The sequence below is a fragment of the Erwinia tracheiphila genome (genome assembly GCF_021365465.1).
GTDB classification, from domain to species: Bacteria; Pseudomonadota; Gammaproteobacteria; order Enterobacterales; family Enterobacteriaceae; genus Erwinia; species Erwinia tracheiphila.
This window is the reverse complement of the sequence record NZ_CP089932.1, coordinates 3,801,002-4,723,747: the sequence shown is the minus strand read 5'-3', so window position 1 is coordinate 4,723,747 and position 922,746 is coordinate 3,801,002. Positions and strand designations below refer to the sequence as shown.

Annotated in this window: 809 protein-coding genes, 8 tRNA genes, 3 rRNA genes, 1 other RNA gene, 114 pseudogenes, 1 riboswitch and 1 other annotated feature (2 of these 937 only partly in view); of the genes and pseudogenes, 555 read left to right on the top strand and 380 right to left on the bottom strand. The window is 51.1% G+C overall.

What is annotated here, in order from left to right:
* The 8 genes from gmk to rluF all read left to right on the top strand — a co-directional run.
* Positions 1 to 457 carry the 3' portion of a guanylate kinase gene (gene gmk / locus LU633_RS24435; protein WP_016191360.1) on the top strand. It extends 167 nt beyond the left edge of the window, so 457 of the gene's 624 nt are visible here — the last part of the coding sequence; its start codon lies beyond the left edge, outside the window; it ends in the stop codon at positions 455 to 457.
* Positions 458 to 510: 53 nt separating this feature from the next.
* Positions 511 to 786, top strand: a complete 276-nt coding sequence (gene rpoZ / locus LU633_RS24430; protein ID WP_016191359.1) for a DNA-directed RNA polymerase subunit omega — start codon at positions 511 to 513, stop codon at positions 784 to 786.
* Positions 787 to 808: 22 nt separating this feature from the next.
* The gene (gene spoT, locus LU633_RS24425; protein ID WP_016191358.1) at positions 809 to 2,923 is read left to right on the top strand and encodes a bifunctional GTP diphosphokinase/guanosine-3',5'-bis pyrophosphate 3'-pyrophosphohydrolase; all 2,115 of its coding nucleotides are present in this window, start codon (positions 809 to 811) and stop codon (positions 2,921 to 2,923) included.
* Between the two features lie 3 nt (positions 2,924 to 2,926).
* Complete coding sequence (gene trmH, locus LU633_RS24420; protein WP_016191357.1) at positions 2,927 to 3,625, top strand: tRNA (guanosine(18)-2'-O)-methyltransferase TrmH; 699 nt, start codon at positions 2,927 to 2,929, stop codon at positions 3,623 to 3,625.
* Positions 3,622 to 5,703, top strand: a complete 2,082-nt coding sequence (gene recG / locus LU633_RS24415) for an ATP-dependent DNA helicase RecG (RefSeq protein ID WP_016191356.1) — start codon at positions 3,622 to 3,624, stop codon at positions 5,701 to 5,703. The genes trmH and recG overlap by 4 nt, the downstream gene beginning before the upstream one ends.
* A 172-nt stretch (positions 5,704 to 5,875) precedes the next feature.
* Positions 5,876 to 7,249: a nucleobase:cation symporter-2 family protein gene (locus tag LU633_RS24410; protein ID WP_016191355.1), complete on the top strand. Its 1,374-nt coding sequence runs from the start codon at positions 5,876 to 5,878 to the stop codon at positions 7,247 to 7,249.
* A gap of 119 nt (positions 7,250 to 7,368) precedes the next feature.
* Positions 7,369 to 9,051 (top strand): AsmA family protein, encoded by a 1,683-nt coding sequence (locus LU633_RS24405; RefSeq protein WP_016191354.1) that lies wholly within the window; start codon positions 7,369 to 7,371, stop codon positions 9,049 to 9,051.
* Positions 9,052 to 9,089: 38 nt separating this feature from the next.
* On the top strand, positions 9,090 to 9,956 hold the full coding sequence (gene rluF, locus LU633_RS24400; RefSeq protein WP_016191353.1) for a 23S rRNA pseudouridine(2604) synthase RluF: 867 nt from the start codon (positions 9,090 to 9,092) through the stop codon (positions 9,954 to 9,956).
* Between the two features lie 12 nt (positions 9,957 to 9,968).
* Here rluF and fabY read toward each other — a convergent pair whose 3' ends face one another.
* The 5 genes from fabY to typA all read right to left on the bottom strand — a co-directional run bounded on the left by fabY (position 9,969) and on the right by typA (position 14,845).
* On the bottom strand, positions 9,969 to 10,907 hold the full coding sequence (fabY, locus tag LU633_RS24395) for a fatty acid biosynthesis protein FabY (RefSeq protein ID WP_016191352.1): 939 nt from the start codon (positions 10,905 to 10,907) through the stop codon (positions 9,969 to 9,971).
* A 56-nt stretch (positions 10,908 to 10,963) separates the two neighbouring features.
* The gene (gene dtd, locus LU633_RS24390) at positions 10,964 to 11,401 is read right to left on the bottom strand and encodes a D-aminoacyl-tRNA deacylase (protein ID WP_016191351.1); all 438 of its coding nucleotides are present in this window, start codon (positions 11,399 to 11,401) and stop codon (positions 10,964 to 10,966) included.
* Positions 11,398 to 12,273, bottom strand: a complete 876-nt coding sequence (locus tag LU633_RS24385; RefSeq protein WP_016191350.1) for a virulence factor BrkB family protein — start codon at positions 12,271 to 12,273, stop codon at positions 11,398 to 11,400. The genes dtd and LU633_RS24385 overlap by 4 nt, the downstream gene beginning before the upstream one ends.
* Entirely contained in the window at positions 12,273 to 12,869 is a 597-nt protein-coding gene (gene yihX, locus LU633_RS24380; RefSeq protein ID WP_016191349.1) for a glucose-1-phosphatase, read from the bottom strand. The genes LU633_RS24385 and yihX overlap by 1 nt, the downstream gene beginning before the upstream one ends.
* A 152-nt stretch (positions 12,870 to 13,021) precedes the next feature.
* Positions 13,022 to 14,845 carry a ribosome-dependent GTPase TypA gene (gene typA / locus LU633_RS24375; RefSeq protein ID WP_016191348.1) on the bottom strand — a complete coding sequence of 608 codons (1,824 nt, stop codon included), beginning with the start codon at positions 14,843 to 14,845 and terminating at the stop codon, positions 13,022 to 13,024.
* Between the two features lie 182 nt (positions 14,846 to 15,027).
* Between typA and LU633_RS24370 the strand changes: the two genes are divergently transcribed.
* The 5 genes from LU633_RS24370 (at position 15,028) to LU633_RS24350 (ending at position 20,989) form a co-directional block, all read left to right on the top strand.
* A complete protein-coding gene (locus LU633_RS24370) occupies positions 15,028 to 16,350 on the top strand; it encodes an IS4 family transposase (protein ID WP_046371900.1) in 1,323 nt (440 codons plus the stop codon).
* A 362-nt stretch (positions 16,351 to 16,712) separates the two neighbouring features.
* The gene (gene glnA, locus LU633_RS24365; RefSeq protein WP_016191347.1) at positions 16,713 to 18,122 is read left to right on the top strand and encodes a glutamate--ammonia ligase; all 1,410 of its coding nucleotides are present in this window, start codon (positions 16,713 to 16,715) and stop codon (positions 18,120 to 18,122) included.
* A gap of 186 nt (positions 18,123 to 18,308) precedes the next feature.
* Entirely contained in the window at positions 18,309 to 19,358 is a 1,050-nt protein-coding gene (gene glnL, locus LU633_RS24360) for a nitrogen regulation protein NR(II) (protein ID WP_016191345.1), read from the top strand.
* A gap of 7 nt (positions 19,359 to 19,365) precedes the next feature.
* Positions 19,366 to 20,775, top strand: coding sequence for a nitrogen regulation protein NR(I) (gene glnG, locus LU633_RS24355; protein ID WP_016191344.1), 1,410 nt, complete (start codon positions 19,366 to 19,368; stop codon positions 20,773 to 20,775).
* Between the two features lie 100 nt (positions 20,776 to 20,875).
* Positions 20,876 to 20,989 carry a YshB family small membrane protein gene (locus tag LU633_RS24350; protein ID WP_152664229.1) on the top strand — a complete coding sequence of 38 codons (114 nt, stop codon included), beginning with the start codon at positions 20,876 to 20,878 and terminating at the stop codon, positions 20,987 to 20,989.
* Between the two features lie 327 nt (positions 20,990 to 21,316).
* Here the strand turns inward: LU633_RS24350 and LU633_RS24345 are convergent, their stop codons facing one another.
* The 4 genes from LU633_RS24345 to yihI form a co-directional block, all read right to left on the bottom strand.
* On the bottom strand, positions 21,317 to 21,526 hold the full coding sequence (locus LU633_RS24345; RefSeq protein WP_152664230.1) for a hypothetical protein: 210 nt from the start codon (positions 21,524 to 21,526) through the stop codon (positions 21,317 to 21,319).
* Positions 21,527 to 21,669: 143 nt separating this feature from the next.
* Positions 21,670 to 23,298: an ABC transporter substrate-binding protein gene (locus LU633_RS24340; RefSeq protein WP_016191343.1), complete on the bottom strand. Its 1,629-nt coding sequence runs from the start codon at positions 23,296 to 23,298 to the stop codon at positions 21,670 to 21,672.
* A 223-nt stretch (positions 23,299 to 23,521) separates the two neighbouring features.
* Positions 23,522 to 24,877, bottom strand: coding sequence for an oxygen-independent coproporphyrinogen III oxidase (gene hemN / locus LU633_RS24335; RefSeq protein WP_016191342.1), 1,356 nt, complete (start codon positions 24,875 to 24,877; stop codon positions 23,522 to 23,524).
* A 263-nt stretch (positions 24,878 to 25,140) separates the two neighbouring features.
* Positions 25,141 to 25,662 carry a Der GTPase-activating protein YihI gene (yihI, locus tag LU633_RS24330; protein ID WP_016191341.1) on the bottom strand — a complete coding sequence of 174 codons (522 nt, stop codon included), beginning with the start codon at positions 25,660 to 25,662 and terminating at the stop codon, positions 25,141 to 25,143.
* Between the two features lie 664 nt (positions 25,663 to 26,326).
* On the opposite strand from yihI, the pseudogene LU633_RS24325 reads away from it, so the two are divergent.
* Positions 26,327 to 27,382: pseudogene (locus LU633_RS24325) on the top strand (helix-turn-helix domain-containing protein).
* A 49-nt stretch (positions 27,383 to 27,431) separates the two neighbouring features.
* Here the strand turns inward: LU633_RS24325 and LU633_RS24320 are convergent.
* The 3 genes and pseudogenes from LU633_RS24320 to LU633_RS24305 form a co-directional block, all read right to left on the bottom strand.
* A pseudogene (locus LU633_RS24320) lies at positions 27,432 to 27,831 on the bottom strand (transposase); the annotation flags it as partial.
* Positions 27,832 to 28,250: 419 nt separating this feature from the next.
* A pseudogene (locus LU633_RS24315) lies at positions 28,251 to 31,392 on the bottom strand (inverse autotransporter beta domain-containing protein).
* 93 nt (positions 31,393 to 31,485) lie between these two features.
* Positions 31,486 to 31,755 carry a hypothetical protein gene (locus LU633_RS24305; RefSeq protein WP_046372134.1) on the bottom strand — a complete coding sequence of 90 codons (270 nt, stop codon included), beginning with the start codon at positions 31,753 to 31,755 and terminating at the stop codon, positions 31,486 to 31,488.
* A gap of 108 nt (positions 31,756 to 31,863) precedes the next feature.
* Here LU633_RS24305 and LU633_RS24300 point away from each other — a divergent pair.
* Positions 31,864 to 32,154 (top strand): annotated as a pseudogene (locus tag LU633_RS24300) (DDE-type integrase/transposase/recombinase); the annotation flags it as partial.
* 299 nt (positions 32,155 to 32,453) lie between these two features.
* Positions 32,454 to 32,948, top strand: coding sequence for a DUF2913 family protein (locus tag LU633_RS24295; protein ID WP_232426872.1), 495 nt, complete (start codon positions 32,454 to 32,456; stop codon positions 32,946 to 32,948).
* Between the two features lie 127 nt (positions 32,949 to 33,075).
* On the opposite strand, the pseudogene LU633_RS24290 reads toward LU633_RS24295, so the two are convergent.
* A pseudogene (locus LU633_RS24290) lies at positions 33,076 to 33,291 on the bottom strand (ISNCY family transposase); the annotation flags it as partial.
* 306 nt (positions 33,292 to 33,597) lie between these two features.
* Between LU633_RS24290 and LU633_RS24285 the strand changes: the two are divergent.
* A protein-coding gene (locus LU633_RS24285) for an IS3 family transposase (RefSeq protein WP_152664232.1) occupies positions 33,598 to 34,718 on the top strand; the annotation gives its coding sequence in 2 pieces (ribosomal slippage) (positions 33,598 to 33,856 and positions 33,856 to 34,718; 1,122 coding nt in all).
* On the opposite strand, the gene LU633_RS26380 is transcribed toward LU633_RS24285, so the two are convergent.
* The 6 genes and pseudogenes from LU633_RS26380 to LU633_RS24255 all read right to left on the bottom strand — a co-directional run bounded on the left by LU633_RS26380 (position 34,711) and on the right by LU633_RS24255 (position 38,589).
* A complete protein-coding gene (locus LU633_RS26380) occupies positions 34,711 to 34,950 on the bottom strand; it encodes a phage integrase central domain-containing protein (protein ID WP_407647049.1) in 240 nt (79 codons plus the stop codon). The two genes, LU633_RS24285 and LU633_RS26380, sit on opposite strands and share 8 nt — an antisense overlap.
* Positions 34,951 to 35,097: 147 nt before the next feature.
* Positions 35,098 to 35,297, bottom strand: a pseudogene (locus LU633_RS26375) (Arm DNA-binding domain-containing protein); the annotation flags it as partial.
* Positions 35,298 to 35,648: 351 nt separating this feature from the next.
* Complete coding sequence (locus tag LU633_RS24270; protein WP_016191329.1) at positions 35,649 to 36,128, bottom strand: DUF943 family protein; 480 nt, start codon at positions 36,126 to 36,128, stop codon at positions 35,649 to 35,651.
* Positions 36,128 to 36,940: a DUF3289 family protein gene (locus tag LU633_RS24265; RefSeq protein ID WP_016191328.1), complete on the bottom strand. Its 813-nt coding sequence runs from the start codon at positions 36,938 to 36,940 to the stop codon at positions 36,128 to 36,130. Before LU633_RS24265 ends, LU633_RS24270 begins: the two co-directional genes overlap by 1 nt.
* A 381-nt stretch (positions 36,941 to 37,321) precedes the next feature.
* Positions 37,322 to 37,414, bottom strand: a pseudogene (locus LU633_RS24260) (transposase); the annotation flags it as partial.
* A gap of 311 nt (positions 37,415 to 37,725) precedes the next feature.
* Positions 37,726 to 38,589: a YicC/YloC family endoribonuclease gene (locus LU633_RS24255; protein ID WP_016191326.1), complete on the bottom strand. Its 864-nt coding sequence runs from the start codon at positions 38,587 to 38,589 to the stop codon at positions 37,726 to 37,728.
* A gap of 434 nt (positions 38,590 to 39,023) precedes the next feature.
* On the opposite strand from LU633_RS24255, the gene LU633_RS24250 reads away from it, so the two are divergent.
* The 7 genes from LU633_RS24250 to pyrE all read left to right on the top strand — a co-directional run bounded on the left by LU633_RS24250 (position 39,024) and on the right by pyrE (position 45,597).
* The gene (locus tag LU633_RS24250; RefSeq protein ID WP_016191325.1) at positions 39,024 to 40,739 is read left to right on the top strand and encodes a lysophospholipid acyltransferase family protein; all 1,716 of its coding nucleotides are present in this window, start codon (positions 39,024 to 39,026) and stop codon (positions 40,737 to 40,739) included.
* A 194-nt stretch (positions 40,740 to 40,933) separates the two neighbouring features.
* A complete protein-coding gene (locus tag LU633_RS24245) occupies positions 40,934 to 41,743 on the top strand; it encodes an HlyD family secretion protein (RefSeq protein WP_016191324.1) in 810 nt (269 codons plus the stop codon).
* Positions 41,724 to 42,635, top strand: a complete 912-nt coding sequence (locus LU633_RS24240; protein ID WP_016191323.1) for an ABC transporter ATP-binding protein — start codon at positions 41,724 to 41,726, stop codon at positions 42,633 to 42,635. Before LU633_RS24245 ends, LU633_RS24240 begins: the two co-directional genes overlap by 20 nt.
* Positions 42,628 to 43,752 carry an ABC transporter permease gene (locus LU633_RS24235; protein ID WP_016191322.1) on the top strand — a complete coding sequence of 375 codons (1,125 nt, stop codon included), beginning with the start codon at positions 42,628 to 42,630 and terminating at the stop codon, positions 43,750 to 43,752. Before LU633_RS24240 ends, LU633_RS24235 begins: the two co-directional genes overlap by 8 nt.
* A 134-nt stretch (positions 43,753 to 43,886) precedes the next feature.
* Complete coding sequence (locus LU633_RS24230) at positions 43,887 to 44,129, top strand: hypothetical protein (RefSeq protein WP_016191321.1); 243 nt, start codon at positions 43,887 to 43,889, stop codon at positions 44,127 to 44,129.
* A 56-nt stretch (positions 44,130 to 44,185) separates the two neighbouring features.
* The gene (rph, locus tag LU633_RS24225) at positions 44,186 to 44,902 is read left to right on the top strand and encodes a ribonuclease PH (RefSeq protein WP_016191320.1); all 717 of its coding nucleotides are present in this window, start codon (positions 44,186 to 44,188) and stop codon (positions 44,900 to 44,902) included.
* Between the two features lie 53 nt (positions 44,903 to 44,955).
* Positions 44,956 to 45,597, top strand: a complete 642-nt coding sequence (pyrE, locus tag LU633_RS24220; RefSeq protein ID WP_016191319.1) for an orotate phosphoribosyltransferase — start codon at positions 44,956 to 44,958, stop codon at positions 45,595 to 45,597.
* A 30-nt stretch (positions 45,598 to 45,627) separates the two neighbouring features.
* Here the strand turns inward: pyrE and slmA are convergent, their stop codons facing one another.
* The 5 genes from slmA to LU633_RS24195 form a co-directional block, all read right to left on the bottom strand.
* Complete coding sequence (slmA, locus tag LU633_RS24215; RefSeq protein ID WP_016191318.1) at positions 45,628 to 46,224, bottom strand: nucleoid occlusion factor SlmA; 597 nt, start codon at positions 46,222 to 46,224, stop codon at positions 45,628 to 45,630.
* A gap of 117 nt (positions 46,225 to 46,341) precedes the next feature.
* Positions 46,342 to 46,800, bottom strand: a complete 459-nt coding sequence (gene dut, locus LU633_RS24210; RefSeq protein ID WP_040465595.1) for a dUTP diphosphatase — start codon at positions 46,798 to 46,800, stop codon at positions 46,342 to 46,344.
* Positions 46,778 to 47,992: a bifunctional phosphopantothenoylcysteine decarboxylase/phosphopantothenate--cysteine ligase CoaBC gene (gene coaBC / locus LU633_RS24205; protein ID WP_016191316.1), complete on the bottom strand. Its 1,215-nt coding sequence runs from the start codon at positions 47,990 to 47,992 to the stop codon at positions 46,778 to 46,780. Before coaBC ends, dut begins: the two co-directional genes overlap by 23 nt.
* 182 nt (positions 47,993 to 48,174) lie before the next feature.
* Positions 48,175 to 49,395 carry an ISL3 family transposase gene (locus LU633_RS24200; RefSeq protein ID WP_046371929.1) on the bottom strand — a complete coding sequence of 407 codons (1,221 nt, stop codon included), beginning with the start codon at positions 49,393 to 49,395 and terminating at the stop codon, positions 48,175 to 48,177.
* Between the two features lie 33 nt (positions 49,396 to 49,428).
* Positions 49,429 to 50,136, bottom strand: coding sequence for a M91 family zinc metallopeptidase (locus LU633_RS24195; protein WP_046372137.1), 708 nt, complete (start codon positions 50,134 to 50,136; stop codon positions 49,429 to 49,431).
* Between the two features lie 123 nt (positions 50,137 to 50,259).
* On the opposite strand from LU633_RS24195, the gene radC reads away from it, so the two are divergent.
* The 4 genes from radC to mutM all read left to right on the top strand — a co-directional run bounded on the left by radC (position 50,260) and on the right by mutM (position 52,510).
* Positions 50,260 to 50,943: a RadC family protein gene (gene radC / locus LU633_RS24190; protein WP_016191315.1), complete on the top strand. Its 684-nt coding sequence runs from the start codon at positions 50,260 to 50,262 to the stop codon at positions 50,941 to 50,943.
* A 259-nt stretch (positions 50,944 to 51,202) separates the two neighbouring features.
* Positions 51,203 to 51,439: a 50S ribosomal protein L28 gene (rpmB, locus tag LU633_RS24185; RefSeq protein ID WP_016191314.1), complete on the top strand. Its 237-nt coding sequence runs from the start codon at positions 51,203 to 51,205 to the stop codon at positions 51,437 to 51,439.
* A gap of 16 nt (positions 51,440 to 51,455) precedes the next feature.
* Positions 51,456 to 51,623 (top strand): 50S ribosomal protein L33, encoded by a 168-nt coding sequence (gene rpmG / locus LU633_RS24180; protein ID WP_013094893.1) that lies wholly within the window; start codon positions 51,456 to 51,458, stop codon positions 51,621 to 51,623.
* 77 nt (positions 51,624 to 51,700) lie between these two features.
* Positions 51,701 to 52,510 carry a bifunctional DNA-formamidopyrimidine glycosylase/DNA-(apurinic or apyrimidinic site) lyase gene (gene mutM, locus LU633_RS24175; protein ID WP_016191313.1) on the top strand — a complete coding sequence of 270 codons (810 nt, stop codon included), beginning with the start codon at positions 51,701 to 51,703 and terminating at the stop codon, positions 52,508 to 52,510.
* A gap of 19 nt (positions 52,511 to 52,529) precedes the next feature.
* On the opposite strand, the gene coaD is transcribed toward mutM, so the two are convergent.
* From coaD to LU633_RS24140, 7 genes are all read right to left on the bottom strand, one after another.
* Positions 52,530 to 53,006, bottom strand: coding sequence for a pantetheine-phosphate adenylyltransferase (gene coaD, locus LU633_RS24170; RefSeq protein WP_016191312.1), 477 nt, complete (start codon positions 53,004 to 53,006; stop codon positions 52,530 to 52,532).
* On the bottom strand, positions 53,003 to 53,788 hold the full coding sequence (locus tag LU633_RS24165) for a glycosyltransferase family 2 protein (RefSeq protein ID WP_016191311.1): 786 nt from the start codon (positions 53,786 to 53,788) through the stop codon (positions 53,003 to 53,005). Before LU633_RS24165 ends, coaD begins: the two co-directional genes overlap by 4 nt.
* Positions 53,789 to 55,063: a lipid IV(A) 3-deoxy-D-manno-octulosonic acid transferase gene (waaA, locus tag LU633_RS24160; RefSeq protein WP_016191310.1), complete on the bottom strand. Its 1,275-nt coding sequence runs from the start codon at positions 55,061 to 55,063 to the stop codon at positions 53,789 to 53,791. It abuts the gene before it with no gap.
* A 102-nt stretch (positions 55,064 to 55,165) separates the two neighbouring features.
* Positions 55,166 to 56,299: a glycosyltransferase family 4 protein gene (locus tag LU633_RS24155; RefSeq protein WP_016191309.1), complete on the bottom strand. Its 1,134-nt coding sequence runs from the start codon at positions 56,297 to 56,299 to the stop codon at positions 55,166 to 55,168.
* Positions 56,292 to 57,377, bottom strand: coding sequence for a putative lipopolysaccharide heptosyltransferase III (rfaQ, locus tag LU633_RS24150; protein WP_016191308.1), 1,086 nt, complete (start codon positions 57,375 to 57,377; stop codon positions 56,292 to 56,294). The genes LU633_RS24155 and rfaQ overlap by 8 nt, the downstream gene beginning before the upstream one ends.
* Positions 57,378 to 57,710: 333 nt before the next feature.
* Positions 57,711 to 58,790, bottom strand: a complete 1,080-nt coding sequence (locus LU633_RS24145) for a glycosyltransferase family 9 protein (protein ID WP_016191307.1) — start codon at positions 58,788 to 58,790, stop codon at positions 57,711 to 57,713.
* Positions 58,791 to 58,990: 200 nt separating this feature from the next.
* A complete protein-coding gene (locus LU633_RS24140; RefSeq protein ID WP_232426871.1) occupies positions 58,991 to 60,136 on the bottom strand; it encodes a glycosyltransferase in 1,146 nt (381 codons plus the stop codon).
* A gap of 275 nt (positions 60,137 to 60,411) precedes the next feature.
* Between LU633_RS24140 and LU633_RS24135 the strand changes: the two are divergent.
* Positions 60,412 to 61,389: pseudogene (locus LU633_RS24135) on the top strand (deacetylase).
* A 42-nt stretch (positions 61,390 to 61,431) separates the two neighbouring features.
* Here LU633_RS24135 and LU633_RS24130 read toward each other — a convergent pair.
* The 8 genes and pseudogenes from LU633_RS24130 to envC all read right to left on the bottom strand — a co-directional run bounded on the left by LU633_RS24130 (position 61,432) and on the right by envC (position 69,874).
* Complete coding sequence (locus tag LU633_RS24130; RefSeq protein WP_016191303.1) at positions 61,432 to 62,349, bottom strand: glycosyltransferase family 2 protein; 918 nt, start codon at positions 62,347 to 62,349, stop codon at positions 61,432 to 61,434.
* A gap of 6 nt (positions 62,350 to 62,355) precedes the next feature.
* Positions 62,356 to 63,330 carry a lipopolysaccharide heptosyltransferase RfaC gene (rfaC, locus tag LU633_RS24125; RefSeq protein ID WP_016191302.1) on the bottom strand — a complete coding sequence of 325 codons (975 nt, stop codon included), beginning with the start codon at positions 63,328 to 63,330 and terminating at the stop codon, positions 62,356 to 62,358.
* The gene (rfaF, locus tag LU633_RS24120) at positions 63,318 to 64,379 is read right to left on the bottom strand and encodes an ADP-heptose--LPS heptosyltransferase RfaF (protein ID WP_016191301.1); all 1,062 of its coding nucleotides are present in this window, start codon (positions 64,377 to 64,379) and stop codon (positions 63,318 to 63,320) included. Before rfaF ends, rfaC begins: the two co-directional genes overlap by 13 nt.
* A gap of 15 nt (positions 64,380 to 64,394) precedes the next feature.
* Positions 64,395 to 65,327, bottom strand: a complete 933-nt coding sequence (gene rfaD / locus LU633_RS24115; RefSeq protein ID WP_016191300.1) for an ADP-glyceromanno-heptose 6-epimerase — start codon at positions 65,325 to 65,327, stop codon at positions 64,395 to 64,397.
* A 120-nt stretch (positions 65,328 to 65,447) separates the two neighbouring features.
* Positions 65,448 to 66,359: a hypothetical protein gene (locus tag LU633_RS24110; protein WP_016191299.1), complete on the bottom strand. Its 912-nt coding sequence runs from the start codon at positions 66,357 to 66,359 to the stop codon at positions 65,448 to 65,450.
* Positions 66,360 to 66,411: 52 nt separating this feature from the next.
* Positions 66,412 to 67,586: pseudogene (locus LU633_RS24105) on the bottom strand (glycosyltransferase).
* A 51-nt stretch (positions 67,587 to 67,637) separates the two neighbouring features.
* Positions 67,638 to 68,573: a divergent polysaccharide deacetylase family protein gene (locus tag LU633_RS24100; RefSeq protein WP_040465594.1), complete on the bottom strand. Its 936-nt coding sequence runs from the start codon at positions 68,571 to 68,573 to the stop codon at positions 67,638 to 67,640.
* 2 nt (positions 68,574 to 68,575) lie between these two features.
* The gene (envC, locus tag LU633_RS24095) at positions 68,576 to 69,874 is read right to left on the bottom strand and encodes a murein hydrolase activator EnvC (protein WP_016191297.1); all 1,299 of its coding nucleotides are present in this window, start codon (positions 69,872 to 69,874) and stop codon (positions 68,576 to 68,578) included.
* Positions 69,875 to 70,195: 321 nt separating this feature from the next.
* Here envC and LU633_RS24090 point away from each other — a divergent pair, with 321 nt between their 5' ends.
* The 5 genes from LU633_RS24090 (at position 70,196) to cysE (ending at position 73,313) form a co-directional block, all read left to right on the top strand.
* A complete protein-coding gene (locus LU633_RS24090) occupies positions 70,196 to 70,627 on the top strand; it encodes a rhodanese-like domain-containing protein (protein ID WP_016191296.1) in 432 nt (143 codons plus the stop codon).
* Positions 70,628 to 70,645: 18 nt separating this feature from the next.
* On the top strand, positions 70,646 to 70,897 hold the full coding sequence (gene grxC / locus LU633_RS24085) for a glutaredoxin 3 (protein WP_016191295.1): 252 nt from the start codon (positions 70,646 to 70,648) through the stop codon (positions 70,895 to 70,897).
* 42 nt (positions 70,898 to 70,939) lie between these two features.
* Positions 70,940 to 71,407, top strand: coding sequence for a protein-export chaperone SecB (secB, locus tag LU633_RS24080; protein ID WP_016191294.1), 468 nt, complete (start codon positions 70,940 to 70,942; stop codon positions 71,405 to 71,407).
* Positions 71,407 to 72,426 (top strand): NAD(P)H-dependent glycerol-3-phosphate dehydrogenase, encoded by a 1,020-nt coding sequence (gene gpsA / locus LU633_RS24075; RefSeq protein ID WP_016191293.1) that lies wholly within the window; start codon positions 71,407 to 71,409, stop codon positions 72,424 to 72,426. The genes secB and gpsA overlap by 1 nt, the downstream gene beginning before the upstream one ends.
* A 65-nt stretch (positions 72,427 to 72,491) precedes the next feature.
* Entirely contained in the window at positions 72,492 to 73,313 is an 822-nt protein-coding gene (gene cysE, locus LU633_RS24070; RefSeq protein ID WP_016191292.1) for a serine O-acetyltransferase, read from the top strand.
* Here the strand turns inward: cysE and trmL are convergent.
* From trmL to cpxR, 3 genes are read right to left on the bottom strand one after another with little or no spacing between them, the layout of a single operon-like run.
* Positions 73,310 to 73,786 carry a tRNA (uridine(34)/cytosine(34)/5-carboxymethylaminomethyluridine(34)-2'-O)-methyltransferase TrmL gene (trmL, locus tag LU633_RS24065; protein WP_016191291.1) on the bottom strand — a complete coding sequence of 159 codons (477 nt, stop codon included), beginning with the start codon at positions 73,784 to 73,786 and terminating at the stop codon, positions 73,310 to 73,312. The genes cysE and trmL overlap by 4 nt on opposite strands.
* A 42-nt stretch (positions 73,787 to 73,828) precedes the next feature.
* Positions 73,829 to 75,205, bottom strand: a complete 1,377-nt coding sequence (cpxA, locus tag LU633_RS24060) for an envelope stress sensor histidine kinase CpxA (RefSeq protein ID WP_016191290.1) — start codon at positions 75,203 to 75,205, stop codon at positions 73,829 to 73,831.
* A complete protein-coding gene (gene cpxR / locus LU633_RS24055) occupies positions 75,202 to 75,897 on the bottom strand; it encodes an envelope stress response regulator transcription factor CpxR (protein ID WP_016191289.1) in 696 nt (231 codons plus the stop codon). The genes cpxA and cpxR overlap by 4 nt, the downstream gene beginning before the upstream one ends.
* Before the next feature lie 151 nt (positions 75,898 to 76,048).
* Here cpxR and cpxP point away from each other — a divergent pair, with 151 nt between their 5' ends.
* The 8 genes and pseudogenes from cpxP to LU633_RS24020 all read left to right on the top strand — a co-directional run bounded on the left by cpxP (position 76,049) and on the right by LU633_RS24020 (position 82,561).
* Positions 76,049 to 76,549 carry a cell-envelope stress modulator CpxP gene (cpxP, locus tag LU633_RS24050; RefSeq protein WP_016191288.1) on the top strand — a complete coding sequence of 167 codons (501 nt, stop codon included), beginning with the start codon at positions 76,049 to 76,051 and terminating at the stop codon, positions 76,547 to 76,549.
* Positions 76,550 to 76,876: 327 nt separating this feature from the next.
* Entirely contained in the window at positions 76,877 to 77,770 is an 894-nt protein-coding gene (gene fieF / locus LU633_RS24045) for a CDF family cation-efflux transporter FieF (RefSeq protein WP_016191286.1), read from the top strand.
* A gap of 212 nt (positions 77,771 to 77,982) precedes the next feature.
* Positions 77,983 to 78,945 (top strand): 6-phosphofructokinase, encoded by a 963-nt coding sequence (gene pfkA, locus LU633_RS24040; RefSeq protein ID WP_016191285.1) that lies wholly within the window; start codon positions 77,983 to 77,985, stop codon positions 78,943 to 78,945.
* 153 nt (positions 78,946 to 79,098) lie between these two features.
* Positions 79,099 to 79,536, top strand: coding sequence for an IS200/IS605 family transposase (gene tnpA, locus LU633_RS24035; RefSeq protein ID WP_046372138.1), 438 nt, complete (start codon positions 79,099 to 79,101; stop codon positions 79,534 to 79,536).
* A 186-nt stretch (positions 79,537 to 79,722) separates the two neighbouring features.
* Positions 79,723 to 80,715, top strand: a complete 993-nt coding sequence (locus LU633_RS24030) for a sulfate ABC transporter substrate-binding protein (protein WP_016191284.1) — start codon at positions 79,723 to 79,725, stop codon at positions 80,713 to 80,715.
* 101 nt (positions 80,716 to 80,816) lie between these two features.
* Positions 80,817 to 81,174 (top strand): annotated as a pseudogene (locus tag LU633_RS26370) (transposase); the annotation flags it as partial.
* Positions 81,175 to 81,328: 154 nt separating this feature from the next.
* Complete coding sequence (locus tag LU633_RS26365) at positions 81,329 to 81,661, top strand: hypothetical protein (protein WP_407646976.1); 333 nt, start codon at positions 81,329 to 81,331, stop codon at positions 81,659 to 81,661.
* Positions 81,662 to 81,802: 141 nt separating this feature from the next.
* Entirely contained in the window at positions 81,803 to 82,561 is a 759-nt protein-coding gene (locus LU633_RS24020) for a CDP-diacylglycerol diphosphatase (protein WP_016191282.1), read from the top strand.
* Here LU633_RS24020 and yhjD read toward each other — a convergent pair.
* From yhjD to LU633_RS23990, 6 genes and pseudogenes are all read right to left on the bottom strand, one after another.
* The gene (gene yhjD / locus LU633_RS24015; protein WP_016191281.1) at positions 82,556 to 83,569 is read right to left on the bottom strand and encodes an inner membrane protein YhjD; all 1,014 of its coding nucleotides are present in this window, start codon (positions 83,567 to 83,569) and stop codon (positions 82,556 to 82,558) included. The genes LU633_RS24020 and yhjD overlap by 6 nt on opposite strands.
* A gap of 59 nt (positions 83,570 to 83,628) precedes the next feature.
* On the bottom strand, positions 83,629 to 84,669 hold the full coding sequence (locus LU633_RS24010) for an IS481 family transposase (protein WP_046371813.1): 1,041 nt from the start codon (positions 84,667 to 84,669) through the stop codon (positions 83,629 to 83,631).
* Positions 84,670 to 84,810: 141 nt separating this feature from the next.
* Positions 84,811 to 85,179 (bottom strand): PhzF family phenazine biosynthesis protein, encoded by a 369-nt coding sequence (locus tag LU633_RS24005; RefSeq protein WP_016191280.1) that lies wholly within the window; start codon positions 85,177 to 85,179, stop codon positions 84,811 to 84,813.
* A gap of 184 nt (positions 85,180 to 85,363) precedes the next feature.
* Positions 85,364 to 86,562, bottom strand: a protein-coding gene (locus tag LU633_RS24000; protein WP_233481976.1) for an IS91 family transposase whose coding sequence is annotated in 2 segments (ribosomal slippage) — positions 85,364 to 85,419 and positions 85,419 to 86,562 — 1,200 coding nt in all. Because the reading frame shifts where the segments join, the coding sequence is not laid out codon by codon here.
* Between the two features lie 17 nt (positions 86,563 to 86,579).
* Positions 86,580 to 86,759 (bottom strand): annotated as a pseudogene (locus LU633_RS23995) (hypothetical protein); the annotation flags it as partial.
* A 131-nt stretch (positions 86,760 to 86,890) separates the two neighbouring features.
* Positions 86,891 to 87,396, bottom strand: a pseudogene (locus LU633_RS23990) (PhzF family phenazine biosynthesis protein); the annotation flags it as partial.
* A 76-nt stretch (positions 87,397 to 87,472) separates the two neighbouring features.
* On the opposite strand from LU633_RS23990, the pseudogene LU633_RS23985 reads away from it, so the two are divergent.
* Positions 87,473 to 87,778: pseudogene (locus LU633_RS23985) on the top strand (glutathione S-transferase N-terminal domain-containing protein); the annotation flags it as partial.
* Between the two features lie 205 nt (positions 87,779 to 87,983).
* Positions 87,984 to 88,483: pseudogene (locus LU633_RS23980) on the top strand (LysE family translocator).
* 95 nt (positions 88,484 to 88,578) lie between these two features.
* Here the strand turns inward: LU633_RS23980 and mqo (LU633_RS23975) are convergent.
* The 3 genes from mqo (LU633_RS23975) to LU633_RS23965 form a co-directional block, all read right to left on the bottom strand.
* Positions 88,579 to 90,168 carry a malate dehydrogenase (quinone) gene (gene mqo / locus LU633_RS23975; protein ID WP_016191277.1) on the bottom strand — a complete coding sequence of 530 codons (1,590 nt, stop codon included), beginning with the start codon at positions 90,166 to 90,168 and terminating at the stop codon, positions 88,579 to 88,581.
* Positions 90,169 to 90,738: 570 nt separating this feature from the next.
* Positions 90,739 to 91,506: a triose-phosphate isomerase gene (gene tpiA, locus LU633_RS23970; RefSeq protein WP_016191276.1), complete on the bottom strand. Its 768-nt coding sequence runs from the start codon at positions 91,504 to 91,506 to the stop codon at positions 90,739 to 90,741.
* 120 nt (positions 91,507 to 91,626) lie between these two features.
* A complete protein-coding gene (locus LU633_RS23965; RefSeq protein WP_016191275.1) occupies positions 91,627 to 92,220 on the bottom strand; it encodes a DUF1454 family protein in 594 nt (197 codons plus the stop codon).
* A gap of 90 nt (positions 92,221 to 92,310) precedes the next feature.
* Between LU633_RS23965 and LU633_RS23960 the strand changes: the two are divergent.
* A pseudogene (locus LU633_RS23960) lies at positions 92,311 to 92,726 on the top strand (DUF805 domain-containing protein).
* Here the strand turns inward: LU633_RS23960 and fpr are convergent.
* The 4 genes from fpr to LU633_RS23940 all read right to left on the bottom strand — a co-directional run bounded on the left by fpr (position 92,727) and on the right by LU633_RS23940 (position 97,159).
* Entirely contained in the window at positions 92,727 to 93,473 is a 747-nt protein-coding gene (gene fpr, locus LU633_RS23955) for a ferredoxin--NADP(+) reductase (RefSeq protein WP_016191272.1), read from the bottom strand.
* 183 nt (positions 93,474 to 93,656) lie between these two features.
* Positions 93,657 to 94,667: a class II fructose-bisphosphatase gene (gene glpX / locus LU633_RS23950; RefSeq protein ID WP_016191271.1), complete on the bottom strand. Its 1,011-nt coding sequence runs from the start codon at positions 94,665 to 94,667 to the stop codon at positions 93,657 to 93,659.
* A gap of 96 nt (positions 94,668 to 94,763) precedes the next feature.
* Positions 94,764 to 96,278 (bottom strand): glycerol kinase GlpK, encoded by a 1,515-nt coding sequence (gene glpK / locus LU633_RS23945; protein WP_016191270.1) that lies wholly within the window; start codon positions 96,276 to 96,278, stop codon positions 94,764 to 94,766.
* A gap of 32 nt (positions 96,279 to 96,310) precedes the next feature.
* Positions 96,311 to 97,159, bottom strand: coding sequence for an MIP/aquaporin family protein (locus tag LU633_RS23940; protein ID WP_016191269.1), 849 nt, complete (start codon positions 97,157 to 97,159; stop codon positions 96,311 to 96,313).
* Between the two features lie 435 nt (positions 97,160 to 97,594).
* Between LU633_RS23940 and zapB the strand changes: the two genes are divergently transcribed.
* Positions 97,595 to 97,834, top strand: coding sequence for a cell division protein ZapB (gene zapB, locus LU633_RS23935; protein WP_016191268.1), 240 nt, complete (start codon positions 97,595 to 97,597; stop codon positions 97,832 to 97,834).
* Positions 97,835 to 97,995: 161 nt separating this feature from the next.
* A pseudogene (gene tnpA / locus LU633_RS23930) lies at positions 97,996 to 98,433 on the top strand (IS200/IS605 family transposase).
* A gap of 81 nt (positions 98,434 to 98,514) precedes the next feature.
* Here tnpA (LU633_RS23930) and rraA read toward each other — a convergent pair.
* The 7 genes from rraA to priA all read right to left on the bottom strand — a co-directional run bounded on the left by rraA (position 98,515) and on the right by priA (position 106,794).
* Positions 98,515 to 99,000, bottom strand: coding sequence for a ribonuclease E activity regulator RraA (gene rraA / locus LU633_RS23925; RefSeq protein WP_016191267.1), 486 nt, complete (start codon positions 98,998 to 99,000; stop codon positions 98,515 to 98,517).
* A 106-nt stretch (positions 99,001 to 99,106) separates the two neighbouring features.
* Complete coding sequence (locus LU633_RS23920) at positions 99,107 to 100,036, bottom strand: 1,4-dihydroxy-2-naphthoate polyprenyltransferase (RefSeq protein WP_016191266.1); 930 nt, start codon at positions 100,034 to 100,036, stop codon at positions 99,107 to 99,109.
* Positions 100,037 to 100,324: 288 nt separating this feature from the next.
* Complete coding sequence (hslU, locus tag LU633_RS23915; protein WP_233485076.1) at positions 100,325 to 101,656, bottom strand: HslU--HslV peptidase ATPase subunit; 1,332 nt, start codon at positions 101,654 to 101,656, stop codon at positions 100,325 to 100,327.
* Between the two features lie 10 nt (positions 101,657 to 101,666).
* Positions 101,667 to 102,197: an ATP-dependent protease subunit HslV gene (gene hslV, locus LU633_RS23910; RefSeq protein ID WP_016191264.1), complete on the bottom strand. Its 531-nt coding sequence runs from the start codon at positions 102,195 to 102,197 to the stop codon at positions 101,667 to 101,669.
* A 94-nt stretch (positions 102,198 to 102,291) separates the two neighbouring features.
* Positions 102,292 to 103,185, bottom strand: a complete 894-nt coding sequence (ftsN, locus tag LU633_RS23905; protein WP_016191263.1) for a cell division protein FtsN — start codon at positions 103,183 to 103,185, stop codon at positions 102,292 to 102,294.
* A gap of 171 nt (positions 103,186 to 103,356) precedes the next feature.
* Complete coding sequence (cytR, locus tag LU633_RS23900; RefSeq protein WP_407647048.1) at positions 103,357 to 104,361, bottom strand: DNA-binding transcriptional regulator CytR; 1,005 nt, start codon at positions 104,359 to 104,361, stop codon at positions 103,357 to 103,359.
* A 234-nt stretch (positions 104,362 to 104,595) separates the two neighbouring features.
* Positions 104,596 to 106,794, bottom strand: a complete 2,199-nt coding sequence (gene priA / locus LU633_RS23895) for a primosomal protein N' (protein ID WP_016191261.1) — start codon at positions 106,792 to 106,794, stop codon at positions 104,596 to 104,598.
* A gap of 216 nt (positions 106,795 to 107,010) precedes the next feature.
* Here priA and rpmE point away from each other — a divergent pair, with 216 nt between their 5' ends.
* Positions 107,011 to 107,226 carry a 50S ribosomal protein L31 gene (gene rpmE / locus LU633_RS23890; protein WP_016191260.1) on the top strand — a complete coding sequence of 72 codons (216 nt, stop codon included), beginning with the start codon at positions 107,011 to 107,013 and terminating at the stop codon, positions 107,224 to 107,226.
* A 564-nt stretch (positions 107,227 to 107,790) separates the two neighbouring features.
* On the opposite strand, the gene metJ is transcribed toward rpmE, so the two are convergent.
* The gene (metJ, locus tag LU633_RS23885) at positions 107,791 to 108,108 is read right to left on the bottom strand and encodes a met regulon transcriptional regulator MetJ (protein WP_016191259.1); all 318 of its coding nucleotides are present in this window, start codon (positions 108,106 to 108,108) and stop codon (positions 107,791 to 107,793) included.
* A 243-nt stretch (positions 108,109 to 108,351) separates the two neighbouring features.
* Between metJ and metB the strand changes: the two genes are divergently transcribed.
* The 3 genes from metB to metF all read left to right on the top strand — a co-directional run bounded on the left by metB (position 108,352) and on the right by metF (position 113,054).
* On the top strand, positions 108,352 to 109,512 hold the full coding sequence (gene metB, locus LU633_RS23880) for a cystathionine gamma-synthase (RefSeq protein ID WP_016191258.1): 1,161 nt from the start codon (positions 108,352 to 108,354) through the stop codon (positions 109,510 to 109,512).
* Between the two features lie 2 nt (positions 109,513 to 109,514).
* On the top strand, positions 109,515 to 111,944 hold the full coding sequence (locus LU633_RS23875; protein WP_016191257.1) for a bifunctional aspartate kinase/homoserine dehydrogenase II: 2,430 nt from the start codon (positions 109,515 to 109,517) through the stop codon (positions 111,942 to 111,944).
* A 213-nt stretch (positions 111,945 to 112,157) separates the two neighbouring features.
* Entirely contained in the window at positions 112,158 to 113,054 is an 897-nt protein-coding gene (gene metF, locus LU633_RS23870; protein WP_016191256.1) for a methylenetetrahydrofolate reductase, read from the top strand.
* A 412-nt stretch (positions 113,055 to 113,466) separates the two neighbouring features.
* Here the strand turns inward: metF and ppc are convergent, their stop codons facing one another.
* Both ppc and argE read right to left on the bottom strand, forming a co-directional pair.
* Positions 113,467 to 116,118 carry a phosphoenolpyruvate carboxylase gene (gene ppc, locus LU633_RS23865; RefSeq protein WP_016191254.1) on the bottom strand — a complete coding sequence of 884 codons (2,652 nt, stop codon included), beginning with the start codon at positions 116,116 to 116,118 and terminating at the stop codon, positions 113,467 to 113,469.
* Positions 116,119 to 116,483: 365 nt separating this feature from the next.
* Entirely contained in the window at positions 116,484 to 117,635 is a 1,152-nt protein-coding gene (gene argE, locus LU633_RS23860; RefSeq protein ID WP_016191253.1) for an acetylornithine deacetylase, read from the bottom strand.
* A gap of 193 nt (positions 117,636 to 117,828) precedes the next feature.
* Here argE and argC point away from each other — a divergent pair, with 193 nt between their 5' ends.
* The 6 genes from argC (at position 117,829) to oxyR (ending at position 124,222) form a co-directional block, all read left to right on the top strand.
* Positions 117,829 to 118,833 (top strand): N-acetyl-gamma-glutamyl-phosphate reductase, encoded by a 1,005-nt coding sequence (gene argC / locus LU633_RS23855; RefSeq protein ID WP_016191252.1) that lies wholly within the window; start codon positions 117,829 to 117,831, stop codon positions 118,831 to 118,833.
* Between the two features lie 15 nt (positions 118,834 to 118,848).
* The gene (gene argB / locus LU633_RS23850) at positions 118,849 to 119,625 is read left to right on the top strand and encodes an acetylglutamate kinase (RefSeq protein ID WP_016191251.1); all 777 of its coding nucleotides are present in this window, start codon (positions 118,849 to 118,851) and stop codon (positions 119,623 to 119,625) included.
* Between the two features lie 19 nt (positions 119,626 to 119,644).
* The gene (locus tag LU633_RS23845; protein WP_016191250.1) at positions 119,645 to 120,859 is read left to right on the top strand and encodes an argininosuccinate synthase; all 1,215 of its coding nucleotides are present in this window, start codon (positions 119,645 to 119,647) and stop codon (positions 120,857 to 120,859) included.
* Positions 120,860 to 120,943: 84 nt separating this feature from the next.
* Entirely contained in the window at positions 120,944 to 122,317 is a 1,374-nt protein-coding gene (gene argH / locus LU633_RS23840; protein WP_016191249.1) for an argininosuccinate lyase, read from the top strand.
* A gap of 354 nt (positions 122,318 to 122,671) precedes the next feature.
* Complete coding sequence (tnpA, locus tag LU633_RS23835; RefSeq protein ID WP_016191248.1) at positions 122,672 to 123,109, top strand: IS200/IS605 family transposase; 438 nt, start codon at positions 122,672 to 122,674, stop codon at positions 123,107 to 123,109.
* 210 nt (positions 123,110 to 123,319) lie between these two features.
* Positions 123,320 to 124,222 (top strand): DNA-binding transcriptional regulator OxyR, encoded by a 903-nt coding sequence (oxyR, locus tag LU633_RS23830; RefSeq protein ID WP_016191247.1) that lies wholly within the window; start codon positions 123,320 to 123,322, stop codon positions 124,220 to 124,222.
* Here oxyR and sthA read toward each other — a convergent pair.
* Positions 124,219 to 125,619, bottom strand: a complete 1,401-nt coding sequence (sthA, locus tag LU633_RS23825; protein WP_016191246.1) for a Si-specific NAD(P)(+) transhydrogenase — start codon at positions 125,617 to 125,619, stop codon at positions 124,219 to 124,221. The genes oxyR and sthA overlap by 4 nt on opposite strands.
* A gap of 192 nt (positions 125,620 to 125,811) precedes the next feature.
* On the opposite strand from sthA, the gene fabR reads away from it, so the two are divergent.
* Positions 125,812 to 126,447, top strand: a complete 636-nt coding sequence (gene fabR, locus LU633_RS23820) for an HTH-type transcriptional repressor FabR (protein ID WP_016191245.1) — start codon at positions 125,812 to 125,814, stop codon at positions 126,445 to 126,447.
* 148 nt (positions 126,448 to 126,595) lie between these two features.
* Positions 126,596 to 127,804: an IS256 family transposase gene (locus LU633_RS23815; RefSeq protein WP_046372139.1), complete on the top strand. Its 1,209-nt coding sequence runs from the start codon at positions 126,596 to 126,598 to the stop codon at positions 127,802 to 127,804.
* Between the two features lie 385 nt (positions 127,805 to 128,189).
* Here the strand turns inward: LU633_RS23815 and LU633_RS23810 are convergent, their stop codons facing one another.
* Positions 128,190 to 128,738: a helix-turn-helix domain-containing protein gene (locus LU633_RS23810; protein ID WP_016191243.1), complete on the bottom strand. Its 549-nt coding sequence runs from the start codon at positions 128,736 to 128,738 to the stop codon at positions 128,190 to 128,192.
* A 158-nt stretch (positions 128,739 to 128,896) separates the two neighbouring features.
* Between LU633_RS23810 and LU633_RS23805 the strand changes: the two genes are divergently transcribed.
* The 8 genes and pseudogenes from LU633_RS23805 (at position 128,897) to LU633_RS23770 (ending at position 132,900) form a co-directional block, all read left to right on the top strand.
* Positions 128,897 to 129,133 (top strand): helix-turn-helix domain-containing protein, encoded by a 237-nt coding sequence (locus tag LU633_RS23805; RefSeq protein ID WP_016191242.1) that lies wholly within the window; start codon positions 128,897 to 128,899, stop codon positions 129,131 to 129,133.
* A gap of 1 nt (position 129,134) precedes the next feature.
* A complete protein-coding gene (locus LU633_RS23800) occupies positions 129,135 to 129,923 on the top strand; it encodes a DNA-binding protein (protein ID WP_016191241.1) in 789 nt (262 codons plus the stop codon).
* Positions 129,923 to 130,096 (top strand): hypothetical protein, encoded by a 174-nt coding sequence (locus LU633_RS23795; RefSeq protein ID WP_016191240.1) that lies wholly within the window; start codon positions 129,923 to 129,925, stop codon positions 130,094 to 130,096. The genes LU633_RS23800 and LU633_RS23795 overlap by 1 nt, the downstream gene beginning before the upstream one ends.
* Before the next feature lie 138 nt (positions 130,097 to 130,234).
* The gene (locus LU633_RS23790; protein WP_016191238.1) at positions 130,235 to 130,462 is read left to right on the top strand and encodes a hypothetical protein; all 228 of its coding nucleotides are present in this window, start codon (positions 130,235 to 130,237) and stop codon (positions 130,460 to 130,462) included.
* Positions 130,452 to 131,078 (top strand): DUF3164 family protein, encoded by a 627-nt coding sequence (locus LU633_RS23785; RefSeq protein WP_046372140.1) that lies wholly within the window; start codon positions 130,452 to 130,454, stop codon positions 131,076 to 131,078. Before LU633_RS23790 ends, LU633_RS23785 begins: the two co-directional genes overlap by 11 nt.
* 3 nt (positions 131,079 to 131,081) lie before the next feature.
* Entirely contained in the window at positions 131,082 to 131,468 is a 387-nt protein-coding gene (locus tag LU633_RS26360; RefSeq protein ID WP_407646974.1) for an ANR family transcriptional regulator, read from the top strand.
* An 88-nt stretch (positions 131,469 to 131,556) separates the two neighbouring features.
* A pseudogene (locus tag LU633_RS23775) lies at positions 131,557 to 131,736 on the top strand (hypothetical protein); the annotation flags it as partial.
* A pseudogene (locus LU633_RS23770) lies at positions 131,725 to 132,900 on the top strand (IS91 family transposase). The pseudogenes LU633_RS23775 and LU633_RS23770, both read left to right, overlap by 12 nt.
* Before the next feature lie 163 nt (positions 132,901 to 133,063).
* Here LU633_RS23770 and LU633_RS23765 read toward each other — a convergent pair.
* Entirely contained in the window at positions 133,064 to 133,213 is a 150-nt protein-coding gene (locus tag LU633_RS23765; protein ID WP_157275234.1) for a hypothetical protein, read from the bottom strand.
* 246 nt (positions 133,214 to 133,459) lie between these two features.
* Positions 133,460 to 134,560 carry a tRNA (uridine(54)-C5)-methyltransferase TrmA gene (gene trmA / locus LU633_RS23760; protein ID WP_016191236.1) on the bottom strand — a complete coding sequence of 367 codons (1,101 nt, stop codon included), beginning with the start codon at positions 134,558 to 134,560 and terminating at the stop codon, positions 133,460 to 133,462.
* A gap of 763 nt (positions 134,561 to 135,323) precedes the next feature.
* On the opposite strand from trmA, the gene murI reads away from it, so the two are divergent.
* From murI to birA, 7 genes are all read left to right on the top strand, one after another.
* Positions 135,324 to 136,190, top strand: coding sequence for a glutamate racemase (gene murI, locus LU633_RS23755; protein ID WP_016191235.1), 867 nt, complete (start codon positions 135,324 to 135,326; stop codon positions 136,188 to 136,190).
* Positions 136,191 to 136,570: 380 nt separating this feature from the next.
* Positions 136,571 to 138,112 (top strand): 16S ribosomal RNA (locus tag LU633_RS23750).
* A 72-nt stretch (positions 138,113 to 138,184) separates the two neighbouring features.
* Positions 138,185 to 138,260 (top strand) — tRNA-Glu (locus tag LU633_RS23745).
* A 202-nt stretch (positions 138,261 to 138,462) separates the two neighbouring features.
* Positions 138,463 to 141,365, top strand: a 23S ribosomal RNA gene (locus LU633_RS23740).
* Positions 141,366 to 141,568: 203 nt separating this feature from the next.
* Positions 141,569 to 141,684: ribosomal RNA gene (gene rrf / locus LU633_RS23735) — 5S ribosomal RNA — on the top strand.
* Together the 16S, 23S and 5S rRNA genes with 1 tRNA gene alongside form the textbook arrangement of a ribosomal RNA operon.
* A gap of 137 nt (positions 141,685 to 141,821) precedes the next feature.
* Complete coding sequence (murB, locus tag LU633_RS23730; protein ID WP_046372142.1) at positions 141,822 to 142,859, top strand: UDP-N-acetylmuramate dehydrogenase; 1,038 nt, start codon at positions 141,822 to 141,824, stop codon at positions 142,857 to 142,859.
* Complete coding sequence (gene birA / locus LU633_RS23725) at positions 142,856 to 143,824, top strand: bifunctional biotin--[acetyl-CoA-carboxylase] ligase/biotin operon repressor BirA (protein WP_016191233.1); 969 nt, start codon at positions 142,856 to 142,858, stop codon at positions 143,822 to 143,824. Before murB ends, birA begins: the two co-directional genes overlap by 4 nt.
* Before the next feature lie 77 nt (positions 143,825 to 143,901).
* On the opposite strand, the pseudogene LU633_RS23720 reads toward birA, so the two are convergent.
* The 19 genes and pseudogenes from LU633_RS23720 to LU633_RS23630 all read right to left on the bottom strand — a co-directional run.
* Positions 143,902 to 144,689, bottom strand: a pseudogene (locus tag LU633_RS23720) (alpha/beta fold hydrolase); the annotation flags it as partial.
* 237 nt (positions 144,690 to 144,926) lie between these two features.
* Positions 144,927 to 147,110, bottom strand: a complete 2,184-nt coding sequence (katG, locus tag LU633_RS23715; protein ID WP_016191232.1) for a catalase/peroxidase HPI — start codon at positions 147,108 to 147,110, stop codon at positions 144,927 to 144,929.
* A 334-nt stretch (positions 147,111 to 147,444) separates the two neighbouring features.
* A complete protein-coding gene (gene gorA, locus LU633_RS23710) occupies positions 147,445 to 148,797 on the bottom strand; it encodes a glutathione-disulfide reductase (RefSeq protein WP_016191231.1) in 1,353 nt (450 codons plus the stop codon).
* A 158-nt stretch (positions 148,798 to 148,955) separates the two neighbouring features.
* Positions 148,956 to 150,023, bottom strand: coding sequence for a tyrosine-type recombinase/integrase (locus tag LU633_RS23705; RefSeq protein ID WP_016191230.1), 1,068 nt, complete (start codon positions 150,021 to 150,023; stop codon positions 148,956 to 148,958).
* Positions 149,998 to 150,243 (bottom strand): excisionase, encoded by a 246-nt coding sequence (locus LU633_RS23700; RefSeq protein WP_016191229.1) that lies wholly within the window; start codon positions 150,241 to 150,243, stop codon positions 149,998 to 150,000. The genes LU633_RS23705 and LU633_RS23700 overlap by 26 nt, the downstream gene beginning before the upstream one ends.
* A gap of 29 nt (positions 150,244 to 150,272) precedes the next feature.
* Positions 150,273 to 150,527, bottom strand: coding sequence for a hypothetical protein (locus LU633_RS23695; protein WP_152664237.1), 255 nt, complete (start codon positions 150,525 to 150,527; stop codon positions 150,273 to 150,275).
* Positions 150,528 to 150,671: 144 nt separating this feature from the next.
* The gene (locus tag LU633_RS23690) at positions 150,672 to 151,037 is read right to left on the bottom strand and encodes a hypothetical protein (RefSeq protein ID WP_040465591.1); all 366 of its coding nucleotides are present in this window, start codon (positions 151,035 to 151,037) and stop codon (positions 150,672 to 150,674) included.
* On the bottom strand, positions 151,034 to 151,255 hold the full coding sequence (locus LU633_RS23685) for a hypothetical protein (RefSeq protein ID WP_016191225.1): 222 nt from the start codon (positions 151,253 to 151,255) through the stop codon (positions 151,034 to 151,036). Before LU633_RS23685 ends, LU633_RS23690 begins: the two co-directional genes overlap by 4 nt.
* Positions 151,252 to 151,521 (bottom strand): DUF5405 family protein, encoded by a 270-nt coding sequence (locus tag LU633_RS23680; protein ID WP_016191224.1) that lies wholly within the window; start codon positions 151,519 to 151,521, stop codon positions 151,252 to 151,254. Before LU633_RS23680 ends, LU633_RS23685 begins: the two co-directional genes overlap by 4 nt.
* A 98-nt stretch (positions 151,522 to 151,619) precedes the next feature.
* Entirely contained in the window at positions 151,620 to 152,393 is a 774-nt protein-coding gene (locus tag LU633_RS23675; RefSeq protein WP_082103801.1) for a DUF551 domain-containing protein, read from the bottom strand.
* A complete protein-coding gene (locus tag LU633_RS23670; RefSeq protein ID WP_046372144.1) occupies positions 152,390 to 152,614 on the bottom strand; it encodes a hypothetical protein in 225 nt (74 codons plus the stop codon). Before LU633_RS23670 ends, LU633_RS23675 begins: the two co-directional genes overlap by 4 nt.
* A complete protein-coding gene (locus tag LU633_RS23665; RefSeq protein WP_233485075.1) occupies positions 152,607 to 153,614 on the bottom strand; it encodes an LbetaH domain-containing protein in 1,008 nt (335 codons plus the stop codon). Before LU633_RS23665 ends, LU633_RS23670 begins: the two co-directional genes overlap by 8 nt.
* Positions 153,611 to 154,192 carry a hypothetical protein gene (locus LU633_RS23660; RefSeq protein ID WP_232426869.1) on the bottom strand — a complete coding sequence of 194 codons (582 nt, stop codon included), beginning with the start codon at positions 154,190 to 154,192 and terminating at the stop codon, positions 153,611 to 153,613. The genes LU633_RS23665 and LU633_RS23660 overlap by 4 nt, the downstream gene beginning before the upstream one ends.
* 9 nt (positions 154,193 to 154,201) lie before the next feature.
* Entirely contained in the window at positions 154,202 to 154,471 is a 270-nt protein-coding gene (locus tag LU633_RS23655; RefSeq protein ID WP_016191220.1) for a hypothetical protein, read from the bottom strand.
* Positions 154,472 to 154,491: 20 nt separating this feature from the next.
* A complete protein-coding gene (locus tag LU633_RS23650; protein ID WP_016191219.1) occupies positions 154,492 to 155,127 on the bottom strand; it encodes an ERF family protein in 636 nt (211 codons plus the stop codon).
* A 312-nt stretch (positions 155,128 to 155,439) separates the two neighbouring features.
* Complete coding sequence (locus LU633_RS23645; protein WP_016191218.1) at positions 155,440 to 155,571, bottom strand: protease FtsH-inhibitory lysogeny factor CIII; 132 nt, start codon at positions 155,569 to 155,571, stop codon at positions 155,440 to 155,442.
* 11 nt (positions 155,572 to 155,582) lie between these two features.
* Positions 155,583 to 156,074, bottom strand: a complete 492-nt coding sequence (locus LU633_RS23640) for an HNH endonuclease (RefSeq protein WP_016191217.1) — start codon at positions 156,072 to 156,074, stop codon at positions 155,583 to 155,585.
* A 434-nt stretch (positions 156,075 to 156,508) separates the two neighbouring features.
* Positions 156,509 to 156,739, bottom strand: a complete 231-nt coding sequence (locus LU633_RS23635; protein WP_016191216.1) for a hypothetical protein — start codon at positions 156,737 to 156,739, stop codon at positions 156,509 to 156,511.
* Position 156,740: 1 nt separating this feature from the next.
* A complete protein-coding gene (locus LU633_RS23630; protein WP_016191215.1) occupies positions 156,741 to 157,076 on the bottom strand; it encodes a transcriptional antitermination N peptide in 336 nt (111 codons plus the stop codon).
* 368 nt (positions 157,077 to 157,444) lie between these two features.
* On the opposite strand from LU633_RS23630, the gene LU633_RS23625 reads away from it, so the two are divergent.
* Positions 157,445 to 157,618 (top strand): DUF2767 family protein, encoded by a 174-nt coding sequence (locus tag LU633_RS23625; protein ID WP_016191214.1) that lies wholly within the window; start codon positions 157,445 to 157,447, stop codon positions 157,616 to 157,618.
* A gap of 34 nt (positions 157,619 to 157,652) precedes the next feature.
* Here LU633_RS23625 and LU633_RS23620 read toward each other — a convergent pair whose 3' ends face one another.
* From LU633_RS23620 to LU633_RS23610, 3 genes are all read right to left on the bottom strand, one after another.
* Positions 157,653 to 158,159 (bottom strand): DUF4411 family protein, encoded by a 507-nt coding sequence (locus LU633_RS23620; protein ID WP_016191213.1) that lies wholly within the window; start codon positions 158,157 to 158,159, stop codon positions 157,653 to 157,655.
* Positions 158,156 to 159,280, bottom strand: coding sequence for an ImmA/IrrE family metallo-endopeptidase (locus LU633_RS23615; RefSeq protein WP_040465590.1), 1,125 nt, complete (start codon positions 159,278 to 159,280; stop codon positions 158,156 to 158,158). Before LU633_RS23615 ends, LU633_RS23620 begins: the two co-directional genes overlap by 4 nt.
* 138 nt (positions 159,281 to 159,418) lie before the next feature.
* Complete coding sequence (locus LU633_RS23610) at positions 159,419 to 160,111, bottom strand: XRE family transcriptional regulator (RefSeq protein WP_016191211.1); 693 nt, start codon at positions 160,109 to 160,111, stop codon at positions 159,419 to 159,421.
* Positions 160,112 to 160,186: 75 nt separating this feature from the next.
* Here LU633_RS23610 and LU633_RS23605 point away from each other — a divergent pair, with 75 nt between their 5' ends.
* The 37 genes and pseudogenes from LU633_RS23605 (at position 160,187) to LU633_RS23425 (ending at position 184,881) form a co-directional block, all read left to right on the top strand.
* On the top strand, positions 160,187 to 160,414 hold the full coding sequence (locus LU633_RS23605) for a helix-turn-helix transcriptional regulator (RefSeq protein ID WP_016191210.1): 228 nt from the start codon (positions 160,187 to 160,189) through the stop codon (positions 160,412 to 160,414).
* A 135-nt stretch (positions 160,415 to 160,549) separates the two neighbouring features.
* A complete protein-coding gene (locus tag LU633_RS23600) occupies positions 160,550 to 160,855 on the top strand; it encodes a CII family transcriptional regulator (RefSeq protein WP_016191209.1) in 306 nt (101 codons plus the stop codon).
* A gap of 18 nt (positions 160,856 to 160,873) precedes the next feature.
* Complete coding sequence (locus LU633_RS23595; protein ID WP_016191208.1) at positions 160,874 to 161,575, top strand: phage antirepressor KilAC domain-containing protein; 702 nt, start codon at positions 160,874 to 160,876, stop codon at positions 161,573 to 161,575.
* On the top strand, positions 161,572 to 161,934 hold the full coding sequence (locus LU633_RS23590; RefSeq protein ID WP_016191207.1) for an HNH endonuclease: 363 nt from the start codon (positions 161,572 to 161,574) through the stop codon (positions 161,932 to 161,934). The genes LU633_RS23595 and LU633_RS23590 overlap by 4 nt, the downstream gene beginning before the upstream one ends.
* Positions 161,915 to 162,634: a helix-turn-helix domain-containing protein gene (locus tag LU633_RS23585; protein ID WP_016191206.1), complete on the top strand. Its 720-nt coding sequence runs from the start codon at positions 161,915 to 161,917 to the stop codon at positions 162,632 to 162,634. The genes LU633_RS23590 and LU633_RS23585 overlap by 20 nt, the downstream gene beginning before the upstream one ends.
* Positions 162,631 to 163,392: a replication protein P gene (locus LU633_RS23580; RefSeq protein ID WP_016191205.1), complete on the top strand. Its 762-nt coding sequence runs from the start codon at positions 162,631 to 162,633 to the stop codon at positions 163,390 to 163,392. Before LU633_RS23585 ends, LU633_RS23580 begins: the two co-directional genes overlap by 4 nt.
* A gap of 189 nt (positions 163,393 to 163,581) precedes the next feature.
* The gene (locus tag LU633_RS23575; protein ID WP_016191203.1) at positions 163,582 to 163,875 is read left to right on the top strand and encodes a hypothetical protein; all 294 of its coding nucleotides are present in this window, start codon (positions 163,582 to 163,584) and stop codon (positions 163,873 to 163,875) included.
* Between the two features lie 321 nt (positions 163,876 to 164,196).
* Positions 164,197 to 164,469, top strand: a complete 273-nt coding sequence (locus LU633_RS23570) for a hypothetical protein (protein WP_016191201.1) — start codon at positions 164,197 to 164,199, stop codon at positions 164,467 to 164,469.
* Positions 164,466 to 164,708 (top strand): hypothetical protein, encoded by a 243-nt coding sequence (locus LU633_RS23565; protein WP_016191200.1) that lies wholly within the window; start codon positions 164,466 to 164,468, stop codon positions 164,706 to 164,708. Before LU633_RS23570 ends, LU633_RS23565 begins: the two co-directional genes overlap by 4 nt.
* Positions 164,677 to 165,135: a recombination protein NinB gene (locus LU633_RS23560; RefSeq protein WP_016191199.1), complete on the top strand. Its 459-nt coding sequence runs from the start codon at positions 164,677 to 164,679 to the stop codon at positions 165,133 to 165,135. The genes LU633_RS23565 and LU633_RS23560 overlap by 32 nt, the downstream gene beginning before the upstream one ends.
* 197 nt (positions 165,136 to 165,332) lie before the next feature.
* The gene (locus LU633_RS23555; RefSeq protein WP_016191198.1) at positions 165,333 to 165,722 is read left to right on the top strand and encodes an antiterminator Q family protein; all 390 of its coding nucleotides are present in this window, start codon (positions 165,333 to 165,335) and stop codon (positions 165,720 to 165,722) included.
* Positions 165,723 to 165,900: 178 nt separating this feature from the next.
* On the top strand, positions 165,901 to 166,050 hold the full coding sequence (locus LU633_RS23550) for a Hok/Gef family protein (protein WP_016191197.1): 150 nt from the start codon (positions 165,901 to 165,903) through the stop codon (positions 166,048 to 166,050).
* Between the two features lie 327 nt (positions 166,051 to 166,377).
* Positions 166,378 to 167,130: a BRO-N domain-containing protein gene (locus LU633_RS23545; protein WP_046372146.1), complete on the top strand. Its 753-nt coding sequence runs from the start codon at positions 166,378 to 166,380 to the stop codon at positions 167,128 to 167,130.
* A 438-nt stretch (positions 167,131 to 167,568) separates the two neighbouring features.
* Complete coding sequence (locus LU633_RS23540) at positions 167,569 to 167,940, top strand: hypothetical protein (protein WP_016191195.1); 372 nt, start codon at positions 167,569 to 167,571, stop codon at positions 167,938 to 167,940.
* Positions 167,937 to 168,239, top strand: a complete 303-nt coding sequence (locus LU633_RS23535; protein ID WP_016191194.1) for a hypothetical protein — start codon at positions 167,937 to 167,939, stop codon at positions 168,237 to 168,239. The genes LU633_RS23540 and LU633_RS23535 overlap by 4 nt, the downstream gene beginning before the upstream one ends.
* The gene (locus LU633_RS23530) at positions 168,236 to 168,703 is read left to right on the top strand and encodes a glycoside hydrolase family protein (RefSeq protein WP_016191193.1); all 468 of its coding nucleotides are present in this window, start codon (positions 168,236 to 168,238) and stop codon (positions 168,701 to 168,703) included. Before LU633_RS23535 ends, LU633_RS23530 begins: the two co-directional genes overlap by 4 nt.
* The gene (locus LU633_RS23525) at positions 168,700 to 169,044 is read left to right on the top strand and encodes a DUF7940 domain-containing protein (protein WP_016191192.1); all 345 of its coding nucleotides are present in this window, start codon (positions 168,700 to 168,702) and stop codon (positions 169,042 to 169,044) included. The genes LU633_RS23530 and LU633_RS23525 overlap by 4 nt, the downstream gene beginning before the upstream one ends.
* On the top strand, positions 169,041 to 169,322 hold the full coding sequence (locus LU633_RS23520; protein ID WP_016191191.1) for a hypothetical protein: 282 nt from the start codon (positions 169,041 to 169,043) through the stop codon (positions 169,320 to 169,322). Before LU633_RS23525 ends, LU633_RS23520 begins: the two co-directional genes overlap by 4 nt.
* Before the next feature lie 432 nt (positions 169,323 to 169,754).
* On the top strand, positions 169,755 to 169,946 hold the full coding sequence (locus LU633_RS23515; protein WP_016191190.1) for a hypothetical protein: 192 nt from the start codon (positions 169,755 to 169,757) through the stop codon (positions 169,944 to 169,946).
* Positions 169,947 to 170,154: 208 nt separating this feature from the next.
* Positions 170,155 to 170,409 (top strand): annotated as a pseudogene (locus LU633_RS23510) (KilA-N domain-containing protein); the annotation flags it as partial.
* 161 nt (positions 170,410 to 170,570) lie between these two features.
* Complete coding sequence (locus LU633_RS23505; RefSeq protein WP_016191189.1) at positions 170,571 to 171,098, top strand: terminase small subunit; 528 nt, start codon at positions 170,571 to 170,573, stop codon at positions 171,096 to 171,098.
* Positions 171,085 to 172,454 (top strand): annotated as a pseudogene (locus LU633_RS23500) (PBSX family phage terminase large subunit). Before LU633_RS23505 ends, LU633_RS23500 begins: the two are co-directional and overlap by 14 nt.
* Positions 172,455 to 172,489: 35 nt before the next feature.
* Complete coding sequence (locus tag LU633_RS23495) at positions 172,490 to 173,872, top strand: phage portal protein (RefSeq protein WP_233481977.1); 1,383 nt, start codon at positions 172,490 to 172,492, stop codon at positions 173,870 to 173,872.
* The gene (locus LU633_RS23490) at positions 173,862 to 174,620 is read left to right on the top strand and encodes a phage head morphogenesis protein (protein WP_016191186.1); all 759 of its coding nucleotides are present in this window, start codon (positions 173,862 to 173,864) and stop codon (positions 174,618 to 174,620) included. Before LU633_RS23495 ends, LU633_RS23490 begins: the two co-directional genes overlap by 11 nt.
* A gap of 64 nt (positions 174,621 to 174,684) precedes the next feature.
* A complete protein-coding gene (locus LU633_RS23485; RefSeq protein WP_016191185.1) occupies positions 174,685 to 175,794 on the top strand; it encodes a DUF2213 domain-containing protein in 1,110 nt (369 codons plus the stop codon).
* Position 175,795: 1 nt separating this feature from the next.
* Positions 175,796 to 176,284, top strand: coding sequence for a structural cement protein Gp24 (locus LU633_RS23480; RefSeq protein WP_016191184.1), 489 nt, complete (start codon positions 175,796 to 175,798; stop codon positions 176,282 to 176,284).
* Complete coding sequence (locus LU633_RS23475; RefSeq protein WP_016191183.1) at positions 176,284 to 177,309, top strand: hypothetical protein; 1,026 nt, start codon at positions 176,284 to 176,286, stop codon at positions 177,307 to 177,309. Before LU633_RS23480 ends, LU633_RS23475 begins: the two co-directional genes overlap by 1 nt.
* A 2-nt stretch (positions 177,310 to 177,311) precedes the next feature.
* Entirely contained in the window at positions 177,312 to 177,638 is a 327-nt protein-coding gene (locus LU633_RS23470) for a hypothetical protein (protein ID WP_016191182.1), read from the top strand.
* Positions 177,639 to 178,034 (top strand): DUF4054 domain-containing protein, encoded by a 396-nt coding sequence (locus tag LU633_RS23465; protein ID WP_016191181.1) that lies wholly within the window; start codon positions 177,639 to 177,641, stop codon positions 178,032 to 178,034.
* A gap of 2 nt (positions 178,035 to 178,036) precedes the next feature.
* On the top strand, positions 178,037 to 178,507 hold the full coding sequence (locus LU633_RS23460; protein WP_016191180.1) for a hypothetical protein: 471 nt from the start codon (positions 178,037 to 178,039) through the stop codon (positions 178,505 to 178,507).
* Positions 178,479 to 178,856, top strand: coding sequence for a hypothetical protein (locus LU633_RS23455; RefSeq protein WP_232426868.1), 378 nt, complete (start codon positions 178,479 to 178,481; stop codon positions 178,854 to 178,856). Before LU633_RS23460 ends, LU633_RS23455 begins: the two co-directional genes overlap by 29 nt.
* The gene (locus LU633_RS23450) at positions 178,853 to 179,371 is read left to right on the top strand and encodes a phage neck terminator protein (RefSeq protein WP_016191178.1); all 519 of its coding nucleotides are present in this window, start codon (positions 178,853 to 178,855) and stop codon (positions 179,369 to 179,371) included. Before LU633_RS23455 ends, LU633_RS23450 begins: the two co-directional genes overlap by 4 nt.
* Entirely contained in the window at positions 179,368 to 180,852 is a 1,485-nt protein-coding gene (locus LU633_RS23445; RefSeq protein ID WP_016191177.1) for a DUF3383 domain-containing protein, read from the top strand. The genes LU633_RS23450 and LU633_RS23445 overlap by 4 nt, the downstream gene beginning before the upstream one ends.
* Positions 180,853 to 180,862: 10 nt before the next feature.
* Positions 180,863 to 181,297 (top strand): phage tail fiber protein, encoded by a 435-nt coding sequence (locus LU633_RS23440; protein ID WP_016191176.1) that lies wholly within the window; start codon positions 180,863 to 180,865, stop codon positions 181,295 to 181,297.
* Positions 181,297 to 181,701, top strand: coding sequence for a hypothetical protein (locus tag LU633_RS23435; RefSeq protein WP_016191175.1), 405 nt, complete (start codon positions 181,297 to 181,299; stop codon positions 181,699 to 181,701). Before LU633_RS23440 ends, LU633_RS23435 begins: the two co-directional genes overlap by 1 nt.
* Positions 181,702 to 181,915: 214 nt before the next feature.
* Positions 181,916 to 183,736 (top strand): lytic transglycosylase domain-containing protein, encoded by a 1,821-nt coding sequence (locus LU633_RS23430; RefSeq protein WP_016191174.1) that lies wholly within the window; start codon positions 181,916 to 181,918, stop codon positions 183,734 to 183,736.
* A gap of 104 nt (positions 183,737 to 183,840) precedes the next feature.
* Complete coding sequence (locus tag LU633_RS23425; RefSeq protein WP_046371813.1) at positions 183,841 to 184,881, top strand: IS481 family transposase; 1,041 nt, start codon at positions 183,841 to 183,843, stop codon at positions 184,879 to 184,881.
* Between the two features lie 64 nt (positions 184,882 to 184,945).
* Here LU633_RS23425 and LU633_RS23420 read toward each other — a convergent pair whose 3' ends face one another.
* Together LU633_RS23420 and LU633_RS23415 are read right to left on the bottom strand one after the other, a co-directional pair.
* On the bottom strand, positions 184,946 to 185,365 hold the full coding sequence (locus LU633_RS23420) for a hypothetical protein (protein ID WP_016191173.1): 420 nt from the start codon (positions 185,363 to 185,365) through the stop codon (positions 184,946 to 184,948).
* 26 nt (positions 185,366 to 185,391) lie between these two features.
* On the bottom strand, positions 185,392 to 185,736 hold the full coding sequence (locus LU633_RS23415; RefSeq protein WP_016191172.1) for a hypothetical protein: 345 nt from the start codon (positions 185,734 to 185,736) through the stop codon (positions 185,392 to 185,394).
* Here LU633_RS23415 and LU633_RS23410 point away from each other — a divergent pair.
* Positions 185,720 to 185,950, top strand: a complete 231-nt coding sequence (locus LU633_RS23410) for a hypothetical protein (protein ID WP_016191171.1) — start codon at positions 185,720 to 185,722, stop codon at positions 185,948 to 185,950. The genes LU633_RS23415 and LU633_RS23410 overlap by 17 nt on opposite strands.
* 11 nt (positions 185,951 to 185,961) lie before the next feature.
* Here the strand turns inward: LU633_RS23410 and LU633_RS23405 are convergent, their stop codons facing one another.
* On the bottom strand, positions 185,962 to 186,390 hold the full coding sequence (locus LU633_RS23405) for an Arc family DNA-binding protein (protein WP_082103803.1): 429 nt from the start codon (positions 186,388 to 186,390) through the stop codon (positions 185,962 to 185,964).
* 131 nt (positions 186,391 to 186,521) lie between these two features.
* Between LU633_RS23405 and LU633_RS23400 the strand changes: the two genes are divergently transcribed.
* The 3 genes from LU633_RS23400 (at position 186,522) to LU633_RS23390 (ending at position 188,269) form a co-directional block, all read left to right on the top strand.
* Positions 186,522 to 186,689, top strand: coding sequence for an Arc family DNA-binding protein (locus LU633_RS23400; protein ID WP_152664239.1), 168 nt, complete (start codon positions 186,522 to 186,524; stop codon positions 186,687 to 186,689).
* Between the two features lie 73 nt (positions 186,690 to 186,762).
* A complete protein-coding gene (locus tag LU633_RS23395) occupies positions 186,763 to 187,401 on the top strand; it encodes a BRO family protein (protein WP_016191169.1) in 639 nt (212 codons plus the stop codon).
* Positions 187,402 to 187,480: 79 nt separating this feature from the next.
* Positions 187,481 to 188,269 (top strand): ORF6N domain-containing protein, encoded by a 789-nt coding sequence (locus LU633_RS23390; RefSeq protein ID WP_016191168.1) that lies wholly within the window; start codon positions 187,481 to 187,483, stop codon positions 188,267 to 188,269.
* Between the two features lie 8 nt (positions 188,270 to 188,277).
* Here LU633_RS23390 and LU633_RS23385 read toward each other — a convergent pair whose 3' ends face one another.
* The gene (locus LU633_RS23385; RefSeq protein WP_233481978.1) at positions 188,278 to 188,619 is read right to left on the bottom strand and encodes a hypothetical protein; all 342 of its coding nucleotides are present in this window, start codon (positions 188,617 to 188,619) and stop codon (positions 188,278 to 188,280) included.
* Between LU633_RS23385 and LU633_RS23380 the strand changes: the two genes are divergently transcribed.
* The 10 genes from LU633_RS23380 (at position 188,618) to rnz (ending at position 196,517) form a co-directional block, all read left to right on the top strand.
* Complete coding sequence (locus LU633_RS23380) at positions 188,618 to 189,430, top strand: hypothetical protein (RefSeq protein ID WP_016191167.1); 813 nt, start codon at positions 188,618 to 188,620, stop codon at positions 189,428 to 189,430. The genes LU633_RS23385 and LU633_RS23380 overlap by 2 nt on opposite strands.
* The gene (locus tag LU633_RS23375) at positions 189,431 to 189,736 is read left to right on the top strand and encodes a phage baseplate plug family protein (protein ID WP_016191166.1); all 306 of its coding nucleotides are present in this window, start codon (positions 189,431 to 189,433) and stop codon (positions 189,734 to 189,736) included. It abuts the gene before it with no gap.
* On the top strand, positions 189,726 to 190,574 hold the full coding sequence (locus LU633_RS23370; RefSeq protein WP_016191165.1) for a hypothetical protein: 849 nt from the start codon (positions 189,726 to 189,728) through the stop codon (positions 190,572 to 190,574). The genes LU633_RS23375 and LU633_RS23370 overlap by 11 nt, the downstream gene beginning before the upstream one ends.
* Complete coding sequence (locus LU633_RS23365; protein ID WP_016191164.1) at positions 190,567 to 191,277, top strand: hypothetical protein; 711 nt, start codon at positions 190,567 to 190,569, stop codon at positions 191,275 to 191,277. Before LU633_RS23370 ends, LU633_RS23365 begins: the two co-directional genes overlap by 8 nt.
* Positions 191,274 to 191,633 carry a hypothetical protein gene (locus tag LU633_RS23360; protein ID WP_016191163.1) on the top strand — a complete coding sequence of 120 codons (360 nt, stop codon included), beginning with the start codon at positions 191,274 to 191,276 and terminating at the stop codon, positions 191,631 to 191,633. The genes LU633_RS23365 and LU633_RS23360 overlap by 4 nt, the downstream gene beginning before the upstream one ends.
* On the top strand, positions 191,630 to 192,862 hold the full coding sequence (locus LU633_RS23355) for a baseplate J/gp47 family protein (RefSeq protein ID WP_016191162.1): 1,233 nt from the start codon (positions 191,630 to 191,632) through the stop codon (positions 192,860 to 192,862). The genes LU633_RS23360 and LU633_RS23355 overlap by 4 nt, the downstream gene beginning before the upstream one ends.
* Positions 192,859 to 193,500 (top strand): DUF2612 domain-containing protein, encoded by a 642-nt coding sequence (locus LU633_RS23350; protein ID WP_016191161.1) that lies wholly within the window; start codon positions 192,859 to 192,861, stop codon positions 193,498 to 193,500. The genes LU633_RS23355 and LU633_RS23350 overlap by 4 nt, the downstream gene beginning before the upstream one ends.
* On the top strand, positions 193,501 to 194,826 hold the full coding sequence (locus tag LU633_RS23345; protein ID WP_016191160.1) for a glycine-rich domain-containing protein: 1,326 nt from the start codon (positions 193,501 to 193,503) through the stop codon (positions 194,824 to 194,826). It abuts the gene before it with no gap.
* Positions 194,826 to 195,302, top strand: a complete 477-nt coding sequence (locus LU633_RS23340; RefSeq protein ID WP_016191159.1) for a hypothetical protein — start codon at positions 194,826 to 194,828, stop codon at positions 195,300 to 195,302. Before LU633_RS23345 ends, LU633_RS23340 begins: the two co-directional genes overlap by 1 nt.
* Positions 195,303 to 195,602: 300 nt before the next feature.
* Complete coding sequence (rnz, locus tag LU633_RS23335) at positions 195,603 to 196,517, top strand: ribonuclease Z (RefSeq protein ID WP_016191158.1); 915 nt, start codon at positions 195,603 to 195,605, stop codon at positions 196,515 to 196,517.
* A gap of 39 nt (positions 196,518 to 196,556) precedes the next feature.
* On the opposite strand, the gene LU633_RS23330 is transcribed toward rnz, so the two are convergent.
* Complete coding sequence (locus tag LU633_RS23330) at positions 196,557 to 197,399, bottom strand: 23S rRNA (adenine(2030)-N(6))-methyltransferase RlmJ (protein ID WP_016191157.1); 843 nt, start codon at positions 197,397 to 197,399, stop codon at positions 196,557 to 196,559.
* Between the two features lie 324 nt (positions 197,400 to 197,723).
* Here LU633_RS23330 and LU633_RS23325 point away from each other — a divergent pair, with 324 nt between their 5' ends.
* A complete protein-coding gene (locus LU633_RS23325; RefSeq protein WP_016191156.1) occupies positions 197,724 to 198,461 on the top strand; it encodes a 5'-nucleotidase, lipoprotein e(P4) family in 738 nt (245 codons plus the stop codon).
* Positions 198,462 to 198,650: 189 nt separating this feature from the next.
* Here the strand turns inward: LU633_RS23325 and LU633_RS23320 are convergent, their stop codons facing one another.
* Positions 198,651 to 198,821 carry a hypothetical protein gene (locus LU633_RS23320; RefSeq protein ID WP_152664296.1) on the bottom strand — a complete coding sequence of 57 codons (171 nt, stop codon included), beginning with the start codon at positions 198,819 to 198,821 and terminating at the stop codon, positions 198,651 to 198,653.
* The gene (locus tag LU633_RS26020) at positions 198,763 to 198,969 is read right to left on the bottom strand and encodes a hypothetical protein (protein WP_198292527.1); all 207 of its coding nucleotides are present in this window, start codon (positions 198,967 to 198,969) and stop codon (positions 198,763 to 198,765) included. The genes LU633_RS23320 and LU633_RS26020 overlap by 59 nt, the downstream gene beginning before the upstream one ends.
* Before the next feature lie 208 nt (positions 198,970 to 199,177).
* On the opposite strand from LU633_RS26020, the gene prlC reads away from it, so the two are divergent.
* Complete coding sequence (prlC, locus tag LU633_RS23315) at positions 199,178 to 201,226, top strand: oligopeptidase A (protein ID WP_016191154.1); 2,049 nt, start codon at positions 199,178 to 199,180, stop codon at positions 201,224 to 201,226.
* Positions 201,223 to 201,978 carry a 16S rRNA (guanine(1516)-N(2))-methyltransferase RsmJ gene (gene rsmJ / locus LU633_RS23310; RefSeq protein WP_016191153.1) on the top strand — a complete coding sequence of 252 codons (756 nt, stop codon included), beginning with the start codon at positions 201,223 to 201,225 and terminating at the stop codon, positions 201,976 to 201,978. The genes prlC and rsmJ overlap by 4 nt, the downstream gene beginning before the upstream one ends.
* A gap of 205 nt (positions 201,979 to 202,183) precedes the next feature.
* On the opposite strand, the gene uspA is transcribed toward rsmJ, so the two are convergent.
* Positions 202,184 to 202,618: a universal stress protein UspA gene (gene uspA / locus LU633_RS23305; RefSeq protein WP_016191152.1), complete on the bottom strand. Its 435-nt coding sequence runs from the start codon at positions 202,616 to 202,618 to the stop codon at positions 202,184 to 202,186.
* Between the two features lie 220 nt (positions 202,619 to 202,838).
* Between uspA and uspB the strand changes: the two are divergent.
* Positions 202,839 to 203,176: pseudogene (gene uspB / locus LU633_RS23300) on the top strand (universal stress protein UspB).
* 65 nt (positions 203,177 to 203,241) lie between these two features.
* Here uspB and pitA read toward each other — a convergent pair.
* On the bottom strand, positions 203,242 to 204,741 hold the full coding sequence (gene pitA / locus LU633_RS23295) for an inorganic phosphate transporter PitA (RefSeq protein WP_016191151.1): 1,500 nt from the start codon (positions 204,739 to 204,741) through the stop codon (positions 203,242 to 203,244).
* 224 nt (positions 204,742 to 204,965) lie between these two features.
* On the opposite strand from pitA, the gene LU633_RS23290 reads away from it, so the two are divergent.
* Positions 204,966 to 206,150, top strand: a complete 1,185-nt coding sequence (locus tag LU633_RS23290; RefSeq protein ID WP_016191150.1) for a BaiN/RdsA family NAD(P)/FAD-dependent oxidoreductase — start codon at positions 204,966 to 204,968, stop codon at positions 206,148 to 206,150.
* Positions 206,151 to 206,731: 581 nt separating this feature from the next.
* Here the strand turns inward: LU633_RS23290 and LU633_RS23285 are convergent.
* Positions 206,732 to 207,511: pseudogene (locus tag LU633_RS23285) on the bottom strand (IS5 family transposase); the annotation flags it as partial.
* 314 nt (positions 207,512 to 207,825) lie between these two features.
* Between LU633_RS23285 and LU633_RS23275 the strand changes: the two are divergent.
* The 6 genes from LU633_RS23275 to LU633_RS23250 all read left to right on the top strand — a co-directional run bounded on the left by LU633_RS23275 (position 207,826) and on the right by LU633_RS23250 (position 220,889).
* Positions 207,826 to 208,523 (top strand): IS1 family transposase gene (locus LU633_RS23275; RefSeq protein ID WP_233481979.1). Its coding sequence is split into 2 segments (ribosomal slippage): positions 207,826 to 208,075 and positions 208,075 to 208,523, totalling 699 coding nucleotides; the frame shifts between segments, so codons are not numbered across the junction.
* 841 nt (positions 208,524 to 209,364) lie between these two features.
* Entirely contained in the window at positions 209,365 to 212,145 is a 2,781-nt protein-coding gene (locus tag LU633_RS23270; protein ID WP_016191146.1) for an inverse autotransporter beta domain-containing protein, read from the top strand.
* 87 nt (positions 212,146 to 212,232) lie between these two features.
* Positions 212,233 to 213,285, top strand: a complete 1,053-nt coding sequence (locus LU633_RS23265; protein ID WP_016191145.1) for a hypothetical protein — start codon at positions 212,233 to 212,235, stop codon at positions 213,283 to 213,285.
* Positions 213,286 to 214,067: 782 nt separating this feature from the next.
* Entirely contained in the window at positions 214,068 to 217,442 is a 3,375-nt protein-coding gene (locus LU633_RS23260; RefSeq protein WP_016191144.1) for an autotransporter outer membrane beta-barrel domain-containing protein, read from the top strand.
* A gap of 198 nt (positions 217,443 to 217,640) precedes the next feature.
* Positions 217,641 to 219,773, top strand: a complete 2,133-nt coding sequence (locus LU633_RS23255) for a TonB-dependent siderophore receptor (protein WP_016191143.1) — start codon at positions 217,641 to 217,643, stop codon at positions 219,771 to 219,773.
* A gap of 12 nt (positions 219,774 to 219,785) precedes the next feature.
* Positions 219,786 to 220,889, top strand: coding sequence for an ABC transporter substrate-binding protein (locus tag LU633_RS23250; RefSeq protein ID WP_016191142.1), 1,104 nt, complete (start codon positions 219,786 to 219,788; stop codon positions 220,887 to 220,889).
* An 84-nt stretch (positions 220,890 to 220,973) separates the two neighbouring features.
* Here LU633_RS23250 and proP read toward each other — a convergent pair whose 3' ends face one another.
* The gene (gene proP / locus LU633_RS23245; protein WP_016191141.1) at positions 220,974 to 222,479 is read right to left on the bottom strand and encodes a glycine betaine/L-proline transporter ProP; all 1,506 of its coding nucleotides are present in this window, start codon (positions 222,477 to 222,479) and stop codon (positions 220,974 to 220,976) included.
* Between the two features lie 392 nt (positions 222,480 to 222,871).
* Between proP and LU633_RS23240 the strand changes: the two are divergent.
* Positions 222,872 to 223,188 (top strand): annotated as a pseudogene (locus tag LU633_RS23240) (DHCW motif cupin fold protein).
* Between the two features lie 273 nt (positions 223,189 to 223,461).
* Here the strand turns inward: LU633_RS23240 and LU633_RS23235 are convergent.
* Together LU633_RS23235 and LU633_RS23230 are read right to left on the bottom strand one after the other, a co-directional pair.
* On the bottom strand, positions 223,462 to 224,676 hold the full coding sequence (locus tag LU633_RS23235) for an IS91 family transposase (protein ID WP_046371879.1): 1,215 nt from the start codon (positions 224,674 to 224,676) through the stop codon (positions 223,462 to 223,464).
* Between the two features lie 8 nt (positions 224,677 to 224,684).
* Positions 224,685 to 225,020, bottom strand: a complete 336-nt coding sequence (locus LU633_RS23230; RefSeq protein ID WP_052734695.1) for a hypothetical protein — start codon at positions 225,018 to 225,020, stop codon at positions 224,685 to 224,687.
* A 242-nt stretch (positions 225,021 to 225,262) separates the two neighbouring features.
* Between LU633_RS23230 and LU633_RS23225 the strand changes: the two are divergent.
* A pseudogene (locus LU633_RS23225) lies at positions 225,263 to 225,993 on the top strand (MFS transporter); the annotation flags it as partial.
* Between the two features lie 295 nt (positions 225,994 to 226,288).
* On the opposite strand, the gene LU633_RS23220 reads toward LU633_RS23225, so the two are convergent.
* The 4 genes from LU633_RS23220 to LU633_RS23205 all read right to left on the bottom strand — a co-directional run bounded on the left by LU633_RS23220 (position 226,289) and on the right by LU633_RS23205 (position 228,323).
* On the bottom strand, positions 226,289 to 226,465 hold the full coding sequence (locus LU633_RS23220; RefSeq protein WP_082103785.1) for a phage protein Gp27 family protein: 177 nt from the start codon (positions 226,463 to 226,465) through the stop codon (positions 226,289 to 226,291).
* Positions 226,466 to 226,500: 35 nt separating this feature from the next.
* Positions 226,501 to 226,719, bottom strand: coding sequence for a hypothetical protein (locus LU633_RS23215; RefSeq protein WP_016192271.1), 219 nt, complete (start codon positions 226,717 to 226,719; stop codon positions 226,501 to 226,503).
* A gap of 1,129 nt (positions 226,720 to 227,848) precedes the next feature.
* Positions 227,849 to 228,112: a hypothetical protein gene (locus LU633_RS23210; protein ID WP_233481960.1), complete on the bottom strand. Its 264-nt coding sequence runs from the start codon at positions 228,110 to 228,112 to the stop codon at positions 227,849 to 227,851.
* Between the two features lie 19 nt (positions 228,113 to 228,131).
* On the bottom strand, positions 228,132 to 228,323 hold the full coding sequence (locus LU633_RS23205) for a toxin-antitoxin system HicB family antitoxin (RefSeq protein WP_040465770.1): 192 nt from the start codon (positions 228,321 to 228,323) through the stop codon (positions 228,132 to 228,134).
* A 137-nt stretch (positions 228,324 to 228,460) separates the two neighbouring features.
* Between LU633_RS23205 and LU633_RS23200 the strand changes: the two genes are divergently transcribed.
* The 8 genes and pseudogenes from LU633_RS23200 to LU633_RS23165 all read left to right on the top strand — a co-directional run bounded on the left by LU633_RS23200 (position 228,461) and on the right by LU633_RS23165 (position 235,120).
* On the top strand, positions 228,461 to 228,940 hold the full coding sequence (locus LU633_RS23200; RefSeq protein ID WP_040465769.1) for a hypothetical protein: 480 nt from the start codon (positions 228,461 to 228,463) through the stop codon (positions 228,938 to 228,940).
* Positions 228,937 to 229,224 carry a hypothetical protein gene (locus tag LU633_RS23195; protein ID WP_016192268.1) on the top strand — a complete coding sequence of 96 codons (288 nt, stop codon included), beginning with the start codon at positions 228,937 to 228,939 and terminating at the stop codon, positions 229,222 to 229,224. The genes LU633_RS23200 and LU633_RS23195 overlap by 4 nt, the downstream gene beginning before the upstream one ends.
* Positions 229,225 to 229,474: 250 nt before the next feature.
* On the top strand, positions 229,475 to 230,002 hold the full coding sequence (locus LU633_RS23190) for a Mor transcription activator family protein (protein WP_016192267.1): 528 nt from the start codon (positions 229,475 to 229,477) through the stop codon (positions 230,000 to 230,002).
* Between the two features lies 1 nt (position 230,003).
* Positions 230,004 to 230,618 carry a hypothetical protein gene (locus LU633_RS23185; protein WP_016192266.1) on the top strand — a complete coding sequence of 205 codons (615 nt, stop codon included), beginning with the start codon at positions 230,004 to 230,006 and terminating at the stop codon, positions 230,616 to 230,618.
* Between the two features lies 1 nt (position 230,619).
* The gene (locus LU633_RS23180) at positions 230,620 to 231,213 is read left to right on the top strand and encodes a hypothetical protein (protein WP_016192265.1); all 594 of its coding nucleotides are present in this window, start codon (positions 230,620 to 230,622) and stop codon (positions 231,211 to 231,213) included.
* Positions 231,214 to 231,245: 32 nt separating this feature from the next.
* Positions 231,246 to 233,732: a phage tail tape measure protein gene (locus LU633_RS23175; protein WP_016192264.1), complete on the top strand. Its 2,487-nt coding sequence runs from the start codon at positions 231,246 to 231,248 to the stop codon at positions 233,730 to 233,732.
* A 230-nt stretch (positions 233,733 to 233,962) separates the two neighbouring features.
* Positions 233,963 to 234,652: pseudogene (locus LU633_RS23170) on the top strand (IS6 family transposase).
* A 144-nt stretch (positions 234,653 to 234,796) separates the two neighbouring features.
* Positions 234,797 to 235,120: a hypothetical protein gene (locus tag LU633_RS23165; protein WP_152664217.1), complete on the top strand. Its 324-nt coding sequence runs from the start codon at positions 234,797 to 234,799 to the stop codon at positions 235,118 to 235,120.
* Between the two features lie 471 nt (positions 235,121 to 235,591).
* Here the strand turns inward: LU633_RS23165 and LU633_RS23160 are convergent, their stop codons facing one another.
* Positions 235,592 to 236,140, bottom strand: a complete 549-nt coding sequence (locus tag LU633_RS23160; RefSeq protein WP_016192262.1) for a DcrB family lipoprotein — start codon at positions 236,138 to 236,140, stop codon at positions 235,592 to 235,594.
* 262 nt (positions 236,141 to 236,402) lie between these two features.
* Entirely contained in the window at positions 236,403 to 237,068 is a 666-nt protein-coding gene (locus LU633_RS23155; protein ID WP_016192261.1) for a 7-cyano-7-deazaguanine/7-aminomethyl-7-deazaguanine transporter, read from the bottom strand.
* Between the two features lie 242 nt (positions 237,069 to 237,310).
* On the opposite strand from LU633_RS23155, the gene tusA reads away from it, so the two are divergent.
* On the top strand, positions 237,311 to 237,556 hold the full coding sequence (gene tusA / locus LU633_RS23150) for a sulfurtransferase TusA (RefSeq protein WP_016192260.1): 246 nt from the start codon (positions 237,311 to 237,313) through the stop codon (positions 237,554 to 237,556).
* A gap of 81 nt (positions 237,557 to 237,637) precedes the next feature.
* On the opposite strand, the gene LU633_RS23145 is transcribed toward tusA, so the two are convergent.
* The 3 genes from LU633_RS23145 to LU633_RS23135 form a co-directional block, all read right to left on the bottom strand.
* Positions 237,638 to 237,856, bottom strand: a complete 219-nt coding sequence (locus tag LU633_RS23145) for a hypothetical protein (protein ID WP_016192259.1) — start codon at positions 237,854 to 237,856, stop codon at positions 237,638 to 237,640.
* 10 nt (positions 237,857 to 237,866) lie between these two features.
* A complete protein-coding gene (locus tag LU633_RS23140; protein ID WP_407647047.1) occupies positions 237,867 to 240,116 on the bottom strand; it encodes a zinc/cadmium/mercury/lead-transporting ATPase in 2,250 nt (749 codons plus the stop codon).
* Positions 240,117 to 240,251: 135 nt separating this feature from the next.
* A complete protein-coding gene (locus LU633_RS23135; protein ID WP_016192256.1) occupies positions 240,252 to 240,878 on the bottom strand; it encodes a lysoplasmalogenase in 627 nt (208 codons plus the stop codon).
* 244 nt (positions 240,879 to 241,122) lie between these two features.
* Here LU633_RS23135 and LU633_RS23130 point away from each other — a divergent pair, with 244 nt between their 5' ends.
* Positions 241,123 to 241,464, top strand: a complete 342-nt coding sequence (locus LU633_RS23130) for a DUF2500 domain-containing protein (RefSeq protein ID WP_016192255.1) — start codon at positions 241,123 to 241,125, stop codon at positions 241,462 to 241,464.
* A gap of 61 nt (positions 241,465 to 241,525) precedes the next feature.
* On the opposite strand, the gene LU633_RS23125 is transcribed toward LU633_RS23130, so the two are convergent.
* Both LU633_RS23125 and rsmD read right to left on the bottom strand, forming a co-directional pair.
* Positions 241,526 to 241,795, bottom strand: a complete 270-nt coding sequence (locus LU633_RS23125) for a DUF1145 family protein (RefSeq protein WP_016192254.1) — start codon at positions 241,793 to 241,795, stop codon at positions 241,526 to 241,528.
* On the bottom strand, positions 241,789 to 242,394 hold the full coding sequence (gene rsmD / locus LU633_RS23120; protein ID WP_016192253.1) for a 16S rRNA (guanine(966)-N(2))-methyltransferase: 606 nt from the start codon (positions 242,392 to 242,394) through the stop codon (positions 241,789 to 241,791). Before rsmD ends, LU633_RS23125 begins: the two co-directional genes overlap by 7 nt.
* 165 nt (positions 242,395 to 242,559) lie before the next feature.
* Between rsmD and ftsY the strand changes: the two genes are divergently transcribed.
* The 4 genes from ftsY (at position 242,560) to rpoH (ending at position 246,788) form a co-directional block, all read left to right on the top strand.
* Positions 242,560 to 244,014, top strand: coding sequence for a signal recognition particle-docking protein FtsY (gene ftsY, locus LU633_RS23115; RefSeq protein ID WP_016192252.1), 1,455 nt, complete (start codon positions 242,560 to 242,562; stop codon positions 244,012 to 244,014).
* 2 nt (positions 244,015 to 244,016) lie between these two features.
* Positions 244,017 to 244,682 carry a cell division ATP-binding protein FtsE gene (gene ftsE / locus LU633_RS23110; protein ID WP_016192251.1) on the top strand — a complete coding sequence of 222 codons (666 nt, stop codon included), beginning with the start codon at positions 244,017 to 244,019 and terminating at the stop codon, positions 244,680 to 244,682.
* Entirely contained in the window at positions 244,675 to 245,667 is a 993-nt protein-coding gene (gene ftsX / locus LU633_RS23105; protein ID WP_040465779.1) for a permease-like cell division protein FtsX, read from the top strand. The genes ftsE and ftsX overlap by 8 nt, the downstream gene beginning before the upstream one ends.
* A gap of 266 nt (positions 245,668 to 245,933) precedes the next feature.
* Positions 245,934 to 246,788 carry an RNA polymerase sigma factor RpoH gene (gene rpoH, locus LU633_RS23100; RefSeq protein WP_016192249.1) on the top strand — a complete coding sequence of 285 codons (855 nt, stop codon included), beginning with the start codon at positions 245,934 to 245,936 and terminating at the stop codon, positions 246,786 to 246,788.
* A gap of 115 nt (positions 246,789 to 246,903) precedes the next feature.
* Here rpoH and panM read toward each other — a convergent pair whose 3' ends face one another.
* Positions 246,904 to 247,299 carry an aspartate 1-decarboxylase autocleavage activator PanM gene (gene panM, locus LU633_RS23095; protein WP_016192248.1) on the bottom strand — a complete coding sequence of 132 codons (396 nt, stop codon included), beginning with the start codon at positions 247,297 to 247,299 and terminating at the stop codon, positions 246,904 to 246,906.
* Positions 247,300 to 247,683: 384 nt separating this feature from the next.
* On the opposite strand from panM, the gene LU633_RS23090 reads away from it, so the two are divergent.
* The 6 genes and pseudogenes from LU633_RS23090 to LU633_RS26550 form a co-directional block, all read left to right on the top strand.
* Positions 247,684 to 248,799 (top strand): branched-chain amino acid ABC transporter substrate-binding protein, encoded by a 1,116-nt coding sequence (locus tag LU633_RS23090; RefSeq protein ID WP_016192247.1) that lies wholly within the window; start codon positions 247,684 to 247,686, stop codon positions 248,797 to 248,799.
* Positions 248,800 to 248,940: 141 nt separating this feature from the next.
* Complete coding sequence (livH, locus tag LU633_RS23085) at positions 248,941 to 249,867, top strand: high-affinity branched-chain amino acid ABC transporter permease LivH (RefSeq protein ID WP_016192246.1); 927 nt, start codon at positions 248,941 to 248,943, stop codon at positions 249,865 to 249,867.
* The gene (locus LU633_RS23080; RefSeq protein ID WP_016192245.1) at positions 249,864 to 251,138 is read left to right on the top strand and encodes a high-affinity branched-chain amino acid ABC transporter permease LivM; all 1,275 of its coding nucleotides are present in this window, start codon (positions 249,864 to 249,866) and stop codon (positions 251,136 to 251,138) included. Before livH ends, LU633_RS23080 begins: the two co-directional genes overlap by 4 nt.
* Positions 251,135 to 251,902 (top strand): high-affinity branched-chain amino acid ABC transporter ATP-binding protein LivG, encoded by a 768-nt coding sequence (livG, locus tag LU633_RS23075; protein ID WP_016192244.1) that lies wholly within the window; start codon positions 251,135 to 251,137, stop codon positions 251,900 to 251,902. The genes LU633_RS23080 and livG overlap by 4 nt, the downstream gene beginning before the upstream one ends.
* A gap of 1 nt (position 251,903) precedes the next feature.
* A complete protein-coding gene (gene livF, locus LU633_RS23070; protein WP_161796986.1) occupies positions 251,904 to 252,614 on the top strand; it encodes a high-affinity branched-chain amino acid ABC transporter ATP-binding protein LivF in 711 nt (236 codons plus the stop codon).
* A gap of 410 nt (positions 252,615 to 253,024) precedes the next feature.
* Positions 253,025 to 253,440, top strand: a pseudogene (locus tag LU633_RS26550) (IS110 family transposase); the annotation flags it as partial.
* Here LU633_RS26550 and LU633_RS23060 read toward each other — a convergent pair.
* Positions 253,359 to 254,200 (bottom strand): annotated as a pseudogene (locus LU633_RS23060) (IS5 family transposase). The pseudogenes LU633_RS26550 and LU633_RS23060 overlap by 82 nt on opposite strands.
* Positions 254,201 to 254,332: 132 nt before the next feature.
* Here LU633_RS23060 and LU633_RS26545 point away from each other — a divergent pair.
* The 3 genes and pseudogenes from LU633_RS26545 to ugpQ form a co-directional block, all read left to right on the top strand.
* Positions 254,333 to 254,752, top strand: a pseudogene (locus LU633_RS26545) (transposase); the annotation flags it as partial.
* 438 nt (positions 254,753 to 255,190) lie between these two features.
* On the top strand, positions 255,191 to 255,373 hold the full coding sequence (locus tag LU633_RS23050; RefSeq protein ID WP_152664216.1) for a sn-glycerol-3-phosphate ABC transporter ATP-binding protein: 183 nt from the start codon (positions 255,191 to 255,193) through the stop codon (positions 255,371 to 255,373).
* Positions 255,370 to 256,133: pseudogene (gene ugpQ / locus LU633_RS23045) on the top strand (glycerophosphodiester phosphodiesterase). Before LU633_RS23050 ends, ugpQ begins: the two are co-directional and overlap by 4 nt.
* A gap of 182 nt (positions 256,134 to 256,315) precedes the next feature.
* Here ugpQ and LU633_RS23040 read toward each other — a convergent pair.
* Positions 256,316 to 256,618, bottom strand: a complete 303-nt coding sequence (locus LU633_RS23040) for a DUF2756 domain-containing protein (RefSeq protein ID WP_040465767.1) — start codon at positions 256,616 to 256,618, stop codon at positions 256,316 to 256,318.
* A gap of 458 nt (positions 256,619 to 257,076) precedes the next feature.
* Between LU633_RS23040 and LU633_RS23035 the strand changes: the two genes are divergently transcribed.
* Entirely contained in the window at positions 257,077 to 257,493 is a 417-nt protein-coding gene (locus tag LU633_RS23035; RefSeq protein ID WP_016192236.1) for a CesT family type III secretion system chaperone, read from the top strand.
* On the top strand, positions 257,486 to 257,794 hold the full coding sequence (locus LU633_RS23030) for a type III effector HopF2 (RefSeq protein WP_016192235.1): 309 nt from the start codon (positions 257,486 to 257,488) through the stop codon (positions 257,792 to 257,794). Before LU633_RS23035 ends, LU633_RS23030 begins: the two co-directional genes overlap by 8 nt.
* A 191-nt stretch (positions 257,795 to 257,985) precedes the next feature.
* On the opposite strand, the pseudogene LU633_RS23025 reads toward LU633_RS23030, so the two are convergent.
* Positions 257,986 to 259,024, bottom strand: a pseudogene (locus tag LU633_RS23025) (helix-turn-helix domain-containing protein).
* A 78-nt stretch (positions 259,025 to 259,102) separates the two neighbouring features.
* Positions 259,103 to 260,242: pseudogene (locus LU633_RS25855) on the bottom strand (IS256 family transposase).
* 1,013 nt (positions 260,243 to 261,255) lie between these two features.
* On the opposite strand from LU633_RS25855, the gene ggt reads away from it, so the two are divergent.
* The gene (gene ggt, locus LU633_RS23010) at positions 261,256 to 262,950 is read left to right on the top strand and encodes a gamma-glutamyltransferase (protein WP_046372095.1); all 1,695 of its coding nucleotides are present in this window, start codon (positions 261,256 to 261,258) and stop codon (positions 262,948 to 262,950) included.
* A gap of 672 nt (positions 262,951 to 263,622) precedes the next feature.
* Here the strand turns inward: ggt and LU633_RS23005 are convergent.
* Positions 263,623 to 264,320 (bottom strand): IS1 family transposase gene (locus LU633_RS23005; RefSeq protein ID WP_233481959.1). Its coding sequence is split into 2 segments (ribosomal slippage): positions 263,623 to 264,071 and positions 264,071 to 264,320, totalling 699 coding nucleotides; the frame shifts between segments, so codons are not numbered across the junction.
* A gap of 118 nt (positions 264,321 to 264,438) precedes the next feature.
* On the opposite strand from LU633_RS23005, the gene LU633_RS23000 reads away from it, so the two are divergent.
* A complete protein-coding gene (locus LU633_RS23000; protein ID WP_200896936.1) occupies positions 264,439 to 264,807 on the top strand; it encodes a hypothetical protein in 369 nt (122 codons plus the stop codon).
* A gap of 122 nt (positions 264,808 to 264,929) precedes the next feature.
* Here the strand turns inward: LU633_RS23000 and tnpA (LU633_RS22995) are convergent, their stop codons facing one another.
* Positions 264,930 to 265,346, bottom strand: a complete 417-nt coding sequence (gene tnpA, locus LU633_RS22995; RefSeq protein ID WP_016192838.1) for an IS200/IS605 family transposase — start codon at positions 265,344 to 265,346, stop codon at positions 264,930 to 264,932.
* A 22-nt stretch (positions 265,347 to 265,368) separates the two neighbouring features.
* On the opposite strand from tnpA (LU633_RS22995), the pseudogene LU633_RS22990 reads away from it, so the two are divergent.
* From LU633_RS22990 to LU633_RS22980, 3 genes and pseudogenes are all read left to right on the top strand, one after another.
* Positions 265,369 to 266,577, top strand: a pseudogene (locus LU633_RS22990) (RNA-guided endonuclease InsQ/TnpB family protein).
* A gap of 707 nt (positions 266,578 to 267,284) precedes the next feature.
* Complete coding sequence (locus LU633_RS22985; RefSeq protein ID WP_040465870.1) at positions 267,285 to 267,578, top strand: hypothetical protein; 294 nt, start codon at positions 267,285 to 267,287, stop codon at positions 267,576 to 267,578.
* 2,292 nt (positions 267,579 to 269,870) lie between these two features.
* Positions 269,871 to 272,993 (top strand): hypothetical protein, encoded by a 3,123-nt coding sequence (locus tag LU633_RS22980; protein ID WP_200896935.1) that lies wholly within the window; start codon positions 269,871 to 269,873, stop codon positions 272,991 to 272,993.
* Positions 272,994 to 273,237: 244 nt separating this feature from the next.
* Here LU633_RS22980 and LU633_RS22975 read toward each other — a convergent pair.
* The 5 genes and pseudogenes from LU633_RS22975 to yjbE form a co-directional block, all read right to left on the bottom strand.
* Positions 273,238 to 273,483 (bottom strand): annotated as a pseudogene (locus LU633_RS22975) (sugar porter family MFS transporter); the annotation flags it as partial.
* A gap of 181 nt (positions 273,484 to 273,664) precedes the next feature.
* On the bottom strand, positions 273,665 to 274,042 hold the full coding sequence (locus LU633_RS22970) for a hypothetical protein (protein ID WP_016192833.1): 378 nt from the start codon (positions 274,040 to 274,042) through the stop codon (positions 273,665 to 273,667).
* An 868-nt stretch (positions 274,043 to 274,910) separates the two neighbouring features.
* Positions 274,911 to 275,354, bottom strand: coding sequence for a BadF/BadG/BcrA/BcrD ATPase family protein (locus LU633_RS22965; protein ID WP_016192832.1), 444 nt, complete (start codon positions 275,352 to 275,354; stop codon positions 274,911 to 274,913).
* Positions 275,355 to 275,887: 533 nt separating this feature from the next.
* On the bottom strand, positions 275,888 to 276,088 hold the full coding sequence (locus LU633_RS22960) for a hypothetical protein (protein ID WP_016192831.1): 201 nt from the start codon (positions 276,086 to 276,088) through the stop codon (positions 275,888 to 275,890).
* A 103-nt stretch (positions 276,089 to 276,191) separates the two neighbouring features.
* A complete protein-coding gene (gene yjbE, locus LU633_RS26345; protein WP_082103782.1) occupies positions 276,192 to 276,500 on the bottom strand; it encodes an exopolysaccharide production protein YjbE in 309 nt (102 codons plus the stop codon).
* Positions 276,501 to 277,043: 543 nt separating this feature from the next.
* On the opposite strand from yjbE, the gene LU633_RS22950 reads away from it, so the two are divergent.
* Both LU633_RS22950 and LU633_RS22945 read left to right on the top strand, forming a co-directional pair.
* Complete coding sequence (locus tag LU633_RS22950) at positions 277,044 to 277,631, top strand: class I SAM-dependent methyltransferase (protein ID WP_016192829.1); 588 nt, start codon at positions 277,044 to 277,046, stop codon at positions 277,629 to 277,631.
* 66 nt (positions 277,632 to 277,697) lie between these two features.
* The gene (locus LU633_RS22945) at positions 277,698 to 277,925 is read left to right on the top strand and encodes a hypothetical protein (RefSeq protein WP_016192828.1); all 228 of its coding nucleotides are present in this window, start codon (positions 277,698 to 277,700) and stop codon (positions 277,923 to 277,925) included.
* 75 nt (positions 277,926 to 278,000) lie between these two features.
* Here the strand turns inward: LU633_RS22945 and LU633_RS22940 are convergent, their stop codons facing one another.
* Entirely contained in the window at positions 278,001 to 279,038 is a 1,038-nt protein-coding gene (locus tag LU633_RS22940) for an acyltransferase (protein ID WP_040465868.1), read from the bottom strand.
* 16 nt (positions 279,039 to 279,054) lie between these two features.
* Positions 279,055 to 279,348: a hypothetical protein gene (locus LU633_RS22935; RefSeq protein WP_016192826.1), complete on the bottom strand. Its 294-nt coding sequence runs from the start codon at positions 279,346 to 279,348 to the stop codon at positions 279,055 to 279,057.
* Between the two features lie 611 nt (positions 279,349 to 279,959).
* On the opposite strand from LU633_RS22935, the pseudogene LU633_RS22930 reads away from it, so the two are divergent.
* Positions 279,960 to 280,282 (top strand): annotated as a pseudogene (locus tag LU633_RS22930) (transposase); the annotation flags it as partial.
* A 472-nt stretch (positions 280,283 to 280,754) separates the two neighbouring features.
* On the opposite strand, the gene LU633_RS22925 reads toward LU633_RS22930, so the two are convergent.
* Positions 280,755 to 281,452, bottom strand: a protein-coding gene (locus tag LU633_RS22925; protein WP_233485074.1) for an IS1 family transposase whose coding sequence is annotated in 2 segments (ribosomal slippage) — positions 280,755 to 281,191 and positions 281,191 to 281,452 — 699 coding nt in all. Because the reading frame shifts where the segments join, the coding sequence is not laid out codon by codon here.
* A gap of 638 nt (positions 281,453 to 282,090) precedes the next feature.
* Here LU633_RS22925 and copM point away from each other — a divergent pair.
* Positions 282,091 to 282,450 (top strand): CopM family metallochaperone, encoded by a 360-nt coding sequence (gene copM / locus LU633_RS22920; protein WP_016192824.1) that lies wholly within the window; start codon positions 282,091 to 282,093, stop codon positions 282,448 to 282,450.
* A gap of 92 nt (positions 282,451 to 282,542) precedes the next feature.
* Positions 282,543 to 282,737: a hypothetical protein gene (locus LU633_RS22915; RefSeq protein WP_016192823.1), complete on the top strand. Its 195-nt coding sequence runs from the start codon at positions 282,543 to 282,545 to the stop codon at positions 282,735 to 282,737.
* Between the two features lie 70 nt (positions 282,738 to 282,807).
* Here the strand turns inward: LU633_RS22915 and LU633_RS22910 are convergent, their stop codons facing one another.
* The 5 genes from LU633_RS22910 to LU633_RS22890 are packed head-to-tail and all read right to left on the bottom strand — an operon-like array spanning position 282,808 to position 287,778.
* Entirely contained in the window at positions 282,808 to 283,473 is a 666-nt protein-coding gene (locus tag LU633_RS22910; RefSeq protein WP_016192822.1) for an ABC transporter ATP-binding protein, read from the bottom strand.
* Positions 283,466 to 284,344 (bottom strand): ABC transporter ATP-binding protein, encoded by an 879-nt coding sequence (locus LU633_RS22905; RefSeq protein ID WP_046372092.1) that lies wholly within the window; start codon positions 284,342 to 284,344, stop codon positions 283,466 to 283,468. The genes LU633_RS22910 and LU633_RS22905 overlap by 8 nt, the downstream gene beginning before the upstream one ends.
* Positions 284,304 to 285,161, bottom strand: a complete 858-nt coding sequence (locus LU633_RS22900; protein WP_016192820.1) for an ABC transporter permease — start codon at positions 285,159 to 285,161, stop codon at positions 284,304 to 284,306. The genes LU633_RS22905 and LU633_RS22900 overlap by 41 nt, the downstream gene beginning before the upstream one ends.
* On the bottom strand, positions 285,158 to 286,210 hold the full coding sequence (locus LU633_RS22895) for an ABC transporter permease (RefSeq protein WP_016192819.1): 1,053 nt from the start codon (positions 286,208 to 286,210) through the stop codon (positions 285,158 to 285,160). Before LU633_RS22895 ends, LU633_RS22900 begins: the two co-directional genes overlap by 4 nt.
* The gene (locus LU633_RS22890; protein WP_016192818.1) at positions 286,210 to 287,778 is read right to left on the bottom strand and encodes an ABC transporter substrate-binding protein; all 1,569 of its coding nucleotides are present in this window, start codon (positions 287,776 to 287,778) and stop codon (positions 286,210 to 286,212) included. The genes LU633_RS22895 and LU633_RS22890 overlap by 1 nt, the downstream gene beginning before the upstream one ends.
* Positions 287,779 to 288,093: 315 nt before the next feature.
* On the opposite strand from LU633_RS22890, the gene LU633_RS22885 reads away from it, so the two are divergent.
* Positions 288,094 to 288,384, top strand: a complete 291-nt coding sequence (locus tag LU633_RS22885) for an I78 family peptidase inhibitor (RefSeq protein WP_016192817.1) — start codon at positions 288,094 to 288,096, stop codon at positions 288,382 to 288,384.
* A 567-nt stretch (positions 288,385 to 288,951) separates the two neighbouring features.
* Here the strand turns inward: LU633_RS22885 and LU633_RS22880 are convergent.
* Positions 288,952 to 289,623, bottom strand: coding sequence for a MarC family NAAT transporter (locus LU633_RS22880; RefSeq protein ID WP_016192816.1), 672 nt, complete (start codon positions 289,621 to 289,623; stop codon positions 288,952 to 288,954).
* 329 nt (positions 289,624 to 289,952) lie between these two features.
* Here LU633_RS22880 and cspE point away from each other — a divergent pair, with 329 nt between their 5' ends.
* Positions 289,953 to 290,165: a transcription antiterminator/RNA stability regulator CspE gene (cspE, locus tag LU633_RS22875; protein ID WP_012442280.1), complete on the top strand. Its 213-nt coding sequence runs from the start codon at positions 289,953 to 289,955 to the stop codon at positions 290,163 to 290,165.
* Between the two features lie 70 nt (positions 290,166 to 290,235).
* Complete coding sequence (locus LU633_RS22870) at positions 290,236 to 290,448, top strand: hypothetical protein (protein ID WP_016192815.1); 213 nt, start codon at positions 290,236 to 290,238, stop codon at positions 290,446 to 290,448.
* Positions 290,449 to 290,529: 81 nt separating this feature from the next.
* On the opposite strand, the gene LU633_RS22865 is transcribed toward LU633_RS22870, so the two are convergent.
* On the bottom strand, positions 290,530 to 293,604 hold the full coding sequence (locus LU633_RS22865; RefSeq protein ID WP_016192814.1) for a beta-galactosidase: 3,075 nt from the start codon (positions 293,602 to 293,604) through the stop codon (positions 290,530 to 290,532).
* A gap of 266 nt (positions 293,605 to 293,870) precedes the next feature.
* Between LU633_RS22865 and LU633_RS22860 the strand changes: the two genes are divergently transcribed.
* Together LU633_RS22860 and LU633_RS26340 are read left to right on the top strand one after the other, a co-directional pair.
* Positions 293,871 to 294,080, top strand: coding sequence for a hypothetical protein (locus LU633_RS22860; RefSeq protein ID WP_152664215.1), 210 nt, complete (start codon positions 293,871 to 293,873; stop codon positions 294,078 to 294,080).
* A gap of 114 nt (positions 294,081 to 294,194) precedes the next feature.
* Positions 294,195 to 294,456 (top strand): annotated as a pseudogene (locus LU633_RS26340) (sigma-S stabilization anti-adapter protein IraP).
* A gap of 115 nt (positions 294,457 to 294,571) precedes the next feature.
* Here LU633_RS26340 and proC read toward each other — a convergent pair.
* Positions 294,572 to 295,384: a pyrroline-5-carboxylate reductase gene (gene proC, locus LU633_RS22855; protein WP_040465874.1), complete on the bottom strand. Its 813-nt coding sequence runs from the start codon at positions 295,382 to 295,384 to the stop codon at positions 294,572 to 294,574.
* Positions 295,385 to 295,837: 453 nt separating this feature from the next.
* On the opposite strand from proC, the pseudogene LU633_RS22850 reads away from it, so the two are divergent.
* Both LU633_RS22850 and LU633_RS22845 read left to right on the top strand, forming a co-directional pair.
* Positions 295,838 to 296,839 (top strand): annotated as a pseudogene (locus LU633_RS22850) (IS110 family RNA-guided transposase).
* Positions 296,840 to 297,707: 868 nt separating this feature from the next.
* Entirely contained in the window at positions 297,708 to 298,163 is a 456-nt protein-coding gene (locus tag LU633_RS22845; protein WP_046372091.1) for a YaiI/YqxD family protein, read from the top strand.
* Positions 298,164 to 298,214: 51 nt separating this feature from the next.
* On the opposite strand, the gene LU633_RS22840 is transcribed toward LU633_RS22845, so the two are convergent.
* Positions 298,215 to 298,922, bottom strand: a complete 708-nt coding sequence (locus tag LU633_RS22840) for a DUF2076 domain-containing protein (protein WP_016192809.1) — start codon at positions 298,920 to 298,922, stop codon at positions 298,215 to 298,217.
* A 306-nt stretch (positions 298,923 to 299,228) separates the two neighbouring features.
* Between LU633_RS22840 and aroL the strand changes: the two genes are divergently transcribed.
* The 4 genes from aroL (at position 299,229) to ppnP (ending at position 301,702) form a co-directional block, all read left to right on the top strand.
* Positions 299,229 to 299,753 carry a shikimate kinase AroL gene (gene aroL, locus LU633_RS22835; RefSeq protein WP_016192808.1) on the top strand — a complete coding sequence of 175 codons (525 nt, stop codon included), beginning with the start codon at positions 299,229 to 299,231 and terminating at the stop codon, positions 299,751 to 299,753.
* A 327-nt stretch (positions 299,754 to 300,080) separates the two neighbouring features.
* Complete coding sequence (locus LU633_RS22830; RefSeq protein WP_040465867.1) at positions 300,081 to 300,272, top strand: YaiA family protein; 192 nt, start codon at positions 300,081 to 300,083, stop codon at positions 300,270 to 300,272.
* A 183-nt stretch (positions 300,273 to 300,455) separates the two neighbouring features.
* Positions 300,456 to 301,277, top strand: a complete 822-nt coding sequence (locus LU633_RS22825) for an AroM family protein (protein ID WP_016192806.1) — start codon at positions 300,456 to 300,458, stop codon at positions 301,275 to 301,277.
* A gap of 134 nt (positions 301,278 to 301,411) precedes the next feature.
* Positions 301,412 to 301,702 (top strand): pyrimidine/purine nucleoside phosphorylase, encoded by a 291-nt coding sequence (gene ppnP, locus LU633_RS22820; RefSeq protein ID WP_016192805.1) that lies wholly within the window; start codon positions 301,412 to 301,414, stop codon positions 301,700 to 301,702.
* A gap of 37 nt (positions 301,703 to 301,739) precedes the next feature.
* On the opposite strand, the gene rdgC is transcribed toward ppnP, so the two are convergent.
* Positions 301,740 to 302,651, bottom strand: coding sequence for a recombination-associated protein RdgC (gene rdgC / locus LU633_RS22815; protein WP_016192804.1), 912 nt, complete (start codon positions 302,649 to 302,651; stop codon positions 301,740 to 301,742).
* A 323-nt stretch (positions 302,652 to 302,974) separates the two neighbouring features.
* Between rdgC and LU633_RS22810 the strand changes: the two are divergent.
* The 3 pseudogenes from LU633_RS22810 to LU633_RS22800 form a co-directional block, all read left to right on the top strand.
* A pseudogene (locus LU633_RS22810) lies at positions 302,975 to 303,318 on the top strand (CsgG/HfaB family protein); the annotation flags it as partial.
* A 15-nt stretch (positions 303,319 to 303,333) separates the two neighbouring features.
* Positions 303,334 to 303,653: pseudogene (locus tag LU633_RS22805) on the top strand (DUF4810 domain-containing protein).
* A 15-nt stretch (positions 303,654 to 303,668) separates the two neighbouring features.
* A pseudogene (locus LU633_RS22800) lies at positions 303,669 to 304,310 on the top strand (DUF799 domain-containing protein); the annotation flags it as partial.
* A 75-nt stretch (positions 304,311 to 304,385) separates the two neighbouring features.
* On the opposite strand, the gene LU633_RS22795 reads toward LU633_RS22800, so the two are convergent.
* Entirely contained in the window at positions 304,386 to 308,060 is a 3,675-nt protein-coding gene (locus LU633_RS22795; protein ID WP_016192800.1) for an AAA family ATPase, read from the bottom strand.
* Entirely contained in the window at positions 308,057 to 309,280 is a 1,224-nt protein-coding gene (gene sbcD / locus LU633_RS22790; protein WP_016192799.1) for an exonuclease subunit SbcD, read from the bottom strand. Before sbcD ends, LU633_RS22795 begins: the two co-directional genes overlap by 4 nt.
* Positions 309,281 to 309,480: 200 nt before the next feature.
* Here sbcD and phoB point away from each other — a divergent pair, with 200 nt between their 5' ends.
* The gene (phoB, locus tag LU633_RS22785) at positions 309,481 to 310,170 is read left to right on the top strand and encodes a phosphate response regulator transcription factor PhoB (protein ID WP_016192798.1); all 690 of its coding nucleotides are present in this window, start codon (positions 309,481 to 309,483) and stop codon (positions 310,168 to 310,170) included.
* 24 nt (positions 310,171 to 310,194) lie between these two features.
* Positions 310,195 to 311,493 carry a phosphate regulon sensor histidine kinase PhoR gene (phoR, locus tag LU633_RS22780; protein ID WP_016192797.1) on the top strand — a complete coding sequence of 433 codons (1,299 nt, stop codon included), beginning with the start codon at positions 310,195 to 310,197 and terminating at the stop codon, positions 311,491 to 311,493.
* A gap of 575 nt (positions 311,494 to 312,068) precedes the next feature.
* On the opposite strand, the gene LU633_RS22775 is transcribed toward phoR, so the two are convergent.
* A protein-coding gene (locus LU633_RS22775; RefSeq protein WP_233481955.1) for an IS1 family transposase occupies positions 312,069 to 312,766 on the bottom strand; the annotation gives its coding sequence in 2 pieces (ribosomal slippage) (positions 312,069 to 312,505 and positions 312,505 to 312,766; 699 coding nt in all).
* 454 nt (positions 312,767 to 313,220) lie between these two features.
* Here LU633_RS22775 and LU633_RS22770 point away from each other — a divergent pair.
* Both LU633_RS22770 and LU633_RS22765 read left to right on the top strand, forming a co-directional pair.
* Entirely contained in the window at positions 313,221 to 313,733 is a 513-nt protein-coding gene (locus LU633_RS22770) for a lysozyme family protein (protein ID WP_152664214.1), read from the top strand.
* A gap of 692 nt (positions 313,734 to 314,425) precedes the next feature.
* Positions 314,426 to 315,511: pseudogene (locus LU633_RS22765) on the top strand (5-methyltetrahydropteroyltriglutamate--homocysteine S-methyltransferase).
* Between the two features lie 115 nt (positions 315,512 to 315,626).
* Here LU633_RS22765 and LU633_RS22760 read toward each other — a convergent pair.
* Positions 315,627 to 315,812 (bottom strand): hypothetical protein, encoded by a 186-nt coding sequence (locus LU633_RS22760; protein WP_040465865.1) that lies wholly within the window; start codon positions 315,810 to 315,812, stop codon positions 315,627 to 315,629.
* Between the two features lie 90 nt (positions 315,813 to 315,902).
* Here LU633_RS22760 and brnQ point away from each other — a divergent pair, with 90 nt between their 5' ends.
* On the top strand, positions 315,903 to 317,201 hold the full coding sequence (gene brnQ, locus LU633_RS22755) for a branched-chain amino acid transport system II carrier protein (protein ID WP_016192793.1): 1,299 nt from the start codon (positions 315,903 to 315,905) through the stop codon (positions 317,199 to 317,201).
* Positions 317,202 to 317,286: 85 nt separating this feature from the next.
* Positions 317,287 to 318,642, top strand: coding sequence for a proline-specific permease ProY (gene proY, locus LU633_RS22750; RefSeq protein ID WP_016192792.1), 1,356 nt, complete (start codon positions 317,287 to 317,289; stop codon positions 318,640 to 318,642).
* A gap of 286 nt (positions 318,643 to 318,928) precedes the next feature.
* Here the strand turns inward: proY and LU633_RS22745 are convergent.
* Positions 318,929 to 319,427: pseudogene (locus LU633_RS22745) on the bottom strand (transposase); the annotation flags it as partial.
* A gap of 438 nt (positions 319,428 to 319,865) precedes the next feature.
* Between LU633_RS22745 and LU633_RS22740 the strand changes: the two are divergent.
* Positions 319,866 to 321,073 (top strand): annotated as a pseudogene (locus LU633_RS22740) (IS256 family transposase).
* Positions 321,074 to 321,269: 196 nt separating this feature from the next.
* On the opposite strand, the gene LU633_RS22735 reads toward LU633_RS22740, so the two are convergent.
* The 3 genes and pseudogenes from LU633_RS22735 to tnpA (LU633_RS22725) all read right to left on the bottom strand — a co-directional run bounded on the left by LU633_RS22735 (position 321,270) and on the right by tnpA (LU633_RS22725) (position 323,283).
* A complete protein-coding gene (locus LU633_RS22735) occupies positions 321,270 to 322,310 on the bottom strand; it encodes an IS481 family transposase (protein ID WP_046371791.1) in 1,041 nt (346 codons plus the stop codon).
* 177 nt (positions 322,311 to 322,487) lie between these two features.
* Positions 322,488 to 322,778, bottom strand: a pseudogene (gene tnpA, locus LU633_RS22730) (IS200/IS605 family transposase); the annotation flags it as partial.
* Positions 322,779 to 322,846: 68 nt separating this feature from the next.
* A pseudogene (gene tnpA / locus LU633_RS22725) lies at positions 322,847 to 323,283 on the bottom strand (IS200/IS605 family transposase).
* Positions 323,284 to 323,505: 222 nt separating this feature from the next.
* On the opposite strand from tnpA (LU633_RS22725), the pseudogene LU633_RS22720 reads away from it, so the two are divergent.
* Positions 323,506 to 324,206: pseudogene (locus LU633_RS22720) on the top strand (hypothetical protein).
* The gene (locus LU633_RS22715; protein ID WP_016192785.1) at positions 324,203 to 324,637 is read left to right on the top strand and encodes a hypothetical protein; all 435 of its coding nucleotides are present in this window, start codon (positions 324,203 to 324,205) and stop codon (positions 324,635 to 324,637) included. The pseudogene LU633_RS22720 and the gene LU633_RS22715 overlap by 4 nt, the downstream one beginning before the upstream one ends.
* Before the next feature lie 304 nt (positions 324,638 to 324,941).
* Here LU633_RS22715 and thiI read toward each other — a convergent pair whose 3' ends face one another.
* The gene (gene thiI, locus LU633_RS22710; RefSeq protein ID WP_016192784.1) at positions 324,942 to 326,390 is read right to left on the bottom strand and encodes a tRNA uracil 4-sulfurtransferase ThiI; all 1,449 of its coding nucleotides are present in this window, start codon (positions 326,388 to 326,390) and stop codon (positions 324,942 to 324,944) included.
* A 329-nt stretch (positions 326,391 to 326,719) separates the two neighbouring features.
* Between thiI and xseB the strand changes: the two genes are divergently transcribed.
* The 4 genes from xseB (at position 326,720) to LU633_RS22690 (ending at position 330,809) form a co-directional block, all read left to right on the top strand.
* Positions 326,720 to 326,962 (top strand): exodeoxyribonuclease VII small subunit, encoded by a 243-nt coding sequence (gene xseB, locus LU633_RS22705; protein ID WP_016192783.1) that lies wholly within the window; start codon positions 326,720 to 326,722, stop codon positions 326,960 to 326,962.
* On the top strand, positions 326,962 to 327,861 hold the full coding sequence (ispA, locus tag LU633_RS22700; RefSeq protein ID WP_016192782.1) for a (2E,6E)-farnesyl diphosphate synthase: 900 nt from the start codon (positions 326,962 to 326,964) through the stop codon (positions 327,859 to 327,861). The genes xseB and ispA overlap by 1 nt, the downstream gene beginning before the upstream one ends.
* 19 nt (positions 327,862 to 327,880) lie before the next feature.
* Positions 327,881 to 329,746, top strand: a complete 1,866-nt coding sequence (gene dxs, locus LU633_RS22695) for a 1-deoxy-D-xylulose-5-phosphate synthase (RefSeq protein ID WP_016192781.1) — start codon at positions 327,881 to 327,883, stop codon at positions 329,744 to 329,746.
* Between the two features lie 88 nt (positions 329,747 to 329,834).
* Complete coding sequence (locus LU633_RS22690) at positions 329,835 to 330,809, top strand: aldo/keto reductase (protein ID WP_016192780.1); 975 nt, start codon at positions 329,835 to 329,837, stop codon at positions 330,807 to 330,809.
* 44 nt (positions 330,810 to 330,853) lie between these two features.
* On the opposite strand, the gene pgpA is transcribed toward LU633_RS22690, so the two are convergent.
* The 6 genes from pgpA to nrdR all read right to left on the bottom strand — a co-directional run bounded on the left by pgpA (position 330,854) and on the right by nrdR (position 334,932).
* Positions 330,854 to 331,360, bottom strand: a complete 507-nt coding sequence (pgpA, locus tag LU633_RS22685; protein ID WP_040465863.1) for a phosphatidylglycerophosphatase A — start codon at positions 331,358 to 331,360, stop codon at positions 330,854 to 330,856.
* Positions 331,338 to 332,315 (bottom strand): thiamine-phosphate kinase, encoded by a 978-nt coding sequence (gene thiL, locus LU633_RS22680; RefSeq protein WP_016192778.1) that lies wholly within the window; start codon positions 332,313 to 332,315, stop codon positions 331,338 to 331,340. The genes pgpA and thiL overlap by 23 nt, the downstream gene beginning before the upstream one ends.
* Positions 332,316 to 332,353: 38 nt before the next feature.
* Positions 332,354 to 332,773, bottom strand: coding sequence for a transcription antitermination factor NusB (gene nusB / locus LU633_RS22675; protein WP_016192777.1), 420 nt, complete (start codon positions 332,771 to 332,773; stop codon positions 332,354 to 332,356).
* 16 nt (positions 332,774 to 332,789) lie between these two features.
* Complete coding sequence (gene ribH, locus LU633_RS22670) at positions 332,790 to 333,260, bottom strand: 6,7-dimethyl-8-ribityllumazine synthase (protein ID WP_016192776.1); 471 nt, start codon at positions 333,258 to 333,260, stop codon at positions 332,790 to 332,792.
* Positions 333,261 to 333,375: 115 nt separating this feature from the next.
* Complete coding sequence (gene ribD, locus LU633_RS22665) at positions 333,376 to 334,479, bottom strand: bifunctional diaminohydroxyphosphoribosylaminopyrimidine deaminase/5-amino-6-(5-phosphoribosylamino)uracil reductase RibD (RefSeq protein WP_016192775.1); 1,104 nt, start codon at positions 334,477 to 334,479, stop codon at positions 333,376 to 333,378.
* Between the two features lie 3 nt (positions 334,480 to 334,482).
* Complete coding sequence (gene nrdR / locus LU633_RS22660) at positions 334,483 to 334,932, bottom strand: transcriptional regulator NrdR (protein WP_016192774.1); 450 nt, start codon at positions 334,930 to 334,932, stop codon at positions 334,483 to 334,485.
* Positions 334,933 to 335,183: 251 nt separating this feature from the next.
* On the opposite strand from nrdR, the gene LU633_RS22655 reads away from it, so the two are divergent.
* Positions 335,184 to 335,738 (top strand): DUF3251 domain-containing protein, encoded by a 555-nt coding sequence (locus LU633_RS22655; RefSeq protein WP_016192773.1) that lies wholly within the window; start codon positions 335,184 to 335,186, stop codon positions 335,736 to 335,738.
* Positions 335,739 to 336,267: 529 nt separating this feature from the next.
* On the opposite strand, the gene tnpA (LU633_RS22650) is transcribed toward LU633_RS22655, so the two are convergent.
* From tnpA (LU633_RS22650) to LU633_RS26000, 3 genes are all read right to left on the bottom strand, one after another.
* A complete protein-coding gene (tnpA, locus tag LU633_RS22650) occupies positions 336,268 to 336,705 on the bottom strand; it encodes an IS200/IS605 family transposase (protein ID WP_016192772.1) in 438 nt (145 codons plus the stop codon).
* Positions 336,706 to 336,961: 256 nt separating this feature from the next.
* Positions 336,962 to 337,459, bottom strand: coding sequence for a tyrosine-type recombinase/integrase (locus LU633_RS26005; protein ID WP_233480864.1), 498 nt, complete (start codon positions 337,457 to 337,459; stop codon positions 336,962 to 336,964).
* Between the two features lie 17 nt (positions 337,460 to 337,476).
* The gene (locus LU633_RS26000) at positions 337,477 to 337,869 is read right to left on the bottom strand and encodes a phage integrase (protein ID WP_325175732.1); all 393 of its coding nucleotides are present in this window, start codon (positions 337,867 to 337,869) and stop codon (positions 337,477 to 337,479) included.
* Positions 337,870 to 337,969: 100 nt separating this feature from the next.
* Here LU633_RS26000 and LU633_RS22635 point away from each other — a divergent pair.
* Positions 337,970 to 338,667, top strand: a protein-coding gene (locus tag LU633_RS22635) for an IS1 family transposase (RefSeq protein ID WP_407646972.1) whose coding sequence is annotated in 2 segments (ribosomal slippage) — positions 337,970 to 338,219 and positions 338,219 to 338,667 — 699 coding nt in all. Because the reading frame shifts where the segments join, the coding sequence is not laid out codon by codon here.
* 137 nt (positions 338,668 to 338,804) lie between these two features.
* Here LU633_RS22635 and LU633_RS22630 read toward each other — a convergent pair.
* The 5 genes and pseudogenes from LU633_RS22630 to LU633_RS22610 form a co-directional block, all read right to left on the bottom strand.
* A complete protein-coding gene (locus tag LU633_RS22630; RefSeq protein WP_016192770.1) occupies positions 338,805 to 339,506 on the bottom strand; it encodes a hypothetical protein in 702 nt (233 codons plus the stop codon).
* 17 nt (positions 339,507 to 339,523) lie between these two features.
* Positions 339,524 to 340,015 (bottom strand): annotated as a pseudogene (locus LU633_RS22625) (type IV secretion protein Rhs); the annotation flags it as partial.
* Between the two features lie 754 nt (positions 340,016 to 340,769).
* On the bottom strand, positions 340,770 to 341,141 hold the full coding sequence (locus LU633_RS22620; protein ID WP_016192768.1) for a site-specific integrase: 372 nt from the start codon (positions 341,139 to 341,141) through the stop codon (positions 340,770 to 340,772).
* A gap of 9 nt (positions 341,142 to 341,150) precedes the next feature.
* Positions 341,151 to 341,291, bottom strand: a complete 141-nt coding sequence (locus LU633_RS22615; RefSeq protein ID WP_016192767.1) for a hypothetical protein — start codon at positions 341,289 to 341,291, stop codon at positions 341,151 to 341,153.
* A 230-nt stretch (positions 341,292 to 341,521) separates the two neighbouring features.
* Positions 341,522 to 344,427, bottom strand: a pseudogene (locus LU633_RS22610) (CHC2 zinc finger domain-containing protein).
* A 133-nt stretch (positions 344,428 to 344,560) separates the two neighbouring features.
* On the opposite strand from LU633_RS22610, the gene LU633_RS22605 reads away from it, so the two are divergent.
* Positions 344,561 to 344,920, top strand: coding sequence for a helix-turn-helix domain-containing protein (locus LU633_RS22605; protein ID WP_046372298.1), 360 nt, complete (start codon positions 344,561 to 344,563; stop codon positions 344,918 to 344,920).
* 81 nt (positions 344,921 to 345,001) lie between these two features.
* Positions 345,002 to 345,316 carry a SymE family type I addiction module toxin gene (locus tag LU633_RS22600; protein WP_046372058.1) on the top strand — a complete coding sequence of 105 codons (315 nt, stop codon included), beginning with the start codon at positions 345,002 to 345,004 and terminating at the stop codon, positions 345,314 to 345,316.
* A gap of 66 nt (positions 345,317 to 345,382) precedes the next feature.
* Here the strand turns inward: LU633_RS22600 and LU633_RS22595 are convergent, their stop codons facing one another.
* The 12 genes from LU633_RS22595 to queA all read right to left on the bottom strand — a co-directional run bounded on the left by LU633_RS22595 (position 345,383) and on the right by queA (position 362,651).
* Positions 345,383 to 346,423, bottom strand: coding sequence for an IS481 family transposase (locus tag LU633_RS22595; RefSeq protein ID WP_046371818.1), 1,041 nt, complete (start codon positions 346,421 to 346,423; stop codon positions 345,383 to 345,385).
* Positions 346,424 to 346,567: 144 nt separating this feature from the next.
* The gene (locus LU633_RS22590; protein WP_046372311.1) at positions 346,568 to 347,017 is read right to left on the bottom strand and encodes an SMI1/KNR4 family protein; all 450 of its coding nucleotides are present in this window, start codon (positions 347,015 to 347,017) and stop codon (positions 346,568 to 346,570) included.
* Between the two features lie 8 nt (positions 347,018 to 347,025).
* Positions 347,026 to 351,840: an HNH/ENDO VII family nuclease gene (locus tag LU633_RS22585; RefSeq protein WP_082103781.1), complete on the bottom strand. Its 4,815-nt coding sequence runs from the start codon at positions 351,838 to 351,840 to the stop codon at positions 347,026 to 347,028.
* 49 nt (positions 351,841 to 351,889) lie between these two features.
* Positions 351,890 to 352,309, bottom strand: a complete 420-nt coding sequence (locus LU633_RS22580) for a DcrB-related protein (RefSeq protein ID WP_016193226.1) — start codon at positions 352,307 to 352,309, stop codon at positions 351,890 to 351,892.
* 105 nt (positions 352,310 to 352,414) lie between these two features.
* Positions 352,415 to 354,334, bottom strand: a complete 1,920-nt coding sequence (locus LU633_RS22575) for a type VI secretion system Vgr family protein (protein WP_016193224.1) — start codon at positions 354,332 to 354,334, stop codon at positions 352,415 to 352,417.
* A gap of 560 nt (positions 354,335 to 354,894) precedes the next feature.
* Positions 354,895 to 355,592 (bottom strand): IS1 family transposase gene (locus tag LU633_RS22570; RefSeq protein ID WP_233481954.1). Its coding sequence is split into 2 segments (ribosomal slippage): positions 354,895 to 355,331 and positions 355,331 to 355,592, totalling 699 coding nucleotides; the frame shifts between segments, so codons are not numbered across the junction.
* Between the two features lie 602 nt (positions 355,593 to 356,194).
* Positions 356,195 to 356,506 carry a tlde1 domain-containing protein gene (locus tag LU633_RS22565; RefSeq protein WP_233481953.1) on the bottom strand — a complete coding sequence of 104 codons (312 nt, stop codon included), beginning with the start codon at positions 356,504 to 356,506 and terminating at the stop codon, positions 356,195 to 356,197.
* Between the two features lie 202 nt (positions 356,507 to 356,708).
* Positions 356,709 to 357,677: a protein translocase subunit SecF gene (gene secF, locus LU633_RS22560; RefSeq protein WP_016190653.1), complete on the bottom strand. Its 969-nt coding sequence runs from the start codon at positions 357,675 to 357,677 to the stop codon at positions 356,709 to 356,711.
* A 10-nt stretch (positions 357,678 to 357,687) separates the two neighbouring features.
* Complete coding sequence (secD, locus tag LU633_RS22555) at positions 357,688 to 359,535, bottom strand: protein translocase subunit SecD (protein WP_016190654.1); 1,848 nt, start codon at positions 359,533 to 359,535, stop codon at positions 357,688 to 357,690.
* A gap of 26 nt (positions 359,536 to 359,561) precedes the next feature.
* Positions 359,562 to 359,900, bottom strand: a complete 339-nt coding sequence (gene yajC, locus LU633_RS22550; RefSeq protein ID WP_016190655.1) for a preprotein translocase subunit YajC — start codon at positions 359,898 to 359,900, stop codon at positions 359,562 to 359,564.
* 24 nt (positions 359,901 to 359,924) lie between these two features.
* Positions 359,925 to 361,049, bottom strand: a complete 1,125-nt coding sequence (tgt, locus tag LU633_RS22545; RefSeq protein ID WP_016190656.1) for a tRNA guanosine(34) transglycosylase Tgt — start codon at positions 361,047 to 361,049, stop codon at positions 359,925 to 359,927.
* Positions 361,050 to 361,580: 531 nt separating this feature from the next.
* On the bottom strand, positions 361,581 to 362,651 hold the full coding sequence (gene queA, locus LU633_RS22540) for a tRNA preQ1(34) S-adenosylmethionine ribosyltransferase-isomerase QueA (protein ID WP_016190658.1): 1,071 nt from the start codon (positions 362,649 to 362,651) through the stop codon (positions 361,581 to 361,583).
* 184 nt (positions 362,652 to 362,835) lie between these two features.
* Between queA and LU633_RS22535 the strand changes: the two genes are divergently transcribed.
* Both LU633_RS22535 and LU633_RS22530 read left to right on the top strand, forming a co-directional pair.
* Positions 362,836 to 363,417: an acyl carrier protein phosphodiesterase gene (locus tag LU633_RS22535; protein ID WP_016190659.1), complete on the top strand. Its 582-nt coding sequence runs from the start codon at positions 362,836 to 362,838 to the stop codon at positions 363,415 to 363,417.
* A 195-nt stretch (positions 363,418 to 363,612) separates the two neighbouring features.
* Positions 363,613 to 364,215, top strand: a complete 603-nt coding sequence (locus tag LU633_RS22530; RefSeq protein ID WP_016190660.1) for a peroxiredoxin C — start codon at positions 363,613 to 363,615, stop codon at positions 364,213 to 364,215.
* Between the two features lie 63 nt (positions 364,216 to 364,278).
* On the opposite strand, the pseudogene LU633_RS22525 reads toward LU633_RS22530, so the two are convergent.
* From LU633_RS22525 to panE, 4 genes and pseudogenes are all read right to left on the bottom strand, one after another.
* Positions 364,279 to 365,404: pseudogene (locus LU633_RS22525) on the bottom strand (IS4 family transposase).
* A gap of 200 nt (positions 365,405 to 365,604) precedes the next feature.
* Positions 365,605 to 366,702, bottom strand: coding sequence for an IS256 family transposase (locus LU633_RS22520; protein ID WP_046372085.1), 1,098 nt, complete (start codon positions 366,700 to 366,702; stop codon positions 365,605 to 365,607).
* A gap of 107 nt (positions 366,703 to 366,809) precedes the next feature.
* Positions 366,810 to 367,400, bottom strand: a complete 591-nt coding sequence (gene yajL, locus LU633_RS22515; RefSeq protein ID WP_016190662.1) for a protein deglycase YajL — start codon at positions 367,398 to 367,400, stop codon at positions 366,810 to 366,812.
* Positions 367,360 to 368,280, bottom strand: coding sequence for a 2-dehydropantoate 2-reductase (gene panE, locus LU633_RS22510; protein ID WP_016190663.1), 921 nt, complete (start codon positions 368,278 to 368,280; stop codon positions 367,360 to 367,362). Before panE ends, yajL begins: the two co-directional genes overlap by 41 nt.
* Before the next feature lie 175 nt (positions 368,281 to 368,455).
* Here panE and LU633_RS22505 point away from each other — a divergent pair, with 175 nt between their 5' ends.
* A complete protein-coding gene (locus LU633_RS22505; protein ID WP_016190664.1) occupies positions 368,456 to 368,947 on the top strand; it encodes a YajQ family cyclic di-GMP-binding protein in 492 nt (163 codons plus the stop codon).
* Positions 368,948 to 368,995: 48 nt separating this feature from the next.
* On the opposite strand, the gene LU633_RS22500 is transcribed toward LU633_RS22505, so the two are convergent.
* The 4 genes from LU633_RS22500 to LU633_RS22485 form a co-directional block, all read right to left on the bottom strand.
* Complete coding sequence (locus LU633_RS22500) at positions 368,996 to 369,619, bottom strand: NAD(P)H-binding protein (protein WP_016190665.1); 624 nt, start codon at positions 369,617 to 369,619, stop codon at positions 368,996 to 368,998.
* Positions 369,619 to 370,113, bottom strand: a complete 495-nt coding sequence (hutX, locus tag LU633_RS22495) for a heme utilization cystosolic carrier protein HutX (protein ID WP_016190666.1) — start codon at positions 370,111 to 370,113, stop codon at positions 369,619 to 369,621. The genes LU633_RS22500 and hutX overlap by 1 nt, the downstream gene beginning before the upstream one ends.
* Positions 370,094 to 371,422 (bottom strand): heme anaerobic degradation radical SAM methyltransferase ChuW/HutW, encoded by a 1,329-nt coding sequence (gene hutW, locus LU633_RS22490; protein ID WP_407647046.1) that lies wholly within the window; start codon positions 371,420 to 371,422, stop codon positions 370,094 to 370,096. The genes hutX and hutW overlap by 20 nt, the downstream gene beginning before the upstream one ends.
* 194 nt (positions 371,423 to 371,616) lie before the next feature.
* Positions 371,617 to 372,522, bottom strand: a complete 906-nt coding sequence (locus tag LU633_RS22485) for a LysR substrate-binding domain-containing protein (RefSeq protein WP_016190668.1) — start codon at positions 372,520 to 372,522, stop codon at positions 371,617 to 371,619.
* Positions 372,523 to 372,636: 114 nt separating this feature from the next.
* Here LU633_RS22485 and LU633_RS22480 point away from each other — a divergent pair, with 114 nt between their 5' ends.
* From LU633_RS22480 to LU633_RS22470, 3 genes are read left to right on the top strand one after another with little or no spacing between them, the layout of a single operon-like run.
* Positions 372,637 to 373,422, top strand: a complete 786-nt coding sequence (locus LU633_RS22480; RefSeq protein ID WP_016190669.1) for a YqcI/YcgG family protein — start codon at positions 372,637 to 372,639, stop codon at positions 373,420 to 373,422.
* Positions 373,419 to 374,060 carry a LysE family translocator gene (locus tag LU633_RS22475; protein WP_016190670.1) on the top strand — a complete coding sequence of 214 codons (642 nt, stop codon included), beginning with the start codon at positions 373,419 to 373,421 and terminating at the stop codon, positions 374,058 to 374,060. The genes LU633_RS22480 and LU633_RS22475 overlap by 4 nt, the downstream gene beginning before the upstream one ends.
* 13 nt (positions 374,061 to 374,073) lie before the next feature.
* The gene (locus tag LU633_RS22470) at positions 374,074 to 374,553 is read left to right on the top strand and encodes a DUF1543 domain-containing protein (RefSeq protein ID WP_016190671.1); all 480 of its coding nucleotides are present in this window, start codon (positions 374,074 to 374,076) and stop codon (positions 374,551 to 374,553) included.
* Positions 374,554 to 374,591: 38 nt separating this feature from the next.
* On the opposite strand, the gene LU633_RS22465 is transcribed toward LU633_RS22470, so the two are convergent.
* Positions 374,592 to 375,182: a flavin reductase family protein gene (locus tag LU633_RS22465; protein WP_233481370.1), complete on the bottom strand. Its 591-nt coding sequence runs from the start codon at positions 375,180 to 375,182 to the stop codon at positions 374,592 to 374,594.
* Between the two features lie 115 nt (positions 375,183 to 375,297).
* Between LU633_RS22465 and LU633_RS22460 the strand changes: the two genes are divergently transcribed.
* A complete protein-coding gene (locus LU633_RS22460; protein WP_016190673.1) occupies positions 375,298 to 375,897 on the top strand; it encodes a LysR substrate-binding domain-containing protein in 600 nt (199 codons plus the stop codon).
* Between the two features lie 189 nt (positions 375,898 to 376,086).
* On the opposite strand, the gene LU633_RS22455 is transcribed toward LU633_RS22460, so the two are convergent.
* The 8 genes from LU633_RS22455 to LU633_RS22420 form a co-directional block, all read right to left on the bottom strand.
* Positions 376,087 to 377,448: an MFS transporter gene (locus LU633_RS22455; RefSeq protein WP_016190674.1), complete on the bottom strand. Its 1,362-nt coding sequence runs from the start codon at positions 377,446 to 377,448 to the stop codon at positions 376,087 to 376,089.
* Between the two features lie 239 nt (positions 377,449 to 377,687).
* Positions 377,688 to 378,575, bottom strand: coding sequence for a heme o synthase (cyoE, locus tag LU633_RS22450; protein WP_016190675.1), 888 nt, complete (start codon positions 378,573 to 378,575; stop codon positions 377,688 to 377,690).
* 14 nt (positions 378,576 to 378,589) lie between these two features.
* On the bottom strand, positions 378,590 to 378,919 hold the full coding sequence (locus LU633_RS22445) for a cytochrome o ubiquinol oxidase subunit IV (protein WP_016190676.1): 330 nt from the start codon (positions 378,917 to 378,919) through the stop codon (positions 378,590 to 378,592).
* Complete coding sequence (locus tag LU633_RS22440; RefSeq protein WP_016190677.1) at positions 378,919 to 379,533, bottom strand: cytochrome o ubiquinol oxidase subunit III; 615 nt, start codon at positions 379,531 to 379,533, stop codon at positions 378,919 to 378,921. The genes LU633_RS22445 and LU633_RS22440 overlap by 1 nt, the downstream gene beginning before the upstream one ends.
* Positions 379,523 to 381,514, bottom strand: a complete 1,992-nt coding sequence (gene cyoB / locus LU633_RS22435; protein ID WP_016190678.1) for a cytochrome o ubiquinol oxidase subunit I — start codon at positions 381,512 to 381,514, stop codon at positions 379,523 to 379,525. The genes LU633_RS22440 and cyoB overlap by 11 nt, the downstream gene beginning before the upstream one ends.
* Before the next feature lie 4 nt (positions 381,515 to 381,518).
* Positions 381,519 to 382,445, bottom strand: a complete 927-nt coding sequence (gene cyoA, locus LU633_RS22430) for a cytochrome o ubiquinol oxidase subunit II (protein WP_016190679.1) — start codon at positions 382,443 to 382,445, stop codon at positions 381,519 to 381,521.
* Between the two features lie 798 nt (positions 382,446 to 383,243).
* Entirely contained in the window at positions 383,244 to 384,710 is a 1,467-nt protein-coding gene (gene ampG, locus LU633_RS22425) for a muropeptide MFS transporter AmpG (protein ID WP_016190680.1), read from the bottom strand.
* A 134-nt stretch (positions 384,711 to 384,844) separates the two neighbouring features.
* Positions 384,845 to 385,423, bottom strand: a complete 579-nt coding sequence (locus LU633_RS22420) for a lipoprotein (protein WP_016190681.1) — start codon at positions 385,421 to 385,423, stop codon at positions 384,845 to 384,847.
* 167 nt (positions 385,424 to 385,590) lie between these two features.
* Between LU633_RS22420 and bolA the strand changes: the two genes are divergently transcribed.
* The 5 genes from bolA to LU633_RS22395 all read left to right on the top strand — a co-directional run bounded on the left by bolA (position 385,591) and on the right by LU633_RS22395 (position 390,141).
* Positions 385,591 to 385,905, top strand: a complete 315-nt coding sequence (gene bolA, locus LU633_RS22415; protein ID WP_016190682.1) for a transcriptional regulator BolA — start codon at positions 385,591 to 385,593, stop codon at positions 385,903 to 385,905.
* Between the two features lie 115 nt (positions 385,906 to 386,020).
* Complete coding sequence (locus tag LU633_RS22410) at positions 386,021 to 387,343, top strand: IS4 family transposase (protein ID WP_046371900.1); 1,323 nt, start codon at positions 386,021 to 386,023, stop codon at positions 387,341 to 387,343.
* A 230-nt stretch (positions 387,344 to 387,573) separates the two neighbouring features.
* On the top strand, positions 387,574 to 388,587 hold the full coding sequence (locus LU633_RS22405) for a tyrosine-type recombinase/integrase (RefSeq protein WP_016190683.1): 1,014 nt from the start codon (positions 387,574 to 387,576) through the stop codon (positions 388,585 to 388,587).
* 304 nt (positions 388,588 to 388,891) lie between these two features.
* Complete coding sequence (locus tag LU633_RS22400) at positions 388,892 to 389,764, top strand: ParA family protein (protein ID WP_016190684.1); 873 nt, start codon at positions 388,892 to 388,894, stop codon at positions 389,762 to 389,764.
* Positions 389,761 to 390,141 carry a hypothetical protein gene (locus LU633_RS22395; protein ID WP_016190685.1) on the top strand — a complete coding sequence of 127 codons (381 nt, stop codon included), beginning with the start codon at positions 389,761 to 389,763 and terminating at the stop codon, positions 390,139 to 390,141. Before LU633_RS22400 ends, LU633_RS22395 begins: the two co-directional genes overlap by 4 nt.
* 173 nt (positions 390,142 to 390,314) lie before the next feature.
* On the opposite strand, the gene LU633_RS22390 is transcribed toward LU633_RS22395, so the two are convergent.
* Positions 390,315 to 390,716, bottom strand: a complete 402-nt coding sequence (locus tag LU633_RS22390) for a hypothetical protein (RefSeq protein ID WP_052734713.1) — start codon at positions 390,714 to 390,716, stop codon at positions 390,315 to 390,317.
* Positions 390,717 to 390,927: 211 nt separating this feature from the next.
* On the opposite strand from LU633_RS22390, the gene dnaB-PI reads away from it, so the two are divergent.
* From dnaB-PI to LU633_RS22275, 23 genes are all read left to right on the top strand, one after another.
* Complete coding sequence (gene dnaB-PI, locus LU633_RS22385; protein WP_016190687.1) at positions 390,928 to 392,298, top strand: SPI-7-type island replicative DNA helicase; 1,371 nt, start codon at positions 390,928 to 390,930, stop codon at positions 392,296 to 392,298.
* The gene (locus tag LU633_RS22380) at positions 392,295 to 393,980 is read left to right on the top strand and encodes a ParB family protein (protein ID WP_016190688.1); all 1,686 of its coding nucleotides are present in this window, start codon (positions 392,295 to 392,297) and stop codon (positions 393,978 to 393,980) included. The genes dnaB-PI and LU633_RS22380 overlap by 4 nt, the downstream gene beginning before the upstream one ends.
* A complete protein-coding gene (locus LU633_RS22375; RefSeq protein WP_016190689.1) occupies positions 393,964 to 394,773 on the top strand; it encodes a DNA adenine methylase in 810 nt (269 codons plus the stop codon). The genes LU633_RS22380 and LU633_RS22375 overlap by 17 nt, the downstream gene beginning before the upstream one ends.
* Complete coding sequence (locus LU633_RS22370; protein ID WP_016190690.1) at positions 394,770 to 395,372, top strand: DUF2857 domain-containing protein; 603 nt, start codon at positions 394,770 to 394,772, stop codon at positions 395,370 to 395,372. Before LU633_RS22375 ends, LU633_RS22370 begins: the two co-directional genes overlap by 4 nt.
* Positions 395,369 to 395,617, top strand: coding sequence for a ParE family toxin-like protein (locus LU633_RS22365; RefSeq protein WP_016190691.1), 249 nt, complete (start codon positions 395,369 to 395,371; stop codon positions 395,615 to 395,617). The genes LU633_RS22370 and LU633_RS22365 overlap by 4 nt, the downstream gene beginning before the upstream one ends.
* Before the next feature lie 90 nt (positions 395,618 to 395,707).
* The gene (locus LU633_RS22360; protein WP_016190692.1) at positions 395,708 to 396,964 is read left to right on the top strand and encodes an STY4528 family pathogenicity island replication protein; all 1,257 of its coding nucleotides are present in this window, start codon (positions 395,708 to 395,710) and stop codon (positions 396,962 to 396,964) included.
* A 281-nt stretch (positions 396,965 to 397,245) separates the two neighbouring features.
* Positions 397,246 to 398,001 (top strand): PFL_4669 family integrating conjugative element protein, encoded by a 756-nt coding sequence (locus LU633_RS22355; protein WP_016190693.1) that lies wholly within the window; start codon positions 397,246 to 397,248, stop codon positions 397,999 to 398,001.
* 15 nt (positions 398,002 to 398,016) lie between these two features.
* Entirely contained in the window at positions 398,017 to 400,047 is a 2,031-nt protein-coding gene (locus LU633_RS22350) for a DNA topoisomerase III (RefSeq protein ID WP_016190694.1), read from the top strand.
* Between the two features lie 649 nt (positions 400,048 to 400,696).
* A complete protein-coding gene (locus tag LU633_RS22345; RefSeq protein WP_016190695.1) occupies positions 400,697 to 401,161 on the top strand; it encodes an STY4534 family ICE replication protein in 465 nt (154 codons plus the stop codon).
* A 77-nt stretch (positions 401,162 to 401,238) separates the two neighbouring features.
* A complete protein-coding gene (locus LU633_RS22340) occupies positions 401,239 to 401,442 on the top strand; it encodes a hypothetical protein (RefSeq protein ID WP_016190696.1) in 204 nt (67 codons plus the stop codon).
* Between the two features lie 12 nt (positions 401,443 to 401,454).
* Positions 401,455 to 402,015 (top strand): single-stranded DNA-binding protein, encoded by a 561-nt coding sequence (locus tag LU633_RS22335; RefSeq protein WP_016190697.1) that lies wholly within the window; start codon positions 401,455 to 401,457, stop codon positions 402,013 to 402,015.
* Positions 402,016 to 402,028: 13 nt separating this feature from the next.
* On the top strand, positions 402,029 to 402,265 hold the full coding sequence (locus tag LU633_RS22330) for a DUF4160 domain-containing protein (RefSeq protein WP_016190698.1): 237 nt from the start codon (positions 402,029 to 402,031) through the stop codon (positions 402,263 to 402,265).
* A complete protein-coding gene (locus tag LU633_RS22325) occupies positions 402,246 to 402,509 on the top strand; it encodes a DUF2442 domain-containing protein (RefSeq protein WP_016190699.1) in 264 nt (87 codons plus the stop codon). The genes LU633_RS22330 and LU633_RS22325 overlap by 20 nt, the downstream gene beginning before the upstream one ends.
* Positions 402,510 to 402,631: 122 nt before the next feature.
* Positions 402,632 to 403,954 carry an IS4 family transposase gene (locus tag LU633_RS22320; protein ID WP_046371900.1) on the top strand — a complete coding sequence of 441 codons (1,323 nt, stop codon included), beginning with the start codon at positions 402,632 to 402,634 and terminating at the stop codon, positions 403,952 to 403,954.
* A gap of 119 nt (positions 403,955 to 404,073) precedes the next feature.
* Positions 404,074 to 404,670: a PFGI-1 class ICE element type IV pilus protein PilL2 gene (gene pilL2 / locus LU633_RS22315; RefSeq protein WP_016190700.1), complete on the top strand. Its 597-nt coding sequence runs from the start codon at positions 404,074 to 404,076 to the stop codon at positions 404,668 to 404,670.
* Positions 404,667 to 405,389: a hypothetical protein gene (locus tag LU633_RS22310; protein ID WP_016190701.1), complete on the top strand. Its 723-nt coding sequence runs from the start codon at positions 404,667 to 404,669 to the stop codon at positions 405,387 to 405,389. The genes pilL2 and LU633_RS22310 overlap by 4 nt, the downstream gene beginning before the upstream one ends.
* Before the next feature lie 6 nt (positions 405,390 to 405,395).
* Positions 405,396 to 406,100 (top strand): TIGR03759 family integrating conjugative element protein, encoded by a 705-nt coding sequence (locus LU633_RS22305; protein ID WP_016190702.1) that lies wholly within the window; start codon positions 405,396 to 405,398, stop codon positions 406,098 to 406,100.
* Complete coding sequence (locus tag LU633_RS22300; protein ID WP_016190703.1) at positions 406,079 to 406,753, top strand: transglycosylase SLT domain-containing protein; 675 nt, start codon at positions 406,079 to 406,081, stop codon at positions 406,751 to 406,753. Before LU633_RS22305 ends, LU633_RS22300 begins: the two co-directional genes overlap by 22 nt.
* Complete coding sequence (locus LU633_RS22295) at positions 406,753 to 407,265, top strand: integrating conjugative element protein (protein WP_016190704.1); 513 nt, start codon at positions 406,753 to 406,755, stop codon at positions 407,263 to 407,265. Before LU633_RS22300 ends, LU633_RS22295 begins: the two co-directional genes overlap by 1 nt.
* Complete coding sequence (locus LU633_RS22290) at positions 407,265 to 407,864, top strand: restriction endonuclease (RefSeq protein WP_016190705.1); 600 nt, start codon at positions 407,265 to 407,267, stop codon at positions 407,862 to 407,864. The genes LU633_RS22295 and LU633_RS22290 overlap by 1 nt, the downstream gene beginning before the upstream one ends.
* Positions 407,861 to 408,373 (top strand): hypothetical protein, encoded by a 513-nt coding sequence (locus tag LU633_RS22285; protein ID WP_016190706.1) that lies wholly within the window; start codon positions 407,861 to 407,863, stop codon positions 408,371 to 408,373. The genes LU633_RS22290 and LU633_RS22285 overlap by 4 nt, the downstream gene beginning before the upstream one ends.
* Positions 408,366 to 410,456 (top strand): type IV conjugative transfer system coupling protein TraD, encoded by a 2,091-nt coding sequence (traD, locus tag LU633_RS22280; protein WP_016190707.1) that lies wholly within the window; start codon positions 408,366 to 408,368, stop codon positions 410,454 to 410,456. Before LU633_RS22285 ends, traD begins: the two co-directional genes overlap by 8 nt.
* Positions 410,449 to 411,207: a TIGR03747 family integrating conjugative element membrane protein gene (locus tag LU633_RS22275; protein ID WP_016190708.1), complete on the top strand. Its 759-nt coding sequence runs from the start codon at positions 410,449 to 410,451 to the stop codon at positions 411,205 to 411,207. The genes traD and LU633_RS22275 overlap by 8 nt, the downstream gene beginning before the upstream one ends.
* A 301-nt stretch (positions 411,208 to 411,508) precedes the next feature.
* Here the strand turns inward: LU633_RS22275 and LU633_RS22270 are convergent, their stop codons facing one another.
* Entirely contained in the window at positions 411,509 to 412,501 is a 993-nt protein-coding gene (locus LU633_RS22270) for a DUF4928 family protein (protein WP_016190709.1), read from the bottom strand.
* A complete protein-coding gene (locus LU633_RS22265; RefSeq protein ID WP_016190710.1) occupies positions 412,494 to 413,633 on the bottom strand; it encodes a DNA cytosine methyltransferase in 1,140 nt (379 codons plus the stop codon). Before LU633_RS22265 ends, LU633_RS22270 begins: the two co-directional genes overlap by 8 nt.
* A gap of 337 nt (positions 413,634 to 413,970) precedes the next feature.
* Between LU633_RS22265 and LU633_RS22260 the strand changes: the two genes are divergently transcribed.
* From LU633_RS22260 to LU633_RS22185, 16 genes are all read left to right on the top strand, one after another.
* Complete coding sequence (locus tag LU633_RS22260) at positions 413,971 to 414,312, top strand: integrative conjugative element protein, RAQPRD family (protein ID WP_016190711.1); 342 nt, start codon at positions 413,971 to 413,973, stop codon at positions 414,310 to 414,312.
* Positions 414,312 to 414,554, top strand: coding sequence for a TIGR03758 family integrating conjugative element protein (locus tag LU633_RS22255; RefSeq protein WP_016190712.1), 243 nt, complete (start codon positions 414,312 to 414,314; stop codon positions 414,552 to 414,554). Before LU633_RS22260 ends, LU633_RS22255 begins: the two co-directional genes overlap by 1 nt.
* 30 nt (positions 414,555 to 414,584) lie before the next feature.
* Complete coding sequence (locus tag LU633_RS22250) at positions 414,585 to 414,971, top strand: TIGR03745 family integrating conjugative element membrane protein (RefSeq protein ID WP_016190713.1); 387 nt, start codon at positions 414,585 to 414,587, stop codon at positions 414,969 to 414,971.
* Between the two features lie 9 nt (positions 414,972 to 414,980).
* Positions 414,981 to 415,337 carry a TIGR03750 family conjugal transfer protein gene (locus LU633_RS22245; RefSeq protein WP_016190714.1) on the top strand — a complete coding sequence of 119 codons (357 nt, stop codon included), beginning with the start codon at positions 414,981 to 414,983 and terminating at the stop codon, positions 415,335 to 415,337.
* A complete protein-coding gene (locus tag LU633_RS22240; RefSeq protein ID WP_016190715.1) occupies positions 415,334 to 415,993 on the top strand; it encodes a PFL_4703 family integrating conjugative element protein in 660 nt (219 codons plus the stop codon). Before LU633_RS22245 ends, LU633_RS22240 begins: the two co-directional genes overlap by 4 nt.
* Positions 415,993 to 416,916, top strand: a complete 924-nt coding sequence (locus tag LU633_RS22235; RefSeq protein ID WP_016190716.1) for a TIGR03749 family integrating conjugative element protein — start codon at positions 415,993 to 415,995, stop codon at positions 416,914 to 416,916. The genes LU633_RS22240 and LU633_RS22235 overlap by 1 nt, the downstream gene beginning before the upstream one ends.
* Positions 416,906 to 418,411 (top strand): TIGR03752 family integrating conjugative element protein, encoded by a 1,506-nt coding sequence (locus LU633_RS22230; protein WP_016190717.1) that lies wholly within the window; start codon positions 416,906 to 416,908, stop codon positions 418,409 to 418,411. Before LU633_RS22235 ends, LU633_RS22230 begins: the two co-directional genes overlap by 11 nt.
* An 11-nt stretch (positions 418,412 to 418,422) precedes the next feature.
* The gene (locus LU633_RS22225; protein ID WP_016190718.1) at positions 418,423 to 418,836 is read left to right on the top strand and encodes a TIGR03751 family conjugal transfer lipoprotein; all 414 of its coding nucleotides are present in this window, start codon (positions 418,423 to 418,425) and stop codon (positions 418,834 to 418,836) included.
* A 44-nt stretch (positions 418,837 to 418,880) separates the two neighbouring features.
* Complete coding sequence (locus tag LU633_RS22220) at positions 418,881 to 421,700, top strand: conjugative transfer ATPase (protein ID WP_232426862.1); 2,820 nt, start codon at positions 418,881 to 418,883, stop codon at positions 421,698 to 421,700.
* Positions 421,697 to 422,080 (top strand): hypothetical protein, encoded by a 384-nt coding sequence (locus LU633_RS22215; RefSeq protein ID WP_016190720.1) that lies wholly within the window; start codon positions 421,697 to 421,699, stop codon positions 422,078 to 422,080. The genes LU633_RS22220 and LU633_RS22215 overlap by 4 nt, the downstream gene beginning before the upstream one ends.
* Before the next feature lie 127 nt (positions 422,081 to 422,207).
* Entirely contained in the window at positions 422,208 to 426,008 is a 3,801-nt protein-coding gene (locus tag LU633_RS22210; RefSeq protein ID WP_016190721.1) for a YobI family P-loop NTPase, read from the top strand.
* Positions 426,009 to 426,326: 318 nt separating this feature from the next.
* A complete protein-coding gene (locus LU633_RS22205) occupies positions 426,327 to 426,728 on the top strand; it encodes a TIGR03757 family integrating conjugative element protein (protein WP_016190722.1) in 402 nt (133 codons plus the stop codon).
* Positions 426,725 to 427,717, top strand: a complete 993-nt coding sequence (locus LU633_RS22200) for a TIGR03756 family integrating conjugative element protein (RefSeq protein WP_016190723.1) — start codon at positions 426,725 to 426,727, stop codon at positions 427,715 to 427,717. The genes LU633_RS22205 and LU633_RS22200 overlap by 4 nt, the downstream gene beginning before the upstream one ends.
* A gap of 11 nt (positions 427,718 to 427,728) precedes the next feature.
* Positions 427,729 to 429,162, top strand: coding sequence for an integrating conjugative element protein (locus LU633_RS22195; RefSeq protein ID WP_016190724.1), 1,434 nt, complete (start codon positions 427,729 to 427,731; stop codon positions 429,160 to 429,162).
* Between the two features lie 13 nt (positions 429,163 to 429,175).
* On the top strand, positions 429,176 to 429,529 hold the full coding sequence (locus LU633_RS22190; RefSeq protein WP_040465557.1) for a hypothetical protein: 354 nt from the start codon (positions 429,176 to 429,178) through the stop codon (positions 429,527 to 429,529).
* A gap of 6 nt (positions 429,530 to 429,535) precedes the next feature.
* A complete protein-coding gene (locus LU633_RS22185; protein ID WP_016190726.1) occupies positions 429,536 to 431,077 on the top strand; it encodes a conjugal transfer protein TraG N-terminal domain-containing protein in 1,542 nt (513 codons plus the stop codon).
* 34 nt (positions 431,078 to 431,111) lie between these two features.
* Here the strand turns inward: LU633_RS22185 and LU633_RS22180 are convergent, their stop codons facing one another.
* Positions 431,112 to 431,291 (bottom strand): hypothetical protein, encoded by a 180-nt coding sequence (locus LU633_RS22180; protein ID WP_016190727.1) that lies wholly within the window; start codon positions 431,289 to 431,291, stop codon positions 431,112 to 431,114.
* 147 nt (positions 431,292 to 431,438) lie between these two features.
* Between LU633_RS22180 and LU633_RS22175 the strand changes: the two genes are divergently transcribed.
* From LU633_RS22175 to LU633_RS22125, 11 genes are all read left to right on the top strand, one after another.
* On the top strand, positions 431,439 to 431,942 hold the full coding sequence (locus tag LU633_RS22175; protein ID WP_016190728.1) for a hypothetical protein: 504 nt from the start codon (positions 431,439 to 431,441) through the stop codon (positions 431,940 to 431,942).
* A gap of 190 nt (positions 431,943 to 432,132) precedes the next feature.
* Positions 432,133 to 432,834, top strand: coding sequence for a YkgJ family cysteine cluster protein (locus tag LU633_RS22170; RefSeq protein ID WP_016190729.1), 702 nt, complete (start codon positions 432,133 to 432,135; stop codon positions 432,832 to 432,834).
* 1,020 nt (positions 432,835 to 433,854) lie between these two features.
* A complete protein-coding gene (locus tag LU633_RS22165) occupies positions 433,855 to 434,778 on the top strand; it encodes an integrase domain-containing protein (RefSeq protein ID WP_016190730.1) in 924 nt (307 codons plus the stop codon).
* A gap of 20 nt (positions 434,779 to 434,798) precedes the next feature.
* Complete coding sequence (locus LU633_RS22160) at positions 434,799 to 435,221, top strand: hypothetical protein (RefSeq protein ID WP_015869809.1); 423 nt, start codon at positions 434,799 to 434,801, stop codon at positions 435,219 to 435,221.
* Between the two features lie 407 nt (positions 435,222 to 435,628).
* The gene (locus LU633_RS22155; RefSeq protein WP_016190731.1) at positions 435,629 to 435,967 is read left to right on the top strand and encodes a hypothetical protein; all 339 of its coding nucleotides are present in this window, start codon (positions 435,629 to 435,631) and stop codon (positions 435,965 to 435,967) included.
* 137 nt (positions 435,968 to 436,104) lie between these two features.
* Positions 436,105 to 437,103: a hypothetical protein gene (locus LU633_RS22150; protein ID WP_016190732.1), complete on the top strand. Its 999-nt coding sequence runs from the start codon at positions 436,105 to 436,107 to the stop codon at positions 437,101 to 437,103.
* 107 nt (positions 437,104 to 437,210) lie between these two features.
* Entirely contained in the window at positions 437,211 to 437,825 is a 615-nt protein-coding gene (locus LU633_RS22145) for a hypothetical protein (protein WP_040465529.1), read from the top strand.
* Between the two features lie 72 nt (positions 437,826 to 437,897).
* On the top strand, positions 437,898 to 438,956 hold the full coding sequence (locus LU633_RS22140; protein ID WP_016190733.1) for an ArdC family protein: 1,059 nt from the start codon (positions 437,898 to 437,900) through the stop codon (positions 438,954 to 438,956).
* Between the two features lie 107 nt (positions 438,957 to 439,063).
* Entirely contained in the window at positions 439,064 to 439,999 is a 936-nt protein-coding gene (locus LU633_RS22135) for a DUF1281 domain-containing protein (protein ID WP_016190734.1), read from the top strand.
* Between the two features lie 116 nt (positions 440,000 to 440,115).
* Complete coding sequence (locus LU633_RS22130) at positions 440,116 to 440,799, top strand: N-6 DNA methylase (RefSeq protein WP_040465530.1); 684 nt, start codon at positions 440,116 to 440,118, stop codon at positions 440,797 to 440,799.
* A gap of 173 nt (positions 440,800 to 440,972) precedes the next feature.
* Positions 440,973 to 441,668 carry a hypothetical protein gene (locus LU633_RS22125; RefSeq protein ID WP_016190736.1) on the top strand — a complete coding sequence of 232 codons (696 nt, stop codon included), beginning with the start codon at positions 440,973 to 440,975 and terminating at the stop codon, positions 441,666 to 441,668.
* Positions 441,669 to 441,772: 104 nt separating this feature from the next.
* On the opposite strand, the gene LU633_RS22120 is transcribed toward LU633_RS22125, so the two are convergent.
* The 3 genes from LU633_RS22120 to LU633_RS22110 form a co-directional block, all read right to left on the bottom strand.
* The gene (locus tag LU633_RS22120; protein WP_046371917.1) at positions 441,773 to 442,981 is read right to left on the bottom strand and encodes an IS256 family transposase; all 1,209 of its coding nucleotides are present in this window, start codon (positions 442,979 to 442,981) and stop codon (positions 441,773 to 441,775) included.
* A 209-nt stretch (positions 442,982 to 443,190) separates the two neighbouring features.
* A complete protein-coding gene (locus LU633_RS22115) occupies positions 443,191 to 443,595 on the bottom strand; it encodes a hypothetical protein (RefSeq protein WP_071598904.1) in 405 nt (134 codons plus the stop codon).
* A 143-nt stretch (positions 443,596 to 443,738) separates the two neighbouring features.
* Positions 443,739 to 444,038 carry a type IV pilus biogenesis protein PilI gene (locus LU633_RS22110; RefSeq protein WP_016190738.1) on the bottom strand — a complete coding sequence of 100 codons (300 nt, stop codon included), beginning with the start codon at positions 444,036 to 444,038 and terminating at the stop codon, positions 443,739 to 443,741.
* Between the two features lie 182 nt (positions 444,039 to 444,220).
* On the opposite strand from LU633_RS22110, the gene LU633_RS22105 reads away from it, so the two are divergent.
* Genes LU633_RS22105 through LU633_RS22095 form a run of 3 tightly spaced genes read left to right on the top strand, consistent with a single transcriptional unit; the run spans position 444,221 to position 448,359 of the window.
* Positions 444,221 to 445,705, top strand: coding sequence for a UvrD-helicase domain-containing protein (locus LU633_RS22105; RefSeq protein WP_016190739.1), 1,485 nt, complete (start codon positions 444,221 to 444,223; stop codon positions 445,703 to 445,705).
* The gene (locus LU633_RS22100; RefSeq protein WP_016190740.1) at positions 445,699 to 447,288 is read left to right on the top strand and encodes a conjugal transfer nickase/helicase domain-containing protein; all 1,590 of its coding nucleotides are present in this window, start codon (positions 445,699 to 445,701) and stop codon (positions 447,286 to 447,288) included. The genes LU633_RS22105 and LU633_RS22100 overlap by 7 nt, the downstream gene beginning before the upstream one ends.
* A 60-nt stretch (positions 447,289 to 447,348) precedes the next feature.
* Positions 447,349 to 448,359, top strand: coding sequence for a tyrosine-type recombinase/integrase (locus LU633_RS22095; RefSeq protein ID WP_016190741.1), 1,011 nt, complete (start codon positions 447,349 to 447,351; stop codon positions 448,357 to 448,359).
* 197 nt (positions 448,360 to 448,556) lie between these two features.
* On the opposite strand, the gene LU633_RS22090 is transcribed toward LU633_RS22095, so the two are convergent.
* Positions 448,557 to 448,632, bottom strand: a tRNA-Phe gene (locus LU633_RS22090).
* A gap of 327 nt (positions 448,633 to 448,959) precedes the next feature.
* Between LU633_RS22090 and LU633_RS22085 the strand changes: the two genes are divergently transcribed.
* Together LU633_RS22085 and LU633_RS22080 are read left to right on the top strand one after the other, a co-directional pair.
* Positions 448,960 to 449,244: a PAAR domain-containing protein gene (locus LU633_RS22085; RefSeq protein ID WP_232426852.1), complete on the top strand. Its 285-nt coding sequence runs from the start codon at positions 448,960 to 448,962 to the stop codon at positions 449,242 to 449,244.
* Positions 449,245 to 450,081: 837 nt separating this feature from the next.
* A pseudogene (locus LU633_RS22080) lies at positions 450,082 to 450,875 on the top strand (IS5 family transposase).
* Here the strand turns inward: LU633_RS22080 and LU633_RS22075 are convergent.
* Positions 450,869 to 451,566 (bottom strand): IS1 family transposase gene (locus tag LU633_RS22075; RefSeq protein WP_233481952.1). Its coding sequence is split into 2 segments (ribosomal slippage): positions 450,869 to 451,317 and positions 451,317 to 451,566, totalling 699 coding nucleotides; the frame shifts between segments, so codons are not numbered across the junction. The pseudogene LU633_RS22080 and the gene LU633_RS22075 overlap by 7 nt on opposite strands.
* 171 nt (positions 451,567 to 451,737) lie before the next feature.
* Here LU633_RS22075 and LU633_RS22070 point away from each other — a divergent pair.
* Positions 451,738 to 452,912 (top strand): IS3 family transposase gene (locus LU633_RS22070; protein ID WP_407646971.1). Its coding sequence is split into 2 segments (ribosomal slippage): positions 451,738 to 451,990 and positions 451,990 to 452,912, totalling 1,176 coding nucleotides; the frame shifts between segments, so codons are not numbered across the junction.
* A 697-nt stretch (positions 452,913 to 453,609) separates the two neighbouring features.
* On the opposite strand, the pseudogene dicD reads toward LU633_RS22070, so the two are convergent.
* From dicD to LU633_RS22045, 4 genes and pseudogenes are all read right to left on the bottom strand, one after another.
* Positions 453,610 to 454,165: pseudogene (gene dicD / locus LU633_RS22060) on the bottom strand (division control transcriptional repressor DicD); the annotation flags it as partial.
* 51 nt (positions 454,166 to 454,216) lie between these two features.
* Positions 454,217 to 455,941 carry a protein-disulfide reductase DsbD gene (locus LU633_RS22055; protein ID WP_016190747.1) on the bottom strand — a complete coding sequence of 575 codons (1,725 nt, stop codon included), beginning with the start codon at positions 455,939 to 455,941 and terminating at the stop codon, positions 454,217 to 454,219.
* A gap of 158 nt (positions 455,942 to 456,099) precedes the next feature.
* The gene (locus LU633_RS22050) at positions 456,100 to 457,401 is read right to left on the bottom strand and encodes an anaerobic C4-dicarboxylate transporter (protein WP_016190748.1); all 1,302 of its coding nucleotides are present in this window, start codon (positions 457,399 to 457,401) and stop codon (positions 456,100 to 456,102) included.
* Between the two features lie 241 nt (positions 457,402 to 457,642).
* Positions 457,643 to 457,905: pseudogene (locus LU633_RS22045) on the bottom strand (lyase family protein); the annotation flags it as partial.
* 345 nt (positions 457,906 to 458,250) lie between these two features.
* On the opposite strand from LU633_RS22045, the gene LU633_RS22040 reads away from it, so the two are divergent.
* The 4 genes from LU633_RS22040 (at position 458,251) to LU633_RS22025 (ending at position 461,453) form a co-directional block, all read left to right on the top strand.
* Positions 458,251 to 458,706: an FxsA family protein gene (locus LU633_RS22040; RefSeq protein WP_016190750.1), complete on the top strand. Its 456-nt coding sequence runs from the start codon at positions 458,251 to 458,253 to the stop codon at positions 458,704 to 458,706.
* Between the two features lie 213 nt (positions 458,707 to 458,919).
* Positions 458,920 to 459,213, top strand: coding sequence for a co-chaperone GroES (locus tag LU633_RS22035; protein WP_016190751.1), 294 nt, complete (start codon positions 458,920 to 458,922; stop codon positions 459,211 to 459,213).
* 45 nt (positions 459,214 to 459,258) lie between these two features.
* Positions 459,259 to 460,914: a chaperonin GroEL gene (gene groL / locus LU633_RS22030; RefSeq protein WP_016190752.1), complete on the top strand. Its 1,656-nt coding sequence runs from the start codon at positions 459,259 to 459,261 to the stop codon at positions 460,912 to 460,914.
* A 188-nt stretch (positions 460,915 to 461,102) separates the two neighbouring features.
* Positions 461,103 to 461,453, top strand: a complete 351-nt coding sequence (locus LU633_RS22025; RefSeq protein ID WP_016190753.1) for a DUF4156 domain-containing protein — start codon at positions 461,103 to 461,105, stop codon at positions 461,451 to 461,453.
* A 377-nt stretch (positions 461,454 to 461,830) separates the two neighbouring features.
* Here LU633_RS22025 and epmB read toward each other — a convergent pair whose 3' ends face one another.
* Positions 461,831 to 462,859, bottom strand: coding sequence for an EF-P beta-lysylation protein EpmB (epmB, locus tag LU633_RS22020; RefSeq protein WP_016190754.1), 1,029 nt, complete (start codon positions 462,857 to 462,859; stop codon positions 461,831 to 461,833).
* A 42-nt stretch (positions 462,860 to 462,901) separates the two neighbouring features.
* On the opposite strand from epmB, the gene efp reads away from it, so the two are divergent.
* The 3 genes and pseudogenes from efp (at position 462,902) to LU633_RS22005 (ending at position 463,891) form a co-directional block, all read left to right on the top strand.
* Complete coding sequence (efp, locus tag LU633_RS22015; protein WP_016190755.1) at positions 462,902 to 463,468, top strand: elongation factor P; 567 nt, start codon at positions 462,902 to 462,904, stop codon at positions 463,466 to 463,468.
* A gap of 55 nt (positions 463,469 to 463,523) precedes the next feature.
* Positions 463,524 to 463,652 (top strand): entericidin EcnAB family protein, encoded by a 129-nt coding sequence (locus tag LU633_RS22010; protein ID WP_016190756.1) that lies wholly within the window; start codon positions 463,524 to 463,526, stop codon positions 463,650 to 463,652.
* A 104-nt stretch (positions 463,653 to 463,756) separates the two neighbouring features.
* Positions 463,757 to 463,891, top strand: a pseudogene (locus LU633_RS22005) (entericidin A/B family lipoprotein).
* 312 nt (positions 463,892 to 464,203) lie between these two features.
* Here the strand turns inward: LU633_RS22005 and blc are convergent.
* From blc to frdA, 5 genes are all read right to left on the bottom strand, one after another.
* Positions 464,204 to 464,728, bottom strand: a complete 525-nt coding sequence (blc, locus tag LU633_RS22000) for an outer membrane lipoprotein Blc (protein WP_016190757.1) — start codon at positions 464,726 to 464,728, stop codon at positions 464,204 to 464,206.
* A 74-nt stretch (positions 464,729 to 464,802) separates the two neighbouring features.
* Complete coding sequence (frdD, locus tag LU633_RS21995) at positions 464,803 to 465,156, bottom strand: fumarate reductase subunit FrdD (protein WP_016190758.1); 354 nt, start codon at positions 465,154 to 465,156, stop codon at positions 464,803 to 464,805.
* Complete coding sequence (frdC, locus tag LU633_RS21990) at positions 465,153 to 465,557, bottom strand: fumarate reductase subunit FrdC (protein WP_016190759.1); 405 nt, start codon at positions 465,555 to 465,557, stop codon at positions 465,153 to 465,155. The genes frdD and frdC overlap by 4 nt, the downstream gene beginning before the upstream one ends.
* Positions 465,558 to 465,568: 11 nt before the next feature.
* The gene (locus tag LU633_RS21985) at positions 465,569 to 466,303 is read right to left on the bottom strand and encodes a succinate dehydrogenase/fumarate reductase iron-sulfur subunit (protein ID WP_016190760.1); all 735 of its coding nucleotides are present in this window, start codon (positions 466,301 to 466,303) and stop codon (positions 465,569 to 465,571) included.
* Positions 466,296 to 468,080: a fumarate reductase (quinol) flavoprotein subunit gene (gene frdA, locus LU633_RS21980; RefSeq protein ID WP_016190761.1), complete on the bottom strand. Its 1,785-nt coding sequence runs from the start codon at positions 468,078 to 468,080 to the stop codon at positions 466,296 to 466,298. The genes LU633_RS21985 and frdA overlap by 8 nt, the downstream gene beginning before the upstream one ends.
* A 272-nt stretch (positions 468,081 to 468,352) precedes the next feature.
* On the opposite strand from frdA, the gene epmA reads away from it, so the two are divergent.
* The gene (epmA, locus tag LU633_RS21975; RefSeq protein WP_016190762.1) at positions 468,353 to 469,330 is read left to right on the top strand and encodes an elongation factor P--(R)-beta-lysine ligase; all 978 of its coding nucleotides are present in this window, start codon (positions 468,353 to 468,355) and stop codon (positions 469,328 to 469,330) included.
* 45 nt (positions 469,331 to 469,375) lie between these two features.
* Here the strand turns inward: epmA and mscM are convergent, their stop codons facing one another.
* The 3 genes from mscM to rsgA form a co-directional block, all read right to left on the bottom strand.
* Positions 469,376 to 472,711: a miniconductance mechanosensitive channel MscM gene (mscM, locus tag LU633_RS21970; RefSeq protein WP_040465560.1), complete on the bottom strand. Its 3,336-nt coding sequence runs from the start codon at positions 472,709 to 472,711 to the stop codon at positions 469,376 to 469,378.
* Positions 472,712 to 472,721: 10 nt separating this feature from the next.
* Positions 472,722 to 473,621: an archaetidylserine decarboxylase gene (asd, locus tag LU633_RS21965; protein WP_016190764.1), complete on the bottom strand. Its 900-nt coding sequence runs from the start codon at positions 473,619 to 473,621 to the stop codon at positions 472,722 to 472,724.
* A gap of 106 nt (positions 473,622 to 473,727) precedes the next feature.
* Complete coding sequence (rsgA, locus tag LU633_RS21960; RefSeq protein WP_016190765.1) at positions 473,728 to 474,789, bottom strand: small ribosomal subunit biogenesis GTPase RsgA; 1,062 nt, start codon at positions 474,787 to 474,789, stop codon at positions 473,728 to 473,730.
* A 96-nt stretch (positions 474,790 to 474,885) separates the two neighbouring features.
* On the opposite strand from rsgA, the gene orn reads away from it, so the two are divergent.
* Complete coding sequence (gene orn / locus LU633_RS21955) at positions 474,886 to 475,431, top strand: oligoribonuclease (protein ID WP_016190766.1); 546 nt, start codon at positions 474,886 to 474,888, stop codon at positions 475,429 to 475,431.
* A gap of 173 nt (positions 475,432 to 475,604) precedes the next feature.
* Positions 475,605 to 475,680, top strand: a tRNA-Gly gene (locus LU633_RS21950).
* Between the two features lie 573 nt (positions 475,681 to 476,253).
* Here the strand turns inward: LU633_RS21950 and LU633_RS21945 are convergent.
* Complete coding sequence (locus LU633_RS21945; RefSeq protein WP_016190767.1) at positions 476,254 to 476,703, bottom strand: winged helix-turn-helix domain-containing protein; 450 nt, start codon at positions 476,701 to 476,703, stop codon at positions 476,254 to 476,256.
* A gap of 473 nt (positions 476,704 to 477,176) precedes the next feature.
* Between LU633_RS21945 and LU633_RS21940 the strand changes: the two genes are divergently transcribed.
* The 6 genes from LU633_RS21940 to LU633_RS21915 all read left to right on the top strand — a co-directional run bounded on the left by LU633_RS21940 (position 477,177) and on the right by LU633_RS21915 (position 493,107).
* The gene (locus tag LU633_RS21940; protein WP_016190768.1) at positions 477,177 to 477,758 is read left to right on the top strand and encodes a fimbrial protein; all 582 of its coding nucleotides are present in this window, start codon (positions 477,177 to 477,179) and stop codon (positions 477,756 to 477,758) included.
* A gap of 127 nt (positions 477,759 to 477,885) precedes the next feature.
* Positions 477,886 to 478,605 carry a fimbrial biogenesis chaperone gene (locus tag LU633_RS21935; RefSeq protein ID WP_040465533.1) on the top strand — a complete coding sequence of 240 codons (720 nt, stop codon included), beginning with the start codon at positions 477,886 to 477,888 and terminating at the stop codon, positions 478,603 to 478,605.
* A 13-nt stretch (positions 478,606 to 478,618) separates the two neighbouring features.
* A complete protein-coding gene (locus tag LU633_RS21930) occupies positions 478,619 to 481,189 on the top strand; it encodes a fimbria/pilus outer membrane usher protein (protein WP_152664210.1) in 2,571 nt (856 codons plus the stop codon).
* Between the two features lie 13 nt (positions 481,190 to 481,202).
* On the top strand, positions 481,203 to 482,174 hold the full coding sequence (locus LU633_RS21925) for a fimbrial protein (protein WP_233481950.1): 972 nt from the start codon (positions 481,203 to 481,205) through the stop codon (positions 482,172 to 482,174).
* An 18-nt stretch (positions 482,175 to 482,192) separates the two neighbouring features.
* The gene (locus LU633_RS21920; RefSeq protein ID WP_052734711.1) at positions 482,193 to 483,935 is read left to right on the top strand and encodes a ShlB/FhaC/HecB family hemolysin secretion/activation protein; all 1,743 of its coding nucleotides are present in this window, start codon (positions 482,193 to 482,195) and stop codon (positions 483,933 to 483,935) included.
* Between the two features lie 22 nt (positions 483,936 to 483,957).
* Complete coding sequence (locus tag LU633_RS21915; RefSeq protein ID WP_046372078.1) at positions 483,958 to 493,107, top strand: two-partner secretion domain-containing protein; 9,150 nt, start codon at positions 483,958 to 483,960, stop codon at positions 493,105 to 493,107.
* A 665-nt stretch (positions 493,108 to 493,772) separates the two neighbouring features.
* Here the strand turns inward: LU633_RS21915 and LU633_RS21910 are convergent.
* Positions 493,773 to 494,168, bottom strand: a complete 396-nt coding sequence (locus LU633_RS21910) for an Hcp family type VI secretion system effector (protein WP_016190775.1) — start codon at positions 494,166 to 494,168, stop codon at positions 493,773 to 493,775.
* A gap of 164 nt (positions 494,169 to 494,332) precedes the next feature.
* Between LU633_RS21910 and LU633_RS26335 the strand changes: the two genes are divergently transcribed.
* Complete coding sequence (locus tag LU633_RS26335) at positions 494,333 to 494,503, top strand: hypothetical protein (protein WP_407646967.1); 171 nt, start codon at positions 494,333 to 494,335, stop codon at positions 494,501 to 494,503.
* Positions 494,504 to 494,699: 196 nt separating this feature from the next.
* A pseudogene (locus LU633_RS21900) lies at positions 494,700 to 494,916 on the top strand (integrase core domain-containing protein); the annotation flags it as partial.
* 6 nt (positions 494,917 to 494,922) lie between these two features.
* On the opposite strand, the pseudogene LU633_RS21895 reads toward LU633_RS21900, so the two are convergent.
* Positions 494,923 to 495,084, bottom strand: a pseudogene (locus tag LU633_RS21895) (IS110 family transposase); the annotation flags it as partial.
* 84 nt (positions 495,085 to 495,168) lie between these two features.
* Here LU633_RS21895 and LU633_RS21890 point away from each other — a divergent pair.
* Positions 495,169 to 496,491, top strand: a complete 1,323-nt coding sequence (locus LU633_RS21890; RefSeq protein ID WP_046371795.1) for an IS4 family transposase — start codon at positions 495,169 to 495,171, stop codon at positions 496,489 to 496,491.
* Positions 496,492 to 496,501: 10 nt separating this feature from the next.
* On the opposite strand, the pseudogene LU633_RS21885 reads toward LU633_RS21890, so the two are convergent.
* Positions 496,502 to 497,254, bottom strand: a pseudogene (locus LU633_RS21885) (IS110 family transposase); the annotation flags it as partial.
* 453 nt (positions 497,255 to 497,707) lie between these two features.
* Between LU633_RS21885 and LU633_RS21880 the strand changes: the two are divergent.
* The 10 genes from LU633_RS21880 (at position 497,708) to hflC (ending at position 509,940) form a co-directional block, all read left to right on the top strand.
* Positions 497,708 to 497,783, top strand: a tRNA-Gly gene (locus LU633_RS21880).
* Between the two features lie 1,368 nt (positions 497,784 to 499,151).
* Positions 499,152 to 500,672 carry a bifunctional ADP-dependent NAD(P)H-hydrate dehydratase/NAD(P)H-hydrate epimerase gene (nnr, locus tag LU633_RS21875; protein WP_016190781.1) on the top strand — a complete coding sequence of 507 codons (1,521 nt, stop codon included), beginning with the start codon at positions 499,152 to 499,154 and terminating at the stop codon, positions 500,670 to 500,672.
* Positions 500,672 to 501,145 carry a tRNA (adenosine(37)-N6)-threonylcarbamoyltransferase complex ATPase subunit type 1 TsaE gene (gene tsaE / locus LU633_RS21870; protein ID WP_016190782.1) on the top strand — a complete coding sequence of 158 codons (474 nt, stop codon included), beginning with the start codon at positions 500,672 to 500,674 and terminating at the stop codon, positions 501,143 to 501,145. The genes nnr and tsaE overlap by 1 nt, the downstream gene beginning before the upstream one ends.
* A gap of 11 nt (positions 501,146 to 501,156) precedes the next feature.
* A complete protein-coding gene (amiB, locus tag LU633_RS21865; protein ID WP_016190783.1) occupies positions 501,157 to 502,818 on the top strand; it encodes an N-acetylmuramoyl-L-alanine amidase AmiB in 1,662 nt (553 codons plus the stop codon).
* Between the two features lie 71 nt (positions 502,819 to 502,889).
* Positions 502,890 to 504,782, top strand: a complete 1,893-nt coding sequence (mutL, locus tag LU633_RS21860; RefSeq protein ID WP_016190784.1) for a DNA mismatch repair endonuclease MutL — start codon at positions 502,890 to 502,892, stop codon at positions 504,780 to 504,782.
* Positions 504,775 to 505,725, top strand: coding sequence for a tRNA (adenosine(37)-N6)-dimethylallyltransferase MiaA (gene miaA / locus LU633_RS21855; protein ID WP_016190785.1), 951 nt, complete (start codon positions 504,775 to 504,777; stop codon positions 505,723 to 505,725). The genes mutL and miaA overlap by 8 nt, the downstream gene beginning before the upstream one ends.
* Before the next feature lie 101 nt (positions 505,726 to 505,826).
* Positions 505,827 to 506,138, top strand: coding sequence for an RNA chaperone Hfq (hfq, locus tag LU633_RS21850; RefSeq protein ID WP_016190786.1), 312 nt, complete (start codon positions 505,827 to 505,829; stop codon positions 506,136 to 506,138).
* 198 nt (positions 506,139 to 506,336) lie between these two features.
* Entirely contained in the window at positions 506,337 to 507,617 is a 1,281-nt protein-coding gene (gene hflX / locus LU633_RS21845; protein WP_016190787.1) for a ribosome rescue GTPase HflX, read from the top strand.
* Between the two features lie 67 nt (positions 507,618 to 507,684).
* A complete protein-coding gene (gene hflK / locus LU633_RS21840; RefSeq protein WP_016190788.1) occupies positions 507,685 to 508,926 on the top strand; it encodes an FtsH protease activity modulator HflK in 1,242 nt (413 codons plus the stop codon).
* A 3-nt stretch (positions 508,927 to 508,929) separates the two neighbouring features.
* Positions 508,930 to 509,940: a protease modulator HflC gene (gene hflC, locus LU633_RS21835; protein ID WP_016190789.1), complete on the top strand. Its 1,011-nt coding sequence runs from the start codon at positions 508,930 to 508,932 to the stop codon at positions 509,938 to 509,940.
* Positions 509,941 to 510,421: 481 nt separating this feature from the next.
* Here the strand turns inward: hflC and LU633_RS21830 are convergent.
* Positions 510,422 to 510,757: pseudogene (locus LU633_RS21830) on the bottom strand (transposase); the annotation flags it as partial.
* A 146-nt stretch (positions 510,758 to 510,903) separates the two neighbouring features.
* Positions 510,904 to 511,317, bottom strand: a complete 414-nt coding sequence (locus LU633_RS21825; RefSeq protein ID WP_016190791.1) for a hypothetical protein — start codon at positions 511,315 to 511,317, stop codon at positions 510,904 to 510,906.
* Between the two features lie 312 nt (positions 511,318 to 511,629).
* Between LU633_RS21825 and cysQ the strand changes: the two genes are divergently transcribed.
* Positions 511,630 to 512,370, top strand: coding sequence for a 3'(2'),5'-bisphosphate nucleotidase CysQ (gene cysQ, locus LU633_RS21820; protein ID WP_016190792.1), 741 nt, complete (start codon positions 511,630 to 511,632; stop codon positions 512,368 to 512,370).
* 41 nt (positions 512,371 to 512,411) lie between these two features.
* On the opposite strand, the pseudogene LU633_RS21815 reads toward cysQ, so the two are convergent.
* Positions 512,412 to 512,994: pseudogene (locus LU633_RS21815) on the bottom strand (YtfJ family protein).
* Positions 512,995 to 513,296: 302 nt separating this feature from the next.
* Between LU633_RS21815 and LU633_RS21810 the strand changes: the two are divergent.
* The gene (locus LU633_RS21810; RefSeq protein WP_016190795.1) at positions 513,297 to 513,503 is read left to right on the top strand and encodes a DUF1107 domain-containing protein; all 207 of its coding nucleotides are present in this window, start codon (positions 513,297 to 513,299) and stop codon (positions 513,501 to 513,503) included.
* A 121-nt stretch (positions 513,504 to 513,624) separates the two neighbouring features.
* Here the strand turns inward: LU633_RS21810 and LU633_RS21805 are convergent, their stop codons facing one another.
* Positions 513,625 to 514,956, bottom strand: a complete 1,332-nt coding sequence (locus tag LU633_RS21805; protein WP_016190796.1) for a hemolysin family protein — start codon at positions 514,954 to 514,956, stop codon at positions 513,625 to 513,627.
* Positions 514,957 to 515,475: 519 nt separating this feature from the next.
* Here LU633_RS21805 and tamA point away from each other — a divergent pair.
* From tamA to LU633_RS21790, 3 genes are read left to right on the top strand one after another with little or no spacing between them, the layout of a single operon-like run.
* Positions 515,476 to 517,200, top strand: coding sequence for an autotransporter assembly complex protein TamA (gene tamA, locus LU633_RS21800; RefSeq protein WP_016190797.1), 1,725 nt, complete (start codon positions 515,476 to 515,478; stop codon positions 517,198 to 517,200).
* Positions 517,197 to 520,964 (top strand): autotransporter assembly complex protein TamB, encoded by a 3,768-nt coding sequence (gene tamB, locus LU633_RS21795; RefSeq protein WP_016190798.1) that lies wholly within the window; start codon positions 517,197 to 517,199, stop codon positions 520,962 to 520,964. Before tamA ends, tamB begins: the two co-directional genes overlap by 4 nt.
* Before the next feature lie 2 nt (positions 520,965 to 520,966).
* On the top strand, positions 520,967 to 521,320 hold the full coding sequence (locus LU633_RS21790; RefSeq protein WP_016190799.1) for a gamma-glutamylcyclotransferase family protein: 354 nt from the start codon (positions 520,967 to 520,969) through the stop codon (positions 521,318 to 521,320).
* Positions 521,321 to 521,624: 304 nt separating this feature from the next.
* Here the strand turns inward: LU633_RS21790 and ppa are convergent, their stop codons facing one another.
* The gene (gene ppa / locus LU633_RS21785) at positions 521,625 to 522,155 is read right to left on the bottom strand and encodes an inorganic diphosphatase (RefSeq protein WP_016190800.1); all 531 of its coding nucleotides are present in this window, start codon (positions 522,153 to 522,155) and stop codon (positions 521,625 to 521,627) included.
* Positions 522,156 to 522,622: 467 nt separating this feature from the next.
* Here ppa and LU633_RS21780 point away from each other — a divergent pair, with 467 nt between their 5' ends.
* A complete protein-coding gene (locus tag LU633_RS21780; RefSeq protein ID WP_016190801.1) occupies positions 522,623 to 524,185 on the top strand; it encodes a methyl-accepting chemotaxis protein in 1,563 nt (520 codons plus the stop codon).
* Between the two features lie 100 nt (positions 524,186 to 524,285).
* Here the strand turns inward: LU633_RS21780 and fbp are convergent, their stop codons facing one another.
* A complete protein-coding gene (gene fbp / locus LU633_RS21775) occupies positions 524,286 to 525,284 on the bottom strand; it encodes a class 1 fructose-bisphosphatase (protein ID WP_016190802.1) in 999 nt (332 codons plus the stop codon).
* Positions 525,285 to 525,452: 168 nt separating this feature from the next.
* Here fbp and mpl point away from each other — a divergent pair, with 168 nt between their 5' ends.
* Positions 525,453 to 526,832, top strand: coding sequence for a UDP-N-acetylmuramate:L-alanyl-gamma-D-glutamyl-meso-diaminopimelate ligase (gene mpl / locus LU633_RS21770; RefSeq protein ID WP_016190803.1), 1,380 nt, complete (start codon positions 525,453 to 525,455; stop codon positions 526,830 to 526,832).
* Positions 526,833 to 526,893: 61 nt separating this feature from the next.
* Here mpl and yjgA read toward each other — a convergent pair whose 3' ends face one another.
* A complete protein-coding gene (gene yjgA, locus LU633_RS21765; RefSeq protein ID WP_016190804.1) occupies positions 526,894 to 527,433 on the bottom strand; it encodes a ribosome biogenesis factor YjgA in 540 nt (179 codons plus the stop codon).
* 166 nt (positions 527,434 to 527,599) lie between these two features.
* Here yjgA and pmbA point away from each other — a divergent pair, with 166 nt between their 5' ends.
* The 13 genes and pseudogenes from pmbA to LU633_RS21700 all read left to right on the top strand — a co-directional run bounded on the left by pmbA (position 527,600) and on the right by LU633_RS21700 (position 539,045).
* Entirely contained in the window at positions 527,600 to 528,940 is a 1,341-nt protein-coding gene (gene pmbA, locus LU633_RS21760) for a metalloprotease PmbA (RefSeq protein WP_016190805.1), read from the top strand.
* An 89-nt stretch (positions 528,941 to 529,029) separates the two neighbouring features.
* A complete protein-coding gene (gene cybC / locus LU633_RS21755) occupies positions 529,030 to 529,413 on the top strand; it encodes a cytochrome b562 (RefSeq protein ID WP_016190806.1) in 384 nt (127 codons plus the stop codon).
* Positions 529,414 to 529,595: 182 nt separating this feature from the next.
* Positions 529,596 to 529,803 (top strand): annotated as a pseudogene (locus LU633_RS21750) (hypothetical protein); the annotation flags it as partial.
* A 335-nt stretch (positions 529,804 to 530,138) separates the two neighbouring features.
* A complete protein-coding gene (locus LU633_RS21745; RefSeq protein WP_016190808.1) occupies positions 530,139 to 530,522 on the top strand; it encodes a hypothetical protein in 384 nt (127 codons plus the stop codon).
* A 22-nt stretch (positions 530,523 to 530,544) separates the two neighbouring features.
* Complete coding sequence (locus tag LU633_RS21740; protein ID WP_016190809.1) at positions 530,545 to 530,907, top strand: SFCGS family glycine-rich protein; 363 nt, start codon at positions 530,545 to 530,547, stop codon at positions 530,905 to 530,907.
* 3 nt (positions 530,908 to 530,910) lie between these two features.
* Positions 530,911 to 531,204: a DUF4312 family protein gene (locus tag LU633_RS21735; RefSeq protein ID WP_016190810.1), complete on the top strand. Its 294-nt coding sequence runs from the start codon at positions 530,911 to 530,913 to the stop codon at positions 531,202 to 531,204.
* 72 nt (positions 531,205 to 531,276) lie between these two features.
* The gene (locus tag LU633_RS21730; RefSeq protein WP_016190811.1) at positions 531,277 to 532,053 is read left to right on the top strand and encodes a DUF4311 domain-containing protein; all 777 of its coding nucleotides are present in this window, start codon (positions 531,277 to 531,279) and stop codon (positions 532,051 to 532,053) included.
* A 13-nt stretch (positions 532,054 to 532,066) separates the two neighbouring features.
* Positions 532,067 to 532,711, top strand: a complete 645-nt coding sequence (locus tag LU633_RS21725) for a DUF4310 family protein (protein ID WP_016190812.1) — start codon at positions 532,067 to 532,069, stop codon at positions 532,709 to 532,711.
* Between the two features lie 77 nt (positions 532,712 to 532,788).
* A complete protein-coding gene (locus tag LU633_RS21720) occupies positions 532,789 to 533,925 on the top strand; it encodes an amidohydrolase/deacetylase family metallohydrolase (RefSeq protein WP_016190813.1) in 1,137 nt (378 codons plus the stop codon).
* A complete protein-coding gene (locus LU633_RS21715; protein ID WP_016190814.1) occupies positions 533,909 to 535,030 on the top strand; it encodes a DgaE family pyridoxal phosphate-dependent ammonia lyase in 1,122 nt (373 codons plus the stop codon). Before LU633_RS21720 ends, LU633_RS21715 begins: the two co-directional genes overlap by 17 nt.
* The gene (gene dagF / locus LU633_RS21710; protein ID WP_016190815.1) at positions 535,027 to 535,767 is read left to right on the top strand and encodes a 2-dehydro-3-deoxy-phosphogluconate aldolase; all 741 of its coding nucleotides are present in this window, start codon (positions 535,027 to 535,029) and stop codon (positions 535,765 to 535,767) included. Before LU633_RS21715 ends, dagF begins: the two co-directional genes overlap by 4 nt.
* A gap of 64 nt (positions 535,768 to 535,831) precedes the next feature.
* A complete protein-coding gene (locus LU633_RS21705) occupies positions 535,832 to 536,977 on the top strand; it encodes a lactonase family protein (protein WP_016190816.1) in 1,146 nt (381 codons plus the stop codon).
* 148 nt (positions 536,978 to 537,125) lie between these two features.
* Complete coding sequence (locus LU633_RS21700) at positions 537,126 to 539,045, top strand: BglG family transcription antiterminator (protein WP_016190817.1); 1,920 nt, start codon at positions 537,126 to 537,128, stop codon at positions 539,043 to 539,045.
* 85 nt (positions 539,046 to 539,130) lie between these two features.
* Here the strand turns inward: LU633_RS21700 and dolP are convergent, their stop codons facing one another.
* The 4 genes from dolP to LU633_RS21680 are packed head-to-tail and all read right to left on the bottom strand — an operon-like array spanning position 539,131 to position 542,735.
* Positions 539,131 to 539,703 (bottom strand): division/outer membrane stress-associated lipid-binding lipoprotein, encoded by a 573-nt coding sequence (gene dolP, locus LU633_RS21695; RefSeq protein ID WP_016190818.1) that lies wholly within the window; start codon positions 539,701 to 539,703, stop codon positions 539,131 to 539,133.
* Positions 539,704 to 539,713: 10 nt separating this feature from the next.
* Positions 539,714 to 540,304, bottom strand: a complete 591-nt coding sequence (gene diaA / locus LU633_RS21690; RefSeq protein ID WP_016190819.1) for a DnaA initiator-associating protein DiaA — start codon at positions 540,302 to 540,304, stop codon at positions 539,714 to 539,716.
* 32 nt (positions 540,305 to 540,336) lie between these two features.
* Positions 540,337 to 540,729: a YraN family protein gene (locus tag LU633_RS21685; RefSeq protein WP_016190820.1), complete on the bottom strand. Its 393-nt coding sequence runs from the start codon at positions 540,727 to 540,729 to the stop codon at positions 540,337 to 540,339.
* Positions 540,687 to 542,735: a penicillin-binding protein activator gene (locus LU633_RS21680; protein WP_016190821.1), complete on the bottom strand. Its 2,049-nt coding sequence runs from the start codon at positions 542,733 to 542,735 to the stop codon at positions 540,687 to 540,689. The genes LU633_RS21685 and LU633_RS21680 overlap by 43 nt, the downstream gene beginning before the upstream one ends.
* A gap of 62 nt (positions 542,736 to 542,797) precedes the next feature.
* Between LU633_RS21680 and rsmI the strand changes: the two genes are divergently transcribed.
* The gene (gene rsmI / locus LU633_RS21675) at positions 542,798 to 543,655 is read left to right on the top strand and encodes a 16S rRNA (cytidine(1402)-2'-O)-methyltransferase (RefSeq protein WP_016190822.1); all 858 of its coding nucleotides are present in this window, start codon (positions 542,798 to 542,800) and stop codon (positions 543,653 to 543,655) included.
* A 32-nt stretch (positions 543,656 to 543,687) separates the two neighbouring features.
* Positions 543,688 to 544,067, top strand: an RNA gene (gene rnpB, locus LU633_RS21670) — RNase P RNA component class A.
* A gap of 792 nt (positions 544,068 to 544,859) precedes the next feature.
* Here the strand turns inward: rnpB and LU633_RS21665 are convergent.
* The gene (locus LU633_RS21665) at positions 544,860 to 545,198 is read right to left on the bottom strand and encodes a hypothetical protein (RefSeq protein ID WP_016190823.1); all 339 of its coding nucleotides are present in this window, start codon (positions 545,196 to 545,198) and stop codon (positions 544,860 to 544,862) included.
* A gap of 147 nt (positions 545,199 to 545,345) precedes the next feature.
* On the opposite strand from LU633_RS21665, the gene LU633_RS21660 reads away from it, so the two are divergent.
* The 3 genes from LU633_RS21660 (at position 545,346) to LU633_RS21650 (ending at position 548,502) form a co-directional block, all read left to right on the top strand.
* Positions 545,346 to 545,765, top strand: coding sequence for a hypothetical protein (locus tag LU633_RS21660; protein WP_016190824.1), 420 nt, complete (start codon positions 545,346 to 545,348; stop codon positions 545,763 to 545,765).
* A 459-nt stretch (positions 545,766 to 546,224) separates the two neighbouring features.
* Entirely contained in the window at positions 546,225 to 547,433 is a 1,209-nt protein-coding gene (locus tag LU633_RS21655; RefSeq protein ID WP_016190825.1) for an aldose 1-epimerase family protein, read from the top strand.
* A 493-nt stretch (positions 547,434 to 547,926) separates the two neighbouring features.
* On the top strand, positions 547,927 to 548,502 hold the full coding sequence (locus LU633_RS21650) for a UPF0149 family protein (RefSeq protein WP_016190826.1): 576 nt from the start codon (positions 547,927 to 547,929) through the stop codon (positions 548,500 to 548,502).
* 83 nt (positions 548,503 to 548,585) lie between these two features.
* Here LU633_RS21650 and LU633_RS21645 read toward each other — a convergent pair whose 3' ends face one another.
* The gene (locus LU633_RS21645) at positions 548,586 to 549,290 is read right to left on the bottom strand and encodes a pirin family protein (RefSeq protein WP_016190827.1); all 705 of its coding nucleotides are present in this window, start codon (positions 549,288 to 549,290) and stop codon (positions 548,586 to 548,588) included.
* A gap of 123 nt (positions 549,291 to 549,413) precedes the next feature.
* Here LU633_RS21645 and LU633_RS21640 point away from each other — a divergent pair, with 123 nt between their 5' ends.
* Both LU633_RS21640 and LU633_RS21635 read left to right on the top strand, forming a co-directional pair.
* Positions 549,414 to 550,316: a LysR family transcriptional regulator gene (locus LU633_RS21640; RefSeq protein ID WP_016190828.1), complete on the top strand. Its 903-nt coding sequence runs from the start codon at positions 549,414 to 549,416 to the stop codon at positions 550,314 to 550,316.
* Positions 550,317 to 551,126: 810 nt separating this feature from the next.
* A complete protein-coding gene (locus tag LU633_RS21635; RefSeq protein ID WP_016190829.1) occupies positions 551,127 to 551,420 on the top strand; it encodes a hypothetical protein in 294 nt (97 codons plus the stop codon).
* Between the two features lie 307 nt (positions 551,421 to 551,727).
* On the opposite strand, the gene LU633_RS21630 is transcribed toward LU633_RS21635, so the two are convergent.
* The 11 genes and pseudogenes from LU633_RS21630 to LU633_RS21580 all read right to left on the bottom strand — a co-directional run bounded on the left by LU633_RS21630 (position 551,728) and on the right by LU633_RS21580 (position 559,740).
* Positions 551,728 to 552,120, bottom strand: a complete 393-nt coding sequence (locus LU633_RS21630; protein WP_016190830.1) for a DoxX family protein — start codon at positions 552,118 to 552,120, stop codon at positions 551,728 to 551,730.
* 230 nt (positions 552,121 to 552,350) lie between these two features.
* The gene (locus LU633_RS21625) at positions 552,351 to 552,632 is read right to left on the bottom strand and encodes a YqjK-like family protein (protein ID WP_016190831.1); all 282 of its coding nucleotides are present in this window, start codon (positions 552,630 to 552,632) and stop codon (positions 552,351 to 552,353) included.
* Complete coding sequence (locus LU633_RS21620; protein WP_016190832.1) at positions 552,632 to 553,024, bottom strand: phage holin family protein; 393 nt, start codon at positions 553,022 to 553,024, stop codon at positions 552,632 to 552,634. The genes LU633_RS21625 and LU633_RS21620 overlap by 1 nt, the downstream gene beginning before the upstream one ends.
* A gap of 2 nt (positions 553,025 to 553,026) precedes the next feature.
* Positions 553,027 to 553,332, bottom strand: a complete 306-nt coding sequence (locus tag LU633_RS21615; protein WP_016190833.1) for a DUF883 family protein — start codon at positions 553,330 to 553,332, stop codon at positions 553,027 to 553,029.
* A 35-nt stretch (positions 553,333 to 553,367) separates the two neighbouring features.
* Complete coding sequence (locus LU633_RS21610) at positions 553,368 to 553,742, bottom strand: DUF1090 domain-containing protein (protein WP_016190834.1); 375 nt, start codon at positions 553,740 to 553,742, stop codon at positions 553,368 to 553,370.
* A 165-nt stretch (positions 553,743 to 553,907) separates the two neighbouring features.
* Complete coding sequence (gene mzrA / locus LU633_RS21605; protein ID WP_040465537.1) at positions 553,908 to 554,336, bottom strand: EnvZ/OmpR regulon moderator MzrA; 429 nt, start codon at positions 554,334 to 554,336, stop codon at positions 553,908 to 553,910.
* Entirely contained in the window at positions 554,306 to 554,968 is a 663-nt protein-coding gene (locus tag LU633_RS21600; protein ID WP_016190836.1) for a DedA family protein, read from the bottom strand. Before LU633_RS21600 ends, mzrA begins: the two co-directional genes overlap by 31 nt.
* A gap of 665 nt (positions 554,969 to 555,633) precedes the next feature.
* Positions 555,634 to 556,869, bottom strand: a complete 1,236-nt coding sequence (sstT, locus tag LU633_RS21595) for a serine/threonine transporter SstT (protein ID WP_016190838.1) — start codon at positions 556,867 to 556,869, stop codon at positions 555,634 to 555,636.
* Between the two features lie 184 nt (positions 556,870 to 557,053).
* The gene (locus LU633_RS21590; protein WP_016190839.1) at positions 557,054 to 558,025 is read right to left on the bottom strand and encodes a TerC family protein; all 972 of its coding nucleotides are present in this window, start codon (positions 558,023 to 558,025) and stop codon (positions 557,054 to 557,056) included.
* A gap of 240 nt (positions 558,026 to 558,265) precedes the next feature.
* A pseudogene (locus tag LU633_RS21585) lies at positions 558,266 to 559,054 on the bottom strand (IS5 family transposase); the annotation flags it as partial.
* Positions 559,055 to 559,233: 179 nt separating this feature from the next.
* Positions 559,234 to 559,740, bottom strand: a complete 507-nt coding sequence (locus LU633_RS21580; protein WP_016190842.1) for a M48 metallopeptidase family protein — start codon at positions 559,738 to 559,740, stop codon at positions 559,234 to 559,236.
* A gap of 272 nt (positions 559,741 to 560,012) precedes the next feature.
* Between LU633_RS21580 and rlmG the strand changes: the two genes are divergently transcribed.
* Positions 560,013 to 561,140 carry a 23S rRNA (guanine(1835)-N(2))-methyltransferase RlmG gene (gene rlmG, locus LU633_RS21575; protein ID WP_016190843.1) on the top strand — a complete coding sequence of 376 codons (1,128 nt, stop codon included), beginning with the start codon at positions 560,013 to 560,015 and terminating at the stop codon, positions 561,138 to 561,140.
* Positions 561,141 to 561,169: 29 nt separating this feature from the next.
* Here the strand turns inward: rlmG and LU633_RS21570 are convergent.
* Positions 561,170 to 562,261 (bottom strand): annotated as a pseudogene (locus LU633_RS21570) (2,4-dienoyl-CoA reductase FMN-binding domain-containing protein); the annotation flags it as partial.
* A 242-nt stretch (positions 562,262 to 562,503) separates the two neighbouring features.
* Positions 562,504 to 563,301: pseudogene (locus tag LU633_RS21565) on the bottom strand (TIM barrel protein).
* Between the two features lie 325 nt (positions 563,302 to 563,626).
* On the opposite strand from LU633_RS21565, the gene LU633_RS21560 reads away from it, so the two are divergent.
* Positions 563,627 to 565,132, top strand: a complete 1,506-nt coding sequence (locus LU633_RS21560; protein ID WP_016190849.1) for a CoA-acylating methylmalonate-semialdehyde dehydrogenase — start codon at positions 563,627 to 563,629, stop codon at positions 565,130 to 565,132.
* Positions 565,133 to 565,150: 18 nt separating this feature from the next.
* On the top strand, positions 565,151 to 565,960 hold the full coding sequence (gene iolB / locus LU633_RS21555) for a 5-deoxy-glucuronate isomerase (RefSeq protein WP_016190850.1): 810 nt from the start codon (positions 565,151 to 565,153) through the stop codon (positions 565,958 to 565,960).
* Positions 565,961 to 566,043: 83 nt separating this feature from the next.
* On the opposite strand, the gene LU633_RS21550 is transcribed toward iolB, so the two are convergent.
* Together LU633_RS21550 and LU633_RS21545 are read right to left on the bottom strand one after the other, a co-directional pair.
* Positions 566,044 to 566,898 carry a MurR/RpiR family transcriptional regulator gene (locus tag LU633_RS21550; RefSeq protein WP_016190851.1) on the bottom strand — a complete coding sequence of 285 codons (855 nt, stop codon included), beginning with the start codon at positions 566,896 to 566,898 and terminating at the stop codon, positions 566,044 to 566,046.
* Between the two features lie 150 nt (positions 566,899 to 567,048).
* Complete coding sequence (locus LU633_RS21545; protein ID WP_016190852.1) at positions 567,049 to 568,962, bottom strand: bifunctional 5-dehydro-2-deoxygluconokinase/5-dehydro-2-deoxyphosphogluconate aldolase; 1,914 nt, start codon at positions 568,960 to 568,962, stop codon at positions 567,049 to 567,051.
* 528 nt (positions 568,963 to 569,490) lie between these two features.
* Here LU633_RS21545 and iolD point away from each other — a divergent pair.
* From iolD to LU633_RS21505, 8 genes and pseudogenes are all read left to right on the top strand, one after another.
* On the top strand, positions 569,491 to 571,431 hold the full coding sequence (iolD, locus tag LU633_RS21540; RefSeq protein ID WP_016190853.1) for a 3D-(3,5/4)-trihydroxycyclohexane-1,2-dione acylhydrolase (decyclizing): 1,941 nt from the start codon (positions 569,491 to 569,493) through the stop codon (positions 571,429 to 571,431).
* A gap of 43 nt (positions 571,432 to 571,474) precedes the next feature.
* Positions 571,475 to 572,488, top strand: a complete 1,014-nt coding sequence (locus LU633_RS21535) for a Gfo/Idh/MocA family oxidoreductase (protein ID WP_016190854.1) — start codon at positions 571,475 to 571,477, stop codon at positions 572,486 to 572,488.
* Positions 572,489 to 572,525: 37 nt separating this feature from the next.
* Positions 572,526 to 573,434: a sugar phosphate isomerase/epimerase family protein gene (locus LU633_RS21530; RefSeq protein ID WP_016190855.1), complete on the top strand. Its 909-nt coding sequence runs from the start codon at positions 572,526 to 572,528 to the stop codon at positions 573,432 to 573,434.
* The gene (gene iolE / locus LU633_RS21525; RefSeq protein ID WP_016190856.1) at positions 573,434 to 574,333 is read left to right on the top strand and encodes a myo-inosose-2 dehydratase; all 900 of its coding nucleotides are present in this window, start codon (positions 573,434 to 573,436) and stop codon (positions 574,331 to 574,333) included. Before LU633_RS21530 ends, iolE begins: the two co-directional genes overlap by 1 nt.
* Positions 574,334 to 574,831: 498 nt before the next feature.
* Positions 574,832 to 576,234, top strand: a pseudogene (locus LU633_RS21520) (sugar porter family MFS transporter).
* Between the two features lie 1,070 nt (positions 576,235 to 577,304).
* Positions 577,305 to 577,931: a carbonic anhydrase gene (locus tag LU633_RS21515; RefSeq protein ID WP_016190858.1), complete on the top strand. Its 627-nt coding sequence runs from the start codon at positions 577,305 to 577,307 to the stop codon at positions 577,929 to 577,931.
* Positions 577,928 to 579,412: a SulP family inorganic anion transporter gene (locus LU633_RS21510; protein ID WP_016190859.1), complete on the top strand. Its 1,485-nt coding sequence runs from the start codon at positions 577,928 to 577,930 to the stop codon at positions 579,410 to 579,412. The genes LU633_RS21515 and LU633_RS21510 overlap by 4 nt, the downstream gene beginning before the upstream one ends.
* Before the next feature lie 300 nt (positions 579,413 to 579,712).
* Positions 579,713 to 580,773 (top strand): annotated as a pseudogene (locus tag LU633_RS21505) (AI-2E family transporter).
* 31 nt (positions 580,774 to 580,804) lie between these two features.
* Here LU633_RS21505 and LU633_RS21500 read toward each other — a convergent pair.
* Positions 580,805 to 582,013, bottom strand: coding sequence for an FAD-dependent oxidoreductase (locus LU633_RS21500; protein WP_016190860.1), 1,209 nt, complete (start codon positions 582,011 to 582,013; stop codon positions 580,805 to 580,807).
* 1,307 nt (positions 582,014 to 583,320) lie between these two features.
* On the opposite strand from LU633_RS21500, the gene mqo (LU633_RS21495) reads away from it, so the two are divergent.
* Positions 583,321 to 584,973, top strand: coding sequence for a malate dehydrogenase (quinone) (mqo, locus tag LU633_RS21495; protein WP_016190861.1), 1,653 nt, complete (start codon positions 583,321 to 583,323; stop codon positions 584,971 to 584,973).
* A 56-nt stretch (positions 584,974 to 585,029) separates the two neighbouring features.
* Here the strand turns inward: mqo (LU633_RS21495) and LU633_RS21490 are convergent, their stop codons facing one another.
* Positions 585,030 to 586,238: an IS256 family transposase gene (locus tag LU633_RS21490; protein WP_046372072.1), complete on the bottom strand. Its 1,209-nt coding sequence runs from the start codon at positions 586,236 to 586,238 to the stop codon at positions 585,030 to 585,032.
* Between the two features lie 121 nt (positions 586,239 to 586,359).
* On the opposite strand from LU633_RS21490, the gene LU633_RS21485 reads away from it, so the two are divergent.
* Complete coding sequence (locus LU633_RS21485; RefSeq protein WP_052734710.1) at positions 586,360 to 586,797, top strand: ATP-binding cassette domain-containing protein; 438 nt, start codon at positions 586,360 to 586,362, stop codon at positions 586,795 to 586,797.
* A gap of 25 nt (positions 586,798 to 586,822) precedes the next feature.
* Here the strand turns inward: LU633_RS21485 and LU633_RS21480 are convergent, their stop codons facing one another.
* Positions 586,823 to 588,037, bottom strand: coding sequence for an IS91 family transposase (locus tag LU633_RS21480; protein WP_046371879.1), 1,215 nt, complete (start codon positions 588,035 to 588,037; stop codon positions 586,823 to 586,825).
* Positions 588,038 to 588,045: 8 nt separating this feature from the next.
* Complete coding sequence (locus tag LU633_RS21475; protein ID WP_161796965.1) at positions 588,046 to 588,186, bottom strand: hypothetical protein; 141 nt, start codon at positions 588,184 to 588,186, stop codon at positions 588,046 to 588,048.
* Positions 588,187 to 588,571: 385 nt separating this feature from the next.
* On the opposite strand from LU633_RS21475, the gene LU633_RS21470 reads away from it, so the two are divergent.
* Together LU633_RS21470 and LU633_RS21465 are read left to right on the top strand one after the other, a co-directional pair.
* Positions 588,572 to 588,931: an ABC transporter ATP-binding protein gene (locus LU633_RS21470; RefSeq protein ID WP_198292522.1), complete on the top strand. Its 360-nt coding sequence runs from the start codon at positions 588,572 to 588,574 to the stop codon at positions 588,929 to 588,931.
* A complete protein-coding gene (locus LU633_RS21465; protein WP_016190863.1) occupies positions 588,924 to 589,760 on the top strand; it encodes an ABC transporter permease in 837 nt (278 codons plus the stop codon). Before LU633_RS21470 ends, LU633_RS21465 begins: the two co-directional genes overlap by 8 nt.
* 56 nt (positions 589,761 to 589,816) lie before the next feature.
* On the opposite strand, the pseudogene LU633_RS26540 reads toward LU633_RS21465, so the two are convergent.
* A pseudogene (locus tag LU633_RS26540) lies at positions 589,817 to 589,915 on the bottom strand (IS6 family transposase); the annotation flags it as partial.
* A gap of 59 nt (positions 589,916 to 589,974) precedes the next feature.
* On the opposite strand from LU633_RS26540, the pseudogene LU633_RS21455 reads away from it, so the two are divergent.
* Positions 589,975 to 590,317, top strand: a pseudogene (locus LU633_RS21455) (DDE-type integrase/transposase/recombinase); the annotation flags it as partial.
* Positions 590,299 to 590,841 (top strand): annotated as a pseudogene (locus LU633_RS21450) (IS481 family transposase); the annotation flags it as partial. The pseudogenes LU633_RS21455 and LU633_RS21450, both read left to right, overlap by 19 nt.
* Before the next feature lie 276 nt (positions 590,842 to 591,117).
* Here LU633_RS21450 and LU633_RS21445 read toward each other — a convergent pair.
* Positions 591,118 to 592,326, bottom strand: a complete 1,209-nt coding sequence (locus LU633_RS21445; RefSeq protein ID WP_046372070.1) for an IS256 family transposase — start codon at positions 592,324 to 592,326, stop codon at positions 591,118 to 591,120.
* A gap of 141 nt (positions 592,327 to 592,467) precedes the next feature.
* Positions 592,468 to 592,718 (bottom strand): annotated as a pseudogene (locus tag LU633_RS21440) (DinI-like family protein).
* A gap of 98 nt (positions 592,719 to 592,816) precedes the next feature.
* Here LU633_RS21440 and LU633_RS21435 point away from each other — a divergent pair.
* From LU633_RS21435 to LU633_RS21410, 6 genes are all read left to right on the top strand, one after another.
* Positions 592,817 to 594,037: an ISL3 family transposase gene (locus LU633_RS21435; RefSeq protein WP_046372069.1), complete on the top strand. Its 1,221-nt coding sequence runs from the start codon at positions 592,817 to 592,819 to the stop codon at positions 594,035 to 594,037.
* Between the two features lie 226 nt (positions 594,038 to 594,263).
* Positions 594,264 to 595,853 (top strand): peptide chain release factor 3, encoded by a 1,590-nt coding sequence (gene prfC / locus LU633_RS21430; protein WP_016190867.1) that lies wholly within the window; start codon positions 594,264 to 594,266, stop codon positions 595,851 to 595,853.
* Positions 595,854 to 596,024: 171 nt separating this feature from the next.
* Entirely contained in the window at positions 596,025 to 596,462 is a 438-nt protein-coding gene (gene tnpA / locus LU633_RS21425) for an IS200/IS605 family transposase (RefSeq protein ID WP_016190868.1), read from the top strand.
* 306 nt (positions 596,463 to 596,768) lie between these two features.
* Positions 596,769 to 597,383, top strand: coding sequence for a molecular chaperone OsmY (gene osmY / locus LU633_RS21420; RefSeq protein WP_016190869.1), 615 nt, complete (start codon positions 596,769 to 596,771; stop codon positions 597,381 to 597,383).
* Positions 597,384 to 597,523: 140 nt separating this feature from the next.
* Positions 597,524 to 597,685 carry a DUF1328 domain-containing protein gene (locus LU633_RS21415; protein WP_016190870.1) on the top strand — a complete coding sequence of 54 codons (162 nt, stop codon included), beginning with the start codon at positions 597,524 to 597,526 and terminating at the stop codon, positions 597,683 to 597,685.
* 96 nt (positions 597,686 to 597,781) lie between these two features.
* A complete protein-coding gene (locus LU633_RS21410; RefSeq protein WP_016190871.1) occupies positions 597,782 to 598,990 on the top strand; it encodes an IS256 family transposase in 1,209 nt (402 codons plus the stop codon).
* A gap of 245 nt (positions 598,991 to 599,235) precedes the next feature.
* On the opposite strand, the pseudogene LU633_RS21405 reads toward LU633_RS21410, so the two are convergent.
* A pseudogene (locus LU633_RS21405) lies at positions 599,236 to 599,858 on the bottom strand (DDE-type integrase/transposase/recombinase).
* Positions 599,859 to 600,043: 185 nt separating this feature from the next.
* Between LU633_RS21405 and LU633_RS21400 the strand changes: the two are divergent.
* From LU633_RS21400 to LU633_RS21370, 7 genes and pseudogenes are all read left to right on the top strand, one after another.
* The gene (locus LU633_RS21400) at positions 600,044 to 601,006 is read left to right on the top strand and encodes a patatin-like phospholipase family protein (protein WP_016190873.1); all 963 of its coding nucleotides are present in this window, start codon (positions 600,044 to 600,046) and stop codon (positions 601,004 to 601,006) included.
* Positions 601,003 to 601,779: a metal-dependent hydrolase gene (locus LU633_RS21395; RefSeq protein WP_016190874.1), complete on the top strand. Its 777-nt coding sequence runs from the start codon at positions 601,003 to 601,005 to the stop codon at positions 601,777 to 601,779. The genes LU633_RS21400 and LU633_RS21395 overlap by 4 nt, the downstream gene beginning before the upstream one ends.
* Positions 601,780 to 602,053: 274 nt before the next feature.
* On the top strand, positions 602,054 to 602,833 hold the full coding sequence (deoC, locus tag LU633_RS21390) for a deoxyribose-phosphate aldolase (protein ID WP_016190875.1): 780 nt from the start codon (positions 602,054 to 602,056) through the stop codon (positions 602,831 to 602,833).
* Positions 602,834 to 602,848: 15 nt separating this feature from the next.
* Positions 602,849 to 603,705, top strand: a pseudogene (locus tag LU633_RS21385) (thymidine phosphorylase); the annotation flags it as partial.
* Positions 603,706 to 603,769: 64 nt separating this feature from the next.
* Positions 603,770 to 604,993, top strand: a complete 1,224-nt coding sequence (gene deoB / locus LU633_RS21380) for a phosphopentomutase (RefSeq protein WP_016190878.1) — start codon at positions 603,770 to 603,772, stop codon at positions 604,991 to 604,993.
* 39 nt (positions 604,994 to 605,032) lie between these two features.
* Positions 605,033 to 605,752 carry a purine-nucleoside phosphorylase gene (gene deoD, locus LU633_RS21375; RefSeq protein WP_016190879.1) on the top strand — a complete coding sequence of 240 codons (720 nt, stop codon included), beginning with the start codon at positions 605,033 to 605,035 and terminating at the stop codon, positions 605,750 to 605,752.
* 187 nt (positions 605,753 to 605,939) lie between these two features.
* A pseudogene (locus tag LU633_RS21370) lies at positions 605,940 to 606,638 on the top strand (IS1 family transposase).
* A 519-nt stretch (positions 606,639 to 607,157) separates the two neighbouring features.
* Here the strand turns inward: LU633_RS21370 and LU633_RS21365 are convergent.
* A complete protein-coding gene (locus LU633_RS21365; RefSeq protein WP_016190881.1) occupies positions 607,158 to 607,820 on the bottom strand; it encodes a YtjB family periplasmic protein in 663 nt (220 codons plus the stop codon).
* A gap of 123 nt (positions 607,821 to 607,943) precedes the next feature.
* Between LU633_RS21365 and serB the strand changes: the two genes are divergently transcribed.
* The 3 genes from serB to nadR all read left to right on the top strand — a co-directional run bounded on the left by serB (position 607,944) and on the right by nadR (position 611,650).
* On the top strand, positions 607,944 to 608,921 hold the full coding sequence (gene serB / locus LU633_RS21360; protein WP_016190882.1) for a phosphoserine phosphatase: 978 nt from the start codon (positions 607,944 to 607,946) through the stop codon (positions 608,919 to 608,921).
* A gap of 14 nt (positions 608,922 to 608,935) precedes the next feature.
* Positions 608,936 to 610,318, top strand: coding sequence for a DNA repair protein RadA (gene radA / locus LU633_RS21355; protein WP_016190883.1), 1,383 nt, complete (start codon positions 608,936 to 608,938; stop codon positions 610,316 to 610,318).
* 105 nt (positions 610,319 to 610,423) lie between these two features.
* Positions 610,424 to 611,650, top strand: coding sequence for a multifunctional transcriptional regulator/nicotinamide-nucleotide adenylyltransferase/ribosylnicotinamide kinase NadR (gene nadR, locus LU633_RS21350; protein ID WP_233485072.1), 1,227 nt, complete (start codon positions 610,424 to 610,426; stop codon positions 611,648 to 611,650).
* A gap of 23 nt (positions 611,651 to 611,673) precedes the next feature.
* Here nadR and LU633_RS21345 read toward each other — a convergent pair.
* The 4 genes and pseudogenes from LU633_RS21345 to LU633_RS26330 form a co-directional block, all read right to left on the bottom strand.
* Positions 611,674 to 612,075, bottom strand: a pseudogene (locus LU633_RS21345) (zinc-binding dehydrogenase); the annotation flags it as partial.
* A 317-nt stretch (positions 612,076 to 612,392) separates the two neighbouring features.
* Complete coding sequence (ettA, locus tag LU633_RS21340) at positions 612,393 to 614,060, bottom strand: energy-dependent translational throttle protein EttA (RefSeq protein ID WP_016190886.1); 1,668 nt, start codon at positions 614,058 to 614,060, stop codon at positions 612,393 to 612,395.
* 644 nt (positions 614,061 to 614,704) lie between these two features.
* Positions 614,705 to 615,242, bottom strand: a pseudogene (locus LU633_RS21335) (cation transporting ATPase C-terminal domain-containing protein); the annotation flags it as partial.
* A gap of 16 nt (positions 615,243 to 615,258) precedes the next feature.
* Positions 615,259 to 615,396 (bottom strand): cation-transporting P-type ATPase, encoded by a 138-nt coding sequence (locus tag LU633_RS26330; RefSeq protein WP_152664209.1) that lies wholly within the window; start codon positions 615,394 to 615,396, stop codon positions 615,259 to 615,261.
* Between the two features lie 307 nt (positions 615,397 to 615,703).
* Here LU633_RS26330 and sltY point away from each other — a divergent pair, with 307 nt between their 5' ends.
* Positions 615,704 to 617,629, top strand: coding sequence for a murein transglycosylase (sltY, locus tag LU633_RS21330; RefSeq protein ID WP_016190890.1), 1,926 nt, complete (start codon positions 615,704 to 615,706; stop codon positions 617,627 to 617,629).
* A 53-nt stretch (positions 617,630 to 617,682) separates the two neighbouring features.
* Positions 617,683 to 618,012 (top strand): trp operon repressor, encoded by a 330-nt coding sequence (gene trpR / locus LU633_RS21325; protein ID WP_016190891.1) that lies wholly within the window; start codon positions 617,683 to 617,685, stop codon positions 618,010 to 618,012.
* On the opposite strand, the pseudogene yjjX reads toward trpR, so the two are convergent.
* Positions 617,998 to 618,530, bottom strand: a pseudogene (gene yjjX / locus LU633_RS21320) (inosine/xanthosine triphosphatase). The gene trpR and the pseudogene yjjX overlap by 15 nt on opposite strands.
* Positions 618,531 to 618,581: 51 nt before the next feature.
* Between yjjX and gpmB the strand changes: the two are divergent.
* Complete coding sequence (gene gpmB / locus LU633_RS21315) at positions 618,582 to 619,229, top strand: 2,3-diphosphoglycerate-dependent phosphoglycerate mutase GpmB (protein WP_016190892.1); 648 nt, start codon at positions 618,582 to 618,584, stop codon at positions 619,227 to 619,229.
* 69 nt (positions 619,230 to 619,298) lie between these two features.
* Here the strand turns inward: gpmB and robA are convergent, their stop codons facing one another.
* On the bottom strand, positions 619,299 to 620,189 hold the full coding sequence (gene robA / locus LU633_RS21310) for an MDR efflux pump AcrAB transcriptional activator RobA (RefSeq protein ID WP_016190893.1): 891 nt from the start codon (positions 620,187 to 620,189) through the stop codon (positions 619,299 to 619,301).
* Between the two features lie 190 nt (positions 620,190 to 620,379).
* Between robA and creA the strand changes: the two are divergent.
* Positions 620,380 to 620,854: pseudogene (gene creA / locus LU633_RS21305) on the top strand (protein CreA).
* A 48-nt stretch (positions 620,855 to 620,902) separates the two neighbouring features.
* Here creA and arcA read toward each other — a convergent pair.
* Positions 620,903 to 621,619 carry a two-component system response regulator ArcA gene (arcA, locus tag LU633_RS21300; protein ID WP_016190896.1) on the bottom strand — a complete coding sequence of 239 codons (717 nt, stop codon included), beginning with the start codon at positions 621,617 to 621,619 and terminating at the stop codon, positions 620,903 to 620,905.
* Between the two features lie 1,111 nt (positions 621,620 to 622,730).
* On the opposite strand from arcA, the gene LU633_RS26325 reads away from it, so the two are divergent.
* The 4 genes from LU633_RS26325 (at position 622,731) to thrC (ending at position 627,564) form a co-directional block, all read left to right on the top strand.
* On the top strand, positions 622,731 to 622,799 hold the full coding sequence (locus LU633_RS26325; RefSeq protein ID WP_152664279.1) for a thr operon leader peptide: 69 nt from the start codon (positions 622,731 to 622,733) through the stop codon (positions 622,797 to 622,799).
* Positions 622,737 to 622,855, top strand: a sequence feature (Thr leader region). It overlaps the preceding gene by 63 nt.
* A gap of 24 nt (positions 622,856 to 622,879) precedes the next feature.
* Positions 622,880 to 625,342 (top strand): bifunctional aspartate kinase/homoserine dehydrogenase I, encoded by a 2,463-nt coding sequence (thrA, locus tag LU633_RS21295; RefSeq protein ID WP_016190897.1) that lies wholly within the window; start codon positions 622,880 to 622,882, stop codon positions 625,340 to 625,342.
* Between the two features lie 2 nt (positions 625,343 to 625,344).
* Positions 625,345 to 626,274, top strand: coding sequence for a homoserine kinase (gene thrB, locus LU633_RS21290; RefSeq protein WP_016190898.1), 930 nt, complete (start codon positions 625,345 to 625,347; stop codon positions 626,272 to 626,274).
* Positions 626,275 to 626,277: 3 nt separating this feature from the next.
* Entirely contained in the window at positions 626,278 to 627,564 is a 1,287-nt protein-coding gene (thrC, locus tag LU633_RS21285; RefSeq protein WP_016190899.1) for a threonine synthase, read from the top strand.
* Between the two features lie 37 nt (positions 627,565 to 627,601).
* On the opposite strand, the gene yaaA is transcribed toward thrC, so the two are convergent.
* On the bottom strand, positions 627,602 to 628,378 hold the full coding sequence (yaaA, locus tag LU633_RS21280) for a peroxide stress protein YaaA (RefSeq protein WP_016190900.1): 777 nt from the start codon (positions 628,376 to 628,378) through the stop codon (positions 627,602 to 627,604).
* Between the two features lie 238 nt (positions 628,379 to 628,616).
* Between yaaA and tal the strand changes: the two genes are divergently transcribed.
* The 4 genes from tal to LU633_RS21260 all read left to right on the top strand — a co-directional run bounded on the left by tal (position 628,617) and on the right by LU633_RS21260 (position 632,587).
* Positions 628,617 to 629,570: a transaldolase gene (gene tal, locus LU633_RS21275; RefSeq protein ID WP_016190901.1), complete on the top strand. Its 954-nt coding sequence runs from the start codon at positions 628,617 to 628,619 to the stop codon at positions 629,568 to 629,570.
* A gap of 111 nt (positions 629,571 to 629,681) precedes the next feature.
* Entirely contained in the window at positions 629,682 to 630,266 is a 585-nt protein-coding gene (mog, locus tag LU633_RS21270; RefSeq protein ID WP_016190902.1) for a molybdopterin adenylyltransferase, read from the top strand.
* A 224-nt stretch (positions 630,267 to 630,490) separates the two neighbouring features.
* Positions 630,491 to 631,810, top strand: a complete 1,320-nt coding sequence (locus LU633_RS21265) for an MFS transporter (protein ID WP_040465569.1) — start codon at positions 630,491 to 630,493, stop codon at positions 631,808 to 631,810.
* Between the two features lie 79 nt (positions 631,811 to 631,889).
* Positions 631,890 to 632,587, top strand: a protein-coding gene (locus tag LU633_RS21260; RefSeq protein WP_152664208.1) for an IS1 family transposase whose coding sequence is annotated in 2 segments (ribosomal slippage) — positions 631,890 to 632,139 and positions 632,139 to 632,587 — 699 coding nt in all. Because the reading frame shifts where the segments join, the coding sequence is not laid out codon by codon here.
* A 408-nt stretch (positions 632,588 to 632,995) separates the two neighbouring features.
* Here LU633_RS21260 and satP read toward each other — a convergent pair.
* Complete coding sequence (gene satP / locus LU633_RS21255; protein ID WP_016190906.1) at positions 632,996 to 633,565, bottom strand: acetate uptake transporter; 570 nt, start codon at positions 633,563 to 633,565, stop codon at positions 632,996 to 632,998.
* 302 nt (positions 633,566 to 633,867) lie between these two features.
* On the opposite strand from satP, the gene dnaK reads away from it, so the two are divergent.
* The 3 genes from dnaK to nhaA all read left to right on the top strand — a co-directional run bounded on the left by dnaK (position 633,868) and on the right by nhaA (position 638,658).
* Positions 633,868 to 635,781: a molecular chaperone DnaK gene (dnaK, locus tag LU633_RS21250; RefSeq protein WP_016190907.1), complete on the top strand. Its 1,914-nt coding sequence runs from the start codon at positions 633,868 to 633,870 to the stop codon at positions 635,779 to 635,781.
* A 106-nt stretch (positions 635,782 to 635,887) separates the two neighbouring features.
* Complete coding sequence (dnaJ, locus tag LU633_RS21245) at positions 635,888 to 637,021, top strand: molecular chaperone DnaJ (protein WP_016190908.1); 1,134 nt, start codon at positions 635,888 to 635,890, stop codon at positions 637,019 to 637,021.
* A 476-nt stretch (positions 637,022 to 637,497) separates the two neighbouring features.
* Positions 637,498 to 638,658 (top strand): Na+/H+ antiporter NhaA, encoded by a 1,161-nt coding sequence (gene nhaA, locus LU633_RS21240; RefSeq protein ID WP_016190909.1) that lies wholly within the window; start codon positions 637,498 to 637,500, stop codon positions 638,656 to 638,658.
* Positions 638,659 to 638,924: 266 nt separating this feature from the next.
* On the opposite strand, the gene rpsT is transcribed toward nhaA, so the two are convergent.
* The gene (rpsT, locus tag LU633_RS21235) at positions 638,925 to 639,188 is read right to left on the bottom strand and encodes a 30S ribosomal protein S20 (protein WP_016190910.1); all 264 of its coding nucleotides are present in this window, start codon (positions 639,186 to 639,188) and stop codon (positions 638,925 to 638,927) included.
* Between the two features lie 314 nt (positions 639,189 to 639,502).
* Here rpsT and ribF point away from each other — a divergent pair, with 314 nt between their 5' ends.
* The 5 genes from ribF to ispH are packed head-to-tail and all read left to right on the top strand — an operon-like array spanning position 639,503 to position 645,197.
* Positions 639,503 to 640,441, top strand: a complete 939-nt coding sequence (gene ribF / locus LU633_RS21230; protein ID WP_016190911.1) for a bifunctional riboflavin kinase/FAD synthetase — start codon at positions 639,503 to 639,505, stop codon at positions 640,439 to 640,441.
* A gap of 30 nt (positions 640,442 to 640,471) precedes the next feature.
* Entirely contained in the window at positions 640,472 to 643,288 is a 2,817-nt protein-coding gene (gene ileS, locus LU633_RS21225) for an isoleucine--tRNA ligase (RefSeq protein ID WP_016190912.1), read from the top strand.
* Positions 643,289 to 643,783 carry a signal peptidase II gene (gene lspA, locus LU633_RS21220; RefSeq protein WP_016190913.1) on the top strand — a complete coding sequence of 165 codons (495 nt, stop codon included), beginning with the start codon at positions 643,289 to 643,291 and terminating at the stop codon, positions 643,781 to 643,783.
* Between the two features lie 9 nt (positions 643,784 to 643,792).
* Positions 643,793 to 644,263 (top strand): FKBP-type peptidyl-prolyl cis-trans isomerase, encoded by a 471-nt coding sequence (gene fkpB / locus LU633_RS21215; protein ID WP_016190914.1) that lies wholly within the window; start codon positions 643,793 to 643,795, stop codon positions 644,261 to 644,263.
* The gene (gene ispH, locus LU633_RS21210; RefSeq protein ID WP_016190915.1) at positions 644,244 to 645,197 is read left to right on the top strand and encodes a 4-hydroxy-3-methylbut-2-enyl diphosphate reductase; all 954 of its coding nucleotides are present in this window, start codon (positions 644,244 to 644,246) and stop codon (positions 645,195 to 645,197) included. The genes fkpB and ispH overlap by 20 nt, the downstream gene beginning before the upstream one ends.
* Before the next feature lie 80 nt (positions 645,198 to 645,277).
* Here ispH and LU633_RS21205 read toward each other — a convergent pair.
* A pseudogene (locus tag LU633_RS21205) lies at positions 645,278 to 646,109 on the bottom strand (IS5 family transposase).
* Positions 646,110 to 646,166: 57 nt separating this feature from the next.
* Here LU633_RS21205 and LU633_RS21200 point away from each other — a divergent pair.
* A pseudogene (locus tag LU633_RS21200) lies at positions 646,167 to 646,632 on the top strand (IS6 family transposase); the annotation flags it as partial.
* A 179-nt stretch (positions 646,633 to 646,811) separates the two neighbouring features.
* Here LU633_RS21200 and djlA read toward each other — a convergent pair.
* Positions 646,812 to 647,633, bottom strand: a complete 822-nt coding sequence (gene djlA, locus LU633_RS21195; protein WP_016190918.1) for a co-chaperone DjlA — start codon at positions 647,631 to 647,633, stop codon at positions 646,812 to 646,814.
* A gap of 274 nt (positions 647,634 to 647,907) precedes the next feature.
* Here djlA and lptD point away from each other — a divergent pair, with 274 nt between their 5' ends.
* Genes lptD through apaH form a run of 6 tightly spaced genes read left to right on the top strand, consistent with a single transcriptional unit; the run spans position 647,908 to position 654,717 of the window.
* The gene (gene lptD, locus LU633_RS21190; RefSeq protein ID WP_040465541.1) at positions 647,908 to 650,310 is read left to right on the top strand and encodes an LPS assembly protein LptD; all 2,403 of its coding nucleotides are present in this window, start codon (positions 647,908 to 647,910) and stop codon (positions 650,308 to 650,310) included.
* A 54-nt stretch (positions 650,311 to 650,364) separates the two neighbouring features.
* Complete coding sequence (gene surA / locus LU633_RS21185; RefSeq protein ID WP_016190920.1) at positions 650,365 to 651,660, top strand: peptidylprolyl isomerase SurA; 1,296 nt, start codon at positions 650,365 to 650,367, stop codon at positions 651,658 to 651,660.
* Positions 651,650 to 652,633: a 4-hydroxythreonine-4-phosphate dehydrogenase PdxA gene (pdxA, locus tag LU633_RS21180; RefSeq protein WP_016190921.1), complete on the top strand. Its 984-nt coding sequence runs from the start codon at positions 651,650 to 651,652 to the stop codon at positions 652,631 to 652,633. Before surA ends, pdxA begins: the two co-directional genes overlap by 11 nt.
* Positions 652,633 to 653,463, top strand: a complete 831-nt coding sequence (rsmA, locus tag LU633_RS21175; protein ID WP_016190922.1) for a 16S rRNA (adenine(1518)-N(6)/adenine(1519)-N(6))-dimethyltransferase RsmA — start codon at positions 652,633 to 652,635, stop codon at positions 653,461 to 653,463. Before pdxA ends, rsmA begins: the two co-directional genes overlap by 1 nt.
* A 1-nt stretch (position 653,464) precedes the next feature.
* Positions 653,465 to 653,842 (top strand): Co2+/Mg2+ efflux protein ApaG, encoded by a 378-nt coding sequence (gene apaG / locus LU633_RS21170; protein WP_016190923.1) that lies wholly within the window; start codon positions 653,465 to 653,467, stop codon positions 653,840 to 653,842.
* 44 nt (positions 653,843 to 653,886) lie between these two features.
* The gene (gene apaH / locus LU633_RS21165; RefSeq protein ID WP_016190924.1) at positions 653,887 to 654,717 is read left to right on the top strand and encodes a bis(5'-nucleosyl)-tetraphosphatase (symmetrical) ApaH; all 831 of its coding nucleotides are present in this window, start codon (positions 653,887 to 653,889) and stop codon (positions 654,715 to 654,717) included.
* A gap of 369 nt (positions 654,718 to 655,086) precedes the next feature.
* Here the strand turns inward: apaH and folA are convergent, their stop codons facing one another.
* The 5 genes from folA to folC all read right to left on the bottom strand — a co-directional run bounded on the left by folA (position 655,087) and on the right by folC (position 663,697).
* On the bottom strand, positions 655,087 to 655,566 hold the full coding sequence (gene folA / locus LU633_RS21160; protein WP_016190925.1) for a type 3 dihydrofolate reductase: 480 nt from the start codon (positions 655,564 to 655,566) through the stop codon (positions 655,087 to 655,089).
* A 571-nt stretch (positions 655,567 to 656,137) separates the two neighbouring features.
* Complete coding sequence (gene carB / locus LU633_RS21155; protein WP_016190926.1) at positions 656,138 to 659,362, bottom strand: carbamoyl-phosphate synthase large subunit; 3,225 nt, start codon at positions 659,360 to 659,362, stop codon at positions 656,138 to 656,140.
* 14 nt (positions 659,363 to 659,376) lie between these two features.
* Positions 659,377 to 660,522, bottom strand: a complete 1,146-nt coding sequence (carA, locus tag LU633_RS21150; protein ID WP_016190927.1) for a glutamine-hydrolyzing carbamoyl-phosphate synthase small subunit — start codon at positions 660,520 to 660,522, stop codon at positions 659,377 to 659,379.
* A gap of 446 nt (positions 660,523 to 660,968) precedes the next feature.
* Positions 660,969 to 661,790 carry a 4-hydroxy-tetrahydrodipicolinate reductase gene (dapB, locus tag LU633_RS21145; RefSeq protein WP_016190929.1) on the bottom strand — a complete coding sequence of 274 codons (822 nt, stop codon included), beginning with the start codon at positions 661,788 to 661,790 and terminating at the stop codon, positions 660,969 to 660,971.
* Between the two features lie 662 nt (positions 661,791 to 662,452).
* Positions 662,453 to 663,697, bottom strand: a complete 1,245-nt coding sequence (gene folC / locus LU633_RS21140) for a bifunctional tetrahydrofolate synthase/dihydrofolate synthase (protein ID WP_016190930.1) — start codon at positions 663,695 to 663,697, stop codon at positions 662,453 to 662,455.
* Positions 663,698 to 664,488: 791 nt separating this feature from the next.
* Here folC and LU633_RS21135 point away from each other — a divergent pair.
* A pseudogene (locus LU633_RS21135) lies at positions 664,489 to 665,242 on the top strand (IS5 family transposase); the annotation flags it as partial.
* A 43-nt stretch (positions 665,243 to 665,285) separates the two neighbouring features.
* Here LU633_RS21135 and LU633_RS21130 read toward each other — a convergent pair.
* Positions 665,286 to 665,432: pseudogene (locus LU633_RS21130) on the bottom strand (IS6 family transposase); the annotation flags it as partial.
* A 62-nt stretch (positions 665,433 to 665,494) separates the two neighbouring features.
* Here LU633_RS21130 and LU633_RS21125 point away from each other — a divergent pair.
* A pseudogene (locus LU633_RS21125) lies at positions 665,495 to 665,662 on the top strand (transposase); the annotation flags it as partial.
* 165 nt (positions 665,663 to 665,827) lie between these two features.
* Here the strand turns inward: LU633_RS21125 and LU633_RS21120 are convergent.
* The 3 genes and pseudogenes from LU633_RS21120 to LU633_RS21110 form a co-directional block, all read right to left on the bottom strand.
* Positions 665,828 to 666,190 carry a hypothetical protein gene (locus LU633_RS21120; protein ID WP_198292523.1) on the bottom strand — a complete coding sequence of 121 codons (363 nt, stop codon included), beginning with the start codon at positions 666,188 to 666,190 and terminating at the stop codon, positions 665,828 to 665,830.
* A 42-nt stretch (positions 666,191 to 666,232) separates the two neighbouring features.
* Positions 666,233 to 667,447, bottom strand: coding sequence for a XopAG/AvrGf1 family type III secretion system effector (gene xopAG / locus LU633_RS21115; protein WP_198292524.1), 1,215 nt, complete (start codon positions 667,445 to 667,447; stop codon positions 666,233 to 666,235).
* Positions 667,448 to 667,912: 465 nt separating this feature from the next.
* Positions 667,913 to 668,719: pseudogene (locus LU633_RS21110) on the bottom strand (IS91 family transposase); the annotation flags it as partial.
* Between LU633_RS21110 and LU633_RS21105 the strand changes: the two are divergent.
* Positions 668,698 to 669,142: pseudogene (locus LU633_RS21105) on the top strand (DDE-type integrase/transposase/recombinase); the annotation flags it as partial. The pseudogenes LU633_RS21110 and LU633_RS21105 sit on opposite strands and share 22 nt — an antisense overlap.
* 297 nt (positions 669,143 to 669,439) lie before the next feature.
* Here the strand turns inward: LU633_RS21105 and rluA are convergent.
* The 4 genes and pseudogenes from rluA to LU633_RS21085 form a co-directional block, all read right to left on the bottom strand.
* Positions 669,440 to 670,093, bottom strand: coding sequence for a bifunctional tRNA pseudouridine(32) synthase/23S rRNA pseudouridine(746) synthase RluA (rluA, locus tag LU633_RS21100; RefSeq protein WP_016190935.1), 654 nt, complete (start codon positions 670,091 to 670,093; stop codon positions 669,440 to 669,442).
* A gap of 39 nt (positions 670,094 to 670,132) precedes the next feature.
* Positions 670,133 to 673,039, bottom strand: coding sequence for an RNA polymerase-associated protein RapA (gene rapA / locus LU633_RS21095; protein ID WP_016190936.1), 2,907 nt, complete (start codon positions 673,037 to 673,039; stop codon positions 670,133 to 670,135).
* A gap of 257 nt (positions 673,040 to 673,296) precedes the next feature.
* A complete protein-coding gene (gene polB, locus LU633_RS21090; RefSeq protein WP_016190937.1) occupies positions 673,297 to 675,657 on the bottom strand; it encodes a DNA polymerase II in 2,361 nt (786 codons plus the stop codon).
* A gap of 77 nt (positions 675,658 to 675,734) precedes the next feature.
* Positions 675,735 to 676,153: pseudogene (locus LU633_RS21085) on the bottom strand (transposase); the annotation flags it as partial.
* 164 nt (positions 676,154 to 676,317) lie between these two features.
* Here LU633_RS21085 and LU633_RS21080 point away from each other — a divergent pair.
* Positions 676,318 to 677,085 (top strand): DedA family protein, encoded by a 768-nt coding sequence (locus tag LU633_RS21080; RefSeq protein WP_016190940.1) that lies wholly within the window; start codon positions 676,318 to 676,320, stop codon positions 677,083 to 677,085.
* Positions 677,086 to 677,317: 232 nt separating this feature from the next.
* Here LU633_RS21080 and thiQ read toward each other — a convergent pair whose 3' ends face one another.
* The 4 genes from thiQ to sgrR form a co-directional block, all read right to left on the bottom strand.
* Positions 677,318 to 678,019 (bottom strand): thiamine ABC transporter ATP-binding protein ThiQ, encoded by a 702-nt coding sequence (gene thiQ / locus LU633_RS21075; protein ID WP_016190941.1) that lies wholly within the window; start codon positions 678,017 to 678,019, stop codon positions 677,318 to 677,320.
* On the bottom strand, positions 678,003 to 679,613 hold the full coding sequence (gene thiP, locus LU633_RS21070) for a thiamine/thiamine pyrophosphate ABC transporter permease ThiP (protein WP_016190942.1): 1,611 nt from the start codon (positions 679,611 to 679,613) through the stop codon (positions 678,003 to 678,005). The genes thiQ and thiP overlap by 17 nt, the downstream gene beginning before the upstream one ends.
* Positions 679,589 to 680,575, bottom strand: coding sequence for a thiamine ABC transporter substrate binding subunit (thiB, locus tag LU633_RS21065; protein ID WP_016190943.1), 987 nt, complete (start codon positions 680,573 to 680,575; stop codon positions 679,589 to 679,591). Before thiB ends, thiP begins: the two co-directional genes overlap by 25 nt.
* A gap of 39 nt (positions 680,576 to 680,614) precedes the next feature.
* Positions 680,615 to 680,713: riboswitch (TPP riboswitch) on the bottom strand.
* 36 nt (positions 680,714 to 680,749) lie between these two features.
* The gene (gene sgrR / locus LU633_RS21060) at positions 680,750 to 682,411 is read right to left on the bottom strand and encodes an HTH-type transcriptional regulator SgrR (protein ID WP_016190944.1); all 1,662 of its coding nucleotides are present in this window, start codon (positions 682,409 to 682,411) and stop codon (positions 680,750 to 680,752) included.
* Positions 682,412 to 682,672: 261 nt separating this feature from the next.
* Between sgrR and LU633_RS21055 the strand changes: the two genes are divergently transcribed.
* The 5 genes from LU633_RS21055 to LU633_RS21040 all read left to right on the top strand — a co-directional run bounded on the left by LU633_RS21055 (position 682,673) and on the right by LU633_RS21040 (position 685,142).
* Positions 682,673 to 683,839, top strand: coding sequence for an MFS transporter (locus LU633_RS21055; RefSeq protein WP_016190945.1), 1,167 nt, complete (start codon positions 682,673 to 682,675; stop codon positions 683,837 to 683,839).
* Between the two features lie 127 nt (positions 683,840 to 683,966).
* Entirely contained in the window at positions 683,967 to 684,137 is a 171-nt protein-coding gene (locus tag LU633_RS21050; RefSeq protein ID WP_016190946.1) for a hypothetical protein, read from the top strand.
* Positions 684,138 to 684,197: 60 nt separating this feature from the next.
* Positions 684,198 to 684,338, top strand: a complete 141-nt coding sequence (locus LU633_RS26320) for a hypothetical protein (RefSeq protein WP_325175790.1) — start codon at positions 684,198 to 684,200, stop codon at positions 684,336 to 684,338.
* The gene (locus tag LU633_RS21045) at positions 684,290 to 684,649 is read left to right on the top strand and encodes an MFS transporter (protein WP_016190947.1); all 360 of its coding nucleotides are present in this window, start codon (positions 684,290 to 684,292) and stop codon (positions 684,647 to 684,649) included. The genes LU633_RS26320 and LU633_RS21045 overlap by 49 nt, the downstream gene beginning before the upstream one ends.
* 322 nt (positions 684,650 to 684,971) lie before the next feature.
* Entirely contained in the window at positions 684,972 to 685,142 is a 171-nt protein-coding gene (locus tag LU633_RS21040; protein WP_157275227.1) for a hypothetical protein, read from the top strand.
* 44 nt (positions 685,143 to 685,186) lie between these two features.
* Here LU633_RS21040 and leuD read toward each other — a convergent pair whose 3' ends face one another.
* The 4 genes from leuD to leuA are packed head-to-tail and all read right to left on the bottom strand — an operon-like array spanning position 685,187 to position 689,873.
* Positions 685,187 to 685,792 (bottom strand): 3-isopropylmalate dehydratase small subunit, encoded by a 606-nt coding sequence (leuD, locus tag LU633_RS21035; protein ID WP_016190949.1) that lies wholly within the window; start codon positions 685,790 to 685,792, stop codon positions 685,187 to 685,189.
* 9 nt (positions 685,793 to 685,801) lie between these two features.
* On the bottom strand, positions 685,802 to 687,211 hold the full coding sequence (gene leuC / locus LU633_RS21030) for a 3-isopropylmalate dehydratase large subunit (RefSeq protein ID WP_016190950.1): 1,410 nt from the start codon (positions 687,209 to 687,211) through the stop codon (positions 685,802 to 685,804).
* Between the two features lie 2 nt (positions 687,212 to 687,213).
* Positions 687,214 to 688,302 (bottom strand): 3-isopropylmalate dehydrogenase, encoded by a 1,089-nt coding sequence (gene leuB / locus LU633_RS21025; protein WP_016190951.1) that lies wholly within the window; start codon positions 688,300 to 688,302, stop codon positions 687,214 to 687,216.
* Positions 688,303 to 688,304: 2 nt separating this feature from the next.
* Positions 688,305 to 689,873, bottom strand: a complete 1,569-nt coding sequence (gene leuA / locus LU633_RS21020; protein WP_016190952.1) for a 2-isopropylmalate synthase — start codon at positions 689,871 to 689,873, stop codon at positions 688,305 to 688,307.
* An 897-nt stretch (positions 689,874 to 690,770) separates the two neighbouring features.
* Between leuA and ilvI the strand changes: the two genes are divergently transcribed.
* The 20 genes from ilvI to lpxC all read left to right on the top strand — a co-directional run bounded on the left by ilvI (position 690,771) and on the right by lpxC (position 713,276).
* On the top strand, positions 690,771 to 692,495 hold the full coding sequence (gene ilvI, locus LU633_RS21015; RefSeq protein ID WP_016190953.1) for an acetolactate synthase 3 large subunit: 1,725 nt from the start codon (positions 690,771 to 690,773) through the stop codon (positions 692,493 to 692,495).
* A gap of 2 nt (positions 692,496 to 692,497) precedes the next feature.
* A complete protein-coding gene (gene ilvN / locus LU633_RS21010) occupies positions 692,498 to 692,989 on the top strand; it encodes an acetolactate synthase small subunit (protein WP_016190954.1) in 492 nt (163 codons plus the stop codon).
* A 173-nt stretch (positions 692,990 to 693,162) separates the two neighbouring features.
* On the top strand, positions 693,163 to 693,573 hold the full coding sequence (tnpA, locus tag LU633_RS21005; RefSeq protein WP_046372068.1) for an IS200/IS605 family transposase: 411 nt from the start codon (positions 693,163 to 693,165) through the stop codon (positions 693,571 to 693,573).
* A gap of 246 nt (positions 693,574 to 693,819) precedes the next feature.
* Complete coding sequence (cra, locus tag LU633_RS21000; protein ID WP_016190955.1) at positions 693,820 to 694,830, top strand: catabolite repressor/activator; 1,011 nt, start codon at positions 693,820 to 693,822, stop codon at positions 694,828 to 694,830.
* Between the two features lie 537 nt (positions 694,831 to 695,367).
* Positions 695,368 to 695,826, top strand: coding sequence for a division/cell wall cluster transcriptional repressor MraZ (mraZ, locus tag LU633_RS20995; RefSeq protein WP_016190956.1), 459 nt, complete (start codon positions 695,368 to 695,370; stop codon positions 695,824 to 695,826).
* Positions 695,827 to 695,828: 2 nt separating this feature from the next.
* Positions 695,829 to 696,770, top strand: a complete 942-nt coding sequence (gene rsmH / locus LU633_RS20990; RefSeq protein WP_016190957.1) for a 16S rRNA (cytosine(1402)-N(4))-methyltransferase RsmH — start codon at positions 695,829 to 695,831, stop codon at positions 696,768 to 696,770.
* On the top strand, positions 696,767 to 697,087 hold the full coding sequence (ftsL, locus tag LU633_RS20985; RefSeq protein ID WP_016190958.1) for a cell division protein FtsL: 321 nt from the start codon (positions 696,767 to 696,769) through the stop codon (positions 697,085 to 697,087). The genes rsmH and ftsL overlap by 4 nt, the downstream gene beginning before the upstream one ends.
* Positions 697,088 to 697,095: 8 nt before the next feature.
* Entirely contained in the window at positions 697,096 to 698,868 is a 1,773-nt protein-coding gene (locus tag LU633_RS20980; RefSeq protein ID WP_016190959.1) for a peptidoglycan glycosyltransferase FtsI, read from the top strand.
* The gene (gene murE / locus LU633_RS20975; RefSeq protein ID WP_016190960.1) at positions 698,855 to 700,342 is read left to right on the top strand and encodes a UDP-N-acetylmuramoyl-L-alanyl-D-glutamate--2,6-diaminopimelate ligase; all 1,488 of its coding nucleotides are present in this window, start codon (positions 698,855 to 698,857) and stop codon (positions 700,340 to 700,342) included. The genes LU633_RS20980 and murE overlap by 14 nt, the downstream gene beginning before the upstream one ends.
* Positions 700,339 to 701,700 carry a UDP-N-acetylmuramoyl-tripeptide--D-alanyl-D-alanine ligase gene (gene murF / locus LU633_RS20970; RefSeq protein ID WP_016190961.1) on the top strand — a complete coding sequence of 454 codons (1,362 nt, stop codon included), beginning with the start codon at positions 700,339 to 700,341 and terminating at the stop codon, positions 701,698 to 701,700. Before murE ends, murF begins: the two co-directional genes overlap by 4 nt.
* Positions 701,694 to 702,776, top strand: coding sequence for a phospho-N-acetylmuramoyl-pentapeptide-transferase (gene mraY / locus LU633_RS20965; RefSeq protein WP_016190962.1), 1,083 nt, complete (start codon positions 701,694 to 701,696; stop codon positions 702,774 to 702,776). The genes murF and mraY overlap by 7 nt, the downstream gene beginning before the upstream one ends.
* A gap of 2 nt (positions 702,777 to 702,778) precedes the next feature.
* Entirely contained in the window at positions 702,779 to 704,095 is a 1,317-nt protein-coding gene (gene murD, locus LU633_RS20960) for a UDP-N-acetylmuramoyl-L-alanine--D-glutamate ligase (RefSeq protein WP_016190963.1), read from the top strand.
* A complete protein-coding gene (ftsW, locus tag LU633_RS20955) occupies positions 704,095 to 705,309 on the top strand; it encodes a cell division protein FtsW (protein WP_016190964.1) in 1,215 nt (404 codons plus the stop codon). Before murD ends, ftsW begins: the two co-directional genes overlap by 1 nt.
* Positions 705,306 to 706,364, top strand: a complete 1,059-nt coding sequence (gene murG / locus LU633_RS20950) for an undecaprenyldiphospho-muramoylpentapeptide beta-N-acetylglucosaminyltransferase (RefSeq protein ID WP_016190965.1) — start codon at positions 705,306 to 705,308, stop codon at positions 706,362 to 706,364. The genes ftsW and murG overlap by 4 nt, the downstream gene beginning before the upstream one ends.
* 168 nt (positions 706,365 to 706,532) lie before the next feature.
* Positions 706,533 to 708,008, top strand: coding sequence for a UDP-N-acetylmuramate--L-alanine ligase (gene murC, locus LU633_RS20945; protein WP_016190966.1), 1,476 nt, complete (start codon positions 706,533 to 706,535; stop codon positions 708,006 to 708,008).
* Positions 708,001 to 708,921 carry a D-alanine--D-alanine ligase gene (locus tag LU633_RS20940; protein WP_016190967.1) on the top strand — a complete coding sequence of 307 codons (921 nt, stop codon included), beginning with the start codon at positions 708,001 to 708,003 and terminating at the stop codon, positions 708,919 to 708,921. The genes murC and LU633_RS20940 overlap by 8 nt, the downstream gene beginning before the upstream one ends.
* A 1-nt stretch (position 708,922) precedes the next feature.
* Entirely contained in the window at positions 708,923 to 709,762 is an 840-nt protein-coding gene (gene ftsQ / locus LU633_RS20935; RefSeq protein ID WP_016190968.1) for a cell division protein FtsQ, read from the top strand.
* On the top strand, positions 709,759 to 711,015 hold the full coding sequence (gene ftsA, locus LU633_RS20930; RefSeq protein WP_016190969.1) for a cell division protein FtsA: 1,257 nt from the start codon (positions 709,759 to 709,761) through the stop codon (positions 711,013 to 711,015). Before ftsQ ends, ftsA begins: the two co-directional genes overlap by 4 nt.
* Positions 711,016 to 711,084: 69 nt before the next feature.
* Positions 711,085 to 712,242: a cell division protein FtsZ gene (gene ftsZ, locus LU633_RS20925; protein WP_016190970.1), complete on the top strand. Its 1,158-nt coding sequence runs from the start codon at positions 711,085 to 711,087 to the stop codon at positions 712,240 to 712,242.
* A gap of 101 nt (positions 712,243 to 712,343) precedes the next feature.
* A complete protein-coding gene (gene lpxC, locus LU633_RS20920; RefSeq protein ID WP_016190971.1) occupies positions 712,344 to 713,276 on the top strand; it encodes a UDP-3-O-acyl-N-acetylglucosamine deacetylase in 933 nt (310 codons plus the stop codon).
* On the opposite strand, the gene LU633_RS20915 is transcribed toward lpxC, so the two are convergent.
* A complete protein-coding gene (locus tag LU633_RS20915; protein WP_016190972.1) occupies positions 713,256 to 713,765 on the bottom strand; it encodes a DUF721 domain-containing protein in 510 nt (169 codons plus the stop codon). The genes lpxC and LU633_RS20915 overlap by 21 nt on opposite strands.
* A 21-nt stretch (positions 713,766 to 713,786) precedes the next feature.
* Between LU633_RS20915 and secM the strand changes: the two genes are divergently transcribed.
* The 3 genes from secM to mutT all read left to right on the top strand — a co-directional run bounded on the left by secM (position 713,787) and on the right by mutT (position 717,594).
* Positions 713,787 to 714,290 (top strand): secA translation cis-regulator SecM, encoded by a 504-nt coding sequence (secM, locus tag LU633_RS20910; RefSeq protein WP_016190973.1) that lies wholly within the window; start codon positions 713,787 to 713,789, stop codon positions 714,288 to 714,290.
* Positions 714,291 to 714,360: 70 nt separating this feature from the next.
* Positions 714,361 to 717,066 (top strand): preprotein translocase subunit SecA, encoded by a 2,706-nt coding sequence (gene secA / locus LU633_RS20905; RefSeq protein ID WP_016190974.1) that lies wholly within the window; start codon positions 714,361 to 714,363, stop codon positions 717,064 to 717,066.
* Between the two features lie 132 nt (positions 717,067 to 717,198).
* Positions 717,199 to 717,594 (top strand): 8-oxo-dGTP diphosphatase MutT, encoded by a 396-nt coding sequence (gene mutT, locus LU633_RS20900; protein ID WP_016190975.1) that lies wholly within the window; start codon positions 717,199 to 717,201, stop codon positions 717,592 to 717,594.
* Between the two features lie 27 nt (positions 717,595 to 717,621).
* On the opposite strand, the gene yacG is transcribed toward mutT, so the two are convergent.
* Genes yacG through coaE form a run of 3 tightly spaced genes read right to left on the bottom strand, consistent with a single transcriptional unit; the run spans position 717,622 to position 719,202 of the window.
* Positions 717,622 to 717,831, bottom strand: coding sequence for a DNA gyrase inhibitor YacG (gene yacG / locus LU633_RS20895; RefSeq protein WP_016190976.1), 210 nt, complete (start codon positions 717,829 to 717,831; stop codon positions 717,622 to 717,624).
* Between the two features lie 11 nt (positions 717,832 to 717,842).
* The gene (zapD, locus tag LU633_RS20890; RefSeq protein ID WP_016190977.1) at positions 717,843 to 718,586 is read right to left on the bottom strand and encodes a cell division protein ZapD; all 744 of its coding nucleotides are present in this window, start codon (positions 718,584 to 718,586) and stop codon (positions 717,843 to 717,845) included.
* Positions 718,587 to 718,590: 4 nt separating this feature from the next.
* Entirely contained in the window at positions 718,591 to 719,202 is a 612-nt protein-coding gene (gene coaE / locus LU633_RS20885) for a dephospho-CoA kinase (protein WP_016190978.1), read from the bottom strand.
* Between the two features lie 245 nt (positions 719,203 to 719,447).
* Here coaE and LU633_RS20880 point away from each other — a divergent pair, with 245 nt between their 5' ends.
* Positions 719,448 to 720,488, top strand: a complete 1,041-nt coding sequence (locus LU633_RS20880) for a GMP reductase (RefSeq protein WP_016190979.1) — start codon at positions 719,448 to 719,450, stop codon at positions 720,486 to 720,488.
* A 50-nt stretch (positions 720,489 to 720,538) separates the two neighbouring features.
* Here the strand turns inward: LU633_RS20880 and hofC are convergent, their stop codons facing one another.
* From hofC to nadC, 4 genes are all read right to left on the bottom strand, one after another.
* Positions 720,539 to 721,738, bottom strand: a complete 1,200-nt coding sequence (hofC, locus tag LU633_RS20875; protein WP_016190980.1) for a protein transport protein HofC — start codon at positions 721,736 to 721,738, stop codon at positions 720,539 to 720,541.
* Positions 721,716 to 723,122, bottom strand: a complete 1,407-nt coding sequence (gspE, locus tag LU633_RS20870) for a type II secretion system protein GspE (protein WP_016190981.1) — start codon at positions 723,120 to 723,122, stop codon at positions 721,716 to 721,718. The genes hofC and gspE overlap by 23 nt, the downstream gene beginning before the upstream one ends.
* Entirely contained in the window at positions 723,119 to 723,571 is a 453-nt protein-coding gene (gene ppdD / locus LU633_RS20865; protein ID WP_016190982.1) for a prepilin peptidase-dependent pilin, read from the bottom strand. The genes gspE and ppdD overlap by 4 nt, the downstream gene beginning before the upstream one ends.
* A 195-nt stretch (positions 723,572 to 723,766) precedes the next feature.
* Positions 723,767 to 724,654, bottom strand: coding sequence for a carboxylating nicotinate-nucleotide diphosphorylase (gene nadC, locus LU633_RS20860; RefSeq protein ID WP_016190983.1), 888 nt, complete (start codon positions 724,652 to 724,654; stop codon positions 723,767 to 723,769).
* A 150-nt stretch (positions 724,655 to 724,804) separates the two neighbouring features.
* Between nadC and ampD the strand changes: the two are divergent.
* Together ampD and ampE are read left to right on the top strand one after the other, a co-directional pair.
* A pseudogene (ampD, locus tag LU633_RS20855) lies at positions 724,805 to 725,355 on the top strand (1,6-anhydro-N-acetylmuramyl-L-alanine amidase AmpD).
* Positions 725,356 to 725,367: 12 nt separating this feature from the next.
* A pseudogene (ampE, locus tag LU633_RS20850) lies at positions 725,368 to 726,203 on the top strand (beta-lactamase regulator AmpE).
* Between the two features lie 54 nt (positions 726,204 to 726,257).
* On the opposite strand, the gene LU633_RS20845 reads toward ampE, so the two are convergent.
* The 3 genes from LU633_RS20845 to aroP form a co-directional block, all read right to left on the bottom strand.
* A complete protein-coding gene (locus LU633_RS20845) occupies positions 726,258 to 726,524 on the bottom strand; it encodes a hypothetical protein (RefSeq protein WP_016190988.1) in 267 nt (88 codons plus the stop codon).
* A 631-nt stretch (positions 726,525 to 727,155) separates the two neighbouring features.
* A protein-coding gene (locus LU633_RS20840; protein ID WP_233481948.1) for an IS1 family transposase occupies positions 727,156 to 727,853 on the bottom strand; the annotation gives its coding sequence in 2 pieces (ribosomal slippage) (positions 727,156 to 727,604 and positions 727,604 to 727,853; 699 coding nt in all).
* Between the two features lie 172 nt (positions 727,854 to 728,025).
* Entirely contained in the window at positions 728,026 to 729,381 is a 1,356-nt protein-coding gene (gene aroP, locus LU633_RS20835; RefSeq protein ID WP_016190989.1) for an aromatic amino acid transporter AroP, read from the bottom strand.
* Between the two features lie 356 nt (positions 729,382 to 729,737).
* Here aroP and pdhR point away from each other — a divergent pair, with 356 nt between their 5' ends.
* The 10 genes and pseudogenes from pdhR to LU633_RS20785 all read left to right on the top strand — a co-directional run bounded on the left by pdhR (position 729,738) and on the right by LU633_RS20785 (position 741,790).
* Positions 729,738 to 730,502, top strand: a complete 765-nt coding sequence (gene pdhR / locus LU633_RS20830) for a pyruvate dehydrogenase complex transcriptional repressor PdhR (RefSeq protein WP_016190990.1) — start codon at positions 729,738 to 729,740, stop codon at positions 730,500 to 730,502.
* Between the two features lie 158 nt (positions 730,503 to 730,660).
* The gene (gene aceE / locus LU633_RS20825; protein WP_016190991.1) at positions 730,661 to 733,324 is read left to right on the top strand and encodes a pyruvate dehydrogenase (acetyl-transferring), homodimeric type; all 2,664 of its coding nucleotides are present in this window, start codon (positions 730,661 to 730,663) and stop codon (positions 733,322 to 733,324) included.
* A 14-nt stretch (positions 733,325 to 733,338) separates the two neighbouring features.
* Positions 733,339 to 734,991, top strand: coding sequence for a pyruvate dehydrogenase complex dihydrolipoyllysine-residue acetyltransferase (gene aceF, locus LU633_RS20820; RefSeq protein ID WP_016190992.1), 1,653 nt, complete (start codon positions 733,339 to 733,341; stop codon positions 734,989 to 734,991).
* Between the two features lie 176 nt (positions 734,992 to 735,167).
* A complete protein-coding gene (gene lpdA, locus LU633_RS20815) occupies positions 735,168 to 736,592 on the top strand; it encodes a dihydrolipoyl dehydrogenase (protein WP_016190993.1) in 1,425 nt (474 codons plus the stop codon).
* A 153-nt stretch (positions 736,593 to 736,745) separates the two neighbouring features.
* The gene (locus LU633_RS20810; RefSeq protein ID WP_046371900.1) at positions 736,746 to 738,068 is read left to right on the top strand and encodes an IS4 family transposase; all 1,323 of its coding nucleotides are present in this window, start codon (positions 736,746 to 736,748) and stop codon (positions 738,066 to 738,068) included.
* 145 nt (positions 738,069 to 738,213) lie between these two features.
* Complete coding sequence (gene tnpA / locus LU633_RS20805) at positions 738,214 to 738,630, top strand: IS200/IS605 family transposase (RefSeq protein WP_016190995.1); 417 nt, start codon at positions 738,214 to 738,216, stop codon at positions 738,628 to 738,630.
* Positions 738,631 to 739,610: 980 nt separating this feature from the next.
* A complete protein-coding gene (gene ycgZ / locus LU633_RS20800; RefSeq protein WP_016190996.1) occupies positions 739,611 to 739,850 on the top strand; it encodes a regulatory protein YcgZ in 240 nt (79 codons plus the stop codon).
* Positions 739,851 to 739,911: 61 nt separating this feature from the next.
* Entirely contained in the window at positions 739,912 to 740,190 is a 279-nt protein-coding gene (locus LU633_RS20795) for a hypothetical protein (RefSeq protein WP_016190997.1), read from the top strand.
* Between the two features lie 60 nt (positions 740,191 to 740,250).
* Positions 740,251 to 740,511, top strand: coding sequence for a biofilm development regulator YmgB/AriR family protein (locus tag LU633_RS20790; RefSeq protein WP_157275228.1), 261 nt, complete (start codon positions 740,251 to 740,253; stop codon positions 740,509 to 740,511).
* 239 nt (positions 740,512 to 740,750) lie between these two features.
* Positions 740,751 to 741,790, top strand: a pseudogene (locus tag LU633_RS20785) (helix-turn-helix domain-containing protein).
* 50 nt (positions 741,791 to 741,840) lie between these two features.
* Here LU633_RS20785 and LU633_RS20780 read toward each other — a convergent pair.
* A pseudogene (locus LU633_RS20780) lies at positions 741,841 to 742,952 on the bottom strand (diguanylate phosphodiesterase).
* Positions 742,953 to 743,460: 508 nt separating this feature from the next.
* On the opposite strand from LU633_RS20780, the gene LU633_RS20775 reads away from it, so the two are divergent.
* Positions 743,461 to 745,836, top strand: a complete 2,376-nt coding sequence (locus LU633_RS20775) for a type III effector HrpK domain-containing protein (protein WP_040465571.1) — start codon at positions 743,461 to 743,463, stop codon at positions 745,834 to 745,836.
* A gap of 87 nt (positions 745,837 to 745,923) precedes the next feature.
* On the opposite strand, the gene LU633_RS20770 is transcribed toward LU633_RS20775, so the two are convergent.
* The 14 genes from LU633_RS20770 to sctW all read right to left on the bottom strand — a co-directional run bounded on the left by LU633_RS20770 (position 745,924) and on the right by sctW (position 758,178).
* Positions 745,924 to 746,253, bottom strand: coding sequence for a hypothetical protein (locus LU633_RS20770; protein WP_016191001.1), 330 nt, complete (start codon positions 746,251 to 746,253; stop codon positions 745,924 to 745,926).
* Between the two features lie 341 nt (positions 746,254 to 746,594).
* A complete protein-coding gene (locus tag LU633_RS20765; protein WP_016191002.1) occupies positions 746,595 to 746,978 on the bottom strand; it encodes an acyl-CoA thioesterase in 384 nt (127 codons plus the stop codon).
* A gap of 321 nt (positions 746,979 to 747,299) precedes the next feature.
* Positions 747,300 to 747,749: a GNAT family N-acetyltransferase gene (locus LU633_RS20760; RefSeq protein WP_016191003.1), complete on the bottom strand. Its 450-nt coding sequence runs from the start codon at positions 747,747 to 747,749 to the stop codon at positions 747,300 to 747,302.
* Positions 747,750 to 747,852: 103 nt separating this feature from the next.
* Positions 747,853 to 748,935, bottom strand: coding sequence for a type III secretion system export apparatus subunit SctU (sctU, locus tag LU633_RS20755; protein ID WP_016191004.1), 1,083 nt, complete (start codon positions 748,933 to 748,935; stop codon positions 747,853 to 747,855).
* Positions 748,935 to 749,732 carry a type III secretion system export apparatus subunit SctT gene (gene sctT / locus LU633_RS20750; protein ID WP_016191005.1) on the bottom strand — a complete coding sequence of 266 codons (798 nt, stop codon included), beginning with the start codon at positions 749,730 to 749,732 and terminating at the stop codon, positions 748,935 to 748,937. Before sctT ends, sctU begins: the two co-directional genes overlap by 1 nt.
* A gap of 1 nt (position 749,733) precedes the next feature.
* Positions 749,734 to 749,994, bottom strand: a complete 261-nt coding sequence (gene sctS / locus LU633_RS20745; protein ID WP_016191006.1) for a type III secretion system export apparatus subunit SctS — start codon at positions 749,992 to 749,994, stop codon at positions 749,734 to 749,736.
* Between the two features lie 7 nt (positions 749,995 to 750,001).
* On the bottom strand, positions 750,002 to 750,655 hold the full coding sequence (sctR, locus tag LU633_RS20740) for a type III secretion system export apparatus subunit SctR (RefSeq protein WP_016191007.1): 654 nt from the start codon (positions 750,653 to 750,655) through the stop codon (positions 750,002 to 750,004).
* A complete protein-coding gene (gene sctQ, locus LU633_RS20735; protein ID WP_016191008.1) occupies positions 750,652 to 751,701 on the bottom strand; it encodes a type III secretion system cytoplasmic ring protein SctQ in 1,050 nt (349 codons plus the stop codon). The genes sctR and sctQ overlap by 4 nt, the downstream gene beginning before the upstream one ends.
* Positions 751,698 to 752,171, bottom strand: coding sequence for a type III secretion system HrpP C-terminal domain-containing protein (locus LU633_RS20730; RefSeq protein ID WP_016191009.1), 474 nt, complete (start codon positions 752,169 to 752,171; stop codon positions 751,698 to 751,700). Before LU633_RS20730 ends, sctQ begins: the two co-directional genes overlap by 4 nt.
* The gene (locus tag LU633_RS20725; protein ID WP_016191010.1) at positions 752,171 to 752,614 is read right to left on the bottom strand and encodes a hypothetical protein; all 444 of its coding nucleotides are present in this window, start codon (positions 752,612 to 752,614) and stop codon (positions 752,171 to 752,173) included. The genes LU633_RS20730 and LU633_RS20725 overlap by 1 nt, the downstream gene beginning before the upstream one ends.
* Positions 752,598 to 753,965 carry a type III secretion system ATPase SctN gene (gene sctN / locus LU633_RS20720; RefSeq protein ID WP_040465545.1) on the bottom strand — a complete coding sequence of 456 codons (1,368 nt, stop codon included), beginning with the start codon at positions 753,963 to 753,965 and terminating at the stop codon, positions 752,598 to 752,600. Before sctN ends, LU633_RS20725 begins: the two co-directional genes overlap by 17 nt.
* Positions 753,959 to 754,879, bottom strand: a complete 921-nt coding sequence (gene sctD / locus LU633_RS20715) for a type III secretion system inner membrane ring subunit SctD (RefSeq protein ID WP_016191012.1) — start codon at positions 754,877 to 754,879, stop codon at positions 753,959 to 753,961. Before sctD ends, sctN begins: the two co-directional genes overlap by 7 nt.
* Positions 754,858 to 757,011 (bottom strand): type III secretion system export apparatus subunit SctV, encoded by a 2,154-nt coding sequence (gene sctV / locus LU633_RS20710; RefSeq protein WP_016191013.1) that lies wholly within the window; start codon positions 757,009 to 757,011, stop codon positions 754,858 to 754,860. The genes sctD and sctV overlap by 22 nt, the downstream gene beginning before the upstream one ends.
* On the bottom strand, positions 757,012 to 758,178 hold the full coding sequence (gene sctW, locus LU633_RS20705) for a type III secretion system gatekeeper subunit SctW (protein WP_016191014.1): 1,167 nt from the start codon (positions 758,176 to 758,178) through the stop codon (positions 757,012 to 757,014). It lies immediately after the preceding gene.
* A gap of 277 nt (positions 758,179 to 758,455) precedes the next feature.
* On the opposite strand from sctW, the gene LU633_RS20700 reads away from it, so the two are divergent.
* The 17 genes from LU633_RS20700 (at position 758,456) to LU633_RS20620 (ending at position 772,114) form a co-directional block, all read left to right on the top strand.
* Positions 758,456 to 759,004: an RNA polymerase sigma factor gene (locus tag LU633_RS20700; RefSeq protein ID WP_016191015.1), complete on the top strand. Its 549-nt coding sequence runs from the start codon at positions 758,456 to 758,458 to the stop codon at positions 759,002 to 759,004.
* A gap of 144 nt (positions 759,005 to 759,148) precedes the next feature.
* On the top strand, positions 759,149 to 760,648 hold the full coding sequence (locus LU633_RS20695) for a PAS domain-containing sensor histidine kinase (RefSeq protein WP_016191016.1): 1,500 nt from the start codon (positions 759,149 to 759,151) through the stop codon (positions 760,646 to 760,648).
* A complete protein-coding gene (locus LU633_RS20690; protein WP_016191017.1) occupies positions 760,641 to 761,282 on the top strand; it encodes a response regulator in 642 nt (213 codons plus the stop codon). Before LU633_RS20695 ends, LU633_RS20690 begins: the two co-directional genes overlap by 8 nt.
* Before the next feature lie 358 nt (positions 761,283 to 761,640).
* Complete coding sequence (locus LU633_RS20685; protein ID WP_016191018.1) at positions 761,641 to 762,618, top strand: sigma 54-interacting transcriptional regulator; 978 nt, start codon at positions 761,641 to 761,643, stop codon at positions 762,616 to 762,618.
* 240 nt (positions 762,619 to 762,858) lie between these two features.
* Positions 762,859 to 763,074: a hypothetical protein gene (locus LU633_RS20680; RefSeq protein ID WP_040465546.1), complete on the top strand. Its 216-nt coding sequence runs from the start codon at positions 762,859 to 762,861 to the stop codon at positions 763,072 to 763,074.
* A gap of 67 nt (positions 763,075 to 763,141) precedes the next feature.
* Positions 763,142 to 763,507 (top strand): EscI/YscI/HrpB family type III secretion system inner rod protein, encoded by a 366-nt coding sequence (locus LU633_RS20675; protein ID WP_016191020.1) that lies wholly within the window; start codon positions 763,142 to 763,144, stop codon positions 763,505 to 763,507.
* Between the two features lie 5 nt (positions 763,508 to 763,512).
* On the top strand, positions 763,513 to 764,289 hold the full coding sequence (gene sctJ / locus LU633_RS20670; protein WP_016191021.1) for a type III secretion system inner membrane ring lipoprotein SctJ: 777 nt from the start codon (positions 763,513 to 763,515) through the stop codon (positions 764,287 to 764,289).
* Complete coding sequence (locus LU633_RS20665; protein WP_016191022.1) at positions 764,282 to 764,872, top strand: hypothetical protein; 591 nt, start codon at positions 764,282 to 764,284, stop codon at positions 764,870 to 764,872. The genes sctJ and LU633_RS20665 overlap by 8 nt, the downstream gene beginning before the upstream one ends.
* Positions 764,866 to 765,450, top strand: coding sequence for a type III secretion system stator protein SctL (gene sctL / locus LU633_RS20660; protein WP_016191023.1), 585 nt, complete (start codon positions 764,866 to 764,868; stop codon positions 765,448 to 765,450). Before LU633_RS20665 ends, sctL begins: the two co-directional genes overlap by 7 nt.
* Positions 765,451 to 765,536: 86 nt before the next feature.
* Positions 765,537 to 765,773, top strand: coding sequence for a type III secretion system protein (locus tag LU633_RS20655; RefSeq protein WP_016191024.1), 237 nt, complete (start codon positions 765,537 to 765,539; stop codon positions 765,771 to 765,773).
* The gene (locus LU633_RS20650) at positions 765,760 to 766,191 is read left to right on the top strand and encodes a type III secretion system chaperone (RefSeq protein WP_016191025.1); all 432 of its coding nucleotides are present in this window, start codon (positions 765,760 to 765,762) and stop codon (positions 766,189 to 766,191) included. Before LU633_RS20655 ends, LU633_RS20650 begins: the two co-directional genes overlap by 14 nt.
* Positions 766,184 to 768,208 (top strand): type III secretion system outer membrane ring subunit SctC, encoded by a 2,025-nt coding sequence (gene sctC / locus LU633_RS20645; RefSeq protein WP_016191026.1) that lies wholly within the window; start codon positions 766,184 to 766,186, stop codon positions 768,206 to 768,208. The genes LU633_RS20650 and sctC overlap by 8 nt, the downstream gene beginning before the upstream one ends.
* Before the next feature lie 14 nt (positions 768,209 to 768,222).
* Positions 768,223 to 768,417, top strand: a complete 195-nt coding sequence (hrpT, locus tag LU633_RS20640) for an HrpT family type III secretion system protein (RefSeq protein WP_040465572.1) — start codon at positions 768,223 to 768,225, stop codon at positions 768,415 to 768,417.
* Complete coding sequence (hrpV, locus tag LU633_RS20635; RefSeq protein ID WP_016191028.1) at positions 768,410 to 768,760, top strand: HrpV family type III secretion system protein; 351 nt, start codon at positions 768,410 to 768,412, stop codon at positions 768,758 to 768,760. The genes hrpT and hrpV overlap by 8 nt, the downstream gene beginning before the upstream one ends.
* Positions 768,761 to 768,949: 189 nt before the next feature.
* Entirely contained in the window at positions 768,950 to 770,305 is a 1,356-nt protein-coding gene (locus tag LU633_RS20630; protein ID WP_233485071.1) for a harpin HrpZ family protein, read from the top strand.
* Positions 770,306 to 770,414: 109 nt separating this feature from the next.
* A complete protein-coding gene (locus tag LU633_RS20625; RefSeq protein WP_016191030.1) occupies positions 770,415 to 770,882 on the top strand; it encodes a type III secretion system chaperone in 468 nt (155 codons plus the stop codon).
* Positions 770,879 to 772,114, top strand: a complete 1,236-nt coding sequence (locus tag LU633_RS20620; RefSeq protein WP_016191031.1) for a YopJ family acetyltransferase — start codon at positions 770,879 to 770,881, stop codon at positions 772,112 to 772,114. The genes LU633_RS20625 and LU633_RS20620 overlap by 4 nt, the downstream gene beginning before the upstream one ends.
* A 111-nt stretch (positions 772,115 to 772,225) precedes the next feature.
* Here the strand turns inward: LU633_RS20620 and LU633_RS20615 are convergent, their stop codons facing one another.
* Positions 772,226 to 772,513: a hypothetical protein gene (locus LU633_RS20615; RefSeq protein WP_051124373.1), complete on the bottom strand. Its 288-nt coding sequence runs from the start codon at positions 772,511 to 772,513 to the stop codon at positions 772,226 to 772,228.
* A 317-nt stretch (positions 772,514 to 772,830) separates the two neighbouring features.
* Between LU633_RS20615 and LU633_RS20610 the strand changes: the two genes are divergently transcribed.
* A complete protein-coding gene (locus tag LU633_RS20610) occupies positions 772,831 to 778,158 on the top strand; it encodes an AvrE-family type 3 secretion system effector (RefSeq protein WP_016191033.1) in 5,328 nt (1,775 codons plus the stop codon).
* 55 nt (positions 778,159 to 778,213) lie between these two features.
* Entirely contained in the window at positions 778,214 to 778,633 is a 420-nt protein-coding gene (locus LU633_RS20605) for a type III secretion system chaperone (protein ID WP_016191034.1), read from the top strand.
* A 135-nt stretch (positions 778,634 to 778,768) separates the two neighbouring features.
* Here the strand turns inward: LU633_RS20605 and LU633_RS20600 are convergent, their stop codons facing one another.
* Complete coding sequence (locus LU633_RS20600) at positions 778,769 to 780,682, bottom strand: GGDEF domain-containing protein (protein WP_016191035.1); 1,914 nt, start codon at positions 780,680 to 780,682, stop codon at positions 778,769 to 778,771.
* Positions 780,683 to 781,022: 340 nt separating this feature from the next.
* Between LU633_RS20600 and LU633_RS20595 the strand changes: the two genes are divergently transcribed.
* The 8 genes and pseudogenes from LU633_RS20595 to LU633_RS20560 all read left to right on the top strand — a co-directional run bounded on the left by LU633_RS20595 (position 781,023) and on the right by LU633_RS20560 (position 789,211).
* Complete coding sequence (locus LU633_RS20595; RefSeq protein WP_016191036.1) at positions 781,023 to 781,952, top strand: aminoimidazole riboside kinase; 930 nt, start codon at positions 781,023 to 781,025, stop codon at positions 781,950 to 781,952.
* Positions 781,953 to 782,112: 160 nt separating this feature from the next.
* Positions 782,113 to 783,675, top strand: coding sequence for a carbohydrate porin (locus LU633_RS20590; RefSeq protein ID WP_016191037.1), 1,563 nt, complete (start codon positions 782,113 to 782,115; stop codon positions 783,673 to 783,675).
* Positions 783,676 to 783,740: 65 nt separating this feature from the next.
* A complete protein-coding gene (locus LU633_RS20585; protein ID WP_016191038.1) occupies positions 783,741 to 785,111 on the top strand; it encodes a sucrose-specific PTS transporter subunit IIBC in 1,371 nt (456 codons plus the stop codon).
* On the top strand, positions 785,111 to 786,520 hold the full coding sequence (locus LU633_RS20580) for a sucrose-6-phosphate hydrolase (protein ID WP_016191039.1): 1,410 nt from the start codon (positions 785,111 to 785,113) through the stop codon (positions 786,518 to 786,520). The genes LU633_RS20585 and LU633_RS20580 overlap by 1 nt, the downstream gene beginning before the upstream one ends.
* Before the next feature lie 172 nt (positions 786,521 to 786,692).
* Positions 786,693 to 786,907: pseudogene (locus LU633_RS26315) on the top strand (MbeD family mobilization/exclusion protein).
* Positions 786,908 to 787,088: 181 nt separating this feature from the next.
* Complete coding sequence (locus LU633_RS20570; RefSeq protein WP_016191040.1) at positions 787,089 to 787,781, top strand: hypothetical protein; 693 nt, start codon at positions 787,089 to 787,091, stop codon at positions 787,779 to 787,781.
* The gene (locus tag LU633_RS20565; protein WP_016191041.1) at positions 787,778 to 788,200 is read left to right on the top strand and encodes a hypothetical protein; all 423 of its coding nucleotides are present in this window, start codon (positions 787,778 to 787,780) and stop codon (positions 788,198 to 788,200) included. Before LU633_RS20570 ends, LU633_RS20565 begins: the two co-directional genes overlap by 4 nt.
* 3 nt (positions 788,201 to 788,203) lie before the next feature.
* Positions 788,204 to 789,211, top strand: coding sequence for a substrate-binding domain-containing protein (locus LU633_RS20560; protein WP_016191042.1), 1,008 nt, complete (start codon positions 788,204 to 788,206; stop codon positions 789,209 to 789,211).
* A gap of 467 nt (positions 789,212 to 789,678) precedes the next feature.
* On the opposite strand, the gene LU633_RS20555 is transcribed toward LU633_RS20560, so the two are convergent.
* From LU633_RS20555 to LU633_RS20545, 3 genes and pseudogenes are all read right to left on the bottom strand, one after another.
* Entirely contained in the window at positions 789,679 to 790,722 is a 1,044-nt protein-coding gene (locus tag LU633_RS20555) for an ABC transporter ATP-binding protein (RefSeq protein WP_016191043.1), read from the bottom strand.
* 1 nt (position 790,723) lies between these two features.
* Positions 790,724 to 792,292 (bottom strand): ABC transporter permease, encoded by a 1,569-nt coding sequence (locus LU633_RS20550; protein WP_016191044.1) that lies wholly within the window; start codon positions 792,290 to 792,292, stop codon positions 790,724 to 790,726.
* 27 nt (positions 792,293 to 792,319) lie between these two features.
* Positions 792,320 to 793,240 (bottom strand): annotated as a pseudogene (locus LU633_RS20545) (iron ABC transporter substrate-binding protein); the annotation flags it as partial.
* Positions 793,241 to 793,922: 682 nt separating this feature from the next.
* Here LU633_RS20545 and LU633_RS20540 point away from each other — a divergent pair.
* A complete protein-coding gene (locus LU633_RS20540) occupies positions 793,923 to 795,245 on the top strand; it encodes an IS4 family transposase (protein ID WP_046371795.1) in 1,323 nt (440 codons plus the stop codon).
* 10 nt (positions 795,246 to 795,255) lie between these two features.
* On the opposite strand, the pseudogene LU633_RS20535 reads toward LU633_RS20540, so the two are convergent.
* The 4 genes and pseudogenes from LU633_RS20535 to LU633_RS20520 form a co-directional block, all read right to left on the bottom strand.
* Positions 795,256 to 795,988 (bottom strand): annotated as a pseudogene (locus LU633_RS20535) (IS5 family transposase); the annotation flags it as partial.
* Positions 795,989 to 796,749: 761 nt separating this feature from the next.
* Positions 796,750 to 796,962: a hypothetical protein gene (locus LU633_RS20530; protein ID WP_016191046.1), complete on the bottom strand. Its 213-nt coding sequence runs from the start codon at positions 796,960 to 796,962 to the stop codon at positions 796,750 to 796,752.
* 248 nt (positions 796,963 to 797,210) lie between these two features.
* A pseudogene (locus tag LU633_RS20525) lies at positions 797,211 to 798,879 on the bottom strand (methyl-accepting chemotaxis protein).
* Positions 798,880 to 799,256: 377 nt separating this feature from the next.
* Positions 799,257 to 799,954 (bottom strand): IS1 family transposase gene (locus tag LU633_RS20520; protein ID WP_233481947.1). Its coding sequence is split into 2 segments (ribosomal slippage): positions 799,257 to 799,693 and positions 799,693 to 799,954, totalling 699 coding nucleotides; the frame shifts between segments, so codons are not numbered across the junction.
* Positions 799,955 to 800,007: 53 nt separating this feature from the next.
* Between LU633_RS20520 and LU633_RS20515 the strand changes: the two are divergent.
* Together LU633_RS20515 and LU633_RS20510 are read left to right on the top strand one after the other, a co-directional pair.
* A pseudogene (locus LU633_RS20515) lies at positions 800,008 to 800,193 on the top strand (tyrosine-type recombinase/integrase); the annotation flags it as partial.
* 4 nt (positions 800,194 to 800,197) lie between these two features.
* Entirely contained in the window at positions 800,198 to 800,812 is a 615-nt protein-coding gene (locus LU633_RS20510) for a Fic/DOC family protein (protein ID WP_040465577.1), read from the top strand.
* Here the strand turns inward: LU633_RS20510 and LU633_RS20505 are convergent.
* Positions 800,809 to 800,967: a hypothetical protein gene (locus tag LU633_RS20505; protein WP_016191050.1), complete on the bottom strand. Its 159-nt coding sequence runs from the start codon at positions 800,965 to 800,967 to the stop codon at positions 800,809 to 800,811. The two genes, LU633_RS20510 and LU633_RS20505, sit on opposite strands and share 4 nt — an antisense overlap.
* Positions 800,968 to 801,180: 213 nt before the next feature.
* Between LU633_RS20505 and LU633_RS20500 the strand changes: the two genes are divergently transcribed.
* The 3 genes and pseudogenes from LU633_RS20500 (at position 801,181) to LU633_RS20490 (ending at position 803,493) form a co-directional block, all read left to right on the top strand.
* The gene (locus tag LU633_RS20500; protein ID WP_016191051.1) at positions 801,181 to 801,453 is read left to right on the top strand and encodes an HNH endonuclease; all 273 of its coding nucleotides are present in this window, start codon (positions 801,181 to 801,183) and stop codon (positions 801,451 to 801,453) included.
* Between the two features lie 68 nt (positions 801,454 to 801,521).
* Positions 801,522 to 802,642, top strand: a protein-coding gene (locus tag LU633_RS20495) for an IS3 family transposase (protein ID WP_152664203.1) whose coding sequence is annotated in 2 segments (ribosomal slippage) — positions 801,522 to 801,780 and positions 801,780 to 802,642 — 1,122 coding nt in all. Because the reading frame shifts where the segments join, the coding sequence is not laid out codon by codon here.
* Positions 802,639 to 803,493: pseudogene (locus LU633_RS20490) on the top strand (DUF4942 domain-containing protein). The gene LU633_RS20495 and the pseudogene LU633_RS20490 overlap by 4 nt, the downstream one beginning before the upstream one ends.
* 102 nt (positions 803,494 to 803,595) lie before the next feature.
* On the opposite strand, the gene LU633_RS20485 reads toward LU633_RS20490, so the two are convergent.
* The 3 genes from LU633_RS20485 to LU633_RS20475 form a co-directional block, all read right to left on the bottom strand.
* Positions 803,596 to 803,672, bottom strand: a tRNA-Ile gene (locus tag LU633_RS20485).
* Between the two features lie 269 nt (positions 803,673 to 803,941).
* Positions 803,942 to 805,408, bottom strand: coding sequence for a PepSY-associated TM helix domain-containing protein (locus LU633_RS20480; protein WP_016191052.1), 1,467 nt, complete (start codon positions 805,406 to 805,408; stop codon positions 803,942 to 803,944).
* Between the two features lie 75 nt (positions 805,409 to 805,483).
* Positions 805,484 to 805,921 carry a DUF2946 family protein gene (locus LU633_RS20475; protein ID WP_016191053.1) on the bottom strand — a complete coding sequence of 146 codons (438 nt, stop codon included), beginning with the start codon at positions 805,919 to 805,921 and terminating at the stop codon, positions 805,484 to 805,486.
* A 232-nt stretch (positions 805,922 to 806,153) separates the two neighbouring features.
* Here LU633_RS20475 and LU633_RS20470 point away from each other — a divergent pair.
* A pseudogene (locus LU633_RS20470) lies at positions 806,154 to 807,304 on the top strand (MFS transporter).
* Between the two features lie 71 nt (positions 807,305 to 807,375).
* Here LU633_RS20470 and LU633_RS20465 read toward each other — a convergent pair.
* The 4 genes and pseudogenes from LU633_RS20465 to LU633_RS20445 all read right to left on the bottom strand — a co-directional run bounded on the left by LU633_RS20465 (position 807,376) and on the right by LU633_RS20445 (position 810,045).
* Positions 807,376 to 807,849, bottom strand: a complete 474-nt coding sequence (locus LU633_RS20465) for a YbaK/EbsC family protein (RefSeq protein ID WP_016191055.1) — start codon at positions 807,847 to 807,849, stop codon at positions 807,376 to 807,378.
* A gap of 71 nt (positions 807,850 to 807,920) precedes the next feature.
* Positions 807,921 to 808,641: pseudogene (fhuF, locus tag LU633_RS26310) on the bottom strand (siderophore-iron reductase FhuF).
* A gap of 407 nt (positions 808,642 to 809,048) precedes the next feature.
* Positions 809,049 to 809,747: pseudogene (locus LU633_RS20450) on the bottom strand (IS1 family transposase).
* Between the two features lie 31 nt (positions 809,748 to 809,778).
* Positions 809,779 to 810,045, bottom strand: coding sequence for a nucleotidyl cyclase domain-containing protein (locus tag LU633_RS20445; RefSeq protein WP_016191056.1), 267 nt, complete (start codon positions 810,043 to 810,045; stop codon positions 809,779 to 809,781).
* 125 nt (positions 810,046 to 810,170) lie between these two features.
* On the opposite strand from LU633_RS20445, the gene LU633_RS20440 reads away from it, so the two are divergent.
* A complete protein-coding gene (locus tag LU633_RS20440; RefSeq protein WP_016191057.1) occupies positions 810,171 to 810,446 on the top strand; it encodes a DUF1435 domain-containing protein in 276 nt (91 codons plus the stop codon).
* An 88-nt stretch (positions 810,447 to 810,534) separates the two neighbouring features.
* Here LU633_RS20440 and LU633_RS20435 read toward each other — a convergent pair.
* The 3 genes from LU633_RS20435 to LU633_RS20425 all read right to left on the bottom strand — a co-directional run bounded on the left by LU633_RS20435 (position 810,535) and on the right by LU633_RS20425 (position 810,859).
* A tRNA-Leu gene (locus LU633_RS20435) sits at positions 810,535 to 810,621 on the bottom strand.
* 32 nt (positions 810,622 to 810,653) lie between these two features.
* A tRNA-Leu gene (locus tag LU633_RS20430) sits at positions 810,654 to 810,740 on the bottom strand.
* Positions 810,741 to 810,772: 32 nt separating this feature from the next.
* Positions 810,773 to 810,859: transfer RNA gene (locus LU633_RS20425), tRNA-Leu, on the bottom strand.
* Between the two features lie 289 nt (positions 810,860 to 811,148).
* On the opposite strand from LU633_RS20425, the gene LU633_RS20420 reads away from it, so the two are divergent.
* A complete protein-coding gene (locus tag LU633_RS20420; protein ID WP_016191059.1) occupies positions 811,149 to 811,661 on the top strand; it encodes a hypothetical protein in 513 nt (170 codons plus the stop codon).
* 103 nt (positions 811,662 to 811,764) lie between these two features.
* Here the strand turns inward: LU633_RS20420 and rsmC are convergent, their stop codons facing one another.
* Complete coding sequence (gene rsmC / locus LU633_RS20415) at positions 811,765 to 812,793, bottom strand: 16S rRNA (guanine(1207)-N(2))-methyltransferase RsmC (protein ID WP_016191060.1); 1,029 nt, start codon at positions 812,791 to 812,793, stop codon at positions 811,765 to 811,767.
* Between the two features lie 139 nt (positions 812,794 to 812,932).
* Between rsmC and LU633_RS20410 the strand changes: the two genes are divergently transcribed.
* From LU633_RS20410 to LU633_RS20345, 14 genes and pseudogenes are all read left to right on the top strand, one after another.
* Positions 812,933 to 813,346 (top strand): DNA polymerase III subunit psi, encoded by a 414-nt coding sequence (locus LU633_RS20410; protein ID WP_040465549.1) that lies wholly within the window; start codon positions 812,933 to 812,935, stop codon positions 813,344 to 813,346.
* Positions 813,315 to 813,755, top strand: coding sequence for a ribosomal protein S18-alanine N-acetyltransferase (gene rimI, locus LU633_RS20405; RefSeq protein WP_016191062.1), 441 nt, complete (start codon positions 813,315 to 813,317; stop codon positions 813,753 to 813,755). The genes LU633_RS20410 and rimI overlap by 32 nt, the downstream gene beginning before the upstream one ends.
* Positions 813,756 to 813,825: 70 nt before the next feature.
* On the top strand, positions 813,826 to 814,506 hold the full coding sequence (gene yjjG / locus LU633_RS20400; protein ID WP_016191063.1) for a pyrimidine 5'-nucleotidase: 681 nt from the start codon (positions 813,826 to 813,828) through the stop codon (positions 814,504 to 814,506).
* A 921-nt stretch (positions 814,507 to 815,427) separates the two neighbouring features.
* Positions 815,428 to 815,928: a hypothetical protein gene (locus LU633_RS20395; RefSeq protein ID WP_016191064.1), complete on the top strand. Its 501-nt coding sequence runs from the start codon at positions 815,428 to 815,430 to the stop codon at positions 815,926 to 815,928.
* A gap of 24 nt (positions 815,929 to 815,952) precedes the next feature.
* Entirely contained in the window at positions 815,953 to 816,489 is a 537-nt protein-coding gene (gene tssJ, locus LU633_RS20390; protein WP_016191065.1) for a type VI secretion system lipoprotein TssJ, read from the top strand.
* A pseudogene (tssK, locus tag LU633_RS20385) lies at positions 816,486 to 817,829 on the top strand (type VI secretion system baseplate subunit TssK). The gene tssJ and the pseudogene tssK overlap by 4 nt, the downstream one beginning before the upstream one ends.
* Before the next feature lie 35 nt (positions 817,830 to 817,864).
* A complete protein-coding gene (locus tag LU633_RS20380; protein WP_040465550.1) occupies positions 817,865 to 819,082 on the top strand; it encodes a DotU family type VI secretion system protein in 1,218 nt (405 codons plus the stop codon).
* 3 nt (positions 819,083 to 819,085) lie between these two features.
* A complete protein-coding gene (gene tssM / locus LU633_RS20375; protein WP_016191068.1) occupies positions 819,086 to 822,709 on the top strand; it encodes a type VI secretion system membrane subunit TssM in 3,624 nt (1,207 codons plus the stop codon).
* 16 nt (positions 822,710 to 822,725) lie between these two features.
* Entirely contained in the window at positions 822,726 to 823,439 is a 714-nt protein-coding gene (gene tagF / locus LU633_RS20370) for a type VI secretion system-associated protein TagF (RefSeq protein ID WP_016191069.1), read from the top strand.
* Between the two features lie 15 nt (positions 823,440 to 823,454).
* A complete protein-coding gene (gene tssA / locus LU633_RS20365; protein ID WP_016191070.1) occupies positions 823,455 to 824,474 on the top strand; it encodes a type VI secretion system protein TssA in 1,020 nt (339 codons plus the stop codon).
* A gap of 49 nt (positions 824,475 to 824,523) precedes the next feature.
* On the top strand, positions 824,524 to 825,048 hold the full coding sequence (gene tssB, locus LU633_RS20360) for a type VI secretion system contractile sheath small subunit (RefSeq protein ID WP_016191071.1): 525 nt from the start codon (positions 824,524 to 824,526) through the stop codon (positions 825,046 to 825,048).
* A 3-nt stretch (positions 825,049 to 825,051) separates the two neighbouring features.
* Complete coding sequence (gene tssC / locus LU633_RS20355; RefSeq protein WP_016191072.1) at positions 825,052 to 826,554, top strand: type VI secretion system contractile sheath large subunit; 1,503 nt, start codon at positions 825,052 to 825,054, stop codon at positions 826,552 to 826,554.
* 693 nt (positions 826,555 to 827,247) lie between these two features.
* Positions 827,248 to 827,727 carry an Hcp family type VI secretion system effector gene (locus tag LU633_RS20350; protein ID WP_016191073.1) on the top strand — a complete coding sequence of 160 codons (480 nt, stop codon included), beginning with the start codon at positions 827,248 to 827,250 and terminating at the stop codon, positions 827,725 to 827,727.
* A 96-nt stretch (positions 827,728 to 827,823) separates the two neighbouring features.
* Complete coding sequence (locus LU633_RS20345; protein ID WP_016191074.1) at positions 827,824 to 828,540, top strand: peptidoglycan-binding protein; 717 nt, start codon at positions 827,824 to 827,826, stop codon at positions 828,538 to 828,540.
* A gap of 7 nt (positions 828,541 to 828,547) precedes the next feature.
* Here the strand turns inward: LU633_RS20345 and LU633_RS20340 are convergent.
* Positions 828,548 to 829,245, bottom strand: a protein-coding gene (locus LU633_RS20340) for an IS1 family transposase (protein WP_152664202.1) whose coding sequence is annotated in 2 segments (ribosomal slippage) — positions 828,548 to 828,984 and positions 828,984 to 829,245 — 699 coding nt in all. Because the reading frame shifts where the segments join, the coding sequence is not laid out codon by codon here.
* Between the two features lie 150 nt (positions 829,246 to 829,395).
* Between LU633_RS20340 and LU633_RS20335 the strand changes: the two genes are divergently transcribed.
* The 15 genes and pseudogenes from LU633_RS20335 to LU633_RS20265 all read left to right on the top strand — a co-directional run bounded on the left by LU633_RS20335 (position 829,396) and on the right by LU633_RS20265 (position 851,114).
* Complete coding sequence (locus LU633_RS20335; RefSeq protein ID WP_016191076.1) at positions 829,396 to 829,671, top strand: hypothetical protein; 276 nt, start codon at positions 829,396 to 829,398, stop codon at positions 829,669 to 829,671.
* Between the two features lie 256 nt (positions 829,672 to 829,927).
* A complete protein-coding gene (tagH, locus tag LU633_RS20330) occupies positions 829,928 to 831,955 on the top strand; it encodes a type VI secretion system-associated FHA domain protein TagH (protein ID WP_016191077.1) in 2,028 nt (675 codons plus the stop codon).
* 18 nt (positions 831,956 to 831,973) lie between these two features.
* Positions 831,974 to 833,026: a hypothetical protein gene (locus LU633_RS20325; RefSeq protein WP_016191078.1), complete on the top strand. Its 1,053-nt coding sequence runs from the start codon at positions 831,974 to 831,976 to the stop codon at positions 833,024 to 833,026.
* Between the two features lie 25 nt (positions 833,027 to 833,051).
* Complete coding sequence (locus tag LU633_RS20320) at positions 833,052 to 833,876, top strand: type VI secretion system accessory protein TagJ (RefSeq protein WP_016191079.1); 825 nt, start codon at positions 833,052 to 833,054, stop codon at positions 833,874 to 833,876.
* Positions 833,869 to 834,444 carry a type VI secretion system baseplate subunit TssE gene (gene tssE / locus LU633_RS20315; protein WP_016191080.1) on the top strand — a complete coding sequence of 192 codons (576 nt, stop codon included), beginning with the start codon at positions 833,869 to 833,871 and terminating at the stop codon, positions 834,442 to 834,444. Before LU633_RS20320 ends, tssE begins: the two co-directional genes overlap by 8 nt.
* 2 nt (positions 834,445 to 834,446) lie before the next feature.
* Positions 834,447 to 836,324: a type VI secretion system baseplate subunit TssF gene (tssF, locus tag LU633_RS20310; protein WP_016191081.1), complete on the top strand. Its 1,878-nt coding sequence runs from the start codon at positions 834,447 to 834,449 to the stop codon at positions 836,322 to 836,324.
* Complete coding sequence (gene tssG, locus LU633_RS20305) at positions 836,321 to 837,373, top strand: type VI secretion system baseplate subunit TssG (RefSeq protein ID WP_016191082.1); 1,053 nt, start codon at positions 836,321 to 836,323, stop codon at positions 837,371 to 837,373. The genes tssF and tssG overlap by 4 nt, the downstream gene beginning before the upstream one ends.
* 46 nt (positions 837,374 to 837,419) lie before the next feature.
* Complete coding sequence (locus LU633_RS20300) at positions 837,420 to 838,181, top strand: DUF4225 domain-containing protein (RefSeq protein WP_016191083.1); 762 nt, start codon at positions 837,420 to 837,422, stop codon at positions 838,179 to 838,181.
* Positions 838,182 to 838,603: 422 nt separating this feature from the next.
* The gene (tssH, locus tag LU633_RS20295; RefSeq protein ID WP_016191085.1) at positions 838,604 to 841,219 is read left to right on the top strand and encodes a type VI secretion system ATPase TssH; all 2,616 of its coding nucleotides are present in this window, start codon (positions 838,604 to 838,606) and stop codon (positions 841,217 to 841,219) included.
* Between the two features lie 29 nt (positions 841,220 to 841,248).
* Positions 841,249 to 842,634, top strand: a complete 1,386-nt coding sequence (locus LU633_RS20290; RefSeq protein WP_016191086.1) for a serine/threonine protein kinase — start codon at positions 841,249 to 841,251, stop codon at positions 842,632 to 842,634.
* 385 nt (positions 842,635 to 843,019) lie between these two features.
* A pseudogene (locus tag LU633_RS20285) lies at positions 843,020 to 844,947 on the top strand (type VI secretion system Vgr family protein).
* Positions 844,944 to 845,389: pseudogene (locus LU633_RS20280) on the top strand (DcrB-related protein). Before LU633_RS20285 ends, LU633_RS20280 begins: the two co-directional pseudogenes overlap by 4 nt.
* Positions 845,390 to 845,392: 3 nt before the next feature.
* Entirely contained in the window at positions 845,393 to 849,919 is a 4,527-nt protein-coding gene (locus LU633_RS20275; RefSeq protein WP_051124375.1) for an RHS repeat-associated core domain-containing protein, read from the top strand.
* Positions 849,920 to 849,929: 10 nt separating this feature from the next.
* Positions 849,930 to 850,418 carry an SMI1/KNR4 family protein gene (locus LU633_RS20270; protein WP_016191092.1) on the top strand — a complete coding sequence of 163 codons (489 nt, stop codon included), beginning with the start codon at positions 849,930 to 849,932 and terminating at the stop codon, positions 850,416 to 850,418.
* A 375-nt stretch (positions 850,419 to 850,793) separates the two neighbouring features.
* Positions 850,794 to 851,114, top strand: coding sequence for a hypothetical protein (locus LU633_RS20265; RefSeq protein ID WP_016191094.1), 321 nt, complete (start codon positions 850,794 to 850,796; stop codon positions 851,112 to 851,114).
* Between the two features lie 43 nt (positions 851,115 to 851,157).
* Here the strand turns inward: LU633_RS20265 and LU633_RS20260 are convergent, their stop codons facing one another.
* Positions 851,158 to 851,472 (bottom strand): SymE family type I addiction module toxin, encoded by a 315-nt coding sequence (locus LU633_RS20260; protein WP_046372058.1) that lies wholly within the window; start codon positions 851,470 to 851,472, stop codon positions 851,158 to 851,160.
* A gap of 81 nt (positions 851,473 to 851,553) precedes the next feature.
* Positions 851,554 to 851,913 (bottom strand): helix-turn-helix domain-containing protein, encoded by a 360-nt coding sequence (locus LU633_RS20255; RefSeq protein WP_046372298.1) that lies wholly within the window; start codon positions 851,911 to 851,913, stop codon positions 851,554 to 851,556.
* A 133-nt stretch (positions 851,914 to 852,046) separates the two neighbouring features.
* Between LU633_RS20255 and LU633_RS20250 the strand changes: the two genes are divergently transcribed.
* The 7 genes from LU633_RS20250 to LU633_RS20220 all read left to right on the top strand — a co-directional run bounded on the left by LU633_RS20250 (position 852,047) and on the right by LU633_RS20220 (position 858,418).
* The gene (locus LU633_RS20250; RefSeq protein WP_233481946.1) at positions 852,047 to 855,130 is read left to right on the top strand and encodes a CHC2 zinc finger domain-containing protein; all 3,084 of its coding nucleotides are present in this window, start codon (positions 852,047 to 852,049) and stop codon (positions 855,128 to 855,130) included.
* Entirely contained in the window at positions 855,030 to 856,013 is a 984-nt protein-coding gene (xerC, locus tag LU633_RS20245) for a site-specific tyrosine recombinase XerC (RefSeq protein WP_233482032.1), read from the top strand. The genes LU633_RS20250 and xerC overlap by 101 nt, the downstream gene beginning before the upstream one ends.
* Before the next feature lie 52 nt (positions 856,014 to 856,065).
* Positions 856,066 to 856,281, top strand: a complete 216-nt coding sequence (locus LU633_RS20240) for a hypothetical protein (RefSeq protein WP_152664201.1) — start codon at positions 856,066 to 856,068, stop codon at positions 856,279 to 856,281.
* Positions 856,282 to 856,425: 144 nt separating this feature from the next.
* Positions 856,426 to 856,584 carry a hypothetical protein gene (locus LU633_RS20235; RefSeq protein WP_157275229.1) on the top strand — a complete coding sequence of 53 codons (159 nt, stop codon included), beginning with the start codon at positions 856,426 to 856,428 and terminating at the stop codon, positions 856,582 to 856,584.
* Between the two features lie 282 nt (positions 856,585 to 856,866).
* Positions 856,867 to 857,223: a hypothetical protein gene (locus LU633_RS20230; RefSeq protein WP_200896933.1), complete on the top strand. Its 357-nt coding sequence runs from the start codon at positions 856,867 to 856,869 to the stop codon at positions 857,221 to 857,223.
* A 10-nt stretch (positions 857,224 to 857,233) separates the two neighbouring features.
* Positions 857,234 to 857,722 (top strand): SMI1/KNR4 family protein, encoded by a 489-nt coding sequence (locus LU633_RS20225; RefSeq protein ID WP_016191092.1) that lies wholly within the window; start codon positions 857,234 to 857,236, stop codon positions 857,720 to 857,722.
* A 375-nt stretch (positions 857,723 to 858,097) separates the two neighbouring features.
* Positions 858,098 to 858,418, top strand: coding sequence for a hypothetical protein (locus LU633_RS20220; protein WP_016191094.1), 321 nt, complete (start codon positions 858,098 to 858,100; stop codon positions 858,416 to 858,418).
* 43 nt (positions 858,419 to 858,461) lie between these two features.
* On the opposite strand, the gene LU633_RS20215 is transcribed toward LU633_RS20220, so the two are convergent.
* A complete protein-coding gene (locus tag LU633_RS20215; RefSeq protein ID WP_046372058.1) occupies positions 858,462 to 858,776 on the bottom strand; it encodes a SymE family type I addiction module toxin in 315 nt (104 codons plus the stop codon).
* 81 nt (positions 858,777 to 858,857) lie between these two features.
* Positions 858,858 to 859,217 carry a helix-turn-helix domain-containing protein gene (locus LU633_RS20210; RefSeq protein ID WP_046372298.1) on the bottom strand — a complete coding sequence of 120 codons (360 nt, stop codon included), beginning with the start codon at positions 859,215 to 859,217 and terminating at the stop codon, positions 858,858 to 858,860.
* A 133-nt stretch (positions 859,218 to 859,350) separates the two neighbouring features.
* On the opposite strand from LU633_RS20210, the pseudogene LU633_RS20205 reads away from it, so the two are divergent.
* The 3 genes and pseudogenes from LU633_RS20205 to LU633_RS20195 form a co-directional block, all read left to right on the top strand.
* Positions 859,351 to 862,085: pseudogene (locus tag LU633_RS20205) on the top strand (CHC2 zinc finger domain-containing protein).
* A gap of 95 nt (positions 862,086 to 862,180) precedes the next feature.
* Positions 862,181 to 862,579, top strand: a complete 399-nt coding sequence (locus LU633_RS20200; protein ID WP_052734709.1) for a site-specific integrase — start codon at positions 862,181 to 862,183, stop codon at positions 862,577 to 862,579.
* Positions 862,560 to 863,655, top strand: a pseudogene (locus LU633_RS20195) (IS256 family transposase); the annotation flags it as partial. The gene LU633_RS20200 and the pseudogene LU633_RS20195, both read left to right, overlap by 20 nt.
* A 211-nt stretch (positions 863,656 to 863,866) precedes the next feature.
* Here the strand turns inward: LU633_RS20195 and LU633_RS20190 are convergent.
* From LU633_RS20190 to LU633_RS20170, 5 genes and pseudogenes are all read right to left on the bottom strand, one after another.
* Positions 863,867 to 864,906, bottom strand: a pseudogene (locus LU633_RS20190) (IS481 family transposase).
* Between the two features lie 222 nt (positions 864,907 to 865,128).
* Positions 865,129 to 865,728, bottom strand: a pseudogene (locus LU633_RS20185) (Rha family transcriptional regulator).
* Between the two features lie 20 nt (positions 865,729 to 865,748).
* Positions 865,749 to 866,027, bottom strand: a complete 279-nt coding sequence (locus tag LU633_RS20180) for an AlpA family phage regulatory protein (RefSeq protein WP_087949697.1) — start codon at positions 866,025 to 866,027, stop codon at positions 865,749 to 865,751.
* Positions 866,028 to 866,108: 81 nt separating this feature from the next.
* A pseudogene (gene tnpA / locus LU633_RS20175) lies at positions 866,109 to 866,549 on the bottom strand (IS200/IS605 family transposase); the annotation flags it as partial.
* 113 nt (positions 866,550 to 866,662) lie between these two features.
* Positions 866,663 to 866,860, bottom strand: a pseudogene (locus LU633_RS20170) (conserved phage C-terminal domain-containing protein); the annotation flags it as partial.
* Between the two features lie 72 nt (positions 866,861 to 866,932).
* Between LU633_RS20170 and LU633_RS20165 the strand changes: the two are divergent.
* Positions 866,933 to 868,086 (top strand): annotated as a pseudogene (locus LU633_RS20165) (IS3 family transposase).
* A gap of 2 nt (positions 868,087 to 868,088) precedes the next feature.
* On the opposite strand, the pseudogene LU633_RS20160 reads toward LU633_RS20165, so the two are convergent.
* A pseudogene (locus LU633_RS20160) lies at positions 868,089 to 868,205 on the bottom strand (conserved phage C-terminal domain-containing protein); the annotation flags it as partial.
* A 224-nt stretch (positions 868,206 to 868,429) separates the two neighbouring features.
* Here LU633_RS20160 and LU633_RS20155 point away from each other — a divergent pair.
* On the top strand, positions 868,430 to 869,440 hold the full coding sequence (locus LU633_RS20155; RefSeq protein ID WP_046372055.1) for an IS110 family RNA-guided transposase: 1,011 nt from the start codon (positions 868,430 to 868,432) through the stop codon (positions 869,438 to 869,440).
* A 217-nt stretch (positions 869,441 to 869,657) separates the two neighbouring features.
* Here LU633_RS20155 and LU633_RS20150 read toward each other — a convergent pair whose 3' ends face one another.
* Both LU633_RS20150 and LU633_RS26535 read right to left on the bottom strand, forming a co-directional pair.
* The gene (locus LU633_RS20150; RefSeq protein WP_052734708.1) at positions 869,658 to 870,053 is read right to left on the bottom strand and encodes a Rha family transcriptional regulator; all 396 of its coding nucleotides are present in this window, start codon (positions 870,051 to 870,053) and stop codon (positions 869,658 to 869,660) included.
* Between the two features lie 470 nt (positions 870,054 to 870,523).
* On the bottom strand, positions 870,524 to 871,186 hold the full coding sequence (locus LU633_RS26535; protein WP_157275230.1) for an ash family protein: 663 nt from the start codon (positions 871,184 to 871,186) through the stop codon (positions 870,524 to 870,526).
* A gap of 1 nt (position 871,187) precedes the next feature.
* On the opposite strand from LU633_RS26535, the gene LU633_RS20140 reads away from it, so the two are divergent.
* The 3 genes and pseudogenes from LU633_RS20140 to LU633_RS20130 all read left to right on the top strand — a co-directional run bounded on the left by LU633_RS20140 (position 871,188) and on the right by LU633_RS20130 (position 872,846).
* On the top strand, positions 871,188 to 871,538 hold the full coding sequence (locus LU633_RS20140) for an HVO_A0114 family putative DNA-binding protein (RefSeq protein WP_016191104.1): 351 nt from the start codon (positions 871,188 to 871,190) through the stop codon (positions 871,536 to 871,538).
* Between the two features lie 3 nt (positions 871,539 to 871,541).
* Positions 871,542 to 871,727 carry a BrnA antitoxin family protein gene (locus LU633_RS20135; protein WP_016191105.1) on the top strand — a complete coding sequence of 62 codons (186 nt, stop codon included), beginning with the start codon at positions 871,542 to 871,544 and terminating at the stop codon, positions 871,725 to 871,727.
* A 78-nt stretch (positions 871,728 to 871,805) separates the two neighbouring features.
* Positions 871,806 to 872,846 (top strand): annotated as a pseudogene (locus LU633_RS20130) (IS481 family transposase).
* A gap of 51 nt (positions 872,847 to 872,897) precedes the next feature.
* Here LU633_RS20130 and LU633_RS20125 read toward each other — a convergent pair.
* The 8 genes and pseudogenes from LU633_RS20125 to LU633_RS20090 form a co-directional block, all read right to left on the bottom strand.
* Positions 872,898 to 874,118: an ISL3 family transposase gene (locus LU633_RS20125; protein WP_046371929.1), complete on the bottom strand. Its 1,221-nt coding sequence runs from the start codon at positions 874,116 to 874,118 to the stop codon at positions 872,898 to 872,900.
* A 33-nt stretch (positions 874,119 to 874,151) separates the two neighbouring features.
* Complete coding sequence (locus LU633_RS20120; RefSeq protein WP_046372024.1) at positions 874,152 to 874,859, bottom strand: M91 family zinc metallopeptidase; 708 nt, start codon at positions 874,857 to 874,859, stop codon at positions 874,152 to 874,154.
* Positions 874,860 to 875,037: 178 nt separating this feature from the next.
* A pseudogene (locus tag LU633_RS25995) lies at positions 875,038 to 875,082 on the bottom strand (hypothetical protein); the annotation flags it as partial.
* A 124-nt stretch (positions 875,083 to 875,206) separates the two neighbouring features.
* On the bottom strand, positions 875,207 to 876,001 hold the full coding sequence (locus LU633_RS20110) for a hypothetical protein (RefSeq protein ID WP_016191107.1): 795 nt from the start codon (positions 875,999 to 876,001) through the stop codon (positions 875,207 to 875,209).
* Positions 875,994 to 876,182 (bottom strand): hypothetical protein, encoded by a 189-nt coding sequence (locus LU633_RS20105; RefSeq protein WP_016191108.1) that lies wholly within the window; start codon positions 876,180 to 876,182, stop codon positions 875,994 to 875,996. Before LU633_RS20105 ends, LU633_RS20110 begins: the two co-directional genes overlap by 8 nt.
* Positions 876,179 to 876,331: pseudogene (locus LU633_RS20100) on the bottom strand (YmfL family putative regulatory protein); the annotation flags it as partial. The pseudogene LU633_RS20100 and the gene LU633_RS20105, both read right to left, overlap by 4 nt.
* A 145-nt stretch (positions 876,332 to 876,476) precedes the next feature.
* A complete protein-coding gene (locus LU633_RS20095) occupies positions 876,477 to 877,691 on the bottom strand; it encodes an IS91 family transposase (RefSeq protein ID WP_046371879.1) in 1,215 nt (404 codons plus the stop codon).
* Between the two features lie 8 nt (positions 877,692 to 877,699).
* Positions 877,700 to 878,035 carry a hypothetical protein gene (locus LU633_RS20090; protein WP_052734695.1) on the bottom strand — a complete coding sequence of 112 codons (336 nt, stop codon included), beginning with the start codon at positions 878,033 to 878,035 and terminating at the stop codon, positions 877,700 to 877,702.
* A gap of 193 nt (positions 878,036 to 878,228) precedes the next feature.
* On the opposite strand from LU633_RS20090, the pseudogene LU633_RS20085 reads away from it, so the two are divergent.
* The 5 genes and pseudogenes from LU633_RS20085 to LU633_RS20070 all read left to right on the top strand — a co-directional run.
* Positions 878,229 to 879,397 (top strand): annotated as a pseudogene (locus LU633_RS20085) (IS4 family transposase); the annotation flags it as partial.
* A gap of 8 nt (positions 879,398 to 879,405) precedes the next feature.
* Positions 879,406 to 879,522 (top strand): annotated as a pseudogene (locus tag LU633_RS26530) (phage gateway protein); the annotation flags it as partial.
* 13 nt (positions 879,523 to 879,535) lie between these two features.
* Positions 879,536 to 881,023: a DUF3383 domain-containing protein gene (locus LU633_RS20080; RefSeq protein ID WP_016191111.1), complete on the top strand. Its 1,488-nt coding sequence runs from the start codon at positions 879,536 to 879,538 to the stop codon at positions 881,021 to 881,023.
* A 10-nt stretch (positions 881,024 to 881,033) separates the two neighbouring features.
* Positions 881,034 to 881,486 (top strand): phage tail fiber protein, encoded by a 453-nt coding sequence (locus LU633_RS20075; protein ID WP_016191112.1) that lies wholly within the window; start codon positions 881,034 to 881,036, stop codon positions 881,484 to 881,486.
* 60 nt (positions 881,487 to 881,546) lie between these two features.
* On the top strand, positions 881,547 to 881,735 hold the full coding sequence (locus tag LU633_RS20070; RefSeq protein WP_016191113.1) for a hypothetical protein: 189 nt from the start codon (positions 881,547 to 881,549) through the stop codon (positions 881,733 to 881,735).
* Here LU633_RS20070 and LU633_RS20065 read toward each other — a convergent pair.
* The gene (locus LU633_RS20065) at positions 881,713 to 882,243 is read right to left on the bottom strand and encodes a DUF2441 domain-containing protein (protein ID WP_016191114.1); all 531 of its coding nucleotides are present in this window, start codon (positions 882,241 to 882,243) and stop codon (positions 881,713 to 881,715) included. The two genes, LU633_RS20070 and LU633_RS20065, sit on opposite strands and share 23 nt — an antisense overlap.
* A gap of 131 nt (positions 882,244 to 882,374) precedes the next feature.
* Between LU633_RS20065 and LU633_RS20060 the strand changes: the two genes are divergently transcribed.
* The 3 genes from LU633_RS20060 to LU633_RS20050 all read left to right on the top strand — a co-directional run bounded on the left by LU633_RS20060 (position 882,375) and on the right by LU633_RS20050 (position 885,110).
* Complete coding sequence (locus LU633_RS20060) at positions 882,375 to 882,833, top strand: hypothetical protein (protein ID WP_016191115.1); 459 nt, start codon at positions 882,375 to 882,377, stop codon at positions 882,831 to 882,833.
* Between the two features lie 82 nt (positions 882,834 to 882,915).
* The gene (locus LU633_RS20055) at positions 882,916 to 884,604 is read left to right on the top strand and encodes a hypothetical protein (RefSeq protein ID WP_016191116.1); all 1,689 of its coding nucleotides are present in this window, start codon (positions 882,916 to 882,918) and stop codon (positions 884,602 to 884,604) included.
* Positions 884,601 to 885,110 (top strand): phage baseplate protein, encoded by a 510-nt coding sequence (locus LU633_RS20050; RefSeq protein ID WP_016191117.1) that lies wholly within the window; start codon positions 884,601 to 884,603, stop codon positions 885,108 to 885,110. The genes LU633_RS20055 and LU633_RS20050 overlap by 4 nt, the downstream gene beginning before the upstream one ends.
* Here LU633_RS20050 and LU633_RS26305 read toward each other — a convergent pair.
* Positions 885,091 to 885,237: a hypothetical protein gene (locus tag LU633_RS26305; RefSeq protein WP_407646941.1), complete on the bottom strand. Its 147-nt coding sequence runs from the start codon at positions 885,235 to 885,237 to the stop codon at positions 885,091 to 885,093. The genes LU633_RS20050 and LU633_RS26305 overlap by 20 nt on opposite strands.
* Here LU633_RS26305 and LU633_RS20045 point away from each other — a divergent pair.
* The 8 genes from LU633_RS20045 (at position 885,167) to LU633_RS20010 (ending at position 890,395) form a co-directional block, all read left to right on the top strand.
* Positions 885,167 to 885,409 carry a phage baseplate plug family protein gene (locus LU633_RS20045; protein ID WP_407647045.1) on the top strand — a complete coding sequence of 81 codons (243 nt, stop codon included), beginning with the start codon at positions 885,167 to 885,169 and terminating at the stop codon, positions 885,407 to 885,409. The genes LU633_RS26305 and LU633_RS20045 overlap by 71 nt on opposite strands.
* Positions 885,402 to 886,217 (top strand): baseplate hub protein, encoded by an 816-nt coding sequence (locus LU633_RS20040; protein ID WP_016191118.1) that lies wholly within the window; start codon positions 885,402 to 885,404, stop codon positions 886,215 to 886,217. Before LU633_RS20045 ends, LU633_RS20040 begins: the two co-directional genes overlap by 8 nt.
* 3 nt (positions 886,218 to 886,220) lie before the next feature.
* Entirely contained in the window at positions 886,221 to 886,913 is a 693-nt protein-coding gene (locus LU633_RS20035; protein WP_016191119.1) for a Gp138 family membrane-puncturing spike protein, read from the top strand.
* Entirely contained in the window at positions 886,910 to 887,197 is a 288-nt protein-coding gene (locus LU633_RS20030) for a hypothetical protein (RefSeq protein WP_016191120.1), read from the top strand. Before LU633_RS20035 ends, LU633_RS20030 begins: the two co-directional genes overlap by 4 nt.
* An 81-nt stretch (positions 887,198 to 887,278) precedes the next feature.
* A complete protein-coding gene (locus LU633_RS20025) occupies positions 887,279 to 887,623 on the top strand; it encodes a phage-like protein (protein WP_016191121.1) in 345 nt (114 codons plus the stop codon).
* Positions 887,616 to 888,803, top strand: a complete 1,188-nt coding sequence (locus LU633_RS20020; RefSeq protein ID WP_016191122.1) for a baseplate J/gp47 family protein — start codon at positions 887,616 to 887,618, stop codon at positions 888,801 to 888,803. Before LU633_RS20025 ends, LU633_RS20020 begins: the two co-directional genes overlap by 8 nt.
* Positions 888,800 to 889,453: a DUF2612 domain-containing protein gene (locus tag LU633_RS20015; protein WP_016191123.1), complete on the top strand. Its 654-nt coding sequence runs from the start codon at positions 888,800 to 888,802 to the stop codon at positions 889,451 to 889,453. The genes LU633_RS20020 and LU633_RS20015 overlap by 4 nt, the downstream gene beginning before the upstream one ends.
* A 3-nt stretch (positions 889,454 to 889,456) precedes the next feature.
* Positions 889,457 to 890,395 carry a phage baseplate protein gene (locus LU633_RS20010; protein WP_016191124.1) on the top strand — a complete coding sequence of 313 codons (939 nt, stop codon included), beginning with the start codon at positions 889,457 to 889,459 and terminating at the stop codon, positions 890,393 to 890,395.
* A gap of 71 nt (positions 890,396 to 890,466) precedes the next feature.
* On the opposite strand, the gene LU633_RS20005 is transcribed toward LU633_RS20010, so the two are convergent.
* From LU633_RS20005 to LU633_RS19980, 6 genes are all read right to left on the bottom strand, one after another.
* Positions 890,467 to 890,640 carry an SHOCT domain-containing protein gene (locus LU633_RS20005; protein WP_232426861.1) on the bottom strand — a complete coding sequence of 58 codons (174 nt, stop codon included), beginning with the start codon at positions 890,638 to 890,640 and terminating at the stop codon, positions 890,467 to 890,469.
* A 39-nt stretch (positions 890,641 to 890,679) separates the two neighbouring features.
* On the bottom strand, positions 890,680 to 891,030 hold the full coding sequence (locus LU633_RS20000; RefSeq protein ID WP_016191125.1) for a PH domain-containing protein: 351 nt from the start codon (positions 891,028 to 891,030) through the stop codon (positions 890,680 to 890,682).
* Positions 891,031 to 891,162: 132 nt separating this feature from the next.
* Positions 891,163 to 891,900, bottom strand: a complete 738-nt coding sequence (locus LU633_RS19995; RefSeq protein WP_016191126.1) for a phage antirepressor N-terminal domain-containing protein — start codon at positions 891,898 to 891,900, stop codon at positions 891,163 to 891,165.
* Positions 891,897 to 892,088: a hypothetical protein gene (locus LU633_RS19990; RefSeq protein WP_016191127.1), complete on the bottom strand. Its 192-nt coding sequence runs from the start codon at positions 892,086 to 892,088 to the stop codon at positions 891,897 to 891,899. Before LU633_RS19990 ends, LU633_RS19995 begins: the two co-directional genes overlap by 4 nt.
* A 267-nt stretch (positions 892,089 to 892,355) precedes the next feature.
* The gene (locus tag LU633_RS19985) at positions 892,356 to 892,664 is read right to left on the bottom strand and encodes a HigA family addiction module antitoxin (RefSeq protein WP_016191128.1); all 309 of its coding nucleotides are present in this window, start codon (positions 892,662 to 892,664) and stop codon (positions 892,356 to 892,358) included.
* Positions 892,664 to 892,942, bottom strand: coding sequence for a type II toxin-antitoxin system RelE/ParE family toxin (locus LU633_RS19980; protein ID WP_016191129.1), 279 nt, complete (start codon positions 892,940 to 892,942; stop codon positions 892,664 to 892,666). Before LU633_RS19980 ends, LU633_RS19985 begins: the two co-directional genes overlap by 1 nt.
* 448 nt (positions 892,943 to 893,390) lie before the next feature.
* Between LU633_RS19980 and LU633_RS19975 the strand changes: the two are divergent.
* Positions 893,391 to 893,494 (top strand): annotated as a pseudogene (locus tag LU633_RS19975) (hypothetical protein); the annotation flags it as partial.
* Positions 893,495 to 893,842: 348 nt separating this feature from the next.
* On the opposite strand, the gene LU633_RS19970 reads toward LU633_RS19975, so the two are convergent.
* From LU633_RS19970 to LU633_RS19960, 3 genes are all read right to left on the bottom strand, one after another.
* Entirely contained in the window at positions 893,843 to 895,021 is a 1,179-nt protein-coding gene (locus LU633_RS19970) for a tyrosine-type recombinase/integrase (RefSeq protein ID WP_016191130.1), read from the bottom strand.
* Between the two features lie 5 nt (positions 895,022 to 895,026).
* Positions 895,027 to 895,236, bottom strand: a complete 210-nt coding sequence (locus LU633_RS19965; RefSeq protein ID WP_071598917.1) for a hypothetical protein — start codon at positions 895,234 to 895,236, stop codon at positions 895,027 to 895,029.
* A 66-nt stretch (positions 895,237 to 895,302) separates the two neighbouring features.
* A complete protein-coding gene (locus tag LU633_RS19960) occupies positions 895,303 to 896,340 on the bottom strand; it encodes a methyltransferase (RefSeq protein WP_233481944.1) in 1,038 nt (345 codons plus the stop codon).
* Between the two features lie 111 nt (positions 896,341 to 896,451).
* On the opposite strand from LU633_RS19960, the gene LU633_RS19955 reads away from it, so the two are divergent.
* Entirely contained in the window at positions 896,452 to 897,492 is a 1,041-nt protein-coding gene (locus LU633_RS19955; RefSeq protein WP_046371791.1) for an IS481 family transposase, read from the top strand.
* Between the two features lie 50 nt (positions 897,493 to 897,542).
* Here the strand turns inward: LU633_RS19955 and LU633_RS19950 are convergent, their stop codons facing one another.
* The 11 genes from LU633_RS19950 to LU633_RS19900 all read right to left on the bottom strand — a co-directional run bounded on the left by LU633_RS19950 (position 897,543) and on the right by LU633_RS19900 (position 906,180).
* Entirely contained in the window at positions 897,543 to 898,079 is a 537-nt protein-coding gene (locus LU633_RS19950; protein ID WP_052734707.1) for a DUF4942 domain-containing protein, read from the bottom strand.
* Positions 898,080 to 898,134: 55 nt separating this feature from the next.
* Positions 898,135 to 899,343, bottom strand: coding sequence for an IS256 family transposase (locus LU633_RS19945; RefSeq protein ID WP_046371917.1), 1,209 nt, complete (start codon positions 899,341 to 899,343; stop codon positions 898,135 to 898,137).
* A gap of 126 nt (positions 899,344 to 899,469) precedes the next feature.
* Positions 899,470 to 900,246: a hypothetical protein gene (locus LU633_RS19940; protein WP_052734704.1), complete on the bottom strand. Its 777-nt coding sequence runs from the start codon at positions 900,244 to 900,246 to the stop codon at positions 899,470 to 899,472.
* Positions 900,243 to 900,467 (bottom strand): hypothetical protein, encoded by a 225-nt coding sequence (locus tag LU633_RS19935; RefSeq protein ID WP_046372000.1) that lies wholly within the window; start codon positions 900,465 to 900,467, stop codon positions 900,243 to 900,245. The genes LU633_RS19940 and LU633_RS19935 overlap by 4 nt, the downstream gene beginning before the upstream one ends.
* Positions 900,460 to 900,867: a hypothetical protein gene (locus LU633_RS19930; RefSeq protein ID WP_046372001.1), complete on the bottom strand. Its 408-nt coding sequence runs from the start codon at positions 900,865 to 900,867 to the stop codon at positions 900,460 to 900,462. Before LU633_RS19930 ends, LU633_RS19935 begins: the two co-directional genes overlap by 8 nt.
* Before the next feature lie 143 nt (positions 900,868 to 901,010).
* Positions 901,011 to 901,823, bottom strand: coding sequence for a hypothetical protein (locus LU633_RS19925; protein WP_046372052.1), 813 nt, complete (start codon positions 901,821 to 901,823; stop codon positions 901,011 to 901,013).
* Positions 901,824 to 901,828: 5 nt separating this feature from the next.
* Positions 901,829 to 902,626 carry a PD-(D/E)XK nuclease-like domain-containing protein gene (locus LU633_RS19920; RefSeq protein ID WP_040465749.1) on the bottom strand — a complete coding sequence of 266 codons (798 nt, stop codon included), beginning with the start codon at positions 902,624 to 902,626 and terminating at the stop codon, positions 901,829 to 901,831.
* 1,710 nt (positions 902,627 to 904,336) lie between these two features.
* Positions 904,337 to 904,672 carry a hypothetical protein gene (locus tag LU633_RS19915; RefSeq protein WP_016192098.1) on the bottom strand — a complete coding sequence of 112 codons (336 nt, stop codon included), beginning with the start codon at positions 904,670 to 904,672 and terminating at the stop codon, positions 904,337 to 904,339.
* A 70-nt stretch (positions 904,673 to 904,742) separates the two neighbouring features.
* Positions 904,743 to 904,937, bottom strand: coding sequence for a cell division protein FtsZ (locus tag LU633_RS19910; protein WP_016192097.1), 195 nt, complete (start codon positions 904,935 to 904,937; stop codon positions 904,743 to 904,745).
* Between the two features lie 381 nt (positions 904,938 to 905,318).
* The gene (locus LU633_RS19905) at positions 905,319 to 905,534 is read right to left on the bottom strand and encodes a hypothetical protein (protein WP_016192096.1); all 216 of its coding nucleotides are present in this window, start codon (positions 905,532 to 905,534) and stop codon (positions 905,319 to 905,321) included.
* 241 nt (positions 905,535 to 905,775) lie between these two features.
* Positions 905,776 to 906,180, bottom strand: coding sequence for a helix-turn-helix domain-containing protein (locus tag LU633_RS19900; protein WP_016192095.1), 405 nt, complete (start codon positions 906,178 to 906,180; stop codon positions 905,776 to 905,778).
* 79 nt (positions 906,181 to 906,259) lie between these two features.
* Here LU633_RS19900 and LU633_RS19895 point away from each other — a divergent pair, with 79 nt between their 5' ends.
* The 7 genes from LU633_RS19895 to LU633_RS26300 all read left to right on the top strand — a co-directional run bounded on the left by LU633_RS19895 (position 906,260) and on the right by LU633_RS26300 (position 910,989).
* On the top strand, positions 906,260 to 906,490 hold the full coding sequence (locus LU633_RS19895) for a Cro/CI family transcriptional regulator (RefSeq protein ID WP_016192094.1): 231 nt from the start codon (positions 906,260 to 906,262) through the stop codon (positions 906,488 to 906,490).
* A complete protein-coding gene (locus LU633_RS19890) occupies positions 906,468 to 906,941 on the top strand; it encodes a toxin YdaT family protein (RefSeq protein ID WP_016192093.1) in 474 nt (157 codons plus the stop codon). The genes LU633_RS19895 and LU633_RS19890 overlap by 23 nt, the downstream gene beginning before the upstream one ends.
* Before the next feature lie 41 nt (positions 906,942 to 906,982).
* Positions 906,983 to 907,837 (top strand): hypothetical protein, encoded by an 855-nt coding sequence (locus LU633_RS19885; RefSeq protein ID WP_016192092.1) that lies wholly within the window; start codon positions 906,983 to 906,985, stop codon positions 907,835 to 907,837.
* Between the two features lie 2 nt (positions 907,838 to 907,839).
* Positions 907,840 to 908,580, top strand: coding sequence for an ATP-binding protein (locus LU633_RS19880; protein ID WP_016192091.1), 741 nt, complete (start codon positions 907,840 to 907,842; stop codon positions 908,578 to 908,580).
* 19 nt (positions 908,581 to 908,599) lie between these two features.
* On the top strand, positions 908,600 to 909,424 hold the full coding sequence (locus LU633_RS19875) for a ParB/RepB/Spo0J family partition protein (protein ID WP_016192090.1): 825 nt from the start codon (positions 908,600 to 908,602) through the stop codon (positions 909,422 to 909,424).
* Between the two features lie 327 nt (positions 909,425 to 909,751).
* A complete protein-coding gene (locus LU633_RS19870) occupies positions 909,752 to 910,792 on the top strand; it encodes an IS481 family transposase (protein WP_046371791.1) in 1,041 nt (346 codons plus the stop codon).
* Positions 910,793 to 910,899: 107 nt separating this feature from the next.
* Positions 910,900 to 910,989: a Hok/Gef family protein gene (locus LU633_RS26300; RefSeq protein WP_407646940.1), complete on the top strand. Its 90-nt coding sequence runs from the start codon at positions 910,900 to 910,902 to the stop codon at positions 910,987 to 910,989.
* A gap of 240 nt (positions 910,990 to 911,229) precedes the next feature.
* Here LU633_RS26300 and LU633_RS19860 read toward each other — a convergent pair whose 3' ends face one another.
* Together LU633_RS19860 and LU633_RS19855 are read right to left on the bottom strand one after the other, a co-directional pair.
* Positions 911,230 to 912,450, bottom strand: a complete 1,221-nt coding sequence (locus LU633_RS19860; protein ID WP_046371929.1) for an ISL3 family transposase — start codon at positions 912,448 to 912,450, stop codon at positions 911,230 to 911,232.
* Between the two features lie 33 nt (positions 912,451 to 912,483).
* Positions 912,484 to 913,191 carry a M91 family zinc metallopeptidase gene (locus LU633_RS19855; protein ID WP_046372024.1) on the bottom strand — a complete coding sequence of 236 codons (708 nt, stop codon included), beginning with the start codon at positions 913,189 to 913,191 and terminating at the stop codon, positions 912,484 to 912,486.
* Positions 913,192 to 913,408: 217 nt separating this feature from the next.
* Here LU633_RS19855 and LU633_RS19850 point away from each other — a divergent pair, with 217 nt between their 5' ends.
* The 15 genes and pseudogenes from LU633_RS19850 to LU633_RS19780 form a co-directional block, all read left to right on the top strand.
* A complete protein-coding gene (locus tag LU633_RS19850; protein WP_016192912.1) occupies positions 913,409 to 913,606 on the top strand; it encodes a hypothetical protein in 198 nt (65 codons plus the stop codon).
* A 57-nt stretch (positions 913,607 to 913,663) separates the two neighbouring features.
* A complete protein-coding gene (locus LU633_RS19845) occupies positions 913,664 to 914,257 on the top strand; it encodes a DUF1367 family protein (protein WP_046372051.1) in 594 nt (197 codons plus the stop codon).
* Positions 914,254 to 914,466, top strand: a pseudogene (locus LU633_RS19840) (DNA N-6-adenine-methyltransferase); the annotation flags it as partial. The gene LU633_RS19845 and the pseudogene LU633_RS19840, both read left to right, overlap by 4 nt.
* Before the next feature lie 84 nt (positions 914,467 to 914,550).
* Positions 914,551 to 914,949, top strand: a complete 399-nt coding sequence (locus tag LU633_RS19835; protein WP_325175731.1) for an antiterminator Q family protein — start codon at positions 914,551 to 914,553, stop codon at positions 914,947 to 914,949.
* A gap of 428 nt (positions 914,950 to 915,377) precedes the next feature.
* The gene (locus LU633_RS19830) at positions 915,378 to 915,938 is read left to right on the top strand and encodes a hypothetical protein (protein WP_016192087.1); all 561 of its coding nucleotides are present in this window, start codon (positions 915,378 to 915,380) and stop codon (positions 915,936 to 915,938) included.
* Positions 915,939 to 916,235, top strand: a complete 297-nt coding sequence (locus LU633_RS19825) for a hypothetical protein (protein ID WP_016192086.1) — start codon at positions 915,939 to 915,941, stop codon at positions 916,233 to 916,235. It begins immediately after the preceding gene.
* An 84-nt stretch (positions 916,236 to 916,319) separates the two neighbouring features.
* Positions 916,320 to 916,640: a phage holin, lambda family gene (locus LU633_RS19820; RefSeq protein WP_016192085.1), complete on the top strand. Its 321-nt coding sequence runs from the start codon at positions 916,320 to 916,322 to the stop codon at positions 916,638 to 916,640.
* Positions 916,637 to 917,053 carry a protein P5 gene (locus tag LU633_RS19815; RefSeq protein ID WP_016192084.1) on the top strand — a complete coding sequence of 139 codons (417 nt, stop codon included), beginning with the start codon at positions 916,637 to 916,639 and terminating at the stop codon, positions 917,051 to 917,053. The genes LU633_RS19820 and LU633_RS19815 overlap by 4 nt, the downstream gene beginning before the upstream one ends.
* Positions 917,050 to 917,511 (top strand): lysis protein, encoded by a 462-nt coding sequence (locus LU633_RS19810; protein WP_016192083.1) that lies wholly within the window; start codon positions 917,050 to 917,052, stop codon positions 917,509 to 917,511. Before LU633_RS19815 ends, LU633_RS19810 begins: the two co-directional genes overlap by 4 nt.
* 57 nt (positions 917,512 to 917,568) lie before the next feature.
* Positions 917,569 to 918,042 (top strand): Ntn hydrolase family protein, encoded by a 474-nt coding sequence (locus LU633_RS19805; protein WP_016192082.1) that lies wholly within the window; start codon positions 917,569 to 917,571, stop codon positions 918,040 to 918,042.
* Positions 918,043 to 918,077: 35 nt separating this feature from the next.
* The gene (locus tag LU633_RS19800; protein ID WP_016192081.1) at positions 918,078 to 918,650 is read left to right on the top strand and encodes a terminase small subunit; all 573 of its coding nucleotides are present in this window, start codon (positions 918,078 to 918,080) and stop codon (positions 918,648 to 918,650) included.
* Positions 918,616 to 920,034 carry a phage terminase large subunit gene (gene terL / locus LU633_RS19795; protein ID WP_016192080.1) on the top strand — a complete coding sequence of 473 codons (1,419 nt, stop codon included), beginning with the start codon at positions 918,616 to 918,618 and terminating at the stop codon, positions 920,032 to 920,034. The genes LU633_RS19800 and terL overlap by 35 nt, the downstream gene beginning before the upstream one ends.
* A gap of 2 nt (positions 920,035 to 920,036) precedes the next feature.
* Positions 920,037 to 921,563, top strand: a complete 1,527-nt coding sequence (locus tag LU633_RS19790) for a phage portal protein (protein ID WP_016192079.1) — start codon at positions 920,037 to 920,039, stop codon at positions 921,561 to 921,563.
* Complete coding sequence (locus tag LU633_RS19785; RefSeq protein WP_016192078.1) at positions 921,553 to 922,266, top strand: phage head morphogenesis protein; 714 nt, start codon at positions 921,553 to 921,555, stop codon at positions 922,264 to 922,266. The genes LU633_RS19790 and LU633_RS19785 overlap by 11 nt, the downstream gene beginning before the upstream one ends.
* Positions 922,263 to 922,746 carry the 5' end (the start) of a DUF2213 domain-containing protein gene (locus LU633_RS19780; protein ID WP_016192077.1) on the top strand. It continues 806 nt past the right edge of the window, so 484 of the gene's 1,290 nt are visible here — the first part of the coding sequence; the start codon lies at positions 922,263 to 922,265; its stop codon lies off the right edge, out of view. The genes LU633_RS19785 and LU633_RS19780 overlap by 4 nt, the downstream gene beginning before the upstream one ends.

The window sequence follows — 922,746 nt, the reverse complement described above, 5'->3', positions numbered from 1 at the left end:
TGTCTCCCGTGACGAATTTTGCGACATGATTGAGCAACAGGTTTTTCTGGAGCATGCGGAAGTATTTGGTAATTTTTACGGAACTTCACGTAAAGCCATTGAGCAGATGCTCTCTACCGGGGTGGATGTTTTCCTTGATATTGACTGGCAGGGCGCGCAGCAAATCCGTAAAAAAATGCCCCAGGCACGCAGTATTTTCGTTTTACCGCCTTCCAAAGAGGAGCTTGATCGACGCCTGCGTGGCCGGGGCCAGGACAGTGAAGAGGTTATCGCAAAACGTATGGCCCAGGCTGTTGCTGAAATAAATCATCATGCAGAATACGATTACCTGATTATAAACGATGATTTTGATCTGGCTTTATCTGATTTAAAAACCATTATCCGTGCTGAACGTCTGAGAATGGGACGTCAAAAATCCCGTCATGATGCATTAATCAGCAAACTGTTGGCAGACTGAAGACAACTCAGTATGATGCCCAGTCATTTCGTCACCCGTGGAGTATCACACTTATGGCACGCGTAACCGTTCAGGACGCAGTAGAAAAAATTGGTAATCGTTTTGATCTGGTTCTGGTTGCGGCCCGCCGCGCCCGCCAGATGCAGGTTGGCGGCAAAGATCCTCTGGTACCGGAAGAAAATGATAAATCAACCGTAATAGCATTACGTGAAATCGAAGAAGGGCTGATTACCAACCAGATTCTGGATGTGCGTGATCGCCAGGAACAGCAAGAGCAGGAAGCCGCAGAGCTACAGGCTGTTACCGCTATCGCTGAAGGTCGTCGTTAACTATCAGCCGGAAGGCTCGCCCTTGTATCTGTTTGAAAGTCTCAATCAACTGATTGAAAAATACCTGCCTGAAGACCAGATCAAGCGTCTCAAGCAGGCTTACCTTGTCGCACGTGATTCTCACGAGGGGCAGACACGTTCCAGCGGCGAACCCTACATTACTCATCCGGTTGCAGTTACCTGCATTCTCGCTGAAATGAGGCTCGACCATGAAACACTCATGGCCGCGCTTCTCCATGACGTTATTGAGGATACGCCCGCTACCTATCAGGATGTGGAACAGCTTTTCGGCCAGACCGTCGCTGAACTGGTAGAAGGCGTATCAAAACTTGATAAGCTGAAGTTCCGCGATAAGAAAGAAGCCCAGGCCGAGAACTTCCGCAAAATGATCATGGCGATGGTACAGGATATTCGCGTCATTTTGATCAAACTGGCTGACCGCACGCATAATATGCGCACGCTGGGTGCATTGCGTCCCGATAAAAAACGCCGCATTGCACTGGAAACGCTCGAAATCTATAGCCCGCTGGCACACCGCCTGGGTATCCACCATTTGAAAACCGAGCTGGAAGAGTTGGGTTTTGAAGCCCTCTATCCTAATCGTTACCGCGTCATCAAAAAAGTGGTAAAAGCGGCACGCGGCAATCGTAAAGAGATGATTCAAAAGATCCTTTCTGAGATCGATGGCCGTTTGCAGGAAGCAGGCATTCCGTGCCGCGTGAGCGGAAGAGAAAAACATCTCTATTCGATTTACTGTAAAATGCATCTGAAAGAACAGCGTTTTCATTCCATCATGGATATTTATGCTTTTCGGGTGATCGCCAGCGATGTTGATACCTGCTATCGGGTGCTGGGGCAAATGCACAGCTTGTATAAGCCTCGTCCGGGCCGTGTAAAAGATTATATCGCTATTCCCAAAGCTAACGGCTATCAATCTCTTCATACCTCAATGATTGGTCCACACGGCGTGCCCGTCGAAGTGCAGATCCGTACTGAAGATATGGATCAAATGGCAGAGATGGGGGTAGCGGCCCACTGGGCTTATAAAGAACAGGCTGAGAGCAGCACCACAGCGCAAATCCGTGCGCAGCGCTGGTTGCAAAGCCTGTTGGAATTGCAGCAAAGCGCTGGCAGCTCTTTCGAATTTATTGAAAGTGTCAAATCCGATCTCTTCCCTGATGAGATTTATGTTTTTACCCCGGAAGGCCGCATCGTTGAACTTCCCACCGGGGCGACACCCGTTGATTTTGCCTATGCCGTGCATACCGATATTGGTCATGCCTGCGTGGGCGCACGCGTTGATCGTCAACCCTACCCTCTTTCCCAGTCATTAAGTAGCGGACAAACCGTTGAAATTATAACGGCGCCGGGTGCACGTCCTAACGCTGCATGGCTTAATTTTGTGGTCAGTTCTAAAGCACGGGCAAAAATCCGTCAGCTGCTGAAAAACCTCAAACGCGATGATTCGATAAGCCTTGGACGTCGTCTGCTCAACCATGCGCTGGGTGGTAGCCGCAAGCTTGCCGAGATCTCACCGGAGAATATCCGGCACGAACTTGAACGCATGAAGCTGTCAACCCTTGACGATCTATTAGCAGAAATTGGGTTGGGCAATGCCATGAGCGTGGTGGTTGCTAAAAACCTTCAACAAAGCGAGCAATTGACAGCCGCAACGGCCAGCTCCTCTTCCCGAGGCAAATTGCCCATCAAGGGAGCGGATGGTGTGCTAATCACCCTCGCCAAGTGCTGTCGCCCTATTCCTGGCGATCCTATCGTGGCGCATGTCAGTCCTGGCAAAGGTCTGGTGGTACATCACGAGTCCTGCCGTAATATTCGTGGCTACCAAAAAGAGCCTGAGAAATTTATGGCTGTGGAATGGGACAAGGTGACTGAACAAGAATTTGTCGCTGAGATCAAGGTTGATATGTTTAACCATCAGGGCGCATTAGCAAACCTGACTGCGGCAATCAACACGGCTGGCTCCAATATTCAAAGCCTGAACACGGAAGAGAAAGATGGCCGTGTTTACTGCGCTTTTATCCGCCTGACGGCCCACGATCGCGTTCATCTGGCAAATATAATGCGTAAACTTCGCGTGATGCCGGACGTGATTAAAGTCCACCGTAATAGAAATTAGTCGATGAATGCTCAACGTTATGCCCGCATTCTTGAGATGCTGGCCTCGCGCCAGCACGATTTAACCGTTTGCATGGAAGAAGTGCATAAACCTCATAATATTTCGGCGGTAATCCGCACAGCGGATGCGGTCGGCGTGCACGAAGTTCATGCAGTCTGGCCCGGCTGCAGAATGCGCACGATGGCCTCTACGGCAGCCGGCAGCAACAGTTGGGTACAGGTAAAAACCCACAGCAGCATTGCTGAAGCAGTGGGGCATCTTAAAAATCGCGGGATGCAAATCCTCGCCACCCATTTGTCGGCCAAAGCGGTCGACTTTCGTGAAATCGATTATACCCGCCCAACCTGCATTCTGATGGGGCAGGAAAAAACGGGCATTACTCAGGAAGCGTTGGCACTTGCCGATCGGGACATCATTATTCCCATGGTTGGCATGGTGCAGTCGCTGAATGTCTCGGTTGCTTCTGCGCTAATTCTTTATGAGGCACAACGCCAACGTCAAAATACCGGTATGTACCAGCGTCAGGAAAGTTCACTTGCGCACGCTGAACAACAACGTTTGCTTTTTGAAGGCGGTTATCCGGTTCTGGCACGCGTCGCTAAACACAAAGGTCTTCCTTACCCGGAAATCAATGGGAAAGGAGAAGTGGTTGCCCCCCCTGAATGGTGGGAAACCATGCAAGCGTCGGGGCGCAAAAAATGAAAGGCCGCTTGCTAGACGCGATTCCTCTCAGCACATTATCGGGTGTTGGGCAGAGTCAGGCAGGCAAATTAGCGAAGCTGGGATTAACTACCGTGCAGGACCTGTTACTGCATCTGCCTCTGCGCTATGAAGACCGCACCCAGCTCTATACCATTAATGACCTGCTGCCAAACATTTTTGCCACAGTTGAAGGCGAGGTGCTGCAGAGCGACATCACCTTTGGTCGACGCCGCATACTGACCTGCCAAATCAGCGACGGTACGGGTATCCTCACCCTGCGCTTTTTCAATTTTAATGCCGGGATGAAAAAGAGCCTAGCAATCGGGCGTCGCGTCACCGCATATGGCGAGATAAAACGCGGTCAGCGCGGTGCTGAAATTATTCACCCTGAATACCGTGTCCAGGGTGATAACGGTGCAGTAGAACTGCAGGAAACGCTAACGCCCGTCTATTCCACCACCGAAGGTATTCGTCAGGTGACCCTACGTAACCTTACCGATCAGGCGCTTGAACTCCTGCAAACCTGTGCAATCGCTGAGTTGCTTCCACCTGAACTCAGCAAGGGCATGATCGATCTGCATGAGGCGCTTAAAACACTGCATCGTCCGCCGCCCGATATGGTACTGGCCGACCTTGAAAGCGGGACACATCCGGCACAGCGGCGTCTGATTATGGAAGAGTTACTGGCCCATAATCTGAGTATGCTGGCAGTAAGGGCAAGGGCGCAGCGTCATCAGGCTTTGCACTTGCCCACTCGCCATGAACTTAGCAACAGGCTGTTGGCAGCCCTCCCTTTCAGTCCTACTGGCGCTCAACAACGGGTTGTTGCTGAAATTGAACAGGATTTGGCGCAGAACCACCCCATGTTGCGGCTGGTTCAGGGGGACGTTGGTTCAGGTAAAACTCTGGTTGCCGCCTTGGCAGCACTGAATGTGATTGCCTGGGGTAAGCAGGTAGCGCTGATGGCCCCCACGGAACTGCTGGCCGAGCAGCACGCGAATAATTTTCGCCAGTGGTTCGGACCACTGGGTATTGAAGTGGGCTGGCTGACTGGCAAGCAGAAAGGCAAGGCCCGTGAAGCGCAACAGCAAGCCATCGCCAGCGGGCAGGTATTGATGATTGTCGGTACCCATGCCATTTTTCAGGAGCAGGTTAGCTTTCATGGCCTGGCTCTGGTCATTATTGATGAGCAACATCGCTTTGGAGTCCATCAGCGCCTGGCCCTGCGGGAAAAAGGTGAAGAACAGGGTTTCCATCCCCATCAACTCATCATGACCGCCACGCCTATCCCCCGCACTCTTGCTATGACAGCCTACGCGGACCTGGATACGTCTACCATTGACGAGCTGCCACCGGGCAGAACACCGGTAACAACCGTTGCTATCCCTGACACGCGCCGCGCTGAAATTATTGAGCGTGTCAGACTTGCCTGTGGTGAGGAAGGACGCCAGGCCTACTGGGTGTGTACCTTAATTGAGGAATCAGACCAGCTGGAAGCCCAGGCCGCCGAAGCAACCTGGGAAGAGATGAAGCTGGCCCTGCCTTCGTTACAGGTGGGCCTGGTGCATGGTAGGATGAAACCGAAGGAAAAACAGGCAATTATGCTGACATTCAAGCAGGGGGCGATCGATCTGCTGATTGCAACAACCGTTATCGAAGTTGGCGTGGATGTGCCCAATGCCAGTCTGATGATTATTGAGAACCCGGAGCGGCTTGGCCTTGCGCAGCTTCATCAATTACGCGGGCGGGTTGGCCGTGGTTCTGTCGCCTCGCACTGCGTGTTGCTCTATAAACCCCCCCTGAGCAGAGGCGCACAAACGCGTCTTCAGGTACTGCGTGACAGCAATGATGGCTTTGTCATTGCGCAACGCGATCTGGAAATTCGCGGGCCTGGCGAACTGCTGGGCACCCGACAAACCGGTAATGCAGAATTCAAGGTTGCAGACTTGTTGCGCGATAGCGCAATGATCCCGGAAGTACAGCGCATTGCCCGGCATATTCATCAACACTATCCTGAGCAGGCGCGGGCGCTCATCGAAAGATGGCTACCCGAAACAGAGCAGTACACCAACGTCTGACGAATCATAAGCCTATTGCATATCCTGTACAGGCCCTGTTGGCCGGGTACATGTACAGGCTGGGAGGGTTTCCTATATTCATCCCTGACATTAACACTCAGGCACAGCAATCGTTTGCTTTTACTCCACGCTTAATTAGAATCGCCTCTTTGACCACCAGAGAATAGTAACAATGTCTATCGACTCCCCACAGCATGCCGCTTCAGCCGGAAAAAGTGAGCTTATTTATCGGCTGGAAGAGAGGCCGCCTTTACCTCAGGCCTTATTTGCAGCCTGTCAGCATTTGTTGGCGATGTTTGTTGCGGTCATCACGCCAGCCCTGCTGATTTGTCAGGCGTTAGGATTGCCCGCTCAGGATACCCAGCACATTGTCAGTATGTCGCTGTTCGCTTCTGGGGTTGCCTCCATTTTGCAAATAAAAACATGGGGTCCGGTCGGTTCTGGCCTGCTGTCTATTCAGGGCACCAGCTTCAATTTTGTCACACCGCTGATCATGGGTGGGCTGGCGCTGAAAAATGGCGGTGCCGATGTAAAAACCATGATGGCGGCGCTGTTTGGTACATTGATGCTGGCGTCCTGTACCGAGATGCTACTGTCACGTGTTCTGCACCTCGCCCGCCGGATTATCACCCCACTGGTTTCAGGCATTGTCGTGATGATTATCGGTCTTTCCCTGATTCAGGTTGGCCTGACGTCCATTGGCGGCGGCTTCGCTGCAATGAGCAATCACACCTTTGGTGCGCCAAAGAATCTGTTACTGGCGGGAGCAGTCCTGCTGGTGATTGTTTTACTTAATCGCCAGAAAAATCCTTATCTCCGCGTGGCGTCGCTGGTGATTGCAATGGCCGTCGGCTATCTGCTGGCGTGGCTGATGGGCATGCTGCATGAAAACGACACCACGCCCCAGCGTGCGCTGATTGCTGTGCCTGTGCCTTTCTCCTATGGACTGGGCATCGACTGGCATTTGCTGGTCCCGTTGATGCTGGTTTTTATGGTGACGTCACTGGAAACCATTGGCGATATTACTGCGACTTCAGATGTCTCTGAACAGCCAGTTAGTGGCCCGCTGTACATGAAGCGTCTGAAAGGCGGTGTACTGGCAAACGGGCTGAACTCCTGCGTCTCTGCCCTGTTCAACACTTTCCCTAACTCCTGCTTTGGTCAGAACAACGGTGTTATTCAGCTAACGGGCGTCGCCAGTCGTTATGTGGGATTTATCGTGGCGTTGATGCTGATTGTGCTGGGCCTTTTCCCGGCAGTCAGTGCCTTTGTTCAGCATATACCTGAGCCGATTCTGGGTGGAGCAACTATTGTGATGTTTGGTACTATTGCCGCGTCCGGCGTGCGTATTGTGTCACGAGAACCGTTGAATCGCCGGGCGATCATGATTATTGCGCTGTCGCTGGCTGTCGGCCTGGGCATTTCTCAGCAACCGCTGATCCTGCAATTTGCACCTGAGTGGCTAAAAACGCTGTTCTCCTCCGGCATCGCGGCGGGCGGCATCACTGCAATCATTCTGAATCTGCTGTTGCCACAGGAAAAATAATCTCTTCTTTTACAATAGCGGCGAAAAGTCCACGGGCTGCCGCCGTCATCTCCCGGTTGAGCTTCGATGATAAATCAGGCATAAAAATCCCCTACCGAACGATTTGAGGAACGGATGCAATGAAATTTATCGGAAAAACTTTGCTGACGATACTGCTGTTGATAATTCTGGCAGTGGTTGCGATATACGTGCTGGCGCAGACCCGTTGGGGGAGTAGTTGGATTAGCCGGGCCGTTAGCCAACATACCGATTATCAAATTACATTCTCGAAGTTAAAGCACGATTTTTCCGAACCTGGCCACGTTGTCCTAAATGATGTTTCCTTCGGCCTTAAAACCCGGCCCGCCATTGTGGTTGCCAAAAAAATCGATTTGGGACTGACCGGCGCGCAGTTTTTCAGGCCGCTGCATTTTGCCAGCATCTGGCTGGAAAATGGCACGATCAATATCAACGATAACGGCCATCTTCTGGCCCTGTCAGCTGACAGGCTGCAGTTCAATAAGATGATTATCAATCATTCGGACAGCCATTTACCGCTGGCTGCCACACGCGTTGATGGCGGAATTTTACCGTGGCAACCCGTGGCTGGCGATCTTATCGGTAACGATACCCGTTTTCAGCTCAGTGCAGGTTCACTCGAGGTGAATGGTGTTACCGCCACCAATGTCCTGTTACAGGGAAATAAAAACCTTCATCAGCTGGTGATAAGCAGCTTTGGCGCGGACGTGGCGCTCGGATCTGTCACCACCAGTGCACAGCGCGACGCTCAGGGTAACTGGCAGGTTTCGGCGTTGAGGCTGAACAATATCCGCTTGCAGAGCGAGCGGCCGCTTTCCGATTTGTTGACGCCACTGGCATCACATCCTTCCATTCGTTTTGATCGTATTGAGGTAACCGACGCCAGGCTGGAGGGGAAAGACTGGGCAGTAACGGATCTCGATTTAGCGCTAAAAAATATTACGCTGCGTAACGGCGACTGGCAAAGCAATGACGGTTCACTCTCCATGAATGCCAGTAGCTTTGTTAACGGTAGTCTGGAACTGAACGATCCGATTGTTAACCTCGTCTTCTCTCCGCAGGACATTACGCTGAAACAGTTCAGTTCACGCTGGGTAAACGGGCTGATTCGTACCTCGGGCAAGTGGACGCGCGCGGATAAAAAACTCACCCTTGATGAGGCAGCAGTAGCCGGTATCGAATACACGCTGCCACAAAACTGGCGCGACCACTGGATGGCCTCACTGCCAGAATGGCTGCACAGTGTGCAAGTGACCAGGATGGTGGCCAATCGCAATCTGCTTATCGATATCAACCCTGACTTTCCGTTCCAGCTTACTTCTCTGGAGGGGAATGGCAGCAATGTGCTGATAGCCCGTGATCGTCAGTGGGGGATTTGGTCAGGTAGTCTTAGCTTTAATGCCGCAGAGGCAACGTTCAATCGCGTGGATGTGCGCCACCCGTCACTCTCTCTTAACGCAGGCGACAACGGCATCAACGTAACCGAAATGAGTGCTTTTACCCATAATGGCATGCTGGAAAGCCTGGCAACCGTTACTCAACAGCCCGACCGCAGGCTGTCATTAACCTTGAATGGGCGCAACGTGCCTGTCAATCTACTCCACGACTGGGGGTGGCCAACGTTGCCCCTGAGCGGAGAAGGCAATCTCCAACTGAAGATTCAGAGCAGCCTGGCGGCCAATGTATCATTGAAATCTGCCACTAACGGCACATTGCTTGTTACCGCTGGCGATAAAACGCTACAGCAAAGCATGACGGCAGGCCAGGTGGCTGGCGCACAATAATCATTTAAAGGTATCATCCGCCTTTTTGCGGAATAACCATGCTGACCAACTCTTCAACACGCCTGAATAAATACATCAGTGAAAGTGGGATTTGCTCTCGCCGTGATGCCGATCGTTACATTGAACAAGGCAACGTTTTCATCAATGGTAAACGCGCCTCGGTAGGCGATCAGGTGCATGTCGGTGATGCGGTGAAAGTCAACGGTCAGCTTATTGAGGCACGAGATGCAGAAGACCTGGTACTTATAGTGCTCAATAAACCCGTCGGTATCATTACCACCATGGAAGAAGGCGAGCGCGATAACATTAGTGATTTCGTTAATCACAGCAAGCGCGTTTTTCCTATTGGCCGCCTTGATAAAGATTCTCAGGGACTCATTTTCCTGACCAATCACGGCGATCTAGTAAATAAGATCCTGCGGGCCGGGAACAATCACGAAAAAGAGTATGTGGTCACGGTTAATAAGCTGATAACCGATGAATTTATTGCCGGGATGGGCGCTGGTGTGCCTATGCTGGGAACGGTAACAAAAAAATGCAAGGTGAAAAAAGAAGCACCGTTTGTCTTTCGCATTACCCTGGTGCAGGGTCTGAACCGGCAAATTCGTCGGATGTGCAAGCACTTCGGTTATGAAGTGACAAAACTTGAACGCACCAGAATTATGAACGTCAGCCTGAAAGGACTCCCCCTCGGAGAATGGCGCGATCTGACCGACGATGAGTTGACCGAGCTGTTCCGCTTGCTGGAGAATTCCTCGTCCGAAGTGCCCACGGCGAAAAAAACGAAACCCCGGCCCGCTACCGCGAAAAACAGCAGCGGGGCTAAGTCCGTTGATAAAGCCTCCGGCAATTCCACTGCCCGTAAACGCTTTGCTCAACCGGGACGTAAGAAAAAAGGGCGCTGATTCAGCGCCGGATCATATTGGCGAACCACCCTGCTCTAAGGTCACTTCTGCGTCGGGCGGCAGGACCATATATACCCCCTCAAACACCGCTCCGCAGACATCATTCCCCAACAGTTCCACTTTCAGTTGCACGCGAGCCTTGCGGCCACGAGCCAGGCGGCCCAGATCACCACTCAGCGAACCTAAATCGGCCACTGCCGCAGGCTTACCGACAACCGGGCGGTGATAGCGAATATGCGCATCGACCAGGATGATGGTCCCGCCCAGATGCTGCTCGCGCAACAGCAGCCAGATAAGCCCCCAGCCGGTCAGCGTAGCTATTGAGAACAGACTGCCGGCAAACAGCGTATGATGTGGATTCTGATTACCGATCTCCGGCATGGTCGTCACAAATTTCTGCCCGGTATATTGCTGAATACGTACTCCCATTTTTTCGCTAAGGGGAATATGCTCATACCATGCCTGCTGCAGCTGACCGCACCAGTCGGCACGATGCAAGATATCGTCCAGGGTAATCACTGGCTTAATCATCAGAAAATGGCGTACCGGTGTGGTTTGCGGCGCGGTAACTTCGCCCTCGTTGACATAGCCCAGCCTGGCGAAAAAAGCCTCTGTGCCTTCCCGGGCGCTGCAGACCACACGTTTGACCCCTTCCTGTCGTGCTACTGATTCCAGCGTCATTGCCACCAGGGTCCCCAACCCTTTGCCCTGGGCAGAAGGATGTACCGCTAAAAAGCGTATTGCCGCTTCATTGTCCGCATTAATGTAAAGCCGGCCAACGGCCACCGGGTCGCCCTGCTCATCAACCACCATCTGATGGTGCGCCAGCGCATCCCAGGCGTCCCGCTCAGAACCAGGTGGCTGATGCAGGGGCTTACGCAGCATTTCCCAGCGAAATTGATAGTAGCTGTCCAGCTCTTCCGCTGTTTCAGGAACCCGAAGATGATACATAAATGATTCTCTCTAAAAACCCGATTTAGCCATGTGTTGTTAAACCCGCATGGTGTTTAAACCTGTAGCCAAAAAGTGACCGGACCATCGTTAACCAGGGCAACTTTCATATCAGCAGCGAACCGCCCCGTATCAGTGTTTATGCCTTTTTCGCGGCAGCAGCCAGCGAAATACTCATAGAGACGCGCGGCTTCTGCTGGTTCTGCACCGCGCGAAAACCCAGGTCGCGTCCCTTTTTGCGTATCTGCCACCAGCGTAAATTGTGGCACAACCAGCAGGCTACCATTTGCCTGCTGGACATTAAGGTTCATTTTACCGTGTTCATCGCTGAAAACGCGGTAGCCCAGCACACGTTCACATAGTCGATGCGCTTTTTGCTCATCGTCTCCTTTTTCCACACCCAGTAAGATAAGCAATCCAGGTCCGATTTCCCCGATAGTTTGCCCATCAACCTTTACGCTGGCACTTTGTGCTCGTTGAATTAACGCTATCATGATGAGTGGCCTTGTTGTTCCTTTTCCTGCTGCTCTGCCAGACGATTATCCCCAAGCGTTACCGTTATTTCCGCGCCCAGTAAAACAATACACCAGGTCCAGTAGACCCACAGAAAAAGGATGGGAATAACGGCTATGACACCATAAATAAGCTGATAGGATGGAAACATCGTCACGTAGAGAGCAAACGCCTTTTTACCCAGCTCAAATAACAACCCTGCAACCAGTGCGCCAACCAGCGAATCACGGCCCGCAACCTGACGCGTGGGAACAATGCTGTACAGTAACCAGAACGCAAGCCAGGAGAGCAACAGTGGGAAAATCCGTAATCCATAATCAATCAGCCAACTGACACCCGTTACCGATGCCCAGTGCAATGACAAGAGATAGGAGCTGATCGCCAGACTGGTCCCCGCCAGCAGCGGCCCCAGAGTCAGGATCATCCAGTATACGGCAAAGGAGTAGACTAGGGGTCTTTTACGCTGGCTGCGCCAGATAGTGTTAAGCGCGGTATCAATGGAATACATCAACAATAGCGAGGTGACCACCAGCCCGCAAGCGCCGACGGTGGTCATTTTATTGACGTTAGCCACAAACTGTTCAAGATAGCTCTGGATGGCCGTGCCTGAGGCCGGAACAAAATTATTGAAGATAAACGCCTTCAGCTGGCCACTGGCCGTAGAAAAAGCAGGGAAAGCAGCAAATAAGGCGAATACCAACGCCACCAGCGGCACCAGTGACAGCAGCGAAACATAGGCCAGATTGCCAGCCAGCGTAGTCATGCCATCTTCATTAATTCTCTGCCAAAGCAGTTTAAGCCACGACCAGAATCGCAACAGTCCAGTACGTTGGGGGCGAGGTTGGTCTGGCATCACTGATTTTCAGCAAAAAAAGCCGGAATGACACTGGCGTCGGTTACATGGATGCTGTTGATTCCCAGCGTACGGGCACCTTCAATATTTTCAAGGTTGTCATCGAAGAAAATCGTCTGTTCAGCACTGAAGCCCTCTTCAGCCAGTACCCGCTGATAGATACCCGCTTCAGGTTTGCGCATTCCCATTTCCTGCGAGAGATAAATTTTATCGGCAGCGTCCTGTATTTCGGGATACTCATCAGACCAGAAGCAACAGTGCAAACGATTGGTGTTGGAGAGAATAACCACGCGCTCCCCTTTTTCCCGCAGCGTTTTCATCATCTGAAGCACGTCAGGGCGTACACCGACAAAAATTGCCTGCCAGCCCGCAGTGAACTGTTCGAAGCTCAGAGCAAGCCCCAGATCCTCACACATCTTTCCGGCAAATTCTTCATCACTAAGTTCCCCGCGCTCGTGCCGATGCACATTTTCACCCAGCGTGAAATTACTTTGCAGCGTGGCAAGCGGCACGCGTCCCAGATCGCTCCATACTCCCAGAACCCGGTTGAAATCAATATCAACAATGACGTTACCTAAATCAAAGATATACAACATGGTCATCTCCTTTTGTTCCGGTAAGTTGTTCACTCTAGCGGTAAAATAGAAGCCTGAACAGATAAGGAATTTGAAAACTGGAAGGAAGATTCCGTGGGATGAAAAAACAGGGCCAGTCTGTGCTGGCCCTGGATAACAGCATAATGACGCGATTAAAAATCTTTGCTGCCGCGCATTGCGCGTTTACGATCATTTTCAGTCAGGTGACGTTTACGGATACGGACAGAAAGTGGGGTAACTTCCACCAGTTCGTCATCATCAATAAATTCAATCGCCTGCTCAAGCGTCATTTTAATGGCCGGCACCAGGGTGGTGGCCTCATCCGTACCAGAAGCACGCATGTTGGTCAGCTTTTTACCAGTCAGGCAGTTGACCGTCAGGTCGTTAGAACGACTATGAATACCAATAATCTGACCTTCATAGACCTCTGCACCGTGTCCCAGGAACAGCTTACCGCGATCCTGCAAACCAAAGAGGGCAAACGCCACCGCTTTACCCTGACCGTTAGAGATCAGCACGCCGTTCTGGCGCTGGCCCACGTCACCCGGACGAATATCATCGTAGTGGCTGAAGGTGGAGTACAGCAGACCCGTACCGGAAGTCATGGTCATGAATTCGTTACGGAAGCCAATCAGACCACGGCTTGGAATAACATAATCCAGACGCACACGGCCTTTACCATCCGGGTTCATGTTTTTCATGTCGGCTTTACGTTCACCCATCGCCTGCATCACGGCACCCTGATGCTGTTCTTCAATATCTAGGGTGACGTTTTCGAAAGGCTCCTGTTTACGGCCTTCGAATTCGCGGAAAATAACTTTTGGACGGGATACCGCCAGTTCGAAACCTTCACGGCGCATGTTTTCGATTAGAACCGACAGGTGCAGCTCACCACGGCCAGAAACGCGGAAGGCATCAGCATCGGCAGTTTCTTCAACACGCAGCGCCACGTTGTGCACCAGCTCTTTATTCAGACGATCAAGGATCTGACGTGAGGTTACAAACTTTCCTTCTTTACCGCAGAAAGGAGAGGTGTTGACGTTAAAGAACATAGTAACAGTGGGTTCATCAACGCTCAGTGCTGGCAGCGCCTGCACATTCTGAGGATCGCAGATGGTGTCAGAGATATTCAGCTCGCCCAGACCGGTAATGGCGATGATATCGCCCGCTTCCGCCTCGGTCGCATCAATACGCTCCAGACCAAGGTGAGTCAGGACTTTACCCACTTTACCATTGCGGATTTTCCCTTCGCTATCAACGATAGTGACCTGCTGGTTTGGCTTCACTTTACCACGCTTAATGCGGCCAATGCCGATTACACCAACATAGTTGTTGTAATCCAGCTGGGATATCTGCATCTGGAACGGTGCAGCAGCCTCAACCTGCGGAGGAGAAACGTGCTTCACGATGGCTTCGTACAGCGGGGTCATATCTTCTGCCATATCGGTATGTTCAAGACCAGCAATACCATTCAGCGCAGAGGCATAAATAACCGGAAAATCGAGCTGATCGTCGGTTGCATCCAGGTTAACGAACAGATCAAACACTTGATCCACGACCCAGTCAGGGCGAGCGCCCGGGCGGTCAACTTTGTTGATAACCACGATCGGCCTCAAGCCATTAGCAAATGCTTTTTTGGTCACGAAACGGGTTTGCGGCATTGGGCCATCCATTGCATCCACAACCAGCAGCACCGAGTCAACCATTGACATCACACGTTCAACCTCACCACCGAAGTCGGCGTGTCCTGGGGTATCAACGATATTGATGCGATAGTCTTTCCATTTAATGGCGGTGTTTTTTGCGAGGATGGTAATCCCACGCTCTTTCTCCAAATCGTTGGAGTCCATTACGCGTTCAGTTGTTTCAGCACGGGCGTCAAAGGTCCCGGACTGCTGGAGTAACTTATCAACCAGGGTAGTTTTACCGTGGTCAACGTGGGCAATAATGGCGATGTTACGCAAATTTTCGATCACAGCTTTGCCTCAGGCATTAGAAATAGCGCACTATTGTACACGGGTTAATCGAAGGACTGAACAGGATCACAAATATCAATTAAAGATTACTGTCAGGTTAATGCCGATCATTTAAGGATCGGTTGACCGATCCGGTTTATGCGGTAAAAAGGGTTCTATGTTCATCATGGAACCCTTTTTAAATGGAACTTTCCCAGGCCCTCGGCATCATCAATGCCGCCACTCCTGAGCGCGCCCGTAGTCTCGCCGACCTTATTCCTCCCGAGCTTATTCAGCAGGCGCTCACCCTGACCGATACCGTTACTTTGCGTAAACGTAAACTTTCCCTCGAATCCATGATTTGGCTTGTCGTTGGGATGTCCATTTTTTGCGATCGTCCGATGACCGAAATCGTCAATCTGATGGATATTACTGACCGGACCGGAGCTCCTTTTACCGCACGCAGCGCTGTCATTCAGCGCCGTAAGACTCTGGGTGAAAATGCAGTGCGGGAGCTTTTTGATATCACACAGCAGCACTGGAATCAGCAGGCTGCACATCCAAAATGGCACGGTCTGAATCTGTTTGCTGTCGACGGCGTGGTCTGGCGTACCGCCGATACGCCGGAAAACAGAGCCGTCTTCAGTAAACACAGCAGCCAGTACGGCGAAGGCGGCTATCCTCAGGTGCGAATGGTTTGTCTGATGGAGCTGAGCAGCCATCTGATCGCCGCCAGTGCATTCGACAGTGAAAAAGTCAGTGAAATGCGGCTGGCTGAGCACCTGACGGAGAAAACCCCGAATAACAGTATCACCCTGTTCGATAAGGGATTTTATTCGATGGGTCTGCTTCATCACTGGCAGACAGCAGGAGAACACCGTCACTGGTTGTTGCCGTTGAAAAAACACGTACAGTATCAGGTGGTTCGCCGTTTGGGGCGTGGAGATGAACTGATATGCCTGAAAACCAGTCCACGAGCCAGGAAGCAATGGCCAGGGGTCCCGGAAGAAATGGTGGCAAGACTGCTGACCCGCAGGGTAGACGGTAAAGAGAGGCAGGTGCTGACGTCACTGACAGACCCGAATCGCTATCCGGGTAAAGATATCAGCGAGCTATATCGCCACCGCTGGGAAACAGAACTGGGCTACCGGGAAGCAAAGCAGGGTATGCTGGACAGCCGGTGGACATTACGCAGTCGCCTGCCGGAGCTGGTGAGACAGGAGCTATGGGGGGTACTGCTGGCTTATAACCTGGTGCGATATCAGATGGTGCAGATGGCGTTCCATCTGAAAGGAGATTACCTGCCTTACCAGCTGAGCTTCAGTGGAGCGATAAGCGAAATAATCCGGATGCTGATAACCCTGCCCTGGGCTTCGCCGGGAAAAATGCCGGGAGAACTGAGAACCCTGTATGAACAGGCGAAATGGCTTGTGTTACCGGGTAGAAGAGAGCGAAGTTACCCGAGAGAGTTGAGGGTAAAGAGCAGGAAATATCCGGATAAAAAGGTTGCTGGTCACCTTAAGTGACCAGCATTAACTGTCAGGTTGCTTTTTTAGCCATTTACAGTGCAATACAATCGCACTGGTCACAAAATGCACCGTAATGGTGCGATAAGTATACTTAATAGCACCATTACGGTGCTAAAAATCCATCATGGTGCAGGCTCCGGTTTACCAGAGTGCGCATCATACCGCTTTTTCAGCATATTTAAGAAAGTTGGCATAAATTTCGCTTTAATTTAAGTAAGCAAAAGATATCGGTTTCCGTATTTAAAGTTGGTAGCTTGTCAGTGTTCTTTCTATCGGATAACTGTGCCTTAAGGGGCAAAAATGTGAGCCGTAGCGAGCTCTGGCCACGACGAAAATGACATAATCCAGGAGAGTTAAGTATGTCCGCTGAACACGTTCTGTCGATGATGAACGAGCACGAAGTTAAATTTGTTGATCTGCGTTTTACCGATACCAAGGGCAAAGAGCAGCACGTCACTATCCCCGCTCATCAGGTGAACGCTGACTTTTTCGAAGAGGGCAAAATGTTTGATGGCTCTTCGATTGGTGGCTGGAAAGGCATTAACGAATCCGATATGGTCCTGATGCCAGATGCCAGCACCGCCGTTATCGATCCTTTCTTTGAAGATGCTACGCTGATTATCCGCTGTGACATTCTTGAGCCAGGCACCATGCAAGGCTATGACCGTGACCCGCGTTCAATTGCTAAACGTGCTGAAGACTTCCTGCGCTCTTCCGGTATCGCCGACACCGTGCTGTTTGGACCAGAACCTGAGTTTTTCCTGTTTGACGACGTACGTTTCGGTGCAACCACGTCGGGTTCCCATGTTGCTATCGACGATATTGAAGCTGCCTGGAACACGGGTAAAGAATATGAAGGTGGCAACAAAGGCCACCGCCCCGGTCTGAAAGGCGGCTACTTCCCGGTTCCTCCGGTCGACTCTTCACAGGACATCCGTTCTGCTATGTGTCTTACCATGGAGCAAATGGGCCTTGTCGTTGAAGCTCACCACCATGAAGTGGCGACCGCAGGTCAGAACGAAGTGGCGACCCGCTTCAACACCATGACCAAAAAAGCCGACGAAATTCAGATCTACAAGTACGTTGTGCACAACATCGCCCACGCTTACGGCAAAACCGCAACCTTTATGCCAAAACCTATTTTTGGTGATAATGGTTCCGGTATGCACTGCCACATGTCCCTTTCTAAAGACGGCAACAATCTGTTCTCTGGTGACAAGTACGGCGGCCTGTCTGAAACCGCGCTGTTCTATATTGGCGGTGTTATTAAACACGCTAAAGCGATCAACGCGCTGTCTAACCCAACCACCAACTCTTATAAGCGTCTGGTTCCAGGTTATGAAGCACCTGTTATGCTGGCGTATTCTGCGCGTAACCGCTCTGCTTCAATCCGTATCCCAGTGGTTGCCAGCCCGAAAGCACGTCGTATCGAAGCACGCTTCCCCGATCCGGCCGCTAACCCTTACCTGTGCTTCTCTGCCCTTCTGATGGCTGGCCTGGACGGCATCATCAACAAAATCCATCCTGGCGACGCGATGGACAAAAACCTGTACGACCTGCCTCCTGAAGAAGAAGCGGAGATTCCAAAAGTGGCAGGTTCACTGGAAGAAGCACTGAATGCACTGAACGAAGATCGCGAGTTCCTGACCCGCGGCGGCGTATTCACTGATGACACCATTGATGCCTACATCGAACTGCGTAAAACCGAACTGGATCGCGTTCGTATGACGCCACATCCTGTTGAGTTCGAGCTGTACTACAGTGTTTAATCGCCGTTGTAAGTCTGGCAGAAAGCTTGCCACAAGGGTCGGCTGACATACGCTTCGCCAACTATCGTGGCCGTGGAAATTTCGCCCATCTTCGGATGGGTTTTTTTCACCACAGCTTCATCGTCCAGGATAACGATTTCTGGGCAGAAGACTATAATGCACCAAAAAAGTGCAGGAGAAAGCTGTATGGCAACAGGCACGCTGCCCGATGCTGGGCAGATTCTCAACTCTCTCATTAACAGTATATTGTTGATCGACAGTGAACTGGTTGTGCACTACGCCAATCCAGCGGCACAGCAGCTGTTAGCGCAAAGCTCCCGCAAGCTTTTCGGTACCCCGCTCCCGGAACTGATGGGATATTTTTCGTTAAATATTGACGTGATGCGCGAGAGCCTCAACGCAGGCCAAGGTTTCACCGACAGTGAAGTCACCTTAGTGGTCGACAGTCGTGCGCATATTATGTCGTTAACCGCACAGCGCCTGCCGGACGGCTTAATCCTGCTTGAAATGGCGCCGATGGATAATCAGCGTCGTCTCAGCCAGGAACAGATTCAACATACCCAGCAGGCGGCAGCCCGGGATCTTGTACGGGGACTGGCACATGAAATTAAAAATCCGCTGGGAGGGTTACGCGGAGCCGCCCAGTTACTGGCGAAAGCACTCCCCGATCCATCGTTAACCGAGTATACCAGGGTGATCATTGAGCAGGCCGATCGCCTGCGTAATCTGGTTGATCGCCTGCTGGGCCCACAACAGCCCGGCATGCACATTACGCAAAGTATCCATCAGGTCGCCGAACGCGTGGTCAATCTCGTGTCAATGGAGCTGCCCGATAATGTCACGCTGGTTCGCGATTACGACCCGAGTCTGCCTGAGCTGCCACACGATCCGGAACAAATCGAGCAGGTCCTGCTCAACGTTGTTCGTAATGCGCTTCAGGCGCTGGGTGAAGAAGGCGGCAGTATTACGCTTCGTACCCGCACAGCGTTCCAGTTGACGCTGCATGGAATGCGTTACCGTTTGGTTGCGCGCATTGATGTTGAAGATAATGGTCCCGGTATCCCGGCACAATTACAGGATACGCTGTTTTATCCAATGGTCAGCGGCCGGGAAGGCGGGACCGGACTGGGCCTTTCCATCGCCCGCAACCTGATCGATCAGCATTCGGGAAAAATAGAATTCAGCAGTTGGCCCGGCCACACTGAATTTTCGGTTTATCTGCCTATTCGCCAGTGAGGTTTCTATGCAACGAGGGATAGTTTGGATCGTCGATGACGATAATTCCATCCGCTGGGTGCTTGAACGTGCGCTAACTGGAGCCGGTTTAAGCTGTGCCACTTTTGACAGCGGGAACGAGGTGCTTGATGCCCTTGCAACCAAAACCCCAGACGTTTTACTTTCAGACATTCGCATGCCAGGAATGGACGGACTGGTGCTACTTAAGCAAATCAAACAGCGTCATCCCATGCTTCCGGTGATCATTATGACTGCTCACTCTGATCTGGATGCGGCGGTGAGCGCCTATCAGCAGGGTGCCTTTGATTATCTGCCCAAGCCTTTTGATATTGATGAGGCCGTTGCGCTGGTTGAACGTGCGATCAGTCACTATCGGGAACAACAGCAGCCACGCAATCAGCCGGTCAGTGGCCCCACCACCGACATTATTGGTGAAGCGCCAGCGATGCAGGATGTGTTTCGCATTATTGGCCGCCTTTCCCGTTCCTCGATCAGCGTATTGATTAATGGCGAGTCGGGAACGGGTAAGGAATTAGTTGCTCATGCCCTGCATCGCCACAGTCCACGCGCCAAAGCGCCGTTTATTGCGTTAAATATGGCAGCGATACCCAAAGATTTGATTGAATCCGAACTGTTTGGCCATGAAAAAGGGGCATTCACCGGCGCAAATCAGATACGACAGGGGCGTTTCGAGCAGGCAGACGGCGGCACGTTGTTCCTTGATGAAATTGGGGATATGCCGCTGGATGTACAAACGCGTTTACTGCGCGTTCTGGCCGACGGGCAGTTCTATCGGGTTGGAGGCTATGCGCCCGTCAAGGTGGATGTGCGCATTATCGCCGCTACTCACCAGAATCTGGAGCTGCGTGTTCAGGAGGGGAAATTCCGTGAGGACCTGTTCCATCGCTTAAATGTAATCCGTGTGCATTTGCCCCCCCTCCGTGAGCGCCGCGAAGATATTCCTCGTTTGGCTCGTTATTTCCTGCAGGTTGCTGCACGTGAGCTGGGCGTTGAAGCAAAAATCCTGCACCCGGAAACAGAAACTGCGCTGACGCGTCTTCGCTGGTCAGGCAACGTGCGTCAGTTGGAAAATACCTGCCGCTGGCTCATCGTTATGGCCGCCGGTCAGGAAGTGTTGATACAGGATCTGCCGGGGGAATTGTTTGAGGCGGCCACACAGGAAACGCCTGGCCACTCATTACCCGATAGCTGGGCGACGCTGCTGGCGCAGTGGGCCGATCACGCGCTTCGCTCCGGCCATGAAAACCTGCTTTCAGAGACGCAGCCAGAAATGGAACGTACGCTACTTACCACAGCATTACGCCACACTCAGGGCCATAAACAGGAAGCTGCACGTCTGCTGGGGTGGGGACGCAATACGCTGACCCGCAAGCTGAAAGAATTGGGTATGGAATGAACCGATAAATTTTTCCTGACTGCACAGTTTTGATACTCAACACGCTTTACACGCGGATGTTGCCAGGTATCATTTTGCGCAGAATATTGGGAGGTATATTATGCTGGAATCAATTATTCATTTCGTTACGCAAACCGCAGAAACTGGTGCGCATACCCCGCAAACCGCGATGGCAGCAATTATGTGTGCGCTAATGCTAAATTTATTTCACTGATCCAGGGCCGGGCATTGCCCGGCCTGTGATCGACTCCCATGTATTATCAACGCCGTAACAAAAAGCACATCTTCTCTGTTATCTCCTCCTCAGCGACTGCGTTTACTCCCGGAAGGAAACGACCTGCGTACATCACTACAGAGTAAAAATGCACAGGGCTAACAGAACAAAATTCAGTGGGGTGACCGCCACCCGCGCCCCGCGAAACATGCCAGGTAATTGCACAAACTTGCAACAGGCTACAATACAGGACAGACAGCTGCGCTGTTATTTTTAACCAGGCTTGCAGCAAAATCCCTCTTCCACCTGATGCGCCAATGAATCCCATTACCCCTGAGAAACTTCACGGATGCCCGGCCTTGCCACACCCGGATCGCAGCCGGTTGATCGGCATGAATTTTCCGCGACGTCGCAGGATTTTATAAAAACATCCTTCACACGCTTTCTTAATAATTTGATGAATAATGATTTTATGAAGTTTTTATTGGAGATTGATGAGGAGAGGCCCAATAGCGCTAAACGTGCCAGTGTCGCCACGGCACAATTCCTCAAAACGCGGGACGTTCCGACCGACCAGACGCGGTTTCGCGTGGGGTTTACGTCAGCATGGAAAGCGATATTGTCGCGCTCAACATCGCTTTATCCATGCTGGCTACCCATCATCAACCCGCTCCGTAAATTTACTTACGCAGATAGAGATCCTTCATGTAATAAAAACCCAGAGTGGACGGGGCATATCCTCCAACCTGAGGTTTAACCATCCGATTTTGTACGCTGTAAAATACCGGTATAACGGGAGCATCGCTGGAGATGATATTACTGGCCTGCTGATAATATTTCGCTGCTTCTTTTGACGTGGAAGCCAGCCCCGCGGCCTTAACGGCAGCATCAAAGGCGGGACTGCGGTAAAAAGCCGTATTCTGACTGTCTCCGCTGCGGAAGGTGTTCAGGAAGGTGGACGGCTCGTTGTAATCCCCTGCCCATAAGTAGCGCACCATATCAAACTGTCCCTGGTGCATGGTATCCAGCAAGGTCTTCCACTCCTGATTTTGCAGGTTAACCTGAGCACCAAGCGTTTTTTTCCACATTGACGCAGCCGCAATAGCCAGCCGTCGATTGTCCTCAGACGCATTGTAAAGCAGACTGAATTGCAAAGGATGTGAAGACGAATAACCCGCCGCCTGCAATAATGCCTGTGCTTTAGCCACTCTTTTTTCCTGTGTCCAGGTTGCCCACTCAGGTGGTGTCAGGGCTGTCTCGCCCATGGAAAGCGGTAAAACCGTCCATGCCGGTTGCTGTCCTTTGCCAAGTACTTTGTTCGCAATGACGCCTTTATCAAGAGCCAGATCCAACGCCTGACGTACGCGGGCATCGTTGAAGGGCGCACGACGGTTGTTAATCTCATAATAAAACACGCCGAGTATCGGTGAGACTTTAACCTCCGACGGTCTTTCTTTTTTCATTCGCGGAAAATCAATGGCGCTGATTGTGTCGGTAAGATTAATTTCGCCCGCAAGATAGCGATTCAATTCGGCCGTACTGTCACTCAGTGGTAAATAGGTCGCCTTGTTGATCACCGTGTCAGCATTATTCCAGTAGCGGCCATTACGGCTCACCACAATCTTCTCATTGACTACCCACTGTTCCAGTTTGTAAGGTCCGCTGCTGACCATGTGCCCGGGCCTTGTCCAGCTGTCACCATATTGTTCAAGGTTATGTTCACTGACCGGAAATAAAGAAGGATGTGCGACAAACTGAAGAAAATAGGAAACGGGCTGTTCGAGGGTAACCTTTACCGTGCGGTCGTCCGGGGCAGTGATACCTAATTGGTCAGGTGCCAGTTTTCCTTGCATAACCTGGACGGCATTTTTGATGTGGGCATAATCAGCAAAAGAAGCGTAAGGCGACGCCGTTTTTGGATCCGCCAGCCGCCGCCAGCTGAAGACCACGTCCCGAGCGGTCAACGGGCTGCCATCGGACCAGGTCAAACCAGAACGCAGATGAAAAGTCCAGGTCACATTATCTGAGGTTTCCCAGGACGCCGCCAACGCAGGCCTGGGTTGCCCACCAGCATCGATACTGACCAGGCCTTCAAACAGATCGTTGATAATATTGAACGCTTCGTTGCTCTCCGCACGTTGAACATCCAGCGTTGCCGGCTCCGTGCCATTCCCTCTGACGATTTCCTGCACAGGTGCCAGAGCTGTACCAGTTGGCACCCTGGCCGCATCCGCTTCAACGCTTATCTGCAACACCACCAGCAGGCAGGTTGCAGTCCGAAAAGATACTCCCATATTCGTTGTTTTCATGGCGTTTCCTTTTAAGGTAAATAAGGCATTAAGCGCAGTAAGACGTCACCGGAGGAAAACAATGCAAATGATGCGCCAGAGGGAAACACACCACGCGATACAGGATTTGAAGAAAAGGATGGTGCTGAAAAGACCATTTTGGTGCCACGCCTGCTTCAATCAGGTGCATATCAGGAGAGATGAAATCCGTGGATTATTTAAGCTTTTCTGTATCCGCTGATGCTCAGATCACCCGCGAGAACTGCTGAATACGGACATGCTCACGCAGATAGAGATCAAAACACATGCAGATATTGCGCACCAGCATCCGCCCCTTATTCGTCACACGCAGACCCTTTTCATCGCATTCCACCAGCCCATCGCTGATAAACGGAGTCAGCAGGGCCAGATCCTCCGCGAAATAATCGGTAAAACGCCGCGTGGCCGTTTCATAATCAGCGAAATTTAACGAGAAGTTACAGATCAACGTCTTAATCACATCACGACGCAGGCAATCATCGTGCGTCAGTTCAAGCCCGCGCCACAGCGCGGTTTGCTGCTGTGTCAGCTCTGCATACCAGTTTTTTAAGACTTTGTGATTCTGCGCATAGCTGTCACCTATCATGCTAATGGCAGAAACGCCCATTCCCAGCAGATCGTTAGCGTCATGAGTTGTATAGCCCTGAAAATTACGATGTAGCCGCCCCTGTCGCTGGGCGATAGCCAGCTCATCACCGGGCAAGGCGAAATGATCCATACCGATAAACTGATAGCCTGCTTGTGCAAGTGTCGCGACAGACTGCTGCAAAATAGCCATTTTCTGCCCGGCATCCGGCAATTCTTCACTTTTGATTTTACGCTGGGCCGCAAACAAATTTGGCATATGTGCGTAGTTAAATACGCTGAGTCGGTCGGGAACCTGCGCAATCACTTTTTTCAGCGTCAACGCAAAACTTTCCGGCGTTTGCATCGGCAATCCATAAATCAGATCCAGATTGACAGAAACAAAACCCAGCCTTTTGGCATGCGCAATAAGATCAACGATCGTCGCTTCATCCTGAACACGATTGACCTTTTTCTGCACGTCCTTGTTAAAATCCTGTACCCCCATGCTCAAACGATTAAAACCCGCCGCCCACAGGTGATCCAGCATATCCAGTTCGATCTCTCTGGGATCAATTTCAATGGATAACTCCGCCCCTTCACTAAAGGTGAAGTGCTGACGTAACAGAGCGATCAGTCGGGTAATTTGCCTTTTGTTCAGCCAGGTCGGCGTGCCTCCGCCCCAGTGCATTTGGGTAACAATGCGGTGACTAAACAGCCGGGCGCGGGATGCAATTTCCACGGCAAGCGCTGCAATATAATCATCTGCTTTGTGCCGCTGACGGGTCACCAGTTTGTTACAGCCGCAGAAGTAGCATAATCGATGGCAGAATGGGATATGAATGTAGAGCGACAGTGGCCTGTCAGGATAACGCTGGCTTGCCTGTACAAATGCCGTCTCGTCATAATCCTCGTGAAACTCCAGTGCAGTAGGATATGAAGTGTAGCGAGGCCCCGAGATATTGTATTTCTGGAGCAGCGCCCGACCCCATTCCATCCTCTTTATCACAGTGTTTACTCCTTCCTCGAAGGCTGGGTTTAGACCGTCGGTTATGATAAAGCGGGTCAGGTGACGGATGAACGGTTGTCCTGCGCAGCCGATTTTTCAGCCCGGACAGACGCTGTATTTTAACCAGCATCCATACCAAGCCGCAGAGCAAAAAAAGCAGATAAATTGATCCAAGCCAATTCATCAGCAGAGAACCCTCGCTGTAAGCAAGGCCCTGCGTTGGTTACCGATCAGCTTGCCCGTCAGCAGCGTCAGTTCCCACCTTTCAGCAGGCGGTACATATTTTCTTCCGCTTTTTCATCATCCACGTTATCATCGAGGGCAATGCCCAGCTTTTCCATCAACACATCAATGCGATCAAGCGTTTGGTCGACCCAGGCCTGATCTTCTGCTTTCAGGGTTTCACCGTTTTCCAGTCGATCCAACAACGCATCCAGACGCTCATCATTTTCCAGCGCGGCCAGCTCTTCTTCTGGCGTCAGATGAGCAACTTTTTTTTCAACCTCGGGTCTGGTTGATTTTGCCATTTTTTTCACTGGCTGAACATCCTTGCCAAGGTAGATCGGTTTTTTGCTACCAATGCGAGGATCTTTTTCTTTGGCGACCTGGCTGCTTTTCTTTTCAGCAGCGGCCGGATTTGTGCGGCTACCAGACGTATTGCCACGTTGCCTTTTTTCACGTTTACGATCGCGTGCTTCGCTGTTGATTTGATCGTGCGTTTTACGTTTTGTTGCCGGTTTTTTGCCGTGGGGCGCACGTGCAGGTTGATTCATTGTTTCTGTTCTCAGACTTTTTATCTTCACTATAAAATGCGGCATCAACGGGTTTACAAGTTGATTACCAAAAGGGGGAAACGCAATCCGAATGGCACTTTCTGAAATAACGCCAAACCAACCCTGATGATTAACCGGGCTGCGTGACACCGATCATAGCATTGATTCAGCATGGCAAAAGGGGCCGGAGCAGAAAATCACCCAATATAATCTCCAATATGCTACCCGTGCTGAAAAAAGCAAAATCTCTGTTGAAAAAGGCACAAGAAACACGCTGAGTGCGTGAGACAGGAAAGCCCGAAAGCAGCGACTAATTTGGAAACCACATTGTTAAAGGGCGTTATGCTTATCTGGCTGCCCTTTAATAAAAATCACTTTTACGGCAATAAAATAATTGAGCCGTTTAATGACAAAGGATTATCAGTCCGGCCTTATCAAAAATGGTGTGGGCAGCAGTAATAAACAGTTTTACAGAGGTCTGAAGCACAGACTTTCAGCTGCTCAACAAAAATTAACTCTAAGCATGCTCCAGTAAAATGCGGAAGACCTATTTTTTGCAGACTGGAAACAGCCCCCAGAGCTGAAATAAACCCCACGTTATCTGTATTAGTCGCGACGAGATCTGACACCGGACCCTGAAAGATTGAGAGTTACCGGTTTTGATATGGGTGTCGAATTTTTATACAAAACACGAGGTCACCCTCATACTCACAATCCCATCATCAAACACAAAGCCGGCCTGCTCAATCTCGCCGAATAACCCGGTAACGTCTCAACAGCCTGCAAGAGCACGGGCGTGTCACGCGACACCTTCTACCGTTATCAGGAACTGGCTGCTGAAGGCGGCATTGACGCGCTGGTTAACCAGAGCCGTCGGGGTCCCAACCTGACGAACCGCGCCGACGAAGCCACTGAACGCGCGGTTGTTGAATATGCCGTTGAGTTCCCGGCCCCCGGGCAGCACCGGACCAGTGATGAGCTGCGTAAAAAAGGCGTGTTTACCTCCGGCAGCGGCGTGCGCGCCATATGGCAGCGACACGACCTGGAGAGCTTCCGTAAACGCCTGAAGGCGCCAGAGGAAAAGCTCGCCAGAGAAGGTATCGTGCTTACCGGTGCCCCAATCGCCGCGCTGGAGAAAAAGGCGCATGATGATGAGGCCAGCGGCGAAATCGAGACCGCTCACCCGGGCTATCCCGGGTCGCAGGACACCTTCTGTGCTGGCAATCTGAAAGGGTGTGGGCCGTATCTGCCCGCAGACGTTCGTGGATACGTACCCGAAAGTGGCACACTGCAAGCGGTATACGAGTAAAACGCCGAACACTGCCGCCGACTGCCGTTCTGTGAGGCTCAGGGCCTGCCGGTGCTGAGAAGACTGACCGACAGGGGAACGGAGTACTGTGGTAAGGTGGAGCAGCATGATTACCAGCTTTATCTGTCCATCAACGATATCGCCCATACAAAAACGAAGGCGATGTCCCCACAGACCAACGGCATCTGCGGGCGCTTCCATAAAACGATTTTGCAGGACTTTTATCAGGTTACGTTCCGCAAGAAGTCATATGGGGAGCGGGAGAGCCTGCAAATGGATCCGGACAACGGGTTGTGGCATGACAATAATGAGCGGACTCATCAGGGGAAAATGTGCGGCGGGCGAACGCCAGTGGCCAGGTTACCTGATGGAAAACGTGTCTGTGCAGAAAAGGATCTGAACCGGATGTAATCTGACAGACACCTGTATAAATAACCGGTAACGGTCAGATCAGGTCTGAGCGGGTACACAGCGTAGGCGACACGTCAGCGTCGTACATCTCGTTAAACGTGGCAATAATTTCCCGTGTAATCATGCCGTTGGCGTACAGGGGCAAAATCTGGCTGTCCATCTGCGTGATCCGCGTCTGGTTTTTCTTTATCAGCTGAAAAGTGTTTTCGCGGTCATGTGGGTCTGAATTTCAATCTCACCATTATCACTGAGCAAGAGTAGCCATTGCGCGTACCGGAGCCTGTTTTGGGCGCATTCTTCTCGTGTCCGGTGTGGTCAGTCAGTTCAGCATTAAGGGCAGTTTCAACGGTGAGCCTGGTGAGCATACGGGAAAACGGGTTAAGTTCGGCTTCGGTTTTCAGTCCCTTAGCCAGTTCAGCCGAGAGGGCTTTAAGTTTCTTTTCGTCCATAATTTGCCTGCCTCCTTTAGCGGAGTGAAGATATCAAAAACAGGCAGGTACACAATTTAAATTACAGTCTCTTTGCAGCCGTCAGGCTACCCTATTCAATAAACCATCGTTGCTTCATCGGTAAATGCCTCTCGTCAGTTAAAGGAGACTCTGATATTACCTGTTGAAATAATTAATAAAATATGAATATCACCAGATGCTTACCTTTGATATCCCGATACACGTAATGCACCAGTGAAAACAACGACTGCTGCTAGCATTTCAGGAACATGCCCTCCCGTATAAGCGTGAGCTTTCCCGGACGGGCACTCAGTGCCAGCCTCTCCTTTATCTCCATCATTCATTCTCCTCAGACTCCCCCGCGGGAACGCGGGGGAGAATAAAAACCATAATTAAAAATAAAAACTAAAGGTTAAATACTAAAAACCCTGACGACATATAGCACTCCCGTACTCGTACTTTGTATTACTCCAGTACGTTGAGCCCTCTTTCAGGTCTACGAGATATGCAGTGTCGTCGTCTATCATCTCCGCCGACCAGTTGTATGTACCGCTGAAACCAGCGCTACTGTAATTTGAAAGATTCCCCCACTCGTTCCACAAAGCACCCGTGCCACGTTCCCTCGTTGGGATGTAATATGATGACATGTTCATCTGCGCCACCGTCGGCTGGCTGTAACCCGACCGCGATGAGCAGTACGTGTTCGCGTCGGACCAGTTCATTGTGGTCGACCCATTATTTATGAACCAGCTCTTAAGCGTGAAACTGTACCTAATGATTTTCCCCTGACCGCTGGCCGGGGTACCGGTGATGGTCACCTTACTGCCCGTACCTGCTCCGGTGAACTTCACCACGCCGTCCGTCACCGAGACCCAGCTGGCGTCGGATTTCCAGGTATAGTCCGATGCCGAACCGGTCGTTAAATTCAGAGTAAAGGTTGCGCCTGTGAACCCCGAGGTCGGGAATCCAGCGTCTTTCGCGAATGTGTAGCCATTTACGGTAACATCCTTCAGGTCGATGGTCGCCGTGATGGCATACGCCTCAGACTGTTGTGTCGCACTCCAGCCGCCTAACTTCAGGAAGGCCTTCAGGTCCGTACCCGCGTTGGTGGCCGTGTAGGTGCTGGTGTAGGTCCCGTCACCGTTGTCCTTCCAGCTGCTGCCGCTCTTCAGCGTCGCGTTCTGCACGGTCACCGCATCCGCCGCCAGCGAGGATGTCGCCCCGGTAACCGCATTGCCCTGTGCGTCCTTCAACGTCACCGTCACCGCCATGTCCGCACCGGACACATAGGTGCTGGCATCGGTTTTAATGGCCGACTTCGCCTGGTCCGGCGTGGTCGCCGTCAGCGTCACCGTAGCGCTCAGGCTGCCCATGTCCGTCCCATTATAATTCGGCACCACTGTGTATTTGGCTGCCGTGACGCCCTTCAGGGTCGCTGTATATACCCCTTTTTCACTACTTTCCGCGATGGCGCTTTCGGTGATGATGCCGCTGGCCGGTGTCTTACCACCACTGTCTTTTACCGTGAACGTCAGGCTGTCCTTCAGCGCCGTAAGGGCGTTACCCTGCGCGTCCTTCGCAACCAGCGTCAGCGTGGAGGTGGCCGTGTTGTCAGCCACAATGGTCTCAGGACTCGCCGAGAACTGCGACTGTCCTGCATCAGGCGTGACGCTGCTGATGGTCACCCCGGCCGGAGACAATGTGATACCGCTCACAGACGGCGTCAGAGTCACTATCTCCACGTCCGTGCCCGCCGTCACCGTGACGGTGTAGACACCCGTGGATTTTCGCGCCAGCGCCGATACCGTGGCGCTTTTCAGGGCACGGCTGTTCAGACTGATGTCCTTCACGTCAATATCCACCGGCTGCTTATTCCCGTTCCGCAGCGTCAGGGTCAGCACCTGCGTGCTCTTCCCGTCCGCCGGCAGCACGCTGCTCACCGGGGTGAGCGTGGAGGTCTGTTTGTTCACCTTCGGTGCCTGCACTGTCACCTGGGTGTCGCTCCGGTCAGAGCGGTTACCCTTCGTGTCCACCGCAACGCCGCTGACGGTGTAGGTGTTTACCGCCTGCGTCGTAGTTTGGTACGCCGGGAGCACCACCGCATAATCCGCACCGTTCTGCACGATTTTACCGCCGGCCACGTTCAGGGCCGCCGCATCCCAGTCGATACGCTCAAAACCGTATTTACTGGTTACTGACACATCCAGGGATTTCTGCTCCCCGGCGTAGCCCGTTACCAGGTCTGCCGTCTTCAGCCGGATGGTGTCCTTTTTGCGGTATTCCAGCACGATATTGTTGTTACGCTCCACCAGGTCATATCGGCTGCCCGTGAGGGTTCGCATGGCCGCCACCGCATCCGGGTTAACTTGACTACGCCACGGCCCCCCGAGCTGGTAGTTCATGTCCACGTTGAGCCGCGAGTCGCTTTTGCCTGACTGGCCCTGACGCTGCTCCGCACCTAGGGTAATCAGCGGCACCGGGGTATAGTTAATCCCGGCGGTGATGGCGTGCGGGTTCTTCTGGCGGTTATCCACCTCGAACAGGGCTACTTCCTTCCCGTAGTACTGCTCATCCGTCAGCCTGCCGCCCAGCTGCGGCAGCGACGGTACCCAGGCCTGCGCCCGGATGTCCCAGCCGTTAGCCGGACGCTCCTGGTAGTCAGCAAGGTCTGGGGAGTCCTTCCAGCCCGTCAGGCGGTAGTAGCCGTTGACGCCCAGCTTCAGGAAATCACGCCAGTACTCCAGACCGGCCCCCATACGCGCGTGATCCCGGGACAGGTCGTAGTCCCCGAACAGGTTCCCGCCCAGCATGTAGCCGGGCATAAAGTGACGCAGACCGGCACCAAGGTTGGCCTGGGTCCGGCCGTCAGTACGGTGCAGGCTGCCCTGCGTGAATGCCAGGTTATCGTCCTGGTCATACAGGGGCATCAGCAGGTCAAACTGAGAGTTTTTCAGGGAAAAGTTTTTATCCGCACCCAGCTGCACGCGGGCGGTGCCGAAGTGGCTCAACCACTGCTGAAGGTACCCCCCCGGCTTCGCCGGTGGCCATGCCCCGGGCCATGGACACTGCAGCATCACTTTTTGCGCTGCCGGCCAGGAAGCTCCCGGCCTGTGTGGCATACCCGGCCACCTTCAGTGCCTGCTCATCGCCCACTTCAGCGGAAGAAGGCCTGTCGGAGGCGGTGGCATCTGACGCGGTTTTATTATCCTTTACCGTCATCAGCGGCACGTCGACGTCATCCCCGGGGCGCAGGCCGTTCAGCCCGTGGGCGAAAGCGCGCAGCTGATTGAGTTCGCGCAGCTGGTCAAGGGTGAGGTGGAATTTTTTTGCAACGGAAGCGGCGGTCTCGCCAGCACCCAAGGTGTAGGCCTGCGTGCGCTGCGCGGACAGCGGCGCAGGGTGCCGCAGGAAATGCTGTTCGCCGGCCCCGGCCATCGCCGGGGTGAAGGCTATCGCGAGCGCAAAGGCCGCCTGTACGGCGATGTTGAGCCAGGTCAGACGGCGCAGCCCCGGTGAAAAAGCCGCGTCCGCAGGCGGATGCGAAAAGTGTGAGCGTTTCATTTGAATTGATTCCGGCACTAAATACAAAGATGAATAATCATTTTTTCTCCCCGTCTGGCATATCGTGGCAGCCAGAGCCCGGAGATGATTAATTCAGGAAAATAACTGGATTATAGAGTCCCCCCGACGGGGGTATTCCGTGAACTGAAGCCGGGAATCAGCCGCTTCTCCGGCAGAAGATGACGGGGCAGCCTGATGTTCTTCATGGCTGTCAAAGGCTTCAGCCTCCTCAAACCAGGCCTCTTCCATTTCAACGTGGTCGATGACGTCAAACCAGATATCCTGGTCTTCCGGATTTGAACTACTCCGGGATATATTGTTTGATGGGGTGGGCGTGGGGGGACAGATGGCATATAGTTCCATCCTTGATCCGTAACTGACTGTTAAAACCCCCTTATCTATCATCATCAAAAAAAATTTTCTGTCAGAAAACGACATTATTTCTGTAGAGTGCCTGAATAGTAAGCGTCTAAAGCGCCCACCTATGGCCGTGCGCTTGCTTTGCTCAAACGTGAAGGCCGATGCCCGTATGACGTTGAACACCGACAGATTAAGTACCGGAATAACATCATTGAATGTGATCATGGAAAGCTAAAAAGGATAATCGGCACCACGCCAGGATTTAAATCCATGAAGACGGCTTACGCCACAATTAAAGGTATTGAGGTGATGCATGCACTACGCAAAGGCCAGGCCTCAGCATTTTATTGTGGTGATCCCCTTGGCGAGATGCGTCTGGTGAGTAGAGTCTTTGAAAGATAAAATCTTTTAATAACACCAAAGGCTACCTAATCGTGAACTTTGCAGCAGTGCCCCTGAAAGCAGGTACAAGCATCAGCGCCGTTGCCCGCCAGTTTGGAACCTCTCGACAAATCATCATGCGCCTGCGTGACGATGGCTGATTGTGAGGACGATAGCGTTGCCAGGCACCTGACGCTGCAACTGGCACCAGTCAGGGGTGAGATATACTGGGAACATCCCGATCATCAGATGAACAGCCGACTGGTGGAACTCGATGACAAACATCAGTGCTGAAGTACAGCACCCGGGCTGGTGATGAAATGAGAAATATGGAAAAAGCGGGTCACCTGGCAAGGTGTGCTCTTATAGACCTGCTGACTGCCCGGGAAGATGGACTGGTGGAGTCGGCGTCGCAGGAAAACCTGTTTATTACTCAGTGGCTTGCGCAGGTGAAAAAACAGCGCCGCTTTTCATGCGACGTGGCCACCGATGTTGACTGGATACTCAATCAGGGCCGTACGCTCGGCGTTCGTGCGCGACTGCGCCATAAGCTGGATTATCTCTGGCGGAGCTGTACCGGTGAACTGTCCGAGCAGAACGACCTTTTTCGCCTGACCTATGCGCTGGAGCTGGCGAAGCAGTACGACCGGGTGTATCACGTCCTCAGCGACAGTGAGTGGCGCGGTCGACGTCAGATTCAGCCTTCGCCATCGGTAAACAGCATCTGTCTGCTGAAAAGCGCGCTGGATATCGGTTTTAATGATGACGGGACGCAGGTGCTACCGGTGCTGGCGAGAATTGGCGGCCGCGCCTGAGGGGCTTAATGCGCTGCTGAAAAGCTGTGGCTGGGAGGCCGTCAGTAACGACGATCACTGGAAACTGGTGACAATCAGCGCTGGTTGACCAGTAAAGAATGGGTCGCCAGCAGGTAACCCGGTAGTGTCAGTGGGTGATGCGCCGCAGATCTTCTTCAGTCAGACCTGTCATGTCCATCACTGTATTGCGGTCGATGCCGCTCTGCAGCATCGTGCGGGCAATTTTCAGGGTCGCTTCGCGCTCGCCTTCAGAGCGTCCTTTCTCGATGCCGCGCTGTTCGCCAAGCTGGATACCTTCTTCACGGGCCTTCTGTTCCAGGCGTTGTGCAATAGTCATTAAACTAGATTCACCTTATATAAGGTGCGAAAATTTTCACTGATACATTGTTGATTTGAAACAAAAATAATTTCATTAAATATTAATATATATCACCTATATAGAAATGTAAAATTTAAAGGAGATAATATGAAAAAATACAGCGTTAATTCTTTTGTTTTTGAAAGTGGAGAAAGGTTTTGCGGTCGTGACGCAGACTTGCTGATCACGTATGCTTTGCGCTTTGGATGTAACATATGGCTGACCTGCTCCCCGTTGATTAATACAGCGCGATGTTAGTAATGTCTTCATAAGTCACATGAGGACATCCCCATGAAGAAGCGATTTTCCGACGAACAGATCATCAGTATTCTCCGCGAGGCCGAAGCCGGGGTTTCGGCCCGGGAACTCTGCCGCAAGCATGCTATTTCAGACGCTACCTTCTACACCGGGCGCAAGAAGTTTGGCGGCATGGAAGTCCCCGAAGTGAAGCGGCTCAAGTCACTTGAAGAGGAGAACGCCCGCCTCAAGAAGCTGCTCGCTGAAGCCATGCTGGATAAGGAGGCGCTTAAGGTGGCTCTGGGCCGAAAGTTCTGACGACAGACCAGAAGCGGGAAGCCGTGGAAGTCATGTGTGAGATAACGGGTCTGTCGCAACGTCGTGCCTGCAGGCTGGCCGGTCTGTCCCTTTCAACCTGCCGTTATTCGGTTCAGCGTCCGGCTGCTGACGCGCAACTATCTCTGCGTATCACAGAGCTGGCACTTGAACGTCGCCGATTTGGTTACCGGCGTATCTGGCAGTTATTGCGTCGGGAGGGCCTTCACGTCAACCACAAGAGGGTTTACCGCATCTATCACCTTAACGGTCTGGGTGTAAAACGCAGGCGACGCCGTAAGGGTCTGGCGACTGAGCGGCTTCCGCTTCTCCGCCCGGATGCGCCGAACCTGACATGGTCGATGGATTTTGTCATGGATGCACTTGCCAGCGGCCGCCGGATTAAGTGCCTGACCTGCGTGGATGATTTCACGAAGGAGTGTCTGACGATCACCGCCGCTTTCGGTATTTCAGGCGTTCAGGTCGCACGTATTCTGGACGGCCTCGCGCTGTTTCGCGGCTATCCGGCAACGATAAGAACCGATCAGGGCCCGGAATTTACCTGCTGTGCGCTCGAACAGTGGGCTTTTGAGCATGGTGTAGAACTGCGACTTATCCAGCCGGGTAAGCCAACACAGAACGGATTTATTGAGAGTTTTAACGGACGCTTTCGGGATGAATGCCTGAATGAGCACTGGTTCAGCGATATTCTTCATGCCCGGAAAATCATTAATGACTGGCGGCAGGATTATAACGAGTCCAGACCTCATTCATCGCTGAATTACCAGACGCCGCTTGAATTTGCAGCATGCTGGCGAAACGGGAAACATGAAGAAAAACCAACCGACATTACTAACTGAAGGTTGTATCTAATACTGGGGGCAGGTCAGCTGGATTGTTTAACAATAATCCAAGCTTGATTGCATGGTCGAAGAGTTGCTTCATGTAGAGCAGGGCATCATTTGAAATTGTTGGCCTTCCGCTATCTGTAATTTTTTGCAGGATAGAGCGAACATCGAGGGGGTTAACTTTCACCAAAGCAAGTCTACCTATAGTAGGGGCAATATCTTTCCGGTAAACCCGTTCAGGTATGTGAGGATGTTTTAATCGTTTAACGAGGTCTTTGTGCCAGTCTTCAAACAGTCCATCTACTGTGGTCAGTTGCTTAGGGCTATTGAGTTTTCTCTCAGAAATAGGATCATCCCCTGTGGCGACTTTTCTTCGGGTATCTTCAGCGAGACTACGTGCTTCGGACAGGGACAGGAGAGATACCTTACCAAGAGTAATTTCTCGTCTCTGGAGTGGATTGTATATCGAAGCATCCAGTATGCCTCACCTTTTGGTGGGACTTTCAGATACAGGCCTCGCCCATCTCCAAACTTCCCAGCCTCTCCTGCTTTGATGAGAGCCTGAACCGTCCTGACTGTAAGTGATGCCATATACCTATCCTGATGAAAAATCGTTGTGGGGGGTATATGGTTATAAACTGGCAGATGAGACTAGTAAAGCAAAAACACTCCCCGTTTTGCTCCCCATTTTCTGGTGGTTTTTGATAAACCTAAGTAGTCTTCAATAGACTATCTTTCAAATAAAAAAGCCCATTTAACATGGGCTTGTGTATTTATTTGGACGTTGAAAGAATTTATTCGATGTTTTTGGATCTGAAAGTTGAATTGTTTAAAATTAATCATATAGATCAATGAATTGAGTTATTTCTTGGTATATTTTTTGATTTTACTCACCAAACCACTCTCCAGTGAGCACCACTACAAGCTGGTCGGCTAACATGCTCACTTAATGGTTGTCGTAAATCGTTCACCTTTGACCAGTTCACCAGAAGGTTTTCGATAGTAAGACTCGCCATCAAATCGGTAGTAAGTGTATCCATCTTTTGTTTTAGTGATGTCCATGATCCAGTTTGACTTGTCTATACAATTCTCATCTGTTTTCATGTCATCAAAGCATAGTAAGTAGTCAGTGTCGTGGTCTGGAAAAGCACCTGAGTTCTTAGGAGCGAGCTTTTGATACTTACCATCAGAGTTCCAGATTGAAACATTGTAAGTTTCACGGGAAGAAATGGTTTTGACTCGATTGTTATCCCACCATTTTATTTTATCACTATCAGAGAAGGGAATGTTTTTAACTAAAAAATCTTTGCTGGTATCAGAACCATGAATTGCAAGCACTTTTGGAGAATTAAAGAAGCTAACATAAAATAATGCTAACATTGCCAATGCTACAATAAAAACTATAATATTTTTGAGTCTCATTAATTTCTCCTGGTATTTATTTCAAACTCTGCTTTCATTTTGGTTAAAAAAGGCTTGAAAGCAAATTGTTCCCATCTTTGAAGAACAAACCAAATACGAAAGGCTCTAATAAAATGAAATTTGGGATTCATGATGTCAGTTTTATCGAGACCGAAATGGTCTTGCCCTGTAAATTTTATTTTTGCGACATAACCATTATCAGCTATATCGAGTTGACTTATCTGTATGTTTGTAGCATGAATATCATGTATCGACATTCCTAATCCATTGAAACTATCAGCCCATCTATTGAACTTAGGAAGTATTGAATTTCTTATAGCTTGTGTTATTAAATCTATATCTGAATCTGATAAACCTTTTTGTCCGGTAGCTATGATCTTATCTAATGAAGACTTAATTACTATAAGTGGGGAGAGTGGAGATGTTTGCCCACTAATAATTAAATCCTTATATGCAGTATCAAGAAAAGGGCTGGAATAACTTTTCCCATTCCCGTGATAAAGATGCTTTACGAGATTGTTGAATATTTGGTGATGTCCAAGATAATATGCAGGCATTGAAACACGAAGAAACTCATTGAAAAGCAGTTCAGCCATTTCTGTTTTGGATTTTGGACGGGTATCACGGAAGGAGTTGAATATAGATACTTCTTTTCCAGTCCAGGGGTCAACGACATCAGAAACATCATCCAAACCCAAATCGCTTCTTAGTTGCTTTTCACTAAGATCTCCACACTTCATATCATCAGTGCTGTAATCATTAAACCTGTGCCGTGTCTGATAAACGGTAAAGGGGAACTTCAATGCTGACATAATAATTTCCTTGTGAAATGATTCAGACTGAAAATCCACACTCATTACATTTTTACAGATGATATCATTGAAGGTGATAATGTAATCAGAGCCGTATAATCATAAACTTCCTGATGAGGAATTGGAAGTTAAAGAATTGAATTGTGCTTATAATCAATAAGTTAGGTTGATAGCAATAAGTCAGAACTATAAAAAATTTTGGTGTTTTTGTTACTTAAGTGAAAATCAGGTATTGCGAATTATGCCTTGATCTTGTGATGCTTGAATATTAGTTGAAGTTGTAGTGTAAAATGAGAAGGTATCATTGACCTGCCCCCAGTATTAGATACAGCCTTCAGTTAGTAATGTCGGTTGGTTTTTCTTCATGTTTCCCGTTTCGCCAGCATGCTTGCGGCAGAGTTCCCGGGCCGAAACCCCGGCTTCGGCCTCGCGGAGAATACTGATGATCTGTTCGTCGGAAAATCGCTTCTTCATGGGGATGTCCTCATGTGACTTATGAAGACATTACTAACATCGCGCTGTATTAATCAACGGGGAGCAGGTCAAACCCATAAATGAATCCTTCGAATTGAGATAACCCTTAGTGTAAAAAGAGTTACTATTTGCGGTGGGGAGTGGTTACTTATAACTCATGCACTTTGACTAGTAAATGGAAACTACTCACCAATCCACTCTCCACAAAATTGTGGATTTTGGTGGAGAATTATGTTCATCACTGGAAAGTGAATTCAATAAAAAAGCCCATTTAACATGGGCTTATGATTATTCATGGATGGGGGTGGAAATTATTCGATATTTTGAATCTGCTCGCGCATTTGCTCAATCAGCACCTTAAGTTCAATTGCCGATGCGGTAATGTCAGCGTTGATGGATTTTGAGGCAAGAGTATTAGATTCACGATTAAATTCTTGCATCATAAAGTCAAGGCGACGTCCAACGGCTTCATTCTTATTAAGAATGTTATAAGTCTCTTTCACATGTGCTGTCAGACGGTCGAGTTCTTCAGCGACATCTACACGTTGAGCCAACATAATCAGTTCTTGTTCCACACGATTACTGTCCAACTGCACCTGTACTTCTTCGAACTTACTGATCAGTCGCTCACGTTGCCATTTCAACACGTCGGGCATGTGTGAACGTACTTTTTCCACTTCGGTACTGACACCTTTAAGTCGTTGTTCAATTAGCGTTTTTAACGCCAAACCTTCCGTCTCACGGGAAGCGATAAAGTTATCGAGAGCAACATCAAGCGCTTTTAGCAATTCTGACGATATCAGATCAAGGTTGTGCTCCTCCGCAGACATCACGCCAGGCCAGCGTAAGATATCGACTGGATTAATTTCTCCTTCATCACTCTGCATTTTTAGCCAATTAGCGGCCTGTACCAGCTGAATTGCCAATTTTTCATTCAGCACCAGTTTGCTTTGTGCATGGGGACTGCAATCAAAACGCAGGTTACATTCGATTTTGCCTCGCGTGAGTCGATTACGAATACGCTCACGGATCACCGGTTCCAAACCACGAAATTGCTCAGGCAAACGGATGTAACTTTCCAAATAGCGCTGATTGACAGAACGGAGCTCCCAGGCAGCGCAGCCCCATTCATCTTTAACTTCGTGTCGTGCGTAGGCAGTCATACTGCGGATCATTGTGTATACCCGTTTTTGAGAGAAAGAAAATCTGAATTATAGCGAGAGAGTTCCTACCTTAACAGGCCTCCGAAAAACTCTCTGCAGGACGCAATCTTGTTGAAGTGATATTCTGAAAAAATGTTATTCCGCTTATAAGGAAATTATGAAAGAGAAAATAAATGAATTGCTGGTTGGCAAATAATAAGAAAACAACACTTTATTTTAAACCAAATAATTCCATATAATTATTTCTGTATCTTTCTTACCATTTAATATTGAGGTTTATTGCTTAAAATTATACTATCTCAGCTTGAGAAGGAAATATATATAAAAATTATAGTATTCTTCTTGCTTTGCTATTTTCTCTGATTCTGAGATATGATGAGAAAGTTGGTTTTATTTTTTCCTGAAGCAAGAATTTACTGATGATAGGAAAGAGTTGGGGTAGGTATATGGATAATTCAGGCAAGATAATTGAAGAGTTTTTTCCGGGAAAATCGTTTTCAGAAAGAACAAGAAATTTTATTGTATGGCTCATAGGTGAAAAAAAACTATCCTCAATATTAATGAAGTCATCTGGTAATTGGGGAGTTTCCTGGACCGAATCTGTATTAGAGGCACTGCAAATTAGTTGTAAAGCACATCATGGAGATTTTGACAATATTCCGGTAAAAGGGCCTGCAATTATAATATCAAACCATCCTTCCGTCATGGATGGGCTGGCGTTAATAAATACGGTTGCCAGGGTCAGAAAGGATATTAAGATTGTGGCGAATCATGTTCTGAAAGTGACCTTTCCTGAGGCCAGTGAGATCACTATTGGGATCCGAAATATGCAGGGAAAGATGGGACACAGCCAATTAAAAGAAATGAATCATCACCTGATGATGGGTGGGGTTCTGATTATCTGCCCGGCGGGGCGTCTTGCCAGCCTCACCCTTGGTGGCCTTAGAGAGTCCCGTTGGCAGGAGGGGTTTGTCAGGCTTGCGATAAAACATAAGGCTGCACTGGTTCCGGTCTTTATAAAAGGTAGAAACAGTTTCTGGTACTATTTAACAGCATCGATCTGGCGACCACTTTCTAATCTAATGATTTTTCGTGAAATTGCTCGTCACCAGGGGCGCAGGATGTGCCTTAAAATATGCCCACAGGTGTTTTTGCAGCAAACAGAAGTAGATAAGAAAGATTATGCTGCGACTGCATTGATGCTACAGAAGCACTTATTCGGTGTTTCCAGAAATAAGTCTGAATTATTCCCCAGCTATCCTCCCCTGACCAGACCCGTATCCAGACAACAACTTCTGCTGGCTTTCAGTCGAAGCGAACTGCTGGAAAGACTCAGTGATGGAAAACAGGTGTTTCTTTATCGGTATCAGGGAGAAGGCTGGTCGCCTGTTATTCATGAGTTGGGCCGACTCCGGGAAATTTGTTACCGTGCTATTGGAGCAGGAACAGGGCGTCGTAGTGATACTGACTGCTTTGATCGCGATTATCATCACATTGTACTGTGGGACCCGGATGAACTTGAGATTGTGGGAGCCTATCGGCTGATCCCGGTTGCAGAGCAATGGGCCACAAGAGGTATAGACGGTCTTTACAGCTACCATTTGTTCCGCTACCCAAATGATGTCATCCCGCAGATTAAAAAAAGTATTGAAGTAGGGCGTGGTTTTATTCAGCAACATTATCAAAAGAGCAATGCTCTGGATGCCTTATGGAAAGGTATATTTAGTTATATTCAACGCTTTCCACAGGCTGAAAATTTACTTGGTGTATTATCCATTCCAGGACAATTCTCAAGAGAAAATAAACAACTTATCGTTGCTTTTTACACCACCTGGTTTTCCGCAGAAGGTACGCAGACTTTTTCACACAACAGAAAGTTCTTTGTTGACGAAAAACAGATATCTGATTTATTCGAAGGCAAGGATTACGAAAAAGAATGGATGTTGCTGAATAAAAAGCTCAGAGATTCAGGCTGTGAATTGCCATGGCCTTACAAACAGTCTGCGAAATGGTTTAAGCAGGGCGGATCAACGTTTCTCTGTTTTATCAAGGATGACGATTTTAACTCCGTAGCAGGGCTGAATTTATCCAGGATCGCAACGTTAAAGAGCATGTATCAATACCATTATTTAAAAAAAATCAGGGATGATAAGAAAGAGTGAATACGACTTCCGCATTATTTTTCAAAAATATAATAAGACCAAAATATTATTTATTGCCTTTTTTATTGGGATTAACAGCATGTGATAATAGTAGTGCTTTAATTTATCAAGGATATTCATATGGCGACTTTGTCTATCTTGCCGCCAATGAAACGGCAAAAATAGACACATTACTGATTAACAAAGGAGACAGGGTGAAAGCCGGGCAGTTACTGGTGAAAATGGAGCGGTTTACCGCTGAAAATGCCCTGGAAAAAGCGGAAAAGAACTATCTGGCCGAAGTCGCGACATTGCGTAACCTGCAGTCTGGTGAGCGTCCCGCAGAACTCAATATTATCCATTCACAGCTGCAGAAAGCCCGGTCAGTGGCCGAGCATGCACAAAGGCAGCTTGAGAGGTATCAGGCGCTTTTTCGCACCAAAGTCATTTCTGCAACAGAATGGGAGAATGCCAGAGAAGATTATGCCCAGAAGCGTGCACAGGTCGATGAACTGTTTCATCAGCTTGAGGCTAAAAAGCTACCCGCCCGCGAGGCTGAAATTCACCGTCAGCAAGCGATCGTTGAGTCTGCAAGAGTGCAACGTGATAAAGCCGACTGGGATATCCGACAATTAGAAATCGTATCTCCTCAGGACGCAAAGGTTTTTGACATTCTGTATCGTCCCGGAGAACGGCCACTAGCCGGGCGACCAATAGTCAGTTTATTACCTGAAGGAAACGTGAAAGTGCGTTTTTTCGTACCGGAAAAAGTAGTTGGCGTGCTCAGAACTGGCATGAAGGTCAGAATTTATTTTGACGGCTACTCTGGGTATGTACCCTGCTTACTCAATTACATCAGCCCGCAAGCTGAATACAGTCCGCCGGTCATTTACAGCAGCAAGCGTCGGGAAAAACTGCTGTTTATGGTGGAAGCCGTACCTGAAAAAACACAGCAAGCAAGTCTGGTAAAGCCGGGTTTGCCGATGAGAGTGGAGATCGTTACCGATGACTCAGTTTTGCATTGATGTAAAAGGTCTTAATAAGCACTTCGCCAGTCGCCATGCCGTTAAAGATTTCTCTCTAAAAATCCAAAAAGGGGAAATTTATGGTTTCCTTGGTCCAAATGGTAGCGGAAAAACCACCTCTATCAGAATGATGTGCGGTCTGATAACGCCAGATGCAGGTAGCGGACAGTGTCTGGGAATGGATATTTTTACCCAGCGTGAAGCGATAAAAAAACGAATTGGCTACATGACTCAGCACTTTTCAATGTGGGGCAATCTGAGTATTCGCGAAAATTTATTATTCTTTGCCCGGCTTCATGGCCTGCAACATCGCCAGAAACAGGTAGAACAAACGCTTGATGGTTTGGGGCTGTTGTCACGACAGCATCAGTTGGCGCGTGAACTATCAGGAGGATGGAAGCAAAGAATGGCTTTGGCAGCCTGCCTGCTTCATCAGCCAGAGGTCGTATTTCTGGATGAGCCGACTGCGGGTGTTGATCCAAAAGCACGGCGTGAATTCTGGCAAACCCTGCACCAGCTCTCAGACAAAGGAATCTCTATCCTGGTTAGCACCCACTATATGGATGAAGCCGAACGTTGTCATAAAGTGGCTTATCTCTCCAGCGGTAGACTTCTGGCGAATGGAACCATTGAGTCAATCATCCAGGCGCAGCAGTTGACTACCGTACGTGTTTGCGGAAAGGGATTAAGCGCACTTGAAAGCAAGCTGCAACATTTTCCTGCGATTGAACAAACGGTAATTTTTGGCAATGCGCTTTATGTTACTGTGCGTGATGAAAAGGAGTTGCAGAGGATTTTTTCTCAGGTGGTCTCTGATCAGTACGCTTGCAGCAACGTTGCAACGAATCTGGAAGATGCCTTTACATGGTTGATGAGGCAGCATGATGATTAATTTTTGCTGGGTGCGATGGCTGGGCGTGGTAATAAAAGAGATTCATGAATTACGTCGTGACAAAGTAAGTCTGAGCATGGTGTTTCTCACTCCCCTTTTTCAACTGGTTATTTTAGGCTATGCCGTTAATATGGATGCCAGAAATATTCCCACGGCGCTGCTTAATTATGATACGGAGCGATTCAGCCAGGTGTTTGTCACGGCGGCGCAAAATACGGATTATTTTGCCATGAAGCCCTATGCCTCCGCTGATGAAGCGGAAAAGGCATTTATGCAGGGTAAGGTGTTATTTATTGTGACTATTCCTGCGGGCTTTACCAAAAAAATTCTGCGGGGTGAAAAACCGTCTTTATTGATTCAGTCTGATGCAATTGATCCTGTTGCCACGGGCAACGCCTTGAGTGCGATTGTGCAGGCGTCTGTTGCCATGTTTAAGCACGATTTGCCAGAGCCTCTTCAGATTGAACAAGCCAATGATTTTGAATTGATTATTCACAGAATGTTCAATCCCGAAGGGATTACACAGTACAACACCATTCCCGGGATCATTGGTTCGATTCTCAGTACCACGATGATTTTGATGACGGCGCTGGCCATTACCCGTGAACGTGAAAATGGTGCCATTGAAAACCTGCTGGTTTCACCCGTTACAGGACTGGAAGTTGTGATGGGGAAAATCACCCCTTATGTGCTTATTGGACTATTTCAATCAGTCATTATTCTGGCCTGTGCGGTCTTCCTGTTTGAAATCCCATTGCTGGGTAATGTGCTTTTGCTGTTTATAGTGCTCATTGTTTACATTTCTCTTTGTTTATCCATCGGTATTACTATTTCCAGCCTGGCGCAAAATCAGCTACAGGCGCTACAGATGTCTTCTTTTTATTTTATTCCTTCTGTCATGCTATCTGGTTTTATTAGTCCCTTTATCAGCATGCCCATCTGGGCCCAGGGTATTGGCTCCTGTTTACCTCTGACTTATTTTATCCGGTTGGTTAAAGGGATCATGCTGAAAGGCTATTCCTTCATGTCGTTATTGCCCGATTTTCTTGCCTTGCTGGGCCTTGCGGTGCTGGTTATTGCTATAGGGTTGAAAAGCTGGCGGCAGACGCTGGATTGATTGCACATCTGCCTGTCGTAGTGCCGCCTTTAAGTTATTGCTGGTGGACTCAGCGGGCAGCTGTAAACCACAACGGTTCTGTCAGTCTAACAGCGTTACGAAGGGAAAGGTCTGGTACGGATTAACCGGTTGTTATGACCTGTGCGTTAACAGGCGGTGATGATGTTGAATACGGCTCTGAACCACCTAGCAGAATGATGACCGCAATACAGGCTGGTAAAAAGAACGCTACAAATGAAAATGCTCGGCTGGTTACTGGTTCTGCTGGCCATGACGCCGGGCGGCAGCATCCCACCTCTTATGCACTGGATTCTGTCTCCGTCTGTGCCTTTAACGATCGGGACAATATCAGCATTACTACTGCCATAGGCATCTGACGGCGAAATCCGTATAATGCGCTGCCATTAAAGATTGAAGCAGCCGGAGAAAAACCATGCGCCCAGCAGGTCGTAGCGCACATCAGGTGCGCCCTGTTACCCTGACCCGCCATTACACCAAACATGCTGAGGGCTCAGTTCTGGTTGAATTTGGCGATACGAAAGTGCTGTGTACCGCCACCATTGAAGAAGGCGTTCCTCGCTTCCTGAAAGGTCAGAGGCAGGGCTGGGTGACTGCCGAATATGGTATGTTGCCGCGTGCCACCCACAGCCGTAACGCGCGCGAAGCGGCTAAAGGCAAGCAGGGCGGCCGTACGCTGGAAATTCAGCGACTGATCGCCCGCTCGCTTCGTGCCGCGCTGGATTTGAAAGCACTGGGTGAGTTCACTATTACCCTTGACTGCGATGTGATTCAGGCCGACGGTGGCACCCGCACTGCTGCCATTACCGGTGCCTGTGTAGCGCTTGCCGATGCCCTGAATCACCTTGTCTCTGTGGGTAAGTTAAAAGCGAACCCAATGAAAGGGATGGTAGCCGCTATCTCTGTCGGTATCGTTGAGGGAGAAGCACGGTGCGATCTTGAATATGTCGAAGATTCTGCGGCAGAAACCGACATGAATGTGGTCATGACCGAAGATGGTCGAATGATTGAAGTGCAGGGAACTGCTGAAGGCGAGCCTTTCAGCCATGATGAGTTGCTTGCACTGTTGGCACTGGCGCGGGGCGGCATCGAGTCCCTGATTCAGGCTCAGAAAGCGGCATTACAGAATTAATGATGAAGGCGGCCTGAGATCCGCTTTTTTTATAACCGAGCGAGGAAGAAGACATGAAAGCCTGGCAGCGCCAATTTATCGAATTCGCCATTAACAAGCAGGTGCTGAATTTTGGTGAGTTCACGCTGAAGTCGGGGCGAAAAAGCCCTTATTTCTTCAATGCGGGCCTGTTTAACACGGGACGGGATCTGGCACTTCTCGGGCGTTTTTACGCGCAGGCGCTGGTGGATTCAGGTATTGATTTCGATCTGATATTTGGGCCAGCCTATAAAGGTATTCCGATTGCAACCACTACCGCCGTGGCGCTGGCCGAACATCATGATCGTGACGTACCTTACTGTTTTAACCGTAAGGAGGCAAAAGATCACGGGGAAGGTGGCATCCTGGTAGGCAGTCCGCTGCAGGGGCGTATTATGCTGGTGGATGATGTGATCACTGCCGGAACCGCTATTCGCGAGTCGATGGAAATTATTGCAGCAAATCAGGCATCGCTGGCCGGCGTGCTGATTTCCCTGGATCGTCAGGAGCGTGGCTGGGGTAAGGAGTCCGCAATTCAGGAAGTGGAACGCGATTATGGCTGTAAGGTTGTTTCAATTATTACGCTGAATGACCTGGTCGTCTATCTGGAAGAGAAGCCGGAGCTGGCCGATCATCTGGCTGCGGTTCGCGGCTACCGGCAGGCATTCGGAATCTGATTTTTGCGGGCCGACTGGCCCGCATTGCTGTTAAACCAGTTGCAAAGCCAGCAGTGTCCAGCGCGTATCAAAATCGACCGTTGGACGGTAGCGAAATTCCGAACGAACGAAACGCGACAGCATGCCTTCGCAAAATGCCAGTAACTGACTGGCCAGCAGCGTTTCATCCGTTTTAAAACCTTCACCCTCTCTCATTTTCTGTTCGCGCAGAACCTGACGAAGCTGAAGCTCAATGCGTTCAAATAGCTGATTTATTCGCCCTTGTAAACGATCCTGCTCGAACATCAGAGCGTGGCCGGTCAGGATACGTGTCAAACCCGGATTACGCTCACCAAAGCCCAGCAGCAGCTGAATAATCAGACGAAGACGCGGTAGCGTTTCTTTTTCATCTCTTAAAATCAGATTGATGCGCGTAATCAGGCTGTCTTCAATAAACTCAATAAGGCTGTCAAACATCCGGGTTTTGCTGGGGAAGTGGCGGTAGAGTGCCGCTTCCGAAACGCCAACGTTTGCAGCCAGTTTTGCGGTGGTGATGCGCTGGCTACCATCACTTGACTCCAGCATAAGCGCAAGCGCCTGCAGGATTTCTTCGCGACGATTCCTTTTCGCACTTTTTTGTTCTGCCATGTCCTGAACGACCCCTGAAATATTACTTTGAACAGGCAAATGCCCACAAAAAGATGGTGGGCGTGATGCTTGCAGCGAAAATTAGAATAGGTTTAATGACTGATCGGGAGGTCACAACTACTGACGACCTGAGTGACCAAAACCACCTTCACCACGGTCGCTTGTGTCAAAATCGTTGACCAGATTGAATTCTGCCTGTACCACCGGCACGAAAACCATTTGTGCAATGCGTTCACCGGGCTGGATGGTGAACGCATCCTGGCTGCGGTTCCACACAGACACCATCAGCTGACCCTGGTAGTCAGAGTCAATCAGCCCCACCAGATTGCCCAACACCACCCCATGTTTATGTCCGAGGCCGGAGCGAGGGAGAATAACGGCAGCCAGTTGCGGGTCGGCAATGTGAATGGCAAGCCCGGTAGGGATAAGGGTGGTACCCCCGGCAGCCAGAAAAATGGCTTCATCAAGACATGCGCGCAGGTCAAGTCCCGCAGAACCGGATGTGGCATAAGTCGGCAGAGGGAAGGCTTCGCCCACCCGCGGGTCTAAAATCTTAACGTCGATTTTTTTCATCATAAAGGCTGACTATCTCGTTTAGTAACTGTTGGCCAAGGAGAGACTTATCGTTAAGTGGTAACTGCTTTTCTCCTTCCTGCCAGAAAAGATGCAGGGCATTGCTGTCACTATTGAAGCCATGCCCGGCTTTCGACACATCGTTGGCACAGATTAAATCAAGGTTCTTTCGCCTTCTTTTTTGTTGGGCATATTCTTCCACATTCTGGGTTTCTGCCGCAAATCCCACGACATAGGGACGGTCTGCCTTCATTTGCGCAACATCAGCCACAATATCGGGGTTTTTAATCATTTTCAGGATGATTTCATCGCCCTGTTTTTTTATTTTCTCAACAGCGATTTCCGCAGCCCGATAGTCCGCAACGGCAGCGGTGGCAATAAAAATATGCTGATAATGCGCCCGATCCATGACGGCTTTCTGCATTTCTGTTGCCGTCAGTACGTCAATGCGTTTGACTCCGTGGGGGGGATTCAAACTCACCGGGCCAGCAACCAGAGTGACGTTGGCGCCCCGTTTTGCCGCTGCTGCTGCGATGGCAAAGCCCATCTTACCTGAGCTGTGGTTACTAATGAATCTTACCGGATCGAGAGCCTCGCGGGTGGGACCCGCAGTGATCATAATATTCAGATGATTCAGATCGTTGACGGGCGAAGCCCACTCCAGCGCATTATCTACAATAACCAGCGGGTCCAGCATACGCCCTGGGCCGATGTCGCCACAGGCCTGACTACCGCTGTCCGGTCCCCAAATCATCACGTTGCGTTCGGCAAGCACGTGCAGGTTATGCTGGGTGGCGATGGCCCGGTACATTTGCTGGTTCATGGCAGGCACTACCGCAACCGGCGCGGCAGTGGCGAGACACACGGTGGTCACCAGATCATTCGCCATGCCGGCGGCGAGGCGTGCAATCAAATCCGCCGTGGCAGGTGCCAGCACGATTAAATCGGCCCATTTTCCCAGTTCAATATGCCCCATAGCGGCTTCCGCCGCAGGATCTAACAGGTCATCGTAAACCGGGTAGCCTGATACGGCCTGTAAACTAAGTGCAGTAATAAATGCTTTTGCCGCTTCGGTCATTACCACCCTTACTTCAGCCCCTTGGTCACGAAGGCGTCTGACCAGTTCCGGCGTTTTGTAAGCTGCGATTCCCCCGCTTACGCCCAGAACAATCTTTTTGCCGGCTAATCCTGTCATGCTGCTGTCTGCTCCACTAAGTCTTACGCATTGTCTGACGTCACAATCTGCCTATTTTATCACATTCCTGTGTTACCGCCTTTGGACGTACCGCTCGCTTTGCGAGGTGTCTCTGGGATCTGAAGGAAGCAGATAGAAAAACACTGTATATAATGGGGTCTTCCCCAATCATGGTGGGAGGATCAGAACGTCATATCCAGCTTCCCGTAATGGAACATCACCCCCAGTTTAAATCGCTCCCGGTTTCGATAGCCTCTGGCCTTTATCCTCAGCAGCCTTATTTTGCTGTTCAGCGCTTCGGCATTACCATTTGAGACGCTGTACCGCATGGCGTTAAGTATTCCGTACAGCCTTTTTGTGATGGTTCCTGCCATATTTCTCATTACCGGCACATCGCAACTTTTCGCCAGTGCTATCCACTGCAACCAGTCTGCACGTCGTTTGTCACTCCAGGGGCGGTTCCAGATATCTTTCGCCAGCTCTTTCAGTGTCCAGCACTGGCTGGTCAGTTGCATCTGTTCTCTCAGCCATGCCAGTTTTTCCTGTCGGGGCTCTGTCATCCATTTGTCACTGTATTGCCACAGGAAGCGGGTTCCTTTTGCCTGACGGCGGCTGTCAACCGGAAGTCGGGGATGTTCGTTCTGCCGTGTCTTATCAACGATTTCACCCAGCTGTTTTGCCACATGGAAGCGGTCAAAGGCTATTTTCTCTACGGCGCCCGGAAGATGGATGCGTGCCGCTCTGATATATCCGGCATTCATATCCATTGAGAACGTTTTGACTGCCTGCAGCTGACTGTCGGTGAGGGTGCGAAGATAGCTGGCAAGACTTTCTGTTCCCCGATCATCCGTTAATGCCAGCGCTCGTCCCTCACGATCTGATATCACTGTGATGTACCGGTGCCCTTTTTTGAACGCAACTTCGTCCACATTCATATGCCGGGCTGATAGCGGCTTTTTTATTCGCGCAAGACCACGTTTAACTGCCCGGGTCATAATGCCGTCAACGGCATTCCAGCTAAGCTTAAGTTGCTTTCTTACCGCATCAACCGTGCTAATTTTCAGCCAGGAAAGGATGAATGATTCGAACAATAACGTATATCGGCTACCAGCTCCGGCCCACGGAACAGGTAACGTCTGGCATCCATGGTCTGGACACATGACCCGGGGGACATTCGCCTCAACGACAGTCATGAACTGGCAGGTATCAAGATGACGCCATTTGCGGTGGCGGTGATCGTGAACAGGGCATTGCTGCCTGCATGTCGGGCAGATTAGCAGTGAATTTTTGGCGATCCCGACAACAACGGTGACAGAGCCAGTATTTTCATCAAGGGAAAGTGATTCAACCTGCCACGGGGCGGACAGGTTGAGAATGTGGGCGTATAGCGATTTTTCATCCATATATGCAGATGAGTCCTCATATAAGCAACGTAGCTAAAGTAACGGATGCAGTTTTTTCCGCTGGAATCCCTGAGTCACTGTATTGTCATCATGAATGAGAGATGAATCGTGCGGGTAGAATGTTCTGCGGGGCATCCCAATCTCTTCACGAAATTTATTTTCTGAAAGAACTTCTTCAGAAAAAGCACCCAACCCAACAGTCCTGGCTTCTTCGAGTAAAAGTGGGGAGTGTGTTTGTAATTCTGGTTGAGAACTCTCAACTTTCAGGCGCTCTCCATTTAAATTGTGGAAAACGTGGAGAAGTTCATGGAAAACAATGCACGCATGAAAGTCTACCAGGCTAATTCCTTGCGCGCAGGGATATTCAACTGCATTCAGATTACAGTGAAAGTCGGAGCCAGTTCCTCGGGAGTTTTCAGCATCCGTATTGCAGTGTGCTATCACCCCTAACTCAGCAGAATCGAGATGTATTGCCAGTTTTTCTGATTTGAGTCGGGATGTTAATTCAATACAGTTCAAAAGAGTACGTCCAGTGTCTGTGGATTCGATCTTATCGAGAGCAGCTTCAAGATGCTTGTAGATTTTAAGGTCAGTCCCGTGGAAACAGAGTTGTTGGTTGTTTTTCACCCAGCGCACACCCGACATTTTTACAAGAGATTGAATGTCTGTGGCTGAAATTGAATTCGAAGATGAGGGTAGAGGTAACGAAGGTAATGTCAGGTTAAGGGATGTAGGGCGCATTAAGACCTCCTGAGGATAAGCGCAAGTCAAGAGGATTATACTTGATTGGCAGTGTGCGCCACCACAACAGGGGAAGACCCATATAATGACATGGTTTGGGCTAGCCGGAAAAGGAGATTCATGATGATTGAACAGAGGGAAGATAAATGGCTTAACGTCCCCCCGCGCGAAAAGCTTCTGCAAAGCGGCGCAAGATCCCTGACGGACGAAGAGTTACTGGCGCTTTTTTTGCGGACCGGCGCAAATGGGGTGCATGTGATGGCGCTGGCGCGGCAACTGATTAATGAATTTGGTTCATTGTATCAATTAATGACGGCGGGAAAAACGGCTTTTTCCCATATCAAAGGCATTGGGGATGCCAAATACGCACAGTTAAATGCGATTGCTGAACTGGGACGGCGTTTCTTTACCTGTAATGAAGTGCTGGAACATCTTTCGGTTGAGAACGCCGGAGACATCCTTAGCTACCTAAGAAGTCAGCTGGCACACAGAGAAAGGGAAATCTTCGTGGTGGTATTTCTGGATAATCAACATCAAATGCTGCATCACAGCGAGATGTTTGCCGGAACAATCAGCAGCGTGGAAGTTCATCCCAGGGAAATTGTACGCGAGGCGCTAAAACATAACGCGGCAGCGTTGATTCTGGCCCATAATCATCCCTCAGGCATTTCCCGTCCCAGTAAAGCGGACAAGGCAATTACCCGGCAGATTGTGACTGCCTGTCAGCTGTTCAATATTCGGGTTCTGGATCATCTTGTTATTGGACATGGTGAGTATGTTTCTTTTGCCGAAAGAGGATGGGTTTAACATCGTTAGCACAAGCCAGGATGCGTTTCCCCGGCCGAATGCAGCAATTTTTGCACGATCCCCAAGGATCTTTATCTGTTCGGGACTTGAGCACCAGCGCCGCAGGGCGTATACTACGCCACCTTTGAGAATCTCGGGTTTGGCGTTTGGGCCTGCCAGCGGGTTCACATAGAACTCGCCTGGATGGGCTATGAGCCTGACGAGGCGGCCAGAACCTAATTTTTAAAGCTCGAGCTGATTTGATTTTTGGAGAATAGACATGTCACGAGTCTGCCAAGTAACTGGCAAGCGTCCGGTGACGGGTAACAACCGTTCCCACGCAATGAACGCGACGAAACGCCGTTTCCTGCCTAACCTGCATTCACACCGTTTTTGGGTTGAGAGCGAAAAGCGTTTTGTTACACTGCGTGTATCTGCCAAAGGCATGCGCGTAATTGATAAGAAGGGCATTGAGACGGTTCTGGCCGATCTGCGTACCCGCGGTGATAAGTACTAAGGTGAGGAATTGAAACATGGCTAAAGGTATTCGTGAGAAGATCAAGCTGGTTTCTTCTGCTGGTACAGGTCACTTCTATACCACCACGAAGAACAAGCGTACTAAGCCGGAAAAACTGGAGCTGAAGAAATTCGATCCTGTTGTCCGTCAGCACGTGATGTACAAAGAAGCAAAAATCAAGTAATTGATTTAAGCAGACGAAAACCTCGCTCCGGCGGGGTTTTTTCTTTTGTGAAAGCCAACACAGTTGAGTGATTTACCATGCCGGAATTGCCTGAGGTAGAAACCAGCCGACGCGGTATTGAGCCGCATCTTGCCGGAGCCACCATTTTGCACGCGATTATTCGTAATGGTCGTTTGCGCTGGCCGGTATCCGATGAAATTCATCGTCTCAGCGACCAGCCAGTGCTGAGTGTGCAGCGACGTGCAAAGTATCTGCTGCTGGAGCTGCCGACCGGGTGGATTATCATTCATCTGGGCATGTCTGGTAGCCTGCGCGTGTTGACAGAAGACGTTCCATCCGCCAAACACGACCATGTTGATTTGGTGATGAGCAACGGAAAAATCCTGCGTTATACCGACCCCCGTCGTTTTGGCGCATGGCTGTGGAGCAGCGATCTTGCTAACAGCAATGTGCTGGCTCATTTGGGGCCGGAACCACTGAGCAATACGTTCAGTGCTGACTATCTGTTCGATAAGTCCCTAGGCAGGTTCACGCCTGTAAAACCCTGGCTAATGGACAACAAACTGGTAGTCGGTGTGGGCAATATTTATGCCAGCGAATCGCTTTTTGCTGCCGGTATTCACCCGGATCGCCCCGCAACGGCACTGAGTTATGAAGAAGCTGCATTATTGGTGAATACCATTAAGGCAGTGCTGATGCGTTCAATTGAGCAGGGGGGTACGACGCTCAAAGATTTTCTGCAGACGGATGGCAGGCCTGGGTATTTTGCGCAGGAACTACAGGTTTACGGCCGGGCAGGCCAGCCGTGCCGTGTTTGTGCCGCGCCGTTACTTAGTGGTAAACATGCCCAGCGCAGCACTTTCTATTGTCCAGTTTGCCAGAAGTGAATGCAAAACGGACAGCCATTTACAGCTTTGCCAGCAGAGCGGCGTGTACTGTATCAGGTAAGAAATCGCTGACGTCTCCCTGATGACGTGCCACCTCTTTCACCAGCGATGAAGAGATAAAAGAATATTTCTCTGTTGGCATCAGGAACACACTTTCCAGCCCGGAATGGAGATGGCGATTCATATGCGCCAGCTGCATTTCATATTCGAAGTCAGATACCGCACGCAGGCCCCGGACCAGCACGTTTGCCTGCTGATCGCGGGCGAAACTGGCCATTAAATCACTAAAGCCCGTTACCGATACGTTAGGTAAATGCGCGACCACCTGGCGGGCAAGATCAACACGTTCATCAAGGGAAAACAGTGGTTTCTTACCGGGACTGGCGGCGATCGCCAGCACAATATGGTCGAACATAAGCGCGACACGCGTGACGATATCCAGATGGCCATTGGTCATTGGGTCAAAGGTGCCGGGATAAATTGCTTTTGTGCTCATGCGCGGTCCTTACCTGAAAACTGAGCAGCATGGTGTAAGGCCCAGAGTGCCGTATATTTGTTGAAGGTGTATTGCGCGTTTACCATGGCCAGTAACCACCCCTGTTTACCATCAAGAAAGCTGGCGCGTAATATCAGCGTCTTGCAAAATGCACCAACAGTATGGGCGAATACCGAGAGAATACTGCAGCGTTTTCCCTGCTGATAACGCTGCTTTGCCCAGGCTTCCGCATAGGCAAACTGTTTCCATTGGAAGGCAGAAAAGTCACGGCAGGTCAGATGCAACAGGTCCCCATCCAGCGCAACCACTGCCGCATTCCTGGCGTCGAGTGACTCATGCACCTGGTGATCGCTATAGTAAAACGTATGCGGGTAGAGCCTGATTACCCGGTCAGGATACCATCCGCTGTGACGCATAAAGCGTCCAAGAAACAGGTTGCGGCGCCCCAAACTGTAAACAGTGTTTGAGGTGGGCTGTGCTAATACGGCTTCAATGGCCTTTCTCAGCCGTGGCGTGACGCGCTCATCGGTGTCGATCATTAAAATCATCGGATGACTGGCGTAGCGTTGTGCCAGCTGCCGTTGCCTGCCATAGCCGTGCCACTCAGTGCTGTGAAAAACTTTTGCACCATGACGGGCGGCAATTTGTGGTGTGTCGTCTCTGCTACCGGAATCCAGTAAAACGATTTCATCGGCCCAGCTGACTGATGCCAAACATTCTGGCAACAGGTCTGCTGCATCTTTGGCAATCAGCACAACGGATAAAGCCTGTAGTGAGGTCATTTAGTGATTCCGCTGGGGCAAATAGGGTTCCAGTAACGTTAACAGGCGCTGAAGAGCGCCCTGGTTCTGATGAAGCACTTCAACGGCATGGCGACCACAGTAAAGCCTGTAGTCCTCATCCGTTAGTAGGGTGCCAATCTCTTTATCCAGCGAGCTGGCGTCAGTGACGGTGATCAGGCCATCCGCATGTGAAAGCCTGGCACAGATGTCTTTAAAGTTAAACGTGTGTGGCCCCATCAGTACCGGAATGGCATGTGCGGCGGCCTCAAGTGGATTGTGCCCCCCGCGTTCAACCAGGCTACCCCCGACAAAAGCCAGATCGGTGATGCCGTAGAGTAACATCAATTCACCCATAGTGTCGCCAATGACTACCTGGGTGCTGCCAGATGGAATTTCGCCGCTACTACGTAAAATAAAGCTGAAGCCACTTTTCTGCGTCATGTCGCGAGCGGTCGAAAAGCGTTCAGGATGGCGGGGCACCAGAATCAACAGCAAGGTGGGAAACCGCGCCAGCAACCTGCGATGTGCATCCAGAATAATACTTTCTTCTCCATCATGGGTGCTGGTGGCAATCCACACCGGACGACGGGGAGCCCATTGGCGACGCAAGGCAACGGCGCGAGCCGCCAGTTCGGGCGTGACAGAAATATCGAATTTCAAACTGCCCGTCACGGTGAGCTGAGAGCGTTTCAGTCCCAGACTGATAAAGCGCTCACCGTCTTCTGAATTTTGTGCGGCGATAAGGGTTATCTGCCGCAGCAAAGGCCGCATAAACTTGCCAAGCTTTTTATAGCCTCTGGCCGAACGCTCCGACAGACGGGCGTTAGCAATGACCAGCGGAATGTTACGGGCATGAAGTTCAGCGATCATGTTTGGCCACAGTTCCGTCTCCATAATGATCACCAGGCATGGCTTCACGTTATCAAGAAAACGCTTCATCGGACTGGGTAAATCGTAAGGCAGGTAGACGTGATGTACATCCTTACCAAACGCCGAGGTAGCGCGTTCTGAACCGGTTGGCGTCATGGTGGTGACAGTGATGGGCATCGCGGGATAACGGTGGCGCAGGGCGCGCACCAGCGGCACTGCGGCCAGCGTCTCGCCCACCGAAACGGAATGCAGCAGAATGCCGTCCGGCTTAACTTTGCCGGCACAATAGCCATAACGCTCCGCCCAGCGTTTACGATAGGCGGGTGCTTTACGGCCCCGTATCCAGAGCCGGAGCCAGATCAAAGGCTGAATGAGATAAAGCAGGACGGTATAAAGTGTTGTCATCAAAGTTTCAAAAACAGTACACAGAAGCCTGCGTCAGAGAATGCCGAAAAAGAAAAACAGTACGCCATGTTAGCAGATACTCTTTGCGGCTCACACTACTTATCAGGGGGACTGCAATACTTGTTGATAAAGGTCATGAAGCTCCTTTGCCAGATGCTGTGGCGAACAGGGCAGGATGCGTAAGCGGGCTGCATCGCCCATTCGACTGTCACTGCTTTTCAGGGGAATCGCCGCCGCCGCCGCTGTTAGCGCCGGAATATCCAGCGCATCACAGACAAAGCCTTGTTCACCATTGACGATAAATTCCGCCCCGCCACAGGTAAAGCTGGTGATCACCGGTAAGCCACAGGCCATCGCCTCAAGAATAACGTTAGGAAACGGATCGTACAGTGTGGGCAGAATCAGGCAGTCGGCGGCGTGATAGAAAGGGATAACGTTATGCTGTACTCCAAGGAAATGTACGCGACTGGCGCATCCCAGACGACGCGCCAGATTCACATAATGCGGCTGTTGTTTATCCTGCCCAACCACTAACAGATGCATATCGGTAGCCGCCAGAGCACAAATGCTGGCCTTCAACCCTTTGCGTTCAAATCCGGAACCAACATAGATAAAAACTTTGCGTTCAACCCTAATGCCCAGTGTTTTGCGGGACTGCTGCCGTTGCTCCGGTGTAGCGGGCGTAAAGCGCTGTGCATCAATAGCATTATAAATAACCGCGAATTTCTCTTCAGGGATCTGAAAACAGCTCATGATGTCCTGCTTTACCATCAGCGAATTACAAATAATCTTTTTCAGCGAGGGGGCGCGAAACATGGTTTCTTCCGCTTTCATGACATAGCGATGATAGAAGCTGAATCGTGTCATCAGGCGCTGTACGGGTGAGAGAATTCTTGCCCGCTGTTTCAGCCAGACGCGGTGTACCCCGTCCCCGGCCCGAAAAATATCACACCCGGCAATACGCTCGTGGCTTTGCACGATATCAAACTGTTCACGTTGCCAGCACGCGCGTGCCGCCACGGCAAAACCACGTTCACGGGAGATCCGCCCCCACTTTTCAGGATTGCAGATATGTAAATGCCAGCCCGGCTTTGGCTCACCCTGCCAGCTTCGGGTAATAATGTTCAATTCCAGTCTGTCATCGTCAAGCGCTTCCAGTGCGCGTGCAATAAATCGTTCCGCACCGCCGTCAGGCCGATATTTCTGACGGACGATTGCCAGGCGAACTTTATTCATCCAGATATTTCCTTGCTGCGTTCACCACGACTTCAAGCGGAATTGCCGAGAGATAACGCGTTTCAGTTTTGGTATCAATGCTGTCTGGCGAGGGCAGCGGGGCGTAATCACCAGCCCAGATAATCTGGTTGTTCCCCCCCCAGGGGCACCATTGTTTCAGTTTGGAGGGGCCAAACAGCGCGATACAGGGGGTATTTAACGCTGCGGCCATATGCATGGGTGCTGAATCCACGCCGATAAACAGGCGGGCATGATCGATCAATGCAGCCAGTTGTGGCAGCGTGAGCTGACCGGCCAGTGAAATAACGCCCGGGTTATGGCAGAGTGAAAGAATATTTTCAATCATCGCCTGCTCTTTTTTGTCAGGCGCGGCCGTCAGCACGATGTCATAACCTGATGCCGTCAGAGCATCAATCAGCCCGGCAACTTTGTTATCTTCCCAGCATTTGAATATCCAGCGAGAGGTGGGCTGGATCACAATACAGCGTTCAGGTGATGTATGATATCGTGCCAGAATCGCGAAGGTTTGCTGCCAGTCACTGTCGGTGTAATGCATTGACACCGCGAAATCAGCGGACTGAATACCCAGTGGAACGAGCGCCGCCATGTTTTGTTCTACCGTATGCAGTTCATGATGATTCAGAGTTGAAACAAGATGAGTGTGTGCCTGATGCCACAAGATATTCTGTCGTTTAAGAAAGTTGAAGCCAATCCGCAAGGGTGACCCTGACAGTTTGGCCATGATTGCGCTACGCCACTGATCGGCCAAATTGATCACCAGATCGTAATGCTCTCGACGAATCTTGCGTACCAGCGCAATCTCATGGTGAATATGCTGCCCGCTTCCCTCTTTTTTCCAGTTACGATCGATGATGTGCAGCTGGCGAATCCCAGGGTGCGCCTGCAACATGGGCCGTGTTTCTTTATAGAGCAGCACATCCAGGCTGGCCGAAGGGTAATGCTGCAGCAGCGCGTTAATGACTGGCGTGATCAGCAACATGTCGCCGTGATGGCGCAATTTTATCAGCAGAATCTTATGCGGCACAAAGCTGGCAGGAATTGGCGAAAGAGTGGGCATGCTCATTAGATCTCAAAGTCAGGTGTGCCGATTGTAAGGGAAACGCTGTTATGGTCAAAGGCAGCACCTGCCTGCATTATCAAAGGAAATAGCCACAGCATAATTATTGCATCTCTTATCGGTTTCACAATAGCTGGCCCGGCAAATGGGCACCAGGCAATGCCCGCCTCACCTGATAACCATGCGCTAATGGTCGCTGAAACCTGACGTTACGTATAGTGGTACCTTTCTTATTACTGATCGTCACCGTATTACATCACCTGGTCTAACCAGAGATTGCGGCTGCGTTTTGCCGCAGTGCTGGTGTTCCTCAATGTCAATGGTTCTTTTCCGTCAGGTGTTGCGCACTGCGTGCATAAATAAATTCATAGATGTCATCCAGTTTCCGCGCATCAAGTGCGAAGAGCTTTTCGGCCGGATGAACAAATTTATAGGGTGCCTGAAAATAAATGATAAAGGCGCTATATGGTCCGGCCCAATCAGCAGGACCTCACCCAAAGGCCGCTGTTCTTCAACGCTACAAGGGCCATATATCACGACGATGGGCACATTTTGCGCGTCGGCAATATAAACATTTCCAGAGTCGGATGCGATATAAAAGTCCATGTTACCTATAGCGCCTGGCAGCTCTTCCAGTGTTATTTTACCGATCATGTTGACGATGTTATGGCTGCCATCAAGTACATTGTAAAGCTGCTGTAGCAAGGGGCGCTCGCCGGGGGTGCCAAAAACGTAGAAAAGGCAGGGAAGCGAGTCGAGTCGTTCGAAAAGCGTTTTCCATATCGTTGCCGGAATTGTCTTGGACTGATTTCCTGCGGAAATGCTGATGCCAATTTTAATCATATCCCGGCGAAATAGCTCTTCCGGTAGGTTTTGCGGCTGATAAAGTGGAAAGGTTGCGTGTTTCGGATAGCTGTTTCTGTCGAGGGTGCGATCGGCGAGAGGCTGGTAGCTTTCCAACGTCAGGGACATTCTGCTGTGTTCAATCACATCATTCGCCGTAGCGTAGAAAAGCCCGTGATACCATTTTCTTCGGTAGGTCGAGATAAATTGCTTTTTTGAAGCGTTACAGATTGCGACACAAAACAGATTCAGGCCATCGGGATGCAGCAGATAGATGCTGTCGTAACGGTTGATCAGCGCGAATGCCAGCTTCAGCCGCGTAAGCATACTGCTTTTATAATTTTCAATGTAGAAAATCTGCTCAAGCGTAGTATCGTGCTCTGCCAGTGGCGCAACCGAACGACTCAGCAGTGCGTCGCTGTGCTTGAGGTGTTTCAACAGGGGAGTGATATTAATAAAGTCCCCAATTTTTGCCGTCTGGATAACCAGATTGCGTGATGTTTTTCTGTGTCCCCACTTCTTTAGCAGCTTTACAGGCAGAAAAAGCAGGAATAACAACACATAATTCACGCCCTGTTCTCCCTGAGCGAAATTAATCCCTCACAGCCACAATCTGAACCGACAAGTTTTGATATTTTGCACACATCTGATACTAACCTTTGATACCCATTCCCAATCATCGCCGTTATCATGGGCTAAAACTTTAAATCATAATGAAAGAAAAGTGTGATTTTCATTTGGCGCGAAGCGTTTGGCAAAGGCTTCGACATTCATAATGTTATTTTCCGGTCAGAGAGGTCGGTAAAGTGTTTGAGTTTATTATTTAACTCAAGATATTGCTGGCATATCGTGTCAACACTGTAAGGCTCAAGGTTTAGCTGGGTTATATCTGGCGGATTTTCCCAAATCTCTTTCATGGTCGCGGCCAGCGAGTCATCATTCATCTCTGCCAGGCCACGCGCAAGCTCGCCAGTCAGGATTGTGGTTGGCCCTCCAGGACAGCGAGTGCTGACGACGGGTGTGTGGCAGATTAACGCTTCGACCAGTACATTACCAAAACCTTCACTGTCTGAGCTGACAACCAGCATACGTGCATTGCGGATCCACGGATAAGGATTGCTGGTAAACCCCTTAAATATCACTCTTTCACTGATAGCCAGTTCGATAGCCAGTTTTTTCAGCCTCTCTTTAATATCATCACTTCCCTGGCCAATCAGCACCAGCGGTGCGGTAAGGCCGCTTTTAGCATAGGCTCGAAGCAGACGATCGTGGCGTTTAGTCTGGTGAAAGCGACCAACATGCACCAGGTAATCTTCTCCAGCCATTTTGCACGGTTTCAACGACTGCTGGCGCACGGCATCAAAGTCAAAAGGGTTATAAATAACCACTTCACGTGCGGGGTGTACCCGAAAGGCCTGTTTAAGATCGTCTATAACGTACTGTGAAACGCCAAGGACGTTGCGATTTTCATAAACCTTTTTAGTTTTCGCTTTCTTTAGCCACAGGGAAAAACCTTTGCGCTGCGTCAGATAGGACGCGGAAAAGACCCCGTGCAGGCAGAACCAGGTTTTTGCGGAAAACAGGGCATCGCAGCGTCTGACGATTCGATCGGTTTTGTGCAAATGGGAAACCACCAAATCGAAGTGTCCACTTGCCTGTTCTGTTTCGATAATGGCCTGATTAAGTAATGCAGCGCGACGGCTGAGTTCCGTCAGCTTTCGCCAGGGCTTTTTGCAATCATCTTTAATGACCAGATAGTGCAGGCCATCAGGGATGGGGTAATCACACACATCTCTCAGGGAAAATAACGAAACGTGATGGCCGCAGTCAATCAATCCGCTGGCGAGGGTCAGCACGACTTTCTCCGCCCCCCCGCCAGGCAGGCCATCAATGATCATCAAAATACGATTGGACAATTTTTCACCCTTTAACAGAGGTATTTTCTTGCGGGGAAATGTTTTTTCCCTGCCGTACTCAATACAACGCACTGTTTCCCTGTCTGTTCAGATAATCTCGTTGTTCTGGTTGATTATAATGAAGCTACCAATCTGAGCGCCTTAACGCCTGAGGTTATCTTAAAAAATTAATAATGATAGTGCTATTCAAGCTGAGGCTATCAGCAAATCTTTTTGCGTCTCCCCGGAGTGCTGCGTAACATACCAACAAGGTCATCACAGAGCCTGACATTGGTATGAACAAACCAGCATTCTTAATTACCATTGATACGGAAGGCGACAATCTGTGGCGTAACCGTTCTGGTAATGTTACGACAAGAAATGTGGCTTTTCTTAGTCGCTTCCAACAGGGTTGTGAAAAATTTACTTTTAAGTCGACCTGGCTGACCAACTACGAAATGGCTATCGATCCGGCTTATGTTGAGTTTACCTGGGATGTGATTGCCCGAAAAACGGGTGAAGTGGGCATGCATCTGCACGCCTGGAACAATCCACCGGGCTATCAACTCACCGAAAATGACTGGCAGTTTCAGCCTTATCTGATCGAATATCCTCAGCACGAAATACGCAAAAAAGTGGCTTTTATGACGCAACTTCTGCAAGAGATATTTAACATAAAAATGCTGAGTCATCGTGCCGTGCGGTAGGCATTTAATGAATATTATGCCCAACTGCTGATGGAATTTGGCTATCAGGCTGACTGTTCGGTCACGCCGGGCGTCAATTGGCAATCTGCCACTGGTGCCCCCCAGGGAAAAGGTGGCACCCATGACACGCGCTTTCCTCGCTGTGCTTATTATATTGATCCGAATGACATTTCACGTCCTGGTGACGGCACGCTGTTAGAGGTGCCAATGAGTATTCAATATCGGCACTCGCCAATGATGAATGCCCTCAAGCAAGGCTATGATCGGCTGTGGGGCAAAAAGCGTGGCCCCTCCGTGCACTGGTTACGTCCCGCGGGTGGTAAGGTGCGGCAAATGATCGACGTGACGGAGAAATCCCTTACCTCTGGTGCAGATTATGTGGAGTTTATGCTTCATTCGTCTGAAGTTATGACTGATGGGAGTCCAACGTTTAAAAATAACGCCGATATTAAGCGGCTCTACGACGATCTCGACAGGTTATTTACGTGGCTGAAAAGCAGAACGCGCGGTATGACGTTGGCGGAATACGCTGCTTTTAAATCAGCCGGGAAGCGTAATACGCCGTGAGCCTGACGGGACTGGTAACTTGAAAAGCCACGACGACGAGGTTTACAAATCTCGTTTACGTACTGTCAGCATTTTCCTTTTATAACTCGTCCTGATCTTACCGTTTAAAAGAAACCGCGTCAGGCTTACCCTGGCGATACGTTCTCTTACCTGACTGCCCTGGGAAGTACCGCGTAACACGGCATGATGACGATTGGCGATATTCAGCCAGTGGCAGGTTATCAGGTGCTCAAATTGCGCAGGTAAAACCTTATCCATATTTTCAGTCGCGGCAATGAGACAGGCAATTTTAGGCGCATCAATTCTTGTCGACAGACTATTCGGATGCTTGTAGTAAAGATAAAAACCGCCGTACGTAAATAGCGTTTTATTGCTTTTGGTCAGCAGCAGTGGGAACAGCCAGGTGTCTTCGTAACAAATGAAATCAGGGAACGGGTTTTGTTGCAGCAGTGCTCGGATGAAAAACTGACCGATAAAATGTGCCTGAAAGTCGCGATGAATAAGAAAACGTTCGATGGCATTGTGGCGACTCAGTTCGGTAAACTTACCTGGCAGCCATTGCGGTTGTGGTGATTCAGGGCGAACTTCAATGATTTTACTCAGCAGGATATCTGGCTTGTGCAGGTCCAGCGTGTTCAGCCTCTCCCGCAATGCGCCTGGCAGCAAACGATCATCTCCGTCAACCATCAGAATGTAATCACCGCGAGATTGCTGAACGGCGTAATTACGCACCTTGCCAACGTTACGGTAGCGCGTATGGAAATGCCGGAGGGACGCAATTTGCAGTGCGTAATTATCAATTATCGCCTGAGTCCTGTCCGTTGAGTCATCGTTAATAATCACAATCTCGGTACGAGACAGCGCGTCGCCCAGTGATGCGACAATACTGTCCAGCGTACCAGTAAGATACTCGCCGCAGTTATGTGCAGCGATAAGGATGCTCAGGCGGGGTGTGGTCATCGGTTTTTAGTCTGTTTCGATCAGAGGGTGGAGATGCCTGACGACTGTCTCCGGGGAAATATCCGCCATATTATTGCCTTTCTCCGGGCGTAGCACATGTTGATTTCTACCATAGCCGCCGATCAGTCCAGGATCGGTCGGACCATAAAGCGTGATATTAGGACGATTCAGCGCTGCCGCCAGATGGCTCAGGCCCGTATCAACGGAGACGACTGCTTTTGATCCTGCCAAGGTGTGTGCTACTTGCTCCAGTGTGAGTTTAGTCAATACTTCAGCGTGGTCAAAACCCTCAGCCAGCCGTAACGCCCGCTGATGCTCAGGTTCACTTCCCCACGGTAGTTTTATCTTCAGCCCGCTGCTTTGCAATAGCTCGATCAGTTTCCGCCAGTGTTTTTCAGGCCAGTGCTTTGCCGCGCGGGTAGTAGCATGGAGAAACACCAGATAATGCAAGGCATCGGCGGGCGGCGTTCCCAGAAAATGTCCGGCGATGGCGTAATTTCCCTGGCTGTCTGGCTGCGGATAACCCAGGCTTTTGGCAAACAGCTCTCGCGTACGCTGTACCGCATGCTGCTGCTTATTAATTTCATGGCGTCTGTCGTACCACCAACTGGCAAAAGGTTCACGGGCGCTGCGGCTGTCCTGACCATGCTTGATGCCTTTAGCCAAACGCGTCACCAGCGCGGCACTTTTGATTAAACCCTGTGCATCAATAACCAGGTTGTACTCGCGTGACTGAAGCTCTCGTTTAAACAGAAAGCGCTGTTCACGCACTTCACTGCCAAACCAGTGTTTGCGCCAGCGACGAATGGCCACCGGAATAACCCGGTCCACTGCCGGATGCCAGCTGGGGATTTGCGCGAAATCCTCCTCAACCACCCAGTCAAAACGAATGTTTGCCAGCGCCTGCATGGCATCCGTCAGCGCTGGCAAGGTATGCAGTACGTCGCCCATTGAGGACGTTTTAACGATCAGGACCTGCATGGGTTCTCCTGATTTTCATTCAGCAATGTTGCCAACTCGGTAGCAACCTGCGGGGGTTGAATATCGATCAGGCCCTGGTGATAGCCTTCTGCCGTGTCGCCCTTGCGCACTTTGTGGTAGCCAGTAATCAAACGGATAACGCGTGCCTGATGAGAAAGCGGCGGCGTGAAATCAGGGCTGCTGGGGCCATATAACGCGATTAACGGACGGCCCAGTGCGGCAGCAATGTGCATCAGACCCGAATCATTGCTGATAACGGCACGACAGCACGCCAGCAGAATCACTGCCTGATCCAGTTTGGTTTCACCCGCGAGGTTACGACAGTACTGGCGGTTCGCTTCCGGCAAACTTTGCAGGATCTGCTCGCCTGTTTTCTGGTCTTTTTCCGAGCCAAACAACAGAATCTGATAGTCATTTTCAATCAACATCTGTGCCAGCGCCGCATAGTGATAATGTGGCCAGCGTTTGGCGGGGCCAAATTCGGCACCGGGACAGAAACCAATCATCGGCCTGTTCACCGCCAGAGTGAATGCTGCCATGGTTGTCTCTTTTTCTGATTCGCTGACGCTGAGTGCAGGCCACAGCAGCGGCTGGGGGAGGTCCTTTGCGCTGACGATCTGTCCTTTGTGATACGCCAGCGTAACGTAACGTTGCACCATCAGCGGAAAAGCCGCCTTATCCAATACCCGGATATCATTCAACAACCCATAGCGCATTTCTCCACGCCAGCCGGTACGGATTTTAATATCAGCAAAAAAGGGGACCAGCGCAGATTTAAAAGAGCCGGGCAGAACGTAAGCACGCTGGTAGCCTTTATCACGCAGGGCTTTTCCCAGATGGCGACGTTCGCCCAGCGCCAATGCGCCGTGACCCAACGGCATTGGTAGCGCGGCATTCACTTCCGGCATGCGTGAGAGTAATGGGCGGCACCATGCCGGGGCCATAACGTCGATGCTGGCCTCAGGATGCAAGGATTTAAGCGTGCGATAGAGGCTTTGTGACATCATCATATCGCCAACCCAGGAAGGGCCAATGACCAAAATTTTCATTGCCGGAAGTGCCTTTTACACGTTGCGGTTCAGCCAGGCCATGTACTCTGCCACACCTTCAGCCACCGTTTTGAAAGGCTTATCATAGCCAGCTGCACGTAGTTTGCTTTGATCTGCCAGCGTGAAAGCCTGATAGCGGCCTTTCAATTTCTCCGGGAACGGGATGTATTCGATTTCCCCTTTCTGATGAAAGTGTAATGCTGCATCGGCCACTTCCTGGAAAGACTCAGCGCGGCCGGTACCGCAGTTAAAGATGCCCGAAACCTTGTTCTGCCAGAACCAAAAATTGACGGCCGCCACGTCTTCGACATAAATAAAATCACGTTTGAAATTATCGCTGCCTTCAAAAAGTTTTGGATTTTCACCGTTGTTTAATTGGGTGTTGAGATGGAAAACCACGCTGGCCATGCTGCCTTTGTGGCCTTCACGTGGCCCATAAACGTTGAAGTAGCGGAAGCCACATACCTGTGATTCCGCTTCAGGCAGGATTTGACGAACGTAGTGATCGAACAACATTTTGGAGTAGCCGTAAACGTTGAGCGGCTGTTCAAACTGGCGTTCTTCAATGAAGTTGTCGTTGCGCCCGCCGTAAGTCGCCGCAGAAGACGCGTACAGGAAAGGAATCTGACGTTCGAGGCAGTAATGGAGAAGCTCTTTGGAGTACTGATAGTTGTTGTCCATCATGTACTTGCCATCCCATTCGGTGGTCGAAGAGCAGGCACCTTCATGGAACACTGCCTCGACATCACCAAAATCTTCATCAGCAAGCACCGCGATCAGGAAATCTTCTTTGTCCATATAATCAGTGATGTTCAGATCAACCAGATTGGCGAATTTGGTGCCATCTTTCAGGTTGTCGACCACCAGAATATCGGTGTGACCCTGGTCATTGAGCGCCTTGACGATATTGCTTCCAATAAATCCCGCGCCACCAGTAACGATAATCATAAGCTTGAACCTTTAAAATGTGGGTGAAACGGAGGGTTTCACGCGTTGATACGGTGCATCATAACATCTCCGGGGGCGGCGGACAGCCAGATGACTCTTGAAGCAAATGTTGAGGCATTCTCAGCGTTGGTTTTTCTCCGCGTCGGTCAGATAGCGAACCTTGCGCGTGTAATCCTGACCTTTAAATGTCAGAGGCGCATCCGGCGACGCAAGATATTTTTGCCATTCAGTCAGGGGAAAGCCATCGTGCGCACCTGCCACCTCTTTCGGTACGGTAGCCGTATTGCCGCCAATTTTTTTGGACACGGGCCAGTTCATCCGGTCACCCAGATTAACGGTTTTCAGGTCCAGTAAATCCGGCAGTACAGTCAGCGGTAGCTGGTCAGTGGGCGGCTGAGAGTCGCCCATCCGTTCCCAGGTGTCCTGAAACAGCATTAGCCAGAGAGGACAAATGCGCTGCCATGTCTGGCGAGTCGCGGCCAGAAATGCGCCATTAACAGGATCGACAATAAAAGGGTGAACAGCGTGACGGTAATAGGCCGGGCGGTTTTGCTCTGGCGCATTCACCAGTTTGGCGATCATCTTGCTCTGTCGAAAACTGGAATAAATATGTCCTTCCAGCATGTTGATAACGGGCATCTGCAGCAGATTCAGGTCGGAGTCGATCATTAAAATTCCGTCCGTGCGCGCCTGCAACGGCGTTTGAAGCTTAATTAACCGACTACGGTAAATCTGCTTGTAACGATAGGTTTCCTCGCGGTACGGCACGTCCAGCGTAACCACCCGCGTTTTTGCCGGCAATTCACCAAACTGTTCTGCGGGCTGATCGGTGACAATCACAATTTCTTCTGCTTCCACAGCAAAACGGGAAGCAAAAAGGGCGCTTAACAGTGCCTCTTCAACGTAATCCGCGCCGGTACAGGGGATCATTATGGAGGTGACCGGAATCTGACCCTGCACGTCTTTATGCCGATAAGCGAGATTGTGACGCGCACGCACGTGGCGAAACCGGGAATTAAGAAATTCAAACATGCGATGGCTTCTCATATGTCACATTCTGCAAAATAGTTTCCACGCCTGAGACTTACTGCTCAATGGCGTAGCGTTGTTTAACGCGGCTGTTGGCGTGCGATATCAGTCGTTTGCGTAGCGCGACGTCGAGCCATAGCGCTTTCATCTGCTCAAACAGCGCCTGAATATCGCCATAGTCATACAGCAGACCAGTTTCATCGTGTTCGATAAGCCCGGCCGTGCCCGTCACGCGTGAACCAATCACCGCCGTTTTTAACAGCATGGCTTCCAGCACGACGCGGGGAAGCCCCTCGCTTTTAGATGCCAGAATGAACACATCGAAGGCGGCCAGGTAATCCAGCGGATTGCTGCGAAATCCGGTAAATATCACGCGGTCAGCAAGACCGGATTGCGCTACCTGCTGTTATAAAACGTCGTGCTGTGGTCCTTCGCCCAGAATGACCATCCGCCAGTCGGCTTCAGGGAAAGCAAGGGAAAATTTCTCCCGCGCCTGCAAAGTATGCTGATGTGACTTTCTGGCAATCAATGAGCCAATACTGCCAAAAAAAAGTTTTGGGTTGAACCGTCAGTAACTGTTGTCGCATGGCTTCACGTATGGGCAGAGATTGCCTGATATCGATAGCGTTAAACACGGTGACGCATTTTTCAGCTGCAACGCCGTGCGTCAGTAAAACCTGATGAACGCTGTCCGGGACGGCAATAACCGCATTCGCACGTTGGTTGACCATGCGAACCAGTGCCGGGTTGAGAACCGGTTCTATCCGGCAGTGCTGTATCATCGCCACCGGAAGTTTTTGTGCGGCGAGATAGCCTTCCCCGTTAGAACCCGGTTGGTTGTTCATATACAGCACCTCAAAATGGTGCTGTGCGATCAGATGGCGAATCTTTGCCGCATTGGGTCTTATCCGCCAAACTGTGTCAACCATGCGGGTGACGTTAAGGCGGGAGCGGCGATGGAAAAAATACCAGCGCACGCAACAGCTCTTTAGTGACCTTTGCCCAGCGCAGTTGCGCACGCTGGGGGATAAACATGACCGGTATACCGAGCGAAGTGAGCTCTTGTTCTATAGAATCACCGGTGCCACGGCGGTAGTTATGATAAAAGCAGCAGTGGACGTTAAACCGATTACGGTCAATGCGTTTCAGCAAATCCAGCATACTATTGGTGCCGCCACCCCACTCCTTCCCCGTATCCAACAGCAGGATTTTTTTACTCTGGTAGGCCATTATGCTGCTTCCATCTTCGTATAGTCCCGGCAAACGTTAATGTATTTGACATTAATGTGTTGTGCCGGTCCCCATGTTGAGACCAGAGAACTGCGTCGAAAAATAGTGAACAATCGTGCTGTTTGCAAAACTATCTGCCAGCACATCCAGCGCACGCGTGGCGGGTACCGGTTGAATAGTCACCGGGCAATTTTTCACGCTGCTGAAAGGATTGCCAGACGGAGTTGATTTACCGGATGGCGGTATCGGCTGTTGCACGGCACCCTGAGGTTCATTCAGCAATTGACTGGGACGAACCAGCGTAATATCTGCCGGAAGGCTTGATAGCATCTGCTGTAGCACCTTGACCGTAGATGGATGGGGGTGACCAATGGCAATGGCAGAGCCATCACGTTGTGCCAGCCTCACGGCGCGCAGCAACTGCTGGCGGATATCGGCTTCATTCTGCATATCATCAAGAAATACCCGACGTTTGATGACCTTGACGCGGGTTCCCTGTGCTGCACGGGTGGACTGACTGCTGGCAATAGTCATACTGTCAAGAAAGTAGAAATTATAGTGATTTAATACCTGCATCACTTTTTGCATACCTGACAGACTTGAGGTCATGGCGCTGCCCATGTGGTTATTCAGCCCTGTGGCAAACGGAACGTTGGCAACGGCTTCACGGATAATGCGCTCTATTTCAGCACTCGACATATCCGGGCGTAGCGTATCCTTTTCCAGCGGCTGCTTGCTGAGGGGGGCCATCGGCAGGTGAATCAGCACTTCATGACCGCGCAAATGCGCTTTAGTCGACATTTCACGGGCGTAGGGGGCACCAGGTAATACAGCCACCGAAATTTCCCCGGGCATCTGTAAAACCAGGTTTTCCTGTGCCGGTCGATAGCCAAAATCATCAATGACAATGGCGAGTTTGCCCGCATGCGCACTACAGACCATAAGTAAACCTGACAGCATGCTGGTGATTTTACGCAACTGTGACAAAGTTATCTTCCCAACCACGGTAGTGGATTGACGGCCTGTCCCTGACGGCGGATTTCAAAATAAAGTGAGGGAGTCCCTCTGCCGCCGCTGGTTCCAACCAGTGCAACGGGCTGTCCGGCACGTACCTGGGCACCCACGCTTACCAGCGCACTTTGGTTATAGCCATAAAGGCTCATATCACCTTTGCCGTGCTCAATAACCACGACCAGGCCGTAACCTTGTAGCCAGTCAGCCATTAATACGCGTCCGTCAGCAATGGCCTTTACTTCAGTGCCTTCCGGCGCATTAATGACCAGGCCTTTCCAGCGAAGTTCTCCCTGAAGTTGTTCACCGAAGCGGTGTTCCAGCCGCCCATGCACTGGCCAGACTGCCTGCCCCGACGGACGGCCCAACCCGCCAGTACGCGCTATAAGCGAGCGCTCACCTTCAGTGGGTTTATACGTAGTGCCTTTGTTTTTTGCCTGTGCTTCACGCTCACGAATACGTTGTGCGTCTCTGGCTTCTCGTTCAGCCCGCGCTTCCCGCTCTGCGGCAGCAATTTTATCCTGTAAACGGCGCTCATTTTGCCGCATTTCTGTCAGCTGGGCCTGATCTTTTTCCAGTGACGATTCCAGCGCGGTCAGTGTTTTCTTGCGGGCAACGCGAGCGCTTTCCAGTTGTCGTTGTTGGCCCAGTTGCGAAGTGAGCAGGGATTTCTGCAGCGCCTGCTTTTCTTCCAGTATTACCTTCTGTGCTGCAAGATCGCTACGCGTCTTTTTCAGATCGTCGATAGATTTTTGACGTGCGGTATTAAGATAGCCGAAATAGGCAAGAATACGCTCGCTACGCTGGCTCTCTTCGCCGCTGAGGATGAGTTGGACACCACTGTGCCGACCCTGCCGGAAAGCCGCATCAAGCTGGTCGGCCAGTAATTTTTGCTGGCTGTCCTGTTGCATCTGCAATTTGCTGATTGAGCCAGTGAGAGAGGTGATTTTTTTGTTCAGAGCCGTGAGCGTAATTTGTGTTTCGCGCAGTTGCCGGCTGGTCTGAGCGATGAGTTTTTCCTGGCTTTGTAACTGATCAATCAGTTTGCCACGTTGCTGTTTTTGTAGCAGAACACTTTTTTCTTTGGCAGCGATATTCTGCTGAATATTTTTGAGTTCAGATTTATTGTCATCTGCTGCCTGACTGACAGCAGGCAGCAGAAAACCAGCGCAAAGTAAGCAGCTGGAAAGAAGGAACGCAATAGGGTGTGATGGAACGCCGCTGGCCGATCCATCACCCTGGGTTCGAAGCGTTGAAACTGTCGTTTTTTCCCACATAGGACTGGGATTATTCCACGATGAACAGCCGCTTACCAGCTATCTCCACGGCTTTTGCGTTTCCATTAATGACAAAGCTAAGGGGCAGCCAGGTGGAGTAGTGCCCGATTGAGGGCGGAAAGACATTGAGCAACAAATCACCTTAAGAATGTGCTGTTGTCGCAAACTCAACTGAGAATGTGCATTTACAGCATTTTTTTTGCGGTTCTGTCCCAGAAAACCATACTCCCGCTCCTTCACGACTGTACATGAACGCACTGAAAGGTATACTCAGAAGCCTTATTTTAGCTCATTAACCCGCTTCGGGAGTTGTTACCCTTCATGCAAGATATTATGCAGTTCGCAGGCAACCATACCATCCTCAGTCTGGCGTGGGTCGTGCTGTTGGTTTTAGTTGTTGTTACAACATTTAAAGGCCTGTTTTCAAAAGTAAAAACCATCAGTCGTGGTGAGGCAATCCACTTAATTAATAAAGAAGATGCCGTGGTGGTTGACGTCCGTTCGCGCGATGATTTCCGCAAAGGCCATATTTCCAATTCTGTTAACGTGCTGGCTGCCGATATCAAAAAAGGCAGTTTCAGTGAACTGGAAAAACATAAAACGCAGCCGCTGATTGTGGTTTGCGCGACGGGAACGTCCGCTGCTGAATCTGCTGCACAGCTTAATACGGCAGGTTTTGAGCGAGTCTTTGTTCTCAAAGATGGCGTTTCCGGCTGGAATGGTGAGAACCTTCCGCTGGTGCGTGGCAAATAAAATCAGGAGAGGCGCAACATGGCGAACGTTGAAATTTATACTAAAGCAACCTGTCCCTTCTGCCACCGTGCAAAAGCACTGCTGAGTCAGAAAGGGGTTTCCTGGCGGGAAATTGCTATTGATGGTGATGCTGAAAAGCGCGAAGAAATGATCGAGCGAAGCGGCCGTACGACAGTACCTCAGATTTTTATCAATGACCGGCATATCGGTGGTTGTGACGATATCTTCGCACTCGATGGTCCTCAGGGTCTTGACTCGCTATTAGGATAACTAACCGGAACACGGATTATTTAACATATAGGACTACGTAACATGTCAGAACAAAACAGTACCGAGATGTCTTTCCAGATTCAGCGTATCTATACTAAAGATGTCTCTTTTGAAGCACCTAACGCGCCTCAGATCTTCCAGAAAGAGTGGGAGCCAGACGTTAAACTGGATTTGGACACGGCGTCGAGTCAGCTAGCCGATGATGTCTTCGAAGTGGTCTTACGCGTTACAGTTACCGCGACCGTGGGCGAAGAAGCGGCGTTCCTTTGCGAAGTACAGCAGGCCGGTATTTTCTCCGTCTCCGGTATTGAAGGCAATCAAATGGCGCATTGTCTTGGTGCATATTGTCCAAATATTCTTTTCCCTTATGCGCGTGAATGTATTACCAGCCTGGTTTCACGCGGTACTTTCCCTCAGTTAAATCTGGCTCCGGTTAACTTTGATGCACTGTTTATGAATTATCTTCAGCAGCAGGCAAGCGAAGGCACCGCGCCAAAGCAGGATGCGTAATGCCACAGGCGAGTGCATCAATGAGCGTTATCGGTGCCGGATCTTACGGCACCGCCCTTGCCATTACGTTAAGCCGGAATGGGCATAATGTGGTGTTATGGGGTCATAATGCGCAACATCAGACGCGACTCCAGCATGACCGCTGTAATACCGCTTTTTTGCCTGATGTACCTTTTCCCGACTCGCTAAAAATTGAAACCGAACTGGCAGCCGCCATTACGGCAAGCCGGGACGTGCTGGTGGTCGTTCCCAGCCATGTTTTTGGTGATATGCTGAAACATATCAAGCCGCATTTGCGGGTAGATTCGCGCATTGTCTGGGCCACCAAGGGGCTTGAAAAAGACACGGGACGACTATTACAGGAAGTAGCGCACGAAATCCTTGGCGATACCTTTCCCCTTGCTGTGATTTCCGGGCCGACCTTTGCCAAAGAACTGGCGGCTGGCCTGCCGACGGCTATCGCACTGGCGGCAACGGACGATGTATTTGCGCAAGAGCTGCAAACGTTACTACATTGTGGTAAGAGCTTTCGCGTTTACAATAATGCTGACTTTATTGGTGTCCAGTTAGGCGGTGCGGTAAAAAACGTTATCGCAATTGGAGCTGGTATTTCTGACTGCATCGGATTCGGTGCAAATGCACGAACCGCCCTGATAACCCGTGGCCTGGCGGAGATGTCACGCCTTGGCATCGCACTGGGTGCCGATCCTGCTACTTTTATGGGTATGGCGGGTCTTGGCGATCTGGTACTGACCTGTACAGATAATCAGTCCAGAAACCGTCGTTTCGGCATGCTGTTAGGACAAGGAATTGAGGTTGAGGCGGCCCAGAACAGTATTGGACAGGTGGTTGAAGGATTCCGAAACACGAAAGAAGTGAAGGTGTTAGCGGCGCGTTATGGCGTTGAAATGCCCATTACAGAGCAAATTTATGAGGTACTGTATTGCCAAAAAAGCGCACGGGATGCAGCATTAAGTCTGCTTGGGCGCGCCAGAAAAGATGAAAACAGCGTCAGTTAAGACCAGATGGCCCGGCGCAATAGTTTCCGGTGTTCAATGGAAACTATATTTAGAGGGGAGAAACAATGCCGTGTGTAGAGCCTGAATTGATCTGGGATTATATAAAAGCAGAGGCATGGATCCTGGCAGATTGTGAACCAATGTTGGCCAGTTTTTATCATGCAACCTTACTAAAACATGACAATCTGGGCAGTGCATTGAGTTACATGTTGGCGAATAAGCTGGCCAACCCCATTATGCCTGCTATCGCTATCCGTGAGATCGTGCAGGAAGCCTATCGGCAGGATCCGTCGATGATCGGGTCCGCTGCGTGCGACATCCAGGCCGTGCGCCAGCGCGATCCTGCCATTGATAAATATTCCACGCCCTTATTATATCTGAAAGGTTTCCATGCCTTGCAGGCTTATCGGATTGGGCATTGGCTGTGGAACGAGGGCCGCAGAGCGCTCGCGGTCTATTTGCAAAATGAGGTATCTGTTTCATTTGCAGTCGATATTCATCCGGCAGCTAAAATTGGTCGTGGCATTATGCTTGATCATGCAACCGGGATCGTTGTGGGTGAAACGGCGGTGATCGAAGATGATGTATCAATATTACAATCGGTTACCTTGGGCGGAACGGGTAAAACCTCGGGCGATCGTCATCCTAAAATCCGTGAAGGGGTGATGATTGGAGCCGGCACCAAAATTCTCGGCAATATTGAAATTGGTTGTGGAGCAAAAATCGGTGCAGGTTCTGTGGTCCTGCACCCTGTGCCGCCTCATACTACAGCTGCGGGCGTGCCAGCCCGTATCGTGGGTAAACCGAACAGCGATAAGCCCTCAATGGATATGGATCAGCATTTCAACGGAATGGCGCCGGGTTTTGAATTTGGAGACGGGATTTAACCCGTTTTAATCAATGCGCCGCCATAATTTAATTGGCGCCACGCTTCATACACCACTACGGAGACGGCATTCGACAGATTCATGCTACGGCTGTCAGGTCGCATAGGAATGCGGATTTTCTGTCTGGCAGGGAGCGCGTTTAAAATACGGTCAGGCAATCCCCGTGTTTCTGGTCCAAAAACCAGGTAATCCTCTGTCTGGTAGCCCACATCACTGTGCGCAGGTGTTCCCTTGGTGGTTAAAGCAAACAGACGTTCGGGAGCTTCTGCCTCAACAAACGTCTCATAGCTGGCATGATGCTGTATCGCCGTAAACTCATGGTAATCAAGGCCAGCCCTGCGCAGACGTTTATCATCCCACGTAAAGCCCAGCGGCTCTATAAGATGGAGCCGGAAACCAGTATTAGCACAAAGGCGAATAATATTACCCGTATTAGGCGGAATCTCGGGTTCAAATAAAACGATATTCAACATTGTCTGCGGCCCTTAATAACAAGTGCCGCAGCATAGCAAAGATCAGCTGGTGCTGGTATAGAGCGGTAGCCATATTGTCAGCCGTAAGCCACCTAGCGGACTGTCATCAGCTTTAACCCATCCATGATGCTGTTGAATGGCGGTTTCGACGATTGCCAGCCCCAGGCCGGTCCCCCCAGACTCACGGTCGCGTGCTTCATCTGTTCGATAAAAAGGCCGAAAAATTTGTTCGCGATCTTCAGTGCTGACGCCAGGACCATCATCATCGACATGGACGGTAATTCCCCGCTTATCGACCGAGAAACTCACCATGATTTTCGAGTAGGAATAACGAAGGGCATTGCGAACAATGTTTTCAAGGGCGCTGTCCAGTGCGCTGGGGTTGCCGTACAAGGGCCATGGGCCCGGTGGATAGGGTATATCAAGCGTTTTTCCCATCTGCTCTGCCTCAAACTGTGCATCGTCCAACACGCCTGACCACAGTTGGCTGGCTTTCATGGCTTCACTGACCAACGCATTCTTATGCTGTGTACGGGACAGCACCAGCAAATCGTTAATCATGCCGTCCAGGCGCAGGGCTTCCATTTCTATACGCTGTAGCTCTTTTCCTTCGCCCTGACGACGTCGCATCAGTGCGGTTGCAAGCTGCAGACGAGTGAGTGGGGTACGTAATTCGTGAGAGATATCAGAAAGTAAACGCTGTTGGCTGGTCATCATCCTTTCCAGGGCGCTGACCATTTGATTAAAACTGGCACCTGCAGCCAGAAATTCCTGTGGACCAGACTCCAGTTCCGGTCTTTGTCGCAAATTACCTGCGGCGACGTCATCCGCTGCGTGTTTCAGCTTGCGTGCAGGTTTCGCCAGACTCCATGCCAGCCAAAGCAATAATGGAGAACTAATTAGCATGGTCACCACAAGTAACAGCAAAGGACGATCAAACAGTAGGTTGATAAAGTCCAGCTGCGTGCTGCCAGCAGGTCGGATTAAATAGAGCTGATAATTATCTTCCCCGTCGCGAACGGAGAATGGGCCGAGCATTTCTGTTCTGCCGTATTTCTTTTTCTTCGGGTGATTGGCATTGTCGGACTGGCCGATAAAATTACGAATCACCTGCATTTCATTATGTTGTGCGCCAATTACCCGACCTTCACTGGTCACCAGCAACAAACGCTGGCCGGGTGGTGCCCATTTATCGATGACCCGGAACAACCTGCGCCACCACATCAAGTCATTGGGGGGGGTCTGAATGAGCTCGGCCTCGATGTGTTGCTCAATCATTATTCCCTGACGCTGCTCATTATCCTGAAGCGGCGTCATTTGACGTGTATCCAGTTTAGGTAGCATTAAAACCAGCATCAGCACCAGTGCCAGAGTCAGCCAGAAAATGGCGAAGATGCGGGTGGTCAGGCTTGAAATCATGTTGCGGAAACCATTAGATAGCCTCGCCCTCGCAGGGTTTTAAACCAGGGGTGGCCATCCTTGCGATCTGGAAGTTTACGGCGTAGATTGGATATATGCATATCGATTGCGCGATCGAACGGCGTCAGGCGTTTGCCTAAAACTTCCTGACTCAGGTGCTCACGTGATACAACTTGCCCCAGATGCTGTGCCAGTAAATAAAGCAGCGTGAATTCCGTCCCAGTGAGATCCAGCGCGATGTCATCAAAACTTGCTTCCTGACGGCCCGGATTCAGACGTAAGTGATCGACTTCCAAAGTGGGCGAGCTGTTATCATGCTGTTGCTGTTCGCTCCAGTTTGAACGGCGTAAAATTGCGCGTATTCTGGCAACCAGCTCACGGTCGTTAAACGGTTTGGGTAAATAGTCATCTGCCCCGAGTTCAAGCCCCAGAACACGATCCAGTTCGCTACCCCGTGCAGTCAACATAATCACTGGTGTCTGGTGGTGCTGTCGCAGTTCCTTCAGGGTGTCGATGCCATTTTTCTTTGGCATCATGACATCCAGTAAAAGCAGATCAATCGAATTGTCCAGTAGCCCCAGTGCCTGCTCGCCATCACCGGCGACTAATACGTTGAAGCCCTCCATTTCAAGCAATTCTTTCAATAGCGAAGTCAATTCGCGGTCATCGTCAACCAACAGGATTTTATTCATTTTTATTGCCCTCCGCAGGCAAAATACCGTGAACGAATGCTGTCAATCCATGACTTTACGTAGTTTTACACCGCCTGACGCATGTTTTCAGCGGTCTCCGTAGACTGGCTTTCGTTGAATCGACGTATGGAAACCAAACCGGGAGTGAACGATGCGCATAGTTACCGCCGTCGTTGTGTTACCCACACTGATGATAAACTTTTCTGCTGCATGGGCCACAAAAGTGACAATGACTGACCAGATGCATCCTGAAGAGATGATGTCACACAGCGTGACACAGACTCCACAGACTCTCATGTTTGATGGAATCAATCTTTCTGAACAGCAGCGTCAACAAATGCGGGATTTAATGCAACAGGCGCGTCATCGGCGGTCTCCTATAAATATTAACGATTTAGAATCTCTGCACGACATTATTATTGCAGATAAATTCAATGAAGTGGCATATAAAGCAAGGTTAGATCTCATTGCAATAAAAGAAATTGACCGACAGGTCGAAATAGCACGAGTACGCAATCAGATGTATCACTTGCTAACACAAACGCAGCAGGACGCCTTAAACGAGCGACATCAGCAGCGCATTAATGAAATGCGCAAGTTAACCGATATGCAGCCGGATTCACCGCTGCACGAAGTGCATAGTAGTCAGTAACATAACAACTGTTTTCCTTGCCATAGACACCACCATCCCTGTCTTCCCACTTATAATGAGTTTTTTACCCATCATTTAATTTTCAATTTAAGCCAATAGCTATTTAGCGCCTGTCTCAACAGGACTTTATTCCAGACAATAAGACCACAGGAAAAATGCAACAGGGTCCCGTCATTCTCAGACGTCTTTTCCCGTCGGGTCAGGGGCCGGCGAAACCGGTTCATCCGGCTGTGCATCCTCCCGACGACCCGGTTACATCCCCCTTCACCCAGAGGTTTTTTCCTGAAATCCAGTATACTGACTGTTCTGCATATAATGGAGTCAGGCATGGAACAACATTATGCGCGACGGGTTAATTCAGCTGCACTGGCGGCAACCACGCTGGCGTCAGTATTGCTGTTGATAAAGGTTTTTGCCTGGTGGTACACAGGTTCCGTCAGCCTGTTGGCAGCACTGGTGGATTCACTTGTAGATGTTGCGGCTTCGCTGACTAATCTGCTGGTGGTGCGTTATTCTCTTCAACCTGCGGACGATGAACACACCTTTGGCCATGGTAAAGCGGAATCTCTCGCAGCGCTGGCGCAAAGCATGTTTATTTCCGGTTCGGCATTCTTTCTTTTTCTGACTGGTATACAGCACTTTGCCACGCCCATGGAGATGCGCGCTCCGTTGATTGGCGTGATGGTAACCCTTATTGCTCTGTTTTCAACCCTGATACTGGTGACTTTTCAGCGCTGGGTTGTTCGGCATACCCACAGTCAGGCCGTTCGCGCTGATATGCTGCATTATCAGTCAGACGTGATAATGAATGGCGCGATTCTGGTGGCGCTGGTCCTCAGCTGGTATGGCTTCCGGCGTGCTGATGCGTTTTTTGCATTGGGCATTGGCGTCTGGATACTCTACAGTGCATTGAGAATGGGCTATGACGCTGTCCAGTCGCTGCTTGACAGAGCGCTGCCAGAGGACGATCGGCGAGAAATTAACGCTATTGTTTCCAGCTGGCCGGGTGTACGGGGTGTGCACGACATCCGTACTCGTCAGTCTGGCCCAACCCGCTTTATTCAGCTTCATCTGGAATTGGATGATGACTTACCGTTGCTTTATGCACACCGCATTGCTACAGAGGTTGAGCTGGCGTTGCTGGCGGGGTTTCCCGGTGCAGATATCACAATCCACCAGGATCCTTGCTCAGTCGTTCCCGAACAGCATCATATGCGTTAAGATTCTCACTCAAATACGCCCCATGCACCCTGGCCTGTCAGAGGGTGAGTTGGCAGGGAAGAATTGCAGGTTGATCGCTGACCTGAATCAATTCAGCTCACAGACATTGATATAGTATAGCCAGCATCAATCAGGAAAATTGCCCACGTCTGTTGCTTCCCCCTGCGGCGTTCAGAATTTTTATATTTGCATTAACAAGTTCAGAGGTTGTCATGATTAGAAAAATCGGTGTACTGACAAGTGGCGGTGACGCACCCGGCATGAATGCAGCCATCCGGGGAGTTGTTCGCGCAGCGTTGAGTGAAAACCTGGAAGTTTTTGGCATTTATGATGGTTACATGGGCCTGTATGAAGACCGCATGGTGAATCTGGACCGATACAGCGTATCGGATATGATTAACCGGGGTGGCACTTTTCTTGGCTCTGCCCGTTTTCCTGAGTTTCGTGAAGAATCGGTTCGTGCGGTTGCCATTGAGAACATGAAAAAGCGTGGCATTGATGCGCTGGTGGTCATTGGTGGCGATGGTTCTTATATGGGCGCTAAACGTCTGACTGAGATGGGATTCCCCTGTATCGGCTTGCCAGGCACCATAGACAACGATGTTGCGGGTACAGATTACACCATCGGTTACTTCACCGCGCTGGAAACGGTGGTGGAAGCAATAGACCGTCTGCGCGACACCTCCTCTTCCCATCAGCGTATCTCTATTGTGGAAGTGATGGGGCGCTACTGTGGCGATTTGACGCTGGCTGCAGCCATCGCCGGTGGCTGTGAATTTATTGTGTTGCCTGAAATTCCTTATACTCGTGAAGAGCTGGTTGAAGAAATCAAAGCGGGCATCGCGAAAGGCAAAAAACACGCAATTGTGGCAATAACTGAACATATTTGCGACATCGACGAACTGGCCAAATTTATCGAGTCCGAGACGAAACGAGAGACGCGCGCCACGGTATTGGGCCATATCCAGCGAGGCGGTGCGCCGGTAGCTTATGATCGTATTCTGGCTTCCCGCATGGGTGCCTACTCCATTGAACTGTTGTTACAGGGCTATGGTGGACGCTGTGTCGGTATACAAAATGAAAAAATGGTGCACCACGACATCATTGATGCCATCGAAAACATGAAGCGACCATTTAAAGGCGACTGGTTAGAAACGGCTAAAAAACTTTATTAAGATAAATCAAGGCACTGAAGCACAGTGCCTTTTTTGATCCCTGCATGAACACCACCTCCTGTGGAGGTGGTCAGCAATAAGTTGGCTCTGCCAGTCATGCTACTCATGGGAAAATCCGAATCTGTTGTCCCCATAACTGCCAGGGATTTAACCATGAGCAGATTCCAGAAAGCATCTCATGTGCTCTGGTGTTGTCAATATCATATCGTATGGACACCCAGGTACCGGTTTCGCATCCTCAGGAACAATGTTGGTAAAGAGGTCTGTAAGCAGATAAGGATCTCAGGTGAGCAGCCCGGGATAGAAGTAGTGGAGCTGAATGTCCAGACAGACCATGTCCCTTTGCGGGTAAAAGTGCCTCCACGGCTTTCGATTTCCCATGTAACAGGCGACTTAAAGGGTAAAACAGCCCTTCGATTGTTCAGTAAATTTCCCTGCCTGCGTAAGAACAAGCAGTGGGGGAATGATTTTTGGGCAAGAGGTTATTGTGTCGATACCGTAGGTATAAACGAAGAAATGATAATAAAGTACGTGAAGTATCAGGAAAAACATGAAGTTGAAGAGAGCCAGCTTCCACTGAAAGAAGTGTGAAGGGAAGGCTCTCTGAGTCTGGACTTAGTGCGCCCCTGTGGGGCGAAATCAATGCCACCTGCTATGCAGGTGGTTTTTTACGCAGAAAGTTATTCCATTTAGCTATTAACTCTTTCTTTTAATTCTTTAAAACGTAAAAGAGTTTGTGTCACGCTTCCAGAATAAAATATTTGGAGCGTACGCAAGATGAATAAGTGGCGTGTAGGATTTATCCTTTTGCTGGTATCGACCAGCGTCTTTGCAAAAGACATTCAGTTGTTAAACGTGTCTTATGATCCAACGCGTGAGTTCTATGAGCAATATAACAAAGTGTTCAGTGCGCACTATAAGCAGGAAACCGGAGACAACGTGGTTATCCGCCAGTCGCATGGTGGTTCAGGTAAGCAGGCGACCTCGGTTATTAATGGCATCCGCGCCGACGTGGTGACGCTGGCACTACAATCTGATGTCGATGCAATTGCTGACCGGGGCCGTATCGATAAAAACTGGATAAAGCGCTTACCTGACAACTCCGCGCCTTATACATCCACTATCGTATTCCTTGTTCGCAAGGGAAATCCTAAGCAGATACATGACTGGCAGGATCTGACGAAGCCCGGCGTGTCTGTCATCACGCCTAATCCTAAAACCTCAGGTGGCGCACGTTGGAACTATCTGGCTGCATGGGGCTGGGCGCTGGATAAAAACAACGGTGATGCAGCCAAAGCGCAGACCTATATCAAAGCATTGTTCAAAAATGTAGAAGTTCAGGATTCCGGCGCACGAGCGGCCACCAATACATTTGTTGAACGTGGGATTGGCGACGTGCTGATTGCCTGGGAAAACGAAGCTTATCTGGCAGCTAACAAACTTGGTAAAGATCGGTTTGAAATTGTCACACCGGGCGAATCCATTCTTGCAGAACCGACCGTCTCGGTTGTTGATAAGGTCGTGGACGAGCGTGCCACCCGCAGCGTGGCCGAAGCCTACCTCAAGTATCTGTATTCGCCCGAGGGGCAGGAGATTGCTGCCAAAAATTATTATCGTCCTCGGGATCCGGTGGTGGCGAAGAAATATGCCAGCACGTTCTCACCGCTCAAGCTTTTTACGATTGACGATCCTAAATTTGGTGGCTGGAATAAAGCCCAAAAAACACACTTCGCCGATGGTGGTATTTACGACCAGGTTATGCAGCGTTAAATAATCCCGTCTCAACGTAAGCCGGATTTATACGCTGGTTTAGACTCTGTCCCAAAAAGCGCCATCGTATAATGCATCCCGGTCATATCTGAGGGCAAAGTATGGCAGGCGGTAAAGGGCAGATTAGCGATGAACTCCGGGACAAAATGGCCCCGCTTATCCCGGAACACAAAACCCGCCATCCTCCGGGTACGCGCCGAAAACGTGTTGATAATCGGGCCGCAATGAACGCCATTTTCTTCGTCCCCAGCACAGCCTGTCAGTGGAATGCACTCAATGCCACAGGGATAGGTTCATCAGCTTCTGCGCCCCGGCGCTTCCGGGAACGGAGAGACGCAGGTGTCTTCGGGCGTTTCTGGCAGAACGGATTACTGGCCTGTGAGCACCCGGACGGCACGGACTGCTCATGGTTGTCGGTGGATGGCGGTATGACAACATCACCGCTGTCCGGGACAAAAAACAGGACGCTACCCCACGGACACAGGGACACAGGGACACAGGGACACAGGGAAACAGGGAAACAGGGAAACAGGGAAACAGGGCGTAAAGCCCAGTCTGATGACAGACGCCGGCGGGCTTCCTCTGCCACGGGTCGTCGCAGCAGCAGACAGGCATGACATCAAACTGGTGGCGGACACACCCGGTGCTTTTCAGACGGGATGCCCGGGGCAAAAACCCGGACTCTGCCCGGACAAAGGCGACGGAGCGCCCGGGCAAAACAGACCGGTTGGGCCGTCGTGACGAGCCTTATATCCCGCCCCGTAAAGAGGAATATGAGGCCAGCAAAACCACGAGCTTCAGGGTCCGTCGCCGGGCAGTCGGGAGGAGGCACAGCCGGATGAACCGGTTTCGCCGGACCCTGACCCGACGGGGAAAGACGTCTGAGAATGACGGGGCCCTGTTGCATTTTCCTGTGGTCTTATTGTCTGGAATAAAGCCATATTGAGACAGGCTCTTACTGTTTCCTATCAGTTAATTTTTCATTTTTTAACCACTATTTAATTAATCACCAGGATATATTATTTGAAATGATCTTCTATAATGATCAGTTTACATTATGAGCGAATAGAGCTTAGAGGTTTCAGACATGCAGGGGCAAAGGCATACCCTCATCGCAGTGGCATTGGTTGGGGTTGTGGTGACAGCGGGCTGTGCTTCTGTTGTGTTGGGTCATAAACCCAGCGCAGGTGCGTTATGGAACATCGTTAGTCAGAAATGTGTACCAAATCAACAAAAAAATAACAATCCAACACCGTGCCGTATCGTCGATCTTCGCTATGATTACGTGGTGCTGAAAGATCAAATCGGTCCATTGCAATTTCTGCTGATCCCGGTTGAAAAAATCACCGGGATTGAAGATCAAAAGTTACTTCATCCTGCTACCCCTAATTTCTTTGCCGAAGCTTGGCGTTCTCGTCATTACATGACGGAGAAACGCGGCCAGCCGATCAATGACAGCGCCGTATCCTTAGCGGTTAATTCGCTACGTGGTCGAACACAAGACCAGCTGCATATTCATATTTCCTGCCTGCGTCCGGATATTCGCCGCCATCTGGACACGCTGGCTTCAACATTAAACAGCAAATGGCAGTTTGCACAACTGGGAGAACATCAGTACCAGGTTCGCACCCTCACGGGCGACGAGATGCAAAAGAGCAGCCCGTTTATCCATGTTGCTAACGAGCTGCCCGGCGCACGGGAAGAGATGTACAAATATGGGATCGCGGTTGCTTCATTACCGGATGGGCGTCGTGCCATCATGGTTATTAAGCGTAATCTGTTGCTGCTGAACCGAGGTTCTGCGGAAGAGCTACAGGACCACAGTTGCAGCATCCTTAAATCATAATGCCGGGTGTTTAGTGGTGGCTGGCCTGATCGGTTTGTCGTCTGAATAGCGTGCGGTAGCAATCCATGCCGCACAAAACAGCGTCAGGCGGGCGAAGAAATAGAAAAAAGCCATTAGCCCAAGTACCGATCCAAAAGCCGCGCCAGAAGGTGAAGAGGCCAGTTTGGGGAGCGTCAGCGTCATAATAAACTTGATGACTTCGAAACCTATTGCGGCAAGCAGTGTGCCACGAAAGAGTGCTTTCTTACGCGGTTTGTGGTGGGGCAATATCCAGAAAATCCACAGGAACAGTAAGTAATTAGCCATAATTGATATGGATAGTGCGATGAGTGTCATCACCGGTCGTAGCCACTCAATACCTTCCAAACCCAGCGCCTGTACGATGGTCGCCTGAGCTGCTCCGGCAATGGAGGTCAGCGAAAGCGTCACTATCAGTGCGATGACCAGACCAGTAAGCGAAATAAAATCCCGTGAGTACTTAAACCAGACTTTCTCCTGATCCTGTTTATTACGTTCCCAGACGTCACGTGATTGCGCGAGAATGGCTTCGCGCAAATTGCCCATCCAGCTGATCCCGGAATAAAGGGCAATAAGCAGGCCAGTGAGACCAACAGTGGTGCGCTGCTCAATGGCTGTTTTCACCGTATTTTTAAGTGTTGTAGCCAGCGTTGGATCGCTGATGCTGTTGACGATCTTATTGATCAGCTCCGTCAGTAGATCCTGGTCAGATGCGAGCACAAACCCGACTGCAGCAAAAGAAACCATGAGAATTGGAATGAGTGAAAGAAAGGAGAAATAAGTGATTGCGGCGCCAAACTGGCTTCCCAGACGGTCATTAAAACGTTCGCCTGCACGAATAAAATGCGCCACCGCATGGATTGCCTGAAATCGGGCAATCAGTTTTGAAAAACGACCGATGGACTTGTCTATGATCTGATTGCCGGTCCTGATATCAATAAGCGGTTTTTCGTCCGGATGCGGAGTGGGGGGCCGTTTAGTTTCTGTCATGTGTACTAGCTCAGACCTGATCTGACAGTTACCGGTTATTTATACAGGTGTCTGTCAGATTACATCTGGTTCAGATTTTTTTCTGCCCAGACTCGTTTACCATCAAGTAACGTGGCCATTGGCGTACGCCCGCAGCACATTTTTCCCTGATGAGTTCGCTCATTATTGTAATGCCACAACCAGTTGTCCAGATCCGTTTGCAGGCTCTCCAGGTCTTCGTATAACTTCTTACGGAACGTAACCTGATAAAAATCCTGCAAAATAGTTTTATGGAAGCGCTCGCAGATGCCGTTCGTCTGCGGAGACATCGCCTTCGTTTTTGTATGGTCGATATCGTTGATGGCCAGATACAGCTGGTAATCATGCTGCTCCACCTTACCACAGTACTCCGTTCCCCTGTCGGTCAGGATCCTCAGCATCGGCAGTCCCTGAGCCTCGTAGAACGGCAGTACGCGATCATTGAGCAGGTCTGCGGCGGTGATCGGCGTTTTACTCGTATACAGCTTGCAGTGTGCCACTTTCGAGTACGTATCCACGAACGTCTGCTGGTAGATACGACCCACACCTTTCAGATTGCCCACGTAGAAGGTGTCCTGCGACCCGAGATAACCCGGGTGAGCAGTTTCGATTTCTCCGCTGGCCTCGTCATCGTGGGCCTTCTTCTCCAGCGCTGCGATTTGAGCGTCGGTAAGCACGATGCCTTCTCTGGCGACCTTTTCCTCAAGTGCCTTCAGGCGTTTACGGAAGTTCTCCAGGTCGTGCCGTTGCCAGATGGAGCGCACGCCGCTACCGGAGATAAACACGCCTTTTTTACGCAGCTCATTACTGGTCCGGTGTTGCCCGTGGGCCGGGAACTCAACGGCATATTCAACAACAGCGCGTTCAGTGGCTTCGTCGGCGCGGTTCTTCAGGTTGGGGACGCGGCGGTTCTGGTTAATCAGCGCATCGATGCCGCCTTCAGCAGCCAGTTCCTGATAACGGTAAAACGTGTCGCGTGACACGCCCATGATCTTGCAGGCTTTTGATACGTTACCGAGTTCTTCGGCGAGATTGAGCAGGCCGGCTTTGTGTTTGATGATGGGATTGTTAGTATGAATCATGAGAGTTACCTCGCGTTTTGTTTAAGGATTAGACACCCATATCAAAACCGGTAACTCTCAACCTTTCAAGGTCCAGTGTCAGATCAAGTCGCGACTAATACATGTCATGCAACCTTCCTGGATTTGTTTTGTAAAAGAGCATCAATAAATTATAACCTGCCGCTCCACATGTGTAGCATTGCATGGCCAGTCAATTAAATTTTTCATGCCATTCAGCACGCTCACCGTCTGTCGACCGATCCGCACGCTGTCTGCGTCCCGCGTAACGCTTAAGCGTCCGGCGCGTTGCAGCCGTGTTCCCTGGCGGACACGATAATCATGTTTGATCCCCCAGGCTTCCAGATAGCGCACCAGACAGGCATTGGCGCTGCCTGTTACCGGATCTTCAATAAGCGCATCTTTTTCGGTGAACAGCCCACGAACTTCGTACTGTTCATCGGCATCCTGAAGTGGCCCAAATGGCATCACGTCATTGACATGTACCTTGCGAACCAGCCGTTCGAATTCCACGACGTTGGGCTTGACGTATAGGAAATTGAAACTATTTCTGCGCTGGAATGAACTGACTAAAATTCAACCATCATTAGATTCGTATGCTGCAGGGTCTGTCTGCTCCCCGCAACCTGGTGAAGATTTGTGCTTTTCCAGGTTGTTTTTCAGGCTGCCAGCGTGCGCGAAGCGGATCTTCCCTGCATCAGTCCGGGATGTACCTCATCAGGCTTATCTCCCGCGCGTGGATTTTCAGCCCTGCACATTCAGACCCGTAACCGCACGGTGGTACGCCATTCGCCCGCCGCACAGCACACATTCGAACGGGTCTCGCCGCAGGAACTGCTTACTCATCTGCGCGTAGCACACCTTTGCCACCGGCTCCGGCTTTTCCATCCCCGGCGCGCTGCAGACCACCGGCAGCTTTTCTCCGCACACCCTGTTGGCCAGAAAACCAAAATAGCGCACCATCCGGAAGAACTTCTCCGGGATGTGCTGTTTCAGCCGTGCCACTATGTCACGCCGCGTCAGCGTTTCCGTCGCCTGCTCACCGGTGTTGTGGTCATGGTGGCGGAAGCTCAGCGTGGCTCCGCCGGCGTAGTGCGCCAGCCGGGAGCCCGCTACAGGCGGTTCTTTCAGGTGGCGGCCCGGGTATTTCACGGTGTTTTTGCCACCGGCCGTCTTTTTTGACATGTACACGTGCCAGTAATCGCCTCCGGCGGTCAGCACCAGGCTGTGCCACTGTGATTCGGTGGTGATGTGGCTCAGGGAAGGCGGCAGCGCAACGCCTTCATACCAGACGTCCGGCAACAGCTGCCAGATATTCCACATCCATCGGGCGCGCATGGCATCCTTACGGAAGCTGATTTTTTTCCACTTTCCGTGCTCGTTGATACCGCCGCAGGTGACGGAGACGTGCACATGGGGATGCCAGTTGAGTCGCCGGCCGTACGTATGGATGGCGCAGAAGATAGCGATATCCCGCCCGCGTTTTCCGGCAGCAAACAGCAGGTTATCGACGGCCAGCCGGCAGAGGTCGTTGAGCAGCCCGCGGTTAACCTCAAGCAGGGGCCACAGCGAATCGGGGAGGGTGAAGACGAGATGTATCCAGTCGCAGTCCGGCAGACGGTTAAGCCGGGCGGCAATCCACAGGACGGTGGCCTTTTTCCCGCAGGAGGGGCAGGCCCGGCTGTGGCAGGCGTTGGTGATGTATCTGACATGCCGGCACCCGGGATTATCGCAGCCATATTCCTTCACGCCGTTGATGCGGGTGCCGCAGGCGAGCATTTTGGTGACGGCCCCGACCTCGATATCACACAGCCCGCCGGCATCCAGGAAGGAGGTCCAGCACGGGTTGGCCGTAAAGAGTTTTTTAAGTGGTCGCGGGGTAAAACCGGACAGCACGGGACAGATTGAGCTTCAGTTGTCTGCAGACGGGCAAGCGCGGCGGTGTCGCCCCGGCGCTCCAGTATAGACCTGGCGACCATAACAGGCGGCGGGTCCATGGGTTTGAGCATCTTCATCCAGTCCCATTCACGCTGAGAGAGCTTATCGGCGGCAACGGAGAGCAGGATGGTATCGATGCTTTTACGGGTCATCATGGGGAAGGCTCTGAGCAAAATATGTAGTCAGATCATACATATCTCACTCAGCGTATGGTAACTACGGGCCTGGCAGACGGTCATGTTTTTCAATTTGCAGCCGTCAGGCTGTCCTGTTCACCGCCAGTACCGCTGGCTGATTTCATTGGAATCAGTAACCAGCCGATGCCCATATCTGCGACCATTATCGGCAGGTCAGAGTCCAGCTCATCGCTATTCAATGCACTGTTCGGGGGCATATCATTAAATTGAGTGAGCCCGGCATCTGGTACAGCAAAGGCTAAGGTGTTGTTAGCAGAAATCCGTACGCTCACCAGACCATGTGCACACTGCTGAATGATTTTACCGGAGCGCTGCAAAGAAATTCCGTCTTCCAGCAAGGCATGAGCGGTGTCCAATGTTGGATGCCCCGCGAAAGGTAATTCAAGTTCAGGAGTAAGAATTCGTACCCGATAGTCAGCGGTGGGGTCGTTGGCGATAGCACAAAGGTGATTTCCGATAAATTGGTCCAGCGTGCAATGGCTTTCATTTGTTCATCGCTTAAGTCATCAGCATCAAGCACTACCGCCAGCGGGTTACCGTTTAGCGGGGAAGAGGTGAAAACATTTACTTGCTTGAAACCACGTAATCGCGTCATTGTGAGTATCCTTGCCATGGTCCGTTGCAATGGGTTTAAGTATTGATAACCTTAGCCTGAAAAAAGTGACAACCTTATGCTAAAGATATTAGGACGAGATTCATCAATCAACGTCAGAAAAGTATTGTGGCTGTGCGAGGAACTGGATATTACCTATCGGCGCGATGACTGGGGTGACGGCTTTAAATCACCTCAGGAAGTCGCATTTAAAGCCATGACCCCTAATGCGCTCATCCCGGTTATCCTGGAGGATGATTTTGTCTTATGGGAGTTCAACGCAATTATCCGTTATCTGGCTAATGCGCATGGTGGTGGCTGGCTTTATCCCGAGCAGCCACGCGCCCGTGCACCAGTCGATCAGTGGATTGGTGGACAGGCGACTCCTCGGCGACCAGGTTCCGCAGTGGATCGCCTCTGCCAGTGTGCTGCCAGCTGTTGATAGCGTGTGGATTCCTGTAGTTCGTTGATGGACACAATTGCTCCCTGAGGTAATGGGACAATATTTAAAAATACATTTTTGTATCCATGACAGTAGTGAATTTCTGAATCTGTTTCCATCGCTGTGCAACCTGTATTATGTCACGGTCATGTCCATTACACCTGGCCCTGACAATCTGATGCTGGCAACCTCGGGCGTTAATTTTGGTATGCGGCGAACTTTGCCTGTGGTGATGGGCGTTTTGTTCGGTTGTGCGATTCAAACCGCTATTGCGGGCCTGATGTTGGATGTGCTGCTTCAGTGGATGAGTGCGGTTCGGCTACCGCTGGCGCTGTTGGGATGTACTTATTTACTGTGGCTGTCATGGAAAATTTTCCGTTCAGGCGCACCTGAGATGCAGGGCAAAGCCCCACCCATGACCATGCTGGGCGGAATATTATTCCAGGCTGTTAACCCTAAAGCCTGGTTGATAGCAATCAATGTTGCGCTGATGTATAACTCAAACAATGGCATTCTGACGGTCGCGTTGGGTTTTATGGCGCTTAATTTACCTTGCATTATAGTCTGGGCGGTGATGGGGATCGGATGGGGCGTCATTTACAGCTACCCTGGAAATTGCGGGCGTTTAATACCTGTATGGCATTGTAGCTGGTCGACACCACGCTGTGGACGCAGGGGGAAATGGCCTGGAAGCAAGAAAGGGTGATGACTATCCGACCTTTCTTGCATCAGCCTGCCGAAGGCTATTTACCGATAACGGCCTCGCGATCGTCTGAATTTTCATCATTTGCAGCAGAAGATGGCGTATAGTCAAGTTGCAGAATACGGCTGGTTTCTGCCAGCTCGTGCTCGGTCGCCGCGATATTACCGTTAAGCTTCTGGTCATAGGAGGGAATAATAGCTTTCAACTTTTGCTGCCATTCCGTGCTGTGGAATTTATCCTTAAACACTTTATTCATCAGATCAAGCATGATGGGCGCTGCGGTTGACGCACCCGGAGAGGCACCCAGCAGTGCAGAAACCGTGCCATCCTCAGAGGTCACTACTTCCGTTCCCAGCTTAAGCACGCCGCCTTTTTTCTCATCTTTTTTAATGATCTGCACCCGTTGTCCGGCTTTTACCCGCCGCCAGTCTTCTTTTCGCGCTTCAGGAAAATATTCCTGCAACGCTTTAAGCCGCGCGTCATCGGTCAGCATCATCTGGCCCACCAGATATTTTATTAAATCAATGTTGCCCAGGCCAACGTGCATCATTGGCATCAGATTGGTCGGCGTGATAGAACCAAACATGTCCCACAACGATCCCTGCTTTAAAAAGCGGGTAGAGAAAGTGGCGAAAGGCCCAAACAGCAGCACTTGTTTACCGTCCAGCATCCGGGTATCCAGATGAGGCACCGACATGGGCGGCGCGCCGACCGAGGCTTTGCCATATACTTTCGCCATATGGCGCGAAACCACCTGCGGATTATCGGTAACCAAAAATTCGCCACCGACAGGGAAACCGGCATAATTTTTCGCTTCCGGGATGCCTGTGCCCTGCAACAGCGTTAGCGCTGCGCCACCAGCACCGATAAAAATATATTTTGCCTGCAGTAATTTTTCATTACCGTTATTTTTCAGGTCAGCAAGAATGACGTTCCAGCTACCGTCCTGATTGCGTTTGAAACGACGTACTTCGTGGCGGGTTTGCAACGTGAAGCGTGAAGTGTTCTGCAGGGAGGCAATCAGCTGGCGGGTGATGTCGCCAAAATTGACGTCAGTTCCTGAGGAAATGCGGGTGGCGGCAACGCGCTGATCGGCATCACGGCCTTCCATCATGAGCGGCACCCATTTTCTGATTTGCTCAGTATCTTCAGAGTATTCCATTCCCCGGAACAGGGTGCTTTTTTGTAAGGCACTGAAACGTTTTTTCAGAAAGCGAATATTCTCGTCGCCCCAGACGAAACTCATGTGCGGCACGCTTTTAATAAAGCTGTGCGGGGTGTGTAACATTCCTCTTTGTACCTGATGCGCCCAGAACTGCCTGGAAAGCTGAAAGGCTTCATTGATATTGATGGCTTTTTGAATATCAACGCTACCATCGCTCTTTTCAGGGGTATAGTTCATTTCTGCCAGGGCGGCATGTCCCGTGCCTGCATTATTCCAGCCGTCAGAACTTTCCCCGGCAACATCCTCAAGGCGCTCAACCATGCTGATGTGCCAGCCTGGCTCCAGCTCCTGTAAGTAAGCGCCAAGCGTTGCGCTCATAATACCGCCGCCGATCAAAAGCACATCGACGTCATTTTTCTGATCCTGTACGGAGGTCGGGGTAAGGCTTTCGGCTGATTTTCGCATGGAGCGACATCTCCATATGTTGACGAATCAACATGTTAAACAGGTTGTACAGCCTGGTTCTCAGGAGGAATTAGTCAGGCAGTCGGAAAATATACCATTATTATTAGTAAATTAAAAAATTGTTTAAATATTAAAATTTAGAATGAAAAATTAAATAAAATCAGTAAAAGTAATGATGAGGGAGGGTTGTGTTACAAGGTGAGAGATATAGTGTATTTTGATCAATTAGTTACCTCCAATAAGAAGGTGCATCTGGTCTTTTGTAACGGGCAAAGTCGACTGCTGAATCGTGTTTACATGCATCATAAATGATTGCCCTCAGGCCTTTTTAGGTAACGGGTTGTCTGCTCAGTTTTTTGACACCTGAGGTATGAATATTTTCCGCGAGGAATCTGCTTACAGCGCAGCGCCAACGCCGTCTTTATGCGGCAAATCCTGATGATGGACAAGTGTCAAGCGTAACCAGGATAGTGGAAGATGGGTCTGAAAAAAGCATGGTTAAATGGAAAGCGTTAGCGATGAAATGAGGTAAAAGTAACCCTGCACCGTAACCGGTGCAGGGTGCGGACATCAGGCGTTTTTCGCTTTTGCCGCGGCTTTAACAATCACGGCGAAAGCATCGGCTTTCAATGAAGCGCCGCCGACCAGCGCACCATCGATATCCGGCTGTGCAAAAAGCTCGGCAGCATTCTTATCGTTTACGGAACCGCCGTACTGAATAATGACTTGGGCCGCTACGGCTGCGTCTTTTTTCGCAATATGATCGCGAATGAATTTGTGTACCGCCTGTGCCTGTGCTGGCGTGGCTGATTTGCCCGTGCCGATGGCCCAAACTGGCTCATAAGCAATCACTACGCCATTGAATGCGTCGGCACCTTGCGTATTAAGCACGGCATCGATCTGACGGGCGCACACTTTCTCTGTTTTACCGGCTTCGTTTTCTGCTTCGGTTTCACCGATACACAGTACCGGAATCAGGCCCGCTTCTTTTAGCACGGCAAATTTTTTGGCGATCTGCTCATCGCTTTCTTTGTGGTAGGTACGGCGTTCAGAGTGGCCGATGATGATGTACTTCGCGCCGATATCTTTCAGCATTTCAGCTGAGATTTCACCCGTGAAAGCACCAGAGAGATTTACATCAACGTTTTGTGCACCAGGCGCAATACGGCTACCGGAAATGGTGTGTTTAGCCTGATCCAGATAGATAACTGGCGGAGCAATTGCTACATCACAGCCATCAATGTTGCTCAGTTCGGTGCGCAGGTTCGCGATCAGTTCGTTGACCATATGCTTGCTGCCATTAAGCTTCCAGTTACCCATTACTAACGGATGTCGCATTATTTCCTCCACGCTTCGCGCGATACGGTTAAATTAGCCTGCCTGAGCAGCGTTATCAGCCAGACAGTATAGAGGTCAAAACTTCCGAAGGCTTTGCTTTTTGTCATTTCTGCACGGAAGTCAGCCGTTGTTCATGGCCAGTTTAATTGGCTCAATGGCAAAGGTCAGCCCCTTGTCGCCGTTGTCAGCAACCACGTAGCGGACAGCGCCTTCGCTCCGGGAAAAATAACGTTGCCCTTTGCCCGTGTTCAACAAGGCATCGAGCCTTTTCAGGCTTTGTTCTTCATTTAGCGTTGGTTCAAAAAAACGTTCCAGTGCGGCCATATAGGCGCGTGCAATATCGCGAGTGCTTTTTTCTTCCGGTCCGGGGATAGGCAGCCAGGTTATCTGCAATGTTTTAATCTTTCCTGTGCCTGGCTCAAGTGCGGTCGAAGAGTAGATATTTTCGTTGATCTTGCTGGCAGCACGGTTCAAATTACTTTTGTCCTCACGGTTGTCGATCACCCGATATTCTGGGATCGGTAAGGTGGGATTACTGGCATTGTACTTTTCCCGAAATTTACCGATAGTCATATCAAAGGTGGGCGCACCGGGTAAAAGGTAAGGGGCGGTCGCCACAGGTTCAGCCCGTTCCTGCGGAGCGGTCTCTGCCCTGGCAGGTACGGCAGTCAATATGCTGAATGATATCATGCTCGTGAAAAGCGTTTTTTTCATTTTCATCTGCCCTGATCTGTCTGAGTAACGGAAGATTAGAGCGGACATTTGCTGGCAAAGTCAAAGAATGACGTTGTTTCTGGGATAAAAATGACCTTACAAGCGTGGTGTTTTTCATATCGGGGAAGACCTGGGCGGCGCGACCTCTGGGTTTGGCTGGCAATGATGGCCGTGCTGTTTGTGCTGGCGTCCCAGGAGTGGATAAGTGCGCATACTGCCGCATTTTGCGTGGTCAGCCTGCTGTGGCCAACCAGTGCCGTGGTGGTGAAACGCCTTCATGACCGCAATAAGCCAGGCTACTGGGGGTATTTTTACGGATAGCGGCCTGGATGTTGATGGCTGGCAACTGGGAAATGATGCCGGCGAACTGGCAGTGGGTGTCTGGCCGTTTTATCCCCACGTTGATTTTGGTGACGATGATGGTGGAACGCGGCATGTTGCCCGGAACCCGGGGTAATAATCGCTTCGGCACGGCGGGTCAATTATTCCGGTCGAAACACGCCTGATTACCAATAGTGTTCGCTGGTCATATGCCCCGGTTTGCGTTTAAGGTGCTTTCTCATCTGATGCGTATCTTTCAATAGCTGCTGCGTATCCCTGACCATCTGAGGATTACCACATAGCATAATATGGCTCTGCTCTGCTTCAATAGGCAGCCCGACTGCGGCTTCAAGTTCACCGCTGGCAATCAGTGCCGGAACACGTCCGGTAAGCGAACCTGTGGCCTCTTCTCTGCTCACCACCGTCTGAATACGTAACTGGCCGTTATAGCGCTGTTGCAACTGCTGCATAAGCGGCAGATAGCTCAGGTCCTGTGCGTAGCGCGAGGCATGAATCAATACGATGTTTTCAAAGCGCTCCAGGCCTTTTCCTTCCTGTAATATTGACAGATAAGGCCCGATAGCCGTCCCGGTAGCCAGCATCCACAGCGTTTTACAGGGAGGAATTTCATCCAGTACAAAGAAGCCTGTGGACGCTTTGGTGATCGACACCTGCTGGCCGGGTTGTAGCTGGTGCAAAAAGGGGCTGAGTTTTCCTTGCGGCACATTGACGATGTAAAACTCCAGGTACGCATCGCTGGGTGCATTGACAAAGGAGTACGCCCGCTGCACCCGTTTTCCCTCTATTTCCAGCGACAATTTGGCAAACTGGCCAGCGATGAAAGGATCTATGGGGGCAGTGACAATAAGGCTGAATAAACTGTCCGTCCAGTTTTTCACTTCTTTGATGCTTGCATTAATCCATTCGGCCATAACAACTCCTTAGTTAGTTTAGTCGGGCTGGCTGTCTATCTATCTTCGCGACTGTAGCGGCATTTTTCCAGTGGGCTTCGGCTATAAAGTTCATATGGACAAATCGTCGCTGTCTGTCCTCTTCGGTGGTTATGCCAGCTTGTGCGCGTTCTGTCCGCATGAAAAAAGGCATTGCCCGGCGGCTCACAGAATATAGGGGTGCAGGCTGTCATCTTTGCGGTCAAGATAATGCACTGACTGAATGCGACGAATGGTGCGGGATTTGCCGCAGATCAACAGCGTTTCGGTGGTGGCCATATTGCCCTTGCGGGTAATGCCTTTGAGCAAATCGCCACTAGTTATGCCGGTGGCAGAAAAAATAACATTATCGCTACGCGCCATCTCACCCAGTTTAAGCACGTTGCCTGCAGTGATGCCCATTGCGACACAGCGCTGCAGCTCCTGCTCACCTGTCGCTCGATTTTCCGCCGTGTCTCCCTTAACGTGATGGCGGGCCAGCAAACGAGCCTGCATATCGCCATCAAATGCGCGAATCACCGCGGCGGAAACTACGCCTTCCGGTGCGCCGCCAATACCATAAAGCACATCCACTTCACTTTCCGGCATACAGGTCAGAATGGAGGCGGTGACATCGCCATCTGGAATAGCAAAAATGCGCACGCCGAGCTGCTTAAGCTTTGCAAGCACCTCATCATGGCGAGGTTTTGCCAGGATCGTTACGGTTAATTCTGACAGCGGTTTCTGCAATGCTTCAGCGATACGTTGCAGATTATTCCCCAGCGGCAGAGCCAGATCGATCGCACCTTTGGCACCTGGCCCGACGACCAGCTTCTCCATGTACATATCCGGCGCATTGAGAAAACTGCCTTTATGGCCCACGGCCAGCACGGCCAATGCGTTCGCCTGTCCCATCGCCGTCATTCTTGTACCTTCAATTGGGTCAACAGCAATATCAACGCTGTCTCCTTTGCCCGTGCCAACTTTTTCACCGATGTAGAGCATGGGCGCCTCGTCAATTTCCCCCTCGCCAATCACGATCTTACCATCGATATCCACCTTGTTAAGCATGATGCGCATGGCATGAACGGCCGCACCGTCGGCGGCGTTTTTATCACCGCGTCCCAGCCATTTGTAGCCTGCCAACGCTGCTGCTTCTGTTACGCGTGAAAATTCAATAGCGAGTTCTCGTTTCATGATTTGCTCTGGAGTAAAGAGTGGGGCGGGGAGTGTAACACAGTGGGCAAAAGGGAGGAAAAAGCCCGCGATGTCTGGCATCGCGGGAAGAAGCGTTTATTCGTCGTCCTGTTCTTCCCATGCTTTGGCACGGGCAACGGCTTTTTTCCATCCAGCGTAGCGGAAGTTACGTTCGGAACTTTCGATGCCGGGGCGGAATTCACGCTCAATAACAGCTTTTTCACGCACTTCGTCCAGATCCTTCCAGAAGCCCACGGCCAGGCCTGCAAGGTAGGCAGCACCCAATGCGGTCACTTCACGCACTTCCGGGCGCTCAACTCGGGTGCCGAGAATATCGGACTGAAATTGCATCAGGAAGTTATTTGCAACCGCGCCGCCATCAACGCGCAGTGATTGCAGGCGCGTGTTGGCATCATTCTGCATGGCTTCGAGCACATCACGGGTCTGATAGGCGATTGACTCAAGCGTTGCGCGGATAATGTGATTGGCATTGGCTCCACGCGTCAGGCCGAAAATCGCGCCGCGTGCATACGGGTCCCAGTAAGGTGCGCCCAGGCCAGTGAATGCCGGAACGACATAAACGCCGTTGCTGTCTTTTACTTTCATTGAGAAGTATTCAGAATCGGTGGCATCACCGATCAGTTTCATCTCATCGCGTAGCCACTGGATAGAGGCACCACCGATAAATACGGCACCCTCTAGCGCATAGTTCACTTCGCCACGTGGACCGCAGGCAATGGTGGTCAGCAGACCATGGGTTGATGCTACCGCTTCTTTGCCGGTATTCATCAGCATAAAGCAGCCGGTGCCGTAAGTGTTTTTCGCCATGCCGGGCTGCACGCACATCTGACCATAAAGAGCCGCCTGCTGATCGCCGGCAATACCTGCGATAGGAATACGCGTCCCCCCTTTGCCCCCGATGTTAGTCTGGCCATAGACTTGAGAAGAGGATTTGACATCTGGCAGCATTTCGCGAGGAATATTAAGGATATCCAGCATACGCTGGTCCCACCCCAGCTTGTGGATATCAAACATCATGGTGCGAGAGGCATTGGTGTAATCAGTAATGTGAACACGCCCCTGCGTCATTTTCCACACCAGCCAGCAGTCGACCGTACCGAACAGCAGCTCGCCACGTTTGGCACGTTCGCGGGCACCTTCGACGTTATCGAGGATCCACTTCACTTTTGTGCCAGAGAAGTAGGGGTTAATGACCAACCCCGTGGTGTGCTGAATATACTCTTCCAGCCCCTCTTTCTTCAGTTTTGCACAGTGATCAGCGGTGCGCGGGTCCTGCCAGACGATGGCGTTATAAACAGGCTTACCGGTCTCTTTATCCCAGACGATAGTGGTTTCGCGTTGGTTAGTGATCCCGATAGCGGCAATTTCGTCTGAATGAATATCAGCGTGGGCAAGGACTTCAACCAGCGTTGAACTTTGCGATGCCCAGATATCCATGGGATCATGCTCGACCCAGCCGGGTTTCGGATAGATTTGCTGAAATTCACGCTGTGAGACCGCCACAATGTTGGAGTTATGATCCAGGATAACAGCACGAGAGCTGGTGGTACCCTGGTCAAGCGCGACAATATATTTTTTTTCTGTAGTCATAAATCCTTCCTGATGATTCAAAAGGTGAGCTTTTACGCTTTACGCTGTTCAGCATGCGTTATCGTCTTCTTTTCTTTCTTTACTGCCGACATGGCTCCTGGCAAGTTACGGGCGATCAACATACGGTAGCCAAACGCACCCAGGCTGGCACCCACGGTAGGGCCAAAAATGGGTACAAGAAAGTAGGGAATATCACGACCACCGGTAAAGGCAACATTGCCCCAGCCCGCCAGCCATTCAAAAAGTTTGGGTCCGAAATCACGGGCTGGATTCAGTGCAAATCCAGTCAGCGGGCCGGTGGCACCACCAATAATGGCAATCAACAGGCCAACCAGCAGTGGAGCCATCGGACCACGAGGCAGGCCATTGCCATCATCGGTCAATGCCATAATCAGGCCCAGCATCACTGCAGTAATCACCGCTTCTACCAGGAAAGCCTGACCTACGCTAATGTGCGCGTTAGGATAGGTCGAGAAAATGCCGGCCAGTTCAAGGCTTTCCACGCTGCCACGAACGATATGATGCGTCTGTTCATAATCAATAAACAGGTTATGGTAAAGTCCGTAAACCAGAGCGGCGGAACAGAAAGCGCCTGCAACCTGAGCCACAATATAAGGAACGACTTTGCGTGCCTCAAAATTACCGAAAAGGCATAGTGCAATGGTTACTGCTGGGTTCAGATGGGCACCGGAAATGGCGGCGCTCAGATAGATAGCCATTGCAACGGCGATCCCCCAGATAATACTGATTTCCCACAGTCCAAGAACGGCTCCTGCCAATTTTGCTGCGGCGACACAGCCAGCACCAAAGAAAATAATGGTGCCGACTCCCAGGGATTCTGCGATGCATTGCCCTTTGAGCGTGCTGGTTTGTTGAATCATGATGGCGTTTCCTGAAGGCGAGGTTAAATGTTGAACTGCATTTTATTCTCATTCCCTGAGCGGCCCTGATTATATTCACGGGTTGATGTGAATTTATCGTTAGCGAGCATAAACGAGAAATAGCGAAATTAAAACTTGTGGCTTGCGTCAAAAAAATGAGTGTTTTCGCGTATTTTGCCTTTTGTCGACCGTAACGTTAATCATCTTTTTAAGTTTATTTAGATCTTGCTGTTAACAATTTGATTGCTTATCTGGGGGGGGTTGTTACGATTTCCAGGTCTCGACTGAAAATTGTTACAGACTGCCGCCGATACGGGTTCGCTGCTGGACTTGCTGTGTTGGGGTACTTACAATCGGGGCAGCGCTGTTACTCGTGAGAGACCGGTTTTGTGCAGGTTGCAGTATCAACGCTTGCGATTAGGAGAGGTTACAATCATGTCATTTGAAGTATTCGAAAAACTGGAAGCTAAAGTACAGCAGGCGGTTGATACCATTACTCTGCTACAGATGGAAATAGAAGAGTTGAAAGAACAGAACAACAACCTGAATCAGCAGATTCAACAGGCAGCAGGCAACAGCGAATCACTGGTACGTGAGAACCTGGCGCTGAAAGAAGAGCAGCATGTCTGGCAAGAACGACTGCGCGCGCTGCTGGGAAAAATGGAAGAGGTCTGATTGATGCAGACTGAAACAAACGGGTGCCAGCGGCACCCGTTTTGATCCCTGCATGAACACCACCTCCTGTGGAGGTGGTCAGCAATAAGTTGGCTCTGCCAGTCATGCTACTCATGGGAAAATCCGAATCTGTTATCCCCATAACTGCCAGGGATTTAACCATGAGCAGATTCCAGAAAGCATCTCATGTGCTCTGGTGTTGTCAATATCATATCGTATGGACACCCAGGTACCGGTTTCGCATCCTCAGGAACAATGTTGGTAAAGAGGTCTGTAAGCAGATAAGGATCTCAGGTGAGCAGCCCGGGATAGAAGTAGTGTAGCTGAATGTCCAGACAGACCATGTCCATTTGCGGGTAAAAGTGCCTTCACGGCTTTCGATTTCCCATGTAACAGGCGACTTAAAGGGTAAAACAGCCCTTCGATTGTTCAGTAAATTTCCCTGCCTGCGTAAGAACAAGCAGTGGGGGAATGATTTTTGGGCAAGAGGTTATTGTGTCGATACCGTAGGTATAAACGAAGAAATGATAATAACGTACGTGAAGTATCAGGAAAAACATGAAGTTGAAGAGAGCCAGCTTCCACTGAAAGAAGTGTGAAGGGAAGGCTCTCTGAGTCTGGACTTAGTGCGCCCCTGTGGGGCGAAATCAATGCCACCTGCTATGCAGGTGGTTTTTTACTTACTCGATATCGAGTGGGTCTTCGGAAAGAATAATTCCCGTGTTATCAGCATAAAGATGATCGCCAGAGAAAAAGGTCACGCCCCCGAAGTTGACCCGAACGTCGCTTTCGCCAATCCCTTCTCCGGCTGCGCTGACAGGAATCGCAGCAATCGCCTGAATACCAATATCCAGCTCTGCGAGGTCATCAACCTGACGCACGGAGCCGTAAACCACTATGCCTTCCCATTCGTTTTGTAATGCAAGCCGTGCCAGTGAAGCATCAACCAGCGCACGCCGGACAGAGCCGCCGCCGTCAACCAACAGCACGCGGCCTCGTCCGTTTTCCTCAAGCAGATCGTAGAGAAGCCCGTTATCTTCGAAACATTTTACCGTGATGATTTGCCCACCAAATGATGTGCGACCGCCGAAGTTTGAAAAAAGCGGTTCAACAACATTTACATCTTCATGATATATGCCGCAGAGTTCAGAAGTATCATATTTCATAAGAGGGGGTCGTCTGTTTCAGATGATGGGGCAGTATATCGCTTTCTGTCGGGTGTTGGCAAAACCATCATTTGCTAAAAATTGCGATGGGTCAATCATATTGTGTTTAATTGATGGCCAGGCCAATAGCAAAAAGCACATTGACCAGCAGTGCCATTTTAACCGTCGTGGCCAGTACAGGACACATGGCCAGCGCTGTGGGTTGCTGAAGTACGTAGCGGCCCTGACGGAACAGCCACGGGGCGGCCAGCAGGAATAGCCAGCCGGCCATATTAAGTGAGTTTACGATGGCAAATTGCGCAAAGCATAGCATTGAGCCTGTCAGCAGCAGCACATGATAGTAGCGGGCCACGGTTGCTCCCAGGCGCACTGCCAGGGTCAGTTTGCCATTCTGACGATCACACTCAATATCACGCATATTATTTGCATTAAGCACTGCGACAGCCAGTAATCCACAGCCGCTGGCTGGCCACAATAATGCCATTTCAATGCGGTGGGTTTGCAGATAATAGCTGCCCAGTACTCCAAGCCAGCCAAAAAAGATCAGCACTGAGGCATCCCCAAGCCCAAGATAGCCGTAAGGCTTTCTGCCAACCGTGTAGGCGATAGCGGCAAGAATAGCGAGAGCGCCCATTGCAAGAAAGCCAAGCATATCGTTCAGCGACCGGCAGGAGTGAATCACCAACGCAACCCCCGAGACAATGGTGAGTGCAACTGCAATAATCAGTGCAAACCCCATCTGTTTTTGGCTGATCGCGCCTTTCTGCATACCGCGCAAGGGGCCAATACGTTCCGGTGTGTCGCTTCCTTTTGTCGCGTCGCCGTAATCATTCGCAAGATTCGACAGAATTTGCAGCAGTGCGGTGGTAAGCAGAGCCAGCACCGCGACGGACAGCGTGAAATGCCCCTGCCACCATGCCAGAGATGAGCCGGTGATTACCGAAGCACAGGCCAGAGGCAGGGTACGCAATCGCAAGCTTTCCAGCCAGGCGCGTAAGGGGGAGATAACCGGGACGGAGCAGATATTTTCTGTCATGGAATGGTTCCCAGGCCGCAGAGGATAACAATGCCGAAGAGTATAGTCCTCGTGCCTGACAAAGCCTTAATCCACGTCAAGGATCGTTGCACCACCGGGGCCGGTCAGCCATTCACTCTTTGGCGTTAACTAAACAACGAAACCAGCCTGAAGACACGCTTATCAGGGCGTGCAGGACACTGAACTGACAGGCAGAAAGTGTGAAAATGGTAATTGTCTGTTTAATAAGAAAATATGCTGTTGCGAAATTTCGCCGATCACATTGCGCAACCGGCGTACTGCTAAAATTTACAGGATAAAGCGGCTGAGATCCTCATCCGCGACAAGCTCATCCAGATGCTTGCCAACGTAATCAGCATCAATGGTGATGGATTCGCCATTGCGGTCGCTTGCATCATAGGAAATATCTTCCATCAGACGTTCAAGCACAGTATGCAGACGGCGTGCGCCGATGTTTTCAGCGGTTTCATTAACCTGCCATGCCGCGGCGGCAATACGACTGATACCGTCACGGGTAAAGTCAACGTTAACGCCTTCCGTCTTCATCAGTGCTTTGTATTGCACGGTAATGGAGGCGCTCGGCTCAGTAAGAATGCGCTCAAAATCTTCGGTGGTCAGCGCCTGTAGCTCAACGCGAATTGGCAGACGTCCCTGAAGTTCAGGGATAAGATCGGAAGGGCTTGCCACCTGAAATGCGCCTGAAGCAATAAACAGGATATGGTCAGTTTTTACCATGCCGTGTTTGGTTGAAACAGTACAACCTTCCACCAGTGGCAACAGGTCGCGCTGAACGCCTTCACGGGATACATATGGCCCGGAGCTTTCACCACGTTTACAAACTTTATCAATCTCATCAATAAATACGATGCCGTGCTGTTCAACGGTATCAATAGCTTCCTGCTTGAGCTCTTCATGGTTGACCAGCTTGGCGGCTTCTTCTTCCACCAGCACCTTCATCGCATCTTTAATCTTAAGCTTACGCGGTTTCTGCTTCTGCCCACCCAGGTTCTGAAACATTGACTGCAGCTGGCTGGTCATCTCTTCCATACCCGGGGGCGCCATAATTTCTACTCCGACAGACGAGGCAGCCAGGTCAATTTCGATCTCTTTATCGTCCAGCTCCCCTTCACGCAGCTTTTTACGAAAGGATTGACGGGCAGTAGAAGGTTCCATGGAGGCTTCAGAGTGGCCCCAGTTGTTTTTTGCAGGCGGAATTAATACGTCAAGAATACGCTCTTCCGCCATCTCTTCGGCCCGGTAGCGATTCTTCTCAATGGCCTGAGAGCGAACCATTTTGAGCGCAGAGTCGGTCAAGTCACGAATGATTGAGTCAACTTCCTTACCAACATAACCCACTTCGGTAAATTTTGTGGCTTCAACTTTGATAAAAGGCGCGTTAGCTAACTTCGCCAGACGGCGCGCAATTTCAGTTTTACCCACACCGGTCGGGCCGATCATCAGGATATTTTTAGGTGTGACTTCGTAGCGCAACTCTTCATCCAGCTGCATACGACGCCAGCGGTTACGCAGGGCGATGGCAACGGCGCGTTTGGCGCTATCCTGGCCAATGATAAATTTGTTCAGCTCGCTAACGATTTCGCGCGGAGTCATTGCAGACATAGTTAAGTCCTTATGCTTTAGACGATAATTCTTCGATGGTGAGATTGTGGTTGGTATAGATGCAGATATCGCCTGCAATACCCAGCGCTTTTTCCACGATTTCGCGTGCCCCGATCTCGGTATTCTCCAACAGCGCACGTGCTGCTGCCTGTGCGTAAGGTCCGCCAGAACCAATAGCAATCAGGTCGTTTTCAGGCTGAATAACGTCACCATTCCCCGTAATAATCAGAGAGGCGTTTTCGTCCGCCACGGCTAACAGTGCTTCCAGCTTGCGCAGCATGCGATCAGTGCGCCAGTCCTTCGCCAGCTCAACAGCGGCCTTCACCAAATGTCCTTGATGCATTTCCAGCTTACGTTCAAACAGTTCAAACAGGGTAAAAGCATCTGCTGTTCCGCCAGCAAAACCGGCAATGACTTTGTCATTATAAAGACGACGCACTTTTTTGACGTTGCCTTTCATGACGGTGTTGCCGAGAGTAGCCTGGCCATCACCGCCAATGACTACCTGGCCGTTGCGTCGAACACTTACAATTGTTGTCACGGGCAGATCCCTTTTTGCATTCAGAAAAATGTCCCCGCAGTCAGGCAGCGGGGTTTTGTCGATGCAAACAGATGTGGGGGAGATTTGAAGGGTTTCAACCCCAGGTTGCGAGGGGAATGCAATTTGTGTGGCCTGAGCCGCGCAGCCTCTTCAGGGCGCTGTCGACGGCAAGGCGGCTGCTCATCGGCCCAATAACCACACGATTCCAACCACCACCGGCAGTGATACGGCTTTCAAATCCTTCGAAGGCCAGCTGTGCCCGGACAGATTCTGCCTGATCGGTTCCTTTGAAAGAACCACATTGTACCATCCAGTTCTGGATCTTCTCTTTCGGCTTTTTTTCGTCTTTTGGCGATGGTGTTATTTGCGGCTGAACGGCCACCTGATGAACCGGTTCTCGCGTAATGGGCGCGGCCTGTTCGGTTCGGTTTTGCGGCAGCATATGCGCCTGTTGAGCTGGCGCCGGGCTATGCACTGGCTGTTGTTGGCGCGGTTGCTGCTGCAATTCGCTTTGCTGCGTGTGTTGCAGAGTTTGCTGGCGCTGTGCCGGCGTCTGCTCATTCCACGGCACCTCATTCAGTTTCGTAGGCTGTTGACGTATATCCGCCTGCATCTGCTCAAGCAGCTGACGCTGCTCGTTGGTGAGTTGAGTTTGCGAATGGATTTGGCCCCCTGCCGAAGGTTCTGTAGGCGTTGGCACAGCGATCTGGCGGTTCTCCAGCTCTTTGATATAGCGCCAGCGTTCTTCAGGTTTCGGCGGCAAGCCGTTGCCCGGAGTTTTATGATCAGGTATGACGACCGCCTCTTCTTTTTTATGATGGGCGATAAACCACAGTCCTCCGACAAAGGTCACCAGGACTGCGGCGGCAAGTACCACCATAATTTTTGATACGCCTGAGCCACCACTCCGCTTCTTACTGCGACTGTTGGTTTTTTTGCGCCGCGTCCCTGTTGAGCGCCCGCGGCTTACATAATCTTTTTGTGCCACTATCGTTCCGCTAATAAACAGTAAAAAGTGAGGCCGGAAAAATCAATCAGTGCTGGCGTACCCGTCGGCCAGCTCGCCATGTTACTCAAGGGCTGGAGCTTTGACCAGCGGCGATACCATTAAGAATCTACTGAATGTGAATTTCAGCCCGATCATCTCTGCTTTGTGTTGTCAACGCCTGGGGCGAAGCACCGGGGCCGTACTGCCGCGAATTTTAAGTTCAAAATCCAGCAGGCGTGAACCATTACTGACCATTTTCCCTTGCAGTTGCTCAAGAAGAAGGCTCATTGCCTCACGGCCAATGTTAAATCGCGGCTGGATGACGGTAGTCAACGGTGGGTCGCTGTAACGGGACAGCTCAATATCGTCAAAGCCAATCAGAGACAAATCTTGGGGAATGCGTAAGCCCATATTTTTTGCCTGGGCCATTGCACCCAACGCCAGAATGTCGCTGTGACAAAACAGGGCGTCTGGTGGTGCAGGAAGCGCCATTAGTTGTTTCATTGCGGTGGCACCTGCATCAAAAGTGAAGTCAACCCGTGCAATATAGCGTGGTTCCGCCACAATGCCATGACGCTGCAGTGCCTGAATGTATCCCTGTAAACGATACTGGCAAAGTGGCATATCATGTGGGCCTGCAATGCAGGCAATTCGGCTGTGCCCCAGCTTGAGGAGATGATTGACGGCTTCAAACGCGGCGGTCAGATTATCGATATGCACCGAGGGCAGCTCAAGTTCCGGGGCAAACTCATTTGCCATTACCATGGGCGGCAGATTTTGGCGTTCTTCGGGTGTACTTTCAAACGGTAGCTGCGAACCCAGCATGATCATGCCATCGACCTGGCGGGTCATGATTAAATTCAAAAAGGATTGCTCATGGCATGTCTGGTGGGCGCAATCGCCAATCAGTACCAGATAGCCCCGATCAGCCGCCACAACTTCAATGCCCCGTATTATCTCGCTGAAAAAAGGATCGCAAATATTGGGCACAATCACCAGGATCGTCCGTGACTCGGTACGTCTGGCATTACGCGTTATACCATTGGGAGAATAGCCAACGGCAATGACCGCCTCTTCAACTTTTTGTCGTGTGGCGGCGGAGACTTTGTCCGGGTTCATCAGCGTGCGTGAAACGGTTGCCGTGGATACGCCCGCTTTTTTCGCCACATCCCTCATGGTGGCACCCGACGCCTCTTGATTCTGCTCCAACGTTTTTCTCCCTGACGCCAGCCCGTGCTGACCTGACAATTATCATTTTGGTAGCAGCAGCACGCATATCGGTCTGCCTTTCACCGTCTTAAGACAACGCACAGATGCTAGCGGATAACGTAAATTAATCTGCATAAAAATTGTGGCTTGTGCGACTTTTTTCGAGCGTACTCGCAAGGATTTTGTATGGTTAAAAAAGTCTCAGTTTTCAGTTGGATCAACATCTAATGTCCACTTCACTTTTTTGGCCTGTGGCAATGTGCTCATCAGTGGAAGCGTCAATTTTATCAGGCGCTGTAAATGCCCGCGTGAAGGGTGTTGGAGAAGCAGCTGCCAGCGATAACGTCCACTGCGTTTCGGCTGTATTGCGGGAATCGGCCCCATCAACCAGAACGCATCATCTTTCAGTGGGCTGGTCTCCAGCAGATTTCGTAACTGCTGCAGAAACAGGGGAGCCTGTTGATTGTCATGATCGTCCGAACGGAACAGAGCATGACTGGTAAAGGGTGGCAGAAAAACGGTTTTGCGTTCAGTCAGTGCCTGTTGCGCAAAGGCGTCATAGCCCTGATGCAATAACGTTTGCAATAATGGATGATCCGGGTGATGGGTTTGTAATAATACTTCCCCCTGTTTACCGGCTCTGCCAGCGCGCCCTGCAACCTGGGTATACAGCTGGGCGAATCGCTCTGCCGAGCGAAAATCAGCCGAAAAAAGCGCGCCATCCACATCCAGTAGCGACACCAGTGTAACGTCAGGAAAATGATGCCCCTTAGCCAACATTTGTGTACCCACCAGAATACGTGAGCCACCCCGGTTGACATCGGCCAGCTGCTGTTCAAGTGCTCCTTTACGGCTGGTGGTGTCACGATCGATACGAGTCAGCGGCACGTCGGGAAAAAGCTGGCTAAGGTTTTGTTCCAGCTGTTCGGTACCCAGCCCGACGGGCATAAGGTGTGTGGAACCACATTGCGGACACTGATGTGGAACAGGTCGTTGACTGTCGCAATGGTGACAGCGCAGCTGGCGTTGATGCTGGTGGAGCGTGTAATAACGGTCGCATCGCTGACATTCTGCAATCCAGCCGCATTCATGGCATAGCATGGCGGGAGAGAAACCACGTCGGTTCAAAAACAACAATACCTGATTGCCTGCTTTCAGATGCAGGCCGATTTTTCTGAGCAGCATCGGGGACAGGCCGCCCTCCAGCTTGACACCTTTCAGGTCAATAAGCTGCTGTGTTGCCTGACACGCATTCCCCGCACGTTTACAGAGGTTTAATTGCCGGTATTTGCCCAGTTTGACATTCTGCAATGTTTCCAGTGCAGGCGTTGCCGTGCCCATAACAACAGGAATATTTTCCTGTTGCGCCCGGAATACTGCCAGATCGCGTGCCTGATAACGCCAGCCTTCCTGCTGCTTGTAAGAGCTATCATGTTCTTCATCGATAATAATGACGCCCAGACGGGCAAAGGGAGTGAACAGGGCCGAGCGTGTGCCAATAACGATCGCCGTTTCACCGTTATACGCGCGAAGCCATACCGCCAGCCGTTCACTGTTATTGAGTCCAGAGTGCAGAACATCAATCGGTGCGTTAAAACGTTCGCGGAAGCGAGCAATGGTTTGTGGTGTAAGGCCAATCTCTGGTACTAACACCAAAGCCTGACTGCCTTTTGCCAGTATATTCTCCAGTGCGTTAAGATAGACCTCTGTTTTGCCGGAGCCAGTAATGCCAGCCAGTAACCATGCAGTGAACTGGTTATCTTCACTACGGATTGCGCCAACCGCTGTTGCCTGCTCCGTGTTCAGCCGGAGTCGTTCACCTTTTACGCTGTAATTGCTGCGCCAGTCCTCGCGCGTGATTTGTGCTGGCTGCAAATCACACAGCCCTTTCGCACGTAGCGACAGCAGCACGGTATCGCTAATGTCATGCTGGCGAACTTCATGCCGCCAGAGATTTTTCTGACGCAGTACGGCCAGTGCTTTTTGTTGTTTTGGCGTGCGTTTCAGGCTCTCTGGTGCGGTTGCCTTCCCTGTTTCACTGATATACCACTGCCAAAGTGGGGCTTCTTGGGCGGGTTTGCCCTGACGAAGCAGAACAGGAATGGCATGAAACAGTACTTCCCCCAGCGGGTAATGATAATAATCGGCGGCCCATAACAGGATACGCCAGAGAGAGGGGGAGAAGAGTGAGCGGTTGTCCAGTACGTCGTCGACGGTTTTGAGTTGTTCAGAAGGCAGGTCGCTGTGTTCGGTGATGGAGACCACAATGCCTGTCGCCTTACGCGTGCCAAAAGGCACGCTGACCCGTACGCCTGTGGTGGCAACAGACAGATGTGGCGGCAACAGATAATCAAAGCTGCGTGCAAGAGGAATAGGCAATGCGACCTGAACAACGCGCATGAATTCAACCGGATGAAATAATCAGCAGGATAGTGTACACTGTCATGCCCCGAATGTGCTGATTCGATTGCAGTGGTCGGTTAATTTCTGTATAATTCGCCGCCGTTGATACCTTTTTATAGTATCACGTACACCTGAATTTTTTAATTTTCGTGTGGTGCCTGTGCAGGTTTTTCCTGGCATGGGAGAGCGACACGGCCTTAACTGAGGTTTCCCATGAAAAAAGGTATTCACCCAAATTACGTTGACGTTACTGCTAAATGTTCTTGCGGTAACGAAATCAAAACCCGCTCAACCGTGGGTCACGACCTGAACTTGGACGTGTGTGGCAGCTGCCACCCTTTCTATACCGGCAAACAGCGCGATGTAGCTACCGGTGGTCGTGTTGATCGCTTCAACAAGCGTTTCAGCCTGCCTGGCAGCAAAAAATAAACTAATAGCCAGAAAAGGTTTACGTTTCGGATGTGATAAAAACCCAGCTCAGGCTGGGTTTTTTATTGCTCATTCGGCACCATTATCTGTGGATGTGCCTGTCAGCAGGTGTTGCCTCTGGATTCAGGCAGCACAAGCAGAGAGTTATCGGCAGAGTGGTTAGTTTGTTTGAATTGGGCGCAAGCAAGGCAGTCTTGAACAAAAGAGGATTTTTACTGCTAACTTAAAACCGTATCCTGGGTGAGTGGTCAGCAATATGCTTTGGCCTGGCTCTGGCGCCGTTGGATTTGTATCTTACAAACAAGCAGAGACGCGTTTTCACGGTTATATGTGCGCGCCTGCGAAACGAAATTAAAGCCGCTTAGATAAACGGCGCGTTGTTACAGTCAGCGTCTGCTACGGGCGTGTCAAATCGTTCATTTCACTTAACCTGCCGTAAAGGAGAGCGACAGGCACCGGGAAAAAGTTTGTGGTTCATTTCGTCAGGGCTGAAGCAATGCCGCCCTCAATGAGAGCGGCATCCCACGCTTAGACTGGTGGAGCACATGGCACTGGACGGAAATGTCAGTATTCCCAGGTGTCCGGGTCAACGCCCATCTGGCGCATAATAGCTTTTGCGCCTTCGGGTATTTCATCGCTACGCTCTTTACGCAGGTCAACATCGTCAGGTAAAGGTTGACCGGTAAAGGCATGAAGAAATGCTTCGCACAGCAATTCGCTGTTGGTGGCATGTCGTAAATTATTCACCTGTCGGCGAGTGCGCTCGTCAGTCAAAATTTTCAGTACCTTTAAGGGAATGGATACCGTGATTTTTTTGACCTGTTCGCTCTTTTTACCATGTTCGGCGTAAGGGCTGATATATTCGCCGTTCCATTCAGCCATGGGCTACCTTAATTATCATTAAAATTGGAAATGCCAAAATTTGGCCAATTATGCTTGAAGAAAGTGCCGACCACACGGAACGTACAGCACTTCACACTGGCTTAAACGACATAATATTAACGGTTATTAGTAGTTTGCTCAATCTGTACGCAAAGACATTTAGATGTCCAGATGTATTGACGTCTATTTATGTGCTGATATGCTTAAACACACTCTACACCCCCTTTCAGGAATTTATGCACCATGACGCGTAAACAGGCAACAATCGCCGTTCGTAGCGGTTTGAATGATGATGTACAGTATGGCTGCGTTGTCCCCCCGATTCATCTTTCAAGCACGTATAACTTCACTGACTTTAACCAGCCTCGCGCACACGATTATTCCCGACGAGGCAATCCGACCCGTGATGTTGTCCAGTGCGCCCTTGCGGAACTGGAGGGGGGGGCTGGCGCGGTAATGACCAATACGGGGATGTCTGCCATCCATCTGGTATGCACTGTGTTCCTGAAACCAGGTGATCTGCTGGTCGCACCGCATGACTGCTATGGTGGGAGCTACCGTTTGTTCGACAGCCTGAGCAAGCGCGGTGCTTATCGCGTGAAGTTTGTTGACCAGGGCAATGAGGTTGCACTGAAAGAAGCACTTGCCGAAAAGCCTGCACTGGTACTGATTGAAAGCCCCAGCAATCCACTTCTGCGCGTGGTTGATATTGTCGCAATCTGTAAAGTAGCCAGTGAGGTTGGTGCGGTAAGCGTGGTCGATAACACGTTTCTCAGTCCGGCACTGCAAAACCCACTGGCGCTGGGCGCGGATTTAGTGGTGCATTCCTGCACTAAATATTTGAACGGTCACTCCGATGTGGTCGCGGGAGCGGTCATCGCGAAAGATCCGGCGTGCGTCACCGAGCTGGCCTGGTGGGCCAACAATATTGGGTTGACGGGGGCAGCCTTCGACAGCTACCTGTTACTGCGAGGGTTACGTACGCTGGTTCCCCGTATGGCAGCAGCACAGCGTAATGCGCTGGCGATTGTTGATTACCTTCAGCAGCAACCGCTGGTGAAAAAGTTGTATCATCCTTCCTTGCCGGAAAACGCGGGTCATCAGTTCGCAGTACGTCAGCAGAAGGGTTTTGGTGCGATGCTGAGTTTTGAACTGGACGGTGATGAGCAAAGGCTCCGCCGCTTTCTGAAGGCGCTGCGTCTTTTTACGCTTGCAGAATCGCTGGGCGGTGTGGAAAGTCTTATTTCTCACACCGCGACCATGACGCATGCTGGCATGTCGGCGGAGGCGCGCGCCGCCGCCGGAATTTCAGAAACGCTGTTGCGTATTTCTGTAGGAATTGAAGATCACCAGGATTTGATCGCCGATCTGGAACAGGCATTTTGGATCGCGGCCGAGGGGTAAGCATGAGTCACTCAGAAGTGGCGGTAGGAACACGTCAGTTGCATAAATTCGGCGGCAGCAGCCTTGCTGACGCCAAATGTTATCTTCGGGTCGCCGGAATTATGGCGGAATACAGTGATCCAGGTGATTTGATGGTTGTTTCTGCTGCAGGCAGCACTACCAATCAGTTAATCAACTGGCTGAAACTGAGTCAGAATGATCGGTTATCCGCCCATCAGGTCCAGCAGGCGCTGCGGCGTTATCAAAGCGATTTGATCAACACTTTACTGCCCCCTGAGGTGGCAGATACGCTTATTACGCCCTTTATCCACGATCTGGAAAAGCTTGCTGCATTGTTGGATGGCAAAATCACCGAAGCCGTTTATGCCGAGGTGGTAGGGCATGGAGAAATATGGTCAGCTCGATTGATGGCCGCGGTGCTCAATAGCCAGGATATCGCCGCAGGCTGGCTTGATGCGCGTGATTTTCTGTGTGCAGAACGTGCCGCTCAACCGCAGGTGGATGAGGGTAAGTCAGCGCCGCTATTGCAGCAATTAATGGAGCAATATCCGGGGCAGCGTCTGGTCGTCACGGGCTTTATCACCCGGAACGAACGAGGAGAAACGGTATTGCTGGGTCGCAACGGTAGCGACTACTCGGCGACGCAGATCGGTGCGCTGGCGGGCGTATCGCGTGTGACCATCTGGAGCGACGTGCCCGGGGTTTACAGCGCTGACCCGCGCAAGGTCAAAGATGCCTGCCTGCTGTCTTTACTGCGTCTTGATGAGGCCAGCGAACTGGCTCGCCTCGCGGCACCGGTACTGCACACCCGAACCTTGCAACCAGTTTCATCCAGCGATATTGATTTGCAGCTCCGCTGTAGCTATCAGCCGGAACAGGGATCTACCCGTATTGAACGCGTATTGGCTTCTGGCACCGGCGCGCGAATTGTCACCAGCCACGACGATGTTTGTCTGATTGAGTTCCAGATTCCCTCAAAGCATGATTTTGCTGCCTTCCATCAGGAGATAGGCCAGCTTCTGATACGGGCGCAGCTACGTCCGCTGGCAACCGGGGTGCATCCCGATCGCAATCTTTTGCAGCTTTGCTATACCTCTGAAGTCGTCGGCAGCGCACTGACATTGCTGCAGGATACGGCCATGCCGGGCCATTTGCAGTTGCGTGAAGGAATGGCGTTGGTGGCGATGGTTGGCGCGGGGGTCTGCCGAAATCCGCTGCACAGTCATCGTTTCTGGCAACAGTTGCAGGATCAGCCGGTAGAGTTTATCTGGCAGTCAGGTGAGGGGATAAGCCTGGTCGCAGTACTGCGGGTGGGGCCGACAGAACATCTTGTGCGCGGTCTGCATCAGTCGTTATTCCGTGCAGAAAAACGGGTTGGGCTGGTGCTGTTTGGTAAAGGGAATATTGGTTCACGCTGGCTTGAACTTTTTGCCTGCGAGCAAGGTTCTCTTTCTGCCCGTACCGGTTTTGAATTTATTCTCGCAGGGGTGGTGGACAGCCGCCGTAGTCTGTTGAGTTATGATGGGCTGGATGCCAGTCGCGTACTGGCCTTTTTTGAAGATGAGGCGCTTGCACGGGATGAAGAAACCCTCTTTCTGTGGATGCGCGCTCACCCCTTTGATGATTTGGTGGTGCTGGATGTCACGGCCAGTGAGCTGCTTGCGGCGCAATATCTGGATTTTGCCAGCTATGGTTTTCATGTCATTGTCGCAAATAAACTGGCGGGTGCCGCCAGCGGTGGTAGCTACCGACAAATCCGCGACGCTTTCGCGAAAACCGGTCGCCAGTGGCTGTATAACGCCACCGTGGGTGCCGGATTGCCGGTGAATCATACCGTTCGCGACCTGCGTGAAAGCGGTGACGGCATCCTGTCCATTAGCGGGATATTTTCTGGCACGCTGTCCTGGCTTTTTTTACAATATGACGGCACGGTGCCCTTTACGGAACTGGTGGAACAGGCCTGGCAGCAGGGGCTGACCGAACCCGATCCGCGTGTCGATTTGATGGGCCAGGATGTGATGCGTAAGCTGGTGATTTTGGCGCGAGAGGCGGGTTATGACATTGAACCTGACCAGGTTCGCGTTGAGTCGCTGGTGCCAAAAAACGGTGAAGGTGAGTCTGTTGATCACTTCTTTGAAAACAGCGATGCGCTGAATGAACAGATGAAGCAACGTTATGATGCGGCGCAGGAGATGGGTCTGCTGCTGCGTTATGTGGCGCGTTTTGATGCTCATGGCAAAGCGCGTGTGGGGGTGGAGGCGGTACGTGATGACCATCCTCTGGCCTCGCTGCTGCCCTGTGATAACGTCTTCGCTATCGAAAGCCGTTGGTATCGTGATAATCCATTGGTGATACGAGGTCCCGGAGCCGGGCGCGATGTCACTGCTGGCGCTATTCAGTCAGATATTAATCGTCTCGCGCATTTACTGTAACCCCCTCGGGTCGGAGTGTTCGGCCCACTGATTTTATTCGTAAAAATTCCCTTCCATGAATGTTATTCAACATTGTTGAGTATTTGTCACGGCGGTAAACCATTTATCCATTGACTAAAAAGGCAGCACCCTTCATTTTGAATGTCTGGACGTCTAAATGTATAGATGTTCATAACGGACACGTCATTTACTGAGCGATCGATGAGGGAAGCCATGAGTTTTTACCACGCGAACCAGCGCGAGGCGCTGAATCAAAATCTGGCCGAGCTGAACGGGCAAATTAATGTTTCTTTCGAGTTTTTTCCGCCCGGCACCAGTGAGATGGAGCACACCCTGTGGGCGTCAATCGATCGCCTCAGCAGTCTGAAACCTAAGTTTGTTTCGGTAACCTATGGTGCTAATTCTGGCGAGCGTAACCGTACGCACAGCATCATCAAAGGCATTAAAGAGCGAACCGGGTTAGAAGCCGCACCACATCTGACTTGTGTTGATGCCACGCGCAATGAACTGCGCGCGATAGCCGAGGACTACTGGCGCAACGGTATTCGTCATATTGTCGCACTGCGTGGCGATCTGTCTGCCAGCAGTGATAAACCGACGATGTATGGGGTCGATTTGGTCGCACTGCTGCGCGAGGTGGGGGATTTTGATATTTCCGTTGCGGCATACCCGGAGGTGCATCCTGAGGCGAAAAGCGCACAGTCCGACCTTATTAATCTCAAACGCAAAATTGAGGCCGGTGCGAATCGTGCCATTACTCAGTTCTTCTTTGATGTGGAAGGTTATTTGCGTTTTCGCGACCGCTGTGTTGCCGCAGGAATTGATGTGGAAATTGTGCCCGGCATTCTGCCCGTGTCGAATTTTAGGCAGCTGCAGCGTTTTGCCTCCTTGACCAATGTTCGCGTGCCAGGCTGGATGAACAGCATGTTTGACGGTCTGGATGACGATCCTGAAACCCGCAAAATGGTGGGCGCCAACGTGGCGATGGACATGGTGAAAATCCTCAGCCGTGAGGGGGTGAAGGATTTTCATTTTTATACACTGAACCGTGCAGAATTAAGCTATGCCATTTGTCATACGCTGGGGGTCAGGCCTGCTTTGTGTAGCTAACCTGCATGTTCAGTATAAGGGCGGCCTCTGAAGTATAACGTTGAGTTATATGTCGACAGCCAAAGCGACCGTCACACGCAGGGGAGCGGTGGGATGCGCTAAAAGTCTTAAAAATGGGTCACTGCCCGTCTGTGATGTCGACGCCGTGAAACTCAAGTGAAGCCCAGACAGGGTGATAACCACGCCCGGACGCGTCAGTAAAAAGGCACCTTCATAAAAGGTGCCTCTGATTGTATTCCACAGTCCAGCAGCAAAAACCTTTATAAACAAGCCCCTGCCCATCCCCTGTAAGGCCCAAATCCGACAGAACTAAAGGAGGCCGACTATCAGCCTCGGGCCATGGTTTTCAGTTTGTGATAAAGGCCTGTCCGAGGCCTTTATCACTGTATTTTGCTGATAGCGCGCTTATTGGCTAACCCGTGTTGCGCATGCCGGCGGCGACACCAGCAATTGTCACCATCAGCGCCTGCTCAACACGAGCATCAGGCTCACCGCCGTTTGCTTCCTGCTGGCGAGAGCGATGCAGCAGCTCTGCCTGAAGGACGTTCAGCGGATCGGTGTAGACGTTGCGCAGCGCGATGGATTCTGCAATCCACGGCTGATCCGCCATCAGATGCGAGTCATTGGCGATGGTCAGCACCGCCTTGATATCAGAGTCAAGCTGGTCGCGCAGCTGTTTACCCAGCGGCCACAGCGAGCGATCAACCAGCCGCTGATCGTAGTATTCCGCCAGCCACAGGTCAGCCTTGGAGAACACCATTTCCAACATGCCCAGGCGGGTGGAAAAAAATGGCCAGTCGTGGCACATCGCTTCCAGCTGATCCTGATGCCCCGCCGCCATGGCTTTTTGCAGTGCGGCACCCGCACCGAGCCAAGCGGGCAGCATCAGGCGATTTTGCGTCCACGCGAAAATCCATGGAATGGCACGCAGTGACTCGACGCCGCCGGACGGTCGACGTTTAGCCGGACGTGAGCCGAGCGGAAGCTTGCCCAGCTCCTGCTCAGGAGTGGCTGAACGGAAGTAAGGTACAAACTCTTTATCTTCGCGGACGTAGCCGCGGTACATTTCACAGGAGTCTTTTGACAGCCGATCCATGATGTCGCGCCATTGAGGCTCCGGTTCCGGCGGCGGCAGCAAATTGGCTTCGAGAATCGCCCCGGTGTACAGCGACAGGCTGCTGATGGTGACTTCCGGCAGGCCATATTTAAAGCGGATCATTTCGCCCTGTTCGGTAACACGCAGACCGCCTTTCAGACTGCCGGGCGGCTGCGACAGCAGCGCGGCGTGTGCCGGAGCACCACCACGACCAATGGTGCCGCCCCGTCCGTGGAACAGCGTCAGCGCAATACCGGCTTTCTCGCAGGTTTTGATCAGCGCGTCCTGTGCCTGATATTGCGCCCAGCTGGCGGCCATTACACCGGCATCTTTTGCTGAATCCGAATAGCCAATCATCACCATCTGCCTGCCCTGAATGAAGCCGCGATACCAGTCAATGCCCAGCAGTTGGCTCATCACGTCGTCAGCGTTGTTCAGGTCATCCAGGGTTTCAAACAGCGGCGCAACCGGCATGGCAAACGGGATACCGGCCTCTTTTAACAGCAGGTGTACGGCCAGAACATCGGACGGCGTTTTCGCCATTGAAATCACGTAGGCCGCAACCGAGCCCTTTGGCGCTTCAGCGGCAACGCGGCAGGTGTCCAGCACCTCCTGCGTTTCCGCGCTGGGTTGCCAGTTACGTGGCAGCAGGGGCCTTTTCGAGGTCAGCTCACTGATCAGGAAAGCCTGCTTATCCGTTTCCGCCCAGCTGGCATAATCGCCAAGCCCCAGATAGCGGGTCACTTCAGCGATAGCGTCGGTATGCCGGGTGCTTTCCTGACGAATATCAATGCGCACCAGTGGTACGCCGAAACATTTTACGCGCCGCAGCGTGTCAAGCAACTGGCCGTTGGCGATAATGCCCATTCCACAAGCCTGTAGCGACTGATAGCAGGCATATAATGGGTTCCAAAGCTGTTCGTTATCAATAAGCAGGTCGGCAGGACGCGAAGGGCGTTCACCTTTCAGACGCTGTTCCAGATAGGCCTGGGTGTTCATCAACTGCGAACGTAGTTTTTTCATAATTTCACGATAGGGTTCTTGCGCATCGGGGCTGCTGCACAGTTCTCTTATTTCCGACGTACACTCTGACATTGACAGCTCTGAAACCAGCACAGCGATGTCGCGAAGAAACAGATCGGTGGCCTTCCATCGGCTCAGTTGCATTACATGGCGGGTTATCTTTGCCGTGACGTTTGGATTACCATCACGATCGCCGCCCATCCATGACGTGAATTGTACCGGCACAAAGTCCACCGGCAATGTGACGCCAAATGAGGCTTCAACCTGCTCATTCAACTCTCGCAGGAAATTGGGCACCCCTTCCCACAGGCTGTTTTCCACCACCGCAAATCCCCATTTGGCTTCATCAATGGGAGTGGGACGATATTTGCGAATTTCATCGGTATGCCAGGCCTGAGCGACCAGCTGACGCAGGCGGCGCATGATCAGCGAACGATCGTAGTCAGACAGATCGTTGTGATCGAGCTGCTTTAAGCAGCTGTTCACTTCCACCAGCTTGTGAATGAGCGTCCGGCGGGTGATCTCGGTTGGGTGTGCGGTCAGGACCAGTTCAAGGGAAAGTGAAGCGATAGCTTCGCGAATTTTCTCTTCGCTAAGATCGGGATGCTGTTTCAGACGTTCAAACGCTCTGGTTAGCATTTCGGGATGGTTCGCGCCTTCACCTTTGGGGGAAATAGTGTGGTATTGCTCTGCAACATTAGTCAGATTAAGAAACTGACTGAAAGCGCGGGCGACAGGAAGCAGTTCATCATTTGAGAGATTTTGCAGGGTTGACAGCAATTCCTGGCGGTGAGCATCGTTTCCTGCACGGGATGATTTTGAGAGCTTACGAATAGTTTCAACTCGGTCCAAAATGTTTTCGCCAAGCGCATTCTTGATGGTTTCACCGAGCAGTTTACCCAGCATACTGACGTTACTTCGCATTGCGGAATATTGTTCGTTCATATGGCCCCTGATATCCTTCCTGTCCGATGCTCGTTATCTTCCAAATACAGACCTGGCTAACCGTTCAGCGCTGATTCATTGTGTTAAGCAAGTCTGTTGCAAGCTGTACAGCTGTCACTGCCCTGAATGATGAAATCTCCCGAGCGTGTCAATTTATTACACCAGTGGTGGCATAACCTTGCCTTTTATCTAGCCACGTTCGCTTCCATTCGTCAAATGACTTAAACGGGTAATATCATGCGGCTAACTGCCGGGAATTTATGAAATTTAACGGTCGTGAGGTGGGATAAGTTATTCTTATCTTCAAAAGCGGAATAAATCCGGGGTAATCTGCTGTTTTAAAAGCTGAATACCCCAAGTTTTATTCAGTGATAGCAGAAATGATGCACAATCCGATCAATCAACTCAAGTGTGGGTTTGATAAATGCGGTATCGATATATTCATCCGGTTGATGTGCCTGGTTAATCGAACCGGGGCCTAACACCAGCGTTGGGCAGAGAGTCTGAATAAAAGGCGCTTCAGTACAGTAATTCACCATTTCTGTTTCTGTACCCAGCAGTTTCTCAACAACTTTAACCAGTTGATGATCCGGCGGGCATTCGTACCCCGGAATGGGCGGATGCAATGCAGTCACCGTTAAACGACCCGGCCAGCGAGCGCTGACTGGGGCTAGCGCATCTTTAAGTAAATCATCCAGATCGTTCAGCGTCAGTCCCGGCAGAGGACGGATGTCCATATACAATTCACAGCAGGCACAAATGCGGTTAGCGGCATCGCCACCGTTGATATGCCCAAAGTTCATAGTGGGACAGGGAATGGCGAAGCCTTCATGGTGATAGCGTGTTTTCAGGGTAGTGCGAAGGCCTATCAACTGCGTAATGGATTCGTGCATCAGTTCGATAGCATTGACGCCGCGAGAGGGATCGCTTGAGTGGCCTGATTGCCCCTGAATACGGATGGCATTGGAAATATGCCCTTTGTGCGCACGAACCGGTTTCAAGGAGGTGGGTTCGCCAATTATGGCGCAATCGGGACGCAAGTTGGTACTTTCGGCAAAATACCGGGCACCTGCCATGGTTGTTTCTTCATCTGCCGTGGCCAGGATGTAAAGTGGTCTGGAAAGCTTACTGACATCAATATCGCGTAATGCATCTAAGATAAAGGCAAAGAACCCCTTCATGTCTGCGGTGCCCAGCCCGAACAGTTTGTTGTCATGTTCCGCCAACGTGAAGGGATCGCGCGTCCAGCGACCTTCGTCGAAAGGTACGGTGTCCGTATGACCCGCCAGCAGCAGGCCACCGACACCGTTGCCTGTTTTCGCCAGCAGATTAAATTTGTGGCGCGTTCCGGGCACAGGCTGGACTTCCACCGTGAAGCCCAAATCGCGGAACCAGCCAGACAGCAAACTGATTAAACTTTCATTACTCTGATCGAGAGTCGCATCGGTTGCGCTGATAGAGGGTATGGCGATTAATTCACGATAAAGCTCGATAAAAGGTGGTAATTTTGTCTTCACTGTTGACAGTCCTTGCGTTAGGATAGTATCAATATTAATGCAATATTTTTGAATAAAAATACATTAGCGGCGTAAGAATGAAAACCGGAAACCGGAAACCGGAAACTGACCGGTAAGTTTAGCGCTCAACGGAAGGGGCAGCAAAATTGCTGTAACCCGGAACTTTATTGATCGTCATAAGGTAGTCAGTCCGATGTTGAATACCCTGATTGTTGGTGCCAGCGGTTATGCTGGCGTTGAACTCGCCACTTACCTGAACCGTCATCCACAGGTGAACATAACCGCTTTGGCGGTTTCCGCGCAAAGCCCGGATGCAGGAAAATTACTTTCCGATCTTCATCCCCAGTTAAAAGGGATCATCGATCTTCCACTACGGCCACTGAGTAACGCCTCTGATTTTGCTGATAAAGTGGATGTGGTCTTTCTGGCAACGGCGCATGAGGTCAGTCACGATCTGGCGCCGGAATTCCTGGCGGCTGGCTGTGTCGTATTCGATTTGTCAGCGGCGTTTCGCGTCAATGAGCAGCACTTTTTTACAGACTATTATGGTTTTCCCCATCAGCATCCTGAGTGGCTGGAAAAAGCCGTCTATGGACTGGCCGAATGGCAGCATGAAAAAATCAAAGGCGCCCAGCTTATTGCCGTTCCCGGATGTTATCCCACTGCGGCGCAGCTGGCGATAAGGCCATTGCTGGAGGCGAACTTGCTTGATGACGCTCAGTGGCCGGTGATTAACGCAACCAGCGGTGTGAGCGGTGCGGGACGCAAAGCCTCTGTTACTACCAGTTTCTGTGAAGTGAGCCTGCAGCCTTACGGTATTTTTACTCATCGCCATCAACCGGAGATTGCTGCTCACCTTGGTATTCCGGTTATTTTCACTCCTCATCTGGGGAACTTTCCTCGTGGCATTCTGGCTACCACTACCTGTCGTCTGAAAGCAGGTATTACCCGTGACGACGTAGCTGAGGCGTTTCATAACGCTTATCATGACAAACCGCTGGTTCGGGTGTATGACCGCGGTGTGCCATCGATTAAGGGCGTGGTGGGTCTGCCTTTCTGCGACATTGGTTTTGCGGTAAAAGGTGAGCATTTGATTGTCGTCTCGGCGGAAGATAACCTGTTGAAGGGCGCATCGTCTCAGGCCGTGCAGTGCCTTAATATTCGTTTTGGCTTCCCGGAAACCCAGTCACTTTTATAATCAGCGAGCAAACAAATGACCAGTCCATTAATTATTAAACTCGGTGGCGTCCTGCTGGACAGTGAAGAGGCGATGGCGAAACTGTTCAGTGCGCTGGTAGCCTGGCGTGAATCCCATCAACGACCATTGCTGATTGTTCATGGTGGCGGTTGTCTGGTTGATGATTTAATGAACAAGCTGGCGCTGCCAGTGAAAAAGAAAAATGGCCTGCGCGTTACCCCAGCTGATCAGATCGATATCATTACCGGAGCGCTGGCGGGAACGGCAAATAAAACCTTGCTTGCCTGGTCGAAAAGACACGGTATTGATGCGGTTGGCTTATGCCTTGGTGATGGCGGCAGCGTTAACGTAGAGCAGTTTGATGAAGCGTTGGGGCATGTCGGTCTGGCTACGCCCGGTTCTCCATTACTGATCACTACGCTGTTGAACGCTGGTTTTCTGCCGGTAATCAGCTCTATCGGCATTACCCAGGATGGCAAACTCATGAACGTGAATGCTGATCAGGCCGCAACGGCGCTTGCTTCCACGCTGGGAGCCGATCTTGTCCTTCTGTCAGACGTCAGCGGCATTCTGGATGGCAAAGGGCAGCGCATTGAAGAGATAACAGCGGAAAAAGCCGGGCAACTGATCGCCGAGGGCATTATTACTGACGGTATGATTGTTAAAGTAAATGCCGCTCTTGACGCCGCCCGAACGCTGGGACGCCCGGTGGAGATCGCCAGCTGGCGATATGCTGAACAGCTACCAACCCTTTTTAACGGCGTGTCGATCGGCACCCGGATCCTCGCTTAACCGGTTTAAGGAAAAGACAATGCAAGACAAAAGCATCAAAAAAATCGTTCTGGCATACTCCGGTGGTCTGGATACCTCCGCGATTATTCCGTGGCTGAAAGAAAACTATGGCGACTGTGAAGTGGTCGCGTTTGTGGCCGATATCGGTCAGGAGCGTAGCGATCTGGAAGGCGTTGAGCAGAAAGCGCTGCAGTCTGGTGCATCTGAATGCCATGTGGTTGACCTGCGTGAAGAGTTTATCAGTGAGTACGTTTATCCGGTGCTGCAAACGGGTGCACTGTATGAGGGTACTTACCTGCTCGGTACTTCTATGGCACGTCCTGTTATCGCCAAAGCGCAGGTTGAGCTGGCGCTGAAAGTGGGTGCAGATGCGTTGTGTCATGGTGCAACCGGTAAAGGCAACGATCAGGTGCGTTTTGAAACCACTTACACCGCGCTTGCTCCGCAGCTGAAAGTTGTTGCACCGTGGCGTGAGTGGAACCTGCGTTCTCGTGAAGCGTTGCTGGCTTACCTGAAAGAGCGCAACATCCCGACCACCGCCTCGCTAGAGAAAATATACAGCCGGGATGAGAATGCTTGGCACATTTCCACCGAAGGTGGAGTGCTGGAAAGCCCGTGGAACGCGCCGAACAAAGATTGCTGGGTATGGACGGTTGATCCCCAGGAGGCGCCCGATCAGCCTGAGCAGGTGACGGTTTCCGTTGAGAAAGGGCGTGTGGTTGGCGTCAATGGCGAGAAGTTCAGCCCGTTCCAGTGTCTGGAAAAACTGAACGTCATCGGCGCGAGACATGGAGTGGGACGCGTTGATATCGTTGAAAACCGTCTGGTCGGCATCAAGTCACGTGGCTGCTATGAAACTCCTGGCGGCACCATTATGGTGAACGCGCTACGCGCCGTTGAGCAGTTGGTACTGGATCGTGACAGCTTCAAATGGCGTGAACAATTGGGCCATGAGATGTCCTATGTGGTGTACGATGGTCGTTGGTTTGCTCCTCTGCGCAAATCCATCCAGGCGGCGGCTGAGTCGCTGGCGACCGAAGTGAATGGCGAAGTCGTGCTGCAACTGTACAAAGGCCAGGTGACCGCCATTCAGAAGAAATCAGCTAACAGCCTCTATTCTGAAGAGTTTGCGACCTTTGGTGAAGACGAAGTTTACGATCATCGCCATGCGGGTGGGTTCATCCGTCTGTTCTCTCTCTCTTCCCGTATTCGTGCGCTGAACGAGAAAAAATAAGTCGCCCGGCAGGGCTGTGACCAGCCGCCCTGCTTATTCGCGCAAAATACCCATATTATTTTTTGGCAAGAATGGAGCACTGATATGGCACTTTGGGGTGGACGGTTTACTCAGGCTGCGGATCAACGTTTTAAACAATTTAACGACTCGCTGCGCTTTGATTATCGTCTGGCAGAACAGGATATTATTGGATCTATAGCTTGGTCCAAAGCGCTGGTGACAGTCAACATTCTGACCACTGAAGAGCAGCAAGAGCTGGAAGATGCGCTGAACGCGCTGCTTAATGATGTGCGGGCCAATCCGCAGCAAATTCTGGATAGTGATGCAGAAGACATCCACAGTTATGTTGAAGGTCGTCTTATTGAAAAAGTTGGCGCACTGGGCAAAAAGCTACATACGGGTCGCAGCCGTAACGATCAGGTTGCCACCGATCTGAAACTCTGGTGTAAAGCGCAGGTTAGCGAGTTACTCATTGCCGTACGTCAGTTACAGCAGGCACTTGTGGTCACGGCTGAAGCAAACCAGGATGCGGTGATGCCGGGCTATACCCATCTGCAGCGCGCTCAACCGGTGACGTTTGCTCATTGGTGTCTGGCCTATGTTGAGATGCTGGCGCGCGATGAAAGTCGTCTTGAAGATGCGCTTAAGCGCCTTGACGTTAGTCCGCTGGGCTGCGGTGCGTTGGCAGGCACCGCCTACGAAATTGATCGTGAACAACTGGCAGACTGGTTGGGTTTTGCTTCTGCTACACGCAACAGCCTGGATACCGTGTCCGATCGTGACCATGTGCTTGAGCTGCTTTCTGCTGCGGCAATCAGCATGGTGCATTTGTCCCGTTTTGCAGAGGACCTGATTTTTTTTAATACGGGTGAATCGGGCTTTTTGGAGCTTTCTGATCGCGTGACTTCCGGTTCTTCACTTATGCCGCAGAAGAAAAACCCGGATGCGCTGGAGTTAATTCGCGGGAAATGTGGGCGTGTGCAGGGTGCGCTTACCGGCATGATGATGACGTTAAAAGGATTGCCGCTGGCCTATAACAAAGATATGCAGGAAGACAAAGAGGTGCTGTTTGATGCGCTGGATACCTGGTCTGATTGCCTGCATATGGCGGTGCTGGTGGTGGACGGCATTCAGGTGAAGCGTCCACGTTGTCAGGATGCCGCAGAGCAGGGGTATGCTAATGCCACTGAGCTGGCTGATTATCTGGTGGCAAAAGGTGTGCCGTTCCGTGAAGCACATCATATTGTGGGTGAAGTCGTGGTGGCTGCCATTGATCAAGGTGTGGCGCTGGAGGCGCTGGATCTAAAAACACTGCAAACGTTCAGTAACGTTATTGACGACGATGTCTACGCCTTGTTGTCATTGCAGTCCTGTCTTGATAAGCGTAACGCAAAAGGTGGGGTATCACCGCAGCAGATTCGCCTTGCTATTGCCGTAGCAAAGCAACGTCTGGCCTGATGCTATCTGCCCGCGTTTTGCAATAAGCGATTTCTCATTCATATAAGGGTTCATGCTGCCATGAACCTTTTTTTGTGTACGCCTTAACCTCTGTATCCTTAATCAGACTTTATTCAGCAGGTCATGATTAAAAAGTACAATCAGCCAGCCAGTTAGTATAGATTTTCCGAACCAGACAGCCAGCCACCTGTCCGCTGCCACATCATGCGTACCCTTCACCTGGCGCTTTTCCGTCAGCATGTTTAAGCGGCGATTCTGCTATGCCTGGTGGTCAGCAATAAGTTGGCTCTGCCAGTCATGCTACTCATGGGAAAATCCGAATCTGTTATCCCCATAACTGCCAGGGATTTAACCATGAGCAGATACCAGAAAGCATCTCATGTGCTCTGGTGTTGTCAATATCATATCGTATGGACACCCAGGTACCGGTTTCGCATCCTCAGGAACAATGTTGGTAAAGAGGTCTGTAAGCAGATAAGGATCTCAGGTGAGCAGCCCGGGATAGAAGTAGTGGAGCTGAATGTCCAGACAGACCATGTCCGTTTGCGGGTAAAAGTGCCTTCACGGCTTTCGATTTCCCATGTAACAGGCGACTTAAAGGGTAAAACAGCCCTTCGATTGTTCAGTAAATTTCCCTGCTTGCGTAAGAACAAGCAGTGGGGGAATGATTTTTGGGCAAGAGGTTATTGTGTCGATACCGTAGGTATAAACGAAGAAATGATAATAACGTACGTGAAGTATCAGGAAAAACATGAAGTTGAAGAGAGCCAGCTTCCACTGAAAGAAGTGTGAAGGGAAGGCTCTCTGAGTCTGGACTTAGTGCGCCCCTGTGGGGCGAAATCAATACCACCTGCTATGCAGGTGGTTTTTTACGGATGACCTTAAGTGATTAAATAATGCATTTCCTGGGTAAAGACATTATTTTTTATCCGGTCTTGATAGGGTTAATCGTGGATTGCTATCCTATCTATCGCCACGAACTATCGTGGATTGGAGGAAAAAATGAATATTCGTGATCTTGAGTATCTGGTTTCGTTGGCTGAATATCGTCATTTTCGCAGAGCAGCGGATGCCTGCCATGTCAGTCAGCCCACGTTAAGTGGCCAGATCCGCAAGCTGGAAGATGAACTGGGTGTGATGCTGCTGGAGCGAACCAGCCGTAAGGTGCTATTTACTCAGGCTGGACTCCTGCTGGTTGACCAGGCCCGTACCATATTGCGCGAAGTGAAGGTATTGAAAGAGATGGCCAGCCAGCAGGGCGAAGTGATGTCCGGGCCATTACATATTGGATTGATTCCAACCGTGGGACCGTATTTGCTGCCGCAAATTGTACCCATGCTGCACAAGACTTTTCCCAGGCTGGAAATGTATCTACATGAGGCTCAAACGCTGCAGCTGCTGGCCCAGCTCGACAGCGGCAAACTGGACTGCGCCATTCTGGCGTTGGTAAAAGAATCTGAAGCATTCATAGAAGTTCCGTTGTTCGATGAACCTATGCGTCTGGCCATTTATCAGGATCATCCCTGGCACAAGCGCGACCGTGTACCTATGTCAGATCTTGCCGGTGAGAAGCTGTTAATGCTTGAAGACGGTCACTGCCTGCGCGATCAGACGATGGGTTTCTGCTTCCAGGCCGGCGCGGATGAAGATACACATTTCCGGGCAACAAGCCTTGAAACGCTGCGTAATATGGTTGCTGCTGGAAGTGGCATCACCCTGCTGCCTGCACTTGCCGTGCCGAAGGAACGTCTACGCGATGGCGTCTGTTATTTGCCATGTTACAAACCTGAGCCACAGCGAACCATCGCGCTGGTTTATCGTCCGGGATCGCCGCTGCGCAGTCGTTATGAGCAACTGACAGAGACCATTCGCGAACACATGAAAAAATATATAACAACCGTTTAAAACAGGCGATTCAGGCCGTTCAACGCGGCTACGCGGTAGGCTTCGGCCATGGTGGGATAATTAAAGGTGGTATTAACGAAATATTCGATCGTGTTACCGCCATTTTTCTGTTCCATAATGGCCTGACCAATATGAATGATTTCTGCAGCGCGCTCACCAAAGCAGTGTATTCCGAGAATTTCTTTGGTTTCACGGTGAAAGAGAATCTTTAGACTGCCCACATTCATACCAACAATTTGTGCGCGAGCAAGATGCTTGAATTGCGCCCGTCCTACCTCATAGGGCACTTTCATTGCGGTCAGTTGTTGCTCGGTTTTTCCGACTGAGCTGATTTCCGGGATGGTATAAATGCCGGTTGGGATATCTTCGATAAGATGGGCGCTCGCCTCACCCTTTATCAGCGCCTGGGCGGCGATACGGCCCTGGTCATACGCGGCGGAAGCAAGGCTTGGATAGCCGATGACGTCACCAACTGCATAGATATGCGGCTGTGCGGTTTGGTACATGCTGTTAACCTTAAGCAACCCGCGGCTATCGGCCTCCAGCCCGACATTTTCCAGAGAGAGTGAATCGGTATTCCCGGTTCGGCCATTGGCATAGAGCAGGCAGTCGGTTTTGACCTTTTTACCCGATTTCAAATGCATGATGACGCCATCACTCACGCCCTCAATTTTTTCATATTCTTCGTTATGGCGTATGACCACGCCACTATTCCAGAAATGGTATGAAAGCGAGTCCGAAATCTCTTGGTCAAGGAATGCCAGCAGGTGATCGCGTGTGTTAATCAAATCAACTTTGACGTTCAAACCGCGAAAGATCGACGCATACTCACAGCCAATCACGCCAGCGCCATAAATGATTACATGGCCTGGCTCATGGTGAAGGTTGAGAATGGAATCGCTGTCATAAACGCGCGGATGTGTAAAGTCCACGTCAGCAGGACGATAGGGGCGGGAGCCGCAGGCGATAATAAATTTTCCGGCGGTCAGACGCTCAACTGTGCCGTCGTGCGTTTCAATTTCAATAGTGTTGGCATCGACAAAGTGCGCATCTCCCTGATATAGCTCGCAACGATTACGTTCATAAAAACCCTGGCGCATCCGCGTTTGCTGGCTGATCACGTTTTCGGTGTGGTTAAGGATGTCGGCAAAGGAGGAACGCAGAAGGCGGGTATGATCGCTGTAGAGAGGGTTCTGATTGAATTCAATAATACGGCTGACGGCGTGGCGGAGCGCTTTTGATGGAATGGTTCCCCAATGGGTACAACCGCCGCCAATGTTATGATAACGCTCAATAACGGCGATGCGCGCTCCCTGTTTCACCAGGCCCATTGCGGCACCTTCACCACCGGGGCCGGAACCGATCACAATAGCATCGTAATCATAAGGCTGTTGCATGCTAATACGTCCTATTTATTATACAAATTCACAATGAGATTGTAACATTCCGCCAGCCACTTCCCAATTTTAACCCTCTATTTTGTTATTATTAATCAAAGTATGTGGTTAACAAGGTGTCACAAAGATGATGGTACTGTACGCTGAAATTTTTGATATAGTGCCATCATTGTGGGTAAAACAGGCACAAACATGGGCGTCAGAGCGCAACAAAAAGAACGAACACGACGTTCACTGATTGAAGCAGCATTTAGTCAGCTCAGTGCCGAACGGAGTTTTGCCAGCCTCAGTCTGCGGGAAGTGGCCAGAGAAGCGGGTATTGCTCCTACCTCATTTTATCGTCATTTTCGTGACGTTGATGAGTTAGGGCTGACGATGGTGGACGAAAGTGGATTAATGCTGCGTCAATTGATGCGCCAGGCACGTCAGCGCATCGCCAAAGGTGGGAGCGTGATTCGTACGTCAGTTTCTACTTTTATGGAATTTATTGGTGATAACCCTAACGCATTTCGGCTGCTGCTCAGGGAGCGCTCAGGTACTTCAGCCGCATTCCGTGCTGCGGTAGCACGAGAAATCCAACATTTTATCGCTGAACTGGCGGATTACCTTGAAATTGAAAACCGTATGCCCCGCAGTTTTACCGAAGCGCAAGCGGAAGCGATGGTTATTATCGTTTTTAATGCCGGGGCAGAGGCACTGGATATTGACCTTTATCAGCGTCGTCAGCTTGAAGAACGGCTTGTGCTTCAGTTACGGATGATTTCGAAAGGGGCTTATTACTGGTATCGACGTGAGCAGGAGAGGCTGGTGGTAACGCTGGAATCCTAATATCAAAGGACAGTGACATGAGTTTAGCTGTGGGTCGTGGCAGAGGTACAATGTTACTGGCGTTTCTCAACGGGTTAGAGACTGTAATTAAAATTGTGTAATTGCCTGTTTTTAATATGTTCACTCCAACAATGGAGACAGGCAAATTATGGACGAGAAGAAACTTAAGGCCCTTGCTGCTGAACTGGCCAAAGGCCTCAAAACTGAGGCCGGCCTTAATCAGTTTTCCCGCATGCTCACGAAGCTGACCGTTGAAACGGCACTCAATGCAGAACTGACTGACCACCTCGGGCATGAGAAAAATGCCCCTAAAACCGGCACCAATACCCGCAACGGCTACTCTTCGAAAACGCTGCTGTGCAACGACGGTGAAATCGGGCTAAACACGCCGCGCGACCGGGAAAATACCTTTGAACCTCAGCTGATTAAGAAGAATCAGACGCGTATCACGCAGATGGACAGCCAGATTTTATCCTTGTATGCCAAAGGCATGACCACGCGGGAAATCGTCGATACGTTCAAAGAGATGTACGATGCTGATGTGTCACCGCCCCTGATATCAAAAGTCACGGATGCCGTTAAAGAGCAGGTCGCCGAATGGCAGAATCGCCAGCTGGATGCGCTCTATCCCATTGTTTATCTGGACTGTATTGTTGTTAAGGTTCGTCAGAATGGCGGCGTGATTAACAAAGCGGTGTTCCTGGCACCGGGCATCAATACCGAAGGCCGGAAAGAGCTTCCGGGGATGTGGCTGGCTGAAAATGAAGGTGCAAAGTTCTGGCTGAACGTGCTGACGGAACTTAAAAATCGCGGCCTTCAGGACATCCTGATTGCCTGCGTGGATGGCCTGAAGGGCTTCCCGGATGCGATAAACAGCGTCTATCTGCAGACTCACATCCAGCTGTGCATCATCCACATGGTGCGTAACCGCCTGAAATACGTGGCGTGGAAGGACTACAAAGCGGTCACGGGCGGGCTGAAAACCGTTTATCAGGCACCAACAGAAGCGGCCGCACGGATGGCGCTGGCTGCGTTCGCCGAAGAATGGGATGACAAATATCCACAAATCAGCAAAAGCTGGCGTGCGCACGGGGAAAACCTCAATACGTTCTTCGGCTATCCGTCTGACATCCGAAAAGCTATCTACACCACGAATGCCATTGAGTCGCTGAACAGCGTGATCCGTGCCGCCATTAAGAAACGCAAGGTATTCCCGACGGATGACTCAGTGCGAAAGGTTATTTACCTGGCAATCCAGTCGGCATCGAAAAAATGGAATATGCCGATCCAGAACTGGCGGCTGGCGATGAGCCGCTTTATTATTGAGTTCGGTGACCGCCTGAGCGTTCACCTTTGACGTGGTGGCAGTTACACAGAATTATTTACAGGGTCACGGGTTATCCATTAATTGTATTAGCTCAGACCTGATCTGACAGTTACCTGTGGGGGGAAATCATTGTGATACTACTCGGACATACCTCAAGCAAGCCGACAACCTGTGACTGGCACGGCATTGGTCGAAATCTGGGTTTTGATACTCGCTACGAAAAAATGACTCAAAACTGATTTTTTTGAACGGTATTTGATACTCGAATGATTGTTACTTACGTGAGTTTGAACAGCGTTTAAATCGTTTTTGCTTTCCGTTTGAGCAGGCGGCTAGGAAAGTTGGCCGAACTCAATAACCTCATAAAAAATATGCATTACATCTGACAGCAAGTAGCTGCCTACACTTTCCAAATCTAACCTGCTCGCTTAGCTTCCTGAGCTAGGCTATCCGTGCTGCTCACTTCACTTCCTTCAGATGCCCCTTTTTTAGCCTCATGCAACGCTAATAGGCGTTCCTTTTCCTCTTTAGGCAAAAGAAGCAAGGTAGTATCGATGTCCTCGCCAGTTCCAACCGAGGACAGAATGCCTCTGACCCCGTCCTTGTGGATCAATCTAATCAAGGCTTCGGCATCTTCTTTACTAAGAGATTCATAGATCATTTGCCATGTAAATTTGAGAGGGTCACTCATATCTACTGGGCTATTTGTAGTTATATCAACTTTATCTAGTCCGGTTGCTAACCACTCAAGACTTACTCTCTCTGCTTTGGCTATCGCCAAGGCAACTTTGAGTGCGGGTTCAGTTCCCTTATGTAGGTAGTTGTTAATTGTCGATGGGGGAAAGTTCCAGGCTTGTGCTGTGCTTCTTACACTTCTGTTTCCAATCAGGCTTTCAAGGCGCTGGCGAAAACTTTCTTTTCCCTCACCCTCAATAGCAAATTTGTTTTCTTTTTGCTTGCTCATTTTCTTTGCCACATAAGTTATTGAAATATAATGTCATTTATCCTCTCCATGTCACGCTATGCTATAAATACAAAATAAAGAGCTATTTTTGATTTGATCGGGCTGTATGTAGATCAATGCTCTTATCCGCGCGGTTAACTTTGTAGAGTAATCGAATGATGGAAAGAAAAGAAGTATCCAGTGCCGACTGGCACCGTCTGGACATTGTGGCTGCGATCCACAAACAAGGCACTACCATGCGTGAGCTGTCTGTTCGTGCAGGTCTTAAGCCCGACACGCTTAAAAATGCGCTTAATCGCTCTTACCCAAAAGGTGAGCGAATTATTGCGAGTGCTCTAAATTTAGAACCGGCCTGTATCTGGTTCAGTCGTTACATGATGAGTAAGGCGTCCTGATATGTTCGTTACGGTGAATGAGTTAATTGGCCTGCCGGGATTGCCTGGTACGGTTCAGAGTGTGCGGTACACCCTGAATAAATGTGCTGCTGGTTTGCCGGAAATAATGCGCCGCCGCCAGGGTACGAAAGCCTACGAGTACAACGTTGATTGTCTGCCGGACGCCACGCGTGAAGCCGTTCAGGCCCGTATGGCTCGTCAGCTGCTGGCGCAGCCCGCTTCCCTTCGGGTCAAAGCGAGCGCCAGAGGCGATCTGGTCGCGGGAGCCGGTGGTGAGAAAGTACAGCGCGAGCTGGCGCTGTACCGCAAATGCCCGGCCCTGCAGGAGAAGAAGCTACGCGGGCTGACCAACAGCCAGAAAGCGGTTGGTGATGCCCGGATGGTGCTGGTTCAGGAGGTGTTACGTCTGATGGACAGCAGCGAAAACGGTGGTCTCAGCATGAAGCGCAAGCAGGCGGCCGAGTTTATTGCCGACGCTTCTGTCGCCGGGACGCTGCCGGATTATGTGCAGCGGGCCGCTGATATCGCCAACGCCCGCAAGGGTACCACCCGCGCCGGGGTCAGCGTGCCAACACTTCAGCGCTGGCTGTCAGCCTGGATGACCGCGGATACGGTGGGTGAACGCATGGCGCTGCTGGCACCGGGTAAGGTCGGCAAAAAAGAGGTGTTTCAGTACTCATGGATGCCTGATTTTATGCGGCACTGGCGGGATACCAACAAGCCGACCGTCACGATGGCTTACGATAAGTTCGAAAATGGTGGCTGGAGCAGCATGCTGGCAACGACATAATGCTGTCCATGCTTCCGAAGGTTGATACGGTGCGCTATGCATTGGGCAAGCTGCCTGTTGTTGAGCGTGAGCGCGGGCAGGTGACAGGTTCTGACTACAAGAAGTACCTGCCGCTCACGCGCCCGAATGGAAATTCAGACTCACGGCGGACGTGCCACTGGCTGGCACCCTAAATTGCCCATTGTCTACCCCGTGCCGTCGCTGAGTGGGTCTGTATGGCCAGTGGTGGAAGTGGCTGAAAAATATGGCGGTGTTCTTAAAACCACCCTTACATCAAATATCGACGGTTGTACCGTTATCTGGAGGTAATTATGGCAATTGTAATGCAAATAACCATTGAGCAAGACACCACTGGCGTGTCTACCAATATCAAAGCCGGAGGCCCCTGCACCGAAGTGGAGGCCGCTCATGCTGCATTCCTTCACCAGTCAATTATTGCTGCGCTGGAATCAAAAGAAGGTTTTAAGCATGACGGGCCAACTGTTTGCGAAACCAAAAAACTTCAACCAACTGACGGAGAAAATAAGAATGTCCATTAATACCCAAAATACTGTTGTCCCTGAAGGTTATATGAAAGACCGTAAAGGGCGTCTGGTGCCGGTTGCGCAGGTGTCTGACTATGATCGCGAAATGGATGCCTTTGTCCGCGCTCGCGTCGCTGAGGCGAAGGTTAAGAGCCAGGCTATGGCAGAGTTTAAGCAGGGTGCATTTGGTGATTGCTATGCCTGGGTTGAGCTTTCAGTTGAGAAATTTGGGCGTAAGCCTGGTGGGGTTAAAGGGAATGTGACCTTCTCCACCTTTGACGGTAGCCAGCAGATTAAGATCGCCGTGCAGGACAGGCTGACGTTTGGCCCGGAACTGCAGGTTGCTAAAGACATGATTGATGACTGTCTGAAAGCATGGTCTGCCGGGGCTGATGAAAAACTACTGACGCTTATCACTGATGCTTTTGACGTGGATAAAGAAGGTAAGCTGAATACCGGGCTTATTATTTCCCTGCGTCAGCTTAATATTCAGGACGAACTCTGGCAGCAGGCAATGGATGCATTAAATAAAGCGCTGGTCGTTTCCGTTACATCCACTTATATCAATTTCAAAGAGCAGGATGAAAGCGGGAAACTGGTTAATATTCCACTCGATATTGCCGGGGTGTGACCAATGAACATGAAAGCCGAGCATAGCGCTCAGAATAACTATGGCTTTTATGCCGTCGGTGCGGGTCGTGCCGAACGTAACGGCGAGTGGGGAAAGGCAGCAGAACTGTGGCAGAAAGCGCTTAACTTTGCCCGCTCGCGGAATTGTCGCCACTGGGCAGAGCATCCATTACTTTTTGCTCTAATGCCATGTAGCGCGGATGGGGTGGCATCAATGAACGCTAAGGAGTTTAACCAGCGTTACGCTGTCGGTAGCCACTTTATTTATCAGCCTTGCAAGGTGTTGCGCGGCGGCACGGTGGTTAAAACTATTGGCGAAGCACGTGACCTTAACTCCAGTACGATAGTGGAGATTAATGTTGAACAGGGCCGCCGGCCGGCCGCAAACTGAAAACTGCGCCATCTGCCGGATTCTGAGTTGTCATACAGTGATTTGAATATGTATGATCTGACTACATATTTTGCTCAGAGCCTTCCCCATGATGACCCGTAAAAGCATCGATACCATCCTGCTCTCCGTTGCCGCGGATAAGCTCTCTCAGCGTAAATGGGACTGGATGAAGATGCTCAAACCCATGGACCCGCCGCCTGTTATGGTCGCCAGGCCTATACTGGAGCGCCGGGGCGACACCGCCGCGCTTGCCCGTCTGCAGACAACTGAAGCTCAATCTGTCCCGTGCTGGACCTCCTTCCTGGATGCCGGCGGGCTGTGTGATATCGAGGTCGGGGACGTCACCAAAATGCTCGCCTGCGGCACCCGCATCAGCGGCGTGAAGGAATATGGCTGCGATAATCCCGGGTGCCGGCATGTCAGATACATCACCAACGCCTGCCACAGCCGGGCCTGCCCCTCCTGCGGGAAAAAGGCCACCGTCCTGTGGATTGCCGCCCGGCTTAACCGTCTGCCGGACTGCGACTGGATACATCTCGTCTTCACCCTCCCCGATTCGCTGTGGCCCCTGCTTGAGGTTAACCGCGGGCTGCTCAACGACCTCTGCCGGCTGGCCGTCGATAACCTGCTGTTTGCTGCCGGAAAACGCGGGCGGGATATCGCTATCTTCTGCGCCATCCATACGTACGGCCGGCGACTCAACTGGCATCCCCATGTGCACGTCTCCGTCACCTGCGGCGGTATCAACGAGCACGGAAAGTGGAAAAAAATCAGCTTCCGTAAGGATGCCATGCGCGCCCGATGGATGTGGAATATCTGGCAGCTGTTGCCGGACGTCTGGTATGAAGGCGTTGCGCTGCCGCCTTCCCTGAGCCACATCACCACCGAATCACAGTGGCACAGCCTGGTGCTGACCGCCGGAGGCGATTACTGGCACGTGTACATGTCAAAAAAGACGGCCGGTGGCAAAAACACCGTGAAATACCCGGGCCGCCACCTGAAAGAACCGCCTGTAGCGGGCTCCCGGCTGGCACACTACGCCGGCGGAGCCACGCTGAGCTTCCGCCACCATGACCACAACACCGGTGAGCAGGCGACGGAAACGCTGACGCGGCATGACATAGTGGCACGGCTGTAACAGCACATCCCGGAGAAGTTCTTCCGGATGGTGCGCTATTTTGGTTTTCTGGCCAACAGGGTGTGCGGAGAAAAGCTGCCGGTGGTCTGCAGCGCGCCGGGGATGGAAAAGCCGGAGCCGGTGGCAAAGGTGTGCTACGCGCAGATGAGTAAGCAGTTCATGCGGCGTGACCCGTTTGAATGCGTGTTGTGTGGAGGGCGTATGGAGTACCGCCGCGCGGTGGCAGTCCTGAGCGTACAGGGGCTGAAAACCCACGCGCGGGAGATCGGCCTGATGAGGTACATCACGGGCTGATGCAGGGAAGATCCGCGTGTTATTCGCTGTCAGCCTGAAAAACGACCAGAAAAAGCCTGAATTATCAACAGCGCGCAGCTCACCGACTTATCCGATGCTATACAAAGCAGGATGTGGTTAAATTTCAACCACCTCATGCTGGGGCAGAAATGGTTTCAATTTCCTATACGTCAAGTATAAAGCGGGTGGCGTGTTCCCGTTGTCCAGTCATGTAGGCGATGGCCTGTAGGGTCAGTGAGGCCGTCTGACCGAAAGCTGAGATAACGTCATACGCATCGTCAGTCATGGTCTGGCGAATCTGATAAAAGTTCATGGTCAATTCCTTCCAGGCGACTAAGAAACCTACAGGCCTGTAGTGCGACGCACACTAACTCGGTGGGATCGGACAGTCCAGTGGAAGGAAACATGGAAGGTTAGAGATGGTTTTATCGGTTGAAATTTGCGCTGATTTGGAAGGTATTTGATATGCGCCGGAGGGGTATCACAGTGAATCAAATTCCTTTCAAATCAGTATCAAACAATTTTCGCGGCTACAGGCGACGCCAGTCGCCCTGCTAAATCAACGCCGTGACAGCAGTACGCCACACTCCATATGGTGCGTATAGGGGAACTGGTCGAACAGCGCCAGCCGTGTGATCTGATGGGTTTCAGACAGCGTAATCAAATTTTCGCACAGTGTTTGCGGGTTGCAGGAGATATATAAAATGTGTGGGTAACCCTGCACCATTTTCACTGTTTCTGCATCCAGTCCGTTGCGTGGAGGATCGACAAAGATTGTCTCGCACTCATAGCTGCTAAGGTCTGTTCCTTCCAGTCGGTTGAAAGTGCGTTCACCGTTCATCGCCTGCGTAAATTCTTCTGCTGCCATCCTGATGATTTGCACGTTTTCAATATTATTAATGGCGATGTTGTATTGCGCGGAAGCAACGGAGGGTTTGGCAATTTCCGTCGCCAGTACGCGCCTGAAGTTACGCGCCAGTGCCAGCGAAAAGTTACCGTTACCGCAATAAAGCTCCAGTAAGTCACCACGGGCATTTTTTGTTACATCAAGCGCCCATTCGAGCATCTGAATATTTATCGCGGCATTGGGTTGCGTAAAGCTGTTTTCTACCTGCCGATAAATAATGTTCTTTCCCGCCACCGGCAGGCATTCCTCGACAAAATCGCGATCCAGCACGATTTTACTTTTTCGCGCGCGCCCGATCAGATGCAGGTCGAATCCCTCTGCGTGGAGTGCATCACGAAGCGTAATAGCAGCTTGTTGCCACATTTCTGTCAGCGGACGGTGATAAAGCAGTGACACCACTACCTGATTACTCATGGTGGAGAGGTAATCAATCTGAAACAGCTTGTGGCGTAGCAGTGGATTATCGCGTAATGCATGCATTAATCTCGGCATCAGATGATTAATTAACCTGCTGGCGGACGGGAAGCTGTCCACGCGAATTCGCTGGCGCGTGTGTTGGTCGAAAATGATGTGGTAGAGATTATCGCCATCGTGCCAGATCCGAAACTCTGCCCGCATACGATAATGGCTGACGGGCGAGCGAAATATCTCAACCCCTGGCGCGGCAAATGGCGTCATCAGCGTCTTAAGACGAGCGACTTTTTGCATAAGCTGTGCATCGTATTGTTCAGTCGGCAGCTGTTCGGGGGTCATGGTCATTCCTCAGATTGATGGCCTTTTATGCCCGGCGCATTCTAGGTGTTCAGTACTTAATGTCCAGCGTTCTAAGGTATGCACCTTTGATTGCTGGATTTTTGTGAATGTTGAACACAAGATGCATTTCCGCCTTTTATAGATAAAAAGAAAATCATGTGCGAAGTTGGAACGAAGATGTAACGGTGTGGAATGTCATTGTGAATGCTTTTTACATCTGGCTTTTCGGACTGAAGCCTTTTAACACTTTATGGTACTGAACCTAAACCTACTCGAATAACGCTGTATTTCGTACTGTCATACGCTATTTTTACCGTTTATCTGTGACATTCTGCATCAGGTTTTAAATGCCAGTTAAAAAATGGAAACGAATGGCGCAGTGCTGTTGATGTTGAGCACAATGGCGGCTTCTTTTAGGGAGAACTGCTTTACGTAAATGTTGACAACGGGCCATCGCCGACGGCTGTTACCTGCAGGCGGACACTAGCGATGATAATAACGATCGTATTTACTCTGTAAGCGCAGATACAATGTGTTACCTGCCCGGCTATATGCTGGAAGCCTATTTTCATGATGCCCTGCTGCGAATTGGCGGCATCTGTTAAAACAAGGCAGATCACGCGTTTTCTTTCAGGTAGCTGAAGATTGCGCATTTTTAAAAAGAGTATATGGTCGGGCTGTCCGTCTTATCTGCCGATCACATCCCGGCAGACTGCTCATGCTAGAATAGCCAGCCTGTTTGATAAAGATGATGAGACAGTACATGGCTAGCATACCCTGGGAAGAGCGCTTTAGCTCAGCGGCATTTATACCTTCTAATGAACGCCCTACCGTATTGGTCTTTGATTCTGGCGTTGGCGGACTTTCCGTCTATGATGAAATCCGCAAGCTGCTGCCAGACCTTCATTATATATATGCATTCGATAATGTGGCCTTTCCTTATGGGGAAAAAACCGAGACGTTTATCGTTAGTCGCGTCATTGAAATTGTTACTGCAATAACCCGCCATCACTCTCTGGCGCTGGTGGTTATTGCCTGTAATTCTGCCAGCACAGTTACGCTGCCTGCTTTACGTGAGTGTTTCGATTTTCCTGTTGTCGGCGTGGTTCCTGCCATTAAGCCCGCTGCTCGCCTGACGCGAAATGGTAAAGTGGGTTTGCTTGCTACCCGCGGTACCGTTAAGCGGGCTTACACCCATGATTTGGTTGCGCGTTTTGCCAGTGAGTGTAAGACAGAAATGCTGGGTTCATCTGAGATGGTGGAAATGGCGGAGGCAAAACTGCAAGGGCATCCTGTGTCACTGGAAGATGTTAAGCGTATTTTGAGGCCCTGGCTGTGTATGAAAGAGCCGCCGGATACGGTGGTACTGGGTTGTACGCATTTTCCTTTGCTTAATGAAGAATTGCAGCAGGTTTTACCGCCGGGCACGCGTTTAATTGACTCGGGGGCAGCGATTGCGCGCCGAACTGCCTGGCTATTAGAAAATGAATCACCTGTGGCACGGTCTGCAGAAAGCAATCTGGCTTTTTGTATGGACATGACCGGACAGGCGGTGCAATTGATGCCCGTTTTGCAGCGCTATGGCTTCGAAAGGCTCGAAAAACTGACTATTAATGATGAATTTGAATGAAAAAACATCGGTCAGCTTTTTTTTTGCAATAACCCCTTGTCAGGGCGCACAAACTCCCTATAATGCGCCACCACTGACACGGAACAACGGCTTCGGTGCCGCCGTGTTGAGAGGTTAAGCGAGCTGAACCGCCGGAGAAAAGCTGCGTAAAAGTGGTTGACTCTGAAGGAGGAAAGCGTAGTATACGCGACCTCGCGGCAGGAAGCGAAAGCACTGACCGCACCGCTCTTTAACAATTTATCAGACAATCTGTGTGGGCACTCGCAGGATAGATATCGGCATCTTCGGATGCAAAAATATCAAGTCTTAAGAGTGAACACGTAATTCATTACGACGTTTTCCTTGAGCACTGCTTCACGAGTTGAAGCAAATCAAACTTTAAATTGAAGAGTTTGATCATGGCTCAGATTGAACGCTGGCGGCAGGCCTAACACATGCAAGTCGAACGGTAGCACAGAAGAGCGTGCTCTTTGGGTGACGAGTGGCGGACGGGTGAGTAATGTCTGGGAAACTGCCTGATGGCGGGGGATAACCACTGGAAACGGTGGCTAATACCGCATAATCTCGCAAGAGCAAAGAGGGGGACCTTATGGCCTCTTGCCATCGGATGTGCCCAGATGGGATTAGCTGGCAGGTAGGGTAACGGCCTACCTGGGCGACGATCCCTAGCTGGTCTGAGAGGATGACCAGCCACACTGGAACTGAGACACGGTCCAGACTCCTACGGGAGGCAGCAGTGGGGAATATTGCACAATGGGCGCAAGCCTGATGCAGCCATGCCGCGTGTATGAAGAAGGCCTTCGGGTTGTAAAGTACTTTCAGCGGGGAGGAAGGGACGCTGGTTAATAACCAGCGGCATTGACGTTACCCGCAGAAGAAGCACCGGCTAACTCCGTGCCAGCAGCCGCGGTAATACGGAGGGTGCAAGCGTTAATCGGAATTACTGGGCGTAAAGCGCACGCAGGCGGTCTGTTAAGTCAGATGTGAAATCCCCGGGCTTAACCTGGGAACTGCATTTGAAACTGGCAGGCTGGAGTCTTGTAGAGGGGGGTGGAATTCCAGGTGTAGCGGTGAAATGCGTAGAGATCTGGAGGAATACCGGTGGCGAAGGCGGCCCCCTGGACAAAGACTGACGCTCATGTGCGAAAGCGTGGGGAGCAAACAGGATTAGATACCCTGGTAGTCCACGCTGTAAACGATGTCGATTTGGAGGTTGTGCCCTTGAGGTGTGGCTTCCGTAGCTAACGCGTTAAATCGACCGCCTGGGGAGTACGGCCGCAAGGTTAAAACTCAAATGAATTGACGGGGGCCCGCACAAGCGGTGGAGCATGTGGTTTAATTCGATGCAACGCGAAGAACCTTACCTGGCCTTGACATCCACAGAACTTAGCAGAGATGCTTTGGTGCCTTCGGGAGCTGTGAGACAGGTGCTGCATGGCTGTCGTCAGCTCGTGTTGTGAAATGTTGGGTTAAGTCCCGCAACGAGCGCAACCCTTATCCTTTGTTGCCAGCGATTTGGTCGGGAACTCAAAGGAGACTGCCGGTGATAAACCGGAGGAAGGTGGGGATGACGTCAAGTCATCATGGCCCTTACGGCCAGGGCTACACACGTGCTACAATGGCGCATACAAAGAGAAGCGACCTCGCGAGAGCATGCGGACCTCATAAAGTGCGTCGTAGTCCGGATCGGAGTCTGCAACTCGACTCCGTGAAGTCGGAATCGCTAGTAATCGTGGATCAGAATGCCACGGTGAATACGTTCCCGGGCCTTGTACACACCGCCCGTCACACCATGGGAGTGGGTTGCAAAAGAAGTAGGTAGCTTAACCTTCGGGAGGGCGCTTACCACTTTGTGATTCATGACTGGGGTGAAGTCGTAACAAGGTAACCGTAGGGGAACCTGCGGTTGGATCACCTCCTTAGCATAAGATAGCTTCATGCGCAGTGCTCACACAGATTGTCTGATAGAAAAGTAACGAGCGTAACCATACTGAGTCCCCATCGTCTAGAGGCCAAGGACACTGCCCTTTCACGGCTGTAACAGGGGTTCGAATCCCCTTGGGGACGCCAAAGTTATGTCTAGAGTATCTCAAAACTGGCTTACCCTGGTGGGAAGTCATGTTTGAGATATTTGCTCTTTAACAATCCGGAACAAGCTGAAAATTGAAACGACATGTTGTTGTCATTCTGGGTAACAGGAATGGCGTGATGACATGTACGGTCTCTCAATGCCTGCAACGGCATGCGTCCTGTGGACGCCTGTGGGTTGTGAGGTTAAGTGACGAAGCGTACACGGTGGATGCCCTGGCAGTCAGAGGCGATGAAGGGCGTGCTAATCTGCGATAAGCGTCGGTAAGGTGATATGAACCGCGATACCCGACGATACCCGAATGGGGAAACCCGGTGCACTTGTGCATCATTGCAGCATGAATACATAGTGCTGCAAGGCGAACCGGGGGAACTGAAACATCTCAGTACCCCGAGGAAAAGAAATCAACCGAGATTCCCCCAGTAGCGGCGAGCGAACGGGGAGGAGCCCGGAACCATCATCAGCTTGTGCATCAGTGGAAGCGTCTGGAAAGTCGCAGGGTACAGGGTGATACTCCCGTACACGAAGGTGCACATGCTGTGAGTTCGAAGAGTAGGGCGGGACACGTGTTATCCTGTCTGAATATGGGGGGACCATCCTCCAAGGCTAAATACTCCTGACTGACCGATAGTGAACCAGTACCGTGAGGGAAAGGCGAAAAGAACCCCGGCGAGGGGAGTGAAACAGAACCTGAAACCGTGTACGTACAAGCAGTGGGAGCACCTTCGTGGTGTGACTGCGTACCTTTTGTATAATGGGTCAGCGACTTGTATTCTGTAGCAAGGTTAACCGAATAGGGGAGCCGCAGGGAAACCGAGTCTTAACTGGGCGTTAAGTTGCAGGGTACAGACCCGAAACCCGGTGATCTAGCCATGGGCAGGTTGAAGGTTGGGTAACACTAACTGGAGGACCGAACCGACTAATGTTGAAAAATTAGCGGATGACCTGTGGCTGGGGGTGAAAGGCCAATCAAACCGGGAGATAGCTGGTTCTCCCCGAAAGCTATTTAGGTAGCGCCTCGTGAAGTCATCTGCGGGGGTAGAGCACTGTTTCGGCCAGGGGGCCATCCCGGCTTACCGATCCGATGCAAACTCCGAATACCGCAGAATGTTATCACGGGAGACACACGGCGGGTGCTAACGTCCGTCGTGAAGAGGGAAACAACCCAGACCGCCAGCTAAGGTCCCAAAGTCATGGTTAAGTGGGAAACGATGTGGGAAGGCCCAGACAGCCAGGATGTTGGCTTAGAAGCAGCCATCATTTAAAGAAAGCGTAATAGCTCACTGGTCGAGTCGGCCTGCGCGGAAGATGTAACGGGGCTAAACCATGCACCGAAGCTGCGGCAGCGGCGCGTAAGCGTTGTTGGGTAGGGGAGCGTTCTGTAAGCCGTGGAAGGTGTGCTGTGAGGCATGCTGGAGGTATCAGAAGTGCGAATGCTGACATAAGTAACGATAAAGCGGGTGAAAAGCCCGCTCGCCGGAAGACCAAGGGTTCCTGTCCAACGTTAATCGGGGCAGGGTGAGTCGACCCCTAAGGCGAGGCCGAAAGGCGTAGTCGATGGGAAACGGGTTAATATTCCCGTACTCGGTGTTGCTGCGAAGGGGGGACGGAGAAGGCTATGTCATCCGGGCGACGGTTGTCCCGGTTTAAGCGTGTAGGCTGTTTTTCCAGGCAAATCCGGAAAATCAAGGCTGAGGCGTGATGACGAGGCACCACGGTGCTGAAGTGACAAATGCCCTGCTTCCAGGAAAAGCCTCTAAGCATCAGGCAACAGAGAATCGTACCCGAAACCGACACAGGTGGTCAGGTAGAGAATACCAAGGCGCTTGAGAGAACCCGGGTGAAGGAACTAGGCAAAATGGTGCCGTAACTTCGGGAGAAGGCACGCTGGCGCGTAGGTGAAGGGACGTGCTCCCGGAGCTGAAGCCAGTCGAAGATACCAGCTGGCTGCAACTGTTTATTAAAAACACAGCACTGTGCAAACACGAAAGTGGACGTATACGGTGTGACGCCTGCCCGGTGCCGGAAGGTTAATTGATGGGGTTAGCGGCAACGCGAAGCTCCTGATCGAAGCCCCGGTAAACGGCGGCCGTAACTATAACGGTCCTAAGGTAGCGAAATTCCTTGTCGGGTAAGTTCCGACCTGCACGAATGGCGTAATGATGGCCAGGCTGTCTCCACCCGGGACTCAGTGAAATTGAACTCGCTGTGAAGATGCAGTGTACCCGCGGCAAGACGGAAAGACCCCGTGAACCTTTACTACAGCTTGACACTGAACACTGAGCCTTGATGTGCAGGATAGGTGGGAGGCTTTGAAGCGCGGACGCCAGTTCGTGTGGAGCCATCCTTGAAATACCACCCTTTAACGTTTGGTGTTCTAACCTTGCGCCGTGATCCGGCGCGGGGACAGTGTCTGGTGGGTAGTTTGACTGGGGCGGTCTCCTCCCAAAGCGTAACGGAGGAGCACGAAGGTTGGCTAATCCTGGTCGGACATCAGGAGGTTAGTGCAATGGCATAAGCCAGCCTGACTGCGAGCGTGACGGCGCGAGCAGATGCGAAAGCAGGTCATAGTGATCCGGTGGTTCTGAATGGAAGGGCCATCGCTCAACGGATAAAAGGTACTCCGGGGATAACAGGCTGATACCGCCCAAGAGTTCATATCGACGGCGGTGTTTGGCACCTCGATGTCGGCTCATCACATCCTGGGGCTGAAGCAGGTCCCAAGGGTACGGCTGTTCGCCGTTTAAAGTGGTACGCGAGCTGGGTTTAGAACGTCGTGAGACAGTTCGGTCCCTATCTGCCGTGGGCGCTGGAGAATTGAGGGGGTTTGCTCCCAGTACGAGAGGACCGGAGTGAACGCACCGCTGGTGTTCGGGTTGTCACGCCAGTGGCACAGCCCGGTAGCTAAGTGCGGAAAAGATAAGCGCTGAAAGCATCTAAGCGCGAAACTTGCCCCGAGATGAGTTCTCCCTGTGGCTTAAAGCCACCTTAAGGGACGTTGAAGACGACGACGTTGATAGGCCGGATGTGTAAGCGCAGCGATGCGTTGAGCTGACCGGTACTAATGACCCGTGAGGCTTAACCTTACAACGCCAGAGGCGTTCTGGTGAGTGTTGAGAGACGACACGATCGGTATTCAGCTTGTGACGGACAGAAGAATTTAGCACTGTTCTGCGGAGATGATTCCGAAGGATTTTGCGCTGAGAGGGCGGTAAGGAGCATACATGGGTATGTGACTGAGCGAGGCGATATCAGCACAAAAGGCACGGGACAGGGCACAAAGAATTTGCCTGGCGGCTTTAGCGCGGTGGTCCCACCTGACTCCATGCCGAACTCAGAAGTGAAACGCCGTAGCGCCGATGGTAGTGTGGGGTCTCCCCATGCGAGAGTAGGGAACTGCCGGGCATCATACAAGCGGACCCCCGGCCAGTGGCCGGGGGTTTTTGCGTCTATAGCTGGAAAAAAAAGCCGGAAAAAAAGCTGCGTGACCCGGTTAATCGGTTAGACTGTGCAGTTACCTTTACCTTCCTTAAGGCCGTCAGATGTTCAGCCAGTCCCCTTCCTTAACACCTTTTAACACCTTTGGCCTTGATGTCAGGGCAGAACAGATTGTTGTGGCGGAAACCGCCGCTGAACTTGTGGCCACCTGGCAGGACAGCATTCGGTATAGCCAGCCTGTCCTGATACTTGGAGAGGGAAGCAACGTCCTTTTTCTGGGAGACTTCGCGGGCCGGGTGATTGTTAACCGTCTTAAAGGGATCTTGATTAAAGAGAGCGATACTGCCTGGCACTTACAGGTTGCATCGGGTGAAAACTGGCACAATCTGGTGCAGTATTCATTGAAAAATCATATTTCTGGCTTGGAAAATCTGGCGATGATACCCGGTTGTGTGGGCTCTGCTCCCATCCAGAATATCGGTGCTTACGGAGTAGAGTTAAAAAGCGTTTGTGAATATGTCGATGTGCTGGATCTCAACACGGCCGAAACCCATCGCTTATCTGGGGAGCTGTGCCAGTTTGGCTATCGGGACAGTATCTTCAAACATCAATATTTGCAGGGCTATGCGATAGTGGCTGTTGGATTGAAGTTGGACAAGCAGTGGCGACCCGTTATGACCTATGGCGATCTAAGCAAATTAGATCCCGCCACCGTGACGCCAAAGCAAATTTTCGATGCGGTTTGTCATATGCGTAGTAGCAAACTGCCCGATCCCACGATCATGGGCAATGCGGGTAGCTTCTTTAAAAATCCAGTGGTTGATGCCTCATTTGCGCAATCGTTATTAAACAGGTATCCCGGCGCATCGTGTTACCCTCAGACTGATGGCACGGTAAAACTAGCGGCCGGATGGTTAATCGAGCGCTGTGATTTGAAGGGTTTCAGCATAGGTGGCGCTGCCGTTCATCAGCAGCAGGCACTGGTTTTGATTAATCAGAATCAGGCCAGCAGTGACGATATTGTGGCGTTAGCACGGGAAGTGCGCCAGCGGGTCGGGAGCAAATTCAATGTCTGGCTTGAGCCTGAGGTGCGCTTCATTGGTGCGGCGGGAGAACAGAATGCCGTTGAGGCGATTGCATGAAAGCGAATACTGTTCCCTTAACGTTAATCGGACTTTTGGCCGATGGCGAATTCCACTCCGGCGAGCAGTTGGGTGAACAGCTTGGCATGAGCCGTGCCGCTATTAATAAACATATTCAGACCCTGAAAGACTGGGGTATAGATGTATTTACGGTAGTAGGGAAAGGCTATAGCCTGTCTGCGCCGATGCAGTTACTTAATGAACAACAGATTGCCAGGCAGCTGGATGATGGTCGTCTGACGGTAATCCCGGTGATTGATTCCACCAACCAGTACTTACTGGACAGGATGGACGAGTTGCAGTCCGGGGATGCGTGTGTGGCAGAGTATCAGCAGGCCGGGAGAGGAAGACGCGGCAGACAGTGGTTTTCGCCATTTGGCTCAAACCTCTATCTTTCGATGTACTGGCGTCTGGAGGACGGCCCTATTGCCGCGATGGGACTAAGTCTGGTGATTGGCATTGTTACTGCCGAGGTGCTGCAACAGTCAGGTGCCAACGATGTGCGGGTAAAATGGCCAAACGATCTTTATCTTAAAGATCGCAAACTTGCCGGTATTTTGGTTGAATTAATGGGTAAGACCGGTGATACAGCGCATATCGTTATCGGAACAGGTATTAACCTTGTAATGCAGTCTCCTGACCCTGCCGTTGTTAATCAGGGCTGGATCAATCTGCGAGATGCTGGTGTTAAAATCGACCGCAACTTGCTGGCGGCAAAATTGGTGAACAGTATGCGCCAGTCGCTGGCACTATTTGAACGTGAAGGCCTTGCACCCTTTATTGAACGCTGGAAAGCGCTGGATAACTTTATTGATCGCCCGGTCAAATTACTGATTGGGGACCGTGAAATACCCGGCATTGCAAGAGGTATCGACCAGCAGGGGGGGCTGCTACTTGAGCAGGATGGCGTGGTGAAATCCTGGGTTGGTGGAGAGATCTCACTGCGTCTACTTGCAAAGCAGTGAGTGCTGAGACCGATAAGCGATTTGAAAGAAAAAGGAGCCTCTGCTCCTTTTTCTTTTTGACTGTTATAACGACTGCAAAAAGCCAGCAAATCATCATTCAGCTGTTGCTGATGCGTTACGCCATCATAAATTTTTAACTGTGCGTTATCGATCATGGCAGCAGCCAGTTTGCCTGTTGCCTCGAAAGGGACGATCTGATCGTTGCTACCGTGAACGATCAGCGTTAGTACCGCGATCTTCGCCATGTCTGGTCGGTAATCTGTTTCGGAGAAAGCTGTCACGCAATCCAGCGTCCCCTTAAGAGAAGCCAGCAGGGCGATATTCAACGTTTGCGTCATCACCCCATCAGAAACCGACATCCCTTTATTTGTACCGTAAAACGGCGTAGCGAAATCGTGGATAAATTGTGCCCGATCCTTTAATAATCTGATTTAATATCATCAAATACCGATTTATCAACACGTTCAGGATGATCGTCCGTTTTAATAAACAATGGCGTGACGGCACCCAGGCAATACCAGACTGGCGATCCGCTCGTTGCCAAATTTACCGATGTAGCGACTGACGTCACCACCACTCATTGAAAAACCTACCAGAGTGACATCGCGTAGATCCAGGTGCTCAATCAGATCGTTAAGATCCGATGCGAAGGTATCGTAATCATAGCCGTCCCAGGGTTGATCGGCGCGACCAGAGCCACGGTGATCATAAGCAATGGTCCGGTAGCCGCAAGCGGCAAGGAAAGCATCTGGCTGTCCCACATATCGGCATCAAGCGGTCAGCTGTGGCTGAAAATAATCGGCTTACCTTTGCCCCAGTCTTTAAAATAAAGTTGCGTACCGTCCTGTGTTGTCAACATGCTCATCGCATTTTCTTCCAGTCAGATTTATGAGGGGGACGTTAACCATATCTGGTCTGACGAGAATAGAGAAAGTTGGCGAGCATTCTGACGGGGAAAGCGTGCTAAATGAATGGGTTCAGTGAGGAAAGCGATAAAAAATCACATGGAAAAAAGCAGGGACGTGAGTCTTTGCAAAGAAATCAGGAAGGGTCAGCGCCCTTCCTTGTATGTAATAGCAATGTGGTGGTTAGCTGCTAAGGTTTACAGCAAATCGAAACGATCCAGATTCATGACTTTATGCCATGCCGCAACGAAGTCGGTCACGAATTTCTCTTTCGCATCGCTGCTGGCATAGACCTCTGCTATGGAGCGTAACACCGCATTGGAGCCAAACACCAGATCGGCACGGGTCGCGGTAAATTTCACTTCGCCACTCAGACGGTCGCGCCCTTCGAAAAGTTCAGCATGGCTACCTTCAACAGCTTTCCACTCGTTGCCCATATCCAGCAGGTTGATGAAAAAATCATTGCTGAGTATGCCAGTACGACCGGTAAACACACCGTGCTGGCTACCGTCAAAATTCGTACCGAGAACGCGCAGGCCACCAATCAGCGCCGTTAATTCTGGTGCAGTCAGCGTCAGCTGCTGTGCTTTGTCGATCAGCAGCTCCTCAGTAGAGGCGCTATTGTGTACCCGACGATAATTACGGAAGCCATCAGCCGCAGGATTAAGCAGTTCAAAAAGATCGATATCGGTTTGATCCTGGTGTGCATCCACGCGACCCGCAGCGAACGGAACGGAGACATTCACGCCTGCTGCACGGGCAGCCTTCTCTACACCTACCACTCCGGCCAGCACGATAATATCTGCCAGAGAGGCTTTACCTGATGACTGCTGAATACCCTGTAATACCGTCACCGCGCGTGCAACATGCGCGTTCACCGGCCAGCCACGCTGTGGTGCCAGCGCCAGCCGTGCACCATTTGCTCCGCCGCGCTTGTCGCCGCCTCGGAAAGTAGAAGCCGATGCCCAGGCAACAGAAACCAGCTCGCTGACTGACAGATCGGACTGGGCAATTGCCGTTTTCAGATTCTCAATATCCGCGTTATCCGGATGATGAACTGCTTTTGGTAACGGGTCCTGCCAGATTAATTCTTCTTTAGGTACTTCCGGGCCGATGTAACGTGCCAGCGGTCCCATATCCCTGTGCGTCAGCTTGTACCACGCGCGAGCAAAGGCTTCATTAAACGCCTGCGGATTGTTCAGGAAACGGCGCGAAATTTTTTCGAATTCCGGGTCGAAGCGCAACGTTAAATCCGTCACCAGCATAGTAGGTTTACGTTTTTTAGCCTTGTCGAATGGATCAGGAATGATCTCCTCTGCATCGACGGCCTCAAACTGAATTGCGCCTGCTGGACTACGGGTTTGCACCCACTCATATTTGAACAGATTCTCGAAAAAGTAGTTACTCCACTGCGTTGGTGTCTGTGACCAAATTACCTCAAGACCGGATGTAATGGCATCTGCGCCAACACCGCTGCCATGGGTGCTGGCCCAGCCAAAGCCTTGGGATTCAATGGAAGCGGCTTCAGGATCGGCACCGACATGGCTGGCAGGGGCTGCGCCGTGCGTTTTACCTAATGTGTGGCCACCTGCAATAAGTGCGACAATCTCTTCATCATCCATGCCCATATTACCGAAAGTGGCACGAATTGCCGGGGCGGCCGAGGCGGGATCGCCGCTGTGTTCAGGTCCTTCCGGATTAACATAGATCAGGCCCATTTCTGTCGCACCTAGCGGTGTTTGTGCCAGAGATTCGGGATGACGGTGGGCCAGCCAGGTTTTTTCACTTCCCCAGTCGACATCAAGGTCCGGTTCCCAAACATCTTCACGTCCCGCACCAAAGCCAAAGGTACGGAAACCAGCGCTTTCCAGCGACACATTGCCAGCCAGGATATAGAGATCGGCCCAGGAAATTTTTTGTCCATATTTTTGTTTTATTGGCCACAACAAGCGACGGGCTTTGTCCAGACTGACGTTATCAGGCCAGGCGTTTAAAGGGGCAAATCGCTGCTGACCGCGTCCGGAACCACCACGACCATCTTCAGAACGATAGGTACCTGCACTGTGCCACGCCATACGGATAAACAGGCCGATATAGCTGCCCCAGTCGGCAGGCCACCACGGTTGAGAGTCTGTCAGAAGCGCTTTGAGATCGCCTTTCAGCGCGAAGTAATCCAGCTTGCTGAATTCATGACGATAGTTGAAATTTTTGCCCAGTGGATTGGAACGCTCAGAATGTTGGTTAAGCAGGTCAACGCGTAACTGATTGGGCCACCAGTCGCGGTTTGTGGTGCCACCACCCGCGTGTTGTTCCTGTTTACCCTGATGGAAGGGGCATTTTCCCGCAGAAGGCGAATCGTGTGTATCGGTTGGTGTTGTCATGAAGAGGCTCCGTATCTATGATGTTCTGATTGCTCATTACGATAAATGTCTTTCTGGTCAAGTCCTACCTGAATAAAACTACGGGTGTGATAGCTAAATCCTTTTATTTGAAAAGGATTACAGGTGGTCCATCTTCCGGGCAAAGCATTGCGCGAAGATAAGGTTAGGACAAGATGTAACTTATTGCTTTAAAAAGTACAGGATAGAAAAGAAGCTCAGTATGTGAGCTTCTTCAGAGGACGGGGCGGGTGATAAAACAGGCAAGATGCCAGCCCGTGTATGCGATCCGCCTCTCAGTATCATGAGTAAAACGCAGGGCGTTCAACAATCCATGCTAGCGCATGGTGACGAATTCTTCCGCGCCTGTCGGGTGAATCGCGACGGTATTGTCGAAGTCTTTTTTAGTTGCGCCCATTCTCAACGCTACCGCAAAGCCCTGCAGCATTTCGTCCATACCGTAGCCGATGCCGTGGATACCGACAATTTTCTCTTCCTGACCGACGCAGACCAGTTTCATCCGGCAGGGCTGGCGGTGTTGGGTCACGGCGGTATACATGGCGGTAAACGCGGATTTATACACTTTCACCTGATCATCGCCGTACTGCTCGCGGGCCTGTGGCTCGGTCAGGCCCACCGTGCCGATGGGCGGATGGCTGAACACCACAGTTGGCACGTTGCTGTAATCCAGATGCTCTTCCGGTTTGTTGTTAAACAGGCGTTCGGAAAGACGGCGGCCTGCGGCAACGGCAACAGGCGTCAGTTCCACTGCACCCGTGTTATCGCCTACAGCATAAATACCTGCCACGTTGGTATTTTGATATTTATCAACGTTGATATAACCTTTTTCATTCAGCGCGACACCAGTGGTGGCAATGTTCAGGTCATCGGTGGCTGGCTCGCGGCCAATGGCCCACACCAGGCAATCAACCGTCTGCTGCTGTCCATTCTCCAGCTGCAGCGTCAGGCTACCGTCGGCATTCTTGAACACCGCCTTCGGCGTTGAGTTGGTATGCAGCACAGGGCCTTCCCCGTTCATCACCTCAAGCAATGTTTCGACGATAAGGGGGTCGAAAGAGCGTAGCGGAGCATGTTTGCGCACGAACAGATGCGTCTCTGAACCCAGCGCGTTCACCACGCCAGCAATCTCAACCGCGATATAACCTGCGCCAACCACTGCGGTGCGCCTGGGTAAGGCATCCAGTTCAAAGAAGCCATCAGAATCGATACCGTATTCTGCACCGGGTATGGAAGGATGGCTGGGTCGGCCACCAGTGGCGATCAAAATATGATCTGCCGTAATCTTTTCACCATTCACTTCTACGGTGTGCGCGTCTACAAAGCGCGCGTGGCCTTTAATCACCTCAACCTTATTTTTGCCGAGCACGTTGTCATAAGAGTTATGGATACGGTCAATGTAGGCGCTGCGGTTCTTAACCAGCGTGGCCCAGTTAAAGCTGTTCAGGGTGGTGTCAAAGCCGTAATCCGGGCTATACCGATGAATGGCTTCAGCAATTTGCGCCGCGTACCACATCACTTTCTTAGGCACACAGCCAACATTTACGCAGGTGCCGCCAAGATCTTTTGCCTCAATCAGCGCACATTTTCTCCCGTACATGGATGCACGGTTAATGGAGGCAATACCGCCGCTGCCGCCACCAATAGCAAGGTAGTCAAAATGTCTGGTCATCAGGAATATTCCAATAAGTCAGTAAAATAAATTGGCGTTAGTGTAGCGCCACTAAGGGTGATGCCGCAAAGATTGCGCCTATGATTGTGATAGGTAAAGTGGAAATTATATCTAATTATATTAATAAGATATGAAGGTTAGTTCTAAATCACTCTAAATTAGCTCAAAATGATATCCCACTCACTACCCCTTGAATCTCTATACCTGTCAGTCATTTGTGCGGATTTATGCCCCAGCAATCTTTGTGCAAATTCCGCCCCATTTTCTTTGGTATGTAGCCTCGCAGACAGGCTTCTAAGTTCGTGAAATGAAGGGGGAGCACCATTCCATGATAATCCGCAATCTGACCTCAACCGGGAAAATCCACCTGATATTGTCCTCGGTGCAATCCGTTCACCTTTCTTCGTGCCGACAACATATTCCCCTGGAGAAGATAGCCTGCACTCACTGAGAAGATCAGAAAAAATCAGTCCAGCCTCGCTAAGTTTTAAATTGAGGGGTATAGCCAGCTTTGCCCCTGTTTTTAACTGCTCAACCCGCATGAATCCATCCGCTACAGAATCCCACTTCATTTCACTGATATCGCTAACTCTTTGCCCCGTCAACAACGCAACGCGGATACTGAGAGAAATCCATTCCGGCATTCCGGCAGATTTACTGATAATCACCCGATAGTCATCAAGTGATAGACGAGAACGCTTAACCTTTGTTCGCGGATTTCTTGTAACGGACACAGGATTGTTATTAATGTACCCTTCGGCTATTGCTGACCTGAACATATCAAGAAGTGTGGATCTGATGAGTTTTGCTGTTGTACTTTTTCCCTGCGACTCATACCTGCCAATAAAATCTGCAATTGTTCTTGTGCTGACCTGATTCAAATGCATGTCAGGAATTCCATTGCGGATTGCCTTTATCCTGTCTGCATAATCTGTGAGTGTCTTTGATTTCAGATCTCGACCTATAAGAATTTCATAATATTTATCTGCCCATACATAAAAACTGATATTTCCCTGACCGGACATCCTTTCAATCAGGCTTGCAGTCGGTGAATCGACCATTGACATATTGGCTTCAATGGCCTGAGTCACAGCATATCGCTTATCCCTCCCAAGCCCGTACTCCTTACCCGTCCGTGGGTCGCGGTAACTGTAATAGCCATCATTCCTGACATACAGGTTGGGCGGCAGATCACGCGTCTTATGGCTTCTTCTCCGTGCGGCCATTTTTTATCCTTGAGGTTAGTGAGTTGACTGAATGACAGGATTTTGACTGTCTTTGCGATGGGTGAGTGATTTTTACCGCGTCTTCATCGACATAGTACTGATAACCGTCGAATTGTGGAGGCGGGTATATTTTTTGCCCTCTTGCCCAGCGGCGCAGCGTTTCAGTTGAACGGGGGACAGGCAGGCGCTGCCCCCACTCATGTAAAGTAATGAGTGGCATATTTTACCTCTGTATGTCAGACGGTGGGGTTAATGGCTGGCTTGGCTTTCGCGCTCTTTCTTCGTCGCATAGCGCCAGGCGTAACCGCGATGCGTTTTAGCGCGACCGCTGATCGCCTCTTTTATGCCTGACCGATTGAAGCCCGGCGCATAATAGGCGGAGCGGAAATAAACCTGCTCGCCGGTCTGCAGGTGCGTGCCGATGACGGCCATCTGACGTGCTGGAATCTCTTTCAATCTGAACTCCTTTTGTTTGCCAGTCTCTGACAAACGTAATTCAGCCACAGCCACGGCTCCCGACGATATTTATCAGGCACAAGATGAGCTATTTTCGCGGCGTGTTTGTCGAGGGCCTGGCGGTAGGTGAGAGTGTTGTTTGGGTTGGTGTATTCTGCCAATGCGGTACGTGCGGTGCTTTTGATTGCGTTGTCAGCTTCCGGCGTCATCGGTCAGCCTTATGCCGGGGATTTTACCGGCGGCGATGGCGTCGTAAGTTTTAAACCAAGCTTTCCCGTAACCGGAATTTTCATCGCAATGAATACCGTTGCCGAGTATGTTGCACATGATTTGAACTATCTCATTACGTCTTCGCTCTGCTTCGGTGCAGATGGGGCGGAATTTTTCTGGCCTTTGCGCAACGCAATAAACTATTTCTGAATCCAGGTCTAGTCGGTGCGTGGTAACATACTTTTCACCAATATATTTTATTATTACCGGGTTCCATGTTTCACAGTCGTAAATCTCACAGTCACATCCAACCGGCGGCAGGCCTTCACCATCCCATTTAATGCTCATGCCACTCTCCTTTGCTGTTCTGCCCGCGCCAGCCGTTCTGCATCTTCCCGGCACTCTGACGAGTAATAGCTGGTTCCTGGCTGTGACTTCTCGCCGCAGTCCCCGTTACGGCAAACCGGAGACGGAGGGGCGGGTAGCTTCCTGTTAGCCAGGGCGTTATCAATCATCTGCTGCTGACGGGCTGCTGCCTCGTCTGCCGGGTCTGCGAAAGTGGTCATACTGATACCTCCGAAAACGCTTTCTCACACTGCATTGCGACACGCTCAATATGCTGTTGCATGGCTTGAAGTGACTGTACGTCTGACAAGTTCACATCAAGATTAATTAACGCGCTGATTGCCTGGTGGATTTTGGGGTAGTAGCCAACGAGAGCCAGCACCTCGCTACCGGCATTCTTTCCCTCTTTTGCAATCTTTTTCTCACGAACTATGTACTGATACTGGTCAACGGTCAGTACGTATTTATCACCGATGTCTATTTTCATTGGTTACTCCGAATTCTGGACACAAAAAAAGCCGCTTCAGCGACTCAGTCTTTCTCGCGCAGCCACAATGCACAGGGCTATGAATAAGATGTTGATGGTTATGACTCATCACCTCCGGGCTCTGGTGCTGCCAGCAGCGGCATCCAATGAGTGGCTTCGAACGCTAGGGATATTGATGCCCCGCCATCATAGTTACTGGCCTCAAGCCCTTCAATTAATGCAAAATGAGGTGGGTAGTATGTGACGGCCGCCGCCTCACAAATACAGCCGTGGCCTATATTGGCGATAACTACTGATTGACCTTCCACCGGCAGCCGCTCACTACACCGAATCCACTGCTGTGCTGGCGATTGCGGGGTGGTATCCTCATCAGTGAGGGAACCATCAGCCTGAAGCGAGGCGAGGGCGATTTCTGCTATCTGTTTTGCCTCCAGCGCTGGCAGCATAACGTTTGCATTGTCGCCGTATTTTTCCCGCCATGCTGCAATAGTTTTGCATCGCTCAACCAACGACAGCCGTTCTTCATTCGTCATCGCTCTTACTCCTGCTGTTGATGCGCAGCACTTCTGCTTTCTCTTCCAGCGCCTGGCGAATGTCGTTGATACTGTCCTGGGCCTCAAGGTCACCTGATGCGTTTTAACAGCGCATGCAATGAGATTCATGTTATCCAAGGAAACATTCACGCACGGCACCTCGTCTACAGCCTTGAATGCATGAATTACATCGCCATCCTTGCCGCTGGCGCTACTCAAACGAGCCATGCTATTGCTGGTAGCCCAGCGCCACGGCATGGGGGAAGCGAATTTAATCAGGCCCCGAAGATTTGCTAATTCCTCAAGCGGTAGTGTTTTGTCGTATGGGCGCTGGTTCATGAGTCACCCCCGATGCGCTTCACTTCAATATTTCGCAGGTACATTTTTGCACCTCTGTCACTACTACCGGTTAGAGCCAGGGCAAACTCATGGGGTAATATTTCCAGAGTGATTGTTTTCCCTCGCTCAACGCGGATAATCATCCTGATTGGGTTTTCTAAATCACCCCTTGGGCGAACGATGCTCAACTGCACATCCGATGGAGTAGGGAGTTCACGCATGGTCGCCTCCCTGCTCACCTTCAACTTCTGCCAGCCTCAACTTAATAACCAGAATCAGGGCGCGATAAATATCGCCGTGCTGGTTGTCGCTGTGCGTATCGTTAACAGCTGACTCAAACTCGTCAATCGTGCCAGAGAAACATCCGCGTCTGACCATGATGCTGTTATCACGCTGCCGGAACGCTGTCAGGAAACCATTCTCTGAACCAATTGGCCCGATAGAGATCCAGTGCGCATTGCCGTACACCCATGCATCGCCGGACACCTTCGCATTGCCGTACACCCATGCATCGCCGGACACCTTCGCATTGCCGTACACCCATGCATCGCCGGACACCTGCGCATTGCCGTACACCTTCGCATTGCCGTACACCCATGCATCGCCGGACACCTTCGCATTGCCGTACACCCATGCATTGCCGGACACCTGCGCATTGCCGTACACCCATGCATCGCCGGACACCTGCGCATTGCCGTACACCTTCGCATTGCCGTACACCCATGCATCGCCGGACACCTTCGCATTGCCGTACACCCATGCATCGCCGGACACCTTCGCATTGCCGTACACCTTCGCATTGCCGTACACCCATGCATCGCCGGACACCTTCGCATTGCCGTACACCCATGCATCGCCGGACACCTTCGCATTGCCGTACACCTTCGCATTGCCGGACACCTTCGCATTGCCGTACACCCATGCATTGCCGGACACCTGCGCATTGCCGTACACCTTCGCATTGCCGTACACCTTCGCATTGCCGGACACCTTCGCATTGCCGTACACCCATGCATTGCCGGACACCTGCGCATTGCCGTACACCTTCGCATTGCCGTACACCCATGCATCGCCGGACTGTTCTACATTACTCTCGCTCTCAACCCAGCCACCCAAATCACCAGTTTGAACATTACCAAACGAAATCATGGCGCGAATGCGGAACAGTTTTCTACCGAAAAACTCTTTGGAAATTTCAGCAACAAGTTCGAACTTTTTCATTTGGACACCTCACCGGCGCGGAGTTGGGCAGCAAAATCTTCTGCGCCAATTGCAATCAAATTACATGGAGATGCATCATTGCCATTTGCACGAAGGTGAATAACCAATTTCTCCACACCCTGCGCCATCATCTCCCTGATAGCGGCATCGGTAGCTGAAAAATCCAGCTGATCAGCGCAGGGGATTAACTCGCCGTAAACGCTTTCCATCGCCTGATCCCAACCATGACGCATCGCCTCGTAGCGGTCAGTGATGTTTCGGTCTTCCAGTCCGCACCCCATGCCTTCGTAGTGATACTGAGGTTCGTTATCGAGGTCAGTTACTGAATCGATAATCTGGCGCATCATTGCCCCTTCAGCTGCCAGCGCGTTCACCTGCTGCTGCAGGGCGTTACGTTCAACGTAAACTTTCATCGCTGCGTCTGCATCTTCACGAAAGTTCAGATCGATAATTCCCTGGCTTTCTCCTGACTCATTCCTTTCATAGAGGGTGTAAAAGTTCGCGGAGTCGCCATCACAGATTTCACAGTGGCCTTTAGCGTCGGTTTTGACGCCCGATACGTAGTATTTTTCCATCATATTGTTCCGTTATGTGTTGAGGTCATGGCTATTCAGCCCTTCATAAACACCACCCCATGATTCTGATAAGTGGATGCGTGGCAGTTCGGGATAACTGGCTGCATCTCTGGCGTAGCGGCTGGTTTGCAGCTCTGCTTTACGCTGCTCAGGCGTTTTAGAAATGATGCGCGGGTGACTCCTTCCTTCTTTTGCTGCAAGCCATGCCTCACCAACTTCGGCGACAATGGCGGCGGATGGGCATGACGATGCCGCCCCGGTATGAGGTTTTGATGTAGGCATGGTGGTTTCCTGCGAGAGGGTTATGCTGGTTGCTCTAATTCAGCTTTTCTGTCGAGATACACTGACTGAGCCTTACCATGCTGCTCTGTGCCAGCGAGGCTTTTATCAGCTGATTTCCACGCCCTCTCAAGTTCGACAATAGAGGACTTCAGTGCGTACTCAGTGAAAGCCGTGAGAATCTGCTGTGGCGTTCTGGCGGGAGGGGGGTGATTATTTGCCGCCTGTCTATTCTGCTGGTATGACTGCTGCCTTGCTGAATTCTGCTGATTTTTATGCTCGTCAGTATCAGCATCCCTGGAATCATCAATGCCAAACAATCCGTTAAGGCAGTATTTACGCGCATATGAGCTGGTAGCGCCCGTTACCTGAGCTGCATCCATTCCTTTTTTTGACTCTTCCTCGCGCGCCATTGCTGATGCGGTGATTGTGGTCTCACCGTCTGTAATGGTGGCTGTGGCCCGCACGTAATACCGGTCGCCTATTGGTACAATCTCGTCAGAAATTGAGAGAAACAGGCCATTTAGCAGTGGCTTCACGCCTTCCAGGATATCCTCACAACTCCTGTACTTGTATTTACCAAATGAGTTGTACTGATTTTTTGGTGCGTTCAGTGTTCGTTGGATTTCTGCAAGCCTCGCATAGAATTCCTTGCTCATCAATCACCTCAGAATGGAGCGGGGCCAAGAAAATGGCGAGAGTTTATTTTTTCAAGATAGGCTGCTTTTAATGCCAGTCTTTTATCTTCATGGCGACCTGCTCGGCGATAAGCCAAAGCTGTGCATATGTATGCCTTTCGCCATATGTGACTTACTTCTATAGTTGCTGCCAGTGAGTTAAATTTCATTATTTTAACCTCGCGCTAATCCATGCTTCAGCCATTTCCTTATATCCGGCATTTGTATTTGGGAATGCGCAGATATTACCCTTGATGGCAATAATCAGGTGGAATCCATCGATGGTGAATATCATTACGGCCTCCCTTTCTGCTTCAGTGTGTCTAATAATTTGCGACAGCCGGAACGCAGGCGCTTAGTAATAATGTCGAGTAATGATTCAGAGCGGCCAGCAACAGGCCACCCTGCAACGGCATACTGTTGCATGGCTATTCCTTTTATTTTTCAGATGAAAACTCGCCATGATATATGGCGGCTGCGTTCTTATATGCTTGATGTGCTTCTATTGCGGTTCGGTGATAACCAAGAGATACCCTCTTGCGGCTCACCATTATTTGGGCAAGAAATTTCCCTTCTCGGGTTGAGAAATAAACCCCTTTAAAGCCAGAAGAATTATTTCTACCTAACCCTGTGTTATGTTGATTTTGGCTTTTATTCGCCAGCCTTAAATTACAAAGCCGGTTGTCTGATCGGATTCGATTTATGTGGTCAATATCTTCGGTAGGCCACTCTCCATACACATAAAACCAAGCCAAACGGTGTGCTCTATAAGGTTTCTTTTGGATGGTGATCACTACGTATCCAGTTTTGTGATGAGTCCCCGCCACTGAGTTCCTTATTTTGGTTCCGCTTTTCTTATTCCAAGTGAATCTTCCTGTTTCGGGTGAATAAGAAAGTACTGACTGCAACTCAGAATGAGATAGTTGCATGGCGTTTCCTTGATTTAATTGAACAGGTCAGTGGATGATGGGCAACATCGTAATGCCGCCTGTCACGGCATTGGGTTGCTACTCTTAATTAATCTTCTGGGCGTGGATTCATCTTCTCTCCTTACAGGGTTATTTTCGGTCTTGTGATTTCTGCATGTCTTTTACTCGGTATCTTCTTACCTCCGTTTCATCAACGCCACAGCAAATACAAAGACAAACCTCTTCCATCTGTTCGTGAATCACATTGGTGGCAGGTATTTTTACAGGCACATCCACCCATGAATTTGACCTCAGGCGTCCAATTACTTTGTGAAAGAACATCTCATTAGGAGCGTAATATCATTTTTGCTCTGTCAGAGCGTAATCCCCGAAATCAAAGCTCATTTCCCCTCCTGATATTAAGGCGTAAAAAAGCCGCTTATGCGGCCTGTTATCTAAAATATCGCTACAATTCGATGGTTTTTGCTTCCGTCAAGATGTTTACCATCCGCAGCTGCGGACATGGTTTTAATATTATTAGCACCAATTTGGGTCATAATATTTCTTATTTTATATTCGTATTTCTTGTGGGTATCTATATGAATGAAAGCGCCAATGCAGCATACCGATTCAACCCGCACTCCTGCTTTTTCAAGCAGACTTTTCAATTTTTCATTTCTGTTCATATCAGATAATCCCTCTTGGAGGTGAAGATTTTCCGCACGTCTTCTGCTTTGCGTTAATCGTCCGGCCTGCTTCGTTAAGTACCTTCCGGTATTTCGGGTTCTCACGACACTCAACATATTTAGCGGCGGCTGCCAGAATCTGTTTGTGATATTCCGTTGATGTATCAACTGCCTTGCTTACACGGTCAATCGGCTTACGATTACAGCTCAACACAACGCGACCTGCGGTAGGGCGGTGCATCACCTCTGAACTTTTAGCCTGCTCACTCTGCAAATCAGCACGACGCTCACGGCGACGGCCTGATGCTGAACCTGCAAATACCGTTCTTCGTGTCATAGATACCTCCTGAATGATTTTTCGGGTGCTGTGCCGCGTTGCTGATCTTCGCGGTTGCGCTTTCTCACGCTGCATTTCACAGCACTCAAAAAATCACGTTTGGGTACTATCTGGCTTTTCAGCCACGTAGGTGATCCATCACCGTTGTGTAAAGAGCAAATCAGCTGACTGTGTAGCGGTGTGTCGTGCTGATGGGTTTATATTGTACCATTAGTACGAGTTAAGCAAGTACCTTTGGTACGAATTTGTTGTGTTTATATTCGTACTTATTGTTTCTTTATGATTTGAAAGGTGATTTATTTTTGTAAATGCCATCCATGCTGTGTCGTGATAGGCTTTTATGGTCAAAATATGAGCAGTGAGTATGTATGGATATGGAAGAAGCGCGCGAAGCCGTGGCGAGGGTTATCGGTGAAGCGGTTATTCAGCTGCTGGCAGAGGGACGGGCGCTAACTAAAGAGGTGATAGCTGAGATGGTGTCAATGCTGGCAGGCGATGAACCTGATTTAGCGGTTGAGTTTGCGCTGGGTATGCTCAGGTGACAGGCACAAAAAACCCGACGCGGGGGCCGGGCTATCACTTAGTTTCTTGTATAAAGCGTATCTGCAAAGATCTAAGCAATTCATTAGTCTTAATAAAATTCACTCCGAATTTATCGCATATATCAGGAATTTTAGGCTTAGAGCTACCAGCACCAGCTCTTACCTCATGCGTCACGACAGTGGCGGATAACGTTTTTGCTTTTGCAACTAACCAAGGATCAGCAACGCTGAGGAATGAAGGAACATTTTGATTGTTTTTCTTCCGGGACTCATATTCCGTTTGTACGTAGTTAGCAATTAAAGCGAAATTTTTTTGAGTATCTACATCATCAACACTTCCAAAAAAATGCTTACGTACACTAATCCATTCATAAATCGCATCTTCTTTATGTGCAACTTCATCGTATACATGTCTGATACTGATCAACTCACCAGTTATAAACCGCTCAGAAAGAAAATCCCAAAATCCCGGACAGATGCCCAGGCAGTAGTATGTATTTTGCGCTTCAATGAAAATATTTGAGTCTATGATATAATTCAAAGTCCCAATTCCTTCTGAGCAAATTCGTTTAGTTTGCTTGGTCTTATTCCGGTTAGTCTTTGGGCATCTCTTAAAAGCAGTCTTCCCTCAAGAGCTTGCGTAACAACAGCTCTTGCAAAAGTTTCACTTACCCGAGCTTTCTGTGTTCTCGGGTAGACACCTCGGCCGCCTTGAGGCTTATCGTTGATTCTAGAAACATAAGAAACATATTCACTTTCTTTTATAAAACCTAGAGTTAGAGCTCTGCGGGCGATTACCCACCTGCTGACCCTGAAGAAATTTGCCAAAGAATAAATGTTATCTTCCCAAATTTCATCATCAATCCATTTTATTCTTATGATATTTTCAGGGACTAAATATTCAGCAGCTACAGCATTGCAAAGCTCTTCCTCACGATTCTTTGAATTATGATTAAGATCTACTATGGCAGATTCACCAATCATAAGATGAGCAAGCTCATGAATTAGCGTGAATAATTGAGCAGATTTTGCATCATTATTATTAATGAAGATAACTGGAGCTCTATCATCTGCAACACAAAAACCACGAAAATCATCGACACTGATGGGGCGGTGGGTATTGTTTTTAACAACTCCATTTTTCATTACTAAAATGCCATTTTTCTCGACTTCTTTAATAAGTTTTGAAAGAAACTCTTCCCACTTTCCGCTTTTTGGTGGTATGTCGACGTCAAGCCTACTTCTCAACTCATTAACAAGAATGTTAAAAGAGGTATTTTTATTGTACTTCCCTATCAAATCAACTTCATCAAGACCAGACTCCACGGAGTATTCTTTGTACCATTCAATCTTGAGCATCACATCATTTAGCGTGTCCCTGAGCTCTAGAGATACATCGATCTCTCGACTTCCGACAGTTCGGCGATCAGGAATTGGAAGCGTCTCTTCAAGAGGTTTATCTAAGTATAGGCAGCCGAAGGGAACGTGAGTAATGTCTGCAAATCTTTGAGCTTCAGCAAAAGAAATAGGATGAGAATCGGCCTCCCAATTTTCTATGAGATCTGGTTTCTTCTTCATCTTTAATGCAACATAGTTTATTGAAAGGTTTGCTCTCTCTCTAGCCCACGTTAGCATTTTCCTGTTTATAAAAGCCTGAGGCATGAATCACCAGAGTTAAAAAAAGCCTATTGTCTCACCTTCATTGTTGTGCATCACTGATCTGCCGTCAACGAGTTTGTTCATGCTGAAAACATCTCTGCGACCTCTCTCACCCGAACGTCTCATCCGGCAGCTGTGTCCTTAGATGCCGGCACCATCCACGCGAGTAACGTCATCGTGATCAATGTAGCGAGTATGCTTCACTATAGCTGAAACAAAGTGCATCTTTTCTATCTGATTAATTTCAAGCGTTATTGGACGGTGATCACTATTTACGCTGGAGAACTTATAATCACCATCCCGGGTCTTGGACATGATTTTAATCATGTTATGCCCATCCATTGTCCTGACGAATACCTCATCGCCAGCATGCACGCCAGTGTTAGGCTCAATCACCACATACTCGCCTGACTGGATGCGGGGCCACATACTGTCACCCTTGACCTTGAGTCCGTATGCGTCCTTATCTCCGCTGTAAATTCGCAACCATCCAGCACGAAACTCGATCATATCCACTGAACCATCAACCCCCAAGACAGCTTCGCCAATGACGGGAACATAACCATCTTTAATAGATCCAGCGAATTCTAATTTCTCGCTTTCTTTACCGTGTTGAAGCCATATCACGTCGACATCAAGGAAGTTAGCGATCTCGTTCATCTTATCCTGACGGGGAACCGACTCCGCATTTAGCCACTTGCTGACAGCCTTTGAGGTAACAGAAAGCGCTCTTGCAAGTGCCATTCCGCGACCATGCTCATCCAACCCAGCCATATTGCAGGCCTGCGCAAGCCTAGCTGAGAACTCTTCGCGCAATTTATCTCTCTGTACCATGAGTACGATAGTAAGCCACTTGCAAAAACTTTCAGTTCAATCATAATGCGTACTGAAAGTACGAAAGGAGAGCCCATGGAAAACTTAGATGAGCCGATAAAGAGTATCGGTATTCCCGAAGTAGCTAAGGCTTGTGGAGTCAGTGAAAGGGCCGTCTATAAATGGCTTAAAAACGGATTTCTCCCCAAGACCGAGTTTTTCGGAAAAACGCAATACGCATCAAAAATTCAGGAAATCTCACAAGGCAAATACCTTGCCTGTGAACTTCTTGATTTAAGTAAAAAAAACTTACTCGCAGCATAAGCACTACCGCTCTTTACACAACGGACACGAAGTCCCACGTCGCTGAAAAGCGAAAACCAAAAAAACTCAAACCAACAGTGGCATTAGCTACGGCTTTGTCACGTCACAACTAATCAACAGGAAGAATTATCACAGATGGAAATTGCAAAATACCGCAAAAAAGCGTCTCGCATTGAGTCGCAGTTGTTGGGGAAGCTGGCCGTTATGGGGCAGACGAAGTTCGCGAAGCTTATGGGCTTAACGGATACGAAAGTAAGCAGGATGAAAGACGGGTTCTTTCAGCAGGCTGCGATGGCTATTGCCATCCTGGAGTACGGGGTGGACGACACTGAAGTGTTTGAAATAGCCAAACGAATACTCGCCGCAATCCCGCAGATACAAAAGCAAAAAGCCCCGGCTGCACGAACAGCTGAGGCTTCTCAGATATCAATGTCTTTCTAACAATGTCTGGAGATAAGTATGCCAGGAATTATCACTACGGGCAACACTACCCTTATTGGTACTGATGAGCTTCTCGTAATCGTCAATCAGTCAAGGGCAGAACATGGCGAAAGCGCTGTGCGGAATAACGATTTCATCGTACGGGTTAAAGATGAGCTGGAAGGTGAGGACTACGAAACTTTCGTAGTTCAAAATCCGAACGGAACTAAATCAGAACAGCTTCGAATTTCCAACGACCAGGCGGTTTTGGTTGGTATGAGGGAATCAAAAGCAGTTCGCCGTACGGTACTGGCGAAACTGAAAGCAAAGCAACCATTGCCTTTGCCTCAGACGCTTCCAGAAGCACTACGACTGGCAGCCGACCTGGCTGAGGAAAAGCAGGTTCTCGAAAACCAGCTCGCTATCGCAGCTCCGAAGGCTCAGTTTGTCGACAGCTACGTGAGCGCAAGCGGATCACTTGGTTTCCGAGAAACCTGCAAGCTGCTTCACATTAAAGAGAACGCTTTTCGCCAGTTTCTCCTGGATAGCCAGATCATGTACGTGCTGGCCGGAAAGATTACTCCTTACTCACAACATATCGACGCCGGGCGGTTCACCGTTAAAACCGGTGAGAACCAGCTCAACGGACACGCGTTCACTCAGGTTAAATTCACGCCGAAAGGCATCCAGTGGATCGCCGGTCTTTGGGCCGCTCATCAGGTACAGGTAAAAGCAGCATGAGCAAAGGATTCAGCGAAACAAAAAGAAAAATAATATTTAACAAGTTTTATGGAAGATGCGCTTATTGCGGAACCTCAGTTGAGTTCATTGATATGCATATAGACCATATCACTCCAAAAAAAGAAGGCGGCAATAACGAGCTACGAAATCTCAATCCATCCTGTGCAAAGTGTAATACAACCAAAGGTGATAGGAGCCTGGAAGACTTCAGGCTTCATTCAATGCTTGGGTCATCAAGATTTAAAGGCATCATCAATTTCAAACAGTGGCAGTCCTTAAATGATCTTGGTGTTTTTATAAACCTGCCAACGCATATATTTCATTTCGAGGATTCAGGCCATGAGCAGAGCTGCAACTGACTGGGCTTGGGGCTTAGAGCTGAAAGCACCGCAAAAAATACTTGTGCTTTCGCTCGCAGATAGAGCAGATGAGTACCACTGCTGCTACCCAAGCATTCAGCGCCTGGTTAAGGATACGGGGCTTGATAAAAAGACCATCGGAAAATGGATAAATCAGATGATAGAAGACGGGCTTATTTCAGATACTGGAGAGAGAAAAGGCCCAACAAAAAGGGTGCGCGTTTTACGTTTAAACCTTGAAAACAAATGCACCCAAAAACGGGATAATTCCAAAAACGGGAATATACCCAAAAACGGGAAATTGAATGATCCCAAATTTGGGTGTTTGAATGATCCCAAATTTGGGTCACAGAATCAGTCATTAGAACCAGTCATTGAACCTAAAGAAACACCAGTCGCTGACGCTCCCCATAACAATCAACTCGACGTTTCTCGTTACGCCTTTGAAGGCAATGTCGTGAAGCTAAACCACGCCGATTTTAAGTTGTGGGCCGATCTCTACTCAAGCATCGATCTGGTGTACGAGCTTCAGAAGCTGGATATCGAGTTCAGCCACGACAAGCCAAAAAACTGGTTTATCACTGCAAGTCAAAAAATTAGCTACCAGAACAAGCAGGCCGTGAAGCTCGGTATTAAACCCGGATCTGTGCAGCAAACCCCACACTGGAATAGCCGTGAGGGCTGGGAGGATTTCATATGAGCCTGCAACTCGTAGAAGCGATTAACAATCGTGATGGCTCCGCTATGGCTCGTATGGCTGGCGGTCGTTATGAGACAGAGAAAGTCATCAGCAGTGAAGTTGAACAGCTGGTAGACGCGCTTTTCAGGCAGCTGAAGCAAATATTCCCGGCATCAGTCAGCACAAGCCTGAGGGGCGAGGAGGCCGAGAAAACCACCAAACGCCAGTGGATAGCAGCGTTCGCCGAGAACGGCATCAAAACCAGAGAGCAGCTTTCCGCAGGTGTCCGGCATGCCAGAGCGAGTAATTCCGACTTCTGGCCGTCGCCGGGAAAGTTCATCAGCTGGTGCAAAGACAGCTCAGTAATTCTCGGCGTCACAGTCCAGGAGGTCATGCAGGAGTTTCACCGCTACAACAGAGAGAAGGGCTTGCACACTGGCGGCGCGGAACGGTTCCCCTGGTCGAAACCGGTTATGTACTGGATTGTCTGCGACACACGCCGCGCCATGTATCAGCGCCAGCTCAGTGAGGCCGAAGTCGAGAAGTACGCCGCTAAACAACTGGACGAATGGTCGAAGAAGGTTTCCTCTGGGCAGGGCATTCCTGACCCGGTTGCAAGTCTGGAAGTGAAGCGGGATGTGATGCCGATAAATGACCAGCCAACGGGTGATGATTTGAAGATGCGCTGGATGCCTGATGCCCGCGTTCTCGGATCGGTTACTCCGGCACAGTGGCTATATGCCGAATACAAACGCCGCAAAGCGGTAGGGTTGGTGTGAAATGCTAATCGCCAAAATAATTGGTACCGTCTGGATGCTGGCGTGGTTCTTATTTCTGTTCAAAATCATTGTCAAAAAAGTCAACGAGGGATTGGACCCCTTTGGAATGATATTTTCACTTGTGTTGACATGGCTATTAATCGGTCTGGCACCAGTGGTAATCGTCAAATTTGGATGGGGATTCATTCGGTGAATAAATACCTTCTGGAGTACATAGCAAATTCTCGCTTTTCCGCTGTGGTAAACATGTGCCTGGATGAGGAAGAGTTTATCCAGCAGTTCGAAAGACTATCCGGTATTCACCGTCCACCATCCCGTAAATCACCCATTGAAGTCATGGTCGATGAGGCAACTGGCTTTAACCAAAGTCAATGGCAAAAATTCTTCGAGGGGTTCATTCAGTTCGTTTACGAATTTGTATGGCTGCGATGGCCTGAAAGAGAGGGCGAGAGATGTTGGACATCTACGCAACAGAATTGCTGAACGGGCTGCTTTCCATAGCGGCCCTTGTTTTTTGGATCAGGGCGGGGAGGGAGTGATGAGACGAGTATTTTTAATCGCTGCTTTTTTACTGGCGGGTTGCGATAAAGACCCTGAGTCAGTGCAGATGGTTGGCTCAGATTTTAAGGTTGGCAAACTTTTTACTGTGGATGGCTGTAGCGTGTACAGATTTGCGGATGGCGGGCGAAATATCTATTTCACAAATTGCCCAGGCCAGACAGGCAGCAGTTATACAGCGAGGAGTGGCAAGCACCAGGCCACATATTACGACGATGTGATAACTACTAAGTGCGGGGGTGGATCATGACCAACGATGAGCTGGAGCGGCAGGCTTTTGAGTGTTGGTTTGAGCCCCGGCAGAAAGCAATGAAAGCTCAAGGGTTGGGGTTGATATCCATCAATAGGCTAAAGCAAAGGCAGTGGGAAGCGTGGAGGGCCAGTAGAGCCTCACTGGTGATTGATCTCTATGATTTTGATCAGTTCTCACCAAATGATAGTGGCGAATGGGCTATCTGGAAAACTGAAGTTGCCCGATTAATCAGAAAGGCAGGTATATCCGTTAAGGAGGATGAGTGACAGCCAAAATAATCCCTCTCAGGTCTAAAACCGTAACTATCTCAAAGCGTGATTTCAATCAGATATGTAATGCCTACATTAACGCCACTAATTGCAAACAGGCGGTACTGAGGATTGAACGCGGTAAAAACGCATTTTCCGACAGTGCGGTATGGGCTGTTGAGGATTTGCTACAGGCAATTACCCGGCAACTTAAAGAGGTAATCGATGGAGAAACAAACGTTCTTCCTCAGAAATGAGCAGGTACGACGAAACCTGATAGAAGCAATCAATAAACTTCCCCTGAATGACCACCACCCCCTCACAGTACGCATTACCGACTTTGACCGCTCACTCCTTCAGAACAGCATGTTTCATGCGCTGTGTGGCGACGTGGCCAAGCAATGCCTGTGGATGGAGAAGCCGCGAAATCTGGTGCAATGGAAAACTTTGTTCGTTTCCGGCCATGCAGTAGCGACCGGTCTTGGGGCAGAAGTTGTTGCTGGACTTGAGGGTGAGTTTTGCAACATCCGGGAATCGACCGCGAAAATGGGAATCAAGCGCATGACCAGCCTTATCGAATACTCAACGGCCTGGGCAGTCGGTAACGGTGTGCAGCTGCGTGAAGTTCTCACTAAACCTGAATGCGGCGCTGAACCTAAAGCTCGCCGGAGGAATAAGGAGTGAGTCTTCGAATCTCATAGTGGCCCGCAGCTCTGACTGCAATAAGGCCGGATAGCCTCTTATGCTGATTTACTTACTGTTCATAGGCAATAAATCGTGACCTGGCTAACCAAAATCCTCAGTCACTTCCGTCCGATCATCCCCGTTATACAGTCAGCACACTGACAATCCTGGGATTTGCAGCCAAAGAGGAAAAAGCGATGAGAGACATTCAGCAGGTTTTAGAGCGTTGGGGGGCATGGGCGGCTGATAATCAGGAGGATGTCTGCTGGCCTTCCGTAGCGGCTGGTTTCTCAGGTCTCATTCCGTCAAAGGTCAAAAGCCGTGTCCAGTGCTGCGACGATGACGGAGTGATTATTTCTAACATCATGGCAGGGCTGCTCAGTAAGCATCCCGTAGCGCACAACCTGCTGTTTGATTATTACGTGTTCGGGAAAACGTTTATGCAACTGGCGAGTGAGCATCACTGTTCTGACGGTCATATTGGCAAGAAGCTACAGAATGCCGAAGGGGTCATTGATGGTTACATCATGGCGTTAGAAATAAAACTCGAAATGGATAAATACGTCAGGCGGGAGGTGGCAACTTGATAAGTCTCTGTGACAATTATACTATTCGGACGGGTGCTTGAGGCTTTCTGGTCTCAGGCGAAAGCAGGAGTTCAGAAAGACGAAAGCCCCGATTGACGTTTAAATCAACCGAGGCCAACGCATGAATCCCACAATTCAGATGTTAGCCTCTTACCAGCCGAAAGGCAAGGAGCTAACCATGAAACAGCAAACGGCGATACTTATCGCCACTATCGTGATAGCGGCGGCAGTAGCCGTCATACTGGTAACGAGGAAAGACCTCTGTGAGGTTCGAATCCGAACCGGCCACACGGAGGTTGCTGCTTTCATGGATTACGAACCTAAGTAAGAGCGACAGGCGGGAGTAAAATCCCGCCATTCGTTGTGATGTTTATGACCTTAAGCGCCCAATCCATCTGCTGTGTTTGACAATCCCGCAAAAGCTATCGCATACTGACGTTACTGGAAATGTAACGCGGGCATCCGCACCCGATAGCTTTGCGGCTTTTTTATGCCTGCAATATGGCATAAACACATCCGAACAAAGGCCGGGTGGAGAGGCGTAATACAATACCCGCGAGGGGAATATGCCCGGAGCTACGTTACATGCTCCAGTTGACACCCGGTCACCAGCTACTAACTGGTGGTCATCACTAAAAATGTAACGGAGGTCATCATGACCGCATCAGCTATCAAGCCAGTCTCTTTCACTTTCCAAGAATCTCACGATGTACGCATTGAAATAATCAATAATGAACCATGGTTCTGTCTCAAAGATGTATGCGATATTCTTGGCATAAAAAACTCTAATGATTTACTCTCAAAACAGTTAGATAAGGTTGGTGTAGAAAAAATCTATATCAGGTCTGGCGGGCAAAATCGCCAATTATCATTCGTCAACGAACCCAACCTCTACCGCGTGATCTTCCGCAGCAACAAACCAGAAGCCAAACAATTCCAGGATTGGGTATTCAACGAAGTACTTCCAGCGATCCGCAAGACAGGACGTTATGAGAAACCAGCCCCCTCTGAACCGCTATCACCAAAAGATATGGCTAATCTTACCCGTCTGATCTGGCTGATGACTAACGGCATGAAATTTAAAGAAGCTTGGAACCATGGCGTATGGCACTGTCTGCGTGCAGCCACGGCAACACCATCACCGCAACCATTCTCAGTTAACGACCTGCCAGCGCTGGGCGAGGAATGTCGCCGCATGCTGAAAATTACGACGGCCTTCAACTCAGCAGTCTATGACTTCGAGAAAGAAGTGATCCGGACTGTGGTAAGACGCCGTGGAAACATGGAGCCGTTAATCGAGAAAATGAAATGCCAGATGCTCGAATTTCAAGAGCAGGAGAGTGAAGGACTGCTGATGCTGGATAAACTCAGCGAACACGGTGTAAAAAGTTTAATTAATCGCAATTAAACAGTTTACGTACGTAAAAAACCGAATATCATGGTAAGGGTGACAACAACGTCATGATGCTTACCGAATCGCAAGCCTCAGCCTAACCGCTGGGGCTTTTTCGTTTCTACACAACGGCAAGAGTAATTAGCGGGTGCTTTCGGGCGCTATAGAGACGTTAATTGCGCTTTTTTTTGTGTTGAATGTCGAATCACAGACTGCCCGATATGGTGAGAGGTTGAAAGACTGAGGACAGAAAGGCCGCCGCAACCCAATACTGGAACACTGGCGTAGATGGTTCGATTCCAGCGGTTTCCACCAATTTTCAAGGCTCACTTCGGTGGGCCTTTTCTTTTGCGCCTCCCGATTCACTATCAAATCCTCTTTCCTGTAGTCGGGACGGCGCTTTTTATTCACACGGCATACAGCCGGTATCGCCGGGACTGCCGGAGACGGCCCATGAATGACAGCTTAATAACCAGTATCGGCGCGATTGTTTTCGGCGCTGGCGCGGTGGCGCTTTTCTGGCGTCCACTGGTATCAGGGTTAGCAAATATCGTCACTGGTAATAAAGCCACCGGCGAAATTATTACTGGTTACAAAGACCAGGTTTCACAGCTCAAATCTGATAACGCGCTGCTCCGTGAGCAAAACGACGAGCTGCGCGCCCGCCATGACGAGAACATCATTCGAATATCTGCTCTTGAGACTGATTTGAAGGTCATCAAAAACGCACTTCGCGTGATGCTGGCAATGTCAGGAGCAAATCTCGATGAGCGCTTCCGTTCTGAAGTGAACGGGCTTATTGGCAAGCTCGGAGACGGAAAATGAAAAACACCCAGGCCTTACAGAGGCGAACTATTTACATCGGTATTCTCATGCTGATCCTGAGCATGATCTGCGTGGCGATGACAATCATGTTCGTTTACGTCAGTGAGCGTTCCAATCAACGCGTCGAAGAGATCAGGCGTGATTATCAGGACGCTGCAAACCGACGCGATAAAACGGTGGACGCACTGTCCGGCAAAGTATCAGCAATGCAGCAGAAACTAAACGTTCTGCCCGACCAGACGGCAGATAAGACCGCTGATGCGGTTAAACAGGCAGTAGCAGAGGATGATAAAAAATGAGCCAGATTATTCAGATACTAAATTTTGAGGAAGGATTTCGTTCAAATCCTTATATCGACTCTGAAGGATTCCCGACTGTGGGGATTGGATTTCTGATTGGTCCTAAAGGGGCCACTATCAGTAACTACACGTTCTCAATTTCCAGGGCGGTTTCAGACCTCTGGTTACAGGAAGTTGTGGACGATTACACGTCGAAGATGCAGGCAAATGAAGTCATCAGTGCAGCGCTGAAGCAGTGTAACCCGGCACGGGCAGATGTACTGAAGAGCATGGCTTACCAGCTGGGCGTATCTGGCCTGGCTGCATTCAAAAATACCCTTGGCCTTATCGCGGCGGGAAATTTCACGGATGCTGCAAACGCAATGCTTGACAGCCTTTGGGCAAAGCAAACGCCCGTGAGGGCCAGACGGCAGGCTGACGTAATGAGGCAGGGGACATACGACGCTTACAAGGGGCTGATATGAGCCTCTTTTTTTTCGTCCTGATTTCGCTGGCGCTGGTGATTGTTCTGTTGCTGGTACGCAAATACACATCACTGGAATTTGTGGCTCACACCCGGCTGCTGTTTCGCACCTGGTCAGTGTGGCTGGCTTCAGTCGGGGCGGCAATCGGTGCGACCGTTCAGTCATTCCCGGATACTGCGCTACACGCCTGGGCAGTCTTGCCACCGGACATTAAAGGCATCCTTCCCCCTAACATACTCAGTTTCATCAGCCCGACGCTGGTCGTTCTGGCCGTGCTGGCGCAGTACGTACGGCAACCAAAACTGAAAGACCAGCGCGACCAGCTGGAGCAACAGCCATGAGCCTGATTATGGATTGGTGGAATTACTTTCTTGCCGGGCTGGCAGTAGTGGCCGCTCTCGCCAGTGCGTATATCGGCGGAAAAAAAATCGGCACAACACAAACACAGGCGAAAGCTGATGTGAAAGCTGCTGAGGTTAAATCGGCTCAGGTGGCCGCACTCGCTGAAAAGCAGAAGCAAAACACTCAGGCGGTGAAAGATGTTCAGGCGAATAATTCTTCTCTCAGTGATAGCGATGCTCGTTCAAAGTTGCGCCAGTCACCCTTCAACAGACAATAGCCCCACTGTAATAGCTGATTCAGGCTGCACGCTGTTCGGCCCCATCTACACCTACGGCAAAGATTCTGAACTGATGGACATCCGAACCGTCAGGGAAATAAACACGCACAACGATACCTTCACCCGCGTTTGCGGAGCACCCAAATGAACATCATCAAACGAGTCTGGCTATGGCTCACCACAAAGCATGAGGACACGAAAGTGAGCGAACCCATCACTGATAACACAGCAGCCGCAGAACCGGTAACAGTATAACCCACCGCGCAGCCAGCACCCACGGGGACCACCACGACCACTGTCACATCCGATGACAGCGTTCTGGAGCAGGTGAAAACGCTACTGGTCAATATCGGTCATGACGTTGAATCCGAATGGGATGAAATTGTTGCCCTGTCAAAGAAACTGGTCGCTAAATCCAAATAAGGAAAACCCATGTCACTGAATATCTCCCTGACATCTGCTGAAATCGTTGCACTGGTTAATAAGCACAACGACCTGAAATCAGCGGTACTGGCAAAGTACCTGAGCGAAAACGCGCCATCTCTGGAAATCACCGACTTGCCGGAAGCTGTTGACGAAGATGCTGACAGCAAAGCGCCTGAACCAGCAGAAGCCCGGTTGTAACGACTACTGCCTGAACAGACGCTCGTATCACAAGAGGTCGCCAGTTGGCGGCCTTTTTTTATGCAGTAAATCCAGCGCTCCGAAAGCGCAACATCCCACCGAAGAACCTGTTTAGGAATGAAGCCTGAGGAAGCCGCCGGTATGACTGGCGAGTCTCTTCGGGCCGGTTTCCTGTTCGGCAGGCTTCATCTCTAAAAAGGTATACGTAATGACATATCCAACAGTGATCGTAAACGGCGTATCAGTTCGTGTGGACAGTGAAGGGCGCTATTGCCTCAACGACTTGCACGCTGCTGCTGTGCTCAATGGCGAGGCAACGGAATCACAAAAGCCAGGCAAGTTTATCCGTAGCTCTTCAGTAAAGCGGTTTGTATACGCACTTGATGCCAGAGGACATAAAAGTCCTTTGGAGCAAAATCAATCACTTAAAGTGATTCGAGGTGGTAACTCACAGAGCGTCTGGCAAGGAAGGAGTGATTGTCATTAACGCATACAGAGTGCCGAAAATTGCTGATGGATTTATCCACCTACATTTCATGAATCAGGGCGTTGACTGTAGGGCTGGATACAGCCTCTCCGGTATTAATGAGTATTCAATCAGCACAGTGATGAAAGAGATTTAAAATGGCAAAGCTCACCGACAAACAAGAGCTGTTTGCCCGTGAGTACCTGAAAGATTTAAACGCCACACAGGCAGCTATCAGGGCGGGCTACAGCGCTAAATCCGCCCAAGAGCAGGCAAGTCGCCTGTTATCAAATGTCATGGTTCAATCTCGCATCTCTGAGTTGAAGGATGAGAGGAATGAAGAGGTTGGCATAGACGCCGCATACGTGCTCAAACGCTTGGTTGAAATAGACCAGATGGACGTGCTGGACATCCTCCTACCTAACGGCGAACTGAAGCCAATTAAAGACTGGCCAAAAACATGGCGGACAACCCTCTCCGGAATGGATGTAACCGAGATGTCAGGCGATGACCCCGGCTTTCTCAAAAAGATTAAATGGCCTGACAAGGTTAAGAACCTCGAACTGCTTGGCAAGCATGTGACGGTGCAGGCGTTTAAAGACAACGTTAAAACTGAGCACAGCGGCACCATTGGTATCAACCTGACCAAATCCCTCAGTGAGCTATTCGAAGATGACGGCAATTAACCCGATATTTAAGCCATTCGTTAAGCCTGCGCGTTACAAAGTCGCAAAGGTGGTCGCGGGTCAGGGAAGAGCTGGACGATTGCCCGGTTACTGGTTGAGATAGCCAGGCGGGGCGCTTATCGCTTTCTCTGTGCCCGCGAGCTACAAAACAGTATCAGTGACTCAGTTATACGCCTGCTGGACGACACCATTAATCGCGAAGGGTATCAGGCAGAGTTTGAGGTGCAACGCGCCAGCATTCGGCACCTGATTACCGGTAGCGAGTTCATGTTCTACGGCATCAAGAACAACCCTACCAAGATTAAATCGCTGGAAGGCATCGACATCTGCTGGATGGAAGAGGCTGAGGCGGTAACCAAAGAATCCTGGGATATCCTGATACCTACAATTCGTAAGCCCGGATCTGAAATTTGGGTCAGTTACAACCCGAAGAATATTCTCGACGACACGCACCAGCGCTTCGTAATCGCGCCCCCTGATGATATCTGCCTGCTGACGGTCAACTACAGCGAGAACCCATGGTTCCCGGACGTTCTTCGCCTGGAGATGGAAGAGTGCAAGCGTAAGGATTATGACCTTTATCTGCACATATGGGAGGGCGAGCCAGTCGCTGATAGTGACATGGCAATCATCAAACCATCATGGATTGCTGCGGCAATTGATGCTCACCTGAAAATCGGCTTTAAGCCAACTGGTCGTAAGCGCGTAGGCTTCGACGTTGCCGATGAAGGTGAGGACAGTAATGCCACCACGCTGGCACACGGCTCTGTCGTGCTTGACTGCAATCAGTGGAATAAGGGTGATGTCATCACTTCCGCTGACCGCGTTAAAAACTACGCAGAAGAGGTTAGGGCTGGTGAGATTGTCTACGACTCTATCGGTGTAGGCGCGGGTGTTAAAGCTCACCTGAAGCGTGTGTGTCGCATTCCTGCCACCGGATTCAATGCCGGCGAGTCAGTGTTTAAGCCTGATGCGAAATACGCAGACGGCAAGACCAACAAAGACATGTTCTCAAACATCAAGGCTCAAGCCTGGTGGGGTGTGCGTGACCGGTTCTACAACACCTGGCGCGTCATTAAGCACCTTGAGGCGAACCCAAAAGACACCGAGTTTGTAAAACAGTTCACCGACGATCAGCTAATCAGCCTTTCCTCTGACATTAAACAGCTTGAATACCTTAAGGCTGAACTGTCACGCCCATGGGTCGATTACGACAATAACGGGCGAGTTAAGGTTGAGAGCAAAAAGGACATGAAGAAGCGCGGCATACCCTCGCCGAATATGGCCGACTCACTGATTATGGCCTTTGCACCGGTTCACAAACCATTCCATATTCCTGACGAGATACTTCAATGACAAGACGTAAAGCCGCACAGGCACCTCGCCGGGAAGTGGCAAAAATCACTCAAGCGCACATTGATAGCGCTTCTGTAGCGAATGATGAAAAGCTATATGCCGAATTCAGGCGCTACGAGCCGCTGCCCGGGGTGATACCAGAAGGAAAAAAAGAAGTGGCGATGGCGATGGATGCCACGCCTTACGATGTGCTTAACGGTATGTCAATCGGCAATGAGTATTCAGGGTTTCGGGGCTACCCCATCCTAGCTGCAATGTCCCAGCAGGTTGAGTATGCAAACATGCACACCATCATGGCTGATGAGATGACGCGTAACTGGATTGAGGTGAAAAGCACTAAAGAGGGCGACCCGGACATTGAGCTAATGGACTTGGCCCTCACCAAATATGATGTAAAACGGCTCATTCACCAGGCTGTCAGGCAAGATTCTGAGTATGGCGTTGCGCACATTTTTATCGACGTGGGTGCTGATGAGATTGAAAACGAAAAGCCTCTGTTTCTGGACCCGCGAAAAATAGCTCAAGGGTCGCTAAAAGGCTTCCGTTGCGTTGACCCCAATTGGGTTTATCCGGCCATGTATAACACTAACAAGCCACTCAGGGCCGACTTCTATAAGCCCCAGGCATGGTTTGTAATGGGTGATACGGTGCATGAGTCCCGATTCATAGACATTGTAAGCCGCCCTGTTCCCGACATTCTTAAACCGTCATACAACTTTGGCGGACTGTCGTTGACCCAGTTAATGGAAGATTATGTTATTGACTGGCGTGACGCCAAAAAGAACATAATCAAAGTGATAAAATCACTTCGTATGCGTGCGCTAAAAACAGACATGGACGCTCGATTGCAAGAGCCTGGCGCTTTTGACAAGCGCATAAAGCTGTTTACTCAGTATCAGGATAATCAGGGCATATGGGCGCTGGATGTTGGGGAAGATTTACTACACATGCAGACATCCCTGAGCGAACTTTCAAATCTGCTTTCCAATTATCAGGAACAGCTTTGTATCCCATCAAGAACCACGAATCTTAAAATGTTTGGCAATGCCCCTGCCGGGCTTAATGCCAGTGGTGATGCTGAGATTGAGACATGGCATGAAACAATATCAGGTTCTCAGGAGCTTGATTACCGCCGGGCAATTGAAATTATCTTCAAAATTATCCAGCTCTCAGAGTTTGGTGAGATAAAACCGGACATCTACTTTGAGTTCAGGCCGCTTGATGAAGTGAGCGATGACGAGAGAGCGAGTACGAATAAAACCCGTGTTGAGACTGTAGCTATTGCTGCTGACAGCATGTTAATCAGCTCTGAAGAGGCTCGCGATGCACTGAAAAGCATTGATGGTGCTGGATTTGAAAATCTGAGTGGCGATTATGAGCAGGAAGAGATTAAAGAGTCTGAGGGCGGTGAATTATAACGCCGGGAACATTATCTGGTATCGGAGTGAGCTGCTGGCGATAATCCGGGAAATGAACGATGATGTAAAAAAACACATCATTCCCATCTTTGAGGATAATCCGCTGGCTATGGATGCCAACCCTGTTCAGTTATTGCGTGGCGCGTTGCGTTCCCTGTCAAGGAAATGGATTGATCGCTTCATAACGAAAGCCACGCCTACAGCTGAAATCATCACCAATAAAACAGGTGAAGCCGTTGATCGTTCGCTACTAGCCTCCGCCCGCAAAGACGCCATGACCATCAACATGCAGTGGACTGACGCCATGCTTGAAAAACGTGAGGCTATCATTGCTGAGAATGTGTCGTTAATACGCTCAATTCCCGAGAAATATTTCACTGACGTGGAGTCGATGGTGTTTCGTGCAGTGGCGAAGGGTGGTGATCGCAAGTTATTGGCAGATGAGATAGAAGTCAGCTTTGGTAAGCGACATGGTGTCACCAGGCGTCGTGCTGAGTTTATTGCGCGTGACCAGGTGAGGAAAGCTACAAGCGCCTTGTCCAACGCAAGACAGCAGGCCGCAGGCATCAAGCGCGGCATATGGATTCACAGCGGTGGTGGCAATGAACCCAGGGTAAAGCATGTTCACGCCAATGGGCAGGAGTTCGATCTAAAAAAAGGGTTACCAATTGGCGATAAAGGGCAGTACGTATTACCGGGTGATGAGCCTGGTTGCGGGTGTACCTGGAAGCCTGTTTTGCCTTTCTAAATAAATAGATAAAAACAAGGTCACTTTGGTGGCCTTTTTTATTGCCAGAAAAACAGGAATGCACATGAAAGATGTGAAGTTTGCCTTCGATAAGGCGAGCGTTCGCCGCTATGACGTTGACGGGATGCTTCATGTTGAGTTGACCCCAATCAGCAAAGCAAATGTTTGTGTCTATCACGGAAAAGAAATCCCCAACTGGGAAGATTTAGGACTCGAGCCTGATAAGGCATACCGGTTATTGCGTGATCCAGGTGAGCTGGAGAGCGCAGTAGACACATTTAATAACAAGCCGCTTCTGAACACTCACATTGCCGTCTCCATTATCAATCCACCAAAGGACTCCATCATTGGTGCGACTGGCAGCAATGCCATATTCGAAGGTGGCTACCTGAAAAACTCGCTGGTTATCTGGGACGCTAATTCGATCATCGGCGTGGAAAACAAGCAACAGCGTGAAATCTCATCTTCTTATCGCTATCGGCTGGATATGACGCCGGGAGTGTTTGAGGGCGAAGCATACGATGGCGTCATGCGTGACATCGTTTGTAACCATGTGGCAATTGTGCCAAGTGGCCGGGCTGGCCCGGATGTATTTGTTTATGACTCACTACCAACAGGACTCAAACTGATGTCAAAAATTCAGAAGCTTATGGCGCTCTTCAAGCCTCATCTGGCTAACGATGCCAACCCTGAAGAGATGGAAAAGAAAGTCGAAGAAATTATCAAAGATGATGATCAAAAAGACGTGAAAGTAGCAAAGGATTCTGAGGATGAAAAAGACAAAGTCGCCAAAGATGAAGATGACGACGAAAAAGATAAAAAGCCTAAAACGGCTGATGATGAAGATGATAAGCCTGAAAACAAAAAAGACGACAAGCTGGCGATGGATGAAGCTATCCGCCGTGAAGTTCAGCGCGTAGAGGCGCGTCATATTGCTTTGCGTCAGGCCGAGCGTGACGTCCGCCCTGTGGTGGGGGATTTGGCTTGTGACAGCGCTGACGATGTTTATCGCACTGCATTGAAACAGATGGGCTGCACTGAACATGCAACGTTGCCAGCAGCGGCGTTACAGTCAGTGTTCAAGGCTTACTCTCGCCCTGCAATGGCAAATGACTCAAACCCTATCACTCACACCTCACGTACCGCCGTAAAAGCATTCTTCGAGGGTAAATAATATGTCTTTTCAAAAGAACGTAAAACTCTATTCCGGCGTTGGTCAGGCTGGTGCTCCTGCCTCAAACTCGCCAATTATCGCCGCTGCTGGAGGTCCTGGGGCATTTCAGGCGGGTGCTAATGGACTGATTATGACTCGCTTTGCATGGCGCAATTCAACCAATCCCAAATTACTCGACAACACCGGAACGGGTTCGCCAGTTGGATTTATCTATAACAATGCAAACGCCACAATCGGATATTTGCAGGCAAACAGCATGACCATCCCTGCATACCGGGAGGCATCCCCGGTAGTAGGTGGTGATTTCTGGGCGCTGGCAACAACTGTGGCAACAGTCGGGCAAAAAGTGTTCGCAGTGTTAGCGACTGGTTTGCTGGCAACTGGCGCGGCTGGCGCAACGATTGATGGCGCTGTCGAAACTGACTGGTATGTGGCAAGCCCTGCCGCTATCGGCGACTTATTGATTATTTCTACATGGAGCAAAGCATAATGCCACAACTGACCCAGGCTGATTTTTCAGCTTTCAAGGCGGAAGCTGAATCGCGCGGCATTTACCTGCCCCCGTCTGTAACTAAATTTGCAATGGATGCTGATATTCAGCCCACTATGCCAGCTAACGGCGGCATTCCTGCGGTTGTCTCAACATTTATTGATCCTGAAATTGTACGGACCATTTTCGCAAAGCAGAAGGCTACAGACATTCTCGGCGAGAAGAAAAAAGGCTCATGGGCGCAGGACACCCTGATGATCCAGCGCATTGAGCAATCCGGCGATGTGGTCGCGTATGACGACTACAGCGACCAGGGTGCTAACCAGGTGACATCTCACTGGGAAAATCGTCAGGTATATCGCTACCAGACTATGGTGACGTACGGAGAGCTTGAGCAAGAGCGTTACGGTCTTGCGATGCTGCCTTATGTTGCCGAAAAGCAACGTGCAGCCGCATGGACCCTTAATCAGGCCCAGAATCAGTTTTACTTCTACGGCGTATCGGGGTTGATGAACTTCGGCATTCTCAATGACCCGGATCTCCCGGCCCCAATCACCCCCGCAACTGTAAGCGGTGCGACCCTGTGGTCTGCCAAGCAGGTAGTGGATATTTATAACGATATTCTGTCTCTTTATGCTGACCTGGTTGAAAGAAATAATGGCGCAGTAGGCGATGGTATTGATATGGCCTCACCTCTGGTGCTTGCAATGAGCCCCAAAGCATCCGTATGGTTCAAACGCGCTAACGAGGTGTTCGGTAATACCGTCGAGAAGATGGTTAAAGACACCTTCCCTAATCTTCGCGTTGAGGTAGCGCCTCAGTACGACACTGATGCTGGCGAGCTGGTACAAATGTTTGTTGAGACCGCCCAGGGCCAGGATGCCGGATATTGCGCATTCAGTGAAAAGCTCCGTGCGCATCCCGTTATCACAATGACTTCAAGTTGGAAGCAAAAGCACTCCGGCACTACTTACGGCGCGGTTATCACCATGCCAACCCTGTTTGCTCAAATGCTGGGAGTGTAGAAATGGCTAAGAACTCAACGTATGTGATTGGCTGTAAGCTGCCTAACGGACTTTCATTCCGTCACGATGATAAAGTCATTACCCTGGCGGGCGCAAATTCCTCTGCGCTGGTTAACGGTTTCGGCATGACAAAAGATGTCCCTGCTGATGCGTGGGAGGCATTCGAGAAAAACCATGCAGACTCGAAGTTTATCAAAAATGGCATTGTGTTCGCCGTGTCAGACGAAAAATCCCTGGCCGATGCCAGTCTTGAGCGGGAGAACGTAAAAACCGGTCTTGAACAGGCGTCAAAAGAGTCGGCGAACGTCAAGGAAGACAAAGGGGGATAAATGGCCGTTGTGAATCTGAATACCACCATTTTCCGCGCCATGTACCCTGAATTTTCTAACGTCACCGACGCTCTCCTTCCATTCCTGTTCGACCAGTCCACGGACTATCTGGACAACACCGACTTTTCACTTGTTGACGACGCCGTGAAGCGGGAGCGACTGCTCTACCTGCTAATGGCGCATCTTGCTTATGTGAAATATGGGGACGCTCAGAAAAACGGTGGTTCAGGAATGGTCGGGCGCATTTCATCGGCGTCAGAGGGGAGTGTGTCCGTTTCGGCGGACATTGGCTCGACGGAATTCAGGTATTCCTGGTATACCCAAAGCCCTTACGGAATGAGTTTCTGGCAGGCGACGAAAGTTTACCGCATGGCTAACTACTATCCGGGGAGCTGAATATGGCAGGGAAGATAGCCGATTTCCTTAACGGGGTGGCGAAGGGGCTGGACTCGAAGCAGGTTAAGGTCGGCTTTATAGACAAGGCAACTTACCCTGATGGAACCAGTGTGGCGATGGTGGCTGCAATTAACGAATACGGCAACCCCGGCAACAATCAACTTCCACGCCCATTCTTTCGCAATGCTATCAGTGAGCACTCAACAGAGTGGGCTGATGCGGTGGGGCGAGGTATACGTGCAGGCTTGCCAGTTAATAACGTTCTTGAAGTAGTCGGCGCTCAAATTCAGGGAGACGTTAAGCAGTCAATTGCATCACTGATGGAGCCAAAATTGTCTGCGACAACGTTACATATTCGCCGCTCCAGAAAAGTCATGCCGAATAAATCAGATAAACCTCTGGTTGATACGCGAGTCATGATCGGAGATGTCAATTACGAGGTAGGTGAAATTGAATCTTCACAAAATAGCTAAATCTGCCATTGGTCGCGTAAACCCCTCTGTGGATGCAGAGGTGCTTGTGTCAGATGGCTTTGAATTGGGCGAGGGGCGAAAGAAGGTTCCTAAGTACCTTCCACCCCAGACTATATCAATTCAGCTTCAGCCGCTATCCCGTGGCGACCTTCAGCATGTAGATGGAATGAACCTGCAAGGCCTGTGCAAATCGATTCATGTTGATGGCAACTTTTACGGTACGAATCGCGAGAAGGTGCTGGGTGGAGACCTGTTCATCATCGGCACTGAAACCTGGCTGGTCATTGAGCCGCTGGAGCTGTGGCCGGACTGGTGTCGTCTGCTGGTGCAGTTGCAGGTGACAACATGAACGATATGACCATCGATGACGTGATTGACGTGCTGGCCGATTTCGCAGAACCACACATTGGAAAGTGTGAACAGGCACAGGCCAACAGAGTGCCAATGGATAAAGGTGAGTTCAACATCCTGACGCCGTTACGGTTCAGGAGGCTGTCAACCAGTCGGGAGAAAAATAAAGACACCGGGGTGCAGTCCACAAGTTCCATTGGGTTCACTGAGGTTCGTCAGGCAGAAATACAGGTTGATATTTATGGTGATGGTGCTGGTGACAGAGCTATTGCACTGGAAACATTATTCCGAACCGGATATGCCTATGATGCAATTAAGGCCATCGACGCTCGCGTGGCACCGCTGTACAGCACGGAGGCCATACAGGCACCCATGATCAACGCCGAAAATCAGTGGCAGGAGCGCTATATGCTCACACTGTATTTGCAGGTTCATATCACGATAGACGTCCAGCAGGACTTCTTCGACAAGGCTCAAATCACTATTAACCAGGCTGATAAGGCGACTTTATGAGCAAAATTCCATTATCGCGTGATTTTAAAATCACGCCTTCCACCGTAAGCGCTGCTGGAACAGCACTGGATGTTTACGGGCTTCTTTTGTCAGATAACGAACTGCTTCCTGTTGGCAAAGTCGCGGAGTACACCAGCGCTTCTGATGTTGGCCTGGCTTTTGGCACAACCAGCAAAGAGTACCTTGCAGCCTCGCTTTATATGTCAGGGTACGATAATTCCACCGTTCGCCCCGGGGCTGTATTATTTGGGAGATTGGCTCTTGAGGCGGTCTCCGGCTGGCTCATGTCAGGAAGCTTTAAAGGCGTTAAAATTGCTGCTCTAAAAGGCATTACGGGGACCATTACATTAACTGTTGATGGTGCTGCTGTAACCAGCACATCAATAAACCTTGCCTCTGTTACCAGCTTCACCGATGCGGCAACCGCTATTGCCGCCGCTTTTGGAAGCGGCGTTACAGTTGACTGGTTACCTGTTCAGAGTCGGTTCATTATTCGTTCTGCGACTACTGGTGCTGACAGCGAAGTTTCTCTGGCGCAGGAAGGAACTGCTGCCACTGCCCTGAAATTAACATCGGCCACTGCTGCTACGATTTCACCGGGTGCGGCGGCAACCAGCATTACCGATACAATGGAATCCATTATTAATCAGAATCAGGATTGGGTTCTGACATCTTCCCTGGTTGAACTGGACGACGATCAGAAAGAAGAACTGTGTGCCTGGGTAAGCGCATCCAGCAACCGATATGGGTACGCATATCACGACCCCTCAGATGCTGGCACGGTGGCTAATAACGATGCGACATTCCAGCAGAGCGTTGTGGTGACCAATGGTTATGAGAACGTGTTTGCGGTATATGGCACTTACCTGTATGCAGTGCTGGCGCTGGCATATTCAGCATCACTGAACTTCAGTCGCACCAATGGACGTGTGTCATATAAATTCCGTGCATTTTCCGGCCTTGCACCTAATGTTACTGACAACTCAACTGCCGCAGCGCTTGAGTCTAACGGATATAACTTTTACGGCTATTACGGCCAGAATAAGACGCTGGCTCAGTACGTTTCTGATGGCTCAATCAGTGGAAAATACCTGTGGCTGGACAGCTTTATCAGTCAGGTGTGGATTAACGCTAATCTCGTTTCTGCATTCGCCAGTCTCTTTACACAAAACGCATCTTATGCGTTCAACCCAACTGGTTACGCCTCTGTTTCTGCTGCCGTTATTGATGTGGCGGCCAGTGCTAAAACTTTCGGTGCCATTCGTACAGGCGTCACACTGGATCAGTCGCAAATCAACATTGTTAATGATGCGGTGGGTTCAGACATATCAAACACTCTTTATACAGAAGGCTGGTATCTGTACATCCCCACGCAGACAGGGACAGCAAGAATTGAGCGAAGCCTCAAAGGGGTTATCTTCTATTACGTCGATGGACAGTTAATCCAGAGCATCGATATGACTTCAACAAACATTCTGTAAGGATTAAGCGATGCCAATCGACATTACCAGCGCTAATTCAAAATTAAATATCGTTGTCCCATCCTTCTATCCGGGCGGATTTGATGTTGATGATTACGCCGCAGAAGACATGTTTGAGGCTGGAGCATTGCAGAATGCCGAAGACATGATGTCCGCTGACGGGAAATACCACGCTGGCTTTATTTTCAACCCGCAGGATTTCACCGTCAATCTTATGCCGACCTCAAACGCCGGATCACTGATTGATAAGTGGTATGCAGCAGAACGGACGGCAGTCGGCAAGTTTGCCTGCAATGCGACGCTGATCATTCCTGCATTAAGTGTGAAGTACAATTTTGTTAATGGCGTTCTCTATACGTGGACGCAAATACCACCAGGCAAGAGGATATTGCAATCGCGTCCTGCCGTCTTCCATTTTGAATCAGTCACATCGAGTCCGGCATAATGAGCAGAAAAACCATTGAATTTATCGCTGAGGATGGGCGCGATAACGGCAAGAAATTCCAGATAACTGAAATGTCAGCATGGGATGCCGAGGAACTGTCAGAGGAAATCTATCGTGCAATGGGGCAGGGAGAATTTAATTCACTGCCATCTGATATTGTGTCGATGGGCGTGGCTGGCCTGGCTACCGTGGGACTTTCGGTGCTTTCTGCTGCCCCTGCTGCCACATCACGCTATATCTCTGAAAAGCTGCTATCAACCGTGGAAATTACCATCAACCACCAGGGTAAACAGGTCACGCGAGCAATAGAGAAAATTGATTTTGAGGAAATCACCACAATCCGCCAACTGAAGGATAAGGTTTTCGAGCTGAACTTCGGTTTTTTATCACTCGCCGCCGGGTAAAGTTTCCGCACCTCAACACGCCAGAAATCCCCAGAAAGTTAACCGAGTCAGTTAATGTGCCAAAGAACATTTATGCGGTCATATGTTCCGGCCAGGCCACGTATTCTCAGTTGCAAAGCGAACTCTCTGTGAGGGATATGTATAACCTGCTGGAAGTAATAGCGGTTAAGGCGCACAACGAAACAGCCTGGCGGCTGCACCTGAGTAAGAACCGATGATCATTGAAGAGCTTGCCTACAAAGTCACCGTCCGTGCCGACGAGTTTATGTCAGGCAAAAAGAAGGTCGAAGAGGGCGCAAAAGACCTGGGTAAGAATGTCACTGATTCGATGGATGTCACTGCTGACAGCACTAAGAAAGCAGGGACTGCCGTTGATAAAGTAGGCAAACAACTCAAGCGGACATCCGAGGATACAAAGCGCCCCTTCGGCCTGTTAAGCAGTGGTTTCTTTGGTATGGCTAAAGGCGCGAAGGCATTTGGAAAGCATGGCAAAGAGGCATTTAGCGGTGTGCAGGCTGGCGCGGCTAAGTTTTTAGGCCTGGCACTGTCTATTGAGGGAACGCGCCGACTTTTTACCTCCGCAACAAACAGTCTCGTTGATTTGGGTAATGCCTCCAGCAATCTTGGACTTGATCCCAAGGTTGTTGATGGCTACAAAAATGCAGCTGAATCTGTAGGCAGTTCATCTGAGGCTATTACGTCTGCATTAACGAAAATGAAGAATGCCAAAAACTGGTCAACATCCGGTATTGGTGCGCCTGATGAGAGCACTGTAGCCACCCTGCAACTTGGCACCCAGACAGGGGTTGACATTCTCGGCGCTAAAGACGCAGATGAAATGTTTCGTCGTACAGAGGAAGCTTTGCGCAAATTGCCAAAGGAGCAGGCGCAAATTTGGATGCAACGTGTAGGCATTGATGCTTCTCTACTACCCTCAATTCTGGATGGCAGCCTTGATAAAAATCAGGCTCAGTTTCAAAAGAAATCCAGCTCCAGCGACGAAGCCATTAAGCAGGCGCGGGAAGTTAAAACAATCATGCAAGATCTTGATGTAGCTATAAGTGGCGTCGGAAGTAGTCTGGTTTTGGCGTTTGGGCCAGATATAACGAAAGGAATGAAAGATTTCAGCAGCTGGATCGACCAAAACAAATCTAACATCATTGGCTTCTTTAAAGATGGTTCAGAATGGGCTAAAAAATTTTCTGAAGCTGTTGGAGGGAAGGGTAATGCATTAAACCTCCTTTTGGCTTTAAAGAACCCGACCCTTGCAGCGGGCGTCTTTGCAGCCAGGCAGGCCAGTGAGTTGAGCGATACCGTTACTCAGCATGATGGAACATCTTCATTCTGGGAATCCCTGATGGGAAGAATCAAGGCTGGCGGCTGGTACAACTACGAGCAACAACTGAAAGACAAACGCGGAGAAGATAATGGGCCTGTACAACATGGTCAATCGTTGAATGTTGGTAGTTTTTCAATGGACCGATTGCTTGATGCTGTTGCTAAGGCTGAGAGCGCTGGCCGTGGAGATATTAATGCTGTATCTCCGAGAGGTGCTACAGGTCGCTACCAGTTCATGCCTGATACTGCGCGTGAAATGGGCCTGCGTGTTGATTCTGAGGTCGATGAACGGCGCGACCCAGTTAAGTCCCGCGAGGCGGCGAGGAAATACCTCAACATGCTCATTAATCGATATCATGGGAATGTTGACCTGGCTCTCAAAGCTTATAATGTTGGGTTTGGTTCGTTAGATAAATGGATAAACTCAGGGGCACGTCCGCAGGATTTAAATAAAGAAACAAAGGAATACGTTGGGCGAGTATCCGAGAACTACGGTGCAGACCTGTCCAGAATTTCGGCTCTTGGGCAAATGCCAGCCGGAGCGCAAACCACTGACAACAGCCAGACCAGCACTACCCACATCGGCACCGTGCAGGTAAACACCAATCCTCAAAGCGTCGATGCCATAACGAAGTCTATTGCAGAGCAGCAGCGCCGTAGTAGCATGGGCGGGTCTTTTGTTTCTGGGAATGGGTGAATTGTATTAGTCGCGACTTGATCTGACACTGGACCTTGAAAGGTTGAGAGTTACCGGTTTTGATATGGGTGTCTAATCCTTAAACAAAACGCGAGGTAACTCTCATGATTCATACTAACAATCCCATCATCAAACACAAAGCCGGCCTGCTCAATCTCGCCGAAGAACTCGGTAACGTATCAAAAGCCTGCAAGATCATGGGCGTGTCACGCGACACGTTTTACCGTTATCAGGAACTGGCTGCTGAAGGCGGCATCGATGCGCTGATTAACCAGAACCGCCGCGTCCCCAACCTGAAGAACCGCGCCGACGAAGCCACTGAACGCGCTGTTGTTGAATATGCCGTTGAGTTCCCGGCCCACGGGCAACACCGGACCAGTAATGAGCTGCGTAAAAAAGGCGTGTTTATCTCCGGTAGCGGCGTGCGCTCCATCTGGCAACGGCACGACCTGGAGAACTTCCGTAAACGCCTGAAGGCACTTGAGGAAAAGGTCGCCAGAGAAGGCATCGTGCTTACCGACGCTCAAATCGCAGCGCTGGAGAAGAAGGCCCACGATGACGAGGCCAGCGGAGAAATCGAAACTGCTCACCCGGGTTATCTCGGGTCGCAGGACACCTTCTACGTGGGCAATCTGAAAGGTGTGGGTCGTATCTACCAGCAGACGTTCGTGGATACGTACTCGAAAGTGGCACACTGCAAGCTGTATACGAGTAAAACGCCGATCACCGCCGCAGACCTGCTCAATGATCGCGTACTGCCGTTCTACGAGGCTCAGGGACTGCCGATGCTGAGGATCCTGACCGACAGGGGAACGGAGTACTGTGGTAAGGTGGAGCAGCATGATTACCAGCTGTATCTGGCCATCAACGATATCGACCATACAAAAACGAAGGCGATGTCTCCGCAGACGAACGGCATCTGCGAGCGCTTCCATAAAACTATTTTGCAGGATTTTTATCAGGTTACGTTCCGTAAGAAGTTATACGAAGACCTGGAGAGCCTGCAAACGGATCTGGACAACTGGTTGTGGCATTACAATAATGAGCGAACTCATCAGGGAAAAATGTGCTGCGGGCGTACGCCAATGGCCACGTTACTTGATGGTAAACGAGTCTGGGCAGAAAAAAATCTGAACCAGATGTAATCTGACAGACACCTGTATAAATAACCGGTAACTGTCAGATCAGGTCTGAGCTAGTACAGGTGAATTATTTCACGTCACGTCCAAAGATAACGGCATTCTTAATTAACAAAACCAAGTCTTCACCCCGAACGTCACCAGCTACCGATTGGTACATAGTGTCATAGGAATTGCTTTGCAAAGTCCATTTTACCGAGTCAGCCTCACCTTTATTCCCTTTGGCATAAAAGTGGCCCATAGCGCAAACAGCCGACAAGGAGGTTTTGAAACTGGTTTCATTCCAATCCTTATCTTCAGTAATTTTTTCTCCGACATGTAACGAATAGGGTTTGAATTTTATGTTGTGTTCTTTTATGAAAATATCCGATTTCTTGTTTGCGTAGTTATTGCACTCATCAATGTAACCACCTTTCCCGTCAACTGGCAGCTCATAGGCGAATGCATTGATGGAAACAAGAAGTGAAAGGGCTATGGTTTTTTTTATCATTTCATCCTCTGTTTGAATTAGCTGACTCAGGTGGGCTTTTTGTCATCCAACTCCATGGACAGTGCTGTTTTCAGCAGTTCATGACTTTCCTTAAAGCTGTGCCCTTGAGATAGGAACTCGAATCCGTCTGACTTCTTGACTTTGATCACCTTGCTTTTATTTCTACCGAAGTAGTAGGCAAGCGCCCCAACCAGGCAGTTTGTTGAGTACGGTGATGTGGCTACATCGACGATAAGCTGCAAGATATAGTCCGTAGAGTCGTAAGCCAGCACTGGACCATGGCGCTCGTAATCAACAGACCACGTAGAAAAAGCATCCTCAATCTCTTTCAATTCTGAAGCGGGAAAAGAAAAAATGACCTTATCCACCATATACAATCCCTCGATTCGTAATGTTTTAACTATGTTTCATTCTGGTCTGCGCCTTCTTTTGGGATTTAAAGTCAAAATCTCACACGAGATTACCCCTACAGAATTCACAAAAATGGTTGTCGATGACCTTCGCCGACAAGCAGAAAGCGGCGAGTTAAAGATGACACAAGAAGAGTTGCGCACGTCCTTGCTTGCTACTCTTGATGAAAGTTAACAAGAACCTAGTCAGCTGGGCTTTTTGTTGGGTGTGGCGATTGGTTGTGGGAGTGGTGGTAAATCAGCCTGAGCTTTATTCAGTGCCTGCAATGCCACATCCAAATTCCTACGAAGATTAGCAAAGCGTAGGTCATCACTGATTTTAGTTGACTGAGTAAGGATGCGGTTGTGATCTTTTAACTTATTTATCTCAGCTTCAAGTTCAAAGATTTTCGCTTCTGCCGAATGATAGTTTTTCCAATTATCCGCCACAAACGCATACATAGCATCAATGCTAGGGTTCCTCGACCCAAAAAGGCGCTCAAGATTTAATGATAAGTCGATTCGTCTAAGCATCTCCTGCTGAAGGCTTCTTCCCGCCTCATTGGCCTTTGCCTCAACTTCTTCACGCATTTCAGCTGGCATTCTGAAAGGGTAAGGAGAATATTCCTTTTTCATAAAAATGACTCACGAAGATAGAAAAAGATACATCGTATAGCTTTTTAATTTCTTGACAACGATACGTTATGATACATAAAATCATTTCATACGGTTTTACTGTTGTATCATTATGTATCATGGAGGTGTGAATGTCAGTAGTCAAGCAGGTTAATCCTTACCCGTTGCGTTTAGATCCAGAAGTGGGGGATTGGTACAAGGAGCAGGCTAAGTTATCTGGTCGTTCGTTTAACAGCGAAGTGGCGAAGATTTTGGTTGAGCGCAGGAATCGTATTCTTGGGAAGCAGAAGAGTGCGTAGCAGAAATGGTAAGGCCCCAACTACTTGCGATAGTCAGGGCCTCAGCTTGTCCGAACCGTCTAAGGAAACGAACATGAACATTGTAGCTAAATCAGATCTCACATTCCAGAACTTCACATTTACTCCCGTTCTAGAAAAAGGGCGGGTTTGGATTACCTCTACAGAGCTAGCGAAGGTACTGAAGTATAAAAAAACTGACGCCATCAGCCAGATTTATGCCCGTAACGCTGACGAGTTTACCGATGCGATGACAATGACCCTCAATATGAGGGTGAACGGGATAAACAATAGCTTACGCAATAAATCGGTCAGAGTTTATTCACTTCGAGGTTGCCACCTGATCGCTATGTTTGCCACCACGGAGGTCGCCAAAGAGTTCCGTCGCTGGGTGCTTGATATTCTGGATCGGGAGGTTGCTAATTCACCAATCGCCAAACAGTTCAGCGACGAGGAAATCATATACCTCTGCTACATGCAGGTGTGGATGGAAAAAAGTCAGCGCATGAGCGAAGCGTTATACCCTGCAATGGAAGACATTGGCTCTAAATTTGCCTCAACACTTTACGACATGGCAAAAGGAACCCGTTTCATGATTGATAAAAACCGCACCGCTCTTGTGCGTGAATCGCAGGATTTGGATCGGATGAATTTCGTTGTTCGTTCTGCTGAGAAAATGTTGGCGCTACTGAATGGGAAGGAGAGGATTCATTGATTGGCGTATGGGACGGCGCAAAAAGAAAAACCGCCAGTGTGGAGCTGGCGGTCACATCAACTACTAATTGGAGTCTTACATGCAACAATCTTCATCAACTGGCTTTAATGTAGCAAACCCGATCTCACTTGTCGATCCTGATATGCTGCCAGTTATTGAGTGGGCTGGCATCCGAGTTGTGACCACTGGAACCCTGGCAAAAGGGTACGGTACAAAAGAAACCAATATCCGCACCAACCTTGATGCGCATCGTGAGCGTTTTCTTGAGGGCGTACATATCTTTACGGTCACAGGCGAAGATCTGGCGGATTTGAGAGTCAGCAATCCTGACGCACAAATCTCGAACAAAGCACGCAGCCTCACCCTTTGGAGTGAAAAGGGCGCGGCCCGCATGTCGAAAATTGTTGATACCGATGAGGCTTGGAATTTCTTTGAGCAAATGGAGACAGCATATTTTCACCCCCGGCAGAATGTTGGTATTCCCCTTACCTATGAACAGGCTCTTGAAGATTTGCTGGTTAAGGTGAAAGAAAACCGAATTATCACGGAGCAGCGTGATTACGCGATCGAAACCAAGGCATGGATTGGAGAGAAGCGTGAAGCTACGGCAATGGCAACTGCTTCAGTCGAAAAGCGACGAGCTAATGCATTAGCTGAGAAGCTCGGTGAGTGTAAAAAACATGCAACCATCAAAGCGGTGCAACGTGCCACTGGAGAGTCCTTTAATCACTGGCCGATGAAAAAGTGGTGTGCAGCTAACGGCAAATCTCCCAAAGATGTGCCGGACGAGACTTATGGCACAGTGAAGTCGTGGCCTGCTGAGGCATGGAAGGCCGTTAATGATATCGATTTGAAAAGGATTTTCTGATGCAGGCATTACAGCGAGTTAGCGCCCCGGTCTACGTGGTATCGCATCATGGAAAAACGTTCCGGTGCTTTAGCCGGAACACCGCGATAAAGCGCCTTGCTCATTTTATGGCGCAGCGCATGTTCCATCGCGCCGGAATAGAAACGCGCCCTGTGACGAAGATTGACCGGGACGACACAACAATCCATTACGTTAACCGCCCAATAGAGCGCTACTGGCTCGCACAGGCACGATGCGAAAGAAGGCTGAGAAAGATTCTCACTCGAAGATAGCGCCTGCGTTGGGATAATCACAACACAGCAACATACCAAGCCCGCTTTGGCGGGTTTTTTTTCGCCTGGAGAAAGCATGAGCATTATCGACCTCAACACGGCGGATATATTTAACGCCATCGGCGGTGGTTCACCGCTATCTATAATTGACAGCGTTCTTCACCCTTCGTACACCATAAGAAATCACGGCGCATCAACGGTTGCGCTGGAATTTAGTGGTATGGCGTCTATTCAGCCAAGCGCCGGAGCAAGCATTGTCACAGCGCCGATTGAGAATGGCAAATATCAGTCAATTAATAAGGTAGCCCGTCCGGGCCGTGTGGTGTGTGACATTGTTATTTCTGGGCTGACTGGCTTAACGGGGTCGTTACCCAATATCTTTGATCTGACATTTACCAGCCAGTCCACCACGCTGACCACTATCAAAAACATGCTTAGTACAGCGGCCACCTACGACATTGATACGCCCAAAGACACCTATGAAAGTTATGACCTGGCTGATTACAGCTACACCGTTAACAGTAAAAGAGGTGTTTCTCTTCTTGTTATAAGTCTGATTTTCGAGGAAGTCCGGCAACAAATGGATGTCTCAATTTCCAGTAGCCAGTCAAAAGACAAGCCGACCAATAATGACATATCGAATTCGCCTTTCGGAGTTGGTGATGTCACAAAACAATGCTCAGTAAGTGAAGCGAAAATAGATGGCCTTAAAAAATCATGGACCAACCTTAATGCAGCGATTAGCAGCGATGCAGATAAATCTCAGGATAAAATAGCAACAGGATTTCTTTCAGCTATGAAGACAGTAAATAAGGCTCTTTCTGATACGAGCAGCTCTTCAGTAACAACGGCTGCTTCTTTTGTTGAGTCGATAGCAAAGGTCATATAGATGAAAACAATCTCCTTAGAAAATAGAAAATCACAGTCAGTAATTGCAAGCCTTGACGGTCAAAATTGCACAATAAGATTAAATCAAATGCAAAGCGGTCTTTATATGGATTTGACTGTGGATGGAAATCCAATAATTCAGGGGGTGCCATGCCTGTATGCAAACAGGATTGTGAGGTATTCCTATCTGGGCTTTAAGGGTGAATTGTTCTTTCTGGACAATGAAGGACATAGTGATCCTTCCTATGAAGGGCTGACTGACAGGTTCCCCCTTTACTACATAACGGAGGCTGAACTTGTACAGTAAGAAAGATCTTCGTTACGAATTTACCCTCTCTAATGGGTCATTCGATGGAAGTGGTAATAACAAGCTATCTATATCTAACGTTAAATCATCATTTCGTTGTGACTCGTACGGGAGTTACGGCGGATTCAATGGCGAGATTGTTATATTTGGCCTGAGCGCTGAAAGGCTGTCTTTGCTGTCAGGCAAAGGGATCGGAACCTGGGCTGTTGCTACAGATGCTCAGGTTGATGTGTATGTAGGTGATAACAAAATATTCTCAGGTGGAATATTTGGTAGCTACGCCAATATGAACGGGCAACCTGAGACGGCTTTGGTTCTTAATGCTGTGGCAGGACTCAACCTCAAGAAAAAATCATCCAGCTCATTCTCACTGGCTGGAGGTGTTGATGTTGAGAATATCCTTAGTGCGATATGCAAACTAAACGGTTACGGATTTAACGCCGTAAATCTGAAAGGGAAGGTGGCTCAAAACCCACATTATTCAGGATCGCCAATGGACCAGATTATCTCTATTTGTACTGATTTCAATCTTCAGTATCGGCTATTCGACAACATTTTAACGGTATGGGTCAGTGGTAATGCCATTGATACAGTCGTGCCTCTGGTTTCTCCAGAAAGCGGATTAATTGGCTATCCGGTATTTACTCAGTCAGGAATAACATTTCAGACGCAATTCTCAACGCTTCTTTCTCAGGGCAGGGATGTCGAACTCGTCACCTCTCTGCCGAATGCGTCAGGGCGCTATCGGTTATATGTGGTAGAGCATTTTCTAAGTTCCTGGACGGAAAATGGTAATTGGCACACTATCTGCCAGGGTGTGAAGGTGAAAAATGACTAATCAGTTCAAACCAGCACAGAGCAGTTCGAATGATGCTGATATGTTTGCGGCGACGTTTGCAAAGTTTCTGTCTGCTAACAGCTTTATTAAATTAGCTCAGGTAACAGCCGTTCGCGGCACTGCGCCTAATCTGGTTGTTGATGTTCTGCCATTAGTCGCAGATGTAAGAAGCGAAGATCAGACAATAATAATGGGGACAGAGGTATTCAATATTCCTGTATGGCGACTTCAGCGCGGTAAAAGCGCGATTGTCATGGACCCCGTTGTGGGGGATATAGGTGTTATCGCAGTATGTGACACCGATACAACCGTAGCGAGAAAGACGCGTAAGGAGTCTGTCCCGGGGAGCGGTAGAAAGCACTCAATGTCCGATGGAATATACTTCGGTGGAATAATTAACGTACAGCCAACTCAGTTTATTGAGTTTGCAGATAATGCTTTAAATATCACCTCACCCAATCCGGTCAACATCACCTGCACAACCGCAACAATAAAAGCGCCAGGTGGAGTGACGGTTGATGCGCCACTGGCTCACTTTACCGGAAATATCACATCTGACGGAAACATCACAGATAACTCAGGGACGCAGGCAGCATCCCTGAAGACGCTTAGAGATGATTACAACGCTCATAAACACCCTGTGGTTGACGTTCAATCAGGTAGCTCCACGATTATCTCGAATATAACGGATAAACCATCATGACTTACAGGACTTTGAAGCTTGATACGTCCACATGGGATTTGATGTTTGACAGCAATGGAAATATAGCAATCGCCGATTCTGGCTACTCTGCGGCTCAGGATGTTGCTTCAGCGTGTCTGGTTTTTGCCGGAGAGTGTTACTACGACAATACGCTTGGCATTCCGTGGAAAGATGAGGTGCTGGGTTATCGGCCCACTGCGGGTTATATCGCCAGAAAAATGGAAGCGGAAGCAAAGAAACTGCCTGTCGTTGATCAGGCTCTTGCCAGTGTGTTTTTCGATAAGGACACAAGACAGGTGCGTGGGGTGATCAGGGTTACGGATACAGACGGAAATCAATCACAGGCCATCTTATGACGACACTTAAAACGGCAGTTCCCGGGGTAACTATCACGGAGAATGGTCTGCTTGTTCCTGATATTGCTGACGTTTTATCTGGTCGTCTGACCGATATTGATTCAGCGATGGGTGGCGGAGGCAGTAAATCCCTGTCTTCTCCCCAGGGGCAAATATCACAATCAGACACTGAAATCATCGCAACTAACTATGATGCTCTCCTTTGTCTTTTTAACCAAATGAACCCTGACTACGCAACCGGGAGATGGCAGGACGGAATAGGCAGCATCTATTTCATGGAGCGAATATCTGCCCGTGGAACGATAGTCACCGCGACCTGTACGGGGGCTGTTGGCACCCTTATCCCTGCCGGAAGCACGGCGATGGATGATGCCGGATATACGTATGCTTCTATCAGCGACGCTACAATAGCTGCAACAGGCAGTGTCGATATTGAGTTCCAAAATCTGACAACAGGAGCTATCGCCTGTGATGTGGGGGCGCTTAATCAGATTTTTGCACCAATATCCGGTTGGGACTCAATCAGCAATGATGCCTCCGGGGTGCTGGGAATTGACGTGGAGTCTCGCGTTGCTTTTGAGACGCGAAGGAAACAGTCAGTTGCCCGATCTGGAAGAAATACAGATGCCTCTTTACTTGCCAACATTCTGGCAACCGATGGAGTCTCAGATGCTTATGTGTGGTCAAACCGGGAAGATGTAATAGTTAATAAGGGTTCAACATCTTTTCCTGTTAAAAGTCATTCTGTTTATGTATGTGCATACGGCGGGGCGGATGCGGATGTTGCAGAAGCAATTTTTGCAAATAAAAACCCCGGAGCAAATCTCAATGGAGATACCACATATGTAATCGAGGATAAGGATAACTATAGCGCACCATACCCACAATATACCATGCAGTGGCAAAAAGCGTCTCCGTTACGGGTTTATTTCAAGGTTCAGATTGAAAATGATTCCGTAAATCTTCCATCGGACGTGACAGATCAGATAAAGAGCATGGTTGCTTCCGTCTTCAATGGCTCATATGAAGGAATTACTAAAGCCAGGATTGGCTCACGTATAAGTGGCGGGGTTTACTATGCCCCTGTAATTACGATATCACCAGAGTATATGAGCATATTATCAATTACTATTTCATCGGATGGGGAGTTGTATTCACAGTACATAACAGCCGGGATTGATCAAATTCCCACAATTCAACTTTCAGATATTGAGGTGATAAAAGTGTGAGCTATCAGGAAACTATACTTACTCAATATTCAGCTAGTGAAAAAATATTATCCATCATTGACACTTTTAATCAGGCTCTAAGCCTGGATGATTTTACAGATGAATTTATTAAAGATGTATGGGAGGTAACTACATGCGGGACTTTTGGTCTTGATGTGTGGGGAAAAATTGTTAACGTTTCAAGATATATTCAGGCAGATATTGATTCAGATAGATTTGGATTTTCGGAGGCCGATAGTGGCGATGATTATCCGTCCCCTTTTAATGATCAGCCATTTTACGGCGGCATTCAGGAAACTGAAACAGTAAAATTGTCCGATGATGCATACCGCACTCTTGTCTTGTGTAAGGCATTTTCAAATATCAGCATTGCGACCATTAGTGAAATAAACAGATTCCTGACCATTCTTTTTAATGGCAGAGGAAGGGCTTACTGTGTTGATTATGGTGACATGAGGATGGGTATATTTTGTGAGTTTGAACTTGCCCCATATGAGATTTCAATACTGAAAAATTATGATGTTCTTCCCATACCAAGTGGCGTACTGGTCACTGCACATCAAATAGCTCCTCCATATTTTGGGTTTTCCGACGATTCTTATCCGTTCAATGATGGTACGTTCTTTAGAGATATATAAATGAAACAATCAGACTCTCCAAAAAAACAGACTGTACCTTTTGGGGTAAACGGTCAGCGTGAAGATTTGCTCGGCACAACCCCGGCGGGTGATAATACAGCATCATATGATTCTGGATTCCCACCCGTAACAATGATCCTGAAAGCAGCGGGCGGCCTGCCTCCGAAGGGTCAGAATATGAATCAAATTTTGTATGAATTGTCTTGCGCTGCACAGTGGGCTAATGCTGGCGGCGGGTATAATTATGACAGTGACTTTGCTTCATCAATTTCCGGCTATCCAAAAGGGGCGTTGCTTCCTAATTCCACAAATGACGGATACTGGCTTAACACCTCGGATAACAATAATACAAACCCGGAAAATAGCACCGCAGCATTAACTGGTTGGGTTCCGGTTGACTCATACGGGGCAACATCTATTAGTGGTCTGTCGGCATCAAGTGTAACTCTTTCAACGCTTCAGGCATCGAAAGATATTATTTATTTGTCAGGTGCGTTAACATCAAATATTAATGTAATAGTACCAGCATGGATTAAAGGTTGGAGTGTTGTTAATAACTGCACCGGTGCATATACGGTAACGATAAAAACACCCTCAGGCACAGGAATTGCTACATCCCCATATTCAAATAACCAGCTACAGGGCGACGGCACAAATATAATTCAGGGCATGAGTGCGGGGCGTAGGCTTGGAGCGCCACGCGTATTTACCGCCAGCGGCACGTACACTCCAACAGCAGGAACAAACTGGATTGAGGTGCTTGTTGTCGGTGCTGGCGGTGGCGGAGCTGGAGCTGCGGCAACTGCTGTCGGCCAGATGGCGGGCGGGTCAGGGGGCGGCGGTGGTGGTTATGCAATGTCGCGCCTGACATCGGGATTCTCTGGTGTGTATGTGACGGTGGGGATTGCTGGTATTGCTGGCGATGGCTCTCCGTCGAACGGCGGTAAGGGTGGGGATTCATCGTTTGGTTCTATTTTGTCTGCAACTGGTGGGATTGGAGGTGCGAAACAGCCTGGCGTTAATAATACAGTTCTCACGTTGCAGTTGGGCGCTCCAGGTGGGTCTGGTTCATCTGGAAACATTCTGAACGGGTCTGGCGGGTCTGGCGGCCAACTTATATTAAACACTGACAGTAACAGTACCGGCGGGACGGGCGGTAGCTCTTATCTGTCTGGTACGGCAAAAGGGGTTGGAGCAAACAGCTCTGGCAATTCAGGCACGCTTGGTAGTGGCGGATCTGGCGCTGTGTCAGGATCAAGCCCCGATACCGGTTATTCAGGCGGTGCGGGCGGTGGTGGCTGTGTAATCATTTGGGAGTATGCATAATGTACGAGAACGCATGGGCGTTAGTCAAAAATGGGTATGTGGTCAATACGGTTGTTTGGGCGGCAGATGATGGTGGGTTCAGTGAGTTCCTTACTGTGCAGTTCACTGAAAAGGTCCAGCCTAACATCGGTGATGCTTACATTGATGGGGTGTTGTATCCAAAGCCTCGTGATCGATATGACTACACATTTGACACCGAAAAGCTGGTATGGAATCTGACAGCGGATAGCGCATCAAAGAAAGCTAAAGATGACGCTGCTTCTCAATTGCTAATGGCTCAGGAGGAATACAACCGCGCATCTGACAAAATCACCGCACTGCAACAGAGAATGGATGATGACGATTACGATGACACGAACACCGAAGATACAGTGAAGGCACAGAAAGCGACATGGACGACCTATCGCAAGGCGCTACGCGCTTACATTTCTGCGGCAGATGGCACTAAGTCCCTGCCTACTGCGCCAGACGCCTAAATCAATCGGCCCGGACAGCCGGGCCACTCCCACTGCCTCATCCCCACGCCGCTGCACGAAGACAGCAGGCCTGTTATTTGAATTATTCGTTCGAAATGATCAGGTAAGTTATTGATTATAATGATGTGCAATGTAGTGGTTTGTTGGCTTTTGTAGCGCGAATATTGAACCGTTTTTATTTTAAATAATTGATATTTATGATTTTATTTGTTTTTAATATACCTATGATTGTGATAGGACAACGTGTGCAAAAATCGGTAATAATCGGTGCTTACGGCACAACATACCCGGAGAAACCGAATGGAGCTGCTGTTTTTAGGCACCGGAGCAGGCATGCCATGTCGCCTGCGTAACGTTACCAGTATTGCATTAAACCTGCCCAAAACCCTTGGCGGCAGTTGGTTATTCGACTGTGGAGAAGGTACTCAGCATCAAATTATGCGTAGTCCGGTAAAACCCGCCAGGCTGGAGAAAATTTTCATTACTCATCTGCATGGCGATCATATCTTTGGCCTGCCGGGTTTGCTCACCAGTCGCTCAATGGGCGGCAATAGTGATCCCATCACCCTGTACGGGCCGCAGGGAATAAAAGCCTTTGTGGAAACGACGCTCAGTCTCAGCGGTTCCTGGCTGGATTTTCCGCTGGAAATCGTGGAAATCACCGCCGGTGACGTATTCACTGACGAACATTTTCGCGTCACTGCTTTTCCGCTGACGCACCCGGTGGAATGTTACGGCTACCGAATTGAGGAACATGACAAGCCTGGCAGGCTTGATGCGGAGCGACTGCTGGCGGATGGCATCAAGCCGGGCCATCTCTTTCAGCAGTTCAAGCAGGGCAAGACGGTGACGATGGAGGATGGCCGTGTGGTGGACGGTTGTCACTATCTTGGACCGTCGATAAAAGGATTAGTCCTGGCAATCTTTGGTGATACCAGCCCGACGCCCGCTGCCGCTGAACTGGCTGCTAACGCGGACGTGGTGGTACACGAAGCGACGCTGGAATTCGCAATGGAAGAAAAAGCCAACGGTCGTGGCCACTCATCAACTGTACAAGCGGCAACAGTAGCGAAGCTGGCTGGCGCAAAAAGGCTGATTGTCACGCATCTCAGTTCGCGTTACCGCCGTGATGATGCTGAACGCTTACTGGAAGAATGTCGGCAGGTTTTCCCGCAAACAGAAATGGCCCACGACTTTTCACTGTTTCAGCTCTGACCCCGTGGAGCAACAAGGAATGTTTCCCGGCGGGTGCGCTTACTCAGGCACAATCCAGCTGACTTTGGTATGGCCGGTTCCGGCCGGGACAAGCTGCTTATGCAGCCAGGGCAGCACGTTTTTCATCTGCTGCTCCAGCTTCCAGGGGGGATTAATAACGACCATACCGGAAGCGGTCATGCCGCGGTGGTCGCTGTCAGGGAGCACGGCCAGTTCAATTTGTAAAATACGGCGAATGCCGGTTGCTTCCAAATCGGCAAAAAGACGTTTAATTTGCTGGCGGAGCACCACCGGGTACCAGAGCGCATAAATGCCGGTGCCGAAACGTTTGTAACCTGCCTGAATACCCTTCACCATCGCCTGATAATCGCTTTTTATTTCATACGACGGATCGATCAGAGCAAATCCCCGGCGGGACGGTGGCGGCAATTTTGATTTCAACTGCAGGTAACCATCTGCACGTTCGGTACGGGCGCGTTCATCTTTCAGAAATTCGTTACGCAGCAGCGGATAATCGCTGGGATGCAGCTCGGTCAGGCTCAGTTTATCGGCCGCCCGCAAAAGATGACGTGCAATCAATGGTGAGCCAGGGTAGTAACGCAACTTGCCGCCGCGATTCAGCGCCTTAATGCAGGAGAGATAACTGCTCAACTCCGTTGGTAAATCCGCCTGCTGCCAGATACGGGCAATACCGTCCAGATATTCCCCTGTGCGTTCGGCATGTTCACCACTCAACTGATAACGTCCGGCTCCGGCATGGGTATCAAGATAAAGGTAGGGTTTTTCTTTCTCGTTAAGTGCATCAATGATCAGGCTTTGAACGGTATGCTTAAGGACATCGGCGTGATTGCCAGCGTGAAAACTGTGGCGATAGCTGAACATGTTAATTTTTATCCTGTTTAATTGATGAGGTTTAATTATATTTAAATCAGTTGGTTACCATTATTACCCCACGAATTACCCTTTCGGATGGCGTACCGCAGCAAAGGCATGTGAACGAAAACAGAGGGCGAGTATACAGCATTGCTGAAGAGAGGTGAAAAGGGTAGGTGCAACGGTGTAGATGTAAAAAGCGTCATTATGCACTGAAAAAAGGGCCAGAGTTCAATTCACCCGCGCGGTGAGGGGGATTCATTTTTTTGTCATATTGAGTCAGTAATCTCACGCCACGTTAAACGACGTGATAAAGGAAAAACAATGTATTAAGTGTCAAAGGTTTTACTGTTGGTATTACCTGTATTAAGCGCATCTGCGGCTGCTGGACAAGCATTGTGTGAACCAAAGGCCTATGAAATGGCACTGCGCTATCAACAGCAATCTGCTGAAATCATGGCGCTTCAGTTACAGACGTACCGTTTCGCAACGGAACGTTTCGATAAGAAAATCCAGGGACTGAAGTCACCAGAAAAATATGCCGTGGTGATGGATCTTGATGAAACCGTACTGGATAACACGCCTTTGCTGGCTCGTGATACAGAGCAATGTCACGACTACACCCAATGGGACACCTGGTCTGACTGGGAAAAACAAGGCAATCCTGGCCTGATTCCCGGCGCGAAAGCCTTTCTGGAAAATGTAGATCGCCATAACGTTCATATCTATTATGTTTCTGACCGTACTCAGGAAAATAAACAGGATACGCTTAATACGCTAAAACGACTGGGGTTACCGCAGGTTTCAGATGAAACGGTTCTTTTGGACACGGACACCAAAGATGCGCGGCGTCAGGCGATATTAAAACGCCAACAGATAATGATGCTGTTTGGCGACAGCCTCCCGGACTTTGCCGCGCAATTTAAAAATAAGAAAACCAGCGCAGAGCAACGTCGGCTGGTGGAATCCAGCGAACAACACTTTGGCGACGACTGGATTGTTCTGCCAAACGCCGCCTACGGTTCATGGTTAAAATCCGCGCTGGACAGCTGGAAAAAGAGTAGCAGGTAAGGGCTGCAGGCTTTTGTTAATAAGGGATTATCGTTGACAGGTTACCCCATTGATTTCCTGTGCCACAGCACTAACCAGCCATAAAATGTGTTCTGCCATTGGTTGGCAGGCCATCTTCTGCATGTCTGTAAGACTGCCGCATCATAAAGGCCCGGTTGGATATAGCGTCGTTCTTTGCCGATTTCTTACCTATGCATGGCACAGATTTGCAGTGCCTTCTGCGTTGCTATGCTGCCAGACAGAATAGGGAAATAACAGCAAACTGAACGCAAAATGTACCAGGGCGGCGACCCAAACACGTTCACTCCGCAACCAGGCCAAACCGTAGATTATTCCGGTGAGCGCCGCAAAGCACACCAGTAATGACCGCCCGCATAATGGTCCAGCCCGGCATGGAGCAAACCGCAGACTTGATGCGATAAAGCGCAATCACGACTATCGGCAACAGTGCGAGCAGCCCTTGCAGATGCAGAGTGTGATTAAGGACTGCACACAGGAATATGATCATAAGAAGATAAGACAGAACGGCAAAAAGAATAATGAGGCAGCAAGTAAGGGCCACATAGTGAGATGCTCCCCGCCGTATTAGCAGAATTAGCTGGCAGCCTGGTTCACAGGCAAGTACGTTGTCCCGCCTTGATTTTCACGCCACTTGGCCTCATGTTAGAGAAATTACGCGCTTATCGCGTTTCACCTTATGTAACAAGGACTGCGCTATGACCAACCCGTTACTGACATCTTTTACGCTTCCACCTTTTTCTGCCATCAAACCGGAACACGTTGTGCCTGCGGTAACGCACGCACTGGAAAACTGCCGTGCAGCGGTGGAAGCCGCAGTGGCGCAAGGCGCGCCCTGGACATGGGAAAATCTTGTGCAGCCGCTGGCAGAAGTGGACGACCAGCTTGGGCGTCTGTTCTCGCCGATCAGCCACCTTAATTCGGTTAAGAATAGCCCTGAGCTGCGTGAGGCTTACGAGCAGACGCTGCCGCTGCTGTCGGAATATAGCACCTGGGTAGGGCAACATGAGGGGTTGTATCAGGCTTACCGCAATTTGAAAGAGCACAGTTACGAAGCGCTCAACCTTGCGCAGAAGAAAGCGGTCGACAACGCGCTGCGTGATTTTGAGCTGTCCGGTATTGGTCTGTCGAAGGAAAAGCAAAAACGCTACGGTGAGATTGCGGCGCGGCTTTCAGAGCTGGGTTCCAGGTACAGTAACAACGTGCTTGATGCCACCATGGGCTGGAGCAAGCTTATCACCGACGAAAGTGAGCTGTCCGGCCTGCCGGAGAGCGCGCTGGCCGCAGCAAAAGCGCAGGCCGAAGCCAAAGAGCAACAGGGCTGGCTGCTGACGCTGGATATTCCCAGCTATTTGCCCGTGATGACTTACTGCGATAATCAGGCGCTGCGTGAAGAGATGTACCGTGCTTATTCCACCCGTGCGTCCGATCAGGGGCCAAACGCAGGCAAGTGGGACAACAGTGATGTGATGGCCGAAGAACTGGCACTGCGTCACGAACTGGCACAGCTATTGGGTTTTGCGTCATTTGCCGATAAATCTCTGGCGACCAAAATGGCCGAAAACGTTGAGCAGGTCACGGGGTTCCTGACCGATCTTGCCCATCGTGCACGGCCACAGGCTGAGAAAGAGCTGGCACAGCTGCGGGCCTTTGCCAAAAGAGAACACGGTATTGATGAGCTTCAGCCGTGGGATTTGACGTATTACGGTGAAAAACAAAAGCAGTATCTTTATGCCATCAGTGATGAACAGTTGCGTCCTTACTTCCCGGAGGAGCGTGCGGTCAATGGCCTGTTCGAGGTGGTAAAACGTATTTATGGCATTACAGCGAAAGAACGCAAGGACGTGGATGTTTACCATCCTGATGTGCGGTTCTTCGATCTGTTCGACGAAAACGGTGAACTGCGCGGCAGCTTCTATCTGGATCTCTATGCGCGCGAACACAAACGCGGCGGAGCCTGGATGGATGACTGCGTGGGGCAGATGCGTAAAGCCGATGACTCACTGCAAAAACCGGTGGCGTATTTGACCTGCAACTTCAACCGACCTCTGGGCGGTAAACCCGCACTCTTTACCCATGATGAGGTAACAACGCTGTTCCATGAGTTTGGTCATGGTCTGCACCACATGCTTACGTGCATTGAAACACCGGGGGTCTCAGGTATTAACGGTGTGCCGTGGGATGCGGTCGAGCTGCCAAGTCAGTTTATGGAAAACTGGTGCTGGGAGCCGGAAGCGCTGGCCTTTATCTCCGGTCATTATGAAACCGGTGAGCCGTTGCCGCAGGCGTTGCTGGACAAAATGCTGGCGGCCAAGAACTACCAGGCGGCGTTGTTCATTCTGCGTCAGCTGGAGTTTGGCCTGTTCGACTTCCGCCTGCATGCCGAGTTCGATCCCGCGAAGGGCGTCAATATTCTTGAAATGCTACGGGAAGTGAAAAAACTGGTTGCGGTCGTACCCAGCCCTTCATGGGGCCGTTTCCCACATGCCTTTAGCCATATCTTTGCCGGTGGCTATGCGGCAGGCTACTACAGCTATTTGTGGGCTGACGTACTGGCGGCCGATGCGTACTCTCGCTTCGAAGAGGAAGGCATCTTTAACCGCGAGACAGGCCAGTCGTTCCTTGACAATATTCTGACGCGTGGTGGCTCAGAAGAACCCATGGAACTGTTCAAACGATTCCGCGGCCGTGAACCACAGCTGGATGCCATGCTGGATCACTACGGTATTCAGGAACGGACCCGGTGAAAATTTGTTTTATTGATGAAGCGAGTGTCGGTGACGATGCCCTTTCTGTTTTAGCTTCACGCTGGCAGTTGCAACATGACGACAATGCGTTAATGGCGCTGGTGATGACCTCAACTCACCTTGAACTGAGGAAACGGGATGAGCCAAGATTGGGCGGCATCTTTGTGGATTTCGTCGAGGGAGCGATGGCACATCGCCGTCGCTTTGGTGGTGGTCGTGGTGAGGCGGTGGCAAAAGCTGTTGGCATTAAAGGCAGTTACCTGCCTGAGGTGGTTGATGCGACCGCAGGGCTGGGACGCGACGCCTTTGTGCTGGCAGCATTAGGCTGCCGCGTAAAAATGCTGGAACGTCACCCAGTGGTGGCTGCGTTGCTTGATGATGGTTTGCAGCGCGGTTATCAGGACGCTGATATTGGCGGCTGGTTGCGCGAACACCTGACTCTGGTCCATGCATCCAGCCTGGCGGTATTGAGTGAAATCAGCAATAAGCCAGATGTGGTTTATCTCGACCCCATGTATCCCCACAGGCAGAAAAGTGCGCTGGTGAAAAAGGAAATGCGGGTGTTCCAGACGCTGGTAGGGGCAGATAATGATGCGAATGGTTTGCTTGCGCCAGCACGTCAGCTGGCGAAAAAACGCGTGGTGGTCAAGCGCCCTGACTATGCTCCGCCACTGGCCGGGATAGCGACGCAATCTGCGATCGTTACCAAAAATCATCGTTTTGATATTTACCCGCCATCGAATGGCCAATAAAAGCGTGCGTCTCTGTCATTGAATGCCCCGACAGCACCGGACAACCCTGTTTCTCTGGATCGGACTGCATGCCGAAAAAGAGCAAGCAGAAGCAAAATTTGATGTCCAGCCCTTCTGAACATGCCTTTTTGTGGGCGATAAAAAGGGCGGAAAATTCCGCCCGGCAAGTCGTCTTGACTGGCTTTGTGTGAGGCCAGCCGGAGCATTACTCATCTTCATCCCGTAACGGCACAATCAGCATATCAACATGTACGGTATTGATAAGCTGCCGTGCAGACGACATCAGCTTGCTCCAGAAGTCCTGGTGATGGCCGCATACGACCAGGTCTACATCATATTGTTTAATGGCATCCACCAGCACCTGGCCGAGATCGCCGCTGCCGCTCAAGGTTTCCGATACAGGATAGCCCGCGCTGGTGGACAATCCGGTAAGAGCCGAATGGGTTTCTTCGGAAATGCGCTTTTGCATATCACCCAGATTAACGTCGATCAATCCGGTGTAAAGATCGGAATAGTTTACATCCACGTGAATTAACGAAACTTTAGCGTCGTAAGGGCGGGCGATGGAAACGGCTTTATCGACCAGCAATTTACTCTCTGGTGAAAGATCGACAGCAACCAGAATGTGTTTATAAGACATAACGATACTCCTTTTATTCGTTGCGCTGTTTTTGTCAATCTGAGTATAGCCGGAATTATTCACGAAAAATCACTGGGTGATGACGTTTGCGAAGCGGATCAAACGAATTTCAGGCTTTTTACTTCATGCAGAAAACAGCACTGGAAAAATTTTAAACGCATCTCCTACACTGAAAAGTGAAGACAGACCGTGTACTGCCATGCGCTACCGGGAGAGGACTATGATAAGCACTACCGCGCTTTTTGGGGCTTTATACATCGTTTGTATCGTCAATATAGCGCGGTATTTTTTTCCTCGTTACGCGCGTTGCTAGTGGTACTTCGCGGGTGTGATCCCTTGCTTTATCAATACGTAGATGGTGCTGGTTTTTTTACCTCACGTAGTCAGCTTGGCAGGCAGGTGTGGCTGGTTCGCTATATCTGACTCCGTCGCCACCTTAATCATCATGACGATGAGTTTATCCGCCGTTGTGAGCGCGTCCGTGGCCAATTTATTTTGAGCAGTGCGCTATGTGGATTGGTGGCTGTCAGTTTGATCGCATTGCTGATTTGGCGCTGACAAAAGGCATGAAGTAAAAAAGGTGGGAACCTGTCCCACCTTTTATGTTTTATGGCAACGTGCAGCTAAACAAACTTCAGCGCAATCCAGTAGAGCACGCCGGATAATACTATCGAGACTGGCAGGGTAAACACCCATGCCAGCAGAATATTCTTAACTGTGCGTCCCTGTACGCCACCGCCATCAACCAGCATGGTGCCAGCAACAGAAGAAGAGAGTACATGTGTCGTGGATACCGGCATGCCGGTATAACTGGCAATACCGATAGACACAGCGGCGGTCATCTGCGCCGACATGCCCTGCGCATAGGTCATGCCTTTCTTGCCGATTTTTTCGCCAATTGTGGTGGCAACACGACGCCAGCCCACCATGGTGCCCAGCGAAAGCGCCAGTGCCACCGCGATGATAATCCACACGGGTGCATACTCAATGGTATTCAGCAAATCGCCTTTCAGCTTGCTGAGGAAGCGTCGATCTTCCGCAGAGGTTTGCGGAAGTTTAGCGACCTTGTCTGCTGTATCAGAGATACACATCATCAGACGACGAAGCTGACTACGTTTTTCCACATTGAGCGTATCGTAGCTTTGCAGGTTACTTAGCAGTCCCTGCGCCTGCTGAATCGCCGGTAATGCGCGGGCTGCATCACAATGAAACTCTTTGGGCTGGCCGGGACTTTGCTCAGGCGTTGGTAATACAGGTGGAGTCATCTCAACAATATGCGTCAGAGAGCCAGCATGCTGCGCATAGTATTGCTCAAGATGATTGACTGCATCACGGGTGCGGGTAATGTCATAGCCGGATGCATTCATATTAACCACGAAACCGGCGGGTGCTACGCCAATCAGCACCAGCATAATAAGACCAATGCCTTTCTGACCATCATTGGCACCGTGCGAATAACTCACGCCAATAGCAGAAATAATCAGTGCGATACGCGTCCAGAATGGCGGTTTCTTTTTACCGTCAATCTTTTCACGTTCCGCTGGTGTCATATGAATACGGCGACGTTTTTTATTCCCGCTCCAGTAGCGACGAAGCATAAAGACCAGCAGGCCCGCTACCACCAGGCCCACAATCGGGGAAATCACCAGAGACAGAAGGATACCAATCATTTTGGGTACATTTAACGCATCAACTACTGACGTACCGGTAAGTAACGCGTTAGTCAGGCCAATGCCGATGATTGCCCCAATCAGGGTGTGAGAACTGGAAGCTGGCAGACCGAAATACCAGGTGCCAAGGTTCCAGATAATGGCCGCCAGCAGCATGGAAAACACCATCGCCAGCCCATGAGTCGATCCAACATTCAGTAACAGGTCAGTCGGGAGCAAATGAACGATAGCATAAGCCACGCTCAGTCCACCCAGCAGAACCCCAAAGAAATTAAAGGTGCCGGCCATAACTACCGCAAGTTGCGATCGCATAGCACGGGTATAGATAACAGTAGCTACTGCGTTAGCCGTGTCGTGGAAACCATTAATGGCTTCGTAAAACAAAACAAACAGCAGAGCGAGGGCCAATAACAGGCATGTATGGTAATCAAGACCAGCAAACAGATGGAGCATAAGCGTTACGCCATTTTGGAGGACATGAACGCGGCGCATTATCTGCGAGAAACCGCATCAGGGGAAAGTGAAATATAGACTTTTTTTGACAATCCGGTGCAATCAGGCCGAATTTGTTAGTTTTTTCGGCCTGAAAAAGTCAAATATTCCATTTGCTGCGCACTGGTATCGACGGCATCTAATCACTACAATCACCGTTTTTGACGAAGGTACCGGGGCAGGTAGTGGAAAAATTTGACGTTATCATCATTGGTGCCGGTGCGGCGGGGCTTTTCTGTGCGGCTCACGCCGGGCAACGAGGCAGGCGTGTTTTACTGCTTGATAACGGCAAAAAAGCGGGCCGAAAAATTTTGATGTCCGGTGGAGGGCGCTGCAACTTCACCAATCTTTACGCCGAACCTGCGGCATACCGCTCACATAATCCACATTTCTGCAAATCAGCCCTTGCCCGCTACACGCAATGGGATTTTATCGATCTGGTTAACCGGCATCGTATTGCCTGGCACGAAAAAAACCTGGGGCAGCTATTTTGTGATGATTCCGCGCAGCAAATTGTTGATTTGCTACTGAAAGAGTGTGAAGCCGGAAAGGTGCTGCTGCGACTACACAGTCAGATTATCAGTGTAACGCGGGAGCAGGCAGGCTATACGCTTGAATTGAATGATGGACAGGTCAAGGCTGAAAAATTGGTGATAGCCTCCGGCGGTCTTTCTATGCCGGGATTGGGTGCTTCACCCTTTGGTTATAAAATAGCCGAACAGTTTGGCTTAAACGTGTTACCAACACGCGCAGGTCTGGTGCCTTTTACTCTGCATAAACCTCTGCTTGAGCAATTACAAACCCTTTCGGGTGTGGCGCTGCCATCAGCGATTGCGGCGCAAGACGGTACAGTGTTTAAAGAGGCGCTACTTTTTACGCATCGCGGTCTTTCTGGCCCGGCAGTGCTACAAATTTCAAATTACTGGCAGTCTGGCGAAACCGTTACGATTAACCTCTGCCCGGCCCGCAGTCTGGATACGTATCTTGCCAGTGAGCGCCAGTTACATCCAAACCAGAGTCTGAAAAACGCCCTTGCAAAATTATTGCCACGTCGTCTGGTTGAGTGTCTGCAACTGCTGGGCCAGGTACCGGACTGCACCCTGAAACAGCTTAATAACACTCAGCAAAATGAGCTGGCAATGGCGTTACATCATTGGCGGATACAACCAAACGGTACTGAAGGTTACCGCACTGCTGAAGTAACGCTTGGCGGCGTGGATACGCACGGGCTTTCCTCAAAAACTATGGAAGCCCGTGATGTACCGGGTTTGTATTTCATTGGTGAAGTCGTGGACGTCACTGGCTGGCTGGGTGGGTACAATTTCCAGTGGGCGTGGAGCTCCGCATGGGCCTGTGCTCAGGCAATTTAAAATTTCTTAATTTCAATATCATAAAAGACGGCTTTTAGCGATAACGGCGATAGTCGCTTTAATGACGTTGGCTGTTGTATCTTTTCTGCCTTCCGCTTTTCTGGAAGTCTTGTCTGCTAACGTTCTTGTCGATGTTGCCTGTCACACCGCGCTTTAAGTCTGTAACCGCCTGTTATGGAATGCTTTTTATTGAATTTGAAAAGTATTAATGTATTCATCCGTTTTATTTAAATGATAATAAATTAAATGCTTACCGATAACTATCTGGCTTGTAGCGCGCTTTCAGAATCTCACAAACGGCTATTATGGTTGCGGTCAGGAACGAGACTGTCAGAATGGTAGATTCTGCCGGGAATAGCGGGTGCTAAGATACTATTATTGCAACATCTTACCTGTTTATCGCCCAACGAAACGTTCATTAAGCGGAATAGTAACCTATTGATTAACATTCTTTATTTTTGTTATCCATATCCAAATCAAACACCGAAAAAGTGGCCTGGCCGCATGAACATTACTGTAATAATAAAGACAGCTGATGACGGGCAAACAGACATTTTTGTTTTAGACTTAAAAGCCTGTCTCAACAGAACGTTATTCCAGACAATCAGACCACAGGAAAAATGCAACAGGGCCCCGTCATTCTCAGGCGTCTTTTCCCGTCGGGTCAGGGGCCGGCGAAACCGGTTCATCCGGCTGTGCCTCCTCCCGACAGCCCGGCGACGGGCCATGAAGTTCGTGGTTTTACTGGCATCTCATTCCTCTTTACGGGGCGGGATATAAGGCTCGTCACGACGGCACAACCGGTCTGTTTTCAGCCCGGGCGCTTCGCCGCCTTTGTCCGGGCAGAGTCCGGGTTTTTGCCCCGGGCGCCCCGTCTGAAGAGCACCGGGTGTGTCCGCCACCAGTTTGATGTCATGCCTGTCTGCTGCTGCGACCCGTGACAGAGGAAGCCCCCGGTATCTGTCATCAGACTGGGTTTTACGCCCTGTTTCCCTCTGTCCGTGGGGTTGCGTCCTGTTTTTTTGTCCCGGGCAGCGGTGATGTTGTCATACCGCCATCCATGAGCAGTCCGGGGTGTCCACAGGCCAGTAATCCGTTCTGCCAGAAACGCCCGAAGACGCCTGCGTCTCTCCGTTCCCGGAAGCGCCGGTGCGCAGAAGTTGATGAACCTATCCCTGTGGTATTGAGTGCATTCCACTGACAGGCTGTGCTGGGGACGAAGAAAATGGCGTTCATTGCGGCCCGATTATCAACACGTTTTCGGAGTGCGTACCCGGAGGGTTGCGGGTTTTGTGTTCCGGGATAAGCGGGGCCATTTTGTCCCGGAGTTCATCGCTAATCTGCCCTTTACCGCCTGCCATACTTTGCCCTCAGATATGACCGGGATGCATTATAAGATGACGCTTTTTGGGACATGCCCTAAGTAAAGCCTGGTTAATTTATGGCCTCCCCACAAGGCGTTCTTTTCAATATCAAGCCAGCCACTGAGAGTGAATATATATCCTGAAAGATTAGCAATCCGTAACGATCGCGATTATTTGAGAAATGATAATCTCACCTTTCTTTTCGACTCCGGCTAAACGAGCAATCTGATGATTGAATTCACCACGCCTGTAAAGTTGGGTCGTGACGCAGACTTGCTGATCACGTATGCTTTGCGCTTTGGATGTAACATATGGCTAAAGTTGATGTCGTCTGCCCTCAGTGCAATGAAACTCATGCTGTACGATGTAACGGACATTCAGCATCCGGTGCCCAACGTTACATCTGCAAGCATTGTTCAAAGACCTTTCAGCTCAATTTTAGCTACTCCGGTGCCAAACCAGACACACACCAGACCATTGTTAATATGGTCATGAATGGTTACGGATGTCGCGATACCGCACGGGCTCTCGGTATCAGCCTCAATACGGTTCTGCGGCACGTAAAAAAATTTCGCCAAAGCAGGTAGCTGAGAATATCGACCCCGAAACGGAGGTTGTTATCTGCTGTGAAGCCGGTGAACAATGGTCTTACGTGCGGTGTAAAAGCAATCCCCGGTGGTTGTTCTATGCTTATGACCGTATCCGCAAACGTGCTCTGGCCCACGTCTTCGGCCCGAGAAATGCCCCGACCCTGCGACGATTGCTGGCCCTGTTAAGCAAATTTAACCTTGCCTTTTATATGACAGATGCGTGGCCGGTTTATAAAGTTCTGTTAAGTGCAACAGGCCACGTGGTGAGCAAGAAATATACCCAACGGACAGAACGACATAATCTTAATCTTCGCACACATATCAAACGACTGACCCGCAGAACAATTTGCTTTTCGAAGTCAGAGGAAATGCACGATAAGATCATCGGTTGGTATCTTACTCTTCATCATTATCAATAAATCTGCGTCACGACCTAAAGTTGCACAATTATTCAATCGGCAACAGATTTATCAGATGTAACGAACAGAACACTTTTTTTCTCCCGTTGAATGCAGATAATTCTTAGCCAACAGAAATAAAAACAGCATTCTTATCATTTTTGTAGTCTTTCTAAACTCTGCCCTGTTCTCTGAAATCCTTCTCATTAATCATTATTGCTATAAAATTGAGCTGATTTCTTCTGCTACTTTAAGTTGGAGGATGAGTGTGGGACATGATTTTGCGGCTTTATTGGGCATTCATTAACACCGATTTCTTTTTTAGTGTCGATCATAAAAATAAATTTTCATCATTTAACAATCGCCTGTTATTCATTTTTTAGCGTAATAAGGTTGTTATTGGTGCCGATATAAATTAACAATAAAATCTGTTTATCGTTATTTTTTAGGTATAGGTTGTGATTGTTAACTAAAAGCAAGTGATTTATATATATGATTTTTTAACTATATCTAATCCTTTTGCGTGAATGATGCTTTTCATATTTTATTATCCTGATTTGAATGGTGTTATTCTGTTTTTATGCTGATATTAATTATTTTTTAACATTGAAGGTGTTTTTATGGAACATGTTTATTGCAAATAATCATGAAACACTAAACTCATTAAATGCCTACCAAATGATATCAGTTTAAAATTGATTTTAGAAAGACAGCGCATAAAACATCACGTAATCTTTGTTTGATTCCTAAAAATGCATCATCCGCTTCTAACATAAAGTGGTCCTGTTATGTGCCAGGAAATAATCAATAACATTAATTATCTCAATGACCTGATGTATTAGAAAACGGTAAGGAGAATATATTGATAAATAATAAATGGTATCGACGCACGGCATGGGGAAATATCGCGTTACAGTGTGCCATTCCCGTGCTCGGTTCTTTTATGTCGCCGCTGGCGGCAGCGCAGTCGGACCAGTCGTTTCTTTCTAAACAATCAGATATTTCTGGTATGGCGACACGCATTTATACGCTGAAAGAATCAGAAACGACATCATCTGTTGCGAAGAAATACAACATGAGTCTTGATGCCCTGCGGCAGCTTAATCAGCTAAGAACCTTCTCACATGGGTTTGGCCATCTCGGACCGGGGGATGAGCTTGAAGTGCCTTTGGCACCGTTGCCATCCGTGAACTGGCAGGATGACAAGCCTGCTGACGTAGCAGCAGACCATACGCAGAAGGAAGAAAAGGTGGCAGGCGTGGCCAGCCGGACTGGCTCATTTCTTGCTAATAACCCAAACAGCGAAGCGGCCAGCACGCTGGCAAGAGGGATGGCAACTGGTAAAGCCAGCGCTGAAATACAACAGTGGTTAAGTGGTTTTGGCACGGCCAGGGTGCAGCTGGATGCGGACAGAAACCTCTCGCTGAAAAATTCCCAGTTGGATCTGCTGTTGCCATTGAGTGATCGGCAAAAACGTCTGATTTTCACACAAGGCAGTATTCACCGGACAGATGATCGTGCACAGGTTAACATTGGCCTTGGCATGCGCCATTTTGCTGACAATGTCATGATCGGTTTTAATACTTTTCTTGATTACGATATGTCACGCAATCATGCTCGTTCAGGGGTTGGCATAGAATACTGGCGTGATTTTATCAGGCTGGGTATGAATGGTTATTACGGACTGACGAACTGGAAGAATTCCCCTGATTTTGAAGACTATAAAGAGCGCCCGGCAAATGGATGGGATATTTTCACCGAAGCGTACCTGCCCTGGATACCACATCTGGGTGTGAAGCTGAATTACGAAAAATATTATGGTAATGAAGTCGCTCTTTTTGGCAAAGATAACCGACAGAAAAATCCGCATGCACTAACGGCAGGCGTAATAATCACGCCTTTTCCTTTGCTTACACTCAGCACGGAAAGACGTCAGGGCAGAAATGATATGAGTAGTCATCATATCGGTGCACAACTTAATTATCGTCTGGGTGTTCCCTGGAAACATCAGACTGAAAGTACTCAGGTCGCCGCAATGCGCAGTCTTGCTGGCAGCAGATATGATCTGGTCGATCGTAATAACAATATCGTACTGGAATACCGTAAAAACGAAGTCATAAAGTTACAAACGGCGCGATTAATTAAAGGCTACGCGGGAGAACAAAAAAGCCTGAATGTTTCTGTCAATACTAAATATCCTCTGGCCCGTATTGACTGGTCTGCAGCATCGTTAATTGCTGGCGGCGGGAAAATTATTGCAAATGGCCCTGATGACTACAGTATCACTCTGCCGGATTATCAGTATGGACCCGAGGCGATAAATAATTATGTCATCAGCGGGATAGCAACCGATGAGAAAGGCAACGTTTCACGCAGGGCACAAACTCAAGTAACGGTCACTGAAGCGGCCATCAGCCTGGCTGAAAGTACGTTGACACCCCCGCACAGTTCACTGCCTGCCGACGGGCAGTCACAGCAGATACTGACTCTCACGGTTAAAGACAAGCTTGGTCATCCTGTGGATATTCAGGAAGAAGAAATTGCCGTTGAAAAACTGACAGAGTTGGAAACAGCCGGAGCGACACTGTCCGCCTTTAAACGGCAAGGGGTGGGGCAATATACCGCAACCTTGACGGCAGGAACCCTCGCACAGGCGATAACCCTCACCCCAACCGCTCGTGGTACAATCTTTGCCTCTGCAACCGTGGATTTGATTGCTAATAGCGCCACGGCGCAGTTAGCCAGTCTTACGATAGTCAAAGATAATGCGCTGGCGAATGGTAAGGATGCCAATCAGCTGCTGGCGGTCGTCAAAGATGCCAATGGTAATGTTTTAGCGAAACACAAGGTTACTTTTGTCGCAGACAATGATGCGATTCCTGCAAAGTCGTTATTGACTGATGAAAAAGGTGAAGTAACAGTCCATCTGACCCATGTGAGAGCAGGGTCAAATAAAATCACCGCAAGTGTGGGTGAGCAGAATGACAAAAGCGTTAATGTCACTTTTGTCGCGGATGATGCCACAGCGATGATCAGCGGGCTGGAAGTGACGAGCAATAACGCTGTCGCAGACGGTGAAGCAACCAATGAGTTGACTGTGAGAGTAACAGATGCCAATGGCAACCCACTCGCAGATCGTGAGGTGGCACTGCATGCTGACACTGGCGTTGAACTCTCTGCCAGCAGCGTGCGGACTTCTAAAGAGGGAACGGCGAACTTTATGGCAAAAAGCCAGATCAGTGGCCACTACAACGTGACGGCGACCACTAACGATCACGCTGTTACGGCGCAGATAACCTTTATTGCCGGTGAAGTTAATGCCACGCATTCAACGCTGACCATAAATAAAAATATCATCGCCTCCGACGGAAAAGATGCCATCGTTCTTTCAGTCACAGCAAGGGACAAAAATAATAATCCAGTAACAGGCGCTGTTATTACCTTCGCTGCTCCCACCGGTATTACGGGTAGCCAGATTAGCGATGTGACGGAAGATAACGGTGTCTATTCTGCGGCATTTACCGCTACACAAGCAGGAAGTGGACAGATTGCTGTCTTCGTTGATGGTAAAGAAATTAACACTATCAAGTCTGAAGAGATCGGCGTTTACAAGAGTACGCTGGGTATCAAAATAGGGCAGTAAAACGTGCGGATGCAATGAAAAAATGGCAGGGAGGCCAGGAAATAATCATGACACGGGGCGACAGCCTTCTGATGAAAGGGTAATACGATGAGAAATAAAATTCGCTCTGTATTGGTTTTAATGTGTTTGATATTTGCCTGGGGGGCAGTCTCCTCTAATGCTTATGCGTTAGTTTGTTACCTGGGAACCAATAGCAGCGCTGTGCAAGATACGGACAAGATAAACGTGCTGGCTTATCTGGGTGATAAAGGTATTGGCGAGAAAATTTGGCATTCACGAGAATTTAGCAGGAATATCAGCTGCCGCTCTCAATTATCGAAAGGGCGTAATGAGAATGTTTTTATTTATCCTTTTCCCAAAAGGGATACCGAGGCACTTCCAGCCGGCGTCAAGCTCGGCCTTATCTTTAATGGTAAGGATTTAGGTACATTCGAAGCCGGAACCAGTGTCGAGGCTGGCAGGGTGGACACTGAATGGAATGTGGGTAACGTTATTAATCCTGTGCCCTCTCGTACAATGACCTTTCAGGTCTATCTGGTAAGAACCGGGGAGATCAGTACTGATAGCGTGTATAAACTAACCATTTTTCAACTTGACGGCATAGGTGGATTGAATGCGTATGCAGAAAATTACAATATTGCTATTACAGGATGGATGAATATTGGCAGCGTGAACTGTAAAAGCATGTCTTCATCACTTAATACCAGCCTTTCTGGATTTCAGACTGACAGCCTTCTTAAGGGGGAAGCCAGACAAACCGTTCAAAATGGATTGGGAATAAATGTCAGCTGTACCAGCCCTAATCCAATGGTGCTTGATCATATTCACACCGCAATTACAAAGGTAACGCTGAAAGGTTCCGCGCTGGCAGAGAGTGATAAATATTTTGCCACGAATAAAGAAAAATTAGGGCTGGCACTCAGAGCAGAAAACAAAGATCTTCTGCCCGGTGTCGGCGTGACGATAAAGGTTCCTTTTACCGCTGGAGCTGCCAATTCGGTAATACCGCTTGAAGTTACGCCACATCTGACGTCGCTTTCACTGCATCAGCCATCATGGCTTTTCTCTGAAGCCGATGCCGCACATATTACCAGCTCCATTCCCTATACGGTCAGCGTGGATGAGATTGAAGCTGATTAATCGAAAGGTGTAAGACGTACTGGTAGCTGGAGAACTGATATGCAACGAGCATATATCGCCAGTACTGCTCTTTTTCATACGCAGCCCTGACAGGGTACTGCCCCTGTCAGGGCTGGCCGTTACGTTGATACTGTTATTGCAACTACCATCATACCCTCCCGGTGAAGTTCTCCACACACTCTCCCTCACTAACAGGTTTAACTTATTTACCGGTTTGTAGCAGATCGCCTTTGGGCATTTATGTTTTGCATGAAGGCCTCTTTACCTGCCAAAACAGAGTATGTCATTCGTCTTGCTGGATCGGGTTCCAGAAATAGTTCAAATAGAAGTTGCCAGATAGTGAAAATCATTACTTTCAGATATAGGGTGTTTTTATTTTTTATTGCGAATAAAGGATTTGTTTTTTGTTTGTAATTTGGAATTAATGATATTTATTATTTGTTGTTATTGCTTGAAAATAAAATACATTATGTATTCCCGGTTTATCTTTATGTAACTAATCGTATTTTTGATATTTATTAAGTGGTTTTTTCCAAATTCATTTAAATTTTAAACAGAAAAAACTTCACTCATTATCAACTTTGACATAGTATGCGGCATTATGGATTAACAAGTTGAGGCGTGAGTAAGCTTATTGTTGATTCATTGCTCACATTTCCCTGCGCAAAAATTTCTTTTTTATTAATTTATTTAACATATTAATTTCCAATTAATTAACATCTTTTGCTACAGCATTTTTACCTCACGTTTGATTGTTATGGAAAGCAACCGAAGGAATCATCATGGCTATTTATGTACGGCCCTTTGTTTTTAATTTTCTTACGCTAACACTATTTCCTCTTGGCGTTCTGGCTGACCAAAACTGGAGTGTAATTGACGGAACAACAGTAAAAGCCACCGAGGGGTATAACTCCACTGACAGCACAATTCCTTTGTATATGGCTGGTGCTGGCAGCATGCTGGTGACTGATCATAATCTCTCTTTTTCGACTACCAAAGACAGCACCTATGCCGCCCATATCCGGCAGCAGGCGGGATTAACGCTTAACAACGCCTCGCTATCATCGGAAGGTAAAAGCGCTTTTGGAATCTATCTTTATCAAAACGCTTCGCTGGTAATGGCGGGAGGATCGGTGAAAACTACTGGCGATATGAGCAATGCCGTGCAGGCAATAGGCTCAACCTTATCGTTAACGGATGCAGTCATTTCCACAACGGGCGCTATATCCCACGCACTGTATATGTCCGCAGGCACCCTGGAGGCCGACAATGTGCAGCTTATTACCAGCGGGACCAGCTCTACAGCACTTTATATGTCAGGCGGGGCTAGCGCCACGTTAAACAATATTGATATCGATCAGAACAGTAGCATGGGTGCGTATGGCATCGCGCTTTATAACAGTTCTCTTACTGGTAATCAGCTGGACGTCACCTCCGTTTCAACGACGATGCCAGCCATTCTGGCAGGCAAGGGGGGCACATTAACGCTGACGGATAGCAATATTCACTCAGGTTTCACCGGCATCCGCTTATTGGGTGGCAGTGCGACACTGAACAATGTGAATGTTGCCACCACCCAAAGGTTTGGTCTTGGTCTTGATGTCAATATTGATGCGTCCGCGACGGTGACAGGGGGCAGCTATGTGACGAGCGGAAACAGCGCACATGGCGTATGGCTGGCCCACGCATCTTCAACGCTGGACGTTACCGGTAGCACCTTCACCACAAGGGGAACCGGTTCACTCGCGGTAAACGGCCAAAGCGGAACGAGTGTGGTGACCGACAGCGTGCTCACCACTTATGGCAATTACGGCTACGGGTATTACACGGAGTATCAGGCGAAAGGCAGTGGACTGGATATCACCACGTCTGGCACATTCAGCTATGGTGCGATGACGCGTGGCGGCGCAATGGCACTCAGTGATTCAGCGGTCACCACCAGCGGAATGGGAGGCTATGGACTGTTTGTGATGGCAGCAGGCGTATTAACTGCTTCCGATGTTGCCATTACCACTTCAGGAGCAACTGCCCCGGCTCTGTTTAGCTCCGGCTCAGGGAGCACGATTGCCATCGAGGACAGTAGCATTATTACCAGTAGCGCGGCATCCTCAGCGGCTAAAGCCCTGAATGGTGGCAGCATCACTTTGCTTAATTCCACGTTAACCACAATGGGCGATGAAAGCGCAGGGCTGTTAGCGCAGAATGATGCTGACATCATTGCCGACGGCATTACCGTCAGCACGTCGGGTAGCAGTGCTACGGCACTACAAACGTCCCTCTCCACGCTCACGGTCAGTAACAGTCAACTGAGCACGATCGGTCAGGCGGTGGGCATGCTTGCCACTTCACATGCTGACGGACAGCAGAGCACTGTTACGCTGGACAACGTGGTCCTGACCAGCGAGCAGTCTACGGCGGTGATGGCGCAGGGAAGCGATCTTGAACTGGATCTGCGAAACGGGACGGTGATTACCGGCGGTGATGGTGTGGCGTTAAGGGCGATGTCCACGGAAGATGATGTGGGTGTGGTGACTCACTCAACGATGACGGTGGCGGCCTCAGATAATGTTTCTCTGCTGGGAAATATTATTGCAGACAGCGTTCAGGACACGCTTACCGTTGCCCTGAGCAATTATTCACGTCTGGTTGGTATCACGCAGAATGTCAGTCAGCTTACGCTCGACAGCACCAGTAGCTGGCTGATAAATGGTGATGCTACGGTGGTTGATCTGCAACACGACGGCGTGGTTTCTTTTGGTCGCGACACCAGCGCCGACACGGCATCCCGCGCGGATACACGTTTGAGCCGCTATGTCAGTCTGCTCGCCGATAGCCGTGCTGATAGCACAACATCGGTCAGTAGTAACGTTAGTTTCAGTACGTTAACGGTAACCGGCGATCTGACCGGATCCGGTGAATTTATTCTGCGAACTGAACTGGGTGATGACCAGTGTTCCACGGACAGAATCCTGGTGGAGGGAAATGCAATCGGTGATTTCACTTTGAGTGTGATGAATCAAAATGGCATGGGGGCGTTGACCGGCGTCGGTATTTTGATGGTCAAGGTGGCCGGGGATGCCAGTCTGGCAAATTTTACTCAAAAAGGGAGTGTCGTTGCCGGGCTATATGAATATTTTCTCAACCGCGTAGGTGAAAATAGCTGGTATCTGCAATCTTCCTATACGCCGGATGCGACAGACGACGATTCGACAGACAGTGGTACCACAGATAGTGATGATGTGACCACCTGGCGTCCTGAGATTGCGGGCTACACCATAGCACCGTATATGAATGCTGCTTACGGCTTCCAGTCTGCAGGGAATTACCGCGTGCGTGAAGGGGCCTACCAGGCTGGCAGTACGTTTTGGGGAAGAACCTACGGACGTCACGATCGCTATCGTTCAGGTCGTTTCGCTTATAACGCTAACAGTGTATTTGTCCAGCTGGGTGGTGACGTACTTCACCAGGATCTCAACCGTGGTTGGCACGTAAAAGCCGGCCCGATGTTAACGCTGGGGCGTGTTAGTAACAGCAATCATGATAATGTTCGTAGCCTGAGGGAAGGGCTCTCCACATGGGTTGGTAAGACCGAAACCACCGCTTACGGCGCAGGCAGCTACCTTACCTTCTGGCACGACGACGGCAGTTATCTTGACACTATCGCACAGCTCACCCGCTACAGTAATCGGTTCAGCAGCCTCACTCAGGCAAATATGACCAGCTACAGCGCGCTGCTTTCTGCCGAAGTTGGCAAGCCATTCATCTTCTATAAGCAGATCGGCATCGAGCCACAGTTTCAGCTGCTGGGGCAATATATGAATATCCGCGAGGGTTATGCCAGTAGCATGAAATTAAAAGGTCAAAATATCATGACAGGGCAAGCGCGATGGGGGGGCCGACTGTTCTACGATGCGGCTAAAGTGCAGCCTTATTTAAAACTGGATCTTGTACGCCAGCTTGGACAAACACCTGGCATGATCGTTGACGATCACACATTCCGGCCACGGGCCGGTAAAGGTTACTGGCAGGCAGGTGCAGGAATCACGGGTAAGGTGGCTGATCGGTTAAATCTTTATGCTGAAGCCAGCTACATTCGCACTACAAATACCGGGCTGGAAGGTTACAACGGTAACCTGGGTATCAGGTATCAGTTCTGAGGGCAGACAGGCTTACAATGTATTGTCTTGTAAGCTTTTTTAATTTTAAACGAGAGTGGTGACATAAAGCGAGGGTTGCTAAAGGCATAGAGAATGTTGCAAATGTAGTAGTGATAAAATTACACGGGCTGTCAAATTGATAATGCCAATGAAACTAATTATCATTCGTGAACAAAAAAACAACCCATTCGCTACATTATGAAATCGCCATTCACTCACTTTGTCACTTTTTATCGCCTCAGTGGAAAAACGCAGTCGGTTATTTTTGCTTCACTTCTTAGCAGCGGAGCTATGGCTGCGGATACCGCAAAAGATCAAACTCTGATGGTTAACGCTGAACTGCCTGAAACCAGCGGCAGTTACAGCCAGGACACCGCCACGATAGCCACGAGAACCGCCACGCCACGTAATGAAACCCCGCAGTCGATCAGCGTTGTTACGCCGCAGGTCATCAAGGACTATCAGGTTAAAACCGTTAACGATGCCGTAAAATTTGTCAGCGGTATTACCCAGAGCAACACGCTGGGCGGTACAGAGGATGGTTTTGTTAAGCGAGGTTTTGGCGCGAACTCTGATGGCTCGACCTTCCTTGACGGCGTGCGCAGCAATCAGGGACTGTCGATGGATTCGACCATTGATCATGTTGAAGTACTGAAAGGCTCTGCTTCGCTGATGTATGGCATTCTCAATCCTGGCGGCGTGATCAATCTGGTAAGCAAAAAGCCACGGTATGAATGGAACACCCATATAAGCGGTGAATCCAGCAGTTTTGGTGGAGGAACGGGTACCGTAGACGTAACCGGGCCTTTGGGTAACGGCTTTGCTTTTCGTATGATTGCAGAACGCCAGCGGGAAGATTACTGGCGCAATTTTGGTGTGAACGAACATACGCTTGTTGCCTCTTCACTCAGTTGGATGGGTGAAAAGGCCTCATTCAATCTCAGCTATGTCGAGTATAAATACGATATTCCCTATGACCGGGGAACGGCATTTATTAACAACAAACCACTCAATATTCCCTATAACCAGCGGCTGGATGACAGTGCGAACCACGCCTGGGGGAAACACAAGCGTCTGAACTTCAATTTCGCTTACACGCTGGATGAAACCTGGGATACGCATTTCAACTATGCCTGGATGCAGCGCTGCTACGACAGCAATGAAGTTCGCGCCACCGCAATTAACCCTACAACAGGCATTGTTTCACGTCGTGCCGATGCAAACCGGGGATTCAATCATCAGACAACCTATCTCTCCTGGGATATTGGCGGCAGCCCGGAGATCGCGGGGATGCAGCATGATGTGACGCTCGGCGTGGACTACGAGCAGAATGAAACCTACAAGGCTTACTCATACCGTTCTAAAGTATCCAATACCTTCAACATGTACGATCCGGTATATGGTGAAGAACCCATAATCAGTAGCAGCACCTACAGCGACAGCCTCAGCAATATTCGCACGAATCTTTACAGCCGCACGGTTTTTGCTAAAGACAGTATTCACCTCACCGACAAGTGGATCGCGGTACTGGGCGGACGCTATCAGTTTTATACGCAAACCGGGAGTAATGGTTTTGTTAATCCGACCAGCACGTTGAACGATCGGGGTGACGCTTTCCTGCCACAGGCGGGGCTGGTGTATAAAATCCTGCCTGACGTTTCGCTTTACGGCAGCTATAGCCAGTCATTCACCCCTCCCACAGAAACGGATGACGACGGTAACGTGGCCTCTACTGAAAAAGGCACGACTTATGAAATGGGAGCGAAATGGCAGGTTGTGCCGGCCTTGTCAGCCACGCTGGCGCTGTACCGCATTGATGAAAAAGATATGTCGGTTTACATAAACGGCGTAACGCGCAATATCCCGAAAGCGCATTCCACTGGAGCAGAGGTTGAAATTAATGGTGAGTTCACTCAGGACTGGAATGTGATTGCCAACTACAGCTACGACAAAACGAAAATTGTCGAAGATGACGTTAACCCGGATAACGTCGGTAACCGCCTGGTGAATGCACCAACCAACATGGCCAGCCTGTATCTGAGCCGCACCCTGCGATTCTCCTGGCTGCCTGGCGAATTACGGGTCGGTGGTGGCGCTCGTTATGTTGGCAGCCGTGCTGGTGACCCTGAAAACAGCTTTACCATGCCGGACTATACCGTTGCCGATACTTTTGTAGCATGGGACAGCAAGCTGGTGGGCAAACACACGCAGCTGAAGCTGAATATCAACAACTTGTTTAATAAAGAATATTACGAATCCAGCGCCGGCAATATTCGCGTAAGTGAAGGTGAACCTCGCGTGGTTTACCTCCAGGCCGCTGTCGATTTCTGATTAGAGAACCCGATGAAAAACGCGCTGATCTTTGCACTGCTGCTCGTCAGCAGTGTGGTACAGGCCAAAACTGTTACCGACATTCTGCAACGTAAAGTACAGATCCCCGACAATCCCCAGAGAATTGTGCTGGGTGAGGGAAGGCTGATTTATACCCTTGCACTGGTGGAACAGGGAAATCCGGTCCGACGCATGGTGGGCTGGCCGGGCGATCTGCCACGGTACGATCGTCAGACCTGGGATCGCTACACCACCGCCTTCCCGGAGATCAAAAAGATCCCGTTTATCGGCACGACTAACTATGCCCAGGTCAGTGCGGAAAAGGTCATCGCGCTTCACCCGGACCTGGTCATTCTGTCGGTTTATGCCAAACAGGCCAGTAACCATGACAGCTTGCAACAGCAGCTGACCGATGCAGGGATTCCGGTGGTCTATGTCGACACGCGTGTTGATCAGCTAAAAAATACGGTGCCCAGTCTGGAGATTCTCGGGGAAGTGTTCAACCAGCAGGCGAAAGCACAGCGGTTTATTGCGTTTTATCAGCAGCATATGAATCTGATCCGCGATCGTTTGCAGCAGGCAAAACCGGAAAGACCCCGTGTGATGTTGCAGTTACACATCGGCAGACGGGAAGTGTGCTGTACCACGGTTGGACACGGCAATATGGCTGATTTACTGGCTTTTGCGGGGGGTAACAATATCGCGGCGGAGCGTTTTAGCAGCGTATTCGGGCAGATTTCGCCAGAAGCGGTGATAGCGGCGGATCCCAACGTCTACATCGTCACCGGTATGGCCGGACCGACGCAGGCAGGGCAGCTACAGCTTGGTCCGCAGGTTAACCCAAAACAGGCACAGCAAAGCTTTGTTCAGGCACTACAGCAGGAAAACGTATTGTCCACGCTCCCGGCTATTCGTCATGGCAAAGCGCTGGCGGTCTGGCATAATTTTTATATAAGTCCGTGGCATCTGCTTGACGTGGAAATGTTTGCAAAAGTCTTCCATCCCAGGCTGTTCAGCGATCTTGACCCGGCAAAAACGCTGGAGCAGATGAACCGCGAGTTTCTGCCTGTCCCGGAAACGGGAACCTACTGGACACAGCTGGACAACAGTCAATAACACCAGCATTGAGCTGCTTTTGGTAGACGCGACACAAAAGAAAAGCCCGCGATCATCGCGGGCTTTAACATGTCAGAAAGAGGCTTATCCGTTGATATGGGGATGCTGACTAATCAGATGCTTACGCTTTTCTTCCAGCTCGGCAATCTGGCTGCTGATTTCTTCAATCTTGCTTTCGATATTATCGTGATGTTCCTGTAAAAGCTCTTTCGCCTCGCTGATATCTGAAGCCGCTGGTTTGGCTCCCCTCAGCGGCTTATTCGCCGTTTCTTTCATCATAATGCCCGTTATCAGGCCGATGGCCGCCACCACCATCAGATAGTAAGCGGGCATATACAGATTAGCGGTGGTTTCTACCAGCCATGCCGCCAGCGTAGGCGTTAAACCTGCCACCAGCACGGAGATATTAAAGGCGCTGGCTAACGCGCTGTAGCGGATATGTGTCGGGAACATCGCCGGAAGCGATGACGCCATCACACCAGTGAAGCAGTTCAGCACCACAGCCAGAACCAGTAATCCAGCAAAAATAAGCCCCATTACGTTACTGTTGATCAGCATAAAGCAGGGTATTGACAGCACCAGCAGAGCAATACTGCCGACGATAACAAACGGACGACGGCCAAATTTATCGCTCATCAGGCCCATAATCGGCTGCACAAACAGCATGCCTATCATGATAGCGATAATAATCAGCACGCCATGATCTTCGGAATAGTGCAGATTATGAGAAAGGTAGCTTGGCATATACGTCAGCAGCATGTAGTAGGTAACATTGGTCGAAATAACCAGACCAATGCAGGCCAACAGACTTTTCCAATGCTTGCTGGCAATCTCTCTGAAAGAAAATTGTGGGCCGCTGCTCAGACCTTCGCGGTCCCCCTGCTCCAGCTTATCAACATGCTGTTGGAAAGCGGGCGTTTCTTCCAGTGCATGCCGCAGATAGAGGCCAATAATGCCCAGTGGCAACGCGACAAAGAATGGAATACGCCAGCCCCACTCAAGGAATCTCGCTTCACCAATCATGGTTGATATCAGTACCACGAGGCCGGCACCGAAAACGAACCCGGCGATAGAACCGAAATCCAGCCAGCTTCCCATAAAGCCGCGCTTACGATCCGGCGAATATTCTGCAACAAAAATAGATGCGCCGGTGTATTCGCCACCGACTGAAAAGCCCTGCGCCATCTTACAGATCAACAGCAGGATGGGTGCCCAGATGCCGATTGAGGCATGTGAGGGGATCAGACCAATACAAAATGTACTGACCGACATAATGATAATCGTAATAGAAAGGATTTTCTGGCGGCCATATTTGTCTCCCAGCGCACCAAAAAATATGCCACCCAATGGACGAATCAAGAACGGAACGGAGAAGGTAGCCAGTGCGGCGATCATTTGTAAACCCGGATCGGCACCAGGGAAGAAAACCTGACCAAGCGCATAAGCAACAAAACCGTAGACCCCGAAATCAAACCACTCCATGGCATTGCCAAGGGATGCAGCGGTAATGGCTTTGCGTAATCTGGCATCGTCAATGATGGTTACGTCTTTTAAGCCAATTGGCTTAACACGTTTCCTACGTAGTTTCATATAAAACACCCTGTAATTAACTATTTTCCAATCAGCCCCCTCCTGTTCGACAGCATAAAAATAGCATATCTGACGAAATGGTGCGGGTTCGGTAAGGTGATCTGACTTGCAGACAGCGTATTAACGCTGGAATCAGACTACCTGAACGCATATTCAGCTGTATTAAGTATATCGCCTTCCAAAGATGTAGCATAATTCACACCTGAAATCACTTTAGATAACTTCTTTCCACTGTGCTTAAAATATTCCAGCCTTATGAGCAATGATGTTAAAAAGTGGTTGTAAGAATAAGCTGTTAGCGCGCAAGTTTGTTGAGCGATGTACTCGCAGTTAAATACCGTGGGAGTGCGTCACCGAACGACAGAAAAAAGCCAGAACAGGGGATGATGATCGTGAATATGAAAGATATTCCGTTTGCCACCACCGCATGGTCAGCTCCTCCGGCAACTGAACATCGTGGAGAAAGAGGCAAAGCACTCTGTAAGACGCCGCATTCTAGTGAGGTTCGCGTTAAAATGGCTGGTTATCTGGCTGACCACTGGTGTACGAAAGGGCAGACCTTGCTGTGTCTTTCTGGCGAACTTCATATTGAACTGGACGACGGACGCAGGTTTACATTGACCGCAGGCATGAGTTGGCAGGTTGCAGATGATGCAAAAGCACATTGTTCAAGGACAGACAGTGGCACATTTTGTTCATTGTTGACTGAGCGTTATTTTTGAGCTGCTTTTCTGGCGTCATGGTCAGATAGCGTTTCTGAAAAAAGAGGGATGCAAAGCGCGGAGCCTTGCTCTTTTTTTCAGAAACAGACGTATAGTAAAACTCATGTTCATGGTTAGGAAACTGAATCATCGTTTTAAAAATTTCCTGACCATGAGCAGCAGTGTCTGTAATGCAGTAATGATGTGCCATCGGGAACGTTATGGTCATAAAATGGCATTTGCGGCGCGTTTTTAACCTGAAAGCTGTTTTTCAGACGCACTTATCCCGCAGTCTGTGCCAGAAGCCATCGTTTCCGGTCGATGTTATGCAGTCTTTCTGCCACCAACTCCGACGCGTGCCTCCCGGCCTGCGCACTGCTGAAGCGCAGTCGGTTGCCGCACAGAATGCATTTGTACGGATCCGTGCGCAGAAATTCTTTCATCAGCGCGGCGAAGCCGGGCTTCTCCGGTTTTTTCCGCGCTTCCATCTCCAGGGCTTCATACACCTTCGGCAGCAGGCTACCCCGTTTACGGTTTGATAAAAAACCGTAATAACGCACCATCTTAAAATGCTTCGCCGGGATATGGCTGATATAACGTCCGATCATATCTTCCTGCGTCAGCGTCTGCTGCCGGTACTGCTGCGTACGGTGGTCGTAATAGTGGTGCACCACCGCGCCGCCGCTGTAGTGCCTCAGCTTCGCCGCCGACACGGGGGGCCGTTTCAGGTACCGGCCCAGATATTTGACGCTCCGCCAGGCCCCCCGGGTCTTCTTCGCGAAGTGGACCTTCCAGCGGCGCCCGTACTGCGCCTGCAGATAGCGCAGCCACTGTTTTTTGTCGTGGATATGCCCCAGCCCCGGCAGCCTGCCGGGGTTAATCAGGTCATAGCTGTGGCGCAGCAGCCGGATGACGGCTCCGCGCCAGATTTCCTCCACGGCATGCTTTTTAAAGAAGAGGTCGCGCCATACGCCGTGTTTAATATCAAGCCCGCCGCGGGTGACGGAGAGATGAATGTGGGGATGCTGGTTGAGCTGGCGACCGTAGGTGTGCAGGGCGCAGAAGATACCGACTTCCACACCCTGTTTTCTGGCCCAGCGGAGCATGGCGCGGGTGGCTGCGCGGAACAGGGCATTGAGCAGAGGCCAGTTATTGTTGAAAAAGGGCCACAGCAGATGGGGCATGGTGAAGGTGATATGCTGCCAGTCGCAGTCGGGCAGAATTTGCTGTTGCTCTGTAATCCACTGCTCCGTGGCCTTATGTCCGCAGGAGCTGCAGCCTTTTGATTTACAGGTCTGGCAGAAGAAGCGGGTGTGGGTGCAGTCCGGGGAGGCGCAGCAGTATCGCTTCACCCCCATGGCAGCAGTGCCGCAGGCGAGCATGCGCTCGACGCAGAGTACGGTCCAGGGGCTGAGGGTGTCCCCGTGTTTATCCATATACCGGTTCCAGGCGTCATCAGTGGTGAACAGCAGTTTTGCCGGGCGCGGGATATACATGCGGCGGATTATCGCTCTGCAGTGGCACCGGTATTATAGTGCCAGTCGTCACAGTCATCGGCCCAGTTGTCGGTGTGTTTATCCCAGGGAGCGAAGGTCACCGGCAGCATGCCGGATTCTGTGGCGATAATAAACACATCGGCTGGCATGGACTCAAGGACGACATCGCCGTCGGGTGAGTCAGGCGGCTCAAAGCCGCGGATGATGCAGACGAGAGGCGGGTCGAAGTGTGTATCGAGGAAAAACTGTGGCCCCAGGTGGACACAGTGACGAATGGCATCCTGCGGAGTGTCGTAAAAAAACTCGTCGGGGTCGTCATAATCGCTCCGGGGCGGAATGGACACCAGAAAACGCTTAGGATATCCGGGTATAGCGCGTCGGGACGAGGGCGTGGGTTTACGCTTTCTGGGGGCTTTGCTACGGGCCATGTGAATGATTTCCTGAGAAATTAACATACCGCAGAGTATAAAGCTGTGAGCCGGTCATGAACACCCTCGGAACGGCAGAGCCGTGACGCTCGCCCTGTAAGGGCGCTATGTTCTTACCTGAAGGTATTGATTTTCATGCCTGACCAACCTGCACCCCCCTGAGCGGTTTCCGCTTAAATCTGCGTATTATTTCTGTTGTCATATTTAATTTCGCCAGCTACCTCACCATTGGCCTGCCGCTGGCGGTGTTACCCGACTATGTTCACGACGTAATGGATTACAGCACGTTCTGGGCCGGACTGGTAGTCAGTCTGCAATATTTCGCTACCCTGATTAGCCGTCCTCATGTCGGGCGCTTCATCGATCTCTGGGGGCTGAAAAAGGTGGTGATTTTGGGCCTGTGCAGCTGCTTACTGAGCGGGCTGGCCTGTGCGCTGGCAGCATTTGGTTCGGTATTACCGCTGGTCAGTTTGATATTGCTTTGCCTGGGTCGGATTATTCTGGGCTTCGGGCAGAGTTTTGCCGACGCGGGAGCCACCCTGTGGGGGGTGGATGTGATCGGATCCCTGCATATTGGCCGCGTTATCTCTTGTAATGGGATTTTTACCTACGGGGCAATGGTGGTGCGCGCACCTCTGGGTATTGCAATCTATCGGTGGGGCGGACTGTTGTGGCTGTCTTTCATTATTATCGTTATCGCGCGGGTGGCGATTTTGTTTGCGTTGCCGCTGCCAACGGTCAAAAGCAGTGAAGGACAGCCGTTACCGTTTCGTGTGGTGGTGGGCTATGGTATTTCGGCCTGATACTCGCCATGGGTTCAGTAGGATTTGGTATTATAGCAACCTTTATCACGTTGTTTTATCAGGCTAAAGAATGGGCCGGTACAGCCTGATTAGACATGAGATAAATAGACAGGGTAACGTAAGATAAATGGGAAGTTGTGGTACGTGATGGAACGTTGTGGAACGGAACGAGTGAAAACTATTTACGCTGTCTGAAAAATAAGAGGGGGACATTTTCCCCTCTGTTATCAAAATCCAAATAGCGCCCATTTTAGCAATGCATCAGCGTCATTTTTCAAACTTCCGAGTTCTTTCTGTGGTGATAATACTGCGGCGACATTTAACGCTGATAGCCGCAAATGGGATTGGTGGAATTTACTCTCTTCCTGTAGGCTGAGTATCTCATTTTTTATCTGCCACCGCATATCGTTGTAGCGCTGATTTAGAAACCGTAAATCCTTTATCAGCAAGCCATGAAGACAACCACTCATAGCAAGTAAAGTTCGTCCGCAATAACTCAGCATGAAGCTCAGCACGAACATTCTCTGGGAGCTTATCGATATTACTTGGTCTTGCCATTGTCGCCCACCCCGTTTATTAAAACGTTCATTTTTTCACACATCAGAGCTTTGAAAACCTTCGCAAGCTTTTTTAAACTCGCTAGCGCTACAGTCTAAGAACATCGTCGCATCTATCATTAGTTCTGTCTCACGCAGACCCCGTCTAGCCTGCCCTACCGGTAGCCCGTCAAGATGATCCTTGATGAGAGTCAGTGCGGCTCTGGTGATTTCGATATGGCTTAATTCGATACTGCTGTAATTATCGTCTGGCATTTTTAATAACCTTATGTTGGATAACCCGGTAAAAATCATTAACCAGAACAGTAAAAACTAATTTTAATGCGCTTTAATCATCACAACACGCCAAGAAACCGCAAAAGTTCAAGCTGTCACAACTACCGCAAATCCGGCCTTACCGACATAGCCTGCTTTAAATGAACGGCAGTTCGGCGACGACGCAGACTCAGAAATGTTAAAGGCCACCGGGGGTGAGCCGATGGCCTTACTTACGTTTCCCGGTTGCTTATGGTAAGCAGGCCAGAATCAACTCGATAAAGGCGATAATCGCCTTAAGAGCGATGACAGCGATTTGAAGAAATCCCTTCATCCGTTTGCTCCACTACAGGAGCGCTGCATCATCGTTAAAGCCCTTCCACTGCCTGGTTAACGGTGTTGCATTGTTAGTGGATGCGTGACGCGCTCAGGTTGAGGCACTGGAGCGACACCACCCGTAATCCAGCCAGGGCTTGAACACGTTTCACATGCCTGCGTTGTGTCAGAACGCGACACCCACTAACGCCGTGATTATAAGGGCATCAGCAGTGTAATCAAAGAACTGGAGTAAATAACGGACAAAAAAAAGCCCAACTGGTGAGGTCAGGCTTTTTTCTTTGGGTGCTTAAGGCGATGAATCTCTGTTCAAGGTAATGAGCCTCAACCTGAGCGCGTCACGCATCCACTAACAGGCATAAGTGTACTAACTTGGAACAGATGATGCAAACTTCATTAGCTTATTTAAGCCTCAGTAGGCATCTGAAAGCCTCATACCATCCAGTGAAACGGATTTTAGTTACGTGCATCCCAAAGGCGCAGACGTCTGCGCCTTTGGGGATAATTCCCAGCGCTGGGACATTTGTGATTCGATACCATCAATCAAATGCGGTATTAGCAAATCTGCCAACGTTGGCAGATCTAGATCGTAAGAAAGCCACAGAACCGCTCAGCGCTGAGCGTTTTAGCTCCTAAGCTTAAAAGCGACAGCGATGTTGTTTTTACAGTAAAGATTAGAAAGTTTGCGGCTTTAGGTGAGGAAAGGCGAAAACGTTTTCGCTTTTGTTCAGACTGACGCGGAACGGTAAACGTTTACCGCAGCGTTAATCTGAAACGGCAAGCGCTTGCCGTTTTAAAAACGATTACGTTGTCGTTTTTGCTTAGCCGACATTGATTGCTTAAAGCGGTCAACGCTGTCCGCTTTGAACGCTGGATTGCTTACTCCCAAAAGCGCAAGCGCCTGCGCTTTTGTCGGGGTAACGTAGCGCTCAACGTTGAGCGTTTTGGGGTAAATATGTTGTTTTTTACTGATGGAAAGCGGACAGCGCTGTCCGCTTTTGTGATGGCATTGGCTATCTTGAGCTTTAAATGCGAAAGCGATTTCGCTTTTAATCAAAAACGGGAAGACTAAAACATCACCCTTTCGGCTCGATCCCCTTACGCTTTAGTTCCGCCCTGCCAAGTTCCTTGAGCCAGTTACCCAAGCTAACACCTTCTTTTTTTGCTTGTATTTCAAACTGTTCTTTCAAATCTGGCGATATTCGAACGTTAAACATGGGGGCTTTGCCTGCCCCTTTTGGGCTTTTATCTCTCAAGATAGTTGACATGTATAGACCTATGGCTTAGTGTTTGCTTATTAGGTCTATACCTTATCATAAGGGAAGGGCCAAAGAAACGGCCATAACAAATGTTGCGAGCACTTGCTATGGCCTAACCAAAAACCGTTATGTGTAGGATAACAGTCATGGCTAACAACAAGTCTAACGATTCAGTTGCAACAAACCAAGTGGATACTATCCGCTTACCTTTAATCAAGGCACAATGCGAAGCTATCAATTCTCCATGTATAGGAGAGTGGTATATTGAAATTAACAGCGGTATGAATGCAATTGTTAAAGAATGCAACGGTAACACTGTAGTGTTTTCCTATGAGCAATATCCGCAGGCAAGGCATAGCTTCCCACTTAATTCATTTGTTAATATATTTAAGCGTCGTGATATACCGCAGCAGCAGTTACAAAATATTGATCGTAAAAAAACATACTGCCGTGAATTATTCCGAGTGGCCTTGCGTTATTCCGGTGCAACTGAACTGGATATACTGATTAAATCTATTGAAGAACTGATAGCCTGTTCACTGGCAGATAAATACAGCCCCGGACTGAATGCCGCCAGTTATGAAGTTTATAATAAATTTGCCATTAGCCGGAGGGTTGCAAAATGAAACAACAGATGGATTTTAAAGCTCTGTCTCAGAATGGCTCTCAGGGCACAACCAGCGATGTATTATTTGTTTGCGTTGATTCGCCTACCACTGAATTATGGGAGGCCGCATACAGTCGCTTTGATGCAGTCCGACAACTGAATAATGAGCTTGCTGTTATGAGTAATGAAAAACTGAATAATAGCGCTCTGGCTGTTGTGAACAATATCCTGTTATCTGACGCAATGGGAATGTTTAATCTGCTGGGTGAACGTCTGAGTAAATACGAAGAGGAAAGAAAATAACCACCGTCAACACGCTATCATACTTCCTGCGCCCCTCACCCGAGGGGCTTCTTCATATCTAAAGTACATTAAAAAACATCCCCACCCCAAAGCCATATTCTTAATCCACGTTAGTAACCTGCGCTCAAATGCTCTGTAAGCCGTTTGGAGGTGTTACTGGTGCATGTTCCAGTTTGTTACCAGTGAGACGCCTCATAAAGCTTTATAAAGGCTTTTTTGCGCACATCTTTACCGTTACCGGGGTGTGATTATGATTACAAGAGAGGGGTTATACGCTTCATCCGATACGTTGGGGGCAATGGGCGACGCTATCGAAGCGCTTTTAATAAGCCGGGGAATTTTACAGCAGCAGTCCTGCGGTGCGGCTAATCGTATTGTTGTGGGTATCTCTGACAGGCTTGGTGGTTGTCAGGGGTATATGCCGGAGCATCGAGACAGAGCGCCTAAAGCCGTTTACTTCTTGCATGAACTGACTGAATCTATTGAACAGACATTGGGAACCATACCTTACCTTTGTTCGCAGGCCGAAATACTCTCTCCCGCTATCACTGAATGTCTCAGAAAAACATTTTCCGGGGTGAATATATATATTCCTATGGGGGCATCAAAGAACACCTTCGACAGGAATGCAAGAGTACTGGCGGATTTCTATCAGGGCACCTCTATTTTTGAATTATCTAAAAAACACAGGCGTTCCATTCAATGCATTTATCAGATTATTGCCGCTGAGCGTAAGAAAAACAAAGCGCAGCGCGATTTGAAACAGGGACAAATTTAATATGACAGATATCAATATTGGTAACTGGAGAACCATCGAGATATTTCGGGCGGGAACACATACCGCGATGGCGGGACAGGAAATCAGCTTTTCCGACAAGGATATCAACAACATAGCAGCGGCCTATAACGGCTATCATCGTGCGGGTTATAGTGCGCCGCTGTGCCTGGGGCATCCTGCCAGCAACAGCCCCGTCTATGGAGAAACGACCGGGCTGATAAGTAAAAACGGCAGGCTTTTCGCGCTGGTCAAGCCCGATGATACCCTGCTGGGGCTGGTTCGCTCAGGGCGTTACAGGAAAGTGTTAGCGGCATTCTATAAACCCGGCGAAGCGAACAACCCGGCAGGAACCGGAGCCTGGTATCTTCGCCATATTGGTTTTCTCGGCTCTCAGCCGCCAGCCGTTAAGGGATTGGAGCAGGTGGAGTTTATGGAAAGCTGTTACCCGGTCTGTTTTGGTCACAATGAATCACACGTTTATTTCTCAGAGTTCGACGGCATAGCCGACAGTCAGAGGGCAGCACAGCACCTTTTAATAAAGGACGTAAGTGAAGCCTGCAACGTCTCCTATTCCGAAGCACTCACCCTCACCACGCCTTTTATCTGGAGCTATTAAAATGAAACCTGTTATTTCCCTCATTGAAGCACTGAACGCCGTTAAAAATAATCTTGCTTCCCTCAATGAGCAGAAAGAAAAACTCTCTCGTCGCATTGGTGAGATTAACGGCGAAATAACCGCATTACAGGATATGCCGTTATCGCTTAATGATTACTGTTCTTTCATTCCTGAATATATTGAGCGTTTCGGACAGGAAGAATATCAGTCATTCAAGCATACCCTCTGCAACGGTTCCGGTAGTGAAGGGAACGCCGAGCGCTGGGGCAATCTGGAGAATGAGAGCGGCGATATTTCCGGCCTGTTCCGTCTGCTGGGGTTGGGTGGGAAAGTCTCCCCGGCTGATACTGGAATGGCGGTTATGCGCAAGCTCTGCTTTTTCTTCCCTGATGTGGTCGCCACCCGCCTGACCGAAGCGCTCAAAAAGGATAAAAGCGTGGCGTGGGGTAATGACAAACTTCCGTCACTGGCAGAACGCCGTAAGACCGTGGCGGCACTTGTCAGCGAACGAGCGGAGCTTGAAAGCGCACTGGAAGCCGTCAGCAAGGAAATTGCAGGGATTACCGGAATCAGCGGCCTGTCCCTGACCGAATGACGCCACCAAACCACTCATTACCGGAGTGAACCATGAGCAATAATTTTTCTGTTGGCGTGATGATTGGCGGTATTGTCGGGAGCAGCTTCCGTTCCGCCATGAGCAGTACCCGGCGCACACTGGATTCTCTCGGCGACACGTCACGCAGACTGACGGAGCAGCAAAGCAGCCTGTCACGCGCCATGCAGCGTTACGGTCAGGTAGGTTCGGGCGTGGCTTCACGTCTGAACAATGACCTGCAACGGGTCGGCAGAACGCTGGAGCAATTAAACCGCCAGCAGTCCCGCCTGTCGGCGGCGTCTGCCACAACCGATGCCCTGAGAGCAAACCGGATGGCGCTGTATGGTCACGGGATTGAGACGTGGGCGCAGGCCAAAGCCGCTTACAGTCTCGTATCCCCGGCAATTCAGCAGTCGGCCTCGTTTGACGACAAGATGATTGATATGTCAATCACGGCGAAATATGACGATAAAACCCGCGCGGGGCTGGGTCAGCAAATCCGTGACTGGTCGCTCAAATACAACCAGTACCAGAGCGACTTACAGGAGGCCGTCGGCTCGCTTATCAGTGACAATATAGACAGTGTGTCCGAAATTGGCAGCTTTATGCCCAATATAGCCCGCGCCGCTACTGCCACACGTACCACCGGGACGGAATGGGCGAAGGTTGCCGCCGTCTGGAAAAACTCAATGGATGGCAGCGCTAAAGAGTTTGCCAAAGTACAGAACATCATGGCCTTTGCAGGCGACCAGGGGTCTTTTGAAATCCCTGACCAGGTGAAATGGATGCCATCTCTTGCCCCGATGATGCGCGGTATTGCCGAAGGTAAAGAGGCGATGGCGGAAATCGGAGCGAGTTTACAGATTGCCCGAATTGGTGCCGGGTCATCTGATGAGGCTGGCAACAACTTCCGTAACTTCCTCACCAAGATTTTTGCCCGCGACACGCAGAAACAGTTTGCCGATATCGGGATTGACCTTCAGGGGTCACTGATGGCTTATAAATCTGCTGGCGTCTCGCCCATTGAGGGCATGATAAGCGTCATGGGCAGGTATCTGGAAGCCAAAAGCCCGGAAGCGCTGGCAGGCTTCAAGAAGGCGATGAAAATTAAGGACGATAATTCCCGCGACCTTGCGCTACAGGAACTGGCGAAAAATTTCGGGCTGGGTGAGATGTTCGCTGATATGCAGGTCATGGCGTTTGTCCGTCCGATGCTTGCCAACATGGACAAGTACCGCGAAATCAGGGCTGGCGCACTTAAGGCGGCGGATAAAGACCTGATGGCTTCCTCCTACACGGAACGGCTGAAATCCCCGCTGGAGGCGACTAAAGCGCTGATGGTCAGCACCCGTGAACTGTCCATTATTCTCGGCAGTCAGCTATCTCCCTCGTTCGTGTCAATGACGCAGCAACTGATTCCGCTGATTCATTCCACCGGGCAATGGATAGCGCAGCACACCGGCATTGTTCAGGGCGTGGCAAAAACCGTGGGCGTACTACTGGGGCTGAAAGTCGCCACTGTCGGGCTGAAACTCGGCCTTAATCTGCTGATATCACCTTTCGCCGGGTTGTGGAAAAATGCCGTACAGCTGCGTACTAACTGGCTGTTACTCAAAACCGCCCTGAGTGATGGCGGCAAACTGCGCTGGCTGGCTACCGGATTCAGTACCGTAGCGAAAGGAGCCGGGATGCTGGGTAAAGCGCTGGCGGGTGGATTGTTCAGGGGCGTAATGGTCGTGGCAAAGGCTTTCCTCTGGTTTGGCAGGGCGCTGTTAATGAACCCCATAGGCATTGCGATAACCATTATCGCCGGGGGCGCGTACCTGATTTACCGCAACTGGGGCGCAATAAGCCGATGGTTCTCGCAGCGATGGGAGGAAGTCAAAACGGCCTTTAATGGCGGCGTTCTCGGCGTGAGTAAGCTAATCCTGAACTGGTCGCCGCTGGGACTGTTCTACAAGGCGTTTGCAGGGGTAATGAAGTGGTTCGGCATTGACCTTCCCGGCCAGTTTACGGAGTTTGGCGGTCACCTGATTGATGGACTGGTGAACGGTATCAAAAACAAGTGGGAGTTGCTCAAGAGCACTGTCACAGAGATGGGCGACAGCGTCGGCGGCTGGTTCAAGGAAAAGCTGGGGATTCACTCGCCAAGCCGTGTGTTTATGGGCTTCGGGTCGAATATCTCGCAGGGTGCCGCTATTGGCCTACAGCGAACCACTCCGCTCGCGGCGCTTGCCGGGCAGCGGCTGGCAGAGGAAATGATGCCGGAAGTGCCTCGTCTTCCTCCGCCAGAGATTATGAGAGCAGGATATTCGGGACAAGGTACGGGAATTGCAGCCAGAGGCACCAGAGGGGGAGTATCTGATGGCGGGATTAACGTAATTAACCATATCTACATTGATGGCAAGAACAAGGCACCTGCTCCTGATGTGGCTAATGCGCTGAAACTATCCATTCCTGAACTGGAAAGAGCACTGGAAGCTATTCTTTCCCGTAAGCGTCGGGTTGCTTACGACTGATAATTTGTAATTCCTTTGCAGTATCTGAAAAGCCGCACCGTACCCATTTATCTCACGGATTGCGGCTTATTTATCGCGCGGTAGATCAACAGCCAGGGCGCTGACGCTGTTAAGTAGCGCGTTTGTTGGCACCCGTCTGCTTTTCCCCATGTGATAAATCGACACAGCGGGGTCCTGTCGCATTAAGTAGCCATCAGGGAACATGTTGTTTTTTGTGATGTTACCTGCCCATGTCTCCGATCCTGACATCCTTCAAACGCCTGCGCTATCCCGTCGACATTATTGCCCGGTGGGTCCGCGGGTATCTGGCCTGTGCCCTGAGCCTGCGTAATCTGGAAGAAATGATGGCGGAGCGCGGTACTGTCGTTGACCCTTCCACACGCCATCGCCGGGTCATCCGTCTGGTGCCGTTACCGGACAGGGCATTTCGCCGGCATAAACGTGCTGTGGGGGGCCACTGGCGCATGGACGAAGCCCACATCAGGGTCAGAGGGCAGTGGAAATACCTGTACCGCGCCGTCGACAGACCGGGACAGACCATCGACTTTTTGTTGACCGCCTGGCGTGATGCCACCGCGCTGCGTTTCTTTCGCAAGGCTATCCGTCACCACGGTGAACCTGAAGTGGTGATGATCGCTAAAAGCGGCACCAGTACCGCTGCCCTGGCAACGCTCAATGCCGACAAACCCGCTGAGGAAAACATCACCGTCAGGCAAAGCAAGTATCTGAACAACTTAGTTGAGCAGGATCACCGCAATATCAGACGCCGGATACCAGATGCCGGGATTCAACTTGTTTCGCCGTGCACAGACGCGGCTGGCCGGCATCGAACAGCTCCACATGATACGCAAAGGACAATATCAACATCCACAAAGTGATGGATTGCCCCCGCGGAACAATTCTGTTTGCTGGCTGCCTGAAAAACAGTCAGTAGCCTTTCTGCCGGTCCACTGCCGTTAATGCGACAGAACCTCTTTAAGCCCTGTCGGGTTTCGTCCTCCGTCTGGCTTGAGCACCGGAAATCACCCGATTTCTGTGATGTTCGCCAGGGGGAGGCGGAGCCTATGGAAAAACGGCAACGCCGCATCTTTTTTCCGGCCTTTGCTGATTTGAGCACTCCTGCTTTGTCCCGTTATTGGGGGTTGGGGAGCAGTGGAACCCAAAAGACGGTTAATAGGTTCAACATATTGATAATAATAGCTAAAATGACTGGCATTGCTTATTCGTTTTTGTACGTATCGCCTTCCTTCCGCGTGGTGTTAACAGCGCGCAGCGACCCGATCTCTCGCTGGTTTCATACAGTGCGTGCAGGCACGGAGGCCTGGTTATTGCCGTTAAACATTGATGCAATAGTCAGAAATTCGTCAGGGGAGCGCCGCAGTCATTAACAGCGTGTGGCGTCTGCACTTTTCAGGCTGGCTTCATGTCAGGTATGCCAACCCCTCTGCTGCGTTTTTGCCATTACATATTGTTGTAACAGAAAAAAGTTGCCGCACTGAGGTCAGGTAAATCTGAAATGTGGCGGCTTACCCTTGTGCGGACCGACTTTGGTTCTGTTTATGCTGGGACACTGGGAATGCCTGCTTTGGCGAGTGGCAATAGCGTGAAATTGAGTCATCGTCACGGCAGCCTGATCCATTCAGCAGTGCGGGCATCATGCCTTGTAAGTATTCACTTTCACAAGTGCTGGTCACTGTTGTACCGCGCACAATGTTACCAACATTCGCTCAATCTCTGCGGATAAAGGTGGCATGCCGGATAATAACGGCAGATCTCAGGGCTGTATTCACCATGCCCGGAAGAGAGGGACTTTTTGTTGGCTATTCAAATGCCCCACCTGGGCTGGTGGGGCAAATACGTTATTTGAATGTGATGGTTTTGATAATGTTTTCAGCGTCGGTTTGTGACTGTTGCTGGTTATCGGCAGGCAGGGTGATTTGCAGCGTCATCAGCCTGTTATCAACTTTTGCTAATACCACGGAAGACCAGGTCGACTGGTTTTTAGCGGAAATAACCGAATCCAGCTGCTGTGCGGGTTGACCTTTCAGTTCAACAGGTTTGTTAGTGACCACTTGCAATTGCGGATCGCGGCTGCGTTGCTGCGCTTCCAGTCGTTTACTGAGCGCATCCAGCGCTTCGGAAGTGGCATTGCCCTCGATAACAATAATCGCTCTCTGGCCAGTTGCGTCGGCATAAACATGCATATTGTTAGTCTGGGTGCCCAGTTTGCCGCTCTGATCGGACATGCCGGAAGGCAGGGAGAAACTCATCTTGCCATTTACCAGCGTTACGGTCTGGCTGTTGCCTGGACTATTACTATCGGCTGCGGCGTTGTCTTTTTGGCCATCGCAGGCGCTGAGTCCAACCACCAGTAAACCAATACCAGCATATCTCAGTAAGTTACGCATTCTCATCTCTTTAACGTTAGTCATGTGCCTGTTAACAGCACTCATAAAATAGTAACCGGTTGATAAATGCAACCGCCACGCAGGGGCTGCATGTAGTGTAGGCACTGAAAATCTTTTCAGACACCGCTTTTTCTTACTGTATCAGTGGGATGCCTGGTGATAAACAAGCGGGTCTAAGGACGGTGCTGGGCTATCCGCAAGCGTTTTTATCGTGCAGCGTCGTTGTGCCAGGCAGAGGCGGGAGATTTTCCCACATCGTTAATTAACCGATGTTCAGCTCAGTCCTGATGGGGCGCTTCGCCAGTGTTTTAAGCGCGGTATTTAACAACATGCCATAAGCAGGCAGGAAAAAAAGCATGCAAATAATTACTTTAAAGCTGTAGTCCACCAGGGCAATTTCTACCCAGTTTTGTGCCATAAAGGGATCGGTACTTTTATAAAAAGCGATAAAAAAGAAGGCCAGCGTGTCACTGATATTGCCGAGGAACATTGCGCAGGCGGGTGCAATCCACCATTGAGGCAATTTTCGCAGACGATTAAAGACATGCACATCCAGAACTTGCCCGAGCGCGTAAGCCATAAAGCTGGCGCAGGCAATACGCGCAACAAACAGGTTGACCGCGTTAAGTGCAGCAACCCCCTGCCATTGGCCCTGATAGAAAAGTGCTGAAATAACATAAGAGATAATCAGCGCTGGCACCATGACCACCAGGATAATGCGGCGGGCAAGTGGGGCACCAAAGATTCTCACGGTTAAGTCGGTGGCAAGAAAGATAAAGGGGAAGCTGAATGCGCCCCAGGTAGTATGCATACCAAAAATTGAAACCGGCAGCTGTACCAGATAGTTGCTGGAGGTAATCACCAGAATATGAAACAACGAAAGCCAGAACAACGCACCGCTTCGCTGGCGTGAAGAGAAAGAAATCATCATATAACCTTTTTGAATAGTGGGGTGAGGGAACCCAAACAAACCATAATCTCGCGACAGCGATTGCGCGGCATCTTACCGAAACAGAATGGCAATGCAATGGTTAATGTTAACGCAAACGTTATTGCCTGGTGGTCGGTGCGCAATGATCAAGGGGATCACCGTATGTCATCACGGCCGGGCTTGCACATCGCTATGCGGCGCGTAAAATAAGCCCGTTTTTTTCCTGAACAGAGAATATTATGAGCGATCCTTTTGTCAACCCCGACCATACCCTTGATGCTCTCGGACTGCGCTGTCCTGAGCCGGTAATGATGGTGCGGAAAACGGTGCGTGATATGCAGGATGGCGAGACGTTGCTGATCGTTGCTGACGACCCGGCCACCACGCGAGACATTCCGGGTTTTTGTCGTTTTATGGAGCACAGGCTGCTGGCTCAGGCAACGGAAACCCCGCCTTACCGATATCTGGTAAAAAAAGGACTCTGAGCCATTTTGCCAGCAGCATTGAACCCTTATCTGCAGCGAAGTCAGCGCCGGATAAGGGCGTTATGAATTATCAGGATTATTTTATTTTAAGGCGTTAATTTTCGTCGAGAGCAGCAGCGCATAGCTGGTGCATCCCACGGCCAGCAGAACTTCAAATGCCAGATAACCCCACAGGGGCGTTGATGAGAAGGCATGAATTATCGCCTGTACGCCTACGACGGCTCCGCCAATAAACAACCAGCGTTGTAAGCGTAGCATTTTTTTTAACGTTTGATTTTCATCCGTGATGCTTTTATTCATTTTCTCTCCGTTATTCAGTGTTGTTGTCGTTAATTTTATGGTTTAACAGGCGCAGGGCGTTAGCGGTCACTAATGCAGTTGCTCCCGAATCGGCCAGAACGGCTAACCACAGCCCGCTGATTCCCAGTAGGGTTGTTACCAGAAACACGCCTTTTAACGTCAGCGCTAATGCGATGTTTTGCCGTATATTCGCCAGGGTTGTGCGCGAAAGACGGACCATCATGGTCAGCCCGGTAAGGCGATCGCCAGTCAGGGCGATATCGGCTGTCTCAAGTGCAACATCGCTACCGCTGCCCATTGCTATGCCAACGGTCGCGGCTTTCATCGCCGGTGCGTCATTAATGCCATCTCCCACCATGGCCAGCGGGGACTGCTGGTTAAGCGCACGAACTGCCGTGACTTTATCAGCGGGCAATAAACCCGCACGAAATTCAATATCCAGTGTTTTTGCCATGGTCGCGGCGGCCAGAGGATTATCCCCGGTCAGCATCACCGTTTGTAAGCCGAGTTTGCGCAATGCCTGCAGAGTAGCCACGGCTTCTTCTCGTAGCGTATCGCGCAGGGCTATCAGGGCGACAGGTTGTTCATCCTGCAACATCACCACAACGGTATGGCCAGCTTCTTCCAGTTTTTCAATTTGTGCCAGCAGCGCCGCGTCAAGGCTGTTTTCCGGCATGCTTGCGGGCCTGGAGATCCTGAGTTTGTGACCACTTACATCTGATTCAACCCCGCTGCCCGCGTGCGTTATCTGTTTATCTGTTGATAAAATGGGCAGATTGCGGCTTTCAGCCAGTGCAACAATGGCCTTTGCCAGAGGGTGTGAAGATCCCCGTTCAACTGTAGCCGCTTTGGCTAACAGAACGGCTTCGGGTGCGCCATTCAGGCTGACAATCGTCATCACCCTAGGCTTCCCTTCCGTCAGTGTACCTGTTTTATCAAAAGCCAGCGTTTTTATTGTATTAAGTCGTTCAAGGGCAGCGCCGCCTTTGATAAGCACACCCTGGCGTGACGCGGCAGCCAGGGCTGACGTTATTGCTGCTGGCGTGGAAATAACCAGTGCGCATGGACATCCAATCAGCAGCAGCGTCAGGCCCTTATACAACCACGGTTGCCATTCACCCGTGAAAAGTAATGGCGGTATTACGGCGACCAATATTGCCATAGCCATAATGAATGGCGTGTAAATACGGCTAAACTGATCGATAAAACGTTCAATCGGCGCACGATGTGATTCTGCATCTTCAATCAGCTGCAGGATGCGATCGATTGCGCTCTCTCCCGGTTGAGAAACCACCTCAAGCCTGACTAACCGATCAACGCTCAGGCTGCCTGCGGCAACCACTTCGCCTGGCTGACGTTCAACCGGCATGGGCTCACCGGTCAGCGCGCTTTCATCAAAACCCGCTGTGGCGTTGAGCAGGCGGGCGTCAGCGGGCAAACGGGCCCCGGCAGTAACCTCGATAATATCGCCGGGATGCAGTGCGCTCAGGGGGATAAGTTCACGCACGTTTCCATTAATGCGACAGGCCTTTTCCGGTTGCAGTGCCATCAGTGCAGTAACTCCCCGGCGTGCGCGATCAGCAGCGAAAGACTCCAGCCGCTCACCCAACTTAAAAAGGAGGATAACCATCGCAGCTTCGGCGGCAGCGTCAACAAAGAGCGCACCGACGGCTGCAACGGTCATCAGTGTTTCAATGGCAAAAGGTGTTCCGCCTTTGATCAGGCGCAGGGCGCGGTGCGCGATCGGCCAGACACCCATTAGCGTGGTCAGGAGAAAGGCCGCTTTTCCTGCTGGTGGGGAAAACTGCTGAAGCACTGTGCTGCCCGCCATTAGCACGATGAGCACCATCAGCAAACGATTGTCCTGCCAGAAAGGTTTTTTTTGCTGAGTGATTCGGTTTTCGTCAGTACGCGTCAGGGTAAATCCGGTGGCTTCAACCGCCAGTTCAACCTGCTGTTGAACGTCCTCTGTTGCACTGACCACCAGTCTTTGGGTGGCAAACAGCACTTTTGCCTGTATCACCGCGGGCATCTGACTCAGGACATGCTCTATTTTTCGTGCGCATGCCGGGCAGTCCATTCCGCTGATTTGCCAGCGCCAGGCTGATCGTTCTCTTCCAGGCGCAGGTTGTTCAGCGGTTTGGCCGACACTGTTGCAATAAGCATCGCCACAGCACGGGCTGTTTTCGCCGGACGCAGCGATAGCGATGGATTTTCTGATAACGGGAGGAGATTGACTTTGCGAATGCGGATGGCACAGCCTGTGCGTGCCTCCATTCTGATAATTTGAAGAATGTTGCTTCATAAAGCCTCCTGATAACGCAGAGGGGAAATACTCCCACCTGCGTTATCTTACACTCTGGAGTCAACTCCAGAGTCAAGGCTTTTTCAGTAATTACAGATAGAGTGCACGTACCATCATAAAATGACCGGCAAAATAGCAGGCAGCGATGATTGCACTGTCTGACGGAAAGCGGCGACGATAGTGCGTGATGTACCAGATAACATTTGCCAGCAACAGCAGTATGGTTCCTGACATCAGCGAGAAGCTGTAAGCGTTTGGCCGGAAGAAATATTGTTCAGCGGCCAGCCATGTCATCAGTAATGTCATACCGATAAAGGTGCACACTGGCCAGCGTAGCTCCTCAAGCCTGTTCCACAGGGTGGCAATTAACAGGATGCCAACGACCAGCAACACCAGGGGCATTGGCCAGAAGAAAGTCAGCGTCATATGGCTGACAAAATAGATCGTATACAAAAGGTGTGAGAGGAAGAAAGCACCAATGGCGTAAAGCATACGGCGATTTGGCAACAGCGTCAGCGCATCGCCAATCAGCGTTGCCAGCAAACCAAACAGAATCAGGTAGTCGGTTGTGTTCGGTACCGGAGCCTGCCAGGCCCAGGCCACCAGCAGCAGTAAGGTGACAGGTTTGAACACCCAGCGTTGCCATTGAGGCCCACGGTAGGTGGCATCCACATACAGCCAGCCGGAAAAAAGTACCGCCAGAAACGACCAAATCATAATCTGTCCCTTTGTTTTCGATGCAGAATTTCTCAATGAGTTTAGGCCAGACGGTGGCGAAGTGACAATCGGGTGCCTCTGAAAGCCGGTAATTCTTCACTGCCAAAAGGCAGGCTGTGCTACGCCCGCATTTATCTCAGACTGGAAACCAGAATTTTTCCGGATAAGCTCGCGGTGTAAAATGCGTAAAATCAGCACGCTTTATTTGAACAAATGTTAAGGGGAATGCATGAAGCCGCCATGATTGTTTCTTACTCTCCTTGCAGTGATTGCCGTACTGGCAACGCGCCAGTTGATCAAGCAGCGCCGCGAAATTGCCGTCAATGATGTTTCACCGACTCGCTCATTGCTGGTGGAAGTCAAAGCCCGAAGAGAAAAGCTGATATCCAGTCGTCGTTCCTGCCAGCGAGAAACGGTCCCGGTCGAAGAGATGCGCTATGAAGCCTGGTTTCACTCGCTTACTGGTGCCGGAGACTTTAAACTGGTCTTAATGCAGCGTGACTATCAACAAACCGATGAGGGCGCAAAAGGTAAACTGAAACTAAAAGGAACGCGTTTTATTTCCTTCAGCCCGATGGCGCAATAGAAAAGTCTGCCGAAAAAATGTCCGTAATCTCAGGTTTTTTCGGCTGACTTTTTGTCAGGAATTACTTTTTCGGCATATTTTTTTTCTGCCAGAGCAGCAGCTCGAACACGCCAAAAAAGAAAATTTTTGCCTGGGTCAGGCCGCTTAGTGTTGGCCCGGTTTTCGGCTGCGTTGCCCGCAAGAGTACCAGTTGCAAAGCGTGCATAATCACCATAAAAATTAATGCGACATCGACAAAATATTTCAGTGGCCTGGGAAAGGCGTGAACCAGATTTAACAGTAAGAATCCCCAAACGAACACCATCAATAACCTGCCCAGATTAATCAGCATGATTTTCTTCCTTCCCTCTCTGAAGCACGACGGGTATAGAGACGATAAGCGACCTGCCCGGCTATCTTTTCCCGATGCAGTTGCCAGTTTTCCGGCACCAATGGTGGGCCGTTTTCCACTTCACTTTCCACATAAATCAGCGCATCGGCAGTCAGCCATCCACCGGATTCAAGTAGCTGGATGGTCTGTTCCAGCATGCCCTGACGAAAGGGAGGATCGACAAACACCACGCCATGAGGTTGCCCCTCATGTGCCAGATATTGCAGGGTGTTGGTATTAATCACACTCCCTGTTTTGGCACCCAAAGTAGCCAGATTTTTCCCTAACTGCTGCGCAACGTGACGCTCCAGCTCCAACAGTGTTACCGAGGCGGCCTGGCGGGAAAGTGCTTCCAACCCGAGTGCGCCGCTTCCCGCAAAGCAATCAAGGCAGTGCGCACCCTGAATGTCCGGTGCCAGCCAGTTAAACAGGGTTTCACGCACGCGATCGGTGGTGGGCCGAAGTCCCGCGCTGTCGGGAACCGGGAGTTTTCTGCCGCGCCACAGGCCGCCAATAATACGAATTTGCCCTGGGCTACCATTGTGGTTTTTCTTTGTCATGCTGCTGAACTCTTCATAATTTGTTGCACAGTTTAACGCGCGTTCAGGACGCAGGAAACGTAAAAAGGGTGCTGTGTTGCGTCAGCAGTAAAGTGTTAGACTAGGGTATTAAGAAGATTTTCAGAGACCTGACCGTTTTTCCCCCGCGAGGAGTGTGGTTGCACCATGGCAAAGAATAAAAAACGTGGCTTTTTTTCCTGGCTGGGATTAGGGCGTGAAGAACCAACGTCCGAGGACGTAACGAAAGAGACGCCAGAAGACAAACAGCCAGCCGTTGATGAAGTGACTGATGACACCACGCCCGCCAGTCCTGAAGCCGGATCGCACAGCGATAGGTTGGAAGAAACCGCCGACCCGGACGCCGTTGGGCAGTCTGTGTACGGGGAACCCGATGCGTCAACGTTCGTCAACAAACAGGAATCAGCAGATGCAGTGGACGTCATTCAGCCCGAACTGCCAGCGCTGACGGCAGACACGGAAAAGAAAACCGAAATCACAATGTCACAGCATGCTGTTGAACCACAGCCAGCGCCGGAACCCCTCCTGCCACCCGAGGCGGATATTAGCGTGCCTGAACAGCGCGTTGAGGCACGAAATGACGCGGAAACCGGTGTTCCAACCAGCGGTGAACAGATAGATGTTAACGAGCCGGCTGCCGAAGAGAATAGCAGCACCGCCGAACAACAACGCCCCACCAAAGAGGGCTTTTTCGCCCGCCTCAAGGGTAGCCTGGTCAAGACTCGTCAGAATCTGGGTTCTGGATTTATTGGCTTATTTCGCGGTAAAAAAATCGATGACGATTTGTTTGAAGAGCTGGAAGAACAGCTGCTGATAGCGGATGTTGGCGTGGAAACAACCCGGCGGATTATCACCAGTCTGACTCAGCAAGCTAACCGTAAACAGCTACGAGATGCCGAAGCGCTATATGGTCTGCTGAAACAGGAAATGTCAGAGATCCTTGCAAAGGTTGAGTCCCCTCTGGATGTTGCAGGTGAAACGCCTTTTGTCATTCTTATGGTGGGTGTGAATGGTGTGGGTAAAACCACCACCATTGGTAAACTGGCCCGCCAGTATCAGGCAGAAGGAAAATCCGTTATGTTGGCGGCTGGTGATACCTTCCGCGCTGCGGCAGTAGAACAACTGCAGGTGTGGGGGCAGCGTAACGATATTCCGGTAGTCGCCCAGCATACCGGTGCAGACTCTGCCTCAGTTATTTTCGATGCCATTCAGGCCGCTAAAGCACGTCATGTTGATGTGCTGATTGCCGATACGGCAGGCCGATTGCAAAACAAATCGCATCTGATGGAAGAGTTGAAAAAAATCACTCGCGTGATGAAAAAGCTTGATGAACAGGCACCACACGAAGTCATGCTGACAATTGATGCCAGTACCGGACAAAATGCTATCAGCCAGACTAAGCTGTTCCATGAAGCCGTGGGGCTTACCGGGATTACCCTCACCAAGCTGGACGGTACGGCGAAAGGTGGCGTGATTTTCTCGGTTGCTGACCAGTTCGGCATTCCAATCCGCTACATCGGCGTGGGCGAGGGCATTGAAGACTTACGTTCATTTAAGGCTGATGATTTTATAGAGGCACTTTTTGCCCGAGAGGATTCATAAGGATGATTCGCTTTGAACAAGTCAGTAAGGCTTATCTCGGCGGTCGGCAAGCGCTTCAGGGGGTGGAGTTTCATCTGCAACCGGGGGAAATGGCGTTTCTGACCGGGCATTCCGGTGCAGGCAAAAGTACGCTGCTGAAACTTATTTGCGGTATCGAACGCCCCAACGCAGGGCGGATCTGGTTTGGCAGGCACGAAATCAGTCGTCTTAAAAACAGTGAAGTGCCTTTCCTGCGTCGCCAGATAGGGATGATTTTCCAGGAGCACCACCTGCTTATGGACCGCTCGGTTTACGATAACGTGGCCATTCCGTTGATTATCGCCGGTGCCAGTGTGGAAGATATTCGTCGACGGGTATCGGCTGCGCTGGACAAAGTCGGTCTGCTCGGCAAAGCGAAAAGCTTTCCTGTTCAGCTTTCCGGTGGTGAGCAGCAACGGGTTGGTATTGCGCGTGCGGTGGTCAACAAGCCTGCCGTAGTGCTGGCGGATGAGCCAACCGGTAACCTGGACGATGCGCTGTCTGAGGAAATTTTGCGTCTGTTTGAAGAATTCAACCGTGTTGGTGTCACGGTTTTAATGGCGACGCATGACTGCAGCCTGATCGCCCGGCGCAATTATCGCCTGATGACGCTCAATCAGGGACACCTGGATGGAGGCCTGCGTGGTTAACAAACGTAATAAATGGCCTTCGCCCCCAAAAGTAGCGAGACAAAAACAGCCTTCCAAAAGCAAAGCGTTGAAGGGGGGATGGCAGGAACAGTGGCGTTATGCTCTGCACGGGGCGCTGTCTGATATGTGGCGTCAGCCTCTTGCTACGCTGCTGACGGTCACTGTTATTGCCATTTCATTTACCTTACCGAGCATCTGTTTTATGGTCTGGAAAAACGTCAGCCAGGCCGCTGAACAATGGTATCCGGCACCTCAGCTAACGGTTTACCTGAGTAAAACGCTGGACGATGATGCGGCAGAGAATGTCGTTGCGCAGATTAAGAAAGAAGATGGTGTGGATAAAGTGAACTATCTCTCGCGGGAAGAGGCGATGGGGGAGTTTCGCAACTGGTCGGGCTTTGGTGGTGCAATGGATATGCTTGAGCAAAATCCACTGCCTGCCGTGGTTATTATTACGCCGAAGCTGAATTTTCAGAATTCTGACACCATGAATAATTTGCGTGAACGTGTAGCGAAAACGCAGGGCGTGGATGACGTGAAGATGGATGACAGCTGGTTTGGCCGTCTGGCGGCGTTGACCGGGCTGGTAGGGCGGATCGCCGCGATGATAGGCATATTAATGATAGTCGCGGTATTTTTGGTGATTGGTAACAGTGTGCGCCTCAGTATTTTTGCCCGTCGCGATACCATCAATGTGCAGAAACTGATTGGCGCGACGGACGGCTTTATCCTGCGGCCGTTCCTTTACGGCGGCGCCTTGCTGGGGTTTGCTGGTGCGTTACTGTCGCTGGTGCTGTCTGAAATATTGGTATTCCGTCTTGAATCCGTAGTGACACAGGTTGCCGCCGTGTTCGGGACAACCTTCAGCCTGCAAGGCCTGGCCTGGGATGAAAGCCTGCTGCTGCTGCTGATTTCTGCAATCATCGGCTGGATTGCCGCCTTGCTGGCAACCGTTCAGCATTTACGCCGATTTACGCCCGAGTAATCCTTTTTTTATCGTTTTTGTTATACTACTCTCCTGTTGCACGTTAATTGTGTAACAGGGGAATACTGTCTTCGTGTTACTTCCTTCGGAAAGATGTTTGCATTACCATGTCATGTATAAAATATTCATCATCGGTAATGAGCTTGTGGATAACTTTGAAGTCGAAATCAGCACAGATTGCTTTCACTTTCCTCCGCCATTGACGTAGTCTTACGGGTTATTCAAGGAAAGTCATAGCAGCATTGCTTAATACAGAGAGGGTTTGAATGACCAAAGAAATGCAAACTTTAGCTATTGCTCCTTTAGGCAACCTGGATTCTTACATCCGGGCGGCCAATGCTTGGCCAATGCTGACGGCAGAAGAGGAAAAAGCGCTGGCTGAACGGCTGCATTACCAGGGCGATCTGGAAGCAGCTAAGACGCTGATCCTGTCTCACCTGCGTTTTGTTGTTCATGTCGCTCGTAATTACTCCGGCTATGGCTTGCCGCAGGCCGATCTCATTCAGGAAGGCAACATCGGGTTGATGAAAGCCGTTCGTCGCTTTAACCCGGAAGTGGGCGTGCGTCTGGTTTCCTTTGCCGTTCACTGGATTAAAGCCGAGATCCACGAATACGTTCTGCGCAACTGGCGTATCGTTAAGGTTGCCACCACCAAAGCGCAACGTAAGCTGTTTTTTAACCTGCGCAAAGCCAAGCAGCGTCTGGGCTGGTTTAATCAGGACGAAGTGGAAATGGTTGCCCGCGAGCTGGGGGTGTCCAGCAAAGATGTGCTTGAGATGGAGTCGCGGATGGCTGCTCAGGACATGACCTTTGATCCTACGCCGGAAGAGGAAGGGGAAGGCCGCTCAATGGCACCTATGCTTTACCTGCAGGATAAATCTTCAGATTTTGCTGGCGGTATTGAAGAAGATAACTGGGAAAGCCATGCAGTGGATAAGCTGAGTGATGCGATGCGGGAGCTGGATGAGCGTAGCCAGGATATTATCCGCGCCCGCTGGCTGGACGATGACAATAAAATAACTCTACAGGAACTGGCTGATAAATATGGCGTCTCTGCCGAGCGCGTGCGTCAGCTTGAAAAGAACGCAATGAAAAAACTGCGTGTTGCGATTGAAGCCTGAGTCATCGTTATGAAACAGAAAGAGCAGCCACTGGCCGCCCTTTCTGTTTTCTGCTGCCACCTGGGTCGTGAGGGGATACACAGCGCAGCAGATCTGTCTTTCCACATGCTGCTTGCTAATCTTTTCGCCATTCCCATCCCCTCGCCAGCGTTTCAAACCCGCAGGAGCGCATAAATGCCGATGCCGCTTCCTGAGTATAAAAATCGTTGCTTGCTATCCGCCACTTCCTGATAGCGTTATTCTGTGCAAGCACCTCTTCAAGCAGGTATTTTCCTACTCCCCGACGTCGCGTCACCTCACGCACCATAAAATCGTGCATTTCTCCCTCGCCGTCTTTTACCGTGACCTTAACAGCAGCCAGCAGGCGGTCATTGAATTTCGCGGCATAAAGACGGTGCGCTTGATCAAGGTTGTCTTCAAGCATGTTGCAATTAACAGCAGGCCAGATTTTGGCCAGGTCCAGCCGATCCCGATCGGAGAAATGTTGCAATCTGATTATAGTAAGCTTCATGTACGGCACCGGACGACTGAGAAAGGCATATTGTAACGAATTTTACGCCAGACAGACTGGTATCTTTTTCGTACGAAAACAAAGCAATCTGTGTGTTGAAAAGTAAAAAATAAAGATAAACACTAACTGATCACCGATTAACCAGCATAATTGTCTGATAATAGACCTTGATCACCCGCGTTAATATCAGAGAATTATCCTGTGATAGACAGCGATTTTTCAATATGTCAGTTGATTTACAGAAGAAAATTCCTGTTTAATAACCTGAATTTTAAAGCCTTATTGCAAAAAACCGTATAAATTCTGCTAACCCTTTCTATCGAAAGCGTTTTCTGCGGAATACAGATAAAAGCAAGTACAAACATAACAGATGGGGTACTCAGGATGAAAATCAGTAAAGGTAGCGCGTTCCTGGCAGGTTGTGTGGCGATGGCGTTTAGTCATTTTGCAGCAGCTAAAGACATCAAAGTTGCCATTGTGGGCGCAATGTCAGGTCCGGTTGCACAGTACGGTGATATGGAATTTACCGGTGCAAGGCAAGCTATCGCAGATATCAATGCGAAAGGTGGTATTAATGGTGACAAACTGGTCGGTGTGGAATATGACGATGCCTGCGATCCAAAGCAGGCGGTCGCTGTGGCTAACAAAGTGATCAACGCTGGTATTCGCTACGTTATTGGTCACCTGTGCTCCTCTTCAACCCAGCCCGCATCTGACATATACGAAGACGAAGGCGTGCTGATGATCACGCCTGCCGCGACCAATACTAACCTGACCACGCGCGGCTATAAGTTAATCATGCGTACCACCGGCCTTGATTCCGATCAGGCACCGACCGCGGCGAAATACATTCTGAGTGAAATCAAACCGCATCGCATCGCGGTGATTCATGACAAGCAGCAATATGGAGAAGGTCTGGCGCGTTCCGTACAGGACAGCCTGAAAAAATCCGGTGGCAACGTGGTGATGTTTGAAGGCATCACTGCAGGTGACAAAGATTTCTCCACGCTGGTGGCGCGCCTGAAGAAAGAAAATATCGACTTCGTCTATTTTGGTGGCTACTACCCGGAAATGGGACAGATCCTGCGCCAGTCTCGTGCTGCTGGTTTGAAAACCCAGTTTATGGGGCCGGAGGGCGTGGGTAATTCCTCCTTATCCAATATTGCGGGTGCGGCTTCTGAAGGTATGCTGGTTACGCTGCCGAAGCGCTACGATCAGGTTCCTGCAAACAAATCCATTGTTGATGCACTGAAAGCGAGGAAGCAGGACTCCACAGGGCCGTTTGTCTGGACCACCTATGCCGCATTACAGGCGTTGACCACCGGAATGGAACGCAGCAAAAGCGTTGAACCGGCAGATATTGCTAAAAACCTGAGAGAAGGCGCAGCGATGCCAACGGTGATGGGCGATCTGAGCTGGGATGCGAAAGGTGACCTTAAAGGTTTTGAATTTGGCATCTTTAAATGGCATGCCGATGGTTCTTCTTCCATAGTGAAGTAAATATAACCCGTCAGGGCGGCGTTCACGTCGCCCGTTTTGTCATGGGGCAGCCATTGATTATATGGTTATCCATTGGATGTTAATCCGATTTATATCAACATGTTATTTATCGCCAGGGTGGCAAGAAGTAAGGTATCAGGTATGTCCGAGCAGTTTCTCTATTTTCTGCAACAAATGTTCAACGGCGTGACGTTGGGCAGCACTTACGCGCTTATCGCCATCGGCTACACCATGGTGTACGGTATTATCGGCATGATCAACTTCGCCCACGGCGAGGTATACATGATCAGCAGCTACGTTTCCTTTATCGTGATTGCCGCGTTAATGATGATGGGCATTGATGTCAGCTGGATGCTGATTGGCACCGGATTTATTGCCGCCATCGTCATTGCCAGCGCATACGGCTGGAGCATTGAGCGCGTCGCTTACAAGCCCGCCCGCTCATCCAAGCGTCTTATTGCGCTGATTTCCGCTATAGGCATGTCAATTTTTCTGCAAAACTATGTCAGCCTGACGCAGGGCTCGCGAGACCTTGCTCTTCCCAGCCTGATCACCGGACGCTGGACGCTGGCCACCGCCAATGGCTTTGCCGCCACGATTTCCACCATGCAGATTGTTATCTGGGTGGTGACGTTCATTGCTATGCTGGCGCTGACCTTATTTATCCGTTATTCGCGCATGGGCCGTGCCTGTCGTGCCTGTGCTGAAGACCTGAAAATGGCCAGCCTGTTGGGTATCAACACTGACCGCGTTATCTCACTGACCTTTGTCATTGGTGCCGCGATGGCGGCGGTCGCGGGCGTACTGCTCGGTCAGTTCTATGGCGTTATCAATCCTTATATTGGCTTTATGGCCGGGATGAAGGCTTTTACCGCCGCGGTATTGGGCGGTATCGGCAGTATTCCAGGGGCGATGCTGGGTGGGTTGATCCTAGGTATTGCCGAAGCACTGACCTCGGCTTATTTGAGCACTGAATACAAAGATGTGGTCTCTTTTGCGCTGTTGATCGTGGTACTGCTGGTTATGCCAACCGGTATTCTGGGGCGTCCGGAGGTTGAGAAAGTATGAAACAGCTCAACCTGCTCAACGCTGTGGCATCTTCGCTGATGCTGTTGATACTGTCAGCGTTTTTTATGGGAATGCGCCTGGGTCTCGATGGGACACAGCTGGTGGTTCATAGCGCCGATAGCGTGCGCTGGAACTGGATTGCCGGCGGCTGTGCCGTGGTGTTTGTCTTCCAGCTGCTGCGGCCTTTATTGCAGCGCTGCCTGAAAAATATCTCCGGCCCGACAGTGATCTTACCGGGCATTGATGGCTCGACGGTAAAACAAAAACTGCTCATTCTGGCATTAATTATCGCAGCGGCGGTCTGGCCTTTCCTGGTTTCACGCGGCACCGTTGATATTGCCACGCTGACCTTAATCTACGTGATGCTGGGCCTTGGCCTGAACGTTGTGGTTGGCCTTTCCGGCCTTCTGGTACTGGGCTACGGCGGATTTTATGCCATTGGCGCTTACACCTTTGCCCTGCTGAACCATTACTATGGCCTGGGTTTTTGGACGTGTTTGCCACTGGCAGGTCTGGTGACGGCGCTGTTTGGTCTGTTGCTGGGTTTTCCGGTTCTGCGCCTGCGTGGCGACTACCTGGCGATAGTCACGCTGGGCTTTGGTGAAATCGTTCGTATCCTGCTGCTGAATAATACCGATATCACCGGAGGCCCAAATGGTATCAGCCAGATCCCGAAACCGTCGTTGTTCGGTCTGGAGTTCAACCGTAGCGTGCGCGACGGCGGCTGGGACACCGTCAGCAACTTCTTTGGTCTGGCTTACAACCCCAGCGACCGCATTATTTTCCTTTATATGGTGGCGTTGCTGTTAGTGGTGACCACCCTGTTCGTGATTAATCGCCTGCTGCGAATGCCGTTGGGGCGTGCGTGGGAAGCATTGCGTGAAGATGAGATCGCCTGCTGTTCCCTTGGTCTCAGCCCAACCCGAATTAAGCTGACGGCATTCACCATCAGCGCCTCTTTTGCGGGGTTTGCTGGCTGTCTGTTTGCTGCGCGTCAGGGCTTTGTCAGCCCGGAATCGTTCACCTTTGTCGAGTCCGCTTTTGTACTGGCGATCGTTGTGTTGGGTGGTATGGGTTCGCAGTTTGCCGTCATCCTCGCGGCGATCCTGTTAGTTGTTTCTCGTGAACTGATGCGTGACCTGAACGAATACAGCATGCTGGTGCTGGGCGCGCTAATGGTACTGATGATGATCTGGCGGCCGCAGGGCTTATTGCCAATGAAACGCCCACATCTGAAGTTAAAAAACGTGGAAAAAGGAGAGCAGCCATGACCCAGCCTTTACTGGCCGTAAATGGCCTGATGATGCGCTTTGGCGGCCTGCTCGCCGTAAATAATATTGAGCTGGAATTAAGAGAGCGGGAAATTGTTTCGCTGATTGGCCCAAACGGTGCGGGCAAAACCACGGTCTTTAACTGCCTGACGGGCTTTTACCGTCCAACCGGCGGCAGCATCACCTTGCGCGGCAGGGAACTGGCCGGTTTGCCGGGCCAAAAGATTGCGCGCATGGGTATTGTGCGTACTTTCCAGCATGTTCGTCTGTTTCGTGAAATGACGGTGATTGAGAACCTGCTGGTTGCGCAGCATCAACACCTGAGAAGCGGTGTATTTGCCGGACTGCTAAAAACGCCCGGCTTTCGCAAAGCAGAAAGCGAAGCGCTCGAACGGGCCTCGGGCTGGTTACAGCGCGTTGGCCTGCTGGAGCTGGCTAACCGTCAGGCGGGAAACCTGGCCTATGGTCAACAGCGTCGGCTGGAAATCGCCCGCTGTATGGTCACGCGCCCGTCGATTCTGATGCTGGATGAACCCGCAGCGGGACTCAACCCGAAAGAGACGCATGAGCTGGATGAGTTAATCGCTGAACTCAGAGACGAACACAACGTCTCGGTATTGCTAATTGAGCACGATATGAAACTGGTGATGGGCATTTCCAACCGCATCTATGTGGTCAATCAGGGGGCCCCGCTGGCGCATGGCACGCCGGAGGCAGTCCGCAATAATCCGGATGTGATCCGGGCGTATTTAGGAGAAGCGTAAGATGAACACTATGCTTTCTCTACAAAACGTTAGCGCTCACTACGGTAAAATTCAGGCGCTGCACAACGTCAGTCTGCATATTAATCAGGGTGAAATTGTCACGCTGATCGGTGCTAACGGGGCAGGAAAAACTACCATCCTTGGGACACTGTGCGGTGAACCCCATGCTACGGAAGGCCGTATCTGCTTCGATAGTAAAGAGATCACCGACTGGCAGACGGCGCGCATTATGCGTGAAGCGATTGCTATCGTACCGGAAGGACGACGGGTATTTTCCCGCATGACGGTAGAAGAGAATCTGGCGATGGGCGGCTTCTTTGCCGATCGCCAGCAATACCAAAGCCGTATTAAACGCGCCTATGAGCTGTTCCCGCGTCTTTACGAACGTCGGGTGCAGCGTGCCGGAACTATGTCCGGCGGCGAGCAGCAGATGCTGGCGATTGGCCGGGCGTTGATGAGTCAGCCTCGCCTGTTGTTGCTGGATGAACCCTCGCTCGGACTGGCACCCATCATCATCCAGCAGATTTTCGACACCATTGAGCAGCTGCGACAGGAAGGCATGACCATATTCCTCGTTGAGCAGAATGCTAATCAGGCACTGAAACTCGCTGATCGTGGCTACGTGCTGGAAAACGGTCATGTGGTGTTGGAAGACAGTGGCGACGCGCTGCTGGCTAATGAAGCAGTGCGCAGCGCATATCTGGGGGGATAGACTTTTTGTACCCGGCACCAGTTTGCTGGCACCGGGCGGCAATCCTCCCCGGTGTGAAAACCAAATTCATATCCGTCATATCGTCCCTGCGGCACAGACAAAACGCAGGGCGATATTAAATCGAAAATAAATAAGTGGTGGCAACGACAAAGATTAAGCATTGTCGTCCGTATCCTGCCCCTATAGTGGTAAACATGCTTTCAGTGCTTATCGGGCAAACTCGACAGTATGGTCGCCTGGTGGACAGTCTCAATTTCAATGACGCCACTATCTGTTGAGCGTGTTTTAACAAAAAATAAGTAAACGAAGTGACACTATTGATCCCAACGAGTAAAAACCTGCCGTCGCCGGATTAACATCCACAGGAAGAAATGTTTGGCTAATGATAAATACATGCTTGTGACGAAGATATTAATCAGGAAGCCTGTGGCAGCGTCAATTACCGGGCACGGTAGTTCAGTCAATTCGGACATGAAGTTAAACAAATCAGTCCGCAGTATGTGGCTCCCTTCAGAATGGGAAGTAAAAATGATGCCATCGCTATCGTTGAAGCTGACAGCCGTCCAGGAATGCGTTATGTACCGAAAAAAGCGTTGAGCAGCAGGATATTCAGTGTCTGCACCGGGTTCGCCAGCGACTGACGAAAAATAGAACGTCCCTCATCAACCAGGTAAGAAGGCTGGGCCTGAAATACGGTATTGCCATCCCGGAAGGCGCACATAAAGTTATGAACTGTCTGCCTGATTATCTGGAAGATGCAGAAAATGAACTGACGACACTTAGAGCCTGTCTCAACAGGGCGTTATTCCATACGATAAGACCACAGGCAAAATGCAACAGGGTCCCGTCATTCTCAGACGTCTTTTCCCGTCGGGTCAGGGGGCGGCGAAACCGGTTCATCCGGCTGTGCCTCCTCCCGACGACCCGGCGACGGACCATGAAGTTCGTGGTTTTACTGGCATCTCATTCCTCTTTACGGGGCGGGATATCAGGCTTGTCACGACGGCTCAACTGCTCTGTTTTGCCCGAGCGCTTCGTCGCCTTTGCCCGGGCAGAGTCCGGGTTTTTGCACCTGACGCCCCGTCTGAAGAGCATCAGGTGTATCCGCAACCAGTCTGATATCATGGGTGTTCGCCGCTGCAACGACCCGTGAAAGAGGAAGCCCGCTGGCATCTGTCATCAGACTGCGCTTTACGCCCTGTTTCCCTCTGTCCGTGGGGTTGCGGCCAGTTTTTTTGTCCCTGACAGCGGTGATGTGGTCATGCAGCCATCTGTTGATAACCATGACCAGTCAGTGCCGTCCGGATGTTCGCAGGCAGGCCGTTCTGCCAGAAGCGTTCAAACACCCCGGCATCCCGCCCCTCCTGAAATCGTCGGTGGGCAGAGCCTGACGAGCAGCGCTCTGTGGCATTGAGGGCATTCCACTGGCAACCCGTTCTGAGTACAAAGAAAACAGCGTTCATTGCAGCGCGATTATCAACCCGCCGACGATGCGTACCCGGCGGATGCTGAGTTTTATGTTCCGGGATGGGAGGTGCCATTTTCTCCCAAAGTTGAACGCTGATTTGCCACTTGCTGCCCGCCATTCTTCGCCCTCAGAAATTGCCATTTTTTAGTATCTGGCAATCCCTTCTGGGATAGGTTTTAAGCCGCCATCTATTCCACGAGATGCTGCATGAACTGTGCAGAGCAGTCAGCAAAATCAGAATACCGTCAGGCTGCAAAGAATACCGGGTATCGGGCTACTGGGGTCATCAGCGCTGACCGTGTCGCTGGGTGACAGCAGTGATTTTCAAAATGGTCGACACTTTGCGAGTGACCTGGGCCTGCTCCCGAAGGAGCACCATAGCGGCGGAAAGGTCAAACTCATGGGAATCACGAAATGTGGGGACAGTTACCTGCGAGGGTTACTTATCCATGGTGCCCGTTCAGTGGTTTGTCGCGTTATAAACCTGCCTGATGAACGTTGTCGCGGCCTGCAACGCTGTCTGAAGGGAATAGTCATCCTAAGTGGCGTGAATAAAGCAGTTGTGGCCCTGACGAACAAAGATGCACGAATGGCATGGGTGTTAGTGAATCAGAAAACAGTGTATATACCGAAGCGATATACACTTTATCATCTAAAATTAAATGGTTGATGTACTGACAGGTAGAGCCAGCTCTCTGTGAGCCTGGCAAATAGCTGTGCTGTAACAAGCCATGGCGTTAATGGGGCCAGAGAGTACTGATGTTCATCAGGGCTCACGAAGCCGGATATATGTTTGTGGCTACATTGTCAGGAAAGTAGGCTTTATGCCTCCTTTTTTATCATTCAGAGTTATTGATATATGTAGATTTTAAATCATCAATGTCCACATTGTGACCACGCACAAAAAACAAACCCCCTGCAATTGCGCTTGTTTTCGGTTTACTGGACGGCGTGCTTAGCCATGACGGGACGCGGCTGACGCTGACGGATGATTTCGCCATGCCGTTACCGGTCATCAGGGCTGACTGGGCGGGCAGGACGTTGACCCTGGGGGGGCGCCCGGGAGCATATTAAGCTGTCCAGCCAACATACAGGCGGGTTGCCGCTGGTGGTGGAAACGCTGGAGCGGCCTGGTGCGGACAACCTGGCTCATGGCAGATGGAGCGACAATCGTATGGTGGTGCGCCTGCCGCATGTTGAATGCCCGGATCCGGGCGGGACCCTTTGGCTGCATCTGCCGACCGACGCGCGACACTTTTTCGATACGCAAAACGGGCAACGTCTTGAATGAATGAAAAAATCTGGCCATATCCTGCCATTGTCGCCCATCGTGGTGGTGGTAAGCTCGTCCCGAAAATACGCTGGCCGGTATCGATACCGGTGCAAAATTTGGGCATAAGATGGTGGAATTTGACGTCAAGCTGTCGCAGGATGGCGAGATCTTTCTGCTTCATGACGACACGCTGGGCAGAACCAGTAACGGCAGGGGTGTTGCCGGTGAGCAGCCGTGGGAAAAACTGTTGCAGCTGGATGTCGGCAGCTGGTACAGCGCCGATTTTGCCCATGAGCGTCTGCCGCTGCTTTCCCAGGTAGCCGAACGCTGTGCGCGCTATCAGATGATGGCGAATATTGAGATTAAGTCCTCTGACGGGCTGGAGGCGGAAACCGGCCACGCGCTGGCGCTGGCGGCCCGCCAGCTCTGGTATGGCCAAACGGCTCCGCTGCTTTCTTCCTTCTCTTTTACCGGGCTGGAGGCGGCGATGCAGGCTGCGCCTGAGCTGCCACGCGGGATGCTGCTGCATGAATGGCGCGACAACTGGCGCGAGATAACCGAAAAGCTGGCATGCGTCTCGGTTCACTTTAACCATAAAATCCTGAGCCGCAGACGGATTAACGAGGTGAAAGCCGCCGGGCTGCGGATGCTGGTATACACGGTCAATACGCCGGAACGCGCGTGTGAGCTGCTGGAGCGGGGGGTGGATGCAATCTGTACCGATCGCATCGATTTGCTGCCGCCTGAATTTGCAGCCGGACTAACTATGCGTTCCTGATTGTGTTTCACCTTGTATCAGGTGCTGCGCATGACTGGCATGGAATCGAGGTATACCAGAGTCCTGTATAAACGGGTTGATTTGTAACCCGTTTGGTCAGGTTGAGCGGTATTCGGAACCGTTATTTAGGGTATCGTCCTTCCGTGGACGGTGATGAAAAAGGGCGCATTGCCCCGCTTTGCTTATTGTGCGGTACTGTTTTGCTGCACCGGAGGCTGATTGCTGCTGCCCGGCTGCGATTTGATGACGCGCTGTGCGGCGCTGTCCCGCTGTTCCTGCAATTTACGTTGTAGATCCTGACTTTGGCGCTGTTGATCCTGCTGCAATTTAAGCTGCTGTTGTGATTGCGGGTTCAGCATATGCTGCTGTACCCGTTGGGTGCTGGGGTTATAAACCGGCTGGCCTGAGTCATTACTGTTATTCAGCATATTGGCGACGCCGCTTAACGGTGCCAGTGCGGCAAAAACAAGTAACCATTTCATCATCTGTTCTCCTTCTGCAGTTGAGACAGTTTATGCAAATCTCTGTGTGATAAATCTACCTGTTATCTGAATTTGCGGCGTGACGTATTCCTCGCATCGGTCTTTATTCATTTATACAAATGCAAATAAGAATCAGTGGCGGTCAAGTCGCAGAATAATACAGGCAGATTCATCGCTATCGCCGTTAATTAAATGGCGCTTAATTAAAAATTATCTCTGATAAAAAGGGCAGAAACAAACCGTTGCCAGCAGCGTGTGATTCGCCGAAGTTTGCATATTAACCAATTGTAATAAATCGTGATTTTCCCCGATGTTATTGAACCAGTAACGGGCGTTTTCTCTGCCCGTCGTTGGTGCGGATTTCGGTGTTGCTCGCCCGGTGAGCCATTGCGATATTTTTTACTGGAACCCACTCGCCAACAAAGACACCCACACTGAAGATAAAACTGGAGAGAGAGTCTATGAAAAACGCATTTGATCGCCTGATTGACGGTTTAGTTCAGGATTACGGCGTACCGCCGTTTAGTGAAAAAACGCATGATGACGAGGTGTATTGCTTCACCTTCGAAAACAATATTTCGATCAAAGTTTATCAGGACGATACCCGGTGGGTTTATTTCCTTGCTGAACTTGGCACCTGCCCTGATTTAAAAAAAGAGGCATTAACAGAATTACTTTCCCTCAATCAGTTCAGCGTCAGAAAACCTTTTCTGACGCTGGGAATCAATGAGGAAAATATCGGTGTCCTCCACACCAGAGTGCCATTAATCGAAGTTGATAATGTTGAAATGAGGAGGATTTTCGAAAATACAGTGAAAACAGCCAGCGGTATTAAAAAACAGTTTAACTTTCAGAATAAGGAATTAAGCAATGGGTAACGTATGCGGCTCTTCCGGATCTCATTATGTTTACAGTCCACAGTCGAGCCGCTATGGTTCGGGCAACTCAACGCCAGCACGCAATAGCTCTGCTCAGTCAACGCCAGTGCGGCATACGCCCTCGCATTCAAGGGCTTCAGGCAGCGGTGGTGGTGAAAGCCTGATCTCTTTTTACCAGCTTTCCCCCACGGAAAGGAAAAAGTTTCTTAAAGATCATGACGCAATGAAACGATTCAGACTGACTCCAGATACGCCGATTTACAGAACGATGCGCCTGACTACGTGGACGAAGATGGAATGATGGCGGGTAACCCTTATTCTGGCGCACTTATTTCATATGCACGAAGAATTGACTAGACCCTGTAAATAATTCTGTGTATCCGCCACCATATTAAAGGTGATCGCTCAGGCGGTCGCTGAACCCGATAATAAAGTGTACTAGCTCAGACCTGATCTGACAGTTACCGGTTATTTATACAGGTGTCTGTCAGATTACATCCGGTTCAGATCCTTTTCTGCCCAGACCCGTTTTCCATCAAGTAACGTGGCCACTGGCGTTCGCCCGCAGCACATTTTTCCCTGATGAGTTCGCTCATTATTGTCATGCCACAACCCGTTGTCCAGATCTGCCTGCAGGCTCTCCAGGTCCCCATATCACTTCTTGCGAAACGTAACCTGATAAAAATCCTGCAAAATCGTTTTATGGAAGCGCTCGCAGATGCCGTTCGTCTGCGGAGACATCGCCTTCGTTTTCGTATGGTCGATATCGTTGATGGCCAGATACAACTGGTAATCATGCTGCTCCACCTTACCACAGTACTCCGTTCCCCTGTCGGTCAGTCTTCTCAGCATCGGCAGTCCCTGAGCCTCACAGAACGGCAGTACGCGATCATTTAGCAGGCCGGCGGCGGTGTTCGGCGTTTTACTCGTATACCGCTTGCAGTGCGCCACTTTCGGGTACGTATCCACGAACGTCTGCAGGCAGATACGGCCCACACCGTTCAGATCGCCAGCACAGAAGGTGTCCTGCGACCCGGGATAGCCCGGGTGAGCGGTCTCGATTTTGCCGCTGGCCTCATCATCATGCGCCTTTTTCTCCAGCGCGGCGATTGGGGCACCGGTAAGCACGATGGCTTCTCTGGCGAGCTTTTCCTCTGGTGCCTTCAGGCGTTTACGGAAGTTCTCCAGGTCGTGTCGTTGCCAGATGGCGCGCACGCCGCTGCCGGAGGTAAACACGCTTTTTTACGCAGCTCATCACTGGTCCGGTGCTGCCCGGGGGCCGGGAACTCAACGGCATATTCAACAACCGCGCGTTCAGTGGCTTCGTCGGCGCGGTTCTTCAGGTTGGGAACCCGGCGGTTCTGGTTAACCAGCGCGTCAATGCCGCCTTCTTCGTCAGCTCCTGATAACGGTAGAAGGTGTCGCGTGACACGCCCGTGCTCTTGCAGTCTGTTGAGACGTTACCGGGTTATTCGGCGAGATTGAGCAGGCCGGCTTTGTGTTTGATGATGGGATTGTGAGTATGGAGCATGAGGGTGACCTCGCGTTTTGTATAAGGATTCGACACCCATATCAGAACCGGTAACCCCCAACCTTGCAGGGTCCGGTGTCAGATCAAGTCGCGACTAATACAAATAAAGCGACTCACCGCCAGCCGCCAGTTCTGAACCGGTATACTCCATTTTTTCGAAGCATCCCTGTTCGCCAGATAAATAACTTTTCGCACCGGGTCATCTGTCGGGAATACTTTTCGTTTCTTTATCGCCTGACGGATCACGCTGTGCAGCGATTCGATGGCATTGGTGGTGTAGAGGGCTTTGCGGATATCAGGCGGATAACCGAAGAACGTATTGAGGTTTTCCCGGGGCGCCCGCCAGCTTTTGCTGATTTTATCGTCCCGGACACCCGCGAACTTATCCAGCGCCGCTTCCTCTGTGGAAGCCTGATGCACCCTTTCAGCCCGCGGGTAACGGCTTTGTAATCCTTCCACGACATGTATTTCAGGCTGTTGCGCACCATATGGATGATGCACAGCTGGATATGGGCTGCGGACAGACGCGGTTGATGGCATCCGGGAAGCCCTTCAGGCCGCCCACGCAGGCAATCAGGCTGTCCTGAAGCCCACAGTTCTTAAGCTCCGTCAGCACACTGAGCCAGAACTTTGCCCCTTCGTTTTCTGCCAGCCAGATGTCCAACAGCTCTTTCTGGCCTGCCGTCTTAATACCCGGCACAAGGAAGACGGCCTTGTTAATCACACTGTCGCTGTGACGAGCTTTTACCACGATACAGTCAGGGTAAACAATGGATACAATGCATCCGGCGGACGATTCTGCCATGCAGTGACCTGCTCTTTAACCGCGTCGGTGACTTGTGATATCAGTGTGGGCGAGACGTCGGCGTCATACATTTCTTTGAAGGTGGCAACGATTTCCCGTGTGGTCATGCCTTTTGCGTAGAGGGATAAAATCTGGCTGTCCATCTGCGTAATGCGTGTCTGATTTTTCTTTATCAGTTGAGGTTAGAAAGTGCTTTCGCGGTCGCGTGGGGTCTGAATTTCAATCTCACCGTCATCACTGAGCAGGGTTTTGGAAGAGTAGCCATTGCGGGTATTGGAGCCTGCTTTGGGCGCATTCTTCTCGTGTCCGGTGTGGTCAGTCAGTTCAGCATTAAGGGCAGTTTCAACGGTGAGCCTGGTGAGCATACGGGAAAACGGGTTAAGTTCGGCTTCGGTTTTCAGTCCCTTAGCCAGTTAAGCCGCGAGGGCTTTGAGTTTCTTTTCGTCCATAATTTGCCTGTCTCCTTTAGCGGAGTGAAGATATCAAAAACAGGTAGGTACACAATTTAAATTACAGTCTCGAAAAGCGGGTAGCTTGCCAGGTTTCAACAACAACGCGAGATCTTCCATTCAGTTTATCCAACTGCCCCTGATATCTATAATCATGAGTAAAAGTGAGTAGTTTGCTACTATATAAAATTCATGACCTTATGCTCTAACCTGTTTATTTTAGTCTGTTCCATTGGGTGTTCGGTAGACCACTGGTTGTTATCCCTGCTCTTTCTGAATGGCCGTTACAGCTTATATCAGCGGAGGGAAAGAGATCGATCCGGCGCAATGACGCTGACATAAGCTGTATGGCATGTCTGCAAGATTTTGGCTGCTTCCCGCTTAAAATTCCGTTTCCCTGTTTTTACTTTTTCAATCGTGCTCACTTTCAGGGATATGCCGCACCAGTCGATAATTATCCTCTCATAATCCTCCCGCTCAGTCGTTGCAACCTTCCGGCTGTGCCTGTTCGTTAACGTTAGTTTGTCAGGACCCGGATATAACGCGCAGCCATTACACAAACTTATTATCCGCAGGCACTGTTGAGGCTGGCGTGACCGTCCTGTTGCACTGTAAGACATAATGACCTGTTCTTTTCTGATTACCGCGCTGTATTACGTCGTGCTCAACTGCCATTTGTCCTGTGGCTGTCCCTGTCTTTAAAGAAGATCGACCAGATTGCGGGTGGACAATTTCTCCTTGTTTTGCGTTATATGAATTTGTTCTGGCTGACATCTGTTTTCTTGTTTATATTTCATTCACGCTGATAAACATTAACTAAACGTAAATGACATGTTCGCAGCCTCTGGCGTAAAGGCTGCGGGTGCCGATTGCAATCATTTTCTGAGTGAACGACCAGTGCCTGTAATCAGTCAGATTCAGGGCATAACATGGAGGTTAAAATGACAGGGAAGATAGTACGAATTGCCACGCCATTGATGGCAGGATTGTTTTTCTGGCAGGCCGCGGGGGCAGCCCCTGTGCCTTACGGTCTGGGTGCTGATACCTTTCATCCGATGAAGGAGCCGCATGGAATGGTGGCATCGGTTGATGCCACCGCTACGCAGGTCGGTGTGGAGATTCTCAGGCAGGGGGGAAACGCAGTGGATGCTGCCGTTGCCGTGGGCTATGCACTGGCAGTCACCCATCCCCAGGCCGGGAACCTTGGTGGTGGTGGCTTTATGATGATACGTACTGCTTCCGGCCATACCACTTCGATTGATTTCCGCGAAATGGCGCCGACCCGTGCCAGCCGGGATATGTTTCTTGATGCGCAGGGTAACGCTGACAGCAAAAAGTCATTGACCTCGCACCTTGCATCCGGGGTGCCCGGAACGGTGGCAGGATTTGCGCTGGCGAATAAAGAATACGGCACCTTGCCGTTGAGCAGCCTGATTGCGCCCGCAATCAGGCTGGCAGACAAAGGCATTGTGGTGAATGAAGCGTTAGCCGACGATCTCAACGTTTATGGCAAAGAAGTGCTGTTCAACCATGCCAACAGCAAAGCCATTTTCTTCAAGCCGGACGGTACACCCTATGCACGCGGGGAAAAGCTGGTGCAGCATAATCTTGCGCGCAGTCTTGAACTGATTGCGAAGCAGGGACCGGATGCGTTTTACAAAGGTGCTATTGCGGATCAGATAGCCAAAGAGATGGCGGCTAACGGCGGGTTGATCGATAAGGCGGATATGGCTAATTATAGAGCCGTGGAGCGCGAGCCGGTCAGCGGCAGCTATCGCGGCTACGAAGTGTATTCCATGCCGCCACCGTCCTCCGGTGGTATTCATATCGTGCAGATCCTCAACATTGTAGAGAACTTCGATCTGGCAAAAATGGGCTTCGGCAGCGCCGATGCCATCCAGGTGGTGGCGGAAGCGGAAAAGTACGCCTATGCTGATCGTGCGCAATACTTGGGTGACCCGGACTTTGTCAAAGTACCTGTTCAGGCACTAACCAGCAAAGCCTATGCGAAATCCCTCGCGCAGCAGATTGATATCAACAAGGCGCGTCCTTCGGCTGAAATCAAACCTGGAAAGCTTGCGCCTTATGAAAGCAATCAGACCACCCATTTTTCGGTAGTGGATAAAGAAGGCAACGCGGTAGCGGTGACCTATACCCTGAATACTAACTTTGGCAGCGGTATTGTGGCGGGTAATAGCGGCATCCTGATGAACAATGAAATGGATGATTTCTCCGCGAAACCGGGTACGCCAAACGTCTATGGACTGGTGGGCGGCGAAGCGAATGCCGTCCACCCTTACAAACGCCCGCTTTCCTCCATGTCACCGATCATTGTTGCCAAAAACGGTAAAACCTGGTTGGTCACAGGCAGCCCGGGTGGCAGTCGGATTATTACCACCGTGCTGCAAATGGTGCTGAACAGCATTGATTATGGGATGAACATCGCTGAAGCAACCGCCGCACCCCGTTTCCATCATCAGTGGCTGCCAGACCAGCTTCGGGTAGAGAAAGGCTTTAGCCCGGACACGTTAAAGCTGCTGGAAGCAAAAGGTCAGCATGTGAAAGTCATGCCTGCGATGGGCAGTACGCAAAGTATTATGATTGGGCTGGATGGAATGCGCTATGGCGCTTCCGATCCCCGAACGATGGGTGGTTCAACCGCCGGTTACTAAACCTTTCTGATTGTCTGCGCTGTTGTTATCAATAGCGCAGGCTTTTGTCTGTGCGCGCCGATGACGATGACAGGATCGATTCTGACAGCGCAGACGGCATTCACTGGCGGCGTCTGACACCGTGACGCCCGCCATTTTTCGACCAGTCTTTCTGCACTACCACTTGCTTGCCATTAATCGTGTCTGTCCCTTGCCCGACAAAATTTGGTTAAAGCGCAGCGCTATTTATTACAGCTATTTAGTATGCCGTTCCGTTATGGTAATTTCTTTTAGCATAACCCCCTGCTGGCGTATAAAAATCTTTGTTTTCAGGTACGACAGCGCATCGCTTTGTAATATAAAGAACTATTTATTTCTCTTCCTGATGGAACTGAATGCGCAAATACCACCACTTATATAGTGGGATTGGCAGTGGAAGAGATGGTATCTCTCCTTTTTGTCAGGCGGTCGTGATCGGAATTCCCGTACTGCTTTGGACTTAAATATAAAGCTTTATAAAAGCAAATCGGGAGCTGAAAAAACGTATTTATTTACTGGCCGGGAGCGCAGATTCAATCCCTTATTAAAATGAAACGTAGAAGGGCTCGTCACGCCGGATACATTTCGCTTTACAACCATTCGCCAGACAAAGATTAAATAACAGGGTATTCAAATCTGGGTCGTGACGCAGATTTATTGATAATGATGAAGAGTAAGATACCAACCGATGATCTTATCATGCATTTCCTCTGACTTCGAAAAGCAAATTGTTCTGCGGGTCAGTCGTTTGATATGTGTGCGAAGATTAAGATTATGTCGTTCTGTCCGTTGGGTATATTTCTTGCTCACCACGTGGCTTGTTGCACTTAACAGAACTTTATAAACCGGCCAGGCATCTGTCATATAAAAGGCAATGTTAAATTTGCTTAACAGGGCCAGCAATCGTCGCAGGGTCGGGGCATTTCTCGGGCCGAAGACATGGGCCAGAGCACGTTTGCGGATACGGTCATAAGCATAGAACAACCACCGGGGATTGCTTTTACACCGCACGTAAGACCATTGTTCACCGGCTTCACAGCAGATAACAACCTCCGTTTCGGGGTCGATATTCTCAGCTACCTGCTTTGGGGAAATTTTTTTACGTGCCGCAGAACCGTATTGAGGCTGATACCGAGAACCCGTGCGGTATCGCGACATCCGTAACCATTCATGGCCATATTAACAATGGTCTGGTGTATGTCTGGTTTGGCACCGGAGTAGCTAAAGTTGAGCAGAAAGGTCTTTGAACAATGCTTGCAGATGTAACGTTGGGCACCGGATGCTGAATGTCCGTTACATCGTACAGCATGAGTTTCATTGCACTGAGGGCAGACGACATCAACTTTAGCCATATATTACATCCAAAGCGCAAAGCATACGTGATCAGCAAGTCTGCGTCACGACTCAATCAGCCTGCAATCAAACAAATTTACAAAACTTGAGAAACTACAACATGTAGATGTATTTAAAATGCAAAACCCGTTTTGGGATGTCGGGTACAAAAATGGGATTGCGCACGCAAAAAAAATGGCATTCTTCATAACGCCTGAGTGGCTGGATTCTGATTTCTGCAAACAGGAATTCCAGTGGCTTAGCGAAACAAAAAATAAAAATATACACTCTGCATTTTTGATTTTTAAAAATGTAGATTTAAAAAGTAACGACATGGAAAAAATTTTTAATTTTGCAGACATTAATAAATCACATGTCATGATGGCAAGCACACCTCCCGAATCGGGATTGAATAACGTAAAAATCGAAAATAGCGTTGACCTGAATTTCAAGAGGTTGTTAACTGACCGTGAGTCATGGGAACTAAATAATTTCCTAGCCGACTAAAAATGTACTAGCTCAGACCTGATCTGACAGTTACCGGTTATTTATACAGGTGTCTGTCAGATTACCCAGTGCGCCTTATATCCCCGTCCTTCAGGGCGGGGATATAAGGCGCGGTTTTCCGACTAACCTGGTGTTTGCTGCTGTTCGATGTATTGCCGGATGATCGAAATCGGCGCACCACCGCAACTACTTGCAAAGTAGCCCGGTGTCCACAGAACGCCTTTGTAGTAATAGCGTAGGGCGATATCTGGCCGGTCACGGCGAAGCAGCCTGCTGGATACGCCTTTAAGACTGTTGACCATATTCGATACTGCGAGCTTTGGCGGGTAGTTGATTAGCAAATGCACATGATCGCATTCTCCGTCCATCTCAACCAGTTCAACATCAAAATCAGCGCAGACGCTGGCAAAGTAGCTGCGTAGCTTTTCAATGGCATCCTGATCGAATATCTTTCGACGATATTTGGCTACAAACACCAGGTGAACGTGCATTAGGAAAACACAGTGTCTTCCACGGCGAATATCAGTTTCTTTTGTCATAGACCAAAGTATAATGATAGCCATTAAACGACTTCAAGCCTTCAAATTCCAGTCAAGACCAAATGGTCAGCAGGAGCGCGATATGCGGCGCTTCGCAGGGGCTTGTTGCTTCGTTTTTAACCGTGCACTGGATCTTCAAAATAAGAACCCTGAGTCAGGGGGAAAATTCATTCCCTACACAAAAATGACTTCATGGCTCATTGATTGGAAAGCATCCCCTGAAACACAATGGCTGAAAGCATCCCCCTCGCAGCCGTTGCGGCAGTCACTGAAAGAGCTGGAACGCGGCTACAAAAATTTCTTCCAGAAGCGTGCTGCATTTCCTCGTTTCAAAAAACGCGGTCAAAATGACGCATTCCGCTACCCGCAAGGCGTGAAGCTCGATAAAGCCAATAGTCGTATCTCGTTGCCCAGGTTAGGGTGGATTCGTTATCGCAACAGTCGTGAAGTCATTGGCGAAGTGAAAAACGTCACGGTCAGCCAGTCATGCGGTAAATGGTATGTCAGTATCCAGACGGAATACGAAGTGGCTTATCCGGTTCACAACGCAGAGTTGATGGTCGGACTCGATGCCGGAATAACGAAACTCGCCACGCTTTCTGATGGCACGATATATCAGCCCGTCAGCAGTTTTAAATCAGGTCAGCGTAAGCTGGTGATGCTCCAGCGCCAGTTAAGCCGCAAAGTTAAATTCAGTGCCAACGGGCAGAAACAAAAACAAAAAATCCGGCGTCACCACTTGCATGTTGCCAATATCCGGCGCGACTACCTTCACGAAGTCACCAGTGAAATCAGCAAAAACCACGCAATGATTGTTATTGAGGATTTGAAGGTCAGTAACATGTCGAAGTCGGCAAAAGGTACGGCAGAGCAACACGGTCGCAATGTCAAAGCCAAATCAGGTCTGAACCGTTCGATATTGGATCAGGGCTGGTATGAAATGCGTCGGCAGCTTGAGTACAAGTAACTCTGGCGCGGTGGTCAGGTTCTTGCGATACCTCCGGCCTATAGCAGCCAGCGTTGCGCCTGCTGCGGTCATACAGAGAAATCGAGCCGCCTGTCACAAAGTAAATTTGTGTGCCTTGAGTGCGGATATACCGAGAATGCGGATATCAACGGTGCTCGTAACATTTTAGCGGCAGGACATGCCGTGCTTGCCTGTGGAGGGATGGTGCAGTCAGACCGCCCGTTGAAGCAGGAACCCGCCGGGGTGATTCAGGCTCCGGTCTGAACGCTGTAGGAATCCCCGTCCTTCAGGGCGGGGAGGATGTCAAAACTTTAGCCATCCATGCACCAACGCCCCAACTGTGCCAAATAAAGCCCACGTTTGGATGGAACCGAATCCGTCCCAAAGGCCACACAATTCGAGCATTTTGATGAAAATTTGGTGGCTGCATCACTTCAGCGTCAGCGGTCGAAAACCTTTAAATAGACGCTGCGAAATAGCCAACCGTTCAGCAGGCCCGTCAAGAGTCTGGCTCGCCCAGTACACAGCTGCAGTGCGCCGAGACAGCACTGCAGCGCGAACGCGAAGCGGCCAAACGTCACCTTGACTGCACGCGCCACTGAGGTGGCCCTGTTGGGGGAGCGGAGCCTCGTTCAGGGACCTGCGACGGTATGAACATCCGGTGCACCAGATCGAATTGCGGCAGACCAATGAGGTCTTGACCGTCAGGAACTACGACCAGGTGCGATTCAATTGTGACAACGGCTGCAGTCGGATGGACTAAATTACAGGCATGAAAATCTCCAGCGTTAATCTAAACACATTGAGCACAAACCGGTCTTTCCCGGAGGAGGACCCGCTCAGGAATACCGGGGAGCAGCCTGCAGGCAGTACCGGCACCCGTTGCAATGAGCGGCAGCCGGCAAAACGCCGACGGGTGGAGCAGGATGAACCCAGGACGGTGCTGCAACGCAGTGAACTCTTGTACAAGAATGCACAAACTGGAACCAGTGGAGGCGCACGAGGCAGGGATGTCCAGCAACAGTCTGCCATTCCCCCGCACCGACGCAATGAGCTCACCGACCGACACCGTACCGGGCCGCACCCGGACAGAATGCCCGCTGACGTCAGTGCATCGATATCACATAGTGGGCCACAAAGAACAGGGTATGGTTGGGAGGCCCCCCTGGCCGAACAAAAGTTCGACCGGGCAGCAAGAAAACGGCCTCGGGAAGAGCAGGAGTCGTATCGGCAGTCAAAGCGGCCAGTGCATGGCATGGAGTTGACGGTGGCTGAACTTCGCCGGGCCGAACATCAGCTTGATCCGGCTGCAAAAAAGCAGTTGAAGACACAGCGAGAGCAGTATCGGAAGTGGCTGAGTGAACCCAACCAAATGGCTCAGAACCATAACGCTGCACTGTGCGTGTCGATGGCACGGAAAAACGCGCTGGCGCATCACATTCGTTGCGGGCTGGCGCTGCCCTTCCTGGATGAGAACGCCAACGCGCAAACCAATGCGCAGTGGCTCGACAAATACCTTCGGATGATTGCCAGTGCGAGGCGGGCCACAGGCGCAGACTTAACGCATAGCGATCTCGATCATTGCACGGAGGTTGCGGCACAGTATCTCTACAAGACCGGGTGGTTCGGAGGTGCATCGCTGAAGCAGCTGGCCCATTTGGGCAACAAGCTGAGCAAGCACCCTAACCAGCAAGCGTGCATGGATGCAATCGCGTGGATCGCCGAACAACTCAGGCAGGCCGACGATCTGTCGGGACTGGATGACCTCCACTCAGTCCTGCTCCTGAATGCCTTCACGAAAAACTTCAACAGCGGCAGGTGTGAACGCGCGGTGGCTCGTCTGGCACGTCACCTGCAACGTAACCACCAGGCCCGGCCATCTTTGGACGCGAGGAACATCGGCCTGGTACTTAATGCATTCAGCAAGTGGTCCGATAATACGGACTGCCAATCCATGGCGTACTTGCTTGCTGATATGCTCGCCAGCAACAGCCGGTTGCGTCATGCGATGGATGGGCAGTGCGTCACGCTCACGCTCAATGCCCTGAGCAAATGGCCCCATACGCCGCAGTGCGCGGACGCCGCCAGCGCACTGGCCCTGAGGCTGGCCAATGATCGCAAATTGCGCAACGTCCTCAAACCGCAAGAATTCGGAAACACATTGAGTGCCCTGAGTAAATGGCCCGACAGGCCGCACTGCGCGGACGCCGCCACCGCGCTGGCCTCGCGTCTGGCCAGTGATCGCGTGTTGCGCAACGCCCTCGAACCGCAAGGCGTGGCCAACGCGCTCAACGCCCTGAGCAAATGGCCCGACACGCCGCAGTGCGCGGACGCTGCCACCGCGCTGGCCTCGCGTCTGGCCGACGAGCGAGGGTTGCGCAACGCCCTCAACCCGCAAGAACTGGCCGCCGCGCTCAACGCCCTGAGCAAATGGCCCCACACGCCGCACTGCGCGGACGCCGCCAGCGCGCTGGCCTCGCGGCTGGCCAGTGATCCCGGGCTGTGCGACACTCTCAACCCGCAAGGCGTGGCCAACGCGCTCAACGCCCTGAGCAAATGGCCCGACACGCCGAACTGCGCGGACGCCGCCAGCGCGCTGGCCTCGCGGCTGGCGGAGGACCACGATCTGCGACAAGCCATGGATAAGCGACACGTGGCTGTGTCGCTCAATGCGCTGAGCAAATGTCTCGGAAGGTCGGCGTGTCAGTCGGCAGCGTTGCTGCTCGCCGAACGCGTCGGCTCGGCAGCGTTGCCATGGCAGCAGTTCGGGGCGCGGGAGATCCCCATGGTGGCCAACGCGATATCCCGCCTGCTGCACCTGGATGAGGAACAGTTCCAGACTTTGGGCCGCGCCAAACTGCAGGCAATGGCCGGGCACCTGGAGCTGCACCCGCGTTTTGAGTCCGCCAGCGCGCAAGATATTGGGATGCTCTTCAAGGCCCTTTCATCGGCACAACTTCATCGTCAGATGCGTCCGCTGGCACGGCAGGCGTTGGAGCGGGTTGCGGTGCTCGCGCAGAACGACGGATTACGTGAAACCAACCTTGAGAGTCTCGGCAGCCTGTGCATGGGATTGTTGCCATTGATCCGCAGCCCGGAGTTGACCTCTCGCCATCGGCGCCATGCATTGCGCGTGTTCAATACGTTGCAGCCCATCGTCGGGCGCAAGATCGACTTGTACCTGAGCGGCGGTGTCCCGCAGTCTTCGACCGACCCCGAACAGTACACCACACGATGCCCGGCGCTGACCTTCTTCCAGGTGCTCAAGGCTTACACAATGGTGAGCCGGCAATGTAAGCCGCGCCACGTCGAAGGCTCGCGCCAGGAAATTCGCCAACGTCGCGAAGAGTTGGGGAAATGGGTTGATAGTACGCTGGAGCGGACACGCGCGGCCATCGAGGGGGACCTCGGCGAGATGAGCTGGAACCTGATCGCGCAGATCGAGGCCGGTGACCTTGTATTTGACGCCCTGGACCTGCGCATGGCGAAGGAAAGCGCCGAAGATTACGCAGGCCCATCCACCGAGCCAGTTCGACCTTGGCGCCGGGCTCCTGAGCATGCGGTCGGCCCCCGGCGAGCTCGTCGCGCCGCCACCCGGCAACGGCAGCACGACCTACATCGTGGTCGATCTGCATGGCAGGGAAGTTTCGAGCAATGCGACCGAGACGAACAAGCCTTACTCGCTGTTTACAAGGCTGACGGGCTTGCCGTTGGTAGAGGTCCAGCTGCCTGGGGCGATTTCGACGTTCATGCTCGCGCGTACGCTCACCTACAAAGACGAACCCTGGCGCTTTGACATGTTCGGCGGCAGCCGCGCCACGCGAGGCAGGATGAGCCCCGCCCAGCTGCTGTCCGGCGGCACATCCGGAGCGCCGTCGCTGCTGCCGGCAATCCGCTATAGCGACACCTCACCGGGCAGTCCCCTGATGCAGCTCATCGCCAGGCTTGCCCCGCAACGCGAAGACTGGTCGCGGATGCAGCGCTCGCTACTGGAGATGGTGTCGGCCGATCACGTCATTGAGGGCACACTGCGTCTGGGATTTTTTGAAGACGTCAGCGGCACGGCGCACCCGTTCAAGCCAACAGCACCGGACGGGCATGCATTGGCGCTGTGCCCCAACGATGGCTGCGGCTTCCTGAAGCTGGAGGTGGCACTACGCATACCTGCCTTCCGTGAGTACTTCACTGCCTGGCAGGCAGTGCAGGCCGGTGAGGCCAGCCAGGAGCAGCGTGACCTTATTGCCAGGGATAAGGGACCGACGCGGATGGCCCCTCAGGCGCTGCAGCACTTCCCACGTGACGAGGCCACACTGCAGGAGGCGCACGATGCGATGCAGCGGCGGCTGCAGGCGCTGCCGTCGGGGTTGAGTCAACTCACATTGTACGAACTGGCCACCGGCGGTGGCTACCAGGGCCAAAGAGTCAGGGCGGTGCCTGCTGCCGACGACAAGGTGCACCTACCGAGCCAGCGCAGCCAGGCCTTCGACGCCGCAGGCGGTGCCTTGCTGATCGGCAAGCCGCCTTACGACAAGGAGAACCTCCTGCCCGTGCCGGAAGAACGCGTCTCGACAGTGGCGCAGGGTGACGCCACCGCCGAATTCCTTTCGCAGTCCTTTGGTATCCAGTACAGCTACACTGGCTTCAACGACGGATCGGGCAGCGATGCCGAGATGCTGCACAGCAAGGGGATGCTCATCGTGGTGCCATCAAAGAACTGGCCGGCCGATTTCGAGGACATGGACCTGGCCTGCTCGAAGGAGGACCTCAAGACCCTGTCGCGCTGGACGACTGGTCGCGACCGCGGTGCCGTACCGCAGGAGATGCTCAGCACCGGCAGCCTGAGGCTTAAGGACATAGTGGAGCCCGGACGCATGGGCGCACTGCCTATCCCGGAACTGCGCAAGCGCAACATGGACACCGACGGCGACGACGCGTTCGTGTACGCAGGCTACCCCAGGCTTGCCGCGCTGATTTCGCGCGAGATGGCCGATCGCGAGTTACGCCGCGGCCAGCCACGTTCCTTCAAGCCGCCGAAGACGGCCACGCCGGCCATTGATCCTGACAGTGGCCACTACCAGGCGGGGCGGCTGTCCGAAATCATGGCGCTGCAGCGTGGCGGCCGGATCATGGGGGCGGCCAGCACCCTGGCGGCGCGCTTCATGGCGCAGCCTGACCACCTGCGTGAGGCAATGGCGCGCAATATGATGTTCGGCACTTATGACGGCATTGAGCGTGACCTGCGTAACGGTCTACGTGTGGCACTTGACGGCAAAGCCAGAGATCCCCGGGTGTTGAAGGAACTGCGCAATCAGGCACACAACGCCATCGGGCTCGCCCACCAGCCCGAAGCACGTGAAGCCGCCAAACTTCTGCATGAGCAACTGCTTCGACTGGAGCAGGGGACATCCTTGCGTGCCGACGCGCCGCTGCTGCCGGATGCGCTGGGCGAGGCCTTCCCGAGCCTCGCCCAGGCGTACCTTGCGGCACCTGATACTGAGGCACGGATTCACGCCATCATCGACAACTACCCGGTGTGCAGGCTCTCGCACACGCAGTTCCCGGACGGGCAACCGGGGCTCATCCACGGCGAACCGGAACTGAGCATGCGCAACCTCTTCACTATCGCGATAAAGGTAGGCACCGATGCGCTGAAGTCCGATACCGGCACGGCGCTGTTCGCCAAGATAGTGGAGTCGTGCGAACGATCCGAGCGAGGGTTCGCTGATCGAGTTCGCAGCGTACCGTATGGCAAGGTGACTGCTCGTGACATGCATGATGGTCGCTTCGACGCCGAGCGGACCAGGGTGCACCTGCAGAACATTCCGACGATGGCAGCGGGCGTCATGCAAGACGCGCTACACTCGCTGCAGCAAGCTGGCCTGCTCGCCCCACCGCCGCCGCCCGCAGAGCGCCTGCGCACCGTGCAGCCTGAGGACATTGCGCTTGAGGCGCAGGCCTTACTGACGCGTGCTCGCGAGATGGAACCTGAGGTCACTCACATGCTGAAGCGTGTCGCCGAGTCTCATGCCGGGCAACTGGTGGGCATGGACCATCAACTGAAGTCGGTCAGCTCGTTGAAGGAAAAGTTAAAGCAGCAGATGGCTTTGAAAAACAAGATGCTGGAAGATGCCGTGGCCGGCGTGAACGATGCGCTGCGGTACAGCGTGGTACTGGAACCGCCGGATTTCACCGCTGGCTTGCGCGGTGTGCTGGCCTCGCTGGACGATCAGGGCCATGGGCGCGTCAAGCTGAACAACCTGTTTGCCAAGCACCGACCGGCCTTCAAAGCGGTCAACGTCACGTTGCGCAGTCCCGAAGGCGCGCTCTGGGAGATCCAGTTTCACACGCCCGACACCTTCAAACTCAAGGAGCAGTTCCACAATCTTTACAAGCGCAACCACGCGCTGCAGCTTCAGGGGGCTTCACTGGCTGAGCAGCAAGAAGTGCAGGCGCCCGCTCGAGACGCCTTCAGACTCGTGCCTTCGCCGCCAGAGTGCGATGAGATCGACGACTGGGAGGAGGAGAACGTCCCGGCCCTGGCAATGACAGCGCCGGCTTTCAAATCCAAACCAGGCAATAACAAAGACGCCGCAGAGTCTCGTGCAGGCATGAGCGGGGTTCGGGGAGCGATGGAACAGCGAACTGACTTAAGAAGGATGGCTGTCCGGCATTCGTCCTGACTAACGCAGGCAGTTTGAACGGCTCTATTGGGCGTTGGTGCATGGATGCACTGGTTGCCGGGCTGAAACAGGGGTAACGGAAATTTCGGCGGTTCCGGCGTAGAACCCCAGGTTAAAAATCCGACGACGATGGCATTGTTAGACAAAACCCCACTTAGATCCCCGGCATCACTGGATGCGATTCAATCTCCTAACCATGAATGGTATCTTCACCGGCCGGGAGGATGTTAAGGCCAAAGCGATCGGCAAACACGGCACCAATAGCTGAATCAAGGATTAAGAAGTTCGTCACCATGCTGGCGGTCAGGGAAGTAAGATGCAAATCATGCTTCATAAAAAGCAGGGCCCCGGCGATAACGCCCGTGTCATAGCCAAAAAGCAATCCTCCCAGTGTGGCTATAAGGATGATGACTTTCACCAGCGGCTCGGTTGGCTGCAATGATGCCCCTGCCGCATTGCCGGATTGTCCACTATGCGATGTTTCAGTCACAAGTTACTCCTTGATAGTACTGTTGTTGGGTATTACGTGACAAACATCACATTTAATTAAACCCAATCCACACTGGCCTTTTTGGTAGGGAAAGTTAGAAATAAATCTTTAGTGGCGCAAAAAACAGGCAGAGGGGAGGGCTATCACACAGGCTGCCGGAACGGTACCGACAGCCATTGAATTATCGCAGGAGAGGACGGATCGATTCGGTTCTGGAAGAGAGATGACGGAGGGGTACGGCAGATGAACGATGACAATTTTCTGGTAAAATTTCGCACTTCAGCTCTGTAGACGGGGAAACCGATCCCGGCATCTGTTGCGAAGAGGTAGCATTAAATTCATGTAGCCATCTCAAATATTGCTCCATAACCTGTGCTGTGTTTTCTTCAGGATAGGTGGTGCGAATATATAACTGCGCGGACAGGCGCGTGTTGTCCAGAATATAGATTTCATATTTGCTATTCCATACTGGTGTAACAGTGCGTTCGCGTAAAACGACGTCGTTGAAGCGCAGATGCTTCCAGTGCGACAGCCGCTCATAAAAATGTTCTTTATTCATGACGGATTCGTCTCTCCGTTTTTCTGATGATTGTTTAGTTCCACTGGAATAATTTCCCATTTTTTGCAATGGCTTCTTTAAATCTAAACGAAAACAGAAATTACGCCAGACAGGACATTTTTTTCAGAAAATTCCTTTTTTTAGTACCAGATAATACGCTAAAACGAACTATTTTTTATTAATCACTGAATGATAATAACGTCCGTTTTTATCCATTCTAAGGTAAGGCGAACCCGGGCAGGTCGTTTAAAGGTGGGATTAAAAGACAATAAAGGAGGTAGCGCAGGCCGCGATGGCGTGACAGCAACAAAAAAGAGATAACGTCTATTAACAAGTTGTTACTCATCGGGAAGGGAGGTGTTGCGGAATCACGATTGAGGCCCGATAACGTTTCGCAGGTCTGATGATAACGCATAGCAACCCTTTTACCTGAATAATGCTGCGGATTTGGGGCTTATGAAGTGGAGCGCTAATTCGGATTGGCGGGCAGGGGAATTTTCAACAATAAACAGCAGAATACGCGCAGTCACGGGTTAAGCGCTCATAAACCACTAAATAACTGTTCCGGATACCGTCACACCTGAACAGACTGGTTATAAATAAACCGATTTGTTCAGGTGAATTTAATGCCCTGTTACGCCTGCATTCCATGCCAGTCATGAGGAACGCCCTGTGGGGCAAGGCCAGATACAAAGTGAAGCACAATCAGGAACGCTTATTTAGCAGTCTCTGGCAAAAATCATCGGAAACGTCCGGCGGGGATATTGCTGTCCATAGCACGGTACCATCATAAATACCGCGTCAGTTGCAATGCGCCTGCAGGGATTTGCGTAACAGACGCTGACCCAGGAGCGCACCGGAACCCTGATCAGAGAGCGCCATGTCCCAGCCGCCAATCATGCCTGAAGCATTCGCCACTCCAGATCACGCCCTGGCTACCTGTCCCCACGATCAGCACGGCACCCGGTTCGCCGCCGTGCGCACCAATACAGGCAATTTCCACGTCGGAAAGCAGGGTAACCTGCGAGAAGGGAAAAGAGACATAGTGCAGACGGGCGCTGACGGAAAGCACGTTCGCACCAGCGAGCCCCAGTACCGCGGAGGTTTTACGCCAGATAGCGGGCGTCAGGCCAGCGACATTAACAGTTTGTTCAAACAGTGAACGAAGTGTTAATAGCGCAGTATGGAAGTCTGAGAAGACATTGGCTGGACCCTGTGTACATTCGGTCAATACGCTGCCACCCGTGCTTGTAGGCCGTGCACGGCAGTGGGTACCACCACCATCTATTCCCGGCAGAAATTCCGCTTGCATGATTCTCCCGTGATCGGCGTTGGTGTACAACTCACCAAAATGAAAGGCTTTTTTAAGAGACTTGCTACGATAAGATAAAAAACGTAAATCTTAATAATTAGAATGAAGGGTTATTTATTAAATAATGAATAAAATAAATGCATTAGATTTTATATATTGTTGCGGTACCAAAGTCTTAATTTGCACCAGAATACGTCAGTGGCAGGCTAAAACCATCTTGTCTGGCATAAGGCAATGCCTGTCGCGCAGCCAATTATTGAGGGGTGCCACGCCTGCTCAGGCCGTGCAGCCAACCTCTGCGTGCAGGTTTGGTCGCCCGGCTTCAGGCTATTGCCTGGCGGGTCTGCAATGCCGTTGAACACACGTACACAGCCTGCGCTTGCTGCTATCGGCTTGCGGTTATTCATCTGATTGAGGCGGGATAAAACCCAGGTTTTTATTTAAGTCCAAATTATTCAGAACAGGTTCATGAGGCAGGACACCCCACTTGTAGAAGGTAGCGCGTGTTTAACACCATTAGCCTTCAGCGGCAATCAGTTAAGCCGGGTTTCCTCGTCGCCTCCATTGCGCCAGACTTCTCCACACAGCAACACCGCATGCGGACGCCTGACATGGATATGGCCTGCAATGCGCAAGCAGGCGGCCCGTGTGGGAAAAATGTGTTCGGATATGGGCAAGGCATCACAGGCATCGTGGCCGCATGCGCTGACCAGTAAAACGAAGCCAATCAACATAGTTCACTCCGTTGATGTACCAGACCAGCTTCAGGTAAGTATAGGTGATGAGCATCACCGCCGTTAAACGCGACGATCAAACAAAATCATTCGCGCATAAGATTCATGGGTGTCCGGGAGAGTTTATCCTCTTGGGTGCCTGTGAGGTCAGAACGGGTTTATTGTGTAACCAATGCAGGGGGCTGGTTGTGGTAGAAGTGGTTGCTGTGGTCGAACCTTCACTGCTATCGCTTCTGCTGCCCATGGTTGCCAGAGCGATACCGAGGACCGCCCCGATGCCCATTGCATTTGAGTTACCATCAGCAAAGGTTGTTGCTGCACTTCCTGCAGCTTCACCTGTGGCGGGCGCAGCATAAACAGCGTTACTGGCAGCGGTCATCATCAGCAAAAAAAGTGCGCATATTCTTTTCATTTTATTCATCCCTCATTAGGTATTTCGAAACACGATCTGAAGAATAATCTTAAATTTATTTTTTTTAAACGGCAGAAATATCCCGATAATGTCTGTCTCTGATTGGATAATCATATAAACAGAGCCAGTTATTTTTTAGCGGGGGTGTTGTTTTTCGTTAATAAAAAACAAAATGATATGACAATGAGTTGTCACGGTTCCCAGTATTAATTACAGTATCATCTGATTCGTGTTTATATTAAATGGCGTAAACAAAAAGAGTTGTCTGGACAGGAATAAGTACCATATATAAATCTAATATTAATGTAATTTTAAGAATAATCTCTTGCGCTATTTAAAGGGTCTTTGGTCAGTTTTATTTTTTCAGAATGGAACTTAATATGTGATGGTATTTTTACCTGTAAACAGATGTAAGTAATGCGACTGGGGTCACGAAAAAATGATGAGAATAATCCTAGTTTTTATTCTGACTACCTGATTTTAAGAACTCATTAGGCTTACTGTGGCCTACTTAACAGATATTTTCCCGACTGAGGTAACTTTATGTTGTTGACGGCGTTTTCCTGGATAAAAGACAAAACTGGTTATTTACAAGAATTCATCTCTGAACCACGTAAAACTGGCACGATTGCGCCGTCCTCAATGTCGCTGTGTCGAACCATGTCAGACGTTGTTGACTGGAATCACTGTCAGCGCATAGCCGAACTGGGTGCTGGTGATGGGGTACTGACCCGCCATCTGCTCGCCCGCATGCGCCCGGATGCCTCATTGCTGGCTTTTGAAACAAACCCTCGTTTTCATCCCAGGCTTGCCGAAATCGATGATGCACGCCTTGAGGTGGCAGAACGCTCTGCAGAGACGCTTAATGCTGAATACGATGCGATTTTTTCCGGCCTGCCACTGTTATTGCTGCCTCATTCTGTCCGGCATGGCATTCTTGCACGCGCTGCCGCATTGTTGAGTCCACAGGGCGTTTTTGTCCAGTTTCAGTACACGTCACTCTCTGAGCCGCTACTCTCCCGCTACTTTGCCTGGAACCGGACTCGCGTCATGTGCAATCTTCCTCCTGCATGGGTTTACTGCTGTCATTCCCTTGATGGTTTGTCCTCACGCGACGCCGGGTCAGCCTGAAAAGCTGGGATGGCAATCTCCGACATATCTGCCAGGCTTACTTTTTGTACAACGCAGGAGGAGATAATGATCGCTGAAACTGATTTCCCCGTCTCAAATGAGGATGAAGTTTGTAACATTATTGGCAAAGCGGTGGTTGACCTGAGCATCATGGGGCAGCCTGTTAATAAAGCTACGCTGGCATTGAAGCTGTTAGCAATGGCCGATCAGGACAATGATGAAGAGCGTATTTTGCTATATTGGATTGCCCGCAAGGCAATTAATCAGCCACACAGGTTTGCTTTAGCAACATAGCGGATCAACCTGGCTATCTGGCCCGTTGCCGGAAGGACGGCCACTTAATCAGGTGGCCATTCTCATATCATCTCATCAGACTATTTTACGCAGCCAGGGAATCAAGCGTAGCAGCCACACCAACGCAGCAGAAATGATAAAGCACAGCAAGGCAACCAGCGGGATAGTCAGCGCCGAGTAATAACCTTCGAAATTAATTTTGAACAGGGATAAAATTGTCTTCAGTACGATAACGTGCATGAAGAAGATCCCTAAACTGAGTCGTGATAAAGACCTGACCAGATTACATGTCCATTTGTTCCAGTGAAACTCTGCATTGAGCAGCATAAAGAAACAGGCCAGTGATACCACCACCAGCGTCGGTGCCGAATAAAACAGGAAAACTCCGTTGGGAGAAACAGTACTGATTGAAAGTGAATAGGTCATCACCGCGGTCAATACCGACGAAATGATAAAAATAACGGTGCTGATCGCTGTCCTGGAATGAATATTAAAACGTCTGACCACGCCGCCGATAATGTAAAAACCGGACAAATAAACGACTTTGTCGATATTACTGGGTGGAGGAATCGGCAGCCCTTCAAGCAAGTTAGCTTTCATATTATCGAAGAGCATGTAAACCGAAGTAAAAATAAACCAGATGGCCAGCGTATAATTAATACGCTGGCGGCTGCCATTTTGTATAAAGGTGTTTAATAGCGGCGTCACCAGATACAACAGGATCAGCGTATAGATAAACCACAGATGCGGATAGGCCGGAGTATTGAGAAGATCAAGAAAACTTATTTTTACTTTACTGGCGTTGATATGCTGATTATAAACCAGATAGATAGCCGACCAGACTATAAGAGGAATCACCATATTCATCACACGCTTTTTGAGCGTGCGGAGTAATGATTCATTCTTATTAAGGGAATAATAGCCTGCAATAAGTAAAAAAAGTGGGAAGGCGATACGCCCCAATACTTCATACATTACTGACACAGACCAGGCCAGGTGAAAATAGCTGAATGGACCGGCCGCAGTGTGCAAAAGAATGACCAGAAATGTAGCCACCAGCGTGAGTAGCTTAAGATTAATGTTTCTAAATACCGGAGTCCTTGTTACTGTCATGCTTTGCAGCGGCCTGTCAGAAAGTCGTCAATAGGCTAAAGGTAACATACTTCCTCTGCTGCACCGCATCATTGACGGGAAAAAAGCAGCATGTCTCAGGCATGCTGGTGTCAAGGGTGACACTTGAGGGGCAATGTCCTTCGGGACCAACCATTACATACTCCGCTTTGCCCTCATGAACATAAATGCAGGCGCGTCCGGCACTGCCCCCTTTCTGTTCCTGAGAAAGTGACACGACGATTTTTTCCGCCTGCACCTGAGAAATGAGGCATGCAGTGACCAGCGTAATAAATTTGCTCAGTCCTTTCATTATTGACCTAACCGGAAGTTTGTAAACGATTTATCTGGCGTTCCTTCTGCATTAGCACTGCCAGCCTTGAATCCAACGGTAGCGTCAGGTCAAGGTTTGCTGCAAGTCCCCGCATACAATATCAGAATAAGCTGGTAATCAACCACGTTATGTGGATGGACAAAAAAAGAGCGATGCTGCCGACAGAAAAAAACACATTTATTAAATCTGATTTTAATATATACATGATTTTTATATAAATTTAAAAATTATGCTTAGTGCCTAAATATTCATATAAACAGCATAATGTAATTTTTTCAGGCTGATTTGTGTTATGCAGCAGCGTTAATTACCAGATAATTCTGTAGTGCGTCGCGACAGATTTCTTCGTGAAAAGCTGGAGTAGTCGTCTGAACAGAGTTGCTGATTTCGTTCGTTGCGACTGCCTGGTAATCGCGTATTAATCCCTGTCTGCAGCCAGAAAATCTTCTGATATTGCTGGTATCGCCAGTGGCGTGATGGGGTTTGCAAGTTCGCTGCGAAATCAGGATCGTCAGAAGATTATTAATGACAACATCCATATAAAATCGTTAAATATCAATAACTTAATAAAATCCATTTTATGGAAGACCCTTAACAGCGGACTGAAAGCAGTGTATCGGTTTTACACCGAGTAAGCGGCGTTGATAGCTCTGGATACGCTCGAGGATGCCTAGGACGATAAATATCCGCCAATCAGCAAAGCTGACGTGTGCATTGGGAAAATCTTAATAAATTGTTCGGTTATCCACCCGGTATCCGCCAGGCCATCTTCACTACCAATGTCATTGAGTCGCTGAACAGTGTGCTCCGTCCGACGATGAAGAAACGCAAGGTGTTTCCGACGGACCGACCCGGTGTGCAAGGCTGTTTATCTTGCTGTCAGAGATGCATCAAAAAATGGAGTATGTCGCACTAAAATTGGCAGCTGGCGGTAAGCCACTTTATTATCGAATTCGGTTACCCCTGAGCAATTACCTGCGGCTACAAAAAATTATTAACAGGTTCTCAACTTTCATCTTACCGACCCTATTGGGCAATATCTCATTATATAAATGCTTTTTGCGCCTTGCGACCTTGTTAATTTGTGTGACCTGCTTTTTTCTTCTATCTGAAAGGCGTAAATATCACAAGAGACATTCATGTACGATATCCATTTAGCCTGAGCTAAGTGAGCTTTTTCTGAAATAATATCTCCTAATGTCTTATCCGATGAATGGCTTTTTTATTTCATTAATGTATAATTCGTATTTATTATTTAATTTATTTGAAGTTTCTTATTCTTTTTGAAAGGAGAAAAGATAAACTTGATCGCTTGTTGTAATAGTATTTTATTCTTCTTCGGCCTGCACTGAAAAAGAGAGCAGAAATAGAGTCGTGACGCAGATTTATTGATAATGATGAAGAGTAAGATACCAACCGATGATCTTATCGTGCATTTCCTCTGACTTCGAAAAGCAAATTGTTCTGCGGGTCAGTCGTTTGATATGTGTGCGAAGATTAAGATTATGTCGTTCTGTCCGTTGGGTATATTTCTTGCTCACCACGTGGCCTGTTGCACTTAACAGAACTTTATAAACCGGCCAGGCATCCGTCATATAAAAGGCAATGTTAAATTTGCTTAACAGGGCCGGCAATCGTCGCAGGGTCGGGGCATTTCTCGGGCCGAAGACGTGGGCCAGAGCACGTTTGCGGATACGGTCATAAGCATAGAACAACCACCGGGGATTGCTTTTACACCGCACGTAAGACCATTGTTCACCGGCTTCACAGCAGATAACAACCTCCGTTTCGGGGTCGATATTCTCAGCTACCTGCTTTGGCGAATTTTTTTTAAGTGCCGCAGAACCGTATTGAGGCTGATACCGAGAACCCGTGCGGTATCGCGACATCCGGAACCATTCATGGCCATATTAACAATGGTCTGGTGTGTGTCTGGTTTGGCACCGGAGTAGCTAAAATTGAGCTGAAAGGTCTTTGAACAATGCTTGCAGATGTAACGTTGGGCACCGGGTGCTGAATGTCCGTTACATCGTACAGCATGAGTTTCATTGCACTGAGGGCAGACGACATCAACTTTAGCCATATGTTACATCCAAAGCGCAAAGCATACGTGATCAGCAAGTCTGCGTCACGACCCTTTTTTGGGCTCCAATATTTAACATGTCCTTTTTTAGTTAATCCAATAACATTATGGTTCAAATAGTGCGTATCCATTCTAACCGAGAAAAATAATCGCATATTTAATGCCATCAATGCACCCGATTTTTAAGGCTGGCAACCCATTTATGCAGACGATACGCCTCTGCCCTTATCTGCTCAGATTCGTTCTCCGCCTCCATCAGGTCAACCTTCCGCATCGAACAGTTCCAGCCGCTTACCCTTCAGCGCGTGTGCCGGCAGGTTAACAACATGACCATTAGCAATATAGAAATCCTTTCCCGATCAATAACCACGGCAGGATAAGATCAGCCCGTTCTTATATAAGAATTGAGTTGATAATTATTTATTATCAACCGATTGCCTCCTTCAGCCGGTTTTTTGAGATCGCCAGTTTGTACTAATAGTATCTGACCGGGCTGAACGGGTATAAAGCTTCCGACTCCAGCTCCCTTTGCGGGTATTGTTCTCACGCGGCTCACGCACCAGACGTAAGGATTTCTTGACCTTTACCCTGCAGGAAGGCGCAGGATGCCCCTTTACTTGTAACGATATGAGGTCGCGATGAAAAAGTTTTTGACGGGTGTATGTGCTTTGTTGATTACAGGCGTTACCGCTCAGGCGGCAGAAAAAACGGATATGGTGATGGAACACAATAATGCCGCCACGCCTTCACAAAAAAGCTATCAGGCAGGTATGGACAACATGCATCACGATATGATGGCCGCTTTACAAGCGCGTGACCCGGATGTTGCTTTTGCCCTGGGGATGACGGCTCATCACCAGGGAGCAATCGACATGGCGAAAACGGAGTTGAAATACGGTAAGGATCCTGAAATGCGGGCGCTGGCAGAGGCCATTATTAAAGCCCAGCAGCCTGAAATTGATCGGATGCAGAACTGGCTGAAGCAGCAGAAAAAATAAGGTAACGTAAGCAATAAGGAGAAACGCAAAATTCTCCCCGGAAATAAGGAAGTTGTTAAAATTAGTACTTACCCTTTTTCATGGAAGCCATTATGACATCAGAAATTGCACACCCATCAAGTAGCCCAAAGCAGGCCGCGCTACAACTGGTTATCGAGCTGGTTCGGGCAGATAAACTCAGCCCGTCCCAGGGAGACGCGTCTAATATGATCTCTGTTTATGAGCAGTTCAAAGCGCATTTTGAGGCTGATAAACAGAAAAAATCTGCTGATTCTGCTATTTCCTGATTCATTCATTGCAGAATGACCAGACTGCTTTCGGTCTGGTCATTTTCCATTTGCCCGGGCGCTTAAGGGTTCAGCCGACAATGTACCCGCTCTCCATTCGCACCGTATGATCGCACATATGATCGATAACATCCGGGTCATGACTGACCAGTACCATCGTCAGGTTATCTTCTTGTTTCAGCCAGTTCAGCAGGTTGAGAATTTCCGCCTGAACCGACATGTCCAGTGCGGAGGTCGGTTCATCCAGCAGAAGAATTTTCGGTTCCAGCAGCAGCGCGCGAACAATTGCCACGCGTTGCCGCTGCCCGCCTGAAAGCTGATGTGGGAAGCGATCCGCCAGCGCAGGATCGAGACCAGCGTGGCGAAAACCGCTGTCAATTCGTTCATTAATATTTTCCACCTTGAGCAACTTGAGCGGTTCTGCCAGTGTTCGCCGCAGCCGATGCCGTGGGTGCAGGGATGCGTAGGGGTCCTGGAACACCATTTGTACACTGCGTCTTAGCACGCCGGTAAATGGTCTGCCAGCTGCCACAGAGTGTCCAGCGAGGGTCATGCTGCCCTGCCAGTTGAGATTCAGTCCGGCCATTACCCACAGCAACGACGATTTTCCACAGCCGGAAGGGCCTACCAGCCCGAAACACTCACCGGTCGCTACGTCCAGCGAAATATCATGGACCACGGTACGCTGCTCGTAGCCCTGACGGTGCGCTACGCTTAACTTTTGCAACTCAATCATGTTTACAATTTTTCTCCAGCGCGGCGCGATCCAGCACCGGTAGCGGCTGACCATGCGTGGCTTTGCCCGGACGGCAGGACCACAGCGTGCGGGTATAAGGATGGGTGGCCTGCGGCAGTTCACTGGCGGGAAGCCGATCCCAAATCTCACCCTGATACATCACCATCACCCGCTCACAATGCTCTGAGACCTGCTGTAAATCATGACTGATCAGCAGTAGTCCCATATTTCGCTGTTCCACCAGCCGGCGAATCAACGCCAGTACCTGGTCGCGTACGGCGTGATCGAGCGCGGAGGTCGGTTCATCAGCGATAAGACATTGCGGATCGGCAATCAGCGCAATAGCCAGCATTACCCTTTGCCCCATACCGCCGGAAAGCTGGTGCGGATAGCGCTGCATCAACTCAGCGGGGTGGGGCAGGCCGACCGCGTCCAGCATAGTGCAGACTTTTTCTTTGATCTCCGCACGGCTGAAGTTTCCATGTAGCCTGAGTGGCTCTGCCACCTGCCAGCCAATGGTGCGCATCGGATTCAGGGCATATTTCGGGTCCTGCATCACCATTGCCAGCTGGCTTCCACGAAGTCTGCTCCAGCGGCGTTCATTTAGCGTTAAGGCGTTTTCACCGGTAATATTCAGCACGTCAGCCTGCAAATGTAGCGACGGAGAAAGCAGGCCCATCAGACTGCGGGCGGTAAGGGACTTGCCCGAACCAGACTCTCCCACCAAGGCCACCCGTTCACGTCCCATCCCAAAGCTGATATTGTTTACCAGAACAACACCCGTCGGGCTGGTAATTGTCAGATTTTTCACCGCGATTAAAGGCGTATTGTCAGTTGGCATTTCGGCTGTCAAGTCGGTCACGCAGGCCATCGCCCGTCAGGTTAAAAGCCAGGTTGGCAAACAAAATGGCACCACCCGGTGCCGCCGCCACCCACCACTGATCGAAAATCACTTTACTGCCTTCAGCCACCATGGAGCCCCACTCGGCGGTGGGGGGTTGCACCCCCATTCCAAGGAACCCCAGCCCGGCGGCCGACAGAATAATACCGCCAAGGCTGAGAGCCGCACGTACCACGGCGCTGGGCAGACACAGCGGTAAAATATGGCCACACATCAGACGCAGGCCGTTAATGCCGTGCATGCGCGCGGCGGCAAGATAATCACTGCGACGCAGCGCCAGCGTTTCGGCTCTTGCCTGACGCGCAAACGGTGGCCAGTTGGTTAAGGCCAGCGCCAGCGCACCGTTCAGCAGCCCCGGCCCCAGTATCGCCACCAGCGCCAGCGCAATAACCAGATTGCGCAGTGACAGGAAAGTATCTGTCAGACGCATCAGCAGCCGTTCCGTCCAGCCACCCAGGTAACCAGCGCAAATGCCGATCAGCAAACCGACCGGAATGGTCAACACCAGAATCAGCGATACCAGCAGCAGGGTTGGGCGTGCACCGTAGATCACTCGGGAAAGCAGATCGCGGCCAAAACCATCCGTTCCCAGCCAGTGCGCTGACGAAGGCGGCAACAAACGGGCCGACATCATCTGTGCGTTGGGATCGAAAGAAGTTAACAGCGGTGCCAGCAGCGCGCTCAGGACCAAGATCGCCACCAGCGTGCCGCCGATGGTTAGCGATGTCACGCGCACATGGCGTCGCAGCGGTGTAACAAATTCAATATCAGAAAAGTGTTGTGTCATCGGGTCCTCGCATCGGTGAGCCAGGTTAACGCATCTGCCAGCGCATTCAGGCTAATAAAACAGCTGCCAATCAGCAGGGTGGAACCAAGAATAGCGGGCGTATCGGCAGCAAATAACGCGTTGGTCATATAGCGTCCCACACCGGGCCAGGCAAAAACCGTTTCGGTAAGCACGGAGCCTTCGAGCAGTGAGGTATAAGAGAGTGCCAGCACGGTAATCAGTGTGCCGCGAACATTCGGCAGAACGTGCAGCAGCAGGATCCGGCCGCGACCGGCGCCTTTGGCTCGGGCCAGCGTGACATATTCTTTACTGCTTTCCTCCAGCAGCGCGGCGCGTAGCAGGCGGGTGATTGCGGCCATTGACAGTAAGCCAAGCACCACCACGGGCAACCATAAATGGGCGATGGCGTTACGAAACATCTCCGGGTCGCCGGAGAGCCAGCTATCAACCAGCACCAGCCCGGTTTTCGGTTCCAGTGTATAAATCCAGATATCGTCAAGCCGCCCCGGGCCGGCGGACCAGTGCAGCACCGCATAAAACAGCAGCAGGCCGAGCAATCCCAGCCAGAACACCGGGACAGAGTAGCCCAACAGGGAGATAAACCTGGCCAGACTATCCACCAGGCTACCGGGTTTCCAGGCGGCCAGCAGCGCCAGCAGAATGCCAAAGGATGCGCCGAAAAACATTGCGCAGGTGGACAGCTCAAAGGTCGCCGGAAAGGTGCGCAGCAAATCACTGGCAACCGGCTGATTGGTCAGGCGGGAAATGCCGAGGTCGCCCTGGGCAAGGTGGCTGAGGTAGTACCAGAACTGCATCGGCAAAGGCCGGTCCAGCCCCAGTTCCTGACGCGTCTGGGCATAGGTCGATTCACTGGCATGATCGCCGACAATTTGCAGCACCGGGTCGACTGGTGACAGATGAGACAGTATAAACGTAAATGCCAGCAGGCCCAGCAGCGTTACCGCCAGCGACAGCAAACCGGTGGCTATCTGCCAGCCGCGCAACCAGAACAGCCGGGCGGGCCCGGCCTCAGCAGCAACGACGGCCATTACTTGCTGACCTGGCTGTAATAAACCATATCCGGGTTGATCCCCTGGATGTACCCTTTCAGATTAGTGCGCAGGGCCAGCAGATTGCGTGCCTGCAAGCCCACCACGTACGGTGAGTTTTGCTGCACTTCACGCTGTAGCGCTTCGTACAGTTTGATGCGCTTCGCCTTATCACTTTCTGCCGTCGCGGCCAGCGTTTGTTTATTTAACTCAGGAATGTGCCAGTTGGAACGCCAGGCGAGGGTTTTACTACCGTCTTCCGGGTTATAGGCAAAGGCGGCGGCATTGGTGTTGGGATCGAAATAATCCGCGCCCCAGGAATTCAGCGTTGCTTCATAATGGTGTGCTTTTACCGACGTGGCCACTTCGCTGCTGATGCCGGGAATTAACTCAACTTTAATTCCGCCTTTGGCAAAACTGGCCTGGAGCGCCTGAGCAATATCAAGATAAGGTGGTTGATTGCTAACGCTTAACTTAAAGCTGACGTTCTTCAGTCCGGCTTTACTGAGGATTGCTTTAGCTTTCTCGGGATCAAAGGTGAACGGATTGTCATTCAGCGCACCGAGGAAGCCCTGCGGCAGGAATGACTGATGAACCTTAAACTGTCCTTTGAGCAGGTCGTCCGCAATACCGTGGTAATCAAAAAGATAGCGAGAGGCTTCCCACAGCGCCGGGTTTTTCAGCACGGGATTGGCATCGATATTGAACTGGAGATAATAAAGTGAGGCCATCGGCACGGCCAGCGGCGTCACATCCTTTTTGCCTTTCAGCGCGGCAATCTGGTCGGCACCGAGGTTACGGGCAATATCCGCGTCGCCCTGTTCGAGCAGCAGGCGGCGGGCGGCCGGTTCCGGCACATTTTTAATCAACACATTTTTAAGCTTAGGTGCACCTGCTGGCGAAGCAGGATTCGCAGAAAGCAATACCACTTCATGGGGAATGTATTTACGGATCTGGTATGGACCACTTCCGGCAGAGTGTGTGGCCAGCCACTTATTACCAAAATCGCCTTTCTGCGTGTTTGCCGTAGCGGTTTTCTCATCGACAATGGATGATACCGGCGCGGCCAGCAGGCTCAGTACGTAGGTTGGGCTGACGTTGGCTGTCCAGCTAACCTGCACATGGGTGTCATCCACTTTCTTTATCTGTGCATCAACATTATCTTTAGTCCAGCCAAGCTGGGTCAGAATAAATGACGGATCGAGATTCAGTTTTACGACGCGACTCAGAGAGAAAATCACGTCCTCCGGGCGGAGCAGATTACCAGAAGCAAATTTCGCACCGTCGCGCAGTGTAAACGTCAGGCTGCGGTTATCACTGCCGGGCTGCCAGGATGAGGCCAGGGTTGGCTTGAGGTTGGTCGGGTTTTCCGGGTCAGACTGGACCAGACGTTGATAAAGGTTAGTAAAAGCCTGAACGGACGTCAGTTCAAAACCTTCTGCCGGATCAAAACTACTGGCATCATCGATCGACTGAGCAATCACCAGGGTATCGGGTGGTGTCACGGCATGCGCTGAGAATGAACCCGCGAGCGCCACGGCAATCATTGATGGAACGACAATTTTCATGACGTTTTTTTACCTTTTTAGTGTTTTCACGAGTTTAAATGAGCCAGCCGCCAGATAAATAGTAGATTATTCGCTATCAATATGTAAAAAGCTTATAAGAAAATCGTATTGGTTATAAACCCTTAACAGTGGTGAGGGGGATATGGAAAACCTTATCGCCCGTTCAATGTGCCATGCTGTTGCTTTACACTTTGCATAACCCAACAGGCGCTATATGCAACGCCCCGTGCCAGATAAGAACAGAGCGATAATCTGTACGGTATTTTTAAGTCGGGCGAGGTCGTTCATATAGCCAGAATGGTAAGGAGAGAAACGATGAATCAGAAAAAAAGATTAACGGTGGCTGCCCTGTTATTTATGCTATCTGGCTGCCGGTCAGACCATCATAAGAACCCGGCGCACATTGATCCTGAAATGGACCGCTGTGGTGCATCAGAATATCAGCATTACGTGGGGCAGCCATTGTCGGCTATCGACCGCATGAAATTTTCTCATCCAACCAGAGCAATCCCTTATCGTTCAGCGGTGACCATGGATTTTAATCTTAACCGTCTGAATTTCCTCGCAGACAGCCACGACAGCATCATTCGTGTTTACTGTGGATAGGCGCATGCTTTGCCCACGACCAGAATAACCCTTACATCCCATGGTAATGTTGCAGAATACGGGGTTCAGGGAGCCGTCTCCTGCAAAAGCTGACCCGGTAAATTGCGGTAGCCCTGCAATAGCGCTGCATCCATTTCTTTTTCCAACCGGGCGCAATTACCCGGGCGAGCATGGCCTTATTGGTGGCGGGCTTACCGCAGCGCATCAGCTTATTCATAACGGCCGTGTTTGCCCAGTGGCTGACCATTGGGTATGGCGTGAAAATGCTGACGGTCAGGTCTGCCAGAACAGCAAACCACTATGTTGCCTAGAAAACGCACAGGCGGTTTTTTTGCTTTAGATGGTGAAAGGGAAAATGACAGTAACCGTGAGAAACTTTTATTGTATGCCTGCCGCACGAGGCTTCCCTCGCGAAGGCCGAGGCTACGGCAACGGACTAAATAACTGCGTGCAATCGTGTTCCACTTGTGCTGGACAGGCGTAGGGGCTGTTTTCTCACCTGCCTGCGCTGCATCGCGCCGTCCCTGTCTTGCATGCCACAGCGCTGTCAACGGGAGAGGAAGCGGTTTAGTGCCCGGGCCAGGTGGTGATAACCTCTGAAACGCCGTTGATAATAAACTGTACCCCCATACAGACCAGCAAAAAGCCCATCAGGCGTGAAATTGCCTCGATCCCGCCTTTACCAACCAGACGCATGATGGCACCGGAACTCCGCAGCGAAAGCCACAGAATGATGCCGATTGTAAGAAAGGTTAGCACCGGCGCGACGGTTATCACCCAGGAGGGAAATTGCTTACTGTTGTGGATAGTGGAAGCGGCACTGATGATCATCGCAATGGTGCCAGGTCCTGCCGTGCCGGGCATCGCCAGCGGAACGAAAGCAATGTTCACCGTGCGGTGCTCGTTCAGTTCGTCAAGCTTATGCTTCGCCTCAACAGAATGCCCGGCCTGCTGATCGGGAAAAAGCATGCGAAAACCAATAAAGGCCACAATCAGTCCACCTGCAATGCGCAGCCCGGGAATGGAAACCCCGAAGGTGTTCATGACCGCATTTCCTGCATAAAAAGCCACTGTCATGATGATAAAAACATAGACCGAAGCTTGGGTCGACTGACGATTGCGCTCGGCATAGTTCATATCTCCGGCAAGGCCCAGGAAAAGTGCGACTGTGGTCAGTGGATTTGCCAGAGGGAGCAGCACGACCAGACCCAGCCCTACAGCCTGAAACAGTTTAAGCATGATTTTTCTCCTTTTGATATCGATGTTGCGCAAAGCGCACATTATGTTGGTGAATCGATCTTCACTTCTTAAACCTGATCATAATAAATTAACGCGTATTTTCTGTTTTTTGTATGTGGGGCTTGTACTGTGGCCTCGGTTATGAGTAAATGCACCATCGGTTTTGAAACAGACAGCGTATGCGAGCAGTTTTAATAAAGCAGTTTTCAGTTTAAGCGTTATCTTTGATATCTCTTCTTCGTGACTTCCTTCTTAAGTGCCTCATAAGTACGGCCTGTTGACAAACCTCCATGCCCGTTGCGGCCCAATACTTTATGAAGGAAAAAGACATGTCTAACAAAATGACTGGTTTAGTAAAATGGTTCAACGCTGAGAAAGGTTTCGGCTTCATCTCCCCAACTGACGGCAGCAAAGACGTTTTCGTACACTTTTCTGCTATTCAGAATGGCGGTTTCAAAACACTGGAAGAAGGTCAGAAAGTTGAATTTACTATCGAAAATGGCCAGAAAGGCCCTGCAGCAGCGAACGTTACTGCACTGTAAGACAGAGAGTTTGCTGCAGCCAGATAGCGACGTCGAGTGAATAAAAACGGCCCCTAAGGGGCCGTTTTTATTGCTAACGAAAAAATGCCCTGTAGGCGTGGTTATCAACCGTGTTATCTTTACTTTAAATCTGGCTGCACAGGTGTTTTTCGAGGTTTTGAGTGCGCTTTATGGGGTGTTATTAACGCCACCTTCAATGAAAGCGGCCTTTATTGCTGGTTTCCGTGAACTCACTGTGGGCATGGAGACATGGCTTTGGCATTACGGGTTATCCCGTGGCTAAATAATGGCCGGGTTACATCCAATTCAATGGCCAGATACGCAGCACGAAAAACGGGCCTGAGTCTCTGCTCAGGCCGACTGTTTATGTTGCGGTAAAAGTTACTGCATAGTCATAACGCGCATTATTCAGCAGAAATTCCGGGCTGACGCTGGGGCTCCAGGAATCATCACCGCCAATGCCCATATGATGACCATCCAGACTCAACCAGCAGCCTTCTTCCGGCCTGAGCAGGTGACGGTGACTGGCGTCACGCAGTTGCTCCATGCTGTATCTGCTCAGGGAAAAATGGAAATCGCCGGTAACGGTGATTGCACCAAAGGTTAAGGCTTTGGTTCCGCCCCGCAGACCGTTCTCGCAGGGAAAGACATATGGCGTATGCAGATCATCAAGTGGAAGTGACCAGCGCGAAAACTGGGCGGCATGACAGCGATCAGGATAGTTTTCATGCGGTCCCAGCCCAAGCCAGCTTGCCATGCCATCATGCTGATTAAGCTGGCAGCATAATCCAATTCTTGCCGGAGCGGGCTGTTCTGCTGCGCGCGTCACGTTAACCTGAATATTCATTTCGCCGTGGCTATTAAAACGGTACTGCTTGTGGCTGATAAAGCACAGCGTGCCGTCATGGTGCCACGCGTGTACGGTGGTCAACTGCACGCTGTTACTCAGTTGATCGTAATACAGCTCAGTCAGTTCGCTGTTTAACGCATTAAAACCTGCGCGCTGCCAGCGTGCTACCCAGGCATTAGGGTCAACCTTCGTCACTTCGCTAATGCCGATGTCATTGTCAACCGGGGCGCGAACGAAAGCGTCGCGCAAGGGTGAAAGTAGCAATGCTTTATCCTGCTGTAGCCACTGTGTCAGCTCACCACTTTTACGACAGAAGTGCCAGCTTTGCTGTTGATGCCTGATAGTTATTTCTGTCTCGTCCACAATAAGTGCTGGCTTTGGGTTGTCGTGGAAGAGAGAAGGACGTTGCAACAGGGCAGGGAGTCGCCACTGGTTCCAGGCGACGCGATGCCCGGCGTCTGACCATGCCGTAGCCCGTGGCTGAGTGACCGCGACGCACAGCCAAAGCTCGCCATCCCGCAGGGGCAATTCGCCCAGTTCCACGGTTATTGCGCCCTCTGGCACCAGTGTCAGCGGCTGACTGCCCGCCGATATCACCAGACCATTGTGCTCAATTCGCCATTCAAGCTGCTCGTTGTCCGTCGCCCGGAACAAATATTCGCTGCGAATGACAAGGCGTAATGGGCTGCTGCTTTCCAGAGAAAACTGGAAAAACTGTTGCGCCCACTGTGCTTCGAACAGGGAAGGATGGGGTGTACGATCAGCAAAGACCAGCCCGTTCATACAGAACTGACGATCGTTAGGCTTATCGCCAAAATCGCCGCCATAAGCTTGCCACGGCTGACCGTTCTGGTCGTAGCGGGTCAGGCTTTGATCCACCCAATCCCAGACGAAGCCGCCCTGCAAGCGCGGAAACGCACGAAAAGCCTGCCAGTATTTGGCAAAGCCGCCTAGGCTGTTGCCCATGGCATGCGCATATTCACACAGGATCAGTGGCCGAGTTTCTTCAGGCAGGCCGATCCATTTTTTAATGGCCCATTTCGGCACTGCCTCAAAAGGCTGATCCTGATCGACTCTGGCATACATCGGGCAAATAATATCGGTGGCGGCGGTGTCGGCACCGCCCCCTTCATACTGCACCGGGCGACTTTTATCGCTGCTTTTAACCCAGGCATAAAGGGCATCGTGGGTGCTGCCGTGGCCCGATTCATTACCCAGCGACCAGATAATAATGCAGGGGTGGTTGCGGTCCCGCTGCACCATGCGTGTGAACCGCTCGCTGAACGCATTAAACCAGAGTGGATCGTCCGACAGGCGATTCATCGGCTCCATGCCGTGGGTTTCGATGTTTGCCTCATCAACAACATACAACCCAAAACGGTCGCACAGGCGATACCACAAAGGATGAGCAGGGTAATGAGAGCAGCGTACTGCATTAAAGTTATGCTGCTTCATCAACATGATATCGCGGATCATGGTTGCCTCATCCATCACCTGACCGTTCTCAGGATGATGTTCATGGCGATTAGTGCCACGGATCAGCAGTGGTTTGCCGTTTAACTTCAGCAACCCCTGATGGATTTCGACCTTGCGAAAGCCGACATCAAAGGCTTCGGTTTCCATGCGGTGTCCCGTTGCATCAAACAATGTCACTGTAGCCCGATAGAGATGCGGGGTCTCTGCACTCCACAGCTCCGGCTGATGGACCGTCAGGTTAAGGTTTGTACGGTCGCGATAATTGCCGCGCTCATCGACGATCTGACTGCAAAGCGACTGGCGATGCCGTGCTATACAGCGCGTCCGCTGCCAGAGTATGACTTCAACCTGGCATGCCTCAGCATCAGGTTGTGAACAGATCGCCAGCACCTGAAGGCGGCCAGTATGATATTCCGCGCTGAGATGCGTCTCAATCTGTACATCGCGTAAATGCAGCCTGGGCTTTTGCAGCAGGCTGACGTCGCGAAAAATACCGCTCATTCGCCACATATCCTGGTCTTCAAGATAGCTGCCATCGCTCCAGCGAAGCACCAGCACCGCCAGGCGATTTGATCCGTCACGCAACGCTGGCGTCAGATCAAATTCAGCTGGTAATCGGCTGTCCTGAGAGTAGCCAATAAATTCGCCATTACACCAGAGATAAAAAGCCGAGTTGACGCCATCGAACTGAATGTAAGTCAGCAGCTGGTTTTTGTCGTGCGTGAAATTCAGCGAGTAGCATCCGGTAGGATTCATTTCCGGGACACAGGGGGGATTAACCGGGATGGGGTACTGAACATTGGTGTAAATCGGGGCATCGAAGCCCGCCAGCTGCCAGTTCCCAGGTACTGGCAGCCGCTGTGCACCGGGAAGGTCCTGGCGCAGCCAGCTTTCCGGAACCTCTTCAGGCCGGTTGAAATAGCTGAATGTCCATTCGCCGTTAAGCAGCAGTCGGTTGCCGCTATCGGGGCGTTCATCCCTTGCATTTTCTTCATGGCGGTAGCTCAAGAAGGGCGGGTGTGCGGGCAGGCGGTTAATATGGGTGACCACCGGGTTTTCCCAATCGCGACGACCTAACTGCTGTTGCAGGCTTAAAACAGGAGAATGACGCATTTGCAGGTTCTCTGAAATATTATCGGCTCACATTGGCCTGAAACCTGTCAGCTGTAAAGCAGATAATCACCACCTTGTGAGCAAGGTCTGGAAAGCGTCGATGAGATTATTTTCCAGTAATAAGTGTATTTTCACTGATTTTTGTTATTGAATTGTTAAGCTCAGTTACCCCCGATAAAAACAAACCGGAAAGAGAGTATTCTGGATTGTTATTTAGACCAGCAGACACTGACTATCAGCGTCAACGTTACCATGAGGAAATGACGATGAAACGATGGATTAAAGTTGTAAGTATCGTTGCGCTGAGTGGATGTATATTTTCCCCCTCCGGGCGCTGGTGGCAGTGGCTTTTAACTAGGGCCACGGCTTGTAAACATATTGTGCCAGGGGGCAATCCCCTGGCTTATTGCTGCAACAATGAGAATCGACTGTTGCAGCACATCATGGTTATTGCCGATTATTTTCACCGTTTATAAAGATGAATACACTCTGAAAATAGCGAGGCGGTTAACGAAAGTATCAGGCACAGATTTGTTTCCTTTTACCAAATGCAGTGTTAACGTCAGTGTTTATCTCCCTGAGATGTCCGCATGAAAAACCTTATTGCAGAACTGTTGGTCATTGGTCAGACTGGCTGAAAAAGAAGTTGAGTCGAAAGAGCTGATGGTGCAGGTTGAAGCGCCTGGCGTTGTTGTCACCGCATAGCTACGCAAACTGGATAGCGAGCAATTGCAACAAATTAGCGACAGCATCACTTCTGCGATGGCGACGGCAGCGATAACACAGCCGGAAAAGGCTGCCGTACTGCTCAACTGCCATATTCAGTGTCTGCTTGTCGTTCCCTGTCCTTGATTTTTCTCTCATCTGGCTGCTGCAAGGTCATGGTTAACGGCTTCAGGACGTGATAAATCAGTCTCGGGCAAGCCTGGCCCGCTTTCTTTTTTCCTGCAGTTGATTCCCAACAGAATTAAATCTTGCTCATTTTTTCTGATTTATCCATACACTGCTGGATTGCATGGATCACCGCTGAACGAAAGCCTTTTTCTTCAAGTGCTTTCACCGCTTCGATAGTCGTGCCTGCAGGGGAGCAGACCATGTCCTTCAGTTCACCGGGGTGCTTGCCGGTCTCCAGCACCATCTGTGCCGCGCCCTTGACTGCCTGCGCGGCGAACTGATAAGCCTGAGTGCGGGGCATTCCCCCCAGCACGGCAGCATCGGCCATTGCTTCAATAAACATAAAGACATAGGCAGGTGCGGAGCCGCTGACGCCAACCACCGCGTGAATCAGGTATTCAGGCACCAGCTCGGCCTTACCGAATCCATTGAAGATAGCGACGATTTCGTCAGCTTCTTCTTTACTGACTAAAACGTTAGGTGTTATTGAGGTCATCCCTTCATTGACCAGCGCTGGCGTATTGGGCATGACCCGCACCAGTTTCCGGTCGTGGCCGAGAACGCCAGCAAGGGCGTCCAGCGTGATGCCAGCGGCAATAGAAACCACGACCGTATCTTTATTTAAGCTGCCGGAAATTTCGTTAAGCACGTTCAACATAACGCCGGGTTTAACCGCTCCGAACAAAATATCAACTGCTTTGGCAACCTCTTCTGCGCTGGCGGCGGGCGTGATGCCATACTGTTGTTGCATGGTCTGATTGGTGGCGGGTTTATGGTCGTAAACCCAGATATTCGCCGGCTTCACATCGCCAGCCGAGACCAGGCCACCAATGATTGCTTTTGACATATTGCCACAGCCAATAAAGCCGATTTTTTTGTCCATCATCATGCTCTCTGTTGCCTGAAATGTGTATTTGCATGTGAGAAGGGTGCCAACAGCTGGACGAGTACCGTCAGCCTTTAACACGTACCCCTCAGTTAAAGTCAGTGATACCGATCATAGCATCTGTGACAGGTGTCCAGTCATGTTAACAGGATAAAAGCCCTGCAAATGCGCATCAACAAGGCTTAGTATAAAGACAGCATCTTTTAACCGTCTCCCGGCACTTTTACTGCTGCTGTAATGCGTGCAGGAAAAACGATGAAGCTCAGGCACGGCGGAAAAGTGGTAGCTAAGAGCATGCTTATTAACCTTGTCGAACACTAAATGCTGCAAAAATCATTTTTTAAATGTTGGTCTGGTTGAATGTTGGGCATTTCATAGCGGTTAATGAGATGGTCCCCACCCCCCTGTGAGCGCTACGCTGACAGGGGGTTTTTCTTTCTGGGGAAGGCCATCATGCAAAACGTTACGTGTATTGGTATCCGTTCTCGGCAAGCATTCCTTCCACATTCACTGCCAGGATAAATCAGGCAAGGCATTACTACGTAAAAAGGTTGCCCGTACCAAACTTATTGAGTTTCTGGCTGGCTGCACATCGGCTACCGTTGTGATGGAAGCCAGCGCCGGCGCCCATTTTATGGCTCGCCGGCTCGCTGATTTAGTCCATGAAGCAAAATTGATTTCTCCGCAGTTCGTCCGCCCTTTTGTTAAGAGCAACAGGAACGATTTTGTCGATGCGAAAGCCATATGCGAAGCAGAACCCCGTCCCTCAATGCGATTTGTGCAACCACGAACTGAAGCCCGGCAGGCCATGCGGGCACTTCACCGCGTCAGGGAATCGCTTCTCAGAGATAAAGTCAAAACAACCAATAAGATGCATGCTTTTTTACTGGAATTTGGCAGCAGTATTCCCAATCGGAGCCGCAGTGATAAAACAGCTTTCAACCGTCCTTGCAGAGAATGAACTTCCACACTATCTGGCACAGTTGCTGATGCGCTTACATGCTCATTATCTTTACCTTGTCGAACAGATCACCGGGCCTGAAACGGCCCTGGAGCAGGAACTGAGTTGTGATGAAACAGGACAACGTCTTCAGGCAATATCCGGTGTTGTGCCAGTAACCGCCAGCGTCCTGCCATCGCAACCGGGCGACGGTAAACAACATGCCTGTAGCCGGGATTTTGCTGCCTCAGTCGGTCTGGTGCCACGGCAGTACAGCACGGCGGAAAAAATACGCTTTTAGGGATAAGTAAACGCGGAGACAAAAACCTGCGCCGGTTACTTGCACGGTGCGCCAGAGTCTTTATTCAGAGAAGAGCTTATCAGTCAGGCTAGCTGGCCGGGTCAGGGCGCTGCTGGCAAAAAAACACCCCTGCGTAGTGTGTTGTGGACTGGCCAACAAATTAGCCCGGATAGCGTGGGCAATCACGACACGGCAGACCGTGTTCGAAAAGTAATGATGACGCCAGCCTGACTGGCAGGTGAATCGTTAATTTAAGTAGTTCCCAGTCTGGTTTTGCGAAGACGGATTATTGATGACATGAACGGCCTGTCGGCCTGATGAAAAACTGACATAAAAAATGGATCTCTGAAGTCGTGCGGTTTTTAAGGTTAATCCGGTGCGGAACTCATCGGGGCGCGGGCCTCCATGCCCATAGTGACCCCGGACAGATTTAGGCAAGCCAGCATTAATCAAAAATCAGTGTTGCAAAAATGGTGGGGACCATAGATTTTTTTGTATGAATATTTTTTGCACAATAATCGGCATGTGATGTTTTACAAAAAACGTTGAAGTGCCACTGCCGCAAATAGCGGTGCCTGGTCGTGCTTCATTTATTACCTTATTTTGTACGGGAAGAAACTCGCCGTAGGGCAGGATAACGGGCCTGTAGGTATGATAAACGTGAGGCTGCGGGAGGTCAGGCGTGGCAGCAGCTATTCAGGTGACGTAAAAAGGCTGCGGCAGTGTGGACGTGAGGGCACAACAGTACGCTATAAGGCGATTCTCCGTTCTGACACTGCTGCTCACAGCTCAGTACAACAGAATGTCAGGTTTGCGATGCCAGCGGTGGCTCTGTATGATTTTTTATCAGTTATCTTATCAGTCTCACCCTGTGGCAATCGCAGCAGGTGTAATTTCAATATTAATTATCAATACCTCAGAATGCTGCTAAAAATCCTGATGCAATGCTGTTAACCTGTCCTGGCATTTTTCTGTGCGCGGGTGACTAATCAGGCATAAATGTCAGGCACAGCGCTCAACGAGGCGCTGCACCGGATGCTTGCGTCATTTCAGGCATTATTTTATCAGAACAGGAAAACGTCATGCCAATATGGGTGGATGCCGATGCGTGTCCAAAAGTGATCAAAGAGGTGCTTTACCGCGCCGCCGATCGTGAACAAATGATGGTCACTCTGGTTGCTAACCAGCCACTAAGCGTTCCGCCTTCTCGTTTTTTGCGCACGCTGCGTGTGCCTGCCGGATTTGATGCGGCCGATAATGAAATTGTGCGCCGTGCTGAAGCGGGCGACCTGGTGATCACGGCGGATATTCCACTGGCTGCAGACGTGATGGAAAAAGGCGTGGTGGCGATCAACCCGCGTGGCGAGCGCTACAGTGAGGCCACTATTCGTGAACGTCTGACCCTGCGCGATTTTATGGATACTATGCGGGCCAGTGGGGTGCAAACCGGGGGGCCGCCTGCACTCAGCCAGCGTGATCGGCAGCTGTTCGCGAATGAACTTGATAAATGGCTGCAGGCGCAAAAGGGAAAAAAATAACGTCTGAATGCATGGAATGCAGCCGGGTACGTCTACCCGGCTATCTGCGGCTTAAACGAAGCTGTCGTCATCACCGAAATTATCACTATCGAAGTCGTCGCTGCCAAAACCGGCAAAGTCGTTACTGTCATTCCGTTGAAAGCCAGCATCCTGACTGGAAAAAGGATTACCGCCAACGTCATTGAAAGTATCAAGGTTATTATCAAAGCTTTCCTGGGGCAGCGCGGGTTCATTGATAATATTGACGATTTCCTCAGGCTGCGAATGGTGGAACATGCTGGTCAGCATATCCGCCATTACCACGCCACCGGCAACGCCTACCGCAGTTTGCAAAGCCCCGCCAAGAAACCCTCGCGTTGCTGAAGGCGCGGCGGCAGGGGGCGCAGACCAGCCTGGCTGCTGCTGAACCGGCGCGTTGTTACCCCAAGGAGAGGATTGCTGAGGCGCAACACTTTGCGGCGCTGACTGACGCTGACCGCCGCCAAACAAGCCTGATAAAAAGCCGCCGCTGCTCTGCTGAGGTGGTTGTTGAGACTGCGCCAGTTTTGCTTCAAGCTCGCTTACCCGGTTATTAAGCTGCTTCATGGCGGCTTCCTGAATCAAAATGGCCTGTGCCATGTAGTAAGGAGCACCCGGTTGCTGCTGAATGTGTTGTTGAATCAATTTTTCCGCGGTGGCGTCGCGGGGGGCAGACTGGGTCTCTGCCTGTTTTAAACGGTTGAACAGATTTTCAATTAACTGTTGTTCTTCGTTCTGCATGTGATCGTCCTCCAAATCGGGTATTACCACTATATTGGGGTAAAAAAGTGGAAAGTAAACGTGGTTCGGGTAAGTAAATGTTGCCGATTCATTGGCAATAAAGTTGGCAATGTAAATGCAGTTTTACATCGAATATCTTGCTGAAAAACATTGGTATAACATTATTCCATCGGCTCGGGGTGTAAAGAAAAAGTTACTGGTGGTGATGCGAAAAAATAATCGTTATGATGCGACGCAAATTCAATCATTATCTGCTCTAACACCGCCACTAGGGCAATCAATAGAGCTGAGGAAAAGTGGGCTGTTATGTCGTTACCTTTGTATCTGATTGGCGCGCGTGGCTGTGGTAAAACCACTATTGGTCGGGCGTTAGCGAGTGCTCTGGGTTATGCCTTTAGCGATACCGATCGCCATCTTCAGCAAATTACCGGCAAAACGGTTGCAGAAATTGTGGCGCAGGAAGGGTGGGACGGGTTTCGGCAGCTAGAATCACTTTCTCTGCAAGCGGTAACGGCACCGGCCACCGTGATTGCCACCGGCGGCGGAATGGTGCTCGCCATCGGCAACCGACAATTTATGCGCGATCACGGACAGGTTATTTATCTGAAAGCGGATGCTGATGTACTGGCTGCACGTCTTGAAGCCTACCCTGAGCAGGATCAGCGTCCAACCCTGACGGGGCGCCCCATTGCTGATGAAATGGTTGAGATACTGGTGGCGCGCGATGCGTTTTACCGACAGACATCACATTATGTGATTAACGCGATGCAAACCCCGACAGGCGTGGTAAATGATATTATCACCTCGCTTTCTCTCGCTCGGGCCAGCTGAATGGCTACGTGCACAATGACGGTACCTGCTATTTTTTGACAGGTTGCTACCTGATGTTGCAGCAACAACCCTGCCGCCCGGCAGCGTGCCGTCAGACGACGACTGCCAATCCCTTACCGGACAAGGTCTGGCAAAGAGCACATCATTCCCTTGCGTGCCGTTATTAATACCACAGGTGTTGCCCCGCAATCCGGTGGGAGGGATTTTCACAGTGTTAATGACGCCTTCTCCCTGAGAAATGCCAATTTTTGTCTATACTTAAGAAATGCTGGCTGTCCAGACCTCGTTTCTGGGCGGGTAAACATTTATTAACGAAGGGAAAGAACGATACCGGGCAAACCACCTTACCCGCGCGTAGCCAATATTAAACCGGTTGAAAAAGGGTCTTCTGGCAAATCGGTCACCTGGTACGAATTGCGTGCTGACCATCGCAAACCCGATACCTTAATCAGCGAACATGAAACCGAGCAGGAAGCTATTGACGCGAAAGCGCGCTATGAAGACCAGCAAAAAGGATAATACTTCTGTCGGCAGGGACGCCGGCTCCCTCTTCAATCTGCCGTATTTTTCCGCTAACAACCTGCCCGTTGCCCTGGCATTGTTCTCCGTGCTTGACTGGAAGCTGTTACCATCTTATTTTCACTGTCCGGTACCAGAATAAAATTAACCTCGCTCCCACCACAGATATAACTGGACAGACCATTGGCCGATTTTCCGAATAATAACCCGCCAGACAATAACTCTCCGTGCTTTTTAAAAACCAATGCTAGGCTGAAACCAATTAATAACGTGGTTGATGATGTTGCCAAAAATCTGGCAAAGGTTAATTTGGTGGAAAAGGGATTGATGAGGCAGACGCTGGCGACCATAACACTTGGCACCGCGCCGCAGGGTGACTTGCATCCGTTGCTGCTGGAACATATCCCGGAAACGCAAATTGCGCATTTTGGTTTGCTGAACGGTCTGTCAGCTGCTGAAATTAAACAGCGATACGCACCGGTTGCAGGTGAAAAAGTCACCATGACGCATACCGAAGGCGGCTCTTTTATTGCTTTGTCCGCAGCGAGAGTCAGCGAGGCGTTGCAGGTAATAATAAAACAGCTGGAAGGAAAGGGATTTTCTACCATCCTGGTTTTGTGTGCCGGTGAATATAAAAATCTGGTCGCGGACAGCGCCGTTTTGCTTGAGCCTTACAGCATTCTGCCACCGCTGGTCAATGCAATCGCCAACGGGTATCAGGTCGGGGTGATAGTGGCGCGTGCAGAGTACATCAATGAACAGACTTATAAATGGCGCAGTCTGCAATGGACTCCCCATTTTGCGGTGGCCAGTCCTTGGGAAATGGGCAATGATCGGCTTATTGAAGCCGCACTTACGTTACAGGATCGCGGAGCGGACATCCTGCTGCTGGATTGCCTTGGCTACTATCAGCGGCACCGGGATTGCCTGGAAAAGCTGCTCGGTATACCTGTGCTGCTCTCCAATACGCTTATCGCCCGGCTTGCAGCAGAACTTCTGGTGTAAAGAAAGGAATACCGCTACCTTAAGAGCCTGTCTGCCATGGGGCTGGATAGCGCAGCTCAAGGTTAATGCCGTGCCGCCTGTAACAGGTGCGTACGCGCGGCTTACTCTTTCTCTCTGATTATAAGGATACCTTTATGCTCAACGTCAGCGAATATTTCGACGGAAAAGTGAAATCAATCGGTTTCGACAGTGCCAGCACCGGGCTCGCCAGCATTGGCGTGATGGCCGAGGGTGAATACACGTTTGGCACGGGTCAGCCGGAAGAGATGACCGTGGTGAGCGGTTCGCTGAAAGTGCTGTTGCCGGGCGAAACGGAGTGGAAGCACTATGAACCAGGCCAGGTATTTAACGTACCGGGCCACAGCGAATTCCATCTTCAGGTTGCCGAACCTTCGTCATACCTGTGCCGTTACCTGAAAGACTAGTTTTAGCATCGGGTCGTTTACCGGCTCGATGACCTACTCAGCGCTGTGCTTCCCCACCCAGGGCTTCGATGGTATTGCTAACCAGTGCGGCAAGTTCGCTGGTCATCAGGATAAAGTCAGCGTCAAAACGCGCGGCAACATCTTCCCGGTCAATATCATCATTTTGTTCACGCAGTGTATCGGCAAATTTCAGGCGTTTCAGCGAACCATCATTGTACAGCACCATTTGTACCCGCTCCTGCCAGTCCAGCGCCAGTTTAGTCACCAGCTTTCCTGCTTCGATATGGTTAGCAATTTCATCACAGACCAGGTCCTGCTTTTTACAGCGGATCACACCACCGTCTTCCAACAGCGATTTCAGCTCGGCTTCATCCATTAGTGCAAAACCGGCTGGTGTAGTGCCAGAACGTACCCATTCGGTCATGGTGAGTTCAATCGGGCTTTCCAGCGTCAGCGGCACAACTGGCAGCGATCCCAGACTTTTACGCAGCAGCGCCAGCGTATCTTCTGCTTTTTTTGCGTTGGCACAATCGACCACAACCAGATTATTAACGCTGTCGATCCACAGAAACGTCTGGCTGAAGCGGCTGAATGCCCTGGGTAGCAGGCTGTGCAGCACCTCATCTTTCAGCGAATCCTTTTCGGTTTTTTTCAACTTACGCTGCTGTTCGGCTTCCAGCTTGCTGATTTTGGCATCCAGCGTCTGTTTAATCACCGGCGATGGCAGGATTTTCTCTTCCTTGCGGGCGCAAATCAGAATCTGACCGTTATTGACATGGGTTAAGGCATCGCCGCGGGGACCCATTGGGGAAACCCAGCCGGTTTTTGCCATATCCTGACTGCCACAGGGCGTGAAAGTGAATGCCTCCAGTTGCTTTTCCATCTCGTCGACCGCCAGCGACAGTTCCCGATTCAGGCGATATACCATCAAATTTTTAAACCACAGCATACTGCTTTCCCTCTCTGGCGCGTATTAGGTGCGCTTATTTAACGACAGTGCGCATGATAGCGAATCGACTGCGGGGTTTCATTGCCTTTCCATCGTTGGCCTTTTAAGGTACGAAACGAGGTAAAAACCATGAGGGCGCACAAATGCGCTCAGGCGGGGTGCGCGGCGCGGCATGGCTATGATCGCAGTAAAGCTGTGTGGCCTGCCGTCGTCGCGCGTTGGGCGTGGACAGCGTCCGGTTTCACTTCCTTCATTGAGGCCGTCATTGCCTTGTTTTGCAGAGGAAGCCGTGCAATCAATCGTTACCCCACAGCAAGTCCGGCCAGAAAATAAAAGGTGCTGACTACGTGGTGACCGGAGACATACCGAATTTGGTCGAAAAGAGGTGGGAGACCAGCAACTTTGGGGCATCTTGGGTCGTGGTAAAACGCAGGTCGTCTACGCGAAAGTCAGTCTCAATATTGTCGATGTCACCACCTCGGAAGTGGTCTGGTCCATGCAGGGTGCCGGAGAATATACCTTATCTAACCGTGAAGTGGTGGGCTTTGGCGGCACCGACAGCTATGACCCGACGCTGAACGCTAAGGTAACAGACCTGGCGGTTCGTGAAGCGGTGAATCATCTGGTTAGAGGCATTGAATCAGGCGCATGGCGTCCGGTTAAATAACAGCGGGAATAACAAATGAACCACATGAAATCTGTTCTGGCAGTGTCTGCCGCGCTACTGTTAGCCGCCTGTGCGCCAAAACCAGCGCCCATCTGTAATTGGGGCGATTATCAGTCTTCTTTATATCGTTATTATAAAAATACATCTGCGCCGGAAAAAGAAATTGAAACGCTGAACAAAGTCATTCAGGAAGCACAGGGTAAAAATAAACCGGTCGCGCCGGTCTGCTTTATGCCAATAGCGACCACCCCGATCTGGCTTTTCAGCAGTTCACCGCCGAAAAAACGGCATTTCCTGAATCCGCTTCCTGTATGGATTTTCTGATGCGTAAGTAAGCAGGGTGCTAAATAATAAAAAATTTATTAGCAATCAATGGCCTGCTGGCCGTGGTCGCGCTGACCGGCTGTGCGGAAAAAATGCCTTATGATTACACCGTCTTCCGCGAGATCAAACCTGCTTCCATTCTGGCGCTGCCCGCAGAAAACCACTCTGTGGATATCAATGCGGCACACAGCTTTGCCTCGCTGGCGACACAGCCGCTGGCCGGGTCGGGCTACTATACTATGTGTTTCCTGTCGCGGTTGTCGAGGAGACGTTTAAACAAAACGGCCTGAGCAATGCCAGTGACATTCGCAGCGTCAGCACGGCGAAACTGCACGACATTTTCCATGCGGATGCGGCGCTGTATATCACTATCACGGAGTACGGCACGACATTCGTCGTGGTGGACAGCGTGACACGCGTCACAGCCACGGCGAGGCTGGTGGATTTGCGCAGTGGTAAGCAAATCTGGAGTGGTATTGCGACGGCAACGGACAGTGAGAGTAACAATAACGGTAGCCAGGGCCTGGTTGGGATGCTGGTTAATGCCGGTCGTTAAACAGATTACCAATAACGTGACCGACCCCGCTCACGATATTGCGGCGCTGACCAGCGCACGTTTGCTGACCGCCGACGGCGGTATCCTGCCTGGCCCACGCGCCAAACTGGAAAAACGCCAGTCGGCGAAAGCCGGTGTGCCAGTGCCGCTGATGATATTCAGCGGCCTGTTCCTTGCCCGGTTGACATCAGGCCGCTGGTGTTTCCAGCCTGCTATAACCCAGTCCATTGATTTTATTTACTTTAATCTGCACTGATATCCGTTCCTTCATGGCCTCCACATGGCTTATTACCCCGATAGTTTTCCCGCTGGCATTAAGGGCATCGAGGGCATCGAGCGCGCTGTCCAGGGTTTCAGCATCCAGCGTACCGAAGCCTTCGTCGAGGAACAGCGATTCTATACGGGTTTTATGGCTGACCAGATCGGAGAGCGCCAGTGCCAGCGCCAGACTGACCAGAAAACTCTCGCCGCCGGAGAGCGTACGGGTATCGCGTAGCGCTTCCGCCTGCCAGGTATCCATCACCTGCAATTCCAGCGGCTCATCAGATTTGCGCTGCAGCATATAGCGGCCATGTAGCCGGGTCAGCTGTTGATTGGCGAGCCAGACCAGATTATCCAGCGTGAGCCCCTGAGCAAATTTGCGAAACTTATCGCCTTCTTTTGAGCCAATAAGTTGGTTCAGGTAACTCCAGTCCTCCACCTGCTGCTCGCCAGCGGCAATCTGCCTGAGCAGATGCTGCTGTTGCTCACGCTGCGCTTCATCACTGAGCAATTGCTGGCGAACCTCTCCCTGCTGTCGGGCGTTTTCCCGCAGTTGCTCTGCCAGAAGCTTCACCGTTTCGCTGAGGGTGGCAGGATCAGCGGGCAGATCGTCCGGCTGTTGCTGTTGCTGCTCGGCAAGGATTTCTTGCGCCTGCTCCCGCAGTACGGCAGTTTGCTGACGGTGGCTGTCATGCTGCTTTTGCAGCGCATGAAGCTTGCTGGATTGTGCTTCATCTAGCAGGGCAGCGACAAAATCTGCCTCATCCGTGAAATCGCTGGTGGCCAGTGCGTCAGCCAGCATTTGTCGATTGTCGTTCAGCCGCTGCGCCAGTGCGTCAGCCTGTTCAGTGAGAGAATTAAGTTGCCCGTGGAGGGTATTCAGCTGCTCCTTCTGTTGCTGCCACTGCTGCTGCAGTATCTCGCTACGCTCGGTGTGCTGCTGTGACAGCGCACGAAGCGCCTGCTGCACATCGGCGATGGGGCGATCACCAAACAGCGCTTCTCGCTGCTGGCGCTGCTCATTCAGATTCTGTTGCCCGGCGGTGAGCCGCTGTTCCAGCGCGGTAACGCGCTGCTGTTCACTGGCGAGTTGCTCGTTCAGCGCCTGCTGCTGGGTGGCCAGCGCGGTCAGTTGTGGCAGCAGGTCGGTAAGCGCCTGCTCCACGTGTTGCCATTGCTGCCATTCCTGCCGCCGCAAAGCCAGCCAGCTTTCGTGCTCATCCTGCGCGGGCAACGCCAGCCCAACCTCGGTCAGTGTGCTTTGTAACTGGTCATGCTGTTTTTCTGCCGCCAGCATCTGCTCTGTCCGCTGTTGTTCGAGTGCGCTGATGTTCTGGCTGAGAGTAAGCCGTTGCTGACCTGCCAGCTCTTGCTGTTGCAGGAGATCGTTCAGCTCCTGCTGGTGCTGTGTAAACCGATCTTTGGCCTGCTGAAGCTGTTGAGCACTTTGTTGCCGCTGCAGCAGCTGTGCCTGTGCATCGTTTTCCTGCTGTTGCTGAACCGTCAGCCAGTCCGTTACCTGTTCCCATTGCTCCGGGGTAAAATCCAGCGCCAGTTCTTTTTGCACCAACTGCCACTGGCTGCGCAATTCGGTTTCCAGCTGACCGTTTTCGCTCAGTTCCTGCTGTAATTTTTCCTGCTGCGTTTTCAGGTTTTTAAGCTGTTCGCGCTGGGCTATTCCGTCATCTTTCAGCCTGTCAACCACGGCTTTTAGCTTCAGTAAACGCTCTGCGGTAGCGGAGGGGCTGATTGTCTGGTACTCGTCGACTGCCGGGTGCTGGCAGGCACCACAAAGCGGACAGGGCTGCCCCGACTCCAGCTGCGTCCGATACTGTTCAAGATCGGCAATGCGTTGCTCCAGCTCATGGCGTTTTTCCACATCCTGCCGCTGTTGTTCTTTTTCTTTCCAGTCGTTGCGCAGCGTCAGTAATTGCTGTCCGGCCTGTTCGATTTGCTGATGTGTTTCCTGCTGGCGGGTGAGCGCTCGCTGACGTTGTTGCATCACCTGCTGCCACTGCGGTATCAGCAGCGCCAGTGTTTGCCGCAGTGGGCGTTGCTGGCCAAAACGGGCAAGTTGCGTCTGTAACTGCGTTTGCGGGTGCTGCTTCTCCAGTGCATTATGGTGTTTTTCTGCTTCGGCAAGGTGACTGCTGGCCTGTTGCAACGCCAGCCTGTGCGGTGCCACCTGCTGCTCAAGCTGTTGTTCCTGCTGCTGTTGCTGTGCAAGCAGCTGCAGCTGTTCCTTGAGCTGCAGCTGCTGTTTATCCAGTATGGCCTGGTGCTGGTGCTGCTGTTCAAAGCGAGCCGACCACAGCGGCAAGGATTCGCCCCAGCGGCCAACCTGCGGGTTTGCCTGTTGCCACTGCTGGTGAAGCTGCTGTTGCGCTCGTTTCTCCGCCTGTTCCTGCTGATTTTTAAGCAGCTTCTCCCGGTGCTGACTAATCGAATGCTGGTACTCACTTATTTCTTTCGTCAGCGTTTGGGCCTGCTGCTCCAACGTGGCGATATGGTTATCCAGCGGCAGCACGCTGTCGGTGATTAACGTTTCCTGCTGCTGGCGGAAGGCTTCGTGCTGGCGACGCGCGTCATCCTGCATTTTCAGCTGTGCGCTGCTGGTCTCAAGCTGTTGCCGCTGTTGATCCCACCGGGCGGTCAGGCGCTGCTGCTGCTGCTGTAGCGCCTGCAAATCCTGCGTATTAAGGCTGCACTGCTGCCAGAGCGGTCGTAGTTTTTCCGCTGGTTCCGCGCGCTCCAGCTTGTCCAGCTGGGGTTTATCCTCCAGCCAGGCGGCTTCAGCCTGCTGGCATGCCTGCTCCGCCGCGCTCACCGCGTCCCGGGCGCGCTGGTACTGCTGTTGCCACTGCAATAAAGAAAGCTGGCGCTGGTGTTGATCAGTGAGCGTCTGCTCATCGCTAACCAGACTGAAGAGTTGTCCATTCAGCGATTTTCGCTGTTCCTCATCCAGCAGCGCCATACCGCCAGCACGCGCACGCAGCGTCTCCAGTTGCTGGCGAATGTTTTTAAAGCGCTCGAATACGCTGGCTGAAAGACGTCCATAGATCTCGGTGCCGGTCAGTTCTTCGAGCAGCCCGGCCCGGCTGTTGGCATCGGCGTTCAGAAAGGCAGCAAACTGCCCTTGTGACAGCATCATGGATTTGGTGAAGCGGCCAAAGTCCAGCCCGGTCAGTCCTGCCATCATCTCCAGTTTGTCTTTTACTTTGTCTGCGATAATCTTGTTGTCGGCACAGCGGGCCAGTTCCACACGCGGTGCTTTCAGATTGCCATTGACCGCGCCGTGCGCCCGCCGCTGACTCCAGAATGCGCGCCAGGCTTCTCCTTTTACTTCAAACTCGACTTCGGCCAGGCAGTCTGTGGTATCGCGGGTCATCAGGCCATTTTGCGTTTGCGACAGTTTTCCCAGACGAGGCGTTTCGTGATACAGCGCCAGACAGATAGCATCAAGCAGGGTGGTTTTGCCAGCCCCCGTGGGGCCGGTGATCGCAAAAAGGCCGTTGCTGGCGAACGGCTCGGCGGTGAAGTCAATCTTCCATTCACCCCTGAGCGAATTGAGGTTTTTAAAGCGCAGGGTCAGAATTTTCATGGCTGTTCCTCCTCATCAATTTCTGCCAGCGTTTGCTGAAAAAGCGCGGTGATACGGGCCAGCCGCTGGGGCGACATGTCCTGCTCGGAGGCCAGCCTGCGCGCAAACACATCTTCCACGCTCAGTTCGCTGAGGGTTTCATTATCCTGACGCACAATGGTTTGTTCACGCTGCTCGCGGCTGCGGCGGAGCAGCACGATATCGACCGGCAAATCGTGCGTTATCTCCTGGATGCGCCGCTGCAAGTCATTCAGCCAGCAGTCGGTGACCACCTCAATATCCAGCCAGACGACTTTACCGTCTGGGCGCGGCTGAATGGCTGTCAGCTGACGTGTTATTTCTTCCAGCGAGCCTTTAATGATTTGCATCGGCTGAAACATCGGAATGACAAGGGGTTCAACCCGATGCAGTTTGTCCCCGGCAAACTCCACCAGAAAGACGCTTTTTTCTTTACCCAACTCATCAAAACTGAGAGGAATGGGCGAGCCGCTATAGCGAATATGCTCCGTTCCGGCAATGCGCTGGGCTCGGTGAATATGCCCCAGTGCAATGTAATCGGCTGGCGGGAAGGCCTGAGCGGGGAACGCATCCAGCGTGCCGATGTAAATATCGCGCACCGAATCGCTTTGGGTCACGCCGACGGTGGTCAGATGACCAGTGGCAATGACGGGAACAGACAGCTTCATCTCCTCGCGCTGTTGCAGCGCGTGTTGCCAGCACCGCTGATAGTGCGTGGTGATGGCCTCCAGCAGAGACTGCTGTTTTTCCAGACCAGACAGGCCAGCCTGGCTGGTAGTGATATCGCGCGGGCGCAGGAAGGGAATGGCGCAGAGCAGGGCTGCGGGCTGACCGTGGCGGTTGTTCAGGCGTAATATCTGTTGGTCCGGCTGTTCAGCGGCGGCGGCAACCACGGTGGTATTGAGGCAGGCCAGCAGGTGCCGCGACTCGTTCAGCACCGCCACCGAATCATGATTACCGCCAAGCAGAACCAGCTGGCAACCGGTTGGCTGGAGCCTGACAATAAAGCGGTTAAGCAGCTCGCGGGCATAGCTGGGTGGCGAGCCGGTATCGAAAATGTCCCCGGCGACGATAATCGCATCCGCCTGCTGTTCGGTTACCTGCGCCAGCAACCAGTCAAGAAATGCCTGATGTTCTGCGGCACGGCTTTTGGTATAAAAAAACTGGCCCAGATGCCAGTCAGCGGTATGAATGATGCGCATGGGCTTCCTTCTGTGCGGAATGCGTTTGCAGGATTATAAACAAACCGGGTAAAAACCCCCAGCATCAAAGGCATTTGATCTTTCACAGGATTGCTGTCAGTTCGCGGACAGACGGGTTTTTTTCATAAAATTGTCATAAAACTGACGCATAATAGCGCCGCGAATCCCAGTGACATCCCGTCATCGCAGCAGGAGCAATAATGGCCAAGCGTATTCTGGTGGTAGAAGATGAAGCCCCAATCCGTGAAATGTTGTGTTTCGTTCTGGAGCGGAATGGCTATCACCCTGTTGAAGCGGAAGACTATGACAGTGCGGTCAGTCAGCTGATTGAACCCTGGCCAGATCTGATCCTGCTGGACTGGATGCTGCCGGGCGGTTCAGGTATCCAGTTTATTAAACACCTCAGGCGTGAAGCGATGACCCGCGATATTCCGGTGATGCTGCTGACCGCGCGTGGTGAAGAGGAAGATCGCGTGCGCGGACTGGAAGTGGGGGCGGACGACTACATCATTAAGCCTTTTTCCCCGAAGGAACTGATCGCCCGGATCAAAGCGGTGATGCGCCGTATTTCACCCATGGCGGTGGAAGAGGTGATTGAGATGCAGGGACTCAGCCTGGACCCGTCTTCGCATCGCGTGATGTCCGCTAATCAGCCGCTGGAAATGGGGCCGACGGAATATAAGCTGCTGCACTTTTTTATGACGCATTCCGAGCGCGTATACAGTCGTGAACAGTTGCTTAATCATGTATGGGGTACCAACGTTTACGTTGAAGATCGTACCGTTGACGTGCATATTCGTCGTTTACGTAAGGCGCTGGAGGCGAGTGGCCACGATCGCATGGTGCAGACCGTTCGTGGAACTGGCTACCGTTTTTCTGTGCGTTTTTGAATCGCCACAACCGGAGTATTCACTTTGCTGGAACGCCTCTCCCTGAAGGGATTGCTGCTGGAACTCCTGCTCGCCTGCCTGTCCGCGCTGTTGATCGGGCTGGTCGTCGGCTATCTGCCTTGGTTGCTGGTGGTTTCACTGTTGTCGCTGCTGGGCTGGCACTTTGTTAATCTGTTGCGCTTATCCCACTGGCTTTGGGTTGATCGCAGTATGACGCCACCAGGCGGCCGGGGCAGCTGGGAACCGCTTTTTTACGGCTTGCATCAGATGCAGGTGCGTAATCGTCGTCGTCGACGCGAGTTGCGCAATTTGATTAAACGCTTTCGCAGCGGCGCCGAGTCCCTGCCGGATGCGCTGGTACTGACCACCGAAGAAGGTTTTATTTTCTGGTGTAATGGCCTGGCACAGCAGCTGCTGGGGCTGCGCTGGCCGGAAGATAATGGGCAAAACATTCTCAATCTGCTGCGCTATCCTGAATTTGCACGCTACCAGCGCCAGCGCGATTTTTCGCGCCCTCTGACGCTTGTGCTGAATAATCATCGCCAGCTTGAATTTCGCGTGATGCCCTACAGTGAAGGGCAATATCTGTTGGTGGCGCGGGATATGACGCAAATGCACCAGCTGGAAAGCTCGCGCCGCAGTTTTTTTGCCAACGTCAGCCATGAACTGCGCACACCGTTGACGGTGATGCAGGGCTATCTGGAAATGATGACCGAAACCGAGATGAAAGGGACGCAGCGCCACAAGGCACTGCATACCATGCATGCGCAAACCCGCCGTATGGATGATCTGGTCAATCAGTTGCTTACGCTGTCGCGAATTGAAGCCGCGCCCTCACTGGATTTGCGGCAGCAGGTCAACGCGCCAGTGATGTTGAAGCTACTGCAGCACGAGGCGGAAACCCTTAGTCAGGGCCGCCATCAGATTGATTTCAGCGTGGATGATACGTTGCAGGTGTTGGGCGATGAAGAACAGCTGCGCAGTGCGATATCCAACCTGGTTTACAACGCTGTGAACCACACGCCAGACGGGACGCGCATCGTCATCGCCTGGCTTCGCACGCCACAGGGCGCAACCTTCAGCGTAAGCGATAACGGTCCCGGCATTGCGCCAGAGCATATCCCTCGCCTGACGGAGCGTTTTTACCGCGTGGATTGTGCGCGCTCAAGACAGACGGGCGGCAGCGGACTGGGCCTGGCTATTGTAAAATACGCACTCAGCCATCACGGTGCGCGGTTGAATATCACCAGCCAGCCCGGTAAAGAAACCTGCTTTAGTTTTACGCTTCCTCTCAAGGCTGATTGTCAGTTAGCGGAGCACTGAGCGGCAGTGCTTTGTTTGCGCGATACGACGGGGATGGGTAAATAAACACCCTGCCGGGCATAATCAGGCCATTATTGCCAGCCACCGCGAAGAATGCAGACCGCCATGCGAATAATGTCACAAGCAAACGCCAGAATGGCTTATGGCTTATGGCTTATGGCTTATGGCAGGTGCGGCTGGGTTGAATATTCACTGGCGTGGTGTCATCACTGTCTCTCATTGCATGGCATACAGATCGCCTCGCCAGGCAGATGCTTTTTGAGAATCAACGCCACAGGGTACCGACGATGTCTTCCCGGAGGTTCCCCGATGCGCGCTCCCGTTCCGATTCTGCTGTTTACCGGATACCCTGCTGTGTTTTCCTTCCGTTCGGGAGGTGTGGCGCTTCACACTTTTGTATCGCGGCTCGGTGTAGGCCGTTCGCTGCGGGGTTGCATGTACGAAAACCCCGTTCACTCTTCCATGCCAGTCATGAGCAACGCCTTATGTGGAAAGGCCAGGTACAAAGTGAAGCATAATCAGGAATGCTTTTTTAGCGTTCTTAATGTGGTGGACTGACGGGTCGTGACGCAGATTTATTGATAATGATGAAGAGTAAGATACCAACCGATGATCTTATCATGCATTTCCTCTGACTTCGAAAAGCAAATTGTTCTGCGGGTCAGTCGTTTGATATGTGTGCGAAGATTAAGATTATGTCGTTCTGTCCGTTGGGTATATTTCTTGCTCACCACGTGGCCTGTTGCACTTAACAGAACTTTATAAACCGGCCAGGCATCTGTCATATAAAAGGCAATGTTAAATTTGCTTAACAGGGCCAGCAATCGTCGCAGGGTCGGGGCATTTCTCGGGTCGAAGACGTGGGCCAGAGCACGTTTGCGGATACGGTCATAAGCATAGAACAACCACCGGGGATTGCTTTTACACCGCACGTAAGACCATTGTTCACCGGCTTCACAGCAGATAACAACCTCCGTTTCGGGGTCGATATTCTCAGCTACCTGCTTTGGCGAAATTTTTTTAAGTGCTGCAGAACCGTATTGAGGCTGATACCGAGAACCCGTGCGGTATCGCGACATCCGTAACCATTCATGGCCATATTAACAATGGTCTGGTGTGTGTCTGGTTTGGCACCGGAGTAGCTAAAGTTGAGCAGAAAGGTCTTTGAACAATGCTTGCAGATGTAACGTTGGGCACCGGATGCTGAATGTCCGTTACATCGTACAGCATGAGTTTCATTGCACTGAGGGCAGACGACATCAACTTTAGCCATATGTTACATCCAAAGCGCAAAGCATACGTGATCAGCAAGTCTGCGTCACGACCGACTGACGACGACTGAGTTGGAAGGGCAGTATTTCGTTAGATTTCTGGTACAAAATAGTTACCGCATTCAAAAAATTGCTGCCCTTGAACTTGTGAAAAAATTTTCTTACCTGGCGATTTTTCTTTCGCCGCGCAGAAGGTGATACTTTGGAAAAACGATCTTAAGAGCACCATTTCTTTATATTTTATTCACGTTAAAAATAAAGTAGAACAATCAAAAGAACAGACGTAATATGTAATTTCCCAACAATTAATGGACTATTTACTATGCTGGAGCCTAAAAAAGGGTTGCTGACATTCAGGGCAGAAGGGAATAATTTAAAGTCGAGCAGAGATTACTCAAAAAAGATACATTGGCCCGGCAACACCTCATCGTGTAAAAAAATAATTCAGGTGTAACCATTGGTAGAGGATTTGATCTCGGTGATAGATCGAAAATAAGTGCTTTAATATCATTGCAAAAAGCAGGAATCGAAAAGGAAAAAGCAGAGAAGATATCAGAAGGTGCAAGGTTAAAAGGATGCTCTGCCTATAATTTTGTGCTAAATAACAGGGATTCAATAAGCGAAATAACAGACCAGCAACAATTGTTACTATTCATATCAACTTACGAAGAATTAAAAAAAGATGTAGAGAGAATATGTAAAAATAAGTTGATCATAATGGAATATCATCCAAATCCCACTATATCATCTACTCTGGCGTGGGATAATATCCCGGGAAAGATAAAAGAGATTCTTATTGATTTACGCTACCGAGGAGACTATGGCACTGTTACAAGGCCTTATTTGCAAAGGCTTGCCTATGCTGGAGACTTAACGGGATTCGGGAGAATGATTGCCGACAGGACAACCTGGTTTTTCGTTCCTCAGGACAGATTTAAAAGAAGGGTTGACTTCTATGAAAGCAATTAACAGCGTTTTAATTATCTGCATGGTATCTCTTAATGTCAGCGCTGCATTCACTGAGCCAGAAATGAGTCAGTTGCAAGAAATAAACGAAAAAGCAATAAAGAAAACAGAAAGCACCAGGCGTATATTGCAGAGCACTATAAAAAAACAATAGCTAATCTTCCAGAGCAGAAGGAAAAAATAATCAGGCTAAAGAATTCATGGGAAATAACAATCAATGAAAAATGCAATCTCCTGATTTTCGAGTCAATTAATACTGATGCGGAAATAGTGATGAGAAATATATGTCTGTCTGATGAATATATGTCTGTCTGATGAATATATGTCTGTCTGATGAATATATGTCTGTCTGATGAATATATGTCTGTCTGATGAATATATGTCTGTCTGATGAATATATGTCTGTCTGATGAATATATGTCTGCAGCATCCTTTTTTGAAAAGCTAAATTATTAGCAGAGTGATACAGGTGCCAAAAATAAGTGGCACCTTCAATCTGAAAAAAAGAGACAGCATTTTTATATTTCACCTGTGCGTTCCATTATCGCGACCAGCAGTGGCCCTGCTCGCAGTACTAAAACTTCACGTTATCTGCTGAGATTCATACTCAACGTTATTCGCATAACCCTTTCATTCAGGTGACATCCATGACGAGGATATTATCCAACGTAATGCGGTGGCAGGAGTGAGCAGACATGCAGAGAGATTCATCCCGCTATCGTGGCGAAGTCGTCGGCAGTTTTCTTCGTCCGGCCACGATTAAACAGGCGTGTGAACAGTTTCAGCACGGTGAAATCGACGCGGTGGCAGTGCGTCGTATAGAAGATGAAACCATTCGAGACCTGGTCACGCAGCAGCGAGCCTGCGGTCTGCGGGTGGTGACGGACGGCGAGTTTCGCCGGGCCTGGTGGTATTGTGATTTCTTGAGGGCTGCAAGACGTTGAAGCTTATGAAGCGGAGCAGGGCATTCAGAGTAAAGTGCACGGGGTGAAAGTGACCGACAGGCTGGGGTTTGGCGATCATCCGATGCTGACCCATTTTCGCTATCTGAAAGGTATCAGCGGTGATGTCATTGCGAGAATGACCATTCCCAGCCCAGGCGTGCTGCATTTTCGTGGCGGCAGAAAGATGATTGACGCCACGGTGTATCCCGACCTGGAAGACTACTTTAACGATCTGGCGCTGACCTGGCGTCAGGCAATCAGGGCTTTTTACGATGCTGGCTGTTGCTATCTGCAACTGGATGACACTGCTTGGGCCTGTCTCTGCTCTGAAGATCAACAGAGCCAGATCCGTGAGTGGGGCGACTGTCCGCAGGCGCTGGCGGCCACTTATGCGGAGGTAGTCAATAAAACCATTGAGGGAAAACCGGACTATTTGACTATTGGTCTGCACGTCTGCCGGGGGCGTTTTCGTTCGACCTGGATTGCGGAAGGCGGATATGAGCCGGTGGCCGAAATTCTTTTTGGCGGTGTCAACATTGATGCTTTTTTCCTGGAATACGATAACGAGCGTTTCGGGGGCTTTGAGCCGTTAACGCTTTTATTAGGCCCGGTAAACAGCAGGTGATGTTGAGGCTTGTGACCACCAAAGTTGGTGAGCTGGAAAACCCGGAAAGCGTGAAGAAGCGTATTGAGGAAGCGGCAAAGTATGTCAGCCTCGATCAGCTCTGCTTAAGCCCACAGTGTTGCTTTGCCTCAGCCGAAGAGGATAACAGCCTGAGCGAGCAGCAGTGGGCGAAGCTGCTGCTGGTGACTGAGATTGCCAGCGATGTATGGTAGCTGCGCAAGGTGTTGGCAAAAAGCGTGCTTACGTGCGCTTTTTGCGCATTATTCAGCGTTTTTTGCAATAAATCCCCCTGTGTGCACAAAAAAACACATCTCATCTCAAGGATGATCAGGCTGACGTGTTGAGTTGCTTCAGCTTTTTTTGCGCTAAATAATACTGCATTTCCGATCCTTGCTTGCCTTTCATCGCTATTAACGGTTTACTTAGCGCCGTTTTTTCGTTTTCCCCTGAGAAAAGATCGTAATCAGCCCGGTTTTCGGGTAAATGATATTTGATCGCAAGATCGCGTTTCATCTGTTGGCAGATGCCAGCGTGCGCAGCAGGTAAGGGGATACGCTGATATGACGATTTCACCAACACCCGTAACAGGCTAATCCTCGTCTTATGACTAATCGTTTAACTTTCAAAGACATCATCGCGCTGGGCTTTATGACATTTGCCCTGTTTGTCGGTGCCGGTAATATTATTTTTCCGCCCATGGTGGGTATTCAGTCGGGCGAGCACGTGTGGGTCGCAGCGTCAGGCTTTTTGATCACCGCAGTCGGACTGCCGGTTATCACCGTGATCGCGCTGGCTCGCGTGGGCGGCGGCATTGATGCGCTGAGTTCACCCATCGGCAAGGCTGCAGGGATTGTGCTGGCAACGGTATGCTATCTGGCGGTGGGACCGCTGTTTGCCACGCCGCGTACCGCCACCGTTTCGTTTGAGGTGGGTATCGCACCTCTGACGGGGGAGGGGCCGATGCTGCTGTTTATGTACAGCCTGGCCTACTTTGCGCTGGTGGTTGGCATTTCGCTTTATCCGGGAAAACTGCTGGATACCGTCGGTCATGTGCTTGCGCCATTGAAGATTGTAGCGCTGGTGGTGCTGGGAATTGCTGCGCTGCTTTGGCCTGCCGGCGACATTGCACCAGCAACCGAGGCTTATCAACATGCCGCTTTTACCAGCGGTTTTTTCAGTGGCTATCTGACCATGGATACGCTGGGTGCGCTGGTGTTTGGCATTGTTATTGTTAATACAGCACGTTCCCGTGGCGTCAGCGAGCCGACATTGCTGACCCGCTACACCATTATCGCCGGTCTGATTGCGGGTATTGGCCTGACGCTGGTTTATCTGACGCTGTTTAAGCTTGGTTCGCATAGCGTGTCAGTTGTCGCGCAGGGCGCTAACGGCGCGGCGATCCTGCACGCCTATGTCCAGCAGACATTCGGCAGTACGGGCAACCTTTTCCTTGCCGGGCTGATCTTTGTCGCCTGTATGGTGACGGCGGTGGGTCTGACCTGTGCCTGTGCGGAGTTTTTTGAACAATATCTGCCGTTAAGCTACCGCAAGCTGGTGTTTATTCTCGGCCTGTTCTCAATGGTGATTTCTAACCTGGGTCTTAGCCATTTAATTCAGTTCTCCATTCCGGTACTGACGGCGATTTATCCACCGTGCATTGTGCTGATTTTATTGAGCTTTACGCTGGGATGGTGGAAAAAAAGCAGTCGGATTATTGCGCCGGGTATGCTGGTCAGTCTGATCTTTGGCATTGTGGACGCCATCAAAGCCAGCGCTTTCGCAGAAATTCTGCCTCAGTCTGTTGCCCATTTGCCGTTAGCCGATCAGGGACTGGCCTGGTTACCGCCGTCGCTGCTTATACTGGTAATTGCGGCGCTGTATGACCGTATTTTTTGCCGCTGACAGGTGCATGCCGGGCAGCAGTGATAAATGTGATACGTTTTTCTGACCGTAACGGCAGGAGAAACCTCAGGATGAAGACGGAAAAATGACTGAAAATACCCTTAAAAAAGGCCTAAGCACCCGCCATATCCGTTTTATGGCGCTGGGGTCGGCGATTGGTACCGGATTGTTCTATGGTTCGGCTGATGCGATGAAAATGGCCGGACCCAGTGTGATCCTCGCCTATATTATCGGCGGTGCCATTGCCTACATTATCATGCGGGCGCTGGGCGAAATGTCGGTCAACAACCCGCAGGCCAGCTCTTTCTCGCGTTATGCGCAGGATTATCTCGGCCCGCTTGCCGGTTATATTACCGGCTGGACTTACTGTTTTGAAATTTTGATTGTGGCGATTGCCGACGTTACCGCGTTTGGCATTTACATGAGCGTCTGGTTCCCTGATGTGCCGCACTGGATTTGGGTTCTGAGCGTGGTGTTGATTATTGGTGCTATCAACATGGCCACCGTGAAAGTGTTTGGTGAAGTGGAGTTCTGGCTGTCGCTGTTCAAGGTGGCGACCATCATCATTATGATTGTCGCCGGGATTGGCATTATCGTCTGGGGAATAGGCAACGGTGGCCAGCCGACGGGAATCAGTAACCTGTGGCGCAATGGAGGATTCTTTGCCCACGGCGTAATGGGGATGGTGCTGTCGTTGCAGATAGTGATGTTTGCTTACGGCGGCATTGAAATTATCGGTATCACCGCTGGTGAGGCGAAAAACCCTGAGGTTTCCATTCCACGTGCGATTAATGCCGTACCGCTGCGTATTCTGGTGTTTTATGTCGGCACGCTGTTTGTGATTATGTCGATCTACCCGTGGAACCAGGTGGGTACTCACGGCAGCCCGTTTGTACTGACCTTCCAGCATATGGGTATCGCGGCAGCGGCAGCCGTGCTGAACTTTGTGGTGATTACCGCTTCACTCTCGGCAATCAACAGCGACGTATTCGGCGTGGGACGTATGCTGCACGGCATGGCCGATCAGGGACATGCCCCCAAATCATTTGCCGCCGTTTCGCGGCGTGGGGTGCCTTGGGTAACCACGGTGGTGATGGTGGTTGCCATGCTGGTTGCGGTTTATCTGAACTATCTGATGCCGGAAAAAGTGTTTCTGGTCATTGCATCGCTGGCGACTTTTGCCACGGTTTGGGTGTGGATTATGATCCTGTTTGCGCAAATTGGCTTCCGTCGGACCTTGAGTCCGGTGCAGGCAAAAGCGCTGAAGTTCGCCATGTCGGGGGGCACCTTTACCGCCATTGTGGGCATTCTGTTTCTGTTCTTTATTATCGGGCTTATTGGCTGGTTCCCGGATACCCGCGTGTCGCTGTTCGTCGGCTTAGGCTGGCTGGTGGTGCTGATTGTCAGCTGGGCATTTATTCGTAAGAAAATCAGGGCATAACGGCCAGATACCTTGGGTACAATAATAAAAGGCCGGTCATTCCGGCCTTTTATTATTCCTCAGTAAAAACCGCATCCCGTGAGCTATCATTCAAAATCGCTTTTAACCAAAATCAGGCTTTCACCTTCCCTTGTTTTACCTACGTTAACAGGTCACTTTGTGGCATAGCAGGCGATGCCAGGTTTAAGTGTCCGGTGTCATTTCCTGCAGCCAGTTTGTTATTTTGTATAGTCAATCGCCGTGGCTGTTGGCAAGGTAGTTTGCCTGATGCGCTGCAGCGGAGGTCAACGGCATGGATACGACCCAGTGCTTCAGTATTATCAGGCTTGCGCTTGCGTCGACGATCCTGCCAGTTCTTCGACCGCCGGGCCATGGCATGCAGTTGCGCACGTGAGATCCGGAGGCAATGACTGACAAGGCTTATTCGCCATCCTCCGGCAATAAGGGCACGTGCGCTATCCACTTTTTTGTCGGCCATATTCAACGGCTTCTTTCAGCAGCTCGTTTTCCATGGTTTTCTTGCCCGGCAGGTGTTGCAGCTCTTTGATTTGCTTTATCGCAGATGCCAGCTCCGTCGCGGGTACAACCTGTTCACCCGCAGCAACGGCTGTAATGCTGCCTGCCTGATACTGTTTGCGCCACAGGAAAAGCTTGCTGGCAGCAACACCATGCTGGCGGGCGACCAGCGACACGGTCATACCGGGTTCAAAGCTCTGTTGAACAATGGTGATTTTTTCCTGAACGCTGCGCCGTCTGCGCTTCTCTGGCCCTAAAACATCAATCATCCGGACTCCAACGACTAGTCTGCTGGGGATGTAGTTACATTATTTCTTAATAATTATAAATGGGCAGATCCTTTTGAGAGTACATACACATCTGAAGACAAGCCTGATTCAGAGTAGAAATATGGTTCTTACCAGTCAAGGTACGCTTGATTGGCGTACTTTATTTACTGAGTGTTTTAACTTTTATAACGCAATCTGACTGAGCTGGAGAAGAGCGCTCGGTAACAAAATTTTGGCGGTTTCCGGCTTACAAGCCGCTCAGGCACGAACAGGAAGGGTGTAAGCGCGCTGAGGAATTCCCGGTAACGAGCAGGTAAAATAGAACGGGCATAAAAAGTATAATCTACTGATTGTGTAACCAATTCAGGAGACTGTAATTAAAATTGTGTAATTTCCTGTTTTTGATATGTTCACTCCAACAACGAGGACAGGCAAATTATGGACGAAAAGAAACTTAAAGCCCTTGCGGCTGAACGGGCTAAAGGTCTTAAAACCGAAGCTGACCTTAACCAGTTTTCCCAAATGCTGACGAAGCTCACCGTCGAAACGGCGCTCAATGCTGAACTGACCGACCACTTCGGGCATGAGAAAAACGCGCCCAAAAAAGGCTCTGACACCCGCAATGGCTACGCATCAAAAACGCTGCTTTGCGATGATGGCGAGATTGAGCTGAACACGCCGCGTGACCGCGAAAACACCTTCAACCTCAGCTGATTAAGAAGAGCCAGACGCGTATCACGCAGATGGACAGCCAGATTTTATCCCTGTACGCCAAAGGAATGGCCATGCGTGAAATTGTTGCCACGTCCAAAGAGATGTATGACGCCGATGTCTCACCCACCCTGATATCTAAAGTCACCGATGCCGTAAAAGAACAGGTTGCTGAGTGGCAAAACCGGCAGCTGGATGCACTTTATCCCATTGTTTATATGGACTGTATTGTCGTAAAAGTTCGTCAGAATGGCAGCGTGATAAACAGAGCCGTTTTCCTTGCGCCGGGCATTAATACCGAAGGTCAGAAAGAACTGCCGGGGATGTGGCTGGCTGAAAATGAAGGCGCGAAGTTCTGGCTGAACATCCTGACAGAGCTGAAAAATCGCGGCCTTCAGGATATCCTGATTGCCTGCGTGGACGGACTGAAGGGCTTCCCGGATGCGATAAACAGCGTTTATCCCGAGACACATATCCAGCTGTGCATCATTCATATGGTGCGCAACAGCCTGAAATACGTGGCATGGAAGGACTACAAGGCCGTCACCAGCGGTCTGAAGAGGATTTATCAGTCTCCGACAGAAGAGGCGGCGTTGACAGGGCTGGATGTGTTCGCAGAAATCTGTGACGACAAGTACCCGCAAATCAGCAAAAGCTGGCGTGGCCACTGGGAAAACCTGAATACGTTCTTCTGTTACCCGGCGGATATCCGCAAGGCCATCTACACCACGAACGGCATCGAATCACTGAACAGCGTGATCCGTGCTGCGATAAAGAAACGCAAAGTGTTCCCGGCAGACGACTCGGTGCGTAAGGTGATTTATCTGGCAATCAGGGATGCGTCGAAAAAATGGAGTATGCCGAACCAGAACTGGCGGCTGGCGATGAGCCGCTTTATTATTGAGTTCGGTGACCGCCTGAGCGATCACCTTTGACGTGGTGGCAGTTACACAGAATTATTTACAGGGTCCTGCGACATTGCCAGCACGGCAGAGTGCCATCATGCTAAATGGGTAAACAACCAACCCGCATTATTAGCCAGATGATAAGCTCTGACACCAGAAGGATTTAAGTGTACTAGCTCAGACCTGATCTGACAGTTACCGGTTATTTATACAGGTGTCTGTCAGATTACATCTGGTTCAGATTTTTTTCTGCCCAGACTCGTTTACCATCAAGTAACGTGGCCATTGGCGTACGCCCGCAGCACATTTTTCCCTGATGAGTTCGCTCATTATTGTAATGCCACAACCCGTTGTCCAGATCCGTTTGCAGGCTCTCCAGGTCTTCGTATAACTTCTTACGGAACGTAACCTGATAAAAATCCTGCAAAATAGTTTTATGGAAGCGCTCGCAGATGCCGTTCGTCTGCGGAGACATCGCCTTCGTTTTTGTATGGTCGATATCGTTGATGGCCAGATACAGCTGGTAATCATGCTGCTCCACCTTACCACAGTACTCCGTTCCCCTGTCGGTCAGGATCCTCAGCATCGGCAGTCCCTGAGCCTCGTAGAACGGCAGTACGCGATCATTGAGCAGGTCTGCGGCGGTGATCGGCGTTTTACTCGTATACAGCTTGCAGTGTGCCACTTTCGAGTACGTATCCACGAACGTCTGCTGGTAGATACGACCCACACCTTTCAGATTGCCCACGTAGAAGGTGTCCTGCGACCCGAGATAACCCGGGTGAGCAGTTTCGATTTCTCCGCTGGCCTCGTCATCGTGGGCCTTCTTCTCCAGCGCTGCGATTTGAGCGTCGGTAAGCACGATGCCTTCTCTGGCGACCTTTTCCTCAAGTGCCTTCAGGCGTTTACGGAAGTTCTCCAGGTCGTGCCGTTGCCAGATGGAGCGCACGCCGCTACCGGAGATAAACACGCCTTTTTTACGCAGCTCATTACTGGTCCGGTGTTGCCCGTGGGCCGGGAACTCAACGGCATATTCAACAACAGCGCGTTCAGTGGCTTCGTCGGCGCGGTTCTTCAGGTTGGGGACGCGGCGGTTCTGGTTAATCAGCGCATCGATGCCGCCTTCAGCAGCCAGTTCCTGATAACGGTAAAACGTGTCGCGTGACACGCCCATGATCTTGCAGGCTTTTGATACGTTACCGAGTTCTTCGGCGAGATTGAGCAGGCCGGCTTTGTGTTTGATGATGGGATTGTTAGTATGAATCATGAGAGTTACCTCGCGTTTTGTTTAAGGATTAGACACCCATATCAAAACCGGTAACTCTCAACCTTTCAAGGTCCAGTGTCAGATCAAGTCGCGACTAATACAATTTAAGTACAACCCCTGCTTATTAACAGTTGCCCCTTATATCCTCGCCCAATGCGGGCGGGGATATAAGGGGAGCTATTCAGGGGTTCCCTGCGATCTAACATAAGCTTTCAGCGTTTCGATTGTTGCGCAGCCAGCGCTACAGGCGAAATAGGGGCGTGACCAGAGCACCCCGCTATTACTCTGCTTTCGTAGGTGCGTATTCAACTGGCGCACATAGCGGCCGCTGATCAACTTTAGGTTATTCACTAGCACGCTAACAGGCAACTTGGGTGGGTACGCTACCAGTAGATGAACGTGATCCGCTTCGCCGTCTACCTCCATTATTTCCACTTCCAAACGTTCGGCGGCAGATAAAAAACCACCTGCATAGCAGGTGGCATTGATTTCGCCCCACAGGGGCGCACTAAGTCCAGACTCAGAGAGCCTTCCCTTCACACTTCTTTCAGTGGAAGCTGGCTCTCTTCAACTTCATGTTTTTCCTGATACTTCACGTACTTTATTATCATTTCTTCGTTTATACCTACGGTATCGACACAATAACCTCTTGCCCAAAAATCATTCCCCCACTGCTTGTTCTTACGCAGGCAGGGAAATTTATTGAACAATCGAAGGGCTGTTTTACCCTTTAAGTCGCCTGTTACATGGGAAATCGAAAGCCATGGAGGCACTTTTACCCGCAAAGGGACATGGTCTGTCTGGACATTCAGCTCCACTACTTCTATCCCGGCTGCTCACCTGAGATCCTTATCGGCTTACAGACCTCTTTACCAACATTGTTCCTGAGGATGCGAAACCGGTACCTGGGTGTCCATACGATATGATATTGACAACACCAGAACACATGAGATGCTTTCTGGAATCTGCTCATGGTTAAATCCCCGGCAGTTATGGGGATAACAGATTCGGATTTTCCCATGAGTAGCATGACTGGCAGAGCCAACTTATTGCTGACCACCTCCACAGGAGGTGGTGTTCATGCAGGGATAAAAATTAATGTTAATGCATGTTAAAGTAGCATTGTTATTTATGGAATTAACGGAAAATATCGGTCAAATACCGGATAACTGTACCAAATGGAAGGGGAATAATAATGAGTATAAGAAGTGAAATTATTGATGGTAACCTGGCACAAAGAAGTTCATACGGATTGATATATACGGAAATATTGGGATGGGTAGATCTCGGGCATGCACAGGGTACAGATATCCGAAATTTATGGGCGCAAATACTGCATGGTGAATCCCAAAGTGGACCAACATATGATGTTACATACAAACAATCAATGGTTGGCCTTAAACGTCGTCTGATAGTCGGTAAATCAATCACCTGTGCCTTAAAAAAGGCCTGCCATATCATCAAAAACAAAGCATTGCTCTTGCCATGATGATGACAGTAGCACGAAGATTTGAGAGGCTTCAGGGTTCTTTCCCTTTCAGTTGGGCTACTGATAGCGGATTCAGCGGTGAAGATCTGGTGTCGGATCTTCTCGGCTTTTACCGGGTTATGTCATGTATGAACAACGTGTTCAGCTACCTGAAACCGGTAAGTAAGGAAGAGGCTTTAAAACGGTGGGACCATTATGGAAAAATAGGCTCCTGGAAAAACGAAACATTCAAACCGCTGTTGTTCCCTGATCCGGTTCGTTTCCCCAACGGCAGACCACACTTTGGACAATTGCCAGATTTCATGAAAACCGTCAGACCTTATAACAGGTGGATATCTGAAGATGTCAGTATTGTTGACCCTAATCGTGGTTTTATCCGTTTTGGCAGGGGAGAGTTACGGGTATGAAAAAATCACTAAAAATTATGCTGACCGTTCTGGTGATATGCGTAATTGGTCTTTTTTATGTTTTGCAATATCTCAGCATGGAATTCTCTGATGGTGCTGATTATACGGAAAAGGATAAGCGAGAGTATAATTTTTATACTCCAGAATTATTAAAAAATATGCCTCGCATTAGTAACATCTACAGCTTCCATTACAGCAATGTATCCGGCCCCAATCCCGCACTGATTTATCAGGTGATTTTTTCTGGTACAACGGATCCAATAAAAATTGGCACCTGGCTGGAAAAAAAAGGGTATAAAAGAACAGAAATGTGCAATAAAAATGGAAGTTGCTGGGTCGGTCAGGATCCCAATATAACAGTGTCGGTAGGTTTTGAGGAAAACCCGATCGCCATCCGCGTCGAGATGGTAGATAAAGCAGGGTACAATTGACAAGACTCAGCAAACAATAGCGAAAAACCAATCACCTCATCAAGCCCGGCTGATGTCGGGTTTCGAAAAACGCGGTAATACTAACCGTATTCTATAAATACAATCTCAGTAAATAAATTCCAATTAAGACAGTTAATTAACCTCTCATCATAGCTTTTACGTCATTAGACCTCATAAACATCCAGAAGGTCAGGTGGCGCTTTGTTAATGGCAACAAATGGGGAAAGCGGCTGGCGGGATAGTGTTATTACAGGCATAAGATAATGGCGATCCCCAGAGCAAAAATGAAGATCGCATCAATTTTTCAGGGGCGGTAAACCTTCACGTTAGTAAAGCCCTGCTCATGCAAATAAAGTGCCTGCAAGCGGCTCATCACGCCACGATCGCAGTAGAGTAGCCAGGTTCTGGTCTGATCGAGATCGCCGAACTGGGTACTCAATTTGTAGAAAGGCAGGCTTTTTACTTCAACACCGTCAAGTTCCAGCGGCGTGTCTTCCTGCTCGTCTGGCGAACGGATATCCAGCACCACATCCCGGTCGCCAAACGAAATCACCGTTTCCACTTCCACCACTTCCTGCTGCGTCTCTGCTGCAATCTGGCGGATATCGACGTTGGTCGCTTCGGCTACCACGCGGTCAAGAATGGTGAAATCAACGTTTTGCTCTTCCGCCTTGATTTTAGCTTTGACCGCTTTAACGGTGGGGCTTTTTGAAATCACGCCGCAATATTCCGGCATGGTGCGGGCAAAGTCCTCTGTACCAATTTCCCGTGCAATATTAATGATGTGCTCTTTATCATGGGAAATCAGCGGGCGCAGGATCAGTGTATCCGATGCATTATCAATCAGCCGCAGGTTGGTTAAAGTCTGGCTGGAAACCTGGCCGAGCGCCTCTCCCGTCACCAGTGCCTGCACCCCATAGCGTTCAGCAATGGCTGATGCGGCACGAACCATCATTCGCTTCAGCACCACGCCCATCTGTCCATCCTCTACTTTTTCGAGGATTTCACCCACCACAGGCTCAAAATTAATCGCGACGAAACGGACTTTGTGCGAGCGACCAAAACGCTGCCACAGATAGTGCGCCACCTGACGAACGCCAATTTCATGAGCCGCGCCACCAAGATTGAAAAAACAGTAATGTACGCGGCAGCCGCGGCGCATCAGCATATAGCTGGATACGCCGGAATCGAATCCGCCCGAAATCAGCGATAAAACCTCTTCCTGGGTGCCGATCGGAAAACCACCGATACCGGGATAACGTCCGGTGACCAGCAGCAACCTGTCGTCGTCTATCTCCAGATGAACCGTTACTTCAGGATGATTCAGCTTCACCTGTGCACTGGCCACATGCTGATTGAGGCCACCTCCCACATAACGTTCAACATCCTGAGAACTGAAGTTATGGCTACCGCGGCGCTTTACACGGACGCAGAAGGTCTTCCCGGTAATTCTGTCGCGATTAAGCGCCAGCGTTTGCTCAAAAATATGATGAATGTCGGTGTAGGCACGATCTTCCACCGCCAGGATGTGATGAATACCCGGAATTCGGGTCAGTTCATCAACTATCTTACTGCGCTGGTTTTCCTGTTTCGCACGGACTTCAATATGGTCCCAGTGGCGCACCACCGCTAAGGTGTCATCATACTGTCTAAGCACGTTGCGGATATTCGTGGTCAGAATTTTGATAAAGCGAAGGCGAACAGACTGGCTTTTAATCGTAATTTCAGGGAACAGCTTGATAATAAACTTCATGGTGACACAGGCTCAAAGGGCAATAAAGTGCTGAAAATTCGGCACTCAGGGAGTAAAATCGTCGCGATTAACTGCCTTGTCTGACGTACCAACCAGTATTAACTGACGGTCAGGAAGCAGTGAATACATAAATGTCCGGGATTTGATAAAGATAAGCACCGGGATGCATATCTGGTATTAATGTACAACATATTCAGGCGCAGAAGTGTATCACAGCCGTCCGACGGCTGCTGCTTCATCTGTCACCGACACCATAATTTTGCTAATCAATTTGAGTCAGCTACCATGAACGCTTTCATGGTAAAAAAACCAGTGAGCTAATAGCCATTATGCCTAAAAAAGCCGAATCGCCTGCGAGTTTTGAAAGTTCGCTTCAACAGCTGGAGCAAATCGTATCCCGCCTGGAAAGTGGAGATCTGCCGTTGGAAGACGCACTGAATGAGTTTGAACGCGGCGTACAACTTGCCCGCGAGGGACAACAAAAACTGCAGCAGGCAGAGCAGCGTGTGCAGATCCTGCTTAACGATGACAAAAATGCAGAAATGAAGCCTTTCATGCCGGAAAACGACTGATGGATTTTCACGATCTTCTGACAGCACATCACGCGCGGGTGAATCAGGCTTTACACCATTTTCTCGATCCACTGCCGTTTCAGAGTTCTCCTCTGGTTAATGCCATGGAGTATAGCGCACTCTTGGGCGGTAAACGACTGCGTCCGTTTCTGGTTTATGCGACGGGAGAAATGCTTGGTGCTGACAGCAGTGCGCTGGATGCACCTGCCGCTGCCGTAGAATGTATTCATGCCTATTCGCTTATTCACGATGATTTACCTGCCATGGATGACGATAATCTGCGTCGCGGTCAGCCTACCTGCCATATTAAATTTGGTGAAGATACGGCTATTCTTGCGGGCGACGCGCTGCAAACGCTGGCGTTTACCATACTGGCCGATGCACCGATGCAAGGAGTGACACCATCTGAAAGGATTGCAATGATTTCAGAACTGGCGCAGGCCAGCGGCGTCGCGGGCATGTGTGGCGGTCAGGCGCTGGATCTCGACGCAGAATACCAGCAGGTCTCTCTGGACACGCTGGAACAAATTCATCGTCATAAAACCGGCGCACTGATACGCGCCGCAGTGCGATTGGGTGCACTGGCCGCTGGCAGTCGTGGTCGTGAGGCGATTTCCGCGCTGGACCGCTACGCCAACGCCATCGGGCTCGCGTTTCAGGTACAGGACGACATTCTGGATGTGGTCGGTGATACCGATATTATTGGAAAACGGCAGGGAGCCGATCAGCAGCTGGGGAAAAGCACCTACCCGGCCCTGTTAGGGCTTGAGGAGGCGCGTGCAAAAGCGCTGGATTTGCAACAGGAGGCACTCAGCGCCCTTGAAACGCTTGCTGTGCAATCTCTGAATACGGCACCACTACAAATGCTTGCAAGTTATATAATTGAACGTAATAAATAACTCCCACAATGAGTCTCTGATGAGTTTTGATACTGCAAAATACCCGACGCTTGCACTGGCCAGCTCGGTACAAGAATTACGTACGCTTCCCAAAGAAAGTCTGCCAAAACTCTGTGACGAGCTGCGCCAGTATTTACTCGACAGCGTCAGCCGTTCCAGTGGTCATTTTGCCTCCGGGCTGGGCGTGGTGGAACTGACCATCGCACTGCATTACGTTTACAATACCCCTTTCGATCGTCTGGTGTGGGATGTCGGCCACCAGGCTTATCCGCATAAAATTCTGACCGGACGCCGCGATCGCATCGGTACCATTCGTCAGAAGAACGGCCTGCACCCTTTTCCCTGGCGGGATGAGAGCGAGTACGACGTGCTCAACGTTGGCCACTCATCAACCTCCATCAGTGCGGGGCTGGGCATGGCGGTGGCCGCACAAAAAGAAGGTAAAGGCCGTCGTACTGCCTGCATCATCGGTGACGGAGCCATTACTGCGGGCATGGCATTTGAAGCGATGAACCATGCAGGCGATATCAAGCCGGATATGCTGGTGATCCTGAACGACAATGAAATGTCGATTTCCGAAAACGTTGGCGCCCTCAATAATCGTCTGGCACAGATTCTCTCCGGGAAAACCTATTCGCGCCTGCGTGAAGGGGGCAAAAAGGTCCTCACTAACCTGCCCCCGATTAAAGAACTGGTAAAACGCACCGAAGAACATCTGAAAGGAATGGTGGCACCAGGCACGCTGTTTGAGGAGCTGGGATTCAACTATATTGGGCCGGTCGACGGCCATGATGTGCTGTCACTGGTGCATACCCTGAACAATATGCGCGAACTGAAAGGACCACAGTTTCTGCATATTATGACTAAAAAGGGCAAAGGCTATGCTCCGGCAGAAAAAGACCCGATTAGCTGGCATGCCGTGCCAAAATTCGATCCCGCCAGCGGGCTGCTGCCGAAAGCAGCTGAAGGGCTACCAAGCTATTCGAAAATTTTTGGTCAGTGGCTGAGTGAAACCGCCAAAATCGATGCAAACCTGATGGCAATTACCCCTGCCATGCGTGAAGGTTCCGGCATGGTCAGCTTTTCCCGCGATTATCCCGCGCAGTATTTCGACGTGGCCATTGCCGAGCAGCATGCAGTCACCTTTGCGGCAGGGCTGGCTATCGGCGGTTATAAACCCGTTGTGGCAATCTATTCCACCTTTTTGCAGCGCGCTTACGATCAGCTGATTCACGATGTAGCTATCCAAAAACTGCCGGTTCTGTTCGCCATTGACCGTGGCGGTATTGTGGGATCGGACGGTCAGACGCATCAGGGCGCATTTGATCTCTCTTTCCTGCGCTGCATCCCAAATATGACCATCATGACCCCAAGCGATGAAGATGAATGTCGGCAAATGCTCTACACCGGCTATCATCATAGCGATGGCCCAAGCGCCGTACGTTATCCGCGTGGAAGCGGCACGGGCGCAGAGCTGAAGCCACTTCGCGCGCTGCCATTAGGTAAAGCGGTGGTGAAACGCCGGGGGAAAAAGCTGGCTATTCTCAATTTTGGCACCCTGTTGCCGGAAGCGACAAGCGTGGCTGGGTCACTTGATGCAACTCTGGTGGATATGCGCTTCGTTAAGCCACTGGATGAAGCACTCATCCTCGAGCTGGCCGCTGCTCATGAAGCACTGATAACTCTCGAAGAAGGGGCTATTAAAGGTGGGGCTGGCAGCGGGGTGATTGAATTTATGATGGCAAAACGTTGCTGTGTGCCAGTATTGACGATTGGGCTACCGGATGAATTTATCCCGCAGGGCACTCAGGAAGAAATTCGCCATGATTATCGGCTGGATGCCCCAGGGATTGAGCACCAAATCCGCTACTGGCTGGCGCAGTAACACCGCATAACGCTCTCTTTCGGGGGAGCGTTTCACCTGCTAAGATTAAAGGGCGCGAGATGCCATTCACTCATTAGCAGGAGCCCACATGAACACCATTCAATTAGGTAATACCGATCTGACCGTTTCCCGCCTTTGCCTGGGGTGTCTGACATTTGGCGAGCCTGATCGTGGCCGTTACACCTGGACGCTGCCGGAAGAGAGCAGCAGACCGCTGATTAAACAGGCGCTGGAAGCTGGGATTACCTTTTTTGACACTGCAAACAGTTACTCCGACGGCAGCAGTGAAGAAATCGTTGGGCGGTCACTGAAAGAGTATGCCCGCCGCGATGAAATCGTTGTGGCAACCAAAGTCTATTTCCCAATGAGCAACCTCTCTGGCGGCCTGTCACGCGCTAAGATTATGCAATCCATAGATGACAGTCTGCGCCGCCTCGGAACGGACTATGTTGACCTGCTGCAAATCCACCGCTGGGATTACGACACGCCACTGGAAGAAACGCTGGAAGCGCTGCACGATGTGGTGAAATCCGGCAAAGCCCGCTATATCGGTGCATCATCAATGTATGCGTGGCAATTTGCCAAAGCGCTCTATACCGCCGATCGTCACGGCTGGACACGGTTTGTCAGCATGCAGGATCAATACAATTTGATCCAGCGGGAAGAAGAGCGTGAAATGCACCCGTTCTGCCAGGCAGAAAATATTGCCGTGCTGCCGTGGAGCCCGCTGGCGCGGGGACGTCTGACGCGCCCCTGGGGTGAAACCACCTCACGGTCCGTCTCCGATGAGTTTGGCAGCACGCTTTATGAAAAAACCGAAGAAAACGACAGTGCGATTGCCGAGCGAGTAGCGAATATTGCTGAAGAGAAAGGTATCAGTCGGGCGCAACTGGCGCTGGCGTGGTTGCTGGCTAAACCGGCTGTCACCGCGCCAATTATTGGCGCATCCCGCGCTGAACAACTGGACGATTTAGTGAAAGCGCCTGACATCAAATTAACCCGTGAAGACATTGCCGAACTGGAAAGTCTATATCAACCGCATGCTGTGGTGGGATTCGAATAGCTTGGTCAGGATATGGCACCGCCAACAGCGCCATACCTTTGGAATTACATCACCAGATGATGTCCGGCAATATAGAGAATACCTGCGGAGATAATCCCGGCGATAATATCGTCGATCATAATCCCCATACCGCCGTGAACGTTGCGATCGAACCAACGAATTGGCCAGGGTTTCCAGATATCGAGAATGCGAAAAATCACAAACCCTGCCAGCACCCATTGCCAGCTGTTAACCGGGATCGCCATCAGGGTGATCCACATACCAATAAATTCATCCCAGACAATGCAGCCGTGATCGTGGACACCCATATCCTTTGCGGTGCGATGACAAAGATACACGCCAATGCAAATACCAAACATCACCACCAGCGAATACAGGTCCTGCGGCAACAAGGTCATCAGGCACCAAAACGGAATCGAAGCCAGGGAACCCACGGTACCGGGTACCCACGGGCACAGACCACTGCCGAAACCCGTTGCCAGCAGATGCCAGGGATTACTCATTTTCAGTCGGCGTTTCGCCGCATCTTTACTGACTGGCAAAATGATCAAATCCCCGCACGTTGTCGTCAACGGGCTTGCCATCCTGTAACAGGACCAACCCCTCGATCTGTGAAGCAATCTGCCCGATGCAGGTAAAAGGCACGCCAGAATGGCCCAGTGTAACATCCAGCGCACCACGATTGATCTCCGGCACGGTAAAACAAAGCTCGTAGTCTTCACCGCCACCCAAGGCCCAGTTCAGCACCTGCGTCGGCTCAAAATGCTGTTTCAGCACATCCGACAATGGCAAGGCATCAAGATTCAGGCGTGCGCCACAGCCGCTGGCCTGCAAGATATGCCGGATGTCTGAGATTAAGCCATCGGAGATATCAATCGCCGAGCTGGCAAGATCGCGTAGCGCCTGGCCTTGCAGGATGCGCGGCATTGGCCTCAGATGACGTTTGATCAGCGCTTCGTGTACTGCCGGATCATGGATCTTAATACGGTGCTGTAACAGCGCCAGACCAGCAGCGCTGTCGCCAAGCGTCCCGGTGACGTAAATCCAGTCGCCGGGACGCGCACCGGTGCGCTTTAGCGCCCTGCCCTGCGGCACCAGGCCGTGTATGCCCAGCGTCAGACTCAGCGGTCCGCGCGTGGTGTCACCGCCGACGAGCTGCATATTATAGTAATCGAGCAGCTCAAAAAGACTGTCGCTGAACGCCTTAAGCCAGGATTCATCCACAGCCGGCAGCGTCAGCGCCAGGGTCAGCCACGCCGGATCGGCCCCCATTGCCGCCAGATCGCTAAGATTCACTGCCAGTGCTTTGTAACCGAGATCGGCCGGATGAATATCTCGCAGAAAGTGAACACCTTCCACCAGCGTGTCGGTACTTATCGCCAGCGTTTGCTTTTCAGGCAGGGTAAGTAATGCGCAGTCGTCTCCGATGCCTTTTTCCACATCTCGACGTGAACTGGCCACACGGTCAAAGTACCGGGTGATAAGCTCGAATTCGCCACATGCCATACGCGTTTTTTCCGGGGCTGAAAATGAAGAAGGCCGGATTATTTCTTATTGGGACGGATCTGAGGAGCAGCTTTGTCAAGTACCCCATTGACAAACTTATGGCTGTCTTCAGCACCAAATACTTTGGCCATCTCAATCCCTTCATTAATTGCCACTTTATAGGGAACGTCGGTACGTTTGCTTAATTCATACAGCGAGATACGCAGAACGGCTTTCTCCACCTGGCCCAGTTCATCAAGCTGGCGTGACAGATAAGGCTTCATCAAGCCATCAAGATATGCGCTGTTAGTTGCAACGCCGCTCAGTAGCTCACGAAAATAGCTAATATCAACGTCTTTGACGTCTTGCTCCGCCAGAAACTGGTATTCGACATCAGCGATGTCGTTATGGGACAACTGCCAGGAATAAAGTGCCTGAACAGCACATTCACGGGCGCGGCGGCGAGCAGCAGGTTTCACGAAGTTCCCCTTAAAATCAGGCTTTAATAGCTTTCAGTACGTTGATCATTTCAAGTGCGGTCAGGGCAGCTTCTGCACCTTTATTACCCGCTTTGGTTCCGGCGCGCTCAATGGCCTGCTCAATGTTTTCTGTGGTCAGAACACCAAATGCAACCGGGATATCGCTGTTCATGGCGACGTTAGCCAGACCAGAACTGGCTTCGCCTGCGACATATTCAAAATGCGCCGTTCCACCACGGATTACCGTGCCGAGCGCAACAACCGCATCATGCCTGGCCGCTTTCGCCAGCGCACGCGCCGTCATGGGGATTTCATAAGCTCCAGGTACCCAGATCACGGTAATATTTTCATCTTTTACCTGGCCGATACGCTTCAGCGCATCAATGGCACCGCTCAACAGACTGTCGTTAATAAAATTGTTGAAACGTGCAATAACAATGGCCACGCGCGCATCAGGAGTAGCAACAGCAGCTTCAATAACGTTCATAATTTTCCTTTCAGGGTTCGGTTATGGCCCCGCAGGGGGGGGGATTCTATCACACTCTTGCTGGGTCTGCCTGCCCAGATTTCGGCTGAATATATTTTAAAGCAGACCATCGCGGTTATTTGGGGCTTAACGTCAGTCGCAGATCCGGACCCACCTGACGTATGTCGCTGAACGAAAATTGCGGCACCCGCGCCAGCGTATCCAATCCTGGCAAATGGCACAGGCCTCGCGCCACATCGCCAAGCAATTTAGGGGCAATATAGAGAATTAATTCGTCCACGACGCCCGCCGTCAACAGCGCACCAGCCAGCGTGCTCCCGGCTTCAACCCATACGTTGTTGATTTGCCGCTGGCCCAACAACATCATTAACGAGACCAAATCAGCCTGCTGATTATGCTGTGGCAGCGTGAATTGTTGCACATTGTCAGGCCACTCAAGACCGTCAGGCTGCTGGCGAACAAGCCAGGTTTCTCCCGGCTGATTAATCAGACGATGTTGGCCAGTAACCCGGTTATGGCTGTCAATAACCACCCGTATTGGCTGTCGCAGATGTTCTTGCGCACAGGCACTCTGCGTTTCACTGTCCAATTCTCCCCAACGAACCGTCATGGCAGGATCGTCAGCGAGCACGGTGGCACTGGTGGTAAGAATGGCACAGCTTTGCGCACGCAGTCGCTGAACGTCCCGGCGTGCTTCCGCGGAGGTAATCCACTGACTTTCGCCGCTGGCCATCGCCGTACGTCCGTCCAGCGATGCCGCCATTTTAAGCTGCAACCAGGGAAAACCAGTACGCATACGTTTAAGGAATCCACGGTTAAGCGCCTCTGCCTCCTGCATCATCAGACCCTGACTGACCTCGATCCCAGCCTCGCGCAGGCAATACAGACCGCGCCCGGCCACCTGCGGGTTAGGGTCCGGCATCGCCGCCGCCAGGCGCGAAATGCCAGCAGCAATGAGCGCATCGCAGCACGGCGGCGTACGTCCGTGATGGCTACAAGGCTCGAGCGTGACATACACCGTAGCACCACGCGCTTTATCACCAGCCATACGCAGAGCATGGATCTCCGCATGCGGCTCACCCGCTCGCAGATGATAACCTTCTCCGACGTTCTCACCATCGCGTACAATGACACAGCCGACCTGGGGATTAGGTGCGGTGGTAAAGCGTCCGCACCGGGCCAGTTCAAGCGCACGCGCCATCCAGATTTCGTCTTGCATAGCTCAGTCCTGTAAACGGGCGATTTCTTCGCCAAACTCACGAATATCTTCAAAGCTGCGATAAACCGAAGCGAAGCGAATATAAGCAACTTTATCCAGTTTTTTCAGCTCATCCATCACCAGACTACCAATCATTTTGCTGCTGACTTCCCGCTCACCGGTAGAACGGAGCTGCGTCCTGATGTGGCTGATGGCATTTTCCACATCGTCAGAATTGACCGGACGCTTTTCCAGCGCTTTCAGCATGCCGCTACACAGCTTGTCTTCATTGAAAGGTTCACGGATATCGTTACTTTTGACCACCCTGGGCATCACCAGTTCGGCGACTTCAAAGGTAGTGAAGCGTTCATGACAAAGCAGGCACTGGCGACGGCGGCGTACCGAGGCACCTTCCCCCACCAGACGGGAATCGATCACTTTGGTATCCACAGCAGAACAGAACGGGCAATGCATGATGCTTCCTGATAGTCCTGGAAATTGGTTGCACAGTGTAGCGCGAAGTGACCATTAACAAAATAACGGACTGGCCATTTCATGGCCTTCGCCAGCAGGACGAGCCTGATAGTCAACCGATACAGCAATACAGATAATTACACTATGCTATGCAGACCCTGACAACGGATAATCGGCTATCCCAGCTATCCTGAAACAGGCCGGGCGACATCTCTTTTTCTCTCTGACTTTTTGCAAGGAGCTGACTGGTGATGACCAGAGGAATAATCAAAATCCCTGTATTGCTAACGATCACGCTGCTGGCGGGGTGTGCCACGCCTTCGCAACAGGCTCATCTGGACAACTTGCATAATCAGGTCAACCAGCTAAACAGCCAGATGACACAACTGACCCGGCAGGCCACCGCGTTGACGCTGCAAAACAGCCTCAACGCACATTCCACTGAGGGTGCCTGGCTGATTCCCGAAGCGAATGCCCCTGTGCTGCTTGACAGTTCCGCCGGCGAAATCCGTCTGTCACTGAGTCAGATGGCCGGCGATGCCGCAGACAACCGGACAATGCTGACAATCGCATCCGTTGCAGCAACGCCGCTCCCCGCCTTTACAGTTGACGTGGAATCGGGAATAACCGATCCAACTTCAGGTCAACCGCTGCGTAATACCGCTCAAAATCAAACCATCACGGCCCGGCCTCCCCTGCAACCGCAACGCGAAATCACCTTGCCGGTGGCCATCAACAACAGCACGCCAGATCAGACAGGCTACTTTCGCATTCATCACCTTGTGGTCATTACCGACGCCCACTGACACGTTTCTGCTCAAACCTGATAACAGAGGGGCCGTCGCCCCTGATTCAGCGCAGGCAACATCAAACCGGGCAAGAAGGAACATGCCAGCAGGGCCGTTTGCGCCAGATTCAGGGCCTGCATAAAATCGTTTGTTTATCTGATGGCAAGGTAACAATATGTGATCGGTAAAGGATGGCCAAACCCTGAGATTCTCCGCCGCCTCAGCAGCCCCCATACAAGGACGGAAAGACAACAGGCATCTCTATTTTAGTGAAAAAAACACCCACCGTACCAAATCACATGGCGCAATCAATCCCTTGCATGATATTCCTGCCACCCCGGCCCTCATTTTTTCTCTGCGAAATCAGTGACATTTGCAATAAAGGGGATAGCAAAACAGGCTGCTGATAAATATATCGCCATTGACGCAGTGGAGTGGGCTGGCCGCCGGGAAGAGGATATCGTGCGTAAAAAACCACCTGCATAGCAGGTGGCATTGATATCGCCCCACAGGGACGCACTAAGTCCAGACTCAGAGAGCCTTCCCTTCACACTTCTTTCAGTGGAAGCTGGCTCTCTTCAACTTCATGTTTTTCCTGATACTTCACGTACTTTATTATCATTTCTTCGTTTATACCTACGGTATCGACACAATAACCTCTTGCCCAAAAATCATTCCCCCACTGCTTGTTCTTACGCAGGCAGGGAAATTTACTGAACAATCGAAGGGCTGTTTTACCCTTTAAGTCGCCTGTTACATGGGAAATCGAAAGCCGTGGAGGCACTTTTACCCGCAAACGGACATGGTCTGTCTGGACATTCAGCTCCACTACTTCTATCCCGGGCTGCTCACCTGAGATCCTTATCGGCTTACAGACCTCTTTACCAACATTGTTCCTGAGGATGCGAAACCGGTGCCTGGGTGTCCATACGATATGATATTGACAACACCAGAACACATGAGATGCTTTCTGGAATCTGCTCATGGTTAAATCCCTGGCAGTTATGGGGATAACAGATTCGGATTTTCCCATGAGTAGCATGACTGGCAGAGCCAACTTATTGCTGACCACCTCCACAGGAGGTGGTGTTCATGCAGGGATAAAAAAGGCCGCATCTGCGGCCTTATATAGGTCAGTAAAAACAATGATTTACGGTTAATTTCAATGGGGTAACCGCAGTATGAGCTTCTGGAAATCCGCGTAAATCCCAGTAAATGGGACAAAATGTGGACACTGAGCGTCATACTGAATCGCCCTCAAGTGGGTTAAGCCTTACCGCATCCTGAAGATAATCCGGGGCGAAATGGGCGTATATCATCGTCTGGGTTATCGTGGCGTGCCCAAGAATTTTTTGCAGCGCCAGTATATTGCCACCCTTCATCATAAAATGACTGGCGAACGTGTGCCGCAGAACGTGGAGCGCCTGGCCGTCAGGGAGCCACGGAAACAGCATCATCAGCGTTTCCCTCAGCTCTTTATAGTTTGCTTGCGGAAACAGAAGCGGCCCGCTGCCGGTGGTGATTTCCTTCCACAGCGTGGGTGAAACGGGAACTGTCCTGTTTTTGCCGTTCTTTGTTTTCAGGTAAGTGACTTTATATTTAATTACTGACTTACGGCTCAGGGAGGTTATTTCTCCCCAGCGCCCGCCCGTGGCAGGACTTAATTTTGCCGTCCTGAGATTATCTCCGGTTAAATTCTTCAGAAGTTCGCCGATGTTTTCCTGAGACAGAAAACCCATTTCGCGCACTTCGACTTTTATCTTTTTAATACCTTTACCGGATTTTCGGAATGATAATGACCTTTCTTTATCAGAACGGCAAAAACACCGCTTAGGAGCCATTGCGCTTTATTAATTGTTTCCGGCTTTCTTCCGCCTTCAGTCCTCATTGCCTGATAATCGGAAAAGCGTTTTTTATTTATCTGATGGGCTTTAGGGTAATTAAGCATTGCGTTGAGATTATGGAGTTTTTTATACATGCTTTGCCCGGATTTAAGCGAACTTCCGTGGTGCTTCCACCACAGTTCAATTAAATCAGTTAACGGGCGACGGTCAGCCGGTTTTTCTGACCACTCTTTATTATGGTTCGTCGCAGGCGTGTAATGTTCAAATTGAGTTGCCTCTGCTCTTGTTCTGAACGTCCTGCGCATGCGTTTACCATGCCTGCCCTGTGAACGCATATCAACACGATAAACCCGGTCGTGACGCAGACTTGCTGATCACGTATGCTTTGCGCTTTGGATGTAACATATGGCTAAAGTTGATGTCGTCTGCCCTCAGTGCAATGAAACTCATGCTGTACGATGTAACGGACATTCAGCATCCGGTGCCCAACGTTACATCTGCAAGCATTGTTCAAAGACCTTTCAGCTCAATTTTAGCTACTCCGGTGCCAAACCAGACACACACCAGACCATTGTTAATATGGTCATGAATGGTTACGGATGTCGCGATACCGCACGGGCTCTCGGTATCAGCCTCAATACGGTTCTGCGGCACGTAAAAAAATTTCGCCAAAGCAGGTAGCTGAGAATATCGACCCCGAAACGGAGGTTGTTATCTGCTGTGAAGCCGGTGAACAATGGTCTTACGTGCGGTGTAAAAGCAATCCCCGGTGGTTGTTCTATGCTTATGACCGTATCCGCAAACGTGCTCTGGCCCACGTCTTCGACCCGAGAAATGCCCCGACCCTGCGACGATTGCTGGCCCTGTTAAGCAAATTTAACCTTGCCTTTTATATGACAGATGCGTGGCCGGTTTATAAAGTTCTGTTAAGTGCAACAGGCCACGTGGTGAGCAAGAAATATACCCAACGGACAGAACGACATAATCTTAATCTTCGCACACATATCAAACGACTGACCCGCAGAACAATTTGCTTTTCGAAGTCAGAGGAAATGCACGATAAGATCATCGGTTGGTATCTTACTCTTCATCATTATCAATAAATCTGCGTCACGACCGATTTAATTTAAAATTCTGAATAGAATATTCTATCAAATAAATATTTACACCACCACATACACTCATAAAACAAAAGCAATTTACATATAGTTTGATATTGTGAAAAAACTTCACCTGTTAATTAGTCAGCTTCAGCGATGCCCATATTCCTGAGTTTCATCAATCCACTGAATATTGGCTTACTATACTTAGAATTCCTACCTAAAGGGGTTACTAATACAACATCTTCAGCGCCTGAGCGTAAGAATAATTCTAAAATAAAACTTATATCCGAATGTTCTTTTTTAAAACCCTCATCCAAGTTATCAATGGAAATAAATTTATCTCGTTTTACCACAACCTGTGTAGAACTATCACGCCGAATCAACCTTGCTTGAATTCCCTCACAGGTAAAACTCATAAATTTTGCCTGTGAAATATCTAGCGCCCAATCTATATTGGCATAAAATTCTTTTTTTAATTCTAAAAGTTCTTGCTGTGCTTTAGGGTTATCATATAACTCAAATCCAGAATCATTTATTCTTATATTCCCTATTTTATTTTTCAACACCACATGATGGAACAATGCTGACCATACAAAAAACATATCGCCAGTGTCTATATTATCTAGTGTTATATCTTTTAAATACGATGGACCTACATCGCAGCTTATAAGTTTGCAATTTGATAATGTTATATTTTCCGCAATGGAGAGCAAGGAAATATCCTTAGTTAAGGAAAGAGAGCAATTACTAAAAATACAATCATTGAAAATTAATCCATTATATTTACCACCTCCCCGATCATGGCGCAGACTAAATTTTTCCCTATAAACCTCAACCATCTTAAATCTCCTATAAATTAGAACGCCAATCCTTTTACTACATCATAAAGTAAATATCCAACATCATCTATTTTATCAGTACCATAACGAGCAATATGCTCTGCTCTCTGAGCGTTTGTCGTGACATCAAAAATCCCCCTTGACTTAGTTGTGAAGTCAGGACTTGAAATGAATCTGCCGTTAGGCCCTCTCATTATGCCAGTATGTTCAACTATTCTACTTAACTCACTATCCTCTCTAATGAGTCTGGCAACCCTTCGCTCCACAGCTTTCCCAAAAGAGGCTCCATACAATTCAGTATTTTTCGCCAACTGCATATAGCTTCCTGGTGACATCAATTCCTGAACTAACTTTGGATTATTAATTATATCAAGCACTGCTTTATCTGTAAGGGCCTGTAATTGTGCCTGCAATTTGGGGCAATAAGCCAGCCCCAGCGGATCTACCCATTCCATCGGGTTCGGGACATAGCCCTGGGTATTCTCGCCGCCCAGTAAACCCAACGGGTCACAGGGACTATCCCGACGCGCGTTTTTTCGCCCGTTTACCATAGCACCACGCCTTAACGCTGTCACTTTACCGGGGTTTTCAGCGCGGCGGCTGGCCGGTTCGCAGCCTGCTGCGGGCCGGCCAGCCGTCTGCCTGGCGCGGGCTGGCGAGGCCCGCAAGCGACGCCCTGCGGCGCTCTGAGGCCGGATGCCTAAGGGAACGTATGGTTTTGCATGACAACACCCGGCCGGGGCGGGCAGCGGAAGCAGGCGAACGGGGAAGGAGCAACGAAGCGCAGCGCAGTGCGACCCCGTGCAGCCTGACGCAGCCGGGCGGGCATTAACTGTTTTAAGCGGAGGCCCAACGGGCCGGCCTGCCTTATTGCTGTGACTGACAGACCACGGCGAAGTCTCCGCCGCTAGGGATGGCGGCCACGCCCATTGCACAACGCGGGGGCGCAGGACATAACGTGGATTGTACGAAGACGGCCCGCACGCGCAGGGCGGGCCGGACTTCACTGCTGAACGGGACGACTGCGTATAATGCCGCGTTATGTTGAATGACGAACGGCCAGCGACTGCGCTTACATACGCCACTGCCGTATGGCGCTGGCCGGGCGGCATTTACCCCCGCGCACGCCAGCGGCAGGGGGGCAAGAGGGGGGCAGGGATGCGCGCCTCTTGCCCTGTGACGTACAGGGATGTACTAATGCCGCGTGCGCATGGATGCGCTGGAGCGGCCACCCAACCCCTGCGGCCTTACAGAGAGCGACACCTAACTTTGCGGCCTGTCCGCTGGCTGCCCGTCCTCGCCCGCCTCCGGTGTCTCCGCTGCTGCCTGTACTTTCAGCTTCTGCCCCCGCCGCGTCTCCCTCTCGCTGAACACCTGCGCCGGCAGCCGCTTCTCCGGCCTTGCCAGTTCCAGCAGATCCGCCGGGTTGTAGAGGATAACGTGGCGTTTCAGCAGCCAGCGCCAGAAGTTTTGCACTGCGCTGAGTTTGCCCGTCTGGCTGCTCACCGTCAGCGGCAGCCCGTTCGCTTTGCGGTAGCCGTGTAGCCAGCGCAGATAGCTCTCCAGCAACGGCTGGCTCACCTGCGGCGCGTACATCACGCCGCGTTCTTCACACCACACGATGAAGGTCAGCACCCGCTCACGCTAGTCTTCCACCGTGGCCGGGCTGTAGTTTTTCGCTGCCAGCGTCTCCAGCCACTGCGTCAGGTGCTGGCGCTGCGTGGTGTTCGGGGTCTGGCGGCTAAGATAAAGCTCTCCCGCCGAGGGAGGGATCGGTTTTGTCATGAGGATTGTCCTGATTGAGAGTAAGGATTAATACAGTGATGGCAGTACGGTACGACTGAGGAAGAGTAAGACTGTGGAACAGTGATTTTTGCGCAACCCGACCGCTGACGGCTCCGGGCCTTGTCTGGCACGGCCTGCCGGGGTTTGCAGCATCCCGGCCAGCTACCGACTGAGCGCCGACCAGGGGCCGACTGATCAGCCGTTAACCACGACCGGACGATATCGTAGTGTTATAAAGTCGTGTTGAGGCTCGCCGTCTGCGGGCTGTCCCGGATGCGATCAGCGCGGCCTCCGTTACGACTACGATTTACGGTTTGCTTCTCTGCCGGGAACAGTGCTTTTTCCTCTGCCCCGACTGCTTTTGTCTGTAAGCCTCGTGGTTTCTGGCCTGATGCAGCTTTAACCGCACCCGACTGACCGCTGACCTCTACCCGACCAGCCACCGACTGAGGCGCTTTTACCCCCGACCGGCGCGGATCGTACTCCGGTTTCTTCTCCGCTTCCGGCACGTCGATCAGCCCGCACAGGTGCGCCCCGTCTGCGCTGCCGTCGCCGTCAAACAGCAGTTCATAGCAGAACGTCAGCCCGCGACGGTGAACCAGCAGGTACTCCATTTCAGCCAGCCGCGCGAGGTGGTTCTTAAGCTGGGTATCGCCCCACTGCACCGCATCGCGCAACTGCCTGCGGGTGAACAGCATCGCAGCGTGCGGCCTAAGATCTCATGCGCCAGTTGATTGGCGAGCGCGATATCGTCCCGCTGAACCTCGATGTACTCGACTATCTGCCCGCGATGTTCCACGCGTTTCACCTCCCGCTGGTACTGGTGCAGCAGCGCGATTGACTGGATCAGGGTGAGATATTTCATATGGTCGCGCCGGGTGCGCGTTTTATCGCTCATAAAGGTCAGCTGCGGGGCGAACGGATTGACCACCTTCAGCGGACGTAACAGCCGCTGTGCGTTCTGGTGCAGCGCGGTGATGTAACTCTTTTCATTCGACGCCAGCAGCCCCTCCAGCGTCTGCGCATACCGCTGTGCTGCGTGGATCGCTTCCGTCTGTTCGCGGCTTTCATTCACCGTGAGCACCAGACAGCGGTTTAACAGCTCCTCGTCCACGTCGATCGCGGTAGTCGTGAGCATCAGCATTACCGGGCCTTTCACCGTATACTGCTTCGTCACCAGATTGCCGCTGGCATCGTCCCTGCCCGTGGAAGCGATCGTCAGCTCGCCGTCGCTCTGCAACAGCTTGAGCGCATACGCTGCCTGCCGCACACCTTCTTCTTCCGCGATGGCAAGGATCTTGTGTTGCAGGTTAGTTTCACCGAGGTAGAACAGGCTCTGCCCGGTCATCGCCGAGTATTGCAGCCGCTCCTCCGGCGGGATCAGGTTCAGCACCGCATCCATTAAGCTGGACTTGCCCGCCGCGCTCGACGACTGGATCAGCACGGCCAGCGGTTTCTCCAGCCTGCGCGACACGGCGGCAAGATAAGCGGCTAACAGATTGGTCGATTCACCCACCACGCCGCACGCCACCATATCCGATGCGATACGTCCGGCAAGATCCGGCGCGCGTAGCAGCGCCAGCGCCTCATCGCGCTGCGCGTCGCTCATCTCTGGTACGGCGTTCTCCGCTTCCGGCTGTACCTGCCAGTGCTCCAGCGCCAGCAGCACTTTACCTAAGCTGCGACGCAGATCACCCTCCGCCAGCCCCAGTTCCGCCGCTGCCGTCCGCGCATAGCCGGAACGCGAGCGGGCGCTCATCATGTCCACGCTGTCGGCGAACATCACCCCGCTATCCGTGTCCACAACCTGCGCGTTTACCTTCATCATGCCCGATCCGGTTTTCACATGGACGAAGCCGCGGATCTGCCAGCGCTGGCCGTCAATGTCCAGTTGCAGATCGCCGCCCGGCAACGCCTCAACCACCACGCCCGGCGCGGGTGACACAGCCGCCTGCACGGCGGCCACATCAGCAGCTAAGGGTAAAACTGTTGCAGGCTGCGACGCGGGGATCGCCGGGCTGACGGCCTCCACCGCTGCCGCGTCACCCATCGCCACCGCGCCGTCTATCAGCAGGGTAAAGGCGGTTTCCGGCTCCGCCACCTGGCACAGATATTCATTCGCATCCATCCCCGCCGGGAACGCCACCCGGAACGGCGCGATGCCGTCGGCGGCTAACGAAGAAGCCAGCCTGACCGCCGCCTCATTGCCCGCCGGATCGTTGTCGAAGGCGATCAGCACCTGCTTCACACCGTGGGCGCGGAACGCCTGCCGCATCTCGTCAGTGACGCCATTCACCCCATACGCCGCCGTGACGTTGCGCAGCCCCGCCACCCAGAACGACATCGCGTCGATCAGCGACTCGCACAGGATCACCGTCCTTGAGCCGACCAGCGCCACCTCATTCCACACGCCCGCGTGCGGGCCGGGCAGATACAGGTGCAGCGGCGTGCCTTTGCGCAGCCTGTCGGTGATTTTGCGTCCGTACATCTCCCGGATCTGACCGTTCAGATCCACAACCGGCACAACCAGCGAACCGGTAAAATGCTCATGACCGGACTCACGCAGCACGCCCGCCGCCTGCAACCGGGCGCGGATCTTTGCCCCGGCCTGCACCGATTTCGGCGGCAGGCGGTAGGCCAGCGTGCGGCTGGCGAAGCCCAGGCGGAACTGCGCAACCAGTTCAGGATGGTTAAGGCGGCGCTTCTCCAGATACGCCACCGCCTCCGGCGCGTTCAGCAGCGAGTGATGGTAAAAATCCACCACCCGCCCCAGCAGCGCCTGACGGCCCGCCTCATCCTCCGCGAAGAGGGCCGGTTCCTCCTTTGTGACCAGCGGCGCAACGGCGGGATTGTCGCCCAGCTCGCCGCGCAGCCGCTCCACCGCCTTACGCAGACTCAGCTTTTCAGTGTGCATCAGCCAGTCCAGCACCGACCCGCCCGCGTCGCAGCCGAAGCAGTGGTAGAGGTTTTTCGCTGGCGTGATCACCATCGAGGGGGTTTTCTCGTCGTGGAACGGACACCGCGTCACCAGGTCTTTACCGCGCTTAAACACCTGTCGCCCCTGCGCCTGCGCAACGGTGGCTAAAGAGACGGCGGCCTTCAGGTGCTGTAACTCCGTTTCTGCGATGCGTGCCATAGAACTGCTCCTGATAAAACCTTGTCAATACCATATGTGTGTTTTATTATGGTACATATATATGTACTTTCGTCAAGAGCGTTTCAGATTAGGGGGTAAAATCATGAGCAACACGACTTACTGGTACTTACCCATGCCCCTATCTGAACGACTGTTCGAGTTACGCAGGCAGCACAGCCTGTCACAACAGGCTATGGCCGATGCAGTCGGCATCCATGCCAACAGCTGGAAGAAGTACGAGACCGGCCAGGCCCAGCCCTCCATCGACATCCTGAAGAAGATCGCCACGGCGCTGCACGTCAGCACGGACTTTTTGTTATTTGATGCACACGAACGTGTACCAGAAGGTGAGCTTTCATTGCAGTTTGAGGCCATCGTCCAGCTACCCGAAGAAGAGCAGAACGTGGTTCGGGAAGTACTGGAGAGCCTGATTATCAAGTACCAGACCCGTCGCTGGGATTCAGCGAGGCAGGCAACGAAGAAGAGAGAGTAACAACGGTTTTTTAACGCGGACCGGAAGTGTTGAAGCACCGCCAGCCCGCTAACCACAGGCAACTAAACGGAGTAGTTGATCATGGCTGAACACGATTGTATTTCAGAAGGGAAGATTGCCAAAGCGGAACGGCGCTGTATTGTGGGCTACCGTCCAAAAGGCGGTGACCGCAGCACACCGCAGGTGAACATTGCGGGTAAGTGGCTGGCTGAGGCGGGGTTTGCGGTGGGGACGGGCGTCAGTCTGAAGGTGCTGGACGGCTGTCTGGTGCTGATCCCCGACAGCCGCGAGGAGACGCGGTTACGCCGGGAACAGGCACAGCTTGAGCAGCAGAAGCGGGAGATGGAGCAGACCCGGCAGCAGGCGCTGGCGTTGCTGGCGAAGGTCAGCGGCTAAAAATAAAGTGTACTAGCTCAGACCTGATCTGACAGTTACCGGTTATTTATACAGGTGTCTGTCAGATTAAATCTGGTTCAGATTTTTTTCTGCCCAGACCCGTTTACCATCAAGTAAAGTTGCCATTGGCGTACGCCCGCAGCACATTTTACCCTGATGAGTTCGCTCATTATTGTAATGCCACAACCAGTTGTCCAGATCTGCCTGCAGGCTTTCCAGGTCTCCATATAACTTCTTGCGGAACGTAACCTGATAAAAATCCTGCAAAATGGTTTTATGGAAGCGCTCGCAGATACCGTTCGTCTGTGGAGACATCGCCTTCGTTTTCGTATGGTCGATATCGTTGATGGCCAGATAAAGCTGATAATCATGCTGCTCCACTTTACCACAGTACTCCGTACCCCTGTCGGTCAGTATTCTCAGCATCGGCAGTCCCTGAGCCTCGTAGAACGGCAATACGCGATCATTGAGCAGGTCGGCGGCGGTGATCGGCGTTTTACTTGTATACAGCTTGCAGTGTGCCACTTTTGAGTACGTATCCACAAACGTCTGCTGGTAGATACGGCCAACACCTTTCAGATTGCCAACGTAGAAGGTGTCCTGCGAGCCCAGATAACCCGGATGTGCCGTCTCGATTTCGCCGCTGGCCTCATCATCATGCGCCTTTTTCTCCAGCGCTGCGATTTGGGCATCGGTAAGCACAATGCCTTCTTTAGCGACTTTCTCCTCAAGCGCCTTCAGGCGTTTACGGAAGTTCTCCAGGTCGTGTCGTTGCCAGATGGAGCGCACGCCGCTGCCGGAGATAAACACGCCTTTTTTACGAAGTTCATTGCTAGTCCGATGCTGACCATGAGCCGGGAACTCAACGGCGTACTCAACAACCGCACGTTCCGTGGCCTCATCGGCGCGGTTCTTCAGGTTGGGTACCCTACGACTTTGATTAACCAGCGCATCAATACCGCCTTCTTCAGCCAGTTCCTGATAACGGTAAAACGTGTCTCGCGACACGCCCATGATCTTACAGGCTTTTGATACGTTACCGAGCTCTTCGTCCAGATTGAGTAAACCGGCTTTGTGTTTGATGATGGGATTGTTAGTATGAAGCATGAGAGTTACCTCGCGTTTTGTATAAGGATTCGACACCCATATCAAAACCGGTAACTCTCAACCTTTCAAGGCCCATTGTCAGATCAAGTCGCGACTAATACAAATAAAGCCGGAAGGATCGTGGAGATCGCTTCCGGCTTTTTATTAACTTCTTAACTCTACATATTCTTTAAAAAAATCATAAAAAGAAGGGAATAGATTTTTAGCTATTTTTTTTGAAAAAAGATCAAAACTCACAACAACTCCGTTATTATTCTTAGACGTATCTATACACCAACAAACTTCATCATCCTTGAGGTAAATAACAACTAAATTATCAGGTAGTGAATATTCTTTTCTGCAATAATTAGTATCATAAAATATAGTCCCACCGAACTCAGCTAAAGCATTATTATCTTCAATCCCCGATATTTCTTGTTCGACTACTCCCCCCCCTCCTGTTTTCTCTAAAAAAACCTTAAAATCTTCAGGAAAGGTTAACATTAGGGCATTTTCAAGGTTGCTTATCTGGCTCTTATCTGCTGCACCGAGCCAAAAAATCTCATGTTTGCTTGAACTGTTAAGCCTGTCGATCAGGTCTTGAATATCAGCCATTTCTATCCTCACATGAAGTCTTGAGCGCGTAACGCCCAATATTTATTCCTGAACGTATCGTATTGATAATTTAGGCTTCCATCATGTCTGAAGCTTCGGCCATCTTCTATCAAACCATGTAATTCTTTGTGATATTGTTTATGTGTTGAGGAAACCAACTCTGCCATCGGCCCTGGCTCCTGCCCTAAAACATGGTGTAAGTTCATTTGCTTACCATCGGGACCAATAGGCGCGTATCCATTTTTCATCAAATCTAAATTAGTCCATCCATCAGCAACTTTTTGACGGATAGATCTATGGACGCTTGGATGCACAAAACCAGGAGCGTTTGGGCTTATATCAACCGTATTTTTATATACTGTACGGCCTAAAATTGTTTCTGGCTTATATTTACCAGATGCCGAACATTTGGATAACCCCAGCGGATCAACCCAGTTCAGCGGATTCGGCGCGTAAGCATAAGTATTCAGTCCCCCCGCCAGCCCTATCGGGTCAGGACTTAAATAAGTTCCTGACTCAGGATGATAGTACCGGAACCGGTTGTAAACAAGACCGCTTTCCTTGTCCTCCATCTGACCAGCAAACAGCAGCCCCGGATCCAGTCTGTCTTCTGCCAGATGGCGCATTCGCTCTGGCCGCAACCCCCACAGCGTGGTGTGCCTTTTACGCCAGACCTGATGACCCTCCGGGGTATACAGCGCCAGCGGCAGACCGTTCAGGTCGGTGCTGGCATAGTGTGTCTGCCAGACTCCCTCATCTGTATAGCAGTCCTGCTGTGCCAGCAACTCAAATCCGTTAAACACCTGATGGCGGGTTCGCCACAGCCTCTCATCACGGTATTCCCGGATGACCGCTATTGTATCATTATCCCACAGATAAACCGTCCGGCACTTTTTCCGTTCGCATGACTTTTCTGTCCGCCGTCCGCGCGCATCATATTTATACTGCCAGACTTCGCCGTCCGGTTTTTTAAAGCCGGTAAGCTGGTTCAGGCTGTTCCACTGGTAGGTGTATATCAGCGGCCGGTATCCCTCCTGGCGCAGCACCCGTTTGCACATCCGTCCGCAGCGGTCATACTCAAACCACTCATCACCACGCTGACTCAGCCGGTGACCCTCAACATAGTGAGTATTGTCGCTGTGCCGGAAAGGATAGGGCAGACGCTGCTCCGTCACATAACCGCATTCATCATAACCGTACTGCTCACTTTCGAGCGGGTATTCCACGGCAGTCACCTGCCCGTTACCGTTTAGCTGGTAGCGTACCAGCCCCTCATCGTCATTTACGGCAACGATGCTGCCCCGTACGTCATAGTGATAAACCCTGTCCTGGCTGGCCAGTATCGGGTACGGTATCTCCTTCTCCTCATTGGCATCCAGCAGCAACCGGGGCTGCCGGCCCGCTCTTCTGCGGACCGCCCGGTTCATCCCATCGTAATACTGGCACAGCATAAAGCCGCTATCGGCGCTGCGCCGGACTTCGTTGCCACACGCATCATACGCCAGATCGAGCGCCGCATTTTCCGGCAAGGCCAGTTGAACCAGCTCCCCGACTGCATTACGCCGGAAGGTGGTTTTCAGGGTATGGCGCCCGCCGTCTTCACTGGTATAACAGATTTCCCGCTCAATGCTGTGCCGGGACGGATAGCGGTATGTGATTTCGTGCGCCGGATGAATCTCCCGGGCTAAACGCAGTGCCTCGTCGTATTCATACGCAATGATATCGCCGTCTTTTTGCGTTGAAAGCAACTGACCGGTGTCACTGTAATGATAATATGTGGTGCCTTCTTCACTGTGTGCAGCAATGCACTGGCCCCGGGCATTATAGTCAAAGGTGATGGCCTGCCCCTGGCCGTCAGTCCGGCTGATGCAGTGCCCGTCTTCATCGTACGCGTAATGCCACACAGCACCGCCGTAATCTTCCTCTCGCTCAACCTGCCCCTGCGCATTGTAAGTATAACGCCAGGATTCACCCTGCGGATTGATCACCTGCGCCAGCTGTGCTGTCACGGTGTCATAAACGTAGCGCCAGCGGTTACCCGGCGCGTCTGTACGTGCCACCGGCATATCAAAGGGACCATATTCCAGTTGCCACTCGTATCCCGCCTGATCAACATAGCTCAACAGGTTGCCATGGCGATCGTAACGGTAGCTTTTCTTCGTCTGATCCGGGTGGATCACCGCCTTCAGCCGCTGGTGCTGCCAGTGAAAGTGTGTCTGCGACTGGCCGGGTTGAACCAGTGTCTGAGGCTGATCGCGTTTGTTATAACCAAACTGATAATGACGTCCGGCCTCATCGGTTATCTGGCTCAGGCGTTTGTGCGCATCCCAGCGATAGCGCTGACTGCTGCTATCCGGGTGGACAATCGCGGCCAGCAAGCCATCCGCATGATAATGAAACTGTGTTTTGTCACCGTTCGGGGAAATCATATGGACAGGCTTACCCAGTGCATCATATGCCTGCCGCCATTCGTGCCCCTGTGGATCGGTGACTTTGCTGAGTCTGCCCTGATAGTTATATTCATACTGCCACTGACTGCCAGATTCGTCAGTGTAGCAACGCAGTAACTGCGTGTGCGGCACGTATTCGTAAAAGGTCTGACGCCCCTGCGGAGTGGTGCGGGACGTGATGTTGCGATCGTCATCATAAGTGTAACGGGTGATCCGCCCGTCCTGCGTTTCTTCCGCCGTAATGTTATAAAGCGCATCACGCCAGTACCGGGTACGCTGGCCGCGACCATCCGCCACATCCGTATAATCATCACCGTAGCTTAATGTCCCGCTGTAATATCCCTGCGCTCCCTGCGTGCTGATACAACGTCCCTGCGCGTCATAACGGAAATTCACCCAGGTCTGGTCGTTATCCGCCCATCTCACCAGCCGGTGATCCGCATCATACTGATAAAAAAGATGAAACTCCCGGGCAATATCCGCCTCCGTCAGCCGACCATGTTCATCCTGGTGATATTCCGCCAGCACTTCCAGCTCACCGGTATAACGAATAATTTTGTGCAGATAACCGCTGGGGTGATAATGCAGTCTTAACCGGATCCCGTCGGTATGGATAACTCCGACTATCTGCGCAGCATCGTTGCGCTCAAAATAGAGTTTATTATTGTTAACATCCGTCATCGCCCCCAGATAAAAATGGCGTTTTTCTTCGCCGTCAGCCATCTGTCGGTGGTTAAACGCATCGTAAAAGTAGCGGCTGATAAGTGTCTGTGCATCAAACAGCTCCAGTACGTTTCCCCGACGCCGTAAGGTCAGGTGGGAATAACTGGCGTTACAGGCAATATCTTCATCCGGCATAAAATTAAAGCTGTAAACCTGACCGGTATAATCGAAGATATCAATAAAACTTCCCAGCTCGCTGACCAGAGCATATTCACTCCAGTTGTCACTCCATCCTTTCCCCAACAGTCCGGCGTGGCTCTCCGTCGAGTCGTAATAGCGAATAAACTCCAGTGGCAATGTCTGCCCCAGGCGAATATCGGTGCGCATTTCAGTATAAGCACCGGTTGCAATATCAACAGGATCGAATATCCATCGTTTTACCCGGGCAAAACCATTGCGTGCTTTTTCGCCTATAGGTCGGGCAAAATTCGCCACATGCGTTGCCACTTTCGATGGACCGTTACGCACTGCGGCCAGCGCTCTCTGCGCACCAAGCAATGCGCCTCTGAGCCGGGGAAGTCGACCCAGCAGTTTACTGACGCCTCCTGCTAACCTGCCTGCCAGCTTCTGTCCGAGCGAAGACGGCGGCAGAAGATAACTGGCGATATTGATAACGCCGAGAACTTTACGCATCCAGGGGGGGAATTCCGCATCAATATCCAGACAGGTTAGTTGCCCCCCGCCAATAAAAACATTTTCTGACCCTGTCTTGATGATCGCAGAGCATTCCAGTTTATCGTCTTTGCGCGCCGCAGGTTGACCATTAATAAATACACTGCCGCTTCCCTGGGCGATTCGCGGCGGTTTACCTTCCTTACAGGTAGAGGTATCTCCCGGCGCCTCGGGAAAATCAACGTCCCGCTTTATTCCCCCATGACCGCCTGCCATGGTAATAAGCTCCGCAGTGACAGGCCCCCCGATTAACCACGAACTGGCAGCCTCCAGCCGTTCCATAACGCTGGCATCATTACGCCCCAGAATCGTATCCTTGTTCTTTTGGGTGACGTTATCGGCCCAGTTTGCTGCATCATTGATCCATCCCGGGGCATTGCTGACACCTTCTGCCAGCGCGCCAGGCAGGTGTGAAGCTGCATCAGCATAATTTCCCTCACCAAGCGCTGCTGCTATCCCCTGAAAATCGGTCGGCGCACTCTCACTCACTTCCACCGGCTCTGTCGGTAGCGTAACACCTGCTCTGGCAGCCTTTTTCTTGTTAATAACGACATTTGGGGAGCCGGTAATAATGGCACCATCTGGAGAAGTGAACAGACCGTCTACAAAGTTAGTGACCCCCTCACTGAGCTTATCAATCAGCGGTGCGGCTTTAAACGCCGCCACCAGCGCCAGCCCGCCTACCAGCAGGCTGGCCGGGAACGCCAGGGAAAATGCAGCGACGACAACAATACCGGTAGCGATAGTTAATGCCGCTCCCACCACGGCACCGGCAAGCGCAGCCAGAAAGCTTTTATGTTTAACCTGATCATCCACTCTGGCTGCCCCGGGTCCGGGTTGCCAGCCTGAACGGGTCTGTTTAACATTCTCAAATGACGCATCACGCTGTATTCTGGCCTGAATCAGTGTCGCTTTGTTACCTGCCAGCGAGGCTCCAACCATAGCCCCCATTGCTGCGACTGCTCTACCGATCGACATGTGTATCTCCTCTCCCTGTCAATCTGTCTGAATAATATAAAACAGCGGGTTAATCGGTGGATTCGGGATTAAAACTCTGAATAACGCCCAGTAGCGTTTCCTTTTGTTTTTTGCTCATGCCACTGGCACTGCTGGCTGTAAATGAGAGCAAGACGTCATTGAGATAAAGCATTACCGCCAGTTGATCGATACGCCCCTCATCACTTTGCCAGTGATACGCCAGTAAACAGGCATTCTGCGCTGCCAGAGTGATAGTTTTATATTCATCCTCGGTATAACCGGGCAACTGCTCCCGATACTGGGTCAGAATATTTTCAAGAAATTCATCTTTGTCGGTACCAAAAGGCAACCCCTGGCGGGTGATCACCAGATTGAGACCACTTTTATCTGGCGCAGAAAATGCGTTAAGCGTTTCATCATTCCAGTTTTCCGGCAGCTGAATAATTCCTTCATTAAGTTGGTAACGCATGGTTGCTCCCTTAGTTGACAAATACGCTGCTGCCGTTAATGGTGATGCCATCCTTACCCAGTTGAATGACAGAATCCCCGATATGTAAAACAATGGCGTCCGGTGTCAGAGTGATCTGGCTGTCACCCACGCCCAGTGAGATCCCGTTTTTAGCCAGAAACATTTGAAGACCCGAGCTTTCCCCACCCTGAGCCCCGTTGCAAAAACATTGATACTGTCAGCGGTAATGCTTTTTTCTTTGGCAATATCTTCGGTTAATGCACCGGCCTTTACAGATTTGCTTTCATCACCTTTACTGACAATAACCGTTCGATTTCCCTCCTGGATCTGAACACGCTGATTGCCTTTCACTGTTTCCGAGTGGTTTGCCCCGACGGTCGTTGTCCGGTCATTATTGATATGCGTACTCATGTCTTTTTGCGCATGCATTGAGAGCATTTCCTGCCCATTCGCATCCTCAAACATGAGTTCGTTATAACCTTCGCCTTTGTGAGTCTTACTCCTGAACGCCATTTGCGTCTTTGCGGCTGGCAGGCCAATCGACGGCAGATTATTCGCGTGATAGGTACGCCCGATAATAATCGGCTGATCCTGGTCACCATGCAGAAAGTCCACGATCACTTCCTGACCAATGCGCGGGGTGGCAATCATTCCCCAGCCGTTGCCCGCCCAGGGCTGGGATACCCGTATCCAGCAGGAGCTTTTGTCATCTGAACAACCATAGCGATCCCACGGAAACTGTACCCGTACCCGACCATGGTCATCGCAATAGATTTCTTCATCAGGCGGCCCGACTACGATGCCTATTTGAGCACCATCAACCCGGGGTTTAGGCAGTGGTGCTGGCCGCCAGGTCTGATGTGCCGGAATAAAGGTGAACCGGTTGCCAAGCGTTGTTCCCTGTTCCTGAGACGCTCTTTCCAGCGCCTGAGGCTGACTGCCGGTATGAGTGATGCTGACTACCTGCCAGCGCGTGTTGAGTGAGGCTCTGGGATGAGATGTCAGAGTAAATAACAGTCCCGGGAAAAGCTGTGGCGCATTACTGATCCCGTAGCCACCATCAGCATCGTTACGCAGTCCCTCCAGATGGTAGCGGGTATAATCCTGACCATGCTGGTCGTCTTTAAAACGTCCCGGAAACATATAGTATTCGTAATCGGGACGCTGGTTATGCAGTTTGCGCGCTTCTTCGGTAAACAGGCCGTACCAGAGCGGTCTTTTAAAGGTGTAGTCCTTGAGCTGCACACTGGCGGCTTTGACCTGAGCGCTGCGGATAAACTGATTTACGCAAAACTCCCCGGTCTGGGGCTGAGCATCAGGATTCCATGGCAGTGAGAGATCCGCTGGCAGCGGTCCTGCATCGTCGGCGAATACCATCTTGCCGTCCTGATTGCTGTCAAACCAGTAACAGATGCCTTCTTCCGCGCTCAGACGCTGAATAAAGCTCAGGTCATCTTCCTGATACTGGACACAAAATTCTCGCGCCGGATGGGGATAACGAAGAACGAACCGGGCGTTAAGTATTCCGCGTTCGCGCAGCAGGGTAGTGATGATATCTTCGGGGGTTTGTTGCTGAAAAATACGACAGTTACGGCGCAGCGAGGTGCGCCACAGTTCAGGACGCAGGGTCATACGGTATTGCGTCTGGTGCAGGCCGGTATTGCCCTGTTCAAAGGCGGCAATCATACCGCTGACCTTGCGCAGCAGGGTTCCGCCCTGAAGGATATTCAGTGTGGCATGCCCATCCAGTACGCGGGCAAAATCAACGTCCGGCTCTGCGCTGACAAGATTTACATCCAGCGTCCATGGTGACGACAGACTTTCCGTCAGGCTAAAATCGGATACGACAAATAGCGCTGCTGCCTGTCCGGTCACTGTCAGCGTGAACTGTAATCCAGGTGCAGCGCTGTCAACCAGACTTGATAGTAAATCTTTACTGGCACCAGTTAAGGATGACGTCCCAGAACTTATCTGAGAAGAAGCAAATACACCGTAAGGTTTTTTGTTGTTGTCATCATAAGACATCGTTCACTCCCTGTGTTTTTTGCGATGTATGCCTGTGAGGCCGGTTAGTAATGTATTTTATATGGGCAGGGCGGTCAGGGTAGCACAGCAGAAAAAGAGGCAGGTAATATATAAAAACAGGATGGTAACAGGATTTTTATATATAAATTTCAATCCATTATGATTATTGCCAGTCATTCATGTTATTTGAAGTTGAATTAGTTTAGTTATTTTCTTTTCTGGCAAAAATTATAACAGGGTACGCTGGCGTTTATCTGATGATAAAGGTTATCGGGAGGTTGATATTCTGGAGTTCGTTATTTCGGATAACAAACTTGTTATAGCGGTTTTTTTAGAATTTAACGGTTTGCTTTTTTAATTTTTTCGATTTTATTTTTTAAAGGGTTATATGGATTTTTCTTTGGAAGTAAATGTGTGATGAGTGATTCGCATTTCTAATTTTTTATTGTGATTTTGCTATGAAATAATATGGGTTGTAATTATTGTTTAATGATTTTTAACAGAGATTCTCGCTTATTTTGTGAGGGAAACTGCGCTCATATCAGGGTCGTGACGCAGATTTATTGATAATGATGAAGAGTAAGATACCAACCGATGATCTTATCGTGCATTTCCTCTGACTTCGAAAAGCAAATTGTTCTGCGGGTCAGTCGTTTGATATGTGTGCGAAGATTAAGATTATGCCGTTCTGTCCGTTGGGTATATTTCTTGCTCACCACGTGGCTTGTTGCACTTAACAGAACTTTATAAACCGGCCAGGCATCTGTCATATAAAAGGCAATGTTAAATTTGCTTAACAGGGCCGGCAATCGTCGCAGGGTCGGGGCATTTCTCGGGCCGAAGACGTGGGCCAGAGCACGTTTGCGGATACGGTCATAAGCATAGAACAACCACCGGGGATTGCTTTTACACCGCACGTAAGACCATTGTTCACCGGCTTCACAGCAGATAACAACCTCCGTTTCGGGGTCGATATTCTCAGCTACCTGCTTTGGGGAAATTTTTTTAAGTGCCGCAGAATCGTATTGAGGCTGATACCGAGAACCCGTGCGGTATCGCGACATCCGTAACCATTCATGGCCATATTAACAATGGTCTGGTGTGTGTCTGGTTTGGCACCGGAGTAGATAAAGTTGAGCTGAAAGGTCTTTGAACAATGCTTGCAGATGTAACGTTGGGCACCGGATGCTGAATGTCCGTTACATCGTACAGCATGAGTTTCATTGCACTGAGGGCAGACGACATCAACTTTAGCCATATGTTACATCCAAAGCGCAAAGCATACGTGATCAGCAAGTCTGCGTCACGACCCATATCAGTACTGGCGCTGGCTGCGGGAAGAATGAGAAATTAAATCTGAACTGCATAATGCCTGCCCCATTCTTGTGGTGTCATTATCCCCGCTCACGCGGGGAACGCTGTCATTTTAAATTCTCCACAGCCTCACAATCAACTTATACGCAATGACAGCAACAATCAGATCAATGACTAAAACCACCGGGAAATAGACATTTTTCGGGTCACTGACGCCTAAGCACTCTGAAATTTTAAACCACACGGCCAGCTGATTTTCGGGCATCGGGTAGGGGTATGTATGAACGAACTTCAGAGAAAGAATACACAGCCCAATAAAAATCAACAATTTAATTAGGCTACGGGCAGGTTTTACCATATGCGAACACCTCTATTGTGCCATATGTTAACAGGTTGCTATTCGGGATGGGTTCCCTGCGGGTTTGGAGCAACGCACTGCGAATACCTGCAAAATCTGACGAATGCTGAAGAGTTATGCATCCTTTGGAGACACCCATTGGGCCGATGGGGTGGTAACCTGAAATGACCGCGTTCAACTGCACTAACTCATGTGTAATCGGCAATTCTGCCGTCATCACGATACAGAGCAAACCATTCATCATAGTGCGTAGGGGTTGAGGTTAACCAGGTCGGAATTTCTTTTACTTTATTTTGTAGCCATGTTCTCAGGTCGCCTTTTGGCCGTTCGACAATCCAGTATTTACCCGGTGGCAGTGGCCCGTTATCTGGTACACCAACGCCCCCGTCTTTATTGCGAAACTGCTTATTGCCGGAAAACGCCATGAACGTGCCTATGCCAGAAATTGTGAGCGGTGAGAACTTAGCCTCATTGACTACGAACGTTCCATGTAACGTCATATCTGTTCCTCAGTTAAATTGTTGGTCGGTTGGTAATATGTCGTTTATGGCGTTAACTGTAAACAGAGAAAGCCCCGGCGAAAGGGCTTTGTTTTTCGAAGTGTGGTCACTGAGTGGACATCTGTATAAAAATATGCACTGCTATCAATAACATTAACCGTACAAAGGCAGGCCACTTATGCGGCCTTTTACCTGACGATAATTAAGGCAAAATTGAGGGCTGATCGGCCCCTTCTTTTTCAACCTTTTGCTGCAGCAAATGCTCGCGTTTCATGCCGAGCTTCAGCGCCAGCGCCGAGGCAACATAGATAGATGAAATAGTGCCAATTGACACGCCAATCAACATCGTCAACGAGAAGCCTTTCAGTAACGCGCCGCCGAAGATAAACAGCATCAACACCACCACCAGCGTGGTTGCAGAGGTCATAATGGTTCGACTCAACGTCTGCGTCAGCGAGACGTTGAAGATTTCGTAAGAAGTGCCACGACGGATCTTGCGGAAATTCTCACGAATACGGTCCGATACCACGATGCTGTCGTTCAACGAATAACCGATAACCGACATCAGCGACGCGATAATGGTCAGGTCAATCTCTATGTGGAACAGAGAAAGCACGCCCATCGTAATAATCACATCGTGTGCCAGCGCCAGTACCGCACCTAATGCCAGTCGCCATTCAAAGCGAAAGCCCACATACGCCAGAATAGCAATCAGCGCCGCCAGCAGCGCCATTCCACCGGTCTGCGCCAGATCGCTGCCCACGCTTGGGCCAACAAACTCAATACGCTTCACGGTGGCAGTTTGCTGGCTGACCTGATTAATGGTCGACACCACCTTGTTACCCAGCTCCTGGCCGGCGTTACCTTCATGCGGCGATAAACGCACCAGAACATCCCGGCTGCTGCCAAAGTTCTGTATTTGCGGATCGACAAATCCCGACTTCTGCAGCGCACCGCGCAGACTTTCCAGCTCAACAGGTTTTTCCAGCGTAATTTCAATCACCGTACCGCCGGTGAAATCCAGACCCCAGTTAAACCCCTTCACGCCCATGATCACAAACGAGACGATCAGCAGCAGACCGGACAGGGTAAAAGCCAGTTTGTCCCAGCGCATAAAGTCATAAACTTTGCGCCCGTAGTTCAGTTGTTCAACGCTATAGTCCTGTGCCACAACGCACCCCTCAGATAGACAGCTTGTTGACGCGTTTGCCGCCGTACAACAGATTGACGATGGCGCGGGTACCGACAATGGCGGTAAACATGGAGGTTGCCACACCAATAGCAGTGGTAATGGCGAAGCCTTTAATGGAGCCGGTACCCACTGCGTAGAGGATCACCGCCGTGATAAGCGTGGTCACGTTGGCATCAACAATACTGGAAAACGCACCGCGATAACCTTCATGGATCGCCTGCTGAACAGAGCGGCCATTTTTTAGTTCTTCTTTGATACGTTCATTAATCAGTACGTTAGCATCGACAGCCACCGCCAGCGTCAGCACGATCCCAGCAATACCCGGCATGGTCAGCGTCGCGCCCGGTAACAGGGACATAATGCCGACAATCAGCACAAGATTAGCAATCAGCGCCGTCGTGGCAATCACGCCAAACTTACGATAGTAAATCACCATAAACAGAATGGAGGCGATAAGTCCCCACAGGCAGGCTTCCAGGCCCTGAGTGATATTCTGCTGCCCCATGGTTGGGCCAATGGTGCGTTCCTCAACAATCTGGATCGGCGCAATCAGCGCACCGGCACGCAGCAGCAGTGAAAGCTGACGCGCTTCGGTTGGGTTGCTGATGCCAGTGATACGGAAGCTGTTACCCAGTCGCGACTGAATATTGGCAACGTTAATCACCTCCTCCTGCTTCGCCAGAATTGCCCGGCCATTAGCGTCTTTCTTACCGCTGTCTTTGTACTCCACGAACAGGGTGGCCATTGGCTTGCCAATGTTGTCCTTGGTGAAGTTAGACATGATTGTGCCACCGGCGCTGTCCAGCGAAATATTGACCTGCGCCTGGTTGTACTCATCCTGGCTGGAAGTGGAATCAGTAATGTGATCGCCGGTCAGAATCACCCGCTTATACAGCACAACAGACTGACCATTACGGGTGTTTTTCACTTCCGAATCGCCCGGTACGCGGCCGTTTGCCGCGGCAGTAGCGTCAACCGAGGTATTGACCAGACGGAATTCCAACGTCGCCGTCGCGCCCAGGATCTCCTTAGCACGCGCCGTGTCCTGGATGCCCGGTAGCTCGACCACGATACGATCGGAGCCCTGACGCTGAACCAGTGGCTCCGCCACGCCCAGCTGATTAACGCGATTACGCAAAATATTAATATTTTGCTGCACTGCATATTCACGCGCTTCGCGCAGACGATCGTCGCTCATCACCGCACGCAACAGGTTGCTGCCGCTGTTGCCGATCACCAAATCACGATGCCGCGAGGTCAGCCAGCTCGACGCATCGTCACGCGTCTGAGTATCACGGAAACGAATTTCGAGACCGTAATTGTCGGTTTTACGCACGTTGGCATAAGGGATATTTCTTTCGCGCAGATCGCTTCTCAGGCTGTCGATGTTCTGTTCCTGAAGCTTGCCGAGGGCAGTATCCATATCCACTTCCATCAGGAAATGAACGCCACCACGCAAGTCCAGACCCAGTTTCATCGGCTCTGCTGACAACATGGCTAACCAGGCCGGCGTCGCCGGAGCGAGATTAAGAGCAACAACGAAGTCCTCACCCAATATTCTGGCAAGCGCATCACGGGCGCGCAGCTGCACGTCACCGTTAGCAAAACGCGCCAGAATTGCGCCATTTTCCAGGGCAATTGATTTGCTCTGGATATTTTCTTGTTTCAATGCGTTCTGGATTTGGCCCAGTGTCTGCTCACTGACGGCGCTTCCACGCGCACCAGTGACCTGAACAGCCGGATCCTCACCATAAAGGTTGGGAAGTGCATACAGGGTGCCGACGACTAATACGACAATCAGCATGATGTACTTCCACAAAGGATAACGGTTTAACACAGCAGTTCCTTAGGGAAAACGGAAAATTACAGCGCCTTCATTGTACCTTTCGGCAGAACAGCAGTCACAAAATCACGTTTTACCACCACTTCTGTGGTTTCGTTCAACGCGATAACCACGTAACCGGTATCAGCAACTTTGGTCACGCGCCCGACCAGGCCACCGGTCGTCATGACTTCATCGCCCTTAGAGATGGAATCCATCAGTTTTTTGTGATCTTTTGTGCGCTTTTGCTGTGGACGCAGGATCATAAAGTAAAAAATCAGGCCGAATACCACCAGCATAATGACCAGTGAGTACGGGCTTGACTGTGCCGGTGCTGGTGCTCCCGCAGCAGCCACTGCGTCAGAAATGAAAAAACTCATTAACTTTCCCTCATTGTTTAATTATCAGACGTTTAGCGATGGAACCGCCTTCCCCGTCCGCTCATAGAATTCGCTAACAAAGTGCTCTAATCTACCTTCTTCAATGGCCAGGCGCAAAGCCGCCATCAAACGCTGGTAATAGCGTAAATTATGGATAGTATTCAGGCGTGCGCCGAGTATTTCATTACAGCGATCAAGATGATGCAGGTAGGCGCGACTGTAATGACGGCAAGTGTAGCAATCGCATTCCGCATCAAGTGGAGAAGTGTCATCCTTATACTTCGCATTGCGGATTTTCACCACGCCGTCGGTGACAAACAGATGGCCGTTGCGCGCATTGCGGGTTGGCATTACGCAGTCAAACATGTCGATGCCGCGACGAACGCCCTCAACCAAATCTTCCGGTTTGCCCACGCCCATCAGATAGCGCGGTTTATCCCGCGGAATCTGTCGACAGACATGCTCCAGAATACGATGCATATCCTCTTTTGGCTCACCCACTGCCAGACCGCCCACAGCGTAACCATCGAAGCCGATCTCTACCAGCCCTTTTACCGAAACATCGCGCAAATCTTCGTAAACACCGCCCTGGATAATGCCAAAAAGCGCATTTTTATTGCCCAGCGCGTCGAAATGATCGCGGCTGCGCTGCGCCCAGCGTAACGACATCTCCATTGAACGTTTGGCATAATCCCAGTCCGCCGGATAAGGCGTACATTCGTCGAAGATCATCACAATATCGGAGCCGAGATCGAACTGGATCTCCATCGATTTTTCAGGATCGAGAAAAATAGCATCGCCGTTGATCGGATTGCGAAAATGCACGCCAGCTTCGGTGATCTTGCGAATATCGCCTAGGCTGAACACCTGAAAGCCGCCAGAATCGGTCAGAATCGGGCCTTTCCACTGCATAAAATCATGCAGATCGCCATGTAGCCTCATCACCTGCTGGCCGGGACGCAGCCAGAGATGAAACGTATTGCCCAGGATGATCTGCGCACCGGTGTCCTGCACTTCTTCCGGCGTCATGCATTTAACCGTGCCGTAGGTGCCTACAGGCATAAACGCTGGGGTTTCCACTACCCCGCGCTCGAAGATCAGACGACCTCGGCGGGCCTGCCCGTCGGTAGTATCTAATTCAAACTTCACGTCGCCTCCATCAGAGAAACAGTCTGACGATTGATAAAATGTGGCGCATTCTAGCAACCATATAAACCGCTACACAAGCCAGCCAGCGAGAGAGTGCAGGGCGCAGGGGAACGGTTGATGCTTTGTTGTGGCGTGCTACCGGCCTGACTTCCTGATGAAAAACGTTGCAGAAACCAAATGTCTGAGTCCGCGTGGCCATAACAGGTTTATCAAAAGGTTTCGTTTGACCGTTTTCATGCCATTTTTTCCCCATCGCACTAAGCCTTGATGCCACACAGCCCTGCTCCAGGAAAAGAGCATTTCACTCTGACTGGAATAGGATAAACGGGCATTTTTCCCCACAGTTGATGCCTGAAACAGAGTCAAAATCCGGCCTCTAACTGGTTTGCACAGGGCATTTATCGCAGCGTTTCTTAATAAGGCAGGCAAATCATGACATCGCGTACACCTGACATCCAACGCCGGATAATTTAGCGGCCCTGGTCGGTTATAGCAGAAAAATCCGCCGATCCGGCAGGATAGTTCAGAACTTTACTTTCCTCCCAGCTCATTCACCGCGGCAGGATTTCGGGTAATAAACATGGCGTCTCCATAGCTAAAGAAACGGTATTTTTCAGCCACGGCCTGTTGGTAAGCGCGCATGGTGTTGCGATAACCGGCAAACGCAGACACCAGCATAATCAACGTCGATTCCGGCAGGTGAAAATTGGTCACCAGCGCATCAATCACCTGATAGTGATAACCGGGATAAATAAAGATTTTGGTGTCGTCGAAAAAAGGTGCAATCAGCGTACTACCCGCCGCCTGGGCGGCGCTTTCCAGCGAACGTACCGAAGTGGTGCCTACCGCCACCACGCGATTGCCGCGTGCTTTACAGGCCAGCACCGCATCTACCACCTCCTGTGGCACTTCAGCATATTCAGCGTGCATAATATGGTCTTCGATACTGTCCACCCTCACCGGCTGGAAGGTCCCTGCCCCTACATGCAGGGTAACAAACGCCGTTTCAATCCCTTTATCGCGTAGCGCGTCCAGCAGCGGCTGGTCAAAGTGCAGGCCAGCCGTCGGCGCGGCAATCGCGCCGGGACGCTGGCTGTATACCGTCTGATAAAGCTCGCGATCGGCCTCTTCATCCGGCCGGTCAATGTAGGGCGGCAGCGGCATATGGCCAACCGCATTAAGGATCTCCAGTACCGAACGCTTATCGTCAAAGCAGAGTTCAAATAACGCGTCATGACGGGCAAGCATGGTGGCCTTGACGCTCTGATCATCGCCGAGCAACAATTCTGCACCGGGCTTCGGAACCCTGGACGCGCGCGCATGCGCCAGCACGCGATGATCGTCAAGCACGCGCTCCACCAGTACCTCAATTTTTCCCCCGCTGACTTTGCGGCCAAACACTCTCGCCGGGATGACGCGTGTGTTATTGAACACCAGCAGATCGCCCGGGTTGAGAAAATCCAGTAAATCCGTGAACACGCCGTGGGTCAGTTCGCCATCGGGCCCATTCAGAGAAAGCAGGCGGCATGCGCTGCGCCTGGCCTGCGGATAGTGGGCAATCAGAGAGTCGGGTAGTTCAAAAGAAAAGTCGGCAACGCGCATGGCCATTCACTGTCAGGGAAGTCAGGGCGCGTAGTCTAGCTGAAAACCGACTATATCTGAACCACCACATGCTTTGCCGCACCCCATCACTGACTACGGAAGGGTCATTTGCAGCGGACGATGCTGACAAAGCCACGACAGGTTCGGGTGTGCGGCCAGCAAATAAGTCGATATACTCTTCGCCATGAATTATCTCGCTCATTTACATCTCGTCAACCTGGCTGGCAGCTTGCTGTGCGACAATCTGATGACCAACTACGTTCGCGGCAATCCCTGGGATGTCTGGTCGCAACCTATTGCCGAGGGCATCCAGCTACATCGCCGCATCGATGTGACGACAGACACGCTGCCTGAAGTATGCCCGGCCCGGGCGTTGTTTCGGGGAAAAAACCGACGCGTCGCTCCTATTGCGCTGGACGTTATCTGGGACCATTTCCTTTCCTTACATTGGGATACAATCCAGCTGGAAATATCCTTGCCAACTTTTTTGCCCGATTGCTATTCTGTTATCCAGCCTGAATTATCGTCGACCCCAACCCGGTTTCAGACGCTTAATCACCACTTATGGGCCGAGCGCTGGATGGTACGTTACGCCGATGCTGCGTGGCTGGAAAAAGTTTTTATCGGCATTGCCAGCCGACGACGACGCCTCGCTGCGCCGGGTGATTCACATCGGGATTTCCTGGATAACTATCAGAATTTAATTGAAATTTTCTGGCAGTTTTATCCGAAGATACGTAACAGGGCGGCGCGAAAGCAGCTGTAAGCAGCCTAAGCCATTTGACCATTACCCTGAAAAACACAGGGCTAATAATATAAATATATCTGGTTTATTTTGTCCAGATTGATAGGTGTAGCCTATATAAATAATTGATGATGTCTGCTGTTCCGGGGAAGCGCATGCCCCGTAATAGTCAAACCCTAAATTTTTCTCATTTAACTTACCAATACAGGAGTGAATATGGTCCTGGTAACTCGTCAAGCCCCTGATTTTACTGCCGCAGCCGTGCTGGGAAACGGTGAAATCGTTGAAAACTTTAACTTTAAAAAGCATACTGCCGGTAAAACTGCCGTTTTGTTCTTCTGGCCAATGGATTTCACCTTCGTTTGCCCGTCAGAGCTGATCGCTTTTGATAAGCGTTACGAAGAATTCCAGAAGCGCGGTGTTGAAGTGATCGGTGTTTCTTTTGACTCCGAGTTCGTACACAACGCATGGCGTAAAACCCCTATCGACAAAGGCGGCATCGGCGAAGTGAAATACGCGATGGTTGCTGATATCAAGCGTGAAATTCAGAAATCCTGGGGCATCGAGCACCCGGAAGCAGGCGTTGCCCTGCGTGGTTCCTTCCTGATTGATAAAGCCGGTGTGGTTCGCCATCAGGTTGTGAACGATCTGCCACTGGGTCGTAACATCGACGAAATGCTGCGTATGGTTGACGCACTGCAATTCCACGAAAATCACGGGGAAGTTTGCCCGGCACAGTGGGAAAAAGGCAAAGAAGGGATGAACGCATCGCCCGATGGTGTGGCGAAATACCTGTCTGAAAACGCCGCTAAACTGTAATTTACCTTCAGGTAAAACTGAAAAGCCCGCGTCTGGCGCTGAGGGATCCCCACTAAATCAGCGCTAATAAATCAACACCATATTTCGGTGGGTTTTGGCGAGGTGACACAGAACTGCATCCAGTGCCGCTCGTTTTAATATCAGCGGAGAGTGTCGTAAGACATTCTCCGCTAACGTCAGGAACGAGATGACCCGCCTCGATATCAGGCTGTTCGCCTGATATCTCAGATGTAATCCTTTAATTTCAGCGTAATACCCCAGTAGACACATCACCGTGGTGGCCCAGTGTTGCCAGCAGGATCAACACCAGCATTCGTCCCTCTGTACCGCTATTACTGGCACGAAGACCGAAGCCGAAGCGCTCACTTTTTTCGTCCCAAAAGTTTTGTTCAGTCTGCATTCTTCTGCTGTATAACCTCATTATTTCCCGTGGCTTATAGATATCCGTGCTGCTGAAGATTAGCCCGGGGTCCTTCACCACTTCACGTCCATCACACTCCTGCGAGTAGCGAGCTATCCGGCAACGCCCACGCTTATTTTTACGTTGTTTAGGCTCTTTTTTATGAAGATAAAAATGACCATCACAACGGGCATATTCAGCCCTTGCAAGAGTTCCCGGCCCCAGATATTCCGGTTTACTGCTGGCCTGTAATGCCTCGCGCCTGAACCAGTGCTCCCCTTTTTTCTCCAGCCGGAGTTGAATATTCCCTCTGACGCGCCCGATAAAATCCCGGTCCAGTGATTTTATATGTGGGAACCTGGCATTCTGAAAGTCTGTATCAGTGATAATCAGCACTTTTTTTCTGTGGCAATAGCGGCAAAAAGTACATCAGGAAGCGACTTTTGCACGTCCATATTTTGCTGTTTATCTGAAGAAATACTCTTGCTCATCAGAGGAATAGAGCGCCCGGCACAGACCTGGCAGGCTCTTAAAACATGAAAAACCTGAGAAGGATATCCACGCCAGTCAACGGCAATAACGCACAGGAAAGGTACTGAGTAAGAGGTGAGGTAATATTATGAAATATAGGAATATTGTCATGTAAAACGGTATTCCCCAACAGGCGGTCAACACGCTTAACTTGTGTCACCGGCAGATAACGACAATGCTGGTGACAGTGAGAGAAGCCCCACACATCAAGGCAGCAGTGACATCGGGCAGTGCATTCTGCCGATACTGGTGAAACAGGGCTAAAGCATGGCGGAAAAACGTCTGTCATAATGAGCGAACAGGTATAGAGGCGATTTCCCTGAATTGGAGCCTATAAATAATTCTGTGTAACTGCCACCATATTAAAGGTGAGCGCTCAGGCGGTCACCAAACCCGATAATAAAACGACTCATCGCCAGCCAGGACCCTGTAAATAATTCTGTGTAACTGCCACCACGTCAAAGGTGATCGCTCAGGCGGTCACCGAACTCAATAATAAAGCGGCTCATCGCCAGCCGACAGTTCTGGATCGGCATACTCCATTTTTTCGATGCCGACTGGATTGCCAGGTAAATAACCTTTCGCACTGAGTCATCCGTCGGGAATACCTTGCGTTTCTTAATGGCGGCACGGATCACGCTGTTCAGCGACTCAATGGCATTCGTGGTGTAGATAGCTTTTCGGATGTCAGACGGATAGCCGAAGAACGTATTGAGGTTTTCCCCGTGCGCACGCCAGCTTTTGCTGATTTGTGGATATTTGTCATCCCATTCTTCGGCGAACGCATCCAGCGCCATCCGTGCGGCCGCTTCTGTTGGTGCCTGATAAACGGTTTTCAGCCCGACCGTGACCGCTTTGTAGTCCTTCCACGCCACGTATTTCAGGCGGTTACGCACCATGTGGATGGTGCACAGCTGGATGTGAGTCTGCGGATAGACGCTGTTTATCGCATCCGGGAAGCCCTTCAGGCCATCCACGCAGGCAATCAGGATGTCCTGAAGGCCGCGATTTTTAAGTTTCGTCAGCACGTTCAGCCAGAACTTTGCACCTTCATTTTCAGCCAGCCACATCCCCGGAAGCTCTTTCCGGCCTTCGGTATTGATGCCCGGCGCCAGGAACACCGCTTTGTTAATCACGCTGCCATTCTGACGAACCTTAACAACAATACAGTCCAGATAAACAATGGGAGTATCGACGATTTCCCGCGTGGTCATGCCTTTGGCATACAAGGATAAAATCTGGCTGTCCATCTGCGTGATACGCGTCTGATTCTTCTTAATCAGCTGAGGTTCAAAGGTATTTTCCCGGTCGCGCGGCGTGTTTAGCCCGATTTCACCGTCGTCGCACAGCAGCGTTTTCGAAGAGTAGCCGTTGCGGGTATTGGTGCTGGTTTTAGGGGCATTTTTCTCATGCCCGAGGTGGTCAGTCAGTTCTGCATTGAGTGCCGTTTCAACGGTCAGCTTCGTGAGCATGCGGGAAAACTGATTAAGGCCGGCCTCAGTTTTGAGGCCTTTGGCCAGTTCAGCAGCAAGGGCCTTAAGTTTCTTCTCGTCCATAATTTGCCTGTCTCCATTGTTGGAGTGAACATATCAAAAACAGGCAATTACACAATTTTAATTACAGTCTCTGTCGCAGCGGGTATTGCCTGACGACGCTATTCCACCTACTTCCGGTAATCAAAGATACCGGCTGCCAATACCAGCTGACTGGCGACCTCATGTGCTTTCTCTTTATTCACCAGAATATCAATAAGCTTAAGGGCAAAGTCGATGGCTGTGCCTGGTCCCTGGCTGGTAAGAAGATTAACGCGTGGGTCCCACACTACCCGCTTATCCATCCACTTTGATGGTGGGATAGTGTCTTTCAGGCCTGGAAATCCGGTCATATTACCAACAGGGAAAAGATTGTGCGGCACAAACACCGTGCCCGCAGCGGCGCAGATCGCCGCCACAATACGCCCGGAGAGATGAAACTGGCGCACCGTTTCCACCAGCAGCGGGCTGTCGCGAAACGTCTCTGCCCCTTTCAGGCCGCCAGGCAGGACAATCGCAGAAAAGTCGCCATCAGCCACCTCAATCAGAGGAGCATCAGCCAGCAATTTTACCCCGCGTGAACAGCGGATGTCCGTACGGCCATCTTCCGTCACGCTGGCGGTGGTCACCGATACACCCGCGCGAACAAGTAAATCAATGACCGTCACCGCCTCCATTTCTTCACTGCCAGTAGCCAGGCAAACGAGTACCGATGCGTTCACGCCCATCATTTTGTTCCTTATGCTTAATCAGTTCATAAAGTCGGTTATTTTCCGGCGTGGTTAATCCCTGCGCCCGAGCGCGGCGAATAACATAGCCAGTGATATAGTCGATCTCGGTGCGCCGCCCTGCACGAATGTCCTGCAACATGGAAGAGGTATTGGCGGCGGTGGAATGAATGACATCCATCACATAAGCTAGCAATGCTTTAGGTGACGTGTGCTGTCCTTCTCGCGCCATCACCATTGCGACTTCGTTACACAGCACCGCCACTTCCGCCTGATGATGAGCGAGTTCACCGTTCAGGCAGTCATACTTTACCGTCAGGGGATTGATTACCGCATTGACCGCCAGTTTTTTCCAGGCGGCAGGTGCAACATTATCATGCCAGGCAACGTCGGGCAGCGCCTGTTGCAGCACCTCTGCCAGAATGCTCAATCTGGCGGCTTCTGGCGAAGTGGGCCCAATATGTGTGATGCCGTTGGCAACATGGATAACGCCTGCACCCTCACGTTTAGCGGCGTGCGTGGTGATGCCGTGCAGCACAGGCTGATGCACTGATTTCAGCTCTTCCAGTGCGCCCAGGCCGTTATGCAATAACAGCACCGGGCAGGCATTACGCAGGAAAGAATGCAGGTTTTTTACTGCTTCAGAAATTTGCCACGCCTTTAGCGTTACCAGTAAAAGATCGCTCTCTGCAAGAAAAGCAGGATTATTGGCGACAAATGTTTTGCTGATGGTTTCCCCTTCTGGCGTGAGCACATTTACCCGGCACCGGGGCTGCGGTACCCTCAGCCAGCCCTGAACATCGTGTCCCTGAGCGTCAAGGGCAGCCAGCCAGATTTGCCCTATTGCACCGCATCCTAAAACGGTAATCTTCATTCATCCTCTCCGCATACGGGGTGAGACTATAGTGCTCTGCTACCTGACCGTTATTGCTCAGTACGACTGATTGTTGTGAGTCACCATTCCGATTATAGCTTTCGCCTCGGATAGTTTTTTTAAGTCAGATAAGTCGTTATTATGCCAGCCACTTTTAGAATCAGGAGAATAAATCATGCCATCTTTCGATATTGTTTCCGAAATTGACATGCAGGAAGTCAAAAACGCCGTCGAGAATGCTAACCGTGAAGTGTCGAGTCGTTTCGATTTTCGCAACGTGACTGCCAGCTATGAACTCAATGAAAAGAATGAATCAATAAAGGTCTTAAGCGAGTCTGATTTCCAGGTAAAACAGCTGGTGGACATTCTGCGTGAAAAATTGCTAAAACGCGGTATTGAAGGTGGTGCAATTGAGGTTCCTGAAGAGATCGAACACAGTGGTAAAACCTGGGCGGTGGATGCACAGCTGAAAAAAGGTATTCCAACCGATGTGGCAAAAAAACTGGTGAAGCTGATCAAAGACAGTAAGCTGAAAGTTCAGTCGCAGATTCAGGGCGAAGAGGTGCGGGTAACCGGTAAGTCTCGCGATGATTTGCAGAGTGCGATGGCGCTGGTACGCGGTGGCAATCTTGGTCAGCCTTTTCAGTTTAAGAATTTCCGTGATTAAAAAAACAGGGCGATGTTTTTCGCCCTGTGTTGCACAACCTTCATCGTATTAATCAGGTTTCAGTCCGGGTTCAACAAGGCTGTAGATCTGATTATTGAGTGGTTTGGCTAACAAACCGACAATGGCCAGTGCAACATCCGCCCGCTGCACCAGCCCGTGCACCTCTTTATTTTGCTGAAGCTGACCTTTTCCGGTAGCCGCGCCATTTAATACACCACCGGGACGGATGATGCACCATGTCAGCTGGCTGGTTTGCAACCAGCTCTCGGCAAGGGATTTTTCCCGCACGGCCTGACCAAACGCGCGTTTTGCACGGTCTGACAGCCAGGGCCAGCTGTCACCACAGCCAAGCGATGTAACCATCAGCATCTGACCCACGCCCGCCAGCGCCGCGCAATCGATCAGGTTACGATGCGCCACATAATCCTGGTCACCTCCGCCCAGAGTGGAAACAATAACGGCATTGGGTCCGGCAGCGTGGCAGGCCTGAATCACGCTTCTGGCATCGCAGGCATCGCCGACTATAGCATGCACGTTATCAAACGCGTTCAGCCTGTCGGCATCTTCCTGCTTACGCACCATCGCCACCACAGGCTGTTGATGGGCGTTCGCGTAGTCGATCAGTTCCGCACCGACGCCGCGCGCGGCACCAAATATTAACCAGGTTGCCATTATTTATCTCCTTTAGACAGGCTCTCTGCCAGCTGGTGGAATGCGGCAAGCTGATCGGCAAGCAATTGACGATGGCTGTCGCGACCCACAAAAATTTTTAACATAGCCTGGCCCTGTGCATTAAGGAAGAGAACCGAGGCGGTGGCCATCCCCATAAATGGGCGTTCAACAAAAGCGATATGTCGGCAGTGGCTGGCGCGAATGTGGCCGCTCAGACCATCTTTACCGTGCAAATTAAAATAGCCATGGCTGTGATGCCCGGGTGGTAACGACCCGTGAAGCTCCAGAATGATATCCTGATTGTTCACCAGCGTGGTCACCGCCCCCCAGCCAGTGATGTTTTCCCAGACCGCATCAAAGTGACCGCCATCGATAAGAGTTTTAGCCGGGAGTGCTTCAATCACGGCCAATAAGCTGACCTTGTAGCGCCCGGCAATCTCTTCCAGCATGCCGTCAGGATGCGTTTGCATCAGTTCAGAGAGGGTGGGTTGCATAGTGGCTTCCTTTTTCGGATTGAGTAGCGGTGAGTTGCATAACGATTTCCGCCAGAGACTGCATTAAATTATTTGCCCAGAAGCGGCCATCATTAGTGAGTCGCAAACACAGGCTGGCGTCTTTTAGCAGTCCCGACTGATACCATTGTTCGACCAGCTTCTGTAGCCGTTCTGGCATGGGGACCAGCGTGGTCAGATCAAGACGCCCGGCGTCTATTCCACCCTGTAGCGAGTGCAGCCAGCGCTGCGAATGCGCTACAGCAGGGGGCATCATGCCTATGGTTTTTTGTCCGTTGTCCAGCAGGCGATGCATCGTATATGCCTGGCCATTCAGATTGCCGCCCACACCAGCACCCAGCGCAAGGCAGTCGGCTCTCTGCTTGATCAGCAGGTTGTACAGATTACACACCCGGGTGGTGCTGGCCGAGTGACTGTTGCTTAATCGTCGCCAGCCGTACTCAGCCAAGCGTAGCACACCCTGAAGGTAAAGATCGCGTCGTTCGCTTATGTCTGGCAGGGCGGCCCGCTGGTTTTCCACGGCCTTTGCCAGCGGCGTCCCGGGCAACAGGTTCAGGGCGTAGAGATCCACGCCGTCAAGGCCGATCTCCCTGACCGTCTTCAAATATTGCTGCCAGTTTTCTGCTGTCTGACCGGGCAGGCCAAACATCAAATCGCAGACGGTGGTTGTCCTGTCGCGTCGACATAATTTCTCAAGAAAGGTTACTGATTGCTGGCGGTTGGACGTTCGCGCCATGCACTTACGAATATGGCTGTCAAACGTTTGTATACCGATGGAGAAGCGGTTCGCCCCTGCATCAAGGCAGGCATCAATACGTTCATCATCAAAATTAAGTATCCGTCCTTCAATGGTGATTTCACAATCCGGAACAAGCGGAAGTTTCTCTCTTGGCAGGCTGATTATTCGGTGCAGACTTTTCGCTGATAAAGAGGTTGGTCTGCCGCCGCCAAAGTAAACGGTGTGAACGTGAGCGGACTGATCTAATCGGCTATCGGCCTCCATCTCAATTTTACGCAGCAGATAGCTAACGTATTTTTCAGTCTCATCTGACTGGTATTTATTTTGATAAAAACCACAAAAAGTGCAGCTTGTATCGCAGAACGGTACATGAAGATAGATCAGTCGTTTACGCGGAGGCACCGGTTGCAGTAACAGTTTTTGCCAGGCGGGTTGAATCGCCTCGGGGGCTACGGTGTTGCGCCACAGCATGGCGGTCCGGCGTTCGGCAAAAGCCGGTGTGCTGGTCTGCGCAAACCAGAGGGTAAAATCCATCTGCGTTGTCCTTTTAATGAAGCGAGGCGAAGAGTGGAAGCTTTTAGAAGAGAATCGTTATCATTCCCTAAAGTATCCGGTTAGCGCGATGATTTACGTCAAAAATGATGAAAGAAAGCCAATTAGCCAATGCTATACATTGGCTTGTAGAAAATCATGGCAGGGTGCGGTAAACGAAAACTGTCCGGGGAATGACGCGGCCTGGGTAATATTTAGCGGCGGTAAACAAGGTTTTTTTGCGGCAGGGTGGGCGCGGATTTTTTTAGCCAGTCGTAAAGAAGCTCAATGTTTTTGATACGGGGTGAGTTGGCGGGCCAGACCAGATAATACCCATCGCCCGTCGCGACTGCCTCTTCAAAGGGCAGCGAAAGCAGGCCGCTATTGATAGCTTCCAGACTGAGCAGGAGATCTCCGACAGAAATACCGTGGCCGCTGATAGCCGCCAGGTTTCCCTGCTCCAGTGTGTCGAAAACCTTGCCGCCGGAAAGATCGAGTCCCGGATTGCTGGCAGTTTTTTTCAGCCATCTTCGCCAGTCACGACGGTCAGGTGAGGGATGAATAAGCTCGCATTCCGCCAGATTGGTCTGTGCGGCTGTTTTTAAACGCGGTGCGCAAACCGGGATGAGCCATTCATCAAACAGCAGGCTGCTGGCCGTTGCCTCACCGAAGTTGCCGTTCCCCAACAAAATGGCGCAGTCGTAAGGTTCAAAACTGAAATCCACCACATCGGTATCCATCCAGACGCTGGTAATTTCAATACGCGGCGTGGGGTGACTTTCGCGAAATGCGTTAAGCACATCAAGCAGCCAACGCATAGTCAGCGTTGAAGGGGCTTTGAGACGCAAATTGTGGCTGTTACTTCGGAAGGCCAGGCAAGCGCGCTCTATGCAAAAAAAACCTTCGGTAAGATGATCGGCCAGCACGCGCCCGGCATCGGTTACTACAATACGTGGACCGTTTCGCCGGAAAAGTTCACAGTCAAACCAGGCTTCGAGCGTACGAATATGCCGGCTGATTGCGCCCGGTGTAACGTTGAGTAAATCTCCCGCTTTGCTGAATGAACCAAGCCGGGCTGCTGCTTCAAAAGCACGTAGTGCATAGAGTGGTGGAAGTGACATTATTTTTCTTATTTTGATTTTTTATCACATTAAGCGCGAGTTTAATCCGTTTTTCAATACCTGTACAGAAATGAATAATTTCGACTGACAATCAGGCTTTGAAAGAGAAACAAGATGGGCGACAGGCTATTCAACAATGGGGCAATACTCAGACAGTCCGATTTAATGATGCTGCGCAGGGATGTAACAAACGGTACCCTGCATCACGGCTGGAAGCTTGATGGTTTTAGTGATATTGCCGACAGGCTGGAAGGTCGTCATTTTCCCTGCCTTTTTGCCCGTCATGCATGGAAATCGGAATCGCTGCTGTTTGGTTTTATCAGCCAGCAGCAGACCACCAGTGAGATGCTGGCCATAATGGATTTGTTTGTCTGGCGCACGCGGAACTTGCCGGAAGAAGAACGACTTTACAGCCCGTTGATTGTGATTTTTGAGCAGAGTGAGTTTTCTTCTCTGGATCAGGCTCATCGTTTTGCATGGCAGCAGCTGCAGATGCTGCATGACCATGATGCAGTGCCCTGGCCGGCGCACATTCCCAATTCACCCGAAGACAGTGCGTGGTCGTTTTGCTTCGGTGGTGTCGAGCTGTTTATCAATATCAGTTGCCCGGGCCATATTCGCTTACGCAGCCGTAATCTGGGTAAGCGGGTTGTTTTTGTGGTCAACCCCCGTCCCCATTTCGACATTCTTGCCAGCCATCGCGACCCGAAAGGCATTAAGATCCGCGAAAAAATTCGTGCGCAAGTCCGTGATTACAATCAGGGCTATGTCCCCGCCGAACTGGGTTTTTATGGCGATGCAAACAACCTTGAGTGGAAACAGTATCAGTTGCATGAACCCGGTTCGGCCAGTTTTTCTGGCTGCCCACTCCACATACGTAAGGAAAAAAGAACACCATGAATCTGACGCTTCTGGGAGCATATATTCTTTCGGTTATGATGTTATTACTGACGCCAGGGCCTGTGGTGGCACTGATTACCGGTACGGCTGCGCGTTACGGATATCGCAGCGCGTTTGCCACTGCAGTTGGCACCAATGGCGCATCACTGGTGCTAATTGCGTTAGCCACGCTGACGTTGAAAGGGGTTGTGTCACTGCCCCCAGTCTGGATTTACCTGACGGGTGTTGCAGGATCGCTCTACATTGGTTATGCCGCTTTCCAGAGCTTGCTGCTCCAGCCTGAACTTCAGCAAACCACGGTGAAATCCACCGCGAGCCATCGCGGGGGGGTCCTGAAAGGTTTTATGACAGGTATTGCCAATCCCAAAGATATTCTGTTTTTTGTCTCGTTTTTTCCTCAGTTTATCGCGATCACGCGTGACTTCAGCACCAGCATAATGACACTTTGTGTGGTCTGGATTTTTTTCGATTTTGCTATCCTCTCCCTTTATATTCTGACGGTTAAGCGCTGGATGCCATCCCGCCACGGTAAAACCATTGAGCTGACTTCTTCCCTGTTTTTGCTGGGTGTCGCGATATGTGGGGTAATATACAATGTGTTTGAAATAGCTGACCTTGTTGCAAACGGAAGCGTATAAACGGGAAACGAACATGCATTTGTATATTTTTTACCTGGGTGGCAATGCCGGAAAATCGAATATTGAAGTTCATGACATTCAGTTTGTTGTCGCTGCGAAACCGCAGGATGCCTGGCCCGCGCTGCGTGAAGCCTGGTTTGGTGATGCCGATAAAGTGCATATCGACGGCTACGCCCGGCTGACCTGGGCGGATGGCTATAGCGTCAGCCTCAGCCCTGTGCCACCGGACGATAAAGCCACGCGACTCTGGTTTGTTAATGTGGGCGGCTACCACCCATCCAGTCTCGCAGAATTACATGCCTTTGATTTTTTTGTGGCAAAGAATGTTAAGGAAGCTAAAGTGCGTGCTCTGGCCAGCCTGCTTAAGGGTTCGTTGCAACAACATAAAGACAATCTTCAGGAGGTGGATGATTGCCTGCTTCTGGACAAAGTGGGTGCTCTTTACATTCACCTGACGCCTTGTGAAGCGGGTACGCCTTTTACACCAGAATAGCAGGGTTATCAGCCTATTGGTACGTGATATATCAGAGGTCAATCACCAATTTGCTGACAGACTGCGGGAACAGCAAAGCGCGATTTGTTGCTGTTCTGCATTTTTTCGCAATCCGACTGAACGGTATCGCGATGATCCACCTTTCCTTCCTTCACGCCTGTCAGGCATGCGCCGCACATTCCCATTTCACAGGAAAGCGGGACGTCCACGCTATTTTCGGTCAGCACACGGGCAATCGATTTTTTCGCAGGAACCTGCCACTGCTGGGCTGTTGACGCCAGAGTAACGGTAAAACTGTTATTATCCTCAACTCTTTCAGTAAGTTCCGCTGGCTTAAAGGCTTCAGTGTGAATATTTTCCGCCAGCCAGCCAAAGCGGATGGCCATCTCCGTCATTTGTTTCATAAATCCTTCCGGCCCGCATAGATAGAGATGGATCTGCGCAGACGGTTCTGCCAGCTCTACCGGAACATGCGTACGCGGACTTTGTCTCTGTCCGCTGGACCAGATGGAGCAAATGCCGTGTTGTCGTTCCCTGGTGAGCGGCTCAACAAAAGTCGCATCCTTATGCTGTTTCACGTAATAATTCAGAACGAACGGAACACCTCCCGCTTCCATCGATTCCGCCATGGTATACAAAGGCGTGATGCCAATTCCCGCTGCTAACAGGATAACTTTGCCGTTGCGCTATTCGAATGATTACCGGAAGGCATGCGTATGACAACCGCAGGGGAGCTGCTTTATTATGAATTTGGTCCGCTGGCAGCGGGAATTCAGCGTAACCCGGCAGCGGTTTGACAATATTCAGTGGTTGAAGCGCCGCCAGGTCAGTGCGTGGCTGGTTCAGGCACTGACGGAAGGTAAGGTGGCTGAAGAGCTTGCCACGGTGGCCTGTGAAAATGAATGGTTAACGCTGAAACTGGCTGTTGAAAACAGTTCAACGATTTGCAGGATGATCCGCGATTCAGAAGTTGATTTCGGGTTAATACTTGATCCGGGGGCGGTGAGTGGGCTGGAAGTGCCGGCGTTCGCCGAACTGGATATGGGCGTGGTTTTGCCTGCGGGTCATCCTCTCAGCACACAGCAGAGCCTTTCATTCGGTCAGCTCAATCTGGGGCGGCATATCATTCCTCAGGCGTCGCTGGTGGTTCATGAGTGTGTTATTTCACTCTACCAACGATCGGGGCAATTTCCGGAAAATTTTATTTCCTGTAACGATATCAGTCTGATACGTAATATGGTGATTCAGGGTTCGGGTATCTGCATACTAAGCTGGTTGGATGTGATGGCGGAGGTGGCTAACAGGCAACTGAGCTTTGTGCCGCTGAAAAATAACCTGCTATGACCGCTCACCCTCGCATTATGTACGGCACCGTCGCGCCAGCTAACACGCGCTGCCCTGCATGTTATACAGCGACTGTGCGAGATAATTGAAACTCTTGATCGCCAGGTTAAGTGCCGCAGCTAACACGCGCTGCCATGTTTTAATCGGCTGCACAGTAAAACGCCACGGATGCCCGTGGCGTCGCAGCAATCAGTTACTGGCAACCAGTGCTTCCAGTTCATGACGGCTGGTAACTTTGCTGTCGATTTTAATATAGGCGCTTTTTTCTTCCGGCACGATAAATACGGCGGCAACGCCCGGCTGAGATTTTAGCTTTCTCTCCAGCTTATCTTTATCGATATCGTTTTTAATAACGATACGAAGACTACTGATGTAAGGCGGTTCCTGCATGTTAACACTGAGCAACAGCCAGGCAGCGGCGATGAACGCCCCAGCCAGAAAGACGGTTTGCGCATCAAAGTGACCAAACACCCAGCCACCAAGACTGCCACCAATTGCCACACCAATAAACTGGCTGGTTGAGTACAGGCCCATCGCGGTACCTTTATAACCCGCAGGTGATTCTTTGCTGACCAGCGAAGGCAAAATGGCCTCCATCAGATTAAAGCCGATAAAAAACAGCTGGGTGCCCAGCACCAGAGTCCAGAAGTGTGTGCCTGCGCCCCACAACACCACTTCCGCAATCAGCATCAGTGCTACACAGCAGACAAAAACCCGCTTCATCTGACGTTTTACTTCGGCATAGATAATAAAGGGAATGACGCTGCAAAAGGCAATCAGCATGGTGACCAGATAGACTTTCCAGTGCTGCTCTGCCGGAAAACCGGCCCGCTGGAATTCACCAGGCAAGGCAACAAAACTGGACATTAACAAAACGTGCAGGCACAGGATGCCAATATTCAGTTTGACCAGCCGACTGTTGGCCAGTATGTCTTTAATGCTGCCTTTCACCATGCCCGACTCGCGATTGAGAAGATGATTCGGCGTGGAAGGCACCACCAGCAGCGTAATCACAATGCCGCTTGCTGCCAGCACCGCTATCATCCAGAACAGTGCGTGCAGGCCAAACGCGTGAGTGATAATTGGGCCAAGCACCATCGCCAGCGCAAAGGTGATGCCGAAGCTGATGCCGATAAACGCCATCGCTTTCGTGCGGTTTTGTTCACGGGTCAGATCCGAAATCAGTGCCATGACCGCTGCAGCGATCGCCCCTGAGCCTTGCAGGGCGCGTCCGAGAATAACTCCCCAGATTGATGTGGTACAGGCGGCGATAATGCTGCCGAGGACAAATATCAGCAATCCACCTACGATCAATGATTTACGACCAATTCTGTCGGAGAGCAGTCCAAATGGAATTTGAAACACCGCCTGTGCCAGACCGTAGATACCAATGGCAAGCCCAATCAGTGCCTCACTCGCCCCCTGTAAGGCCATGCCATACGTTGTTAGCACGGGCAGCACCATAAACATACCCAGCATGCGCAGGGAGAATACCGTTCCCAAACCCCAGGTCGCGCGCAGCTCGACCGGTGTCATTTTATTATCGTTCATTACAACCTCAGATTATCTGGTGCGCATAGTTTAAGGAGGTGGGCAGGGTGGGTAAAATATTTCTTAAAAAACAGTCGTAACAAAAAGAAAAGGCGCGCCACCCTGTTTATATGACACCGTATCTGCGCTGGAGTAGCCAAAGAACTTACCTGAGTAATTTTTTTAGTATTGACTCGCTATCTGCACATTGATACTGCATCAACTTTTGTGGGTGGTGCACCCTGAAGAGAAGTTCTGAGCTACCAAACGTAAGTCAGCAGATCCTTTGAAGCCGGGGTCATAAAGTCCACCGACATCATGACGCTCAGTGCGGTAATGGCAATGATAGAGAAGACAAACAGCTTTCTGGCCCAGACGCGATCATTTTGCGTCTTATATCCTGAAAGCGCCATTCCCAGCCACCAGACGCTGACCGCAGCAGCAACCATCAGATATTTGTAGCCCGCGTAGCCCACCAGCGTCAGCATCAGGGTCGCAATCATAAACGCCAGTATGTAGAGCGTAATATGATTTTTCGCCACGGAAATACCCTTCACCACTGGCAAAACCGGAATATTGGCTGCCTGATAATCCTTAAAACGAAAAATCGCAATGGCATAGGAATGCGGCATCTGCCACAGGCTGAAGATAGCCAGCAGAATTAACGCACCGGCATCAAACTGACCTGACACCGCACAATAACCGATCACCGGAGGTGCAGCGCCAGAAAGGCTGCCAATCAACGTGCCGTAAACCGATTTGCGTTTCATGTACAGGCTGTAAATCCCGACATAAACAACAAAACCCATCACCGCCAGCCACATGGCCAGCGGGTTGGCACCGAGATACAGCAACGCAAAGCCAGCAATACCCAGAACGGTGGCGTAAACCAGAGAGGCGGTGGGAGAGATGAGGCCTTTTACCATCACTCGATTCCTGGTCCTCTCCATTTTTTTGTCGATATCACGGTCGATAAAGTTGTTATAGACACAACCCGATGCGACCACCAAGGAGACACCGACTAAGGTGGTGAGAAACAGGGAATAGTTAATGCTGCCTTTCGAAGCCAGCAAAAATCCCCCAATGACAGAAATAAGATTTCCGAAAATAATGCCTGGTTTAGTTACTTGCAGGTATTGCTTTATCATCACAGGTAGCTCAGTTAGTTGGCCATCATGTTGTAGTTGAGGTTCCACATGATCCATAGCGAGCCAACAACAACTATCAAGATGATTATTGCAGCAAAGACAATTGCTACAAGGTTCCATCTCTCTTCAGAAGAGGTGTTCAGGTGCAGGAAGTAGACCAGGTGGACCAGCACCTGGACCACTGCGCAAACCAGCACAACACCAAGGATGGTCGCTTTCGAAGCCGTGCCATCCATGACCATCCAGAAAGGGATTGCGGTGAGAATGATCGACAGAATAAAGCCGATCATATAAGACTTCACGCTGCCGTGTGACGCACCATGTTGGTTAACAGAATGACTCATTACATGGCTCCCATCAGATAAACAATGGTGAATACGCAGATCCAAACCACATCGAGGAAGTGCCAGAACATGCTCAGACACAACACACGCGTGCGGTTAGTATCAGACAGACCGTGACGAGCGATCTGATACATCAGAACGGCCATCCAGATCAAACCCGACGTTACGTGCAGACCGTGTGTACCTACCAGCGTAAAGAATGCCGACAGGAAGCCACTGCGCTGTGGGCCAAAGCCTTCCAGAATCAGGTGATGGAATTCGTAAATCTCCATCCCGATAAAGCCCAGACCGAACAAAAATGTCAACGCCAGCCAGCCAATAACGGCACCTTTGCTGCCTTTGTTCATGTTAATTACGGCGAAACCGTAGGTAATAGAACTGAGCAGGAGTAATGCTGTTTCCACCAGAACAAATGGCAGTTCAAAAATATCTTTACCTGCCGGGCCACCCGCCGTGTTGTTAACCATTACGCCATAGGTTGCAAACAGGGTGGCGAAGATGATGCAGTCGCTCATCAGGTAGATCCAGAAGCCAAAAACCTTGTTGGCTCGCGCATCGTGATGCCCATGCTCCGCATGGGCGTCGTGGTGCTTAGTCAGAGTTTCAGTTGACATTTTTCAGACCTGCTTTGCTAATTTCGTCAAAGTGCTGATTCTCGATTTTTTCGATTTCGGCAACGGGAACGTAGTAATCCACATCCTGATCAAAGCTTTTGATTACCCAGGAGACGATCATGCCAACAAAGGACAGACCGAACAGCCACCAGATATGCCAGATAGCTGCAAAGCCAAACACCAGGCTGAACGCTGCGATAATCACACCTGCACCACTGTTCTTCGGCATATGAATCTCCGCATACTGAGCAGGGCGCTTGTAAGCTTCGCCTTTTTCTTTCATTTCCCAGAATGCATCACGCTCGTGAACGACAGGGACTTCAGCAAAGTTATAGAACGGCGGTGGAGAGGAGGTTGCCCACTCCAGCGTACGGCCACCCCATGGATCGCCTGTCACATCGCGCAGTTGTTCGCGGTCGCGGATGGAAACCCAGAACTGAATAACCTGGCAGAGAACGCCACAGGCAATCAGTGCTGCACCACCAGCTGCAACCACCAGCAATGGATGGAACTGCGGGTCAATGTTCTGACTTAAACGACGGGTCATGCCCATGAAGCCAAGAGCATACAGCGGCATAAAGGCAACAAAGAAGCCGATAATCCAGAACCAGAAAGCGCGGATGCCCCATTTTTCATTCAGGCAAAAGCCAAACGCTTTCGGGAACCAGTAGGTTACCCCTGCAAAGCAGCCAAACACCACGCCACCGATGATCACGTTATGGAAGTGGGCAATTAGGAACAGACTATTGTGCAGAACGAAGTCTGCGCCGGGGACGGCCAGCAGCACACCGGTCATGCCACCCACGGAGAAGGTCACCAGGAAGCCCACGGTCCACAGCATGGCAGAGTGCATCTGGATACGGCCCTGATACATGGTGAACAGCCAGTTAAAGATTTTAACACCGGTCGGAATGGCGATAATCATCGTCATGATACCGAAGAAGGCATTAACATTGGCTCCTGCGCCCATAGTAAAGAAGTGGTGCAGCCATACAATGAAGGACAGGATGGTAATAACAACCGTTGCCCACACCAGAGAGGTGTAGCCAAACAGGCGTTTTTTCGAAAAGGTCGCAACCACTTCGGAGAACACACCGAAGACCGGCAGGACCAGAATATAGACTTCTGGATGGCCCCAAACCCAGATCAGGTTAACGTACATCATCATGTTGCCGCCCATTTCATTGGTAAAGAAATGGAAGCCCAGATACCGGTCAAGGGTTAGCAGTGCCAGAGTAACGGTCAGCACCGGGAAAGCAGCAATGATTAGGACGTTAGTGCAGAGTGACGCCCAGGTGAACACGGGCATCTTGAACATGGCCATGCCTGGAGCTCGCATTTTCAGGATAGTAACGAAGAAGTTAATTCCGGTAAGTGTCGTCCCGATCCCTGAAAGCTGAAGACTCCATATCCAGTAATCCACCCCCACCCCAGGACTGTATTCCGCACCAGAGAGAGGAGGGTAGGCCAGCCAGCCAGTCTGAGCAAATTCGCCCACGCCCAGCGACAGGTTGACCAGCACCACACCGACCGCCGTGAACCAGAAGCTCAGGTTGTTCAGGAAGGGAAAGGCAACGTCGCGTGCGCCAATTTGCAGAGGAACCGCAATGTTCATCAGACCAACAACAAATGGCATCGCTACGAAGAAGATCATGATTACCCCGTGAGCGGTAAAGATCTGGTCGTAGTGATGTGGCGGCAGGAATCCGGCATCGCCCGCCGAAGCCAGTACCTGCTGGCTACGCATCATCACCGCGTCGGCAAAGCCGCGCAGCAGCATGACGAAAGCCATAATGATATACATGATCCCGAGTTTTTTGTGATCGACAGACGTTAGCCATTCTGACCACAGGTATTGCCACTTACCAAAGTAAGTAATTGCTCCAGTAACAGCCAGACCACCAAGAATGATGGCGGCAACCGTTACCACGATAATTGGCTCATGGTACGGAACTGCATCAAGGGTTAATTTTCCCAACATCGTATTATTCCTCGGCTCCCGCGTGTGAGACTTCGCTCATGTCCATGCCTTCATGTCCGGACATGTCCATTTTCCCGTGGCTCATCTTGAATTTGCCAATCACTTTCTTGAACAGTTCAGGATTTGCCGTGGAGAAAAACTCAACCGGATTGTTTTCGCTTGGCGTAGCCAGTTTCTCAAAGTCATCCATCGTCATCATCTGACCGGAAGAGGTTTTGGCTTTTGCTACCCACTGATCGAAAGAAGCCTGGTCAGGTGTGGCAATTGCTTTAAACTTCATGCCAGAAAAACCACGTCCGCTGAAGTTAGCGGAAATACCGTCGAAAGTGCCAGCTTCGTTAGCGATAAGATGAAGTTTAGTCTGCATACCTGCCATGGCGTAAATTTGGCTACCCAAGGTTGGAATGAAGAAAGAGTTCATCACGGTATTGGAGGTAATCTTGAAATTCACAGGTGTGTTAGCCGGGAACGCGATCTGATTAACCGTAGCAATACCCTGTTCCGGGTAAATAAACAGCCACTTCCAGTCCAGCGCCACCACATCGATTTCAATGGGTTTAACGTTGGATACCAGCGGTTTACTTGGTTCGAGAGAATGGGTTGATTTCCATGTCAGGACGCCAAGGAAGAGGATAATCAGGATTGGCACGGTCCAGACTACGGCTTCCACCTTGTTAGAGTGGGACCAGTTCGGGCTGTACTTGGCATTGGTATTCGATGCCCGATATTTCCAAGCGAATACCAATGCCATTAAGACTGCCGGAATTACAACGATCAGCATCAAGCCAAAGGCTGTCAGTATCAGCGAACGTTGCTCCAGTGCAACCTGTCCCTTGGGATTTAACAATGCATTATCACAGCCACTTAACATTAAGGTGCCTGCGATCGATGACAAAATCCCCAAACTTTTATTGTATTTCATGAGTCTCATTTAACGACCTCAATGACAAGGGCTCTATTGTCGTTTAAGTGTGGCTGCATTTTACGGGAAGGTTTCATTACTGTAAACCAGCAGCAGCTTGTGTCAGCGCTGTGTATATGCCTTTTACATGTCCTGTCACAGATGTTGCCAGAGGTGAAAAATCATTAATGGTAACGGGGGTTGGCGTGAATATAACAAAAAATGATTTCAAAGCCCCTTGAGAAAACAAGGTTGCTATAAACAGCGAAATTAGATCTCAAATATTTAACATATTAACATCGTTTGAGTAATGCTAATTAAACGGAAATAATCACTCACCATTTTTTTAAATTTTCATGAGGCGCAGTTAAAATATAAAAACTTTTAAAAAATAACACAAGCGATGGCACTCAACGGAAAAATCGTAGCATTAAAGATGGTTTACTTACTGGTCGTGAATAATTTGGTTCAAATACTCGGTTCTGCAACTGCTGCACTGACAGGGCACCGCGTTTAAACAGATAAACCGGATGCAGCCGTTTTTCCGTCCCGATTTATCGGGATACTGACCTGTTGCCAGGGAAAGACGCTGCCGTTCAAAAGTGAATGGTGGGAGTACTACCTGTTAAAATTTAACAGTAACAATGGAGAAAACGCATATATTTCAAACAGCATGTGTTGGTCAGGAACCCTGAACCGACAGCGTGCGCTTATCGGTTCAGGGTTCCGACCAACAGATTTTTCATTATCAGGTACGGGATGAAGTTGACGATCACGCTAAGTCTGGTAATTAGCGATCGTCAGCTCAACAGCTTGTGCAGTAACAATTTATTTATGCAGCGCCAGATAATCCAGCAGGCTTCCGCAGACAATACCCGCCGTTACCAGAGCCATGCCACCTTGCCATAACAAACCGACTGGCAAAGCGATGTCCAGCAGACCGGATGCACGCAGCGCCATAAAGATAAACCCCATTGCAATCAATGCGGCACCAGTTTTTAACGCGCGTAATGCCCAACGATAGCCCAAGGTAAAGTGGGTACGCACGGCGAACCCTTCACCTGATTGCGTTTGCTCAAGCGTGTTTTTACATCCGGCAAGGAGGATCAGTCCGGGCAGTGCGGCAACGACAGAAAAAATATAAAAGGTTGACCATCCCCATGCCTCAACAAGCTCTCCAGCAAGAGGGCCGACATAGACGCGTCCAACGGCTGAAAAAGCGGAGAGTAAAGCAAACTGAGTGGCGGAAAAGGATTTATTGCACAACGTCATAAGCAGCGCAACGAACGCTGCCGTGCCCATCCCACCGCACAGGTTTTCAACAAATACTGCTGCTGCCATGCTGTAAAGATGCTTATCCGTAACTGAAAGCCCCCAGTAGGCAAGATTTGAGACAGCCTGGAGGATACCAAACAACATCAGCGCACGATAAAGGCTCAGTCGTTGCATCAACATGCCTCCTAACAGCGCACCCAGCAAGGTTGCGGTCAGGCCCAGTGATTTGTTAACAAGGCCAACCTGTCCGGCATCAAACCCTACGCCCCGTATCAGAAAGAGTGTGCTCAGGCTGAGTGCGAAAGCGTCACCCAGCTTATAAAGAACAATTAAGGAAAGGATCAGCCAGGCATTATTACGGTTAAAAAAGTCACGCAGCGGGGCAATTACTGCGTCTTCCAGGGTTGCTGGTGGCTGGTCGGCACTTTCAGGTTCGTTCGCCACAAGCGTAGCAATGATGCCCGGTATCATCATCAGGGCCATCACCCACCAGATGGCGTTCCAGCCGACATAGCGATCAGCAAACCACAGGGCAAGCCCCCCGGAAACCAGCATGGCCAGCCGATAACCCAGCACGCTAATTGCTGCTCCGCTACCGCGCGCTTCGGCAGGCAGCACATCAGTTTTCCATGCATCGAATACGATATCTTGTGATGCGGAGCAAAAGGCGATCAGTACGGCCAGGGCTGCCAGCAGTGTCAAATCACGCGAGGGCTGCATAAAGCCCATTAGCGCAATGCCTGCCACCAGCAAAATCTGTGTGATCAATAGCCAGCCGCGACGTCGACCTAAAAATGGCGGCGTGTAGCGATCCATCAGCGGAGACCAAAGAAACTTGAACACGTAAGCCTGACCAACGAGTGAGAAAAAGCCGATAGTTTTAATATCAACATTTTCCACAGCCATCCAGGCTTGCAACGTCCCCGCGCTCAATGCCAGAGGTAAACCGGAGGAAAAGCCCAGCAACAGCAGCAACGCTGCGTTACGCTGAGTGAAGATGTGCAGGTAGTTACTGGTCATAAAAACCTCAGAGTGAGGGAGTTTGCCAAATACAAGGCAGGTGCGCCATGCGGTAGCTTCACTAGAAACGTTAGAGTGGGCAATTTTTGTGTTGTTTCTGGGGAACAGGTGTTCCCCGGAAACCTGCTATTTTATCAGCGGGCGTTTTGCCTGATAAACTGGCTGACGCTGGTATCCTGTGCCATATCGGAAATAACGTCACTCAGCGTTGAATTGACGGCATTGGTGATTTTATCGTTGGTAGCGTTAAATGCGCCTTCTACGCTATAAGTTTGCCGATAATTTTTAACCTGCTTATTGCCATTTTTAGCAGTGGCAACAATAGAAATATCTGCTTTAGTGGTGATACTGTATCGCACATTACCCTGCGTGACATCGGCATACAGGTTGTTCACGATGATTTGCAGGTCAACTGGCCCGTTGGGCCCGATCATGTAGCCACGTGCACCCATTTGCTTTTCCAGCACTTCCTGAAGCAGAAAACGCAGATCGCGTGTGGCGGTCAGGGTGGCTAACTGGCCGTCACGGTTGACTTTTGCCAATGCCTGGTCGCTACGTTGATCGGCCCCGTTAATGCTGACAGTCACGCCTCCAATACTTGGGTCCTGTTGAGGAAGCTGGATTTTAGGTGAGATACTCAGGGTGTTGTTATTGCTTGCACAACCGGCGAGAACAAACAGCGCCAGCAAAGGCAAAATGATTTTTTTTAACATGCTTATTTTCTCGGAGACTATAAAAGGTATGGTCGGGACAGTTAGGCGGTCATCATAACATCGCTTTTCACAAGTTGAAGCCTGACAGGAAGTAAATTCATTGCCTTGCATCTTAATAAAGGGCGCAGGGCTTATGGGATTCATTCTCGGTCATGAGGAGTAAAGATATGGTCCGCGAACAAATAGAAGCAAAGTTAAGAACAGCGTTCGCTCCCGTGCATCTGGATGTTCAGGATGAGAGTTATCGTCACAACGTTCCTGCGGGTGCAGAAAGCCATTTTAAAGTGGTCATCGTTAGCGACAGTTTCAGCAATCAACGTTTCCTGATGCGACATCGTGCCATCTACGGCGTGCTGACCGATGAGCTGGCTGGCAGTGTGCATGCGCTTGCATTGCATACTTACACGTTGAAAGAGTGGGAAGCACTACAGGATACGGTACCTGCTTCACCAAATTGTCGTGGTGCCAGCACGTTGGCCTGAATCAGGAATTTAATATCGGCGACCCGTGGGCTAATGCCGATCATTTAAGGATCGGTTGACCGATCCGGTTTATGCGGTAAAAAGGGTTCTATGTTCATCATGGAACCCTTTTTAAATGGAACTTTCCCAGGCCCTCGGCATCATCAATGCCGCCACTCCTGAGCGCGCCCGTAGTCTCGCCGACCTTATTCCTCCCGAGCTTATTCAGCAGGCGCTCACCCTGACCGATACCGTTACTTTGCGTAAACGTAAACTTTCCCTCGAATCCATGATTTGGCTTGTCGTTGGGATGTCCATTTTTTGCGATCGTCCGATGACCGAAATCGTCAATCTGATGGATATTACTGACCGGACCGGAGCTCCTTTTACCGCACGCAGCGCTGTCATTCAGCGCCGTAAGACTCTGGGTGAAAATGCAGTGCGGGAGCTTTTTGATATCACACAGCAGCACTGGAATCAGCAGGCTGCACATCCAAAATGGCACGGTCTGAATCTGTTTGCTGTCGACGGCGTGGTCTGGCGTACCGCCGATACGCCGGAAAACAGAGCCGTCTTCAGTAAACACAGCAGCCAGTACGGCGAAGGCGGCTATCCTCAGGTGCGAATGGTTTGTCTGATGGAGCTGAGCAGCCATCTGATCGCCGCCAGTGCATTCGACAGTGAAAAAGTCAGTGAAATGCGGCTGGCTGAACACCTGACGGAGAAAACCCCGAATAACAGTATCACCCTGTTCGATAAGGGATTTTATTCGATGGGTCTGCTTCATCACTGGCAGACAGCAGGAGAACACCGTCACTGGTTGTTGCCGTTGAAAAAACACGTACAGTATCAGGTGGTTCGCCGTTTGGGGCGTGGAGATGAACTGATATGCCTGAAAACCAGTCCACGAGCCAGGAAGCAATGGCCAGGGGTCCCGGAAGAAATGGTGGCAAGACTGCTGACCCGCAGGGTAGACGGTAAAGAGAGGCAGGTGCTGACGTCACTGACAGACCCGAATCGCTATCCGGGTAAAGATATCAGCGAGCTATATCGCCACCGCTGGGAAACAGAACTGGGCTACCGGGAAGCAAAGCAGGGTATGCTGGACAGCCGGTGGACATTACGCAGTCGCCTGCCGGAGCTGGTGAGACAGGAGCTATGGGGGGTACTGCTGGCTTATAACCTGGTGCGATATCAGATGGTGCAGATGGCGTTCCATCTGAAAGGAGATTACCTGCCTTACCAGCTGAGCTTCAGTGGAGCGATAAGCGAAATAATCCGGATGCTGATAACCCTGCCCTGGGCTTCGCCGGGAAAAATGCCGGGAGAACTGAGAACCCTGTATGAACAGGCGAAATGGCTTGTGTTACCGGGTAGAAGAGAGCGAAGTTACCCGAGAGAGTTGAGGGTAAAGAGCAGGAAATATCCGGATAAAAAGGTTGCTGGTCACCTTAAGTGACCAGCATTAGGTCAAGGGTAAACGATTTTATTTTGCTCACCTGCATGAAACATCAGAGCGTAAGGGGGCGTTTAAACGAACCAAAGGCTACCTCGTTAAGGCAAGTCTGCTCTATCGGGGGACAAACTTACCTGACGACAGTCCGGTACTGGTGATCCCTTGACAGGGATTAATTGTGTCTTTCGACTAACTTATGTTCGCAAGGCTTCTATTTAAGCTAGGGAGAGATCATGCAAAAAACGCGTGTTATGGACTGGGAAACTTTGCTCGAAGAGTATTTTTTCTCGAAGGCGTTACGTCCTGAAACTGAAATGAGTTATCGCCGAGTGGTTGCAGTTTTCAGGAAATTTATTGGGAATGACATGTTACCTGATGAAGTCACGAACCGAGAGTTGATTTTGTGGCGTCGGGACATGCTGGGAAGGGGACTAACAACAAGTACGTGGAATAATAAAGTTCGCCATTTACGTGCGATCTACAACCAGGGGATAAAGAAAAAGTGGCTCACTCTCAAGGAAAATCCGCTTAACGAAACGCAAGTACCACCGGGAAGCAAAAGGAAAAAGATCCTCAGCCGAGATCAGTTGGTTAGGGTAAATTTGGTGCTGGGGCAATTTGAAGAGCGCGAAAATCACTGGCTGGGACAATGCAGGCCTTGCGCGCTCTATCCCGTATGGTATTGGCGTACGGTGTTTGATGTGTTGCGTTCAACTGGTATGCGACAGAATCAGCTGTTACACGTGCGTTTAAAAGACGTCGATCTTAAAGCTAATTCTATTTTATTGTGTAAAAAGGGAAGCAAAACACACAGGGAATGGTTGGTGCCGATAGTCAACTTCCTGAGTGACCGTATGCGAATACTTGTTGATCGCGCCATCGCGCAAGGAGCCGAACCGGAAGATTACCTTTTTGATGTGAAACGTTTCCTGAACCCATTTGGTGAGGTTGGTCCAGAACCTGCGATACAACCTGTTCGCTCGTTCTTTACCCGACTAACGAAAGAGTGTGGTTTTAAGGTAAGTCACCATCGGTTCAGACATACTCTGGCGACTGAAATGATGAAATCACCGGATCGAAACCTCGCAATGGTAAAAGGGTTGCTGGGGCATCGAAGTGTCAGCACAACCCTAGAATACGTGGAATTGGATTTGAAGATCACGGGGCAGGCGTTAGAAGACGAACTGTCATTGTATATGGATTTGACCCCTACACGTGAAGAAGAGGCCAGACACGCCTTGACATAACTTTAACAAGCTGTAAAAATCGCCAGTTATCTAGAGAAGGACGCCTGTGGTGACACACAGGCATCCTTTCTAGAGGAACCTAATATCAACGCCAGAGTGTAAATACCTAGAAAACCACTTTGACATCTATCTACCGGTTCCGTATTAACCGCCCGTTAAGGATCTCATCCCTTAACCAACGTGCTTTGATGCATGGTGCCCGGACTCGGAATCGAACCAAGGACACGGGGATTTTCAATCCCTTCGCAGGTGTTAATCGGATGTAAAAGAGCGTTTGTACGTTATATGAGTGAACGTACAAACTATGAAAATTTTACCCGTTATTTCCCCAAAAGGCGGTGAAGGTAAATCGACTTTCGCTGCTTACCTCGCTGGTTTTCTTGCCGATGCTGGTGTGAAGACACTTCTTATTGATGCAGACTGGACCCAGCCGACGGCCAGCAGTATTTTTGCTCTTAATAAAGAAGCGCCGTTCGGACTGTATGAGCTTCTCATGCAGACGATCCCCGACCCTGTTCAGGCTATTTCTCAGACCTCAATTGATAATCTGGACCTTATTTATTCAAACGATCCGGACGAACTTCTGCCGACAGCGATGCTACACGCGGCAGACGGTCGTATCCGTTTAAGGAATATTCTTCAGCATCCTGCCTTTGCCCGCTACGGGGCAATAATTATCGACTCCAAAGGTGCCACCGGGGTGATGACTGAGCTTTCCATACTTGCGTCAACCGGCCGCGTCATGGGGGTTGTGAAACCCATACTTCCCGACGTTCGCGAGTTTATTCGCGGTTCCCTGCATATGTTTTCCCGCCTCAAAACCTACGAAAATTACGGTATACACCTGCCCGACATCTCTATTCTCGTGAACTGTTTCGAAAATACGCTTCTTGACCGGGAGGCGATGGACAGTCTCTCAAAAATTATCAGCGAGAAGCTGTATGACAGCAGCGTGTTGGGAGAGCGAAATATGTTCAGTCTGCTCGATACCTGTATCGAGCAACTGGATATCTTCAAACTGGGCCATGTTAAGTCGCAGCCGGTTCACCGGCTTGAATATAAAACCCGGCGTAAGGGACCTGCGGCGGCAGATACCATTCACAGCCTTGCCTGCGAGTTGTTTCCGGAGTGGAAAGCGTTCTTTGATGACGTCCTTTCCCGGGAGGTTCGCGTATGAACCGGTATCTAATCTGGCGGGCTGTCGCTTATGCAATTAACACACGTAAATTCCAGGAGGAGGTTTTTGTTTTCGTCGATGCACCCGATCGGGAAACAGCGAAAGAGCGGATTTACGAGCGGCTGGCTGAGGAATGGGGAATAAGTAAAGCAAGTCAGTGGGATGATAAGCCGGCACACATCGAATTTCATAATCTCTGTGATGAGAAAGAATTACGCGATATGGCCTTGGGGGGGCAAGTACCGCCAGGTATGCCGTTGCTTGAATGTGGCTGGGGGGGAGGAAGGGCAATTTATGATACGGAGCCTTTGATTCTTATCGCGTCACCACACCTAAGGAAAGTGCTGGAGTGTGCGCTGCAGGAGGTGCCGGCATGAGCAAAATGACTATCGATGCCATTCTGGCGCAGCTTCCGGAATGGCAACCTTATGTCGATGGGCCAGAGGAGGCGTGTTGCCAGTGGCAACATAGTGTGGATGGCAGACCCAATAATGTCATCGTGATGCATGATGAGGCACACGGCTTAACCGCGGCCCCTGTATGTTGTCGGTTACACACTGGCAAACCGGTATGGCGAATCAAGCCAGTCCAGTTTTTTTTCAACGCACTCCCTGAGCCATATATTGCCGGCTGGAAGATATGCAGACCATTCCTCCGTCAGCGCAACGGACATTTCCCGGAGCGTCAGTTTTTCGACATCGGCTGGCAACCAGCGGTGGCGCCGGATAATGGCATAATGCAGGGCCTGCATGGGCGTGCATCTGTGGTGCTGGATACTCCAGTTATGGGTACGCTGCAGCCATTCACCCAGCCACATCAGCCGGAATTTCAGTTGCCGGTCTTCAGCTTTTTCCTGTTCAGCCTCATGCCAGAAACGCTGGCTGATATTGTCAAATTCACTTTCACTCATGCCCAAAAATTCGCCAGGCAGCAGTTTGCTATTGGTATTCATATTTTTTCCTTATTCGTAATGAATATAAATGTACTGCCAGCGCCTTCTGACCAGAGTCGCCAAACTATGAGGTCAGAAATTGTGCTGTCAGTGTCAGGGATAATAACCCTGGCAACTGTGTGCCTGGCACCCTTTACCTTTCTTTACGGCCTGCTCGTTTATTCAGCTATTTCAGCGGTTTTCTGGCAACGCTTTCATCAGGAGGTGTGTTATGGCTGATATTCATATACCCCATTCACCAGAAGCAGAGCAGGCCGTTCTGGGTGGGTTAATGCTGGATAACGACCGCTGGGATGAAGTGGTTTTATTGCTGGCACCGGATGATTTCTTTGTGGGCTGGCACCGCGCCATTTACCGGGCAATGGCCGAGCTGGTCGGTGAAAGCCTGCCGCTGGATCTGATTACGCTCTCTGACCGGATGGAGAATGCTGGTTTGCTGGAGCGGGTTGGCGGCTTTGCTTATCTGGCTGAGTTGAGTAAGAACACGCCATCGGCCGCCAATATTCTGGCATATGCAGGGGTGGTGGCGGAAAAAAGCCGGCTACGCAAACTGCAGAGTGTCGGCAACATGTTGGTTGCTGACGTGCAGGCGTTGAATGCGCGCTCTTCTGACGTTCTGGAGGTAGCTGAGAACCAGCTGTTCTGCATTGCTGAGCAGGGCATGCTGCAGGCAGGTACTGAAACCACCATAAACGATGCCATGGATACGCTGGTCAGCCGGCTTGAAGCTATGATGGCGCTGGACGGTCTGACCGGTACGCCAACCGGTTTCAGCCAACTGGACGAGATGACCTGCGGCCTGCAGCCGGGCGATCTGGTTTTGCTGGCCGCACGGCCATCGATGGGGAAAACCGCTCTGGCGCTGGCTACATGTGCCGCTGCTGTACGGGGAAAACCGGATGATTACGTTTTCGTCTACAGCATGGAAATGCCGGAAGAACAGCTCTCCATGCGCCTGATGTCTATGGAAGGGCGGGTTGAACTCAGCAGGCTTCGTAGTGCATCACTGGGTGATGAAGAATGGGCCCGTCTTTCACAGGCCATGAAGGAGATTATTCAGTGGAATAATCGTCTGATCATTGATGATACAAGCTATCAGACACCGGCAACCTTACGCGCCCGTACCCGCCGCTATGTCCGTAAGTACGGCAATCCCTCCCTCATTATGGTCGACTACCTGCAACTGATCCGCTCTCCTGAGCAGGAAAACCGGACTCAGGAGATTGCCGAGATATCGCGTTCCCTGAAGGCGATGGGCAAGGAGTTCGGGTGTCCTGTACTGGCGCTTTCTCAGCTCAATCGTCAGGTGGAGCAGAGGGCGGATAAACGGCCCAATAACGGCGATCTGCGTGATTCGGGGGCGCTCGAACAGGATGCCGACCTCATTATGTTTATCTATCGGGATGAGGTGTATAACCCGGGCACCATGACGCCGGGTGTGGCGGAAGTCATTATCGGTAAGCAGCGGCAGGGGCCAACCGGAACGGTGAAAGTGCAGTTTGACGGCCGCTATACGCTTTTTTCCGAATATCAGGAAGGGGGATATGACCTCGGGTATCACAGGAAAGGAGGTCGGGCATGAGCCGTAACCGCACGAATACTGGGGTCTCCATGCTCCAGCCGGGCCGCAGGGCCTCGGGGAGCGTTGAGAGTACACCAGTGGTTGAAATGCCAATGGTTCTGACGATTGAGCAACTGGCGCCAAACCCGGATAACCCCCGAACATCGCGTAATCCACGCTATGACGAGATAAAGGCGTCAATTAAGGCCCGCGGGCTGGATACGGTGCCGAAAGTCACCCGCGATCCGGATGGTGACCCGAATAAATACATTTTCAGTGACGGTGGTAACACCCGTTATCAGATACTGACAGAGCTGTGGCAGGAAACGGGGGAAGAGCGGTTTTTCCGCATCCATGTGCTCGTGAAACCCTGGCCCGGGCGGCTCCAGTGCGTGATTGGTCATCTTGCTGAGAATGAGGTCCGTGGCGATCTGTCCTTTATTGAAAAGGCCCGGGGGATCCATAAAGCGCGGACTATTTATGAAGAGCAACTGGGAAAGTCAGTTTCTTTGCGCGAGTTATCCACGTTACTCACCCGTGAAGGCCTGCCTGTCCATAATTCAACAATCAGCCGGATGGAAGATGCCCTGAAGTATCTTTTTCCCTGGATGCCGGATTTGCTGGAGTCCGGATTAGGACGGCACCAGATTACCTCTCTTCTGGCGATACGGCAGGATGCTGAGAAAGTCTGGGATCAGTTTTGCCTCCTGTCTGAACGAAGCGATAAATGCTTCACCGATGTGTTTGGTGAATGTTGTCGCAAATTCAACTCCCCTGAACTGTGGTCGCCGGAAATGTTCCGAGATGAGTTTATTGGTGATCTGCTGCTGGCGCTACCGCATCCGGAGCTGAATTATGACCGCTGGGTGATGGAACTGGATCCCGGCGAGCGTAACCGGCGCTATCACTTTGGCGAACAGGAAGAGGCTACCCGTCCTCAGGAGGTGGTACCACCGCTGTCCACCGACAGCGTTCAGGAGGCTTCACCCGGACCTGATTTTTCTCTGCCGGCAGTATCGTCTGAGCTGGAGCCTGCAACGCCAGCGGTTATGGAGGAGCGGCCGCAACAGGATGCAAATTCACGGCTACCGCCAGAGAGCAATAAGGAAGCGCCTGCACTGTTCCCTCGTACAGAGATACAGCCTGATATGTATGGCGGTTCTCCTGTTATTTCGGGTGACGACATGGGTACGGGGCTTTCTCCGGACAATGATGAAACCGACAGTGATGAAACGCTGATCTCCATGCTGGCGCCGGGGCTGGAGGATGATGGGGAGGCCCTGCATCGGGCCTGTCACATTGCCGGAGATGCGATCTGGTCTGTTCCGGCTTATCAGGACGATATCGAACATCTGCAGAATATAGCTTTCATCATGGCGTGGGAACTGGGTGAAAAACTGGGATGTGAAGATGAAATTCTGCCTGATCGCGCCAGCAGTTTGTCGCCCGGCTATTGTGCCGCAGGTGATAACTGCAGTGCGCCGGCCGCCTTCCTTTTGTCCCTTGCCGGGTGTTGTCCGGCGCAGTGTCCGGCAACCGGGATGGATGTTGTGCTGATCGGCGGTTCTGCACAGCAGGATGTGCCGGTTCTTGATGATGAAAATGCCATAAAACTGCTGAGACTGATGCGTGTCATGCGTCGATTACGGGAATTACAGCGCGGAGTAACTTTTACTGGAGAGGGGAATGATGAAATATGTTAAGGCACCGGTTACATGGTTCGGAAGCAAATCTCGACATCTACACTGGTTACTTCCGCTATTCCCGCAGCATCAGGTCTTTGTTGATGTATTTGGTGGCAGTGGCTCCGTTTTGTTGGGTAAGGAGCCTTCTCCGGTAGAGGTCTGGAATGATCGCGATGAGCGCTTAGTTAATCTGTTCAGAGTCCTCAGAAATGAAACGTTATCGGTTAAGTTACAGCAGCAGCTTGAATTAACGCCATATAGCCGTCAGGAGTTTCAAGATTGTCGTAGTTCAGTTCTCTCTTCAGATCCCGTAGAAAATGCCCGCCGGTTTGTTGTGAGCTGTCGTCAGTCCCACGGTGGTATTGGTGGTAATTGGAGTTATAGCAAAGGGAGTACGGCTTCAGGCATCAGCTCAGCTGTAAGACGTTATCTTGCCGGTGTGGAACGTCTTCCAGAAATTGTCAGCAGATTACGCACTGTTCAAGTGGAGAATTTGGATTGGCGTGATGCGCTTATTAGATATGACGGGCCAGACACCCTTTTTTATATGGACCCCCCTTATGTGCTCCATACCCGTGTCAGAGGGAGTTATCTACATGATTTTGATGATAAAGAGCATCAGGAGCTGGTGAGGATATTGCCTACTTTGTCCGGCAAGGTGCTTTTATCTGGATATGAATCACCTTTATACGCTCCCTTACAAAACATGGGCTGGGAAGTCATACGGGAACCTGTTATTGCAACCACATCCCGACGCAGAACTGAACGAGTCGAATGTATATGGATGAATTTTCGGAGGAAAGCGGCATGAATAACAACTTGTCTCAGGCCGCCAACGGGTTGCTGATGCAGCTGGTGATGGATCTGAAAAGTGGCTATCTCCGTCGCTGCGAGTCGCTGGGGATCAAGCGTGAAGAGATGCAGATGCTGCAGGGACTCTCCCTTGAAGAGCTGCACTATCTCGCGAACAGCGAAGTTTCTGTGGTCAGCGTCAGCATCGATCACAGCAATCTGGTCAGCATGCTGCAGCGGGCCAGAATGGAGCAAAAGCGCATGCAACGCATCGACCGGGCGCTGGCGCTGGGCAGTTCGATAGAGCTGATGCAGACATTTTTCGGGCTTTCCAGTACGGATGTGGCGGCCCGCCGCAGGATCGCCGGTATTGAAGCCCGATCCGGACGTGGCAATACGCTCGGGGATGAAGACAATGCGGAAATCTGGCGGCTGTGGCAGAAATCAGGTGTTGAAGAGGTAGAAAGCCCGGACGGGCTTGATGTCATGATGCTGGCCGCAGAGCAACTGAATATCCCCCTTACCTCAGTCTGGCATGCGGTGAAAGGATGGCACAGAACCACACCTCGTCGCGCTGTGAGTCAGTCCCAGAAACCCTCAGAGAGGAAGCGTGCATGAGGATAAAAAACGTGGGCCCCGGTCTGTGGGCCTCTCCCGGAGCGCCATTGCAATGTTGCCGTAAAGCCTTACGGCTGGTCAGTCAGTTTCATCATGGCGATCGTAATTATACCCGGCTTGAGGGTCGGGGCTGTGGATACGTTAAGATCAATATTGGTCCGTTCTGGCGTTTGCTTAGTCGTAATGATGGTAGAACCTGGTTACTACTGAGCCACGGGCGTTACAACTCAGCGATCCGCAAATAGTGTGTTTATCCTGCATCTGTACGCGGATGCAGGCATAAGCATACTGACAGAACAGAATGGCCTGACGAGAGCCATTATAAGGAAGAGGATATGACGCTGCCTGCGGACAGTCTGATAGCGTTTACGCTGGAAAAAATGAATACCCGTCTGGCGGCTAATCCGCTGCGCGATGACGGACGGGTACGCAGTGGCCTGTTGTTTACGGGAAACGTGCATGATGCCATCCCCCGAAGGTTGTTGCTGGATCAGCGGCTTTCCCCCCTTGATAAGATGGGCTGGATGATGATCCGCCTGTATGCACAGAATAATGAGGGTGCGATATTCCCCAGTTATGATGAGCTGCAGGTGCAACTGGCTTCTCCGGGTAAAGGTAAAGCCTCCCGTGAAACCGTCAGCCGGGTGTTACTGATGTTACGAATAACCGGCTGGCTCAGTCTGTGTAAGCGGGTTCGTGACGATAAAGGGCGGGTTCGCGGTAATATCTACGCGCAACATGACGAGCCCCTGACTTTCCGGGATGCAGAATCGCTTGATCCGCGTTTTCTTGATGTTGTTGCCGATGCCTGCCTGAGTAAAAACCGGACGGTCAGTCAGACCGCCCGGGATGTGCTGGACGAGATTAAAAACGATCCCACAATGCGGCACTATCACAGCCACCTGTCTCTGCTTGAAACCCGTCTGGGTCGTCCACAAAATGCTGGTCAGTTAGCAGCGCGGCAGCATTCCTCATTATTAACCCCGAAGCCGGGTTCGGGATCCGAACTCAGTGTGAATCGAATAAAAAACAACCATCGCGAACTGAGTACGGAAACCGAACTTAGTCAAAATCAGGAGCAAATAATACAGAGTTCGGATTCCGAACTTCCAGTAAAATCAGTGGGTTATAACAGAGTTCGGAAACCGAACCATTACGTACGTAGTTTCACACACAGTGTGAATAAAAAAACGTACGTAGACAATCCGGTAGTGCTGCCTGATGCGCTGAAAACCGTGGTGTCGCAGGAAGACCAGGCGATGCTGATTCGCCAGCTTCAGGCTCTTCCTGAAGAGCAGGCACAACAGGTCCTGTTTGCCCTGCAGAATCTGATGGCCAGGCAGCGAGTGGACAATCCGCTCGGCTGGATGCTGGCGGTGATGAAAAAAGCCCGGGAGGGGACTTTCAGACCCGTTAAGCAACCGCAACAGGTTCAGCCGGAGACTCAGACGCGACCATGCAGCCCTGAACAACAGCCGTTCTCCGCGCCTCCTCGACCTGCGGCAGCTTCTGAAGAGCAGGTCAGGAATTACGTCACCAGTCTCCGGGAACAACTGAAAATGTGCGGTGCTGTCCCGGGCAGCAGTGGCTGAAAAATGTACGGTGCTGCCCCGGGCAGCAATGGTTAAAAAATGTGCGGTGCTGCCCCGGGCAGCAGTGGTTAAAAAGTGTACGGTGCTGCCCCGGGCAGCAGTGGCTAAAAAGTGTATGGCGCTACCCCGGGTAGCTGCGGTTGAAAAATGTACTGTGCTACCCGTACAGCAGATAAATCAAAATTTCATCACCCGGCGATCTGGTTTTCGATTGTCGAGTCTCCTCTTGCTGAGGACTATCTCAATCCTGACTGAGATATCGCAACAGCAAGGGGCTATATATGGAAAAAGGTAAAAAGAACGCGGATGCGAAGGTCGGTAATGAAGCATCTTCACTGCGGGCAGGCGCACTACAGTCCGCGCTTTCGGTGGAACTTCATACTCACTATGCCATCAGATTATGGGAAGGGCGTAAGCAAAGTGACAGTAATTCCCGTAGTCCCCATGAGAAAAAGCGGCCTGAAATCATCAGTATGCCGAAGGCCATTCAGCGTGCCGGGGTGGCTTCCCGGGATTCAGCAGCAGATAACCCTTATGCTGATATGGTGCTGGTGAAACTGGAAACCACGCTTCACATGGCGTCCAGTAAGATCAGTACGATAGTGAATGAGCTGGATGTGATCCTGACAGCGGTTCCCAAAGGGATAACGCTTTCTGATATTGCGTCTGCGCATCCTCTGAATATCAGCGTTTACAGTCGTTCCCCCCTGGGGTATCGGTGCGTATGGCTGCTGGTCGGTTATGACCAGCTGGCAATGAAAGCGTTTCAGGCTTTCCATTATGGGCTGATTTCACGCGCTCAGCGCGATCAGTATCTCAACAGAGGCGGACATGCTGTCAGACAGGTTTATGGGGCGATTCAGCCTTATTACACCGTGGCGGTTAACCGAAGCGATATTATTAATCTGACCGGCCGTGGGAAAGAGGCCCTGGCGCGGCTGGGTGAACCCGATCCCGATATTTTCTCCGGTAAAAAGCGATCTTCTTTTTCATCGCCTCTGCGGGAACACTTTGTTCGCCAGAGCGAAAAGAGCTGAGAGGGGAGGTGAGACATGCAGCTTTATCTGTGTGAGAAACCGTCTCAGGCGAAAGATATTGCGCGGGTTCTCGGCATCAGCAAACGGGGACAGGGATTTATCAGCGGTGGCAATATCACCGTCACCTGGGCCATCGGCCATCTGCTGGAGCAGGCCAGCCCGGATGCTTATGGCGAGCAGTTTGGTAAACCCTGGCGGGCCGATGTGCTTCCGGTTTTACCCGATAGCTGGAAAATGGTGGTCAAACCCCAGACCCGGGATCAGTTCACGGTTATCAGTAAGCTGCTGAAGCAGGCCGGAGAGGTGATCATTGCCACCGATGCTGACCGGGAAGGTGAGGTTATCGCCCGTGAGCTGCTGGCGTATTGCGGATATCGTGGCGCGGTACGTCGGCTGTGGTTATCCGCGCTGGACGAAGCCAGCGTCCGTGAGGCTCTGGCCGGTATTCTCTCCGGGGAAAAAACGGCAAAACTGTATGATGCAGGGCTGGGGCGTAGCAGGGCGGACTGGCTCATCGGCATGAATCTGACCCGTTTGTATACTTTGATAGCTCGTGAATCCGGTGTTTCCGACGTGTTGTCCGTTGGTCGGGTTCAGACGCCGACGCTGGCGATAGTGGTTAACCGTGATAAGGAAATCGCTGATTTTGTCCCGGTCCCCTGGTGGCAGGTGCAGGCTCTGCTTGAGAAAGATGGCGTGCGCTTCAGGGCGACCTGGCAGGCGGCGGCGCAGTACTGCGATGACGAAAAGCGCTGCGTGAATAAGCAGGCGGCGAACGCTGTCGGACAACTCTGCCAGCAGCAGAAAGGTGCAACAGTACTGGAAGTGAGTCAAAAGCGTGATAAAACACCGGCTCCGCTTTGCTTCGATCTTGGAACGCTGCAGCTGGTTTGCTCCCGTAAATTCGGGATGGGGGCCAAAGAGACGCTGGCTGTCGCCCAGTCATTATATGAGACGCACAAAGCGACGACCTATCCGCGGACCGACTGTGGTTATCTTCCGACATCAATGCAGAAGGAAATACTGGAAGTAATGGGCTCTGTTGCCAAATCCGATCCGTCAGTGGCACCGGTGCTGGCTCAACTGGACCGCGGGTTTGTCTCCCGGGTCTGGAATGATAAAAAAATCACGGCACACCATGCCATTATTCCTACACGTCAGGCATTTGACCTCTCGCGCCTCAGTGCGGATGAGCTGAAGGTTTATCAGCTTATTCGACAGCATTATTTTGCCCAGTTCCTGCCGCTGCAGGAGTCTGATGTGACCGATGCTTCTTTTAATATCGGCGGCCAGCTGTTCCTGGCCAGGGGGAAAGTCAATGTTATAACGGGCTGGACGTGTTTGTTTCAGAAAGATATTCAGGAAGATCCGCCTGAGGATGATGATATGGCGTTGCCAGCTCTGAACAAAGGTGACAGTTGTATCGTAAATGGCGCCAGTGTCGGGGATAAGGTCACCAGCCCACCAAAACCCTTTACCGAGGGCACGCTGATTGCCGCGATGAAAAATGCTGCCAGTTTCGTCAGCGATCCGAAGCTGAAAAAAGTGCTGCGTGATAATGCGGGACTGGGAACCGAAGCGACCCGGGCCGGGGTACTGGAGACACTTTTCTCCCGTCATTACCTGGAGAAAAAAGGCAAACATATCCACGCCACGTTGCTGGCCAGGGAACTGATAGCGGCGTTGCCTGAAACGCTGACCAGCCCCGGTATGACCGCGCTGTGGGAACAGGCGCTTGACGATATTGCTCAGGGAAAAATGTCGCTGGACACCTTTATGCAAAAACAGCTGCAGTGGACCCGTCATCTGGTTGACAAAGGGCGATCTGATACAGTGAAAATTACCGCGCCTGTGACGCCTCCCTGCCCGCTCTGTAAGGGCCTGACCCGCAAGCGTAAGGGAAAAAACGGAGACTTCTGGGGATGTATTCGTTATCCAGAATGTAACGGTATTGTTGCTGGGAAAAGCGGCGGAAAGGGGCGGAAAACTATTCGGGGCAAAAAAACGGCAGCAAAGACGAAAGCGGAATTCTCTGCACCGCAATAATGGTTTTGGGTACACCAGGGCAGTAAGTTCTGCTATTGTAAACCCGCTTTGATGCAAAGGTACCCCGCAGGCTACGGGGCTGTTACGGACTTTAACGGGGTCTGATGATAGCCTGGCCCGGCAGGCAGTGAATTGTACGTTCCGACTGGCCTGCAAGACGCATGCACTCCGTGAAAACCGCGTCGGGATAATGTCCTTAATCCCCGGAGAATGATGAGACACCGCAGGTTCTGGTACTGGCCATAAGGGCGTCGGCAACGGCGCCTTTTTTTATTCTGCAACTCGCAGCAGCACCTCCTCTGGTTTCAGGTTGACATTCTCGCCGGGCAGTTTAATGATGGTCGTGCTTAATTGTCGTGTTTACGACCACCAATGTTTCAGCGGTCTGTGAGAAACGCCTTCGGGTGGCTGCAAAAGAATTCTCCCGCAGCCTGAAAGGGAGAGCATATTGAATGTGGTACATCTGCACACCTTTGAAAGCAGATATCGCAAGTCACAAGCGCACTATGACGCGGCGATGAAGGTTTCTTAATGACTCACCAGACAGTCGGAATTTAGCTAATTCTGACTCCCCGACGGGAAAAACACTCCCGTCCGGGCAGATGTTTTCTCCGTCGTATCTTATTTTTACCTCCATGGAGAAAACATCATGTCTGTAAATAATCCTGCTTCCGGCAAAACGGAATATTTCAACCTGACCATTAAAGGTCTGGGGTATCTCAGCAATATTCGCCAGGTCAATCTTCAGAACGGCTCTTTTCTCAGTTGCGTGATTAACGCACTGAGTGGTCCGACGGATAACCCGGTATATGTTCGCTTTGATGTTTCCGTTGCCGGCAAAGAAGCGACCAGCCTGATTGGTCGCTGTCAGAAAGCCGTTGATGAGGATAAAAAAGTCCTTATCGGCTTCACCTTAAGTAATCCGTCCACGGATATCTTTACGCTTAACAAAGGCGATCATGCCGGCGAGCAGCGTGTCAGCCTGAAAGCCCGCTTAATAAAAGTGGACTGGATAAAAATAGGCCAGGATATGGTTTATAAGACTGAAAAACCGGACTCCATGCCGCCTCAGAACGGTACTGCTCAGCACGAATACGCTGAAAATTCTTTCTGAGTTATTTTTACCCTCACCTCCCTGAATAACGGACCTTCCTTCAGGGAGGTCTGTTTTCTTTATTAAGGAAACACATCATGAATAATTCAACAGGAATTCTGGCAGCAGAGTCCGGTTTTACTTTACCTTTGCAGGTGCTCAAAAGCGGTCGCGGTTATTATATTGGTACGGCAAATCATGAGGGACCTGTTTCCCGTGAGTCTGAAGAATACTTTAGTACCCATAAAAAAGCGCTTCAGGCATTCACCACTGGTGCCTGGACTCAACGTGAGTGGGCATAAGGAGAAAGCATCATGGCTTCACGTGGAATTAACAAAGTCATTCTGGTTGGAAATTTAGGCCAGGATCCTGAAGTGCGCTATATGCCCAACAGTAACGCAGTGACCACGCTGTCGATCGCGACTTCAGAGAGCTGGCGCGATAAGCAAACCGGCGAAATGAAAGAGCAGACCGAATGGCACCGTGTTGTGCTGTTCGGCAAACTGGCGGAAGTGGCCAGTGAATATCTGCGTAAAGGCTCACAGGTGTATATTGAAGGCCAGTTACGTACCCGTAAATGGCAGGATCAGCATGGCCAGGATCGTTATTCTACCGAAGTGGTGGTCAACGTGAACGGTAGCATGCAGATGCTGGGGAGTCGTCAGCACTCGGGCAGCTCCTCCTCTCAATACCAGGGCTCTCAACAGCAGGGATGGGGGCAACCTCAGCAGCCTGTATCAGGTGGTCAGCCGTCTCAGGTTGGGCCATCGTCAACCGGAAGCTCTGCTGCCGGCATGCCGATGGATTTTGACGACGACATCCCCTTTATCGGGTGTGGTTATGGCGTTAATCGCGTGACCATACACGCAATATGACAGGGGGAATATTGTGCCTACAGTATTAAGGATCGGCGCTTATCGATTCTACTTTTACAGTCATGAACCTAATGAACCGGCGCATGTCCATATTGATAAAGGCAATGCAACCGCTAAAATATGGTTACATGATATCAGCGTCGCGCGTAGTGTGGGATTTGCTTCACACGAGCTTCGTGAATTACAACGTCTGGTTAAAGAATATCAGATAACACTCCGGGAGGCCTGGGATGCTTACTTTACAAAGTGAGAATGATATTCGCGTAATGAATGTCTGTATTGATGACGATCGCCTGACGGTTGATCTCATGGATGGACGCAGTATCTCTGTTCCCGTTGCCTGGTTCCCGCGTCTTGCTGCCGGTACTGCTGAGCAGCGACAAAACTGGGAGCTGTGTGGTGCCGGCTATGGTATCCACTGGCCTGAACTGGATGAGGACCTGAGTACCGAAGGGCTGCTTCGTGGTGCTAAAGGTGCGATTCCACGACACTGACCGGTGTAATTTGACAAACAGAACGCTGACCTTCCGGTTAATGCCGATCATTTAAGGATCGGTTGACCGATCCGGTTTATGCGGTAAAAAGGGTTCTATGTTCATCATGGAACCCTTTTTAAATGGAACTTTCCCAGGCCCTCGGCATCATCAATGCCGCCACTCCTGAGCGCGCCCGTAGTCTCGCCGACCTTATTCCTCCCGAGCTTATTCAGCAGGCGCTCACCCTGACCGATACCGTTACTTTGCGTAAACGTAAACTTTCCCTCGAATCCATGATTTGGCTTGTCGTTGGGATGTCCATTTTTTGCGATCGTCCGATGACCGAAATCGTCAATCTGATGGATATTACTGACCGGACCGGAGCTCCCTTTACCGCACGCAGCGCTGTCATTCAGCGCCGTAAGACTCTGGGTGAAAATGCAGTGCGGGAGCTTTTTGATATCACACAGCAGCACTGGAATCAGCAGGCTGCACATCCAAAATGGCACGGTCTGAATCTGTTTGCTGTCGACGGCGTGGTCTGGCGTACCGCCGATACGCCGGAAAACAGAGCCGTCTTCAGTAAACACAGCAGCCAGTACGGCGAAGGCGGCTATCCTCAGGTGCGAATGGTTTGTCTGATGGAGCTGAGCAGCCATCTGATCGCCGCCAGTGCATTCGACAGTGAAAAAGTCAGTGAAATGCGGCTGGCTGAGCACCTGACGGAGAAAACCCCGAATAACAGTATCACCCTGTTCGATAAGGGATTTTATTCGATGGGTCTGCTTCATCACTGGCAGACAGCAGGAGAACACCGTCACTGGTTGTTGCCGTTGAAAAAACACGTACAGTATCAGGTGGTTCGCCGTTTGGGGCGTGGAGATGAACTGATATGCCTGAAAACCAGTCCACGAGCCAGGAAGCAATGGCCAGGGGTCCCGGAAGAAATGGTGGCAAGACTGCTGACCCGCAGGGTAGACGGTAAAGAGAGGCAGGTGCTGACGTCACTGACAGACCCGAATCGCTATCCGGGTAAAGATATCAGCGAGCTATATCGCCACCGCTGGGAAACAGAACTGGGCTACCGGGAAGCAAAGCAGGGTATGCTGGACAGCCGGTGGACATTACGCAGTCGCCTGCCGGAGCTGGTGAGACAGGAGCTATGGGGGGTACTGCTGGCTTATAACCTGGTGCGATATCAGATGGTGCAGATGGCGTTCCATCTGAAAGGAGATTACCTGCCTTACCAGCTGAGCTTCAGTGGAGCGATAAGCGAAATAATCCGGATGCTGATAACCCTGCCCTGGGCTTCGCCGGGAAAAATGCCGGGAGAACTGAGAACCCTGTATGAACAGGCGAAATGGCTTGTGTTACCGGGTAGAAGAGAGCGAAGTTACCCGAGAGAGTTGAGGGTAAAGAGCAGGAAATATCCGGATAAAAAGGTTGCTGGTCACCTTAAGTGACCAGCATTAACCTTCCGGTCGGCGTTTTTTTTCATCTGTGGAAAATCAGTTGTTAATTGAGTGAATGCGGGGGGATTTCGCACAGTGAGGCCTGTTAATCACTGTAAAGGAAACCCCGGATGAAATTTCAACCCCGTTATAAGACCCTGCCTGTTGTTCTGCCGCTGCTTCTATTGGCCGGCTGTTCCTCTTCACCTCAGAAACTACAGCAGCGTGAAGCCGCTGTACCCACGCCTTCCGTGGCTGTCACCCGCAATGTTCAGACTGTCGCGCCTGATGAATATGCCAGAACGCCGGAGGTGGTGCGTTATGACCGTTATCTGCTGGTCAGCACGGATCCGATGGCTGCCCAGCGCGATCCGCTGTCGCAGATTATTGATATTCGTATCCCGTCATCCCTGCATCCGACAGTGGCGGATGCCCTGCGCTATACCCTGAAGCAGTCCGGTTATTCACTTTGCGCCACGGGACCGGCAAACGGCGTTCTGTACCGCCAGCCACTGCCGGCCGTGCAGTATCAACTGGGGCCCATGCGCCTGCGCACCGCTCTGCAGGTGATGGCCGGCCCTGCATGGCAGCTGGAGGTTGATGATGTTCAGCGTGTGGTCTGCCACAGCCTGCGTGACGGGTATCAGTTACCGGCCAGCCAGTTACCGCCTGTCCAGGCTCCTCGGACGACTCCCGTCCCGGTTAAGGGAGGGTTTCTGAAAAAATGAGCGAAACGAATATCACTGAATCTGTACCCACCAGAGGGAAGAGAGGCCGGTGGTCCTGGCGATCTGCTGTTATCACCTGTCTGTGCCTGACGATGGTGGCGGCTGGTTTTGTATTGTATGTGCTGGTCAGCGGCGTGACCGACCTGGATACCCGCCTTTCACGACTCGAAGCGCAGGACAATACCGCGACAACCGCCGAGACGTTATCCACCCTTCAGTCGCAGATTTCAACGCTGCAGGCCGGGCTGGCCGATAACCAGCAGCGTGTGGAGACTTTGAAGAAAGCGGCTGAAACCCGGACCGAGCCTTCACAGGAGCTGGCATCGTTGCAGGCATCTGCTGCACGTCTGCAACAGGCACAGCAGGAGATGGCGGCCCGGCTGAGTGCGCTTGCTGAACAGCTGAATGCCCTGAAAACGGTACCGGCTGCTGCGATTCCGGCTCAGGAAAAAACAACGACAGGCGTCAAAAAGCCTCTACCCGTTAAACCCCGTTCGACGGCTGTTGTTGTGCACCATGCACCGTTTGTGCTGACTGGCGTGGAAAGACGAGGCGCGGAGTCGTGGGCGGCGGTGGCTCCCCGGGGTTACCACAGCCTGTCGCAGATAGCGCTTATCGGGGAAGGGGAAACGGTCTCCGGCTGGACGCTGGTTCGTGCCGGTTACAGCGAAGCGACTTTCCGTGTCAACGGGCGCCTGACTGCCCTTAAGGTGGAGTAAGCCATCATGCAATTGAAACTGACTTTTCTGGCGCTGGTCATGCTGGGTTCGCAGGCTCTGGCGGGCACAGATATCTCCGTCGTTGAAAACTCGCAAACCACACAGAGCCAGACGCAGTCCCTGCAGCAGAAAGCTGGCGAATGGGGGCTAAGCCCGGAGGATTACCAGCGGTATCAGCAACTGATGAATGGCCCCAGGGGGATTCAGTCCCCGGGGCTGGACCCACTCTCGGCGCTGGGGATTGAGGCCCGCACGCCGGCAGAGCGCCGCCAGTATGCGGAAAAATGGGTTAAAGAGGAATTTGCCCGTACGCAAAAAGAACTGGATTTCCAGCGGGAAATCAATACGGCATGGCAACGGCTTTATCCGGACAGACTGCCGGTGAATCTGGGGAATGCTGCCGGTGTTGCCCGGGATACCGGGGGGCGTCTGGCGTTGTTCGTTAAGTCGAAGAACTGTCCGACCTGCGATGCGCGGCTGTCTGCGGTGCTCAGTGACAATCGTCCGGTTGATATTTACCTGGTCGACAGCGAGGGGAGTGACGAAAAGTTACGCCAGTGGGCCCGTGCTCACCGTATCCCGGCGGAAAAAGTCCGTTCCCGCCAGATTACGCTGAACCATGACGGTGGCCGCTGGCTGCGCTTTGGCGACGGAATGATGCCGGTGTTGCTGCAACAGGGAGAAAAAGGATGGCATATCGCCGCATTCTGATCGCCCTGATGCTGGCTGTAAGTGGCAGTGCAACGGCAACTGGTGAGACTGTACCGGAAGGGTATATCCGGGTGGCCGTTGCGCACGGGGTACCGCCGGAAGCGCTCTATTCTGTCTCGCTGACGGAAACCGCCATGGCGCCACGATCAATTGCTGCGGTGGTCAGGCAGAAGACAAATCTGCCTGCTGTGAGCCGTCCCTGGCCGTGGACGATTAATGTGGCGGGTAAGGGATACCGCTACGCCAGCCGTCTGGAGGCCTGGCAGGCGCTGCAGGTGTTTATGTCACGCTATTCCCCTAAACGTATTGATGTCGGTCTGGCTCAGGTAAACCTGGGCTGGAACGGGCATCACTTTGTGTCGACCTGGGCGGCGTTTGACCCGTACACCAACCTCAATGCCGCAGCCACCATTCTGCGTGAGTGCTGGGAGCGTAAACCGGGTAGCTGGCTGGATGCGGCCGGTTGTTATCACCATCCGGCGGGTGGGCAAGCTGCAGCACGATACAAAACTATCGTGGAGCGTCATCTTGTCCGTCTCAGCAGCACGACCCGCCAGCCCCCTTTGTTGCCGCCTTCTTTATTACCGCAGACAGTGGCAGCCATTGCCCCTGAACCTGGTTTTATCTGGACTGAACCCGGGAGTGAACCATGATGAAAAAACTGTTTTTAATGATGAGTCTTTTTCTTCCCCTGACGGGCCATGCCGGACTGAACGTCCTCGCTGACCTCGGTGGGGAGGATGCTTCGTCTTATTTTGACGGCATTAATAAACAACCCAGCCTGCCGGAGGCGTCAACGGCAACCACACAGTCCCCCGTTTCTGCGATGGCAGCGATGTTTCCGGTCAGCACGCCGGAGATGACGCCGGGGACGGTGGAGGATCGTCCTCTGCAGTTGCCGGGCATTGGTGCGCTTTTCCTTATCGGTGATGACGAACAGTCACGGTACTGGCTGGCAGAGAATGCGCAGGCGCTAATTGCCCGGCATGCGGCAGGCATGATTGTCAGTGTTGACAGCGCGTCGGCGGTTGAGTCATTGCGGGATCTGGCTCCCGGTGTTCCGATGGCACCAGCATCCGGCTCTGAGCTGGCCCGCCGTCTGCAGTTGCGGCATTACCCGGTGCTGATCACAGATACCGGATTGTCCCGACAGGTACGGCCGTGATGAGCGCACTGCAACTGAGTGCTGCACTGCTGGTCAACCCGTTACCGGCCCTGCTTCTGGCGGGGCTGTTTATCGTGGTGATGCTGCGTCTGAGTTTTCGTCAGCGGGAGAAAGCCAGCGTTCGTCGCCACCGTTGCTATCAGGCTGCGGCGGCACGGGTGCTGGAAAAACTGGGCACTCTCCCGGGGGACGGACAGCGTATGCGGTATCTGCGCAAAATTAACCCTTATGTGTTTGAGGAACTGCTGTTGCTGGCACTGGAACGACAGGGGTTGACAGTGGTTCGTAATGCGTCTTACAGCGGGGATGGCGGCACTGATGGACAGGTCATTATTGATGACGAATGCTGGTTGATCCAGGCCAAACGCTACAGCCGGGCGATTACGCCAGCCCATATTCGCGACTTTGACCAGCTTCTTGAACAGCGTACCTGCTGCGGTTTTTTCATTCACACCGGGCGGACCGGACACATGAGTCGGGCGGTCTGCTCCACCTCTCCGCGTCTTTTTATCATCAGCGGCCAGCGCTTGCTGGATCTGCTTGCCGGCCGACATGGCTGGCTGTCAGGTTGTTCATATTTTCAGAGGACATCTGTATGACATTTTCTTTACAGCGTTTACTGCGGACCGGCTGTCTCAGCCTCGCCCGTTTACTTTTTTTGTGGCCGGCGTTACTGACCGGAGGTGTGATGCTGGTGATGGCCTTCTTGTCGCATCAGGGGGGCGTCGCATCGCGGCTGGATTATTACACGTATGAGGCTGCCCGCTGGCGCAACGCACCGGAGGGGAGCCTTATGGTGCGGCGCTGTATTGATGCCGCTGCGGACAATGCCGTATTCCCTGTAGCACCGCTGAGCGGAGATGAATGGCGTGCGATGGCTACACGGGAAACTGACTGCCCGACAGTGGCGGAACCGTTTGAACAGGCAGCTGAAAACGATATCCGTGCATTACACCTGCTGATGAAAATTGTTCTGGTGATCAGCGTTTGCCTGGAACTGTTTATGACGGTTCGTGCTCGTAGGGAAAGGGGGCACAGTGGCGCGGTGGCGCATGTTCGCATGGCAAAGGGCGGCGTCCGTATCGTCAGGGAGGAAGATAATGAGTAACCGCTACGTGATTGAAGCCCTGCTGCGTCCGGCGGTTGAGCTGAATACTGCTGTCGTGGCCGGTATGGCGGCATATGTTTGTGTACAGGCTCCCTGGGCTGTGGCGATGGCACCTTCAGTCAGTTATGTGACCGCGTCTGGCTTCGCGGTGTTATCCGTTGTGCGTGCCCGGCAGGGGATGAAGATCCTTCGTTATCGCCGCAATCTGACCCGGCTCCCCCGCTACGTCATGAGCGCCGGGCAGATACCGGTCAGCCGTCAGCGCCTGTTTCTGGGGCGCGGGTTTCGCTGGACGCAAAAACACACCCAACGACTGCAGGATACGCTACGTCCGGAAGTGGCGAAGTACCTGCAGCCGGGCTGGCTGTATCAGACCGCTCGTTGGCTGGAAATGAGGACGGAGCATTCAGCGCCGGGGCTGGGAAAACTGCTGCGTACGGATTCGCCCCTGAACCCGGTTCGCCCATTGCCGCCAGTGGGTGGTAATCCGGTACTGCACGGCATAGAGCCGGATGAGCAGGATGTCTGGCTGGCGCTGCTGGAGCGTGTCGGGCATACCATCGTCTATGGCACCACCCGCGTGGGAAAAACACGCCTGGCAGAGCTGCTGGTTACCCAGGATATCCGTCGTGGTGAAGTCACCATTGTTTTTGACCCGAAGGGCGATGCCGATCTGATGAAGCGAGTCTGGGCTGAAGCACACCGTGCTGGCCGGGGTGATGCGCTGTATATTTTCCATCTGGGCTGGCCTGAAATATCTGCCCGCTATAACGCAGTAGGACGTTTTGGTCGTGTTTCCGAAGTGGCGTCCCGCGTGGCGGGGCAGTTGTCGGGAGAGGGGAACAGCGCGGCGTTTCGCGAGTTTGCCTGGCGGTTCGTCAACATTATCGCCCGGGCCCTGGTAGCACTGGGCGAGCGTCCGGATTACACGCTGATTATGCGCTATGTGAACAATATCGCCGATCTGTATATCCGTTACGCTGAGAAGGTTATCCGTGAGCAGCTTCCCTCGCTGCAGGCACAAATTCAGAATAACGAGCAGGTTCTGGGGGATGATGATGTCCCGCGGAATATGCAGGGGCAGCCGGATGCGGTACGTATCTGGTCCATTGAGGTGGCACTCAGTTCAGAAGAGGGGAAGCAGTTGTATGATCCCATTCTGGATGGTCTGCGTAGCGCGGTACGCTATGACCGTACCTATTTTGATAAAATAGTGGCTTCCCTGCTGCCTTTGCTGGAGAAACTGACAACCGGGAAAACCGCAGAGCTGCTGGCACCGGACTATCTGGATATGAGCGATTCACGACCGATTTTTGACTGGGAGCAGATAATCCGCAAAAAGGCCGTGGTGTATATCGGCCTCGATGCGCTCAGCGACAGTGAAGTGGCCAGCGCCGTGGGAAACTCCATGTTTGCCGATCTGGTGAGCGTGGCGGGTCATATCTACAAGCACGGTATTCATGCCGGGCTACCGGGAGAGGGGGAGAGCAAGGTCCCGATTAACCTGCACTGTGATGAATTCAATGAGCTGATGGGGGATGAATTTATCCCGCTTATTAACAAAGGGGGCGGTGCCGGCATGCAGGTGACGGCCTACACCCAGACCTCATCGGATATTGAGGCCCGGATCGGCAATGCGGCCAAAACGGCTCAGGTTCAGGGCAACTTCAACAATCTGATTATGTTACGTGTCAGGGAGAACCGTACCGCCGAACTCCTGACCACGCAGCTGCCGCAGGTGGAGATTTACACCAAGACGCTGGTCTCTGGTCATCAGGATACCGATATCAGTGCGGGCCAGGATTTTACCTCCAGTACGCAGGATCGTGTCGGGACGGTCAAGGTGCCGTTGCTGGAGCCGGCTGATGTGGTAACACTACCGAAAGGGCAGGCATTCGCCCTGCTGGAAGGCGGGCAATTGTGGAAAATCCGCATGCCGCTGCCTGCCGGTGATGTGGATGATAAACTGATGCCGCAGAGTATAGCGAAAATTGCCGAGGAAATGCGCCGCAATTATCACAGTGGTGAAGCGTGGTGGAATGATGCGCCAGTCATTGTGCCGACAGGAGGTGAACGTGGCTGAACCTCAGCGTAATAGTCCTCCTCCGCCCCGGCCGGAGAAGCCACATGGTTTGCTTTATAATGTGTTCTGGGGCTGGCCCTGGGCATTGATCGGCATGCTGCTGGGTTCGCTGATGTTGAGCCTGCTGATTGAGTACACCGGCATAGCGTTCTTCTGGCCGGAAGCGGGGGCAGCCCACAGTGAGGCGGTGATGAATACCGAACTGGGCTGGCTGTCGACAGAATTCACCCGTAGCCTGTTGCTGTCTGAGCCTTCTGTGACTGTTGTTAAATGGGTAACAGTAGCGTATCAGTGGCTGTTTGTTGACAGTGGGTTTACTGGCTGGATAAAGCAGCAGAATGTGTTGCAGACTGGCAGCGATAACGAGCTGACCCGTAATCTGAACAACTGGAGTGGGTGGCTCGCGGGCTATCTACATGAATATCTGATGGCGACCGTATGGATATGCGTGATTACCCTGGTACGGGTAACCATACTGGTTCTGTCAGTCCCGCTGTTTCTGATGGTGGTGCTGGTTTCGCTGGTCGAAGGGCTGGGACGCAGGGATCTTCGGCGCTATGGGGCGGGTTATGAAAGTTCGTTTGTTTATCACCATGCCAAAAAGATGGTGAAACCAGCGATCGTAGTACCCATGATGCTGTATCTTTCCTGGCCGACGGCGGTATACCCCAACCTGCTGCTGTTGCCTGCTGCCATATTGCTGGGTGTCGCTATCACGGTCACCACGGCTTCATTTAAGAAATATCTTTAGTTATCGGCGCTGGACGAAGGCGTACAAAACTTGTTTTTGTGCGTCTTCGTCAGCAGACAAGCCCCCGCAATAGCCATTCGCTGGCGCGTCAGCCTTATTTTGCTGTCGTTCCTGCCAGCATCGGTATTATCGGTGTCGTTTTGTCCGAAGTGCTGTTACGTCACAGAGGTAAACCTAATTTGACCGGCATCTCTATGAAGCGGACGTTCTGAACGTCAAGGGGTAGGTCAGTGCTTTTAGGGCCCGCGGCTTAGATCCCGTGGCAAGCCGCGGCTCGTTAAGCTTGGTGCCCCTGTATATCTCAGGAGCCGTTCAGTATGTTAACGATCCAACGAGGCTCATCAATCATAAGAGATTTATCTATCTCGATAGCATTGATGCGGATGTTGTATGTCCGAATAAGCCTTGCGAGACCTTCTCGGATTTTATCGCCATCATAGATAGCAATTTCTTCAATGTTGTTGCCGATGAAGGTTTCAGCTGCCTGGACAGCAATCTGCTCGGACATGCCAACGTTATCGGCCATCTGACGTGCAGCAATAACCTTGCTTTCAAGGGTCAGTATAACGGGCCTGTAACCTGCACGCTTGTTTTCAACACAACGTGTAATCAACTTTTCCATAGGGGCGGTGGTTACGTGGAATGCAGTTGTACCTACCTGAAAATCCCCCTCCCGGTCAGTGTGAAGATCTGCCGCATTGGCCCTGTCATTGCCGATTTTAACGTCGGGAAAGCGTAACTGAAGTTTGGCACCAATAAGATGCTGCAGTACCGCTCCGGTGGGTTTGTCGGAACGCTCCGCTGCTGCCTTAAGAATATCGCTTACTACAGAGGAAACTGGCTTACTGTAATCCAGGTCGACCGTTATCCTCTGTTTGTCAAAATAGTCCAGGCGCACACATTGTGTGAAAAACGCTTCAAGCTGATTTGAAACCAATGCAGCGTCGACGGGCTCATTTTCATTAACCTGAGTGTTGTTCAGCACATCCCGAAATGCTGCAGCAAGGAAGATAGTTCCTCTGGATGTGCGTCCCCCTTCACGAGTGAAAACACGGGTTTCGCCATGTTGTTCCAGAATCTTCGATATGGTAGAACCGCTGAGCCCTCGAACCTGGCTTTTACCCTCACTGTACAGGCGTTCGTCAGTAATGGGCATACCATCAGCCATCATGCGTGAGACAATCAGTCCTGCATTCATAACGTTGGTATTTATTGAACCACTCTTGGCTCGCTCTCCTTCGTACCAGGATTTTGCCGCTGCAAGGTATGCTTCGGTGTAACTCAACTTATCCATTCACTTTTATTCCCTGTGATTTTTTTGCCGCCTCCAGATGCGGAAGGATCATATGCCTGGCCACCCAGCCAACAACAGGAACCGCGACGGCGTCCCCGAAACCATATTGAATCTGAGAGTCACGCATATTTTCCAGTGTGTACCACCCAGCCCCCATCAGACGTGCATACTCAAGCCCGGTCATCCATCTGATTTTTAGCGTCCCCTGACCCATGATCACAACTGCCTGTTTGGAGGAGCCACCTCGCGCTGTGCGTAAGCACCCGGAAATATCTTCTGCTCTCATTTCCCATACAGGAATGCCACTACGTGTGCGGCGATAGGCTGTGCGGGCAGTTGTACTGTCCAGAGCGACAAAGTGTTCTAACCTTTCACGCTGGACTGTTGTCATCGACTCTTTAAAAAGTGCAACTTTGTCAGCATTCCACCACCGCGAATCACTGTCAGCCATAGTCTCAATCTCTTGAGTGAAGCCATGGCTCAATAGATCAGGTGCTTTGGGTAAAGGCATCATGAAAGTACGTACTTCAGGGTCTTTATGTAGCCAGGAAAGCCAGTCCGGCCTCAGGCACGAATCCTGCTCACCGCCATCAATTGGATTTTTTGCGCCTATAATGAATAGCCGAGGCCGGGACTGTGGCACAAAACGTCGGGCGTCCAGGGTGATAGCATCAACTGCATAACCTAATGTGTTAAACTCTTTAACCGCAGCTCTCAAATCTTCTCTGTTATGGGATGAGGCAAGACCGGTGACATTTTCAAGAACGATCACTTCAGGTCTGCGCTCATTCATGCCAGCAAGTAGATCAGTAAAACCGAAAAAAGCGGATGATTCCCGGCCTCCCCTTAGGCCTACTCGCTTACCAGCCAGACTGAGGTCCGTACAGGGTGAGGAGGCCCAGGCAACATCTGCGACCGGCAGGTCTTCGCTTTTCAGGGTATGAATGTCTGCCAGCAAAAGTTTGTGAGATTTCCAATGGCCTTCGTACATCGATTTTTTGTTCAGGTCATAGTCATTAGACCAAACAGTTTTAATTCCCACTTGTTCCATTCCGGCTCTCGCCAGGCCGATACCCGCAAAGAATTCCAGCGCGGTCCATTCGTAATCGCTCCGAATCGGTATTATGTTCACTCAATGTCTCCCGTTTCTATGGGTGTATCATCCCATAAAGTGATCAGACAGGCACTTACTCTCTGTAGAACGCCATTTTTTGATTTTATAGCGTAGCCATTTTCCCTGCATGGTGTGTCCATGTTGACTTAGATGTTCAGCTGGCAAATATGTATCGCAGTGAACAATACCGAACAACTTCAGTCTCCGTATGATCGACATCATCGTCCTTCTCACTGTTGCCAGCATTGTTTATTTTTCTGCATAAATTTTCAAAAACGCAAATAGAGTTTATCGCTGACCAGCCCTCCCGGGCTGCGCATTCTGTACGCACCTGTTAATCCTCAAGGAGGTGCGTATGAACCATCCCCGTCCGGCCTGGAGATATATTACCTGCATACCGGGCATCACCGGTCTGTTGCTGTTGGCCACATTGTCCACGACTGTACAGGCGGCAGAAAAAGACGAGCTTGCCTCAGCCCAGCGCCAGCTGGATCAGGTGCAGGCCTCGCTTGAACGTGCCCGTGTAGCGGCGGCCCAGGCCGATCCTGCTGAGCAAGGGCGTTTCTTTTTTGACTACCGTCAGGCCACATCCGATTTAAACACCATTCGTGCCGGTATTGACCGCTATCTGGAGCCATCCCGGTCCCAACCCCGGGCTTCATCTGTCAGCGGCAATTATCGTCGGGAGCGTCCCTGATGGGAATGACCTCCGCACAATCCACAGCCTTTAAAGCTGCCTCCGGCAATGTCGAGGTCAGCATTCTGCACCTGGTCTGCATCGGTGTGTTGCTGGCCTTTCTGTTTTTGTGGGCCGCATGGGCACTGTCCGATGTGTGGACCGGCTGGAGTAACGAGAAAGTTCGGAATGCTGCGCTGGGTCGCTTTGCTATCCGGGCCGTGCTCCTGCTGGTTGTGAGTATCTGGATGTTTGCCAGTTGAATTAATCAATCAATTTCTGGAGAAAAATTTATGTATCACTTTGCGTCTGTTGCCACCCGCGTGCGTCGTGGTATTGACCGCGTTATTAACCGTACGTTCACGCTGGTGCTTCTGGTCTGGCTGACCTGTAAATCCGCATTTGCTGACCTGCCAACGGTTGAAGCGCCAACCTCTAATGGCGGATCTGGTCTGATGGGACAGATCAAAGGCTATCTGCAGGATGGTGTCGTTATTGGCGGACTGGTGGTGGCGGCCATTGCGTTCATTAATGTGGCGATTGCTGCAGTCCATACCTTTACCGAGGTCCGGAATGAGAAGTCAACCTGGACGAAGTTTGGCTCCATCATCGTAGTGGGGGTGGTGTTACTGGTTGCTGTTATCTGGCTGCTGGGCAAGTCCGCCGACATTATTCTCTGAGGCGACCCCATGCAGACCATTCGCTTTTTACCTGACCGTCTGAACAGTGAACCGGTGGTGTTTCGCGGATTCACTACACCGGAGATGGGGCTTGCCGCCCTAGCCGGTCTGGGCGTGGGTCTGCTCCTGTCTCTGCCATTTATTCCTCTTGCCGGCTGGGTCATTATCCCGACCGGCATGTTACTGGCACCGTTACTGGTTATCGGTTTCGGTGGCCGGTGGCTGAGCCGCATTAAACGCGGCAAGCCGGAAAACTATATCTGGCAGCGGCTGGAGGCGTTCAAACGTCGTCACAGCCTGGGCAACCCGACACTGATCGTTGATGCCCGGGGATGGTCCCTGAAACGAACCGGGAGAGAAAAATGAGCCGTTTTCGTCATGCGGTCAAAGACCGGGATCAGCATATTCTGACACTGCGTATTGCCTGCGGTGTGCTGGCCTTTTTCCTGTTAATCACCTGCGCCGGCTGGATGCTGGCCCCAAACAAACTGACTGTCCATAACCCACCTGATTTACGTACTGGCAGTACCCGACCCTGGTGGGAAGTACCGGCGTCATCGGTCTATTCCTTTGCCTTCTATATTTTCCAGCAGCTCAACGCCTGGCCGAAAAATGGTGAAGTGGATTATCCGGCAAAAATTCATGCGTTGTCAGCCTATCTGACGCCGGGTTGCCAGGACTATCTGAATGCCGAGGCCAGGAAAAGAAGCAACGCCGGTGAACTGACTGACCGTGTTCGCGTGGTTTATGAAATCCCCGGCCGTGGTTATCAGTCGAAGAGTGTCAGCGTTATCAGCAGAGACAGCTGGGTGGTACGTCTCGACCTGGTGGCGGATGAGTATTTTCATGCTGAACCGGTAAAACGCGCCCTGGTCCGTTATCCACTGAAAGTTGTGCGCTGGGAGGGGGATGCTGAACGCAATCCGTTTGGTCTGGCGCTGGACTGCTATGACGGTGTACCGCAGCGTCTGGAGGCTGCACCACCGACGGAAATTCCCGCGAAATCAGGAGTGTTTCAGTGATGAAGACCCGTAATGATACCCGCGCCGGGCTGATGGCGCTGTCCCTTTTGCTGTCGCCGCTGGTCTCTCTGAACAGCGAGCTGGCTAAGGCTGATGAATTTATGAAATGGGAGCGTATCCCGTTGCAAATCCCGCTGCAGGTGGGGCTGGAACGGGTGGTATTTGTGGATAAAAATGTCCGGGTGGGTTTTCCTCCGGCACTCAACGGTAAGCTGCGTGTGCAGAGTACCGGCGGGGCTGTCTACCTGAAGGCCGACAGCGCTTTTCCTCAGACGCGGGTGCAATTGCAGGATGTGGAAAGCGGTGAGGTTATTCTTCTCGATGTCACTGCCGGTGAAAAAGGTCCTTCCGAGCCCGTTCGTCTGGTCTACAGCGGTGAGGTGAACACGGTAAGCAGTGCGGCCGATACCCGTCGGCAGGCGGAAAACAGCAGCATCCAGCCGGGAAGTGATGACGGTACACAGGCGAAGCGTAAAAAGGTGCAATACAGCGCCCCCGTTCCGGTATTGCTGACCCGTTATGCTGCTCAAAGCCTGTATGCGCCGTTGCGTACGGTAGAAGCCGTGCCGGGTATCCGCCCGGTGAATCCGCATTTACCCAAACGCCTGACAACACTGTATCCGTCTGAAGCCATAACGGCCACGCCGCTGGCCGCCTGGGGCGTGGCAAATCGCGCCGTAGTGGCCGTCCGTCTGCAAAATACTGCCAGCCGCAGGATTGTACTGGATCCCCGGGCCCTGCAGGGACAGTTTGTCGCGGCGACGTTCCAGCACCGCTGGCTGGGGCCGGTGGGCACGCCGGAAGATACCACCACAGCCTATATCGTGACGGGCACGCGGCCGGAGAGCGCATTCATCGCTGAACCTTCCGTGGCACGTAAGGCTGTTCGTACCGCGAAGAAGGAGGTCAGCCATGCAGATTAAGTCCAATGCCATGGTGAAATTTATTGTTCCCGCAGTAGTGGTGGCGGGCCTGGCTGTGGGCCTGAAAAGCTGTAAAGGAGAGCGACCACCAGAGAATTCATCGGGTGATGTGACGACAGTACTGAAAAATCTCTCACAGGATGAGCTTAAGGCGCTCGGAGTGGAAGGTGATACGCCGGAAGATACTCTGCGCACACTGATAGGCCGGCTGAACGACGTTCGCGATCGCCAGAAAACACTGGATAAACAGAATGCTGATTTGCTGAAAGAGAATGAGCAACTGCGTAAGCGCGGCACTAATGTATCCGGGCAGGTTGACGAGGCTGTGCAGGGGCTGCGTAAGGAGTATGACAAACGTCAGCAGCAACTGCAGAACGAACAGACCAGCCTGCTGGCAAAAGTGCAGGCACTGTCTGAACAGCTGAAAACCACCGGCAGTGGTTCCGCAGGCGCAAAACCGGCTTCTGACAGCGATATTCCGCTGGGCCTCGGTCTGGATGGTCTGGGGGGCAGTACCCATGGTACCGCCATCCGGGGCGATGACGGGCTGATGTGGGTGACGCCAGGCGATCAAAAAGCTGTCGATCCGCGCGATGCTGCCAGTGGTAAGGCTTCGCCGCAATTTCCCACCTCCTTTCTGGACAACAACCCTCTGACCCGGCAGAAAGCGGCCTATGAGCAGCAGGTTAAGGGCCGCACGAACGAGAAGGGGGGGCAGGACAGCGCTGAACCCGTCTATACCCTGCCGGAAAACTCCACCCTGGTGGGCAGCCGGGCAATGACGGCGTTGTTAGGGCGCATTCCGATTAATGGCACTGTGACCGATCCGTACCCCTTCAAGGTGCTGATTGGTAAGGATAACCTCACGGCCAATGGTATTGAACTGCCGGATGTGGAGGGGGCGATTGTCTCCGGCAGCGCCAGCGGTGACTGGACTCTCTCCTGCGTTCGTGGGCAGGTGAACAGCATCACCTTCGTTTTTGCTGACGGTACGGTCCGTACCGTGCCCCAGCCAGACGTCAGTGGGAAAAACACCGGCAACGGCAATACGCAGAATAAAACCGGTACCGACGGCGGCATCGGCTGGATTTCGGATAATGACGGTATTCCCTGTATCAGCGGTACCCGCAAGTCTAACGCGTCAACGTATCTGCCTACTCTCTTTGCGCTCTCTGCTGCCGGCGCTGCCGGGGAAGCTCTCAGTGAGGGCCAGTACACCACGCAGAACAATGTTAACGGGATTTCATCCACGCTGACCGGCAGTGCCGGCGAAGCGGCGCTGGGGAAAGCCCTCTCAGGTGGCATGAGTGAGACCACTGACTGGGTTAAGCAGCGCTATGGGCAGACGTTTGACGCGATTTATGTGCCGCCGGGTGCGAAGCTGGCCGTGCATATCACCCGCCAGCTTGCCATTGACTATGAAGATAACGGCCGCAGGGTTCGCTACGATTTCACCCTCCCGGGTGGGGTCAGCGACAACGGCGGTCTGGACTGAAGGGGAAACGAATGAATCTGAAACCGATCGTTATGGTATTCACCGTTGCGCTGTTGCTGAACGGCTGCGCGACGACAAAAGAAGAGATGCTGCCGACTGGCGAGCATACCATGCTTGAACTGTGGAACGGGGCAGACGGTGAAGGGGGAACCACTCGTCAGTCCGCTGTTGCGAGGGACACGCTGCGTCGTCCGTTAACCGACGATGAACACCGGAAAGGTACACAGGACGATCGCAGCTACAGCCGCTCGCAGGAGAGTGAAATTTCACAACAATTCTCCCGGTTGCCCAACCCGGATATGGTGATGTACCTGTATCCCCATCTGGCTGGCGGCAACACGCCAGTGCCTGGCTATAGCACTGTATTTCCTTTCTACAGCCAGACACAGTATGCGATGCCAGGTGAACGTACGGAGGCGCTGTAATGTTTTCTCTTTTCGGCCGTAAAAATGAAGTGAAACCAGACGGCATGCCAGGGCAGCCAGAGGGGAAGGATTCTCCTCTGGTTATTCATGGTCGGGAGCCACTGACGCGACCGGGCCGGATGACCCGGCAGGAAGAGTCAAAAGTGTATCACGCCAACCCGTCCATCATTGATTATCTGCCCTGGGTGGAATTCCTGGATGAAGAGGAGTGTCTTCTGCTTGAGGACGGTATTTCTGTCGGTGCGGTTTATGATGTGACGCCGGTGGCCACGGAGGGACGTACGGATGACAGGCTCGAGCAGATCCGCGATACGGTGGAAGATGCCCTGCAGGACAGTTTTGATGAATATGACGAGAATCCCTGGGTGGTACAGTTCTTCTGCCAGGATGAAGATGATGCTGAATCGTATCTGGACCACTTACGCGGTTACGTGAAACCGCATGCGCAACGCACGGCATTTACGGAAGCCTGGCTGGGTGAAATGGAACGTCATATCCGTAGTATCTCGCGGCCGGAAGGGCTGTTTACCGATGCGTTGATCACCGGTCAGCCGTGGCGCGGCCAGCAGCGTCGCACCCGTATGGTTATTTATCGCTGGATCGGGAAATCTGCGTCCCGGGACCCGATGCCGCCGGTGGCGATGCTCAACCAGGCGTGTGAACGTGTGGTAAGTGCGCTTGGCGGGGCCGGTATTCGTTGTACCCGCCAGAACGGCCTGCAGGTTCACAGTTGGCTGCTGCGCCTGTTTAATCCGTCTCCGGACTGGGTGGAGAAATCCACACTGTATCATCAGGCGGCGTATGCCGATCCGCGCAACTTCCCGGCGGGCGTGGCGCCGGTCAGCAATGATTTTGCTGAAACGCTGTGGTTTACGCCACCCGTTTCGGATCCGGAAAACGGCGTATGGTGGATAGATAATAAACCACATTGTGCGCTGCCGGTTGAGAGACTGCGTACTCCACCAGAGCCGGGTACCATTACCGGTGAACAGGCCCGTGGTGAGAAAAAAATCAACGCGCTGATGGATATGTTTCCGGAAGGGACACTGCTGTGCATGACGATTGTTGTGCAGCCGCAGGACAGGCTGGAAGAACAGTTTAACCGCCTGTCGAAAAATGCCGTCGGGGAGAATACCGAATCCGGCCGTGTCCGCCAGGATGTGAAAACGGTGAAAGAGTATCTGGGAAACCGGCATAAGCTGTATCGTGCCGGGATCACCTTCCTGCTGCGCGGGGATGATATGGATAATCTTAAGCGTAAACGTCTTGATTTGACCACCGTATTGCTTGGGGCCGGTCTGCAGCCGGTTCGACCGGAATTTGAGGTGGGGCCGCTGAATACCTGGCTGCGGGCGCTGCCAATGTGTTTTAACCCGGACAGCGATAAAAAATACTGGTACACCCGTCTGACCTGGGTACAACACCTTGCGGGGTTGCTGCCGGTTACCGGGCGGGAAACCGGTACCGGCAACCCGGGTTTCAGCTTTTTTAACCGCGGCGGCGATATTCTGACGTTTGATCCACTGAACAAGTATGATCGTACCCAGAATGCGCATCTGTTGTTGTTCGGACCGACGGGGGCAGGTAAGTCGGCCACGCTGTGTTATGCCTTTTCTCAGCTGATGGCGGTTCACCGACCACGTCTGTTTATCGCTGAAGCCGGGAACAGTTTTGGCCTGCAGGCTGATTATTTTGAAAGCCTTGGACTTTCTGTCAACAAGATAAGCGTCAAACCGGGTAGTGGGGTCAGCCTGCCGCCGTTTGCCGACGCGCATAAACTGGTCGAAGAAGGGCTGGCAGCACATGCTGTTGATGAAAGCGACCTCCCCGATATTGATGCTGACAGCGATGGAGAGGGTGAAGACGAGGATAAACGGGATATTCTCGGTGAGATGGAGATTTCAGCCCGGATGATGATAACGGGCGGCGATCCGAAAGAAGAAGCCGAAATGAAGCGTGCCGACCGGGCTATGATCCGTGAAGCGCTGCTGATGGCCGCGCATGCAACATATAAAGAAGGGAGGCAGATGCTGCCTTCTGACCTGCAGAAAGCGTTATACAGCATTGCCGGTGATGACAGCGATGAGGGGCAGAATGTCCGTAATGCCCAGCGTAAGGCGAAAGCCGCAGAGATGGCGGAGGCGCTGGGGATGTTCACTCAGGAAGGCAGCTTTGAGGCGGAGCTGTTCAACCGCGAGGGGGAGTTGTGGCCTGAAGCGGATGTGACCCTGGTGGATCTCGGTCATCTGGCGCGTGAGGGTTATGAAGCGCAGATGGCGCTGACCATGGTGTCAATGACCAACATGATTAACAATATTGCGGAGCGGGACCAGTATCTCGGCCGCGATATTGTCTTCGCGGTGGATGAGGCGCATATCGTGACGGTTAATCCACTGTTGTCGCCGTATATGACCAAAGTGGTCAAAATGTGGCGAAAGTTGGGGGCCTGGCTGTGGCTGGCCACGCAGAACCTGAAGGACTTTCCGGATATTGCGGAGAAAATGCTGAACATGGCGGAGTGGTGGATTTGCCTCACCATGCCACCGGAGGAGGTGAAAGATATCAGCCGGTTCCGTGCGCTCACGCCTGAACAGGAAGCCGTACTACTTTCCGCCCGCAAGCTGTCAGGTTGCTATACCGAAGGGGTGGTGCTGGCCAAACGTATTGAGGCGCTGTTCCGTGCTGTTCCCCCCAGTCTGTATCTCGCGCTGGGCATGACGGAGAAAGAGGAAAAGGCGGAACGCCGGGCGCTGATGCGTGAGCATCACTGTAGCGAACTGGATGCGGCGAAGCTGATTGCCCGTAAACTGGACCGGTTGCGAGGACTGACTGACGCACACGACGAGGAGAGCACAGCAGCATGATGACGCTGAAGTATCCGGTGCCCTGTGTTTGCGGTAATGACAGCCCGGATAACACTGTTTTCACCCTGCCCCCGCAGGGGGAACCCGGGATATCAGTGGTGACGCAGGCTAATCTGCAACGTCTGAGCGAACACATCCGACAGCGAATGAACGGCCCGGTGACCGTTACCTGTCACCCTCATCGGGTGGGCCTGAGCAGTTGTGTGGCGGTGACGGTGGAGGGCAGACTCCGCAGAGCGGTTAATATTCTTATCACCGTTAGTGGGCAGGGAAGCTGGCCGGCAGAGGAGGAGTACGAACATCCCCGCTGGTATATTACCGTGACGGACGCGGCCGATATGCTCTATCTGGTACTTTGGTTAGGTGATATATTAGACTAAATTTTAAATAACTTGATGGTTTGGCCATTCTCCACTGGCCTACTATCAGGCGACAATAGCGGCGGACTGGCGGAGCAATACCGGGTAGGTGATTAGGAACCAAGTCAGTCAATGGTAAGGAATTGGTATGGCTCTATTGGATGTAATAAAAGGCTGTTGGTCAGCAAAAGAAACTGGTGCTTCGATTAATGAACGACAGGGAGTCTATGATACCTTAACGCCGAAAATAATTACTGATAGCAGTGTTGAACCTTATTTTGATGCGCTGGATTTTGCTTTTTCCAAATCAGATGTGAAAAATATTGCTATTACTGGACCTTATGGTGCAGGTAAAAGCACAGTTATTCTTTCTTATCTTAAATCTCGCCTTAAAAAAGATTTTATCAATGTGTCACTTGCTGATTTTTCCTTGTCAGGAAAGAGTGAAAAATCAGAATCAGAGAGCGTAGAGATTGAATTAAGCATACTCCAGCAGATCCTGTACAAGGAAAATAAAGATAATCTTCCTGATTCACGTATTGATCGGATTCAGAATAGAAATAAAAAACACATTTTTTCTCTTTTCGCTACTGTATTAACAGTGGTTGGGCCGATATTATTGTTAGCTGTGGCACTGTTTCCTAAAAAAATCCTGTCATTATTTAGCGTAGATGAAGTTACGCTAAATACGATCATTGATGCTTATCCAGCACGGTTGGTATTTAGCGCTTTTATGGGAATGGTTGGTTTGTTTTTTATCGTTCGGGCTGCTTCCAAAGCTGGTATTTTCGATAAGAAAATCAAGCTTAGCAAGATAGCATTTCTTCAGGGTAGTGCCGATATGGCATCCCAGGATGCTTCTTCACTGCTTAATAACTGCCTGGATGAGATTGTCTATTTCTTTTCCCGTTCACAACATAAAATTGTGGTATTTGAGGATTTAGACAGGTTAGGTAACACCGAAGTATTTGTTAAGCTAAGAGAGATTAACCAGATAGTTAATAATAATATCCAGGGTGAACCGGTTAGATTTGTCTATGCCTGCCGGGATGATATTTTCCTTGGTGCAGATATCCGGACTAAATTTTTTGACTTTATTTTACCTGTGATCCCAGTGATGGATTCCCGGAATGCCTACACTCATTTAAAAAACAAACTAAATGATTTTCCGACCAATGAGCAGGCGCTTCTTAAGCAGATGTCATTGTATATAAGTGATATGCGCTCTTTGCAAAATATTGTCAATGAGTTCAATCTGTTCAAGAAGGTGGTTGATGACAATAGGAATCAGGCGAAGATTTTTTCACTTATCTTTTATAAGAATATCTACGCACAAGATTATAACCTGACGGATAAAAAATCAGGTGTTTTATATTCATTTATCCACGACTATCGTCTGCGTAAGCTACATGAAAATTATTTCATTAGTTTGGATGAACGATTGCAGCAGCTTAATACTAAATTAGCAAGGATAAAACAGGAGTTTGCTACCTCTGATGCAGATTTGCGTAAACAAATCATTAGTCGTTTTATTTCTCCGGAGTTGTGGCCATTAATCTCATTTGCTAAACAGAATTCTAATTATTATGGGCAATATGACAAATATTCAGCGCGGAATTTTTATGAAAGTGAGAGTGATTTTAAAAGTTTCTTTTCTAACTCTGCACAGTTATATATTGGGTGTGAAATTAATAGAGGACCGCAATTTTTTCAAATTGACACAACTTCAATAGTAGAAGAGTACAACAAAAGAGTTGAAGTTATCGCCAAAGATAAAGCAGCAGAATATCAAAAAACCATCAGTGAAATTGATGAGGTAAAAGAAAAAATTCGTACCCGAAATTCCATTTCTCTGGCGGATTTATTAAATTTAATTGGATGGGAAAGATTTAAGGCGATTGCTGAAGGTTATATTGAAAAATGTGATGATCGCACGATTATTGACTTGGAACAGCTGGATACTATCCGCAATGGATTCCGCTTTGGCGGCTTAGAGGCTCTTTATTATCTGTTGACCAATGGTCATATTATGCAGGATGTCATGATGTTCAGGTCTGTCTTTCATCAGGGAACCATTTCTGTTAATGATAATGACTATATAAAAGCCGTTGGTCGTCATATGGGTTGTGAAGAAGTAAACCAAAAATTCTTACTGGACAACCCCAAAGATGTGTTGGCGGAATTGATTGGCCAGCGTTATCAATATCGCGCTGGTGCTATCCACCATCAAATCGTAGCACTATTGCTTGATAGCCGTCATAGCGTTGACACAAAAACTTTGTCTGACATGGTTTCTATGATATTCCAGCAATCCTCTACGGATATTCTGGCTATATTTAATGTTTTAGAGTCCAGATTTGTTGATGCTGAATATTTCATCCAGTTAGTGATCTTTTCCTTGGGGGATAACCGCTATCTGGATAAGATGATCGTTGTGATTGAGGAACAAGAACGCAGCAGTATCGTCACGTCAATTGTTACGAAGATGATAGCTTTAATCTCACCTGAGATATCAGCCAATCAGGAAAATTATCGACAATTCATTATCGAGCAAGGATTTAGTTTGATTTCTAATGTGGAGGATAGCAATCTTCAACTATTTCTTAACAATATCAAACTTCTTGGCGTTATTTACCATGATATTTCTTTGCCGATCACTCCCTCTGAAACTCAGGCATTAACCTTTATCGCCGAAAACCAGATGTATACTCTTGATAAGAGCAGTTACAGAGTTATCGTTGCTGGATTGTTACAATATGAAAATATACCTTGCGATCGGGTAGATGAGCTGCCGTGGTCATTACTGGAGAAGTACCAATTATCCAGCGTAAAAGAGTACGTGAATGACAATATCGATATTTTTGTTCGGGAAATATTTATAGACTCTAAGGAAAGTAGTGAGGCTATTGTATCGGTGCTTACTCACTCAAATTTAAGTGATGACCTTAAAATTGGTATACTGAAAAAGATGCAATTCACTGTGGTGGATTTACATGATTTTCCAGAGCATATTGATGCTGATATGGATGAATTATCATACCATGATCTGTTCTACCGCTACGATCGCATAGCGCCGGGATGGGATGCTTTATTAAATTATATTTGCGAAGGGTGCAACCTTGAGGTATTAACCCAATATATTGAAGAGCATGCTCAGGTTTTGAGCCAAAAGGAAGTGAGCCTGGTTGATGGGGATCGCTATGATCTCCTTTATATGAAGGTTATTTGCAATGATAAACTTAGTGATAGTGCATATTTCTCAGTGTTAAAACCAGTTTATATTAATGTTCATTATTGGGATGAACGGTTGAGCTTGGATAACTTTCTGCGTCTGATAAAAAATAGCAAAGTAGAGTTGGATACAGAATCCTTTAAACAGGCAGTGCAATGTTTCATTTCGGATACTGCTAAGGGAAGTATTGAACCATTTGTACTGTGGTTTTCTCAATTTAAAGAAACCTTTTTCTCCGATACAGATTATTATCTTCGGGATGAGCATGACGATACTTTTCTTGAGGAAATGTTGGTTGCTATTCATAACTCCCAGTGCTTCACTTTTTCGGAAAAAGCCACGCTGCTGTTCAAATACCGTGAGCGTTACCATGAGTCCTTCCTTGATGAGCTAACTATCTCTAACGAAGGTTTACTCGCTATAATTGCGCTTTCTACTGATGATAATTTTTCCATGAATCTGATAGTCAGGCTGTTAAAAAATGGCTATCGCAGTCGAGTGGAGATCGCACGTCTGGTGGGCAGGCTTGAAGAAAAAGAATTCTCTAAGATATTTAATCAAAAAAGCGCAACACTGAATCTCAGTAATGGTCAACAAGCGGAACTATTCCTGTCTGCTTTACAGCAAGCTGGTCTTATTAAAAAATGGTCACTTCGGGAAGCAGGCAAATATCACGTACACTGCTGTTATGAAGAGGATGAGAACTACATTGATTGAGAATAAGGGCAACTGCCTTCTCCCGTTTCTATGCGGACGGGAGAAAAGGAGCTGTTCTGCATCTGAATAGCGCTACAAAAAGCAAGTTATGTGTTGTCCTACGGCAACTACATACTCATGAATGGCAAGTATAGAGGTATCAGGAACGTCTATATTAACAGTTGAATGAAATTAGCAGGACATGACATTTACTGGTAAAAGGCAAGCTCAGCGTAACACCAGTAATTAATTTTTATTTTTGGGTTTTTAGTTTTTCGATGTTTTATTGAGCGTTGGGGAGCACGCTGTCAGACGATTCAGTCTGACGGAGTCTCCCTAATGAAATTACGTGATTTTATCCTTCTGCCGGCGTTGTTGCCGGTATCCGTTCTGGCCAGCACGGTGGTATATACCGACAGCCAGCACTTGCCTGAAAATCTTTCCCCGAATGTCGTGGTTGTGTTGCTGGATGAACCTGAACGCCTGCAGGCGAAAGTGTTTGGCCAGCTTCCGGCTGACCCGGAGCTGGCAGCAATGCAGGCCAGGCAGGTGATGTCCTCCCCTCAGTGGCAACAAAAGCAGCAGCAACTGGTCACGGCATATCGCCAGGTAGTGCACGCCCGGGAACTCGGTATTCGCAAGGTGCCCGCTGTCGTTTTTGACGAACGGGATGTGGTTTATGGCACAACTGATGTCGCGCGGGCTCAGGCACTACGGCTGCAGGCAGGAGGTGGTCAGTGAATCAGCCTCCTTCCCGACTCAGAAAAACGTTCTGCTCTGCCGCTGTCGCCACCGTTCTGGCCACAGCGTCAATACCTGCAGCGTTTGCTGCGCTGAATACGGCACAGATAGTGGCCAGTGCAGTGACGCAGGACTGCATTAGTTGGCGGGTAAAAGGTATCTGTTACTGGCTGTTCTGTACTGCATTCGGCTGCACCGTAAAAACCTCTGTAAAGGTCACCCATTTTATCCCGGAAGCGGTGGTTTCGACCTACGTTGCGCCCGGTGGAAATCCCTGGACAGAGATGGCTTTTGTCAGCCAGACGGCGGGCGGGCTGGAAAATGTCGTTACTGGCGCTTTGTCAGGGGTGACAGCCGGTGGTGCCAACCCGGCAGATATGAAGAACCCGGGGCAGCGTAAATCTAATATTCGCTTCAAATACGCCGATGCCATTGGGCATCCGGCCACGTCTCTTATCGGGGGCAGTATCGCCGGGTATTCCTGCGACAGCGCCGCCACTCCCCTGATGCCGTATTTCCTCAGCACGCTGGACTCGATTGCCTGGCGAACGGGTGTTCCGGAATCGCTTTATCCCGAGGCACTGATCCCCGGTCGACGGGAAATCGGTAGCCAGGCATCCGGCAACATGTGGGGCAACGTCTACCCGCGCTCCGGGTTTGTCAGCCAGACCGATGATGACAAAGCGTCGGCGGTGGTGGCACAGCGTGTGGCGGACATTATCACCCGGACAGGCCAGCCGCACGTTTATCAGGTGCTAAAAGGGACCCGCCACGACGGGTACTGGCCACCGGGAGAAGTCACGGAAAACACCGGCACTAAGAACCATAAGTGGCAGCGTCTGGCGCCTCAGATGACTCAAAGCTGCGCGGTATTTCCGGACGGGAGCCACAGCGCGGCTACTGATAATAACGAGGCCTTTGCGCTGTGGCAGCCCTACAGTTGCTGCAAGCGTATGGGGCAGAGATTCCTGAGCAGCACGGATTTTTGACGAGGTAAAACATGAACATCGATACATTTAAATCAGCAACCGGCGCAGTGCTACTGCTTGCCGGAACTGTGGGTACCCTATTGCCTGTCCGGGCTGAAATTTCGCTACCGCAGGTTAATGACAGCGCTTTTGGTTACGGCAAATCCGTTGACGGCGCGGTATCCGACAAATTGTTTTATACCCTGGGTGGTGGGTCGGTGATATCGCAGCCGGCGACGCGCAGCAATATGAAAAAAATGGGTCTGGATGTGGGGTGGAGCAGTGACCTGATGTGCGGCAACTTTGACCTCAAAACCACAATTGGCAACCAGTTAAACGGCGTAACCGATGGTTTTAAAAACCTGATGGGTGACGTTATTCAGGGGGCAACCGGCGCGGTGGCCAGCCTGCCGGCAATGCTTATTCAGCGGGCCAATCCGGGACTGTATGACATGCTGACCAACGGTGTACTGCAGGCGAATGTCTCGTTCGACAAAGCACAACTGAACTGCCAGAACATGGCGAAGAAAATGATGGATTTCAGTGATACCAGCAAGTGGAGCCAGGCAGCTATAGCTGAAGAATATAAATCGCTCGTCAATAGTGGGGAAACGGACGCAATACGTGCAGACCAAAAATATCAGGATGCAGATGGAACCGCTGGCAAAAAATGGATTGGTGGTCAGATAAGAGGAGGAAAAGGGCAGAAGGCGATCCGGCCGACCTATGATTTGGCATCTGCTGGTTACAACATGATGAACAGCCTCAACGTACTAAGTTCAGAAACCGTGAGTAGCACCAGTTGTAACGGTGGTGCCTGCAGTAAGTTCAGTAATGCTGAAGAAGCTGCACAAGCCGTGGTGAGAGTTCTTGGTGATCGCTCAATGCGCACCTGCAGCAATGCGTCGCAATGCACCAGTGGAGATACCGATGATCAGCCCGGTCTGTCCGTTGCTGGTACAGGATTTGCCCCGATGCTGGAAGAAGCCACAAAGAACAATACAGAGCAACTGGTGAAACTGGTTAATGGTGCCGTAAAACCCACGGCAAATGAACTGGCGAAGCTGAAAACGGGTGGTTTGCCGGTAACGGCCAATGTCATTAAGGCACTGCAACGTGACCCGGATAATACCGCACTGACAGTTCGTCTCGCCAGTGAGCTTGCCATGTCTGATACGGTCGAAACCGCTTTGTTGATGCGCCGGATGCTGACAACAGGTATGAGTGAGCCAAATGCTCAGGATCAACCTATTGCACTGGAAGATGGTGTTCGCCGGATTGATGCACTCGATCGCGAAATCATGGCATTGAAGAATGAAATGGACCTTAAACGAGAGCTGGCGAGGAACTCGGTACTGACCATCATTGAGCGGGACAACGAACGTGTCGGCACAAACCCAATGATTCAGCAGACGGACAATGCCGACAGCCGGTTCCAGAAACTTGATACTCCTGATGCAGAGTAAGGAAATTGTGATTATGAAAAACAGTCACCGCGACCAGCTGCGTAAAACAGGAAAAGGGTTAAAAGTTGGGACGCTTTATCTGCTGGTTCTGGCATTGATAATGGTCCTGGGATTCTGGCTGGCCGATACGGGAATGCGTCATCCGGAGAGCGTGGCATCCCTGAAGCGATGGATGCACGCAACGCGCTACGGCTGGCTGGCGTGGCGGCTGGTTATCTACTGCGCCGTCGGGTGGGGACTGTGGAAAATCTGGCATGCACCGGGCTTTCGGCAGGAATATCGTCGTCCACTGCTGCGCATCGCCGGCGCCAGCACATTATTCTTTCTGGTCTGCGAGTACTCCATTTTTTCCGGCGTGGGAGGCTGATTCACTATGACAACGAACAGCTATCTGGAGTATTTCCTGACCCTGCTGGGTTGGCTGGTCAATAATGGCCTCTGGGACGTCCTTGTCAGTACCGGACTGTTTGCGCTGCCAATGGCCTTTAAGGTCGTGGGTATCTGGCTGAAGGTTCGCGAAGAAGGGGAAGATGAAGGTAACAAGGGTATGCTGTCGCTACCCCGTATCGAGAATGCGCTTTATGGTGCGTTCTTCGTGATGATTGCCTGTTGCGTTCCGCTGATTCAGGTGAGCCTGACTACGTTGGAGTTTGATAAAACCCGAGCGAAAACGTGTGGAACCTGGACACCAAAAGCGCCTGATGAAAGTGGTTACAATAACATTATCTCCAGTATGGACGGCGAAAGCGCGGCTGCGCCGGTCTGGTGGGTGTTGGTCCATAAGTTATCCAAAGGTGTGACTCAGGCAGCGGTGGCCAGCATTCCCTGCCGGCCGGATCTGCGGCAACTGCGGTTTGAGGTGCAGCGGACGTTCATTGAGAACCGTGCGCTGGCTGATGAGTTGCAGGATTTTACCAACGATTGCTACTCGCTTGCGCTTTACCAGTGGAAACGGCGCGATCAGGGGCAGACAACAGATAAGGCGGCTTTGTCAGACCTCACTTGGATAGGCAGCAGTACCTTTCTTAAAGGAGACTACACCACCCTGCAGTCGAAATTGCCGCGCGGGATGTTCTCCTGGAGTGATGCCCGTGACAGTGGTCGGCCGAATACCGGTAATGGGGGATACCCTTACTGTTCTGAGTGGTGGTCGGCAGCAGATACCGGCCTGAAGGCCAGGGTGATGGAGCAGGTTGATGACAGCTACTGGCTGCGGTTATCTGCGGCGATGAAGATGATTGGCAGCAGCCAGACTGATTATCAGGAGGAGGTAATACGCCGGCTCGTCAGTCCGGCGAACCTGACGGTATCGCATGGCGGTGAAGTATATAACGGCTATGGTGGTAATGCGGATATGACGGCAATGAATGCGATTTCCCGCATCACCGGAACGGCAGGCGCTTCGGTGGCCTCACTGGGCGCGTTCCCGGCTCTGGACGCGATGCGTCAGGCATTGCCGATGGTGCAGGCTGTTATGCTGATGGCCATTTATATTATGGTGCCATTAATCCTGGCCTTTGCGGCCTATGAGTTCAAGACGGTGATCACCCTGACGTTTGTCATTTTTGCCGTGAACTTCCTGACGTTCTGGTGGGAACTGGCCCGCTGGCTCGACAGCTGGTTGCTGACGGCGCTATACAGTTCTGATACCCACTCACGCTTTAATATGATGGGATTCCAGAATACATCGGATGATCTTATTATGAATCTGGTTATGGGGACGATGTTTATCGTGCTGCCAACCGTATGGATCGGTGCATTGTCTTGGGCGGGTGTAAATATTGGTGTGGCTATCAGTAATGCATCTAAAGAAGGGACTGGCAGTTCACATCAGGCAGCTCAGAATGGCGGAAATCTTGTGAAAGGAGGGATTAGCAGTTTCCAGGCGGGAATGAGTAAGGGAATGAACAAATAACTACTGAAACACAGCGCTGGTATGAGCAGCGCTGTTAGTTGTTATCGTTATGCCATTGCTCAAAATCTAAGTAAGGGCGTGTATCAAACAATGCCGGCGTTTCTTCCGCTTCATCATCGTTGAAACTTGTCAGTAAAGATCTGTCGTCAGCGTGATTGTCTGGTTGAGGGTCAGGTAGCACCGCATTCAGTAGCTTTTTCATGAAAATATTCATATCTCAGTTTTCTCCTGTTTGACTGAGCGCTGTTTTTTTGTTCGAATCACCCTTGTATCATAAGGATTGTTGAAGAAGTGCGCAACCTCAGCGTGGCTGGAGATATCGACATTAATTGGATTGTAAATAATTTTTAAGGAGGAAAGCATGTTCAGGAAGAAAGTATTGGTTGTTTGTATTGTCTCTATGTTTATAACAGCATGTTCCATGGATGAGTTATCTTCAGTAAATAAGAAAATCAGTGATTTTGGATCGTCAATAGCAGGAAATCAGTCATCGCAGAATGAATCAGGCATGCCTAAGTTAGCACCTAAAGTTGAAGCCAGTCAGGATTCCACATCAAAAGATTTATCTATTCCAGTTGATGTCGATACTGCCGCTGCTCGTTTGCGCCGTTATTATAAATTTATGACGACAGATGAGTTAAATAGTATTAAAAATAGAGAAAGTACTTCGGCCCGTTTGGCTGCTGCTGCGATTGAGGAACAAAGGCCTGAATGGTCGGCATCTGCAGGAAGTTATTATAAAATGGGGCGAAAATGGGGCGAAACTGGGGGGAAGGCAAAGATCATATTACACTGGAGGTTGAAAAGAATGGTGTTGGAAGTCGTGTCTATATTCAGTTTTTTTCTTCAAACCCACAACATTTAACAGAAGCCTATTTAGGTAATTTGTATACGCAAGTGAAAGGTGTTGCAGAGGGCAATGTTCGATAATCTATGAGGAAAATAAGAAGGATAGCCTCCTTCTTATCTTTGATTTCATGGTTACAACCAGAGACTGGCGTCGTGAATAATAATGGAATAGCTGCTTATGTTGATTTTTGGGAAAGGGGAAAGAAATGAAATCTTTTCATGATTGGTTTTATTCATCATGTTACAATTCATTTAAAGTTAAAAGCAAGAGACAAGTTATTTTAACTATGGAGAGTTGGCATAAATGTTCTGAGGGGGTGGCGGATAAAATTAAAAACGAAAAAGGGATAAGTTCTATATGCCATAAAGGATGCTCGCGTTGCTGTTCTTTACATGTTTCCTTAATTACGCCGGATGTGTTTTTTATAGCTGAGAATTTAACAAAGAATTTGAGTGAGTCAAAGTTGTTTTTCATTAAAAAAAGGCTAAAACTTCGAGCTGATAAGGTTGAGGAATATATTGATGATAGCTATAGAATGGAGTGTGTTTTTCTCGGAAAAAGTTCTGGGCAGTGTGTTATCTATAATTACCGTCCGGAAGCGTGCAGACGTTTCTTTACTAATGATGAAAAAGATTGCATTGAAAGTAATGGTTCACCACTTCAGGATGGTGCGGTGTTTTATTCAACTGGGATTCTTTCTTCTTATATGGCTCTTGCAGCACATAACAATGACCTATTTATAGATAGTCATGAGATGAGTAAGTCTTTATATATTGCTCTGGATAATCCTTTGCTTTTTAAAAAATGGCTGAGAGGCGAGCCTAATGTTTTTCCGGGTGTTAAGTGGGAAGGGTATCATCAGGAAATTAAAAAAATGAATGCTGATATGAAGATCAAAATAAAGTAAAACATCCTGACATGAAAATATTGACGTAAGCCAGCCTCTATTGGTAGGCTTTAAGTGTTGTAAATGTCGTCAATGACGACCACCAATGCTCCTGTAGCCTGTGAGGAGCGCCTTCGGGTGGCTACTGTCGCGAAAGCGACCACCAATGTTCCGTGCAGTCTGTGAGGAACGCCTTCGGGTGACTGCAAAAGAATTCTCCCGTAGCCTGAAAGGGAGATCATTAATGTGGTACATCTGCGCACCTTTGGAAGCAGATATCGTCAACAAAAGCGCACTATGACGCGGCGATGAGGGTTTCTTTCTCTTTGCTCAGCTGCACACCGGTTCGGGTGTTGCACAACGGGCTGGCCACTTCCAGTCAGACGAATATCGTCTGTGGAAGTCGCATCAACATTTCGTTTCTTCAGTGATACGTCCTGAGTTTCGTACGACTTTTGCATCGACCGGATAAGGCCATTTGGTACATTTGGCCGCTTACGGCGTTGCATTACGAGCACGAAACTGCGCGGCGTCACTTGTGTGCAAGCGAAGCGAACACCAAGTGACGCCGCCAGGCGTACTACGTCAACACCACGTACGACGCGGGTTTACAAGTTGTATTACCTCGTGACGTACGCAATGAAGACGCAATCCCGGCATTCCCGTCACGTCCGTTTTCACGGACGAACGTGCCGGAAACTCATCTCAACCATTGTTAATGACTCAAATTGATATCCATTAACTTTATGATAAATGGAGGAAAATCGTTCTGATATTGAGGCGTCAGCAAAACGCTGATGGGGTGTTTAATTCGCCAGTACCGAGTACTGGTTGATCACCTGTAAAAACTCAACATGGCATTACCCTGCTACACAATATCAAACGAGCCAGGATGGCGAACGAACCGACACGCAGGGAACGTCTGTAATGACGCAAAACTAACAATTTGGTCGCATTGCCCGTTCATACGGGTGAGTTGCAGGCAATTCACCCGTATGAACAGAAGAACAGCTATATCTGTCACTCAGGTGGAGGTAATCTTTGAACAGGAAAACGGCACGATCGAAGGTTGAGCAATTCAGACGCGATTTCATCACGCAGGCTCGTGAGGCGTCTGGCGGATACGCCAGCACAGCCGATAGAATGAGGATCGCAAAATACTTTTTGAATTATCTACGGGAAAACGGGATCCAATTACGCCATGCCGACAGTATTAAGACGCGTCATTTTGTGGGCTACTTGCAAAGCAGAAAAGAGCAGGGTGTCTCTGTCAGAACTATTCAAAATGAACGCTCTGCTATACGAGGGATTTTATTCCGGGGTGGTCGCTACAAACTTGCTGATCCGGACAATCCGTTATTAAGTAATAAAGCTCTTGGTCTTGAACCCGCAAGTCGTGATGGAACAAAGTTGCCTTTAGCACCGGATGAGTTTTATAAGGCGTTCCAGGCTGTGGAAAAAAAGAACCCTGGCGTGGCAGCTGCAATGCAACTTTCCTATGCTCTGGGATTAAGAACAAAAGAAGCTGTTGAGGCGTGTAAATCTGTTCCGAGCTGGAAACGTGCACTGGAATCAGGGCAAAACTCCGTACGTGTTGTATTCGGAACAAAAGGCGGACGCCCCCGGGATACCGTTATTCTTGACCGCGATTCGGTCAGAGCAGCAATTAACTATGCCGAAAAAGTAATGGAAAAACAGAATGGAAAACTTGTTGACCGACCTGATATAAGAAAAGCGATAGATACTTATCGCTACCAGGTTCGTCAGGTCGGTCTGACCGGGAAAAAAGCTCCTCACAGTATGCGGTATCATTTCTCTCAGGAAGCAAAATCCTTTTATGAGCGACAGGGTTATACCGAAAGAGAAATTTTCGCGCAGGTTTCCATGGACCTGGGACATGGTGACGGGAGAGGTAAATATGTCAGACAAGTCTATTTCAAAGAATTGCCTGATGATAATGGTTAAACTTACATACAGAGGTCCTTATGCGCTACGATATATTAATGAAAGCCACTTCGGTTAAACCTGTTTATGAAATTATTCTGGAGGGCAATCAATGCAGTGAAATTGTCATTGCTTTTAATTGTGAAACACCGTTAAGTGAATCTGATACCTGTGCGATGTTGGCAAGGTATTTTGATAACGTGTATTTTGAAGATAACGAACACGATACTTTTACGCAAAAAGGTGATATTTTCGAGATGACGGGAGTAATCAGAGTCCCACCCTCAGAAAAAACGGTTCACCTCAATAAAGGGGAAGTTATCATCCCAATTACCACAAGGTTGACTCATCAGCTTATGTCTCAGGAGTATAATGCCAGGAGTGAGGAGAATGTAAACGGAATGGTTGATAACTGGATTGGGGATCTGTTTAATAAGAAAGGTAACCTGATTATTAACAAATGACAGTGTGTCAGCATACTCAAACGTAACTGCCGCAGCTCACTCAGGGCTGCGGCTTTTTTATTGTTTAAATAGTTGATAAATCGTCTTGACACCCAACTTTAGTGGTCTGAAAATGTACAGGCTAATCTGTTACCTTCGGGTGACCACCAATGTTTCAGCAGTCTGTGAGAAACGCCTTCGGGTGACTGCAAAGAAATCTCCCTCAGCCTGAAAGGGAGAGCATATCGAATGTGGTACATCTGCACACCTTTGGAAGCAGATATCGTCAATACAAGCGCACTATGACGCGACGATGAAGGTTTCTTAAACCTACCAGACAGTCAGAATAATGCCGTTTCTGACTCCCCGACGGGAAATATCTTCCCGATCGGGCAGGTGTTTCCCGTTTTTTTTACAGGAGAAACACGATGTCCGAATCATCCGGTTTAGCACTTCCCCTCATTGTTCACTGGCCTTATCGCTTAAAAACGGTCATTCAGCGAATAACCCGGGGCAGACGGTTACCCCATGACAGCAAGTGGTTTACCAACGTGCCTGGTAATTTTGCCGTTCGCGCTCATGTCGCGTCGACAGAGAAGGGGCTGCGGGTATGGCTCACGCTACGCAGAGGCTGGCACAGCGGTGAATATGTTTATTCTCGTTTAGCTGTACCGGTTCCTGAAAATGCCGGACGCCGCAAAGCTTACCGGCTTGCGTGCCGGCAGGCCGGGCATCTTGCTCACTTTCGTTATCGCTTCCAGCCATAACAGCCATTTATTACCTCATATATCTGAGCAGTTGATGTCAGCTTAACAGTTGTAGTCTGTGACCCACCCTGACGGGGATTTATTTCCCGTCCGGGGGATAAATCCCCTTTTTGTTAACTATTAAAGAGGATTTATCCATGACTGAACGTTTCTTACCAGCAGGTCACCCTGTTGTTTACACTATCGAGCAGCGGAGTACCGTTCCGGTCGACACCTGGAACAAATTTACCTCGGCGATTATCGATATGTACCACTGCCTGCCATGTTGCATGCGGCCGGTAAATCCGCGCCGGAACAATGAGCAAACCGGGGCTTTCTCTCTTTTTCATTCCGACAGTAGTCCGAACGCTGACGAGCTGGTCTTCAGCGGTAAAACGGGTGAAGGCTACAGGCATCGCATCATTACCGTTTCGCGTGAGCGTACCCGGGACGTGCTGAGCGTGGATGAGATTGAAACTGAGCATCAGATGTCGGCAGATTTGTTTACCCGCATGGTGATGCTGGCGCTCCATAATATCTGTGCAGCGCATTTTATTGTTCATTCCACGGCAGGAGCCTGTTCATGGGCGCTGCCGCTGGCCATCCTGAACCGGGCCCGTGACGGCCAGTTCTCAGCCTGGGAACTTCCTGATGCGGCGCAGTATGCCACATCGTTTTCACAGGAAAATGCCCGGCTGACTGAACAAGCTATTGCCGGCAGTCTTACCCTGAGCCCGGGAATAAATCTGTCCCGTGAGCAGTGGGAGGATATTGCCGCTCTGGAGTTCAGATTGTATGAACCCCGGGCGTGTCTTTCAGCCGCTCCGGAAGCCCCTTCGCTGGAACTCGTTTTAGGTTCCAGTACCGGTGATCTGGTGACGTTGAGTGGTTTAGACGCTCTGCTTTACTGGGTCAGCGTCAATATGCCGGACTATGCGGAAGGCGTTCCGGATCAGGAGCCGATATTTCTGTCCCGCAATCATCTCGCATTACTACGCGATGACATCCGCAACGGCTGGTTCTCGTCGTACAACGACGACCCAACCCACGGGGATACGTTCTGCACAGAGCTGCAACTGATCGCCGTGTGGGCGGAATACTGCATCCGTACGCTGGATATGGAGCGGGAAAGTGTTTTTCTGTTTGCGATCTGGTAAGTGCTGATTCGTCTTAACCCTTCAGTGGTGCTGTAACACCGTCTGAATAACACCAACCCGGCAGGGAGACCTCCTGCCGGAGGTCCCTGTCTTTCAGGAGTGCGAATATGTTGCGTTTTCACGGAAAAGACCTGAAAGCTGTTTTGACCGAGTCCTTAAGTAACGACAGGCCAGTGGTACTCACCTGTGACGTAACGGTTTCTTTGTCCGTTCAGGATGGCGAACGTTTCCGTTCAGCCCCCGGACGTGAAGAGCAGTTACGGCACCAGGCGTTTGCCGATGGCTGTCATCCTGACAGGGAGCAGGGATGGGCTACGCTGGCCCCTGTGCTGGTCGACAATGCTGTTTTCACTAAACCTCTCGTCCTGACGGAAGGGCATATATGGGACATGCTGACGAATAATCATCAGCTGACACTGATGCTTTTAGATAACGATATCGCGGTATACAGCGGAGAGCGGCGCTATGTGCCGGTGGCCGGTTACCGGGATCTGACAGACAGGCTGCATGTAACGGCCACCGGGCATTTAGGTGCCTGCAGTAGCCGCAGCGAGCTGAAGTGCTGGCGTATGACTGCACTACGGCTGCTTCAGGATGTTCATTCCGTTGCGTGCCGTCATGCCAGGTTTGCGGATCATCACCGGTTTTTGGTGGCTGCTCATCATCTGCAACGCCGGACAGAATGTGTTTCACCTGACGGGGCGCTGCTGCTGAGCGCCTGATTTAAATTCCACCCGCCTGCGGCGTGCCTCACGCCCGCAGGGGAGGGGCATGCCGGTTTTAAGGAGTGCTCCATGAAAACGAATAACCGTAAAACCACCGCCACGGTCTGTAAAAAGCCGGCGGTACGCAAAACCTCCTCCTCCGGCAAACGTTGCCAGGCAGCAGGAACGGTCGCGACGCTCACCGGCTGCGGCGATATTTACCGTCTGGTCACTGACCGGATCATTGTCGCGCTGGAAAACGGTATACCCCCCTGGCGACGGCCGTGGCGAAATGCGCAGCAGGGGATAAACACCCTGATGCCGGTCAACGCGCTTACCGGCCGGGACTACAGCGGCGTGAATGTTCTGCTGCTGTGGCTGGCGGCTGAAGAGCGCGGTTTTACCAGCGACCGCTGGCTGACATACAACCAGGCACAGGAGGCCGGAGGTCAGGTTCGCAAGGGCGAAACCGCCACGCTTGCAGTGATATATCGTGACTGGACAAAGCAGGCTGAAGACAGCAACGGCAATAAGCTGTTTGATGCTGACGGTAAGCCGCAGATGGAAACGGTGCCGATGTTGCGCCAGTTTCCGCTGTTCAATACTGAACAGTGTGCTGATCTTCCCGACCAGGTGCGTGGCACTGCCACCGTCACCCGGCCACAGGAGGATTTCGCTGGCGTCAGTCCGGCACAGCTGCAGCAGGTCCTGTCGGTGGTGAACGCCACCGGCGTGCAGTTTTCACCCAGGCCGCAGAACCGGGCATATTATCGCGCCGCCACCGACCAGATAGTGCTGCCCCTGACGTCGCAGTTTGACGCTGAAGGCGACTACTGGTCCACGGTCCTTCACGAGCTGGTACATGCCAGTGGCCATGTGAAGCGACTGAACCGTGAAGGGATAACGCGGGCGTTAAAGAAATTTGGCGACCCGGTGTATGCCTTCGAGGAACTGATAGCTGAAATCGGCAGTGCCTTTCTGTGCGCACATCTCGGGATAACCGGTGATTTGCAGCATGAAAGTTATGTTGACGGCTGGTTGTCAAAACTGAAATCCGACAAAAAGGCGCTGTTCAGCGCCTGCCGGCAGGCCCGGGAGGCGTCGGAATATTTGCTCGCCCCACTCGGCCGTCAGGCTGAAGACGCGTAATTAATCTATCGGGTGACGACAGTAATACAATTGTCACCCTCCCGTGAGGGCATTGTTCCTCACGGGATGATGCCCTCTTTTTTTACTGAAAAGAGGAGTATCAACTTATGTCTGAATGGTGCCAGAACCGTTTTGAAATTACCGGTAAATCTGTCTGTATCGATGTGCTGTTGCAGTGGATAAATGGCGCAGACACGCCGCGTTACCGCCACGCAATACTGCAGAGCATACAGCTGTTCCTGACAGGGTGCGCGGGGATACTGAAACCGGTGCGAACCGTCTCGTATATGCCCTTTCAGGGGCTGGTTCGTCACGGTGTCGGGCAGTCAACGGCCGCTAACCTTGCGTTTGAGCAGTGGCTGGAGCTGTTGCAGAAAGACGTGGCGCTGGATACGGAGACCATACGCCGGATTGACCGGCTGTATCACCAGTCCGGCCTGGGAGCGCTGAAGTGGGAAAATATCCCCCAGGTGTCGCGGGACATCATGGCTATGCTGATGAAAAGGCAGTATGCGGACTGGTTTGGTCTGGCCGGGATGAATGACGAGCCTGATGCAGCAGCTTGCTGGGAGCGTCTGCGGGAATACCCGGAACGGTCGCAGCCATGCGATATGCTGATGGTTATTCCGACGCGGCTGGCCACGGAGCTTAACGGCTCCGGTGGGCTGCTGGCGGGAATATCCACAACGGTAAGCTTCTACAGCCGTATTTACGGTATGGAGTGGCCGGCCGGGCATAATGTAAACCTCCACCGTCATGCCACTAACGGGTTAACGCTGCGGCTGGATTCTCCATGGTATCCACCGTCAGGTGAGGTGGTGGCCGGTATTTCCGCTCTCTTTGAGTGTGAAGTGCGGCATACGTACAGCGAACCGGCCAGCGGCCTCAGTGGCTATGACTGCTATGACCTCGGGGCGCATGTGGATGGTCACCCGGGGTTGCCGGTGGACACTCTACAGTCCGCACCGGCACTTTATCTGGTCAGTAGTGAACAACCGCATCCTGGACCAGAGACGGCTGGTTACAGCGAAGTTCGTGGATAACCGGTTTCTGACCAATTAACCGCGCTGCAGCCTTCACCGGCTGCAGCTTTTTTACCCTCAGGGGAACACTGTTCTCCTGCCCGGGGTACGTGTTCCCTTTTTTATGGAGAATGCGTATGGCTGTTTTTATTGACCATGAGAAGGCGTTTATCTCACTTTTTAATCAGACCGCACGATATCATCACCGCCATAAGGTATTTGAAGATTTTGTCAGCTGCAGCGTTATTGCGCTGGAGAACCGTCTCTGTTTCAGCGAAAAGCGGGAAGGTAAATATCTGCGAATAATCGGTGGTTATGAAAAGCCGGATATTGTCCGTATGGCGCAACTGCTGGCCCATGTGGTTAACGGGCTACAGAATGGGTTTTGTGATTTTCTGGGTAACGTGTTTATGCAGCTGGAACTGGGCGATAAGTATCGCGGCCAGTTCTTCACCCCATGGGATGTGGCCAGAATGATGGCTCAGCTGCAACTGGGGGATGTGAAGGCAATGTTTGATGAAAAGCCTTTCATCACCCTCAGCGAACCCGCCTGCGGTGCGGGTTGCATGGTACTGGCTTTTGCCGATGCTCTCAACCAGGCAGGCTATGCGTCACACCGCTATCTGTGGGTTTCCGCAACGGATATCGATCCGCTCGCTGCCGGGATGGCCTACATCCAGTTATCGCTCTGCGGCGTGGCCGGTGAGGTCGTCATTGGCAACGCATTGTGTGACGAACGGCGGCGGGTACTGCTGACGCCGGGCCATTATCTCGGTAACTGGTCGCTTCGTCTGCATTCGCAGCGAAATAAGGTCGCATAATTACACCATCGCGCTCCCGCCCGGGGGCGCTTTTTTACCTGGCTGATTTGATTGAACCGGCTCTGCAACAGCCAAAAAATGTGATGTGCATCGGATTTCTGAGTTATCATAGTTAATGTTTTTGATTATAAGTATAAAGTATAGTTTATACATTTCTGTTTTAGAGGTGCCGCTTGAAAGTAGAATTCTGCATCACTGATGATTTTGATAAAATTTATTTGCCTCTGCAGTTCAGAGCTTTTCATAATAATTATGGCTATTGTTATATGAGAGTTCAGATTTACAATGGATTGATAATCTTCACGTGCGCACAACTTTTGAACTATTACAATACGTCGGTAACAAATGCAGTTGAGGCAGTAAGAGAATCCATTATTAATATGTTAATTAATGATGGTGTTATTTCTTTTAAGAAACAAAATGGATTTTTCGATGCTTTGAAGAGTCCACAACGTATCAGTTCAGAATTCAACAGTCAAATATGGGATTTTATAAATAGTCATTCGGTGTGGGTCGAATATTATGATATGGAAAAATCTATCTACTTCGACAATCATTATGATTTAGTTACGTTTGAAGGGAATCGGTCCCCTTCATGGATAAGAACATCGCTTGAGTCTCTGGAATCCAGTTATCCGGGTTACGATTTTATTGTACCAAATGACGATCTGAAACAATGGAGTCAGACGAGAATATCCACAGATGATATAAAGAAAATAATGAAAGATAAAAAATGGACTAACAGAGCACTGGCTGAAAGATGGGGGTGCTCAGAGGTCTGGATTAGTCGGATAATAAATAATCCAAATCGGGATATTCAGTGGGAGGATGCGTTTCGTGGATTACCTCCCTTTGAAAGCAGAAAGTAATTGATAAATGACAGACAAACGGAGATTGTATGGGTAAAAATTTGAGACCTTGCGTTGATTGTGAAAAAAGACCCTGTAAATAATTCTGTGTATCTGCCACCGTATTAAAGGTGATCGCTCAGGCGGTCACCAAACTCGATAATAAAGCGACTCATTGCCAGCCGCCAGTTCTGGATCGGCATACTCCATTTTTTCGAGGCCGACTGGATTGCCAGATATATCACCTTGCGCACTGAGTCATCTGTCGGGAACACTTTGCGTTTCTTTATCGCTGCCCGGATAACGCTGTTCAGCGACTCGATGGCATTCGTGGTGTAGATAGCCTTACGTATATCTGGTGGATAACCAAAGAACGTATTGAGATTTTCCCAGTGTGCACGCCAGCTTTTGCTGATTTGCGGATATTTGTCGTCCCAGACATCAGCGAACTTATCCAGGGCCATCAGCGCTGCTGCTTCTGTCGGAGCCTGATAAACCGCTTTCAGACCGCCAGTAACGGCTTTATAGTCCTTCCATGACACGTATTTCAGGCTGTTGCGTACCATGTGAATAATGCACAACTGGATATGCGTCTGCGGGTACACGCTGTTTATCGCATCCGGAAAGCCCTTAAGGCCATCCACGCAGGCAATCAGGATATCCTGGAGACCTCGATTCTTCAGCTCAGTCAGCACGCTGAGCCAGAACTTCGCACCTTCATTTTCTGCGAGCCACATGCCCAGTAATTCTTTCTGGCCTTCGGTGTTAATACCCAGAGCAAGGAATACGGCTTTGTTAATTACAGTGCCACTGTGGCGAACTTTTACGACAATACAGTCAAGATAAACAATGGGATACAGAGCATCCAGCGGACGGTTTTGCCACTCAGATACCTGCTCTTTCACCGCATCAGTGACTTTCGATATCAGCGTGGGTGAGACGTCCGCATCGTACATTTCTTTGAAGGTGGCGACAATCTCCCGGGTGGTCATGCCTTTTGCATACAACGACAGGATCTGACTGTCCATCTGCGTAATACGTGTCTGATTTTTCTTAATAAGCTGAGGTTCGAAGGTGCTTTCACGATCACGTGGTGTACTGATTTCAATCTCACCATCGTCGCACAACAACGTTTTTGACGAATAACCATTGCGGGTATTTGAGCCTGTTTTGGGTGCGTTCTTTTCGTGTCCGATGTGGTCAGTCAGCTCAGCATTGAGCGCAGTTTCAACTGTAAGCTTCGTCAGCATGCGGGAAAACTGGTTGAGATCGGCTTCGGTTTTCAGCCCCTTAGCCAGTTCAGCCGCAAGGGCTTTGAGTCTTTTTTCGTCCATAATTACCTGTCTCCGTTATCGAAATGAAGATATCAAAAACAGGCAGATACACAATTTAAATTACAGGCTCTGAAAAAATGCTCAGTGTGACAGCAAAAAACTGTTCTCAATGTGGTTCAGTTGATCCCTTTGGATCTAAACGACTTAATGACAAGATTCATCTGATTTTTATGGTCTTTATCGCTCTGATTCTTCTTATTGTCGGAGGATTATGGCACTTTGATATTTTTAATCCGCTGGAATTTCTGAAAAGTATTTTCCAGCATTAATATGATCTTACTGAAATCATGATCAAGGGTTCCCCGCCAGTATCTGTAGAGATAACGACGGGGAGCTGTTGGTGAGAGTCGGAAACAAAGGCTGAATACTTCATTGAACAAAGGCGTCACTTCCCAGCCCCACATTAGTTCAGGCGTGTCAGATTCTGCATCATTTCTGAGCAATCGTGCCAGATTTATTGCATGCGATAACGAAGATCTGAATGCTATGTAAGGATATTGTTGTCTGACAGGAAATCCATGTCCCTGGCATGAGGCATAGGTTTCAAAACCATAAATGTTCATACTGATAACAAGAGCACGAATTTTAGGGTCAATGATATATGTTTTATTCATACATATCTCTGCTGACTGGACTTTGCAAGTCAGGCAGGTTAATTCATGCCTGACTCAAAGAGGTGAGCGGATGCCTGGATGATGTATTGAGATACAGGAAACCCCACCAGTGAAAAAACATCACTCTGACTAACGGAGGGTAACTAATGCTTCCGGGAAGTCTGTGGGGTAGTTATTTTATTTATTTCAATTAACCTCCCAAGGATTTCAATCTCATCAACAGCACAGGAATACCATCTGTTTGAGCCTGATATTATTTCTCTATCCCAGCGTTTAATTCTTTCACCGTTATTCTCAATGCAAATAATATAATTCTGTGGCGTCATTAATTTTTTAGTTTCCAGAAGACACTCTTCGAGTGACTTCAACTCTGTGGTGATGTCCTCACCTGTATTTTTGCGATAAAAGATGCGCCACAAAGATTTTTTTCGTTTGGCCGTCATATCAGTTTTCCCCTCTGTGCTAAAGACACCGCCAGTCTGCGGCTTCCGAATACCATGGAAAAGGTTTAACTGTCAGGAGGATGCCGGAAATTTATTTCGGGAGAGGAATATCTGGTTTTTTCTCGCCGCAGGCTCCCCCGGGTGACAGTGTGAGTGTTCAACTGTCATTCCCGGAGAACCCAATGAGCTGGAAAACCACACCAGAACAAAACGCCATCATCGAATGGCTGGGCAATCAGCTTGTGGTCAATGCGTTTGCAGGTACCGGTAAAACCACCACACTGGTGCAATTCGCTCAGGCGAACCCGGACAGCAAAATGTTGTACCTTGCCTACAACAGAGCCATCCGCGACGAAGCCGAACAAAAGTTTCCCTTTAATGTTGAGTGCAAAACCTCCCATCAACTGGCCTGGTCGCATTTCGGCCGACATTTCAGGCACCGGCTGACGGCAAATCTGCGTATTACCGATGTGGCCCGGAAACTGAATACCCGTCACTGGCCGCTGGCGCGTCTGGCGCTGACGGGGCTGAATGCGTTTCTCTGTAGTGCAGAGCCGGAACCCGGCATTATCCATCTGCCGGCTGAAGATGAGCGTCATGGCCTCTCTGCAGATAAAATTCTGGGGGCCGTACAGGTTCTCTGGTATGAGGTGAGTCGTACCGAATCTGATTTCCCGATCACGCATGATGTCTACCTGAAGCTTTTTCAGCTTTCAGGGCCGAATCTTGCCAGTCAATGGGACACCATTCTTTTTGATGAGGCCCAGGACGCCAATCCGGTCACCAGTGCCTTTGTCCTCAGTCAGCCCTGTCGGGTTGTGCTGGTTGGCGATCGCTACCAGCAGATTTATCGCTTTCGTGGCGCGGATAATGCGCTCAGTTCCCCCCTGCTGGAACAGGCTGATCGACTGTGGCTGACAACAAGCTTCCGGTTTGGCCCCGCGGTCGCACAAATGGCGAACGTGCTGCTGGCCATGTCCGGGGAGGAGATGAAAGTCACCGGCAGTGGTGAGGATGATGAAGTAATTATGCATCTGCCTGCTGACGTACCCCATTTCGCCGTTCTAAGCCGGACGGTCTCCGGTGTGATTGGTGCCGCGCTCTCCGCCAGCCTGCAGGAGAGAAAAGTCTTCTGGGTGGGCGGTATTGAAGGGTACAAGACGGAAGAGCTGGAGGATCTTTACTGGTTCTCTGCGGATATGCCTGAACGGATGCAGTCTCCCCGTCTCCGTCAGGATTACCAGGACTTTGAGGAGTATTGCTCCATTGCGAAGGCGACACAGGATGTGGAGATGAATCAGGCCATCCGGTTGCTTGATGAGTATTTCCCGCTGCCGCAAAAGCTGGCCATCATGCGCCGTCAGGTTGTGACGCATGAAAATGACGCGCAGGTCACGGTTTCCACCGCGCACCGCAGTAAGGGGCTGGAATGGGATGTCGTCGTACTGAATGAGGATTTTTGTGATATCACCGACCCGCTGCTCTCTGCAGAGGAGCGACAGGACGAAACCAATCTGCTGTATGTGGCCGTGACACGCGCCCGTAAGACCCTGGTGCTGAATGAGCTGATGCTGTGCCTGAAGGCAGGTGAAGAGCAGAAAGATGGCGGACAACCTGCAACGGATGATATGGAGAACGATGAGGGAGAAGCGGTTTTCCCATGCTAAATAAAATCAAAACGTTATTATCCCGTACGCCGGCTGTCACAGAGCCATCCGGCAAACTCCCTGTTTCGGTGCCGACAGGTTATTTCTCTCCGCTTATGGCTGAAGAACTGACCATCAGCGTATTACGCAAGGATGCCCTGCAGAAAATCAGGGAAAATAACGCTCTGTCGGGCGAAGTATACCAGCGACTTTATCTGGCTCCTGCGCACCACCTGCTTGAACGAACCCAGAATGTACCAGCGGCACCTGATGGCCGGTGGGCGTACGCAGGGGGATTTGGTGATTTAAGCCTGCGTTTTACTGCTTATGCCGTCAGGCTTGCCCGAGGGTATATGTTTCCACCAGGTGCGGCACCGGAAGAACAGGCTGCGCAGGGTGTTATCTGGCAGGCCGTTATTTTCTGGGCTGCGTTATGTTATCACCTGCCATTACTGGCCAGTATTGAAGGCGAAACCACCAGTGGCGCCAACTGGCAACCGGGCATATCTGTGCCGGATGTGCCTTATCGCTTCCGGTTTCGTCCTTCTCTCCCGAACGCACATGATGCTTCTGCTCTGGCGGCGCTGGCCGCCGGTCAACTGATGCCCGCCGAAGCGATAAACTGGCTTTCAGGTACCTCCGCAGCGTTGTTCAGTCTTGCCGGTGCATTCCGCAATGGTTCTCCAGATATGCCCCTTATCAGGACGTTGCTCGACCAGGCGGCAGAGAAGGTTGACTCGCCGGTACTCTGTAAGGTGACAGGTGAATCGTCTGTGGCCATTGCACCGCCAGAGTCGGTGACGCCGCAGGAGGGCGTATTGTCTGTTCAGACGGACGATAATTTATCCTCTTCTCCGGTGGAACTGGTCGCTTCGGAGCTGATGACGTCTCTCAACGATACCGATGGCGGGGACAGTCAGCCACCACTGGACGGGGTAAGTGCCATGGAACTGCCGGAAGAGCAGGATAACGGCAGCCCGGGCCAGGAGGATGCCGATATGCTGCTCAGCCTTTTTTCCGCAGTGGCGGGTGCAGAAGTCACGGAGGTTGCAGATGACGTTGATGTGAATACGCCTGCCACGGTAGCGCCGGATGAAATGGTGCCCGTCGGGAAAGACGTTCCTGATGAGCCTGCTGAGAGGGAAGATGCCCCCCGGCATAACGATACCGGTGCTGGCTGTCTGTTGCATGGCACAAAGGGAGTGCAGGGCTACCCGGTTAATGTCGGTGCCGATGCCCGACGATCGGGCGAGGATTTTCTCGCCTGGTTGTCTGACGGCATAGTGTCCGGCAGGATCACCGTCAATCAGCATGACTCACGGGTACATTCCGTTGCCGGCTTTATTTACCTTCTGGTGCCGGATATTTTCTTTCTTTTTCTGAAAGATACCGGAAGTGACAGTCACAGGGAGCAGGTTCAGACGTCGTTTGAAAAACTCCAGTTACATCGCGTTCGCAAAGGGGAGCGTTTTACCCGGGCAAAACTGTACTGCTCAGAAGATAAACAGGGGCGGTTCAGCAGGGTTAATGGTTATCTTATCAAAGCTGCCCGCCTGAAAGGCGTGAGACCTCAGGAGGACAGCAAACTCCTTTTCTTTCCATAGGGAATATACACACAGGGATCTCTACAGGGATCTGTTCTGGTTTTTTGGGAGAAGAATAAGATGCGTAATGAAATAACCTGGGATGAACTGCTTGAAGAATATTTTTTTGCTCACCGGCTGAGACCCGCGACTGAATGGAGCTACAGCAAGGTTGTCAGAGGGTTCAGGCGTTATTCTGGCGATACCCTGCCAGCGCAAATTACGCACCGTCAGGTGCTGGAGTGGCGGCGTTATCTGCTTCAGGAGAAGCAGCAGTCGGCGCAGACGTGGAACAACAAAATTGCACATCTGCGGGCGCTCTATAATTACGGGATGGAGCATGAAATCCTTCCCCCGGGGAAAAATCCCTTCAATAAAAGCAATGTCCAGCGGGATACCAGGAAGAAAAAAACACTTACGCGATCGCAGCTGATTCGTGTTTATCTGGTCATGCAGCAATTTGAAGAGGCTGAACGGGCAGGGCGCGGTATCAGAGGCGGGCGTAATGCGCTCTGGCCGGCGTGGTACTGGCTGACAGTTCTGGATGCATTCAGATATACGGGAATGCGGCTAAATCAACTGCTGCATATCCGGCTGGGTGACATCAATCTCAGCGAGGGATATCTGGATCTCTGCCTGGAGGGCAGTAAGACACACCGTGAATGGCGGGTTCCGATTGTCAGTGCGTTGAAGCCCGGGCTGCATCACCTGATGGAAAAATCAACAGCGCTGGGTGCGGGGAGTGAAGATTATCTGTTTGATGTGAACAGAATTTACCTTAACCGTCATGTGGAATGGGATGCAGCTAAGGTTCATCAGAAGATCCGATCATTTTTCCGGCGTCTGTCGAAAGAGTGTGGTTTTACCGTGTCGCCACACCGTTTTCGCCATACGCTGGCGACGGAACTGATGAAGTCGCCGGAACGAAATCTTCAGCTGGTGAAGGACCTTTTGGGGCACCGGAGCGTCAGTACAACTATGGAGTATGTGGAGCTGAAGATGGATATCGTTGGAAAAACACTCGAGGCTGAGCTGTCACTTCACACAGATGTTACAGGCGAAATAAATTTACACCTGTTGACACAAGCGTAGTTGTCCGGGATGATTAACGGTGATCGAGAAAGGGGAACCTGCGCCACAGGTTCCCCATCTTGAGGGACAAGTTCTGGATATATCAACCAGTGCAAACGCTCTTAAAAACACCGGAGGACATTCCGCATGACCGGACCCTGCATTTTCCGCCCGTTAAGGATCTCATCTCTTAACCAGCGTGCTTTGATGCAAATAAGTGGTGCCCGGACTCGGAATCGAACCAAGGACACGGGGATTTTCAATCCCCTGCTCTACCGACTGAGCTATCCGGGCAACGTGGCGTATTAAACTGGATTACCTTGATTTCGTCAATGGAAAATCTTCAGAGGATTGTTCATAAGCGTGTTTTTTCAGCAAAAAGTGGAGGTTTTGCTCAAAGAATAGTCTTTTTACCTCTACCAGAACCCTGCCACAGTGAAGAATTGAGTTCTGTTGAAAGACTTTCATATTATTTCTGGTGTTTGGTTTGATAACTGGGAGCCTTAGGGTTTATCAATGAAGTGTTGATAACCGATGGCTTGTTTTTGCTGGTTAACTAAAAGACAATTACCGTGTTAAATGGATGGGTATAGTCAAACTTTACTTTTTATTGAGGGGTTAATGATGGCAAGAGCACTGGCCTGCCTTGGCGACAAAACGAGTTATGGGGAAATCATTTCCGCCACAGCAACCTGGCTTGAAGGAAGTAAAGCAATAGCCCGTACGGGTGACAAGGCATCATGCAGCAAATGTAATGGATATTTTGAAATCCTTGCCTCCGCACAGGACTGGGCAGAAGAGGGAAAAGCCTGTGCTGCTACAGGTGACAGAGTGCGGTGCCGTTGCCCCGATCACTATGTTTATGGTTCAGCGACTCAATCGACCAGTACAGGTACTGTTCTCTGACCTCTCGTAATACCAGTCAATCGTCTGTACCGACGCAGCAGGCACAGGATTCCAGCGCCCGGAGCTGTATTAGCTTTCAGTGTGCCGGTGATGATGACCAGCTAATGGCTGGCTGTCGCTACACCCTAATGTTCCCGGACGGACGTTCTGAAACTGGCGTTACCGATGAGAACGGGATTACCGGATAGCATTATGCCGAATCGGCAGACGATATCAGTCTGCATATTCTTATGGACTGAGGAAAACGTATGTCAGACAACCGATGGAGCGGTGTACATGGCAAAAACTCCGGACTGATGTTGATAAAACATCTACTGGTGCAGTCTGCCAGGCCGGGAGCCAGGGCTGGTCAGTGAACGGAAGGCGAAAGCTCTATGCGGGAGATAAAACTTCACCCTGCCTGAGATGTGGTAAGCCCGGTGTCATTGTTTCAGGTGATCCCCGGCAGACCAACCCACAGGGGAGATCGGTGGTTGTCTGTGGTTCACCAGTACGGTGCTGATATGCAGAAGGAACGAACTATGTCATTGCGGCAGGAAATCCGTTAACAGCAAAAATTGTCAGTGCGCAGAGCCAATCTGTACAGCAACTTTCTTCTCGTAACACACTTCGCTTTCAGTGTGCTGATGATAATGGCAGGCTGATGATCGATTGTCGGTATGTTCTGATGTTCCCAGATGGTCACACAGAAACGGGGAGCACGGATAACGAGGGGATGACAGAATGGCATTCTGCTGAATCCGCTGAAAATATTAACCTGCATATATTAATGGATTAAGACTCTGTCCCAAAAGGCGTCATCGTATAATGCATCCCGGTCATATCTGAGGGCAAAGTATGGCAGGCGGTAAAGGGCAGATTAGCGATGAACTCCGGGACAAAATCGCTCCGCTTATCCCGGAACACAAAACCCGCCACCCTCCGGGTACGCGCCGAAAACGTGTTGATAATCGGGCCGCAATGAACGCCATTTTCTTCGTCCCCAGAACAGCCTGTCAGTGGAATGCACTCAATACCACAGGGATAGGTTCATCAGGCTCTGCGCACCGGCGCTTCCGGGAACGGAGAGACGCAGGTGTCTTCGGGCGTTTCTGGCAGAACGGATTACTGGCCTGTGAACACCCGGACGGCACGGACTGCTCATGGTTGTCGGTGGATGGCGGTATGACAACATCACCGCTGCCCAGGACAAAAAAACAGGACGCAACACCACGGACACAGGGACACAGGGACACAGGGCGTAAAGCCCAGTCTGATGACAGATACCGGAGGGCTTCCTCTGCCACGGGTCGTCGCAGCAGCAGACAGGCATGACATCAAACTGGTGGCGGACACACCCGGTGCTCTTCAGACGGGATGCCCGGGGCAAAAACCCAGACTCTGCCCGGACAAAGGCGACGGAGCGCCCGGGCAAAACAGACCGGTTGTGCCGTCGTGACGAGCCTTATATCCCGCCCCGTAAAGAGGAATGAGATGCCAGCAAAACCACGAGCTTCAGAACCCGTCGCCGGGCTGTCGGGAGGACGCACAGCCGGATGAACCGGTTTCGCCGGCCCCTGACCCGACGGGAAAAGACGTCTGAGAATGACGGAGCCCTGTTGCATTTTTCGGTCTTGACGCAGATTTATTGATAATGATGAAGAGTAAGATACCAACCGATGATCTTATCGTGCATTTCCTCTGACTTCGAAAAGCAAATTGTTCTGCGGGTCAGTCGTTTGATATGTGTGCGAAGATTAAGATTATGTCGTTCTGTCCGTTGGGTATATTTCTTGCTCACCACGTGGCCTGTTGCACTTAACAGAACTTTATAAACCGGCCAGGCATCTGTCATATAAAAGGCAAGGTTAAATTTGCTTAACAGGGCCAGCAATCGTCGCAGGGTCGGGGCATTTCTCGGGCCGAAGACGTGGGCCAGAGCACGTTTGCGGATACGGTCATAAGCATAGAACAACCACCGGGGATTGCTTTTACACCGCACGTAAGACCATTGTTCGCCGGCTTCACAGCAGATAACAACCTCCGTTTCGGGGTCGATATTCTCAGCTACCTGCTTTGGGGAAATTTTTTTACGTGCCGCAGAACCGTATTGAGACTGATACCGAGAACCCGTGCGGTATCGCGACATCCGTAACCATTCATGGCCATATTAACAATGGTCTGGTGTGTGTCTGGTTTGGCACCGGAGTAGCTAAAGTTGAGCAGAAAGGTCTTTGAACAATGCTTGCAGATGTAACGTTGGGCACCGGATGCTGAATGTCCGTTACATCGTACAGCATGAGTTTCATTGCACTGAGGGCAGACGACATCAACTTTAGCCATATGTTACATCCAAAGCGCAAAGCATACGTTATCAGCAAGTCTGCGTCACGACCGTTTATCTTACTAACCTACATGCGAGTTGAGTCGGAACAATGTGTATAGTGGCACACTAAACCTGTCCACCTGAACAGGGGTGATATCATCGCCTCATAGTTAAAAACAGGTGACATTATGACCGGACGTAACAGACGCAATTTTAGCCCCGGATTTCGCCGCGAAGCTGCCCGGCTTGTTCTTGATCAGAACGACACCGCCGCTGCTGTTGCCACGGCAATGAATGTCGGTAAATCCACGATGGATAAGTGGGTTCGGCAGTTGAAAGAAGAACGAGCGGGAAAATCCCCTACAGCTTCACCCATGACACCTGAGAAAATTGAAATACGCGAACTTAAGAAAAGACTTCAACGCATTGAAATGGAAAGAGATATATTAAAAAAGGCTACCGCGCTCCTGATGTCAGACTCCCTGAACAGTTCTCATTAATTGAGAAACTCAGAGTGCGGTTTCCTGTTGCCGTTGTGTGCAATGTGTTTGGGGTTCATCGCAGCAGTTATAAATACTGGCGGCAGCCAGAGAAACCTGACTCTGCACGGGTGACGCGACTCAGCCTTATACGTGAAAGCTGTCGCGGGAGTAATGGTTTCGCAGGCGCACGAAATATTGCTGCGATGGTTACCACCAAAGGCGTAAAACTGAGCCGCTGGCGGGCAACAACACTGATGAAAGAACGCCATCTCATCAGTTGCCAGCAACCAGGTCACCAATATAAGAAGGCATCCAGGGAACACGTTGAGCTCCCCAATTATCTGGAGCGGCAGTTTGCTGTAACAGAGCCTAATCAGGTGTGGTGGGGCGACGTAACGTTTATCCGGGCAGGGAAACGCCGGGCTTATTTAGCCGTTGTGCCTGATTTGTTTTCCCGTAAACCGGTTGGCTGGGCGATGTCATTTTTCCCGGACTCTGCGCTGGCAGCAAAAGCGCTGTCCATGGCCCGGGAAGCGCGAGGAACCCCCACTAATTTGCTGTATCACTCAGATCAGGGTAGCCACTATACCAGCAGGAAATTCAGTCCGTTACTGTGGCGATATCCAATAAAACAAAACCTGATTCGCCGGGGGAATTGTTGGGATAACAGTCCAGTGGAGCGATTCTTCAGGAGCCTGAAAACGGAGTGGATACCGAATAATGGATACGCTAATTTTAGCGAAGCCAGCACAGCGATAACGAATTACATAACAGGATATTACAGCCAGTTCAGACCTCATCAATACAATGGTGGCTTGACGCCGAATGAATCAGAGCGACTGTTCTGGGAAAACTCTGAAGCCGTGGACAGTTTTGTTTGACGACTACAGTGCTGCTGAGGCACTAATCGTAAGCGTAAATCATTTCTATAATGGCGTGGAAGACAGGGGATTCTGGTAATGCGAAGAAATAAAAGCGAAAAATGTGAGTGTTTCAGGTGGTACGGATAGTGAAGGCCCCCGTATAAAGGGGGGAAAGCGTATGCTGTAAGTTTTTCCCATCAAGAGAAGTGGATTTATCCACTCTATTTCCCGTATCGAAACCAAATTAATATACTGTATAATAAGGGAAAATTACAATTCCCCGCTTCCCCACACTTTTGCATGATTATGAATAACCAGAAAAGAGAGAAACCGTAACTGGAGAGAAGATACAGGCACTCCGGAAGGTATTGATGTGTTTAAAAGCAACAAACATCGTCGAAAATGACGAAAAATCCAGCAAAAAAATAACATGTTGCAACGACCAGAAATCTACCGTAGCCAGAAAAGGAAAAAGCCCCGCTTTGCAGCGAGGTCTTATGAATAATGAATACTGGTTGCAACCTTGTCTTTCTTTAAAGAACACAAGGATGTTCAATCCCCTACACTACCGGCTGAACTATCCGGGCAACGGGGCGCGTTAAACCGCAAAGGTGGTCTGGCCGTCAACGCCTTTGTCATAAAAATTATCCAGATATTCTCTGACTGGCTGCTTTTTATGCGCAGAGGATAAATTCTGTTCAGGCCAGGGTGCCGTTTTACGGCTCAGTGTGATGCTCAGTACATCTGCTGCCACTGCTCGAGCGGTTTCCTCTTCCTGTACGTTTCACTTTACCAGAAGACGGCTCAGGCACCCTTCCAGAATCAATTCCATCTGATGAGTAATCAGCGTGGGGCTATCCGTTTCAAGCCGCGTGATTAAGTCGTAGATGTATTGCCACGAAGTGCGCTTTTTGACGTTCTGCCAGCTGGTGGACAGGGTGCTCCGACTGCGAGAAAAAGTTACAGGTGGCAATAAACAAACAGCCCGGATAGCGATGATTGCGTACGGCCTTTTCTAGCACCTGATAGCGGACCAGCAGTTTCTCTCCAATGCTTAACGTTTCGTTGAGCAGCAGCGTGTTCCGCCAGCGATCAATCTGCTCACTGTGATAGTGCAGCGCGTCATACAGTAACGCTTCACGGTCGGGTCAGTGGCGCTGCAAATCTGCTTTCTGGCAGGCAAGTGCATCGGCCATCATGGTAAACGAGCTGGCCAGGCCATTTTGTTCGGGTACGTTGAGTACTTGCTTAAGTACCTTTTCACGTTGCAAGTCACTCTCCTCCTGAATGGATTTCTGTCGGCAATTCTTTCCCGGTGTCGTTTAACGTGCCAGTTTCTGCAAATGTTGCTCAAAAGCATCGCCATCCATGAAACCGCTAACACGAGAGTGTGGAATCTCTTTCCCATTGGCATCAAAGAAGATCAGCGTGGGTAGGCCCAGTACATTGAGCTGGTCGAGTAATGCGCGGTCCTGCACTGTATTTTTACTGACGTCTGCCTGGAGCCGCTGGGTATCTTGCAGCGCGGCCTGCACGCCAGGCTGGCTAAACGTATACTTTTCAAACTCTTTGCAGGCAACACACCAGTTGGCATAAAGATCGAGCAGGGTAATGCGGCCATGGCTGTTTTGCCGAATCTCGTTAAGTGCAGCAATGTCGCTGACTGGCTGAAAGTTGAGGTGAGCAACCTTCTCTGTAGACGTGGTTACGGCGAAAGCCCAGTCCTGTAAAGGACGCACGGCAACCACTGCCGCGGTCAGCATCACAATTTGTGCAAGCCGCAGCCAGCCATTGGTCGATCTCAGACTGATAAAAGCCCAGATAAAAAAAACCACACCCAGCAGGCTCCACAGGCGCAATCCCCACAGATCGCCAACGATTCGCGCTATCAGGAAAACGGGCAGGGCAAGGATAACAAAGCCGAAACCTTCTTTGACGGTATGCATCCAGGCGCCGCTTTTCGGGAGCAGGCGATGGCCGAATAGCGTCACGGCAATTAGTGGCAGGCCCATCCCAAGCGCATACAAGTACAGGGTGCCGGCTCCGGCCAGCAGATTGCCACTTTGAGCGATATACAACAGGATAGCACTGAGCGGTGCCGTCGTGCAGGGCGAGCAAATCAGACCAGCCAGCGCACCCATCATCATCACGCCCGTGAGCGAGCCGCCCTGCTGGCGGTTACTCCATAGCGTCAATCTGGTTTGCAGCGAAGAGGGCAGTTGCAGAGAGAACAGGCCAAACATCGACAGAGCAAGCAGGATAAAAAGGAGTGACAGAACGATCAGAACGCCGGGGGACTGCAGGGCTGCCTGAAATCGCAATCCGGCGGCGGCAATCAGCACCCCCATGGACGTATAAGTCAGAGCCATGCCCTGCACATAGCTCATTGACAGCGCAAGCAGACGGCCCGGAGAGTAACGGCGTTGATGACCAAGAATAATACCGGAAATCAGAGGGTACATTGGTAAAACACAGGGGGTAAAGGCCACGCCGATGCCGATGAGCAATGCCCACAGGGGGGAGAACGGTAGCCTGTTTGATACCTCAGGGATAACGGTTTCTGCCATTGAGTCCGTCTGCGGCGTGACAATGGCTGCGGCACTGTTGCCGACTACTTCATTGAGCGGCAATGTACGGGTTTCAGGTGGATAACAAAAACCGCTGGCGGCGCATCCCTGCCAGGTGACCGTTACGCTTGAGCCTTTCGCCGCCTGAAGCAGTGTGAAAGGCAGCGTAAGGTTTTCGGAATAGATTTCCGTTTTGCCATAAAATTCATCTTCGTGCGTTTTACCTGTCGGCAGCGTCCAGGGCGCAAGCAGTGCCTCTTTTGCAACAATCCTGAACTGCTGACGATAGAGATAATATCCCGGCTTAACGTGCCAGGTGAGTGTAAGCTTACTGTTTTGCTGGTTGAAATCGAAAGCGAAAGCCTGGCTGGCGGTAACAAACTGATTGCCGCCGGGTTGCCCAAAAATTGAGGCACCTGCGCAAGGGCTTAACAGGCTGGACATCAATAAAAAAAGGGATAATGTCAGGTATCTGGCCATAGCGGGTAACCGCATTCTCCATATTAAACTGCTTGAATCGGGGTAAGTGCTGACGGCCTGCCCGGCAGGCTGTCTTCCGGTTGCGCAATATACCACGGTGCGACGGCTGGTGCGTTTCAGGATGTAGCAGCAGTGGCGGAAGTTCTCCGTCCCTGCTGCTACAGAAACAGATTACCAAACAGAAACCCAAAGGCGACCGACAGGGCAATTGCCAGTATGCCTGGTACGATAAATGAGTGATTGAAGACAAATTTACCAATTCGGGTGGAGCCGGTGTCGTCCATTTCCACCGCCGCAAGCAGAGTGGGATAAGTTGGCAGCACAAACAGGGCGGAAACCGCCGCAAAAGACGCCAGCACCGTTACGGGGGAGACGCCCAGCATCAGCGCAGCTGGCATCAGTGCCTGCGTGGTCGCCGCCTGAGAATAGAGCAGCGTGGAGGCAAAAAACAGAATGACCGCCAGCATCCAAGGAAAGCTTTGCAGCAGCTCACCGGCAACCTGCTGTATATCGTTGATGTGAGCCTTAACAAAGGTGTCTCCAAGCCAGGCCACACCCATGACGCAGATACAGGCGCTCATGCCGGATTTAAAGGTGCTGGCAGAGAGAATTTTTGCCGTGTCGACTTTGCAGGTCAGGCAAATAAGCGCGGCGGTGGTCAGCATAAAGATTACAATGGCTTCATTGCGTGGTAAGACCGGGTTAGCAATCAGTCCAACATTTTTACTGATCGCGGTGGCATAGAGCACCACTGCGGCAATTCCTGACAGAAAAAGCAACACCGCCTGTTTTGCTCCGGGAGCAATTTGCGCATCCTGTGGACCGCGCAGGACGGTTCTCCCTTCCGCCAGCCGTTGCTGATAAACCGTATCGTCTTTCAGCTCACAACCCAGAAAGTTGGTCACCAGCGCCGCCAGGAAAATCGCCACCATCGTTGAGGAGATAGCGACTGCCAGCAGGACCAGATAGCCGATGCCCTTTGGCTCCAGTATCCCTGAAAGAAAGACCACCGCAGCAGAAATGGGGGATGCCGTGATGGCAATCTGTGAAGCGACAACCGCAATGGAAAGAGGGCGGGAAGGGCGCACACCCTGTTCTTTAGCAACCTCGGCAATCACAGGTAGCGTGGAGAACGCGGTATGACCGGTTCCGGCGAACAGGGTCATCATATAAGTAACCAGGGGTGCAAGAAAAGTGATGTGGCGGGGATGTCGGCGCAGCAGCCGTTCCGCCATGCTGACCAGATAATTCATGCCGCCTGCGACCTGCATCGCCGCAATCGCAGCGATGACGGCCATGATAATTTCAATGACATCAAAAGGAATGCTTCCGGGTTTTATCTGGAAGCCCAGCGTGAGCACCAGCGTGCCGAGCCCACCGGCGAACCCAATACCAATGCCACCCAGTCTGGCACCCAGATAGATCGCTGCCAGCACCACAAGTAATTGCAGTACAACCATAGTGCTTCTCCCTGATTTTATTTGCTAATTAACCGTTAAAAATATGTGTTTATGATCAATAAAAAAGGCACGTTGTTCAGAGAACATCCGTGCCTCAGTGGCTTAATCTGTTAAATTATTCATCTTCATCTGTGTAGCCCCTGGCTTTATAAGCTGGGAACATCAGATTATGGGGGGAGAATATATCATCCAGTTCGGCTTCCGTGATCAGCCCTCGTCCCAGCACCACTTCGCACAGGTTTTTGCCTTTATTCAGCACTTCATCATATGCCTGAATAATAGTGTTAGCGATGTTACACGGCAGCGTTTTTAACTCTTTATTAGCCATTGCGGTTGCCTGCTTAACCATGACCATACCGCAGACAAATTCAGGAATATCACTGATTTTACTGTTACTGATCGAGAAATTTCCAATCGCACGCAGAGTATGAACACCGTAGTAGGCATCCGCGGGGACTTCACAGTGCCTAACAGATCTTCTTCGATACGAATGTCATTAGCCATGGGAACCTTCTTATTAATGCCCTTTATCATTTGCAGCGTTTGTGGGTGGGAGGGCGATCGCAAACAAAACGAACATAAGCCACCAGGGGCGACATTCTATTCATTTTAGGTTTCAGGAACATGATTATATTCATCAAAAACGTGAAGAGATTGACGTCGATCGGCCTTGCTACACATTACGCGTCTTCACTGCCAGCACACGATACTACTCCGGTTTGGCCGCATGAATTTTCGTTGAGCGGTTGAAAAACCGCAGTGGCGGGCCTATCTCTGTTAAATGCGATGAGGATGACTTTTTGGCCATCATGCTTTCAGCGGGGTGGCGATCACTGACAGGAGATTACGGTGCGCTTGATACCGTTTATAGTGATTTTTATTCTGGCGTGGCTTGAAATCACGATTTTTATTGAGATTGCTCATGTACTGGGCGTTCTGGCGACGATGTTACTGGTGATAGTCAGCTCCTGCGCAGGCATTTCGCTGGTGAAGCAGCAGGGCATAAAGAATTTTATGTTATTGCAACAGAAGCTGGCGGCGGGAGAAAGCCCGGCGGCTGAAATGGTTAAAAGCGTGTCTTTAATTCTGGCGGGCATTTTACTTCTGCTGCCGGGTTTTTTTACCGATGCGGTGGGGCTGTTGTTACTGCTACCGTCGGTCCAAAAGCATCTGACGCTGAAGTTGATGCCCCATCTGCGCATGTGGCGCAGTAGCCAGGCGGACAAGGGGTTTACCGTCGATGGCGAATATGGGCGTAAAGATGTAAAACAGATTGAGCATGACCACCACCGTGATGATCGGTAGAGCGATAAAAGGCGGGATTTTCCGCCTTTTTCGTTTTGATGTGCGCCTGTGCTCAATATTTATGCATTTGTGACGCAGAAGAAAAAATTTTTATTTTTTGCCCTTGAAATCTTCCGTTGCTGTCCCTATCTCTTTCGTCACGAAACCGTGTCAGCCTGGCCCGGTTTTCATCCTTAAAACGACAGAACTGGATTTCTCAAAGGAGAGCTATCAATGAAAATTCGTCCGCTTCATGACCGTGTAATTGTTAAGCGCAAAGAAGTTGAATCTAAATCAGCGGGTGGCATTGTTTTGACCGGCTCCGCAGCAGGCAAATCAACGCGTGCCGAAGTGCTGGCTGTAGGTAACGGCCGCATCCTTGAAAGTGGTGAAGTGAAACCACTGGACGTGAAAGTTGGTGACGTGGTGATTTTCAACGAAGGTTACGGTGCAAAAACTGAAAAAATCGACAACCAGGAAGTGCTGATCATTTCTGAAAGCGACATTCTGGCAATTGTTGAAGCCTGATTTCCACCTAAATCATTGAACGAAAAGAACTAAGGGATATTTATAATGGCAGCTAAAGACGTAAAATTCGGTAATGATGCACGCGTAAAAATGTTGCGTGGCGTGAACGTACTGGCAGACGCGGTAAAAGTCACTCTCGGCCCGAAAGGCCGTAACGTGGTGCTGGATAAATCTTTCGGTGCACCAACTATCACTAAGGACGGTGTTTCCGTTGCGCGTGAAATCGAGCTGGAAGATAAGTTCGAAAATATGGGCGCACAGATGGTTAAAGAAGTTGCCTCCAAAGCTAACGATGCCGCTGGTGATGGCACCACCACGGCAACCGTTCTGGCACAGTCAATCGTTAATGAAGGTCTGAAAGCAGTTGTTGCGGGCATGAACCCAATGGACCTGAAGCGCGGCATCGACAAAGCAGTCATTGCTGCGGTTGCAGAACTGAAAAAACTGTCTGTTCCTTGCTCTGATTCTAAAGCAATCGCTCAGGTTGGTACGATTTCCGCTAACTCTGATGAGAGCGTGGGTACCCTGATTGCGCAGGCAATGGAAAAAGTTGGCAAAGAAGGTGTTATTACCGTTGAAGAAGGTACCGGCCTGCAGGATGAGCTGGACGTGGTTGAAGGTATGCAGTTCGACCGTGGCTATCTGTCTCCTTACTTTATTAACAAGCCTGAAACTGGCGCGGTTGAACTGGAAAACCCGTTCATCCTGCTGGCTGACAAGAAAATCTCTAACATCCGTGAAATGCTGCCGGTGCTGGAAGCCGTGGCAAAAGCAGGTAAGCCACTGCTGATCATCGCAGAAGATGTTGAAGGTGAAGCGCTGGCTACGCTGGTGGTGAACACCATGCGCGGCATTGTGAAAGTGGCTGCGGTGAAAGCGCCAGGCTTTGGCGATCGTCGTAAAGCGATGCTGCAGGATATCGCAGTGCTGACCGGTGGTACGGTTATTTCTGAAGAAATCGGTATGGAACTGGAAAAAGCGACGCTGGAAGACTTGGGCCAGGCCAAACGAGTTGTCATTAACAAAGACACCACCACCATTATCGATGGTGTGGGTGAAGAGGCCACCATCTCTGGTCGCGTCACTCAGATCCGCCAGCAGATTGAAGAAGCGACCTCTGACTACGATCGTGAAAAACTACAGGAGCGCGTAGCGAAACTGGCAGGCGGCGTGGCCGTGCTGAAAGTGGGTGCAGCAACTGAAGTTGAAATGAAAGAGAAGAAAGCGCGCGTTGAAGATGCCCTGCACGCGACTCGTGCTGCGGTTGAAGAAGGCGTGGTTGCCGGTGGTGGCGTTGCACTAGTGCGCGTGGCTTCCGTGCTGGCAGGCCTGACCGGTCAGAACGAAGATCAGAACGTTGGTATCAAAGTGGCACTGCGTGCGATGGAAGCGCCTCTGCGCCAAATCGTCTCCAACGCCGGTGAAGAGCCTTCCGTTGTGGCTAACAATGTTAAGGCGGGCGAAGGTAACTACGGTTATAACGCACAGACCGAAGAATACGGCAACATGATTGATTTCGGTATTCTGGACCCAACTAAAGTGACGCGTTCTGCTCTGCAGTATGCGGCTTCCGTTGCTGGCCTGATGATCACCACCGAATGTATGGTGACTGAACTGCCTAAAGGTGATGCACCAGACTTAGGTGCTGCCGGTGGTATGGGCGGCATGGGTGGTATGGGCGGCATGGGCGGCATGATGTAATCACATCACCTTTGTAAAAAGAAACCCTCTGTCATTGACAGGGGGTTTTTCTTTTTTAGGGGAAAGAGTATAAGTAAGGGCGCAACAACCAGGCGTAACAACACCTTATCAACAGGCTGGCAATAAATACTTATGTTAAGATCGGTATGTCCGGTGTGATTGTGCTGCTGATAATAATGGGGATAAAAATGCGGATTAATATTTTGCTGGGATTCTCTGTGGCGGCCATGCTTCTGGCGGGCTGTAGCAGTTCAAAGACGCTCAGTTCTGCCGGAGAAGGCGTTACATTCACGGATAAACAACCCGCGACTCACTGTCAGTTACTTGGCAACGTTACAGGCTCGCAAAGTAACTGGCTGAGTGGAGCTGGTGGCGGTGAAAGCAGCTCTCTGCGCGGTGCGGCGAACGATTTGCGCAATCGTGCTGCAGCGATGGGAGGCAATGTGATTTATGGTGTAACCAGCCCAACCCAGACAATCTGGTCAAGCTTCGCGCCACTGGACAGCGAGATGACCGGCCAGGTTTATCAATGCCCGTGATAAACCTGCTGGCATAGATAAAAAGCCACCTTTTATTTAAGATGGCTTTTTTATTGCGTGGCACAGGGAATAATAATGGCCTGGAAATTAATCCATTGCAGTCCTTCATGCTTATCTGCAGAAAAAACCGCTCCTGGATGTGTCAGTAAAAACCATCTTGAAAGAAAAGGGCTTTTATTGCACTCCATATCGGGGTATTGACAACCTTAGAAACACGTCGCTCCCTGTGTTGTCAGGTTTAAATCAAAAGACAACAAAGCCGCGGCAAAATATCTTAATGTTCCTGCCTTCAGGCCACATTTTTCAGTGAATAATAAAGTCAGACACGCAAAAGCAGGCGTCCCTTACCGTCTTCCCACGATGTTTTATTTAACGATTTAAACCTGGCGCAGTTGCAAATCGAGCGGCGTTTTACTCGGTTCTCCACCAATCTCTCGTGCCAACCGCGGTACCAGATAGCCAGAAACCTGGCTCAGAAGTTCACGCACAATTGTACGCGCATCATTATCCGATACCCAAAAATGCGCGGCCCCCTGAACTTTGTCCAGCACATGCAGATAATAAGGCAGCACGCCCGCATCAAACAGCGTATTACTCAAAGCGGCCAATGTCGCGGCACTGTCGTTGATACCGCGCAGTAGCACGCTCTGGTTTAACAGCGTCACGCCAGCCTGTTTTAACTGCTGTAGTGCCCGGCACAGTTCGTCACCAATTTCCTGCGCGTGATTGATATGCGTGACCAACAGAATCTGTAAAGGTGATGTCGCCAGCCTGCCGCACAGTGCAGGGGTGATGCGGCTGGGAATAACTACCGGCAATCTGCTGTGAATACGCATACGTTTGATATGAGGGATCTGCTCCAGTTCGGTAATCAACCAGTCCAGCTCATTATCTTTTGCCATCAGCGGGTCGCCACCGGAAAAAATAATCTCATCCAGTTCTGGCTGCTGTCGGATATACTCCAGAGCCTGTTGCCAGTTACGTTTGTTGCCCTGATTTTCCGCATAAGGAAAATGGCGGCGAAAGCAGTAGCGGCAATTGACGGCACAGCCGCCTTTGACCAGCAGCAACGCACGATTACGATATTTATGTAACAGACCCGGCACGACGCTGTGCTGCTCATCAAGCGGATCGGTGCTGTAACCCGGCGTATCAATGAATTCTTCCTGCGCTGTGATCACCTGCAGCAGCAGTGGGTCTTGTGGGTCGCCTTTTTTCATCCGGGCGGCGAAGGCACGAGGAACGCGTAAGGCGAAAAGACGGCGTGCATCAACGCCCATCGCCAGCGCAGGATGTGAATCAAGGCCTAACAGGTGCAATAATTCATTAGGATCGGTGATTACATCTGCAAGTTGATGCAACCATTCTTCTCGCGAAGGGATATTTAGGGTTACAATGTCTGCCATTTTTTTTGGCTAAGTACCAGTATTAAATTGTAGAGGGCCTTTATGGCGACTTATTCTAGCAACGATTTCCGTCCCGGTCTTAAAATCATGTTCGAAGGCGAACCTTATGCCGTTGAATCAAGTGAGTTCGTCAAGCCGGGCAAAGGCCAGGCATTTGCCCGCGTGAAAATGCGCCGTCTGCTGACTGGCACCCGCGTAGAGAAAACCTTTAAATCCACTGATTCAGCAGAAGGTGCTGACGTGGTGGATACCAATCTGAACTACCTCTACAACGACGGTGAGTTCTATCACTTTATGCATCCTGAAACGTTTGAGCAGCACCCGGTGGAAGAAAAAACTGTGGGTGATGCGGCAAAATGGCTTCTGGATAATGCAGAGTGCATCGTGACGTTATGGAACGGCAAGCCTATCCAGGTTCTGCCACCGAATTTTGTTGAGCTGGAAGTGGTTGACACCGATCCGGGCCTGAAAGGCGATACGGCGGGTACGGGCGGTAAGCCAGCCACGCTGTCTACCGGTGCAGTTGTTAAAGTGCCTTTGTTCGTGCAGATTGGCGAAGTGATCAAAGTGGATACGCGCTCTGCTGAGTATGTTTCTCGCGTAAAATAAGCGAATCACCGGGCCTGTTATCAGGCCCTTTTTTTGCGGATGTGATGCTGACCAGATGATGAACCGGATAATATTTATTGCTGTGGCGCTGTTAATGACCTGTGCATTAAGCAGCTGTAACACGTTTCATGGTTTTGGCGAGGATGTCCAGCACCTCAGTGTGATTTCTCAAGCAGCCAGTTAAGCCAGTCTGAAACATGTCTTTTACCGTGCGTGGCACGGGTGCCTGACGGAATTACAGCCATGCTTTAGTGGCGGTATCTTGCTTCTGGTTAAAAGGACATTGTTATGTTGAAGAAAAGTATTTTTGCTCTGCTTTCTGTACTGGTACTTTCATAGGCGCTCACCGCCTGCAATACCACGTGTGGCGTAGGTGAAGAAGATGTATCAGCGGGTGGTAAAGCCATTCAGCGCAGCGCATAGTAATAAAAGTCGGCGCTACAGGCACCGACTTTTATTACTAACGGAAGACCACGTCCTGAAGGTGTTTTGGTTATCTTTGATTTTGGTCATCCAATGCAGATCAGAACTGTTGGTATACTGCAGCGTGCAGATAACGCTGCGTCTTTTAGTGCGACCCAATGAAAACCACGCTCCAGGGACGTGATCCAAGAAAAATGCTGCCTTACCCTGATGGTTTTATGACAAGAAAGGTCAGATCGTCAGTGAATTAATTCAAGGGCTTTCAATCAATCCATGTGAATCAAAGAAAAGCACCTTGTGTGAAGGGGGCTTTTACTGCTGTTTTACCCAAATCAATTTCGTCACATCAAATCCGGCCTGGCGTGCCTGGCTTAAGAATGCTTCCTTAGTATGTTCAGGGAGCTGCGGTGATCGCGACAGGATCCACAAATAGCTACGGTTGGGACCACAAACCAGCGCATGTTGATAATCTTTATCCAACGCAATCACATTGTAGCCGCCATAGAAAGGGCCAAAGAAAGAAACTTTAAGGGAGGCACGACTGGGCGATGCGGTGAAGTAAGCTTTACCAACACTTTCCTGCCAACGCTGTTTTTTAACGTTATATCCCCGGTTAACCACCTTCAAACCATCATCGTCCCGCTTGCTGTAGGTTGCAGTCACCTGTTCCAGACCGCGTTCAAAACTGTGGTCCAGCCGGGCGATTTCATACCAACTGCCCAGGTAAAGATCTGCATTGAATCCTTCAACAGGAGTTACTCCTTCAGGTGGTGTAGTGCTACAGGCAACGGAGAGAAGGGCGCCAGCACCAGCTGCCAGCATTTTCCACAGAGACATAAGCTCTTCCTTTATCATCAAAACAGCCTGAGTATAGGCGTTTTTCATGTGGGCGGCAGCATGCCGCCTGATATTTACAGGGTAAGCACGCCAATTATGGTGACCACGCTGAGAATGGCTGCCGGGCCGTAAAACACCCATTTTGCTGCCGGAACGTGGATTTTAAGATCGTGCATGGCGTGATGAAGACGGTGAAAGGCGCACCACAGGGGCAGCACAATGGACAGAAAAATCAGTCCGCGGCCAGCCCAGGTTTGGGCAAAACTAAGAATGCGCTCATAGCTCAGGGAGGATTGCCCGAAGCTAAGGGGCAACATTACGCCTGTCACCAACACCAGCACCGGCGAGACAATGGCTGCCCACATGCCGCCAGCACCAAACAGCCCCCAGAACAAAGGTTCATCGGAACGCGCAGCATTGACTTTCATAGTGTCTCCGGTAGAAAAGTGGCGACCAGCACGGTCATGCTGACCACAATCGTGACCAGCCACAGGGCTTTGATTACGGGTTGCGGTGATAACTTTTTATCACCAATAATAATCACCGATGCTTTCGGGGCCAGTTCAAACCACGTCTTGCTATGCAATAAGGCCGCTGCCAGCGTGATGATATTGAGCAGCAATATTACCGGATGCTGCAAAAAGGTGACGAATTCTTGCCAGCTTTCTGCGCTGTGTTTGAGCGCAAACAGGCCGCCGATCAGCTCAAGGCTGAACCAGAGCGCCGGGATGGCGGTGCCTTCGCGCAGCATATAAAACCGATAAAATTTTGACTTTTGCCACCAGTTGGCGGTCATCGGGGGATGATAAGCATTGCGTTTTGTGGCCATCAATTCGCTCCTTATCGCGGTCTGAGGGTGGCAATCATAAAGTCTTTAGCGCTTTCCACCTTGCTCTGCTGGATAGCGGCTGCCGGGTCGACATGCTTTGGGCACACTTCTGAACAGTAACCAACAAAGGTACACGGCCAGACACCATCGTCGCTGTTAAGTAACGGCATGCGTTCACGCTTGCCGTCGTCACGGCTGTCAAGGCTATAGCGGTGCGCAAGCGTGATCACCGCGGGGCCGATAAATTCCGGGTTCAGTCCAAATTGAGGACAGGCCGAATAGCACAGTCCACAGTTAATGCAGCTGGCGAACTGGTGATATTTCGCCATCTGTGCGGGCGTCTGCTTGCCCGCACCACGTTTGGCTTCCCGAGTGCTGCCGATGATGTAAGGCTTAATCGCTTCAAGGTTCTCGATAAAGCGGCTCATATCGACAATCAAATCGCGTTCGACGGGAAAATGCGCCAGCGGTTCAACGCGCATCCCTTTTGGGTAATGACGCAAAAACGTTTTACAGGCCAGTTTTGGCACGTTATCAACCATCATGCCGCAGGAGCCACAAATCGCCATCCTGCATGACCAGCGGTACGAGAGATCGTAAGCAAGGTGATCTTTGATGTAGCCCAGTGCGTCCAGCAGGGACGTTTGTTCATCCCAGGGAACGTCAAAAAACGCGCTGTGCGGCTTCTTGTCCGTTTCCGGGTTGTAGCGCTGGATCTCAATTTTACAGCGAGGTAGCTCAGACATGCTGACCGCTCTCCTTACTTTCGGCTTCGGCACCGTAAACACGTTTTGCCGGAGGCAGGCGAGTTATTTTGACCTCGTCCCAGGCAATGGTGGGTGCGCCCTGGTGATTAAAGAAACTGAGGGAATGCTTTAGGAAGTGGGTGTCGTCGCGCTGGGTGCAGCCTTCATCAAGCCGCTGATGCGCTCCCCTGGACTCTTTGCGCTGAAAGGCTGAGTGCGCCATACATTCCGCCACGTCCAGACCGTGACCGAGTTCAATGCTGTACAGCAGTTGAGTATTGAAAACGATGGATGTATCGCTGATACGTACCCGACTGAAGCGTTCTTTTAGCTCGGCTAGTTTGTTGATGGTTTTTTCCATGAGTGCTGGCGTACGGTATATCCCGCAGCCTTCCTCCATCGTCTGGCCCATCTCATCGCGCAGGGTGGACCAGTTTTCGTTGCCCTGCTGTTGGATCAATCCTTGCAGGCGCTGCTCACAGTCCCGGGCCTGTGCTTCCAGGACTGCGGTTGCGCTTTTTCTACTTTCCAGCGCACGTTCTGCGGCCATTTCACCGGCCAGTCGGCCAAAAACCACCAGTTCTGCCAGGGAGTTAGAGCCAAGACGATTTGCACCGTGTAAACCGATGGACGAACATTCGCCCACTGCAAACAGCCCCTGAATACGGGTTTCACAGTGCGCATTGGTTTCGATTCCGCCCATAGTGTAGTGCGCTGTCGGGCGGATAGGGATGGGATGCGTTACCGGATCAACACCGACATACGCCTTGCTCAGTTCACAAATAAACGGCAGACGCTCCATGAGTTTCTTTTCACCAAGGTGGCGAAGATCCAGATAAACAACCTCGCCACGTGGTGTCTGAATGGTGCGCCTCTTCTGCGACTCATGCCAGAAAGCCTGAGAGACTTTATCCCGCGGTCCCAGCTCCATATATTTATTTTTAGGTTGACCCAGCGGCGTTTCCGGTCCCAGGCCGTAATCCTGCAAATAGCGATAGCCATCTTTGTTAACCATAATGCCGCCTTCTCCCCGGCAGCCCTCGGTCATTAGAATGCCGGAGCCAGGTAGGCCGGTGGGATGGTATTGCACAAATTCCATATCGCGCAGCGCCACACCATGGCGCAAGGCCATACCCATGCCATCGCCAGTGACAATGCCACCATTGGTGTTATATCGGTAAACCCGTCCAGCGCCACCGGTTGCCAGCACCACGGCACCAGCATGGATCTGGACGAGCGTGCCCTCCATCATATTCATCGCCACCAGACCACGCGCTGCACCTTCATCCACCAGCAGGTCGAGAACAAAATGCTCATCAAAACGGGTGATTTGTGGGTATTTCAGCGAGGTCTGAAACAGCGTATGTAGCATATGAAAGCCAGTTTTATCAGCTGCAAACCAGGTGCGCTCAATTTTCATGCCGCCAAAACGACGGACGTTAACGCTGCCATCCTGCCGTCGACTCCACGGGCAGCCCCAGATTTCAAGCTGGGCCATCTCCTGTGGACAATGCGCGACAAAATAATCCACCACATCCTGCTCGCAAAGCCAGTCCCCGCCGGAAACCGTATCCTGGAAATGCAGGTCGAAACTATCATGCTCCTGTGTGACGGCAGCAGAACCGCCCTCTGCCGCCACGGTGTGGCTGCGCATTGGATAGACCTTGGAAACCAAAGCAATTGAGAGGGTTGGATAGGCTTCGGCAGCGGCGATAGACGCGCGCAGCCCCGCCCCGCCAGCGCCGACAATGACCAGATCGGCATGATAAGTTTGCACGATGTTTTTCCTGTGAGAGTTGTGGATAAAAGGAAAGCCTCCCGTTTTAGGGGGTGACAGTATAAAACTGCTCCTTTTGGGCAAACTTGATGTGCTCAGGTATTTGGGTGCGAAATTAATGCCAAAAATGTGATCGCTATGACGTTTTTTGCCAACGTCATTTTCTTGCTACCTGCAAGTTTAATGGCCACGCTTAATTTATCCGGGCGGGTTTGTTTGTCTGATACAGCTCCGGTAGACTGCTTCATCCGGTTAATTGAGGAGTAGATATCATGAGCGATACGGCCAGTTGGTTGCCGAGTGCGCCCATTGCCAATTTATTAAAGCGGGCGGCGATGATGGCCGAGATACGACGCTTTTTTGCCGATCGTGGGGTGCTTGAAGTAGAAACCCCGGCCATGAGTCAGGCAACGGTGACCGATGTTCATCTGTTTCCTTTTCAGACGCGCTTTGTCTGGCCCGGTGCGGCTGACGGGCTGGATCTCTATCTAATGACCAGCCCGGAATATCACATGAAACGTCTGCTGGCCGCGGGCAGCGGGCCTATCTTTCAGCTGTGCCGCAGCTTTCGTAATGAAGAAGCCGGGCGTCATCACAATCCCGAATTTACCATGCTGGAATGGTATCGTCCGCACTATGATATGTATCGTCTGATGAATGAAGTGGACGATCTTCTGCAACAGGTGCTGGAGTGTGCGCCAGCGGAAACCCTCTCTTATCAGCAGGCGTTCATTCGTCATCTGGAGGTTGACCCGCTTTCAGCAGATAAAGCCCAGTTGCGCAACGCGGCGGAAAAATTAGGCGTAGGTGATTTGGCGCATCGCGAAGAAGATCGCGACACGCTGCTACAGCTGTTATTCGTCACAGGCGTTGAAACGCATATTGGTAAAGAAAAGCCCGCTTTTGTTTACCATTTTCCTGCCAGTCAGGCGGCACTGGCTGAAATCAGTACGGAAGATCATCGCGTGGCCGAGCGTTTTGAGGTTTATTTTAAAGGTATGGAGCTGGCCAACGGTTTTCGTGAACTGACCGACAGTCGTGAACAACGCCAGCGATTTGAGCAGGATAACCGGAAACGCGCTGCTCAGGGGCTGCCACAGCAACCGATTGATACCCTGCTTCTGGACGCCCTTGCATACGGCATGCCTGAGTGCTCCGGCGTGGCATTGGGAGTGGATCGTATTGTTATGTTGGCGTTGAACGCGTCACGACTGAGTGAGGTTATCGCGTTTTCTGTGGAACGCTGTTGATAACGTTCAGTGCCGTGGAACAGCCTGTGCCACGGGCATCATTATTTACAGCCCGCCGGATTTATAGTTTCTTGCTGTGGTGTTTCCGTCCGTTGAAGAGGTTTTGCGGCCCATTGTTTCCATTCTTACCTGGAAAGGGGGGAATGGCATCTCCAGGCCGTGCTGCTGATAGCCGAGGAGGATTAGCTGATGTATATCGTGGCGCAATGGCATTCGGTGCCCCATTTCTGCGGCGTGGATACGCAGCTCAAACAGTTGAATACCCTGTTGCAAATCCACCAGCCAGGCTTCTGGAGGCGGTACATCCAGCACGAGTGGGCAGCGCTGTGCCGCGGTAAGCAAAATCTGGGTCACTTCCTCGCTGTTGGCTTCCGCTGCCGCCGGAATGGTCAACACCACGCGGGTGATGGAGTCTGAAAGGGACCAGTTAACAAACTGCTCGGTAATAAAGGCTTTATTTGGCACAATAATTTCTTTGCGATCCCAGTCCGTAATCGTTGTAGCACGGGTGTTGATACGCGTTACGCTACCGGTTAAATCGCGGATAGTAACGGTATCGCCAATCCGAATAGGTTTTTCAAACAAAATCATCAGGCCAGAAATAAAGTTGGCAAAAATCTCCTGCAGACCAAACCCCAACCCCACACCCAACGCCGCCACCAGCCATTGCAGTTTTGACCAGTCAATACCTATCATCGAAAAGCCCATCAGCCCGCCGAACAGAATCAGCAAATACTTGGTCACGGTGGTGATGGCATAGCCTGTACCCGGCGTCAGATTAAGATGCTGCAACAGCGCCAACTCAAGCAGGGCAGGCATATTTCTGACCAGCTGAGTGGTAATAATAAGGACCAGTATGGCAATTAGCACAGAGCCCAGCGTAATCGGTTGCAGACTTTCCACCCCCTTAACGGTCGTACTGACATCCCATAAATTAATGTTTTCAAGAAAGCCAAAAGCAGAGTGGATTTCTGACCACAGCACTATCACGGAAACCAGCGCGATCAGCGTCAGAATGGAGCGAACCAGGCGCAGTGACTGTGCGCTGATGGTGTCCAGATCGATTACTGGTTCATCCATATCCGGCGTTTCTGAGCTGTGTTGTGCAGACTGAATGTCCTCTTCACCTTTTGCCCGCTGCGCCAGAATATCTGCGCGACGCGCCCGCGCCCGGTCAAAGGCAATGCGGCGCCGCTGGATGAGCATCCAGCGGCGAATAATGTGGTAAATCACCAGCAGCAGAAACCAGATAGCTACGGATGTTTCCAGTCTTGCCAGCAAGGCCTGAGAGGTCGCCAGAAAACCAATACAAGAAGCCAGAGCGGCGGCAAGCGGAATAGCGATCAGCACATTCCAGAGAATATTGCTGATAATGTTCTGACCGTTACCTTCTTTATCAAGGTAAAGCGGGATACCGGCGCGTTTGAGGCTGACGCTGACCAGACTCAGCGCGCTGCAAATCAAAATGAAGCAGAGCCTCCCGAGGGTCGCTGAAAACTGACGATCTTCCATATTATCCAGGCTAATCAGCAACATAATTAATGGCACGACGAAGCCGACGCAAAGGCTGTAAAAGCGCATTGCTCTGGCAACCCGATTTTGCTGCCAGCGGAAATGGACGATAAACAGGCCTTTCTGGCGGGCAAATGCCGCGCTTATCATAAATGCCCACAGCAGCGGCACGGTGGCCGTTACCCCATCGCCAATGGCTACCGCGATAGGGTATGGCCAGGCATGTTGCAGTCCGTAGCCTAATGCCATCCACAAAACCGGCAGCGGCAGCGCGACCAAAATCGACCAGAACACGGTGCGCGCGGTCAGCGCGAATTTATCCTGAGTGACTTTGCCGACTTTACTGGCGGAGCGGTTAAGAAAATCGTGGTAGTGACGGCGTGAACTCAGACTCAGAACCACCAGTAGCATTGCGCCGATAATCGGTAACAGCGTCTCCTGGCTGGTGGCCATCATCACCAATGCGCCCCCAAGCTGACCCAGGGTATCCAGCGACAGAAGCGTTTTCAGGTCGCGCATGAGGTCCAGTGGAAAAATGAAGCTCAAAGGGCTGACATCGGCCGCCCAGAAAAGGTAACGATGCGTGGCTTCCCTTACTTCTTTCAGGGCCTCGACCAGCTGACCATTTGCCACCTTCAGCTTGGTCACCTCAAGGATAAGATTATCACTGCCCGAAAGCAGAGAGCCAACCAGTTCACGCTGGGTTTTAAGTTGAGCGGCAAGAATGCTGCGCTGCTCGTCGCTCAACGGGCTACTGTCATCCTGTTTAAGTTGAAGCAGCTGCTTCTGACGCTCCAGAATATCCTCGTAATGCAATCGTTGCACTCGCAGCTGGCCCATCTCAATATTAAGCTGCTGGGATTTAGGCATTTCTGGCAGACGGGCAACCTGTGCACGCAACGCCTCGCCCAGTACGCTGGACACGCTAATCCACTGTGCCTGTTCACGCAGCGTGTCCAGGGCCTGGCGAACCTGGATGGTCTGGTCAACCGCCGTACGTTGCTGTGAAACCACCAGGCTCATCTGCTGTGCTTGCTGGTTAAGTGCTTCGGATAACTCGCGGTTGATACTGAATTGTTTACGGATATTTTCAGGAAGGTCGCCACTGTTTTCTGCCAGCTGCTCGGTTTTCTCAAGGGCGCGTTCTGCTTCCTGCTGGCGCTGTGAGTTAAGCTGATAGCGTAATTGCTGCAGCGTGTCGTCGAGTTGGCTGGCTTTGCGCTGATGGTAATCACTGCGCATCCGCGCCAGTTCCTGGCGGTTACTGGCAGAAAGCTGGGCCAGTTCCAGTTCATCAACCTGCACTTTACGGGCAGCTGATTCCGCCTGACGGGCGGCGAGCTGTGCCTGAGCCAACGATGTGGTGGCCGCAGGCTGACCCTGAAGACGCCGTTCTATTTCATTCAGCGCCCGTCTCGCTTCGGTTTGCTGCTGAGGCAACTGAGCCAGCGAGTCACTGATTTCCCTGATATGATCCTGTTCCTGCTGCGCCTGGCGGCCTTCTTCCAATAGCTGACTGCTTATCTGAAGAATTTGCTGATCCAACTCGGCAGCGGTCATATCGACGCGGATTTTTTCGGCCGTGTCACCCAGTCCGGCAATCTGTTGTCGAAGCTCGCGGGAGATTTTCGGGAAATTATCGATGATTAGCTGATAATCTCGCGTGTTGCTCTCAGATTTCTGTTGTTCATCCAACCAGTTTAACGCTGATTGCAAACTCTCAATAATTTCCGCCTGGTCCGGCGTATCTTTATTGGATTTGGTTTCTTCAAGTGTTTGTCTGAGCTGTGCGGCACTTGGTGCAGCAATAGCACTAGGCAGCTGGGCTAAGGCCCAGCTCATCAAAATAACCAGAATCAGACGCAGCATGGCGAAGCGATCAGGCATCAGGCAGGGCGCTTTCTGCTGGCTCTTTCAGTATCACGGTCGCTAATGCCTGGCCGCAGCGGGTTTTACTTTCGACTGCCAGATTTTCCACCAGCTTAACCTTGCCTGGTGCAAAAAGGTTAATAACGGTGGAACCGAGTTTAAACCGACCCATTTCCTGTCCTTTTAATAACACAACGGCACCTTCCTCGTTGGCAGAAGGCCAGCTCCAGCGTTTGATCACGCCTTCACGGGGAGGAGTAATTGTCCCGGCCCAGATGGTTTCAATGCTGCCGACAATAGTTGCACCAACCAGAATTTGCGCCATCGGCCCAAATTCAGTCTCAAACAGGCATATGACGCGTTCGTTGCGGGCGAAGAGATTGGGGATATTTTGTGCGGTCAGTGGATTGACAGAGTAAAGGTTGCCCGGTACGTAAATCATCTCACGTAAAATGCCGTTGCAAGGCATGTGAACACGATGGTAGTCACGAGGGGCAAGATAGGTGGTAACAAAAATGCCGTCGCGGAACATGTCGGTCATGGCAGCATTGCCCGCCAGCAGCGCTTCCAGTGAGTATGTGTGGCCTTTTGCCTGGAAAATTTGCTCACCTGCAATGTTGCCAAGCTGGCTTATGGCACCGTCCGCTGGCTGAACCAGCAGGGCTGGGTCGGTTTCAACTGGCCTTGCTTCATCACGTAACGGACGCACGAAGAAATCGTTAAAAGTACGGTAGCTGGCGGTATCAGGCTTTTGTGCCTCGCTCATATCAACGTTGTACCACCAGACAAAAATATCAATGACGGTTTTGGTCAGCCAACCGCCGCGCTTGCTTGCGCCCCATCCGGCCAGTTCAGTCAGACCTTTTTTGGGGAGAAGAGAATTGAGTCCGAGTTTCAGACGATCCAACACGATAGCCTCCTGGCTTAATCAGCATGCAGTGATAAGGTGCGGATTGTAACAGCGCCCCGGCATTCAGGCTATGCTTCCCTGCCGGGCAAAAGACATAAGGCTGCGTTTAATCACTTCTTTCTGAAAAACTTCGGCGCGTTTTCAGCTGCATTTCCGACATACTTTCCAGAATGCGATGGTAATTATCGAAACGAGATTCATCAATGTCATCCCTATCCATTGCTTCACGAATAGCACAGCCTGGATCGGTGTCGTGTTTACAGTCGCGAAATTTGCAATAGCCCAGAAACTGACGGAATTCGATAAAGCCGCGGGTTATTTGTTCAGGTTCCAGGTGCCATAAACCAAACTCACGCACGCCAGGAGAATCAATCACATCGCCGCCGTGCGGAAAATGGTAGAGCCTGGATGCGGTGGTGGTGTGTTGGCCCAGCCCCGAGACATCTGATACCTCATTGGTGAGGATCGCTTCGCCACCGTGTTCGAGTCCCAGCAGGTTATTCAGCAGGCTTGATTTTCCAACGCCGGACTGTCCGGCAAAAATGCTGATATGCCCGGTTAAGGATCTCTCCAGCGTTTGCAGACTCTCTTTTTGCCTGTTGGATATCATCAGCACCTGGTAGCCAATCTTCCGATAAATATCCATCTGTTCATCAACAAACTGTCGGCCTTCATCATCGAGAAGATCGATTTTGTTCAGCACCAGCAGCGGTTCAACCCCAAGCGTTTCGCTTGCCACCAGATATCGGTCAATGATGTTAAGCGACAGCTCGGGCAGGATGGCAGAAACGATCACAATTTGATCGATGTTGGCAGCAATCGGCTTTACTCCATCATACATATCCGGGCGGGTCAGGACCGAGCGACGCTGATGAACCGCCTCAACGATCCCTTTTACCGAAGCCCCTTCCTGCAAGCCGGCGCGCCAGCACACACGATCACCAGTGACCAGCGATCGAATGGTGCGACGAATATTGCAGCGATGAATGGTGCCGGCCAAATCTTCAACATCCGCATGCATGCCAAAGCGGCTAATAACGATGCCATCCTGCGTATCGCCAAACAGGCTGTCATCGGGTTCAGGCTTCTGACTGCGTTGTTGCAGACGACGATCGTGATTGGCGCTGACGCGACGCTGCTGACCTTTGGACAGTTTGTTTTTGCTCACTTTCCCTCACACGGATTGGCGATCTTAGCCCTTGCCGGGCAAAACGGCTATGATACACGCTAATGTTTGATGATATAAGCCACGGCGAGAAACCCTATGACCGCAAATGCCAGTAATTTGATTTGGATTGACCTTGAAATGACCGGGCTGGACCCCGAACGCGATCGTATTATCGAGATTGCCACGCTGGTGACCGATGCAGAGCTGAATATCCTGGCGGAAGGACCGGTTTTTGCTGTTCATCAGCCCGATACTCAGCTGGCATTGATGGATGACTGGAACGTGAAAACCCATACTAACAGCGGTCTGGTCGCGCGCGTTAAGGCCAGCCAGCATGACGAACAGGCTGCGGAACAGCAGACAATTGACTTCCTTAAGCAGTGGGTACCTGCTAACAGTTCGCCGATCTGCGGTAACAGTATCGGGCAGGATCGCCGTTTTTTGTTCAAATATATGCCGCAACTGGAAGCCTGGTTCCATTATCGTTATCTGGATGTCAGCACCCTGAAGGAACTGGCCCGTCGCTGGAAGCCTGAAATTTTGGCAGGTTTTAAAAAACAGGGTTCACATCAGGCGATGGATGATATTCGTGAATCCGTTGCGGAACTTGCTTACTACAGGGAACATTTTATTCAGCAGTAATCATCGGTTTTGAATAAAAAATCGGCAGAGTGATGGCTAATGCAGCAATCTGCCGATTTAAACAGTGATCGAAACAAAAACGCGAAAAAAATCGGTGACTGTCTTGCAGAGGGGAAATTTATTCGTATAATGCGCTCCCCATAACGGCACGAGTTTTACACTCGTTACGTTATGCGGGAATAGCTCAGTTGGTAGAGCACGACCTTGCCAAGGTCGGGGTCGCGAGTTCGAGTCTCGTTTCCCGCTCCAGTTTCAGTTATCTTATAAGCATCAAAAATTCTTCAGCTCTATTCATTTCGATTTATCCCTCTGTTTTACCACCCTTTACTCATTCATTGCATTCAATTCCTGTTTACAGAATTTATCAGCATGCTCTCACCTGCGTGCTTAAACCCGGCACACGAAGCATGGATTGCCAGTTGGACTTCACTTTGCGTGAAGCCCTGCTAAAAAGCATTGTTCATGACAGGCAAGAAACTCTGTTACTAAAAGGATAAACCCATCGCCTGACCGGGCGGATTTAAATAATATTAACAATCGTGGTGATATTGAATTCACCTGTCAGGGGTGTGTTCTTTTTTTTAGTCTGAATAAGTATTAATAACCTCGCTGTTGTAAAAGTGTAAAGTGAATATCTAATTTGAATATTTTAATCGGCATAAATCTATTGCTGGTTACTGACAAAAGGGCTAGCCGTTGATGAAAGTTATATAAAGAACAAAGGTTAAAATTAATTTAGCAATGCTATTTTTTAGTTACTCATGTTGTTTTAATATTTCACTCTACTCTGAAAAAAATAAAGTTTTTTTTCAGGAGGCAATATTATTGCGTCAGATATTTAACAAAATTCTTACATAATTGCCTGATGCTCTTATCCTGAGCCGACGGTAGCACCTGTGTATTTTTCGATGATATTGATTCAGTTATTTCCGTTACAACCACGTCATTGCTGATACTCCATCCCTGACGTGGCAATGTTTGAATGATGTTATTTTTAAATCCAGCATTATTTAACTGCTTTCGCAGCTCTGAAATCGTTTGATAAAGCGTATTAGGCGTTACCTCTTTTCCCTGCCGTTCCCAGCCAGCTTCATACAACGATGTGTGTGTGACAACCTTGCCAACATTGGTGATCAGCACATGAAGGCAGCGTGATGCTGTGCTGTAGAGCGTGTTTTCATCGCCCGTCACACAATTAATTAATCGGTTTTTATCTGGCAAAAATTCAGCAACATTATTAATACAATATCTGGTAATTTTATTTTTTTCCATAGCGTTAAACATCCTTAAAGAGGTCAGTACTAATTTTACTAAAGGCAGACTTGATACGGATTAAGAAAGCCTTAGGTGTGTCAGATGACGTATAAACCATGATGATATGCAAGGAGTAACAGAAGATCATTCGCGTATTTTACGTTAACTATTATCGACAATTTTTCTCTAAAGTTAAGCTAAAACTTCTTAATTAATTTTTATCTTGAGCTGTCGCTTTAAGGAGGTAAGGGAAATGAGAAAAGAATTTTCACTAATCTTATTTTCGCAGTAAGACGATTATCAACTGTCCGATGTTGATTAAGAATTACCCTGGTTAGCTTAAGAGCTATTTTATGGATTTTTGCTGACAGAAAATGATTAAATCATTAAACAGGGAGGTCATATCGATACCTTTTAAAGCTATTAACATAATGCCTAATTAGCTATCGATAAGTTTGAAAAATAAATGTTAATTATATGAGGTTGAATTTATGAGTTTGTTTAATTATAAAAAGATAATGATGATAGTGCTGGCTGCGGGTTTCTCATCGGCAGGGGTAACCGCGAATGATGGGACGATTACGTTCAGGGGAACTATTTCAGATACCACGTGTGATATAAGCGGTGGCGATGAAGCAAATGCCGATCAGGGTGCTGACTTTACGGTAACTCTACCGCAGGTTAGCACCAGCGCGCTGAGTAAGGCTAACCAATTTGCCGGTGATACAAGGTTTCATATTGCGCTTTCAGGTGAAAACTGTACTAACGGGAAGGTGGCCAACGTCATCTTTGAAAGAGCACAGAGCAATAACATCGACACTGCGACAGGTTTTTTGAAGAATACGGTTAGTGCCGACGCTGTTGCCGGAGGAGCAAGAAATGTTTTCATTCGTATTTTGAATAATGACAAGACGCCATTGAATCTTGCGCTGTTAAATGCCAGCCACCAGCCAGTCACTATTGCAGATCAAAAAGCGACTTTTCAGTACTGGGCTCAGTATGCCACCGTCGGTGGTGCTGCAAGTGCGGGGAACGTTGAGAGCGATGTTGTTTACTCAGTCACCTATCAATAATAAAAATTTAAGAAATAATAATGGGCTTTTATAACCCATGGATTAAATGGGGGGCCTCCCCCCATTTAATTAAAATATTTCGAACGGGGTATATTTTTGGCACAGGATCGTTTAATGAGGAAAAAATATGTTAAGAATAATAATGCTAATGTTGATTATGTTCTATCCGGTATCATCATTTTCTGCGGTTAAAATAATGACCACGCGAGTTGTGCTGAATGAAAAAGACAATGAGCAATCTTTCGTTATCAAAAATACAGGAGATTCGCCTTCTTTACTGCAATTATGGTTAGCAGAAAAGGAGGATGAGAGTATCGAAATAAAAGGTGATGTGCCATTTACCTTATCTCCGCCTGTGTCGCGTATCAATGCACAAAAGAGCAAGGTTTTCAGAATAATATCTTTGGAAAATGTGTCAACTTCTCTACCAAAAGATCGTGAGAGTGTTTTTTGGATCAATGTGCTTGACGCACCATCAATAAAAGAAGGAAGTGAAGGCAGCAATAAACTTAACGTCGCTTTCAGAACAAGAATAAAATTATTCTACCGCCCTGTGAGTCTGAAGGGATCACCAGAAGAATCAGCCACTAGATTGAACTGGACGGAAAAAAGATCCGGCAATGATTATATCTATACCGTAACGAATAATGAGCCTTATTCGGTGTCCTTCGCTAATTTTGCATTACTTTCTGGAGAAAAGGAAGTCTCTGAATTACCAGGAGGAATGGTAGGACCCTATTCTACGAAAACGTTTTCTTTCAAAAACGTCAGTACAAATAATGTAAAAATGAAATATCAATACATTACTGATCTTGGCGCATTTGTTACTGCTTATTATCCAAAATAAAAAAGTTACAGCGATGAAGAAGAAACTCAGATGCAAAAGTCTGTTATGTCTGGCAGTATTTTTATCTACAACATTATCAGATATTTCTCATGCCGAGAACCAGCAGTATGATATTTCTGTAAAAGAGCAGAACAGTGATAATACTGTCAGATTCAATACGGCTTTTTTAAAGGAGTTTAATCAAGGGATTGACCTGTCGTGGCTGGAAAGCGAGTCAGGCATACAGCCAGGTCGCCATGTGTTAGAAATATTTCTGAACGGAAAAAACTTACGAACGCAGAAAGTGGAATTTATCGCAAAAGAAGGTAAAACCATTCCGTGTATTTCAAAAAAAATATTAAGTCAAATAGCATTCAAAGATAAAAATATCTCCGACAGTTGGGAGAAACAGGAATGCATTGATTTAGGGGAGATATTACCCGGCTCATTAGCAAGCTACGATCATGAAAATGAGCGCTTAATTCTGACTATTCCACAAATATATTTTTTCGAACAGCCAGAGGGCTACATTGACCCTTCCCGCTGGGATGAAGGAATTAACGCGCTCAGTGCCAGCTATTCACTCAGTGGTAGCAATACCATACTGAGCAAGCAGAATGGCAGATCGATGATTTATGGAAATTTACAAACAACTTTGCGTATTGGAGCGTGGCGATTTCATACCTACGATTCACTTATAGCGGGTAGTATGCAGCAGAGCCATATTCAGCATCTGCAGTCCTACGCGCAGCGTTCTGTTGCGCCACTTCTGTCTGAATTGTCTTTAGGCGATCTGAACACAAGCGGCGAGTTTTTTGATACGACTTCACTACGTGGCGTCATACTCAAAAGCGACGAACGGATGCTTCCCTGGACAGTTAAAGGTTATGCCCCAGAAGTTCGCGGTATCGCTTACAGTAATGCTATCGTCACGATAAGGCAGAATGGTAACGTTATTTATGAGAAAAACGTTACCCCGGGCGAATTTAATATCAGCAATCTTGCGGCGCTTGGCTATGGTGGCAATCTGGATGTAACCGTCATAGAAAGCAACGGGGTGGTTCGTACTTTTCAAATACCATACAGCAGCATTCCTCAGTTGCTTCGTAAGGGGTATTTCAAATATTCCGTTGCAACAGGCGAAGCCAGACGATTGACGCAAGTTACGTCACAATCGTTACTTGAGTCGACCTTACAATATGGACTGACTGACAACATCACATTGTATGGGGGGTTACAAACGACGTTCGAAAAAAATTATAACGCAGTGAATGGGGGGACGGCCTTCAATACACCTCTTGGCGCAATAAGCACAGATATAACCCATGCTTTTGTGCCGCAGGAATTAAAAATAGGGTCGGGAAACTCACTGGTAGACAGTTCCCGACTTAAACTGAGTTATTCTAAACTCGTGAGTCAGACAAATACGCATTTTAATATCGCCAGTTATTATATGGCCGGTAATAATTTTTACTCTTTTGACGAGCTAATGCGAGCACGGTCCAGGCAATACGATCACCGAGAGGGGCATATAGAGCGTTATCGTAATAAATTTGAAATGGCTATTACCCAGGATCTACCCGATGAGTGGGGGCAGATGGCATTGAGTGGCTGGTGGGAGAAAAATAACAATACGCACAGAAATAATACAAGATCCTCCTATCTTTTCAGTTACAGAAATAATTATGACTCAGTTAATTACAGCGTTAACGTTAATAAAGTATACAACTTTGATGGAAAAGAAGATACCGCGCTGATATTAAATGCATCTATGCCTTTTGGCTTCAAAAAAGGGGCAAGACCTAAATTAAGGGCATCGATGAGTTATAGTAATTCGGATGCTGTATTCAGAACGTCATTAAGCGGAAGCACTCAGAAAGACGATTCGTCGACCAGTTTTAACACCTACTTTAGCCAGTCGAGTAAAACTAATTCGAACTTTGGTATTAACGTTGGCCATACCACTAATAAATTGCAAAAAAACATTAGCTATAGTCAGTCAATGAACAGTTCCAGCCTGGCGGGTTCTTTAAGCGGGGGGATATTGCTGCATGGAGAAGGCGTTAATTTCTCATCTTACATGGGGGAGACAATTGCATTAGTTGAGGCTAAATCAGCTGAAGGTGCAAGCATTAAGGGGCACAGGAACTCTCGTGTTGGATCGAACGGTTTCGGTGTAATGAGTTATTTAAGACCGTATGAGGAGAATATACTTAATCTGGACCTGAAAGGTGCACCGATAGGATTTGATACGGAAGAGGATAGTCTGGAAATTGTGCCAACGGCTGGCGCTGTTGTTAAAGTAAAGTTCAATAATAACAATCAAAATAACAAGAGCGTTATTGCAAGAATAAAAACAGATAGTGGTAATTTTATTCCGTTTGGTGCTCGTTTATATGATGAGAGCGATAATATATATGGCACGTCAGGCCAGGGCGGCATTACTATTCTTTCACTACCTGATGAATTTAAATTATTAAAAGTCACATGGTTGGAAAATGGCAATATAGTATCCTGTCATATTTCACCGTCAGAACTGGAAAATAGCATTGCGTCAATGAAAGCGGAACTTACCACAGTTGATTTACGCTGCCATAAAAAATAAGGAATTTTTCAAAGTGAACTTAACTAAAGTTCTACGACTATCGATTTTTGTAATAGCACTGCTTTCAGGGGTAATCTCATTTATGGCTGGTGCTAATTGTACATTAAATACCTCGCCTGGAAGAATTGATATCCCGGCATTAATACTTTCACCTTCTGAAAGAGGAACCGTGGGAACAGTATTATATTCAACGCGATTAAAGGTTCCACAAATTGGTTACAGCTGCGGTAGCGGAGTGAGCTCAACATGGCGGTCTTCTTATTCGCGTGCAGAAATGTCGCAGTCGGCATTAACCAATGTCTATACTTCCGGACTTGCAGGTATAGGTATTCGGGTTAAATGGCCAGAAAGTCGGGCAAATAATGCGTGGATACCGGGTTCATATCAATGCCAGGGCAATTGCATTGAGCCTTCTGATTACCTACTGATTGAATTTGTACAGACGGGAAATGTGACAGGGGGAATGATCGCTTCCGGCAACCTTTTAAATGTCAACGTTGCACCTGTCAGTAATCCCCAAAATTCGTTGACATTGCTGACAGTTAATTTAGGGCTGGTTACCGTTAATGTATCAACCTGCGCTATTTATGCCAGCAGCAACAGTATTGATTTGGGTGATTACACGCTATCCGAAGTGAAGGCATCGGGTTTTCAGGGTGATAAAAAAGATTTTACCATAACGCTGGACTGCCCGACGTCTTCATCAGCACAAATTACTTTTGAAGGTAGGAATGCCTGGGGGATGAGTAGCGGAGTGATCGCGAATTCGGGAAGTGCGCAAAATTCATATATTAAACTTTATCAAAAAAACATCAGGCGTTACACCGAGATTCCCCTTAACACGATAATAACCTTTGCATCGAATTTTACCGGTATGCGGAGTGTCACTTATGCCGGAGAAATGTATTTTGATGAAAGCACCAGGAAAAGTATAACGGCTGGGTCGGTAACCGCTAACATTATTTATACGCTGACAATAAATTAATTCTGAGATTTTATTATCATGAGACTTATTAATTTTTTTATAGTTGCGCCACTTTTTTTTGCATCTTCAGGCTATGCTTATTCCGCAGAAAAATTAAATGAAATTCCTATTCCTCAGCGCGATTTAGACCGCCTCGAAAGACAAAGCCAGCAGGATGTCATAAGAAATGAAAAACTTCGTGAACAGCGTATACAGCAGGATAATGCTATACGTGATAACTTATTCGATACCTCAGATAAAAAAAGTCGTCATAAATTTAAGATCAAAGAGATTTTAGTTGAGGATGATGATCAATATGAATTTTCATCCGAGCGAAATGCAATTATTAATGCCTATATCAATACTGAAATGGGCGAGCAGGAAGTGTTAAATCTGGTTAAAGAATTAACTAATTTTTATATTGGTCGCGGATACGTCACGACCCAGGTCACCATTGTTCCAGGTTCATTACGTTCTGAAAAACTGGTGCTTAAAGTATTATGGGGACATATTTCCGGTTTTCTTCATAATGATGAAGAGCCTGGCTGGCGTGACAAAATGAGGCTGTTCAGTGCGATGCCTTTTGCCACAGGCAAAAGGTTGACAATGAGTGATATTGACCAGGGCATGGACAATTTGCTGCGCGTTTCCCCCGGAGACCGTCTGCAAATTGTACCGACTGAAAACAGTGGGCATTCTTTGATTAATCATTATGGAGGACCTGTTTTTCCCCTTTCAGTCCATACGGGTATCAATAATTCAGGATCGCGTGCGGCAGGATGGCACCAGTATTATCTGAATACTTCTTTGCGTAACGTTTTGGGATTAAATGATTCCATAGGCTACTACTATTCTTACAACGATCTTGATGCAGATACTGACAGTCAATCAGCTAAAAGTTTTTCTTTCAGCATGCCATTAGGCTACTGGTCATTTGATGCTAACTACCATAAATCGCAATACTTTAAAGTCATCGGAGGTAATTTTGGTGGCTATGCCAGCGATGGTCAGTCTGAACGTCTGTCGTTCAAAGTTAGTAGAACCCTGTTCCGCAATGCGGATGGAAAATTTACTGGCTATGCAAAGATAGAAAAAAGAAAAAATGAAAATAATATTTTTGGCTTTCCTATCGATATATCAAGCAAAGACTATAGCAATCTTAATATGGGAATAGCCTGGGTTGGGAGTATGGCAGGTGGCTGGACTTATATTGATCTGAGTATGACGGCAGGCGTTTCCTGGTTTAACAGCGCGTGGAAGCAGGATAGCGATCTCGAAGGCTTTGATCTCGATTACAAAAAATATAACGGAATGTTGAGCTGGAGTAAGCGGATTGCCGCATTTGAAAATGGTCGTGTGGGACTCGACTATGAATTAAATAGCGGATTTCAATATACCAATGATGTGTTAGTCAGCGATGCTCGCTATAGCATGGGTGATGAGTTTTCCGTCAGAGGATTTAAGGAGGATATTGTTTCTGCTGAACGTGCACTGTGGATTTCTAATACGTTAAAAATGCCATTCGTGATTAATTATGCCCGCATATACCAAATCTCACCTTTTACTGGTTTAGATATCGGCATAGCCCAGAAAAATTGCCCTTCGTCGGTAAGCGGTTGCGATCGTGATTATATGAGTGGTGCCGCGGTTGGCGTAAAAGCCAGTGGAAAAGATTTCTCGGGATCGCTGACTTCCGCCTGGCCAGTAAAAAGACCTGCCTCACTCAGTCATCGCAAAATCGATAATCAGACCCTCTATTTTAATTTAGATGTAGGTTTCTAACCCACCCCGGAGAGATTTCATTATGAAAAATAAAAAAAAGTTATCACCTTATCGCACAACGCGAAATTCAATTAAAGTTTCCCCACTGGTGCTGGCTATGGCGGGTATTCTTCCCTCAATGGCCGTGGCCGAAATTGTTGTTGACGATCGCGAATCGCGGCGTCCTGGGGTTGCCACGGCAGCCAATGGAACACCTTTAATTAATATTAATGACCCGAATGCCAGCGGTGTGTCACATAATAAATACAATCAGTTTAACGTTGGCAGAGACGGCGTGATTTTTAATAACAGCATGCAGGATGGCGTGTCTCAAACGGGTGGCTTTGCCATTAAGAATAATCAGTTAAGCAATGAATCCAGGGTGATTCTAAACGAGGTGACCGGCGCAAGGGGCAGTCATCTTAATGGTAGTATGGAAGTTTTTGGTCGCAGTGCTGATCTGATTATCGCGAACGAAAATGGTATTTCGGTTAATGGTGTCTCAACCGTGAATGCCAATAACCTGACCTTGAGTACAGGTCGCGTCAATCTCGACCAGAATGGGAATGTCCAGCTGGCCGTTGATCGTGGTCATATATCTGTTGAAGGCCGGGGTGTTAATACTGATGGCCTGAGTTATTTTGATATTGTGAGCCGCAGTGCCAGCCTGACCGGGGAGATTTCCGGTAATGCAGACCTGAAAGTGCTGGCGGGTCTCAATGATTATGATACGCAGTCGCGCAGTCACACTGTCCGAAGTCATTCCGGCGAGGGCACACCGCAGGTTGCCATAAGTGGTACCCACCTTGGCTCAATGTTTGGTAACAGAGTTCAGCTTATCAGCACAGAGAGTGGTGCGGGCGTTACCCATACTGGCAGCATTCTCGGCAACAACGGTATTGAAATCACCGCCGATGGTGATATCCATCTGGCCAGCCTCAGAAGTCATTCAGAAAATGTTGTGGTTCAGGGAAAAAGTATCTATCTGAATAATAACGCTGAAGCGGGTATCGGAGGTATCGCTGCTCAGGGCGACGTGATCCTGACTGCGCTGTCTGACATGGAGCTTAATGCCAATGTCATTGCAGAAACTGGGCAGATTCGCATAAACGCTAATAATTTGTTACAGAGCGCGGCGGTATTGATGGCGAAAAACGGTACCCGCGCAACGGGTGCCATTCCCGCCATTGAGATCAATGTTGCCGGTCGCTATCAGATCAGGGGAGCTTTGTATGCGGTTGACAGCAATGGCAACCGCATCCCGGATGCAGTGGTTAACATCAGCAACGGGAAATTCGTGGTTAAAGTCGGTTCACAAGTGCTCAGTAACGTTACAGTTTATTCAGATGCCAGTCTGATGAGTACCAGTGGCGATATCGCTATTAACGCAGGAAGCGTTGAAAATAATCAGGGAAGTTTGATTACCAATCGCGGTAACTTGATCTTTACGCTGTCTGATTCCTTGATTAACAGCGGTATGGTACAGGCCAATGGGTCGGTGCAACTTCGTGGCGCAAGGTTAAAAAATGCCGGCATTATTAATACGACGGATGCAATAAAACTCACGCTTGGCCGCCTGGATAACAGCGGTAGTATGTATGCTGGCCGCATTGCTGTCAGCACTGATGCGTTCACCAACAGTGGAATGCTGCTCACCAGAGATGGCGACCTGTCCTTAAAAGCAAATGGTATTGCTAACAGCGGTACCTTACAGTCCAGCGCTTCTGTAAAAGTGGAGGGGCAGGAACTGGATAATGCAGGGGTTATTTTCGCCTCTGAAAAAATAGATATTGCTGTTGAAAATAATCTGCAGAATGCAGGAAAGCTTTATACTGACGATATGACAATTGCCAGTCAGTCTCTGAATAATCAGGGTGATATTATCGCCGAGAAGGGCAATATCTCTCTGGCTACTCAGGAGGTGGTGAACAGTGGGGCTATCCAGTCAAATACGGCTGATATCACTACGGCAGGGGCATTAATCAATCAGGGTATTATTGGTACCAGCACGTCGCTTAATGTCAACGCAAAAGACCTGTCTAACAGCAATAAGCTGATTTCTGAAGGTAACCTCACGCTCAACGTTAACAATGAGATTGTTAACAGTGGAAGTGATGCGGTTATTTCTGCCAGAAAGGACCTGGAAATAGCCGGAACTGATAAAAATACACTGAATGTTAAGAATAAGGATAATGCATTTATTCAGTCTGCAGCGGGTGATGTTGTTATAAAAAACATTGCCTCTCTCGAGAATACCAATGCAAGTATAGTGACAAATAACGGCATTGATATTTCAGATGCGGGTGTTTTCCAAAATAATGACGGGCATATTCAGGGGCGTGATGTTAATTTCACACATGTCGGTGAAATTAATAATCAGGGAGCGAATGCAAATATTATTGCAAACAGTGTACTGAATATGAATAGCGTCAACATACTGAGCAATAGTGGTAATCTTGCTTCACAGGGTGATGTCAATATCAGTCATGTTGATGTGGTGAAAAATAATGCAGGTAATATCACGGCTACAAGGGATATCACCTTTAGTTCTGTCAATGACCTGGAAAATAGCAATGCTGCATCAATCAGTTCACACTATGGCTCAGTGTTGTTTACTACGCTTAAAAACTTGAGAAACCTGTCAGATTCTGTCATAGAAGCCAGAAACAGCATCTCCGTTGCTCACGTGGATAACGTGAGCAACGGTGCCGGAAGCGTTCTGCAGTCTCAAGGCAGTATGACATTCAGCGACATTCAAACGCTGGACAATGCCGGGTCACTATTGACCAGTCTTGATTTAATCTTAACCGGCCTTGACAGCTTTATTAACCGTGGACAGTTTGCCGAGGTTTCCGGGCTGAATATAATAGTCTCAAAAATATCCAACATGATTAACCGCGATTATGCGTTGTTGATTGCAGACGATCTGCTAAAAATATCTGATGTTGAAAACTTTAAAAACATTTTAACACCTGAATACCTTCAGGCAGTCAGAGAAATGATGAGCTCCGATGAGTTTAATCAATTTATTCGTGAAGCATCGACCTACATCCAGGCAAATAATATAGAAATGGATGTAGGAACACTTACCAGCAGTGGGGTTGGATCGCTCATTGTGGCAGATAAGAATCTGCGGGTTAACGCCAGTCAGATCCTTAACAGTGACAGTGCGACCCTGGCCGCAGATAACCAACTTTCTTTCACGACGGACAGCCTGGTAAATAATGATGGTTTTATTGATGGCGCAAGTTATCACATTAATGCTAAGGAACTTGTCAATAAAGGGCAGATATCCTCTTCTGATAGCCGCGGCATCAGCACCATCACTGCAGACAGCGTGGATAACAGCCAGGGACGTATTTATAATGCAGGTAGCCTGACGTTAAAAACGGCACATCTTGATAATAGCGATACTGGCTATATCTGGGGTAACCGTGAGCTTGCACTCGAATTGCAGGGTGCTTTTAATAATGCCGACCATAATATTATTGGCTCAGGTGCCGGTGGGCAATTGTCAATTAAAACCACAGGCGATGTGACTATTGATAAGGCTATAGAGTCGAGATCCACAGTATCAATTGACTCTAAAAATATTACCAATAATGCGGCTGTCGTCAGTTTGCAGGATGTCTATCTGGTCGCTGAAAATATTATAAACAGTACAAATTCACTGATCTTCGCGATGAATAATATCGTTATGTCAGCCAGGGATACCATTCTTAATAAGGTAAGAGGGAATATACTCAGCCAGGGACAGATAGCGCTGACAGCTAATACTATTCATAACCATGCGGGCGTGATTCGCTCGGAAGATAATATGTGGCTGGACGCGAACACTCTCTACAATCAAAGTACCTATACAGGTGAGGATTGGGACTATAGCGCCAGAGAAAGTGGAGGTGGAGTATATGATGAGCGAGCGACTGGCGTAGGTAGATGGTATAAATATCATTATGTAGATATTTCAATTCCTGGCTTAACCTCCGACATTGCACTGGACACCCGTGCGGAAATCTCTTCCGGTGGCAATTTATATATTAATCAGAAATCAGAACGGCCTGGAGTAACCAAAAATGAAGGTGGGCTGATTCAGGCAAGAGAAAATCTGCACATTCGTGGCGATCTCTATAATTCGCCTAAGCATCTTGAAATGTCGCTTTATGATTATCTGACAGCGAACGCTGAAATTAGCCTGACTTATGTACACTGGGCGACACTGTCTTCAGAAGAGCGTAGGACACAAACTTTTAGTAACCTGTTTGCGCTCTTTAACACCATTTTTGGTTCGGGGCAAGTTGTGGGGAGCTCGGCTGACAAAGGTAAATATTTAAATGCGATGAAAATGCTGGCCGATAGTCACACCATGTTTAATTCATTGATGAATAACCTCTTTGGGGAAACATGGAAAAGCAGAAATTTAAACGAGCTTACCTTGCAGTGGCTTTCCCTGTCTCAGGCAAATGTTGGAGGGGCATCGTTATCCTATCCGTTGCTGAAGGCTAAAAAGATTTATTTCCTGCCAGCTGAGAAAGCCAGCCTGGTTGCTGGTGGTAATTTTGTTCACACGGAAGGCAGTCTTAATAACGGCCTGGACTCTGCGCTGGCTGGCAATGATGTCTCTAACCAGGTGGTGGACGCGGTTATTGGCGATCAGACGGTCTCCACCGTGGAGCAATCCTACGAAGTCCAGTTTAATAAAAAGCAGATTGCGGAGATTTCGATGGGCATCAGCACACTGCCGGGTGTGGCTGAACTATTGGAAATTAATGCCCTGTTCCAGAGATCTCAGGACTTCCTCGACTATCTGGCGTCGTTAAACAAGGCGAGTAACAATGCGGGAGGGGGTGCTGAAGGATCGTCCGGGGTGTCGACGGGGTCAAGGGGAAACCACACCGTTATTCCGATGTATGAAACCCGTATTGAAATGATCGACCAGAATTTATTTTACGGTTCTCAGTACTTTTTTGACACAGTAGGTTATAACGCCGAGCAGCCCGCAATTGTTATTGGCGATAACTATTTTATTACTGAGTTAATCCGTCGGCAGGTTAATGACTCCGTTGGAACTTATTTCAGTGTCAAATACAACGTCGATGGTGCGGATGCCGTTAAGATGCTTTTTGACAACGCCGCAGAACAGTCGGCCAATGGCGATTTTGTTATTGGTCAGGCGTTAACTGAAGAGCAAATGGCTGGTTTAACGCAGGATATCGTCTGGTTTGTTACCGAGACGATTGATGGCATTGATGTGCTTGTCCCACGTATTTATCTGGCCAGTAGCACCATTGAGGAAATCAGGGCGTCCAGTGAAACCGGTGCCGCCATCATCAGCGCCGGTGCAAATGTGATTGTCGATGCGACGGAAATTAATAATGTTAATGCCGTTATTACGGCGGGCGACCATGTTGTCCTTGATGCTGAAAAAGATATTAACAACATCAGCAGCGGGATGAATGCGGGCATTTCCGCGGGTGGATCGGTCGCGATGACCAGTGAAACAGGGAATATTACCAACAGTGGCAGCAGCATCTCCGCGGGTGAACACGTCATTCTCTCCGCTGAGGAGGGATCAATCGACCTGATGACAAGCGTAGGCCGGGACAATAAGGGGAATCAGTCCATTGGCGCATACGATGATGGCATCACAGCGGGTGGCTCAGTACAAATGACGGCGAAAGACATTGATATTACCGCCGTCGATATCACCGCCGGTAATGCGGTGATGCTCAAAGCGACCGAAGGCAACGTGAATTTTAATGATATCCACGAGGTCTCTTCAACTTACGATTATCAGTATGAGTCGACCGGATTTATGTCTTACCGTGCTGAAGAAAATATCAGCACAACAGGTTCCTCGAAAACCAGTTCGGTTAATGCCGGAGGGGCATTCATCGTTGATGGCGCGCAGGATGTGGTATTTAGTGGTGGCGATTACAATGCTTCGGCAGCCAGTATCAGTGCCGGCAATGACGTCGTCATTAAAACGTCACAGGATGTCAGCTATGCAGAGAAAAATGTGACTGAATCTGAATTCGTTTTTGGCGCGAGCTATCAGGTTCCCGGCGCACAGGGAGGAACGTCTTTCAGCACGCTGGACTCGGTTAAACGTGATTCCACAGGGCTGGACAGCAGTGGTGCTGGTTCGACACCGATGGGTAATGATGCCTACCAGGACTACACCAATGACAATGGTTACACTGCTGCGGCTTACAACCTGGATAGGAGTGCTTCCGCGCCTAAAAAAACGGGGGCTGCGCCGGTGGCACCTCTGGGGTCTTTCGAAGCGGGGCTTAAAACCACCAGCACAATTACAACCGAGACGTCAGTGACCAATAATAATGCGAATTTTAACTTTGCAAATGGTGCTGATATTTCCGCTGGAAATACACTTGATATTGGTGGTCTGAACCTGAGTGTGGGGAATGATACCACCGCTAACTTATCCGGCGACAATATTATTTCAACTAAGTACAAGGATGTTCATAAGACGACCGAGGATGTGACGACAACCTTCGTTGGCGTCAAAGGCGAAGCCAACAGTACGGCTGTAGATATTTTAAACAAAAATGTTGATTTAGCCGAACAGGCCGCATCCGGGAAAAAAATTGATGCCGGACTGACCACGGCTTCTGTCGTTGGTGATGTATCGAATTTAGTGTTTAACGATCTGGCCGCCGCTTCAACGAGTATCGGTTACTCAAGTACAACCACCAGTAATTCTGCTATGAGAGAGTCAGACAATATGACCTCGATCACTGGCGGTACAATTAATTTTGACTCCAACAAGGACACCACGTTAAAAGGGGTCAATGTGGAGGCCGGAACCGTCAATATTGATGTGGGTGGCGATTTTTCCATTAGTGCTGCTGAAGAAAAGTACAACGGAACATCAAGTTCTTATACAAATAGTGCGGGTCTCTCTTTTGGTGGAGGGGTTGCAGCTTCGGGAGCGGGAGTGGGTGCCAGCATTGATTATTCTCACTCAGAGTCAAGTTCATCGGTAAATTCACTGACGAATACTAACTCTCAAATAACAGCGGATAATGTGAATGTTAGCACCGGGGGTAATATGTCCATGTCTGGTGCAAATATCGAGGCCGGGCAAGCCAGTTTAGATATCGGTGGCGATCTGAGCATTACCTCAGTACAGGATACTTATTCTGAATCCTCTGATGGTTATAATACCGCTGTTTCTGTGGGAGCATCTATATCAACAAAAGGCGTCACGCCGAATGGTGGCATTAATGGCGGCGTTAAAAACTCGTATTATGACAGCCAACTCACTAACCAGCAGTCAGGTATTAAAACCAACGGAGAGGTAAATATCAACGTCGGTGGAGATATGGAGCTTGCCGGAGCGCATGTCGCCTCTGAAAATAATTCGGGTAGCGTAAATGTTGATGGCAATATTTACGTGACGGAAATAAACGACTCCATTGATTCTGGCGGTATGGCTGTTGGCGGGGGCGGTGGTATAACGAAATCGGGCAATATTAATGTCAATGCCTATTACAGCACCGAAGATAAGATTGATTATAAGGAAAGCCAAAACAGCACCATCAATGTCAATGTTTCTGGCAGTACGATAAATGGAAATATCAATACTGACGTAGATAAGATGTCTGAAGTAACCATGGATACGGTAACGGCAGGCAATGATATTTCCTTCACGGTAAGTGCTGGTGGAAAGAAAAAAAATAATAAATCCGAGACCGATGGTAAAAAGCCAGATGCAGCCCCGGTAAATAACAGCGGACAGTCTTCGAGCCAGACACCGGGCGGCAGCAGCGCAGGCAAGCCGGGAACGGCAGGCTCCGGCGGTGGTACACAGAACGCCACACAGACATCGGGCAGCAGCAGCGCAGGCAAGCCGGGAACGGCAGGCTCCAGCGGTGGTGCACAGAACGCCACGCAGACACCGGGCAGCAGCAGCGCAGGCAAGCCGGGAACGGCAGGCTCCGGCGGTGGTGCACAGAACGCCATACAGACATCGGGCAGCAGCAGCGCAGGCAAGCCGGGAACGGCAGGCTCCAGCGGTGGTGCACAGAACGCCACGCAGACACCGGGCGGCAGTAGCGCAGGCAAGCCGGGAACGGCAGGCTCCAGCGGTGCTGGACAGAACGCCTCTGGCGCGACAGGTGGAACCAAATGGCCGACAGTGCCTCCGGTGAAACCCATCGTGGGCGGTCCGGGAAGCGCATCGTCGACCAGCGGCAATTATGCTGGCAATACCAAACCGGCAAATAACTCACCGTCACAGAACGCCACGCAGACACCGGGCAGCAGCAGCGCAGGCAAGCCGGGAACGGCAGGCTCCAGCGGTGCTGGACAGAACGCCTCTGGCGCGACAGGTGGAACCAAATGGCCGACAGTGCCTCCGGTGAAACCCATCGTGGGCGGTCCGGGAAGCGCATCGTCGACCAGCGGCAATTATGCTGGCAATACCAAACCGGCAAATAACTCACCGTCACAGAACGCCACACAGACGCCGGGCAGCAGCGCAGGCAAGCCGGGAACGGCAGGCTCCAGCGGTGCTGGACAGAACGCCTCTGGCGCGACAGGTGGAACCAAATGGCCGACAGTGCCGTCGGTGAAACCCATCGTGGGCGGTCCGGGAAGCGCATCGTCGACCAGCGGCAATTATGCTGGCAATACCAAACCGGCAAATAACTCACCGTCACAGAACGCCACGCAGACGCCGCGCAGCGGCGCAGGCAAGCCGGGAACGGCAGGCTCCAGCGGTGGTGCACAGAACGCCTCTGGCGCGCCAGGCGGAACCAAATGGCCGACAGTGCCGTCGGTGAAACCCATCGTGGGCGGTCCGGGAAGCGCATCGTCGACCAGCGGCAATTATGCTGGCAATACCAAACCGGCAAATAACTCACCGTCACAGAACGCCACGCAGACGCCGCGCAGCGGCGCAGGCAAGCCGGGAACGGCAGGCTCCAGCGGTGGTGCACAGAACGCCTCTGGCGCGCCAGGCGGAACCAAATGGCCGACAGTGCCGTCGGTGAAACCCATCGTGGGCGGTCCGGGAAGCGCATCATCGACCAGCGGCAATTATGCTGGCAATACCAAACCGGCAAACAACTCACCGTCACAGAACGCCACTCACTCTTCAGCTAATGCTAAAAGTGAAGCGGCTGCTGGTAATAACTGGAAAACCTTAATGAACAACCAAAAGATTGAGTAATTCTTACCTGAATCATAGATATTGATCTGTTGATCCGCCCTCTGAGATTCAGGGGGCGGATTTTTACTCTGAGTACAGCTCCAGTTAGCGGAATGCAGTCAGGAAACGTCGGTTGTGCCAGTGACGTAACTTGTACAGAATTCGTATGCGTTACTCTTTTACTTTTGAAGATCAAATGCGGACAGTCCGGGATCAATTTTGTGCATTAGCTTACTGTTTGCACAGGGTCACAACAGCACATAGGCAGGATGGCTTTGTGTTTGATGCCAGGTTTGTGAGTATGAAGCATGAGGGTTACCTCGTGTTTTGTTTAAGGATTCAACACCCATATCAAAATCGGTAACCCTCAACCTTTCAGGGGCCACTGTCAGAACAAGTCGCGACTAATACACCTTATCGAAGAAGAAGTCAGCAAATCTGTGGTATTAACCCGACTTTTCATTTTGGGAATAATTGTTTTTACGATTGTCGCCTGGCTATTTGGGAGGTGGAGTTATCTCTATATGCCCGCAGGTTTGCTATTTTTTGCCCTGCTTGATGTTCGCTCATCAGCTAAAGATTCAGGTAGAACGGTTTGTTGCCAGTTCAAGTTAATGAAATTTGCTGTCAGAAAAATGTTTTAATTATCAAAATTATACTTCTCATCGAGGAATTCACCTTTTGTATCATGGAGAGATTTTCCAACAAAATATAATTTCATCTTCGAAGTCATATTCCACGTCGGTCAGCGCACCATTGTCACGAAACACCACCTCAACCACGATGACATTTTCAAGCGTGATACGGTAATACTCCATTTGCTCGCCGCCAGCTTTACAGGTAGACAGCTGCACCGATTTGATTTTGTTGCCGTTTGATGAATAGAGCAGTGCGCCGGCCGTTGCCTTATCCACCTGGCAGTGAACGGCCAGGTTATGATAATTAACCTTTGCTCCCGCACCGGAACGGCCTGAGTTTCTTTTGGAACCCCACGAGTAAGCATCGACATCGGTCCAGCCGCTATGAGCGGCATCTCTGGATTCACCACTCACCCCATCAATTTTCAGGAAAACATTATTCACCTGGCACGGTCCTTTACTTTTCGTGTCATTTAAGTCTGATTGTTAACCGGTGGGTATTATTGCTTAACCGGTAAATTTACGAAACCTGTGGCAGAGTTTATTACTGACCCTTTCCTGATATTTCACCATCCTGTCCGCATTCCTTAATCTTTACGGAGGTGCGAATGAACCCACCCCTGAAAACACGTCGTCACCGTCATCGTAGCCTGGGCATAGCCTGCCTGATGACGGTTCTGGCCTCTGCATTTGCCCACGCATCGGAATGCGACGAGCTGGCCACCGTTCAGCGTCAGCTGGATCAGGTCCGGGCCTCTCGCTTGAGCGGGCCAGGGTGACCGCCGCGCAGGCTGACCCGGTTGAAGGCGGAGGTTATTTCTTTGACTACGGCCAGGCCGCGTCCCGCGCACAGCCGCGCACCCCGTCATACGTCGGCGGCAACTACCGGCGGGATCGCCCCTGATGGGCATGACCGTCGCACAGCAGGAGGCATTTAAGGCGTCCTCCGGCAGCCTGGATGTGAGCATCCTGTATAATAGTCCAATGGAACGCTTCTTCAGAAGCCTCAAGAATGAGTGGGTACCGGGCGACGGATTACATAAGCTTCAGCGATACAGCCTGCGCAATAACGGACTATATCGTCGGATATTACAGTGCGATCAGACCACATGATTATAACGGTGTGTTGCCACCAAACGAATCAGAAAATAGATGCTGGAAAAACTCTAACGCAGTGGCCAGTTTTTGTTGACCACTACAGTGCGCCAATGGCACACATTTTTGCCTTGCCACGCAGGCATAACCGCTCATACATCGCTTTCATCACCGGGTTAAATCTCAGGCCACACAACGAAGCCAGATACAGTTTCGCGCGGATTTCCGGCGGGCCGATTTTGGATAATTTCGGTTTCCCTCTGACTAATGCCGATCATTTAAGGATCGGTTGACCGATCCGGTTTATGCGGTAAAAAGGGTTCTATGTTCATCATGGAACCCTTTTTAAATGGAACTTTCCCAGGCCCTCGGCATCATCAATGCCGCCACTCCTGAGCGCGCCCGTAGTCTCGCCGACCTTATTCCTCCCGAGCTTATTCAGCAGGCGCTCACCCTGACCGATACCGTTACTTTGCGTAAACGTAAACTTTCCCTCGAATCCATGATTTGGCTTGTCGTTGGGATGTCCATTTTTTGCGATCGTCCGATGACCGAAATCGTCAATCTGATGGATATTACTGACCGGACCGGAGCTCCTTTTACCGCACGCAGCGCTGTCATTCAGCGCCGTAAGACTCTGGGTGAAAATGCAGTGCGGGAGCTTTTTGATATCACACAGCAGCACTGGAATCAGCAGGCTGCACATCCAAAATGGCACGGTCTGAATCTGTTTGCTGTCGACGGCGTGGTCTGGCGTACCGCCGATACGCCGGAAAACAGAGCCGTCTTCAGTAAACACAGCAGCCAGTACGGCGAAGGCGGCTATCCTCAGGTGCGAATGGTTTGTCTGATGGAGCTGAGCAGCCATCTGATCGCCGCCAGTGCATTCGACAGTGAAAAAGTCAGTGAAATGCGGCTGGCTGAGCACCTGACGGAGAAAACCCCGAATAACAGTATCACCCTGTTCGATAAGGGATTTTATTCGATGGGTCTGCTTCATCACTGGCAGACAGCAGGAGAACACCGTCACTGGTTGTTGCCGTTGAAAAAACACGTACAGTATCAGGTGGTTCGCCGTTTGGGGCGTGGAGATGAACTGATATGCCTGAAAACCAGTCCACGAGCCAGGAAGCAATGGCCAGGGGTCCCGGAAGAAATGGTGGCAAGACTGCTGACCCGCAGGGTAGACGGTAAAGAGAGGCAGGTGCTGACGTCACTGACAGACCCGAATCGCTATCCGGGTAAAGATATCAGCGAGCTATATCGCCACCGCTGGGAAATAGAACTGGGCTACCGGGAAGCAAAGCAGGGTATGCTGGACAGCCGGTGGACATTACGCAGTCGCCTGCCGGAGCTGGTGAGACAGGAGCTATGGGGGGTACTGCTGGCTTATAACCTGGTGCGATATCAGATGGTGCAGATGGCGTTCCATCTGAAAGGAGATTACCTGCCTTACCAGCTGAGCTTCAGTGGAGCGATAAGCGAAATAATCCGGATGCTGATAACCCTGCCCTGGGCTTCGCCGGGAAAAATGCCGGGAGAACTGAGAACCCTGTATGAACAGGCGAAATGGCTTGTGTTACCGGGTAGAAGAGAGCGAAGTTACCCGAGAGAGTTGAGGGTAAAGAGCAGGAAATATCCGGATAAAAAGGTTGCTGGTCACCTTAAGTGACCAGCATTATCCCTCTGACCGATGTGCCGGAGTATTTTTCAACACGGACCACGCCCAGAAATGCAGCAACCTGCTCTGCTGTATCGAAATGATGACCCCGCAGGATAACCAGCATATTCAGACCTAACTGATAACCCACGGATTTTATTGATGTTAGCAGGTCAAAATCCTTTTTTAATTCAGGATGCTGGTCGAGGTGGGTCAGGATCAGAGCGTCCAGATGCTCAGGCTCTGCGCTCAGGTTACGAAGCACATTTTCGATGGATTCAGTGACAGCAAGAGGTGTGTCCGTTGCCCGACATTTTTCCAGCCTGTTTTTTTCGCGGGTGCTGTCGGTGACAGGTGCATCACGTCGGCGGAGAAGTGCGCTGAGATGGCGGACATTCTCAGACGGGGGGACCCACGGTTCCGGCACCTTAAGTGCACCGTAGCAGGCGAGCATATAAGCATCAACCTGGTCGTTTTTTGTCAGAATGTCCATGCCACGCGCAAATTCTCTGCTGCGATGTGGGTTGGCGAGCGAAACTTTAGCTCCGGCCTTGTAGAGGCCGTATGCAAGCGATTCATGATAAACCCCGGTGGCCTCCATGATGATATGGACATTGGCAGGTTCACAGTGCTGTTTGCTGAGCCAGCCGATCACGGCATCGGCTGCATTGAAATCGTTTTTAAGCTTGCGGGTTTTTACCTTGCCTTTGACACCTTCCCGCAGCAGACATAAATCCAGGGTTTTCTTGCTGACATCGATACCGAGCTGAAACATAGATGTTTTCTCCTTTCACTGAACCATCATGCCTATTACCCTTGTACATGCAGAGTCATCGCTCCTGGCAACCGTTGAATGTTAATGCTGGCGTGAAAGGTGAAGCGGAGGGCTTTTTCTGCCAATCAAGGTTCTCGCCATTCCGGGAGGGGACAAGCTCACTCCGCTTCATGTGATGGTAGCTAACCACCATATGTCTATTACATACAAGGGAGGAGGCGCTCATACCATTACCTGTGAAGAAATATCGCGAGATGAGTTGCGCATTAAGATGAGCTACAGGGTTATACCATGCATGCAGGGGCTCTTTCTTCAATTGAAAGGTTGCTAAGGGAAAAAGATTAGTCCATAATGCACAGCATCTTACGGCATGTTACCAATAAAACTTCATGCTTATTAATAAGATAGGTTAGTTTTAAGTAAAAAAATAAAACCTGCCGACTTACCGAATATGCGGGAATAGCTCAGTTGGTAGAGCACGACCTTGCCAAGGTCGGGGTCGCGAGTTCGAGTCTCGTTTCCCGCTCCAGATTTCTAAATGCTTCGTTAATAAAAAATAAGTCGCTAAAAATCATATAAGTTCATTCGTTTTTTTACACTTTCTGAATTTTTCTTCAACAGAGTTATCCACAGGTTTTCTTGTGCATTGGTAAACCCGCATAATGTTTTTCGGGTGGCGGGGTAATATCTAATGTTCTGTTTTATATAGAATATTTAAAGTTTCGAATTGTCGGGCAGATCCCTTGTACTTTCAGTTTCGATTGAATAACAACAGCTTTTTATTTTTATCCACAATACGATTGTGAATCGGATGAACTGAAAATTATCCTGGTATTGTCACCTGTCACGGGATAAATCTTTGGCCATCGGCGAACCACCTGACTTAACTGACCGCTTTGCATGTCAATGGCATGAGCATTACGCCCGGAGGTGTGCCCTACAAATGCAATAGACTTGTCCAGTATCCCCCTCTCACTTGCTCAGTGTTGCCACGTTATCTGGCAGCTTGGGTACATTCCCTGTCGCCACATGACGAAACCTGCGCCGATATCCGGGACACTGGCCCCTGTAGTGCGTAAAATATTGCTTTGTCCCGTGCAGACAATTCGGTGAACGGCGGCATGTGCAGAACAGCTGACAGGCTGTGTACTCACCGATCACAGACTCTGGCGATTAGCCAGCGCGAGCAGGGATCATACCGTCAATACAATCAGAACAGGCTTTAACTGCACTGGTAATGCTATCCATTACCACATCTTCCTGCAGAATCGCCGGTAGCTGAAAGCAACAGACACGGCATGCTTATTGAATCGCACCCCACAGTGTGATGGCCAGGAAAAGGTGCAGTGTTGTGTATCAATCACGTCAGGTTTGGCGACATCGGCGCTCGGAGAGGTGGAAATACCAGCCTGCTGCAGGCTAATCAACCATTCACCAGAAAAAACACAGGCCCGCTTCCCCATTGAGAAGTAAGCACTATTTTCCTGACCAGCCCCTGCAGTCATTGACTGTCTCTGATTGGCGACGAACCGACAACAGTACGATACCCGGTACGATCGCCATGATAACGTATTAGCTCACCGGGCTTTTTCAGGCGATTAGGTAATACTCTGTCATACGCACGTTCCGGCGCGCACGGCTGTTTTTTCAGGGTACTGGCTGAGACTGTTGCGGCAGGTAGGGAATTCATTCATTCGCTGATACTCCACAGCGTGCTGGGACGCCTTCGTGGTGCGGGTGCGCACTATGCTGCGCTGTTTATGCCATTTCACCATAACATTGCTTTTCAGCCTGGTGAGCAGACGTGGTGCTTCTATCTTTACATCGGCACGACCAACTCACCCCTGCTGGCAGCGGCCCCATTTGATGCGGATGATGGAGATCGAGAGGATAAAACATGATTAACCTGAACCAGCAAGATAACCTGTCCAGGCTGCCCTGTTCTGTGTGGCCTGTAGAGTCTGTAGCACAACTTGAGTGTGATGCAGCGAATGCCCTGGGCATCACATTGTATGAACTGATGAAGCGTGCTGGCGAGGCGGCATTCAGTCACCTTTGTTTGCTTTGGCCGCAAAAACAGCATTGGTTAATTCTTTGTGGCCACGGTAATAACGGTGGTGACGGCTTCGTTATCGCCCGACTGGCTCAGGCGAGGGGGCTGACCGTTACGGTCATTGCTGATGAAGGCAATAAATCGCTACCGCAAGAGGCGCAGCAGGCGCGTAATGAATGGCTGGCTGCGGGAGGCGTCTCACAGGGTCTGGCAATGGACTGGCCGGATAAGGTAGACGTTATCGTGGATGCACTTTTAGGAACTGGCTTGAAGCATGCCCCTGAGGGCGCTTATCAGGCACTGATCGAGCGGGCCAATGCACATCCTGCGCCCGTTTTCGCGGTGGACATTCCTTCCGGCCTGATGGCAACGGAGGGCACGGCACCCGGCAAGGTTATTCAGGCCGATCACACACTGACCTTTATAGCGTTGAAGCCCGGTCTGCTCACCGGAAAAGCCAGGGATTACGTTGGGAAATTGCACTACCACGGGTTGAATCTGCAATCCTGGTTGGCCAGCCAGAATGCGCCTTTCGCTCGTTATGATGCCGCCTGCCTGGTCCGTTGGTTACAGCCCCGCAGGCCGAGTTGCCACAAAGGCAATAACGGCAAATTGTTGATTATAGGTGGTGATCACGGTACTGGCGGGGCGATTCGTCTGGTAGGTGAGGCGGCACTTCGGGCCGGTGCGGGGCTTGTGCGCGTGCTGACTCAAAAAGACAATATTGTGCCTTTGCTTACTGCCCGGCCAGAATTGATGGTTGACGAACTCAATAAGCAAACACTTGAAGATGCGCTGGAATGGACAGATGTCGTCGTGATTGGCCCAGGATTAGGTCAGGAGGACTGGGGTAAAAATGCGCTAAAAAAGGTAGAAAATTCTCAGAAACCTATGCTGTGGGACGCTGATGCCCTTAACTTGCTGGCAATCAATCCTGATAAACGTCAGAATCGGATCATTACGCCGCATCCCGGCGAGGCGGCTCGATTACTTGGTGTTAGTACAATCGAAATCGAGAGTGATCGCTTACTTTCGGCACAACGCCTTGCGAAGCAATATGGAGGTGTTGTGGTATTAAAAGGTGCCGGTACGCTGATTGCCACTGATAAAGGGCAACTTGCGTTTGCCGATGTGGGTAACGCAAGCATGGCGACGGGAGGAATGGGCGATGTGCTTTCCGGTATTATCGGTGGTCTGCTTGGGCAAAAACTTGCGTTGTACGAAGCTGCCTGTGCGGGTTGTGTTGTTCACGGTGCGGCAGCGGAACAGGTGTCAAAACGAACCGGACAGCGCGGCATGATTGCCAGTGACCTCTTTTCTGAACTGTATCTGTTTGTTAACCCAGAGATGTCTGATAAAAAATAATGAAAACCTGCATAATGACATTGTGCGATGAGGCAACCACGCTGGCATTAGGTGCCAGCGTGGCCCGCGCGAGTGAAAAAGGACTTATCCTTTATCTTTATGGCGATCTTGGTGCGGGAAAAACCACGTTTAGCCGTGGTTTCTTGCAGGCGCTGGGGCATCAGGGAAATGTGAAAAGCCCAACCTATACGCTGGTTGAACCCTATGATCTGCCAAATCACCAGATATATCATTTTGATCTCTATCGCCTGGCCGATCCGGAAGAACTTGAGTTTATGGGGATCCGTGACTATTTCTCCGCACAAAGTCTGTGTCTGATCGAATGGCCGCAGCAGGGGGCGGGGTTCTTGCCTCCTCCCGATCTGGAACTGCACCTCCGTTATGATCAACGGGCGCGTGAGGCGGAGTTAAAGGCCTGTTCAGCCGTTGGCGAAAAGTTAGTTCAGCAGGTTGCGATGGAAAAGGGTTGTTGAGGATGTTGCGGATGAAGTTTGGTTTTCTGTTAGCTTTTTTACTGACAACCTTTTCCAGTCTTGCGGCGAATCTCGCTGATATCAACGTTGCCAATGGCGTGAGTCAGGCCACCGTTACCTTGAGTTTTAACGGCCAACCGGTTTATGGATTTTTCCCGCTGCATAATCCCGATCATGTTGTGCTGGATATTCGTCAGAGTGGTGTGGTGAAGGGCTTACCGTTGAACTTCAGTGGCGAAAATATCGTCAAACGCATTCGCTCAAGCCAGCCGAAGCATAGCCAAAGTATTCGTCTGGTGCTTGAGCTGACTCAATCAGCAAAGACTCATGCGGTGACGCAGCTCCAGGGCAGCAATTACAAGGTTGTATTCACTATCCGGGCAGCGCATCCGGTAAAACACACGTCAACCGCGGCTGCAATAAGTTCGGTTTCAGGAGCGACATCATCTGCGCCGCCTGCCGCTAACCCTTTCAAGCCCAATCCGGTTACGGCTGTTACCAGCGGAGGGATCGTCACTGTGCCTGGCGGGCGCTCCCGTTCCGGCAATGATCTGGTCATTGTCGCAATTGATGCTGGTCATGGTGGGCAGGATCCCGGGGCTATTGGTGCAGGCGGATTGAAAGAAAAAAATGTAACGATCGCCATCGCACGCAAACTAAAAGCGCTTCTAAATGACGACCCGATGTTTAAGGGGATAATGACGCGGGATGGTGACTACTTTATTTCTGTTATGGGGCGTTCTGACGTGGCCCGCAAACAGAACGCGAATTTGCTGGTGTCGATCCATGCTGATGCGGCACCCAACCGCAGCGCTTCCGGTGCATCGGTCTGGGTGCTCTCTAACCGGCGAGCCAACAGTGAAATGGCGGGCTGGCTTGAGCAGCATGAGAAACAATCGGAGCTGTTAGGCGGGGCGGGAGACCTGCTGGCGAACAGTCAGGCCGACCCTTACCTCAGTCAGGCGGTGCTGGATTTGCAGTTCGGTCATTCTCAGCGCGTTGGCTATGATGTGGCCGTTAAGGTGATAGCCCAGCTTCAACGGGTAGGCGCCTTGCATAAACGCCGCCCGGAGCATGCAAGTCTCGGCGTACTGCGCTCGCCGGATATCCCTTCACTGCTGGTGGAAACCGGCTTTATCAGTAACCCTTCGGAGGAGCGACTGCTGGGCAGTAGCGCATACCAGCAGAAGATTGCCGAGTCGATTTATAAAGGACTGCAGAATTACTTCCTGGCGCATCCGCTGCAATCGGTCCCAAAGGAGGAAAACCGTCCGTTGCAACTCACAGCGGCGGTTAACGTTCAGCCCAATCCAGCGCCGGCCAATACGCATTACTCGGGGGCGGTGACACGTCATGTGGTAAAACGAGGCGAAACGCTGTCTGGTATTGCCGCTCAATATGGTGTCAGCACCGCAACATTGCGGTCAATCAATACGCTGAAAAAGGATGTGGTTTGGGTGGGACAGAGGTTAAAGGTCCCGGCGGTTAGTCGCCCTGCTACAGCCAGTCCGGCTGCAGCCAAAAAGCCCGTCAGGCATAAAGTAGTACGTGGGGATTCATTAACGGCGATAGCAGCCCACTACGGTGTCAGTTCAAAAGCGATTCAGCAGGCAAACAATATGAAGTCGCAAAATGTCATGCTGGGCCAGACGTTAGTTATCCCAGCATCGTGAAGCCTGAAAAGGTTAACCTTTTCAACCGTCCGATGGCAAAGGTGCTTTCATAAACAGCAAGGAACTTTACTATGCCGATTCAGGTGTTACCTCCTCAACTGGCTAATCAGATAGCCGCGGGTGAAGTGGTGGAGCGTCCCGCATCAGTGGTTAAAGAGCTGGTGGAAAACAGTCTGGACGCCGGGGCGACGCGAGTTGATATCGAGATTGAAAAAGGCGGGGCAAAACTGATCCGCATTCGTGATAACGGCTGTGGTATTAGCAAAGAAGACCTGGCAATGGCGTTGGCTCGTCATGCTACCAGTAAAATCGCCACGCTGGACGATCTTGAGGCCATTATGAGTCTGGGGTTTCGTGGCGAAGCGCTGGCCAGTATCAGTTCGGTATCACGCCTGCTGCTGACCTCACGCACGGCTGACCAAAATGAAGCCTGGCAGGCGTATGCAGAAGGACGCGACATGGCGGTGAGCATCAAACCGGCGGCTCATCCGCCTGGCTCTACCGTAGAGGTGCTGGATCTTTTTTACAATACGCCCGCTCGGCGTAAATTTATGCGCACTGAGAAAACCGAATTTACCCATATTGACGAAATCATTCGTCGTATCGCGCTGGCACGCTTTGATGTTTCCTTTTCGCTCAGTCATAACGGTAAGCTGGTGCGTCAATATCGCGCGGTAAGTGAAACCAGCCAGCGTGAGCGGCGTTTAGGTTCGATTTGCGGCACCACTTTTCTTAATCATGCGTTGGCAATTGAATGGCAACATGGCGATTTGAGCCTGAATGGCTGGGTTGTCGATCCGACCGCCTCAGGCAACGTGAGTGATTTGCAATACTGTTACGTCAATGGACGTATGATGCGCGACCGTCTGATCAATCATGCTATTCGTCAGTCCTGCCAGGACAAGTTAACGGATGATCGCCAGGCGGCATATGTACTCTATTTGCAGATCGATCCTCATCAGGTGGATGTCAACGTACATCCTGCGAAACATGAGGTGCGCTTTCATCAATCGCGGCTGGTACATGATTTCATTTATCAGGGCGTAAGCACTGCGCTTCAACAAACCGTTGCTGCAACCCTTACGCAGAGGGATGAGCCGATAGTGGGGTGGCAACCAGAGAACCGTCAGGCAGCGGGCGCCAACCGCTTTGCAGTTCCGCCTGCACCAAAAACGTCGGTTGTTCAGGAAAGTCAGCCCCCCCGTTATCAGCCCGTGATATCTGCGGATGCTGGCACGTCTCAGGAGCGCTGGCAGCGACAAACCCCCGTTTATCAAAAGCGTGAGGGCAGTGCCTATCAGCAATTGTTGCAAACCCCGGTGCTACCTGATGAGACAAATCGTCATGCCGTTTCCACGCAACATGATGATGCTCCAGCTGATGTCGGTCAGGCTCCGTTAAGTGGTCACAGTCAGAGTTTTGGACGTTTGCTGACGGTCGTGCAGGGCGTTTATGCCCTGGTCGAAGGACAAGAGCGTCTTGCACTGATTTCGCTGACGGTTGCGGAGCGTCGACTAAAGGAGGCACAGCTGGCACCAGGTAAAGATGGCCTGAAGGCACAGCCGCTGCTGATTCCGGTGCGCATAAAGTTGGAAAAGTCAGAACATGCTGCGTTAGAACGCTACGCTACCCTGCTGATATACATGGGAATCGAGCTTTTGTCCGATGAGCAGCATGTGACGCTGCGCGGTGTGCCTTTACCATTGCGGCAACAAAATTTACAAAACTTGATTCCAGAACTGCTAGGCTATCTCGCCCGACATCATGATGTGTCGGCAACCCAGGTAGCGCAATGGCTGGCACGTTCTACGGCAGTACAACAGACAGGTTGGAATCACTCGCAGGCGATAGCGCTACTGGCTGAAGTCGAAAGGCTTTGCCCGCAACTCACGACATCGCCACCCTCTGAATTATTGCAACATATTGATATTGAACAGGCGATGAACGCCCTGAAGCATGATTGAAACAGGTAAGGCTGGCCGGCCAAAGGCTATTTTTTTGATGGGTCCCACTGCTTCTGGCAAAACCGCGCTGGCTATTGCTTTGCGTCAGCGACTGCCAGTCGAATTGATAAGCGTGGATTCTGCGCTGATTTATCGGGGAATGGATATTGGTACGGCTAAACCGTCCCCTGAAGAACAGCGGCTTGCACCTCATCGTTTGCTGGATATTCGCGATCCCGCCGAGGCCTATTCTGCAGCGGAATTTCGTCGGGATGCCCTTGCTGAAATGGCGGATATTACCCGTAGCGGGCGAGTTCCATTGCTTGTCGGCGGCACGATGCTCTATTACAAAGCATTACTGGATGGATTATCGCCGTTGCCCCCGGCAGATCCTGAGGTGCGTAAGCGTATTGAGCTGATGGCGCTGGAACAAGGATGGGATGCCCTTCATCGCCAGTTGTGTCGTATTGATCCGGTTGCCGGAAATCGTATTCATCCGAATGATCCTCAGAGGCTCTCGCGAGCACTGGAAGTTTTTTTTATTTCGGGTCAAACTTTAACGGAACTGACTAACACTGCGGGTGAAGTGCTACCGTATGATGTAATTCAGTTTGCGATTGCCTCTCAGCGACGCGAACTTATTCACCAGCGCATTGCGTTGCGTTTTCAGCAAATGTTGACGTCAGGATTTGAAACAGAAGCCCGGGCGCTCTATGCACGTGGTGATTTGCATACGGATATGCCTTCTGTTCGCTGTGTTGGTTACCGCCAAATGTGGTCATATCTGGCGGGCGACATTGATTACGACGAGATGGTTTATCGGGGAATTTGTGCAACCCGACAACTGGCCAAACGCCAGATGACCTGGCTTCGTGGTTGGGAGAGTGTGCACTGGCTTGATAGTGAACACCCTGAGGTCGCTTTGGCGACGGTGCTACAGGTTCTTAGTGCGAAGCCTGGGTGATTGTGTACAATTGATAGGTTATTGTGCGCGAATTTTTACGTAGTATTTCAGGGCTAAGGCCCTCAAGTAGTAAACAACAAACATACTAAGGAAAAGATAGAATGGCTAAGGGGCAATCATTGCAAGATCCGTTCCTGAACGCATTGCGTCGTGAACGTGTTCCGGTTTCGATTTATTTGGTAAACGGTATCAAACTGCAGGGTCAGATCGAGTCGTTTGATCAATTTGTTATTTTATTGAAGAACACGGTGAGCCAGATGGTTTACAAGCATGCGATTTCCACCGTCGTTCCGTCCCGTCCGGTTTCCCATCATAGTAATAATACGGGTGGCGGAAGCAATAACTATCATCATGGCGGTAATAATCAGGGGACTTCTTCTCAGCCTCAGCAAGATGGTGAGGACGCAGAATAAGTACACTTTTCGGGGCGGGCTTTTGTTGATTTACCCGTCACCCGTCCTGATAAGTTTTATTAGTATGGTCTGATCCTTTGCGTTATAACGGGTGAGAACCTGTTCTGAGCAATGTCTTTTTACACTTATTTTGACTCTGATTTCGCCTGGAGTGGCCATTGCGCAGCAGCTGCAACAAGGTTCTGAGAGGTTATTAGTTTGTTTGACCGTTATGATGCTGGTGAGCAGGCCGTACTGGTACACATTTATTTTTCCCAGGAAAAAGACACGGAAGACCTTCAGGAATTTGAAAGTCTGGCCTCTTCCGCGGGTGTCTGTGCGTTACGTGTGGTCATAGGCAGCCGTAAGGTGCCACATCCTAAATATTTTGTCGGCGAAGGGAAGGCCATCGAGATCGCTGAAGCAGTGAAATCCAGTGGTGCCTCCGTCGTGCTGTTCGATCATTCACTGAGTCCCGCTCAGGAACGAAATCTGGAGAAGCTGTGTGAATGTCGCGTGATTGACCGTACCGGGTTAATTCTCGATATTTTTGCCCAGCGCGCACGTACCCATGAAGGTAAATTGCAGGTGGAGCTGGCTCAACTCCGCCACCTTGCTACCCGTTTGGTTCGCGGCTGGACCCATCTGGAACGTCAGAAAGGGGGGATCGGGCTTCGTGGGCCGGGAGAAACTCAGCTTGAAACCGATCGTCGTTTACTGCGCAACCGTATTACTCTGATCCTGTCTCGCCTGGAGCGGGTGGAAAAGCAGCGAGAACAAGGCAGGCAGGCTCGTCACAAAGCGGATATTGCGACGATATCGCTGGTTGGTTACACCAACGCAGGTAAATCGACCTTATTTAACCGCCTGACTTCGGCAGATGTCTATGCTGCCGATCAGCTTTTCGCTACGCTGGACCCGACGCTGCGCCGGATTGATGTCGCCGATGTGGGTGAGGTGGTGTTAGCTGATACGGTGGGTTTTATCCGTCACCTGCCGCACGATCTGGTTGCCGCTTTCAAAGCAACTCTGCAGGAAACCCGTCAGGCCATGCTGCTGATGCATGTGATTGATGCAGCCGATCTGCGTATTAATGAAAATATCGCGGCGGTGGAAGAGGTTCTGACAGAAATAGAATCAGATGAAATCCCCACCCTGCAAGTCATGAATAAAATCGACATGTTGGAGGACTTTGTTCCCAGAATTGATCGTAACGAAGAGAATTTACCTGTTCGCGTCTGGCTGTCCGCGCAAACTGGTGAGGGCATTCCACTGCTGTTTCAGGCGTTAACTGAGCGTCTGGCCGGTGAGATTGCCGAATATAAATTGCGTTTGCCGCCAGAAACCGGGCGGCTACGCAGTCGTTTTTATCAATTGCAGGCAATCGTAAAAGAGTGGAATGAAGACGACGGCAGCGTAGGTTTGGCCGTACGTATGCCAGTTGTCGACTGGCGGCGACTGTGTAAACAGGAACCTGAGCTGGTGAATTACATTATTTAGCCGATTTTGCCTGATACCTGTCCCGACGTTGGGACAACACCGCACACACTATTAATGGAGTATAAACATGGCGTGGAATCAGCCCGGTAACAACGGACAGGACCGCGACCCGTGGGGGAGCAGCAACAATCAAGGCGGCAACTCCGGGGGCAATAAAGGAGCACGGGATAACGGACCTCCTGATTTGGATGATATTTTTCGCAAGCTGAGTAAAAAGCTGGGTGGTTTTGGCGGTGGCAAAAGCGATGGGCAGAAAACTCCCGGCTTTGGCAGCCGCGCAACAGGTATTGTCGTTGCTGCTGCCGTAGTGATATGGGCTGGCAGCGGTTTTTATACCATTAAAGAAGCAGAGCGTGGCGTGGTGACCCGTTTTGGTAAGTTTAGTCATCTGGTGGAGCCGGGTCTGAACTGGAAACCCACCTTTGTCGATGAGGTTCGTGCAGTGAATGTCGAATCCGTGCGCGAACTGGCGGCTTCTGGCACCATGTTAACCTCGGATGAAAACGTGGTGCGGGTGGAGATGAACGTGCAGTATCGCGTGACGAACCCGGAGCGTTATCTGTTTGCAGTCACCAGTGCAGATGACAGTCTGCGTCAGGCAACAGACAGCGCATTACGAGGTGTTATTGGCCGTTCCACTATGGATCGTATTCTGACTGAAGGACGTACGGTAGTGCGTAGCGATACGCAGCGTGAACTGGAGGAAACCATTCGTCCTTACGACATGGGGATCACCCTGCTGGATGTTAACTTCCAGGCGGCACGCCCACCTGAAGAAGTAAAAGCATCATTTGATGATGCTATTGCCGCGCGTGAAAACCGTGAACAGTATGTCCGTGAGGCCGAGGCCTACGCCAACGAGGTTCAGCCAAGGGCCAACGGTCAGGCTCAACGTATCTTGGAAGAGGCTCGCGCTTATAAAACCCGCACCGTTCTGGAGGCGCAGGGCGAAGTGGATCGTTTCGCGCGCATCCTGCCAGAGTATAAATCTGCGCCTCAGATTACCCGTGAACGCCTGTATATCGAAACCATGGAGCGTGTACTCAGTCATACACGTAAAGTCCTGGTTAATGATAAAGGCAATAGCCTGATGGTGTTGCCAATGGATCAGCTGATGCGTGGACAGACGGAGGCTAAGGCAACAAGCTCGCAGGAGAGCACCAGCAACAATCTGTTTCGCATGGCACCAGCCACGAGTCCTGGCGATGCAGCCGGCAACAGCAATTCGTTGAATAATTCGGCCAGTTTCATGGATCAGCGTCGGGAAAATGCTCTGCGCAACAATACCCAGCGCGCAGGGGGAGAGTAAATGATGCGTAAGTCATTAATATTATTGCTTGTTTTTTTGCTGGTGGTGCTTTATGCCTCGCTGTTTGCTGTGCAGGAAGGCCAGCGTGGCATCGTGATGCGTTTCGGTAAGGTTTTGCGCGACGGTGACAATAAACCGCTGGTATATGAACCCGGTCTGCACTTTAAGATTCCTTTCATGGAATCAGTAAAGTCGCTGGATGCACGTATTCAAACTATGGATAACCAGGCAGATCGTTTTGTTACCAAAGAGAAAAAAGATCTGATCGTTGATTCTTATATCAAATGGCGGATCAGTGACTTCAGCCGTTACTACCTTGCAACAGGCGGTGGTGATGTTTCACAAGCGGAAGTGCTGTTGAAGCGTAAATTCAGCGACCGCCTGCGTTCAGAAATTGGACGTCTTGATGTGAAAGATATCGTGACTGATTCTCGTGGACGTTTAACTACGGACGTGCGCGGTGCGCTGAATACCGGAAGCTCGGGTCAGGATGATGAAGTTGCTACGCCAGCAGCAGATGATGCGATTGCATCGGTAGCAGCACGAGTGGATCGCGAGACGACCGGTAAGGAACCAGCAGTTAATCCTAACAGTATGGCTGCGCTGGGTATCCAGGTCATGGACGTTCGCATTAAACAGATTAATCTGCCGACCGAAGTATCTGATGCGATATACAATCGTATGCGTGCTGAACGAGAGGCTGTAGCGAGAAGTCAGCGTTCTCAGGGACAGGAAGAGGCGGAAAAGCTGCGTGCAACGGCTGACTATGAAGTTACCCGCACGCTGGCTGAAGCGCAGCGTACAGCGCTGATTACGCGCGGTGAAGGGGATGCTGAAGCGGCTAAGTTATTTGCCGATGCATTCAGTCAGGATCCGGACTTCTATGCGTTTATTCGCAGTCTGCGTGCTTATGAAAACAGCTTCAGAAGCAATCAGGATGTGATGGTGTTAAGCCCTGACAGCGATTTCTTCCGCTTTATGAAGTCGCCGGCCACCAGCGCGAATAGTCATTAATTCTGCTGGCTTTACACCCGCCGGGCATAGCAATATGCCCGACTTTTTATTGGTAACAAAAACATGTCCTGTAGGGGGAATCAACAGGTTTTGGCTCTGCCTTGTTGTGGCGTTGAATATTACCCTACAGATCAGGACAGGCTATTGGCACACGCAATTAAAGCGACCTTCTGTGAAGGCGAATAGCGCAGCTGGCTTCAGCGTTATGCGAGATACCGATACTGGCGGCACATTAATAGAATGGAATGGAGCCACCCCTTCATCGACAGGACTGGCGATTGGCCTCTCTTCGCGTATGAAAATGAGGCAACCTGGGGTTCCCGGCAGAATATTTTTTATAACGTGCAGCGGACGTTCTCCCGCGTTATTAATACGGGCGGCGCACCGGGTTTAACCGTAAGTGGACGTTGCTAAGAGGTGAGGATCGGTTACCCATGTTTTCGGGACCCTGTACACGATTCTGTGTAAATACCTTGTCCCAGAAGTGACCGTCCAGGCGGTCACCGAACCCGATAATAAAACGGCTCATCGCCATGCGCCAGTCCCTCAGCGGCATCGTCCATTTCTGTGACGCCGCCTGGATTGCCAGCCACACCACCTTTTTCACCGGGCCGCCAGTCGGGAATATCTTTCGTTTTTTGAGCGCATGTCTGATCACGCTGTTCAGCGACTCGATGGCGTTGGTTGTGTAGATGACTTTGCGGATGTCTCCCGGGTAAGCAAAGAACGTCGCCAGGTGGCTCCAGTTTGACTGCCAGCTTCGGCTTATCTGCGGATATCGTCTGTCCCGGGCAGTGGCGAACACTTCCAGTGCCTGCACCCTGATGAGATGTTTCATGGATAACCGTTGGCATATCATTTTTTTGGCGAAGAGGTATGTAATAGCCCACAGAGATAATTTTTATTTTTATAGGCATTAGTTTCTTTGAGGTTTATAAACATACGACATAGCGGATCGCCGGGTCAGGTTTCAGCTATGAAAAGATCATCTTTGGATTTCATAAGCCAAATTCTTTTGAAGTCATCAGCAATATATTCTTCGATTACTTTATTTGTCCCTTCAGCACTATCAATGAATAGATTAAATATCTCTGTCGCTTCAGTTGTACCTGGTTTGATGTCAAATATATTGTGGAAACGCTCCATTATATGCTCGCCATGCTCTGAATGTAGTAATTTTTCTTTTACTGTATCGATTGCTACTTTTGCGTTTACTTCATCTTTTTTTATGTCGAGTGCCGCTTTTCCATACTTTCCTGCCCGCTCTATTTCTTCGTTGTTTAGGCCGTAAAGACAGGACACCGATAAGTACGGTTGTTTTTCTGTTTCAGATCCGTTTTTCTGGACCCTCCACCTCAATGGTGGCGTACTTAACATTTCCCCCTTGTCGGGCTATTCCCGCAGCTAACAATGGCCTTATGCGTGAACAGGATAATGTCGCGCTGACAATATTCTGCTCCCTCAGCGAAAGAGCGTCCCGGATAACACCGGCCGTGCTCAAACTACCCGGTTTTTATTTCATACAGGCAGAGATTTGTTATGGTATTGATTGCTGTTACGCTCATTTGCCAGCATCTGACTGTGGCGTGAAGCCATGCCAGGATGGTTGCAGGTTTTTTGTGTTGCGTATCACCCTGGCACATTTATTTATGCCTGATACCAATTCACACGTATGACTGGAGGTGGAAAATGCTGGATAAAATCTGTCAACTGGCCCGAACTGCAGGAACTGCCATTATGAAAGTATATGATGGGCAGCAGCCGCTGGATGTTTCTCATAAGTCTGATAACTCGCCGGTCACTGCTGCGGATCTTGCTGCCCATCATGTTATTGTGCAGGGACTGACGGCGTTATCTCCTGACATCCCGCTGCTTTCAGAAGAGGACCCGGCAAGCTGGAAAGTGCGGCAGCACTGGCAGTGCTACTGGCTGGTTGATCCCCTTGATGGCACAAAAGAGTTTATTAAGCGCAATGGAGAGTTCACGGTCAATATCGCACTGATTGAAAAAGGCAGCCCCGTGCTTGGCGTGGTTTATGCGCCAGCACTGGATATTATGTACTCTGCCGCCAACGGTAAGGCCTGGAAAGAAGAAGGGGGGCATAAAACGTCAATCCAGGTGCGGGAAGCCCGTCCTCCACTGGTGGTGGTAAGCCGCTCACATTCAAACAGTGAACTTCTGGACTATCTCAGTCAGTTGGGGGAACACCAGACTACCGCAATTGGTTCTTCACTGAAGTTTTGTCTGGTCGCCGAAGGTAAAGCACAACTCTACCCCCGCTTTGGACCTACGAATATCTGGGACACTGGTGCAGGTCACGCAGTGGCTATCGCTGCAGGTGCTCACGTTCATGACTGGCAGGGCAAAACGCTGGACTACACGCCTCGTGAGTCATTTCTCAACCCCGGTTTTCGCGTGTCTATCTTCTGAGCAGAGCGTTCAGCCGACAGGCTGGTGTCGGGTTACCGTCGTCATCGGCCTGCGGATGCGTGAAGATCCTGCTGTAACAGCTGCTTTACCAGCATAACCACCTGATGAATCTCATCGGCATTGAGTGCACCCTCTTTTGCAAAGCGAACGTACCCGGCTCTATCCAGCACAATAATCGCGGAGCTTTCATTTTCCAGGTGCCAGGCCTTTTTTGCGATGCCGTTGCTGTCGACAATAAACTGCGACCAGGGAAACTGTTTTTTATTATTTTCAATATTACTGCGTACAAACATTCCGGTACCGGGGATGGCATCATCTGTGTTAATCAGCGTAGTGGTCTGATAGCGGTCGTGAGGCAACGTCGCGGCCTTTATGGCTTCAATTAACGCAGCGTTTTCTTCCTTCGCAGATGAACGGCTGGCAATATGTTGCCACTGCCCTGATTATGCCGGGCAGTTCAGCGCTATTCCAGCGTTGATAGCTGAATTTATCCTGCTGCCACAATAACTCTCCCTTGTTGGCAATTCCTGTTACCGGCATCCGCTGCCCTATAACAAAATTGTGTGCGCTGGCGGCGGGCGGCAACAATATTGCGATCAGCACAAACAACGTTCGAACAGACATCATAACGGCTCCACGCAAAGTAATCGGACCAGTAAGTCATGTTCCTGCAATAATAAGCGCAGATGATGCTGCAGTCACAAAACATTTATGCAATGATATGTGCTAATTAGTAACAATTGAAATTTTATACTGTGTGCTATATTTCAGATGAAGCAGGATGTTGTCATACCGTGTAAAAATAGTAAAAAATCAACTTTAGACCCTCAAAGGCTGTTATTGGTCTATAGTGAATCTACTTTGCGTTGATGAAAATGTACCGGGCTTGGACAGATCGCGCGTTTATTTTTAGGGGTAAGGCCGGAATGAAGATTTTTCAGCGATACAACCCGCTGCAGGTTGCTAAATACGTTAAGATATTGTTTCGTGGTAGGTTTTATATTAAAGATGTAGGTGCATTTGAGTTCGACAAAGGCAGGATTCTGATGCCGCGTATCAAAGATAAGCAGCACTACAGTGTGATGTCAGAAGTGAATCGCCAAGTGCTGCGTTTGCAAAGCGAGTTGAATTAAAAGCGTCATATGAGCGGCGCTTTACGACGGTCTGACCCGGAAAGCTTGAACGTAAATCCTTTGCTACAGCAGCATTTTGGCGGCAAGCCTGGTACTAAATTCAGCACTGCCGCCACTCTAGCTAACTTTCCGTTGTGCCTTCTTCCTGTTTATTCAGTACTGCAGCAGGGCGCGCATCTACCCGGGTGACCAGCAGCTGATCGATACGATAGCTGTCGATATCCACTACCTCAAACTTGTAGCCGTGAAACTTGACGAAATCGGTACGTTTGGGGATTTTACGTAGCATATACATCATAAAGCCGCCGATGGTTTCATAGTTGCCGGACTGCGGAAACTCATCAATGTCCAGCACGCGCATTACATCGTCAATCGGTGTTCCCCCTTCCACCAACCAGGAATTTTCATCACGTGCAACGATTTGTTCTTCCATGCCCTGACCAACCAAATCGCCCATGAGTGTCGTCATGACATCATTCAGTGTGATTATGCCGACAACCAGCGCGTATTCATTCATGATTACCGCAAAATCTTCCCCGGCAGTCTTAAAACTCTCCAGCGCTTCTGATAAGGTCAGCGTGTCTGGAACAATCAGCGCGGAGCGGATCTGCACACCGCTATTTAATGCCATACTCTGATGGCCCAGCACCCTCAGCAGTAACTCTTTAGAATCGACATAGCCGATAATATGGTCAATGCCTTCATTACAGACCAAAAACTTGGAGTGTGGATGATTGGCAATCTTTTCTTTAAGGCTGGCTTCATCTTCGTGCAGATCGAACCAGATCACGTTTTCCCGTGAGGTCATTGAAGAGGGCACCGTACGCGATTCCAGCTCAAACACGTTTTCAATCAGCTCGTGTTCCTGTTTGCGTAAGACGCCGGCAAGTGCGCCTGCCTCCACTACGGCATAAATATCGTCAGACGTAATATCGTCTTTGCGCACCAGCGGGATTTTAAAGAGGTGGAAAATAATGTTAGCGCCGCCGTTAAAAAACCATACCAGAGGCCGAAAGATCAGCAGGCAAAAGCGCATAGGATTAATGATTTTCAGCGCAATCATTTCCGGTGCAATCATGCCAAGCCGTTTGGGGAAAAGGTCAGCGAACAGGATAAACAGGCTGGTGACCAGGGTAAAAGAGCAGATAAAGCTCAACTGCTCTGCCAGCGGCGGGTTAACAAAACGGTTAAAAAGCTGCCTGAAGGCGGGAGAAAAGGCCGAGTCGCCCACAATACCGCCAAGGATAGCCACCGCGTTCAGGCCAATTTGCACCACGGTAAAAAACATACCGGGTGATTCCTGCATTTTAAGGACTCGCTGGGCATTGGTATTTCCCTCATCTGCCAGCAGCTTGAGCTTAATTTTACGTGCTGCGGCCAGAGAAATTTCTGACAGGGAAAAAAATGAGCTGATAGAAATCAGCAGTAAGATGAGAAGCATGCTATCTAACATAAAAGATCCATAAATGGCGGGTTCAGTTGCGTTAACCAATAAACAGGCTGAAATGGACCGTGAGTTTATTGCTTGTCATCTTTGGCCTGAACAGCGTGTCGGGTTAACGTGGGCTATCCGTGCCAAAAATGTCTGCGCTAAGAAGGCGAAAGACTCAGAGCAGAATTAAGCCAGGCCAACAGATGACCTGTGTAAGCGATTATAGCCAGGGTGGTGGTGACATACAATTACAGCGCTTTAATCGTCCTGTTTATCTTCATGGTGCAATATGTATGAGATTTATCTGACTATACAGAAGCAATAAGCATCAGGTGACATTCATTGGTGTTCACGTGTTGTATCGTGCCGTTTCTTTGCACACAATAAGTTAAAAAGCTTGTCGTGAATAGAGGGAAGTCTCGTCAGGCCGTCTGTTACCCGGAGACGCATACCGCATTATGGTGCCAGGGAAGCGCCCACCCGGATGACGGGTCTGGCACAAAATCAGGAGTTAGCGTGCCAGGAATTCGTTTGTATTGCATGTGTTACCTGTTTTGCCTGTTCTCTGTCGTGCCTTGCGCTCAGGCAGTGACTGTGCGTTTGCAGGTGACAGGATTGTCCGGGGATCTACAAAAAAATGTCCGTGCGCGGCTTTCTACCATTGCGGGCGATGAAGTGACCGCTGATGGTCGCTTTCGTGCCCGCGTTAATGAGGCTATAAAAGAAGGGCTGAAAGCGCTTGGTTATTATGAGCCGGAGATCGCGTTTGAGCTTCAGCCGCCGCCGCCTGGCGGCAGGCGTCCCGTTTTGCTGGCGAAAGTAACGCCGGGTGAGCCGGTAATTCTGGCGGGTGAAACGGTGATTTTGCGGGGCGGGGCCAGCAAAGACCCTGATTATCTTGCGCTGCGTGGCACCGGTCGGGGAAAAATCGGCAAAGTATTGAACCACGGTGATTACGACAGTTTTAAAAGTGTGTTGAGCAATATGGCACTGCGCAAGGGGTATTTTGATGCGGATTACAGCAAAAGCCAGCTGGCCGTCTCTGTTCAGCGACGGCAGGCCTTCTGGGATATCGACTACAACAGCGGAGATCGTTATCGTTTTGGCGACGTCAGCTTCGAAGGCTCGCAGGTTCGTGAAGAGTACCTGCAAAATCTGGTGCCATTTAAAAAAGGTGATTATTACAACTCGCGGCAGCTGGCGGAGTTAAACCGTCGTCTGTCTGCCAGCGGATGGTTTAATTCGGTTGTCGTGTCCCCACAGTTTGATCAAGCCTGCACAAGTAAAGTTCTGCCGCTGCACGGTGTCCTCAGCCCACGCACTGAAAATACCATCGAAACTGGCGTAGGTTATTCCACTGATGTTGGACCTCGCGTTAAGGCGACCTGGAAACGACCTTGGGTGAATACCTACGGGCACAGTTTTAGCACCAGTGCCAACATTTCTGCACCGGAGCAGCAGCTTGACTTCAGCTATAAAATTCCGTTGCTCAAGGCACCCATCGAGCAGTATTACCTGTTGCAGGGTGGACTGAAAAGAACCGACCTGAACGATACTCAGGCTGATTCATCAACGCTGGCTGCTTCACGTTATTGGGAAGCCGACTCTGGCTGGCAGCGGGCTGTGAATCTGCACTGGAGCCTTGGCCACTTTACCCAGGCGAACGTGACCAATACCACCATGCTGATTTACCCCGGTGTCAGTATCAACCGAACCCGTTCCCGAGGCGGGTTGATGCCGGACTGGGGAGATTCACAGCGTTACTCACTTGATGTCTCTGACACCAGTTGGGGGTCGGATATTGATTTTGCCGTGGTGCAGGCGCAGAACGTCTGGATCCGCACGCTGGCAGAAAAACACCGTTTTGTGATGCGTGGTAATCTTGGCTGGATTGAAACCAATAGTTTTGAGCGTGTTCCCCCGGATCTGCGTTTCTTCGCGGGGGGCGATCGCAGCATTCGTGGTTACAAATATAAAGGAATCTCTCCACGCGATGACGACGGCAAACTGACCGGAGCGTCAAAACTGGCTACTGGTTCGCTGGAATATCAGTATAACGTCAGTGGCAAATGGTGGGGGGCGGTGTTTGTCGATTCCGGGGAGGCCGTCAACGACATTAAACAGAGTAATTTTAAAACCGGTGTCGGTTTTGGTGTGCGCTGGCAGTCGCCCGTCGGGCCTGTCAAGCTGGATATCGCCCGCCCGATACGCGATGACGAAAACCGTGATATACAGTTCTATATCGGATTGGGGCCTGAGCTATGAGTCGCTGGAAGAAGGTCCTGATTGGTATCGTCATCTTTCTGCTACTACTACTTAGTGGCGTAACCTTGTTAATTGCCACCACGCCTGGATTGCATCTGTTGCTGAATGGTGCCGCGCGCTGGGTGCCGGGGTTGGCGATCAAACAGGTGCAGGGGGGATGGCGCGATCTTCGTGTAAGCGGCCTGCAGTACGAAATGCCGGGCATCAAGGTTAATGTGGGTGAGTTTCATCTTGCGCCTCAACTGGGTTGCCTGCGCCGCAGCGCATTCTGCGTCGACGAGCTGGCGCTTAAGGATGTTCAGGTTACGGTGGACAGCAAAAAAATGGTGCCTGCTGCTCCGACTCCGCAAGAAGAAAACAACGGAACGGGTGAAGTGAGCACCCCCTATCCCGTCACCCTGCGACAACTTACGCTGCACAATATTAACGTGACGGTGGATGACACGGCGATATCGCTGGCGGATTTCACGTCCGGTATCCACTGGCAGCAGCGAGCACTTACCCTGACGCCGACCCACATTCAGGGACTGTTGATTGCCTTACCAAAAGCGACCAGGGCCGCGGATAAGCAAATCGTACAGCCAAAAGTTCAGCAGCCGCAGGAAGCGCCCCTGGGTGAGACGCTCAAGGCGTTGTTCGCTAAACCGCTTCTGCCTGAACTTCCTGATTTCAGGATGCCACTGGACGTTGACATACAGCAGATTCTGGGTGAACAACTGCATATTACTGGCGATAGCGACATTCTGATTAATCGACTATTAGTAAAGGCGAAAACCAACGATAGTGTACTGCATCTCGAGACGCTGGATGTTGATTCGCCTCAGGGACAGCTCAATGCGCGGGGACAAGCGACCCTGACGGATAACTGGCCGATCAGTTTTTCCCTGAATAGTGCGGTAAACGTTGAGCCGTTAAAGGGCCAGAAAATCAAAATGACCCTGGCAGGAGGCTTTCAGCAGCAACTTGCTCTGTCACTGAACCTCTCTGGTCCTCTGCGGGCACAAATTGAGGCACAAGTGCAACTGGCGCAGGCTGGCCTGCCGCTGTCGGTGACCCTACAAAGCCCTCAGCTTCGTTGGCCGCTGACCGGTGAAACAGCCTTTCAGGCAGACGATCTCCATTTCAGTTTTACCGGTAAAATGACCGACTATGCGATGTCACTGCAGGCCGCGCTAAAAGGCGCATCGATTCCCCCCGGCACGTTGACGCTGGATGGAAAAGGTAACGAGCAGCAGTTTTCTTTGGATAAACTCCGTCTCGCCGCTTTGCAGGGCCACAGCGATCTGACCGCGCTGGTGGACTGGAGCAAAGCTATCAGCTGGCACAGTGAGTTAACCCTGTCCGGTATTAATACTGTCAAACAGTATCCTGAGTGGCCTGCAAAACTGAACGGCAAAATTACCACGAGCGGCAGCCTGTATGGCGGTAGCTGGCAGGTAAGGGTGCCGGAGCTGAAGCTGCACGGTAACGTTAAGCAGAATGCGGTCAGCGCGCAGGGGGTGCTCTATGGTAACAGTTATAATCAGTGGGATATTCCGGGGTTCAAGCTGGTCCTGGGTCGTAACAATATCGATCTGAAAGGTTCGCTGGGCGATAAGCTCAATCTGGATGCCAGCATTGACGCACGCCATCTGGATAATGCGCTGCCGGGACTGGGTGGCGTCGTGGTCGGGACGATCAAGGGGCGTGGCGATCTGACCACGCCACAGCTGTTGGCTGATTTGACCGCAACCGGGCTTCGCTGGCAGGCAATGAGCGTTGGTCGCGTTGCGTTGAAAGGGGATGTCAGTTCCGGTAAGCAAATTCAGGGCACGCTTGCGCTGCGGCTGGAGCGTCTGAAACAGGACTCACTGGATATTGCCCGGCTTAATCTTGATGCCAGCGGCAGCGAGGAGCAGCACCAGCTTGCGCTTTCTGTTAACGGCAAGTCGGTTTCCGGGCAGCTGCTGTTAACGGGGCGTTTCGACCGTCAGGCGCAGCGCTGGCAGGGTAATCTGAATAATACTCACTTTGATACGCCGGTTGGCATCTGGCGTCTCACGCATGCTGTTTCACTGGATTACCTCAACAGCAATCAGACCGTCTCCATCGGCGCACATTGTTGGCAGAACCTTAACGCCGAACTCTGTATTCCGCAAACCATTGAGGCTGGGCCATCCGGTCATGCAAAAGTGGTGCTCAATCGTTTTGATTTGGCGATAGTAAAACCTTTCCTCACCGATGAGACTAAACTCAGCGGCGTGTTTACTGGCGATGCTGATGTCAGCTGGACAGCAGATGGTGCATTGCCTCACGGGCGTATTGGCCTGAAAGGGAGCGGTGTGAAGGTTGAACAAAATGTGCAGGGCAACACCCTGCCCATCGCTTTTGATACGTTGAATCTGAATGGCGCATTGCGCAACGGGAAGGCGCAGCTTAACTGGCTTATTAATATTGCGAAAAATGGTCAGCTTGACGGTAACCTGGAAATCGCCGACCCACAGAACAAAAGAAGCCTGTCGGGGAGCGTTAATCTGAACCGCCTCAATCTGGCTTTACTGAATCCTGCACTGATGCAGGGTGAGAAAGTAGCCGGCATGTTGGAAAGTAATTTGCGACTGGGCGGTAGCTTGCAAAAACCTCAGATATTTGGGCAGCTCGCCCTGAAAAATGCCGATGTTCAGGGCAGTTTTATGCCCGTCGATCTCACTTCTGCTAACGTCAACATGTTGTTTAACGGCATGAGTTCAATCCTTGACGGGGTGGTGCAGACGTCACGCGGTCAGATTGCGCTCAATGGTGATGCCGACTGGAGCCAGCTGCATGCCTGGCGTGCACGCATTGCGGCTAAAGGAAATCGTATTCGCGTAACGGTGCCGCCGATGGTCAGGATGGACGTCTCGCCCGATCTGGCATTTGAAGCGACACCGCAGCTGTTTAATCTTAGTGGACGCGTGGACATTCCCTGGGCGCGGATTGTGGTACAGCAGGTGCCGGAAAGTGCAGTCGGCGTCTCGTCTGACGAAGTACTATTGGATAAAAATCTGCAACCGGTTGCGCCGAAAACTGCCTCGATCCCGATTAACAGTAATCTGGTTATCCATATCGGTGATGATATGCGGCTGGATGCATTTGGTCTGAAAGCGAAACTCAATGGCGATTTAAATCTGGTACAGGACCACCGAGGGCTCGGTCTTAACGGACAGATCAATATCCCTTCCGGTCGTTTTCACGCTTATGGGCAGGATTTGACCGTGCGTAAGGGTGAGTTGCAGTTCTCAGGACCAGCCGATCAGCCATATCTGAATATTGAGGCGATTCGTAATCCTGATGCAACGGAAGACAGCGTTACTGCTGGCGTTCGCGTAACGGGTCTGGCAGATGAACCAAAGGTAGAGGTGTTCTCCGATCCCACGATGTCGCAACAGGATGCACTCTCTTACCTGCTTCGCGGGCAAGGGCTGGATGCTTCCGGCAGTGACAGTGCAGCATTAACTTCCGCGCTGGTGGGATTGGGGCTTGCGCAAAGTGGTCAGGTTGTGGGTAAAATCGGCGAGACGTTTGGCGTAAGTAATCTCGCCCTGGATACCGCTGGTGTAGGTGACAGTCAGCAGGTTCAGGTAAGTGGTTACGTACTGCCAGGTCTGCAAGTAAAATATGGCGTTGGCATATTTGATTCACTGGCGACATTAACCTTGCGTTATCGTCTGATGCCTAAGCTATATTTGGAAGCGGTGTCTGGCGTAGACCAGGCACTTGATCTGCTCTATCAGTTTGAGTTTTAGCAATGCGAATAATTGTTTACGGCAGCCTGAGGCGCAAGCAGGGCAACAGCCACTGGATGACCAACGGTCAGTGGCTGGGCGATCATAAAATTGACGGCTATGAGCTGTATAATCTGGGGCACTATCCCGGTGTGGTAATGGGAGCCGGACAGGTGTATTGCGAGGTTTATCGCATCGATGCGTCCACGCTGGGTGAGCTGGATGCGCTGCGAACTAAAGGGGGCGAGTACAAGCGTGAGCTGGTACAAACGCCTTTTGGTAGCGCCTGGCTTTACGTTTATCAGCGTTCAGTCAAGGGAAAACAACGGTTGCAGAGCGGAGACTGGTTGTTGCGTGACGCGGAGCAGACTGACTGACGGGGCGAATAAAGCGGCCTTGCATGGGTGTTTTGATGACGCTGACAGAGGAGTCGCCGTCCTGATATCTGTATGGTTCTGTCCGATGATCATCAGGTTGGTTCGAAAACCACCTCAAAACAGATTTTTAGCCTGAAACAATAATCTGCTTTTGTGCAAACCAGCGTTCATTGTCCTCGTGCTCTGTGTCGTGACGTCAGGGCATTGCCCGTCTATCATCATTAACCTCAATACACACCTCAAAGTCACACCATGCCAGACCCCCGTCTGCAAGACGGGGGTCTATTGGCCAATAAAAAATCAGTTATTTTTTGGCAGCACGTTCGAAAGAACTCAGGATTTCGGCTTTTGCTGCTTCTGCATTATCCCAGCCTTCTACTTTGACCCATTTGCCTTTTTCCAGCGCTTTGTATTGCTCGAAGAAATGGGTAATCTGACCGCGCAACAGTTCCGGCAGGTCGTGCACATCTTTAATGTGGTCGTATTCTTTGGAAAGCTTGCTGTGCGGAACGGCAACCAGCTTGGCATCTTCACCTGACTCATCGGTCATTTTCAGTACGCCTACCGGACGGCAGCGAATCACCGAACCTGGCTGCAACGGGTATGGGGTAGGCACCAGTACATCAACCGGGTCTCCATCCAGTGACAGCGTATGGTTGATATAACCATAGTTACATGGGTAAAACATTGCGGTTGCCATAAAACGGTCGACGAACAGTGCGCCGGACTCTTTATCTACTTCATATTTAATTGGTGCAGCGTTGGCAGGGATTTCAATCACAACGTAGATATCTTCTGGCAGATCTTTACCCGCTGGAACCTGGTTCAAACTCATGGTCAATTCCTTACATATCAGTCTTCGAACAAGTGGCGCTCATTATAGCTGACTGGTTATGAAAGTATCCCCCCTTTTTGGCGTTTCGGAATGCTCCAGTACGGCCATGCAGCAGGGTGATTTGTCTGCCTGTGCAATTTAAAATCATGGCATCTATCACGGTTATTATCAGAAAGATGACGTAAATTTATTCGGGAATTATTGAATTCTTTCATTATTATGCACTGTTGTAAATCAATGCATTTTCATTTTTTTATGGCAATATTAACTACCATTAAGCTATTTATTTTTTATTAATGCTATCTAACTGGTTTTATTGCGCTATAAATCACTGCATGCTTCTTTGTTTTGGGGCTCACTAATTAAAGCAATTCCACCACAGGTACTAAATATTCTTCTTGTTGCTGCCGATACTATTTTCTCTTTTTGGAGATTATAAGTTACTGGCTTCCTGGAGGTGCCATATAATGCTTAAAAAGGTCTCAATACGAACCGGTCTGTTAATTCTGTTAGCGTCAATGACGCTGATGCTGTTAATCGTGAGTGTGATGGGCATTATTGCCATCAACAAAGGCAATCGTTCTTTGGATGTGGTTAACCGTATCCAGGGAATTGAGTTAAACAGTCTGTTTCTTGCCAACAATAATTTGCTCTATGCCCGTGCTGCTTCAGCACTGTCGGTACGCAAAATGGAAATAGGTCTGCCTGATGAATCCCGCGCTGTTTACGGGCAGGCTGTCATCTACATTGCTTCATCACGGGCGGAGATGGAAAAATTCATTGATACCGGTACCGTTACCGCACATGGTAAAATGCTGGCGGACGCGATTATTGCCGATTATGAAAAATATATGACGGAAGGTATCGAGCCGATGATGGCTGCCGTGCAAAGACAGGATACGGATGGTTATTATTCCTTGCTGGAAGGCAAGCTTGCTCCGCTTAATATTGCTTTGTCTAAAACAATCAATGAATTCAAGTTGTTTGCCGATCAGGTCACCAATGCCCGTCTGGAAGAGACGGGCAGAAACCAGCAACTTCTGACCTGGCTAATCACCTGCTGCGGCATTCTGACCGTCATTTTGTTAAGCGTCTCTTGGGTTCTGCTCAGGTTGATTTTGCTCAAACCTTTAGATTTGGCTATTGAGCATCTTGAATTTATTGCCGCTGGCGATTTGACACAGGCGCTGCCGGAGAGCGGTAATAATGAGCTGGGCAGGCTGAACAATGCACTGGGTGAAATGCAAATGTCATTGCAACAATCAGTCAGCCGGGTACGTGACGCCAGCCTGCAAATCGATACCGGTAGCCGCGAGCTTTCGTCCGGTAATCTTAACCTCTCGCAACGCACCGAAGAATCTGCTGCTTCTCTTGAACAGACTGCGGCCAGCATGGAACAGTTAACGGCTACCGTTAAACTGAATGCCGAAAACGCCAGTCAGGCGCATCAGCTTGCACAATCCGTTTCTGAAAGTGCAGATCGTGGCAGTGAGGTCGTCAACTATGTCATGGAAAAAATGCAGGAAATCGCCCGCAGTTCGAGGCGTATTGGTGACATTCTTGGTGTGATTGATGGCATCGCTTTTCAAACTAATATCCTTGCACTCAACGCGTCCGTTGAAGCTGCCCGGGCGGGTGAGCAGGGGAGGGTTTTTGCCGTCGTTGCAAGCGAGGTACGTAATCTGGCACAGCGCAGCGCAACGGCAGCAAAAGAGATCCGTGAGCTGATTGGTGAATCGGAAATTCGGGTTATGGAAGGATCGCAGATGGCTACTAAAGCTGGCGAAACCATGGATGAAATCGCCAGTGAAGTTATGCGGGTCACCTCGTTAATGAAAGAGATTTCCAGCGCATCTCAGGAGCAAAGCAAGGGTATTGAGCAGGTCAACCTTGCCGTCACGAAAATGGATGAAGTGGCGCAGCAAAATGCCGCACTGGTTGAACAGGCCACAGCCGCTACGCAGTCGCTGGAAGAGCAGTCACAGCAGTTGGTCCAGTGTATGGCGGCATTCAAAGTCAGCATGGCGTAAAAAAAGCGATCTTTCGATCGCCTTCTGCCGGTGGAATACATGGCAGCGTATCTGTGTGCAGGTACGCTTTCTCTACTGGCGTTCGCGTATTTTCTGCCTGTCAGGCGTCAGGAAATTCGCGCAGGAAGCGCTCCTGATCGTTCACCATTTCAGTGTTGCCGACAAAGAACGGCGAGCGCTGATGCAACGTTTGCGGCACAAGGTCAAGAATACGTCGGGTGCCGTCACTGGCTTTGCCACCTGCCTGCTCTGCAAGAAACGCCATAGGATTGCACTCATACAGCAGGCGCAGTTTGCCTTTTGGATGACTTGCCGTGCTTGGGTAGAGATAGATCCCGCCTTTGAGCAGATTACGGTGAAAGTCAGCAACCAGTGAGCCGATATAGCGCGAGGTATAAGGACGGTTAGATGGTTTGTCTTCTTCCTGGCAGAATTTCAGATACTTTTTCACGCCCTGCGGGAAGCGAATGTAGTTCCCTTCGTTAATAGAGTAGGTGTAGCCCTTTTCAGGAAACGCCATTTTTTCAGCGCTGAGACAGAAAACGCCGAGTGAAGGGTCGTAGGTGAAGGCATGCACGCCGCAGCCAGTGGTGTAAACCAGCATGGTGGATGAACCGTAGACCACATAGCCTGCAGCAACCTGCTGACTGCCCGGTTGCAGGAAGTCTTCCTCTGTCACCGGTGTACCTGGCGGCGTGATTCGGCGGTAGATAGAGAAAATGGTGCCAACAGAAACGTTCACGTCGATATTGGACGAGCCGTCCAGCGGGTCCATCAGAACCACGTATTTGCCATTTTCAACGCCCTCAAAGATGACAATCTCGTCTTCTTCTTCCGATGCGATGCCTGCCACAATGCCACGCGCTTTGAGTGCCGCTTTAAGTTTTTCATTTGCAAACAGATCGAGTTTCATCTGCTGTTCGCCCTGAATATTCTCGGCGCCGCTGGCCCCGAGAATGTCCACCAGCCCAGCTTTATTAATATCGCGATGGATAATTTTCGCGCCCAGCTTGATGGCTGAAATCAGTGCCGTCAGTTCACCTGTGGCGTGAGGAAAATCATGTTGCTTCTCGACGATAAATTCGCCTAACGTTTTCATAACACAATTCCTGGATCTGCGGTTGAACAGCAGTTCGATAAGTAAACTGCCCACGTATGCGTACGCAGTGTAGCCGAACGGTTGCTAAATAACATAGGGCAAATCCATTTCTTCTGCGCGAGGGGAACGCTACACTGTGCGCCGAACTTTCCAGTTAACGGACTATTTATGCGTATTCATATCCTCGGTGTATGCGGTACTTTCATGGGAGGGCTGGCTGTGCTGGCTCGTGCTCTGGGTCATGAAGTGACTGGCTCTGATGCCAACGTTTACCCACCAATGAGCACTCTTTTAGAGCAGCAAGGCATTGAGCTTATTCAGGGTTACGATTCGTCACAGCTCGATCCTGCACCGGATTTGGTGATCATTGGTAATGCGATGGCCAGAGGCAACGCCTGCGTTGAAGCGGTACTTGAGCGCAATATTCCTTACCTTTCTGGCCCGCAGTGGCTGCACGATTTTGTCCTGAAAGATCGCTGGGTGCTGGCGGTGGCCGGGACCCATGGCAAGACCACCACGGCCGGCATGGTGGCTTGGATTCTACAGGCCTCCGGGCTTGAACCAGGCTTTGTGATTGGCGGCGTTCCGGGCAATTTTTCTGTTTCGGCAACACCTGGAAACAGTCCATTCTTCGTCATTGAAGCGGATGAATATGACAGTGCATTTTTCGATAAGCGTTCCAAATTTGTCCATTATTGTCCGCGCACCTTGATCCTCAATAATCTGGAGTTTGATCACGCCGATATTTTTGACGATTTACGCGCTATTCAACGCCAGTTTCATCATTTAATACGCATCGTGCCGGAAAGCGGCAGGATATTGGTGCCTGAAAATGACGGAAATCTGAAACAGGTGATGTCAATGGGGTGCTGGAGTGAGGTGGAAAGCCTTGGTGAAGGTGGACACTGGCAGGCAAAGAAACTGTCACAGGACGCATCATGCTGGGAAGTGTGTCTGGACGGCGAAAAAGTGGCAGAAGTGAACTGGTCGTTAGTGGGCGAACACAACATGCACAATGGTCTGATGGCGATTGCCGCTGCGCGCCATGTCGGCGTGAAGCCAGAAGATGCAGGCCGTGCACTTAACGACTTTATCAATGCTCGTCGTCGTCTTGAACTGCGTGGCGATGCCAGTGGCATAAAAGTGTATGATGATTTTGCCCACCATCCTACGGCGATTCTGGCTACGCTTACTGCACTGCGCAGCAAGGTAGGCGGCACAGCGCGTATTCTGGCCGTGCTGGAACCACGATCGAATACGATGAAAATGGGTATCAGCAAAGACGACCTTGCACCCGCTCTGGCCCGGGCGGATCGTGTGTTTTTGTTTCAGCCCCATCATATTCCCTGGCAGGTTTCAGAAGTGGCCGATGCCTGCGTGCAGCCTGCTCACTGGAGCGCGGATGTTGACGTGCTGGTCGAGATGATTGCAAAAACGGCACAGCCCGGTGACACCATTCTGGTGATGAGTAACGGCGGTTTCGGAGGGATCCACCAGAAGCTGCTGGACAGGCTGGCAAACCAGCAAAACGGTGGTGCGGAGCGCTGATTGTTTATCGCCTTCCCGGTTAAAGTAATGGACGGGACGCGCTGTTGCGCCCCGTCACAACTCAGCCTTCGGCCAGTTCGCGTAAATACTGGAAAATCTGACGGTAGGTTTTTGGTGGCTTGCCTGCTACTTTTTCTTTTTGAGCGTTACGGATCATCTGGCGCAGCTGTTGGCGATCGGCGTCTGGATAGAGATTGAGTACCTCTGCCATAGCATCATCCCCTTGTTCCACAACGCGATCGCGCAACATCTCCAGCTTGTGGAAAAGCGCCACCTGTTGATTATGACGATTTTTCAGTTTATCCAACGCCTGACGGATCGGATCTTCATCCCGTGAACGCAGTAATTTTCCGATCAGCTGTAACTGGCGACGTCGCCCTTCTTTTTTTATCTTTTGCGCGAGTTCAATGGCGTCACGCAATTTTTCATCCATAGGGATCTTATCCAGCAAGTTTTTACTCAGATCTACCAGTTCGGCACCCAGGCGCTTTAACTCCTCGGCATCGCGTTTAATTTCACTCTTACTGACCCAGATAATTTCATCATCTTCTTCTTTGTTATCCGGTACATCATCGAGCCAGTCATCGGGCTGTTTAGTCATGGGAGGCTCCCTAAAAAAGAGGCTCATGCTATCAGGAAACGCAGGCTACTGCGAAATTGTTCTCTGACTCTGTTAGACTCAAATTAACCTTAATCACGCAAGAGCCGGGAAGTCTGGCATTTCAATGCAGGCCAGAAAAACCCTCTGTTAATTATATGGCAGGTCGATGAAATTACTCTCCCAAGTTGCAGAACAGCGTAAAATCCTGGAGCAGGCGGTCGTAACAGCACTTGAACTGGCGAAAGCGAGTACTGATGGGGCAGAAGTCGCGGTAACGAAAACTACCGGCATTAGCGTCAGTACTCGCTATGGCGAGGTTGAAAATGTTGAATTTAACAGCGATGGCGCACTCGGCATTACCGTTTATCACCAAAACAAAAAGGGCAGTGCCTCCTCTACCGATCTCAGCCCAGAAGCGATAAAACGTACTGTTCAGGCAGCCGTGGATATTGCCCGTTACACATCTCCCGATCCCTTTTCTGGCGTGGCGGATCGCGATCTGCTTGCCTTTGATGCGCCGGATCTCGATCTTTTCCATCCTGCCGATCTCTCGCCTGAACAGGCGATTGAACTGGCGGCGCAGGCTGAACAGGCGGCGCTAAAAGCGGATGCCCGCATTGCCAATACCGAAGGCGGCAGCTTCAACAGCCATGTTGGCATAAAAGTCTTCGGTAACAGCCACGGCATGATTGAAGGTTACAGTTCCAGCCGTCATTCACTTTCCAGCAGCGTGATAGCAGAAGCGAATGGCGATATGGAGCGCAGTTATGCTTATACTATTGGTCGTGCTTTGACCGATCTGGCTTCGCCTGAATGGGTGGGTGAAGAGTCTGCCCGTCGCGTATTATCGCGCCTTTCTCCACGTAAGCTTGCCACTATGAAAGCGCCGGTTATCTTTGCTGCTGAGGTGGCTACCGGGCTGTTTGGCCATCTGGTTGGCGCCATTAGTGGTGCCAACGTTTATCGGAAGTCGACTTTTTTACTGGATTCTCTTGGTAAGCCGATCCTGCCTGAATGGCTTACCATTCAGGAGCAACCGCACCTGCTGAAAGGGCTGGCCTCCACGCCTTTTGATAGCGAAGGTATCCGCACTGAGCAGCGGGACATCATCAAAAATGGCGTATTGCAAAACTGGCTCCTTACCAGCTATTCAGCACGCAAACTGGGCTTGCAAAGCACCGGCCATGCGGGTGGTATCCATAACTGGCGCATTGCCGGACAGGGAGACAGCTTCGCACAGTTGCTGAAGAAAATGGGCACGGGCCTGGTGGTAACGGAGCTGATGGGACAGGGCGTTAGCGGCATCACCGGTGACTATTCCCGTGGCGCGTCGGGATTCTGGGTGGAAAACGGTGAAATTCAGTATCCGGTCAGTGAAATTACTATTGCGGGTAACCTGAAAGAGATGTGGAAAAATATCGTCACTGTCGGCAGCGATATTGAAACCCGCAGTAATATTCAGTGTGGCTCGGTGCTTTTGCCAGAAATGAGCATCGCGGGTCAGTAATTGCTTCACATTTACGTATTATTATCAGGATGGCTAAATGTCGCCCTTTTTTACTGTCTGTTTGTATTAAAAATATAAGGAATTGAGCAATGCGTAAAACATTATCAGCCGTGTTAACAGCGTGCCTGCTGTGCTCCAGCTTTGGCACACTGGCTAGTCTCGAAGATGATATGGGGGTGTTGAAAGGTGCATATCGTACCGTAATGAAAACTGACGATCTGGTGGAATTCAAAAAAGCGCTGACCGATATGCGCAATGCGGCTGAAGATGCCAAAAAACAAACGCCGGAGAAGCTGAAAGGTCAGTCTGTGGAGGATGCGGAAATGAACGCTTATCGTGCTGAGATGGACAAGCTAATCGGACAGATTGATACCAGTATGAAACTGGCAGAAGCGGGTAATCTTCCCGGCGCGAAAGCAGAAGCGAAGAAATTTGATGACACCCGTAAGGATGGTCATAAAAAATTTCGCTAAGACGTCAAGCCGACGCGTTTTGAATGCTCAACACCACGTCCTGTGGGCGTGGTTTGGTTCTCTGCTATTGTGTTTAGCAGGCAGAGGCGTTTTTTCAGGGTTGTCGGTACGAGTCTGTACATAAATTTGTGTAATTGCCTGATTTTGATATGTTCAATCCAACATCAAAAACAGGTTAATTTATGGGCGAAAAACAGTTGCAGGCCCTGGCTAACGAACTGACCAAAAATCTCAAAACCCCAAAACCCCAAAACCCCAAAACCCCAAAACCCCAAAACCCCAAAACCCCAAAACCCCAAAACCCCAAAACCCCAAAACCCCAAAACCCCTGACGATCTCAACCAGTTTGATCGCCTGCTGAAAAAAATCAGTGTCGGGGCGGCGCTCAACACCACATTTCCCCCTTTTAAATATTATTTTGCTGCAACAATTCTAATCATAAAATTAATTATTATTTTTCAATAAACCCATAGTTAATGTATTTCCCTCATTTTTTTAACAATATGCGCTGTATTTCAGGAGGTGCTTTCTGTTATTGCATTGAATTTATGCCTTTGAAATATTTAATGTGATTTGCCTCTTACTTCCCGTCCCTGGATGCAAAAAATAATCATTTTGTGGCCGCACTCGCTCGCTGCGTTATTATTTCCACTTTGAAGTGGAAATAATAACGCTCCACAGCGTCTCTTTCTGCCGTTAATTTATTCCCATCGGGAAAAGACAGCATGTCTTCTCTCAACCGGAATGAAAAGGAGGCATGGGTGGAAAATAGCGGGGTGACGGTGAACACAATAAGCGGTGACCAGGCTGTTCAGGCGCTGGCAGAGAAGGTGATATCGCAAATAGCCCAATTATTTAACGAACAGAATATTTATCCCAACAGTGTCCAGCAGCAGATGTTGGTTTCGCACGTCAGGGCAATGGCATTGCGTTCTCTTACGGGAGAGTCGTTGCCAGAGGTGGAAGCCGGGCTGTTTGAAGATATCTCACCCGAATCACTGTCTCTGGCACAGAAAGTGGTGGATTTGTTCGGAAACTTACCCGTCGAAGAGGCCTGGTTGCTATCCGTCCATTTCGAAGTCGCGAAAGCAAATACAGAACATCAATGAACTGAAAATCAAGGAAAAGAAGATGTCACAAATCATTGTAGTCATTGGCGATCGTTTGGGTAAAGGCCAAAAGGTGGCTGTGGGTGTGGAACGGGCGGGAGGGAAAGCCATCGTGATTCCAGGTGTAGCGGCAGACATGAAGCTGGGTGACGTGATGAAGTTGGAAAATGCGTCGTTCGGCATTTCGTTTTGCGGCAGCGGCGGGGCAGGTGCCATCACCGCTCAGACTAAATATGGCTATAAAGCGAAGTACGGTATGCGCTCCATTGACGAAGGCGTGACCGCCATCAACGAAGGTGCCACGGCGCTGGGCTTCGGCTTTATGGACAAAGAAGAGCTGGGTGAGCGTCTGGTGCAGGCGTGGACCAGGAAGCACGGTGCCTGACCGATGAAGGAGCAATTCACTACCACGGTGACCGTCAGTGGTAAGGGCGACAGCAAAGCCAGAGCCTTTGCCGACGCGTTGAGCCGGGTACAGAACACGCTGCTGAAATCGACCAACAAGGTTCTGCTGCGCATTGAACCGCAGGAAGTGAAGGTGGTTCAGGCCCGGGAGAGCGCCAGGAAGGAGAAGTTTCTGTTCTTCTTCCTGGCGAGAGAACGACGGAGTTACAGCATCGAGCTGGAAATTACCGTCAACGTGAGCGTCATTGACGTCGATAAAGTCGATTTCATCACGTAATAAAGCCCTGCCCGCAAGGGTAGCAATCACCATGACTTAAAAATGTTGGCGTAAGCCTGCAAGGAAAGACTGATGTTTTTAATCATTCTCATAAAGTCACTTATCATCGGCTGCCTGGTCGGCGCCGGTGTCGGCGCCGGGGCAGCGCGTATGTTCCATGCACCTGCAACCCAGGGAATGGGGGCATTTCGCACACTGGGCGAACTTAATTCCTGTGAGGGCGATCCCGCTTCTCATTTCTCCTTTGGCCTCGGTTTTTTCTTTAATGCCTGGGCATCATCCGTAGCAGCAGGCTCGTTCACCCAGGACGTTGATCATCGCATTATTCCTCATTGGGGGGCAGCTGCGCTGATGGTAAAAAACCGTAACCTGGCTGAAACCCTGCACGATCCTAAAAAAATGGCGATTGCTTGCGGCATCATCGGCATGATCGTGGTGGCGTTTCTCAACTCCACCGCCTCTGCTGTCCCTGCTGCCTTGCAGGTAACGGCGGTCAAAGTGCTGGTGCCAGCGGCTAACCTGTTGGTGAACACCGTGATGCCAGTGATCTTCTGGCTGGCGGCGGTTGATGCCGGCAAGAAGTCGGGGTTCTGGGCCACCATCTTCGGTGGTCTGGCGCAGCTGATTATGGGGAACGCCGTACCGGGTCTGGTACTGGGTATCCTGATCGGTAAAGGCGTGGAAGAGAGCGGCTGGAATAAGGTCACCAAAGTGATGATGTTTGCCATCGTGCTGCTGTTCGTGTTGAGCGGCTTCTTCCGCGGCTTCGACATGAAAGTGCTGCAGTCCTTCCAGCTGGGTGTCCCGGGCTGGCTGGAGATGATCCACAACACCCTGAGCGGTAAATAAGAGGGCCACGCAAATGGAAGAATCTAAAAGCGGTTTCTGGTATGCCGACTGGTCATTTCCGATTTTCGTCGGGCTGCTCTCAGCCGGGGTGTTTGCCGGTACGCACATGTACTACGTCTATGGCCTTGGTGCCTTTAACGAAGTCGCCTTCGTCTCGATGCTACGTTCCGGCATGGAAACCGGCGTCTATGGCGCGGTAGCCGCTTTCGGTGCCAGCTTTCTGTTCGCCCGAATTATCGAAGGATCGCTGGTGGGCATCCTGGATATCGGCGGAGCTATTCAGACCGGTATTGGCCTGGGTGTCCCTGCGCTGCTGCTGGGAGCGGGCATTATCTACCCGGTCGCCAACTTTGCTGCTTCGCTGGTGACCGGTTTGGTGCTGGGCGTGGCGATTGGTTACGTCATTATCCTGGCGCGTAAATTCACCATCAATAACAGCGACTCCACCTACGGGGCCGACGTGATGATGGGCGCAGGTAACTCATCCGGTCGCTTCCTCGGGCCTTTGATTATCCTGTCGGCAATGACCGCATCGATTCCGATTGGTCTGGGTTCACTGATTGGCGCGCTGGGTTTCTATATGTGGAACAAACCGATTACCGGTGGCGCAATTCTGGGCGCGATGCTGTTGGGTGCTATTTTCCCGGTTGCTCTCTGAGGTAACGGCGGTTTGCCCGAAGCCGGGCAGACCGCTTTGACGGATGCTGCAAGCATCCGGTGATACAGGAGTTTGTCATGTTTGATCTCATCATCCGCCGGGCGCGTCTCTCTGACGGCAGCCTGACCGATATCGCAGTCCGGGACGGTAAAATTGCCGCGCTTGGCGAGGTAAAAGGGAGTTCCACGCAGGAGCGCGATCTCGCGGGACGCTTCTGGCTGAGTGCCGGCTGGATCGATTCCCACGTGCACTGCTACCCGAAATCGCCCATCTATCATGATGAAGCGGACAAAGTTGGGGTGGAAGCGGGCGTGACCACGGTGGTTGACGCTGGTAGCACTGGCGCAGATGACGTTGACGAGTTTTATCAGCTCACCCGCAGCGCCAGTACTCAGGTGTATGCCCTGCTGAATATTGCCCGCACCGGGATACTCACCCAGAACGAACTGGCGGACATGGACCAGATCGATAAGGTGGGCGTGCGTGATGCAGTGCAGCGCCTGCCCGGATTTATCATCGGCATTAAAGCCCGCATCAGCAGCAGCGTGGTGGAAGCGAACGGCATCAAGCCACTGATTCGCGCGAAAGAGATCCAGCACGAAAACGGTGATTTACCGCTGATGGTGCACATTGGCAACAACCCGCCGGATCTGGACGAAATAGCCGATCTGTTGAGCAGCGGCGATATCATAACCCACTGCTACAACGGCAAGCCTAACCGCATTCTGACGCCCGCCAGAGAACTTCGTGCCTCGGTTACCCGGGCATTGCAGCGCGGCGTTCGCCTGGATGTCGGCCACGGCACCGCCAGCTTCAGCTTTGACGTGGCGCGGGTGGCGATTGCCCAGGGCATCCTGCCGCATACCATCAGTTCCGACATTTACTGTCGCAACCGCATCAATGGCCCGGTCTTCCGCCTGGCCCATGTGATGTCCAAATTCTTCAGCGTGGGCATGACCCTGCCGCAAATCATTGACTGTGTCACGGTCAGCGCGGCAGAGGGCCTGCGCCTGCATGATAAAGGCCAGCTGGCAGTGGGTTACGACGCCGACCTGACCATTTTTGACGTCAAAAAAGAGGAAACTTGCCTGTTCATCGACTCTGAGGGGCAGTCGGTGGCGGGTGAGAAGCAGCTGATGCCGCTGGCCGCCGTGGTTGGCGGTCAGTGGTTTATTACCGATGAAGGGAAAAAACATCATGTCTTCGATCTATGAAAAATACGGCTTAAAACAGGTTATCAATGCCTCCGGCCGCATGACTATTCTCGGTGTTTCCACCCCGGCCGCCGACGTGGTCGATACGGTGAAGTATGGCCTCAATCACTATTTTGAAATCAAGGACCTGGTCAATAAGACCGGGGCTTACATTGCCAGCCTGCTTGGCTGTGAAGACGCGGTGGTGGTTGCCTGCGCTTCGGCTGGGATCGCCCAGTCTGTTGCGGCGGTCATCGTGAAAGACGACGACTGGCTGCTGGAGAATCTGCATGCTGCGCCGCTGGTGGTGCCGCACGACATCGTGGTACCGAAAGGTCACAACGTAAACTTTGGTGCGCCAGTTGGCACCATGGTGGCGATGGGTGGCGGACGTCTGATTGAGGCGGGCTACGCCAACGAATGTTCTGCTGACCAGCTCTCTGCTGCCGTGACGCCGCAGACGGCTGCGATCCTCTACATCAAATCTCACCATTGCGTGCAGAAAAGCCACCTGAGCGTTGAGCAGGCAGCAGTGGTTGCCCGCAAGCATGGCGTTCCTCTGATTGTTGATGCCGCAGCAGAAGAAGATCTGCAGTGCTACTACCAGGACGGTGCCGATCTGGTGATCTACAGCGGTGCCAAAGCGATTGAAGGGCCAACCAGCGGGTTGGTCATGGGCCGTAAACAGTACGTCGAATGGGTTAAACGCCAGTCGATGGGCATTGGCCGTGCGATGAAGGTCGGCAAGGAAGGTATCTTGGGCCTGACCCAGGCGATTGAAAACTATCTGGTGCAGGAGAAGGTTTCCGGTGCGCAGATGGTGGAAAAAATGACGCCGTTTATCGACAATCTGAACGCCCTGAACGGCATCAGCGCCCGTGTGGTGTGGGATGCAGCGGGCCGCGACATCGCCCGTGCAGAAATTCATTTTGACGAAGCGGTCATCGGCCATACCACCGGCGATGTGGTGCAGGTGCTGAAAACGGGCGAAATCGCCATCTATTTCCGTGGCTACAAAGCCAACGAAGGGATTGTCGAAGTGGATGTCCGCAGCTTGACGGCTGACCAGCTCAACACTATTTTTGTTTGCATCAAGGCCTTGTTGTCAGGAGGGAAAAACGCATGAAGTTGACTCCCAAATTTTACAAGGATCGCGTGTGCCTGAACGTGCTGGCTGGCTCTAAAGAGAATGCCCGCGACATCTGGCAGGCGGCGGAAGGACACGTGTTGGTTGGTGTGCTGTCGAAAAACTATGACAGCGTGGCGAGTGCCGTGGCGGATATGCGTGAGTATGCTGCGCTTATTGATAACGCCCTGTCAGTGGGGCTGGGGGCAGGTGATCCGAATCAGTCAGCGATGGTCAGCGCCATCTCGGCAGAGATTCAGCCGCAGCACGTGAACCAGGTGTTTACCGGCGTGGCCACCAGCCGCGCACTGCTGTGTCAGGACCAGACCGTGGTCAATGGCCTGATTTCGCCAACCGGCACGCCGGGTATGGTCAAGATCTCTACCGGTCCGTTGAGCGCCAAAGCAGCCGACGCTATCGTGCCGATAGACACGGCGATCGCCATGCTGAAAGACTTTGGCGGCAGCTCGGTGAAATACTTCCCGATGGGCGGTCTGAAAGCCATTAATGAGTTTAAAGCGGTGGCTAAAGCCTGTGCCAGACAGGACTTCTGGCTGGAGCCGACCGGCGGCATCGATCTGGCGAACTATGAAGCGATCCTGCAGATCGCGCTGGACGCTGGCGTCAGCAAAATCATCCCGCATATCTACAGCTCAATCATTGATAAAGCGTCAGGCAACACCCGCCCGGCCGATGTCAGCACTCTGCTGGCAATGACCAAAAAACGGGTCGGATAATGTTTTCCCCGGCGGGCGTCCTGCCCGCCTTTTCTGATATCCATCCTTATAAGCGAGGAGCACCATGCGTAACTGGTCTTTGATCTCTGTAGTGTCTTTAGCACTGATGGCGACCACCCCTTTAGCCGCCCAGGTGCAGTATGCTTACGTTGGTACCTACAATCCCAACGGCGAAGGCCTCTACCGCTTTCAGGTGGATCAGGCGAACGGCGCATTGAGCGGTAAAACGCTGGTCAGCACTCTGCCCAACCCGGCGCAGCTCACCCTCGACGCTCATGGAAAGACGCTGTATGTGGCCAGCGAGAGAGTGAAGGGCGTGGTGGTGGCTTATGCCATCGCAGAGGATGGCAGCCTGAAAATGTTGAACCAGGTCAGTACTCATGGTGCCGGGCCGGTGTATCTTTCACTGACGCCCGACGGCAAATTTCTGCTGGTGGCGAATTACGTCAGCGGCAGCAAAGCGGTTCTGCCAGTGATGGCCGATGGTCATCTTGGCGAGGCCAGTGATACTCAGCAGGATGAGGGACCGGCCGGTGCAGTGAAACCGGCAGCGGCAGTGGAAGGCAGCTTTGCGGTCAGCGACCATAACGGCCCCCATGCGCACATGATCGCCACCGATCCCTCCGGAAAATATGTTTTCTCCACCGATCTGGGGCTGGATCGTATCTACCAGTATCGCCTGAGCCGCGACGGCAAGCTGGAGGCGAACAAACCGGCGTGGATTGCTGCTTCATCTGCCGGTGCGGGGCCACGGCATTTTGTGTTCCATCCCAACGGTAAGTCCTTGTATCTCATTAATGAAGAAGCATCTACCCTGACGCATTATCTGTTTAATGCCGATTACGGCACGCTGACTGAAGCGGCGACCGTATCGTCACTGCCTTCGGGTTACAAAGGCACCAGTTTTGCTGCCGGTCTGGTTATCGATAAGAGCGGCAAAAACATTTATGTGGCGAACCGCCTGCATAACAGCATTGCACATTTCGCCATTGAGCCGAATGGTGCGCTGGACCACATGGATGACGTCTGGACGCGCGGCGACTATACGCGAACCTTGACGCTGTCGCCGGATGGTAAGACTCTGTATGCCATGAACCAGCGTAGCGACAACATTACCCGCTTCCGCGTGAACACAGCCAGCGGTGCGCTGTCGTTTACTGATGACTACACGGCGGTCGGTTCGCCATCGCAGCTGGTGTTGACGCCGTAATGACAGGCCAGGGCGGGATGAATTCCGCATCCGGAGTTGTGCAAATCATCACACCGGGCGGAATAAATCCCGCCCCCGGAATTATGGTTACGTTCGCTGCCGGGGGTGAATTGAGTTGCCCTGGCAGTGATAAACCACAGGAAAAGCTTTGAGATTCCCAAACCAACGCCTTGCCCAGCTGTTTGATATGTTACAAAACGAGACGTTGCCCCAGGATGAACTGGCGCGACGTTTTGACGTCTCCACGCGCACCGTGCGTACCGATATCACCACCCTTAACGAGCTGCTGGCCGACCACGGCGTGCGCTTCGTGCTCAATCGAGGCGAAGGCTATCAGATCAAAATTGAGGATGCTGTCCGCTACAGTCAGCTGCAGCAGCAGTCACCTTCCCATCTGCGAGTCCCGCGGACTCCTGCCGCTCGTGTGCATTATCTGTTAACCCGTTTTCTCACTTCAGCTTTCTCCCTGAAGCTGGAAGATCTGGCCGCTGAGTGGTTCGTCAGTCGTGCCACGCTGCAAAGCGATATGGCTGAAGTGAGAGAGTGGCTGGCGCGCTACCAGCTGGCGATTGAAACCAGGCCACGCTACGGCATGAAGCTGTTCGGCAGCGAGGTCTCGATCCGCACCTGCCTGACCGACCTGCTCTACCAGATTGCCCAGGAGGACAGCGAAGATCCGCTGCTCAATCTGGAAGCGCTGAACAGTGGCATGCTTGGCACGCTGCAGCCTCTGCAGCCTCTGCTGCATCAGTGCTTCAGTCGCTTTAATATCCGCATGAACGACGACAGCGAGTTCTATCTGCGGCTCTACTGCGCGGTGGCAGTCCGGCGCATCAGTGAAGGCTATCCGCTGTCGGATTTCAGTGCGGAAGATGTGGATGACGATGTCCGTGATGCGGCCAGGCACATCATCAACCTGATGCAGCCGATTACCGGCAAGGCGATCTCCCCTTCGGAAGAGGCTTATCTGCGGGTGAATATCGCCGCACGGCGGGTTGAGGATATCGCTCCCAGCGTCATCAGCCCGGATGACGGCGAGTCGCTGGTGAATTACATCCTCAGCTATATCAATACCCACTATAACTTTAACCTGCTGAACGACTCGCAGCTGCGGGCAGACCTGCTGACGCACATCAAGACGATGATTACCCGCGTGCGTTATCAGATCAACATCCCTAACCCGCTGTTGGCGAATATAAAGCATCACTACCCGATGGCCTATGACGTGACGCTGGCGGCGGTTTCCAGCTGGGGCAAATATACGCCCTATGTGATCAGTGAAAACGAAATTGGTTTCCTGGTGCTGCACATTGGTGTCGGGCTGGAGCGGCATTACAACGTGGGCTATCAGCGCCATCCACAGATCCTGCTGGTATGTGATACTGGTAACTCCACGGTGCGAATGATCCAGGCAATGCTGATGCGCAAGTACCCGCAGATTATCGTCAACAATATCGTCTCGCTGCGTGAATACGAGCAGCAGGAAAGTATCGAGGCAGATTTTGTGATCTCCACGGCGCGGCTGACCGAAAAGGATAAGCCGGTGGTGGTGATGTCGCCGTTCCCGACCGAATTTCAGCTGGAGCAGATTGGTAAGCTGGTGCTGGTGGATCGTACCCGGCCCTACATGCTGGAGAAATTCTTTGATGTCAGCCATTTCTGCATTATCGACCAGCCGATGACCCAGACAGCTCTGTTCCGCACGCTGTGCGATCAGCTGGAGCATGAAGGGGTGGTGGATCGCGATTTTTACCCTTCCGTTGAAGAGCGCGAGGCAATCGTCAGCACCATGCTGGGAGAGGGGATTGCATTGCCTCACTCACTGGGGCTGCTGGCGAAGAAAACCGTGGTCTACACCGTACTGGCACCGCAGGGAATCGCCTGGGGTGATGAAACAGCCTATGTGATTTTCCTGCTGGCAATCAGCAAAACCGAATACGAAGAGGCGATGGCGATTTACGATCTTTTTGTCACCTTTATGCGGGAAAGGGCGATGACGCGCCTGCGCGACAGCAAGAATTTCATCAGCTTTAAAGCGGTGGCAATGGATTGTTTAAGTCGGCTGTAAGTGGGATCTTCGCGGTGCGAGTGGATTCTTGCTGGTTGGATTTGAATGAATGCCGCCCGCACTGACAGCGCGGGCAGTTTGCAGTTTATTTCAGAATAGTAAACGCTGTAGTGACATGCTTCACGCCGCTCACGCGGCTGGCAATATCAGCTGCCGCTTTGCCTTCTGCATCGGTGACCAGTCCCAACAGGAATACTTCGCCATTTTCGGTGGTGACTTTCACATTTGATGATTTCACCTGGTCGCTGGCTAACAGTTGTGAGCGAACTTTGGTGGTTATCCATGTATCGGAAGATGTCATGCCAAAACTGGCTTTTTCTGACGTGCGGATCTCATTGTAAACTTCCGCTGCGCCATCAACGCCCATGGCAATTTGTTTTGCCCTGCTTGCCAGTGTGGCATCCGGTGCCTGGCCCGTTAGCAAGACTTTGCCCTGGTAGGCGGTGGCGATGATCCGGGCATTGGTCTTGATTTGTTGATCTTTAGATAACGCATTGCTGACGCGAAGTTCAAGGGTACCGTCGTCTACCTGAGTGCCGATCGTGCGAGGATCGGAAGCAGTTTTGGTTGCCACTGCAGCGCTACCGATAACGGCCGCCACGCAGCCCTGTAACAATAACGTGATACACACTACAGCAATAGCGGGTAATGCCTTCATTTAAGCTCCTTTAAACGTCCTGGTGGGGAAACAAGGTGTTATCGATTAAATCACACAGGCAATTAACGGTTAACATATGCATTTCCTGAATTCTTGCACTGCGATGTGAAGGGATGCGAATTTCGACATCCTGCGGACCTAACAGGCCCGCCAGCTCACCGCCGTCATGACCAGTAAGGGCGATAATGGTCATATCGCGCGTTACCGCCGCTTCAAGAGCCTTCACTATATCGCGACTGTTACCTCGTGTTGAAATAGCCAGCAGAATATCGCCCGCATTACCCAGTGCGCGCACCTGTTTGGCGTAAATCTCTTCATGTATGCGGTCGTTGCCAATCGCCGTCAGCAGCACGTTATCTGCACTGAGTGCAATAGCGGGCAGGCTGGGGCGCTCAGTTTCGAAGCGGTTGATCATGCTGGCGGCAAAATGCTGGGCATTAGCGCTGGAGGTGCCATTGCCGCAACTCAGAATTTTATTACCGTTCAGCAGCGACTGAACCATGGCGATCGCCGCACGTGAAATTGCATCGGGCAATGCCTCAGCTGCGGCGATCTGCGTTTGTATACTCTCGGTAAAACAGACTTTAATTCTTTCCAGCACTTCTTTCACCTGGTCAGTCAATGGTAGAGACGTTACTCTGCCGAAAAAGCATTGGGGAGCCAGTCGGTATCGGCACCGGTTACCGCAATTACGTCAAAGCGGCAGTCAGCCGTTTCCAGGCTTTCACCGAGACCTTGCAGCCATAGTGCTGCGGCTGTCAACAGCTTACGCTGCTTGTTATGGTTAATGCTGGCTGCTGCGCCACCAAATAAAGCATTACGGCGGTAACGAACTTCAACAAAAACCCAACTGGTTTTATCTCGCATTATCAGGTCGATTTCTCCGGCCCGAAAGCGAACGTTTGCCGCGACAAACGTCAGACCAGCCTGTTCAAGCAGTTTGCGGGCATGCTTTTCACAGCCCGCACCTGCTTGCTGTCTGCTCAGGAAACCGGAACGATTTGACCCTGATGATACTGACTCCATATCAACTTCCTGTTGATGATACAATCCGTGGTGGCACTCAGGTTACCGGTTTGCGCCTGGATTTGATAACCTGGCGTCTGGCGAATGTCGTTAAAATGATTCGCCAGGGTCCATGCATCGATACCCATCGCATACAAGCGTACCAACGAGTAATCATTGTTAAAGTTCTTTGCTGCCTGTTGTAACAGCGCAGGCTGGCTACCGATCAGCAGCGGTGCGTCACTGAATTGCACGCCTTCCATTTCCAGTCGGTAGTCAGGGCCGGCACCCGCCTGGAAACTACGTGAGCTGGCATAGGTTTGTACCATACTGCGGCTACTAACACGCATTGAAATCATGGGCTTAATCAACGCCATCTCATCCTGAGTTGCCACGATGTAAACCGAATCGACATTGCCATCACCAGCGGTCTGTGGACTGGTAACCGGTGCCGGAATCGTCAGCCCTGCTACCGTTACGCTCTGTGGTTGTTCTGCCTGCGTTATAATCGGGGTACCGCTAAGACGTAAACCTGCACCACTGTTAATTCCTTGTTTTAACTCGGCTGTTGAACCAAATTGTTGTTGCACTACAGTCGCGCCACCCAGCTTCTGCCATTCTGCTGCAAAGGCTTTGCTCAGACGATCGCCCAGTGAGCTGCGCGGTACCATTAGTAACGGTGCGCGTTTACCCTGATCCCACATATGATGGGCCGCATCCCGGGCTTCGTCTTCAGGAGAAAGCGCAAAATAGCAAAGATTCGGATGGTTCTGCACTGACTCCGGCTTGTTCAGCGCCAGAATATTCAGCGGCGTCTGCACTGAAGTCAGTTGTTCAACATTGTTTTTTAGCAGTGGGCCTACAACCAGTGTGGCACCGTCCTTCTCCGCCTGTGCCAGCACCTGGTCAATAGGCTGAGTGCTGGTGTCATAGACCTGAACCTGCGCCGTGCTGGCGGGTGCCGCTACTGTGGCGCTGCCGGGAATCTGTGCTGCGGGCTGACCTGAATTTGCCGCAGCGGGAGCTTGACTGGCGGCGGCATCCGTTGTGGGAGTCGTTACCGGATTCGCTTCGCTACCGGGTGCTGCTGTGGCCGCCACTCCAGGAGCCGCTATGGTCGGATTGGCACTGGCAGGCTGTGTTGTTGTTGAAGCCTGTGCCAGCAGACCGCTTTTTGCGTCGTTAAAGCCTTTTTGGATAGCATTGGCAAAAACTTGTGCCTGACCGCTCAAAGGGAGCAAGAGAGCTATTTTACCTGTTGAGGATGGCTGGAAGTTATGAACCTGGCTAAGGGTGCCAGGCAACATTTTCGCGGCAGGATTGTTAGGATAGCGCATCTGCCAGTCGGCAATACCCGCTTTTAGCATGTTCAGATCGCCGCTGTTAGCCCTGTAAACATTCAGAAGGTCCAGCCAGCCCTGAAGCGTATTTTCATCGGCATTAATTACCATAGTATTGACCTGCTCCGGTGCCATCTGCATCAGTGCCTGCCAGGTGGCATCGATGTTTTTTTGCTTGTCGGCCGGATTCTCCAGCAGCGGCTCCTGAGCGATAAACGCGCGTAACACGTCGAGGGAGGGGCGTCCCCCACTGGCCGCGATTTGCAATGAATAATACCGTGCCTGCTGCTCCTTCGACAGTGAGCGGGCATCAATCTGCTGCAATAGTTGAGCTGCATCGTTGGTATCATTTTGGCTAATTTTTAACTGAGCTTGTAACAGTAGTGCTTCCTGACGCTGAACATCGCTCAGTTTCTGCGGCAGTTGGCTAATCTGGTTGCTGGCATCAGGGATTTTCCCTTCTTTAAGCAGTGCTTTGATCGCGAGTAATTGCCAGTCAACCTTGTTATCATCTGCACTTTGCTGCATTTGTTGCAGATAGTCGTCAGAGGTGCCAGACGCATTGCCCTGTGCGTTTGCCCGGGATGCCTGATGGTCCTGGCTGGTACAACCGGCAAAAATCAGGGCAGCCAGAATAACAGGCACGCAGCGTCCTGCTTTGTTAAAAATGACTTTCGAAGGAAGCATACTGTATCCAGTGATGTTTTTTTCAAGATGCTCAATATTAAATCGCCAAACCGGATCTAACAATGAAACAACGCGAAGAGATTTCCGCCAGCACGCTGTACATCGTCCCGACGCCGATCGGCAACCTGGGCGATATTACCCAGCGTGCGTTGGAAGTGCTGGCAAATGTCGATCTGATTGCAGCGGAAGATACACGTCATACTGGTCTGTTGCTACAACATTTTGCCATCAATGCGCACCTGTTCGCATTACACGATCACAATGAGCAGCAGAAGGTGGAAACCCTGCTGGCAAAGCTCCAGGATGGACAGCGTATTGCACTGGTGTCGGATGCCGGAACACCTCTAATCAACGATCCCGGCTACCATCTGGTGCGGCTTTGCCGTGAGGCGGGCATCAACGTTGTGCCCTTACCCGGTGCCTGCGCCGCTATAACGGCATTGAGCGCGGCAGGGCTTCCGTCCGATCGATTCTGTTACGAAGGGTTTCTGCCAGCTAAAACTAAAAGCCGCTGCGATGTGCTGCGTGCGCTGGAGCAGGAACCGCGCACGCTGATTTTTTATGAGTCTACGCATCGGCTGTTGTACAGTTTGCAGGATATGGTATCGGTCTGGGGGGCTGGGCGCTACGTGGTGTTGGCGCGAGAAATCACGAAAACCTGGGAGTCAATCAACGGTGCTCCGGTAGGAGAGCTGTTGGCGTGGGTACAGGAAGATAAAAATCGCCGTAAAGGTGAGATGGTGCTGATTGTTGAGGGTTTTCAAGCGGAAGAAGATGCGCTTCCCCCGGAAGCGCTACGCACGCTGGCATTATTGCAACAGGAATTGCCGTTAAAAAAAGCCGCTCAGTTGACGGCAGAAATTCACGCGGTAAAAAAGAATGCGCTGTATAAATATGCGTTAGCCCAGCAGCAGGGGTGACAACCGATGTGGAATACCCTATCATTCGCCCCGAAGCTGACCAGACAGTCGCCGCTTTGTTGTCGTCCTCTTTCGGGGGGAAACAGATAAAGGGGAGGAAAGTCCGGGCTCCATAGGGCAGGGTGCCAGGTAACGCCTGGGGGGTGCAAACCTACGACCAGTGCAACAGAGAGTAAACCGCCGATGGCCCATTTAATGGGATCAGGTAAGGGTGAAAGGGTGTGGTAAGAGCGCACCGCGCGTCTGGCAACAGTTCGCGGCACGGTAAACTCCACTCGGAGCAAGGCCAAATAGGGGTTCATAAGGTACGGCCCGTACTGAACCCGGGTAGGCTGCTTGAGCCAGTGAGCGATTGCTGGCCTAGATGAATGACTGTCCACGACAGAACCCGGCTTATCGGTCAGTTTCAACTCGTATACAGACGCCCATCGGTGAAAATCGGTGGGCGTCTTACTTTGAGCGAAAGATAAATAATTTCCACGCGACCCTTGCAATAAGGACGTGGCTTATCGACTGCTTGAGCTTATCCAAAACAGCCCCAGGAGCCGTAGCCTTAAGGCCGTTCCCTCGGATGCCGGATTGTAGCGTCACTAAGATTTCTGAATTCGCGACAGGCTGAGAAGGAACTCACGCCATACATAATGAGGATAGCTCGTTGTTGATTAGAAATCGTCGCTGCTGTGCGATTCCACTGCCAAATCCGCCATTTTTGGCATGTGGCTGCTAACACAGCCAGTTCTGTACTATTCGATTTGCACTGGCTGAATCGTGCCGGGATGTTGTAACGCGGCGAACAATTTTGGACTGATTCGCGCGATTTACTGGACTTTCAGAACGTCCCAAAAACACCGTTTCTGGACTGTCCATAATATCGCGCCAGCCTGTAAAATAGCACAAAAAAAGCCTCTCAGGCGAGAGACTTAGACGGTCCTGGTGTGGCCGCGTTAACTATGCCGCCCCATAATGCCCGGGTGTATAAATGTTTGTTCAGGTCAATAACGCAAAATTGATCGGTGTTACCGAACAGTTCCCCTCTGGCCGTGACCTTAAAGCGATTTGGCCAGTTCCTCCGCCGTGCGGTAAACCGTGACGCCCGTCAGCGTTTTGGGGACTTCATACAGGTACAGGTGGACCGCTGTCGGAGCGGTGACATAAATCATATCCCCGGCCGTGGTCGGTACGACTGAGGATCGTAACGTGCTGGTCAGCGTTGACCCCAGTTTGATAAACTCCCAGCCGTCCGCCGCTGCATGTGGGCCATGGCCAGTATGCTGAAGTCGGGTGCGGTGTTCAGCAGCGAGATATAGAGCCGTTTTTCCGTGCCGTGGACGGACGCCCCCAGGGCGGGCGGGGTGGATATTTCGCCCAGGTCCAGATCGAGAATCGTCCCCCTTTTCCAGTCACCGTCCTGGAATGTGGCTATATTGACGTTAAAACCCCCGCAGGCGGCCTGTGCTTTCTCACGGAACGGCCGGTAGCGGTATATCACGCCGTAGATTGTCCCGGCGTTATAAATCAGCCTTGCGGTCTCTATGCCCGCCATGGTCCCGACGTTTGACGCGCTGTTTGAAACAAACTTTTCCCCATCCTCCAGTGGATTTTTGAGGAGAAGGGAAAAGAAAGCTTTCGAGATCGACTGGAATTCTTAATCGGTGAGCGTCGCGTTCGTAGTGCTGCGCTCGCTTGGGGGGTGCCTGCATCTACAATTAATAACTATTTACATAAAGGCACAGAGCCAGCCCTGAGGGTTGTACTGGCTATAGCTGAGGTTGAGCAGATAAGTCTTGAGTGGCTTGCTTCCGGTCTAAATAAAGATGGTCTGGCTATAAGTAACCCAAAAAGTAGTGGGGATGATCCCTTGAAGTTTACCTGGCTTATGATTTATGAGTTCCTAAGCCGGGAGGATGCTGAAGCCTTGATAAGGCTGATTCACCAGGAAGGTGCGAGAGGTATACTCACTTATCCGCGTAAGGATGACAGCATTGATAAAGCATTTGAAGATGAAGGAGCGTCTCATAGCGCTGCACGAAACCAAAAAAGGGCACTTCAAGACGGTAAGTTAGACATCACCCAAAGCCCAGCTTCCGATAACAAGGGGCAGGCCCGTTGAAACGAGTATAGAATGGCGCTGCTACCTGTTTTTTGCTGGGTAATACCGATTTGATATGACAATAATCAAAATCCGTTTAAACGCCTTTTAAACTGGATCAAACTACAATCATTCCAGCCCAGAATCTGATGAAAAAAAGTCACTTTTTTATCATTTTCTCGTGACGAGTCCAGAGCTTCTGAAATCACTGTAAGCCTTGCCATCAAAGGGCTGTCGGCTAGTCAGGTGCTGCCCCGAAGAGTCCAGAAATGATTACCACTCCACACTGTCTGGACATCCCTTTACACTACAATCTCACACCTCGCAATGTTTTCATAATGTAATGAGATTGATGTCATATTTTTAAATCTTATTTACATTTTCATATCGCTAAATGAAATCGGTCACATTTTTTTTCCTCATTAATTATTAGATTTCAGGCGGTATAAACATAATCGATTCAGCCATAAGGAAGGATTCATGAAAAAAACGTTGGTGTTATCTACTCTTGCTCTGCTTATATCCGGTCAGGTCTGTGCCAAAAGCTGGGTGCTGACCAGTGCTGAAAGCGGTACAGAACAAGGGAACTGGCAGATAACCAGCCAGCAGCTGAAAATTAAGGATCAAACTTTCAGCATTGAGCAGAAGGTACTCCACGGCGGAAAACAGGAAGGCAGTAAAGTCATCACCATCATCAGTAAAAACGGGCTGACCATAACCCTCAGCCCAACCCGCGGCATGAATTTATTACATGTTGAAGGCTACGGTGTTCGTATGGGATGGGATTCGCCGGTGAAAGAGGTTGTTAATCCAGCGTTTATTAATTTGGAAAGCCGGAATGGTCTCGGCTGGCTGGAGGGTTTTAACGAAATGGTGGTGCGTTGCGGCTATGAATGGACAGGTCACCCAGTAACGGCGGATGGTCGTATCTATACGTTGCATGGCAAAGTAGGCAATATCCCGGCGTCCGAAGTTTCCGTAGAGATCAGTGAAAAGGCGCCTTACGAAATTCGCATCCGTGGATTAGTGAAAGAAAGCACCTTCAAGAAAGTGGATCTGCAGACGGCAACGGAGTTGAGCTATATTCCGGGTAGTAACAGCTTCAGTCTGCATGATGTTCTGACGAACCATGCCGATTACGATCACGATTATCAGATTATCTATCACAGTAATTTTGGTACGCCAATTCTGGAAGAGGGTGCACGCTTTATTGCACCGGTTGAAAGTGTCAGTCCCTTCAATGATTATGCCAAGGGAGGTCTGAAAAACTGGCAAACCTATGCTGCGCCGACCAAAGGTTTTGATGAGATGGTCTTTAACTTTAAGCCGCTTGCTGATTCAAACAAGCAAACCGTTGCGGCAGTTATAAACAAGGCTGGAGATAAAGGCGCAGCTATCAGCTTTAATACTGTCCAGCTTCCTGTGCTGACAATGTGGAAAAATACAGACACGCTTAAGCAGGGCTATGTCACGGGGATTGAACCTGGAACAAGCTATGCTTATCCGGTCACCATTGAGCGTGAGCAAAAACGTGTCAAAAGTCTGGCAGCCGGGCAGAGCACCCACTTCGACCTGACCTACACCCTGTTGCACAATGCGAATCAGGTAGCTGAAGTGGAAAAACACGTATCCAGCATTCAGGGCGCGAAGGCTCCGCAGGAAATTGAAACGCCAATAGCGAAAGAGTAACTGCATTCCTGAACGCGCCATTCTGCGGCGCGGTATTCGTCGAATTATTGCTTTCCCACTGTTTTGGTAAAAATTGCGAAACTGAAAACTGAATGGCATCGGGTGAAACTGCGTGTTGTTATCTGTATGTTTTAAACATAGGTTCTCCGGCTGTTGTTGCAGAATTGGCAACGGCGTTGTTTTTCCTGGCCATCCGGCAATAACAGAAATATTTCGCCCGGCCCCGGTTTCTGAGTCGGTTGCCAATGTCAGATGCAGCGAACATGTCAAAATGTTGGTCCTGAACTTTGGTAGCCGTTCTGAATGACAAAACGTTGCGAACACAGTAAAGGCCGCCGATCCTGACCTGCGAGGGAGGGCTGGTATCCTTACGCCCAATTAATGGCGGAAAAATGGATATTATCGAAAGCATAACGGCCTTACTCATCTGTATACTCGAGCAGGTATTAGCGGCTAACCCGCCCCACCTTCCATATATCAGGGAGAAAGTGTTATGAGTTCAGGACCATTAAACGAAGAAGAACTGGAATGGCTGGATGAAATTCTGCTCAATTACGGAAAAGATGAAGCTGTGCTCGATATGTCCGAACTGGATGGCATGCTGACAGCGATCCTCTCCGGTCCCAATCAACTTTCCCGTTCTCTTTGGTTTGCTGCCATATGGGGAGGAGAGGACTGTCTCCCGCTGTGGCCATCTGAGGAAACGTCGGCACGCTTTACGGAACTGGTGCTGCGGCATATGGAGGATATCAATGAGAGGCTTAATTTTGCACCAGAACAATTTGAACCCATGTTTGGCCTGCGCGAGATTGACGGGCAGTCGTTTACCGTAGTGGAAGAGTGGTGCTTTGGCTATCTTCGCGGCAGTGCGCTGGATGACTGGTCTGCACTCTCTGCTACATTACAGCCTGTGTTTGACGTGATTGCACTGCACGGTAAAGAAGAAAACTTTTCACAACTGGATGATATGACGCAGGCGCAGTGGGAGGAAAGCCAGGCTGCTATCGCACCAGCAGCCCTCGAACTGCGTCAGTTCTGGCGAACAAAACGGCACTCAGGCTTGCACTGAATGGTCGCGCGCGGCCCGTTTTGAACTATTTCAGCCGGGGCGGCGCACAAAAAATAGTGCACGTGAATTCCCTGTTTTGATCTTCACACAGACAGATCGATGACCAGAGCACGTAACGGCGTCTCAGCAACCAATGTCACCGACTCCTCTTCATGGATAAATGCTCCGTCGCCACAGGTAAGCCTCTCTGAAGCCTGTGAGGAGGTTAACACATGAAAACTGCCGTGAACCGACTGTAAATAAGCACGCAGACCACGAAGAGCGATAGTTTGCGTTTCTCCGGTATTTAGCTGCATGTGGTGTATCCATACCTGCTGGCGAAGCTGTAAGCTTTGATCGCTGCCATTCGGTGAAGCCAGCAGACGATAGCCGCTTTGATTGAGCATTTGCGCGCGCTGAATGGCCGTGCCGTCACGTTCCGGGCAGGCATCAAGCCATAACTGCATTCGGGTTAACGGCTCAATTTTACTGAGGTTAATTTCGGTGTATTTTACGTTGGGTTGCGCAGAAAGCAGCAGCACGTCACCTGAACAGGCAAGGGTGTGATTGCCCTCGCTGTCACGATACTCAGCTTCCCCCTGCAAAATCAGATTCAGTATATCCACCCTTGGATAGGTGCACGCCTGAAAGGCAGCTCCCGGAGCTAAAACTTCCTGATTAAGCACGCGCAGAGAGGCATACCCCAGTAATTTGGGATCGAAATAGTGTCCGAATGAAAAGGTATAGCGTGCCTGTAGCCAGCCATAATCAGCTTTGCCACACGCTTGTGCGGTACGACTGGTAATCATCAGAGCCTCCCGATCGGTTTGAACCCGACACATTATTATAAATGTGATGGTAAGGTTCTGGACGGCAGATTGTTAGCCAGTTAATCTGCTCGCCATGTTCAAAATTCCTGACAGATAATTGCTATGGCTAAAGACCGTGCTCTGACACTGGAAGCATTGCGGGTGATGGATGCGATTGACCGGCGAGGCAGTTTTGCCGCCGCCGCTGAGGAGCTGGGCCGTGTTCCTTCCGCCCTGAGTTATACCATGCAGAAGTTGGAAGAAGAGCTGGATGTGGTGCTGTTCGATCGTTCCGGGCATCGCACTAAATTTACCAACGTTGGACGAATGCTGTTGGAACGCGGACGGGTCTTGCTGGAGGCGGCTGATAAGCTGACCATGGATGCTGAAGCACTGGCGCGGGGTTGGGAAACGCATCTTACCATTGTGACCGAGGCACTGGTTCCCTGTGCAAGTCTTTTCCCATTAGTCAACAAACTGGCTGATAAGGCGAACACCCAAATATCGCTGGTCACTGAAGTGCTTGCCGGAGCGTGGGAGCGTCTTGAGCAGGGGCGGGCAGACATCATTATCGCGCCAGATTTGCATTTTCGGTCCTCCTCAGAAATTAACAGCCGTAAGCTTTACAGTATCTCAGGCGTTTACGTTGCCAGTCCCGATCATCCTATCCACAATGAGCCTGAGCCACTTTCTGAAGTAACCAGAGTAAAATACCGCGGCATTGCGGTGGCTGATACGGCTCGGGAACGTCCTGTGCTTACCGTGCAGCTACTGGATAAGCAGCAGCGCCTGACCGTCAGTTCAATTGAAGACAAGCATCGCGCACTGTTGGCCGGACTTGGTGTGGCCTCTATGCCTTATCCGATGGTGCAGGACGATATCGCAGAAGGCCGTTTACGGGTGGTCAGCCCGGAATATACACGTAGCATAGACATTATTATGGTCTGGCGGCGTGACAGCATGGGGGAGGCAAAGGCGTGGTGCCTGCGGGAAATACCCAGGCTACTGGCTAAAAAAACAGACTGAATACCTTCGCTGGCCTTTCCATACTGCATTATTGTTCCGGCAGAGGTTTGTGACCTGTTTGCAGGTAACAGCGTGTGAAGTGACATATTTGTATAAACTCGGGATAAACCTTGCCCCGCCTCATATCTGCGAGCTGCACTTATTTTCTCTGAGCGCATTGGGACTATGTTGCAATAGTCATGCTGACGGGTGCGATTATACTGTGCTGCACGAGTGAAAGAAGGCATTTAGGCATCACTGACCTTGTGCGATGAAAGTGGAGCGTCAGCGGCAGAATGCTGAGAGTGAAACCGCATGCTGCCCGCGTCACTGCCTGATGAACCCTGGAATTAACGCTGTAAGCCTTTGGCATAGTTGGCGTGAAAGTTTTCCGAACTAAGTAAATCTTTCAACAGACAGTATTTGCATTGAGCAGAGAAAGTTGCCGACGTTATTCGTTGCAGGATAATTTACCCGAGTAATCTTTATCAGAAAATTTTAGTCAATGGCTATTAATACGCTGTTCCAGATAGTTGTTTATTCTCGCGCTGACTACAGAGTATTTCAGATCTTTACGGGAAAGTATTGCCATCAAATCTAATGGTCATATGTTTCAGGCCGGATTTTTAGTGGTGCGACTTGCTGATTTAATTTAGTTATAATGATGTTTTTTTGATTGTTTTTTATTTTATTAACCATCCAAATACTTTTTATTTGTTTTTTTGAGTTTGAATGCGTACTTAATTGTTTGACTTTTAATTTTTTTTAATTAAATTGTCGTTGCGCTCTATGGAAAGCGTACAGTGTATTTAAAAACAAGGAGAATTTTCAATGCGTGAGTTAACTTCTAAAGAAGTTCATAATGTGTCTGGCGCGGGTATTTTTGCTGACCTTGGTTCCACAATCGGCGGTGCCATTGGTCGCATCTTAGATCGGGGGACCGCTGCGGGCGGTTTGACAACGGATGCCAAGACTGCAGGCTCGATCTTAGGATCTGGTATCGGCAGTATTTTTGAGCTGGATATTGTTTCCGCAGTCAGGAATATAAGCAGTGGGATTTCTGCTATTGTGAATTTTGGTATCAGTGCCATTTCTCAGATTAGAGCGAAGAAAGCGTCAGTATAAGCGTTGAGAATTTTCTGCATTTAACTGTCAGGTTTATTAACTGACTTGGTTATAACAGAGGAAACTTTCCTGCTTTTAGCATGACGTTTATTTTCCTTTTCACTTAGCAGTTATTTGGCGAAGATAGCTTTCAAGCCATACAGAAGCAGGCTGGAATACAGCCTGCTTTTTTAGTTTAAAATATATCCTGTCAATGTCAACCAGCTCATTTTACTTCTGCTTTCTGATCCTTACAGAACCGCCAAAGCATGGCCAGTTTTTTGTCGGAAACTCTTGCCGGGCATTTCTAAACGCGACCTTTTCATCGTTACCATTTTTTGTTCAAAATACGATCAATGCTGTAAGCGCCGGGACCAGTAATAAACAGCAGCAGATAACCGCCTGCAATGGTCAAATTTTTCATAAAGTTGATTGAGTTACCCGCAACACTAAAATCAATATGAAAGATAAATGCTGTAATCAGCGTAAATACTGCGGTAAAAATAGCGGTAAAACGAGTGAGGAAACCAAAAAGAATAGCCAGGCCGCCACCGAATTCAAGAAGAACAGTTAGCGGTAGCAGGAATCCCGGTACGCCCATGTGTTCCATATATTGCTGTGTACCAGCGTAACCAGTTATCTTGCCCCAACCAGCCACAATGAACAGCACTGGCATAAGAAGACGTGCGATCAGGAAACCAACATTTTCTAATTTATTCACTATTAACTCCATTAAATTTTTACTGGTTACCCAGGTCGATTTGTCATTGCTAAAATCTGTAATAGCAGGCATTACAGGCTCTTTACCTTTTGTTGATCATCATAATATTCGTGAAAGGAAACGATTGTAAGCGAGATAAACTGTCTGAGTTACTCAGGATAATTGAATGTCAAGAAGGGCAGTTCCGGGAGCAACCGGATGCTGCTGTAAAAGAGGGAAAAACTAGGGGATTATCGACGGGGAAGATAGTTGCGTAACATCCGCCAGCTACTCCATATCCCCAAACCGCGTCTGGCCCAGCGGGTAATTTTTCGCGGGTTGCGTATGGACCAGACCGCTATCAAGCTGCTGCTCACCGCCAGATAACGACGCAAGCTGACCAGGGTGAGCCAGCCGCTATCGTATCTGGCGGTACTCTCCAGCCAGCGTTTCTTTGCTGTGCTAAGATCGAGCCTCTGTTGTTGTACCTCGCGCAGCAGTTCAGCCTTACGACTGCTTAGTTCACGGTTCATTAGTCTTCCTCCAGTAACTTGCGATCGGACTTAAGCTCTTTACGGGTTGCACTCAGGAGAGCGGAGCGGCGTGATTTTATCAGGGTCCACAGACCAAAGATGATTGCCAACGCGAAAAGCACGGCGGTGGTGATGCCAATTGCCATAAGCCGATATTGTGCATCTACTGCCCAGATAATAAGTACCATCAGGCTCATTAACCCGAATGCAGTAAACAGCATAGTCAGGCCGACCATCATAAGCATTTGGATCAGCCGGGCTTTTTCTTCCTCAAGTTCCACAACTGCCAGTCGAACACGAGTTTCAACTATTCCAACCAGCGTGATAACAATGCGCTTACCAATGTTAATGACCCCTTTGCCGGGGCCGTGGTTTTGTTGTGAATCTGCCATTGTTAACGTCGCGTCAACAGGACACCAAGAACCACACCAATGGCGGCACCGATACCCACGCTGGTCCAGGGATTTTCACGCACGTAAACGTCTGCATGATCGGCTACTTCACGCGACGTTTTAGCAATCCTGTCGCCAGAGTCCCCCAGGCGTGCGCGCGTATCTTTCAGTGCGCTTTGCGCTTTGCTGCGTAACTTATCCAGCTCTGATTTAGATTTTTCACTGGTGCTGCTTAATACTTCTTCCAGGGTGTCTGCCAGGTTTTTCAGTTCTGCTCGCAGATGCTCAGAGGTGGTGTCTTTAGGCATAATTAACTCCTTATGTATTCAGCTGGTCACGGCTATCAATAGGGTGCAGACTGGATTTCCTGCAGTTCATGTTTTGCTTCTGCCAGTTTTTCTTCGCGTTTGGCAATTTTTCTGGCGTTTGTGCTCTTTGCTCTTTCCTGATCCAGTTCCTTCTGACGTTCAGCTACTTTTTGCTGATGCTGTTTGATCTTTTGCTGATGAAGCATTCTTAGCTTCTCATCTGAACAGCCTGCGCGTGCTTCCGTGAGTGCCCGTTCAAGACCATTTACCCGCCGTTGGTTGTTATGCTGACGTGCAATGTCAATCTCATGCTGAATGTTTTGTTCCTTTTGCAAACAAAGAGAATCAGCTGCCTGAGACAAGCTGGTCAGTGTAAGAAGAGTGATTCCAGGAATGATGTGATAGTTCATTTCTGTTGCTACCTTCCGTTGTGAGGGGCTGCAATGCCCAATTGATCCTGTAAATGCACCAGTTTGATACTGAGGTTAAGCATAGTCAGAAAAAAGAGAAAGCTCAAAGGGAATAGTATTCAGAAGGATAATAGCAGGGCGTGCAGGCAGAATGGACTGGCGGCATCAGCTCAGGGTTTGGGAAGCGGTATTCAAACAGGAGATCCAGCTAAAAGGGGAAGGTTCTTCCTGTTGTGCGACATCGAAATCGAATGGCAGAAGATCCCGCAACACTTTTTCTGCCTCAGCACTTTGCTTAAATGAATCAAATTGTATGATCAGTATCTTGTTATCCAGGGTAATACTTTTGATCTGTATACCTCGGGCACTGAGTCGCTGATAAACAAAGAAACCATCCGGCAAGGCAGTACCCTGATGTGAGGCGCGGATATGGAGTGCTGATTCATTGCGCACCCGTGTGGGCAAAAAGAACATCATCAACAGGGCTAACGTTGCGGCCATAGTGGTGAGATAGCCCGGTACCCCGTAAAGTCTGATTCTCTTTAGCACAATCAACTTCCTTTTCACCGACAGGTGCTGCGCTTCTTTTGCCATAAAACGTAAAGTGAGCCAAACAGACCGAGCACCAGCAGCACCAGTGGCAGCAGCATCAGGCAGAACATCAACTTATCTTCATATTTAAGAAAAATGGGCGTTTTGCCCAGTACAAAACCCATCACGGTCAGAATCAGAACCCAGAGGAAACCGCTCATCCAGTTAAAGAACTGAAAGCGGGCATTATTGAGGCCAGACAGCCCGGCGATAGTCGGCAACAGGGTTCTGACAAAAGCGATAAACCTCCCAATTAGCAGTGCGGAAAGCCCATGGCGATGAAACAGTTTGTGCGCTCGTTCATGATATTGTTCCGGCAAATGTGAAAGCCATTTCTGGATAAGGGAGGTATTGCCCAGCCATCTGCCCTGGATATAGCCTACCCAACACCCGAGGCTTGCCCCCGTCGTCAGAATCAGCAGGGTGAGTGGGAAGGTCATGGTGCCTTTGGCAATCAGCACACCAACCAGAATAAGCAGGCTGTCACCCGGTAAAAATGCAGAGGGGAGCAGCCCATTTTCAAGAAACAGGATTGAAAACAGGACAATATAAATTGCCCATACCAGCGTCGGATCGGCAAGCATTTCATAATCTTGCTGCCAAAGGGCGTGAATCAGTTCTTTAAAAATATCCATAAAAACCATTCCTGAACAAGATGGTAGTGCTGTTATGGGCAAAATCCGGCATGTTCGATTCATCATTAGTATGGGTGTGGATTGCCGACTTTACACGGACGAAATTATCACTGATGTAAAAAGCCTGTCGAATTTCTGGCAAAAGAATCACGTTCAGGGTAATCAGAGGCCGGAGCATTGGGCTTCATTGGCGTCGTGGCAGGACTGTTTTACAGGCGACAAAGTCTGAGGCAAAGGGGTTTTACACAGGCTGACATAATTAGCTTGTTTATATACTATTGTGACTTAAGCAGAGCCAGGGAAGTTAACTAATTACTTTTTAAAGGTAATTGCCGGATTGCGATGGTGTTTTAAGATTTTCTGGCGACTTATCCTTGTGTGCAGGCCTTAATCCAGCGTGTAAGTTGGGTAACGGGGGTATTTTACCTGTTGCGTTAGAGCGGGTTAAAACCCCCTGGGATGCTGATGGGTAAAATATGCCCTTAAGATATTTAATTTTTTTGATAAGAGTGAATGTAATCCTGCCTGCTGCCTACACGCATCCCCCAATTCAGCATAAGCGCCGAGAATGCGTACGATTACCAGTGCTTTCCCGCTGTCAGCCTTTTTTATTAAGGTCTGCAGCGACAAGGAATATCCTGAGACAGCAGACGACCAGCGCAGGATCAGACATGTGTTTTGTCTTCCGCTTGTTTTTCAGCCATGCAGGCTGCTGCGGTAAACAAGACATCTGTTGATGAGTTCAGCGCTGTTTCTGCGGAATCCTGCAGCACGCCAATAACAAAGCCGACAGCGACAACCTGCATCGCCACATCGTCAGGAATACCAAACATATTGCATGCTACCGGTATCAGCAGCAGAGAGCCTCCCGCCACGCCCGAAGCGCCACAGGCACAAATCGAGGCGACAAAACTCAGCAGGATAGCGGTGCTTGTATCGACGTGGATTCCCAGCGTGTTTACGGCTGCCAGTGTCAGTACGGTAATAGTGATGGATGCGCCGGCCATACTGATATTTGCGCCGACCGGAATTGATATGGAATAGGTGTCTTCGTCTAAACCAAGCTTTTTTGCCAGCGCCATATTCACCGGAATATTGGCAGCAGAGCTACGGGTAAAAAAAGCAGTGACGCCGCTTTCCCGCAGGCAGGTAAACACCAGCGGATAGGGATTACGACGAATCTTCCACCAGACCAAAATAGGATTGACTACCAGGGCCATCACCAGCATACAACCTAACAGTAACCCAAGCAGGTAGGCATAGTTCCATAGCGCAGAAAAGCCGGTTGAGGCCAGAATAGATGCCACCAGGCCAAAAATGCCTATTGGTGCACAGCGGATCACGATACGTACCAGCGAGGTGATGGCATTTGCCGTATCGTTCAGGAATGTGCGTGTTGTCTCGCTACTGTGGCGAAAAGCAAAGCCAAGTCCAATCGCCCATACCAGGATTCCAATATAGTTTGCGTGCATCAGTGCCTCAATCGGATTGGAAACCATGCTGGTGATCAGACCGTCAAGCACAGCCATTATCCCTGAAGGTGGCACAATCTCCTGATCGACTGCCGCCAGCGTCAATTTTTGCGGAAACAGGTGGCTAAACACAACGGCCAGCACGGCGGCAAAGAAAGTGCTTAACAGATAGAGTACGATAATCGGGCGTATCGATGTCTTTTGTCCCTGCTGATGATTAGCAATTGAAGCAATGATCAGCACCATAACCAACACAGGCGCGACGGCTTTCAGTGCGCTGACAAATAAAGATCCCAGCAGGCTGACTGATTCCGCGCCTTCTTTCGAAAACCAGGCAAGTGCCATACCTGCAACCAAACCTATTGAAATTTGGCTAACCAGGCTTCCCTGCAGAAGGCATCGTAGCAGTACAGGACGGCGTTTTTCCATACTCATACTAAAACCAATTCTTAATGTTAATGATAAAATCAGACCGCCTTGTTCTCATTAAACCCGGCGAAAAGGTGTGTTTGCAGTGGCAGTATAAAGAAATGTGATGTCAGCGGAAGGGAAAATGATCTGTGGCAGTGAGTTATTTCTGCCACAGGCCTGTTGTTATAATTCGGTAAAATAGTTATTTATTCTTCAGGTGCTGGTCGTTATGACGATTAACCAGCGCGTTAATAATCAGTGTCACGGCCAGAATACCACCAACCACGCTTAACGACACGGCAACCGGAATATGATAAAAGTCGACGATCAGCATTTTGAAACCAATAAACACCAGAATCACTGCAAGACCATATTTCAACATCGAGAAGCGTTCGGCAACGCCTGCCAGCAGGAAGTACATCGCGCGAAGCCCCAGGATGGCAAACAGGTTGGACGTGAGCACAATAAAGGGGTCGGTGGTCACGGCAAAAATAGCCGGTATGCTGTCGACGGCAAAGATAACGTCGCTCAGTTCGACCATGATGAGCACCAGCAGCAACGGGGTGGCGAACAGAACGCCATTGCGGCGAACGAAAAACTTCTCACCCTCAAGGTTATCGGTCATGCGCAGGTGTCCACGCAGCCAGCGCACTACCGGTTTATCGCCGACCGCACCGTCACCTTCTTTACCCGCCATCGACATTTTCACGCCGGTAAACAGCAGAAAAGCGCCGAATACGTACAGGATCCAGCTGAATTCATTGACCAGCCAGCTACCGGCAAAAATCATGATGGTGCGCAGCACGATTGCGCCAAGTACGCCGTAAATCAGTACCCTGCGCTGTAAATTGGCAGGAACGGTGAAGTAGCTAAACAGCATCAGCCAGACAAAAACATTATCCACGGCCAGTGCTTTTTCCAGCACATAGCCGGTAAGAAAAGCCAGGGCTTGTTTGTGAGCAATCTCGGGTCCGGCGCTGCCTTGCAGATACCACCACAGGCCAGCGGCGAAGAACAATGCCATCGAAATCCACACCAGCGACCACAGTGCGGCTTGTTTCAGTGCCATCGTTTGACTGCCGCGGCCCGCCTGTAATAGCAGGTCAATCGCCAGCATAATCAGCAAGACAACGGCGAAACTACTCCAAAGTAACGGTGTGCCTACGGTATTCATATGCGTTTCCTGTATAAAAAATGACCAACGTTGGAAGACGTCAGTCACAGTCTATTTTCTGTAAGCAAACCTCGCCTCCCGGCAAGGTCTCACTTACAACACAGGATGGATCCTGGCTGCCCGGCAACCGGGCGCATGCGCACCGTAATGACGATTAACCGGCAATAAAGTTACTCCCCTTCGCTGCAGCCGACAATAACGGATGGCGAAGAAAGGATCAATCATATTAAAAGCCTGTCTCAACAGAACTTTATTCCAGACAATAAGACCACAGGAAAAATGCAACATAGCCTCGTCATTTTCGGCCTTCTTTTCCCATCGGGTCAGAACCCGACGAAAGCGATTCATCCAGCTATGTGTCCTCCCGACGACCCAATGATGGGCTTTAAAGTCCCTGTTTTTACTGGCGTCAGACCCCTCTTTACGGGACTGAATATGTGGCTCGTAACGGCGACTCTGTAGATACGTTTTCAGCTATCCAGCTTCGTAACCTTTGTCCAGGTTTTTCCCCCGGACGCCCCGTCCGGAGGGCACCGGGCGTATCCACAACCAGGTTGATGTCGTGCGTATTTGCTGGTGCGGCGACCAGCGACAGAGGAAGACCGTTGGCGTCCGTCAGCAGGCTGCGCTTTACGCCCTGTTTCCCTCTGTCCGTGGGATTGCGGCCTGTTTTTTTGTTCCCGACAGCGGCGATTTGGTCATACAGCCGTCTATCGACAGCGAGGACCGGTCAATGCTGTCCGGATGCTCGCAGGCCAGCAAACCGTTCTGCCAGAAGCGCTCAAAGACGCCTGCATCGCGCCACTCCTGAAAGCGCCGGTGTGCAGAACCCGATGAACATATCACGGTGGCATTGAGTGCATTCCACTGACAGGCTGTGCTGGGGACGAAGAAAATGGCGTTCATTGCGGCCCGATTATCAACACGTTTTCGGCGTGTACCCGGAGGATGGCGGGTTTTGTGTTCCGGGATAAGCGGGGCCATTTTGTCCCGGAGTTCATCGCTAATCTTCCCTTTACCGCCTGCCATACTTTGCCCTCAGATATGACCGGGATGCATTATACGATAACGCCTTTTGGGACAGCGTCTTAATGTTGAATCTTATAACACAGCAGGACGACGTTTTGAGGCCACGGATACAATGCGGTGTGGGTCGCGGCGGGGTTAACTCCCCACACTGTTGCGTTCGGAAGCTGTCCTGGTAACGCTTACGCTATCTGTCCGCTTTCCAGCTCTCTGGCCGTCAACCACAGCCGGGTATCAAACTCCAGCTGGTGATATTGCGGCTCCATATGGCAGCACAGCTGATAAAACGCTTTGCTGTGGTCTTTCTCTTTAATGTGGGCCAGTTCATGTACCACAATCATGCGCAAAAACGCTTCAGGTGCCTGTTTGAAAATGGTGGCTATGCGAATTTCCGCTTTAGCTTTTAACTTGCCGCCCTGAACGCGGGAAATGGCGGTATGCAGGCCCAAAGCATGTTTCATCACCTTGATTTTACTGTCATAAAACACCTTATTCAGCTGCGTTTCATTACGCAAAGACTGGTTCTTTAGTTCCTGTGTATAGTCGTAAAGTGCCTTATCGCTGGTGATGCCATGATTATCCGGGTAGCGTTTGTTGAGCACTTCACTAATCCGCTGTTCGGCAATCAGTGTGCGAACCTGCGCCAGAAGTGACTCGGGATAGCCCTGCAAATAAATAAGCGATGACATATTTACATTCACTCCGCATCGAAAACGTGGATAAGCATACTGCGGGAGTTTACCACGCCAAAGGCAGAACCTGTTTCACCTGCTGCTTTCACAGGGGGAAGCCGGTGCTGCTGTAGCGAAAGCCCCGTGCAATTGTGGTATCGATGGTCATCTGCACGCGTTAATCTTGTCTGCATGGCATGCCATGACGATTTCATTCAGCAGAAGAAAAACGTTTACTGTGAGTAGATTTTAGGGGATAAATCGCGGAAATTTCTCCACCGGGTGAATCCATGAGCCAATTCGAACTAAGCCACCGTACGCTGACACTGCAACGTTTCCCGCAAATGCGTGAGGCGATTCCACTGCAAGCGTGGGATGCTGCTGATGAGTATCTGTTACAGCATATTGCATACAAACCGGTGAAGGGCCCAACATTCCTGTTCAACGACACGTTTGGCACACTGGCCTGTGCCCTGGCGGGTGAAGATCGCTACAGCATCAGTGATTCCTGGATGAGCCAGCTGGCCACGCGGCAGAATCTGGCGCTGAACGGACTGGAAGAGGAAAATGTGCATTTCCTCGACAGTCTGACGCCACTCCCGGTAAAACCTGCCCGGGTGCTGATTAAAATTCCCAAAACGCTGGCGCTGCTTGAACAGCAGCTGCGTGTGCTGCGGCAGGTTGTCGACGCTGATACGCAGATTATCGCGGCCGGGAAAGCGAAGGATATTCATACTTCCACACTACAGCTGTTTGCGCGGATAGTAGGAACCACCACGACATCGCTTGCGGTGAAGAAAGCACGTCTGATTTTTACTTCCGTCGAGCTGCCTGATTTAGCGGACGCACCGGACACCTGTGCATGGCCGCTTGAGGGCACGCCTTACCACATTCATAATCACGCCAATGTCTTTGCCCGCAGCGGTCTGGATGTCGGCGCGCGTTTTTTTATGGCGCATCTTCCAGAAGGGATAGAAGGTGAGATCGTCGACCTCGGCTGTGGCAACGGCGTCATTGGCCTGACGGCGCTGCAGAAAAATCCTGCGGCGATGGTACATTTTGTTGATGAATCCTCGATGGCCGTCGCGTCCAGCCTGATGAACGTGGAAATCAATCGACCAGACGACCTGTCACGCTGTCAGTTTGCGGTGAACAATGCACTGGCCGGTTTTCCTTCCGACACCTTACAGGCGGTACTGTGTAACCCACCTTTTCATCAGCAGAACGCCCTGACCGATCATATTGCCTGGCAAATGTTTCGTGATGCGCGACGCTGTTTGCAGTATGGCGGTGAACTGCGCATTGTCGGTAACCGACATCTTGACTACTACCAAAAGCTGAAAAAACTCTTTGGTAACTGCACCACCGTGGTCACCAATCAAAAATTCATTATACTGCGTGCGGTAAAATTACGCTGATTGCGTATTATCTCTGCTTTACCCATGAAAATCGCGAACGCCAGTCCTGCTGGACCGGCACCGACCACGGTCAGTTTTTTCGGCAGGACGCTGCTGCAGCCCGGTTTCATGGTAGGCGCGGGGGTTCACCAGGCAGGGCGTTATTTTTCCCGCAAAAACCTGGTCCAGGCAGACCTGATTACAGCCGATACAGGTATTGATTTCATCACTGCGGCCCGTTTGCGCTTTCTGAACAAACTCAGCATCAGCCGGAAAGGAGCGCGCCATGGAAACCATATCGGCACAGTTGTCGTCAAGTAGCACCTGGGCAACGTCCGGGTGATTAATACGGTTGGTGGCAATCAGGGGAATGCGCAGATGTGTTCGGATTTGTTTTGTTACCCAGCCAAAAGTGCCACGCTGCACCGACGTGGCAATGGTAGGAATGCGCGCCTCGTGCCAGCCTGTTCAGCGGCCTGCGCCAGTTGTACCGTCTGCAACAGTGTATTGCCCTGTTCAACCAGATCGAGCATCGACAGGCGAAAGACGATGATAAAAACCGGCCCGACAGCGGCGCACGGACAATCTCCAGCGCAAAGCGCATCCTCCTCTGATCGTCGCCTCCCCACCGCTCGCTGCGCTGGTTCGTTCTGGCCGCCAGAAACTAATTAATCAGATAGCCTTCTGAGGCCATGATTTCGACGCTATCATACCCGGTGGCCTGCGCCAGACTGGCGCAGTGGGAGGAATCAGCAATGAGGGCCAGAACATGGTCTTCGCTCAGTTCCCGGGGTTGATAGGGATGAATGGGTGCCTGGAGCGGCGAGGGGGCAACCAGCTCAGGCTGATATCTGTAACGACCTGCATGCAGTATTTGCAGGGCGATTTCCCCCCTGATGGACTGCCTCGGTGATAATGCGGTGATGCAGCTGGTCTGTGTGGGTAAGCACTAATGCGCCTGCCATCACTACGCCCTCCGGCGACGGTGAGACGCAGTCGGTGACAATCAGCGCCACGCTGGCTGCAGCGCGCTCGGCATAGAATGCGACGAGGCGACGCGCACCATCGGGATGCTCTTCCAGACCGGTGTGCATAGATCCCATCAGAACGCGGTTTTTCAGTTGGGTAAAACCCAGATCCAAAGGAGAGAGGAGAGAAACGCCCCTATCAACTCGTCAGTGAGGTGGTCGGATGAATTTACTGTAGCGATGAAAATGTTTTTGGGAAAGCCAGCAAGGTAGTTGTGTGATTAAGCGCTGATTATTGGCAGCGCTGCGATTTTATCCTTTCTGTCAGTATCGGGATGCGGTCAAAACGGCTAGTCTTTGGCGGTCACCCATTTATCATTACGCTGCCGTAACCCCGAGCATCCGCCAGCTATCTTTCAACAATGCTGTTGAATTAACATTATGCTGTTTTGAATTTCCTGCCGAATTTTGACTTCATTCCAGTTAGCCGGCTCTGGCGCAAACGGCTCGAAAGCATATATTCCCCGATAGCCTCTGGATTCAAGATGTTGTACCTGCTTACAGGTTTGCAGGTAATCTGAGTGCGTCAACATAATGCGCTCATCGTCAGTGAGTTCTTCACGAGGCCGCGTATCCTCAACGCCCGAGAGATGCACCAGCCCGATTTGCGCAATATTTACTTGGGAGAACTTGCTATCAGCAGCAGGATAAAGGTGATGGTGAAATGTGTTAATCAGCAGTTTAAAAGGCACGTCTGCACCATTGATTAAATGTTGGGCCTGTGCAGCAGAGCGTAAAGAACTCTGTGGGAAACCTGAGGGTTCGACAAGATCCGATATGCCATAGGTGCCAGGCCACGCAGCGCGCCAATTTTTTCGCCAGCTGAAACCGTTGTTCCATCATTTAAGGGACACACTGCCAGCGACGTTGCGCCGGCGCCTCTTGCCTCGCGCAGCAGATTCTCCGTTAATTCACGAACCTTCTCACTGTGTTGATTGGAGGGATACACAGCATTTATCGTCATAATTTTTATCTGATAACGTTCAGCAAGATCGCGTACCTGCTGATGGCTAAGGCTATCCGTGACGCTTAAGTCATTACGAAGTTCAACTATTGCGCAATCCTACACTGTTGACCAGTTTAAAAAACGCCTCAATGCTGAGTGATGGCGCAATCTTTCTGTTGATACAGAATCGTTCTGCGGCAATGGTCACCCAACTCTCCTTGATATGGAATGACAGGATGTTTCTGTTATTTTTTAAAAAAATTATTTCATTTAATATGAAAATGAAATTTAATGATTATTCTCGCAAAATAATGCTTGCCGGAGAATGATAGTCGTCAGTCGATAACAATCCGGCAAACCGTAAGGTCTTCATTTTTCCTGATATGAAAACCTGGTATAAAAAATGCGACACTTCTCACCAAATTTAATTTTCATTTAATTAATAATTGAAATTAATTTTTCATTTAACTACGGTTATGGCATTGCGCAGACAATGTCGGGTTCTAATTCCTATTTTCAGATGAGGCAACAGCATGAATACCACGGGAAATTTTATTGGCGGAAAAACCCATCTCAGCGGCAGTAAAGAAACGGTGCCTGTTTACGACCCCGCGACAGGCAAGGTGGTTTGTGAGCTGACACAGTCGACAGCACAGGAAGTCTCCGACGCCATTCAGGTCGCCTCGAAGGCATTTGACGCATGGTCACGGACCACGCCGCTGCGCCGGGCGCGCATACTGTTCAATTTTAAAATGTTGCTGGAGCAACATGTCGACGAGCTGGCCGAAATTATCGTTAGCGAGCACGGTAAGGTGTGGACCGACGCTCTCGGAGAACTCACGCGTGGCATGGAGGTGGTGGAATTTGCCTGCGGTATTCCACATCTGATCAAAGGAGAGTTTTCTTCAGATGTGGGTACGGGTGTTGACAGCTATTCGCTCATGCAGCCGCTGGGGGTGGTGGCGGGAATTACCCCATTTAACTTTCCGGCGATGGTGCCAATGTGGATGTTTCCTGTCGCGCTGGCCTGTGGTAACACTTTCGTCCTGAAGCCACCCGCCTTTGCGCCAACGGCAGCGGTGCGTATGGCCGAATTGTTGAAGGAGGCCGGTTTGCCGGACGGCGTCTTTAACGTGATTCACTGTAGCAACGATGATGCCGAACAGCTTTATACCGATCCCCGCATTGCGGCGGTGAGCTTTGTAGGTTCCTCCGGGGTGGCGGAGCACATTTATAAAACTGCCAGCGCTTATGGCAAACGTGTTCAGGCATTTGGCGCAGCTAAAAATCACGCGATTGTGATGCCGGATGCTGACCTTGATGCCACGGTCAATGCCATTATGGGCGGTGCTTTTGGGTCCGCAGGAGAACGCTGTATGGCGTTACCGGTCGTGGTGGCGGTTGGCGATGATACGGCTGATAAGCTCATCGCTCGACTAAAACCGCTGGTGGCAGCATTAAAAGTTGGGCCAGGCTGCCTTCGCGGTAGTGAAGAAAATGAAATGGGGCCGGTCGTTTCCAGCACGCATCAGAAAAAAGTGCTTGGCTACATTGATAAGGGCGTTGATGAAGGGGCGACTCTGGTTGTAGATGGTCGTAAGTTTCGCCTGGCTGGCTATGCGGCGGGCTACTACGTTGGCGGTACGCTGTTTGATCATGTCACCCCGGAAATGACCATTTGGCGTGAAGAGATCTTTGGTCCGGTGCTGGGTATCATGCGTGCGGCGGACTATGAAAGCGCACTGAAGCTGGTGAACAGCCATGAGTTTGGCAACGGTAGCGTAGTTTTCACCAGTAGTGGTCACATTGCCCGTGAGTTTGTACATGATGTGCAGGCTGGCATGGTGGGTGTCAATGTGCCGGTCCCGGTGCCGATGGCATTTCACAGTTTTGGCGGGTGGAAACGTTCAGTGTTTGGCGCGTTAAATGTTCATGGACCTGATGGCGTTCGTTTTTACACCCGAATGAAAACGGCTACCGTTCGCTGGCCACAGGGACAGCAAACTGTCTCTGAGTTCAGCATGCCAACGCTGGGCTAACCGAAAAAGGAGGCTATCGTGTCACTGCTGTCTCAAAGTAGAAAAGAGGGCCATATTCAATCGATCACTCCAGAGAGTGCAGGCTGGCGTTACATCGGTTTTGACGTCTGGAAGCTAAAAAAAGGGGAAAAAATCTCGCTTGAATGCGGTGGCAGAGAACTTTGCCTTGTTCTGGTGGCGGGACTGGCCTCGGTCAAAACCAGCAAAAGTGGTTTCCCCCGTCTGGGACAACGCATGTCCCCGTTTGAGCGCACGCCGCCCTGGTCGGTCTATCTTCCACCTGATGACCGGGTTGAGGTAAGTGCCGATTCCGATCTGGAACTGGCGGTTTGCAGCGCCCCGGCAGAGGTAACGCTGCCCGCCAGGGTGATAGCGCCGCAGGACGTAGGCGTAGAACACCGCGGTAAAGGGCGTAATCAGCGCCTGGTACACAATATTTTACCTGACAGTGCGGCAGCAGATTGTTTGTTGGTGGTTGAGGTTTACACCGACGAGGGGGCAACCAGCTCATGGCCTTCTCATAAACATGACACGCCGAATCCGGGTAAAGAGACGCAGCTTGAAGAGACCTACTATCATCGTTTTGATCCGCCGCAGGGGTTTGCGTTTCAGCGGGTTTATACCGACGATCGCAGCCTGGATGTCAGTATGGCGCCTGCTAACGGGGACGTTGTTATGGTGCCGCGTGGCTATCATCCGGTTGCAACGATCGCGGGCTACGACAGTTATTATCTGAACGTCATGGCCGGGCCAGAGCGTAAGTGGCTGTTTAGCTGGGAAGAGGATCACGCGTGGATAAACAGTGATAATTATCCCCGGCGCGAGTGAAAGCGGCCTTGACTGAGCAGGCTAAAAACCCCGTATCGTACTGATCGGGGTTTTTTTAATGGCACAACTCCAACCTGGTGACGTTATGGCTGTTGGGTTTGCGACGCTTCCGTGTGGTTAAGTGCCAGAGAGACGGCCAGCGTTTGGGTGAGGCACAGCGATGCGACCTGTGAGCGAAAACCGTCCACCTGTGCTTCACGCACCACAAAGCACACGTCGCTGAATGCTGCCAGTGGACTGACCTGACTGTCGCTGATGGCAATCAGACATGCTTTGCGCTGTGCGCCAAGCTCCACCAGTTCCACCACTTCCCGCGAGTAGGGCGAAAAGCTGATCGCCACTACGACATCTTTCGGTCCCACCAGGCTAAGTTGTTCGGTAAACATGCCGCCAAGACCATCAATTAAAAAAGCCTTACGGTCCAGATGGCGCAGGGCATAGGTAAGATAAGAGGCCACACTGAATGAGCGTCGCAGACCAATAACATAAATATTATCCGCATCTGCCAACAGTGAAACGGCTCGATCCAGATCGTCAGAGGCAGTTTGTACCGCCAGCCGTTGCAGGGCCTGAGTATTGACCATCGTGAACATGTTAAGGATTTCTGTGGGCGTTTCCGGCGCAGACGACCCTTCATTAGACGTCTGACGAAACAGGCGTGCGCGCTCGGTATAATTGGCCGTTTCCTCCATAAGATGCTGTTTGAACATCTGTTTCATTTCATTAAAGCCGCTGAAACCAAAAGCGTTGGCAAAGCGAATCAGCGTGGAGGGCGGCACATCTGCCTGTTGTGCAATGGACGCAAGGGTGTCAAACGCCACGCTGTTGCTGTTATCAAGAATGTAACGCGCGACCTGTTTCAGGCGTTTGCTCAGGGTGTCGTAACGGTGACGGATTTGATCCTGAAGAATAGTGAGCTGAGTATGATTATTTGCCATGTGTTGTGCTCTGAGGAGGAAAAGAGGAAAGGACTCAGTGTACCAAGTGGAGTGAATTTTTCATTTTATGCGAAGAAATATGCTGTTCATTTCAAAAAAAACACCTGAACTGCCCGTCTCCTTTGTGCAGGGAAACGGGCAGTATCACCGTCAGCGCCTTGCTTCACGCCAGTATTCGATCAGATTCAAATAATTACGTTTCACTTCATTAATCAGTTGCTCATCGTTAAGCTCACCTTGCATCCAGCGTCGGGTAGGCATAGCAAATATGGTGCGGCCTACCGCGAAACCCTTAATAAGCGGGTGGCCTGCTGCGGCAGAAAAACCCGCGCGAAGTTCATCCGGGGGGGCGTCAAGACCTAGAATTAAAATGCCGCGACAGTCAGCATCTTCACTCTCAATCAGGCTGCCGATCTGTTGCCAGGTATCGCTTGAAAGCGGTGGTAGTTTCCACCAGTCGGCCTTAATACCCAGCTGATAAAAATGCCTGATTGTCTCGTAATAATGGTGTTCGGCTTTCTTGGGACCGTCGTCGGGCTGGATGATCTCAACCAATAGCTCATGGCCTGATTTATTACAGGCCTGCCAGACTTCCAGCAGCAGCTCATCCTGCGCTTTCCGTAGCGATACCGGATCGTTCGTATGATAAAAAACAAGGCATTTGACCACATGTTCAAGTGGCCACGCGATCAGCTGAGAGCCAATATCGCCATGTTCCAGGCGCAGCGGGCGTGAGCCCGGCAGTTCAATCGGGCGGCCAATCCACCAACCCTCGCCAGTAATGGCATTCAGCGCTTGCTGGCCATAGGTACTGTCAGCCAGAATGCCGCTGCGATTGTCAAGGCCTGCCTGTTGTGCCGCAGTTTTAGCGGCTTCCAGCAGCAGCATTTTGAGCCGGGGAATGCGTGCCTCATCACACCCCGTTTCCCCGGCCAGGTCGCTGAGTTGCTTACGATGGTCAAATGCAAAGATGCACAGTTCTGGCCACTGCTGGCTCCGGCTGGTGACGCGATGGAGATGATTCAGGCGCCGATCCAGGTCAGGCCGGGGGATAGATTCAGCACGCGAAAGATAATCGTCCAGCTCCCTTCGTGTTGGCATCGCTGGCGCACAGCCGTGTCGTGAGACCACCAGTGCGCCACAGGCGTTCGCATAGCGGCAGGCCTGATCCCAGCTTTCATTGTTTAACCAGCCGCGTAGCAGACCTGACATAAAGGCATCGCCAGCACCAAGCACATTCAACACCTCAACCCGCACGCCCTGATGCAGGGGGATGTCATTCCAACTGTCAGGAATAGCCGATGTCAGCGCCACGCAGCCGATGGGACCACGTTTGCACACCAGGATTGCTTTCGTGGCGCTGCGCACATTTTTCAGGGCGGTCAGGGTATCTGTACTGCCACCGGCAATATGAAACTCTTCTTCGGTGCCGACAACCAGGTCGAACAGGTGTAACACTTCCTGTAACTGACGCGTCACGTTGCCGGATTCCACAAAACGTGTTTCGCCATCGCCCAGCGTGGTCAGGCCCCACAGCACGGGGCGATAATCGATATCAAGCGCAGTGCGCAGACCATGACGTTTAGCATACTCAAGTGCTTTTAAAACGGCGGCACGCGTACTGGGATGGGACAAATGTGTGCCGGTTATGGCCAGGGCGCGCGCAGAGGCAATATAGTCTTCATCAATATCGTCGGGAGTGAGAGCCATATCGGCACAGTTATCGCGATAAAAAATAAGCGGAAACGTGTCCTGATCTTTAATACCCAGCATCACCAGCGCGGTCAGGCGTGTTTTGTCTGTGATCAAACAGGTTGTATCGACACCGGCATTATTCAGGGTTTCTCGCAAAAAACGGCCATTGTGTTCATCACCTACGCGGGAGAGCATGGCGGATTTCAGGCCCTGAATCGCTGTACCATAGGCGACATTACCTGATGATCCACCTAAATATTTTGAAAAACTGGTGACGTTTTCCAGTTTCGCACCGATCTGCTGCGCGTAGAGATCCACCGCCACCCGACCAATACAAATGACATCAAGCCGCTTTACTTCTGCATTCATCGCTGGAGTTTCCTTTTGCATAACTGCCAAATGGATCGGGTGCTGGCCCTGTGCATCCCTTTCATCAGCAGTCTGAGAGTAAACGTACTCACTTAGTTTGAGAAATAAAAATTTCATTTGCAAATTTACTCGAAATTAAAAATTCAAAAATGTGAAGGTGATACCACTCTTTCATGCAAGTTGAAATCCTGTACAACGAAGTGCTTTCACTGTTTACAACGATAGTAACAGAGAGTTATTTATTTTCTTTTTCACTGAATTTAAAAGATTTATCATTGAATGGTCTTTATTTTTTTCGATCAAACTTTCTGCTTTCTTCCCGTGATAACTGGCAAAATGACCTCAGAGTTTGATCTTTCTCGCAGAATGAAATTTTTCTTCTGTATTTTAATTTAATGAAAAAAATGTTTTCTTATAATCCAGAGTTATTACAGAACGCGCTAACCCTGCTCTGTGTTGACTGACTTCAGTCTTCTTTCTGCCAGCCAATCGCAGATGGGAAAAGCGACCCTAAAAGGAATACGTGATATGGGCAAACTAAGACTGACGATGGCACAGGCGTTGATTAAGTTCCTTGATAATCAGTACCTGAATGTTGATGGTGAAGAGCTTAAATTTGTAAAGGGTATATTTGCCATTTTCGGTCATGGCAATGTGCTCGGTCTGGGCCAGGCGCTGGATCAGGAGGGTGGCGAACTCCGACTATTCCAGGGACGTAACGAACAAGGCATGGCTCACGCAGCAACAGGGTTTGCAAGGCAGTCACTGCGACGCCAGATTATTGCCTGTACATCATCAATCGGTCCGGGAGCGGCGAATATGATCACTGCCGCTGCTACCGCAACGGCAAATCACATACCCTTACTGCTACTGCCCGGCGATGTGTTTGCGACCCGCCAGCCCGACCCGGTGCTGCAACAAATCGAACAGCATTACGATCTGAGCATTAGCACCAACGATGCTTTTCGTGCGGTCAGTAAATACTGGGATCGCCTTACCCGCCCGGAACAGCTGATGAGTGCCTGCCTTAACGCCATGCGCGTACTGACCGACCCGGCAGAAACGGGGGCAGTAACGCTCTGCCTGCCGCAGGATGTGCAGGGGGAAGCATGGGATTATCCGGCGTCTTTTTTTGCGCGGCGGGTACATCGGCCCGACCGCCGCCCGCCCAGTGCCGTGCAGATGGCAGACGCGCTTGCCGCCATAAAAGCGAGTCAGAAGCCTCTTATCGTGTGCGGCGGTGGCGTGAAGTATTCGGGCGCAGGGCAAGCGCTGGCACAGTTTGCCAGCCGTTACGGCATTCCCTTCGCTGAAACACAGGCAGGAAAGGGAACGGTTGTTTCATCCCACCCTATGAACGTGGGCGGCGTCGGTGAGACGGGCTGCCTGGCAGCCAACCTGCTGGCTAAAGAGGCCGATCTGGTTATTGGGATCGGTACGCGTTTTAGCGATTTCACCACCTCGTCAAAATGGATCTTTCACCATCCCGCCGTGCGCTTTTTAAATATCAATGTCAGCAATTTTGATGCCTGGAAACTGGACGGCATTCCGCTGCTGGCCGATGCGCGTGAGGCGTTGAGTGCGCTTGATTCCGCTTTAGCTGAGGGCAGTTGGCGTGCGGGTTGGGGAGATCGCGTTAGCGCCCTGGCAGCCAGCCAGTTTAAGGAAACGCAGCGTGTTTATCAGGCTGTCTGGCAGGAAAAAAATTTCGTGCCTGAAATTGATGATCATCTGGATCGCGAGTCTGTTTACCGCGAGTTCCGTCAGATTACCGACTCAACGTTGACGCAAAGCAGCGTACTGGGCGTGCTGAATGAAAATCTGCCTGCCGATGCGGTTATTGTCGCTGCGGCCGGGAGTCTGCCTGGCGATTTACAACGAGTCTGGCGCAATCGTGCCTCCAATACCTATCACGTTGAATACGGCTATTCCTGTATGGGCTACGAGGTCAATGGTGCATTAGGCGTCAAGCTGGCACAGCCGCAAAGTGAAGTCTATGCACTGGTGGGGGATGGTTCATTCATGATGCTGCACTCGGAACTGATTACCTCTCTTCAGGAAGGGGCAAAAATCAATATCCTGCTGTTCGATAACATGACCAATGGATGTATCAACAACCTGCAAATGGGACATGGCATGAACAGCTTCGGCACTGAGTTCCGCTATCGCACGCCTGAAAATGGCCAATTACAGGGCGGCCTCGTTCCTGTTGATTTCGCGGCCATCGCCGCCGGCTATGGTTGTAAAACCTGGCGGGTTACCACGCTGGAACAACTGCTCCGGGCGTTGGATGCAGCGCGCAATGAGGCGGGAAGCACCCTGATTGACATAAAAGTGCTGCCTAAAACGATGGTTCACAAATATGGCAGCTGGTGGAACGTTGGCGTAGCGCAGACCGCCTTGTCGGAACGGATCCGCGCCGTTGCTGAACAAACCAATGAAAAACGCGCACAGGCGCGAGATTACTAATCCAACAATAACGCTCTACCTACAAAATCTCAGGAGTGAAATCATGACCTTACAACTTGGTGTCATTGGCGCTGGCGCTATCGGCAAGGAACACATTCGTCGTTGTACCCACACATTGCAGGGCGCAACCGTAGTAGCCGTATCGGATATCAATGCTGACAGCGTTCGGGCAGCGATTGCCTTCTCAGGCATTAATGCGGAAGCCTGCTCTGACGCGCATGACGTGATAAAGGCCAGTTATGTTGATGCCGTATTAGTGACATCCTGGGACCCTACGCACGAAGAGTATGTTCTGGCGGCGATAGCCGCAGGTAAACCGGTGTTTTGCGAAAAGCCGCTGGCAGTGACAGCGGAAGGATGCCGCCGCATTGTTGATGCAGAAATGAATGCGGGAAAACGCCTGGTGCAGGTTGGATTTATGCGCCCTTATGATGAAGGTTATCAGGCGCTTAAAAAAACGATCGACAGCGGCGAGATTGGTATGCCCCTGATGATGCATTGCGCACATCGTAATCCTGAAGTGGGCGAAAATTACACCACGGATATGGCTATTACTAATACCTTAATCCACGAGTTAGACGCATTGCGCTGGCTGCTTAACGATGACTATCGCTCTGTGCAGGTACGCTTTCCTCGTTCGACGTCTGCCACACATGCCCGACTGAAAGATCCTCAAATTGTGATGCTTGAGACACAATCAGGCACGCTGATTGATGTGGAGATTTTTGTTAACTGTCGCTATGGCTATGATATTCAATGCGAAGTTGTCGGTGAGCATGGCATCGCCCGCCTGCCAGAGCCGGCCTCTGTTCAGCTCCGTACGGCTGCCAGATTGTCTACTTCAATATTAACGGACTGGAAAGATCGCTTTATTAAAGCCTACGACACTGAGCTACAAAACTTTATTAATGATGTAAAAACCGGCCAGCTACAGGGTCCTTCCGCATGGGATGGCTATGCCGCTTCCGTTGCTGCGGATGCCTGCCTGAAAGCGCAGGAAACGGGCGAAACGATACAGATCACGCTGCCACAACGTCCGGCATTTTACCCGCGCTAAAGCTTTTCCCAGGGATATTTACAGACAGGTAATGACGATGAAAATTGCATTCGATGTTGATGTGGTTAAAAACATGGGTGCCACGCGCATGGTCTACCAGGTTGCGGAGTGGGGATATCAATATATTGAGCAATCGCCGCATCCGCAGATCAACCTCTTTTATAAGCATCCTCGTGCCAGCCGGGAAATGATGAAAGAGTACGAACAGGCTTTACGGGATATGGGCCTGGAGATCTCCTCGTTCATATGCGTTTACCGCTGTTCTGGCCCGGATGAGTTACGCCGTCAGGCGGCAGTCAAAAACTGGAAACGTTTGGTTGAGATCGCTGTTGAAATGGAGGTGCAGGTTATCAATACTGAGATTTCAGGTGACCTGAACCAGCCGGAAATCTGTGATGAGATGTTCTGTCACTCTATGGAAGAGCTGTTGCCAATATTCGAGCGAGAGGGGATTCCCGTTGAAATACCGGCTCATCCTTGGGACTTCTGTGAAGAAAATGATGCAACCGTGGATGTGGTTAAACCTTTTCGCAGCGATAACGTCAAGTATATCTATAGCGTTCCCCATACGTTTTTTTATGACAAAGGCGTAGGTGATGTAGAAAGGATGTTGCGTTATGCCAGCGACGATCTGTCACACGTGCTGATTGCGGACACAATGAATCACACCAAACACTGTCGCTATATCGTCAATCCGCCCGGCGTTGATGCCACTATCCAACAATATGTTGCTCCCGGCGAGGGCGAGGTTGATTTCGATGTGCTGTTTCACACGCTCCGCGACACGAGGTTTGCTGAAAAGCATTTCAAGGTGGGGGGCGAGCCTATTGTGGCGGCCTCTTTATTTGACTATCCAGAGAAGATGAAAGATCAGGCAGTGGAAACGCGTGAGCTTACCGAACGTGAACTGCTCCGTTATTCCGGCACACAGGCGGGAGCACGATAATGAACCATGAACATGTCAAACTGGCTATCGCGCCGATCGGCTGGACAAACGATGATATGCCTGAACTGGGAAGTGAAAATACCTTCCAACAAATTGTCAGTGAAATGGCGCTGGCAGGGTTTAGCGGTAGTGAAGTGGGGAGTAAATACCCGCGCGATCCGGCGGTGCTGAAGCCGATGCTGGCGCTACGCGGTCTTGAGATATGTAATGCCTGGTTCAGCACTTTTTTTGCGAACGGACAAAAAGAAAAAACTGTTGATGAGTTCGTTAACCATCTGAATTTTCTGCACATCATGGGGGCAAAGGTGATTGGTTGTTCAGAACAAAGCGGCAGCATTCAGGGGACTGGCTTACCGGTCATCGGGAACAAAAAGCCTTGTTTCACAGAAGATGAATGGCAACGCGTTGCAGAAGGCTATAACACGCTGGGGCGTCTTGCTGCAGAAAAAGGCATGCAGGTGTGTTTGCACCATCATATGGGAACAGGCATTCAAACCGCAGCGGAGATTGATAAATTCATGTCGCTGGTGGATGAACACGTTTTTTTGCTTTACGACACCGGTCATGCCTGGTATTCGGAAGGGAGCGAAAATACCATGTTAGCGATTCTGGAAAAACATTTTTCAAGGATAAAGCATGTGCATTTGAAAGATGTCCGCCCATCTGTCATTGAGCAGGTTCGCTGTGAAAATCTTTCTTTTTTAGAGGGGGTTAAACGAGGCACATTTACCGTCCCCGGTGATGGTGCGATAGATTTCACGGCAGTTTTCAGCATGTTAAATGATAAGGGTTATAAGGGCTGGATGGTGGTTGAGGCCGAGCAGGATCCGGCTATGGCTAATCCATTTGAATATGCGGTTAAAGCACGAAAATATATTCGCGAGACTGCTGGTATTTAGTTTGGGCCTTATTAAAGGCCGCTTTCTGGCGGCCTTTCCGTAAGTTATTATTTATGAAATAAATATTTTTTTTATGAATTTTGTGAAATGACATCATTTCTGAGAGAAGAAATGATGTCATTCACTCTTATTTTATTTTTTTAAGAATTAAAATTAATTCATTGTTTTTATGAGTTAAATTTCATTTTCTTGTGCGCCGAAAAGATAATTATCTTTTCGGCGCACAAAGCGGAAACAAAACATGATCCAATACGCAAAATTAATTTTTCATAGTTAACTTATATGAAACATTTAGTTTAAATTGATCCTGTGAGTTTACAGGGTTATGCGGCAAAGACCTTTTGCACCTGGCCCCCATATGAATTTATTCCTATTACAGCAGGTGACTGGAGTCTTATTATGACTAAAGAACAATATCTCACGCTTAACAAGGCATCGGGTCCAAACAGTGACGCCCCGACTTCGCCTTTTGTTAAGGTCGTTGCGCTGATCGTAACCTTGGGTGGCCTGCTTTTCGGTTATGACACAGGGGTTATTTCTGGCGCATTACTTTTTATGGGAAAAGAGCTTCATCTCATGCCATTTACCACCGGATTGATAACAAGTTCACTTCTCTTTGGTGCTGCTTTTGGCGCGTTATTATCAGGTCATCTGGCTGCTGCGGCAGGAAGGAAGAAAATCATTCTTTGGCTCGCGGTGATCTTTGCTGTCGGCGCGGTGGGGACATCGCTTGCTCCCGATGTGAACTGGATGGTGTTTTTCCGCCTGGTTCTTGGGGTAGCTGTAGGCGGTGCTGCGGCGACAGTTCCTGTCTACATTGCGGAAATGGCACCTGCTAATAAGCGAGGCCAGCTGGTTACATTACAGGAACTGATGATCGTGTCAGGCCAGCTGCTGGCCTATATTTCCAACGCGGCATTTCATGAGATTTGGGGGGGGAGAGCACCTGGCGCTGGATGTTGGTCGTGGCAACTTTGCCTGCCGTGTTGTTGTGGGTTGGGATGATGTTTATGCCCGACACACCACGCTGGTATGTGATGAAAGGTCTTTATGCACAGGCCCGAAGCGTACTTGAACGCGCCCGTCGCAAAGAGGATGTCGAGTGGGAACTGATGGAAATTACCGAAACGCTCGACGAACAGAGTACTCTTGGGAAACCGCGGCTCAGAGAGTTGATGAAACCCTGGTTATTTAAACTTTTTTTAATCGGTATTGGTATCGCTGTAATCCAGCAATTAACCGGCGTTAACACCATTATGTATTACGCGCCGACGGTCCTGACCTCTGTCGGCATGTCCGATAATGCAGCCCTGTTTGCCACTATCGCGAACGGTGTTGTGTCCGTCTTAATGACCTTTGTTGGGATCTGGATGTTGGGAAAAATCGGGCGCCGCACCATGGTCATGATTGGCCAGTTTGGCTGTACCGCCTGCCTGATATTTATTGGCGTCGTTAGCTACATATTTCCTGAAACGGTAAATGGTCAGCCCGACGCACTGCGTGCTTATATGGTTATTGCGGGCATGCTGATGTTTCTTAGTTTCCAGCAGGGGGCGCTTTCACCTGTGACGTGGTTGTTGTTGTCGGAGATTTTCCCTACGCGACTGCGCGGTATTTTTATGGGGGGCGCTGTCTTCGCAATGTGGATAGCTAACTTTATAATTTCGCTTTTTTTTCCCATGCTTTTAGCCTGGATTGGTCTCTCCGGTACTTTCCTGATATTCGCTGTCGTTGGGTTATTTGGGGCGTTTTTTGTTATCCGGTGCGTGCCTGAAACCCGTCATCGCAGTCTGGAACAAATTGAGCACTATCTTCAGGACTGGCTGGATACTGGCCACGGCAAGGCGTCCAGGGCGGAGCATAAATCGGGCCGTGCTGTGTTAGGGAAATTCCGCCCGTGAATGTGATGATGTATTTATATCAACAGGTACTAAATAGCGGGCTTTAATCTGCTTCATTTCACGCTGGCCAGCTTACTCCTTATCGAATGTACTGCTGGCCATGCGTGTTGACTCCGCTTCTCCTTCTTCGTACCTCCCGCTGGATTTAGTGAGCCTGATGCCGCTGACCAATGCTGCTGCCTGTGGGCAGTCTTATCGGTGAGTTTTAGTCCTGTTCATTCAAACTTTTCAGGCTTGGTATGCGGTTGTTTTACGATCATTAGTACAGCATGCGAGAACACAATGAAGTGTTGCTCCCACTGATGGGGCCTGGGGCCTGCCCGTTTCATGCTCAAGATGTACTGAGGCGCCTGATAAAATGCAGCAATGCGAGCAGAACACACCATTATTCTGGCGCAGTGGGTCTGGTTCTTAACCCTGATGCTGTGAAACCCGAATAATCTGCTGGTAAATAAAAGTCTGGCAGAAAGGTAAATTGAAAAACTTGGTATTTATCTGACCAGTAGGATATTTATTTTGCTATTTAAAACTGGTCATTTAATTTGCATTGTAAAGATGTTTAAATATTTCACTATGTTTCTGACATTTATTGATAAATGAGGTTATTAATAATGCGCTTATTTTATTCTCATTTCATTGTATTTATAAAAAGAAGAAGAATAATTTAATTGCAGATTATGCATTCACTTATCAACAAAGAACGTTGTTGCGAAATAAATTGTCAATGCAAATGAAAAATCATGATATTTTGATTTACTGTTATATATGTCATTGTTTTTTAAAATTAAAATAAATGAATAGACCCATCCTGCGTAATTATACTTGAGATTTATGTATGGAAGACACATGCCAAAAAATCATGCCTACTGGAAGTGAATTTAATAAAAATTACAATCTAATAATACGCATACTAAGAATATTCTTAATGTTTCATAGTCAATTCAAAATGTCAGAACTTATTTCTGTGGTTATGTACATACTAATTACGAAACGCATTTTTCCTTAACTTCTGTTTGAACTGAATCTGGTGCCAGGTGAATCACCTGATGTCCCGAAAGAGAGACTGAATTTTGACGACACTTAAACCTTTGTTAGCGAAAAATCGCAGTTGGGCCTTACAGCGCAGCCAACGTAATCCTCATTATTTCAGGCAAAACGTGCATTCACAGCAACCGCATTCTTTGTGGATAGGATGTTCTGATAGCCGGGTTCCGGCAGAAGTGCTGACGGGTGCACATCCCGGTGAACTGTTTGTTCACCGTAATATTGCCAATATGGTTGTCAGTGGTGACGATAACTTTATGAGTGTACTGCAATACGCTCTTGAGTACCTTAAGGTCTCGCGAATTGTGCTCTGCGGGCACTATGGTTGTGGTGGCGTTCAGGCGGCGATTTCTTTGCCTGATATTCCCTTGTCCGATGAGGATTCTCCGTTGGCCCGGCGTATCACTCAGTTACGTGAAGCAATTGCCCCTGGCCTGACCGATGTCAGCAATGATGAAGATGAAACCCAACGCCTCAACCGGTTGGTTGAGGCCAATGTGTTGGCACAATTTGCGCATTTGATCAGAACCGATCCGGTACTGGCAGCGTGGCGAAATGGCGTGCAGCTGGATGTATTCGGCTGTGTTTATGACCTTCATACCGGGCATCTTAAAGAGCTCATTCAGCAAAATGGACAGGAACCTTTACCATGAAATTATCCACACTTCGTCAGGATATACCCGCAGGCTTAGTGGTATTTCTGGTTGCATTGCCACTTTGTCTGGGGATTGCACAGGCCAGCGGCCTTCCCCCTTTTGTTGGTTTGCTAACTGGCGTCATCGGTGGCCTGATCGTGACCACCTTCAGCCCGTCTAAGTTTGCTGTTAGCGGTCCGGCTGCCGGGCTGGTCACTATCGTGACCGGTGCCATTGAGTCGCTGGGATCGTTTTCGGCTTTATTACTGGCGTTGATCATTGCAGGTGTACTGCAATTTCTGTTTGGCGTGTTGCGGGCAGGGCGCTTTATCACGCTGATACCGGGAACGGTTATTAAAGGGATGTTGGCAGCGATTGGTATTTTACTGATTATACAGCAAATTCCTGTAGCGATAGGTGCAAAGGGTGAAAGCGAATTAAGCGAAATGGTCACGGGAGGTGTGTTTAGCATATCGATTCCGGCCATCGTGGTTTCCGTCACCGGGCTGTTTATTCTATGGTTCTGGTCGACCCCGACCGTGAAGAAAATTAAAGTCCTGAGCTGGATTCCAGGCCCTCTTATGGCCGTACTGTTTGGCTGTATGTCCACGGTGTTTGGCGGCAAAATGTTTCCAGAAATAATGGGTAATCTGCCACGTATTTCTCTGCCACCCTTTGACAGCCTTGCGGCGCTCACTGGCGAAATGGAACAGCCCAACTGGATGGCGTGGCAAAATCCGGCAGTCTATGTCGTTGCCATAACCCTTGCCGTGGTGGCGAGCCTGGAAACGTTACTGAGTCAGGAGGCGCTGAAAAAACTTCGTTCCCAGAATCCCCTTCCATCCCCGGACAAAGAGATGTGTGCTCAGGGGATTGGTAACTTGCTGAGTGGTTTTCTCGGCGGTCTGCCTATTACTGCGGTCATCGTTCGCAGTTCGGTTAACGTCAGCGCAGGCGCGCAGAGCAAAATCTCAATTTTAGTACACGGTGTATTGCTGCTGGTGTGTGGCCTTTGGTTCAGTGAGTTACTGAATGCTATTCCGCTGGCAAGTCTGGCCGCCGTGCTGTTGCATACCGGATATAAACTGGCCACGCCGGGTTTGTTTGTGGAACATGCACGTAAAGGTGCTCAACAATACGTGCCTTTTTTGGCAACCATTGGCGGCATTCTGATGTTTGGCATGCTGGTGGGTATTGGAATCGGGTTGGCTACGCAGATGTTGTTCAGCGTCTATAAGAGCCATCGTAATGCGCTATTGCTGACGCGCTATGACGATCATTATGTTCTGCGTTTTCAGCAAAACCTGACGTTTTTGCACAATCCACGTCTGAAAACCTTACTGGCTGAGATACCGGAAAACAGTGTGGTCATCGTGGATTACGATAATGCGGAATATATCGATCCTGATGTAAAAGCGGTGCTACAGGACTTTGGTGAAGGCGCTCCGCAAAGAGGTATTGTGCTTAACCAGTGGCCAGTAAAACTGGCGCAGGCGTAGGTTCCTGACCTGATGGCGGTTGCGGGAAAAATGGATAATTTTCTGAGAACGACCCGCAATGGAAGCGTCCTTTCAAATTTGTAAATAGAGAATCAGGCAGGGAAGCCTGACCATTCCCACGGTTTTTCTGTCTGTTCTTCCTCTGCGAACCAGCAATCGGCGGCGTTATTACAGGCCACATGATGCCGCGCACTCACTCTTGTTATATTGCGCCCTTTTACTCCTCAGACTCACATTGCAAATGTGGTCAGTCGTTCTATGCTTCGATAGCTAACTAGAGTGGGTTATCGAGATATAACAATGAGATTCAAAGGCTTGTCAAAAGGATTTTTCATACTGATCCTTTTTATTGTTACCGTGGCTTTTTTAGATATTTTAGGGTCGTATTACTCTTCTGTTCTGTGGTTTGCTATTTTGGCAGTGATTTTTCATCCGATGAAAAACAGGCTGAGGAAGCTTTTTAGCGATAAAAATGGTCTGGCAGCCTTTGTCACCGTGGTGGCAATCTGCCTGATTGTGATAACACCGCTGGCAATCGTGTTTTCTTCAATGGCGGTGGAATTTAACGCTGTTTATGACCACCTGCAGCATAATAATACGCAATTGCCGTGCCCCAGTGGGCGGGACATTCACTGGCTCAACATCATCTGGATACGACAGCCAGCATTCAGCAAAAGTTGTCTCAGGTTGCGCTACAGGGCGGGTAATATCTGGCGGGCAGCGTGTTTATGATTGGCAGAAGCAGTCTGGGGTTTGCGGTCGGATTCGGCATTATGCTTTATCTGCGGTTTTTCCTGCTTAAAGATGGCTCTTTATCTGGTGAATGTTATCCTTCGCTAACTGCCTCTTACCGAATATGTTAAGCACCATCTGCTGGTGAAATTCGCGGCGGTTTCTCGTGCCACGGTAAAAGGTACGGTAGTGGTAGCGATGATTCAGGGAGTACTCGGCGGGCTGGCCTTTTACTTTACCGGTATTGAGGGAAATCTGCTGTGGGGTACGTTAATTGCGTTTCTGTCGCTGATTCCGGCTGTGGGTTCTGCTTTTGTTTGGGTGCCTGCGGCGGCCTGTTTCTTTTTCTCCAGCATGATCTGGCAGGGAATTTTTCTGGTGCTGTTCTTTGTGGTGGTGATTGGGCTTGTCGATAAGCTTCTGGTCGGTAAAGATACAAAAATGCCTGACTACCTGATTTTAATCTCGACGTTGGGCGGTATGGCATCAATGGATTTGTCATTGGTCCGCTGATTGCCGCACTGTTTATTGCCTGCTGGAATTTACTCTCTGGCCGCGACAATGAAGCTAACAGTGACAATATTGATGAGGACTTTATCGAAGAGGGTAAAACCCTGCCTGACGCCTGATTATGTCAGGCAGGGCGCAACGCTTGAACGGTCAGCCGCCGTTGGGTAGCTCCAGAAAAAAGCCAATACCAATTAGTCTGCCGGACAGTCGGGCAAGACATTTTCGTTGGCGTAGCCACAGCTCCATTTTGCCCGGCGATTTTCGGCGTTTGTTTTGTCCGGCCTTGCTAATCATTATTTGTAATGACTGAGTTGCCCAGGTGGGAAAAATCCGGCGGCGTTGTACTTTCTGCAAGTCTTTCAGCGTTAGTCGGCCTGTTTTCAACGGCGCTGAAAGCAGGTTTGCGGTTGCCACCGCATCCTGGATGGCAAGGTTTACGCCAACCCCGCCAATAGGGGACATGGCATGTGCTGCATCACCGATACAAAGCAAACCGTTTTTTGCCCATTTATCCAGACGGTCAATGCGTATTTTTAACAGGCTGACGTGCTGCCAGTCGGTAATCTCCTGCTGCAATCGGCTGATATCAAAAGGAGACTCGTGGGTTACCTGCTGTAAAAAATCAGCTAATCCGTTTTCCTTGAGTGCCGGAAAACTACCTTTAGAAATGGAATAACCACACTGCCAGTAGCTGCCGCGATCAACCATAATAAAATTCTTCTCAGCACCGCGGTGGCCCATTGTTAATACCGGATCGCCGGGAAGTTTGCTGATTTTCAGCCAGAGAACATCTCTGGGTGCACCGAAACGGCATACGTCGAGGCCAGCAAGGTCGCGCACGGTGGAATCACGTCCGTCACAACCGATCACCAGATCACAGCGGAACTCATGAACCTTGCCATCGAGCTGCGCACGGACGCCCCTGACGGCACCCTGTTCTTCAATCAGCCCATTTACGGTTGCTTTTTTGATCAGGGAAAATCCGGGCAGAAGCGATGCTTTGCTGTAGAGCAAATGGAGAAAGTCCCACTGGGGCATAAAGGCGATATATTTGCAGCGTGTTGGCAGGTGGCTGAAATCTGCGAGGATGGTTTCTTTACCCTTCGTCTCGCTGTAGAGCCTTTCGGCTTTTTGATGAGGGATTGCCAGTAGCTCGTCGAGAAAACCCAGCTGCGAGATAATTTCCATCGTTGAGGGATGAATCGTATTACCGCGAAAATCCCGCAAAAAATCGCCGTGTTTTTCCAGCACGGTGACTGTGATCCCCCTACGTGCAAACAGATATCCCAGCATTAACCCGGCCGGCCCGCCGCCAACAATGCAGCATGACATTGCTGAGGGAACCACTTTTTTGTTCATTCGTCATCATCCTGAAAAATTGCAGTTGATAACAATTATCATTTGTCCAGAGTGAGGTCAATTCCTGCAGCGTATTCTGTTCAGACGTCATATCTTGTTATTACATCAAAAATTTCCGCATGGCAGCCTGTCAAACGAGGGCGATCCCGACAGCTAATACACAACCTTACACATGAATGTTTCACTTCTCATCTTACAAGGTCGGTGCTGGCGGGATGTGGTTTCCTGGTCAGGTTGCGCTATGATACAAGGTGAGGACTCATGCGGCTTTATTTCGCTGCTGTCGTAACGCCTTATCCTGTGCTGACATTGTCAACTTTTCCGGTTTCAAATGAAACCTGCCGTACCATGATGACATTAAAAGCGTTTGGTCAGTCCTTGCTGGCATAATCAAAGCCGTTATCTGAAGAACTGAGTTTTTATTGCCTTAGTTAAAATATAACGCCTCAGCGACTGTAGCTGTTTGACGCATTTTTGAAACAGCATGTAAGAGTGACTCTTTTAATTGGGCTTAAAAAAATCACAGCAATAATCCTGGTTTTATCAGGTGTATTTAGTATGGATAGGGGACTCAGGCTATGTTTCTGGTTAAACAACTTTCTGTATCCTCCTGATTACATAAGCAGTAAATGAATACTTTTTTGTAGTTGAGAAATTTTTATTTCCGAAGCCTTATCGGTAGATAGTTATGCGCCAATTATGACTATTGTGGAAAGTCATCATTAAATAAAAACCAGGCTCTGACAGGAGGCGAGATGATCGCTTTAATTAACAGGCTTTATTTTCTTCCGTAAGTTCTGTGAGGATAATAATGGCGATCCTTCCGGGAACGTAATCCAGACGGGAGTCAATATCAGCATCAGCGAGTAAATGTGCTTACCAGTGTCTCTTTAATGAAAAATCACTTTTCGTGATTGTTCATTAAAGAGACACTCGGTGTGCTGAGGGATGCTGTTATTTGACCTAATTTAGTTAAATATTATCTTGTGATTCCCGGGGGGGCAGGATTCTTACTTTTTCGTACGCGTTGTTGTCTTGTACTGGCGTGTTGTTGAACCTTTTATGCTTAACCATAAATCGGCATGATCTTAATAAGACGCTTATTTATACATGCTTGGTGACGATATGGCATTGCTCAACTCATTGCTGCCGTTATAGACGTGTCAGGTTTGTGGCTGTTTAGGGTAAGAACGTGTCTGCTGATTATTTTCGACGCTTTCTTAACTTTATTAAGTTTGAAATAATTTAGTGAAATTGCTAACATATTTTTTCTAATTTTTAATAAACTGTTTAAAAAATTAATTAGCATGAATACATTAAGTAAAATTTCTCAAGTCATCTCTCTTGCCACGTTACTGGCATGTAGCTCGACCTATGCCGAAAATACAGCAGAAAAAACCGATGTTCTGTTGATTGGCGGCGGTATCATGAGTGCTTCTCTGGGAACCTGGTTACAGGAACTTCAGCCGGACTGGAAGCAGTTGATGGTGGAAAAGCTCGATGGCGTTGCGCTGGAGTCCTCTAACGGCTGGAACAATGCGGGTACTGGTCACTCAGCCAATATGGAACTGAATTACACACCAGAACGCCAGGACGGTTCAATTAATTTCAGTAAGGCGCTGGAAATTAACGAATTATTTATGATTTCGCGCCAGTTCTGGACCTCGCAGGTTCAACGTGGCGTGTTACAGGACCCGCATTCCTTTATCAATTCTACCCCACACATGAGTTTTGTCTGGGGTGACAAAAATGTTGATTATCTGACCAGACGTTATAAAGCCTTGCAACAAACTACGCTTTTCCAGGGCATGCAGTTCTCTACCGACCATAAACAGATTGCGCAATGGGCACCGCTGATTATGGAAGGGCGCGATCCGCAGCAGAAAGTGGCTGCAACCTGGACGCCTGTTGGCACTGACGTTAACTATGGTGAAATTACCCGTCAGCTCATTGGCAGCCTTAAAAAGCACGATAACTTCAAGCTGGAAACGTCAACCGAAGTGACCGGATTTAAACGTAATTCGGATAATTCATGGCACGTCACCGTTACCGATCTGAAGGATGGTAAAGAGCACGAAGTTGATGCGAAATATGTCTTCATTGGTGCAGGCGGTGGTGCGCTAAAACTTCTTCAGAAAACCGGTATCCCTGAAGCGGATAACTATGCCGGTTTCCCTGTAGGCGGTTCTTTCCTGATGACAGAAAATCCACAAATTACCAGCCAGCATTTAGAAAAAGTCTATGGGCAGGCTTCCGTTGGCGCACCGCCAATGTCTGTACCGCATCTGGACGCCCGTTTCCTTGACGGAAAACGCGTGGTGTTGTTTGGACCATTTGCAACATTCTCAACTAAGTTCCTGAAAAATGGTTCTTACATGGACCTGCTGAAAACCACTACAACCAGCAACTTTATGCCAATGATGCACGTTGGAATGGATAATTTTGACCTGGTTAAGTACCTGATTGGTCAGGTTATGCTGAACGATGATGATCGCTTCGCTGCACTTAAAGAGTATTATCCTGCTGCTCGTAAAGAAGACTGGAAATTGATTCAGGCCGGGCAGCGCGTGCAGATCATCAAAAAAGATGCAGACAAAGGTGGTTTACTGAAGCTCGGTACTGAAGTGGTGACTGACCAGCAGAAAACCGTTGCTGCACTGCTGGGGGCTTCACCTGGCGCTTCCACGGCCGCTCCGATCACTCTGAACGTGATTAAAAAGTTGTTCCCGGAGCAGTTCAATTCCCCAGAATGGCAGAGCAAAATCAAGGCGATCATACTAAGCTTCGGTCAGGAGCTAAATGGTAATGTTGCACTGACTCAGCAGGTCTGGGACAACACTGCTGCAACACTGCAACTGACAAAACCACCGGTTATTCAAATGAACAGTACCAGCCCGGCAAATGCGCAGGCTGAACCACAAAAAGCCGCTGCAAAAGACCATCACGATATGGCTCTTTAAATACAATAGAAGGCCGGTTCCGACCCTGTAAATAATTCTGTGTAACTGCCACCACGTCAAAGGTGAACGCTCAGGCGGTCACCGAACTCAATAATAAAGCGGCTCATCGCCAGCCGACAGTTCTGGACCGGCATACTCCATTTTTTCGATGCCGACTGGATTGCCAGGTAAATAACCTTTCGCACTGAGTCATCCGTCGGGAATACCTTGCGTTTCTTAATGGCGGCACGGATCACGCTGTTCAGCGACTCAATGGCATTCGTGGTGTAGATAGATTTTCGGATGTCAGACGGATAGCCGAAGAACGTATTGAGGTTTTCCCCGTGCGCACGCCAGCTTTTGCTGATTTGTGGATATTTGTCATCCCATTCTTCGGCGAACGCATCCAGCGCCATCCGTGCGGCCGCTTCTGTTGGTGCCTGATAAACGGTTTTCAGCCCGCCCGTGACCGCTTTGTAGTCCTTCCACGCCACGTATTTCAGGCTGTTACGCACCATGTGGATGATGCACAGCTGGATGTGAGTCTGCAGATAGACGCTGTTTATCGCATCCGGGAAGCCCTTCAGGCCATCCACGCAGGCAATCAGGATGTCCTGAAGGCCGCGATTTTTAAGTTCCGTCAGCACGTTCAGCCAGAACTTTGCACCTTCATTTTCAGCCAGCCACATCCCCGGAAGCTCTTTCCGGCCTTCGGTATTGATGCCCGGCGCCAGGAACACCGCTTTGTTAATCACGCTGCCATTCTGACGAACCTTAACAACAATACAGTCCAGATAAACAATGGGATAGAGCGCATCCAGCTGGCGATTCTGCCATTCGGCGACCTGCTCTTTAACGGCATCCGTGACTTTTGATATCAGGGCCGGTGACACATCAGCATCGTACATCTCTTTGAACGTATCGACGATTTCCCGCGTGGTCATGCCTTTGGCATACAAGGATAAAATCTGGCTGTCCATCTGCGCGATACGCGTCTGATTCTTCTTAATCAGCTGAGGTTCAAAGGTATTTTCCCGGTCGCGCGGCGTGTTTAGCCCGATTTCACCGTCGTCGCACAGCAGCGTTTTCGAAGAGTAGCCGTTGCGGGTATTGGTGCCGGTTTTAGGGGCATTTTTCTCATGCCCGAGGTGGTCAGTCAGTTCTGCATTGCGTGCCGTTTCAACGGTCAGCTTCGTGAGCATGCGGGAAAACTGATTAAGGCCGGCCTCAGTTTTGAGGCCTTTGGCCAGTTCAGCAGCAAGGGCCTTAAGTTTCTTCTCGTCCATAATTTTCCTGTCTCCATTGTTGGAGTGAACATATCAAAAACAGGCAATTACACAATTTTAATTACAGTCTCGTGACAATCTGCCGCCACTGGCCGTCGCCACACAGTGCGCCTTTTGCCAGATGCGAATACGACAGAAGCTTTGCGCTGGCCTGCTCGTACCTTCTTCTGGTAAAATTACGGTATTTGACAAACCGCTGGACGGTATTAATTCACACGCAGGCTATATGTTTCAGGATGAAATATTATTGCCATGGCTGACTGTTCTGGAAAATGTGGTGCTGGGATTGAGTTATCGCGGGATGCCAGCGACTGAATCTGATTCACTGGGCAGGTCATGGTTAACCCGCGTAGGGTTAAGTGTTGTTGCAGATTACTATCCTTCGCAACTGTCCGGAGGCATGCGTAAACGCGTGGCCCTGGCGCAAACCTTGATGGTTAGGAAACTGAATCATCGTTTTAAAAATTTCCTGACCATGAGCAGCAGTGTCTGTAATGCAGTAATGATGTGCCATCGGGAACGTTATGGTCATAAAATGGCATTTGCGGCGCGTTTTTAACCTGAAAGCTGTTTTTCAGACGCACTTATCCCGCAGTCTGTGCCAGAAGCCATCGTTTCCGGTCGATGTTATGCAGTCTTTCTGCCACCAACTCCGACGCGTGCCTCCCGGCCTGCGCACTGCTGAAGCGCAGTCGGTTGCCGCACAGAATGCATTTGTACGGATCCGTGCGCAGAAATTCTTTCATCAGCGCGGCGAAGCCGGGCTTCTCCGGTTTTTTCCGCGCTTCCATCTCCAGGGCTTCATACACCTTCGGCAGCAGGCTACCCCGTTTACGGTTTGATAAAAAACCGTAATAACGCACCATCTTAAAATGCTTCGCCGGGATATGGCTGATATAACGTCCGATCATATCTTCCTGCGTCAGCGTCTGCTGCCGGTACTGCTGCGTACGGTGGTCGTAATAGTGGTGCACCACCGCGCCGCCGCTGTAGTGCCTCAGCTTCGCCGCCGACACGGGGGGCCGTTTCAGGTACCGGCCCAGATATTTGACGCTCCGCCAGGCCCCCCGGGTCTTCTTCGCGAAGTGGACCTTCCAGCGGCGCCCGTACTGCGCCTGCAGATAGCGCAGCCACTGTTTTTTGTCGTGGATATGCCCCAGCCCCGGCAGCCTGCCGGGGTTAATCAGGTCATAGCTGTGGCGCAGCAGCCGGATGACGGCTCCGCGCCAGATTTCCTCCACGGCATGCTTTTTAAAGAAGAGGTCGCGCCATACGCCGTGTTTAATATCAAGCCCGCCGCGGGTGACGGAGAGATGAATGTGGGGATGCTGGTTGAGCTGGCGACCGTAGGTGTGCAGGGCGCAGAAGATACCGACTTCCACACCCTGTTTTCTGGCCCAGCGGAGCATGGCGCGGGTGGCTGCGCGGAACAGGGCATTGAGCAGAGGCCAGTTATTGTTGAAAAAGGGCCACAGCAGATGGGGCATGGTGAAGGTGATATGCTGCCAGTCGCAGTCGGGCAGAATTTGCTGTTGCTCTGTAATCCACTGCTCCGTGGCCTTATGTCCGCAGGAGCTGCAGCCTTTTGATTTACAGGTCTGGCAGAAGAAGCGGGTGTGGGTGCAGTCCGGGGAGGCGCAGCAGTATCGCTTCACCCCCATGGCAGCAGTGCCGCAGGCGAGCATGCGCTCGACGCAGAGTACGGTCCAGGGGCTGAGGGTGTCCCCGTGTTTATCCATATACCGGTTCCAGGCGTCATCAGTGGTGAACAGCAGTTTTGCCGGGCGCGGGATATACATGCGGCGGATTATCGCTCTGCAGTGGCACCGGTATTATAGTGCCAGTCGTCACAGTCATCGGCCCAGTTGTCGGTGTGTTTATCCCAGGGAGCGAAGGTCACCGGCAGCATGCCGGATTCTGTGGCGATAATAAACACATCGGCTGGCATGGACTCAAGGACGACATCGCCGTCGGGTGAGTCAGGCGGCTCAAAGCCGCGGATGATGCAGACGAGAGGCGGGTCGAAGTGTGTATCGAGGAAAAACTGTGGCCCCAGGTGGACACAGTGACGAATGGCATCCTGCGGAGTGTCGTAAAAAACTCGTCGGGGTCGTCATAATCGCTCCGGGGCGGAATGGACACCAGAAAACGCTTAGGATATCCGGGTATAGCGCGTCGGGACGAGGGCGTGGGTTTACGCTTTCTGGGGGCTTTGCTACGGGCCATGTGAATGATTTCCTGAGAAATTAACATACCGCAGAGTATAAAGCTGTGAGCCGGTCATGAACACCCTCGGAACGGCAGAGCCGTGACGCTCGCCCTGTAAGGGCGCTATGTTCATTCTTGATCCTGACATTATCTTGATGGACGAACCTTTTTCTTCGCTGGATATTCAAACCCGTCAGTTAATGGAAAACGAATTGCTCGTACTCTGGGAAAAAAAACGTAGTGCTGTACTGTTCATAACGCATGATCTGGACGAAGCCATTGCTCTGGCTGATCGGGTTATTGTCCTTTCGGCCGGGCCAGGTACACGCCCAATAGGCGAATTTTCAGTCCCGCTGGCGCGCCCACGTGATGTAACAGAAATTCGTACCGATCCAAAGTTTGTCGGGCTACATAAGGATATCTGGAATGTACTTTGTGACGAAGTACTGAAAAGTTACCAACATAATTTATCCCATCATGAGTAATAAAAATTCCGAAATGAAACCAGCCATGCTTGTACTGGGGAAACTGTCCGTATTCTGCTGTGCGCTTGCCGCTTGGGAAGTAGCCTCGTTGGATCCGCAGCTGGCGTTTTTCTTTGGAGATCCTCAGCGTGTGGTTATCATCCTATGGCAATGGTTTACTGAAGGTGAAGGGGGTCTGGACATTGTCTGGGGAGACCATGTTCTCTGGTCGTTACATTTTCCGGCGCAAATTTATCCTCATCTCATTATTACACTCGCTGAAACCTTGTTGGCATTTATCATTGGTACGGCGATGGGAATGACGGTGGGACTTTTTCTGGGGATTAATCCGCTTTTATCGGCAATTTTCTCACCTTATATCAAAGCATTAAACTCATTGCCGCGTGTGATCCTCGCCCCAATATTTGCTATGTGGTTTGGACTTGGTATCTGGTCAAAAGTGGCTTTCGCTATCACCCTGGTATTTTTTGTCGTCTTTTTTAACGTATGGCAGGGGGTCCGTGACGTTAACTCTGTTCTGCTGGACAATATCCGTATGCTGGGAGCAAATAAACGCCAACAACTAATGACGATTTACCTTCCATCCGCCACATCATGGGTATTCTCAAGTTTGCATATGTCTATCGGCCTGGCTTTCGTCGGTTCAGTTGTGGGGGAATATTTAGGTTCTTACCGGGGAATTGGATATTTAATTCTTCAGGCTGAAGGAAGTTTTGATATCAATACCATCCTGGCCGGAACGCTGTTACTTACTCTGTTTGCTCTGTTATTAGACTCCGGGATTAATATTATTGAGCGCTATGCATTTAAATACAGGCAGGTTAAATAATTTGGCACTGTTGCAAATGTCACGATGATGCAGCTTTTCAGTATTACTGAAAGGTCTTAATTTCCAAATCTGCTCACCAGACGCATCTCGTCCAGGGGATGCCCGAAGTAAGGGTTCTCCGGCTGTCCTTTACGCAGTGTCCGCATGACTTCAATCCGTTCTGTCGCATTAAGGCGTCGTCAGGTAATATGACGTTTTTGTGATACTCCCGACCATACCCTTGATCCGAAGAGCGTTCAAATGCCTCCATTATCCCGTTGATATTATTGCTCAGTGCGTCCGCTGGTCTCTGACTTATTCACTCAGCCTGCGAAATCTGGAGGAAATGATGGTTGAGCGGGGCATTATGGTTCACCCTTCACCGGAGGGTCATCCGCATGGTGCCGCTGCTGGACAGGGCGTTCCGCCGGCATAAACGTGCTGCTGGTCGTCGGTGGAGAATGGACGAAACGTATATCCAGGGCAGGGGCCGCTGGAAATATCTGTACCGGGCGGTCGATACTGATGGCCATGCCATCGACTTCCTGCTGACGGTGAAGCGGGAAGCGGCGTGCGCGCCATCTGGCAACGGCACGATCTGGAGAACTTCCGTAACCGCCTGAAAGCGCCTGAGGGAAAAGTTGCCAGAAGAAGGTATTGTGCTTACCGGTGCTCAACGCTTACGAAAAAAACGCATGATAGTGAGGCCAGCGGCGAAATCGAAACGGCTCACCCGGGTTATCTGGGGTCGCAGGACACCTTCTGTGCTGGCGATCTGAACGGTGTGGGCCGTACCTACCCGCAGACGTTCGTGGATACCTACCCGAAAGTGGCGCACTGCAAGCCTTATACGAGTAAAACGCCGATCACCGCCACCGACCTGCTTAATGATCGGGTACTGCGGTTCTGTGAGGCTCAGGGGCTGTCGGTGCTGAGAAGACTGACCGACAGGGGCACAGAGTACCGCGGTAAAGCAGAGCAACATGATTATCAGCTCTGTCTGACCATCAACGATATCGACCATACGAAAACGAAGGCGATGTCCCTGCAGACCAACGGCATCTGCGAGCGCGTCCATAAAAGCATTTTGCAGGAATTTTATTAGTTTACATTCCTCAAGATGCGATATACAGACCTGCCCGGTCATGGTCAGGATCGATAAAGGGTGTCTTATCCTCACCGTGGAGCAGACAGCAGGCGGCTAAAATAAAAAAGCCGGAAGGATCGTGGAAATCGCTTCCGGCTTAACAGGTGGTTAAGGACGTGGTTGTTTAGTGGACTGAACGGCGGCAATTAAATAAAAATAAGCCGGGAAGAGTTAAGATCCACCCGGCAATATTTTTGACCCTGTAAATAATTCTGTGTAACTGCCACCACGTCAAAGGTGAACGCTCAGGCGGTCACCGAACTCAATAATAAAGCGGCTCATCGCCAGCCGACAGTTCTGGACCGGCATACTCCATTTTTTCGATGCCGACTGGATTGCCAGGTAAATAACCTTTCGCACTGAGTCATCCGTCGGGAATACCTTGCGTTTCTTAATGGCGGCACGGATCACGCTGTTCAGCGACTCAATGGCATTCGTGGTGTAGATAGCTTTTCGGATGTCAGACGGATAGCCGAAGAACGTATTGAGGTTTTCCCCGTGCGCACGCCAGCTTTTGCTGATTTGTGGATATTTGTCATCCCATTCTTCGGCGAACGCATCCAGCGCCATCCGTGCGGCAGCTTCTGTTGGTGCCTGATAAACGGTTTTCAGCCCGCCCGTGACCGCTTTGTAGTCCTTCCACGCCACGTATTTCAGGCGGTTACGCACCATGTGGATGATGCACAGCTGGATGTGAGTCTGCGGATAGACGCTGTTTATCGCATCCGGGAAGCCCTTCAGGCCATCCACGCAGGCAATCAGGATGTCCTGAAGGCCGCGATTTTTAAGTTCCGTCAGCACGTTCAGCCAGAACTTTGCACCTTCATTTTCAGCCAGCCACATCCCCGGAAGCTCTTTCCGGCCTTCGGTATTGATGCCCGGCGCCAGGAACACGGATTTATTGATGACGCGACTGTCCTGCCGGACCTTCAGGACGATACAGTCAGGGTAAACGATGGGACAAACGGCATCCAATGGCCGGTTTTGCCATCCGGTGATCTGCTCCATGACGGCATCAGCTACCTTTGAGACCCGCGCTGGCGAGACATCGGCGTCATACAGCTCTTTGAACGCGGCCGCTATCTCGCGGGTGGTCATCCCTTTGGCGTACAACGATAAGATCGGGTTATCCATCCCGGTGCTCCGGGTCTGGTTTTTCTTCACCCGTTGCGGTTCGAAAGAGCCATCACGATCGCGCGGTGTACGCAGCTCCGGCGGGCCATCGCCGGTGGTCACTGTCTTTGTAGAATAGCCGTTGCGGGCGTTGGTCGCCGGTTCTGGCTGATTTTTATCGTCGCCGGGGTGACGGGTCATTTCGGCGTTGAGCGCCGCCCCGACACTGATTTTTTTCAGCAGACGCTCAAACTGGCTGAGATCGTCAGGGGTTTTGAGATTTTTGGCCAGTTCGTTAACCAGGGCCTGCGACTGTTTTTCGTCCATAAATTAACCTGCTTTTGATGCTGGATTGAACATGTCAAAATCAGGCAATTACACAAATCTATGTACTGGCTCGGTTAGCCGGGCTCTGGCAAACAAAACGTGGCCAGCAACCGGGTCTTATTACTGCCTGTACAGCGAAGATCACTTATAAAACCACTCATCCGTAGATTCCCAGGTCTGCTGGAGCACTTCCTGCACATATGCCTTATCGCCATCTGTTGTCTTGTGATCGGAGCACAGAAAGACCATCATTGCTGGCACCCCTAACGATCACCTGTATGTCAGAGTATTTCGGGCTGAGTCGTTTAGTCAGTTCCGCCCGGAGAGCATCAACAGATGCCTTTTGTCATACCTTTAACTTTTTCTTTAGCAATCGTGATTTCAACAATCATAGCTCATCTCCGATAATTACTGATTGGATATGGGTCTTCCCCTGTTGTGGTGGCTAAGGGCATTATGATGGCAGTCTTGATTTTCTGAGGAGTCTGCCATGGACGAAAAGTCCCTCTATGCCCATATCCTTAACCTGTCCGCACCGTGGCAGGTAAAATCCCTTTCTCTTGATGAAAAATCTGGTTCAGTGACTGTGATTGTCGGCATTGTCGGGCACACTCAACTGACCTGTCCAACATGCGGTAAATCCTGCCCCATACATGACCACCGGCGTCGCAAATGGCGTCACCTCGATACCTGTCAATTCACCACGCTGGTTGAAGCTGATGTACCCCGCATTGACTGCCCCGAGCACGGTTGCCAGACACTGCCGGTTCCGTGGGCGGGGCTAGGCAGCCGCTACACCCTGTTGTTCGAAGCCTTTGTTCTTTCATGGCTGAAAATTAGCACCGTGGATGCTGTCAGAAAGCAGCTCAAACTCAGTTGGAATGCCGTGGACGGCATCATGATGCGCGCAGTAAAACGAGGCCTGGCCCGGATAAAACAACCCTTATCGGCCCGTCATCTCTGCGTGGATGAAGTCGGGTTCAAAAAAGGACACCAGTACGTCACCGTTATCTCTGACAGGCAGGGACGCGCTTTGCAACTGACCGACGATCGCGGTGTAGAAAGTCTTGCCAGTTATCTGCGTAGCCTGAGAGATCACCAGCTTGAAGAGATAAAAACGCTGTCTATGGACATGAACACGGCCTATATCAGTGCTGCACGCATCCATCTCCCCAATGCCGTGGATAAAATCGCCTTCGATCACTTCCATGTGGCAAAAATGTTGTGCGCCATCGTTGATAAAACCCGTCAGGCTGAGATGAAACAGATCCCGTCGTCAGACAGGAAAGACGCCCACCGCTCACGCTACTTATGGTTTTACAGCAAACAAAATCGCTTTGGGCGCCGCGCTGAGAGGTTAGAAGTTGCCCGGCTGGTGTTACCGCAAACGAACCAGTGCTGGGTAATGAAAGAGCTTGCCCGCGATCTGTGGCACCGCCGCTATGACGACCATAGCCGTAAGTTGTGGCAGGAATGGATGGCGATGGCTAAAGACACCGGCATACCACTCATGGTCAGCATTGCCCGCATGGTGGCAAAGCGGCTTTACGGCATTCTGAATGCGATGAAAAACCGGGTATCGAACGGCAATGCGGAGTCTCTGAACAGTAAAATACGGTTGCTGAGGATCAAGTCACGGGGCTTCAGGAATAAAGAACGGTTCAAGCTGGGCGTAATGTTCCACTACGGGAAGCTGAACATGGCGTTCTGAGTCTCCCACCATGATCGGGGAAGTCCCTTGGATATACAGTATTGTGAAGATTTATTTGAACGTCAACAGATAACTTTCTAAGTTGATGGCACTAAATCCAGTTTGATAACCTATAGCGGGCTAAACAGGATTGAGATTATCGGCGATTAATCAAACCTCCTGATGTACACTACTCCGCATGAATTGAAACGTGTACACGTATGAGTACATATTTAGGGTTTATGACATGACAAGTCTCTCTCAATCCGCAGAGGTGGAGCGCCGCCGCACTTTTGCCATTATCTCCCACCCGGATGCCGGTAAAACCACCATCACCGAAAAAGTGTTGCTGTTCGGACAGGCTATTCAGACTGCCGGCACGGTAAAAGGTCGGGGTTCCAGCCAGCATGCCAGGTCAGACTGGATGGAGATGGAAAAGCAGCGTGGTATTTCAATCACAACTTCCGTGATGCAGTTCCCGTACCGCGAGTGTCTGGTTAACCTGCTTGATACCCCGGGGCACGAAGACTTTTCTGAAGATACCTACCGCACTCTGACGGCAGTGGACTGCTGCCTGATGGTCATTGACGCTGCAAAAGGTGTTGAGGATCGTACCCGCAAGCTTATGGAAGTGACCCGGCTGCGCGATACGCCAATTCTGACCTTTATGAACAAGCTTGACCGCGATATCCGTGACCCAATGGAAGTACTGGACGAAGTGGAAAGTGAGTTGAAAATTGCCTGTGCACCCATTACCTGGCCAATTGGCTGTGGTAAACAGTTCAAAGGCGTCTACCATCTGTATAAAGATGAAATTTACCTTTATCAAACGGGAATGGGCCACACTATCCAGCAGGTGCGCGTGGTGAAAGGGCTGGACAACCCGGAGCTGGACAAGGCGGTCGGTGACGATCTGGCGGCGCAGCTGCGTGAAGAGCTGGAGCTGGTGCAGGGCGTATCCCATGGATTCGATAAAGAATCGTTTCTCGCCGGACAATTGACTCCGGTGTTTTTTGGTACCGCACTCGGTAACTTCGGCGTGGATCATATGCTTGATGGCCTGGTGGAGTGGGCGCCGTCGCCCATGCCGCGACAGACCGATGTGCGTACCGTGACCGCTGCCGATGAGAAATTCACCGGGTTTGTCTTTAAAATTCAGGCGAATATGGATCCGAAACACCGTGACCGCGTGGCGTTTCTGCGTGTGGTTTCCGGCCAGTATGAAAAAGGCATGAAGCTGCGTCAGGTTCGCCTCGGCAAAGACGTGGTAATAAGTGATGCACTGACCTTTATGGCAGGTGACCGTTCGCATGTTGAAGAAGCGTATCCGGGTGACATCATCGGATTGCACAACCACGGTACTATTCAGATTGGGGATACCTTTACCCAGGGTGAAAATATGAAGTTCGCCGGTATTCCTAACTTTGCGCCGGAACTGTTTCGCCGCATTCGCCTGCGTGACCCGCTGAAGCAGAAGCAGTTGTTAAAAGGTCTGGTTCAGCTTTCGGAAGAAGGGGCAGTACAGGTGTTTCGTCCGGTACATAACAACGATCTGATCGTCGGAGCGGTAGGCGTGCTGCAGTTTGACGTGGTGGTGGCGCGCCTGAAAAGCGAGTACAACGTGGAGGCCATTTACGAAGCCATTAACGTTTCCACCGCCCGTTGGGTGGAATGCAGTGACGTGAAGAAGTTCGATGAATTCCAGCGCAAAAATGAAATTAATCTGGCGCTGGATGGCGGCGATAATCTGACTTACATTGCCCCGACGATGGTTAACCTGAATATCACTCAGGAACGTTATCCTGACGTGGTGTTCCGTAAAACCCGCGAGCATTGACAGCGTAAATCTACGCTATAATGGTAAAGCGATACTCGGCGTATCGCTTTTTTTATCCCTGCATGAACACCACCTCCTGTGGAGGTGGTCAGCAATAAGTTGGCTCTGCCAGTCATGCTACTCATGGGAAAATCCGAATCTGTTATCCCCATAACTGCCAGGGATTTAACCATGAGCAGATTCCAGAAAGCATCTCATGTGCACTGGTGTTGTCAATATCATATCGTATGGACACCCAGGTACCGGTTTCGCATCCTCAGGAACAATGTTGGTAAAGAGGTCTGTAAGCCGATAAGGATCTCAGGTGAGCAGCCCGGGATAGAAGTAGTGGAGCTGAATGTCCAGACAGACCATGTCCGTTTGCGGGTAAAAGTGCCTCCACGGCTTTCGATTTCCCATGTAACAGGCGACTTAAAGGGTAAAACAGCCCTTCGATTGTTCAGTAAATTTCCCTGCCTGCGTAAGAACAAGCAGTGGGGGAATGATTTTTGGGCAAGAGGTTATTGTGTCGATACCGTAGGTATAAACGAAGAAATGATAATAAAGTACGTGAAGTATCAGGAAAAACATGAAGTTGAAGATAGCCAGCTTCCACTGAAAGAAGTGTGAAGGGAAGGCTCTCTGAGTCTGGACTTAGTGCGCCCCTGTGGGGCGAAATCAATGGCACCTGCTATGCAGGTGGTTTTTTTACGGTTTTTTCCTGATTGCAGACTCTTCTTAAAAAATCTTCATACCGATTATTTCTCTATTATATCAACTATAAAAAGCGGTGAAATGCTGATTAGTGTCTATCTTTAGTTCTACAGGACGCAAAATATGTGGCACAGGCTGCTGCGACGTCTTTCCACTACAGCCACGTCGTTTGTGGCTGAAAGCTCACAGTTGTGAATGCAATAACATGAAGAAGGAAGTGTCATGAAGAAGACTAACATTGCAAAAAAACTTACTGCTGTACTGCTTGGTTCTGCACTGCTGGGAGGTTATGCGGTGGCTGACGATACTGCCACCACATCGACTCAAAGTATTGCCGACAGTGCCGGTGCTAAAATTGACAGCGCGATGAAAAAAGTCGGTAGTTTCATGGATGACAGCGGCGTGACGGCTAAAGTGAAAGCGGCTTTAGTGGACAACGATGCTATTAAAAGCAGCGATATTTCAGTAAAAACTCACGATGGCGTGGTGGCGCTGAGTGGATTCGTTCCTTCTCAGGACCAGGCTGAACTGGCGGTTGCCGCTGCGAAAAAAGTGGAAGGTGTGAAATCTGTCAGCGACAAACTGCACGTTAAAGACACTACCAAATCCAGCGTAAGCGGTTACGCTGGCGATATCGCAACGACCAGCAAAATTAAAGCTAAACTGTTAGCAGACGATATCGTGCCGTCTCGTAACGTCAAAGTGGAAACCACCAACGGTGTGGTTCAGCTCTCCGGTACGGTTAAAACCCAGGCGCAGTCAGAACGTGCTGAAGGCATTGCCAAAGCCATTGATGGCGTGAAAAGCGTCAAAAACAATATCACTGTGAAATCTTAATAATCTTCGAGAAGCATCGGGTCCGTTTCAGCGATGAAACAGTCCAGGAAATAGCATCAAATATGATAAAAAACCAGACTCTCACTAGCCTGAGTGAATAACACTGCAGGTCGGTTTTTACGAGTGGTGAGGAGGGGTTTATGTTTCGCTGGGGCATTATTTTTCTGGTTATCGCGCTGATTGCAGCTGCGTTGGGTTTTGATGGTCTGGTCGGTAAAGCCGCGTGGGCTGCTAAAATTGTATTCGTCGTCGGTATTATCATCTTCCTGGTCAGCCTGTTTACGGGCAGGAAGAAGCTTTAAAGCATCATCGTGACGGTATCGCGAGAGCCAGTACATAGATTTGTGTAATTGCCTGATTTTGACATGTTCAATCCAGCATCAAAAGCAGGTTAATTTATGGACGAAAAACAGTCGCAGGCCCTGGCTAACGAACTGGCCAAAAATCTCAAAACCCCTGACGATCTCAGTCAGTTTGAGCGCCTGCTGAAAAAAATCAGTGTCGGGGCGGCGCTCAACGCCGAAATGACCCGTCACCCCGGCGACGATAAAAATCAGCCCAGACCGGCGACCAACGCCCGCAACGGCTATTCCACAAAGACAGTGACCACCGGCGATGACCCGCTGGAACTACGTACTCCGCGCGATCGTGATGGCTCCTTTGAACCACAACGGGTGAAGAAAAACCAGACCCGGAGCACCGGGATGGATAACCCGATCTTATCGTTGTACGCCAAAGGGATGACCACCCGCGAGATAGCGGCCGCATTCAAAGAGCCGTATGACGCCGATGTCTCGCCAGCGCTGGTCTCGAAGGTAGCTGATGCCGTCATGGAGCAGGTCACCGGATGGCAAAACCGGCCGCTGGATGCCGTTTGTCCCATCGTTTACCCTGACTGCATCGTCCTGAAAGTCCGGCAGGACAGTCGCGTCATCAATAAATCCGTGTTCCTTGCCCCGGGTATCAACATCGAAGGCCAGAAAGAACTGCCGGGTATGTGGCTGGCTGAAAATGAAGGCGCGGAGTTCTGGTTGAACGTGCTGGCGGGGCTGAAAAACCGTGGCCTGAACGATATCCTCATCGCCTGTGTTGATGGTCTGAAGGGCTTCCCGGACGCTATCAACGCGGTGTATCCGCAGGCCTGCGTCCAGCTGTGCGTCGTGCATATGGTGCGCAACAGTCTGCGGTTCGTCTCCTGGGAGGGCTACAAAGCCGTCACCCGTGACCTGAAAGCCATCTGTCAGGCCCCGACGGAAGAGGCAGCGCTACAGGCCCTGGATGTGTTCTCCGGGACATGGGACAGTCGCTATCCCCAAATAAGCCGGCGCTGGCAGGCAAACCGGGCCAGCCTGTTGACGTTCTTCGCTTACCCGGCAGACATCCGCAAGACGCTCGACACGACCAGCGCCATCGAGCCGCTGAACAGCGTGATCCGGGATGCCATCAAGAAACGTAAGGTGTTCCCGACTGACGACGCAGTGAAAAAGGACGTGTGGCTGGCAATCCAGGCCGCATCACAGAAATGGAGGATGCCACTGAGGGACTGGCGTATGGCGATGAGCCGTTTTATTATCGGGTTCGGTGACCGCCCGGACGGCCACTACTGAGAAAAGGCATTTACACAGAATCATGTACAGGGTCTATCGCGACGTGGCCACGACGCTATCCGATTTGCCACCTTAAAGTGGGAGCCAGTGCTCCTGTTTTGTTGTTTATATAACGTCGTTTCTCTTTTTTATCCACTCAGTCACTTTTCGTTCTTTGCCCTGTTTTCCCGGCAATTCCACGTTGTACTTTGCAGGCACTGTTGCAAAGTTCACAGTGAGGTAGCCTTTTGTATTACTGAAAGGCCTTACCTTTCAAACACTCTGCTTATCAGACGCATTTCGCCTGTGGAATAGCCGAAGTAAACGCCTTCCGCCAGTCCTTTACGCAATGCCCACATGACTGAATCCCCTTAATGATGACATACGCCGTCTTCATGGATTTAAATCCCGGCGTGGCGTTGATTATCCATTTCAGTTTGGGAATGCATTCAATCACGTTGTTCCGGTATTTTCTCTGCCGGTGTTCAACATCAGGCGGTAAACGGCCCTGCCGTTTCAATAACCTCATCGCCAGGCTATGGATGGGGGATTTGCCAGCCTTTCACGTTGTTCAGAATCTTTCCCACAAACCGACAGGCCGCTTTGCTGTTACGGCGCACAGAGAGATAAAAATCGTTAGTGCGTCCTTTGCTGTCAACAGCACGGTACAGATAAGCCTGGCAGCCATTCACTTTGATACAGGTTTCATCGGGATGCCGGAGCATAATCCTGAAGGGTTTCGCCAGTAGTATCGCAGCCGTTTTTCCATTTCAGGCATATAACGCTGAATCCGGCGGGAGATCATCGATTGGTGGGCACTGATGCCGTGGCTCAGGCAGCGCACGGTGGCTGTATATTTGCAGTGCCAGCATACTGCCCACAGAATAATGTCACGATCGAAATGTCAGCCCTTGAATACGTTGATGGGCAGCGTTTCTGGTGAAAATATCAGCAAAGATATTCAGCGCTGCGATCTTTGCAACACAATGACAATATTAACGTTGGGTCAGGAACCAACAGTTTTACGTCATTCAGGGTATTCTGGTCTTATCCCCGCTGCGCAGGAGTCCGATCTTGGGCCAATATATTCCGGTTACGCCAGACAATATCGAATCAGTCACATTACCGCCGTTTCGCACGGGCAAGCTGGCGCTGGTTTGTGAAGGTGGGGGACAGCGCGGTATCTTCACGGCTGGCGTGCTGGATGAGTTTCAGCGTGCAGCCTTTAATCCCTTTGCCCTGCTGTTGGGAACCTCTGCAGGCGCACAAAATCTCTCCGCTTATATTTGTGGCGGACAGCTTATAGACCTTGACTGGCTGGTGGATATCACCGCGAACGAGTTTCCGCTGGCGATGGCGGCAGGTGAAAAAATGTTTTCATCCGGCCGTGAATTTTACATCTGCGCCTGCCGCAGCGATGACTATTCTCCCGGTTATTTTGCACCCACGGCGGCAAACTGGCTGAATCTTATCAGGGCATCCAGCGCGATTCCCGGCATGTATCGCCCCGGTGTGGAGCTGGACTGCATCAGCTATCTGGACGGCGGCATCAGCGATGCCATCCCGGTTCGGGAAGCGGCCCGGCGCGATGCCGATACGATTGTGGTGATTCGTACCGTGCCGTCACAGATGAACTGGACGTCCCAGTGGTTCAGGCGTCTTGAACGGTGGCTTGGCGACAACGCGCTCCAACCGCTTATGAATATTATGCATCTTCATGAAGAGAGCTATTGTCAAACCCAACAGTTTATTGAGAACCCACCCGGCGAACTGAACATTATTGAAATTTTTCCGCCGCAGGTGCTGGCAAGTATGGCGTTGGGCAGCCGGGTTGCATCCTTAAACAAGGATTATCATTTGGGCTGCCGCTGCGGGCGTTATTTCCTGGCGACGCTGGGGGAGAAACTGCGTGAGTGCGGGATTCAGCCGGAACAATCGCCAGCTGTGGTGATGGCAAATGAGCCGGTTCAGAGGGTAAATGCTCCGGGGGGGCTGGCTGAAAATGATACTGATTACGATGAGGGGGCGCAGGCATGAATCCGCGTTTTGTCGATACGCACTGCCACTTTGATTTTGTACCTTTTATCGGTGATGAGGCGCAGAGCCTGCGCCAGGCAGCCGAGGCGGGCGTGGAAAAAATCATTGCGGTTGGCACTGCCGCCAGTCGTTTTGCCGGCGTGATGGCGCTGGCTGAGCGCTGGCCAACGGTGTATGCAGCGCTGGGCATTCATCCGATGGCGGTGGCGGATTATCATGACGCCCATTTGCAGCAGCTGGAAGCGTATATGAAACCACGCCCTGAAAAATTGGTGGAGATTGGTGAGATAGGATTGGATTTGTTTATCGATAACCCCCAGTTTGATAAGCAGCAGGCGATGCTGACGGCACAGATGCGGCTGGCAAGGGATTACGATCTACCGGTGATCCTGCATTCGCGACGCACGCACGACAAGTTGGCGATGCAGCTTCGTCAGTTCGGGCTTCCCCGTTGTGGCGTGATTCATGGTTTTGCCGGAAGCGAACAGCAGGCGCAGGCTTTTATACGCGCGGGCTATGCCATTGGCGTCGGTGGAACCATCACTTACCCCCGTGCCAGCAAAACGCGCGCTGCCATCGCCCGCCTGCCGCTGACATCGCTGCTGCTCGAAACCGATGCGCCGGATATGCCCGTGCAGGGCTTTCAGGGCCAGCCAAACCGCCCGGAAAGGCTGCGTGCGATCTGGCAAAGCCTGTGCGACATCCGCGATGAGTCTCCTCAGAAAATTGCAGAAACCCTGCGTGAGAATACACGCCGGGTATTTTGTATCTGACCTGCACACTGATCCTTTCTCGCACTGTGACGGCAGGTTCAGCGCTTTCTGTCTTCCTTATCGGGCTGAGGGTTCGACAGATAAGCATAACAATATTGTATTGTCAGACTGCTGACGTGTGGCGGAAGGCTGAACGCATTCAGGAGTTTTTTTGTGATTCAAATCACCTTAATTTTGCAATTGCTGCAACTATGTTCTTTGTGGTGTGAAATTAATCACGGATAGTCGCCCTGGCGGTCTGTTATTATTCTCGCACTAATCTGTGGAGATGATGATGACTGACTTAACTGCCACTGCCGTCAGGGCGCTACAGCTGATGGACCTGACCACGCTGAACGATGATGATACCGACGATAACGTTATCGCGCTGTGTCGTCAGGCCTGCACCCCGGCGGGCAACACTGCCGCCGTCTGTATCTATCCTCGGTTTATTCCCGTTGCATGCAAAACGCTGCGCGAGCAGGGTACGCCGGATATCCGCATCGCCACCGTGACCAATTTCCCGCACGGCAATGATGATATCGATATCGCCCTGGCAGAAACCCGCGCTGCGATTGCCTACGGTGCCGATGAAGTGGATGTGGTGTTTCCCTGGCGTGCGTTGATTGCCGGTAATCATGGCGTGGGTTTCCAGCTGGTGAGCGCCTGCAAAAAGGCCTGTGCCAGTGCGGGCGTGCTGCTGAAGGTGATTATTGAAAGCGGCGAGCTGAAAACCGCTGAATTGATTCGTCAGGCTTCTGAGCAGGCCATTGCCGCGGGTGCTGATTTTATCAAAACGTCCACTGGCAAGGTTGCGATCAATGCCACGCCGGACGCAGCGGAAATTATGCTGCGGGTAATTGCGGATAAGGGCCTTGGGCAGCAGGTGGGATTCAAACCTGCGGGTGGCGTGAAAACTGCCGAAGAAGCTGCTCGCTATCTGGCCCTGGCGGACGATATTCTCGGCAGAGGCTGGGTGGATGTGCGCCATTTTCGCTTTGGCGCGTCAGGCCTGCTCGGCAATCTGCTCACGACCGCAGGCTTTTCCGGTGCGAAAAGCGATTCGCTCTACTAAACGCCAGAAGGAAAGATGTTCCTGCCGCAAGAAGTTATCCGCAAAAAAAGACGGTCATGCGTTGAGCGAAGAAGAAATTCGCTTTTTATCAACGGGATTTGTGACAATTCCGTTTCTGAAGGACAAATTGCTGTGCAGGCGATGGACATCTTTTTTCACAATATGACGTTGACCGGGGGTGTGGGTGATGTCACCTCACTGATGCTCGGTCCAATGGGGTGGCCTGCGGCGGCTATGTCCTGATGATTTCTGTCGTATTATCAGCGAAGAGGGCATTGCCATTACGGGCAGACACGTTCGCTGGCCCCGGCCGATAAGCGCTTCTATGCCACCCGCGATATTACTGCGACCGTTGGTTCCATCCCTCTGATTACCGCCTCCATTCTGGCTAAAAAGCTGGCGGAATGGCTGGATGCGTTGGTGATGGATGTCAAAGTCGGCTCCGGCGCGTTAATGCCTACGTTTGACCAGTCGATGCAGCTGGCGCAGGCGCTGGGCGTGGAAATGCTGCTGTCCGGCTGTCTGGCATCCGACTGCGCAGAGGCGGCAGGAAAGCTGCAGGCGTTACTGGATAATGACCTGGCTGCAGATGTCTTTTCGCGCATGGTGTCGGCGCAGAAAGTACCGACGGATTTTGTCGACAGGGTTGAACAGTCTCTGCCAGCTGCTCTGCTGAGTAAGGCGGTTTATGTTGAACGAGCCGGTTTCGTGAGCGCGATGGGTACCCGGGCGTTGGGTATGGCGGGGGAATGGGCGGTGGACGCCGCGCGGCGGGCGATGCCATTGATTACAGCGTGGGACTGAGCGAAACGATACGGCCTGGCGACTATGCGGATGAACACCGCCCGCTGTCTGTCGCAGAATTATCGGATAATCGCCATATTGTTCTGATCGATAAAATTTATGCTCATCGCGTTTAACACGCAGGAGACAACAATGAAACGTGTATTCATTATGGTACTGGACTCTTTTGGAATCGGTTCCAGTAAGGATGCCGACAAGTTCGGTGACGCAGGTGCGGATACCTTCGGGCATATTGCACAGGCGTGCTTTAAAGGCGACGCGGATGTCGGGCGTAAAGGGCCGCTGTATCTGCCCAATCTGACGGCATTAGGGCTGGGCAAAGCGGCAGAAGCCTCCAGCGGCACCTTTCCGCCGGGCCTGGATAAAAATGCCGATATTATCGGCGCGTACGCGTATGCCAGCGAGCTGTCATCCGGTAAAGATACGCAGTCAGGCCACTGGGAGATTGCTGGCGTACCGGTGCTGTTTGACTGGGGATATTTTAGCGATCATCAAAACAGTTTTCCGCAGGCGCTGTTGGATGAGCTTGTGCAAAAGGCCGATCTGCCCGGCTATCTCGGCAACTGTCACTCTTCCGGCACGGTGATCCTCGAGCAGCTTGGCAAAGAACATATGAAAACCGGCAAGCCGATTTTTTACACCTCGGCGGATTCCGTGTTCCAGATTGCCTGCCATGAAGAAACCTTTGGCCTTGAGCGACTTTACCAGCTGTGCGAAATTACGCGCGATGCTTTGACCGAAGGAGGTTATAACATTGGTCGCGTTGTTGCGCGCCCGTTTATTGGCGATAAGGCGGGGCAGTTCGAACGTACCGGCAATCGTCACGATCTGGCCGTTGAGCCGCCTTCGCCTACCATTCTGAAAAAACTGGTGGATGAGCAGCAGGGTGAAGTGGTTTCCGTTGGCAAAATCGCGGATATTTACGCCAACGTGGGCATTACAAGAAAAGTGAAGGCGACCGGGCTGGATGCGCTGTTTGATGCCACCATCCAGCAAATGAAGTCGGCAGCGGATAACAGTATCGTCTTCACCAACTTTGTTGATTTCGATTCTACCTGGGGGCATCGCCGCGACGTTGCCGGTTACGCAGGCGGGCTGGAACTGTTTGACCGCCGTCTGCCGGAACTGATGGCACTGGTGAACGATGGAGACATGCTGATCCTCACTGCCGATCACGGCTGCGATCCGACCTGGCAGGGAACCGAGCACACCCGTGAGCATATTCCAGTGCTGATTTATGGTCCGGGCATCAAGCCCGGCTCACTGGGCTACCGCGACACCTTTGCCGATATCGGCCAGACGGTGGCGAAGTATTTTGGCCTCAGTCCGATGGAATACGGCAAAAGTATGCTGTAATCAGCACAATCTATTGATCGATAAAAAGAAGGGTAAAACATGGCAACGCCTCATATAAACGCAGAAATGGGTGATTTCGCTGATGTCGTGCTGATGCCGGGCGACCCGCTCCGGGCTAAACACATCGCCGAAACTTTTTTGCAGGACGCAGTGGAAGTAAACAACGTGCGCGGCATGTTGGGTTACACCGGTACTTATAAAGGGCGTAAAATTTCGGTGATGGGCCACGGTATGGGCATTCCTTCCTGCTCAATCTACGCTAAAGAGCTGATTACCGACTTTGGCGTGAAGAAGATCATTCGCGTGGGGTCCTGCGGTGCAGTGCGTGTGGACGTAAATCTGCGTGATGTGGTGATTGGGATGGGCGCGTCGACGGATTCAAAAGTGAACCGCATACGTTTTAAAAACCACGATTTTGCTGCGATTGCGGATTTTGACATGGTATGCAACGCGGTGGATGCGGCAAAAGCACTGGGCGTCAACGTACGCGTCGGTAACCTCTTCTCCGCCGATCTGTTCTATGCACCCGACCTGGAGATGTTCGATGTCATGGAAAAATACGGCATTCTGGGGATCGAAATGGAAGCGGCGGGTATCTACGGCGTGGCGGCGGAATTTGGTGCCAAAGCGTTAGCGATCTGTACGGTGTCTGACCATATCCGCAGCGGTGAGCAGACCATGGCGGCAGAGCGTCAAACCACCTTTAGCGAGATGATTGAAATCGCACTTGAGTCTGTGCTGCTGGGCGATAAAGCCTGAGTCTTGTGTTCATGCTGCTGGTCGGTACTCCCGGCCAGCGAGTTCTTTGCAATCATTAAATATCTCTCCCGTATCTCTTCACAGATTTCTGCTGCTTCCTGTAATTCTTTTCTTATTTTCAATATGTTGAATGAGGTCGTGACGCAGACTTGCTGATCACGCATGCTTTGCGCTTTGGATGTAACATATGGCTAAAGTTGATGTCGTCTGCCCTCAGTGCAATGAAACTCATGCTGTACGATGTAACGGACATTCAGCATCCGGTGCCCAACGTTACATCTGCAAGCATTGTTCAAAGACCTTTCAGCTCAACTTTAGGCTACTCCGGTGCCAAACCAGACATACACCAGACCATTGTTAATATGGCCATGAATGGTTACAGATGTCGCGATACCGCACGGGTTCTCGGTATCAGCCTCAATACGGTTCTGCGGCACTTTAAAAAATTTCGCCAAAGCAGGTAGCTGAGAATATCGACCCCGAAACGGAGGTTGTTATCTGCTGTGAAGCCGGTGAACAATGGTCTTACGTGCGGTGTAAAAGCAATCCCCGGTGGTTGTTCTATGCTTATGACCGTATCCGCAAACGTGCTCTGGCCCACGTCTTCGGCCCGAGAAATGCCCCGACCCTGCGACGATTGCTGGCCCTGTTAAGCAAATTTAACCTTGCCTTTTATATGACAGATGCGTGGCCGGTTTATAAAGTTCTGTTAAGTGCAACAAGCCACGTGGTGAGCAAGAAATATACCCAACGGACAGAACGACATAATCTTAATCTTCGTACACATATCAAACGACTGACCCGCAGAACAATTTGCTTTTCGAAGTCAGAGGAAATGCACGATAAGATCATCGGTTGGTATCTTACTCTTCATCATTATCAATAAATCTGCGTCACGACCTTGAATGATGCATATCTGTTCATAATTTATTCAGATGACGTATATACCCAATTATTGCTGCAGGGTCCGCTGGATGCCGCTGCACTGATGGCCTGACTGAGTATTAGCCAGGCTCCGCTCTTCCACCTGGTTGCCACCCAGCCGCAGGTGCTGAGGTTTGACTGTGCCAGAGCGGCACACGGGACGTTTCAGAGGGCGTTCGATCACGAATGGTGATGGCAACCTGGCATTTCTCGGTAGTCCGCCACCGCTTACCTCAAACCCGGCCTGGGACATGTTACCCATGAGCCTGGCGGCGAACAGCGCAGGCTACATACGGGAAACAGTACCGGAGATTGAGCTGGATACGACGATTCCCGGTGAAGTCTGGCAGCGGGCGCTGGCGCAGCAATACTGGCAAACCCTTGCCGGGTCAGGCGCATGGAGTTCAGGTTATCGACAACGGGCAAACGAGGTGCAGAAGGTGCTGAAAACACTGTCGGTGCAAATGAGCCGGATACCTGATTACGATTTTTCAACTTTGTCGGCTACGGTATCGTCGCTGTCTTCCTTCACTGGCTTGTTAGCGGTCAGCAGGAAAGGTGACTGCTGCCAGCGAGAGCGGTGGTTGCGCAGCAGCGTGCGGCTGAGGATGATACCAATTGCCATCGCCAGCAACATCATCAGGCGTAGAATGTTGGTGGTGTTATCCACCTGGCGGGATTCCGTAGCCAGAACGTGGGTGTCCAGCGTGATGCGCAGAAAGCCGCGCGGAGGGCTATCCAGGCTGTTAAGGGGCTGAATCATCTGGTGGTTAAAGTAGCTGCCGGCACGTTGTCCATCCAGCGCCAGCCGATCCCGCACGTTAATGGTCTCGCCGCGATGCGCTATCAAGGCACCGTTGTCATCATAAACGGCGGCATCAAGAATTCGGCTGTCGTGGGTAAGCTGGGTCAGGATGTCTTCAATTTTCTGGCGGTTATCATCGCTGTTTTCCATCAGCGGTGTCAGGCTGAAGGCCACCTGGCGGGTCAGGGTGCGCGCCAGTTCTTCCACCTGCCCGGAGTGGACCACCTGATGCCCAGGGCTGAACCAGGAGGCACCCTGCATCAATACCACCAGTAACGCGAGACAGATTAACACGATTACCGTGCGGTGCAGACGAAATTTAAGTTTGGTCTTTGTCATTGTTACCCTTCATAAATTATGTGCGAACCGCCGACCATATTGACGCTTTATGTTGCCAGAAGTGGGCCTGACAGGGTAGCCTCTTGCGTGGTTAATCTGTCCTTACTGGAGCTTGGAGTTGTAATGCCTATTAGTCTGACCTGGTATGATTTGCCTGCCGATATTTCACAGTGGCCGGTTTTTCCTCTTTCTCTCAGTGGTGATGAAGTGATGCCGCTGGACTACCGCGCTAGTCATACGGGCTGGCTTTTGTATGGGCGCGGACTGAATAAAAGCCGTCTTACGGCACTTCAGCACCAGTTGGGTGCCGCGCTGGTGATTGTCAGTGCCTGGCAAATTGAGGATTACCCTGTGGTTCGGCTGGCGGGTTCCCTGACACCGAAGGCAACCCGACTGGCGCATGACGCCGGGCTTGACGTAGCGCCGTTAGGCCATATTCCCCATCTGAAAACGCCAGGGCTGCTGGTGATGGATATGGACTCGACCGCCATTGAAATTGAATGTATTGATGAGATTGCCCGACTGGCGGGCAGTGGGGCGCAGGTGGCGGAGGTCACCGAACGGGCAATGCGCGGCGAACTTGATTTTACCGCCAGCCTGCTTGAGCGCGTGGCCACGCTAAAAGAGGCCGATGCCGGTATTCTCAAGCAGGTGCGTGACCAGCTGCCACTGATGCCAGGCCTGGTCTCGCTGGTGCAGCAACTCCTTGCGCTGGGCTGGCATGTGGCGATTGCTTCCGGTGGCTTTACTTATTTTGCTGAATACCTGCGTGACAGCCTGCATTTGTCTGCGATAGTTGCCAACGAGCTGGAAATTCGCGATGGCAAACTGACCGGAAAGGTGCTGGGTGATATTGTCGATGCGCAATATAAAGCCGATACCTTGCGAAAGCTGGCCAGACACTTTGACATCGCCCCGGAGCAAACCATCGCCATTGGCGACGGTGCTAACGATCTGTTGATGATCGAGGCTGCTGCACTGGGGATTGCCTACCATGCTAGGCCGAAGGTCAATGAAAAATCTGACGTGATGATTCGCCATGCTGACCTGATGGGTGTGCTGTGCATCCTGAGCGGCAGCTTGATCCACGAAGAGCGTTAAGAGGTTAATTTAATTTGGCCAAAGCGGTAAAACGCGCCTTCGTATGTAACGAATGTGGCGCAGATTATCCCCGCTGGCAGGGGCAGTGCAGCGCCTGCCATGCCTGGAACACCATCACCGAGGTGCGGCTGGTGGCATCGCCCGCCGTGGCACGCAACGAGCGGCTTTCCGGCTATGCCGGTAGCGCTGGCACCAGCCGGGTACAGAAGCTTTCAGAAGTCAGTCTGGACGCCTTGCCGCGCTTTTCTACGGGGTTTAAAGAGTTTGACCGCGTGCTGGGTGGCGGCGTGGTGCCGGGGAGTGCGATTCTGATTGGTGGCAATCCCGGCGCGGGGAAAAGTACCCTGCTGCTACAAACCCTGTGCAAGATGGCAGAGGGAATGAAAACCCTCTATGTCACCGGTGAGGAATCACTGCAGCAGGTGGCGATGCGTGCGCATCGACTGGGGCTGCCAGCGGAAAATCTGAATATGCTGTCGGAAACCAGCATTGAACAGATTTGCCTGATTGCGGAGCAGGAACAGCCTAAGTTGATGGTGATCGACTCCATCCAGGTAATGCACATGGCTGATATCCAGTCCTCCCCGGGAAGCGTGGCGCAGGTGCGGGAGACGGCGGCGTATCTGACCCGCTTTGCCAAAACACGCGGCGTTGCTATTGTGATGGTGGGGCATGTAACGAAAGACGGTTCCCTCGCCGGGCCAAAGGTGCTGGAGCATTGTATCGACTGTTCGGTTCTTCTGGATGGTGATGCCGACTCCCGTTTTCGCACGTTGCGTAGTCATAAAAACCGTTTTGGTGCGGTAAACGAGCTGGGTGTATTTGCCATGACGGAACATGGGCTGCGCGAAGTCAGTAACCCCTCCGCCATTTTTCTTAGCCGGGGGGATGAGATCACTTCCGGCAGTTCAGTGATGGTGCTGTGGGAAGGTACCCGGCCGCTGTTGGTGGAGATTCAGGCGCTGGTTGACCACTCAATGATGGGCAATCCGCGGCGTGTGGCGGTAGGGCTGGAGCAGAATCGCCTGGCAATTTTACTGGCGGTGCTGCATCGTCATGGCGGCTTGCAAATGGCCGACCAGGATGTTTTTGTCAATGTGGTCGGTGGGGTGAAGGTCAGCGAAACCAGCGCCGATCTGGCGCTGATGCTGTCGATGGTTTCCAGCCTGCGCGATCGCCCTTTGCCAGAGGATTTGGTGGTGTTTGGTGAGGTCGGGCTGGCTGGCGAAATCCGTCCGGTGCCCAGCGGCCAGGAGCGAATTTCCGAAGCCGCAAAGCATGGTTTCCGCCGGGCAATTGTCCCTGCCGCCAATGTACCGAAGAAAATGCCGGAAAATATGAAGGTCTATGGGGTAAAAAAGCTAGCGGATGCGCTGGCTGTCCTTGAAGAACTGTGATTATTTCACTAATAATTCATGGGGTATTTTTTCCGGCTCGTTAAATTAAACGCGATGTCATCACATAATTAAAATTTATTACACCCGTGATGCAGGAGACAGTGAATGTCGTCTTTTGATTATCTGAAAACCGCGATTCGTCAGCAGGGCTGCACGTTGCAGCAGGTGGCTGATGCCAGCGGTATGACTAAAGGCTATCTCAGCCGGCTGCTGAATGCCAAAATTAACAGCCCCAGCGCTAAAAAACTGGAAGCGCTGCACCGTTTTCTTGGGCTGGAGTTTCCACGCCGGGAGAAAAACATTGGCGTGGTTTTTGGCAAATTTTATCCGTTGCACACTGGCCATATTTATCTGATCCAGCGTGCCTGTAGTCAGGTCGATGAGCTGCATATCATTATGGGCTACGACGAGTTGCGCGACCGGAAGCTGTTTGAAAACAGCGCCATGTCGCAGCAGCCAACGGTCAGTGACCGCCTGCGATGGCTGCTACAGACCTTTAAATATCAGAAGAATATTCGTATCCATTCCTTTAACGAAGAAGGGATGGAGCCGTATCCACACGGCTGGGATGTCTGGAGTCGCGGCATCACCGACTTTATGGCAAATCACGGTATCGTGCCCAACCGTGTTTATACCAGTGAAGAATCGGATGCGCCGCAGTATCAGCAGCACCTTGCTATTGAGACGGTGCTAATCGATCCTAAACGCTCGTTTATGAATATCAGCGGTACGTTAATTCGTCAGGACCCTTTTCGCTACTGGGAATACATTCCAACTGAAGTGAAGCCGTTTTTTGTGCGCACGGTGGCGATTCTGGGCGGCGAATCAAGCGGCAAGTCCACGCTGGTGAATAAGCTGGCAAACATTTTTAATACTACCAGCGCGTGGGAGTATGGCCGCGATTATGTCTTTTCCCATCTCGGAGGGGATGAGATGGCGCTGCAATATTCCGACTACGATAAAATCGCGCTTGGTCAGGCGCAATATATTGATTTTGCAGTGAAGTATGCCAACAAAGTGGCATTTATTGATACCGATTTCGTCACCACGCAGGCCTTCTGCAAAAAATATGAAGGCCGTGAGCACCCCTTTGTTCAGGCCCTGATCGACGAGTATCGGTTTGATCTGGTGATCCTTGTTGAGAATAATGTGCCCTGGGTGGCTGACGGCCTGCGCAGTCTTGGCAGTACAGTGGATCGTAAAGAGTTTCAGGCGCTGCTGGTTTCTATGCTGCAGGCAAATAACATTGCCTATCAGCACGTTCAACAGGATAACTACGATCAGCGTTTTTTGCGCTGCGTCGAACTGGTGAAAGAGATGCTGGGGGCGTAAACCGCCACCAGCATCGGTGACCTTTAACAGGTGATAACCACTTTTCCGCGCATGTGTCCTTCTCGTACCAGACGATGGGCCCTGGTGAGATTTTCCACGTTCATGCCTGCCAGCGTTTTGCTCAGTGAAGTGGTGATTTTTCCTGCATCCAGAAGTTTCGCAGTCTGCTGCAGAATCTCTCCCTGACGGGCAATATCCGGCGTGTTGAATATGCTGCGGGTAAACATAAATTCAACGTGTAACGACGCGCTTTTCAGCTTTAGCTGTTCCATATTGAGTGGCTGCTCATTTTCTACAATGGTGCAGATATGGCCCTGTGGTGCGATTAACTGCCCCATGGTGTCCCAGTGACCATCGGTGTCATTCAGGCAGAAAATATAGTCAACCTGCTTCAGCCCATGTTTTTCCAGCTCTGCTGGCATGTCCCCGTCGCTTCATATGACGGATAACCTGATTTATGCTCGTTATCTGCCAGATTTCCATCAATGGCAGTCGATTTAAATATTTCAGCACTGATTAAACGTCGTGTTTACGGAATTATTCTTTTAAATAATGTACTAAAAAATTGCAGCCTCTGGACGTTGAGAAGAGTGAATGTAGAGTGGTCTTTGCCGACATTGGGGTTATAAAGTTTTAAAACAGGCGGATAGTATTGGCCAGGAAAAATGGTCAATAGCTGTGCTCACAGTATGGCGTTTCAGGTGGTGATGAAAGGCGAGAGGTTACCTCCCGCCTGACAAACTTATTTAATCATTCTCTTGTACTTAATACGTTTTGGCTCCAGCGCTTCAGCACCCAATGTCCGTTTTTTATATTCTTCGTATTCGGTGAAGTTGCCTTCGAAGAATTCGATCTTCCCTTCATCCTGATAATCAAGAATATGTGTTGCAATACGGTCAAGGAACCAGCGGTCATGCGAGATAACCATTGCACAGCCGGGGAATTCCAGCAGGGCATTTTCCAGTGCGCGCAGGGTTTCAATGTCCAGATCGTTGGTGGGTTCATCCAGTAGCAGCATGTTACCGCCAACCTGCAACAGTTTAGCCAGATGCAGACGGCCACGCTCACCACCAGACAGTTCACCCACGCGTTTGCCCTGGTCAACGCCTTTAAAGTTAAAGCGTCCCACGTAGGCACGGCTCGGCATTTCAGTGGTGCCGATACGCATGATGTCCTGCCCACCGGAGACCTCTTCCCATACGGTTTTCGAATTATCCATGCTGTCGCGGAACTGATCGACCGAAGCCAGCTTCACCGTATCACCCAGCACGATTGAACCGGAATCAGGCTGTTCCTGGCCAGACATCATACGAAACAGCGTGGATTTACCCGCACCGTTAGGACCGATAATGCCAACAATCGCCCCTTTCGGTACTGAGAAGGAGAGATCGTCGATCAACACGCGGTCACCATAGGACTTACGCAACTTACTGACTTCCAACACCTTATCGCCCAGACGGGGACCCGGTGGAATAAACAGTTCGTTGGTTTCGTTCCGTTTCTGATAATCGGTGTTGTTCAGCTCTTCAAAGCGTGCCAGGCGGGCTTTACCTTTAGACTGGCGCCCTTTGGTCCCCTGTCGCACCCACTCCAGCTCTTTCTCGATGGACTTGCGGCGAGCAGCTTCCGAAGAGGCCTCCTGTGCCAGACGGGCATCTTTCTGCTCCAGCCACGAAGAGTAATTACCTTCCCACGGGATACCTTCACCACGGTCCAGTTCCAGGATCCAGCCCGCCACATTATCAAGGAAATAACGGTCATGGGTGATGGCAACCACGGTACCTTCAAAATCGTGCAGGAAGCGTTCCAGCCACGCGACGGATTCAGCATCCAGGTGGTTGGTCGGCTCGTCAAGCAGCAGCATATCGGGTTTTTCCAGCAGCAGGCGACACAGCGCCACGCGGCGACGTTCACCACCGGACAGATTGGCGATTTTCGCATCCCAGTCCGGCAGGCGTAGTGCATCAGCCGCTCGTTCCAGCTGCGTGTTGAGATTATGCCCGTCATGGGCCTGGATAATCTCTTCCAGTCTGCTCTGCTCGGCTGCGAGCTTGTCAAAGTCAGCGTCTTCTTCCGTGTAGAGCGCATAGACTTCATCCAGACGCTTTAGTGCGCCAACCACCTCGGCCAGCGCTTCTTCCACCGACTCGCGGACGGTGTGACCCATATTTAGCTGCGGTTCCTGCGGCAGATAGCCGATTTTGATACCGGGTTGAGGACGCGCTTCCCCTTCTATGTCCTTGTCGATACCGGCCATGATGCGCAGCAGGGTGGATTTACCTGCGCCGTTAAGACCCAGCACGCCAATTTTGGCACCGGGAAAAAAGCTCAGGGAGATATTTTTCAGGATATGGCGCTTCGGCGGAACTACTTTGCCGACGCGATGCATGCTGTAGACGAATTGAGCCACGTAGGTTGAGCCTCTTGCTGTCTGATAAAAATAAGATGGAAACCGGGGTATTGGTTATCCGTTCAGGTGAGGCAGTTTAGCTGTTTTTCATGGGTAATCCCAGCCGGAGTAAGGGGTTTGTGATGGTCATTGAATCGCGTCCGTCGCCTGTCTGAATGTGTTGGCCGTACTGTTTTAACGCTGTAACCCATGCCCTGCGTAATACTGGGGTGGGGAAGGCCGCTACCCGCGGGCAAAGGCTTTCCGCGCGACCCTGGTGGTGTATTGAGGCAGGTCATATCTCATTGCTGTAGCTGAATGCCCCAGTGGGGCCGTTTCGTCTCTGACTGGCAGGTTAAACCATTCAGGATCGCTGATGCGCGCAGGCAGCACTTTGCACATTTATGGCGGTCATCCACGAAAACGTTCTGTTGGGTGGATGGATCATTGGTCTTTCACTCATGCCGGTCAGACTCTCTTGTTATTTAATCATCCCTGCGGCGTTGCAAGGGGGGATTAAGGCCGCACGGAGATTGATGGCTGGCAGTGGAATCGTTCAGGTGACTGCAATCGATAACATGTGTTAAAAGCAGGCAAGATAGCCCTGCCTGAAACTCGTTGCCATAAAGAAACAGGCCGGGTTGGTAAAGGAAAAAGCTGCGCTGTCAGGTTTTGCACCAGCGACGCGTTAACGGTTTTTCCAACCCGGCAATCAGTAACAGCATGCACCTGTAGCAAGTGGGACCAGCCACCAGGTGAGCGGCAGCGGTACGGTTTCAAACAGCCTTTTCATTAGCGGCATATTGATAATGGCCAGCTGTAACAGCAGAAGTAACGTGGTGACCAGCCAGATGCCCTGATTACAGCAAGCCTTTGTTGAGGGAGAATCGCTCCGTTTCACGGCAGTTCAGCATGTAAACCCACTGTGCCGTCACCAGCGTCTGCAGCAGGACCGTGTGAATAAATTCTATGTTGTAGTCGTGCCTTTGCAGCCATGCTTCCAGCAGAAACGCGCAAAGGGCAATCAGCATGCCAATAAATCCCACGCGGCAGAGTGCGTAACCGTCCATCACAGGCCGATTGACATTGCGCGGGGGGGGCGCATGACATTTTTGTCTGCTTTTTCAAAGGCAATGCCAAAAGAGAGGGGGCGGACGTTGCCATATTCATCCAAAGAATTTGTACCGGGGTCAGCGGCAGCACGTAAATCAGCACATCGTTAAAATGAGCCAGAAAGCATGCTAACGCGCTTTTTTGAACGGCCTGCGGCAACTTGGTTCGCCCCGTGTGTAGTAAGACGCTCTTGTGCCTCCGCCGTGGAGATTCTCGCAGGGGTGCTGTTAAGCTTTTTCAGCACTGCTGCGCAGTGATAGCGATATCAGTCGACCCGGCTTGAAAAAGTGGGAGGCAATCGCGGCATAGAGATATTCCTTCAGAGAGAGTTTTATTCAATATCCAGGTATGCGGCTATGCTGAAGGAGCGAAAAAGCAGGCTCATTGATCGTCATCGCACGTTAAGTACAAAGTCAGCACAATATTACGCTGGTTTAAATAAAGTTTAGCGGGAAGCTGATGCACAAAGATGTGCATCAACAAAGCCTGAACAAAATGAAGTGTGTAGTATGGTGTCATTGAATAAATGAAGCGTTAACGTGGAGAAAGCCATGGTGGACAAGTTGCGGTTGTGGATTACGGGTGTGTGTTTAACCGTGGTAGCCTGTGCGGCTCAGGCCGACTCGCTGGACGCCCAGCGTGCGCGTTATTTGCAAATCAAGCAGGCCTGGGACAGCAATCAGATGGATACGGTCGCGCAACTGATGCCCGGACTGCGTGATTACCCCTTATATCCCTATCTTGAATATCGTCAGCTTACCCAGGATCTCGCTCAGGAAAGTGGGTTCGTGGTCAGCGACTTCATTAAGAAATATCCAACCCTCCACCCCGTACGTTCTCTTGCTGCACGTTTTGTTAATGAACTTGCCCGGCGCCAGGACTGGCAAGGTCTGTTGGTCTTCAGCCCGGAAGAACCTAAGCCGATTGCGGCGCGTTGTAACTGGTATTACGCCAAATGGGCGACAGGACAGCAGCAGGTGGCGTTGGACGGAGCCAAATCAATCTGGCTACGCGGCACCACTACGCCCGCAGCCTGTGGCAAGCTGTTCCGCGTCTGGCAGGCTGCGGGCGGGCAAACGCCTCTCATCACCCTTGAGCGTATTCGTCTGGCGATGAAAGAAGGCAATAGCGGCCTGGTCAAATCGCTGGCGACACAATTGCCCACAGGCTATCAGACTATCGCGCATGCCATCGTGGATTTGCAGAATAATCCACAAAATGTTATGTCATTTGCCCGCAATGTTGGTGCGACAGATTTTACCCGCCAGGCAACGCTAATTGCTTTTGCCAGAGTCGCGCGGCGGGGCGATGCCACCAACGCACTGGCGATGATCCCGGAGCTGGTTCGCCTGCAAAAAATGAGTGTTCAGGACGAGCAGGCGCTCAATGAAATCGCTGCATGGCGACTGATGGGGAACGATGTCACTTCTGAGCATGCACGCTGGCGGGATAATGTGGTGATGCGCAGTGATTCAACGTCGCTGATTGAGCGGCGTGTGAGGATGGCTTTAGGCAGTAACGATCGTCATGGATTAAATACCTGGATTTCGCGTCTGCCCGTTGAAGACAAGCAAAAAGATGAATGGCAATACTGGCAGGCCGATGTGTTAATGGCACAGGGGCGCACCGGGGAAGGCGAAAAAATTCTGCGTAATCTCATGCAGGCGCGCGGTTTTTATCCGATGGTGGCGGCCCAGCGTTTGGGCGTTGATTACAACATACAGGTGGATAAAGCGGCAAAGCCTGACAGCAGTCTGACCCAGGGGGCCGAAATTGCCAGGGTTCGTGAACTGATGTACTGGGGCATGGATAATTTGGCCCGTTCGGAGTGGAGTTACCTGATCGACAGTAAAAGCATCAGTCAGCAGCAACAGCTGGCACGCTATGCGCGCGAGCAAAACTGGTGGGATCTGAGCGTGCAGGCCACCATCAGCGGCAAGTTGTGGAATAGTTTGCAGGAGCGCTTCCCGCTTGCCTGGCAGGAGGTGTTTAATCGTAATGTTGCAGGAAAAGTCATTCCCGTGAGTTACGCCATGGCGATAGCCCGCCAGGAAAGTGCCTGGAACCCCAAAGCGCGTTCCCCGGTTGGGGCCTCAGGGCTTATGCAGGTTATGCCCGCGACGGCACAACATACGGTGAAATCCTACGGTCTGAAGGGCTACAGTAACAGCAGTCAGCTGCTCGACCCGGAAACCAATATTCAGATTGGCATGCAGTACCTCGAGTCGGTTTATCAGCAATTCGGTCAAAACCGTATTTTTTCATCGGTGGCTTACAATGCCGGACCTTCTCGCGTCAGAACCTGGTTGGGCAACAGCGCCGGGCGGCTGGATCCCGTGGCGTTTATTGAAAGCATCCCCTTTTCAGAAACGCGTGGTTACGTGAAAAACGTGCTGGCTTATGACGTGTATTATCGGTATTTCATGGGTCAGCCAGATAAAATTTTGTCTGATGGCGAATGGCAGCGTCGCTACTGATTTGACAGGGACTGTGTTATGCTGCCGTACTAGTTAGCGAGTATAGGTCGCCTATGTCTGAATCTTCTGTCCCCGTTACCGTGGAATTGCACAACAAGGAGTGGCAGCGTTTTGTTGCGCTCCTTCAACGTGCCTACCAGAACGAGCTGCATCTGCCACTGCTCCAGATGATGATGACGCCTGATGAGCGCGAGGCGTTTGGCACCCGTTTGCGAATTATCGAAGAATTAATGCGTGGTGAACTGAGCCAGCGGGAACTGAAGAATGATTTGGGCGTAGGGATTGCCACCATCACGCGGGGATCGAACAGTCTGAAAAGTGCACCGCCAACGCTGAAAACCTGGCTTGAGGCGCAGTTATTAAAACGTTCAGATAAGATCTGACATAGAACGTGCGTCAGTGCGATAAATCGGATTGTGAAACGGGCAGAGTGCCTGATGATAGACGCTGGTGCTGGTCAATTTCCCGGCGGTGAATATGCCAGTCGTCCCGCCCAGGTGCTTAATATTTTCAATGCCGGCCAGACGGGCCATCTCTTCCCCTAATTCCCGACCTGCATGGATGCCCTGCAAAACGGCGTAAGGTAGAGTGAAACTGGCAGAGCGTGACTCTCCGCATTGCTCAGGGCTTTCTATCACTATCCAGGCAAAAGCACTGTCTTCTTCAATACCGCTTCTATTGCTACCCAGAAATCTGCTTCCGGCCGGACGGTACGGGCATTGATTACCCGCTGACGTGCGCCCGCTTTGGTTTCTTCATCTGTCATGGGTTGGCTTGCTACGCCACTTTCAACCCCGACACCGTCAACATGACAGCTGCCTGCACCGAAAATATCGTCGAATGCCTGAGATATTGCCTTAATTTTGGCTGGATTGATGGTTGCGGCGACAACATGGTACATAATTGTTTGAACCTTCTACGTAAATTTGACGCAGTATAACGGAAAAAAATCATGTTACAGGTTTATCTTGTTCGCCACGGAGAGACGGTATGGAATGCAGCCCGACGCCTGCAGGGGCAGTCAGACAGTGCGTTAACTGAAAAAGGAGAGCGGCAGGCGCACCAGGTGGCCAGCCGAATGAAACATCTTGGCATCACCCATATTATCTCCAGCGATCTTGGTCGTACTCAACGTACCGCCAGTATTATCGCAGAAGCCTGTGGATGTGATGTCAGACTGGATGCGCGCCTGCGCGAGTTGCATATGGGTGTGCTGGAGCAGCGGGCGCTGGATTCTCTGACGACAGAGGAAGAGAGCTGGCGCAAGACGCTGGTGGACGGTACTGAAAATGGTCGAATCCCTGAAGGAGAGTCGATGACTGAGATGGCGGTGCGTATGCACAAGGCGCTGAATGATTGCCTCTATTTACCAGAAGGTAGCCGACCACTGCTGGTGAGTCATGGTATAGCGCTGGGGGTGTTGATCAGTACGCTGTTAGGACTACCTGCTCATGCGGAACGCCGTTTAAGGTTGCGTAACTGTTCGATTTCCCGTGTTGATCATCAGCACAGCGGCTGGCTGGCCTCTGGTTGGGTGGTGGAGTCAGCGGGAGAGGTTTCCCACCTTGATTTACCCGCATTGGATGAGTTGCAGCGCTGATTCAACTAAGGCGAGCAGAGGTTCCTGCTGCCTTGAGAAGAGACGGCGGAAATATTTCCGCCAGAGTGCTTATGCTGTTTCCTGAGCGCCCGTTGAGCGAATTGGAATCAGATATTCGCAGCGAATGTCCATCGGTGGCTCTGCACGTTTTTTACCGCCGTGGGTATAAAAACGTTCAATATCCTGGCCGTGCCGGCGTGTAAGCTGCAATGTTGGCATACAGCTCCCGTAAATCAACAGAATGAAGTCCTGCAAATTTGTGCGGGGGCCTTCGTAAGTAAACTGCACGTATTCACCCCCTTCCAGCACCACGGTTTGGGTGGCCGTGATGGCGTGCGGCACGGTGTTGGAAGGAACTGCCGTGGTATAGAGGATTTCCTGCTCATCATCCTTTTCCATGCTGGGGCGCGATTGGTGCAGGCCATATAGCACCGGGGGAATAGTATCGGTTTCCGTGAGGAATTGCCGCCAGAAGTGCATGCGCATCTCGCCACGAAAACTTGAAATTTGTTCCAGGGTGCAGGTGTAAATTTGCGTTTGCCCGGTCAAAACGAGTTCTGGCAGCGTGACATAGGTTGGTTCAGGCAGTCTGTGGTCGCCCAGTCTTATCGGCGGGTGGACGCCGAATGCGTTCCAGTCTGAAGCACGACGGTACCAGGCTGGCGTCTGGTTAAACTGCTTTTTAAACGCGCGGGTAAACGTTTGCTGTGAGTCGAAGCGATATTGCAGCGCGATATCCAGAATTGGACGGCTGGTCAGTCGCAGCGCTACCGCCGCTTTGGAAAGACGACGAGCGCGAATATAGGCACCGATAGCATGATCGGTGACTTCCTTAAACATCCTTTGTAAATGCCATTTTGAATAACCCGCCTTGGCTGCAACATTGTCCAGAGAAAGTGGCTGGTCAAGGTGGCTTTCAAGCCAGGCCAGCAAGTCGCGAATGATACCGGCTTGATCCATAAATCGTCCTCATCCTACTTAAAATTGGGGCCAGAGAAACAATCCCACACTGAGCTAAACAGGGCAATCCGCTTTACTGGCGGTTGTGCTATAAAACTACGTCATAAAGCTGACGCAGTGCGTTTCATTCAGTGGAGCAGTGAAAGCAATAATTTACAACCTCATCTATTTTCTTAGCAATGGTAACCCAATGACAATGAAAAAATTGTTAATAGTCACGTCTGTAATTGTCGCATCTCTCTCTGCCCGTGCAGAGATTGTCGGGTCTGTGGATACCGTATTCAAGGTATTCGGCCCGGACCATAAAATTGTTGTTGAAGCGTTTGATGACCCGGATGTGAAAAATGTTACCTGCTATATTAGCCGCGCCAAAACCGGTGGTATCAAAGGCGGACTGGGGCTGGCTGAAGATACTTCTGATGCAGCCATTTCCTGTCAGCAGACGGGGCCAGTAGGGCTTAACGAAAAAATCGCTCAGGGTAACGCAGAAGGTGACGTGGTGTTTCGCAAGCACACCATCGCTGGTGTTCAAAAAGCTGCAGGTAGTGAGGTTTTACGATAAAAAACGTAATATCCTGATTTACCTTAGCTACTCCGATAAAGTTGTTGATGGTTCGCCTAAAAATGCGTTAAGTACCGTGCCGATTATTCCGTGGGGAAAATAAGCATAGAAAAGGGCCGCCGCTGGCCCTTTCCTGTGTATTAGCTGAGATTCAGTCCTGCAAATCGCCACAAAAACGGTAACCTTCACCATGAATGGTAGCGATGATTTCCGGTGTATCGGGCGTTGATTCAAAATGTTTGCGAATACGGCGTATGGTGACATCGACGGTGCGATCATGGGGCTTAAGCTCCCGACCGGTCATTTTTTTCAGTAAGTCTGCGCGAGTCTGGATTTTTCCAGGGTTCTCACAAAAATGCAGCATCGCACGAAACTCGCTGCGGGGCAGCTTGTATTGTTCGCCCTGGGGGCTGACCAGTGAGCGGCTGTTGATATCCAGTTCCCAGCCGTTAAAACGATAGCTTTCAACCAGCTTTCGGTCTTCACTGAGGGGAGCCAGATTCATTGTTCTGGACAGCAGGTTTCTGGCACGGATAGTCAACTCGCGCGGATTAAAAGGTTTGGTAATATAATCGTCCGCACCAATTTCCAATCCCAGAATTTTATCAACTTCATTATCGCGTCCGGTTAAAAACATGAGTGCAACGTTTGCTTGTTCTCGTAACTCGCGCGCCAGTAAGAGGCCATTTTTTCCGGGAAGGTTAATGTCCATAATCACAAGGTTGACATCATTCTCGATCAGGACCTGATGCATTTCTGCGCCATCCGTAGCCTCATAAACCATGTAGCCTTCAGCCTCAAAAATACTTTTGAGAGTATTACGAGTAACTAATTCGTCTTCAACGATAAGTATGTGCGGGGTCTGCATGTGTTCGCTACCTAAATTGCCAACAAAACGATATGGGATATACAGCTGCTAATGTTAACGTCGTGAACAAACAGGAGCATTTTTTACGTTTCACCGCAGCTGTACAGAATATGTTCCAGAACTATCAACGACCAGGTGGCGCTATAAATTAATTACGCCCTGCCCGTTACGTCAAGATGAAAAATGGCGTGCATCTTAACGTCATTAACAGCGACATAACAGCACAAGCTTCGTTTAACAGACAATAAATAAAGCTTAATTGACTTATGTCAAATCAATTGTAGCACGTTAACAGCTGTATGAAAAAATCTTATCAAATTCGGTGGTTAGCTAACAAATAGCATTATCCGCAATCGAAAGATTGGTACTGCAATTATAATCACGATCATTAATTTTTAACATTTGTTAGTTTGTTGAAGTGAAAAGGGTTATGCAAAGATAAATGTTATTATTACTGACTCTGGTAGATAAATATCATTTTTTTATAATATATCGATATTAATATTTTTAGGTATGTTTATTTTATGTTAAAATATTTGTTTTATTTTACTTTTGCAGTTCCATTTATAACTGTGATCACTTAACTTAAAAATAAAATTGCGATATGACTGCCAAATGCGGTGGCTCCTTTTATCAGTGTAAAGCAATCGCTGCGCAATAATGAATAACTTTTAATTAGATGAAATAGTCATTTTGTAAATGGGCGTAATTATTTTGAATCGTGCAGACGACACCTTGTCGCCAGCTGTGTCTGTCAAAACGTGATTGTCACCAGAACTGTGTTGCCACGCAGAGACCAGATGAAAATTACATTTTTCCTGCGTCAGACTATAGGGTGTCTCGCCCACACAGCTAAATGCTACGTTGCAACATCAAAGTCGATAAGCCGTTAGAGGAAAAATAGAGATAGAAAATCTTTTGTATTTCATAATAATAAACTGAAATGTTAACAAAATGCTGAATTTATGTTCAATAAAATCTGGATTATGCAGCAATGATCTCATGGCATGTGGTGTGTTAAGACTATTCAAATCAATAAAAAAATTGACTTAGTCTGATGTTTGCTTTAATTCTGGTTACTGAAAAAATTTCTTAACAGATAAAATTCCTGATGCGTACACATGCCCTGATGACAACCATTATTATTACCACCATTACCACAGGTAACGGTGCGGGCTGACGCATACAAAGAACTCAAAAAAAGCCCGCACCTTGAACAGTGCGGGTTTTTTTTCGGCAAAAATTCAGGAGAGTGTGAAAATGAGAGTGCTGAAATTCGGTGGAACCTCAGTGGCCAATGCAGAACGATTTCTGCGCGTGGCCGATATTCTGGAGAACAATGCGAAGCAGGGACAGGTTGCCACTGTTTTGTCCGCGCCAGCGAAGATCACCAACCATTTGGTTGCCATGATTGAGAAAACCATCAACGGCCAGGATGCTAAAGCCAATATCAGTGACGCAGAGCAGATTTTCGCTTCTTTGCTGCAGGGCCTTGCGGATGTTCAACCCGGTTTTGAACAGGATCGCTTGAAGAACCTTGTCGAGCAGGAGTTTGTCAGTCTGAAACAAGTTTTACATGGTGTCAGCCTGCTTGGGCAGTGCCCGGACAGCGTTAATGCAGCAATAATTTGCCGGGGGGAAAAACTCTCTATTGCGATTATGGAAGGGCTGCTCCAGGCCCGCGGTCATGATGTCAGCGTGATTAACCCTGTTGAAAAACTACTGTCCGTTGGCCATTACCTCGAATCCACTGTGGATATCGCGGAGTCCACGCGACGCATTGTTGCCAGCAAAATTCCGACAAAAAACATGATATTGATGGCAGGTTTCACCGCAGGTAACGATAAAGGTGAGCTGGTTGTGTTGGGGCGCAATGGTTCTGACTATTCTGCAGCCGTGTTGGCAGCCTGTCTGCGTGCGGACTGTTGTGAGATATGGACTGACGTGGACGGCGTTTATACTTGCGACCCGCGCCAGGTCCCTGATGCAAGGCTGCTCAAATCGATGTCTTACCAGGAAGCGATGGAGCTGTCCTACTTTGGCGCCAGGGTTCTTCATCCCCGGACTATCTCTCCAATTGCTCAGTTCCAGATCCCTTGCCTGATAAAAAATACTGCTAATCCACAAGCTCCCGGTACCCTGATTGGCGGCAACAGTTCTGATGATGCCAATCCGGTGAAAGGCATCACTAACCTGAACAACATGGCGATGTTTAATGTTTCCGGTCCGGGTATGAAAGGCATGATTGGCATGGCGGCCCGCGTTTTTGCGGCTATATCGCGCAGCGGTATTTCGGTGGTGCTGATTACGCAATCCTCATCGGAATACAGCATCAGTTTCTGTGTGCCGCAAAGCGACCTTCTGCGGGCGCGTCGCGTGCTGGAAGATGAATTCCACCTTGAGCTGAAAGATGGGCTGCTCGAGCCGCTGGACGTCATGGAAAATCTGGCGGTGATTTCGGTAGTAGGCGATGGAATGCGCACGCTGCGTGGCATATCTGCGAAATTTTTCTCGGCACTGGCACGGGCCAATATCAACATCGTGGCAATTGCTCAGGGGTCTTCTGAACGCTCCATCTCGGTAGTGGTCAGTAATGAGGATGCGGCCACGGGCGTCCGGGTTGTCCACCAGATGCTGTTTGCTACCGACCAGGTGATCGAAGTCTTTGTTATTGGCGTTGGCGGCGTTGGTTCAGCATTGATCGAACAATTGCATCGTCAACAGACATGGCTGAAGAAAAAGCATATCGATCTGCGGGTTTGCGGAATTGCAAATTCAAAAGCGTTACTGACCAATGTGCACGGTATCGCCCTTGAAAACTGGCAGGATGCGTTGAAAGAAGCAACAGAACCGTTCGATTTACAGCGCCTGAATTGTCTGGTGAAGGAATATCACTTACTTAACCCGGTTATCGTGGATTGCACTTCCAGCCAGTCGGTGGCAGATCAGTATGCCGATTTCCTGGCTGATGGCTTCCATGTGGTGACGCCGAACAAAAAAGCCAATACCTCCTCTTACCATTACTATCAGCAGATACGTACTGCTGCTGTAAAGTCGCGTCGTAAATTTCTTTATGACACCAATGTTGGGGCCGGCCTGCCGGTCATAGAAAACCTGCAAAATCTGCTTAATGCAGGTGATGATCTGCTGCAATTCTCCGGTATTCTGTCGGGTTCACTTTCCTTTATTTTTGGCCAGCTCGATGAAGGCATATCGCTATCAGAAGCAACCCGCATGGCGTGCGATATGGGATTCACTGAGCCAGACCCGCGTGACGATCTTTCCGGCATGGACGTGGCACGCAAGCTGTTAATTCTGGCCCGCGAAGCTGGTTATCAGCTGGAACTGAGCGATATTGACATTGAAGCGGTGTTGCCCGAAGAATTCACGGCAATCAGCGATGTGGACACCTTTATGGCGCGCCTGCCGGAGCTGGACGATGCGTTCGCTTCACGCGTTTCTGCGGCTGCGGCGCAGGGTAAAGTACTGCGTTTTGTCGGAGCGATTGCAGAAGGGGGGCACTGTCAGGTTAAAATTACGGCCGTGGATGGTAACGACCCGTTCTATAAAGTGAAAAACGGTGAAAACGCACTGGCTTTTTACAGCCGCTATTATCAGCCGATCCCTTTGGTGCTGCGTGGTTACGGCGCAGGCAATGATGTCACGGCTGCCGGTGTGTTTGCCGATCTCCTGCGTACTTTGTCCTGGAAGTTGGGAGTTTAACGATGGTCAAGATTTATGCCCCTGCCTCAATTGGCAATGTGAGCGTAGGCTTTGATGTACTGGGCGCGGCGGTATCCCCCGTCGACGGTACGCTGCTGGGTGACTGCGTTACTGTGGAAGCGGCCAGCGAGTTTAGTCTGCGCAACGAAGGGCGTTTTGTCAGTAAGCTGCCAGCCAGTCAGCAGGACAATATTGTCTGGCAGTGCTGGGATCACTTCTGTGAGGCCATCGGCAAACGCATCCCGGTGGCGATGACGCTGGAAAAAAACATGCCGATCGGATCCGGGCTGGGTTCAAGCGCATGCTCGGTCGTTGCGGGTCTGATGGCGATGAACGAATACTGTGGCAAACCGTTGGATAATGACAGCCTGCTGATGCTGATGGGTGAACTGGAAGGTCGCGTGTCTGGCAGCGTGCATTACGATAACGTAGCACCTTGTTTTCTGGGCGGTATTCAGCTGATGTTGGAAGAGTCGGGCATTATTTGTCAGCACGTCCCGGCCTTTGAGCAGTGGCTGTGGGTAATGGCTTATCCCGGCATTAAGGTGTCTACGGCACAAGCGCGGGCGATTTTGCCTGCACAATACCGCAAGGAAGACATTATCCGACATGGTCGCTATCTGAGCGGATTTATCCACGCCAGCCACACACAGCAACCAGAACTGGCGGCCAGGATGATGCGAGACGTGATTGCAGAGCCCTACCGTACGAAACTTTTACCCGGCTTTGCCGGGGCTCGTCAGCAGCTTAAAGATATCGGTGCGCTGGCGTGTGGCATCTCTGGCTCCGGCCCGACGCTCTTTGCCGTTTGTGATAACACTAACACCGCCGGGCGAATGGCGGACTGGCTCCGTCAGCACTATCTGCAAAACGAAGAAGGCTTCGTTCATATTTGCCGCATTGATACGGCAGGCGCACGTAAACTGGGATAACGCATGAAACTCTACAATCTTAAGGACCATAACGAGCAGGTTAGCTTCTCACAGGCCGTCAAACAGGGGCTTGGTAAACAGCAAGGACTGTTTTTCCCGCTTGAGCTGCCGGAATTTGAACTGACCGACATTGATAAAATGCTCGATATGGATTTTGTCAGCCGCAGCGCTAAAATCCTTTCGGCGTTCATTGGCGACGAAATCACGCCTCATCACCTGCACGAGCGTCTGAAAACGGCGTTTACCTTTCCGGTGCCGGTCGTGAAAGTGGCCGATGATATCTCTTCACTGGAGCTGTTTCACGGCCCTACGCTTGCATTTAAGGATTTCGGCGGGCGTTTTATGGCACAGATGCTGTCTTATATCAGCGGTGCCGATGAAAGAATCACCATCCTGACCGCTACGTCTGGCGATACCGGCGCTGCCGTCGCGCATGCGTTTTACGGAATGGATAACGTGCAGGTGGTCATCCTCTATCCGCAGGGCAAAATCAGCCCATTACAGGAAAAACTGTTCTGTACGCTGGGAGGCAATATCCAGACCATCGCCATTGATGGCGATTTTGATGCCTGTCAGGCGCTGGTGAAGCAGGCTTTTGATGACGAGGTGCTGAAAAAAGCGATCGGCCTCAACTCGGCAAATTCGATCAATATCAGTCGTTTGCTGGCGCAAATATGCTATTACTTTGAAGCCGTGGCGCAGTTACCGCAGGAAAAACGCAACCAGCTGGTGGTCTCCGTTCCCAGCGGTAACTTTGGCGACCTGACAGCCGGCCTGCTGGCGAAAACGCTGGGCCTGCCGGTGAAGCGTTTTATTGCAGCAACCAACGCCAACGACACGGTACCGCGCTTCCTTGCCGGGGGGGGCTGGCAGCCTGCTGCAACCGTTGCCACGCTATCAAACGCGATGGATGTCAGCCAGCCTAATAACTGGCCACGTGTTGAGGAAATCTTTCGTCGGAAAACCTGGCGTCTGAGCGAGCTGGGCTATGGTGCTGTTGATGATAAAACAACACAGGCGGCGATGCGCGAGCTGGCCGATTTGGGTTACATTTCTGAACCGCACGCGGCGATTGCTTATCGGTTGCTGCGTGATCAGTTGCAGGAAGGGGAGTTTGGCCTGTTCCTTGGCACCGCGCATCCGGCGAAGTTCATAGAAAGTGTGGAAGAGATTCTGGACCGGAAACTGCCTTTGCCTGAAGCCCTCGCAGAACGTGCTGAATTGCCGCTGCTGTTACATAAGATGGCGGCAGATTTTGCAGAGCTGCGGGCATTTCTGCTGCGCAAATAATCTGTTCGCCCTGGCCTTCCGGCCAGGTTTTTTTGCTTTATTTAATTTCCCGACGTTTAAATATCAGTTCCTCTTCGCTACTTTCATTCTCGGCAAAGCGGTAACCTTCCACATCAAATTTTTTCAACTGGGTCGGTTTGCTCAGGCGATGTTCGATAATGTATCGGCTCATCAATCCTCGTGCTTTTTTTGCATAGAAACTGATCACTTTAAACTGGCCGTTTTTCTCGTCCAGAAACACCGGTTTGATAACGCGCCCGTTTAGCTTTTTGGGTTTTACCGCTTTGAAATATTCATCGGATGCCAGGTTAATCAGAACATCATCACCCTGGTCGGCCAGCGCTGCGTTAAGCGCATCGGTAAGTTGTTCGCCCCAGAAACTATAAAGATCTTTACCGGCGGGGTTTTCCAGCTTAATGCCCATTTCCAGACGATAAGGCTGCATCAGGTCCAGCGGGCGCAGCAGGCCATACAGTCCCGAAAGCATACGCAGATGTTGTTGGGCAAAGTCAAAATCCTTCTCTTCAAAGGTCTCCGCCTGTAGGCCGGTGTAAACATCGCCCTTAAACGCAAGGATTGCCTGGCGTGCATTGTCAAGAGAGAAAGGAGGCTGCCAGTTCTGAAAGCGCCCGGCGTTTAAATCGGCAAGTTTGTCGCTGATACTCATCAGTTTGCCGATCTGTACCGGCGTCAGTTTACGCGCAACCTTAATGAGTGTGCTGGCCTGATCCAGCAGTGCGGGTTGCGTGAAACGGCGGGTGATCAACTCGCTTTCGAAATCCAGCGTTTTGGCCGGTGAGATAACGATCAACATAACAGGCTCCTGGAGAGTGGCGGCAGGGAAGCAAAGTGGACAGGGCAGCATTTTAGCAAAAAACCAGTCTGAAAAGACTGATTGCTGCTATTGCCGGGAATTATTCTTGTCACGGATGCTGGCGTGTCGCCCGCAGAGGCTTTGCGGCAAGCTTACCTTGCATGGCCTATGTTGCGTGATATTATCTGGGACAGCGATTTTCAGAACCCGATAACTCTAGTTGATGAGAATGCCCATTATGACGGACAAACTGACCTCCCTGCGCCAACTCACTACCGTTGTTGCTGATACCGGCGATATCGCTGCAATGAAGCTCTATAAGCCGCAAGATGCTACCACGAACCCTTCTTTAATCCTCAGTGCTGCGCAGATCCCGGAATACCGCAAGCTGATTGATGAAGCGGTTGACTGGGCACGCGAGCAGAGCAGCAAGAAAGAAGAGAAGATCCAGCATGCTGCTGACAAACTGGCAGTGAACATCGGTCTGGAAATTCTTAAGCTGGTGCCTGGCCGTATCTCGACCGAAGTGGATGCCCGCCTTTCTTATGACATGGAAGGCAGCGTCAATAAAGCGCGTGCGCTGATCAAACTTTATAACGATGCGGGCATCAGCAATGACCGTATCCTGATTAAACTGGCATCCACCTGGCAGGGTATCCGCGCGGCGGAACAGCTGGAAAAAGAAGGCATCAACTGCAACCTGACGCTGCTGTTTTCCTTTGCCCAGGCGCGCGCCTGTGCAGAAGCGGGCGTTTATCTTATTTCGCCATTTGTTGGCCGTATTCTGGACTGGTACAAAGCCAACACCGACAAAAAAGAGTATGCCGCGCACGAAGATCCGGGTGTGGTTTCCGTCACTGAAATTTACAAATACTACAAGCAGCATGGCTACGAGACCGTCGTCATGGGTGCCAGCTTCCGTAACTTGGGCGAAATTATTGAGCTGGCGGGCTGTGACCGTCTGACCATTTCACCCGGACTACTGAAAGAACTGGCTGAAAGCGAAGGCCCGCTGGAGCGCAAGCTCTCCTGGCAAGGCGAAGTAAAAGCACGACCTGCGAAAATGACCGAGCCAGAGTTCCTGTGGCAGCACAACCAGGATCCGATGGCGGTGGACAAGCTGGCTCAGGGTATCCGTAATTTTGCCATTGATCAGGGCAAACTGGACAAGATGATTGCCGACCTGCTGTAACTAATACGCTGGCCGGTTTTTCCCTCCGCTGTACATCACGTCTTGCAATGTTTATGCTACTTTATTCGACCTGCATTCCCGCGCACCCATGACTGTTACGGTGATAAAACGATGAGCATTTTACGCATAGGACTGATTTCTGTTTCTGATCGTGCCGCCAACGGTCTTTATCAGGATGAAGGGCTACCTGCACTTGAGCTCTGGCTGAATCAGGCACTGGCTTCGCCTTTTGTGATTGAAAAACGACTGGTGCCGGATGAACAGCCGATCATTGAGCAGGCAATTTGCGAGCTGGTGGATGAACGCTTTTGTCATCTGGTGCTGACTACCGGCGGCACCGGCCCGGCCCGGCGCGATGTTACCCCGGATGCCACGCTGGCGGTAGCCGACCGGGAAATGCCGGGCTTTGGCGAGCAGATGCGCCAGATCGGTCTTCACTTTGTTCCAACGGCGATCCTTTCCCGCCAGGTAGCTGTGATCCGCAAACAATCGCTGATTATCAATCTGCCGGGCCAGCCAAAATCGATTAAAGAGACGCTGGAAGGGGGGAAGAATAGCGAGGGTAAGCAGGTCGTAGCGGGAATTTTTGCCAGCGTACCTTATTGCATCCAGTTGCTGGACGGCCCCTGGGTAGAAACGCACGAGGCGACGGTGGCAGCATTTCGTCCTAAAAGTGCCAGGCGTAAATTAAGATAACCAACATTCCACATACACATAAAATCCCTCTCTCTCTCGATGGCAGCAGATCAGATGTTGCCATGCCTGTTTTTCGGGTGAGTTATTCGATGATTAAACTGAAAGGTGGAAAAATTAACGGAAATTAAGTTGCCGGTCTCTGAATAATTCCTGATGAGGAAGATAACACTTCATGTTTTCTTATGATATTTTTCCCTTCCCATTTGCGGATGAACCTGAAAAATATGCCTGTAAACCTTGTGCGCCGGTTAACCCGGCAGGATGTTAAAACCCTCTCACTGGCAGCGCTGGGTGGCGCACTGGAGTTCTACGATTTTATCATTTTCGTCTTTTTTGCTGCGGTCATTGGCGATCTTTTTTTCCCTGCAGATATCCCGGAGTGGTTGCGTCAGTTACAAACGTTCGGGATTTTCGCTGCAGGTTATCTGGCTCGCCCGTTGGGCGGTATCATAATGGCCCATTTTGGTGACAGTAAAGGGCGCAAGAAAATGTTCAGCCTCAGCATACTGCTTATGGCGCTTCCTACTCTGGCAATGGGATTATTGCCTGTGTATGCCACTTTGGGGGTAGCGGCGCCGATTCTGCTGCTGCTGTTGCGTATGTTACAAGGCGCGGCGGTCGGCGGTGAAGTTCCAGGCGCCTGGGTATTTGTTGCTGAACACGTCCCGGAGAAACGTATTGGATTTGCCTGTGGAGCCTTAACGGCGGGTCTGACCACCGGTATTTTACTTGGCTCGGTGATGGCAACCGTTATTAATCAGACTTTTGGCCCGGCGGGCGTGGCTGCCGGGGGATGGCGCATTCCTTTTTTGATCGGCGGCGGCTTCGGCCTGCTGGCACTCTATTTGCGGCGCTGGTTACAGGAAACACCGGTGTTCAGTGAACTGCAAGCCCGCAAAGCGCTGGCAGCGGAGCTACCGCTGAAAACAGTAGTCGTTAACCATAAAAGAGCCGTTGTCGTTTGTATGTTACTGACCTGGTTACTCTCTGCGGGTATCGTGGTGGTTATTCTGATGACACCGATCTGGTTGCAAAAAGTGTGTGGCATCGCCACGGCACAAGCCTTGCAGGCAAATAGCCTGGCTACCGTGACGTTAATCGCGGGTTGCCTGTGTGCCGGTCTTGCAGCTGATCGTTTCGGCGCCAGTAAAACTTTTATTGCAGGGAGTATCCTGCTTGCACTGTGCAGCTGGGTGTTTTATCAGACGGTGAGTCAACATCCTGAGAGACTGTTCGTCTGTTACGGCGCGGTGGGGTTCAGCGTGGGCGTGGTGGGGGCAGTGTCTTATGTGATGAGCCGGGCCTTCCCGGCTGAGGTGCGTTTTACCGGCATTTCATTCTCATATAACGTGGCTTATGCCGTTTTTGGCGGTCTGACGCCCATTATGGTTACCCTTATGATGGGTGTAACGCCTTTGGCTCCGGCTTATTATGTACTCGCGCTTTCTGTATTGGGGCTGCTGGTGGGGATATATCTCAGGCATGGCCTTAACTCTGTCGACAGTCGCGCTTCAGTTCAAGACGATTCGCGGAAAGGACGCTAACTTTTCAGCTAATTCAGGAAATATTCGGTCGTGACACAGACTTGCTGATCACGTATGCTTTGCGCTTTGGATGTAATATATGGCTAAAGTTGATGTCGTCTTCCCTCAGTCCAATGAAACTCATGCTGTACGATGTAACGGACATTCAGCATCCGGTGCCCAACGTTGCATCTGCAAGCATTGTTCAAAGACCTTTCAGCTCAACTTTAGCTACTCCGGTGCCAAACCAGACACACACCAGACCATTGTTAATATGGCCATGAATGGTTACGGATGTCGCGATACCGCACGGGTTCTCGGTATCAGCCTCAATACGATTCTGCGGCACGTAAAAAAATTTCCCCAAAGCAGGTAGCTGAGAATATCGACCCCGAAACGGAGGTTGTTATCTGCTGTGAAGCCGATGAACAATGGTCTTACGTGCGGTGTAAAAGCAATCCCCGGTGGTTGTTCTATGCTTATGACCGTATCCGCAAACGTGCTCTGGCCCACGTCTTCGGCCCGAGAAATGCCCCGACCCTGCGACGATTGCTGGCCCTGTTAAGCAAATTTAACATTGCCTTTTATATGACAGATGCGTGGCCGGTTTATAAAGTTCTGTTAAGTGCAACAAGCCACGTGGTGAGCAAGAAATATACCCAACGGACAGAACGACATAATCTTAATCTTCGCACACATATCAAACGACTGACCCGCAGAACAATTTGCTTTTCGAAGTCAGGGGAAATGCACGATAAGATCATCGGTTGGTATCTTACTCTTCATCATTATCAATAAATCTGCGTCACGACCAAATATTCTTAATTAATAAAAACAGGCTGCCCTAAAAATAAATGACGCCAGCAGCTTTTTGCAGGGCATACCCATGTCGAAAGATTTAATCCTTGTCCGTTTTTAATTTTTAACGCAGTGTCAATATGACCGCGGCATAACTAACGCTGCCACTTTTCTGTCCGAAGAACATGGTTTTAATTGAGTGTCGCAGACGGGGTGGCAAAAAACGCTGACGTCTTTGGGCTGGCAGGGTGGATAACGCGAATCCATTGCAACGGCGCATTTGTCAGCGGTGTTTTGAGGCGGATAAAGAAGCATCCCGCCGCTCTAAAGGCTCGCACCATTAAGTAGGGATGCTTGCTGTCTCACGCATATCGTGTAAAGACAGGCACTGCTGGCACCCACGAGGAATTAACGATGATGTTCACCAACCGGTAGCACCTGGCATCCTAACTGCTCGTTGATCACTTCAGCCATGGCCAGATAAATTGCGCTTGCCCCACAGATAATGCCGATATAGCCCGCAAAGACCAATACGCTATGATTACCTGCGATATTTCCCCAGGCAAGCAGGAAGAACAGTATGGTCAGGCTGGCAAAGACAAACTGCAACGCGCGGTTAGCCTTTAATGTACCAAAGAACATAAACAGCGTGAAAATACCCCACAGCGCCAGGTAAACCCCCAGCATGGTGGCATCGGTTGGTCCAGCCAGCGCCATTTTGGGCAGCACGATAATGCCTACCAGACTCAGCCAGAAGCAACCGTAGGCGGTAAATGCCGTCAAGCCAAAGGTATTGCCTTTTTTATATTCCAGCAGCCCGGCAATAATTTGCGCCAGGCCACCAAAAAAAATTCCCATGCTGATAATGGTTGAGGTTAATGGAAAAAAACCTGCGTTATGAAGATTGAGTAAAACAGTGGTCATGCCAAAACCCATCAGCCCTAAAGGCGCGGGATTTGCCAGCGTATTGGTGTGCATAAATGCTCCGTGAAATCACAGATAAATGAAAAAAGTAAGGTAGTGTAACGCTGACCCAGCCTGCGTCGCCAGCGCGCTGCATGATAATAAGCTACCGGAGCGTGAATGTTGATATGAAGAACCATAAATTTTAAAAAATTTTTATTTTGCCCCTTGATGCGCTTAAGGACGTCCCCATCTTATTTGGCATCCGAGGATATGTGCCCGGAAAAAAGCGCGGCGTCAGGCGTTGAAATAACGAAAACAGACCGCATTAAGTGTGCATAACCTGATTTACAACGAATTTAAGTGGAGACGTTCAGATGGGCAAGATTATTGGTATTGACTTGGGTACAACTAACTCATGTGTTGCGATTATGGATGGCGGCAAGGCGCGCGTGCTTGAGAATGCTGAAGGTGATCGTACCACACCGTCGATCATCGCCTACACCCAGGACGGCGAAACGCTGGTTGGTCAGCCCGCTAAACGACAGGCCGTTACCAACCCGCAGAATACCCTGTTTGCGATCAAACGTCTGATTGGTCGTCGTTTCCAGGACGAAGAAGTTCAGCGTGATATTAAAATCATGCCTTATCAGATCGTTGGTGCTGACAACGGCGATGCCTGGTTAGATGTTAAGGGACAGAAAATAGCACCTCCTCAGGTTTCTGCGGAAGTGCTGAAAAAAATGAAGAAAACGGCGGAAGATTATCTGGGTGAGACGGTGACAGAAGCCGTCATTACTGTCCCTGCCTATTTTAACGATGCGCAGCGCCAGGCAACCAAAGATGCTGGTCGTATTGCTGGTCTGGACGTAAAACGTATTATTAACGAGCCTACTGCTGCAGCACTGGCTTACGGTATGGATAAAGGCCAGGGCAACCGCACCATCGCGGTTTATGACCTCGGTGGCGGGACCTTCGATATTTCCATTATTGAAATTGACGAAGTGGACGGTGAAAAAACTTTTGAAGTGCTGGCAACCAACGGCGATACTCACCTCGGCGGTGAGGACTTCGATAGCCGTATGATTAACTATCTCGTTGCAGAATTCAAAAAGGATCAGGGCATCGATCTGCACAACGATCCGCTGGCAATGCAGCGTCTGAAAGAGGCTGCCGAGAAAGCGAAAATCGAGCTGTCTTCTGCCCAGCAGACAGATGTTAATCTGCCGTATATCACTGCTGATGCGGCCGGTCCTAAACACCTGAACATCAAAGTGACCCGTGCAAAACTCGAATCTCTGGTTGAAGATCTGGTGACTCGCTCTATCGAGCCGCTGAAGGTTGCTTTGCAGGATGCTGGTCTGCCGGTATCTGACATCAATGATGTTATCCTGGTAGGTGGTCAGACCCGTATGCCAATGGTGCAGGCGAAAGTGGCTGAATTCTTTGGTAAAGAACCACGCAAAGACGTCAACCCTGATGAAGCCGTAGCGGTAGGTGCTGCGGTTCAGGGCGGTGTGCTGGCGGGTGACGTGAAAGACCTGCTGCTGCTGGATGTCACGCCGCTTTCTCTGGGTATTGAAACCATGGGTGGCGTGATGACGTCGCTGATTAGCAAAAACACCACTATCCCAACCAAGCATAGCCAGGTGTTTTCCACCGCAGAAGATAACCAGTCGGCGGTAACCATTCATGTGGTGCAGGGTGAGCGTAAGCGTGCCGCCGACAACAAATCGTTGGGTCAGTTTAACCTTGACGGTATCCAGCCAGCACCTCGTGGTATGCCTCAGGTAGAAGTAACCTTCGACATTGATGCGGACGGTATTCTGCACGTTTCAGCGAAGGACAAAAACAGTGGCAAAGAGCAGAAGATCACCATTAAAGCCTCTTCTGGCCTGAATGATGACGAAATCGAAAAAATGGTTCGTGATGCTGAAGCAAACTCAGAATCTGATCGCAAGTTCGAAGAGCTGGTTCAAACCCGCAACCAGGCCGATCACCTGTCCCACAGCACCCGTAAGCAGCTGGATGAAGCTGGTGATAAATTGCCTGAAGAGAACAAGGTACCTGTCGAAGCTGCCCTGACCGAGCTGAAGACGGCGCTAAAAGGTGAAGACAAAGCGGAAATTGAGGCAAAAATGCAGGCGCTGATTCAGGTATCCAGCAAGCTGATGGAATTTGCTCAACAGCAGGCAGCCAGTGGCGCAGCGGATGCAACTGACGCGGCGGCTAAAAAAGATGACGATGTTGTCGATGCTGAATTTGAAGAAGTGAAAGATAACAAAAAATAGTCGCCCTCAAGCCGGGCAAGGTGCTCAGATAGTGAGCACTGATTAAACCCACGGGCGTAGGAGTTTCTCCACGCCCGTGAACGTATGCTAAGGGCAGGATACCAGAATGGCGAAAAAAGACTATTACGAGATTTTGGGCGTTTCCAGGTCATCGGAAGAGCGTGAAATCAAAAAGGCCTACAAACGCCTGGCGATGAAATATCATCCTGACCGCAATCCAGGTGATAAAGAATCCGAGGCTAAATTTAAAGAAGTTAAAGAAGCTTACGAAATCCTCACCGATCCGCAGAAGCGCGCTGCTTACGATCAGTATGGTCATGCAGTGTTCGAACAGGGCGGCATGGGTGGTGGCGGTTTTGGCGGCGGTGGCGCTGATTTCAGCGATATCTTTGGCGACGTGTTCGGTGACATTTTTGGCGGGGGCCGCCGTCAGCAGCGTGCCGCACGCGGTGCCGATTTACGCTATAACATGGAGCTGACGCTGGACGAAGCTGTCCGCGGCGTGTCCAAAGAGATCCGTATCCCTACTCTCGAAGAGTGTGATAAATGCCACGGAAGCGGATCGAAGCCGGGGACGCAGCCTCAGAGTTGCCCAACCTGTCACGGCCAGGGGCAGGTGCAGATGCGTCAGGGCTTCTTCACCGTACAGCAGACTTGTCCTGCCTGTCACGGTCGCGGTTCGATAATCAAAGATCCGTGCAATGCCTGCCACGGACATGGACGCGTGGAAAAATCCAAAACCTTGTCGGTGAAAATCCCGGCAGGTGTGGATACTGGTGACCGTATCCGTCTGAGTGGCGAAGGCGAAGCTGGCGAGCACGGTGCGCCTGCGGGCGATCTTTACGTTCAGGTTTCGGTGCGCAAACATCCTATCTTTGAACGTGAAGAAAATAACCTCTACTGTGAAGTCCCGATTAATTTCGCTATGGCTGCACTGGGTGGTGAGATCGAAGTGCCTACCCTGGACGGTCGTGTCAAGCTGAAAGTGCCGTCTGAAACCCAGACCGGTAAGTTGTTCCGCATGCGTGGCAAAGGGGTGAAATCAGTTCGTGGTGGCGCACAGGGCGATCTGCTTTGTCGGGTGGTGGTGGAAACGCCGGTCAGCCTTAGTGATAAGCAAAAGTCTCTGTTGCGTGAGCTTGAAGAGAGCTTTGGTGGCCCGAGCGGTGAAAAAAACAGCCCGCGGTCAAAAAACTTTTTCGACGGCGTGAAGAAGTTCTTTGACGATTTGACCCGATAATTATACGGGCACCCTGATGAACGGACGGTCTTAAGATCGTCCGTTTTTTTATTGCAAAAATTAAAACCACGCTCTGTCAACATGGTTATCGCGCCTCGTTGTCTTCGGTTTTGGCTCTTGCCTCACAGACCCTCACTCCCTTCTAAGGTTTTTAGTACACCCCGGTGCAGGGTAATCACTGCCGCCTTCTGTAAAGTCTGCTGATTACGTCATGTAGGCGTGGCTATCAACAGGTTCTGGCTGGGCCTTATTATTTGTAGATTTAAAATCTGGCAGCACAAGCAGCGGCTTTTCTAAGAATCGTTAGGATATCCCGGTGGTGTGTCTCAACGTCGCTTCCTGTGAAAGTTGAGAACTAAACAGTTTTTAAAAAACGACATCTATCGGCCCTGAGTCGCGCATTAACTGTTTTTCCCCACAGCCTGCACGCGTATGATATGCCCTCTCGACTTCAGCTCTCATCAGGAAAAGATGTCATGAAATCAGCACTTAAACGGATAATCGGCAATGAGGCTACGGGCGGTGTGATATTGATTCTGGCAGCAATGGCCGCCATGGTGATGGCGAACAACGCTGCCACTCAGCAAAGCTACCAGACCATCCTTACAGCACCAGTCGAATTGCGTTTTGGGGCGCTGGATATCAATAAAAACGTGCTGCTGTGGATCAACGATGCTCTGATGGCGCTGTTCTTTTTAATGATTGGCCTGGCGGTGAAGCAGGAGCTGGTATCCGGTTCTCTGGCGTCCCGCCAGCGTGCAATGTTTCCGCTGATTGCAGCGGTGGGAGGCATGATCGCGCCGGGGGCGATATTTGCACTGCTCAATCACAGCGATGCGCTGGCACTTCGTGGATGGGCTATCCCAACGGCCACCGATATTGCTTTCGCTCTGGGAATTTTGGCACTGCTGGGGAGCCGCATTCCACCTGCCCTGAAAATATTTCTGATGGCGCTGGCGGTGATTGATGACCTGGGTGCCATTCTGATTATTGCTTTCTTTTACACTCAACACCTTGCAGCCATGCCGCTCTGTTATGCTGTCGGCGCTGTCATGGTACTGGCTCTGCTCAATCGCTGTGGCGTGCGGAACCTGTTGGTTTATATGCTGCCTGGCATTGTGCTATGGATAGCAATATTGAAATCTGGCGTGCACGCTACCCTGGCTGGCGTGATCGTCGGTTTTTTTATCCCCCTGACAGAACAAAAAGGCCATTCGCCAGCCACTCATCTTGCACACAGCCTGGCACCGTGGGTCAGCTGGCTCATCCTTCCGCTGTTTGCTTTTGCTAATGCGGGCGTTTCTTTAAGTGACGTCTCGTTGGGGGAGTTGTTTATGAGTGTGCCACTGGGCATTATCTTCGGCCTGTTTATTGGCAAGCCGCTCGGCATCGCCCTGATTTGTTGGCTGGCAGTTAAGCTGCGAATTGCCGCGTTGCCCCGTGGAACTCAAATGGGCGATATCGTTGCCATCGGTGTGCTTTGTGGTATCGGCTTTACCATGTCGATATTCATAGCTTCACTTGCTTTTGATAATGCGCATCTGGAAATGATAAAACTGGCGAAGTTGGGTATCCTGACAGGCTCAGTGATTTCCGCCGTGGTGGGTTATACCTTGTTGAGGTTAAAATTTCGTTAGGGTGTTTTTCATGGCGGTGCGACTGCGCGGGTGAGTATCAGTCCTGTTCTGACCGGGTTTTTGAGTTAATTCAATGTGTTAAAACCAATGTCTGGCTGGATAACTGCAAGAGCAGCCGGTGAGTTTTGCCTGCTGGTGGAGTACAACTGCATTTGTAAACTCAACGCAGTCACATACTGTCTCAGGCTGAACATAAAACACAAACGCGAGACAAAAAAACCGCCACGGGCGGTTTCTTTTTCAAAGCGGGATTAACAGCGTGGCAATTAAGCCAGTTTGTTGATCTGAGCAGTCAGGTTTGCTTTATGGCGAGCCGCTTTGTTTTTGTGGATCAGACCCTTAGCTGCCTGGCGGTCCACAATTGGTTGCATTTCGTTAAATGCATTCTGAGCAGCTGCTTTATCACCAGTGGCGATAGCTGCGTATACTTTCTTGATAAAAGTACGCATCATTGAACGACGGCTAGCGTTGTGCTTACGACGCTTCTCAGACGTTACGGCGCGTTTCTTAGCTGATTTGATATTAGCCAAGGTCCAACTCCCAAATAGTTCTGTAAGGACAATTCAAAGGCCGAGGAATATGCCTCTTTCGCCCAAGGTTGTCAATGGATTTGTGCAAAATAAGCGCCGTTGCGAGCGGCACCTGGTTACGTTTCGATGGCGCAAGATTCTATCAGCTTCGTCCAAATGAATACAGCTTATTCACAATAAAAATCTATACGGAGAATTCATTCGACCCCTGACAGAAAAAGCGACCCTTGAATCAACGTAAAGCCACATTCGCGGGTTAACCTTCACCGCTGTACAAGGTATAATCCGCTGATTTCCACAAATTTGAGCCAGCCATGAAGTTTATCCGCGGCATACATAATCTCAGGGAACAGCACCGGTGCTGCGTACTGACCATTGGCAATTTCGATGGCGTACATCGCGGTCACCAGGCTCTGCTGGCACGACTGTGCGCAGAAGGGCGTCAGCGTAATTTGCCGGTCGTGGTCATGTTGTTCGAGCCACAGCCGCCTGAGCTGTTTAAGGCCAACAAATCGCCGCCACGTCTGACGCGCCTGCGTGAAAAACTGCGCTATCTGGGTGAAGCGGGTGTGGATTCGGTATTGTGCGTGCGTTTTGACCATCGTTTTGCCGCGCAGACGGCAGAGAGTTTTATCACTGATTTACTGGTGAATAAGCTGGACGTTAGATTCCTTGTGGTGGGGGATGATTTTCGTTTTGGCGCACGCCGGGAAGGGGATTTCCAGCTATTACAGCAAGCCGGTACGAAATACCGCTTTGATGTGATCAGTACACAAACCTTCTGTGATGATGGCAAGCGCATTAGCAGTACGGCAGTTCGCCAGGCGCTGGCCGCAGACGATTTGTCGTTGGCCGCGTCGCTTCTCGGGCATCCCTTTAGCATTTCAGGGCGCGTGGTGCGTGGCGATGCGCTTGGCAGGACCATAGGTTTCCCTACGGCTAATTTGCCGCTCAGACGTTCTGTTACGCCAGTAAAGGGTGTATTTGCCGTTGAGGTTTATGGTTTAGGCGACAACGCTGTCCCCGGCGTGGCCAACATCGGTAGCCGTCCCACGGTGTCCGGTGTGCGCCAACAGCTTGAAGTCCATTTGCTGGATATTGCAATGAATCTGTACGGTCGCCATATAGATGTGGTGTTGCGGCAAAAAATACGTAACGAGCAGCGTTTTTCTTCACTGGATACGCTGAAAGAACAAATTGCGAAAGATGTGGTGACTGCCAGACAGTTTTTTGGGCTGAAGACACCGCTTTAAACAGAAGCGAAATACGGAATCGAGAATCTGATGAGTGACTATAAATCTACCCTGAATTTGCCGGAAACGGGATTCCCGATGCGTGGCGACCTCGCCAAACGCGAGCCGGGAATGTTGCAGCGCTGGTATGATGATAATCTCTACGGCATTATCCGCAACGCCAAAAAAGGGAAAAAAACCTTTATCCTGCACGATGGCCCTCCCTATGCAAACGGCAGCATTCATATTGGTCACTCGGTCAACAAGATTCTGAAAGACATTATTGTCAAGTCAAAAGGCATGGCGGGCTTTGATTCGCCATATGTTCCCGGATGGGACTGCCACGGTTTGCCTATCGAACATAAAGTAGAGCAAATGATCGGCAAGCCGGGTGAGAAAGTCACGGCGGCTGAGTTTCGTGAAGCCTGCCGTCTCTATGCGGTCGAGCAGGTTGAAGCGCAGAAAAAAGATTTTATCCGCCTCGGGGTTTTAGGGGACTGGGATCGTCCGTACCTGACGATGGATTTCAAAACGGAAGCTAATATCATCCGGGCCTTAGGAAAAATTATCGGTAACGGCCATCTGCACAAAGGCGCGAAGCCGGTGCACTGGTGTCTGGATTGCCGTTCAGCACTGGCTGAGGCGGAAGTTGAGTACTATGACAAAACCTCCCCGTCCATTGACGTGATGTTTAATGCCGTTGACAAAAATGCGGTAATGGAAAAATTTGGTGCCGTCAACGCTGAAGGGCCGGTTTCACTGGTTATCTGGACGACCACCCCCTGGACCATGCCCGCTAACCGCGCAATCTCGCTTCATCCTGAGTTTGACTATCAGCTGGTGCAAATTGAAGGACGTGTGCTGATCCTCGCGAAAGATTTGGTTGAAAGCGTGATGAAACGTGCCGGGATCGCGCAATGGCAGGTGCTGGGTGAAACCAAAGGTGCCACGCTTGAGCTGATGGGCTTCACGCATCCTTTCCTCAATCTGACGTCAGTTGTGATCCTCGGTGAACACGTTACCCTGGATGCCGGTACGGGAGCAGTGCATACCGCGCCAGCGCACGGCCCTGATGACTATATTATCTGTCAGAAATACGGTATTGACGCGGCGAATCCGGTCGGGCCAGATGGCAATTATCTGCCGGGGACCTGCCCTGGCCTTGACGGCATCAACGTTTTGAAAGCCAACGATCTGATGGTTGAGCTGCTGCGTGAGAAGAACGCATTGTTGCACGTTGAAAAACTGCTGCACAGCTACCCTCACTGCTGGCGTCACAAAACGCCGATTATTTTCCGCGCCACCCCGCAGTGGTTTATCAGCATGGATCAGCAAGGTCTGCGCGAACAGTCGTTGAAAGAGATCAAAGGCGTACAGTGGATCCCCGACTGGGGACAGGCGCGAATCGAATCGATGGTGGCCAATCGACCTGACTGGTGTATCTCACGCCAGCGTACCTGGGGCGTGCCGATGGCGCTCTTTGTCCACAAAGACACCGAGCAGCTGCACCCGAATACCCTGCCACTCATGGAAAAAGTCGCGCAGCGGGTTGAGCAGGATGGCATCCAGGCCTGGTGGGATCTTGACGCAACGGAATTAATGGGGGCAGAGGCGGAAAACTACGTCAAAGTGCCTGACACGCTGGACGTGTGGTTTGATTCTGGATCCACCAGTTACTCCGTAGTAGATGCCCGTCCGGAGTTTTCGGGCCATACACCGGATATCTATCTGGAAGGGTCGGATCAGCATCGCGGCTGGTTTATGTCATCTTTGATGATTTCAACGGCAATGAAGGGCAAAGCCCCCTATCGCCAGGTTCTGACGCACGGTTTCACCGTAGATGGTCAGGGGCGTAAAATGTCGAAATCCATCGGTAACACCGTTTCGCCACAGGATGTCATGAACAAACTGGGCGGTGACATTTTACGCCTGTGGGTGGCTTCCACCGACTATTCCGGCGAAATGGCGGTTTCAGATGAAATCCTCAAGCGGGCAGCGGACGCCTATCGCCGTATCCGTAATACCGCCCGTTTTCTGCTGGCTAACCTGAATGGTTTCAACCCGGAAACAGACAGCGTCAAAGCTGAAGATATGGTGGTGTTGGATCGCTGGGCCGTAGGCTGCGCGCTGGCCGCGCAGAACGACATTATCGATTCTTACGCCCGTTATGATTTCCATGAAGTCGTGCAACGTCTGATGCAGTTTTGTTCGGTGGAAATGGGTTCGTTCTATCTCGATATCATCAAAGATCGTCAGTACACGGCGAAAGCTGATGGCCTGGCACGTCGCAGCTGCCAGACCGCATTGTATCATATCGCGGAGGCCCTTGTACGCTGGATGGCACCTGTACTGTCGTTCACCGCAGATGAAGTATGGAACGAACTGCCGGGCAAGCGTGCTCAATATGTGTTCACCGAAGAGTGGTACGAAGGGCTTTTTAGCCTGGAAGAACACGAAGTGATGAATGACGATTTCTGGTCTGCGCTGCTCAAAGTCCGCAGCGAAGTCAATAAAGTTATTGAGCAGGCGCGCGCGGACAAACGCATTGGCGGCTCGCTGGAAGCGACGGTCACGTTGTATGCTGACGCGGCGCTGGCGGAAAGATTAACCAGCCTTGGCGACGAACTCCGTTTTGTGCTGCTGACATCCGGTGCACAGGTGGCGGATTACGCCCTGGCGACGGAAGAAGCCCAGCAAAGCGATCTGCTAAAAGGTCTGAAAATTGCCCTGCACAAAGCGGAAGGTGAGAAGTGTCCGCGCTGCTGGCATTACACTACTGATTCAGGTCAGAGCACCGAGCATCCGGACATCTGTGGTCGTTGTGTCACCAACATTGCGGGCGCTGGCGAACAGCGTAAGTTTGCATAAATGAAGCCATTATTATCAACAGGATTGCGCTGGCTGTGGCTGGTGCTGGTGGTGATTGCCATCGATTTCGCCAGCAAGCAGTGGATTATGAATACCCTGATGCTGCATGAATCGATGTCAGTGATGCCTTTTTTCAATTTCTTCTATGCGCACAATTATGGCGCGGCCTTTAGCTTTCTGGCGGATAAAGGGGGCTGGCAGCGCTGGTTCTTTGCCGGTATCGCGGTCGCCATTGTTGTGGTATTACTGGTAATGATGTATCGCAGCGAAGCCAGTAAGAAGCTCAACAATATTGCTTACGCGCTAATCGTTGGGGGCGCACTGGGCAATTTGTTTGATCGCGCTTATCATGGCTTCGTGGTCGATTTTATCGACTTCTATGTAGGTAACTGGCATTTTGCCACCTTTAATATCGCTGACTGCGGCATCTGTGTAGGCGCCGCGCTGATTGTGCTGGAAGGTTTTCTGACCCCGGCCAGTAAACACGCTAAATAAGGGCGGCACATGACTGATTCTGTACAGCACGACAGCGCCGTGCTGGTTCACTTCGTCCTGAAGCTTTCTGACGGTTCGACGGCGGAGTCCACGCGAAATAACGGCAAGCCAGCGTTATTTAGTTTGGGAGACGGCAGCCTGTCAGCGGAACTGGAGGCCGAGCTGGTGGGTCTTAAGGTCGGTGATAAAAAAGCCTTTTCACTGGCACCTGAATCGGCTTTTGGCACCGCAAGTCCCGATCTTATTCAGTATTTTTCCCGCCGGGACTTTACCCAGGCAGGGGAGCCGGAGGTGGGGGCGATCATGTTATTCAGTGGCATGGACGGTAATGAAATGCCGGGCGTCATTCGTGAGATTTCCGGTGATTCGATCACGGTTGATTTCAACCATCCTCTTGCCGGACAAACAATCCATTTTGATGTTGAAGTGCTGGAGATTAACCCGGAACTGGGGGCGATAAATGCAAATCCTGTTGGCTAACCCCCGTGGCTTTTGTGCCGGTGTCGATCGTGCTATCAGTATTGTTGAACGGGCGCTGGAGATGTATGGCGCACCGATTTATGTCAGGCATGAAGTCGTACATAATCGTTATGTTGTTAACAGCCTGCGCGAGCGTGGGGCCATCTTTATTGAAGACATTGCAGAAGTGCCGGATGGTTCGATCCTGATTTTCTCTGCTCACGGCGTTTCCCAGGCGGTGCGTGCGCAAGCCCGGGCACGCGAACTGACGATGCTCTTCGATGCGACCTGTCCGCTGGTCACTAAAGTCCATATGGAAGTGGCGCGTGCCAGTCGCAAAGGGACTGAGGCAATCCTTATTGGCCATGCGGGGCACCCTGAAGTCGAGGGCACTATGGGCCAGTACAACAACCCCAAAGGGGGAATGTATCTGGTGGAATGCCCGTCTGACGTTTACAAATTGCGGGTAAAAGATGAAGACAACCTGTGTTTTATGACCCAGACCACGCTTTCGGTCGATGACACTTATGAAGTGATTAGCGCGTTGCGCGATCGTTTTCCGAAAATCGTTGGGCCGCGCAAGGATGATATTTGCTACGCCACAGCTAATCGCCAGGAAGCCGTACGTACGCTGGCGAAAGATGCGGACGTGGTGCTGGTTGTGGGGTCGCGTAACTCTTCTAACTCTAATCGGCTTGCCGAACTGGCACAGCGGGCGGGCAAACTGGCGCAGCTGATTGGCTCCGCCGATGATATCAAGGAAGAGTGGATTAAAGGTGTAAGTCGCGTAGGTGTTACAGCCGGTGCGTCTGCGCCGGATGTGCTGGTTCAGGCTGTGATTCAGCGACTCCGTGAGCTGGGTGGTGAAGTGGCGATTGAGCTGATTGGCCGGGAAGAGAATATCGTTTTTGAAGTACCCAAGGAATTGCGGGTGGATATCAGGGAAATTCAGTAATTTCATCACCGTATAGTATTTCACCACAGGAAATCGCCGAAAATAGAAAAGGGGTTCAGCAAGGAGAGCTGACTCCCTTTTTAAGTAAACGATCCAATTATTAGCGCCTGTCTCAACAGAACTTTATTCCAGACAATAAAACCACAGGAAAAACGCAACAGGGCCCCGTCATGCTCAGGCGTCTTTTCCCGTCGGGTCAGGGGCCGGCGAAACCGGTTCATCCGGCTGTGCCTCCTCCCGACAGCCCGGCGACGGGCCATGAAGTTCGTGGTTTTACTGGCATCTCATTCCTCTTTACGGGGTGGGATATGAGGCTTGTCACGACGGCCCAACCAGTCTGTTTTCAGCCCGGGCGTTTCGGCACCTTTGTCCGGGCAGGGTACGGTTTTTTTGCCCCGGGCGTCCCGTCTGAAGAGCACCGGGTGTGTCCGCCACCAGTTTGATGTCGTGCCTGTCTGCTGCTGCGACGACCCGTGACAGAGCAAGCCCTCCGGCATCTGTCATCAGTGCACTTTACGCGCTGTTTCCCTCTGTCCGTGGGGTTGCGCCCTGTTTTTTTGTTCCGGACAGCGGTGATGTTGTCATACCGCCATCCACCGACAGCCATGAGCAGTCCGTGTCGCCCGGGTGCTCACAGGCCAGTAATCCGTTCTGCCAGAAACGCCCGAAGACACCTACGCCTCTCCGTTCCTTGAAGCGCCGGTGTGCAGAACCCGATGAACATATCACGGTGGCATTGAGTGCATTCCACTGACAGGCTGTTCTGGGGAAGAAGAAAATGGCGTTCATTGCGGCCCGATTATCAACACGTTTTCGGCGCGTACCCGGAGGGTGGCGGGTTTTGTGTTCCGGGATAAGCGGAGCGATTTTGTCCCGGAGTTCATCGCTAATCTGCCCTTTACCGCCTGCCATACTTTGTCCTCAGATATGACCGGGATGCATTATACGATAACGCCTTTTGGGGCAGGCTCTTATATCAAAGTGAATGGCCGATGGGCTTATCTGTACCCTGCTGTTGACAGCAGAGGAAGCACCATTGATTTTTATCCCTCCCTGCGTCGTAGCAGCAAAGCAGCATACCGGTTTCTGGGAAAAATTTTAACAGCGTGAAAGGCTGGCAAATCCCCCGCCGCATCAACACGGACAAAGCGCCAACATACGGCCATGCGCCTGCTCTGCTAAAACGGGAAGGCCAGTGCCGGCCTGACGTTGAACACAGGCAGATAAAATACCGGAACAACCTTATTGAATGTGATCATGGCAAACTGAAACGGATAATCAATGCCTCGCCGGGTTTTAAATCAATGAAGACAGCTTATGCCCTTTTCAGGGGATTGAAGTCATGCGGGCACTGCGTAAAGGACAGTCGGAAAACTTCTGCTTCGGCTATCCCCTGCGCGTGATTCGCCTGGTAAATAAAGCATTTGAAATGTAAGGCCTTTCAGTTATGCCAAAGGCCACATCATCGCGAACTTTGCAAAGTGCCCTTTTATCAGAAGGAGAACGTTTCCATGAGGTATAAAATAATAGCCAGTCTTGTTCTTTTCTCTGGCTGTATCACCCTGACAAAATTTTGTCTGCTTCCCGCAACGCCTCCTTTAACAGATAAAATCTCTATTTAAATCCCTTCTCGCGCTTAATCAGATCCCAGGCCGATTGGATATTTTGTGCCTTCTGCTTGGCCATTTCCATCATTTGTGGCGGTAAGCCTTTCGCCACCAGTTTGTCCGGATGATGTTCGCTCATTAATTTGCGGTAGGCACGTTTGATAGTCGCTGCATCGTCAGTGCTTTTCACGCCCAGTACGCTACAGGCATCTTCAAGTGTCGGTCCACGTTGGCTCGGATTGAATGCCCCCTGAGAACGCCCATACGCACGCCCGTCGCCGCTAAACTGCTGACCGCTTTCCATCATGCGTAAAAATTGCTCAAACTGTAGCCGGGAAATACCCAGTTCTTCCGCAATAACATAAAGCACCTGACGTTCATTTGGATGCAGTGTGCCGTCGGCAAAGGCGGCCTGAATTTGAATCTCCAGAAAAATCCTAATTAGATCAAAACGGCCAAAGCAGGCGCTGCGGAGTTCACGCAGTTTATTGCGTAACGGATAATTCCCCTCTTTGCCTTCGCGGAACGCTCGCTGTGCAGACGCGCGAGCCTCGCCATGCAGCTGCATGCGATCCATTAACAATGACGCCATCTGAATATCTGCGTCGGTCACCCGACCTTTTGATTTCGTCAGATGTCCCATAATCTGGAAAGTGGTGCTAAAAAACAGTGTCTGGCGAGTCTGCTGGTTAGCGAAATATCCCTGTCCCTGCACTGCGCGCACCTTGTCAACAAGGTGTCCAACCAGCAAACCGAATGCTAATCCCCAAAAGCCCGTGCCGCTCAATAAACCCAGCACAAGCCCGATTACTTTTCCCCAATAGCGCATATACTCCTCAATTCGCCATGCTGAAAGCTGAAAATTGCATTATCATACCTGTCATTTATCTCAGCGCCTAACGGCAACACGGTCAAATCATCAGAAGTTACCTGATTGATTACAGATTTTCAGGGATAAAGCAACTTCGCAAACTTATCTGATGCTTACAAAAGTAAGCGACAAAAGCGAGTAAGTGAAGCCAGAGTAACTGCAATTTGCAAGATGAAAGGTATAGCACTGGCGCAACCCTGTTGAGTACGTTAGTCTCTGAGCGTTTGTCGGCATGATGCCTGTTATCACGGAATTTTCGATACCACGTATGAAAAAACGATTACCTACTCTGCTGGCCTCGCTCATTGGTACAGCTCTTTACAGCCAGCAGGGTCTGGCCGACGTTCTTGCGTCGCAGTGTATGCTGGGTGTACCAGGCTATACCCGCCCCCTGATTCAGGGAAAAAACAATAACGATCTGCCGGTAACCATCAACGCGGACCAGGCTAAAGGCAGGTACCCCGATAACGCGGTATTTACCGGCAACGTGGATGTACAGCAGGGTAACGGTCGTCTGCAATCGGATGAAATCCAACTGCATCAGAAACAGGTGCAGGGTCAGACCACGCCGGTTCGTACTGTCGATGCACTGGGCAATGTGCATTACGACGATGATCAGGTCGTGCTGAGAGGCCCAAAAGGTTGGTCTAATCTGAACACCAAAGACACTAACGTCTGGAATGGCGATTATCAAATGGTTGGTCGGCAGGGCCGCGGCACTGCCGACCAGATGAAGCTGCGCGGGCAGAACCGCTATACCATTCTGGAAAATGGCACCTTTACCTCCTGCCTGCCCGGCGATAACAGCTGGAGCGTGGCCGGGACCCATATCATTGAAGATCGCGAAGAACAGGTTGCAGAAATTTGGAACGCGCGCTTTAGAATTGGCAAGGTGCCGGTGCTGTACAGCCCTTATTTGCAGCTCCCCATTGGTGATCGCCGCCGTTCTGGTTTCCTGATCCCTAACGCCAAATATGACAGTTCCAACGGCTTTGAGTTTATTCTTCCCTATTACTGGAACATTGCGCCGCAGGTCGATGCGACCATCACTCCGCATTATATGAGTAATCGCGGTACGCAGTTGCAGAATGAATTTCGTTATCTGACCAAAGCTGGTGAGGGTCTGATGGAATTTGATTATCTGCCCTCAGACAGGCAATACACCAAAGACGCCACGTCACGTAACATCACGAATAGCGACGATTCTGATCGCTGGATGTTCACCTGGAAACACAATGGCGTTTACGATCAGAACTGGCGCTTCAACATTGACTACACCAAGGTCAGCGACGTTTATTATTTCACCGACCTTGAATCCCCTTACGCCAGTTCCACTGACGGGTACGTCACGCAGAAATTTAGCGTTGGCTATGCTGAACAAAACTGGGATGCGACGCTGTCAACCAAACAGTTCCAGATTTTCTCCACGCAAACCAATAACGACGTTTATCGCGCCGAGCCGCAGTTCGATTTCAACTATTATCAGAACGATGTGGGTCCCTTTGATACCCATCTGTACGCACAGGCAGTGAAATTTACCAACGTAAATGAAGCCTACCCGGATGCCATTCGGTTGCATCTGGAACCCACCATTAACCTGCCGCTGTCCAATCATTGGGGTAGCCTGAATACCGAAGCTAAACTACTGGCCACTCACTATCAGCAGAACGATATTGAGTACTGGAACGAAAGCGTAGATAGCAGCAAGGTTAATCAGCTGAAGAGCAGCGTTAACCGTGTCATGCCGCAGTTCAAAGTCGATGGCAAAATGGTGTTTGACCGTGATATGGACTGGTCACCGGGCTATACCCAGACGCTGGAACCTCGCGTGCAGTACCTTTATGTGCCTTATCGCGATCAGAGCGATATCCGTGCTTATGACTCAACGCTGCTGCAAAGCGATTATACCGGTCTGTTCCGCGATCGCACCTACAGCGGGCTTGACCGCATTCCGTCTGCTAATCAAATCACCACGGGCGTGACCACCCGAATATTTGATAACGATCTGGTTGAACGTTTTAATGCTTCCGTTGGTCAAATCTACTCGTTTACGCCATCCCGGACAGGTCTGGAAACAACCGATTCGGACGATCGTGGCAGTATCGAATGGGCAGGTGACTCCTTCTGGAAAATTAGCGAGCGCTGGAATGCGCGCGGTGGCGTTCAGTATGACACCCGTTTGAGAACCGTGTCGCAGGGGAGCGCGGTGCTGGAATATCGTCGCGATGCAGACCGCCTGGTGCAGCTGAATTATCGCTATACCAGCCCGGAATATATCCAGCAGACCTTAAGCCAGATCACCAACCCTGGCTATCAGCAGGGAATTTCGCAGGTAGGCGCAACCGCCAGCTGGCCGATTGCTGATTCGTGGGCCGTAGTAGGTGCCTGGTATTACGATATAAAGGCGAAACAGCCTGCAGATCAGTTTCTTGGATTACAGTACAACTCTTGCTGCTATGCCATCCGTATGGGTTACGAGCGTAAAATCACCAGTTGGGACAGCGCCAACAGTAAAAGTAATTATGACAACAAAATCTCATTCAACATTGAGCTACGCGGCCTGAGCCCGTCTTACAGTCTGGGAACAGGTGAAATGCTGCGTCAGGGTATTCTGCCTTATCAGCGCTCTTTCTGATGTTGTGATAACTCGTTTGCAAACCCGCAGAGCGGATAGAAGAATGGAAAAAGTATGAAGAACTGGAGAATGCTGATCCTTGGTGCCGTGCTGACAGCCAGCACCGCGTTTGCAGCCCCACAGGTAGTAAACAGAGTTGCTGCCGTCGTCAATAATGGTGTGGTCCTGGAAAGTGATGTCGACGGTATGATGCAGTCGGTGAAAAGCCAGGCACAGGAAGCCGGTCAGCAACTGCCCGACGATAAAACGTTGCGCCATCAGATTGTTGAACGTCTCGTCATGGACAATATTCTGTTGCAGATGGCGCACCAGGGTGGCCTGCAAATCCAGGATGCTCAGGTTGATCAGGCGATTGCTAACATTGCACAGCAAAACAAGATGACCGTCGACCAGCTGCGCAGTCGGCTCGCCTACGATGGCATGAACTATGCCACTTACCATGAGCAAATCCGCAAAGAGATGACCATCGCGGAAGTGCGTAACAATGAAGTGCGCCGCCGCATCACTATATTACCGCAGGAAGTGGATTCGCTCGCCAAACAGGTTTCGGCGCAAAACAGTGATACTGCCGAGTTTAACCTCAGTCATATTTTGCTGCCGCTACCTGAAAATCCGACCCAGCAGCAGGTGGACGATCAGGAAAAACTGGCTAACCAGCTGGTGAGCGAAGCGAAAAACGGCGGTGATTTTGGCAAGCTGGCCATCAGCTACTCCGCCGATGCGCAAGCGCTTAAAGGCGGGAACATGGGCTGGGGGCGCATCCAGGAGCTACCTTCTCTGTTTGCTCAGACCCTGATTACCGCGAAAAAAGGTGACATTGTCGGCCCGATTCGTTCCGGCGTAGGCTTCCACATTCTGAAAGTGAACGATATTCGCGGCGATAATCAAAGCATTTCGGTGACTGAAGTGCATGCGCGCCATATTTTACTCAAGCCTTCGCCAGTGATGACCGACGATCAGGCGCGTCAGAAACTGGAACAGGTTACAGCGGAAATTAGCAGTGGCAAAACCACTTTTGCGCAGGCAGCGAAAAGTCTTTCAGAAGATCCAGGTTCAGCGAATCAGGGCGGCGATCTGGGTTGGAGTTCACCCGAGATGTTCGATCCTGCGTTTCGCGATGCGCTGCTGAAACTAAAGAAAGGGCAAATGAGTAGCCCGGTACATTCTTCCTTCGGTTGGCATCTGATTCAGCTGATGGACACCCGTCAGGTTGATAAAACCGACGCGGCACAGAAAGAACGCGCTTATCGTCTGCTGTTTAATCGTAAGTTTGCTGAAGAGGCACAAACCTGGATGCAGGAACAGCGTGCTTCCGCCTATGTGAAAATTCTGGATGGCAATGCTCAGTAACCAGCGAGTCGTGATAACCAGTGGTGAACCCTCTGGTATTGGTCCTGATGTTACCGTACAGCTGGCCCAGCAAAGCTGGCCCGTTGAACTGGTCGTCTGCGCCGATCCTGCCGTGTTGCAGGATCGGGCCGCCGCGCTGGGATTACCTCTCACCCTGCGACATTATCAGCCCGGTCTGACTGCGCAACCACAGTCTGCGGGAACACTGACTGTGTTGCCCGTTGCCACGGCCCAGCTGGTTAAGGCCGGTGAGCTGTGTGTCGCTAACGCGCATTATGTACTGGAAACGCTTTCGATCGCTTGTGACGGCTGCCTGAGCGGCGAATTTGCCGCGCTGATCACCGGCCCGGTGCATAAAGGCGTCATTAATGAGGCGGGCATCCTTTTCAGCGGACATACGGAATTCTTCGCTGAACGGGCTGGCTGCTCACGGGTGGTGATGATGCTGGCCACTGAGGCACTGCGAGTGGCGTTAGCCACGACGCATTTGCCGCTGAAAGACGTTTCTGCCGCCATTACCCGCGACAGTCTGCGTGAGGTTATCGGCATTCTGCATACCGACCTGCAAAGCAAATTTGGCCAGACAAAACCCCACATTTTCGTCTGTGGCCTTAATCCTCATGCCGGGGAAGGCGGCCATATGGGACGGGAAGAGATAGACGTCATTATCCCGTTGCTGGACGAACTCCGGCAGCAGGGTATGCAGCTGACCGGTCCGCTGCCTGCTGATACCCTATTTCAGCAGAAGTATCTGCAGCATGCGGATGCGATTCTGGCGATGTATCACGATCAGGGCCTCCCCGTCCTGAAATATCAAGGCTTTGGTCGGGCGGTAAATATCACCCTTGGCCTGCCTTTTATCCGCACCTCCGTCGACCACGGCACCGCCCTGGACCTGGCTGGCCGGGGTTGCGCCGATGCAGGCAGCTTTATTACGGCACTTAATCTCGCCATCACCATGATCTCAAATTAATGAATAATCGCGTCCATCAGGGGCACTTTGCCCGCAAACGTTTCGGTCAGAACTTTCTGAACGATCAATATATTATCGATAGTATTGTTTCCGCCATTCATCCTCAGCCCGGCGAAGCCATTGTTGAAATTGGCCCCGGCCTCGGTGCGCTCACCGAGCCTGTCGGTGAGCGTCTTGATAGCATGACGGTCATTGAACTTGACCGCGATTTGGCCGCACGTCTGCAAACGCATCCTTTTCTTGGACCAAAGCTGACCCTCTTCCAGCAGGATGCTATGACCTTTAACTTTGCGGAATATGCCCGCGAAAAAAGCCAGCCCCTGCGCGTTTTTGGCAACCTGCCTTATAACATTTCCACCCCGCTGATGTTCCACCTGTTCAGCTATACTGATGCCATTCGCGACATGCATTTCATGTTGCAAAAAGAAGTAGTTAACCGCCTTGTTGCCGGACCTGGCAGCAAAGCGTATGGCCGTCTGACGGTAATGGCGCAGTATTACTGCCAGGTTATTCCAGTGCTGGGAGTACCACCGGAATCCTTTACTCCAGCGCCTAAAGTAGACTCTGCTGTTGTAAGGCTGGTGCCTCATGCCCGTCTGCCGCATCCGGTAGACGATATCCGTTTACTGAGTAGAATTACCACAGAAGCCTTTGGCAAGCGTCGTAAAACACTGCGTAACAGCCTCGGACATCTGTTCACGCTGGAAGCACTTCAGGAAATGAATATTGATCCTACGTTGCGTGCTGAAAACATCACTGTCGCGCAATACTGTCAGCTGGCTAACTGGCTGAAAGCACATCCCCAGCCGTCTTTGCAGGAGAGTGAATAACATGGCCGATACGCCCCGGATTTGCATTCAGGTGCAAAGTATCTGGATTCCGTCACAATCGGTGCCGGAAGAAGATTGTTATGTTTTTGCCTATACCGTCACGATCCGCAATCTTGGTCGTAGCGGCGTGCAGCTACTGAGCCGTTATTGGCTAATCACTAACGGCAACGGTCAGGAGACGGAAGTTCAGGGCGAAGGTGTGGTCGGTGAACAGCCCCATATTCCACCGGGTGGCGAATTTCAGTATACCAGCGGGACCGTGCTGGAAACGCCGATGGGTACCATGCAAGGTCACTATACGATGGTAGACTGCGACGGAAAGGGCTTCAATGTAGCCATCCCGGTGTTCCGGCTGGCGATCCCGAGCCAGATTCATTAGTTCATCTTCAACAGTCTGGCCTCAGCGCCGCCCCGGACGGATTTATGAGTACTTATCTGATTGGCGACATTCACGGTTGCTACCACGAACTGCAATCATTACTGGAACAGGTTGCCTTCGATCCTGAGCAGGATACGCTGTGGCTAACCGGTGATTTGGTCGCGCGCGGCCCCGACTCGCTGGGCGTTCTGCGCTTTGTCCGCTCACTTGGGGAGTCCGCAAAGATCGTGTTGGGCAACCACGATCTGCATTTGCTGGCCGTGTATGCGGGGATCAGCCGAAATAAGCCTAAGGATCGCTTCACCGCCCTGCTGGAGGCAAAGGATGCTGATGAGCTGATCAACTGGCTGCGTCGTCAACCGTTGCTTCAGGTCGATCGTGAAAAAAAGCTGGTGATGGCTCACGCCGGTATTACGCCGCAGTGGGATTTAGAAACAGCGATCCATTGTGCCCGTGAAGTTGAAGTCGTACTGGCCAGCGGCACTTATCCACTTTTTCTCGATGCGATGTATGGCGACATGCCCAATAACTGGAGCGATAAACTCAGCGGACTGGCACGTTTACGTTTCAGCACAAACGCCCTGACCAGAATGCGCTACTGCTTTCCTGGCGGTCAGCTGGATATGATTTGCAAAGATACGCCCGAGTCCGCCCATCCCCCTCTGAAACCCTGGTTTAGCATTCCCGGCCCGGTTGCAAGTAATCACACTATTGTTTTTGGTCACTGGGCTTCGCTGGAAGGAAAAGGAACACCGGAAGGCATTCTGGCACTGGACACGGGCTGCTGCTGGGGTGGTGCGCTGACGATGCTGCGCTGGGAGGATGCGACATGGTTTACTCAGCCGGCGGAGCGGGCGCAGTCAGAGCAGGAGTGAGTACCTGTCAGTGACGTATGCAGGCGGGCGGGCAGTCCATATGTTGCTCACCACTGTCCCCTGAATTTCTTATCTTTTTGATGAAATGTGATGCAGGACAGTCGCGGTCGGCTTCATGTGGCGATAGCACATACCCCTCAGCAGTAAAAAACACAGCTGATGAAAGTAGTTTACAACGCACCTGTGCATTGGAAATTCTGGACGCAGGCTTTTGAGTATGCTGCGAGTGCTGTCAGCACAGAAAAAGCAGGCTCGGTCAGTGGACACCTTTCAAAAATGTGATCGTTTATTTACAGTAAAAACGTCCTGACTTTACAGGGCAAGGTCGGGACGTTATTGATGCCTGAACAATGCCGCTCAGGGCGCACATTAGCGACGATCCAGAATTTCCCAAAAGCAGCTGTGGCTGCTTTGCTGATCCGCATCGTGGAATTCACTAAAGACAGACTGCCATTGATCTGGTTCATAGTCAGGGAAAGCGGTGTCGCCTTCCACTTCAGCATCAATATGGGTCAGGTAAAGCCGGTCAGCCTGCGGCAGCAGTTGTTCATAGACATGGCCACCGCCAATAACCATGATTTCTTCAGCCTCACCGGCAGCTTGCAGCGCTTCCTCAATGGAGGTCACCCAGATAACGCCATCAGTGTCACCTGTTTTACTGCTGATCACAATATTCGTCCGATCCGGCAGCGGTCGTCCAATTGATTCAAAGGTACGTCGCCCCATAATCACCGGCTTATTCAGCGTATTTTTCTTAAACCATGCCAGGTCAGCAGGCAAATGCCACGGCATGGCATTTTCCATTCCAATAACGCGGTCGGCGGCCATCGCCACAATCAGGCTTATCATCTGATGCTACTCAACAGGGTGTAGAATTGGCGTCATCATACGGAAAGGCGAAAGTTTCGTCGATAGGTAAGCCAGGAGAAATACGTAAAGGTTTTTAAACGAAAATAACAAGTATCATCTTTACCTGCATTACATAAAAATTTTTATGCCATTCATGGCTTTTGTAATGGTTTCCCCACCTTCGTGCTTTCTGTTAAGAATCTGTCTTTAATACGATAACGTTAACAGTGCTCATGTAACTATCCCATCTAATAGCGCCCTTCACTTTCAGCGCTTTTCAGGCTTGCCATGAAGGAGATCACCGTGCGTATAGTCCGTGGCGCTTTATACTGCCGGGGCGCGGACCACAGCCAATATTTAAGCTGCGAACAGTATCGAAAGAAGTAAACATACGAAAAACATTGAGTCTGTCTGGTTAATTGGCAAAAAATTTACTCTTCCGGGTACTGGTTAGGGGATAAATGAAAAAGCAAGAAACTGCTTTGTGAAAACTAACGCTGGCTAATACGCGGCTATTGCTTACTCAAAAAAATCCCCGCCGGAGCGGGGATTTAACAGCAGGTAAGTGAGATCAACCTTGAATCTGCGCGTGCATTTCCTGCACCGAAATCACTTTTTCAGTTGGATCGGCATTCAGCGACGTAACTGTAGCGAAACCACCGTTTAACGTGGTGTCGTAATGCACTTTATATTGCAGAGCACTGCGGCGGATCGCCCTGGAATCCTCAATGGCCTGACGGCCCGCCGTGGTGTTAACAATATAAGCGTATTCACCGTTTTTCAGGCGATCCTGAATATGCGGACGCCCCTCATGTACCTTGTTAACCAGGCGCGGATTAATGCCGGCTTCACCCAACACCACCGCCGTACCATGAGTCGCGTCCAGCTCAAAGCCCAGTTTTTGCAGCTTCGCCGCCAGATCGACGATACGTTTTTTATCACCTTCACGCACCGACAATAGCGCACGACCGCTTCTCTTCATATTAGTCTGCGCACCCAGCATCGCTTTACCAAAGGCTTCAGCAAAGGTTCGCCCCACACCCATGACTTCGCCAGTGGAACGCATTTCAGGGCCAAGAATAGGGTCAACGCCCTGAAACTTGTTGAACGGCAGCACTACTTCCTTCACGGAGTAGTAAGGAGGAATAACTTCTTCGGTCACACCCTGCTCGGCCAGGGTTTTACCTGCCATAACGCGGGCCGCGACTTTCGCCAGCGGTAGGCCGGTTGCTTTGGAAACGAAGGGGACGGTACGCGCCGCGCGTGGATTGACCTCAATCAGATAAACTTCATTGTCCTTCACCGCGAACTGCACGTTCATCAGACCACGAACGCAAAGCTCAAAGGCTAGTTTTTCAACCTGCTGACGCATCACTCCCTGAATTGCTTGACTCAACGTGTAAGCCGGTAATGAACAGGCAGAATCACCAGAGTGAACGCCCGCCTGCTCGATATGTTCCATAATGCCGCCGATCAGCACACGTTCACCGTCGCAGATTGCATCAACATCCACTTCCACCGCATCATCCAGGAAACGATCCAGTAACACCGGCGCGTCGTTCGAGACCGATACCGCCGTCTGGAAATAACGCTTAAGATCCGTTTCGTCGTAAACGATTTCCATCGCACGGCCACCCAGCACATAGGAAGGCCGCACCACCAGCGGATAACCAATTTTTACTGCTTTTTCGACCGCCTGATCTAACGCTGTTACGGTGGCGTTAGCAGGCTGTTTCAGGCCAAGACGTTCAACTGCCTGCTGAAAACGCTCGCGGTCTTCAGCCCGATCAATAGCATCGGGGCTGGTGCCAATAACCGGCACACCGGCTACTTCCAACTCGCGGGCCAGTTTCAGCGGCGTCTGCCCGCCGTATTGCACAATCACGCCTTTTGGCTTTTCAATGCGGACGATTTCCAGCACGTCTTCCAGCGTAACTGGCTCAAAGTAAAGGCGGTCGGAAGTATCGTAGTCGGTAGAAACCGTTTCAGGGTTACAGTTCACCATGATGGTTTCGAAACCGTCTTCGCGCAATGCCAGTGCTGCGTGGACGCAGCAGTAATCAAATTCAATCCCCTGACCGATACGGTTTGGACCACCGCCCAATATCATTACTTTGTCTCGGTCCTGATTGGGATTGGCTTCGCACTCTTCATCGTACGTTGAGTACATATAGGCGGTATCGGTGGAGAATTCAGCAGCGCAGGTATCCACACGTTTGTAAACCGGATGAAGCTGGTATTGCTCACGCAGCTTGCGCACTTCCGACTCGGTGACGCCGGCCAGCTTCGCCAGACGCGCATCGGCAAAACCTTTACACTTGAGCGTACGCAGGGAATCAACGGTCAGGCCATTGATTCCTTCGCGGGCAACCTGCCCCTCAAGACCAATCAGCTCTTCAATCTGAACCAGGAACCAGCGATCGATGTTGGTCAGGTTAAATACGCCCTCCAACGACATGCCCGCACGGAATGCATCAGCCACGTACCAGATGCGTTCTGAACCCGCGTCTTTCAGCTCGCGACGAATGATGGTTAAAGCTTCTGCATCGTTCAGGTCAACTTTAGGATCAAATCCGTGCGCGCCCACTTCCAGGCCACGCAGCGCTTTCTGTATGGATTCCTGAAACGTGCGGCCAATCGCCATCACTTCGCCAACTGATTTCATCTGGGTGGTCAGACGATCATTTGCGCCAGCAAATTTCTCGAAGTTGAAGCGAGGAATTTTCGTCACAACGTAGTCAATTGACGGTTCAAATGAGGCAGGCGTGCGACCGCCAGTAATGTCATTCATCAGCTCGTCGAGGGTGAAACCCACAGCCAGCTTGGCGGCGATTTTGGCAATCGGAAAACCGGTCGCCTTCGACGCCAGCGCAGAAGAACGCGACACCCGCGGGTTCATTTCAATGATAATCAGACGACCATTTTCAGGATTCACCGAGAACTGAACGTTGGAGCCCCCTGTTTCAACACCGATTTCACGCAGCACCGCCATTGAGGCGTTACGCATGATTTGGTATTCCTTGTCGGTCAGCGTCTGAGCAGGCGCGACGGTAATTGAGTCGCCGGTGTGAATACCCATGGCATCGAAGTTTTCGATTGAGCAGACAATGATGCAGTTGTCGTTTTTGTCACGCACCACTTCCATTTCGTACTCTTTCCAGCCAATCAGCGATTCATCGATCAACAGCTCATTGGTCGGAGAAAGATCGAGTCCACGCTCGCAAATCTCTTCAAATTCTTCACGGTTGTAAGCAATGCCACCACCGCTTCCGCCCATCGTAAATGAAGGGCGGATAATGCACGGGAACCCCACCTCTTCGGCCACTTTCAGCGCTTCTTCCATCGTGTGCGCAATGCCGGATCGGGCGGTTTCCAGCCCAATTTTCTTCATTGCCTTATCAAAACGCTGGCGGTCTTCTGCCTTATCAATGGCATCGGCAGTGGCACCGATCATTGCTACGCCAAATTCAGCCAGTACGCCCTGACGCTCCAGCTCCAGCGCACAGTTCAGTGCAGTCTGGCCCCCCATGGTGGGCAGCACCGCATCCGGGCGCTCTTTTTCGATAATCTTACGCACCACTTGCCAGTGGATAGGCTCAATATAGGTGGCATCGGCCATCTCCGGGTCGGTCATGATGGTGGCCGGGTTGGAGTTAACCAGAATGACGCGATAGCCCTCTTCACGCAGCGCTTTACACGCCTGCGCACCAGAGTAGTCAAATTCGCAGGCCTGGCCGATAACGATCGGGCCAGCGCCAAGGATCAGGACACTTTTTATGTCTGTACGTTTTGGCATTTTCTCGCTCCTGATTATTTTGCGTTTGAACGGTAGGCGGTGATCAGTTCGATAAAGTGGTCGAACAGCGACGCCGCATCGTGCGGACCTGGACTTGCCTCTGGGTGCCCCTGAAAGCTGAACGCCGCCTTATCAGTACGGTGGATACCTTGCACCGTATGGTCAAACAAGGAGGTATGCGTCACGCGCAGATTTGCAGGTAAATTACGGTCATCGACGGCAAAACCGTGGTTTTGTGCGGTGATCATCACCGTATTATTATCCAGGTCTTTTACCGGATGATTACCACCGTGATGGCCGAGCTTCATCTTGACCGTTTTTGCTCCGCTGGCGAGTGCCAGCAGCTGATGCCCCAGACAAATACCAAACACGGGAACGTCAGTTTCCAACAATTTCTGGATAGCCGTGATGGCATAATCACAGGGTTCCGGGTCTCCCGGACCGTTTGAAAGAAATACGCCGTCCGGATTGAGCTTGAAGACTTCTTCTGCCGGGGTTTGCGCAGGAACAACCGTCAGTCGGCAGCCACGGTCCACCAGCATACGCAGGATGTTACGCTTAACGCCGTAGTCGTAAGCTACCACATGAAAAGACTGCCCGTCTTCATTTTTAGGGGCAGGCAGGCCTTCCAGCTGCCAGCTGCCCTGCAACCAGCTATAGGTTTCGCTGGTGGTCACTTCTTTTGCCAGATCCATCCCTTTAAGGCCAGGAAATGCCTGTGCCTGCTGCAGTGCAAGCGCCGCATTCGGGGCATCTCCGGCAATAATGCAGCCGTTCTGTGCGCCTTTCTCGCGCAGCAAACGCGTGAGTTTACGGGTATCAATATCAGCAATAGCAACGATGTTGTGGCGTTCCAGATAAGCAGACAGCCCTTCTTCACTGCGGAAGTTGCTGGTTATCAGCGGCAGGTCACGAATAATCAGCCCTTGTGCATGGACCTGAGAGGATTCTTGATCTACGGAATTGGTGCCGACATTGCCGATATGGGGATAAGTGAGGGTGACAATCTGGCGGGAATAGGAAGGGTCTGTGAGGATTTCTTGATAACCGGTCATTGACGTGTTGAAAACCACTTCCCCCACTGCCGAACCTAAAGCCCCAATGGCTCGACCGTGGAATTGGGTTCCGTCTTCCAGAACCAAGAGCGCTGACTTTATCAAAACTTCCTCCGGTGAATAAACAGTCACAATATGTGCACATTAATTCAAACTGAAGCCGTGAATCAATGTAAAAACCGCCTGACCGCTCGATTTTGGCAAATTGTGCGCATTCTAATGATCGCCCTTGTACTTGTCCAGTCTGAGCCCGTTTTTTTTCTTGTTGTTTTAGCCAGCTGGCAGAAGAATAGGATGATTTACGCCAAAAGGAACAACTATCTGTATCATTCAGGCAGAAAAATGAATTATTTAATAGAAGTAAACGACTACCGCAGGCAGAAAGTGGACCAAATGGTAAAAAAAGTGATAAAAGAGAAGGAAAAAAAGAGATAAACAGCACAAATAGCTATGAGAAAAATAAAAAAACAAAATAATAACTTAATTAAAAAGGGCAATAAATTATCACCCTTAAATCATGATGTTAGCATAGAAAAATAAACGTGAAAAAATCAAATATCATCAAGATTAAGCACATTTTTCATATTATAAAGACCATTTTTACGACCACTAACCCACTCTGCTGCCTTAACCGCCCCTTTTGCAAAGGTCATGCGACTTGAAGCCTTATGGGTAATCTCAACGCATTCACCAACATCCACAAACATTGCAGTATGCTCTCCGACGATATCTCCGGCACGAACAGTGGCAAAGCCAATGGTTTCCGCTTTGCGCTCCCCGGTGTGGCCCTCACGAGTCCACACGGCATGTTCATCCAGATTCCAGTTCATTGCATCCGCAATTGATTCACCCATCGCCAGTGCAGTACCAGATGGAGCATCTACCTTATGTCGATGATGCGCTTCGATAATCTCGATATCAGCGTAACTGCCCATCACTTTGGCTGTTTTTTCCAATAGTTTCAGCACCAGGTTAACGCCGACACTGAAATTAGCCGCAAACACGATACCGATTTCTTCAGAAGCCGCGCTAATTGCTGCTTTGCCTGACTCATCAAAGCCAGTGGTACCAATGACGATCCCTTTGTGGTATGCCCGGCAAAATGCCAGGTACTCCAGCGTGCCCTCTGGACGCGTAAAATCAATCAGTACATCAAAGTTGTCTTTTACCGCAGCAAGATCGCTACTGACCTTAATATTGAGTGGGCCAGTTCCTGCCAGTTCTCCCGCATCCACTCCCGTGAGCGAGGAGCCTTCTCTAACCAGTGCCGCACCGAGGCAAACCCGTTCAGCTTCATGGGTAGCCTGGATTAGCTGGCGGCCCATACGCCCCGACGCGCCTACGATAGCAAGGCGAATCTGTGCATCATTCATAGTGCATCCCTTAAGTCTGTGCATGCAAAGCGGGTCAGATTAACCCGCGGTTAAACACAACACCACTAATAAAAATTCGTGATAAGAATCTTATGACAGACGCGACGAATTATCAGTAAAACAAATTTAATGTGGGAATTTACTGACAGATGAAATAGTGGTGTCAGGGATGGCACTCTCATTTCCGTTAATGGTGGTGCAGGCTGTCACATCGACTTACTTCCCGATGCGACACTATTTCGACATTTCGTTTCAGCATGGCCACGTTGGATAACGTTGTTAAGGTACTTCGTCTGCCGGTGCGTTAAGCCAGGTTTAACCCTGGCTTTTGTGTACGTCTGACCCCATGCATGTTGGCCTGTTCGGGAAATAGCGCAGGATTGGTAACGTCGCAGGATGTTTGAAATTTTTTCCCATTCACCCACTGTACGTCTTTTCTGTTACCGTCAGAGGAGAGAAAAACCGATACCGGGAGAGGGTTTATTTGCAATACCCATACATCGCCCACAGAATACTGTCACCCTTTAAATGCGTTTATTATCAGCGCCGCTGCTGAACATTATCGCAAGTTTATCAGTGCAATAACTTTTGCAGCAGCGCCTTAAAAAGGCCAGAAGGACACAATGCATTCGGGCATTTTCGTTCTGTCCTTCTTAAAACCGTTATTCAGATGTAGAATTAAGCAGGTTTAGTATCGGCGCAACGGAGAAGAATGAGCCACAGACCACAATCACATCATCCGGTTCGGCTTCCTGTTTAGCGGCTTCCCAGCCCGCTAAAACGTCGGGGAACGTATGCGCCTGCGGTAAATATTGTGCCACATCGTCCGGCTGAGAACTTCTCGACCCAGCCTGAACGCCGCAGCAATACCAACTATCAGACAATCCGCTTAAATGACCCACAGTCGTCTTGATGTCTTTATTGTTCAGCATACCGATGACAAACCGATATCGACCTCTTATTGGGAATTTACTCAGTCTTTCCGCCAAATAAGCTGAGGCATGCGGATTATGCGCAACGTCCAAAATAACCGTTGGATTATTTACTTTGATTTGGAAACGACCTGGTAAGTTGGCGTTAAGAATAACCTCATTCAGTGCGTCAGGCGTAAATTTCAAGCCGCTAACATGCAAGGCAGCAATCGCCGTTGCTACATTATCCAACGGCATTTTGGGAATATCTAAATGGACAAATTCACAGTCGGCGTCGCGAAATGCCCAATGATTATCTCGCACGTCGACATGCCAATGATTCTCACGCTGATGAATGACCGCACCTATTTCCTGCGCATAAGTCAACAACGATACCGGAGCCGTGGCCTGGCCAATGACCGCCGGTTTACCCGAGCGGAAGATACCGGCCTTAATCTCGCCAATTGCTTCTGTGTTTTTACCCAGCCAATCTTCGTGGTCCAGAGCGACGTTGGTAATCACCGAAACGTTTGGCTCAATAATATTAGTCGCATCATCACGCCCACCCATTCCAACTTCGATAATAGCAATATCAACCCGTGCCTGCTTCAGCAGCCAGAATGCGCCCAGCGTATTAAATTCAAAAGGCGTCAAAGTAGAATCCTGACGCGCCTTATTAATAGCAACGAACGCGGCAATGTGGTCAGCATCGGCCAGTTCATTGCCCTGGATGCGCACGGTTTCGGTGTAATTAATCATGTGCGGGGAACTAAAAACACCAACTTTATGCCCGGAGAGTTGCAGTATTTTTTCAAGTGTATGGCAGGTCGTGCCTTTGCCATTGGTCCCCCCCACCAAAAAAATAAACGGGGCGGGTTTTAATATATCGAGTGTCTTCGCCACTGCCCTAATTCTGTCAAGGCTCATATCGATAACCTGGGAATGGAGGCTATCAATATAAGAAAGCCACTCATGTAAACCGGAGTTTTCACTCATGCCTATGTTCCTCTAATCTAAACATTTAATTACAGCGGCAAGAACAAAAAGCTTATACATGAGCCGTTTAAACCTAACAATACCGATGAAATATTTTTCACTTTAAAAAAATACGCCTGTAGATTCCTGAATTGAGTATTTCTCCCTGGTACTATACCGCATCTGAGACTGATATATGGTCGCCAGCTCTGGTTGTGTCTAATATTGTTCTTTGATGCAGGGCATGATGCAGACGATTCCGCGCTTGCCTGCATTGCGCTTTTTCAATAACACGCTGTTCTGCCAGCGAATGTCCCTTTCAATACCTTTTTGCTGTTTGCCACGTTGATATGCTTATTTTGGAATTATTCCCAACAGCTTTTTATCCTGAAATCGTTACACACGTCTGTCTTCCCATCGATATTATCGTACCCTGTGTCTCCGGCTGTCTGCTCCTGCGTAACGCTGAGGAGAAGATTGTCGGTTAATTATTCCATACTTCACCACCGGGTTATCCGCATGCTGCCACTCCTCGATAAGGCTTCTTACTGTGATAAATCCTGTATGACACGCCGCTGACTAACCAAAGAAAAATGCTTCAGAACCAGAGTAAGATGAAAAAACGTGAATCACCGCGGTGAATGTCGGGAAAAACCTTTCCTGCTAATTTTTGATTAAATCAAAATAATAAGGAAGAAACAGACTCAATCCACCGACAAAAAATCGAGAATCAAGTGTTCGCCTCTCTATTAAGAGTCTGTCCCAAAAGGCGTTATCGTATAATGCATACCGGTCATATCTGAGGGCAAAGTATGGCAGGCGGTAAAGGGCAGATTAGCGATGAACTCCGGGACCCCGGAACACAAAACCCGCCATCCTCCGGGTACGCGCCGAAAACGTGTTGATAATCGGGCCGCAATGAACGCCATTTTCTTCGTCCCCAGCACAGCCTGTCAGTGGAATGCACTCAATGCCACAGGGATAGGTTCATCAGCTTCTGCGCCCCGGCGCTTCCGGGAACGGAGAGACGCAGGTGTCTTCGGGCGTTTCTGGCAGAACGGATTACTGGCCTGTGGACACCCCGGACTGCTCATGGATGGCGGTATGACAACATCACCGCTGCCCGGGACAAAAAAACAGGACGCAACCCCACGGACACAGGGAAACAGGGCGTAAAGCCCAGTCTGATGACAGATACCGGGGGCTTCCTCTGTCACGGGTCGCAGCAGCAGCAAACAGGCATGACATCAAACTGGTGGCGGACACACCCGGTGCTCTTCAGACGGGACGTCCGGGGCAAAAACCCGGACGCTGCCCGGACAAAGGCGACGAAGCGCCCGGGCAAAACAGACCGGTTGAGCCGTCGTGACGAGCCTTATATCCCGCCCCGTAAAGAGGAATGAGATGCCAGTAAAACCACGAACTTCAGTGCCCGTCGCCGGGAGGACGCGCAGCCGGATGAACCGGTTTCGCCGGGCCCTGACCCGACGGGAAAAGACATCTGAGAATGACGGGGTCCTGTTGCATTTTTCCTGTGATCTTATTGTCTGGAATAACGTTCTGTTGAGGCAGGTTTTTAGTTTCATCAAGATACCAGACGCAGAACTCAGCGATACATTGTGGAGTGATCAACACTGAGGCCGCATTCAGCAAGCATCTCCTGCAGCTCACGATAGCTGATGCCATATTTGCAGTACCAGCATACCGCCCACAGAATAATGTCACGATTGAAATGCCAGCCTTTGAATACGTTTATGGAGAGCATTACTGGTGAAAATGCAGCGCGGTTTATCTGCGCAGCGATCTTTGCAACAGTGCCAGGCAAACTGGGTCAACTTGGCCACGTTCTTCGCCTGGCCAACAGATATCCGAAAAGTGATCCACGCTACCAACACCATCGGGTCGTTAAACGGCATGATCAGGCATGCCATCAAGAAACGCAAAGTGTTCACTACCGACAACGCAGTGAAAAAGGTGGTGTGGCTGGCGTACGGCAATGAGCAGTTTGTTGTCGGGTTCGGTGACCGCCTGGACGGTCTTTTCTGAGAAAAGGCATTTACACAGAATCCGGTAGAGGTTCAGCCACAATTTCTTCAGTATCAGTATTGCAAAAACGGGAGTGGCCATAGCGACTCCGAACCCCCTGGGTAGTCACACGCTTTTTCCATTGTAGAACGCATGTGCAGCCGCCTTGCAGGTTTTTTCGTAGAAACGATCCGCATCGTCGGTGGTATATCCGGCACCGACAAAACATCCACGAGCCACCTCTTGCAAACTATGCCGGATACCGGAAGCGTCGGCATAAACAGAATAGATGCTTCCGATCAGCGCTATCACATCTGATTCCGACATCCTCTTTTCACCGCTCATCAGACGGGCGTGATTGATACAGGCTGCTGCATTGGCACACGTAAAAGAATCGCCAAAACCGGAACTGTCTTCGAAACCATTGAACTTCTCGTTGACTTTGAAGTGCGCCAGCGGCATGTTCTCAATATTTTTTGAATTGATCATAGGGTTCAGGTCTTCCAGTGCTTTCGGATTATTTTTCAGTCTTCACTGATGAAAGCGTGTTTCGAGTTTACTCAAGGCTGGACCCATTATGCTGGTATTTCTGGTTAAGAGACTTTTATCAGGATCCTCGAACATCAGACTTTGGTCCAATTTCAGGGCTTCTTCAGAAGAAAGCAGACCATGTTTACTGAGCATTTGCATGATGACTTTTTCTGCATGTCCCCAATACCGATCGTCGGCATATACCTGACGCAGGTTCAGTATAGCTTTACCCGCGATTAGCTGCGCTTGCTCATCAAGAGTGGTGCTTCCTGCCAACCTGGCCTCAAGCTCATTAACGCATTGCCGTGGAGTCAAACCTTTTTCGTTGCAGGCCTTTTGGAAATCGGCATAGCACTTTAGCACAAACGGATGCGTAATGGAGCGAGAAGCGTAGCCGGTAGAACCGCTCTTTTCATTGGGTACGCCGGATAACGAATACTTATTCTTACTATCGTACAAAGGACTCTTGGTCAGATCAGGATCTTTAGGAACAACAGCTGGCTGGTATCTCGCGATATTTTCCGCTTTGATGCGTTCGCCCTTGAGACATGCGAGCGATGTCGCCATTGATTGGTGGGACTGCCCGGTATCGACCATTTTGCTAAGATATATGCGGGTAGCAGACCGATAATCGCTCATTGTTAGAAACTGGTTGCAGCCCACCCGCCGGAGCATAACATTGGGGCGCAAGTCTTGCGCCTGGCGGTGGCTGTCAAACTGCTCATAGCGTTGAATATGCTTTTTAGCCTCATTAGTCGCTTTGTCCAACCTTTCATTACTGGTGAAACCTTGTTTTCCATCGTGCAGCGAAGTGGTGGAAAGGAAGAAATGATTTGTCACCTGGTCGTATGCATAAGCGGTAGCTGCAAGGCCCAGAACGTACTTCATTCGCCGCAAATTCCCATTTGGTATGCCATCGCCGCCTTGTTGCTGGCTATGTGATGTGTTCTCCTTCTGAACTGATGGATAGCTCTCCTGGGTTGATGTCATTGCTTTCGTAGCAGTAGTCAGACTCGAGCCTGCTACGCAAGGTTTTTGACTCTCGGCCGTTTTCATAAGCGCCGGGGTAGAGTTAGTTAACTGAGTGGAAAATCGGATAGTGGGAAACCGCATGACTTCTCCATAAATGCATGACCAGCGAGTAAACTGTTGTTTAAAAGATGTCTGGAACTGTGCTGCTTTGTTTGAGACCTGTAAAAGCAGATAGTAGATCACGACAAAACATTAAGTTTATCTTGAGTGTAACGATGACTCGATCAGTTCCAGGTGTACTTTTTCGGCTGCAAACAGCCGATATTGGTAAACTTAGCTTATAATTTATTAATGGGGAAGTACAGGAAACTCCTCCAAAGGTCGGCATTTTCAGCGTGACATCATCCTGTGGGTGGTTCGCTGGTACTGCAAATATTTGCAACAGTGCCAAATAAATCAAATATGATTTTTAGGATTTTTGCCAGAAATTAACGAATTCTTACGGTCACCATGTTACGTTACCGCAACTCCATTTCTGGGAGATATCCCGGTTTGTTGAGCTGGCTGGTCAGGAATCTGAATCGCTTCCTTTAGGTGCGCCTGACCATGAAAGGTGGCACTGATCCATTTCAGTGATGCCGCAGGTTTACGTGAGATTTGATGTAAAAATCCCATCTTTGCCGGATTATTAACCTGAAGCCTATTTTTTCAGGCGCACCGATCCAGCTCAGGCATCCGGAGCCATCGTTTTTTCGCCATCCCACGCAGCCTTTCCTAAAGCAATTCCGTCGCGTGCACGCCGGTCTGGTGGGCACTTGCAAAGCGAAGTCTGTCCCCGCACAGGATGCATTTGTACGGGGACGTGCCCAGAAAACCCTTCATCAGCACCGCGAACTCTGGCTTCTCTTCTGGCTGATATCTGCAGGGTATCATACGCACCGGGGAGCAGCGTACCTCGCCTGCAGTTGGTCAGAAAGCCGGAGTAACGCACCACCTTAAAATGTCGTGCCGGAACGTGGCTGATATAGCCCCCGATCATCTCTTCCTGACTCAGGGGCCGGAGTTTATGCTTCCGCGTATGGTGAGCAAGGTAGTGGTGAACCACCGCGCCACCGTCGTAGTGTCGCAGGCGTGAAGCCGACATTGGTGGCCGATTCAGTAGCGCCCCAGATATTTCACGCTGTGCCAGGCGACCTTTGTTTTCCTGGTGAAGTGCACCTTCCAGTAGCAACCATACTGTGCCTTCAGGTAACGCCGCCACTGTTCTCTGGCGCGGATATATCCCAGTCCCGGCTGGGTGCCGGGACTGATCCGGTCATAGCTGCCGCGTAGCAGACGGATAACAGTGCTATGCCAGATCTCCTCAGCGGCCTTTTTTTTGAAGAAAAGGCTGCGTCAGATGCCGTGCTTAACGTCAGGACCGCCACGGGTGGCGGAAACGTGGATAAGTGGGTGCTGATTGAGCTGCTGGTCGTAAGTGTGCAGGGCGCAGACGCTGCCCATTTCGATATGCTGCTGTTGACAGCAGAGGAAGCACCATTGATTTTTATCCCTCCCTGCGTCGTAGCAGCAAAGCAGCATACCGGTTTCTGGGAAAAATTTTAACAGCGTGAAAGGCTGGCAAATCCCCCACCGCATCAACACGGACAAAGCGCCAACATACGGCCATGCGCCTGCTCTGCTAAAACGGGAAGGCCAGTGCCGGCCTGACGTTGAACACAGGCAGATAAAATACCGGAACAACCTTATTGAATGTGATCACGGCAAACTGAAACGGATAATCAATGCCTCGCCGGGTTTTAAATCAATGAAGACAGCTTATGCCCTTTTCAGGGGATTGAAGTCATGCGGGCACTGCGTAAAGGACAGTCGGAAAACTTCTGCTTCGGCTATCCCCTGTGCGTGATGCGCCTGGTAAATAAAGCATTTGAAATGTAAGGCCTTTCAGTTATGCCAAAGGCCACATCATCGCGAACTTTGCAACAGTGTCCGCCTACCTGCGTAGTTAAGTTACAGGTGGTTCGCTATCGCCAGTATCAGGGGTAATGACAGCAATGACAGAGGGAATCGGGGGAGGACTTGCTGGTGCCTGTTGCCATCAAATTGGTCGCGTGGTGTGGATAAGGTAAACAGGTTGCGCATGGGAAGTCGCTGGTAGCAGTCCTGACTGGCAGGACTCTGATACAGGATTAGCCGTCCCGAATTGCCCCGGAGGATGCTTAGGCCGGGCCGTCTCTAAAAATCGGCGGGCTGGCGAAAGGTCATGGCTGACTGAAACGCCGGATGAAGGATAGTCAGCGCTTCGGCATGAAGCTGCAGACGCGGAGCCATTGCTCTGGCCTGTTCATGGGCGTAAAAATTGTCCCCAAGAATAGGATGGCCCAGCGCCAGCAGGTGTACCCTGAGCTGATGTGAACGTCCGGTAAGCGGCTTAAGTTGCAGGCGTGCGCTGTTATCAGCGGCATAGTCAAGCACCTGAAATTCCGTCTGGGCGGTTTTGCCCGTTTCAAAACACACTTTTTGTTTTGGTCGGTTTGGCCAGTCACAAATCAGCGGTAAATCAATCAGTCCCTTTTCTTTTGCCGGATGTCCCCAGACTCTCGCCACGTAGGTTTTCTGCGGTTCCCGTTCACGAAACTGACGTTTTAGCTCGCATTCCGCCGCTTTGGTGAGCGCTACCACGATAACGCCGCTGGTTGCCATATCCAGCCTGTGAACGGATTCTGCAGCCGGAAACGCCTGCTGGATGCGGGTCATCACGCTATCGCGGTGCTCTGCCAGACGACCCGGAACGGAGAGCAGGCCGCTGGGCTTGTTGACCACAATAATATGTTGATCCTGGTAAAGAACATGCAGCCAGGGTTCCTGCGGGGGATTGTAGGGTTCCATTTTTTGCCTGCCAGGGGTGGACTGACCACCCCGTGAATATTACTGATGGGTAACCACGATAAGGCGAAGCGCGTCAAGACGCCAGCTGGCCTCGTTTAGCGCGGCGAGAACCTGCTCACGGTTGCTTTCCAGCGCGTCAATTTCATCCTGACGGATATTTGGATTAACGGCGCGCAGCGCTTCCAGCCGGGACAGCTCCGCGCTCAGTTTGTCGTTCGCCTGCTCACGGGCCGCATCAATCAGCTTACGTGCTTCCTCTGCAGCCTGATCTTCCGTCAGTTGCAGGATAGCATGCACATCTTGCTGAACCGCGTTGACCAGCTTACTGCCGGTATGGCGATTCACGGCAGTAAGCTGGCGGTTAAAGTTTTCGAACTCCACCTTTTCAGCCAGGTTGGTGCCTTTTCGATCCACCAGCATCCGCATCGGCGTCGGCGGCAGAAAGCGGGTAAGCTGCAGGTGTTTCGGCGCCTGGGTCTCCACCACGTAAATCTGCTCAACCAGCAGCGTGCCGATCGGCAGCGCTTTGTTCTTCAGCAGCGACAGGGTACAGCTTCCGGTATTACCAGACAGGATCAGATCCAGCCCGTTACGAATGATCGGATGTTCCCAGGTAACATACTGCGCATCTTCGCGCGAAAGCGCCTGGTTACGATCGAAGGTGATGGTGCAGCCATCTTCTGGCAGACCGGGAAAGTCCGGTACCAGCATATGATCGCCCGGCGTGAGAACGATCAGGTTATCACTGCGATCCTCCTGATTAATGCCGATAATATCGAACAGATTCAGCGCAAAGTTAACCAGTTCGATATTATTGTCCTGTGTGGCAATCTGTTCTGCTAGCGCCAGCGCTTTTTCGCCCCCGTTCGAATTGAGCTCCAGCAGGCGATCGCGTCCCTGTTCCAGCTGGCTTTTCAGCGCCTCGTGCTGCTGGCGGCACTCGCTGATAAACAGATCCAGTCCTTCGTTATTGTCTGGCGCAGCCAGATAGACAATCAGCTGCGAATAAGCCTTGTCGTACACCGTACGCCCGGTTGGACAGGTATGTTCAAATGCGTCCAGCCCTTCGTGATACCAGCGGATCAGCACCGCCTGCGCGGTTTTTTCCAGATACGGCACATGGATCTGAATATCGTGCGCCTGACCAATACGATCCAGACGGCCAATGCGCTGCTCCAACAGATCCGGGTTGCCGGGCAGATCGAACATGACCATCTGGCTGGCAAACTGGAAGTTACGTCCTTCTGAACCGATCTCCGAGCAGAGCAGCACCTGTGCGCCATCCTCTTCTGAGGCAAACCACGCGGCTGCACGATCGCGTTCAATAATTGACAGACCTTCGTGGAAAACAGCGGCGCGAATGCCTTCCCGCTCGCGCAGTACCTGTTCCAGCTGCAGCGCGGTATTTGCCTTGGCGCAAATCACCAGTACCTTATGCTGGCGGTGGCTGGTGAGAAAGCCCATCAGCCATTCAACGCGAGGGTCGAAGTTCCACCAGGTGCTGCTGTCGCCTTCAAATTCCTGATAAATTTGCTCGGGATACAGCATGTCGCGCGCGCGCTCATCGGCGCTCTTACGGGCGGCCATAATCCCGGAGACTTTCATGGCGGTTTGATACTGCGTTGGCAGCGGAAGGCGAATCTGGTGCAGTTCACGCTCAGGAAAACCTTTCACGCCGTTACGGGTATTGCGGAACAGTACGCGGCTGGTGCCGTGGCGGTCCATCAGCATGGCGATCAGCTCCTGACGAGCCGCCAGTTTGTTGTCGCCTTCACCATTTGCCACCTGTAACAGTGGTTCAATATCCTGTTCACCCACCAGCTCATTCAGCCCGTTCATCTGCTGCTGGCTGAGCGCATTATCGGCCAGCAGCGAGGAAACGGCATCGGCGATCGGACGGAAATGCTGCTGCTCTTCTACAAAGGCAGCAAAATCATGGAAACGGTTCGGATCGAGCAGGCGCAGACGAGCAAAATGACTGTCCATGCCGAGTTGTTCGGGCGTGGCGGTTAGTAGCAGCACGCCGGGGATTTGCTTTGCCAGCTGCTCTATCACCTGATATTCACGGCTGGGCTGTCCTTCTTCCCAGGCGAGGTGATGGGCTTCATCGACAATCATTAAGTCCCATTCTGCCTCTGCCAGCTTTTCCAGCCGTTGCTTATTGCGCCGTACAAAGTCGAGAGAGCAGATCACCAGCTGTTCGGTATCGAACGCATTATCGCTGTCGAGCTGTGCCTGGCTGTAACGGTCATCATCAAACAGCGCAAAGCGCAGATTGAATCGACGCAGCATTTCCACCAGCCACTGGTGTTGCAGGGTTTCCGGCACAATAATCAGTATGCGTTCGGCCCGGCCTGCCAGCAGCTGCTGGTGAAGAATCATGCCGGCCTCAATGGTTTTACCCAGGCCCACTTCATCGGCCAGCAGTACGCGCGGCGCGTAACGCCGCCCGACATCGTGGGCAATATGTAGCTGGTGAGGGATCAGGCTGGTACGCATCCCGCGCAGGCCACTGGTCGCTAGATGATATTGTTCACTCTGGTATTTGCGCGCACGAAAACGCAGGGCGAAACGATCCATACGATCCAGCTGCCCGGCAAACAGCCTGTCCTGCGGCTTGCTGAACACCAGCTTGCTGTCGAGCATTACTTCTCGCATCAACATGTCAGTTTCATCGGTGTCCAGACGGGTGCCGGTGTAGGTCATCAGGCCGTTGTCGTCATTTACATCGGTCACTTCCATCTGCCAGCCTTCGTGGCTGGTAATAGTATCGCCTGGGTTGAAGATGACACGGGTGATCGGCGAGTCATTCTTCGCATAGAGTCGGTTTTCGCCGGTGGCGGGAAAAAGTAGGGTGACCATGCGTGTATCAATGGCGACGACCGTTCCCAGTCCCAGTTCGCTTTCCGTATCGCTGATCCAGCGTTGACCAAGTGTAAAAGGCATAAATATTCGGCTCGGTTTTCTCAGTTCCTGTCCCATCAGGCTATTTTATTTGCTCGTCTGAAGCCGGACGGCGCGTAAATTCTTACTCAACGCGCCGCCCGTTCTCAAACTGCCTGCAACAATGACGCCTGATGGGACAGGCTCACAGGGATGCGTGCAGGCAAAAGCACTTCAGCCATGCAGCGGTGGCACGGCAAAATAATTCAGTCATTCAGGAAGGGCGCTATGGTACTGGAAGAAACGGGTTTCGTCACCTGTCAAAAAAGCCACAACTGTCCGGTAATCAGTGTAGCAAAATCGTCTGCCATAAATGGCAGAATACCGTCGGCGACCGGCTGAAGCTGTTTAGTCAGATAGTGGTCGTAATCCAGCGGCGTGGTCCGCGCCTCCAGCGGCTCCGGCCCGTTTGTCGCCATGACATAGCGAATTTTTCCGCCGTTTTGGTACTGCAGGGGACGGCCCAGCTTCTGGTTTAGTGCATCGGCGAGACGGGCGGCCCGGACGTGTGGTGGCACGTTGCGCTGATAGTCACTCAGCGGCCGACGTAGTCTTTTACCGTAAACCAGCTGTTGGTCAAGCTCGCCGTCCAGCAATTGCCTGACCGTCTCGCGGATATAGCCCTGATAAGGCTGATTTTTGAAAATCTTCAGGTAGAGGTTTTGCTGAAACTGTTGTGCCAGCGGCGTCCAGTCGGTACGCACGGTTTCCAGCCCTTTAAATACCATGCGCTCGTTGTTACCCTCACGGATCAATCCGGCATAGCGTTTTTTGCTGCCCTGTTCCGCGCCGCGGATGGTGGGCATCAGAAAACGGCAATAGTGGGTTTCATATTCCAGTTCCAGCGCGCTGTCGAGATTGTAGACTTGCCGCAGATGTGTTTGCCACCAGCGGTTAATTTTCTCCACCAGGCGGTGACCGATGTCGTTAGCGGCCTGTTCATCATGCGGCGTTCTTAGCCAGACAAAAGTGGAGTCAGTGTCGCCATAAATCACGTCGTAGCCTTCTGCTTCGACCAGCGCTTTGGTCTGGCGCATGATTTCATGACCGCGCAGGGTGATAGACGAGGCCAGTCGGGGATCGAAAAAGCGGCAGGCGCTGGTGCCGAGCACGCCGTAAAACGCGTTCATAATGATCTTCAGCGCCTGAGAAAGCGGCCTGTTACCCTGTTTCTTTGCCGCCTCGCGCCCCTGCCAGATTTGGCTGACAATCTCCGGCAGACAGTGGCGGGTGCGCGAAAAATAAGCCCCGCGAAAGCCGCTGACCGATGCCTGTTCGTTGGGATGAGAGATGCCCTCAATCAGGCCGACCGGGTCGATCAAAAAGGTGCGAATGATCGAGGGGTAAAGGCTTTTATAGTCCAGTACCAGTACCGAATCATACAGACCGGGACGTGAATCCATCACGTAGCCGCCGGGGCTGGCTTCTGGCGCAACCTGGCCCAGCCCTGGCGCAACATAGCCGACGCGGTGCATTCTGGGCAGATAGAGATGGCTGAACGCCGCAACGGAACCGCCGTGGCGATCAGCCGCCAGGCCGGTCACCGAAGCCCGTTCCAGCAGGAAGGGGATCAGTTCGGTGTGCTGGAAAATACGCGTCACCAGTTCGCAGTCTTTCAGGTTGTAGCGTGCCAGCGCGGGCTTATCTTCGGCAAAGCGCTGATCGATCTCCTGCATTCTGTCCCACGGATTGTCGATGGTTTTGCCTTCGCCCAGCAGCTGACGTGAAACGGCCTCCAGGCTGAATGAGTCGAAATTCCAGAAGGCGGACTTCAGTGCGTCAATGCCATCAACAATCAGCCGCCCGGTAGCCTGAGCAAAGAAGACACCCGGCTTGAAACCGTGCTCACGCCATTCCAGCACCTCATGATTGCGCCCAAGCTGCAGCGGAATGCCGTAACGATCGGCGTGTTTTTGCAGCATTCTCAGGTCAAACTGCACGACATTCCAGCCAATCAGCACGTCGGGATCGTGTTGCTCAAACCATGCGTTAAGTTTTTCCAGCAACTGTGGGCGGCTGGAAACATATTCCAGCGTGAAATCCAGGCCACTCGCGTCGCCATTTTCCGGGCCGAGCATATATACATCGCGCTGGCCGCAGCCTTCCAGCCCGATGCAGTATAGTTCGCCGTGGCGGGTGGTTTCGATATCCAGCGACACCCATTTTAGCGGTGGGCGATAGTCGGGATGGGGCTTCAGGCGAGCGTTGACCAGGCTGTTACCGCTGTGTTCCCCGCTAAACCACACCGGGGAAGTGATGTAGCGTTCCATCAAAAAGCGTTCCGGTGGACGGATATCGGCTTCATACACCATTACACCGTTTTCCCGCAGCAGCTTTTCCAGCCTTTGCAGCTGTCGGTATTGTCGGCAATAGAGAGCGGCCACCGGGCGTTGGTGAAAGTCTTTCAGTTCAAGCGGTACCAGCCGGTAATGATGCTCCTGTTTCAGCAGCGCTTTTGCTTCAGCCAGTGCGGTCTGCGGAATGAACGCCACTGACTCCTGTACTGGTAACGCCAGCCGCTGTGGGCCGGCATCGGTTGCCAGCCACAGCACCACTTCGGTACCGGATGCGGTATCCCGCCAGTGGCGGGTTAACAGAAAGCCTGCGCGCGCGTTATTCACCTGTCGCCCTGATTGTTTTGACCATACCCGATAATAGCATGTTTATTTATGGGTTTTCCCCGATCATGGTGGGAGACTCAGAACGCCATGTTCAGCTTTCCAGAGTGGAACATGGCTCCCTGCCTGAAGCGCTCCGTGTTTCTGTAACCCCGGGATTTGATCCTCAGTAACCGGATCTTGCTGTTCAGCGCTTCAGCATTCCCGTTCGATACCCCATGCCGTGCTGCATTCAGTATTCCGTACAACCTTTTGCGGGTTGTTTTGGCAATATTCTTCATTACGTGAACGTCGCTGTTACTGGCCAGAGCCTCCCACTTGCAGCCAGTCATGACGGCTCTGTTCTCTGTACGGTCGGCTCCAGATATCTTTCGCCAGCTCCTTTAGCGTCCAGCACTGGCTGGTGCCCGTGAAGCCAGGACAGCTTCTCCTGACGCTGCTCCGTCATCCACTTTTCACCGTACTGCCACAGGAAGCGGCTTCCTTTTACCTTACGACGAACATCCCCGGCCACCACAACTGGGGAAGACCCTTATTTATACAGTGCTCATTCATGTTGCTGTGACCGTATTAGGCCGAACGACACTTCTGTACAAAACAGCACTTGACGGATTTTGGACGTCTCTGGACAATTCGTCTTCCTGAAAAGAGCGAGTGGGAAGTATGGAAGCCTGGCTGCAACATCTTATAACTCAATCCGTTGCCTGGTCGCTGCTGGCGGTTGGCCTGATCACTTTTTTTGAATCACTGGCGCTGGTGGGGTTATTGCTGCCGGGTACGGTGCTGATCGCGTCATTTGGCGCGTTGATTGGCAGCGGGCAGGTGAGCCTTTATCCGGCCTGGCTGGCTGGCACTCTGGGTTGCCTGATCGGCGACTGGATTTCTTATTTTATCGGCTGGCAGTTTAAGGGGCCGCTGCACCGATGGTCGTTTATTAAAAAGCACCAGACGTTGATGGACAAAACCGAGTACGCGCTGCATCAGCACAGCATGTTCACGATTATCGTCGGTCGTTTTGTCGGACCGACGCGCCCGTTGATTCCGCTGGTGGCCGGGATGCTTGAGCTTCCTGTCAGGAAATTTATCCCGCCGAATATTATCGGCTGCGTACTCTGGCCGCCGTTCTATCTGCTGCCGGGGATTCTGGCCGGTGTGGCTATTGATGTGCCGAAAGATACCAATAGCAGTATGTTTACATGGCTGCTGCTGGCGGTGGCGCTGCTGGTCTGGCTGGGCGGCTGGCTTTGCTGGCGCTGGCTGCGGGTGAAGAAAACATCGAACTGGGCGACGCCTTATCTGCCTGCTTCGCGTCTGCGCTGGCTGGCACCCCTGCTGTTGTCAGCGGCCACCGCGAGTTTTATCGCCATTCAGTTTCATCCGATGATGCCGCTGTTCCGCCAGCTATTATGGACGGTCTTTATCGGACATTAATGCCTGATGCTGCTGCCATCTCTCAGCGGCGGCGTCCCCGACGCGTCTGACCAACCAGGGCCGCTGCGTGGCGTAAAATATGCCGCCCCTTATCCAGGCCGTTTTTATTGGGTGAGTAATCGCTTGCTCGGGATACTCTTTTTACCGCGAACTGATGCGCTACTCGGGAACGTGTCGCCGTTGCGCATGCTGCATCACGCCATAACGCCCGTCTCTAATTTTTGAACCGTTTTTATTGAACGGTAATGCCCAGAACTGCCGCTTCTGCAACCTTTCCCTGCTGCAACAATGTGGTGTCGCCGTCCCAGAATACCCGGCCATCAACAACCAGGATACTGCGTGGCGCAATACGCACCGCGTCTTCAATGCTGTGAGATACCATCAGCAGGGTGATATTTCGCTCTTCACATACCTCGTTGACCAGCAGCAGCATTTCCTGACGCAGCGCCGGATCGAGAGCGGAAAAGGGTTCATCCAGCAACAGTATCGGCTGTTGACGCACCAGACAGCGGGCCAGCGCGGCGCGCTGGCGCTGGCCGCCGGAGAGTTGATCTGGAAAACGCATCAGGTGATCCTGCAGACCAACCCGCCGCACAATAGCCTGCAATGCGGCTTTCTGCTGGTTGTTTAGCCGCAGACCCGGATGCAATCCCAGACCAATATTTTGTTCCACCGTTAAATGTGGAAAGAGGTTGTTTTCCTGAAAGAGCATCGACACCGGGCGCCTTGCAGGCGGCGTGGCCGCGTGCTCCTCGCCGTTGAGCCGCAGGCTTCCACTGTCAGCGGTCAGGAACCCGGCGATCAGGCTTAACAGGGTGCTTTTGCCTGCGCCGCTTGGGCCAAGAATGGCCACTTTTTCCCCTGCCTGTATGTTCAGGGAAAAACGCATTGGCAGATGTTGATACATCCAGATGAGATTATTCAGGGTTAGCATGGCGTTCCGGCAGTTTTTCAATCAGGGTAAACAGTAAAAAACACAGCAGCAGCAGCAGCAGGGCGGTTACTGCACCCTCGGCGCTGCGGTAAGCACCGATCTGTTGATACAGCCAGAACGGCAGCGTGCGAAAGTTTTCATTACCAAACAGTGCCACCACGCCGAAGTCGCCCACCGACAGCACGCAGGCAAACGCCATCGCCTGGGCAATGGGCCGCCTGAGCGCCCGCAGTTCAATCAGCCACAGTCGGTTCCAGCCGCTGACGCCCAGCGACAGGCACAGCAGGTTATAGCGGGCGGCCGTGTCGTACAGGGGATTTTCCAGCACTTTCATCGCATAGGGTACGGCCATCAGCGCATTGGTAAATATCACCATTCCTTCCGTTGAAGGGTGCAGGCCGACGGTATCATTGAACAGCAGAAAAAAGCCGGTCGCTAGCACGATGCCCGGCATGGCGAGGATTAGCAGACCGCTCAGTTCCAGCGTCTGGCCCATCCACCGCCGCTGTTTCAGGCGCAGTTCGCGGCTGGTCCATAGCAGCATCATGGTCAGCACCACCGAGAGCATGCCTGCGCCAAGCGCAACGCGCAGGGAAGTTAATGTTGCCTGCCACAGTGCTGGCTGCCGTAATATGCCGGGCAGGCCCTGGTTGATGCCGTCTGCTGCCACCGCCAGTAGCGGCGGCAGCAGCAAAAGCAGCACGGCGACGACGATCGTCATGTCGGTTATTTTGGCGGCTATGCTGTCTTCGGGATTGCGCCATCCGGTGTCGCTGGCGCTGCCACCGGGGAGCGCCTTATTGAGTCGCTGGCTGAACACCACCAGCCCCAGGCAGCACAGGATTTGCAGCAGTGCCAGCAGCGCGGCGCGGGCGGGGTCGAAATCAAAACTGAGCGACTGGAAAATCGCCAGCTCCAGCGTAGTGGCTTTGGGACCACCGCCGAGTGCCAGTACGGTGGCAAAGCTGGCGAAGCAAAGCATAAAGATCAGTGCGGCGGTGGGCAGGATCTGGCGTCGCAGCCACGGCCATTCCACCAGGCGAAAATGGTGCCAGCCGCGAATGCCAAGCTGGGCTGCCAGCTTGCGTTGTTCATCGGGAATGTGTTCCAGTGCCTGTAATAACAGCCGCGCCGCCAGCGGCAGATTAAAGAATACGTGGGCCAGCAGAATGCCCTGCAGGCCATAGGGGCTGAAGGTGTAATGCACCCCCAGCAGTGAACACAGCGTGGCCAGCCAGCCGCTTCGTCCATAAACGCTGAGAATGCCGAAAATCACCACCAGCACTGGCAGTACCAGCGTCATCGCGCACAGTCGCAGCAGGGTTTCTCTGCCCCAAAAATGACGGCGCCCGAGTGCTCTGGCAAGGGGAATAGCAGGCAGCACGGCCAGCGTGGCAGAGAGCAGCGCCTGAAAGAAGGAAAAACGCAGGACGTGCCACAGGTAGTCATCCTGCCACAGCGTCATAACGTTCGTGACCGGTGCCTGGCACCACAGTGCGCCAAATGCCAGCGCCGCCACGCCAACCAGCAGCGCCGAGGCCACTATGCCTGGCGCTAAGGTGGCTTTACTTAGCGGCTGACGGCGCGTTGCCATGCACTGATCCACTGGCTGCGATGGTTGGCAATGTCCTGCGGGCTGTACTGGAGCGAGGTACCCGGCACGGTCAGGGTATCAAAACCGGCGGGTAGCGGACGTTTTGTTACCGGATACATCCAGTTGCTGGTGGGGATGGTGTCCTGGAAAGCGTTGTCGAGGACAAATTGCATAAATGCCTGGGCAAGCTGCGGCTGCCTGCTGGATTTCAACTGTCCCGCGACCTCAACCTGTAGATAGTGCCCTTCGCTAAAGCTGGCAGCGGCGTACTGGGACTTTTTCTCTTCAATCAGGTGATAAGCGGGAGAGGTGGTATAACTCAGCACCATGTCAGCTTCGCCCTTTAGAAACAGGCCATAGGCCTCGCTCCAGCCTTTGGTGACGGTAACGGTCTTACCGGCCAGTTTCTGCCAGGCCTGAGGCGCGTTATCACCGTAAACTTTTTGCATCCACAACAGCAGTCCAAGGCCTGGCGTACTGGTGCGGGGGTCTTGATAAATGATTTTGAACGGTCTGTCGCTTTCCACCAGCGCTTTCAGGCTCGTTGGTGGATTTTGCAGGCGCGTTTTATCATAGACAAAGGCAAACCAACCGTAATCGTAAGGAACGAAGGTGGTGTTTTTCCAGTCGCCCGGGAGGGTCAGCCTGCTGTTATCGGTATGGCTTTGGGCAAACAATCCCGTTTTTTCTGCCGCATCCAGCAGGTTGTTATCCAGCCCCAGAACCACGTCAGCCTTGCTGTTTTTTCCTTCCAGGCGCAGGCGATTGAGCAGCGCGACACCATCTTCCAGCGCCACGTATTTCAGCTGGCAGTCGCAGCGGGCTTCAAAGGCTTTTTTTATCGCCGGGCCGGGCCCCCAGTCGGCAGAGAATGAATCGTAGGTGTAGACCGTGAGCCGGGGTTTTTCAGCAAAAGCAGGAAGTGAGCACAGAATAAGCAGGGGGAGCACTTTCTTTAACACATTGCGTTCCTTGGAAAAGGGTGAGGACGCATGATCTGAGCGGATAACACTCTCAAATCCCTACGCCGGTATGAGCCGGATCAGGTTCGACGGGTCTTTCTCAGCGCCATTTTCTTCAGCGCACCCCGTTGAGAACGACGCTATTCTAGTGATTTCCCCGCAGCAGGGAAAGCATCATCCTTCAGGCGGTGCAAACCACGCGGATTTAAAGTCGAACCAGCCCAGGGTGTTCATTTTTACGCCGCGCATCGTACGTATGCCTTCCAGTAGTAGCCAGTGATGAAACAGGGGATGCAGCGTGTGAGAGTCAATTATCCGCTTACTCCACTCGGTCAGCGTCAGGTTGTTTTCCCGCCACTTTTGCACGTCGGTTTCCCAGTTGGTTGCCACGCAGTGATGCACCAGCGGGATCTCATACAGCAGCGCAAACAGAGAGAACGCCAGCGGCAGCGTAAAATTGGCGCTGCCCAGCCAGATATCGCTTTCGGCATCGCCACGGTGCCAGGTAGCGTAGTCCACCTGGCGGGTCACCAGCGTGACGCCCCCGGCAGCGAGTAAGGGTTCCAGTGTGTTAGCAATCGCCTGGTACTCGATATGGTCGTCATACCAGGTGAGCGTCAGCGAGGTTAATCCAGCTGGTTTCGTTGAGCGCGTCAGATCCCGCTGGTGATGCCAGCGCGGAAGCAGGCCATAGGCCGGAAACCAGTAACGCTGATAGCCAATATCCGCCTGGTTCAGCAGGGCAACGGGATTGCAAAGGCTGTTCACCCAGCGTCGTACCTGTTCATTACGTCCCCGTTCAGAGCGTTGATCAAACAGCAAGAAGTAGCAGCCTTCTTCCAGCCTGCTCTCTTCTGACTTGTCGCTCAGGCTGTCGCTCTGAAGTCGCACACTGGCGTAAACCAGTTCTTCACTGATTTCCGGTAGCACCCAGATGTTGACTTCATCGATCAGCGCCCGATAGCCGAAATAGTCGTCAAACGCTTCAATGCGCAGCTGACGCTGTTGGTTGCGCACCACCTGATAAGGCCCGGTACCGATCGGCTGACGGGCAAAGTTGGCTATGGACGGCCACTCTTTCGGCAGGATCATGCTGCTAACGCTGCCCAACAGCCAGGGCAGCCAGTGGTCAGGCTGATGCAAATAAATATCCAGGCTCCAGGGAGAAGAGGACGATATCTTATGCAGATTGGCATACAGCGGTTGACTGGTGAGCCGCTCCAGAGTGGCAATCACATCCGCCATTTCCAGTTCGCGCCCATGATGGAAATGAATCGCGGGACGTAAGAAAAAGCGCCAGTGCAGCGGTGTGATTTGTTGCCAGTGATGGGCGATGTCCGCTTCAATTTCCCCATTTTCCTCATTAATGCGGGTCAGCCCGCTGAAGATTTGCCGGGCCAGATGGGTTTCTGATCGCCTGAGCGGGGTGCCCGGCAGCAGGTTGAGCAGCGAGCGATAATAGAGAATACGGAGAATGTGTTTGCCCTGTCGGAAACTGCGCCCGAGGCGTGAAACCAGCATTTGCCGCACCGCATTTTTATCACCGACCAGCTGCACCAGCTGGTCGATACGATCCTGTTCCAGCAGATCTTCTGCGCGCTGTTGTTGCAGCGCCAGTCCGGTATAAAGAAAGTTGAGCTGTGAGCGCTTACTGCGCCCGGCTTCCGCATGCCATTCCAGCCAGCCCTGCTGTTGCATGGCGTTAAGCAGACTGCGCATATGGCGACGTGAACAATTCAGCCTGAGGGCTAAATCATTCAGTGTGGTCTGCTGTGACTGCCCCTCACAGCTCTGCCACAGGCGAATAAACTGCTGTTTCAAACGGGGTGATGACATAAAAGAGGAACTCTCCTGGTAAAGTCGTCTGTTTTTTTTCTCTATATTAGGCGAAGAATAGCCGTCGATGAAAGAGCGGGAGACATTCTGTGAATGGCGCTCCGACATTATTTTTACTTGATCTGAGTATGGTGCGACTTCACCCGCCAGCGTGCTTATGGCCGCTGGCCTTTTTTCATTGGCCCTGTTTTCTTCTGTGCTTCTTGTTTGTTCTGTTTATGCTGTGTACCTTGTCGCGAGCGCCATACCGAAGGATCAGTCATGAAATCGCTTTTATCACGTCGACGTCGAATCAACCCGTTTATGACCGTCTCTTTTATGGTGGGCGTGGCGGGAGCGTTACAGGCGCCGACGCTCAGTCTGTTTCTCACCCGTGAGGTGGCGGTGCGTCCGTTTTGGGTCGGGCTGTTTTATACCGTTAATGCGGTCGCCGGGATTGGGGTCAGCGTGCTGTTGGCAAAGCGTTCGGATAACCGTGGTGACAGGCGCATGCTGATTCTGTTTTGTTGCCTGATGGCGGCGGGAAATGCGCTGCTGTTTGCTTTCAATCGCCATTATCTGACACTGGTTACCGCAGGTGTTCTGCTGTCCGCGCTGGCCAGCGTAGCTATGCCGCAGATTTTCGCGCTGGCGCGTGAGTATGCTGACCGTTCAGCGCGGGAAGTGGTGATGTTCAGTTCAGTTATGCGTGCCCAGCTGTCACTGGCGTGGGTGATTGGGCCGCCGCTCTCCTTTGCGCTTGTGCTGGGCTATGGTTTTACCACGATGTTTGTGGTTGCCGCCGCGCTTTTTATTGTCTGCATTTCATTGATCTGGTTTGCGCTACCCTCGGTCCCTCGCATTGTTCAGTCGGAACAGATTGCCATAACTGAAATCAGCGCCTGGAAGAACCCGGATGTCAGGCTGTTATTTCTCGCCTCTTTGCTGATGTGGACTTGTAATACCATGTATATCATTGATATGCCGATTTATATTAGCAATGTGCTGGGTTTGTCAGAGCGCCTGGCCGGATTACTGATGGGCGTGGCCGCGGGTCTGGAAATCCCCGCGATGCTGCTGGCTGGGCACTACGTGAAACGCGTTGGCAAGCGCAATATGATGCTGGTGGCGCTGATGGCGGGCGTGCTGTTTTACTTCGGGCTGGTGCTGTTTCATTCGCGGCTGGCATTGATGATATTACAACTTTTCAATGCGGTGTTTATCGGTATCGTGGCGGGGATTGGCATGCTGTGGTTTCAGGATTTAATGCCGGGGCGGCCGGGAGCGGCCACAACGCTGTTCACTAACAGCATTTCTACCGGTGTCATTCTGGCAGGTGTGGTTCAGGGCATGCTGACGGAAGCGTTTGGTCATGTTGCAGTGTATTGGGTTGCCTTGCTGCTGGGCATTGTTGCTCTGGCGATTACCGCGAAAGTGAAAAACGTGTAAAGAAGTCGGCAGATTTCGCGCGAGACTGGTTGATAAGTGAATAGTGCAAAGGTTGTTACTGGCGAATAACGGTGTTTCTGATAAGACTTGATGAGGATATGTATTGCGAATAAGGGAGGAAATGGCAATGGAAAAAAGCAGGCTGGTTTACGCATTAATCCCTGGGGCGCTAAACGCGCTGGGACCGCTTTGTACCGATTTCTATCTTTCAGCGCTGCCCGAACTGACTTGTCAGTTCGGGGAATCTACTTCGCCCGGGCAGCTGACGGCTGCACTGGCTGAGTTGGGCGCAGGGTAGTTTGTTTTTGGCCCGCTCAGTGACCACACTGGCAGGTGGAAGCCGTCACTTATTTCGCTGGTGCTGTTTTGTCTGGCGTCGCTGTGGTGTGCATTGACCCATGATATGTCGCAGTTGATTGCTGCTCGCTTCTTTCCGGGGCTGGCGGGGCCGTGCTGTCCCGTGCCATTGCCCGGGGTCTTTACAGCGGCACCGCGCTGACAGGCTTTTTTGCCCTGCTGATGACCATCAACGGAATTGCGCCAGTGATTGCGCCTGTTTTGGGTGGTCTTCAGCTGACCGTGACAGACTGGTGCGGGCTGTTTGTTTCACTGACGGCAGCGGGTGTACTCCTTTTTTTGCTTACGTGGTTCAGGCTGTCGGAAACGCGGGGCTGGCAGAACGTTAGTGACGCCTCGTTGGATTCAGGCAGTGTGTTCCATGACCGTACCTTTATGGTGTTGTGCCTGTTGCAGGGCTTTATGATGGCGGACCTGTTTGCCTGTATTGGCGCGTCATCGTACATTTTTTAGCAGGTGTTCGCGCTTTCGGCCCTGCAATACAGTTAAACCTTTGCGGTGAATGGCCTTGGGCTGGTGGTCTGTTCTTTGCTGTTAGCAAAATGTTCGGCAAAGTGAGGGGAGACGGTGGTGCTGGCCTTTGCCCTGGCTGCCGCCGTGGTATTTGCTTTTCAGCTGCTGCTGCTGGGATTTTTCACAGACTGTCTGCTGTGACGGATTGTTACCCTGCTGTTTTTCACCGTTTCAGTTAATAGCGGTATTTGCACGCTGGCCAGTTCGGTTAGCTATGCAGCGTCAGGCCGCGCATTCCGGGACGGCCTCCGAATGGATAGGCATGCTAATGTTTGCGATGGGCGGCATCAGCGCACCGCTGACCGGGATTGGCAACACCTCAAGCGTGTCAATGAGCGCGGTGCTGATGTACGGATATCTACTGGCGCTGCTTTGTTTTATTGCGGTCAGAAACGCCGTGGCGGCACAGGGTGTCTCGTCGTCGCAGCATTAATGGATAGAGAAAAGCCGCAGGCCACTGCGGCAGAGTCTGTAAGGCTAGCGTAAAAAGGCGGGCTGTTTCTGCTCGTAAGCGCCGATTTGCGCGTCGTGTTGCAGTGTTAGCCCAATATTATCCAGCCCGTTTAGCAGGCAGTGACGGCGAAAGCTGTCAATGGTGAAGCTGTACTGGTTTTGACCTGTGCTGATAAGTTGCTTTTCCAGATCAATCGTAAAACTGATCCCAGGTTCCGCCGCCACCATGCGAAAAAGCGCATCAATCTCTTCTTCACTTAAGGTTACCAGCAGCAGCTGATTATTAAACGAGTTATTGGCGAAGATGTCGGCAAAGCCGCTGCCGATAATCGCCTGAATGCCATAGTCAGTCAGCGCCCAGGGGGCATGCTCACGGGAGGAACCGCAACCAAAGTTTTCCCGGGTCAGCATAATGCTGGCACCGCGAAAAGCGGGTTGATTAAGCACAAAGGCCGGGTTGGGTACCTGACCTTGTGCATCGCTGTAGCGCCAGTCATAGAACAGGTTGCGCCCAAAACCAGTGCGGGTCACCATTTGCAGAAATTGCTTGGGGATAATGGCATCGGTATCGACGTTGGCAGAGTCCATCGGCACCACGATGCCGGTATGCCGGGTAAATTTCTTCGCCATGCTGGCTCCCTAATTTGTCCATGCGGATGGTTCACGGATATCGGCAAAGTGCCCGGCAATGGCGGCGGCGGCGGCCATTGCCGGACTGAGCAAATGGGTGCGTCCACCGCGGCCCTGACGGCCTTCAAAGTTACGATTGCTGGTAGAGGCACAGCGTTCGCCGGGGCTGAGACGGTCATTATTCATCGCAAGGCACATCGAACAGCCCGGCAGACGCCATTCGAAGCCGGCATCAAGGAAGATTTTATCCAGCCCTTCCGCCTCTGCCTGCGCTTTAACCGGGCCTGAACCCGGTACCACGTAGCCCTGAACACCGTCTGCAATTTTACGTCCTTTAATGATTGCTGCTGCTGCCCGCAGATCTTCAATACGTGAATTTGTACAGGAGCCAATAAACACTTTATCGATCCTGATTTCGGTCAACCTGCTGCCGGGTTTCAGGTCCATATAAGCCAGCGCTTTTTCGGCCGACGCGCGTTCTATCGGGTCGTTAAAGGAAGTCGGGTCGGGGATACATTGATCGACGGCAATGACCTGCCCCGGATTGGTTCCCCATGTTACCTGAGGGGCGATCTCTGCAGCGTTAAGGGTGATCACTTTGTCAAAAGGTGCGCCGCTGTCGGATTTCAGCGTGCGCCAGTATGCCACAGCCTGATCCCAGGCATCCCCTTTGGGGGCAAACTGACGGCCTTTGACATACTCGAAGGTGGTGTCGTCAGGCGCCACAAGACCCGCTTTTGCACCCAGTTCAATAGCCATGTTACATAGCGTCATCCGGCTTTCCATACTGAGCTGCTCAATCGCCTTACCACAAAACTCGACTACATGCCCATTACCGCCGCCGCTACCGGTTTTGCCAATGATGGCGAGAGCAATATCTTTGGCGGTAATGCCCGGGGCAATGCTACCAATAACCTCAACCTTCATGGTTTTGGCGCGGGACTGTTTCAGCGTCTGTGTTGCCAGCACATGCTCCACTTCAGACGTACCGATACCAAATGCCAGTGCACCCATGGCACCGTGGGTTGAGGTATGCGAGTCACCACAGACAATGGTCATGCCCGGCAGCGATAAACCCTGCTCAGGTCCGATCACATGGACAATGCCCTGATAAGCATGGTTAAGGTCGTACAAAGTGACACCAAACTCTTTACAGTTGTTGATCAGCAATGACATTTGAATGCGAGCCATTTCGCCACTGGCATTGATGTCACGGGTTTGCGTCGAGACATTGTGATCCATGGTGGCGAAGGTTTTCGATGGCTGGCGCACCGGGCGACCCTGCGCCCGCAGCCCATCAAACGCCTGTGCCGACGTGACTTCATGCACCAGATGGCGGTCAATGTACAGCAGCGGCGTTTCACCTGCCGCTTCATACACCAGGTGGGCATTAAACAGCTTTTCGTATAATGTTTTCATATTCAGGCTTCGCTGGTAAACCGGGCAATGATTGAACCCATTTCTTCTGTGCTGACTGCGCTGTTGCCACCTGCCAAATCGCCGGTGCGGTAACCTTCCGACAGTGCGCGACTGACCGCCTGTTCGATAGCGTCAGCAGCGGCGGCGGCGTCCAGGCTAAAGCGCAGTAATAACGACAGCGACAGGATCTGAGCAATGGGGTTGGCGATATTTTTACCAGCAATATCCGGCGCGGAGCCACCGGCAGGCTCAAACAGGCCAAAGCCCTGTTCGTTGAGGCTGGCAGAAGGCAGCATGCCCATTGAACCGGTGATCATCGCGCATTCATCAGACAGAATATCACCGAACAGGTTGGAGCACAGCATAACGTCGAACTGCGAAGGCGCTTTGATAAGCTGCATGGTGGCGTTATCGATATACATGTGGTGCAGCTCAACGTCCGGGTAGTCTGCGGCCACTTCATTCACGATTTCCCGCCACAGAATTGAGGATTGCAGAACGTTGGCTTTATCGATTGATGTGACTTTTTTGCGGCGTTTACGCGCGGATTCAAAGGCGATATGCGCGATACGCTCAATTTCAAAACGGTGATAAACCTCGGTATCGAATGCGCGCTCATGCTGTCCGCTGCCTTCACGGCCTTTTGGCTGACCAAAATAGATGCCGCCGGTCAGTTCTCTGACCACCAGAATATCAAAGCCCTGTGCAGCGATATCACTGCGCAGTGGGCAGAAATCTTCCAACCCTTGATGCAGGCTGGCCGGGCGCAGATTGCTGAACAGTTTAAAGTGTTTGCGCAATGGCAGCAAGGCACCACGCTCTGGCTGTTGGGTCGGTGGCAGGTGTTCCCATTTCGGACCACCGACTGAACCAAACAGAATGGCATCCGCCTGTTCGCATCCGGCAATGGTAACCTGAGGCAGAGGTTCACCGTGACAATCGATAGCGATGCCACCAACATCATATTCGCTGGTGGTGATGCGCATGGCAAAACGGTGACGCACGGCATCAAGGACCTTGCTGGCCTGCGCCATGACTTCGGGTCCGATGCCATCACCCGGTAACACGGCAATATGATAGGTTCTGGACATGGTTACACTATCTCCTTGTGGTCTTTCGTTTTTGATTTGCGTTGCAGTTCCTGCTCAACCTGGCGGGCGCGCCAGATGTTATTAAGCGCATTGATCATCGCTTTAGCTGAAGATTCAACTATATCCGTTGCCAGCCCGACGCCGTGGAATTTGCGACCGTTGTAATTCACCACGATGTTTACCTGGCCCAGCGCATCTTTGCCGTGGCCTTTTGCCGTGAGGTGGTATTTCACCAGTTCTGTATCAAAATCGGTAATGCGGTTGATCGCCTGATAGACGGCATCGACCGGACCATTGCCCGTTGCCGCTTCTGCTTTCACATCGTCACCACATCCCAGTTTGACCGAAGCGGTTGCCATTACGCTGGAACCAGACTGCACGCTGAAATAATCCAGACGGAAGTGTTCCGGGTCTTCGTTCTGTTTGTTGATAAAGGCCAGTGCTTCCAGATCGTAGTCAAATACCTGGCCTTTTTTATCCGCCAGTTTCAGGAACGCGTCATACAACGTATCCAGACTGTAATCATCTTCTTTATAGCCCATTTCATCCATACGGTGCTTCACCGCAGCACGGCCTGAGCGGGAGGTCAGATTCAGCTGCACCTGGTTCAGGCCGATGGATTCCGGGGTCATGATTTCATAATTCTCACGGTTCTTCAGTACGCCGTCCTGATGGATACCGGAAGAGTGAGCAAAGGCACCGGAACCCACCACGGCTTTGTTCGCCGGGATAGGCATGTTGCAAATCTGGCTGACCGTCTGGCTGGTACGGTAAATTTCCTGGTGATGGACTTGGGTATGGACACCCATCAACTGACTGCGTAGTTTGATCGCCATGATCACTTCTTCCAGCGCACAGTTTCCGGCACGTTCGCCCAGACCGTTGAGCGTACCTTCCACCTGACGTGCACCTGCCTGGACAGCGGCCAGCGCGTTGCCGACCGCCATGCCTAAATCATCGTGAGTATGCACAGAGAGGATGGCTTTATCGATATTGGGTACGCGGTGACGCAGTTGCGCAAAAATGTTGCTGTATTCGCCGGGCAGGGTGTATCCCACGGTGTCGGGTATATTGATAGTGGTGGCGCCAGCGTTGATGGCGGCTTCTACCACGCGGCACAGATCGTCAATTGGCGTGCGCCCGCCATCCTCACAGGAGAATTCCACATCGTCGGTATAGTTGCGTGCACGTTTTATCATTTTTGTCGCACGTTCAATCACTTCCGGTAAGGCGCTTCTTAATTTAGTGGCGATATGCATTGGCGAGGTGGCCAGAAACGTATGAATACGATAGGCCTCTGCCACCTTCAGGGATTCAAAGGCGGCATCAATATCTTTTTCAACACAGCGCGCCAGCGCGCAAACGCGGCTGTTTTTAATCTGACGGGCAATAGTTTGTACCGATTCGAAGTCCCCCGGTGACGAAACGGGGAAACCGACTTCCATGACATCTACGCCCATACGCTCCAGCGCCAGCGCGATTTGCAACTTCTCTTTGACACTCAGGCTTGCCTGTAACGCCTGTTCGCCGTCACGCAGAGTGGTATCGAAAATAATTACTTGTTGGCTCATTAAGTATTCCTTGTCGTGTTTGCTTCGCCGTATTTACGGGCATAAAAAACCCGCGCATTTGCGCGGGTTTTTTGTTTTGCAAGTCTGAATCAGTGATTCATTCCGCCCAAAAGCTTACCGCGCAAGAAAGATGCGTTAGTAGTAGATCTGTAAGGCAGGTGGTACGAATCATTGAATCAGACCTTAAAAATTTAGTGTCCGGTATTGATACTTGAAAGCGTGGACAGATGTCAACTTTCGCTATGGGGATATAATGTTACCGTTAAGAAAAATAATGCTGATGTGGGCGCTGCTAACAGAAGAATGCGTGCTGTTAAACAAAACAGCGCGCAATGAAGAGTATAAACCCGCATTTTTATTATCTGGTTTTGACTGGGAATTGCTAATAATCAATATGTTAATCTGATTTCGTTATCAGGGTTAAGCTGTTGGGATGTTCTGGTATCTGGCGAATTGTTTTATGTGTATGTATTTATGCAGGATATAAATCTGAAAGACAGGCGATATTCACATTGCTGCACTCTTATTATGCTCGACCCGGTTTTGATAACAAAACGATCGCACTGAATTAGCGGGGTCAGACAGTATAAAGCGCTTTTCTTTCGCCGGGAGGTAAGTGTAATTATCGATAAGTCCCCCGTCAGGGCAGTGCCTTGCTATCCTCAGATTGAACGACGCGCCCGGGATGGCGTTTGCCTGCCGGGTTTTCTGCGGTTATGGTACTCGTCATAAAATCAAAATATCGGGGCATATTCCCCCCCCGAGTTTTGGAAAGCATTCCTTGTTAAAATAAAATACGGGTTTTGACCTCATCCTGGCGTCCGTCCTGTTTTCTGAGTAGCAGGGTGTATCTGTCATATAATTCAGTACCTTAAAGTTAAAGCCTGGAGGCAAAAAATGGAGATGTTGTCAGGAGCTGAGATGGTTGTTCGATCGTTGATCGACCAGGGGGTCAAACATGTATTCGGCTACCCCGGCGGTGCCGTGCTCGATATCTATGACGCTTTGCAGACTGTTGGTGGAATTGACCACGTGCTGGTTCGTCATGAGCAGGGTGCAGTGCATATGGCGGACGGCTATTCTCGTTCAACCGGTGAAGTGGGCGTTGTGCTGGTGACTTCAGGGCCTGGTGCTACCAATGCCATTACCGGTATTGCGACGGCTTATATGGATTCCATTCCCATGGTGGTGCTCTCCGGGCAGGTGCCTTCCACGCTCATTGGCTATGACGCATTTCAGGAATGTGACATGGTCGGGATTTCCCGGCCCGTGGTAAAGCACAGCTTTCTGGTGAGGAAAGCGGAAGATGTGCCTGCTGTGATGAAAAAAGCCTTCTGGCTGGCCTCCAGCGGTCGTCCAGGTCCGGTGGTGATCGACCTGCCAAAAGATGTAATGAATCCGACCAACAAGTTCCCTTATATCTGGCCTGAATCGGTCAGCATGCGTTCTTATAACCCAACGACCCGGGGCCATAAAGGGCAGGTTAAACGTGCGCTGCAGACGCTTCTCGCGGCGAAAAAACCGGTAATCTATACGGGAGGTGGGGTGATCAATGCTTCCTGCCATGAAGAACTGCGCCAGATTGCTGAACAGCTGAACCTGCCGGTCACCTGCTCCCTGATGGGGCTGGGTGCTTTTCCGGGATCGCACCGGCAAAGCGTCGGGATGTTAGGGATGCATGGCACGTTTGAAGCCAATATGACCATGCACAACGCCGATGTGATCTTTGCGATTGGTGTGCGCTTTGATGATCGCACAACGAATAATCTTGCAAAATATTGTCCGAATGCCACGGTGTTGCATATTGATATTGACCCGACGTCAATTTCCAAAACGGTATCGGCAGATGTTCCTATTGTCGGAGATGCAAAACAGGTTCTGACTCAGATGCTGGAGCTGTTGGCACAGAGGGAAAAGGAGCAGGATTTCGACAGCCTGCGCGACTGGTGGCAGAGCATTGAACAGTGGCGCGCGCGCGATTGCCTCGCCTATGACAAGAATAGTGAAAAGATTAAGCCGCAGGCAGTGATTGAAAATATCTGCCGTCTGACAAAAGGCGAGGCTTTTGTTACCTCCGATGTCGGCCAGCACCAGATGTTCGCCGCACTTTATTACCAGTTTGACAAGCCGCGTCGCTGGATAAACTCGGGTGGACTCGGCACCATGGGTTTCGGACTGCCTGCAGCACTCGGTGTAAAGCTGGCCCTGCCGGAAGAAACGGTTATTTGTGTGACGGGTGACGGCAGTATTCAGATGAATATTCAGGAGCTTTCCACGGCGTTGCAATACGATCTGCCCGTATTGGTATTAAGCCTCAACAACCGTTTCCTCGGCATGGTCAAGCAGTGGCAGGATATGATCTATTCAGGGCGTCATTCACAGTCGTACATGGAGTCATTGCCGGATTTTGTCCGTCTGGCACAAGCCTATGGACATGTTGGCATTGGTATTAACCATCCGCATGAGCTGGAGCCGAAGCTGACAGAGGCGCTGGCAGCACTGGCCAAAGGGCACCTGGTCTTTGTTGATGTCAATGTGGATAGTTCCGAACATGTATACCCGATGCAGATTCGTGGCGGTGGGATGGACGAGATGTGGTTGAGCAAAACGGAGAGGACTTAATGATGCGTCGTGTTTTATCTGTGCTGCTGGAAAACGAATCCGGCGCATTATCACGTGTAGTCGGTCTGTTTTCTCAGCGTGGCTATAATATTGAAAGCCTGACGGTGGCACCGACAGACGATCCCACTCTTTCGCGGATGACCATTCAGACCGTCGGTGACGAAAAAGTCCTGGAGCAGATTGAAAAACAACTGCACAAACTGGTTGATGTGCTTCGTGTCAGCGAACTGGGCTTGGGGGCTTTTGTTGAGCGTGAAGTTATGCTGGTGAAGGTGCAGGCAACAGGATATGGCCGGGAAGAAGTAAAGCGCAGCGCGGAAATTTTCCGTGGACAGATTGTGGATGTTACGCCATCGCTTTACACGGTTCAGCTGGCTGGAACCAGTGACAAACTGGATGCTTTTCTCAGCACCGTGCGCGAAGTGGCGGAAATCGTTGAAGTTGCCCGTTCCGGCATTGTGGGCGTTTCCAGAGGAGATCGCATAATGCGATAATTCAGATGGGTGATTATCATCATCTTTCGCTAACCCGACGTAATGTCGGGTTTTTTATCCCTGCATGAACACCACCCCCTGTGGAGGTGGTCAGCAATAAGTTGGCTCTGCCAGTCATGCTACTCATGGGAAAATCCGAATCTGTTATCCCCATAACTGCCAGGGATTTAACCATGAGCAGATTCCAGAAAGCATCTCATGTGCTCTGGTGTTGTCAATATCATATCGTATGGACACCCAGGTACCGGTTTCGCATCCTCAGGAACAATGTTGGTAAAGAGGTCTGTAAGCCGATAAGGATCTCAGGTGAGCAGCCCGGGATAGAAGTAGTGGAGCTGAATGTCCAGACAGACCATGTCCCTTTGCGGGTAAAAGTGCCTCCACGGCTTTCGATTTCCCATGTAACAGGCGACTTAAAGGGTAAAACAGCCCTTCGATTGTTCAATAAATTTCCCTGCCTGCGTAAGAACAAGCAGTGGGGGAATGATTTTTGGGCAAGAGGTTATTGTGTCGATACCGTAGGTATAAACGAAGAAATGATAATAAAGTACGTGAAGTATCAGGAAAAACATGAAGTTGAATAGAGCCAGCCTCCACTGAAAGAAGTGTGAAGGGAAGGCTCTCTGAGTCTGGACTTAGTGCGCCCCTGTGGGGCGAAATCAATGGCACCTGCTATGCAGGTGGTTTTTTACTTTTGTCGGCAAACGCCCAGGCATAAACAAAAGCAGTTGCTCGCTTATCTAATCTACGGTTAGATGTGACAAATGAGTTATCCATAGCCATGACGTGGCTATTTTTCGCACTCTCTTCGGTGCTAGCGTGGGGTTATTGTGAAACTGGATGAAATTGCACGCCTTGCCGGTGTATCGCGCACGACCGCCAGCTACGTTATCAATGGCAAAGCAAAGCAGTATCGTGTCAGCGACAAAACCGTCGAAAAGGTGATGGCCGTGGTGCGTGAGTACAACTACTATCCGAACGCGGTTGCGGCGGGATTGCGTGCAGGACGGACGCGCTCCATCGGACTGGTTATTCCTGATTTGGAAAACACCAGTTACACCCGAATTGCAAATTACCTTGAGCGCCAGGCTCGTCAGCGTGGCTATCAGCTGCTGATTGCCTGCTCAGAAGATCAGCCCGATAACGAAATGCGTTGTATTGAGCACCTGCTACAACGTCAGGTTGATGCCATTATTGTGTCGACATCCCTGCCACCCGAGCATCCTTTTTATCAGCGGTGGAAAAGCGATCCGCTGCCGATTATTGCGCTGGACCGTGCGCTGGACCGTGAACATTTTACCAGTGTGGTGGGGTCAGATCAGGATGATGCAGAAATGCTGGCTGCTGAACTCCGTAAGCAGGACGTTGAAACCGTCCTTTTTCTGGGCGCACTGCCCGAGCTGTCTGTCAGTTTCCTGCGTGAAATGGGGTTTCGCCTGGCGTGGAAAGAGGACAAGCGAAACATCGAATTTATCTATGCAAACAGTTTTGAGCGTAGTGCCGCCGCGGCACGGTTTGAAAGCTGGCTGGAAAATAACCCAATGCCGGATGCGTTGTTTACCACCTCTTTTGGATTATTACAGGGGGTAATGGACGTGGCCTTGCGGCGTGAAGGGCGTTTACCAACTGACCTTGCCATCGCCACGTTTGGCGATCATGAGCTGTTAGATTTCCTTGAATGTCCGGTTCTGGCCGTCGGACAACGCCACCGTGATGTCGCCGAGCGGGTGCTGGAGCTGGTATTGGCCAGTCTGGATGAGCCGCGTAAACCCAAACCGGGTTTAACGCGTATTCGTCGTAATCTTTATCGTCGCGGTCGATTAAGTCGTTATGATAGTTAATCTCTTTGTTGAAAGGCAGATAACCGTTCTGCTTTTTTGCTTTTTGTATTTCACGAATATATCTCCGTTAAACCGATCATTTTAAATTGTTAATATTGTTTTTCGTAATGCGTAAATAAAAGTAAATATTAGTGTCATTCCACCCGCGCCATCTGAATTATTCGCTTTGACCGATATGACGCATCGTCACCTTACGCTGCAGCAGAGACATCAAGCCCCGTGCGGTATGGTATTAAGAAATACCTTAAAATGCCCGGTGCAACGTAAATTTGCCTTAAAATCTTTTTGGCAAGTTACTGGTATATTTTTAAACAATGATGAGTTTCCAGAGAAAATTCTGGTGCTATTCATTAGCTTATTTTTAAATATTTGACTAAATCGTATTTTTTAAGCTTTTCCTGCGGTTTTTATCTTAAAGAAATAATCCTGTTCAACGCCTGCTGTAGCTTGACAATCTTTTCCTGCGCTCCGTACACTCCGTTGGTGGGAATTTGTGGTGGAAAGTGGTGAAACAGGGGGCAGAGGGGTGAGACTGGCATGTTCCGTGGAGCAACGTTAGTCAATCTCGACAGCAAAGGTCGGCTTGCTGTGCCTACGCGCTATCGCGAAACGCTGATCGGGGAATCACAGGGGCAAATGGTTTGTACCATTGACCTTCACCAACCATGTCTGCTGCTTTACACACTGCCTGAATGGGAAATTATCGAGCGTAAACTGGCTCGCTTATCCAGCATGAATCCCGCAGAGCGCCGCGTGCAGCGTCTGTTATTGGGGCATGCCAGCGAGTGTCAGATGGATAACGCAGGTCGATTGCTGGTGGCAAATACACTTCGCCAGCATGCCAGCCTGACCAAAGAAGTGATGCTGGTTGGACAGTTCAATAAATTTGAACTGTGGGATGAACAGACCTGGTATCAACAAGTCAGGGAGGATATTAACGCGGAGCAGTCGACTCAGGAACCACTCACTGAGCGCTTGCAGGACTTGTCGCTATAGCTATGCAGGAAAATTTCAAACATACCACCGTGCTGTTGGATGAGGCGGTTAATGCGCTCAACATCAAGCCAGACGGTATCTATATCGATGGCACCTTTGGACGAGGTGGCCATTCGCGTTTAATCCTGGCAAAGCTGGGACAGCAGGGGCGGCTGTTTGCTATTGATCGTGACCCACAAGCAATTGCGGCGGCCGCTGAAATTACCGATCCACGCTTTAACATTATTTATGGCCCCTTCTCTGCGCTGGCTGACTATGTCGAAGCACGCGAACTGACCGGAAAAATTGATGGCATTCTGCTGGATCTGGGTGTTTCCTCCCCGCAGCTGGATGACGCAGGACGCGGTTTTTCATTTATGCGTGACGGACCTTTGGATATGCGCATGGATCCTGGCAGAGGTCTGTCGGCGGCAGAATGGCTGCTGCAGGCAGAAGAGAATGATATTGCGTTTGTGCTTAAAACCTTTGGCGAGGAGCGTTTTGCCAAACGTATTGCTCGCGCCATTGTGCAGCGTAATCGCGAACAGCCTATGACGCGCACAAAGGAGCTGGCGGAGGTGATTTACCACGCCACGCCGATAAAGGACAAATTCAAGCATCCGGCCACCCGCAGCTTCCAGGCGATTCGTATCTGGATTAACAGCGAACTGGAAGAGATAGAGCAGGCTCTGAAAGGCTCGTTGAGTGCACTGGCACCGTCAGGTCGCTTATCTGTCATCAGCTTTCATTCGCTTGAGGATCGTATTGTTAAGCGTTTTATGCGCGAACAAAGTCGTGGTCCACAGGTGCCCGCCGGGCTGCCGGTGACGGAGGCACAACTAAGTCACCTTGGTAGCCGTCATCTTAAGACACTTGGCAAGATGATGCCGGGTGACGTTGAGGTGTCAGACAACCCAAGAGCACGCAGCTCGGTTTTACGCATAGCGGAGAGAACGGCCTCATGATTGGCAACGAGCGCCACAGTCTGCCCGGTGTTATCGCCAGCGATATTTTACGCCATGGCAAAATTCCGGTGATTCTTATAACCGCGGTGTTGGTTTCGGCCGTGCTGGTCGTTACTACCGCCCATAAAACCCGTTTGTTGACGGCGCAACGTGAACAGCTGCTACTGGAGCGTGATGCGCTGGATATTGAATGGCGTAATCTGATTCTGGAAGAGAATGCGCTTGGTGATCACAGCCGTGTGGAAAGAATGGCGACAGAAAAACTGCAAATGCAGCATGTTGATCCTTCTCAGGAAAATATAGTGGTACAGCCATAAGAGCCTGAATGAAAAAAGTTACCGTGAGGTTAAAACGTCCGGCAGATCAGGCCAGCTTTGTCAGCTGGCGTTTTGCGTTGCTTTGCGGTTGCATTTTTCTGGGACTCATTGGATTACTGGTGCGCGTTGCCTGGTTACAGGTAATCAGTCCGGGCAGGCTGGTTCGTGAAGGCGACTTGCGTTCACTGCGAGTGCAGGCGGTGCCAACAGCGCGAGGAATGATTACTGACCGTGCGGGGCGCCCCCTGGCAGTGAGTGTGCCGGTGAATGCCGTCTGGGCCGATCCCAAAGAGCTGCATGACAAAGGCGGGGTCACTCTGGACAGCCGCTGGCAGGCTCTTTCCGATGCGTTATCCATTCCGCTCGATCAGCTTGCGGCACGCGTGAATGCTAATCCCAAAGGCCGCTTTGTTTATCTGGCCCGTCAGGTTAATCCCGCCATTGGCGACTATGTCAAAAAACTCAAGCTTCCGGGAATTAATCTGCGTGAAGAATCTCGTCGCTACTATCCTGCTGGTCAGGTCACTTCCCATCTGATTGGCTTTACCAATATTGACGGACAGGGAATTGAGGGCGTTGAGAAAAGCTTCGATAAATGGCTGACCGGGCAACCCGGTGAGCGAACCGTAAGACGGGACCGCAATGGCCGGGTGATTGAGGATATCTCCTCTGTTGACAGCCGCGCAGCCCATAATCTTGCACTAAGTATCGATGAACGATTGCAGGCACTGGTTTATCGTGAGCTAAACAATGCCGTCGCATTCAACAAAGCCGAATCAGGGACTGCGGTGCTGGTTGATGTCAATACGGGCGAAGTGCTGGCCATGGCGAACAGTCCTGCTTACAACCCAAATAACCTCTCCAGCACGACGAAAGATGTGATGCGTAACCGCGCTATCACGGACATCTTTGAACCCGGTTCAACGGTTAAGCCAATGGTGGTGATGGCCGCACTGGAACGTGGCGTGGTGAAAGAAAACAGCGTGCTGAACACGGTCCCTTATCGGGTCAACGGTCACGAAATTAAAGACGTAGCCCGTTACAATGAATTAACGCTCACCGGAGTTTTGCAAAAATCGAGTAACGTCGGCGTGTCAAGACTGGCGTTAGCGATGCCATCCTCAGCGCTGGTGGATACCTACACACGCTTTGGATTGGGTAAGGCGACCAATTTGGGTCTGGTCGGAGAAAGCAGTGGCTTATATCCTCAAAAACAACGGTGGTCTGACATAGAGAGGGCCACCTTCTCTTTCGGCTATGGGCTAATGGTAACACCGTTACAATTAGCGCGAGTCTACGCAACAATCGGTAGCTATGGTGTCTATCGCCCGTTGTCGATAACCAAAGTTGACCCGCCAGTGGCGGGTCAACGCGTTTTTCCTGAAGACCTTGTACGTACCGTGATGCACATGATGGAGAGCGTTGCACTGCCCGGCGGCGGCGGCGTGAAAGCAGCCATTAAGGGATACCGCATAGCGATAAAAACCGGAACGGCCAAAAAAGTTGGGCCGGACGGTAAATACGTTAATAAATATATCGCTTACACCGCTGGCGTTGCGCCAGTAAGTCGTCCGCGTTTTGCGCTGGTGGTAGTTATTAACGATCCGCAGGCCGGTAAGTATTACGGAGGGGCCGTTTCGGCCCCGGTATTCGGCGCCATTATGGGCGGCGTATTACGCACGATGAACATTGAACCTGATGCGCTACCGTTAACCGTGTCTCAGGATGAAAGCAGTGAGATGGCACAAAACAGAAGTGAGGCATCCAGTGACAGATCGTAACCTGCGCAATTTACTGGCTCCGTGGGTGGCTGACACACCTGAGAGAATGCTGCGCGAGATGATATTGGACAGCCGTCTGGCCGCATCCGGCGACCTGTTTGTGGCGGTAAACGGCCATGCTGTGGATGGACGACGCTTTATTCCACAGGCGATTGCACAGGGAGTGGCGGCGGTGATTGCCGAGGCGGAAGGTGAGGCGCAGGATGGTCATATTGCGGAAGTGCATGGCGTACCGATCATTTATCTTGCCCAGCTTTCCCAGCGTCTTTCCGCTCTTGCCGGGCGTTTTTATCAGCAGCCTGCCGAAAAATTACGTCTGATTGGGGTGACGGGCACTAACGGCAAGACCACCACTACACAGCTGTTAGCACAATGGGTGCAGTTGCTGGGTGAAACGGGGGCGGCAATGGGAACCGTGGGCAATGGCATTTACGGTCATCTGACACCTGCAGAAAATACCACGGGTTCAGCGGTCGATGTTCAGCATATCTTAAGCACGCTGGTTGAACAGGGTGCCACGCTTGCGGCAATGGAAGTGTCTTCTCACGGGCTGGTACAGCATCGCGTGGCGGCGCTGCCGTTTGCCGCAGCGGCTTTTACCAATCTCAGCCGCGATCACCTTGATTACCACGGCGATATGACGCGTTATGAAGCTGCCAAATGGTTGCTGTTTTCTGAGCATCAGGTCGGCCAGGCGATCGTCAACGCTGATGATGAAACCGGTTATCGCTGGCTGGCAAAGCTCCCGGACGCGGTCGCGGTTACCATGGAGAATAACCTTCGGCCCGGCTGTCATAGCCGCTGGCTGAAAGCGACCCATGTGAATTATCACGATAATGGTGCAACAGTTGATTTTGATTCCAGCTGGGGCAAGGGAAACATTGAGAGCCGCTTAATGGGCGCATTTAACGTCAGCAATTTGTTGATTGCTCTTGGCACCTTATTAGCGCTTGGTTACCCGCTGGCGTCTCTGGTTGCCACCGGTCAGCAGCTACAGCCAGTGACGGGCCGTATGGAGGTCTTTGCTGCGTCGGGTAAACCTACCGTGGTTGTCGATTATGCGCATACGCCGGACGCGCTGGAAAAAGCGCTTGCCGCTGCACGTTTGCACTGCACGGGAAAACTGTGGTGTGTGTTTGGCTGCGGGGGCGACCGCGATAAAGGCAAGCGCCCACTGATGGGTGCGGTGGCTGAACAGTTCTCTGACGTGGTGGTGATTACCGATGACAATCCCCGCAGTGAGGATCCTGCGGCCATTGTGGCCGATGTGTTGACCGGGCTGCTTGATGCAGGACTCACCCGTGTGATTCCCGGACGTGCGCAAGCGGTCACTCACGCAGTGATGCAGGCGAAGGAAGGTGACATTGTGCTGGTTGCTGGTAAAGGACATGAAGATTATCAGATCATTGGTAATCGCCGACTGGATTACTCTGATCGACTCACCGTCGCGGGCTTGCTGGGGGTCGTGGCATGATTGCTCTCTCAATGAAAATGCTGGCTGAACTGACCAGCGGACAACTGTTTGGTGGTGATATCACTGTTGCGGAGGTCACAACGGATACCCGCAAAATCAGTGCAGGTTGCCTGTTTATTGCCCTGAAAGGTGAGCGTTTTGATGCCCATGATTTTGTGGCGGATGCCTTTGCATCCGGTGCGACAGCGTTGTTAGTCAGCAAACACTTACCTGTTGCCGTTCCGCAGGTGGTCGTGGCTGATACTCATCGTGCGTTGGGTCAGCTGGCTGGCTGGGTGCGCCAGCAATCAACAGCTCGCGTCGTGGCGCTGACCGGTTCATCCGGCAAAACCTCAGTGAAAGAGATGGCTGCCGCTATCTTACGTGAATGCGGTGAAACGCTTTATACCGCCGGTAACCTCAATAATGACATCGGTGTGCCTCTTACCCTGCTACGCCTGACGGCAGCACATCATTATGCGGTCATTGAGCTGGGTGCCAATCACCAGGGCGAAATTGCCTATACTACCGGACTGACGCGTCCTGAAGCCGCGCTGGTCAATAACCTGGCGGCAGCGCATCTTGAAGGTTTTGGCTCGCTGGCAGGTGTGGCAAAAGCCAAAGGCGAGATTTTTGACGGTTTGCCTGTTAACGGAACGGCGATCCTGAACGCGCAGAGCAACGACTGGCCACACTGGCAGACGAAGTTGGCAGACAAAAAAGTATGGCATTTTTCAGCACAGGCGCAGTCTGGCTGTGATTTTAGTACCAGCGATATCGCGGTGAGCAGCACCGGGACGCAGTTCGTTATGCACACCCCGAAAGGCCATATTCCGGTATATCTACCGCTTCCCGGTTGTCACAATGTGGCTAATGCGCTGGCGGCGGCGGCGTTAGCGATTTCTGTCGGTGCGCCACTCAGCGCTATCCAGCAAGGATTATCTAGGCTCAATCCCGTGCCCGGACGTCTCTTTCCTGTTGAACTCTCGCCAGGCAAGCTGCTGCTGGACGACAGCTATAACGCCAATGTTGGTTCAATGATGGCAGCGGTGCAGGTTCTGGCTGATATGCCAGGTTACAAGGTGATGGTGGTGGGCGATATGGCTGAACTGGGTGATGAGGCTGAAATCTGTCACCGCCAGGTCGGCGACGCTGCACGGTTGGCAGGCGTTGATAAGGTTCTTAGCGTTGGCACCCTGAGCCGGTTGATTGGCGAAGCCAGCGGTGTGGGCGAGCATTTCAGTGATAAACCTGCAATAACAGCTCGCCTCAGGACATTACTGAGTCGGCACGCCACCATCACTTTATTAGTCAAAGGTTCACGTAGTGCCGCCATGGAGCAGGTAGTACAGAGCTTACAGGAGAAACAAACATGTTAGTCTGGCTGGCCGAACAACTGGTCGTTTTATATTCGGGCTTTAACGTCTTTTCATATCTGACGTTCAGGGCCATCGTCAGCCTGCTGACTGCACTATTTATCTCGCTATGGATGGGACCGCGCATGATCGCCCGCCTGCAGGAGATGTCTTTTGGCCAGGTGGTGCGCAACGACGGCCCGGAATCACATTTCAGTAAGCGTGGCACGCCAACGATGGGTGGGGTAATGATCCTGTTTTCCATTACTGTTTCCGTTCTGATGTGGGCGTATCCTTCCAATCCTTATGTCTGGTGCGTGCTCTGTGTGCTGACAGGCTTTGGCATCATTGGCTTTATTGATGATTACCGTAAGGTGGTGCGCAAAGATACCAAGGGGTTGATTGCTCGCTGGAAGTATTTCTGGATGTCGGTTATCTCGCTGGGCGTCGCATTTGCGCTCTATATTGCCGGTAAGGATACGTCTGCCACACAGCTGGTGGTGCCATTCTTTAAAGACATCATGCCGCAACTGGGCCTGTTTTACGTGGTGCTGGCTTATTTCGTGATTGTTGGCACTGGCAATGCGGTGAATCTGACCGATGGTCTGGATGGTCTGGCTATCATGCCGACCGTTTTCGTGGCGGCGGGCTTTGCATTGGTGGCCTGGGTCACGGGGAACGTTAAATTTGCTGAATACCTGCATATTCCTTATCTGCGCCACGCTGGCGAACTGGTGATTGTCTGCGCGGCAATCGTCGGTGCAGGGCTGGGTTTTCTGTGGTTTAACACTTATCCGGCACAGGTTTTTATGGGCGATGTAGGGTCGCTGGCGTTAGGTGGGGCGCTGGGTACCATAGCAGTCCTGCTGCGTCAGGAATTCCTGCTGATCATTATGGGTGGCGTGTTTGTAGTGGAAACCCTGTCAGTCGTCTTGCAGGTTGGATCGTTCAAGCTGCGCGGGCAACGTATTTTCCGAATGGCACCTATTCATCATCACTACGAACTCAAAGGCTGGCCTGAACCCCGCGTGATTGTACGTTTCTGGATTATTTCACTGATGCTGGTGCTGATTGCCCTGGCAACGCTGAAGGTACGTTAACTATGGCTGACTATCAGGGTAAAAAAGTTGTCATTATTGGACTGGGCCTGACCGGGCTGTCCTGTGTCGATTTCTTTTTGACGCGTGGCGTTACGCCCCGCGTGATGGATACCCGTGTCGTGCCTCCAGGACTGAACAAACTGCCTGACAGCGTCGAGTGCTGGTTGGGTTCATTAAACGATAAGTGGCTGCTGGAGTCCGATCTGATCGTCGCCAGTCCAGGGTTGCCACTGGCACACCCGTCGTTAGTGGATGCGGCAGATGCGGGTGTTGAAATTATCGGTGATATCGAATTGTTCTGCCGCGAGGCCCAGGCACCAATTGTGGCGATTACCGGCTCCAATGGTAAAAGCACCGTGACCACGCTGGTGGGTGAAATGGCAAAAGCGGCTGGCTGGCAGATGGGCGTGGGCGGCAATATCGGGTTGCCGGCATTGAGCCTGCTGCAGCACCCTGCGCAGCTCTATGTCCTGGAGCTGTCCAGCTTCCAGCTGGAAACGACACAGAGCTTAAAGGCCGCAGCGTCAACGATCCTGAACGTCACCGAAGATCATATGGATCGCTATCCGCTGGGTATGCAACAATATCGCGCGGCAAAGCTGCGTATCTATGAACAGGCGGCAGTCTGCGTGGTCAATGCTGACGACGCGATGACCATGCCTGTCCGCGGAGCGGATAAACGCTGCGTCAGCTTTGGCGTGGATGTGGGTGACTACCACCTTAATCACCAGCAGGGCAGTACCTGGCTGAGGGTGAACGGAGAGAAGGTGCTAAACACCGATGAGATGACGCTGGTGGGTCAGTATAACTATACCAATGCGCTGGCTGCGCTGGCGCTGGCTGATGCGGTTGGCCTGCCGCGTACCTCCAGCCTGAAAGCGCTGACCACCTTCTCCGGGTTGCCTCACCGTTTTCAGTTAGTTTATGAAAATAATGGCGTGCGCTGGATTAACGATTCTAAAGCAACCAACGTTGGCAGCACCGAAGCAGCCCTGAACGGCTTACAGGTTAAAGGCCTCCTCTGGTTACTGTTGGGAGGGGACGGAAAGTCTGCGGACTTCAGTCCGTTGCGTCACTATGTGCAGTCCGACAACGTACGACTTTACTGCTTTGGGCGCGATGGTGCTGAACTGGCCGAACTGGCTGTGGAAAAAGCGGTACAAACCGCGACGATGGCCGAGGCGATGGTGCGAATTGCTGCAAAAGTGCAGCCTGGCGATATGGTATTGCTTTCGCCGGCCTGTGCCAGCCTGGACCAGTTCAGAAACTTTGAGCAGCGCGGCGATCTGTTTGCTCAACTGGCTAAGGATCTTGGCTGATGTGTGTGTCGGGATTGAGCCTTGTCGGTGGTTTATCTGACCGTCTGAAAGAGTGGGTGATGGGGCCGCGTGAAAGCGACGCCACCTCAATGATTCTTTACGATCGTACCCTGCTGTGGCTGACGCTGGGGCTGGTTATCATCGGTTTTGTGATGGTGACATCGGCATCAATGCCGGTCGGTCAGCGTCTGTCGGATGATCCTTTTTATTTTGCCCGGCGCGATGCGTTTTATATTGCGCTGGCGTTTGGTATTTCGCTGGTGACGTTGCGTATACCAATGGATTTCTGGCAGCGCTACAGCAACATCATGCTGCTTGTGACCATTGTCATGTTGCTAATCGTGCTGATGGTGGGCAGCTCGGTGAATGGCGCATCCCGCTGGATTGCGCTTGGTCCACTGCGCATTCAACCTGCTGAACTCTCCAAGATTTCACTGTTTTGTTACCTCGCCAGTTATCTGGTACGTAAAGTCGATGAGGTGCGCAATAACTTCTGGGGCTTCTGTAAGCCGATGGGCGTGATGGTGGTGTTAGCTGTTTTGCTGCTCGCACAGCCTGACCTTGGCACCGTGGTGGTGCTGTTCGTCACCACGCTGGCGATGTTGTTTCTGGCGGGGGCAAAATTGTGGCAATTTCTGGCGATTATCGGTTCCGGGATCTTTGCCGTTTGCCTGCTGATTGTTGCAGAACCCTATCGTATGCGCCGCGTCACGTCCTTCTGGAATCCGTGGGAAGATCCCTTTGGTAGTGGCTATCAGTTAACTCAGTCGCTGATGGCTTTTGGTCGCGGTGAGTTCTGGGGGCAGGGCTTGGGCAACTCAGTACAAAAACTGGAATACCTTCCTGAAGCACACACCGATTTTATCTTTTCCATTATTGGGGAAGAACTGGGTTATATCGGTGTGGTTTTGGCACTGCTAATGGTATTCTTCGTCGCTTTTCGCGCAATGTCTATTGGACGACGTGCGCTGGAAATCGATCAGCGCTTTTCCGGTTTTCTTGGTTGTTCAATTGGCGTGTGGTTCAGCTTTCAGGCACTGGTAAACGTCGGTGCGGCCGCGGGTGTGCTGCCAACTAAAGGTCTTACGCTGCCATTAATCAGTTACGGTGGTTCAAGCCTGATCATCATGTCCACCGCCATTGTCTTTTTATTGCGCATTGATTACGAAACACGCCTGGCGAAAGCGCAGGCGTTTACGCGAGGTGGCCGATGAAAGGAAAACGACTGTTGATTATGGCGGGCGGAACGGGAGGCCATGTGTTTCCTGGTCTGGCTGTCGCACACCATTTGATGGCACAGGGCTGGCAGATACGCTGGCTTGGTACGGCTGACCGTATGGAATCCAGTCTGGTACCTAAGCATGGTATCGACATTGAGTTTATCCGTATCAGCGGGCTGCGCGGTAAAGGTATCAATGCGCTGGTCGCTGCGCCATGGCGCATCTTTAGCGCCGTGTGTCAGGCCAGAACGATAATCAAACGCTGGCAACCTGACGTGGTGCTGGGTATGGGCGGTTATGTTTCAGGTCCTGGTGGTCTTGCGGCATGGACCTGCGGAATTCCCGTGGTGCTGCATGAACAGAATGGTATTGCCGGGCTGACCAATAAATGGCTGGCTAAGATTGCCAAAAAAGTGATGCAGGCCTTCCCCGGCGCTTTTCCCGATGCGGAAGTGGTGGGAAATCCGGTGAGAACCGATGTGCTGGCGCTCCCGCTGCCTGAAGAGAGACTCGCCGATCGTACCGGTCCCCTTCGGGTATTGGTGATGGGTGGAAGTCAGGGAGCCCGGGTGCTCAACCAGACGATGCCTGAGGTTGCGGCGATTCTGGGTGAGAAAATAACGCTGTGGCATCAGTCTGGAAAGGGTGCTCAGGAAAGTCTCAGCCACGATTATAAGCGGTTAAATCAGTCGGGACATAAGGTCACGGAGTTTATTGACGATATGGCGGCTGCGTACGCCTGGGCTGATGTGGTGGTGTGTCGTTCAGGTGCGCTGACGGTCAGCGAGATTGCTGCAGCCGGGCTGCCAGCGATTTTCGTGCCGTTTCAGCATAAAGATCGTCAACAGTACTGGAACGCGTTGCCGCTTGAGAAAGCGGGTGCCGCGAAAATTTATGAACAGCCACAATTTACTGCGGAAATCGTGGCGGAAACGCTGGCTGGATGGGATCGCCCACTTTTAATGGAAATGGCAAAAAAAGCACGGGCCGTGGCCATTCCGAATGCAACCGAGCGGGTTGCAGCGGAAGTCGTCAGGGCGTCGGTGTAAACAAGGCATGTGGGGTGGATAATACTGCCCCAACAGTAACAGAAGATTGTATTCCAGAACTTTCACTGTTTCAGGAAAGCTTCACCTCAGACCTGCTATTTATCTGAGCTACTGGCCTCTGACCACTACGCAATGTGAAAAATCATGGGATACCGACAGGCAGAAGAGATGAATACACAACAACTGGCAAAACTGCGTTCTATCGTGCCCGAGATGCGTCGCGTCCGGCACATTCACTTTGTTGGCATCGGTGGCGCTGGCATGGGCGGTATTGCCGAAGTGTTGGCCAACGAAGGTTATGAAATTAGCGGTTCTGACCTGGCGCCCAATGCAGTGACGCAACATCTGACAAAACTTGGTGCCACTATCTATTTTAACCATCGCCCGGAAAACGTCAGTGACGCCAGCGTAGTAGTGGTATCGACGGCAGTGTCACAGGATAACCCGGAAATTATTGCCGCTCGCGAAGCGCGTATTCCGGTTATTCGTCGGGCGGAGATGCTGGCGGAACTGATGCGTTTTCGCCACGGTATTGCGGTGGCAGGTACACATGGCAAAACCACCACTACGGCGATGGTATCCAGCATTTATGCGGAAGGGGGCCTCGATCCGACTTTTGTGAATGGTGGCCTGGTGAAAGCCGCAGGTACGCATGCCCGTCTGGGCAGTAGCCGCTACCTGATTGCCGAGGCTGATGAGAGTGATGCTTCATTTTTGCACTTGCAGCCGATGGTAGCGATTGTGACTAACATCGAAGCCGATCACATGGATACTTATCAGGGCGACTTCGAGAATCTGAAACAGACGTTTATCAACTTTTTACATAATCTGCCGTTTTATGGTCGTGCGGTGCTTTGCGTGGATGATGCGGTAATCCGTGAACTGATTCCGCGCGTGGGGCGGCAAATTACCACTTATGGCTTCAGTGACGATGCGGATGTCCGGATTGCCAGCTATGAGCAGCACGGCGCACAAGGGCATTTTACCCTGGAGCGTCACGACAAACCTTTAATGCGGGTAACGCTGAATGCCCCTGGCCGTCATAACGCGCTCAATGCGGCGGCGGCGGTGGCTGTCGCGACGGAAGAGGGCATTGATGATGATGAGATCCTCAGTGCACTTGAAAGCTTTCAGGGAACGGGACGCCGCTTTGATTTCCTGGGTGAATATCCATTGCAGGCGGTGAATGGCGGGGATGGTACCGCGATGTTGGTTGATGATTATGGTCATCATCCAACGGAGGTGGATGCCACGATTAAAGCAGCGCGAGCGGGCTGGCCGGATCGCAAGCTGGTGATGGTTTTTCAGCCCCATCGCTATACCCGCACGCGCGATCTTTATGACGACTTTGCCAATGTGCTTTCCCAGGTGGATGTGCTGCTGCTGCTGGATGTTTATGCAGCGGGTGAAACGCCGATTCCAGGCGCTGACAGCCGTTCACTGTGTCGAAGCGTTCGCGGACGCGGCAAAGTCGATCCGATTCTGGTCTCCGATCATGATGCCGTGTTGGAAATGCTCGCTCCAAAACTCAGTGGCAACGATTTAATCCTGATCCAGGGCGCGGGAAACGTCGGGCGTATCGCCCGCAAGCTGGCCGATCAGAAGTTACAACCGCAGAGTAAAGAAGGGGAGCATCATGGCTGATAAAGTTGCTGTATTGCTGGGTGGCACTTCTGCTGAACGTGAAGTGTCACTGATGTCAGGAAATGCCGTGGCGGCGGGGTTAAAAGAAGCTGGTGTGGATGCACACCAGCTGGATATCCGTGATTATCCTGTCCTGCGTTTGAAAGATGACGGTTTTAATAAAGTATTTATTGCACTGCACGGGCGTGGTGGTGAAGACGGCACGCTTCAGGGCGTGCTGGAGTTTCTGGCCATTCCCTACACCGGTAGCGGCGTGATGGCGTCAGCGATTACCATGGATAAGCTGCGAACCAAATGCCTGTGGCAAGGGGCTGACCTTCCCGTGGCACCTTATGTGGCAATGACCCGACAGGAAAATGACGCGGGATTGAGCGAAGAGGCAAAGGCGGCTATTGCCGCCCTTGGCATGCCGCTGTTCGTTAAGCCCAGTAGTGAAGGTTCCAGCGTCGGTATTTCACGCGTAAATCAGATGGATGCCCTTCAGGCCGCGCTGGATGAGGCGTTTCGCCACGATGATGAAGTGCTGATTGAAGCCTTTCTGAGTGGCCCTGAATATACCGTGGGCGTTATCGGCGACAGCATTTTACCCTCAATTAAAATTCAGGTGGTTTCAGAGTTCTATGACTATGAAGCTAAATACTTTTCTGACGATACTCAATATTTCTGTCCGTCCGGTTTGTCCCGCGAAAAAGAGGCTGAATTAAGCGAGATAGTGATGAAAGCGTGGCGGGCACTCGGCTGTAGCGGCTGGGGGCGGGTGGATGTGATGATGGATGGCGATGGCGAGTTCTATTTGCTGGAGGTCAATACTTCTCCGGGGATGACCAGTCACAGTCTGGTGCCGATGGCAGCAAAACAGGCCGGGATGAGCTTCTCGCAGTTAGTCGCACGCATCCTGGAGTTGGCCGACTGATATGTCTCAGGCGGCGATGAATGCTCGCAACCGGGAAACGCAAAAAAAAGCGAACTCCGGGCGAAGTAACGGCACCCGGCTGGCCGGTATCATTTTTCTGATGATGGTGCTGGGCGTGATGCTGGCAGGTGGGCTGGTCGTCGTGAAGTGGATGAATGATGCTTCCCGTTTGCCTCTGTCGAGGCTGGTAGTGACAGGGCAGCTCCATTACACCACCCATGATGATATTCGTCAGGCCATTCTGTCACTGGGCGCGCCTGGCACGTTTATGTCGCAGAATGTTGATGTTATTCAGCAGCAGATAGAACGTCTGCCGTGGATTCAACAGGTTAGTGTGCGTAAGCAGTGGCCAGACGAATTGAAGATCCACCTGTTTGAATATGTTCCCATCGCGCGATGGAATGATTTGCATATGGTTGATGCGCAAGGAAAGTTATTCACCGTACCGAGCCGTTTTATCGGCAAAGAGGCACTCCCCATGCTGTATGGCCCTGAGGGGAGTGAATCAGAAGTCCTGGACGGTTATCACCAGATGAGCGATGTGCTGGCCGCCAGTAAATTTAAGCTGAAAGCAGCGTCAATGACGGCACGACGCTCGTGGCAGCTGGTCCTGTCAGACGATATTCGTCTGGAACTGGGACGAAATGATGATATGAAACGGCTGCAGCGTTTTATTCAGTTAAACCCAACGCTTCAGCAGCAGGCGCAGGCGCAAAATAAGCGTGTCAGCTATGTTGATTTGCGATACGACGCTGGCGCGGCGGTAGGCTGGTCAATGCCACTCATCCAGAACGCTGATAGTGACAAGCAACAGAATCAGGCACAGGTTAAACGACAATGATCAAGGCGACGGACAGAAAACTGGTAGTTGGGCTCGAAATCGGCACTGCAAAAGTTGCCGCCTTAGTTGGCGAGATTCTGCCCGATGGCATAGTTAATATTATCGGTGTGGGAAGCTGTCCTTCTCGTGGAATGGACAAGGGCGGCGTGAACGATCTGGAATCCGTTGTGAAATGTGTGCAGCGGGCAATCGATCAGGCTGAGTTAATGGCAGATTGCCAGATTTCCTCTGTTTACCTTGCATTATCTGGCAAACACATCAGTTGCCAGAACGAAATAGGGATGGTTCCTATTTCAGAAGAGGAAGTGACCCAGGAAGATGTGGAAAACGTGGTTCACACTGCGAAATCCGTCCGTGTGCGCGATGAGCATCGTATATTGCATGTTATCCCACAGGAATATGCGATTGATTATCAGGAAGGCATCAAGAACCCGGTTGGTTTGTCCGGCGTCAGGATGCAGGCGAAGGTGCATTTGATCACATGCCACAATGATATGGCTAAAAACATTGTGAAGGCAGTTGAACGTTGTGGTCTTAAAGTTGACCAACTTATTTTTGCGGGCCTGGCTTCAAGTTTTGCCGTGCTGACCGAGGATGAACGTGAGCTTGGCGTCTGTGTCGTTGATGTGGGGGGCGGCACGATGGATATTGCTGTCTACACTGGTGGGGCATTACGTCATACCAAGGTGATTCCCTACGCTGGTAATGTCGTTACCAGCGATATTGCTTATGCATTTGGTACACCACCTACGGATGCGGAAGCCATTAAAGTACGCCATGGTTGCGCGCTGGGTTCTATCGTGGGTAAAGATGAAAATGTTGAAGTGCCCAGCGTCGGGGGACGTCCACCCAGAAGCTTACAGCGCCAGACTCTGGCTGAGGTGATTGAACCACGTTATACCGAGCTGCTGAATCTGGTGAATGACGAGATCCTGCAACTGCAGGAACAGCTGCGTCAGCAGGGCGTTAAGCATCATCTGGCGGCAGGGATTGTTCTGACCGGCGGCGCGGCACAAATTGAAGGCCTCGCGGCTTGCGCCCAGCGCGTCTTCCACACTCAGGTGCGGATTGGACAACCATTGAATATTACCGGGCTGACTGACTATGCGCAGGAGCCTTATTACTCAACAGCCGTTGGCTTATTGCATTATGGCAAAGAGTCTCATCTTAACGGTGACGCTGATGTTGAAAAAAGAGTGTCAGTGGGTAACTGGTTTAAACGAATTAACAGCTGGTTAAGAAAAGAGTTTTGATTTTTTAAAGGGGATCATGCCAGATTTTTTGATGATCTCCAGACGACAGGCACATAACGGAGAGAAATTATGTTTGAACCCATGGAATTAACCAATGACGCGGTGATTAAAGTCATCGGCGTCGGCGGCGGCGGCGGTAATGCCGTAGAGCACATGGTGCGCGAGCGCATCGAAGGCGTTGAGTTCTTTGCCGTGAATACGGATGCTCAGGCATTACGTAAGACGGCTGTCGGTCAGACTATTCAGATTGGTAATGGCATAACTAAAGGGCTTGGCGCAGGCGCAAACCCGGAAGTTGGCCGTAACTCTGCGGAAGAAGATCGTGAAGCATTGCGCCAGGCGCTGGAAGGTGCGGATATGGTGTTTATTGCTGCCGGTATGGGTGGTGGTACCGGTACAGGTGCTGCGCCAGTTGTGGCTGAAGTTGCGAAAGATTTAGGTATTCTGACGGTTGCGGTTGTGACCAAGCCGTTTAATTTTGAAGGTAAAAAGCGGATGGCATTCGCTGAACAGGGAATCGCCGAGCTGTCAAGGCACGTTGATTCTCTGATCACTATTCCCAACGACAAGCTGCTAAAAGTGCTGGGCCGTGGCATCTCCTTACTGGACGCATTTGGCGCAGCAAACGACGTGCTTAAAGGGGCGGTTCAGGGTATTGCTGAGCTGATCACTCGTCCGGGCCTGATGAACGTTGACTTTGCTGACGTACGCACCGTGATGTCAGAAATGGGTTACGCGATGATGGGATCTGGCGTGGCGTGTGGCGAAGACCGCGCTGAGGAAGCGGCTGAAATGGCTATTTCTAGCCCGTTACTTGAAGATATCGATCTGTCCGGCGCTCGCGGTGTACTGGTCAACATCACTGCTGGCTTCGATCTGCGTTTAGATGAATTCGAAACGGTAGGGAATACTATTCGTGCGTTTGCTTCTGATAACGCCACAGTAGTCATCGGCACCTCTCTCGACCCTGAAATGAATGACGAACTGCGGGTAACGGTTGTTGCAACAGGGATTGGTATGGACAAACGTCCAGAAATCACGCTGGTAACAAATAAACAGCAGCAAAATCAGCCTGTGATAGATCATCGCTACCAGCAGCACGGCATGGCACCCTTGCCACAGGAGCAGAAACCGGCCGCGAAGGTAGTCAACGATCAGGGCGTGCAATCGAATAAAGAGCCAGATTATCTGGATATTCCAGCCTTCTTGCGCAAGCAGGCTGACTAAGAATTTCCCGAGAATTGGGATTCTCCGCTCTTTGTGCTAAAGTGTTTGCCCGCCAGTGAGATATACTGGCGGTCGTATGAGTAATTTTGCGAGATAATGCGATGATCAAACAACGGACATTAAAACGTATTGTTCAGGCAACTGGCGTGGGTTTGCATACTGGCAAAAAAGTTACCCTGACTCTACGACCTGCGCCGGCTAACACCGGGGTCATCTATCGCCGCACTGACTTAAATCCACCGGTTGATTTCCCTGCTGATGCCAAATCCGTGCGCGACACTATGCTTTGTACCTGTCTGGTCAACGAGCATGATGTGCGTATCTCTACCGTTGAGCACCTTAATGCGGCGCTGGCGGGTCTGGGTATTGATAACATTGTGGTTGAAGTAAACGCGCCTGAAATCCCTATCATGGACGGCAGTGCAGCACCTTTCATCTATCTTCTGATGGATGCCGGTATTGAAGAACTCAATAGCGCGAAAAAATTCGTGCGTATTAAAAAGCCTGTCCGTGTTGAAGATGGAGACAAGTGGGCTGAATTCTTGCCTCACAATGGCTTCACGCTCGATTTCACCATCGACTTCAATCACCCCGCAATTGACGCAAGTTCACAACGTTATAGCATGAACTTCTCTGCTGAATCCTTCGCAAGGCAGATCAGTCGCGCTCGTACGTTTGGCTTTATGCGTGATATTGAAGCTTTGCAATCCCGTGGCCTTTGCCTGGGGGGTAGCTTTGATTGTGCAATCGTCGTAGATGATTATCGTGTGCTGAATGAAGATGGTTTGCGTTTCGAAGACGAATTTGTTCGCCATAAAATGCTTGATGCAATTGGCGATCTGTTTATGTGTGGTCATAACATTATTGGTGCTTTCACTGCTTATAAATCGGGTCATGCGTTGAACAACAAGCTGCTTCAGGCCATTCTGGCCAAACAGGAGGCATGGGAGTGGGCAACCTTTGAAGATGAAGCTGAGTTAGAGCATCAAATCTGGTTCTGGCCTGAATCCGAATCATTTATTACGACTGGTTGAGCTGGTACTCTCTCCGGCCAGTGAAGCCAGTCGTTCAATGATTATCTTCAATCTCTCCGGGCTTTTCTCTGCAATACTTCGCAACATCTCTGCGCTCTGCCCACTTAGTTGCCGCCGTGATGATTGCTTCACACCCTGTTTGCTTCTTTCGTGTATGTTTTCCGGTACTTTTACGGCTAATGATGGATTTATCCTGATGTCGATTGAGGTCAATGATGGTAATATTTGCGTTCGTAAAGCTGACAGTAAGCTGGATTGCTCATAGCGTAAACGCATCATCCAGCTGGCATTAGCGGCTTCGAGCACCAAAATGCCCTGGCGAAAATTCGCCACGCGGCACCAGGGACGTAGCGATACAGGGATAATCCCTTGTACTGCGCGGTTGAGTTTATTCAGTATGATTGCTCGTTGCTGAATGGATTGGAGCATTCCTTTGCCTTCGGTGATCTCGAATAAATTTTCTATTGATTGCGGGCGACCATCGCGCATAGGTGACTCCGGCGGAAAACAGTGAGTGGTATTCTAAATCGTTGGCGACAATTTGGCAGGCGTTATTTTTGGCCGCATCTCCTGTTGGGGATGGTCACGGCGAGTTTTGGGCTGCCTCATGCTGTAAATGGTGACACCGCAGCCCTGTCCGAAAGACCTGCCCGCAGCCTGAATATCAGCTCTGGCGTGAAGGTTGACCGCCTTGCGCTGCGACAGGAAAATGTCCGTTGGCCGAATCTTAATATTGATTACTGGCACCAGCATGCTATCCGTACCGTTATTCGTCACCTTTCTTTTACCTTTACCCCTGCAAGATTGTCTGCTACGAAGCAGTCCTTGCCGCTGGGTGCACACAAGCAGATATTGCTGGATACGCTTAACAGCCTGCTTACTCATGAAATAAAACGTTCAGCGAATGTTCATTCTACCAGGCAATATCGGTTAACGCCTCGTCCCACCTGGCAAATTGGTCTGTGGGTGGCTCGGGTAGAGGGCATTCGTGCCGGGCCAACTTCTCTCATTTAAGTTTTTTCATTCCTGTAATCAAAATTTATTACTTCACCGCTGGTGCGGTGGCTAAGAGAATTAATTGACTATGTTTATCAAATTATTAACCAAAATTTTTGGCAGCAGTAATGATCGTACGCTGAACCGTATGCGCAAAGTTGTTGATCAAATTAATAAAATGGAACCCGACTTTGAGAAACTATCTGACGAGGAATTAAAAGCAAAAACCAGTGAGTTTCGTGCGAGGCTGGAAAAGGGTGAAGTGCTTGAGACACTAATACCAGAAGCCTTTGCCACGGTACGTGAGGCGAGTAAACGCGTGTTTGGCATGCGCCACTTCGATGTCCAGTTACTGGGTGGTATGGTTCTTAATGACCGCTGTATTGCTGAGATGCGTACCGGTGAGGGTAAAACCCTGACGGCAACCTTGCCTGCTTACCTGAATGCGCTGAGTGGCAAAGGGGTTCATGTGGTCACCGTGAACGATTATCTTGCCCAGCGTGATGCGGAAAATAACCGCGCACTGTTCGAGTTTCTTGGTCTTACCATTGGTATTAACCTACCGGGAATGCCAGCTCCGGCTAAACGTGAAGCTTACGCTGCGGACATCACTTACGGAACCAATAACGAATACGGTTTCGATTATCTGCGCGACAACATGGCGTTCAGTCCTGAAGAACGTGTGCAGCGTAAACTGAACTACGCACTGGTGGATGAAGTGGATTCAATTCTGATTGATGAAGCGCGCACGCCGTTAATTATCTCTGGCCCTGCTGAAGACAGTTCCGACCTTTATATTAAAGTTAACAAAATTATCCCAAGCCTTATTCGTCAGGAAAAAGAAGACTCTGACACTTTTCAGGGGGAAGGGCATTTTTCTGTCGATGAAAAATCTCGTCAGGTGCACCTGACCGAACGTGGACTGGTTGCAGTTGAAGGTCTGCTGGTGAGTGAAGGCATTATGGAAGAAGGCGAGTCACTTTATTCGCCTGCCAATATTATGCTGATGCATCATGTGACCGCCGCATTGCGTGCGCATGTGCTCTTCACCCGTGATGTTGATTATATCGTCAAAGACGGTGAAGTGATTATCGTTGATGAGCATACCGGTCGTACCATGCAAGGCCGTCGCTGGTCAGATGGCCTGCATCAGGCTGTTGAAGCGAAAGAGGGTGTGGAAATTCAGAATGAAAACCAGACGCTGGCTTCTATCACTTTCCAGAATTACTTCCGTCTTTATAACAAACTGGCGGGTATGACCGGTACTGCTGATACTGAAGCATTTGAATTCAGTTCAATCTATAAGCTTGAAACCATTGTGGTGCCGACAAATCGTCCAATGGTACGTAAAGATCTGTCCGATCTCGTCTATATGACCGAAAAAGAGAAGATCGACGCGATCATTGAAGACATACGCGAACGTACGGCCAATGACCAACCGGTGTTGGTAGGGACTATTTCAATTGAAAAATCGGAAGTGGTTTCGACAGAACTGACGCGCGCAGGGATTAAACATGCGGTGCTTAACGCTAAATTCCACGCTCGTGAAGCTGATATTGTTGCCCAGGCGGGTCAGCCTTCAGCGGTAACGATTGCCACCAACATGGCGGGGCGCGGGACGGATATTGTTTTGGGTGGTAGCTGGCAAGCAGAAATCGCCGAACTGGATGCTCCCACACAAGAGCAGATTGATGCGATCAAAAATGCATGGAAAATTCGTCACGATGCGGTTCTTGCCTCGGGTGGCCTGCATATTATCGGTACTGAACGCCATGAGTCGCGCCGTATTGATAATCAGCTGCGCGGTCGTTCAGGCCGTCAGGGGGATAGCGGTTCTTCACGTTTTTATCTGTCGATGGAAGATGCGCTGATGCGTATTTTTGCCTCCGATCGTGTTACCAACATGATGCGTAAACTTGGCATGAAGCCGGGCGAGGCCATTGAGCATCCCTGGGTGACTAAGGCAATTGCGAACGCACAGCGTAAGGTTGAAAGCCGTAATTTCGATATTCGTAAGCAGCTGCTGGAATATGACGATGTTGCTAACGATCAGCGTAGGGCAATTTATACCCAACGTAATGAATTACTTGATGTCTCTGATGTGTCAGAAACAATCGCAAGCATTCGTGAAGATGTCTTTAAAACCACCATTGATAGCTATATCCCACCGCAGTCACTTGAAGAAATGTGGGATATTCCTGGATTGCAGGAACGTCTGGATAATGACTTCGACCTGCAGTTGCCAATTACAGAGTGGCTGGATAAAGAGCCGGAGCTGCATGAAGAGACGCTCCGTGAACGCATTATGAAACAGGCAAAAGAGCAGTATCTGCGTAAGGAAGAGATTGTCGGCAACGAGATGATGCGCAGTTTCGAAAAAGGCGTCATGATCCAGACCCTGGACAGCCTGTGGAAAGAGCATCTTGCGGCAATGGACTACCTGCGTCAGGGTATCCACCTGCGTGGTTATGCGCAGAAAGATCCAAAGCAGGAATACAAGCGCGAATCCTTTGCCATGTTCTCTGCGATGTTGGAATCACTGAAGTATGAAGTGATTAGTACGTTGAGCAAAGTTCAGGTCCGCATGCCGGAAGAAGTTGAAGCGATGGAAGAACACCGCCGTGAGGAAGCAGAACGTCTGGCACAGCAGCAGCAGTTGAGCCACGTCGAGACAGATACGGAAGCCGTGATTGCCATGGCTGAACAAAAAGGTGACCGCAAAATAGGCCGAAACGATCTATGCCCCTGCGGTTCTGGCAAAAAATATAAGCAGTGCCACGGTCGTTTAGCGTAACGTTCCTGACATGGAAAAAAGGCTGGGGAGTCCCGGCCTTTTTGCTGCCTGACGGAAAATCAGGTCTTGTGATTGTCCTGAAATGCTGGAATAGTTGCTGAAAAGTGCTTTTCGTTCTGAGAGAGAAAGACAATGAAACATCTGCAGGTGGCCGTGGGTATTATCCGTGATAAACAGCAGAATATCTTTCTGGCAAAGCGCTCTGCTGAATTGCACATGGGCAATATGTGGGAGTTTCCGGGCGGAAAAATTGAACCGGATGAAACGGCTGAACAGGCGCTGAGACGTGAATTGCTGGAAGAGACCGGGATTGAAGTGGTTAATGCCGTTGCTTGGGATACCTCTGAACATAGCGATGCCCAGTTGCGTGTCACGTTGCACTTTTTTATTGTGGAGGAGTGGCGAGGAGAACCCTGGGGTCGCGAAGGACAGCCTCAGAGATGGGTTGCCCAGCGTGAGCTGGTTGCTAACGAGTTTCCGCCTGCCAATATACCTGTTGTTGCCCGGCTATTAGAAGAAGCAAAATAATCTTATCGCTCGCCGCTGAACGGCGGGCTATTCATCGTGTTGAGTAAGATCCTCGCTCCAGTTATCACTCTCTGAAAGCTCCCCCTCACCCGGGATGCGTTTTTCTTCATTCGCCCACTCACCAAGATCAATCAGCTGGCATCGCTTACTGCAAAAGGGCCGCCACGGGCTGAGTTCGTCCCAAATGACTTCTTTTGAGCAGCAGGGGCAATCCACACTCATCACTTCTTCATTCATTGATTAAAACCTTAACAACAGGCAAGTTGAAAATTGAGGTGAGCTGGAACCACACCGCGTTCGCTATCCAGCGGAAGAAAACGGATAGCATAACGGTTTTTGTGACCGGAAACCTGGGGGTACAAAGAATCGCCCAGTGCCAGCTTCAGACGTAACAGATCGGCACCTTCAGCGTTATCCTGAAAGAAGCCGTTAAGACTGGTCTGTAGATGAAATTCTCCAGACTGACGAATCAGGTTAAGGATGAGTTTCAGTGCCTCGCCGACCGGAGCCAGTGCATCCATCCACTGGGCAACCTGAGAATCCCTGATTTCCTGAGCAACGTGCAGCCAGATATGCAATGTGGGAAGGTCAAAGCTACAGCAGCCACCCGGGATACCCAGGCGCTGGCGTACCAGCGCAATCAGGCGATCCTCACGCAGTATCTGGCCAATACGCGGTGCGGCCATCAGGATCACAGCAGATGACTTCAGGCTGTCGCGTAAATTGGCTATCAGATCGATATCAACGCCAGGAACATCAGACCAGGAAAAAAGTTTTTGCTGCTGCTTATCGAGTTCTTTAACAATTTCAGTACGTAGTTCTCCGCGCTCGAATACGTCCAGCAGTTCTGCCACATTGCGAAAAAACGTCAATGCAGTGAGTGAGCCATTAATCTGTCTGCTTTGTTCTAATTGATTGATTAAAAATTCAATTCGCAACCAGGTGCGCATTTTTTCATTCAGGGGGTATTCAAATAAAACGCTGGTATTCATGCGGTTAATCCTGGTTTGTTGCTCTGGAAAGCTGGCGATAATGCTGATCCAGGAGGGAAACTTGTGCGGCTATATCTTCAGATAGCCCGCTGTTATCAATAATGTCATCAGCAACGGCAAGACGCTGTTCGCGCGTTACCTGTGTAGCGAGAATACATTCCGCCTGCTCCCGGCTAATGCGATCGCGGGCGATAGTCCGGGCCAGTTGCGTATCGCGATCGACATCCACAACCAGCACCCGGCTTGCCAGTGGGTGTAAATTATTTTCCACCAGCAGAGGTACAACCCACAGACACCACTCTGATTTTGCCAGGGCAAGCTGTCGGCGAGTTTCTGCATGAATCAACGGATGTAGCAGGGCATTAAGCCAGTCTTTATCCGTTGGACAGGTAAAAATGCGTTGCCTCAACAGTGCACGATTTAACGTGCCATCCTGCTGTAAAACAACGCTGCCAAATTTTGCCGCGATTTCACTTAAGGCCGATCGCCCGGGTCTGACGATCTGGCGTGCGATAACATCCGCGTCAACAACATCGATACCCCGGTCTGCAAAAGCATTCGCGATAGTTGTTTTTCCACTGCCGATACCGCCAGTCAATGCAACAGTATAACGCATAAGCCTCTATATCTTAGGTTTGCTCTGAAGTGCCTTATTTTCACCCGTTGCTGAGTCGAATATCAGCGGACGTAAAATGAGGCATAGATCACATCTATGAATGTTGGATAAATTTGAGCGATTGTAGCGTAAATAAACCCATTTTCGCAGTCTTGCTGCTCTGTTTTTAACGCGTATGATCAGTGTCACTGAAGCTGGAAGTAGCGTACTACCTTAAGATTTGCGCCAACAACAGGAAGTGATTTATGCGTATTGAAGAAGATGTAAAACTGGGTTTTAAAGATGTATTAATCCGCCCGAAGCGGTCAACCCTTCAAAGTCGTTTACAGGTTGAACTGACACGTCAGTTTTCATTTAAACATTCGGGGATGGGATGGTCAGGTGTGCCAATTATTGCTGCGAATATGGATACCGTCGGCACATTTAATATGGCAGAAGCACTGGCCTCATTCGATTTGCTCACTGCCGTTCACAAACATTACTCTGTTGCACAGTGGCAGGTTTTTATCACCCGGGTACCTGAGAGTGTACTCACGCACGTCATGGTTTCTACTGGAACCTCCGATACGGATTTTATTAATCTACAGAAAATCCTGGCACTTTCGACCGCGCTAAATTTTATCTGTATCGACGTAGCAAATGGTTATTCCGAGCATTTTGTCAGTTTCCTCAGGCGCGTCCGCGAAGCCTTTCCGGGCAAAACAATTTGTGCTGGTAATGTGGTCACGGGAGAAATGGTTGAAGAGCTTATCCTTTCGGGGGCAGATATTGTCAAAGTGGGAATCGGTCCGGGTTCGGTTTGCACCACAAGAGTTAAAACTGGGGTAGGTTACCCGCAACTTTCTGCGGTAATAGAGTGTGCTGATGCTGCACATGGGTTAGGCGGGCAGATTGTCAGTGATGGTGGTTGCTCGGTGCCTGGGGATATAGCAAAAGCATTTGGAGGCGGGGCAGACTTTGTCATGCTGGGTGGTATGCTCGCTGCGCATGATGAGTGTGAAGGACGCATTGTCGAACAAGATGGCGAACAGTTTATGTTGTTTTATGGTATGAGTTCAGAATCAGCCATGAACCGCCATACTGGCGGCGTGGCGGAATACCGTGCAGCAGAAGGCAAAACGGTCAGGCTTGTCCCCCGTGGTTCGGTAAATAATACGGTAAAAGATATTCTGGGTGGGTTACGTTCAGCCTGTACTTATGTTGGAGCTGAACGGCTGAAGGAATTGACCAAACGCACAACGTTTATTCGCGTGTCAGAGCAGGAAAATCAGGTTTTTAACCGTTAGCACCCTTTTTATTTTATCCTGATACCCACTCGATAATTATGCTGTGGGTTTCATCCCAAAGCGCTGCCGAGGTTGAAAACGGGCAGGTACATCGCTACCACCAGGGTAGCGACGATGAGACCAATTACGATCATCATCACAGGTTCCAGCGCTTCAGCCAGATTATCTGCCAGTTCATTTGTGCTGGTTTCATAGCGTTCCGCAAGCCTTGATAACATACTGTCCAGTGAACCTGATTCTTCTCCGACTTTGACTAATTGATAGCAAAGCGGTGTAAAGAGAGTATGATTTTTCATCGCCTTATATAATGGATTGCCTGCCGAGATATGCTGTTGCAGCGCCGCTACAGTTTCCCGCCAGAGCCTCTGGCTCAAGGTTTTTTCCAGTGCCTGTAAACTATCCAACAGGGTAAGACCTGCGTGTTGCGTGAGTGCTAGGGTCATAAATATTCTGCTAAGTTGCCCACCACGAATCAGATCTCCGGCTAAAGGAAGCTTCAATAAAATCTGCTGCTGCCTACGTTGCCAGTTGGGCGATCGGCGATTCTGCCACCGCCAGCTAAGGTAAATGATAAATAAGAATGGCAGGAAGAGTGGGCCGTAATGCTGAATGGCCTCAGATAAAGCGATTACTGCAGCAGTAAAACCCGGGAGTGGGGCATCGAAAGCCTGATATATCGCGACAAATTCGGGTAATACAAACAGCAACATGCCCAGGCTGACCAAAAGCGCTATTGCTAACACAATAAGTGGATAGCGTAATGCCTTGGTCACTTTTTTTTGTAATTGATGCTGTCTTTCCTGCTGGTCAGCCAGTTGCAGGCAACATTCATCCATACGTCCGGTTAGCTCACCAATTTGAATTAGCGCTGGAAAAAGCGGAGGAAAAATAATCGGCCATTCTGTCAGTGCATCAGAAAAGGGGACTCCGTTACTGATACGATGTTGCAGATGGGCAAGCAGGGCCTGCCATCCAGCATTACTGTGCCCTTCACATGTGAGCTGCAAAGCGTCGGAAAGTGACATCCCTGCTTTAAGTAACGTAGCCAGCTGCCGGAAAAAATTAATCTTGTCCTGCCATTGCCAGTCTATGGAACGATACCGACGTCCTGATGTGAGTTTCAGCGAGATCAGGTTAAGCGCTAACAGATTATCCATCGCTTCCTGTCGGTGCTGACAGAAAAATGCACCGTTGAGACGTTGGCCTTCATTGCCAATTGCCTGCCAGTTAAACAGTCGCAGATCTGTCATCCTCTTCTCCCACAACCCGGTTTAGCTCTGCCAGCGTGGTATCACCACGATTGACGCAGTGCAGCCCTCCCACAAATAGCGAGTTTCCGCTTTGTGCCTTTGCCAGTATTGATAGTTTGCCCTGTGATAATCCTGCGGCTATGCCGTTTTGTAAGGGAGCCGTAACAGGAAGTAACTCAAATAAAGCCAGCCGTCCGTAATAGCCTGAGTAGCAACGAGCACAACCCACAGCTCGCCAGTTCCTCACCGTCCCAGGCCACAAGGCTGGTGGAAAATGAGCCAGGGTTTCCGCAGGTTCCCGGCAGTGAGGACAAAGACGGCGAACCAGACGCTGTGAAATGACCAGCTTCAGTGCTGAGGCGAGCAAATAACCAGCGATGCCGATTTGCCTCAACCTTATCAGGGTTTCAATCGTTGAATTCGTATGTAACGTAGACAGGACCAAATGTCCCGTTTGTGCCGCTTTGATGGCAATTTCTGCCGTTTCAGCATCCCGAATCTCGCCAATCATAATAACGTCAGGATCCTGGCGTAAAAGGGCGCGTAGCACACGGTTAAAATCCAGCCCTGTTTTTGGGTGTATCTGAGTTTGATTGACCCCGACAAGGGGGATCTCGATGGGATCCTCAACGCTACACAGATTTCTGCAGGGCTGATTCAAATAGCTTAATCCGCTGTAAAGTGTGAAGGTCTTGCCGCTACCGGTAGGCCCAGTAACCAGTATTAACCCCTGTGGCTGTTCGAGCGCCTGGCGAAATCGTCTGAGCGCCGCCCGTGGCATCCCCAAATTTTCCAGTGAGACAGATTGCGACTCATTCTGCATAAGCCTTACCACGGCTTTTTCCCCGAAGTTTACGGGTAGTGTTGACAGGCGGAATGAAGCTGATTGTCCGTTAAGTGTCAGGGTGAATTGCCCATCCTGCGGCATACGACGTTCAGCGATATCCAGGCTGGCAAGAATTTTTAGCCTGGCGAGAAGAGCCGGTCCGTTATCGCTGCTTAACATGGGTACTGGCCGCAGTATACCATCAACCCGGATACGAATCTGCAAAGTATTGGCTTGAGGTTCAATGTGAATATCTGAAGCGCGCTGCTGGATTGCCAGAAATAGCAGCTGATCAACTCGTTCCGTCACCGTATCATTACTTTCGATGGTTATTCCGGCAGCAGGCACCTTTTGCTGACGAAACTGTTCCAGTTGTGCAGAGGTCCAGTATTCCACATTAATGGTGTTATGTGCCGTAAAGCGCAGCGCTGTCATTACGTTCTGTGGGAGAGGTTCAGCTGCGGCAATCTGTAATCGTTCTGAGGTAAATTCCAGTATTACCGCATGGTTTTGCCGACAAATATTCTCCACTGCCTGTTGTGACGCTAAGGAGATCATGAAGCATCTCCCGCTGTTTCATCGTTAAAGCGAAACATGGCTTCACATGCCTCTTTCAGCGTGGTTTTTGCGCTGGTGCAGCTGCGTTGCCAGGTAAGCATGCCTTCTGATTGATCCCAAACAGTTTTAAGAACGACGGTGAGTCCGCTGAGGCTTTCCTGCCCGGTCAGGGTTACCGTGCCAGCCTGAACGGTAACGGCGGAAACATAACGTGAACCTTTGCCAGCGGGAATGCCGTTGCCTCCGGCCGAACAGTTGCTGGTGCTTCCTTGCTCAATTGTGCAAATCTCTATGGCTGTTTTATAAGGCATGGCTGTCTGAAGCATATCGGTCAGCGCTGCTTTCTGCAGGTAGCTCTGATAAGCGGGAAGCCCGATAGCGCTGAGGATGGCGATGATGGCAATCACGATCATCAGTTCAATCAGGGTAAATCCTTGCTGCATCTTCATGGCATAGCTCCTTGCTGGTAAGAAGCTGGCAAGGTATCGCCGCTGGCCGAACGGTGCCAGCGGGAGGAATCAGTTTATCGGCATGGCGCGAAAAACGTTTTTCTCATTACGAGGACATACAGATTTGATGCAACAGCCATCGCAAAGCGGGGCAGGAAGCAACAGGGTGCAGGGGAAATTAGCGCTGCCGGGCATTTAACGAAAGCGCATTGATAAATCCAGCGCGTGAATATGCTTGGTCAGCGCGCCTACGGAGATGAAATCGACACCAGTTTCAGCATAAAGACGCAATGTCTGGTCGGTGACATTGCCAGAGACTTCCAGCAGCACGCGCCCCGCATTCAAGGTTACGGCCTCACGCATTGCCTCAATGCTGAAATTATCCAGCATAACGATATCGGCACCGGCTTCAATGGCCTGAATCAGCTTATCTGAAGATTCCACTTCCACTTCAACTGGAACGTCAGAATGCTGCCAGTTGGCTTTTTCAAGCGCCTGACGAATCGAACCAGTTGCAAGAATATGGTTTTCTTTAATCAGATAAGCATCATTTAGGCCCAGTCGATGATTGCCGCCGCCGCACAGAACTGCATACTTCAGCGCGGTACGCAAACCCGGCACTGTTTTACGCGTGTCCAGAAGTTGCGTATGGGTGCCTTGCAGTTGCACAACATAGTGACTGACTGTGGTTGCCACACCGGAAAGCGTCTGCACAAAATTGAGTACGGTGCGCTCGGCAGTAAGAATTAGCGCACTGGGTCCTGTTACTTCAAACAGTATTTGCTCAGGCTGAATAATGTCGCCATCATCAACATGCCAGTCAATCTGCGTTTTACAGCCCAGCTGGATGAAGACTTCTTCCACCGACCGTTTGCCGCAGAAAATGCCGGGTTCACGGGTAATTACCACAGCATGTGAGATGGTTCCGGTGGGAAGTAAGCTGGTGGTAAGGTCATTTTCCGCAGCGATTTCGCCCCCAAGATCTTCACGCAGAGCCTGTGCCACGCTGGGTGGAATATCATCTTCAATACGTCCAGGTAATGCATTACAGCGGCTGTCGGGATCGTAGCGGCGGATGGTCATTATTGAACTCCGAAAATCGGATAAAAAGTGAGGTTATGCTAGTCTGTTTATCACCCGCCTGGCAGGCACGGAATTTTCAGGTTTGAGCATGTGTTTGACAATCAATGAATTATGCTACTCTTACGGATATTTCTTAAAGGAGAGCAGAGTATGCAGCTGCAATCAGGTTGGATTTCCGGTGTAAAGCCGGTTCCGTCTCCCTGTTTTAATGAGCGGCCTGAAAACGATGTTTCTCGGCTGCTGGTTATCCATAATATCAGTCTTCTTCCGGGTAAGTTTGGCAGGCCGTGGATAGACGCGCTCTTTATCGGCAAGCTCGATCCTGATGCCGATCCTTACTTTGCTGATATCGCCCACCTGCAGGTTTCAGCACACTGCCTGATTCGTCGCGCTGGTGAAATTATCCAATATGTTCCCTTTCATCTGCGCGTATGCCATGCGGGTGTTTCTGTTATATAACGAACGTGAACCCTGTAATGATTTTTCTATCGGTATCGAGCTGGAAGGGACAGATACGCTGCCCTACACCGATGCTCAGTATCTCCCTGGAGGTGGTCACGCGACTGTTAATCGCCTCGTGGCCACAGATTGCTGAATATATAACCGGACACAGCGATATTACACCGAGCAGAAAGAGCGGCCCTGGCCCGGCATTTGACTGGATACGATTTCTGGCCGCATTGTGTCAGCCCGGCATATAAGGAGCAAACGGCATGACGCTTTTCAGTTTGTTATTGGTTATGGGATGGGAACGACTGTTTAAAATCGGTGAACACTGGTAGTTGGATCATCATCTGAGCGGGTTCTTCATTAAGCGTAAACATTTTTCCCTGATGCGCACCCTGCTTATGTTACTGATTACCATGGCGTGTGTTGCGTTGTGCCAGCTGGCGTTGAGAGGGGTGCTTTTTGGCCTGCCAATGCTGATTTTCTGGATTGCAGTTGGGGTATTGTGTATCGGTGCTGGCTCAACCCGACTGCATTATCACACCTATCTTAAAGCGGTCAGTCATAATGATGTGGTTGCCCATGCCGCGATGGCCGAAGAGCTGGCGTTGATTCACGGCCTGCCATTGGAGTGTGACGAGCGCGAATATTTGCGCGAGCTGCAAAATGCCCTGTTGTGGATTAACTATCGATTTTATCTTGCACCGCTGTTCTGGTTTGTTGTAGGGGGTCGGTTTTTTTAGTTGGCTATGCTTTTCTCCGCGCCTGGCAGAGTGGACTGGCACGCTACCATTCGCCGTTATCGCGATCGCAATCCGGTATCGATGCCTTACTGCATATTGTTGACTGGCTTCCGGTTCGTTTGGTGGGCGTAGCCTATGCGCTGTCAGGGCATGGAGAAAGAGCGCTCCCGGCGTGGTTTGCTTCTCTTGGTGACAGACACACTCCGCAATACCAGGTATTAACCAGACTGGCGCAGTTTTCTCTGGCACGCGATCCGCACACGGATAAAATCGCTACTCCGCAGGTTGCGGTAACGCTGGCAAAGAAAGTGACGGTGGTCGTCGTGGCGCTGTTAACCATATACGGCGCACTGGTTTGAGCAGCTAATACATCCAGCCTGTGAGCTGGATGTGTCTTTTTTTAAAAAACAGAATTAGGCAGCTGCATTCTTGCTGCTGTCAGTAATGCCAAACAAATTTTCAATAAACGAACCCAAAGTATCGCCGATATACTGTCCGACTTTTTTACCTATATTCCCTGTAATCGCTGCAACTATAGTAGAAATTACCGGGATAGTGACAAAACTACCTATCGCTTTGCCAATGTAATTACCAGCCTGACGGCCAATCCAACCAGAGGTGTCGCGAATAACGCCTGATCCGCTGACCATTTCAACTTCTTGTAAAGTAAGCTCCCTCATTATTTTCTCTCCATTTTAATCACCCGGATTGGGTAGGGTAATTTTTAGTTGAATTTTATTTGAATTGCAATTTGATTTTTTATTTTAATTAACCCGATGTGCGTTAGATGTAATAATTAAGTTTTGCTGAGTTATTTTTAACTTTTTATTGCTAATAGTTTTTTTATCTATTTTAAAAATACTGTTCATAATAGCGCGACTTTTTAGTGGTGGTACTCCGGCAGTGCTGGCTTGTGCCGAAAAGTGAAATGTAATTATATGAGGTTGTTTGCTAAATATACTTTTGCTTTCGCAAAATATTTTTGACAAATAGTGGATTGTAACAGGATATATTAATTTAATTTTTATTATTTGATATTAAATAATTTTTCATTGGGCTGCTTGTTATGAAGTATTTCTAATTATTTTACCAGGTGGGCCGAAATAGAATATCAATTAAAAAAGTGTTGGATATGTCTGGGATGTTATTTTTTAACATGAATGATAATAATATTTCTTTATTTGGTAATGTGAAAAAGTAAAATTTCAGTCAGTGAACAGACACGTTGGTTAGAAAAGAAAGTGTGATCGGAACCTTGCCTGAAAAGTGGGGCAGCATTGGATTGAACCGGGAAAGGGTCGTGACGCAGATTTATTGATAATGATGAAGAGTAAGATACCAACCGATGATCTTATCGTGCATTTCCTCTGACTTCGAAAAGCAAATTGTTCTGCGGGTCAGTCGTTTGATATGTGTGCGAAGATTAAGATTATGTCGTTCTGTCCGTTGGGTATATTTCTTGCTCACCACGTGGCCTGTTGCACTTAACAGAACTTTATAAACCGGCCACGCATCTGTCATATAAAAGGCAAGGTTAAATTTGCTTAACAGGGCCAGCAATCGTCGCAGGGTCGGGGCATTTCTCGGGCCGAAGACGTGGGCCAGAGCACGTTTGCGGATACGGTCATAAGCATAGAACAACCACCGGGGATTGCTTTTACACCGCACGTAAGGCCATTGTTCACCGGCTTCACAGCAGATAACAACCTCCGTTTCGGGGTCGATATTCTCAGCTACCTGCTTTGGCGAAATTTTTTTACGTGCCGCAGAACCGTATTGAGGCTGATACCGAGGACCCGTGCGGTATCGCGACATCCGTAACCATTCATGGCCATATTAACAATGGTCTGGTGTGTGTCTGGTTTGGCACCGGAGTAGCTAAATTTGAGCTGAAAGGTCTTTGAACAATGCTTGCAGATGTAACGTTGGGCACCGGATGCTGAATGTCCGTTACATCGTACAGCATGAGTTTCATTGCACTGAGGGCAGACGACATCAACTTTAGCCATATGTTACATCCAAAGCGCAAAGCATACGTGATCAGCAAGTCTGCGTCACGACCCGGGAAAGTGTATATTTCGATAAGCCTGTTCATTATTGCACGATGCCATCTCTGAAGAGGTAGCATCGGCTATCTTACATTGCAGAGCCTGGCCGATGAATTGCGAATGATGACGGCAGTCAGATTTTTTGCGCCTTATTTTTTACCACATAGCCCGCGGCGAGAATACACAGCCAGACGGGAATCAGCCAGACGGATATGGTCATGCCGGGCGTCATTGCCATAATTACCAGAATACCTGCCAGAAAGAGCAGGCATATCCAGTTTCCAAATGGGTAAAACAGGGCCCTGAAACGGGTCTGTACACCCTGCCGATCTTTTTTACGGCGGAATTTCAGATGGGCCAGGCTGATCATTGCCCAGTTAATGACCAGCGCAGAAACCACCAGCGCCATCAGCAGACCAAAGGCCTGACCCGGCATGAGATAATTAATCACGACACACAGGGCGGTTGCTGCTGCGGAAACCCCAATTGCCACGACGGGCACGCCACGACCATCCACCTTCATCAGTGATTGCGGGCCATTACCTTGTTTCGCCAAACCAAACAGCATGCGGCTATTACAGTAAACACAGCTGTTATAAACAGAGAGCGCAGCGGTCAGGATGACGATATTGAGTGCATTCGCCACCAGGCTGTCACCCAGATCGTGAAAAATCATGACAAATGGGCTGGCACCGCTGATCACTTTAGCCCAGGGATAGAGTGACAGCAGGATAGTCAGGGAGCCAATATAGAAAATCAGGATACGAAACAGCACCTGATTAGTGGCTTTAGGAATACTTTTTTCCGGATCGTCAGCTTCAGCAGCGGTGATACCAACCAGTTCCAGTCCACCAAATGAGAACATAATTACCGCCATAGCCATGACCATGCCGGAGATACCATTCGGGAAGAAGCCGCCTTTGTTCCATAAATTGGCTATAGTGGCATCCGGGCCAGCTTTACCACCAAATAACAACCAGGCACCAAACACAATCATCCCGATTACGGCAACAACCTTAATAATGGCAAACCAGAATTCCATTTCACCATAAACCTTTACATTAGTAAGGTTTATCGCATTGATAAGTAAGAAAAAAATGGCGGAAGAAACCCATGTTGGGATTTCTGGATACCAGTACTGAATGTATTTTCCCACGGCGGTGAGTTCCGCCATGGCGACCAGTACGTAAAGAATCCAATAGTTCCAGCCGGAGGCGAATCCGGCAAAGTTGCCCCAATATTTATAGGCAAAATGACTGAATGAACCTGCAACAGGTTCCTCCACTACCATTTCACCCAACTGTCGCATAATCATAAAGGCGATAAAACCGCCGATGGCGTAGCCCAGAAGAACGGACGGGCCGGCCATTTTGATGGTGTCTGCAATTCCCAGAAACAGGCCGGTGCCAACGGCCCCCCCTAATGCGATAAGCTGAATATGGCGGTTTTTCAGGCCGCGCTTCAACGTTTCGCCATGCTGTTGTTCCATATATAAACCTCATGGTTTCGTTATTTTTTTAACTCAGAATGAGCTTTCATCGAAGGTTGTAGCCCCTGCTGTACAGGATTATGTACAGTGCTGCAATCAGGAAAAAAGGGGGGAGGCTACTTTCTTTTCCAGAATAGTGATAAGCACTAATCATTGCACTTGCTTTTGCTTGCTCCACGCAGGAGTGCTGAAAAAAACAGCATTTATACATTATTTCACTATCAACGAAGTGAAAAAGCCATTTTTTTTCGCCAGACCGCCATATAGACATCAGAGGAATACTTTGTTACTTTGACCGACACCTTTTAGCAATTGGTATTACCAATTGTCTCAGGATTAAGCCAGAAGAAGGGAAAATGGCCTACAGTAAAATCCGCCAACCCAAACTTTCCGACGCTATAGAGCAACAACTCGAATCCCTGATAATGGAAGGGACGCTGCGTCCCGGTGAAAAGTTACTCCCTGAACGTGAACTGGCTAAACAGTTCGACGTTTCCCGTCCTTCATTACGTGAGGCTATTCAGCGCCTTGAAGGGAAAGGTCTGCTATTACGGCGTCAGGGCGGCGGCACTTTCGTGCAAAAAAGTTTGTGGCAGAGCGTGAGCGATCCCTTAGTAGAGTTGCTTGCAGGCCACCCTGAAACCCAGCTTGATTTACTGGAAACGCGACATGCGCTGGAAGGTATCGCGGCTTATTATGCAGCATTACGTGGTACGGAGGCCGATCTTGAGCGCATCCGTCATTGTCATTTGCACATCCAGGCCGCGCAGGACAGCGGCGACCTTGATGCTGAAGCCGATGCCGTCATGCAGTATCAAATTGCCGTAACGGAAGCGGCGCATAATGTGGTGTTGCTGCATCTGCTCCGGTCTATGGGCACCATGCTTGAAAGAAACGTCCGACAGAATTTTGAATTGCTCTACTCCCGCCGGGAAATGCTGGCGAAAGTGAGCGACCACCGCGCCAGTATTTTCGAGGCGATAGTGGCTCGCGAACCTGAACAGGCTCGTGAAGCTTCTCACCGTCATCTGGCGTTTATCGAGGAAATACTGCTGGAAAGAAGTCGGGAACTGAGCCGCAGAGAGCGTTCCTTACGACGTTTACAGCAGCGTGAGGAATAACGCGAGAAACGCGGCAACCTGACCCAGGCTCAACTGACACAGGTCACGTCAGAGAGAGGGTTATAATGATGAGCCTGTCTTTTTGTGCTTTTAGCACAGAGTGCAGAAAGACAGGCTCCAGATAATTAAACGTATTAAACACAGATAAGGAATCCCCCATGTCAGAACGTCTACATAATGACGTGGATCCGATCGAAACCCGCGACTGGCTACAGGCGATCGAATCGGTCATCCGTGAAGAAGGTGTTGAGCGTGCGCAATTCCTGATTGATCAGGTATTGAGCGAAGCACGTAAAGGCGGTGTGAAGGTAGCGGCAGGTACTGGAGCCAGCAACTACATCAACTCGATTGCCGTTGAAGACGAGCCGGAATACCCTGGCAATACCTCACTCGAGCGTCGTATTCGTTCTGCGATCCGCTGGAACGCCATCATGACCGTTTTGCGTGCGTCGAAGAAAGATTTGGAGCTGGGCGGCCACATGTCCTCTTTCCAGTCCTCTGCAACCGTATATGAAGTGTGCTTTAACCACTTTTTCCGCGCGCGCAGTGAAAAAGACGGTGGCGATCTGGTCTATTTCCAGGGCCACATTTCTCCTGGCGTGTATGCGCGTGCTTTCCTGGAAGGGCGTCTGACCGAGGAGCAGATGAACAACTTCCGTCAGGAGGTGCATAGTAAAGGGCTTTCTTCTTATCCGCATCCAAAACTGATGCCTGAATTCTGGCAGTTCCCGACCGTTTCCATGGGCCTTGGCCCGCTGGGTGCGATCTATCAGGCGAAATTCCTGAAATATCTGGAACACCGTGGTCTGAAAGACACCTCACAGCAAACCGTTTATGCCTTCCTCGGCGACGGTGAGATGGATGAGCCGGAATCCAAAGGGGCGATCACTATCGCAACCCGTGAAAAACTGGATAACCTGGTGTTTATCATTAACTGTAACCTGCAGCGCCTGGACGGCCCGGTTACCGGTAACGGTAAAATCATCAATGAACTTGACGGCATTTTCACTGGCGCAGGTTGGGAAGTGATTAAGGTTATCTGGGGTGGGCGCTGGGATGAGCTGCTGCGTAAAGACACCAGCGGCAAACTGATTCAGCTGATGAACGAAACCGTTGACGGTGATTACCAGACCTTTAAATCTCGCGATGGGGCCTACGTGCGTGAGCACTTCTTTGGTAAATACCCGGAAACAGCCGCACTGGTCAAAGATATGACCGACGACGAGATTTGGGCGCTGAATCGTGGTGGTCACGATCCGAAGAAGGTCTACGCGGCGCTGAAGAAAGCGCAGGATACCAAAGGCAGGCCTGTATTGATTCTGGCGCATACCATTAAAGGTTATGGTATGGGCGACACCGCGGAAGGGAAAAACATTGCCCACCAGGTGAAGAAAATGAACATGGATGGCGTGCGCTATATCCGCGATCGTTTCAACGTACCGGTTGACGATGCTGATATTGAAAAACTGCCGTATGTCACCTTCGATAAAGAATCTGAAGAGTACAAATACCTGCACAGCCAGCGCGAGAAGCTGGGTGGCTACCTGCCGACCCGCCAGACAAACTTCAGCGAGAAGCTGCAGATGCCTGTGCTGGAAGACTTCCGTCAGCTGCTGAATGAGCAGAGTAAAGAAATCTCCACTACTATTGCCTTTGTGCGTGCGCTAAACGTGATGCTGAAAAACCCGTCGATCAAAGATCGTCTGGTGCCGATTATCGCCGATGAAGCACGTACTTTTGGTATGGAAGGTCTGTTCCGTCAGATTGGTATCTATAGCCCGAACGGTCAGCAGTACACTCCGCAGGACCGTGAACAGGTTGCCTACTATAAAGAAGACGAGAAGGGTCAGATTCTGCAGGAAGGGATTAACGAACTGGGCGCAGGTGCATCCTGGCTGGCTGCGGCAACGTCTTACAGCACTAACGACCTGCCGATGATCCCGTTCTATATTTACTACTCCATGTTCGGTTTCCAGCGTATCGGCGATCTGTGCTGGGCGGCGGGCGACCAGCAAGCGCGCGGCTTCCTCGTGGGGGGAACCTCTGGTCGTACCACGCTTAACGGAGAAGGTTTGCAGCATGAAGATGGTCACAGCCACATTCAGTCGCTGACCATTCCTAACTGCATCTCTTACGATCCCGCCTATGCCTATGAAGTGGCTGTTATTATGCATGACGGCCTGGTTCGTATGTACGGTGACGCGCAGGAAAACGTTTACTACTACATCACCACGCTGAACGAAAATTATCACATGCCTGCCATGCCGCAGGGTGTGGAAGAGGGGATCCGTAAGGGTATCTACAAGCTGGAAACGGTAAAAGGAAGCAAGGGCAATGTGCAGCTCTTAGGCTCAGGTTCAATTCTGCGTCACGTTCGCGAAGCGGCTCAGATCCTCGCTAACAACTATGGCGTCGGTTCTGACGTTTACAGCGTGACCTCTTTCACCGAGCTGGCGCGTGACGGTCAGGACTGCGAGCGCTGGAACATGCTGCATCCAACGGAAGAACCCCGTGTGCCATACGTTGCCCGCATCATGAACGATGCACCGGCCGTGGCGTCAACCGACTATATGAAGCTGTTTGCCGAGCAGATCCGCACTTACGTTCCGGCCAGCGATTATCGCGTACTGGGTACTGATGGCTTTGGCCGTTCTGACAGCCGTGAAAATCTGCGTCATCACTTTGAAGTCGATGCATCTTACGTGGTGGTTGCAGCTCTGGGTGAACTGGCTAAACGCGGTGAAATCGATAAGAAAGTGGTTGCAGAAGCCATCACTAAATTCAATATCGATGCCGATAAAGTCAATCCGCGTCTGGCATAAGAGGTAAAAGAGTAATGGTTATCGAAATAAAGGTACCGGATATCGGTGCAGATGGAGTGGAAGTCACCGAGATCCTGGTCGAGGTTGGCGACAAAGTTGAAGCAGAACAGTCGCTGCTCACCGTGGAGGGTGACAAAGCCTCTATGGAAGTCCCTTCACCAGAAGCAGGCGTGGTGAAAGAGATTAAAATCGCCACCGGTGATAAAGTGGAAACCGGGTCGCTTATTATGATTTTCGAATCCGCTGAAGGCGCAACGCCTGCACCTGCTAAAGCAGAAAGCAAAGAAGTCAACGTGCCGGACATTGGCGGTGACAAAGTTAGCTCCGGTTCCTTGGTCATGGCCTTCGAAACGGCAGGTTCCGGCGTAGCGGCGTCTGAAGCCAAATCGCAAGTGAAAGAAGGAGCGGCGGCTCCTGCAGCAGCCAGCGGCCCGAAAGATGTTGTAGTTCCTGATATCGGCGGTGACGAAGTCGAAGTGACCGAAGTGATGGTAAAAGTGGGCGATAAAGTGACTGCCGAGCAGTCGCTTGTCACCGTTGAGGGCGATAAAGCCTCAATGGAAGTGCCAGCACCCTTCTCCGGCACGGTGAAAGAGATCAAGATCGCTACCGGCGACAAAGTCAGCACCGGCTCGCTGATTATGGTGTTTGAGGTGGAAGGCGCGGATCCTGCGCCAAAACAGGTCGAAGTCGCTCCGGCTCAGGCGAAAGCGGAATCTAAAGGCGACTTCTCCGAGAAAGATGCTTACGTCCACGCGACGCCGGTTATCCGTCGTCTGGCACGCGAATTCGGCGTGAACCTGGCGAAGGTGAAAGGCACGGGTCGTAAAGGCCGCATCCTGAAAGAAGATGTTCAGGCTTATGTGAAAGATGCAGTGAAGCGTGCCGAGACTGCGCCAGCCGCTGCGATCGGTGGCGGACTTCCTGGCATACTGCCCTGGCCAAAAGTTGACTTCAGCAAGTTCGGTGAGATTGAAGAAGTCGAAATGGGTCGTATCCAGAAAATCTCTGGTGCTAACCTGAGTCGTAACTGGGTGGCGATCCCGCACGTTACGCAGCACGAAAAAGCCGATATCACTGACGTTGAAGCTTTCCGTAAGCAGCAGAACGACGAAGCGGCGAAGAAGAAACTGGATCTGAAGATCACCCCACTGGTGTTCATCATGAAGGCAGTTGCTAAAGCGCTGGAAGAGTTCCCACGTTTTAACAGTTCGCTGTCTGAAGATGGTCAGAAACTGACGCTGAAGAAATACATCAACATCGGTGTGGCGGTTGATACGCCAAACGGTCTGGTGGTTCCGGTGTTTAAAGACGTCAACAAGAAAGGTATCGTTGAGCTGTCTAACGAACTTTCGGTGATTTCGAAGAAAGCCCGTGATGGCAAGCTGACCGCTGGCGACATGCAGGGCGGCTGTTTCACCATCTCGAGTCTTGGCGGCATCGGCGGGACGTCCTTTACGCCTATCGTCAACGCGCCGGAAGTGGCGATCCTCGGTGTATCCAGGTCGTCGATGGAGCCGATCTGGAATGGCAAAGAATTTGTTCCACGCCTGATGCTGCCGTTGTCACTCTCTTTTGATCATCGGGTGATCGATGGTGCGGCGGGTGCGCGTTTTGCTGCATACATTGCAACTATCATGGCGGATATTCGCCGTCTGGTGATGTAATAATAAGGCCGGCTTATGTCGGCCTTCTCGTATTAACGAGGACGTTAATCTGATATGGATCAGGATACGAGCGATCAGGATAAGCAGGTAGTTTGCAGTCCATTAACAATTCTGTAAACTCCTGCCCTGAAAACGAACCGGTGGATGGCTATCTGCCAGTTAACTAAGAGGTCATGATGAGTACTGAAATAAAAACTCAGGTCGTGGTACTTGGGGCCGGTCCCGCAGGCTATTCCGCAGCCTTCCGCGCTGCTGATTTGGGTCTTGAGACTGTTATCGTTGAACGATTCAACACCCTGGGTGGGGTTTGCCTGAACGTGGGTTGTATCCCTTCCAAAGCGCTGCTGCACGTGGCGAAAGTGATTGAAGAAGCCAAAGCGCTGGAAGAGCACGGTATCGTGTTTGGCAAGCCGCAGACTGATATCACCAAGATTCGTACCTGGAAAGAGAAAGTCATCACTCAGCTGACCGGTGGTCTGGCGGGGATGGCCAAGGGCCGCAAAGTGAAAGTGGTCAATGGCCTGGGTAAATTCACTGGTGCGAACACCCTGGTGGTTGAAGGCGAAAATGGTGCCACCACCATCAACTTCGATAACGCGATTATCGCTGCAGGCTCCCGTCCGATTCAACTGCCATTTATTCCACACGATGATCCCCGCGTGTGGGACTCTACCGATGCGCTGGAATTGAAAGAGGTTCCTGAGCGTCTTCTGGTCATGGGCGGCGGTATCATCGGCCTGGAAATGGGCACTGTATATCATGCGCTGGGTTCTCAGATCGACGTGGTTGAGATGTTTGACCAGGTAATCCCGGCGGCTGACAAAGACGTAGTGAAAGTATTCACTAAACGTATCAGCAAGCAGTTTAATCTGATGCTGGAAACCAAAGTGACCGTCGTTGAAGCGAAAGCAGACGGTATTTACGTCACGATGGAAGGCAAGAAAGCGCCAACCGAACCACAGCGTTACGACGCAGTGCTGGTGGCGATTGGCCGCGTACCAAACGGTAAAGATCTGGATGCTGGTAAAGCTGGCGTTGAAGTTGACGACCGTGGCTTTATCCGCGTCGACAAGCAGATGCGTACCAACGTGCCGCACATCTATGCCATCGGCGATATTGTTGGCCAGCCAATGCTGGCGCACAAAGGGGTACATGAAGGCCACGTAGCGGCAGAAGTGATCTCCGGTAAGAAGCACTACTTTGACCCGAAAGTCATTCCATCCATTGCTTACACCGAGCCAGAAGTGGCCTGGGTTGGTCTGACCGAGAAAGAAGCGAAAGAGAAGGGCATCAGCTACGAGACAGCCACCTTTCCATGGGCGGCGTCCGGCCGTGCTATCGCTTCCGACTGTGCAGACGGCATGACCAAACTGATTTTCGACAAAGAATCTCATCGTGTTATTGGCGGAGCCATTGTCGGTACCAACGGCGGTGAGCTGCTGGGTGAAATCGGTCTGGCTATAGAGATGGGGTGTGACGCCGAAGATATCGCGCTGACTATCCATGCTCACCCGACGCTGCACGAATCTGTTGGTCTGGCAGCAGAGATCTTCGAAGGCAGCATCACCGATTTGCCAAACGCGAAAGCGAAAAAGAAATAACCCCGCAGAGATCGACGCGTTTTGACGAAACTGCTCCCGGAAAGTTGATTATTCGACCTGTCCGGGGGCTAATGCCGATCATTTAAGGATCGGTTGACCGATCCGGTTTATGCGGTAAAAAGGGTTCTATGTTCATCATGGAACCCTTTTTAAATGGAACTTTCCCAGGCCCTCGGCATCATCAATGCCGCCACTCCTGAGCGCGCCCGTAGTCTCGCCGACCTTATTCCTCCCGAGCTTATTCAGCAGGCGCTCACCCTGACCGATACCGTTACTTTGCGTAAACGTAAACTTTCCCTCGAATCCATGATTTGGCTTGTCGTTGGGATGTCCATTTTTTGCGATCGTCCGATGACCGAAATCGTCAATCTGATGGATATTACTGACCGGACCGGAGCTCCTTTTACCGCACGCAGCGCTGTCATTCAGCGCCGTAAGACTCTGGGTGAAAATGCAGTGCGGGAGCTTTTTGATATCACACAGCAGCACTGGAATCAGCAGGCTGCACATCCAAAATGGCACGGTCTGAATCTGTTTGCTGTCGACGGCGTGGTCTGGCGTACCGCCGATACGCCGGAAAACAGAGCCGTCTTCAGTAAACACAGCAGCCAGTACGGCGAAGGCGGCTATCCTCAGGTGCGAATGGTTTGTCTGATGGAGCTGAGCAGCCATCTGATCGCCGCCAGTGCATTCGACAGTGAAAAAGTCAGTGAAATGCGGCTGGCTGAGCACCTGACGGAGAAAACCCCGAATAACAGTATCACCCTGTTCGATAAGGGATTTTATTCGATGGGTCTGCTTCATCACTGGCAGACAGCAGGAGAACACCGTCACTGGTTGTTGCCGTTGAAAAAACACGTACAGTATCAGGTGGTTCGCCGTTTGGGGCGTGGAGATGAACTGATATGCCTGAAAACCAGTCCACGAGCCAGGAAGCAATGGCCAGGGGTCCCGGAAGAAATGGTGGCAAGACTGCTGACCCGCAGGGTAGACGGTAAAGAGAGGCAGGTGCTGACGTCACTGACAGACCCGAATCGCTATCCGGGTAAAGATATCAGCGAGCTATATCGCCACCGCTGGGAAACAGAACTGGGCTACCGGGAAGCAAAGCAGGGTATGCTGGACAGCCGGTGGACATTACGCAGTCGCCTGCCGGAGCTGGTGAGACAGGAGCTATGGGGGGTACTGCTGGCTTATAACCTGGTGCGATATCAGATGGTGCAGATGGCGTTCCATCTGAAAGGAGATTACCTGCCTTACCAGCTGAGCTTCAGTGGAGCGATAAGCGAAATAATCCGGATGCTGATAACCCTGCCCTGGGCTTCGCCGGGAAAAATGCCGGGAGAACTGAGAACCCTGTATGAACAGGCGAAATGGCTTGTGTTACCGGGTAGAAGAGAGCGAAGTTACCCGAGAGAGTTGAGGGTAAAGAGCAGGAAATATCCGGATAAAAAGGTTGCTGGTCACCTTAAGTGACCAGCATTAGTCCGGGGGCAGCCTTTTTATCCCTGCATGAACACCACCTCCTGTGGAGGTAGTCAGCAATAAGTTGGCTTTGCCAGTCATGCTACTCATGGGAAAATCCGAATCTGTTATCCCCATAACTACCAGGGATTTAACCATGAGTAGATTCCAGAAAGCATCTCATGTGCCCTGGTGTTGTCAATATCACATCGTATGGACACCCAGGTACCGGTTTCGCATCCTCAGGAACAATGTTGGTAAAGAGGTCTGTAAGCAGATAAGGATCTCAGGTGAGCAGCCCGGGATAGAAGTAATGGAGCTGAATGACCAGACAGACCATGTCCCTTTGCGGGTAAAAGTGCCTCCACGGCTTTCGATTTCCCATGTAACAGGCGACTTAAAGGGTAAAACAGCCCTTCGATTGTTCAGTAAATTTCCCTGCCTGCGTAAGAACAAGCAGCGGGGGAATGATTTTTGGGCAAGAGGTTATTGTGTCGATACCGTAGGTATAAACGAAGAAATGATAATAAAGTACGTGAAGTATCAGGAAAAACATGAAGTTGAAGAGAGCTAGCCTCCACTGAAAGCAGTGTGAAGGGAAGGCTCTCTGAGTCTGGACTTAGTGCGCCCCTGTGGGGGGAAATCAATGCCACCTGCTATGCAGGTGGTTTTTTACTGCCAGATTAAAATCTCCCTTCCGTGGACGTGGTTACCAACCTATTCAGGTTCTGCTTTATTGTCTTTGGATTGAATGCTGACGACAGAGGATGCTTTAGTTCGCTGCTGAGGTGGGCGACTTATGTAAAGGCGAATTTTTGCTCTCAGATTAAAACCCTGCCGGATAAGCATTCTTGTCGACGTGCATTAATCTGGTCTGATAACCTGCCGGTAATGGACTCTGAGCGTATTTTAAGGCCCTTTCTGGCTCCTGTAGATGTCTTTAGCGCGGCACCGCAGAAAATTAGTATGCTGTTTTTAATGACAGACTGATGATGTCGGTATAAAAAACTGACTATATTGTTCGGGTGTCAATATTCTTCCTCACCCAAAAATACGTCTTCAGGCGCGCCCATCAACAGGTTTGACTCTGCCTTATTGGTTTGCACTTTACAACACGAACAGAGATTTTTTTAAGGCTGTTAGTAGCCCTCTGTGGGGCTACTAACAGCCTGCCGGGCTGACAGGAAAGCGTCATTAAGCACATTCCCTCTGATTATCTTTGTTGGTGAGAAAGCACCGGGCAAGGCACCCCTGTTTTTTGGAAAAAATATTCGCTGCTGTCCGGGCTCCGGGGCGTGTGCAACGTTCAAATTGCCCCTAGAAAATGGAAAACAATGGAATCCTCTTACGAGAAATAACTTTGTACCAGGATAAAACGGGGGGAATTGATTACGGCTTGTGATTGTAATGTATGATAATGCTTTGTTATTAATTGGTTTTTCTGATGAAGTTAATGACGTGATTAATTTTCAGAAATTTCTGTGCAATTTTTCTAAATTTGTATAACTTTAACCAACATTAAACACATTGCTTCAAACAAACTTGGGAACATTCATGCGCCAGACATCCAGCTTGCCCAACTCTTCCAGCGATATTGCTGCCTACTTCAGCAAGGTCTCCTTACCGTCACAGCAGGAAACATTGGGAGCTATCGTGGTTGAGATTTTACGTTCAGGACAGAATCTTAACCGTAAGGCTATTTGCTGTAAATTGCTAAAACGTTTTGAACTGGCGTCCGGTCCTGAAGAAGAACGGCACTATCATGAACTGTTCAATCTGCTTTTCCGTCAGTAATTCGGCAGTAAAGTTTTGATCCCGTTTTTGTAGCCAGTGTGAATGCGTTAAGAGACAGGTTATGAAAAACAATGACGACGACAAACTCTGTGACATCCTCATCGGCGAAGCCGTAATGGAGTTGCTGGCACGGGATGAGGCCATTTCATGGGGTTCGCTACTGGGGAAACTGCGAGCAGCGCTGGATGTCGGTGACGTCGAAGTGCGCATTGTGGAAATGGCAATTAAGGAAGTGAAGGCGGGGATGGCCTCGCGTGGTACTTCCGGCAGCATCAGCTTGGATAATTCCGGCACTATATTACGCCTGTCCGGTGCGACTGGCAGCCCGACAAGACACTGATCCTTTATCAGATAACGATCGGGTTATGAATAAATGGCCTATTCTGAGAAACACACAGTCATGCAACAGATAACAACAAGAACAGAAATTTACGCCTGCATTATGGCGGCGGACGATCAATACGCCGCTGAAAAAGAAGTGCTTGGAAAGATTATTAAAGGCCTGCTGGCCGAAAAAGGGCGTATTACCAGCAAAGCCCTTATTATCTTTTTAATCGGTGAACTTGATAGCGCCACCAACCCCGATGAACTGGACCTGCTCAGAAGCTGTCTGAAGCTGGTCGTAGGGTGTTCACAGGATAAGCACATAAAAATGCGGTGACGAAAGCTTTCGTTTTTTACGCGATTAAGCTCGCGTAAAGGGAGCTGGCGTTCGGCCAGATGTGGCATAAGTTGCCCAACAGGTGTTAGCTGTTAAAAACAGTCGCGGTATTCTGGCCACGCAATTGATTGCTTATGTGTATTAGTCGCGACGTAATCTGACACCGGACCCTGAAAGATTGAGAGTTACAGGTTTTGATATGGGTGTCGAAACCTTAAACAAAACGCGAGGTCACCCTCATGCTCCATACTCACAATCCCATCATCAAACACAAAGCCGGCCTGCTCAATCTCGCCGAATAACCCGGTAACGTCTCAACAGCCTGCAAGAGCACGGGCGTGTCACGCGACACCTTCTACCGTTATCAGGAGCTGACGAAGAAGGCGGCATTGACGCGCTGGTTAACCAGAACCGCCGGGTTCCCAACCTGACGAACCGCGCCGACGAAGCCACTGAACGCGCGGTTGTTGAGTACGCCGTTGAGTTCCCGGCCCCCGGGCAGCACAGGACCAGTGATGAGCTGCGTAAAAAAGGCGTGTTTACCTCCGGCAGCGGCGTGCGCGCCATATGGCAGCGACACGACCTGGAGAGCTTCCGTAAACGCCTGAAGGCACCTGAGGAAAAGTTCGCCAGAGAAGGTATCGTGCTTACCGGTGCCCCAATCGCCGCGCTGGAGAAAAAGGCGCATGATGATGAGGCCAGCGGCGAAATCGAGACCGCTCACCCGGGCTATCCCGGGTCGCAGGACACCTTCTGTGCTGGCGATCTGAAAGGTGTGGGCCGTATCTGCCCGCAGACGTTCGTGGATACGTACCCGAAAGTGGCGCACTGCAAGCGGTATACGAGTAAAACGCCGAACACCGCCGCCGGCCTGCTAAATGATCGGGTACTGCCGTTCTGTGAGGCTCAGGGGCTGCCGGTGCTGAGAAGACTGACCGACAGGGGAACGGAGTACTGTGGTAAGGTGGAGCAGCATGATTACCAGCTTTATCTGGCCATCAACGATATCGCCCATACAAAAACGAAGGCGATGTCCCCACAGACCAACGGCATCGGTGAGCGCTTCCATAAAACGATTTTGCAGGATTTTTATCAGGTCACGTTCCGCAAGAAGTCATATGGGGAGCGGGAGAGCCTGCAAATGGATCCGGACAACGGATTGTGGCATGACAATAATGAGCGGACTCATCAGGGGAAAATGTGCGGCGGGCGAACGCCAGTGGCCAGGTTACCTGATGGAAAACGTGTCTGTGCAGAAAAGGATCTGAACCGGATGTAATCCGACAGACACCTGTATAAATAACCGGTAACGGTCAGATCAGGTCTGAGCTAATACAGGTTATGCTTATTCTTTTTCTTTTCAGGCGTAAAAAGTTTGCCCTGAAAATGTATAACGCCACCAGCCACTCTTCTGCCCTGGCAATACCCGTTACCATCACCAGAATTTCAAGTGCAGAACAGCATTTGATAATCGCCTGCACCACGGCCTGGCCGGACCACTTCGGTCAACCTGTGAGGAGATACTGGCATCAATCCTGATGCGATCAGGCTGAATGCGGGTTAACAGCGATAGCCCGGCAGAACCACGGACAAAGTCATCAAGTGACAGGCTGATATCTGCTGCTTTCAATGCGTGAACAGCCTCGGAAAACTTATCCAGCTGGGTGATAACGTCTGTTTCACTTACGCCAATCACTACCTGTTCAGTAACCAGTCCGGCGGCAACGATTTCTGAGACTATCATGCGTACCGCATCGTCCATCATCAGCACAGCCACGGGTAGTCCGCTAATCTGAAGCGTCATTGCGGGTGCGCATACGTTAGCTGCTTCAATAATTGCCGCACGAAACGCGGCGATATCGGCTTTACCGCCAGACGGAAGCAGGAAAACTTCGATGGCGGTAACCAGCCGGGCCATCGGGTCAATAACAGGTCGCAAAGCGATGTTTTTCCTTCCGGGCAACGCAAGCCGCAGGTGTCAGTGATGAACTCCCACATCCCGGCAGGCTGGACTTCATAATAATTTTCTTTCTCGCGTGATTCGACAAAGGCGCGCAAGAACTTCAGTGCGTGGTCATCATAAATAAGCTGATATTTCGACGTGCCTTTATCAGGCACGGCCTGAAGCACCAACGAGAGATCGTGTTCACGTAAATCAAACAGTTCCATTCCGGTATTACCGAACCGGCGGAAGAGAGCATAGTCGCGCATCAGCTCCACAACGTTGTGGTGGCGGCGATCCTGACAAATATGTTGATAAACAGTGAGAACACCTTGCTCCGGGCCTTAGGGCAGCTGAAAAAATGTGTGCCATTAAATAAAAGAATGCCTGTCACGTCATATGACGCGTTAAACAGGCTTGCCGCCTCAACCATCCCGGAAAGTGCCTTGGTGGGAACAAAGCCAGAAATGTGGCGGCGATAAATGATGGTGGTCAGCATCTGTGGAACCGGTTACTCTGGCGTGGGTACATAAAACATTTGTAGATGGTAATAAAATGTCGCATAAGGCAAATAAAAAGGTGAAAAGACGCAGGTTTTATATCCCTAAAAAACGCTGTCTATAAGATTAAATAAATAATGTTTTGAAGTCATTATTATTTACCGTACGCAATAAATCAGATGGATATTGAAAAATAAAGAATCAAATAACGTTGTCAGGGCTAAAACAATAAAAATTAATAAAGCATCTTCATATTAATTTACATACCCCCTTATCTTTGCGGCGTGTCCGTACACCCAGACGCGTTCCCACGATATGACGTCAATGCTGGCCAGCGCCTGAACAGGTTGGTTATTAAAACCTAAATTTACCTCCAGTACAGCATAAAGTGTCATAAATTGCTAAATGAGGCATAAATTGGAACCCATTTTCACAGGCGGTAACATAACCAATGGAAAGAAATCTTTTTTTGCTTTTAGCGACGGTTTTTTATTAGGGGAAATCAGTATGCGCATTTCGTCAATACCATCATCTCTAAACCAAAATTCACTTATCTCGCCTGAAACCGCCACGACGCAGACGGTGGCAAAGACGCCTGCATCAGGGCAGAATATCCAGTTTGATATGTCATCCAGCCAGCAGCAGGAGGTAATGGTTGCGGCGATGCTAACTGGCTTTTTCAGAACTATTTCGCAAATGATGGTTTCGCAAACAGGGGATGCAACGAAACTCCCGACGGGTACCAAAACATCGCTGCAGAGCTGCAATTCTGGCGCAACAACTCAAACCCGCCAGGCAGGCACGGCATCCGGCATCCTCAGCCTGACAGAATCAACCTCTGCACCGGCGGGGGCCCCGGCTTCTTATAAGACAGCAGCTGCCGATCACTCAGGTGATTTTCTTGATAACTCGCCCTATTCCTCGCCTGACAAATTAAAAAAATGGGAACCGATGGTTGCGAACCTGCCTGCTGACCAGCGCTTACAGGCGGAAAAAGAACTTAATCGCCCGATGGCGGCGGCGAAGATGGTGCTGGATGGCGGTCCGAATGCGCAGCGTGCACAGGCATACATCAATGCGAACCCGGCGTTGAAGAATGCTATCGATGCCGGTAAACACGGCGATAATCCCGATGGGAAAGTCACTAAAGGCGACTACAAAGGCTTTATTTCGCGTATGAACAAAGCGCGGGACGCGGCGGATAAAGATATCTCGAACTACATGAAAAAGAATCCGAACGCAGATGAGGGATCTCTTCAGATGGTGACCGAGGCGGCCATACTGCGTGCCAATGCGCCGGTATTGCGGTTTGCCGGACTTGAAAATGGCAAAGCGGGAAGGGATATGTCGCTGGACGATCTCAACAACCTGGTAAAAAAAAATCAGGGACTGGCGGGGTCACTGCGACAGGCTGCCAGCAGTTTTTCGACGCCGGGTCTGCTTGGCGAGCTTGATCAGGGCGGCGTCACCGGTAAAAAGCTGGCGGAACATGGCCCCGACAAGCGTTTCAGCACGAAGAATATCGACGACTGGATTAAAAAGCAGGCGCCCACTGACGGTGGTTCCTTTGCCCGCCTGATCGGTCATGCCTCGCTGGTCAATGCCACCGCGAATGTTGACACCAGCCGCCTGAATAAAGATGTCTTCGCGCATCCTGAAAATTACAGCGGAGCAGAAAAAGCGGCGGTAATGGTGAAACTGCAACAGACGCTGACATCGGTACAGGCCGGGCACCGTCTGCGCAAAACACAAAAAACGGAACAGGCCCTGAACGAGAAAATCGACCAGTTACAAAACGACACGGACGTTAAAAGTTACCTGAACAAAGCGGTGCCAGCACAGACCCGCTCGCTGATTAACGGTGATAAGGGGCTGCGTCAGGCGATGGATAAACGATATGGAGAGGTCGCCTCCGGTAAAACCCTCAGTGATGATATGCAGCGTTTGCAGGCCGGGAAAAAGGATAAAAAATCCGCTCCGGACTATAGCGATGCGATCGGGGGGTTGAATGACGAACTCAACCTGCAGCATGTATTGCGCGGCGATAGTGTGCCGACAGCAAAAGAAGTTGTCGACAAACAGCCTGCATTAAGGCAGCAGCTGACCACCGCCTGGCAGCAACAAATTGCTGAAGGGGGGTATGTGAAAGACAACATCAAAGGCAAGCACGCGGACGCGCTGCAAATTCTGTCGCTGTCCGACATGAAAAAATCGCTTTATGAATCGGTGCTGCCGAAAGAAGTTACCTCAGTGGCGCAGGACGGCTACACTGCGGCAGTAATGGATGCGCTGAAGGTTGGTAAAAGAGGGGTGGAGATGCTGAAAACCCTTAAACAGTCGGGGCTGCTGTCTGGCGATGTGAAAAAAATGAGCGGTAAAGAGATGCTGGAGTCCCTTAACAAGACGTTGAACAAAGATGGATCGGCAGTCGGTATGAAAGGGCTGATGAAAACCGGCATGGGCAGTGCGGCAGGCGTTGCGGGACTGTTCTCTGTTTCAAGCATGCTCGCGCACGGTCAAAAAGCCGCTGCCGCGAAAGCGATTTACGATGGCGTACGTGGTGGGAGTGAACTGACCAAATTCGTTGTGGACACCACGTTAAAAAGCACCGGGCGTGAGGCGACAGCCAGCTTCGGACGCTTGGTCGGCATGACGGCGGGACGTGCCGTTGGCATGGTTGCCGGAGAAGGTACGGCCATGGCAGCGGCCAGTGCCATCGGCGCGGCGGCGGGACCGGTTGGTTGGTTTATTGACGGTGCGCTGGCGATTGGTTTTGGTATCAGCGCGATTGTCGATGCGGTTAATAAACATAAAGAACAAAAGCGCTTTGATCACAATGTTGACCCGGTACTGGATCAGTTCGGTATTCCTAAAGCGCATTAACATTCATTTCTACCAGGGGGAAACATCCCCCTGGTATTTGAACGGCAAAGCCCATTATTATAGCGTTTTGCTTTAAAGACTACTCTGTCAGATAAGACGATGTGTGCTCTGAGCATTGTTAATTTTAGCCGGCTGCCCGGCAAGCTGGACTTTAATTTCTTCTAACACAGCGGCATGACAGTTTTTGCTGGCTACGTGAGTGACGGTGTCGCCAGTGCCATTATAATCGGCAAGTTTGATTTTTTTAACTGTCTCCAACAAACTGTCATATTTCTTTATTCGGGTATTAGTGAGATTTTTCTTAGCGGAAATGATTTTTTCTGCAAAAGGCGCATATTTTTTATCAGAAGATGCCCGTTTGGCTGCAGCGGCAGTGCTATGAAAGAGAAAGGCGCGAGCAAAGGTAATAATCTTCATAACAGAGTCTCTGTATTCTATTTTGGTTAAAGGAGCGGTGGTTTCTGGTGTGGGAAAGGCACTGGCAGGCAGAACAGAATAAATATTATTAGGCTCCTGTGAATATATAGCTTTTTCTCAATCATCGGTATGGCACTTTATATCAAATGGCTATTTAAAAAATAAAAAAACGCTAAATAATACCCATACTGTTTCCCGCACATAACCAATAAGGTCAGTGACGGAATGGCCAGCTATGCCCGTGCAGGTTAATGTTAAACCGCGCGTCTGACAGGGTGATATCGTTAACTCTGTTATGTAACCCGTAAAAACAGGTGCCGCGGCACCTGCAAAACAGCGAATTAGTCAAGGAGAGCAGCGAGGCTGGCAGGCACGCCGGGACGACCATGCGTGAGGCAGGTGGCGGTGAAGGTTGCCTCGGCAAAGACCACCTCATTCACTATTATCTGCTGGAAAAAATTAACCCGGCTGCGTTTTTCATTTTTCACAGGTTGACAGGTAACGATCATCTTATCACCGACTTTAAGGCTTTTTTTAAAGCGCAGAGTATATTCCAGCAGCATATGAACGCGTCCCTGTTTAAACTCTTCTTCAAGATCCAGCCCTAACGCTTCTGCCATATAAGCATGACGTGCCCATTCAAAATAGAAAGGATAATACAGCCCATCGACCACGCCCTGAAAATCGACATGATTTGGGTCAACATCATAGTGTTTGCAAAACATACTTTTTCCTTAAAGCCCGCAACATCAGGCTGTTTGATTTGCCCTTTTACCGGGGTCTGTAGTATAAAAAAACGGCACCCCAAATGGATATACTGAAGCGTTATAGTAAATCATTATCGGCCTGTCATTTTCAATGTCAGGGCAGCCAGGAAACGCAGGAGATCGTCGTGATACGGCAATCAATTTCTGCGGCGTTAACGGTGCATAAGTGTTTCCGCCGTCATGAATTTGACCCTGTTTTAACTGCTTCACTGCTTTTATAAAGAAACAGGAGAACTGGCTTCAGCGGCTTAACTCAATAATACGCACGGAGCTGCAACTTTAATTGCTTGCTTCACTGATTAGAAGGGGAGAAGGCTCCAGCTGCTTGATCAGATAATGCTGACGATGATGCAGCGGTATCTGTTCCAGCGTCATTTGCAGGCGGTAACCCTGTTTCTCATAAAATTCCCGCGCCTGAAAACTAAAGGTATCCACACACACACTGCGGCAGCCACGAACGATGGCCTCCTGCTCGGCGGCGTGAAGCACTTTGGCACCGTGCCCACTGCCACGCAACGTTTCTTCCACCCACAGAAAATGAATATGCATCCAGTTTCCCCAGGTGATGCCGAGTAGCCCCGCGATTTTATTGCCTTCTTTATCATCCATAAACACGGACATGTTTTTGATTTCGGTAACATCAACATATTGTGCATTAAACGCCATCATTTTTTTGCGAATATGATTCACATCGTCGGGGTCAGGTGTGGCGGTTATAATCAAGTTCATCGGCACAATTCCTTGCAGGTCATTCTGTAGACAGACCTCAACAGATATGGGGATCTGGCAACACTTCAGAATTTATGTGGTTCAGGCTGCACGAAAGTTCCCGCTATTCGGCTTCCAGCTCAATCACTTCATCAAGTATTTGATCGTCGAGCTCGCGCAGGACCCGATAAACCTGCGCCACCGCCTGCAACGTATGACGGGGGATCATTTGCCCTTCCTGTGAGCGATAAAGCGTTCGTGCCAGCCAGATAAAGCGGATCACTGGAATATTGGCTTTTTGCGCACGGGTAATTAGTTCTTTGGCTTCCTTGTCCTCTCCCTTACAGATAATGCGTGGCAGTGGGGTTAACTCCGGTCGATAATAGAGCGCCACCGCATAGTGCGTTGGGTTAACCAGCAGCAAATCGGCCTCTTCCACGGGTTTGCTCTTCACCGCTTTGACCGGCTCATTGAGTAACTCATGGGCGAGGGCCTTGCGGTGACCTTTCATATGGGGATCGCCCTCGGACTGCTTATGCTCGTCGCGAATATCCTGATGACTCATCCGCTGCTGCTTGATGAAAAAGTATTTCTGCAGCCCGAAATCCAGCATGGTTAACACCAGCAGGGTCAGCAGAGTCTGGCGGGAGACACGGGTCAGTATTACTTCCACCGCCGGCCAGAAGCTGTCCAAATCGCCATAGGAGAGGCGCGCAAGGGACTCAAGATCCGGCGTCATCACCAGATAAAAAATGGTACAGATGGCGGCGGCTTTAAGAATGCTGTTAAGCATATCGGTCAGTTTTTTGACCGAAAACATCTGCTTAAACTGGTTAATAGGGTCCAAACGATTGAAATCAGGCTTCAGCGCCTCGGGCGCGAAAAGGGGACCATACTGTATCCAGCCGCCGATAATACGCAGCAGCGCAGCCAGCGACACCGTCACCCCGCAAAAGGTTGCCACCAGGGTGAGTGCACTGCCGACCACTTCATTCGCAGCCAGCTCAAAGGGCTGGCTAATACGCGCCAGCGGTAGCATCATCAGCGCCTGCAGCTTCTGCATTCCCACATCATCCAGCGTTAGCACCATCTCAACTATGCCGGCACAAATAAACAGTTTAGGCACATCCTGACTTTGCGAAACCTGACCTTTTCGGCGTGCGTCCTGAAGCTTTTGCTCCGTGGGTTTTTCCGTTTTTTCCGCCATTAGTGACCTCCCAGTATCAGTGCCATCAGTTTGCTCAGGTCCGGTAGCAGGTGCAAACGCCCCTCTCCCAGGTCGTTCAACGTCGGAATATAAAGCACAAAAAACAGCAGGCCAACCAGGCATTTTGCCGGTACGGAAAGTACAAACGCCTGCAATTGCGGGCTGTAAAGACTTAGCACGGCGATACTGAAATCGAGCAGCAGCAGCAGTGCCACCAGCGGTCCGGCGTAAATAATAATATGGGTGAAGGTGTCTGTCAGCAGTGCCAGATATTGCTGTAAACCTTCTTCATGGGGTAGCGGCAGCCACTGCATGATCGGCCAGATGCGATAGCTGTCCCAGATAATCTGCGTCACGCCGCCCAGGCCCAGTGTCAGAATCAGCAGCATGATCAGTGTTTGCTGTAGCAACAGGCCGAGCGGTGTCACGTCACTGCCCAGCGCCGGATTCAACTGGCCGCCAATCAGTGCGCCGCGCTGGTTGTCGAACAGTGCGCCGACAGATTGAAACAGCCAGAACGGCATAGCCATTATCAGCCCCAGCAGGGTGCCGATCACCACTTCTTTCAGAATCAGGCCAATCAGTTGTGGCCAGTCCGGCATCTGTACGGCCAACTGGACCTGCAGGCCCAGCGCGGGCATCAGCGCCAGTGCCAGCACCACGCCGGTACGCACCATGCCTTTGAGAATATTGAATGAAAACACCGGGACAAGGATCAGGCAGGGATAAATGCGTGCCACACCCAGCGTCAGCGCGAACAGGTACTGATAAAGGGTGTGAGCGGCATCAGTCGCCATATTATGCTCCGGTTTGTGGGATCATGGTGAAAGCCTGCTGTGCCAGTTCAATTAGTTCAACGCCGATCCAGCGGCCACTGAGCGCCAGCGCAATACCTACTGCCACCAGTTTGATTGCAAACGGCAACGTTTGATCCTGCAACTGCATTACCGCCTGTAACAGCGACACCAGCACCCCGACAATCACCGCCACCAGCAGCGGTGGTGCTGAGAGCAGCACCACCAACAACATGGCCTGTTTAAACAGATTCATTATTTCCATGCGTGCCTCAAAGGTAACTGTAAAATAAGCCGTCGAGCAGGCGAGTCCAGCCATTGATCAGCACAAACAGCAGCATTTTTAGCGGTAGCGACAGGGTCATTGGCGCGACCATTTGCATACCCAGCGCCAGTAGCACGTTAGAAACAATCAGATCGATAACGATAAACGGGATATAAATTAAAAAGCCGATCTTAAAGCCCGCCTGTAATTCCGACAGCACAAATGCCGGGATCACCAGCAGCAGGTTATCTTTGCTGACATTGTCCGACATCTCTTTCGGCCACATGCGCATGCTGTTTTCCTGCAAATGGATCAAAATGTCGGGATCGGTGTTGTGCGTCATAAATTTTTGTAACGGTGCCACTCCGTTGGTCATACTGGTTTTGAGGTTGTCCATGCTGGATAAATCAGCAGGTGCCTGGCTGAACTGGTGCTGCATCTGATTAAATACCGGGGCCATCACAAACAGCGTGGCGGCCAGCGCAATGCCGTAAAGCGCCATATTCGGCGGCACCTGCTGTACGCCGATGGCGTTGCGGGTGATCAACAACACCATGGATATTTTTAAAAAACAGGTGCAGACGATCATCAGCATGGGAATCAGTGAAAGTGCCCCAAGAAACAGGGCAAAGGTCATCGGATCAAATTGTTCTGTATTCATCCTGCCTCCTGCTGCGCGTTCAGCAGCAGTTGGGTGAGTTGTAATCCAAGATGGCCTTCCACATCCACCAGCTCACCACGGGCAATCAGCGTTTCACCGTGATACAAACCCGCTTCACCCGGCGTGACATTTTCCAGCGTCAGCACGCTGCCCGCACGCAACTGTTGCAGCTCGCCCAGCGTCACACGGGTGCGGCCGCAGCGAACTTCCAGCGACAGCGGCAGTGAGGTTAGCTGCGGGGAGGGAGCGTCATTCGCGTAGGTTTCTTCACCGTGTTCTTCCTCAGCGTACTCTTGCGCGTGTTCATCATCATAAAATTCATCAGCAGCATGTGGGTTCAAGGCGGTACTCTCCAGATGATTAAGCAAAAAATGGTGAGGCAACTGTAACTCGCCGTGTAACTGCTGCCCGGCAAGGATCAGGCTACCCTGACCATCCGGGGTAAAATACTTCACCGGAGGAACCACAACATCGCCCGTATTCAGAGCCTGCAGCTGGAGCGTGCTCAGGGTAAGGCGTCCCAGTACCAGTGGCTGAGTATAGACCAGCCCCTTGGGCAACGCGCCCTGGCTGCACTGCCAGCCGGGCTGATTCAGCCAGTGTGACAGGCGCTCATGGCTGAGATACAACGGACACTCTGCGTGGCGCTCGCCGACTCTGACATGCAGCCGCAAACATAACTGCCCCTGTTCCTGTGGCTCACTGGGTTTGAGTGGTCCAAACAGCTGTGCCAGTTCCCCACTGAAATACTGATTGAATAACGCCCACTGCCAGTCGTCTTCTTCGCTCACGTTCTCGGGCAACGCCAGCGGCGACAGTGACAGCATATTGAGCAGCGGCATGCCCTCGTCCAGCGCAAAATAGCCCAGCGCACCCTGCCAGTGGCTCAGTGCCTGCGGGCGCGATTCTCCGCCGGGCAGGAGATACAACGTACCTGCCTCCTCGCCAAGGCTGAACGGGAAGTAATACCCGCGTGCCAGCTGATTTTGCGATCGTGCGGCGGCGCGGCTGAAGCGGGGAAAATGCAGTGGGCTGTGGTTATTCATACTGTGTTTACCTGCTCAATGCGTAAACGTACCGGAGCGGCCAGAGACTGGCTCAACTGGCGGCGGCACTGGATTTCACGACTCTGCCACCAGCGGCATACCTGCGGGGCAAACCGCAGTGAAATTTCCCAACCCACTGGTCGACCGCGTGCCAGCGTCACATCCACCTCCCCCGCTTCTGGTAAAATAAGGGTGAAGGCACAGTCTTCATCGGCATTGTTGGCAATCTTCTCGTGCAGTTCATCGTGCAGCTTCTGCCAGTCAGGAGAGGGCGCTTCGTCCTGAACGGTCAGCGCTTCCGACGTAAATTCGTTGGCGCTGGTGTAAAACAGTGAGCCTGGCGCCGTCAGCGTCTCTTTGTTATCCTGATGGCGCAGGCGGGCTGCCGATATACGTTCACGATAGCGCTCATCCGGCTGTGTCTGGCGCCGGGGTGGTGGCACTCGCTCAGGGTATCCCGATATATTCATCACGCATCCTCCAGGTGTTCAGATAAATATTGCAGCTTTTCCACTGCTTTTTGTTGTTCACGCGCCCACTGCGTGGCCCGTTCCAGTTCAGCCTGTGCTTGTTCACAGGCATGTTCCGCCTGGTAACATTGCTGTTGCTGCTTACCTACCGCCTGCAGCGCGGTCATCTCGTTGTTCAGATGACGGGTGAGTTTTTCCCGCGAGGATTGCTGCTGTAAGCGTTCGCGTTGTTCAAGGTAGTGCTCCTGCTCCTGGACCAGCTGTTCTTCTTCGGCCTGTTTTTGTTCACGGGCCTGCGTCAGCAGCGTGTGCTGCTGGCGCTGCACACGCTGTGCACGATTAAGCCGCTGGCGGCGAATCGGCATCAGCACGTTCAGCGCCTGTTGCAGGCTGAGGCGCTGACTGTCCGGCTCTGCTTCAAATTCATCAATAATCCGGGGCATGGGCGCTGACCTCCGCAAGTTGGCTGAGGATCTGGCCTAAATCGTCAGGTTCGCGCATGGACTGGCGCAGAAAGCGGTTAATAACGTCATTCGCATTGACGGCGGCATCGGTCAGGATGTCATTACCTGGCTGGTACTCACCAAGGCGAATAAGCATTTCCACCTGCTTGTAGGCTGCCATCAGGCTGCGGATCTGTCCTGCCTGTCTCATATGTTCACGCGGAACCACATTGCTCATGGTTCGGCTGAGGCTGGCAAGGATGTCGATGGCGGGATAGTGATTTTGTTCCGCCAGACGGCGGCTGAGAACGATATGGCCATCAATCAGCGAGCGAACCTCATCGGCAACCGGATCATTCATGGAGTCCTGCTCAATAAGCACCGAATAGAGGGCGGTAATTGCGCCCTGGGTGGTTTGTCCTGCACGCTCCACCAGCCGCGGCAGCAGGGTATAAACCGAGGGCGGCAGGCCACCGCGTCCCGGCGGCTCACCCAGCGCAAGGCCAATTTCACGCTGGGCGCGGGCGAAACGGGTTAGTGAATCGACAATCAGCAGGACGCTTTTGCCTTCCGTGCGAAAGGCTTCGGCAATAGCGGTGGCGGTAAAGGCAGCCCGCGCGCGCTCCATACTACTACGGTCGGAGGTGGCGCACAGCAGCACGGTCCGACTGCGTAATTCGTCATCCAGCTCGTGATCGAGAAATTCCCGCAGTTCACGACCACGTTCACCAATCAGCCCAAACACAATCACGTCGCAAGGCGTGTTACGCGCCAGTTCCGCCAGCAGCGTGGTTTTACCGCAGCCTGCCCCGGCAAAGATCCCAACCCGTTGTCCGTTACCGATAGTCAGCAAGCCATCAATGGCCCGCAGGCCGGTTGGCAACGGGCTATTGATGCGTGGGCGTTCGGTGGGCGGGGGAGCGTCACTGAGCACTGGCACGGCACGTACGTCGGTGCCCGGTTCGGCAAAGGCACTGTGGCCGCCCGGCTCCAGTGGTCGGCCAAAGCCATCCAGCACGCTGCCAAGCAGGCGATCGCTGACACAGATACTGTGCGGTAGATAAAGCGGGATGATTGTGGCACCCTGGGAAATACCGTCCAGCGCACCCAGCGCCGACAGCAGAATTTTTTCCGGGCTGAAGCCGACAATCTCTGACAGCACACTGCCGCCGTCACTGCGCAGAATACGGCATAAATCACCGATACGCGCATCCGGCAGACTGCACTCGATCAGAATACCGCTGATACCGGTCACTCTGCCGTAGCGCCTGACCGGCGCATAGCTGCTAAAACGCTGGCGCTGATGCTGCGCCCAGTGCGCCAGATCCTGTTGCAGCGCGCTCATTACCATTTCACCCTGATGCTTTCGCGTCCGGCAAATTCAATACTGTCAGTATTGATCGCCACCAGGCGCAGCTGATCGACTTCATCGCCGATAAAAATACGCTGCCCGCCGTCGGTCACAATATTGGCGTGCGGGCCACTGGTGATCTGCACGATATTAAACGGCAGGTGCGAACTGATGGTGCTGGCTTCATTATGAATGATTTGGCGGACGTCATAATGGTGATAAAGGGTGCGCATCATGCGTTGCAAACGCTGATTGTCTTCATCGCTGAGATTGCCTGTCATGGTGATGTTGTTTTTATCAGACGTCAGCGTCACGCGCTTATCCAGCCCCCGATCCAGCAGCATGCTGGTCAGTATCCGGCGGGTGCGATCCACCCCTGCAAGCGGGGGTTTCCCTGGTGCCGGAGGCGCGGAAGGAGAAGCCTCACTGGCATTGAATAACCAGCTTTCCAGCATCATCACCAGCAGCAGGGCCAACAGCAGGTAAATCGCTTTTACCCATAACGGCAGCGGTTCTTTGACCGACCTGGTGGGCTCGACGGCAGAAGGGACCTCTGCGGTTTCGGCCAGGGTCGGTTCAGCAGCCTCTTCCTGGACTGCTTCCACCGGCTCTTCCGGCCAGGGTGTTGCCGCACTGACGATGCTTAACCAGATATGCCCTAGCGCAAAGGCTGTGCCGGGTTTCAGATCGGTCAGCTCCTCACAGCGCCGCCCTTCATTATCGTTCAATGGTCCTTCCAGTGCCTTCACGGCCCAGCCGTGCAAGGTTTTTAACAGCTGACAATGGCGATCTTTAATTCCCGGATCGTACAGGGCAAGATCCGCATCCTCTGCGGCACCAATCCACCATTGTTCGCCACTCAGGGGCAACGCTGCACCGCGGTGCAGCCCGGTCAGTACTCGTAATTCATGCATGAGTCATCCTCCTGGAGGTCGGGCGGTGATTGTTGTAAATCGAACCGACCCAGCACATTAATGGCAATGTTGCTGGTCAATTCAGCAAAAGAAAGGACCGGTACGGCGTGGAACTCATCTTTCAGCAGACCGCGCAGCGGACTGCGTAAATCCTGGGCAACAAGGATAAGCGCCTGTGTATTGTTATAAGCCGGGAAGGCCTGGCGCATCTGGTGCAGCATGCTGATACCATATTCATGCGCCAGTGAGAAGAATGTTTCGCTCTGCGTCTGACGCAGTGAGTCGCGCAGCAGCTCTTCTGTTTCCGGCGTCAGCAGCCAGACATCCAGCCCGTTAGGTTGCAGATACTGGTGGCAGATATGTTCCTTCAGCGCAATACGCACGAAGTCGGCCAGGGCGGTGCTTTCACGTTCGTGCTGGCCGTGCTCAATCAGGGTTTCAGCGATGGTACGTACCGAACGCAGTGGAATACGTTCAGATGCCAGCCGCTGTAATACGGCAGCAAAGCGGGAGAGCGGCATAATGCGCTGCAGTTCCTGAGCCAGTTCCGGTTGCTCGCTTTCCAGCCAGTTGAGGATGGATTTGCTTTCCTGCAGGCCGATAAACTGTGAACCACTCTGATGGATAGCCTGCTCCATCCGCAGCATGATCAACTGCTCGGCCTTCAGCGAACGCTGATCGTCCTGTTGCAGCAGAGGATGCTGTGGCTGCAGCCAGTACCAGTGAGTTTCATCCCGTTCTGCCAACCCAGGCATCATCGGATGCGTGGGTTCGTCGGCATGTTCAGCAAGCCAGGTTTCCACGTTGTTTTTTCGCACCGCCTTTTCTTCCACGGCGAAAGTGGCGGTCACCAGCGGAATTTCATATACACAGAAGCGGAACTCGTCATCGGCCAGCATCGGTGAAAATTCAATATCGAAGCTAGGCAGGGTAAAACCGAAGTTGTAAACCAGACGATTGCGCAGGCGACGGATATTTTGAATCAGTGCCGATGCCGACTCGCTGCCGGCGTGGTTCAGGCTGAACTGCAACAGATAGGCGCGCGTTGGGTTAAAGCGGCGCAAATCCTGATAACCATTTTCTTCCGGTGGCAGCTGCTGTGCCTGGCGCTGATTGGCTTCCTGCTGGGTCGTTTCCTGCTTTGTTCGCCATAGCTGGAACAGCCCGCTGCCGAGTGCCACCGCACTGATAATCAAAAACACCGCAGTTGGCATGCCCGGCAGCAGGGCAAAGCCCAGCATACCGGCGGCAGACATGATCCAGGCTTTCGGCTGGCTGGTCAGCTGCTCGGCAATTTCGCGACCGATATTGGCATCAACCTGCTGGCCGTCTGCGGACACGCGGGTGATAATCATCCCGGCGGTCAGTGAGATAAGCAGGGCGGGGATCTGTGCAATCAGGCCGTCACCGATGGTCAGGACCGAATAGATATGCATCGCCGCGCTGGTGTCCATACCGTTTTGCAGTACGCCGATAGCGAAGCCGCCGATCATGTTGATAAAGACAATGACCAGTCCGGCAATGGCATCGCCCTTAACAAACTTCATGGCACCGTCCATTGCACCGAAAAGCTGGCTCTCTTTTGCCAGGTTTTCCCTGCGCTGGCGTGCCTGGTGCGCTTCAATCAGGCCGGCGCGCAGGTCACTGTCGATGGACATTTGTTTGCCCGGCATCGCGTCCAGGGTGAAGCGCGCGGCAACCTCCGCCACGCGTTCAGAACCCTTAGTGATAACCAGAAAGTTCACCACGGTCAGGATCAAAAAGATAACCAAACCCACGGCAAGGTTGCCGCCGACCACGAAGTTACCGAAGGCTTCAACGATATGTCCGGCGTCCTGTTGCAGCAGGATTTGTCGGGTGGTGGAAATTGACAGCGCCAGGCGAAACATGGTGGTTAGCAGCAGGACCGACGGAAATGTCGAGAACGCCAGCGGTTTCGGCAGATACATCGCCAGCACGATCAGCAGCGATGAAATACAAATGTTGAGTGCAATCAGCACATCGATCAGGCTGGTGGGAAGCGGAATGATCATCATGAAAACGATCGACATGACAATCGTTGCCCCCACCACTTCTGAGCGCTGCATGGCGCTGATGGCGAGGCGGTTTAGCCAGACAAACAGAGAACTCATTTATAACGCCACCCTGGGTTGTGACAAGGTGGCACGCGGTTCATGAGCAGTGTAGTCGCTGATCACCGTGCGCAGCAGATTTAACGCCATCTGGCGATTTTTACTTTTATCGTCGCGCCACAGGCCCATCGGCAGGTGATAGACCAGTGGCACCAGTCCGCTGAGGAACAGCACCTGGTGCCGGGGATGCTGGCCTGCCACATCGTGTGCGAGATTTTGCAGATCGCGCAGGTAAGCGCCGTTGCCGCTCAGGTTAAGCAGGCGGCGGGTCAGTTCCAGCGGGCTGAAACTGACGTCAGGCAGCTTTCCTGCCAAGCGCTTCAGCAGAATTTTGCTGGCGGTGAGTGTCTGGCTGATATTGCCGGCGTCCTGCAGGCTGGTGAGAATTTTTTGCAGCGCACGACGTGGAATAGAAGAACTGTGTGCGGCAATATCGTCGGCCAGCGCACGCTGTAAGGTGCGTAACCCCTGATTGAAATGCACGCTACCAAAGCTGCTCAACAAGGCTTCCAGCATAGCGTTACCGGACTGCAGGTGAACAATGGTTTGGTAGTACAGCTGACGCATTGCTTGTTTCTGGGTTGGGTCGGTACTGAAACTGGCAATGGCGCTGGCGGTGTTTAATCCGGCGTTGACTTCGGCCCCTTTTTCCTGATGCAGCAGCTGAAGGCTTTTGGTTGCGTTACTGGCCAGCTCGGTATTTTGCGTGCGCTGGGCCTGAAGCAGCGTGTGGCGCAGTAGTACGTCACAGCGCGCAGGGTCATTGCCAGCGGCGTTTAACAGCTCGTCAAGATCGGGGGAGCCGTTCTTTTGCAGCAGCGTTTGCATCTTCTGGTTTTGCGTTTCCAGCTGTGCATGCTGTGGGTGTTCCAGCAGTTTCAGTAACTCATCTAATTTCTCAATACGTTCGATGTGCTGCATGGCACGGTTGCCGCGTTGTGCCGCGATTTTCCGCTGGTTCAGTGCCTTACTTTTGCGTTCAACGTGTTCGGCGAAGGTCATTGACACTTCTTCCATGGAATCTTCCAGCGGAGACGCAGGCATGCGTGAAGACGTGCCTGTGGCCGCCGCGGGCGCAACACTGACTGGGGGCAGTGCATCTTCCACGTCGCCAACCGACAGTGAATGCGTCGGCTGAATGCCGGGTATAACAGGAGTGATTTTCATCCTGGCGACCTCAATTATGAGACTTTTTTCCAATGTGTGGCGTGATTAGCGCAGTGGTTCCCTGCAGATTTTGTTGCCTGAAAAAGTCAGCGAGGCACTTTGCAACTAGTTGCAAATTTGACGCCGTAACCCTGGCAAGAAATTGCCATAAATTACGAGCGATAAAAAATGAATAGATAAAAAAAACAATTAGTTATTTTGTTTTTTCTGTTTGGCACAGGCTTTGCTATAGCCCTAATGCCGCTGTGGCACAATGGGTAAAGTAATGGAGCTTGTTATGTCAGAAATTCACTTGCAGTCCACAGAACAGTTACCGGGCAATAATACTGTCGCGATGAACATCGATTGGGAGGGAATCTTTCGTGAACACGGTCGTCGCGTACATCATTTCATCCGTAAGCGTGTTTCTCATCGTGAAGATGCAGAAGACCTGGTACAGATGACCTGGCTGGAAGTATTTCGTAATCGTGACAAGTTTGCCGGGGCCTCACGTCCCGAGACCTGGGTATTTGGCATCGCGCTTAACCTCATCCGTAACCATTTTCGTCTGCAGTCCTGCCGTCCTCGTTACGACGAACTGGAAGATGACATTGTGCTGACGCAGGGCGACGACCCCAGCGATATCACTGAACATCAACGTATTTTGCACTCCACACTGAGTTCCATTGCGGTACTGCCGGAAGACACGCGCAATCTGCTGAGTATTCTGGTGGAGAAAGACGGCAGCTATCAGGATATCGCTGCTGATTTAAACATTCCTATTGGCACGGTGCGTTCGCGTCTGTCGCGGGTTCGTGTTTTGCTAAAACAGTCAGTATTTTCCTGAAATCAGGATGGACGGAAAATTCGCTAAATCGTAAAGTGATTTGCAACATGTCCTGTTTTGCTGTGCGGGCACGCCTCGACGCGCGACTGCAATGCTGCATCGTGCGTCAGTCCGGGTAGGCACTGTTTACCGAAAGGAGACGAGATGCAATTTTCCGAGCGACAGTTGATGACCAGTAGTGAGCCACTCAAATTGGTCGAGTTTGCACTGAACATGGTGAGAGATGCAGTCTATCTGGTTGACAGTCAGACCCGTTTTTTCTACGTCAACGACGAAGCATGCCGAATGTTGGGCTATAGCAGTGAAGAACTGCTGGAAAAGAGCTTCACCGACATTGATCCGGTGTGGGGAGTCGAAGATATCCATGCTATGTGGAAGCGGGTGCGGGAGCAAAGCGGTGGTGGAGTATTCACCTTTGAAACCAGCCATAAAAATAAAAACGGAATGATGATCCCCGTTGAAGTCAGTTCCAATCCTTTTGTCTATGAAGAGAGCAATTACAGCATGTGCGTGGTAAAGGATATCAGAGAGCGCAAGTATCTTGAGCAAATGACTCATGTGCGGGAACAGGAATTCCGGGTACTGGTTGAGAACTCACCGGATATGGTAGTGCGTTTTAATACCAGCCTTAAATGTGAGTATGCCAACCCGGCGGCGCTGCGGCAATTGCGCCTTACCGCAGAAGAATTTCGGGGACGTAGTCTGCGTGAGAAGTTGGGGGATCTGTCCTGCGTCCGGCATATTGAACGCCTTATCAGTGAGGTTATCGCCAGCCAGACTGAGGCAGAAGGAGAACTGGTGGAGTCAGACAGTCGGCTGTCGGAAGGCACGGTGGTCAATCATACCCGCTGCGTGCCGGAATTTGATTGCAATGGCCAGCTTATTTCCGTGATGGTGGTGGGACGCGATATCACCGCCATTCATAATGCGGAAAAACGGCTGGAGCACTCTCATATGCGCTTACGTTTGCTGGCGCGACAGCGTGAGGTTTCACGCGAGGAAGAGCGCAAACGCATCGCCCGTGAAATTCACGACGAGCTGGGTCAGCACTTAACCTCGTTGCGCATGGGTATCTCACTGCTGCGTATTCAGTTTGGTAAAGATAATTCTCAGCTGCACGAGCGGGTCATGCATCTGATGGGGCTGACGGACAAGACCATTCAGGTAGTACGAAATGTTGCTACCCGACTGCGACCTAACGTGCTGGATATGGGTTTAACACCGGCGCTGGAATGGCTACGCGATGAATTTATCAGCCGTCATATTGGCTGCTGTTGCCGTTTAATCGCACCTGAACAGGAAGTGCGGCTGAATGACGAACAGGCAACGGCCGCGTTCCGGGTGGCGCAGGAATCCTTAACCAATATTTCGCGCCATGCTCAGGCCACCGAAGTGATTATCCTGATTGTTCGTCAGACTAACGCTGTTGTGCTTACCGTGCGCGATAACGGGCGTGGTTTTGAGTGCTGCGATAAGCGTAAAGATAATTCGTTTGGTTTAATGGGCATGCGAGAGCGTGGGCGGATGTTAGGGGGAAACGTGGAAATTGAAAGTCATCCTTCGGTGGGCACCCGGGTTACTCTCACTATCCCGTTGGATCAGGTTGCTAATAACATTGAGGATTTTGAAATATACAATGGATAATAATATTCGCCTGATGGTTGTGGATGACCATGTCATCATGCGTGAGGGATTGAAACAGATTTTTTCACTTGATGAGCGTCTGGTGGTGGTGGCAGAGGCCGGAAACGGTGCGCAGGTGATGGAAGGCTTGCGCAGCGAACAGGTTGATCTGCTGCTGCTGGATATGAGTATGCCGGGGCTGTGTGGTGAAGATCTGATTACCCGTATTCATCTGCAGTATCCGAAACTGCCAATTCTGATCCTGACCATGTACAGCGAACCACAAATTGCGCGGCGCGTGCTGAAATGCGGCGCGCTCGGCTACATTACCAAGGATAACGACCCGGAAACGCTGCTTGCCGCCATCCACCGCGTTGCGCGGGGCCAGCGCTTTATCGACCACGAGCTTGCAGAACAGATTGTCTTTGACGAATACACTCATCAAGGGGAAGTGCTGCACGAACGTCTGACGGCTCGTGAGATGCAAATCATGCTGATGCTGGCGCGGGGTGAGGGGGTTAATAACATTGCTGAAGCACTGGCGATCAGCAATAAAACCGTCAGCACCCATAAAGCGCGCTTAATGGAAAAAATGATGTTTACCACCAATGCGGATATTGTGAAATACGCCATAAGCCATCGTTTGATTACGTAAGAATACTCCTATATTACTAGCTGGTTGTACCGAACGATGTTGTTCACTCCTTTCTTCAGTGTTGAAAATATTTTTATTTAACAGTTAATTAACATAAGTGTGATGTGTAATCGCTTCCATATCACTGACCAAAAGTAAGGCGATCCTTACCCTTCCCCCCGAAAACCCCTTACATAACCTTCAGCATAAGACGATAGTTTTTTAACGTTAGCATGGGCGATTCTTAATATAAGTGTAAGAAGAAAGTAAATTTTTTAACTTCAACTGTAATATAATATGTCAGATACGTTAACTGTAATATTGCTGTGTTTGTGAGTGACGTTAATTAAAATAATGGATAGGTCAGGGGGAATTTTTTATGAACATCGGGAATAGTGAACACTTGTTTCGGTCGTGGCCCTACGAGGTAGAGCAAATTTCTCTGCGAGAAGAACAACGCATTGATATACATGATCCACTGGCTGAGATGATTAAAACCGTCGCACCGTTAAAAATTGATCTGGTCTTACAGGGGGAAACTGGTACGGGCAAAGATACACTGGCACGAAAAATTCACAAACTTTCCGGCTGTACGGGAAAATTGGTAGCGGTTAACTGCGCGGCGATTCCCGAAACGCTGGCAGAAAGCGAACTGTTTGGTATCAATAACGGCGCTTACACTGGTGCCGGACAGGCTCGCGCGGGTTACGTGGAAGAGGCAAACAACGGCATCCTGTTTCTGGATGAAATTGACAGTATGCCTCTCTCATTACAGGCTAAGATGCTGCGCGTGCTTGAAAATAGAGGCGTAGAGCGCCTGGGCGGAACCCGGTTCACGCCTGTCAATATGCGGGTGATTGTGGCGACGCAAACGCCGTTACTGACACTGGTTGAACGTGGTGCCTTTCGCCGTGACCTCTACTTCCGTCTTAACACCGTCAACATTCATCTGCAGCCACTGCGTTCGTGCATTGAAATGATTATTCCGCTGTTTCGTACATTCGTGGAAAAAGCAGCTGCCGAACTGGCCATCACGCCGCCTGAAATCGCCCAGAATCACTATGAAAGCCTTCTGGGCTATAGCTGGCCGGGGAATATTCGTGAACTCAAAGCCGCTGCCGAGCGTTTTGCGCTGGGGCTGCCGCCGCTCAATCTTTCCTGTGATAGTGCGCAGGATCGGCCTCAGCTGAAAGAAATGATGCGACGCATTGAAAAAAGTCTGATCCATGATTGTCTGATTCGCCATGGGAACAGCATTGATGATGCTGCGCAGGAACTGGGTATGCCCCTGCGCACGCTCTATCACCGCATCAAACTGCTCAACGTAAATGTTGTTACCAGCCTTATAACCCAGTAACAGGCCACAAGAGACCACCTGGCCGCGAACCGGGCGGTGCAGAAGAACCCCGCATGCAAACGTTCAGATGCGGGGTTCTTTATAGTGCAACTGGTCACCTTGTCCTTCTCTCAGGCCTCTTAAAAATAAAAGAAAAATTCGCACGCTGTGGGAACCGATACCGCGGGAGCACCACTTACTATACGAACATTGTGTGATGTTCCAGGTCACAAGCTAATCAATTAAATTGGAGAGAGTAATATGAGCGGTTTAATACCAGGTTTAATGACAGGCAGCACTGGCGTAGCTTCAAAAATCATGGAGGGAGCAATGAGTCATTCAACGCTTGAGTCTGCAAAAGCTAATGCAGTGAAAATTGAGATGGATACCCATAACTCTATCTTAGATGGCAAAATGGACTCTGCGAGCAAAGAGATCAACTCCGGTCACAATGCCTCTAAATCCATTCAGTTCTGATGAATGACCGGGTGTGTGGTCCAGCGCCATCGCCCGGTTCTTTTATTGCTGCCGACGAGGACGAGCCATGAAAATCAACATCGGAAACTCCCCCTCTTTAGCTATCAGTGCTGGGGATAATGATCTCAGTTCCTCTGCCAGCAGCACGGCAGATGCTGCCTGGTTCAGTGCCGCACTACAGGCACCCGCGAAACCCGCTGACAGCATGAATAACGATTCATGGATTAACAAAATTACCAGTCTGTCTGAAACGGCCTCCGGCCAGTCAAATCAGGCTGACAGGGCACTGGCAAAGGCGTCACACAGTCTTGATTCAAGAACTGTGATGGATGCTAACCGCGCACTGTCCTCCTACTATCTGGAAAGTCTGCTCAACGCAAAACTGGTTGCCAAAGGCGTACAGAGCCTGGAAAAACTCACCAACTTGCAGTAACCCCTATGGCTAAATTATCTTTCAAGGTACTGCTTTTACTGCTGGTTTTTCTGCTGCTCGGCTGTAACGACCAGGTTGAACTCAACCACGGCCTGTCAGAAAGCGACGCGAACGAAGTCGCGGCAGAGCTTGGGCGTTATCATATCCAGGCGGAAAAACGCACCAATAAAGATGGCATTACCGTGATGGTGAATGCTACCGAATTAAACCGGGCCGTACATATTCTTGACGCCGCCGGATTGCCACGCCCGGCAAGAACTAACCTGGGTGAAGTGTTTCAGAAAAACGGCGTAATTTCCACGCCGCTTGAAGAAAGGGCGCGTTACATTTATGCCCTGTCGCAGGAAGTGGAGTCCACGCTGAGTCAGATTGACGGCGTTATCGTTGCTCGCGTTCATGTGGTGCTGCCAGAACGGATTGCGCCAGGGGAGCCGGTACAGCCTGCCAGCGCGGCGGTGTTTATTAAGTACCGTCCCGACCTCGATCCCGATGTGATCGAACCGCGTATTCGACAAATGGTGGCCAGCAGTCTGCCGGGACTGGCTGGGCGGGCCGATAAAGATCTGGCTATTGTGTTTGTTCCTGCTGAAACATACCAGGATAAACCACCAGAAGTCTCTTTCGGTCCATTTATGGTTACCCCGGAGCGTGATGCGCAGTTGACCTGGCTGAGTGGTTTTATTGGCATCCTGATTCTGGTCAGCGTTGCAGGCGTATTTGGCTGGCCGCACTGGAAACGCTTCCGTCAACGCAATAAGCCGCAAGCCAGTAAGGATGAGTGAAATGCTGCCTGCTGACGACCCTGCGCTGCGCTGGCTTCGCTGGTGGTGCATCGACAGCTGGTTAGCTGCCGACAAACAGTGGCGTCAGGCAGCATTTTATCGACTGGACGACGCCAGACTGGCCGCGCTGGCACAAAGCCATCACCCGATGATTTGCCAGCAGCTGCAGTTGGCTACGGCGGTCAGCCCGGTGGATGCTGAACTGCTGACATGGCTGGAGATGGCGATGGAACAGCAGCAGCTTGCCCTGCGTCTGGCAGCGGAAGTGTGCTGGCGGGGGTGCGCCTCCGACACACTTTCTGCCGGGCAGGAACGCTGGTGTCGCCGGGTTGCGCAGGGAATGCGTCCCGGTCTGTGGCTGACCGAAGCGGAAGGTTTACCCGCCGACAATGGCGATATCAATGGCCTGTGGCTGTTAAGCCAGCGTGCTGGTCCTGCCTGTTGGGGACGGATACGACTGGCATTTCCTCAGGATCGGGTACGGGCGGTGGAAGCGCTTCCAGGATTGAGTATCTTCCCCCCACGTCTTTTACCGCTCTGGCAGGCGGTGCTTTGGTATGCCTCACAGGAGCCATTATGCTAACGCGCAGAAGAATCACCCTGTTAAATGGCGAGGACGATTTGTCACCGGTCATTGACCGGGCACAGCTGCAGCTGGAGCAGCAGGGCCAGCATATTATTGCGCTGGCCCGCCAGCAGGCTGAACAGATCCTGGCTGACGCAGAAGAAGAGGCGCAGAGCATCAGGCTTCGTGCGCAACAGCAAGCGGAGCTGGACTTCTGGCAGCAGGCTGACACACTGCTGGCAGGCTGGCAGCAACAGCGGCAAGACATGGAAGCTGACGTGTTGCCGGTGGTGGAAAGCGTCCTGGCCCAGGCGCTGGGACAGCTGCTGACAGATGTACCGGAATCCCAGCGGTTATCCGCGCTGCTGCGGCAGCTGCTGCGGGAAAAAATCAAAGCTGACCAGGGAAGCCTGCACTGCCATCCCTCACAGCAGGAGACGGTCGCCGCATGGCTGCAACACCATGCCCATCTGGCGTGGCAACTGCAGCCGGATGAGTCGCTGCAGCCTGACAGCGTGAAGCTGCTCACCACACAGGGCGAACTGTATCTTGACTGGCAGCAGGCGATAAGTCAGCTGATGCCCCCTGAGCGCTAACTAACCTGAAAAACTTCACCTCACATGGAACCGCCCCACACCCTTAGCCACTTAATGACAGGTCCGCTCACAGAGAGAGTATCACTATGTCATCAATCAGTGCGCTACAACGCCGCCTGGACAGTCAGTTTGACCGGGCACAAAACCAACTCGACGATGCCGCCATGGATGCCGCCATGGATGCCAGTGACGGCTACAGCCAGGCAGACAGCTTTGCCTTTTTTGAGGCTACCATTGGCTTGTCTAACGCCAGCTGGGCTGCCAGCCAGGAACTGATCGTTAAGCATGGTCTGGCCAAAGCGATTATTAATGAGATCAACTGAGTTGCAGGAACTGGCGCAACACTGGCTGGATAATCCTGGCGAAGACCAGCAGTTAGTGGTGGATGACGGAGCACTGTGGCTACAACAGCGGGCAGGTCAGCTTTTTGCGCTGGCCGGGCTCACCGTCAATGCGCCGCTTAATGAAGATACGCTGGGACGGGCATTACAATTGTCCGCTCCGGCATTACGTCATTTTGGACGCGATGCTGCGGCGCTTGCTTTTCAGGGACAGAGCCTGATATTAGTGTTATGCCTCCGTGAACATAATATTGATGCGGTGTGTGAGCAGCTGGAATCGTTGCTTAATCAGCGCGATGTCTGGCAAACCATGCTGCAACAGCAGCGAAGAAAAGCAGCAACCCATGGCGCAGTGCCCTTGCACAGCCAGGCATTATTACCAAGGGGAAACCATGGTTGAGAAGAGTAAGTCACGTTGCCGCTTGCTGGGCGCGTTATTGATGCTGTGCACAACACTTCAGGCCGGGGCCCAGACTCCCTCCGACTGGAAAGAACAATCCTACGCTTACTCCGCCGACCATACGCCGTTATCCACGGTATTGCAGGATTTTGCCACCGGACACGGTGTGGATCTGCAGCTGGGGAATGTGGAAGACACCGAAATTACCGCGAAAATGCGTGCCGATAACGCCAGCGTGTTTCTTGATCGCCTCGCGTTAGAGCACCGCTTTCAGTGGTTTGTTTACAACAACACGCTTTATGTCAGCCCTCAGGACGAACAAAGTTCCGAGCGGCTGGAAATCTCGCCGGATGCCGCGCCGGATATTAAACAGGCGCTGACCGGCATCGGTCTGCTTGACCCACGCTTTGGTTGGGGCGAACTGCCTGACGATGGCGTGGTGCTGGTTACCGGCCCACCACAGTACCTTGAACTGATAAAACGCTTTAGCGAACAGCGGGAAAAGAAAGAGGACCGCCGTAAAGTGATGACCTTCCCACTGAAGTATGCTTCGGTGGCAGACAGGACCATCCATTACCGCGATCAAACCCTGGTGATCCCCGGCGTTGCCACCATGCTGAATGAGCTGATGGGCGGCAAACACGCAGCGCCAACCAGCGCCAACGGCAGCGAGGCCATCATGGGTGCGCAGGATACTAATGCCATGATGCAAAACACTGAGTCATTGCTGGCCCGGTTATCCGGTCGTACCAACCGCGCCAACCGCACGGGCGACAGCAGTGTTGACGACCTCAATGGCCGCATTTCTGCAGATGTGCGTAACAACGCCTTATTAATTCGTGATGACAATAAGCGTCATGACGAATATGCCCAACTTATTGCAAAAATCGATGTGCCGCAGAACCTGGTGGAAATCGATGCCGTGATTATGGATATCGATCGCACCGCCTTAAACCGGCTGGAAGCCAACTGGCAGGCAACCTTAGGCGGCGTCACTGGAGGCACCTCACTGATGTCCGGCAGCGGCACCCTTTTTGTCAGCGACTTTAAACGCTTCTTTGCGGACATTCAGACGCTGGAAGGGGAAGGCACCGCGTCTATTGTGGCCAACCCGTCAGTGCTGACGCTGGAAAACCAGCCGGCGGTTATCGACTTCAGCCAGACCGCGTACATTACCGCGACCGGTGAGCGCGTGGCGGATATCCAGCCAGTTACCGCAGGCACCAGCCTGCAGGTTACGCCGCGTGCGGTGGGCTACCAGGGCCACAATGCCATTCAGCTGATGATTGATATTGAAGATGGCCAGCTGGAAACCAACATTGACGGACAGGCGACGGGCATGAAACGTGGCACGGTCAGCACTCAGGCGCTGATCAGCGAAAACCGCGCGCTGGTGCTCGGTGGATTCCACGTTGAAGAGAGTGGTGATCGCGCCCGCCGCATCCCGCTGCTGGGCGATATTCCGTGGATTGGTAAGCTGTTTACCTCGACCCGTCACGAGATTTCACAGCGGCAGCGTCTGTTTATTCTGACCCCGAGACTGATTGGCGATCAGACCGATCCGACGCGCTACGTCACCGCAGATAATCGCCAGCAGTTAAACGATGCCATGGAGCGCGTCGAGCGTCGCCACGGCAATGTTAATATGCACGACGTGATTGAAAATGCGATGCGCGATCTGGTTGAACGGCAAACACCCGCCGGATTCCAGCAGCAACTGTCCGGGGCGCGGTTAAGCGAAGTGTGCCGCCAGGTGCCGGGTTTGTTATTTGATGGTTCACGGGCACAGTGGTACTCCGGCAGTAACGGCAGTGTGCAGTTGAACGTCGGCGTGGTGCGCAATATCACCAAAAAACCGCTGCGCTTTGACGAATCGAACTGTGCCAGCCGCCGTACTATGGCGGTGGCGGTATGGCCAGGCAGTACGCTGGCACCGGGCCAGTCGGCGGAGGTTTATATGGCGCTCAATCCTAACCGCGCGCTGACTGAATCACGCGAATCACTGATTAATCACTGAGGAGAGGAAAAATGATGAAAAAAGCCTCTTTTGTTCTGCTGGGCATGGCACTGCTGCTGGCCGGCTGCGCCAAACGACAGGATAACGGATTATCCTGTACCTCGGTGGAATGCCGTCCCCAGTCCGGCTCACACTATTTGGTTATCTGGTGGCAGCCGGAATTACGCAACGGTGCCGCAGATTTCACCCAGGTCACGGTGAATGAATAGTGTCTGCCCGCAGGTGGCGTCGCTGCCGGCTTTTCTCAGCCTGTTGCAGCTGCGTCAAAGCTGTCGCTGGCCGGTGAAGCCCGGAGTGGAGCTGCAGGCATTGTGTAGCGGACGTGGGCGGGAAGTGATGCTGAATTTGCAAACCACTTTCCAGCCTCCCGGAATCTGTCAGCAGCTGCTATACCGACGTGGTGCGCAGCCCGAGCGTTATGACGGTTGTTTCCTGTGTATGAACAAAGATCGGGTGCTCTCTTGCTGGTGTCAGGTTGGTGACGACAACACAGAGGATAACGCCTCCATTGCCAGGCTGTTCAGCCTGGCAGGTATCGAACTGGCCGGTTAACCGGCCAGATATTTCAGCACTTCCCCTCGATTCTTTCTCTTTAGTCACGTTTCTCACGGAACGCGGTTATTTTTTTACCCTTTCCCGGAACCAGCACCGCGCTGGCAGCACTCAATAGAGGCTTTGGTATGGCACTGATTCGGTGTCTGACCCGCAGGGTAATTTCATTAATTGACAGAGGAATATGGTATGAGTCTGAACCTTAGTTCGCTTGGCTTACCTACGTTGCAAATCACCCCTTATGGGGCGGGTAGTAGTAATGGACTGATAGGAATCGGTCCACAGGTAGGTGCACTTAAGTCAAACTCTGGCCTGAGGTTAGGTAACAGCCAGAATGATACAATTAACCAGCTGGCAGGCCTGCTGACCGGCATGATGTTGATGATGAGCATCATGGGCGGCAATGGCATCATGGGCGGCAATGGCATGCAGGGCGTCTGTTTGGGCAACGGCTTCGGCAGTGGCCCGGGTGGCTTAGGTGGCCCGGGTGGCTTCGGTGGCCCGGGTGGCTTCGGTGGCCCGGGTGGCTTCGGTGGCCCGGGTGGCTTCGGTGGCCCGGGTGGCTTCGGTGGCCCGGGTGGCTTCGGTGGCCCGGGTGGCTTCGGTGGCCCGGGTGGCTTCGGTGGCCCGGGTGACTTCGGTGGCCCGGGTGACTTCGGTGGCTTAGGTGGCTTAGGTGGCTTAGGTGGCTTAGGTGGTGGCAACATCGGTTCTGCACCGGGTACTGGCTTTGGAAACACCATACCTTCTTCACTGGATAAGGTACTGGGTATTGACTCAAACTCATACTCCAACAACTCAACCTTGGGCAAAGATTTAACTTCCTGCACTGATTCAAGCTCAGGAAGCACCCCGCAGCAGCAGTTGAGTAAAATCTTCGATGAAGTGATGCAAAACATATTTGGCGATCACGGGAACTCTTCAACTGGCAGCAAGCCGACACAGGACGAGCAGGATGCCTATAAAAAAGGGGTGATCGATGCGCTGACTGCCCTGATGGGCGGCGGACTGAGCCAGAACATGGGCACGGGACTGGGTAACGGCACAGGACTGGGTAACGGCCTGCCGGGCCTGAAGGGGCCGGTTGACTTCCAGGCGCTGGGTAACGCAGTAGGAACAGGCGTGGGCATGAAAGCGGGTATCGAGGCGCTGAATGGCATCGGTACCCACAGCGATAGCAGCACCCGTTCTTTCATCAATGAACGCGACCGAGGGCTGGCGAAGGAAGTGGGCCACTTTATGGACCAGTATCCTGAGGTCTTTGGTAAGCCTCAGTATCAGAAAAACGGACACTCGGCAGTTAAAACCGATACCAAATCCTGGGCAGAGGCACTGAGCAACCCGGATGACGACGGCATGACTCCGTGGAGTATAGATCAGTTCAATAAAGCCAAAGGCATGATAAAAAGTGCAATGATGGGTGATACGGGTAACAGCAACCTGCAGGCACACGGTGCGGGTGGTTCTTCGCTGGGTGTTGATGCCACGTTAACCGGTGATGTCATCAACAATATGGCACTGGGCAAAATGGGTACGAGGGCGTAAATTGTCGTCGTTCGGGCGGGCAACGCTTGCCCGCTTCTCTTTTAGGGAAAACCTGGCAAGCGCCATTGACTTCCGGGCGATATATCAGAGTATCCCGTGGAGGATTATCATGATCATTCAGGATTTGTTAGGTGCGCTGGCAAGACGTCTGGAAACCGGCACGCTGTCGCTGGATGCCAATCAGCTTTGTTGTTTGAAAGTAAACGGTTTGGAGATGACGCTGGAATACATGGAGTTACAAAACTGGCTGTTTGTTTATCTCACTGTGGGCTCTCTCTCTGCTGCGCATGGTAGCGTAATCCTGGCTGATATTCTTGCTGCCAACCTGTTTCATTTCTGTACCAGTGATGGTGCCGCATTTGGTCTCGATCAGGAAAAAGACGAATTATTACTGTTTCAACGTTTTCAACTGCCCGCAGTTGACGAAGACCTCTTTGTCAACGCCTGCGTGCAGATGATCGGAGTGACGAAAGTCTGGCAAAGCAAATTAATGCACAGCCGGGCTGATGTAGCGGCGTTACCGCCCACGTTGATGGCGCAGGGGTTAACACTCAAAGCAGCGGGGAGAATTCGATGAACGTATTTGGCGTCATAATAGGGCGTAAAAGCAGTTCACAACAGGAAGAGCAAACGCCATCCTCCTCGCCGCTGGCGTCGCCACAGTCATCCCCACTGCCTGCGGGTCGAGCTGGACGTCTTCAGCGGCAAAATGCCACCTTGTCTAATAACACCCGCTACAATGCCCGCTCCACACCCGGCACGCCTGATCGTGCGCGTGCGACCTCAAGGCACAGTGGCGAAGGGAGCAGCTCGTCGGCGTATTCTACAGGGCCGGCCAGTTCATCAAGGGCAGTATTAGTGCGCCAGGGCGGCAATCGCGAGCATTCACAGCTGGCACAATTCCACGAGATGATGCAGGTGTCACCGAAGATCTCACGTAACGATCCGCTGCCGGAAACGCCGGAGAGCATCCCCAGGCGTTTGCAGGAAAAGATGGATACCGTCAACCTGCCGGAGCTGGAAAAGCTGGACGGGGGACTCTATGAATACGCCAAAATGGCTATCGAACGGGTCAATGAGAAAAAAGGTGCCGATAAACAGCTGTCGGAACTGGATAAAAAAATGTTGCCGCTGTTCGCCGAAGCCGAAAACGCGCGTCATCCTGACCTGAACCTGCACGTTTTCCGCGGACCGGAGGCGTGTTATAAAGCGATCAAAGAGCAGAACAAAAAGGCATGGGACAGTAGGCAGCCAATGAATATGCGCGTGGTCTTCAGCCCGTCCAGAGGCATACCCGATCACCATGTTGCCCTCGACGTACAGTTGCGTCCCGGCCATCACCCCTCGGTGGTGTGTTTTGAGTCAGCGCTGTGGGGTATGATGAATGAGATTCGGCAGGATATCGAACACGGGCTTAAAGAGAGCAAAGTGAAGTTGATAGGCAACTTTGTTCAGGCTTCAGACTGGGACTGTGCTATGTTTGCGCTGAGTAATGCGCTGAAATTATATAAGCATCACGATGAATACACCTCACGTCTTCACGCTGGTGAAGAAGAAGAAAATGTGCGGATCCCGTCAGAGTTTATCAAACATGCGCAGTCAAAAGGCCATGCCGAAAGGCAGGGGCGCCGAAACGACATTGTTACTAAAGATAAAGGTGGCCTGCATGCGGAAACTCTGCTGCACCGCAACCTTGCTTACCGCGCCCAGCGGTTTGATAAAGCCTACAGCACCTCCATTGAGGGGTTTCGCTTCCAGGAAATCCAGCGGGCCGGTGACTATCTCGCCGCACAGCGAGGACGAAAATAATTTTACCCCTTTAATAAAACGCACCGTTAATACCCGTGCTTTTTTTCCTGGTTGTGTGGGTAAACGGCGGGCATGTTGGCGAACCGTTGGTTGCGTAAGCCAGAAACGATTTCAGCAGGTTAAACAAACAGGAGAACGTCGAATTTCTCCTCCAGCATGGACAGATGTACGGAAAGGCTGCTTACAGCGACGCTGTTCCAGGCGCAGCAGTTCCAGCAGTCGGTCTGCCAGGTAGCGGGTAACCCACCAGGCGGTCTGGCTCACATGCTCATTTGTCCCGCCTTCCTTAAGAAAATCGGCATGAAGACAGTCGACAACACCATCAATTTCCCAGCCCTGAAAATGGGCTTGTGACGCTGTTTTGCCCTCCCAGCCCTGAGAAGACAATAATGACTTCAATTAGTGCACCCAGCAGCTGGCCCATGGTGGAATGACTGTTGCTACCGGAAGAAAGCCTGTTATTCTCTGCGGGTAGTGTTTGCCCCAGCGAGGTCGAGCGAATGCTGTTAAGCATCAGAATTTAAATATATTTTCTCCTTGATAAAGGTTGGTTATCCGAGAACATACGGCATCCGCTGTCCGATGTTAGTGTGGTGAGACAATCGTCTCTTTGGTTCCTCATTTTGTGCTGTTTTCCCAACTCTATTTTCTGCGACGGGGAACCGTCGAATTAAGAGCACTACATAAACAAAATTAATGTGGGAACGGGGGCGGTCATGAAGTTGAGATTGCATGGAGCGGAACAAAAAGCAGTAGTGCAGAAAACCGAAAACAAAACAACGGGCAAGGGCGCAGCACTGCAACAGGGCAGCGGCAGCAGTACACCGCAGGCCGCAGCCGGTTCGCTGGCAACAGACGGAAGAAATCGTGGAAAATTGCCTAATGTGCATCAGCAGGACACTGGTGAAGATGGCAGCAGTCCTGCCCGTCAGAAAAAAAAATCGTTCAGTTTCAGCCGTTTATTCGGTAAAAAATCCTCGAAATCTTCCTCACAACCTGCAACCACCTCGGCACCGGAAAACGTGCGCGGTAAAGGTAACACCCTGCGTGAGCTAATGGCGAACGATGGGGAAAGCCATGATCAACCAGCCGGGGCGAGCTTAACCCGCTCAGGCGGGTGCAGGCGCAGCAGCCTTGAGGATATGGCGGGGCGCCCGATCAATAAAACCGGCATCAGTGGTCAACAGCCGCAGAACGCACCGCTGCGTGGACCAGCCAGAGGCACCACCTTAGCGGAGCTGCTGGCAAGGCCCGAAGAATGCGCTGAAACGCCACCCGCCTCTCCACAGGGTGAACCGCGTTTAACCCGCTCGGGTGGCGTCAAACGCCATGACCTGGCTGATATGAAAGGGCGGGAAATAGCGAGAGGCGATGGCGAAGAGCCGGCCCCGGCGCATATGAAGCAGCAACAACTGCAAATATCGCTGCAAGAGGGCAAACTGAAACTGTCTGGCACCAATCCGTCGGCGATCAACACGCTGCTGTCGCAAACCCTCGGTAAAGAGGATCAGCATTATCTGGCCCACAACGTCAGCAGCGATGGCAGCCAGCATCAGCTTCTGGACAAACAGGGGTGCCTGTTTGATATCAAAAGTAATGAAAATGGCTACAGCGTGTTGCATAACAGCCAGTCTGCTGAACTGAAGAGCAAGCTGGAACAGGCGGGCGATGCGCCGGTAAGCCTGTCGAGCCATAATGGCAAACTGCAAATCAGTATTGGCGAAAATGGCAAGAACAAAATGGTCCTGAGTGAACCAGGTTCTGCCCATCACGCTATGTTAAGTGGCGTCTGGCAGCATCCTGCGGGCGTTGCAGAAAAGGAAGGTCAGGCAGTTTGCCTGCATGATGACAAGCTGCACCTGCTGAATTCCAGTCTGGGGTTGTGGCAGAGCGCCAGTGACACCTCGTACAGTAACCTGTCACGCCAGGCCGACGGTAAACTTTATGCGGTGAAGGATGACCAGACACTGAGCAATCTGTCTGAAAACCAGTCGTCGGAAAAATTTATCGATAAAATCAAATCGTTCTCCGTGGGTAAAAATGGCCAGGTGGCGGTCCTGGCCGATACGGAAAGCGCACACCACATGTGCCTGCTGCCTTCGATTGACGCAAAGCCGGAAGATCGCAGCTATTTTAGCCTGCGGCTTGCTGATACGCCTGAAATGTTACAGCGCGAACAGCCTCATCCTGAGGTACAGTCTGTCGCCATGAGTAATGGTCGCTTGTTTGCCGCCGACAGTGAAGGTAAGTTGCATATCGGCTTGCTGAAGCAGATAGACAATAATGAATTACCGATGAAAAACATGCCGCAGAAAGTGCTGGAGCAGCACTATGGGCGCAATCATCGGATTGAAGGATTTTTTACCGATCACAAAGGGCAGCTCAACGTGCTGGTCAAAGATAACTTCAGACAGCAACATGCCTGCCCGCTGGGCGATGACGACCAGTTCCACCCCGGCTGGAATATGACCGATACCATGGTCATTAATAACCAGCTCGGATTGCATCATATTAGTCCTGAACCGCACAAAATTCTCGATATGGCGCACCTGGGCAGCCTCGCACTTAAGGATGGCAGCGTTCATTATTTTGATCTGCTGACCAAAGGCTGGACCAGCGCGGGGTTCGATTGTAAACAGCTGAAAAAAGGGCTGGACGGCACGGCCTATATTTTGAAAGACGGTGAGGTGAAACGACTGGGTATTAATCAGACCACCTCGTCGATAAGGCAGGGTAAAGATAACTTCTTCGCACTTCCTCATGTGCGTAATAAACCCGAGCCGGGGGTTGCCTTACAGGGGCTGAACAAATCAGATAAAGCGCAGGCGATAGCGGTGATTGGTGTTAATCACTATTTTGCACTGACGGAAAAAGGGGATATCCGCTCGTACCAAATCAAACCCGGAACGCAGCAGCTGGCCCGTCAGGTACAAACCCTTGACCTGGAAGGGATTACCGGCGCATTAAAAGACATCCATGTTGACCAGCAGCACAATCTGTATGCCGTCAACCAGGATGGTGAGGTTTTCCATCAGTCCCGTGAACAGTGGCAAAGCGGTGAAGCTGGCGGTGGCTGGAAAAAACTTACCGGGCCGCAAAACAAAAGTGATCTGCAACGTCTGGAAATGGACAACGAGCATCGGCTCGTCGCCACCATGACAGATACCACGCAGCATCAGTTGAAAGAAGGGGAGTGGCATCCTTATCAATCGCCAGAAAGCGGGCCGCTGGATGTGGGAACGCGCGAATCCCAGGCGGTGTTTGGCCGGTTAAGTCAGGGCATGAAAGGTGTGCGTATCCCCGGAACCGGCCTCACGGTAAACGTGTCGGCGCAGGCTGCCGGGATGAACGGCATTGAGAACCGTAAAATCAAGAGCAAGTTTGCTGACAGGGTGCGGGCCTATGTCTTTAACCCCACCATGAAGACGCCGCGCCCGATCAAAAACGCCGCCTACAGCATGCAGCATAACTGGAAGGGACGGCGCGGCCTGCAGCCTTTATATGAAATGCAGGGCGCGTTGATTAAACAGCTTGAGTCGCACAATGTGCTGAAACAAGGCATGCAGCCGGATTTGAAAAGCAAACTGGAGAAGATGGACCTCGGCAAGCACGGTGAAACCCTGCTCAATGATATGAAGCACTTCCGGGAAGAACTTGAACAAAGCGCCATCCGTTCCGCCACCATTCTTGGTCAACACCAGGGGGTGCTGACCAGGAATGGCACAGCCAATGAGGATTTCAGGCTTTCCCCCACCAAAGGTGTGGTGCAGAGCTTTAACGTGAACCGTTCAGGGCGCGATCTCAGCAAAGCACTGGAAAAAGCGGTGACTATAGCTCCGCCTTCACCTGCTTCAGAAAATAAATTGCACACCCTGCTGAGTGATTTTATCAGTAAGGGGGTCAATATGAGCCACCAGAAAGCGGATATCCCCCTTGGCCGCCAGCGCGATCCTAATGACCAGACGGCGCTGACCAAATCGCGGCTGATCCTTGACATCATAACCCTGGGCGATATGCACCAGCTGGCCGACAAAGCGTCGCTGATTTCGGGAGGCCAGCCCGACAGCGAGCAAATCAGACAGTTGCGTCAGGAATTCGATGCACTGCGGCAGAAACAGTATGGCGACAACCCGGTGAAGCAATATACCGATATGGGCTTTACCAATCACGGCGCACTGGAAGCGGATTACGATGCGGTGAAAGCCTTTATCAATGCTTTCAAAAAAGAGCACCACGGCGTCAATCTGACTGCGCGAACCGTGCTGGAAACGCACGGCAATGCCGAGCTGGTGGAAAAGTTAAAAGACACGCTGCTGTCGATGGGCAGCGGAGAAAGCATGAGTTTCAGCCGTTCGTATAGTGCCGGACTGAGCAGTGTTTTCGTACCAACAATTAACAGAGTGCTGGTGCCGATTGTTCCTGGCGCTGGGGTCGCTCTGGAACGCGCCTATAACCTGACCTTTGGGCGCACTCCTGGTGGCCTGAACGTTAGTTTTGGTCGTGGCGGTGGCGTGAACGGTACCATCTTTTTGGCGACCGGATATGACTTAATGCCTTATATGACTGGCAAAAAAACCACGGCTGAAAATGCCAGCGACTGGCTGAGTAAACAACACAAAATCAGCCCGGATTTTCGTATTGGTGGGGCAGTCAGCGCCAGTCTGCAAGGGACTTTGCTGAACGGCATTAATTTCAAACTGACGGAAGATGAACTGCCCGGTTTTTTACATGGACTGACGCAAGGCACCCTGACGCCGACGGAGCTGATGCAAAAGGGCATTGAACATCAGATGATGCAGGGCCGCAGGCTGGTGTACAATGTGGATACCAGCGCGGCATTTGACCTGCGTGCGGGCATTGACATGACCCGTGACGGCAGCAAGCCCGATGGTGTGACGGCCCGTATTTCTACCGGTGTGAGCGGATCGCTTAACCTCGTTTCCGGTTTGAGCGAGCGCATCACTGAAACCGGTGAGTTTGGCCGCACGCAAACTTCCAGTGATAACAGCCTGACGTTTTTCAACTCGGCCAGCGTCGGGGCTAACCTGACCGCCAGCGTGGGGGTGGCGCACGGATTTACCCATGACGGTAAGGTCACCGCTAATGCCACCTCGGCACCTGCTACCTCTGTCGGAACCTTTCCGGCGTTTACCTCCACCAACGTGTCAGTGGCGCTGGCGATGGATGACCTTACCACCCAAAACATCATTCTCGGGCTGAAGCAGGCTGAACCGGTGACCAATCACGATATCAGCGAACTGAAGTCAATGTTAAAGAAACATTTCAGGGACAGCGATAGCGTTAACCTGCTGAAGGCGCTGGAGAAAGATGAGAATCCTGACCCGGTGGAACATCTTGATAAGTTAAGCAAACATTTCAATACCCGTTCCACGGCTGACGACGATCGCTATCAGGCTATTCGGACATTGAAAAAACTGGTGGCTCGTCAGATGTGTGTCGCAACCAATAGCCAGGAGTTAGGTTCAGCCATGCACCTCACTACTTACACTAACCTGTCGAGGCTGGACGAGAACGGTATTTTGGGTGTGTTAAAACGGCACATTGATGCCGCATTGTTGCCCAGTCGCGCCGACCGTATCCGCAGCATGATGGATAACGATCCCGTGCTGAAAGACTTAATCAAACAGTTGCAAACCACACCGTTCAGCTATGCCATCGTGTCGATGGAGCTGAAAGATGTCGTGCGTGATGCTGCTGAAAAAGCGATGCTCGAAGGCAAATTAGGACGCGAAGAGTTGGGCGCTCTGTTTCAGGACCCTGATTACCTGCGTATTAAATCGGTCAGTGTCATTCAGAGCGCCACCAAAAGCGAAGGGTTTAATACGCCTGCAATGTTACTGCGCGCCAGCAACAGTGCTGGCATGAGCATGGAGCGCAATATCGGCACCATCAACTTTGAATATGGTCGGGACCAGGACACGCCGCGGTGCTTCACACTGGAAGGCGCAATTGCCGAAGCTAACCCGGAAGTGGCCTCTGCGCTGACGGGACTGAAGAAAGAAGGGTTTGAAATGAAGGGCTGATTGACGTAGCCGATCAGACTCAGATCCGATAATCACCACATTAAGGAGTGACATGATGACACCGACACAACAGCAGGTTGAAAAGCTGCTGCAGCATTTTTCCGTCGGTTGCAAAACGCCTTTGCAGTTAAAGGATGGCGTGTGCGCCCTGTATGACGATGAGGGTAAAGAGGCGGCGGTGCTGGAAGTGCCCGAGCAAAGTGAAAGCCTGCTGCTGCATTGCCAGCTGATTGAAACTGATTCTCAGAGATCGCTGACGCTGTATCCACTTTTGTTACAGCTCAATTTTGAGATGGCGGCAATGCGCGGCTGCTGGCTGGCGCTGGATGAGCTTTACAAAGTGCGTTTATGTTTTCAGCAACCGCTGGCGCAGCTTGATGAGGCAAGCTTCAGCCATGTGGTCAGTGGCTTTATCGAACAGGTGGTGGAAGTGCGTGACTTTATCAATCAGATGATTGGGCGCCCCGCTGCCTGAGGATAACGGTATACGCCAGTGCCGTTAACGCACGGGCGTATACCGCTCTTCAGCTGTTCTCAACGGCGAGGGGATAAGGTTGTTGCTGGCATTCCTCGTTGTCACGGTTCTCCCCCTTTTCTGCAGAGAAGCAGGTTAAGCCTCATCCCTGATATCGCCAAAATGAACGATAGTATTTCTGCCGGAATTTTTCGCGATATAGAGCGCGCGATCGGCTTTTGACATCAGCGCGTCCATGGTGATTTTTTTATTATATTCTTCTGTCACATAGCCAATACTGATCGTCACTATCCCTTTTTCAGACGCTGTATGGGGAATCGCGCTTGACGAAACGGAATCACAGAGTTTCCTGATGCAGATTTGTGCTTCTTCATCGTCGGGCACGGTTTTAATTAACGCAAACTCTTCACCCCCAATGCGGGCCAGAATATCCGTGTGGGTATCGATATTCTCCGAGAGGATATTGGCAACAATCATCAGACACTGGTCACCCTGCGGGTGCCCGTAGAAATCGTTATATTTTTTGAAATAGTCGAAATCGATAATAGCCAGCAATATTTTGCTTTTTATCTCGTCAGGTTTGAGCAGTAAATCTTCACCCTGATTAAAAAAGAAACGCCGGTTGCCAATTTTAGTGAGTGGATCGGTATGTGAGATAATGAAAAGTTCCTGGTTAGCCTGCTCAAGCGCTTTGGTTCTCTCATTTATCTTATCTTCCAGCGATTCCTGAGATTTTCTCACCCTTTCCATCATATCAATATAGGCATACTGGAGTCTTACTATCTCATCTTTGCTGTTTAATTCCTGCGAGGTGGCATCGCCATTTTTGGATGGAATAACGGTTGCCGAAAGCGCAATCAGCTTATTAAGTGGTATGGTTATTTTATTTCTTAATACGCTGGACAGGATAATTAATTCCAGCACCAGCGTGGCAATGGAAAGATAAACAATGACCTTGATATTAAACAGCGTTTCCTTATAAAGCAGGCTCTTGGGATAATGTATCGCAATGGCCCAGGGTGTCCACGGAATACGACCGACGGCGACAATTTCACTCTCTAAATTAAGCAGTTTAACCTGGCCTGAACGATCATTCAGAACCGCGTCAATCAGCGGATAATAGCCTGCGATTTTAAGGGAAGAGATAGAGACATTGCCCTGACTGGAAAATATCTCCTTTTGATAGTTATCGTCAGAGATCAGTTTTCCCTGCGGGGTTGCTTCGAAAACGGTGCTTCGGGTTCCTTTAATTTCAGGCTCGCTCGCTCTTTTCATTAGATTATTCAGCAGAAGATCAACGCAGGCCATAATTTTATGCTTGCCACCGGGCGGGGCAACGTCAGGTATGGCAATCGTTGTCATCCAGGCCTTATTTGAAAAATCGTAATAAATACTGGTGAAAATAGGGCTGTCATCTTTTTGGCTAAAGCCGCGGGAATAAAACTCATATGTTGACAGATCGAGCGCGTCGGGACCGGAATAGTGGAATGCCTTGGCAATATCTTCTTTTTGAAAAATAGTGAAGCCCTTCTCGGGTACAACACCGTAGAAATTTAAAAAGCGATTTTTTAATACCCCACCATATTTGTAGGACAACAAATAAGACAGAACAAATCGTTTTCGGGTATCCGTATCCGGTGCGATCTGAGGGGAGTAGGTGGCCGAGGTGCCATAGACATATTGTCCGTTTTGCAAAATATACCCATCATACATTTTGCTGTTTTGCGTCCAGGAACCATCCTCGTGCCGGGTGAAGATTTCATTGAAATAGCTGTCATAATTAATAGCTTTATTTTCCTGAGAGTACAATCGTTTAAACTCTTCCAGGAAATTGTTTTCCGTCTGAATAATCTCCTGAAACGGCAGGCTCTCACGAAAAATTTTTTGCTGCGTCGATACCAACAGTTGCGCCTGGCTGGATTTAAGAATTGTCGAATAATCAAAATAATACGAAATTGACCCCACCACCATTACCACGATGGTGGTGCGAAGTGCGGCCAGTAACAATGCCTGACTGGCAACGGTCTTTGCATTTAAAAAATTAATCAATCGACTCCCCTTATTAGTGTAAAATTCTTAAATAACAATTTATTAAAGATTAAAGTATGGATTTGAATGGATTTTTATTGGTTATATCGATTAATTATCGGTCAGGGGGATGATTTCTTTAGCTCACCACGGCGCGTAAAATGAGCGGAATTGATCCCGGTCACACTATTAACTGGCCGCAGGATGCGTTCAGGGAGGAAAATTATTTTTACGTAATCACGCACAGTTCCCGTTTTTTTCGCGTATCACATCTTTCCGACAACGCTGAATACAGGCATAATCGAGAATCTTAAAAGCTAAACCGTTTTAGCTAATAATGATTACTGAGGGGGATGATGTCATGTCAGTGCGGGTATGGTGCCTGGGTGATGCCGTAGTGGATCTGTTGCCAGAAGGTCAGGGACGTTTGTTACAATGTCCGGGAGGCGCGCCAGCCAATGTGGCGGTGGGCATCGCCAGATTGCAGGGCAACAGTGGTTTTATTGGCCGGGTAGGCGACGATCCTTTTGGCCACTTTATGCGACAGACGCTGGCAGATGAGCAGGTAGATACCACTTTTATGCTGCCCGATGCGGCACACCGTACCTCAACGGTGGTCGTCTCTCTTGATGAAGAAGGTGAGCGCTCATTTACCTTTATGGTCCGTCCGGGGGCCGATCTGTTTATTGAACAGGCGGATTTGCCGCCGTTTAAACAGGGCGAATGGCTGCACTGCTGTTCGATAGCGCTGGCAGCGGAACCTTCCCGTGAAACGACCTTCGCGGCAATGGCCCGCGTACGGGCGGCAGGCGGTTTCAACAGCTTTGATCCCAACATCCGTCACGATCTCTGGTCCGATACGGCAAGCCTTCAGCGTTGCCTGAACCAGGCGTTGCAGCTGGCCGATGTGGTGAAACTCTCTGAAGAGGAGCTGGCGTTTATTAGCGGCTCAACGGAGATGGATCGCAGTATGGCGCAGCTGGCGGAAAAATTTGGCATTCGTTTGCTGATGGTCACGCTGGGGAGGGATGGGGTCAAAGCATGGCACCACGGCGAGATTTATCACTATCCAACCTTACCGGTCGTCAGCGTGGACACCACCGGTGCGGGTGATGCCTTTGTTGCTGGTTTACTGTGGGGGCTGGCGCAGCATAGTCTGCCGGAAAATGAACCTCAGCTGGCGGCGCGGCTGGGCAGCGCACAAATCTGTGGTGCATTAGCGACCACGGCTAAAGGGGCGATGACCGCATTGCCTTATCGTCAGCAGCTGGAACAGCAACTGGAGCACTGAACGTGCCCCTCCCACCTCGTTTTGCGAGCTATCTCACAATCGTTTATTCGGTTTAACAAATTTCATTGCGGCAAGAAATTACTCATGATTATGATGTTCGCCTAAACCGGTTTAGCAAAAATAATGTGATGATGGCCTTTCCTTCCAGGAATGCAAAACAATGAAAAAAAGCACTCTCGCTGTTGCCGTAACAATCGGGTTGTTATCAGCGGCTGGCCCTGCATGGTCAGCCACTGACATGAGCAGTATTGAAGCGCGCCTTGCCGCGATGGAAAAGCGCCTTCAGGCGGCTGAACATCGTGCGGATGTCGCAGAAAACCGCGCTGAAGCAGCCGAAAAACAAGCACAACAGCTGGCCTCAGCCCAGCAGAAAAACCAGACCACCACCGCGCAGGTTGAGCAGCGCACTGCCCGGCTGGAGCAGAGAAATTCCAGTGAGGCGGAACCCAAACCCCTTCAGGTACCACAAAAATCCTCTGACGAAGGATTCGAATTTCACGGTTACGCCCGCTCTGGCCTGTTGATGAACAGTTCAGCGGCGAAAACCCAGGGCGGACCGACAATGACGCCAGCCGGCGAAACCGGCGGTCACGTTGGACGACTGGGCAATGAGCCGGACACCTACGTTGAAATGAATCTGGAGCACAAGCAGACGCTGGCAAATGGCGCAACCACGCGCTTTAAGGTGATGATGGCCGATGGCCAGCGTACCTACAACGACTGGACCAGTAACACCAGTTCGCTCAACGTTCGTCAGGCTTTTGTAGAACTCGGCCATCTGCCGACTTTTACCGACGGATTTAAAGACGCCACCGTCTGGGCTGGTAAGCGCTTTGATCGCGACAACTTTGACATCCACTGGCTCGATTCGGATGTGGTGTTTCTCGCCGGAACCGGTGCGGGTGTCTATGACATGAGGTGGGGCGAACAGGGTCACAGCAATCTGTCACTGTATGGCCGTACGTTTGGCGATATCGAAAACAGCGAAAACACCGCCCAGAACTATATCCTGACGTCGAATAACTTCTATGGGCCGTTGCAATTTATGGTTAGCGGTATGCGCGCGAAAGATAACGATGATCGTCTTGATACCGAGGGCAATAAGGTTAAAAGCGATGCGGCCAATGAAGGTGTTCATGCGCTGGTTGGTTTGCATAACGACAGCTTCTATGGTCTGCGCGAAGGGTTATCAAAAACCGCGCTTCTCTATGGTCACGGACTGGGTGCGGAAGTGAAAAATGTGGGTTCCGACGGTGCGCTGTTGTCGCAGGCTGACACCTGGCGCCTGGCGACCTACGGTATCACCCCGCTGGGCGGTGGCTGGCATCTTGCTCCGGCATTACTGGCGCAAACCAGCCGGAATCGCTATGCAAAAGGCGACAGCTACCAGTGGGCGACCGCTAACCTGCGTGTGATTCAGGAAATCAACCAGAACTTTGAGATGCAGTACGAAGGTAGCTATCAGTACATGGACCTGCGTCCAGAAGGGTACAACAATCGTAATGCGGTGAGCGGCGGCTTCTATAAATTGACCGTTGCGCCGACGCTGAAGGCGGGCGATGTAGGTGACTTCCTGAAACGCCCGGAAATCAGACTGTTCGCCTCCTGGATGGACTGGGACCACCACCTTGACAATTATGCCGGAAGCGATGCCTTCGGTAGCGACGGCTTTAAAGCCGGCGGCGAGTGGAACTTCGGCGTTCAGATGGAAACCTGGTTCTGATGAAAAGGCCCCGACGGGGCCTTTTCTGATGGTATGTAAGACAAGACAATAAGACAGAGGTTATGATGGATTTTGCACAAATTTCCCGGTCGATGCTGCCGTTACTGGGGGGGGGAGAAAATATTGCCAGCGCGGCGCACTGCGCCACGCGTCTTCGCCTGGTTCTGGCCGATGACAGCAAAGCTGACACCGACGCCATTGGCAAAATTGAAGGTGTGAAAGGCTGTTTCCGTAACGCCGGACAACTGCAGGTGATTTTCGGCACTGGCATAGTGAATAAAGTTCACGCCGCCTTTATTAAAGAGGCCGGAATCAGCGAGTCGAGCAAGTCGGAAGCGGCGGATATCGCCGCCCGTAAGCTGAACCCGTTCCAGCGTATTGCCCGCATTTTGTCGAATATTTTCGTCCCTATTATCCCGGCTATCGTTGCCTCCGGCCTGCTGATGGGACTGCTTGGCATGGTGAAAACCTATGGCTGGGTGAATGCCGATAATGCATTTTATATCATGCTGGATATGTGCAGCTCGGCGGCCTTTATCATTCTGCCTGTCCTGATTGGCTTCACCGCCGCACGTGAGTTTGGCGGTAACCCCTACCTCGGTGCGACCCTTGGCGGCATTCTGACTCACCCGGCGCTGACCAACGCGTGGGGCGTGGCGGCAGGCTTCCATACCATGGACTTCTTTGGTATCCAGGTGGCGATGATCGGCTATCAAGGCACGGTCTTCCCGGTGCTGCTGGCGGTCTGGTTTATGAGCCTGCTGGAGAAGCAGCTGCGTCGCATGATCCCGGATGCCCTTGACCTGATCCTGACGCCATTCCTGACGGTAATTATTTCTGGTTTTGTTGCACTGCTGATTATCGGTCCGGCGGGGCGTGCGCTGGGTGACGGTATCTCCTTTGTCCTCAGCACGCTGATTGCCCATGCGGGCTGGCTGGCTGGATTACTGTTTGGCGGGCTGTATTCAGCGATTGTTATTACCGGCGTACACCACAGTTTTCACGCTATTGAAGCCGGGCTGTTGGGGAATCCTTCCATTGGCGTTAACTTCCTGCTGCCTGTCTGGGCCATGGCGAACGTTGCCCAGGGCGGTGCCTGCCTGGCGGTCTGGCTGAAAAGTAAGGATGTGAAAATCAAATCTATCGCCTTGCCTTCTGCGCTCTCCTGCCTGCTGGGCATTACCGAGGCGGCAATTTTCGGTATAAACCTTCGCTTTATGAAGCCCTTTATCGCGGGGCTTATCGGTGGCGCGGTTGGCGGAGCCTGGGTGGTGTCGATGCATGTCTACATGACGGCAGTTGGCCTGACCGGGTTGCCAGGAATGGCGATTGTCCAGGCCAGCTCATTGCTTAATTATGTGATTGGTATGGTTATCGCCTTCAGCATCGCTTTTGTTGTTTCTTACCTGCTTAAATACAAAACGGATTCTGAATAATGTCTTCTTCAACACTTCTGAGCGCCTTTTTACAGGCGGTAATGAAGGGACAGCCAGTGGCGCTTAAAGACCGCCACTATCCCGGCTGGCACCTTGCTCCTGTCACCGGGTTGCTGAACGACCCGAATGGCTTTATCCAGTTTGACGGTCGCTACCACCTGTTTTATCAGTGGAATGCGCTGGGCTGCCAGCATCTGCATAAAAGTTGGGGACACTGGAGCTCAGAGGATTTGCTGCACTGGCAACATGAACCCATTGCCCTGCTGCCTGAACAAAAATATGACCGTACCGGCTGTTATTCAGGCAGCGCGGTGGATAACAACGGCGTGCTGACGCTGATTTATACCGGTAACGTCAAGTTTAACGACGGCAGCCGTACCGCCTGGCAATGCCTGGCGGTACAGAATCGCAAGGGCAGGTTTAAGAAGCTTGGACCGGTCATTGCGTTACCGGCAGGCTACACTGGGCACGTACGTGACCCCAAAGTCTGGAAGCACGGCGAGCACTGGTTTATGGTACTGGCGGCGCAGGATCACCAGCTGAAAGGCAAGGTGCTGCTGTTACAGTCAGACGATCTGCACCACTGGCACAACCTCGGCGAGATTGCAGGCAGCGGCCTGGGCGGGCTTGGCGATGCGGGCTACATGTGGGAATGCCCGGATATGTTTACTCTTGGCGAGAGCACCTATTTGATCTGCTGCCCGCAGGGGATTGCAAAGGAAGATAAGCGTTTTCTTAACGTCCATTCCAGCGCCTGGCTAAGTGGTACGCTTGATTACCACCATATTAACTATAAGCACGGCGAGTTCAACGAACTGGATGCGGGTTTTGAATTTTATGCGCCTCAAACCACGCTGAGTGATGATGGACGCCGACTGCTGGTTGGCTGGATGGGCGTCCCGGATGGTGAAGAGATGCTGCAGCCGACCATCGAACACGGGTGGATTCATCAGATGACCTGCATACGGCAGCTGACTTCCCATAACGGGCGCTTGTATCAGCAGCCAGTAGCGGAATTGCAGGCACTGCGTGAAGAGGAACAGCGGTTTAATGGTCTGGCTGACAATGCGCCGACGCTGGACGCACAACGGCTGGAGTTACTGCTGGAAGGCAAGGGCGGCGTTACACTTAACTTTGCCGATACCTTGATACTGGAGTGGAGTCAGGATGAGCTGCGTCTGGCGCGTCGCAGCCTGAAGACCAACGAGTGGCAGTATCGCTGGTGGTGTGGTGAAGCCAGAAAGCTGCAAATCCTGTGCGATCATTCCAGCGTTGAGATCTTTATCAACGAGGGCGAAGGGGTGATGAGTAGCCGTTACTTCCCAATGCAGCCAGCATGCCTGACCCTGAGCGGAGCAACAGAAGTCCACGCCCGCTACTGGTTGTTACGTCGTTGCATGGTAGAATAAGCGTCTGTTATTCAAAACAAAAACCTGACAGAAGCAGATGTAGTCGATGTTGTCAGAGAGGAATAGCGTTCGACGTGTGGGGGACAACAGACGGCGCGGCGTGCGTGCGAATCAAAAAGCGGGGAAATTCGGCGAGGATTCAGGCTGGATGATACTGACGGGGAAATAGCACATGAAGGAACTGGAAATACAGTTACTGAGCGCATCAGAGCAGCTAAAGTAGAGCTACTTACACAGTCTGGAGCAGTGGGAGAGCGCCTTCGCGCAATGGCGGACGATGTCTGGTCTTATGCACGGTAAAGCGCGGAACTGAGCGAGCGCATCACAGGCCTGAGCAGGCAAGTGCAGAGTTTGAGCGAGCAGCTTCGCCGCTTGTCGACGGGTTGAACAGCATCGATCAGCGGCGGGCGCATGAACTGGCGGTTCAACGCCAGATGACGCCGGGTCTGGAACGCTCACAGCGACAGAGAAATTATGACGGCCCCTCGCTGGGGTAAAACTGTCGGAGATGCAGTTTTCTGTGGTTAAATCAGGCCGCAGTGAGTCAATAAGGAATGGGATATTCAGGATGAGTAAGCGATCAGACATCATTGATGGGAAGTATGCAGCGACATCCAGAGATGGATTAATTTATACGGAAGTACCTGGTTGGGTAGATTTGGGGCATTCAAGGGGGGAGGATATTCGCGACCTCCCAAGGTTAATTGCTGAGGGAGAGTCATCAGGGAAGGAGTTTTATGATGTCAGGTATGCACAGGGGATGACGTCGCCCTTCAGGTTGATTTGGTCAGGTAAGGTGATGACATGGCGGATACGTCGCGGTAGGCCTCACTGGGAACAGAAAAGCATCGCTCTGGCAATGATGATGACGATGGCTCGAAAGTTTGAGGCATTTCAGGGAGCGTTTCCTAATAATCTGGTGACTGACAGCGGCTTTAGTGGAGAGGATCTGGTGGGATTCTACCGAGTGGTGTCGATTCGGAATCCGTTCCACATGTTGCGTCCGCTTAGTAAAACCGAGGCGCTGAAACGCTGGGATCATTACGGAAAAATAGGTAGCTGGAAAAATGAGACGTTCCAGCCGCTGTTGTTTCCTGACCCTGAAAAAAATCCTCATGCAAGACCACACAAAGGATTGCTGCCACCTTTTATGCGGACGGCTGTCCCCTATAACGATTTTCTGTCCGGGAATGTGATTCTGCCACGGCATGACGGGACGTTTGTAATACCTGGTGCTGGCAACGGTAGGATGGGGTTGTGAGGAAAGCTATCGTCATCCTGACTGGTGTAATTGTCATCGCGAGTATTGTGCTGGTTGTCGGCTGGCCGTATATGAGGATGGAGTTTGCCACAAGCGCGCATTATACTGAGCAGGATAAACGGGAGTATGAGTATTACACGCCTGACATACTAAAAAGAATGCCAAGAGTCTCAGATAACTATCGGTTTGATTTCAGTAAAGGTTCTGGCAGAGATGAATTTGTTTTTACAATCCATTTTTATGGTATCAAAGACAGTAGCGTAATTATTAATTTCCTAAAGTCTGAAGGGTATGAGCCACAAAAAACGTGTGATGTTGAAGCTGAATGTTGGCGAAGTTATAAGAATAATGACGTTATTTCTATTGCTTACTTTACGTCACCAAAGGAAATTTTTGTCCAGATATATCGAAGCCCCTAAATCGTGAGAAAAACCAAACGCGTTACCATCAGTGATATTGCCGCGCTGGCCGTGGTGTCAAAAACCACTGCCAGCCTGGTACTTAACGGCCGCGGTAAAGAGCTGCGGGTGGCAAAGGAAACGCGTGAGCGCGTTATGGCTATTGCCAGGCAAAATCATTATCAGCCCAGCATCCATGCCCGTTTACTTCGTGACGAGCGCAGTCACACCCTCGGGCTGGTAGTACCGGAAATCACCAACTACGGTTTTGCCGTTTTTTCTCACGAGCTGGAAACGCTGTGCCGGGAAGCCGGGTTGCAGCTGCTCATTTCCTGCACTGACGAGAACGCCGGACAGGAAATGGTGGTGGTAAACAACCTCGTGGCACGGCAGGTGGATGGGTTGATTATTGCTTCCAGTATGCTTAATGACAGCGACTACGTGAAACTCAGCGAGCAGCTACCGGTGGTGTTATTTGACCGCTATATGAATGATACGCAGCTTCCGCTGGTGGTGACCGATGCCATTCCACCGACTGCGGATCTTGTTGAGCGGCTGGCTCACGCACACCCTGATGAAATCTACTTTCTTGGCGGGCAACCGCGTCTGTCACCGACGCGCGATCGCCTGGCAGGCTTTATCCAGGGGCTGGCGCGGGCTGGCATCACTCCACATCCCGACTGGATTATCCACGGTAGCTACCATCCCAGCAGCGGTTATGAGATGTTTGCCGGGCTTTGCGCCCGACTCGGTCGTCCGCCAAAAGCGCTGTTTACCGCTGCCTGCGGCCTGCTGGAGGGGGTGTTACGCTATATGAGCCAGCACCATTTACTGACCAGCGAAATGCATATCGCCAGCTTTGACGATCATTATCTGTATGATTCTTTGTCGCTCAATATTGATACCGTTGAGCAAAACGTGCCGCGCCTGGCGCAGGAGTGCTTCTCCATTTTAACCCGGTTGATTCAGGGCGAAGAGCCGGACGTTAATCAGATTATTTTACCTGCGACGCTTCGCTACCGTTCTGTATAAGGTTTGAACATAGCGTATCAGTGCCATACTGGCAGGCATGAATCCATGCCCCTGCGCTGGCGCAATAGCTGACTGCGTCCTGTTTTTCCGAGGAATAAAAGGTGGTGGTGGGCATTTTGTGGAGCCGCATCGTCAGCAGACAACGATATTCATCACAGATCCAGTCAGCGCTGGCTTTAGCAGGCAAAGTCTGTGGGGCAAAAATAATCCTTCCTTATTTTTTGCTGAATAAAATCCGCCATAGATATGCCGGTCATCTACAGCGGTAATAGCTGAATAACGGTGATGTTAATTCTCAACTCAACGATTGGTTCAGCCTGATTTATTGTATTCTGGGATCCACGTTAACTGGTGTTTTATTATTTTAGGGTTAATGGAACGTTATTTCAGAAATATGAATGCAGGCTAATCAACTTTCAGCGTTTCAACATGATGCCGGAAAGCCCGGCACCCCGACATTATGGCATTTACTCGCTTGTAAGGCCGGACGAGGGCAGCAGATGAACGCCCTGTGCGATCTCCACCTTCAGCCAGTTGCCGGGCGTCAGCCGCTGCGATGAACTGATTTGCAGCGACAGTGAACGTTGTTCTGCTTCCAGATACACCGTCAGGCGTGACCTGTCACCAGCGAAAGCGATATCCGTCAATAAGATCCCCGTCGGCTGCGTGCTGGTGCCTATCTGCAACTGCTCCGGGCGCAGCATGACGCAGGCTGCCGTTTTCCCTGGTGGGTGAAGCGGCATGACTTCACCCAGCACGCAATACCAGCGTGCTTCACGCTGACAAAGTGGCAGAATGATGGCGTCCCCCAGCATATGGGCAGTCTGTTGATCAACGGGCTGCTGCCAGAGTTCACGGGGCGTGCCGATCTGCACCAGTCTGCCATCCTGCATGACTGCCAGCTGCTGTGCAAAGGAGAGGGCTTCACCCTGATCGTGCGTGACCATCATGCAGGCGATGCCCGACTCGCCAAGGATTTGTTTCACCGCGTCGCGCGTCGCGGCGCGCAACCCGGTGTCCAGCGCAGAGAAAGGTTCATCCAGCAGCATCAGTTTAGGCTTCAGCGCCAGCGCCCTGGCCAGCGCAACCCGTTGCTGCTGGCCTCCTGATAGCTGGTGAGGCCAGCGCTGCGCGTAACGTTGCGCCAGCGAAACGCTGTCGAGCAGGACGGCTACCTGGCGATCCTGCTCATGCCGTGAGCCTTTTAGCGCAAAGGCAATGTTATCGCGTACCGTCAGATGAGGAAACAGCATGCCGTCCTGGGGAACATAACCGATGCCGCGCTGGTAGGCTGGCACCACAAGATTAGCTGTCGTCAGCGGTCGATTCTCAAACACAATGTCACCGCTGTCGGGATTTTCAAAACCGGCAATCAGTTTTAACAAGGTGGACTTACCGGAACCGGATGGCCCGACAATCACCGTGCGGCTGGCAGCGGCCACGGTTAACTGAATATCGTGCAGCACCGGGGTGCCCTGCCAAGATTTATTTAATTTAGTGATGATTAACATATTATATTCCTGCCGCACGATCTGCCTGACGATAAAGCAGGCTGGTTAATGGCAGCGAAAGAAGGATCAGCAGCAGGGCATAAGGCGAGGCTGCGACATAATCAATTTCACTGGTCAGTGACCAGAATCCGGTCGCCAGGGTTCGCGTACCCAGTGGCGAAAGCAGCAGCGTGGCGGTCAGCTCACTGGCAATGCCGATAAAGGTCAGTACCGCACCGGATGCGGCGGCTGGCGCAGCGAGGCGCAGCGTCACCCGCCACAGAACCTGCGCTGGCGTTTTGCCCATGCTGGCGGCGACATTTTCCAGCTCTGCTGGCGTTTGTGCGATGCCGGCCCGCAGATTGACCAGCGCACGCGGCAGATACAGCAGCACGTAGGCCAGCAGCAGGGTGAACGCGGTCTGATACAGCGGTGGCGCAATCTGCAGGGTGAAGGTGACCAGCGCCAGCGCAATCACCAGCCCCGGAAGCGAGCCGGTCAGATAGTTGCTGCTTTCCATCAGCCGGAACACCCGCTGTGGATAACGCACTGACAGCCACGCCAGCGGAAACGCCGACGCGGTAGTCAGCGCCGCTCCTGCCAGTGCCAGCAACACCGTTTGCTGTAAGGCCTGCCACAGGGCAGGCTGCTGCCATACCGTCAGGCCACCCGCCCACAGCCAGCGCAGCAGTACCAGCAGCGGCACGCCGAGGGAAAGCAGCACCAGCGTCAGGGGCAACAGGCTGAACAGCAGCACCTGGCCTGAGCTGAGGGTTTTTGGCTGTCGCTGTTGCGGTACGCCACCGCCAACACGGGTGTGGCGCGCCCGGCCACGAACTTTGATATCCAGCAGCAGGAACAGCAGACAGGTGATTGCCAGCACGCCTGCCAGCATATTGGCGGCGGGACCGTTAAAGGTGGACTGAAACTGGTCGAAGATGGCGGTGGTAAAGGAGTCAAAACGAATCAACGCGAAAAGACCATATTCCGCCAGCAGGTGCAGGACGGTGAGCAATACGCCGCCCAGAATAGCCAGCTTCATCTGCGGTAAAATGACCCGGAAAAAGATCGCCAGCGGTGGCTGTCCCAGCGACGCGGCCACGTATTCCAGCTCCGGGTCCAGCCTGCGAAGGACTGCCGCCGCCGGCAGATAAATAAAGGGAAAATAGGCCAGCAGCGAAAGAAACACCGCTGCGCCGAGGCCGGATATGGCGGGCAGAGCGCTTATCCAGGCATAGCTCTGGATAAAGGCAGGCACGCCAAGTGGCGCGGTGCACAGCAGCGACCAGGCGCGTCTGCCTGGTAGCGTAGTACGCTCGGTAAGCCAGGCGAGGCCAATACCGGCCAGCAGATTAAGCGGCAGTGTACACAGGATCAGCAGCGTGGTGTTCAAGAACAGTTCGGCTACGCGCGGGCGCAGCAGCAAGGTGCGGATGGTTTCCCAGCCACTGCTGAAAGTTATCCGGGCGACAAACGCCAGCGGCAGCAGTGAAAATACGGTTATCACTGCCGCCAGCATAAGAACAAAAAGGCCCGGCGAACGGGCAGAAACGCCACCGAAAGGTGGCGTGGTAACGGCAGGATGTGGCATCTGCAAAATTCCGTTATGACATGGCGATCAAAGCAGTCCCGCTTCCGTCATCAGCTCAACGACTTTTTTGTTGTTCAGTGAAGACGGTTCGACAGTGGGGGCATCAAGGTCTTTCAGTGGTACCAGTTGCGGATTGGATGCGGCGTTTTTGCCCACGGCATATTCAAAAGCCGTGTTGGTTTTCAGCAGCTGCTGGCCTGATTTTCCCGTAATCCAGTTGAGAAACTGCTGCGCCTGTTTGGCATGTTTGCTGGAAGCCAGCACGCCACCGCCGGAAATACTGACAAAGGCACCCGGGTCACGGTGACCAAAGTAATAGAGCGCGGTATTTTTACTGTTTTCACCGGTTTTCGCCTGATCGACAAAACGGTAATAGTGGTAAATCACGCCGCCGTCGATCTGACCGGCATTAATGGCTTTCAATACTGTACTGTTACCTTTCCAGACGATCGCATTAGTTTTCATGGCTTTAAGCCAGTTCAGCGTCTCTTTTTCCCCTTTCAGGGCCAGCATTGCGCTGACGATTGCCTGAAAATCTGCACCTGTTGGTGAGGCAGCCCAACGCCCTTTCCACTCGGGTTTTGCCAGGTCCATGATGGAGTGTGGCAGCTGGTCTTTACTGAGTTTCGCCGGGTTGTAAGCAAAGACGGTACTGCGGGCGGCGATGCCGATCCAGCGTCCATGAGCGGGGCGCCAGGCTTTATCCACCTGGGCCAGCGTGCTGCTTTCCAGTGGGGCAAACAGCCCGGCATTGTCGACCAGTACCATAGATGGTGAGTTTTCCGTGAGGAAAACGTCGGCAGGGGAGGCCTTGCCTTCCTGTACCAGCTGGTTTGCCAGCTCGCTGTCGCTGCCGTTACGCAGCGTCACTTTGATGCCGGTATCACGCGTAAATCCGTCGACCCAGGATTGCACCAGATTTTCATGCTGTGCGTTATAAATCACCAGTTCGTCATCAGCGGCACAGGCAGACCAGGATAAGCCAGAAAATAAACCTGCAAGTAAAATAGATTTAAGTGAAAAATGTTTCATGTCATCGTCCTGTAGAGAAGAGACTGCAAATATATAGCTGAAAATATTAAGGCCGGAACAATCTAATCTAAAAGTGCGATGATGATAACGAAAATTATTCTTATTTGATGATTTTAGAATGTAACTCAGCGAACAGGCTTTCCGGCATGACTTTATCTTTATGCTCAGACAAATTTCAGCGTTTTATTACAAAGGTTAAGATAACCTTATTCTTATCAAATAGCGTGCCACTTCGTGATGGCATAACGCATACTCACATGGAGTGATGCGTTTTCTTTTCATTACCTTCGTATTCCGCATGCGTTTTTTTTCGGGGAAATATTTGTTGGTATATCCGCACGGGATGGGTGCCATATTAAAAACAGAGTGGTTATTTATTTAACCGATGGTGATGATTGTCTGATTGAGGAATAAAAGCCTGTCTCAACAGAACGTTATTCCAGACAATAAAACCACAGGAAAAATGCAACAGGGCCCGTCATTCTCAGACGTCTTTTCCTGTCGGGTCAGGGTCTAATGCCGATCATTTAAGGATCGGTTGACCGATCCGGTTTATGCGGTAAAAAGGGTTCTATGTTCATCATGGAACCCTTTTTAAATGGAACTTTCCCAGGCCCTCGGCATCATCAATGCCGCCACTCCTGAGCGCGCCCGTAGTCTCGCCGACCTTATTCCTCCCGAGCTTATTCAGCAGGCGCTCACCCTGACCGATACCGTTACTTTGCGTAAACGTAAACTTTCCCTCGAATCCATGATTTGGCTTGTCGTTGGGATGTCCATTTTTTGCGATCGTCCGATGACCGAAATCGTCAATCTGATGGATATTACTGACCGGACCGGAGCTCCTTTTACCGCACGCAGCGCTGTCATTCAGCGCCGTAAGACTCTGGGTGAAAATGCAGTGCGGGAGCTTTTTGATATCACACAGCAGCACTGGAATCAGCAGGCTGCACATCCAAAATGGCACGGTCTGAATCTGTTTGCTGTCGACGGCGTGGTCTGGCGTACCGCCGATACGCCGGAAAACAGAGCCGTCTTCAGTAAACACAGCAGCCAGTACGGCGAAGGCGGCTATCCTCAGGTGCGAATGGTTTGTCTGATGGAGCTGAGCAGCCATCTGATCGCCGCCAGTGCATTCGACAGTGAAAAAGTCAGTGAAATGCGGCTGGCTGAGCACCTGACGGAGAAAACCCCGAATAACAGTATCACCCTGTTCGATAAGGGATTTTATTCGATGGGTCTGCTTCATCACTGGCAGACAGCAGGAGAACACCGTCACTGGTTGTTGCCGTTGAAAAAACACGTACAGTATCAGGTGGTTCGCCGTTTGGGGCGTGGAGATGAACTGATATGCCTGAAAACCAGTCCACGAGCCAGGAAGCAATGGCCAGGGGTCCCGGAAGAAATGGTGGCAAGACTGCTGACCCGCAGGGTAGACGGTAAAGAGAGGCAGGTGCTGACGTCACTGACAGACCCGAATCGCTATCCGGGTAAAGATATCAGCGAGCTATATCGCCACCGCTGGGAAATAGAACTGGGCTACCGGGAAGCAAAGCAGGGTATGCTGGACAGCCGGTGGACATTACGCAGTCGCCTGCCGGAGCTGGTGAGACAGGAGCTATGGGGGGTACTGCTGGCTTATAACCTGGTGCGATATCAGATGGTGCAGATGGCGTTCCATCTGAAAGGAGATTACCTGCCTTACCAGCTGAGCTTCAGTGGAGCGATAAGCGAAATAATCCGGATGCTGATAACCCTGCCCTGGGCTTCGCCGGGAAAAATGCCGGGAGAACTGAGAACCCTGTATGAACAGGCGAAATGGCTTGTGTTACCGGGTAGAAGAGAGCGAAGTTACCCGAGAGAGTTGAGGGTAAAGAGCAGGAAATATCCGGATAAAAAGGTTGCTGGTCACCTTAAGTGACCAGCATTAGGGTCAGGGTCCGGTGAAACCGGTTCATCCGGCTGCGCGTCCTCCCGGCGACGGGCCATGAAGTTCGTGGTTTTACTGGCATCTCATTCCTCTTTACGGGGCGGGATATAAGGCTCGTCACGACGGCCCAACCGGTCTGTTTTGCCCGGGCGCTCCGTCGCCTTTGTCCGGGCAGAGTCCGGTTTTTTGCCCCGGGCGCCCCGTCTGAAGAGCACCGGGTGTATCCGCCACCAGTTTGATGTCATGCCTGTCTGCTGCTGCGACGACCCGTGGCAGGGGAAGCCCGCTGGCGTCTGTCATCAGACTGGGCTTTACGCCCTGTTTCCCTGTTTCCCTGTTTCCCTGTTTCCCTGTGTCCGTGGGGTTGCGTCCTGTTTTTTGTCCCGGCAGCGGTGATGTTGTCATACCGCCATCCACCGACAACAATGAGCAGTCCGTGCCGTCCGGGTGTTCACAGGCCAGTAATCCGTTCTGCCAGAAACGCCCGAAGACACCTGCGTCTCTCCGTTCCCGGAAGCGCCGGGGCGCAGAAGCTGATGAACCTATCCCTGTGGCATTGAGTGCATTCCACTGACAGGCTGTGCTGGGGACGAAGAAAATGGCGTTCATTGCGGCCCGATTATCAACACGTTTTCGGAGTGCGTACCCGGAGGGTGGCGGGTTTTATGTTCCGGGATAAGCGGAGCGATTTTGTCCCGGAGTTCATCGCTAATCTGCCCTTTACCGCCTGCCATACTTTGCCCTCAGATATGACCGGGGTGCATTATACGATGGCGCCTTTTGGGACAGGCTCTGAGCACCGGGTGGTTATTTCCAGCGGTTTATGATTGGCAGCATAAAACCACCTTATTCCTTTCTAAATAAAACGTCATGAGGGCGTGATTATCGGCGGTTTCTGGCGCTGCCTGAGTTTTAAATCTTGTAACACCGACCGTGACTTATTTTTAAGTCTGTATACCCCGCATCAACGCCGCCTTCTGTAAATAACGGCGTGAAACCGTGCGCCACTGTTGATCAGCCCATGCAGGAAATGGTGCCGGAGATGCTTTGTCTGCCTGGCGGTGCTACATCGGCCCTGCAATGTATTGCCTTTGTCCTGAATGTCACCTGGCAGTAAACAGCAGATGTTGCGGTGTTGAGGGCAACTATTTAGTCGGGCGCAATAAGCCGCGACTGCCCGCTGACATTTGTTTAACGCAGGCGGACTGTGGTGACGACGGCCCGCGTTTTTTGCTCGTTGTCCCTGGGATAGCGTTACTTCTGGTCGTTGACCAGGTGAATCGTTTTTTGGGAAATGGTTTTCAACCGCCGAAGATAATTCACGCCGCTTTACCAGAGCAAGGCCGATGCCCGGCTGGTCTGACTATTGGTTACTGCGTGTTCTGTGCATAATGGAAAACAAACACCACTAATGAGCCGGCGCTTTTTTGTCATACTGAATGTATTTGCGTCTGACGGCTTTGAAAAACCGCCTTATGGTAAGGCGGTTTATTGCTCAGTTCAGGGCATAGCAACGAGAAGTTGCTACATTTTGAACGGTGCCATCCCCAGCCCCTTTAACCAGGCAGAGAACTGACTTCTTTTTGTGCGTCAGGGTGAGAGCCAGCCCGTAGCTGGAAACGATTTTTGCTCCGCCGTTAAGTAGCTGTTCCAGCGACTGGTTAACTGTGTCCAGCTTTGTTGGATATTCCAGCGCATTGCCCGGCACTTTTGCGCCGCTTTCCGGCGGTCAGGCTGCAGAGGCAAGGGCAGGTGCCAGCAACAGGCTGCCACACAGTGTTATCAGTTGCATCTTCATCGTCATACTCTCCTTTTACACGGCATGAAAACCGAAGTGGGTCGGCTAACTTCCCGCGCTTTACGCTTCGGCTTAACTTTGCGGATTGTAACTAACGTATAATGATTTTGTAACCATTTCGCTCATCCTGGCGATGACTGACCCTGGGGACGTCGGGTTCAGAAGCTTTGCCAGTTATTTTCATCCTGGATCGTTATTTTTTTCTCCGGCAGTTTGGTCACGGGCTGGGCGAGAACCACAGGCTCCGTCAGCAGCGGCGTTTCAACCTGCTGCGGTGTGCCAATCACAAAGGTTGCCACCAGTTCATTGAGCACCGTTGCCTGTTCCATCAGAGAACGGGAAGCGGCAGAGGCTTCTTCAACCAGCGCGGCGTTTTGCTGCGTAACGTCGTCCATCTGATTAATGGCCAGATGAACCTGACCAATTCCCTGGGTCTGTTCTTCTGCTGCGGCTGAAATCTCATTAACCAGATCGGCCACCTGACGAATGGCATCATTCATTTCGGTCATGTTCTTTTCAACGTCAGCAGCCTGGCTTGTACCGGTTTCCACATAGCGCATTGAAGACTCAATCAGCTCTTTGATTTCACGCGACGAGGCTGAAGAACGCTGTGCCAGATTACGGACTTCTCCGGCGACCACGGCAAATCCCCTTCCTTGTTCACCAGCGCGTGCTGATTCAACGGCCGCGTTAAGGGCCAGAATATTCGTCTGGAACGCAATACCTTCAATCAGAGAGATGATATCAGTGATTTTTACCGAACTGTTTCTGATATCGGACATGGTGCCCAGCATCGTGCTGACCCGTGCTGACCCGTGCTGAACTGTCATGTGAAATTTTGCGGGCATTATCGGAAAGCTGGCTGGCCATGCGAGTGTTTTCAGCGGTCTGCCGGACGGTTTCACTCAGTTCAGACATGCTGGCTGCCGTCTGTTCCAGCGAGGCGGCCTGTTGCTCTGTGCGCGAGGAGAGATCCTCATTGCCTGCCGAGATTTGTGCTGATGCGGTGCTGACGGACTGGGATGAGGCGCTGACGGAAAGCAGCGAAGTGGCGACATTCGACATCAGGTGATTATAGGCCCTGGCCGTCTTGCCAATTTCATCGTTGCGCGAATCATCTGCGCGCAACGTTAAATCCAGACGCGAACTGGCGTTCTCCATGGTTGAACTCATGGCGGTGAGACTTCTTCGAATGCCGAAAATGGTCCTGAGGGCAAAAATGCCAAGGATAAGAATAATGACTGTCGCCCCTGCGATCATTGTCCAGAATGTGCGCTGGTAGATGCGGTTGTTTTCATCGTTAAGCGATTTGCCAATATCCACATTTAACTGAAGCTGTTTTTTATAACCTGCAATCAGCTGTCGGGTAGACTCACCTACCCCGGCGTTTCCCTGCAGTTCCCCCAGCGAAATCTTATCGTTTTGAGCCCGTGAGGTCACCAAAAAAGCGGGGATTCTGTCTTCGATTTGTTTCAGCAGAACCGACGCCGCCTGAGCCATCCGCAGGTCTTCATCGCTGGAAATGTCATGGTCAAGGTAATACTAGTTAAGTGTCTTCATGCCGCTAATCTGGACGTCCAGCTGCTTTTCAACTTCGGTCTGGCGGGCCGGGTCAGTGGCGCTCTGATGTCGGTACATCCAGATAATCAGCTCGTTGCCACCATCTACCATCTTGCCAAGGTCAGTCAGCGAGGGCAGCGTATTATTCTGAACGAACTGAAAACGTGACTGAAAACCCGTGAGTGTTAATACAGCGATAAGAGATGCAGCGACAAGAGATGCAGAAAGCAAAGAAAAGGCCAGTAACAGCCGTTGAGTAATCGTCATGATATATTCCACCTAATCGGAAGCTGGGCGAGATGCTGGCATGCCTGTAAAGAGTGTGGAAGTTATCGGCATTGTTTGCAGAAACATAAATAAAATTTTGATGATTCTGTACTGCTTTCTGTTTAAAAGACAGGCATCACGCGGTGCTTTTTTATAAGGCCACGGAAAGGGGGACTGCATTGCCCGGTATGCAATACATGCGCTCAAACGGACTGAGCAAGCCGGTATCATTAACCCGCTTTGGATCGGATATGCCTGTCGGCACAAAATGTCCAGGTAGCATCCCGGTATTGTTTTCAAACAGGCCCTGTTGGTTTAAGTTAATGGCTGGATTAATCACAGGAGGCACGTATGGATACGGTGGTCTTGACGCAGATTTATTGATAATGATGAAGAGTAAGATACCAACCGATGATCTTATCGTGCATTTCCTCTGACTTCGAAAAGCAAATTGTTCTGCGGGTCAGTCGTTTGATATGTGTGCGAAGATTAAGATTATGTCGTTCTGTCCGTTGGGTATATTTCTTGCTCACCACGTGGCCTGTTGCACTTAACAGAACTTTATAAACCGGCCACGCATCTGTCATATAAAAGGCAATGTTAAATTTGCTTAACAGGGCCAGCAATCGTCGCAGGGTCGGGGCATTTCTCGGGCCGAAGACGTGGGCCAGAGCACGTTTGCGGATACGGTCATAAGCATAGAACAACCACCGGGGATTGCTTTTACACCGCACGTAAGACCATTGTTCACTGGCTTCACAGCAGATAACAACCTCCGTTTCGGGGTCGATATTCTCAGCTACCTGCTTTGGCGAAATTTTTTTAAGTGCTGCAGAACCGTATTGAGGCTGATACCGAGAACCCGTGCGGTATCGCGACATCTGTAACCATTCATGGCCATATTAACAATGGTCTGGTGTATGTCTGGTTTGGCACCGGAGTAGCTAAAATTGAGCTGAAAGGTCTTTGAACAATGCTTGCAGATGTAACGTTGGGCGCCGGATGCTGAATGTCCGTTACATCGTACAGCATGAGTTTCATTGCACTGAGGGCAGACGACATCAACTTTAGCCATATGTTACATCCAAAGCGCAAAGCATACGTGATCAGCAAGTCTGCGTCACGACCGGGATCAGTAAAGAGATCCGTGACCGTATTCAGAATCACGCTTTGAACGACGTCAGCTCGAAACACTATGACCGTTATGATTACCTGCCTGAAAAGCGTAGGGCGCTTGAGATCTGGGAGGATCGGGTTAACAACTATCAGCGACAGCAGGAAAACAACGTTGTGAAATTGTTTGGGCGGAGGTAAGAGCTTGGCAAAATATGAGCTTAATTCAGCAGAAGAGCGGTATCAGCCGGGTTCTGGGGATATGGTGCTGGCTAATAAGCTGGGGATCATTGACGAAGAGGAAATGGAGGCGCTGGAATCTGGCCTGCTGCTGATGCTTTATGAACAGCTATTTATCGAAGGCCAGCCGCCAGCGGCGCTGGCTTTTGAGCATATCAGTGGCTGGCATCGCCAATGGCTGGGGAATGTGTACGACTGGGCGGGGAGATTGCGTAATGCCAATTTAACTAAGGACGGTTTCCAGTTTGCTGCTGCCGACAGGATTCCACTTCTTCTTGATGGTTTCGAGAAGCAGTTTCTTTCCCGGTCTGGTGAACTGAAATCCCTAGTTCGTTCGGAGCTGGTTCGTTATCTGGCTGAATGCCATGTGGAATTTATTTTGATCCATCCATTCAGAGAAGGTAACGGGCGTCTGTCGAGACTGCTTTGCGATGTGTTGTCGGTTCTGGCGGGGAAGGGCTTACTGGACTACAGCCTGTGGGATGAGCACAAGGCGTTTTACTTCAAGGCAATACAGGCAGGCGTATCAGGGAACTACAGCCCCATGATGCAATTGGTGGACGATATATTGCCAAATTAACGGGCGAGGCCCACGGCTTTCGCCTGTGCTTGATTTTTTTTGAGTTGCTGCTCAATTCTTTGCACAGAAACACCAGTTTCTATCGCGGTTGAGCTGGCAACGGCGCGGTAGATTTGAGTTCTGGTGATCTGAGTATGTGCTGTTTTTTTTGTCATGTTGAGGCCCTCGTTGCTTCAATGCTGATTCTAGTTCGGATAGGGGCGGCTAGCAAGGTTGATAACCGTTGGCTGTGACTAAGAGAAACTTGGGCTTCTCAGGGAAGTAATCAGATGTACCGCGATTCCCTTTCTTTTCTAAAAATACCAATGAATTATTAAGTTATGTGTAAAATACGCGCACTCACTACTCTATAGATTTAGGGGAAAGATATGGCGCAAGCTTTTTACTCTCTGGAGGAGATGGCCCCTCGCTTTGGTGTGGATGCTGATGTGTTCATTAGGGCGTGGCTTGACGAAAGGCTGCCTCTTTACATTCACTTCGGTAGCGGTAGTCCACGGTGTACGATCAGGCGCTGTATTTCCGCTAAAGTACATGAACACGCCATGGATGACATACTTTATGGCCGTGATTTCTATCAGAGCAAAGATAGCCCAGATCACTATGCACTGATGTTTATTCCTGAAAAACCGCTAGCTGCTTGACCTGCTCCCCGTTGATTAATACAGCGCGATGTTAGTAATGTCTTCATAAGTCACATGAGGACATCCCCATGAAGAAGCGATTTTCCGACGAACAGATCATCAGTATTCTCCGCGAGGCCGAAGCCGGGGTTTCGGCCCGGGAACTCTGCCGCAAGCATGCTATTTCAGACGCTACCTTCTACACCGGGCGCAAGAAGTTTGGCGGCATGGAAGTCCCCGAAGTGAAGCGGCTCAAGTCACTTGAAGAGGAGAACGCCCGCCTCAAGAAGCTGCTCGCTGAAGCCATGCTGGATAAGGAGGCGCTTAAGGTGGCTCTGGGCCGAAAGTTCTGACGACAGACCAGAAGCGGGAAGCCGTGGAAGTCATGTGTGAGATAACGGGTCTGTCGCAACGTCGTGCCTGCAGGCTGGCCGGTCTGTCCCTTTCAACCTGCCGTTATTCGGTTCAGCGTCCGGCTGCTGACGCGCAACTATCTCTGCGTATCACAGAGCTGGCACTTGAACGTCGCCGATTTGGTTACCGGCGCATCTGGCAGTTATTGCGTCGGGAGGGCCTTCACGTCAACCACAAGAGGGTTTACCGCATCTATCACCTTAACAGTCTCGGTGTAAAACGCAGGCGACGCCGTAAGGGTCTGGCGACTGAGCGGCTTCCGCTTCTCCGCCCGGATGCGCCGAACCTGACATGGCCGATGGATTTTGTCATGGATGCACTTTCCAGCGGCCGCCGGATTAAGTGCCTGACCTGCGTGGATGATTTCACGAAGGAGTGTCTGACGATCACCGCCGCTTTCGGTATTTCAGGCGTTCAGGTCGCACGTATTCTGGACGGCCTCGCGCTGTTTCGCGGCTATCCGGCAACGATAAGAACCGATCAGGGCCCGGAATTTACCTGCTGTGCGCTCGAACAGTGGGCTTTTGAGCATGGTGTAGAACTGCGACTTATCCAGCCGGGTAAGCCAACACAGAACGGATTTATTGAGAGTTTTAACGGACGCTTTCGGGATGAATGCCTGAATGAGCACTGGTTCAGCGATATTCTTCATGCCCGGAAAATCATTAATGACTGGCGGCAGGATTATAACGAGTCCAGACCTCATTCATCGCTGAATTACCAGGCGCCGCTTGAATTTGCAGCATGCTGGCGAAACGGGAAACATGAAGAAAAACCAACCGACATTACTAACTGAAGGTTGTATCTAATACTGGGGGCAGGTCACCCGACGTGTTGACGGAACACAATGAACTCATTCTTTCGACCAGTATCGATCGTGTTGTCACGGGCCGCGATACCGCACTAAAACGGATCGAACAACTCATTCAGCAGCTTGATGCCATTTCACGGCTGACCTCAGAAATTGGCGGTGGTACAGCGCAAGACTGGGCGATGAAGTCCGGGCACCGCTACGATAGCTGGCTGACTGAAAAGGCTGATAAAGCAATGTCTGCCGTCACCCGCAATATAGATCGCAGTATCTGGCGCGATTTGATGCTGAAGTCCGGCATGATGGCCTTGATGGATGCTCAGGCTCGAGACCAGTAGCATAAGAATCTGGAGGAGGGCGATCTTCCTGCGATCAGTGAGGCGAATATCCTCAGTACTTTTGAGCAGTTACATTTGAACAAAATGGATGTCTTTGAGCGCGGGATCATCAACGTGTTCAAAGGTCTGTCATGGGATTACAAAACCAATAGTCCCTGCAACTTTGGTAAAAAGATCATCGTCAACAATCTGGTGACGCATAGCCGCTGGGGCTTTAGCTTAAACTGGGGCTGGCGGCGGGATCAATTAGCGGACCTGGAACGAATGTTATTTCTGCTGGATGGTAGACCGATACCAGATAACCGTGGCGATGTTACTATTCGATTGATGGAGCATATTCGTGACAACCCTTCGAAGGATGTTTACGAAGATGATTTCTTCAGTATCCGTTACTTTCAGAAAGGAACAGCGCACATCACTTTTAAGCGGTGCGATCTTACAGAAAAGATGAATGATATCGTGGCGAAGCACTATCCAGGGATGCTGGCAGCGAGATGAAGAGGGTAGGGAGGCAATTCCTTACCTGACCCATTACCTGACCCGATTCCAATAAAACGAAAAAGGAGTCATACTATTTCTCATCTAACTCCTTGTTTTATTTGGTGGCCCCTGCTGGACTTGAACCAGCGACCAAGCGATTATGAGTCGCGTGCTCTAACCAACTGAGCTAAGGGGCCTGTGGCGCGAGATTATAATGTAACTTGCCAGAGCAATCCAGCGCTTAACGACCAGTTGCTGGTTTTTCAGGCGGAATGGTGGTTTCAGAAACTAATTGATTAACATAACGTTCCATCTGTTTTTGAATTTCCCTGAGGTCATTAACCAATATTTCAGCCTCAGGGTAATTTGAACATGAATAATATCAATACAGTCTGAAAACATATCGCACTCTGCCTGTTCCAGTACAAAATATATAAAACGGAACGGTCAGGCCGTTCCGCTATTTTTATACCACAACATGTTTCGCCCGTTGCCAGCGTATTGCATCAATGGCCAGCATTGCCAGCAGGCTGATACCCATTAATGGCAGGGACAATGCCAGCACAAAAGTCACTGCCACTAGCATAATTCGGCTGGGATATGAAAGTAACAGCCAGCAATACCAGAGCGTTTCTGCCGGATGCCTGTGACCAGTAGGTGGACGGCGTAGCCACCACAAGCGATAACCCAGCACAATCATCACACACAGACCAATGCTAAAAAACGCCAGGAGCAGCTGGTTAGGCAATCCAAATAATACACTCATATGGGCATCAATTCCCCAGCGCGTGAGTTTTGCCAGCAGGCCAAACCGGGCAAATTCCACCTTATCCACGACCTGAAAATGTTGTGGGTCGACCGCCACGCTGTCGACTTGGGTGGGCCAGCTGTGATCGATTTCGCTGACAGTCCAGGCTTTGTTGGCTTTCCATGCGGGCCGGATCTCAATCCTGGCTGCATCGATTCCAGCAGCACGCGCCGCGTTAAGCACGCGATCGAACTGATTCGGGACAACGCTAATACCGGGCTCATTATGGATTGCACCCGACATGTTGTGCTGTGCATGTTCGTCCATCATGGCATGATTTTTCGCCATTACTTCGCCGTCAGGCATCATCATCTGTGACATTGCGTCGCCAGTGGATGGCGACCTGGAAACGAGTTCCGTATTGACTACCGGTGTCTGCCAGCCAAAATGGGTTCGCATAGCAGAGATATTTTCCCCGGCCCATCGTGACCAGGTCAGCCCGGTGGCGGAGAAAAAAATCAGCCCCAGCATTAGTACCAGCCCCAGCTTACTGTGCCAATAGCGGCTGCGCAGTAAGCGCCATTCGCGTGACTTTTTGTCCACCTTTCCTTTACGCGGCGCGCGGTTCCCCGCCCACAGCAACACGCCTCCTGCGGCGGCCACCCACAACCAGCTGGCCGCCAGCTCACTGTAATTGCGGCCCAGATCGCCCAGTAGCAGGTTGCGGTGCAGGTAATCCAACCAGGTACGTAGCGGTAATATACCGCTAGTGCCATAAACCCTGAGCTGACCACGGACTTGCAGGTTGTCCGGCGCAATAAAGACCGCCGTCGTTTCAGACGGGCCTGATAACGGTGTGGTAAACATGACGCGGGTGGTTTCTCCGGGATGGGGAGCGGGCCTCACGGCGGCAATTTTTACACCCGGCCCGATAAACTTTTCTGCTACGGTAATTTGTTCGGCTAAGGGCCTTGCAGGGCCATTCGGCGCTGAATAAAGCTGTGAGGCATACAGGGCATTTTCCAGCTGTGGCGTGAGCACATAAAGCGTGCCGGTAAATGCAGCCACGAAAATAAACGGCGCAATAAACAAGCCGATATAGAAATGCAGGCGACGCAGAAGGGGCAATAATCCTCCTCCCGCCTTAACGGCACGGGCGGGCCGCGCCCGCGTTTTTTCCGACATAATTATTCCCTTTGCCTGCATTGAGGCTTTGAGCGGATAACAACAGCAGTTTTTTAATGTTGATAACTGGCGTACTTAAGGTGGTGGCGCTCTGGGATGGAAAAAACGTGGCGTAAAACGGCTGATAAGCGATTGGAAGAGAAGCAGGGGATGAACAGAGGCCGCCTGCAGGGTCGACCACAGCGCCGGTGGCGTGTTGAGATCGAGTGGCAGCTGCGCCAGCAGCACACAGTAGCCACAGGCGCTGTCATCCATCAATGGCGGTGCCGGATGATGCATTCTGCTGGCATGTACATCGGGCGATATTTCTGTCGCTGGCGTACCGTCTTCAGATATACCGGGTATCTCATCCATTGCCATGTCTGGCATGGAAGCCATCATCGCCGCATGGTGAACGGGCGTCAAATCCAGTGATTTAGAAATGACCGGGGCGAGAAAGAGTAACAGCATGGGCAGCAGGCCAGACCATGCCCCGAGGGGACGGAGCGAGCGGTGTACTGTTAACAGCGGCAAGCTCAGTCCCTCCTCTTGGGTGTTAAAGGAGGGCGATTGTAGCAAAAAAAGCATGCAGGTAATTGGGGTAATGAAACACTTAATTACACCCTGGATTAAAGGCTCACAAGTACGTCGGACTGGCATTTTTTATGCATGCTATAAGCAAATAACTAACAATTAATCAACCTGCCATTGTGCCCCTGGCAGCAGCCAGACAGGATAACTTTATGTTCAACCGGACCTCTACCCAGTGAAACGTGGCCCTCGCCAGCTTTGCCAGCTGGATGCGTTTGACTTTTTTATATTAGTTTTCGTGTTAAGCGACATTGCGGCGAACTTTCACACCGAGGTGTCCGATGTGTCGATAGCGATTATGCTGACCCTGATTGTACGCCCCTGGGCGCACTGCTGTTTGGTCGTCTGGCGGAAAAATATGGGCGAAGGCCAGTATTGATGGTTAATATTGTCACCTTTTCACTGTTTGACCTGCTTTCTGCGTGGTTGCCGACGCTGGGCACATTTCTTGCTTTCAGAGTGGTTTATGGCATTGCGATGGGAGGCGTCTGGGGTGTGGTCTCGTCTCTGGCGATGGAAACCATTGCGGATTGTGCACGCAGCATGATGTCTGGTTTCTTTCAGGCTGGCTATCCGGCCGGGTATCTGTTGGTCTCAATTATTTTGGGGCTGTTTTACAACACAGTTGGCAGGCGCGGCATGTTTCTGATTGGCGCATTGCCGATCCTGCTGCTGCCTTTTATCTGGTTCAACGTGCCGGAATCACCGGTCTGGCTTGTTGCCCGTGAACGCAAAGAGAGTGTGGCACAGTTACCGGTATTGCGCAGCCAGTGGAAGCTGTGTGTTTTTCTGGTGTTGCTGATGGCCTGTTTTTCATGGTACCCAGGACCTTTACCCTACTTTCCTGAAAGTTCAGCACGGCTTTACGCCGTACATGGTCAGTATTATTGTTATTTGTTATAACATTGCGGCCATGCTGGGCGGCGTTTTTTTGGCACGTTGTCGGAGAAAATAGAGCGTAAGAAAGCGATTATTTTTGCGCTCTGTTGGTGCTACCGGTGTTGCCACTATGGGCGTTTTCCTCCGGGTCATTTACCATCGTCCTGGGCGCTTTTCTGATGCAGTTTATAGTCCAGGGCGCTTGGGCGTGATACCCACCTACCTTACCGAGCTTGTCCCGGCCGATACGCGTGCCGTGTTACCGGGGTTCGTCTATCAGTTAGGAAACTTAATTGCGTCGGTCAACGCTACCCTGTAATCGCAAATCGCAAATCGCAAATCGCAGAGGCGCATGGTGGCAATTACGGTCTGGAGATGGCGATTGTTGCCGGAACCGTGGTGGTATTGATCGCTGTCTTCGTGGTCTTTGGTCGTGAAACACGATAAATTGAAATTTCGGCAAACGACTGGCGTCGTCAGGCGAAATAAAGCACAGCGGATCGCCCGATCCGCTTTCGTCAGGATGATTCTGGTAGCAGGCAGACATCAACCCAGTTGGTGTGGGTTAATGTATCCATTTTTTCAGGTGAAATTCGTACCGCGCTGCGAGCCGATCCTGCGGCGGGCAGCACTTCTTCATAGTGGCGTAGCGAAATATCGCAAAGCACCTGTAGCGGGTTTTCCAGTCCAAACGGACAAACGCCGCCAACGGGATGACCGGCCCAGTTAAGCACTTCATCGCTGCTTAACATCCGTGCTTTGGAACCCATCACCTCTTTTAGTTTACGATTGTCCAGTCGGGCATCGCCTCGCGTAACAATAAGGATCACGCGGTCTTTTATCTTTAATGAGAGCGTTTTAGCGATTTGCCCCAGTTCAACGCGGTGGGCGCGTGCGGCCAGCTCGACCGTTGCGGTGCTTTCCGCCAGTTCAATAATGCCAATCTCAGGTGCGTGTTCAGCAAAGAACTGTTTTACTGACTCCAGGCCCATGCTTTTTCCCCTTTTTCGGAGCGAATAAAGCTGCCACAGACTGGTCTGACTGTAAACGAGAAGACGCTGGTTTAAACGGGATTCAGCGTGCAATTGCCGCAACGTTGTACATCAGGAAGCCGGTAGCGTTGACAACACGTGTGTCGCTGCATTTCGCCGTCACGCAGGAGCATGGTACGAAAGAATGGGTTATCACTACCGTCCAGTAACGAACGCGAGAAGAAAAAAGCCTGTTCCAGCTCGTTGCATAATATCTCTCCAATTAAGGGCGCAATTTCGCCAAGAAACCAGTAAATCGTAAAACCCGTATTACTCCAGATAAGTTTGCCGTTGATGTCGCCGTGCTGCTCAATACCCTGCACGACTGGGATCAGATGATGCTGAATGAGTCTGTCCATTCTCCGTAAACTCCACGTGACAACGCGCGGGATAGATATCAAGTGCGCGGTTTTCAAGCAGAAGTGCCATGATCGCTGGCGGTGTAAGCAGCCCCAGATACCACTGTGCCCAGAGTGATTGCAGGGGCTTATTTTCCCGCGTCATCTGTGGGTGGTCACGATAAATATAGTCGGCGTAGCGCACGATGAGTCGGGAAAAATTTGCGGCGGCAGACCAGTTGTTCAGCGTCATACAATCAGAAGGGGCAGGTTCGCTAAGTCTGACTGAATCAAGAAAGCAGGCGCGGTGCTCGCTAAACGTTGCATGTAATGATGTCGCCAGTGAACGGTCGCTCTGTGAAAAAATCAGCGGGGGTGAACCATACTCAGATGCCTGAAGAACAATGGTGGTCATAGGGGATCCGGGTTTAATGAGATTATAAAAACAAATGATAATCGTTCTTGATTCTATCTGAGAGGCACCATCCAGACAAGCCACAATCAGGGTAATAATAAGTGTGGGCTACGGCAAAGCAATCTCACGCCCACTTGCGCAAGGGGGTTATTAAAAACAAAATTGTGTTTTTGCAATAGTTATATTGATTTTAACCGTTTAAATACTATTACACTGAAACAGTTACGATGGAAAAAATTTTCATCACTCGTATATATTTAGGCTATTTCGGCTATTTATATTCAGCCTGATAATACGGTTGTTCGGGTTATTAGAAATAATAATTATGCTTCCGGGTTGGTAAAATAATGTGCACTAAAAAATAATGTCAAATTTATTTAATTATAAAGTGGGGTCGTGACGCAGATTTATTGATAATGATGAAGAGTAAGATACCAACCGATGATCTTATCGTGCATTTCCTCTGACTTCGAAAAGCAAATTGTTCTGCGGGTCAGTCGTTTGATATGTGTGCGAAGATTAAGATTATGTCGTTCTGTCCGTTGGGTATATTTCTTGCTCACCACGTGGCCTGTTGCACTTAACAGAACTTTATAAACCGGCCACGCATCTGCCATATAAAAGGCAATGTTAAATTTGCTTAACAGGGCCAGCAATCGTCGCAGGGTCGGGGCATTTCTCGGGCCGAAGACGTGGGCCAGAGCACGTTTGCGGATACGGTCATAAGCATAGAACAACCACCGGGGATTGCTTTTACACCGCACGTAAGGCCATTTTTCACCGGCTTCACAGCAGATAACAACCTCCGTTTCGGGGTCGATATTCTCAGCTACCTGCTTTGGGGAAATTTTTTTAAGTGCCGCAGAACCGTATTGAGGCTGATACCGAGAACCCGTGCGGTATCGCGACATCTGTAACCATTCATGGCCATATTAACAATGGTCTGGTGTATGTCTGGTTTGGCACCGGAGTAGCCTAAAGTTGAGCTGAAAGGTCTTTGAACAATGCTTGCAGATGTAACGTTGGGCACCGGATGCTGAATGTCCGTTACATCGTACAGCATGAGTTTCATTGCACTGAGGGCAGACGACATCAACTTTAGCCATATGTTACATCCAAAGCGCAAAGCATACGTGATCAGCAAGTCCGCGTCACGACCATAAAGTGGCGTTCTTTTTTCAATTCATTTAAACGGCATCGGCAGGTTGGGCGGGACCATTTTTCAATATCGCAGTACGACGGAATAGTGTTCCGGCCGCGGTTTTTTGCAAGATAAAGCGCGCGGTCAGCATTAGCCAGTGCATCATCGAAATAAGTCGCTTTCATCGGAACGAAACCCGCACTGATGGTAAAGTGTGTCGCGGCCCGGTCGTTAAAGCAGTGTGGGATTTCCAGGTCCTGCACTATAAGTGGCGGATCCTTTCTGCCAGCTTGCGGGCAATTCCACGGTTTTTTGCTGCTACGTGATAAATATTCTTATATACTATTAGTAATCGTTATCATTTATAAATAAAGGTATGGATTAAACCATGTTGATAGCAAAAACGAACTTTTGGCAAATGTGCGGAAAGTTCACTCAGCAATTAGGTAGCGCCCGGGGTGTACTACTGCCCTGTGCGCTGGTGCCGCCGATTGTGCTGTTGGATCTCTCCTTTAACCAGTGGCGCACGATGATGGTGATGATTTTACTCGCGACGCTTGCCATGCTGTGCCATCGGCGTTCTCGTCATTATCTGTTACTGCCGCCCTGCCTTGCGCTAATCAGTAGTGTGGTGGTAATTTCATTGAATTTCAGCAAGTTATAGCTTTTTTCGGCGAAAGAAGCGCCGGGGATGTAAGGAAAATTTGAGACACAAAATAGTGCAGGGAGGAAACAGGATGTTACGATCAATATGGTGCGAAGAGAGGGACTTGAACCCTCACGTCCGTAAGGACACTAACACCTGAAGCTAGCGCGTCTACCAATTCCGCCACCTTCGCGCAGTGCTCTGCGATATGAACTTTGTGATTTTTGGTGCGAAGAGAGGGACTTGAACCCTCACGTCCGTAAGGACACTAACACCTGAAGCTAGCGCGTCTACCAATTCCGCCACCTTCGCGCAGTGCTCTGCGATATGAACTTTGTGATTTTTGGTGCGAAGAGAGGGACTTGAACCCTCACATCCGTAAGGACACTAACACCTGAAGCTAGCGCGTCTACCAATTCCGCCACCTTCGCTTACCGTCAATACAAGCGTATTGTATTGCGACCACGGAGGCGCATTCTAGAGGTTTTCCCCAGCAGGTCAACAGTTATTTAACGCCGCTGCGGCAATAGCTGTAAAATGAGTCAGCTGGTACAGTTACAGAGAACACGTTGCTAAAAAATGAAAAAATATGAATTAGCGCAGCGGTATGATATTCGTGTCCCGGCGGTGTTGTTTGCCGGAGAGTGATAAAATCTTTTTTTGATATATAAAACACCGCCATTTTACTATGCTGTCTCTTTTTATCAGTGGAAATAAACAATGAAATCCCCCCTGGATATCAGGCAAAAGCCTGTTTCATCTCTGGCAGAAAATAAGCCAACATGTAGCGAAATAAAGAACGTTCGGTTCCCTTTGTTAAAAAACTTACTGAGTAAGATAAATCAGATATCTAATTCTTTTATTCATTTTTCAAAAAGAGGTGAATATACCGTTAAAGAAATGCAAATTTCTTCCCCGACAGCTGCCTGGGTGAGTGTGGATGTATTTAAGGAAGTACCTGAAAAGCTGAAACCCTATTGCAAAAATAGGCATATAGTGCTTGATAATAACTATATGAAAAAACAGGAAATAAGAGTTATTTATTCTATTTCGTGCGCTTCGGCGTGCAATCGTCTACCCGAGAATCCTGCCAGTAACCTTGAATTGATTGCGGAAGGAGTCGGTTTTAAAGAGTATCGAATAAAAGATCGGGCCTCCCCCGGTAGGGCTGATGAGATTCCAACCGTAGATGAGTTTAATCAACTGTCCCGCGATATTTTTAATGCTCGCTGAATTGACATTATCGCCGGTGCGGATGTCGACCCGGCGATATGAGCATTCAAAATAAGATATATACTAAAGCGGCATTATTCTTATCAAACTCGTGTTCAGGCACTTAACGTTTTGCCGCCCGTGACCACACCGCGCGATAAACCTTAAAGCGTCCGTTTTGAATCAGTACCTCATGACTGCCAAAGGTTTCATCCAGCAGCTGTGGATAAGGCAGAAAGGCATTGGCAACAATTCGCAGTTCACCGCCGATATCCAAATGTTTTACCGCTCCACGGATCAACTGCTGTGCGGTATCCAGGCTGGTCTGCACGCCGTCATGAAACGGTGGATTAGACATAATCAGGTCAAAACGGCCGTTCACATCAGAATAAACATTACTGGCAAAGACATTACCCTCAAGCCCGTTTTCTACCAGGGTTGCCTGACTGGCTTCCACCGCGGCGGCACTGACGTCGGTCATTGTCAGGCGAACCTTTGGAGAAAAGCGTGCCAGCATCGCTGACAGTACGCCCGCCCCACAGCCGATATCCAGCACTTTTCCTTTAGTATGAGGCTTAAAAGTAGAAAGCAGCATATTACTGCCAACATCCAGACCGTCACGGCTGAACACGCCGGGCAGGGTTTTCACCGTCAAATCTCCCAGGGCATAGTCTGTCCACCACGCTTGCTTATCAAACGCAGGTTTTTTATCAAGCTGACCATGATAAAGACCACAGCGGCGTGCGCTGTCAATCTTGGTCAGCGTGCTCCATTCAGCCAGTATGGGTTCGGCGCTGCGTACGCCGCTGCGATTTTCTCCCACCACAAACAGATCGCTGCCAGCGGGCAACAACGCCAGCAAATTCTCCAGCTGAAACTGTGCCTCAGACTTACTTTTGGGCCAAAAATAGATCAGGGTATCGCTGTTCGCTACGGTTTCCGGCGCTGCCAGCAAGCCATAATGCGCATTTTCCCCCAGCGTGCGATTCAGCCGCTGCCAGTGATGATATTGCTGGGTATGCACCCGACTCAGCGCGGTATCCAGTTGAGCGGGCAGGTCGTCTTGCAAATCGCCAGCAAAAAGGACGTGGCGTTGAGAAAATTCATCACGGTGGCGCAGAATCACTTCACTGGCCGGGGTAAATGCAGACATGGCGGGCTCCTTATAAATCAGAGCCGCGATTATACCTGAATAAATATCGGTTGTAGCCGTCAGCCGGCGCGCTTTATTGGCACCGCGTGAGGAGGTTTGTTAGCATAGCCCGGCTATTGGGCGGCCATGCGGGTATAAAATGTCTTCCAGACGAGACTGGTTATTACAACAAATGGGTATTACGCAATATACGCTGCGGCGCCCGCGTGCGTTACAGGGTGAGGTATCCATCGCGGTGACGGAAAAAACGCGCCTGATAATCGTGGCCCAAACACCGCCACCGCTGGACGATCCCTTTATGAGGGATGTGCTGCGGGCAATGATGCTTACAGAGCACGAAACCCTGGTAATCACCCCTGAGCAGCAGGCCATGTTGCCTGATCCCCCTCCCTGCATCTGCTGGTGTCTTGGGCTGAACACGCCGATCTCCACTGGCGTCCCTGACATTATATCGCCGGAGCTGGCCGAACTTTCTCAGAATGCCGGTGCGAAGCGCACACTGTGGCAACAAATTTCCGATTATGAATCACATTTCTTTACTGAAGCCAGCTGATCTCGCGGATGCACTGGTGATTGAACAGCGAAGTCATGCTTTCCCCTGGAGTGAAAAAACGCTGTCCAGCAATCAGGGTGAACGCTACCTCAACTATCGGCTGGATGTCAGTGGCACTATGGCTGCCTTTGCCATCACTCAGGTTGTTCTGGACGAGGCCACGCTGTTTAATCTGGCGGTGGATCCGGCGTTTCAGCGCCGCGGACTGGGGGAAGCATTATTGCAATTCTTAATTAACGAACTTGTCGGCCGGGGCATTCCGACGCTCTGGCTGGAAGTGCGGGCTTCGAATCATCCGGCGATTGCGCTCTATGAGAAGCTGGATTTCAACGAAGTCTCCATCCGCTGCAATTATTACCCCACCGCCACGGGAAAGGAAGATGCGATCATTATGGCGCTGACGCTGTGAGATATGGCCAAAAGGCACGTTCAGGGTTCGCCAGTAATCTGTTTATTCACCGACAAAGGTTATGCCGTAAATGTTAAAAGACTGGGACTGGATTTTATTCGATGCTGACGACACGCTTTTCCACTTTGACGCCCATGCCGGGTTAAAGCAGATGTTCAGCCGGTACGGCGTGATATTTTCTGCTGCTGATTTTGAAGAATACCAGTTGGTCAATAAACCTCTGTGGGTGGAATACCAGAATGGGGCGATTACGGCACAGCAGCTGCAGTCACAGCGCTTTGTCAGCTGGGCTGAAAAACTCAGGGTGCCCCCTGATGAGCTGAATGCAGGGTATCTGGCCGCAATGGCTGAGATATGCACGCCGCTGGTCGGGGCAGTTGCATTGCTCAATGCTCTTAAAGGCAGGGTGAAAATGGGGATTATTACCAATGGATTCACCGTGCTACAGCGGGCCCGACTCCAGCGCGCCGGCCTGTTAAGCTGTTTTGAACTGCTGGTCATTTCTGAGCAGGTTGGTTATGCCAAACCGCATCCGGCTATTTTTGAGCACGCATTGCAAAAAATGGGCAATCCGCCTCGTGCACGCGTCCTGATGGTGGGTGACAACCCTGACGCTGATATCCTTGGTGGTATCCGGGCCGGACTGGCTACCTGCTGGTTAAACGCTGCGCAACGCGCTACGCCTGAAGGGCTATATCCTACCTGGCAGGTTGAGACGTTGGCGCAGCTCCAAGATATTCTTATCTCTTAAGTTTGCCTTTTCAGATTTTTATCTGTCAATACTTCAGTGGTTACATTTTGTGTGGGCCACTGCGCCAAAAATATCTTAATCACGATATATTCTTCTTAAAATTCACGAAAAAAAATATTGCCTGCATTTTTCTGCTCATTTCGGTCCATGTAAATCTCATCTCATATGATATTTTCTTATTAAGAAATATAAATTTCATCTTTTTTATAATAAAAAAAACAAAAATCAACCGCTATTCCAGGACTATTCCTATTTTAAATAGACCATTCAGGTTGAATTTACCTTATTTTTTTACATAAACGATACTAAACAATTAAGGCAGCGATACGAATCGTTGAATAATTGGAATGGTGTTGTAAACTTGCCGAAAGTTACATTTTAAACTGTTACCTGCGTTATGAGGTGGATGCCTCAGTGCTGGCTCGTGCGGTAGCTATGGTTAAGTGATATAATATAAATTATTGTTTTGTATTGTTATTTTTTCATAGTTCCGTTGAGACCAAGGCACTGATTATTTTTAAGCGCTTTTTTGAAAAGCGACACATTTTTGGATTTTTTTCAAATTTTTTAACATGTTGCGAGCGGGCAGAAGCAACATGTTATGTGATCCTGATGACATTTTCAGGGTTTTCAGGTCGCATTACTTAATTATTAGCCTGCATTTTATTTACAAAAGGCACTCTCACTGCGGTAATAAATGGTTTATCTCATCGCGCCGTAAAACATTCCTTCGACCATGATCTACCGTCTCGTATGTTATCGGTCGCTGGTGTAACCATTCTTTTCTGGTGTGCTGGGCTCTTTTCAGTTCTGTCTGGACCATCGGACTGACCCGCTGTCGTTCAGCCTGTCCCTCTTTTATTAACTACAACTCTTCGGACCGTTTTGCGTCTTTTTTATTGATAAAACTTTATGAGGATCATGGTGAAAATTCGAATCGCGTTAAGCCTGCTTTTTGTTTTAACGGTTGCCGGATGTAAGGCACCCCCAGTACCGGTAACCGATGACACCATCGTTTCCAGCACCGTTGACGGCGTTAAGCTGACCTATCGCCACGCGATACAGCCACCTGCTTCTTTCACTCCGGTGAATGAAGAATACCGTGCGATGTACAACGCCTCGGTGATGACCCGTCCTGACTTTGGCGGTAAAGTCGTCTCCTACCTGGAAAACGGCAAACCCTATACCGTGCTGGGTACGGTTGAAAACAACTGGTATGCGCTGGCAGAACAGGGGCAGGAACAGCTGTTAGGCTATGTGCCAATGCGTGCGGTGGTGAAAAGCGATCTTTACGACAAAACTATAAAAGCAGACTCACACCGTAAACGTGTTCGCAGCAGCGCGAAAAAAACCTGTGTTGCCGTTGATGGTGATAACAAAGCCTGTCAGAACAGCAATAACGGAACCTGGATCATTAACTGATAACGCGCTAATGGCTGCATCAATATGAACAGACATCGCTTCGTGCGCCTGACTATTCAGGCGCTTTTCCTGATGGTATTTGCTCTGCTGTCAGGTTGCAGTTCTTCCTCTCACAGCGTCCCTACGCACTACAGCCTGGTTTTTCGGGCTCATCCGCAGGTTAACGATGCCGCGCCGCTCAAAGTGCGAGTGTTACTGCTCAAATCGGATGCCGATTTCATGTCTGCTGATTTCTATTCACTGCAGAACAATGCAGCCGGATTGTTAGGTGGCAACCTACTGAACAGCGATCAGTTCTTCCTGATGCCGGGGCAACTGAATAAAACCCTGAAAGGTCAAACCACGCCCGACGTGCGCTACATCGGGATTCTGGCCGAATACCAGTCCCTTGACAGCAAAAAGTGGCGGCTTTCCCTGCCGCTGCCCGTCCCTGAAGAAGGCCATTTTTATCAAATCTGGCAAAACTCATCAGAAGAACTGAAAGCCGACATTATTGCTGATATCAGCGGGTTGCGTGCCGTCAGCGAACGATTCCAGCCTGAAAACGGAAGCCATTTATGAATCAAGTAGACAAAGTGGTCTGGACCGAGGGCATGTTTCTGCGCCCACACCATTTCCAGCAGTCAGAAAGTTACCAGCAGAGCCAGTTGCGCAATTGGGGAATGGCCCTGCGCCCGTGGCTTTGGGGTTTCCTCGATTACGAAATTGACGAAACGATGCTTCGCCAGGGAAAAATTGCCCTCAGCTCGGGCAGTGGTCTGCTGCCCGATGGCACCTTTTTCTCATTTCGCGACGCCCGCAACGGCCCGTCGTCGCTGACCATCCCGGATAATCAGGTTAACGAAAAAGTACTACTGGCGCTGCCCGCCCGCCGTAATGGACGAGAAGAGGTGATTTTTAGCGAAGCCGCTGACTCACTGGCGCGCTATGTCACTTATGAACAGGAAGTGGACGATTTCAACGCACTTTCCGTCGGCAGCGCCGCACTTCAGTTCGGCAAGCTGCGCCTGCGTCTGATGCTGGAAAGCGAGCTTTCCGCCGAGTGGACCGCGATGGCGGTAGTGAAGGTGATGGAAAAGCGCAGCGATAATCAGGTTCGCCTTGATACCAGCTATATCCCACCGATGCTTAACGCCATTGCCCATCCCCGGCTGTACGACTACCTGAACGACATGCTGGGCCTGCTGGAACAGCGCAGCCAGCAAATTGGTCAGCGCTTGCAACAGCCCGGCCGCTTCAATACCGCCGACATGACTGACTTTATGCTTCTGGCGCTGATTAACCACCATGTTGGGCATGTCAGCCACCTTAAAAACGTGCCGCTGCTGCACCCTGAACAATTGTTTTCAACCTGGCTGGTGTTTGCCAGCGAACTGACCACCCACACGCCACAGCGTTTTCCGGATGCCAACCTGCCGGTATACGACCATGACGAGCTGGCGTGGTGCTTTGGCAAACTGATGCTGATGCTGCGTCAGGGGCTGTCGCAGGTGCTGGAAGAGAATGCAATTCAGCTGCCGCTGACCGAACGCTCCCACGGCCTCAATGTGGCTACCGTGCCGGAATCGTCAATGGTGCGCGAGTTTGGTTTTGTGCTGGCGGTACGCGCCAACGTACCTGGCGAGGCGTTGCAAACCCACTTCCCGGCGCAGATGAAAGTGGCACCAGTGACCAAAATCCGCGACCTGGTTCAGCTGCAATTGCCGGGCATGGTCCTTCGCGCCATGCCGGTTGCTCCGCCGCAAATTCCCTGGCATGCCGGTTACAGCTACTTTGAATTAGAGAAGGACAGTGAACTGTGACAGGAAATGGAAAAATCTAGCACCTTCGCACTTCATCTCGCCGGCGATTTTCCCGGACTGGCGATGGAGTTCTGGGCCATTCGTAGTCATTCAGCCTGACGCAGGGAGCGGGGATTATGTAGGAACGACAGGCCATCACTCAGGGTGACATCTTTTCCGGTGCCAGCAATAACAACCCGCTGGTTGCGGCGGCACACCCCTTACTTAACGCTATTCCACAAATCCGTCATTCGGTGAACCATGCGGACCCGGCAGGTCTGCGCCAGCGGCTGATCGATGAAATGTGCCAGTTCGAAATGAACTGCCAGCGTGCCGGTCTGCCTTACGAAGTGATTATTGGCGCGCGCTATTGCCTGTGTACCGCGCTGGACGAAGCGGCGGCGCTGACGCCGTGGGGCAGCCGTGGCGTCTGGCCGGGACAGGGGCTGTTGGTCACCTTTCATAACGAGACCTGGGGCGGCGAGAAGTTTTTCCAGCTGCTGGCGAAACTGTCGCAAAACCCGCGTGAGCAGATTGTTCTGCTGGAACTGATCAACTACTGCCTGCAGCTCGGTTTCGAAGGGCGCTATCGCGTGCTTGACAATGGTCGTTCGCAGCTGGAAACCATCAAACAGCGTCTGTTACAGATGATCCGTTCGGTGCGCGGCGGCTATACGCCACCGCTCTCTCCCCACCCTGAAGACCACCCGGTCACGCACAAATTGTGGCGTCCGGTGGTGCCGCTGTGGGCCTGTACGGCGCTGGTCGGTTTTCTTGCCTGTCTTTTCTATATTCTGCTGAACTGGCGGCTGGGTGATGCCACCAGTCCGGTGCTGGCGTCGGTCTGGCAGATGCCACTGCCGGAAGTCACCATTCACAACCCTGCACCACTGCCGCCTGCGGCACTGAATCTGAAAGGGTTCCTGCATCCTGAAATCGAACAGGGGCTGGTTTCAGTGAAAGATGAAGCGGATCAAAGCGTGGTGACGCTAAAAGGCGATGGCCTGTTCACTTCCGGCTCTACTGCGGTCCGTGGACGTTACGAAGCGGTGCTGGATCGCGTGGCGCAGGCGATGAACAACGTCAGCGGCCGGATTCTGGTGATCGGCTACAGCGATAATGTCCCGATCCGCAGCGCCCGCTTCGCCTCTAACTACGAGCTTTCCCTGGCCCGCGCGCAGTCCGTTCAGGAGCGCCTGCAGCAGCATCTCAGCCAGCCGCAGCGGGTGAAAGCCGAAGGACGCGGAGAAAGCAACCCATTGGTGCCTAACACCAGCGCAGAAAATCGTGCACGCAACCGCCGTGTAGACATTACGCTGTTGGTCTCCCCGCAGAACACCCGCGCGGAACTGAATGTGCAGCAAGGAAATTAACGGATGATGAATATTCTCTTTGCCATCATGACCAACCGGCTGCTGTGGGGCTTTGTTGGCATTACTGCGCTCTCTTTTATTATCTGGGTGATTGGCCCGGTCTTCTCGATTGTGGATTCCCGTCCGCTGGAGCCGGAAGTGAACCGCCAGATCAGCATTGTGCTGCTGTATATCGCGTGGGGACTGAGCAATCTGGTGCCGCGTCTGTACAATGCCTGGCTAAACCGCAAGCTGATGGGCAGCCTGAAAAATGACACGAACGCAAGCGGTAATCCTGATCGCAAGCGTCTGACCAATGAAGATCGTGTGCTTTCCGAACGCTTTACCGAAGCGGCTGAGATGCTTAAAAAAGCACACTTCAGCCGTGCCGGTAATCATCGCTGGATGCAGCGCTTCAGCCGCCAGTATCTGTATCAGCTGCCGTGGTATGTGATTATCGGCGCGCCGGGCGCAGGTAAAACCACTGCGCTGGTGAATTCTGGGCTGCAGTTTCCACTGGCTGACCGCTTTGGTAAAGCGGCACTGCGCGGCATTGGCGGGACGCGCAACTGCGACTGGTGGTTCACCAATGAAGCGGTGCTGCTGGACACGGCAGGGCGCTATACCACTCAGGAAAGCGAACAGCAGCAGGATGCCAGCGAGTGGAATAACTTTGTCGGACTGTTGCGTAAGTACCGTGGCCGCCAGCCGATTAACGGCGTGATTGTCACCGTGAGCGTCTCTGACCTGCTTACCCAGTCGGCCCAGACCTCGCGAGAGCAGGCACTGTCACTGCGCCAGCGCCTGATGGAGCTTCACGAGCAGCTTGGCATTCGCTTTCCGGTTTATGTGATGGTGACCAAAACCGACCTGCTAAAAGGCTTCCGCGCCTACTTCGCTAAATTTGATAAGGCGCAGCGCGATCAGGTATGGGGCTTCACCTTCCCGTGGGAGCGATCCAAACAGGCGGATTTCGATCTGCAAAGCGCTTTCATCCAGGAATATGCCCTGCTGCAACAGCGTCTGGACGCCGGGCTACCGGACACGCTGTTGCAGGAAAGCGATGCGAAAGCCCGCGCGGAAAGCTTTCTGTTTCCTCAGGAATTTGCCGCCCTGCGTCCGTTGCTCGCGGACTATCTGGACACGGTGTTTGCCCGATCCAACTTTGAAACCCAGTTCTCGCCGCGAGGCATTTACTTTGCCAGCGGTATCCAGGAAGGTCTGCCATTTGACCGCGTAATGGGTGAACTGAACCGGGCGCTACTGCTGCCGCAGGACGAAGCAGGCAGCAGCGGTTCCTGGGATAACGTCAACAAAGAATCGCCGATTCCGGCCAATAAAGGGCAAAGCTTCTTCCTGAAGGATTTGCTACAAAACGTCATCTTCAAGGAAGCAGGCCTGGCGGGCAGCAACCGCTGGTGGGAGCTGCGTAATCGTGCGGTGCTCTGGTCGGGTTACATTGCGCTGGTGGTGGGGCTGGTGATTGCGGGCTTACTGTGGATAACCAGCTTTGGCAATAACAAAAGCTATCTGGCCGAAGTGCAAAATAAAGTGCCAAAGGTCACCGACCTGAGCAAAGACTTACAGGTTAACAACCTGACCGATCTGTACGCGCTGCTGCCTTTCCTTAATGGTGTGCTCACCCTGCCGGAGAGCGATGATTTCGATATTAATCATCCGCCGATCACCCGCCGCATGGGGTTGTATCGGGGCGGGGAAGTCAGCGACGCCAGCATGACGCTGTATCAGAAATCCCTTAAGCAGCTGTTAATGCCGCAGGTGGCGATGCTGATCGCCACCTGGCTACGTAATGACAACGGCAGCGATGCGGATTACAGCTACGAAGCGCTGAAGGCCTATCAGATGCTTTACCAGCCGAAGCACTACGACGGTAAGTTCCTGCATGCGTGGGTTGTGCTGAATATTCAGCGCAACCCGCCGCAGAACGTCACCTCGGCACAAATCAAGCAGCTTGACTGGCATCTGATGCAGCTACTTGAAACGCAAATTCAGGCCTCGCCATATGCACGGGATGATGCGCTGGTAAAGCGCGAGCAGGCGCTGATCAATCAGATGCCGCTGTCACAGCGCGTTTACGGACGCCTGAAGCGCCTGCTGGAACGCGATGACAGCTTGAGACCGGTTTCGCTGGCCTCGCTCGGCGGTCCACAGAGCGAACTGGTTTTCTCGCGCAAAAGCGGTAAATCCATTGGCGACGGCATTCCGGGACTGTTCACGCCGGAAGGCTACTGGGGCAGCTTTGACAAAAACATCGAGGCGGTCACCGCTTCACTGCATGACGATGACCAGTGGGTGCTGGGCGGTCAGACGCAGAGCGAGAACAAACAGCAAACCGACCTTGCGGTGCGCCAGCTTTACATGGCCGACTACATGCGGCAGTGGGACGGGTTGTTGCAGGACATTACGCTGAACAGCAGCGCCGATCTTTCGCAACGCATCAATGCGGCGCGTCTCCTCTCTGGCAGCAACTCGCCGCTAAGAAAGCTGGTTATCAATCTCAGTCACTATTTGGTGCTGGATAAAGCCGAGCCGGCGGAAGAAAAAGGACAGGATAAAAAAGAGGGCGCGTCCGCCAGCAGCGCCAGCAACACACTGCAGGCACTGTTCCACGCAAATCAGGCCATCACCGCGGCCAGCCAGCAGCAGCAAACGCCTGAAAAGTCAGTAACGGCTCACTTCGCACCGATTATTGAGCTGGCCCAGCCGCTGGAAAAAGGCGGGAAAACCATTGCCTTTGATGATTTTCTCAGGCAAATCGACGACCTCTACCGCTATCTGACCGCCGTGCAGGATGCGGCAAACAGCGGTATGCCGCCTCCGGCGGGGGATTCGATCAGCCGACTGCAGGCCAGCGCCGGACGACTGCCCGGCTCGTTACAGAATATGTTCACCAGTATGGCGGTGGGCGCCAGCAGTGACACGCGCCAGCGCGACCTCGACAACGTGCGTAAGCGCATCAACGTCGAGGTGGGCAGCTTCTGTCGCCAGGCTATCGCTGGTCGCTATCCGCTTTCCCGCTCGGGCCGTACTGAGGTGACGCCGGACGATCTCGCCCGCATGTTTGCTCCCGGTACCGGGCTGATGGACAGCTTCTTTCGCGACAATCTGGCGAACAAAGTGGATACCACCCAGACCAGCTGGCGCTTTACGCCGGGGATTGATGGTAAAACCCTGGCGGGCGGCGAGAGCGTGCTGCGGCCTTTCCAGCAGGCACAAAGCATTCGTGATGCGTTCTTTGCCAATGGCGCGACCACGCCGTCGTTTCGCGTCACCGTGCGTACCCGGCAGATTGACAACGATATCCTGACCATGACCCTGGACGTCGATGGCCAGCAGCTGCGCTACAGCCACGGTCCGCCGGCGGTCCAGCTGGTGAGCTGGCCTGGTCCAGGTGGCACCAGCCAGGTGCGCATGCAGCTTGGTCTGGCTGATGGTACCAGCGCCACGCTGGTGACCGATGGAGCCTGGGCGCTTAACCACTTTTTTGACAATGCGCGCCTGTCTCCCGGCAGCAGCGCACTCAGCCGTCAGGCCGACTTTAACGTTAATGGCCACCATGTGACGCTGGAGTTCACCCCGAACAGTATCCGTAATCCATTCCAGCTTCCCGGGTTTTCATGCCCCTAACCGCAAGGAAATGATAATGAGTCAGACACCTGCGATTGGCTGGTACGGGAAATTACCCAGTGCCGGTGACTTTCTTAAACGACGTTTCCCTGAGATGCTCTGGCAGCAGTGGACCCAGTGGTTTCAGGTGGGGCTGATGAACTGGCAAAAAAATGACCAGCAGCGCCCGCAAGGTGAAAGGCAGTTCGGTAATGCGCCGGTCTGGAATTTCGTGGTGCCGCCGATGCTGGGTAGCCAGCTGGTGCAAATGGGCTGCCTGCTTCCGGCGTGTGATAATGTCGGCAGGCAATATCCGGTCTGTGCGCTGGTGACTTTCTCGCCGCAGAACTGGAGCCAGCCGCGACTGGCGATGGCGGGCGAATGGTATCAGCAGCTGGGCCGTGGCCTGTTACATGCCGTACGCAATCACTACTCGGCGGAACAGCTTGACCAGATGTTGCTGAGTATGACGCTGCCGCCGCCAGCACCGCCGCAGGACACAAAATCGGACATTCTCGATGTTATCGGGCACGGCGACCGTCCCGGTAACCTGAGCTGGCGACAGGTCGCAGACTGCTTCGATCCACAGCAATACACTAGCTTCTGGTGGACCAACCAGACCGATGGCTACCCGCTGTATACCCATGTTCACAGCGGCAATTTTACCGGTCAGCTGTTTTCCATGCTGTTTGACCCGGCGGCTGGATCGAAACCCGGGCGTCACGGCCTCTATCCACCCATGTTTGAGTAACCGAGCATAAACACGATGAATATTGATGTGTTACTTGCGCCGATCTCCCCCGAGCATCCCTGTGGCGAAAACCTGGAATACGATGCTGACTACATGGCGATGGACCAGGCCTGCGCGGGTAAGGCGGAACAGCAGTTTGGCGACACCATTATTCCGGCGGAACCGGCTGACTGGAACAAGGTAGAGCGGCTGGCCAGCGGGCTGCTGACCCGCAGTAAAGATTTACGGGTGATACTGGCACTGACCCGTGCATGGACGCAGCTACGGGGCTTGTCCGGCTATGCCGATGGGCTGCATCTGATTCAGCAGTCGTTGCTGCTTTACTGGGAGCAGCTGTGGCCGGTGCTGCAGGAAGATGGAGAACACGACCCTTACTACCGCATCAATGCGCTGGCGGCCCTGAGCGACAAGTCAGCACTCACTTTGTCCATGCGGCAGTCACCGCTGTTGCGCAGTGCCTCTGATTACCTCTCCCTGCGCGATGCCTGCGCATTGCTGGACGGCAGCAAAAGCGAATGCCCGGAGTTTCCCGGCGGTTTTCCCCGCCTGACCGACGAGCTGGCACGGGGCGACCAGCCCGGCGTGGTCGCGATCCTCAGCATAAGTGAGCGGTTGCAAACTATTCAGGAAATCCTCGCTGGACAGCTTGGGGAAAGCGGCGTCCCGGAAATGGACCAGCTGCTGAAAACGGTGAAAACGGTTGCCGCCGCCTGTGAGGCAACCGACCTGTCCGCGCTGATCCCGGTAGCGGCCAGCACGCAAACCAGCCGCGTCGGGGAAATGCCGCAGGCAACCGCCGTCGCGCAAAAAGAAACGAACTGGCGCAACGTCAAACCGACGTCGCGCGCGGATGCCCAGCTGATGCTGGAAAAAGTAAAGCAGTACTTTGTACAGCATGAGCCAAGCCACCCGGCTCCGCTGATGATTGATCGCGTACAACGGATGATCGATATGGATTTTATGGACATTATCCGTGACCTTGCGCCGGACGGCGTCCACCAGCTGGAAAACATTTTCGGACGCCGCGACCACTAAGCCGTCGCGTTTACTGACATACACACCTCACCTGACTTCGAAGAACAGCATGGCAGTCAAATCCAGTGGGCAGAAATTTATCGCCCATAATCGCGCACCGCGTGTTCAGATCGAATATGACGTCGAGATCTACGGTGCGGAACGCAAAATCCAGCTGCCTTTTGTGATGGGCGTGCTGGCTGACCTGGTTGGTAAACCGGTTGAAGGGTTGCCATCCGTTGACGAACGCAAGTTCCTTGAAATTGATATCGACAATTTTGACGAGCGCATGAAGTCCCTGAAGCCACGCGTGGCATTCCAGGCGGACAACACGCTGACTGGCGAAGGCCGTCTGAACGTCGATCTGACATTTAACAGCATGGAAGACTTCTCTCCGGATGCGGTGGCGCGTAACGTCGAGCCACTGAGCAAACTGCTGGATGCCCGCACCCAGCTCTCTAACCTGCTGACCTATATGGACGGCAAAAACGGTGCGGAAGAACTGATCTCTAAAATTCTTCAGGACCCCACGCTGCTTAAATCTCTGAGCCATCTGCCAAAGCAGGATGATGCAGCCAAAGGTGAGGAGGCGTAACCGATGAGCAACCCATCACAGCAGCAACAGCCGCAGGAACAGCAGGGTGCCTGGGCAGGGGATGAGTTCAGCGCGCTGCTGAACAAAGAATTCCGGCCAAAAACCGACTCTGCCCGCTCGGCAGTGGAAAGCGCGGTAAAAACGCTGGCCCAGCAGGCGCTGGAAAATACCGTCACTGTTTCCACCGATGCCTACCGCACTATTCAGGCGCTGATCGCAGAAATCGATGAGAAGCTTTCTAAACAGGTTAACGAGATTATCCACCACGATGATTTCCAGAAGCTGGAAGGTGCCTGGCGTGACCTGAGCTATCTGGTCAATAACACCGAAACCGACGAGATGCTGAAAATTCGCTTTATGAGCATCTCCAAACAGGAACTGGGCCGCACCCTGAAACGCCACAAAGGCGTGGGCTGGGACCAGAGCCCGATTTTCAAAAAAATCTACGAAGAAGAGTACGGCCAGTTCGGCGGCGAGCCGTTTGGCTGCCTGGTGGGCGATTACTACTTCGACCACAGCCCGCAGGATGTGGAACTGCTTGGCGAAATGGCGCGGATCGGTGCGGCTTCGCACTGCCCGCTTATCACCGGCACCGCGCCGGGTGTGATGCAAATGGAATCCTGGCAGGAGCTGGCTAACCCACGCGATTTGACCAAAATCTTCCAGAACAGCGAATACGCTGCCTGGCGCAGCCTGCGCGAATCAGAAGATGCCCGCTATCTGGGACTGGTAATGCCGCGTTTCCTGTCGCGCCTGCCATACGGCATTCGCACCAATCCGGTTGACAGCTTTGATTTCGAGGAAGAAACCGACGGCGCGAATCACAGCAACTACACCTGGACCAACGCGGCCTACGCGATGGCCGCCAACATCAACCGCTCCTTTAAAGAGTACGGCTGGTGCACCTCGATCCGCGGCGTGGAGTCGGGCGGGGCGGTAGAAAACCTGCCGTGTCATACCTTCCCAAGTGACGACGGCGGCGTGGATATGAAATGCCCGACCGAAATCGCCATCAGCGACCGCCGCGAAGCCGAACTGGCGAAAAACGGCTTTATGCCGCTGGTTCACCGCAAGAACTCTGACTTTGCGGCATTTATCGGCGCGCAGTCGTTGCAGAAACAGGCGGAATATCACGACCCGGATGCCACTGCGAACGCACGTCTGGCCGCGCGTCTGCCGTACCTGTTTGCCTGCTGTCGTTTTGCGCACTACCTGAAGTGCATTGTGCGTGACAAGATTGGTTCTTTCCGTGAACGCGATGAAATGGAGCGCTGGCTGAACGACTGGGTAATGAATTACGTCGATGGTGACCCGGTCAACTCTTCACAGGAAACCAAATCCCGCAAGCCGCTGGCTTCTGCTGAAGTGCAGGTGGAAGAGATTGAAGACAACCCCGGCTACTACGCGGCTAAGTTCTTCCTGCGCCCGCACTACCAGCTGGAAGGTCTGACCGTCTCGCTGCGGCTGGTGTCCAAATTGCCGTCGCTGAAAGCGGATAACGCCTGAGTGGAATAAGGGTTTCGTCGATAAACAAAGGAGATACTGATAATGGTGCATCTGGGAGTGTATACCGTGCAGGGTGATATGCACGGTGACAGCAATCATGAAGAATTTCCTTTAATGACCCTTTGTGAGGAGTGTGTGGAAAAATACCACATTGATTCTGAACAAAACTTAAAACCAGGTCCTTGCTGCGAACACTGCGGTTGAGATTAATGTTGTGACATGCAGTTTTTTAAAATCCTCTTTATTGCGGGCTAATAATATTTAGCAAGGCTAAACCGTTTTTGGTATTCCGGCGACGGTGTGGCTTTTTATATTTCTGCATACAAAGTAAGGCGAAAGAACAGATACCCGGAATAATTCGAATGATGGGAAAGCAGCGACGTGAATGCGAGAGCGTATTCACAAATAAACGGGCTTAACCGCTATAAATACCGCCTGAGGTGGCTTTTTACCGCAAATACGGAACCGCCGATGTATCTGAATTATGACGGGGATGGTTTTTCGCCATTTATCCGCAGAGGTGTTCACCAATGAACACCTCTGCGTACTCTCTGAATTATCCTTTTCGTGAGCGATATGCAAGAGTGAGGCAAAAGAAAAACAGGGGCTGTGTTATTCAGGTCCCTGCCTTCCTGTTTGCCATATAAGTGCTTTCCCTTAAGCAAATTATCAACTAATGAAGAGTGGACAATCATGGCTATTGATATGTTTATGAAGGTTGACGGTGTGACTGGCGAGTCTAAAGACTCCAACCACACTGGCTGGACAGATATTACCTCTTTTTCCTGGGGCGCAACCCAGCCGGGCAATATGGCCGTTGGCGGCGGCGGCGCGGGTAAAGTGAATTTCAATGACCTGCACGTTAATGCCCTGATCGACAAATCCGTTACTGCGCTGCTGAAAAACTGCGCCAGCGGTAAGCACCTTGCCAAAGTGGAAGTGTCCATCTGTAAAGCGGGCGGTACTCAGGTTGAGTACGCACGCATTACTCTGGAAGACGTTCTGGTGACGACCGTTAATTACAACGGCTCCGACAACGGCGACACTCTGGGTATGACCTACTCATTCCAGGCCTCCAAAGTGAAACAGCAGTACTGGGAGCAAAGCTCTTCCGGCGGTAAAGGCGCAGAAAGCAGTGCCGGCTGGAATATTAAAGAGAATAAAGAAGCGTAAGTCGCTTATTGAGCAACTCCTTTTTTCGGGGGTTGCTTTTATTAATTTATGAAAGTTTCTGTCTGAATAATTATTATTCCATGCAAGGGAATATCGATGAATATTTCTGGCTCTGTTGGTCACAATGGGAGAAATAACCCTGCTGATGCGAAAGTGGTACAAAAGCTACTTCAGAAAAATGGATTTCCCTACCTGAGTGATGATGGTGTTTTCGGCCCTAAAACATTTGAAGCAATTCAAGCCTACCAGGCAAAGTTTCTTAGTCAGCCAGATGGCGTGGTTGATGCAAATGGAAGAACGTTGAGGAAGTTGTTGGCGGGAAACTCACAAGGGTCCCCCTCTGGCCACCCTCAGGAAAACCGTCATTTGAATACCGGGCGCCTGACGGTCAGTTTCGGGCAGGTTACATTTGATGCTGAGGGGAATGATAATCCGCATAGTGCGTTCTTTAGCCGTCATCTACACTGGCCGAAAAGGGCTTCAGGTGTCACTATCGGTAGGGGATATGATATGGGCAATCGCTGCAAAGATACGGTATATCTGGATCTTACACGTGCGGGTGTTCCTGGCGACCAGGCCAGAGTCATGTCCGCCGGCAACCGCTTAGTTGGCGCTTCAGCAGAACGATTTGTCATTAATAGTAGGAATGAATGCGGGATTATTACTCGTGAAGCTCAGGCATCTTTATTTGAGTTCATATATCCTCAATATGTTTCCAGGGCCATGACGGTCTATCTGTCAAAAACGGCTAAGTTTCCTGAAAGAACCGCATGGGATTCACTTAAAAAACCGATAAGAGAAATTGGGTCGTGACGCATATTTATTGATAATGATGAAGAGTAAGATACCAACCGATGATCTTATTGTGCATTTCCTCTGACTTCGAAAAGCAAATTGTTCTGCGGGTCAGTCGTTTGATATGTGTGCGAAGATTAAGATTATGTCGTTCTGTCCGTTGGGTATATTTCTTGCTCACCACGTGGCCTGTTGCACTTAACCGAACTTTATAAACCGGCCAGGCATCTGTCATATAAAAGGCAATGTTAAATTTGCTTAACAGAGCCAGCAATCGTCGCAGGGTCGGGGCATTTCTCGGGCCGAAGACGTGGGCCAGAGCACGTTTGCGGATACGGTCATAAGCATAGAACAACCACCGGGGATTGCTTTTACACCGCACGTAAGACCATTGTTCACCGGCTTCACAGCAGATAACAACCTCCGTTTCGGGGTCGATATTCTCAGCTACCTGCGTTGGCGAAATTTTTTTAAGTGCCGCAGAACCGTATTGAGGCTGATACCGAGAACCCGTGCGGTATCGCGACATCTGTAACCATTCATGGCCATATTAACAATGGTCTGGTGTATGTCTGGTTTGGCACCGGAGTAGCTAAAGTTGAGCTGAAAGGTCTTTGAACAATGCTTGCAGATGTAACGTTGGGCACCGGATGCTGAATGTCCGTTACATCGTACAGCATGAATTTCATTGCACTGAGGGCAGACGACATCAACTTTAGCCATATGTTACATCCAAAGCGCAAAGCATACGTGATCAGCAAGTCTGCGTCACGACCAAAAAATGGGTGACTTTATCGCAGGTAAAAGGTTGAGCGCACATGACGATAACGTCTGTTTTATAGGGTGGTCAGAGAAAAAACAACGATCAAAATAATGATCCCTACCATTGGTTTTGACAACTGGGAAGCTGAAGTCTGCAATGCAACTAAGTCTGTCGGTATCATCTCAAATGATAGTGACGCGACGGTCAAAATTACCGTTATCTACGAGGCCACTTTACCCAATGCAACCGCTGATGAGCCCGTTATTTTCTCTGTAGATAGTTCGAAAAATGCTATTGCAATAGATAAAGTGTTAACCAGCAGAATGGGATCTTCCATGGCGAAAACCATCGCAGAATTAAAGCGACGTCTCGCCGAAATACATTAATTAAATGATTCTGGCAGTGAGTGAATTCATCTCTCCCTCTTACTGAGGAAAGTGGTTTCCCAGCTATTATAAAAAGTAACGCCTTATCAGAGCCTGTTACAGCAGGCTGTTTTATCTGCCCGTCTGTCCGGGCAGCAATCAACATTCTCATAAGGGCTGCAATTCTTGTGCGCTGCCCGTATTCAGACAACCAGCAACCTTCATGGATAGTGGGACAGAAACTGCACCCGCACTCCCTCGTTATCAGGAAAACGTTATGCGATTTACGATAATAGCGAACAAGCCCGGCCATCAGCCGCCGCAGAGCAGCTGTGATTTCCAGCCGCCAGGCGGCACCATCGGACGTGGCGTGGATAATAATCTGGTGCTGCCGGACGATGACCGTACCATCTCCCGTCTGCAGGCCATCGTGCATATCACGGCGGAGGGGGAATGCCGCATTACCAATCGTGGCAACGTGACGCTGGTACACCTGAATGATATTCCGCTGGAGCGTGGGCGGCAGGTTGATCTGCAGGAAGGCGATATTCTCAGCATTGATGAATACCGCCTGCAGGTTAGTGAGCTTGCTTCCTCGCTGACGCCAGCACCCCATCCGGCACCGGTGGCCCCGCCGCTGGTGTCTGCTCCCGCTGCCATTCCCAGTGAAATCTGGGACAGCCTGGCGGAGGAGTTCTCAATCAGCGACAGCCTCTCCAGCCGCCCGAAAGCACTACAGACCAGCGCCAATCCACTGACGGAAGGCACCGCGCCGGATCGCAATCCGGTTGACCCGCTGGCCCAGTTTGCCGTGAAACCGGATTCGCTCAATTTTGACCGCCGCCAGCAGCAGCCGGATACGCTGTTTAACAACGGCGAACTGTTTAACAGTGACAGTATCTTTGATGACAGTACGCCCAGCACGCTGATTACGCAGCCTGCGGCCAGAACGCCGTGGCCAGAGCCAAAAAAAGATGAACTGGACCCGCTGGCCCTGTTTGGTGGGGGCAGTGCGCCAGCGAAGATGAACAGTGACGATCCGCTCGGCCTGTTGGGCAGCGCCCTGCCGCTGACGCCGGTCGAGGTTCCCCCTGCCCGGTCCCGACCGCAGTCTGCCAGTGGTCAGCCATATGCCGTTGTACCTGCTGGTGAAACGTATGACAGCGATTTCAACCTGTTTGGTGAGCATAAAATGGCTAGGCAGTCAGATTCAGCGCTGGTGCAGTCGCCGCTATTTGATGAGCAGCCGATAGCCTCTCCGTTATTCGAAGAGCCGCTGGCGGTGTCAGGTCATGCTGCACCGATGCCAACGCCGGCGAGCGCACCTGTGATCCCACTGGCTGAGGAACTGCCCACGGCGCAGACTGGCTACGGTGGTATTACGTTGCCGACGCCACAGGCGGTGGTGCGCAGCACCACGCCGCCACCGAAAGGACGTCTGCGTATCGATCCGGTTGCCAATCCGGTAGTGCAGCAGGGTACGGCAGCCGCTTCCGGGGGCGACGCGCTCGACGGTGAACTGCTGGGCGCGCTCCTCGGTGGTATGGGTCTGAACGATCTGCAACCCACCCCGCGTTTCGATCGCGGCACCATGCGGGAGCTGGGGCAGATGTTCAGTATGTTCTCGCAGGGTACCGTGGCGCTGCTCTCCTCACGTTCGATTCTCAAGCGCGGCGTGAAGGCAGAGATGACGGTGATCCTTGACGAGGCCAACAACCCGTTCAAGTTGTTGCCTTCCGGAAAATCAGTGCTGATGCAGATGTTTGGCAGCCGGATGCCGGGCTTCATGCCGCCGCGGCAGTCGGTACGCGATGCGCTGGTGGATCTGCAGGCACACCAGCTGGGGATGATCGCCGGGATCCGCGCGATCATTGCCTCCATGCTGCAATCCTTCAACCCGCAGCAGCTGGAAGAGGAAGCCCGGCAGGAGGGCGTGATGTCCCGACTTGCGCTGCCCGGCAGCCGCAAGGCCGCACTGTGGGAACGCTTCACCAAACGCTACGGCGAAACGGCCGGTGAAATTGAAGATGACTTCCACACCCTGTTCGGCGATGCTTTCCTGCTCTGCACCGATGGCTTCTGGCATGGCCTGTCGCCGGATCATATGCAGCAGTCGCTGCATATGGTTAACACCCCGGATGAATGGTTGACGCTGATGCAGGAGGTGATTCGCAAGAACGACCTCCACTCGCAGGTGAGCCAGGACAATTACAGCGCCATCGCCGTCTGGGTGGGCGATCCGCAGGACACCACGCTGCTCCATTCCCTGTCGGAAGCGGCCCAGTTTTTCCCTCTTCGTGATTAACAGCCTTCAAGGACTTTTATGAAATATTGGCTATCAGGTGCGTTCTCCCTGCTTATTGCGTCCAGCGCCTGGGCGCAGGATTACCGCGTGGTGTCCTCTCCCTCGCTGAAACTGGACATCTGGATCGACAACATCAAAAACACGTCCCTGGCCAGCTGGTGTGAGTCGGAACTGCCTCTGCGCATTGTCACCAACGGCAATAAAAATCCGTCCATGCTGAAAAACTTTCTGCCGCGCGTGGGCAGCGTGCTGGAAAAACAGTGTAAAACGCTGAACGTTATCCACTGGCAGATGAACGACAGCAGCGGTACCAGCCTGGCGCACGGCAGCGCCAGCAAGGCGCAGGCGTGGGCGGTGAAAATCGACCCGTTAACGCCGCCTGCCGCCGCTCCAGTCAGCCAGCCAGCACTGACGCCGGCGGCCACGCCCGCCGCTGGAGGCAGTTCATCTGCACAGACGACGGCCGCTCCCGTATCCGCACCAGTTGTGGTGAAGGCGGAAGATCTCTCGCCGCCCGCGGATACCACGCCGTGGACCCAGTTCAGCCTGATGGACGGCTGCCATTTCCGTACCTGGCTGTATAACAGCGAGCAAACCAGCGCACTTTTTGTACCGGCAAAAGGCAGCACGTACTGTGGCAGCAACGGCTGGTTAAGCGGTGAAACGCGCTTAACTCAGATGGGTAAAGGTGCCAGCAGTAATGTCCCGGTGGTGTTCCTGGAAGGCTTTCCGGTTGCCGGACTGACCAGCAAAGCGACCGACGCGGATGTGCAAATCACCACTGTTAACAACGAACGTATGGTGCTGACCGACGAGAAGTCGCCACAAAGCTGGATGGTGTTGCCCTATGCGCCGCAGCTTAACGGCTGGCAGGCCGACGGCACGCTGGTCGTGCAAATAAGCCAGCAGGAAGCCAGCGACGAAAGCGCGCTTAAAGCCCGCCTGAATGAAGTGCGTAAGGTCTGGGTGCCGTATCTGCTTGAGAAAGACTCTCTGACTATCCGCCTGGTTGAAGCGCTGCACCCGGAACTGAAAGATCCGGCCGCCGGTTCATTCCGCACCCTTAACTAGTTTATCGACCGTAAAAGGAAAGCCTGTGTGTTCTCTTAACCAACTGATGTCCGGGGTCTCACTGGCGGAAACGCTGAACCGGGTGGAAAACGAGATCAAAAGCCGCACGGCCGATGCTGACCTGCGGGCCACCTTTGTGCAGCTTCTTTGTCTGGACGGAAACTGGGCGCGGGCGCTCACCCAGCTAAAGTCATGGGTGGCACTAAATCCGCAGGCAAAATCGACGGTCACCCTGCTGGAACAGGCGGTCCAGGGTGAGATCCAGCGCACTGGCGTGTTTGCCGCCGGGTCCCAGCCGCGTATGCCGGGCGAGGCGTTTAGCTGGGCGGGGTGCCTGCTTGCCGCGCTGGCAGCGGACGGGACGGGCGAGCATGAAAAAGCCGCCGCGTTGCGCGCTGTTGCCTTTGAGGCGGCGACGGTAAATCCGGGCCGGGTAAAACAGGAAAATACCGAACATGAACGGGCGGTGGCCTGGCTGATGGATGGCGATGGTCGCCTCGGCCCGCTCTGCGAACTTATCGTCAACGGGCATTACACTTGGCTGCCGTTTGCCGCTATCAGCGAGCTGCGCTTTCAGCCGCCTGCCAGCGTCACCGATCTGGTGTGGCGTCATACGCTGGTCCGGTTGATCGACGGCAGTGAGCAGGTGTGCCAGCTCCCCGTGCGCTACCCGTTCGATCCGGCGGCGGATGACCGCATTAAACTTGGCAGCGTCACCGAATGGACACCGCTGGATGCCGCGGGCGAGCAGTTTATCGGCCACGGACAGAAAACCTGGCTGAGTGATGAAAACGATTTCCCGCTGCTGGGCCTTGATGTGCTGACCTTTGTGGAAGCCGACGATGAGTAACGATTTTGATTCCTCGCAGCAGGGCGGCGGTCTGCTACGCGGCGGCTTTCGCCACCGTAATAAACAGGATGCGCTGAACGCCCGCGACAAGATGCAGCCCTCGCTGCTGGACCGGCTGACTGATAACGCCCCGGATAAGCAGCAGGAGTCGGTCAACAGTACAGTGATTTCACACAGCGCGCTGCGTCGCAACGTGCTGCGTGATTTGCAGTGGCTGTTTAACAGCATTAACAACGAAGCACAGCAGGACCTGGCCCCTTTTCCGCAGGTGCAGCGTTCTGCGTACAATTTCGGCGTCGCGCCGCTGGCCGGACAACGCATGTCGGATATCGAATGGCATGATATTCAGCGCAAGCTGACCAACTCGATTCTGCACTTTGAACCACGCATCCTGCCCAGCGGATTGCAGGTACGCTGTGTGTCGGACACCAGTTCACTGAATCTGCATAACGTTCTGTCGATTGAAATCAAGGGACGGCTGTGGTGCGTGCCTTATCCGCTGGAGTTCATGTTCCGCACCGAGCTGGACCTGGAAAACGGCCATTTTGAGCTGAAAGATGTAGGGTAACCATGGACAGCAAACTGCTCGATTATTACAACCGCGAACTGGCTTACCTGCGTGAAATGGGGGCGGAGTTTGCCGCCCGCTACCCAAAAGTCGCCGGACGCCTGGGAATGCGCGGTATTGATGTCGCCGATCCTTATGTCGAGCGGCTAATGGAGGGCTTTGCTTTCCTGACCTCCCGCGTCCAGCTGAAAATGGATGCGGAGTTCCCGCGTTTCTCCCAGCGCCTGCTGGAGATGATTGCGCCAAATTACCTTGCGCCCACGCCGTCGCTGGCCATTGCCGAACTTCACCCTGACAGTAAAAAAGGCGATATTACCGGCGGCTTTCTGGTGCCGCGCGGCACCATGATGGACAGCCAGACCCTGAAGAAAAGTGGCGTGACCTGTAGCTACACCACTGCGCACGACGTCATGCTGCAGCCGCTGCGTATCAGCCACGTTGAGCTGGGCGGCGTTCCTGCGGATATTCCCCTCGGTCCGCTGGGCCTTAGCCAGCGCGGCGCGGTCAGCGCACTGCGTATCCGCCTGGAGTGCTTCAATGACGTGGTGCTCAACCACCTCAGTCTTGATCAACTGATCTTTTTTCTTAGCGACCCGGATATTCAGGCTCAGAAATTACTGGAGCTAATAATGCAGCACACGGTCGGTAGTTTCTGTCAGACCGTGGAGGCGCAGCCGCAGCGCAGGGTGCTGCATGATGATGCGGTGAAGCAGGAAGGCTTTGCTGCGGATCAGGCCATGCTGCCGGACGACCTGCGTAACTTTGACGGCTATCGTCTGTTACAGGAATACTTCGCTTTTCCGGCACGTTTCCAGTTTATCAGCATCAGCCAGCCTGGCGGCCTGGTCGCCTCCTGTAAGCCGGGGGTAAACGCTTTTGAAATCGTGCTGCTGCTGGACAAAGCCGATGCGTCGCTGGAGCGGGTGATCGATAAAAGCCATCTGGCGCTGCACTGCACGCCAGTGACTAACCTGTTTCCCAAGACCGCCGAGCGGCAAAAAATAAGTGACAGTGTGCATGAATACCATCTGGTGGTGGATAACATTCGCCCGCTGGATTACGAAATTTTCTCCGTACAGAAACTCTATGCCAGCGGCGGAAAAGGACAGGGCGAACAGGTTTTTCGTCCGTTCTGGAGCACCTTCAGCGGGGATGAGGGCGACTACGGTGCCTATTTCTCGCTGCGCCGCGAGCAGCGCACCCTGTCAGAGCATGCACAGCGCTTTGGTACGCGCACTGGCTATATCGGTTCCGAAGTGTTTCTGTCGCTGGTGGATGAGCGCCATTCGCCGTGGCACAACGATCTGCGTCACCTGACGGCTGAGGTGATGTGTACCAGCCGCGATTTACCGCTGCTGCTGCTGCAACAGGACCAGGGCAACTTTATGATGCAGGACTCTATCCCGGTGGCTCAGTTGACGCTGCGCAAAGGACCGACGCCGCCCTGCACCGCTCTGGCCGAAGGGCTGACCGCCTGGCGGCTGGTCAGCCATCTGCAAATGAACTACCTCAGTCTGATGGACGGCGACGACGGCCAGGGCGCTTCAGCGCTGCGCCAGCTGCTGGGGCTGTATGCCAACCTGGCTGATGCCCCGGTGGCGCGACAGATAGACGGCATCCGTCACTGTCAGCTCAGGCCAGTCTGTCGTCGTGTGCCGGAACCGGGGCCGATTGTCTTTGCCCGCGGCATCGGTATTGAGCTGAACGTCGATGAGGAGGCGTTCTCCGGTGCCAGCCCGTGGTTGTTAGGCAGCGTGCTGGAGCGGGTGTTCTCCCGTCTGGTGGCGATGAACACCTTCACCGAGATGACCCTGACCAGTCAGCAGCGCGGTGAGGTGGGATACTGGCCTGCACGGATGGGGAAAAGGGCGCTGATATGAGTGAAGAAACAGCACAAAGCCTGACCATTCGCGCCGTCACGCGCCTGCCGGACGGGTTCTGGGGGGGCGTGACCGACACGCCCTGGCGTTACGATCTGTTCCAGCTGCTGCGGCGTCTGGATGCGCAGGGGGGTGAATGCTATCCGCTGGGGCGTGCGCCGCTGCCGCGCCATGAACCGTTGCGTATCGGGCAGGAACCCTCGCTGGTTTTTGCGCCCTCGACGCTGGCGCACGCCGCCGCGCGAGAAAACAGCCCGCTGCATGAGATAACCATCCGCAGTTTTGGCCTGTTTGGTCCCAATGGCCCGCTGCCGACACACCTGACCGAATACGCCCGCGAGCGGGTTTACCATCATCAGGACCACAGCCTGACCGCCTTTGCCGACCTGTTTCATCACCGCCTGACGCTGCTGTTCTATCGCGCCTGGGCCGATGCCCAGCCGACTGTCTCGCTGGATCGGGAAGATAATCATCATTTTGAACGTTATCTGGCCAGCCTGATCGGCATGGGCCAGCCCGGCCAGCTGGAAAAGGGCAGCCTCGGCACCCACGCGCGCTACGCGGTGGCGGGCCACCTGACCCGTAACGGCCGCGATGCGGAAGGTTTGCGGAAGATCCTCAGTCATTACTTCCGGGTGCCGGTAGCACTGGAAGAAAATGTGCCGCACTGGCAGCCCATTGACGCGCGCGAACGGGCCAGGCTGGGTGCCGGGCGACGCATGCCGCGGCTCGGCGAGTCTGCGTTTCTGGGGGTGGCGGTGCGCGACGTGCAGCATAAATTTCGCATCAGGCTGGGACCGCTGTCGCTGGAAAATTACAGTCGTTTTCTGCCCGACCAGCGCTGGGCGGTCGAGCTGTGCGACTGGGTTCGTCAGTATCTCGGCATTGAGTTTGTCTGGGACATATGCCTGACCCTGGCGGCGCACGAGGTCTGCGGCGTCACCCTCGGTGGCCCTGCCCGGCTGGGCTACAGCAGCTGGCTCGGCGCTCCGGCTACGGCGCGTCCCAGGAGCGATTTGATCTTCAGCACAGAACCTGCGGCGCGTTAAGTGATATAGTTCGTTACTTTTTTTATAAACATAACAAGGAGATGTCATGTTTAACAGTGTGCGCAGCAACGAGAATTTGAACAAAGCCGCAAAGCAACTTTATGAAATTGGCCATGCCACCGCTTTCCAATACCTGCCTTCAGCCGGGGCGCGTATGGCTTTCTTACAGGAGATAAGCACCCTGGTTAACGGTGTGACCCGCGAAGTCAGCATCAACTGTATGTCTCTTAACGGCGCGGTTGAAACCCTTAACGAAGAGGCCGCGCACCTGCGCCAGCAGCAGTTTCAGCTAATGACTGGCAGAATGGTACAATATGCGGCGATAAAAAAGGAGCGCATTGGCAGAGCGGTAAATTTGTTGGTGAAACAAGTGGGATTTATTGGCGGTGGCACACAAGTTTTTGCCGGGTTCGGCGTTTGCGCTGCTTCAGTAGGGATGGCCTGTGCGACTTTCGGGACGCCTTTGATTGCTCAAGGTGCAAATAACTTTTATGAGAATGGCTACTATCTTCTTTTCAGAAAGGAAAAGGCAGGCTATCTGCGTGAAGGTTACCGAAGCGTTGCCAGACATCTCGGCTACAGCGATAAAGATGCTGATTTAGCTTATGCTACGGTGGATTTATCCCTTTCAATATATGGCATGAGCAGACTGGTTCTCAAACCGGATACCTTTCGCTTATTCAGGCACATTAACACGGATAATATCCGTGGGTGGCGAGATATGGGGAGAGTGTCACTGGGACTGGAGGGAATGGCTGATGGCATAACGCTTTACAGTATTCATCAATTAAGTAGGGAGAACGAATAGTGTACGAGGACCTTACTCTCTCTCAAAGTCAATCCGTGATTCTGATTGCTTATTATTGTTTTTCTCTCATTTTATTTATTACTTTTTATATTCTCAAATATAAAAAAATAGTGGTGAAAAAAGTAAGTAAGATTGTTTTATTTTTTTCAATCTGTCCTTTCATTATTTTTCAGTACATTGTGTTCAGATATGGAATAGATTGGGTCTCTGATTTATTGGGGGTTATATCTGACGATAGTATTTTTCTGCGAGTCAGCGCATTATTTTTTACCGCATCATATTTGTTCTTTCTACCTGTCAGAAACTTTGAAAACGTGCAGGAAAAATAATATTTTTATTTGACCAAACCCAGTGGGCATTTGTATCTGCCCGCTGGGGTCATTCCTCTTTTATCAACAGCATCACTACCACTGAGAAAAACCATGTCAGAGATCAGCCGTGCCGTGTTGTTCGGCAAACTGGATACGCTGTTATTTACCTCGCTGGAAAGTGCCACCGCCTTTTGTAAGCTGCGTGGTAACCCTTATGTTGAGCTGGTGCACTGGCTACATCAGCTGATGCAGCATCAGGACGGCGACTTACAGCAGCTTATCCGCCATTTTTCACTGGATGAAACGGCACTGACGCGGGACATTACCGCCGCGCTGGATCGCCTGCCGCGCGGGGCCAGTGCGGTATCCGATTTGTCAGAACATATCGACAGCGCGGTGGAACGTGCCTGGGTTTATGGCTCGCTGAAGTTCGGCGTCCAGCAAATTCGGGGCGGGCATTTACTGGCAGGCATGTTGAAAACCTTTAACCTGGCGAACCTGCTGAAAGGGATCTCCGCCCAGTTCAGCCGTATCAATACCGATACGCTGCTTGAACAGTTTGACAGCGTGTTGGCTAACAGCAAAGAGGCGCAACAGGTCACCTCTGCCCCCGCGGACTCCGGCGCGTCCGTACCCCAGCAGAAAGGCACGCTGGCGCAGTATGCGCAGGACCTGACCGCCCGTGCGCGTGAAGGAAAAATTGACCCGGTGGCCGGGCGCGATGAAGAAATCCGCCAGATGGTGGATATTCTGATGCGTCGTCGCCAGAACAATCCGCTGCTCACCGGCGAGGCGGGCGTAGGCAAAACCGCGGTGGTGGAAGGGCTGGCGCTGCGGCTGGCCGCAGGCGACGTGCCTGCGCCGCTTCAGGAGGTCCAGCTGTGGCTGCTGGATATCGGCATGCTACAGGCGGGCGCAGGCATGAAAGGGGAATTTGAGGCGCGTCTTCAGGCGCTGATCAATGAAGTACAGTCCAGCCCGACGCCGATTATTCTGTTTATTGATGAAATCCACACGCTGGTGGGGGTGGGGGGCCAGCAGGGTACTGGCGACGCCGCCAACCTGCTGAAACCTGCGCTGGCGCGTGGCCAGCTACGCACCATTGGCGCCACCACCTGGGCGGAATACAAAAAATACATTGAGAAAGATCCGGCGTTGACCCGTCGCTTCCAGACCGTACAGGTGGCGGAGCCGAATGAAGAAAAAGCGCTGCTGATGCTGCGCAGTACCGTCAGGCCTCTGGAAACACATCATCGCGTACTGCTGCTGGATGAGGCAGTGGCCGCTGCGGTTAAGCTGTCATATCGCTATATTCCCGCGCGTCAGCTACCGGACAAGGCCGTGGCGTTGCTTGATACCGCCTGCGCCCGCGTGGCGGTCAGCCAGAGTGCACAGCCGCCGCAGTTGGAAGACTGCCAGCACCGCATTCACGCGCTGGAAATCGAAAAAGAGATTGCCGGGCGCGAAGCAAAAGTGGCGACTGGCGATCCTGCCCGCGTGGCGAAAATCGACCAGCAGTTGGCGGAACTGGCCACGCTGCATGAGGAACTGAGCGCCCGCTGGCAGGCCGAGCGCGGTCTGGTGGATGAGATCATCGCCTTGCGCGGGCAGCTGCATGACGACGACGTTGCCGATGTTTCCGCGATTCATCAGACCCTTGCTGACCGCCAGCAGACGCTGAAAACCTTGCAGGGAGAAGCGCCGCTGCTGTTCACCGCAGTGGACGCCAATGTGGTGGCGGCGGTAGTGTCGGACTGGACCGGTATCCCGTTGGGCCGCATGGTGAAAAACGAGATCGACGCGGTGCTGAAGCTGGCCGACACCCTGAACGAGAGGGTAATGGGTCAGCGCCACGGGCTGGATCTGATTGCCAAACGCGTGCGCACTTCCCGCGCACGCCTTGACGACCCGAATAAGCCGGTCGGTGTGTTTATGCTGTGCGGCCCTTCCGGCGTGGGTAAAACTGAAACCGCGCTGGCGCTGGCGGAAACCCTTTACGGCGGTGAACAGAATATCATCACCATTAATATGAGCGAATTCCAGGAAGCGCACACCGTTTCCACGCTGAAGGGCGCGCCTCCCGGCTATGTCGGCTATGGTGAAGGGGGCGTACTGACCGAAGCGGTGCGCCGCCGTCCTTACAGCGTGGTGCTGCTCGATGAAATCGAAAAGGCGCACCCGGACGTACACGAAATCTTTTTCCAGGTGTTTGATAAAGGCTGGATGGAAGACGGCGAAGGGCGGCATATCGATTTCCGTAACACGCTGATTATTCTTACTTCCAACGTCGGTACGCAGCTTATCAGCGCCATGTGTGCTGACCCGGAACTGATCCCGGAGCCGGATGCGCTGGCAGGCGCACTGCGTGCGCCGCTGCTGGAGGTCTTCCCACCGGCCCTGCTGGGTCGTTTGCTGGTGGTGCCTTATTATCCGTTGAGCGACGAGATGCTGGCCAGCATCGTGCGCCTGCAGCTGAAACGTATTCAGGTTCGCCTGGCACAAAACCACGGTATTGTTTCCGAGGTGGACGACAGTGTGATTGCCCAAATCGTTCAGCGCTGCACCGAGGTTGAATCCGGTGGCCGTATGGTTGATGCCATCCTGACCAATACCCTGCTGCCGCAGATGAGCCAGATGTTGCTCAGTGCCAGCGCGCGCGATGAACAGTATCGCCGCCTGCGCGTCACCCTGCATCAGGGTGAATTCCAGTGCCAGTTTGAGGCGTGAAGCCCTTAACTATCAGAGAGTTGTCCATTATGTCAGAACACGATACCCCGCGGACCATCCCCAACGCCTTGCCAGTGGGTTACCGCTTTAATGAATTTGAAATCAAGGAAGTGATTGGCGGCGGCGGCTTCGGCATTGTTTATCGTGCCTGGGATTACCAGCTTGAGCGCACTATTGCCATTAAAGAATTTATGCCTGCCTCGCTGGCGGTGCGTAGCGAAGACCTGACCCTGGTACTGCGCAGTGAACGCTTTAGCAAAACTTTCCATGCGGGGCTGAACAGCTTTATTCAGGAAGCGCGGTTGCTGGCCCGCTTTAACCATCCTAACCTGCTGCACGTATTGCGCTTTTGGGTGCAGAACGACACGGCCTATATGGGTACGGCGTTCTATACGGGAACCACGCTGTCACAGCTGCACATCCGTCGCCCGGAGATGGTCAGTGAAGCCTGGATTCGCTGCCTGCTGCCGTCGCTGTTCGGTGCCATCAACACTATCCACCAGGAAGGTTATCTGCACCGGGATATATCGCTGGATAACATTCAGATTCAGGAAAACGGTATGCCAGTGCTGCTGGACTTTGGCTCTGCCCGTAAGGCAATTAGCAACCTGTCTGATGAAACCGAAACCATGCTCAAACCGGGCTTTGCCCCGATTGAGCAGTACAGCGATGACAACGAGAGCGAGCAGGGTACCTGGACCGATATTTATGCGTTGGGCGCGGTGCTACACACGCTGATTGTCGGGTCACCTCCGCCGGTGAGCGTGGTGCGCAGTATTGAGGATAACTATCAGCCGCTGGTTAAGCTGCGTCCGCAGGGCTACTCGTTACCGCTGCTGCATGCCATTGACCAGGCGCTGCAGCTGCAACCAGAAAACCGTCCGCAGACCGTTGAGCGGCTGGCGGCGCTGATGGAGCTGTCAGTCACCGATGTTAAAGCGATCCACGAAGTGAACGTCAGCGAACCGGGAACCATACTGGTCCCGGTGGGGTCGGAACCAGCCGATACTACCGCCAAAGCGCAGGCGAAACCGCTTAAACGTTTTCTGGTACCTGGGCTGATTGCTTCCGGAATTCTGGTCGGCATCGGCGTCGGGGCGTTGATCGGCGGGGGTGGCAGAGACAGCACGAAACAAAGCGCCGCGACGGCACCGGCGGAGACTGCCGCACCGCAGGCGGACGCCTCGCCAGCGCCGCCTGCACCCATTGCGCAGGTGTATATCCGCCTGCTGCCTGGCGATCGGGTAGAGATGAATGGCAGCGCACAGGCGCTGGTCCCGGCGCCTAATGGTTTTGCCATGCTGCAGCTGCCGGCGGGGAATTACCGCTTCAGCATCAGTAACGGCGGCCATATCCGTGACCAGAGTCTTACCGTTAATCGCCAAGGTGTCTGGCTGCTTAACCCGCAGGGGTAATGCCAATACGACTGGCGAACACGCCTTTATGTCCAGGTCCTGTGCAGAGGACTAAGCGGCTGCTGGCTGCGTGTGAGCCAGTGAAAGCGGGAGGGGGCTTATGCTGAGGGTGGCGGGCTATATGCGTCTTTGCCTTTAACGCTTACCACCGCGGCGGAATTGCCAGACAAACGGCACCTTCCACACAGGGGAATACTGACTCACCTGAGTCCTGACGACTGTGCTGTCGGCAAAGTTTTAACCTGCGTTTACATCGGTCTTTATGTTTCTTTGCTGGCCTGCCGTCCATTCACCTTGCAGGCCTGCGTTTTTACTGTTTTAAAATAATCGCTGTTCACATCCGGCAGGCAAAATCCTGCCGTTCAAGCCAGTCTGGGAAAATAATATGTTCGATCGTATCACCGCACACCTGCCCATGGAGGGCCTGCTGTTCTGGAAACTGAGCGGCCGCGAGGCGCTGCCTGCCTTGAGTTGACCGTACAGCTTCTGGGAACGGACGCGCGCATTGACCGCAAATCGCTGTTGGGGCAGTCGATCAGCCTGTCGATCCCGATGCAGGGTCTGCTGTCGGGCGGGGTGCGCTGGCTGAACGGCAAAATCACCCGGGTGGGAGTGCACAGCCAGGAGCTTAACGGCACGCGCTACGCGGTGTACAGCGTGGTGATGGAGCCCGACCTGTGGCCGCTGAAGCGCGACCGCAACCTACGCATTTTCCAGAGCCAGACGGTGGTGCAGATAGTAAAAACGCTGCTGGGCGAGTACGGGGTGAACGTAGAGGACAGGCTGACGGGCAGCTACCGTGTGTGGGAATACTGTGTGCAGTACCAGGAGAGCAGCTTTGCGTTTATCAGCAGGCTAATGGAGCTGGAGGGAATTTACTACTTCTTCGGTCACGAACAGGATAAACACACGCTGGTGCTGGCGGACAGCACGCAGCAGCACCAGCCGTACGCGGGTTATGAAAACATTCCGTACCACGTAACGCCGTCGGGCGGTAGCACCAGCGAGGAGGGTATCAGCCTGTGGGAGCTGCACGACCAGGTGACGCCGGGGATTTACAGCACGGACGACTACGACTTCCGCAAGCCGAACGCGTGGATGCTGCAGGCGAGGCAGAACCCGGTGTCGCCGTCGCCGGGTCAGATAGACGTGTACGACTGGCCGGGACACTTTGTGGAGCACGACCACGGTGAGTTTTACGCGAAAATCCGCCAGGAGGTGTGGCAGGTTGAGCACCAGCAAATCAGCGGGGTGGGCACGGCGGTGGGGCTGGCACCGGGCTACACGTTTATGCTGTCAAACGCGCCGTTCTTCAGCGACAACGGTGAGTACCTGACGACGGAGGCGTACTACGAGTTTGAAGAGAACAGCTACGCGACGGGAAGCGATGGCGGCACGACGCACAGCATCCGCTTTACGGTGATACCGTCGGAAGTGACGTACCGTGCGGAGCCGCTGACGGCGTGGCCGCGGACACACGGGCCGCAGACGGCGAAGGTGGTGGGGCCGAAGGGTGAGTCAATCTGGACGGACAAATACGGTCGGATCAAGGTGAAATTTCACTGGGACCGTCTGGCGAAGGGAGACGACACGAGTTCGTGCTGGGTGCGTGTGTCGAGTGCGTGGGCGGGTCAGGGGTATGGTGGCGTACAGATCCCGCGGGTGGGTGACGAGGTGGTGATAGACTTTATCAACGGTGACCCGGACCGTCCGATAGTGACGGGGCGCGTGTACAACGAGGCCAGCATGCCGCCGTGGGCGCTGCCGGCCGCAGCGACGCAGATGGGCTTTCTGAGCCGGACCAAGGACGGTTCAGCGGAGACCGCCAACGCGCTGCGTTTTGAGGACAAGGCGGGGGAAGAACAGCTGTGGATCCAGGCGCAGAAGAACATGGATACCCACGTCAAAAACGACGAGATCCACGCGGTGGGTGGCAACCGCACCATCGCCGTACAGAAATCTTACAGCAGCACGGTCAGCGGCAGTTACGACCAGAAAACGCAATGGTCGCGCAGCGAACTGGTCGGGGGTGATTATCTGATGCAAACCCAGGGGGGCATCGTGCAGGCTTCCGCCCAGGGGATAAGCCTGATTGCTGGCGACAGCGTGCTGACCCTTCTGCAAAACGGCACCGTTTCCCTGCAGTGCAAAAATTTTGAAATTAACGCTACCGCCCAGGGGCAAATTAACACGGGCGGCACCCTGGATCTGAATATCAACACCCCTGCGACGCCAGTGGCGGCAAAACCCACGCCGGGCGACATTACCAGCGCGGTTAGCGCGGCCTTTAAGGACGGAGGAAGCAGCACATGAACACGGTGAATTACGTTTTATCCGAAGGCACGCTGTCCCTGCCGGAAGCGGTTCAGGACCAGAGTGTCACTCTGTTGCGCCTGCCCGCTGCCCGCTGCCCGCTGCCCGCGCCACGCTGGTGGTGACACGCGCCTGGGACGTCAGCGCCGGAGAGGAAGAAGCGTATCTGCAACAGCAGCTGGCCAAAGTAAAACGCGATATGAAAAAGTTTGTCGCAGAACCGCCAGAGGAGAGTCGCTTTGGCGGCCTGCCCGCGCGGGAAGTGGCGATGCGCTTTGAAAATCAGGGCGTGCTGGTGGTACAAAAGCTGTTGGTGGTGATGACCGGGACGCATTTGCTGGCGCTGGCTTTCAGCCGGGCAGCCAGCTTTGACGATGCGTCGCTGGCCGCCTGGCAGCAGATCAAGGACGGCTTCGTGCCTGCCGTCCGCCCGGAGGCCTGAACCATGACGTCGCTAACCGCCGCGCGCGAACTCGACCCGCTGGTTCACAGCTCGCCGCTGGCTGATTTTGTCAGCGGGGCCGTTGAGGGTGCGATATACGGCGCTATTTTACTGGGTGCCGGCATGATCTCCAGCACCGGCGTTGGCCTGGCCGTGGGCATTGCGCTTACGGTGGGGGCGATGGCCTCTGGCATTCCCGAAAAGCTTGGCAACAAGGCGGGTGAGGCCGTGGACGGGCTGCTCGATATTCTGGGCATGCGCGGGCCACCGGATGCCATCATTACCAGCGGCTCTGACAACGTGCATATTATGGGCAAACGCGCGGCGGGCACCGTTGACAGCCACTGGCTCAATTCGCCCGCGGCGGAAAATGAGCCGAGCCTGTTGGACACCGCGCTGGCAATGGCGGCGGGTATCGCCAGCGCGGTCAGCCATCCCGGCGCCACGGCCAGTGCGCTGCTGGATAAAGTCAGCCATATCGATGGCGATTCGGTAAAACACTTTTTCACCAACCTGTATGACGACTTGGTACAGCCGACGGTTGCCAGCGCCAGCCCACACGCGGCACCCGCTGACAAGGACACCATCAAGTGTAGTAAAGGACACATGACGGAGAACGCCAATTTCCTGGCGGAAGGCTCGAAAAAGGTGCTGATCAACGGCCATCCTGCGGCGCGCAACGGCGATCGCAGCACCTGTGAAGCAAAAATCCAGGTGGCGGAAAATCCTCGCGTCAATATTGGCGGGGACAGCATCGTGGTGCGCGACATCCGCAGTGGAAAAAACGCGCTGGCCTACTTTGTGGGTGGGCTGGTTGGCGGCCTGTTGGGGGGCGGTGCGGCGAAAGAGGGAATGAAACTGCTCGAACAGTTGTTCTCGCGAGTGGCCTCGCGTCGGGCGCTGAAGCAGATTGCCTGTAGCCTGGGGGCGACCGTGGGCAGCGAAGCGGCGGGCGGTGTTGTGGCGGCGGCGGTGCAGAGCGCCATGCCGGTGCACTACGCCACTGGTGCCAAATTCCTTGTCGGCGAGGACGATCTCGATTTCGTGCTGGAAGATCGCATCCCGCTCTTCTGGCAGCGCGTTTATCACAGCCGTAACCTGACCAGCGGCATGCTTGGCACCGGCTGGATGCTGCCGTTCGAAACGCGGTTGATCCGCATCCGCGGTGCAAAAGGCACCACGCAGTTTTTGTGGCGCGACCTGAGTGGCCAGGCGCTGGGGCTGGGGGAGATCGCACCGGGCGACGTGGTGCGCTTCGATGAAGAAGGATTCACGCTGTACTGCACCCTGCAAGGGGTGATGATTATGCAGACCGCCGGGGGAGAGTTTCATCTCTACGAGGCGGACCCGATGCGCGAGGGTGAATGGCGCATTGCGCGCATTTACGATCATCACGAGAACTGCCAGCATTTTGGCTGGAACGATGCCGGTCAGCTGGAGAGCATAGCCGGTGACAATGAAGCGCTTTCGGTACGGTTGAGCTATGAGCCGCAGCACGGGCGGCTGGCGGCGGTACATCAGGTTGTCGGCGGTGCATTGCAGCTGCTGGCACGCTACGACTACAGCCCACAGGGCCAGCTGACCGCCGTCTTTGACGCCGACGGGATTGAAACCCGCCGCTTCAGCTGGGATCGCGCCAGTGACATGATGGCTTCTCACGGCTATGCGGGCGGCCTGAGCGTGGTTTATGACTGGCAGCCCTCGCGTGATGCCTCGCACTGGCGGGTGACGGCGTATCGGGTGCTCGATGAGAAAGGAGATTGCCTTGAAAACTGGGTAATCGACGCTGATGAAAGCGCACGCAGCGCGACGGTAACTTGCCTTTCCGGCGGCAGTTCACAACACCACTGGGATGCGCTGGGCCGTCCCACCGCCTGGACCGATATGTATGGTGCAAGTTGGTCATGGCGCTGGGCGGAGCACGCCGACCTGCTGATGGAAACCCGTGCGCCTGGCGACAGGATCTGGCAGTACGGCTATGACGAGCGCGGGCGGCTGGCTGTGGTACGCGATCCGGCGGGGCAAACCACGCTGACCACCTGGCATGCGTCCTATGCCTTTCCGCTGAAGGAGGTGCTGGCGGACGGTGCGGTGTGGGAATACCGCTACAACGCCGCCGGGGACGTGGTGGCGGTTATCGATCCGCAGGGCGGCACCACAGGCTTCACCTGGAATGAGCAGGGCGATCTGCTGACCCGCACCGATGCGCTGGAAAACACCCACCGCTTCTGGTGGAATGAGCGCGGACAAATCCGCCGTGAGGAAGATTGCGCCGGGTATCAAAGCCAGCGGCAGTATGACGATGCGGGCCGTCCGTCCACCTCGACCGACGCAGAGGGCAACACCACGCGCTGGCAGTGGAGCGCAGCGGGACGTTTGAGCACGGTTATCCGCGCGGATGGGCGCGAAACGCGCTATGACTACGATCCGGCGGGGCGACCGTGCGGTGAAAACGTTGACGGTTTTTCCGAGCGCAAAGTGACGCGCAACGCGCGCGGGCAGGTGACCAGCGAGACCGATCCCGCCGGGCAGATCACGCACTATCAGTACGATCGTGCGGGGCGTATGACGCAGATTATCAATCCCAATGGCGATCGCTGGGGCTTTGAGTGGGACAGTGGTCAGCGGCTGCTGGCACAGACCGACTGGGCCGGGCGGCGCAGATGCTTCCGCCATGACGCGATGGGCCGGACGGTGGAAATGGTGCAGCACCCGCTGGCGGCGGATGACGCGCCTGCCCCGCTGGTTACGCACTATGAATACGACGTGCTGGACCGCATGGCGGCAAAAATCACTGCGCGGCATCGCACGGAGTATCACTGGCTTAAGGACGGCGCGGAGATCCGTCGACTGTCGCTGGCTGAAGGTGACGACGCCGCGCCAGACATCCTGCGTTTTACCCGTGATGTCATGGGCAACCTTATTAGCGAGGAAAACGATGGTGGAGTACTGTCACACCGCTATGACGCGCTGGGTAACCTGAGCGCCAGCGTCATGCCGGACGGGCGCGAGCTGACTTTTTTGCGCTACGGCACCGGGCACCTGATGCAAATTAACCTGCGTCAGGGGAGTACCCTGCGTGAGATCGCTGGCTTTCAGCGCGACCGTCTGCACCGTGAAGTGGGCCGCACCCAGGGTATCCTGAACCAGCAGACGCGCTACGACGCGGCGGGACGCGTGGTGTCGCGCAGCAGCGGTGCGGCGCAGCGCCGGGGTATCGTTTTTGAACGTCGTTACAGCTGGGACCGTCTGGACCAGGTGATGCAGGAGAGCGTACGCGACCTGAATGGCCGTCAGGACGTGATCCCGCCCCGGCAGCGGTTTGGCTATGACGCCACCGGGCAGATAACGCGGGAAGTTCGCGGCGCGAATGAGGAACACTTCAGCTGGGACGGGGCAGGCAACCGCACCGACGGGCCGGGGCAAAGGGTGTGGCAGAACCTGCTGCACCGCCTGAACGGCAGCCGCTGGCGCTATGACGGCTTTGGCCGGGTGGCGTGGCGCAGGGCGGGGAAGGCGTCGCCGGAGCAGTGGTTCAGCTATGACGATGAGCAGCGTGTGTCGTCGGTGCGTCTGGTTGGGCACAGCGACTGTGCGGAGGTAAAATACCGCTACGACGCGCTGGGACGGCGGACGCATAAAATTCTGCACCGGCACGGTGGCGGAACGGAGACGGTGCGCTTTCTGTGGAGCGGGCTGCAGATGGTGAGTGAAAGCAGCAGCGCGGTGCCGGAACGCGACACGCAGTATCTGTACGGCGAGGGAGGCTGGGAGCCGCTGGCGCGTATCGACACGGTGGGCGGGGCCTCAACGGCGTACTGGTATCACACGGAGCTGAACGGCCTGCCGCAGCAGATGACGGACGACCAGGGCGAGGTGGTATGGCAGGGTCGCTTTTCAACGTGGGGGGAAAGTGAGAGTGAAACCACGGGGTCCGCGACGGGCCTGCGTGCGGTGCGGCAGAACCTGCGTTTTCAGGGGCAGTACCTCGACAGTGAAACGGGGCTGCACTATAATCTGTTCCGCTATTATGATCCGACCTGCGGGCGCTATACGCAGCCGGACCCGATAGGGCTGGCGGGGGGGCTGAACGGGTATGCTTACGTACCGAATCCACTTAGTTGGATCGATCCGTTAGGTCTTAAATGCGGTGAGGTTAAGGAATTTGATATTGTGCCTTACCGCCCAAGTAATTCTCCTTTAGAAAACCATCACGGCGTACTTGATATTTGGATGTCAAAAAATGTTCCTTCATATGGTGGTAAATATCCTACTAATTCTCCAACTATTGCTTTATCTGCGGATAATCATGCAGCAACAAAAGCTACATATCGTGATTGGTTAAAACAAAAGACAGGTAAACCAGTTGGTGGGAAGGTTGATTGGTCTACTGTTAGTAATAGGGAAATGAAGAATCTTTCAGAAAAAATGTTTGATGCAGCTAACGTTCCTGCTGCAAGTCGTGATGCCTATTATCGAGCGGTAAACCAATATTTATATAATGGTTCTTTTGAATCTGTTATTTTTTGAGGTGGATAATATGAAGGAAATAGACTTATTACTTGACTTGTTTAATAAAGATAGCCGATGTGAAGTAATACCCCCGAATGGGAGTTTACCTACATTACCTGCCAGTACATTGAAATATCCTGATGATATTGTTTATTTTTACAGAAAATGTAATGGCGTAAGATTGTTTTGTGATGGTCATGCCATGATTTCATTTCGTATTTTATCAAAGGATGAAATATTGCAATCAAATCAAATTATTGTAGGCGAATCATGTGATGATGATATATCTTCCTCGTGGTATTTTATTGGAAAAACAGATAATAATGATTATTTGTCTATAGATCTATCTCTTGAGAGAAATGGACGTTGTTATGATAGTAATTATGAAATTCATGGAGTTGCTGGCAGTTGTCCAATCATAGCCCTTAGTTTCACGGAATTATTAACTGAACTATATAATTCAGGCGGTAATGATATTTACTGGAAGAATAAAGATCACGGTGATGCTTACGATTAATTAGATATTTAAGTCGGGTTAGAAAATGATCTCTACCCGGCCTTTATTATTTAACCCTCGTTAAGCACACTAAACATTCCGTCCTTAATCCCCTTCACCACCTGCTGCGCCTGATAAAGTTGTTCCCGTGCTTCCTGCAACTCGTTGCTGTGTTCCCGCACAGCAACGCCGTGTTAAATCAGGATCAGCCTAATAACTGTTTTGAATCGGTATATAAGGTCTTAATACCTAAGGGAACAACTATATATGAAGGTCCAGTGGGTTATCAGGGAGGCGCTTATCTTGGTGGTCAGAATGTTACTCAAATATTCGTTGAACAGCCTTGGCAACTGAAAGGTGTTGGTATAATGGATAGTTGGCCGTTAAGGTGATGATATGTACAATAAAACATTGTCGAAAAATCTACTGGATAAACTCGAGGAATTAAAAGTCATCCTTATTAGAGAGAAAGAAGATAACTGGATTCGTGGCATTGACTCTATAATAGAAAAACTTGAATGGTCAATGAATAATAAATGCAATAATCCGGATTATTTTTTTTACAGTTCTTGTGATACATGGAAGATGATGGATAAGGGAAATGGTTCTTTCTCTGATTATTATATATGGAGGGATGATTTTGATGAAAGGTTCCAGTTAAACAAGATATATCAGGAGATAAAGGATGAAATATGGGATATTGTAAATAATAATTAACTTTAAGCCGGAAGCGATCTCCACGATCCTTCCGGCTTTATTTTTAGCCGCTGACCTTCGCCAGCAACGCCAGCGCCTGCTGCCGGGTCTGCTCCATCTCCCGCTTCTGCTGCTCAAGCTGTGCCTGTTCCCGGCGTAACCGCGTCTCCTCGCGGCTGTCGGGGATCAGCACCAGACAGCCGTCCAGCACCTTCAGACTGACGCCCGTCCCCACCGCAAACCCCGCCTCAGCCAGCCACTTACCCGCAATGTTCACCTGCGGTGTGCTGCGGTCACCGCCTTTTGGACGGTAGCCCACAATACAGCGCCGTTCCGCTTTGGCAATCTTCCCTTCTGAAATACAATCGTGTTCAGCCATGATCAACTACTCCGTTTAGTTGCCTGTGGTTAGCGGGCTGGCGGTGCTTCAACACTTCCGGTCCGCGTTAAAAAATCGTTGTTACTCTCTCTTCTTCGTTGCCTGCCTCGCTGAATCCCAGCGACGGGTCTGGTACTTGATAATCAGGCTCTCCAGTACTTCCCGAACCACGTTCTGCTCTTCTTCGGGTAGCTGGACGATGGCCTCAAACTGCAATGAAAGCTCACCTTCTGGTACACGTTCGTGTGCATCAAATAACAAAAAGTCCGTGCTGACGTGCAGCGCCGTGGCGATCTTCTTCAGGATGTCGATGGAGGGCTGGGCCTGGCCGGTCTCGTACTTCTTCCAGCTGTTGGCATGGATGCCGACTGCATCGGCCATAGCCTGTTGTGACAGGCTGTGCTGCCTGCGTAACTCGAACAGTCGTTCAGATAGGGGCATGGGTAAGTACCAGTAAGTCGTGTTGCTCATGATTTTACCCCCTAATCTGAAACGCTCTTGACGAAAGTACATATATATGTACCATAATAAAACACACATATGGTATTGACAAGGTTTTATCAGGAGCAGTTCTATGGCACGCATCGCAGAAACGGAGTTACAGCACCTGAAGGCCGCCGTCTCTTTAGCCACCGTTGCGCAGGCGCAGGGGCGGCAGGTGTTTAAGCGCGGTAAAGACCTGGTGACGCGGTGTCCGTTCCACGAGGAGAAAACCCCCTCAATGGTGATCACGCTGGCGAAAAACCTCTACCACTGCTTCGGCTGCGACGCGGGCGGGTCGGTGCTGGACTGGCTGATGCACACCGAAAAGCTGAGTCTGCGCAAGGCGGTGGAGCGGCTGCGGGCGGAGCTGGGCGACAATCCCGCCGTTTTGCCGCTGGTCACAAAGGATGAACCGGCGCTGTTTGCGGAGGATGAGGCGGGCCGTCAGGCGCTGCTGGGGCGGGTGGTGGATTTTTACCATCACTCGCTGCTGAACGCGCCGGAGGCGGTGGCGTATCTGGAGAAGCGCCGCCTGAACCATCCTGAGCTGGTTGCGCAGTTCCGCCTGGGCTTCGCCAGCCGCACGCTGGGCTACCGCCTGCCGCCGAAATCGGTGCAGGCCGGAGCGAAGATCCGCGCCCGGTTGCAGGCGGCGGGCGTGCTGCGTGAGTCCGGGCACGAGCACTTCAGCGGTTCGCTGGTCGTGCCGGTTGTGGATCTGAACGGTCAGATCCGTGAGATGTACGGGCGCAAAATCACCGACAGGCTGCGCAAAGGCACGCCGCTGCACCTGTATCTGCCCGGCCCGCACGGCGGGGTGTGGAACGGGCAGGCGCTGGCTGCCTCGTCCGTGGTGATCCTGTGCGAGTCGCTGATCGACGCGATGTCGTTCTGGGTGGCGGGGTATCGCAACGTGACGGCGGCTTACGGGGTGAACGGCTTTACGGATGATCACCGCCGGGCCTTTGCAGAGCACGGGGTGAAGCAGGTGCTGATCGCGTATGACAACGACGCGGCGGGCAACGGTGCGGCGGTGAAGCTGGCGGCGGAGCTGGCCGGGATGCAGATCGACTGCTTCCGTATCGTGTTCCCCGCCGGAGTGGATGCGAATGCGTATCTGTGCCGGGTGTCGGAGGCGGAGGCGGCGTTCCGGCTGCTTGCTGAGTCGGCGCAGCCGGTGCGGGATGCGGTGCTGCCCGAAACGGTGGCGGTAAAGCCGGAGCAGGCTGGCAACGGGGTCACAGCAGCTTCTTCCTTAACGGCGGGCGTTGCTGCACAGCAGGCTGCTCCCGGCGTGGTGGCTGAGCGTGGAGACGTGGGCGAGGTGCTCATCAGCCTGGGGTCGCAGCAGTGGCGGGTGCGCGGGCTGGCGCAGGTGAAGCCGGGCGGCGGGGCGATGAAGCTGAACGTGCAGCTGCTGGACCGGGAAAGCGGTGCGGTGTTCGCGGACGGCGTGGACATGCTCAGTGCCCGCTCGCGTGCGGGGTATGCGCGGATGGCGGCGGCGGAGCTGGGGCTGGCGGAAGGTGAGGTGAGGCGGTCGCTGGGCCGGGTGCTGCTGGCGCTGGAGCAGTGGCAGGCGCAGCCGGAAGCGGAGAACAGCGGCGCGGAGATGACGGAGGCGGAACGTGATGATGCGCTGGCGCTGCTGCGTGACCCGCAGCTGTCTGAGCGGGTGACGGCAGACCTGGCGGCGTGCGGGGTGGTGGGCGAGCCGGTGAACCTGCTGGCGGCGTATCTGGCGGCGACCTCGCGTAAGCTGGAGCGTCCGCTGGCGGTGCTGGTGCAGTCGTCGAGCGCGGCAGGAAAATCCAGCCTGATGGATGCGGTGCTGAACCTGATGCCGGAGGAAGAGCGGATGCTGTACAGCGCGATGACCGGGCAGAGCCTGTTCTATCTGGGTGAAACGAACTTACAGCACAAAATACTGGCGATAGCTGAGGAGGAAGGGGTACGGCAGGCAGCCTATGCGCTGAAGCTGTTGCAGAGTGACGGCGAGCTGACGATAGCCTCAACGGGCAAGGACGAGTCGACGGGCAACCTGGTGACAAAGCAGTACAGGGTGAAAGGCCCGGTGATGCTGATGCTGACCACCACGGCCATTGACGTGGACGAGGAGCTGCTGAACCGCTGCCTGGTGCTGACGGTGAACGAGTCGCGGGCGCAGACGGAGGCGATACACGCGGCCCAGCGCCATGCGCAGACGCTGGAAGGGCTGCTGATGGTGAGTGAAAAAGCGCACGTCACGCGGCTGCACCAGAACGCACAGCGGCTGTTACGTCCGCTGAAGGTGGTCAATCCGTTCGCCCCGCAGCTGACCTTTATGAGCGATAAAACGCGCACCCGGCGCGACCATATGAAGTACCTGACGTTAATCCAGTCTGTCGCGCTGCTGCACCAGTATCAGCGGGAGGTGAAGCGGGTTGAGCATCGCGGGCAGGTACTGGAGTATATTGGTGTTGAGCGTGCCGATATCGTGCTGGCGAACCGTCTTGCGCATGAAATCCTGGGGCGGACGCTGGACGAGATGCCGCCGCAGACGCGCAGGCTGCTGATGCTGATACAGGCGTGGGTGAAGGAGAGCGGCCAGCCGCGTGGTGAATGGCTGTTCACGCGAAAGCAGCTGCGCGACGCGGTGCGGTGGGGCGACACGCAGCTGAAGGTCCACCTGTCCCGGCTGAGTGAACTGGAATACCTGCTGGTTCACCGTCGCGGACTGACGTTCCTGTATGAGCTGCTGTTCGACGGTGAAGGAGAGGGTGCGCACCTGTGCGGGCTTATCGACGTGCCGGACAGCGACCCGCCTGAGATGCAGTACGATGCCGCCCGGTCGGGGTCAGGGGGTAAGCGGCCGGCCCCCGGCCGGGCCTCGGTCGGTAGCCGGTCGGGAAAGCAAAAGCAGGCTTCAGCCCGCGCGGATAAAGGGCTGAACGGTAAAGCGGTCGGGGCAGATGAAAAAGCACCGTTCCGGCAGCAGGACAAAAGTCACACCGTAACCATACCGTCATCGTCACCTTTAACGCAGGATGCACACCATGACCCGGCCTCTTCCGCCCGACCCGACAACGCTTCACCTGAATGCTCACCCCTTCACGCTGCGCCGGCATGTTCTGATGTGGCTGGAAAGCCTGGACGGTGCGGGTTACAGCGCCCGGACGGTGGAGGGCTACCGTGAGCGGCTGCTGCCGTTCGTGACGTGGTGTGAAGAGCGGGGGCTGACGCAGGCGGCACAGGTGAGCCTGTCGGTACTGGAAGCCTATCAGCGCCATCTGCACGGTTACCGCAAGGCAGACGGCAAACCGCTGGCACAAGGGGGACAGCTTAACCGCCTGACGGCCATCAGGATGCTGTTCCGCTGGCTGCTGCAACGGCATCATATCCTGTACAACCCCGCCGAACAGATGATGCTGCCGAAAGCGGAGAAGCGATTACCATCGCAGATACTGAGCGAGGAAGAGACGGAAGCGGTGATGGACGCGCAGGACACGGAAACGTTAACCGGACTGCGAAACCGCGCCGTGCTGGAAATGCTGTGGAGCACGGGACTAAGACGTTCAGAGCTGGCCGGACTGATGCTGGCCGATGTTGACGTGGGGCGCGGGGTTCTGTTGGTACGACAGGGAAAGGGCAACAAAGACCGGGTGGTTCCGGTTGGCCTGCGGGCGCTGGTCTGGGTCCAGCGCTATCTGGATGCCGTGCGGCCAGGACTGACGGGCAGGCACGACAGCGGCTATCTGTTCGTGACGATATGGGGCAAACGGCTGGCCCGGTCAACGCTGACGATACTGGCGGGAAGCGCTATCCGTGAACAGGCGCGGCTGAAAAAAGCGGGGGCGTGTCATGTGTTCCGGCACTCAATGGCGACGCAGATGCTGGAGAACGGTGCGGACACGCGACACATCCAGGCTATCTTAGGCCATGAAAAGCTGGAAACCACACAAATATACACCAAAGTGGCTATCGGGCATCTGAAAGCGGTGCATGAGAAGACCCATCCGGCAGAGCGGAAACCGAAAACGCGACGCAGAAAGCGCAAGCCGGACAGCCCGAAAAAGTAGCTCAGAGCCTGTAAGCGGGTAGTGTTCCGTGGACAGGCGGAGCGCGCCGTCCGTGGCGCGCTCCGCCCTTCATCATGTTCAGCGAGCGCGGGGGTCAATGGCCGCCCGTCCGGCACCGGGCGGTGGGGTACTCTGCGGGTCAGTTGCCGGACGTGCGTCCATTAAACATAACGTGGGGGGATTACGCGAAACGGGCCGACGGAGCGGCCCACAACGCGTAACACGCATTATGTCGGCGCCGTTCAGCGCCGGGCGCTTCGCGTGCTGACCCGGGCCACGGCGTGCGGCTTGCCCCCGCGTTCAGCATCTTAGCGCGGTGCAGCGCACAGCTCACTGGCGTTCGCTCTGCTGTCAGCACTGGTGTGCGTCTTCAGCAGGTCGCCGCCGTCCCTGGCGGCTCCGGTGCGCATCTGTGGCAACGGTGCCGTGTGAAAGTGCGCCAGGTGGTGTTGTCGGCCTGCGGCCTCCGCTGAAGGGCGTTAATGCCCGCCCGCGCCCGCAGAACCCGCGCCGGAGCCGCAGCAAGCTGCGTCCCCGTCACGGGTTGCCGGGTAAAACCCCATCAGCGTGAGCGACTAATGACAGGTTGTGGCGTCGGAGGTATGGTGAACGGGCGCGAAAATGCGTGTCGGGAAAGTTGGGTTAACGTGTTGTTACTGTTGTAAAAGCTGCTCTTTAAAAACGCAGGCGTGACGCGGGTTGCCGGGTGTTAAAAAGTGTGACCATGCCGGGATCGTTCCGATGACCCGATAGGGCTGGCGGGGGGCTGAACGCGTATGCTTACGTACCGAATCCACTTAGTTGGATCGATCCGTTAGGTCTTAAATGCGGTGAGGTTAAGGAATTTGATATTGTGCCTTACCGCCCAAGTAATTCTCCTTTAGAAAACCATCACGGCGTACTTGATATTTGGATGTCAAAAAATGTTCCTTCATATGGTGGTAAATATCCTACTAATTCTCCAACTATTGCTTTATCTGCGGATAATCATGCAGCAACAAAAGCTACATATCGTGATTGGTTAAAACAAAAGACAGGTAAACCAGTTGGTGGGAAGGTTGATTGGTCTACTGTTAGTAATAGGGAAATGAAGAATCTTTCAGAAAAAATGTTTGATGCAGCTAACGTTCCTGCTGCAAGTCGTGATGCCTATTATCGAGCGGTAAACCAATATTTATATAATGGTTCTTTTGAATCTGTTATTTTTTGAGGTGGATAATATGAAGGAAATAGACTTATTACTTGACTTGTTTAATAAAGATAGCCGATGTGAAGTAATACCCCCGAATGGGAGTTTACCTACATTACCTGCCAGTACATTGAAATATCCTGATGATATTGTTTATTTTTACAGAAAATGTAATGGCGTAAGATTGTTTTGTGATGGTCATGCCATGATTTCATTTCGTATTTTATCAAAGGATGAAATATTGCAATCAAATCAAATTATTGTAGGCGAATCATGTGATGATGATATATCTTCCTCGTGGTATTTTATTGGAAAAACAGATAATAATGATTATTTGTCTATAGATCTATCTCTTGAGAGAAATGGACGTTGTTATGATAGTAATTATGAAATTCATGGAGTTGCTGGCAGTTGTCCAATCATAGCCCTTAGTTTCACGGAATTATTAACTGAACTATATAATTCAGGCGGTAATGATATTTACTGGAAGAATAAAGATCACGGTGATGCTTACGATTAATTAGATATTTAAGTCGGGTTAGAAAATGATCTCTACCCGGCCTTTATTATTTAACCCTCGTTAAGCACACTAAACATTCCGTCCTTAATCCCCTTCACCACCTGCTGCGCCTGATAAAGTTGTTCCCGTGCTTCCTGCAACTCGTTGCTGTGTTCCCGCACAGCAACGCCATGTTAAATCAGGATCAGCCTAATAACTGTTTTGAATCGGTATATAAGGTCTTAATACCTAAGGGAACAACTATATATGAAGGTCCAGTGGGTTATCAGGGAGGCGCTTATCTTGGTGGTCAGAATGTTACTCAAATATTCGTTGAACAGCCTTGGCAACTGAAAGGTGTTGGTATAATGGATAGTTGGCCGTTAAGGTGATGATATGTACAATAAAACATTGTCGAAAAATCTACTGGATAAACTCGAGGAATTAAAAGTCATCCTTATTAGAGAGAAAGAAGATAACTGGATTCGTGGCATTGACTCTATAATAGAAAAACTTGAATGGTCAATGAATAATAAATGCAATAATCCGGATTATTTTTTTTACAGTTCTTGTGATACATGGAAGATGATGGATAAGGGAAATGGTTCTTTCTCTGATTATTATATATGGAGGGATGATTTTGATGAAAGGTTCCAGTTAAACAAGATATATCAGGAGATAAAGGATGAAATATGGGATATTGTAAATAATAATTAACTTTAAGCCGGAAGCGATCTCCACGATCCTTCCGGCTTTATTTTTAGCCGCTGACCTTCGCCAGCAACGCCAGCGCCTGCTGCCGGGTCTGCTCCATCTCCCGCTTCTGCTGCTCAAGCTGTGCCTGTTCCCGGCGTAACCGCGTCTCCTCGCGGCTGTCGGGGATCAGCACCAGACAGCCATCCAGCACCTTCAGACTGACGCCCGTCCCCACCGCAAACCCCGCCTCAGCCAGCCACTTACCCGCAATGTTCACCTGCGGTGTGCTGCGGTCACCGCCTTTTGGACGGTAGCCCACAATACAGCGCCGTTCCGCTTTGGCAATCTTCCCTTCTGAAATACAATCGTGTTCAGCCATGATCAACTACTCCGTTTAGTTGCCTGTGGTTAGCGGGCTGGCGGTGCTTCAACACTTCCGGTCCGCGTTAAAAAACCGTTGTTACTCTCTCTTCTTCGTTGCCTGCCTCGCTGAATCCCAGCGACGGGTCTGGTACTTGATAATCAGGCTCTCCAGTACTTCCCGAACCACGTTCTGCTCTTCTTCGGGTAGCTGGACGATGGCCTCAAACTGCAATGAAAGCTCACCTTCTGGTACACGTTCGTGTGCATCAAATAACAAAAAGTCCGTGCTGACGTGCAGCGCCGTGGCGATCTTCTTCAGGATGTCGATGGAGGGCTGGGCCTGGCCGGTCTCGTACTTCTTCCAGCTGTTGGCATGGATGCCGACTGCATCGGCCATAGCCTGTTGTGACAGGCTGTGCTGCCTGCGTAACTCGAACAGTCGTTCAGATAGGGGCATGGGTAAGTACCAGTAAGTCGTGTTGCTCATGATTTTACCCCCTAATCTGAAACGCTCTTGACGAAAGTACATATATATGTACCATAATAAAACACACATATGGTATTGACAAGGTTTTATCAGGAGCAGTTCTATGGCACGCATCGCAGAAACGGAGTTACAGCACCTGAAGGCAGCCGTCTCTTTAGCCACCGTTGCGCAGGCGCAGGGGCGACAGGTGTTTAAGCGCGGTAAAGACCTGGTGACGCGGTGTCCGTTCCACGACGAGAAAACCCCCTCGATGGTGATCACGCCAGCGAAAAACCTCTACCACTGCTTCGGCTGCGACGCGGGCGGGTCGGTGCTGGACTGGCTGATGCACACTGAAAAGCTGAGTCTGCGTAAGGCGGTGGAGCGGCTGCGCGGCGAGCTGGGCGACAATCCCGCCGTTGCGCCGCTGGTCACAAAGGAGGAACCGGCCCTCTTCGCGGAGGATGAGGCGGGCCGTCAGGCGCTGCTGGGGCGGGTGGTGGATTTTTACCATCACTCGCTGCTGAACGCGCCGGAGGCGGTGGCGTATCTGGAGAAGCGCCGCCTTAACCATCCTGAACTGGTTGCGCAGTTCCGCCTGGGCTTCGCCAGCCGCACGCTGGCCTACCGCCTGCCGCCGAAATCGGTGCAGGCCGGGGCAAAGATCCGCGCCCGGTTGCAGGCGGCGGGCGTGCTGCGTGAGTCCGGTCATGAGCATTTTACCGGTTCGCTGGTTGTGCCGGTTGTGGATCTGAACGGTCAGATCCGGGAGATGTACGGACGCAAAATCACCGACAGGCTGCGCAAAGGCACGCCGCTGCACCTGTATCTGCCCGGCCCGCACGCGGGCGTGTGGAATGAGGTGGCGCTGGTCGGCTCAAGGACGGTGATCCTGTGCGAGTCGCTGATCGACGCGATGTCGTTCTGGGTGGCGGGGCTGCGCAACGTCACGGCGGCGTATGGGGTGAATGGCGTCACTGACGAGATGCGGCAGGCGTTCCGCGCCCACGGTGTGAAGCAGGTGCTGATCGCCTTCGACAACGATCCGGCGGGCAATGAGGCGGCGGTCAGGCTGGCTTCTTCGTTAGCCGCCGACGGCATCGCGCCGTTCCGGGTGGCGTTCCCGGCGGGGATGGATGCGAATGAATATCTGTGCCAGGTGGCGGAGCCGGAAACCGCCTTTACCCTGCTGATAGACGGCGCGGTGGCGATGGGTGACGCGGCAGCGGTGGAGGCCGTCAGCCCGGCGATCCCCGCGTCGCAGCCTGCAACAGTTTTACCCTTAGCTGCTGATGTGGCCGCCGTGCAGGCGGCTGTGTCACCCGCGCCGGGCGTGGTGGTTGAGGCGTTGCCGGGCGGCGATCTGCAACTGGACATTGACGGCCAGCGCTGGCAGATCCGCGGCTTCGTCCATGTGAAAACCGGATCGGGCATGATGAAGGTAAACGCGCAGGTTGTGGACACGGATAGCGGGGTGATGTTCGCCGACAGCGTGGACATGATGAGCGCCCGCTCGCGTTCCGGCTATGCGCGGACGGCAGCGGCGGAACTGGGGCTGGCGGAGGGTGATCTGCGTCGCAGCTTAGGTAAAGTGCTGCTGGCGCTGGAGCACTGGCAGGTACAGCCGGAAGCGGAGAACGCCGTACCAGAGATGAGCGACGCGCAGCGCGATGAGGCGCTGGCGCTGCTACGCGCGCCGGATCTTGCCGGACGTATCGCATCGGATATGGTGGCGTGCGGCGTGGTGGGTGAATCGACCAATCTGTTAGCCGCTTATCTTGCCGCCGTGTCGCGCAGGCTGGAGAAACCGCTGGCCGTGCTGATCCAGTCGTCGAGCGCGGCGGGCAAGTCCAGCTTAATGGATGCGGTGCTGAACCTGATCCCGGAGGAAGAGCGGATGCTGTACAGCGCGATGACCGGGCAGAGCCTGTTCTATCTGGGTGAAACGAACTTACAGCACAAAATACTGGCGATAGCTGAGGAGGAAGGGGTACGGCAGGCAGCCTATGCGCTGAAGCTGTTGCAGAGTGACGGCGAGCTGACGATAGCCTCAACGGGCAAGGACGAGTCGACGGGCAACCTGGTGACAAAGCAGTACAGGGTGAAAGGCCCGGTGATGCTGATGCTGACCACCACGGCCATTGACGTGGACGAGGAGCTGCTGAACCGCTGCCTGGTGCTGACGGTGAACGAGTCGCGGGCGCAGACGGAGGCGATACACGCGGCCCAGCGCCATGCGCAGACGCTGGAAGGGCTGCTGATGGTGAGTGAAAAAGCGCACGTCACGCGGCTGCACCAGAACGCACAGCGGCTGTTACGTCCGCTGAAGGTGGTCAATCCGTTCGCCCCGCAGCTGACCTTTATGAGCGATAAAACGCGCACCCGGCGCGACCATATGAAATATCTCACCCTGATCCAGTCAATCGCGCTGCTGCACCAGTACCAGCGGGAGGTGAAACGCGTGGAACATCGCGGGCAGATAGTCGAGTACATCGAGGTTCAGCGGGACGATATCGCGCTCGCCAATCAACTGGCGCATGAGATCTTAGGCCGCACGCTGCGATGCTGTTCACCCGCAGGCAGTTGCGCGATGCGGTGCAGTGGGGCGATACCCAGCTTAAGAACCACCTCGCGCGGCTGGCTGAAATGGAGTACCTGCTGGTTCACCGTCGCGGGCTGACGTTCTGCTATGAACTGCTGTTTGACGGCGACGGCAGCGCAGACGGGGCGCACCTGTGCGGGCTGATCGACGTGCCGGAAGCGGAGAAGAAACCGGAGTACGATCCGCGCCGGTCGGGGGTGGCGGCGTCCCGGTCGGCGTTCAGGGGGCTGAAAACCCCGGCAGAGTGCGCCAAATAAGGCCCGGAGCCGCAAGCGGTCGGGCTGTAATAAAACCACTGTTCCATCCTCTCTTCTTATCTTCATCGTACTGTACCCCAATCAGGACAATCCTCATGACAAAACCGATCCCTCCCTCGGCGGGAGAGCTTTATCTTAGCCGTCAGACCCCGAACACCACGCAGCGCCAGCATGTGATCGCGTGGCTCGCGCACCTTGACGCGCAGGGCTACAGCCCGCGCAGCACCGAAGGTTACCGTGAGCGGCGGCTGCCGTTCGTGACGTGGTGCGAAGAACGCGGGCTACTGTACGCAGCGCAGGTGAGCCTTGAGGTGCTGGAAAGCTACCAGCGATATCTGCGCAGCTACCGCAAGGCAGACGGTCAGCCGCTGGTTGTGGGCGGGCAGCTAAACCGCCTGAGCGCGATCAGGAACTGCTGGCGCTGGCTGCTGAAACGGCACGTTATCCTCTACAACCCCGCCGACCTGCTGAACTGCCAAAGGCCTCAAAACTGAGGCCGGCCTTAATCAGTTTTCCCGCATGCTCACGAAGCTGACCGTTGAAACGGCACTCAATGCAGAACTGACTGACCACCTCGGGCATGAGAAAAATGCCCCTAAAACCGGCACCAATACCCGCAACGGCTACTCTTCGAAAACGCTGCTGTGCAACGACGGTGAAATCGGGCTAAACACGCCGCGCGACCGGGAAAATACCTTTGAACCCCTGCTGATTAAGAAGAATCAGACGCGTATCGCGCAGATGGACAGCCAGATTTTATCCTTGTATGCCAAAGGCATGACCACGCGGGAAATCGTCGATACGTTCAAAGAGATGTACGATGCTGATGTGTCACCGCCCCTGATATCAAAAGTCACGGATGCCGTTAAAGAGCAGGTCGCCGAATGGCGGCGTGATTAACAAAGCGGTGTTCCTGGCACCGGGCATCAATACCGAAGGCCGGAAAGAGCTTCCGGGGATGTGGCTGGCTGAAAATGAAGGTGCAAAGTTCTGGCTGAACGTGCTGACGGAACTTAAAAATCGCGGCCTTCAGGACATCCTGATTGCCTGCGTGGATGGCCTGAAGGGCTTCCCGGATGCGATAAACAGCGCCTATCCGCAGACTCACATCCAGCTGTGCACCATCCGCATGGTGCGTAACCGCCTGAAATACGTGGCGTGGAAGGACTACAAAGCGGTCACGGGCGGGCTGAAAACCGTTTATCAGGCACCAACAGAAGCGGCCGCACGGATGGCGCTGGCTGCGTTCGCCGAAGAATGGGATGACAAATATCCACAAATCAGCAAAAGCTGGCGTGCGCACGGGGAAAACCTCAATACGTTCTTCGGCTATCCGTCTGACATCCGAAAAGCTATCTACACCACGAATGCCATTGAGTCGCTGAACAGCGTGATCCGTGCCGCCATTAAGAAACGCAAGGTATTCCCGACGGATGACTCAGTGCGAAAGGTTATTTACCTGGCAATCCAGTCGGCATCGAAAAAATGGAGTATGCCGATCCAGAACTGTCGGCTGGCGATGAGCCGCTTTATTATTGAGTTCGGTGACCGCCTGAGCGTTCACCTTTGACGTGGTGGCAGTTACACAGAATTATTTACAGGGTCGCCGCCTCGCTGGAGGAACAGGCAGCCCGACCCTGTAAACCTAGTTTTCAACTCAATAGTAAAAAGCCACCTGCATAGCAGGTGGCTTTGACACCGCCCCCTAAAAGGGGGCTTAAACTGTACTAGCTCAGACCTGATCTGACAGTTCCCGGTTATTTATACAGGTGTCTGTCAGATTACATCCGGTTCAGATCCTTTTCTGCACAGACACGTTTTCCATCAGGTAACCTGGCCACTGGCGTTCGCCCGCAGCACATTTTTCCCTGATGAGTTCGCTCATTATTGTCATGCCACAACCCGTTGTCCAGATCTGCCTGCAGGCTCTCCAGGTCCCCATATCACTTCTTGCGGAACGTAACCTGATAAAAATCCTGCAAAATCGTTTTATGGAAGCGCTCGCAGATGCCGTTGGTCTGTGGGGACATCGCCTTCGTTTTTGTATGGGCGATATCGTTGATGGTCAGATAAAGCTGGTAATCATGCTGCTCCACCTTACCACAGTACTCCGTTCCCCTGTCGGTCAGTCTTCTCAGCATCGGCAGCCCCTGAGCCTCACAGAACGGCAGTACCCGATCATTTAGCAGGCCGGCGGCGGTGTTCGGCGTTTTACTCGTATACCGCTTGCAGTGCGCCACTTTCGGGTACGTATCCACGAACGTCTGCGGGCAGATACGGCCCACACCTTTCAGATCGCCAGCACAGAAGGTGTCCTGCGACCCGGGATAGCCCGGGTGAGCGGTCTCGATTTCGCCGCTGGCCTCATCATCATGCGCCTTTTTCTCCAGCGCGGCGATTGGGGCACCGGTAAGCACGATACCTTCTCTGGCGAACTTTTCCTCAGGTGCCTTCAGGCGTTTACGGAAGCTCTCCAGGTCGTGTCGCTGCCAGATGGCGCGCACGCCGCTGCCGGAGGTAAACACGCCTTTTTTACGCAGCTCATCACTGGTCCTGTGCTGCCCGGGGGCCGGGAACTCAACGGCGTACTCAACAACCGCGCGTTCAGTGGCTTCGTCGGCGCGGTTCGTCAGGTTGGGAACCCGGCGGTTCTGGTTAACCAGCGCGTCAATGCCGCCTTCTTCGTCAGCTCCTGATAACGGTAGAAGGTGTCGCGTGACACGCCCGTGCTCTTGCAGGCTGTTGAGACGTTACCGGGTTATTCGGCGAGATTGAGCAGGCCGGCTTTGTGTTTGATGATGGGATTGTGAGTATGGAGCATGAGGGTGACCTCGCGTTTTGTTTAAGGTTTCGACACCCATATCAAAACCTGTAACTCTCAATCTTTCAGGGTCCGGTGTCAGATTACGTCGCGACGAATACACATTAATGGGTGTGCGGAACTCTCTGCATACTCCAGCACCGTCATTTTGCCCACCCTACCATTCTGTAGCTTATCCTTTCCGATCTGCTCCACTGGCGACCCTGCAAGGTCGCCTTTGTGTTATTTAGCACCAGAAGTACCTCCCCCGAAGTTAATCGGCAACTGACTCAGGTTTTTAACCAGATATTCCGCTCTCTCCAGTAGAACCAAATCATCCTGACGTTTTCTCAGGCGAAGACCTGCATCACTCGAATCCTCATCGGAGAACTGACGAGCGGAAGCAACAATATGCTGAAGTTCATTGATGGTATGGACTAAATATTCCCCTTTCTGACGATCCAATTCTTCCATGTAGTCATATACTGCCGCCTGAAGTTCGTAGCTGTAGCTCATTGCCATCAGGCAGGCTTCCCTTTTGGGGAAATTACAAATATCCCTTTCTACTTTTCCACCCGTGCCATTTATATATGTGTCAGTTGCAAAATTTTTTGCAGCTGCATCACCCAGGACTTTAGGAACCTTATTCATAAAGCTTCAGTGTTCCAGCTTACGGTATTGCTTGCAGGGAAATTTAAGACCTTCCGCCCCGGCTTTTGATTTCCGATCGGCATTTATGTAATCGACCATTTCAAGGCTACTCATCGTTGGTACTGAATTATCAATCAGGCTGTTTTCAGAGTGATCGAATTCCTGCCCCGCAAGGGCATTTAATTTTTTCATCGTTGATTACCTGTATTTAATTATGCGGATTTGCGGCTGTAGGGGTTATTGATGTTCTCGACTGACGGAGGGTTACGCACCCACCAGAGAATATCGCTCAACAACCAGGAAACAGAATTACGCCCCATCGGCGCACGTTTCGGAAATGCGCCCTCCTGCTCAAGCTGCCAGCGGCGGGAGCGTGATAAACCACTACGGTTTCCACACACCGCTTCTCTGATACGTCTGTCATAAGATTCATTATTATCTTTCAGTATCTGGATTCTTTGTTCAGGGGTAGGATAAATAAACTCTTTCATTCTAAATACTCCAAATAAAAAGCCACCTGCATAGCAGGTGGCTTTGACACCGCCCCCTAAAAGGGGGCTTAAACACCACCTTTCCAGTCCGAGCTGTATTTGCCTTTCTTCTTCCTCTTTGGCAACTTTGTCCTGGTACCGCACATACCTTCGAATTACTTCTTCTTTTGCACCCACCGAATCCACAAAATACCCTCTTTGCCAAAAGTGGTTACACCAAAGCTTGTGCTTCCTGAGATAAGGAAACTTCTCGAACAGCCTGATGGCCGTTCGCCCTTTCACAAATCCCATCAACTCAGAAACACTCAAGCCAGGCGGCGTCCTCACCACCAGATGCATATGATATATCTCCACATTTAGCTCAACTACTGTGCATTTTTTCATATTGCTGTAAATGTAGATGCTGCGGTAAACCTCTTTACCGAGATTACCTTTGAGGATTTTGTATCTGTACTTCGGTGTCCATACAAGATGATACTGACAGCGATAGAATACGTGGGAAGCGGATTCATATCTGCTCATGCTATTTACTCCTTGATTTGCTGGTAACAAACCGGGGCAGTATTTAGCATGGGCATTCTACCGGCAAAGCCCCACATGAACGATCACCACCTCCACAGGAGGTGGTTTAGTGTTGATAACAAAGTGTCGGCAGATTTACGAAGTTTTGCGACGTTCGGCGTGTAAAGATTGCTCGTGTTACGCTGCCCCTGCCGACGACTTTTTCTTGTGAGCCAGCCGTTTTTCTCTAGCTCACCAATCAGCGTAATAACCGTACTGCACCCTGCGCCAATCTGGCGGGCAATGGTTTCAATGCCATACCATGACACACCTGTAGTGGCACACTGAATTTGGCCACCTGAGTTGAGGTGATATGCTCACCTCAAAATTTCACAGGTGAACCAATGAGCAAGGTATTTACTGCTGAATTTAAACTTGAAGCGGCAATGCGGGGCCTCGACCAGCACTACACACACGGTGAAGCTGCTAAGGCGATGAATGTCAGTCTTTCTGCCATCAACCGGTGGGTAAAATCGTTACGTCTGCAGCGTCAGGGAAAAAAACATCGGGGCTGCCTGTCACTCCTGAGCAAACTGAACTCAGGGAAATGAGAAAACGTATACAGCGCCTTGAAATGGAAAACGAAATCCTAAAAAAGGCTACAGCGCTCTTGATGTCGGACTCCCTCAACAGTTCTCGATAATCGACAGTCTGAGGGCGCAGTACCCGGTTGCCTCATTGTGCCGACTGTTCGGTGTTCACCGCAGCAGTTATCGCTACACACGTAAAAACAGTACTGAGCCTGATGCTGACCGTGCCGTTAAACGCCGTCTGGTCAGCGAGGTCTGGAACGCCAGTGGGGGTTCCGCCTGTGCCAGAAGTATCGCCACGATGGTCACGACAAAGGGCGTACAACTCGGTCGATGGCTGGCTGGTCGACTGATGAAAGAGCTGGGTATCACCAGTTGTCAGATACCGGGGCATAAATACAAACGTGGGGGCAATGAGCATGTTGAAATCCCGAATCTTCTTGCCCGGCAGTTTGCAGTGACAGAACCGAATCAGGTCTGGTGCGGTGATGTGACCTACATCTGGACGGGCAAACGGTGGGCTTATCTGGCCGTGGTGCTGGCTCTGTTTGCCCGTAAACCGGTGGGCTGGGCGCTGTCGTACTCACCAGACTCAGACCTCACTATAAAAGCACTTCAGATGGCATGGGAGCTACGGGGGCGGCCATCAGGCGTGATGTTCCGGGAGTCATTATACCAGTCGTCAGTACCGACAGATGCTGTGGGGCTACCGGAGCACACAGAGCATGAGTCGCCGGGGAAACTGCCGGGATAACAGTCCGATGGAGCGGTTCTTCCGTAGACTGAAGAGTGAATGGGTACCAACGACGGGCTACGAAAGCTTAGGGGAAGCACGGTTATCGATAATCCGATATATCACGGGGTACTACAGTGCTCTCAGGCCTCACTGGAATAACGGCGGCTTAACGCCAAATGAATCAGAGCGGCTGTTCCACGAACAGTCAGGTCGTGTGGCCAAAATTAGTTGACCACTACAACCATCGTCATTAGAAAAGTCCGCAAATCGGGCCATGATCAGAAGTTTTGTGCCTTTCACGCCATTCGCAGCGTAACCATCCCAGACGTATGAGGACAATTTAACGCTCATGCTGCCCCCTCCCCTTGTATGTAATAGACATATGGTGGTTAGCTACCATCACATGAAGCGGAGTGAGCTTGTCCCCTCCCGGAATGGCGAGAACCTTGATTGGCAGAAAAAGCCCTCCGCTTCACCTTTCACGCCAGCATTAACATTCAACGGTTGCCAGGAGCGATGACTCTGCATGTACGAGGGTAATAGGCGTGATGGTTCAGTGAAAGGAGAAAACATCTATGTTTCAGTTCGGTATCGATGTCAGCAAGAAAACCCTGGATTTATGTCTGCTGCGGGAAGGTGTCAAAGGCAAGGTAAAAACCCGCAAGCTTAAAAACGATTTCAATGCAGCCGATGCCGTGATCGGCTGGCTCAGTAAACAGCACTGTGAACCTGCCAATGTCCATATCATCATGGAGGCCACCGGGGTTTATCATGAATCGCTTGCATACGGCCTCTACAAGGCCGGAGCTAAAGTTTCGCTCGCCAACCCACATCGCAGCAGAGAATTTGCGCGTGGCATGGACATTCTGACAAAAAACGACCAGGTTGATGCTTATATGCTCGCCTGCTACGGTGCACTTAAGGTGCCGGAACCGTGGGTCCCCCCGCCTGAGAATGTCCGCCATCTCAGCGCACTTCTCCGCCGACGTGATGCACCTGTCACCGACAGCACCCGCGAAAAAAACAGGCTGGAAAAATGTCGGGCAACGGACACACCTCTTGCTGTCACTGAATCCATCGAAAATGTGCTTCGTAACCTGAGCGCAGAGCCTGAGCATCTGGACGCTCTGATCCTGACCCACCTCGACCAGCATCCTGAATTAAAAAAGGATTTTGACCTGCTGACATCAATAAAATCCGTGGGTTATCAGTTAGGTCTGAATATGCTGGTTATCCTGCGGGGTCATCATTTCGATACAGCAGAGCAGGTTGCTGCATTTCTGGGCGTGGTCCGTGTTGAAAAATACTCCGGCACATCGGTCAGAGGGAAACCGAAATTATCCAAAATCGGCCCGCCGGAAATCCGCGCGAAACTGTATCTGGCTTCGTTGTGTGGCCTGAGATTTAACCCGGTGATGAAAGCGATGTATGAGCGGTTATGCCTGCGTGGCAAGGCAAAAATGTGTGCCATTGGCGCACTGATGCGGAAACTCGTCCACTGGTGCTATGGCGTTCTGAAAACACAAAAGCCGTTCGATGCTGAATACCTGTCTTCAGATGCGCGTAGCGCATGTAAGGCGGCATAACGTTGTTTTATATGACTCTGTAGTTAACCCGCCGAAGCCCGGCGCAGGCCGGTGGAGGACTGTCAGAGAGTGGTATCCCCCTCCCGCCCTGAACAGCCATGCGGGCTTATAGCGATGATTATGCTGATATAAGCCCTTTTAACCCTGTTAGCGCGGCGTAGCCGCGATGTATCGGGAACTTAGTGCTGACAGCGCTTAGGGGGCTGTATCCCTAAAATTAAAGCGATTTTTTCTTGACGAAACACAGTAGCTGCATTGCCTGCTTAATACCTTCAGCCACCAGCGCGGTGCGATGGAGTGCATCTACAAATGTTCCGTTGACCAGGATGGGTGGATTAAGCGGGATGACGTGTTTGCCCCACAGATCCATGACGATTTGCAGATTACTGTGTATGCGTTCGGCGTCTGCCAGTGCAGACCGGAGGTGAGGATCCATCAGCAGAGGTTGCCGGCTGAGTGCCTGTTCCATGCGATTGAAGGCTGTGATGTAAGCCTCTTTGAATGCGGCGGCTTGCCTGCCAGTGAAACCCATCGCCAGGAATGCAAAACCATCGCGGGTAGTGTTGTAGCAGGGAAGTTTGCAGCCTGTAGCGTCGGTGTATTCACTGAGCAATCTAAGCGATAAATCTTCGCCAAAACATCTTTATGTGGCTTGCGGAAATACTCAGCGACAGCGATCAAGGTAGTAACAACTCCACCTGAAACAATGCAAAGTTCGGGTTGAGAAATAGCCGGTATGGTAGTCATAGCGAAAGCCCCTGTGGAACGGTTTTATAACCACCACAAGTTGCTGCTAAACAACTGGTGGTGACCTGAGCAGGGTTAGCAGACCGGCTTCCACAGATACCGGCGAACCTTTCGGTTCCCCTACCCAGGCCACCATTATTCATTTGTGACCGGGCATTACACAAAAAAACCGCTGCCGCGGTTGTGCGCTGTGGAAAATTTCAGGCTGCTAAACCCGGTTGCTGGATTTACAACAACACAGCGAATATAGTCCAAAATACCAGCAAGGCGCAATAGTCTGAGATAGTCGAAGCGAGAAGAAGTTACGACTTGGCCGTTAACAACGGTAATTTCAGGTTAAGCGAGAGTTAGGATAGTAGCCATGGAGTCAGCCTCGGATTCAGGAGTTAATAACGCACCACTGAGACTTCTCACGGCCATGGGTGGTGAGACGTACAGGGGTGAGAAACCGGGAATCCGAGAAACCGGCCAGCCCGAAAACTGCCCTGAACGCCCCACCATTGTGCTGATGTGGCAATGCCTGGCGCGCGCAAAAACCGCATAAGCGCGGTTATGAGCTCGAAATTGCGGGTTCTCATGCCCGACAGCGGAACTTTCCGACGCTACTGGAGTGTAGCGCCCGGAATTCAGATGATCAAGTGTTGCTTTCATTGACAACATACTATTTATGTTGCTATCGTTATCAACATTACGAAAGGAGACGTTAAAACAGTTATGCCCGCTAAATTGCTTATGAAAGAGATATTGCAGGTTACCCCGGACAGCAAGGCTGAACTTGTTATCTGGGAGGTTGATCCGGCTGTAAAAACGAGTAACCACAAATATAAATATCGGCTCGCCTACATCGTTTCGAATACCTGCGTTGTGCGCTATGACAATGAGGCGGGGAAAGGCGATCACAAACACATCGGCGACACTGAAGTTAAAACCATCTTTACGACCGTCCAGCAGCTTCTTAAGGATTTCTGGACAGACGTTAAAATTTTTCAGAGGTAACATTATGACTACTCTAAATATTTCTGTATCAAACGTTGATGAAGTTAACTCCCGCTTCTGCGCGGCATGGAATGGGGATGAATCTGCCAGGGGGCATTTTCTCTCGTTTCTGAGCTGGGATTTGCTGCATGACACTCTTTCGCCAAACCGCATGTCCATCATCAATGAAATGATCGGCGCAGGTGAAATATCGATTCGGGAGGTGGCACGGCGGGTAAACCGCGATATAAGAGCAGTGCATTCCGATGTAACTAAACTCGTCACGCAGGGTGTCATTGAAAAAACTGAAAGCGGTATCGTTTTTCCATACGACGACATCCACTTCGACTTCTCTCTCAAGCATAAAGCGGCATGAACCATGTCATCCAACGAGAGAGTGGACGACGACCGAATAGAACTCACGATTGAGTTTTCAGATGAAGTCATTGAAGCATTCCAGTCCACAGGCGAAGGCTGGCAGACACGCATGGATGCAGCACTCAAAGACTGGCTTAAGCGGCATACCCCTGCTGACGTAAAATGTATTAGTCGCGACTTGATCTGACACTGGACCTTGAAAGGTTGAGAGTTACCGGTTTTGATATGGGTGTCTAATCCTTATACAAAACACGAGGTCACCCCCATGCTTGATACTCACAATCCCATCATCAAACACAAAGCCGGCCTGCTCAATCTCGCCGAATAACCCGGTAACGTCTGAACAGCCTGCAAGAGCACGGGCGTGTCACGCGACACCTTCTACCGTTATCAGGAACTGGCTGCTGAAGGCGGCATTGACGCGCTGGTTAACCAGAACAGCCGGGGGTCCAACCTCAAGAACCGCGCCGACGAAGCCACTGAACGCGCGGTTGTTGAATATACCGTTGAGTTCCCGGCCCCCGGGCAGCACCGGACCAGTGATGAGCTGCGTAAAAAAGGCGTGTTTACCTCCGGCAGCGGCGTGCGCGCCATCTGGCAACGGCACGATCTGGAGAACTTCCGTAAACGCCTGAAGGTGCTTGAGGAAAAAGTTGCCAGAGAAGGCATCGTGCTTACCGATGCCCAAATCGCCGCGCTGGAGAAAAAGGCGCATGATGATGAGGCCAGCGGCGAAATCGAGACGGCTCATCCGGGTTATCCCGGGTCGCAGGACACCTTCTACGTTGGCAATCTGAAAGGGGTGGGCCGTATCTACCCGCAGACGTTCGTGGATACGTACTCGAAAGTGGCACACTGCAAGCGGTATACGAGTAAAACACCGATCACTGCCGCCGACCTGCTAAATGATCGCGTACTGCCGTTCTGTGAGGCTCAGGGGCTGCCGATGCTGAGAATACTGACCGACAGGGGAACGGAGTACTGTGGTAAGGTGGAGCAGCATGATTACCAGCTTTATCTGTCCATCAACGATATCGACCATACAAAAACGAAGGCGATGTCTCCGCAGACGAACGGCATCTGCGAGCGCTTCCATAAAACGATTTTGCAGGATTTTTATCAGGTTACGTTCCGCAAGAAGTGATATGGGGACCTGGAGAGCCTGCAGGCAGATCTGGACAACGGGTTGTGGCATGACAATAATGAGCGAACTCATCAGGGAAAAATGTGCTGCGGGCGAACGCCAGTGGCCACGTTACCTGATGGAAAACGGGTCTGGGCAGAAAAGGATCTGAACCGGATGTAATCTGACAGACACCTGTATAAATAAGGGTCTTCCCCAATCATGGTGGGAGGATCAGAACGTCATATCCAGCTTCCCGTAATGGAACATCACCCCCAGTTTAAATCGCTCCCGGTTTCGATAGCCTCTGGCCTTTATCCTCAGCAGCCTTATTTTGCTGTTCAGCGCTTCGGCATTACCATTTGAGACGCTGTACCGCATGGCGTTAAGTATTCCGTACAGCCTTTTTGTGATGGTTCCTGCCATATTTCTCATTACCGGCACATCGCAACTTTTCGCCAGTGCTATCCACTGCAACCAGTCTGCACGTCGTTTGTCACTCCAGGGGCGGTTCCAGATATCTTTCGCCAGCTCTTTCAGTGTCCAGCACTGGCTGGTCAGTTGCATCTGTTCTCTCAGCCATGCCAGTTTTTCCTGTCGGGGCTCTGTCATCCATTTGTCACTGTATTGCCACAGGAAGCGGGTTCCTTTTGCCTGACGGCGGCTGTCAACCGGAAGTCGGGGATGTTCGTTCTGCCGTGTCTTATCAACGATTTCACCCAGCTGTTTTGCCACATGGAAGCGGTCAAAGGCTATTTTCTCTACGGCGCCCGGAAGATGGATGCGTGCCGCTCTGATATATCCGGCATTCATATCCATTGAGAACGTTTTGACTGCCTGCAGCTGACTGTCGGTGAGGGTGCGAAGATAGCTGGCAAGACTTTCTGTTCCCCGATCATCCGTTAATGCCAGCGCTCGTCCCTCACGATCTGATATCACTGTGATGTACCGGTGCCCTTTTTTGAACGCAACTTCGTCCACATTCATATGCCGGGCTGATAGCGGCTTTTTTATTCGCGCAAGACCACGTTTAACTGCCCGGGTCATAATGCCGTCAACGGCATTCCAGCTAAGCTTAAGTTGCTTTCTTACCGCATCAACCGTGCTAATTTTCAGCCAGGAAAGGATGAATGATTCGAACAATAACGTATATCGGCTACCAGCTCCGGCCCACGGAACAGGTAACGTCTGGCATCCATGGTCTGGACACATGACCCGGGGGACATTCGCCTCAACGACAGTCATGAACTGGCAGGTATCAAGATGACGCCATTTGCGGTGGCGGTGATCGTGAACAGGGCATTGCTGCCTGCATGTCGGGCAGATTAGCAGTGAATTTTTGGCGATCCCGACAACAACGGTGACAGAGCCAGTATTTTCATCAAGGGAAAGTGATTCAACCTGCCACGGGGCGGACAGGTTGAGAATGTGGGCGTATAGCGATTTTTCATCCATATATGCAGATGAGTCCTCATATAAGCAACGTAGCTAAAGTAACGGATGTAGTTTTTTCCGCTGGAATCCCTGAGTCACTGTATTGTCATCATGAATGAGAGATGAATCGTGCGGGTAGAATGTTCTGCGGGGCATCCCAATCTCTTCACGAAATTTATTTTCTGAAAGAACTTCTTCAGAAAAAGCACCCAACCCAACAGTCCTGGCTTCTTCGAGTAAAAGTGGGGAGTGTGTTTGTAATTCTGGTTGAGAACTCTCAACTTTCAGGCGCTCTCCATTTAAATTGTGGAAAACGTGGAGAAGTTCATGGAAAACAATGCACGCATGAAAGTCTACCAGGCTAATTCCTTGTGCGCAGGGATATTCAACTGCATTCAGATTACAGTGAAAGTCGGAGCCAGTTCCTCGGGAGTTTTCAGCATCCGTATTGCAGTGTGCTATCACCCCTAACTCAGCAGAATCGAGATGTATTGCCAGTTTTTCTGATTTGAGTCGGGATGTTAATTCAATACAGTTCAAAAGAGTACGTCCAGTGTCTGTGGATTCGATCTTATCGAGAGCAGCTTCAAGATGCTTGTAGATTTTAAGGTCAGTCCCGTGGAAACAGAGTTGTTGGTTGTTTTTCACCCAGCGCACACCCGATATTTTTACAAGAGATTGAATGTCTGTGGCTGAAATTGAATTCGAAGATGAGGGTAGAGGTAACGAAGGTAATGTCAGGTTAAGGGATGTAGGGCGCATTAAGACCTCCTGAGGATAAGCGCAAGTCAAGAGGATTATACTTGATTGGCAGTGTGCGCCACCACAACAGGGGAAGACCCATAAATAACCGGTAACTGTCAGATCAGGTCTGAGCTAGTACACGTAAAAATCTGATTTTCTGCGGCGCCCTGCATGGTGCCGCTTCTCATTTTCTCCATCACTTGTCTATCCTCCTGAATCTGGCCCGGAAGATGATTAGCGGAGCTGCACACTCCCACTCATATCCTGGGCGTCAATAAACAACTTTCTGATTTTCGATATCGAGATCGACAATAATGACTATGTGGCCGCGCTGATCCCGCCAGCGACTGCCGATATCCGGGTAGTTATCCATCGTTAGCCTCGCCTCCACTCGTCGTAGATGCGCTGCAGAAGATCAGGGAATCGAGTTTCATAGAAATGAGGCTGCGTTTCCTGCGGGTTATTTGGAGAGGTGATATTTTCCCGAATCGCAGGCCGCTGGTAGTGATCGACCAGAAATATTTTTCACCGTGGCGGGTGCTTGGCCGGTTTTTACGCTCGACAATCCGCAAGCGCTCAAGGATGCGATAAGCAACAGGAGCGCTCATAGTGCTGCTGTTCAGCTTCAACAGCGTGGTGATCGCCGCTGTTAGCCTACTGGAGCCGTCAACAGCATCAGAAGGCGCATCAATGGCATATACCGGCATTAGCGCTGGCAGCCCCGCCAGCTCCTGCAATGCCCCCAAGCGTGATGACTGAGAGAGATTAAGAAGCCTGGTAGCAGACTCCACGATTAACAAACCAGCCTGAATCTGGTCACTCTTATTTGCCGGGATTTGCGGAACAGGCACGTTGGCCTGCTCGAGCGCGGTCATGCGATCGAACACTTTTGTCTGCAGCTCGTAGCTGTAGCTCATTGCCATCAGGCAGGCTTCACGTTTCGTCAGGTAATAGCAGGGTAAGGTACGCCCGGAGCCGTCGATACACTCACCCAAAACTTTAGGCACCTTTGCCAGGAATTGATCATGGCGGAGCTTGGAGTGCCCTTTGCTCGGAAATACAGTTCCGGCGGCGATCGCTTTCGACTCACGCTCAGCGTTGATATAGTCCACCAGCTCCAGGCTGGTCATAATGATCCCGGTTGCGGGTAAATTATTCATTTGTCGCCTCCTGTCGCTGTTGACGAAAGTCCCCCACAGCCCACTCGGTAAAGCTGTGGTTCACCGATGACCAGCCACCAAGTACTCTTACGGCATAGCAATACGTGACCTCGCCTTTGCCACCACGAACCGGCAGCGCACGGAGTTGCGAACGCTGGTAATTTGCGGTTAAATTGCTCATGCGGATTTCTCCATACACAATGATTTATTCGCTACGGTGCCCGGAGCTGCACACTCGCGGGCGTCACTCTTTTCTGGCACACAGAACACCCGATAAACCAACGTGGTGTGTTCCTGCAGCCTGGCAATAGCGGAATAAAGTTCATGGTTAGGAAACTGAATCATCGTTTTAAAAATTTCCTGACCATGAGCAGCAGTGTCTGTAATGCAGTAATGATGTGCCATCGGGAACGTTATGGTCATAAAATGGCATTTGCGGCGCGTTTTTAACCTGAAAGCTGTTTTTCAGACGCACTTATCCCGCAGTCTGTGCCAGAAGCCATCGTTTCCGGTCGATGTTATGCAGTCTTTCTGCCACCAACTCCGACGCGTGCCTCCCGGCCTGCGCACTGCTGAAGCGCAGTCGGTTGCCGCACAGAATGCATTTGTACGGATCCGTGCGCAGAAATTCTTTCATCAGCGCGGCGAAGCCGGGCTTCTCCGGTTTTTTCCGCGCTTCCATCTCCAGGGCTTCATACACCTTCGGCAGCAGGCTACCCCGTTTACGGTTTGATAAAAAACCGTAATAACGCACCATCTTAAAATGCTTCGCCGGGATATGGCTGATATAACGTCCGATCATATCTTCCTGCGTCAGCGTCTGCTGCCGGTACTGCTGCGTACGGTGGTCGTAATAGTGGTGCACCACCGCGCCGCCGCTGTAGTGCCTCAGCTTCGCCGCCGACACGGGGGGCCGTTTCAGGTACCGGCCCAGATATTTGACGCTCCGCCAGGCCCCCCGGGTCTTCTTCGCGAAGTGGACCTTCCAGCGGCGCCCGTACTGCGCCTGCAGATAGCGCAGCCACTGTTTTTTGTCGTGGATATGCCCCAGCCCCGGCAGCCTGCCGGGGTTAATCAGGTCATAGCTGTGGCGCAGCAGCCGGATGACGGCTCCGCGCCAGATTTCCTCCACGGCATGCTTTTTAAAGAAGAGGTCGCGCCATACGCCGTGTTTAATATCAAGCCCGCCGCGGGTGACGGAGAGATGAATGTGGGGATGCTGGTTGAGCTGGCGACCGTAGGTGTGCAGGGCGCAGAAGATACCGACTTCCACACCCTGTTTTCTGGCCCAGCGGAGCATGGCGCGGGTGGCTGCGCGGAACAGGGCATTGAGCAGAGGCCAGTTATTGTTGAAAAAGGGCCACAGCAGATGGGGCATGGTGAAGGTGATATGCTGCCAGTCGCAGTCGGGCAGAATTTGCTGTTGCTCTGTAATCCACTGCTCCGTGGCCTTATGTCCGCAGGAGCTGCAGCCTTTTGATTTACAGGTCTGGCAGAAGAAGCGGGTGTGGGTGCAGTCCGGGGAGGCGCAGCAGTATCGCTTCACCCCCATGGCAGCAGTGCCGCAGGCGAGCATGCGCTCGACGCAGAGTACGGTCCAGGGGCTGAGGGTGTCCCCGTGTTTATCCATATACCGGTTCCAGGCGTCATCAGTGGTGAACAGCAGTTTTGCCGGGCGCGGGATATACATGCGGCGGATTATCGCTCTGCAGTGGCACCGGTATTATAGTGCCAGTCGTCACAGTCATCGGCCCAGTTGTCGGTGTGTTTATCCCAGGGAGCGAAGGTCACCGGCAGCATGCCGGATTCTGTGGCGATAATAAACACATCGGCTGGCATGGACTCAAGGACGACATCGCCGTCGGGTGAGTCAGGCGGCTCAAAGCCGCGGATGATGCAGACGAGAGGCGGGTCGAAGTGTGTATCGAGGAAAAACTGTGGCCCCAGGTGGACACAGTGACGAATGGCATCCTGCGGAGTGTCGTAAAAAAACTCGTCGGGGTCGTCATAATCGCTCCGGGGCGGAATGGACACCAGAAAACGCTTAGGATATCCGGGTATAGCGCGTCGGGACGAGGGCGTGGGTTTACGCTTTCTGGGGGCTTTGCTACGGGCCATGTGAATGATTTCCTGAGAAATTAACATACCGCAGAGTATAAAGCTGTGAGCCGGTCATGAACACCCTCGGAACGGCAGAGCCGTGACGCTCGCCCTGTAAGGGCGCTATGTTCTTGGGATGTCCATTTTTTGCGATCGTCCGATGACCGAAATCGTCAATCTGATGGATATTACTGACCGGACCGGAGCTCCTTTTACCGCACGCAGCGCTGTCATTCAGCGCCGTAAGACTCTGGGTGAAAATGCAGTGCGGGAGCTTTTTGATATCACACAGCAGCACTGGAATCAGCAGGCTGCACATCCAAAATGGCACGGTCTGAATCTGTTTGCTGTCGACGGCGTGGTCTGGCGTACCGCCGATACGCCGGAAAACAGAGCCGTCTTCAGTAAACACAGCAGCCAGTACGGCGAAGGCGGCTATCCTCAGGTGCGAATGGTTTGTCTGATGGAGCTGAGCAGCCATCTGATCGCCGCCAGTGCATTCGACAGTGAAAAAGTCAGTGAAATGCGGCTGGCTGAACACCTGACGGAGAAAACCCCGAATAACAGTATCACCCTGTTCGATAAGGGATTTTATTCGATGGGTCTGCTTCATCACTGGCAGACAGCAGGAGAACACCGTCACTGGTTGTTGCCGTTGAAAAAACACGTACAGTATCAGGTGGTTCGCCGTTTGGGGCGTGGAGATGAACTGATATGCCTGAAAACCAGTCCACGAGCCAGGAAGCAATGGCCAGGGGTCCCGGAAGAAATGGTGGCAAGACTGCTGACCCGCAGGGTAGACGGTAAAGAGAGGCAGGTGCTGACGTCACTGACAGACCCGAATCGCTATCCGGGTAAAGATATCAGCGAGCTATATCGCCACCGCTGGGAAACAGAACTGGGCTACCGGGAAGCAAAGCAGGGTATGCTGGACAGCCGGTGGACATTACGCAGTCGCCTGCCGGAGCTGGTGAGACAGGAGCTATGGGGGGTACTGCTGGCTTATAACCTGGTGCGATATCAGATGGTGCAGATGGCGTTCCATCTGAAAGGAGATTACCTGCCTTACCAGCTGAGCTTCAGCTGAGCTTCAGTGGAGCGATAAGCGAAATAATCCGGATGCTGATAACCCTGCCCTGGGCTTCGCCGGGAAAAATGCCGGGAGAACTGAGAACCCTGTATGAACAGGCGAAATGGCTTGTGTTACCGGGTAGAAGAGAGCGAAGTTACCCGAGAGAGTTGAGGGTAAAGAGCAGGAAATATCCGGATAAAAAGGTTGCTGGTCACCTTAAGTGACCAGCATTAACCAGGGGGATTATGAACAGAACCCCTCGTTTGACTTTAACGTCACATTCCACCGCGAAATATTCCCAAACACCACGGCAGTAAAAGCGCTTTATCCTGATATTCACCGCATTTAATTAAGGTTTAACCATGCCAATCAAACAAACACGCTATGTCAGCATTGCGAGTGCGGTCATTGGCGCGTCTGCTGTACCGATGCGCAAACTGACGGGCCGCATATTTTCCCAAAACGCAAAAATTCCGTCCGGTGATGTGCTGGAATTCGCCAGTGGCCAGATTGATGAGTTTCTGGGGGCCAGCTCTCCCGAAGCGAATTTTGCCCGGCAATATTTCAGCTATACCAGCCCTGCGCCTGTCAATAAACCGAGAGAATTGCAGGTAGCACCCTACGTACCAACCGGTCGGGCACCGACGCTTTCGGGGGGCGATGCGGCCAGTCTGGATGAGTTGAAGGCGATCACTACCGGAACACTCACGGTGATTATCGGTAACATCCGTGAAGAACTCACCGAAATCGATCTTTCTACGGCCAGGTCCTACGCGGATGTTGCCTCGACCGTACAGCAAAAGCTAAATGCTGAATCTGAACCCGCTTTCGCTTCTGCCAGAGTGACCTTTATTGCTATCAGCGGCACGTTTGAACTCGGTGGCGGTGTGCCGGAGCGGGCAAACATCAACGTTGAGTCTTCCGCTCTTGCGGATGCGATGGGGTTATCTCGCGGACAAGCCCTGCCCGGCAATACCGCGCAAACCCCGCTGGAAGCTTTTATGGCGGCAGAGAAAATCTCGGATTCGTTCGGCAGCGCGACTTTTATCGACCCACTGACGCTCGAACAGGTCGTTGCCCTTGCTCAGTATGTGGCAGGTGAGAACGTGAAATACCAGCTACATCTGAATATTTCCGCAACGGATGCGGAGGCTTTTAGCGCGGCGTTGATAGGTACAGCGTCAACGGCGCTGAACCTGAAAACCGAGGATAATTATTATGCTCAGGCGTTACCAATGGCGGTTATGGCGGCAACGGACTATGACCGCACAAATGCCACCACCAACTATATGTTTCGTCAGTTTGGCGTGACGTTCCCGGCACAGGTAACCGCTGATCTGGATGCCGATAAGCTGGATAAATTACGCGTCAACTATTACGGCGAAACGGCGGTGGCGGGTTCACATATTGCGTTTTACCAGCGTGGTTTCCTGTGCGGGCCGGGTACTGCACCGCTGGACATGAGCGTTCATGCCAATGAGCAATGGTTAAAAGCATACATTGCACAGCAATGGTTTTCTTTATTGCTGGCGACGCGCGGCGTACCTGCAAACCGCGATGGTGAGGCCAGGGCAATGATGATTATTGCCGGAGCCGTGACCAAAGCGGTGAATAACGGCACCATTCTCCCCGGCAAAACGCTCTCGGATGTACAGAAACTCGCGGTGGCCGATGCGTCTGGTGACGATTTAGCGTGGCACGATATCCAGGACAAGGGCTACTGGTACAACGCGCAGATTGTTGAAAGTACCGGGCCATCTGGCTTGCCGGAATACGTGATGAAATACGTACTGATTTACGGTAAAGGCGACTGGGTACGTAAGGTCGAAGGCTCGCACAACCTGGTATAAGGACTAAATGATGAATGATGTATCTGCAACCGGCCTCAGCCTGTTGGTTCAGGCCAGTACAACCTTTCCGGCAGGGATACTGGTAACGGCTTTCGCCGATGATGCTGACCCGTTCGATCTGCCAGCTGTCGATATCGCCCAGACCGGTATGGATATCAACGGCAATCTGGTGTCCTGGTCAACACCAACCCCGCAGACGGTGACGATAAACGTGCTACCGGGGAGTGAAGAAGATCAGAATCTGGCGATCCTGCTGGAAGCCAACACGGCCAAACGTGGCCGCAGACACGCCGGAGATATTATTACGCTGGTGGCGTCCTACGGTGACGGCGCGACCACCACCGCGCGAAACGGGAAGATTACCAACGGCAGTCGCGGTAACTCCGCTGCCAGCGGTGGGCGTCTTAAATCAAAGGCTTATACCTTTGTGTTCCAGGACTTTGACAGTACACGCGTTCGTTAACCATCAGGCGGGAATATCCCGCCTTTTTACGATGATGCATTAGTTGAAAAGGGGTAGTTAATGAAAGTGCAGATTATTTCTGATGAAGGTGACGTACTGTTTGTATCACCTTCAACGAGGTTTGATTATCAGGCTGAAAATGAAGAGCTATATAAAGCGGTGTTATCCGAAGTGTTATGGGGTTTGTTTACACCTCAGTATCGGCCTATGGTGTTTACCGGGGAGGTCAGACAAAGTCGAGAATACTAACTACTTTCCCGATTTCAACTGGTAGGGGTAGCAGGGCTTCAATTGCTGGCAATGCCCTTTCGCCAGTAACGGGAGCGTGTTGAGTAATTGCCGGGTACCAGTATCCGTTGGTGTTGAATATTTTCTGCTCAAAACTATCGGTAACGAAATCCAGCCATTTCATATCGCAAATAAAGAAATCATCGGCAAATACTTCATATATTTTTACCGGGTTAACCGGACGTGGAGTGATAAATTTTGCAAAGGATTCTGCTTCAGCAATACTATTTGCCCCGAACAGGCATGAAAATCGGCTTGGTCTTGTAGGAAACTGCTTTTGTCGAATATCTTCACATAGCATTTCTCTTTGAACTTCAGGGTGTAGCACGATGTTTGGATCATTACTATTTATTCGTTGCATATAGTTTTCCCCAAACAGGGAAAGCCCGTTAAACGATATAAGTGTTGATAAAGGTGACAGGGAATCACTTCTGTCAGCATGATAAAAGGTGAACTTTCTTTTGGTCATCCCTAATCCTTGAATATGGTGTGCCATTTTTGGCGATTTGACGATACCAGATGAGGAAGTGCGCAGCCAGACGCTATCTGGTAACTAACTCAAGGCTGCGCTTCGGTGCGGCCTTTTTTATTGGAGTCACTATGTTGATAAAGCCGAAAGATATCGAAATTAAAGATGTTGATGGTGAGGTGCACACCTTTGTGATCAGCCGACTACCCGCCACGCTGGGGCGTGAAATCCTGGCAAAATATCCGCTGTCGAACGCACCCAAAATTGGCGACTACGAAATCAGTAAAGAAGCCATGCTGAAAATGATGGCGCACGTCGCCGTGGAGCGTGATGGCGCTGAAATTTATCTGAAAACCCAGACGCTGATTGATAACCATGTACCGGACGGTGAAGCGCTGATCCGCCTTGAACTGGAAATGCTGAGGTACAACACCAGTTTTTTCGGCAACGTCGGGAGCAAAGGTTTCCTGCCTTACCTGCTGGGCAAAATCAGCGATTCACTCCCGTCGATTATAAAAACGCTGATGGATTCTTTGCAGTCATCATCTCAGAAAAACTCGCCAGCTTCACAGAACTCAAAACATCAATAGACCTGGAAGAGGCGATGGACTTGTGGGAAATCGCTGTGACCAACCGCTATAACGAGGCGCTTGCCGCCGCAGGAAACCGATAATGTCTCTGTTAGATACCTTTGTGCAGGTGTTTGAATTCGACACCCGGCAGGCCGACGCGGCGTTTGAAAATGTTCAGCGCTCTACCGACGATATTATTGATGGTATGAAACAAGCGCAGCATGAGGCCGATAAAGCGGCAAAAAGCGTCAGTGATTTTGCCAGCGGAACGGAAACCAGTGTTGCTTCGTTAGCTCAAAAAACGCTTGGAATACTTGGCTTATTTTTGGGGGTGTCTTCTATCTTCAGTGAGTCTGTTTCACGTGCGGAAGAAGTGGAGGCGCTTGATAAGCTGGGTAAGAAGATCAATGTGGCGACGGCGGATGTGGATGCTTTTGCGGGTTCAGTTGCCGAAATTGGCGGAGCGAGGGAAAGTGCCCAGGCTGATTTGTCGGCAATGGCAAAAGCCTTCGGCGGCACAACGGACTCGATGGAAAAAATCCTCGCTACAGCAGATAAAGTGAAGGGGATGAGCTTTGACAAAGCCAAAGCGCACCTTGCAAACCTTGGGGTGACGGACGACAAAACGATTGAGTTGATGATGAAAGGCCGTCATGAGATGGAGCGCATGATGGGCCTGCAAAAAGAATACTCTGGCATTACCAAAGAGAGTATCGAACAGTCCCGGCGTTTTAACCAGGCCATGCAGGGGTTCAGGCAATCATCCGGCCTGTTAAAAAACAGCTTCCTCGAAATGGTGTTGCCTTACCTGACTAAGGGTATGGAATGGCTGAGTAAATTTGTTGGTTTTTGCCGGGAAAATAAGAACCTGATCATCGGTTTTTTCCTCGCGGTCGGTGTGGCGGTCGCAGCGTACTACGTTCCTCCGATGCTTGCCGCTGCTGCTGCCACGCTGGCGGCAACCTGGCCAATACTCGCTATTATCGCCATCATTGCGGCGCTTGCCGCAGCGTTCGCCGCAGCGTTCGCACTGGTTTACGACGACATCATGAATTTTATCGACGGCAATGATTCGATGATCGGGCGAATTCTTGATGCTTATCCTGAACTTAAACAGGTCATTATGACGCTGTGGGAGGCATTCAATACCCTGTTTGAGTACCTGAAAATCGCCGCTAAATTCGTTGCTGATGTGGTGGTGGATGCTTACAACACAATGAATAACGCTCTGAACCAGTTTATTGGCTGGTTGCTGGACTCAATAAAAAGTCTGGTTAAATGGGGGGCACAGTTCGGGGGCGTCTTCGATAACGTGGCGGATGCCGTTGTCGGCATATTTACCTGGATGTGGGAGCAGGTGCAGAAGGTGATTGGCTGGATAAGCGGCGGTCTGGATACAATCCAGAAAGGCTGGTCAAAAGTGAAGGGCTGGTTTGGTGCTGAGGATGAAAAAGAACTCACCGTAGAGCGCAAAATCAGCGCTGAGGGGGAGGTGACACACCGTATTCCCGAAGCTGAACGCCCCTCGCCACAGCAGGATACACAGAATATGGTCGAGCAGGGAAAAGCCCAGATTGCGGCGGCGAATAATCACCCCCTCAACCCCGTGACCAGCCAGGCGATCAGCAATCGTTCCAGCGTGAAGAATGAAACCACCCTGAATATTGGGGAAGTGAAGGTTGAAACCAAAGCAACCGATGCTAAAGGCATGGCGGCGGGTACGAAAGACGCATTGCAGGAGCAGTTGCAGGATCTGGGGCAGCAAACGCAAACGGGGCTGGCAATATGATCACTGACGTAAAAATCTTCGATACCGACAGTTTTACCACGCTGTTTGAAACCGCCAGCCCGATAAAAATCAATGTCCGCGACGAGCACAAAGCCACCACTTTTCAGGTCGAGTCAGGGGAAACCCGTAGCGATCATGTTGTTGTGCAGGCCGTGGAAATTGGCATGGATCTGATTTTATCCGGTGAGCTTAAAAATGCTTTTGGTCTGATGCAGCAAGCATGGGAACAGAACAAGCTGGTAGGTATCCAGACCAGAGTCAAAACCTACCAGCCCATGCTGCTGGTCAATTTCTACCACGATGAGACTGCTGAGATGGCCGATGCCATCCAGTTATCTCTGCGATTCACTGAATGGCGCAGCGTGACACCTGAATACGGTGATTTGCCACCCAAAAAAGTTCAGAAGCCATCGCAGTCCAGTACCGTTAAAAGGGGCGGCGCACAGACAAAATCGGTATCAGAAGAACGGAAGAAATCGGTTCTGGTCAGGGTATTGGGAGGATAAATACGATGCGTGAAATACCGTTAAACCCGGTGCCGAACCAGCGCCTGCAAATTACCATTGACGATAACCGCTGGGATCTGACGATCAAAGTCGCGCGAAATATGATGGTGTGTGATATTCGCCGCAATGATGAGGTTGTCATGCTGGCGACCAGGGCAACAACAGATGCGCCCTTAATACCTTATTACTATCTGGCCTCAGCCGGTAATTTTGCGTTTATCACTGAACGCGATGCTCTGCCCTGGTATGAGGAGTTTGGCAAAACGCAAAGCCTGGTATTCTGGGGGCCGGATGATTGATTTAAGGCGGATCAGGGTGGGGGTAGAAGTCAGCGGGCGTATACAGTGGTATGAGGGGCTGCGGGTGAAAGCCAGCGGCACCAAATATGCTAATCCGTTGCAGAATGAATGCACGGTCAGTATTGATGGCCTGAATGCGACCACCCGCAATATGCTGTTGACGGAAACCAGCCCTTATAACAAAAGCAAACAACCCTCCCGGCTCATACTGGAAGCCGGGCGGGTGAGTACCGGCGTATTTCGCCTTTTCGTGGGGGATATTGTCAGCGCTGAACCTTCCAGCCCGCCTGACGTGACGTTAACGCTGAAAGCAAAAACGGGTAACGGCAGCGCGCGGGATATCGTGGCAACGTCCTCCGGCGCGATGAGTAAGCTGAGTGAAATATCCGCAGGGGTTGCGCGGGACTGTGGTGTACGTCTCGACTTTCAGGCCACGGATAAAAATATTGCTAACTGGTATTTTTGCGGCTCAAAGCTGAAACAGGTCGAGCGGTTGCAGGATGGCGGCGGCGTTAAAGCCTTTATCGATGATGATGTTCTGTATGTGAAGGACGAAGCCGGGGCAGTCAAAGGGCGAATCAAAATCGTCAACCAGAATACCGGTATGGTCGGGCTACCCAAAGCCACCGAAAAAGGTCTTGATGTTACCTGGCTTATCGACGGTGAATCCAGCCTGGGCGGTACGTTACGGCTGGAGAGTAAATTTAACCCTTCTTTAGATGGTGATTACATCATCGAGCAGCTTAAGTTCGATGTCGCCTCACACGACGATCCCTTCTTTTATCAGGCCACCTGTAAACGGGCTTAACCAATGAATAAACCGAATACCGATATTGCCAGTGAATCCAGTCTGGCAGGGCAGCTTATGGGCGCTTTTCGTAACCTGATGATGAACACCGACGATATGTTACCCGCAACGGTGGTCAGTTATGACGATGCCACTAATCGCGCGGTGATTAAACCGCTGGTGATGATGGTGTCAACCGAAGGACAGAGAATCCCCCGTGCTCCGGTTCATAATATTCCTGTTTTCCGCTTTGGCGGCGGCGGATTCTTTATCCGGGTACCGCTAAAACCGGGAGATTTTGGCTGGCTGAAAGCCAATGATCGCGATATCAGTCTGATTTTTCAGCGCGGCGGTCTGGAGGATGAGCCTAATACCCACCGGCTGAAATCATTCAGTGATGCGATGTTTTTTCCAGACAGTGTTAAAGGCTGGATGGTGGATGGCAAAAATATTGATGCGCTGGTGATCCAGTCGCTGGATGGCAGCGTGTGTCTGGCGTTGCATAACGATAAGTGCGTACTGGATACGCCAGTGTTTGAAGTTAACGCCGCTGAGAGCATTTTTAACGGTAACGTGACGGTGAACGGCAACCACCAGACTAACGGCAACAGTGAGTCAAACGGCGGATTGATGCGGCATAACGGTAAAAATATTGGTGCTGATCACCAGCATGGCGGTGTTCAGCGAGGTAGTGACAACACAGGAAACCCATTATGACCCTGACTATACGAAATATCACGGAACTGGACGATGTGATTAGCACTCTCTCCATCGATGGCTATTCAGATTCGGATATAAAGGAACTGACAAAATATCTTAATGACGACCCGGATACGGTAACTGACATTGATTTTCTCATTAGCAGTAAACGGCTGGAGGTGATTCAGTGTTTGAGCCGGGATTGGATAGTCAGAAAGCTAAAGCGCCTTGCTGAGGGTGATGATGGTATGGCAGCCGTCAATGCGCTTAAAGTTTTATCTGAAATATCAGAAAGACGGTAACAAAAATACCAGGATAAATAAAATGGCACTCAGTGTTTTAGTCAATGATGCTCACGATCTCTTAACTGGCGGAGCTTCGAAATGATGACGTTTGATGTTAATGAAGGTAATGATATTTACCTCGGAAACGATGGCAATCTGGCTTTGGTTCGTGGTGAAGCGGCGGTGAAAAATTGCTGCATGCACTATGCCAGAGCGTTACGGGGTGAAATGTTGCACAAGACGGACAAGGGAATACCGTACTGGAAAACCACCTTTGGCCGCGATGCTGATTTACCGATGTTTGAGGCAGCGTTCCGCGAGCGTATGCGGGAAATTTCACAGGTTCTGGCAGTCGATTTCTTTTCTGCCTCGATTGAAAACAACGAGCTTCATTACACCGCCGTGATCAGCACCCTCTACGGGAGGATAACGCTTAATGTCTGATTATCAGTTTATAGCAAGCACAGGAGTGATTATCCCTGATACCTCCACTTTGCGGGAGCAGGTAGAAAATGAGTTTCGGGATGTCTTTGGTCAGGAAATTGACCTGTCGTCTGAAACCCCGCAGGGCGCACTGGTCACAATGGAAGTGGAAAATCGGGACGCTATCGCCCGCAATAACGCAGAACTGGCGAACCAGATAAACCCGGACATAGCCGGGGGGATCTTCCTCGATGCTATCTGGGCGCTGATGGGCGGGCAGCGGCTGTCCGCAACGCATTCTTTTTTGACGAATGTTCAGTTTGCAGGCGTACCACAGACTCTGATACCGAAAGGCTCTCTGGCCGAAACGCAGGCAGGGGATGCGTTTGAAACGACCAGCGTACTGATTATCGGGAGCGATGGGGTAACAAAAGGCGATATGCGCTCGCTTGAATCCGGGCCGGTAGGCTGTGGGGCAGGTAAACTTGTCCGGGTGGCAAGTTCAGTTCTTGGCTGGGAAACAGTAAACAATCCGGCTGATGCGGTGCTGGGGAGGGTAGCGGAATCCGACATACGTACCCGGCGTCGTCGCAGAAATACGCTTGCCAAAAACACGGTGAGTGTCGGAGAGGCGATCATCTCGGCGTTGTACGATATCGAGGGTGTGGAATCCCTGTCGTATCGTGAAAACTATACGGATGCGGATCAGGTCATTGATGGCGTTCCGCTGGTCAAGCACAGCATCTATGTCTGTGTTGATGGCGGGCCGCGTGAGGAAATCGCTGTTGCCCTGTTACGTACTAAAACAGTGGGTGCCGCGTACAACGGCAGTGAAACGGTTGAGGTGACAGAGCCGTCCAGCGGTCAGGTGTATAACGTCAAATTTGACAGGCCAAAGGAAATTACCGTTTTTTGTCGGGTGACGGTGCGCAAAAGTCCCTTTGATGCGCAGACCCTGATCCCCGATGCGGTTGAAAAATGGGTAGCCGGTGAAACCGATACAGATGATGGTCTGGCGGTCGGGCGTGACGTTTCGCCGTTTGAAATTGCGGCGGCGGTCAATACGGCTGAACCGCGATTGTTTGTGCTGAAGGTCGAGTTATCAACCGATGGGGTGACCTGGTCAACAGACGGGATCCCCGTGCAGATAAACGCCGTTGCCAGACTCCGGCGCAACGCCGTGCAGGTGGTTATCGTATGACAATACAGTCCCTTGATTTTCATTCCGACATGCTGAAAGCCATTCTGTGGCAGTATGAAAATTCGGATAATATTAAAGCACTGGCACACTATAAATCTGCGTATTTCAACCGTGCAACGGTGGAATTCTGGCGTAACTGGTATCGCGATGTATTTAATATCGATACCGCGAATGATTTTGGTCTGGCGGTATGGGGGCGCATTCTGGATGTACCGCTGGGAATTGATGTTCCACCCAGCGACAAAAATAAAATCGGTTATGGTTTCGGCGCTAATAAGCGCAATTTTAAATCCAATTTCAGGCGCAACGCCGATTACACGCTGACTCTGACCACAGCGCAAAAGCGCCTGCTGGTGAGAATGCGCTATTTCACCCTGACGGAAAGCCCGACGATTACCAATATTAACGCCTTTCTTCAGCGCTTTTTCAGCGATGAGAACGGCAAAGTATTTGTCCTCGATCCCCCCGATATGTCTTACATCTGGTATGTGTTTAATTTTAACCCGGATGAAAGATTGCGCCTGCTGCTTGATAACTTTGATCTGCTACCCCGACCTTCGGGAGTGGGGGCTAAATACCGTATTGTCACCCGCCAGGCATTCGGCTTTGGCGAAAACCGTAAAAACTTCACCAATAACTTCGGAAATTAAACCATGACTAAAGTGTTTAAAACGCCCTTCGCTGCGCAGGGTGACAGGACTGGTGTACCTGTAGAAACGCAGGCTGACGGCTCGGTGTCTTACACTCAGGGCTACGGCTATGACTATGAGCGTGATCAGACGACAGATCCGGCTGCGAAGGATATCGAACGTGAGAAGATGAATGCGCTTTTCCACGGTGTTACCGAGGCTACTGGCGAAATGCAGCAATTCGGTACTGCTGTTTGGTCTGAGGACGGCAAACCCTATGCGATACGCTCGCAGGTTTACTACAGTGAAAGAACGTGGCAATCCAGAATAAAAAATAACAATGAAGAACCCGGCAAAGGTAGCGGCTGGATAGAGTTAAAAGCAGATATCAACCCCGTTGATATGCTGTATCCGGTCGGGATTGTAACGTGGTTTGCACAGAATAAAGATCCTAACGCGCTTTTTCCCGGCACTACATGGAAATATATTGGGGAGAACCGCACAATTCGTCTGGCCAGTGCTAACGGTAGTGACGTTATGACAACTGGAGGTTCCGACTCGGTCACGCTGGCAGTAGGGAATATCCCCGCACACGGCCATACGTTTTCGGCTAATACCAGTGCGTTTGATTACGGTAATAGAGAAACGACAGGATTTGACTACGGTTGGAAGCAAACTGACGTACAGGGTGATCACGCGCACACGTATTCAAGGACTATTAACGGCCAACCGCGAAATTTCTACATGAATTCCAATGGCAATAACGGGACTTATACCCAGGCGTCAACCTCAACTGCGGGTGCTCACGCCCATAATGTTTATATTGGGGCACACAGTCATGTTGTTGGAATTGGTGCTCACTCGCATTCTGTTTCGGGGACTACAGCAAATACAGGTTCTGGTGCAGCTTTTTCTGTAGCTAACTCATTTATTAAACTGATGGCCTGGTATCGCAGCGCATGAGGTAAACTGGCTCATACAGAGTCGGTTTTTTTTGCTTGATCGGGGGCGCATGTTTTATTATCGAAGACCTATCAGCCCAACAGCTTAGATTTTTGTGTATTAAACTCGCCCTCGGTCAAAAATCCTTTTTCTTTAAGTTCACCCAACCTTTCAAGTTGTGTTAATAGATCAGGTGTTGCACCTGAATCTCTTTCTCCAGAATTTAAAGGCGATAGATTTTTTTTCGTATTTAGAACTATGTCCATTGTTGGTTTGACAGAGTCTTTTTGTAGCTTGCCTATCCTCTAAGCTGTGTGGGGAGTATTTATGACAATTTCTCCGCCTGACAGCCCGGAAGAAGAGTCAATTGAAGTGATATTTTCATAATTTAATGACAAAATATCTATTTTTTTGTACAGAAATCCGGGTTTTTTATGTATTAAAATTAGTCGAAAATTAGTGGGGATAATAAGCCAGATATTTTTTTTAACTAAACCGCCGTTAACGCAAAGAGGGTGTTCGTTATCGGATAAATATTCTGGTAATTTTGAGAAAATATCAAAAACACCCAATGTTGGTTTATATTTTGTAGTGTTTGATAGTCTTTCCATTTCACTTCTCAACTGCTTCTTATCACATTTTTTGTACTCTACCATTCAAGTGCTCCTTTTACGCCCAAGGTAGGCCAACGTAGTTATGGAAAAGCCTCCTGCGAGGCTTAACGTTTTTCTCGTCCAATCACTTTATCAGCTGCCACGCGGGACAGGAAGCCGGAACGGCTGGTTATGTTAAGCGTGCATCAAAGCCATAAGATCATCTTTATGCACTACAAGGTAGTCCGCACGTTTCGCCAGATCAAAAAATTCTGCCATTGTCGCCACATGCTGATCTTCGCGCAAAACCTGTGACAAAGTGATGTTACCATTTTTCAGTGTAAGTAAAAGGCGTTCATTGGCAACAGGAGGCATTTCTTTGCCGATAAACTCACCATCAAGCACCAGACGATGAACATACTCAACTGCCTGTGGTAGTTGTGACGCCTCTAACTCATCAATATGGTTAACATTGAAACGCTGGTGAATCAGGCTGTACGCTTCGGGGTACATCAGGCTTTTCTTTCCAACGAGCATATTGATTGCATCGCGTAGCGAAGTTCTCTCGTCAGTGCTGGTGGATTTGCGTTTTACTTCGCCTGTAGCCCAGTATTCGTACAGAACATCATCGCACTCAGTCTGGTACTGGATCACGCGATCCCGGATTTCAGGTCTGACTTTGTTGGGGCTGATAGTGTTCAGCCAGGCTGAAAGTTTACGTAGAGCGAGACAGACCATTCGCTGCTCGCCGCCAGCGGAAGGTATTGTGATTTCCGCAATACCTTTGCTAAAGCGTTGTTTTAGTTTTGTGAACTGTGAAGCCCAATCCATACCCATGCCATTAATGATTGGCTTCATTGGTGTGTAGGGTTCGTTATTATAATTTACTACATATAGCTCGGTACCATGAAAAGGTACTGTGATGGTTTTCATTTAGCACCTCTCATCACGATTCTGGTGACGAGGGATGACTTGGCCTGTGAAATTGCAGGGCAGGAGGCAGCTATGCGCATGGCTTCGCGTTCCAACACTTCGACCAGCCTGAATTTATCGGCGCAAGGGGATTTTTTGAGCAGTATCTTTAGCAGAGTGACATAGTAATCATGAGGCAAGTTTGTCATAAAAACTCCGTGAATTTTCTTTCTAGGGAAAACCATCAGTTAGATGGTGTCAGGAGGCTAGAAACGGCTTCACGAAACCGCGGACTTATTTCCCTTTCGGGTCTTGTATTCGTCGCCCTCCCGACATTGATCGGGGCGTGGCCGACAATACGGCGTCCACTTTATAACAGGCATAAAAAATCCAACACTAACGGGGTTGGTTATGGCCGCGTGAAAAGAGGTTTCTAGGCCTCGTGTTGCGAAATCTAGCCGTTTCCTGTTTCGATGTCAACAGGAAGCAGTATCCAGGCTGATCGGTTTATGTAACTGCGTCAGACGCGAAACATCAACAGACTGTTCGGCCCTGTACAGGCTGTATGAATCCTGTAGCCGCATCCATACCTCTGGAGAGCTACCGATAACATTTGACAGGCGCACGGCCATCTCTGGCGATACAGACGTTTGCTCCGACACCAGTCTTTGTAGCGTAGACGGTGCCACATCCAGCGCGCGCGCCATTTCCCTGATACCCACGCTCAATTCTTCCATAGCATCAGCAATAACGGCCCCAGGGTGGGGTGGGTTAAACATTTTCATTAATGATAATCCTCATAATTGACGATATGTGCATCGCCATCGTGAAATTCGAATGTTATGCGCCAGTTGCCGTTAACGGTGATGGACCAGATGCCGTCACGATCACCCTTAAGTGGGTGCAGTCTGTACCCCGGTAAATCAAGGTCGCTGACTTTATCAGCCTGATTTAACACTGCCAGTTGTACTTTAAGTTTCTTGGTGTGCTGCGGCATGATGCCTGCTGTTGAATCAGTTTCAAAAAACAGCCTCAGTCCTTTGTGCTTGAACGACTTAATCATTAACTGGCCCCTGTATTCTATGAGGGAATTATAACTGCATGTTGCATGATGTGCAACACTTTTTGATGCCAGGTTTTCCTGGGGCATTTTTGGGGCAGTAGTGAGATTAATTCAGCTTAATAATAGGAAAATGAGGTTTTGCAGTATCTGTCAGATTTAGTCTGGGAGTCGCTTGTAGCAAGGCTTCTAATGGATGGACTGAAAAAACTGCTGCATCATTGGAGTGTGTTGAAGCCATGAGGCTGTTTTGGTTCGAGAGAAAAAGTAATGATGCCCGGTCATCTGTTTTTTTGTTGACTGATTGCTTTGATGCTGAGTTATTCGTTCTGCAAAACTCAACTGAAATCACTATGAACAAAGGTGTGTTAAGCACAATTCACTTGATATTACAAAATGCCGCAATGTGTTTTTATCTTTTTAAATCAGCTTGTTAAGTCTTTAGTGGCATATACTGCTGCGTCATATGGGGTGGACGGAAGCGGCTGGCCTGATTGTTAAGGGAATGGAAGGAGGATTGCCGCCAAAACCTTGACCTACGGTTTTGAACGTCTGGCCACGAATTCCTTTCCACATTTAAGTACCGAAACAATAATCCTGTTTAGCAGGAGGGGGCAATATCACACATTAAAAGACAGGGGTTTTACCCTCATTTCACCCTGGTTTTACCATGTTAAATTTTTGTGAAATAAAAAAGCAGCCGTAAATGGCTGCTTTCTATGGGATTTTTTGGTCGGCACGAGAGGATTTGAACCTCCGACCCCTGACACCCCATGTTTGCAGTCTGAAATGGCTGAAACCCGCGTCAGTACTGGCTTTGACGGCTATTTTATGTGAAAACAAAAGCTTCAATTTATGCATTTTTTGCACTATATGGATCAGTATGTTAGAGGGCGTTTTACCCTAACCAAATTTAATTTCGGCGTGTGGTACGGCAACCCAATCTAAGTGATTTTCAGTGTAAATCCGGGTTGATTTTTCATCACTGTGAGCCATCCGGCTACCGGGGCTAATTCCCTGAACATTGAATAAATGAGCAGCGAGTGCTCTGATTTCGTGAAATGTCGGTCTGGCGTCTGGCTCCAGCTCGTCGCAAATTCCTATACGGTCCCTCACCTCAGAAAACGCCCGACTTATGTATGTGGAAACGCATTGCGTCGGATGGCTAACTTTCTTACTGATCGGATTGCTGTTTTTTTCAGGTAAACGGTGAACAACAAATGGACTGGCAATGTTATCCCTGCTTTCGTCAATTATTTTTTTTAATTCGTGACCGATAGGGATGGCAACATGGGACGCTTCTTTTTTATGTGTCTTCTGCCTGTGAATATACAATGTGCCGTGTATATCCCCCCTGGGTGTATCAAACCACATGCATCCACAGATATTTGAGTCAGGTTTTGCTATTGAATACCGTATGCGTGATACTTCAAGCACAGCCTGCGTAGTTTGAAGTGCAAGTGCCATTGCCGTTTTTAGAAATGGTTCGGCAGCATTGTAAATCGCTGTATACATATGAGGTTTAAGTCGTTGCCTTTTTTTATCATCTATTTTTCGCATTTTTTTTCTCGCCGCTGGATTATCGAACATTAAAGATTCATCGACGGCGTAGCTAAATATTTTTTTCAGGAAACTTATTTTCCGGTTCTGAACGTTCGCTGATGCATCATTGTGATATGTTTTGATGTAATGGTTTATATGTTCAAGCTCAATATCACATGAGGCCATACTAAAGTAACTTTTTACTCTTTCTATATCGTTCATCCATATCTTAATAGTTTCTTCTGACGGTTTTTCATCAGTTATTGCACGAGCAACCAGTCGATCAGCATGGCTGGAGAATGGTTCGGCTTCTCCATGTATACCGCCAGATTCTTTTATCAGCCCAGATAGTGATACAGCGCTTTCCGGGCGCATTTGATTGTTGTACTCTCTTGCAATGGCAATTGCTCGGGCACGATCAGCACCCAAGTGTTTTCTTTTACCTGATATCAGTGTGATCCTATACTGTCCGTGGGACACATCATAATAAAGATAATCCGGCAGGTGCCTGTTTTCTCTTTTTCTCGGGCGCGACGCCATTTGTTTTATGCCTCATTAATCAATCTCATTACCTCGTGAGATACATCACTATCCACGCCCCATCGTTCTGACGAGTCAACCCATACAGCGCCGTCTACGATCCGTCCCTTTAATTTTCCTATGCATACCCATCGTTTAATCGTTCGGTTATCTGGCTCAGATCCCGCCTCAAACTCGCGGCTCCTCCACAGACTTGCTTTCATTAATTTCCCCATAATGCCTCCAACAGCAGGCGGTCAGAATGATAGACACCTGGCCGGATTAAAACTGATTACTAAAAATCACTTACGGTCAGCTTTCAGCATGACAACTGAAACGCCGGTACCGTCAAACTCGTTATCAATTAATCCAGACCAGCTACATGACCAGCCGGGCAAAATATCTTTTTTCCGCATACTTCCGGGCAGGATGGCCACAAGACGGCCGCCGGGTTTAACCAGGCTGGCAGCAGATTCCACATGCGCTTTGGCCCGTCCTTCGCTGAACGGTGGGTTCATTACCACTTTGTCAAAGCGACTGCTGGTGGCTTCGGCCCACTGGATGAAATCAGCCTGTTCGACGGCGTAACCTTTCGCCTCCAGTACCCGACAGTGCAGCGCTGATATTTCTACACATTGGGTCTGGTCTGCCGGCATCAGTACGGCAAGGTTCCCGGTGCCGGCACTCGGCTCCAGACATCTATCACTGGGTTGAATATCAGCTTCGGATACGGCCCACTCAGCCAGCGATTCAGGGGTAGGGTAAAACTGGTGCGACTGATGATCCGGAATACACCCGGACGCGATAATTTCACCCAGCACCCGGGCGGGGTCATAGTCGAACTCCCAGATGTTGATATTTTTATTTGGACCCGCTTTAATCAGCACGCCGCCGATGGTTTCCAGTATTTTCCCCGCCTGGCCCCGGATCGCTTTGTCTTCGTCGCGCCAGTCAAATCGGCGGTTGTACGGATTTGTAGTCAGGGGCTGTGTCGGCTCATCCCAGCGGTTGCGGTGAATCGGGGTGTGCCGCTCTGCCTTTAATCCCGCCAGCACTTCCAGAACGGCGAAGGGGAGTGGCTTGCTCATCAGCACGAAATCTTTCAGCTTTCTCTTTGGCTTCTGGCGGAATTGTGGAGGGATTGCCAGCGGGTACAGGTGTGCCAGAATGCAGTTGAGCCGCCAGGCCATATCCGGGTGGACTTCGAGGTGTGCTGTACCTTTCAGATAAGCCCGGACACGCAATGCTCCACCGTCCAGCACCAACCATTCACCGTGGCGACAGCGGGCTTCCTGTAATGCGTCGTCGGTTACACGCCAGCGGGGTTCATCGCGGCCCATAAATTTAGCTGTATTAGTCGCGACTTGATCTGACACTGGACCTTGAAAGGTTGAGAGTTACCGGTTTTGATATGGGTGTCTAATCCTTAAACAAAACGCGAGGTAACTCTCATGATTCATACTAACAATCCCATCATCAAACACAAAGCCGGCCTGCTCAATCTCGCCGAAGAACTCGGTAACGTATCAAAAGCCTGCAAGATCATGGGCGTGTCACGCGACACGTTTTACCGTTATCAGGAACTGGCTGCTGAAGGCGGCATCGATGCGCTGATTAACCAGAACCGCCGCGTCCCCAACCTGAAGAACCGCGCCGACGAAGCCACTGAACGCGCTGTTGTTGAATATGCCGTTGAGTTCCCGGCCCACGGGCAACACCGGACCAGTAATGAGCTGCGTAAAAAAGGCGTGTTTATCTCCGGTAGCGGCGTGCGCTCCATCTGGCAACGGCACGACCTGGAGAACTTCCGTAAACGCCTGAAGGCACTTGAGGAAAAGGTCGCCAGAGAAGGCATCGTGCTTACCGACGCTCAAATCGCAGCGCTGGAGAAGAAGGCCCACGATGACGAGGCCAGCGGAGAAATCGAAACTGCTCACCCGGGTTATCTCGGGTCGCAGGACACCTTCTACGTGGGCAATCTGAAAGGTGTGGGTCGTATCTACCAGCAGACGTTCGTGGATACGTACTCGAAAGTGGCACACTGCAAGCTGTATACGAGTAAAACGCCGATCACCGCCGCAGACCTGCTCAATGATCGCGTACTGCCGTTCTACGAGGCTCAGGGACTGCCGATGCTGAGGATCCTGACCGACAGGGGAACGGAGTACTGTGGTAAGGTGGAGCAGCATGATTACCAGCTGTATCTGGCCATCAACGATATCGACCATACAAAAACGAAGGCGATGTCTCCGCAGACGAACGGCATCTGCGAGCGCTTCCATAAAACTATTTTGCAGGATTTTTATCAGGTTACGTTCCGTAAGAAGTTATACGAAGACCTGGAGAGCCTGCAAACGGATCTGGACAACGGGTTGTGGCATTACAATAATGAGCGAACTCATCAGGGAAAAATGTGCTGCGGGCGTACGCCAATGGCCACGTTACTTGATGGTAAACGAGTCTGGGCAGAAAAAAATCTGAACCAGATGTAATCTGACAGACACCTGTATAAATAACCGGTAACTGTCAGATCAGGTCTGAGCTAGTACAATTTAGCAATCACCTGCCGTAGATCCTGGATATAGCCGCTCATATTGTGATTTGTCATGCCGTAATCGGTGAACACCCGGGCAAGGATCATGCGCTTGCCGAAGCCTTCCGGTCGGTTGGTAACGTGGTCGCCGGAAAGCGCGCGGAAAATACCATCCACACGCTCGGAGAAGAATTTCTGGCGTGAGTTAAGCAGTTCCATGATTGTTGGTCGCACGGTCTCTTCTTCGAAGCCGGGTGTTTTCATTTCCCTGATCTGCTCGTTCCACTCGGTACGCCGGTTGTTCGGCATGTACTCGTATACGTCGGTCATATTCAGTGCTTTTTGCCAGAATGTTGCATTCAGACTGGCGATAGCGCCTTCGAGTTTAAATAGATTACTGACGCCGCCGAAATAATGCCGCCGATCATGGTCCTGATTTCCCTCCAGAAAATGGTGAACCGATACATGGTGCGAGTTAATTAACCCGGACATCATTTCTATATTGGCCCGGAGTTGCTTGTACTGGCCGATAAGAGAGTCAACCATGTCGGAAGATGCAGGGGCGAGACCCTGTAAATAATTCTGTGTATCTGCCACCGTATTAAAGGTGATCGCTCAGGCGGTCACCAAACTCGATAATAAAGCGACTCATTGCCAGCCGCCAGTTCTGGATCGGCATACTCCATTTTTTCGAGGCCGACTGGATTGCCAGATATATCACCTTGCGCACTGAGTCATCTGTCGGGAACACTTTGCGTTTCTTTATCGCTGCCCGGATAACGCTGTTCAGCGACTCGATGGCATTCGTGGTGTAGATAGCCTTACGTATATCTGGTGGATAACCAAAGAACGTATTGAGATTTTCCCAGTGTGCACGCCAGCTTTTGCTGATTTGCGGATATTTGTCGTCCCAGACATCAGCGAACTTATCCAGGGCCATCAGCGCTGCTGCTTCTGTCGGAGCCTGATAAACCGCTTTCAGACCGCCAGTAACGGCTTTATAGTCCTTCCATGACACGTATTTCAGGCTGTTGCGTACCATGTGAATAATGCACAACTGGATATGCGTCTGCGGGTACACGCTGTTTATCGCATCCGGAAAGCCCTTAAGGCCATCCACGCAGGCAATCAGGATATCCTGGAGACCTCGATTCTTCAGCTCAGTCAGCACGCTGAGCCAGAACTTCGCACCTTCATTTTCTGCGAGCCACATGCCCAGTAATTCTTTCTGGCCTTCGGTGTTAATACCCAGAGCAAGGAATACGGCTTTGTTAATTACAGTGCCACTGTGGCGAACTTTTACGACAATACAGTCAAGATAAACAATGGGATACAGAGCATCCAGCGGACGGTTTTGCCACTCAGATACCTGCTCTTTCACCGCATCAGTGACTTTCGATATCAGCGTGGGTGAGACGTCCGCATCGTACATTTCTTTGAAGGTGGCGACAATCTCCCGGGTGGTCATGCCTTTTGCATACAACGACAGGATCTGACTGTCCATCTGCGTAATACGTGTCTGATTTTTCTTAATAAGCTGAGGTTCGAAGGTGCTTTCACGATCACGTGGTGTACTGATTTCAATCTCACCATCGTCGCACAACAACGTTTTTGACGAATAACCATTGCGGGTATTTGAGCCTGTTTTGGGTGCGTTCTTTTCGTGTCCGATGTGGTCAGTCAGCTCAGCATTGAGCGCAGTTTCAACTGTAAGCTTCGTCAGCATGCGGGAAAACTGGTTGAGATCGGCTTCGGTTTTCAGCCCCTTAGCCAGTTCAGCCGCAAGGGCTTTGAGTCTTTTTTCGTCCATAATTACCTGTCTCCGTTATCGAAATGAAGATATCAAAAACAGGCAGATACACAATTTAAATTACAGGCTCAGGGGCGAAAAACGCCCCGTCCGACAGCTCTCCATACAGGGTTTCTGTCACTTCACTCATAATCCACCAACATTTTTTAGCTCTGGCAACAACACGTAATCGCAAATTTCCTCAATGTGGGATTTGCACTTAATCCATTCGCCATGTGCGTGATAATGTGCGACAACCGTTGTTTCATGTCCGCTGTCCGGGTCAAACCCGTCAGGCATTGCTGGTGCTGTGGTGTACACAGGAATCCTTGCTTCTCCGCTTAACTCATCGTGACTTCCAGTCCAGCACCTACCGCAACTTCTGGCTTTATATTTTAAATCCTCTAGCATCTGAGGGTGGATAAAAGCAAAACTCTCAGCCTGCAGCGAGGCGAGGGCGATTTCTGCTATCTGTTTTGCCTCCAGCGCTGGCAGCATAACGTTTGCATTGTCGCCGTATTTTTCCCGCCATGCTGCAATAGTTTTGCATCGCTCAACCAACGACAGCCGTTCTTCATTCGTCATCGCTCTTACTCCTGCTGTTGATGCGCAGCACTTCTGCTTTCTCTTCCAGCGCCTGGCGAATGTCGTTGATACTGTCCTGGGCCTCAAGGTCACCTGATGCGTTTTAACAGCGCATGCAATGAGATTCATGTTATCCAAGGAAACATTCACGCACGGCACCTCGTCTACAGCCTTGAATGCATGAATTACATCGCCATCCTTGCCGCTGGCGCTACTCAAACGAGCCATGCTATTGCTGGTAGCCCAGCGCCACGGCATGGGGGAAGCGAATTTAATCAGGCCCCGAAGATTTGCTAATTCCTCAAGCGGTAGTGTTTTGTCGTATGGGCGCTGGTTCATGCGTCACCCCCGATGCGCTTCACTTCAATATTTCGCAGGTACATTTTTGCACCTCTGTCACTACTACCGGTTAGAGCCAGGGCAAACTCATGGGGTAATATTTCCAGAGTGATTGTTTTCCCTCGCTCAACGCGGATAATCATCCTGATTGGGTTTTCTAAATCACCCCCTGGGCGAACGATGCTCAACTGCACATCCGATGGGGTGGGGAGTTCACGCATGGTCGCCTCCCTGCTCACCTTCAACTTCTGCCAGCCTCAACTTAATAACCAGAATCAGGGCGCGATAAATATCGCCGTGCTGGTTGTCGCTGTGCGTATCGTTAACAGCTGACTCAAACTCGTCAATCGTGCCAGAGAAACATCCGCGTCTGACCATGATGCTGTTATCACGCTGCCGGAACGCTGTCAGGAAATCATTCTCTGAACCAATTGGCCCGATAGAGATCCAGTGCGCATTGCCGTACACCCATGCATCGCCGGACTGTTCTACATTACTCTCGCTCTCAACCCAGCCACCCAAATCACCAGTTTGAACATTACCAAACGAAATCATGGCGCGAATGCGGAACAGTTTTCTACCGAAAAACTCTAATAACTGCCTGACTCTCTCCGTTTTCATTCCGCTCGTAGAGCGTCCAGAATTGCGCCTCTGCGTCATCACAGATTTCACAGTGGCCTTTAGCGTCGGCTTTGACGCCCGATACGTAGTATTTGGTCATTTTATAGCTCCGGTAGTGGCCAGACGGTGCTGGCCGGGGAGGGTTATTTGATATCGAGTTTGTTAAGGTCAGCAGTGCCGCTTTTTGAAGGGGCTGAAACCTCAAACCAGTCAGACGCTGTAGACATGCCATCTTTTATGCTGGTCTGAATTTTTTTCAGCTGAACAACCTGCGCCGGCCTGATGGCTTCGGCCCTGCACTGAATGCGCTTCTCCAGCTGCTCTTTTGTCACGCCCAGCTTTTCGAATGAGGAAATAAGCGACTGAATAAACTCGGGGGTGATCTCAAAATTGGTCGCCATCGTGGTTTCACACTGCCGCTGGGCGGATTCAACCACATCTCCCGGAACAACGCCGAGGATACAGGCGCGAAGGCGTCTGGCCCCCTGACTTGCAACGAGTTCGTAGATGTCGCGGGGATCCACAAGTTTCTGCGTTCCTTTTCTGGTGTACCTGATATGTGGAACGGTAAAGGTTTTGATCTGCCGGGTGTTCGTTTCCACATCCCAGGCGAAAGCCTCAACGATGGATTCACCGTTACGCTGTTCCAGCTCCCTGACGCCAAACTGAAGGTTGCCCCAGTTCTGTGCGATCGCTTCCGCAAGCCTGATGCTGGGTCCGGTCACATCGGTACCACCGCGGGCGTAAGAATAGAGTGCGCCCTCTGCCAGCGTGGGGCGGGTACAGGCGGTAAGGATCCTGTCCATCGCCGCCACCGGGTCGCGGGGGAATTTTTTTGCAACAACCAGCGCGGCCTGCACCTCCTGCATAGCCCGGTGCTGTTCGATGGCTACCACACCTGCCTGCTGGTTTTGCACTGCTGGCTGCCCGAAGGGATTCATGACTGAATTGTTCATCCTGATTATCCTCTTGCCCAGTAAGGGCGCTGAATTTCTTCAAATCCCCAGCCCCATTCGCCGCTTTCGTTGCAACGGTGCCAGGAATCCAGATCCCGCCTGAAAAGGCGGCAACCTTCCTCCATGCCTTCACTGTCGAGGATGTAGGTGTGAACGGGATAGCGTCCGCACTCAATACTCTCGCTGACGGCCAGAAAGACGAAGCGAGGCATTTCACCGGTGTGAGCCCGCCAGCCCTCGGAATACATCGCGGCCTGAACGTGGTAGCGGAACTCTTCGATGTGGCGGGCAAAGCGGCTCATGTCAGCCACTTTTTTTACGTCAACAATAAAAGGCATATTTACCAGGTGTTTGTCCGGACGAATGCGGCACAGCTCGCCAGTTTCCGGGTCATTCCAGTACAGGGATGATTCGCAGTGGCCCTCCGCTTCTAACAGCGCCCTTGCTCCGGGGTGGGCCATAGCGCTGTCACGCATCAGATGAAGCTTGCGGTTATCATCATGGCTGATAATAATTTTCCCGCTCTGCTGGCAACTTTCGATGAAGGCTTTCTCTTCATTCTTGCCCTCGGTAGTGCGGCGGTTGAACTCTGGCGCGATGATGAACCGTTGCTCATATTCGTCGGGTTCCAGCAGCAGGCAGTGAAGCGCAGTACCCTTGTCCAGCGCTGCGGTTTTCTCGGTGTCAACCGGCGCTGCCTTGCGCCAGCGGAAAATTGCCGGATCCACGGCGATATCATCCAGCTGCGATTTGCTGACGCCCGGACCTGCATGGTAATCAGCATTTGAAATCTGGTAATAGATCCCCGGACCTGCGTAAGCTTCACGAGGTTCTGCTGTCGATTCAGGCGTGGCCGTACCGGTCTCTTCCGTTTTTTCGCCTCCGGATGAGTCCGCTGGTGTCAGAAATGCCCCGACGCTGAATTTTCCCGGTTCAGCCTCTGCTATCTGAACGCCGTTAATATTTGCGGCCAGCTTTTCTTCATGTTCCAGGCTTTCAACGGCGCTGCCGGTTGACGGAACCGCGTTTTCACGAAGAGATTCGGTAGACGAATTCTGATTTTCCCGAAAAGTGTCTTTTTCCGCTGGCGGTGGATTTTTCAGCCGGAGGTATTCTTCTTTATCAATTTCGGTGTAACCCTGCGCCTTCAGGTCTTCCAGTCCTTTCAGTTTATTGGCACGCTTAACTTCACCCGCTTCATTGCGCACATAAAACGGACCGGTACGCTCTGCTACAGATGGCGTAGTTTCCACGCCCTCCGCTGATCCTGGCTGCTCTGTTGTATCCTGCGCCACTGCATCATCCGGCATCGCTGCATCTGCCAGTGTGCTATCTGCGCTCTCCGCGCTCTGTTGGGTTTCATCATGGCTTTCAGTGTCCTCAATCGGATAATCAGGCAGCAGGGGGTGTCCTGCAAAATGTTCACGGATATACTGGCGGCGACCCGCGCTGTCCCTGATTAATTTCAGGTTTTTCATGCCTTCAAACGTCAGTTCGTAAAGCAGCGCTTCCGGGAACACCGGGATGCCCGGGACCAGCTGCAGGGATGTATGCCAGGCCCGCCAGGCTTCCTCCCTCATCGCCACGAGCTCTTTGGCCTTTGTGACATCGCCACTTTTTGCACCTACGGGATTTTTACCCATCACGAGCAGGGCAACCACGATATTGAACCGATCGGGGTCGGTCTTGCCTGAGTCCTGCCCAAGCAGGTTCAGGCAGAATTTGCGGATGTTGGCAAAAGTTGCCTCAGCATCACCACGCTCAAAGCGGCGGCCAACCCCGGCGATAAATGCGGCGAATCGTGGTGCGTTAAAGGCGCTCAGTTCAGGCAGGCGAACGCCGTAAAGGAAATCTGCAAGGTACTTATCTTCATCGCCCGCATTCAGGGCTTTTTTTGAGAACTCGCTGGTTTCCTGCTCGGTGAGTTCCTGATCAATGACGTAGAAACCCCGCTCCAGGACGGCCACAACGCGGGTGTCGCGACTCAGCCGCATAAATCTTTCGCGGGTATTGAGTGGGGTGGCTGGGATGGCAACAACGTTTGATGCATCCTCATCAGTACCCTCACTGGCGGATCCTTCATCCAGAGCGGGGTTAACGGGGAACCAGATGCGGCCAAAGCTACCCAGCAGTTCGAAATGCTCAAGCCACTCAGTCGAGAATGTGTCAGGTTCTGGTAAATCAGCATGCCAGTTTGTTGAAGGGTATTCGGTCAGGATCGGTTTTTCATAACCATCCAGATCAATATCCGCTTCATCCGCGAGAAAATTAATTTTATTGATGGCTTTCTTTTCATTTTCAGCAGAAACCTGAATAACCATTTCTGGTTTTTTAATTCCGGCCTCAGGCCTCAGTAAATAAAAACTCAGGTTGTTCACGTCATTCCTCCTCATTTAATTTATCCGGCTGGACACTCTGAAAATGCCCATGCGGATAAAAAGCCCCGCGCTGTAGCTGCGGGAAAGCACTACACAGAGCAATGGATGATGGTTATTCTGAATAAAAACTGGCTGTCAGTGCGGCTGTGGATCCGGTCCGGGTTTATTACTTACGGTCGGCACGGAAATGCTTATGGCAGGTTCGGATGAATCATCTGTGTCCATATCAACCAGGTCGAGAGGAATGCCCGCCCACACAGAAAAAAGTTCCTTCCCTGCGCAGGCTACACAATGTGCTTCTCTGAATTCACCCGCCGGGGTCAGAGGGGTGATGATGGTTTCCCGCCCGGTCTTATTAACGGCAATATAGCCAATAACCTCATCGCCCACTTTAATCTTGTCGATGGTGCGGTCGGTGAAATTAACGATTCGTTCTATTTTACATTCTACAGTGAAAGCAAAGTTTTCCATGGTAGTTCCTTTGGTTAAGTTGAGTGTTGTCCTGCCGGATTAGCGACATTGTTAACAGGCGTGGTTTAAATTAATTTATTAGCGGCAGGCCGCGTTGATTTAGCATTACTTCGATAGTGTCACTGTTTATTCTGGTTACTTCCGAAGGTGTCAATGCGTATAAACCTTTTTCCAGATTTGCAGAGGCACGCCAGTATTTACCTTTATGCTTAATCATCGTGCCCGGAACTACGGCATGACGTGGCATTAATGCTGTACCGTACATGTTATTCTCCATTATTAATGGTTGCCGGTTACGTTTCCGGCGTTCTCAGGGAGAACCGTTCCCCCTGGTGAGGGCATGAAAAATCACTTTTGGTTTAGCTGGCTGTGAGCAGTAATCATGGATGGTCGCGTTGAGCGCATCGGTTCTCTGTCATCACAGCCAGCTAAATTAGTTGTTTAAAATGCCGGGATTTTTAGCCACGCCCGGCGCGTGATATCCTTATGGTTCGTATACCTATAAGGAAATAAAAATGGCTTTAACTACAAAATGTCCAAAATGCTTCATCTTCATTTGAGTTGAACAGCAATACCAAAGTACGGAACTGTCAGCACAAACTTCATTTTATTCAGTGTGCTATGTGTGTTGCCGCCATAGGCATTGTTAGCGACAGGCGCAATGGCATTCTTGAAGCCCTTGCCGGAAAGCCTGGGATCCGTTAGTTGTTGCGGCAAATCCTGGAAAATCGAGTTCAGCCGATTTAAGGAGTGCCTCTTTAGCAATCCAGATGCGGGCTTCGGTGCCTGCATCTGGCTCCAACTGCTGCAAACGTTTTGCATCTTCCAGTAGCAGTGCAATTACGTGCTTTAATTCTTCCATCTCACATCTCCTGTGTTGTGCCCTTGTCGCCAGGATGGCGGAACGTGTTATCTGAGAAATCACTGTGTGGTTTCGATGGACTAAATTTAGAATAACCTAAGATTTAGATCAACAGAAATAATGTAGAAAAACCTAAATTATTGAACGTGAAAAGTTAACTGTATGATTTGGAAGGTATTTAATTTTTTGCGGGCACAACAAAACTCTCATAGAAAACGAGATTGAGTAGAGGAATTGGCAGTTATTTTTTCTGGGAGCGTTTGCGAGCTTGTAGTAACTCGTCAAAAAGACGGCTGAAATTCTCTACTCTGGCTCGTAACTCGCTTAACTGTGCCTCTTGCTCAGATGCGGGGAGCGCATCGAACAGTTCGATTAGCTCTTTATGTTGAGGGGATAACTCTTGGATTTGGGGCTGCACTGGGTCTGTGGGAGCTTTGTCGTCGTCACCAAACATCAGCCATGTTGGATTGCACTGAAGGGCCTTGCTGAGCCCGAAAAGCCGCTTTCCCGCAGGCTGCGTTTCATCACGCTCCCATTGAGAAATAGTTACGTGAGCCACCTGGACCAATTTCCCTAAGGCAGCTTGAGATAGCTTTAATTCTTTACGCCTGCGCAGCAGACGGGAGCCAAAAGTTTCGTTTTGCATATTAGGTTATTCTAAATTTTCTTTACTTAGTTTTCTCTACGATCTAATCTTCTTAAGAAAACCTAAGGGAGAGAGTGAAGTGCTCAAAAGTGACGCAGTAAAATTTTTTGGTAATAAGACGAAATTAGCTATGGCCGCTGGGGTTAAACCTTCATCCGTGTCTGTTTGGGGGGATTTGGTTCCAGAAGGTAAAGCTATGCGCCTTCAGATCGCTTCCGGCGGCGTTCTGAAATATGACCTGATTGCATACGACCAATATAAGGCAAAGCGCAAAGGTAAAGTGAATCATGAAAATCAGTCCTCCGATTGATGCCGTCGCCGCCGAGCTGGAACGATGGGCACAGGTGGACGGCTGGAAAACTGTTGGCCTGGCAGTTGCCGATCAGTATCACGCGGCTGGCGGGGGTGACATTTTACCAACTGCTGATTCCGAAAATGGACTCAGCAACGCGACGCAGCGTGTAAAGCGTATTTTCCGTGGGTTCGATGGGCCGAGGTATGCACCTCAGGCTGAGGGGTTGAAGTCAGCAGCATTGGCAGCCTTACCAACTGAACGACGCGCACGTGTCTTGCGTCCACACAGTCCTGCTTATCTGGTCGCTGTGGCAACCAAAGAATTTGTTGATGCGATTAATGCAATAAACCTTGGTGCCGCACCGACGGAAATATTACGGGAAGCAGACGAAGCTATTTCAGCAATACGAATTGCGGCTACGACTGCTGCTCGCGCAACAGTAACGCCAAATATTGGCATTCAGTAACGATGAAGTAACGCATAGTGCGTTACAGGTGGGTTTCATATATGGCTTCAAACTGGATCAAGGTCGAAGTAATTACACCTGATAAGCCAGAGATTTTCCTCATCTCTGAAAAACTTAATATTGATCCCGATATGGTACTCGGAAAATTAATCCGTTTGTGGGTATGGGCAGATCAACAAATAGCAATCTGTAACGATGATAGCGTTACAGATATAGAACACGAGGAAAGAAAGGGTAACGCATCTGTACTGAGTAAGATCGCAATAGACCGCATCGCTTTTATGCCTGGCTTTGCAGATGCTCTTATTTTTGTAGGTTGGCTTGTACAGGATGGTGATTCTCTTTATTTCAACAATTTCGAGAAGCATAACGGGAAAAGTTCTAAAAATCGGTCGCTTACAAATGACAGGGTGAATAAAGCTCGTAATTTGAAACGCAAGAGAAACGAAAACGGTAACGCATCGAGCGTTACAGGATCAGATCAAAAAGCGGTACCAAAGGAAGAGGAAGAGGAAGAGGAAGAAAAAGATAAAAAACATGAAAACATATTGCCTGATGCTAATGAAAATCAGCATCAGGCATCAGAGGTTGTTTTTATTTCACTCCCGTTATCTGACGGCAAAAGTTTTTTTGATGTAACCGAAGGCTACTTTCTTGAGCAGGTTGCGTTGTATCCAGGAGTCAACATCGAACAGGAATTTCGCAATATGTTGGGTTGGTTGAACAGTAACCCGGCAAAAAGGAAAACTCCGCGTGGAATTAAGCGATTTATAACTACGTGGCTGCAAAACAGCCAGGATAAACCGAGAGGCTGGCAGTCTGGTAGACCTGCGCAAAGAGACGTTAACCAGATTTCTCAGCCAAATAACACCATCCCACCAGGCTTCAGGGGGTAGGCATGAAAAATACATCCGACTTGTTGAAACGACTCCAGCGACTTATGCCTGCTGGTGTTCAACCGCGATTCACAACTGCTGAAGAATTATTGGCCTGGCAGCAGGAAGAGGGGCGTAAACGCTCTGTCGAAGTGGACAAGCTAAACAACAAGGCTCGGACAGAAAAAATATTCGGTCGATCGGGGATTCAGGATTTGCACCGGAATTGCACATTCAAAAATTATCGTGTCGAGAATGATGGCCAGCGCCATGCGCTGACGATAGCGAAAAGCTATGCGCAGAACTTTGGCAGCGGGTTCGCCAGTTTTATATTCAGCGGCAGCCCCGGTACAGGGAAAAATCATCTGGCGGCCGCGATAGGTAATTTTCTGCTGAAACAGGAGCGATCAGTGCTTGTGGTCACTATTCCAGACCTGATGTTGCGCGTGAGGGCGTGTTACGACGGCGGAGGCTCTGAGGCTGCGCTGATTGATGATTTATGCAAGGTTGATCTGCTGGTGCTGGATGAGGTCGGTATACAGCGTGAGAGCCGTGGGGAAATGATAATTCTCAACCAGGTTATCGATCGCCGCCTTTCCGCTATGAAGCCGGTTGGTGTGCTTACTAACCTGATTCCCGATGAACTTGAACGCGTATTGGGAGCCCGGATTATGGACCGTCTGACAATGGACGGTGGCATGTGGGTGAATTTCGCGTGGGAGAGCTACCGCAACAAAGTAACTCACCTGCGCTTAGTAAAATAAATTGAGGAAATATAGATAGATGGCTAATTCTTTTAAAAAAATGACCACCTCCGGTGCAATCAAGCGCCTGCATTCCGGCATGTTTATTCGTCTGGAAGATATTCACGTCAAAGACGGCTTCAACAAACGTGAGAACGACGAACGGACGCAGCAGGCCGATGATGAGCTGTTTGAGTTTCTCGCCGCAGGTGGCCGCGTACCTGCGCTGGAGGTGATTCCGCGTGATGAGGGCGGTGTATGGATTGTTGAGGGCCATCGCCGCAGCAGGTGCTACCAGCGTTGCCGTGATGCGGGTAAACCGGTTGAGTTCATCAGCATCGTACCGTTCGAGGGGAATGACGTTGACCGCGTAGCGCGGATCATGACATCGAATAACCAATTGCCGCTGACTGCAATTGAACAGGCCGCTGTTGTGAAAGAATTGGCTGCGTTCAACCTGACGAAACAGGAAATAGCCCAGAAGGTGCATAAATCAGTGGCAACCATCGAGAAGCTATTAACGCTGGCGATGGCTAATCACGACGTTCAGCAGAGCGTGAAAGTCGGAGCAGTATCTGTGGATGTTGCCGTTGACCGTGTGAAAGAGCATGGAGAAAAAGCAGGTGAAGTACTGGAACAGGATAAAGCCATTGCCGCAGTAGCCGGAAAGAAAAAAGTTACCCGCAGCATCATCGCGCCTGAAATTAGTGTCAAGAAGGCTCGCCGGATTGTTGAGTTATTGGCACTGGCGCTGATCAGTGACGACGGCGTGATCACACTTGATGTATTGGCGCTTGCCGAAGTTCTGGAAATAATCGACGAGCAGAAAAAAATTGCTGCTGATCGAAGTAGGCTTGCAGCTTGAATACAAACAGAATTATCGCTAACTGTTGCGTTGAGATAATGACAGGGTATGATTGCGCCGGGTGCTTGAGACTTTCTGTTTCAGGCATACACGAAGCAGAAAGAGAAAAGCCCCGAGCTGATAAATCAACCCGAGGCCCCTCGTATGCTAGACACGTACAGGTTAGCCTCTTACAGACCGAAAGGTCAAGGAGAAGCAGCCATGAAGCCACAAAACCCTGTTATCTGTATTAGTCGCGACTTGATCTGACACTGGACCTTGAAAGGTTGAGAGTTACCGGTTTTGATATGGGTGTCTAATCCTTAAACAAAACGCGAGGTAACTCTCATGATTCATACTAACAATCCCATCATCAAACACAAAGCCGGCCTGCTCAATCTCGCCGAAGAACTCGGTAACGTATCAAAAGCCTGCAAGATCATGGGCGTGTCACGCGACACGTTTTACCGTTATCAGGAACTGGCTGCTGAAGGCGGCATCGATGCGCTGATTAACCAGAACCGCCGCGTCCCCAACCTGAAGAACCGCGCCGACGAAGCCACTGAACGCGCTGTTGTTGAATATGCCGTTGAGTTCCCGGCCCACGGGCAACACCGGACCAGTAATGAGCTGCGTAAAAAAGGCGTGTTTATCTCCGGTAGCGGCGTGCGCTCCATCTGGCAACGGCACGACCTGGAGAACTTCCGTAAACGCCTGAAGGCACTTGAGGAAAAGGTCGCCAGAGAAGGCATCGTGCTTACCGACGCTCAAATCGCAGCGCTGGAGAAGAAGGCCCACGATGACGAGGCCAGCGGAGAAATCGAAACTGCTCACCCGGGTTATCTCGGGTCGCAGGACACCTTCTACGTGGGCAATCTGAAAGGTGTGGGTCGTATCTACCAGCAGACGTTCGTGGATACGTACTCGAAAGTGGCACACTGCAAGCTGTATACGAGTAAAACGCCGATCACCGCCGCAGACCTGCTCAATGATCGCGTACTGCCGTTCTACGAGGCTCAGGGACTGCCGATGCTGAGGATCCTGACCGACAGGGGAACGGAGTACTGTGGTAAGGTGGAGCAGCATGATTACCAGCTGTATCTGGCCATCAACGATATCGACCATACAAAAACGAAGGCGATGTCTCCGCAGACGAACGGCATCTGCGAGCGCTTCCATAAAACTATTTTGCAGGATTTTTATCAGGTTACGTTCCGTAAGAAGTTATACGAAGACCTGGAGAGCCTGCAAACGGATCTGGACAACGGGTTGTGGCATTACAATAATGAGCGAACTCATCAGGGAAAAATGTGCTGCGGGCGTACGCCAATGGCCACGTTACTTGATGGTAAACGAGTCTGGGCAGAAAAAAATCTGAACCAGATGTAATCTGACAGACACCTGTATAAATAACCGGTAACTGTCAGATCAGGTCTGAGCTAGTACATGTTATCTGGTGCCTTGTTATCGTCTGTCTGACGATACTGGCATTCACTTTGTTGACTCGCCATTCGCTTTACGAACTGCGAATACGGGACGGTAGCAGGGAGGTTGCGGCAGTCATGTCTTGTGAGTCCAACCAGTAAAGGCAACCGGCGGGGAGAAATCCCCGCCACCGCTGTGTTTAGCTGAGGCGTTCCCAGGCACCCATTCCCTCTCTTTCAGTACTGATCCGTCGCGTCATTCGTCATCCCTTAGTTTCTCTACCACATTGTTCGAAAAACACACAACTAATTGATTTTTATCGACATGATCAAAAATAAATCGATAGGCACTGGAGAATGATACTGGTTTTATATGGGTCTTCCCCAATCATGGTGGGAGGATCAGAACGTCATATCCAGCTTCCCGTAATGGAACATCACCCCCAGTTTAAATCGCTCCCGGTTTCGATAGCCTCTGGCCTTTATCCTCAGCAGCCTTATTTTGCTGTTCAGCGCTTCGGCATTACCATTTGAGACGCTGTACCGCATGGCGTTAAGTATTCCGTACAGCCTTTTTGTGATGGTTCCTGCCATATTTCTCATTACCGGCACATCGCAACTTTTCGCCAGTGCTATCCACTGCAACCAGTCTGCACGTCGTTTGTCACTCCAGGGGCGGTTCCAGATATCTTTCGCCAGCTCTTTCAGTGTCCAGCACTGGCTGGTCAGTTGCATCTGTTCTCTCAGCCATGCCAGTTTTTCCTGTCGGGGCTCTGTCATCCATTTGTCACTGTATTGCCACAGGAAGCGGGTTCCTTTTGCCTGACGGCGGCTGTCAACCGGAAGTCGGGGATGTTCGTTCTGCCGTGTCTTATCAACGATTTCACCCAGCTGTTTTGCCACATGGAAGCGGTCAAAGGCTATTTTCTCTACGGCGCCCGGAAGATGGATGCGTGCCGCTCTGATATATCCGGCATTCATATCCATTGAGAACGTTTTGACTGCCTGCAGCTGACTGTCGGTGAGGGTGCGAAGATAGCTGGCAAGACTTTCTGTTCCCCGATCATCCGTTAATGCCAGCGCTCGTCCCTCACGATCTGATATCACTGTGATGTACCGGTGCCCTTTTTTGAACGCAACTTCGTCCACATTCATATGCCGGGCTGATAGCGGCTTTTTTATTCGCGCAAGACCACGTTTAACTGCCCGGGTCATAATGCCGTCAACGGCATTCCAGCTAAGCTTAAGTTGCTTTCTTACCGCATCAACCGTGCTAATTTTCAGCCAGGAAAGGATGAATGATTCGAACAATAACGTATATCGGCTACCAGCTCCGGCCCACGGAACAGGTAACGTCTGGCATCCATGGTCTGGACACATGACCCGGGGGACATTCGCCTCAACGACAGTCATGAACTGGCAGGTATCAAGATGACGCCATTTGCGGTGGCGGTGATCGTGAACAGGGCATTGCTGCCTGCATGTCGGGCAGATTAGCAGTGAATTTTTGGCGATCCCGACAACAACGGTGACAGAGCCAGTATTTTCATCAAGGGAAAGTGATTCAACCTGCCACGGGGCGGACAGGTTGAGAATGTGGGCGTATAGCGATTTTTCATCCATATATGCAGATGAGTCCTCATATAAGCAACGTAGCTAAAGTAACGGATGCAGTTTTTTCCGCTGGAATCCCTGAGTCACTGTATTGTCATCATGAATGAGAGATGAATCGTGCGGGTAGAATGTTCTGCGGGGCATCCCAATCTCTTCACGAAATTTATTTTCTGAAAGAACTTCTTCAGAAAAAGCACCCAACCCAACAGTCCTGGCTTCTTCGAGTAAAAGTGGGGAGTGTGTTTGTAATTCTGGTTGAGAACTCTCAACTTTCAGGCGCTCTCCATTTAAATTGTGGAAAACGTGGAGAAGTTCATGGAAAACAATGCACGCATGAAAGTCTACCAGGCTAATTCCTTGCGCGCAGGGATATTCAACTGCATTCAGATTACAGTGAAAGTCGGAGCCAGTTCCTCGGGAGTTTTCAGCATCCGTATTGCAGTGTGCTATCACCCCTAACTCAGCAGAATCGAGATGTATTGCCAGTTTTTCTGATTTGAGTCGGGATGTTAATTCAATACAGTTCAAAAGAGTACGTCCAGTGTCTGTGGATTCGATCTTATCGAGAGCAGCTTCAAGATGCTTGTAGATTTTAAGGTCAGTCCCGTGGAAACAGAGTTGTTGGTTGTTTTTCACCCAGCGCACACCCGATATTTTTACAAGAGATTGAATGTCTGTGGCTGAAATTGAATTCGAAGATGAGGGTAGAGGTAACGAAGGTAATGTCAGGTTAAGGGATGTAGGGCGCATTAAGACCTCCTGAGGATAAGCGCAAGTCAAGAGGATTATACTTGATTGGCAGTGTGCGCCACCACAACAGGGGAAGACCCTTTTATATACAGTATATTAATGCCACTTATCTCAAACAGCTCTGACATGTTGATTGAGATAAGCGTATGCATCGGCTTAACTATCGGGACGCGCGAAGGAAAGTAAAGTATTCCCAAAAACATGCTGGAGCAAAGTGATGATCATACCTGACCACTTAATTCGTGGCCTGAACAACAGCACAAGACCTGTTGTGCTTTACAGGAACGAATACGGCGATGTTGTTTATGGCTTTGTGCTACGCCCTGATGAATTTGTAACCAGTGTGCAGCAGATGGCTGAAGCGCGGAAAACTGCCGGAATATCGGCTGTTGATGATGCTGATAATCCACTATAATCTATACACAGGTCTGAACAACCTGCTGAGAAAACACTGTGTCACCGGAGAAAACCGATGGCACAGATCCAACTACAAAAAGTTAGCCCCGAAACCCTGAACCCGGCAACGCCCGAGGCCAGAGACTTTTTGCAGCGCATCAAAATTGGTGTGTGGCTTAACTGCGACGTCAGGCAAGCCCGAAACTATCTCTTTCACAAACGCTTCTTTGCTCTGCTGAATCTTGGGTTCGAATACTGGACACCGGGCGGTGGTGCGATAACCCAATCCGAAAAAGATTATCTGCATGGTTACGTGAGGTATCTGATTTCCATTGCTGGTAACGAAGATACCCTCCTGGAAACGGAACAGCTATACCACGATAGACAGGGGCAATGGCGCACAAAAGAAGTCGCGATCACCAAATCTTTTGAATCCTTCAGAAAATGGGCCATCGTTGAGGCTGGTTTTTACGATACGTTTATCCTGCCAGGTAACACCGTTCGCCGTGAGGCTAAATCAATCTCTTTTGCCAACATGAGCGAAGCTGAATTTTTTCAGGTTTACAAAGCTGTTTTCAACGTTCTTTGGAACACAATCCTCTTTAAAAAATTTCGCAATTACCAGGAAGCAGACAATGTGGCCATGCAGCTACTGGAGTTTGCCGCGTGAACCAGAATCCATACTGCAAAGCACTTGAAGCACTGCGTAACCGCCAGTCACACAAATTGAAAGAAGTCGGTGACCAGTGGCGCACACCCGACGCAATCTGGTGGGGCATAAACGCCAAATTTGGCCCGTTTTCACTTGACCTGTTTGCCGACGACCACAACACCAAATGTGATAACTATTACACCGCCGAAGATAATGCGATGGCGCAGAGATTAATCACGGATACTTGGGTGAACAGAGGAGCTTGGCAGAATGAGTTATTGAATTTGAAGTAATCCCCGATTTGTTGAGAAATGTTGAGGTCAAAAGCTATGCGCAGAAATATGCAAGAAGTTTTAGAACGGTGGGGCCGGTGGGCCGCGAGTGAAGAATACTGCTCTCAGGTGGACTGGCCTGCGATGTCGGTATCGCCGCACCGTGCACGGCATAGCGGCAAACCAGTTTGTACTGACGAAGACGGGCGGGTCATTGATCGTTGCGTTTCAAAACTAAAAGAATCACGTGACCGCGAAGCGATTATGATACTGGGTTTACGCTTCGTAGGAGGCTTGCCATTGAGAAATATTGCATCAGCCCTGGGTATGACTGTAAATCAGGTTAGAACGTCTCTGTGCGCTTCCGAGGCGTTTTTAACAGGGTGTTTAACGGTGCTGGGAACCAGACTGGATATGGATCCGGAGGTCGCCGCATAAAATACTTGTGTGCGCACAAAAACCTGTGCTAGTCTTCTAACATCTAGAATTATGATTTAATTTTACGACCTCAATTTCAAAGCCTCGCTTCTTCGGATGCGGGGCTTTCGTGTTTCTGGACTATCGAAAACATTAAACTGTCAAAAACGAGCCTTTCATATGCTGATTTGGCTGAACGCCAATAGTGGCGTTTTGTTATGAAAATGTTGCTGTTTATTTTTGCCGAATAAGGCTGAGAAAACATGCCTTTTTGCGGCTTTAGGGTGACATTTCAACTTGGGGCTACAGACGCGGTGCGCGAAATGACCATTATGTTAAATAGCCCCCGTTTTGCTGATTTGTTACGTTTATTCAGGCTATAAAATTTGACGTGTTAAAATTAGTTTGTTAAAAGATAAGCGTTTCTTAATAAACCAAATGGAATTTGGATGCAAGAGTTAAGTGATGCAAAGTGGGTTTACAGTTTTAATGGTAGTTCTTCAACTTACGATCTTAGTCCCACCTTCAAAACAAACGTCGAGCGTTTTATCAAAGCATTGAAAGAAAGCGGAGCCAGAGTCACTGTCTCTGCGACCTTAAGACCTCCGCAAAGAGCATATCTGATGCACTGGGCGTGGATGATAGCTAACCGTAAAATTATGCCAGCTAAGGTGCCGTCCTATCCGGGGATCGCTATAAAGTGGGATCACGGAACGCTGGATAAAAGTATTTCAGCAGCTAAACGCATGGTAAGTGCATATGGTATGCAGGGGTTACATGTCGCTCCCGCGCTGAGGAGCAGACATACGGAAGGAAATGCCATAGATATGAATATATCATGGACAGGCACCTTGAAAATTGCTAACGCAAGCGGCGAAACTATTGAAATTAAAAGTGCTCCCAGTTCAGGTATGAACTCTGAATTGCATAAAGTGGCAAAAACTTACGGAGTAATTAAGTTTCTTGGGGGATTTAAAGACGTCCCCCATTGGTCAACGGATGGGCGATAAATGAAAATACACAATTTAATACTGGCATGTCTTGTATTTAGTGGGTGTGCTCACTCAAATGTTGATAAGACCCCTACTAAAAGCTTGGAAATAAAAACCTTCATCGATGCGGCTGACAACTGCCAATATTTTGCGGGTGAATGGGATAGCAACCTGACTAAAGAGCGTCAGCGTTATATTGAGATACAGGTTGATAAGTATTGTGGTGAAGCTAAGAGACTTAAGGAAAAGCTCAAAGTTGAATACAAAGGCAATGCAGACGTCGAAGCTGAATTAAACAATTACGATTTCGACTGAAGCAACAACATATTATACAAGGGCCGCCCTTCGGGGTGGCCCTTTTTTATTTTATAATACCCAGCGGGGTAAGGACATATGCAAATGCCGGAGAAAAGCCCTGACTTTTGGGCAGCAGGTATCGCATGGCTGCTATCAGTCAAAGAGCAAGGCATTGCCGCAGTGCTGGCCGGAGTAATGGCTTGGTTGCGTGGCAAGTACGAAGGCGATGGTGGTTGGAAGTCATTTTTTGATGCGCTGATGTGCTCCATCTTTGGCTGGTTTGTCAAAGATGGGTTGTCTCTTATTGGCGTAGGCACTGATTGGGCGTATTTCGCCAGCGTAATTATCGGATACCTCGGTACCCGATATTTCGGCGGTCGGATAAAAGATCTGGCTGATAGAAAAATGGGAGCGGCTAAATGACGACAACCACAACACCCCGCGGTATACGAAATAATAACCCCGGCAATATCCGCTGGGGTGATGATTGGCAGGGATTAGTACCAGAAGGGCAGCGCACTGATAAATCCTTTTGCCAGTTTAAAACGCCAGAATATGGTATCCGGGCGATGATCATTATTCTGCGCAACTACCAGTGTAAGCACGCTATTAAGACGATCAGCGGCATTGTCAATCGCTGGGCACCACCGGTGGAAAACAACACGCAGGCGTATATTAACAGCGTGGCAAAATCAGTGGGCGTTGAGGCAGACCAACAGATTGATGTAACAGACAGTAGGGTAATGATCCCTTTGCTGGAGGCAATAATTCAGCATGAGAACGGCCAACAGCCCTATGGATTTGCTGTATTTGTTAAAACGCTGGATTTGCTATGAAGCTCGGTGATTTATTCAGCGTTCTCACGCCAGCCATAATGATGGCCCTCGCGTTTACCGCTTCTTCCTATCGCGACAGCTACCAGCACGCCCTCGACAAGCAGCGCGAGTTTGCACAACTGGCTGAATCCAGACAAAAAATCATCGTTGATATGCAGGCCAGACAGCACGTTGTGGCGGATATTGATGCTAAATACACAAGGGAGCTAACCGATGCTAAGGCTAATATCGATCAGCTTGAGCGTAGCGTTATCGCTGGTAACCAGCGGTTGCGCGTCAACGCCAGTTGCAAGCCCGTGCCCGGTGCCGCCACCGCCACCGGCCTGGATGATGCAAGCCGCGCCGGACTTAATGACACCGCTCAACGGGATTATTTCACTCTCAGAAAGCGAATCGAAATTGCCCGAAGCCAAATAGCGGGGTTGCAGGATTATATCCGTAATGTGTGCTTGAAGTAAGGCCACGCGGCTTTACAGCACAACAGGTAAAAATGAAGAGAAACGGAGCGGAAAAGAATGACAACTATTGCATGGGATGGAGTAGTTCTCGCATCGGATACACAGTCAACCACTGGCGATATGATTTGCTCACTGAAAGAGAAAAAAATATTCCAGCTAAAAGAAAATGAGATGTGGAATATCAACGGCGAAAAAATTCAGGCGTTTGGAGCTGCGGGCGATTGTGGTTGTGAGACGGCAATAATTGAACACCTCGTAACTGGAATGAATTATAAATCTGATTTCCCGGAAATTATGTCATTTAGCGCTATTGCAATAGTCGGAAAGAATGTTTCGTATCTTATCTTCAAAGAGAAAGACAAAAAGACAGCTTCAATATCCCTGCATATAGATTTCTTTTCTGTTGGTTCAGGGAGTGTAATTGCGCGTACGGCGATGAGCCTTGGTCGTAATGCTATTGAAGCAGTGAAAGTAGCGATTGATATGGATGTTTATTCTGGCGGCGACGTTAATTTATATCGAATTGAATAATAATTTCATAAGGTAAGAAAAAGGAAATTTATTTTATGGCAAAAAGACTCAATGCTAAGAAAGAGCTTTTTTGCCGGGAATTTATTGTTGACTTAAAAGCTGGCCCGGCAGCGATCCGGGCGGGATATAGCAAAAAAACAGCCTATAGCGCGGGGCCTCGCCTGTTACTTGAACCGGAAGTTGTTCAGCGTATCAACCAACTGAAACAGGAACGGATAGAGCAATTAGGCGTTGATGCCAACTACGTTTTGTTACGTCTGGTTGAAATTGATCAGATGGATACACTGGATATTCTCAATGAGGATATGACCATTAAGCCTGTAAGTGACTGGCCTTTGGTCTGGCGTCGATATTTAAGCGGTTTCGACCTGGCTGAAATGTTTGAAGGCCGGGGTGATGATCGCGAAATGGTTGGTATCCTCAAAAAAATAAAGTGGCCTGATAAGGTGAAAAACCTTGAGCTTCTTGGTAAGCATGTGAGTGTGCAGGCGTTTCGTGATCAGATTAGCAACGAACTGACAGGTGCAAACGGTGGGCCTATTCAGCATACGCATACTGCATCGGAGTTAACAGATGAACAACTTGCAGCAATCATCGGTAATCAGTAAAGAAGATGCTGCCAAAGAACTGTTACAGCGCCGTCATGCTCGCAGAAGTCTGCATAATTTTATTCAGTACATTAACCCGGAATATATTACCAGCCCGTTTTCTAAAACAGTTTGTGAAGCGCTGGATCAATTTCTGCTGGAGACGATGGAGGGGAAACGCCCCGTTTTGATACTGGGTGCGCCGCCGCAACATGGGAAGTCTGATATTGTCTCTCGCTATCTTCCGGCGTACTTCTTTGGTAAATATCCCGATAAGCGTATCGGTGCTTTATCATATTCATCGGATTTAGCCGGGGATATGAATGCCGATGTGCAACGTATCATGGCATCAGATGAATACCGGTTATTATTTCCTGAAAGCTGGTCTGGTAATAAAGCCAAAGACGGTGTAGCAGTTAAACGTAATTCTGATGGATTTGGGATAGCTAACTACAAGGGTAGCTATGTTTGTGCGGGTGTCGGTGGGCCTTTAACGGGTAAAAAAGTCGACCTTGGTATTATTGATGATCCAATAAAGAACTCTAAGGAAGCACTTAGCCCTACTACTAAAAAATCTATCTGGAACTGGTATGTTTCGACTTTTAAAACCCGTCTGTCGAAAAACAGCGGTGAAATTATTATGGCGACCCGCTGGGCAACGGATGATTTGTCAGGCCGCGTTATTGCCAATAGCCCCAAAGCAAAAGTGTTAGCGTTCCCGGCAATTAACAAGCAGGGCGAAGCGCTGGTTCCTGAATTACATCCGCTCGATAAGCTGTTAGAGACGAAAGCTATTTTGGGCAACTATTTCTGGTCGGCAATGTACCAACAATCGCCCAAACCGGGTGACGGGCAGATATTCCAGGAAGGTTGGGTCAGATATTACTTACCTAAAGATCTGCCAGCCAAATTCGATACCGTTATCCACAGTTGGGATATGACCTTTAAAGACAGCGAAGGGACGGACTATGTTGTCGGCCAGGTATGGGGCAAAAAAGACGCCAACGCCTACCTGTTGCATCAGACACGCGCCCGCATGAGCTTCACACAGACGTTAAAAGCGGTTAAACGTCAGTCTGATATGTTCCCGGAAGGGCGTCGAAAATACGTTGAGGACAAAGCTAACGGGCCTGCTGTTATCGATTCGTTAAAATCCACGATATCCGGGCTGATCCCTGTCGAGCCGGATGGTAGCAAAGTTGCCCGCGCTCATGCGGTAACGGCTGAGTGGGAATCAGGCAACGTATTCCTGCCACATCCGAGTACAACCCCCTGGATAGCTGAAACCGTCGAAGAAATTACCACATTCCCGTTTGGTGCTCACGACGACACGGTCGATGCCATGACCCAGGCGCTACGCAAGCTATACACCAAAAAAGGCAGTTTCTTTACAACGAAGAGGTAACTATGTGGCCGTTTAAGAGGCGTAAAAATCAGGTAGCGCCGGTTAAACGGTCGGCGTTCACTACTCAGCTTTATCCCGCACTGGCGCGTTCGGAGGGATTTAACGGTCTGGAATTACCGCAACCTGTTATTAGCGGTGTGGCGATGGACTCCATCGACGGTGCCGTGCCTGCATTCAAAGGTGGGAATGTTTACGGTGTTCCCGAAGCACAGGCTATGTGGTACGCCAGTCAGGGTTTTATCGGCAACAATATGTGCGCGGTGATAGCCAAACACTGGCTGGTGGATAAGGCGTGTAATATGCCCGCGCGCGATGCTATCCGGCAGGGCTATGATCTGGACTGCGACGATAAAGATGTCGCTAAATTGCTCATAAAACGCAGCAAAAAATACCGCATCAATCAGGCGATGAAAGAGTTGATCCATTTTGGTCGAGTATACGGTGGCCGTCTGGCGCTGTTTGTCGTTGAGACTTCAAACCCCAAAGAGTGGTATGAAAACCCCTTTAACCTTGATGGTGTGGCCAGAGGAAGTTACAAGGGTATTAAGCAGATCGACCCGCAGTGGGTGACGCCTGAACTGACGGAGGCTAACCTGCAAGATCCGGCAGGGCTGGATTTTTACGAACCCACGTATTACGTGATTGCCGGTCGCCGGTACCATAAATCGCATTTTGTTAAATTCGTGCCCTTCCCGGTACCGAATGTTCTCAAGCCTACCTACAACTATTTTGGTGTATCCGTGCCTGAGCGCATCTACGAGCGCGTTTACGCCTCAGAACGTACAGCTAACGAAGCCCCTGAACTGGCGATGACCAAGCGTCTGTTGACGATGGGTATCAGCGATCTGGAAAGCGCAGATAAAGCGACCGTCAGCGAGAATATGTCCTATTTCATTGAAATGCGTGACAACTACGGCGTTCACGTTACCGGCAGTACCGATACCGTGCAGCAGTTTGATACCTCACTGGCCGATCTCGACGCCACCATTATGACGCAATATCAACTGGTCGCGGCGGGCGCGAATGTTCCGGTCACAAAACTTCTTGGCACCACTCCGAAAGGCTTTAACGCCACGGGAGAGTATGAGGAAGCCAGCTATCGCGAGGAACTGGAGAGCATTCAGTCGAACGACCTTGAAGAACTGCTACAGCGCCATTTCGATATGTTGTTGCGTAGTGCGGGCCTGCCTGTTGTTGAAGTCAGTATCAACTGGAAACCGCTTGATAGCCCGACCGCAGCAGAATATGCCGATATTGAACTGAAGCAGGCACAAACAGCCTCTGCATATGCTACAGCCGGAGCCATTGACGGCTACGACATTCGTAAAAAACTGGCGGCAGATAAAGAGTCGAGTTACTACGGGCTGGACATGAGCGATGAAGAAGAAAATCAGATTCCGGGAGAAACGGGCGCGGTGGGCGGCATCCCGAGAGGCGGTAATGAAGGGGAAAGCGCTGACTTATCCAGCCGCCCCGGCAACACGCTACAACCAGGCTATGTCGCAACTGGTGCGCCAGATGATAGCTGACTATCAGGCAACCTTTACCCAACTGAATGATGACTTTGCCCCGGTTGGCATGGATGCCAGCGTTGCCAGCCAGACCCGTATCTGGCTGAACCGCCTGAAACGTAAATGGGACGGTATTTTCAACAAAAAAGCGGCAGAAATAGCGGATAAGTTTGTTTCCCAGACCGATCTGGCGGCACAACGTAATCTGAACGATTCTCTAAAAACGCTATCCGGGGGGCTGACAATAAAAACGCCTGATATGCCGGGTGAGATGAAAGAGCGTCTTACCGCTGCCACCGCTGAGAACGTCGCGCTGATTAAAACCATTCCTGAACAGTTTCATCGCAGGATTGAGGGCGCAGCGCTGCGATCAGTCAGCCACCCAGGCGAGGGAGCCAAAACCCTTCTTGATGAAATCAGGCAAACCGGCACGGTGACAGAAAAACGGGCGCAGTTTATCGCTGTGGATCAGAGCCGGAAAATTACCACGGCATCTAACTATGAGCGGATGAAATCAGCCGGTATCCGTAAAGCGGTCTGGCATCACTCAGCCGGTAGCGCTGAACCCAGAGAACTGCATCTCAGGTTAGACGGCCAGACGTTTGATCTGGATAACCCCCCTGTTATTGATGAAAAAACAGGTCAGCGTGGCCTGCCCGGTACGCTGCCCAACTGCAAATGCTTCTGGACGCCGGTTGTGGATTTTGGTGACACCTCATGAACGAAACTAAACGAACGTATGACCTCAATGGCTGTCTGGAAGTAAAAGACAACCCCATCTCAAAAGTTGGGGTTTTTGATTATCTGGGGGCTGAGATTAATGCCCCTGATCCCAGCCGTATCTATCGCGTGTATCGACCGGAGGAGGAGCTACGGAGCATCGATACAATTAACTCTTTCCGGCTGATGCCTTTCATTGATGAGCACGAAATGCTGGGTAAAGACGCCACCCCCGCTGAGAAAAAAGGGATACAGGGCGTCATTGGTGAAAATATCTGGTTTGATTACCCCTACTTACGGGGAAACATCAAAATTCTCTCCAACTCCGCACTGAGCAATATCAGCAGCGGAAAGATAGATTTATCGCCCGGCTATCGATGCCGCTATGACTTCACCCCTGGCAATTTCAACGGCCAGCCCTATGACGCTGTTCAGCGGCATATCAGAGCAAACCACCTTGCGCTGGTGGACGAAGGGCGAA

Coding starts and splice junctions, on each gene's coding strand:
- ppnP (WP_016192805.1), top strand. CDS start 301,412: ATGCTCAACGTCAGCGAATATTTCGACGGAAAAGTGAAATCAATCGGT.
- LU633_RS21935 (WP_040465533.1), top strand. CDS start 477,886: ATGTTAAGAATAATAATGCTAATGTTGATTATGTTCTATCCGGTATCA.
- tamB (WP_016190798.1), top strand. CDS start 517,197: ATGAGTCGCTGGAAGAAGGTCCTGATTGGTATCGTCATCTTTCTGCTA.
- LU633_RS19995 (WP_016191126.1), bottom strand. CDS start 891,900: ATGAAAACCATCACAGTACCTTTTCATGGTACCGAGCTATATGTAGTA.
- LU633_RS26000 (WP_325175732.1), bottom strand. CDS start 337,869: ATGCGCAGGACGTTCAGAACAAGAGCAGAGGCAACTCAATTTGAACAT.
- LU633_RS22325 (WP_016190699.1), top strand. CDS start 402,246: ATGCTTACTTTACAAAGTGAGAATGATATTCGCGTAATGAATGTCTGT.
- LU633_RS20770 (WP_016191001.1), bottom strand. CDS start 746,253: ATGAAGATTATTACCTTTGCTCGCGCCTTTCTCTTTCATAGCACTGCC.
- LU633_RS19990 (WP_016191127.1), bottom strand. CDS start 892,088: ATGACAAACTTGCCTCATGATTACTATGTCACTCTGCTAAAGATACTG.
- LU633_RS23680 (WP_016191224.1), bottom strand. CDS start 151,521: ATGAAAATAGACATCGGTGATAAATACGTACTGACCGTTGACCAGTAT.
- trmA (WP_016191236.1), bottom strand. CDS start 134,560: ATGACCCCCGAACAGCTGCCGACTGAACAATACGATGCACAGCTTATG.
- yajC (WP_016190655.1), bottom strand. CDS start 359,900: ATGAGTTTTTTCATTTCTGACGCAGTGGCTGCTGCGGGAGCACCAGCA.
- LU633_RS23255 (WP_016191143.1), top strand. CDS start 217,641: ATGAAATCGCCATTCACTCACTTTGTCACTTTTTATCGCCTCAGTGGA.
- LU633_RS20695 (WP_016191016.1), top strand. CDS start 759,149: ATGCAATTTTCCGAGCGACAGTTGATGACCAGTAGTGAGCCACTCAAA.
- LU633_RS23125 (WP_016192254.1), bottom strand. CDS start 241,795: ATGCTGATTAATCTGGGCAGGTTATTGATGGTGTTCGTTTGGGGATTC.
- nadC (WP_016190983.1), bottom strand. CDS start 724,654: ATGACCATCCGCCGCTACGATCCCGACAGCCGCTGTAATGCATTACCT.
- LU633_RS24010 (WP_046371813.1), bottom strand. CDS start 84,669: ATGATTCATACTAACAATCCCATCATCAAACACAAAGCCGGCCTGCTC.
- LU633_RS22300 (WP_016190703.1), top strand. CDS start 406,079: ATGGCATATCGCCGCATTCTGATCGCCCTGATGCTGGCTGTAAGTGGC.
- LU633_RS23550 (WP_016191197.1), top strand. CDS start 165,901: ATGAAACAGCAAACGGCGATACTTATCGCCACTATCGTGATAGCGGCG.
- LU633_RS22940 (WP_040465868.1), bottom strand. CDS start 279,038: ATGACAGTAACAAGGACTCCGGTATTTAGAAACATTAATCTTAAGCTA.
- LU633_RS22715 (WP_016192785.1), top strand. CDS start 324,203: ATGAAAAAATCACTAAAAATTATGCTGACCGTTCTGGTGATATGCGTA.
- LU633_RS22195 (WP_016190724.1), top strand. CDS start 427,729: ATGAACATCGATACATTTAAATCAGCAACCGGCGCAGTGCTACTGCTT.
- sthA (WP_016191246.1), bottom strand. CDS start 125,619: ATGCAACAGCCTTATGATTACGATGCTATTGTGATCGGTTCCGGCCCC.
- rpmE (WP_016191260.1), top strand. CDS start 107,011: ATGAAAAAAGGTATTCACCCAAATTACGTTGACGTTACTGCTAAATGT.
- LU633_RS21080 (WP_016190940.1), top strand. CDS start 676,318: ATGGAAGCCTGGCTGCAACATCTTATAACTCAATCCGTTGCCTGGTCG.
- LU633_RS23000 (WP_200896936.1), top strand. CDS start 264,439: ATGCAAAACCCGTTTTGGGATGTCGGGTACAAAAATGGGATTGCGCAC.
- LU633_RS19985 (WP_016191128.1), bottom strand. CDS start 892,664: ATGAAAATGTTTAACCCACCCCACCCTGGGGCCGTTATTGCTGATGCT.
- LU633_RS22295 (WP_016190704.1), top strand. CDS start 406,753: ATGAAAAAACTGTTTTTAATGATGAGTCTTTTTCTTCCCCTGACGGGC.
- LU633_RS19835 (WP_325175731.1), top strand. CDS start 914,551: ATGTTGAGGTCAAAAGCTATGCGCAGAAATATGCAAGAAGTTTTAGAA.
- frdD (WP_016190758.1), bottom strand. CDS start 465,156: ATGAAAGTCAATGCTGCGCGTTCCGATGAACCTTTGTTCTGGGGGCTG.
- rph (WP_016191320.1), top strand. CDS start 44,186: ATGCGCCCAGCAGGTCGTAGCGCACATCAGGTGCGCCCTGTTACCCTG.
- LU633_RS20335 (WP_016191076.1), top strand. CDS start 829,396: ATGATCCCTACCATTGGTTTTGACAACTGGGAAGCTGAAGTCTGCAAT.
- LU633_RS22350 (WP_016190694.1), top strand. CDS start 398,017: ATGCAGCTTTATCTGTGTGAGAAACCGTCTCAGGCGAAAGATATTGCG.
- LU633_RS24255 (WP_016191326.1), bottom strand. CDS start 38,589: ATGATCCGCAGTATGACTGCCTACGCACGACACGAAGTTAAAGATGAA.
- LU633_RS19880 (WP_016192091.1), top strand. CDS start 907,840: ATGAAAAATACATCCGACTTGTTGAAACGACTCCAGCGACTTATGCCT.
- LU633_RS22880 (WP_016192816.1), bottom strand. CDS start 289,623: ATGCTTAAACTGTTTCAGGCTGTAGGGCTGGGTCTGGTCGTGCTGCTC.
- LU633_RS24370 (WP_046371900.1), top strand. CDS start 15,028: ATGGAACTTTCCCAGGCCCTCGGCATCATCAATGCCGCCACTCCTGAG.
- fabY (WP_016191352.1), bottom strand. CDS start 10,907: ATGTATCATCTTCGGGTTCCTGAAACAGCGGAAGAGCTGGACAGCTAC.
- LU633_RS21560 (WP_016190849.1), top strand. CDS start 563,627: ATGAATACCACGGGAAATTTTATTGGCGGAAAAACCCATCTCAGCGGC.
- rpoZ (WP_016191359.1), top strand. CDS start 511: ATGGCACGCGTAACCGTTCAGGACGCAGTAGAAAAAATTGGTAATCGT.
- LU633_RS21600 (WP_016190836.1), bottom strand. CDS start 554,968: ATGGATATTTTTAAAGAACTGATTCACGCCCTTTGGCAGCAAGATTAT.
- mqo (WP_016190861.1), top strand. CDS start 583,321: ATGAATACATTAAGTAAAATTTCTCAAGTCATCTCTCTTGCCACGTTA.
- LU633_RS23525 (WP_016191192.1), top strand. CDS start 168,700: ATGAGCCTCTTTTTTTTCGTCCTGATTTCGCTGGCGCTGGTGATTGTT.
- LU633_RS19820 (WP_016192085.1), top strand. CDS start 916,320: ATGCCGGAGAAAAGCCCTGACTTTTGGGCAGCAGGTATCGCATGGCTG.
- LU633_RS23205 (WP_040465770.1), bottom strand. CDS start 228,323: ATGTCAACTATCTTGAGAGATAAAAGCCCAAAAGGGGCAGGCAAAGCC.
- livH (WP_016192246.1), top strand. CDS start 248,941: ATGTCCGAGCAGTTTCTCTATTTTCTGCAACAAATGTTCAACGGCGTG.
- hemN (WP_016191342.1), bottom strand. CDS start 24,877: ATGGAATGGGGTCGGGCGCTGCTCCAGAAATACAATATCTCGGGGCCT.
- LU633_RS21445 (WP_046372070.1), bottom strand. CDS start 592,326: ATGGACGAAAAACAGTCGCAGGCCCTGGTTAACGAACTGGCCAAAAAT.
- serB (WP_016190882.1), top strand. CDS start 607,944: ATGCCTATTAGTCTGACCTGGTATGATTTGCCTGCCGATATTTCACAG.
- LU633_RS23590 (WP_016191207.1), top strand. CDS start 161,572: ATGAGCAAAGGATTCAGCGAAACAAAAAGAAAAATAATATTTAACAAG.
- mscM (WP_040465560.1), bottom strand. CDS start 472,711: ATGCTGCGTCTGATTCTGGTTATTTTGATGAGCTGGGCCTTAGCCCAG.
- ppdD (WP_016190982.1), bottom strand. CDS start 723,571: ATGAAGATGCAGCAAGGATTTACCCTGATTGAACTGATGATCGTGATT.
- thiQ (WP_016190941.1), bottom strand. CDS start 678,019: ATGCTAACCCTGAATAATCTCATCTGGATGTATCAACATCTGCCAATG.
- LU633_RS19905 (WP_016192096.1), bottom strand. CDS start 905,534: ATGGAAGAATTAAAGCACGTAATTGCACTGCTACTGGAAGATGCAAAA.
- LU633_RS23265 (WP_016191145.1), top strand. CDS start 212,233: ATGAGAAATAAAATTCGCTCTGTATTGGTTTTAATGTGTTTGATATTT.
- LU633_RS23535 (WP_016191194.1), top strand. CDS start 167,937: ATGAAAAACACCCAGGCCTTACAGAGGCGAACTATTTACATCGGTATT.
- LU633_RS20620 (WP_016191031.1), top strand. CDS start 770,879: ATGAACGTATTTGGCGTCATAATAGGGCGTAAAAGCAGTTCACAACAG.
- LU633_RS21580 (WP_016190842.1), bottom strand. CDS start 559,740: ATGTCATCGCTTATTTATTTGCAGGGCTATCCCGAGTCACTTCTGGCG.
- LU633_RS24410 (WP_016191355.1), top strand. CDS start 5,876: ATGTCTATCGACTCCCCACAGCATGCCGCTTCAGCCGGAAAAAGTGAG.
- LU633_RS21790 (WP_016190799.1), top strand. CDS start 520,967: ATGCGAATAATTGTTTACGGCAGCCTGAGGCGCAAGCAGGGCAACAGC.
- LU633_RS23080 (WP_016192245.1), top strand. CDS start 249,864: ATGAAACAGCTCAACCTGCTCAACGCTGTGGCATCTTCGCTGATGCTG.
- LU633_RS22290 (WP_016190705.1), top strand. CDS start 407,265: ATGAGCGCACTGCAACTGAGTGCTGCACTGCTGGTCAACCCGTTACCG.
- ppc (WP_016191254.1), bottom strand. CDS start 116,118: ATGAACGAACAATATTCCGCAATGCGAAGTAACGTCAGTATGCTGGGT.
- epmB (WP_016190754.1), bottom strand. CDS start 462,859: ATGGCAGACATTGTAACCCTAAATATCCCTTCGCGAGAAGAATGGTTG.
- LU633_RS22655 (WP_016192773.1), top strand. CDS start 335,184: ATGACCAGAGGAATAATCAAAATCCCTGTATTGCTAACGATCACGCTG.
- ftsQ (WP_016190968.1), top strand. CDS start 708,923: ATGTCTCAGGCGGCGATGAATGCTCGCAACCGGGAAACGCAAAAAAAA.
- LU633_RS21890 (WP_046371795.1), top strand. CDS start 495,169: ATGGAACTTTCCCAGGCCCTCGGCATCATCAATGCCGCCACTCCTGAG.
- cysQ (WP_016190792.1), top strand. CDS start 511,630: ATGCTGGATAAAATCTGTCAACTGGCCCGAACTGCAGGAACTGCCATT.
- LU633_RS23570 (WP_016191201.1), top strand. CDS start 164,197: ATGACCAACGATGAGCTGGAGCGGCAGGCTTTTGAGTGTTGGTTTGAG.
- thrB (WP_016190898.1), top strand. CDS start 625,345: ATGGTCAAGATTTATGCCCCTGCCTCAATTGGCAATGTGAGCGTAGGC.
- LU633_RS19910 (WP_016192097.1), bottom strand. CDS start 904,937: ATGTACGGTACAGCATTAATGCCACGTCATGCCGTAGTTCCGGGCACG.
- LU633_RS23505 (WP_016191189.1), top strand. CDS start 170,571: ATGGCAAAGCTCACCGACAAACAAGAGCTGTTTGCCCGTGAGTACCTG.
- LU633_RS22345 (WP_016190695.1), top strand. CDS start 400,697: ATGTCTGTAAATAATCCTGCTTCCGGCAAAACGGAATATTTCAACCTG.
- pdhR (WP_016190990.1), top strand. CDS start 729,738: ATGGCCTACAGTAAAATCCGCCAACCCAAACTTTCCGACGCTATAGAG.
- LU633_RS23425 (WP_046371813.1), top strand. CDS start 183,841: ATGATTCATACTAACAATCCCATCATCAAACACAAAGCCGGCCTGCTC.
- LU633_RS23360 (WP_016191163.1), top strand. CDS start 191,274: ATGACTTACAGGACTTTGAAGCTTGATACGTCCACATGGGATTTGATG.
- LU633_RS20290 (WP_016191086.1), top strand. CDS start 841,249: ATGTCAGAACACGATACCCCGCGGACCATCCCCAACGCCTTGCCAGTG.
- glnG (WP_016191344.1), top strand. CDS start 19,366: ATGCAACGAGGGATAGTTTGGATCGTCGATGACGATAATTCCATCCGC.
- LU633_RS23375 (WP_016191166.1), top strand. CDS start 189,431: ATGAAAACAATCTCCTTAGAAAATAGAAAATCACAGTCAGTAATTGCA.
- metJ (WP_016191259.1), bottom strand. CDS start 108,108: ATGGCTGAATGGAACGGCGAATATATCAGCCCTTACGCCGAACATGGT.
- queA (WP_016190658.1), bottom strand. CDS start 362,651: ATGCGCGTTGCCGACTTTTCTTTTGAACTACCCGACTCTCTGATTGCC.
- LU633_RS23380 (WP_016191167.1), top strand. CDS start 188,618: ATGAGCATTATCGACCTCAACACGGCGGATATATTTAACGCCATCGGC.
- LU633_RS23645 (WP_016191218.1), bottom strand. CDS start 155,571: ATGCAACAGTATGCCGTTGCAGGGTGGCCTGTTGCTGGCCGCTCTGAA.
- LU633_RS23660 (WP_232426869.1), bottom strand. CDS start 154,192: ATGATGGAAAAATACTACGTATCGGGCGTCAAAACCGACGCTAAAGGC.
- LU633_RS23145 (WP_016192259.1), bottom strand. CDS start 237,856: ATGAATAAAAGCATCACGGATGAAAATCAAACGTTAAAAAAAATGCTA.
- ftsZ (WP_016190970.1), top strand. CDS start 711,085: ATGTTTGAACCCATGGAATTAACCAATGACGCGGTGATTAAAGTCATC.
- LU633_RS19960 (WP_233481944.1), bottom strand. CDS start 896,340: ATGGGCCGCGATGAACCCCGCTGGCGTGTAACCGACGACGCATTACAG.
- sgrR (WP_016190944.1), bottom strand. CDS start 682,411: ATGTCATCACCCCGTTTGAAACAGCAGTTTATTCGCCTGTGGCAGAGC.
- LU633_RS22795 (WP_016192800.1), bottom strand. CDS start 308,060: ATGAAAATTCTGACCCTGCGCTTTAAAAACCTCAATTCGCTCAGGGGT.
- LU633_RS20105 (WP_016191108.1), bottom strand. CDS start 876,182: ATGAGCAATTTAACCGCAAATTACCAGCGTTCGCAACTCCGTGCGCTG.
- LU633_RS24130 (WP_016191303.1), bottom strand. CDS start 62,349: ATGACCACACCCCGCCTGAGCATCCTTATCGCTGCACATAACTGCGGC.
- LU633_RS22305 (WP_016190702.1), top strand. CDS start 405,396: ATGCAATTGAAACTGACTTTTCTGGCGCTGGTCATGCTGGGTTCGCAG.
- LU633_RS24405 (WP_016191354.1), top strand. CDS start 7,369: ATGAAATTTATCGGAAAAACTTTGCTGACGATACTGCTGTTGATAATT.
- LU633_RS19900 (WP_016192095.1), bottom strand. CDS start 906,180: ATGCAAAACGAAACTTTTGGCTCCCGTCTGCTGCGCAGGCGTAAAGAA.
- ftsE (WP_016192251.1), top strand. CDS start 244,017: ATGATTCGCTTTGAACAAGTCAGTAAGGCTTATCTCGGCGGTCGGCAA.
- rfaC (WP_016191302.1), bottom strand. CDS start 63,330: ATGCAGGTCCTGATCGTTAAAACGTCCTCAATGGGCGACGTACTGCAT.
- aroP (WP_016190989.1), bottom strand. CDS start 729,381: ATGGAACAACAGCATGGCGAAACGTTGAAGCGCGGCCTGAAAAACCGC.
- tnpA (WP_046372138.1), top strand. CDS start 79,099: ATGAGCAGATTCCAGAAAGCATCTCATGTGCTCTGGTGTTGTCAATAT.
- LU633_RS21475 (WP_161796965.1), bottom strand. CDS start 588,186: ATGCCAGCCGATGTGTTTATTATCGCCACAGAATCCGGCATGCTGCCG.
- orn (WP_016190766.1), top strand. CDS start 474,886: ATGACCGCAAATGCCAGTAATTTGATTTGGATTGACCTTGAAATGACC.
- lptD (WP_040465541.1), top strand. CDS start 647,908: ATGATGCCTGTTATCACGGAATTTTCGATACCACGTATGAAAAAACGA.
- zapD (WP_016190977.1), bottom strand. CDS start 718,586: ATGAATACCAGCGTTTTATTTGAATACCCCCTGAATGAAAAAATGCGC.
- tssE (WP_016191080.1), top strand. CDS start 833,869: ATGAGTAACGATTTTGATTCCTCGCAGCAGGGCGGCGGTCTGCTACGC.
- LU633_RS22400 (WP_016190684.1), top strand. CDS start 388,892: ATGAAAATTTTACCCGTTATTTCCCCAAAAGGCGGTGAAGGTAAATCG.
- LU633_RS19825 (WP_016192086.1), top strand. CDS start 915,939: ATGAAAATACACAATTTAATACTGGCATGTCTTGTATTTAGTGGGTGT.
- tssG (WP_016191082.1), top strand. CDS start 836,321: ATGAGTGAAGAAACAGCACAAAGCCTGACCATTCGCGCCGTCACGCGC.
- LU633_RS20140 (WP_016191104.1), top strand. CDS start 871,188: ATGACTACTCTAAATATTTCTGTATCAAACGTTGATGAAGTTAACTCC.
- LU633_RS23845 (WP_016191250.1), top strand. CDS start 119,645: ATGCAAGACAAAAGCATCAAAAAAATCGTTCTGGCATACTCCGGTGGT.
- LU633_RS23605 (WP_016191210.1), top strand. CDS start 160,187: ATGGAAAACTTAGATGAGCCGATAAAGAGTATCGGTATTCCCGAAGTA.
- hslU (WP_233485076.1), bottom strand. CDS start 101,656: ATGTCTGCAATGACTCCGCGCGAAATCGTTAGCGAGCTGAACAAATTT.
- LU633_RS20350 (WP_016191073.1), top strand. CDS start 827,248: ATGGCTATTGATATGTTTATGAAGGTTGACGGTGTGACTGGCGAGTCT.
- dnaJ (WP_016190908.1), top strand. CDS start 635,888: ATGGCGAAAAAAGACTATTACGAGATTTTGGGCGTTTCCAGGTCATCG.
- LU633_RS23555 (WP_016191198.1), top strand. CDS start 165,333: ATGAGAGACATTCAGCAGGTTTTAGAGCGTTGGGGGGCATGGGCGGCT.
- ftsW (WP_016190964.1), top strand. CDS start 704,095: ATGTGTGTGTCGGGATTGAGCCTTGTCGGTGGTTTATCTGACCGTCTG.
- secB (WP_016191294.1), top strand. CDS start 70,940: ATGTCAGAACAAAACAGTACCGAGATGTCTTTCCAGATTCAGCGTATC.
- coaBC (WP_016191316.1), bottom strand. CDS start 47,992: ATGACAGGATTAGCCGGCAAAAAGATTGTTCTGGGCGTAAGCGGGGGA.
- LU633_RS24090 (WP_016191296.1), top strand. CDS start 70,196: ATGCAAGATATTATGCAGTTCGCAGGCAACCATACCATCCTCAGTCTG.
- LU633_RS23520 (WP_016191191.1), top strand. CDS start 169,041: ATGAGCCTGATTATGGATTGGTGGAATTACTTTCTTGCCGGGCTGGCA.
- LU633_RS22600 (WP_046372058.1), top strand. CDS start 345,002: ATGGCTGAACACGATTGTATTTCAGAAGGGAAGATTGCCAAAGCGGAA.
- LU633_RS23215 (WP_016192271.1), bottom strand. CDS start 226,719: ATGCCAGACGATAATTACAGCAGTATCGAATTAAGCCATATCGAAATC.
- LU633_RS23385 (WP_233481978.1), bottom strand. CDS start 188,619: ATGCTTTCTCCAGGCGAAAAAAAACCCGCCAAAGCGGGCTTGGTATGT.
- tamA (WP_016190797.1), top strand. CDS start 515,476: ATGTGTTACCTGTTTTGCCTGTTCTCTGTCGTGCCTTGCGCTCAGGCA.
- brnQ (WP_016192793.1), top strand. CDS start 315,903: ATGACTAATCGTTTAACTTTCAAAGACATCATCGCGCTGGGCTTTATG.
- trmH (WP_016191357.1), top strand. CDS start 2,927: ATGAATGCTCAACGTTATGCCCGCATTCTTGAGATGCTGGCCTCGCGC.
- panE (WP_016190663.1), bottom strand. CDS start 368,280: ATGAAGATTACCGTTTTAGGATGCGGTGCAATAGGGCAAATCTGGCTG.
- LU633_RS21040 (WP_157275227.1), top strand. CDS start 684,972: ATGCTAATGTTTGCGATGGGCGGCATCAGCGCACCGCTGACCGGGATT.
- LU633_RS20480 (WP_016191052.1), bottom strand. CDS start 805,408: ATGTCGGAAAAAACGCGGGCGCGGCCCGCCCGTGCCGTTAAGGCGGGA.
- murI (WP_016191235.1), top strand. CDS start 135,324: ATGGCTAGCATACCCTGGGAAGAGCGCTTTAGCTCAGCGGCATTTATA.
- LU633_RS23460 (WP_016191180.1), top strand. CDS start 178,037: ATGGCAGGGAAGATAGCCGATTTCCTTAACGGGGTGGCGAAGGGGCTG.
- metF (WP_016191256.1), top strand. CDS start 112,158: ATGAGTTTTTACCACGCGAACCAGCGCGAGGCGCTGAATCAAAATCTG.
- LU633_RS26535 (WP_157275230.1), bottom strand. CDS start 871,186: ATGTTACCTCTGAAAAATTTTAACGTCTGTCCAGAAATCCTTAAGAAG.
- LU633_RS21415 (WP_016190870.1), top strand. CDS start 597,524: ATGTTTCGCTGGGGCATTATTTTTCTGGTTATCGCGCTGATTGCAGCT.
- murD (WP_016190963.1), top strand. CDS start 702,779: ATGGCTGACTATCAGGGTAAAAAAGTTGTCATTATTGGACTGGGCCTG.
- aceE (WP_016190991.1), top strand. CDS start 730,661: ATGTCAGAACGTCTACATAATGACGTGGATCCGATCGAAACCCGCGAC.
- LU633_RS21665 (WP_016190823.1), bottom strand. CDS start 545,198: ATGGCGGGCATAGAGACCGCAAGGCTGATTTATAACGCCGGGACAATC.
- LU633_RS21635 (WP_016190829.1), top strand. CDS start 551,127: ATGCGTGAGTTAACTTCTAAAGAAGTTCATAATGTGTCTGGCGCGGGT.
- LU633_RS20395 (WP_016191064.1), top strand. CDS start 815,428: ATGGTGAAAATTCGAATCGCGTTAAGCCTGCTTTTTGTTTTAACGGTT.
- LU633_RS23810 (WP_016191243.1), bottom strand. CDS start 128,738: ATGAGCAAGCAAAAAGAAAACAAATTTGCTATTGAGGGTGAGGGAAAA.
- tsaE (WP_016190782.1), top strand. CDS start 500,672: ATGAAAACCTGCATAATGACATTGTGCGATGAGGCAACCACGCTGGCA.
- rsmH (WP_016190957.1), top strand. CDS start 695,829: ATGCAGGAAAATTTCAAACATACCACCGTGCTGTTGGATGAGGCGGTT.
- LU633_RS22760 (WP_040465865.1), bottom strand. CDS start 315,812: ATGAAACGCGATCTTGCGATCAAATATCATTTACCCGAAAACCGGGCT.
- LU633_RS19845 (WP_046372051.1), top strand. CDS start 913,664: ATGGCACAGATCCAACTACAAAAAGTTAGCCCCGAAACCCTGAACCCG.
- dnaK (WP_016190907.1), top strand. CDS start 633,868: ATGGGCAAGATTATTGGTATTGACTTGGGTACAACTAACTCATGTGTT.
- LU633_RS26360 (WP_407646974.1), top strand. CDS start 131,082: ATGAACATGAAAGCCGAGCATAGCGCTCAGAATAACTATGGCTTTTAT.
- LU633_RS20700 (WP_016191015.1), top strand. CDS start 758,456: ATGTCAGAAATTCACTTGCAGTCCACAGAACAGTTACCGGGCAATAAT.
- LU633_RS20790 (WP_157275228.1), top strand. CDS start 740,251: ATGCAACAGATAACAACAAGAACAGAAATTTACGCCTGCATTATGGCG.
- LU633_RS23165 (WP_152664217.1), top strand. CDS start 234,797: ATGGAAAAACGGCAACGCCGCATCTTTTTTCCGGCCTTTGCTGATTTG.
- LU633_RS20270 (WP_016191092.1), top strand. CDS start 849,930: ATGAAGGAAATAGACTTATTACTTGACTTGTTTAATAAAGATAGCCGA.
- LU633_RS22840 (WP_016192809.1), bottom strand. CDS start 298,922: ATGCAGAACGAAGAACAACAGTTAATTGAAAATCTGTTCAACCGTTTA.
- pitA (WP_016191151.1), bottom strand. CDS start 204,741: ATGCTCCATCTGTTTGCTGGTCTTGATTACCATACATGCCTGTTATTG.
- robA (WP_016190893.1), bottom strand. CDS start 620,189: ATGGATCAAGCCGGTATCATTCGCGACTTGCTGGCCTGGCTTGAAAGC.
- sctV (WP_016191013.1), bottom strand. CDS start 757,011: ATGAGTTCTCTGTTTGTCTGGCTAAACCGCCTCGCCATCAGCGCCATG.
- mzrA (WP_040465537.1), bottom strand. CDS start 554,336: ATGGCAAAAGAAGCGCAGCACCTGTCGGTGAAAAGGAAGTTGATTGTG.
- LU633_RS21365 (WP_016190881.1), bottom strand. CDS start 607,820: ATGACAAAGACCAAACTTAAATTTCGTCTGCACCGCACGGTAATCGTG.
- LU633_RS19850 (WP_016192912.1), top strand. CDS start 913,409: ATGATCATACCTGACCACTTAATTCGTGGCCTGAACAACAGCACAAGA.
- LU633_RS21550 (WP_016190851.1), bottom strand. CDS start 566,898: ATGGCAAATAATCATACTCAGCTCACTATTCTTCAGGATCAAATCCGT.
- LU633_RS23400 (WP_152664239.1), top strand. CDS start 186,522: ATGTCAGTAGTCAAGCAGGTTAATCCTTACCCGTTGCGTTTAGATCCA.
- livG (WP_016192244.1), top strand. CDS start 251,135: ATGACCCAGCCTTTACTGGCCGTAAATGGCCTGATGATGCGCTTTGGC.
- LU633_RS21930 (WP_152664210.1), top strand. CDS start 478,619: ATGAAGAAGAAACTCAGATGCAAAAGTCTGTTATGTCTGGCAGTATTT.
- folC (WP_016190930.1), bottom strand. CDS start 663,697: ATGAGTGAAAACTCCGGTTTACATGAGTGGCTTTCTTATATTGATAGC.
- ileS (WP_016190912.1), top strand. CDS start 640,472: ATGAGTGACTATAAATCTACCCTGAATTTGCCGGAAACGGGATTCCCG.
- sctT (WP_016191005.1), bottom strand. CDS start 749,732: ATGGCGACTGATGCCGCTCACACCCTTTATCAGTACCTGTTCGCGCTG.
- LU633_RS20020 (WP_016191122.1), top strand. CDS start 887,616: ATGTCTGATTATCAGTTTATAGCAAGCACAGGAGTGATTATCCCTGAT.
- glpK (WP_016191270.1), bottom strand. CDS start 96,278: ATGACTACAGAAAAAAAATATATTGTCGCGCTTGACCAGGGTACCACC.
- miaA (WP_016190785.1), top strand. CDS start 504,775: ATGATTGAAACAGGTAAGGCTGGCCGGCCAAAGGCTATTTTTTTGATG.
- hrpT (WP_040465572.1), top strand. CDS start 768,223: ATGAAAAAAGCCTCTTTTGTTCTGCTGGGCATGGCACTGCTGCTGGCC.
- fieF (WP_016191286.1), top strand. CDS start 76,877: ATGGAACAACATTATGCGCGACGGGTTAATTCAGCTGCACTGGCGGCA.
- LU633_RS20690 (WP_016191017.1), top strand. CDS start 760,641: ATGGATAATAATATTCGCCTGATGGTTGTGGATGACCATGTCATCATG.
- LU633_RS23580 (WP_016191205.1), top strand. CDS start 162,631: ATGAGCCTGCAACTCGTAGAAGCGATTAACAATCGTGATGGCTCCGCT.
- aceF (WP_016190992.1), top strand. CDS start 733,339: ATGGTTATCGAAATAAAGGTACCGGATATCGGTGCAGATGGAGTGGAA.
- mpl (WP_016190803.1), top strand. CDS start 525,453: ATGCGTATTCATATCCTCGGTGTATGCGGTACTTTCATGGGAGGGCTG.
- leuB (WP_016190951.1), bottom strand. CDS start 688,302: ATGTCCAGAACCTATCATATTGCCGTGTTACCGGGTGATGGCATCGGA.
- LU633_RS21735 (WP_016190810.1), top strand. CDS start 530,911: ATGAAGGAGCAATTCACTACCACGGTGACCGTCAGTGGTAAGGGCGAC.
- LU633_RS22390 (WP_052734713.1), bottom strand. CDS start 390,716: ATGAATACCAATAGCAAACTGCTGCCTGGCGAATTTTTGGGCATGAGT.
- LU633_RS23445 (WP_016191177.1), top strand. CDS start 179,368: ATGAGCAAAATTCCATTATCGCGTGATTTTAAAATCACGCCTTCCACC.
- LU633_RS20010 (WP_016191124.1), top strand. CDS start 889,457: ATGACTAAAGTGTTTAAAACGCCCTTCGCTGCGCAGGGTGACAGGACT.
- LU633_RS26365 (WP_407646976.1), top strand. CDS start 81,329: ATGACATCAAACTGGTGGCGGACACACCCGGTGCTTTTCAGACGGGAT.
- LU633_RS20210 (WP_046372298.1), bottom strand. CDS start 859,217: ATGCCCCTATCTGAACGACTGTTCGAGTTACGCAGGCAGCACAGCCTG.
- LU633_RS22885 (WP_016192817.1), top strand. CDS start 288,094: ATGAATCAGAAAAAAAGATTAACGGTGGCTGCCCTGTTATTTATGCTA.
- apaG (WP_016190923.1), top strand. CDS start 653,465: ATGGCCGATACGCCCCGGATTTGCATTCAGGTGCAAAGTATCTGGATT.
- LU633_RS22690 (WP_016192780.1), top strand. CDS start 329,835: ATGAACACCATTCAATTAGGTAATACCGATCTGACCGTTTCCCGCCTT.
- LU633_RS19870 (WP_046371791.1), top strand. CDS start 909,752: ATGATTCATACTAACAATCCCATCATCAAACACAAAGCCGGCCTGCTC.
- glnA (WP_016191347.1), top strand. CDS start 16,713: ATGTCCGCTGAACACGTTCTGTCGATGATGAACGAGCACGAAGTTAAA.
- LU633_RS22380 (WP_016190688.1), top strand. CDS start 392,295: ATGAGCCGTAACCGCACGAATACTGGGGTCTCCATGCTCCAGCCGGGC.
- tssF (WP_016191081.1), top strand. CDS start 834,447: ATGGACAGCAAACTGCTCGATTATTACAACCGCGAACTGGCTTACCTG.
- lspA (WP_016190913.1), top strand. CDS start 643,289: ATGAAGCCATTATTATCAACAGGATTGCGCTGGCTGTGGCTGGTGCTG.
- LU633_RS22155 (WP_016190731.1), top strand. CDS start 435,629: ATGTCCGAATCATCCGGTTTAGCACTTCCCCTCATTGTTCACTGGCCT.
- LU633_RS22520 (WP_046372085.1), bottom strand. CDS start 366,702: ATGGACGAGAAGAAACTTAAGGCCCTTGCTGCTGAACTGGCCAAAGGC.
- LU633_RS24305 (WP_046372134.1), bottom strand. CDS start 31,755: ATGGAACTATATGCCATCTGTCCCCCCACGCCCACCCCATCAAACAAT.
- LU633_RS22150 (WP_016190732.1), top strand. CDS start 436,105: ATGACTGAACGTTTCTTACCAGCAGGTCACCCTGTTGTTTACACTATC.
- LU633_RS22160 (WP_015869809.1), top strand. CDS start 434,799: ATGCGCTACGATATATTAATGAAAGCCACTTCGGTTAAACCTGTTTAT.
- LU633_RS20410 (WP_040465549.1), top strand. CDS start 812,933: ATGTCTTCCAGACGAGACTGGTTATTACAACAAATGGGTATTACGCAA.
- tagH (WP_016191077.1), top strand. CDS start 829,928: ATGCGATTTACGATAATAGCGAACAAGCCCGGCCATCAGCCGCCGCAG.
- LU633_RS22135 (WP_016190734.1), top strand. CDS start 439,064: ATGTCTGAATGGTGCCAGAACCGTTTTGAAATTACCGGTAAATCTGTC.
- mqo (WP_016191277.1), bottom strand. CDS start 90,168: ATGCGAAAATCAGCCGAAAGCCTTACCCCGACCTCCGTACAGGATCAG.
- LU633_RS22630 (WP_016192770.1), bottom strand. CDS start 339,506: ATGGTTGAGGTTTATAGGGAAAAATTTAGTCTGCGCCATGATCGGGGA.
- yihX (WP_016191349.1), bottom strand. CDS start 12,869: ATGTTGTATATCTTTGATTTAGGTAACGTCATTGTTGATATTGATTTC.
- LU633_RS20605 (WP_016191034.1), top strand. CDS start 778,214: ATGACACCGACACAACAGCAGGTTGAAAAGCTGCTGCAGCATTTTTCC.
- groL (WP_016190752.1), top strand. CDS start 459,259: ATGGCAGCTAAAGACGTAAAATTCGGTAATGATGCACGCGTAAAAATG.
- envC (WP_016191297.1), bottom strand. CDS start 69,874: ATGTGGGAAAAAACGACAGTTTCAACGCTTCGAACCCAGGGTGATGGA.
- xseB (WP_016192783.1), top strand. CDS start 326,720: ATGCCTAAAAAAGCCGAATCGCCTGCGAGTTTTGAAAGTTCGCTTCAA.
- LU633_RS24200 (WP_046371929.1), bottom strand. CDS start 49,395: ATGGATGAAAAATCGCTATACGCCCACATTCTCAACCTGTCCGCCCCG.
- pilL2 (WP_016190700.1), top strand. CDS start 404,074: ATGAAATTTCAACCCCGTTATAAGACCCTGCCTGTTGTTCTGCCGCTG.
- LU633_RS23340 (WP_016191159.1), top strand. CDS start 194,826: ATGTACGAGAACGCATGGGCGTTAGTCAAAAATGGGTATGTGGTCAAT.
- LU633_RS22605 (WP_046372298.1), top strand. CDS start 344,561: ATGCCCCTATCTGAACGACTGTTCGAGTTACGCAGGCAGCACAGCCTG.
- LU633_RS23090 (WP_016192247.1), top strand. CDS start 247,684: ATGAAAATCAGTAAAGGTAGCGCGTTCCTGGCAGGTTGTGTGGCGATG.
- LU633_RS23800 (WP_016191241.1), top strand. CDS start 129,135: ATGTTCGTTACGGTGAATGAGTTAATTGGCCTGCCGGGATTGCCTGGT.
- trmL (WP_016191291.1), bottom strand. CDS start 73,786: ATGTTGAATATCGTTTTATTTGAACCCGAGATTCCGCCTAATACGGGT.
- ilvI (WP_016190953.1), top strand. CDS start 690,771: ATGGAGATGTTGTCAGGAGCTGAGATGGTTGTTCGATCGTTGATCGAC.
- sctN (WP_040465545.1), bottom strand. CDS start 753,965: ATGGTAATGAGCGCGCTGCAACAGGATCTGGCGCACTGGGCGCAGCAT.
- LU633_RS23655 (WP_016191220.1), bottom strand. CDS start 154,471: ATGCCTACATCAAAACCTCATACCGGGGCGGCATCGTCATGCCCATCC.
- sstT (WP_016190838.1), bottom strand. CDS start 556,869: ATGGAAAAACGCCGTCCTGTACTGCTACGATGCCTTCTGCAGGGAAGC.
- LU633_RS22980 (WP_200896935.1), top strand. CDS start 269,871: ATGCGGTCGGCCCCCGGCGAGCTCGTCGCGCCGCCACCCGGCAACGGC.
- cpxP (WP_016191288.1), top strand. CDS start 76,049: ATGCGCATAGTTACCGCCGTCGTTGTGTTACCCACACTGATGATAAAC.
- LU633_RS22905 (WP_046372092.1), bottom strand. CDS start 284,344: ATGGCCTGCGTGACCGACTTGACAGCCGAAATGCCAACTGACAATACG.
- LU633_RS23765 (WP_157275234.1), bottom strand. CDS start 133,213: ATGAACTTTTATCAGATTCGCCAGACCATGACTGACGATGCGTATGAC.
- LU633_RS22950 (WP_016192829.1), top strand. CDS start 277,044: ATGTTGTTGACGGCGTTTTCCTGGATAAAAGACAAAACTGGTTATTTA.
- LU633_RS20540 (WP_046371795.1), top strand. CDS start 793,923: ATGGAACTTTCCCAGGCCCTCGGCATCATCAATGCCGCCACTCCTGAG.
- proY (WP_016192792.1), top strand. CDS start 317,287: ATGACTGAAAATACCCTTAAAAAAGGCCTAAGCACCCGCCATATCCGT.
- rluF (WP_016191353.1), top strand. CDS start 9,090: ATGCTGACCAACTCTTCAACACGCCTGAATAAATACATCAGTGAAAGT.
- mutL (WP_016190784.1), top strand. CDS start 502,890: ATGCCGATTCAGGTGTTACCTCCTCAACTGGCTAATCAGATAGCCGCG.
- LU633_RS22225 (WP_016190718.1), top strand. CDS start 418,423: ATGAATCTGAAACCGATCGTTATGGTATTCACCGTTGCGCTGTTGCTG.
- LU633_RS23465 (WP_016191181.1), top strand. CDS start 177,639: ATGGCCGTTGTGAATCTGAATACCACCATTTTCCGCGCCATGTACCCT.
- argH (WP_016191249.1), top strand. CDS start 120,944: ATGGCACTTTGGGGTGGACGGTTTACTCAGGCTGCGGATCAACGTTTT.
- LU633_RS20685 (WP_016191018.1), top strand. CDS start 761,641: ATGAACATCGGGAATAGTGAACACTTGTTTCGGTCGTGGCCCTACGAG.
- LU633_RS24110 (WP_016191299.1), bottom strand. CDS start 66,359: ATGTTTGAATTTCTTAATTCCCGGTTTCGCCACGTGCGTGCGCGTCAC.
- LU633_RS24295 (WP_232426872.1), top strand. CDS start 32,454: ATGAGAAATATGGAAAAAGCGGGTCACCTGGCAAGGTGTGCTCTTATA.
- LU633_RS22485 (WP_016190668.1), bottom strand. CDS start 372,522: ATGTCACTTCCACCACTCTATGCACTACGTGCTTTTGAAGCAGCAGCC.
- amiB (WP_016190783.1), top strand. CDS start 501,157: ATGAAGTTTGGTTTTCTGTTAGCTTTTTTACTGACAACCTTTTCCAGT.
- LU633_RS20555 (WP_016191043.1), bottom strand. CDS start 790,722: ATGTTAATCATCACTAAATTAAATAAATCTTGGCAGGGCACCCCGGTG.
- LU633_RS23600 (WP_016191209.1), top strand. CDS start 160,550: ATGGAAATTGCAAAATACCGCAAAAAAGCGTCTCGCATTGAGTCGCAG.
- sctQ (WP_016191008.1), bottom strand. CDS start 751,701: ATGAATAACCACAGCCCACTGCATTTTCCCCGCTTCAGCCGCGCCGCC.
- LU633_RS20220 (WP_016191094.1), top strand. CDS start 858,098: ATGTACAATAAAACATTGTCGAAAAATCTACTGGATAAACTCGAGGAA.
- LU633_RS20155 (WP_046372055.1), top strand. CDS start 868,430: ATGTTTCAGTTCGGTATCGATGTCAGCAAGAAAACCCTGGATTTATGT.
- LU633_RS23175 (WP_016192264.1), top strand. CDS start 231,246: ATGAGCAATAATTTTTCTGTTGGCGTGATGATTGGCGGTATTGTCGGG.
- LU633_RS21485 (WP_052734710.1), top strand. CDS start 586,360: ATGCGAATACGACAGAAGCTTTGCGCTGGCCTGCTCGTACCTTCTTCT.
- LU633_RS22475 (WP_016190670.1), top strand. CDS start 373,419: ATGAATCTGACGCTTCTGGGAGCATATATTCTTTCGGTTATGATGTTA.
- priA (WP_016191261.1), bottom strand. CDS start 106,794: ATGCGCGTTGTTCAGGTCGCATTGCCTATTCCTCTTGCACGCAGCTTT.
- LU633_RS20325 (WP_016191078.1), top strand. CDS start 831,974: ATGAAATATTGGCTATCAGGTGCGTTCTCCCTGCTTATTGCGTCCAGC.
- LU633_RS22215 (WP_016190720.1), top strand. CDS start 421,697: ATGATGACGCTGAAGTATCCGGTGCCCTGTGTTTGCGGTAATGACAGC.
- LU633_RS19980 (WP_016191129.1), bottom strand. CDS start 892,942: ATGATTAAGTCGTTCAAGCACAAAGGACTGAGGCTGTTTTTTGAAACT.
- arcA (WP_016190896.1), bottom strand. CDS start 621,619: ATGCAGACCCCGCACATACTTATCGTTGAAGACGAATTAGTTACTCGT.
- recG (WP_016191356.1), top strand. CDS start 3,622: ATGAAAGGCCGCTTGCTAGACGCGATTCCTCTCAGCACATTATCGGGT.
- aroL (WP_016192808.1), top strand. CDS start 299,229: ATGTCGTTACCTTTGTATCTGATTGGCGCGCGTGGCTGTGGTAAAACC.
- LU633_RS21730 (WP_016190811.1), top strand. CDS start 531,277: ATGTTTTTAATCATTCTCATAAAGTCACTTATCATCGGCTGCCTGGTC.
- LU633_RS23705 (WP_016191230.1), bottom strand. CDS start 150,023: ATGGCCGCACGGAGAAGAAGCCATAAGACGCGTGATCTGCCGCCCAAC.
- LU633_RS22445 (WP_016190676.1), bottom strand. CDS start 378,919: ATGAGTCATTCTGTTAACCAACATGGTGCGTCACACGGCAGCGTGAAG.
- ycgZ (WP_016190996.1), top strand. CDS start 739,611: ATGCGCCAGACATCCAGCTTGCCCAACTCTTCCAGCGATATTGCTGCC.
- LU633_RS22505 (WP_016190664.1), top strand. CDS start 368,456: ATGCCATCTTTCGATATTGTTTCCGAAATTGACATGCAGGAAGTCAAA.
- ispA (WP_016192782.1), top strand. CDS start 326,962: ATGGATTTTCACGATCTTCTGACAGCACATCACGCGCGGGTGAATCAG.
- LU633_RS19855 (WP_046372024.1), bottom strand. CDS start 913,191: ATGCGCCCTACATCCCTTAACCTGACATTACCTTCGTTACCTCTACCC.
- pfkA (WP_016191285.1), top strand. CDS start 77,983: ATGATTAGAAAAATCGGTGTACTGACAAGTGGCGGTGACGCACCCGGC.
- tssC (WP_016191072.1), top strand. CDS start 825,052: ATGAGCAACCCATCACAGCAGCAACAGCCGCAGGAACAGCAGGGTGCC.
- LU633_RS22285 (WP_016190706.1), top strand. CDS start 407,861: ATGACATTTTCTTTACAGCGTTTACTGCGGACCGGCTGTCTCAGCCTC.
- tpiA (WP_016191276.1), bottom strand. CDS start 91,506: ATGCGACATCCGTTAGTAATGGGTAACTGGAAGCTTAATGGCAGCAAG.
- LU633_RS23180 (WP_016192265.1), top strand. CDS start 230,620: ATGAAACCTGTTATTTCCCTCATTGAAGCACTGAACGCCGTTAAAAAT.
- LU633_RS23630 (WP_016191215.1), bottom strand. CDS start 157,076: ATGACACGAAGAACGGTATTTGCAGGTTCAGCATCAGGCCGTCGCCGT.
- LU633_RS19860 (WP_046371929.1), bottom strand. CDS start 912,450: ATGGATGAAAAATCGCTATACGCCCACATTCTCAACCTGTCCGCCCCG.
- LU633_RS20030 (WP_016191120.1), top strand. CDS start 886,910: ATGACCCTGACTATACGAAATATCACGGAACTGGACGATGTGATTAGC.
- tal (WP_016190901.1), top strand. CDS start 628,617: ATGACGGACAAACTGACCTCCCTGCGCCAACTCACTACCGTTGTTGCT.
- LU633_RS21720 (WP_016190813.1), top strand. CDS start 532,789: ATGTTTGATCTCATCATCCGCCGGGCGCGTCTCTCTGACGGCAGCCTG.
- LU633_RS22035 (WP_016190751.1), top strand. CDS start 458,920: ATGAAAATTCGTCCGCTTCATGACCGTGTAATTGTTAAGCGCAAAGAA.
- LU633_RS24250 (WP_016191325.1), top strand. CDS start 39,024: ATGGATAATTCAGGCAAGATAATTGAAGAGTTTTTTCCGGGAAAATCG.
- gpmB (WP_016190892.1), top strand. CDS start 618,582: ATGTTACAGGTTTATCTTGTTCGCCACGGAGAGACGGTATGGAATGCA.
- LU633_RS19805 (WP_016192082.1), top strand. CDS start 917,569: ATGACAACTATTGCATGGGATGGAGTAGTTCTCGCATCGGATACACAG.
- yacG (WP_016190976.1), bottom strand. CDS start 717,831: ATGAATGAAGAAGTGATGAGTGTGGATTGCCCCTGCTGCTCAAAAGAA.
- LU633_RS23640 (WP_016191217.1), bottom strand. CDS start 156,074: ATGCAACTATCTCATTCTGAGTTGCAGTCAGTACTTTCTTATTCACCC.
- LU633_RS19965 (WP_071598917.1), bottom strand. CDS start 895,236: ATGGGGAAATTAATGAAAGCAAGTCTGTGGAGGAGCCGCGAGTTTGAG.
- tnpA (WP_016192838.1), bottom strand. CDS start 265,346: ATGACAAAAGAAACTGATATTCGCCGTGGAAGACACTGTGTTTTCCTA.
- LU633_RS20625 (WP_016191030.1), top strand. CDS start 770,415: ATGATCATTCAGGATTTGTTAGGTGCGCTGGCAAGACGTCTGGAAACC.
- rpmB (WP_016191314.1), top strand. CDS start 51,203: ATGTCACGAGTCTGCCAAGTAACTGGCAAGCGTCCGGTGACGGGTAAC.
- osmY (WP_016190869.1), top strand. CDS start 596,769: ATGAAGAAGACTAACATTGCAAAAAAACTTACTGCTGTACTGCTTGGT.
- leuD (WP_016190949.1), bottom strand. CDS start 685,792: ATGGCGAAGAAATTTACCCGGCATACCGGCATCGTGGTGCCGATGGAC.
- LU633_RS22120 (WP_046371917.1), bottom strand. CDS start 442,981: ATGGACGAAAAAAGACTCAAAGCCCTTGCGGCTGAACTGGCTAAGGGG.
- LU633_RS21650 (WP_016190826.1), top strand. CDS start 547,927: ATGAGTTCAGGACCATTAAACGAAGAAGAACTGGAATGGCTGGATGAA.
- rpoH (WP_016192249.1), top strand. CDS start 245,934: ATGACCAAAGAAATGCAAACTTTAGCTATTGCTCCTTTAGGCAACCTG.
- hutX (WP_016190666.1), bottom strand. CDS start 370,113: ATGCAACCCACCCTCTCTGAACTGATGCAAACGCATCCTGACGGCATG.
- yaaA (WP_016190900.1), bottom strand. CDS start 628,378: ATGTTGATCGTTATCTCACCGGCCAAAACGCTGGATTTCGAAAGCGAG.
- surA (WP_016190920.1), top strand. CDS start 650,365: ATGAAGAACTGGAGAATGCTGATCCTTGGTGCCGTGCTGACAGCCAGC.
- LU633_RS20580 (WP_016191039.1), top strand. CDS start 785,111: ATGTCTTCTTCAACACTTCTGAGCGCCTTTTTACAGGCGGTAATGAAG.
- LU633_RS21055 (WP_016190945.1), top strand. CDS start 682,673: ATGAAATCGCTTTTATCACGTCGACGTCGAATCAACCCGTTTATGACC.
- tssB (WP_016191071.1), top strand. CDS start 824,524: ATGGCAGTCAAATCCAGTGGGCAGAAATTTATCGCCCATAATCGCGCA.
- frdC (WP_016190759.1), bottom strand. CDS start 465,557: ATGGCCACAAAACGCAATGCTTATCATCCCCCGATGACCGCCAACTGG.
- fbp (WP_016190802.1), bottom strand. CDS start 525,284: ATGAAAACGTTAGGCGAATTTATCGTCGAGAAGCAACATGATTTTCCT.
- LU633_RS24195 (WP_046372137.1), bottom strand. CDS start 50,136: ATGCGCCCTACATCCCTTAACCTGACATTACCTTCGTTACCTCTACCC.
- LU633_RS21825 (WP_016190791.1), bottom strand. CDS start 511,317: ATGTTAAGTACGCCACCATTGAGGTGGAGGGTCCAGAAAAACGGATCT.
- LU633_RS20095 (WP_046371879.1), bottom strand. CDS start 877,691: ATGTATATCCCGCGCCCGGCAAAACTGCTGTTCACCACTGATGACGCC.
- LU633_RS22860 (WP_152664215.1), top strand. CDS start 293,871: ATGAAACGATGGATTAAAGTTGTAAGTATCGTTGCGCTGAGTGGATGT.
- LU633_RS22145 (WP_040465529.1), top strand. CDS start 437,211: ATGTTGCGTTTTCACGGAAAAGACCTGAAAGCTGTTTTGACCGAGTCC.
- LU633_RS22535 (WP_016190659.1), top strand. CDS start 362,836: ATGAATTATCTCGCTCATTTACATCTCGTCAACCTGGCTGGCAGCTTG.
- LU633_RS23135 (WP_016192256.1), bottom strand. CDS start 240,878: ATGATTTGGTCGTTTCTGGCGGTACTTTTTTCCGGCTGGCTGTATGTG.
- LU633_RS23330 (WP_016191157.1), bottom strand. CDS start 197,399: ATGTTCAGCTATCGCCACAGTTTTCACGCTGGCAATCACGCCGATGTC.
- LU633_RS21510 (WP_016190859.1), top strand. CDS start 577,928: ATGAAATTATCCACACTTCGTCAGGATATACCCGCAGGCTTAGTGGTA.
- LU633_RS20590 (WP_016191037.1), top strand. CDS start 782,113: ATGAAAAAAAGCACTCTCGCTGTTGCCGTAACAATCGGGTTGTTATCA.
- LU633_RS22735 (WP_046371791.1), bottom strand. CDS start 322,310: ATGATTCATACTAACAATCCCATCATCAAACACAAAGCCGGCCTGCTC.
- murC (WP_016190966.1), top strand. CDS start 706,533: ATGAATACACAACAACTGGCAAAACTGCGTTCTATCGTGCCCGAGATG.
- LU633_RS21545 (WP_016190852.1), bottom strand. CDS start 568,962: ATGAATGCAGAAGTAAAGCGGCTTGATGTCATTTGTATTGGTCGGGTG.
- LU633_RS23435 (WP_016191175.1), top strand. CDS start 181,297: ATGAGCAGAAAAACCATTGAATTTATCGCTGAGGATGGGCGCGATAAC.
- LU633_RS22465 (WP_233481370.1), bottom strand. CDS start 375,182: ATGGCGGAATCGATGGAAGCGGGAGGTGTTCCGTTCGTTCTGAATTAT.
- LU633_RS23635 (WP_016191216.1), bottom strand. CDS start 156,739: ATGAACAGAAATGAAAAATTGAAAAGTCTGCTTGAAAAAGCAGGAGTG.
- sctC (WP_016191026.1), top strand. CDS start 766,184: ATGGTTGAGAAGAGTAAGTCACGTTGCCGCTTGCTGGGCGCGTTATTG.
- LU633_RS21985 (WP_016190760.1), bottom strand. CDS start 466,303: ATGTCTGAGCTACCTCGCTGTAAAATTGAGATCCAGCGCTACAACCCG.
- LU633_RS23595 (WP_016191208.1), top strand. CDS start 160,874: ATGCCAGGAATTATCACTACGGGCAACACTACCCTTATTGGTACTGAT.
- LU633_RS19890 (WP_016192093.1), top strand. CDS start 906,468: ATGAAAATCAGTCCTCCGATTGATGCCGTCGCCGCCGAGCTGGAACGA.
- LU633_RS20765 (WP_016191002.1), bottom strand. CDS start 746,978: ATGTTTTGCAAACACTATGATGTTGACCCAAATCATGTCGATTTTCAG.
- yjjG (WP_016191063.1), top strand. CDS start 813,826: ATGTTAAAAGACTGGGACTGGATTTTATTCGATGCTGACGACACGCTT.
- LU633_RS22935 (WP_016192826.1), bottom strand. CDS start 279,348: ATGAAAGGACTGAGCAAATTTATTACGCTGGTCACTGCATGCCTCATT.
- LU633_RS24265 (WP_016191328.1), bottom strand. CDS start 36,940: ATGTCAGCATTGAAGTTCCCCTTTACCGTTTATCAGACACGGCACAGG.
- LU633_RS20040 (WP_016191118.1), top strand. CDS start 885,402: ATGATTGATTTAAGGCGGATCAGGGTGGGGGTAGAAGTCAGCGGGCGT.
- prfC (WP_016190867.1), top strand. CDS start 594,264: ATGACAAGTCTCTCTCAATCCGCAGAGGTGGAGCGCCGCCGCACTTTT.
- LU633_RS21680 (WP_016190821.1), bottom strand. CDS start 542,735: ATGCTTCCTTCGAAAGTCATTTTTAACAAAGCAGGACGCTGCGTGCCT.
- LU633_RS21685 (WP_016190820.1), bottom strand. CDS start 540,729: ATGGAGTCAGTATCATCAGGGTCAAATCGTTCCGGTTTCCTGAGCAGA.
- folA (WP_016190925.1), bottom strand. CDS start 655,566: ATGATAAGCCTGATTGTGGCGATGGCCGCCGACCGCGTTATTGGAATG.
- panM (WP_016192248.1), bottom strand. CDS start 247,299: ATGAAGCTTACTATAATCAGATTGCAACATTTCTCCGATCGGGATCGG.
- rapA (WP_016190936.1), bottom strand. CDS start 673,039: ATGCCTTTTACACTTGGTCAACGCTGGATCAGCGATACGGAAAGCGAA.
- LU633_RS19810 (WP_016192083.1), top strand. CDS start 917,050: ATGAAGCTCGGTGATTTATTCAGCGTTCTCACGCCAGCCATAATGATG.
- LU633_RS20650 (WP_016191025.1), top strand. CDS start 765,760: ATGAGATCAACTGAGTTGCAGGAACTGGCGCAACACTGGCTGGATAAT.
- pdxA (WP_016190921.1), top strand. CDS start 651,650: ATGCTCAGTAACCAGCGAGTCGTGATAACCAGTGGTGAACCCTCTGGT.
- LU633_RS21805 (WP_016190796.1), bottom strand. CDS start 514,956: ATGTTAGATAGCATGCTTCTCATCTTACTGCTGATTTCTATCAGCTCA.
- LU633_RS21725 (WP_016190812.1), top strand. CDS start 532,067: ATGGAAGAATCTAAAAGCGGTTTCTGGTATGCCGACTGGTCATTTCCG.
- LU633_RS22105 (WP_016190739.1), top strand. CDS start 444,221: ATGAGCTGGAAAACCACACCAGAACAAAACGCCATCATCGAATGGCTG.
- LU633_RS23485 (WP_016191185.1), top strand. CDS start 174,685: ATGAAAGATGTGAAGTTTGCCTTCGATAAGGCGAGCGTTCGCCGCTAT.
- murG (WP_016190965.1), top strand. CDS start 705,306: ATGAAAGGAAAACGACTGTTGATTATGGCGGGCGGAACGGGAGGCCAT.
- hrpV (WP_016191028.1), top strand. CDS start 768,410: ATGAATAGTGTCTGCCCGCAGGTGGCGTCGCTGCCGGCTTTTCTCAGC.
- LU633_RS20610 (WP_016191033.1), top strand. CDS start 772,831: ATGAAGTTGAGATTGCATGGAGCGGAACAAAAAGCAGTAGTGCAGAAA.
- rfaQ (WP_016191308.1), bottom strand. CDS start 57,377: ATGCCCACTCTTTCGCCAATTCCTGCCAGCTTTGTGCCGCATAAGATT.
- LU633_RS23815 (WP_046372139.1), top strand. CDS start 126,596: ATGGACGAGAAGAAACTTAAGGCCCTTGCTGCTGAACTGGCCAAAGGC.
- LU633_RS23200 (WP_040465769.1), top strand. CDS start 228,461: ATGGCTAACAACAAGTCTAACGATTCAGTTGCAACAAACCAAGTGGAT.
- LU633_RS19925 (WP_046372052.1), bottom strand. CDS start 901,823: ATGAACAATTCAGTCATGAATCCCTTCGGGCAGCCAGCAGTGCAAAAC.
- dolP (WP_016190818.1), bottom strand. CDS start 539,703: ATGAAGGCATTACCCGCTATTGCTGTAGTGTGTATCACGTTATTGTTA.
- yihI (WP_016191341.1), bottom strand. CDS start 25,662: ATGAATCAACCTGCACGTGCGCCCCACGGCAAAAAACCGGCAACAAAA.
- LU633_RS20420 (WP_016191059.1), top strand. CDS start 811,149: ATGAAATCCCCCCTGGATATCAGGCAAAAGCCTGTTTCATCTCTGGCA.
- LU633_RS23260 (WP_016191144.1), top strand. CDS start 214,068: ATGGCTATTTATGTACGGCCCTTTGTTTTTAATTTTCTTACGCTAACA.
- LU633_RS22405 (WP_016190683.1), top strand. CDS start 387,574: ATGCAAAAAACGCGTGTTATGGACTGGGAAACTTTGCTCGAAGAGTAT.
- LU633_RS19970 (WP_016191130.1), bottom strand. CDS start 895,021: ATGGCGTCGCGCCCGAGAAAAAGAGAAAACAGGCACCTGCCGGATTAT.
- LU633_RS22910 (WP_016192822.1), bottom strand. CDS start 283,473: ATGATTGAGTTGCAAAAGTTAAGCGTAGCGCACCGTCAGGGCTACGAG.
- LU633_RS19935 (WP_046372000.1), bottom strand. CDS start 900,467: ATGCGTGAACTCCCCACCCCATCGGATGTGCAGTTGAGCATCGTTCGC.
- LU633_RS23515 (WP_016191190.1), top strand. CDS start 169,755: ATGTCACTGAATATCTCCCTGACATCTGCTGAAATCGTTGCACTGGTT.
- fabR (WP_016191245.1), top strand. CDS start 125,812: ATGGGCGTCAGAGCGCAACAAAAAGAACGAACACGACGTTCACTGATT.
- mraY (WP_016190962.1), top strand. CDS start 701,694: ATGTTAGTCTGGCTGGCCGAACAACTGGTCGTTTTATATTCGGGCTTT.
- rraA (WP_016191267.1), bottom strand. CDS start 99,000: ATGAAATATGATACTTCTGAACTCTGCGGCATATATCATGAAGATGTA.
- phoB (WP_016192798.1), top strand. CDS start 309,481: ATGGCCAAGCGTATTCTGGTGGTAGAAGATGAAGCCCCAATCCGTGAA.
- LU633_RS22965 (WP_016192832.1), bottom strand. CDS start 275,354: ATGCAAGCGGAATTTCTGCCGGGAATAGATGGTGGTGGTACCCACTGC.
- LU633_RS22865 (WP_016192814.1), bottom strand. CDS start 293,604: ATGCGTCATTCTCCTGTTTTAAGCCTGCAACAGCAGTTAGGTCGTCGC.
- LU633_RS23690 (WP_040465591.1), bottom strand. CDS start 151,037: ATGAGCATTAAATGGGATGGTGAAGGCCTGCCGCCGGTTGGATGTGAC.
- LU633_RS20055 (WP_016191116.1), top strand. CDS start 882,916: ATGTCTCTGTTAGATACCTTTGTGCAGGTGTTTGAATTCGACACCCGG.
- LU633_RS23560 (WP_016191199.1), top strand. CDS start 164,677: ATGGAGAAACAAACGTTCTTCCTCAGAAATGAGCAGGTACGACGAAAC.
- tnpA (WP_016190868.1), top strand. CDS start 596,025: ATGAGCAGATTCCAGAAAGCATCTCATGTGCACTGGTGTTGTCAATAT.
- LU633_RS24020 (WP_016191282.1), top strand. CDS start 81,803: ATGCAGGGGCAAAGGCATACCCTCATCGCAGTGGCATTGGTTGGGGTT.
- LU633_RS20915 (WP_016190972.1), bottom strand. CDS start 713,765: ATGCGCGATGGTCGCCCGCAATCAATAGAAAATTTATTCGAGATCACC.
- LU633_RS23965 (WP_016191275.1), bottom strand. CDS start 92,220: ATGAAAAAAACGCTTTTCACGAGCATGATATCATTCAGCATATTGACT.
- rpmG (WP_013094893.1), top strand. CDS start 51,456: ATGGCTAAAGGTATTCGTGAGAAGATCAAGCTGGTTTCTTCTGCTGGT.
- waaA (WP_016191310.1), bottom strand. CDS start 55,063: ATGACAACACTTTATACCGTCCTGCTTTATCTCATTCAGCCTTTGATC.
- LU633_RS22055 (WP_016190747.1), bottom strand. CDS start 455,941: ATGGCCAGATACCTGACATTATCCCTTTTTTTATTGATGTCCAGCCTG.
- LU633_RS19785 (WP_016192078.1), top strand. CDS start 921,553: ATGATAGCTGACTATCAGGCAACCTTTACCCAACTGAATGATGACTTT.
- LU633_RS24385 (WP_016191350.1), bottom strand. CDS start 12,273: ATGCCAGACCAACCTCGCCCCCAACGTACTGGACTGTTGCGATTCTGG.
- LU633_RS24240 (WP_016191323.1), top strand. CDS start 41,724: ATGACTCAGTTTTGCATTGATGTAAAAGGTCTTAATAAGCACTTCGCC.
- LU633_RS21530 (WP_016190855.1), top strand. CDS start 572,526: ATGAAAATTGCATTCGATGTTGATGTGGTTAAAAACATGGGTGCCACG.
- LU633_RS24030 (WP_016191284.1), top strand. CDS start 79,723: ATGAATAAGTGGCGTGTAGGATTTATCCTTTTGCTGGTATCGACCAGC.
- LU633_RS20795 (WP_016190997.1), top strand. CDS start 739,912: ATGAAAAACAATGACGACGACAAACTCTGTGACATCCTCATCGGCGAA.
- tnpA (WP_016192772.1), bottom strand. CDS start 336,705: ATGAGCAGATTCCAGAAAGCATCTCATGTGTTCTGGTGTTGTCAATAT.
- murB (WP_046372142.1), top strand. CDS start 141,822: ATGTTCAGCCAGTCCCCTTCCTTAACACCTTTTAACACCTTTGGCCTT.
- ftsA (WP_016190969.1), top strand. CDS start 709,759: ATGATCAAGGCGACGGACAGAAAACTGGTAGTTGGGCTCGAAATCGGC.
- rsmD (WP_016192253.1), bottom strand. CDS start 242,394: ATGACAAAGAAAAACCACAATGGTAGCCCAGGGCAAATTCGTATTATT.
- LU633_RS19940 (WP_052734704.1), bottom strand. CDS start 900,246: ATGAACCAGCGCCCATACGACAAAACACTACCGCTTGAGGAATTAGCA.
- leuA (WP_016190952.1), bottom strand. CDS start 689,873: ATGAGCCAACAAGTAATTATTTTCGATACCACTCTGCGTGACGGCGAA.
- ribD (WP_016192775.1), bottom strand. CDS start 334,479: ATGCAAGACGAAATCTGGATGGCGCGTGCGCTTGAACTGGCCCGGTGC.
- rfaD (WP_016191300.1), bottom strand. CDS start 65,327: ATGATTATCGTTACTGGTGGCGCGGGATTTATTGGAAGCAATATCGTC.
- LU633_RS22340 (WP_016190696.1), top strand. CDS start 401,239: ATGAATAATTCAACAGGAATTCTGGCAGCAGAGTCCGGTTTTACTTTA.
- LU633_RS22580 (WP_016193226.1), bottom strand. CDS start 352,309: ATGCGTTACCAACTTAATGAAGGAATTATTCAGCTGCCGGAAAACTGG.
- LU633_RS21945 (WP_016190767.1), bottom strand. CDS start 476,703: ATGGAAAAAAATAAAATTACCAGATATTGTATTAATAATGTTGCTGAA.
- dnaB-PI (WP_016190687.1), top strand. CDS start 390,928: ATGGCTGATATTCATATACCCCATTCACCAGAAGCAGAGCAGGCCGTT.
- LU633_RS22470 (WP_016190671.1), top strand. CDS start 374,074: ATGCATTTGTATATTTTTTACCTGGGTGGCAATGCCGGAAAATCGAAT.
- LU633_RS23345 (WP_016191160.1), top strand. CDS start 193,501: ATGAAACAATCAGACTCTCCAAAAAAACAGACTGTACCTTTTGGGGTA.
- mraZ (WP_016190956.1), top strand. CDS start 695,368: ATGTTCCGTGGAGCAACGTTAGTCAATCTCGACAGCAAAGGTCGGCTT.
- LU633_RS22365 (WP_016190691.1), top strand. CDS start 395,369: ATGAGGATAAAAAACGTGGGCCCCGGTCTGTGGGCCTCTCCCGGAGCG.
- ispH (WP_016190915.1), top strand. CDS start 644,244: ATGCAAATCCTGTTGGCTAACCCCCGTGGCTTTTGTGCCGGTGTCGAT.
- LU633_RS22050 (WP_016190748.1), bottom strand. CDS start 457,401: ATGGTTGTACTGCAATTACTTGTGGTGCTGGCAGCGATCTATCTGGGT.
- LU633_RS20345 (WP_016191074.1), top strand. CDS start 827,824: ATGAATATTTCTGGCTCTGTTGGTCACAATGGGAGAAATAACCCTGCT.
- LU633_RS23470 (WP_016191182.1), top strand. CDS start 177,312: ATGGCTAAGAACTCAACGTATGTGATTGGCTGTAAGCTGCCTAACGGA.
- LU633_RS20200 (WP_052734709.1), top strand. CDS start 862,181: ATGACAAAACCGATCCCTCCCTCGGCGGGAGAGCTTTATCTTAGCCGT.
- LU633_RS22480 (WP_016190669.1), top strand. CDS start 372,637: ATGGGCGACAGGCTATTCAACAATGGGGCAATACTCAGACAGTCCGAT.
- hflC (WP_016190789.1), top strand. CDS start 508,930: ATGCGTAAGTCATTAATATTATTGCTTGTTTTTTTGCTGGTGGTGCTT.
- LU633_RS20050 (WP_016191117.1), top strand. CDS start 884,601: ATGATCACTGACGTAAAAATCTTCGATACCGACAGTTTTACCACGCTG.
- LU633_RS23220 (WP_082103785.1), bottom strand. CDS start 226,465: ATGGCAAGACCAAGTAATATCGATAAGCTCCCAGAGAATGTTCGTGCT.
- LU633_RS22260 (WP_016190711.1), top strand. CDS start 413,971: ATGAACCATCCCCGTCCGGCCTGGAGATATATTACCTGCATACCGGGC.
- LU633_RS20760 (WP_016191003.1), bottom strand. CDS start 747,749: ATGAACTTGATTATAACCGCCACACCTGACCCCGACGATGTGAATCAT.
- LU633_RS23190 (WP_016192267.1), top strand. CDS start 229,475: ATGATTACAAGAGAGGGGTTATACGCTTCATCCGATACGTTGGGGGCA.
- LU633_RS20135 (WP_016191105.1), top strand. CDS start 871,542: ATGTCATCCAACGAGAGAGTGGACGACGACCGAATAGAACTCACGATT.
- copM (WP_016192824.1), top strand. CDS start 282,091: ATGAAAAAGTTTTTGACGGGTGTATGTGCTTTGTTGATTACAGGCGTT.
- LU633_RS22220 (WP_232426862.1), top strand. CDS start 418,881: ATGCCAGGGCAGCCAGAGGGGAAGGATTCTCCTCTGGTTATTCATGGT.
- proP (WP_016191141.1), bottom strand. CDS start 222,479: ATGAAACTACGTAGGAAACGTGTTAAGCCAATTGGCTTAAAAGACGTA.
- LU633_RS26020 (WP_198292527.1), bottom strand. CDS start 198,969: ATGATCATATTCCTGTGTGCAGTCCTTAATCACACTCTGCATCTGCAA.
- cybC (WP_016190806.1), top strand. CDS start 529,030: ATGCGTAAAACATTATCAGCCGTGTTAACAGCGTGCCTGCTGTGCTCC.
- cpxR (WP_016191289.1), bottom strand. CDS start 75,897: ATGAATAAAATCCTGTTGGTTGACGATGACCGCGAATTGACTTCGCTA.
- LU633_RS23685 (WP_016191225.1), bottom strand. CDS start 151,255: ATGACCACTTTCGCAGACCCGGCAGACGAGGCAGCAGCCCGTCAGCAG.
- apaH (WP_016190924.1), top strand. CDS start 653,887: ATGAGTACTTATCTGATTGGCGACATTCACGGTTGCTACCACGAACTG.
- LU633_RS23480 (WP_016191184.1), top strand. CDS start 175,796: ATGTCTTTTCAAAAGAACGTAAAACTCTATTCCGGCGTTGGTCAGGCT.
- deoC (WP_016190875.1), top strand. CDS start 602,054: ATGACTGACTTAACTGCCACTGCCGTCAGGGCGCTACAGCTGATGGAC.
- argB (WP_016191251.1), top strand. CDS start 118,849: ATGACCAGTCCATTAATTATTAAACTCGGTGGCGTCCTGCTGGACAGT.
- efp (WP_016190755.1), top strand. CDS start 462,902: ATGGCGACTTATTCTAGCAACGATTTCCGTCCCGGTCTTAAAATCATG.
- yjbE (WP_082103782.1), bottom strand. CDS start 276,500: ATGAAAAGAATATGCGCACTTTTTTTGCTGATGATGACCGCTGCCAGT.
- LU633_RS23665 (WP_233485075.1), bottom strand. CDS start 153,614: ATGAAAAAGTTCGAACTTGTTGCTGAAATTTCCAAAGAGTTTTTCGGT.
- thrA (WP_016190897.1), top strand. CDS start 622,880: ATGAGAGTGCTGAAATTCGGTGGAACCTCAGTGGCCAATGCAGAACGA.
- LU633_RS21265 (WP_040465569.1), top strand. CDS start 630,491: ATGCCTGTAAACCTTGTGCGCCGGTTAACCCGGCAGGATGTTAAAACC.
- LU633_RS20060 (WP_016191115.1), top strand. CDS start 882,375: ATGTTGATAAAGCCGAAAGATATCGAAATTAAAGATGTTGATGGTGAG.
- LU633_RS20940 (WP_016190967.1), top strand. CDS start 708,001: ATGGCTGATAAAGTTGCTGTATTGCTGGGTGGCACTTCTGCTGAACGT.
- sctU (WP_016191004.1), bottom strand. CDS start 748,935: ATGGCGGAAAAAACGGAAAAACCCACGGAGCAAAAGCTTCAGGACGCA.
- sctS (WP_016191006.1), bottom strand. CDS start 749,994: ATGGAAATAATGAATCTGTTTAAACAGGCCATGTTGTTGGTGGTGCTG.
- LU633_RS22890 (WP_016192818.1), bottom strand. CDS start 287,778: ATGAAAATTGTCGTTCCATCAATGATTGCCGTGGCGCTCGCGGGTTCA.
- LU633_RS22565 (WP_233481953.1), bottom strand. CDS start 356,506: ATGACGTTACATGGAACGTTCGTAGTCAATGAGGCTAAGTTCTCACCG.
- rfaF (WP_016191301.1), bottom strand. CDS start 64,379: ATGAAAATTTTGGTCATTGGCCCTTCCTGGGTTGGCGATATGATGATG.
- LU633_RS22900 (WP_016192820.1), bottom strand. CDS start 285,161: ATGACACAACACTTTTCTGATATTGAATTTGTTACACCGCTGCGACGC.
- sltY (WP_016190890.1), top strand. CDS start 615,704: ATGGTGGACAAGTTGCGGTTGTGGATTACGGGTGTGTGTTTAACCGTG.
- sctL (WP_016191023.1), top strand. CDS start 764,866: ATGCTAACGCGCAGAAGAATCACCCTGTTAAATGGCGAGGACGATTTG.
- LU633_RS22945 (WP_016192828.1), top strand. CDS start 277,698: ATGATCGCTGAAACTGATTTCCCCGTCTCAAATGAGGATGAAGTTTGT.
- LU633_RS23160 (WP_016192262.1), bottom strand. CDS start 236,140: ATGCGTAACTTACTGAGATATGCTGGTATTGGTTTACTGGTGGTTGGA.
- LU633_RS22230 (WP_016190717.1), top strand. CDS start 416,906: ATGCAGATTAAGTCCAATGCCATGGTGAAATTTATTGTTCCCGCAGTA.
- LU633_RS22590 (WP_046372311.1), bottom strand. CDS start 347,017: ATGGCTGATATTCAAGACCTGATCGACAGGCTTAACAGTTCAAGCAAA.
- gpsA (WP_016191293.1), top strand. CDS start 71,407: ATGCCACAGGCGAGTGCATCAATGAGCGTTATCGGTGCCGGATCTTAC.
- LU633_RS23790 (WP_016191238.1), top strand. CDS start 130,235: ATGGCAATTGTAATGCAAATAACCATTGAGCAAGACACCACTGGCGTG.
- LU633_RS19830 (WP_016192087.1), top strand. CDS start 915,378: ATGCAAGAGTTAAGTGATGCAAAGTGGGTTTACAGTTTTAATGGTAGT.
- LU633_RS20505 (WP_016191050.1), bottom strand. CDS start 800,967: ATGACAAAAAAAACAGCACATACTCAGATCACCAGAACTCAAATCTAC.
- LU633_RS23610 (WP_016191211.1), bottom strand. CDS start 160,111: ATGGTACAGAGAGATAAATTGCGCGAAGAGTTCTCAGCTAGGCTTGCG.
- LU633_RS20440 (WP_016191057.1), top strand. CDS start 810,171: ATGTTGATAGCAAAAACGAACTTTTGGCAAATGTGCGGAAAGTTCACT.
- pmbA (WP_016190805.1), top strand. CDS start 527,600: ATGAAATTACTCTCCCAAGTTGCAGAACAGCGTAAAATCCTGGAGCAG.
- LU633_RS19885 (WP_016192092.1), top strand. CDS start 906,983: ATGGCTTCAAACTGGATCAAGGTCGAAGTAATTACACCTGATAAGCCA.
- LU633_RS20500 (WP_016191051.1), top strand. CDS start 801,181: ATGGCGCAAGCTTTTTACTCTCTGGAGGAGATGGCCCCTCGCTTTGGT.
- LU633_RS23410 (WP_016191171.1), top strand. CDS start 185,720: ATGACCTTATCCACCATATACAATCCCTCGATTCGTAATGTTTTAACT.
- LU633_RS22100 (WP_016190740.1), top strand. CDS start 445,699: ATGCTAAATAAAATCAAAACGTTATTATCCCGTACGCCGGCTGTCACA.
- tnpA (WP_016191248.1), top strand. CDS start 122,672: ATGAGCAGATACCAGAAAGCATCTCATGTGCTCTGGTGTTGTCAATAT.
- LU633_RS20180 (WP_087949697.1), bottom strand. CDS start 866,027: ATGAAAGAGTTTATTTATCCTACCCCTGAACAAAGAATCCAGATACTG.
- LU633_RS19815 (WP_016192084.1), top strand. CDS start 916,637: ATGACGACAACCACAACACCCCGCGGTATACGAAATAATAACCCCGGC.
- LU633_RS23875 (WP_016191257.1), top strand. CDS start 109,515: ATGAGTCACTCAGAAGTGGCGGTAGGAACACGTCAGTTGCATAAATTC.
- LU633_RS23540 (WP_016191195.1), top strand. CDS start 167,569: ATGAATGACAGCTTAATAACCAGTATCGGCGCGATTGTTTTCGGCGCT.
- LU633_RS21050 (WP_016190946.1), top strand. CDS start 683,967: ATGGAAAAAAGCAGGCTGGTTTACGCATTAATCCCTGGGGCGCTAAAC.
- sctR (WP_016191007.1), bottom strand. CDS start 750,655: ATGAATACAGAACAATTTGATCCGATGACCTTTGCCCTGTTTCTTGGG.
- LU633_RS22085 (WP_232426852.1), top strand. CDS start 448,960: ATGATGGCAAGAGCACTGGCCTGCCTTGGCGACAAAACGAGTTATGGG.
- LU633_RS23675 (WP_082103801.1), bottom strand. CDS start 152,393: ATGAACCAGCGCCCATACGACAAAACACTACCGCTTGAGGAATTAGCA.
- sctJ (WP_016191021.1), top strand. CDS start 763,513: ATGGCTAAATTATCTTTCAAGGTACTGCTTTTACTGCTGGTTTTTCTG.
- LU633_RS23700 (WP_016191229.1), bottom strand. CDS start 150,243: ATGCCACTCATTACTTTACATGAGTGGGGGCAGCGCCTGCCTGTCCCC.
- LU633_RS22895 (WP_016192819.1), bottom strand. CDS start 286,210: ATGGCCGTCGTTGCTGCTGAGGCCGGGCCCGCCCGGCTGTTCTGGTTG.
- hfq (WP_016190786.1), top strand. CDS start 505,827: ATGGCTAAGGGGCAATCATTGCAAGATCCGTTCCTGAACGCATTGCGT.
- LU633_RS23475 (WP_016191183.1), top strand. CDS start 176,284: ATGCCACAACTGACCCAGGCTGATTTTTCAGCTTTCAAGGCGGAAGCT.
- LU633_RS21780 (WP_016190801.1), top strand. CDS start 522,623: ATGCTTAAAAAGGTCTCAATACGAACCGGTCTGTTAATTCTGTTAGCG.
- ftsL (WP_016190958.1), top strand. CDS start 696,767: ATGATTGGCAACGAGCGCCACAGTCTGCCCGGTGTTATCGCCAGCGAT.
- coaE (WP_016190978.1), bottom strand. CDS start 719,202: ATGCGTTATACTGTTGCATTGACTGGCGGTATCGGCAGTGGAAAAACA.
- LU633_RS23390 (WP_016191168.1), top strand. CDS start 187,481: ATGCAACAATCTTCATCAACTGGCTTTAATGTAGCAAACCCGATCTCA.
- cyoB (WP_016190678.1), bottom strand. CDS start 381,514: ATGTTGGGAAAATTAACCCTTGATGCAGTTCCGTACCATGAGCCAATT.
- dapB (WP_016190929.1), bottom strand. CDS start 661,790: ATGAATGATGCACAGATTCGCCTTGCTATCGTAGGCGCGTCGGGGCGT.
- nrdR (WP_016192774.1), bottom strand. CDS start 334,932: ATGCATTGCCCGTTCTGTTCTGCTGTGGATACCAAAGTGATCGATTCC.
- LU633_RS22970 (WP_016192833.1), bottom strand. CDS start 274,042: ATGAATAAAGAACATTTTTATGAGCGGCTGTCGCACTGGAAGCATCTG.
- fkpB (WP_016190914.1), top strand. CDS start 643,793: ATGACTGATTCTGTACAGCACGACAGCGCCGTGCTGGTTCACTTCGTC.
- LU633_RS21640 (WP_016190828.1), top strand. CDS start 549,414: ATGGCTAAAGACCGTGCTCTGACACTGGAAGCATTGCGGGTGATGGAT.
- LU633_RS20570 (WP_016191040.1), top strand. CDS start 787,089: ATGAGTAAGCGATCAGACATCATTGATGGGAAGTATGCAGCGACATCC.
- LU633_RS22960 (WP_016192831.1), bottom strand. CDS start 276,088: ATGTTGATTGGCTTCGTTTTACTGGTCAGCGCATGCGGCCACGATGCC.
- LU633_RS20075 (WP_016191112.1), top strand. CDS start 881,034: ATGAATGATGTATCTGCAACCGGCCTCAGCCTGTTGGTTCAGGCCAGT.
- ggt (WP_046372095.1), top strand. CDS start 261,256: ATGGCAGGATTGTTTTTCTGGCAGGCCGCGGGGGCAGCCCCTGTGCCT.
- LU633_RS22915 (WP_016192823.1), top strand. CDS start 282,543: ATGACATCAGAAATTGCACACCCATCAAGTAGCCCAAAGCAGGCCGCG.
- LU633_RS22370 (WP_016190690.1), top strand. CDS start 394,770: ATGAATAACAACTTGTCTCAGGCCGCCAACGGGTTGCTGATGCAGCTG.
- LU633_RS20125 (WP_046371929.1), bottom strand. CDS start 874,118: ATGGATGAAAAATCGCTATACGCCCACATTCTCAACCTGTCCGCCCCG.
- LU633_RS23920 (WP_016191266.1), bottom strand. CDS start 100,036: ATGACAGAAAATATCTGCTCCGTCCCGGTTATCTCCCCCTTACGCGCC.
- murF (WP_016190961.1), top strand. CDS start 700,339: ATGATTGCTCTCTCAATGAAAATGCTGGCTGAACTGACCAGCGGACAA.
- tssA (WP_016191070.1), top strand. CDS start 823,455: ATGAATATTGATGTGTTACTTGCGCCGATCTCCCCCGAGCATCCCTGT.
- tusA (WP_016192260.1), top strand. CDS start 237,311: ATGAGCGATCCTTTTGTCAACCCCGACCATACCCTTGATGCTCTCGGA.
- livF (WP_161796986.1), top strand. CDS start 251,904: ATGAACACTATGCTTTCTCTACAAAACGTTAGCGCTCACTACGGTAAA.
- LU633_RS21715 (WP_016190814.1), top strand. CDS start 533,909: ATGTCTTCGATCTATGAAAAATACGGCTTAAAACAGGTTATCAATGCC.
- LU633_RS21465 (WP_016190863.1), top strand. CDS start 588,924: ATGAGTAATAAAAATTCCGAAATGAAACCAGCCATGCTTGTACTGGGG.
- glpX (WP_016191271.1), bottom strand. CDS start 94,667: ATGAAACGAGAACTCGCTATTGAATTTTCACGCGTAACAGAAGCAGCA.
- LU633_RS20000 (WP_016191125.1), bottom strand. CDS start 891,030: ATGGTAGAGTACAAAAAATGTGATAAGAAGCAGTTGAGAAGTGAAATG.
- LU633_RS24230 (WP_016191321.1), top strand. CDS start 43,887: ATGACCTGTGCGTTAACAGGCGGTGATGATGTTGAATACGGCTCTGAA.
- LU633_RS22585 (WP_082103781.1), bottom strand. CDS start 351,840: ATGTCGATCGGTAGAGCAGTCGCAGCAATGGGGGCTATGGTTGGAGCC.
- dut (WP_040465595.1), bottom strand. CDS start 46,800: ATGATGAAAAAAATCGACGTTAAGATTTTAGACCCGCGGGTGGGCGAA.
- LU633_RS20225 (WP_016191092.1), top strand. CDS start 857,234: ATGAAGGAAATAGACTTATTACTTGACTTGTTTAATAAAGATAGCCGA.
- LU633_RS24340 (WP_016191343.1), bottom strand. CDS start 23,298: ATGAAAACAACGAATATGGGAGTATCTTTTCGGACTGCAACCTGCCTG.
- LU633_RS20015 (WP_016191123.1), top strand. CDS start 888,800: ATGACAATACAGTCCCTTGATTTTCATTCCGACATGCTGAAAGCCATT.
- LU633_RS24350 (WP_152664229.1), top strand. CDS start 20,876: ATGCTGGAATCAATTATTCATTTCGTTACGCAAACCGCAGAAACTGGT.
- LU633_RS24155 (WP_016191309.1), bottom strand. CDS start 56,299: ATGAATAAAGTTCGCCTGGCAATCGTCCGTCAGAAATATCGGCCTGAC.
- LU633_RS22375 (WP_016190689.1), top strand. CDS start 393,964: ATGATGAAATATGTTAAGGCACCGGTTACATGGTTCGGAAGCAAATCT.
- LU633_RS21490 (WP_046372072.1), bottom strand. CDS start 586,238: ATGGACGAGAAGAAACTTAAGGCCCTTGCTGCTGAACTGGCCAAAGGC.
- LU633_RS23545 (WP_046372146.1), top strand. CDS start 166,378: ATGACCGCATCAGCTATCAAGCCAGTCTCTTTCACTTTCCAAGAATCT.
- LU633_RS21120 (WP_198292523.1), bottom strand. CDS start 666,190: ATGATCAATTCAAAAAATATTGAGAACATGCCGCTGGCGCACTTCAAA.
- LU633_RS20300 (WP_016191083.1), top strand. CDS start 837,420: ATGTTTAACAGTGTGCGCAGCAACGAGAATTTGAACAAAGCCGCAAAG.
- LU633_RS22185 (WP_016190726.1), top strand. CDS start 429,536: ATGACAACGAACAGCTATCTGGAGTATTTCCTGACCCTGCTGGGTTGG.
- tssM (WP_016191068.1), top strand. CDS start 819,086: ATGATGAATATTCTCTTTGCCATCATGACCAACCGGCTGCTGTGGGGC.
- LU633_RS22010 (WP_016190756.1), top strand. CDS start 463,524: ATGATGAACCGGATAATATTTATTGCTGTGGCGCTGTTAATGACCTGT.
- rimI (WP_016191062.1), top strand. CDS start 813,315: ATGAATCACATTTCTTTACTGAAGCCAGCTGATCTCGCGGATGCACTG.
- glnL (WP_016191345.1), top strand. CDS start 18,309: ATGGCAACAGGCACGCTGCCCGATGCTGGGCAGATTCTCAACTCTCTC.
- LU633_RS24270 (WP_016191329.1), bottom strand. CDS start 36,128: ATGAGACTCAAAAATATTATAGTTTTTATTGTAGCATTGGCAATGTTA.
- LU633_RS20655 (WP_016191024.1), top strand. CDS start 765,537: ATGTCATCAATCAGTGCGCTACAACGCCGCCTGGACAGTCAGTTTGAC.
- LU633_RS21480 (WP_046371879.1), bottom strand. CDS start 588,037: ATGTATATCCCGCGCCCGGCAAAACTGCTGTTCACCACTGATGACGCC.
- LU633_RS19930 (WP_046372001.1), bottom strand. CDS start 900,867: ATGAAAACGGAGAGAGTCAGGCAGTTATTAGAGTTTTTCGGTAGAAAA.
- LU633_RS23670 (WP_046372144.1), bottom strand. CDS start 152,614: ATGCGTGAACTCCCTACTCCATCGGATGTGCAGTTGAGCATCGTTCGC.
- djlA (WP_016190918.1), bottom strand. CDS start 647,633: ATGCGCTATTGGGGAAAAGTAATCGGGCTTGTGCTGGGTTTATTGAGC.
- LU633_RS22270 (WP_016190709.1), bottom strand. CDS start 412,501: ATGGATAAGTTGAGTTACACCGAAGCATACCTTGCAGCGGCAAAATCC.
- blc (WP_016190757.1), bottom strand. CDS start 464,728: ATGTCTCTGTGGAAAATGCTGGCAGCTGGTGCTGGCGCCCTTCTCTCC.
- LU633_RS20005 (WP_232426861.1), bottom strand. CDS start 890,640: ATGGACATAGTTCTAAATACGAAAAAAAATCTATCGCCTTTAAATTCT.
- satP (WP_016190906.1), bottom strand. CDS start 633,565: ATGCACACCAATACGCTGGCAAATCCCGCGCCTTTAGGGCTGATGGGT.
- tssJ (WP_016191065.1), top strand. CDS start 815,953: ATGAACAGACATCGCTTCGTGCGCCTGACTATTCAGGCGCTTTTCCTG.
- LU633_RS23450 (WP_016191178.1), top strand. CDS start 178,853: ATGAACGATATGACCATCGATGACGTGATTGACGTGCTGGCCGATTTC.
- mutM (WP_016191313.1), top strand. CDS start 51,701: ATGCCGGAATTGCCTGAGGTAGAAACCAGCCGACGCGGTATTGAGCCG.
- LU633_RS22355 (WP_016190693.1), top strand. CDS start 397,246: ATGGAAAAAGGTAAAAAGAACGCGGATGCGAAGGTCGGTAATGAAGCA.
- rsmA (WP_016190922.1), top strand. CDS start 652,633: ATGAATAATCGCGTCCATCAGGGGCACTTTGCCCGCAAACGTTTCGGT.
- cspE (WP_012442280.1), top strand. CDS start 289,953: ATGTCTAACAAAATGACTGGTTTAGTAAAATGGTTCAACGCTGAGAAA.
- ilvN (WP_016190954.1), top strand. CDS start 692,498: ATGCGTCGTGTTTTATCTGTGCTGCTGGAAAACGAATCCGGCGCATTA.
- LU633_RS23405 (WP_082103803.1), bottom strand. CDS start 186,390: ATGAAAAAGGAATATTCTCCTTACCCTTTCAGAATGCCAGCTGAAATG.
- LU633_RS23250 (WP_016191142.1), top strand. CDS start 219,786: ATGAAAAACGCGCTGATCTTTGCACTGCTGCTCGTCAGCAGTGTGGTA.
- LU633_RS23365 (WP_016191164.1), top strand. CDS start 190,567: ATGACTAATCAGTTCAAACCAGCACAGAGCAGTTCGAATGATGCTGAT.
- iolD (WP_016190853.1), top strand. CDS start 569,491: ATGGGCAAACTAAGACTGACGATGGCACAGGCGTTGATTAAGTTCCTT.
- ribH (WP_016192776.1), bottom strand. CDS start 333,260: ATGAACGTTATTGAAGCTGCTGTTGCTACTCCTGATGCGCGCGTGGCC.
- LU633_RS21410 (WP_016190871.1), top strand. CDS start 597,782: ATGGACGAAAAACAGTCGCAGGCCCTGGCTAACGAACTGGCCAAAAAT.
- LU633_RS23185 (WP_016192266.1), top strand. CDS start 230,004: ATGACAGATATCAATATTGGTAACTGGAGAACCATCGAGATATTTCGG.
- LU633_RS23940 (WP_016191269.1), bottom strand. CDS start 97,159: ATGATTCAACAAACCAGCACGCTCAAAGGGCAATGCATCGCAGAATCC.
- terL (WP_016192080.1), top strand. CDS start 918,616: ATGAACAACTTGCAGCAATCATCGGTAATCAGTAAAGAAGATGCTGCC.
- LU633_RS21500 (WP_016190860.1), bottom strand. CDS start 582,013: ATGAACAAAAAAGTGGTTCCCTCAGCAATGTCATGCTGCATTGTTGGC.
- LU633_RS23195 (WP_016192268.1), top strand. CDS start 228,937: ATGAAACAACAGATGGATTTTAAAGCTCTGTCTCAGAATGGCTCTCAG.
- LU633_RS23585 (WP_016191206.1), top strand. CDS start 161,915: ATGAGCAGAGCTGCAACTGACTGGGCTTGGGGCTTAGAGCTGAAAGCA.
- ftsY (WP_016192252.1), top strand. CDS start 242,560: ATGGCAAAGAATAAAAAACGTGGCTTTTTTTCCTGGCTGGGATTAGGG.
- rlmG (WP_016190843.1), top strand. CDS start 560,013: ATGAGCCAATTCGAACTAAGCCACCGTACGCTGACACTGCAACGTTTC.
- LU633_RS20035 (WP_016191119.1), top strand. CDS start 886,221: ATGAATAAACCGAATACCGATATTGCCAGTGAATCCAGTCTGGCAGGG.
- LU633_RS21590 (WP_016190839.1), bottom strand. CDS start 558,025: ATGAATACCGTAGGCACACCGTTACTTTGGAGTAGTTTCGCCGTTGTC.
- LU633_RS19945 (WP_046371917.1), bottom strand. CDS start 899,343: ATGGACGAAAAAAGACTCAAAGCCCTTGCGGCTGAACTGGCTAAGGGG.
- LU633_RS22235 (WP_016190716.1), top strand. CDS start 415,993: ATGAAGACCCGTAATGATACCCGCGCCGGGCTGATGGCGCTGTCCCTT.
- uspA (WP_016191152.1), bottom strand. CDS start 202,618: ATGTCTTATAAACACATTCTGGTTGCTGTCGATCTTTCACCAGAGAGT.
- ampG (WP_016190680.1), bottom strand. CDS start 384,710: ATGACCAGTAACTACCTGCACATCTTCACTCAGCGTAACGCAGCGTTG.
- LU633_RS23440 (WP_016191176.1), top strand. CDS start 180,863: ATGCCAATCGACATTACCAGCGCTAATTCAAAATTAAATATCGTTGTC.
- LU633_RS20215 (WP_046372058.1), bottom strand. CDS start 858,776: ATGGCTGAACACGATTGTATTTCAGAAGGGAAGATTGCCAAAGCGGAA.
- zapB (WP_016191268.1), top strand. CDS start 97,595: ATGTCATTTGAAGTATTCGAAAAACTGGAAGCTAAAGTACAGCAGGCG.
- LU633_RS20550 (WP_016191044.1), bottom strand. CDS start 792,292: ATGCCACATCCTGCCGTTACCACGCCACCTTTCGGTGGCGTTTCTGCC.
- carB (WP_016190926.1), bottom strand. CDS start 659,362: ATGCCAAAACGTACAGACATAAAAAGTGTCCTGATCCTTGGCGCTGGC.
- hofC (WP_016190980.1), bottom strand. CDS start 721,738: ATGACAGATCTGCGACTGTTTAACTGGCAGGCAATTGGCAATGAAGGC.
- LU633_RS20255 (WP_046372298.1), bottom strand. CDS start 851,913: ATGCCCCTATCTGAACGACTGTTCGAGTTACGCAGGCAGCACAGCCTG.
- LU633_RS19875 (WP_016192090.1), top strand. CDS start 908,600: ATGGCTAATTCTTTTAAAAAAATGACCACCTCCGGTGCAATCAAGCGC.
- deoD (WP_016190879.1), top strand. CDS start 605,033: ATGGCAACGCCTCATATAAACGCAGAAATGGGTGATTTCGCTGATGTC.
- lpxC (WP_016190971.1), top strand. CDS start 712,344: ATGATCAAACAACGGACATTAAAACGTATTGTTCAGGCAACTGGCGTG.
- sbcD (WP_016192799.1), bottom strand. CDS start 309,280: ATGCGCATCATTCATACCGCTGACTGGCATCTGGGCCAGTTTTTTTAT.
- LU633_RS20630 (WP_233485071.1), top strand. CDS start 768,950: ATGAGTCTGAACCTTAGTTCGCTTGGCTTACCTACGTTGCAAATCACC.
- rsmC (WP_016191060.1), bottom strand. CDS start 812,793: ATGTCTGCATTTACCCCGGCCAGTGAAGTGATTCTGCGCCACCGTGAT.
- secA (WP_016190974.1), top strand. CDS start 714,361: ATGTTTATCAAATTATTAACCAAAATTTTTGGCAGCAGTAATGATCGT.
- LU633_RS20260 (WP_046372058.1), bottom strand. CDS start 851,472: ATGGCTGAACACGATTGTATTTCAGAAGGGAAGATTGCCAAAGCGGAA.
- LU633_RS22615 (WP_016192767.1), bottom strand. CDS start 341,291: ATGACAAAACCGATCCCTCCCTCGGCGGGAGAGCTTTATCTTAGCCGC.
- LU633_RS20880 (WP_016190979.1), top strand. CDS start 719,448: ATGCGTATTGAAGAAGATGTAAAACTGGGTTTTAAAGATGTATTAATC.
- LU633_RS23415 (WP_016191172.1), bottom strand. CDS start 185,736: ATGGTGGATAAGGTCATTTTTTCTTTTCCCGCTTCAGAATTGAAAGAG.
- traD (WP_016190707.1), top strand. CDS start 408,366: ATGAGTAACCGCTACGTGATTGAAGCCCTGCTGCGTCCGGCGGTTGAG.
- LU633_RS21615 (WP_016190833.1), bottom strand. CDS start 553,332: ATGCCTAAAGACACCACCTCTGAGCATCTGCGAGCAGAACTGAAAAAC.
- LU633_RS21645 (WP_016190827.1), bottom strand. CDS start 549,290: ATGATTACCAGTCGTACCGCACAAGCGTGTGGCAAAGCTGATTATGGC.
- LU633_RS22095 (WP_016190741.1), top strand. CDS start 447,349: ATGCGTAATGAAATAACCTGGGATGAACTGCTTGAAGAATATTTTTTT.
- LU633_RS21740 (WP_016190809.1), top strand. CDS start 530,545: ATGTCACAAATCATTGTAGTCATTGGCGATCGTTTGGGTAAAGGCCAA.
- LU633_RS19790 (WP_016192079.1), top strand. CDS start 920,037: ATGTGGCCGTTTAAGAGGCGTAAAAATCAGGTAGCGCCGGTTAAACGG.
- LU633_RS20265 (WP_016191094.1), top strand. CDS start 850,794: ATGTACAATAAAACATTGTCGAAAAATCTACTGGATAAACTCGAGGAA.
- LU633_RS20665 (WP_016191022.1), top strand. CDS start 764,282: ATGAGTGAAATGCTGCCTGCTGACGACCCTGCGCTGCGCTGGCTTCGC.
- rluA (WP_016190935.1), bottom strand. CDS start 670,093: ATGGAACCCTACAATCCCCCGCAGGAACCCTGGCTGCATGTTCTTTAC.
- LU633_RS23650 (WP_016191219.1), bottom strand. CDS start 155,127: ATGAGCAAGGAATTCTATGCGAGGCTTGCAGAAATCCAACGAACACTG.
- LU633_RS20080 (WP_016191111.1), top strand. CDS start 879,536: ATGCCAATCAAACAAACACGCTATGTCAGCATTGCGAGTGCGGTCATT.
- cpxA (WP_016191290.1), bottom strand. CDS start 75,205: ATGATTTCAAGCCTGACCACCCGCATCTTCGCCATTTTCTGGCTGACT.
- dxs (WP_016192781.1), top strand. CDS start 327,881: ATGAGTTTTGATACTGCAAAATACCCGACGCTTGCACTGGCCAGCTCG.
- LU633_RS21915 (WP_046372078.1), top strand. CDS start 483,958: ATGAAAAATAAAAAAAAGTTATCACCTTATCGCACAACGCGAAATTCA.
- LU633_RS22500 (WP_016190665.1), bottom strand. CDS start 369,619: ATGGCAACCTGGTTAATATTTGGTGCCGCGCGCGGCGTCGGTGCGGAA.
- thiP (WP_016190942.1), bottom strand. CDS start 679,613: ATGGCAACGCGCCGTCAGCCGCTAAGTAAAGCCACCTTAGCGCCAGGC.
- LU633_RS22110 (WP_016190738.1), bottom strand. CDS start 444,038: ATGACGGCCAAACGAAAAAAATCTTTGTGGCGCATCTTTTATCGCAAA.
- LU633_RS22255 (WP_016190712.1), top strand. CDS start 414,312: ATGGGAATGACCTCCGCACAATCCACAGCCTTTAAAGCTGCCTCCGGC.
- argC (WP_016191252.1), top strand. CDS start 117,829: ATGTTGAATACCCTGATTGTTGGTGCCAGCGGTTATGCTGGCGTTGAA.
- rsmI (WP_016190822.1), top strand. CDS start 542,798: ATGAAACAACGCGAAGAGATTTCCGCCAGCACGCTGTACATCGTCCCG.
- LU633_RS23395 (WP_016191169.1), top strand. CDS start 186,763: ATGAACATTGTAGCTAAATCAGATCTCACATTCCAGAACTTCACATTT.
- LU633_RS22420 (WP_016190681.1), bottom strand. CDS start 385,423: ATGTTAAAAAAAATCATTTTGCCTTTGCTGGCGCTGTTTGTTCTCGCC.
- LU633_RS22205 (WP_016190722.1), top strand. CDS start 426,327: ATGAAATTACGTGATTTTATCCTTCTGCCGGCGTTGTTGCCGGTATCC.
- radC (WP_016191315.1), top strand. CDS start 50,260: ATGATTGAACAGAGGGAAGATAAATGGCTTAACGTCCCCCCGCGCGAA.
- rdgC (WP_016192804.1), bottom strand. CDS start 302,651: ATGCTGTGGTTTAAAAATTTGATGGTATATCGCCTGAATCGGGAACTG.
- tnpA (WP_016190995.1), top strand. CDS start 738,214: ATGAGTAGATTCCAGAAAGCATCTCATGTGCCCTGGTGTTGTCAATAT.
- LU633_RS22395 (WP_016190685.1), top strand. CDS start 389,761: ATGAACCGGTATCTAATCTGGCGGGCTGTCGCTTATGCAATTAACACA.
- LU633_RS21610 (WP_016190834.1), bottom strand. CDS start 553,742: ATGAACTATCACATCATTCCTGGAATCACTCTTCTTACACTGACCAGC.
- LU633_RS21810 (WP_016190795.1), top strand. CDS start 513,297: ATGAAGATTTTTCAGCGATACAACCCGCTGCAGGTTGCTAAATACGTT.
- LU633_RS23420 (WP_016191173.1), bottom strand. CDS start 185,365: ATGATAAAAAAAACCATAGCCCTTTCACTTCTTGTTTCCATCAATGCA.
- LU633_RS22245 (WP_016190714.1), top strand. CDS start 414,981: ATGCAGACCATTCGCTTTTTACCTGACCGTCTGAACAGTGAACCGGTG.
- LU633_RS22845 (WP_046372091.1), top strand. CDS start 297,708: ATGCCAATATGGGTGGATGCCGATGCGTGTCCAAAAGTGATCAAAGAG.
- leuC (WP_016190950.1), bottom strand. CDS start 687,211: ATGAAAACATTATACGAAAAGCTGTTTAATGCCCACCTGGTGTATGAA.
- cytR (WP_407647048.1), bottom strand. CDS start 104,361: ATGAGGGATGTGGCGAAAAAAGCGGGCGTATCCACGGCAACCGTTTCA.
- LU633_RS22595 (WP_046371818.1), bottom strand. CDS start 346,423: ATGCTTCATACTAACAATCCCATCATCAAACACAAAGCCGGTTTACTC.
- LU633_RS23625 (WP_016191214.1), top strand. CDS start 157,445: ATGGATATGGAAGAAGCGCGCGAAGCCGTGGCGAGGGTTATCGGTGAA.
- LU633_RS23785 (WP_046372140.1), top strand. CDS start 130,452: ATGTCCATTAATACCCAAAATACTGTTGTCCCTGAAGGTTATATGAAA.
- LU633_RS22320 (WP_046371900.1), top strand. CDS start 402,632: ATGGAACTTTCCCAGGCCCTCGGCATCATCAATGCCGCCACTCCTGAG.
- yjgA (WP_016190804.1), bottom strand. CDS start 527,433: ATGACTAAACAGCCCGATGACTGGCTCGATGATGTACCGGATAACAAA.
- LU633_RS22180 (WP_016190727.1), bottom strand. CDS start 431,291: ATGAATATTTTCATGAAAAAGCTACTGAATGCGGTGCTACCTGACCCT.
- LU633_RS22440 (WP_016190677.1), bottom strand. CDS start 379,533: ATGTCAACTGAAACTCTGACTAAGCACCACGACGCCCATGCGGAGCAT.
- LU633_RS22115 (WP_071598904.1), bottom strand. CDS start 443,595: ATGAATAAAACATATATCATTGACCCTAAAATTCGTGCTCTTGTTATC.
- bolA (WP_016190682.1), top strand. CDS start 385,591: ATGGTCCGCGAACAAATAGAAGCAAAGTTAAGAACAGCGTTCGCTCCC.
- LU633_RS22575 (WP_016193224.1), bottom strand. CDS start 354,334: ATGTCTTATGATGACAACAACAAAAAACCTTACGGTGTATTTGCTTCT.
- LU633_RS21535 (WP_016190854.1), top strand. CDS start 571,475: ATGACCTTACAACTTGGTGTCATTGGCGCTGGCGCTATCGGCAAGGAA.
- LU633_RS21940 (WP_016190768.1), top strand. CDS start 477,177: ATGAGTTTGTTTAATTATAAAAAGATAATGATGATAGTGCTGGCTGCG.
- LU633_RS22240 (WP_016190715.1), top strand. CDS start 415,334: ATGAGCCGTTTTCGTCATGCGGTCAAAGACCGGGATCAGCATATTCTG.
- tagF (WP_016191069.1), top strand. CDS start 822,726: ATGAGTCAGACACCTGCGATTGGCTGGTACGGGAAATTACCCAGTGCC.
- LU633_RS20065 (WP_016191114.1), bottom strand. CDS start 882,243: ATGACCAAAAGAAAGTTCACCTTTTATCATGCTGACAGAAGTGATTCC.
- LU633_RS23040 (WP_040465767.1), bottom strand. CDS start 256,618: ATGATGAAATGGTTACTTGTTTTTGCCGCACTGGCACCGTTAAGCGGC.
- LU633_RS24235 (WP_016191322.1), top strand. CDS start 42,628: ATGATTAATTTTTGCTGGGTGCGATGGCTGGGCGTGGTAATAAAAGAG.
- pyrE (WP_016191319.1), top strand. CDS start 44,956: ATGAAAGCCTGGCAGCGCCAATTTATCGAATTCGCCATTAACAAGCAG.
- LU633_RS21655 (WP_016190825.1), top strand. CDS start 546,225: ATGAAAAAAACGTTGGTGTTATCTACTCTTGCTCTGCTTATATCCGGT.
- LU633_RS21470 (WP_198292522.1), top strand. CDS start 588,572: ATGTTCATTCTTGATCCTGACATTATCTTGATGGACGAACCTTTTTCT.
- LU633_RS21745 (WP_016190808.1), top strand. CDS start 530,139: ATGTCTTCTCTCAACCGGAATGAAAAGGAGGCATGGGTGGAAAATAGC.
- LU633_RS20675 (WP_016191020.1), top strand. CDS start 763,142: ATGAAAATCAACATCGGAAACTCCCCCTCTTTAGCTATCAGTGCTGGG.
- LU633_RS23430 (WP_016191174.1), top strand. CDS start 181,916: ATGATCATTGAAGAGCTTGCCTACAAAGTCACCGTCCGTGCCGACGAG.
- fpr (WP_016191272.1), bottom strand. CDS start 93,473: ATGGCCGAATGGATTAATGCAAGCATCAAAGAAGTGAAAAACTGGACG.
- nadR (WP_233485072.1), top strand. CDS start 610,424: ATGTCGTCTTTTGATTATCTGAAAACCGCGATTCGTCAGCAGGGCTGC.
- LU633_RS19800 (WP_016192081.1), top strand. CDS start 918,078: ATGGCAAAAAGACTCAATGCTAAGAAAGAGCTTTTTTGCCGGGAATTT.
- gspE (WP_016190981.1), bottom strand. CDS start 723,122: ATGATCTCCTTAGCGTCACAACAGGCAGTGGAGAATATTTGTCGGCAA.
- LU633_RS22335 (WP_016190697.1), top strand. CDS start 401,455: ATGGCTTCACGTGGAATTAACAAAGTCATTCTGGTTGGAAATTTAGGC.
- deoB (WP_016190878.1), top strand. CDS start 603,770: ATGAAACGTGTATTCATTATGGTACTGGACTCTTTTGGAATCGGTTCC.
- grxC (WP_016191295.1), top strand. CDS start 70,646: ATGGCGAACGTTGAAATTTATACTAAAGCAACCTGTCCCTTCTGCCAC.
- LU633_RS20120 (WP_046372024.1), bottom strand. CDS start 874,859: ATGCGCCCTACATCCCTTAACCTGACATTACCTTCGTTACCTCTACCC.
- LU633_RS21625 (WP_016190831.1), bottom strand. CDS start 552,632: ATGAACCGTGAACTAAGCAGTCGTAAGGCTGAACTGCTGCGCGAGGTA.
- LU633_RS20845 (WP_016190988.1), bottom strand. CDS start 726,524: ATGAGGGAGCTTACTTTACAAGAAGTTGAAATGGTCAGCGGATCAGGC.
- LU633_RS23155 (WP_016192261.1), bottom strand. CDS start 237,068: ATGATTTCTTTCTCTTCACGCCAGCGAAGCGGTGCGTTGTTCTGGCTT.
- trpR (WP_016190891.1), top strand. CDS start 617,683: ATGTCTGAATCTTCTGTCCCCGTTACCGTGGAATTGCACAACAAGGAG.
- LU633_RS19915 (WP_016192098.1), bottom strand. CDS start 904,672: ATGGAAAACTTTGCTTTCACTGTAGAATGTAAAATAGAACGAATCGTT.
- hflK (WP_016190788.1), top strand. CDS start 507,685: ATGGCGTGGAATCAGCCCGGTAACAACGGACAGGACCGCGACCCGTGG.
- LU633_RS20725 (WP_016191010.1), bottom strand. CDS start 752,614: ATGCCCCGGATTATTGATGAATTTGAAGCAGAGCCGGACAGTCAGCGC.
- LU633_RS20585 (WP_016191038.1), top strand. CDS start 783,741: ATGGATTTTGCACAAATTTCCCGGTCGATGCTGCCGTTACTGGGGGGG.
- LU633_RS20250 (WP_233481946.1), top strand. CDS start 852,047: ATGGCACGCATCGCAGAAACGGAGTTACAGCACCTGAAGGCCGCCGTC.
- LU633_RS22460 (WP_016190673.1), top strand. CDS start 375,298: ATGAATTTGGTCCGCTGGCAGCGGGAATTCAGCGTAACCCGGCAGCGG.
- thiI (WP_016192784.1), bottom strand. CDS start 326,390: ATGAAGTTTATTATCAAGCTGTTCCCTGAAATTACGATTAAAAGCCAG.
- LU633_RS24165 (WP_016191311.1), bottom strand. CDS start 53,788: ATGACCTCACTACAGGCTTTATCCGTTGTGCTGATTGCCAAAGATGCA.
- LU633_RS22130 (WP_040465530.1), top strand. CDS start 440,116: ATGGCTGTTTTTATTGACCATGAGAAGGCGTTTATCTCACTTTTTAAT.
- LU633_RS20810 (WP_046371900.1), top strand. CDS start 736,746: ATGGAACTTTCCCAGGCCCTCGGCATCATCAATGCCGCCACTCCTGAG.
- ppa (WP_016190800.1), bottom strand. CDS start 522,155: ATGAGTTTGAACCAGGTTCCAGCGGGTAAAGATCTGCCAGAAGATATC.
- LU633_RS21435 (WP_046372069.1), top strand. CDS start 592,817: ATGGACGAAAAGTCCCTCTATGCCCATATCCTTAACCTGTCCGCACCG.
- rnz (WP_016191158.1), top strand. CDS start 195,603: ATGGAGCTGCTGTTTTTAGGCACCGGAGCAGGCATGCCATGTCGCCTG.
- LU633_RS20980 (WP_016190959.1), top strand. CDS start 697,096: ATGAAAAAAGTTACCGTGAGGTTAAAACGTCCGGCAGATCAGGCCAGC.
- cyoA (WP_016190679.1), bottom strand. CDS start 382,445: ATGAGACTCATGAAATACAATAAAAGTTTGGGGATTTTGTCATCGATC.
- LU633_RS23030 (WP_016192235.1), top strand. CDS start 257,486: ATGGGTAACGTATGCGGCTCTTCCGGATCTCATTATGTTTACAGTCCA.
- sctW (WP_016191014.1), bottom strand. CDS start 758,178: ATGAAAATCACTCCTGTTATACCCGGCATTCAGCCGACGCATTCACTG.
- yhjD (WP_016191281.1), bottom strand. CDS start 83,569: ATGACAGAAACTAAACGGCCCCCCACTCCGCATCCGGACGAAAAACCG.
- LU633_RS20025 (WP_016191121.1), top strand. CDS start 887,279: ATGATGACGTTTGATGTTAATGAAGGTAATGATATTTACCTCGGAAAC.
- coaD (WP_016191312.1), bottom strand. CDS start 53,006: ATGAGCACAAAAGCAATTTATCCCGGCACCTTTGACCCAATGACCAAT.
- iolE (WP_016190856.1), top strand. CDS start 573,434: ATGAACCATGAACATGTCAAACTGGCTATCGCGCCGATCGGCTGGACA.
- LU633_RS23355 (WP_016191162.1), top strand. CDS start 191,630: ATGACGACACTTAAAACGGCAGTTCCCGGGGTAACTATCACGGAGAAT.
- LU633_RS22985 (WP_040465870.1), top strand. CDS start 267,285: ATGCACAAACTGGAACCAGTGGAGGCGCACGAGGCAGGGATGTCCAGC.
- mog (WP_016190902.1), top strand. CDS start 629,682: ATGAGCATTTTACGCATAGGACTGATTTCTGTTTCTGATCGTGCCGCC.
- LU633_RS23615 (WP_040465590.1), bottom strand. CDS start 159,280: ATGCCTCAGGCTTTTATAAACAGGAAAATGCTAACGTGGGCTAGAGAG.
- LU633_RS22210 (WP_016190721.1), top strand. CDS start 422,208: ATGGCTCTATTGGATGTAATAAAAGGCTGTTGGTCAGCAAAAGAAACT.
- nhaA (WP_016190909.1), top strand. CDS start 637,498: ATGAAATCAGCACTTAAACGGATAATCGGCAATGAGGCTACGGGCGGT.
- sctD (WP_016191012.1), bottom strand. CDS start 754,879: ATGCATGAATTACGAGTACTGACCGGGCTGCACCGCGGTGCAGCGTTG.
- LU633_RS22140 (WP_016190733.1), top strand. CDS start 437,898: ATGAAAACGAATAACCGTAAAACCACCGCCACGGTCTGTAAAAAGCCG.
- LU633_RS20110 (WP_016191107.1), bottom strand. CDS start 876,001: ATGAATAATTTACCCGCAACCGGGATCATTATGACCAGCCTGGAGCTG.
- cysE (WP_016191292.1), top strand. CDS start 72,492: ATGCCGTGTGTAGAGCCTGAATTGATCTGGGATTATATAAAAGCAGAG.
- ribF (WP_016190911.1), top strand. CDS start 639,503: ATGAAGTTTATCCGCGGCATACATAATCTCAGGGAACAGCACCGGTGC.
- LU633_RS21920 (WP_052734711.1), top strand. CDS start 482,193: ATGAGACTTATTAATTTTTTTATAGTTGCGCCACTTTTTTTTGCATCT.
- birA (WP_016191233.1), top strand. CDS start 142,856: ATGAAAGCGAATACTGTTCCCTTAACGTTAATCGGACTTTTGGCCGAT.
- LU633_RS21395 (WP_016190874.1), top strand. CDS start 601,003: ATGAATCCGCGTTTTGTCGATACGCACTGCCACTTTGATTTTGTACCT.
- gorA (WP_016191231.1), bottom strand. CDS start 148,797: ATGACCAGACATTTTGACTACCTTGCTATTGGTGGCGGCAGCGGCGGT.
- LU633_RS20595 (WP_016191036.1), top strand. CDS start 781,023: ATGTCAGTGCGGGTATGGTGCCTGGGTGATGCCGTAGTGGATCTGTTG.
- LU633_RS22170 (WP_016190729.1), top strand. CDS start 432,133: ATGAAATCTTTTCATGATTGGTTTTATTCATCATGTTACAATTCATTT.
- LU633_RS22455 (WP_016190674.1), bottom strand. CDS start 377,448: ATGAACGATAATAAAATGACACCGGTCGAGCTGCGCGCGACCTGGGGT.
- LU633_RS22025 (WP_016190753.1), top strand. CDS start 461,103: ATGCGGATTAATATTTTGCTGGGATTCTCTGTGGCGGCCATGCTTCTG.
- thrC (WP_016190899.1), top strand. CDS start 626,278: ATGAAACTCTACAATCTTAAGGACCATAACGAGCAGGTTAGCTTCTCA.
- thiL (WP_016192778.1), bottom strand. CDS start 332,315: ATGGCATGTGGCGAATTCGAGCTTATCACCCGGTACTTTGACCGTGTG.
- LU633_RS21620 (WP_016190832.1), bottom strand. CDS start 553,024: ATGGCAGATTCACAACAAAACCACGGCCCCGGCAAAGGGGTCATTAAC.
- LU633_RS22190 (WP_040465557.1), top strand. CDS start 429,176: ATGAAAAACAGTCACCGCGACCAGCTGCGTAAAACAGGAAAAGGGTTA.
- LU633_RS22410 (WP_046371900.1), top strand. CDS start 386,021: ATGGAACTTTCCCAGGCCCTCGGCATCATCAATGCCGCCACTCCTGAG.
- LU633_RS19955 (WP_046371791.1), top strand. CDS start 896,452: ATGATTCATACTAACAATCCCATCATCAAACACAAAGCCGGCCTGCTC.
- LU633_RS20465 (WP_016191055.1), bottom strand. CDS start 807,849: ATGGGCCTGGAGTCAGTAAAACAGTTCTTTGCTGAACACGCACCTGAG.
- LU633_RS23805 (WP_016191242.1), top strand. CDS start 128,897: ATGGAAAGAAAAGAAGTATCCAGTGCCGACTGGCACCGTCTGGACATT.
- LU633_RS22310 (WP_016190701.1), top strand. CDS start 404,667: ATGAGCGAAACGAATATCACTGAATCTGTACCCACCAGAGGGAAGAGA.
- proC (WP_040465874.1), bottom strand. CDS start 295,384: ATGATGGACAAAAAAATCGGCTTTATTGGCTGTGGCAATATGTCAAAA.
- LU633_RS19950 (WP_052734707.1), bottom strand. CDS start 898,079: ATGGTTGACTCTCTTATCGGCCAGTACAAGCAACTCCGGGCCAATATA.
- oxyR (WP_016191247.1), top strand. CDS start 123,320: ATGAATATTCGTGATCTTGAGTATCTGGTTTCGTTGGCTGAATATCGT.
- lpdA (WP_016190993.1), top strand. CDS start 735,168: ATGAGTACTGAAATAAAAACTCAGGTCGTGGTACTTGGGGCCGGTCCC.
- katG (WP_016191232.1), bottom strand. CDS start 147,110: ATGACAACACCAACCGATACACACGATTCGCCTTCTGCGGGAAAATGC.
- dagF (WP_016190815.1), top strand. CDS start 535,027: ATGAAGTTGACTCCCAAATTTTACAAGGATCGCGTGTGCCTGAACGTG.
- LU633_RS20070 (WP_016191113.1), top strand. CDS start 881,547: ATGAAAGTGCAGATTATTTCTGATGAAGGTGACGTACTGTTTGTATCA.
- LU633_RS20680 (WP_040465546.1), top strand. CDS start 762,859: ATGAGCGGTTTAATACCAGGTTTAATGACAGGCAGCACTGGCGTAGCT.
- epmA (WP_016190762.1), top strand. CDS start 468,353: ATGAGCGATACGGCCAGTTGGTTGCCGAGTGCGCCCATTGCCAATTTA.
- LU633_RS26335 (WP_407646967.1), top strand. CDS start 494,333: ATGAACCCACCCCTGAAAACACGTCGTCACCGTCATCGTAGCCTGGGC.
- tssH (WP_016191085.1), top strand. CDS start 838,604: ATGTCAGAGATCAGCCGTGCCGTGTTGTTCGGCAAACTGGATACGCTG.
- metB (WP_016191258.1), top strand. CDS start 108,352: ATGACGCGTAAACAGGCAACAATCGCCGTTCGTAGCGGTTTGAATGAT.
- slmA (WP_016191318.1), bottom strand. CDS start 46,224: ATGGCAGAACAAAAAAGTGCGAAAAGGAATCGTCGCGAAGAAATCCTG.
- LU633_RS26005 (WP_233480864.1), bottom strand. CDS start 337,459: ATGGGTTTTCTGTCTCAGGAAAACATCGGCGAACTTCTGAAGAATTTA.
- nnr (WP_016190781.1), top strand. CDS start 499,152: ATGATTAACCTGAACCAGCAAGATAACCTGTCCAGGCTGCCCTGTTCT.
- LU633_RS22250 (WP_016190713.1), top strand. CDS start 414,585: ATGTATCACTTTGCGTCTGTTGCCACCCGCGTGCGTCGTGGTATTGAC.
- LU633_RS20730 (WP_016191009.1), bottom strand. CDS start 752,171: ATGAATATATCGGGATACCCTGAGCGAGTGCCACCACCCCGGCGCCAG.
- prlC (WP_016191154.1), top strand. CDS start 199,178: ATGACCAACCCGTTACTGACATCTTTTACGCTTCCACCTTTTTCTGCC.
- mutT (WP_016190975.1), top strand. CDS start 717,199: ATGAAACATCTGCAGGTGGCCGTGGGTATTATCCGTGATAAACAGCAG.
- dtd (WP_016191351.1), bottom strand. CDS start 11,401: ATGATAGCGTTAATTCAACGAGCACAAAGTGCCAGCGTAAAGGTTGAT.
- LU633_RS23530 (WP_016191193.1), top strand. CDS start 168,236: ATGAGCCAGATTATTCAGATACTAAATTTTGAGGAAGGATTTCGTTCA.
- tnpA (WP_046372068.1), top strand. CDS start 693,163: ATGAGCAGATTCCAGAAAGCATCTCATGTGCTCTGGTGTTGTCAATAT.
- LU633_RS22360 (WP_016190692.1), top strand. CDS start 395,708: ATGACGCTGCCTGCGGACAGTCTGATAGCGTTTACGCTGGAAAAAATG.
- LU633_RS21705 (WP_016190816.1), top strand. CDS start 535,832: ATGCGTAACTGGTCTTTGATCTCTGTAGTGTCTTTAGCACTGATGGCG.
- LU633_RS22175 (WP_016190728.1), top strand. CDS start 431,439: ATGTTCAGGAAGAAAGTATTGGTTGTTTGTATTGTCTCTATGTTTATA.
- LU633_RS23035 (WP_016192236.1), top strand. CDS start 257,077: ATGAAAAACGCATTTGATCGCCTGATTGACGGTTTAGTTCAGGATTAC.
- cyoE (WP_016190675.1), bottom strand. CDS start 378,575: ATGATAAAGCAATACCTGCAAGTAACTAAACCAGGCATTATTTTCGGA.
- LU633_RS20275 (WP_051124375.1), top strand. CDS start 845,393: ATGACGTCGCTAACCGCCGCGCGCGAACTCGACCCGCTGGTTCACAGC.
- LU633_RS20775 (WP_040465571.1), top strand. CDS start 743,461: ATGCGCATTTCGTCAATACCATCATCTCTAAACCAAAATTCACTTATC.
- LU633_RS23235 (WP_046371879.1), bottom strand. CDS start 224,676: ATGTATATCCCGCGCCCGGCAAAACTGCTGTTCACCACTGATGACGCC.
- LU633_RS22530 (WP_016190660.1), top strand. CDS start 363,613: ATGGTCCTGGTAACTCGTCAAGCCCCTGATTTTACTGCCGCAGCCGTG.
- LU633_RS23795 (WP_016191240.1), top strand. CDS start 129,923: ATGCTGTCCATGCTTCCGAAGGTTGATACGGTGCGCTATGCATTGGGC.